The sequence below is a fragment of the Nonomuraea jabiensis genome (genome assembly GCF_014204795.1).
GTDB lineage: Bacteria > Actinomycetota > Actinomycetes > Streptosporangiales > Streptosporangiaceae > Nonomuraea > Nonomuraea jabiensis.
In genome coordinates, this window is record NZ_JACHMB010000001.1 from 7,399,553 (window position 1) to 8,318,641 (window position 919,089).

805 protein-coding genes, 6 pseudogenes and 1 riboswitch (2 of these 812 only partly in view) are annotated in these 919,089 nt (G+C 71.8%); of the genes and pseudogenes, 406 read left to right on the forward strand and 405 right to left on the reverse strand.

What is annotated here, in order from left to right:
• From HD596_RS33860 to HD596_RS65055, 7 genes are all read right to left on the reverse strand, one after another.
• Positions 1–672, reverse strand: the 5' portion of a protein-coding gene (locus HD596_RS33860; RefSeq protein ID WP_313045446.1) for an MFS transporter. The gene continues 762 nt to the left of window position 1, outside the view; only the first 672 of its 1,434 coding nucleotides appear in the window; it begins with the start codon at positions 670–672; its stop codon lies off the left edge, out of view.
• Positions 669–1,268 carry a TetR/AcrR family transcriptional regulator gene (locus HD596_RS33865; protein WP_185073293.1) on the reverse strand — a complete coding sequence of 200 codons (600 nt, stop codon included), beginning with the start codon at positions 1,266–1,268 and terminating at the stop codon, positions 669–671. The genes HD596_RS33860 and HD596_RS33865 overlap by 4 nt, the downstream gene beginning before the upstream one ends.
• A 1,261-nt stretch (positions 1,269–2,529) precedes the next feature.
• On the reverse strand, positions 2,530–3,174 hold the full coding sequence (locus tag HD596_RS33870; RefSeq protein ID WP_185073294.1) for a biliverdin-producing heme oxygenase: 645 nt from the start codon (positions 3,172–3,174) through the stop codon (positions 2,530–2,532).
• A 129-nt stretch (positions 3,175–3,303) separates the two neighbouring features.
• A complete protein-coding gene (locus HD596_RS33875; RefSeq protein WP_185073295.1) occupies positions 3,304–4,290 on the reverse strand; it encodes an alpha/beta hydrolase in 987 nt (328 codons plus the stop codon).
• Positions 4,291–4,921: 631 nt separating this feature from the next.
• On the reverse strand, positions 4,922–6,283 hold the full coding sequence (locus HD596_RS33880; RefSeq protein WP_185073296.1) for a phenylacetate--CoA ligase family protein: 1,362 nt from the start codon (positions 6,281–6,283) through the stop codon (positions 4,922–4,924).
• Between the two features lie 57 nt (positions 6,284–6,340).
• The gene (locus tag HD596_RS33885) at positions 6,341–6,997 is read right to left on the reverse strand and encodes a response regulator (protein ID WP_185073297.1); all 657 of its coding nucleotides are present in this window, start codon (positions 6,995–6,997) and stop codon (positions 6,341–6,343) included.
• Between the two features lie 49 nt (positions 6,998–7,046).
• On the reverse strand, positions 7,047–8,738 hold the full coding sequence (locus HD596_RS65055; RefSeq protein WP_185073298.1) for a sensor histidine kinase: 1,692 nt from the start codon (positions 8,736–8,738) through the stop codon (positions 7,047–7,049).
• 177 nt (positions 8,739–8,915) lie between these two features.
• On the opposite strand from HD596_RS65055, the gene lon reads away from it, so the two are divergent.
• Entirely contained in the window at positions 8,916–11,273 is a 2,358-nt protein-coding gene (gene lon / locus HD596_RS33895; protein ID WP_185073299.1) for an endopeptidase La, read from the forward strand.
• Between the two features lie 97 nt (positions 11,274–11,370).
• Entirely contained in the window at positions 11,371–12,468 is a 1,098-nt protein-coding gene (locus HD596_RS33900; protein WP_313045451.1) for a Fic family protein, read from the forward strand.
• On the opposite strand, the gene HD596_RS33905 is transcribed toward HD596_RS33900, so the two are convergent.
• Complete coding sequence (locus HD596_RS33905; protein WP_185073301.1) at positions 12,465–12,890, reverse strand: MarR family winged helix-turn-helix transcriptional regulator; 426 nt, start codon at positions 12,888–12,890, stop codon at positions 12,465–12,467. The two genes, HD596_RS33900 and HD596_RS33905, sit on opposite strands and share 4 nt — an antisense overlap.
• Before the next feature lie 98 nt (positions 12,891–12,988).
• Here HD596_RS33905 and HD596_RS33910 point away from each other — a divergent pair, with 98 nt between their 5' ends.
• The 7 genes from HD596_RS33910 (at position 12,989) to HD596_RS33940 (ending at position 21,198) form a co-directional block, all read left to right on the forward strand.
• Positions 12,989–14,011 (forward strand): FUSC family protein, encoded by a 1,023-nt coding sequence (locus tag HD596_RS33910; RefSeq protein WP_185073302.1) that lies wholly within the window; start codon positions 12,989–12,991, stop codon positions 14,009–14,011.
• On the forward strand, positions 13,995–15,281 hold the full coding sequence (locus tag HD596_RS33915) for an alpha-amylase family protein (RefSeq protein ID WP_185073303.1): 1,287 nt from the start codon (positions 13,995–13,997) through the stop codon (positions 15,279–15,281). Before HD596_RS33910 ends, HD596_RS33915 begins: the two co-directional genes overlap by 17 nt.
• Before the next feature lie 265 nt (positions 15,282–15,546).
• Entirely contained in the window at positions 15,547–16,503 is a 957-nt protein-coding gene (locus tag HD596_RS33920) for a methionine ABC transporter ATP-binding protein (protein WP_185073304.1), read from the forward strand.
• Positions 16,500–17,156: a methionine ABC transporter permease gene (locus HD596_RS33925; RefSeq protein ID WP_185073305.1), complete on the forward strand. Its 657-nt coding sequence runs from the start codon at positions 16,500–16,502 to the stop codon at positions 17,154–17,156. Before HD596_RS33920 ends, HD596_RS33925 begins: the two co-directional genes overlap by 4 nt.
• Before the next feature lie 9 nt (positions 17,157–17,165).
• Positions 17,166–17,987, forward strand: coding sequence for a MetQ/NlpA family ABC transporter substrate-binding protein (locus tag HD596_RS33930; protein WP_185073306.1), 822 nt, complete (start codon positions 17,166–17,168; stop codon positions 17,985–17,987).
• Positions 17,988–18,272: 285 nt separating this feature from the next.
• Positions 18,273–19,808, forward strand: a complete 1,536-nt coding sequence (locus tag HD596_RS33935; protein WP_185073307.1) for an AMP-binding protein — start codon at positions 18,273–18,275, stop codon at positions 19,806–19,808.
• A 154-nt stretch (positions 19,809–19,962) separates the two neighbouring features.
• Positions 19,963–21,198: a S1C family serine protease gene (locus HD596_RS33940; RefSeq protein ID WP_185073308.1), complete on the forward strand. Its 1,236-nt coding sequence runs from the start codon at positions 19,963–19,965 to the stop codon at positions 21,196–21,198.
• Between the two features lie 67 nt (positions 21,199–21,265).
• Here HD596_RS33940 and HD596_RS33945 read toward each other — a convergent pair whose 3' ends face one another.
• The 8 genes from HD596_RS33945 to HD596_RS33980 all read right to left on the reverse strand — a co-directional run bounded on the left by HD596_RS33945 (position 21,266) and on the right by HD596_RS33980 (position 29,284).
• Positions 21,266–22,006 (reverse strand): ABC transporter permease, encoded by a 741-nt coding sequence (locus HD596_RS33945; RefSeq protein WP_185073309.1) that lies wholly within the window; start codon positions 22,004–22,006, stop codon positions 21,266–21,268.
• On the reverse strand, positions 21,999–22,880 hold the full coding sequence (locus HD596_RS33950; protein WP_185073310.1) for an ABC transporter ATP-binding protein: 882 nt from the start codon (positions 22,878–22,880) through the stop codon (positions 21,999–22,001). Before HD596_RS33950 ends, HD596_RS33945 begins: the two co-directional genes overlap by 8 nt.
• A gap of 4 nt (positions 22,881–22,884) precedes the next feature.
• The gene (locus HD596_RS33955) at positions 22,885–23,211 is read right to left on the reverse strand and encodes a transcriptional regulator (protein ID WP_313045456.1); all 327 of its coding nucleotides are present in this window, start codon (positions 23,209–23,211) and stop codon (positions 22,885–22,887) included.
• The gene (locus tag HD596_RS33960) at positions 23,208–23,834 is read right to left on the reverse strand and encodes a transporter (RefSeq protein WP_185073312.1); all 627 of its coding nucleotides are present in this window, start codon (positions 23,832–23,834) and stop codon (positions 23,208–23,210) included. Before HD596_RS33960 ends, HD596_RS33955 begins: the two co-directional genes overlap by 4 nt.
• 82 nt (positions 23,835–23,916) lie before the next feature.
• A complete protein-coding gene (cydC, locus tag HD596_RS33965) occupies positions 23,917–25,623 on the reverse strand; it encodes a thiol reductant ABC exporter subunit CydC (RefSeq protein ID WP_246555030.1) in 1,707 nt (568 codons plus the stop codon).
• A complete protein-coding gene (gene cydD / locus HD596_RS33970) occupies positions 25,620–27,320 on the reverse strand; it encodes a thiol reductant ABC exporter subunit CydD (RefSeq protein ID WP_313045459.1) in 1,701 nt (566 codons plus the stop codon). Before cydD ends, cydC begins: the two co-directional genes overlap by 4 nt.
• A 16-nt stretch (positions 27,321–27,336) precedes the next feature.
• Positions 27,337–28,101: a cytochrome d ubiquinol oxidase subunit II gene (locus HD596_RS33975; protein ID WP_185073313.1), complete on the reverse strand. Its 765-nt coding sequence runs from the start codon at positions 28,099–28,101 to the stop codon at positions 27,337–27,339.
• A gap of 13 nt (positions 28,102–28,114) precedes the next feature.
• Complete coding sequence (locus HD596_RS33980) at positions 28,115–29,284, reverse strand: cytochrome ubiquinol oxidase subunit I (RefSeq protein ID WP_185073314.1); 1,170 nt, start codon at positions 29,282–29,284, stop codon at positions 28,115–28,117.
• Positions 29,285–29,428: 144 nt separating this feature from the next.
• Here HD596_RS33980 and HD596_RS33985 point away from each other — a divergent pair, with 144 nt between their 5' ends.
• Complete coding sequence (locus HD596_RS33985; RefSeq protein ID WP_185073315.1) at positions 29,429–29,794, forward strand: PadR family transcriptional regulator; 366 nt, start codon at positions 29,429–29,431, stop codon at positions 29,792–29,794.
• Here the strand turns inward: HD596_RS33985 and HD596_RS33990 are convergent.
• Entirely contained in the window at positions 29,766–30,434 is a 669-nt protein-coding gene (locus HD596_RS33990; RefSeq protein ID WP_185073317.1) for a permease prefix domain 1-containing protein, read from the reverse strand. The two genes, HD596_RS33985 and HD596_RS33990, sit on opposite strands and share 29 nt — an antisense overlap.
• Before the next feature lie 107 nt (positions 30,435–30,541).
• Between HD596_RS33990 and HD596_RS33995 the strand changes: the two genes are divergently transcribed.
• From HD596_RS33995 to HD596_RS34005, 3 genes are read left to right on the forward strand one after another with little or no spacing between them, the layout of a single operon-like run.
• On the forward strand, positions 30,542–30,895 hold the full coding sequence (locus HD596_RS33995; protein WP_185073319.1) for a VOC family protein: 354 nt from the start codon (positions 30,542–30,544) through the stop codon (positions 30,893–30,895).
• A complete protein-coding gene (locus HD596_RS34000; RefSeq protein ID WP_185073321.1) occupies positions 30,892–31,224 on the forward strand; it encodes an ArsR/SmtB family transcription factor in 333 nt (110 codons plus the stop codon). The genes HD596_RS33995 and HD596_RS34000 overlap by 4 nt, the downstream gene beginning before the upstream one ends.
• Positions 31,214–31,669: an SRPBCC family protein gene (locus HD596_RS34005; protein ID WP_185073323.1), complete on the forward strand. Its 456-nt coding sequence runs from the start codon at positions 31,214–31,216 to the stop codon at positions 31,667–31,669. Before HD596_RS34000 ends, HD596_RS34005 begins: the two co-directional genes overlap by 11 nt.
• On the opposite strand, the gene HD596_RS34010 is transcribed toward HD596_RS34005, so the two are convergent.
• A complete protein-coding gene (locus HD596_RS34010; protein ID WP_185073325.1) occupies positions 31,666–33,030 on the reverse strand; it encodes a pentapeptide repeat-containing protein in 1,365 nt (454 codons plus the stop codon). The genes HD596_RS34005 and HD596_RS34010 overlap by 4 nt on opposite strands.
• Positions 33,031–33,564: 534 nt before the next feature.
• Here HD596_RS34010 and HD596_RS34015 point away from each other — a divergent pair.
• The gene (locus HD596_RS34015; RefSeq protein ID WP_185073327.1) at positions 33,565–33,930 is read left to right on the forward strand and encodes a thioredoxin family protein; all 366 of its coding nucleotides are present in this window, start codon (positions 33,565–33,567) and stop codon (positions 33,928–33,930) included.
• A gap of 15 nt (positions 33,931–33,945) precedes the next feature.
• Here HD596_RS34015 and HD596_RS34020 read toward each other — a convergent pair whose 3' ends face one another.
• The 3 genes from HD596_RS34020 to HD596_RS34030 all read right to left on the reverse strand — a co-directional run bounded on the left by HD596_RS34020 (position 33,946) and on the right by HD596_RS34030 (position 37,739).
• A complete protein-coding gene (locus tag HD596_RS34020) occupies positions 33,946–34,713 on the reverse strand; it encodes an SAM-dependent methyltransferase (protein WP_185073329.1) in 768 nt (255 codons plus the stop codon).
• A 399-nt stretch (positions 34,714–35,112) separates the two neighbouring features.
• Positions 35,113–36,450, reverse strand: a complete 1,338-nt coding sequence (locus tag HD596_RS34025) for a class II 3-deoxy-7-phosphoheptulonate synthase (protein ID WP_185073331.1) — start codon at positions 36,448–36,450, stop codon at positions 35,113–35,115.
• 92 nt (positions 36,451–36,542) lie between these two features.
• The gene (locus HD596_RS34030) at positions 36,543–37,739 is read right to left on the reverse strand and encodes an FAD-dependent oxidoreductase (RefSeq protein ID WP_185073333.1); all 1,197 of its coding nucleotides are present in this window, start codon (positions 37,737–37,739) and stop codon (positions 36,543–36,545) included.
• 120 nt (positions 37,740–37,859) lie between these two features.
• Between HD596_RS34030 and HD596_RS34035 the strand changes: the two genes are divergently transcribed.
• Positions 37,860–38,852 carry an anti-sigma factor gene (locus HD596_RS34035; RefSeq protein WP_185073335.1) on the forward strand — a complete coding sequence of 331 codons (993 nt, stop codon included), beginning with the start codon at positions 37,860–37,862 and terminating at the stop codon, positions 38,850–38,852.
• Positions 38,853–38,903: 51 nt separating this feature from the next.
• The gene (locus HD596_RS34040; protein ID WP_185073337.1) at positions 38,904–41,123 is read left to right on the forward strand and encodes a M64 family metallopeptidase; all 2,220 of its coding nucleotides are present in this window, start codon (positions 38,904–38,906) and stop codon (positions 41,121–41,123) included.
• Here HD596_RS34040 and HD596_RS34045 read toward each other — a convergent pair.
• The 12 genes from HD596_RS34045 to HD596_RS34100 all read right to left on the reverse strand — a co-directional run bounded on the left by HD596_RS34045 (position 41,067) and on the right by HD596_RS34100 (position 53,543).
• The gene (locus HD596_RS34045; RefSeq protein WP_185073340.1) at positions 41,067–42,062 is read right to left on the reverse strand and encodes a phosphotransferase family protein; all 996 of its coding nucleotides are present in this window, start codon (positions 42,060–42,062) and stop codon (positions 41,067–41,069) included. The genes HD596_RS34040 and HD596_RS34045 overlap by 57 nt on opposite strands.
• 9 nt (positions 42,063–42,071) lie before the next feature.
• Positions 42,072–43,070: a LacI family DNA-binding transcriptional regulator gene (locus tag HD596_RS34050; RefSeq protein WP_185073342.1), complete on the reverse strand. Its 999-nt coding sequence runs from the start codon at positions 43,068–43,070 to the stop codon at positions 42,072–42,074.
• Positions 43,051–44,460 (reverse strand): GH1 family beta-glucosidase, encoded by a 1,410-nt coding sequence (locus HD596_RS34055; RefSeq protein ID WP_185073344.1) that lies wholly within the window; start codon positions 44,458–44,460, stop codon positions 43,051–43,053. The genes HD596_RS34050 and HD596_RS34055 overlap by 20 nt, the downstream gene beginning before the upstream one ends.
• On the reverse strand, positions 44,457–45,287 hold the full coding sequence (locus tag HD596_RS34060) for a carbohydrate ABC transporter permease (protein WP_185073346.1): 831 nt from the start codon (positions 45,285–45,287) through the stop codon (positions 44,457–44,459). Before HD596_RS34060 ends, HD596_RS34055 begins: the two co-directional genes overlap by 4 nt.
• Positions 45,284–46,240, reverse strand: a complete 957-nt coding sequence (locus tag HD596_RS34065) for a carbohydrate ABC transporter permease (RefSeq protein ID WP_185073348.1) — start codon at positions 46,238–46,240, stop codon at positions 45,284–45,286. The genes HD596_RS34060 and HD596_RS34065 overlap by 4 nt, the downstream gene beginning before the upstream one ends.
• A gap of 57 nt (positions 46,241–46,297) precedes the next feature.
• The gene (locus tag HD596_RS34070; protein ID WP_185073350.1) at positions 46,298–47,644 is read right to left on the reverse strand and encodes an ABC transporter substrate-binding protein; all 1,347 of its coding nucleotides are present in this window, start codon (positions 47,642–47,644) and stop codon (positions 46,298–46,300) included.
• 330 nt (positions 47,645–47,974) lie between these two features.
• Positions 47,975–49,282: an RNA polymerase sigma factor gene (locus HD596_RS34075; RefSeq protein WP_185078875.1), complete on the reverse strand. Its 1,308-nt coding sequence runs from the start codon at positions 49,280–49,282 to the stop codon at positions 47,975–47,977.
• Positions 49,283–49,389: 107 nt separating this feature from the next.
• Positions 49,390–49,821, reverse strand: a complete 432-nt coding sequence (locus HD596_RS34080; protein WP_221520899.1) for a YciI family protein — start codon at positions 49,819–49,821, stop codon at positions 49,390–49,392.
• A gap of 120 nt (positions 49,822–49,941) precedes the next feature.
• Positions 49,942–50,658 (reverse strand): YoaK family protein, encoded by a 717-nt coding sequence (locus HD596_RS34085; RefSeq protein WP_221519636.1) that lies wholly within the window; start codon positions 50,656–50,658, stop codon positions 49,942–49,944.
• A gap of 147 nt (positions 50,659–50,805) precedes the next feature.
• A complete protein-coding gene (locus HD596_RS34090; protein ID WP_185073354.1) occupies positions 50,806–51,480 on the reverse strand; it encodes a CHAP domain-containing protein in 675 nt (224 codons plus the stop codon).
• 13 nt (positions 51,481–51,493) lie between these two features.
• Positions 51,494–51,631: riboswitch (cyclic di-AMP (ydaO/yuaA leader) on the reverse strand.
• A 117-nt stretch (positions 51,632–51,748) separates the two neighbouring features.
• Complete coding sequence (locus HD596_RS34095) at positions 51,749–52,702, reverse strand: Gfo/Idh/MocA family protein (RefSeq protein ID WP_221519637.1); 954 nt, start codon at positions 52,700–52,702, stop codon at positions 51,749–51,751.
• A 19-nt stretch (positions 52,703–52,721) separates the two neighbouring features.
• Positions 52,722–53,543, reverse strand: a complete 822-nt coding sequence (locus HD596_RS34100; protein ID WP_185073356.1) for an aldo/keto reductase — start codon at positions 53,541–53,543, stop codon at positions 52,722–52,724.
• 97 nt (positions 53,544–53,640) lie between these two features.
• Here HD596_RS34100 and HD596_RS34105 point away from each other — a divergent pair, with 97 nt between their 5' ends.
• Together HD596_RS34105 and HD596_RS34110 are read left to right on the forward strand one after the other, a co-directional pair.
• A complete protein-coding gene (locus HD596_RS34105) occupies positions 53,641–54,585 on the forward strand; it encodes a hypothetical protein (protein ID WP_185073358.1) in 945 nt (314 codons plus the stop codon).
• Between the two features lie 2 nt (positions 54,586–54,587).
• Positions 54,588–55,748, forward strand: coding sequence for a DUF6716 putative glycosyltransferase (locus HD596_RS34110; RefSeq protein WP_313047615.1), 1,161 nt, complete (start codon positions 54,588–54,590; stop codon positions 55,746–55,748).
• Between the two features lie 198 nt (positions 55,749–55,946).
• On the opposite strand, the gene HD596_RS34115 is transcribed toward HD596_RS34110, so the two are convergent.
• From HD596_RS34115 to HD596_RS34135, 5 genes are all read right to left on the reverse strand, one after another.
• Positions 55,947–57,182 (reverse strand): polysialyltransferase family glycosyltransferase, encoded by a 1,236-nt coding sequence (locus HD596_RS34115; protein WP_185073363.1) that lies wholly within the window; start codon positions 57,180–57,182, stop codon positions 55,947–55,949.
• The gene (locus tag HD596_RS34120; RefSeq protein ID WP_185073365.1) at positions 57,182–58,162 is read right to left on the reverse strand and encodes a glycosyltransferase family 2 protein; all 981 of its coding nucleotides are present in this window, start codon (positions 58,160–58,162) and stop codon (positions 57,182–57,184) included. The genes HD596_RS34115 and HD596_RS34120 overlap by 1 nt, the downstream gene beginning before the upstream one ends.
• A gap of 28 nt (positions 58,163–58,190) precedes the next feature.
• Positions 58,191–60,227, reverse strand: a complete 2,037-nt coding sequence (locus HD596_RS34125; RefSeq protein WP_185073366.1) for an N-acetylneuraminate synthase family protein — start codon at positions 60,225–60,227, stop codon at positions 58,191–58,193.
• A gap of 73 nt (positions 60,228–60,300) precedes the next feature.
• Positions 60,301–60,996, reverse strand: coding sequence for a response regulator (locus tag HD596_RS34130; protein WP_185073368.1), 696 nt, complete (start codon positions 60,994–60,996; stop codon positions 60,301–60,303).
• Positions 60,993–62,486 (reverse strand): sensor histidine kinase, encoded by a 1,494-nt coding sequence (locus HD596_RS34135; RefSeq protein WP_185073370.1) that lies wholly within the window; start codon positions 62,484–62,486, stop codon positions 60,993–60,995. Before HD596_RS34135 ends, HD596_RS34130 begins: the two co-directional genes overlap by 4 nt.
• A 107-nt stretch (positions 62,487–62,593) precedes the next feature.
• Here HD596_RS34135 and HD596_RS34140 point away from each other — a divergent pair, with 107 nt between their 5' ends.
• Positions 62,594–63,934, forward strand: a complete 1,341-nt coding sequence (locus HD596_RS34140; RefSeq protein WP_185073372.1) for a cation:dicarboxylate symporter family transporter — start codon at positions 62,594–62,596, stop codon at positions 63,932–63,934.
• Here HD596_RS34140 and HD596_RS34145 read toward each other — a convergent pair.
• From HD596_RS34145 to HD596_RS34155, 3 genes are all read right to left on the reverse strand, one after another.
• Positions 63,931–64,752 (reverse strand): SAM-dependent methyltransferase, encoded by an 822-nt coding sequence (locus HD596_RS34145; RefSeq protein WP_185073374.1) that lies wholly within the window; start codon positions 64,750–64,752, stop codon positions 63,931–63,933. The two genes, HD596_RS34140 and HD596_RS34145, sit on opposite strands and share 4 nt — an antisense overlap.
• Before the next feature lie 46 nt (positions 64,753–64,798).
• Entirely contained in the window at positions 64,799–66,142 is a 1,344-nt protein-coding gene (locus tag HD596_RS34150) for a sensor histidine kinase (RefSeq protein ID WP_185073376.1), read from the reverse strand.
• A 79-nt stretch (positions 66,143–66,221) separates the two neighbouring features.
• Positions 66,222–67,715 (reverse strand): glycoside hydrolase family 13 protein, encoded by a 1,494-nt coding sequence (locus HD596_RS34155; protein ID WP_185073378.1) that lies wholly within the window; start codon positions 67,713–67,715, stop codon positions 66,222–66,224.
• A 311-nt stretch (positions 67,716–68,026) separates the two neighbouring features.
• Between HD596_RS34155 and HD596_RS34160 the strand changes: the two genes are divergently transcribed.
• The 6 genes from HD596_RS34160 (at position 68,027) to HD596_RS34185 (ending at position 75,257) form a co-directional block, all read left to right on the forward strand.
• Entirely contained in the window at positions 68,027–69,307 is a 1,281-nt protein-coding gene (locus HD596_RS34160; protein WP_185073380.1) for a sugar ABC transporter substrate-binding protein, read from the forward strand.
• Between the two features lie 2 nt (positions 69,308–69,309).
• A complete protein-coding gene (locus tag HD596_RS34165) occupies positions 69,310–70,890 on the forward strand; it encodes an ABC transporter permease subunit (RefSeq protein WP_185073382.1) in 1,581 nt (526 codons plus the stop codon).
• Positions 70,887–71,726 (forward strand): sugar ABC transporter permease, encoded by an 840-nt coding sequence (locus HD596_RS34170; protein WP_313045476.1) that lies wholly within the window; start codon positions 70,887–70,889, stop codon positions 71,724–71,726. Before HD596_RS34165 ends, HD596_RS34170 begins: the two co-directional genes overlap by 4 nt.
• Positions 71,727–73,511, forward strand: coding sequence for a glycoside hydrolase family 13 protein (locus tag HD596_RS34175; protein ID WP_313045478.1), 1,785 nt, complete (start codon positions 71,727–71,729; stop codon positions 73,509–73,511).
• A gap of 56 nt (positions 73,512–73,567) precedes the next feature.
• Positions 73,568–74,824, forward strand: a complete 1,257-nt coding sequence (locus HD596_RS34180) for a right-handed parallel beta-helix repeat-containing protein (RefSeq protein WP_246555032.1) — start codon at positions 73,568–73,570, stop codon at positions 74,822–74,824.
• 130 nt (positions 74,825–74,954) lie between these two features.
• On the forward strand, positions 74,955–75,257 hold the full coding sequence (locus HD596_RS34185) for a hypothetical protein (protein ID WP_185073384.1): 303 nt from the start codon (positions 74,955–74,957) through the stop codon (positions 75,255–75,257).
• 17 nt (positions 75,258–75,274) lie between these two features.
• Here HD596_RS34185 and HD596_RS34190 read toward each other — a convergent pair whose 3' ends face one another.
• From HD596_RS34190 to HD596_RS34200, 3 genes are all read right to left on the reverse strand, one after another.
• Positions 75,275–75,976 (reverse strand): SDR family oxidoreductase, encoded by a 702-nt coding sequence (locus tag HD596_RS34190; protein ID WP_185073386.1) that lies wholly within the window; start codon positions 75,974–75,976, stop codon positions 75,275–75,277.
• Between the two features lie 23 nt (positions 75,977–75,999).
• A complete protein-coding gene (locus HD596_RS34195) occupies positions 76,000–77,157 on the reverse strand; it encodes a thiolase family protein (protein WP_185073388.1) in 1,158 nt (385 codons plus the stop codon).
• A 76-nt stretch (positions 77,158–77,233) separates the two neighbouring features.
• Complete coding sequence (locus tag HD596_RS34200; RefSeq protein ID WP_185073390.1) at positions 77,234–77,797, reverse strand: TetR/AcrR family transcriptional regulator; 564 nt, start codon at positions 77,795–77,797, stop codon at positions 77,234–77,236.
• 54 nt (positions 77,798–77,851) lie between these two features.
• On the opposite strand from HD596_RS34200, the gene HD596_RS34205 reads away from it, so the two are divergent.
• Positions 77,852–80,962, forward strand: coding sequence for a bifunctional cytochrome P450/NADPH--P450 reductase (locus HD596_RS34205; protein WP_185073392.1), 3,111 nt, complete (start codon positions 77,852–77,854; stop codon positions 80,960–80,962).
• Between the two features lie 411 nt (positions 80,963–81,373).
• Positions 81,374–81,982, forward strand: coding sequence for an ACT domain-containing protein (locus HD596_RS34210; RefSeq protein WP_185073394.1), 609 nt, complete (start codon positions 81,374–81,376; stop codon positions 81,980–81,982).
• Between the two features lie 17 nt (positions 81,983–81,999).
• Here the strand turns inward: HD596_RS34210 and HD596_RS34215 are convergent, their stop codons facing one another.
• Complete coding sequence (locus tag HD596_RS34215; RefSeq protein WP_185073396.1) at positions 82,000–82,356, reverse strand: ArsR/SmtB family transcription factor; 357 nt, start codon at positions 82,354–82,356, stop codon at positions 82,000–82,002.
• Between the two features lie 103 nt (positions 82,357–82,459).
• Between HD596_RS34215 and HD596_RS34220 the strand changes: the two genes are divergently transcribed.
• Both HD596_RS34220 and HD596_RS34225 read left to right on the forward strand, forming a co-directional pair.
• Complete coding sequence (locus tag HD596_RS34220) at positions 82,460–82,930, forward strand: cation diffusion facilitator family transporter (protein ID WP_313045483.1); 471 nt, start codon at positions 82,460–82,462, stop codon at positions 82,928–82,930.
• A 222-nt stretch (positions 82,931–83,152) separates the two neighbouring features.
• A complete protein-coding gene (locus HD596_RS34225; RefSeq protein WP_185073400.1) occupies positions 83,153–84,370 on the forward strand; it encodes an MFS transporter in 1,218 nt (405 codons plus the stop codon).
• On the opposite strand, the gene HD596_RS34230 is transcribed toward HD596_RS34225, so the two are convergent.
• From HD596_RS34230 to HD596_RS34240, 3 genes are read right to left on the reverse strand one after another with little or no spacing between them, the layout of a single operon-like run.
• A complete protein-coding gene (locus tag HD596_RS34230) occupies positions 84,294–85,205 on the reverse strand; it encodes a carbohydrate kinase family protein (protein WP_185073402.1) in 912 nt (303 codons plus the stop codon). The genes HD596_RS34225 and HD596_RS34230 overlap by 77 nt on opposite strands.
• Entirely contained in the window at positions 85,202–86,227 is a 1,026-nt protein-coding gene (locus tag HD596_RS34235; protein ID WP_185073404.1) for a LacI family DNA-binding transcriptional regulator, read from the reverse strand. The genes HD596_RS34230 and HD596_RS34235 overlap by 4 nt, the downstream gene beginning before the upstream one ends.
• A 5-nt stretch (positions 86,228–86,232) precedes the next feature.
• The gene (locus HD596_RS34240; protein ID WP_185073406.1) at positions 86,233–87,693 is read right to left on the reverse strand and encodes a glycoside hydrolase family 13 protein; all 1,461 of its coding nucleotides are present in this window, start codon (positions 87,691–87,693) and stop codon (positions 86,233–86,235) included.
• A gap of 229 nt (positions 87,694–87,922) precedes the next feature.
• Between HD596_RS34240 and HD596_RS34245 the strand changes: the two genes are divergently transcribed.
• Positions 87,923–89,209 (forward strand): ABC transporter ATP-binding protein, encoded by a 1,287-nt coding sequence (locus HD596_RS34245; RefSeq protein ID WP_185073407.1) that lies wholly within the window; start codon positions 87,923–87,925, stop codon positions 89,207–89,209.
• A 193-nt stretch (positions 89,210–89,402) separates the two neighbouring features.
• Here the strand turns inward: HD596_RS34245 and HD596_RS34250 are convergent, their stop codons facing one another.
• Both HD596_RS34250 and HD596_RS34255 read right to left on the reverse strand, forming a co-directional pair.
• Positions 89,403–90,119 (reverse strand): TetR/AcrR family transcriptional regulator, encoded by a 717-nt coding sequence (locus HD596_RS34250; protein ID WP_185073409.1) that lies wholly within the window; start codon positions 90,117–90,119, stop codon positions 89,403–89,405.
• Positions 90,120–90,153: 34 nt separating this feature from the next.
• Positions 90,154–91,362, reverse strand: a complete 1,209-nt coding sequence (locus tag HD596_RS34255; RefSeq protein WP_185073411.1) for an FAD-dependent monooxygenase — start codon at positions 91,360–91,362, stop codon at positions 90,154–90,156.
• A gap of 152 nt (positions 91,363–91,514) precedes the next feature.
• Between HD596_RS34255 and HD596_RS34260 the strand changes: the two genes are divergently transcribed.
• Entirely contained in the window at positions 91,515–92,138 is a 624-nt protein-coding gene (locus tag HD596_RS34260) for an FMN-dependent NADH-azoreductase (RefSeq protein WP_185073413.1), read from the forward strand.
• A 7-nt stretch (positions 92,139–92,145) separates the two neighbouring features.
• On the opposite strand, the gene HD596_RS34265 is transcribed toward HD596_RS34260, so the two are convergent.
• From HD596_RS34265 to HD596_RS34275, 3 genes are all read right to left on the reverse strand, one after another.
• Complete coding sequence (locus tag HD596_RS34265; RefSeq protein WP_185073415.1) at positions 92,146–92,793, reverse strand: Uma2 family endonuclease; 648 nt, start codon at positions 92,791–92,793, stop codon at positions 92,146–92,148.
• 117 nt (positions 92,794–92,910) lie between these two features.
• The gene (locus tag HD596_RS34270; protein ID WP_185073417.1) at positions 92,911–94,101 is read right to left on the reverse strand and encodes a hypothetical protein; all 1,191 of its coding nucleotides are present in this window, start codon (positions 94,099–94,101) and stop codon (positions 92,911–92,913) included.
• A gap of 425 nt (positions 94,102–94,526) precedes the next feature.
• Entirely contained in the window at positions 94,527–95,840 is a 1,314-nt protein-coding gene (locus tag HD596_RS34275; RefSeq protein ID WP_185073419.1) for an acyltransferase family protein, read from the reverse strand.
• Between the two features lie 107 nt (positions 95,841–95,947).
• Between HD596_RS34275 and HD596_RS34280 the strand changes: the two genes are divergently transcribed.
• Positions 95,948–96,850: a D-isomer specific 2-hydroxyacid dehydrogenase family protein gene (locus tag HD596_RS34280; protein ID WP_185073421.1), complete on the forward strand. Its 903-nt coding sequence runs from the start codon at positions 95,948–95,950 to the stop codon at positions 96,848–96,850.
• Between the two features lie 18 nt (positions 96,851–96,868).
• Here the strand turns inward: HD596_RS34280 and HD596_RS34285 are convergent, their stop codons facing one another.
• The 7 genes from HD596_RS34285 to HD596_RS34315 form a co-directional block, all read right to left on the reverse strand.
• A complete protein-coding gene (locus HD596_RS34285; RefSeq protein WP_185073423.1) occupies positions 96,869–98,755 on the reverse strand; it encodes a serine/threonine-protein kinase in 1,887 nt (628 codons plus the stop codon).
• Positions 98,756–98,866: 111 nt separating this feature from the next.
• The gene (locus tag HD596_RS65060) at positions 98,867–100,033 is read right to left on the reverse strand and encodes a cytochrome P450 (RefSeq protein ID WP_185073426.1); all 1,167 of its coding nucleotides are present in this window, start codon (positions 100,031–100,033) and stop codon (positions 98,867–98,869) included.
• Between the two features lie 212 nt (positions 100,034–100,245).
• Complete coding sequence (locus tag HD596_RS34295; RefSeq protein WP_185073428.1) at positions 100,246–101,037, reverse strand: IclR family transcriptional regulator; 792 nt, start codon at positions 101,035–101,037, stop codon at positions 100,246–100,248.
• Between the two features lie 85 nt (positions 101,038–101,122).
• Positions 101,123–101,854, reverse strand: a complete 732-nt coding sequence (locus HD596_RS34300; protein ID WP_221519639.1) for an XdhC family protein — start codon at positions 101,852–101,854, stop codon at positions 101,123–101,125.
• On the reverse strand, positions 101,851–104,199 hold the full coding sequence (locus tag HD596_RS34305; protein ID WP_185073430.1) for an aerobic carbon-monoxide dehydrogenase large subunit: 2,349 nt from the start codon (positions 104,197–104,199) through the stop codon (positions 101,851–101,853). Before HD596_RS34305 ends, HD596_RS34300 begins: the two co-directional genes overlap by 4 nt.
• Positions 104,196–104,663: a (2Fe-2S)-binding protein gene (locus tag HD596_RS34310; RefSeq protein ID WP_185073432.1), complete on the reverse strand. Its 468-nt coding sequence runs from the start codon at positions 104,661–104,663 to the stop codon at positions 104,196–104,198. The genes HD596_RS34305 and HD596_RS34310 overlap by 4 nt, the downstream gene beginning before the upstream one ends.
• 1 nt (position 104,664) lies before the next feature.
• Positions 104,665–105,525, reverse strand: coding sequence for an FAD binding domain-containing protein (locus HD596_RS34315; protein ID WP_185073434.1), 861 nt, complete (start codon positions 105,523–105,525; stop codon positions 104,665–104,667).
• 85 nt (positions 105,526–105,610) lie between these two features.
• Here HD596_RS34315 and HD596_RS34320 point away from each other — a divergent pair, with 85 nt between their 5' ends.
• Complete coding sequence (locus tag HD596_RS34320) at positions 105,611–106,519, forward strand: LysR family transcriptional regulator (protein ID WP_185073436.1); 909 nt, start codon at positions 105,611–105,613, stop codon at positions 106,517–106,519.
• A gap of 34 nt (positions 106,520–106,553) precedes the next feature.
• On the opposite strand, the gene eda is transcribed toward HD596_RS34320, so the two are convergent.
• The 4 genes from eda to zwf (HD596_RS34340) form a co-directional block, all read right to left on the reverse strand.
• Positions 106,554–107,165 (reverse strand): bifunctional 4-hydroxy-2-oxoglutarate aldolase/2-dehydro-3-deoxy-phosphogluconate aldolase, encoded by a 612-nt coding sequence (gene eda / locus HD596_RS34325; RefSeq protein WP_185073438.1) that lies wholly within the window; start codon positions 107,163–107,165, stop codon positions 106,554–106,556.
• A gap of 70 nt (positions 107,166–107,235) precedes the next feature.
• On the reverse strand, positions 107,236–108,201 hold the full coding sequence (gene glk / locus HD596_RS34330) for a glucokinase (RefSeq protein WP_185073440.1): 966 nt from the start codon (positions 108,199–108,201) through the stop codon (positions 107,236–107,238).
• Between the two features lie 115 nt (positions 108,202–108,316).
• Entirely contained in the window at positions 108,317–110,260 is a 1,944-nt protein-coding gene (gene edd, locus HD596_RS34335; protein ID WP_185073442.1) for a phosphogluconate dehydratase, read from the reverse strand.
• Positions 110,261–110,301: 41 nt separating this feature from the next.
• On the reverse strand, positions 110,302–111,768 hold the full coding sequence (zwf, locus tag HD596_RS34340) for a glucose-6-phosphate dehydrogenase (protein ID WP_185073444.1): 1,467 nt from the start codon (positions 111,766–111,768) through the stop codon (positions 110,302–110,304).
• Positions 111,769–111,919: 151 nt separating this feature from the next.
• Between zwf (HD596_RS34340) and HD596_RS34345 the strand changes: the two genes are divergently transcribed.
• Positions 111,920–113,125 carry an ROK family transcriptional regulator gene (locus HD596_RS34345; protein WP_185073446.1) on the forward strand — a complete coding sequence of 402 codons (1,206 nt, stop codon included), beginning with the start codon at positions 111,920–111,922 and terminating at the stop codon, positions 113,123–113,125.
• A 2-nt stretch (positions 113,126–113,127) separates the two neighbouring features.
• On the opposite strand, the gene HD596_RS34350 is transcribed toward HD596_RS34345, so the two are convergent.
• Positions 113,128–114,702, reverse strand: a complete 1,575-nt coding sequence (locus HD596_RS34350; RefSeq protein ID WP_185073448.1) for an ABC-F family ATP-binding cassette domain-containing protein — start codon at positions 114,700–114,702, stop codon at positions 113,128–113,130.
• A 77-nt stretch (positions 114,703–114,779) separates the two neighbouring features.
• Here HD596_RS34350 and HD596_RS34355 point away from each other — a divergent pair, with 77 nt between their 5' ends.
• Positions 114,780–115,430, forward strand: coding sequence for a TetR/AcrR family transcriptional regulator (locus HD596_RS34355; RefSeq protein ID WP_185073450.1), 651 nt, complete (start codon positions 114,780–114,782; stop codon positions 115,428–115,430).
• A 22-nt stretch (positions 115,431–115,452) separates the two neighbouring features.
• Here HD596_RS34355 and HD596_RS34360 read toward each other — a convergent pair whose 3' ends face one another.
• From HD596_RS34360 to HD596_RS34370, 3 genes are all read right to left on the reverse strand, one after another.
• On the reverse strand, positions 115,453–116,841 hold the full coding sequence (locus tag HD596_RS34360; protein ID WP_185073452.1) for an MFS transporter: 1,389 nt from the start codon (positions 116,839–116,841) through the stop codon (positions 115,453–115,455).
• A gap of 274 nt (positions 116,842–117,115) precedes the next feature.
• On the reverse strand, positions 117,116–117,685 hold the full coding sequence (locus HD596_RS34365) for a hypothetical protein (RefSeq protein WP_185073454.1): 570 nt from the start codon (positions 117,683–117,685) through the stop codon (positions 117,116–117,118).
• 71 nt (positions 117,686–117,756) lie between these two features.
• Positions 117,757–118,458: a DUF2470 domain-containing protein gene (locus tag HD596_RS34370; protein ID WP_185073456.1), complete on the reverse strand. Its 702-nt coding sequence runs from the start codon at positions 118,456–118,458 to the stop codon at positions 117,757–117,759.
• Positions 118,459–118,526: 68 nt separating this feature from the next.
• On the opposite strand from HD596_RS34370, the gene rpsD reads away from it, so the two are divergent.
• Both rpsD and HD596_RS34380 read left to right on the forward strand, forming a co-directional pair.
• Entirely contained in the window at positions 118,527–119,141 is a 615-nt protein-coding gene (gene rpsD / locus HD596_RS34375; RefSeq protein ID WP_185078882.1) for a 30S ribosomal protein S4, read from the forward strand.
• Between the two features lie 2 nt (positions 119,142–119,143).
• Positions 119,144–120,373, forward strand: a complete 1,230-nt coding sequence (locus HD596_RS34380; RefSeq protein WP_185073458.1) for a low temperature requirement protein A — start codon at positions 119,144–119,146, stop codon at positions 120,371–120,373.
• On the opposite strand, the gene HD596_RS34385 is transcribed toward HD596_RS34380, so the two are convergent.
• The gene (locus HD596_RS34385) at positions 120,356–121,147 is read right to left on the reverse strand and encodes an ion transporter (RefSeq protein WP_185073459.1); all 792 of its coding nucleotides are present in this window, start codon (positions 121,145–121,147) and stop codon (positions 120,356–120,358) included. The genes HD596_RS34380 and HD596_RS34385 overlap by 18 nt on opposite strands.
• 120 nt (positions 121,148–121,267) lie before the next feature.
• Between HD596_RS34385 and HD596_RS34390 the strand changes: the two genes are divergently transcribed.
• The gene (locus HD596_RS34390) at positions 121,268–121,576 is read left to right on the forward strand and encodes a DUF4190 domain-containing protein (RefSeq protein WP_185073461.1); all 309 of its coding nucleotides are present in this window, start codon (positions 121,268–121,270) and stop codon (positions 121,574–121,576) included.
• On the opposite strand, the gene HD596_RS34395 is transcribed toward HD596_RS34390, so the two are convergent.
• Positions 121,532–122,197, reverse strand: coding sequence for a TetR/AcrR family transcriptional regulator (locus HD596_RS34395; RefSeq protein WP_185073463.1), 666 nt, complete (start codon positions 122,195–122,197; stop codon positions 121,532–121,534). The two genes, HD596_RS34390 and HD596_RS34395, sit on opposite strands and share 45 nt — an antisense overlap.
• Before the next feature lie 66 nt (positions 122,198–122,263).
• Between HD596_RS34395 and HD596_RS34400 the strand changes: the two genes are divergently transcribed.
• A complete protein-coding gene (locus HD596_RS34400; protein WP_185073465.1) occupies positions 122,264–123,004 on the forward strand; it encodes an ABC transporter ATP-binding protein in 741 nt (246 codons plus the stop codon).
• Positions 123,004–123,729 carry an ABC transporter permease gene (locus HD596_RS34405; RefSeq protein ID WP_185073467.1) on the forward strand — a complete coding sequence of 242 codons (726 nt, stop codon included), beginning with the start codon at positions 123,004–123,006 and terminating at the stop codon, positions 123,727–123,729. The genes HD596_RS34400 and HD596_RS34405 overlap by 1 nt, the downstream gene beginning before the upstream one ends.
• A 9-nt stretch (positions 123,730–123,738) precedes the next feature.
• Here the strand turns inward: HD596_RS34405 and HD596_RS34410 are convergent, their stop codons facing one another.
• Positions 123,739–125,097 (reverse strand): S8 family peptidase, encoded by a 1,359-nt coding sequence (locus tag HD596_RS34410; protein ID WP_185073470.1) that lies wholly within the window; start codon positions 125,095–125,097, stop codon positions 123,739–123,741.
• A 184-nt stretch (positions 125,098–125,281) separates the two neighbouring features.
• Between HD596_RS34410 and HD596_RS34415 the strand changes: the two genes are divergently transcribed.
• Entirely contained in the window at positions 125,282–127,318 is a 2,037-nt protein-coding gene (locus HD596_RS34415; protein ID WP_185073471.1) for a spermine/spermidine synthase domain-containing protein, read from the forward strand.
• Positions 127,319–127,468: 150 nt separating this feature from the next.
• Here HD596_RS34415 and HD596_RS34420 read toward each other — a convergent pair whose 3' ends face one another.
• Both HD596_RS34420 and HD596_RS34425 read right to left on the reverse strand, forming a co-directional pair.
• On the reverse strand, positions 127,469–128,881 hold the full coding sequence (locus HD596_RS34420) for an LCP family protein (protein ID WP_246555034.1): 1,413 nt from the start codon (positions 128,879–128,881) through the stop codon (positions 127,469–127,471).
• A gap of 309 nt (positions 128,882–129,190) precedes the next feature.
• Positions 129,191–130,204 carry a neutral zinc metallopeptidase gene (locus tag HD596_RS34425; RefSeq protein WP_246555036.1) on the reverse strand — a complete coding sequence of 338 codons (1,014 nt, stop codon included), beginning with the start codon at positions 130,202–130,204 and terminating at the stop codon, positions 129,191–129,193.
• A gap of 565 nt (positions 130,205–130,769) precedes the next feature.
• Here HD596_RS34425 and HD596_RS34430 point away from each other — a divergent pair.
• On the forward strand, positions 130,770–131,639 hold the full coding sequence (locus tag HD596_RS34430; RefSeq protein WP_185073475.1) for a LysR family transcriptional regulator: 870 nt from the start codon (positions 130,770–130,772) through the stop codon (positions 131,637–131,639).
• Positions 131,640–131,714: 75 nt separating this feature from the next.
• Here the strand turns inward: HD596_RS34430 and HD596_RS34435 are convergent, their stop codons facing one another.
• Together HD596_RS34435 and HD596_RS34440 are read right to left on the reverse strand one after the other, a co-directional pair.
• Positions 131,715–133,061: a sensor histidine kinase gene (locus tag HD596_RS34435; RefSeq protein WP_185073477.1), complete on the reverse strand. Its 1,347-nt coding sequence runs from the start codon at positions 133,059–133,061 to the stop codon at positions 131,715–131,717.
• Positions 133,054–133,728, reverse strand: coding sequence for a response regulator transcription factor (locus HD596_RS34440; protein WP_185073479.1), 675 nt, complete (start codon positions 133,726–133,728; stop codon positions 133,054–133,056). Before HD596_RS34440 ends, HD596_RS34435 begins: the two co-directional genes overlap by 8 nt.
• 127 nt (positions 133,729–133,855) lie before the next feature.
• On the opposite strand from HD596_RS34440, the gene HD596_RS34445 reads away from it, so the two are divergent.
• The 3 genes from HD596_RS34445 to HD596_RS34455 are packed head-to-tail and all read left to right on the forward strand — an operon-like array spanning position 133,856 to position 137,023.
• Positions 133,856–135,028 carry a LolA family protein gene (locus tag HD596_RS34445; protein ID WP_185073484.1) on the forward strand — a complete coding sequence of 391 codons (1,173 nt, stop codon included), beginning with the start codon at positions 133,856–133,858 and terminating at the stop codon, positions 135,026–135,028.
• Complete coding sequence (locus HD596_RS34450; protein ID WP_313045503.1) at positions 135,025–136,011, forward strand: ABC transporter ATP-binding protein; 987 nt, start codon at positions 135,025–135,027, stop codon at positions 136,009–136,011. The genes HD596_RS34445 and HD596_RS34450 overlap by 4 nt, the downstream gene beginning before the upstream one ends.
• A complete protein-coding gene (locus HD596_RS34455; RefSeq protein ID WP_246555038.1) occupies positions 135,998–137,023 on the forward strand; it encodes an ABC transporter permease in 1,026 nt (341 codons plus the stop codon). Before HD596_RS34450 ends, HD596_RS34455 begins: the two co-directional genes overlap by 14 nt.
• Positions 137,024–137,092: 69 nt before the next feature.
• Here HD596_RS34455 and HD596_RS34460 read toward each other — a convergent pair whose 3' ends face one another.
• Both HD596_RS34460 and HD596_RS34465 read right to left on the reverse strand, forming a co-directional pair.
• Positions 137,093–137,815, reverse strand: coding sequence for a YcnI family copper-binding membrane protein (locus tag HD596_RS34460; RefSeq protein ID WP_185073486.1), 723 nt, complete (start codon positions 137,813–137,815; stop codon positions 137,093–137,095).
• Between the two features lie 48 nt (positions 137,816–137,863).
• Positions 137,864–138,433, reverse strand: a complete 570-nt coding sequence (locus HD596_RS34465; RefSeq protein WP_185073488.1) for an MFS transporter — start codon at positions 138,431–138,433, stop codon at positions 137,864–137,866.
• 120 nt (positions 138,434–138,553) lie between these two features.
• Here HD596_RS34465 and HD596_RS34470 point away from each other — a divergent pair, with 120 nt between their 5' ends.
• Entirely contained in the window at positions 138,554–139,036 is a 483-nt protein-coding gene (locus HD596_RS34470; RefSeq protein WP_313045506.1) for a hypothetical protein, read from the forward strand.
• Here the strand turns inward: HD596_RS34470 and HD596_RS34475 are convergent.
• The 4 genes from HD596_RS34475 to HD596_RS34490 form a co-directional block, all read right to left on the reverse strand.
• Positions 139,030–139,776: an ABC transporter ATP-binding protein gene (locus tag HD596_RS34475; RefSeq protein WP_185073490.1), complete on the reverse strand. Its 747-nt coding sequence runs from the start codon at positions 139,774–139,776 to the stop codon at positions 139,030–139,032. The two genes, HD596_RS34470 and HD596_RS34475, sit on opposite strands and share 7 nt — an antisense overlap.
• A gap of 2 nt (positions 139,777–139,778) precedes the next feature.
• The gene (locus HD596_RS34480; RefSeq protein ID WP_185073492.1) at positions 139,779–140,567 is read right to left on the reverse strand and encodes an ABC transporter permease; all 789 of its coding nucleotides are present in this window, start codon (positions 140,565–140,567) and stop codon (positions 139,779–139,781) included.
• On the reverse strand, positions 140,560–141,369 hold the full coding sequence (locus tag HD596_RS34485; RefSeq protein ID WP_313047616.1) for an ABC transporter permease: 810 nt from the start codon (positions 141,367–141,369) through the stop codon (positions 140,560–140,562). The genes HD596_RS34480 and HD596_RS34485 overlap by 8 nt, the downstream gene beginning before the upstream one ends.
• A gap of 101 nt (positions 141,370–141,470) precedes the next feature.
• Positions 141,471–141,866 carry a DUF3052 domain-containing protein gene (locus tag HD596_RS34490; RefSeq protein WP_185073494.1) on the reverse strand — a complete coding sequence of 132 codons (396 nt, stop codon included), beginning with the start codon at positions 141,864–141,866 and terminating at the stop codon, positions 141,471–141,473.
• A gap of 104 nt (positions 141,867–141,970) precedes the next feature.
• Here HD596_RS34490 and HD596_RS34495 point away from each other — a divergent pair, with 104 nt between their 5' ends.
• The 3 genes from HD596_RS34495 (at position 141,971) to HD596_RS34505 (ending at position 145,592) form a co-directional block, all read left to right on the forward strand.
• A complete protein-coding gene (locus HD596_RS34495; protein ID WP_246555048.1) occupies positions 141,971–142,945 on the forward strand; it encodes an alpha/beta hydrolase in 975 nt (324 codons plus the stop codon).
• A 98-nt stretch (positions 142,946–143,043) separates the two neighbouring features.
• On the forward strand, positions 143,044–143,880 hold the full coding sequence (locus HD596_RS34500) for a siderophore-interacting protein (protein WP_185073496.1): 837 nt from the start codon (positions 143,044–143,046) through the stop codon (positions 143,878–143,880).
• A 212-nt stretch (positions 143,881–144,092) separates the two neighbouring features.
• On the forward strand, positions 144,093–145,592 hold the full coding sequence (locus HD596_RS34505) for a protein kinase domain-containing protein (protein WP_185073498.1): 1,500 nt from the start codon (positions 144,093–144,095) through the stop codon (positions 145,590–145,592).
• Here the strand turns inward: HD596_RS34505 and HD596_RS34510 are convergent.
• Together HD596_RS34510 and HD596_RS34515 are read right to left on the reverse strand one after the other, a co-directional pair.
• The gene (locus HD596_RS34510) at positions 145,579–146,775 is read right to left on the reverse strand and encodes a TolB family protein (RefSeq protein ID WP_185073500.1); all 1,197 of its coding nucleotides are present in this window, start codon (positions 146,773–146,775) and stop codon (positions 145,579–145,581) included. The two genes, HD596_RS34505 and HD596_RS34510, sit on opposite strands and share 14 nt — an antisense overlap.
• A complete protein-coding gene (locus tag HD596_RS34515; protein WP_185073501.1) occupies positions 146,772–147,272 on the reverse strand; it encodes a SigE family RNA polymerase sigma factor in 501 nt (166 codons plus the stop codon). Before HD596_RS34515 ends, HD596_RS34510 begins: the two co-directional genes overlap by 4 nt.
• A 134-nt stretch (positions 147,273–147,406) precedes the next feature.
• Between HD596_RS34515 and HD596_RS34520 the strand changes: the two genes are divergently transcribed.
• A complete protein-coding gene (locus HD596_RS34520) occupies positions 147,407–147,610 on the forward strand; it encodes a hypothetical protein (RefSeq protein ID WP_185073503.1) in 204 nt (67 codons plus the stop codon).
• Positions 147,611–147,680: 70 nt separating this feature from the next.
• Here HD596_RS34520 and HD596_RS34525 read toward each other — a convergent pair whose 3' ends face one another.
• Both HD596_RS34525 and aceA read right to left on the reverse strand, forming a co-directional pair.
• Positions 147,681–148,514: an SCO6745 family protein gene (locus HD596_RS34525; RefSeq protein ID WP_185073505.1), complete on the reverse strand. Its 834-nt coding sequence runs from the start codon at positions 148,512–148,514 to the stop codon at positions 147,681–147,683.
• 150 nt (positions 148,515–148,664) lie between these two features.
• Entirely contained in the window at positions 148,665–149,951 is a 1,287-nt protein-coding gene (gene aceA / locus HD596_RS34530) for an isocitrate lyase (RefSeq protein ID WP_185073507.1), read from the reverse strand.
• A 278-nt stretch (positions 149,952–150,229) separates the two neighbouring features.
• Between aceA and HD596_RS34535 the strand changes: the two genes are divergently transcribed.
• Both HD596_RS34535 and HD596_RS34540 read left to right on the forward strand, forming a co-directional pair.
• A complete protein-coding gene (locus tag HD596_RS34535) occupies positions 150,230–151,669 on the forward strand; it encodes a helix-turn-helix transcriptional regulator (RefSeq protein WP_185073509.1) in 1,440 nt (479 codons plus the stop codon).
• Between the two features lie 33 nt (positions 151,670–151,702).
• Entirely contained in the window at positions 151,703–152,629 is a 927-nt protein-coding gene (locus tag HD596_RS34540) for a glucosyl-3-phosphoglycerate synthase (protein ID WP_185073510.1), read from the forward strand.
• Positions 152,630–152,635: 6 nt separating this feature from the next.
• Here HD596_RS34540 and HD596_RS34545 read toward each other — a convergent pair whose 3' ends face one another.
• Positions 152,636–153,220 carry a TetR/AcrR family transcriptional regulator gene (locus HD596_RS34545; RefSeq protein ID WP_185073512.1) on the reverse strand — a complete coding sequence of 195 codons (585 nt, stop codon included), beginning with the start codon at positions 153,218–153,220 and terminating at the stop codon, positions 152,636–152,638.
• 86 nt (positions 153,221–153,306) lie between these two features.
• Here HD596_RS34545 and HD596_RS34550 point away from each other — a divergent pair, with 86 nt between their 5' ends.
• The 7 genes from HD596_RS34550 (at position 153,307) to HD596_RS34580 (ending at position 163,518) form a co-directional block, all read left to right on the forward strand.
• Positions 153,307–154,509 carry an MFS transporter gene (locus HD596_RS34550; RefSeq protein ID WP_185073514.1) on the forward strand — a complete coding sequence of 401 codons (1,203 nt, stop codon included), beginning with the start codon at positions 153,307–153,309 and terminating at the stop codon, positions 154,507–154,509.
• Between the two features lie 46 nt (positions 154,510–154,555).
• A complete protein-coding gene (locus HD596_RS34555) occupies positions 154,556–155,764 on the forward strand; it encodes an acyl-CoA dehydrogenase family protein (protein WP_185073516.1) in 1,209 nt (402 codons plus the stop codon).
• 364 nt (positions 155,765–156,128) lie between these two features.
• Positions 156,129–156,527 (forward strand): hypothetical protein, encoded by a 399-nt coding sequence (locus HD596_RS34560; RefSeq protein ID WP_185073518.1) that lies wholly within the window; start codon positions 156,129–156,131, stop codon positions 156,525–156,527.
• Between the two features lie 130 nt (positions 156,528–156,657).
• Positions 156,658–157,692 (forward strand): PD40 domain-containing protein, encoded by a 1,035-nt coding sequence (locus tag HD596_RS34565; protein WP_185073520.1) that lies wholly within the window; start codon positions 156,658–156,660, stop codon positions 157,690–157,692.
• 167 nt (positions 157,693–157,859) lie between these two features.
• Positions 157,860–158,204, forward strand: coding sequence for a hypothetical protein (locus HD596_RS34570; protein ID WP_185073522.1), 345 nt, complete (start codon positions 157,860–157,862; stop codon positions 158,202–158,204).
• A 787-nt stretch (positions 158,205–158,991) separates the two neighbouring features.
• On the forward strand, positions 158,992–159,366 hold the full coding sequence (locus HD596_RS34575) for a hypothetical protein (protein ID WP_185073524.1): 375 nt from the start codon (positions 158,992–158,994) through the stop codon (positions 159,364–159,366).
• Positions 159,367–160,002: 636 nt separating this feature from the next.
• Positions 160,003–163,518: a WD40 repeat domain-containing serine/threonine protein kinase gene (locus tag HD596_RS34580; protein ID WP_246557402.1), complete on the forward strand. Its 3,516-nt coding sequence runs from the start codon at positions 160,003–160,005 to the stop codon at positions 163,516–163,518.
• 94 nt (positions 163,519–163,612) lie between these two features.
• On the opposite strand, the gene HD596_RS34585 is transcribed toward HD596_RS34580, so the two are convergent.
• The 5 genes from HD596_RS34585 to HD596_RS34605 all read right to left on the reverse strand — a co-directional run bounded on the left by HD596_RS34585 (position 163,613) and on the right by HD596_RS34605 (position 168,333).
• Positions 163,613–164,929, reverse strand: coding sequence for a cytochrome P450 (locus tag HD596_RS34585; RefSeq protein WP_185073528.1), 1,317 nt, complete (start codon positions 164,927–164,929; stop codon positions 163,613–163,615).
• A gap of 94 nt (positions 164,930–165,023) precedes the next feature.
• Positions 165,024–165,422 (reverse strand): sensor histidine kinase, encoded by a 399-nt coding sequence (locus HD596_RS34590; protein ID WP_185073530.1) that lies wholly within the window; start codon positions 165,420–165,422, stop codon positions 165,024–165,026.
• 215 nt (positions 165,423–165,637) lie between these two features.
• The gene (locus tag HD596_RS34595; protein WP_185073532.1) at positions 165,638–166,087 is read right to left on the reverse strand and encodes a nitroreductase family deazaflavin-dependent oxidoreductase; all 450 of its coding nucleotides are present in this window, start codon (positions 166,085–166,087) and stop codon (positions 165,638–165,640) included.
• A 190-nt stretch (positions 166,088–166,277) separates the two neighbouring features.
• On the reverse strand, positions 166,278–166,802 hold the full coding sequence (locus HD596_RS34600; RefSeq protein WP_185073533.1) for a hypothetical protein: 525 nt from the start codon (positions 166,800–166,802) through the stop codon (positions 166,278–166,280).
• A gap of 499 nt (positions 166,803–167,301) precedes the next feature.
• Complete coding sequence (locus HD596_RS34605) at positions 167,302–168,333, reverse strand: hypothetical protein (RefSeq protein WP_185073535.1); 1,032 nt, start codon at positions 168,331–168,333, stop codon at positions 167,302–167,304.
• Between the two features lie 280 nt (positions 168,334–168,613).
• Between HD596_RS34605 and HD596_RS34610 the strand changes: the two genes are divergently transcribed.
• The gene (locus HD596_RS34610; RefSeq protein ID WP_185073537.1) at positions 168,614–169,513 is read left to right on the forward strand and encodes a glycoside hydrolase family protein; all 900 of its coding nucleotides are present in this window, start codon (positions 168,614–168,616) and stop codon (positions 169,511–169,513) included.
• On the opposite strand, the gene HD596_RS34615 is transcribed toward HD596_RS34610, so the two are convergent.
• On the reverse strand, positions 169,514–170,464 hold the full coding sequence (locus tag HD596_RS34615) for a sulfotransferase family protein (RefSeq protein WP_185073539.1): 951 nt from the start codon (positions 170,462–170,464) through the stop codon (positions 169,514–169,516). It lies immediately after the preceding gene.
• Positions 170,465–170,625: 161 nt separating this feature from the next.
• Here HD596_RS34615 and HD596_RS34620 point away from each other — a divergent pair, with 161 nt between their 5' ends.
• From HD596_RS34620 to HD596_RS34630, 3 genes are all read left to right on the forward strand, one after another.
• Complete coding sequence (locus tag HD596_RS34620; RefSeq protein WP_185073541.1) at positions 170,626–171,738, forward strand: LLM class flavin-dependent oxidoreductase; 1,113 nt, start codon at positions 170,626–170,628, stop codon at positions 171,736–171,738.
• Positions 171,735–172,487: a GNAT family N-acetyltransferase gene (locus HD596_RS34625; protein WP_185073544.1), complete on the forward strand. Its 753-nt coding sequence runs from the start codon at positions 171,735–171,737 to the stop codon at positions 172,485–172,487. Before HD596_RS34620 ends, HD596_RS34625 begins: the two co-directional genes overlap by 4 nt.
• Before the next feature lie 253 nt (positions 172,488–172,740).
• Entirely contained in the window at positions 172,741–174,030 is a 1,290-nt protein-coding gene (locus tag HD596_RS34630; RefSeq protein ID WP_185073546.1) for a dicarboxylate/amino acid:cation symporter, read from the forward strand.
• 72 nt (positions 174,031–174,102) lie between these two features.
• On the opposite strand, the gene cysC is transcribed toward HD596_RS34630, so the two are convergent.
• Together cysC and cysD are read right to left on the reverse strand one after the other, a co-directional pair.
• A complete protein-coding gene (gene cysC, locus HD596_RS34635) occupies positions 174,103–175,944 on the reverse strand; it encodes an adenylyl-sulfate kinase (protein WP_221519641.1) in 1,842 nt (613 codons plus the stop codon).
• An 8-nt stretch (positions 175,945–175,952) separates the two neighbouring features.
• Positions 175,953–176,843, reverse strand: a complete 891-nt coding sequence (gene cysD / locus HD596_RS34640) for a sulfate adenylyltransferase subunit CysD (RefSeq protein ID WP_185073550.1) — start codon at positions 176,841–176,843, stop codon at positions 175,953–175,955.
• Between the two features lie 168 nt (positions 176,844–177,011).
• On the opposite strand from cysD, the gene HD596_RS34645 reads away from it, so the two are divergent.
• Entirely contained in the window at positions 177,012–177,617 is a 606-nt protein-coding gene (locus HD596_RS34645; protein ID WP_185073551.1) for a GNAT family N-acetyltransferase, read from the forward strand.
• Between the two features lie 12 nt (positions 177,618–177,629).
• On the opposite strand, the gene HD596_RS34650 is transcribed toward HD596_RS34645, so the two are convergent.
• From HD596_RS34650 to HD596_RS34690, 9 genes are read right to left on the reverse strand one after another with little or no spacing between them, the layout of a single operon-like run.
• A complete protein-coding gene (locus tag HD596_RS34650; RefSeq protein ID WP_185073553.1) occupies positions 177,630–178,235 on the reverse strand; it encodes a CGNR zinc finger domain-containing protein in 606 nt (201 codons plus the stop codon).
• 54 nt (positions 178,236–178,289) lie between these two features.
• Complete coding sequence (locus tag HD596_RS34655) at positions 178,290–179,717, reverse strand: MFS transporter (RefSeq protein ID WP_185073556.1); 1,428 nt, start codon at positions 179,715–179,717, stop codon at positions 178,290–178,292.
• Positions 179,714–180,946 (reverse strand): aspartate kinase, encoded by a 1,233-nt coding sequence (locus HD596_RS34660; protein WP_185073558.1) that lies wholly within the window; start codon positions 180,944–180,946, stop codon positions 179,714–179,716. The genes HD596_RS34655 and HD596_RS34660 overlap by 4 nt, the downstream gene beginning before the upstream one ends.
• Before the next feature lie 57 nt (positions 180,947–181,003).
• Positions 181,004–181,954 (reverse strand): acyl-CoA dehydrogenase family protein, encoded by a 951-nt coding sequence (locus tag HD596_RS34665; RefSeq protein WP_185073560.1) that lies wholly within the window; start codon positions 181,952–181,954, stop codon positions 181,004–181,006.
• Complete coding sequence (locus tag HD596_RS34670) at positions 181,951–183,087, reverse strand: acyl-CoA dehydrogenase family protein (protein WP_185073562.1); 1,137 nt, start codon at positions 183,085–183,087, stop codon at positions 181,951–181,953. The genes HD596_RS34665 and HD596_RS34670 overlap by 4 nt, the downstream gene beginning before the upstream one ends.
• Positions 183,084–183,905 (reverse strand): thioesterase domain-containing protein, encoded by an 822-nt coding sequence (locus HD596_RS34675; protein WP_185073564.1) that lies wholly within the window; start codon positions 183,903–183,905, stop codon positions 183,084–183,086. The genes HD596_RS34670 and HD596_RS34675 overlap by 4 nt, the downstream gene beginning before the upstream one ends.
• Positions 183,905–187,198 (reverse strand): non-ribosomal peptide synthetase, encoded by a 3,294-nt coding sequence (locus tag HD596_RS34680; protein ID WP_185073566.1) that lies wholly within the window; start codon positions 187,196–187,198, stop codon positions 183,905–183,907. Before HD596_RS34680 ends, HD596_RS34675 begins: the two co-directional genes overlap by 1 nt.
• A 17-nt stretch (positions 187,199–187,215) precedes the next feature.
• Entirely contained in the window at positions 187,216–187,392 is a 177-nt protein-coding gene (locus tag HD596_RS34685) for an MbtH family protein (RefSeq protein ID WP_185073568.1), read from the reverse strand.
• Between the two features lie 5 nt (positions 187,393–187,397).
• Positions 187,398–190,586, reverse strand: a complete 3,189-nt coding sequence (locus tag HD596_RS34690) for a non-ribosomal peptide synthetase (RefSeq protein WP_313047617.1) — start codon at positions 190,584–190,586, stop codon at positions 187,398–187,400.
• Positions 190,587–191,411: 825 nt separating this feature from the next.
• Here HD596_RS34690 and HD596_RS34695 point away from each other — a divergent pair.
• The 5 genes from HD596_RS34695 to HD596_RS34710 all read left to right on the forward strand — a co-directional run bounded on the left by HD596_RS34695 (position 191,412) and on the right by HD596_RS34710 (position 194,741).
• Positions 191,412–192,557: an argininosuccinate synthase domain-containing protein gene (locus HD596_RS34695; protein WP_185073572.1), complete on the forward strand. Its 1,146-nt coding sequence runs from the start codon at positions 191,412–191,414 to the stop codon at positions 192,555–192,557.
• A 51-nt stretch (positions 192,558–192,608) separates the two neighbouring features.
• On the forward strand, positions 192,609–193,592 hold the full coding sequence (locus tag HD596_RS34700; protein WP_185073574.1) for an aldo/keto reductase: 984 nt from the start codon (positions 192,609–192,611) through the stop codon (positions 193,590–193,592).
• Entirely contained in the window at positions 193,589–194,320 is a 732-nt protein-coding gene (locus tag HD596_RS34705; RefSeq protein ID WP_185073576.1) for a sulfotransferase-like domain-containing protein, read from the forward strand. The genes HD596_RS34700 and HD596_RS34705 overlap by 4 nt, the downstream gene beginning before the upstream one ends.
• A gap of 68 nt (positions 194,321–194,388) precedes the next feature.
• Positions 194,389–194,523, forward strand: coding sequence for a hypothetical protein (locus tag HD596_RS64015; RefSeq protein WP_281398285.1), 135 nt, complete (start codon positions 194,389–194,391; stop codon positions 194,521–194,523).
• Positions 194,520–194,741 (forward strand): hypothetical protein, encoded by a 222-nt coding sequence (locus tag HD596_RS34710; RefSeq protein ID WP_185073578.1) that lies wholly within the window; start codon positions 194,520–194,522, stop codon positions 194,739–194,741. Before HD596_RS64015 ends, HD596_RS34710 begins: the two co-directional genes overlap by 4 nt.
• Here the strand turns inward: HD596_RS34710 and HD596_RS34715 are convergent.
• Entirely contained in the window at positions 194,691–195,593 is a 903-nt protein-coding gene (locus HD596_RS34715) for an AraC family transcriptional regulator (RefSeq protein WP_185073579.1), read from the reverse strand. The genes HD596_RS34710 and HD596_RS34715 overlap by 51 nt on opposite strands.
• A 101-nt stretch (positions 195,594–195,694) precedes the next feature.
• Here HD596_RS34715 and HD596_RS34720 point away from each other — a divergent pair, with 101 nt between their 5' ends.
• Positions 195,695–196,486, forward strand: coding sequence for a phytanoyl-CoA dioxygenase family protein (locus tag HD596_RS34720; RefSeq protein WP_185073580.1), 792 nt, complete (start codon positions 195,695–195,697; stop codon positions 196,484–196,486).
• A gap of 337 nt (positions 196,487–196,823) precedes the next feature.
• Positions 196,824–196,973, forward strand: coding sequence for a hypothetical protein (locus HD596_RS34725; RefSeq protein WP_185073581.1), 150 nt, complete (start codon positions 196,824–196,826; stop codon positions 196,971–196,973).
• 336 nt (positions 196,974–197,309) lie between these two features.
• Here the strand turns inward: HD596_RS34725 and HD596_RS34730 are convergent, their stop codons facing one another.
• From HD596_RS34730 to HD596_RS34760, 7 genes are all read right to left on the reverse strand, one after another.
• Complete coding sequence (locus HD596_RS34730) at positions 197,310–198,209, reverse strand: DUF4097 family beta strand repeat-containing protein (protein WP_185073582.1); 900 nt, start codon at positions 198,207–198,209, stop codon at positions 197,310–197,312.
• Between the two features lie 33 nt (positions 198,210–198,242).
• A complete protein-coding gene (locus HD596_RS34735; protein ID WP_185073583.1) occupies positions 198,243–198,779 on the reverse strand; it encodes a hypothetical protein in 537 nt (178 codons plus the stop codon).
• Between the two features lie 46 nt (positions 198,780–198,825).
• Positions 198,826–200,310, reverse strand: a complete 1,485-nt coding sequence (locus HD596_RS34740; RefSeq protein ID WP_185073584.1) for an acyl-CoA synthetase — start codon at positions 200,308–200,310, stop codon at positions 198,826–198,828.
• 14 nt (positions 200,311–200,324) lie between these two features.
• Entirely contained in the window at positions 200,325–200,780 is a 456-nt protein-coding gene (locus HD596_RS34745; RefSeq protein ID WP_185073585.1) for a MaoC family dehydratase, read from the reverse strand.
• A complete protein-coding gene (locus HD596_RS34750) occupies positions 200,777–201,649 on the reverse strand; it encodes an amidohydrolase family protein (protein WP_185073587.1) in 873 nt (290 codons plus the stop codon). Before HD596_RS34750 ends, HD596_RS34745 begins: the two co-directional genes overlap by 4 nt.
• Before the next feature lie 2 nt (positions 201,650–201,651).
• On the reverse strand, positions 201,652–202,557 hold the full coding sequence (locus tag HD596_RS34755; RefSeq protein WP_185073589.1) for an SDR family oxidoreductase: 906 nt from the start codon (positions 202,555–202,557) through the stop codon (positions 201,652–201,654).
• Between the two features lie 450 nt (positions 202,558–203,007).
• Entirely contained in the window at positions 203,008–203,337 is a 330-nt protein-coding gene (locus HD596_RS34760) for a hypothetical protein (RefSeq protein ID WP_185073591.1), read from the reverse strand.
• 166 nt (positions 203,338–203,503) lie between these two features.
• Here HD596_RS34760 and HD596_RS34765 point away from each other — a divergent pair, with 166 nt between their 5' ends.
• The 3 genes from HD596_RS34765 to HD596_RS34775 all read left to right on the forward strand — a co-directional run bounded on the left by HD596_RS34765 (position 203,504) and on the right by HD596_RS34775 (position 206,141).
• Positions 203,504–203,962: a MarR family winged helix-turn-helix transcriptional regulator gene (locus HD596_RS34765; protein WP_221519642.1), complete on the forward strand. Its 459-nt coding sequence runs from the start codon at positions 203,504–203,506 to the stop codon at positions 203,960–203,962.
• Between the two features lie 188 nt (positions 203,963–204,150).
• A complete protein-coding gene (locus HD596_RS34770; protein WP_313045537.1) occupies positions 204,151–205,590 on the forward strand; it encodes an alpha/beta hydrolase family protein in 1,440 nt (479 codons plus the stop codon).
• On the forward strand, positions 205,587–206,141 hold the full coding sequence (locus HD596_RS34775) for a hypothetical protein (RefSeq protein WP_185073593.1): 555 nt from the start codon (positions 205,587–205,589) through the stop codon (positions 206,139–206,141). The genes HD596_RS34770 and HD596_RS34775 overlap by 4 nt, the downstream gene beginning before the upstream one ends.
• A gap of 569 nt (positions 206,142–206,710) precedes the next feature.
• Here HD596_RS34775 and HD596_RS34780 read toward each other — a convergent pair.
• Positions 206,711–207,688, reverse strand: coding sequence for a helix-turn-helix domain-containing protein (locus HD596_RS34780; protein ID WP_185073595.1), 978 nt, complete (start codon positions 207,686–207,688; stop codon positions 206,711–206,713).
• 98 nt (positions 207,689–207,786) lie between these two features.
• Between HD596_RS34780 and HD596_RS34785 the strand changes: the two genes are divergently transcribed.
• Positions 207,787–208,848 carry a saccharopine dehydrogenase family protein gene (locus HD596_RS34785; RefSeq protein WP_185073596.1) on the forward strand — a complete coding sequence of 354 codons (1,062 nt, stop codon included), beginning with the start codon at positions 207,787–207,789 and terminating at the stop codon, positions 208,846–208,848.
• A gap of 370 nt (positions 208,849–209,218) precedes the next feature.
• On the opposite strand, the gene HD596_RS34790 is transcribed toward HD596_RS34785, so the two are convergent.
• Entirely contained in the window at positions 209,219–210,610 is a 1,392-nt protein-coding gene (locus HD596_RS34790) for a glutamine synthetase family protein (protein ID WP_221519643.1), read from the reverse strand.
• Positions 210,611–211,130: 520 nt separating this feature from the next.
• Between HD596_RS34790 and HD596_RS34795 the strand changes: the two genes are divergently transcribed.
• Complete coding sequence (locus HD596_RS34795; protein WP_246555053.1) at positions 211,131–212,366, forward strand: MFS transporter; 1,236 nt, start codon at positions 211,131–211,133, stop codon at positions 212,364–212,366.
• Here HD596_RS34795 and HD596_RS34800 read toward each other — a convergent pair.
• Both HD596_RS34800 and HD596_RS34805 read right to left on the reverse strand, forming a co-directional pair.
• Positions 212,357–213,742 (reverse strand): PepSY-associated TM helix domain-containing protein, encoded by a 1,386-nt coding sequence (locus HD596_RS34800; RefSeq protein WP_185073598.1) that lies wholly within the window; start codon positions 213,740–213,742, stop codon positions 212,357–212,359. The two genes, HD596_RS34795 and HD596_RS34800, sit on opposite strands and share 10 nt — an antisense overlap.
• A gap of 114 nt (positions 213,743–213,856) precedes the next feature.
• Positions 213,857–214,396: a hypothetical protein gene (locus HD596_RS34805; protein WP_185073601.1), complete on the reverse strand. Its 540-nt coding sequence runs from the start codon at positions 214,394–214,396 to the stop codon at positions 213,857–213,859.
• Positions 214,397–214,573: 177 nt separating this feature from the next.
• On the opposite strand from HD596_RS34805, the gene HD596_RS34810 reads away from it, so the two are divergent.
• The 5 genes from HD596_RS34810 (at position 214,574) to HD596_RS34830 (ending at position 218,544) form a co-directional block, all read left to right on the forward strand.
• The gene (locus HD596_RS34810; protein ID WP_185073602.1) at positions 214,574–214,777 is read left to right on the forward strand and encodes a heavy-metal-associated domain-containing protein; all 204 of its coding nucleotides are present in this window, start codon (positions 214,574–214,576) and stop codon (positions 214,775–214,777) included.
• 43 nt (positions 214,778–214,820) lie between these two features.
• Positions 214,821–215,432, forward strand: a complete 612-nt coding sequence (locus HD596_RS34815; RefSeq protein WP_185073604.1) for a hypothetical protein — start codon at positions 214,821–214,823, stop codon at positions 215,430–215,432.
• 221 nt (positions 215,433–215,653) lie between these two features.
• The gene (locus tag HD596_RS34820) at positions 215,654–216,694 is read left to right on the forward strand and encodes an ABC transporter substrate-binding protein (protein WP_221519644.1); all 1,041 of its coding nucleotides are present in this window, start codon (positions 215,654–215,656) and stop codon (positions 216,692–216,694) included.
• Complete coding sequence (locus HD596_RS34825) at positions 216,687–217,784, forward strand: FecCD family ABC transporter permease (RefSeq protein ID WP_221519645.1); 1,098 nt, start codon at positions 216,687–216,689, stop codon at positions 217,782–217,784. Before HD596_RS34820 ends, HD596_RS34825 begins: the two co-directional genes overlap by 8 nt.
• Positions 217,774–218,544 carry an ABC transporter ATP-binding protein gene (locus tag HD596_RS34830; protein WP_185073608.1) on the forward strand — a complete coding sequence of 257 codons (771 nt, stop codon included), beginning with the start codon at positions 217,774–217,776 and terminating at the stop codon, positions 218,542–218,544. Before HD596_RS34825 ends, HD596_RS34830 begins: the two co-directional genes overlap by 11 nt.
• A gap of 40 nt (positions 218,545–218,584) precedes the next feature.
• Here HD596_RS34830 and HD596_RS34835 read toward each other — a convergent pair whose 3' ends face one another.
• Positions 218,585–218,803, reverse strand: a complete 219-nt coding sequence (locus HD596_RS34835; RefSeq protein WP_185073610.1) for a hypothetical protein — start codon at positions 218,801–218,803, stop codon at positions 218,585–218,587.
• A 146-nt stretch (positions 218,804–218,949) separates the two neighbouring features.
• Here HD596_RS34835 and HD596_RS34840 point away from each other — a divergent pair, with 146 nt between their 5' ends.
• The 4 genes from HD596_RS34840 to HD596_RS34855 all read left to right on the forward strand — a co-directional run bounded on the left by HD596_RS34840 (position 218,950) and on the right by HD596_RS34855 (position 223,066).
• The gene (locus HD596_RS34840; protein ID WP_185073612.1) at positions 218,950–220,479 is read left to right on the forward strand and encodes an alpha-N-arabinofuranosidase; all 1,530 of its coding nucleotides are present in this window, start codon (positions 218,950–218,952) and stop codon (positions 220,477–220,479) included.
• Positions 220,480–220,618: 139 nt separating this feature from the next.
• Positions 220,619–221,617: a LacI family DNA-binding transcriptional regulator gene (locus HD596_RS34845; RefSeq protein WP_221519646.1), complete on the forward strand. Its 999-nt coding sequence runs from the start codon at positions 220,619–220,621 to the stop codon at positions 221,615–221,617.
• 210 nt (positions 221,618–221,827) lie between these two features.
• On the forward strand, positions 221,828–222,799 hold the full coding sequence (locus HD596_RS34850; RefSeq protein ID WP_185073614.1) for a zinc-binding dehydrogenase: 972 nt from the start codon (positions 221,828–221,830) through the stop codon (positions 222,797–222,799).
• A gap of 129 nt (positions 222,800–222,928) precedes the next feature.
• On the forward strand, positions 222,929–223,066 hold the full coding sequence (locus HD596_RS34855; protein ID WP_185073616.1) for a hypothetical protein: 138 nt from the start codon (positions 222,929–222,931) through the stop codon (positions 223,064–223,066).
• Between the two features lie 31 nt (positions 223,067–223,097).
• On the opposite strand, the gene HD596_RS34860 is transcribed toward HD596_RS34855, so the two are convergent.
• Positions 223,098–223,805 carry a helix-turn-helix domain-containing protein gene (locus HD596_RS34860; RefSeq protein WP_185073618.1) on the reverse strand — a complete coding sequence of 236 codons (708 nt, stop codon included), beginning with the start codon at positions 223,803–223,805 and terminating at the stop codon, positions 223,098–223,100.
• Positions 223,806–224,038: 233 nt separating this feature from the next.
• Here HD596_RS34860 and HD596_RS34865 point away from each other — a divergent pair, with 233 nt between their 5' ends.
• The 4 genes from HD596_RS34865 (at position 224,039) to HD596_RS34880 (ending at position 228,780) form a co-directional block, all read left to right on the forward strand.
• Positions 224,039–224,866, forward strand: a complete 828-nt coding sequence (locus HD596_RS34865) for an oxidoreductase (protein ID WP_185073620.1) — start codon at positions 224,039–224,041, stop codon at positions 224,864–224,866.
• Between the two features lie 36 nt (positions 224,867–224,902).
• Positions 224,903–225,796: an ABC transporter ATP-binding protein gene (locus tag HD596_RS34870; RefSeq protein ID WP_185073622.1), complete on the forward strand. Its 894-nt coding sequence runs from the start codon at positions 224,903–224,905 to the stop codon at positions 225,794–225,796.
• A complete protein-coding gene (locus HD596_RS34875) occupies positions 225,793–227,418 on the forward strand; it encodes an ABC transporter permease (protein WP_185073624.1) in 1,626 nt (541 codons plus the stop codon). The genes HD596_RS34870 and HD596_RS34875 overlap by 4 nt, the downstream gene beginning before the upstream one ends.
• 78 nt (positions 227,419–227,496) lie before the next feature.
• Entirely contained in the window at positions 227,497–228,780 is a 1,284-nt protein-coding gene (locus HD596_RS34880; protein WP_185073626.1) for a ferritin-like domain-containing protein, read from the forward strand.
• On the opposite strand, the gene HD596_RS34885 is transcribed toward HD596_RS34880, so the two are convergent.
• Positions 228,755–230,140, reverse strand: a complete 1,386-nt coding sequence (locus tag HD596_RS34885; protein ID WP_313045550.1) for an MFS transporter — start codon at positions 230,138–230,140, stop codon at positions 228,755–228,757. The two genes, HD596_RS34880 and HD596_RS34885, sit on opposite strands and share 26 nt — an antisense overlap.
• Before the next feature lie 73 nt (positions 230,141–230,213).
• Positions 230,214–231,224, reverse strand: a complete 1,011-nt coding sequence (locus HD596_RS34890; RefSeq protein WP_185073628.1) for a LacI family DNA-binding transcriptional regulator — start codon at positions 231,222–231,224, stop codon at positions 230,214–230,216.
• A 264-nt stretch (positions 231,225–231,488) separates the two neighbouring features.
• Here HD596_RS34890 and HD596_RS34895 point away from each other — a divergent pair, with 264 nt between their 5' ends.
• The 5 genes from HD596_RS34895 to HD596_RS65065 all read left to right on the forward strand — a co-directional run bounded on the left by HD596_RS34895 (position 231,489) and on the right by HD596_RS65065 (position 236,371).
• Positions 231,489–232,706 (forward strand): sugar ABC transporter substrate-binding protein, encoded by a 1,218-nt coding sequence (locus HD596_RS34895; protein WP_185073630.1) that lies wholly within the window; start codon positions 231,489–231,491, stop codon positions 232,704–232,706.
• A 174-nt stretch (positions 232,707–232,880) separates the two neighbouring features.
• A complete protein-coding gene (locus HD596_RS34900) occupies positions 232,881–233,660 on the forward strand; it encodes a carbohydrate ABC transporter permease (protein WP_185073632.1) in 780 nt (259 codons plus the stop codon).
• Complete coding sequence (locus HD596_RS34905; protein WP_313045553.1) at positions 233,657–234,475, forward strand: carbohydrate ABC transporter permease; 819 nt, start codon at positions 233,657–233,659, stop codon at positions 234,473–234,475. The genes HD596_RS34900 and HD596_RS34905 overlap by 4 nt, the downstream gene beginning before the upstream one ends.
• Positions 234,476–234,488: 13 nt before the next feature.
• A complete protein-coding gene (locus tag HD596_RS34910) occupies positions 234,489–235,268 on the forward strand; it encodes a ThuA domain-containing protein (RefSeq protein ID WP_185073634.1) in 780 nt (259 codons plus the stop codon).
• Positions 235,265–236,371: a Gfo/Idh/MocA family protein gene (locus HD596_RS65065; protein WP_221519648.1), complete on the forward strand. Its 1,107-nt coding sequence runs from the start codon at positions 235,265–235,267 to the stop codon at positions 236,369–236,371. Before HD596_RS34910 ends, HD596_RS65065 begins: the two co-directional genes overlap by 4 nt.
• A gap of 61 nt (positions 236,372–236,432) precedes the next feature.
• Here HD596_RS65065 and HD596_RS34920 read toward each other — a convergent pair whose 3' ends face one another.
• Complete coding sequence (locus HD596_RS34920; RefSeq protein WP_185073636.1) at positions 236,433–237,026, reverse strand: TetR/AcrR family transcriptional regulator; 594 nt, start codon at positions 237,024–237,026, stop codon at positions 236,433–236,435.
• A gap of 103 nt (positions 237,027–237,129) precedes the next feature.
• Between HD596_RS34920 and HD596_RS34925 the strand changes: the two genes are divergently transcribed.
• The gene (locus HD596_RS34925; RefSeq protein WP_185073638.1) at positions 237,130–238,104 is read left to right on the forward strand and encodes an aldo/keto reductase; all 975 of its coding nucleotides are present in this window, start codon (positions 237,130–237,132) and stop codon (positions 238,102–238,104) included.
• A gap of 31 nt (positions 238,105–238,135) precedes the next feature.
• Here the strand turns inward: HD596_RS34925 and HD596_RS34930 are convergent, their stop codons facing one another.
• Positions 238,136–238,696 carry a hypothetical protein gene (locus tag HD596_RS34930; RefSeq protein ID WP_185073640.1) on the reverse strand — a complete coding sequence of 187 codons (561 nt, stop codon included), beginning with the start codon at positions 238,694–238,696 and terminating at the stop codon, positions 238,136–238,138.
• Positions 238,697–238,774: 78 nt separating this feature from the next.
• Between HD596_RS34930 and HD596_RS34935 the strand changes: the two genes are divergently transcribed.
• Positions 238,775–239,530, forward strand: a complete 756-nt coding sequence (locus tag HD596_RS34935) for a ZIP family metal transporter (RefSeq protein WP_185073642.1) — start codon at positions 238,775–238,777, stop codon at positions 239,528–239,530.
• A gap of 4 nt (positions 239,531–239,534) precedes the next feature.
• On the opposite strand, the gene HD596_RS34940 is transcribed toward HD596_RS34935, so the two are convergent.
• The 5 genes from HD596_RS34940 to HD596_RS34960 form a co-directional block, all read right to left on the reverse strand.
• On the reverse strand, positions 239,535–240,071 hold the full coding sequence (locus tag HD596_RS34940; RefSeq protein ID WP_185073644.1) for a DUF1707 SHOCT-like domain-containing protein: 537 nt from the start codon (positions 240,069–240,071) through the stop codon (positions 239,535–239,537).
• A 30-nt stretch (positions 240,072–240,101) separates the two neighbouring features.
• On the reverse strand, positions 240,102–240,620 hold the full coding sequence (locus HD596_RS34945) for an EXLDI protein (RefSeq protein WP_185073646.1): 519 nt from the start codon (positions 240,618–240,620) through the stop codon (positions 240,102–240,104).
• Between the two features lie 60 nt (positions 240,621–240,680).
• Positions 240,681–241,349: a 3'-5' exonuclease gene (locus tag HD596_RS34950; RefSeq protein ID WP_185073648.1), complete on the reverse strand. Its 669-nt coding sequence runs from the start codon at positions 241,347–241,349 to the stop codon at positions 240,681–240,683.
• 173 nt (positions 241,350–241,522) lie between these two features.
• Positions 241,523–242,470, reverse strand: a complete 948-nt coding sequence (locus tag HD596_RS65070) for a M56 family metallopeptidase (protein ID WP_185073650.1) — start codon at positions 242,468–242,470, stop codon at positions 241,523–241,525.
• Positions 242,467–242,841: a BlaI/MecI/CopY family transcriptional regulator gene (locus HD596_RS34960; RefSeq protein WP_225964269.1), complete on the reverse strand. Its 375-nt coding sequence runs from the start codon at positions 242,839–242,841 to the stop codon at positions 242,467–242,469. Before HD596_RS34960 ends, HD596_RS65070 begins: the two co-directional genes overlap by 4 nt.
• A gap of 109 nt (positions 242,842–242,950) precedes the next feature.
• Between HD596_RS34960 and HD596_RS34965 the strand changes: the two genes are divergently transcribed.
• From HD596_RS34965 to HD596_RS34985, 5 genes are read left to right on the forward strand one after another with little or no spacing between them, the layout of a single operon-like run.
• Positions 242,951–243,436, forward strand: a complete 486-nt coding sequence (locus HD596_RS34965; protein ID WP_185073652.1) for a 2Fe-2S iron-sulfur cluster-binding protein — start codon at positions 242,951–242,953, stop codon at positions 243,434–243,436.
• Positions 243,433–244,395 (forward strand): FAD binding domain-containing protein, encoded by a 963-nt coding sequence (locus HD596_RS34970; RefSeq protein ID WP_185073654.1) that lies wholly within the window; start codon positions 243,433–243,435, stop codon positions 244,393–244,395. Before HD596_RS34965 ends, HD596_RS34970 begins: the two co-directional genes overlap by 4 nt.
• A complete protein-coding gene (locus HD596_RS34975; RefSeq protein ID WP_246555057.1) occupies positions 244,392–246,674 on the forward strand; it encodes a xanthine dehydrogenase family protein molybdopterin-binding subunit in 2,283 nt (760 codons plus the stop codon). Before HD596_RS34970 ends, HD596_RS34975 begins: the two co-directional genes overlap by 4 nt.
• Positions 246,675–246,721: 47 nt before the next feature.
• On the forward strand, positions 246,722–247,003 hold the full coding sequence (locus HD596_RS34980) for a metal-sensitive transcriptional regulator (protein WP_185073656.1): 282 nt from the start codon (positions 246,722–246,724) through the stop codon (positions 247,001–247,003).
• Between the two features lie 28 nt (positions 247,004–247,031).
• Positions 247,032–247,244 (forward strand): heavy-metal-associated domain-containing protein, encoded by a 213-nt coding sequence (locus tag HD596_RS34985; RefSeq protein ID WP_185073658.1) that lies wholly within the window; start codon positions 247,032–247,034, stop codon positions 247,242–247,244.
• 54 nt (positions 247,245–247,298) lie between these two features.
• On the opposite strand, the gene HD596_RS34990 is transcribed toward HD596_RS34985, so the two are convergent.
• The gene (locus tag HD596_RS34990) at positions 247,299–247,775 is read right to left on the reverse strand and encodes a hypothetical protein (protein ID WP_185073659.1); all 477 of its coding nucleotides are present in this window, start codon (positions 247,773–247,775) and stop codon (positions 247,299–247,301) included.
• Positions 247,776–247,887: 112 nt separating this feature from the next.
• On the opposite strand from HD596_RS34990, the gene HD596_RS34995 reads away from it, so the two are divergent.
• A complete protein-coding gene (locus HD596_RS34995) occupies positions 247,888–248,415 on the forward strand; it encodes a carboxymuconolactone decarboxylase family protein (RefSeq protein WP_185073661.1) in 528 nt (175 codons plus the stop codon).
• Here the strand turns inward: HD596_RS34995 and HD596_RS35000 are convergent.
• The 6 genes from HD596_RS35000 to HD596_RS35025 form a co-directional block, all read right to left on the reverse strand.
• Positions 248,408–249,487 carry a serine hydrolase domain-containing protein gene (locus HD596_RS35000; protein ID WP_221519649.1) on the reverse strand — a complete coding sequence of 360 codons (1,080 nt, stop codon included), beginning with the start codon at positions 249,485–249,487 and terminating at the stop codon, positions 248,408–248,410. The genes HD596_RS34995 and HD596_RS35000 overlap by 8 nt on opposite strands.
• Before the next feature lie 132 nt (positions 249,488–249,619).
• Positions 249,620–251,515 carry a glycoside hydrolase family 76 protein gene (locus HD596_RS35005; RefSeq protein ID WP_185073663.1) on the reverse strand — a complete coding sequence of 632 codons (1,896 nt, stop codon included), beginning with the start codon at positions 251,513–251,515 and terminating at the stop codon, positions 249,620–249,622.
• The gene (locus tag HD596_RS35010) at positions 251,512–252,783 is read right to left on the reverse strand and encodes an ABC transporter substrate-binding protein (protein ID WP_185073665.1); all 1,272 of its coding nucleotides are present in this window, start codon (positions 252,781–252,783) and stop codon (positions 251,512–251,514) included. The genes HD596_RS35005 and HD596_RS35010 overlap by 4 nt, the downstream gene beginning before the upstream one ends.
• A 31-nt stretch (positions 252,784–252,814) precedes the next feature.
• Positions 252,815–253,681: a carbohydrate ABC transporter permease gene (locus HD596_RS35015; protein ID WP_185073666.1), complete on the reverse strand. Its 867-nt coding sequence runs from the start codon at positions 253,679–253,681 to the stop codon at positions 252,815–252,817.
• A complete protein-coding gene (locus tag HD596_RS35020) occupies positions 253,678–254,616 on the reverse strand; it encodes a carbohydrate ABC transporter permease (RefSeq protein WP_185073668.1) in 939 nt (312 codons plus the stop codon). The genes HD596_RS35015 and HD596_RS35020 overlap by 4 nt, the downstream gene beginning before the upstream one ends.
• Positions 254,613–255,875 (reverse strand): glycoside hydrolase family 125 protein, encoded by a 1,263-nt coding sequence (locus HD596_RS35025; protein ID WP_221519650.1) that lies wholly within the window; start codon positions 255,873–255,875, stop codon positions 254,613–254,615. The genes HD596_RS35020 and HD596_RS35025 overlap by 4 nt, the downstream gene beginning before the upstream one ends.
• Positions 255,876–256,010: 135 nt before the next feature.
• Here HD596_RS35025 and HD596_RS35030 point away from each other — a divergent pair, with 135 nt between their 5' ends.
• Positions 256,011–257,111 carry a GntR family transcriptional regulator gene (locus HD596_RS35030; protein WP_185073670.1) on the forward strand — a complete coding sequence of 367 codons (1,101 nt, stop codon included), beginning with the start codon at positions 256,011–256,013 and terminating at the stop codon, positions 257,109–257,111.
• 14 nt (positions 257,112–257,125) lie between these two features.
• Positions 257,126–258,253, forward strand: a complete 1,128-nt coding sequence (locus HD596_RS35035) for a glycoside hydrolase family 76 protein (RefSeq protein WP_221519651.1) — start codon at positions 257,126–257,128, stop codon at positions 258,251–258,253.
• Between the two features lie 14 nt (positions 258,254–258,267).
• Here the strand turns inward: HD596_RS35035 and HD596_RS35040 are convergent, their stop codons facing one another.
• Positions 258,268–258,624 (reverse strand): DoxX family protein, encoded by a 357-nt coding sequence (locus tag HD596_RS35040; RefSeq protein WP_185073672.1) that lies wholly within the window; start codon positions 258,622–258,624, stop codon positions 258,268–258,270.
• A gap of 94 nt (positions 258,625–258,718) precedes the next feature.
• A complete protein-coding gene (locus HD596_RS35045; protein WP_185073674.1) occupies positions 258,719–259,588 on the reverse strand; it encodes an RNA polymerase sigma-70 factor in 870 nt (289 codons plus the stop codon).
• Positions 259,589–259,699: 111 nt separating this feature from the next.
• On the opposite strand from HD596_RS35045, the gene HD596_RS35050 reads away from it, so the two are divergent.
• The 5 genes from HD596_RS35050 (at position 259,700) to boxB (ending at position 265,983) form a co-directional block, all read left to right on the forward strand.
• Complete coding sequence (locus tag HD596_RS35050) at positions 259,700–260,644, forward strand: hypothetical protein (protein ID WP_185073676.1); 945 nt, start codon at positions 259,700–259,702, stop codon at positions 260,642–260,644.
• A 118-nt stretch (positions 260,645–260,762) separates the two neighbouring features.
• A complete protein-coding gene (locus HD596_RS35055; protein WP_185073678.1) occupies positions 260,763–261,965 on the forward strand; it encodes an alginate lyase family protein in 1,203 nt (400 codons plus the stop codon).
• Positions 261,966–262,100: 135 nt separating this feature from the next.
• Complete coding sequence (locus tag HD596_RS35060; protein WP_185073680.1) at positions 262,101–262,958, forward strand: 3-hydroxyacyl-CoA dehydrogenase family protein; 858 nt, start codon at positions 262,101–262,103, stop codon at positions 262,956–262,958.
• On the forward strand, positions 262,955–264,502 hold the full coding sequence (gene paaZ, locus HD596_RS35065; protein WP_185073682.1) for a phenylacetic acid degradation bifunctional protein PaaZ: 1,548 nt from the start codon (positions 262,955–262,957) through the stop codon (positions 264,500–264,502). Before HD596_RS35060 ends, paaZ begins: the two co-directional genes overlap by 4 nt.
• Before the next feature lie 2 nt (positions 264,503–264,504).
• Positions 264,505–265,983 (forward strand): benzoyl-CoA 2,3-epoxidase subunit BoxB, encoded by a 1,479-nt coding sequence (gene boxB / locus HD596_RS35070; RefSeq protein ID WP_185073683.1) that lies wholly within the window; start codon positions 264,505–264,507, stop codon positions 265,981–265,983.
• Here boxB and HD596_RS35075 read toward each other — a convergent pair.
• Positions 265,980–266,828 carry a PaaX family transcriptional regulator gene (locus HD596_RS35075; protein WP_221519652.1) on the reverse strand — a complete coding sequence of 283 codons (849 nt, stop codon included), beginning with the start codon at positions 266,826–266,828 and terminating at the stop codon, positions 265,980–265,982. The two genes, boxB and HD596_RS35075, sit on opposite strands and share 4 nt — an antisense overlap.
• Positions 266,829–266,988: 160 nt before the next feature.
• On the opposite strand from HD596_RS35075, the gene boxC reads away from it, so the two are divergent.
• The 6 genes and pseudogenes from boxC to HD596_RS65765 form a co-directional block, all read left to right on the forward strand.
• Positions 266,989–268,638 carry a 2,3-epoxybenzoyl-CoA dihydrolase gene (gene boxC / locus HD596_RS35080; protein WP_221519653.1) on the forward strand — a complete coding sequence of 550 codons (1,650 nt, stop codon included), beginning with the start codon at positions 266,989–266,991 and terminating at the stop codon, positions 268,636–268,638.
• 2 nt (positions 268,639–268,640) lie between these two features.
• Positions 268,641–270,179 (forward strand): benzoate-CoA ligase family protein, encoded by a 1,539-nt coding sequence (locus tag HD596_RS35085; RefSeq protein ID WP_185073689.1) that lies wholly within the window; start codon positions 268,641–268,643, stop codon positions 270,177–270,179.
• Positions 270,176–271,147, forward strand: a complete 972-nt coding sequence (locus HD596_RS35090) for an NAD(P)/FAD-dependent oxidoreductase (protein WP_185073691.1) — start codon at positions 270,176–270,178, stop codon at positions 271,145–271,147. Before HD596_RS35085 ends, HD596_RS35090 begins: the two co-directional genes overlap by 4 nt.
• 14 nt (positions 271,148–271,161) lie before the next feature.
• Positions 271,162–271,491, forward strand: a complete 330-nt coding sequence (gene fdxA, locus HD596_RS35095; RefSeq protein ID WP_185073693.1) for a ferredoxin — start codon at positions 271,162–271,164, stop codon at positions 271,489–271,491.
• Positions 271,492–271,496: 5 nt separating this feature from the next.
• Positions 271,497–272,357, forward strand: a complete 861-nt coding sequence (locus HD596_RS35100) for an amidohydrolase family protein (RefSeq protein WP_185073695.1) — start codon at positions 271,497–271,499, stop codon at positions 272,355–272,357.
• 30 nt (positions 272,358–272,387) lie between these two features.
• Positions 272,388–272,498 (forward strand): annotated as a pseudogene (locus tag HD596_RS65765) (hypothetical protein); the annotation flags it as partial.
• 10 nt (positions 272,499–272,508) lie between these two features.
• Here HD596_RS65765 and HD596_RS35110 read toward each other — a convergent pair.
• The 3 genes from HD596_RS35110 to HD596_RS35120 form a co-directional block, all read right to left on the reverse strand.
• Positions 272,509–273,204: an enoyl-CoA hydratase/isomerase family protein gene (locus HD596_RS35110; protein ID WP_185078903.1), complete on the reverse strand. Its 696-nt coding sequence runs from the start codon at positions 273,202–273,204 to the stop codon at positions 272,509–272,511.
• Positions 273,205–273,279: 75 nt separating this feature from the next.
• Positions 273,280–275,007 carry a CocE/NonD family hydrolase gene (locus HD596_RS35115; protein ID WP_185073697.1) on the reverse strand — a complete coding sequence of 576 codons (1,728 nt, stop codon included), beginning with the start codon at positions 275,005–275,007 and terminating at the stop codon, positions 273,280–273,282.
• Between the two features lie 114 nt (positions 275,008–275,121).
• On the reverse strand, positions 275,122–275,478 hold the full coding sequence (locus HD596_RS35120; RefSeq protein ID WP_185073699.1) for a hypothetical protein: 357 nt from the start codon (positions 275,476–275,478) through the stop codon (positions 275,122–275,124).
• 301 nt (positions 275,479–275,779) lie between these two features.
• On the opposite strand from HD596_RS35120, the gene HD596_RS35125 reads away from it, so the two are divergent.
• On the forward strand, positions 275,780–276,685 hold the full coding sequence (locus tag HD596_RS35125) for a Sco1979 family transcriptional regulator (protein ID WP_185078904.1): 906 nt from the start codon (positions 275,780–275,782) through the stop codon (positions 276,683–276,685).
• Between the two features lie 4 nt (positions 276,686–276,689).
• Here the strand turns inward: HD596_RS35125 and HD596_RS35130 are convergent, their stop codons facing one another.
• From HD596_RS35130 to HD596_RS35140, 3 genes are read right to left on the reverse strand one after another with little or no spacing between them, the layout of a single operon-like run.
• On the reverse strand, positions 276,690–277,475 hold the full coding sequence (locus HD596_RS35130) for an ABC transporter permease (protein WP_185073701.1): 786 nt from the start codon (positions 277,473–277,475) through the stop codon (positions 276,690–276,692).
• Entirely contained in the window at positions 277,472–278,221 is a 750-nt protein-coding gene (locus HD596_RS35135; RefSeq protein WP_185073703.1) for an ABC transporter ATP-binding protein, read from the reverse strand. Before HD596_RS35135 ends, HD596_RS35130 begins: the two co-directional genes overlap by 4 nt.
• A 48-nt stretch (positions 278,222–278,269) precedes the next feature.
• On the reverse strand, positions 278,270–279,469 hold the full coding sequence (locus HD596_RS35140) for a hypothetical protein (protein WP_185073705.1): 1,200 nt from the start codon (positions 279,467–279,469) through the stop codon (positions 278,270–278,272).
• A 304-nt stretch (positions 279,470–279,773) separates the two neighbouring features.
• Here HD596_RS35140 and HD596_RS35145 point away from each other — a divergent pair, with 304 nt between their 5' ends.
• Positions 279,774–280,580, forward strand: coding sequence for an SAM-dependent methyltransferase (locus tag HD596_RS35145; RefSeq protein ID WP_185073707.1), 807 nt, complete (start codon positions 279,774–279,776; stop codon positions 280,578–280,580).
• Between the two features lie 233 nt (positions 280,581–280,813).
• The gene (locus tag HD596_RS35150) at positions 280,814–281,290 is read left to right on the forward strand and encodes a hypothetical protein (RefSeq protein WP_185073709.1); all 477 of its coding nucleotides are present in this window, start codon (positions 280,814–280,816) and stop codon (positions 281,288–281,290) included.
• Here HD596_RS35150 and HD596_RS35155 read toward each other — a convergent pair.
• The 4 genes from HD596_RS35155 to HD596_RS35165 form a co-directional block, all read right to left on the reverse strand.
• Positions 281,283–282,329, reverse strand: coding sequence for a LacI family DNA-binding transcriptional regulator (locus HD596_RS35155; protein WP_185073711.1), 1,047 nt, complete (start codon positions 282,327–282,329; stop codon positions 281,283–281,285). The genes HD596_RS35150 and HD596_RS35155 overlap by 8 nt on opposite strands.
• Before the next feature lie 50 nt (positions 282,330–282,379).
• Complete coding sequence (locus tag HD596_RS64030; protein ID WP_281398286.1) at positions 282,380–282,508, reverse strand: hypothetical protein; 129 nt, start codon at positions 282,506–282,508, stop codon at positions 282,380–282,382.
• Positions 282,505–283,065 carry an alpha-amylase family protein gene (locus HD596_RS60580; protein ID WP_221519655.1) on the reverse strand — a complete coding sequence of 187 codons (561 nt, stop codon included), beginning with the start codon at positions 283,063–283,065 and terminating at the stop codon, positions 282,505–282,507. Before HD596_RS60580 ends, HD596_RS64030 begins: the two co-directional genes overlap by 4 nt.
• Before the next feature lie 447 nt (positions 283,066–283,512).
• Positions 283,513–284,499, reverse strand: a complete 987-nt coding sequence (locus tag HD596_RS35165) for a hydroxyacid dehydrogenase (RefSeq protein WP_185073713.1) — start codon at positions 284,497–284,499, stop codon at positions 283,513–283,515.
• Between the two features lie 248 nt (positions 284,500–284,747).
• Here HD596_RS35165 and HD596_RS35170 point away from each other — a divergent pair, with 248 nt between their 5' ends.
• From HD596_RS35170 to HD596_RS35220, 11 genes are all read left to right on the forward strand, one after another.
• Complete coding sequence (locus HD596_RS35170; protein ID WP_185073715.1) at positions 284,748–285,734, forward strand: ABC transporter permease; 987 nt, start codon at positions 284,748–284,750, stop codon at positions 285,732–285,734.
• A complete protein-coding gene (locus HD596_RS35175; RefSeq protein ID WP_185073717.1) occupies positions 285,731–286,597 on the forward strand; it encodes a carbohydrate ABC transporter permease in 867 nt (288 codons plus the stop codon). Before HD596_RS35170 ends, HD596_RS35175 begins: the two co-directional genes overlap by 4 nt.
• Before the next feature lie 28 nt (positions 286,598–286,625).
• Positions 286,626–288,197, forward strand: coding sequence for a DUF3502 domain-containing protein (locus HD596_RS35180; RefSeq protein ID WP_185073719.1), 1,572 nt, complete (start codon positions 286,626–286,628; stop codon positions 288,195–288,197).
• 2 nt (positions 288,198–288,199) lie between these two features.
• Complete coding sequence (locus HD596_RS35185; protein ID WP_185073720.1) at positions 288,200–291,082, forward strand: carbohydrate binding domain-containing protein; 2,883 nt, start codon at positions 288,200–288,202, stop codon at positions 291,080–291,082.
• Positions 291,082–293,250 (forward strand): glycoside hydrolase family 95 protein, encoded by a 2,169-nt coding sequence (locus HD596_RS35190; protein ID WP_185073722.1) that lies wholly within the window; start codon positions 291,082–291,084, stop codon positions 293,248–293,250. The genes HD596_RS35185 and HD596_RS35190 overlap by 1 nt, the downstream gene beginning before the upstream one ends.
• Entirely contained in the window at positions 293,247–294,761 is a 1,515-nt protein-coding gene (locus HD596_RS35195; RefSeq protein WP_185073724.1) for a glycoside hydrolase family 43 protein, read from the forward strand. The genes HD596_RS35190 and HD596_RS35195 overlap by 4 nt, the downstream gene beginning before the upstream one ends.
• A 34-nt stretch (positions 294,762–294,795) precedes the next feature.
• On the forward strand, positions 294,796–295,506 hold the full coding sequence (locus HD596_RS35200) for an alpha/beta fold hydrolase (RefSeq protein ID WP_185073726.1): 711 nt from the start codon (positions 294,796–294,798) through the stop codon (positions 295,504–295,506).
• 217 nt (positions 295,507–295,723) lie between these two features.
• Complete coding sequence (locus HD596_RS35205) at positions 295,724–296,650, forward strand: substrate-binding domain-containing protein (protein WP_185073729.1); 927 nt, start codon at positions 295,724–295,726, stop codon at positions 296,648–296,650.
• 238 nt (positions 296,651–296,888) lie between these two features.
• Positions 296,889–301,367 (forward strand): Tat pathway signal protein, encoded by a 4,479-nt coding sequence (locus tag HD596_RS35210; RefSeq protein WP_185073731.1) that lies wholly within the window; start codon positions 296,889–296,891, stop codon positions 301,365–301,367.
• Between the two features lie 32 nt (positions 301,368–301,399).
• Positions 301,400–302,617, forward strand: a complete 1,218-nt coding sequence (locus tag HD596_RS35215; RefSeq protein WP_185073733.1) for an alginate lyase family protein — start codon at positions 301,400–301,402, stop codon at positions 302,615–302,617.
• Positions 302,618–302,757: 140 nt separating this feature from the next.
• Complete coding sequence (locus HD596_RS35220; protein WP_185073735.1) at positions 302,758–303,657, forward strand: hypothetical protein; 900 nt, start codon at positions 302,758–302,760, stop codon at positions 303,655–303,657.
• Here the strand turns inward: HD596_RS35220 and HD596_RS35225 are convergent.
• Complete coding sequence (locus tag HD596_RS35225) at positions 303,643–305,256, reverse strand: SMI1/KNR4 family protein (protein WP_185073737.1); 1,614 nt, start codon at positions 305,254–305,256, stop codon at positions 303,643–303,645. The genes HD596_RS35220 and HD596_RS35225 overlap by 15 nt on opposite strands.
• Positions 305,257–305,341: 85 nt before the next feature.
• Between HD596_RS35225 and HD596_RS35230 the strand changes: the two genes are divergently transcribed.
• Together HD596_RS35230 and HD596_RS35235 are read left to right on the forward strand one after the other, a co-directional pair.
• Complete coding sequence (locus HD596_RS35230) at positions 305,342–308,434, forward strand: DUF6493 family protein (protein WP_185073739.1); 3,093 nt, start codon at positions 305,342–305,344, stop codon at positions 308,432–308,434.
• A 389-nt stretch (positions 308,435–308,823) separates the two neighbouring features.
• On the forward strand, positions 308,824–309,642 hold the full coding sequence (locus HD596_RS35235) for an MOSC domain-containing protein (RefSeq protein WP_185073741.1): 819 nt from the start codon (positions 308,824–308,826) through the stop codon (positions 309,640–309,642).
• Positions 309,643–309,802: 160 nt separating this feature from the next.
• On the opposite strand, the gene HD596_RS35240 is transcribed toward HD596_RS35235, so the two are convergent.
• Positions 309,803–310,450: a TetR/AcrR family transcriptional regulator gene (locus HD596_RS35240; RefSeq protein ID WP_185078905.1), complete on the reverse strand. Its 648-nt coding sequence runs from the start codon at positions 310,448–310,450 to the stop codon at positions 309,803–309,805.
• 178 nt (positions 310,451–310,628) lie between these two features.
• Here HD596_RS35240 and HD596_RS35245 point away from each other — a divergent pair, with 178 nt between their 5' ends.
• The 3 genes from HD596_RS35245 to HD596_RS60585 all read left to right on the forward strand — a co-directional run bounded on the left by HD596_RS35245 (position 310,629) and on the right by HD596_RS60585 (position 313,004).
• Positions 310,629–311,852, forward strand: coding sequence for an oxygenase MpaB family protein (locus HD596_RS35245; protein ID WP_185073743.1), 1,224 nt, complete (start codon positions 310,629–310,631; stop codon positions 311,850–311,852).
• A gap of 160 nt (positions 311,853–312,012) precedes the next feature.
• On the forward strand, positions 312,013–312,837 hold the full coding sequence (locus tag HD596_RS35250) for an SPFH domain-containing protein (protein WP_221519656.1): 825 nt from the start codon (positions 312,013–312,015) through the stop codon (positions 312,835–312,837).
• A complete protein-coding gene (locus HD596_RS60585) occupies positions 312,783–313,004 on the forward strand; it encodes a hypothetical protein (RefSeq protein ID WP_221519657.1) in 222 nt (73 codons plus the stop codon). The genes HD596_RS35250 and HD596_RS60585 overlap by 55 nt, the downstream gene beginning before the upstream one ends.
• A 169-nt stretch (positions 313,005–313,173) precedes the next feature.
• Here HD596_RS60585 and HD596_RS35255 read toward each other — a convergent pair whose 3' ends face one another.
• The 3 genes from HD596_RS35255 to HD596_RS35265 all read right to left on the reverse strand — a co-directional run bounded on the left by HD596_RS35255 (position 313,174) and on the right by HD596_RS35265 (position 316,126).
• Positions 313,174–314,679, reverse strand: coding sequence for a multicopper oxidase family protein (locus tag HD596_RS35255; protein ID WP_185073745.1), 1,506 nt, complete (start codon positions 314,677–314,679; stop codon positions 313,174–313,176).
• Between the two features lie 11 nt (positions 314,680–314,690).
• On the reverse strand, positions 314,691–315,155 hold the full coding sequence (locus tag HD596_RS35260; protein WP_185073747.1) for a hypothetical protein: 465 nt from the start codon (positions 315,153–315,155) through the stop codon (positions 314,691–314,693).
• A 92-nt stretch (positions 315,156–315,247) separates the two neighbouring features.
• On the reverse strand, positions 315,248–316,126 hold the full coding sequence (locus HD596_RS35265; RefSeq protein WP_246555065.1) for an AraC family transcriptional regulator: 879 nt from the start codon (positions 316,124–316,126) through the stop codon (positions 315,248–315,250).
• 93 nt (positions 316,127–316,219) lie between these two features.
• Between HD596_RS35265 and HD596_RS35270 the strand changes: the two genes are divergently transcribed.
• The gene (locus tag HD596_RS35270) at positions 316,220–317,152 is read left to right on the forward strand and encodes a DMT family transporter (protein WP_185073751.1); all 933 of its coding nucleotides are present in this window, start codon (positions 316,220–316,222) and stop codon (positions 317,150–317,152) included.
• A gap of 6 nt (positions 317,153–317,158) precedes the next feature.
• On the forward strand, positions 317,159–318,175 hold the full coding sequence (locus HD596_RS35275) for a class I mannose-6-phosphate isomerase (RefSeq protein ID WP_185073753.1): 1,017 nt from the start codon (positions 317,159–317,161) through the stop codon (positions 318,173–318,175).
• A gap of 11 nt (positions 318,176–318,186) precedes the next feature.
• On the opposite strand, the gene HD596_RS35280 is transcribed toward HD596_RS35275, so the two are convergent.
• Genes HD596_RS35280 through HD596_RS35290 form a run of 3 tightly spaced genes read right to left on the reverse strand, consistent with a single transcriptional unit; the run spans position 318,187 to position 322,041 of the window.
• The gene (locus tag HD596_RS35280) at positions 318,187–319,182 is read right to left on the reverse strand and encodes a hydroxyacid dehydrogenase (RefSeq protein ID WP_221519658.1); all 996 of its coding nucleotides are present in this window, start codon (positions 319,180–319,182) and stop codon (positions 318,187–318,189) included.
• On the reverse strand, positions 319,179–320,228 hold the full coding sequence (locus HD596_RS35285; protein WP_221519659.1) for a LacI family DNA-binding transcriptional regulator: 1,050 nt from the start codon (positions 320,226–320,228) through the stop codon (positions 319,179–319,181). The genes HD596_RS35280 and HD596_RS35285 overlap by 4 nt, the downstream gene beginning before the upstream one ends.
• Positions 320,212–322,041: a DUF2264 domain-containing protein gene (locus HD596_RS35290; RefSeq protein WP_185073756.1), complete on the reverse strand. Its 1,830-nt coding sequence runs from the start codon at positions 322,039–322,041 to the stop codon at positions 320,212–320,214. Before HD596_RS35290 ends, HD596_RS35285 begins: the two co-directional genes overlap by 17 nt.
• A gap of 273 nt (positions 322,042–322,314) precedes the next feature.
• On the opposite strand from HD596_RS35290, the gene HD596_RS35295 reads away from it, so the two are divergent.
• The 4 genes from HD596_RS35295 to HD596_RS35310 are packed head-to-tail and all read left to right on the forward strand — an operon-like array spanning position 322,315 to position 328,525.
• Positions 322,315–324,312 carry an ABC transporter substrate-binding protein gene (locus tag HD596_RS35295; protein ID WP_185073758.1) on the forward strand — a complete coding sequence of 666 codons (1,998 nt, stop codon included), beginning with the start codon at positions 322,315–322,317 and terminating at the stop codon, positions 324,310–324,312.
• Between the two features lie 4 nt (positions 324,313–324,316).
• Positions 324,317–325,306, forward strand: coding sequence for an ABC transporter permease (locus tag HD596_RS35300; RefSeq protein ID WP_185073760.1), 990 nt, complete (start codon positions 324,317–324,319; stop codon positions 325,304–325,306).
• 12 nt (positions 325,307–325,318) lie between these two features.
• Positions 325,319–326,398 (forward strand): ABC transporter permease, encoded by a 1,080-nt coding sequence (locus HD596_RS35305; RefSeq protein ID WP_313045596.1) that lies wholly within the window; start codon positions 325,319–325,321, stop codon positions 326,396–326,398.
• Positions 326,399–326,413: 15 nt separating this feature from the next.
• Positions 326,414–328,525: an ABC transporter ATP-binding protein gene (locus tag HD596_RS35310; protein ID WP_185073762.1), complete on the forward strand. Its 2,112-nt coding sequence runs from the start codon at positions 326,414–326,416 to the stop codon at positions 328,523–328,525.
• Here HD596_RS35310 and HD596_RS35315 read toward each other — a convergent pair.
• The 4 genes from HD596_RS35315 to HD596_RS35330 form a co-directional block, all read right to left on the reverse strand.
• On the reverse strand, positions 328,472–330,001 hold the full coding sequence (locus HD596_RS35315) for a heparinase II/III family protein (protein ID WP_185073764.1): 1,530 nt from the start codon (positions 329,999–330,001) through the stop codon (positions 328,472–328,474). The genes HD596_RS35310 and HD596_RS35315 overlap by 54 nt on opposite strands.
• Before the next feature lie 65 nt (positions 330,002–330,066).
• Complete coding sequence (locus tag HD596_RS35320) at positions 330,067–331,422, reverse strand: ABC transporter substrate-binding protein (protein ID WP_221519660.1); 1,356 nt, start codon at positions 331,420–331,422, stop codon at positions 330,067–330,069.
• A gap of 22 nt (positions 331,423–331,444) precedes the next feature.
• Positions 331,445–332,350 carry a carbohydrate ABC transporter permease gene (locus tag HD596_RS62370; RefSeq protein WP_313045598.1) on the reverse strand — a complete coding sequence of 302 codons (906 nt, stop codon included), beginning with the start codon at positions 332,348–332,350 and terminating at the stop codon, positions 331,445–331,447.
• Positions 332,347–333,249 (reverse strand): carbohydrate ABC transporter permease, encoded by a 903-nt coding sequence (locus tag HD596_RS35330; protein ID WP_313045599.1) that lies wholly within the window; start codon positions 333,247–333,249, stop codon positions 332,347–332,349. The genes HD596_RS62370 and HD596_RS35330 overlap by 4 nt, the downstream gene beginning before the upstream one ends.
• Positions 333,250–333,632: 383 nt before the next feature.
• Between HD596_RS35330 and HD596_RS35335 the strand changes: the two genes are divergently transcribed.
• A complete protein-coding gene (locus HD596_RS35335; RefSeq protein ID WP_185073766.1) occupies positions 333,633–334,619 on the forward strand; it encodes a LacI family DNA-binding transcriptional regulator in 987 nt (328 codons plus the stop codon).
• A gap of 68 nt (positions 334,620–334,687) precedes the next feature.
• Entirely contained in the window at positions 334,688–336,769 is a 2,082-nt protein-coding gene (locus HD596_RS35340; RefSeq protein ID WP_185073768.1) for a beta-galactosidase, read from the forward strand.
• 25 nt (positions 336,770–336,794) lie between these two features.
• On the opposite strand, the gene HD596_RS35345 is transcribed toward HD596_RS35340, so the two are convergent.
• Both HD596_RS35345 and HD596_RS35350 read right to left on the reverse strand, forming a co-directional pair.
• Positions 336,795–337,871: an IS110 family RNA-guided transposase gene (locus HD596_RS35345; protein WP_185070271.1), complete on the reverse strand. Its 1,077-nt coding sequence runs from the start codon at positions 337,869–337,871 to the stop codon at positions 336,795–336,797.
• Positions 337,872–338,104: 233 nt separating this feature from the next.
• Positions 338,105–339,091, reverse strand: coding sequence for an arabinan endo-1,5-alpha-L-arabinosidase (locus tag HD596_RS35350; protein ID WP_185073770.1), 987 nt, complete (start codon positions 339,089–339,091; stop codon positions 338,105–338,107).
• A gap of 334 nt (positions 339,092–339,425) precedes the next feature.
• Between HD596_RS35350 and HD596_RS35355 the strand changes: the two genes are divergently transcribed.
• On the forward strand, positions 339,426–340,115 hold the full coding sequence (locus tag HD596_RS35355; RefSeq protein ID WP_221519661.1) for a DUF2306 domain-containing protein: 690 nt from the start codon (positions 339,426–339,428) through the stop codon (positions 340,113–340,115).
• Between the two features lie 180 nt (positions 340,116–340,295).
• Here the strand turns inward: HD596_RS35355 and tnpA (HD596_RS35360) are convergent, their stop codons facing one another.
• Entirely contained in the window at positions 340,296–340,712 is a 417-nt protein-coding gene (tnpA, locus tag HD596_RS35360) for an IS200/IS605 family transposase (RefSeq protein WP_185073772.1), read from the reverse strand.
• On the opposite strand from tnpA (HD596_RS35360), the gene HD596_RS35365 reads away from it, so the two are divergent.
• The 7 genes from HD596_RS35365 to HD596_RS35395 all read left to right on the forward strand — a co-directional run bounded on the left by HD596_RS35365 (position 340,636) and on the right by HD596_RS35395 (position 347,310).
• Positions 340,636–341,844 (forward strand): RNA-guided endonuclease InsQ/TnpB family protein, encoded by a 1,209-nt coding sequence (locus tag HD596_RS35365; RefSeq protein WP_185073774.1) that lies wholly within the window; start codon positions 340,636–340,638, stop codon positions 341,842–341,844. The two genes, tnpA (HD596_RS35360) and HD596_RS35365, sit on opposite strands and share 77 nt — an antisense overlap.
• A 38-nt stretch (positions 341,845–341,882) precedes the next feature.
• On the forward strand, positions 341,883–342,410 hold the full coding sequence (locus HD596_RS35370; RefSeq protein ID WP_185073776.1) for an alpha/beta hydrolase: 528 nt from the start codon (positions 341,883–341,885) through the stop codon (positions 342,408–342,410).
• A gap of 163 nt (positions 342,411–342,573) precedes the next feature.
• The gene (locus HD596_RS35375) at positions 342,574–344,274 is read left to right on the forward strand and encodes an FAD-binding oxidoreductase (protein WP_246555067.1); all 1,701 of its coding nucleotides are present in this window, start codon (positions 342,574–342,576) and stop codon (positions 344,272–344,274) included.
• A 55-nt stretch (positions 344,275–344,329) separates the two neighbouring features.
• Positions 344,330–345,589 carry a sensor histidine kinase gene (locus HD596_RS35380; RefSeq protein WP_185073778.1) on the forward strand — a complete coding sequence of 420 codons (1,260 nt, stop codon included), beginning with the start codon at positions 344,330–344,332 and terminating at the stop codon, positions 345,587–345,589.
• Positions 345,586–346,242 (forward strand): response regulator, encoded by a 657-nt coding sequence (locus HD596_RS35385; RefSeq protein ID WP_185073787.1) that lies wholly within the window; start codon positions 345,586–345,588, stop codon positions 346,240–346,242. Before HD596_RS35380 ends, HD596_RS35385 begins: the two co-directional genes overlap by 4 nt.
• A gap of 27 nt (positions 346,243–346,269) precedes the next feature.
• Positions 346,270–347,058 (forward strand): N-acetylmuramoyl-L-alanine amidase, encoded by a 789-nt coding sequence (locus HD596_RS35390; protein WP_185073789.1) that lies wholly within the window; start codon positions 346,270–346,272, stop codon positions 347,056–347,058.
• A 75-nt stretch (positions 347,059–347,133) separates the two neighbouring features.
• Positions 347,134–347,310: a hypothetical protein gene (locus HD596_RS35395; RefSeq protein ID WP_185073791.1), complete on the forward strand. Its 177-nt coding sequence runs from the start codon at positions 347,134–347,136 to the stop codon at positions 347,308–347,310.
• Positions 347,311–347,444: 134 nt separating this feature from the next.
• On the opposite strand, the gene HD596_RS35400 is transcribed toward HD596_RS35395, so the two are convergent.
• Positions 347,445–348,485 carry a glycosyl hydrolase 53 family protein gene (locus HD596_RS35400; protein ID WP_185073793.1) on the reverse strand — a complete coding sequence of 347 codons (1,041 nt, stop codon included), beginning with the start codon at positions 348,483–348,485 and terminating at the stop codon, positions 347,445–347,447.
• A 161-nt stretch (positions 348,486–348,646) separates the two neighbouring features.
• The gene (locus HD596_RS35405; protein WP_185073795.1) at positions 348,647–349,666 is read right to left on the reverse strand and encodes a hypothetical protein; all 1,020 of its coding nucleotides are present in this window, start codon (positions 349,664–349,666) and stop codon (positions 348,647–348,649) included.
• Between the two features lie 178 nt (positions 349,667–349,844).
• Between HD596_RS35405 and HD596_RS35410 the strand changes: the two genes are divergently transcribed.
• On the forward strand, positions 349,845–351,002 hold the full coding sequence (locus HD596_RS35410) for an alkaline phosphatase PhoX (RefSeq protein ID WP_185073797.1): 1,158 nt from the start codon (positions 349,845–349,847) through the stop codon (positions 351,000–351,002).
• Positions 351,003–351,018: 16 nt separating this feature from the next.
• Here HD596_RS35410 and HD596_RS35415 read toward each other — a convergent pair whose 3' ends face one another.
• Complete coding sequence (locus tag HD596_RS35415; protein ID WP_185073799.1) at positions 351,019–351,669, reverse strand: TetR/AcrR family transcriptional regulator; 651 nt, start codon at positions 351,667–351,669, stop codon at positions 351,019–351,021.
• Positions 351,670–351,832: 163 nt separating this feature from the next.
• Here HD596_RS35415 and HD596_RS62375 point away from each other — a divergent pair.
• The 3 genes and pseudogenes from HD596_RS62375 to HD596_RS35425 all read left to right on the forward strand — a co-directional run.
• Positions 351,833–353,308: pseudogene (locus HD596_RS62375) on the forward strand (MFS transporter); the annotation flags it as partial.
• 237 nt (positions 353,309–353,545) lie between these two features.
• Positions 353,546–354,157, forward strand: coding sequence for a carboxypeptidase-like regulatory domain-containing protein (locus tag HD596_RS62380; RefSeq protein WP_246557467.1), 612 nt, complete (start codon positions 353,546–353,548; stop codon positions 354,155–354,157).
• A gap of 56 nt (positions 354,158–354,213) precedes the next feature.
• Positions 354,214–355,227 carry a YceI family protein gene (locus tag HD596_RS35425; protein WP_185073802.1) on the forward strand — a complete coding sequence of 338 codons (1,014 nt, stop codon included), beginning with the start codon at positions 354,214–354,216 and terminating at the stop codon, positions 355,225–355,227.
• Between the two features lie 78 nt (positions 355,228–355,305).
• Here the strand turns inward: HD596_RS35425 and HD596_RS35430 are convergent, their stop codons facing one another.
• From HD596_RS35430 to HD596_RS35440, 3 genes are all read right to left on the reverse strand, one after another.
• The gene (locus HD596_RS35430; RefSeq protein WP_185073804.1) at positions 355,306–356,271 is read right to left on the reverse strand and encodes an NAD-dependent epimerase/dehydratase family protein; all 966 of its coding nucleotides are present in this window, start codon (positions 356,269–356,271) and stop codon (positions 355,306–355,308) included.
• Positions 356,268–356,705 (reverse strand): MerR family transcriptional regulator, encoded by a 438-nt coding sequence (locus HD596_RS35435; protein WP_185073807.1) that lies wholly within the window; start codon positions 356,703–356,705, stop codon positions 356,268–356,270. Before HD596_RS35435 ends, HD596_RS35430 begins: the two co-directional genes overlap by 4 nt.
• Positions 356,706–356,841: 136 nt before the next feature.
• Entirely contained in the window at positions 356,842–357,420 is a 579-nt protein-coding gene (locus HD596_RS35440; RefSeq protein WP_185073809.1) for a TetR/AcrR family transcriptional regulator, read from the reverse strand.
• Positions 357,421–357,480: 60 nt separating this feature from the next.
• On the opposite strand from HD596_RS35440, the gene HD596_RS35445 reads away from it, so the two are divergent.
• Positions 357,481–358,416, forward strand: coding sequence for an SDR family oxidoreductase (locus HD596_RS35445; protein WP_246555068.1), 936 nt, complete (start codon positions 357,481–357,483; stop codon positions 358,414–358,416).
• A gap of 43 nt (positions 358,417–358,459) precedes the next feature.
• On the opposite strand, the gene HD596_RS35450 is transcribed toward HD596_RS35445, so the two are convergent.
• Genes HD596_RS35450 through HD596_RS35475 form a run of 6 tightly spaced genes read right to left on the reverse strand, consistent with a single transcriptional unit; the run spans position 358,460 to position 364,633 of the window.
• Positions 358,460–359,197, reverse strand: a complete 738-nt coding sequence (locus HD596_RS35450; protein ID WP_185073812.1) for an ABC transporter ATP-binding protein — start codon at positions 359,195–359,197, stop codon at positions 358,460–358,462.
• Positions 359,197–360,138 (reverse strand): ABC transporter ATP-binding protein, encoded by a 942-nt coding sequence (locus tag HD596_RS35455; RefSeq protein WP_185073813.1) that lies wholly within the window; start codon positions 360,136–360,138, stop codon positions 359,197–359,199. Before HD596_RS35455 ends, HD596_RS35450 begins: the two co-directional genes overlap by 1 nt.
• Positions 360,138–360,980, reverse strand: coding sequence for an ABC transporter permease (locus HD596_RS35460; protein ID WP_185073815.1), 843 nt, complete (start codon positions 360,978–360,980; stop codon positions 360,138–360,140). The genes HD596_RS35455 and HD596_RS35460 overlap by 1 nt, the downstream gene beginning before the upstream one ends.
• Positions 360,977–361,891 (reverse strand): ABC transporter permease, encoded by a 915-nt coding sequence (locus HD596_RS35465; protein ID WP_185073818.1) that lies wholly within the window; start codon positions 361,889–361,891, stop codon positions 360,977–360,979. The genes HD596_RS35460 and HD596_RS35465 overlap by 4 nt, the downstream gene beginning before the upstream one ends.
• Before the next feature lie 4 nt (positions 361,892–361,895).
• Entirely contained in the window at positions 361,896–363,503 is a 1,608-nt protein-coding gene (locus tag HD596_RS35470) for an ABC transporter substrate-binding protein (protein ID WP_185073821.1), read from the reverse strand.
• Positions 363,500–364,633 carry a C45 family autoproteolytic acyltransferase/hydrolase gene (locus HD596_RS35475; RefSeq protein WP_246555070.1) on the reverse strand — a complete coding sequence of 378 codons (1,134 nt, stop codon included), beginning with the start codon at positions 364,631–364,633 and terminating at the stop codon, positions 363,500–363,502. The genes HD596_RS35470 and HD596_RS35475 overlap by 4 nt, the downstream gene beginning before the upstream one ends.
• Positions 364,634–364,787: 154 nt before the next feature.
• On the opposite strand from HD596_RS35475, the gene HD596_RS35480 reads away from it, so the two are divergent.
• Together HD596_RS35480 and HD596_RS62385 are read left to right on the forward strand one after the other, a co-directional pair.
• Positions 364,788–365,630, forward strand: a complete 843-nt coding sequence (locus HD596_RS35480) for a MurR/RpiR family transcriptional regulator (protein WP_246555072.1) — start codon at positions 364,788–364,790, stop codon at positions 365,628–365,630.
• Between the two features lie 65 nt (positions 365,631–365,695).
• Positions 365,696–367,324 (forward strand): IS1634 family transposase, encoded by a 1,629-nt coding sequence (locus HD596_RS62385; RefSeq protein WP_185073827.1) that lies wholly within the window; start codon positions 365,696–365,698, stop codon positions 367,322–367,324.
• Between the two features lie 175 nt (positions 367,325–367,499).
• Here the strand turns inward: HD596_RS62385 and HD596_RS35490 are convergent, their stop codons facing one another.
• From HD596_RS35490 to HD596_RS35515, 6 genes are all read right to left on the reverse strand, one after another.
• The gene (locus HD596_RS35490) at positions 367,500–368,966 is read right to left on the reverse strand and encodes a multicopper oxidase family protein (RefSeq protein WP_185073829.1); all 1,467 of its coding nucleotides are present in this window, start codon (positions 368,964–368,966) and stop codon (positions 367,500–367,502) included.
• A gap of 5 nt (positions 368,967–368,971) precedes the next feature.
• The gene (locus tag HD596_RS35495; RefSeq protein WP_185073831.1) at positions 368,972–369,424 is read right to left on the reverse strand and encodes a hypothetical protein; all 453 of its coding nucleotides are present in this window, start codon (positions 369,422–369,424) and stop codon (positions 368,972–368,974) included.
• Positions 369,421–369,969: a hypothetical protein gene (locus tag HD596_RS35500; protein ID WP_185073832.1), complete on the reverse strand. Its 549-nt coding sequence runs from the start codon at positions 369,967–369,969 to the stop codon at positions 369,421–369,423. The genes HD596_RS35495 and HD596_RS35500 overlap by 4 nt, the downstream gene beginning before the upstream one ends.
• Positions 369,970–370,138: 169 nt before the next feature.
• Positions 370,139–370,780 carry a response regulator gene (locus tag HD596_RS35505; protein ID WP_185073834.1) on the reverse strand — a complete coding sequence of 214 codons (642 nt, stop codon included), beginning with the start codon at positions 370,778–370,780 and terminating at the stop codon, positions 370,139–370,141.
• Complete coding sequence (locus HD596_RS35510) at positions 370,755–373,040, reverse strand: GAF domain-containing sensor histidine kinase (protein ID WP_246557473.1); 2,286 nt, start codon at positions 373,038–373,040, stop codon at positions 370,755–370,757. Before HD596_RS35510 ends, HD596_RS35505 begins: the two co-directional genes overlap by 26 nt.
• Before the next feature lie 95 nt (positions 373,041–373,135).
• The gene (locus tag HD596_RS35515) at positions 373,136–373,618 is read right to left on the reverse strand and encodes an anthrone oxygenase family protein (RefSeq protein WP_185078914.1); all 483 of its coding nucleotides are present in this window, start codon (positions 373,616–373,618) and stop codon (positions 373,136–373,138) included.
• Positions 373,619–373,835: 217 nt separating this feature from the next.
• Between HD596_RS35515 and HD596_RS35520 the strand changes: the two genes are divergently transcribed.
• Complete coding sequence (locus HD596_RS35520; protein ID WP_185073838.1) at positions 373,836–376,883, forward strand: AfsR/SARP family transcriptional regulator; 3,048 nt, start codon at positions 373,836–373,838, stop codon at positions 376,881–376,883.
• On the opposite strand, the gene HD596_RS35525 is transcribed toward HD596_RS35520, so the two are convergent.
• Both HD596_RS35525 and HD596_RS35530 read right to left on the reverse strand, forming a co-directional pair.
• On the reverse strand, positions 376,884–378,548 hold the full coding sequence (locus HD596_RS35525; protein WP_185073840.1) for a SulP family inorganic anion transporter: 1,665 nt from the start codon (positions 378,546–378,548) through the stop codon (positions 376,884–376,886).
• 72 nt (positions 378,549–378,620) lie between these two features.
• Positions 378,621–379,595 carry a GlxA family transcriptional regulator gene (locus HD596_RS35530; protein WP_185073842.1) on the reverse strand — a complete coding sequence of 325 codons (975 nt, stop codon included), beginning with the start codon at positions 379,593–379,595 and terminating at the stop codon, positions 378,621–378,623.
• A 114-nt stretch (positions 379,596–379,709) separates the two neighbouring features.
• On the opposite strand from HD596_RS35530, the gene HD596_RS35535 reads away from it, so the two are divergent.
• Positions 379,710–380,516 carry an ion transporter gene (locus HD596_RS35535; protein WP_185073844.1) on the forward strand — a complete coding sequence of 269 codons (807 nt, stop codon included), beginning with the start codon at positions 379,710–379,712 and terminating at the stop codon, positions 380,514–380,516.
• A gap of 19 nt (positions 380,517–380,535) precedes the next feature.
• Here the strand turns inward: HD596_RS35535 and HD596_RS35540 are convergent, their stop codons facing one another.
• On the reverse strand, positions 380,536–380,811 hold the full coding sequence (locus HD596_RS35540) for a GlsB/YeaQ/YmgE family stress response membrane protein (RefSeq protein ID WP_185073846.1): 276 nt from the start codon (positions 380,809–380,811) through the stop codon (positions 380,536–380,538).
• Between the two features lie 186 nt (positions 380,812–380,997).
• Here HD596_RS35540 and HD596_RS35545 point away from each other — a divergent pair, with 186 nt between their 5' ends.
• Both HD596_RS35545 and HD596_RS35550 read left to right on the forward strand, forming a co-directional pair.
• Complete coding sequence (locus HD596_RS35545; RefSeq protein WP_185073848.1) at positions 380,998–381,615, forward strand: DUF305 domain-containing protein; 618 nt, start codon at positions 380,998–381,000, stop codon at positions 381,613–381,615.
• A 229-nt stretch (positions 381,616–381,844) separates the two neighbouring features.
• The gene (locus HD596_RS35550) at positions 381,845–382,654 is read left to right on the forward strand and encodes an isocitrate lyase/PEP mutase family protein (protein WP_185073850.1); all 810 of its coding nucleotides are present in this window, start codon (positions 381,845–381,847) and stop codon (positions 382,652–382,654) included.
• Positions 382,655–382,724: 70 nt separating this feature from the next.
• Here the strand turns inward: HD596_RS35550 and HD596_RS35555 are convergent, their stop codons facing one another.
• From HD596_RS35555 to HD596_RS35565, 3 genes are all read right to left on the reverse strand, one after another.
• The gene (locus tag HD596_RS35555) at positions 382,725–384,389 is read right to left on the reverse strand and encodes a VanW family protein (RefSeq protein WP_185073852.1); all 1,665 of its coding nucleotides are present in this window, start codon (positions 384,387–384,389) and stop codon (positions 382,725–382,727) included.
• Positions 384,390–384,582: 193 nt separating this feature from the next.
• Positions 384,583–385,593, reverse strand: coding sequence for a pyridoxamine 5'-phosphate oxidase family protein (locus tag HD596_RS35560; RefSeq protein WP_221519663.1), 1,011 nt, complete (start codon positions 385,591–385,593; stop codon positions 384,583–384,585).
• Between the two features lie 99 nt (positions 385,594–385,692).
• On the reverse strand, positions 385,693–386,808 hold the full coding sequence (locus tag HD596_RS35565) for a glycoside hydrolase family 53 protein (RefSeq protein WP_185073854.1): 1,116 nt from the start codon (positions 386,806–386,808) through the stop codon (positions 385,693–385,695).
• A gap of 158 nt (positions 386,809–386,966) precedes the next feature.
• On the opposite strand from HD596_RS35565, the gene HD596_RS65075 reads away from it, so the two are divergent.
• Genes HD596_RS65075 through HD596_RS35585 form a run of 4 tightly spaced genes read left to right on the forward strand, consistent with a single transcriptional unit; the run spans position 386,967 to position 390,065 of the window.
• Complete coding sequence (locus HD596_RS65075; RefSeq protein WP_185073856.1) at positions 386,967–388,019, forward strand: Rieske 2Fe-2S domain-containing protein; 1,053 nt, start codon at positions 386,967–386,969, stop codon at positions 388,017–388,019.
• 20 nt (positions 388,020–388,039) lie between these two features.
• Positions 388,040–388,324: a hypothetical protein gene (locus HD596_RS35575; protein WP_185079468.1), complete on the forward strand. Its 285-nt coding sequence runs from the start codon at positions 388,040–388,042 to the stop codon at positions 388,322–388,324.
• Positions 388,321–389,268, forward strand: a complete 948-nt coding sequence (locus tag HD596_RS35580; RefSeq protein ID WP_185073858.1) for a PDR/VanB family oxidoreductase — start codon at positions 388,321–388,323, stop codon at positions 389,266–389,268. Before HD596_RS35575 ends, HD596_RS35580 begins: the two co-directional genes overlap by 4 nt.
• A 14-nt stretch (positions 389,269–389,282) precedes the next feature.
• Complete coding sequence (locus tag HD596_RS35585; RefSeq protein WP_185073860.1) at positions 389,283–390,065, forward strand: IclR family transcriptional regulator; 783 nt, start codon at positions 389,283–389,285, stop codon at positions 390,063–390,065.
• 87 nt (positions 390,066–390,152) lie between these two features.
• Here the strand turns inward: HD596_RS35585 and HD596_RS35590 are convergent, their stop codons facing one another.
• Entirely contained in the window at positions 390,153–391,007 is an 855-nt protein-coding gene (locus HD596_RS35590; protein ID WP_185073862.1) for an aldo/keto reductase, read from the reverse strand.
• 45 nt (positions 391,008–391,052) lie between these two features.
• Positions 391,053–391,895, reverse strand: a complete 843-nt coding sequence (locus HD596_RS35595) for a PP2C family protein-serine/threonine phosphatase (RefSeq protein ID WP_185073864.1) — start codon at positions 391,893–391,895, stop codon at positions 391,053–391,055.
• 275 nt (positions 391,896–392,170) lie between these two features.
• On the opposite strand from HD596_RS35595, the gene HD596_RS35600 reads away from it, so the two are divergent.
• Both HD596_RS35600 and HD596_RS35605 read left to right on the forward strand, forming a co-directional pair.
• The gene (locus HD596_RS35600) at positions 392,171–392,974 is read left to right on the forward strand and encodes an SAM-dependent methyltransferase (RefSeq protein ID WP_185073865.1); all 804 of its coding nucleotides are present in this window, start codon (positions 392,171–392,173) and stop codon (positions 392,972–392,974) included.
• A gap of 2 nt (positions 392,975–392,976) precedes the next feature.
• Positions 392,977–393,465 carry a hypothetical protein gene (locus tag HD596_RS35605; protein ID WP_185073867.1) on the forward strand — a complete coding sequence of 163 codons (489 nt, stop codon included), beginning with the start codon at positions 392,977–392,979 and terminating at the stop codon, positions 393,463–393,465.
• Between the two features lie 38 nt (positions 393,466–393,503).
• Here the strand turns inward: HD596_RS35605 and HD596_RS35610 are convergent, their stop codons facing one another.
• Positions 393,504–397,475, reverse strand: a complete 3,972-nt coding sequence (locus HD596_RS35610; protein WP_185073869.1) for a S8 family serine peptidase — start codon at positions 397,473–397,475, stop codon at positions 393,504–393,506.
• 153 nt (positions 397,476–397,628) lie between these two features.
• On the opposite strand from HD596_RS35610, the gene HD596_RS35615 reads away from it, so the two are divergent.
• A complete protein-coding gene (locus HD596_RS35615) occupies positions 397,629–398,603 on the forward strand; it encodes a helix-turn-helix domain-containing protein (RefSeq protein WP_185073871.1) in 975 nt (324 codons plus the stop codon).
• A 9-nt stretch (positions 398,604–398,612) separates the two neighbouring features.
• On the opposite strand, the gene HD596_RS35620 is transcribed toward HD596_RS35615, so the two are convergent.
• Both HD596_RS35620 and HD596_RS35625 read right to left on the reverse strand, forming a co-directional pair.
• A complete protein-coding gene (locus tag HD596_RS35620) occupies positions 398,613–399,149 on the reverse strand; it encodes a GNAT family N-acetyltransferase (protein ID WP_185073874.1) in 537 nt (178 codons plus the stop codon).
• 51 nt (positions 399,150–399,200) lie between these two features.
• Positions 399,201–402,689 (reverse strand): serine/threonine-protein kinase, encoded by a 3,489-nt coding sequence (locus HD596_RS35625; protein ID WP_185073876.1) that lies wholly within the window; start codon positions 402,687–402,689, stop codon positions 399,201–399,203.
• Positions 402,690–402,787: 98 nt separating this feature from the next.
• On the opposite strand from HD596_RS35625, the gene HD596_RS35630 reads away from it, so the two are divergent.
• Together HD596_RS35630 and HD596_RS35635 are read left to right on the forward strand one after the other, a co-directional pair.
• Positions 402,788–403,897: a sensor histidine kinase gene (locus HD596_RS35630; protein WP_246557489.1), complete on the forward strand. Its 1,110-nt coding sequence runs from the start codon at positions 402,788–402,790 to the stop codon at positions 403,895–403,897.
• Complete coding sequence (locus HD596_RS35635) at positions 403,837–404,475, forward strand: response regulator (protein ID WP_185073880.1); 639 nt, start codon at positions 403,837–403,839, stop codon at positions 404,473–404,475. The genes HD596_RS35630 and HD596_RS35635 overlap by 61 nt, the downstream gene beginning before the upstream one ends.
• Positions 404,476–404,479: 4 nt before the next feature.
• On the opposite strand, the gene HD596_RS35640 is transcribed toward HD596_RS35635, so the two are convergent.
• From HD596_RS35640 to HD596_RS35655, 4 genes are all read right to left on the reverse strand, one after another.
• Positions 404,480–405,463: an FkbM family methyltransferase gene (locus HD596_RS35640; protein ID WP_185073882.1), complete on the reverse strand. Its 984-nt coding sequence runs from the start codon at positions 405,461–405,463 to the stop codon at positions 404,480–404,482.
• Positions 405,464–405,486: 23 nt separating this feature from the next.
• Positions 405,487–406,257 carry a DUF2267 domain-containing protein gene (locus tag HD596_RS35645; RefSeq protein ID WP_185073884.1) on the reverse strand — a complete coding sequence of 257 codons (771 nt, stop codon included), beginning with the start codon at positions 406,255–406,257 and terminating at the stop codon, positions 405,487–405,489.
• Positions 406,258–406,340: 83 nt separating this feature from the next.
• On the reverse strand, positions 406,341–406,550 hold the full coding sequence (locus tag HD596_RS35650; RefSeq protein ID WP_185073886.1) for a three-helix bundle dimerization domain-containing protein: 210 nt from the start codon (positions 406,548–406,550) through the stop codon (positions 406,341–406,343).
• A 90-nt stretch (positions 406,551–406,640) separates the two neighbouring features.
• Positions 406,641–407,000, reverse strand: a complete 360-nt coding sequence (locus tag HD596_RS35655) for a luciferase domain-containing protein (protein WP_185073888.1) — start codon at positions 406,998–407,000, stop codon at positions 406,641–406,643.
• A 224-nt stretch (positions 407,001–407,224) separates the two neighbouring features.
• Between HD596_RS35655 and HD596_RS35660 the strand changes: the two genes are divergently transcribed.
• The 3 genes from HD596_RS35660 to HD596_RS35670 all read left to right on the forward strand — a co-directional run bounded on the left by HD596_RS35660 (position 407,225) and on the right by HD596_RS35670 (position 411,364).
• Positions 407,225–408,640, forward strand: a complete 1,416-nt coding sequence (locus HD596_RS35660) for an alkaline phosphatase PhoX (RefSeq protein ID WP_313045635.1) — start codon at positions 407,225–407,227, stop codon at positions 408,638–408,640.
• A gap of 252 nt (positions 408,641–408,892) precedes the next feature.
• Entirely contained in the window at positions 408,893–410,311 is a 1,419-nt protein-coding gene (locus HD596_RS35665) for an amidase (protein ID WP_185073890.1), read from the forward strand.
• Positions 410,312–410,395: 84 nt separating this feature from the next.
• Complete coding sequence (locus tag HD596_RS35670) at positions 410,396–411,364, forward strand: hypothetical protein (RefSeq protein ID WP_185073892.1); 969 nt, start codon at positions 410,396–410,398, stop codon at positions 411,362–411,364.
• A 204-nt stretch (positions 411,365–411,568) separates the two neighbouring features.
• Here the strand turns inward: HD596_RS35670 and HD596_RS35675 are convergent, their stop codons facing one another.
• The gene (locus HD596_RS35675) at positions 411,569–412,399 is read right to left on the reverse strand and encodes a trypsin-like serine protease (RefSeq protein ID WP_185073894.1); all 831 of its coding nucleotides are present in this window, start codon (positions 412,397–412,399) and stop codon (positions 411,569–411,571) included.
• 179 nt (positions 412,400–412,578) lie between these two features.
• Between HD596_RS35675 and HD596_RS35680 the strand changes: the two genes are divergently transcribed.
• Positions 412,579–413,358 carry an enoyl-CoA hydratase-related protein gene (locus tag HD596_RS35680; protein WP_185073896.1) on the forward strand — a complete coding sequence of 260 codons (780 nt, stop codon included), beginning with the start codon at positions 412,579–412,581 and terminating at the stop codon, positions 413,356–413,358.
• Between the two features lie 3 nt (positions 413,359–413,361).
• Here the strand turns inward: HD596_RS35680 and HD596_RS35685 are convergent, their stop codons facing one another.
• From HD596_RS35685 to HD596_RS35705, 5 genes are all read right to left on the reverse strand, one after another.
• Positions 413,362–413,865 carry a cupin domain-containing protein gene (locus tag HD596_RS35685; RefSeq protein ID WP_185073898.1) on the reverse strand — a complete coding sequence of 168 codons (504 nt, stop codon included), beginning with the start codon at positions 413,863–413,865 and terminating at the stop codon, positions 413,362–413,364.
• Between the two features lie 24 nt (positions 413,866–413,889).
• Positions 413,890–414,489: a TetR/AcrR family transcriptional regulator gene (locus tag HD596_RS35690; RefSeq protein WP_185073900.1), complete on the reverse strand. Its 600-nt coding sequence runs from the start codon at positions 414,487–414,489 to the stop codon at positions 413,890–413,892.
• A gap of 94 nt (positions 414,490–414,583) precedes the next feature.
• On the reverse strand, positions 414,584–414,727 hold the full coding sequence (locus HD596_RS35695; protein WP_185079469.1) for a hypothetical protein: 144 nt from the start codon (positions 414,725–414,727) through the stop codon (positions 414,584–414,586).
• A 70-nt stretch (positions 414,728–414,797) separates the two neighbouring features.
• Positions 414,798–415,112, reverse strand: a complete 315-nt coding sequence (locus tag HD596_RS35700) for a hypothetical protein (protein WP_185073902.1) — start codon at positions 415,110–415,112, stop codon at positions 414,798–414,800.
• 16 nt (positions 415,113–415,128) lie between these two features.
• Positions 415,129–416,283, reverse strand: coding sequence for an NAD(P)/FAD-dependent oxidoreductase (locus HD596_RS35705; protein ID WP_185073904.1), 1,155 nt, complete (start codon positions 416,281–416,283; stop codon positions 415,129–415,131).
• A 176-nt stretch (positions 416,284–416,459) separates the two neighbouring features.
• Between HD596_RS35705 and HD596_RS35710 the strand changes: the two genes are divergently transcribed.
• Positions 416,460–417,656, forward strand: a complete 1,197-nt coding sequence (locus HD596_RS35710; RefSeq protein ID WP_185073906.1) for an RNA-guided endonuclease InsQ/TnpB family protein — start codon at positions 416,460–416,462, stop codon at positions 417,654–417,656.
• Positions 417,657–417,726: 70 nt separating this feature from the next.
• Here HD596_RS35710 and HD596_RS35715 read toward each other — a convergent pair whose 3' ends face one another.
• The gene (locus HD596_RS35715) at positions 417,727–420,561 is read right to left on the reverse strand and encodes an FAD-binding and (Fe-S)-binding domain-containing protein (protein ID WP_246555075.1); all 2,835 of its coding nucleotides are present in this window, start codon (positions 420,559–420,561) and stop codon (positions 417,727–417,729) included.
• 67 nt (positions 420,562–420,628) lie between these two features.
• Between HD596_RS35715 and hglS the strand changes: the two genes are divergently transcribed.
• Complete coding sequence (gene hglS, locus HD596_RS35720) at positions 420,629–422,035, forward strand: 2-oxoadipate dioxygenase/decarboxylase (protein WP_185073910.1); 1,407 nt, start codon at positions 420,629–420,631, stop codon at positions 422,033–422,035.
• Positions 422,036–422,096: 61 nt separating this feature from the next.
• Here the strand turns inward: hglS and HD596_RS35725 are convergent, their stop codons facing one another.
• A complete protein-coding gene (locus tag HD596_RS35725) occupies positions 422,097–422,852 on the reverse strand; it encodes a GntR family transcriptional regulator (protein WP_185073912.1) in 756 nt (251 codons plus the stop codon).
• Positions 422,853–423,036: 184 nt separating this feature from the next.
• On the opposite strand from HD596_RS35725, the gene HD596_RS35730 reads away from it, so the two are divergent.
• A complete protein-coding gene (locus HD596_RS35730; protein WP_185073914.1) occupies positions 423,037–423,945 on the forward strand; it encodes a helix-turn-helix domain-containing protein in 909 nt (302 codons plus the stop codon).
• Here the strand turns inward: HD596_RS35730 and HD596_RS60595 are convergent.
• Positions 423,934–424,254: a citrate synthase family protein gene (locus HD596_RS60595; protein WP_221519664.1), complete on the reverse strand. Its 321-nt coding sequence runs from the start codon at positions 424,252–424,254 to the stop codon at positions 423,934–423,936. The genes HD596_RS35730 and HD596_RS60595 overlap by 12 nt on opposite strands.
• 133 nt (positions 424,255–424,387) lie before the next feature.
• Between HD596_RS60595 and HD596_RS35740 the strand changes: the two genes are divergently transcribed.
• Together HD596_RS35740 and HD596_RS35745 are read left to right on the forward strand one after the other, a co-directional pair.
• Positions 424,388–425,464: an NAD(P)-dependent alcohol dehydrogenase gene (locus HD596_RS35740; protein ID WP_185073915.1), complete on the forward strand. Its 1,077-nt coding sequence runs from the start codon at positions 424,388–424,390 to the stop codon at positions 425,462–425,464.
• A gap of 139 nt (positions 425,465–425,603) precedes the next feature.
• A complete protein-coding gene (locus HD596_RS35745) occupies positions 425,604–426,854 on the forward strand; it encodes a cytochrome P450 (protein WP_185073916.1) in 1,251 nt (416 codons plus the stop codon).
• On the opposite strand, the gene HD596_RS35750 is transcribed toward HD596_RS35745, so the two are convergent.
• On the reverse strand, positions 426,855–427,337 hold the full coding sequence (locus HD596_RS35750) for a hemerythrin domain-containing protein (protein WP_185073917.1): 483 nt from the start codon (positions 427,335–427,337) through the stop codon (positions 426,855–426,857).
• Between the two features lie 115 nt (positions 427,338–427,452).
• On the opposite strand from HD596_RS35750, the gene HD596_RS35755 reads away from it, so the two are divergent.
• Positions 427,453–429,162: an ABC transporter transmembrane domain-containing protein gene (locus tag HD596_RS35755; protein WP_313045643.1), complete on the forward strand. Its 1,710-nt coding sequence runs from the start codon at positions 427,453–427,455 to the stop codon at positions 429,160–429,162.
• Positions 429,163–429,190: 28 nt separating this feature from the next.
• On the forward strand, positions 429,191–430,930 hold the full coding sequence (locus HD596_RS35760) for an ABC transporter ATP-binding protein (protein WP_185073919.1): 1,740 nt from the start codon (positions 429,191–429,193) through the stop codon (positions 430,928–430,930).
• A 4-nt stretch (positions 430,931–430,934) separates the two neighbouring features.
• Here HD596_RS35760 and HD596_RS35765 read toward each other — a convergent pair whose 3' ends face one another.
• Entirely contained in the window at positions 430,935–431,423 is a 489-nt protein-coding gene (locus tag HD596_RS35765) for a DUF4396 domain-containing protein (protein ID WP_185073920.1), read from the reverse strand.
• A 189-nt stretch (positions 431,424–431,612) separates the two neighbouring features.
• Between HD596_RS35765 and HD596_RS35770 the strand changes: the two genes are divergently transcribed.
• Positions 431,613–432,260 carry a nucleoside/nucleotide kinase family protein gene (locus HD596_RS35770; protein WP_313045645.1) on the forward strand — a complete coding sequence of 216 codons (648 nt, stop codon included), beginning with the start codon at positions 431,613–431,615 and terminating at the stop codon, positions 432,258–432,260.
• A gap of 78 nt (positions 432,261–432,338) precedes the next feature.
• Here the strand turns inward: HD596_RS35770 and HD596_RS35775 are convergent, their stop codons facing one another.
• From HD596_RS35775 to HD596_RS35785, 3 genes are read right to left on the reverse strand one after another with little or no spacing between them, the layout of a single operon-like run.
• Entirely contained in the window at positions 432,339–433,502 is a 1,164-nt protein-coding gene (locus HD596_RS35775; RefSeq protein WP_185073922.1) for an RNA polymerase sigma factor, read from the reverse strand.
• A gap of 3 nt (positions 433,503–433,505) precedes the next feature.
• Positions 433,506–433,844 carry a YciI family protein gene (locus tag HD596_RS35780; RefSeq protein ID WP_185073923.1) on the reverse strand — a complete coding sequence of 113 codons (339 nt, stop codon included), beginning with the start codon at positions 433,842–433,844 and terminating at the stop codon, positions 433,506–433,508.
• An 11-nt stretch (positions 433,845–433,855) separates the two neighbouring features.
• A complete protein-coding gene (locus tag HD596_RS35785) occupies positions 433,856–434,416 on the reverse strand; it encodes a dihydrofolate reductase family protein (RefSeq protein ID WP_185073924.1) in 561 nt (186 codons plus the stop codon).
• A gap of 300 nt (positions 434,417–434,716) precedes the next feature.
• On the opposite strand from HD596_RS35785, the gene HD596_RS35790 reads away from it, so the two are divergent.
• Both HD596_RS35790 and HD596_RS35795 read left to right on the forward strand, forming a co-directional pair.
• On the forward strand, positions 434,717–435,403 hold the full coding sequence (locus HD596_RS35790) for a DivIVA domain-containing protein (protein WP_185073925.1): 687 nt from the start codon (positions 434,717–434,719) through the stop codon (positions 435,401–435,403).
• 34 nt (positions 435,404–435,437) lie between these two features.
• A complete protein-coding gene (locus tag HD596_RS35795; protein WP_185073926.1) occupies positions 435,438–436,739 on the forward strand; it encodes a ZIP family metal transporter in 1,302 nt (433 codons plus the stop codon).
• Positions 436,740–436,752: 13 nt separating this feature from the next.
• Here the strand turns inward: HD596_RS35795 and HD596_RS35800 are convergent, their stop codons facing one another.
• On the reverse strand, positions 436,753–437,352 hold the full coding sequence (locus HD596_RS35800; protein ID WP_185073927.1) for a TetR/AcrR family transcriptional regulator: 600 nt from the start codon (positions 437,350–437,352) through the stop codon (positions 436,753–436,755).
• Between the two features lie 87 nt (positions 437,353–437,439).
• Here HD596_RS35800 and HD596_RS35805 point away from each other — a divergent pair, with 87 nt between their 5' ends.
• The 3 genes from HD596_RS35805 to HD596_RS35815 all read left to right on the forward strand — a co-directional run bounded on the left by HD596_RS35805 (position 437,440) and on the right by HD596_RS35815 (position 439,145).
• Entirely contained in the window at positions 437,440–438,012 is a 573-nt protein-coding gene (locus tag HD596_RS35805) for a CGNR zinc finger domain-containing protein (RefSeq protein WP_185073928.1), read from the forward strand.
• The gene (locus HD596_RS35810; RefSeq protein ID WP_185073929.1) at positions 438,012–438,560 is read left to right on the forward strand and encodes a GNAT family N-acetyltransferase; all 549 of its coding nucleotides are present in this window, start codon (positions 438,012–438,014) and stop codon (positions 438,558–438,560) included. Before HD596_RS35805 ends, HD596_RS35810 begins: the two co-directional genes overlap by 1 nt.
• A 66-nt stretch (positions 438,561–438,626) precedes the next feature.
• Entirely contained in the window at positions 438,627–439,145 is a 519-nt protein-coding gene (locus tag HD596_RS35815) for a nitroreductase family deazaflavin-dependent oxidoreductase (protein ID WP_313045650.1), read from the forward strand.
• Positions 439,146–439,152: 7 nt separating this feature from the next.
• Here the strand turns inward: HD596_RS35815 and HD596_RS35820 are convergent, their stop codons facing one another.
• Complete coding sequence (locus HD596_RS35820) at positions 439,153–440,271, reverse strand: 1-aminocyclopropane-1-carboxylate deaminase/D-cysteine desulfhydrase (RefSeq protein WP_185073930.1); 1,119 nt, start codon at positions 440,269–440,271, stop codon at positions 439,153–439,155.
• A 67-nt stretch (positions 440,272–440,338) separates the two neighbouring features.
• Here HD596_RS35820 and HD596_RS35825 point away from each other — a divergent pair, with 67 nt between their 5' ends.
• On the forward strand, positions 440,339–441,256 hold the full coding sequence (locus tag HD596_RS35825; protein WP_185073931.1) for a LysR family transcriptional regulator: 918 nt from the start codon (positions 440,339–440,341) through the stop codon (positions 441,254–441,256).
• Here the strand turns inward: HD596_RS35825 and HD596_RS35830 are convergent.
• Both HD596_RS35830 and HD596_RS35835 read right to left on the reverse strand, forming a co-directional pair.
• Complete coding sequence (locus HD596_RS35830; RefSeq protein WP_185073932.1) at positions 441,198–443,366, reverse strand: ATP-binding protein; 2,169 nt, start codon at positions 443,364–443,366, stop codon at positions 441,198–441,200. The two genes, HD596_RS35825 and HD596_RS35830, sit on opposite strands and share 59 nt — an antisense overlap.
• Positions 443,363–445,834, reverse strand: a complete 2,472-nt coding sequence (locus HD596_RS35835; RefSeq protein ID WP_246555085.1) for a LuxR C-terminal-related transcriptional regulator — start codon at positions 445,832–445,834, stop codon at positions 443,363–443,365. Before HD596_RS35835 ends, HD596_RS35830 begins: the two co-directional genes overlap by 4 nt.
• Before the next feature lie 288 nt (positions 445,835–446,122).
• Between HD596_RS35835 and HD596_RS35840 the strand changes: the two genes are divergently transcribed.
• Positions 446,123–446,542, forward strand: a complete 420-nt coding sequence (locus HD596_RS35840) for a DUF7144 family membrane protein (RefSeq protein ID WP_185073933.1) — start codon at positions 446,123–446,125, stop codon at positions 446,540–446,542.
• Positions 446,543–446,654: 112 nt separating this feature from the next.
• Positions 446,655–446,846: a DUF5708 family protein gene (locus HD596_RS35845; RefSeq protein ID WP_185073934.1), complete on the forward strand. Its 192-nt coding sequence runs from the start codon at positions 446,655–446,657 to the stop codon at positions 446,844–446,846.
• A gap of 7 nt (positions 446,847–446,853) precedes the next feature.
• Here the strand turns inward: HD596_RS35845 and HD596_RS62390 are convergent, their stop codons facing one another.
• Entirely contained in the window at positions 446,854–447,129 is a 276-nt protein-coding gene (locus tag HD596_RS62390; protein WP_185073935.1) for a hypothetical protein, read from the reverse strand.
• Positions 447,130–447,136: 7 nt separating this feature from the next.
• Here HD596_RS62390 and HD596_RS35855 point away from each other — a divergent pair, with 7 nt between their 5' ends.
• Positions 447,137–448,078: a sensor histidine kinase gene (locus HD596_RS35855; RefSeq protein ID WP_185073936.1), complete on the forward strand. Its 942-nt coding sequence runs from the start codon at positions 447,137–447,139 to the stop codon at positions 448,076–448,078.
• 68 nt (positions 448,079–448,146) lie between these two features.
• Positions 448,147–448,812, forward strand: coding sequence for a hypothetical protein (locus HD596_RS35860; RefSeq protein WP_221519665.1), 666 nt, complete (start codon positions 448,147–448,149; stop codon positions 448,810–448,812).
• Positions 448,813–448,817: 5 nt separating this feature from the next.
• On the opposite strand, the gene pcaG is transcribed toward HD596_RS35860, so the two are convergent.
• Genes pcaG through HD596_RS35885 form a run of 5 tightly spaced genes read right to left on the reverse strand, consistent with a single transcriptional unit; the run spans position 448,818 to position 452,618 of the window.
• Positions 448,818–449,342: a protocatechuate 3,4-dioxygenase subunit alpha gene (gene pcaG, locus HD596_RS35865; protein WP_185073937.1), complete on the reverse strand. Its 525-nt coding sequence runs from the start codon at positions 449,340–449,342 to the stop codon at positions 448,818–448,820.
• Positions 449,339–450,091 carry a protocatechuate 3,4-dioxygenase subunit beta gene (gene pcaH / locus HD596_RS35870; RefSeq protein ID WP_185073938.1) on the reverse strand — a complete coding sequence of 251 codons (753 nt, stop codon included), beginning with the start codon at positions 450,089–450,091 and terminating at the stop codon, positions 449,339–449,341. Before pcaH ends, pcaG begins: the two co-directional genes overlap by 4 nt.
• 6 nt (positions 450,092–450,097) lie before the next feature.
• Positions 450,098–451,243, reverse strand: coding sequence for a thiolase family protein (locus HD596_RS35875; RefSeq protein ID WP_185073939.1), 1,146 nt, complete (start codon positions 451,241–451,243; stop codon positions 450,098–450,100).
• Positions 451,240–451,869 carry a CoA transferase subunit B gene (locus HD596_RS35880; protein WP_185073940.1) on the reverse strand — a complete coding sequence of 210 codons (630 nt, stop codon included), beginning with the start codon at positions 451,867–451,869 and terminating at the stop codon, positions 451,240–451,242. The genes HD596_RS35875 and HD596_RS35880 overlap by 4 nt, the downstream gene beginning before the upstream one ends.
• On the reverse strand, positions 451,866–452,618 hold the full coding sequence (locus HD596_RS35885) for a CoA transferase subunit A (protein WP_185073941.1): 753 nt from the start codon (positions 452,616–452,618) through the stop codon (positions 451,866–451,868). The genes HD596_RS35880 and HD596_RS35885 overlap by 4 nt, the downstream gene beginning before the upstream one ends.
• Before the next feature lie 99 nt (positions 452,619–452,717).
• Between HD596_RS35885 and HD596_RS65080 the strand changes: the two genes are divergently transcribed.
• A complete protein-coding gene (locus HD596_RS65080; RefSeq protein WP_185073942.1) occupies positions 452,718–454,214 on the forward strand; it encodes an IclR family transcriptional regulator domain-containing protein in 1,497 nt (498 codons plus the stop codon).
• A gap of 165 nt (positions 454,215–454,379) precedes the next feature.
• Here HD596_RS65080 and HD596_RS35895 read toward each other — a convergent pair whose 3' ends face one another.
• The gene (locus HD596_RS35895; protein ID WP_313045658.1) at positions 454,380–454,730 is read right to left on the reverse strand and encodes a DoxX family protein; all 351 of its coding nucleotides are present in this window, start codon (positions 454,728–454,730) and stop codon (positions 454,380–454,382) included.
• 158 nt (positions 454,731–454,888) lie between these two features.
• Here HD596_RS35895 and tnpA (HD596_RS35900) point away from each other — a divergent pair, with 158 nt between their 5' ends.
• Complete coding sequence (gene tnpA / locus HD596_RS35900) at positions 454,889–455,320, forward strand: IS200/IS605 family transposase (protein WP_185073943.1); 432 nt, start codon at positions 454,889–454,891, stop codon at positions 455,318–455,320.
• Entirely contained in the window at positions 455,313–456,533 is a 1,221-nt protein-coding gene (locus HD596_RS35905) for an RNA-guided endonuclease InsQ/TnpB family protein (protein ID WP_185073944.1), read from the forward strand. Before tnpA (HD596_RS35900) ends, HD596_RS35905 begins: the two co-directional genes overlap by 8 nt.
• A 96-nt stretch (positions 456,534–456,629) precedes the next feature.
• Here the strand turns inward: HD596_RS35905 and HD596_RS35910 are convergent, their stop codons facing one another.
• Together HD596_RS35910 and HD596_RS35915 are read right to left on the reverse strand one after the other, a co-directional pair.
• Positions 456,630–457,310 carry an SDR family NAD(P)-dependent oxidoreductase gene (locus HD596_RS35910; RefSeq protein ID WP_185073945.1) on the reverse strand — a complete coding sequence of 227 codons (681 nt, stop codon included), beginning with the start codon at positions 457,308–457,310 and terminating at the stop codon, positions 456,630–456,632.
• Positions 457,311–457,338: 28 nt separating this feature from the next.
• Complete coding sequence (locus tag HD596_RS35915; protein ID WP_185073946.1) at positions 457,339–458,277, reverse strand: NADP-dependent oxidoreductase; 939 nt, start codon at positions 458,275–458,277, stop codon at positions 457,339–457,341.
• Between the two features lie 99 nt (positions 458,278–458,376).
• On the opposite strand from HD596_RS35915, the gene HD596_RS35920 reads away from it, so the two are divergent.
• Positions 458,377–459,075 (forward strand): TetR/AcrR family transcriptional regulator, encoded by a 699-nt coding sequence (locus HD596_RS35920; protein WP_185073947.1) that lies wholly within the window; start codon positions 458,377–458,379, stop codon positions 459,073–459,075.
• Between the two features lie 249 nt (positions 459,076–459,324).
• Positions 459,325–460,038, forward strand: coding sequence for an SDR family NAD(P)-dependent oxidoreductase (locus tag HD596_RS35925; protein ID WP_185073948.1), 714 nt, complete (start codon positions 459,325–459,327; stop codon positions 460,036–460,038).
• Positions 460,039–460,071: 33 nt separating this feature from the next.
• Here HD596_RS35925 and HD596_RS35930 read toward each other — a convergent pair whose 3' ends face one another.
• Entirely contained in the window at positions 460,072–460,893 is an 822-nt protein-coding gene (locus HD596_RS35930) for a DeoR/GlpR family DNA-binding transcription regulator (RefSeq protein ID WP_221519666.1), read from the reverse strand.
• Between the two features lie 38 nt (positions 460,894–460,931).
• Positions 460,932–463,331: a 4-hydroxythreonine-4-phosphate dehydrogenase PdxA gene (pdxA, locus tag HD596_RS35935; protein WP_313045661.1), complete on the reverse strand. Its 2,400-nt coding sequence runs from the start codon at positions 463,329–463,331 to the stop codon at positions 460,932–460,934.
• A 318-nt stretch (positions 463,332–463,649) separates the two neighbouring features.
• Between pdxA and HD596_RS35940 the strand changes: the two genes are divergently transcribed.
• From HD596_RS35940 to HD596_RS35980, 9 genes are read left to right on the forward strand one after another with little or no spacing between them, the layout of a single operon-like run.
• Positions 463,650–465,176, forward strand: coding sequence for an ABC transporter substrate-binding protein (locus HD596_RS35940; RefSeq protein WP_185073950.1), 1,527 nt, complete (start codon positions 463,650–463,652; stop codon positions 465,174–465,176).
• A 3-nt stretch (positions 465,177–465,179) separates the two neighbouring features.
• Entirely contained in the window at positions 465,180–466,115 is a 936-nt protein-coding gene (locus tag HD596_RS35945) for an ABC transporter permease (RefSeq protein ID WP_185073951.1), read from the forward strand.
• On the forward strand, positions 466,112–467,050 hold the full coding sequence (locus HD596_RS35950) for an ABC transporter permease (RefSeq protein WP_221519668.1): 939 nt from the start codon (positions 466,112–466,114) through the stop codon (positions 467,048–467,050). The genes HD596_RS35945 and HD596_RS35950 overlap by 4 nt, the downstream gene beginning before the upstream one ends.
• A 7-nt stretch (positions 467,051–467,057) precedes the next feature.
• The gene (locus HD596_RS35955; protein ID WP_185073952.1) at positions 467,058–467,954 is read left to right on the forward strand and encodes an ABC transporter ATP-binding protein; all 897 of its coding nucleotides are present in this window, start codon (positions 467,058–467,060) and stop codon (positions 467,952–467,954) included.
• The gene (locus HD596_RS35960; protein WP_185073953.1) at positions 467,951–468,814 is read left to right on the forward strand and encodes an ATP-binding cassette domain-containing protein; all 864 of its coding nucleotides are present in this window, start codon (positions 467,951–467,953) and stop codon (positions 468,812–468,814) included. Before HD596_RS35955 ends, HD596_RS35960 begins: the two co-directional genes overlap by 4 nt.
• On the forward strand, positions 468,811–469,800 hold the full coding sequence (locus HD596_RS35965; protein ID WP_185073954.1) for an aldo/keto reductase: 990 nt from the start codon (positions 468,811–468,813) through the stop codon (positions 469,798–469,800). Before HD596_RS35960 ends, HD596_RS35965 begins: the two co-directional genes overlap by 4 nt.
• Before the next feature lie 28 nt (positions 469,801–469,828).
• Positions 469,829–470,611: an HpcH/HpaI aldolase family protein gene (locus HD596_RS35970; RefSeq protein WP_185073955.1), complete on the forward strand. Its 783-nt coding sequence runs from the start codon at positions 469,829–469,831 to the stop codon at positions 470,609–470,611.
• Positions 470,608–471,840, forward strand: coding sequence for a sialidase family protein (locus HD596_RS35975; RefSeq protein ID WP_221519669.1), 1,233 nt, complete (start codon positions 470,608–470,610; stop codon positions 471,838–471,840). The genes HD596_RS35970 and HD596_RS35975 overlap by 4 nt, the downstream gene beginning before the upstream one ends.
• A 7-nt stretch (positions 471,841–471,847) precedes the next feature.
• Positions 471,848–472,567 carry an SDR family NAD(P)-dependent oxidoreductase gene (locus HD596_RS35980; RefSeq protein WP_185078923.1) on the forward strand — a complete coding sequence of 240 codons (720 nt, stop codon included), beginning with the start codon at positions 471,848–471,850 and terminating at the stop codon, positions 472,565–472,567.
• A 13-nt stretch (positions 472,568–472,580) separates the two neighbouring features.
• Here the strand turns inward: HD596_RS35980 and HD596_RS35985 are convergent, their stop codons facing one another.
• The 3 genes from HD596_RS35985 to HD596_RS35995 form a co-directional block, all read right to left on the reverse strand.
• A complete protein-coding gene (locus tag HD596_RS35985; RefSeq protein ID WP_185073956.1) occupies positions 472,581–473,483 on the reverse strand; it encodes a discoidin domain-containing protein in 903 nt (300 codons plus the stop codon).
• 16 nt (positions 473,484–473,499) lie between these two features.
• Positions 473,500–475,056, reverse strand: coding sequence for an alkaline phosphatase D family protein (locus HD596_RS35990; protein ID WP_185073957.1), 1,557 nt, complete (start codon positions 475,054–475,056; stop codon positions 473,500–473,502).
• 93 nt (positions 475,057–475,149) lie between these two features.
• On the reverse strand, positions 475,150–475,935 hold the full coding sequence (locus tag HD596_RS35995) for a DeoR/GlpR family DNA-binding transcription regulator (RefSeq protein ID WP_313045673.1): 786 nt from the start codon (positions 475,933–475,935) through the stop codon (positions 475,150–475,152).
• Between the two features lie 172 nt (positions 475,936–476,107).
• On the opposite strand from HD596_RS35995, the gene HD596_RS36000 reads away from it, so the two are divergent.
• The 5 genes from HD596_RS36000 (at position 476,108) to HD596_RS36020 (ending at position 483,683) form a co-directional block, all read left to right on the forward strand.
• Positions 476,108–477,412 (forward strand): extracellular solute-binding protein, encoded by a 1,305-nt coding sequence (locus HD596_RS36000; protein ID WP_185073958.1) that lies wholly within the window; start codon positions 476,108–476,110, stop codon positions 477,410–477,412.
• Entirely contained in the window at positions 477,409–478,320 is a 912-nt protein-coding gene (locus tag HD596_RS36005) for a carbohydrate ABC transporter permease (RefSeq protein ID WP_185073959.1), read from the forward strand. Before HD596_RS36000 ends, HD596_RS36005 begins: the two co-directional genes overlap by 4 nt.
• Positions 478,317–479,129, forward strand: coding sequence for an ABC transporter permease subunit (locus HD596_RS36010; RefSeq protein WP_313045676.1), 813 nt, complete (start codon positions 478,317–478,319; stop codon positions 479,127–479,129). Before HD596_RS36005 ends, HD596_RS36010 begins: the two co-directional genes overlap by 4 nt.
• On the forward strand, positions 479,126–482,500 hold the full coding sequence (locus HD596_RS36015; RefSeq protein ID WP_185073960.1) for a hypothetical protein: 3,375 nt from the start codon (positions 479,126–479,128) through the stop codon (positions 482,498–482,500). Before HD596_RS36010 ends, HD596_RS36015 begins: the two co-directional genes overlap by 4 nt.
• Before the next feature lie 217 nt (positions 482,501–482,717).
• Positions 482,718–483,683, forward strand: a complete 966-nt coding sequence (locus HD596_RS36020) for a hypothetical protein (protein WP_185073961.1) — start codon at positions 482,718–482,720, stop codon at positions 483,681–483,683.
• A 203-nt stretch (positions 483,684–483,886) separates the two neighbouring features.
• On the opposite strand, the gene HD596_RS36025 is transcribed toward HD596_RS36020, so the two are convergent.
• Positions 483,887–484,900, reverse strand: coding sequence for a quinone oxidoreductase family protein (locus tag HD596_RS36025; protein ID WP_185073962.1), 1,014 nt, complete (start codon positions 484,898–484,900; stop codon positions 483,887–483,889).
• Positions 484,901–484,980: 80 nt separating this feature from the next.
• On the opposite strand from HD596_RS36025, the gene HD596_RS36030 reads away from it, so the two are divergent.
• The gene (locus HD596_RS36030) at positions 484,981–485,577 is read left to right on the forward strand and encodes a CGNR zinc finger domain-containing protein (RefSeq protein WP_185073963.1); all 597 of its coding nucleotides are present in this window, start codon (positions 484,981–484,983) and stop codon (positions 485,575–485,577) included.
• Between the two features lie 1,001 nt (positions 485,578–486,578).
• Positions 486,579–487,628 carry a hypothetical protein gene (locus HD596_RS36035; protein WP_185073964.1) on the forward strand — a complete coding sequence of 350 codons (1,050 nt, stop codon included), beginning with the start codon at positions 486,579–486,581 and terminating at the stop codon, positions 487,626–487,628.
• A 558-nt stretch (positions 487,629–488,186) separates the two neighbouring features.
• On the opposite strand, the gene HD596_RS36040 is transcribed toward HD596_RS36035, so the two are convergent.
• Both HD596_RS36040 and HD596_RS36045 read right to left on the reverse strand, forming a co-directional pair.
• The gene (locus HD596_RS36040; protein WP_185073965.1) at positions 488,187–488,408 is read right to left on the reverse strand and encodes a putative antibiotic biosynthesis monooxygenase; all 222 of its coding nucleotides are present in this window, start codon (positions 488,406–488,408) and stop codon (positions 488,187–488,189) included.
• A complete protein-coding gene (locus tag HD596_RS36045; protein ID WP_185073966.1) occupies positions 488,405–488,971 on the reverse strand; it encodes an RBBP9/YdeN family alpha/beta hydrolase in 567 nt (188 codons plus the stop codon). The genes HD596_RS36040 and HD596_RS36045 overlap by 4 nt, the downstream gene beginning before the upstream one ends.
• 62 nt (positions 488,972–489,033) lie before the next feature.
• Here HD596_RS36045 and HD596_RS36050 point away from each other — a divergent pair, with 62 nt between their 5' ends.
• Positions 489,034–489,681: a TetR/AcrR family transcriptional regulator gene (locus tag HD596_RS36050; protein ID WP_221519670.1), complete on the forward strand. Its 648-nt coding sequence runs from the start codon at positions 489,034–489,036 to the stop codon at positions 489,679–489,681.
• 875 nt (positions 489,682–490,556) lie between these two features.
• Here HD596_RS36050 and HD596_RS62405 read toward each other — a convergent pair.
• On the reverse strand, positions 490,557–491,213 hold the full coding sequence (locus HD596_RS62405; RefSeq protein ID WP_313045680.1) for a class I SAM-dependent methyltransferase: 657 nt from the start codon (positions 491,211–491,213) through the stop codon (positions 490,557–490,559).
• Between the two features lie 74 nt (positions 491,214–491,287).
• Between HD596_RS62405 and HD596_RS36060 the strand changes: the two genes are divergently transcribed.
• A complete protein-coding gene (locus HD596_RS36060; RefSeq protein ID WP_185073967.1) occupies positions 491,288–491,725 on the forward strand; it encodes a MarR family winged helix-turn-helix transcriptional regulator in 438 nt (145 codons plus the stop codon).
• Positions 491,722–492,543, forward strand: a complete 822-nt coding sequence (locus HD596_RS36065; RefSeq protein WP_185073968.1) for an alpha/beta fold hydrolase — start codon at positions 491,722–491,724, stop codon at positions 492,541–492,543. Before HD596_RS36060 ends, HD596_RS36065 begins: the two co-directional genes overlap by 4 nt.
• Before the next feature lie 42 nt (positions 492,544–492,585).
• Here HD596_RS36065 and HD596_RS62410 read toward each other — a convergent pair whose 3' ends face one another.
• Together HD596_RS62410 and HD596_RS36075 are read right to left on the reverse strand one after the other, a co-directional pair.
• Positions 492,586–492,846: an RICIN domain-containing protein gene (locus HD596_RS62410; RefSeq protein WP_221519671.1), complete on the reverse strand. Its 261-nt coding sequence runs from the start codon at positions 492,844–492,846 to the stop codon at positions 492,586–492,588.
• Between the two features lie 324 nt (positions 492,847–493,170).
• Positions 493,171–495,177, reverse strand: a complete 2,007-nt coding sequence (locus HD596_RS36075; RefSeq protein WP_185073969.1) for a WD40 repeat domain-containing protein — start codon at positions 495,175–495,177, stop codon at positions 493,171–493,173.
• Positions 495,178–495,340: 163 nt separating this feature from the next.
• Here HD596_RS36075 and HD596_RS36080 point away from each other — a divergent pair, with 163 nt between their 5' ends.
• Positions 495,341–496,660, forward strand: a complete 1,320-nt coding sequence (locus HD596_RS36080; RefSeq protein ID WP_185073970.1) for a glycoside hydrolase family protein — start codon at positions 495,341–495,343, stop codon at positions 496,658–496,660.
• On the opposite strand, the gene HD596_RS36085 is transcribed toward HD596_RS36080, so the two are convergent.
• The 6 genes from HD596_RS36085 to HD596_RS36110 all read right to left on the reverse strand — a co-directional run bounded on the left by HD596_RS36085 (position 496,633) and on the right by HD596_RS36110 (position 502,729).
• Positions 496,633–496,881 (reverse strand): hypothetical protein, encoded by a 249-nt coding sequence (locus tag HD596_RS36085; protein ID WP_185073971.1) that lies wholly within the window; start codon positions 496,879–496,881, stop codon positions 496,633–496,635. The genes HD596_RS36080 and HD596_RS36085 overlap by 28 nt on opposite strands.
• 125 nt (positions 496,882–497,006) lie before the next feature.
• Positions 497,007–498,044: an aldo/keto reductase gene (locus tag HD596_RS36090; protein WP_185073972.1), complete on the reverse strand. Its 1,038-nt coding sequence runs from the start codon at positions 498,042–498,044 to the stop codon at positions 497,007–497,009.
• Between the two features lie 466 nt (positions 498,045–498,510).
• A complete protein-coding gene (locus tag HD596_RS36095) occupies positions 498,511–499,485 on the reverse strand; it encodes an aldo/keto reductase (RefSeq protein WP_185073973.1) in 975 nt (324 codons plus the stop codon).
• A 3-nt stretch (positions 499,486–499,488) separates the two neighbouring features.
• Positions 499,489–500,397: a carbohydrate ABC transporter permease gene (locus HD596_RS36100; RefSeq protein ID WP_185073974.1), complete on the reverse strand. Its 909-nt coding sequence runs from the start codon at positions 500,395–500,397 to the stop codon at positions 499,489–499,491.
• Between the two features lie 8 nt (positions 500,398–500,405).
• Positions 500,406–501,305 (reverse strand): carbohydrate ABC transporter permease, encoded by a 900-nt coding sequence (locus tag HD596_RS36105; RefSeq protein ID WP_185073975.1) that lies wholly within the window; start codon positions 501,303–501,305, stop codon positions 500,406–500,408.
• Positions 501,302–502,729: an ABC transporter substrate-binding protein gene (locus HD596_RS36110; RefSeq protein WP_185073976.1), complete on the reverse strand. Its 1,428-nt coding sequence runs from the start codon at positions 502,727–502,729 to the stop codon at positions 501,302–501,304. Before HD596_RS36110 ends, HD596_RS36105 begins: the two co-directional genes overlap by 4 nt.
• Before the next feature lie 265 nt (positions 502,730–502,994).
• Here HD596_RS36110 and HD596_RS36115 point away from each other — a divergent pair, with 265 nt between their 5' ends.
• The 4 genes from HD596_RS36115 to HD596_RS36130 are packed head-to-tail and all read left to right on the forward strand — an operon-like array spanning position 502,995 to position 508,678.
• On the forward strand, positions 502,995–504,743 hold the full coding sequence (locus HD596_RS36115; RefSeq protein ID WP_185073977.1) for a glycoside hydrolase family 97 protein: 1,749 nt from the start codon (positions 502,995–502,997) through the stop codon (positions 504,741–504,743).
• On the forward strand, positions 504,740–505,900 hold the full coding sequence (locus HD596_RS36120) for a CBM35 domain-containing protein (protein WP_185073978.1): 1,161 nt from the start codon (positions 504,740–504,742) through the stop codon (positions 505,898–505,900). Before HD596_RS36115 ends, HD596_RS36120 begins: the two co-directional genes overlap by 4 nt.
• Positions 505,897–507,096, forward strand: coding sequence for a carbohydrate-binding protein (locus tag HD596_RS36125; RefSeq protein ID WP_185073979.1), 1,200 nt, complete (start codon positions 505,897–505,899; stop codon positions 507,094–507,096). Before HD596_RS36120 ends, HD596_RS36125 begins: the two co-directional genes overlap by 4 nt.
• A gap of 7 nt (positions 507,097–507,103) precedes the next feature.
• A complete protein-coding gene (locus HD596_RS36130; protein ID WP_185073980.1) occupies positions 507,104–508,678 on the forward strand; it encodes a peptidoglycan-binding protein in 1,575 nt (524 codons plus the stop codon).
• Between the two features lie 163 nt (positions 508,679–508,841).
• Here the strand turns inward: HD596_RS36130 and HD596_RS36135 are convergent, their stop codons facing one another.
• Both HD596_RS36135 and HD596_RS36140 read right to left on the reverse strand, forming a co-directional pair.
• Positions 508,842–510,590, reverse strand: a complete 1,749-nt coding sequence (locus HD596_RS36135; protein ID WP_185073981.1) for a glycoside hydrolase family 36 protein — start codon at positions 510,588–510,590, stop codon at positions 508,842–508,844.
• A 21-nt stretch (positions 510,591–510,611) separates the two neighbouring features.
• Entirely contained in the window at positions 510,612–511,868 is a 1,257-nt protein-coding gene (locus HD596_RS36140; RefSeq protein WP_185073982.1) for an ROK family protein, read from the reverse strand.
• A gap of 72 nt (positions 511,869–511,940) precedes the next feature.
• On the opposite strand from HD596_RS36140, the gene HD596_RS36145 reads away from it, so the two are divergent.
• Positions 511,941–514,007, forward strand: a complete 2,067-nt coding sequence (locus HD596_RS36145; RefSeq protein ID WP_185073983.1) for an alpha-galactosidase — start codon at positions 511,941–511,943, stop codon at positions 514,005–514,007.
• Positions 514,008–514,029: 22 nt separating this feature from the next.
• On the opposite strand, the gene HD596_RS36150 is transcribed toward HD596_RS36145, so the two are convergent.
• Positions 514,030–515,238: a wax ester/triacylglycerol synthase domain-containing protein gene (locus tag HD596_RS36150; protein ID WP_185073984.1), complete on the reverse strand. Its 1,209-nt coding sequence runs from the start codon at positions 515,236–515,238 to the stop codon at positions 514,030–514,032.
• A 7-nt stretch (positions 515,239–515,245) separates the two neighbouring features.
• Entirely contained in the window at positions 515,246–515,503 is a 258-nt protein-coding gene (locus HD596_RS36155; RefSeq protein WP_185073985.1) for an acyl carrier protein, read from the reverse strand.
• Between the two features lie 182 nt (positions 515,504–515,685).
• Between HD596_RS36155 and HD596_RS36160 the strand changes: the two genes are divergently transcribed.
• The 4 genes from HD596_RS36160 to HD596_RS36175 all read left to right on the forward strand — a co-directional run bounded on the left by HD596_RS36160 (position 515,686) and on the right by HD596_RS36175 (position 518,507).
• On the forward strand, positions 515,686–516,216 hold the full coding sequence (locus HD596_RS36160) for a hypothetical protein (protein WP_185073986.1): 531 nt from the start codon (positions 515,686–515,688) through the stop codon (positions 516,214–516,216).
• A gap of 82 nt (positions 516,217–516,298) precedes the next feature.
• Complete coding sequence (locus HD596_RS36165; protein ID WP_185073987.1) at positions 516,299–516,643, forward strand: hypothetical protein; 345 nt, start codon at positions 516,299–516,301, stop codon at positions 516,641–516,643.
• A 49-nt stretch (positions 516,644–516,692) separates the two neighbouring features.
• On the forward strand, positions 516,693–517,271 hold the full coding sequence (locus HD596_RS36170; RefSeq protein WP_185073988.1) for a TetR/AcrR family transcriptional regulator: 579 nt from the start codon (positions 516,693–516,695) through the stop codon (positions 517,269–517,271).
• A gap of 84 nt (positions 517,272–517,355) precedes the next feature.
• Positions 517,356–518,507, forward strand: a complete 1,152-nt coding sequence (locus tag HD596_RS36175; protein WP_185073989.1) for an MFS transporter — start codon at positions 517,356–517,358, stop codon at positions 518,505–518,507.
• Here the strand turns inward: HD596_RS36175 and HD596_RS36180 are convergent.
• The gene (locus tag HD596_RS36180) at positions 518,467–518,943 is read right to left on the reverse strand and encodes a MarR family winged helix-turn-helix transcriptional regulator (protein ID WP_185073990.1); all 477 of its coding nucleotides are present in this window, start codon (positions 518,941–518,943) and stop codon (positions 518,467–518,469) included. The genes HD596_RS36175 and HD596_RS36180 overlap by 41 nt on opposite strands.
• A gap of 99 nt (positions 518,944–519,042) precedes the next feature.
• Between HD596_RS36180 and HD596_RS36185 the strand changes: the two genes are divergently transcribed.
• From HD596_RS36185 to HD596_RS36205, 6 genes are read left to right on the forward strand one after another with little or no spacing between them, the layout of a single operon-like run.
• Complete coding sequence (locus HD596_RS36185; RefSeq protein WP_185073991.1) at positions 519,043–519,777, forward strand: phytanoyl-CoA dioxygenase family protein; 735 nt, start codon at positions 519,043–519,045, stop codon at positions 519,775–519,777.
• Between the two features lie 55 nt (positions 519,778–519,832).
• A complete protein-coding gene (locus HD596_RS36190; RefSeq protein WP_185073992.1) occupies positions 519,833–521,362 on the forward strand; it encodes an ABC transporter substrate-binding protein in 1,530 nt (509 codons plus the stop codon).
• On the forward strand, positions 521,359–522,336 hold the full coding sequence (locus tag HD596_RS36195; protein ID WP_313045699.1) for an ABC transporter permease: 978 nt from the start codon (positions 521,359–521,361) through the stop codon (positions 522,334–522,336). Before HD596_RS36190 ends, HD596_RS36195 begins: the two co-directional genes overlap by 4 nt.
• Positions 522,336–523,151, forward strand: a complete 816-nt coding sequence (locus HD596_RS60605) for an ABC transporter permease (RefSeq protein ID WP_221519672.1) — start codon at positions 522,336–522,338, stop codon at positions 523,149–523,151. Before HD596_RS36195 ends, HD596_RS60605 begins: the two co-directional genes overlap by 1 nt.
• Positions 523,148–524,059, forward strand: coding sequence for an ABC transporter ATP-binding protein (locus HD596_RS36200; RefSeq protein WP_313045701.1), 912 nt, complete (start codon positions 523,148–523,150; stop codon positions 524,057–524,059). The genes HD596_RS60605 and HD596_RS36200 overlap by 4 nt, the downstream gene beginning before the upstream one ends.
• Positions 524,052–524,708 carry an ABC transporter ATP-binding protein gene (locus tag HD596_RS36205; protein ID WP_185073993.1) on the forward strand — a complete coding sequence of 219 codons (657 nt, stop codon included), beginning with the start codon at positions 524,052–524,054 and terminating at the stop codon, positions 524,706–524,708. The genes HD596_RS36200 and HD596_RS36205 overlap by 8 nt, the downstream gene beginning before the upstream one ends.
• Here HD596_RS36205 and HD596_RS36210 read toward each other — a convergent pair.
• The 4 genes from HD596_RS36210 to HD596_RS36225 form a co-directional block, all read right to left on the reverse strand.
• Positions 524,705–525,055, reverse strand: coding sequence for an STAS domain-containing protein (locus HD596_RS36210; protein WP_185073994.1), 351 nt, complete (start codon positions 525,053–525,055; stop codon positions 524,705–524,707). The two genes, HD596_RS36205 and HD596_RS36210, sit on opposite strands and share 4 nt — an antisense overlap.
• Positions 525,056–525,167: 112 nt before the next feature.
• Positions 525,168–526,589, reverse strand: a complete 1,422-nt coding sequence (locus tag HD596_RS36215) for an MFS transporter (RefSeq protein WP_185073995.1) — start codon at positions 526,587–526,589, stop codon at positions 525,168–525,170.
• Positions 526,590–526,699: 110 nt separating this feature from the next.
• A complete protein-coding gene (locus tag HD596_RS36220; protein ID WP_185073996.1) occupies positions 526,700–527,293 on the reverse strand; it encodes a TetR/AcrR family transcriptional regulator in 594 nt (197 codons plus the stop codon).
• A 26-nt stretch (positions 527,294–527,319) separates the two neighbouring features.
• Positions 527,320–527,763, reverse strand: coding sequence for a CBS domain-containing protein (locus tag HD596_RS36225; protein WP_185073997.1), 444 nt, complete (start codon positions 527,761–527,763; stop codon positions 527,320–527,322).
• A 221-nt stretch (positions 527,764–527,984) separates the two neighbouring features.
• Between HD596_RS36225 and HD596_RS36230 the strand changes: the two genes are divergently transcribed.
• Together HD596_RS36230 and HD596_RS36235 are read left to right on the forward strand one after the other, a co-directional pair.
• Positions 527,985–529,328 carry a TrkH family potassium uptake protein gene (locus HD596_RS36230; protein WP_313045706.1) on the forward strand — a complete coding sequence of 448 codons (1,344 nt, stop codon included), beginning with the start codon at positions 527,985–527,987 and terminating at the stop codon, positions 529,326–529,328.
• Positions 529,321–529,977 carry a potassium channel family protein gene (locus tag HD596_RS36235; protein WP_185073999.1) on the forward strand — a complete coding sequence of 219 codons (657 nt, stop codon included), beginning with the start codon at positions 529,321–529,323 and terminating at the stop codon, positions 529,975–529,977. Before HD596_RS36230 ends, HD596_RS36235 begins: the two co-directional genes overlap by 8 nt.
• Here the strand turns inward: HD596_RS36235 and HD596_RS36240 are convergent.
• Positions 529,974–531,122, reverse strand: coding sequence for an epoxide hydrolase family protein (locus tag HD596_RS36240; RefSeq protein ID WP_185074000.1), 1,149 nt, complete (start codon positions 531,120–531,122; stop codon positions 529,974–529,976). The two genes, HD596_RS36235 and HD596_RS36240, sit on opposite strands and share 4 nt — an antisense overlap.
• Positions 531,123–531,185: 63 nt before the next feature.
• On the opposite strand from HD596_RS36240, the gene HD596_RS36245 reads away from it, so the two are divergent.
• Together HD596_RS36245 and ybiA are read left to right on the forward strand one after the other, a co-directional pair.
• Positions 531,186–532,148 carry a helix-turn-helix transcriptional regulator gene (locus tag HD596_RS36245; protein ID WP_185074001.1) on the forward strand — a complete coding sequence of 321 codons (963 nt, stop codon included), beginning with the start codon at positions 531,186–531,188 and terminating at the stop codon, positions 532,146–532,148.
• 11 nt (positions 532,149–532,159) lie between these two features.
• Entirely contained in the window at positions 532,160–532,744 is a 585-nt protein-coding gene (ybiA, locus tag HD596_RS36250) for a riboflavin biosynthesis intermediates N-glycosidase (protein WP_185074002.1), read from the forward strand.
• Here the strand turns inward: ybiA and HD596_RS36255 are convergent.
• Positions 532,723–533,265 (reverse strand): RNA 2'-phosphotransferase, encoded by a 543-nt coding sequence (locus HD596_RS36255; RefSeq protein WP_185074003.1) that lies wholly within the window; start codon positions 533,263–533,265, stop codon positions 532,723–532,725. The genes ybiA and HD596_RS36255 overlap by 22 nt on opposite strands.
• Positions 533,266–533,397: 132 nt before the next feature.
• On the opposite strand from HD596_RS36255, the gene HD596_RS36260 reads away from it, so the two are divergent.
• The 5 genes from HD596_RS36260 to HD596_RS36280 all read left to right on the forward strand — a co-directional run bounded on the left by HD596_RS36260 (position 533,398) and on the right by HD596_RS36280 (position 542,228).
• On the forward strand, positions 533,398–533,937 hold the full coding sequence (locus HD596_RS36260) for a DUF892 family protein (RefSeq protein WP_185074004.1): 540 nt from the start codon (positions 533,398–533,400) through the stop codon (positions 533,935–533,937).
• Between the two features lie 31 nt (positions 533,938–533,968).
• Positions 533,969–536,896: an FAD-binding and (Fe-S)-binding domain-containing protein gene (locus tag HD596_RS36265; protein ID WP_185074005.1), complete on the forward strand. Its 2,928-nt coding sequence runs from the start codon at positions 533,969–533,971 to the stop codon at positions 536,894–536,896.
• A gap of 135 nt (positions 536,897–537,031) precedes the next feature.
• Entirely contained in the window at positions 537,032–537,892 is an 861-nt protein-coding gene (locus HD596_RS36270; RefSeq protein ID WP_185074006.1) for an FG-GAP-like repeat-containing protein, read from the forward strand.
• Between the two features lie 38 nt (positions 537,893–537,930).
• The gene (locus tag HD596_RS36275; RefSeq protein WP_185074007.1) at positions 537,931–541,878 is read left to right on the forward strand and encodes a hypothetical protein; all 3,948 of its coding nucleotides are present in this window, start codon (positions 537,931–537,933) and stop codon (positions 541,876–541,878) included.
• The gene (locus HD596_RS36280; RefSeq protein WP_185074008.1) at positions 541,878–542,228 is read left to right on the forward strand and encodes a hypothetical protein; all 351 of its coding nucleotides are present in this window, start codon (positions 541,878–541,880) and stop codon (positions 542,226–542,228) included. Before HD596_RS36275 ends, HD596_RS36280 begins: the two co-directional genes overlap by 1 nt.
• A 48-nt stretch (positions 542,229–542,276) precedes the next feature.
• On the opposite strand, the gene recD2 is transcribed toward HD596_RS36280, so the two are convergent.
• Genes recD2 through HD596_RS36295 form a run of 3 tightly spaced genes read right to left on the reverse strand, consistent with a single transcriptional unit; the run spans position 542,277 to position 546,850 of the window.
• Entirely contained in the window at positions 542,277–544,433 is a 2,157-nt protein-coding gene (recD2, locus tag HD596_RS36285; RefSeq protein WP_313045715.1) for an SF1B family DNA helicase RecD2, read from the reverse strand.
• A 9-nt stretch (positions 544,434–544,442) separates the two neighbouring features.
• A complete protein-coding gene (locus HD596_RS36290) occupies positions 544,443–545,708 on the reverse strand; it encodes an erythromycin esterase family protein (protein ID WP_185074009.1) in 1,266 nt (421 codons plus the stop codon).
• Positions 545,705–546,850, reverse strand: a complete 1,146-nt coding sequence (locus HD596_RS36295) for an acetate/propionate family kinase (RefSeq protein ID WP_185074010.1) — start codon at positions 546,848–546,850, stop codon at positions 545,705–545,707. Before HD596_RS36295 ends, HD596_RS36290 begins: the two co-directional genes overlap by 4 nt.
• A gap of 107 nt (positions 546,851–546,957) precedes the next feature.
• Between HD596_RS36295 and HD596_RS36300 the strand changes: the two genes are divergently transcribed.
• From HD596_RS36300 to HD596_RS36315, 4 genes are read left to right on the forward strand one after another with little or no spacing between them, the layout of a single operon-like run.
• Positions 546,958–547,446, forward strand: a complete 489-nt coding sequence (locus tag HD596_RS36300) for a (2Fe-2S)-binding protein (RefSeq protein ID WP_185074011.1) — start codon at positions 546,958–546,960, stop codon at positions 547,444–547,446.
• The gene (locus tag HD596_RS36305) at positions 547,443–548,411 is read left to right on the forward strand and encodes an FAD binding domain-containing protein (protein WP_185074012.1); all 969 of its coding nucleotides are present in this window, start codon (positions 547,443–547,445) and stop codon (positions 548,409–548,411) included. The genes HD596_RS36300 and HD596_RS36305 overlap by 4 nt, the downstream gene beginning before the upstream one ends.
• On the forward strand, positions 548,408–550,438 hold the full coding sequence (locus tag HD596_RS36310) for a xanthine dehydrogenase family protein molybdopterin-binding subunit (protein ID WP_185074013.1): 2,031 nt from the start codon (positions 548,408–548,410) through the stop codon (positions 550,436–550,438). The genes HD596_RS36305 and HD596_RS36310 overlap by 4 nt, the downstream gene beginning before the upstream one ends.
• A gap of 51 nt (positions 550,439–550,489) precedes the next feature.
• Entirely contained in the window at positions 550,490–551,005 is a 516-nt protein-coding gene (locus tag HD596_RS36315; RefSeq protein WP_185074014.1) for a DUF6328 family protein, read from the forward strand.
• Here the strand turns inward: HD596_RS36315 and HD596_RS36320 are convergent.
• From HD596_RS36320 to HD596_RS36350, 7 genes are all read right to left on the reverse strand, one after another.
• Positions 550,954–551,283, reverse strand: a complete 330-nt coding sequence (locus tag HD596_RS36320) for a cation:proton antiporter (RefSeq protein WP_185074015.1) — start codon at positions 551,281–551,283, stop codon at positions 550,954–550,956. The two genes, HD596_RS36315 and HD596_RS36320, sit on opposite strands and share 52 nt — an antisense overlap.
• Positions 551,280–551,540 (reverse strand): MrpF/PhaF family protein, encoded by a 261-nt coding sequence (locus HD596_RS36325; protein WP_185074016.1) that lies wholly within the window; start codon positions 551,538–551,540, stop codon positions 551,280–551,282. The genes HD596_RS36320 and HD596_RS36325 overlap by 4 nt, the downstream gene beginning before the upstream one ends.
• On the reverse strand, positions 551,537–552,040 hold the full coding sequence (locus HD596_RS36330) for a Na+/H+ antiporter subunit E (RefSeq protein WP_185074017.1): 504 nt from the start codon (positions 552,038–552,040) through the stop codon (positions 551,537–551,539). Before HD596_RS36330 ends, HD596_RS36325 begins: the two co-directional genes overlap by 4 nt.
• A complete protein-coding gene (locus tag HD596_RS36335; RefSeq protein ID WP_185074018.1) occupies positions 552,037–553,587 on the reverse strand; it encodes a Na+/H+ antiporter subunit D in 1,551 nt (516 codons plus the stop codon). Before HD596_RS36335 ends, HD596_RS36330 begins: the two co-directional genes overlap by 4 nt.
• Positions 553,588–553,632: 45 nt before the next feature.
• Positions 553,633–554,442: a Na(+)/H(+) antiporter subunit C gene (locus tag HD596_RS36340; protein ID WP_313045723.1), complete on the reverse strand. Its 810-nt coding sequence runs from the start codon at positions 554,440–554,442 to the stop codon at positions 553,633–553,635.
• Positions 554,439–557,177 carry a Na+/H+ antiporter subunit A gene (locus tag HD596_RS36345; protein WP_185074019.1) on the reverse strand — a complete coding sequence of 913 codons (2,739 nt, stop codon included), beginning with the start codon at positions 557,175–557,177 and terminating at the stop codon, positions 554,439–554,441. Before HD596_RS36345 ends, HD596_RS36340 begins: the two co-directional genes overlap by 4 nt.
• Before the next feature lie 136 nt (positions 557,178–557,313).
• On the reverse strand, positions 557,314–558,720 hold the full coding sequence (locus HD596_RS36350; protein ID WP_185074020.1) for an alpha/beta hydrolase: 1,407 nt from the start codon (positions 558,718–558,720) through the stop codon (positions 557,314–557,316).
• A 306-nt stretch (positions 558,721–559,026) separates the two neighbouring features.
• On the opposite strand from HD596_RS36350, the gene HD596_RS36355 reads away from it, so the two are divergent.
• From HD596_RS36355 to HD596_RS36365, 3 genes are read left to right on the forward strand one after another with little or no spacing between them, the layout of a single operon-like run.
• Complete coding sequence (locus HD596_RS36355) at positions 559,027–560,634, forward strand: TIGR02677 family protein (protein ID WP_221519673.1); 1,608 nt, start codon at positions 559,027–559,029, stop codon at positions 560,632–560,634.
• A complete protein-coding gene (locus tag HD596_RS36360) occupies positions 560,631–561,839 on the forward strand; it encodes a TIGR02678 family protein (RefSeq protein ID WP_185074021.1) in 1,209 nt (402 codons plus the stop codon). Before HD596_RS36355 ends, HD596_RS36360 begins: the two co-directional genes overlap by 4 nt.
• Positions 561,836–565,957, forward strand: coding sequence for a TIGR02680 family protein (locus HD596_RS36365; protein WP_185074022.1), 4,122 nt, complete (start codon positions 561,836–561,838; stop codon positions 565,955–565,957). The genes HD596_RS36360 and HD596_RS36365 overlap by 4 nt, the downstream gene beginning before the upstream one ends.
• On the opposite strand, the gene HD596_RS36370 is transcribed toward HD596_RS36365, so the two are convergent.
• On the reverse strand, positions 565,958–566,890 hold the full coding sequence (locus HD596_RS36370) for a carbohydrate kinase family protein (protein ID WP_185074023.1): 933 nt from the start codon (positions 566,888–566,890) through the stop codon (positions 565,958–565,960).
• Positions 566,891–567,037: 147 nt separating this feature from the next.
• Between HD596_RS36370 and HD596_RS36375 the strand changes: the two genes are divergently transcribed.
• The 4 genes from HD596_RS36375 to HD596_RS36390 are packed head-to-tail and all read left to right on the forward strand — an operon-like array spanning position 567,038 to position 570,847.
• Entirely contained in the window at positions 567,038–568,030 is a 993-nt protein-coding gene (locus tag HD596_RS36375; RefSeq protein WP_185074024.1) for a sugar ABC transporter substrate-binding protein, read from the forward strand.
• A gap of 10 nt (positions 568,031–568,040) precedes the next feature.
• Positions 568,041–569,003 carry an ABC transporter permease gene (locus tag HD596_RS36380; RefSeq protein ID WP_221519674.1) on the forward strand — a complete coding sequence of 321 codons (963 nt, stop codon included), beginning with the start codon at positions 568,041–568,043 and terminating at the stop codon, positions 569,001–569,003.
• Complete coding sequence (locus tag HD596_RS36385; protein ID WP_185074026.1) at positions 569,000–569,812, forward strand: ATP-binding cassette domain-containing protein; 813 nt, start codon at positions 569,000–569,002, stop codon at positions 569,810–569,812. Before HD596_RS36380 ends, HD596_RS36385 begins: the two co-directional genes overlap by 4 nt.
• A 24-nt stretch (positions 569,813–569,836) precedes the next feature.
• Positions 569,837–570,847, forward strand: a complete 1,011-nt coding sequence (locus HD596_RS36390) for a LacI family DNA-binding transcriptional regulator (protein ID WP_246555090.1) — start codon at positions 569,837–569,839, stop codon at positions 570,845–570,847.
• Here HD596_RS36390 and HD596_RS36395 read toward each other — a convergent pair whose 3' ends face one another.
• The gene (locus HD596_RS36395; RefSeq protein WP_185074028.1) at positions 570,848–571,576 is read right to left on the reverse strand and encodes an SDR family NAD(P)-dependent oxidoreductase; all 729 of its coding nucleotides are present in this window, start codon (positions 571,574–571,576) and stop codon (positions 570,848–570,850) included.
• Positions 571,577–571,698: 122 nt separating this feature from the next.
• Between HD596_RS36395 and HD596_RS36400 the strand changes: the two genes are divergently transcribed.
• The 4 genes from HD596_RS36400 to HD596_RS36415 all read left to right on the forward strand — a co-directional run bounded on the left by HD596_RS36400 (position 571,699) and on the right by HD596_RS36415 (position 575,901).
• Positions 571,699–572,793 carry a glycerophosphodiester phosphodiesterase gene (locus HD596_RS36400; RefSeq protein WP_246555092.1) on the forward strand — a complete coding sequence of 365 codons (1,095 nt, stop codon included), beginning with the start codon at positions 571,699–571,701 and terminating at the stop codon, positions 572,791–572,793.
• A gap of 57 nt (positions 572,794–572,850) precedes the next feature.
• Positions 572,851–574,251: a tetratricopeptide repeat protein gene (locus HD596_RS36405; protein ID WP_185074029.1), complete on the forward strand. Its 1,401-nt coding sequence runs from the start codon at positions 572,851–572,853 to the stop codon at positions 574,249–574,251.
• Positions 574,252–574,343: 92 nt separating this feature from the next.
• Positions 574,344–575,171 (forward strand): PIG-L family deacetylase, encoded by an 828-nt coding sequence (locus HD596_RS36410; protein ID WP_185074030.1) that lies wholly within the window; start codon positions 574,344–574,346, stop codon positions 575,169–575,171.
• 25 nt (positions 575,172–575,196) lie between these two features.
• On the forward strand, positions 575,197–575,901 hold the full coding sequence (locus HD596_RS36415; RefSeq protein ID WP_185074031.1) for a crotonase/enoyl-CoA hydratase family protein: 705 nt from the start codon (positions 575,197–575,199) through the stop codon (positions 575,899–575,901).
• An 82-nt stretch (positions 575,902–575,983) separates the two neighbouring features.
• Here the strand turns inward: HD596_RS36415 and HD596_RS36420 are convergent, their stop codons facing one another.
• Positions 575,984–576,562, reverse strand: coding sequence for a TIGR03086 family metal-binding protein (locus HD596_RS36420; protein WP_185074032.1), 579 nt, complete (start codon positions 576,560–576,562; stop codon positions 575,984–575,986).
• Positions 576,563–576,683: 121 nt separating this feature from the next.
• On the opposite strand from HD596_RS36420, the gene HD596_RS36425 reads away from it, so the two are divergent.
• Positions 576,684–577,262: a TetR/AcrR family transcriptional regulator gene (locus tag HD596_RS36425; protein WP_185074033.1), complete on the forward strand. Its 579-nt coding sequence runs from the start codon at positions 576,684–576,686 to the stop codon at positions 577,260–577,262.
• Between the two features lie 548 nt (positions 577,263–577,810).
• Here HD596_RS36425 and HD596_RS36430 read toward each other — a convergent pair.
• The 3 genes from HD596_RS36430 to HD596_RS36440 form a co-directional block, all read right to left on the reverse strand.
• The gene (locus tag HD596_RS36430; protein WP_185074034.1) at positions 577,811–578,212 is read right to left on the reverse strand and encodes a hypothetical protein; all 402 of its coding nucleotides are present in this window, start codon (positions 578,210–578,212) and stop codon (positions 577,811–577,813) included.
• A 151-nt stretch (positions 578,213–578,363) separates the two neighbouring features.
• Positions 578,364–578,762 carry a hypothetical protein gene (locus HD596_RS36435; protein WP_185074035.1) on the reverse strand — a complete coding sequence of 133 codons (399 nt, stop codon included), beginning with the start codon at positions 578,760–578,762 and terminating at the stop codon, positions 578,364–578,366.
• Positions 578,763–578,879: 117 nt separating this feature from the next.
• A complete protein-coding gene (locus HD596_RS36440) occupies positions 578,880–579,260 on the reverse strand; it encodes a hypothetical protein (protein WP_185079470.1) in 381 nt (126 codons plus the stop codon).
• Here HD596_RS36440 and HD596_RS64060 point away from each other — a divergent pair.
• Positions 579,219–580,022: pseudogene (locus HD596_RS64060) on the forward strand (FAD-binding oxidoreductase); the annotation flags it as partial. The gene HD596_RS36440 and the pseudogene HD596_RS64060 sit on opposite strands and share 42 nt — an antisense overlap.
• Before the next feature lie 19 nt (positions 580,023–580,041).
• Here HD596_RS64060 and HD596_RS36450 read toward each other — a convergent pair.
• The 4 genes from HD596_RS36450 to HD596_RS36465 all read right to left on the reverse strand — a co-directional run bounded on the left by HD596_RS36450 (position 580,042) and on the right by HD596_RS36465 (position 583,430).
• Positions 580,042–580,839, reverse strand: a complete 798-nt coding sequence (locus tag HD596_RS36450; protein WP_221519675.1) for an ABC transporter permease — start codon at positions 580,837–580,839, stop codon at positions 580,042–580,044.
• Positions 580,832–581,587, reverse strand: a complete 756-nt coding sequence (locus tag HD596_RS36455) for an ABC transporter permease (RefSeq protein WP_185074036.1) — start codon at positions 581,585–581,587, stop codon at positions 580,832–580,834. The genes HD596_RS36450 and HD596_RS36455 overlap by 8 nt, the downstream gene beginning before the upstream one ends.
• The gene (locus HD596_RS36460; RefSeq protein ID WP_185074037.1) at positions 581,584–582,522 is read right to left on the reverse strand and encodes an ABC transporter ATP-binding protein; all 939 of its coding nucleotides are present in this window, start codon (positions 582,520–582,522) and stop codon (positions 581,584–581,586) included. Before HD596_RS36460 ends, HD596_RS36455 begins: the two co-directional genes overlap by 4 nt.
• Before the next feature lie 122 nt (positions 582,523–582,644).
• A complete protein-coding gene (locus HD596_RS36465) occupies positions 582,645–583,430 on the reverse strand; it encodes a hypothetical protein (protein ID WP_185074038.1) in 786 nt (261 codons plus the stop codon).
• A gap of 254 nt (positions 583,431–583,684) precedes the next feature.
• Between HD596_RS36465 and HD596_RS36470 the strand changes: the two genes are divergently transcribed.
• Genes HD596_RS36470 through HD596_RS36480 form a run of 3 tightly spaced genes read left to right on the forward strand, consistent with a single transcriptional unit; the run spans position 583,685 to position 587,359 of the window.
• Positions 583,685–584,722, forward strand: a complete 1,038-nt coding sequence (locus HD596_RS36470; protein WP_185074039.1) for an ABC transporter substrate-binding protein — start codon at positions 583,685–583,687, stop codon at positions 584,720–584,722.
• Positions 584,722–586,278: a sugar ABC transporter ATP-binding protein gene (locus tag HD596_RS36475; protein WP_246555093.1), complete on the forward strand. Its 1,557-nt coding sequence runs from the start codon at positions 584,722–584,724 to the stop codon at positions 586,276–586,278. Before HD596_RS36470 ends, HD596_RS36475 begins: the two co-directional genes overlap by 1 nt.
• The gene (locus HD596_RS36480) at positions 586,271–587,359 is read left to right on the forward strand and encodes an ABC transporter permease (protein ID WP_185074041.1); all 1,089 of its coding nucleotides are present in this window, start codon (positions 586,271–586,273) and stop codon (positions 587,357–587,359) included. Before HD596_RS36475 ends, HD596_RS36480 begins: the two co-directional genes overlap by 8 nt.
• A 26-nt stretch (positions 587,360–587,385) precedes the next feature.
• Here the strand turns inward: HD596_RS36480 and HD596_RS36485 are convergent, their stop codons facing one another.
• From HD596_RS36485 to HD596_RS36495, 3 genes are all read right to left on the reverse strand, one after another.
• On the reverse strand, positions 587,386–588,633 hold the full coding sequence (locus tag HD596_RS36485) for an esterase/lipase family protein (protein ID WP_185074042.1): 1,248 nt from the start codon (positions 588,631–588,633) through the stop codon (positions 587,386–587,388).
• A 156-nt stretch (positions 588,634–588,789) separates the two neighbouring features.
• Positions 588,790–590,232: an MFS transporter gene (locus tag HD596_RS36490; protein ID WP_185074043.1), complete on the reverse strand. Its 1,443-nt coding sequence runs from the start codon at positions 590,230–590,232 to the stop codon at positions 588,790–588,792.
• Positions 590,233–590,303: 71 nt separating this feature from the next.
• A complete protein-coding gene (locus HD596_RS36495; protein ID WP_185074044.1) occupies positions 590,304–590,792 on the reverse strand; it encodes a MarR family winged helix-turn-helix transcriptional regulator in 489 nt (162 codons plus the stop codon).
• Between the two features lie 333 nt (positions 590,793–591,125).
• On the opposite strand from HD596_RS36495, the gene HD596_RS36500 reads away from it, so the two are divergent.
• The 4 genes from HD596_RS36500 to HD596_RS36515 are packed head-to-tail and all read left to right on the forward strand — an operon-like array spanning position 591,126 to position 596,973.
• The gene (locus tag HD596_RS36500) at positions 591,126–593,456 is read left to right on the forward strand and encodes a beta-xylosidase/alpha-l-arabinosidase (RefSeq protein ID WP_185074045.1); all 2,331 of its coding nucleotides are present in this window, start codon (positions 591,126–591,128) and stop codon (positions 593,454–593,456) included.
• On the forward strand, positions 593,453–594,436 hold the full coding sequence (locus HD596_RS36505) for an ABC transporter permease (protein WP_185074046.1): 984 nt from the start codon (positions 593,453–593,455) through the stop codon (positions 594,434–594,436). Before HD596_RS36500 ends, HD596_RS36505 begins: the two co-directional genes overlap by 4 nt.
• On the forward strand, positions 594,433–595,308 hold the full coding sequence (locus HD596_RS36510; RefSeq protein ID WP_313045742.1) for a carbohydrate ABC transporter permease: 876 nt from the start codon (positions 594,433–594,435) through the stop codon (positions 595,306–595,308). Before HD596_RS36505 ends, HD596_RS36510 begins: the two co-directional genes overlap by 4 nt.
• Positions 595,309–595,335: 27 nt before the next feature.
• A complete protein-coding gene (locus HD596_RS36515; RefSeq protein WP_185074048.1) occupies positions 595,336–596,973 on the forward strand; it encodes an ABC transporter substrate-binding protein in 1,638 nt (545 codons plus the stop codon).
• 145 nt (positions 596,974–597,118) lie between these two features.
• Here HD596_RS36515 and HD596_RS36520 read toward each other — a convergent pair whose 3' ends face one another.
• Positions 597,119–598,225 (reverse strand): RNA-guided endonuclease InsQ/TnpB family protein, encoded by a 1,107-nt coding sequence (locus HD596_RS36520; protein ID WP_185074049.1) that lies wholly within the window; start codon positions 598,223–598,225, stop codon positions 597,119–597,121.
• A gap of 149 nt (positions 598,226–598,374) precedes the next feature.
• Between HD596_RS36520 and HD596_RS36525 the strand changes: the two genes are divergently transcribed.
• Positions 598,375–599,061 carry a YesL family protein gene (locus tag HD596_RS36525; RefSeq protein ID WP_185074050.1) on the forward strand — a complete coding sequence of 229 codons (687 nt, stop codon included), beginning with the start codon at positions 598,375–598,377 and terminating at the stop codon, positions 599,059–599,061.
• 165 nt (positions 599,062–599,226) lie between these two features.
• Positions 599,227–600,411, forward strand: a complete 1,185-nt coding sequence (locus tag HD596_RS36530; RefSeq protein WP_185074051.1) for a sialidase family protein — start codon at positions 599,227–599,229, stop codon at positions 600,409–600,411.
• Between the two features lie 79 nt (positions 600,412–600,490).
• On the opposite strand, the gene HD596_RS36535 is transcribed toward HD596_RS36530, so the two are convergent.
• The 6 genes from HD596_RS36535 to HD596_RS36560 form a co-directional block, all read right to left on the reverse strand.
• Positions 600,491–602,428: an alpha-glucuronidase gene (locus tag HD596_RS36535; RefSeq protein WP_313045748.1), complete on the reverse strand. Its 1,938-nt coding sequence runs from the start codon at positions 602,426–602,428 to the stop codon at positions 600,491–600,493.
• 97 nt (positions 602,429–602,525) lie between these two features.
• Positions 602,526–605,210, reverse strand: coding sequence for a sugar-binding protein (locus HD596_RS36540; RefSeq protein ID WP_185074052.1), 2,685 nt, complete (start codon positions 605,208–605,210; stop codon positions 602,526–602,528).
• A 16-nt stretch (positions 605,211–605,226) separates the two neighbouring features.
• Positions 605,227–606,027: a carbohydrate ABC transporter permease gene (locus HD596_RS36545; RefSeq protein WP_185074053.1), complete on the reverse strand. Its 801-nt coding sequence runs from the start codon at positions 606,025–606,027 to the stop codon at positions 605,227–605,229.
• On the reverse strand, positions 606,024–606,914 hold the full coding sequence (locus tag HD596_RS36550; RefSeq protein ID WP_185074054.1) for a carbohydrate ABC transporter permease: 891 nt from the start codon (positions 606,912–606,914) through the stop codon (positions 606,024–606,026). Before HD596_RS36550 ends, HD596_RS36545 begins: the two co-directional genes overlap by 4 nt.
• 2 nt (positions 606,915–606,916) lie before the next feature.
• Positions 606,917–608,281 carry an ABC transporter substrate-binding protein gene (locus HD596_RS36555; protein WP_185074055.1) on the reverse strand — a complete coding sequence of 455 codons (1,365 nt, stop codon included), beginning with the start codon at positions 608,279–608,281 and terminating at the stop codon, positions 606,917–606,919.
• Between the two features lie 11 nt (positions 608,282–608,292).
• Positions 608,293–609,483, reverse strand: a complete 1,191-nt coding sequence (locus HD596_RS36560; protein WP_313045752.1) for a carbohydrate kinase family protein — start codon at positions 609,481–609,483, stop codon at positions 608,293–608,295.
• Between the two features lie 135 nt (positions 609,484–609,618).
• Between HD596_RS36560 and HD596_RS36565 the strand changes: the two genes are divergently transcribed.
• Together HD596_RS36565 and HD596_RS36570 are read left to right on the forward strand one after the other, a co-directional pair.
• A complete protein-coding gene (locus HD596_RS36565; RefSeq protein ID WP_185074057.1) occupies positions 609,619–610,392 on the forward strand; it encodes a DeoR/GlpR family DNA-binding transcription regulator in 774 nt (257 codons plus the stop codon).
• Between the two features lie 10 nt (positions 610,393–610,402).
• Positions 610,403–611,758, forward strand: coding sequence for a 6-phospho-beta-glucosidase (locus tag HD596_RS36570; protein WP_185074058.1), 1,356 nt, complete (start codon positions 610,403–610,405; stop codon positions 611,756–611,758).
• Between the two features lie 25 nt (positions 611,759–611,783).
• Here the strand turns inward: HD596_RS36570 and HD596_RS36575 are convergent, their stop codons facing one another.
• Positions 611,784–613,112, reverse strand: coding sequence for an amidase (locus tag HD596_RS36575; RefSeq protein WP_185074059.1), 1,329 nt, complete (start codon positions 613,110–613,112; stop codon positions 611,784–611,786).
• Between the two features lie 86 nt (positions 613,113–613,198).
• Here HD596_RS36575 and HD596_RS36580 point away from each other — a divergent pair, with 86 nt between their 5' ends.
• A complete protein-coding gene (locus HD596_RS36580) occupies positions 613,199–613,555 on the forward strand; it encodes a hypothetical protein (RefSeq protein WP_185074060.1) in 357 nt (118 codons plus the stop codon).
• Positions 613,556–613,823: 268 nt separating this feature from the next.
• On the opposite strand, the gene HD596_RS36585 is transcribed toward HD596_RS36580, so the two are convergent.
• From HD596_RS36585 to HD596_RS65085, 6 genes are all read right to left on the reverse strand, one after another.
• Positions 613,824–614,633 carry an amino acid ABC transporter permease gene (locus HD596_RS36585; protein ID WP_185074061.1) on the reverse strand — a complete coding sequence of 270 codons (810 nt, stop codon included), beginning with the start codon at positions 614,631–614,633 and terminating at the stop codon, positions 613,824–613,826.
• Positions 614,630–615,298, reverse strand: a complete 669-nt coding sequence (locus tag HD596_RS36590) for an amino acid ABC transporter permease (RefSeq protein ID WP_185074062.1) — start codon at positions 615,296–615,298, stop codon at positions 614,630–614,632. The genes HD596_RS36585 and HD596_RS36590 overlap by 4 nt, the downstream gene beginning before the upstream one ends.
• A 3-nt stretch (positions 615,299–615,301) precedes the next feature.
• A complete protein-coding gene (locus HD596_RS36595) occupies positions 615,302–616,138 on the reverse strand; it encodes a glutamate ABC transporter substrate-binding protein (protein WP_185074063.1) in 837 nt (278 codons plus the stop codon).
• A gap of 11 nt (positions 616,139–616,149) precedes the next feature.
• Positions 616,150–616,893: an amino acid ABC transporter ATP-binding protein gene (locus HD596_RS36600; protein ID WP_281398290.1), complete on the reverse strand. Its 744-nt coding sequence runs from the start codon at positions 616,891–616,893 to the stop codon at positions 616,150–616,152.
• Positions 616,894–617,006: 113 nt separating this feature from the next.
• The gene (locus HD596_RS36605) at positions 617,007–617,834 is read right to left on the reverse strand and encodes a glutamate ABC transporter substrate-binding protein (RefSeq protein WP_246555099.1); all 828 of its coding nucleotides are present in this window, start codon (positions 617,832–617,834) and stop codon (positions 617,007–617,009) included.
• Entirely contained in the window at positions 617,831–618,517 is a 687-nt protein-coding gene (locus HD596_RS65085; protein ID WP_185074064.1) for a response regulator, read from the reverse strand. Before HD596_RS65085 ends, HD596_RS36605 begins: the two co-directional genes overlap by 4 nt.
• Before the next feature lie 162 nt (positions 618,518–618,679).
• Here HD596_RS65085 and HD596_RS36615 point away from each other — a divergent pair, with 162 nt between their 5' ends.
• Entirely contained in the window at positions 618,680–621,499 is a 2,820-nt protein-coding gene (locus tag HD596_RS36615) for a hybrid sensor histidine kinase/response regulator (RefSeq protein WP_185074065.1), read from the forward strand.
• A gap of 46 nt (positions 621,500–621,545) precedes the next feature.
• Here HD596_RS36615 and HD596_RS36620 read toward each other — a convergent pair whose 3' ends face one another.
• Complete coding sequence (locus HD596_RS36620; RefSeq protein ID WP_185074066.1) at positions 621,546–621,878, reverse strand: hypothetical protein; 333 nt, start codon at positions 621,876–621,878, stop codon at positions 621,546–621,548.
• 19 nt (positions 621,879–621,897) lie between these two features.
• Between HD596_RS36620 and HD596_RS36625 the strand changes: the two genes are divergently transcribed.
• Genes HD596_RS36625 through HD596_RS36635 form a run of 3 tightly spaced genes read left to right on the forward strand, consistent with a single transcriptional unit; the run spans position 621,898 to position 623,527 of the window.
• Entirely contained in the window at positions 621,898–622,320 is a 423-nt protein-coding gene (locus HD596_RS36625; protein ID WP_185074067.1) for a hypothetical protein, read from the forward strand.
• A complete protein-coding gene (locus HD596_RS36630) occupies positions 622,320–623,198 on the forward strand; it encodes a WXG100-like domain-containing protein (RefSeq protein WP_185074068.1) in 879 nt (292 codons plus the stop codon). The genes HD596_RS36625 and HD596_RS36630 overlap by 1 nt, the downstream gene beginning before the upstream one ends.
• Before the next feature lie 20 nt (positions 623,199–623,218).
• The gene (locus HD596_RS36635) at positions 623,219–623,527 is read left to right on the forward strand and encodes a YbaB/EbfC family nucleoid-associated protein (RefSeq protein WP_185074069.1); all 309 of its coding nucleotides are present in this window, start codon (positions 623,219–623,221) and stop codon (positions 623,525–623,527) included.
• 143 nt (positions 623,528–623,670) lie between these two features.
• On the opposite strand, the gene HD596_RS36640 is transcribed toward HD596_RS36635, so the two are convergent.
• Complete coding sequence (locus tag HD596_RS36640; protein WP_185074070.1) at positions 623,671–624,750, reverse strand: DUF5685 family protein; 1,080 nt, start codon at positions 624,748–624,750, stop codon at positions 623,671–623,673.
• Between the two features lie 127 nt (positions 624,751–624,877).
• Between HD596_RS36640 and HD596_RS36645 the strand changes: the two are divergent.
• From HD596_RS36645 to HD596_RS36665, 5 genes and pseudogenes are all read left to right on the forward strand, one after another.
• A pseudogene (locus HD596_RS36645) lies at positions 624,878–625,768 on the forward strand (ATP-binding cassette domain-containing protein); the annotation flags it as partial.
• Between the two features lie 10 nt (positions 625,769–625,778).
• Positions 625,779–626,570: an ABC transporter permease subunit gene (locus tag HD596_RS36650; RefSeq protein WP_185079471.1), complete on the forward strand. Its 792-nt coding sequence runs from the start codon at positions 625,779–625,781 to the stop codon at positions 626,568–626,570.
• 638 nt (positions 626,571–627,208) lie between these two features.
• Positions 627,209–627,844, forward strand: a pseudogene (locus tag HD596_RS66265) (sensor histidine kinase); the annotation flags it as partial.
• Entirely contained in the window at positions 627,835–628,479 is a 645-nt protein-coding gene (locus HD596_RS36660) for a response regulator transcription factor (protein ID WP_185074071.1), read from the forward strand. The pseudogene HD596_RS66265 and the gene HD596_RS36660, both read left to right, overlap by 10 nt.
• Before the next feature lie 87 nt (positions 628,480–628,566).
• Complete coding sequence (locus HD596_RS36665; protein ID WP_185074072.1) at positions 628,567–629,310, forward strand: hypothetical protein; 744 nt, start codon at positions 628,567–628,569, stop codon at positions 629,308–629,310.
• A gap of 276 nt (positions 629,311–629,586) precedes the next feature.
• Here HD596_RS36665 and HD596_RS36670 read toward each other — a convergent pair whose 3' ends face one another.
• Complete coding sequence (locus HD596_RS36670) at positions 629,587–629,829, reverse strand: hypothetical protein (RefSeq protein WP_185074073.1); 243 nt, start codon at positions 629,827–629,829, stop codon at positions 629,587–629,589.
• Positions 629,826–631,145, reverse strand: coding sequence for an MFS transporter (locus HD596_RS36675; RefSeq protein ID WP_313045761.1), 1,320 nt, complete (start codon positions 631,143–631,145; stop codon positions 629,826–629,828). Before HD596_RS36675 ends, HD596_RS36670 begins: the two co-directional genes overlap by 4 nt.
• A 66-nt stretch (positions 631,146–631,211) precedes the next feature.
• Here HD596_RS36675 and HD596_RS36680 point away from each other — a divergent pair, with 66 nt between their 5' ends.
• The 8 genes from HD596_RS36680 (at position 631,212) to HD596_RS36715 (ending at position 639,234) form a co-directional block, all read left to right on the forward strand.
• Positions 631,212–632,165: a LysR family transcriptional regulator gene (locus tag HD596_RS36680; protein ID WP_185078939.1), complete on the forward strand. Its 954-nt coding sequence runs from the start codon at positions 631,212–631,214 to the stop codon at positions 632,163–632,165.
• Positions 632,166–632,185: 20 nt separating this feature from the next.
• A complete protein-coding gene (locus HD596_RS62425; protein ID WP_246555101.1) occupies positions 632,186–632,971 on the forward strand; it encodes an NUDIX hydrolase in 786 nt (261 codons plus the stop codon).
• Between the two features lie 366 nt (positions 632,972–633,337).
• Entirely contained in the window at positions 633,338–634,300 is a 963-nt protein-coding gene (locus HD596_RS36690) for an adenylate/guanylate cyclase domain-containing protein (RefSeq protein ID WP_185074074.1), read from the forward strand.
• A gap of 338 nt (positions 634,301–634,638) precedes the next feature.
• Positions 634,639–635,118, forward strand: a complete 480-nt coding sequence (locus HD596_RS36695) for a SigE family RNA polymerase sigma factor (RefSeq protein WP_246555103.1) — start codon at positions 634,639–634,641, stop codon at positions 635,116–635,118.
• Positions 635,115–636,140 (forward strand): hypothetical protein, encoded by a 1,026-nt coding sequence (locus tag HD596_RS36700; RefSeq protein ID WP_185074076.1) that lies wholly within the window; start codon positions 635,115–635,117, stop codon positions 636,138–636,140. Before HD596_RS36695 ends, HD596_RS36700 begins: the two co-directional genes overlap by 4 nt.
• A 5-nt stretch (positions 636,141–636,145) precedes the next feature.
• Positions 636,146–636,904, forward strand: coding sequence for an aminotransferase class IV (locus tag HD596_RS36705; protein WP_185074077.1), 759 nt, complete (start codon positions 636,146–636,148; stop codon positions 636,902–636,904).
• Positions 636,905–636,960: 56 nt separating this feature from the next.
• On the forward strand, positions 636,961–638,478 hold the full coding sequence (locus HD596_RS36710) for an acyl-CoA synthetase (RefSeq protein ID WP_185074078.1): 1,518 nt from the start codon (positions 636,961–636,963) through the stop codon (positions 638,476–638,478).
• A 102-nt stretch (positions 638,479–638,580) separates the two neighbouring features.
• Positions 638,581–639,234: a class I SAM-dependent methyltransferase gene (locus tag HD596_RS36715; RefSeq protein ID WP_185074079.1), complete on the forward strand. Its 654-nt coding sequence runs from the start codon at positions 638,581–638,583 to the stop codon at positions 639,232–639,234.
• Here HD596_RS36715 and HD596_RS36720 read toward each other — a convergent pair.
• Together HD596_RS36720 and HD596_RS36725 are read right to left on the reverse strand one after the other, a co-directional pair.
• Positions 639,231–640,796, reverse strand: a complete 1,566-nt coding sequence (locus HD596_RS36720; RefSeq protein WP_185074080.1) for a benzoate-CoA ligase family protein — start codon at positions 640,794–640,796, stop codon at positions 639,231–639,233. The two genes, HD596_RS36715 and HD596_RS36720, sit on opposite strands and share 4 nt — an antisense overlap.
• A 220-nt stretch (positions 640,797–641,016) precedes the next feature.
• On the reverse strand, positions 641,017–641,769 hold the full coding sequence (locus HD596_RS36725) for a FadR/GntR family transcriptional regulator (RefSeq protein ID WP_185074081.1): 753 nt from the start codon (positions 641,767–641,769) through the stop codon (positions 641,017–641,019).
• Between the two features lie 88 nt (positions 641,770–641,857).
• Between HD596_RS36725 and HD596_RS36730 the strand changes: the two genes are divergently transcribed.
• From HD596_RS36730 to HD596_RS36765, 8 genes are read left to right on the forward strand one after another with little or no spacing between them, the layout of a single operon-like run.
• Positions 641,858–643,354, forward strand: coding sequence for an ABC transporter substrate-binding protein (locus HD596_RS36730; protein ID WP_185074082.1), 1,497 nt, complete (start codon positions 641,858–641,860; stop codon positions 643,352–643,354).
• A complete protein-coding gene (locus HD596_RS36735) occupies positions 643,351–644,289 on the forward strand; it encodes an ABC transporter permease (RefSeq protein ID WP_185074083.1) in 939 nt (312 codons plus the stop codon). Before HD596_RS36730 ends, HD596_RS36735 begins: the two co-directional genes overlap by 4 nt.
• Before the next feature lie 8 nt (positions 644,290–644,297).
• Positions 644,298–645,119, forward strand: a complete 822-nt coding sequence (locus HD596_RS36740) for an ABC transporter permease (protein ID WP_246555105.1) — start codon at positions 644,298–644,300, stop codon at positions 645,117–645,119.
• Entirely contained in the window at positions 645,106–646,020 is a 915-nt protein-coding gene (locus HD596_RS36745) for an ABC transporter ATP-binding protein (RefSeq protein WP_185074085.1), read from the forward strand. Before HD596_RS36740 ends, HD596_RS36745 begins: the two co-directional genes overlap by 14 nt.
• Entirely contained in the window at positions 645,989–646,789 is an 801-nt protein-coding gene (locus HD596_RS36750) for an ATP-binding cassette domain-containing protein (protein WP_185074086.1), read from the forward strand. The genes HD596_RS36745 and HD596_RS36750 overlap by 32 nt, the downstream gene beginning before the upstream one ends.
• Entirely contained in the window at positions 646,786–647,958 is a 1,173-nt protein-coding gene (locus HD596_RS36755; protein WP_246555107.1) for a M20 family metallopeptidase, read from the forward strand. Before HD596_RS36750 ends, HD596_RS36755 begins: the two co-directional genes overlap by 4 nt.
• Positions 647,958–649,118 (forward strand): P1 family peptidase, encoded by a 1,161-nt coding sequence (locus HD596_RS36760; RefSeq protein ID WP_246555109.1) that lies wholly within the window; start codon positions 647,958–647,960, stop codon positions 649,116–649,118. Before HD596_RS36755 ends, HD596_RS36760 begins: the two co-directional genes overlap by 1 nt.
• Positions 649,115–650,545 (forward strand): aldehyde dehydrogenase family protein, encoded by a 1,431-nt coding sequence (locus HD596_RS36765; RefSeq protein WP_185074087.1) that lies wholly within the window; start codon positions 649,115–649,117, stop codon positions 650,543–650,545. The genes HD596_RS36760 and HD596_RS36765 overlap by 4 nt, the downstream gene beginning before the upstream one ends.
• Before the next feature lie 34 nt (positions 650,546–650,579).
• Here HD596_RS36765 and HD596_RS36770 read toward each other — a convergent pair whose 3' ends face one another.
• From HD596_RS36770 to HD596_RS36790, 5 genes are all read right to left on the reverse strand, one after another.
• Positions 650,580–651,482 carry an SDR family NAD(P)-dependent oxidoreductase gene (locus tag HD596_RS36770; RefSeq protein ID WP_185074088.1) on the reverse strand — a complete coding sequence of 301 codons (903 nt, stop codon included), beginning with the start codon at positions 651,480–651,482 and terminating at the stop codon, positions 650,580–650,582.
• Positions 651,479–652,375 carry a helix-turn-helix transcriptional regulator gene (locus HD596_RS36775; protein ID WP_185074089.1) on the reverse strand — a complete coding sequence of 299 codons (897 nt, stop codon included), beginning with the start codon at positions 652,373–652,375 and terminating at the stop codon, positions 651,479–651,481. Before HD596_RS36775 ends, HD596_RS36770 begins: the two co-directional genes overlap by 4 nt.
• Before the next feature lie 156 nt (positions 652,376–652,531).
• Entirely contained in the window at positions 652,532–653,293 is a 762-nt protein-coding gene (locus tag HD596_RS36780) for an SDR family NAD(P)-dependent oxidoreductase (protein WP_185074090.1), read from the reverse strand.
• 54 nt (positions 653,294–653,347) lie between these two features.
• A complete protein-coding gene (locus HD596_RS36785) occupies positions 653,348–653,884 on the reverse strand; it encodes a GNAT family N-acetyltransferase (protein ID WP_185074091.1) in 537 nt (178 codons plus the stop codon).
• A gap of 9 nt (positions 653,885–653,893) precedes the next feature.
• Positions 653,894–654,724, reverse strand: coding sequence for an SDR family NAD(P)-dependent oxidoreductase (locus HD596_RS36790; RefSeq protein WP_185074092.1), 831 nt, complete (start codon positions 654,722–654,724; stop codon positions 653,894–653,896).
• A 49-nt stretch (positions 654,725–654,773) separates the two neighbouring features.
• Here HD596_RS36790 and HD596_RS36795 point away from each other — a divergent pair, with 49 nt between their 5' ends.
• Both HD596_RS36795 and HD596_RS36800 read left to right on the forward strand, forming a co-directional pair.
• Positions 654,774–655,598 (forward strand): MurR/RpiR family transcriptional regulator, encoded by an 825-nt coding sequence (locus tag HD596_RS36795; protein ID WP_185074093.1) that lies wholly within the window; start codon positions 654,774–654,776, stop codon positions 655,596–655,598.
• Positions 655,599–655,673: 75 nt separating this feature from the next.
• Entirely contained in the window at positions 655,674–656,447 is a 774-nt protein-coding gene (locus HD596_RS36800) for an aldo/keto reductase (protein ID WP_221520957.1), read from the forward strand.
• Here HD596_RS36800 and HD596_RS36805 read toward each other — a convergent pair.
• The gene (locus tag HD596_RS36805; RefSeq protein WP_185074095.1) at positions 656,404–657,033 is read right to left on the reverse strand and encodes an HAD family hydrolase; all 630 of its coding nucleotides are present in this window, start codon (positions 657,031–657,033) and stop codon (positions 656,404–656,406) included. The genes HD596_RS36800 and HD596_RS36805 overlap by 44 nt on opposite strands.
• A 131-nt stretch (positions 657,034–657,164) precedes the next feature.
• Between HD596_RS36805 and HD596_RS36810 the strand changes: the two genes are divergently transcribed.
• Positions 657,165–657,356, forward strand: a complete 192-nt coding sequence (locus HD596_RS36810) for a DUF1918 domain-containing protein (protein WP_185074096.1) — start codon at positions 657,165–657,167, stop codon at positions 657,354–657,356.
• Positions 657,357–657,358: 2 nt separating this feature from the next.
• Here HD596_RS36810 and HD596_RS36815 read toward each other — a convergent pair whose 3' ends face one another.
• Entirely contained in the window at positions 657,359–658,024 is a 666-nt protein-coding gene (locus HD596_RS36815) for a TetR/AcrR family transcriptional regulator (protein ID WP_185074097.1), read from the reverse strand.
• Between the two features lie 30 nt (positions 658,025–658,054).
• Positions 658,055–658,987, reverse strand: coding sequence for a MerR family transcriptional regulator (locus HD596_RS36820; protein WP_185074098.1), 933 nt, complete (start codon positions 658,985–658,987; stop codon positions 658,055–658,057).
• A gap of 157 nt (positions 658,988–659,144) precedes the next feature.
• Between HD596_RS36820 and HD596_RS36825 the strand changes: the two genes are divergently transcribed.
• Positions 659,145–663,149 carry a hypothetical protein gene (locus tag HD596_RS36825; RefSeq protein WP_185074099.1) on the forward strand — a complete coding sequence of 1,335 codons (4,005 nt, stop codon included), beginning with the start codon at positions 659,145–659,147 and terminating at the stop codon, positions 663,147–663,149.
• Positions 663,150–663,208: 59 nt separating this feature from the next.
• Here the strand turns inward: HD596_RS36825 and HD596_RS36830 are convergent, their stop codons facing one another.
• The gene (locus HD596_RS36830; RefSeq protein WP_185074100.1) at positions 663,209–664,456 is read right to left on the reverse strand and encodes an alpha/beta hydrolase; all 1,248 of its coding nucleotides are present in this window, start codon (positions 664,454–664,456) and stop codon (positions 663,209–663,211) included.
• Between the two features lie 125 nt (positions 664,457–664,581).
• Between HD596_RS36830 and HD596_RS36835 the strand changes: the two genes are divergently transcribed.
• A complete protein-coding gene (locus HD596_RS36835; protein ID WP_185074101.1) occupies positions 664,582–665,562 on the forward strand; it encodes an acetylxylan esterase in 981 nt (326 codons plus the stop codon).
• 43 nt (positions 665,563–665,605) lie between these two features.
• Here HD596_RS36835 and HD596_RS36840 read toward each other — a convergent pair whose 3' ends face one another.
• Positions 665,606–665,893, reverse strand: a complete 288-nt coding sequence (locus tag HD596_RS36840) for a HesB/IscA family protein (RefSeq protein ID WP_185074102.1) — start codon at positions 665,891–665,893, stop codon at positions 665,606–665,608.
• Positions 665,894–666,087: 194 nt separating this feature from the next.
• Between HD596_RS36840 and HD596_RS36845 the strand changes: the two genes are divergently transcribed.
• Positions 666,088–666,546 carry a hypothetical protein gene (locus tag HD596_RS36845; protein ID WP_221519678.1) on the forward strand — a complete coding sequence of 153 codons (459 nt, stop codon included), beginning with the start codon at positions 666,088–666,090 and terminating at the stop codon, positions 666,544–666,546.
• On the opposite strand, the gene HD596_RS36850 is transcribed toward HD596_RS36845, so the two are convergent.
• Entirely contained in the window at positions 666,515–666,973 is a 459-nt protein-coding gene (locus HD596_RS36850; RefSeq protein WP_185074103.1) for a pyridoxamine 5'-phosphate oxidase family protein, read from the reverse strand. The genes HD596_RS36845 and HD596_RS36850 overlap by 32 nt on opposite strands.
• Positions 666,974–667,155: 182 nt before the next feature.
• On the opposite strand from HD596_RS36850, the gene HD596_RS36855 reads away from it, so the two are divergent.
• Positions 667,156–667,827, forward strand: a complete 672-nt coding sequence (locus tag HD596_RS36855; protein ID WP_185074104.1) for a DUF4142 domain-containing protein — start codon at positions 667,156–667,158, stop codon at positions 667,825–667,827.
• Here the strand turns inward: HD596_RS36855 and HD596_RS36860 are convergent.
• A complete protein-coding gene (locus HD596_RS36860; protein ID WP_185074105.1) occupies positions 667,815–669,515 on the reverse strand; it encodes an exo-alpha-sialidase in 1,701 nt (566 codons plus the stop codon). The two genes, HD596_RS36855 and HD596_RS36860, sit on opposite strands and share 13 nt — an antisense overlap.
• Before the next feature lie 379 nt (positions 669,516–669,894).
• On the opposite strand from HD596_RS36860, the gene HD596_RS36865 reads away from it, so the two are divergent.
• The 10 genes from HD596_RS36865 (at position 669,895) to HD596_RS36910 (ending at position 680,877) form a co-directional block, all read left to right on the forward strand.
• Complete coding sequence (locus HD596_RS36865; RefSeq protein WP_185074106.1) at positions 669,895–670,662, forward strand: hypothetical protein; 768 nt, start codon at positions 669,895–669,897, stop codon at positions 670,660–670,662.
• Between the two features lie 69 nt (positions 670,663–670,731).
• Positions 670,732–670,980 carry a hypothetical protein gene (locus tag HD596_RS36870; RefSeq protein WP_185074107.1) on the forward strand — a complete coding sequence of 83 codons (249 nt, stop codon included), beginning with the start codon at positions 670,732–670,734 and terminating at the stop codon, positions 670,978–670,980.
• 17 nt (positions 670,981–670,997) lie between these two features.
• Positions 670,998–672,398, forward strand: coding sequence for an FAD-binding oxidoreductase (locus HD596_RS36875; protein ID WP_185074108.1), 1,401 nt, complete (start codon positions 670,998–671,000; stop codon positions 672,396–672,398).
• Positions 672,399–672,477: 79 nt separating this feature from the next.
• Positions 672,478–674,046, forward strand: coding sequence for an MFS transporter (locus tag HD596_RS36880; RefSeq protein WP_185074109.1), 1,569 nt, complete (start codon positions 672,478–672,480; stop codon positions 674,044–674,046).
• Between the two features lie 25 nt (positions 674,047–674,071).
• Positions 674,072–675,193, forward strand: coding sequence for an FAD-dependent monooxygenase (locus tag HD596_RS36885; protein ID WP_185074110.1), 1,122 nt, complete (start codon positions 674,072–674,074; stop codon positions 675,191–675,193).
• 227 nt (positions 675,194–675,420) lie between these two features.
• Positions 675,421–676,473: a fatty acid desaturase family protein gene (locus tag HD596_RS36890; RefSeq protein WP_313045776.1), complete on the forward strand. Its 1,053-nt coding sequence runs from the start codon at positions 675,421–675,423 to the stop codon at positions 676,471–676,473.
• A 228-nt stretch (positions 676,474–676,701) separates the two neighbouring features.
• On the forward strand, positions 676,702–677,184 hold the full coding sequence (locus HD596_RS36895) for a cation:proton antiporter regulatory subunit (protein ID WP_185074111.1): 483 nt from the start codon (positions 676,702–676,704) through the stop codon (positions 677,182–677,184).
• An 8-nt stretch (positions 677,185–677,192) separates the two neighbouring features.
• The gene (locus tag HD596_RS36900; protein ID WP_185074112.1) at positions 677,193–678,353 is read left to right on the forward strand and encodes a cation:proton antiporter; all 1,161 of its coding nucleotides are present in this window, start codon (positions 677,193–677,195) and stop codon (positions 678,351–678,353) included.
• A gap of 17 nt (positions 678,354–678,370) precedes the next feature.
• The gene (locus HD596_RS36905) at positions 678,371–678,964 is read left to right on the forward strand and encodes a pentapeptide repeat-containing protein (protein ID WP_185074113.1); all 594 of its coding nucleotides are present in this window, start codon (positions 678,371–678,373) and stop codon (positions 678,962–678,964) included.
• A gap of 53 nt (positions 678,965–679,017) precedes the next feature.
• Positions 679,018–680,877: a hypothetical protein gene (locus HD596_RS36910; protein WP_185074114.1), complete on the forward strand. Its 1,860-nt coding sequence runs from the start codon at positions 679,018–679,020 to the stop codon at positions 680,875–680,877.
• A 6-nt stretch (positions 680,878–680,883) separates the two neighbouring features.
• Here the strand turns inward: HD596_RS36910 and HD596_RS36915 are convergent, their stop codons facing one another.
• Positions 680,884–681,741 carry a helix-turn-helix domain-containing protein gene (locus HD596_RS36915; protein WP_185074115.1) on the reverse strand — a complete coding sequence of 286 codons (858 nt, stop codon included), beginning with the start codon at positions 681,739–681,741 and terminating at the stop codon, positions 680,884–680,886.
• A 113-nt stretch (positions 681,742–681,854) separates the two neighbouring features.
• On the opposite strand from HD596_RS36915, the gene HD596_RS36920 reads away from it, so the two are divergent.
• A complete protein-coding gene (locus tag HD596_RS36920; RefSeq protein WP_246555112.1) occupies positions 681,855–682,439 on the forward strand; it encodes an NADPH-dependent FMN reductase in 585 nt (194 codons plus the stop codon).
• Between the two features lie 4 nt (positions 682,440–682,443).
• On the opposite strand, the gene HD596_RS36925 is transcribed toward HD596_RS36920, so the two are convergent.
• The 3 genes from HD596_RS36925 to HD596_RS36935 form a co-directional block, all read right to left on the reverse strand.
• Positions 682,444–683,457: a hypothetical protein gene (locus HD596_RS36925; protein WP_185074117.1), complete on the reverse strand. Its 1,014-nt coding sequence runs from the start codon at positions 683,455–683,457 to the stop codon at positions 682,444–682,446.
• Positions 683,447–684,037, reverse strand: coding sequence for a copper resistance CopC family protein (locus HD596_RS36930; protein WP_185074118.1), 591 nt, complete (start codon positions 684,035–684,037; stop codon positions 683,447–683,449). The genes HD596_RS36925 and HD596_RS36930 overlap by 11 nt, the downstream gene beginning before the upstream one ends.
• A gap of 97 nt (positions 684,038–684,134) precedes the next feature.
• The gene (locus tag HD596_RS36935) at positions 684,135–684,686 is read right to left on the reverse strand and encodes a hypothetical protein (RefSeq protein ID WP_185074119.1); all 552 of its coding nucleotides are present in this window, start codon (positions 684,684–684,686) and stop codon (positions 684,135–684,137) included.
• Between the two features lie 430 nt (positions 684,687–685,116).
• Between HD596_RS36935 and HD596_RS36940 the strand changes: the two genes are divergently transcribed.
• The 4 genes from HD596_RS36940 (at position 685,117) to HD596_RS36955 (ending at position 688,194) form a co-directional block, all read left to right on the forward strand.
• Complete coding sequence (locus tag HD596_RS36940) at positions 685,117–685,836, forward strand: hypothetical protein (protein ID WP_185074120.1); 720 nt, start codon at positions 685,117–685,119, stop codon at positions 685,834–685,836.
• A 112-nt stretch (positions 685,837–685,948) separates the two neighbouring features.
• Positions 685,949–686,593, forward strand: a complete 645-nt coding sequence (locus HD596_RS36945; RefSeq protein ID WP_185074121.1) for a response regulator transcription factor — start codon at positions 685,949–685,951, stop codon at positions 686,591–686,593.
• A gap of 93 nt (positions 686,594–686,686) precedes the next feature.
• Entirely contained in the window at positions 686,687–687,115 is a 429-nt protein-coding gene (locus HD596_RS36950; protein ID WP_185074122.1) for an ATP-binding protein, read from the forward strand.
• An 80-nt stretch (positions 687,116–687,195) separates the two neighbouring features.
• Positions 687,196–688,194, forward strand: coding sequence for a PAS domain-containing sensor histidine kinase (locus HD596_RS36955; RefSeq protein WP_246555113.1), 999 nt, complete (start codon positions 687,196–687,198; stop codon positions 688,192–688,194).
• Here HD596_RS36955 and HD596_RS36960 read toward each other — a convergent pair.
• Entirely contained in the window at positions 688,189–689,373 is a 1,185-nt protein-coding gene (locus HD596_RS36960; RefSeq protein ID WP_185074124.1) for an acetate/propionate family kinase, read from the reverse strand. The genes HD596_RS36955 and HD596_RS36960 overlap by 6 nt on opposite strands.
• On the reverse strand, positions 689,349–691,652 hold the full coding sequence (locus HD596_RS36965) for a phosphoketolase family protein (RefSeq protein WP_185074125.1): 2,304 nt from the start codon (positions 691,650–691,652) through the stop codon (positions 689,349–689,351). The genes HD596_RS36960 and HD596_RS36965 overlap by 25 nt, the downstream gene beginning before the upstream one ends.
• 61 nt (positions 691,653–691,713) lie before the next feature.
• On the opposite strand from HD596_RS36965, the gene HD596_RS36970 reads away from it, so the two are divergent.
• The 6 genes from HD596_RS36970 to HD596_RS36995 all read left to right on the forward strand — a co-directional run bounded on the left by HD596_RS36970 (position 691,714) and on the right by HD596_RS36995 (position 698,130).
• Positions 691,714–693,420 (forward strand): dihydroxy-acid dehydratase, encoded by a 1,707-nt coding sequence (locus HD596_RS36970; protein WP_185074126.1) that lies wholly within the window; start codon positions 691,714–691,716, stop codon positions 693,418–693,420.
• 99 nt (positions 693,421–693,519) lie between these two features.
• Complete coding sequence (gene pgi, locus HD596_RS36975; RefSeq protein ID WP_185074127.1) at positions 693,520–695,151, forward strand: glucose-6-phosphate isomerase; 1,632 nt, start codon at positions 693,520–693,522, stop codon at positions 695,149–695,151.
• A gap of 1 nt (position 695,152) precedes the next feature.
• A complete protein-coding gene (zwf, locus tag HD596_RS36980; RefSeq protein WP_185074128.1) occupies positions 695,153–696,556 on the forward strand; it encodes a glucose-6-phosphate dehydrogenase in 1,404 nt (467 codons plus the stop codon).
• 53 nt (positions 696,557–696,609) lie between these two features.
• Positions 696,610–696,960, forward strand: coding sequence for a spore germination protein GerW family protein (locus HD596_RS36985; RefSeq protein ID WP_185074129.1), 351 nt, complete (start codon positions 696,610–696,612; stop codon positions 696,958–696,960).
• A gap of 1 nt (position 696,961) precedes the next feature.
• Positions 696,962–697,498 (forward strand): cupin domain-containing protein, encoded by a 537-nt coding sequence (locus HD596_RS36990; RefSeq protein WP_185074130.1) that lies wholly within the window; start codon positions 696,962–696,964, stop codon positions 697,496–697,498.
• A 5-nt stretch (positions 697,499–697,503) separates the two neighbouring features.
• Positions 697,504–698,130 carry a LysE family translocator gene (locus tag HD596_RS36995; protein WP_221520965.1) on the forward strand — a complete coding sequence of 209 codons (627 nt, stop codon included), beginning with the start codon at positions 697,504–697,506 and terminating at the stop codon, positions 698,128–698,130.
• 873 nt (positions 698,131–699,003) lie between these two features.
• On the opposite strand, the gene HD596_RS37000 is transcribed toward HD596_RS36995, so the two are convergent.
• From HD596_RS37000 to HD596_RS37015, 4 genes are all read right to left on the reverse strand, one after another.
• On the reverse strand, positions 699,004–700,233 hold the full coding sequence (locus HD596_RS37000; protein ID WP_185074131.1) for an MFS transporter: 1,230 nt from the start codon (positions 700,231–700,233) through the stop codon (positions 699,004–699,006).
• 113 nt (positions 700,234–700,346) lie between these two features.
• On the reverse strand, positions 700,347–701,264 hold the full coding sequence (locus HD596_RS37005) for a sugar ABC transporter permease (protein WP_313045794.1): 918 nt from the start codon (positions 701,262–701,264) through the stop codon (positions 700,347–700,349).
• Entirely contained in the window at positions 701,261–702,247 is a 987-nt protein-coding gene (locus HD596_RS37010) for a carbohydrate ABC transporter permease (protein WP_185074132.1), read from the reverse strand. The genes HD596_RS37005 and HD596_RS37010 overlap by 4 nt, the downstream gene beginning before the upstream one ends.
• Before the next feature lie 3 nt (positions 702,248–702,250).
• Positions 702,251–703,534, reverse strand: coding sequence for an extracellular solute-binding protein (locus HD596_RS37015; RefSeq protein ID WP_185074133.1), 1,284 nt, complete (start codon positions 703,532–703,534; stop codon positions 702,251–702,253).
• A gap of 262 nt (positions 703,535–703,796) precedes the next feature.
• Between HD596_RS37015 and pulA the strand changes: the two genes are divergently transcribed.
• The 5 genes from pulA (at position 703,797) to HD596_RS37040 (ending at position 712,494) form a co-directional block, all read left to right on the forward strand.
• Positions 703,797–706,337 (forward strand): pullulanase-type alpha-1,6-glucosidase, encoded by a 2,541-nt coding sequence (gene pulA, locus HD596_RS37020; RefSeq protein ID WP_313045796.1) that lies wholly within the window; start codon positions 703,797–703,799, stop codon positions 706,335–706,337.
• A 192-nt stretch (positions 706,338–706,529) separates the two neighbouring features.
• Positions 706,530–707,111 carry a hypothetical protein gene (locus HD596_RS37025; protein WP_185074134.1) on the forward strand — a complete coding sequence of 194 codons (582 nt, stop codon included), beginning with the start codon at positions 706,530–706,532 and terminating at the stop codon, positions 707,109–707,111.
• A gap of 142 nt (positions 707,112–707,253) precedes the next feature.
• Positions 707,254–707,976 carry a VIT1/CCC1 transporter family protein gene (locus tag HD596_RS37030; RefSeq protein WP_313045799.1) on the forward strand — a complete coding sequence of 241 codons (723 nt, stop codon included), beginning with the start codon at positions 707,254–707,256 and terminating at the stop codon, positions 707,974–707,976.
• A gap of 67 nt (positions 707,977–708,043) precedes the next feature.
• Positions 708,044–710,275 (forward strand): hypothetical protein, encoded by a 2,232-nt coding sequence (locus tag HD596_RS37035; protein ID WP_185074136.1) that lies wholly within the window; start codon positions 708,044–708,046, stop codon positions 710,273–710,275.
• Positions 710,276–710,337: 62 nt separating this feature from the next.
• Entirely contained in the window at positions 710,338–712,494 is a 2,157-nt protein-coding gene (locus HD596_RS37040; protein WP_185074137.1) for a hypothetical protein, read from the forward strand.
• On the opposite strand, the gene HD596_RS65090 is transcribed toward HD596_RS37040, so the two are convergent.
• The gene (locus tag HD596_RS65090; protein WP_313045802.1) at positions 712,414–713,604 is read right to left on the reverse strand and encodes a cytochrome P450; all 1,191 of its coding nucleotides are present in this window, start codon (positions 713,602–713,604) and stop codon (positions 712,414–712,416) included. The two genes, HD596_RS37040 and HD596_RS65090, sit on opposite strands and share 81 nt — an antisense overlap.
• 106 nt (positions 713,605–713,710) lie before the next feature.
• Between HD596_RS65090 and HD596_RS37050 the strand changes: the two genes are divergently transcribed.
• From HD596_RS37050 to HD596_RS37065, 4 genes are all read left to right on the forward strand, one after another.
• Positions 713,711–717,109 (forward strand): phosphodiester glycosidase family protein, encoded by a 3,399-nt coding sequence (locus tag HD596_RS37050; RefSeq protein ID WP_313045804.1) that lies wholly within the window; start codon positions 713,711–713,713, stop codon positions 717,107–717,109.
• A gap of 152 nt (positions 717,110–717,261) precedes the next feature.
• A complete protein-coding gene (locus tag HD596_RS37055) occupies positions 717,262–718,770 on the forward strand; it encodes an FAD-dependent monooxygenase (RefSeq protein WP_185074139.1) in 1,509 nt (502 codons plus the stop codon).
• Positions 718,771–718,843: 73 nt separating this feature from the next.
• Positions 718,844–719,263 carry a cupin domain-containing protein gene (locus HD596_RS37060; RefSeq protein ID WP_313045807.1) on the forward strand — a complete coding sequence of 140 codons (420 nt, stop codon included), beginning with the start codon at positions 718,844–718,846 and terminating at the stop codon, positions 719,261–719,263.
• Positions 719,264–719,368: 105 nt separating this feature from the next.
• Entirely contained in the window at positions 719,369–719,851 is a 483-nt protein-coding gene (locus HD596_RS37065; RefSeq protein ID WP_185074140.1) for a hypothetical protein, read from the forward strand.
• 6 nt (positions 719,852–719,857) lie between these two features.
• On the opposite strand, the gene HD596_RS37070 is transcribed toward HD596_RS37065, so the two are convergent.
• Positions 719,858–720,655 (reverse strand): SHOCT domain-containing protein, encoded by a 798-nt coding sequence (locus HD596_RS37070; RefSeq protein ID WP_185074141.1) that lies wholly within the window; start codon positions 720,653–720,655, stop codon positions 719,858–719,860.
• A gap of 179 nt (positions 720,656–720,834) precedes the next feature.
• Here HD596_RS37070 and HD596_RS37075 point away from each other — a divergent pair, with 179 nt between their 5' ends.
• The 3 genes from HD596_RS37075 to HD596_RS37085 are packed head-to-tail and all read left to right on the forward strand — an operon-like array spanning position 720,835 to position 724,242.
• On the forward strand, positions 720,835–721,716 hold the full coding sequence (locus HD596_RS37075) for a thiamine pyrophosphate-dependent dehydrogenase E1 component subunit alpha (protein ID WP_185074142.1): 882 nt from the start codon (positions 720,835–720,837) through the stop codon (positions 721,714–721,716).
• Positions 721,713–722,756 carry an alpha-ketoacid dehydrogenase subunit beta gene (locus HD596_RS37080; protein ID WP_185074143.1) on the forward strand — a complete coding sequence of 348 codons (1,044 nt, stop codon included), beginning with the start codon at positions 721,713–721,715 and terminating at the stop codon, positions 722,754–722,756. The genes HD596_RS37075 and HD596_RS37080 overlap by 4 nt, the downstream gene beginning before the upstream one ends.
• Positions 722,749–724,242: a 2-oxo acid dehydrogenase subunit E2 gene (locus HD596_RS37085; RefSeq protein ID WP_185074144.1), complete on the forward strand. Its 1,494-nt coding sequence runs from the start codon at positions 722,749–722,751 to the stop codon at positions 724,240–724,242. Before HD596_RS37080 ends, HD596_RS37085 begins: the two co-directional genes overlap by 8 nt.
• Here the strand turns inward: HD596_RS37085 and HD596_RS37090 are convergent.
• The 4 genes from HD596_RS37090 to HD596_RS37105 are packed head-to-tail and all read right to left on the reverse strand — an operon-like array spanning position 724,213 to position 738,651.
• The gene (locus tag HD596_RS37090; RefSeq protein WP_185074145.1) at positions 724,213–729,651 is read right to left on the reverse strand and encodes a non-ribosomal peptide synthetase/MFS transporter; all 5,439 of its coding nucleotides are present in this window, start codon (positions 729,649–729,651) and stop codon (positions 724,213–724,215) included. The two genes, HD596_RS37085 and HD596_RS37090, sit on opposite strands and share 30 nt — an antisense overlap.
• Positions 729,648–735,722 carry a non-ribosomal peptide synthetase gene (locus tag HD596_RS37095; RefSeq protein ID WP_185074146.1) on the reverse strand — a complete coding sequence of 2,025 codons (6,075 nt, stop codon included), beginning with the start codon at positions 735,720–735,722 and terminating at the stop codon, positions 729,648–729,650. The genes HD596_RS37090 and HD596_RS37095 overlap by 4 nt, the downstream gene beginning before the upstream one ends.
• The gene (locus HD596_RS37100; protein ID WP_185074147.1) at positions 735,719–737,200 is read right to left on the reverse strand and encodes a condensation domain-containing protein; all 1,482 of its coding nucleotides are present in this window, start codon (positions 737,198–737,200) and stop codon (positions 735,719–735,721) included. Before HD596_RS37100 ends, HD596_RS37095 begins: the two co-directional genes overlap by 4 nt.
• A gap of 2 nt (positions 737,201–737,202) precedes the next feature.
• Positions 737,203–738,651 carry a class I adenylate-forming enzyme family protein gene (locus HD596_RS37105; RefSeq protein ID WP_313045811.1) on the reverse strand — a complete coding sequence of 483 codons (1,449 nt, stop codon included), beginning with the start codon at positions 738,649–738,651 and terminating at the stop codon, positions 737,203–737,205.
• A gap of 168 nt (positions 738,652–738,819) precedes the next feature.
• On the opposite strand from HD596_RS37105, the gene HD596_RS37110 reads away from it, so the two are divergent.
• From HD596_RS37110 to HD596_RS37120, 3 genes are read left to right on the forward strand one after another with little or no spacing between them, the layout of a single operon-like run.
• Complete coding sequence (locus HD596_RS37110) at positions 738,820–739,053, forward strand: acyl carrier protein (RefSeq protein ID WP_185074149.1); 234 nt, start codon at positions 738,820–738,822, stop codon at positions 739,051–739,053.
• Positions 739,046–740,404: a condensation domain-containing protein gene (locus HD596_RS37115; RefSeq protein WP_185074150.1), complete on the forward strand. Its 1,359-nt coding sequence runs from the start codon at positions 739,046–739,048 to the stop codon at positions 740,402–740,404. Before HD596_RS37110 ends, HD596_RS37115 begins: the two co-directional genes overlap by 8 nt.
• A complete protein-coding gene (locus tag HD596_RS37120) occupies positions 740,401–742,290 on the forward strand; it encodes a N,N-dimethylformamidase beta subunit family domain-containing protein (protein ID WP_185074151.1) in 1,890 nt (629 codons plus the stop codon). The genes HD596_RS37115 and HD596_RS37120 overlap by 4 nt, the downstream gene beginning before the upstream one ends.
• Here the strand turns inward: HD596_RS37120 and HD596_RS37125 are convergent.
• Genes HD596_RS37125 through HD596_RS37140 form a run of 4 tightly spaced genes read right to left on the reverse strand, consistent with a single transcriptional unit; the run spans position 742,278 to position 746,689 of the window.
• The gene (locus tag HD596_RS37125; RefSeq protein WP_185074152.1) at positions 742,278–744,080 is read right to left on the reverse strand and encodes an NAD-dependent epimerase/dehydratase family protein; all 1,803 of its coding nucleotides are present in this window, start codon (positions 744,078–744,080) and stop codon (positions 742,278–742,280) included. The two genes, HD596_RS37120 and HD596_RS37125, sit on opposite strands and share 13 nt — an antisense overlap.
• Positions 744,065–745,012: a methionyl-tRNA formyltransferase gene (locus tag HD596_RS37130; protein WP_185074153.1), complete on the reverse strand. Its 948-nt coding sequence runs from the start codon at positions 745,010–745,012 to the stop codon at positions 744,065–744,067. The genes HD596_RS37125 and HD596_RS37130 overlap by 16 nt, the downstream gene beginning before the upstream one ends.
• Entirely contained in the window at positions 745,009–745,698 is a 690-nt protein-coding gene (locus HD596_RS37135; protein WP_185074154.1) for a PIG-L deacetylase family protein, read from the reverse strand. Before HD596_RS37135 ends, HD596_RS37130 begins: the two co-directional genes overlap by 4 nt.
• Entirely contained in the window at positions 745,685–746,689 is a 1,005-nt protein-coding gene (locus tag HD596_RS37140; RefSeq protein ID WP_185074155.1) for an NAD-dependent epimerase/dehydratase family protein, read from the reverse strand. The genes HD596_RS37135 and HD596_RS37140 overlap by 14 nt, the downstream gene beginning before the upstream one ends.
• Before the next feature lie 176 nt (positions 746,690–746,865).
• Here HD596_RS37140 and HD596_RS37145 point away from each other — a divergent pair, with 176 nt between their 5' ends.
• The 3 genes from HD596_RS37145 to HD596_RS37155 all read left to right on the forward strand — a co-directional run bounded on the left by HD596_RS37145 (position 746,866) and on the right by HD596_RS37155 (position 751,796).
• Positions 746,866–748,014 carry an amidohydrolase family protein gene (locus tag HD596_RS37145; RefSeq protein ID WP_246555117.1) on the forward strand — a complete coding sequence of 383 codons (1,149 nt, stop codon included), beginning with the start codon at positions 746,866–746,868 and terminating at the stop codon, positions 748,012–748,014.
• Between the two features lie 80 nt (positions 748,015–748,094).
• The gene (locus HD596_RS37150) at positions 748,095–750,899 is read left to right on the forward strand and encodes a glycoside hydrolase family 2 TIM barrel-domain containing protein (protein WP_185074156.1); all 2,805 of its coding nucleotides are present in this window, start codon (positions 748,095–748,097) and stop codon (positions 750,897–750,899) included.
• Positions 750,900–750,986: 87 nt separating this feature from the next.
• The gene (locus HD596_RS37155) at positions 750,987–751,796 is read left to right on the forward strand and encodes a class I SAM-dependent methyltransferase (RefSeq protein WP_185074157.1); all 810 of its coding nucleotides are present in this window, start codon (positions 750,987–750,989) and stop codon (positions 751,794–751,796) included.
• Between the two features lie 183 nt (positions 751,797–751,979).
• On the opposite strand, the gene tuf is transcribed toward HD596_RS37155, so the two are convergent.
• A complete protein-coding gene (gene tuf / locus HD596_RS37160) occupies positions 751,980–753,218 on the reverse strand; it encodes an elongation factor Tu (RefSeq protein WP_185074158.1) in 1,239 nt (412 codons plus the stop codon).
• A 510-nt stretch (positions 753,219–753,728) separates the two neighbouring features.
• Between tuf and HD596_RS37165 the strand changes: the two genes are divergently transcribed.
• Complete coding sequence (locus HD596_RS37165; RefSeq protein ID WP_185074159.1) at positions 753,729–754,493, forward strand: class I SAM-dependent methyltransferase; 765 nt, start codon at positions 753,729–753,731, stop codon at positions 754,491–754,493.
• A gap of 234 nt (positions 754,494–754,727) precedes the next feature.
• On the opposite strand, the gene HD596_RS37170 is transcribed toward HD596_RS37165, so the two are convergent.
• The 4 genes from HD596_RS37170 to HD596_RS37185 form a co-directional block, all read right to left on the reverse strand.
• Positions 754,728–757,235: an NACHT domain-containing protein gene (locus HD596_RS37170; RefSeq protein ID WP_185074160.1), complete on the reverse strand. Its 2,508-nt coding sequence runs from the start codon at positions 757,233–757,235 to the stop codon at positions 754,728–754,730.
• Between the two features lie 596 nt (positions 757,236–757,831).
• Positions 757,832–758,212, reverse strand: coding sequence for a hypothetical protein (locus tag HD596_RS37175; protein WP_185074161.1), 381 nt, complete (start codon positions 758,210–758,212; stop codon positions 757,832–757,834).
• Positions 758,213–758,455: 243 nt separating this feature from the next.
• Complete coding sequence (locus tag HD596_RS37180; protein WP_185074162.1) at positions 758,456–759,550, reverse strand: hypothetical protein; 1,095 nt, start codon at positions 759,548–759,550, stop codon at positions 758,456–758,458.
• A gap of 4 nt (positions 759,551–759,554) precedes the next feature.
• On the reverse strand, positions 759,555–759,740 hold the full coding sequence (locus HD596_RS37185; protein ID WP_185074163.1) for a hypothetical protein: 186 nt from the start codon (positions 759,738–759,740) through the stop codon (positions 759,555–759,557).
• 448 nt (positions 759,741–760,188) lie between these two features.
• Between HD596_RS37185 and HD596_RS37190 the strand changes: the two are divergent.
• The 3 genes and pseudogenes from HD596_RS37190 to HD596_RS37200 all read left to right on the forward strand — a co-directional run bounded on the left by HD596_RS37190 (position 760,189) and on the right by HD596_RS37200 (position 762,892).
• Positions 760,189–761,231: pseudogene (locus tag HD596_RS37190) on the forward strand (transposase).
• Positions 761,232–761,263: 32 nt separating this feature from the next.
• Positions 761,264–761,740 carry a hypothetical protein gene (locus tag HD596_RS37195; protein ID WP_185074164.1) on the forward strand — a complete coding sequence of 159 codons (477 nt, stop codon included), beginning with the start codon at positions 761,264–761,266 and terminating at the stop codon, positions 761,738–761,740.
• 132 nt (positions 761,741–761,872) lie between these two features.
• Positions 761,873–762,892: a serine hydrolase domain-containing protein gene (locus HD596_RS37200; RefSeq protein ID WP_185074165.1), complete on the forward strand. Its 1,020-nt coding sequence runs from the start codon at positions 761,873–761,875 to the stop codon at positions 762,890–762,892.
• A 159-nt stretch (positions 762,893–763,051) separates the two neighbouring features.
• On the opposite strand, the gene HD596_RS37205 is transcribed toward HD596_RS37200, so the two are convergent.
• The 14 genes from HD596_RS37205 to HD596_RS37275 form a co-directional block, all read right to left on the reverse strand.
• Positions 763,052–763,426 (reverse strand): hypothetical protein, encoded by a 375-nt coding sequence (locus HD596_RS37205; protein ID WP_185074166.1) that lies wholly within the window; start codon positions 763,424–763,426, stop codon positions 763,052–763,054.
• Positions 763,427–763,875: 449 nt separating this feature from the next.
• Positions 763,876–764,151 carry a hypothetical protein gene (locus HD596_RS37215; RefSeq protein ID WP_185074168.1) on the reverse strand — a complete coding sequence of 92 codons (276 nt, stop codon included), beginning with the start codon at positions 764,149–764,151 and terminating at the stop codon, positions 763,876–763,878.
• A 326-nt stretch (positions 764,152–764,477) separates the two neighbouring features.
• Positions 764,478–765,086: a maleylpyruvate isomerase family mycothiol-dependent enzyme gene (locus tag HD596_RS37220; RefSeq protein WP_185074169.1), complete on the reverse strand. Its 609-nt coding sequence runs from the start codon at positions 765,084–765,086 to the stop codon at positions 764,478–764,480.
• 16 nt (positions 765,087–765,102) lie between these two features.
• Positions 765,103–765,852: a DUF998 domain-containing protein gene (locus HD596_RS37225; protein ID WP_185074170.1), complete on the reverse strand. Its 750-nt coding sequence runs from the start codon at positions 765,850–765,852 to the stop codon at positions 765,103–765,105.
• A 93-nt stretch (positions 765,853–765,945) separates the two neighbouring features.
• Complete coding sequence (locus HD596_RS37230; RefSeq protein ID WP_185074171.1) at positions 765,946–767,187, reverse strand: RNA polymerase sigma factor; 1,242 nt, start codon at positions 767,185–767,187, stop codon at positions 765,946–765,948.
• A 1-nt stretch (position 767,188) separates the two neighbouring features.
• A complete protein-coding gene (locus tag HD596_RS37235) occupies positions 767,189–767,524 on the reverse strand; it encodes a YciI family protein (RefSeq protein WP_221520972.1) in 336 nt (111 codons plus the stop codon).
• Between the two features lie 97 nt (positions 767,525–767,621).
• Complete coding sequence (locus HD596_RS37240) at positions 767,622–768,107, reverse strand: GNAT family N-acetyltransferase (protein ID WP_185074173.1); 486 nt, start codon at positions 768,105–768,107, stop codon at positions 767,622–767,624.
• A 61-nt stretch (positions 768,108–768,168) separates the two neighbouring features.
• The gene (locus tag HD596_RS37245; protein ID WP_185074174.1) at positions 768,169–769,119 is read right to left on the reverse strand and encodes a serine hydrolase domain-containing protein; all 951 of its coding nucleotides are present in this window, start codon (positions 769,117–769,119) and stop codon (positions 768,169–768,171) included.
• Between the two features lie 51 nt (positions 769,120–769,170).
• Positions 769,171–770,346: an MFS transporter gene (locus tag HD596_RS37250; RefSeq protein ID WP_185074175.1), complete on the reverse strand. Its 1,176-nt coding sequence runs from the start codon at positions 770,344–770,346 to the stop codon at positions 769,171–769,173.
• Between the two features lie 74 nt (positions 770,347–770,420).
• Positions 770,421–771,068 carry a hypothetical protein gene (locus tag HD596_RS37255; RefSeq protein WP_185074176.1) on the reverse strand — a complete coding sequence of 216 codons (648 nt, stop codon included), beginning with the start codon at positions 771,066–771,068 and terminating at the stop codon, positions 770,421–770,423.
• 193 nt (positions 771,069–771,261) lie between these two features.
• Positions 771,262–771,894, reverse strand: a complete 633-nt coding sequence (locus HD596_RS37260; protein ID WP_185074177.1) for a TetR/AcrR family transcriptional regulator — start codon at positions 771,892–771,894, stop codon at positions 771,262–771,264.
• A gap of 32 nt (positions 771,895–771,926) precedes the next feature.
• Entirely contained in the window at positions 771,927–773,123 is a 1,197-nt protein-coding gene (locus HD596_RS37265) for a cytochrome P450 (protein WP_185074178.1), read from the reverse strand.
• Between the two features lie 212 nt (positions 773,124–773,335).
• Complete coding sequence (locus HD596_RS37270; RefSeq protein WP_185074179.1) at positions 773,336–775,447, reverse strand: golvesin C-terminal-like domain-containing protein; 2,112 nt, start codon at positions 775,445–775,447, stop codon at positions 773,336–773,338.
• 110 nt (positions 775,448–775,557) lie between these two features.
• Entirely contained in the window at positions 775,558–776,475 is a 918-nt protein-coding gene (locus tag HD596_RS37275) for a LysR family transcriptional regulator (protein WP_185074180.1), read from the reverse strand.
• 114 nt (positions 776,476–776,589) lie between these two features.
• Here HD596_RS37275 and HD596_RS37280 point away from each other — a divergent pair, with 114 nt between their 5' ends.
• The 4 genes from HD596_RS37280 to HD596_RS37295 all read left to right on the forward strand — a co-directional run bounded on the left by HD596_RS37280 (position 776,590) and on the right by HD596_RS37295 (position 783,075).
• On the forward strand, positions 776,590–777,474 hold the full coding sequence (locus tag HD596_RS37280) for an SDR family oxidoreductase (RefSeq protein WP_185074181.1): 885 nt from the start codon (positions 776,590–776,592) through the stop codon (positions 777,472–777,474).
• 339 nt (positions 777,475–777,813) lie between these two features.
• Complete coding sequence (locus HD596_RS37285; protein ID WP_221519681.1) at positions 777,814–778,230, forward strand: hypothetical protein; 417 nt, start codon at positions 777,814–777,816, stop codon at positions 778,228–778,230.
• Entirely contained in the window at positions 778,227–782,057 is a 3,831-nt protein-coding gene (locus tag HD596_RS65095) for a WD40 repeat domain-containing protein (protein WP_185074182.1), read from the forward strand. Before HD596_RS37285 ends, HD596_RS65095 begins: the two co-directional genes overlap by 4 nt.
• 313 nt (positions 782,058–782,370) lie before the next feature.
• Positions 782,371–783,075 (forward strand): hypothetical protein, encoded by a 705-nt coding sequence (locus HD596_RS37295; RefSeq protein ID WP_185074183.1) that lies wholly within the window; start codon positions 782,371–782,373, stop codon positions 783,073–783,075.
• Between the two features lie 78 nt (positions 783,076–783,153).
• Here HD596_RS37295 and HD596_RS37300 read toward each other — a convergent pair whose 3' ends face one another.
• The 3 genes from HD596_RS37300 to HD596_RS37310 all read right to left on the reverse strand — a co-directional run bounded on the left by HD596_RS37300 (position 783,154) and on the right by HD596_RS37310 (position 785,544).
• Positions 783,154–783,636 (reverse strand): cupin domain-containing protein, encoded by a 483-nt coding sequence (locus HD596_RS37300; RefSeq protein WP_185074184.1) that lies wholly within the window; start codon positions 783,634–783,636, stop codon positions 783,154–783,156.
• Between the two features lie 218 nt (positions 783,637–783,854).
• Positions 783,855–784,772 (reverse strand): NADP-dependent oxidoreductase, encoded by a 918-nt coding sequence (locus HD596_RS37305; protein ID WP_185074185.1) that lies wholly within the window; start codon positions 784,770–784,772, stop codon positions 783,855–783,857.
• Between the two features lie 127 nt (positions 784,773–784,899).
• Positions 784,900–785,544: a CAP domain-containing protein gene (locus HD596_RS37310; RefSeq protein WP_185074186.1), complete on the reverse strand. Its 645-nt coding sequence runs from the start codon at positions 785,542–785,544 to the stop codon at positions 784,900–784,902.
• Between the two features lie 114 nt (positions 785,545–785,658).
• Between HD596_RS37310 and HD596_RS37315 the strand changes: the two genes are divergently transcribed.
• Positions 785,659–786,405: a hypothetical protein gene (locus HD596_RS37315; protein WP_185074187.1), complete on the forward strand. Its 747-nt coding sequence runs from the start codon at positions 785,659–785,661 to the stop codon at positions 786,403–786,405.
• Here the strand turns inward: HD596_RS37315 and HD596_RS37320 are convergent.
• A complete protein-coding gene (locus HD596_RS37320) occupies positions 786,402–786,620 on the reverse strand; it encodes a hypothetical protein (RefSeq protein ID WP_185074188.1) in 219 nt (72 codons plus the stop codon). The genes HD596_RS37315 and HD596_RS37320 overlap by 4 nt on opposite strands.
• A 412-nt stretch (positions 786,621–787,032) precedes the next feature.
• Here HD596_RS37320 and HD596_RS37325 point away from each other — a divergent pair, with 412 nt between their 5' ends.
• The gene (locus HD596_RS37325; RefSeq protein ID WP_185074189.1) at positions 787,033–787,905 is read left to right on the forward strand and encodes an alpha/beta hydrolase; all 873 of its coding nucleotides are present in this window, start codon (positions 787,033–787,035) and stop codon (positions 787,903–787,905) included.
• A gap of 79 nt (positions 787,906–787,984) precedes the next feature.
• Here the strand turns inward: HD596_RS37325 and HD596_RS37330 are convergent, their stop codons facing one another.
• From HD596_RS37330 to HD596_RS37345, 4 genes are all read right to left on the reverse strand, one after another.
• The gene (locus tag HD596_RS37330) at positions 787,985–788,533 is read right to left on the reverse strand and encodes a hypothetical protein (RefSeq protein WP_185074190.1); all 549 of its coding nucleotides are present in this window, start codon (positions 788,531–788,533) and stop codon (positions 787,985–787,987) included.
• A gap of 77 nt (positions 788,534–788,610) precedes the next feature.
• Positions 788,611–789,711: an o-succinylbenzoate synthase gene (menC, locus tag HD596_RS37335; protein ID WP_185074191.1), complete on the reverse strand. Its 1,101-nt coding sequence runs from the start codon at positions 789,709–789,711 to the stop codon at positions 788,611–788,613.
• Positions 789,708–790,511, reverse strand: coding sequence for a GNAT family N-acetyltransferase (locus HD596_RS37340; RefSeq protein WP_185074192.1), 804 nt, complete (start codon positions 790,509–790,511; stop codon positions 789,708–789,710). The genes menC and HD596_RS37340 overlap by 4 nt, the downstream gene beginning before the upstream one ends.
• Before the next feature lie 106 nt (positions 790,512–790,617).
• Entirely contained in the window at positions 790,618–791,124 is a 507-nt protein-coding gene (locus HD596_RS37345; protein WP_185074193.1) for an acyclic terpene utilization AtuA family protein, read from the reverse strand.
• Positions 791,125–791,184: 60 nt separating this feature from the next.
• Here HD596_RS37345 and HD596_RS37350 point away from each other — a divergent pair, with 60 nt between their 5' ends.
• Positions 791,185–792,255, forward strand: a complete 1,071-nt coding sequence (locus tag HD596_RS37350; RefSeq protein ID WP_185074194.1) for a phosphotransferase family protein — start codon at positions 791,185–791,187, stop codon at positions 792,253–792,255.
• Between the two features lie 10 nt (positions 792,256–792,265).
• Here HD596_RS37350 and HD596_RS37355 read toward each other — a convergent pair whose 3' ends face one another.
• Genes HD596_RS37355 through HD596_RS37380 form a run of 6 tightly spaced genes read right to left on the reverse strand, consistent with a single transcriptional unit; the run spans position 792,266 to position 798,496 of the window.
• On the reverse strand, positions 792,266–793,282 hold the full coding sequence (locus HD596_RS37355) for a M24 family metallopeptidase (protein ID WP_313045835.1): 1,017 nt from the start codon (positions 793,280–793,282) through the stop codon (positions 792,266–792,268).
• Positions 793,279–794,187 carry an oligopeptide/dipeptide ABC transporter ATP-binding protein gene (locus HD596_RS37360; RefSeq protein ID WP_185074195.1) on the reverse strand — a complete coding sequence of 303 codons (909 nt, stop codon included), beginning with the start codon at positions 794,185–794,187 and terminating at the stop codon, positions 793,279–793,281. Before HD596_RS37360 ends, HD596_RS37355 begins: the two co-directional genes overlap by 4 nt.
• Positions 794,184–794,960 (reverse strand): ABC transporter ATP-binding protein, encoded by a 777-nt coding sequence (locus tag HD596_RS37365; RefSeq protein ID WP_185074196.1) that lies wholly within the window; start codon positions 794,958–794,960, stop codon positions 794,184–794,186. The genes HD596_RS37360 and HD596_RS37365 overlap by 4 nt, the downstream gene beginning before the upstream one ends.
• Complete coding sequence (locus tag HD596_RS37370; RefSeq protein WP_185074197.1) at positions 794,957–795,835, reverse strand: ABC transporter permease; 879 nt, start codon at positions 795,833–795,835, stop codon at positions 794,957–794,959. The genes HD596_RS37365 and HD596_RS37370 overlap by 4 nt, the downstream gene beginning before the upstream one ends.
• A complete protein-coding gene (locus HD596_RS37375) occupies positions 795,832–796,902 on the reverse strand; it encodes an ABC transporter permease (protein WP_313045839.1) in 1,071 nt (356 codons plus the stop codon). Before HD596_RS37375 ends, HD596_RS37370 begins: the two co-directional genes overlap by 4 nt.
• A 13-nt stretch (positions 796,903–796,915) precedes the next feature.
• Entirely contained in the window at positions 796,916–798,496 is a 1,581-nt protein-coding gene (locus HD596_RS37380; RefSeq protein WP_185074198.1) for an ABC transporter substrate-binding protein, read from the reverse strand.
• Positions 798,497–798,608: 112 nt separating this feature from the next.
• On the opposite strand from HD596_RS37380, the gene HD596_RS37385 reads away from it, so the two are divergent.
• The gene (locus HD596_RS37385; protein ID WP_185074199.1) at positions 798,609–799,259 is read left to right on the forward strand and encodes an Lrp/AsnC family transcriptional regulator; all 651 of its coding nucleotides are present in this window, start codon (positions 798,609–798,611) and stop codon (positions 799,257–799,259) included.
• A 4-nt stretch (positions 799,260–799,263) separates the two neighbouring features.
• On the opposite strand, the gene HD596_RS37390 is transcribed toward HD596_RS37385, so the two are convergent.
• Entirely contained in the window at positions 799,264–799,599 is a 336-nt protein-coding gene (locus HD596_RS37390) for an avidin-fold protein (RefSeq protein ID WP_313045843.1), read from the reverse strand.
• A gap of 183 nt (positions 799,600–799,782) precedes the next feature.
• A complete protein-coding gene (locus HD596_RS60615) occupies positions 799,783–799,962 on the reverse strand; it encodes a hypothetical protein (RefSeq protein ID WP_221519682.1) in 180 nt (59 codons plus the stop codon).
• A 35-nt stretch (positions 799,963–799,997) separates the two neighbouring features.
• On the opposite strand from HD596_RS60615, the gene HD596_RS37400 reads away from it, so the two are divergent.
• A complete protein-coding gene (locus HD596_RS37400; protein WP_185079472.1) occupies positions 799,998–800,288 on the forward strand; it encodes a hypothetical protein in 291 nt (96 codons plus the stop codon).
• A 31-nt stretch (positions 800,289–800,319) separates the two neighbouring features.
• Here the strand turns inward: HD596_RS37400 and HD596_RS37405 are convergent, their stop codons facing one another.
• Positions 800,320–801,072, reverse strand: a complete 753-nt coding sequence (locus tag HD596_RS37405; RefSeq protein ID WP_185074200.1) for a (2Fe-2S)-binding protein — start codon at positions 801,070–801,072, stop codon at positions 800,320–800,322.
• Positions 801,073–801,178: 106 nt separating this feature from the next.
• Positions 801,179–801,763, reverse strand: coding sequence for a TetR family transcriptional regulator (locus HD596_RS37410; protein WP_185074201.1), 585 nt, complete (start codon positions 801,761–801,763; stop codon positions 801,179–801,181).
• A 78-nt stretch (positions 801,764–801,841) separates the two neighbouring features.
• Between HD596_RS37410 and HD596_RS37415 the strand changes: the two genes are divergently transcribed.
• The gene (locus tag HD596_RS37415; protein ID WP_185074202.1) at positions 801,842–802,501 is read left to right on the forward strand and encodes an MFS transporter; all 660 of its coding nucleotides are present in this window, start codon (positions 801,842–801,844) and stop codon (positions 802,499–802,501) included.
• Here HD596_RS37415 and HD596_RS37420 read toward each other — a convergent pair.
• Both HD596_RS37420 and HD596_RS65775 read right to left on the reverse strand, forming a co-directional pair.
• Positions 802,465–803,328, reverse strand: a complete 864-nt coding sequence (locus HD596_RS37420; protein WP_185074203.1) for an ABC transporter ATP-binding protein — start codon at positions 803,326–803,328, stop codon at positions 802,465–802,467. The two genes, HD596_RS37415 and HD596_RS37420, sit on opposite strands and share 37 nt — an antisense overlap.
• Positions 803,329–803,634: 306 nt before the next feature.
• Positions 803,635–803,802, reverse strand: a complete 168-nt coding sequence (locus HD596_RS65775) for an aromatic-ring hydroxylase C-terminal domain-containing protein (protein WP_376776157.1) — start codon at positions 803,800–803,802, stop codon at positions 803,635–803,637.
• 2 nt (positions 803,803–803,804) lie between these two features.
• On the opposite strand from HD596_RS65775, the gene HD596_RS37425 reads away from it, so the two are divergent.
• A complete protein-coding gene (locus HD596_RS37425) occupies positions 803,805–804,368 on the forward strand; it encodes an MFS transporter (RefSeq protein ID WP_185074204.1) in 564 nt (187 codons plus the stop codon).
• A gap of 15 nt (positions 804,369–804,383) precedes the next feature.
• Here HD596_RS37425 and HD596_RS37430 read toward each other — a convergent pair whose 3' ends face one another.
• The 4 genes from HD596_RS37430 to HD596_RS37445 are packed head-to-tail and all read right to left on the reverse strand — an operon-like array spanning position 804,384 to position 809,516.
• The gene (locus HD596_RS37430) at positions 804,384–806,081 is read right to left on the reverse strand and encodes an ABC transporter ATP-binding protein (protein ID WP_185074205.1); all 1,698 of its coding nucleotides are present in this window, start codon (positions 806,079–806,081) and stop codon (positions 804,384–804,386) included.
• Complete coding sequence (locus tag HD596_RS37435) at positions 806,078–806,929, reverse strand: ABC transporter permease (RefSeq protein WP_185074206.1); 852 nt, start codon at positions 806,927–806,929, stop codon at positions 806,078–806,080. The genes HD596_RS37430 and HD596_RS37435 overlap by 4 nt, the downstream gene beginning before the upstream one ends.
• Positions 806,926–807,924, reverse strand: coding sequence for an ABC transporter permease (locus HD596_RS37440; protein WP_185074207.1), 999 nt, complete (start codon positions 807,922–807,924; stop codon positions 806,926–806,928). Before HD596_RS37440 ends, HD596_RS37435 begins: the two co-directional genes overlap by 4 nt.
• Entirely contained in the window at positions 807,921–809,516 is a 1,596-nt protein-coding gene (locus HD596_RS37445) for an ABC transporter substrate-binding protein (RefSeq protein WP_185074208.1), read from the reverse strand. The genes HD596_RS37440 and HD596_RS37445 overlap by 4 nt, the downstream gene beginning before the upstream one ends.
• A gap of 281 nt (positions 809,517–809,797) precedes the next feature.
• Between HD596_RS37445 and HD596_RS37450 the strand changes: the two genes are divergently transcribed.
• The 5 genes from HD596_RS37450 to HD596_RS37470 all read left to right on the forward strand — a co-directional run bounded on the left by HD596_RS37450 (position 809,798) and on the right by HD596_RS37470 (position 814,864).
• Complete coding sequence (locus HD596_RS37450) at positions 809,798–810,079, forward strand: metal-sensitive transcriptional regulator (protein WP_185073656.1); 282 nt, start codon at positions 809,798–809,800, stop codon at positions 810,077–810,079.
• Between the two features lie 28 nt (positions 810,080–810,107).
• Positions 810,108–810,320, forward strand: a complete 213-nt coding sequence (locus HD596_RS37455; protein ID WP_185074209.1) for a heavy-metal-associated domain-containing protein — start codon at positions 810,108–810,110, stop codon at positions 810,318–810,320.
• A 159-nt stretch (positions 810,321–810,479) separates the two neighbouring features.
• The gene (locus HD596_RS37460; protein WP_512699281.1) at positions 810,480–811,247 is read left to right on the forward strand and encodes a DUF8832 domain-containing protein; all 768 of its coding nucleotides are present in this window, start codon (positions 810,480–810,482) and stop codon (positions 811,245–811,247) included.
• Between the two features lie 19 nt (positions 811,248–811,266).
• Positions 811,267–813,474, forward strand: a complete 2,208-nt coding sequence (locus HD596_RS37465; RefSeq protein ID WP_185074210.1) for a heavy metal translocating P-type ATPase — start codon at positions 811,267–811,269, stop codon at positions 813,472–813,474.
• A gap of 667 nt (positions 813,475–814,141) precedes the next feature.
• Positions 814,142–814,864, forward strand: a complete 723-nt coding sequence (locus HD596_RS37470; protein WP_185074211.1) for a nucleotidyltransferase domain-containing protein — start codon at positions 814,142–814,144, stop codon at positions 814,862–814,864.
• Positions 814,865–815,102: 238 nt separating this feature from the next.
• On the opposite strand, the gene HD596_RS37475 is transcribed toward HD596_RS37470, so the two are convergent.
• The 4 genes from HD596_RS37475 to HD596_RS37490 form a co-directional block, all read right to left on the reverse strand.
• Positions 815,103–816,449 carry a chymotrypsin family serine protease gene (locus HD596_RS37475; protein ID WP_185074212.1) on the reverse strand — a complete coding sequence of 449 codons (1,347 nt, stop codon included), beginning with the start codon at positions 816,447–816,449 and terminating at the stop codon, positions 815,103–815,105.
• Positions 816,450–816,549: 100 nt separating this feature from the next.
• On the reverse strand, positions 816,550–816,873 hold the full coding sequence (locus HD596_RS65780; protein WP_376776158.1) for a GNAT family N-acetyltransferase: 324 nt from the start codon (positions 816,871–816,873) through the stop codon (positions 816,550–816,552).
• Positions 816,795–819,173 (reverse strand): heavy metal translocating P-type ATPase, encoded by a 2,379-nt coding sequence (locus HD596_RS37485; protein ID WP_185074213.1) that lies wholly within the window; start codon positions 819,171–819,173, stop codon positions 816,795–816,797. The genes HD596_RS65780 and HD596_RS37485 overlap by 79 nt, the downstream gene beginning before the upstream one ends.
• Before the next feature lie 83 nt (positions 819,174–819,256).
• Positions 819,257–819,649: a MerR family transcriptional regulator gene (locus tag HD596_RS37490; RefSeq protein ID WP_246555120.1), complete on the reverse strand. Its 393-nt coding sequence runs from the start codon at positions 819,647–819,649 to the stop codon at positions 819,257–819,259.
• 46 nt (positions 819,650–819,695) lie between these two features.
• On the opposite strand from HD596_RS37490, the gene HD596_RS37495 reads away from it, so the two are divergent.
• A complete protein-coding gene (locus HD596_RS37495; RefSeq protein WP_185074215.1) occupies positions 819,696–820,457 on the forward strand; it encodes a methyltransferase domain-containing protein in 762 nt (253 codons plus the stop codon).
• Positions 820,458–820,554: 97 nt separating this feature from the next.
• On the opposite strand, the gene HD596_RS37500 is transcribed toward HD596_RS37495, so the two are convergent.
• A complete protein-coding gene (locus HD596_RS37500; RefSeq protein ID WP_185074216.1) occupies positions 820,555–821,697 on the reverse strand; it encodes an NAD(P)/FAD-dependent oxidoreductase in 1,143 nt (380 codons plus the stop codon).
• 157 nt (positions 821,698–821,854) lie between these two features.
• Here HD596_RS37500 and HD596_RS37505 point away from each other — a divergent pair, with 157 nt between their 5' ends.
• Complete coding sequence (locus HD596_RS37505; protein ID WP_313045853.1) at positions 821,855–822,058, forward strand: heavy-metal-associated domain-containing protein; 204 nt, start codon at positions 821,855–821,857, stop codon at positions 822,056–822,058.
• Positions 822,018–822,812 carry an aminotransferase class V-fold PLP-dependent enzyme gene (locus tag HD596_RS37510; protein WP_221519684.1) on the forward strand — a complete coding sequence of 265 codons (795 nt, stop codon included), beginning with the start codon at positions 822,018–822,020 and terminating at the stop codon, positions 822,810–822,812. The genes HD596_RS37505 and HD596_RS37510 overlap by 41 nt, the downstream gene beginning before the upstream one ends.
• Positions 822,813–823,032: 220 nt before the next feature.
• On the opposite strand, the gene HD596_RS37515 is transcribed toward HD596_RS37510, so the two are convergent.
• Entirely contained in the window at positions 823,033–824,412 is a 1,380-nt protein-coding gene (locus tag HD596_RS37515; RefSeq protein WP_185074218.1) for an MFS transporter, read from the reverse strand.
• 198 nt (positions 824,413–824,610) lie between these two features.
• A complete protein-coding gene (locus HD596_RS37520) occupies positions 824,611–825,522 on the reverse strand; it encodes a LysR family transcriptional regulator (RefSeq protein ID WP_185074219.1) in 912 nt (303 codons plus the stop codon).
• A 206-nt stretch (positions 825,523–825,728) separates the two neighbouring features.
• Between HD596_RS37520 and HD596_RS37525 the strand changes: the two genes are divergently transcribed.
• The 5 genes from HD596_RS37525 to HD596_RS37545 are packed head-to-tail and all read left to right on the forward strand — an operon-like array spanning position 825,729 to position 831,464.
• Entirely contained in the window at positions 825,729–828,155 is a 2,427-nt protein-coding gene (locus tag HD596_RS37525) for a CaiB/BaiF CoA transferase family protein (RefSeq protein WP_185074220.1), read from the forward strand.
• The gene (locus HD596_RS37530; RefSeq protein WP_185074221.1) at positions 828,148–828,936 is read left to right on the forward strand and encodes a crotonase/enoyl-CoA hydratase family protein; all 789 of its coding nucleotides are present in this window, start codon (positions 828,148–828,150) and stop codon (positions 828,934–828,936) included. The genes HD596_RS37525 and HD596_RS37530 overlap by 8 nt, the downstream gene beginning before the upstream one ends.
• A 2-nt stretch (positions 828,937–828,938) precedes the next feature.
• Positions 828,939–830,108, forward strand: coding sequence for a thiolase family protein (locus HD596_RS37535; protein ID WP_185074222.1), 1,170 nt, complete (start codon positions 828,939–828,941; stop codon positions 830,106–830,108).
• A gap of 10 nt (positions 830,109–830,118) precedes the next feature.
• Positions 830,119–830,502 (forward strand): Zn-ribbon domain-containing OB-fold protein, encoded by a 384-nt coding sequence (locus HD596_RS37540; RefSeq protein ID WP_185074223.1) that lies wholly within the window; start codon positions 830,119–830,121, stop codon positions 830,500–830,502.
• Positions 830,503–830,552: 50 nt separating this feature from the next.
• Entirely contained in the window at positions 830,553–831,464 is a 912-nt protein-coding gene (locus tag HD596_RS37545; protein WP_185074224.1) for a LysR family transcriptional regulator, read from the forward strand.
• Positions 831,465–831,478: 14 nt separating this feature from the next.
• Here HD596_RS37545 and HD596_RS37550 read toward each other — a convergent pair whose 3' ends face one another.
• The 9 genes from HD596_RS37550 to HD596_RS37590 form a co-directional block, all read right to left on the reverse strand.
• Positions 831,479–833,143, reverse strand: coding sequence for a flavin-containing monooxygenase (locus HD596_RS37550; protein WP_313045862.1), 1,665 nt, complete (start codon positions 833,141–833,143; stop codon positions 831,479–831,481).
• 38 nt (positions 833,144–833,181) lie between these two features.
• Positions 833,182–834,123: a CPBP family intramembrane glutamic endopeptidase gene (locus HD596_RS37555; RefSeq protein ID WP_185074225.1), complete on the reverse strand. Its 942-nt coding sequence runs from the start codon at positions 834,121–834,123 to the stop codon at positions 833,182–833,184.
• 117 nt (positions 834,124–834,240) lie between these two features.
• Positions 834,241–835,296: a hypothetical protein gene (locus HD596_RS37560; protein WP_185074226.1), complete on the reverse strand. Its 1,056-nt coding sequence runs from the start codon at positions 835,294–835,296 to the stop codon at positions 834,241–834,243.
• On the reverse strand, positions 835,293–835,550 hold the full coding sequence (locus tag HD596_RS37565; protein WP_185074227.1) for an acyl carrier protein: 258 nt from the start codon (positions 835,548–835,550) through the stop codon (positions 835,293–835,295). Before HD596_RS37565 ends, HD596_RS37560 begins: the two co-directional genes overlap by 4 nt.
• 5 nt (positions 835,551–835,555) lie before the next feature.
• Entirely contained in the window at positions 835,556–836,746 is a 1,191-nt protein-coding gene (locus HD596_RS37570) for a radical SAM protein (RefSeq protein ID WP_221519685.1), read from the reverse strand.
• 22 nt (positions 836,747–836,768) lie between these two features.
• Positions 836,769–837,737 carry a phosphotransferase family protein gene (locus HD596_RS37575; RefSeq protein WP_185074228.1) on the reverse strand — a complete coding sequence of 323 codons (969 nt, stop codon included), beginning with the start codon at positions 837,735–837,737 and terminating at the stop codon, positions 836,769–836,771.
• Positions 837,737–838,756: a MupA/Atu3671 family FMN-dependent luciferase-like monooxygenase gene (locus tag HD596_RS37580; RefSeq protein WP_185074229.1), complete on the reverse strand. Its 1,020-nt coding sequence runs from the start codon at positions 838,754–838,756 to the stop codon at positions 837,737–837,739. The genes HD596_RS37575 and HD596_RS37580 overlap by 1 nt, the downstream gene beginning before the upstream one ends.
• Complete coding sequence (locus HD596_RS37585) at positions 838,746–840,209, reverse strand: AMP-binding protein (RefSeq protein WP_185074230.1); 1,464 nt, start codon at positions 840,207–840,209, stop codon at positions 838,746–838,748. The genes HD596_RS37580 and HD596_RS37585 overlap by 11 nt, the downstream gene beginning before the upstream one ends.
• Positions 840,206–841,927, reverse strand: a complete 1,722-nt coding sequence (locus HD596_RS37590) for a condensation domain-containing protein (protein WP_185074231.1) — start codon at positions 841,925–841,927, stop codon at positions 840,206–840,208. The genes HD596_RS37585 and HD596_RS37590 overlap by 4 nt, the downstream gene beginning before the upstream one ends.
• A gap of 301 nt (positions 841,928–842,228) precedes the next feature.
• Between HD596_RS37590 and HD596_RS37595 the strand changes: the two genes are divergently transcribed.
• Together HD596_RS37595 and HD596_RS65100 are read left to right on the forward strand one after the other, a co-directional pair.
• Positions 842,229–844,043 (forward strand): ABC transporter ATP-binding protein, encoded by a 1,815-nt coding sequence (locus HD596_RS37595; RefSeq protein WP_185074232.1) that lies wholly within the window; start codon positions 842,229–842,231, stop codon positions 844,041–844,043.
• Positions 844,040–845,791: an ATP-binding cassette domain-containing protein gene (locus tag HD596_RS65100; protein WP_185074233.1), complete on the forward strand. Its 1,752-nt coding sequence runs from the start codon at positions 844,040–844,042 to the stop codon at positions 845,789–845,791. The genes HD596_RS37595 and HD596_RS65100 overlap by 4 nt, the downstream gene beginning before the upstream one ends.
• A 6-nt stretch (positions 845,792–845,797) precedes the next feature.
• Here the strand turns inward: HD596_RS65100 and HD596_RS37605 are convergent, their stop codons facing one another.
• From HD596_RS37605 to HD596_RS37620, 4 genes are all read right to left on the reverse strand, one after another.
• Positions 845,798–846,535, reverse strand: a complete 738-nt coding sequence (locus HD596_RS37605; protein ID WP_185074234.1) for an NAD-dependent epimerase/dehydratase family protein — start codon at positions 846,533–846,535, stop codon at positions 845,798–845,800.
• A gap of 48 nt (positions 846,536–846,583) precedes the next feature.
• Positions 846,584–847,693, reverse strand: a complete 1,110-nt coding sequence (locus tag HD596_RS37610; protein WP_185074235.1) for a HesA/MoeB/ThiF family protein — start codon at positions 847,691–847,693, stop codon at positions 846,584–846,586.
• A gap of 193 nt (positions 847,694–847,886) precedes the next feature.
• Positions 847,887–848,648, reverse strand: coding sequence for a phosphotransferase (locus HD596_RS37615; protein ID WP_185074236.1), 762 nt, complete (start codon positions 848,646–848,648; stop codon positions 847,887–847,889).
• Between the two features lie 294 nt (positions 848,649–848,942).
• The gene (locus tag HD596_RS37620) at positions 848,943–849,098 is read right to left on the reverse strand and encodes a hypothetical protein (RefSeq protein WP_185074237.1); all 156 of its coding nucleotides are present in this window, start codon (positions 849,096–849,098) and stop codon (positions 848,943–848,945) included.
• 141 nt (positions 849,099–849,239) lie between these two features.
• Here HD596_RS37620 and HD596_RS37625 point away from each other — a divergent pair, with 141 nt between their 5' ends.
• Complete coding sequence (locus tag HD596_RS37625) at positions 849,240–850,226, forward strand: polyprenyl synthetase family protein (RefSeq protein ID WP_185074238.1); 987 nt, start codon at positions 849,240–849,242, stop codon at positions 850,224–850,226.
• 253 nt (positions 850,227–850,479) lie between these two features.
• Here HD596_RS37625 and HD596_RS37630 read toward each other — a convergent pair whose 3' ends face one another.
• A complete protein-coding gene (locus HD596_RS37630) occupies positions 850,480–853,377 on the reverse strand; it encodes a choice-of-anchor L domain-containing protein (protein ID WP_185074239.1) in 2,898 nt (965 codons plus the stop codon).
• Positions 853,378–853,666: 289 nt separating this feature from the next.
• Here HD596_RS37630 and HD596_RS37635 point away from each other — a divergent pair, with 289 nt between their 5' ends.
• Positions 853,667–856,270: a M4 family metallopeptidase gene (locus tag HD596_RS37635; RefSeq protein WP_185074240.1), complete on the forward strand. Its 2,604-nt coding sequence runs from the start codon at positions 853,667–853,669 to the stop codon at positions 856,268–856,270.
• 8 nt (positions 856,271–856,278) lie between these two features.
• Complete coding sequence (locus HD596_RS37640) at positions 856,279–859,779, forward strand: carboxypeptidase regulatory-like domain-containing protein (RefSeq protein ID WP_185074241.1); 3,501 nt, start codon at positions 856,279–856,281, stop codon at positions 859,777–859,779.
• An 82-nt stretch (positions 859,780–859,861) separates the two neighbouring features.
• Here HD596_RS37640 and HD596_RS37645 read toward each other — a convergent pair whose 3' ends face one another.
• Positions 859,862–863,113, reverse strand: coding sequence for a S8 family serine peptidase (locus HD596_RS37645; RefSeq protein ID WP_185074242.1), 3,252 nt, complete (start codon positions 863,111–863,113; stop codon positions 859,862–859,864).
• A gap of 130 nt (positions 863,114–863,243) precedes the next feature.
• Here HD596_RS37645 and HD596_RS62455 point away from each other — a divergent pair, with 130 nt between their 5' ends.
• The 8 genes from HD596_RS62455 (at position 863,244) to HD596_RS37685 (ending at position 869,208) form a co-directional block, all read left to right on the forward strand.
• Positions 863,244–863,894, forward strand: coding sequence for an RNA polymerase sigma factor (locus HD596_RS62455; protein ID WP_313045875.1), 651 nt, complete (start codon positions 863,244–863,246; stop codon positions 863,892–863,894).
• The gene (locus HD596_RS37655) at positions 863,887–865,041 is read left to right on the forward strand and encodes a CU044_5270 family protein (protein ID WP_185074244.1); all 1,155 of its coding nucleotides are present in this window, start codon (positions 863,887–863,889) and stop codon (positions 865,039–865,041) included. The genes HD596_RS62455 and HD596_RS37655 overlap by 8 nt, the downstream gene beginning before the upstream one ends.
• A 395-nt stretch (positions 865,042–865,436) precedes the next feature.
• The gene (locus HD596_RS37660) at positions 865,437–865,901 is read left to right on the forward strand and encodes a hypothetical protein (RefSeq protein ID WP_185074245.1); all 465 of its coding nucleotides are present in this window, start codon (positions 865,437–865,439) and stop codon (positions 865,899–865,901) included.
• Between the two features lie 19 nt (positions 865,902–865,920).
• On the forward strand, positions 865,921–866,070 hold the full coding sequence (locus HD596_RS37665; protein ID WP_185074246.1) for a hypothetical protein: 150 nt from the start codon (positions 865,921–865,923) through the stop codon (positions 866,068–866,070).
• 26 nt (positions 866,071–866,096) lie between these two features.
• Complete coding sequence (locus HD596_RS37670; RefSeq protein WP_185074247.1) at positions 866,097–867,119, forward strand: hypothetical protein; 1,023 nt, start codon at positions 866,097–866,099, stop codon at positions 867,117–867,119.
• 363 nt (positions 867,120–867,482) lie between these two features.
• Entirely contained in the window at positions 867,483–868,172 is a 690-nt protein-coding gene (locus HD596_RS37675; RefSeq protein ID WP_185074248.1) for a hypothetical protein, read from the forward strand.
• Positions 868,173–868,280: 108 nt separating this feature from the next.
• The gene (locus HD596_RS37680) at positions 868,281–868,940 is read left to right on the forward strand and encodes a GNAT family N-acetyltransferase (RefSeq protein WP_185074249.1); all 660 of its coding nucleotides are present in this window, start codon (positions 868,281–868,283) and stop codon (positions 868,938–868,940) included.
• 37 nt (positions 868,941–868,977) lie between these two features.
• Entirely contained in the window at positions 868,978–869,208 is a 231-nt protein-coding gene (locus HD596_RS37685) for a hypothetical protein (protein WP_185074250.1), read from the forward strand.
• A 138-nt stretch (positions 869,209–869,346) separates the two neighbouring features.
• On the opposite strand, the gene HD596_RS37690 is transcribed toward HD596_RS37685, so the two are convergent.
• Positions 869,347–872,040, reverse strand: coding sequence for a helix-turn-helix transcriptional regulator (locus tag HD596_RS37690; protein WP_185074251.1), 2,694 nt, complete (start codon positions 872,038–872,040; stop codon positions 869,347–869,349).
• A gap of 539 nt (positions 872,041–872,579) precedes the next feature.
• On the opposite strand from HD596_RS37690, the gene HD596_RS37695 reads away from it, so the two are divergent.
• The 8 genes from HD596_RS37695 to HD596_RS37730 all read left to right on the forward strand — a co-directional run bounded on the left by HD596_RS37695 (position 872,580) and on the right by HD596_RS37730 (position 883,408).
• On the forward strand, positions 872,580–873,368 hold the full coding sequence (locus tag HD596_RS37695) for a bestrophin-like domain (protein ID WP_246555125.1): 789 nt from the start codon (positions 872,580–872,582) through the stop codon (positions 873,366–873,368).
• Positions 873,369–873,370: 2 nt separating this feature from the next.
• Complete coding sequence (locus HD596_RS37700) at positions 873,371–873,940, forward strand: hypothetical protein (RefSeq protein ID WP_185074252.1); 570 nt, start codon at positions 873,371–873,373, stop codon at positions 873,938–873,940.
• A 102-nt stretch (positions 873,941–874,042) separates the two neighbouring features.
• Entirely contained in the window at positions 874,043–874,828 is a 786-nt protein-coding gene (locus HD596_RS37705) for a phosphotransferase enzyme family protein (RefSeq protein ID WP_185074253.1), read from the forward strand.
• A 28-nt stretch (positions 874,829–874,856) separates the two neighbouring features.
• Positions 874,857–875,870, forward strand: coding sequence for a LacI family DNA-binding transcriptional regulator (locus HD596_RS37710; RefSeq protein WP_185074254.1), 1,014 nt, complete (start codon positions 874,857–874,859; stop codon positions 875,868–875,870).
• A gap of 37 nt (positions 875,871–875,907) precedes the next feature.
• The gene (locus HD596_RS37715) at positions 875,908–879,402 is read left to right on the forward strand and encodes a WD40 repeat domain-containing serine/threonine protein kinase (protein ID WP_185074255.1); all 3,495 of its coding nucleotides are present in this window, start codon (positions 875,908–875,910) and stop codon (positions 879,400–879,402) included.
• Between the two features lie 37 nt (positions 879,403–879,439).
• A complete protein-coding gene (locus tag HD596_RS37720; RefSeq protein ID WP_185074256.1) occupies positions 879,440–880,492 on the forward strand; it encodes an NAD(P)-binding domain-containing protein in 1,053 nt (350 codons plus the stop codon).
• Positions 880,493–880,629: 137 nt separating this feature from the next.
• Positions 880,630–882,297, forward strand: a complete 1,668-nt coding sequence (locus tag HD596_RS37725; RefSeq protein ID WP_185074257.1) for a serine/threonine-protein kinase — start codon at positions 880,630–880,632, stop codon at positions 882,295–882,297.
• A 112-nt stretch (positions 882,298–882,409) separates the two neighbouring features.
• On the forward strand, positions 882,410–883,408 hold the full coding sequence (locus HD596_RS37730) for a coiled-coil domain-containing protein (RefSeq protein WP_313045882.1): 999 nt from the start codon (positions 882,410–882,412) through the stop codon (positions 883,406–883,408).
• 160 nt (positions 883,409–883,568) lie between these two features.
• On the opposite strand, the gene HD596_RS37735 is transcribed toward HD596_RS37730, so the two are convergent.
• The 5 genes from HD596_RS37735 to HD596_RS37755 form a co-directional block, all read right to left on the reverse strand.
• A complete protein-coding gene (locus HD596_RS37735; RefSeq protein WP_313045884.1) occupies positions 883,569–885,077 on the reverse strand; it encodes a sugar ABC transporter ATP-binding protein in 1,509 nt (502 codons plus the stop codon).
• A 150-nt stretch (positions 885,078–885,227) separates the two neighbouring features.
• A complete protein-coding gene (locus tag HD596_RS37740; protein ID WP_221519686.1) occupies positions 885,228–885,632 on the reverse strand; it encodes a DUF5360 family protein in 405 nt (134 codons plus the stop codon).
• Positions 885,616–886,167 (reverse strand): TetR/AcrR family transcriptional regulator, encoded by a 552-nt coding sequence (locus HD596_RS37745; protein ID WP_185074259.1) that lies wholly within the window; start codon positions 886,165–886,167, stop codon positions 885,616–885,618. Before HD596_RS37745 ends, HD596_RS37740 begins: the two co-directional genes overlap by 17 nt.
• 1,186 nt (positions 886,168–887,353) lie before the next feature.
• Positions 887,354–888,982 (reverse strand): IS1634 family transposase, encoded by a 1,629-nt coding sequence (locus tag HD596_RS62460; RefSeq protein ID WP_185074260.1) that lies wholly within the window; start codon positions 888,980–888,982, stop codon positions 887,354–887,356.
• Positions 888,983–889,265: 283 nt separating this feature from the next.
• Entirely contained in the window at positions 889,266–890,066 is an 801-nt protein-coding gene (locus tag HD596_RS37755) for a DeoR/GlpR family DNA-binding transcription regulator (protein WP_313045888.1), read from the reverse strand.
• 162 nt (positions 890,067–890,228) lie between these two features.
• Between HD596_RS37755 and HD596_RS37760 the strand changes: the two genes are divergently transcribed.
• The 6 genes from HD596_RS37760 to HD596_RS64095 all read left to right on the forward strand — a co-directional run bounded on the left by HD596_RS37760 (position 890,229) and on the right by HD596_RS64095 (position 901,139).
• Positions 890,229–892,760 (forward strand): PA14 domain-containing protein, encoded by a 2,532-nt coding sequence (locus HD596_RS37760; RefSeq protein ID WP_221519687.1) that lies wholly within the window; start codon positions 890,229–890,231, stop codon positions 892,758–892,760.
• A 316-nt stretch (positions 892,761–893,076) separates the two neighbouring features.
• Positions 893,077–894,144: an ABC transporter substrate-binding protein gene (locus HD596_RS37765; RefSeq protein ID WP_185074261.1), complete on the forward strand. Its 1,068-nt coding sequence runs from the start codon at positions 893,077–893,079 to the stop codon at positions 894,142–894,144.
• 1 nt (position 894,145) lies between these two features.
• On the forward strand, positions 894,146–896,386 hold the full coding sequence (locus HD596_RS60630) for an ATP-binding cassette domain-containing protein (RefSeq protein WP_246555127.1): 2,241 nt from the start codon (positions 894,146–894,148) through the stop codon (positions 896,384–896,386).
• Positions 896,379–897,338, forward strand: coding sequence for an ABC transporter permease (locus HD596_RS37780; protein WP_185074262.1), 960 nt, complete (start codon positions 896,379–896,381; stop codon positions 897,336–897,338). Before HD596_RS60630 ends, HD596_RS37780 begins: the two co-directional genes overlap by 8 nt.
• Positions 897,335–898,288: an ABC transporter permease gene (locus HD596_RS37785; protein WP_185074263.1), complete on the forward strand. Its 954-nt coding sequence runs from the start codon at positions 897,335–897,337 to the stop codon at positions 898,286–898,288. The genes HD596_RS37780 and HD596_RS37785 overlap by 4 nt, the downstream gene beginning before the upstream one ends.
• An 88-nt stretch (positions 898,289–898,376) precedes the next feature.
• Positions 898,377–901,139, forward strand: coding sequence for a protein kinase domain-containing protein (locus HD596_RS64095; RefSeq protein ID WP_185074264.1), 2,763 nt, complete (start codon positions 898,377–898,379; stop codon positions 901,137–901,139).
• Here HD596_RS64095 and HD596_RS37795 read toward each other — a convergent pair.
• From HD596_RS37795 to HD596_RS37810, 4 genes are all read right to left on the reverse strand, one after another.
• Complete coding sequence (locus HD596_RS37795) at positions 901,136–902,050, reverse strand: pirin family protein (protein ID WP_185074265.1); 915 nt, start codon at positions 902,048–902,050, stop codon at positions 901,136–901,138. The two genes, HD596_RS64095 and HD596_RS37795, sit on opposite strands and share 4 nt — an antisense overlap.
• Before the next feature lie 45 nt (positions 902,051–902,095).
• Entirely contained in the window at positions 902,096–903,217 is a 1,122-nt protein-coding gene (locus tag HD596_RS37800; protein ID WP_185074266.1) for an MBL fold metallo-hydrolase, read from the reverse strand.
• Between the two features lie 273 nt (positions 903,218–903,490).
• On the reverse strand, positions 903,491–904,102 hold the full coding sequence (locus HD596_RS37805) for a DUF3152 domain-containing protein (protein ID WP_246555134.1): 612 nt from the start codon (positions 904,100–904,102) through the stop codon (positions 903,491–903,493).
• A gap of 62 nt (positions 904,103–904,164) precedes the next feature.
• Positions 904,165–905,415 carry an NAD(P)/FAD-dependent oxidoreductase gene (locus tag HD596_RS37810; RefSeq protein WP_185074267.1) on the reverse strand — a complete coding sequence of 417 codons (1,251 nt, stop codon included), beginning with the start codon at positions 905,413–905,415 and terminating at the stop codon, positions 904,165–904,167.
• 147 nt (positions 905,416–905,562) lie between these two features.
• Here HD596_RS37810 and HD596_RS37815 point away from each other — a divergent pair, with 147 nt between their 5' ends.
• The 3 genes from HD596_RS37815 (at position 905,563) to HD596_RS37825 (ending at position 907,867) form a co-directional block, all read left to right on the forward strand.
• Positions 905,563–906,459, forward strand: a complete 897-nt coding sequence (locus HD596_RS37815; RefSeq protein WP_185074268.1) for a hypothetical protein — start codon at positions 905,563–905,565, stop codon at positions 906,457–906,459.
• 214 nt (positions 906,460–906,673) lie between these two features.
• Positions 906,674–907,450 carry an SDR family NAD(P)-dependent oxidoreductase gene (locus HD596_RS37820; RefSeq protein ID WP_221519688.1) on the forward strand — a complete coding sequence of 259 codons (777 nt, stop codon included), beginning with the start codon at positions 906,674–906,676 and terminating at the stop codon, positions 907,448–907,450.
• A 9-nt stretch (positions 907,451–907,459) separates the two neighbouring features.
• Entirely contained in the window at positions 907,460–907,867 is a 408-nt protein-coding gene (locus HD596_RS37825; protein ID WP_185074269.1) for a MerR family transcriptional regulator, read from the forward strand.
• On the opposite strand, the gene HD596_RS37830 is transcribed toward HD596_RS37825, so the two are convergent.
• On the reverse strand, positions 907,864–909,174 hold the full coding sequence (locus tag HD596_RS37830) for a hypothetical protein (RefSeq protein WP_185074270.1): 1,311 nt from the start codon (positions 909,172–909,174) through the stop codon (positions 907,864–907,866). The two genes, HD596_RS37825 and HD596_RS37830, sit on opposite strands and share 4 nt — an antisense overlap.
• 195 nt (positions 909,175–909,369) lie before the next feature.
• On the opposite strand from HD596_RS37830, the gene HD596_RS37835 reads away from it, so the two are divergent.
• Together HD596_RS37835 and HD596_RS37840 are read left to right on the forward strand one after the other, a co-directional pair.
• Entirely contained in the window at positions 909,370–909,672 is a 303-nt protein-coding gene (locus HD596_RS37835; RefSeq protein WP_185074271.1) for a hypothetical protein, read from the forward strand.
• 180 nt (positions 909,673–909,852) lie between these two features.
• Positions 909,853–910,851, forward strand: coding sequence for a LacI family DNA-binding transcriptional regulator (locus HD596_RS37840; RefSeq protein WP_185074272.1), 999 nt, complete (start codon positions 909,853–909,855; stop codon positions 910,849–910,851).
• A gap of 7 nt (positions 910,852–910,858) precedes the next feature.
• On the opposite strand, the gene HD596_RS37845 is transcribed toward HD596_RS37840, so the two are convergent.
• Positions 910,859–911,290, reverse strand: a complete 432-nt coding sequence (locus tag HD596_RS37845; RefSeq protein ID WP_185074273.1) for a type II toxin-antitoxin system PemK/MazF family toxin — start codon at positions 911,288–911,290, stop codon at positions 910,859–910,861.
• Positions 911,278–911,910: a glycosyltransferase gene (locus HD596_RS62470; protein ID WP_221519689.1), complete on the reverse strand. Its 633-nt coding sequence runs from the start codon at positions 911,908–911,910 to the stop codon at positions 911,278–911,280. Before HD596_RS62470 ends, HD596_RS37845 begins: the two co-directional genes overlap by 13 nt.
• 222 nt (positions 911,911–912,132) lie before the next feature.
• On the opposite strand from HD596_RS62470, the gene HD596_RS37855 reads away from it, so the two are divergent.
• Together HD596_RS37855 and HD596_RS37860 are read left to right on the forward strand one after the other, a co-directional pair.
• A complete protein-coding gene (locus HD596_RS37855; protein ID WP_185074274.1) occupies positions 912,133–913,245 on the forward strand; it encodes an inorganic phosphate transporter in 1,113 nt (370 codons plus the stop codon).
• A 13-nt stretch (positions 913,246–913,258) separates the two neighbouring features.
• Positions 913,259–913,492: a hypothetical protein gene (locus tag HD596_RS37860; RefSeq protein ID WP_185074275.1), complete on the forward strand. Its 234-nt coding sequence runs from the start codon at positions 913,259–913,261 to the stop codon at positions 913,490–913,492.
• Here HD596_RS37860 and HD596_RS37865 read toward each other — a convergent pair.
• The gene (locus HD596_RS37865) at positions 913,465–914,559 is read right to left on the reverse strand and encodes an epoxide hydrolase family protein (RefSeq protein WP_246555135.1); all 1,095 of its coding nucleotides are present in this window, start codon (positions 914,557–914,559) and stop codon (positions 913,465–913,467) included. The two genes, HD596_RS37860 and HD596_RS37865, sit on opposite strands and share 28 nt — an antisense overlap.
• 51 nt (positions 914,560–914,610) lie before the next feature.
• On the opposite strand from HD596_RS37865, the gene HD596_RS37870 reads away from it, so the two are divergent.
• From HD596_RS37870 to HD596_RS65105, 3 genes are read left to right on the forward strand one after another with little or no spacing between them, the layout of a single operon-like run.
• Positions 914,611–915,555, forward strand: coding sequence for a helix-turn-helix transcriptional regulator (locus tag HD596_RS37870; RefSeq protein ID WP_185074277.1), 945 nt, complete (start codon positions 914,611–914,613; stop codon positions 915,553–915,555).
• 4 nt (positions 915,556–915,559) lie between these two features.
• Positions 915,560–916,339: an acyl-CoA thioesterase domain-containing protein gene (locus HD596_RS37875; protein WP_313045903.1), complete on the forward strand. Its 780-nt coding sequence runs from the start codon at positions 915,560–915,562 to the stop codon at positions 916,337–916,339.
• Positions 916,340–916,374: 35 nt separating this feature from the next.
• Positions 916,375–917,799, forward strand: coding sequence for a helix-turn-helix domain-containing protein (locus HD596_RS65105; protein WP_313045905.1), 1,425 nt, complete (start codon positions 916,375–916,377; stop codon positions 917,797–917,799).
• A gap of 27 nt (positions 917,800–917,826) precedes the next feature.
• On the opposite strand, the gene HD596_RS37885 is transcribed toward HD596_RS65105, so the two are convergent.
• On the reverse strand, positions 917,827–918,177 hold the full coding sequence (locus HD596_RS37885) for a VOC family protein (RefSeq protein WP_185074278.1): 351 nt from the start codon (positions 918,175–918,177) through the stop codon (positions 917,827–917,829).
• A 307-nt stretch (positions 918,178–918,484) separates the two neighbouring features.
• A protein-coding gene (gene gnd / locus HD596_RS37890) for an NADP-dependent phosphogluconate dehydrogenase (protein ID WP_185074279.1) crosses the window boundary here: on the reverse strand, positions 918,485–919,089 show its final stretch. It continues 820 nt past the right edge of the window; 605 of the gene's 1,425 nt are visible here — the last part of the coding sequence; its start codon lies off the right edge, out of view; its stop codon occupies positions 918,485–918,487.

Below are 919,089 nucleotides of genomic sequence, written 5' to 3' on the forward strand. Positions count from 1 at the left end.
CGCCAGCGCCGCCAGCACCGCCCCCAGCACGTCGAACCGCCCCGCCGCCTGCTCGTCCTTGCTCTCCGGCACGTGCCGCAGGGTCACGAGCACGATCAGCGCCGCGAACGGCAGGTTGACCAGGAACGCCCAGCGCCACCCCGCGCTCTGCACCAGCCAGCCGCCCAGCAGCGGCCCGATCGCGCTGGCCACGCCGCCCAGCCCGGACCACACCCCGACGGCCCGGGGCCGGTCGTGCCGCACGAACGATGCCTGGATGATCGCCAGCGAGCCCGGCGTGAGCAACGCCCCGCCGATGCCCTGCAGGGCCCGGGCCGCGATCAGGAACTCGATGTTCGGCGACAGCCCGCACAGCGCCGAGGCCACGGCGAACCACACGGTGCCGATCAAGAAGATCTTCCGCCGCCCGTACCGGTCGCCCAGGGACCCGCCCAGCAGGATCAGCCCCGCGAGAGTGAGCGTGTACGCGTTGATCGTCCACTGCAGGCCGTCCATGCCCGCGTCGAGTTCTTTGCCCAGGAACGGCAGGGCGACGTTGACCACGGTGCTGTCGAGCAGCGCCAGCCCGGAGCCGAGCACGGTCGCGGTCAGGATCCAGCGGCCGCGTGCGGACCCGAGCTGGACATGGCCGTTCACGGGCGCCGTGCCCGCACCGCCGGCCGCACCGCTCACGCGAGTCCGCCGACGGCCCGCAGCACGAACTCGGACACCAGTTCCCCGGCCCGCTCCACCGTCACGCTCCCGCTGATCAGCGGAACCCGCTCGGCGCCGACGACGGCGAGGATCATGCGAGCCGTGGCCTGCACGTCGAGCACCCGGAACTCGCCGGACTCGACCCCGCTCTCGAGGATCTCCACCAGAATGCGCTGCATGGGCGCGACATGCTCGGCCAGCTGCTGGTAGGCATCGGGCCCGAGCGCGGCACTGAGATCGGCGGCACCCGGATGCGGATGGGCGAGCAGCCCGGCCAACTGCAGCCGCACGAACGCCCGCAGCCGATCAGCCGGCGAGGCACTCCCCGGCAGCTCCTGCTCGTAGCTGTCGATGAAGTACTGGGTCACCCGCTCGGTGAACGCCAGCAACAGGGCCGCCTTGTCGGGGAAGTAGTTGTACAGGACGGTCCTGGTGATCCCCGCCTCGCCGGCCACGTCCGTCATCGAGATCGCGTCGATACCGTGCACCCTGGACAGCCGGGAGACGGCCTGCAGGATCCGGTCCCGCGTCTGCGTTCGATGCTCGCCGATCGTGGCGGCGGAGATCCGAGGCATAGGCCCATCGTAGGCCGGGATCGTCAGAAGCCGACGCCCGCTCCCCTCATTCCCCCTCCCCTCCGCAGCCCACCACCACCGATGGGCACCGGACCAGCGAAGACGGTCTGTCGGCGGTCGTCGGTCGTCGGTCGTCGGTCGTCGGTCGTGGTGATGTGGTGAGGTGCCTGGGGTGGTGGGGTGGCCTGTCCTGATGATGTGGTGAGGTGACCGTCGGTGGTGGGTGGTCCGTCCTGATGACGCGGTGAGGGCTCTCATTGGTGGTTGGTGGCTTGTTCTGATGATGTGGTGAGGGGCCTGGTCGGTGGTGGGTGGCTTGTCGTGTTGACGTGGTGAGGGCTCTCGTTGGGGGTGGGGTGGCCTGTCCTGATGATGTGGTGAGGTGACCGTCGGTGGCTGGTGGCCCGTCCTGATGACGAGGGGAGCCGTCGGTGGTGGGTGGTCCGCCTGTTGATGTGGTGAGGGTCTCGGCTTGTCCTGTTGATGTGGTGAGGGGTCTCGTCGGCGGTTGGTGGGCTGTCATGACGTGATACGGGCGCTCGCCGGTGGTTGGACGGCAGCCGCGAAGGCATAGCGGGGTTGCCTGTTGCGCGTTGCGCGTCGGCGATGCTGACGACGGGCAGACACCGGCTGCCGATGGTTGGGCGGTTCCAACGACGTGGAGAGACGGCCGTTGATGAAGGCCCAGTCCGCGACGGTGTGGTGAGCGCAATCGTCGGTGGCTGGGCGGTGGCCGTGAGGGCACGTCGGTCGTCAGATGGCAGCTGCGGACCGCCTGGCGTCACCGGTGGCTAGGTGGCGAGGCCTGACAAGGGGCGGCTGGTTGGATGGGGGAGGGGCGTGGAGGGCGCGTTGGTGGGTGACAGCTGTGACAGCGTGGTGAAGCCGGTCGTCGGCGTCAGGCGGTAGTCGTGACGGGCGGATGCCGCTGGTGAGGCTGGGCGTCGGGCGTCAGCCGGCAGTCCTGACGGGCGGATGCTGGCGGTGAGGCGGTAGTCGTGACGCGGGCTCTGGCGGGGTTAGGCGGCTGTCCTGACGGCCGGATGCTGATGGTGAGGTTGGGCGTCGGGCGTCAGCCGGCAGTCCTGACGGGCCGATGCTGGCGGTGAGGCGGTAGTCGTGACGGGGGGCTCTGGCGGGTTAGGCGGCTGTCGTGACGGGCGGATGCTGGTGGCGAGGCCGACCCATCGGGCGTCAGGCAGTAGTCCTGACGGGCGGATGCTGGTGGTGAGGCGGTAGTCGTGACGGGGGCCCTGGCGGGTTAGGCGGCTGTCTTGACGACGTGGAGGAGTTCGGCCAGCACCTCGGTGTTGAGCTGGTACGCCAGCTTCACCTCGCGGATCATGCGTTGACGCTCCCGATCGTCCAGTTCGAGCTCGTCCAGCCGCGCGCGGTACTCGTTCTTGAACCTCGGCAGGCTGCCCAGACCGTCGAAGATGTAGAAGTCGACGCCCCCGTCAGTGCCGTATCCGTAGATCTTCTGCAGCTCCATGCGGATGAACTGACCGCCGGAAAGATCGCCCAGGTAGCGCGTGTAATGGTGCGCGATGTAGCCACTTGGCCAATCGGCCACCTGGTGGATCCGCGCGACCAGCGTGCGGGTGGCTTTGGACGGCACGATCCGGCTTCGCCAGCTCGGGCCGTAGATCGTCGCGAGGTCCCGCTCCAGTGCCCGCTCTCGATACAGCTCAGGAAAGACGAAGCGGCCCGCCACCGGATGATCGGAAAGTTGGCGTGACACGCCGTCAAGTGCCATGTACGCGAAGTAGTGCTGAGCTACCATTTCGCCGTATTCCTGCTCGCTCAGGCGGCCGCCCATGAGCTCCGCGAGATAGCTCTCGCCTTCGGCGGACTCGTGGTCAGCCCAGGTGGCGTTCTTCAGGGTTTCGGAGAACGGGGTGCTCACGGCCTACCTCAACTCGCACGGGAAGTTTCATGACAAAGTGTCACAAACATCGGCATCCGGCGTCAAGTTGATGACGACACCGTGTCATCAAAATCCGGCTCTTCTCTCTCGTACCCAGGAAACACCACGTCAAGGGGTCACCTCGCCTTCGTGCCCGAGAGCGATGAGCGCCAGGTTGCGGAGCGATGGGGTTCCGGGGGTGAAGTAGTCGCTGTGCCCGCCCGCGCCCACCGCGAAGACACGAGCCCCGAACGAAGGGCTCATAGGGTCGGCGCCGAAGCCCATGGGGCCGAGCTTGACCTTCGGCACGAACCTGACCCAGTCGCTCTCCCCGAGCCCTGCCCAGATCCGCAGCGGCACCACCCGTGCACCTCTCGCGCCGCTCTGAGAACCCTCCTCGCTTGCCTTGCGCCGGCTGACCAGCAAGTCCGCCGTGCCACATACGCCCGGCGAACCTGTCGCGCCCTGATCGTCCTGCGCGCCGGTCGTGCCGTGGGTGTCCTGCGGGCAGGTTGCACCTTGAGTGTCGTGTCCGCCTTTCATGCCGAGCGTGGTGTTTGCGGTGGGGGCGCTGATGGCGGCTCGGGCGGGCTCTGCGTTGCGGGTCGGCTGGGCCAGGGTGGCGGCAGAGGGTGCGTCGAGGCCGGGGCTGCCGAAGACGGCGAGGTCGGTCACGGGTAAGCCGGGGACGGCTTTGGCGCACAGGACCGAGCCGTAGCTGTGGCACAGCAGTGCGATCGGGGAGGGGGTGCGTGCGTGGAGCTCCGAGATGGTGCGGCGCAGTGCGCGGGCGCCTTTGAGCGCCGCGTCGCTGGTGATCACACTTAGGCTCAGCGTGGGTGGGGAGTCGTAGCCCAGCCATGCCACCACCGCCAGCCGCTCGCGGGGGGCGAGCCGTGCGGCCTCCGCCAGCAGGGCTCTCGCCGCGCCTCCGGGGCGCTTCGTGCCGTCGTCGAACGTGGCCACCGTCGTGTCGGCGCCGGGCACGATGACCGCTACCCGGTCGGCGGTGGCCAGGTCGCCGTAGATCCGCACCAGCCGCCCGCTCGGCTGCCCCGGCCACACCACGAGCGCGCCCACCGTCACGAGCCCCGCGAGGAGAAGGTTTCTGAGCATGCGGGGAACGTTACGGAGAGTGGCCTGCTGTCCGCGTCACCGCAGGGTTTGACCTTTTCCGTAGTACTGGAGGGGGAGGCGGGGTTACGTCGCGTGCTCGGTGTGGTGCGTGCCGGGCGGCCTGATGACTGTCGAGCGACTTGAGACTTGAATGGGGCTCTGCCTCGGCGTGCCCCGTCAGGGGGCTTTCAACGGCGTGTGGGTGGAGGCGCGCGTCCCGGCGGCGCTTCGGATCAGGTTTGGAGGGTCCCAGCAGAGCACGATGCGTGACCGTCCGCTCGACCGTGGCTCGGGAGGAGGGCTGCCTGCAACCCGTCCCGGGTGGGCGCGGTCGCGCGCTCCGCGGCCTTCTCCGGTCATGCCAAAAGGAGCCAGCCATCCGCAACGCCGCCGACTTCTCCAAGGGCGGGGCTGGGTCTTCGGTTCGACGCTGTGTGTGGTGCCGGTTGTGTGAGTGGAGGTGGGAGACGTTGCCGGTTCAGGGCTGCGGCGTGGCCGGGGCGGCGGGGTTCCTGGGCGTGTGTTGTGTGTGGTGGCGGTCTGTGCAAGTGGGGGGCGGGTGATGTTGCCGATTCAGGACTGCGCCTGGCGGTGGTGGCGGGTCGCGGAGGTCCGCATCGGCCGCCCCCGGTCAGCGGGTGTAGCGGTGCTTGGCGCCCGGAGGGAAGTACTCCGGGTCGCCGGACTCCCGTAGCCGGATGAACGGCACCTGCTGCGGGACAGGCACATAGTGGGCGAACTCGCTGTTCAGCCGCCGCAGCTGGGCCAGGATGGACCCGCCCACGGCCTGGGCGATCTCGTCGGTCGGTTTCTCGCCGGGCATCAGCTCCACCGTGATCGTCAGGTGCCGGTCCCGGTCGGCGTCCTCCACCACCTCCATCACGAACTTCCCGGTGACCGAGCCGCTGACCTCCGGCTGCTCCAGGCCGACCGCGATGTTCTCCGGGTAGACGTTCGCGCCGTAGTAGGACACGGTGAAGTGGCTGCGGCCGAAGACGTACACGAACGGCCGCTCCGGCCCCTCGGCCGCCGGCTCGAAGCCGTGCCGCCGGACGAAGCCCAGCATGTCCTCGTACGGCACCACGCCGCCCTCGTCGGCGATGTGGTAGCGGATGAGCGGGATGCCGTTGTCGCCGGAGAAGAGCAGGGTGCCCTCGTGCTCCTCGAAGAAGCGGACCTTCGGGTCGTACTGGATGAGCGTCGGAAGCCTGGACTCGCCGAACAGTTCCCTGGCCGTGTCCGGGCGCGTGGACAGGAAGCGCCGGATCTCGACGGACAGCGGGGTCTCGTTGCCCAGGACGCCCGCGTCGGCGGTGCCGTACAGGGAAGCGATGCCCCGGACGGGATCCGCGATCCCCGCCCGCTGCGCGACCAGCGTGCGCCACTCCTCGCTGAACACCTCGCCGGCCGTGACGAGCTTGATGTCCCAGTCGGCCCAGGGGAGGTCCTCGGTGTCGATGACGTTCTTGAGGAACGGCGGGTAGCCCAGGAGTACGACCTGGTCGAAGTGGGGCGCCAGCTCGGGGATGACCCGCAGGATCTCCCTCCGGTCGGTGCCGGGGGCGACCACGGTGATCGGGTAACCGCGTTCGGCCAGGTGGCGACAGCAGTTGACGGTGAACAGGCCGCCGACCCAGGTGCCCAGGGCGAAGCAGACGACGGCGAGGGTACGGCGCTCGCGGGCGCCGAAGGAGTCCCTGAAGACCTCCTCGAAACGGGCGGCGATCACCCGCTCGTCCGCCGCCGAGCGCGGCCAGAAGGACGGGACGCCGGTCGAGCCGGAGGACACGGCGATGATGTCGCCGATGGTGCCGTTCCTGCACAGGTCGGGGAGGGGGTGGCGGTGGGTGTAGTTCTCCTTGGACGTCATCGGCAGCCCGACGAAATCCTGAAATGTCGTGACCTGCTCGGGGTTGATGTGGTTCTCCGCCAGAAAGGCTCTGTAGGCGGGAACGGTCGCCGCCACCTGATGGAAGAGCTCAACCGGGTCCATCAGCCGACTGTACGGCGGCGGCCCCCGAAGGGGAACGGGGCGCCAGACTGGTACGGGTTACTCGCCGGGGCGGACCAGGCCGGTCTCGTACGCGAAGACGATCGCCTGGGCGCGGTCGCGCAGGCCGAGCTTCATCAGCACCCGCCCGACATGCGTCTTGACCGTCTGCTCCGCCACGAACAGCTTCTCCGCGATCTCCTGGTTGGACAGCGCCTGCGCGACCAGCGTCAGCACCTCCGTCTCGCGCTCGGTCAGCTCGGCCGGCCGCGTGCCCGGCACCGGTCGCCGCGCGCCCAGCTTGGCGAACTCGTGGATGAGCCGCTTGGTGATCGCCGGAGCGATGAGCGCCTCCCCGGCCGCGACCACCCGCACCGCCTCCACGAGCTGGGCGGCGGAGGCGTCCTTGAGCAGGAACCCGCTGGCCCCGGCCCGTAACGCCTCGTAGACGTAGTCGTCGAGGTCGAACGTCGTCAGGATGAGCACCTTCGGCGCCCCGCCCCGGGACATGAGCTCCCTGGTCGCCTCCAGGCCGTTCATGACCGGCATGCGCACGTCCATGAGCACCACGTCGGGGCGCAGCGCCGAGGCGCGCTCCACGGCCTCCCGCCCGTTGGCCGCCTCGCCCACGACTTCGATGTCCGGCTGCCCGCTCAGGAACACGGTGAACCCCGTGCGCACCATCCCCTGGTCATCCGCGATCAGAACCCGGATCAAGCCCTCTCCCTCTCCGCGGCCATCCGGCGCCGTCCCTTGTGACGAATCGTCAGGAGTGCTCATGGGCCTCCTCGCCGGCGTCGGTGACGGGCAGCGTGGCGCGTACCTCGAAGCCTCCGCCCGCCACGGGACCGGCGTCGAGCGTACCGCCGAGCAGCGTCGCCCGTTCGCGCATGCCCACCACCCCCTGACCGGCGCCCGGCCCCGCGCCGGGCGCGGCGCTCGGGCCGTTGGCGACGCGCAGCCGCAGCTCACCCCGGCGGTGCGCGACGTCCAGCGTCACCGTCGAGCCGGGCGCGTGCCGCATCGCGTTGCTGAGCGACTCCTGCACGATCCGGTACGCCGACAGCCCCACGGCCGGAGGCAGCCGGTCGAGCGGGCCGGCGCGCTCGACGAGCACGGCCAGCCCGGCGGCCCGGGCGTTGGAGACCAGCTCGTCGAGCCGGTCGAGCCCGGGCTGAGGGGCCGTGTCGACGCGTCCGTCCTGATCGCGCAGCACGCCGAGGACCTGGCGCAGCTCGGCGATCGCCTCCAGCGACAGCCCCCGGATCTCCGCCAGCCCTGCCTCCAGCTGCGCCGGATCACCCCTGGCCTTGAGCGGTACGGCCTCCGCCTGGATCGCGATCACCGACATGTGGTGCGCGACCACGTCGTGCAGCTCCCTGGCGATGCGGGCCCGCTCCGCCAGCACCGCCTGCGCGCTCTCGGCCTGCCGGGTGCGCCGCTCCTCCGTCTTCAGCTTCGCCGTGGCGGAACGGCGGACCCGGACGTTGTAGCCGAACAGCACCGCCACCGACACCACGACCATGGTGACCGGCATCGAGTCGGGGTCGATGATCCACGTGGCCAGGAACATGACGACCCAGACGGCCACCGTGATCCGCCGGTCGCAGCGCACGGCCACGGAGTAGAGGACCAGCAGATGGGAGATGATCAGCCATGTCGTGTACGGCATCCCGCCGTCGGAGAACCCGACCGTCCTGGTGACCCCGACGGCCACGGGCATCAGCGCGATCGACACCCGCCAGGCCGCCAGCGGCCACCGGTCGCGCAGGGCGATGGGCAGGGCGACCGCCACGGCGGTGAGGTAGACGAAGCCGTCCCAGATCGGCCCTCGTCCATCCGGCGCGGGCGGTGGGGCGGAGATCCACGACCGCACCGTGCTCTGCGTCTGCAGGTAGAGCAGCAGCGCCAGTATCAGCTCCGCCACCTGGACGAGGCTGATCGTGGTGATCGGGACGAGCGGTCTGAGCCACTGCGGCACCCCGAACGCCAGCCGCCGCGCCTTGGGCGGCGGATCGGCGTCACCCTGGAAGAAGGCGAGCCCGAACGCTCCCAGAACGGCCCACCCGACCCGTCCCGCCGACGTCCCGTGCCGCCCCGAGAACTCCGGTCCCGCCGACGTCCCGTGCCGCCCCGAGAACTCCGGTCCCGCCGACGTCCCGAGCGGCCCCAAGAACGCCCGTTCGCCGTCGCTCAGCTCGGCGTCGCTCACCTCCCCGCCGGTCCCTTGGCCGTCGTTCCGTTGGCTGTCGCTCCATTCGCCGTCTGTGCTGGACGGTGACCAGCCGACCCGCTCGTCCGCACGCTCCCCGCCACCACCCCGCCGGGCTGCCGCCTCATCGTCGTGCGGCTCGGCCACCGCCTCCTCGCCGCCCTCGCCTGGCGCCCCTGCCCACTCCCCGGCGCCCGCGCGACGGCGGCGGTTGAGGAGGAAGCGGCGGCGGGGGACGGAGATCACCTGGTCAAGGGTACGGGCGCGGGCCCCGCCAGGCGTCACACCAGGGTTTGATCCCGCACGTCCCTCTCAGGTATCGCTTACACAATTACGATCGCCGTGAGCGAACATCGGCAAGAGAGGGAACAACGAAGGGCTCCAATGAATTGAGTCGGTATAACTCAACCCTTTGGAGTTCGCATGAGTGAGAGCCTGATCCTTCCGGTCCTGCCGCTGGACGACGAGGTCGTCCTGCCGGGCATGGTGGTTCCGCTGGACCTGTCCGACTCCGAGGTGCGGGCCGCCATCGACGCTGCCCGTGCATCCGGTGGCAACAAGCCGCGGGTCCTCCTCGTTCCCCGGATCGACGGCCGTTACGGCGCCATCGGCGTGCAGGCCGTTGTGGAGCAGGTCGGGAGGCTGCCGGGCGGCGAGCCCGCCGCCGTGGTACGGGGCGTCAACCGCGTCCGCGTGGGCACCGGCACGACGGGCCCGGGTGCCGCGCTGTGGGTCGAGGCCGACACGATCGACACCGTCGCCGCCGGCGAGCGCGCTCAAGAGCTGGCCAAGGAGTACAAGGCGCTGGCCACCACGATCCTCCAGAAGCGCGGCGCCTGGCAGGTGGTCGACCAGGTCAACCAGATCGACGATCCCTCGGTGCTGGCCGACAGCTCCGGCTACACCCCCTGGCTGACCACGGCGCAGAAGGTCGAGCTGCTCGAAGCCGCCGACCCCGCCGAACGGCTGGCCAAGCTGGTCGAATGGTCCCGCGAGCACCTCGCCGAGCTCGACGTCGCCGAGACGATCCGCAAGGACGTCCAGGAGGGCATGGAGAAGCAGCAGCGCGAGTTCCTGCTGCGCCAGCAGCTTGCCGCCGTGCGCAAGGAGCTCAAGGAGCTCAACGGCGACACCGGGACCGAGGAAGAGGACTACCGCGCCCGCGTCGAGGCCGCCGACCTGCCGGAGAAGGTGCGCGAGGCCGCGCTCAAGGAGGTTGACAAGCTGGAGCGGACCTCCGACCAGTCCCCTGAGACCGGCTGGATCCGCACCTGGCTCGACACGGTGCTCGACATCCCCTGGAACGACCGTACCGAGGACAACTACGACATCACCGGCGCGCGGGCCGTGCTCGACGCCGACCACACGGGCCTGTCCGACGTGAAGGACCGCATCATCGAGCACCTGGCCGTGCGCAAGCGCCGCCAGGACAAGGGCCTCGGCGTGGTGGGCGGCCGCCGCAGCGGCGCCGTGCTCGCCCTCGCCGGCCCTCCCGGAGTCGGCAAGACGTCTCTGGGCGAGTCCGTGGCCCGCGCGATGGGCCGCAAGTTCGTACGCGTCGCGCTCGGCGGCGTGCGCGACGAGGCCGAGATCCGCGGCCACCGGCGCACCTACGTCGGCGCGCTGCCCGGCCGCATCGTCCGCGCCATCCGCGAGGCCGGCTCGATGAACCCGGTCGTCCTGCTCGACGAGGTCGACAAGGTCGGCGCCGACTACCGCGGCGACCCGACGGCGGCCCTGCTGGAGGTGCTCGACCCGGCCCAGAACCACACCTTCCGCGACCACTACCTCGAGGTCGAGCTGGACCTGTCCGACGTGCTGTTCCTGGCCACGGCCAACGTGCTCGAGGCCATCCCCGGGCCGCTGCTCGACCGGATGGAGATCGTCACGCTCGACGGCTACACCGAGGACGAGAAGGTCGCGATCGCCCGCGACCACCTGCTGCCCCGGCAGCTGGAGCTGGCCGGGCTGAGCGCCGAGGAGGTCAAGGTCGAGGACGACGCGCTGCGCAAGCTGGCCGGCGAGTACACCCGCGAGGCGGGCGTCCGGTCGCTGGAGCGCTCGGTCGCCAGGATCCTGCGCAAGGTGGCGGCCAAGGACGAGCTGCCCGTCACGGTCGGCGAGGGCGACCTCGTGGGCTACCTCGGACGGCCGCGGTTCGTGCCGGAGTCGTCGCTGCCCGAGTCCACCCAGCGCACCTCGGTGCCGGGCGTGGCCACGGGCCTGGCGGTCACCGGAGCGGGCGGCGACGTCCTGTACGTCGAGGCGTCCATGGCCGACCCGGAGACCGGCGAGACCGGCCTCACGCTGACCGGCCAGCTGGGCGACGTGATGAAGGAGTCGGCCAGGATCGCGCTGTCCTACCTCCGCTCGCACGGGGCGGAGCTGGAGCTGCCGGTCACAGCGCTGAAGGACCGCTCGGTCCACGTCCACTTCCCGGCGGGCGCCGTGCCCAAGGACGGCCCCTCGGCCGGTGTGACGCTGACGACCGCGCTGGCCTCCCTCCTGTCGGGCCGGCTCGTACGCAGTGACGTGGCCATGACCGGCGAGATCTCCCTGACCGGGCGGGTCCTGCCGATCGGCGGCGTCAAGCAGAAGCTCCTGGCCGCCCACCGGGCGGGCATCACGACCGTCCTCATCCCGGCCCGCAACGAGCCGGACCTGGACGACGTGCCCGAGGAGGTCCGCAAGGAGCTGACCATCCACACGGTGAGCGACGTGCGCGAGGTCCTCGACATCGCGCTGACCCCGGCGCAGGTGGCCGCCACGGCCGCCGCCTAATCAGGGCATAAGTGGGCGAATCATTCAGTCATTTGACTGGATGATTCGCCCATGCTGTCATGGGGGCATGTTGTACGAGACCCCGGCGCTGGAGCCCGTGGACAAGGCGGTCCTCGAGGAGATCGAGGAGATGCGGCGCGACCTGAAGTACCGGCTCGCCGAGACGCATCGGTGGGACGGGCAGCTGCGCAGACAGTTGCAGGCGCGGGCGATCCAGGGCTCTAACTCTATCGAGGGCTACCAGGCCAGCGTCGAGGACATCCAGTCGATCATGGCGGGAGAGGAGCCGCTGGAAACGTCCGCGCCGGTGGCGCGGGAGATCGCGGGATACCAGCAGGCGTTGACCTTCATCCAGCTGCTGTCTCGCGCATCGGTATTCCGATTCGACGTGGGGCTGCTCAACTCGCTCAATTTCATGATGATCGGCCATCATCGCGACAAGACCCCCGGTGTGGTGCGGCCGGGCGGCATCTATGTGCGCAATTCCGCGACCGGAGAGGTCGTCTACGAGGGGCCGGACGCCGAGCAGGTGCCCGGCCTGATGGACCAGCTTGTCGAGTGGCTGAACGGCGGGGATCCCGACGCGCCGAGCTATGTGCGCGGCGCGATGGCGCATTTCAACCTCGTCTCGATCCATCCCTGGCGTGACGGTAACGGCAGGATGTCGCGCGCTCTGCAGACGTTGGTCCTCGGCAGGGATCAGATTCTCACCCCCGAGTTCTCCTCCATTGAGGAGTGGCTCGGCTTGGGCGAGAACACGATCGACTACTACCGCGCGCTTCGCGAGACTCAGCAAGGCGCATGGCGGCCGCATGGAGAGATGCTCGGGTGGGTGCGGTTCTGTTTGAAGGCGCATCACATGCAGGCCCAGCGGGTCCGCCAGCGCCTCGCCGAAGCCGGCGAGATCTGGATGCTCCTGGAGGAACAGGTCGACGCCGACGGGCTCAACAGCCGTACCGTCTCCGCGCTCTACGAGGTCTTCGTGAACAGGCGGCTGCGCAGGAGCCGCTACCAGGCCGACGAGGGCCTCAGCCAGGGGCAGGCCGCGCGTGACCTGCGCGATCTGGCCGCCAAGGGCTGGCTCCGGCCGTACGGCGAGACCAAGGGCCGCTTCTACGCCCCGGGGCCGCGCATGGAGCGGATCAAGGCCGACTTCGCCGAACGCGTCACCCCGCTACGCGACCCGTACCGCTAGCGGAGCTGTTCGAGCAGGTCGGCGGCCACCGCCAGGATGCGGCACTCCGCCGGGGTGAGCTGGGCGGCCATGGCCTCGGCCAGCCACAGATCCGCGGTGCCGACCTGCCTGGTGAGCGCCGCCGTGCCGTCCTGCGTGAGGACGATGTGGTGCCTGCGGCGGTCGCTCTCGCCGCGCGAGCGGCGGATCAGGCCCTGCTCCTCCAGCGAGGCGAGCGCGCGGGTCACGGACTGGGGCTGGAGGTGCTCGGCGGCGGCGAGCTCTCCCGCCGTCATCGCGCCGCGCCGGTGCAGGTGGCCGAGCAGGGAGAGGGCCAGGCGGCCGAGGCCGTGCGCGGGGCGCTCGTCGCGCAGCCGCCGCGCCAGGCCGATCGTCGCCCGGCGGAGTGCCACGGCTGTGGCCCGCAGGTCCTCGTCGTCCATGATTATTACGATAGCACTTACTAATTCGACCGCATCAAGCGACGAGAGCGCGTTCGCTTACTACGTAATGCGTAGGAAATTGGGATAGGCTGCGGCGCGTGCGGATCGAGCTGCGACACATGGCGGCCGCCGGGCTGGGGCTCGGCGGGCCGGTCGCGTGGGGGGTCGCCGCGGGGCGGCCCGCGGTCGGCGCCCTGGCCGCCATCGGAGCCCTGGCCGTGAGCGGCCTCTTCGCCGGCGAGGTCCGGCCGGGCCTTCGCCGCCTCCTGATCCATGGGGCCGCCGCGGTGGCGGGCACCGCCGTGGCCGGGCTCGCCGGGGTCCTGGCCGCGGGGCGCGGGTGGCTCACCGCTGTCACCGTCGTGCTGATCGCGGGCCTGCTCGCGGTGGCCGGCGGCATCAGCCGCCCGATGGCCGAGCACAGCACTCGCTTCATCGTCTTCATGGTCATCAGCACCGGCCTGGCGAAGGGCGTCGAGCCGGTCGCCGCCGCCGTGCTGTTCGCCGGAGGCGCGGCGTGGGGCCTGCTGGTCACCGCGCTCTGCCTCCACGCGCGGAAGGGGCCCGCCGAGCCGGGGGAACTGCCCCGGCCGGCTCCTCCGGCGAGAGCACTGCTGCGGCGCTGGTGGAGGACGCTGGGGAACGCGTCCGGGTGGCAGTACCCCATCCGCCTGACCGCCTGCCTGGCCACCGCCGAGGCCGTCGGGCTCCTGTGGCCGCAGCCGACCGCGTCGTGGATCGCCGTCACCGTGGTGATCGTCGTCCGGCGCCGCCTGGACGGCGCGGCCAGGCGGTCGGCCGAGCGGGCCGCCGGCACCGCCGCCGGAGTGGTCGCCGGATCCGCCGTGCTGGTGTGGGCGCCGCCGTCGTGGCTGTTCGTGCTGCTCGTCGCCGCGCTGGCCGCGGCCAGGCCGGCGCTCAAGGAGCGCGACTACACCCTGTACGCGACCGTCATGACCCCGCTCGTCCTGCTGCTGATGGAGGGCGGCGCACGTGTGCCACCCCCCACGATCGGGTACCGGCTGGCGGACACGGCCATCGGCTGCGTACTGGCCCTGGGGATCGGTTATCTGCCTTGGGTGGTACGCCGGGAAAGGAGCGTTCGTGCCGTCATGGGCTGAACATGCGATCTGGTGGCACGTCTACCCGCTCGGCTTCACCGGAGCGCCCGCCACGGCAGACCCCGCCGACGGCGTGCGGCACCGCCTGCGCCATCTCGAGTCGTGGCTGGACTACGCGGTCGAGCTGGGCTGTTCGGGCCTCCAGCTCGGCCCGGTCTTCGCCGCCGAGACTCACGGGTACGACACCGTCGACCACCTCAGGATCGATCCGCGCCTCGGCGACGACCGCGACTTCGACGCCCTCGTCGCCAAGGCGCGCGACCGCGGGCTGCGCATCGTCCTCGACGGCGTGTTCAACCACGTGGGCCGCTCCTTCGCGGCCGGCGAACGCTGGTTCAGGCGCGGCCCCGGCGGCCACGAGGTCTTCGAGGGCCACCACGGGCTCGTCACGCTCGACCACGCCGAACCCGCCGTGCAGCAGTACGTCACCGGCGTGCTCGACCACTGGCTCCGCCGCGGCGCCTCGGGCTGGCGGCTCGACGCCGCGTACGCCGTGCCGGCGTGGTTCTGGCGCAAGGTCCTGCCGGAGGTACGCCGACGGCATCCCGAGGCGTGGTTCGGCGGCGAGGTGATCCACGGCGATTACGCCGGCTACGTCACGGAGTCGGGGCTCGACTCGGTCACCCAGTACGAGCTGTGGAAGGCCATCTGGAGCTCGCTCAACGACCGCAACCTCTTCGAGCTCGCCTGGGCCCTCGACCGCCACGACCAGCTGCTCGACACGTTCGTGCCGCTCACGTTCGTCGGGAACCACGACGTCACCAGGCTCGCCACCCGGCTCGACGACCCCCGCCACCTCGGACACGCGCTGGCCGTGCTGTTCACCGTCGCGGGCCTGCCCAGCGTCTACTACGGCGACGAGCAGGCGTTCCAGGGGCTGAAGGAGGAACGGGCGGGCGGCGACGACGCGATCAGGCCGGCGTTCCCCGCCGAGCCGGGCGGCCTGGCGCCGTACGGGACCGAGGTGTACCGGCTCCACCAGCGGCTCATCGGCTTCCGCAGACGCCACCCGTGGCTGCACCGGGCCCGGACCACCGCCGAACAGCTCACCAACACCACCGTCGCGCTCCGCGGCCGCGGGGGACCCGGCGAGGAGGTCCTCACGCTGCTGAACCTCGGCGACCAGCCGCACCGCTTTCTCATCGGCGACGCGCGGCCCGCCTTCCCGGACGACCGGGGGGACCCGGCCCTGGTCCCCGCCCACGGCTGGCGCATCGTGACCCAGATCACTAACGAAGTAGGGAATAAGGGGAGTCAAGGGATCCGTTGAAACCGGCGTGAACGAGGCATACGCGTACGACACGAGCGCCCACCGGGACGGCTCGTGTTGTCGTATGGGGCGAATGCCGAGCTGAAGCAGAGATCCGCCCGTTCCTCCGTGAAGGTCATGATGATCGCACCTTGTTTCGTGCTGCGCAGGCTGAGCCACCTGCCCTTCCACCCCGGCACCCGCTGACGCCGCCCCCTTTCTTCCTTCATGTGATGTACGTTTCCGCGGCCCGCCGACGGGCCGCTCTCAGTCGTGGGGATATTCCGTGATCCAGGCTTCAGGCCTGCGCAAGCAGTACGGGGACACCGTCGCGCTGGACGGCGTCGACCTGCACGTGCGCGAAGGCGAGATCTACGGCGTGCTCGGCCAGAGCGGCGCCGGCAAGAGCACGCTCCTGCGCTGCGTCAACCTGCTCGAACGCCCCACCGCGGGCACCGTCACCGTCGCGGGGCAGGACCTGACCGCGCTGCACAGCGCCGAGCTCAACCGCGCCCGCCAGCGCATCGGCATGATCCACCAGCACTTCGCGCTGCTGAACTCGCGCACGGTCGCGGGCAACGTCGCCTTCCCCCTGGAGATCATGGGCGTGCCCAGGGCCGAGCGCGACCGCCGCGTGGCCGAGCTGCTGGAGCTCGTCGGGCTCGCGGGCCGCGGCAAGGACCGCCCGAACCAGCTCTCCGGCGGCCAGAAGCAGCGGGTCGGCATCGCCAGGGCGCTCGCGGGCAACCCGTCCGTGCTGCTGTCGGACGAGGCCACCTCGGCGCTCGACCCGGCCACCACCCAGTCGATCCTCGCCCTGCTCAAGCGGCTCAACGCCGAGCTGGGCCTGACGATCCTGCTCATCACCCACGAGATGAACGTCGTCAAGAGCGTCTGCGACTCCGTCGCCATCATGGCGAACGGGCGCATCGAGGAGTCGGGCGCCATCGCGGACCTCATCCGTACCCCGGGAGCCCGCTTGACCAGGGAGATCTTCCCGCTGCCCGAGCCCGCCCCGGCCGGCTCGGTGACGCTGACGTTCACCGGCGACCCGCGGCAGCCGGTGGTGTCGGAGGTGGTCAGGAAGTTCTCCGTGGACCTGAGCATCCTGGGCGGCTCGATCGAGGACCTCGCCGGCGGCTCGGTGGGCCGGCTGCGGGTCGCCCTCGACGGCGCCGAAACCGCCGCGGCGCTGGCGTACCTGCGTGACGCGGGCCTGATCGTGGAGGTGGAAGGCGCATGAACTGGGACGAGATCCTGCCGCTGCTCGGGCCGGCGACGCTGGAGACGGCGCAGATGGTCGGCTGGTCGACGCTGTTCACGGCGCTGCTCGGGCTGCCGCTCGGCGTGGCGCTGGTGGTGTTCGACCGGAACGGGCTGCGGCCGGCGCCGGCGCTCAAGTCCGCCCTCGGGTTCGTGGTCAACATCGGGCGGTCGCTGCCGTTCATCGTGCTGATGATCGCGATCATCCCGTTCACCCGGCTCGTCGTCGGCACGACCATCGGGACGGCCGCGTTCGTGGTGCCGCTCACCGTCGGCGCGGTGCCGTTCTTCGCCCGCCTCGTCGAGACGGCGCTCAGGGAGGTCGGCCCGGACGTGGTGCAGGCCGCGCAGGCCATGGGCGCGAGCCGGGCCACCATCGTGCGCAAGGTCCTGCTGCCCGAGGCGCTGCCCGGGCTGGTCGCGGGCCTGACCGTGACCGTCGTCGCGCTCATCGGCTACAGCGCCATGGCCGGCACGCTCGGCGGCGGCGGGCTGGGCGACCTGGCGGTCCGGTACGGCTACCAACGGTTCGAGACGTTGCTGATGATCGTGACCGTCGTCCTGCTGCTCGTGATCGTGCAACTTCTCCAAAGCCTGGGCGACTGGGTCGCTCGGCGCCTATCTCACAAATAAGGAAAAATCATGAAATTTCGTTATATAGCGGGTGCTGTTGCGCTGGCCTTGTCGCTCGCCGCATGCGGATCGTCGCAGTCCGCGACGCAGGCCGCCGAGTCGGCCGACACCGTGCTGAAGGTGGGCGCCAGCCCGGTGCCGCACGCGGAGATCCTCAACTTCGTCAAGCAGAACCTGGCCCCGGCCGCCGGGCTCAAGCTCGAAGTCGTGGAGTTCACCGATTACGTGCAGCCGAACGTGCAGCTCGACGAGGGCCAGTTGAGCGCGAACTTCTTCCAGCACAAGCCTTACCTGGACGACTTCAACGCCTCCAAGGGCACCAAGCTGGCCTTCGTCACGCCGGTGCACCTGGAGCCGCTGGGCCTCTACTCCAAGAAGATCACCTCCGTGTCCGCGCTGGCCGCCGGCGCGACCGTGGCCGTGCCGAACGACGCCACCAACCTGGGCCGCGCGCTCAAGCTGCTCGCCGACAACGGCCTGGTCAAGCTCAAGGACGGCGTCGGCACCGCCGCCACCGAGCGCGACGTGGTGGACAACCCGAAGAAGCTGCAGTTCAAGCCGCTCGAAGCCGCTCAGCTCCCGCGCTCGCTGGAGGACGTGGACGCCGCCGTCATCAACGGCAACTACGCCATCGAGGCGGGGCTCAAGCCCGCTTCGCAGGCGCTGGTGCTGGAGAAGACCGAGGGCAACCCGTACGTGAACGGCCTCGTCGTCAAGGCCGGCCACGAGAAGGACGCCAACATCGTCACGCTCGGGAAGCTGCTGCAGGACCAGAAGGTCAAGGACTTTATCAAGCAGAAGTACGAGGGCTCTGTCATCCCCGCCGAGTAATGGTATGGTTACGCACAGGTGATGGGCGAGGCTGAAGGCACCGGGTAACCGGGAAACGGCTCCTGGCCTGCTATCGGCCATCACCCCATCGCGGACGGCACGCCGTCCGGGGCGTTTGTCAACCGCCCATACGCTACGGTCGTCCGGCAGCCAGTCGGCAGTCGCGAGAGTGAGCCCCCTCCTCCCAGGTGGGGGCAGTTGGCCAAGCAGAAGTACGGTGGCGACTCATGCCGCTGCGAAGTGACGAGGCTTCCGGATATCTCGACGACCGAATAGTGTTCGGCCATGTATCCGGGAGCCATCGCAGCAGTCACCCCAGACAAGCCCGCTGTGATCATGGCGGGCTCCGGACGGATCATCACCTACCGCGAGCTGGACGAGGAGTCCAACCGGCTGGCCCACCTGCTCCGTGCCGCCGGGCTGCGCCCCGGTGACCACATCGCCTTCATGCTCGCCAACCACCCCCTCTTCCTGGCCGTCGCCTGGGCCGCGCAGCGCTCGGGGCTGTACTACACGCCGATCAGCTCCCGCCTGCAGACCGACGAGCTGGCCTACATCATCGACAACTGCGGCGCCCGGGCGTTCATCTCCAGCGCCGACCTGGCCGCCGTCGCCACCTCGGTCACCGCCGCCACGCCCGGGGTCGAGACGCGGCTCATGCTGGACGGCACGGCCGAGGGCTTCGAGTCGTACGAGGAGGCGGTCGCCAAGCAGCCGGCCACCCCGATCGACGACGAGTGCATGGGCGTGGACATGCTCTACTCCTCGGGCACCACGGGACGGCCGAAGGGCGTCAAGATCCCGTCGGCGCACGGCCCGCTCACCGAGCCCGGCACCCTGCTCCAGCTCATCCAGGCGCTGTTCGCGCCGTCGGCGGACAGCGTCTACCTCTCGCCGGCCCCGCTCTACCACGCCGCCCCGCTGCGCTACAGCCTGACGTTCCAGCGGCTCGGGGCCACGGTGGTGGTGATGGAGCGCTTCGACCCCGAGCAGTTCCTGGCGCTGGTGGAGCGGTACGGGGTGACGCACGCGCAGCTCGTGCCCACGATGTTCATCAAGATGCTCAAACTGCCCGAAGAAACGCGGACAAAGTACGATCTTTCCTCGCTCGCGTACGCGATCCACGCCGCCGCCCCCTGCCCCGTCCCCGTCAAGGAGCAGATGATCGACTGGTGGGGCCCGATCATCCACGAGTACTACGCGGGCACCGAAGGCAACGGCTTCCTCTACGTCAACTCTCACGACTGGCTCCGGCACAAGGGCACGGTCGGCCGCTCCCTGCTCGGCGTCGTGCACATCTGCGACGAGGACGGCAACGACCTGCCCCCGGGCGAGCACGGCACGATCTACTTCGAGAAGGGCGGCCGGTTCGAGTATCACGACGACCCGGACAAGACCCGCTCCGCGCAGGACCCCCGGGGCAGGGGCTGGACCACGCTCGGCGACATCGGCCGCCTGGACGCCGACGGCTTCCTCTACCTCACCGACCGCCGCTCGTACATGATCATCTCCGGCGGGGTGAACATCTACCCGCAGGAGGCCGAGAACGTCCTGTCGGTGCATCCGAAGGTGGCCGACGTGGCGGTGTTCGGGGTGCCGGACGAGGAGATGGGGGAGCAGGTCAAGGCCGTGGTCGAGCCGGTCTCCATGGCCGAGGCCGGCCCGGGGCTGGAGGCGGAGCTGATCGCGTACTGCCGCGAGCGGCTGGCCCACTACAAGTGCCCGAAGTCGGTGGACTTCCGCGAGCAGCTGCCCCGCCACCCGACGGGCAAGCTCTACAAGCGCCTGCTCAGGGACGAGTACTGGCCGGCTTCCGGGTAAATTCTCCGCATTTTCTCCTGGCCGTCGCCGGTGGTCCCACCTTGGCCGATAAGGCTTCCGTTCACTCTTCTCATGAAGCTCTGATCAGCGGCTTAACCAGCTCTTACGCGTCTCTTGGCACCCTTGAGTCATCGGTACTCGAGGGAGATGACAGATGAACGCGAACGAGCCTCGCGAGCACGGGACCGGCGGGTGGAGCCAGTTCGGCAGCACCCCGCCGGCCGCCGGGGGCTTTCCCCGGCGGGACACGCAGATCATGGAGCAGCCGGCCCTGTTTTCCTCGCCACCGAAGAAGCGCGGCTTCGCCGCGGGCCGCAAGGCCGTCGCCGGGCTCGCCCTGGCGGCCACGGCCATCGGCGGCGGCGTCGTGGGGGCCGTCGTCGCCAACGCGTTCCAGCCGGCGCAGCTGGCCAGCAGCGCCACGCCGAGCCCCGTGTTCAAGTCGGCCTCCAACCAGCTCACCGTCGCGCAGGTGGCCGCCAAGGTGCAGCCGACCGTCGTGATGATCCAGGGTCAGACTGGTGAGGGCTCCGGTGTCGTGCTGTCGGAGGACGGGCTCATCCTCACCAACAACCACGTGGTCGTGGGCGCCGGCCAGGGCGGCGGGCAGATGACCGTCAAGTTCAACGACGGCAAGACCGCCAAGGCCAGCGTCGTCGGCACCGACCCGTCCACGGACCTGGCCGTCATCAGGGCGGAAGGCGTGTCGGGGCTGACCAAGGCCACGCTCGGCGACAGCGACATCGTCAAGGTCGGCGACCCCGTACTGGCCATCGGAAGCCCGCTCGGCCTCGACGGATCCGTCACCGCGGGCATCGTCAGCGCGCTCGACCGCACGCTCACCGTCGGCGGCGAGCAGCGCCAGCAGATCCCGCCCGGCTGGGGCTGGGGCCAGCAGCAGGACCAGGGGAGCGGGACCACCACGATCGGCGGCGCCATCCAGACCGACGCCTCGATCAACCCCGGCAACTCCGGCGGCGCGCTGGTGAACGCCGCGGGCGAGCTGATCGGCATCAACACCGCGATCGCCTCGGACGCCGCGGGCGGCGGCGTCGGCTTCGCCATCCCGGTCAACACCGCCAAGCAGGTCTCCGAGCAGCTCATCAGCAGCGGCAAGGTCAGCCACGCGTTCCTCGGCGTGAGCGTCACCGACGCGACCGGCGACGTGCCAGGAGCCCTCGTCAGGCAGGTCACCGACGGGAGCCCGGCGGCCAAGGCGGGACTGCGGCAGGGCGACCTGATCACCAAGATCGGTGACAAGGCGGTTGACGGGGGGGATACTGTAGTTGGGCAGGTCAGAGGTTTCAAACCGGGCCAACAGGTCAAGATCACATACATGAGGGACGGCAAGACGTCCGACGTCACCGTGACCCTCGAAGAGAAGAAGTAACAAAGGACCCCCTCCCGGACGGGTGTGCCGTTGAGATCGCTGCGGACTCGGCGGCACACCCCCCATTTCAGGAGAAGCGTCTGCCCTCGTCGCGGCGGTAGGCCCAGCCCGCGGCGAGGGCGAGGACGACCGTCCAGACGGCCAGCATGACGACGGCGACCACGTTCGGGGCGCGGTCCGCGGTCACCGCCCAGAGCAGCTCGGCCGCACCCCGGGCCGGCGTGTACGGGGAGACGGCCTCGATGAAGCCGGGCAGGACCTGAGGCGGCAGCAGCAGCCCGCCCAGCACGGCCAGCGGGAAGAACAGGATCTGCGACACCGCGATGGCCCCCTTCGAGCTCAGCAGGAAGCCGATGAGCAGGGCCAGCAGCATGAACGGGATCCCGCCGGCGACCAGCACGGCCAGCCCGAGCAGCAGCTTCACCGGCGTGATGGTGGCCTCCGTGAGGAGCGCCGCCACCAGCAGCACGGGGATCACCGAGACCAGCATGACGGCCACCGTCGTCAGGATCCGCCCGGCGAAGCGGGGGAACGGGCCCGCCGGGAGCGTGCGCAGGTAGGGGTTCCAGGGCTGCTCGCGGTCCTGGGAGACGGTGATGCTGAGCCCGAACAGCGCGCCCGACATGGCCCCGAAGAACATCAGCGACGCCGTCGCCATCGTGGCCTGCTGCGGATCCCGCCCCGCGAACGGCACCACGAACGCCAGCATCGACGCGGCCGGGAAGAACGCGCTCGCCAGGAGGCTGATGGGCACCCGCAGCTGCTCCAGCATGAGGTAGCGGGTGTGCGCGAGGACCAGGCTAGGCATGGGCCGGCTCCTTCGAGGTGATGGTGAGGAAGGCCTCCTCCAGGGTGGTCGGCCTGATCTCCAGGCCGGAGAACGGGGTGCCGCTGCGCACCAGCTCGACGACCAGCCGGTCGGGGTCGGTGGTCATGAGGTGGGTCCGGCCGTCCTCGTGCTCGGTGCCGATCACGCCGGGCAGCTCGGGCAGGTTCTCGGCGACGAGCGAGACGCGCCGCACGCCCACCATGTCGCGTACGGCCCGCACCGTGTCGTCGGCCAGCACGCGGCCGTGGCCCACCACCACGACCCGCTCGGCCAGGGCCTCGATCTCCTCCAGGTAGTGGCTGGTCAGCAGGACGGTGCCGCCGCCCTCATGGAAGGATCTGATGCCCTCCCACAGCGAGCGCCTGGCCTCGACGTCCAGGCCGGTCGTGGGCTCGTCCAGGAAGACCAGCCGCGGGTCGCCCGCGAAGGCCAGCGCCACGGCCAGCCGCCGCTTCTGCCCGCCGGACAGGCCGCCGACCTGCCGCTTGGCCAGGTCGTCGAGGCCGAAGCGGGCCAGCAGCTCCCCTTTATCCGCTTTTTTCGGGAAATGTGCGGAGACGAAGTCGACGATCTCGCCGACGCGTAACGACTCGGGCAGCCCGGTCTCCTGCGGGGTCACGCCGATGCCGCGGCGCATGGCCGGATCCTGCGGGGAGCCGCCGAACAGCTCCACCGTGCCGGAGGTGGGGCGGCGCAGCCCCACGAACAGGTTGATCAGGGTGGACTTGCCCGCGCCGTTCGGGCCGAGCAGTCCGACGAGCTCGCCCGCCCGGATGTCGAGCGAGACGCGGTCGAGCGCCAGCACGTCGCCGTAGCGGCGGGTGGCCTCGATCGCTCTGGCGAGGATGGTCATGGCATCACTCCAGGGTTGTCCCAGCGTTGTCCAGCAAGGCGCGGATCGCCTTGGTGTAGTCGTCGAAGGCCAGCCGCCCGCGCTTGGTGAGCGCCGCGAACGTGACCGGCGTGCGGCCCTTGTGCGTCTTGGTGATCTGGACGTATCCGGCGTCCTCCAGCTTGCTGAGGTGCACCGACAGGTTGCCCGCGGTCATGCCCAGCAGGTCCTTCAACGCGGGGAAGGCCATCTCGTTGCCCTCGCCGAGCACGTTCAGCGCGGCGACCACCCGGAGCCTGGCCTGCGCGTGGATCACCGGGTCGAGCTCCGGCGGGGCCTTGTCCGCGGTCACCGGTAGCGCCGCCTGAGCCACAGGCCCGCGACGATGAAGCCGCCTCCGAGCAGCACCGCGGTCAGGAGCGCGTGCCAGCCGGCGCCGAGCAGCACGCCCACGGCGTCGACGCCCGCGACCCACGCCCCGATGAAGAACATCGGCCAGTTGAGCCAGATCGCGCCCCCGGCCATGTGCATGACCGCGACGACCATGAGCGACGCGCCGCCCCAGACGAGGCCGCTCTCCTCGGGCGGCAGGAGGTCGCTCACCCTGCTGGCGATGACGACCACGAGCATCATCCCGGCGAACCACGCGTAGCCGTACATGGTGCCCCTGGCCGTGTCGTCGCCGCGGACGGCCTTGCTCATCCGTACGATCCCGAACGCGGCCACCGCCCCCGCCACGAGCTGCGCGCCCATCAGCACCGCCAGCGCCTGCATCTGGGAGATCGGCGCGTACGGGTGGCCTTCGAGGCCGTAGTGGAGGAAGAACGCGGTGAAGCCGAGCAGCCAGGCGACGCCCCAGGGGGCGTAGAGCAGGAGCGGATCGCCGTGCAGCCACCTCGCGGTGGCGGCCCGCTGCTCCTCGATGACGCGCAGCATCTCCTCAGGGCTCGCCACCTGGTCGTCGTCGCTCGTCATCGCAAACTCCTCGATCCTGCAAACTGGTTTGTACTTTAAACCAGATGGCCGCGCCAACTCAATGGCCGGCCGGTCAGGAGGCTCAGCGCCTGGTCAGGACCTCGGACTCCCACAGATCGCGGTAGTAGCCGGGCACCGAGACGAGCTCGTCATGCCGTCCGCGCTGGATGACCCGGCCCTCTTCGAGCACCACGACCTCGTCCACGCTCTCCAGCCCCTTGAGCCGGTGGGTCACGAGGAGCGTGGTGCGGTCGCGGGTGACGTCGAGCAGGTCGCCCATCAGCCGGTCGGCCGTCTCCTCGTCGAGCGCCTCGGCGGGCTCGTCGAGCAGCAGGACCGGCGGGTCGTACAGCAGGGCCCTGGCCAGGGCGAGGCGCTGCAGCTGCCCGCCGGACACGGTCCTGCCGTCCTCGCCCAGCTCGGCGTCCCACCCGGTCCGCTTGACCCAGCCGTCGAGCCTGGCCTCGCGTACGGCCCGCTCCAGCTCCTCCTCGCTGGCCTCCGGGCCCGCGAGGCGCAGGTTGTCCTTCAGGCTGGCGCGGAAGATGTACGGGTCCTGGGTGAGGCCGGTCATGAGCGTCCGCACGTCGTCGCCGTCGAGGTCGCGTACGTCAACGCCGTTGACGCGGATGCTGCCCGACTCCGGCTCGACCAGGCGCATCAGGGCGGCCAGCAGCGTGCTCTTCCCCGCCCCGCTGGGGCCCACGATCGCCACCCGCCTGCCCGGCGTGAGCGTCAGCGACACCCCGTCCAGGGCGGCCCGCGTGCTCGCGCCCGCGGATGTGCCCGTCGTCGCGGCGGGGTGGCGGACCACCAGGTCGTCGATCTCGACGGTCAGTGGGGCCTCGGGCCGGGGCGCGGGCCGGGCGGGCTCCGCGACGGCCGGAGTGGCGGAGCGGACCTCGCGCAGGCGGCGCAGCGCCGCCGTGATCCCGGCCAGCCGCTCGCCCGCCGCCGCCAGCGGCAGCACCGGCTCGAACGCCACCAGGGCGGTCAGCGCGAGCACGGCCGTCGCGACCGAGCCGGCGCCCGCGCCCTGCGCGAGCAGGACGACGGCCGCCACCGTCAGGCCCTGTACGAGGGTGCCCCCGGCCAGGGCGGCGGCGTGGACGCGGGCCTGGCGGCGTTCGAGCGCGGCCAGGGACTCGTCGGCGGCCAGCGCCTTGGCCAGCGCCTCCTCGTCGGCGCCGTAGGCGGCCAGGTCGGCGGAGCCGTGCACCAGGTCGGCCACCCGGCCCGCCAGCGCGGCCCGGGCCGGGGCGATCCTGGCCGACCAGCGGCGGGCCGCGGCGGCCGTACCGGCGGGCAGTGCCACCCCGGCCACCACCAGCCCGGCCACCAGGACGAGCGCCGTCACCGGCAGGATGGTCAGGCCGATGACGACGGCCGCCAGCCCCGCCAGTGCCGCCGCGGCGGCGGGGAGCAGGCAGCGTACGAGCAGGTCCTGTACGGCCTCGGTGTCGTCGACCATGCGGCTGAGCAGGTCGGCGCCGCCGTGCCGGGGCCGCTGGGGCGGGATGAGGGCCCGGTAGAGCTGCTCGCGGGTGCCCGCCTGGGCGCGGAGCGCGACGTCGTGGCCGGTGAGGCGTTCGGCGTAGCGGAAGACGCCCTTGCTCGTGGCGAACGCCCTGGTCGCCACGATGGCCACGCTCAGGGCGGCCAGGCCCGGCTGCTGCGCGGCCCTGGTGATCAGCCAGGCGGCGGCGGCGATGAGCCCGAGCCCCGCCAGGTCCGCCGCCGCGCCCGCCAGGACGGCCCAGAGGAGCCGCGTTCCCATGCGCCGGTTCATCGCCCGCTCCCTTCGCCCGACCGCACCGCGGGTTCGGGGTCGTGGTGCGCGCGGGTGGTGTCGGAGACGACCCGGCCCTCGTGCACGCGGATGACGCGGTCGGCCAGGTCGATCATGGCCGGGCGGTGCGCGACGATGACGGCCGTGCGCCCCCGGGCCAGGTCCGCGGTGGCCGCCACCACGGCGGCCTCGCTGCGCCCGTCCAGGCGGGCCGTGGGCTCGTCGAGCAGCAGCACCGAGGCCGCGGGCCGGCAGAAGGCCCGCGCCAGAGCGATCCGCTGCCGCTGGCCGGCGGACAGGTTGGCGCCGCGCTCGCCCACCACGGTGTCGAACCCCTGCGGCAACGCCTCCACGAAGTCGGCGTGCGCGGCGGCCGCGGCCCTGCGGACCTCCTCCAGGGAGGCCGCGGGAGCCCCGAGCCGGATGTTGCCGGCCACGGAGGTGGCGAACAGGTGGGGCCGCTGCGCCACGAACGCCAGCCGCGCCCGCCAGCTCCCCAGGTCGAGCTCGCGCAGGTCGGTGCCGTCGACGAGCACCCGGCCCTGCGACGGCTGGACGAACCCGAGGACGAGGTGGAGCAGGGTGCTCTTGCCGCCGCCGCTCTCGCCGACCAGCGCCACGCGCTCCCCCGGGCCGATCGTGAGCGAGACGTCCTCCAGGGCCGCGACGTCACGGCCGGGGTAGCGCACGGTCACGTTCTCCAGGCGGATCTCAGGCGCTGCCTGGCCGGCCGGGTGGACCGACCCGCGTACCGGCTCGGGCTCGCCGGCGTCGTCCAGCACGGCGAAGGCCGCGTCGGCCGCCGCCACCCCCTCCATCGAGGCATGGAAGCGCGTCCCCATCGCCCGCAGCGGCAGGTACGCCTCCGGCGCCAGCAGCAGCACCAGCAGCGCCGTCGTCAGATCCAGCGACCCCCCGAGCAGCCGCAGCCCGATCGGCACCGCCACCAGCGCCAGCGACAGCGACGCGCACAGCTCCAGCACCAGCGACGACAGGAACGCCACCCGCAACGTCCGCATCGTCGCGCTCCGGTGCGCGTCCGCGACCTGCTGGATGACGCCCGCCTGGTAGCGGGCCCGGCCGAAGGCCCGCAGGGTGGGCAGCCCGCGCACCGCGTCGAGGAAGTGGCCGCCGAGCCGCGACAGGGCCAGGAACTGGCGCTCGGTGACGGCCTTGGTGGTCATGCCCACCAGGGCGCCGAAGACGGGGATCAGGGGCAGCGTGATCAGCACGATGAGGGCGCTGGCCAGGTCGGCGGCGAACAGCCGTACCAGCACCGCGAGCGGCACCACCCCGGCCACCGCGATCGACGGCAGGTAGCCGGTCAGGTAGGCGTCGAGCCCGTCCAGGCCCCGCCCCGTGAGCGTGACCAGCTCGCCCGAGCGGTGCTGCGTGAGCCGCCCGGGGCCCAGGTCGCGCAGCCGGGCCAGCAGCCGGTGGCGCAGCGCCGACTTCACGCCGGTGGCGGTGCGCCCGGCGAAGACGCCCTGCGTCCAGGCCAGCAGCGCCCGCACGCCCACCACCGCGGCCAGCCCCGCCAGGGCGACGGCGGTGAACCTGCCGGACAGCACCCCGGCCAGCAACTCGGCCTGCACCAGCACGAGCAGCCCCGCCAGCACCGCCGCGACCATGGTCACGGCCAGGTGGCGGCGGACCGACCGCTCGGCCCGCATGAGCCGTAGGAGATCCTTGTGCACGAGCCCTCAGAAGCCCTCAGAAGAACGACGGAAGCTGGACGGCGTCCTTCCCTGGGCGGAAAGTGCGCCACACCCATACTTGCGCGCCCAGGACGATGGGCGCGAACGGCAGCACCATGACACTGAGCACATTCAACGTGGCCGCCGGCGCGCTGTTCGCCAGCAGGTACGGCATCGCGCCCACGAGCACGCCCACCGCCGGGACCGCCGCCACGGCCCCCGACACCGCCAGGGCCCGCCCCGACCTGGACGCCCCGAAGACCCCGGGCGCCCGCCACGCCAGGAACGTCCACCCGTGGAAGGCGAACAGCAGCGTCACCACCGCCCCCAGCATCACCCCCACCGGGTGCACCGCCGGGGCCGTGAACCCCGTGGCCGCCGCGTAGACCGCCATGCCCCACCCGAACGACAGCCCCAGAGACCCGAAGGCGATCATCGCGTCCCAGAACCCCCGCCACCTGAACCCGTCCAGCCTGCGCCGGAACCACAGCCCCGCGTCCCGCAGGATCCAGCTCAGCAGCATCGCCACCACCAGCGGGTACAGCTTGAACAGCACCTCGCCTTCCAGCAGCGGATAGACGCCGAACAGCGTCCCGGCCACCGCCACCAGCCACACCTCGTTGGCCAGCACGTACGGCGCCATCGCGGCCACCATGCGGTCGCGGCCCTCGCGGGTCCTGCCCAGCAGCGGCAACAGCAGGCCCACCCCCAGGTCGAACCCCTCAAGGGCGAAATATCCGGCCAGCAGCACGGCGAAGAGAACGAACCAGATCACTTCCATGTCGGCACCTCACTCAGTAGCTCAGGGCGGGGGAGCGGGTCTCACCGGCGGGTACGGCGCCCAGGGCCACGTCCCGCGGCCCGCGCCGGACGATCCTGGCGATGAGCACGTAGTCGACGACCGCCAGCAGCCCCAGGACGCCCGCGAACCCGGCGAGCGAGGCCGCGACCATGCCCGAGGTCAGCCCGGGGGACATGGCGTCGGCCACGGTGAGCTTCTCCCAGATCATCCACGGCTGCCGGCCGACCTCCCGGGCCAGCCAGCCCATGATCGCCAGGATGAACGGCAGCGGCGTCATCAGCATGAGCAGCGGATGCGTCCACCGCCACCGCGGCAGCACGCCGATCATCGGCAGCATCACGAACAGCACGACCAGCGCGAGCAGCTGCCCGAACTCGATCATCATCCCCAGCGCGACCGCCGCGCCCGTGTTGTCGCTGAACTTCCCGTCCTGGATCCCGGCGAACTGCGCGTACCCGAACCCGATCGTGACGAAGATCCCGAGCGCCGCCGCGACCACGCCGGTCCGCAGCGACCTGGTGAAGAACTCCACGTGCTCGGTACGGCGGCGCAGCTGGTACGCGCTCGCCCCCACCAGCACCATGGCCCCCGTGAACAGCCCGGCCCCGATGACGTGCGGGAAGGAGAAGATCAGGCTCTTGTTCGTGAGCAGGGCGCCGAAGTCGACCAGCTCCAGGCGGTCGCCGCGGGCGACGGAGCCGACCGGGTTCTGCAGGAACGAGTTGGCGAGCATGATGTAGAACGCGCTCGCGTACGCGGTCAGCGTCACGAGCCAGATGCAGGCCAGGTGCGCCCATCGGGGCAGCCGCCCCCAGCCGAAGATCCACAGGCCCAGGAACGTGGACTCCAGGAAGAAGGCCACCAGGGTCTCCATGGCCAGCGGCGCGCCGAACACGTCGCCGGCGTAGTGGGACAGGCCGCTCCAGGAGAGGCCGAACTGGAACTCCATCACCAGCCCGGTCACGATGCCCAGCGCGTAGTTGACGACGTAGATCTGGCCCCAGAAGCGGGTCATGGCCTCGTGGAGCGGTTTGCCCGACATCACCCAGCGGGTGTTCATGATCGCCACGAGTGGCGCCAGGCCCAGGGTGAGCACGACGAACAGGAAGTGGAGGCTTCCTGTCACGGCGAACTGCGTCCGGGCCAGTTCGAGTACATCCATCGCGAACTCCGTAGTTGTGTCTGCCTACATATAGAGAGCCTACATGTAGACTGCCTACATGAGCGCACACGTCCGTACTTCGGCGGATCTCACTCGGGTGGCGGGGCATGCCGGGTCGCCTGTGCGGTGTCTAGGATCGGAATCATGAATCCGGACGCGCTGCGCGGGCACATGGACGCGCTCCTGCTCTCCGTGCTGGAGCGGGAGCCGCTGCACGGCTACGCCATCATCGAGGCGCTGCTGGAGCGCAGCGGCGGCGCGCTGAACGTGCCGACGGGCACCGTCTACCCGGCCCTGCGCAGGCTGGAGCGCATCGGCTACCTGTCCAGCGAGTGGGCCACGGTGGGCGGGCGCAAGCGCCGTACCTACCGGCTGACGGATTCGGGCCGGAAGCAGCTCGAAGGGGAGCGCTCGGCGTGGCAGGAGTTCGCCACCGTGATCGGCAGCGTGCTCCGCGCGGACGCCGTGGAAACCGGGGAGGTCAGCGGCGCGCGAAGGGCGGCCGGCTGATGCGCAGGCAGCGCGTCGCGCCGTAGATCTGCAGCCCCCAGCAGGCGGACGTCACCGCGTTGGCCAGCACGGTGGGCAGGACGTCCACATGGCTGGCCCCGTTCGAGCCCAGGGTCAGCAGCATGCCCAGCGCCACGGTGACGGGCAGCATGCCCCAGACGACCACGCCCAGCGACCTGGTCACCAGCCACGGCCGGCGGATCCACCGGGCGCCCCGGCTCAGCGCGAACAGTGCGAGCCCGCCGTACAGCCCGACGCAGAGCTGCAGGACGTCGAGCAGGCGCGAGACGGGCCGGTACCACGCGGGCGCGAGCTGCCAGGCGCGGTAGTCGCCGGGATAGACGCGCCAGATCACCGACCACATCAGCGCGGTGATCGGCACGCTGATGAACAGCAGGAAGCCCAGCCGGCGCCCCGCCACGGCGGTCAGCTCGGACTGGTAGCCGGGGGCGACCTCCGCGACCTCCCCGAACTCCGCCACCGCGACCCGCTCCGCCTCCGCCCGTTCGAGCCCCTCGGCCTCCAGCGCGTCGGCGGTGTCGGTCAGGCTGTCGCGCGCCTCGACGACCAGATCGCGCTTCGCCCCCTGCGGGCCGGCCAGGGCGCGGTCGAGCTCCGCCACGTAGTCGTCGATACGCATGGACCCCAGTCTACGGAGGACGATCTCGGTCACCCATCGGGGAATTCCCCGATATTCCTCAGGGCTCGGGTTGATGTGTAGGAAAATTCCTACGTATAGTGTCCGACATGCCGATATCCCAGATCCTCACCATCACCGTGCCCGTCGCCGACCAGGAGCGGGCGCTGGCCTTCTACACCGGCGTCCTCGACTTCGAGGTGCGCACCGACAACCCGTTCCCGATGGGCCGCTGGCTCACCGTCGCCCCCAAGGAGTCCGGGACCGCGCTGCTGCTGGCCTCCTGGTTCCCCGGCATGGCCCCGATCGGCGGCCTGGTGGTGGCCGCGCCCGACCTCGACGCCCTGGCCGCGCGGCTGGGCGAGCACGGCGTCCCGTTCGAAGGGCCGAGCGACGAGCCGTGGGGGCGTCAGCTGCTGTTCCAGGACCCGTTCGGCAACGGGTTCGTGGTCAGCCAGGCATGACGGCCGACCACGTGTTCACCGCGCTGGCCAGCCCGGCCAGGCGGGAGCTGCTGCGCCTGCTGCTCGACGAGGGCGCCCAGCCCGCCGGCCGGCTAGCCGAGCGGTTCGACATGAGCAGGCCCAGCGTGTCGGAGCACCTCAAGGTGCTCAGGGACGCCGGGCTGGTGGCCGAGACCCGCAAGGGGCGGGAGCGGCACTACCGGCTGGAGGCGACGCCGCTCATGGAGATCCGCGACTGGCTCACCCCGTACGAACGGTTCTGGCGGGAGAAGCTGGCCGACCTCACGACCCTGCTGGACGAGATGGAGGACGACGACCATGCCCCGTGACACGGCGGCCGAGGACCTGCGCGCGATCAGGATCGACCAGTTCCTCGCGCATCCCCCGAGGAAGGTGTGGCGGGCGCTCACCGAGCCCGAGCTGGTCGCCCGCTGGCTCATGCCCAACGACTTCAAGCCGGAGGTGGGGCACCGGTTCACGTTCACCACGGAGCCCAAGCCGCAGGTGGGCTTCGACGGGATCGTCTACTGCGAGGTGCTGGAGCTGGAGCCGGAGAAGCTGCTCAAGATCAGCTGGAGCGACCGCAAGCGGGCCTACTGGACGGTCACCTGGCGGCTGGAGCCGGAGGGCAAGGGCACCAGGCTGTTCCTCGACCACGAGGGCTTCGACCCGGACGACGAGCTGCAGCAGCTCTCCCGGCGCATCATGGGCGGCGGCTGGCGCTCGCGCCACTTCCGCGCCATCGCCGCCGTCGTGGAGGAGCTGGACGCCTAAGGGTTCAGGGCGGGGCTCGGCGGCTCCGCCCGGCGTTCGGCGTGCGAGGTGGACGTCCACATGACGGCGGCCGTGGTGATCGCCAGCAGCAGCGCGAACCAGCCCGCCGCCCGTCCCATGCGCATGCCGTACCCGCACAGGAGCCAGGAGACCGACAGCCACCAGCGGTGACCGGCCTGGCGCCGCATCTCCATGGCCGCGAACGCGAAGTCGGCCGAGGTGGCGCGGTCGCTGGGCTGCAGCCCGGCGTAGAGGTCGGCCAGCCGGTCTGGGGTGGCGCCGGGGTCGTCCGGCGCCCCCCAGCCGCGCATGGTGTGCTCGTCGGCCAGCGCGCGCCGGCGGGAGAACCAGCGCAGCATCGGCCAGCGCAGGCTCACCCGCAGGCCGCGCGGCGTGAGCGCGAACGTGCAGTCCTTGACCCGCACCCCCGACGGATGGGCCAGGCCGGCGAACCTGCACGCCGACAGGTCCAGCCCGTACAGCGCCAGCTCCCGGGCGTCCACCTGCCGCAGCGAGGTCAGCACCGACCTGCCCCGGCCGGTCACGGTGGCGGGGCCGCGCAGCACCGCGCCCTCCAGGTCGGCCTGGGAGTCGGTCAGCCGCAGCGTCGTCGCGCCCGCCACCTCGACGCCGCGCAGGTCCACGCCGCACCGCGCCACGGTCACGTCCAGGAGCCCGTCGGCGCGCGCCCTGGCCGCCGACAGCCTGCCGGTGGCCGAGAGGTACGCGTCGGCGGCGAAGTGCGCGGCCTCGAACCCGGCGTTCCCGCTGACCTTGCGGAAGGACAGGGTACGGCCGAAGCGCGCCCCTCTGAAGGCGGCCCCGTCGCCCAGCCTGGCCCCGTCGAAGGTGGCGTACCCGTCGAACCTGGCCCGCTCGCACGACAGCCCGTGGCCGAAGACGGCCTGGCTGAACAGCGCGTCACGGGACATCACGGCCCGGTCGAGGGAGACGTGCCCGCGCACGGTGACGCCGTGGAAGGACAGCTCGCGGGTGAACCTGGCGCCGGCCAGCGACACGTTGCCCTCGAAGCGGGCGCCGAAGAACGAGGCCAGCCGCTCGAACCTGGCGCCGTCGAGCGACACGTCGCCCGTGAACGTCACGCCGGACAGCCGTACGTCGCCGGTGAACCTGACCCGGTCGAGCCGGGCCCTGCCGGGCCTGCCGCCGGTCGCTTCGAGCACGCGGGACAGCAGCTCGCCGCTGACGGTGGTGCCGCGCAGGTCGAGCAGGCGGCCGGGGGACATCTCGTCGAGGGCCTGGGGGAGTTCGTCGGGTGCGAGGTGTGCGAGGCAGAAGCCGGTCGTCCGGCTGGCGATTCCGGTGCAGGCAGCCGAATACGCGCAGGTGACCCAGTCCATGAAGAGGTGATACCCGCCGGGGGCGGCGTCAAGGTTCGATGTTTTAATGTTCTATCCACTTTTGTGTGGAAATATGCGCTTAAAATGGGGCCTAAAGTGTCGGGAATGCGCGCTTTATCCCGCGCATCCCTCGGGGACGCGACCCCGCTGCCCGGCCGGACGCTCCTCCGGTCACGACCCGCCGATCATCGGCCTGACCCTGCCGGGAGGCACGGGGCAGGTCCCGACGCGGTGATGAATGTCACAACACCCGCCCACCCACGTCCCGTTCGGGCCGACCGCAAATAGGATGGATCTTCCGACGCGGTCCTGATTCCGGGGTGGCGTCGGCCGAACCCCCTGGGAGAAGGCGGCCAAGGAGATTGCCCACGCCCTGCGGCCGCTCGCGTTCGTGGGCGGCGACCTCGACCCCGACCTGCTGGACCTGCCCCTGCTTCCGGCCCACCGGGGCGCCGGCATGGACACTGGAATGCGGGCGAGAGGGTAGGGGTTCATACCGATGAACAATTTTCAGCGAGGGACGAGGAGCCACTTGTGGCCACCATCGAAGTAACAGAGCAGAACTTCAACGACGTCGCCGACAAGGGGATCGTGCTGCTCGACTTCTGGGCGGAGTGGTGCCCGCCGTGCAAGAAGTTCGGCCCGATCTTCGAGCAGGCCTCGGACCTGCATGGGGACATCACGTTCGGCAAGATCGACACCGACGCCGAGCAGGGGCTGGCGCAGGGCTTCGACATCACCTCGATCCCGACGCTCATGGCCATCCGCGACGGCATCGTGGTCTTCGCCCAGGCCGGCGCCATCCCGGCGCCCGCGCTGGAGGACCTGATCAGGCAGGTGCGGGCGCTCGACATGGACGCCATCAGGGCCGAACTCGCCGAGGAGATGAAGCAGAACTGACCCCTCCCGGGGGTCTCAGGGCTTGCGGGCGACCCCGACGTACCCGAAGGTGATCCCGTTGCCGGGTGCGTCCGGGTCGTCGGGCCGCCAGCCGTTCGGGTACGTCAGCCCGGGCTCCTCCAGCTCGTACCCCTCGAAGAAGCGCAGGATCTCCTCGCGCGTCCGCAGGCTCAGCGCGGCCGTGGCCCGCCGGTAGATCTCGACGGCCTGCGGGGTGGTGTCCGGCGTGGTGTCGATGGCATGGCTGATCACCAGCCGGCTGCCGGGCGCGCTCGCGGCACGCAGCTTGCCCACCATGTCGTAGGCCACGTAGTCCGGGATGAAGTGCAGGATCGCCAGCATCAGGAACGCCACCGGCCGGTCGAAGTCGACCATGTCGCCCAGCTTGTCCAGCAGCGTGTCGGTCTCGCGTACGTCCGCCTGCAGGAAGTCCACGTTCTCGGTCCTGGCCAGCAGCGCCCTGCCGTGCACGCAGACCACGGGGTCGTTGTCCACGTAGACGACCCGCGCCTCAGGGGCGATCTCGTGCGTGTTCCCCTGAGTCGGCAGACCGGCGCCGAGGTCGACGATCTGCCGCACCCCCGAATCGACCAGGTGCCGCACGGCGCGGCGCAGGAACGCCCTGTTCGCGCGGGCGCCCTCCTTGGTGTTGGGGAACGTCTGCAGGATCTGCTCGGCGGCTGCCCTGTCGGCCGCGAAGTTGTCCTTGCCGTCGAGGAAGTAGTCGTACATCCGCGCGACGTTCGGGACGTTAGGGTCCACCCCCTCTGGGGCACTGTCCACGATTTCTCCTGAAATATCGCCCTATTTGCGGGCGATCATAGCCGCGTTTTCCCGGTCTCCCTGGAATTTGGTTCTACTCGTGGTGCCAGTGAGACGTACATCACCCACCTCCGTCACCCCCCGCCTCACCGCCCTCGCACGCGGTGACGCACCTGCGCCGGTGGTTCGCCGACGGGGGCGCGGCCCCTCGCGGCTCACCGGCCGCCGTCCACCGGCCGCCGCCGTGGGTCGGACCCCTCGCCTCACGCCCGAGCGCGCCGTCACGGACGGGCCGCCGGGCTCGGGCACGCGTCGCGGGCGGGCTGCTGCTTGGCGAAAGCTGGGTGGCGGAAGCGGGCCGGCAGCCGAAAGGGGACGCGCGCCTGGGAAAGGCGGGCGTCCCCTCAGGTGCCGGTGGGGTCAGCCGCGGTAGAGCTCGGCCACGCGGAAGGCGAGGTCGAGGGACTGGCTGCGGTTGAGCCGCGGGTCGCAGGCCGTCTCGTAGCGGGTCGCGAGGTCGTCCTCGGCGATCTCGTGTCCGCCGCCCACGCACTCCGTCACGTCGTCACCGGTGAACTCGATGTGGATCCCGCCGGGATGCGTGCCCAGCGACCGGTGCACCTCGAAGAAGCCCGCCACCTCGTCCAGCACGTCGTCGAGCCGGCGGGTCTTGTGCCCGCTGGGCGCCTCGAAGGTGTTGCCGTGCATCGGGTCGCAGATCCAGGCGACCCGCGCCCCCGTGGCCGTGACCTCCTTGACCAGGGCGGGCAGGTGCTCGCGGATCTTGGAGGCGCCCATGCGGGTGATGAAGGTGAGCCGCCCCGCCTCGTTGCCCGGGTTGAGCTTCTCGATGAGGCCGAGGGCCTCGTCCGGCGACGTGGTGGGGCCGAGCTTGACGCCGATCGGGTTGCGGATGCGGGCGAAGAAGTCGACGTGCGCCCCGTCGAGCTGGCGGGTGCGCTCGCCGATCCAGACCATGTGCGCCGACACGTCGTACGGCAGCCCCGTACGCGAGTCGATGCGCGTGAGCGCGCGGTCGTAGTCGAGGATGAGCGCCTCGTGGGAGGAGTAGAACTCCACGGTGTGGAACTCCTCGGGATCGGCCCCGCAGGCCCGCATGAACGCGAGCGCCTGGTCGATCTCCCTGGCCAGCTGCTCGTAGCGGCGCCCGGCGGGCGACTCGGCCACGAAGTCCTGGTTCCACGCGTGGACCTGGCGCAGGTCGGCGTAGCCGCCCTTGGTGAACGCGCGGGCGAGGTTGAGGGTCACGGCCGAGGAGTGGTACGCCTTGAGCAGCCGCCACGGATCGGGCCGGCGCGCCTCGGCGGTGAAGTCGAACCCGTTGACCATGTCGCCCCGGTAGGCGGGCAGCTCGATCCCGTCACGGACCTCGCTGCCCTTGGAGCGCGGCTTGGCGAACTGGCCCGCGACCCGGCCGATCTTCACGACCGGCACCTTGCCCGCGTACGTCAGCACGATCGCCATCTGCAGCAGCGTCTTGAGCTTGTTGCGCACGTTGTCGGCGGTCGCGCCGGAGAAGGTCTCCGCGCAGTCGCCGCCCTGCAGGACGAAGGCCTCGCCCCGGGCGACTGCGGCCAGCTGCTCCTTGAGCTGGTCGCACTCGCCGGCGAAGACCAGTGGGGGCAGGCCGCCGAGCTCGGCGACGACCTTGTCGAGCTCGCCGCGGTCGGGCCAGTCAGGTTGCTGTGCCGCGGGGAGGGCTCGCCAGGAATCGAGATCCACGAGATTGCTGCTCACGAGATACGAGGGTAATCCACTGGCTCCGGGCCCACGGACCTCGTTGTCCACGTTGTGAGAATGCAGTTGTGCCCTTGGGGAATCAGAGGCGGTCAAAGTTCCTTTACGGACACGTGCTCGGGCCGTATCCCCAGCCCGATGAAGCGCCGGGTCACCCGCCTGAGCAGGGGGATCCGGGTGAGGTCGCGGGGCATCCTGGACGGGTCGAGCTTGTTGCTGAGGGCCCGCTTGATCACCAGGTTCTGGACCACCCGCTGGACCGCCTGCGTGACGCGCGTGGGCGGCATCCGCCGCTTCTGCACCAGGCGCAGGGTGGACTCGGGGATCGGCGCGCCGGACCTGAGCGACCCGGCGAGCAGGTTGGCGGTGGCGACCGCGTCCTGGACGGCCAGGTTGATCCCCACCCCGAACACCGGCGACATGGCGTGCGCGGCGTCCCCGATGCACAGGAACCCGGGCCGGTGCCAGCGGCGCAGCCGGTTGAGCACGACGGTGAGCACGCTGACGTCGTCGTAGCCGCCGATCTGCCCGATCCGGTCGGCCAGCCACGGCAGCAGCGTCGCGACCGGCCCGCGCAGCGCGTCGATCCCGGCGCGCACCAGCTCGTCGTAGCCGCCCTTGGGGATCACGTACGCGAGTTGCCAGTAACTTTGCCGGTTGATGGCCACCATCATGCGTCCGCCGGAGATCCGCAGGAACGTGTCGTCACGGTCGGACGGGTGCCGGGGCAGCCGGAACCACACCACGTCCATCGGCGCGCCGAGCTCCTCCGGCACGAGCCCGGCGCGCTCGCGCAGGGTCGAGTGCCGCCCGTCGGCGGCGACGGTCAGGTCGGCCCTGATCTCGTGCTCGCCCGACTCGTCCCGGTAACGCAGGCCGCGCACGGTCTGGCCCTCGCGGATCAGGTCGTACGCCTCCGCGTTCATCAGCAGCCGGAAGCTCGGATAGCGCGCGGCGGCGGACGTGACGAGGTTGAGGAAGTCCCATTGCGGTACGAACGCGATGTAGTCGTACTTGCCGGGCAGCCCGCGCAGGCTCGCCAGCCTGGCGTCGCCGCGGTCGGTCACCATGCTGATCCCGTACGCCTTGCGATGGGGGATCTTCAGGAACTCCTCGGCCAGCCCCAGCTCGTCGAGGACCTGCAGCGTGGACGGATGGATCGTGTCGCCCCGGAAGTCGCGCAGGAAGTCGCCGTGCTTCTCCAGCAGCGTGACCTCGACCCCGGCCCTGGCCAGGAGCAGCGCCAGCATCGCGCCGGCCGGTCCGCCCCCCGCTATTACACAGCTCATAATTCATCACCCGATGAGATTGTCTCACGCCATGAGAAAAGAGCAAGCCCCCGCAGCCATCCGACATGCCCGAGTCGCCGAAGTACATGCGTGAGCCGCCTCTCACAAAGGGAGTGGATGATGACGGACGAACTCCACACCCTCTCGGGCGCCTACGCCGTGCACGCACTGCCGTACGCCGAGTGGGTGCTGTACGAGGAGCACCTGCTGGCGTGCCCGGCGTGCTGGGTGGAGGTCCGGCGGCTGCGGGAGACGGCGGCCAGGCTCGCCGAGGCGCTGGCCGAGCCGCCGCCCGCCGCGCTCCGGCAGCGCCTCCTCCATGCCGCCCACGAGCTACGGCGGCCCGAGGAGCGGCCTGGGCGGGGGTCAGGAGCGGTGCCGGACGACAGCCCGACCATCTGGCGGCCCCCGACGTCACGCGCGCCCGCAACCCCGCCTACAGCCCTGCCCGTGCCCCCGTCCGTGCCCCCGCCCGTGCCCCCGTCCGTGCCCCCGTCCGTGCCCCCGCCCGTGCCTTCATCCGTGCCTCCATCCATGCCGGAGGACTCGCCGACGCTCAGGATCCCGCCCGAGCAGCCCGCCGCGTTCAGGACCGCGCCCGAGCTCCCGGCGGCTCACGAGGGCGGCCAGGTCCTGCCCCTCAGGCGCCGCCGGGCCAGGCTGACGGCGGGCCTGGCCGCCGTGGCCACGGCCGCCGCGGTCGCGCTCGGCGCCGTCGCCGTGGACGCCCGCCGCGACCTGAGCGACCTGACCGCCAGGCACGACGAGGTGATCGCCGTGCTGGCCGCGCCCGACGCCGAGACGGTACGCCGGCCCGCCACCTCCGGCGGCACCGGCACGGTCGTGATCTCCCGCGCCAGGGGACGCCTGGTGTTCGCCTCGTCCGGCCTGGCCGAGCTGCCCCGGTCCAAGGGGTACGAGCTGTGGCTCATGGGCCCGGACGGCCCCCGCCCCGCCGGGATGCTCGATCGGGCCGAGGGCGGCCTGACCACACCCCTGCTGATCACGCCGGAGCGGGGCGACGTCCGCGTGGCGCTCACGGTCGAGCCGGCGGCCGGTTCCGGCAGGCCCACGACCCGGCCGGTCCTGCTGGCCGAGCTCCCGGAGGCCTGACACGCAGTTAGGGGGTTGGTCACGCGCGTTTGATCGTAGATAGTGCAGGGCATGCGTATCTTCGCGGCCCTGGTGCTGGCCGCCGCACTGTTACCCGTGTTAGCCGTGCCCGCGGCGGCCGCCGAAGCGGGCGCGGCCACCGTGGTGCCCGTCCAGGTCACGGGCTCGCCGGCCAGGCGATTCAACCTGATCATCATGGGCGACGGCTACACCGAGCCGGAACAGGCCAGGTTCCGGGCCGACGTGGACCGGCACCTCAACGTGATGTGGTCGATCGAGCCGTTCAAGACGTACCGCAACTACATCAACGTCTACCGCGTCGACATCGTCTCCGGCGAGTCGGGCATCAGCTGCGACCCCGGACTGGACTCGCCGAAGAAGGTCACCCCGCTCGGCATGGGCTTCTGGGGCCGCTGCAACCCCGGCAGCGTCCAGCGCCTGATCACCATGGACAACGCCGCCGCCACCCGCTACGCCGACCTGGTCACCGGCACCTCCTCCGGCAACCGGCAGATCCTCGCCCTCGGCAACAGCGGCACCTACGGCGGCGCGGGCGGCTCGTACGCCACCGCCTCGGGCAGCAACAGCATGTCCGCCCTGATCAGCCCGCACGAGCTGGGCCACTCCCTGGGCGGCCTGCAGGACGAGTACGACTACTACCAGCGCGGCGTCCCCGGCGGCGCCTACCCGGGGGCCGAGCCGGCCAGCCCCCACCACACGCTGCTGACCGAGCAGCAGATGAAGGACCAGCAGAAGAAGTGGTGGCGCTGGCTGGGCGAGCCCAGCGAGTCGGGCGGCCCCATCGGCCGCTACGAGGGCGGCCTGTACTACACGAGCGGCGTCTGGCGGTCCAGCCGGCACTCGATGATGAAGACCCTCGGCTACTACTACGACCAGGTCAGCCGCGAGGTCATGGTCCAGCGCATCACCGCCAAGACCATGGTCATCCAGGACGCCACGCCCAACCAGCAGCCCGTGGGGGCCGACCGGGTGCTGTGGGTCGAGCCGATGCGCCCCGTCGGCCACTCCCTGACGACCACCTGGAACGTGGACGGCAAGGACCTCGCCGGCCACGACGACGCCCTCGACCTGCGCACTCTCGGCCTCACCCCGGGCACGCACACCGTCACGGCCACCGTCTCGGACCCGACCGAGTTCGTCAGGGACCCGGCGATCAGGGCCGCCATCACCAAGTCCCGCACCTGGACGGTGGACACGTCCCTGACCACCCCGCCGGACGGCGCCGAGGCCGCGTTCGTCTCCTCCACCCCCACCGACCGGCCGCTGGGCCGCGCCGACGTCGTGTACGTGGAGACCACCCATCCGGCCGCCGCCGTGCCCGAGGTGACGTGGACCGTGGACGGCCGCCCGGCGGGCACCGGCACCGACCTCGACCTGGGCAGGCTGAACCTGCAACCGGGCGCGCACACCCTCACCGCCGCCCTCGGCGGCCAGACCCTCAACTGGCAGATCGACGCGAGCGGGCCCGCCACCCGCTACGAGCTGTCCGAGCCACTCGCCGCGGCCGGCGACGCCTACGTCTACAACGGCCCCTTCTCGATGCGGCTGACGGGCGAGGACGACCGCGGCGGCTACGTGGTCTCGGAGTCCAGGGTGGACGGGGACGGCTGGTTCAACTACTTCGGCTGGCCCACGTCCTCGGAGCTGCCGTGGACGTTCAGCGAGGAGGGCACGGTCATCGACTCCCTCGTGTACGGGAAGCTGCCGCGCGGCCGGCACACGATCGAATACCGCTCGATCGACGCCGCGGGCAACCAGGGCACGCCGAAGAGCTTCACCGTCACCACGATCGCCCCGCCGCCCGCCTGCACCCGCACGGTCACCGGCGTCCACCAGGGCGCCCTCGTCGCCGCCGACGGCGTCACCTGCCTCGACGGTGCCCAGGTCAGCGGGCCCATCACCGTGAAGCCGGGGGCCTCGCTCGTGGTCAAGGGCGGCCGGATCGCCGGCACGCTCACCGCCGCGCAGCCCGCCGCCGTGCACCTGCTCAAGGCCTCCCTCACCGGCGCGCTCAACGTCAGCGGCGCCAAGGCGCTGACCATCGTGGGCGCCGACCTGCGCGGCGCCGTCCTGCTGGCCGGCAACGCGGCGCCGATCCTGTCGGGCAGCACGATCAGCGGCGCGCTGCTGTGCACGGGTGACAAACCCGTCGATCTCGGCGTGCCCAACAAGGGCGCGAGGTCGTGCGTGCGGCTAGCCGCGGCCGCCGGAGGAGGCGCTTACGAGGCGGTCCAGCACCGTGGTAAGTGAGCCGAACGCGGCTTCGCGGAGCCTGGCGTACTCCTCCTCCGGATACTGCCGGGGTCCGTTCTCCACCAGCAGGATCAGGTAGAGGTAGGCGCGGTAGAGGTCGATGCGGGTGCGCGCCGCCGGGGTGAGCTCCAGCGGCGTCACCTCGCGGTAGCCCGCCAGCAGCGGGTCGTCCTCCGCCAGCTCGCCGAAGATCGTCGGGGTGACGAACTCGGCGAGCGGGTCGCCCCAGAAGGCCCGTTCGTGGTCGATGATGGCCTGGATCCGGGGCGGGCCGCTGACGTCGAGGAAGACGTTGCCCGGCCAGACGTCGAAGTGCACCAGCCGCGGCGTCGTCACCTCGTCGAGCACCGGCGACGCGGCCTCGATCACCGCCATGATCTCGGCGGCGGAGCGCGGCAGCGGCGTCGGGTAGCGCTCGGTGTCGCCGATCAGCGCCCCCACCATCGCCAGGAACGCCTGCCGCCAGGTGGCGCCGACGATCCCGGCGTGCGGGTAGCCGAAGACCTCGCCGCGCACCGCGTTGAACCTGGCCAGCAGGCCGCCCAGCTCCCGGCGCAGCGCCGCCTCGCCCTCCGGCTTGACGTCGTTCCACGAGACCCCGTCGAGCGCGTCGAGCAGCAGGTAGTCGCCGCCCAGCACCGGGTCGTCGAACCCGGCGCACAGCAGCGTGGCCACCGGCACCCCCGCCTGCGCCGCCAGCTCGTACGCGGCGGCCTCCATGCGCAGCAGGTTGCGCTCGTAGCTGAGCTGGTCGAGGTCGGGCGGCGGGGACAGCTTGAGCACCACCTCGCGCCCGTCGTCCAGCTTGAGCCGCCAGACGGCGTTGGCGTAGCCGTCGGTCAGCTCGGTGACGGCCACGACGCCCGTGCCCAGCGCGCGGCGGAGCAGGGCGTCGAGCTCGGCGTCGGCTAAGCGGCGCTTGGTTCTACTGTCCACGGGAGCCTTTCACGCTGACTGCCGGCGTACGAGGTGGGTGTCGAGGATCACCACGGGCTGGCGCAGCTCCTCGCCGTTGATGCGGGCCACCAGCAGCTGCGCCATCTGCCGGCCCATCTGCTCGGTCGGCTGGTGGACGGTGGTCAGCGGCGGGTCGGCGTGCAGCGCGGCCTTGGAGTCGTCGAACCCGATCACCGCCACGTCCTCCGGGATCGCCCGCCCCGCCGCCTTGAGCACGCGCATCGCGCCCAGGGCCATCGGGTCGGACGCGGCGAAGACCGCGTCGAGATCGGGATGGCTGGCCAGCAGCTGGGTCATCGCCGCCGAGCCGCTCTCCTCCGAGAAGTCGCCGTACACCACCAGCTCCGGCAGCCCGGCGGGCAACAGCGCGTCGCGATAGCCGGCCAGACGGTCGACGCCCACGCCCATGTCCTGATGACCGGCGATGGTGGCGATGCGCGTGCGGCCGAGGCCCAGCAGGTGTTTGACCGCCTGCCGGGCCCCTGCCCTGTTGTCCATGTCGACGTAGCTGTAGGGGTCGAGCCCGACGGGCCGGCCGCCGAGCACGGTCGGCACGCCCATCTCCTCGAGCCGCTCCGGCAGCGGGTCGGCGCCGTGCAGCGACAGCAGCAGCACGCCGTCGACGTGCTGCCCGGTCAGGTACTGCTCCAGCCGGTCGTACTCCTCGGTGGTGCGGGCCATCGCCAGGATGAGCTGCAGCCCGGTCTCTGACAGCGCCGAGCCGATGCCGCGGATGGTGCCCGCGAAGAACGGGTCGTCGAACACCCGTAGCTGCGACTCGGACACCACCAGGGCCACCGCGTCGGTGCGGCGCGTCACCAGGGCGCGCGCCGCGCGGTTGGGCACGTAGCCCAGCTCGCGGATGGCCAGCTCCACGGCCTCGCGGGCCTTGGAGCTGACGTTCGGCGAGCCGTTGATGACTCTAGACACCGTGCCCCGGCCTACCCCGGCCCGAGCCGCGACTGCCTCAAGAGTCGGTCGGTTCATGGCGCCTATTCTGCCGGATGATCTCCGAGTACCAGAGCGCGCTGTCCTTCACCAGCCGTTCCTGGGTCTCGAAGTCCACGTGCACCAGGCCGAACCGCTTGCCGTAGCCCCATGCCCACTCGAAGTTGTCCATCAGTGACCAGGCGAAATAGCCCTCCAGGGGCACGCCGGCCTCGATGGCCTGCTTGCAGGCGCCGAGGTGCGCCTCCACGTACGCCCGCCGCTCGTCGTCGTGGATCCGGCCGTCGTCGAGCACGTCGTCGAAGGCGGCGCCGTTCTCGGAGACCACCATCGGGATCGGCGGGTACTCCCGCGCCACCCTCGTGAGGACCTCCACCAGGCCGCCCTCGTCGATCTCCCAGCCCATGGCCGTCACCGGCTGGCCGCCGCTGACGAACGACACGTGCTCGCTGCCCACCCACGGCGAACCCGAGTCCGTGGGGGCCGCCGCCGCCGACTGCCTGCCGCCTGGTGCTCCCGAGACCGTGAAGCGGCTGTAGTAGTTGACGAGCAGCACGTCGATGGGCGCGTTGATGATCTTCATGTCGCCCGGCTGGATGAAGTCGATCTCGCCCGGCACGTCCTCCAGCACGTCCTCCGGGTAGCGGCCCAGCAGCAGCGCGTCCAGGAAGAACCGGTTCTGCAGCCCGTCGATGCGCCGGGCCGCGTCCAGGTCTTCCGCGCTGTCGGTGGCGGGGGTGACCGCGTACAGGTTCACGCAGCCGCCGACGCGCCGGGCGTCCATCGCCTGGACGGCCAGCCCGTGCGCCAGGTTGAGGTGGTGCGCGCCCCTGATCGCGTTCTCCGGCTCCCGACGGCCGGGGGCGTGCTCGCCCGAGGCGTAGCCGAGAAACGCGGCGCACCACGGCTCGTTGACGGTGCTGAAGGTGTGCACGTGGTCCTTCAGCGCCTCGTGGACCGTCGCCGCGTAGTCCGCGAAGCAGTACGCCACGTCGCGGTTCGGCCAGCCGCCCTTGTCCTCCAGCGCCTGCGGCAGGTCCCAGTGGTAGAGGGTCAGCCACGGGTCGATGCCGTGCCCGCGCAGCTCGTCGGCGAGCCGCTTGTAGAAGTCCAGGCCCTTCTGGTTGACCTTGCCGGAGCCGGTCGGCTGGATGCGGGGCCAGGAGACCGAGAAGCGGTAGGCCGACAGGCCCAGGTCCGCCATGATGGCGACGTCTTCCCGGTAGCGGTGGTAGTGGTCGATGGCCACGTCCGCGTTGTGGCCGTTGAGAATCCGGCCCGGCGTCCTGGTGAAGGTGTCCCAGATGGAGACGCCACGCCCGTCCTCGTCGACCGCGCCCTCGATCTGGTACGCCGAGGTCGCCGCGCCCCACGCGAAGCCCGCAGGGAAGCGCAGCCCGGCACGCGTCTGTTCCTCTTGTGTCGTCACGCCTTGACCGCACCTTCCATGAGGCCGCCGACGATCTGGCGGCCGAAAGCGACGAATACTGCGATGAGCGGAATGATGGACAACGCCGTTCCCGCGAAGATCAACGTGTAGTTCGTGGAGAACCTGGCGTTGAGCGAGGTGATCGCGATCTGCACGGTCGGGTTGTCCGGGGTCAGCACGATCAGCGGCCACATGAAGTCGTTCCACATGAGCATGAACGTGTTGATGCCGAGCACCGCCATGCCCGGACGCACGGCGGGCAGGACGACGTTCCACCAGATCCGCAGCGTGGCGGCGCCGTCGACCCGGGCGGCCTCGACCAGCTCCATCGGCACGGCCTGGCGGGTGTACTGCGTCATCAGGAACACGCCGAACCCGTTGAGCAGGTACGGCAGGATGACCGCCTTCAGCGTGCCGGTCCACTCCAGGCTCACCATGAGCCGGTAGAGGGGCACCACGCCCATCTGCTGCAACGGCACCGCCATCGTCAGCAGCACGAGCACCAGCAGCAGGTTCCTGCCCTTGAAGCTCAGGTTCGCGAACGCGAAGCCGGCCAGCGTGGAGATGATCACCACGGAGACGGTGACGATGCTCGACACGATGAACGAGTTCGTCAGGCCCAGCAGGAACTTGGCGTCCTCGTTGTTGAGCACCGCGACGATGTTGTCGCCCAGGTTCCCGCCCGGCAGGAACGGCGGCGGCACCGCGACCGCGTCGGCGTTCGTACGGGAGGCGATGACGAGCATCCAGTACAGCGGGAACGCCGACAGCAGGACGGCCAGGGCCAGCATGAGGCGGGTGGCGAGGGTCGGGGAGAAGTTGTTCATCTGGTGCCCCCGATCCTGCGCACGAACAGGAAGTTGATCGCCGCTCCTATGAGGATGAGCAGGAACAGCAGCCAGGCGGCCGCCGCGGCGTAGCCGTAGTCGAACTCGCGGAAGCCCTGCTTGACGATGAACATGGCCACCGTCTGGAACTGTCCCTGCGAGCCGCCGTCGACGTTGCCGTTGTAGAACGTGGTCGGCTCGGAGAACAGCGTCAGGCCGCCGATCGTGGAGTTGAGCACCACGAAGATCATCGTCGGGCGCAGCATCGGCAGCGTGATCTGCCAGAACTGCCTGCGCCGCGAGGCGCCGTCGATCGCGGCGGCCTCATACAGGTCGCGGGGGATGGTCTGCATGCCGGCCAGGAAGATGATCGCGTTGTAGCCGGTCCAGCGCCAGTCGACCATGGTGGCGATGGCGATCCACGACGGGATGCGCTCGGCCCGCCAGTTCGTGTTGTCCACGCCGAACCAGCTCAGGACCCAGTTGACCAGGCCCCAGTCGCGGGCGTACAGCTGCGTGAACACCACCGCGACCGCGACCACCGACGTGACCAGCGGCAGCAGCACGCTCATGCGGATGGCCAGGCGGAGCTTCAGGCGCTTGTTCAGCGCGTTGGCCAGGAGCAGCGCGAGGACCATCTGGGGGACGGTGGCGAGGATGAACATGCCCACCGTGTTGACCACGGCGTTCCAGAAGTCCTCGTCCCCGAGCAGGGCGGTGTAGTTGCCCAGCCCGGTCCACTCCACGGTCCCGGCCAGGTCGTAGTCGTAGAGCGAGTAGTACAGGGTGAAGGCCAACGGGAACAGCCCGAAGGCGGCGAACAGCAGGAAATAAGGGGACACCAGGGCGTACGGCATCGCTTTGACGTCGAATCGTGAACGCCAGCGGCGGCCGGGCGGACGGGCGCGGCGGTGGTTGTTCCGCGCCGCCCGCGGAAGGGTGTCGAGACTCATGGCAGACCTTTCGGCGGCAACAAGCCCGGCCCGCTGCTCGCGGGCCGGGCGGGGAGACTAGCCCGCGGCCTTCACCGCGTCGTCGACCAGCTGCTGCCAGGCCTTGTCGTACGGGACGGAGCCGTCGTCCATGCCCTGGATGACGGACTCGATGGCGTTCTTGACCTGGGCGTGCTTCACGCCGAGGAAGACCGGCTGCAGGCTCGACGCGGACTTGGCGAAGATCTCACCGATGGGGGCGTCGTTGAAGAACTCGTTCTTCGCGCCCTGGACGGCCGGGTCCTGCTGGGCCTTCGTGTTGCTCGGCATGTTGCCGAAGTCCGTGAAGATGCTCGCCTCGGTCTGCGCGTTGGTCAGGTAGTCGGCGACCATCGCGGCTTCCTTCGGGTGCTTGGACTGCTTGGGCACGGCCAGCCAGGAGCCGCCCCAGTTGCCGCCGCCGCCCGGCACCGAGGCCACGTCCCACTTGCCCTTGCCGCCGTCGCCGGCGTTGCCGCTGACCACGCCGAGCATCCAGGACGGGCAGCCGACCGTGGCGAACGCGCCCTTCTGGGTGCCCGCCGCCCACTCGTCGGTGAAGTTGCGCAGCTTGGCGGTCAGGCCCTGCTGGCTCATCTTCATGGCGAAGTCGAAGCCCGTCTTCACCGCCGGGTTCTTGTCGACGATGAGGTTGTTGTCCTTGTCGAAGTACGTCACGTTGCCGTTCTTGGCCGCCTCCTGGTAGAGGACGACCTGGTAGAGCGTGTTCGTACCGTCGGTGAACTTGGTGCCCTTGACCTTCGACTGGAACGTCTTGGCGACGTTCATGAACTCGTCCCAGGTCGGCCAGAGCGCGCTGACCTTGTCACGCTCGGTCGGCAGCCCGGCCTTCTTGAACAGGTCCGCGCGGTAGCACAGGCTCATGCCGCCGATGTCGGTGCCCAGGCCGAACAGCTTGCCGTCGGCCGTGACGCCGTTCTCCCACTTCCACGCCGGGAAGTCCGCCTTGCGGGACTCCAGGCCGTACTCCTTGAGATCGGCCCACCATTCGGGATGCGCCTTGGCCAGGCCCATGCCGCCCTCGTCGATGCCGACCACGTCGCCCGCGCCGTTGCCGGCCTGCAGCCACTGGATCATCTGCGGCCAGTACTGCTGCTCGAACTGGTCGGTCAGGTGCTCTTCCTTGATCTGGATGTCCTTGTGCTCGGCGTTCCACTTCGTGATGGCGTTCTTGTAGCCGAAGTTGGTGCCGCCGCCGAAGGTCTGAACGCGGATGGTGACCGGCTCGGCCGCCGCCGAGGAGGCGGGAGCGCCGCTGGACCCCGTGCTGGTACCGCCGCCGGAGCTGCAGGACGCGACGGTCAGCGCCGCCACGGCCAGGGCAGAGGCCACGGCGAGACCGCCGCGACGCTTGCTGATCATCATGGGTGGACCCCTTCTCGGGTGAATGTTGGGGGAGTGCACCGCGGCTCGCGCTCCGCCGCGGTGGGAGTCTTTGGGAGCGCTCCCACAAAGGGTGCACTTACGTGGTCTGCACGTCAATCCACCGAAACGCAACCGTTACCAATGAGGCGGTTTGTCACTGTAGAACGGGATTTTTGGCGTTATACCTCGCAAAGGGCCGCTTGGGAGCGCTCCCACCTCAAGAGGCATCTTTTGTGTCGCATCAAGGGCATGTCACCCGCACCGACCACGCTTTCTCCCGGTCACACCGCCAGTGAGAACGCCGGTCGGAGGGACCGGGACGCATTCAGGTCACGTCTGAACGCGGCAGGCGGTGGCGCGCTCCCGGAGGAGGGCGCGTTCGCGGGCGTTGCGGGTCATGTCCGCCGCTCTCTCGAACTCGGCGCGGGCCTCCTCCCGCCGGCCCAGCTTGAAGAGCAGGTCTCCTCGTACGCTCGGCAGCAGGTGGTAGTCCTTGAGGGCCGGCTCGCCGGCGATCTGGTCGAGGAGCTGCAGGCCGACCGCGGGGCCGTAGGCCATGGACAGGGCGACGGCCCGGTTGAGCTCGACGACGGGGGAGCGGGAGAGCTTGGCCAGCGCCTCGTACAGGCTCGCGATGCGTACCCAGTCGGTGTCCTGCGCGTCGAGGGCCCGCGCGTGGCAGGCGGCGATGGCGGCCTGGAGGGTGTACGGGCCGAGCGTGCCGTCACCCAGCTGCTCGGCCTGGTCCAGGGCGGTGAGGCCGCGGCGGATGAGGAGCCGGTCCCAGCGGGCGCGGTTCTGGTCGAGGAGGAGGATGGGCTCGCCGGACGGGCCCACGCGGGCCGCCGATCGGGAGGCCTGGATCTCCATGAGGGCGACCAGGCCGTGCACCTCCGGCTCCCTGGGCATCAGGCCGGCCAGGACCCGGCCCAGCCGGAGCGCGTCCTCGCACAGGGCGGGACGCATCCAGTCGTCGCCGGCCGTCGCCGAGTAGCCCTCGTTGAAGATCAGGTAGATGACTTCCAGGACCGAGTCCAGGCGCGCCGGCAGCTCGGTGGCCTGGGGGACCTCGAAGGGGATCTTCTTGTCGGCCAGGGTGCGTTTGGCCCGGACGACCCGCTGCGCCACCGTGGGCTCCGGGACCAGGAACGCGCGGGCGATCTCGTCGGTGGTCAGGCCGCCGAGCACGCGGAGCGTGAGGGCCACCCGGGCCTCCACGGAGAGCGCCGGGTGGCAGGCCGTGAACACCAGCCGCAGCAGGTCGTCCTCGATCTCGTCCACCTCGGGCGGGTCCTCGTCCTGGTCGAGCCGGTGGCCCAGCTCGATCAGGTTGCGTTGAAGGCGTTCGTTCCTGCGGATGAGGTCGATGGCGCGGCGCTTCGAGACCGTCATCAGCCAGGCGCCGGGGTTGCGGGGCACGCCGGACTCCGGCCACTGCTCCAGGGCGGCGACCAGCGCGTCCTGGGCCAGCTCCTCGGCCAGGCCGACGTCGCGGACCAGCCGGGCGAGCCCGGCGATGAGCCGGGCCGCCTCGATCCGCCACACCGCCTCGATGGCGCGATGGGTCTCCGTCCCGCGGCGAGCGGGGGCGTCGGCTTGAGTCCCGGTCTGGGCCTGGTGGTCGGCGTCGGATGCCATCACCGGCCCATGAGAGCAGCACGAAGCCGCGGCCGGCAACCCGCGCCCCGGCGGGGCCCTCCCGAGTGCGCGCCCGATGCGCGCCGGGACAGGCACGGGCGGCCGGGTCAGGTGCCGGGCGTGTCGACGCCGAGGCGTTCGCGTAGTGCTCGTTCGCGCTCCAGCTCGTCCGCGGGCAGCGAGTCGTCCGGTACGTCCGAAGCGTCGAACACCCGCCACACGTCCAGCCCGATCCCGTCGTACCCCGGCGGCACCGGCACGCGCAGCGCCCATTCGATCGCCTCTTCCCGGGACTTGACCTGGATCAGCCAGAAGCCGGCGATGAGCTCCTTGGCCTCGGCGAAGGGGCCGTCGATCACGGTCGCCTTGCCGCCGCTGTAGGCGATCTGGGCCCCCTGCGAGCTCGGGTAGAGCCCCTCGGCGGCCAGCAGCACGCCCGCCTTGGTCAGCGCCTCGTTGTAGGCGTGCATGTCGTCCACGACCTGCTGGCTGGGCAGCGCCCCGGCCTCGGTCTCCGGGCTCGCCTTGCCGACGATCATGAATTTCACGGGTGGTGCCTCTCTTCCGTCCGGTTCGGGCTCTCGTCAACGCGTCGAACGGCGAGAGGCGGGATCGACACGTACGCGGGAGATTCACGTAAATCTACAATGTAAAGGCGCCTACCGGGCTCGGCGCGCCAGGAGGGTGACGGTGGCGAGCAGGATCAGGGCGGCGGCGAGGGCGGGTGCGGGGCCGGTGACGAGGTGGAGGGTGGCGCCGGCCAGGGCGCCGAGGAACATCGCCGCCACGGAGGCGGCCCGGCGCAGGGCGGCCCGGCCCGGCGTGTCGGCGGCCAGGCCCGTGAGGGTCGTGGTGAGGACGTTGGTGACCAGGTCGGGCACGCCGAGCGCGCGTACGGACGCGTTCTGCAGGCCCATGCCGCAGGCGAGCAGCGCGATGAGGGCCGCGTGGGACCAGGTCGTGCGGTGTCCGGCCACGAGGGCGACGGCGAGGGCGGCGGCGACCAGGAGCGTGTGCACGGCGGTGGCGACGGCGAACGCCCGTCGCGTGTTCGCGGTCCGCCTGATCAGCCGGCCGGCGCCCCAGGCGCCGGCTCCGAAGGCGGCCAGGGCGGCGGGCGAGGCCCATTTGGACATCTGGGCCTCCCCGGCCAGGGCGAAGGCGAGGAAGACGATGTTGCCGGTCATGTTGGCGACGAAGACGCGGCCCAGGCCGAGGAAGCTGACGGCGTCCACGAGGCCGGTGACGAGGGCCAGGAGGATCAGCAGGGCGGGCAGGACGCCGTGCGGGTTGGCGCCGCGCGGGAAGAGCCCGTCGGCGACCCGGCACAGCCCGCTCCACATCAGCCTTGCGGGGCGTCTGCGCGCGGCTGGCATGGTGGGCGGCTCCTTGGCGAGGTCGCGGGCGGTTCGCCTCGGGTCTTCCCCGGTGGTGGGCCGCCGCACTCGCCGGGGGTGGAACGCGGCGAGCGCGCGTCCCGTTGGGGGGACGCGCGCTCGTCAGGGGGCGCCGGGGGAGTCCGGTCAGGAACGGTACTGGGGGTAGCCGTAGCCGACGACCTGGGACTTGGGACGGACGCGCTCCTCGACCTTGCCGTTGCCGGTGTTGCCCTCGATGGTCGAGATGGTGCCGTCGCCGTTGTCCTTCTCGACGAACCCGACGTGGTTGATGTCGTTGAGGTCCTTGCTGCCGCTCCAGGAGAAGTACACGATGGCGCCGGGCTTGGCCTCGGTGCCGAAGCGGTGGTTGGCCTGGAACCACTTGGCGTGGGCGACGGTCCAGGCGTCCCAGCCGATCTGCGAGCGGGCGCCGGTCTGGTCGCCGACCCAGGAGACGAACATCGCGCACCAGGCGGCGTTCAGGTAGTCGGCGCGGCTGCCGCCGTCACGGGCGATGGTCTCGGCGGCACGCTGCGAGTTGGCGTACCACCGCTGGAACTTGGTGCCGCCGCCGGCCGCGTTCTCGGTGATGCCGACCTGGGACTTGGCCAGGGACAGGACCTGGTCGGCGGTGACGGTGACCTTGGTCTCGCGCGAACGGTCGGCGTGGTCGGCGACGGTGGCCGTGTCGATCGGCTGCTTCTCCGCTGCGGTGGCGCTGGTCATGTGGGCGCCGAACGCGGTTCCGAGGATGGTGGCGCCGAGAAGGGCGCGGGCGATGTTGGTCTTCGCAGCAGAGGTAAAGCGGAAGTTGGCCATCGAGGGGGTTTGCTCCTTGCTTCCATGCCGCTTACCGGGTTAGCTGACGGGTTCGGGCGTGGAAGCTGCCCTACGGCACCGAAGTGCCGATTCACCCCAAAGGACGTGGGTCCCCGGTTCCGCCCGAGGGCGGATTCAGCGGTCACAGGACGGTCCTGTGATGTGTCTTGCGATGGTCGGACAAGTCCGGACAAACCGGACGTATGTCTCAAGAATGCCTTAAACGTAATGCATAAGGCAAGAGCGTTACAAATCGATAAAGGTCCAGCTAGGCGACCTGCCTGCGAGCCTCGGCCAGAAGCCCCATCATGGCAAGGGATTCGTCAAGCGGCATGATCGAACTTTCGGTCCTGCCTTCGGCCGTCGCGGCCCGGACCTCGCGGAGCTCCCCGGCGTACCCGTTGTCGGCCGGATCGAGGAGGTACTCCTCCGGCTTCATGGAGGGCCCAGAGAGCACAATCCGCGGTGTGGCCCAGAACGGCGCCTGGAGGTCCGCCCGCATCCGAGTGCCTACAACGCTGGCATGGTTCGGGTAATTCCCGAGCAACGAGGTCTCCACGAGAGCCTTCCTGCCGCCGGGGTAGAGCAGGACGCCGCCGGCCTCCGCGTCGACGCCGTTGGGCGCCAGAGTGCCGGTGACGCGCAGGTCGGAGGGCATGCCGAGGAGCAGCTGGGCCAGCCCGAACGGGTAGATCCCCAGGTCCAGGAGCGCCCCGCCGCCGAGCTCCGGCGCCCACAGCCGGTGCTCGGGGTCGTAGGGCTTGGCGAAGCCGAAGGAGGCGTGCACCGAGCGGAGGTCGCCGAAGCGCTCGTCGGCCGCGATCTTCTGGATGAGCGGGTTGAACCGCATCCACATCGCTTCCATCAGGAACACGCCCGCCTCGCGGGCCAGGCGTACCATCTTCTCCGCGTCGTCCACGGTGGCGGCCAGCGGCTTCTCGCACAGCACGGCCTTGCCCGCGGCGATGGCGACCTCGGCCACCTCCAGATGTTGGGCGTGCGGCGTCGCCACGTAGATCGCGTCCACGGCCGGGTCGGCGCAGAGCCGCTCATAGGAGTCGTACGCGGACTCCGCCCCCAGCGTGGCGGCCAGCGCCTGCGCCCGCCCCAGGTTTCTCGATCCGACGGCGGCCACCCGCATGCCGGGTTCGGCCGCGATGGCCGCCCCGACGGTCCGCGCGATATTCCCTGTCGCCGCTATGCCCCACGCAAAATCCCGCACGCGGAAGATCGTAGACGAATCAGGTCAGATCGAACGTGTCGGGGTCGGGTCCGATCCGCTGGCCCCTGTTCATCGCGCCGATGGCGGCCATGTCCTCGGCGTCGAGGATGAAGTCGAAGACGCCGATGTTCTCGGCGATGCGCGCCGGGTTGGCCGACTTGGGGATCGCGACGTGGCCGAGCTGCAGGTGCCAGCGGAGCACGATCTGCGCGGGCGTCTTGCCGCACTTGTCCGACAGCTTGGCCAGCGCCGGGTCGTCCAGCAGGCCCTGGCCCTGGCCGAGCGGGCTCCACGCCTCGGTGAGGATGCCGTTGGCCTCGTGGAATGCGCGCATCTCGCGCTGCTGGAGGTAGGGGTGCAGCTCGATCTGGTTGATGGAGGGCACGATGTCGGTCTCGTTCATGAGACGGGTGAGGTGGGCGATGGTGAAGTTGGAGGTGCCGATGGCCTTGGCGCGCCCGTCACGGTAGATCTTCTCGATCGCCTTCCACGCCTGCACGTACTTGTCCTGCTGCGGCACCGGCCAGTGGATGAGGAAAAGATCGACATAGTCGAGGCCGAGCCGGGCCAGGGACTCGTCGAAGGCCGCCTCCGCGCGGCCGTGGTCGGCGTTCCACAGCTTGGTGGTCACGAACAGTTTCCGGCGCGGCAGCTCACTTTCGCGTACGGCCTGCCCCACGCCCTCTTCGTTGCCGTACGCGGCGGCGGTGTCCACGTGCCGGTAACCGGCCTTGAGCGCGGTCGTGACGGCCTGCGCGGCCTCGTCGGCGGGGACCTGCCAGACGCCGTAGCCGAGCTGCGGGATCTGCACGCCGTCGGTGTTGAGCATGAGCGAGTTCATACCCTCCATTGTTCACGTCGCGTTTCTGGTGGCTTAAGGCGGTGGGGCTAGCTTGAAGCGGTCGTGAACGGGCCATCACCCGGCTGGGAGGACAGGAGTGGTCGTACAGGCGTCGGCCTGGGTGGAGTCACCGCTCCAGATGCTGTGCGCCGTCGAGGCCCATCACGCGGGCGTGCTCGGCCCCGAGACGGTGGTCGTGCCGCGCGCCGGTCTGCGACCGTTGAAGGCCACGCGTCGGGAGCTGAGGTCTCTCGGGCTGCCCGACGGCTTGGAGCTGGGGGAGCCGCGGGAGCGCATGCCCAGACGCGTGCAGGCCGTCGGTGACGCCTTCTCCGGCAGGGTGCAGCTGCGCTGGCTCACCTCGCGCCCGGGACGCATCGTCATCGTGGACGACGGGCTGGCCACGCTCCGGCTGCTGGAGCTGCTGGCCGCGGGGCCGTACCGGCCGCTGCTGCGGGCCAGGGCCCAGCCGACCAGGCTGCGCTCCGCGCTGGGGCTGGCGGCCGCGCTGCGGCTGCGCCTGAGCGACGTGTCGGTCTTCACCGCCCTGCCCGTGGACGAGGCCCTGGCGGAGGGTGTACGGCGGGCCGGGATCAATCTGGTACGCCACCAGTTCGCCTGGCTGCGCGCCCAGCCGCCCAGCGCCGAGGGGCCCGCCGAGCGCACGGTCGTCCTGGGCACCTCGCTCGTCCGGAACGGGCTCGTGCACCGCGACCACTACCTGCGCTGGCTGACGGACCTGGCGGCCCAGGAGCCGCTCGCGTACTACCCGCACCGCCGCGAGGACCCCGTGGACGTGGCCCTGATCAGGGAGCGCCCCGGCATCACCGTGCACGACGTGGGCGCGCCGGCCGAGCTGACGCTGCGCGGCCTGGACCCGGGGCAGCGGGTGCTCAGCCTGCCCTCGACCGCGATCACCTCGCTGCGGGTGCTGCTCAGCCCGCGCGGTGTCGCCGTGGAGCCCGTGGACGTTCCTGAGGACTGGTGGACCAGCAGGGCGGCCCCCGCCCTTCGCTCGCATCTGACAGGAGTGTCCGGTTGAAAGTGTTGGCGGTCGCCGACTCCGACTCGTATCTGAAGTGGGCGTCCTGCCTGCTCGGCGACCTTCCCCCCGGCGGCACGGCGGAACTGGTGGTGGTGCGCACGCCGATCGCGCCCTCGCCGGAGCAGATCGCCGCCGCCGTGGGCGGTGCGCAGCCGCCGCCGGTGGTCTCGGCGCGGTCCGTGCGGCGGCTGGCCGAGCGCATGCGGCCGGACGTGGTGCTCGTGGCCTGCACGGGGCCGGTGGTGGACGTGCTGGTGGCCGACGTGCTCGGCGACCTGCGGCCGCGGCCGGTGTTCGTGAGCGGGCTGCCGGGCATCTCGGTGCCGGCGACGGAGAAGGCGTGGCTGTTCCGCAGCGGGTGCGACCTGTTCGTGGTGCACAGCGAGCGTGAGGTGGCCGAGTTCTCCGAGATCGCCGGCCGGCTCGGCGGGGGAGGGGCGGTGGGGCTGGCCAGGCTGCCGTTCCTGCGCTCCGACGTCGTCAGCGGGGGCGGGAACCGGGTCGTGTTCGCCACCCAGGCCAAGGTGCCCCGGGAGCGCCCGGAGCGCGAGCGGATCCTGCTGGCGCTGGCGGAGCTGGCCCGGCTGCGGCCCGAGCTGGACGTGGTGGTCAAGCTGCGGGCCCTGGAGGACGAGCGGCAGACGCACAACGAGCGCCACCACTACCAGCGGCTGTGGCGGGAGATGGGCGAGCCGGGCCGGGTGGAGTTCGCGGCGGGGTCGATGCACGACCAGCTCGAACGGGCGGCCGGGTTCGTCACGGTGAGCTCGACGGCGGCGCTGGAGGCGATCGCGCTGGGCGTGCCGTCGCTGGTGCTGGAGGACTTCGGCGTCAGCGCCGAGATGATCAACCTGGTGTTCGAGGGCAGCGGGCTGCTGGGCACGCTCGACGACCTGGCGAAGGGCGGCTTCCGGGCGGCCTCTCCCGAGTGGTGCGAGGCCAACTACTTCCACCCGCCGGCGCGCAACGACTGGGCCGGGCGGCTGGCCGGGCTGGTGGCGGGCGGGCCGCGCGTACCGGCGCGGTCGCTGCTGGACGGGCCGGAGCACGCGGCGGCGCGGCGGCGGGCCAGGCTGCGGGTGGAGGTGCATCCCTCGATGCTGCGGGCCGGCTACCGGGCCAAGCGCCGCATGCGCCGCTACCTCAAAGCCCTCGGCTGACCGCCGCCTTTCCTGAGCGGCGTGCCCTGTTCCCCGGCGGGACCGCGACCCCGGACGGTGGGAGAGGGTCCCTCCCGCCGCCCAGGGTCGCGGTCCCCGGCGGAGCGCGATAACGAGGGCCACCCGCCCCGGAGTTCCCGCTACCGCGGAAAGGCCGCAACCCCGTCGTCGGGGTTGCGGCCTTTCTGGTGAGAGGTGTCAGATCGCCGAGCGGATCTTCCGGCGCAGCCGGGTGAGCGCCGTGGGGCGGGCCACCAGGCCGAGGGTCTCCAGGCGCTTGCGCTTGAAGTACCGCGAGTCGAACTCGATGCTCGCCGGCCGCAGCTCCGGGTACGTCTCGGCCTGCATGCAGTAGCCCACCGCCCGGACGAGCCCGCGCAGGTCCACCGCCGTCGGGTGCTCGATGCCGCCGTCCGGCGACAGCCGGGGCAGCAGCGCGTCCACGATCGTGACCGGGATCCGGTTGCTGTTCTCGTACGGCGCCAGCCGGTCGAGCACCAGCTCCGTGCCGTACGAGGCCACCTGCAGCCCGAAGTAGCGCTGCGCGGTCAGCAGCCCGGTCGAGAAGCAGCCCACGACCAGTTCGGGCCGCAGCGCCGCGAAGCACACCTCGGCGGGCACGCTCTCGGCGGCCACCGACAGCCGCACGCCCAGGGGTTCGGCCGCGGCCCGCAGGAGCTGGGCGTGGCGCCGCCCGGCGGCCGGGTGCGGCTTGAAGACGATGTCGGTGTAGCCGCGGGCGGCCAGGGCCTTGAGCATCGTCTCGTGCAGCGCCGCCTCCTCCTCCGGCGTGACGATCTCCAGGGCCGACAGGTACTGGCCGAGGATCATCGCCTGCCCGGGCAGCATGTCGGGGGCGGTGGCGGTGACCTCGTGCACGATCGACATGAACCGCTCGTCCGGCAGGACCGAGGGCGGGACGTCGTACTCGCTGAGCAGCAGCGGGGTCAGGCCCGGCACGAGGTCCAGGTGGAACAGGCGGCCGATGCGGCGGTAGATCTCCGCCGGCAGCGGGTCGCGGGTGGGGCCGTAGCTCATCAGGCCGTCGGAGTAGACGGTGATCGGGCAGTCGCGCACCAGCCCGGCGATGGTGCGGGCCGGGGGCACCGCGATGGACTCCAGCACCAGCTCCTCGACCCCGTCCAGGCCCCAGACGGAGCGCAGGAGGCGCTCCATCATCGGCACCTCGATGACGCGGGCGCGCCAGTCGGAGGGGTGCAGCGGCGCGATGAGGTCGTTCCACGAGTGCACCGCGTCGAAGCGCGAGCGCAGCACCGCGAAGCCGGGCGACCTGTCGAGCGGTGCCGTCACCTCGGGGATGGCCGCGTTGTTCGACACGATCAGCACGCGGCGCCCGTCGCCGAAGCGGCCGTCGTCGATGGCGGCGGCCAGCGACATCGCGCCGAACAGCGTCGAGGCGTAGAAGACCTTCACTATGTCTCCTCCCGGTCGCGGCGGACCCGGACGTGCGAGCTGGGCGGCAGGTCGGGCACCAGGGCCCGCAGCGTCGTCTCGCGTTCGACGGACATGCGCGCCACCGACTCCGACACCAGCTCGGCGGGCAGGGCGCGCACCATGTGGGCGCCGCGCTCCTCGAAGCGGGAGCGCAGCGCCGGGGTGAACCGGTCGGCGATCTCCAGGTGGTGGGCGAGCAGCGCGCAGAAGTTCCGCACCGCCTTGGGCAGGAACTCCGGCTCGAGATCCTTGAACACCAGGTCGAACGCGTCGAAGAAGTGCAGCTGGCGCTCGTCGCCGACCTGGGTGAGCGACCCGGACACCAGGCGGCGGTAGAACAGCCCGGCCATCGACACCACCGCGAACGTGGCGGCCTCCCGGTGCAGGCGCCAGATCCACGGCCGGTCCTCGGCGGTGTGCAGGGAGCCGGGGAAGTGCAGCAGGTCGCGAAGGGAGCGCCGGTAGATCCCGGCCCACGCGTACGGGTAGTCGACCATGGTCCGCATGCCCGCGGGCAGGATCGCCTCCCGTGGGTCGAGCACCACGCCCCTCCGCGCCATGGGGGCGCGGTGCACGACCCGTTTGCGGCCCTCGACCTGCACGTGGTCGGCGCGTACGAAGTCGCAGCCGAGCCCGTCGATCGCCTCGACGAGCCGTGCCAGGTAGCCGGGGGCGAGCCAGTCGTCGGCGTCCATGAACGTGACGTACCGGCCGGAGGCGGCCGACAGGCCCGTGTTGCGGGCGTCGGCCAGCCCCACGGGGGCGGGGTTGCGCAGCATGGTCAGCCCGGGCAGCTCGCGCGTGAAGTCGTCGACGATGTCCCCGGTGGCGTCGGTGGACCCGTCGTTCACGACGATGAACTCGAAGTCGTGCCGGGCGTTGCGGCAGAGCGACGACAGCGCGTCGGCGATGTAGCGCTCGCCGTTCAGCACCGGCACGACGACCGAGAGAGTGATCAAGAGTGGTTTCTCCAGAGTGCGGACGAGGTCAGACGGTCACCCGGCGCAGGCGGGCCTTGGGAGCCTCCTCGCCGGGGAAGACGCGCTTGACGCCGTCGCCCATGGCCTGCTCGATGATGCGGATGTCACGGACGAGGTGCTCGAGGCCGGCCGGCTCCAGCGAGGCGGCGTGGTCGGAGCCCCACATGGTCCGGTCGAGCGTGATGTGCCGCTCCACGGTGACCGCGCCGAGCGTGACCGCGGCCAGGGAGATCTGCAGGCCGCGCTCGTGGCCGGAGTAGCCGACGGGCACGCCGTAGCGCTCCTTGAGCGTGGTGATCGTGCGCAGGTTCGCCTCTTCGGGCGGCAGCGGGTACGTGGACGTCGCGTGCATCATGATCAGCTTGTCGGTGCCGAGGATCTCGACGGCCGCGTCGATCTCCGACAGCGTGGACATGCCGGTGGACAGGATGATCGGCTTGCCGGTGGCGGCCAGGACCCGCAGCAGCTCGTGGTCGGCGACGCTGGCCGAGGCCACCTTGTGCACGAGGACGTCCATCTCCTCCAGGAACTCCACGGAGGGCACGTCCCACGGCGAGGCGAACCAGTGCAGGCCGCGCTCGTCGCAGTATTTCGCGATCTGCCGGTACTCGTCGTAGCCGAACTCGGTCCGCTCCTTGTACTCCAGGTACGTCATCTCGCCCCACGGCGTCTGCCTGATCTGGCCCTTCTGCTCCTCGGGCACGCAGATCGCGGGGGTGCGCTTCTGGAACTTGACCGCCTGGCAGCCGGCCTCGGCCGCCACGTCGATGAGGCGGCGGGCGATGTCGATGTCGCCGTTGTGGTTGATGCCGATCTCGCCGATCACGTACACGGGCTCGCCGTCGCCGACCAGGACGTCGCCGATCGCCACGGGGCCGAGCCTGGGGCGCGTGCGGACCTCGGCGGCGGGCGGCTCGGGGCGGGCGGCCACGACGCGGTCGCACAGCTCACGCACGGCGCCGGACCCGCCGGCCTTGGTCAGCACGACCCTGGCGGCGGCGCGCACGCGCGGGTGGGCGTCGGGGGTGGCGATGGGCCAGCCGACCTCGGCCATCGGGCCCAGGTCGTTGACGTCGTTGCCGACGTAGGCGACGCGGGCCGGGTCGAGGCCCTCGATGGTCAGCCAGTCGCGCAGCACGGTCCGCTTCTCGGCCAGGCCCTGCAGCACGGGGACGCCGAGCTTGCGGGCGCGGGCGGCCACCACCGGGTTGTGCTCGGTGGACATGACCAGCACCTTCACCCCGGACCGCTTCAGCAGCGCGATGCCCATCCCGTCGGAGCGGCTGACGAGCACCATCTCGCGGCCGTCGGAGTCGACGTAGGCGCGGTCGTCGGTGTGCACGCCGTCGAAGTCGGTGATGACGGCGTCCACGTCGATCGGCTCGGGCTCGTCGATGAACGGGGCGAGCGCGCGCACCAGCTCCAGGTCGTCCGGGTTGTCGATCTCGACGCCGTGCTTCGGCGACACCGGCTGGACGGCGACCTGGCCGAAGAAGCGGTGGCCGTGCTCGCGCAGGCCGGAGGTGCGCATGACGTAGAAGGCGCCGTTCTCGCGGAACTCGGGGTCGCGGTCCTGGCGGCGCTGGCGGACGGCCGGGTCGTGGTTGATGCCGGCCCCGGTGGCGGTCCACAGGAACTCGTGCGTCGGCAGCCCCGACACGACCGAGTCGGCCTCCCCGTCCAGCACCTTGCGGACCGCCTCCGACAGGTTCTCGGGGTCGATGAACGCGCTGGTGCACTGCACGAGCACGACGACCTCGGGCTCCGCGCCGAGCGTGTCGAGCGCGTGCAGCACCGCCGACTCGCTGGAGGCGGTGGCGCCGCTCAGCTCCTCGGGCCGGTCCACGACGATCGCGCCTGCCTCGCGGGCGGTCTCGGCGATGCCCGCGTGGTCGGTGCTGACCACGACCTGGTCCACGAGCTCGGCCCGCTGGGCGGCCCGTACCGCTCGGGTGACCAGCGGGACACCGCCGACCAGGGCGAGGTTCTTCAGGGGTACGCCCGCCGAACCTCCGCGGGCGGGAACTACGGCCAGGACTCGCAAGATCTGTCTCCTCAGTGCATCGGACTGCACCCAGAAGCTAGAGGTCCGGATTGAACGGCCAGCGTCACCATCATTAACTTTCCATGGGGATCCGGTAGAGCAACTCTGGCCGGCCGACTCCGCCGTATTGCGGGATGCGGGCCGCCACCCCCAGCTCGACCAGGTATTCCAGGTAGCGGCGGGCCGTCACGCGGGACACCCCGATCGCGTCGGCCACGGCTTGGGCCGCCATGCCCTCGGGGCTGTCGCGCAGCTTCGCGGCGACCGTGTCGAGGGTGTCGCGCGCCATGCCCTTCGGCAGCTCTGAGCTGCCCCGCAGGGTGCCGAGGACCCGGTCCACGTCGCCCTGCCCGACGGCCAGGCCGGCCTCGTCCTTGAACCGGGCGTAACGCGTCAGCTTTTCGGAGAGTGTCGCGTAGGTGAACGGTTTGAGCAGGTACTGGGAGATGCCGAGGGAGACCGCCGAGCGGACCATGGCCAGGTCGCGGGCCGAGGTGACGGCGATCACGTCGCACATGAGGCCGCCCGCGCGGATGGCCCGGCACACCTCCAGCCCGTGCATGTCCGGCAGGTAGAGGTCGAGCAGGACGAGGTCCACGGGCCTGCCGCGCAGGAACCGCAGGGCCTCGCCGCCGGTCCTGACCACCCCGGCCACCTCGAAGCCCGGGGTCCGCTCGACGTAGATGCGGTTGGCCTCGGCCGTGATCTCCTCGTCCTCCACGACGAGCACGGATATCTTCGCGCCCGATCCCGGCGCCGAGACGGTCATCGCACCCGCTCCGGCACCGGCAGCCGCACGGTGAAAGCCGAGCCCTTCACGTCGATGGTGCCGCCCAGCCGCCGCACCGCCTGCCCCACCAGCGCCAGGCCGAGCCCGCGCCCGTCGCCCTTGGTGGTCCAGCCCTTGGTGAACGCCTGCGGGTCGGCCAGCCCGGGACCGTTGTCGGCGACCCTGATGAGGACCTCGCCGCCGCCCGCGCTGAGGTGGACCTCCACCCGGGAGGCCGCGTCGATGGCGTTGTCGATCAGGTTGCCCACGATCGTGACGAGCTCGCGCGGGTCGAGGCCCAGGTCGTCGAGCTCGCTGTCCTGGCTGATCATGAGTTCGGCGCCGCGTTCGGCGGCCTCGGCGCTCTTGCCCAGCAGCAGCGCGGCGAGCACCGGCTCGCGCACGGCGCCGACCACCCGGTCGGTCAGCTCCTGCGCGGCGCGCAGCTCGGCCGTGCCGAGGGCCACGGCCTGTTCGGTGCGGCCCAGCTCCACCAGCGTGATGACGGTGTGCAGCCGGTTGGCGGCCTCGTGGGCGGCCGAGCGCAGCGATTCGGCGAAGTCGCGTTCGGCGTCGAGCTGCCCGGTCAGCGCCTGCAGCTCGGTGTGGTCGCGCACGGTCACGACGGTGCCGAGCCGGCTGGCGGCGCTGTTGACGGCGAGGACGCGGTCGCCGACCAAATGGACGCGCTCGTCGTCGCCGGCCAGCACCTTCGACAGGCCGAGCTCGTCCACGTGCCGCCCTTCGGCGTCGGCGGGCAGGCCCAGCAGCATCCTGGCGGCGTCGTTGCAGAGCGTCAGCGTGCCGTCCTTGCCCACCAGCAGCAGGCCCTCGCGGACGGCGTGCAGGACGGCGTCGTGGTGCTCGTGGATGCGGCCCAGCTCCACCGGGCCGAGGCCGTGCGTCTGGCGGCGCAGCCGCGCGGTGACCAGCCACGTGCCGGCGGCGCCCAGCGAGAGCGCGAGCGCGACGACGAGGCCGCCCCAGGCGAGCTGGTCGCGGACCCTGGCGCTGATCTGGTTGATCGTGATGCCCGCGCTGACCAGCGCGCGCACCCGGCCGCCCGACATGACGGGGGTCACGACCCGCCTGGACTCGCCGAGTGTGCCGGTGTAGGTCTCGGTGAACGTCTCGCCGGCCAGCGCCCGCTCGGTGTGGCCGAGGTAGTGCTTGCCGATCTCGGCGGGGTTGGGGTGGGTGTAGCGGGTGCCGTCCGGTTTCATGATGGTGATGAAGTCGACGCCCGTCTGGTGGCGTACCTGCTCGGCGTACGGCTGCAGCCGTACGGACGGGTTCGGCTCGTCGAGGGCGGCCAGCACGCTGGGCGAGGCGGCCACGCTCACCGCGACGGCCCTGGCCTTGCTGCTCGCCTCGTCGGTGAGCAGCTCGTGCGCCTGCACGATGGCGAGCACCGCCAGGCCCGCCACCGTGACGGCGACCACGAGCAGCTGCAGGACCAGCATCTGGCCCGCCAGGCTCCAGCGCCGCATGTGACATCTCCCCTGTGAACGAAACTTACTCAATGGTGACCTATGTCACTGTGAGGGGCATACTCGGGCGTCTAGAAGGTCATTCCATCACCGCTGGAGAGCCCCCCATGCGTGATCGCACTCGCTACCTCTATCTGGCCGTCATCGGGGCGGTCCTACTCGGCATCCTGGTCGGATTCGTCTGGCCGGACGTGGGCAAGGAGCTCAAACCGCTCGGCACCGGCTTCGTGGCGCTCATCCAGATGGTGATCGGGCCGATCATCTTCTGCACGATCGTGCTGGGCATCGGCTCGGTACGCCAGGCGGCCAAGGTCGGCAAGGTCGGCGGGCTCGCGCTCGGCTACTTCATCGTCATGTCCACGGTAGCCCTGCTCATCGGCCTGCTGGTCGGCAACGTCATCGACCCGGGCTCGGGGCTGCACCTCAGCGACGCGGCCAGGCAGGCGGCGGAGGCGCAGGCGGCCAAGGGCGGCGAGTCCAGCACGGTCGACTTCCTGCTCGGCATCATCCCGAAGACGCTGGTGTCCTCGCTCACCGAAGGCTCGGTGCTGCAGGCGCTGCTCGTGGCGCTGCTGGCCGGGTTCGCGATCCAGGCCATGGGCGCCAAGGGCGAGCCGATCCTGCGCACCATCGAGCACTTCCAGCGGCTGACGTTCCGCATCCTCGCCATGATCATGTGGGCCGCGCCCGTCGGCGCGTTCGGCGCGATCGCCGCGGTCGTGGGGGAGACCGGGCTGGAGGCGCTCAAGAGCCTGGCGATCATCATGGTCGCCTTCTACATCACGTGCCTGCTGTTCGTCGGCGTCGTGCTCGGCTCGATCCTGTGGCTGGTCGCGCGGATCAACCTGTGGTCGCTGCTGAAGTACCTGGGCCGCGAGTTCCTGCTCATCCTGTCCACCTCCTCGTCGGAGACGGCCCTGCCCCGGCTCATCGCCAAGATGGAGCACCTGGGCGTGAGCAAGACCGTGGCCGGCATCACGGTGCCGACCGGCTACTCCTTCAACCTCGACGGCACGGCGATCTACCTGACCATGGCCACGCTGTTCATCGCCGAGGCCACCGGGGCGCCGCTGCAGTTCGGCGAGCAGATCGCGCTGCTGCTGTTCATGATGATCGCCTCCAAGGGCGCCGCGGGCGTGACCGGGGCCGGGCTGGCCACGCTGGCCGGCGGGCTGCAGGCGCACCGTCCGGCGCTGGTCGACGGCGTCGGCCTCATCGTGGGCATCGACCGCTTCATGTCGGAGGCCAGGGCGCTGACGAACTTCGCCGGCAACTCCGTCGCCACCGTGCTGGTCGCCGTCTGGACCGGTGACTTCGACCGGGAGCGCGCGAACCAGGTGCTGGCCGGGCAGGCGCCGTTCGACGAGTCCACGCTGCTGGACGAGGACGACGACACCGGCGGCCCCGGCCCCGACGAGTCGGGCGACCGGGAGCTGTCGAAGGTCTAGGGCTTGCGGGCGATGCCCGCGTAGCCCATCCGCGACAGGTCCGGGTCGAGGAAGATCGGGACGTCGCGGTCGATGTACGGCCACCCGAGCTCCGGCCCGATGCCGTTGGCGAGGTAGCCGGGCGGGATGAACTCGAAGTCACCGAAGAAGGCCGCGATCTCCTTGCCGGGTCGCGGCCTGAACGGCATGTTGGCCCGTTGGTAGAACTCGACCACCCGGTCCGTCAGCGCCGAGTGGGAGTCGCTGCCCACGTGTGAGATGGCCAGATAGCTGCCCGGCGCCATCGCCTCGCGGTAGGCGGCCACGAACGTGTCCGGGTCGTCCTCGTCGGGGATCAGGTGCAGGATGAACATCATCAGCACGGCCACCGGCCGCTCGAAGTCCAGGAGCGCGCGCACTTCGGGGTTGGCCAGGATCTCCTTCGGCCGGCGCACGTCGCCCAGCACCATGGCCACCCGTTCCGGGTCGGCCAGCAGGGCCCTGCCGTGCGTGGCCACCACGGGGTCGTTGTCCACGTAGACCACGCGGGCGTCGGGGGTGTGGCGGAGCGCGACCTCGTGCACGTTCTCCTGCGCGGGCAGGCCCGAGCCGAGGTCGAGGAACTGCGTGATGCCCTGTTCGCAGAGGTAACGCACGAACCGGCCGATGAGCGCCCGGTTCTCCCTGGTGCCGTCGCGCGTCTCGGGGACCGCGCTCAGGACCAGTTCGGCCAGATCCCTGTCGGCTTGGAAGTTGTCCTTGCCGCCCAGGAAGTAGTCGTACATACGCGCCGCGTTAGGGATATGCGGGTCGACGCCCTGAGGCGCTTGTTCCGTCATGACACCATGATCTATGACTTGAGCACCGGAAATCTACGAAAAGCGGTCAAACGGCTGGAAGTCTCAACACAAATCGCGCGCCGCCCACACGGTCCTCAACGGTGATCTGCCCCCCATGGGCCACCGCGACGTCGCGCGCGATGGCCAGGCCCAGGCCCGTTCCGCCGGCGTCGCGGCTGCGGGCGGCGTCCAGGCGGGTGAAGCGCTGGAAGATGCGCTCGCGATCCTCCTCGGCGATCTCGACGCCGTCGTTCTCGACCGCCAGCAGCGCCGTGTGCTCGCCCTCCCTGCGGACCTCGACCTGGACCGTGTGCTCGGCGTGGCGCTGGGCGTTGTCCAGCAGGTTCGTCAGCACCCTGGCGAGCTGGAGCCGTACGCCCTCGACCACCACCCCCTCGGCCAGTTCCACGTGCACGGGCACCTTGTCGCAGCGCACGGACAGCTCCTGGCGCACCAGCTCGGCGAGGTCCACCCGCTCCTTGACCACGTCCACCCGGGAGCCGATCCTGGCCAGCAGCAGCAGATCGGTGATGATGGCCTCCAGGCGGTCGGTGTCGCGCAGCGCGCTGTCCACCAGCGCCTCGACATCGGTGTCGTCGGGATAGAGCTGGGCGCTCTCCAGCTGGGCGCGCAGGCCCGCGATGGGGGTGCGCAGCTCGTGCGAGGCGTCGGAGGCGAACTGGCGCTGCTGCTGGGCCGAGCGTTCCAGCCGGGCCAGCGTGCCGTTGACGGACCGGGCGAGCTGGGCCACCTCGTCCGCGCCCGGCGGCTGCGTGACGCGCCGGCTCAGGTCGCCCGCGTGGACGGCGTCCAGCTCGGCCCGCATGGTCGCCACCGGCCGCAGCGCGCGCCCCGTGACCAGCCACGTGGCCCACGACGCCAGCCCGATCAGCACCCCGACCTCGATGAACACCACCACTTCCAGCCCGCGGTTGGCCAGCAGGTCGGGCGTGCTGCGGCCCGCGTAGACCACGGGGGAGTCGGCGAACAGGCTGACGCGGACGGCGGTGACGTGGATGCACTCGGTGGGCAGGCAGTTCATCACGCTGATCACCCGGTTCTCGGGTGTGGGGCGGATGTCGCTGAGCGGCGGCAGGTTCCTGGCCGCGTCGCTGCTGGCCAGGATCTGGCCGTTGGGGCCGACGACCTGGATCAGGTCCACCGGCGGGTTGGGCACCGGGATGGCGGCGCCCATGGGCAGCGCGCCGCCGCGCATCTCGTACGCGATCCGCTCGGCCGTGTCCCTGGTGTCGCGGAAGACGCTGGCCGTCATCAGCGACCTGGCGGTGATCACCCCGGCGACGGCCACGGGGATGAGCACGAGGGCGGCTACAGCCGTCGCGATGAGGGTGACGCGTCCGCGCAGGGATCTGGCCCACCAGGGTGGCACCCTGTGAGGTTACCGAGCGTGATTACCGACATTTGCCGCGTTAAGGGAAAGATTCCCCCAACCCGGGGACCGGATCCGGTCAGCGCTGGATCCAGGCCGCGGTGTCCGGCGGGAGGGCCCCGTCCGCGGCCAGCGGGCCGCTGGACAGCAGCACCTCGCCGCCGAAGTCGAGCCGCACCGGCTCCTCGCCCGTGTTGAGCACCACGACCAGCCCCGGGTCGCGCTCGATGGCCAGCACGTCCTTGGGGGAGTCGAGCCACGTCACGGTGCCGCCGCCGAGCGCCGGGTGCTCTTTGCGGAGCTTCAGCGCGGCGCGGTAGAGGTTCAGGGTGGAGGCGGGGTCGTGCTCCTGGGCCTCGGCCGACAGCGGCCCCCACGAGTCGGGGATCGGCAGCCAGGGATCACGCCAGCCGAAGTCGCCGGTGGCCGTCCACGGGATCGGCACCCGGCAGCCGTCGCGGCTCTCGCCGGTGCGCCGGAAGGCCGGGTCCTGGCGCAGCTCGTCCGGCAGGTCGAGCACCTCGGGCAGGCCCAGCTCCTCGCCGTTGTAGAGGTAGGCCGAGCCGGGCAGGGCCAGCATGAGCAGCGTGGCCGCGCGGGCGCGGGCCAGGCCGCCGTGGCGGGTGACGTGGCGGGGCTTGTCGTGGTTCGACAGCACCCACGTGGTGGGCGCGCCGACCAGCTCCGACTCCTTCAGCGCCTTCTCGATGACGGTACGGAAGGACTTGGCGTGGAAGTCGGCCATCATGAACTCGAACGAGAACGCCTGGTGCAGCTCGTCGGGCCCGACGTAGCGGGCCAGCCGCTCGGGGGAGGACACCCACGCCTCGGCCACCGCCATCCGGCCGCCGGGGTAGGAGTCGAGGATCGGCCGCCACTCGCGGTAGATCTCGTGCACGCCGTCCTGGTCGAAGTACGGCAGCTGCTCGTCGCCGAGCATCTCGGCCTGGCGGCCCTCCTTCGGCCCCACGTCGGGCAGTCCGGCGGCCTTGATCATGCCGTGCGCCACGTCGATCCTGAAGCCGTCCACGCCCCGGTCGAGCCAGAAGCGCAGGATGTCGCGGAACTCGGCGCGCACGTCCGGGTTCTCCCAGTTGAGGTCCGGCTGCTCGGGGGCGAACAGGTGCAGGTACCACTGCCCGTCCGCCACCTGCGTCCAGGCCGGGCCGCCGAAGATCGACTCCCAGTCGTTGGGCTCGTCGCGGAAGATGTAGCGATCGCGCAGACCGGCCTGGAACCACGGGTGCTGGTCGGAGGAGTGGTTCGGCACCAGGTCCACGATGACCCTGATGCCCTTGTCGTGGGCGTCGGCCATGAGGGCGTCGAAGTCGGCGAGCGTGCCGAACATGGGGTCCACGTCCCGGTAGTCGGCCACGTCGTAGCCGCCGTCGGCCATGGGGGAGGTGTAGAAGGGGCTCAGCCAGATGGCGTCCACGCCCAGGTCGGCGAGGTAGCCGAGGCGCTCGCGCACGCCGGCGAGGTCGCCCATGCCATCTCCGTCGGCGTCGGCGAAGCTGCGCGGGTAGACCTGGTACACGACGGCGTCACGCCACCAGTCGTCGTTGCCGAGCATGGCTGTCCTTCCCTGGATGACCGAGATGTCCGTGATGTTGTGGTGAAGGATGTCGCGCCCGCTCGGCCGGGGTCAAGCGCAACTTGCGGAAAGTTGCATACGTCACCGTGACCCGCCCGTACTCCGGCCGAGGGTCCCAGACCGACCCCCTGTGAGAGCGGGTTTCGCTCGGTTCGGTGAGGATCACGTAACGCTCTTTCGCAAGTTCTTCCAATTCTTGCAAAGAGCCGCTAACGTCCCGGAAACGTTAGAGCTTTCTTCCGGCGGCGCTCGTGTGGCGCCGCCGTTCCTGCGTGACCTCAGGAGGTCCCATGCGCATGCGGGCTCTGGGTGTGGCCGCTCTCGCGACCCTCGCGTTCGCCGCCACGGCGTGCGGCGAATCCCAGCCGGCTTCCCAGTCGGCCTCTCCGGCGGCACCCGGTGCGTCCGCCTCCGCCCCGGCGGCCAAGAGCGGCGGCACGCTCGTGATCTGGGCCGACCCCAGCCGCGTCAAGCCGCTCAAGCCGTTCGCCGACCAGTTCGGCACCGAGAACGGCGTGACCGTCGAGGTGAAGGAGATCAGCAAGGACAACCAGACGACCTTCCTCACCGCCTCCCAGCAGGGCAGCGGCCCGGACATCATGATCGGCGCGCACGACTGGATCGGCAACCTCGTGCAGAACGGCGCCATCGACCCCGTCACGCTGACCGACGAGCAGAAGGCAGCCTTCTCGGCCAAGGCGATGCAGGCCGTGACGTTCAACGGGCAGGTCTACGGAGCCCCGTACGCGGTGGAGAACATCGCCCTGATCCGCAACACCAAGCTCGCCCCCGACGCGCCCGCCTCGATCGAGGACATGATCGCCAAGGGCAAGGAGCTCAAGGCGGCCGGCAAGGTCAAGGAGGTGCTCTGCATCCCCGTCGGCCAGAAGGGCGACGCCTTCCACGTCTACCCGATCTTCGCCTCCGCGGGCGGCGCGCTGTTCGGCGCCACCTCCACCGGCGACCCCGACCCCAAGCAGGTGCTGGTCGGCTCGCCCGACTCGGTCAAGGCGTTCGGCAAGCTCAAGGACCTGGGCGAGAAGGGCGACGGCGCGCTGCGCACGTCGATCACGAACGAGAACTACATCGTCAACTTCGCCGGCGGCAAGTGCGCCTACCTGATCTCCGGCCCGTGGGCGATGAGCGAGGTCAAGAAGGGCGGCATCACGTACGACATCACGGCCGTCCCGTCCTTCAAGGGCGGCAAGCCCGCCACCCCGTTCGTCGGCGTGCAGACGTTCTTCGTGGCCTCCAAGGGCAAGAACAAGGCCCTGGCCCAGGAGTTCGTCGCCAACTACGTGACCAACAAGGACGTCGCGAAGGCGCTGTACGAGGCCGACCCGCGGCCCCCGGCGCTGACCGCCGCTCTCCAGGAGGTCCAGGCGAGCGACCCGGACGCGGTCAAGTTCATGGAGGCGGGCAAGGACGGCCTGCCGATGCCGGCCATCCCCGAGATGGCGGCCATCTGGGAGCCGTTCGGCATCGCCGAGAACGCCGTCGTCAAGGGCGGCGACGCGGCCAAGGCCGCCGCGGCCGCGCAGAAGGCCATCGACGGCTCGCTCAAGCACTGATCATGGCGCTCGACGTGCGCGAGGCCCCAAGAAAAGGCGTGAAGCCCGAGGCGGCTCCACGGCCCCGCCGGGAGATCACCACGGCGTTCGTGGTGAGCAGGATCGCGGTGCTGGCCGTGGCCGCCGCGATCCTGCTCTACGCCGTGCCGCCGCTGGTCGCCGCCGAATCGTGGGCCTCGCTCGCGCTGCTGTGCGCCGTCAGCGCGGCCATCGCCTACCTCTACCTGACCCGCCGCTTCATCCCGGCCAAGTACCTGGTCCCCGGCACCGTCTTCCTGATCGCCTTCCAGGTGTTCCCCGTCGTCTACACGGTCACCACCGCGTTCACGAACTTCGGCGACGGGCACCGCGGCGACAAGGCCGCCGCCGTCACCGCCATCGAGACCGGCTCGGTGCGGCAGACCCCCGGCTCGCCCGAGTACGCCCTGACGGCCGCGCTGCGCGGTGACGAGCTGGTGTTCCTGCTGGTCGACCCCAAGACCAAGCAGGTGCGGCTGGGCGACTCCGAGGGGCTGTCGCCGCTGGCGGGCGCCCAGGTCGGGGTCACCGGCAAGGTGCTGGCGGCCCCCGGGCTGACCGTGCTCAAGGCGCCCGAGGCCGCCGCCCGCGGGCGGGAGATCTCCGCGCTGACCGTGCCGACCGGCGACGGCGCGATCAAGGCGAACGGGCTCAGCCGGGCCGTCGAGGGCAAGGCGGCGCTCGTGTACGACGCCGGCTGCGACTGCGTGCGCGGCAACGGCGACACCTGGACGGCCGACGAGAGCCAGGGCTTCTTCGTCAACGCCAAGGGCGAGCACCTGGCGCAGGGCTGGCAGGTGGGCGTCGGGCTCGACAACTTCGCTCGGGTGCTTACAAATCCGACTATTTCGGGATATTTCGCGGGGGTGTTCGGCTGGAACCTGGTCTTCGCGCTGGCCTCCGTGCTCGGCACGTTCGCGCTCGGCATGTCGGTCGCGCTGGCGCTGCACCACCCCCGGATGCGCGGCACCCGGTTCTACCGGATCGCGCTGATCCTGCCCTACGCGATGCCCGCCTTCGCCATGCTGCTGGTGTGGCGTGACATGTTCAACCGCGACTTCGGCCTGATCAACCAGCTCCTCGGCGCCAACGTCGACTGGCTGGGCGAGACCGCGACCGCCCGGTTCGGGGTGATCCTGGTCAACCTCTGGCTCGGCTTCCCGTACATGTTCCTCGTCACCACCGGCGCGCTGCAGGCCATCCCGCGCGAGCTGACCGAGGCGGCGGCCATCGACGGGGCCACGCCGTGGAAGGCGTTCCGGCGGGTGACGCTGCCGCTGCTGCTGGTGGCGCTCACCCCGCTGCTGATCTCGTCGTTCGCCTACAACTTCAACAACTTCAACGCGATCGCGCTCACCACCGAGGGCGGGCCGTTCCCGGCCGACAACCCGCAGGTGGGCGGCACCGACCTGCTGATCACCTACACCTTCAGGCTGGCGTTCGGCGCGGGCGGCGCGCAGTTCGGCTTCGCGGCGGCGGTCTCGGTGTTCATCTTCACGATCGTGGCCGTCATCTCGGCCGTGGCGTTCCGCCGTACCCGCAAGCAGGAGGAGGTCTACGCGTGAAGCTCGCCCTCAGGCACGTCTTCGTGCTGATCGTGTGCGCGTTCGCGCTCTTCCCGATCCTGTTCGTGGTCTCGGCCGCGATCAACCCCATGGGCACGCTGGCCTCAACCGACCTGCTGCCGACCGGGGCCAGCCTGACCAACTTCGCCAACCTGCTGACCTCCGACAGCTACCCGTTCGGCCGGTGGTTCTTCAACTCGGTGTTCATCGCTCTGGTGGCCTCGTTCGCGAGCCTGCTGCTGTCGATGCTCGCCGCGTACGCCTTCAGCCGCATGCGCTTCGCGGGCCGCCGGGTCGGGCTGCTGGCGCTGCTGCTCATCCAGATGTTCCCGCAGTTCCTGGCCATCGTGACGATCTTCATGATCTTCACCAGGGTGACCGAGCTGTATCCGGCCTTCGGGTTCAACACCGTGTGGGGGCTGATGCTGCTCTACCTCGGCGGCGCGCTCGGCGTGAACACCTGGCTGATGAAGGGCTTCCTCGACACCGTGCCGAAGGAGCTGGACGAGGCCGCCACCGTGGACGGGGCCACGCACGCGCAGATCTTCTGGCGGGTGATCATGCCGCTGGTCACGCCGATCCTCGCGGTCACGGCGCTGCTGGCGTTCATCGGCACGATGAGCGAGTTCCTCATGGCGAACGTGTTCCTGCGCGACCCCGAGAGCAAGACCCTCGCCGTCGGCATGTACGGAATGATCGCCGGCGACCACCGCAACGCGAACTTCGGCATGTTCGCCGCGGCGACGCTGCTTACCGCGATTCCGACGGTGAGTGTGTTCCTCTGGTTGCAGAAGTACATCGTCTCCGGGCTCACCGCCGGGGCTGTCAAGGGATAGGTGGATTTGCGCTTCATCGGGGAGCCGCATCACGACGGCTCAGCTCTGTACGTCTCCGAGCAGGAGCCCGCCCTCGGCTCCCGGGTGACGCTGTGGCTGCGGGCGCCGCTGGCCGCCGGGATCACGGGCGTGCACGTGCGTACCGTGCACGACGGCGAGCCGCGCTACGCCGAGGCGGCGCCGGACCCGTCGCGGCGGCAGGCCGGCGGGTACGGCGGCACGGACGTCTGGTGGCGGGCCGAGATCACCGCGGTCAACCCGGTGACCCCGTACCGGTTCCTGCTGGCCACGCGGGGCGGCCAGGCGTGGCTGACCGCGGCCGGGCTCGTCGCCCACGACGTGACCGACGCGGGCGACTTCCGCCTCGTGTGCCACCGGCCGCCGCCCTCCTGGATGTCGGACGCGATCGTCTACCAGATCTTCCCCGACCGTTTCGACCGCTCCCGGCCCATGCGCGACCTGCCCGACTGGGCGCTGCCCCGCGACTGGGACCGCGACCCGGTCATCCCCTCCGGCCCCGGCACCTCGGGGCAGTTCTACGGCGGCGACCTCGACGGCGTCGTCCAGCGGCTCGACCACATCCAGAGCCTCGGCGCGGACACCGTCTACCTGACGCCGATCTTCCCCGCCCGCTCCAACCACCGCTACGACGCCGCCACGTTCGAGCACGTCGACCCGCTGCTCGGCGGCGACGAGGCGCTGCACCGCCTGTCCGGCGCCCTGCACGCCCGCGGCATGCGCCTGCTCGGCGACATCACCACCAACCACTGCGGCGACACGCACGAATGGTTCACCGCGGCCGTCTCCGACGTGAACGCGGTCGAGCGCGAGATGTTCTACTTCGACCGCGACTCCGGCGACTACGAGTCCTGGTGGGGCGTCAAGACGCTGCCCAAGCTCAACTGGGGCAGCGAGCTCGTCCGCGCCCGCATGCGGGCCGTGCTGAAGAAGTGGCTCGGGCCGCTGGACGGCTGGCGCGTGGACGTGGCCAACATGACCGGCAGGCACGCCGCCGCCGACCACAACCACGAGGTCGCCGCCATGCTCCGGGCCGAGCTGGGCCCCGAGGCGGCGTTCATCGCCGAGCACAACCACGACGCCTCCTGCGACCTCGACCGCGACGGCTGGCACGGCACCATGAACTACGGCGGCTTCACCCGCCCCGTCTGGACCTGGCTGCGCGGGCCCGAGCTGGACCTCGACCACTTCCTCGGCGTGCCGGGCGGCGTGCCGTCGCGCGACGGGACGGCCGCGCTGGCCACGTTCCGGTCGTTCGCGTCCCACATGTCGTGGCGCTCGCTCGTCCACTCCTGGCAGCTGCTCGACTCGCACGACTCGCCCCGCATCCGCACCGTCACCGGCTCGCGCGAGCGCCACCTGCTCGCGCTCGGCCTGCAGGCCACGCTGCCGGGCACGCCGATGGTGTTCGCGGGCAGCGAGTTCGGCCTGACCGGGGTGAACGGCGAGCACTCCCGCACCCCGATGCCCTGGAACCGGCCCGCGGACCAGGACCTGGCGACGCTGGCGGCCTACCGGGAGCTGCTCGGGCTGCGCCGCGCCGAGCCCGCGCTGCGCCACGGCGGCCTGCGCTGGCTGCACGCCGACGCCGACTGCCTGGTCTTCGCGCGGGAGACGTACGAGGAGTCGATCCTGGTGTGCGTGCGGCGGGCGCCCGGCGCGCCGCTGCGCCTCGGCGTCCACGCCCGCGGCCTCTACAACGCCGAGGACGGGGATGTGCTGCCGGGTGACGGTCCTTCGGTGCGTCTCTGGCGTCTCACGCGTTGATCACGCTACCTTGGGCTTCCCCCCCATCCGCTCCAACTCGATAGTGGTGTGCTCGAATGAGGTTGCTGCCCGTCGCCGTCATGGCGGCTCTCCTGCCCGGTTTCGCTCCGGCGGCCCCCGCGTACGCGCTGGCGGGCACCACGTACTACGTGGACTCCAAGTCGGGCAACGACGACGCGGCGGGCACCAGCGCCACCGCGCCGTGGAAGTCCCTCGACAAGGTCAACGCCGCCGACCTCAAGCCGGGCGACGCGGTCAGCTTCAAGCGCGGCAGCTCCTTCACCGGCTCGCTCAAGCTCGAGGCCAACGGCACCGCGGCCAGGCCGATCGTCGTCCAGGCGTACGGCACCGGCCCCCTGGCCAGGATCAGCGGCATGGACGACGACTGCGTCGTGCTCAGCGGCAACCACTGGCGCGTCAGCGGCCTGCGGGCCTCCCGCTGCCGCTGGGCCGGCTTCCAGGTCGCCGGCGACAGCAACGAGCTGGCCGGCGTGCAGGCCGACGGCAACATCGCGGGCGTCTACGTCACCCCGTCCGGCTCGCGCAACGTCATCCGCGACAGCGTCCTGACCGACAACAACCGGATGAGCGTCAACGACGAGGGCGGCGACAACGACTCCGGCGCCTTCGGCGTGCTGCTCAACGGCGACGACAACCTCGTGACCGGCAACACCATCACCGGCAGCTTCGCCAAGAGCGCCGACTACGGCACCGACGGGGCCGCCGTCGAGATCTTCGACGGCGACCGCAACCGCGTCACCCACAACACCTCCAGGAACAACGAGACGTTCACCGAGCTCGGCGCCCAGAAGGGCAAGACCGCCACCGGCAACGTGTTCGCCTTCAACGTCGTGACCTCCTCCCGCAGCCGCGGCTCCTTCCTCATCACCCGCGGCCCGCGCCACGTCGTCGGGCCCGTCAAGGGCACGGTCGCCGTCCAGAACTCGGTCTACCTGCCGGCCAAGGACACCATCGGCTGGTCCTGCCACGACGGGTGCGCCCCATCGATCCTGAAACTGCGCAACAACGTGATCGTGGTGGGCGGCGAGGCCGGCTGGGAGGACGGCAAGGGGGCCGACGAGGGCGGCAGCGTCTACCAGGGGCGCGTGAACAAGTTCAAGCTGGGGCCGAAGTCGATCGTGGCCGATCCGAAGTTCGTCTCCCGTACCGACCTGCGGCTGCGGCCCGGCTCGCCGGCGCTCGGCCGCGGCCTGCCCCTCAGCTCCAAGTGGTACGGGGGCGCGGCGCTCGGCAAGGACATGGTCGGCAAGCCCCTGGCAGGCGCGCCTGACGCGGGCGCCTACCAGCACTGACGCGCCTTCCCCGCACTGACGCCGCGTGGTCGCCGAGCGCGAGCCGTCGGACCGCGTCGCCGACGTGCTCGACCCGGTCAGCGCCGCCGAGATCGCCATCGGCGGGCTGCGCTCGTTCTAGAGTGGACGGGTGCTTCCAGATCTTCGCCAGCCGCTGGTGCGGCAGCTCGCCGAGTCCGACGCCCCCAGGCGCTACTGGCACCTGGGCGACGAGAACGGGCGCGCCTGGCTGTTCGAGAGCGTCGAGGGCGACGGCCACGAAGAGTGGGCGATCAGGCAGGTGCTGGTGGGCGCCGACCGGACCGGCCGCCGCTACTGGTGGCGCCACCTGCAGGACGAGCACGGCTTCCTCACCGACCAGCCGCTGGAGGTCTGGGAGCTGACCGAGATCACGGAGCAGGCGTTCGAGGCCGTCTGGGAGGCGAGCGACTGAGGCGTCAGCTGCCCGCGTCAGCTGCTCGTGGCCAGCGCCGGGTAGAGGCGCTCCAGCTCGCCCGAGAGCCCGGCCTTCGACTGCCGGCTGATGGCGTCGGCCAGCACCTCGTAGGCCCCGGTCTCCAGGGCGTCGAGGGTCTGCGCGACGACCTCCGCCGGAGTGATCTTGGGTCCGGTGACGTGGGCGGCCATGTCGGTGTCGATGTAGCCCGCGTGCACCCCCAGGACGTGGGTGCCCTGCTCCTTCAGCTCCAGCCGCAGGGCGTTGGTCAGGGACCACGCCGCCGCCTTCGACGCGGCGTACCCGCTCGCCTGGGGCAGCGTGATGAACGACAGCACCGACAGGACGTTCACCAGCGCCCCGCCGCCGTTGCGGGCCAGGACGGGGGCGAAGGCGCGGCTCATGGACAGGGTGCCGAAGTAGTTGGTGTCCATCTCGGCGCGCGCCGAGTCCAGGTCAGGGCTGCCCGAACGCGAGATGCCGGCGTTGTTGATCAGCAGGTCCACGTCGCCGCAGCGCTCGGCCGCGGCCGCGACCGCGGCCGGGTCGGTGACGTCGAGCTCGACGGGGGTGAGGTTCGTGCCGGTGATCGTGGCGGGGTTCCTGGCGGCCGCGTAGACCGTGCGGGCTCCCCGGTCCAGGAGGGCCTGGGCGAAGGCGGCGCCCAGGCCGCGGTTGGCGCCGGTGACGAGTGCGACACTGCCGGAGATCTTCATGACGTACTGCTCCAAAGGTGTTGTCAGGGACGTTCGAGGATGAGGGCGTTGGCGAGGCCGCCCGCCTCGCACATGGTCTGCAGCGCGTAGCGGGCGCCGCGCTCGGCCATCGCGTGGACCAGGGTCGTGGCGATGCGGGCGCCGCTGGCGCCCAGCGGGTGGCCGAGGGCGATGGCGCCGCCCTTGACGTTGACCTTGGCCGGATCGGCGCCGGTCTCCTGGAGCCAGGCCAGCACGACGCTCGCGAACGCCTCGTTGACCTCGAACAGGTCGATGTCGGCGAGGCTCAGCCCCGCGCGGCGCAGGACCTTCTCCGTGGCCGGGATGACGCCGGTGAGCATGAGGATCGGGTCCGAGCCGACGACGGCGAAGCTGTGCAGCCGGGCCAGGGGCCGCAGGCCCAGGCGGGCCGCCGTCTCCGAGGTGGTGACCAGTACGGCCGCCGCCCCGTCGTTGATGGGGCTGCTGTTGCCCGCGGTCACCGACCAGTCGATCTGCGGGAACCGCTCGGCGTAACCGGGGTCGGTGAAGGCGGGCCTGAGCCCGGCCAGGATCTCCGGCGTCGTGCTCGGGCGTACCGACTCGTCCCGGTCGAGCCCGCCGACGGGCGCCAGCTCGCCGGCGAAGGAGGCGGCGGCGGCCTTGCGGTGCGAGCCGGCGGAGAACTCGTCGAGCTGCTCGCGGCCGAGCGACCACTTGGCCGCGATGAGCTCCGCGCTGATGCCCTGCGGCACCAGGCCGCCGGGGAAGCGCGCGGCCAGCGCCGGACCGAACGGGTCGGCGCCCGCGGGCACGTTCGACCACATCGGCACCCGGCTCATCGACTCCACGCCGCACGCCACCACCAGGTCGTACGCGCCGGACATCACCCCTTGCGCGGCGAAGTGCACGGCCTGCTGTGACGAACCGCACTGCCGGTCCACCGTGACGGCGGGCACCGACTCCGGGAGGCCGGCCGCCAGCCAGGCGTTGCGGGTGGTGTTCATGGCCTGCTCGCCCACCTGGTCGACGCAGCCGCCGATCACGTCGTCCACCAGGGACGGGTCCACCCCGCTGCGCTCGATCAGGGCGCGCAGCGTGTGCGCGAGCAGGTCCACGGGGTGGATCGCGGACAGGCCGCCGCCTGGTTTGCCCTTGCCGATCGGAGTACGTACGGCTTGCACGATGACGGCGTCACGCACAGCGCCCTCCTCATCAGTTGGAAAACTGAACCCACTCTAGACCCAGTGGGTTGGATTTTCCAACGGACCCTTCCGGTCAGGAGGTGGAGCGCGCCAGGCCGTCGATGATCAGCTGGATGGCCGCGTCGAAGGTGCGGCCGATCTCCTCGGGGTCGTCGGACATGTGCCCCTGGGTCTCGGCCAGGATGAAACCCGAGACGAACGCGTGCAGGATGTCGCTCGTCCGCCGCAGCTCCGGCTCCGGCACCCCCGCCAGCCGCAGGATGCGGTAGAGCGTCTGCCAGATGGGCAGCCGCCGGTCGGCGACGAGACTCGGATGGGTGTGGACATATCCCCATACGGCGGGGTGTTCCTTCGCGTGCCGGTGGTAGGCCAGCGCCAGCGCCATGAGCTGCTCCTCCCACGGGGCGCCGTCGTCCGGCGGCATGTGCATGCGCTCGGCCGCCGTGGCGCAGACCAGCCCCAGCAGCGCCTCCTTGCTCTCCACGTGGTGGTAGAGGGACATCGGGTTGACGTTCAGTTCGGCCGCCAGCTTGCGCATGGACAGCCCCTCCACCCCGCTCTCGTCCATCAGGCGCACCGCCGTGGTGCTGATCTCCTCGAGAGTCAGGGGGGCACCCCTGCGCGCGCTCACTGCCATACACCGTATGGTAGCGTCAGCCATACGGTGTATGGTTACTCGAAGGGAGCAATCATGGCGGAGATCCCCGCCCCGCAGGGCCTGCCCATCCTCGGCAACACGCTGCAGATTCCCTCTCACTCGCCGGTGGAGCACTTCATCCAGGTCGCCTCCCAGTACGACGAGGGCATCTTCCGGCTGGAGGTCGCCGGCCGCACGATCGTGCTGGTGTACGACCCCGACCTGGTCGCGGAGGTGTGCGACGAGAGCCGGTTCGTCAAGCGGATCAAGCCGCCGCTGACGATCGTGCGCGACTTCGCCGGTGACGGGCTCTTCACGGCCAACCCGGACGAGCCGGCCTGGGGGCACGCGCACCGCATCCTGATGCCGGCCTTCAGCCAGCGGGCCATGAAGGCGTACTACGGGCAGATGCTCGAGGTCGCCGAGCAGCTCGTCGAGTCGTGGGCAGCCCGCCAGGGGGAGGACCTGCCCGTCGCCGACGACATGACCAGGCTGACGCTGGACACGATCTCGCTCACCGGGTTCGGCTACCGCTTCCACTCCTTCGACTCGCCCGAGCTGCACCCGTTCCTGCAGGCCATGGGCGGCGCGCTCACCGAGGCCATGCTGCGCAACCAGCAGCTGCCGTTCGTCACCAAGCTCAAGCGCGGGCGCGAGGAGGCCTACCGGCGCGACATCGCCACCATGCAGTCGCTGGTCGACGACGTGATCAGGCAGCGCCGCGCCGAGGGCGCCACCGGCTCCAAGGACCTGCTCGGCCTCATGCTGGAGGCGTCCGACCCGCAGAGCGGCGCCCGCCTGTCCGACGAGAACATCCGCAACCAGGTCCTCACCTTCCTCATCGCCGGCCACGAGACCACCAGCGGCCTGCTCTCCTTCGCCCTCTACAACCTGCTGCGCGAGCCGCACACCCTGGCCCGCGCCTACGAGGAGGTGGACCGGCTGCTGCCGGGCGACGAGCCGCCCACGTACGAGACGATCATGAAGCTCGACGTCATCGCGCGCATCCTGGAGGAGACGCTGCGGCACTGGTCGCCGATCCCGGCCTTCAACGTCAGCGCGGTCGAGGACACCACGATCGGCGGCTACCCCATCGCCAGGGACCAGGGCGTCGGCGTGCTGCTGCCGGTGCTGCACCGCAACCCCAAGGCGTGGGAGCGGCCGGACGAGTTCGACATCGACCGCTGGCTGCCGGAGAACAAGCGGAGCCATCACCCCGGGGCCTACAAGCCGTTCGGCAACGGCGAGCGGGCCTGCATCGGCCGCCAGTTCGCGCTGACCGAGGCCAGGCTGGCGCTGGCGATGATCCTGCGGCGGTTCGCGATCTCCGACCCGAACGTCTACCGCATGAAGATCAAGCAGACCCTCACCCTCAAGCCCGACGGGTTCACGCTCAGGGTCCGCGAGCGGCGGGCGCACGAGCGGGCCGTCGTCGTGGTCCAGGAGGCCGAGGAGAGCGCGCAGCAGGAGATCGCCGTCACCGGCGTGCCGCTCACCGTCGCCTACGGCTCCAACCTCGGCACCAGCTCCGACATCGCCGAACGCCTGGCCGAGCGGGCCGGTCGCGCGGGCTTCGCCACGACGCTGACCTCGCTCGACGACATGACGCCGCCGAGCGAGGGCCTGCTGATCGTGGTCGCCTCCTCCTACAACGGCAAGGCCCCCGACAACGCCCAGCGCTTCGACGCCCTGGAGACGCTGCCCGACCTGTCCGGGGTCCGGCTGGCCGTGCTCGGGTGCGGGAACACGCAGTGGCCCACGTACCAGGAGTTCCCGAAGCGCGCGTACGAGAAGCTGACGGCCGCCGGAGCGGTGCCGCTGATCGAGCGCGGCGAGGCCGACGCGGACGGCGACTTCGACGGCGACGTGACCGCCTGGACGGCCGGGCTGTGGGCGGCGCTGGCCGAGGAGTACTCGACTCCTGCGAATCTGGGCACCGAGAGCGCCGGGCCGCGTTACGAGATGGAGGTGCTCAGCGAGGCCGAGGTCAGGCCCTCGGTCGTCTCCTCGCGCGCCTTCCCGCTGACCGTCGTCTCCAACGAGGAGCTGACCTCCGACCCGACCGGCCTCTGGGACTTCTCGACCGAGGCGCCGCGCCCCGGCGTGCGCTCCATCGTGGCCCGGCTGCCCGAAGGCGTCACCTACTCGGCGGGCGACCACGTGGCCGTCTTCGCCAAGAACGACCCCGAGCTGGTGGAGTGGGCGCTGCGCTGCCTGCGCGTCCCCCGCGAGCAGGTGGTACGGCTGCGCGCCGCCGGAACCACCCACCTGCCCGTGGACACGCCGGTCACGGCGGGCCTGCTGCTGACCGAGTTCGCCGAGCTGCAGGAGGTGGCCACCAGGTCCGACCTGGAGGCGCTGGCCGCGCACACCGCCTGCCCCTGGACCAAGAGCCAGCTCGCCGAGCTGACCGCGAACTACGCCGACGAGATCCTCGCCAAGCGCGTCTCCCCGCTGACCCTGCTCGACCGCTTCCCGGCGATCGAGCTGCCGCTGCCGGTGTTCCTGGAGCTGGCCGGGCCGATCAAGCCCCGCTACTACTCCGTCTCCTCCTCGCCGCTGGCCGACCCCTCGCTCGTGCGCCTCACCGTCGGCCTCGTCGAGGGCCCCGCCTGGTCCGGCACGGGCACCTACCAGGGCATGTGCTCGGCCTACCTCGCCGGGCTGAAGGAGGGCGAGGTCTTCTACGGCTACATCCGCGTGCCCGCGCCGCCGTTCCGGCTGCCGGACGACCCGGCCACGCCGGTGATCCTCGTCGGCCCCGGCACCGGCTTCGCGCCGCTGCGCGGCTTCATCGAGGAGCGCCTGCTGGCGGGGGCTCCCGGCCGCGCCGCCGTCTTCACCGGCTGCCGCCACCCGCAGCACGACGACCTGTACGCGGACGACCTGTCCCGCTGGGGCGTGCCTAGGCACACCGCGTACTCCGCCGTGCCGGGGCACCCGTACCGGTTCGTCCAGGACGCCATCGCGGCGCACGCAGACGAGGTGTGGGAGCTGCTGTCGCAGGGCGCGTACGTGTACGTCTGCGGGGACGGGCTGCGGATGGCTCCGGCGGTGCGGCAGGCGCTGCTGGACATCCACCGGTCACGGACGGGGGAGGACGGGGCCGGGTGGCTGGCCGACCTGGAGTCCTCCGGCCGCTACCAACAGGACGTCTTCGCCTAACCCGCCCTCCGGCCCTCTACGGGCGGCGAGCGGCGGTGCGGCGGGGCTACTCGTCCTGCGGGGAGCGCGGCGGGTGGCCTTCGGGCGTCGCGTCGGCGGGGTGTCGTGCGGTGGGGGCCGGCGCTCTTGTACGGCGCGTGGCGGTGGGGCGTATTCAAGGTGCGAGATCAGTGGCGTGGCGGGTGCAGGGCGTGAGACCCCGGCCTCGTGCGTGGTTTGGGTGATGGCGGGGCTGGCCGGGGGTGCGGAGGAGGGGCGTACCATGACCTGCGGAAACCTGCGACAGCCCTTTATCGACATTCCGGACTTAACACTGCATGCTGGGATATAACCGCAGCATGCGTGACATATCCATGGAACATGCTCGAAACTTTTCCACGGCACTGTGAGAGCCTCTGAAAGGAGGCGGCAATGCTGCTGCGACTGAGGGTGTCGCTGCCGGATCGGCCGGGCGGCCTTGGCCAGGTCGCCAAGTCTCTTGGAGCGCTGGGCGCGGACATCATGCAGGTCACCGTGCTCGAACGCGAGGCCGGACGGGCCGTGGACGATTTCACTGTTTCCTGGCCAGGGCCGGTGACCGCCTCAGAGGCTCGCGATCGATTGTCGGCCATGCCGGGTGTACGGGTGGAGGGCGTCTGGGCGACCAAGGAGGTGCCGGGCTCGGCGCTGGACTACGACCTTCTCATGCACGTCGTGTCCCAGCCCGCCCGGGGATTCGCCGCGCTGGTGGACGCGCTGCCGGGATTGTGCGGGGCGGAGTGGTCGGTGGCGCTGGCCGACGGTGCCGTACGGCACGCCTCGCTGGCCGCGCCCGCGAAGTTCGAGCTGAACCTGCCGGAACCCCCGCCGCGGGCCGCCACCATGGACGCCAACGAACTGCGCCTGATGTTGCTGCCGGTGGTGGCGCAGGGGCTGCACCTGGTGGTCGCCAGGGCGGACGGGCCGGTGTTCCACCGCGCCGAGCTGGAGCGCGCCGCCCGCATCGTGGACGTGGTCGCCAAGCTGGCCGCCCGCGCCTGACCGGGGGCGGATGTTCGCTAGTCGTGACGGGGCAGGCCGGACACCTCGTGGCCGGCATGGAACAGGGCTTCCGCTATGAGAGCCCGTACGTGGGAGTCGCGTGCGCGGTAGAGCACGCGATGCCCGTCCCTGCGGGTGCCGACCAGTCCCGCCAGCCGGAGCTTGGCGAGGTGCTGCGACACCGACGGGCGGGGCACGCCGATGGCCTCGGCAAGCGAGTTCACATCCTTCTCGCCCGATGAGAGCAACCACATCAGCCTCAGCCGGGTGCCGTCGCTGAGCATGCGGAAGGCGTCCACCGCCGCGTTCACCTGGGCGAGAGTGGGTTGCTCCTGCGACTGGTCGGCACCTGAGACGTTGTCGCGTGCGTACATGACTACATAGCCTGGTCAAAAGGCTTGAATTGCGCAAGCGAGGGATGCCATGACCGGCCACAGGGACCATGATCCACACGGACCCGGGCGCCTCGGAGCCCGGGTGGCGCGCACGGTCGCGGCGCACCATCCGTTCAGCGCCCACACCCACGGCAGCGCCGGCAAGACCGATGCCGCCCTGGAGGCCGGCAGTCGCGGCATGCGCGTGCTGGCCGTCTCGTTCGCCGTCCTGATGGTCACCGCCGCCGTCCAGGCGGGGATCGTCATGGTCTCCGGGTCGGTCGCGCTGCTCGGCGACACCCTGCACAACGTGACCGACGCGCTCACCGCCGTCCCGCTGGCGATCGCGTTCTCGATCGGCCGCCGCGCCGCCACCCGGCGCTTCACCTACGGGTACGGCAGGGCCGAGGACCTCGCGGGCATCGTCATCGTCCTGCTGATCGCCGCCTCGGCGGCCCTGGCCGGATACGAGGCCGTCACCCGGCTGCTGAACCCCCAGGACCTCCGGGCCGTCGGATGGGTGGCGGGGGCGGCCGTGGTGGGGTTCGCGGGGAACGAGTGGGTGGCCCGCTAGCGGATCAGGGCGGGCCGGGAGATCGGCTCATCCACCAGTTGCCGCGGCTGAGAGCCGCCACCGTCCACACCGACCCGGACGGTCCCGCGGGCGCCGACCACCACGCCAGCCTGTCCAGCCACCGGTCGAGCTGATGCCCCGGGGTGCGGTCCGGAACCCTCCCTTGACCGCGCGCCGAGCGTGAGGAACGCTGAACGGGAGACGATGCCGGGGGCATTACGCGTGAGGCGTCCATTCATCACCTTGCTGTCCGCCAACGCTCTGTCCGTCACCGGAAACGTGCTCTCCATGCTCGCCGTCCCCTGGTTCGTCCTGGAGACCACGGGAAGCGCCGGGCTCACGGGGCTGGCCGCCTTCGCCACCACCTTCCCCATCGTCATCTCCGCCGCGTTCGGCGCCACGCTGGTGGACTGGCTGGGGTTCCGCGGGGCGAGCGTGGTGTCCGACCTGGTGAGCGGGGTCGTCGTCCTCGCCGTTCCGGCGCTGCTCCTGACGACCGGGCTGTCCTATCCGCTCCTGCTGTTCCTGCTGTTCGTACGGTGGCTGGCCGCCACGCCGGGGGAGACGGCGCGCAAGGCCATGCTGCCCGACCTGTCGGCCCTCGGCGGCGTCCGCATCGAGCACGCGACGGCGGCGTACGACGGCGCCAGCCGCGGCGCGACCATGGTGGGCGCCCCGCTCGCCGGCGTCCTGATCCTCTGGGCGGGACCGAGCACGCTCCTCATCGTCGACGGCGTCACCTTCCTCCTGTCGGCGGCGCTCATCGCCGCCGGGGTCCCGCGCATCGAGAACGCCGGCCGCGAACCTGGCGGCTACCTGCGCGACCTGCGAGACGGCCTGGCCTTCCTCTGGCGCGACCGCCTGCAGATGAGCGCCACCAGCATGATCGTGGTCGTCAACATGCTCGACACGGGCGTGACGCAGGTGCTGCTGGTCCTGTACGCCCGCGACGTGGCAGGCGACCCCCGCGCGTTCGGCCTGCTCACCGGCGCGCTCGGGGCGGGCGCCGTGGCGGGGACGATCGTGTACGGGGCCGCCGGCGAACGATTACCCATGAGGCTGACCTACGGAGTGTGCTTCCTCATCGCCGGCGTCCCCCGCGTACTGGTCCTGGCGCTCGGCGTGCCGTTCCCCGTGGCGCTCGCCACGGCCGCGCTGTCCGGGTTCGCGGCCGGCGCGATCAACCCGATCCTCGGCATCCTGCAGTTCGGCCGCATCCCCGCCCCCATGAGAGCGCGGGCGCTCGGCACCATGACGGCCGCCGCGTACGCGGCCATGCCGGCCGGCGGGCTGCTGGCCGGCTCGCTCACCGAGCTGACCGGCCTGCGGACCACGCTCTACGCGTTCGCCGGCCTCTACCTGATCACGTCCATCCCGCCGTTCGTCTGCCGGGCCTGGCGGGAGCTGGATCGGTCGTCTCCAGCAGCGCCGACTCCGTGATCGGGGACTCGTGCGTGCCGGCGACCGTGCACGCGTGCGCCCCGGCTGTCGCGCCCAGCCGTACGCACTCCTCCAGCGACCGGCCGCGCAAGGTGCCGTACAGGAAGCCGGAGACGAACGCGTCGCCCGCGCCGTTGCTGTCGGCCACCGGCCCGGGCAGCGGCGCGGCCGGGAAGGCGCGCACGCCGGAGTCGCGCGTCAGGACGAGGCAGCCGTCGGCCCCGCGCGTGCAGACGACGGTGTGGGCGCGGCCGCGCCCGAGGATGTCGCGCATCGTGGCGGCCGGGTCGGCCAGCGCGGTGGCCGACAGGAACACCAGGTCGGACCGGTAGGCGAAGTCCTTGTGGTAGTCGTTGGCGCCGTCCCAGTCGTGCAGGTCGGTGGAGATCGGCGTGCCGTCGAGGTCGGGGTAGACGTGGCGGCAGAAGTCCATGATCGACAGGTGGACGTGCCTGGCGCGCGTGTTCGCGTACAGCTCGCGCGGCAGGCGCTCGTCCGGCGTGACCTTCGGGTCGTGGAGCGAGGTGCGGCGGCCGTCCGGGCCCACGAGCAGGACGCTGCGCCGGGTGCCCGCCGCCGCGGGCCCGAAGGAGCAGTCGACCTCGCGCAGCGCCTGGCGGACCAGGGCGCCCTGCGGATCGTCGCCGATCAGGTCGGCGAAGGCGACGGCGAGCCCGAGCGCGTGGCAGCCCAGTGCCACGCCCGCGCCCGTGTTGCCGATCCGGTCGACGACCGGGGGCACGTGGTAGGTGTCCTGGTACGGCAGCGGCAGCTCCGGCACGTACACCGTCGTATCGATCCCCGCACCACCCAGGATCAAAATGTCGCGGGTCACCGGTTGACCAGCGGGCCTGAGCCGGTGGAGCCGCGGACGACGAGCTCCGGCTGGAAGATCAGCTCGACGTGCTTGGCGGGGGCGCCGTTCACCTCTTCGAGCAGCGTCTGCACGGCCGCCGAGGCCATCGCGCCGATCGGCTTGCGTACGGTGGTCAGCGGCGGGTCGGTGAACGCGATCAGCGGCGAGTCGTCGAAGCCCACCACGGACACCTCTCCCGGCACCGACAGCCCCCGCTCCCGGCAGGCGCGGATCGCGCCCAGCGCCATCAGGTCGCTCGCGCACACGATGCCGGTGCAGCCGCGGGCCAGCAGCTGCGCGGCGGCCGCCTGCCCGCCCTCGACGGAGAACAGCGAGTGGGCGATCAGCTCGTCGACGTCGGTCGCGCCGAGCAGCTGCGCCATGGCCTGCTTGTAGCCCTCGATCTTCCTGATCACCGGCACGAACCTGCGCGGCCCCAGCGCGATCCCGATCCGCTCGTGGCCGAGGTCGACCAGGTGCTGCACGGACAGCCGGGCGGCCATGCGGTCGTCGGGCGAGATGAAGGGCGCGTTGATGTGCTCGCTGTAGCCGTCGACCAGCACGATCGGCAGCCCGCGGTCGGTCAGGCGGGTGTAGCGGTCCATGCGGGCGGTGCTGTCGGCGTGCAGCCCGGAGATGAACACGATGCCGCTCACTCCGCGATCGACCAGCAGCTCGGTGAACTCGTCCTCCGGCGCGCCGCCGGGCAGCTGGGTGCACAGGACCGGCGTGTAGCCGTGCTGGGTCAGCGCCTTCTCGATGGCCTGCGCGAACGCGGGGAAGATCGGGTTGTCCAGCTCCGGCGTCACCAGGCCGACCAGCCCGTTGCTGCGCTGGCGCAGCCGGGGCGGGCGCTCGTAGCCCATGAGGTCGAGCGCGGTCATCACCGCCTGGCGGGTGGCGGCCGAGACACCGGGTTTGCCGTTGAGCACCCTGCTGACCGTGGCCTCACTCACCCCGGCCTGGGCGGCGATGTCGGCGAGGCGAGCGTGACCGTTCATGCCACTCACTTTACTTTCCACCAGGCCGCCGAATCCCCTGCTCCAGGGACATCCGACGCGATCAGGAGCTCACCGTCGATCCCGAAGTCCACCGGCGTCGCGGTGAGGTTGACGGCACAGACGAACGGGCCTCTGGAGAACACGAGCGTGCCCCCGGGCGACTCGTGCCAGACGAGGTCCCCGCTCAGCGAGCGCCTCAGCTCCAGCGCCTGCCGGTACAGCTCCAGGGTCGAGCCGGGCACCCCTTCCTGCGCCTCCACGCTCAGCTCGGCCCACTCGGACGGGATCGGCAGCCACGGCTCCCGCCAGCCGGACTCGCGCGTCCACGGCAGCGGGACGCGGCAGCCGTCCCGGCCGCTGTCGGGGTCGCGCAGCCGCTGCGGGTCCTGGCACACCTCCTCCGGCAGGTCGAGCACCTCGGGCAGGCCCAGCTCCTCGCCCTGGTAGACGTAGACCGAGCCGGGCAGCGCGAGCGTCAGCAGCGCGGCCGCGCGGGCCCTGGCCAGGCCGCCGTAGCGGGTGACGTGCCGCTTGACGTCGTGGTTCGACAGCACCCAGGTGGTCGGGGCGCCCACGGAGCCGGCCGTGGCGAGCGAGGAGTCGATCACCGCCCTGAGCTCGGCGGCGTCCCACGGGGTGAACAGGTAGTGGAAGTTGAACGCCTGGTGCAGCTCGTCCGGGCGGACGTACATCGCCAGCCGCTCAGCCGTCGGCGCCCACGCCTCGGCCACGCCGATGCGCTCGCCGGGATAGGAGTCGAGCACGCGCCGCCACGCGCGGTGGATGTCGTGCACGCCGTCGTTGTCGAAGTACGGCACCGGCTCCTTGCCGATCAGCCTGGTCTGGTTCGGATGGCCGATGTCGGGCAGGTCGCGCGGCTTGACCATGCCGTGCGCCACGTCCACGCGGAAGCCGTCGACGCCCAGGTCGAGCCAGAACCGCAGGATCGACTCGAACTCGCCGCGCACCTCCTCGTTGTCCCAGTTGAGGTCCGGCTGCGCGGGGTCGAACAGGTGGAGGTACCACTGCCCGTCCTCGACCCGCGTCCACGCCGGGCCGCCGAAGATCGACTCCCAGTCGTTCGGCCGGTCGCGGAAGATGTAGCGATCACGGTGCTTGCCGCGCAACGCCTCCTGGAACCAGGGGTGGGCCGAGGAGGTGTGGTTGGGGACGATGTCCACGATCACCCGCAGGCCGAGGGCGTGCGCCTCGTCGATGAGCGCCTTGGCGTCCGCGAGCGAGCCGAACAGCGGATCCACGTCCCGGTAGTCGGCGACGTCGTACCCGAAGTCGGCCATGGGGGAGGTGTAGAAGGGCGTCAGCCAGATGGCGTCGACGCCGAGCCCGGCCAGGTAGGGCAGGCGATCGCGAACGCCGATCAGGTCGCCCACGCCGTCGCCGTCGCCGTCGGCGAAGCTACGCACGTACACCTGGTAAATCGCGGCGTGTCGCCACCATGCGGTCATAGTCTCCCCCTGACGGTCCCGACTATGAAATCCCTTGCCGCAAGTTTACGCAAGCCCTTACATACCCCTCCAATACGGAAATTTCGGTGTAAGAACCCACAAAGCCCTCGACCGAAACGGCTGCGCAGGAGATTCTTTATGTCAAGGGTGGACATCCAGCGTTAAGGCGCGATGTACTACCTCTTCAATCAGCCTCGTCACAGGTGACACGCGCGCAAGGTGTAGGCCCATGAGCTCGGTCGTTCTCGACAAAGTGACCAAGGTGTATCCGGGCGACTACCTCGCAGTCGACCGGTTGAGCCTTCGGGCTGAGGACGGCGAGTTCCTCGTCCTCCTCGGACCCTCCGGCTGCGGCAAGTCCACGCTGCTCCGCATGATCGCGGGTCTGGAGGAGATCACCGACGGTGACCTGTGGCTGGACGGCGAGATCGCCAACCATCTGGCCCCGCGCGACCGTGACGTCGCCATGGTGTTCCAGAACGGCGCGCTGTACCCGCACCGGACGGTGCGCGGGAACATCGCCTTCCCCCTGGAGATCGCCAAGTCGGACCCGGCGATGGTGCGCGACCGGGTGACCGAGCTGTCGAAGGCCTTACACATCGACGAGACGCTGGACCGCCGGCCCGGCACGCTCTCCGGCGGCCAGCGGCAGCGCGTGGCCATGGGGCGGGCCATCGTCCGGCAGCCCAAGCTGTTCCTCATGGACGAGCCGCTGTCGAACCTGGACGCGGGCATGCGTACCGAGCTGCGCATGGAGATCTCGGCGCTGGTCAGGTCGCTCGGCGTCACCACGATCTACGTGACGCACGACCAGGTGGAGGCGCTGACGCTCGCCGACCGGATCGCCATCCTCAACCGAGGAGTGCTCCAGGACGTCGGCACCCCCGCCCAGATTTACAACGATCCAGCCACCGCGTTCGTGGCGGCGTTCCTCAACTCCCAGCAGTTGAACCTGTTGGCGGCCACTGTCAGGACGCCGCAGAACCAGTACGTCATGCTCGACTTCGGTCCGCACCAGCTCACGATGCCGTGGAGCGATCCGAGGGCGTACGCGATCTCCCAGCACACCGGCGGGCAGGTGCTGGTGGGCATGCGCCCGGACGGGCTGGCCCCGGTGCAGGAGTCGTACGACGGGCCGTCGTTCTTCGGGCGGGTGCGGGCGCTGGAGTACCACGGGCACGAGTGGCTGGCGTACCTGGAGTGCGGGGTGCCCGCCGTACCGGTGCCGGAGCCGCCGGACCCGCGCCAGCGCAGCAACGCGAACAAGAACGGCTCGGGGAAGCTGTCGGGGCTGGTACGGCGCATCTTCTCCTCGCCGCGGGACGAGGAGCACCAGGAGCAGGAGCAGGTCGGCCAGCACCCGAACAGCGGCATCCACCGCCGCTCGGACCTGATCGTCCGCCTGGGCAACCGCCCCGTCTGGCGCACGGGCGACGCCGCCAAGGTCGCGATCGACCTCTCCCGCATCATGATCTTCACCCTCGACGGCGCCCGCATCGACCCCCCGCGCCGGTAACTCTCTCTTCGCGCCGACCGCTTTTTCTTTCTTTTACGGCGGAGCACGGGCGGCGCCACCCGCCGCACGGGGCTGGTGGCCTCCAGGGTGACGCCCGCTGACCCGCACGTGGCCGGCCGCCGTCACGGCGCACGCATCCTCCGCGCATTCCGTTGACCAGGGCATGCGCCCCGCCCTGAGCCCGGCGTGCTGTTCACCGCTGGAGGGTCTGGCTGCGTTCGATGAGGTCCAGCATTGACTGCTGGATCTGGCGCAGGAAGACGAGGGACTCCTCGGCGGCGGCGGCGATGGCCGCGTCGCTGGGGGCGACCGGGGGTTCGAGCAGCCGGGCCACGGTGTCGGCGAGGACCTGGTCGGGGTCGACGCCGAGGGCGGCGGTGGCCGGGTCGGACAGGGTGGCGCCGAACCCGGTGAGCACGGCGTGCACGGCGTAGGTCAGCTCGGGCAGGGGACGGTCCTGGCGGATCAGCCCGTGGCGGTGATGGATCGGCATGCCCGTCTCGCACAGGGCGCTGGGCGTGGTGCGGGCGAACAGCTCGCGGTCGCCGGCCTGCTGGGTGAGCAGCCGCAGCAGGTCGGCGTCGCCGCTCTGGACCCGGCGGGCCAGCGGGAACTTCAGCCCGGTGCGGACCAGCAGCGGGGCCAGGCGGTGCGGCAGCACGGTGGCGGGGTCGGCGCTGACGCGGGTGGTGACCTCGTCCAGGAAGGCCAGCAGTTCGCGGGCGAACAGCCCGAGGATGAGGTCCTCCTTGGCGGGCCAGTACAGGTAGACGGTGCCCTTGCCGACCCCCGCCGCGCGGGCGATCTCGCTGACCGTGACCTTGTGCACGCCGTGATCGAGCACCAGCTCCCGCGCGCTGTCCAGGATGCGGGCGGCTTTGCGCGAGTGTTGCTCGATCAGCTGGCTCACGTGGGCTGTCCTCTTCTTTCGTGCTGGAGTCGGGTCACACAGCGGCGACGTCGAAGGTCTTGTTCCTCATGTCCGGACCGTTCATTATCTTGCCCATGGCCGGCCCGATGACCGGCGTGCGCATGAGGCGCAGCATCGCGCCGCGCATGATCTGTTCCTTGCGGTCTTGGGGCGTGAAGATCCTGCGCATGATCAGCGCGCTGTCCTGCTCGGTCTGGATGAAGGGCCGCATCCGGGCCTCCCAGGCCCGCAGCGCGCCCGGCAGGTCGCCGGGATGGCGCTGGAGCATGGTGCCCAGCAGCTCGCCTCCGGCGATGCCGCTGGACGCGCCCATGCCCGCGTACAAGGTCACGCACCAGGCGGCGTCGCCGACCAGGACCACCCGGCCCTGGTGCCAGCGTGGCATCTTGACCTGGTTCACCGAGTCGAACAGGAAGTCCGGCGCCTGCTCGAACGCCGTGAGCAGCCTCTCCAGGAGCGGCCCGGTGGGCTGCGGTCCGAACGCGGCGCGGATGGACTCGATCGGCGGGCGGGCGAACTCGGCGTCGATGTCGTCGCTCCGATAGGAGAACAGCAGGCCCGGCGGGTGGTCGGAGAAGGGGAAGATCCATGCTGAGCGTCCCGGCTCGGCCAGCGTCAGGCCCTGGTCCTGGCCGATACCCTCGATCGGCCGGTCCAGGACGGTGGCGCCGATCATGTAGTTCAGCGGACGCAGGTACTCCTCGGGGCCGAAGGCCAGCCCGCGCACGGTCGAGCGCATCCCGTCGGCGCCCACCACCAGGTCGAAGCGCTCGGTGACGGTGGCGCCGGAGGCGGTGTCGCGCAGGGTGACCTCCGCCGCGGAGTCGTCCTGAGTGATGCGGGTGGGGACGGTGGAATAGCGGATCTCCACATCCGCCGGCAGCGCGGCGAACAGCGCCCGCTCGACGTCGCCGCGCAGCACCACCCGTGGCTTGCCGGGCAGGTTGGCCAGGCTCATGCCGGCGGTCTGGCGCCCGGCCCGGTTCACCTCGTAGGGGGGCGGCTGCGGGGTGCGGTCGCCGATCGCCTCCAGCACGCCCAGCCGCTGCGCGGAGGCGAGTCCGGTGCCGAACAGCAGGATGAAGTACCCGCCCGAGCGGCGTGCCGGGGCCCGCTCCACCAGCACCGGCTCCCAGCCGACCTGCCGGAGCCGCAGCGCGGTGGCGATGCCCGCGATCCCGAGCCCCACCACCAGCGCGCGGCCGTGCCCGACGTCCTTCATGCCGACTCCTCTCTGTCGTGTTGATACGACCCTAGTCGACAAACTGACCGGATTGGTCCTATCGGTCAGTGCTTCGCGCGCTTGACTAACCGGACCACAGTCCGTATCTTCGTTGCAGTAATCGGACCACAGTCCGGAAAGGATGGGACATCATGAGCAGACTGCTGCACATCTCCGCCTCTCCCCGCGGGGAAGAGTCAATCTCGCTGGGCATCGCGCGGACGTTCGTCGAGGAGTACCGCGCCGCCCGGCCCGGTGCGACGGTCGATCACTTCGACCTGTGGGACGGCACGCTCCCCGAGTTCGGCCCCGCCGCCGCGGGCGCGAAGATGACCGTGTTCGGCGGTGGCACGCCCGAGGGGGAGCAGGCGCAGGCGTGGGCCGCGGCCGTGCGGACGTTCGAGCGCTTCGACTCCTACGACCGATACCTCTTCAGCGTGCCGATGTGGAACGGGGGCGTGCCGTACAAGCTGAAGCAGTTCATCGACGTGGTGAGCCAGCCGGCGATGGTCTTCGACGTGCACCCGGAGACCGGCTACCGCGCCCTGCTGACCGGCAAGCGTGCCGCCGTCGTCTACACCAGCGCCGTCTGGGGTCCCGGCCTGGGGCCGGAGTTCGGCACCGACTTCCAGTCGACGTACTTCGACGACTGGCTCCGCTGGGCCGGCATCGCCGACATCCAGGAGATCCGCCACCACCCCACGCTGACGGGCTCGTACGAGGCCGAACGCAAGCAGGCCGACGAACGCGCCCGCCAGATCGCCAGGACGTTCTAGTGTCGGATCATCGATCCAGGCCCGCCAGCACGGCCGGGTCGAAGGACACGGGGAAAGGCTGATCAAATGAGAGGACGTTCCCCGCCTTCCCCGCCGCGACGAGTTCGTAGCCCGGGCCACTCAGGTTGAAGACCTCGACACGGGGCGCGTCATCGCCCTGGAGTTCGACCCTGATGAAGACGGGGATGCCCGCTGCGGCGTATTTGGGAGGCTTGACCTCGTAGTCGCGCCGCCGACTCGCCTTACCCGGGCTGACGACCTCGACCACGCATACCGTGTCTGCGGCGGAGAGCATGGCGACACCAGTTACCATCGCTTCGGCATGCCCTACCACTATGTCGGGAATGAGGCCATCCTCGCCGACTTCGAGATTGCCTGTCTCGACCACCTCGTAGTGCCGCGGGCGCGCGTCATCCAGGATGCGGACGAGACGTTTTGCCGCAAGCGCGTGGGCATAGGCGGGCATGGGGCTCACTACGAAACTCCCGTCGATCAACTCGATGCGCTCCCCGGTTTCGGGCAGCTTGAGCCAGTCCTCGACGGTGTAGTCGCCGCTGGTCGGCGGCAAGGCGAAAAGCCTGACACGCCGTGGTGGCGGATGGGCAATCAGCCAGCCTTCATCCGGCGCAGCAGTCATCGCCTCATCACCTTCCATGGATTCGAGTCTTGCACGCACGACGACACAGAGCCAAGTGTATTCGTGCGAGCACGTCGAGTGACGGGATCACGTTACCGCCCCTTTACCGATCCCGTCAGGCGTCCGCCGGAGATCTCAGGAGGCGCAGGTCCAGCGGGGCCCGTCAGGGGTGTCCTCCACGAGGATGCCGCCCTCCTGCATCGCCCCCCGCACCGCGTCCGCCACGTCGTACCGGCCCTCCTCGCGCAGCCGCGAGCGGAGCACCAGCAGGCGCTCCACCAGGGCGGGCAGGCTCTGCGAGCGGAGGTGGGCGGTCGAGGCGAGCTCGCCGAGGCGGGCGATGAGCAGCCGCATCAGCTCTCTGGCCTGGTCGACCCCGCCGGCGTCCTCCTCCGTGTCGGCCGCCCACTTGACGATCTCGGCCTCCAGGTCGAGCACCGTCTGGGCCGCCGCCACCAGGTCCGGCCGGGCCACCGCCGCCTTGAACAGCTCCTCGCACGTGTGGATCGTCTCCTCCAGCGTCACCTCGGCGGGAGCGGGGGCCGCCGGGGGTGGCGGGGTGACGGGGCCCGTGCCGGGGCCGCCCTCGGCCAGGCGGCGCAGCTCGGCCAGGTCGGTGTGGGTGCCCGTGGGCAGGACCGTCGCCGAGCCGGGCCGGCGGACGGTCAGGCCGCCCCGGCCCGCCACCCGCACCGACTCGGTCTCGAGGTCGATCACCAGGGCGGTGTGCTCGTCGAGGCCCAGGACGGCGGTGCCGGGCGGCAGCTCGCGTTCCATGCGGGACAGCCGGCGCTCGCCCAGATAGCAGTAGCGGGTGTCGTGGGTGCCGCCCTCGGCGTTGTCGAAATGGGGGATCAGCACGGCCCGCAGCCCGAGCGGCTCCAGCAGGTCGACGCCCTCGCGCCAATGGGGATCCGCGCCCACCTTGTAGATCTCGTAGACCGGCACGGTGGCCAGGCCCGCCGTGCAGGCGGCGGCCGAGGCCAGCACCGTCACCCCCGCGCGTGCGCGGATCCGGGCACGCAGGTCGCCGGCCACGCCCGAGTCGGCCCACCGGTCGAGCGCGTACGTCGGGCTGCCGGGACCCGAGAAGACCCAGTCGGCGCCCGTGATCCCGGCCGCCACCTCGACCTCCAGGCCGACGCTGCGCGCGAAGTAGCGGCGGGCGCGGGCGGAGATGTCGGCGGAGTTTTCCTGGAAGGCGTAAGGAGTGTCGAGCAGCACGGCCCGCGCTCCGGCACGCAGCGAACGCGCCGCCGCGCGGTGGATCTCGACCATGGTCGGGCTCGTCTCGCCCGACCCCATCAACACCAGCAAACCCGGCATGACTGTCGGCCCCTCTCTCGCATGCCATCGACTACATCCGGGCCCGCCACGGCTTTCAAGAGCGTTGCGACAATGCGTTTGGGACGTACTTGCATATGATTGGCAGTAAGTTGGTGGCGGTGACGGGAAGACACGTGATCCTGGTTGAGACGCTCATGCTACGGGTGGGCACCGACAATCGGTGGTCCTACCGGCACGCCCTCACCCGGCCGGGGCGAGGGGAAAGCCCCGACGAGGCGGCCCGCCGGCTCGGCGGGGTCGAGGCCCGGGATCCCGGGACCGTCGTGCACTCCACGAGCTGGCGATACGAGCCCGACAGCGGGGTCGTCCTGACCTATGCGGTCTGCCCGGACCCGGCGCCGTGGCTGCCCGCGGTCGAGCTGCCCGAGCTGGAGATCGCCAGGGGCGAGGCGCCCGCGACCCCGTCACCTGAGCGCGTCGCCCTGCCCAACGTGGTCGCGCACGCGGTGCGGCACCTGGGCTTCCTCATGGCCGAGGACCCCGTCGTGGCGCGCGTCCTGTCCGGCCACCCCGCGATCGCCCTCGCCCTGGAGCCGGCGGGGGCGCCCGCCTGACAGGCGGCGGCCCAGCGCCTGCATGGGCCGTTCGACGTATCTGTAGGAGAGCGCGCTGACGGCCAGCACCACGGCCAGGGCCAGCGCCGCCATCGCGAGCTGGTACGCCGGTTCCGCCCACCGCAGGTCACCGGTGATCGCCACGAAATACTTCAGCAGCGGGTGATGCACCAGGTAGAGGGAGTAACTGATCAGCCCGAGCCAGGTCAGCACCCTGGGCAGCCGCCGCCCCCGCAGCGCCATCCCCACCGCGAACGTGGCCGCGGCCAGCGCGAGCGTCGTCAGCCACACGTCGGCCCGCACCCACCACCAGCCGCCCTGAACGGCCCACAGCGGCGCGACCCCCACCAGCGCCGCGGCCACCGCCACCGGCCACAACCGCCCGCGGCCCCGCTCCCACCGGTGGATGGCCGTCCCCGCGAACATCACCGCCAGCACCGCCACCGCCAGCCACGGCACCCGGCTGCTCAGCGGCAGCAGCGCCAGCGCCATCAGCCCCAGCACGCAGGCCGCGGCCGTGCGCAGGCGCCCCCAAACGACGCAGGCCAGCCCGGCCACGAACACCGCGGCGGAGACGTAGGCGGGCCACCCGCCCACCAGCACCGCCCCCGACGCCGTCAGCCCCACCACCACGGCCCCCGCCGCGAACGACACCGACAGCAGCCCGCTCCGCCCGTGCCCCCCGATCAGGAACAGCGCGGTGACCAGGAGATAGAAGACCATCTCGTACGACAGCGTCCACATCGTGTCGGCCACGCCGCCCACGTTCACGACGTCGAGCAGCATGGTCGCGTGCGCCGCCACCGCGCCGGCGTCCCTGGGCACCTCCGGCCGCACCGGCACCCACCAGGACAGGGCCAGCACGAGAACGATCACGCCGAGGTAGAGGGGATAGAGCCGGAAGAACCTGCTGATCCAGAACTTGCGCACGTCGCCGTGGCGTTCCAGGGAGGTGGGGATGATGTAGCCGCTGACCAGGAAGAACACGAAGATGCCGTAGATGCCGAGGCTGAACCAGTACGGCCTGAGCTGGGGCAGGAACCACGGCAGCAGGTGCTCGGCCACCACGGCCAGCGCGCCGATCCCCCGGAGCGCGTCCAGCCACGCGAGCCTGGCGGCGGCGGGGACAGGAGCGGTCACGGGCTGGGCGGCGGCGGCGGACACTCGCCTCAACCTACCCGCGAAGGCTGAAGAGATGCTGGCACCGGAGAACGTCGTGCTCGGGCATCACCGATACGCTGGTGATCCCGTGGCGAGAAGGAGGCCCCAGCATGACCGTCGCCGTCCATGTCGGACCCGAACCGGTGCCCGTGCTCATCGAGGCGGTGCGCCGGGCGGGCGGCCGGGTCGTGCCGCTGGAGGAGGCCGAGGCGATCGTCTTCTTCGGCGGCGGCCCCGACGAGCTGCGGCCGATGCTCCACGAGGGCATCCGCTGGGTGCAGCTGCCGAGCGCGGGCATCGAGCGGTTCGCCGACGCCGGGCTGATCTCCGAGCACCCGCTCTTCACCGCCGCCACCGGCTCCTACGGCCTGCCGGTGGCCGAGCACGCGGTGGCCCTGATGCTGGCGGCCGCGCGCCGGCTGTACCGGTCCGCCCGGGTCGAGACGTGGGAGCCGAAGACGTCCAGGGAGTTCGCGGGCTCGACGGTCGCGATCGTCGGTTACGGGGGCATCGGACGGGTGCTGATGCGGATGCTGGAGCCGTTCGGCTGCCGGGTCCTGGCGGTCACCGACAGCGGCGAGGCGCCCGGCGCGGACCTCGTGCTGCCGCGCGCCCGCTACCGCGAGGTGCTGCCGGAGGCCGACTACGTGGTCGTCCTGGCGCCGGCCACGCCGGAGACGAGGGGGATGTTCGGCAAGCGGGAGTTCGAGCTCATGCGCGAGGACGCCTGGCTGGTGAACGTCGCCCGGGGCAGCCTCGTCGTGACCGACGAGCTGGTGGACGCGCTGCGCGCGGGCCGCATCGGGGGCGCGGCGCTGGACGTCACGGACCCGGAGCCGCTGCCCGACGGGCATCCGCTGTGGGGCCTGGACAACGTGCTCATCACGCCGCACTCGGCCAACCCGCCCTCCTCCTACTGGCGCGGCCTGACCGAACGCGTCACCTCCAACGTGCGGCGCTTCGGCGACGGCACCCCGCTGGAGGGCGTGGTCTCCCCCTCCGAGGGTTTCTGAGATACCGCGAAAGACGGCTCAGCCGAGGTTGAGCCGGGCCCCGTTGCTCAGCCCCGAGTCGTGCACCTCGAGCGCGGCCGGGGCGAGCTCCTTCGGCAGCTCGAACACCAGCGCCCCGGCGAACGACTGGCCCGCCTCGATGCGGATCGGCGTGATCTCCTTGCCGTCCTTGTCGAGCAGCTTGGTGCCGCCGTGTAACTCCTTGTCCTCGTCGACCAGCTTCTGCTGGCCCGGGTAGAGCACCCTGGCCTCCTGGCCGACGTTGCTGACCCGTACCCCGATCTGGCACGTGCGGGTTTGCGCGGACTTCGCGGGCTTGGGGCACTTCGTGCTGGTGACGGCGAAGCGCAGCTTGCCGTCCTGCACCGGCCCGTCCTCGCCGGTCGTCGAGGGCCGCAGCACCCATACCAGCACCCCGATCAGCACCACCACCAGCGCGAACACGATGATCAAGGCGGTCATGCAGCCCGCGAACACGCCCCGCTTGCGCTTGGCGGGCGGGTAGCCCGGCAAGGGCCCCTGGCCGGTGGTGGAGTGGTGGGGGATCGGCCCCTGCCCGGTCTGGTGGTGGGGGACCGGCCCGGTGAGATCCGGGTGCGGCCCGCGCGGCCCCTGAGGCCCCAGCCCGGTCCCCGGCACGGGGCCGGTCCGCTCGGGGTGGGGAGCCGGCGGCTGCTGCGGCACCCGACCGGCGCCGGGCGTGGGCCCGGTCCGCTCGGCGGGCGGCGGCATCTGACCCGGCTTGGGCCCGGTCCGCTCGGCGGGCGGCGGCTGCATCATGCCGGGCTTGGGCCCCGTACGTTCGGCGGGCGGCACGTGGCTCGCCGCCCCCGGCGTGGGGCCGGTGCGTTCGGCGGGCGGCGGAGGCTGAGGGCCGCGGGGTTCAGCAGGTGGAGGCTGAGGGCCGCGGGGCTCGGCGTGCGGGGCACGGCTCTCGGGGCGGCGGGGCGGGCGACCCGGGCCGGGCATCTGGCCCGTACGGTCGGGCGGCATCGGGCGCGGCGGCCGCGGCATCATCGGGAAGTCCGACGGGTTCCACGAGTTGGTCAGGTGCTTGGTGGCGGCGAGCTGCGCCGCCGGCTCGTCGGCCGCCCCCACCAGCTCCAGCAGCAGCTGCCTGGCCGCAGGCCGGCGCGCCGGGTCGGGGTGGATGGCCGCGGCCACCAGCCGGTCGAGGGGCGCGGGCAGCCCCCGCAGGTCGGGCGGCGCGCTGCGGGCCCGGGCCGCCATCACGTACGCGTCACCCTCGCCGAACGGATGCCCGCCCAGCCCCGCGTAGGCGATCAGCGACCCCCAGGCGAACACGTCGCCCGCCGGGCTGGTGCGCCCCTCGAAGACCTGCTCGGGAGCGATCCATCCGGGGGTGCCCATCACCATGCCGGCGTTCGTGTGCCGGGAGCTGACGTGCGTCGAGCGCGCCAGCCCGAAGTCGATCACCCGGGGCCCGGCCAGCGTCAGCATCACGTTGGCCGGCTTGAGGTCGCGGTGCACCAGCCCGGCCGCGTGGATCGCGGTCAGCGCCGCGGCCACGCCGACGGCCGCGGAGTGCAGCACCGACGGCGACAGCGCGCCGTGCTCGATCAGGTGGTCCTCGAGCGAGATGCCGTCGATGTACTCGGTGACGAGGTAGAGGCGGCCGCGGTCCTCGCCGTGGTCGAGCACGCGCGCCGTGCAGAACGAGGCCACCTTGCGCGCGTTGGACACCTCTTCGTGGAAGCGCGCCCGGTAGACCGGGTCGGCCGTGTAGTCGCGCCGGATCGCCTTGAGAGCCACCCGCTGCCCGTCGGCCGCCTTGGCGAGGTAGACCACGCCCATGCCACCGGAGCCGAGACGGCTGACCAGCTCATAGGGGCCGATCGCCGGCGGATCTTCCGGCTCCAGCGGAGTGCCTGCGGAGCGCCCCAACGTCGCCGTCCTCTCGCCGTCGTCATCCCGTCTCAACCCGAACCGTTCCTCCGCCCGGCACGTCATTTTGTACCCAAGACTCTAACGGAGGAAGTGCATGCCCGGTGGCGACTAGTTCTGAGCCGGTGAGGGCGCGCCGTGGATGCGCGAGGGGCGCATCGTCACCCGCAGGCGCGAGAGGTTGAGGGTGTGGGGGAGGGGGCGGTGCGGGGACAGCAGCCGCCCGACCGGCTTGGGGCGCGCGGCGCGGACGATACCGGCCAGGAAGGCGGTCCCGACCGCGAGCGAGAGGTGCACGCCGTCGCAGCCCGGCCCCTTGAACGACTGCGCCCACCACTCGTTCGCCGCGGTGCCGTCCAGCCAGATCTCGGGGGCGAAGGTGTTCGCGTACGGCAGGCGCGGGCTGCGCTGGTGCGCGGCGATCGGCACGAGCACGGTGGTGCCGGCGGGCAGGGTGGTGCCGTACCAGTCGGTCCTGGTGGCGGTGACCCGCGACAGCGCCGGCACCGGCGGCCACAGGCGCAGCCCTTCGCGCAGGCAGGCCCGCAGGTAGTCGGCGTCGCGGCGGGCCGACTTGCGCTGGGCCGGGTGGGCGGCCAGCAGCGCCAGCGTCTGCATCAGGCCCGCCGACATCACGCCGAGGCCCATCAGCCAGAACGCCGCCTGCATGAGCCCGCGCGAGCGCGCCACCCCCGGCGTCTCCGCGATCAGGCCGGCCAGGCTGCCGGGCTCGGCGCGGTGCAGGTGGTCGAGGATGCGGGCGTCGTACCGGCCCGAGAGCAGGTCCTGGCGCCGCCTGGCGCGCCACCTGCCGGCCCGGGTGAGGCCCGCCAGCAGGCGGGTGAGCTCCACGTCGTCGGCCGCGCCCTCGCCGTAGACGCAGCGCCTGGCCACGCGCTGCCACCGGGCGTTGAGCCGGTCGTGGTCCACCACGCCGGAGGTGAGCTCCCCGGCCTCCTCCCGTGCGATGTCGATGAACGCCGGGCGCAGCACGTCCGTCGGCAGGCCGAAGGGGCGCTGCTCGACGCCCCGCGCGTATTCGCCCTCCTCCGACAGCACGCGCAGGGCGTCGCGCTTGGAGATGATCAGCAGCGCGGGGCCGCGCAGGCCGCGCACCAGGACGGGGCGGCCGCCGTACCTGGACTCGAGCTCGGCCAGCAGCGCGCGGGAGCGCAGCGGGTCGCGCCCGGGCATCAGATGCGGCACGCCTGGCGGGACGATCGTGGCGGCCAGGCGCAGGCTCTCCAGCACGGTGGCCCGGGGGAGGCCCCTAGGCACGCGCGGCCTTCCGTGCTCCGACCGGCGCCCGCGGGTCCGTGGCCATGCGGGCCCTGACCCTCCGGACCGCGGGCGCCTCCTGGGTGGCCGGAGCAGGATGGAAGTCCATATGCCGATGTGATCTCCCGTGGCGCCGCGTTCGCAATCAGGGGTCTCGGCCACCGGAACACTTCCGGGCGCAGGCCGCGGAGATGTTCCGATGGCCGGAACGCCTACGCGCCGAGGAGGGCGGCCGAGATGGCCTGGGCGGCGCCGCGTACGGAGATGCCGAGCTTGGCCAGCGGCGCCGCTCCCGCGGGGGCGGCCACGCCGAGGGACATGCAGATCCGCCCGCCCGGGCCGAACACCGGCGCGGCCACGCACGCCACGCCCTCGGTGAACTCCTCCCGCGAGTACGCCACGCCGTGCCGGCGGACCTGGGCCAGCTCGCGTTCGAGCCCGGCCTGCGTGGTGATCGTGCGGCGCGTCATCCGCTCGAACGAGCCGCGCGCCAGCAGCTCCTGGCGCAGCCTCGGGTCGAAGGCCAGCAGCGCCTTGCCGGTCGCCGTGCAGTGGAGCGGCGCGCGGTCCATGCCGTCGGAGCGGGAGTCGACGCGGTTGTGGCCGTAGAGGCGCTCGACGTAACGGCTCTCCAGGCCGGACGGGACCGCCAGGTTGACCGTCTGCCTGGTGGTCTCGTACAGGTAGAGCAGGTACGGCAGCACGACCTTGCGGGTGCCGGGGACGCGCGCCCGGGTGATGCCGGCCATCGTCTCCAGCAGCTCGCCCGGCAGGTAGCCGTTGCCCACCCGCCTGGCCAGCTCGCGCGAGCACAGCACGCCCAGGATGCGGTGGGCGGTCGACTTGGGCAGGCCCGTGCTGCGGCACAGCTGCGAGAGGCTGACCGGGTGGGAGGCGGCGCTGAGCGCCAGCAGGATGTCGATGCCCCGCTCCAGGCTGCCCGGCTGGGCGGCGGGGCGGTCGTCCGCCATCCTCTGCGCTTGGCGGACCAGTTCCGTCGGCATTGATGTCCTTTCGCTCTCCGGAGAGCGAAAGGGGCTTCCCGGGGGCTGCGGTTGTCCTGTCCTTGGCGTACCCGGCTGCCGCCCGTTAACGCAGGCTGATGATCTCCGCGTACACGGAAACCGCCACTTCACCGGGCGTTCTGGCACTTATGTCCAGACCCGCCGGAACCCGTACGCGCTCGCCTCCCTCCACGCGCGCCAGCACCGCCGTGCCACGTTTGCGGCTGGCGATCAGCCCGATGTACGGGACGCCCCTGGCCAGCGCGTCACGCAGGATCGGCTCCTCGCCGACCCCGTGCGAGGCCACCAGGACGGCGTCGGCGTCGGCGGCGATCCCGGGGCCGGTCTCGACCTGGTACCCCATTGCCTGGCCGACGGCGGCGAAGGCCCGGGCGATGGGGCTGTCGCCGTACACGTGGATCAGCACGGGCGGCAGCACGGCCTCCAGGAAGATCTCCAGCGTGCCGCCGGACAGGCACGGCTGGCCCACCGCGATCAGGCCCTCCTCCTCGTGCGGCTCGCCCGCCTCCGGGGTGATCCGCAGCAGCGTGGTCCGTGCCGCGCGCCGGAGTTCGAGCAGCCGCAGGCCCTGCGCCCGGACGGTGTCGGTGGCGCAGACCCCGCCGACGAACCCCTCGATCGTCCCGTCCGGCAGCACCAGCGCGCGGTCACCCGCCTTCGCGCTGGTCGGCCGCTGCGCCCGCACGACCGTGGCCAGCACGTACGGCTCCCGTCCCGACCGCAGCCGCGCGACCCGGGCGTCCAGGTCGGCGGCCGGCCGCGGCCGGGGCGTCGGCATTCCGAGAAATTCGCTCACGGGATGGCCAGGTCCGTGCGGAACGGGTCGCCGTTGATGACGCGCCAGACGTTCGCCGGGGTGAGCGGCATGTCGGCGTGGCGCACGCCGTACGGCCTGAGCGCGTCCACCACGGCGTTGACCACGGCCGCGGGAGAGCCGACGGTGGCCGACTCGCCCACGCCCTTGGCCCCGATCGGGTGCGTCGGCGAGGGCGTCACGGTCTCGCCCAGCTCCCACGACGGGCACTCCATCGAGGTCGGCAGCAGGTAGTCCATGAACGACGCCCCCAGGTGGTTGCCGTCCTCGTCGAACGCCATCACCTGCATGAGCGCCATCCCCACCCCGTCGGCCAGCCCGCCGTGGATCTGCCCCTCCACGATCATGGGGTTGATCCGCACGCCGCAGTCGTCCACCGCCACGAACCTGCGCACCTTCACCTGCCCCGTCCCCGGATCGACGTCGACGACGCAGATGTAGGCACCGAACGGGTAGGTGAGGTTGGGCGGGTTGTAGACGGTGACCGCGTCCAGGTGGCCTTCGACGCCTTCGGGCAGCTCCAGGTTGGAGTGCGCGGCCAGCGCGATCTCGGCCATCGACTTGCCGGTGGACGGGTCGCCCACCACCGACCACCTGCCGTCGGCCCACTCCAGGTCGTCCGGCGCGGCCTCCAGCATGGCCGCCGCCACGATCTTGGCGCGGTCGCGCACCTTCCTGGCCACGATGGCGGTGGCCGCGCCGGAGACGGGGGTGGAGCGCGAGCCGTACGTGCCCAGCCCGAACGGCGTCTGGTCGGTGTCGCCGTGCACCACCTCCACGTCGTCGGCCGGGATGCCCAGCTCCTGCCCGACGATCTGGGCGAACGTGGTCTCGTGCCCCTGGCCCTGCGACTGGCAGGAGACCCGCAGCACGGCCTTGCCCGTCGGGTGGACGCGCAGCTCGGCGCCGTCGGCCATGCCCAGGCCGAGGATGTCCATGTGCTTGCGCGGGCCCGCCCCGACGGCCTCGGTGAAGAAGCTGACGCCGATGCCCATCAGCTCGCCCCTGGCCCGCTTGTCGGCCTGCTCGGCGCGGAGCTTGTCGTAGCCGGCCATGTCCATGGCCAGGCGCAGCGCCCTGGGGTAGTCGCCGGAGTCGTACTCCCAGCCGGTGGGGGAGTGGTAGGGGAACTGCTCGGGCCTGAGCAGGTTGCGCATCCGCAGGTCGGCCGGGTCGAGGTCCAGCTCGGCGGCCAGTACGTCGATCATGCGCTCGACCAGGTAGACGGCCTCGGTGACGCGGAAGGAGCAGGCGTAGGCGACGCCGCCGGGGGCCTTGTTCGTGTAGACGCCGGTGACCTCGCAGTGGGCGGCCTCGATGTCGTACGAGCCGGAGAAGACGTGGAAGAAGCCGGCCGGGAACTTGGTCGGCTGGGCCGTGCCGTTGAACGCGCCGTGGTCGGCCAGCACCTTGACCCTGATCGCCTGGATCCTGCCGTCACGCGTCGCCGCCACTTCGCCGCGCATGTGGTAGTCGCGGGCGAAGGCGGTGCTCATGAGGTTCTCGGAGCGGTCCTCCATCCATTTGACCGGCTTGCCGGTGACGATCGAGCCGACGATCGCGCACACATAGCCGGGATATATCCCGACTTTTCCGCCGAAACCGCCGCCGATGTCAGGGGAGATCACCCGGATCTTGTGCTCGGGCAGCCCGGCCACCATCGCGTACAGCGTTCTGTGGGCGTGCGGCGCCTGCGTCGGGCACCAGACGGTCAGCTTGCCGGTGACCCGGTCGAAGTCCGCGAGCGCGCCGCACGTCTCCAGCGGCGCCGGGTGGACGCGCGGGTAGAGCAGGTCCTGGGCGACCGTCACCTCCGCCTGCTCGAACAGGGCGTCGGTGCGGGCGCGGTCGCCGGCCTCCCAGTCGAAGATGTGGTTTCCGGTACGCCCTTCGAGATCGTCCCGGATGACCGGGGCGTCCGGGTCGAGGGCCTTCCTGGCGTCGATGACCGCGTCGAGGGGGTCGTACTCGACGTCGATGAGCTCCAGCGCGTCGCGGGCCGAGTAGGCGTCCTCGGCCACCACGAACGCGACCTCCTGGCCCTGGAAGCGCACCTTGTCCGTGGCCAGCACCGCCTGGGTGTCCTGCGAGAGCGTCGGCATCCAGGCGAGGCCGAGCCCGGCCAGGGTCTGCCCGGTGATGACGGCCTTGACCTTCGGGTGGGCCTCGGCGGCGCTCGTGTCGATGGAGACGATCCTGGCGTGGGCGTGCGGGCTGCGCAGCACGGCGCCGTACAGCATGCCGGGCAGCCGTACGTCGTCGGTGTAGGTGCCGCGGCCCCTGATGAAGCGGGCGTCCTCCTTGCGGTGCATGCGTCCGTAGCTCATGATTTCGCCTCCTCTTGGGCAGCCCACCGGATCGATCGGACGATGTTCTCGTAGCCGGTGCAGCGGCACAGCTGCCCGGAGATCGCCTCGCGGATCTGGCCCTCGTCGGGGTCGGGCACGCGGTCGAGCAGGGCGCGTGCGGTGAGCAGCATGCCGGGCGTGCAGAACCCGCACTGCAGCCCGTGGCACTCCACGAATCCCTTCTGCACCGCGTCCAGCTCCCCGTCCCGTTCCAGCCCCTCCACGGTGGTGACCTCGTGGCCGTCGGCCATCACCGCCAGCACCGTGCAGGACTTGACCGGCACGCCGTCGAGCCGCACCGTGCAGACGCCGCAGTTGGAGGTGTCGCAGCCCCAGTGGGTGCCGGTCAGGCCCAGCTCGTCACGCAGGAAGTGCACGAGGAGCAGCCTGGGCTCGACCTCCCTGGTGTACGGCCGGCCGTTCACCGAGACCGTGATGCGCATGTCAGATCCTCTCCGCTGCGGTGGCCAGCGCGCGCCGGGTCAGCTCGGCGGCCAGGTGGCGCTTGTAGTCGGCCGGGCCGCGCTGGTCGGCGTGGGGGTCGCAGTGCTCGGCGGCGATCCGGCCCGCCTGCGCGAACGCCTCCTCGCCGGGCGGCCTGCCTTCGAGGTAGCTCTCGGCCTCGGGGGCGCAGAAGTGCTCGGCGCCGACCGCGGTCAGCCCGATGCCCGCCCGCGCGATCACGCCGTCCCGCACGGTGACGACCGCTCCGGCCGCGGCCACCGGCCAGTCGCCCACGCGCCGCTCGACCTTCTCGTACGCGCTGCCCGTGCCCGCCGTGATCGGCACGCGGAGCTGAACCAGCAGCTCGCCCGGCCCGACGGCGGTCTCGTACGGGCCGTGGTGGAAGTCCCTGATCGGCACGGTACGCTGACCGCCCGCGCCCTGGATGACCGCCCGCGCCCGCAGCGCCGAGAACACCGCGGACAAATCCTCCGAAGGGTCGCCCTGGCACAGCGACCCGCCAACGGTCCCCCGATTTCTGACTATCGGATCGGCAATAACTCGCTCCGCATCCCGAAATATCGGGAAAAGGTCGGTGGCGGTGGTGCTGTCCAGCAGCTCTGCGTGCCGTACCAGCGCGCCAATGGCCAGTTCGTCACCCTCGACGGCGATCCGCCCCAGCTCGGCCAGCCCGTTGATGTCGATCAACGCCTCCGGCTGGGCCAGGCGCAGCTTCATCATCGGGATGAGGCTGTGCCCACCTGCGACGATCCTGGCCTCGGGGCCGTAGCGGGCCAGCAGTTCGAGCGCGTGCGGCACGCTGTCCGCTCTCTCGTATTCGAATCTCGCGGGAACCTGCATGACTGCACATTGCTGGCACCGATTTGTCCCGACAATCCGCAAATAAGGGATTCCTTAATGAGCGCCGGAGAACTAAGAAGGGGGCATGACACTCAGCCAGCTCGGGGCGTTCGTTTTCGTCGCGCGTCTGGGATCCGTCAAGGCGGCGGCACGGGCGCTGGGCGTGAGCGAGCCCGCGGTCTCCCAGTCGCTGGCCCAGCTCCGCAGGCACCTCGGCGACCCGCTGCTGACCCGTACCGGCGACCGGATGGTGCTGACCGAGGGCGGGCGGCGGCTGCTCGGGATCGCCGCCCAGATCGTCGCGCTCGGCGCCGAGGCGGTCGCCGCCGTCCAGCCGGGCCGTGTCGCCGGGCTGCACGTGGTCATGGACGCCGGGCTCGCCGAGTACGTGGCCGGGCCGCTCGTCTGTCTCTTCACGCAGCGCAAGTCGGTGGACGCCACCACGGGCGTGGCCGCCACGGCCGAGATCCCGCTCCTGCTGTCCAGCCGCCTGGCCGACGTCGCGCTCGGGGCCCAGGTGAGCGGCGAGGGCCTGGTGAGCCGCCCGGTCCTGCGCTGCCGCCTCATCGTGGTCGGCGCGCCCCGCGGCCGCCGCGACCAATGGCTGGTCGGCCCCTCAGGGACGGACCCTCTGAGCGACACGAGCAGGTTGTTGCGGCTGCTGCGGGTCCCGGAGTCCCAGGTACGGGTCTTCGCGAACCAGACGGCCGCCTGGAAAGCCGCCACCGAGGGCTCCGGCCTGGCGCCCGCCACGGCCCACCTGGTGACGTCGCAGTTACGCCGGGGCGAACTGGTGGCCATCGAGACCGCCGCCACGCCGCTGGCCGCGTACTGGTACGCCACGGCCCTCGAACCGCCGAACCGGTCGGTGGCGGCGGGCACGTTCCTGGACTTCCTCACGACCCCGGCCGCCACCCAGGTCATGCGCACCCCGGACGACGGCATCCCCCGCAGCCGCTTCCGCCCCCCGATCCACGTGTCGATCTGGAGCTGAGGTCTACCGGAGCCGTTTGAGCCGCTTGCCGAGCTCAGCGCAGAGCCGCGGCCTCCGAGGCGAGCTTCTCCACGCGGCCCCAGTCGCCGGCGGCCAGCGCGTCGGCCGGGGTCAGCCAGGTGCCGCCGACACAGCCCACGTTCGGCAGCGCGAGATAGTCGGCCGCCGTGTTCACCCGGATCCCGCCCGTCGGGCAGAAGCGCACGTCCGGCAGCGGCCCGGCCAGCGCCTTGAGGTAGGGGACGCCGCCCGCGGCCTCGGCGGGGAAGAACTTCAGCTCCTTGACCCCCCGCTCGACCAGCGCCATCACCTCGGACACGGTGGCCGCCCCCGGCAGGTACGGGACGCCGCTCGAATCCATCGCCTCGACCAGCGACAGGGTCGTGCCGGGCGAGACCAGGAACCTCGCCCCGGCGGCCACCGACGCCGAGATGTCCTCCGAGCTGCGGATGGTCCCCGCGCCCACGGTCGCCTCGGGCACCTCGGCCGCGATCCTGGCGATGGCCTCGCGCGCGGCCGGGGTCCGCAGGGTCACCTCGATGACGGGCAGGCCGCCGGCGACCAGCGCCCTGGCCATCGGCACGGCGCTCTCCACGTCGTCGATCACCACGACGGGGATCACCGGGGCGAGATCGAGCAGGCTCATGAGTTCTTCTTCTCCTCGTCGGCCTGTTGCCGGCCGTCTAGTCACGTACAGGTCCGCCCGGACAAAGCGGTCATCCCACCAGTTCGCGGCGGGAGCGCTGGGTCAGCCAGGCCGCTGCGCCCGTCAGCGCCGGCTGCGGGGCGACGATCAGCGCGGTGCCGATGGCCTCCAGGTAGTGGGCCATGTCCGGATTTGCGGCGAAGCGCGTCCGGAAGCAGCTGGTGCGCACGCGTTCCACGATACGGGGGAGCACTCCGCCGCCCAGATACACCCCGCCCCTCGCGCCGAGGGTCAGGGCCACGTTCCCGGCGAAGCTGCCCAGCATCCCGCAGAACACCTCGACCGTCTCCGCGCACAGCGAGTCGTCCAGCCGGGCCACGATGTCCGAGGCGGTCAGGTCGGGGGCGGCGACGCCGTTCACCTGGGCGAGCGCCCGGTGCAGCCGGACCAGCCCGGGCCCCGACAGCACGTGCTCGGCCACCACGTGCGGCAACCCCTGCGACTGCAGGACCTGGACGATCTCCAGCTCCCGACGGTCCACCACGGGCACCGTGACGTGCCCGCCCTCGCCCGGGATCGGCGTCCAGCCGTGCTCGGCGGGCACCAGCCCGCCCACGCCGAGGCCGGTCCCCGGCCCCAGCACGGCCTTGACCCCGTGACCCGGCTCGGGGCCGCCCAGCGAGATCAGGTCGTCGCCCTCCAGGTGCGGCAGCGACACCGCCAGCGCCTCGAAGTCGTTGAGCAGCACCGCGTACGGCACGTCGAGATCCCGTACGGACCCGGCCCACGCGGAGTTCGTGAGCCGGTAGCGGTCGCCGTCGATCGGCCCGGCCACGGCCAGGCACGCCGCCCCCGGTCGCACTCCGCCCGCGTGTTCCGCGAGATAGGCGGCTACGGCTTCGGGGAGGGTCTCGTAGTCGGACCCCGCCAGGACCGCGACGTTCGCCGGCCGCGCTCCCGACGAGGTGACCAGGCCGAAGCGGGCGTTGGTCCCGCCGATGTCGGCGACCAGCCACGGAAGGTCAAAGGCACTCACCGCATACCTCCGGCGTCCAGGGCGGCGTCAAGATCGCTCGCCATACACCGAAGGATGATTTCACGAACGCTCACGCCGCCCCAGACGGGGCGGCGAGCCGGCGTCCCTCGGACCATCACCTCGCCAGCCCGGCGTGCTGGGCGCCGGCCGGGGCGCCCGTCTCCAGGTGCGAGGCGCCGGCCTCGGCGAGGAAGCCCAGGCCGGGGCCGTGGTCGGGCGACTCGGCGCCGCTGATGCCGAAGATCCCGGCACCCTGCTCCGCGTGGCCCGCCATCCGGCGGAAGGCCGCGAACAGCTCCCGCCCGGTGCCCACCCACTGCGCGTCGCTCAGCGGGCGGCCCTCCGGCACGCGCCGCGCGAGCTCCTCGGCGGGCACCTGCAGCTCCAGCGTCCCCGCCGCCGAGTCCAGCCTGATCATGTCGCCGTCGCGGACCAGGGCGATCGGCCCGCCGTCGGCGGCCTCGGGCGACAGGTGGATGGCCGCGGGCACCTTCCCGGACGCGCCGGACATGCGGCCGTCCGTGACGATCGCGACCCGCTGCCCCCTGTCGAGCAGCACGGCCAGCGGCGGCGTGAGCTTGTGCAGCTCGGGCATGCCGTTCGCGCTCGGCCCCTGGTAGCGGATGACCGCCACGAAGTCCTGCCCGTCCAGCTCGCCCGCCTCGAACGCCCGCAGCAGCTCCAGCTGGTCGTCGAACACCTTGGCCGGGGCCTCGATCACCAGGTGCTCCGGCTTGACCGCCGAGACCTTGGAGACGGCCCGGCCCAGGTTGCCCGACAGCATGTGGATGCCGCCGTCGGCCGAGAACGGCGCCGCGACCGGCCGCAGCACGTCCAGGTCGGAGCTGCCGCCGGTGACCGGCGCCCACACCAGCTCGCCGTCCACCAGCTCGGGAGCCTCGCGGTAGCGGTCGAGGCCGGGCCCGGCCACGGTCATGACGTCCCCGTGCAGCAGGCCCTCGTCCAGCAGGTCGCCGATGAGGACCTGCATGCCGCCGGCGTCGCGGAAGTGGTTCACGTCCGCCTGGCCGTTCGGGTAGATCTTGGTGAGGGACGGCACGACCCGCGACAGGCGGGCGAAGTCGTCCCAGGTCAGCACGATGCCCGCGGCGGCGGCCATGGCGACCAGGTGGATCGTGTGGTTCGTGGACCCGCCGGTGGCCAGGAGGGCGACGCAGGCGTTCACGATGGCCTTCTCGTCGACCAGCTCGCCGATCGGCGTGTACTCCGAGCCGTGCGCGGTGATCTCCACCGCGCGGCGCCCGGCGGCCTCGGTGAGGGCGTGGCGCAGCTCGGTGTGCGGGTTGACGAAGGTCGAGCCGGGCAGGTGCAGGCCCATGACCTCCATCAGCGCCTGGTTGGAGTTGGCGGTGCCGTAGAAGGTGCAGGTGCCGGGGGAGTGGTACGACTTGGCCTCGGCGTCGAGCAGCTCCTGGCGGCCGACCTTGCCCTCGGCGAAGAGCTGGCGGGTGCGCGCCTTGACCTTGTTCGGCAGGCCCGAGGTCATCGGCCCGGCCGGGACGAAGATCGCGGGCAGGTGCCCGAAGTGCAGCGCCCCGATGAACAGGCCGGGCACGATCTTGTCGCACACGCCCAGCAGCAGGCTCGCGTCGAACATGTCGTGCGACAGCGCGATCGCCGCGGCCATCGCGATCACGTCGCGGCTGTAGAGGGACAGCTCCATGCCGGGCCGTCCCTGCGTGATGCCGTCGCACATCGCGGGCACGCCGCCCGCCACCTGCGCCACGCCGCCGGCCTTGCGCACCGCGGCCTTCAGCTCCGGCGGGTACGTCTCGTACGGCTGGTGCGCCGAGAGCATGTCGTTGTAGCTCGTCACGATCGCGACACCCGGCTTGGCCGCGCCGCGCAGCACGAGCTTGTCCTCGGCGGGCGCGCCGGCGAAGCCGTGCGCCAGGTTCGCGCAGCCGAGGTGGGCGCGGGCCGGGCCCTTCGCCCTGGCAGCCTCGCCGTCGCGCCGGATGCGCGCCAGGTACGCGGCCCGGCTGGTGGCGCTCCGCTCGGCGATGCGGTCGGTGACGTCCTGGATGACGGGGTTCACGGTGCCTCCTTCGTCGGGTCCATGAACCCGGAATCGATTGTTCACACGTCCTCCTCGTGCCACTGGCGACCGCTGCGGCCGAGCAGTTCGTGGGCTCCGGCGGGACCGGTGGTCCCGGCGGGGTAGGGCTCGGGCAGGTCCCCGGACGACTCCCAGGTCGACAGGATCGGGTCGATCCAGCGCCAGGCCGCCTCCACCTCGTCACGCCGCATGAACAGCGTCGGGTTCCCGGCCAGCACGTCCGTCAGCAGCCGCTCGTACGCCTCGGGCACCCGCGCGGTAAACGTCTTGCCGAAGCTCAGCGACATCGGCACCGGCTTCAGCGTCACCTCGCCCGCGCCCGGCTCCTTGGCCATGATGTGCAGCTCGATGCCCTCTTCCGGCTGCAGGCGCAGCACCAGGCGGTTCGGCGTGCCGCCGGGGAAGATGGAGTGCGGCACGTCCTTGAACTGCACCACGATCTCCGACCTGCGGTACGGCATCCGCTTGCCGGTCCGCAGGTAGAACGGCACCCCCGCCCACCGCCAGTTCTTGATCTCGGCCCGGATCGCGGTGAACGTCTCCACCCGCCGCGAGGCGTCCGTGGGCGGCGTGGAGGCGGGCTCGTCGAGGTAGCCCGGCATCCCGCCGGCCTCGGTGTACTGGCCCCGCACGGTGAAACGGTCCACCTCCGTGCCCGTGATCGGGCGCAGCGCCTGCAGGACCTTGACCTTCTCGTCGCGGATGGCCTCGCGGTCGTTGCGGGCCGGCGGCTCCATCGCGGTCAGCGTGAGGAGCTGGAGCAGGTGGTTCTGCACCATGTCGCGCAGCGCGCCCGCGTGGTCGTAGTAGCCGCGCCGGCCCGGCGTGCCGACCGTCTCGGCGGCGGTGATCTGGACGTGGTCGATCCACAGGGAGTTCCAGATCGGCTCGAGGAAGGCGTTGGCGAAGCGCAGGACCAGCAGGTTCTGGACGGTCTCCTTGCCCAGGTAGTGGTCGATGCGGAAGATCTGGCGCTCGTCGAAGATGGCACCGACCTCGTCGTTGATGCGCTGCGCGCTGGGCAGATCGTGGCCCAGCGGCTTCTCCAGCACCACGCGCGAGCGCGGCGTGACCAGGCCGGCCTCCTCCAGCTCGCGGCAGAACGGGCCGAACGTCCGGGGCGGGCTGGCCAGGTAGAAGACCCGGTCGCGCTGCTCGTGCCCGGCCAGCAGCCGGCTCAGCGCACCCCAGCCGGACTTGTCGGCACCTCCGACGTCGACCGACACGTGGTGCAGGCGGCCGAGGAAGCGCTGCCACATGGCGGGGTCGTCGACCGGGACCTGGTCGCGTACCTCGGCGTCGACCTTGCCGCGGAAGTCGGCGTCGGTCAGGCCGCCCCTGGACATGGCGATGACGCGGGTCTCGGGGGAGAGCCGGCCGTCCCTGTCGCTGTGGTAGAGCGCCGGGAGCAGCTTGCGCATGGACAGGTCGCCGGTGCCGCCGAACACGACGAGGTCGGCGGTGTGGGCGGGGCTGTTTGTCGACACGGGGGACACGGTTACGGGCTCCGATGATCTACCAAGCAGGGACAGAACGGACACTAACGAGAGTTTGGGTCTCACACAAGCGGAGTTTTGGCATTTGAGATAAAAAAGTCTGGACTTTTCATGACCTAACCCCATGTGATTCACTTAGCCGATGCCTCGACGTACCGCCGCGACCCTCGCCACCAGTGGCGAGGTGCTCCGCCTCATCCGCACGGGAGAGGCCGTGACGCGCGCCGACCTGGGCCGGGTGACCGGCCTGTCGCGCCCCGCGGTGCAGCTGCGCGTGGGTGAGCTGCTGGAACGCGGCCTGGTCGTGGAGCGCGACGACGCCCCGTCCACGGGCGGGCGGCCGCCGGTCCGGCTGGAGTTCAACGCCTCGGGCGGCGTGGTGCTGGTGGCGGCGCTCGGCGCCAGCCGCACCCGGGTGGCCGTCTGCGACCTGGCCGGGCGGGAGCTGGCCGGGCGCGAGTTCGCGATGGACGTGGAGCAGGGGCCCGACGTCGTGCTCCCGGTGATCATGGACTCCTGGGACGAGCTGCTCGGCGACCGGCCCCGCTCGATGCTCAGAGGCGTCGGTATGGGCGTGCCGGCCACGGTCGAGTTCGCGCAGGGGCGCGCCGAGAGCGCCCGCGTGATGGCCTCGTGGACCGGCGTGGTGATCCCGCCGATCATCCGCGAGCGCTTCCCCGTCCCCGTGCTCGTGGACAACGACGTCAACGTGCTGGCCATCGGCGAGCACCGCGGGGCCTATCCCGACCTGGACGACCTGATGTTCGTGAAGATCTCGACGCGGATCGGCGCGGGCGTGATCGCCGGGGGCGGCATCCTGCGCGGCGCGCTGGGCGCGGCGGGCGAGATCGGGCACATCCCCGTGCTCGACGGCGGCGACGTGCTGTGCCGCTGCGGCAACACCGGCTGCGTCGACTCCGTGGCCAGCGGCACCGCGCTGCTGCGCGACCTGCGGGCGCAGGGCAAGGACGTCAAGACGATCGCGGACGTGACCGCGCTGGTGCGCGCGGGCGACGCCGAGACGATGGCCACGGTGCGCGAGGCCGGACGCCATATCGGCGAGGTGCTGGCCGGGGCGGTCAACATCCTCAACCCCTCGGTGGTGGTGCTGGGCGGCGACGTGGCCGAGGCGTTCGGGCCGCTGGTGTCGAGCATCCGCGAGGTCGTCTACCGCCGCTCCACGGCCCTGGCCACCCGGCGGCTGCGCATCGAGCCGAGCCGGCTGGGGGCGGGCGCGGGCATCAGCGGGTGCGCGGTGATGGTGCTCGACCACGTGCTCTCGCCGGAGGCCGTGGACGAGACGATGACGGTCTCGTCGCTGCGCCGCGAGCGCGTCGCCGCCCCGTAAGGTCAGAGGTCCCAGCGGGGGACGTCGCTCTCGCGTACGAGCCCGTCCGCGCCGAAGACCAGATGGCGGTCGAGGTCGGCGGCGAACCAGCGGTCGTGCGTGACCGCCAGCACCGTCCCCTCGAAGCCCGCGAGCCCCTGCTGGAGCGCCTCCGCGCTGGCCAGGTCGAGGTTGTCCGTCGGCTCGTCGAGCAGCAGCAGCGTCGCCCCCGACAGCTCCAGCAGCAGGATCTGCAGCCGGGCCTGCTGCCCGCCCGACAGCGTCTCGAACGGCTGCCCGCCCGCCGGCGCCAGCTCGTAGCGGGCCAGCGCCGCCATCGCCTCGTTGCGGGTCAGCGCGTGCTCCCGCATCACCACGTCGGCGGCGGCCCGCCCGGCCAGGTCCGGCCGCGCGTGGGTCTGGGTGAAATGCCCGGCTGACACCCTGGCGCCCAGGCGGGCCACGCCGGTGTGGGCGATCGGCTCGCCCGCGAGCAGGCGCAGGAAGTGGGACTTGCCGGTGCCGTTGCGGCCCAGCACGCCGACGCGCTCGCCGTACCAGATCTCGGTGGAGAACGGGCGCAGCAGCCCGGTGAGCTCCAGGTCCTCGCAGGTCACCGCCCGCTTCCCGGTGCGCCCGCCGCGCAGCCGCATCCGGACGTTCTGCTCCTTCGGCGCGCGCTGCGGCGGCCCCGCCCGCTCGAAGCGCTCCAGCCTCGTCACCGCCGACTGGTACGCCCCCGCCAGCGCGTCGTTGTTGGCCGAGCGCTGGCGCAACGTGTGGACCAGCCGGCGCAGCCTGGCCCGCTCGTCCTCCCAGCGCCGGCGCAGCTCTTCCAGGCGCTCCTTGCGCCGCCTGCGGGCCTCGGCGTACGTCGCGAACCCGCCGCCGTGCACCCACACCCCGCGCCCCTCCACCGTGATGATCCGGTCGGCGGCCTCGGCCAGTAGCTGCCGGTCGTGCGAGACGAGCAGCACCGTCTTGGCCGAGCCGCTGATCGCCCGCTCCAGCCACTGCTTGGCCTGCACGTCCAGGTAGTTGTCGGGCTCGTCCAGCAGCAGCACCTCGTCCGGCCCGCGCAGCAGCGCCTCCAGCATGAGCCGCTTCTGCTCCCCGCCCGACAGCGTGCCCAGCTCCCTGTCCTTCACCCGCTCGTACGGCAGCCCCAGGGCCTCGGTGGCACACACGTCCCACACCACCTCCAGCTCGTAGCCGCCCGCGTCGGCGTAGTCGGCGATGGCCTGGGCGTAGGCGAGCTGGGCGGGCTCGTCGTCGCTCCGGGCGATCGCCGCCTCGGCCGCCTCCAGCGCGGCGGCGGCGTCGCGCACGCGCCGGGGGGCGACGCCGATCAGCAGGTCGTGCACGGTGCCCGCGCCGAGGAACTGCCGCATCACCCCGATCCCGCCGCTGCTCGCGACGCGGCCGTCCGACGGGGCCAGCTCGCCCGCGATCAGCCGCAGCAGCGTGGTCTTGCCCGCGCCGTTCGGCCCGACGAGCGCCGCCTTGGCGCCGGCGCCCACTTTGAAGGACGTCTCCAGCAGCAGCGGCCGCCCGTCCGGCAGCAGGTACGTCAGCCCGCTCACCTCGATGTGCCCCATGACGGCCACCTCCACTCGATCGTTGTTCGACTAACTAGACCATCGATCCGGTCTCTAGAACAACGTATTATCCCCGGGTGGGAACCGTGTGGTCGCGCCCCCAGAAGGCGCCGAGGCAGACGCTGACGCTCGACCGGATCGTGGCCGAGGCGGTCGCGCTGCTCGACGAGGAAGGCGTGGGCCGACTGACCATGCGCCGCCTGGCCGAGCGGCTCGACACCGGCTCGACCACGCTCTACTGGCACGTCAAGACCAAGGACGACGTCCTCGACCTGGCCCTGGACGCCGTCTTCGGGGAGGTGCGCCTGCCGGCGGTCGGCTCGGGATGGCAGGGGGCCGTACGCGAGCTCATCGGCGGCTGGCGCGCGGCCCTGCTGCGCCACCCGTGGTCGGCCACCATCCTCGACCGCCCGCTCATGGGGCCCAACGCGCTGGAGCGCACCGAGTTCCTCTACGCGACCCTGGCCGCCGCCGGCTTCGCCGCCCCCAAGCCCGCCGCCTACAGCCTGTCTAACTACGTCATGGGCTCGGTCGTCATGCAGGTGACCTGGCAGGACCGCGACCGGGACGACACCGGCGAGTTCCTCAGGGAGCGCGCCGACCGCTACCCGGCCCTCGCCGCGCACGGCCTCGACCACGCGTGGGACGCCACGTTCGACGAGGGCCTCGGCTACCTGCTGGCCGGCATGGAGCAGTCCCGCGAACGCGAAGACGGCCGGCTCGGATGAGCCGGCCGCCTCCGGGGGATCGTCAGTCCTCGCGGGCCTGCTTCGGGAGCATCAGGCCGACCGCGAACGTCGCGGCGATCATCCCGGCGGCCACCCACAGCGTGATCGCGACGCTCCCGGTGCCGAAGTAGAGGGTGCCCAGCAGGGCCAGGCCCAGCGCCCCGCCCACCTGCTGCAGCGCGGTCAGCGCGCCGGAGGCGGAGCCGGTCTCCTGCGGCTCGACGGCGGCCATCACGATGCTGAAGTACGGGCTCATGATCAGCCCGCTGCCCAGCCCGGCCACCAGCAGCGCCGGGGCGAGCTGCCACGGCGAGACCCCGGGGGAGGCGACGGCGATCACACCGGTCACGCCGAGTCCCATGACGACCGCGCCGGCCAGCAGCACCTTGCGGCCGTGCCTGCGGGCGGCCTGCGCGACGCCCATGCCCGCGATCATGCCCAGCGACGAGGGCACGCTGGTCAGCGCCGCCTTGAGCGGGGAGTAGCCCAGGCCGAGCTGGGTGTAGAGGCCGATCACGAGGAAGAACCCGGTGAAGGCGGCGAAGTAGATCGTGCCGGTCGCCATGCCCGAGACGAACGCCCGCTTGCCGAACAGGCTGGGCGCCACCAGCGGGTCGCCGCCGCGCCGGGCCCTGCGCTTCTCGTGGGCCGCGAAGACCGCGAACACCGCCGCGGAGGCCGCCATCATCGCGAACGCCCACGCCGGCCAGCCGCTCTCCCGCCCCTGGACCAGCGGGAAGACCATGAGAACGGTGCCCGCGGAGGCCAGCGCGGCGCCCGGCAGATCGAGCCGGACGCCCTTGACCGGGCGGGAGGGGGGCAGGAAGCGCAGGGCGGCCAGCGCGGCGGCGGTGCCGATCGGCAGGTTGATCAGGAAGATCAGCCGCCAGTCCACACCGGTCAGCGCGCCCGCCAGGATCGGCCCGCCCACCGCGGACAGCCCCATGACCGGCCCGAACATCCCCATCGCGACCGCCAGCTCCTTGGGCGGGAACATCTCCTTCATCAGCCCCATGCCCTGGGGGATCATCGCCGCCCCGAACAGCCCCTGCACGACCCTGGCCGCGATGATCGTCTCGGGGGAGGCGGCCAGGGCGCACAGCAGCGACCCGACGGTGAACCCGACGACGCCGATGAGGAACATGCGCTTGCGCCCTACGATGTCCCCGAGCCGCCCGCCGGTCAGCAGGCCCGCGGTCATGGCGAGGGTGTAGGCCGCGCCGAGCCACTGGATCAGGGAGGTGCCGCCGCCGAGGTCGGCCCGCATCGTCGGGCCCGCGACGTTGGTGACGGTCGCGTCGAGCAGCTCCATCACCGAACCGGCGAGGACCACCGCCAGCGCGGGCCAGCGCCACTTGTAGGGGGCGGGTGGGGCGGGTGCCTGCGCGGGGCGGGTGTCGAGGACAGTCATCCACGGCCTCCTGAATCGGAACGGCTTGTTCTGTTCCAGAATAACAGAACGGAACACTTCATTCCACAACCAAACCAAGATTCTTCGGGCAGGGGATGACCACGGAGCCGGTCAAGGATGCGCGTCGTCACGGCGAGCAGGCCGTGAGCCTTCACGACCGGCCATGACAGACGGCCACCCACGTCGGCGCGTGCGGCCCACCGTGCGCAGCCGTAAAAGAGGGGCTTGAAGACCGGCGCGCGGCCCACCGTGCGCAGCCGTAAAGGATCGGGGTTTAGTGCTTTCTGGGGTGGCGCGTCTGGCCGGGCGGAACGCGCGTGTGACCGGGAGGCGGCGTCACGGACGGGCGGGTGTGCTGTGCCGCAGGAGTGGCCGGCTCGGGCGTTGGCGTGGGGGCAACCGGGGTGGGTCGTGGGGAGTTCGTGCGCCGTGGAGTCGGGTGCGCCTGCTTCGGGGTGGGGCGGTGCGCGACGGAGGAGGGGCGCGTCGGGGGCGCGGAGGAGGCACGCGTCGAGGGCGTGGAAGGGGCACGCATCGCGGGCGTGGAGGGGGCACGCGTCGAGGGTGCGGCAGGGGCACGCGTCGGGGTTGTGGAGGGGCCGGGGGCGGTGCGGAGGCGGGATTCGGTGGCGACCGGGATGGAGCCGTCGCGGGCGCCGGGGCCGGTGCGGTGCCAGTCGACCGCGTCGAGCCGCCTGGCGGTGGACGCCCCGCCCACCAGGATCCCCGCCGAGGCCAGCATGAGCGTGCCGATCAGCGCGCCGGCGATCATCAGTATCCGCCCCCGCCGCCCGCCCTCGTCGGCGAACTGCTGGGGTTCCGATGATCGCTCCGTGCCGGTCACGCCTCAAATGCTAGAGAGCCCCCGCGGACGCCAGGGCCGATCCGGACAAATCGGGGAGCCAATTGTGATCATCAACACGAGCACAGCAGCCCGCGCAGCGCCGTCTCCAGGCACAGCCCGGAGCGGGCCGGGGTCGGCCACGGGAAGCGGATCAGCGACTCGTCCACCCGTACGGTCGCCCCGAACCGGTCCAGCTCCCACAGCCACACCTCGCCGGCCTCCTCGCCGAGCTGCCGGGACACCCCCGCGGTGAGCTGCGCCCGGTGCGAGGCGTTGACGTGCGCGAGCACCCGCTCGGCCGTCTCCGCCAGCGGGTCCGGCGCGGCGTCCAGGTAGTCGTCGGCGTCCAGCAACCCCGACTCCTGCCCGGTCAGGTACACGACCTGTCCCACATCCAGGCGCAGCAGCCGGGGCGCGGAGCGCTCCCCGAACCGTTCGAGCGCGTCGAACAGGCTCTCGTCGGCGCTGTGGGCGGCCACCGCGACCGCCGCGCCACGCGCCTCGCTCTCCGGCACCGCCTCCGCCCACCCCTGCACCTCGAGCAGCCCGCGCGGATGGGTGGCGTCGCCGAGCTGCCGCATCGACGTCAGGTTCACCGCCACGACGGCGTCCTCGCGCAGGGGGTGCAGGGGCTCGCCGGGCAGCACCAGGAGCACGGGCCGGCCGCGCTCGTCCACGCCTCCCCGGGCCGGCGAGGGCGCTCCGTCGACGGACAGCTTGGCGACGTTCGCGGTCGCGGCGAGGGTGCGGACCCGCTCGGGGATCGGCAGCATGGACCCTCCGTTTCAATGATAGGTTAGGCTTCCCTAAGTAAGGGTTACCTAATCACATTGAGGTGAACGTGCGCTACACCGGCCCCAAGGTGCGACTGTCGCGTCGCGCGGGCGTCCCGCTGACCAGGAAAGCCGTCCGCTACTTCGAGCAGCGCCCCTACCCGCCGGGCGAGCACGGCCGCAAGACCAACCGCCGCAGCAGCGGCGACTACGGGCTGCGGCTGATGGAGAAGCAGAAGCTGCGCTGGTACTACGACGTGTCGGAGCGGCAGCTGCGCCGCTACTGGGACCTCGCCGTTCGCAAGCCGGGCGCGTCCGGCGCCGAGCTGGTCACGCTGCTGGAGAGCCGCTTGGCCTCGCTCGTGCTGCGCGCCGGGCTGGCGCCGTCCATCTACGCGGCGCGGCAGTACATCAGCCACGGCCACATCGCCGTGGACGGCCGCAAGGTCGACATCCCCAGCTACCTGGTCAAGCCCGGGCAGGTGGTCACGGTGCGGGAGCGGTCCCGCCGGATGCAGCCGTTCGTGGCCGCCGCCGAAGGCGTGTACGCCGACGAGCGCACCGCGCCCTACCTCTCCGTGGATCCCGCCAATCTGACGTTCACGCTGGTGAACCGCCCCGAACGCGGACAGATCGTGGTCCCCGTGGAGGAGCAACTCGTCGTGGAGTTCTATTCTCGTTAGCCGTGAGCGAACCGGTAGAGCGTCATGCGAGTTGGTTAGAGCTGTTCTTCGACCTGGTGGTCGTCGTGGCGGTGGCGCAGCTGGCCCACCGGCTGGAGCACCCCACGTGGGAGAACGTCGCGCTGTTCGCGGTGCTCTACTACGCCGTGTGGAGCGTGTGGACGACGCTGACGCTCTACTCGAACGCCGAGGCCGAGCGCACCCGCACCCGCGGCATGCTGATCGGCATGTTCGGCATCGCGGTGATGGCCGCGGCCGCGCCCGACGTGGCGCACGTGCTGGAGGCGACCGGCGACACGCATGACGGCTGGTTCATCGCCGCCTACATCACCTGCCGGGTCGGCGCCTCGCAGACCCTGCAGCGCGCCGGCACGATCCTGACGGCCTGGCCGGCGGCCCAGCTCGGCGCGGGCCTGATCCCGTGGTTCGCCTCCATCGGCGTCCAAGGCCCGGCGCGCTACTTCCTGTGGGGGCTGGGCGCCGTACTCGACCTGATCTTCTCCGTGCTCCAGAGCCGCAGGCCGGAGCGCCTGATCAAGGAGATGCAGCAGCAGGCCCTGCGGCAGGCGCAGCGGCTGGAGCAGCGCGACCGGCGCAGGGGCGGCGGGCCGGCGCTGCGCCCGGCGGCGCGGGTCAAGGCCGCCGTGCTCGACCCCGCGCACCTCGGGGAGCGGCTCGGCCTGTTCGTGATCATCGTGCTCGGCGAGGCCGTCATGCAGGTCGTGATGGCCTCCTCCGGGCATTCGTGGGACCTGCAGCTCGGGCTGGCGGCGGTGGCCGGGTTCGGGCTGATCGTGTCGCTGTGGTGGCTGACCCTGCAGTACGGCGTGAGCGCGGTGCCGGGCGCGGCCGAGCGGGGGCTGCGCGCGTACGTGGCGCTGCCCGCGCACTTCGCGATGACCGCGGGCATCACCGCGACCGCGGCCGGGCTCGGCGCGGTCGCCGCGGACCCGGCCGCGCACCCGCACGACGGCATCGGCTGGGTGCTGGGCGCAGGTCTGGCCGTCTACTTCGCCGCCTCCGCCGTGCTCGGCATGGCGGGGGGCGCCGAGCGGCGGTGGATCTGGGGATGGGCGCTGCCGTCCGTGGCCGCGCCGCTGGCGGTGGGCGCGGTGTCCGGGTTCGTCGAGGGCTGGGCCGTGGTCGCGCTGCTGCTGCTCGTCGCCCTGTGGCGGGTGGCCTACCGGCCCGGCGGCGGCACGGCCCAGCGGGGATCAGTCCGCCCGGCGTAGCTCGGCGACCTCCTTGCGCAGCTCGGCCAGCTCGTCGAGGATCCGCTGGGTGTGCTCGCTGGTGTCCTCCAGCACCGCGCGCTCCTCGGCGCGTTCCTCGGCGTTCTCCTCGTCCATGGCGCTGACGACCACGGCCATGAAGAGGTTCAGGATCACGAACGTGCAGATCAGGATGAAGATGGTGAAGAAGACCCAGGCCGACGGATGGCGGGTCATCACCTCCCTGGCGATGTTGCCCCAGTCGTCGCCGGTCATCGTCTGGTAGAGGGTGAACAGCGAGGTCGGCAGGCTGCCGAAGCGCTCGGGGGAGGTGCTCCCGTAGAGCTTGGTGGCCATGACGGCGGCCACGTAGAGCACCAGGCCGAGCAGCACCACGATCGAGCTCATCCCCGGCATCGCGCGCAGCAGCGCCGAGACGACGCGGCGCAGGCTCGGCACGACCGACAGCAGCCGCAGGGCGCGCAGGATGCGCAGCGAGCGCAGCACGGACAGGCCGCCCGTGGCGGGCAGGAAGGCGATGGCGACGATCGTGGCGTCGAAGACGTTCCACGGGTCGCGCAGGAACCTGGAGCGCTCGACGTAGATCTTGGCGATCAGCTCGACGGCGAAGACGTACAGCGCGATGTGGTCGACCACGGTGAGCAGGTGGCCGAAGCGCGCGACCACCGCGGGGAAGGTCTCGAGACCCAGCGTGGCCGCGTTGAGCAGGATGACGCCGACGATGAACCGCTGGAAGCTTTCGCGGGCGAGGAAGGCGGCGGTGCGTTCACGCACGGGGGCAGGCTCCTAAGAGGGCTTGGTCATGTGCCCCACCATGATGGCGCAACATGATCAAGCCGGTGTCTGTGGTATAAAACGCACCTGAGCGACGAATGGTGAGGGCGCCGAGCGACCATGTCCTATCCCAACTACGGTCCCTCCTCCTACGGGCCACCACCCCAGACCCACCCCCAGGGCACCACGATCCTGGTGCTGGGCATCCTGAGCCTGGTGGTCTGCTCGTTCATCGGCCCCTTCGCCTGGTCGCTGGGCAACAGGGCGCTGCGCGAGATCGACGAGAGCGGCTACTACTACGAGAACCGCGGCATGGTGCAGGCCGGGCGCATCTGCGGCATCGTCAGCTCGATCCTGATGATGATCGGCCTCGGCTTCGTCGTCCTAATGTTCGGGCTCATGCTGGTCACCGGCGCCTTTTCCCGCTAGCAGCTCGCCGATGCCCGACTCCAGCAGGTCGAAGGCCCTCTCCGCCTGAGCCCGCAGGCCCGGCTCGATGCTCTCCCACTCCTCGCCCGCGAGGAGCCGGCGGATCGAGTAGTCGCCGAGCAACCGCGTCGTGTTGAGGAGGTGCGCGGCCACCAGGCGCGGCGTCAGGTCGTCGGGGTCGGCCTCGAGCTCGTCGGCCAGCGCCCGCGCCAGCAGGCGCTCCCGCTCCTCGCCGATCTCGCGTAGCTTCGCGACCAGCGAGGGCGCCTCGTCGACGATCCTGGCGAACACGTCGACGCCCGGGTTGAGCCCGTAGCGCCAGTGGCGGGTGTCGAGCGCGTCGAGGAAGTCGCGGCGGAAGGCCCGCACCACGCTCTCGCCGGGCTCGCGCTCGCGCAGCACCCGCGGGGCCAGGTCGACGGCCACCTCCTGCCGGTCGGCGAACAGGTCCTCCTTGGTGCTGAAGTAGTTGAACACCGTGTTGACCGACACGTCGGCGGCCCGCGCCACCTCGGCCACGGTCACGTTGTCGAACCCCTTGGCCATGAACAGCCCCATCGCGATGTCCGCGATGCGCTGCCTGGTCTCGCGCTTCTTCCGCTCCCGCAGCCCCTCTTGCATGCCTTCATCGTACCAAGTTTGCAGTGACACCAAAATTGTGGTTACCCTAATTTTGGAGGCGATGAAATGATCAGTACTTCAGGTCTGAGCAAGACCTTCGACGGCGGCGTAGAGGCCGTCAAAGGCGTCGACCTATCGGTCGGGCCCGGCGAGATCGTCGGGTTCCTCGGTCCGAACGGCGCCGGCAAGACCACGACCATGCGCATGCTGACCACGCTGCTGCGCCCCACGTCCGGCACCGCCACGGTGGCCGGCCACGACCTGCTCGGCGACGCGAAGGAGGTGCGCAGGCGGCTCGGCTACGTCTCCCAGACCGGCGGGACGTCGCCGACCTCGCCGCAGCTGGGCGAGCTCGCCCTCCAGGGCATGCTGTACGGCCTGAGCCGGGCGCAGGCGGAGGCCAAGGCGCGGGAGGCGCTGGAGCGGCTCGACCTCACCGGCCTGGAGTCGAAGCCGGGCGCGGCGCTGTCCGGCGGGCAGCGCCGCCGCTTCGACATCGCGTTCGCGCTGCTGCACGACCCGGTCGTGCTCTTCCTCGACGAGCCCACGACGGGTCTCGACCCGCAGAGCCGGGCCAACCTGTGGGACCACATCCGCTCGCTGCGCGCCGAGCGGGGCATGACGGTCTTCCTCACCACCCACTACCTGGACGAGGCCGACGCGCTCTGCGACCGGATAGTGATCATCGATCACGGCCGGATCGTGGCCGAGGGCGCCCCGGCCGAGCTCAAGGCCGGCGGGCGCACGCTCGACGAGGTGTTCCTGGACATCACCGGAAGGTCACTGCGCGAGGAAGCGGGCGTCTGATGCTGCGTGACACCTGGGTGCTGTTCCGCCACGGCGTGCGCGTCACGCTCCAGCAGAAGGTCGGCATGGTCTTCGGCGCGATCCAGCCGCTGCTCTTCCTGGTGCTGTTCGGGCCCATCTTCACCACGTTCGGCACATGGGAGACGCTCGTCCCCGGCCTCATCATCCAGCTCGGGCTCATGAGCATGGGGCTCGCCGGGTTCGGGGTGGTGTTCGACAAGCGCTCCGGCGTGCTGGAGCGCATGCGCGTCACCCCGGCCAGCCGGCTGGCGCTGCTGCTCGGGCGCGTGCTCAACAACGCGCTCACCCTGACGATCCAGACGCTGCTGCTCCTCGCGGTCGCCTTCGCCTTCGGACTGCGGGCTCCCGCGCCGGGGCTGGCGGCCGGGTTCGTGCTGGTGATCGTGCTCGGGAGCAGCCTGGCCGCGCTGTCGTACGCCATCGCGCTGACGATGAACGAGCACCTGTTCGCGCCCGTGATGTCCACGGCGGTGATCCCGCTGGTCCTGCTGTCCGGCTCGTTCCTGCCGATGTCGATGGCGCCGGGCTGGCTCGACGCCATCTCGCACCTCAGCCCGTTCAGGTACACGCTGGAGGCGCTGCGCGACCTGTTCGCGGGCCACTACCTGACGGGCACCGTGGGCCTGGGGGTGGCCGTGACCGTGGTGCTCGCCGCGGTCAGCCTCACGGTCGGGACCAGGGTATTCAACCGGGAGAACGCCTGAGGGCGGCGTTCAGGCCGCGTTCCTGGCGCGCCGCCGCAGCGCGGCGATGATCCCCGCCGGGTCGACGTTCCCGTAGCCGTAGTCGTAGTCGAAGCCCACCTCGCTGCGGTCCTCGGCGGTGCGCCGCAGCAGCGCCCGCAGCTGGGTGGGCGACAGCCGGGTCGACGGCCACAGGGTGCGGACGGCGGCGACGAGCCCGGCGGCCACCGGCGTCGCGGCGGAGGTGCCCGAGTCGGGCTCGCCGTCGCCGAACGCCTTCGACCCCGAGAAGTGGGTGTAGGCGCAGAAGTCGGGCTTGCGGGCGGTCAGTCGCCCGGGGCCCTGCGAGGAGTAGCCCACCCGCTCCCCGTTGATGTCGACGCCGCCGACGGACAGGGCCTTCGGATGGGAGTTGGCGCCGACGATGGGCCGGCTGGGGTAGACGCACCGGCCGTCGGGGCACTGGGTGCCGCAGTTTCCCGCCGCGAACAGCACGTCGGCGCCCGCCCGGTCGAGCTCGGCCACCATCAGGTTGAACGGGTGGGCGGCGTTGTCGGAGTAGTTGCCCGGATGTCCGACGGGGAAGTCCCACTCGGGGGAGAACGAGCCCCAGGAGTTGCTCACCACCAGCGCCCTGGACTCGGCGGGCTGGGCGGCGAGCACGTTGCGCAGGTGCGCGAACGCCGACACCGCGTCCGACAGCAGCCCGTCCAGCGCCGAGCCGCCGGGCCGGGTGGACAGCAGGACCGGGATGTCGATCAGCGACGCCTGGGGAGCGGCGATGAGCGTGTCGAACGCGCACATCGTCCCGTGATCGACCTCGAACTCGCCCGCCTTGCCCAGCACGCCCTGCGGGCTCCAGGACCGCTCGGCGTCCAGCGTGACGCCCCTGCCGAGCTGCCGGGCGGCGTGGGCCGCGTTGATCCCGGTGTCGAGCACGGCCAGCGCCACCCCGCTGCCGTCGAGGCCCTCGGCGCTCAGCCCCGGCACGTTCAGCAGCCGCTCCACGTCGTGCCAGGTGCCGACCGGCGGATCGCCGCCGCACGTGCGCGTGGTCCCGATCACCGGGTCGGCGTAGACGCCGACCACGTCGGGCCGCAGCGCGGGCAGCAGCGTGACCCTGGAGGCCAGCTCGTCGTCCGAGATCGTGCCGCGCACCAGCACGGAGGCGTCCTCGGCGGCCAGCGAGAAGTCGAGCGGCTGGTTGAGCGAGAGGGGGTCGCCCCCGGCGACCGGGACGGGCCGCGCGACCGCCACGGGGACGTACGCGGTGTCGAGCTCGACCCCGGGCAGCCCGTCGGCCACGTCGGCCGTGGTGGCGCTCTGATCCGGGTCGGCGACGGCCGCGACCAGATCGGGGGAGGGGCGGAGCTGGATCAGGACCCGCATGTGTCACCACCGAATCTCGTGGGAGGGAATGAACTCCCCAAGATTCCTCCATCCATTGCCCTCGCGTCCAGCGCGTTTCAAGGGTTTGACCTGCGCAAACACCGTATTTAGTGCGAACCGGATGACATTTCTTCCGGGGCGTCAGGCTTCCGTGTTCCCGGTCTGTTCACTACGGTGTCGAATCATGACGCTCCAGGCGCAGAAGCCGGTCGACGACGGAGAGAAGGCTCACTGGCTGGCGGTGCGGCCGAGGCTCGTCCTCGCCAGCGCCTTCATGCTGTTCCTCGAGCTGGCGCTGATCCGGTGGACCGGGTCCAACATCGTCCACCTCAGCTATTTCACCAACTTCGTGCTGCTGGGCTCGTTCCTGGGCATCGGGCTCGGCTTCCTGCGCGTGGGGCGCTCGCGGCGGCAGCCGTACTACTCGCCCGTCGTGCTGGCCGTCCTGGTCGCCGTCGTCCTGACGTTCCCCGTGACCGTCGACCGGAACACCGAGGGCGTCCTGTACTGGACGAGCCTGTCCACCAGCGGCCCGCCCGCGTGGCTGATCCTGCCGGTGATCTTCTGCGCCGCCGCGCTGGTGCTCATGGGCCCCGCCGAGCTCGTCGGGCGCTGCTTCCCCGAGCTGCCGCGCCTGGAGGCCTACCGCTACGACCTGATCGGCAGCCTCAGCGGGATCGCCGCGTTCACGGCGCTGTCGTTCCTGAGCGCGCCGCCGGTGTTCTGGGGGCTGATCGCGGCCATCTGCTACGGGCTGCTGCTGATTCCCCGGCCGCGCTCGCTCTACCTCGGCCTGGTGACCGTGCCCTCGCTGGCCGTGGTGGGCCTGCTGCTGATGGAGACGCTGACCGCCGGGGCCATCTGGTCGCCGTACTACAAGGTGACCATGCGGCAGCTCACCCAGCTCGGCGTGCTCGTCACCGACATCGCCGTGAACGGCATCCCGCACCAGCAGGCCGTGCCCGCCGCCGCCCGGCTGCAGTGGGAGGCCCAGTACGGCCTGCCGTACGAGCGGACCAGCAAGCCGCCCAAGGACGTGCTCATCGTCGGCGCGGGCAGCGGCACCGACGTGGCCATCGCGCTGTCCAAGGGCGCGGGCCGGGTGGACGCCGTGGAGATCGACCCCAAGCTGCGCGAGCTGGGCGGGTCCGTTCACCCCGACAAGCCGTACGACGACCCGCGCGTCACCACCCACATCACCGACGGGCGCGCCTTCCTCGAGCGCACGGGCGACAAGTACGACCTGATCCTCTTCGCCCTGCCCGACTCGCTCACCCTCGTCTCCGGCGCGAGCTCGCTGCGCCTGGAGAGCTACCTGTTCACCGAGGAGGCCATGAAGGCCGCCCGCGCCCACCTCAAACCGGGCGGCACCTTCTCGATGTACAACTACTACCGGGAGAGCTGGCTGGTCGACCGCCTCGCCTCCACCATGCAGAGCGCCTTCGGCCACAAGCCGTGCGTCGACGTCGTCAGCACCGCCGGCCAGCAGGCCGTCATCACGGCGGGCGTGACGGCCGACGCGCAGCGCTGCGCGTCCGAGTGGCCCGGCGCCGCCCCCGGCACCCCGCAGCCCGCCAACGACGACCGGCCGTTCCTCTACCTCAAGGACGCCACGATCCCGCCGATCTACATCATCACGCTCGGCCTGATCCTCATCGTCAGCCTCTTCGCCGTCCGCGTCGTCGCCGGGCCCTACGAGCGGATGCGGCCGTACGCGGACCTGTTCCTGCTGGGCGTGGCGTTCATGCTGCTGGAGACGAAGAGCGTGACCGGGTTCGCGCTGCTGTTCGGCACCACGTGGGTGGTCAACGCGATCGTCTTCGCCGGCGTCCTGGTCGCGGTACTCGCCGCCGTCGAAGTAACCCGCCACTTCCGCACCCCGCCGCTGCCCGTCATGTACGGCGTGCTGCTCGCGGGGCTGTTGCTGGCCTGGCTGGTGCCGAACGCGTGGCTGCTGTCCCTGCCGGTGCCGCTGCGTGCGGTGGCGGCCGTGGTGGTGGCGTTCCTGCCGATCTTCGCCGCGAACGTCGTCTTCGCCAAGCGCTTCGCCGAGACGGCGGACGCGACCACCTCCTTCGGGGCGAACCTGCTGGGGGCCATGGTGGGCGGGTGCCTGGAGTATGCGGCGCTGGTGATCGGGTACAAGGGGCTGCTGATCGTGGCGGCGGTGCTCTACATCGGGGCGATGGTGCTGCTGCCCCGGAAGTCGGTCACCGCCTGACGGCCGTCCCCGAGGCCCGGCCATGGCGCCCGGGCCTCCGGACCCGGCCAATGTCCACTTGCCCTCGCCGCCCGGCGCCCGCGCGCATCGGTGCCGTGCCCATGGCCGGGGGCTGCCTTCAGCGGCGGGCGAGCGGCGGCGGGGTGGTGGTTACAGGCCGCAGAGCTCGTCGAGCGACTTGGCGCTGCCGCCCTTCTGGGTGTTCCGGGTCGGCGTCTGCGTGGGCGTCGCCGGGCGCGTACGGGTCGGCGAGGCCGAGGACGTGATGCTCGGGGACGCGCTCACGTTGGCCGTCTGGGCCTGGCGGGCGGGCCGGTTGGAGTCGGCGATCGCCTTCCTGGAGGCCACGCGGATCTTCGCCCAGTCGGGAGAGCCCGGCCAGAACTCCGGCGGCACGAACTGCATGCTCGTGATCCGGGCGTCCTTGACCTTGACGGCCAGCTCCACCAGCGGCTGCACCAGATGCTGCGGGATGTTGGTCTGGGCCAGCCGCTTGGCCGCGCCGGCGATCCTGGTGAAGTTGGTGAGGATCACGGTGGGCGTGGCCTGCTGGGCGAAGGCGCCGATGACGCAGCGCTGGCGGGCCATGCGGGAGAAGTCGTCGCTGTTGACCCGGGAGCGGCCGTACCAGAGGGCCTGCTCGCCCGTCAGCTTCCGGTAGCCCGCCTTGATGGTGCCCGCCGTGCCGAAGTGGCCGCCCCACTTGACGTCCTGCTCGACCCGGATCTTGAGGCCGCCGATGGCGTCGACGAGGTCCGCGAAGCCGTACATGTTCATCAGCATGTAGTAGTCGATCTTGAGGTTCAGCGTGTAGCCGATGGCGTCCATCAGCGCCCGGGGGCCCTTGTTCTTGCCGCCCATGAGCTGCGGGTTGTCGTTGGCGTACTGCCAGACCTCGTTGAGCAGGCCCCCGTTGGGGAGCTCGGCCATGTAGCCGTTCGGGAACTGCTTGTGCAGCGGCGAGGTCGGCGGGAAGCGCACGTGCTGGAGGTTGCGCGGCAGGCTGAACAGGACGGTGTTGCCCGTCTTGAGGTCGATGCTGGCCACGTTCATGCTGTCGGTGCGCACGCCGGTGCGGTTGCCGGCCGCGTCGCCGCCGATCAGCAGGAAGTTCACGCGGTCCTTGCCGCCCCACGGGTCCTCGCCCTCCTTGACCGGGGCGGGGGCTTCGGGGTCGGACACCGAGGGGAAGATCTGCTTGATCGCTTCCCGCGCGGTCAGCACGTAGTTCGCGGTCAGGGCGAACGGCGACATCACCGCCACGCACAACACCCCGACGACGATGCCGGTCAGCACCTGGCCCTGCTGGTTGAGGCGGTTGGGCCCGAGCGCGACGTACGAGGTCACCAGCACCGCGAACCACAGCAGCGCGAGGACCGAGGCCACCACGACGACGGTGACCATCATCCCGTCGCCGGCGAAGGCGGTGAGGTTCTGCAGATTTCGGGTCAGTCCGTAGGCCAGGGCCGCGAGGAGCAGCACCGCGTACACGCTGAGGAGGATCAGCCCGGTACGGCGGCGCCCGGCCCGCAGATGTGCGGCGCCGGGCGCGATGGCGGACAAGGCGGTCCACCCGAGTACGGAGGCCGTCGTCAGGGGCTTGGCGAAGCGAGGCGATGAGGAGCCAGGGCGCGGACGGCGAACAGGTCGCCGTTTCTTGCCCCCTGGCACGGTTTCCGCCCCATCGCGATTGCTCACACCCGGCTCCTTACACGCCTACCAGGCAAAACTGTCGTTGCCCCCCGTTGGGCACAAGATTGCCAGGATTCTAGTCCCCATATCTGGACATCAGAGACATGCGCCCAAGCTGAGATGAACACTACGTGCACGATGGGCCGCGTTTTGCGGGTTTTGGGTAGGTCGTAACTTTTTTTAGGAGACGGTCGAAGACGGCGCCATCCAGGTGTTGCACTGGTACGTCTTGTCCCGCTCCCAGCCCTGCCGGAACCACCGGTTGTTGTTCGCGGGCGTGCCGTGGTCGCGCGGCCACCCCGGATAGTCGCCCACCTGGGCGTAGAACGAGAACAGGCGGCTGCGCAAAGACGTGTTGACCGGGTACGACGCCGCCACCGACCGCATCCACATGCCGCCGAAGCAGGTCGCCTGCAGCTCGAGCCGCCTGCTGAGCGCCAGCTTGCCGCTCTGGCTGGAGGAGTCGAGGGTGGCGCGCCACCAGGAGTCCATCAGGCCGGTGATGTTCTGGATGTGGTGGCCGTACTCGTGGGCCATCATGCTGATGATGCCGCCGTGCCAGGAGATGATCTGCCCGTACCCGCGGGCGTTGCCGTTGCCCCGGGCCATGGCCGAGGTGGAGGCGTAGATCGTGTTGTTGCGCGGGCAGTAGTACGGCACCATGCTCCCGGCCGACGGATAGTCGCCGCACGCGCCCCTGCCCCGCTTGGCGGCGATGGCGTAGTTGGGCGCGCTGAACTGGATGCCCTGCTTCTCCAGGATCGGCCCCCATGCCCGGTCCATGCACTTGCCGGTCTTCAGGATCAGCGCCTTGAGCTGGCTGTGGTTGAAGATGTTGGCGTTCCCGCCGGAGCAGCTCAGCCTGGGCAGCGAGCCCGCCCGGTACATGGTGTTGCTCTTCAGGCTCGTGTTCAGCGTCACCTTGGGAGGCTGCGTCGGGGTCGTCTCCGGCTCCTGGGACTCCTCCTGGGTGGGCTGCCGCGTGGGCGAGTCGGACTCCGTCGGGGCCGGCCGCGTGCGGGTGGGGAACGGGTCGCTGGTGGCGCGCTCCGAAGGCTCGTACGTCGGGATCGCGACCGGTGTCGTCGTCTCCGACCTCGACGCGCTCTTGAACAGCGCCGAAGCGATGACGATCAGCACGAACAGCGCGGCGATCCCCCCGAGCACCCCGCCGATCACGCCGAAGACGCCCATGCCCGACTTCCTGCGCTGCGGCGGCCCCCACTGCGCCGGCGGCAGAGGCGGTGGCGGTGGGGGAGGGGGTGGCGGAGGCGGCGGTTGCCGGTATTGCTGCTGCTGCCCGTAGGGTGGCGGCGGTGGCGGGTACTGCGGGCCGCCCTGGGGATAGGTCTGCTGCGGATACGCCGGCCCCTGCGGGTGCTGGTACGGGTTCCCCTGCGGAGGCGGGGGAGGGGGCGGCGGCGGTGGCGTCGGGTACGGCTGTCGGCTCGGCGGCTGCGGCTGGCGGTAGTTGGGCGGCGGCCACGGCAGCGACGGTGGCCTCTGTGGCTGCCCTGGCCCTTGGGGCGGGGGTGGATATTGCCCGTTCCCTGTCACCGTGTCTCCCCGTTCACCCGGTTGTCTGGAATCGATGGCTTTGCGCCGCGACTTGCCGGACCCTTGTCAAATTTGGGGCAAAAGCATACTCATTTCTCACCCGTCACGGATGTAGCAGTGATCGGTTACGGTCCGAAATCATTCGAGGTGATCTCGGTTATCTCCCGGTCCGCGCGGCGGGCGTTGCCCTAGCTTCTTTGGCATGAATCTCCAGCAGCTCCGCTATGTGGTCGCGACTGCGGAGCACCGCACCATGACCGACGCGGCAAGATCGCTCTACATCGCGCAGCCTGCGCTGTCCCGCGCGATCCGCGATCTGGAGCGGGAGCTCGGCATGACGCTCTTCGCTCGTTCAGGCCGTGGCGTGGTCGTCACCGCGCAGGGCCGTCGCGTGGTCAAGCTGGCGAGGGAGGCACTCGACGCGGTTCGCGAGATCGAGGGCCTGGCCAACCACAGCGGCGTCACGGAAGCGGAGCTCCGCATCGCGTCCACGCCCAGCCTCGAACCCGGCCTGGCCGGGAGGCTGCTCCCGGCTTACGCGGCCGAGCATCCGGGAGTACGCGTGCACATCGTTCGCTGCGACGGCAGAGACAGCGTCGTCAGCGCCATCAGAGATCAGCGGGCCGACCTCGGGCTCACCGATCTCCCGGTCCCCACGGACCTGATCACCCATCCGCTCGAGCGCCAGGAGATCGTCCTGATCTCCCCGCCCGGGCTCGACCTGCCCAACCCGGTGCCCATGGGCAAGCTGCACGGCATGCGCCTGGCGCTGCCGGCCCGCGGCAGCATGCGGCGCAGGGAGCTGGACGCGATGTTCGGCAAGTACTCGGTGAGCCCTGTGGTCGTGCTCGAAACCGACGAGCGCAACGGCTGGCTCAACGCGGTACGCGCGGGCCAGGCGTCGTTGCTCTGGTACCGCGGCCTGGCGGAACAGGCCAGCCGCGCGGGCCTGATCGTGCGCTCGCTCGAACCCGCCGTGCGGCGCGTCATCGCCGTCGTGCACGCCCGCCGCCGCCTGCCGCTCATCGCCCAGGACTTCCTGGCCACCGCAGAAAAGGGGACAGCGGCCTGACCCGATTAGGAACGATCCATGCTCATGGCCTCCACTCCGTGGAGGCGGGTTCGGTCGCCGGAAAGCCCGGTAGCCCTACCGGGAAACCGGCAACCGCACCACGGCTCGTAGCCCAGGTGCGGCGTCCTCCAGGACGACCGTGCCGCCGTGCGCACGCACGGTCTCCCGTACGATCGCCAGCCCCAGCCCGGCGCCGCCCTCATCACGGCTGCGCCCGGAGTCCAGCCTGGTGAAGCGGTTGAAGACGCGCTCGCGATCCTGTTCGGGGATGCCGGGCCCGTCGTCGGTCACCGTCAGCACTCCGTCCGCGGTCAAGGCCACCTCGACCTTGGAAGAGGTGTGGCGTACCGCGTTGTCCATCAGGTTCGTCAGCACCCGGCTCAGGTCGAGGGCGTCGCCGCGCACCACGACCGGGTCGCACACCGTCAGGCGCGCCTCGGCGTACCTGTCGACGGTCTGGCGGACCACCTCGTCCAGCTCGACGGGTTCCTGTCTGGCGGGCACGCCGCCGCGCTCGTCCAGCCTGGCCAGCGCCAGCAGGTCCTCGGCCAGCCTGGACAGCCGCATCGTGTCCTCCAGGACGCCCTCGGCGGTCTCCCGCCAGTCCTGACCCTCGGGATGTCCCAGCGCGACCTCGAGCTGCAGCCTGATGCTGGCCAGCGGGCTGCGCAGCTCGTGCGCCGCGTCGGAGACCAGCGCCCGCTGGCGCTGCTCGGCCTCCTCCAGCCTGGCCAGCATGCCGTTGAGCGTGGTGGCCAGCGAGTACACCTCGTCACGCGACTGCGGCACCGGCAGCCGGCGCGACCTGGCCGTGTGCGTGATGTCCGCCGCGCCCCTGCGCAGGGCCGCGATCGGGCGCAGCGTGCGGCCGATCATGAGCCAGCTCGCCACCGCGAGCAGCACGATCAGCGCCGGCGTGCCTACCAGCAGCACCCGTCCGGCCGTGACCAGGCTGGTCTGGATCTCGCTGATGGGCCGGGCCGCGATCACGGTCTGCCCGTGGTCCGCGCTGAGCACGATCACCCGAAGGAACCCGGGGATCGCGTACGGCCGCCCGTCCAGCACCGTGGCCTGCCCCCGCTTGAGCACCTTGTCCCGGGCCTGGGCGTCCAGCAGCGGGACCAGCCGGTCGGTGCCGTACGTCACGTGCGTGATGCGCCCGCCGGCATCCACCACCTGCACGATCGTGCCGTCGTGCGTGCTGATCGGGCTGGTCAGCGTCCCGGCGTCGGCCGCCACGCGCACGGCCTGCGCCGTCTGCCTGGTGGATTCGTCCACCGTGTCCATCAGCGCCCGTTCGAGCACGCTGACCAGCACCGACGCCGACACGGCCAGCGCCAGCGCGAGCACCGCGGCGGCCGCCACCGTGAGCCTGAACCGCAGCCCCTGCCGCCGCCACCAGACGAGCGGGGAGTCAGCCACCGTCGCCCGCCAGCCGGTAGCCCGCGCCGCGCACGGTCTGGAGCGCGTTCCTGCCGAACGGGGCGTCGATCTTGCGCCGCAGGTAGCCGACGTACACCTCGACCACGTTCGGGTCGGTGTCGAAGGTGTCCCAGACGTGCTCCAGGATCTCCGCCTTCGACACGACCTCGTCCCGCCGCCGGATCAGGTATTCCAGCAGCGCGAACTCCCTCGGCGTCAGCTCGATCGAGCTCCCGTCCCGCTCGACCCTGCGCCGGGCCGGGTCGAGCGACAGATCACCGGCCACCAGCACCGACGGGCGCCGCCCCGCGTCGCGCCGCAGCAGCGCCCGGAGCCTGGCCACGAGCACCACGTACGAGAAGGGCTTGGTCAGGTAGTCGTCGGCGCCCAGGTCGAGCCCGTCGGCCATGTCGTATTCGCCGTCCTTGGCCGACAGCATGAGGATCGGCACCCAGTTCTCCTCCGCGCGCAGCTGCTTGCACACGTTGTAGCCCGAGAGCCTGGGCAGCATGATGTCGAGCACCACGACGTCGTAGTCTCCCTGCCTGGCCGCGTGCAGGCCCTCCTCGCCGTCGTGGGCCAGGTCCACGGCGAACCCCTCAGCCTGGAGCCCCCGCTGGAGCGCGGCGGCCATCCGCCGCTCGTCCTCGACGACAAGTACTCTCATGTGGCAATTCTCCTGTTCCCGCCCTGAGACAACGCTGAGAAGGCTGAGAGCCGTCTCAGACAGTCTCAGGTCTGCCACAGGATGCATCACGCAGGCTCTGAACATCGACATACCGTTAAGGAGTGAGATGCGCAGAGGCACGTTCGTGAGGTGGGGAGTGCCGATCGCGGCCGCGGCCGTGATCGGAGCCGCGATCGGCGCCGGCCCCGTCATAGCCGCGGTGAGCGGCGAGCCCACGCTGCCGGAGCGGTCGGCACAGCAGCTGCTGGCCGACGCGGCGGCGGCGACCGGCAAGGAAGGCGGCATCGCGCCGATGTCCGGCACGGTGCAGCAGACGGCCTCGCTCGGCCTGCCGGCGCTGCCGCAGACCGGCGAGGCCTCGCCGTTGAGCCTGTTGTCCGGCTCGCACGAGGTGAAGGTCTGGTACGGCGGCGCCGACAAGGTCCGGGTGGCCCTGCCGACCCAGCTGAACGAGACCAACCTGATCGTGAACGGCGACACGGCCTGGTACTGGGAGAGCGCCACCAACACGGCCACCAAGCTGACCATCAAGGCGGAGGCCGGGCAGGACAAGCGCGCCCTGCCGACGCCGCGGCCGACCGACGTGACGCCGCAGCAGGTGGCCGAGCACCTGCTGGCCAACGTCGACCAGCACACGGCGGTCCGCGTGATCAACACCGCCCAGGTGGCGGGCCGGCCGGTCTACCAGCTCGTGCTGGCGCCCAAGGACGCGGGCTCGCTCGTCCAGGAGATCCGCATCGCGCTCGACGGCGAGACCTACGTCCCGCTGCAGGTGCAGGTGTACGCCAAGGGCTCGGCCGAGCCGGCGTTCCAGGTCGGGTTCACGCAGGTGACGTTCACGCCGCCGGCGGCCGAGAACTTCACCTTCACCCCGCCCGCGGGCGCCAAGGTGGAGGAGAAGACCCTCGGGGCCGGCATGGAGCAGGACGTGGCGGCGGATCGCGCCGAGCACGCCAAGGACGTCGCCGAGCGGGCGAAGGTCGTGGGGCAGGGCTGGACGAGCGTGGCGGTCGTGCCGTTCTCGCTGTCCGACCTGAAGACCGCGACGCCGTCGGACGGCCCCCAGGGTCCCAGCCACGGCCCGGGCGGGGACGCGGGCGCCGACCCGAGCGCGCTGATCGACAGCGTGCTGAAGTCCGCCACCCCGGTGAGCGGCACGTGGGGCTCCGGCAAGCTGATCAAGACCAAGCTTGTCACCGCCCTGCTGACCGACGACGGCCGCCTCCTGGTCGGCGCGGTCACCCCGGAGGAGATCACCAAGGCGGCGGGCACCAAGTGACCGCCGTCACGCAGGAAGCAGGGGCGCCCTCCGGGGCGGCCCTGCCCCCGGGGATGGACGCGGGGGAGTTCGCGATCGTCACGGAGGGCCTGACCAAGCGCTTCCGCGGCGGCCAGGTCGCCGTGGACACGCTCGACCTGGCCGTGCCGCGCGGCTCGGTGTTCGGCTTCCTGGGGCCGAACGGCTCGGGCAAGACCACCACGATCCGCATGCTGCTCGGCCTGGTCGCGCCGACGTCGGGTGGATACTCCGTGCTCGGCCTGCCCCAGGCCCAGGCCCTGCCCAAGGTGGGGGCGCTGGTCGAGGGGCCGGCCTTCTACCCGTACCTGTCGGGCGTGGCCAACCTGATGCGCTTCGACTCCGCCGACCCGACCGCGCCCCGCGCGAGCGCGAAGCGGCGCATCGCCGAGGCGCTCGACCGCGTGGGCCTGTCGGCCGCGGCAGGCAAGCGCTTCCGCAACTACTCGCTCGGCATGCGCCAGCGCCTGGCCATCGCCGCCGCCCTGCTGGGGCCGCGCGAGCTGCTCATCCTGGACGAGCCCACCAACGGGCTCGACCCGCAGGGCACGCGCGAGGTCCGCGCGCTGGTCAAGGAGATCGCCGCCGAGGGCACCACGGTCTTCGTCTCCTCCCACCTGCTGGCGGAGGTGGAGCAGATGTGCACGCACGCCGCGATCATGCGTACCGGCAGGCTCGTGGCGCAGGGCACGATCGCCTCGCTCAACGGCGGGCTCGTGACGCGCATCCGGGTGGAGACGCCGGACGCGGCGGACGCCGCGCGGGTGCTCGGCACGCTCGGCCTCGCCGACGTGCTGACCTCGGACGGGGCGGTCACGGCGGAGCTCGGCGGCCACGCGCCGGAGCGGGTCAACGCCGCGCTGGTGGGGGAGGGCGTGGCCGTTCGCGGGCTGGCCGTGGTGCGGCCGAGCCTGGAGGACGTGTTCGTGGGACTGACAGGGGAGGGCTTCGATGTCGACGGCTGAGTCGATGGCTGAGACGGCGGGGACCCTGGGGTCCGCCGTCGGGACGACGGGGGCCTCAGGTTCGGCGGCCGAGACCCAGGAGGAGCGCCGCACGCCCGGGCTGGTGCCCGTCGCGGAGTCCATGCGCACCACGGAGCGCACCACCGAACGCCGCCCGCCGGAGCCGTCCGCTCCGGGTCCCGCCCCCGCGGCGGGAAGGGCGTGGGCGTTCTGGCGGCTGCTCGGCTCCGAGCTGGGCCTGACGTTCCGCAGGCCGCGCAACCTGACGATGCTGGCCGTGCTCGGCGTCGTGCCGATCGTCATCGGCGTGGCGCTGCGGCTCGTCGCCTCCGAGGAGGGGATGGGCGGGATCGTCCAGGACGTCGTGGGCAACAGCCTGATGCTGACGTTCGTGTCGTTCTCGTTCCTGGTGCTGCTGCTGATGCCGGTCGCCGTCAGCGTCGTGGCCGGCGACTCGATCGCGGGCGAGGCCGGGGCGGGGACCCTGCGCTACCTGCTGGCCGCCCCGGCGGGGCGCACCCGGCTGCTGCTGGTCAAGTACCTCAACGCGGTCGTCTTCGCGTACGCGGTCACCGCGGTGGTGGCCCTGACGGCGCTGGTGACGGGCCTGATCCTCTTCCCGGCCGGGGACGTGACGCTCCTGTCCGGCAGCACGATCTCGATGGCCGACGGGCTGCTGCGCATCCTCATCGCCGTCGGGTACGTCGGCGCCGGGATGGCCGCCCTGGCCGCGGTCGCGCTGGCGCTGTCGACGTTCACCGAGGTGTCCATCGGGGCCATCGCGGCCACCATGGTGCTGGTCATCGTCTGCCAGGTGCTCCGGGCGATCCCCGAGCTGGGCTCGATCACGCCCTACCTGCTGCCGTCCAAGTTCACGAACTTCGACGCCGTGCTGCGCAGCCCGATCGACTTCGGGAGCCTGCGGGACGGGCTGCTGGCGTTCGGGGCGTACATCGTGCTGTTCGGCTCGATCGCCTGGGCGCGCTTCTCCGGCAAGGACATCACCTCCTGACAGCCCGAGCGCCCCGACCGCGGACGGCCGGGGCGCGGGACGCCGTGGAGGTCGTGGACGCCGTGGACGTCAGGCGGTGGGACGGCGGCGCAGGCCGAGCGCGCCGATCACGACGCCGATGACGCCCACCACGAGCCCGGCGCCGCCGAGCAGGCGGGCGGTGCCGTCGGAGGCCGACGTGGCCGCGGCCACCGGCGCCACCGAGGGAGCGGCGGCGGCCGGAGCGGCCGACGCCGAGGCCGTGCCGTGCTTGTCGCCCCCGCTCGCGGGGACCAGCTTGAGCGTCGGGGCGGGGTGCTCCGCCTCGGTCCCGTCCGTCTTGGGCGCGTCCGACCAGTCCACCACCTCACCCCCCGAGTACGTCTGCTTCGTCGGGAACACCAGCGAGTCCGTGTCCTTGGGCAACTGCCCCATGGACACCTCGAACTCCTGGAACTCGCCCGGGTTGATCTTGCCGCCGGACCACACGATCTTGGTCACGGCCTCTTCGAGGTCGCCGTACTCGGTCTTGACCGGCTTGGGCAGCTTGCCCTGGGTGACCTTGACGTCCCAGCCCGGCAGGGGCTTGACCGACACGAACGCCAGCGGATGGTCGGTGGGGAAGGAGACCTCGATCTTGGTGGTCGAGGCGTCGTCGCGCTCGTTCGGCACCCGGAACGCGACCTTGGTGAATCCGCCCTGCTCGGCGGTGCCCGGCTGGATGGTGACGTGGGCCAGTGCCGGGATGGCGAGGCCGACGGTGAGGGCGGTGGCGGCGGCGAGCACGGTCGCCGCACGGCGTACGAAGGACATGCGAGAACTCCACTTGGTGAACGGGGATGAACAAGGGGTGTCAGACGGTCAGGCGGGAAGTGGAGGACCACGCCTGGCCACGCAGAGCCGGAACTCCGGCTGGAGCGGGACGACCCTCGCCCGGACGATCGGCGCGGCGGGCCGCGCGAACGGCGGCACGGCGACCGCCGGGAGCAGCATGAGACGGCGGCCGACGAGGCGCAGCAGCGACCAGAGCGCGGCCTCGCCGCGCGCCAGCCACAGGCCCGTGATCAGCGTGGCCGTCACGTGCGTGAGCAGCATCCCGGTGTTGACCGCCAGGCCGCCCTGGCCGTGGCCGTGCGCCGCGGCTCCCAGCTCGAACAGGCCGCGCACGGAGAAGTAGGCGGCGCCGTCGCCCGCGAACAGCTCGTGCAGCGCCAGCTGCGCCCCCACCAGCACGACGTTGATCGTCGCCGCGGAGCGCTCCCTGCCGCACAGCGCCAGCCCCAGCGCGGACACGCCCGCGAGCCCCAGGCCGGCGACCCATGGCGCGGGCGCCGAACCGCCGCCCAGCACGTGGGCGAAGGCGGCGAGAGCCACGCAGACGGCGGCGAAGGCGGCCGTCCGCGCGAGCCTGAGGGGAAGGTGCGCACGCATGGGTGTGCCCCATGCTCTCACGGGGCAGTGAGTCATGAGACCCGAAGTCCGAACGTGCACATTGGCTGGTCCAAAACGGGCATTTAGGGCTAGGGTCGTGCCGACCGCGTTGACATCGAGGTGAGAACGTTGCGGCACTTAGGTGGTTTCCTCATCGGGCTGGTGGTGACGGCGGCCGTGCTGGCGGGTGGCGGCTGGGCCGTCCAGCAGGCCGTCGGCAACGCCGCGGCGACGCCACCGGACAACCAGAAGATGTGGATCGCGCTGGGTGCGATGGCCGCCGTCGGGCTGGTCGTCGGGCTGGTGGTGGCGGGCCGGATCTCGCCCATGGCGACGTTCGTGCCGTCGATGGTCCTGCTGGCCTGGACGGTCGTGTACGCACTCGACGTGAACAGGGCGATCTCCCTCATCCCGAGCGCCCCGTCGGTCAACCAGATCATCCTGGACGCCGGCCTCGGCGCCAAGACCCTGCTCACGTCGGGCGTGCTCGCCCTGCTCGGCGTGGCGCTGTTCATCCCCGTGCTGATGCCGTCGCGCTGGTCACGCCAGTACGACGACGTCGACGAGGACTACGAGGCCACGCCGGAGGGCAGCTACTACTGAGCTGTACCTGTATAGAGGCGGGTCACCACGTCCTCGATGCTCGACTGGCCGGGAGAGGTGGCCATCAGGTCGTCGAGCGTGCCGTCGAAGGCCAGCCGCCCGTGGTCGATCACCATGACCCGGCGGCACAGGCGCTCGATGTCGCCGAGGTCGTGCGTGGTCAGCAGCACGGTCGTGCCGCGCTCGGCGTTGACCCGCTGCAGGAACTCCCTGATGCCGGCCTTGCTGACCACGTCCAGCCCGATCGTCGGCTCGTCCAGCACCAGCACGTCGGGCGCGTGCAGCAGCGCCGCCGCGAGGTCGCCCCGCATGCGCTGGCCCAGGCTGAGCTGGCGCACCGGCGTGCGCAGGAACTCGCCCAGGTCGAGCGTCTCGGTCAGCTCGCCGAGCCGCGACCTGAACGTGACCCGGTCCACCCTGTACAGGTGGCGGATCAGCTCGAAGCTGTCGGCGAGCGGCAGGTCCCACCACAGCGTCGTCCGCTGCCCGAACACCACCCCGATCCGCCGCGCCAGCGACGTGCGGCGGCGCGACGGGTCGAGCCCGGCCACCCGGACCCGGCCGGACGTCGGCGTGAGGATGCCGCAGAGCATCTTGATGGTGGTGGACTTGCCGGCCCCGTTGGGTCCGAGGTAGCCGACGAACTCTCCCGCCGACACGGTGAACGACAGGTCGCTCACGGCGTGGACGACATTCCTCTTGATCCTGAACGAGCGTCCGGCCCGGTCAAGTTCGATCATCCTCAACTCCCCGTGGATCGGTAGTGCCTGATGCCCTGCCGCCAGGCCAGACCGGCCAGCAGGGCGAGGACCAGCGCGGCGACCGGCGTGGCGAACCGCAGGAGCTCCGGCGTGCCGAACGGGTCGTCCCTGCCCAGCACGTACAGGCCGGGCTGCCAGTTGACGAAGGCCAGCGGGAGCACATAGGTCACGCCCCTGACCAGGTCGCGGCCGTAGATGCTGAGCGGGTACTGGCTGAGCTGGTTGCTGCCGTAGGTCAAGGCGTTGGACACCTCGGGGGCGTCGGTCAGCACGAACTGGACCGCGCCGCCGAGCGTCCAGAGCGCCGCGAAGATGACGATCCCGGTGACCAGCATGACGGGGATCATCCAGGCGCGGCGCCAGTCGAGGTCGAGCGCGGCGACGCCGTAGCCGAGCACGACGCACGCCTGCAGGATCCGGCCCACCCTGGCGGGCACGAACCGGTCGGTGGCGAGCTGGATCCACGGGCTGACCGGCCTGGTCAGGAACGTGTCGAGGGTGCCCGCCTTGATGTGCTGGCTGATCCGGTCGATGTTGCTGACGAACGTGTCGCAGATGGCGAACGACACGCCGGCGGCGCCGTACAGGAAGAGGACCTCGTCACGGGAGAAGCCCGCGAGCGTGGTGGTGTTGGCGAAGACGATCAGGATCACGGCGACGTCCAGCGCGGAGGTGAGGACGCCGAACAGGGTCATCAGCGCGAACGACACCGGGTACGCCGCCGCGGCCCTGGTCCAGGTCCACAGCAGCAGGAAGTAGGTCCTAACCACCCTGGATCACCACCTTGCGGCGGATCGCCATGGTGCCGAGCGCGCCCAGGCCGAGCAGGATCGCGGCCCAGAGCGCCTGGAACGCGAGCGTCTCCAGGACCGGGGCCTTGCCCAGGTAGAGGTCGGTCGGGAGCTGGACCATGGCCGCCCAGGGCAGCACCATGACCAGGTCGCCGAACCAGCCGGGGAACAGGTGCAGCGGCACCATCATCCCGGAGAAGAACGTCGTCAGGAGCATCGACACGACCGCGACGCCGCGGTCGTCGAGGAGCCAGCAGACCGACAGCGCCACCAGGTAGCGCCAGCCGAAGCTGACCACCACCGCGACGGCGAAGCCGGCCAGGAACGACAGCCACTGCCCGGGTTCGGCGGGGACCCTGATGCCGAACACCACCGCGCCGACCAGCATGGGCGGGATGCCGCGGACCAGGAACAGGTAGGCGGCCCTGCCCAGGTCCTCGGCCAGCGTCCAGAGCTGGAGCGAGGCGGGCCGGACCAGATCGAGCGCGATGTCGCCGCTGCGGATGCGCTCGGGAAGTCCGAGCCCGCCCCCGAACAGCTGCATCGGGCCGATGAACGCCTGGGTGATGAAGCAGAACGTCACGGCGTCGGTCACGTCGTAGCCGGCCAGCCCGGGGCGGGCCTGCCAGAGCGCGATGAGGATGTAGGCGCGAAGGATGCCGAAGACGCTGTTGGTGAAAGCGCCGGCGATCGCGGCCCAGACGTAGGTGGCGTGCTTGCGGAAGCCGTACCGGACAAGCCGGGCATAGAGGGGTATGGTTTTGCACCTCCGGAGGGTGATAACACGGTGACCAACCGTGTTCGGACCCGCGCACGGGTCTGCCGATGGAAAGCATGGAATTATGCGTCGCGGGCCGGGGGCCCCGCAACGCAATTAATCGCTCAACGGTCGGCGAGACGGTAGACGAAGCGCAGGCCCGACCACGTGTCGTCGATCGCGGCCACCTTGTTGTCCACCAGGCCCATGGACAGGCCGTAGTCGCGGACGGGGTTCTCCGAGAGGTCGGTCGGCACCTTGCTCGCGCGTTTCGGCCAGCAGACCCACAGGCCGCCGCTCTTCGCCAGCAGGGCCAGGGCGGGTGGGAACGCCTCGTGAAGGGCGGCCGAGTCGGGGCAGAAGACCAGTATGACGTCGTACGGCCCGCCGGCCGCGGCCCGATGCACCTCGGCGGCGGGCTCGCCCAGGTCGAGGCCGTCGGGGGCATCGACGGCGAGCACCTGGTGTCCGGGCTTGACGCCGAGCTTGCGTGGCAGTGGTGTGCCCGAGTATCCGGCCATGGAGGACAGCGTGTCACAGCACCGAAATATCCAGGTAAGAGATGAGATACTTACTGGCCGGTAGAAGGATCTCATCCGGGGAAGGAGATTCAGCGGAGGGCGATATGCAGATCGACCGGGACGTGGTCCCCGACTATCCCTTGAGCTGGCAAGCCCGCGCCCTGACCAGTCTGATGTGGGGCACCCTGAAGCCGGCGTCCACCGTGCTGATGCGCCATCCGCTGGCCCTGGTGTGTGCGGCCCGGCTCGGCGAGCTCGGCCGCCTGGTCCGGGTGCCCCAGCCCGAACACGTCGTCATCGAGCCCGCCGAGTTCTCGGACTGCGGGGGCGAGTGGGTGCACGGCAGGCCGGGGCTCGACGAGAGCAAGGCGGTGCTCTACTTCCACGGCGGCGGCTACTTCTCGTGCTCCCCGCGTACCCACCGGTCCATCACCTGGCGGCTGTCGGTGGCGGCCCGGCGGCCCGTGCTGGCGCTCGACTACCGGCAGGGGCCCGTGCACAAGCTGGCGGACTCGCTGACCGACGCGCTGGACGCGTACGAGTGCCTGCTGCGGCGCGGCCACGCGCCCGGGGACGTCATCCTGGCGGGGGACTCGGCGGGGGGCCACCTCACGCTGGCCACGCTGCTGGCGCTGCGGGACCGGGAGCTGCCGATGCCCGGCGCGGCGATCTGCCTGTCGCCGTGGGCCGACCTGACCGACATCCCGCGGCACGCGAACCGCTGGCAGGACCCCATGCTCCCGGCCGGGCGGGTGCGCTGGCTGGCCCGCCGGTGGACCTCGGGCCTCGACCCGAGCGACCCGCTGGTCTCCCCGGTGCTCGGGGACTTCACGGGGCTGCCGCCGCTCATGATCGTGACCGGCTCGACCGAGGTGCTGCGGGACGAGGCCAGACGGGTGGCCGAGCGGGCGCGGCAGGCGAAGGTGCCGGTACGGTACGAAGAGTGGAACCGGATGCCGCACGTCTTCCCCATCCTGGCGGACGTGCTGCCCGAGGCGCGGCTGGCCTTCCGGCACATGGCGTACTTCCTGCGGGCCGTGGCCGCCCGCCGGGCGTCCAGGGGCGACATCGCGGCGTGAATTTTCGGCACTGCCCTTTTTGAGGTTCCCGGCGTACGCTGACAACTTGGAGAACGTGTAAGGTTAGGTATACCTAACCTGAAGTCAGGGGGCTGTGCATGACCGAGAAGCCCACGGATCACCATCGTGGCGTCGTCCTGCGGACCGAGTGGATCTCGCGGCACATGGTCCGCGTCGTGGTCGGGGGCGACGGGCTGGCCGACTTCGCGACCACCGGCCTGACGGACCACTACGTCAAGCTGGTCTTCCCCTACGAAGGCGTCGAATACCCCACCCCGTTCAGCGTGAAGACCTGCCGCGAGACGATGCCGCGCGAGCTCTGGCCGCGGCTGCGGACCTACACCGTACGCGCCTGGGACCCCGACAGCCGCGAACTGACCCTCGACTTCGTGGTGCACGGCGACGAGGGCCTGGCCGGGCCGTGGGCCGCGCAGGCCGCTCCTGGGGACGTCGTGCTCATGCTCGGCCCCGGCGGCGGCTACGCGCCCGACCCCGAGGCCGACTGGCACCTCCTGATCGGCGACGAGAGCGCGCTGCCGGCCATCGCGGCGGCGCTGGAGAGCCTGCCGGAGGGTGCGCCGGCCCACGTGCTGGTCGAGGTGGACACCCCTGAGGACGAGCAGAAGCTCGACACGGCCGCCGACGCCCGGATCACGTGGCTCTACCGCAGCGGCCGTCCCGTGGGCGAGAAGCTCGTGGCGGCGGTGCGGGCGCTGGAGTTCCCCGAGGGGGACGTGCACGCGTTCGTGCACGGCGAGGCCGGCTTCGTGAAGGAGCTCCGCCGTCATCTGCGCGTCGAACGGCGCATCGGGCTGGACCGGCTGTCCATCTCCGGATACTGGCGCTCGGGGGCCGACGACGAGGCGTGGCGCGAGATGAAGCGCGAGTGGAACCGTCAGGCCGAGGCCGAGGAGGAGGCCGCGATCGCCTCCTAGGCTCCTGGGGCACGCCAGGGTCGAAACACCACTTCAGACCACTCAACCCCAGCACTTACTGACCCCAGGGGAACGAAGACCTTACCTCCAATACCCCTTATGGCAGACATGCGGAAAGCCTCCGCGGATCCGGACACAGTGTGCTTTGCCGAGTCCCGGATCAGAGAGGCGAAACCCGTATGGCGCGTGGTGCTGGCGACATGCCTCCTGGCGTGCGGCCGCTTACGGTGGGCGACCCGGTCATCATCGGCCGATACCTGCTCCTCGGCCGCCTCGGCACGGGCGGGATGGGAGTGGTGTATCTGGCCGAACACCCTCGGGGTGGCCTGGTGGCACTCAAGACGCCGCATGCGGTGCATCTCAACGATGCCACGTTACGCGCGCGCTTCGCTGAGGAAGTGACTTTCTCGCGAAGATTGGTGCCGTTCTGCACGGCGGCGGTCCTGGAGGACGGCACCGACAAGGACCGCCCGTACCTGGTCACCGAGTACATCCCGGGCCCGGCGCTCTCCCAGGTCGTCGCGGCCAAGGGGGCGCTCGCGCCCGATCTCGCGTACGGCGTGGCGCTCGGCGTGGCCGCCGCCCTGGTGGCGGTGCACGAGGCGGGGCTGGTGCACCGGGACCTCAAGCCCGGCAACGTGCTGCTGTCCACGCGGGGGCCGCGCGTCATCGACTTCGGCATCGCCCGCGACGTCGACACCCTGGCCGCGCACACGCAGGCCGGGCAGGTCATGGGGAGCCCCGGGTGGGTGGCTCCGGAGCGGCTGACGGGTGGCGCGGCGCTGCCCGCGTCGGACGTGTTCGCGTGGGGGTGCGTGGTGGCGTTCGCGGCCACGGGGCACCACCCGTTCGGGGGCGGGGAGGCGGATGTGCTGACCCGGCGCATCCTGTTCGACCCGCCGCGCGTGGCGGGCGTGCCCGCCCTGCTGCGGCCGGCCGTGGAGGCGGCGCTGGCCAAGGATCCCGCCGACCGGCCCCCGTCCGCCGACCTGCTCCGGGCGCTGCTGGCCGCCGGGGGCGTCGGCGAGCCGTGGGATCTGCGGCAGGCGGTGGCCGGGGTGCTGGAGGAGATCTGGACGCCCGTGCCCTATCCGCCCGGCGGCGGGCGGGTACGTCTCGCCTCCCCGACCGGCGAGTCCGGGACGCCGGGGGAGGGAGTGGAGCGTTCCCGTACGCGCAGGCGCAGGGCCAAGGCCGGTGCGCACCTGTCGCACGCCAGCTTCGCCGCCCTGGCCACGGTGTCCATCGCGGCCCTCACGGTGATCGCGGCGGGCGGCGACGGTACGAGCGTCGGAGGCGGCTCGCTGCTGCCGGGCGGCCCGTCGATCGTGCGCTCTTCCGGCAGCGCGGACTCGACCGCCCGCCCCCCGTCCACGCCCGCCGTCACCCTCCCGCCGACGAAGGCCGCCGCCCCGCCCACGCCGGCGAGCACGCCCACGACGTTCCTCCCGCACACCCGTACCAAGGCGCCGCTGACGGTGCGCACCCCCTCGCCGGGCCGGCAGGACACGTTCGGACCGTCCAGCAGCAGCGGACCGGGCGGCGGGGACCCCGCCGACTGCGCGAGCCCGGCGCGCGGGCGCGGCAACGCGGTCAGGAGGGACTGCCCGCGGCCCTCGCAGTCGATCAGCACGATCCCGCAGGACGGGCCCGGCGAATCGCCGGACCCGTCCGTGTCCGTCTCGGAGACGCCGACGGCTAGCGGATCTTAGACAGGTCGATCAGGTAGAGGTCGTCCCCGAGCGTGTAGCTGTAGACCCTGCCGGTCGAATCCAGGGACGGCATCCGGATGGACATGCCATCCCCTGGGATGCCCAGATCGCCCGACTTGCCGGTGTCCAGGTCGTAGAGTCCCACGCCCGCGGGCTTCTCGTCGCCGTACGACGAGACGTAGAAGCGGTCCTGGGTCGGCAGGTCCGCACTGTGCACGGAGCCGGGCACGTTCTTCTGCGATGAGCCGTCCCGATTCCGGAAGAAGGTCGTGCCTTCCGCGGTCCTGCCCAGGCAGATGGTCACGCCGCAGTAGCGCAGCTCCTCGCCGGGGTTGGCGACGGCCGTCCGGGTCTCGCCGGTCTCCACGTTCTGGATCCGGGCGTACGCCGTGCCGCGCGGCTCGCCTCCCCTCCCCGGCGTGCCGATCCACGGCCAGGCCAGCAGATGCATCCCGGTGCCGCCCTGGACCGGCTCCACCGTGCCGCCCCCGAGGGGAACGGTGAAGACCCCGCCCGTGTACAGGGAGAAGACGATCTTGTCGCCGGCCACGGCGAGCCTGTCGATGCCGCTGCCGTCGTCGGTCGTGTCGAGGCGCTGGTCGGCGACGATCTTCGGGGTGCCGCCGTCCAGCGGCACCGTCCAGAGGTGCGCGACGGAGTCCATCGTCTCGGTCCACCAGACCACGCGGCCGGCGCCCACGGCGAAGCCGTTGCCGAAGCCCACCGTGTCATCGGGGGCCGGGACGTCGGCGATCTTGCGTTGCGCACCGGTGTCGAGGTCGTAGGCGTAGACGGCGGTCGTCTCCCCGTCCTTGCCGGCCTGAGCCGCCATGAGCAGCGTACGGTCGTCGATGAACGTCCGCGGCAGCCACCGCGCCCCGTCGGGGGCCTTCGCCGAGACCTTCCGCACCGCCTCCGGCCAGGCCTTGTCCACCTTCTCGGCCGGTGCCTCGGTGTCTCGACCCGTGGCCGGGACGGCCGTGATGGTGTCGCCGCCGCGCAGCACGGCCGTGGCCCCGCCCGCGACCAGCACCACCGCCGCGGCGGCCAGCGCGATCCGGGCGCGCCGCCTCCTGCGCCGGTGGATCCGTTCGAGCCGCTGGGGCAGCAGGGCAGGCAGCCTCGGCGCCTGCCCGGCGGCCTGGCCGAGCGTCCTGCGCAGGGTCTCCTCAACCTCGGTCATCGTACGTTCCCCCTGGTCATCGGCTCACTCGGGAGGCCCGCGCGCAGCTTGTCCAGCGCGCGGGCGGCCTGGCTGCGTACCGTGCCGCGGGAGATCCCGAGCACGGCGGCGATCTCGGCGTCGTCGAGCTGCTCGTAGTAACGCAGCACCAGCACCGCGCGCTGCTTGCGCGGCAGCCCGGCCAGCGCCTGCCACATCCGGCGCTCGTCGCCGCTGGGCAGCGGGTCGTGGTGCGCGCCTTCCGGCAGGTCCCAGGCGAGCAGCTCGCGCCTGCGCAGCCGCCAGGTGGCGATGTGCAGCCTGGCCATGGTGGTACGCGCGTAACTCTCCGGGTTCTCCTTCAACCGCAGCCGGGACCAGGCGCCGCGCAGCTTCAGCAGCGCCTCCTGGACCAGGTCGGCCGCGTCGTGCGGATTGCCGGCCAGCACATAGCCGTAGCGCAGCAGCGCGTCGCCGCGTTCGGCGACGAACTCCGCGAAACGGGGATCACCTTCCAACAGTCCTCGCCCTTCGTCGTTCCTTCACCCCCGAGAGGAGCCAGGGGCGAAAACTGTTGCATGCACGCCTGGGGCGAGGTGTACGGCGGGCTACGCTCGGAGGTGGATCAACTCTTCCGTGAAAGAAGATCATCATGAGTACGAGAGCGTTCCCGCTCACGCTGCGCGTCACGGTGAGCGAAGCGACGCCGGAGGAGATCAGGGAGAAGGCCGTGGCCCGGGCGCACAGCTTCTTCGGTGCCGCCGCCGAGCTGGACGTCATCAGCGCCGAAGCCGAGCCTGACGCGGAGGTGGAGGGCCGCTACCGCGCCACCGTGCTCTTCCGGAAGGTCGCCTGACGGGCCGGCGGCTCGGGGTCGCGCCGAAGGTCAGCGCCGCGCCGGCGAGCTGTCCAGGAGACGGGCGTGGCTAACGACCGGTGGCCCAGGGCATCAGCTCGGCGACCACGATCTTGCTCCACGGCCGGGCCAGAGCGCGCAGCTCCTCGCAGCCCGCGGCGCCGAGCGCGGTGTACGGTGCCAGCCCCATCCGGTCCGTCGCCGCCTCGATCTCCTCACGCCGTCTGCGCCCTTCCTCGGTGAAAGATCCCTCGAAGAGCCAGCCACGCTCCTCCAGCCGCCGCACGGCGGCAGCCCAGTCGGCCTCGGGCCAGCCTCGCGTGGTCCGGAGCACCTCGGGGGTGACGGCGCCGGTGGCCGCGTGGGTGACCAGGGCTTCGATGCCGCTCAGGCCGGCGGCCAGGAGGGCGGCGAGATGGCCGTCGCCGCGATACTCGCGCAGCAGGGTCTGGGCGTGCCAGAGCACCAGGTGGGGAGCCTCGGGCCAGGGCAGCGCCGTGTGCGCGGCGTACAGAGGCCGCCCGCTGAGCTCGCCCGCCACGCTCTCCGCCGCCCGGCGGGCCAGCGCCGCCGCCCGCGACATCTCCGGGGAGTCCACCGCGTCGCCCAGCACGCGCCGCAGCGTGGCGTCGGCCGATTCGAGCCGGGCGGCCAGGATGTCGGCCGGCGAGGCGAGCTGCCAGGCGGCCGGGATCGCCTGCCGTACCAGATCGGGGTTGAAGTTGTAGAAGGTCGCGATCACCGTTGCGGCGGGCACCGGACCGAGGGCGGCGGCTCGGGAGGCGAAGTATCCCATCCGGCCGCTCAACCCGAGCTTCTCGTAGGCGGCGCTCGCCTCGGGAGAAAAGTAGATCATCCCGTGCAACGGCTCCAGGGTGCGCCAGGTCCGGCGTTCCAGCGTCATGCCGCCGAAGATACCGACCAGTCAGTATGGGTGTCCACAGCTCTTGAATCCGCGGCGCGCATGAAAGTGGGCCGCGCCAGTGCTGGGGGAGACTGGCGCGGCCCGTTTCGCCGGGGAACCGCCGCATGCCCGGAGGGCGGTCCGGCGAGATCAGTGGGCGAACTGCTCCTCCTCCGTCGACCCCCGCAGCGCGGTCGTCGAGGAGTCGGGTGCCACGGCCGTGCTGATCAGGTCGAAGTAGCCGGTGCCGACCTCGCGCTGGTGCCGCGTCGCGGTGTAGCCGCGCGACTCGGCGGCGAACTCGGCCTCCTGCAGCTCCACGTACGCCGTCATGCCGTCCGCGGCGTACCCCTGGGCCAGGTCGAACATGCCGTAGTTCAGCGAGTGGAACCCGGCGAGCGTGATGAACTGGAACTTGTACCCCATGTGTCCCAGCTCCCGCTGGAACTTGGCGATGGTGGAGTCGTCCAGGTGCTGCTTCCAGTTGAACGACGGCGAGCAGTTGTAGGCGAGCATCTTGTCCGGGTACGCCGCCTTGATGGCCTCGGCGAACTCGCGGGCCACGTCCAGGTCGGGCGTGCTGGTCTCCATCCAGAGCAGGTCCGAGTACGGCGCGTACGCCAGCCCGCGGGCCACGCACGCCCCCAGCCCGTTCCTGACCCGGTAGAAGCCCTCCGGGGTGCGCTCGCCGGTGGTGAACGCCTGGTCGCGCGGGTCCACGTCGCTGGTCAGGAGCGTCGCGGCCTGTGCGTCGGTCCGCGCGATGATCAGCGTGGGGACTCCGGCGACGTCCGCGGCGAGGCGGGCGGCGTTCAGGGTCTTGATGTGCTGGCCGGTCGGGATGAGCACCTTGCCGCCCAGGTGGCCGCACTTCTTCTCGGAGGCGAGCTGGTCCTCCCAGTGCACGCCCGCGGCGCCGGCCGCGATCATGCCCTTCATCAGCTCGAACGCGTTCAGCACCCCGCCGAACCCGGCCTCGGCGTCCGCCACGATCGGCGCGAGCCAGTGCGGGGCGCCGGTGTCGCCCTCCGACCAGGTGATCTGGTCGGCGCGGAGCAGCGCGTTGTTGATGCGGCGCACGACGGCGGGCACGGAGTTGGCCGGGTACAGGCTCTGGTCCGGGTACGTCTGCCCGCCCAGGTTCGCGTCCGCGGCGACCTGCCAGCCGGACAGGTAGATCGCCTTCAGTCCCGCCTTCACCTGCTGGACGGCCTGGTTGCCGGTCAGCGCGCCGAGGGCGTTGACGTAGTCCTCGCTGTTCAGCAGGTCCCACAGCTGGCCGGCGCCGAGCCGGGCCAGCGTGTGCTCCTCCTGGACGCTGCCGCGCAATCTGATCACGTCTTCGGCGCCGTAGGTGCGCTCGACGCCCTCCCAGCGAGGGTCGTTGTCCCATTCGTCCTGCAGCTGCTCAGCAGCTCCCTTGAGGCGATCGATCATTGTTCACTCCCTTGTCGTCCCCTGGGGCTCACAGCCGAGTGTGTGCCCTGGGAGGGGCCGCCCATAGTCACGAACAGAGAGAAGAACGGCGAAAGTTTCCAGGCCGTGCATTACTGGCGGGTATTCAACAGTGAAGAAATCGATAGTTTTCCTGTTGGCCTAGACCAATCCGAGCGACCCGGCAGCCCGGCCCGACCTGTTCAGGAGACTAGAAAATGGGCCGAATTTCTGTCTAAGATGCCGACATGGTGCCCTTGCTAGGCGAAGAACCGCTGTCTTTGACGCAGGAGCTTGACCTGATCGCGTTCGGCCAGCGCCTCCGGCACCTGCGCAAACAGCGCGGCCTCACCCTGTCCGACCTGGGCTCGCGCGTCGGCAGAGCGCCGAGCCAGCTGTCGCTGCTGGAGAACGGCAAGCGCGAGCCCAAGCTCTCGCTGCTCAAGGGGCTGGCCGCCGCGCTGGGCGTGCCCATCGAGGAGCTGCTGCGCCGCCAGCCGCCCAACCGCCGCGCCCAGCTCGAGATCGCGCTGGAGGAGGCGCAGCGCGACCCCATCTACGCCGGGCTCGGGCTGCCCCGCCTGAAGGTCTCCGCCCGCGTCCCGAACGACGTGCTCGAACACCTCCTCGGCCTGTACGGCGAGCTGCGCGCCCGGCAGGCCCGCGGCACCGCCACCCCGGAGGAGGCCAGGGCCGCCAACGCCGAGCTGCGGCGCAGGCAGCGCGAGGTCGGCAACTACTTCGGGGAGATCGAGGAGGCCGCAGCCAAGGCGCTGGCCGCGGTCGGCTACCGTACGGGCGCGCTGTCGCAGAGCATGATCCAGAGCCTGGTCACGCACTTCGGCTACACCGTGCACACCGCGCAGGACCTGCCGCGATCCGTACGTTCCATCACTGACCTCCGCAACCGCCGCATCTACGTCAAGCACGAGCAGCTCGGCATGCACACTCCGCGCACGATCCTGCTCCAGACGCTCGGCCACCTCGCGCTCGGCCACGACAAGCCCCGCGACTTCGCCGACTTCCTGCGCCAGCGCACCGAGGCGAACTACTTCGCCGCCGCCGTCCTCGTCCCCGAGAAGGCCGCCGCGCTCTACCTGCAGGAGGCCAAGGCCGACCGGGCGCTGTCGGTGGAGGACCTGCGGGACGTCTTCGCGGTGTCGTACGAGATGGCCGCCCACCGCTTCACCAACCTGGCCACCCACCACCTGGGTCTCGTCTGCCACTTCGTGCGCAACGACGCCGGCGGCACCATCTACAAGGCGTACGAGAACGACGGCATCGTCTTCCCGGCCGACGAGCAGGGGGCCATCGAGGGGCAGCGGATGTGCCTGCAGTGGTCGGGGCGGCAGGTGTTCGCCTCGCCCGACCGGTTCTCGGTGTACTACCAGTACTCCGACTCGCCCACCGGGACCTATTTCTGCGTGGCGCACGTGGATCCGTCGCGGGAGCGGGACTTCGCCATCACGCTGGGGGTGCCGTACAAGGAGTCGCGCTGGTTCAGGGGCCGGGAGACCACCAGCCGCACCAAGTCCAACTGCCCCAACGGCGACTGCTGCCGCCGCCCGCCCGCTGAGCTGTCCGAGCGCTGGGAGGGCTACGCCTGGCCGTCCGCCCGCGCCAACTCCCACGTCCTGGCCGCGCTGCCACCGGGGTCGTTCCCCGGGGTGGACGAGGCGGACGTGTACACGTTCCTGGAGCGTCACGCCGCCACCGCATAATCTGAAATGTGGGGATACGGGGGGAGGGGTCGCATGCTGCCTGAAGTGCGAGGATGGTTGCGGCACCGTACTTCGTCCGCCGCGGACTGGCCGCTCCGGGACCTGAAGGCCGCCAAGGGGGAGACCACGGTGAGCGTGGTGCTGCCCGCCCGCGACGAGCGGGAGACCGTGGGCGAGATCGTCGGGGTGATCCGGCGCGAGCTGGACGGGCTCGTCGACGAGATCGTGGTGATCGACTCGCGTTCCTCCGACGACACGGCGCTGGTGGCGCGCCGCGCGGGGGCCTGCGTGCACGCCCAGGACGAGATCCTGCCGCAGCTCAAGCCGATGGACGGCAAGGGCGAGGCACTGTGGAAGTCCCTCGCCGTGACCTCGGGGGATGTCCTGGTGTTCGTGGACGCCGACATCCGGAAATTTCGTGCTTCTCTGGTATTCGGCCTGCTCGGGCCGCTGTTCGCGGACTCCACCGTGGTCTACACGAAGGGGTGCTATGACCGGCCCTTGCACGGCACCGCCAACGGCGGCGGCCGCGTCACCGAGCTGGTGGCCCGCCCGCTCATCAACCTCCACTGGCCGCAACTGGCCGGTTTCGTCCAGCCCCTGGCCGGGGAGTACGCCGGCCGCCGCTCGGCCCTGGAACGCGTGCCGTTCCTGACCGGGTACGGCGTGGAGCTGGGGCTGCTGATCGACCTGCTCGACCTGGCCGGGCTGGACGCGTTCGCGCAGGTGGACCTGGGCTCGCGCGAGCACGCCCCGCAGTCGACCGAGGCGCTCGGGAGGATGGCGTCCCAGATCATGCTGGCCGCCTGGTCACGCCTGCTGCGTCAGGGCAAGATCGAGAGCTGCCACGAGCCGTCCGTCCGGCTGGCACAGTTCCGGAGGGGGCCGGACGGGCACGACATCCTGCTCCGCGACGTCGGGATCGGCGAGCGCCCGCCCATGATCACCGTGGCGCCTTGAACGCGATCACCGTGACGCCTTGAAACCGGACGTGACGAACGCGGCGATCTGGTCGCGCATGGCCTCGTGGTCGTCCGCCGCGTCGCCCAGGATGATGCGCCCGAGCTGGCGCATCATCGACGGGAACAGCGCCAGCCCCGTCATCATGAACACCATCCGGGCCACCTCGGGCGACGGCTCCACGCCCAGGCCCTCCGCCAGCGAGGCCGTCTTGCGGCGGCAGCGCTCCACCCGTACCTCTTGCCCGGCCGGCAGGCCCTCCTGGTCGCGGTAGTTGAGCGCCTCCCACATCAGCAGCCGCACCAGCTCGGGATGTGAGTGGTAGTAGTCCGTCAGCCGGGCCACGTAGTCACCGGGATCGGCGCCCGGGAGGGAGATCTGCGTCGTCAGGTCGTCGAGCGCCTCCTTGATGACCTCGTCGAACAGCTTCTCCTTGCTGCCGAAATGCCCGTAGATGCGCTCCTTGTTGACGCCGGCGCGCTCGGCGATGCGGTCCACGCGGGCGCCCGCCACGCCGTACGCGGCGAACTCCTCCCGCGCGGCCTCCAGCAGGGCGGCGCGCGTGGCGGCGGTCGAGACCTTGGGTGCCATGCCGCCCATGATAGCCACCAACCAGTTGGTTGTAATCCAACTGAACGGTTGACATCCAACTAGTTGGTTGGCTACCGTCGCGACACATGACGACCACCTTTTCCCCCGCGCCGCACCACGCGGCGGCGCCCTCGCCGGCCGGCCTGCCCTTCGGGCGCACGCTGGCGGCCTTCACCCTCACCGCCGTGCTGGTCAGCGGCCAGCTGTACATCGTGATCCCGCTCCTGCACGACATGGCCACCGGTTGGGGCACCTCGGCCGGCGGGCTGACGTGGCTGGTGACCGCATTCGGCATCGGGTACGGAGCCGGTTTCCTGATCTTCGGCCCGCTGTCCGACCGGTACGGGCGCCGCCGGATGCTGATGATCGGGCTGCCCCTGGCCGCGCTCACCTCGGCGGCGGTGGCATTGAGCCCGAACCCCGAAGTGGCGCTGGCGTTGCGGGCGGTGCAGGGGCTGGCGGTGGCGATGTTCCCGCCCGCGGCCCTGGCGTACCTGGCGGAACGGGTCGAGCCGCGCCGCCGCGTGGCCGCGATCGCGGCGATCACCGGCGCGTTCCTCGCCTCGGCCGTGCTGCTCCAGGTGGCCGCCCAGCTGCTGGTGGACGTGATCGGCTGGCGCGGGCTGTTCCTGCTGTCGGCGGCCGGGTTCGTGCTGGCGTTCCTGGGCGTGCGGGCCGTCGCGCTCCCTGACCTGCCGCGTGCGGGCGGCGGCTCGCCGCTGTCGGTCTACCGGGCGGTGCCGGGCCTGCTCTTCCACCGCGTCCTCGGCCTGCGGTACGCGGCCACGGTCATGCTGATGGCGGGCTTCGTGGCCGTTTACACCGGTCTGCAGATCTACGGCGTGAGCTCGTCCTCCGAACTCCTCGCACTCCGCGCGGCGGGGCTCCCGTCGATCGTCCTGGTGCCGCTGCTCATGCCCTGGCTGGCCCGGATCCACGCGCCGATCAGGGCGGCGGCGTTCCTGGCGGCCGGAGCCCTCGCCCTGGCCGCCGTCGGCCTCACCGGGACGGCCGCGCTGGTGCTGCTGCTGGCCGTCTACGTCGCCGCCATCACCGGCGGCCTGCCCAGCCTGAACGAGGCGATCTCCGCCGGCGCCGGACCGGCCCGGGGGACGGCGCTGTCGCTGTTCTCCTTCGCCCTCGCGGTCGGCGGCAGCGTCGGCCCGCAGCTGGCCGCCGCGTTCGGGGGGTTCACCCCGCTCCTGTACGGCCTCGCGATCGGCATGGCGCTGGCGGCCCTCGCCACACTGCTCTCCGGGGTATTCCGCCGCGTAGCTACCGACCGGTAAGGTTTCCTGTTACCACTGGTAACATCGGGTCGAGGAGAGTGCGTACATGACCGGCTTCTGCCCGGAACCCAGCGACGACGTGGCCGAGGTGCGCGACTGGGTGCACGCGTTCGCCCGCGACGTGATCCGCCCGGCGGGCGCCGAATGGGACGAACGCGAGGAAACCCCCTGGCCAGTCATCCAGGAGGCGGCCAAGATCGGCCTCTACTCCCTCGACTTCTTCGCCACCCAGTGGTTCGAGGAGAGCGGGCTCGCGCTCCCCGTCGCGTTCGAGGAGATCTTCTGGGGCGACGCCGGCATCGGCCTGTCCATCGTCGGCACCGGCCTGGCCGCCGCCGCCCTCGCCGCGAACGGCACCCCCGACCAGATGGGGGAGTGGCTGCCGCAGATGTTCGGCACGGAGAACGACGTCAAGCTGGGCGCCTTCTGCGCCTCCGAGCCCGACGCCGGCTCGGACGTCGGCGCCATCCGCACCCGCGCCGTCCGTGACGGCGGCGACTGGGTGCTGGACGGCGTCAAGACCTGGGCCACGAACGGCGGCATCGCGAACGTCCACGTGGTCGTCGCCTCGGTCGACCCCTCACTCGGCACCCGGGGCCAGGCGTCCTTCGTCATCCCGCCCGGCACCCCCGGGCTGTCCATGGGCCAGAAGTTCCGCAAGCACGGGATCCGCGCCTCCCACACGGCCGAGGTGGTCCTGGACGGCGTGCGCGTACCGGGCTCCTGCCTGCTCGGCGGCGAGGAGAAGCTGGAGGCCCGGCTGGCCCGCGTACGCAACGGGGAGCGGGCGGGGGAGCAGGCGGCGATGCGCACGTTCGAGACCACCCGCCCGTCGGTCGCCGCCATGGCCGTCGGCATCGCGCGGGCCGCCTTCGAGTACGCCAGGGACTACGCCCGCGAGCGGGAGCAGTTCGGCCGCAAGATCGGCGAGAACCAGGCGATCGCCTTCCTCCTCGCCGAGATGGCCACCCGGGTGGACATGGCCCGCCTGCTGACCTGGCGGGCGGCGTGGATGGCCCGTAACGGCCGGCAGTTCTCGCAGGCGGAGGGGTCGATGTCGAAGCTGGTGGCGGGGGAGACGGCGGTGTGGGTGACGGAGCAGGCGATCCAGATCCTGGGCGGTGCCGGATACACCAGGGAGCACCCGGTGGAGCGCTTCCACCGGGACGCCAAGATCTACACGATCTTCGAAGGCACGTCGGAGATCCAGCGCCTGATCATCGGCCGCGCCGTGACGGGCCTGCCGGTTCGCTAAAATATCCGATCCTCGAAATCCGGTCATTGCGCCCTGTTTCATCACTGTTCCGGCAGAGCGGTTGGCCTGTCCCAGAATGACCTCGTGTCGACGACGCGTGAATACTCACCCCCAGGCGGGACGCGCGGGTTCTGGTGCTTGTCGCAACACACCTGATCATGGAGAACCAGTCGCGAGCTGCGGCGCAATACGCTTCCGCACGATCGGGGCGTCCGCCCTTGTGGGCGTCTTGCTTGGCGAGCAGGAGTCCCCGGCGCGTGTGCCGGCCTGCTCCCCACCCCTCAACGAATACTCAACCAGTTCTCAACACCGCCCGGCGCACCATATGGATCGCCAGTTGATCAACAGGACAAAGGGGGGCACCATGCGATTCGGGACCAAGACGGTAGGAATGCTGGTTACGGCCGGCGCGATCATGGCGGCGACACTCGTGAACGGGCCGGCCGCGTCGGCCACTCCGTCTCCGTGCTACGCGTACAACTCCTCTATCTCTAACCTGGACGGCGGCTACGGCGTGATGAAGGGCTCCTACAACCTCAAGAAGGGGCCCTACGCGGACCGGTGCGGGAACGTGGCCAGGCTCGGCAAGGGGCGGGTCATCTACTTTCACTGCTGGGTGAAGAACGGGCGCGGCAACCTCTGGGTCTATGGCCGGGTGAAGGGAACGGGGACGTACGGCTGGATGTCGATCGACAACTTCAGTTCCATCCGTCACTCGAACTACGAGACGTGCAGGCCGAACGCCGATCGGGATCACACATAGAAGAACTTCTCGTGAGAATCAAGGACCAGGGCCTTCCCGGCCGACGCCGCAACCTCGGCCTTTCTCGAAACCTCTCGCTTTCATCGGCAACTCGATGACAGCGGGCCGAAATTGGACAGGGGAGAGACGAATGGTTGACACGCCGAGAGCAACGGCGGCCCTTCTCTCGCTGGTCTTGGCAGCAAGCCTCGTTGCCTGTTCCTCAGCCGGCGAAGAGCGCGGGCCGGGCGTCGATGGCTGGAACCCGCAAAGCTGGAAGCACCTGGCGCATGCGCAGTTCCAACTGCCGGACACGGCGATTGCCGAGTCCGACAAGGCCACGCCGAACACCGCCGTGAGGCAACTGTGCGAGCCCGATGAGCTGCCCGCTGATGCCGGGGATGTGGCAGCCATCCGATCGCTCTTCGACCAGGACTTCACGAAGATGGCCGTGGTCACCCAGGACCCGCAGACCGCGGCGACTCATGTAGGGTACGTCGACCGTGCTGGCAAGTTCACCGATCTGACCGGGAACGAGGACTTCGGCAACACTCCGCACGAGCACAACGCGGCCTTCTCTCGGGACGGGAGCGCGGTCTGGTTCACGTACGAGGTAACCGACCAGCCCGGGATCTCGACCAAGGACCGGGTCGCGAGTCGAGCGCTTGCCGGGGACCACAAGGCGGTCGATCAGTTGGAGATCGGGATGGTCGGCGAGAGCAACCTCATCATGGTGGGGAGAGCGCCGAGCAGGGCGGTGGTGGACAGTAGTGCCTTCCTCTCGCCGGACGGCAAACGCCTTCTGGCTGGAGGTTACGTCCTGGACGTCCCGGCGGAGGGCCAAGGGGTGGGCCGGGACCTCGTGGAGAAGGGCAGATACATCTCTTGTGATGGTGGCTGGCTCGACAATGACACGGTGCTGTGTAGCGCGGACGGCAGGTTTGCCGCGCTGGACATCGCCTCGGGGGCCAAGCCTGGGGCGCCCATAGTCCCCAGCAACGACTACGACAACCACGCCATGGTGATCTCCCCTGACGGTCAGAGATTCGCGTTTCTCTCCGAGAAGGGGGCCGCGACAGATTACTACCTCTGCGACACCACACCGGGATCCACGCCCCAGAAGGTCGAGCGAACCGGGGAGTTCTCCGCGCTCGGCGACACTGCTGCGTTCATTGAGTGGCGTTGAACGAGGGTGCCTCCGACGGGGACTGTCCCAGGACGCGAGGCTCTGCCCGATCGCGGCGCCATGATCCTGACCTGTGCGGTCATCAGGGATTGATCGCGTTGGCATGGCGGGCAATGGATGAGAGCAACCGTGCCAGATCCAAACGCAACTGTCGGTGCCCAGCCTCTATGACACTTCCCGCGGCTGGGAGTCAGACCTGCCGGCTCGCCCTGCCGCGCTCCGGGGCGGTCGCCGTCTTCCGGCAGGGCGGCAAGAACGACGGCACCTTCACTGTGGACGGCGAGGGTGCGGTGGCCGACCCGCGGGTCACCATCGACCTCGCCACCGGCCAGGTCCAGCCGGGCAACTACGTCGTGGCTCCCTTCGGCGACTACTCCGGATATGGTCTGTTCTGGGAAGACTCCACGAAACCATGGTCGCCTATCCGCACGCCAAGTGACCTCACGCGTAGGAGCCCGGTCGCGCTCAGTGATGCAGGCGGCCCCAGCGGGGGCACGGCTCAAACTTCTTGACGATCGGCCCGCGGAGCCACCTGGTGCTGGGCATCGGCCCACGAGCCTGAACGCCGGCGACGGCGATGATCGGCGCGGACCGGGCCGATGCGGACGACCCGCGGCCCGCTGCACACGCGAAGGAGCAGCCCGTGAACGAGCTGGTTGACGTCATCACCACATGGTTCGACGGCCGATCAACCACGAGCATGGTGGTGTGGGGGTGGCCCATGCTGGTGTGGGGCCGCGTCGGGAAGGCCATGCTGTACTTCGCCGCGCTGTCCATGCGGGCTGGGCTGCTCGCTCGAGGAGTACCAGGCCTTCCATCAGAGCGTCATCGCAGAGCTGCCCCGCGTCCACACGGAGGGCGACGGCAATCCATGCGACCGCGAGCACGACCATCTGTGCGCCAGACAGCATCGTCACATTTCTCTGCGGATCGACGCGTTCCTGACGGAACATGTGCCTGATGAGAAGCCCTCCAGGGTGCGCTCCTGGATCAGGCAGCGCCCTGCGGCTCGCCCTTCCGGACGCGGACGCCCAGGCAGCCGCGCTGCTCTCGGACCGCGACGTCGGCAGGAACGGCGTCACGGCTACCGAGCGGATCCTGGCGGCCGGCCCCATCCAACACCGAGATCGCCGCCCGGCCGTGCGTCAGCAAGGCCGCGGTCAGGACTCACCTCAACCGGGCCATGGCGAAGCTGAACCACATCCACCGTTGCCTGGTCAGCGCTCTGACGGATCCTCAACAGATCCTCAACACGACCGCTCTACCCTCCTCCCATACCGATCGAGATGGGAGCTGGTCATGGGCAGGATTTCGCGGTTCGGGCTCGTCGCCGCAGGCGTGGTGGTGGGCGGCGCGCTCGTCTGGGGCGGGGTCGCGGCGGCGGGCCGGCTCTCGGGGCCCGCGCTCACCGTCGTGAAGGAGAGCAGGCAAGTCCCCAAAGGTTATCTCTCCACGAACGTGGTGTGCCCGGAGGAGCAGCACGCCATCGGCGGCGGCTACGCCTATCACGGAGACCACGACCTGGAGAATCCTGTGACCGTCGAGGTGAACGCGCCTGAGACCACCAGCGACAAGCCGGGGAGCGTGGCCGACGCCTGGGGTCTGTTCTTCCTCAACCCCAAGAACAAGACGATCACCGTCGAGGTTTCGGTGATTTGCGTCCCCATCGGCTAGCCCCGATGCCGACCAGTTGGATAACGTCCGTAGCGGGTGGCGATCGCCAAAGTGCCGGGTTCGCAGGGAGTCACGCAGCCCCTGCTGGGCCAGGGCTCCGTGCTCGTGCCGAGCTGCCACAGCGCCCATTCGGCGTGTCTCGGATCTTGGAGAGTCACCTCCATCCGCGCATGTCCCAGCAAGGACCGTATCGACGAGCTCGAACGGCACGAGCTCGGTCAACTCCCCCGAATGCCCGGGAGCGAGCTACCTCCCGGCTGTCGCGCGGGGCGAAGAGTCCGTCTCGACAGCGCGGGAAACAGCAGAGCCGGCATACTCGGCAAGCAACGGAGAACCAGTTCTTCGACGGCTGGTTGTGTTCCGAACCTCAGCGTGTGGCCCGAGGAATGGGACAGCCGGTGGCGACAACCAGGGGGAGGCCGTCCCCGGCGAGCGAACCCGACCAGCCACGCACCGCCGCGCCGCCCCCTCAACCGGGATGTCCCCGCCCCTCACCGCCGGCAGCCCGCGATGCTTCGGCGCGGTCGGCGTGCGATCTCGGCTGTCATCGTCGCGTACCCCGAGCGGCCCCAGGATGCGAAATTTCCACCCACACCTTCCTGTGGGAAGGAAATCTGGATCAGAATGGCACACTTGATGACACCTCTCACTCCCGCGGACCCGCACCGCCTCGGCGGCTACTGGCTGGCCCACCGGCTGGGCGCGGGCGGCCAGGGCGTCGTCTACGAGGGCTACGGAGAGGTGGGAGAGCGGGTCGCGATCAAGGTCCCCAGGTACGACAGCGCCGAATCACGCGCCAGACTCGCGAAGGAGGCGGCGGCGGCCCAGCGGGTGGCCTCGTTCTGCACCGCCAAGGTGATCGAGGCACAGGTCGATGCGGCTCCGCTGTACATCGTCAGCGAGTTCGTGCCAGGGCCGAGCCTGAGGCGGGTGGTGGCGGGGTCGGGGTCGTACGAGAAGGACGCGCTGCGCCGGCTGGCGGTCGGGGTGGCGACCGCGCTGACCGCCATCCACCAGGGCGGGATCGTGCATCGCGACCTCAAGCCGGACAACATCATCATGGGGCCGGACGGGCCGCGCGTGATCGATTTCGGCGTGGCCCGTGAGGTGGGGCCGACGACGAGCGGGCCGATCATGGGCACGCCCGGATACATGCCGCCGGAGGTGTTCTCGGGGCGGGGCGCGAGCGAGGCGGCCGACCTGTGGGCGTGGGCGATGGTGGTGCTGTTCGCGGCCCGGGGCAAGGACGTGATCGAGGCGGGGGATCCGGCCGCCGTCATCGGGCGGGTGATGGAGTTCGAGCCGGACGTGTGCGGCCTGCCTGAACCCCTGGACGCGCTGGTGGCCGCAGCGCTTGCCCGGGATCCCACGCAGCGGCCAGCCGCCGGACAGGTGCTGCTGCGGCTGCTGGGCCATGGCGGCCAGGCGCCGCTCCGCCGCGGCGACGACCTGCTCGAACGCGGCCTTACGCAGGCGGGTGCCCTGACCGGACGGCCCGAGCCCGATCTGGGCGCGATCGCGGAGGAGCTCTACGGCGAGCTGACCGAGGCCGAGCGGGCGACCGTGCCCGAGGTGTTCCTGCGGATGATCGACGGCGACGAACTCCGGGCCGTCGGCAGGGACGAGCTGCCGGACTCGCAGGCCGTGGACGCGATGCTCACGGTGTTCGGCGCCGCGGGCCTGGTCACGCGGTCCGGTCCCGCGTACGAACTGGCCACGCCCGGCCTCCTGCACGCCTGGCCCCGGCTGCGCGACTGGGTGGCGGGCAACCGCGAAGGGCTGCCCGTCCACCGGCGGCTCGCCGAGGCGGCCGCGCTGTGGGACGAGCATGGCAGAAGACCGGCCGACCTGCTGCACGGCTCGGCACTCGACCGGACGCTGCAGTGGGCCGCCACCGCGCACAAGGATCTCACGCTGGGACGGCGCGAACGCGAGTTCCTCGACGAGGCGGTGAGCCTGGCCCGTTCGAGGGCGAGGAGACGCCGTCTGGTCGCGGCGGCCCTGGCCGTACTGCTCGTGGTGGCGCTCGGCGGGCTCGGCACCGCGGAGTACCTGCGCAAGGAGTCGAGCCGCCAGCGCGACGACGCGCTGGCGCGGGAGCTCGCGATGCGAGCCGCCGACCTGCGGCAGAGCGATCCTCAGGTCGCGAAGCTGCTGAGCGTGGCCGGCTGGCGGCTGAGCCCGGAGCTGCCCGAGACGCGCGGCGCGCTCTACGACTCGCTCTCTCAGACCGCGACCTCCGTCTTCCTCGACCCCGACTACACGGCCGCGACCGTGCAGAACCTCAGCCAGGACGGCCGCGTGCTCGTGTCCGTGGACGGCGGGACAGCCAGGATCTGGGACGTCACCGGCCAACGGCGGATCGGCGTGCTGTCCGGGGTGAGCGCGGAGGTGTCCCAAGCCGCGCTCGCCCCCGACGGGCGCACCCTGGCCCTCCTCGACCGCGAGGGGGTACGGCTGTGGGACACGCGCACCGGAAGACCGCTCGGGGCCCCCATCGCCCGTCAAGGCAGGCCATCGGGCGGCGGCACGCTGAGCTTCGACGGCTCCGGGCACTACCTCGCCATCCCCTGGGGAGCGAAAGCCCTGCCCGAATGGTGGGACGTCGCCAAGCGTAAGCAACTCACCGCTCCCTCGGGAGCCGCGCTCAACGCGATCAGCCGGGACGGCCGCTTCGGCTACGTGGTTAAAGGCCATGACGCGGAGTTGTGGGACCTGCGCCGGGGCAAGAGGACGCCGATCCCGCCGATCGAGCAGGACAAGGGCGTCATCAACCAGACCACCTTCAGCGACGACGGCAAGATGATGATGACCACGGAGCTGGTGAATTCGAAAGAGACGAGCAGGATCCGTATGTTCGAGCTGCCGTCCGGTGCGGAGGTGATGGAGCAGGAGGGCGGGATGGGGCCGGGGGGCGGGGTGGGCCCGGAGGCCGGTTTCGTCTTCGGCGACGCTTTCATCGCCAACTGGGGCGACCGGGAGCGACTGACCTTGCAGCGGCACTCCACCCCTGACACGGTGGACAGCCAGACCATGCCCACCTTCTTCGACGCGGCGTACAGCCAGGCCATGCCCGCCTTCGTCGGCGGGCTCCGCTTCGACCTCGCCGACCGGGCCGTCCGCTATCTGGATGAACACGGCGCCGTCCATACCGAGGACGTCTCGATGGTGTTCGACCAGCCGATCGGCGGCGGCGAGAGCGGGGACGTACGGCTGGCTCCCTCCACGCGCGTGCTGGCCGCGATCTGGGGGGACCGGGTGGAGGTCAGGGACGCGGTGACGGGCCGCGCTTTGATGAAACTGATCAGCCGGTCGGGCGGTGGCGGCGCGACCGCCTTCAGTCCCGACGGCCGCCGGCTCGCCCTGGCCGCCGACGACACGGTCCACATTGTGGATCTGACCGGGTTCAAGGTGTCGGCCCGGCTCAAGCTGGGGGGTGGCATCGAGCAGGGCGCCCAGGCGCTGGCGTTCAGTCCGGACGGACGCACGCTGGCCGTGTCGCGCTACGGGGAGCGCGGTCGCGTCGAACTGTGGGACCTCGAACGCGGATCTCGACGAGCCGAGACGGGGACAGGCGCGACAGACCTCGCCTTCCGCCCCGACGGACGGCTGCTCGTGACCGGAAACCCGCTCCAGCTCATCGATCCGGAGAAGGGCGTCACCCGGCCTCCCGAACAGGGCACCGGGCAGCTCGCCGGCGCCTTCGCCTTCAGCCCGGACGGCCGGCAGGTGGCCTTCTCCGGGCCCGGCCGGCTCACTCTGTGGGACGGCGACGTCAGGACCAGAATCGCCGAGTTCCCCGCAGTGCCGGGCAGCGAGGTCACCATGCTGGCCTGGTCGCCTGATGGGCGCACGCTCGCGACGTACGAGAAGGGCTTGCGCGTACGTCTCTGGGACGTGCCGAGCCGGCGACCGCTGGGCGTCGTCTTCGACGGCAAGCAGGCGGCGGACGGCGCCGACGGCGGGTCAGTGGCGTTCTCTGCGGACGGCACGAAACTCCGCGCCGCCGCCCCCGACGGCACGATCCGTGTGTTCGACGTGGACGAGCGGCACGTGGCCGCGACCCTGTGCGTGCGCGCCGGTCGTACGCTTACCGCCGGTGAATGGTCCCGCCACCTGCCTGGCATCGAACCGTTCGCGGTGTGCCCCTAGCCAGTAGGGCAGCGGGAATACCGGAGCCACCAGTGAGGTGGTCGGGGTCGAGGGCATCCAGACGCTGTTCGGCCACGCTCGCTTGTCTGGCGCGTCACCGGGTTGCCGGCCGTGGCGTCAGATTCATGCGGATCCCGTCCGCGGCCCACAGCACGAACCGTTCGACGGGGACGACGTCATGTCCGGAGACCGGCTGGAAGCGGAACCTTCTCAGGAGGATCGCCAGCACCAGCTCGGCCTCCATCGTGGCCAGGCGCGCGCCCTCACAACTGCGCGGCCCGAGGCCGAACGGGATGTAGGCGTAGCGAGGCCGGCCGGCGACCTGGTCGGGGGTGAAACGGCCGGGGTCGAAGGTCTCGGGATCGGGCCAGTACTGCGGGTTCATGTGGACGGCCCAGAACGGATAGAAGATGGTCGTCCCGGTGGGGATCTCGTAGCCGGCCAGGACGAGGTCCTCGGTGGTCTCGCGAGCCCCGTACGGACCCGGCGGATACAGGCGCATCGACTCCTTGAGCGCCATCTGAAGACGGGTCAGCCGGTTGAGGTCGGCGTACTCGGGTGCGACCCGATCGGACAGGACCTCGTCGATCTCCGCCGTGACCCGCTCGGCCTCGGCGGGGTGCCGGGAGAGCAGGTAGAGGGTCCACGAGACCGCCACGCCGGTCGTGTGATGGGCGGCAAGCATGATCATCAACACGGTGTCCCGCACGCGGGCCGGGCTCATCCCCGCCGCGACCAACGCCGCGGCCAGGGCGTTGCCGTCCTGATGGGCCGGGGCGAGCACGTCGTTCACGGTCGCGCGCAGGTAGGTCAGGGCCTCCTCGGCACGCTTGCGTCTCTGCTCCTCGGTTCCCGGGTCGGCCGGCTGGTACTGACGGCCCAGGTATTCCGTGAGCACCACCTCGAAGGCCGCCACGACCTCGTCCGGGTCGTGAACGCCGTTGCCGAGGGCGTACCGGCAGATCATCCGGAGCGACAGCGCGCTCAGGTCCTTCTGCAGCTCGACCGGTCCCTCGCCGGCCTGTTCCGCCCACCGGTCCGCCAGCCGGCCGGCGAGCGCGCTCAAGCCGGGGAAGTGGGCCTCGTGGGAGCGGCGGCCGGCCAGTACGGACAGGACCGCGCGGCGCCATGGCGTGTGCTCGTCCGCGGGCAGGGTCTGCAGGTTGCCGGCCTCGCACAGCGGGGCCAGGAACGCGAACAGCTCCTCCGGCCGCTTGTCGATCCCGGCGGTGGCCTCGAGCAACACCGGGTCCGCGATGGAGACCGCTGAGTCCGTGCCGGGCAGCTCGAAACGTACGACCGGCCCGTACTCGGCGTGCAGCCGCAGTTGATAGGCGTGCAGGCCGCCCGCGGCAGCGATGTCATGCAGCCCGCCGTCACCCCGCACGGGCGGTCCGGGAATCACCGACACGTTCCCTCCATGGACATACGGATCTCTTCCACGTATCTCTCGTGAAAGGCTGCTTGGCAAGGTGCCGAGCACCCGCAGCCGGAGGGGCAGAGGCTTACAGCGGCAGCTCCAGCGTGACGGTCGTCCCGTTGCCGACCGATGAGGCGATGTCGTACCGCCCTCCCAACGCGGCGGCCCGGGCGTGAAGCCCGCTCCGGTCGATGACCCCGTGCGAGCCGAGCCCCGGCCCGTCGTCGCAGACGGTCAGCCGCAACGTGACCCCTGCGGTCAGCGCCATCGAGACGTACGTGGCCCGCTCGACGGCCGAGAACGCCTCGACCAGCACCTCGAACGCGAGAAGGGCCGCTTCGCGGGAAACCGCGCCCTCCGGCAGCGCCCACACCTCCACCGGAATCCCCGCCTGCTCGCCCCAATCGGCCACGAACGCCTTCACCGACTCCCGCAGGCCTGTGACAGGCGACGGCCCAATGATCACATCCGGTACCACGGTCATGACACCCCCTCCTTATGGCACCAGGGTCATGGAGGGGTCTTGGAGCCGCATGGTGATGAGATGAGATTCTCATGAATCGGGCCCGGTCCCGCGCCGGCGGTTGCTCGGCCTCCTCGACGTCACCGCCCCATCCGCGACGGAGAAACACCACGGGACGCACAAGAGCCCGGCGTGCGCGGACCTCATACGTCCCGTGGAGCAAGACTTCCGTGCGGTCAGTCGCTGCCCAGCGGCTCCAGCACGAACACCGGGATCTCCCGGTCCGTCTTCTTCTGATAGTCGGCGTACGGCGGATACGCCGCCACCGCCCGCTCCCACCACTCGGCCTTCTCCGCGCCGGTCACCTCACGGGCCTTCATGTCCTGCTTGACAGGGCCGTCCTGAAGTTCCACGTGGGGGTGGGCCTTGATGTTGAAGTACCAGACGGGATGCTTGGGGGCGCCGCCCTGCGAGGCGACCACGGCGTATCGGCCTTCGTGCTCCACCCGCATCAGCGGGATCTTACGGATCTTGCGGCTCTTGGCACCCAGGGTGATCAGCAAAATGACGGGCAGGCCCGTGTCCATCAGGGTCGTTCCCTTGGTGCCGCCGGAGCTCTCGTACAGCTCCACTTGCTCGCGCACCCAGGGCGTCGGGCTGGGTTCGTACTCACCCTCAAGAGGCATGGCGTCCATCCCTTGGTCGGTTACGTGTGACTCACGTTCTGGACGCTCCAACACCCGGCCCGTGGGTTTTCATCCACGCGTCAGTCTCGGTTGCGCGGGGACCGCCTCGCTGGTCGCCGCCCTGGCAGGGCAGTGGCTCCCGAGCCTGATACCTCCTCGGTCGGGGTGTCAGGCTCGTTGATCGTCGGGCTCAGAGCTTCCGGATCGATACGGCGTTGTCGCCGATCCCGCCGCCTCGGGCGTACACGCACAGATAGGTCTGCACGACAGCGACGACGGTCCAGCCGGGCGGCGCCGACTGGACGCCGCAGATGGTGAGTGTGCGACCGGAGGGCAGACCATTGATGTTGGTGAGGGTCTGCTGATTGTTGAGGACGCCGTTAGGAGTCTTGCTGATTTCACAGTTGTAGGAGTAGGACAGCGCCGTGGCATAGAACCCGGCCGGGGGCGGAGGCGTGATGCAGGTGGTCACCGTGCCGCCGGGGGAGGTGTCGCTGATGACCTGGATGGTTTTCGCGTTGTAGTAGATGGTGCCGGGCTGGCCGCACTGGTACCAGTCGAAGTAAGCCGTCGGCATCGAGCCGGTGGGGATGGGGGCGTTTGCGCAGACGGTCGAGCTGGGGCCGAGCATCTGCGCCGATGCTCCTGCCGGGGAGGGAGAAAGACACATGACGGCGGCCGCCGCGACGACGATGGCGGTCAGCAGTCTTCTCATCGGCGCTCCTGTCGAATCGATGTTGGGGGACATCACGACTCATCATTACTGAGCATCTGCCTCCGAGAAATGCGTGTTGTCGTGTCAATGTGCGAGTGGCATTCTTTGACACACGCATTGCGCGTTTCGACGAAAGCTGCGATACTTCCCGCCGCAAATAGGATATGCGTTTCGCCTATTTAAGGCAGTGACCTCAATGCCCGCACTCTGCCCGGACAGCGGCAGCGACGAGACAGTGCGGATCTGAGCACGACGACGAGCTCGGCACTCTGAACCACATCACCGACGACGTCCGGCTGGCGGCGGCGCGGGCCGTGCGCCACGGCAGGAGCGTGTCGTGCGCGTGGGAGGTCGCCGTGCCGGAGGAGATGGAGCGGTTGCGCAGACGCTCACGTCGCCGGCCGGCGTGCTGCTCCCGGCAAGCCTGCTCGTTCCCCCGCCGTCGTCACCGCGCGGACACCAGGGCCGGCACCGCCCTGGTGTCCGGGGACCAGGGCCGTCAGCGGAAGTCGGAGATGCGCAGTACCGCCAGCATGTCCGTCGCTCGGGAACCGGTCGAGAAGGACGCCTCGGCGCCGACCCAGCCGCGGAAGGCACCGGTGTCGTCGATGATCTGCATGAGCGGTTTGACGTGGGAGTTGCCGGTGTAGCAGAACTCGTCGCGCTCCATCGCCAGGCAGGTGCACCAGTGCCACAGCGTGTCGCGGCGGTCGGTCTTGGAGATCATCGTGAGGTAGTACTGGATGGAGGTGATGTTGGCGCTCGTTCCGCCGCCGTACTTGGGGCAGCCGCCCTCCTTCTTGCAGGCGCTGTTCGAGGAGGGCTGGAGGTAGGTCAGGCACGAGGTGGTGGCAGAGCAGGCGCGGAAGGAGGACAGGCCGAACGGCTGGTCGTCGGAGGTGACGAGCTTGCCGCCCGCCCAGCTCCTCAGGTCCTGCCTGAGCGAGCCGGGGAACGCCTTCACCGAGCTCATCGCGCGGCGGGTGCTGAACGCGGCGTTGCTGCCGTAGCCGTACCCGTTCGTGGCCAAGGTGCTCTGCTTGAGGTCCAGGCGGGCCAGCTTGCCGTCAGGCGAGGTCCGCACGTACCACTGCTCCGTCCACGTCTGGGCGATCTTCCACCGGATGGTGAGCACGTCCCCTGACATCGTGTACGTCCCGGTGCGGCTCTCGTCGGGGGCCCCGGTGAAGCCCCCGGCGGTCAGCACCTCGCAGGTGCGAGCCCGCGACTGCTTGCCACCCGCCTTGGTGGTGCAGCTCGAGTCGGGGACGGTGCCGGTGCGCTGCCTCGCCTGGGGATGACGCTGCCACCACAGGTACATGGCGGCGCTCACCGTGCCGTTCGCGGCGAAGCGGTAGTTGCCCAGGCGTAGCCAGTTCTGCTGGGAGGCGGCTTTCAGGTGACCCTGTGAGACGACGAAGGTGGTCTTGCCGCCCGGCAACGAGGCGGCGGAAACCGTGGCTGTGGCGGGGTGTACGGGCAGGATCGTGATGGCGAGTATGAAGGACAGGATTGCCGCTGCGGTACGCATGTAGAAGCTCCGGAAGGCTTACGGGCTTGGCCGATCGTCAACGGGCCACCATATTCGGCCGGGACCGGAAATGTCTTCAAAACCGAACATCGGGTTACCGTCCGTGCGGTCGCCGCCAGGATATCCCCTAAAAATTAGTAGGAAAAGTTGATATCGTCGGCGTGAGATCGTACATCACCGCTCACGGATGCCCCCAGCGGTGACGACCGCCTCGAAGGAAACGTTCAAAGGAAGGTCATCGTCCGTGCCCGACTCCACGCCGTCGCCTAGTCTCGCGACCATGCCGATCGACGAGAACACCGCACTCCTCCCCGACCCCGGCCGCGCCGTGGTCGCAGTCGAACCGCCGGCCGCGGAGGAAGGACACTGGGCGGGCGCGCCCAGCGCAGTGGCCGCGGACGGGCTGATCTATCTCGCCTACCGGCTGCGCCGCCCCGTCGGGGAGGGGCGCGGGTACGCCGTCGTGGTCGCCCGCTCGGCGGACGGTGAGCGCTTCGAGACGCTGACCACCGTCACCCGCGAGGAGATGGACGCGGAGTCGCTGGAGCGGCCCTCGCTGGTACGCCTGCCGGACGGGCGCTGGCGGCTGTACCTGAGCTGTGCCACCACCGGTACCAAGCACTGGCGGGTGGAGGTGCTGGAGGCGGCCGACCCGGCGGCGTTCGATGCGCGCTCGCGCGTCACCGTCCTGCCGGGCGATCCGAAGACCGGGGTCAAGGACACGGTGATCGTGCGCCGGGACGGCGTCTGGCATCTGTGGGCCTCCTGCCACCCGCTCGCCGACCCCGACGAGGCCGACCAGATGGTCACCGACTACGCCACCAGCGCCGATGGTCTGGAGTGGACCTGGCACGGCACCGCGCTGAGCGGTCGGCCCGGGCTGTGGGACGCTCGCGGCGTCCGGGTCAGCGCGGTGCGTTTCGGCGACGACCGGGTGGTGGCGTTCTACGACGGGCGGGCGAGCGCGGCGGAGAACTACGAGGAACGTACCGGCATCGCCGTCGGCACGGACCCGGCCGTGCTGACTCCGCTGGGCGAGGCGCCCGCGGCGCGGTCGCCGCATCGCGGCGGGGGGCTGCGTTACCTGGAGTTCGTGGACCTGCCGGGTGGCAGGGTCCGGCTGTACTACGAGTTCACCCGCCCGGACGGAGCCCACGAGTTGCGTACCGAACTGCGTTGATCAGGACCGGCGGCCGTTGCGGGCCTGCCGCTGCCCCGGCGGCCGGACGCCGACCAGCCCGCCGGAGCGCTCGCGGGGGCGGAGCCAGTCGCTGAAGTCCTCGCCGGTGACGCGCTGGAGCAGGTGGATGTCGTCGGCGAAGTACGGGATGAGCTGCTGCCGCTGCTCCCAGGACAGCGGGCGTCGAGCCGGGCCCCGGCGCTGTAACAGGGCCTCGACCGGCCCGGCCAGGGCGGAGGGCAGGCGCCTGCGCAGCGTGGACAGCATGAGGTGCCGGGCCCCCGCCGCCGGGTGCGCCGTCACGTTCTCCCGGGGGACCTCGGTGAGCACCCCTTGGCGTACGCCGAGGAAGGCGCAGATCCGATCCAGCGTGGCGGCAGGCCGGTCGACGATGTCCCGGTAGCGGAAGATCAGCACCTGCTCCCGGGGGAACAGGCCGTACAGGTGCTCCAGCTGTTCGCCGTACCGGCCCAGGCCGACGTAGTGCCAGAAGTGCCCCCACCCGTCGGCGATCCGCCGCTGCTCGGCCTCGCACGCGCGCACCAGGTCGCCGATCGGCTCCAGCCCGGCCGACCACAGATGCGTCCAGTTGGAGTGGGCCCGCTCGACCGGGTCGCGTAGCGTCACGATGAGCCTGACGCCGGGGATGGCGGCGTGGATGCGCCGCTGGGCGGCCAGGTCGTAGAGGTAGAAAGGCGTGGACTCGCCGGTCAGGGTGCCCGGGGGCGCGTCGGCGAACAGCGCCTCGTAGTCTGCGCGCCGCCAGACGTGCTCCTGGTAGGTCGCGGCGTCGCCGGGGCCGCCTCTGCCGGGCGGCGGGCCGTCGGTCAGGAAGAACTTCGGCTCTTTGATCTTGGACAGATAGAGCTCCGGATGCTGCTGCAGCGCGCTGTGCAGGGCCGTCGTCCCTGCTTTGGGCGCACCGGCGATCAGAAAGTCAGGCAGGGGCACCGCGTTCCTCCCGGCGCTCGTCACGATAAGCCTATTTTCCTACCAGAAGTATGGGATGTTCAAGCATGGATTTAAAACCCACTAAACCAGTAGGTCTTGACGGTTTAGTGGTGGCTGTGTTGAGCTGAGGTTCGCTGACGAACATCAGAAAGGCTCGGCTCATGCCTGTGGAGTTCCTCGGGATCGGCGGGACCAACGACGGCTCGGAGACCTCGCCGCGCTCCGGCGCCTCCTTCGACAAGCAGTACACGCTGCGGCTCGCCCGCGCCCACCAGGAGTACGGCTGGGACCGGGTGCTGTTCGCCTACGGCTCGGGCTCGCCCGATCCGGCGCAGGTGGCCGCCTACGTGGCGACCAGGGTCGAGGATCTGCAGATCCTGCTGGCGCACCGGCCGAACGTGTCCTATCCGACGTACGCGCTCAAGACCTTCGCCACCCTCGACCAGATCAGCGACGGGCGGCTGACGGTGCACTTCATCACGGGCGGCAACGACAGGGAGCAGGGCAGGGAGGGCGACGTCCTGACCAAGGACGAACGCTACTCCAGGACCAGGGAGTACATCCAGATCGTCAAGAAGGGCTGGACGTCGAGGGAGCCGTTCGACCATGAGGGCGAGCACTACTCGTTCGAGGACTTCGTCTCGGACGTGTTCCCGGTGCAGCAGCCGCGCCCCAGAGTGTCCTTCGGCGGCTCGTCGGAGGCCGCCTACGCGGCGGGCGGGGCGGAGGCCGACATCTACTGCCTGTGGGGGGAGCCGCTGGCCGAGACGGCAGAGCAGATCGCCTCGGTGAAGCAGGCGGCGTCGCGGGCGGGCCGGAGCGACGTGCCAAAATTCCAGGTGGCGTTCCGGCCGATCATCGCGCCGACCGAGGAACTGGCATGGGAGAAGGCCCATCGCATCCTGGGCGATCTGCACCGGGTGGGGGCGAACCGGCGCCGGTTGTCCGGCCCCCCGCAGAACGCCGGCTCGCAGCGGCTGCTCGGCGTCGCCGCCAAGGGGGAGCGCCACGACCGCGCGCTGTGGACGCCGACCGCCGCGGCCACGGGAGGCGCGGGCAACTCGACGGCGCTCGTCGGCACCCCCGAGACCGTCGCCGAGGCCCTGCTGGACTACTACGACCTGGGCGTGGAGATCCTCTCGGCCCGCGGCTACGACATCCTGGACGACGCCATCGACTTCGGGCGGCATGTGATTCCCCTGGTCCGCGAGGGGGTCGCCGAACGGGACCGGCAGCGGGCGGCGCGGGCGCGGCTGAGCCCGGTCGCGCCATGACCGCTTCCCCGGCCGTCCTGGACGACCCCGTACGGGCCTCGCTCCTGGGCGCGCACGCCCATCTGACCGAACGGCGCGGCCGCGTGCTGCGGTATCCCCTCGACGTCTCGCCGTTCCTGTCGATGCCGCCCGAGCCCGGCCCGGCCGACTGGGACGATGTCGCCGCGCTGGTGGGACCCGCCGGGCAGGTGGCCCTGCCCGGCACGGTGTCGGCGCTTCCGGCCGGCTGGGAGGAGGTGGCGAACGTGCCGGGGGTCCAGCTCACCGGCGAACGCCTCACCGGTGCGGACGACGCCGGCGTGGTCCGGCTGGGGGCGCGGGACGTGCCGGAGATGCTGGATCTCACCGGGCGTACGAAGCCGGGCCCGTTCCTGCCGCGTACCGTCGAGCTCGGCGTCTATCTCGGGATACGGTCCGGAGGCGTGCTGGTGGCGATGGCCGGCGAACGCCTGCGCCCGCCGGGCTGGACCGAGGTCAGCGCGGTCTGCACCGATCCCGCCCATCGAGGCCGCGGCCTGGCGACCCGGCTGGTGCTCGCCGTCGTTGCGGGCATCCGCAGGCGGGGCGAGACCCCGTTCCTGCACGCCTCGGCCGCCAACGTCGGCGCGATCCGCCTGTACGAGCGGCTCGGCTTCCGCCTGCGCCGCACCACGGACTTCCGCACTGTACGGGTTCCGGCGCGGGATGCCGTCGAGTGGCTCGCCCCAGAAGCGCTGGATGTCGGCCTCGGTGGCGGCCGAGAACCGTGAGAACGGTACGCCCCGATGTACGGTCCCCTAAATTCCTACCGGGGAAGTCTTGATTCGCGAAGTAGATCACTCATACAGTCGGGATATCGACCTATTCATACGATTGCTCGCCTTGTGAGGTCTATCGTCCTGTCTGGCTTGTTTGAGCGGCCGTACATAGATCTGTGTCGTCTGACCGGCTCCCCCTGCCACTGATCGCGCTCTGACGTAGCGCTCGATCCCCACCCCTTCTCGCCTCGGAGCCTTCCTCATCGTGAAGAGATTCTCTTTCTCCCTGCAGCTGCTGCTGGGCCTGGTCCTGGGAGTCGCCCTCGGCTTCGCGGCCCGCGTCTGGGACCTCGCTTGGCTGGCTTCCACCCTCACCGAAGTCGGCGCGATCTTCGTCCAGCTGCTCAAGCTGGCAGTGCCCCCGCTGGTGTTCACCGCCGTCGTGGTCAGCGTCGCCAACCTCCGCAACGTCAACGGCGCGGCCAGGCTGGCGGGCAAGACGCTGTTCTGGTTCCTGGCCACCGCGCTGATCGCCGTCATCGTCGGCATCGCCCTCGGCCTGATCCTCAACCCTGGCCAGGGCGTCACCCTGAGCACGGCTGGCGCGAAGGCGCCGGAGCACGTCGGATCCTGGGTCGACTTCCTCACCGGCATCATCCCGACGAACATCGTCACGGCGTTCACCGAGCTCAACGTCCTCCAGATCGTCTTCCTGGGGATCGTCCTCGGCGCGGCGGCCCTCGCGATCGGGGAGAAGGCCGAGCCGTTCCTCACCTTCAGCCGCTCGATCCTCGAACTGGTCCAGAAGGCGCTGTGGTGGGTCATCCGCCTGGCCCCCATCGGGACCGCCGGCCTGATCGGCAAGTCGGTCGCCACGTACGGGTGGGATCTGCTCGCGCCGCTGGCCAAGCTCAGCCTCGGCGTCTACATCGGCTGCTTCATCATCCTGCTGGCCGTCTACCCGGCGCTGCTCTCGCTGGTCGGCAAGGTCAACCCGATCACGTTCTTCCGCAACGCGTGGCCCGCGATCGAGCTGGCCTTCGTCTCCCGCTCCTCGGTGGGCACGCTGCCGCTGACGCAGAAGGTCACGATCGAGCGGCTGGGCGTCGACCGCGACTACGCCTCCTTCGCCGTGCCGTTCGGCGCCACCACCAAGATGGACGGCTGTGCCTCGATCTACCCGGCGCTGGCGGCGATCTTCGTGGCTCAGGTGTTCAACGTCCCGCTGGGCGTCGGCGAGTACCTGCTCATCGCGTTCGTCTCCGTGGTCGGCTCGGCCGCGACGGCCGGTCTGACCGGCGCGATCGTCATGCTCACGCTGACCCTGAGCACGCTGGGCCTGCCGCTCGAGGGTGTCGGTCTCCTGCTCGCCATCGACCCGATCCTGGACATGATCCGCACCGCGACCAACGTCGCCGGACAGATCGTGGTGCCGGTCCTCGTCGCCCGCGGCGAGGGCCGTATCGACGAGGCGGTGCTCAACGCTCCTCCGCAGCCGCTCGACGAGTCTCCGGTGAGCGCGCCGCGCCCTTCCGGCGAACCGGCGATCGCCTGACCCTTCTCATCCGGACGGGCAGGCGGGCAGCAGCCCGCGCAAGGGCGGCCCCGCCTGCCTGGCCCGGCGAGGTCAAGCAGTATCACGGAGAAGGGCGCACAGCTCGTCCGCCGCGTCATCGGCCGAACCGGTGCCGTCGACCACCAGGTCGGGGTGCTCCGGCGGCTCGTAGGGCTGGCCGAGGCCGGTCAGGTTCGGCAGCGTGCCGGCCTTCGCCTGGGCGTACAGGCCCTTCGGGTCCCGGCGCGCGCACACCTCGGCCGGGGTGTCCACCCAGACCTCGGCGAAGTCGCCCGGCTGGAACAGGCTCTTGGCCACCGCCCGGTCCGTCCGGAACGGCGAGACCAGCGCGACGATCACGATCAGCCCGGCGTCCAGCAGGATGCGGGTCAGCTCGGCGACCCGGCGCACGTTCTCCGCGCGGTCCTCGGGGGTGAATCCGAGGTCCTTGTTGAGCCCGCTGCGGACGTTGTCGCCGTCGAGCACGTACGTGTGCAGCCCCATGGCGTGCAGCCGCCGCTCCAGCGCGTTGGCGATCGTCGACTTGCCGGCGCCCGGCAGGCCGGTCAGCCACAGCACCCTGGCCCGCTGCCCCTTCAGCCGCTGTCTCGCCTCGCGGTCGACGGTGTAGGCGTGGGGGACGACGTTGCGGCCGCGCCGCAGCGCGTGCCGGACCATGCCGGCCGCCACGGTCTCCTTGCTGACCCGGTCCACGAGCAGGAAGCTGCCCGTGTCCCGGCACGTCCGGTAGCCGTCCAGGCAGATCGGGGTGTCGGTGGTCAGCTCGACCGTGCCGATGTCGTTGAGGCCGAGCGTACGCGCGGCGATCTGCTTGCTGGAGACCACGTCCATGCGGCCGCGCACGGTCGTGACCACGGCGGGCACGGTCCGCGACCCGGCCAGCAGCAGGTAGGAGCGGCCGTGCCGGAGCGGCTCCTCGGCGGTCCAGACCAGCGTGGCGGAGTACGCCGTGGCCGGGGAGAGCCCGTTGCCGAGGGCGCCCGGCGTGGTCAGCAGGTCACCGCGACGGACGTCGACGTCGTCGGCCAGCGCCACCGTCACCGGGGTGCCGGGGCCGGCCCGGTCGAGGTCGCCGCCGCCGGGGCCGAGCAGCCGGTCGATCCTCGACTCCACGCCGCTGCCGGCGACCGCGACGGCGTCGCCCGGCCGGACCGGGCCGCCGACCACCGTGCCCGCGAAACCGCGGAAGTCGTCCGCCCGGATCACGTACTGGACGGGCAGCCGGTAGTCGCCGGCGCCGTCCGGTCGCGGCCGGTCGGGCGGCTCCCAGGCGGACAGCGCGCCGAGCAGCGTCGGCCCGTCGTACCAGGGCAGGTTCGGCGACGCTCCGACGACGTTGTCCCCGTCGAGCGCGCTGGCCGGGATCACGCTCGCCGCCATGTCGAGGTCGTTCGCGGCCGACAGCACCTCGCTCGCGAGCTTGTCGAACACCGCCTGGTCGTAGCCCACCGCGTCGAGCTTGTTGACCACCGCGATGACGGCCGGCACGTCCATCAGCGCGCAGATCGCCAGGTGACGGTGGGTCTGCTCGCGGACCCCCTTGGTGGCGTCGACGAGTAACACGGCGACGTCCGCGGTGGAGGCCGCGACCGCCATGTTGCGGGTGTACTGCTCGTGTCCCGGGGCGTCGGCGATGATCACCCGGCGGCCGGACGGCAGGTCCAGGAACAGGTGGGCGACGTCGATGGTGATGCCCTGCTCGTGCTCGGCCTCCAGGCCGTCGGTCAGCAGCGAGTAGTCGACCGCTCCGGCCGGGATCGTGGAACCGCCGCGTCTGGTGCGCCGCGCGTAGTCGAGCTGGTCCTCGGTGGCGCTGCCGGTGTTGGCGAGCAGCCGACCGATGAGGGTGGACTTGCCGTCGTCGACCGAGCCGCAGGCGATCACTCGAAGCACCGGAATCATCAGAAGTACCCCTCCGACTTCTTGCTCTCTATGGACGTGCCGCCCTCGCCGTCGATGAGCCGGCCGGCGCGCTCGGACCTGCGGTCGAGCCGCATCTCGTCGATGAGCTCGTCGAGGGTCTCGGCCTTGGACTCGACGGCCGCGGTCAGCGGGTAGCAGCCGAGGGTGCGGAACCGGACCTGGCGCAGCAGCGGCCGCTCGCCCGGTGACAGCGGGAAGCGCTCGTCGTCCACCATGATCAGCGAGCCGTCCCGCTCCACGACCGGGCGTGGTGCGCTGAAGTACAGCGGCACCACGGGGATGCCCTCCCGCCTGATGTAGCGCCAGACGTCCAGCTCCGTCCAGTTCGACAGCGGGAACACCCGCATCGACTGGCCGTCGGCCAGCTCGGTGTTCGCCCACCACCAGAACTCCGGGCGCTGCGAGCGCGGCTCCCAGCGATGGCCGGGCTCGCGCAGCGAGAAGATCCTCTCTTTGGCCCGCGACCGCTCCTCGTCGCGCCGCGCGCCGCCGATCGCCGCGTCGAACCCGCCCTCGTCGAGCGCCTGGCGCAGCGCGACGGTCTTCATGATCCGCGTGTACTCGTGCGCGCCGTGGGTGAACGGCGTCACCCGCTCCGGGTTGGTGTGCACCCGCAGGTCGAGCCCCAGCCGTCTGGCCGTGTCGTCCCGGAAGGCGATCATCTCGCGGAACTTCCAGAGCGTGTCGATGTGCAGCACGGGAAACGGCATCCGGCCGGGCGCGAACGCCTTGATCGCCAGGTGCAGCAGCACCGAGGAATCCTTGCCGATCGAGTAGAGCAGCACCGGGCGGCGAAAGGCCCCGGCGACCTCGCGCAGCACGTGGATCGCCTCGGCTTCGAGCATGTCCAGGACGTCTTCTTCGGCCACGTGTCGGCCCTCCGTCGTCGCTAACGGTTTTTCGTGGTCCGGCCGCGGTGTCGAGCGACATTGATGGCGGCCGGCGGATCGGTCCCCCTGATCCCCGCGGGCATGCTCCTCTATAGTAACCTATAAAAGCCAGATACCGGTTATTCGCGTCAGATTGGCGGTGCGGCGATGAACACTCGTAGCGGTCAAGCAGCTTCCGGCTCCCTGGCTGTCAAAGAGCTGTCCAAGAAGACCTGGAGCGATTTCGAGGCCGTTCTCGGGAAGAACGGCGGCGCCCGCGGGTGCTGGTGCATGCACTGGCGGCTGTCCATCGCGGAGTGGACGGAAGGCAAGGGCGAGGGGAACAAGCGGGCCATGAGCCGTCTCGCCCAGCGCAAGCCGGTGCCCGGCGTCGTCGTCTACGAAAGCAACACGCCGGTGGCGTGGTGCTCGCTCGGGCCGCGTTCCGAGTTTCCGAGACTCGAGCGCTCGCCCCTGCTCGCCAACATCGACGACGAGCCGGTCTGCGCGATCACGTGCATCTACGTGCAGAGAAAGCATCGAGGCTCCGGCCTGCTGCCGGCCATTCTCGAAGCCGTCTGCGAGTACGCCGCCTCCGCGGGCTACACGACCGCAGAGGGCTATCCGATCGAACCCCGCGAGGGGAAACGCGCGGGCGCGGACACCGCGATGACCGGGATAGCCAGCGCCTTCCTCGCCGCAGGATTCTCCGAGGTGGCCCGCCCGCGTGACGATCGGCCGATCATGCGGCGGAAGCTCAGTCCCGCCGGATGACGCGAGAGGCGATCAGTGGTGCGCCCGCCCCTGACGGTGGCGGCGCGCCTTCTCGCGATTGCCGCAGATGTTCATGCTGCACCAGCGGCGGCGTCCGCCCCGCGAGGAGTCCAGGAACAGCCAGCCACATCTCCCGCATGCCCTGATCCGGTCGCGCGGAAGGGTGAACAGCGCCTGGACCACCAGCAGTGACAGGGCCGCGGGAATCGCTCCCGGCGCCGTCCAGTCCACGGTGAAGCGGTCGAGCGCGGCATCGATCTGCTGGACCTGCTCGGCTCGCACGCCCGTCCCGGCCCGTTCGAGAAGCGCCCCGAACGGCTCGGCCGGCACCGCCTGGCCGTGGGCGACCGCGCTGAAGACGGCCCACGCCTGTTCGCGAACGGCCTGAACCTCCGGCACGAGGCCGCTCGCGGAGGCCTCCGTCAAGGACGGCACCTCCTCGAACAGCCCCGCGGACGCGCACCACGTCAGGACGTCCGAGGGCGTCTTCAGCAGCTCGCCGTCCTCGGCCGGGTGGGTGCGATCGAAGACGGTGTTCGTGAGGTCCAGGACCGGGTGGCCGCCGATGAAGTGGGCGTCCTGCCAGGGCGACCGGGCCTTCGTAGCAAGAGTAACCATTATAACTAGTATATATGGTTCTCGGCTGTGGGCCAGGGCGCACCGGGAGTCCGGTCACGTGATCTCGCCCTTGAAACGTCTCCGGAGAAGGACGGTCGTGATGACCGCCGCGACCGCGAACCCGACCGAGCACCACAGAGACCAGCGCCACCCGGCGAGGACGGCCTCGGATCCACCGGTGACCCTGGCGAAGTGGGCCGCCACCGACGTCACGACTCCGACGCCCACGGCCAGCCCCAGCTGCTGGGAGACGTTGATCAGAGCGCCGGCCGTGGCCCGCCGCCCCTCGTCGGCGCCGTTCGTGCCGGCGATGCTCGTCGTGATCAGCGCGAGGATGTGACCGAAGGCGTTCACCGAGGTGCCGATCAGGACGAGCGCGAGTCCGTAACCCTCCGGCAGGCCCACCATGATCAGGATGCCGAGCGTCTCGATGACGATCCCGGTAAGGAGCACGCGGTAGAGCCCGAAGCGCTCGACCAGCTTGCCCGCGTAGATCCCGGTGACGATCGCGATCGCGCCCGAGACCGCGAACGTCAGGCCGGTCGTGAGCGCGCCCAGACCGAGATGCGTCTGGAGGTAGAGGGTGAGGATGAACAGCATTCCGCCGTAGGAGCAGATCAGCAGGACGTTGACCAGGTTGGCCGCGCCGATGGCGGCGGTGCGGAAGATGGAGATCGGCACGAGGGCGTTGTCCTTGCGGGACTCCACCCAGATGAACAGGGCCACGGCGGGCACCGCGATCCCGGCGGCCAGCAGGATCGGAGCCGACACCCAGCCGTACTTCTCCCCGTCGGTGAGGGCGAACACCAGCGCGACCATGCCCGTGGTCGCCAGGGCGACCCCGAGGAGATCCAGGTGGCGGGATGCGTTCGTGTCCCGGCTCTCGTCGAGGCAGGCCCTCGCGAGCAGACCGGCGACCAGGACGATGGGTACGTTGATCAGGAAGACGGATCGCCAACCGGCGTACTCGGTGAGGACACCCCCTAGCACCATGCCGGAGACGAACCCCGCCGACAGCGCCGAGCCGTAGATGCCGAGAGCGCGTTCGCGTTGCGCGCCTTCCGGGACGGCCGCCTGGAGCAGCCCCAGACCCGCCGGGGCGATGAACGCGGCGGCGACCCCCTGCAGGGCGCGGCCCGCGATAAGAGCCGCCGGCGACCAGGCGAGCCCCGCAAGGAGCGAAGCCAGAACGAAGCCGGCCATGCTCCAGATGAACACCCGCTTCCTCCCGAACAGATCGGCGACCCTTCCCCCGAGGAGGAGGAAGCCGCAGAAGGCGAGGGGATAGGCGGAAAGAACCCACGCGATGCCGCCCGCGGTGAACTCCATGCCCTCGCGAATGCTCGGGGCGGCGACGTTGATGATCGAATAGTCAAGGGCGACCAGGAACTGGGTGCCGCAGATGACGGTGAGCTGCCAGAACTGCCGGGAATGGAATCCGCTCTCCACCCTTCCGGTCGCGTGCGACGATGCTTCGCTCATTTCACATCCCTTTCGCAGGGGGTCGGGTCGAGGAACATCCGGTGAAGGCGCGTCACCGCGTCGAGCACGTCGTGCTCGGCGCAGGTGATGGAGATCCGCCGGGCATGGACGGTCACGTCCCGTACGGCGACGCCCTGGGCCTTGAGCGTGTCCAGGAGGAGCCGCACCCGGGGATGGCGGGCCCGGAACCCGCGACCCACCAGCGACACCTTCCCCATGGGCCCGGACCAGTGGCACTTGGTGAACGCGCCGGCCGCCCGCAGGTCGGCGAGCACCCCGTCCACCTGGTCCCGGTCGGCGGCGTTCACGACGAACCGCAGCGAACAGGGGCTGCCGGCGGTCGGGCGGCCGAGCATGTCCACGTGCAGCAGCGGATCGGCCAGCGCCGCGGCGACCGCGGTCAGGGCCGTGGGGCCGACTCCGTCGAGCCGGCAGCGGAGCTGACCGGTCCGGTGGGCGACGCCGACGGCGGTGAACCGCTCGCCGTCGGGCGGGGCGGCCGAGCGGAGGCCGGTCACCCAGGTGCCGGCCGTCTCGGTCGTGCTGGATCGGACGTGAACGGGAACGCGATGGGTGCTGGCGTACTCCACGCTGGAATGGGCGAGCACCGTGGCGCCGCCGGCGGCCAGCTCGGCCATGTCCTCGTAGGAGAGCTGGTCCAGCTTGCGGGCTTCGGCGATGAGTCGCGGATCGGCGGTGAACACGCCCTCGACGTCGGTGAATATCTCGCACGCCTCGGCCCGCAGCGCCGCGGCCAGGGCCACGGCGGTGGTGTCGGAGCCGCCCCGGCTCAGCGTGGTGAGCTCGCCGCTGTCCGCGGCGATGCCCTGGAAGCCGGTCACCACGGGGACCTGGCCGGTCGCGACGCATTCGCGGATCCGCGCCGGGTCGACGCTGACGATACGTGCGCAACCATGCACTCCGTCGGTGATGATGCCGCCGTCGCGGGCGCTGAACGAGCGGGCGGGCACGCCCAGTTCGTTCAGCGCCAGCGCGAGTGCGGCGGCGGAGGCCTGCTCACCCGTACTGAGCAGGAGGTCCAGTTCCCGGGCGTGTGGCGTCGCCGTGAGACTACGTGCCAGGTCGAGCATGGTGTCGGTGGCACTGCCCATCGCGGACACCACGGCGACCACGGATCCGTCCGCGGCGGCTATGCGCTTCGCCGCATGACTGATCTTGCTCACGTCACCCAGTGATGTTCCGCCGTACTTCTGTATCACCAGGTTCATCGGTCTACTCCTGCGCCACGTCGTCTTCCGGCTTCCCGGCCGCCGCGGCCCCCGCCATCACGTCCCCCAGCTTTCGCGGCGCAGCTGGGACGGCGTGCCGAGCCGCACCGATTCGGCCGCCGCCCGCCTGTAGTACAACTGCGCGTCGTTGTCGGACCGCATGCCGGCGGCACCGTGGACCTGCATGGTCCGCGTCGTGACGGTGCGGGCCAGGTCCGACGCCGCCGCGAGGTTGGCCGCCGCGTGCGCGGCCGCGTCGCGGTCGTGCACCAGCAGGCGCGTCGCGTCGATGTGCATCGACAGCTCGCTGAGCCGGAACGCCAGCCCCTGGAACTTGCCGATGGGCTGGCCGAACTGGCGGCGCGTCTTGGCGTAGTCGACGGCGTGATCGAGCGCCGCCTGGGCCAGGCCCACCAGGTACGCCGCCTGGCGCACCCGCGCGTTGGCCAGCGCCGCCTGCCACTCGGCGGAGGAGCCGGCCCAGGCGGTCACGGGCGTGCCCGCGAACTCGACCGCGTACGCCTCGCCGCGGCTCGTCTCCTCGTACCGCCGCATCGTGATGGACGGATGGCCGGCACGTACGAGTGCCAGGCGCAGTCCGGCGGTGTCGTCGACGCCGCCCACGAGGAAGTGGTCCACTTCCGCCGCGAACCCGACGAAGGCCCGCCGCGCGGAGATCGCCCCGTCCTGTTCGGACCAGGGCTCGTCCGCGACCGCCAGCGCCACCGGCGCCTGGCCGAGGTCGTGGTCCCGCAGCAGCTCCCGGGCGGTGAGGGTGTCGAGCAGCGGCCCCTGATACAGCACGGACCCGAGCAGCTCGGCCAGCCGTACGGTGTCGGAGGCGTGGAGCGCGCCGAGCCCGGCCAGCCCCTCCCACACCATCGCGCGGATCTCGCGACCGTCGTCGTCTCCGCCCTCGGCGCGCGGCCGATCGGCCATCCGCCGCACGATCGGCGCCAGATCCTCGTCGAAGAAGTCGGCGATCGCCGTGGTCTCCGTTGCGGTCATGACGGCAACCCCAATTTCGATGTGGCGACAAAGAAGAGCATGATCTCCGAAGAACCCTGGGCGAGCGTGAGCCCCGGGGCCTCCCGGAGCGCGGCGTCGAAGACGCCCTCGGCGATCGCCTCGGGATCGCGTGCGTCCAGCAGCGCCTGCGGCCCGAGCAGCTCGACCGCCGCCACCGACACTTCCTTGGCCGTCTCCGACGTGTACCACTTGGCGGTCGCCGAGTGCACCTCGTCGGGCCGCCCCTCGTGCAGGTTGGCCACGCACCGCCAGGCCAGCAGCCGCGCCGCGCGCACCCGCGTCTCCAGCTGCACCAGCCGCTGCTCGCACCCGGGCGGCGCGTGCTCGCGCAGGGCGGCCAGCGTGCGCTCCGCCTTGGCGGAGTGGTCCAGCCCGGTGCGTTCCAGGGGGAGCACCTTGCCCAGCACCTGCCACCCGTCGTCGACCTCGCCGAGCACGTCCTCGCGCCCGACCCGGATCCCGTCCAGCGTCACCAGGTCGAAGCGCTCCTCGGACAGGTTCCACACCGGCTCGATGACCACGCCCATGCTCTGCAGCGGCACCAGGAACAGCGTGATCCCGAAGAAGTTCACCGGGCCGGTCGACGTGCGGGCCGCGCACAGCGCGAAATCACTGTGCTGCGCCTTCATGTTGTAGATCTTCCGGCCGTACAGGCGCCAGCCGTCGCCGTCCGGCTCGGCGCGCGTGGTCAGCGACGCCAGGTCGGATCCGACATCCGGCTCGCTGAACAGCACGTTGGCCGTGATCTCGCCGCGCGCCAGGCGCGGCAGGAAGCGGTCCTTCTGCTCCTGCGTGCCGAACAGGTGGATGGCCATCCCGACGATGTCGATGCCCAGGGAGTGCACGTTCTCGGGCACGCCGTGGCGGATCATCTCCTCGGTCAGGATCGCCTTCTCCACGATCGTGGCGTCTGCTCCGCCGTACCGCTCGGGCCAGTTGACCGCGAGCCAGCCGAGCTTGCCCAGCCGCTGGTGCACCTCGAGCAGCCCGCTCTCCTGCCCGTACGGCATCCGCCGGGTCTGTGCGATCTCCGCGCGCACCGCGTCCTCGCACAGCAGCTTGCAGACCTCTTTCCGGAAGCCGTCCTGTTCCGGCGTGAAGGCCGGCATCATCGGACACTCACCTCGCTCAGTCTGTCGCGCATGGTTTCCGCCAGCGCTTCGACGTGTGGGGATTGGAGCATGGTGTAGTGGTCGCCCCGCACCACCTGGATGTCATCGGCGTAGGCCCGCCACCGGTCGAGCTTTCCGGGCTCCGAGCCCTCGGCGTGCAGCAGCACCACCCGGCTGTCCACGCGCGACGGGCGGAACGCCAGCAGCGCGCGCACGTTCGCGGCGAACACCGGGAATCGCTCGGCCAGCTCGGCCTGGCCCGGCTCGGCGCCCATCGCCGCGACGTCGGCGGCGAACCACGCGCTCAGCTCGTCATCGCCGGGACGGGACGGACTGCCGTCCGGGATGGCGGTGTCGAGGACGAACGTCAACGCGACGTCGCCGTCCTGGCGCGCCATTTCGAGCGCCACCGCCCCGCCGACCGACCAGCCGCCCACGTGCAGCGGCCCGTCGGGCTGGACCTCGCGGACCGCGGCCAGATAGGTGGCCGCGAGGGCGGCCAGCGGCCGTTCCCCGATGGTGCCGCCGTGCAGGCCCGGATCCTCCAGCGCGTAGACGGGCCGGTCGTCGCCCAGCAGCGCGGCCAGCGCGGCGTAGGGCGCCACCGATCCGCCCGCCGCGTGCACGAGGAACAGCGGTGGCTTCGTGCCCGCGGGGCTGAGCGGCACCAGCGGAGACACCGTCCGCTGGTCCCGTCCCTCCGGCGGCGCGGAAGCGACGCTCTGCCGTGCCAGGGCCTCCTCCCGTTTGTGCCGCAAGCGGAGCTGCAGCAGCGCGCGTTGTTTCTCCTCCAACGTGGAGGGAGGCGAACCGGCCATCAGCCCGACTCCTTCAGCAGCCGGTCCAGCTCGTCCTCGGGCAGGTCGGCGACCTGGGCCTCCAGCTGCGCCACCTCGTCCTCGCCCAGCAGGGCGCGCTGCGCCTCGTCGATCTGGGCGGCGAACTGGCTGAGCAGCGGGTAGCTGAACAGTCGCCGCGGGTCGAGCGTCACCTGGAAGGTGTCGCGCACCCTCGAGATCATCTGTGTGACCTGCAGGGAGTTGCCGCCGAGGACGAAGAAGTTGTCCTGCGCGCCGATGCGGCCGGCGTCGAGGCTCAGCAGGCCCTGCCAGATCTCGGCCAGCCGGCGCTGCGTCTCGGTGGTCAGCTCGACCTGTCCCGCGTCGCCGTCGGGGCGAGGATCGGGCAGCCGCGCGTGGTCCACCTTTCCGGTCGAGGTCAGCGGGAGCTGCTCCAGCTGTACGTAATCGGTGGGCACCATGTGCAGGGGCAGCCGCCCGGCCAGGTGCTCGCGCAGCGCGTCCGGCTCGAACTCGCCGACCACGTAGGCGGCCAGCCAGGCCGAGCTCGTGCCCTGGTCGCGCACGGTCACGACGCACTGCTGCACGCCGTCGAAGCTCTCGATGGCGTGCTCGATCTCGCCGAGCTCCACGCGCAGCCCGCGCAGCTTCACCTGGCGGTCGACCCGGCCCAGGAACTCCAGATTGCCGTCGGCGTTCCAGCGGACCAGGTCGCCGGTGGCGTACATGCGCTCGCCCGGGGTGGCGGCGAACGGGTCGGGCAGGAACTTCTCGGCGGTCTGGTCGGGCCGGCCGAGGTAGCCGATGGCCAGACCGGCGCCCGCCATGTAGAGCTCCCCGGGAACGCCGACCGGCACGGGCCGCAGTCCCTTGTCCAGGACGTAGGCCCGCTGGTTGGCCATCGCCCGGCCGATCGGCGGCGGACCGTCCAGCGGCTCCGGCGGGCACAGGTAGTCCACACACGTCACCGTGACCTCGGTCGGCCCGTATCCGTTGTGGAACTCGCGCCCCGGCTTGCGCCACCGGTTGACCAGATCGGGGCCGAACGGCTCCATGCCGATGAAGCACACCCTCAGATCGTCCAGTTCGGACGGATCGAGCAGCCCCAGCACCGCGGGCGGGATGTCCACCATCGTCACGCGCTCGCGGGCCAGCAGCCGCTGCAGCGCTTCGGGGTCGAGCAGTTCGGAGCGCGGCGCGCCCACGATGGTCCCGCCGGCGGTCAGCGTCGAGAACACGTCCGACACGCTCACGTCGAAGGCGGGGTTGGAGAACTGCAGGATCCGGTCGTCCGGCGTCACCGAGAACATCTGCTGGAAGGTGGTGCAGAAGTTCACCACCGCCCGGTGGGGGACCATGACGCCCTTGGGGGTGCCGGTCGAGCCGGAGGTGTAGATGACGTAGGCCGTGTCCTCCTGCGCGACGTGCACCGAAGGCGGCGAAGCGGGCCACCCGTCGAGCGCGGCCGTGTCCAGCAGGATCCGCTCCACGTCCGCGGGCACGCGGTCGGCGAGATCGGACGTCGTCACCACGGCAGCCACGTCGGCGTCGCCGAGCTGGTAGGCCAGCCGCTCCGGCGGATACTGCGGGTCGAGCGGCAGCCACGCGCCGCCCGCCTTGAGCACGGCGAGTTCGGCGGCCGGCAGATCGAAGCCGCGTTCGAGCAGTACCCCGACCACGCGTCCGGGCGCCACCTTGAACTCCTCGACGAGCGCGTGCGCCAGCCGGCTGGACCGCTCGTCCAGCTGCGCGTAGGTCAGGTCCTGCTCCGCGAAGCGCATCGCGACCGCGTCGGGCGCCTCGGCCACGCGCGCCGCGAACAGCTCGTGCAGCAGGCGTCCGTCGGGCTCGCCGGGAGCGGGATTCCACTCGGTGAGTACGCGCAGATATTCGCTGTCGGGCATGATGTCCAGCGCGTCCACCCGGGCGTCCGGCCTGGACAGCGCGTCGGCCATGACCGTGGCGAAGTGTTCGACCAGCCGCTCGATGCGCTCGTGGTCGAACAGCTCGGAGGAGTACTCGATCCACACGCCCAGGCCGCCGTCCGGCAGGTCATTGATCTGGAACGTGATGTCGAACCGGGTCGTCTCCGGCTGCGGGGTCAGCATCTCGACCTCTACGCCGGGCAGGCGCCAGCGCGCGATCATCGGCTCGGGCAGCAGCGTGAACAGGTGCGCGACCAGCGGATTGCGCCCCGGCAGCCGCTCCGGTTTGAGCTCCTCCACCAGGCGGCCGAACGGCACGTCCTGATGGGCCATCGCCTCGAGGATGTTGTCGTTGGCGGCGTGCACCAGGTCGCGGAACACGGGGTTGCCCTCGAGATTGCCGCGGACCACCACCGTGTTGGCGAAGAACCCCATCATGGGTTCGATCTCCGAGCGCGTCCGCCCGGAAAGGACCGAGCCGAGCGCGATGTCCTGCTGGCCGGTGTAGCGGTTCACCAGGATCTGGTATCCGGCCATCGTCAGGGCAAGCAGGGAGACGCCCTCGGCCTTGGCCAGATCGCGGATCCCGCGTGCGAGGTCGTCGGGCAGGCGGGTCTCGTAGATACGGCCGGCGCCGGTGGGTGCCGACGGGCGCTGCCGGTCGGTACGCCACTCCAGCGGCTCCATCCCGTCCGCCACGGAGTGCCAGTACTCGATCTGCTTGGCCGGCTCCTCGCTGAGCAGCCAGAGCCGCTGCCACGCCGCGAAGTCGGCAGGCTGGAGGGTCAGCTCGGGGAACTCCGCGCCCTCCGGATCCGCGTAGCGGGCCGTCAGCTCCTCGGCGAACTGGCGCGAGGACCATCCGTCGATGACGATGTGATGCCAGACGATGGACAGCACGTGGTCCTCGGGGCCCAGGCGCAGCAGGGCGAACCGGTACGGCGGCTTGTTGCGCAGGTCGAACTCCTCGCGCGCCTGCCCGTCGATCCAGTCCTGGATGGACTCCTCGGTCCCGTCGGTCACCGGCAGGTCCCACGTCTCGGGCGGCGGGTCGACGGTCTGGAAGGGCACGCCGTGCTCGTCGCCGAACCGGGTGCGCAGGCTCTCGTGCCGCGCGACTATCCCGCGCAGCGCCGCGGAGAGTGCGGGCACGTCGAGCGGCCCGCGCAGGCGCATCGCGAACGGCACGTTGTAGACCGGCGCGCCCGCGACCATCTGGTGCAGGAACCAGAGGAACCGCTGCTGCTCGGCGATGGCCATCTTGTCCGTACGCGGGACGGCGACGATCCGCTCCCGCTCGGCCTTCTCCGCCACGCGCTGGCGGACCTTCATCTCCAGCAGGGCGCGCCTGATGTCGGCGACGTTGCGTTCCTTGGGGGCAGACATGATCTCGGGTTCCTCCTTCACCGTCGCACGCTCAGCGGGCGCAGGTCGGTCCACACCTGCGCGATGTGTGCCAGGCAGTCGCTCTTGCCGCCCTCGGCTCCGGCCTCGCGCCAGCCGGTCGGAATCTCCCGGCCGGCGGGCCAGATCGAGTACTGCTCCTCGTGGTTGATCACCACGACGAATTTCTCCTCCATTGCGCTTACCTTTCTTGAGGTACGAAGGCGGAAATGTCGGTCAGCTCGCTGAGGTAGCGATCGAGCGTCCTGAGCCCGTCCGCCGTCGGCCGCGCCAGCGAGAGCGCGTGCCGGCTGAACCGCTGGGTGTCGAAGCGGCGGGAGCCGTCGGTGAACATCTGGTCGAACTCGGCCGGCGCCGCGTCACAGTCGCCGGCCGGCGGCGGCAGCAGCAGGCGCAGCCCGGCGAGCCTCTCGTCGGGCTCGGCGATGGCCTCCAGGCGATCGTGAAACTGCGCGTAGCCGACCCGGTCGAGCCGGCACCGGTCGGCGAGCACGCCGAACGCCTCGGCGAAGCGCAGTCTCGCCGGCCACAGCACGTGCATCGCCCCGTCGGGCACCTTGATGTCGCCGGTCGCGGCGCGTGCCACGAACTGGCCGACCACGTCCACCGGCGTCACGTCGGTCTCGGCTTCGGTCGGGAACACGCATCCGGTGCGCGCGCACGCGTACAACAGGTTGTGCGCCAGCGAGTCCGGGTTGGCCACGCCGGTCGCCTGGTGCGGCCAGACCTCGCCGAGGCGGTACACCACCGAGCTGACGCCCTGCCGGTGCGCGTCGGCGAGCAGGCTCTCCGCGACGTACTTCGATCTGTTGTAGCCGTCCGCGGCGACCTGGTCCGCCTCGGGGAGCTGGTCCTCGGTGATGCGCGGGGCGGCCCGCCCGGCGGGCGGGAAGATGCTCAAGGTGGACAGGGCGTGCAGGCGGGCGCCGCCCGAGGCGAGCTTGATGAGCTCCTGTACGCCGAGCACGTTGGCCGGGCGGTGGTCCAGGTAGCCGGACAGGAAGTTCACCGCGCCCGCGGCGTTGACGACGCCGGACACGGCCGACGCGATCGCGTCGAATCGCCACTGCGGCAGGCCGAGCAGCTCGCTGCCCAGGTCGCCGGGGACCACCTCGACCCGTCCGGTCTTGAGCGCCATGGGCAGCAGCTGCCAGGCGGAGGTCAGCCCGTACTGCTCGAGGACTTCGGTCAGCCGCCGGGCGCCGTCAGGCGGGTCGGAGCACCGTACCAGGCAGATCAGCTCGGCGTTGGAGTGCATCAGCAACTCGGCGAAGATGTGCGCCCCGACGAACCCGGTCGCGCCGGTGAGCAGCAGGGTCTGCGGCGGGCGCCACGCCAGGTCGTGCTTGACGTAGGCCAGTTCGGCGCTGTCGTCGTCGATGCCCTTGGTCAGCCGCGCCGCCTGCTCGCGTACGGTCGAGGCGACGAGCAGATCTCTGGGACGCACCGGCCTTCCCAGGCGCCGGCTGACCGCGGTGGTGAGCCGGTAGGCGATCAGCGAGGTGCCCCCGTAGTCGGAGAACGGGACGACCACCGAGACCTGCTCCCGCTCCAGCACTTCGCACCACGCCGAGCAGACCAGCTCCTCCATCGGGTTGGCCGGCGGCTCGATGGACTCTTCCGGGTCCGCCTGCCACGCCGACTCGGCCACGATGAGCGCGGCCAGCGCCTTGCGGTCCGCTTTGCCGTTGCGGTTGAGTGGAAGCGCTTCCAGTACCACGATTTGATGAGGGACCTGTTCGGCAGGCAGTTTCTCGGCCGCGTACCCGCGAAGCTGCTCCGCGGACGGCGGATCATCCGGCGAGCGCGGCGTGACGCAGCAGACCAGAGTGGACGCGGGCGCCTCGCCGAGCACGACCGCCACCGCGCTGCCCACGAGCGGATGGTCGGCCAGGGCCGATGCGACGTCGCCGAGCTCCACCCGCACCCCGCCGACCTTTACCTGCTCGTCGAGCCGGCCGTTGAAGTACAGCAGCCCGTCCTCGCCGACCCGCGCCAGGTCGCCTGTCCGGTACAGCTTCTCGCCCGGGATCTGGGGGAACGGGTTGGGCACGAACACCCGCGCGGTGCGCTCGGGATCGTTGAGGTAGCCCGCGCCGATGCACTCGCCGCCGAGGTACAGCTCGCCGGGCGTGTTCACCGGGACGGGCCGCAGGTCGTCGTCGAGCACGATCGCGGCGGTGTTGTCGATGGCGCGCCCGAGCGGGATCCGGTCCAGGTCGGCGTCCGTGACCTCGTGGAACACCGACCCGATCGAACACTCCGTGGGTCCGAACGTGTTGGTGACCTTGAGGCCGGGCAGCAGCGCGCGCAGCCGGTGCACCACGCCGGGGCCGGCCGCCTCCCCGCCGATCAGCATGCGCCGCAGGCTCGACGCCGCCTCCCGCAGGTCCTCGCGCGCCTCCAGCAGCGACACGAACGCCGCGAGCACGGAGGGCACGAAGTCGGTCATCGTGACGCCGTAGCGGCCGATGGTCAGCGCGGTCTCCTCAAGGTCGAGGATCCCGTCGCGGTGCGGCAGGACGACCTGCCCGCCGGACACCAGCGGCCACAACACCTGCCACATCGAGGAGTCGAACGTGGAGCGGCTGTTCTGCAGCGTCACGTGGTCGGCCCCGTCCCCGAACCGGCGCGACATCGTGGTCAACCTGTTGACCAGGCCGCGGTGGTGGTTGAGCGCGCATTTGGGCGTGCCCGTGGAGCCGGAGGTGTAGAAGCCGTAAATCAGGTCCTCGGGGCCGGGCGCACGGCCGGCCGGCGGGGGTGTGCGGTCAGCCGGATCGTGCGGCTGCTCCGTACAGTCGACGATCACCGTCGGAAGGGTCGAATTCAGTTCGGCGACGGTCTCCACGGTGGCCGGCGACGCCACGATGGCGGGCGGCGACAGCTCGGCCAGGATCGCGCCGAGACGGTCGACCGGCCACGCCGGATCCAGCGGCACGAAGGCCGAGCCTGTTTTCAGCACCCCGAAGAGGGCGGCCGGGAATTCGGGCCCGTCCGCGGCCAGTACGGGTATCAATTGCCGGGTCAGAACGCCGTTGCCGATCAGTCGATTGGCCGTCACGTTGGCCGCGGCATCGAGCTCGGCATAGCTCATGGTGGTGTCCCGGTAACGGACGGCGGGACGGTCCGGCGCATTCTTTGTCCGTGCGTGGAACAGGTCAAGGACGGTGCTTTGCCGAGGGAACGCGTGCTGCGGTCCCAGGGATAACTGAATGGCGGTCAGGGCTTGTTCGCTCAGGTGCGTCTGCTGATGGCGTGGCATCGTGCTCCCATAGTCTCGACCGTCGTGTCGGGCAGATCGGTCACTATTCAGATCTGTGAGTTTCGGATAGCCAGGGCCGGTCCTCGGCGCGCAGGACGAGGGCATGAAGAAGTGCTTACCGTTTTCGGCGGCCGTGAATAGGTGGCTGGGTATCACGCAAAATCACCGGGCTCCGGTGAATGCACACGGATATGTCATCGCATTACCGCGTCGGCGGCTTCACCGGCATTGGCCGGCTGATCAGGCGTCGGGGCCGGCTGTCTCAGCCTGGGCGACGCGCGGCGGACCGCGGCCCGTACCGCACCGGTGCTGTCACACCCTCCGGTGCCCGTGCCGGCGGTGCGGGCTCCTCCGCGATCAGCTCGACGACGTGCCGAAACATGGGTGCTGAGCTGGGGAATCGTGAGGTCGGATGAGCACGGGTGCCTCCCTTCGACGGGCGTCTCGAACGCTACCGGATAACCGGTATTCGGCTGCTAAGGGGTTACTCACATACTGGAACACCTGGCGAGGATTCGCAACCCCGGGCTCCGCCGCGGCCGGTCCCGCCCGCCGGGCGCGGTGTTATGGCCTGCAGAAATGGGGGATTGATTGCGGCGCAAAAATGCTTCGACGTCGGCACGACAAACGGCGAGTCAGACGAGCGCGGCTTGGGGAGGGCCTGAGAGGCATACCCGGCCATACCCGAGCCGGCGCCCGCCAATCCACGGATGCGTTCTCCGCGCCAATCCGGAATGATCAATAAAGCTTTGACGGACATTCTCCGAGGGCATTTCCGCTGGCCGCATCGGTATGGCGAGGGCGGCGGACAGCTAATTGGAGATCATTCGCATGTTGCGGGTGAATGCGCGCGGTCCGTGGGTAGGGTCGCTGGCGGTCGGCGTATGGAGTGCCGACCTCGCCCCCGTCCACCAGCGTTAGGGGAAGGCTGTGCGGCAGGCCAATGGCAACGCACCTGTCGGATTATTCCAATCGGGAGGACTTTCCTCCCTGGCCGTCGGAGTCTGGCTTCATGAACTGGCCACTCCGACGCGGCACTATATCGCCGACATTGGTCAATCGAAGCGCGCGGAGATGGACGCGCTGGCTTCTTCGCTGCGAAGATCCGGGGACGACGTCGTCGTCGTGGATCTGCGATCACCGATGGCGGCCGTGGCGTCGGATCTGCTGCGCTACCGGGCCCGCCACGACGGCGGCTACTGGAACACGACCGGCGCGGCGCGCTTCGTGCTCGTCAGCGAGCTCGCGCCGCTGATGCGGGCCGACGGATGCCAGACGTTCGCGCACGGCTGTGTCGGCGGGGGCAACGACCAGCGCCGCTTCGCGCGTTACGGCGCGCAGGTCGCACCGGGGCTGTCCGTCATCGAGCCGTGGACGAACCCGCAGGCGCTCGAACGCTTCCCCGATCGCGAGGCCATGCTCGCGGCCGTCGCCGAGCACGGGCTGCGTCTCGACCCCGGCAGCAGCGCCGAGCGGTCCACCGACGCCAACCTCGCCGGCATCTCGCACGAGTCGGCCGAGCTGGAAGACCTCGAAACGCCGGTCACCCGGCTCCGGCCGCGCTGGAGCAACTGGCCCGGGCAGGGCCCGGCCGAGCCCGAGACCGTCACGGTCACCTTCCTCGACGGACGGGTCGCCGACGTCAACGGCAGCGGCCCCGACCCGGTCGCGTGGATGACGCTGGCCAACGAGATCGGCGCGCGGCACGGTGTCTGGCTTCGCGACGTGGTCGAGCGGCGCATCATCGGCACGGTGTGCCGGGGCATCTACGAGGCGCCCGGCCTGGAGCTGCTCGAACGCGCGTGGAGCCGCATCCTGCAGGCCAGCCTCGATGCGGCGGGCCGCGAACTCTACGACCGGCTGGCCGCCGTACTGGGCGCCGCGATGTATGAGGCGCGCTGGCTGGAGCCGGCCGCGCAGGCCGCGCGGGACGGGATCGACCGGCTCGTCGGCGAGGTCGGCGGCAGCGTGACGCTCTCCGTCCACCGGGGCCTCGTCCAGGTCGAGCGGATGAAGGTCGCCAGCGCCGTGGTGCAGCAGACGCGGTTCGGCTCGGGCGGCAACCGGTGGAGCTAGGCAGTCGCCGTTCAGGCGTGAGTCGCCGTTCAGGCGTGAAAGGAGGAAGTGATGCGTGAGCGTCGATTCGGCCGGCTGGGCTGGATGGTCGGCGACGTGGGTTACGGGATGTGGGGGATAGCCGGCGGCGAGGGCGGATGGACCGGCGCCGACGACGAGGCCGGCGACGCCGCCCTGGACGAAGCCGTACGGCTCGGGTGCGACTACTTCGACACCGCCTGGATCTACGGCCGCGGACACAGCGAGAGGATGCTCGGGCAGCTGGTCAAGCGGCACCCGGAGCGCCGCCTCTACCTCGCGACCAAGCCCCCGCCGAAGGACCGCACCTGGCCGTCCACCCGCGACTCCAAACTGTCCGAGGTGTACCCGCCGGACCATCTCTGGGAATACCTGCACCGCAGCCTCGAAGGGCTGGGCACGCCGTCCGTCGACCTGTTCCAGTTCCATGTCTGGGAGGACGACTGGGCACACGACGCGGCCTGGCAGGACACCGTCGTCGAGATGAAGGAACGCGGGCTGATCAAGGGCGTCGGCATCAGCGTCAACCGATGGGAACCCTGGAACGTGCTGCAGACCCTGAGCACCGGACTGATCGACGCGGTGCAGGTCATCTACAACATCTTCGATCAAGCTCCCGAGGACGAGCTGTTCCCGGCATGCCGCGAGCTGGACGTCGCGGTGATCGCACGGGTGCCCTTCGACGAAGGCACCCTGACCGGGACCCTCACCCGCGAGTCCCGCTGGCCCGAAGGCGACTGGCGCAACACGTACTTCGTACCCGAGAACCTCGTCGCGAGCGTGGAGCGCGCCGAACGGCTGGCGCGGATCGTGCCCGAGGGCATGACCATGCCGGAGCTCGCACTGCGCTTCATCCTGCAGAACCCCGACGTCGCCACCGTCATCCCCGGCATGCGCAAAGTGACACACGTCCGCGCCAACATCGCCACCAGCGACGCCGAACCACTGAGCGAAGAGCTGATGGCGCAGCTGCGCGAACACCGCTGGGACCGCCGGCCTACGGAGTGGTCGCAATGAGCGCCGCGCCGAAGCCCATCCTGCTGTGGGCCGTGCCCCGCTCGCGCTCCACCGCGTTCCTGCGCATCATGCTCGAGCGCGGCGATCTCGAAGTGGTCCACGAGCCGTTCTCGTACCTGCAGGTGGACGGTCACTTCGAGCTCACGGGCAGGCGCGCCACGTCGGAGGTCGAGCTGCTCGACATGATGCTCGAGGTCAACGCCGGCGGGCGCCGGGTGTTCGCCAAGGACACCTCCGACTACACGTACACGCCGCTGCTCGAAGACGAGCGCCTGTTCAGCGACGTCATCAACACTTTCATGATCCGGGAGCCGCGGAGCGCGATCGCCTCGCACTACGCCATGAACCCCGAGGCCACCCTGGACGAGTACGGCTTCGAATACCTGCACGCCATCTTCGACGCCGTGCGGTCGGCGACCGGCGAGGTGCCCCTGGTGATCGACGGGGACGATCTCGTGGCCAACCCGGAGGCGACGGTCCGGGCGTACTGCGAGCGGGTCGGGCTGGAGTTCATGCCCGAGGCGATGCGGTGGGATCCCGGCCGGCAGGCCAACTGGCAGCGTACGGACCGGTGGCACGCGGAGGTGGCCCAGAGCAGCGGGCTGGTGGCCAAGGCGCCCGAGCGGCGCGAGACGCCCGACACCAACGAGCACCTGCGCCGCGTCGCCGAGCATCACCAACCGTTCTACGACGCGCTCGCGCGCCACCGCCTCTGTCCCTGCCCATGAGGTGAATCCGGCCTGGCTCTAGGAAGCGGCGTCTGGCACCGGCTACGGCGCCCACCGGGCCGGCCCGGGTGAAGTCGCAGGTCGTCTACGGCACCCTCGACCGGCGCGTGCCGACCCTCGCGCCGGCGGTGCCGTTCGAGCAGGCCGAGTCCGCGACGGAAGACGTCGCCTACGGTCTCAAGCCGCTGCCGGTGACGTGGTGAGGGAGACGAGCACGGCCGTCGCCCGTCGCATCGGCAGCGGCCGCCCGCTGATCCGGGCCGCCGTCCTGGAGCGGGCCGCCGTCCTGGAGCGGGCCGCCGTCCTAGAGCGTGCCGTCGTCGCCCTGCGAGCCGAAGGGCGCGACGCCAAGGGGCAGCTCACCGACGTCTCAGGGGCTTTTCCGCCCGGCCGGGTCGCCGAGCTGAGCATGGGCGGCTGATCGGCTACGTCGCCGGTACTCGGTGGGTGTCAGCCCGACCAGCGCCCGGAAGCGGCGGGCGAAGTACGTCGGGTCGTCCCAGCCGACGGCGGCGCCGACCCGGGCAGTCGGCAGGGTCGAGTGCGCCAGTAACGTGGCGGCGCGCTCGGCCCGCAGCCGGGCCAGGAAGCCGAGCGGCGTCAGCCCGACGTACTGCCTGAACAGCCGCCCGAGATAGGCGGGATCCAGGCTGACCGACCGGGCGAGATCATCCAGCCGCCACGGGTCGGCGGGCGCTGCCTCCAGCCGGGCGATGACGGCGGCGACGGCGGGGTGGACGGCGGACTCGGGCCTCTGCCCTTCGGGGTCGCGGCCGTCGGCCAGGACGCCGAGTACGGTGACCAGCCGGCCGAGCACCCGCCCCGGCCGCCTCCGATCGGCGGCCAGCTCCCGTTCGAGCAGCCCGATCTCCGCGATGGCCTCTTCGGCGGCGGCCGGATCGACGGTCGTGACCGCCACGCCGTGCGTGCCGGAGGCCACCGGATCGGTCCACAGCATCCGGCGCAGCATCGGGATGTCGTACAGCGCCGCCAGCTCGCCCCGCAGCGCCTGGGCGGACAGGCAGCAGTTCGCGACGGTCAGGTCGGTGCAGTCGCGGAACCCGTGCCAGGCGCCGGGCCGGAGCACGACGACCTGCCCGCGCCGCAGCGGGTGCGCGCCCTGGCTGGTCAGGTGCCGGCCGTCGCCGGCTCCGATCACGGCGATCTCCAGGAAGTCGTGCGCGTGCGGCTCGATGTCGGGGTTCAGGTGGTGGACACCTGCCAGGACCGGGCCCCCGGCGAACAGCGCGTGCTCGTGCAGCATGGCAGGCATGTCGGGATCGTACGACTAATCGCCGGGATCGGCCTAGCCCGCAGCGGCACGGCTCGGCGAGGCTTGCGGTATCCCAACAGCAAGAACCCTGGAGGTCAGCGATGGCAACGACCACGACCGAGCAGCACCACAGCGACGTCGGCGCCGATGGCCGGGTGCCGGACGAGCTGGTGGCGGCCTACCGCGAGCACGGTTTCGTCCGAGTGCGGGGTGTGCTCGAGCCCGGCCAGGTCGAGCGCTTCCGGGCCGGCGCCGAGGCGTTCCTGGAGGCGCACCGCGCGGAGAGCCTGGAGAAGCAGGGCACCTTCAGCCAGCTGGTCAACGTCTGGCAGCGCGACCAGACGCTGCGGGAGCTCACGTTCGACCCGCGGATCGGCCGGATCGCCGAACAACTCGCCGGGTTCTCGCTGCGGCTCTGGCACGACCAGATGCTGGTCAAGGAGCCGCACAACAACGCCGCCACGGAGTTCCACCAGGATCGTCCGTACTGGCCGCACACGGGGGACCGGCTCCCGCTGTCGGCGTGGATAGCGCTGGTCGACGTTCCCCCGGAGCGGGGCTGCATGACCTTCCTGCCCGGTACCCAGGACCGCACCGGCCTGCGCCCGCAGGACCTTCACGAAGAGGAGGACCTGTTCGAGGCGGACCCGGCCCTGCGCTGGATCCCCCGCGTCACCGTGCCGCTCCGCGCGGGCGACTGCACCTTCCACAGCGGCTACACCGGCCACATGGCGCTGCCCAACCGCACCGACCAGGCCCGGCTCGCGCACGTCACCATCTACATGGACGAGGCGACCCGTTACAGCGGGGCCGGGCACGTCGTGACCGATCCTCTCGGACTCGCCGCGGGCGAGCGGCTGGACGGCGACACCTTCCCCCGCCCCTGGGCTTAGCGGGGCGGGCGTACAGCGGCCCTCCCAGGAAATCCGGAGGGCCACTGCGCTGCCCGGGGGGAATTCGGGAGGACGGCCGCTGCGCTGCCCAGCCGGGAAATCCGGGAGGGCCGCTGCGTTGTCCGGCCGCGAAACCCGGGAGGGCCGCTGCGTTGCCCGGCCGCGAAACCCGGGAAGGCCGCTGCGTTGCCCGGCCGCGAAACCCGGGAAGGCCGCTGCGCTGCCCGGCCGCGAAACCCGGGAAGGCCGCTGCGCTGCCCTGCTGGGGAATTCGGGAGAGCCGCTGCGGTGCTCGGCCGGGATTGCGCTCTGGTCGCCGGGCGTCCCACTGGTCGTCATGATGCGATCTTGCGCGGTCACGGTCCCCCTGGAACTGGTGGCCGGTACCGCACTGATCTCGTCCATCGTGTGGCCGGGCTGGGCGACGGTGCTGCCGCTCGCCGCGATCGTCGGCCTGAGCTGGGCCCTGCCGCCGATCTGGAGGTGACGGCGGATGCGCAAGCTCGCCGCCACAGCCAACTCCCTGCGATCCCAGGCCGATCCTGAGCGCTACCTGCCTCAGCCGGCCACCGCCCTGGACCAGCAGGCCAGGGCCCTGCTCGGTACGGGCCGGGTCGAACGGGCATTGAAGGCGAGCGCCGAACGGATCGGGCATCACCGCATCCTGCGAGCTTGCCGCCGGTCGAGAGGGGGACGCGCTCACGGACGCGCAGGAGGCGGTCGAGAGCGGGACGCGCCCACGAACACGCAGGAGGCGTCGAGTGCTGCGATCGACTGATCAACGTGGACCCCGATGAGTATCTTCCCCTCCTGGCACGCGACGTCAGGCACGGCGGATCGTGATGTCGCCGTCATGGCTGCGGGCGCGGATCTCGACCGTCTCGTCGAACCCTTCCGGGCTCTCGCGGGTGTCGAGGGAGTTGAGCAGCCTGCCGTTGGCCGTGCTCACGTCGAGGAACGCCGCCGTGCCCTCCCGGATACCGACCTCGAGATCCCCGGTCGTGCTCGTCAGGACGACCGAGCCGCGCGCGACCTCGCCGATCCGCACGCTGCCGTGCACGTTCTTCGCCTCGACGCCGCCGTGGGCGCGCTCGACCTGCATGTCGCCGCTGGTGCCGATCAGCCGCAGGTCGCCCGTCACCTCGCCGATGTAGCACTCCCCGTCGTCGTTCCTGATCGAGGCGGGGCCGTCCACCTCCTGGATCCTGATCTCGCCGGAGGCGCTGGAGACCTCGGCCCGGCCGGTGGCGCGCTCCACGCCGATGTCGCCGCTGTCGCTGGTCAGCTGGATCGCGCCGGCCTCGTCGAGCCGGATGTCGCCGTAGTCCGTCTGCAGCCGGCAGTCTCCCAGCCGGCCCGTGCAGTGGAACTCGCCCGACCTCGTCGAGCCCTGCACGTGCGAGCCCGACGGCAGCTCGATCGTCACGCGGACCGACTCGCCCCAGTCGCCGAACAGGCCGGCCAACGCCGACAGGCCCCACCCCTGCCGCCGCCCGCCTGCTCCGGCGCCCGCGTACCGGGACTGAACGGACTCCTGCTGCGCGCCCTTGACGACCAGCTTGCCGGCCGCGTAGCCGATCTGGACCGCGGCCGCCCCGCCCTCACCGTCGCCCGGCCGGGTGTCGACCACCGTGGTGGTGCGGTCGCTCGCGATGATCCTGACCTCGGCGCCGGGCAGCTCGATGCTGACCGAGATCGGCTCGGGCGTGTCGAATGTCGGCATGAAACCCTCCTCGTGGTTGCGTGCGTCCGGGCCTCAGCCGACCCAGCCGGTGTAGCTGCGCCCGCTCGCCGAGCCGCGCCCCGCCGGCCGGCGGCCGCCGGACTCCAACGTGGCGGCGACGGCGCGGACCAGCCAGGTGTTGACCGACAGGCCCTCCCGGCGGGCGGCCTCCTCGACCTGGACCTTGAGATGTTCGGGGACCCGGAGGCTGATGCGGGCCGTGCCGCCGTCCTGGATCTCCACGGGCTGGATCTCCACGGGCTGGACGTCCGCGCCGGACGGCCCGCCGTCGCTGTCAGGGGCCTCCGGCGCGGCCGGGTGTCCCGCCGGGGACCGGGTCAGGACGAAGTCGGGATCGCCGCGGCGCAGGCGGACCTCCACCGAGCCGGGCGCCAGCTCGCGCGTGATCTCGTCGGCGGCCGCCGACAGGACCTCCAGCAGGATCAGCCGGGCGGATGACTCGAGAGGTGAGACAAGTCGCTCGGCGAGGGCGCGCGCGTCCTCACCGCCTGCTTCCGCGGCGACCGCGAGGTCCCGGTGGAGCCTGTCGACGTACGGCTTGAGATCCATGGCGCCATTATGGCGCCAAAATGACGCCGGCGCCAGCGCCGCCGCGTCAAGCCCGGCCGAGCGTGTCGCGCAGCCGGCTCTTCTGGATCTTGTTCGAGCCGGTGCGGGGCAGGTCGTCCACGATGTCGAGGTACACGGGGAGCTTGTACCTGGCCAGCCGCTCGGCCAGGAACGCCCGCAGTTCGCCGATGGTCAGCTCGCGCCCGGGGGTCGTGATCACGAATGCCCGGCCGACCTCTCCCCACGTGGCGTCCGGTACGCCGATCACCGCGACCTCGGCGACCGCGGGGTGCTCGTAGGCGGCCGCCTCGACCTCGGCCGGGTAGACGTTCTCGCCGCCCGAGATGTACATGTCCTTGACCCGGTCGACGATGTGGAAGTGCCCGTCGGCGTCCACGTACGCGATGTCGCCGGAGTGGAACCACCGGCCCTCGGAGAAGGCCCGCGCGGTGGCGTCGGGGTCGTTCCAGTAGCCGGGGGTCACGTTCGGGCCCTGGATGATCACTTCACCGGGTTCGCCGGGGGAGGTGTCGGTCAGGTCGGGGCGGACGCAGCGGACATTGGTGAAGAAGACCGGGACCCCGGCGGATCCGGCCTTGCGCTCGCTCTCGCCCGCCTCCAGGAACGTGGCGCCCGGCGCGGTCTCGGTGAGGCCGTACCCCTGGCAGAAGGTCAGGCCGCGCTCCTGGTAGGTGTGGATCAGCGCGGGCGGGACCGCCGCGCCGCCCGCCATCAGGCAGCGTACGGACGACAGGTCGGCGCCCGCCCACCGGGGCGACCGCGCGAGCGCGGCGAACATCGTGGTCACGCCGAACATCCAGGTGACGCGGCGTTCGGCGATGAGGTCGAAGCAGGCGTCCACGCTCCAGGACGGCATGATGACCGAGCATCCGCCCTTGAGGAACGTGGGCAGCAGACACTGGTTGAGCGCCGCCACGTGGAACAGCGGCGCGCTGACCAGCGTCACCTCGTCGGCGGCGACGTCCACCCCGACCAGGAGGTTGTAGCAGTTCCAGATCAGGTTTCCGTGGGTCAGCGTGGCGCCCTTGGGGCGGCCCGTGGTGCCGGAGGTGTACAGGACGCAGGCCGCGTCGTCGAGGCCGACCGGCACGTCGATGGGTGTCGGATCGCCCGCGTCCAGCCAGTCCTCGTAGTCCGGGCCCAGCGCCACCACCGTGCGTACGGCCCGCCCGAAGGCGTGCCCGGGAGCGTGGACGAGCACCGTCGCCCCGCTGTGGGCCAGCAGGTGGTCGATCTCCGGCGCGGCGAGCCGGAAGTTCAGTGGCACGAAGATGCCGCCGAGCATGTGCGTGGCGAACATCGTCTCCACGAACGCCGGGTGGTTCTGCCCCAGGTAGGCCACCCGGTCTCCCTTGCGCACCCCGGCCGCGCGCAACTGCCCGGCCAGCCGGGTGGTGCGGTCGAACACCTCCGCGTACGTCGTCGCGCGGTCGCGGAAGACGAAGGCGGTGCGGTCCGGCGACATCGCGGCCCGCCTGGCCGGCCACCCGCCGAGCCCTGCGTTCAACACCGTCCCGTCACCTCTCAGGCATAGTGGCGGTAGACGGCACGGGCGACGCAGGCGGGCTTGCCGACGCCGTCGATCTCGAGGGTGAAGTCGCAGAGCATCTGCACGCCGTCGCCGGGCACGTCCTCGACCTCGGCGACCTTCGCGGCCAGGCGGACCTTGGCGCCCACCCGCACCGGGGCGGGGAAGCGGACCTTCTCCAGCCCGTAGTTGATGCTCATCTTCACGCCCCGGATGTCGAGCACCTCGTTGAACAGCGGGATGACCAGCGACAGGGTGAGATAGCCGTGCGCGATGGTGCCGCCGAAGGGGCCGTCCGCGGCCCGCCGGGTGTCCACGTGGATCCATTGGTGGTCGTTCGTGGCGTCCGCGAAGGTGTTCACCCGCTCCTGGGTGATCTCCAGCCAGGAGCTGTGGCCCAGGTCGCGGCCGGCCAGGGCCTTGATCTCCGCGAGTCCGTCAACCGTGATCATGAGCTCTCCTTGTCGAGGCCGAGCAGGCGGGCGGCGTTGTGCTTGAGGATCTTGGGGCGTACCTCGGGCTTGATGTCGAGCTGGGCGAAGTCGGCCAGCCAGCGGTCCGGGGTGATGACGGGATAGTCGGAGCCGAAGAGCACCTTGTCCTTGAGCAGGCTGTTGGCGTACCGGACGAGCTGCGGCGGGAAGTACTTCGGCGACCATCCGGACAGGTCGATGTGGACGTACGGCTTGTGCGTGGCGACGGCGAGCGCCTCGTCCTGCCAGGGGAACGACGGGTGGGCCAGGATGACGCGCAACTCGGGGAAGTCCACGGCCACGTCGTCGACCAGCATCGGGTTGGAGTACTTGAGCCGGATGCCGCCCCCGCCGGGCACGCCCGCGCCGATGCCGGTCTGACCGGTGTGAAAGAGGGCGGGCACGCCGAGCTCCTCGATGACCTCGTACAGGGGGTAGGCCATCGGGTCGTTCGGGGCGAACCCCTGGATGCTGGGGTGGAACTTGAAGCCGCGCACCCCGTGCCGCTCCACCAGGCGGCGGGCCTCCCGCGCCCCCGCCCTGCCCTTGTGCGGGTCGACACTGGCGAACGGGATCAGCACGTCGGCGTGTTCGGCGCAGCTCTCGGCGATCTCCTCGTTGGCGATGCGCGGGTGGCCGGTGGCGTGCTCGGCGTCCACGGTGAACACCACCGCGGCCATCTTCCGCTCCCGGTAATAGGCCGCCATCTGGGGGATGGCGGGGCGCTCGTGCGAGCCGAAGTACTCCTCGGACGCGCCGAACAGCACCGGGCTCAGCGAGCCGTGGCCGTCCTTGGAGATCTCGGCATGGGTGTGGACGTCGATCGCGACCAGCTCGTCGAGGTTCACCGTCAGGCTCCCTTGGGGGCGGGGATGCCGTAGGTCTCGGGTTCGGCGCCGACGCCCGTGCGCCACTGCCCGGCGATCGCCTCGGCGCTCCAGCCGCCGTCGGCGTACGCCACCGCCTTCTCCTTCGGGTGCGCCCACAGGACCAGCCGGTCCCCGCCGACGCCGATCGCCTGCCCGGTGACGCCCTTGGAGTCGTCCGAGGCCAGGTACGTGATCAGCCCGGTCACGTCCTCGACCGTGCCCAGCCCCTCGTCCCGGCGCAGCCAGCCGGGCAGCGGCTCCCCGGTGCGCTCGGACTCGGCGATGACCTGCGCGAACGCCGGGATGGTCTTGGTCATCTCGGTGGCCGCGACCGGGATCACCGCGTTGACCGTGATGTCGGCCTTGGCCAGCTCCATCGCCCAGGTCCGGGCCATCGCGACGATGCCGGCCTTGGCCGCGGCGTAGTTAGTCTGGCCGAAGTTACCGCGCTGGCCGGCCGGCGAGCCGACGAGAATCAGCCGCCCGCCGGTGCCCTGCTCCCGCATCCGCACCGCCGCCGCGCGGGCGCAGGTGAACGTGCCCCGCAGGTGCACGTTGACGACGTCGTCGAAGTCCTCGTCGGACATCTTCCACAGCACCCGGTCGCGCAGGATGCCCGCGTTCGTGATCAGCACGTCGAGGCGCCCGAACTCCCGTACGCTCGCCTCGACCAGCTGGTCGGCCGCCGCCGTGCCACCGACGGCGGCGGCCACGCCGACGGCCCGTCCACCCGCCGTGGTGATCTTCGCCACCGCGGCGTCCACCGCCTCCTGGTCAACGTCATTCACCACCACGGCGGCGCCCGCCGCGGCCAGGGCCTCGGCATAGGCCAGGCCGAGGCCGCGCCCGCTACCGGTGACGATCGCCACTTTGCCGGTCAGATCCATGTGGGACACCTCTCCGAACGTGATCAAGAATTCGACCGCCTTGCGCTGTGCGACGCGATCGATGCCGTCGAACGGCTACTGGCCGACCGACGTCCGCCCCGACGTCCGTACCGGCATCCGGACCGGTATCCGCACCGACGTCCGCACCGGTATCCGCACCGACGTCCGCCCCGGCATCCGGACCGGCGGGCGCCCGGCGCGGACGAGCGGAACCAGGGCGGAACCACGGCCCGCACCTCGACCGCACCGGGCGTCGAAAGCGCCGGCCCGCGTCTCGGCGGCTTCGGGCGTCGGGGGTGCCGGCCCGCGTCTCGGCGGCTTCGGGCATCGGGGACGCTGGCCCGCGCCTCGGTCGCACCGGGCCTCGGCCCGCGCCTCGACCACATCCGCCCGCGGCCCGCGCCTCGACCGGGCGTCGGGGGCGTCGGCCGGTGCCGAGGACCAGCCCGGTCACGTCCCTGCTCCAGCAGCACAGCGTTGAGGACCAGGCCGGTCACGCCCCTGCTCCGGCAGCACGGCGTTGAGGTCGGGAACCGGCGCGTTGCCGAACAGCGGCGCGCCGACCAGACCGAGCGTGCGGCGGGCGGCCGTCACGGTCTCGTCCGCAGCGGTCACCTGGCCGACGGACGGGGCGATCACGTCGGCACGGCCGCCCTTGGTCGCGTCGACACCGGTCTCGCCCGCCGCGATCACTCGCCACCTGACCACCTGGCACCTGGCCACCTCGCGCCACCGGCCTTCCTCGAACTCGGGTCGCTCATGGTCGCGCTTCTCTCTCACGATTCCGCCATCGCGGGGCCCCGGCCACACTGCGGAAAGGCCGGGTACGCAGCTGACAGACCGCCCTCAATTGACAGGAAACCTGTCGATCCGCAGTCTTATTGTCAACAGGTTTCCTGTCAATGGCCTAGCCTGGATCTCCCCGAAGCCGACTCAGGAGCAGGTGATGACCGCAACGGCGGAACAGCAGGCGGGATCGGCCGCGGACAAGGCGCCGCCGTCACTGCTCTACATGGTCAAACAAGTGGAGCTCGTCGTCCGCGCACGCCTCGACGAGCTGGTGCGACCGGCCGGCATCACGGTGACGCAGTACACCGCCCTCACCGTGCTGGAGCGGCACGACGGGCTGTCGGCCGCCCAACTGGCCCGCGACTCGTTTGTCACCGCCCAGTCCGTGGCCGACCTGGTGCGCGCCCTGGAGGAGCGCGGGCTCATCCGGCGCGAGCGCAACCCGGCCAACCGCCGCGAGCTGCACATCCTTCTCACCGACGCAGGCCGCGAACTCCTGGCCCGCCTAGCCGAGCCCGTACGCGAGCTCGAGGAGCTCATGATCGCAGACCTGTCCACGCGCCAGGTCGGCCAGCTCCGCCACGCCCTCTCCAAGGCGTGGCGGGCTCTTCTGTAAAGCTCCTTGACAACGGTCACCCGACAGCGACGACGTCAACCGCAGGTCGGAACGGTCACCCGACAGCGACGGCGTCAACCGTAGGTGGGAACGGTCACCCGACGGCGACGGCCTCAACCGCAGGTCGTACCTGAAAGCCAAACCTCAGGTTGACGCGGTGGACCGCGTGCCTCCTCAACAATGGCCGGGTGACGTTGGGCATGTCGTTCCCGGAGATCATCGTGGTGCTGGGCGCCGCGCTGCTGGTGGTCGCCCGCCGGCTTCCTTCCCCTGCCCCCCGGCCGCTCGCGACGGGCGCGGCGGCGGTCGTGCTGCTGTCCGCGACGGCGCTGGTCGTGTCCGGGCTGCGCTGGCAGTTCGCGCCGGTCCTCGCAGGTGCCGCCATCCTCCTGTCGTTCAGCTTCCCCGTGCTGCTGGGCCGGCCCGCGCGGCGGGCTCCGTGGTGGCTGGCGTTCCCGGGGTGGACGGCGTGCGCCGGCCTCATAGGTGTGGGCTTGTTGGCGGCGTGGGCGTTTCCGGTGCCCGATTTCCCCGAGCCGTCGGGCCGCTTCCCGGTCGGCACCCTCGTGCTGGAGTGGACCGAACCGGCGCGTCCGGAGCCCGCCACCCCCGCCCCGGATGACCGGCGCACGGTGGTCGTCCAGCTCTGGTACCCGGCGCGGGGGAGTTCCACGGGCACCGCGCGTTCTCAGTATCTCGGACGTACGGCGCGAGAGGCGCGCGTCGTCTCCCGCGCCGCGGCTGACTACCTCGGGGTGCCCGGTTTCCTGCTCGACGGCGCCTCGACCGCCCGCACCCGCTCGGTGCCGGATGCCGCCGTGGCACGGGAGGGAGGACGGTTCCCCGTGGTGCTGTTCTCGCCGGGGCTCGGGGGAGTGCGCACCCAGAACACCGCCTGGGCCGAAGAGCTGGCCAGCCTCGGCTACGTCGTGGCGGCCCTCGACCACCCGTACGACTCCGCCGCCGTCGTCCTCGCCGACGGCCGGACGATCCGCACCCGGGTCGCCGCGACCGGCGACGCGCGCGAGGACGAGCGGCGGGCAGCTGGCTGGACGGCGGTGCGCGCCGACGACCTCGGCTTCGTCCTGACCCAGCTGGGCCGCCTCGACCGAGGTGAGCTCGCGGGCCCGCTGACCGGCCGCCTCGACACCGCTCGGGCCGCGGTGACCGGCCACTCGATCGGCGGAGCCGCCGCGTTGCTGGCGGCCCGTCAGGACACCCGGTTCGCGGCGGTCATCAACCTGGACGGCGCTCCCCACGACCCCGAGCCGCGGCCCTTCCACCAACCGGTGCTCGCGCTCACCCACCCGGTGGACCCGGCCGACAACCCCACCTACATTCCCCGCCTCACACAGGTGCTCGACCTCAGCACCGCCACGAGTTACCGGCTCACCGTCCCGGGGACGTCACATCTGACGTTCACGGACGCGCCGCTCTACCTTCCGCCCGTGCCCGCGCTGGCCGGGTCGCTGGGCCGTACCGACGGACTGCGCCTCACGGCCGCCACCAGTGCCGCGTTCCTCGACGCGACCTTACGCGGCAAGCCAGGCGACCTCGCTGCGCGGCTGTCACCGTACGGCGACCTCACCGTCCACAACGCGGACAGCGGGGTACGATCCGGCGGGTGAAGGGGCAGCGCTGGACCGACTACCTCTACGAGCGACACCCGCCGGCCCGGCTGCACGCGTGGGCGCGCGAACTGGCCTACTTCCGCTTCTGCCGTGCGTACGGCGGGCACGCCAACGACGGCGACCAGTTGCTGGCCGCTCTGCGCGTCGAGACGCAGGACGACCTCATGCGGACGCTGTCCACGCTCGGCGTGCCCGTGACGTGGCTCGACCCCGGCGATCCAAGGCCGGTCCCCGGCGTCGCTTACACTGCGGCCGAGTTCGCCCACTTCCCGGTCGCCATGCCGCGCTTCCCGGGGATCGGTCAGCCGGGGCACGTGGAGCTCGCCGGGCACCGCGCCCACGTCTGGTCGCACGGGGATCGGCTGGACATCAGCGTGGCCGACACCCTCGATCCCTACAGCGTCAGCGATGCCGCGGTCGCTTCGGCCAAGGCGATCGAGGCGCTGCTGACTCCGATCGCAGGCCAGGTCGTGGACCCTCCGCAGGATGACAGGAACTGCGTGTGCCCCCGGTACTACCCGGACCTCTGGCCCGATCGGCGAGGGTGACGCAACGGCAAGATGCGCCCACGCTGCCGGGCTGGTCAACTGCCGCTCCGGGTCGCGCTGCGGGGCTGGTCGGCTGTCGGTCTGGGGCTGTGCTGCCGGGCTGGTCGGCTGCCGATACGGGTTGTGCTGCCGGGCTGGTTGGCTGTCGATTCGGGGCCGTGGTTTGGGACCGGTCGGTTGGCGATTTGGGTTGCGCCGGTGGATCGGTCGGTTGGTGGTTGGGGTGGCGTTGCCGGGTCCGGCCAATTGGTGGTGCCGGTCGTGTTGTGGGGGCCCGGTGGATCGGTCGGTCGGTTGCTGGTGGGGCGTGGTGCTGTGGGGTCCGGTCGGGTGGTGGTGCGGGTCCTGCCGTTGGGGTCGGTCGAGTGGCGGTTGTGGGGGTGCGGTTGGGGTCGGTCGAGTGGCGGTTGTGGGGGTGCGGTTGGGGTCGGTCGAGTGGCGGTTGTGGGGGTGCGGTTGGGGTCGGTCGAGTGGCGGTTGTGGGGGTGCGGTTGGGGTCGGTCGAGTGGCGGTTGTGGGGGTGCGGTTGAGGTCGGTCGAGTGGCGGTTGGGGCGTGCCATTGACGCGGTTAGCTGGCGATGCGGGTTGTGCTGGTCCGTTCGTGGAACGTGCGGCGGTAGGCGGTGGGGGATACTCCGACGATCCGAGCGAAGTGTGCTCGTAGGCTGGCCGGGCCGCCGAAGCCGCAGCTGTCGGCGATCCAGCCGATCGGCCGGTCGCTGGTCTCCAGGAACTGCTGGGCCCGGCGTACCCGCTGCTGCAGCAGCCAGCGCAGCGGCGACATCCCGAGTGCCTCGGCGAACCGGCGTTCGACGGTGCGCACGCTGACATTGGCCTGGGCGGCCAGGTCGGCGATGGACAGCGGGAGGTGCAGATGTTCGGTGGCCCAGTCCAGGAGGGCGGCCAGCCAGTCGTCGCGGACCACGGGGGAGGCGGGGCGGTGGTACTGGGCCTGCCCGCCGTCCCGGTGCGGCGGGGTGACCAGGCGGCGGGCCAGCTCGGCGGCCACCGCGGCGCCGTGGTCGACCCGTACGACGTGCAGGCAGGCGTCGATGCCGGCCACCGTCCCCGCGGAGGTGATCACGTTGGCGTCCTCCACGTAGAGCACGGACGGGTCGACCCGGACGGCGGGATAGCGGCGGCTCAGCTCCTCCGCGTGCAGCCAGTGCGTGGTGGCCCGGCGCCCGTCGAGCACCCCGGCGGCGGCCAGGACGAAGGCGCCGGAACAGATGGACAGGATCCGGATCCCGCGCCGGTACGCCTCCCGGACGACGTCCACCAACTCCGCGGGCGGGTCGTCGTGCACGTTCGTGCAGGCCGGGATGACGAGGGTGTCCGTCGAGTCCAGATCCCACCCGCCGCTCACCGGGGCGAGGGTGAATCCCGGGCTCAGCCGCACCGGCGCGTCCCCGATCGGGACGGCCGAGAACCGATACCACGGGTCGGCCAGGTGCGGCCGGTCGACGCCGAAGACCTGACATGGGACGGCTGCTTCGAAGATCGGCATGTCGTCGGTGACGGCCATGACGACGTGATGGGCGCGCATGTCGCGAATCTAGCGCAGGTTGACGTACGCGACGGTGGTCCCCGGCGGCACCGTTCAGCAAGATCGGAAGGAGTCGTTGAACAGCTGAAGGAGACCTGATGACGGAGCTCGACGACCGGTTCGGTCGCGGTAGTGCGAAGCCGGTGGTGGCGGTGTTCGGTGCCTATGGGCACACCGCCCGGTTCGTGACGGCGGAGTTGCTGGAGCGCGGTTGGACGCCGGTCCTGTCTGGGCGGGATGCGGTGAAGCTGGAAGCTGCCGCCGCCGCCCACCCCGGCGTGGAGTGGCGGATCGCCTCGGTCGACGATCCGGCCTCGCTCGACCGTGCGATCGCCGGGACGGCAGCGGTGATCAACTGTGCCGGGCCGTTCGGCGACACCGCGCCGCCGCTGATCGAGGCCGCGCTGCGTGCCGGGATCCACTACCTGGACGTCACCGGCGAGACCTTGGTCGCGATGAGCACCTTCGACACCTACCGGGATGACCCGCGGGTGAAGGAGGCGGGCATCGTGGTGGCGCCGGTGATGGCGTTCTATGGCGCGCTGGGCGATCTGCTCGCGACCGTCGCGATGGGGGACTGGCCGGCGGCCGACGAGATCTCCATCGCGGTGGCCCTGGACAGCTGGCACCCGACCCGGGGCACCGTGCTGGCCGGGCAACGCAGGGCCGGGCGGCGGGTGGTCTTCTCGGATCACCACCTGCGGGTTGTCGCGGGCGACGAGCCGCCGCCGAAGGGGACGTGGACGTTCGGCGAACCGTTCGGGACCCAGGATGTCGTGGGGCAGTTCTCCAACGCCGACGTGGTCACCGTCTCCCGCCACCTGGACACCCCGCGGATCGACGCCTTCCTGAACGTCGCCCCGCTGAAGGATCTCGGCGACCCGGAGACCAAGGGACCGCAGGCGGCCGACGCCGAAGGGCGATCGGCCCAGGTCTTCCTGGTCGAGGTCGTCGTCCGCCGGGGGGACGAGCGGCGGCGGGTGGCGGCTCGGGGCCGTGACATCTACGCCATCACCGCGCCGATCGTGGTGGAGGCCGCCGAACGGATCCTGACCGGCCGCGGCCGGGCCACCGGGGTCGTCACCGCCGGGGAGATCTTCGACGCCGAGGACTTCCTGCGGTCTCTCCCGCTGGAGGAACTGTCGCTGGGCGACGAGTGATACTGCCACGTCCCTATTGAGTACGTCGCGGCAATCGACGTACGACGATGCTGGCGAATCTTCCAGTGGCGGGAGTCTTGGGGAGGCGTGAGATTGCCGCCTACGACCAGCAGCGTGCGGCGGTCCTGACTCGCCGCACGCGGGCGAACGGCACACGCCGGACCGGCACCCGGTCGCCAGGCTCGTGGGTCGGCCCCGCGCTGGGATCGTTCATAGCCGCGAGCGGGGGATCCGGGTTCCGTGCTCGGATCGCTCATGAGCGTGAGCGGGGTCCGGGGTGGCGTGCTGGCTCTGTGCTGGGATCGCTCATGGCCGTGAGCGGGGGTCCGGGTTCGTGTGGCGGTTGCGTGCTCGGCGGTCGCGCCGCGGCTCAGTACAGCCAGCGGTACGAGCGGACCGCGTCCGCCGCGTCGCGGTCGGCGGCCCAGGCGGCGTCGGAGACGCGTACCGCGCGGAAGGCGTCGGCCAGCTCCTCGCCCAGCGCCGACCGGATGCGGTCGTTGGTCAGCAGCGTGCCGAGCTGCTCCTCGACGGTGGTGGGCAATCGACGGATGCCGCGTTCGGCCCGCCGCTCGTCGGCCCAGGTGCCGGGGTCCTCCTGCACCGGGTCAGGGGGAGTGAGGCCGTCCTCGATGCCGGCGAGGCCCGCGGCGATCACGGCGGCGAGTGCGAGGTAGGGGTTGGCCGAGGCGTCCGACGGCTTGAGCTCGACGTTGGCGTGCCCGGCGCCGATCAGGGGAGTGGCCGGTACGAGCCGCAGCGCCGCCTCCCGGTTCTCCACGCCCCAGAACGTGTACGCGCCGGACCAGTAACCGGGCCGCAGCCGTTGCAGCGAGGACAGGCTGGGCGCGGTGACGGCCACGACGGCGGGCAGGTCGCGCAGCAGGCCGGCCAGGTAGGCGCCGCCGTCGGCGGTCATGCCCGCGGGTCCGTCACCGCCGGACAGCAGGTTCGTCCCGGCGCGGTACAGCGAGGTGTGCAGATGCCAGCCGTTGCCCACCTGCCCGAGGGTGACCAACGGGGCGAAGCTCGCCCGCAGGCCGTGCGCCCGGGCGGCCGCGTGAACGGTCTGCCGGGCCAGCAGCTGCCGGTCGGCGGCGGTGACCGGGTCGGCGGGGGCGATGTTGAACTCGAACTGCCCCGGCGCGTACTCACCGTGGAACTGGCCGACCGGCACGCCGTTGCGGTCGAGGTCGCGCAGCAGCTGCGCGGCTAAGGCGTCGACGGCCAGCATCCTGGCCGGCCCGTAGGAAGGGCCCTCGTAGATGGGGCGTACGTCGTCGCCGTCGTCCCCGTCCGCCCGGCTGAGGTGGAACTCCATCTCGTAGCCGGCCAGGAAGTCCAGCCCGAGAGCCGCGGCCCGGGAGACCTGGCGCTCCAGCACGCCGCGCTGTTCGTACGGCCACGCCGAACCATCGGCGGCGACCTGCCGGCCCGGCACCCACGCGAACCCGGGCTGACCGGCGAGCCGGACCAACCGGTCGGCGACCGGCATCAGCCGGATGTCGCCCGAGGGGGTGCCCAGCGGGGAACGCCCGAAGGTGATGCCGTCGTGGGAGTCGAACACCGCGAACAGCGGCGTGACACCCACCCCCCGCTCGACCGCCGCCCCGAACTGACCGACCGGCACCGTGCGCGACCGAGGGATCCCGTTGTTGTCGGCCCAGACGATCGTGACGCCGACGACGCCCGTTTCGGCCAGATCCAGATCGTCCGTGCCGGTCTGCGGCGCGCCAGCGGTCACCTGGTCGAGCATCGGCATCCCCTCACGATCGGCCCCACTCAACGACCACATCCGCACGTGTCCTGTTTCGGGGGACAACGCCTGGTCAGGGCGTCGAATGTGGTGCCGTTCGACGCGCGGGTCACTTTATGGAAAGCGAACCCTCGGCCGGCGACGCCACGCCCGCGCACCCCTCCAGCCGATCCCGCAGCCTCGCCCATTTGTTTGGCAATGCGCTGAATGTCCTGACGATGGCGGTGTGCTCTGGCAGCATGTCGGCCATCCCGTGATCCGCGCGCTGCGCGCGGCGGTGTTCACGGCCGTCTGCGTGCTGGCCGTGCGTGGCAAGCTCGGCCTCGGTCGCGGCTGATCGCCGGGGGATGGCGTGCCGTCCCGGTCGCGGTTGACCACTGCGCGCCGCAAGCCCCTCCCCGGTCGCGGTTGATCGCTGCGTGCGGCAAGCCCTGCCCCCGCCGCAGCTGATCGCCGTAGACCGGCGCGCCGTCACCGTTGGCGGCGCGCTGATCCATCGTCGATGATGATCGCTGAAGGAGGCATTTTGCGCCCTGACATGACCCAGCAGGACGACGACCTCGTCAGCGAAAGGGACTTCCGGCGCCTGTGGGCGGGTACGACCGTGAGCCAGCTCGGCTCGGCGGTCAGTATGGTCGCCCTGCCCGTGGTCGCCATCACCGTCCTGGACGCCTCGGCTTTCCAGGTCGCCCTGTTGTCGGTGATTCAGGCGGTCACAATTGTCGTCGTCGCATTTCCCGCGGGACGGTATATCGAATTCCGGGCCAAACGCCCGGTCATGATCTGGTCAGATATCGCCAGATGTATTTTGCTGTTCAGCATTCCGATCGCAGCGTTCTCCGGATGGCTGACATTCGCTCACCTCTGTGTCGCCGCTCTGGTCAACGCCGCCGGCCAGATCGCCTCGTCCGGGGCGGCGCAGGCGCATCTGAAGGCTCTCGTCCCGGCCGAGCGGCTCATGAGCGCCAACAGCCGCCTGGAGTCGACCCGCTGGTTGAGCGTGCTGGTCGGCCCGTCCCTGGCCGGGCCGCTCATCGGGGCACTGTCGGCGGTCGGCGCCCTGATCGTGGACGCCGTGTCGTTCGTCGTGAGCGCCTGGTCGATCCGGTCGCTGCGCACGCCCGAGCCCCAGCCGCCCGCGCGCGAGCCGAGCCCCTCCCGGCGGGCGGAGCTGTTCGCCGGGTGGGGCTTCGTGCGCGGGCATCCGGTGCTGCGGCGGATGTTCGCGAGCTGGCTCGTCTTCGCCGGCGCCAGCGCGATGGCGACGCCGCTGAGCTCGCTGTTCTACCTGCGCGACCTGGGGTTCACCCCTTGGCAGTACGGCCTGCTCATGGGGCTCCCTTCGCTCGGCGGCTTCCTCGGCGCGCGGCTCGCGCCGCGGATGGGCAGGCGATTCGGGCTGGTCCGCGGCCTGTGGTGGGTGAGCCTCTGGCGCGGCCCCTGGTACGCGCTCATCCCGCTGGCCTCACCCGGCACCGCCGGCCTGCTCCTTTGCGGGCTCGGCTTCGCGGGCGTGCTGTTCTTCTCCGGCCTGGCGAACTCCACCATGACGACCTACCGCCAGCTCGGCACCCCGGACCACCTGCTGGCCCGGGTGTCGACGCTCTGGATCTTCGCCACGAACGTCACCCAGCCGCTCTTCATCGCCTTCGGCGGCCTGGTCGCCAGCACGCTCGGCACGCGAGCGGGGCTCTTCCTGGTCGCGGCCTTCATGTGCGGGTCCGGCCTGTTCCTGCCCCGGCGTTCGGAAGATCACGCCTGAGCGCCCAGCCGGGCGCGCAGCCCGAGCAGGACGTCGACGATCAGGAACGCGGCCAGCGAGATGCCCATCAGCGGCAGGAAGATCCCGACGGCCACGGCCAGCAGCGCCAGCGGCGCCAGCAGGACCCACGGCACGTTCCGCCAGCCGCCCCGAGGGTACGGCTTGCCGAAGCCCCGGGTGGGCCGGCGGCGCCACCACATGCGGTAGCCGAGCACGATCAGCGTGATCAGGCCGATGGCGAGCGCGGCCAGCAGGATCTGGTTGGCCAGGCCGAACAGCAGCCCCATGTGCCCGTCGATGCCCCACCGGGCGAGCTTGGCGGCCAGCGAGTAGTCGGCGAAGCGCAGCTCGGCGGTCACCTGGCCGGTGGTGGGGTCGACGGCGACCTGGTCCAGGCGGGTGGGCGCGGTCTTGTCGATCTCCTTCACCAGGTAGGGCGCGCCGCTCTTGGCGGGCCAGGTGATCTCCAGCGGGCCGGACAGCCCCTTGGCGGCGGCCGCCTGCGCGACGCGGTCCACCCCGACGCCGGCCCCACCGGCGTGGTGGCCCGCGGTCGCGGTGTGCGCGGCGTGGTCACCGCCCGAGACGTCGATCGACGGGGTCGTCCAGTCGAGCGCCGCGCGCAGCTCGTCGACGTTGGCTCCGGCGTACTTCGACCAGGTCAGGCCGGTGGCGGACAGGAACAGCAGGCCGAGCACCGCCCACAGGCCGACCGAGCCGTGCCAGGACAGCGTGCGGCGCAGGCCGCCGGCGGCGCGGTCGGGGACGAAGAGGTGGCGCCGGTTGCGGCGGCGCCGGGCGAGCCAGAGGACGAGGCCGCCGAGCGCGACCACCCACAGCCAGCTGGCGGCCAGCTCGCTGTAGATCCGCCCGGGTTCGCCCAGGTGGAGCTGGCGGTGGAGGGTCGAGATCCAGGCGCGTACGGGCAGCGCCCCGGAGCTGCCGTAGCTTTCCAGCGTGCCGCGCACCTGGCCGGTGGAGGGGTCGACGAAGACCGCCAGCTGGGTGCTCTCGGGGAGTCCTGGCTGGCTGATGAGCACGCGGGTGGTCTGGCCGGGTTCGGCGCCGGGCCGTACCGCGGTGACGGTGCCCTGGGGGTGGGCCGCGCGGGCCGCCGCGACCTGCGCGTTGAGGGGCAGGGTGGTCTTTCCGGCGGGCGCGGTGAGCTCGTGCTGGTAGACGACCTCCTCGATCTGGTACGAGGCGGCGTACATCAGCCCGGTGCACGCGGCGACGAGCAGGAAGGGGGCGATGAGGACGCCCGCGTAGAAGTGCAGCCGCAGCACCAGCGGGCGCAGCGCGGCCCAGGCGGTCCGCTCGCGGGACGGCGCGGGGACGTGATCGACGGAATTGCCGACGTCGGCGGTCGAGGTCATCAGGCGTTTCTCCACTCACAGCGCGCGCAGGTACGCGCGCTCTCGACAAGGGTTCGAGGTCCGCCGTGCCGTACACAGGGCGTGGCGGAACACGGGCCGGTGGCCCGGAAGGGATCAGATGAGGGAGAGACGCGCCGGCGGGCCCCGCCGGAAGTTCGCCGCCGCGAACAGGTGCTGGAGGAAGGCGGCGTGGTCGTCCCATGCCGCGTGCCGGCCACCGTACGGGCTCAGCTCGACCGGCCCGCCCGCCAGGACCGAAAGGACCCTCCACCAGCGGCCGACGGACGCGACGGCGAGATGGAGCAGCGCGGCCAGAGCGGACTCGCCCCGCGCCAGCCACCAGGCCGAGATGACCGCCGTCGTGGCGTGCACCAGGAACATGCCCACGCCCGAAGCGTGCTCATGAGGCGGCGGCACGTCCGCGCGGCCGGCCCCGAACAGGAGATGCATGCCGTACTGGGCGGCGAAGCAGGCCGCGAGCAGGACCTCCATGCCGCGCTGGCGGCCACCGAGCACGAACGCGCCCGTCCAGGTCAGCGCGAGCGCGCCGAGCAACGTGCCCGCGCGTACCGGATCGCCGCCGGCCAGTCCATGCAGGGCGGCCGAGACCAGCACGCAGACCGCCGCGAACACCGCGGCGCGAATTGCGCGCAAGAAGGGCTGACCGACATGCACCCGGTCATAGTGCCATGTGATCGAGAATTCGTATACACGGAATTCGGATCTTAAAAATGTTGCCTGTCGCTTGAACCCGGCCTCAGAAACCTGCGTATCCCACCTAAAGGCGAGCCATGAGCGCGCCAGGCGGTTTTACGGGAAAGGTTCGCGCCAATGACCCTGTCCGTCGCGGTTACGGGAATGAGCTGTGGTTGCAGTGCCTCGACGATCCGGGCACAGGTCCTGCCACTGCGGGGCGTCGAGCGGGTGGAGGTGGACGTGCTGGGGGGCCGCGTCACCGTGAGCGGAGGCCCGCTGCTGGAGGAGTCGCAGGTGCGCGCGGCGATCGTCGAGGCGGGATACAAGGTGGCCTCCTGATCGTCCGCGGTGACAGGCGCCTGATCTGAAGACGGTGGCACCGGTGTGCGAAGATCTGTCCGCGATGGGTCCGTTGTCGGTGGTGCGGTGGGTGCGCGCGGCGAGCTTCGCCGCCACGTGCGCCGCCCTGGCCATGCTCGGGCACCTGGCGGGTGGGGGCTACTTCGACGCGGTGTCGACGCTGGGCGGTTTTCTGCTCCTGCTGCCGGCCGCGCTGGCCCTGACCGGGCGTGAGCGCAGCCTGGGCGCCATCCTGCCCGCCACGGCCCTGTCGCAGGTCGTCCTGCACGTCCTGCTGAGTCAGGGCGCCGCCCACCATGCGATGGCCTCCCTCGGGGCCGCCCCGGGCGTGGCGCAGCTCCATCACGGAGGCTCGCCGAGCTTCGGGATGCTGGTCATGCACGCGCTGGGCGTGCTGGTGACCTCCGCCTGGCTGCGGTGGGTCGAGTCGGGCCTGTGCGCCCTGGTCCGGCAGGTGGCCGGACGGGTGCTGCGCCCGCTGCTGGTCCTGGTTTTCACGGTGGCCGGGTGCACGGCCACCGGTCCGGGGACGATCGCGTACGCGGGTGAGGACGAAACCCCGCCTGTTCGCGCCTTCCTCCGATATGCCCTCGCAGGGCGGGCACCTCCTGGAGCGCACGCAGGGACCTGCTGACCCGGCGCCGGCCGTCCGAGCCGGTTCCCCGGGCCGTTTCCCATGACCTTTTCCCCACACCGGGCTGTGCCGTAGCGCCGCCCGGGCGCCGCGCGTTGCCGCGATGCGCCGGTCACCGCCGTGACCGGCGCCGGTCTCGCGCGCCTCCAGACTCGACCTCGAAGAGAGCATCATCGATGAACCCTTGTCATGCGCGCCGTCACCTGGCTGCCGCACTCTGTGTGCTGACGGCCCTGAGCGCGGCCGGTTGCGGTGACCCCGGCGGCTCCGAGCGCGGATCCGCCGCCGTCGCCACTGCCGCCGCCACCGCGTCCGGCTACCCCCTGACCTTCGACAACTGCGGCACGAAAGTCACCTTCCAGCGTCCGCCGCAACGCGTGCTGATCCTCAACGGCACCAGCGTGGCCGAGGTGGAGAGCTTCATCATGCTCGGCCTGGACAAGAGCGTCCTGGCCAACGCCCAGAGCTACGGCGTCTCCGACGACCCCACGATGATCGGCAGGATCAAGGCGCTGCCGACCGGCGGCCTGACGATGAACAAGAACTTCGACGTCCCCGCCGAGCAGGTGCTCAAGCTCAAGCCGGACCTGGTGGTGTCCACCTGGTCCGGCGGGTTCGACGCCAAGAAGGGCTTCGCCACCCGCGAGCAGCTCGCCGCCGCCGGAATCACCTCGCTGGTCAACCCGGTCAACTGCGCGATGGGCAAGCCGGAGGCCACGGAGGAGGAGAAACGCGCCTACCGCAACCAGTCGATCAACTCCTCGCTGGAGTTCATCGCGCTGCTGGGGCGCGTCTTCGACGTCCAGGACCGCGCCGTCGACCTGATCGGCAAGCTGCGCGCCCGCATCGAGACCGTACGGGCGCGGGTCGCGGGCCGGCCCGCCAAGAAGGTCCTCATCGCCTATCCCGGCATGGCCATGATGAACGCCAACGGGCTGCCCGCCGTGATGACCGGCGGCATCTACGACGACGTGATCAAGGCCGCCGGTGGCGTCAACGCCTTCGCCGGGCAGAGCTCGGACACGACCCGCACCCTCAACACCGAGCAGCTCGCCACCGCCCAGGTGGACGTGCTCGTGGTCGGGCAGTTCACGCCGGACGAGCGGCCCGAGGTGGAGGCGGCCAAGCTGTTCGCCGCCTACCCGCACTGGGCCGCGTCGAAGTCCAGGACGTACGCGGTGGTCTCGGACGGGGTGTATCTCGGCCCGCTCAACGCCGTGGCCGTGGAGAAGCTCTCCAAGGTGGTCCACCCCGGTGACTGACATCCTCACACCCGCACCGGTCACCAGGGCCGCGCCGTCGCGCCGCCCGCACCTGGTCTCCGGGCCCGCCACCGGGCTGCTGCTGGCCGCCCTGGCCGGCGCGCTGGTCGCCGCCCTGGTGGTGGGCATCTCCGTCGGCTCGGTCAACCTTCCGCTCGGCCAGGTCTGGGGTGTGGTCTGGGCCCACCTGACCGGGCGGGGTGCGCAGGCGGATCCGCTGCTCAGCCAGGTCGTCTGGGACCTGCGCACCCCTCGGGCGCTGCTGGCCGCGCTCGCCGGGGCCGGCCTGTCGGTGGCCGGGGTCGCGCTGCAGTCCCTGGTGCGTAACCCGCTCGCCGATCCGTACGTGCTGGGCGTGTCCTCGGCCGCCTCGCTCGGGGCCGTGCTGGTCCCCGCGCTGGGCAGCGCCGTCCTCGCCGGCACGCTCGGCGTCACCGGGGCCGCCTTCGTCGCCGCCCTGCTGTCGGCGCTGCTGGTGTACGTGCTGGCGCAGCGCGCGGGCCGGCTGCTGGACTCCTGGCTGGTGCTGACCGGCGTCGCCGTCGGCTACCTGTGCGCGGCGGCCACCACGTTCGTGCAGCTGCAGCTCAACCCGACCGAGCTGCAGGGCATGATGTTCTGGCTGATGGGCAGCGTCGCCGGCGCGTCCTGGGCCGACCTGGGCGGGCCGACTCTGATCGTCGTCTGCTGCCTGGCCTGGCTGTCCCTGCAGGCCCGCGCGCTGAACGCGCTGCTGGCCGGGGAGGAGGCCGCCATCGCTGTCGGCGTGCCGGTGGCGGTGCTGCGGATCGGGCTGCTCGTGGCCGGCTCGCTGCTCACGGCCACCGTGGTCAGCGTCGTCGGCGGCATCGGCTTCATCGGGCTGATGATCCCGCACATGGCCAGGTTCGTCGTCGGGGCCGACCACCGCCGCGTGCTGCCCGTGTCGCTGCTGGCCGGGGCGCTGTTCCTGGTGCTGGTGGACCTGGCGGCCCGGATCGCCGACCGGCCCAACGAGCTGCCGGTGGGCATCTTCACCACCGGGCTCGGCGTGCCGTTCTTCCTGTGGCTGCTGCGCCGCCGATCGAGTGGAGGCACCGATGCGGCTTGACCTGGCCGGCGTCAGCGCCCGCATCGACGCCCGTCCCATCGTCGAGGACGTGAGCCTGACGGCCGGGCCGGGCGAGTTCGTCGCGCTCATCGGCCCGAACGGCAGCGGCAAGTCCACCCTGCTGCGCACCGTCTACCGGTCGCTGCGCCCGTCCGGCGGCGTGGTCCGGCTCGACGGGCAGGACCTGTGGGGGATGCGGCCCCGGCAGGCCGCCCGCCACCGCGCCGTGCTGCCCCAGCACAGCCAGGTCGCCGACGGGCTGTCCGCCGCCGACGTCGTCGCCACCGGCCGCCACAGTCACCAGCGGCTGCTCGACCGGGAGAACGCCGCCGACCGCGCGGCGGTCGCCACCGCGCTGGAACGGGTCGGCATGGCCTGGGCGGCCGAGCGGTTGATGACGACCCTGTCGGGCGGCGAGCGGCAACGCGTGCTGCTCGCCCGGGCGCTGGCCCAGCAGGCGCCGCTGCTGGTGCTCGACGAACCCACCAACCACCTGGACGTCGGCTCCCAGCTCCTGCTGCTGGACCTGATCCGCTCCCTCGGCCTGACCCTGCTGGCCGCCCTGCACGACCTCGACCAGGCCGCCGCGTACGCCGATCAGGTCGTCGTCCTGCGCGGCGGCCGGGTCGCCGGGCACGGCCCGCCCCTGGAGGTGCTGACACCGGCGTTCATCGAGGAGGTCTTCGGCGTGCGCGCGCACATCAGCCCGCACCCCATCACCGGCCGCCCGCACATCGCCGTGGCGTCACCCGCACGGTGAAAGCGCGCCGGCCGGTCCCGGGGACCGGCCGGCGCCCAGGTCAGTGGCCCGCGTGCTGATGAGGCTTGGCGGCGACCCACTCCCTGGCCGCCTCGGCGCGATCGCGCAGCGTGGCGAGCAGCTCGGCCAGGTTCTCGTGGTCCATGTACGACGTCCTGCCGATGTCGTCGATGTGAGTGCCCACCTGGCCGGACAGGCCGGTCACCTCGCTGAGTGAGGCGATGATGTCGCGTGTCTCCGCAGCGTTCAGATCGCACATGGCCTCACCGTACGCAGCGCGGGGCCGGTCGCACATAGGCGAGCGGGCGAGGATTCCCGAGCCGGCAGGCAAGGAAGAGGCACTTTCCCACGCGATGCTTTATCGATAAAGTAGCCGCCGCCGCTTACCGAGAAAAGGTGTGAACCATGAGTGACGCTGTCGTGTCCGCCGTGCTCAACGTCGACGTCAAGGGCCCCGTGATCAGCAGGCATGTGTACGGCCACTTCGCCGAACACCTGGGCCGGTGCATCTACGGCGGCTTCTACGTGGGCGAGGACAGCGACATCCCGAACGCCGGCGGGATCCGGCTGGACGTCGTCGAAGCGCTGCGTGCCTTGAACATCCCGAACCTGCGCTGGCCGGGCGGCTGCTTCGCCGACGAGTACCACTGGATGGACGGCATCGGCCCGAAGGAGCAGCGCCCGTCGATGGTGAACACCCATTGGGGCAACGTCGAGGAGAACAACCACTTCGGCACCCACGAGTTCATGGCCCTGTGCGAGCTGCTCGGCGCCGATCCGTACATCAGCGGCAACGTGGGCTCGGGCACGGTGAAGGAGATGAGCGACTGGGTCGAGTACCTCACCCGCGAGGGCGACTCGCCGATGGTCCGCCTGCGCAAGGCCAACGGGCGCCAGGAGCCGTGGCGGGTGCCGTTCTGGGGGCTGGGCAACGAGGCGTGGGGGTGCGGCGGGAACATGACCGCCCAGCAGTACGCCGCCGAGGCCCGCCGGTACGGCACCTACTGCCGCGACCACGGCGACAACCGGCTGTACCGCATCGCCGCCGGCGCCAACAGCGACGACTACTCCTGGACCGAGGCGCTCATGAAGCAGCTCGGCGACCTGGGCTGCGCCTACCGGCCCCAGCCGTTCTACCAGGCGCTCTCGCTGCACTACTACACGATTCCGGGCACGTGGCAGGACAAGGGCGCCGCCACGGTGTTCGACACCGACGAGTACTACCGGACCCTGGTCAAGGCCGCCCACACCGACGAGCTGCTCACCGGCCACTCCAACGTGATGGACTGCTACGACCCCGGCAAGAGCGTCGGCCTGGTCATGGACGAGTGGGGCACGTGGTGGAACGTCGAGCCGGGCACCAACCCCGGCTTCCTCTACCAGCAGAACACCCTCCGGGACGCGCTGGTGGCGAGCCTGCACTTCGACATCTTCCACCGCCACGCCGACCGGCTGGTGATGGCCAACATCGCCCAGACCGTGAACGTGCTCCAGGCGATGATCCTGACCGACCCCGACTCGGGGGCGCTCGTGCTCACCCCGACGTACCACGTGTTCGAGATGAACAAGGGGCACCAGGACGCCACGGCACTGCGGGTCGATCTCCTGTCGGACGTGCCCGCCCGCGAGGTCGGGCCGGACACGCTGAAGACCGTCTCGCTGTCGGCGAGCCGCAAGGACGGCAAGGTGCTCGTCTCGCTGTCCAACCTGGACGCGGACGGCGCAGCCGACGTCGAGCTGGACCTGCGCGGGGGCATCGTCGGCGAGGTCGTCTCGCGGATCCTCACCGCCGGGGCGCCGCAGACCCACAACACGCCCGACGCGCCCGCCGCCGTCGCCCCGCGCTCCCACGAGCAGGTCACGGTCACCGGCACGCGGGTGCGGGTCCACCTGCCCGCCCACTCCTTCGTCACCGTGCAGGTCGACGTCGCCTGACCGGCGCCGCCACCCGCTGAGGGCGGTGCCCCCGCTTGAGGCGGCGCCCGTGATGAGGCGCAGTAAGCTCGAACCAGCGGCGGCCACAGTCGGAAGCGGCCGGATCGGATCCGGCCGAGGGCAGGACCTGAGGAGCGGCATGGTCACCATGGGCGACGTCGCCAAGCTGTCCGGGGTGTCGAAGATGACGGTCTCCAACGTCATCAACGACCGCGCCGGAGTCAGCGACGAGGTCCGCCGCCGCGTGCTCGAAGCCATCCGCCAGTCGGGCTACCGCGTCAACGTCTCCGCCCGGACCCTCAGGTCCGGGCGGACCGGCGTCATCGGGCTGGCCGTTCCCGAGATCGACCGGCCCTACTTCGGACAGCTCGCCGCCCACGTGATCGACGAGGCGCAGGGGCGGGGTTTCCACGTCGCGATCGAGCAGACCGGCGCGGCCGCGGCCGGGGAGATCGACGCGATCTCTCATTCGTACACCCTGCAGTTCGACGGGCTGATCCTCAGCGCGGTCGGGATCGACCCCCAGGACTCGCGGCTGACCGGCGGCGACCACCCGATCGTGATGCTCGGCGAGCAGGACTTCGCCGCGCGGTTCGACCACGTCGCGATGCCCAACGAGGAAGGCGCGAAAGCGGCGACCACGCATCTGATCGACCGCGGCTGCCGCCGGATCGCGATGGTCACCGGCGACTCCCTCCACGGCGTGAACGTGGTGACGCGCCGCCACCAGGGCTACCTCGCCGGGCTCGCCGAACGGGGGCTCGTCCCGGATCCGGCGCTGCTGTTCGCCGTCGGCGGGATGACGCTCGAATCGGGCCGCGAGGCGGCCCACCGGCTCGTCGACTCCGGTCACGAGGTCGACGGCGTGGTCGCGGTGAGCGACACCGTCGCCCAGGGGGTCTTCCGGGGCCTGGCCGATCGTGGCGTCCGGGTGCCCGACGACATCCGCCTCGTCGGGTACGACGACATCCCCGAAGCGGCGTACATGGTGCCCTCGCTGTCCACCGTGGCCCCCGACCACCGGTGGATGGCCGCGAAGGCGGTCGAGCTGGTGACCGCCCGCATCCAGGACCCGGCACGCCCGGCCGGCGAGCACACCGCGCCCTTCGAGCTGATGGTCCGCGAGTCCACCCGCTGACGGCCCCCGCCGGTGGTTTTGGCGCAGGCTGCCGAGTTCGGTGACGTCCCCCGGGGGAGAGCGGCGCCACGCGCAGCGGGTCACGCGCTCGGTGTCGCGGGCGCGCGGGACCGGCCCGTTCACCGCCGCTGCCCGCCGGTTGACCTCAATTCCGGTTGAGGTTGCACGCTATAGGGGTCATGTCCGGAAATAAGTAGGAGTGAGCGGCATATGCGAGTGGTTCGGGTGATCGGGTTCGGCGGGCCTGAGATGCTGGTGCCCGGGGAGGCGCCGGATCCGGTGGCCGGGCCGGGGCAGGTCGTGGTCGAGGTGGCGGTCGCGGGCGTGACGTTCGTCGAGACGCAGATCCGGCGCGGCACCGACAAGTGGCATGCCCGGCCGGAGTTGCCGTACGTGCCGGGCGGGCTGGTGGCCGGCCGGGTGAGCTCGGCCGGAGAAGGGGTGGATCCGGCGTGGGTGGGCCGGCGCGTCATCGCCGGGACGGGGGAGACCGGCGGTTTCGCCGAGCGGGCCGTGGCCGCGGCCGAGGACCTGTTCGCGGTGCCGGACGACCTGGGGTTGCCGGAGGCCGTCGCCCTGCACAGCGACGGCAGCACCGCGCAGGGACTGATCGAGGGGGCCAAGGTCCGGCCCGGCGAGTGGGTGCTGGTCGAGGCGGCGGCCGGCGGCGTCGGCAGCCTGCTGGTGCAGCTGGCCCGTACGGCGGGCGCGCGCGTCGTGGGGGCCGCCCGCGGATCGCGGAAGCTCGACCTGATCCGGGAGCTGGGCGCCGAAGCCGCGGTCGACTACTCCGAACCCGGGTGGACCGAGCGGGTGCTGGAGGCGACCGGCGGGGCGGGGGCCGACGTGGTCTTCGACGGCGTCGGCGGGGAGATCGGGCGGGCCGCGTTCGGGGTGACGGCCCGGGGCGGCCGCTTCTCGGTGCACGGCGCCTCCAGCGGCGAGGTCACCGCCGTCGATCCCGCGCAGACGGGCCGGGAGGACGTGGACGTGATCGGCATCGAGCAGCTCTTCGGCTTCGGGCCGCACGTGGCGCGGTGGGCGGAGGAGATGATGGCGCAGGCGGCCGCGGGGCTCGTCCGGCCGGTCATCGGGCAGACCTTCCCCTTGGAGCGCGCCGCCGACGCCCACGCCGCGATCGAACACCGCACCGCCCTGGGCAAGACCCTGCTGCTGATCTGACGGCAACGGCTATGGGCGTCCCGCGTGGAGGTGCGCGGCGACGGCTACGGGTGGTCGGCGTGGAGGTGCGCGGCGACGGCTACGGGCGTCCGGCGCGGAGGCGCGCGATGACGGTTACGGGTGGTCGGCGTGGTGGTGCGCGATGACGGTTACGGGCGGCTGGCGCGGAGGTGGGCGATGCCCATGTCCAGGGCGGCCTCCGGCGACGAAGCCGCCAACATCCACGGGGCCACCCTCTCGGTGGACGGCGGGCGCGCCGCGGTCTGAGACGATCCTCCAACCCGAGCCCGTACGGCGGTCAGCGCGGGACGTCGCCGGTGGGCGCGAAGGTCTGCCGGTAGTGTTCGGCCGCCTGGGCCATGTCGGTGCTGATGAGCTCGAAGAACCGGCTGGCGGTCGCGAGCCGGACGCCCGCCGGGGTGTCGGCGCCCAGGATGTCGACCCCCTCACGGACCGTCTCGGTCCACAACATCATCGACCGGGTGCCCACCAGCCACGCCCGGTACCAGACCTCGGCGTCGATGACGTAGCGCTCGCGCCGGTTGTCCCGCTCGCGCCTGACGAGCCCCACCTGTTCGAGCCACCCGACGCCCTTGGAGATCGACGCGGGGCTGACCCGCAGCCGCTCGGTCAGCTCGGCGACGGTCAGGTTGCCGGTGTCGCTGGTGAACAGGCAGGCCATCACCCTGGCCGCCATCGTCGGCACACCCCCGAACGTCGTCGTGAGCCGCTCCTCGAACTCGCGCACCGCCTGGGGATCGCGCCTGCCGGCGTCCCCCGCGGCCGTGCTCGCCGGCGCGGCGGGCCGGCGGCGGGCGCGCCATCCGGTCGCCTGCTGCGCCCGGCCCGCGTGGTAGCGGTGCGGGCCGCCGTTGCGCGCGATCTCGCGGCCGATGGTCGACCTCGGCCGCCCCAGGCGACGGGCGATCTCCGCGTAGGAGAGCCCTTCCGCCAGCCCCTCCGAGATCTTGCGGCGGTCGTCGTACGTCAGGTGGCCTCCCGGCATGCGCCCTCCCGGTACGTCATCGTCACGCGCAAGTATCGCCTCCGGCACACCTGATTGCGACACCGCATCGGGGGTTGTTGCATTTGCCGACACTGTCGTTGCGCCAGTTACTCCGCCCTGACCTGGGGCAACGGCGCTCGTAACTTGCCGAATCCGCGAACGCATTCGTAGCTTTCCCCGTGCGTGAACGATCGCCGTTCACGCGGAGGGAAACCGACATGACCCAGCCCGGCATGGTTGCCAAAGTATGCCTCGTGACCGGCGCCTCGTCCGGCATCGGCCACGCCACCGCACTCGAGCTCCTGCACGCCGGCCACTTCGTGTACGGCGCGGCGCGGCGGGTGGACAGGATGGCGGCGCTGCGCGACGCCGGAGGCCGCACGCTGCCGATGGACGTGACCAAGGAGGACGACCTCAAGCGCGCCGTCGACACCGTCCTGGACGCACACGGGCGGATCGACGTCCTGGTCAACAACGCCGGCGCCGTCGTCCACGGCGCCGTCGAGGACACGCCGCTGGCGCTGGCGCGAGACCTGTTCGAGGTCAACGTGTTCGCCGCGGCCCGGCTGGCGCAGCTGGTCCTGCCGGGGATGCGGCAGCGGGGCTCGGGCACGATCGTCAACGTCTCCTCGATCGGCGGCGAGCTCGCCTTCCCGCTCGGCGCCTGGTACTACGCCTCCAAGCACGCCCTGGAAGCCCTGTCCGACTCGCTGCGCATGGAGACCGCGCAGTTCGGCGTCGACGTCGTCGTCATCCAGCCCGGCATCATCAGGACCGACTTCGAGGCCGGGACCGCCCGGCAGCTGCGGGAGATCTCCGGGAACGGGGCCTACCGGCAGATGGCCGAGGCCATGGCCCGCGCCGCCGAGGCGCCGGCGGGCCACCGGAGCGACCAGGCCACCGACCCCGCCGTCGTCGGGACGACGATCCGGGAGGCCGTCGAGTCGGACCGGCCGGAGACCCGCTACGTCGTGGGCTGGCAGGCCGAAGCCCTCCTCCAGCTCAACAGGTCCCTCCCGGACCGCGAATTCGACGCGCGCATCACCGGCTCGCTCAGATAGCTCCCGCTCCACGAGATCCGCAATTCGGAGAAACCCATGACCCCTGCCATCGCCGTTTCCGGCCTCGTCAAGGCCTACGGGCCGGCGCGCGCCCTCGACGGGCTCGACCTCACCGTGAACCCCGGAGAGGTGCACGGCTATCTCGGCCCGAACGGAGCGGGCAAGAGCACCACCATCCGCATCCTGCTGGGCCTGATCAGGGCCACCTCCGGCAGCGTCAGGCTGCTGGGCGGCGACCCCTGGGCCGACGCGGTCGCGCTGCACCGGCGGCTGGCGTACGTGCCGGGCGACGTCGAGCTGTGGCCCAACCTCACCGGAGGCGAGGCCATCGACGTGCTCGGCCGGCTGCGCGGCGGGCTCGACGACCGGCGCAGGAACGAGCTGATCGAGCGGTTCGAGCTCGACCCCAGGAAGAAGGCGCGGACCTACTCCAAGGGCAACCGCCAGAAGGTCGCCCTCGTCGCCGCCCTCTCCGCGGAGGTGGACCTGCTGATCCTCGACGAGCCCACGAGCGGGCTGGACCCGCTGATGGAGGCGGTGTTCCAGCAGGTCGTCGCCGAGGTCAAGGCCGCCGGCCGGACCGTCCTGCTGTCCAGCCACATCCTCGCCCAGGTCGAGACCCTCGCCGACCGGATCACCATCATCCGGGACGGAAAGGTCGTGGAGTCGGGGACGCTGGCGCAGCTGCGGCACCTGACCCGCACGACGGTCGTGGCCGGGACCGCCACCCCGGTGACCGGCCTCGACCGGCTGCCCGGCGTCCACGACGTGAAGACCGAGGGCGGGAGCGTGCGGTTCGGCGTGGACGCCGGACACCTCGACGCCGCCATCCGGCACCTCGCCACGTTCGGCATCGACTCGCTGGTCAGCCACCCGCCGACGCTCGAGGAGCTCATGCTCCGGCACTACGCGCACAAGGAGGCGGCATGACCACGACGGTTACGCGGGCGCGCGGCCGTACCGGATCGACGGCGGCGAGCGGCCATCTCACCGGCACCGGCGCGATGGTGCGGCTGGCGCTGCGCCGCGACCGGATCAAGCTCACCCTCTGGCTGGTCGGCATCACGGCCCTCGTCCCGCGTTTCTATTACGCCGCCGTCAGCGCGGTCGTGCCGACGCCCGAGGCCCTGGCCGAAGCCTCGCAGATGATCCGCGTCTCCTTCATGAGGGTGCTGGGCGGGCCCCTGTTCGGCGAGGTCAGCACGCAGAGCTACTTCCTGGCCGCGTACTGGGTCGAGTTCCTGCTGGCCGCCGCCATCATGAACATGATGCTCATGACCCGGCACACCCGGGCGGAGGAGCAGACCGGCCGGGCCGAGCTCATCCGGGCGGCCGTCGTGGGCCGGCACGCCCAGCTGACCGCGGCGCTGATCGTCGCCGTGATCAGCAACGCCGCGCTGGCGGCCCTCACCACCGCCGCGACGATCAGCATCGGCTTCCCCGCCGGTAGCGCCCTGCTGTTCGGCGCCTCCCTGGCCGCGACCGGGCTGCTGTTCGCCGGGGTCACCGCGGTCGCCGCCCAGGTCACCGAGCACCCCCGGGGCGTGAACGGGCTCGCGGGCCTCGTGCTCTTCGCGGCGTGGCTGCTGCGCGGCGCGGGGGCGCTGCAGAGCCAGGAGGGCGGTCCGCTGTTCTGGCTGTCGCCGATCGGCTGGTCGCAGCAGGCCCGGGTGCTGGCCGACGAGCGCTGGTGGCCGCTCGGCCTCTCGGTCGTCCTCGCCGGGCTGCTGGTCGCGGGCGCGTACTCGCTGGCGAGCCGCAGGGACCTCGGCGCCTCCTTGGTGGCCCCGCGTCCCGGCCGCGCGTCGGCGCCCGCCTGGCTGCGCTCGCCGTTCACGCTCGCGCTGCGCCTCCAGCAGGCGGCCATCCTCGCGTGGGGAGCCGCGTTCCTCGCCGTCGGCCTCGTCCTCGGCGCCATGACCGGGGGCATGGCCGTGACCGACCTCCCCATCTTCTCCGGCGCGGACTTCGGGCGGGCCTGGATCAGCCTCATGGTGTTCACCGGGTCCCTCTACACCGGCGTCTTCGCGGTCCTGTCGGTCATCCGGCTGCGGGCGGAGGAGGTGCGCGGCCGGATCGCTCCCGTGCTGGCCGGGCCGACCGGCAGATCGACGTGGTACTGGTCGTCCCTGCTGGTCACCGCGCTCGCCGTGGTCGTCCTGCCGCTGGTGTACGGCACCGCGCTCGGCGTCGGCGCCGCCCTGTCGACCGGCGAGCCCGGACTCGTGGGAGAGGTCGCCCGGGCGAGCCTGATCCGCGCCCCCGAGGTGCTGGTGCTGCTCGCCGTCCCGGCCGCGCTGCTCGGGCTCGCCCCGCGGGCGGTGAACGCGGCCTGGGCGGTGCTCGTCTACAGCGGGTTCATGCAGGTACTGGGGTCCTACATGAACCTGCCGGGATGGCTGGTGAACACCTCGGTGCTGTCCCACCTGCCCTGGCACCCGCTGGGGTCCTTCGCCCCGGTGGCCACGGTCGTGCTGACCGCGCTCGCCGCGGCCCTGGCGATCCTCGGCCAGTACGGGTTGCGCCGCCGCGACCTCGCCGCGGACGTATGATCGCTGTGGACGGATGAGCCCCGCGGCCCTTGTGGCGTAGGCCTGCCGCGGGCGCGACCGCTGTGTAATTCTGTAAACATGACCGAGCCCCCCATCGTCATCGAGCACCGCGAGCACGTGTGGTACCTGCTCGTCCAGGCCTCGCAGCTCGAGCACATGATCATGTGCCAGTACCTCTTCGCCGAGTTCAGCCTCAAGGCCGATGGCCTCACCGAAGAGCAGCAGGCCGCGGTCGATCGCTGGCGCCAGGAGCTCCACGGCATCGCCGTACAGGAGATGCTCCATCTCGCCCTGGTGGCCAACCTCATGTCCGCCATCGGCGCCGCGCCCACCTTCGGCAGGCCGAACTTCCCGCAGTCCTGCGGCGCGTTCCCGCCCTCGATCCAGCTGCGGCTGCTGCCCTTCGGCGAGGCCGCCCTGGCCCACTTCCTCTACCTCGAACGGCCCGAGGGCATGAAGCGGCACGACGCCGCCGAATTCATCTCCTGCGCCCCGCCGCCCGAGCCCATCGCCGCCGGCGAGATCTTCCCCCGCGCGCAGGAGTTCGCCACGGTCGGCCATCTCTACCGCGGCATCAAGGACGGCCTGACCGCGCTGGTCGCCAAGTACGGCGAGGAGCAGGTGTTCTGCGGTTCGCCCCAGGCCCAGGCCACCCCCGAGCTGTTCCGCTGGCCCGAGATGGTGGCGGTGACCGACCTCGCGTCGGCGTGCGCCGCCATCGACGAGATCATCGAGCAGGGCGAGGGAGCGCAGGGCGCCTGGCAGGACGCCCATTACGGCCGCTTCCTGAAGATCTGGGAGGAGTACCACGCGCTGCGGGCCGCCGACCCGGCCTTCGAACCCGCCCACCCCGCGCTCGGCGCCTTCACCCGCCAGCCCTTCGACGTGGGGGAGCCGCAGCCGCTCATCGGCGACCCGCGGACCCTGGCGCTGGCCGAGCTGTGCAACCTCGCCTACGAGGCGATCCTGTGGCTGCTCACCCGCTTCTTCACGCACACCGACGAGAGCGAGGAGGAGCTCGACGTCCTGATCAGCGCGGCGATCACGACGATGGCCGCCGTGCTGCGGCCGCTCGGCACCGAGCTGTGCCGGCGGCCCGCCGGCCCCGCCCACCCGGGACGCACGGCCGGGCCGGCCTTCGAGATGTACTACCTGATGGACAACGTGGTCCCCTGGCGCGAGGCCGCCTGGACGGTGCTGATCGAACGGCTGCGCCAGATCGCCGAGCGCTGCGCGTCCCACGCCGCCACGGACCCGGTGATCGCGGCGGCTTCGGAGCAGGTCACGGCGGTGGCCGACGCGCTCGACGCCGCCCGCGCCAAGGCGGCCTCCGGCATCACGGCTCCCGGCGGGTCCGCGTGACCCGCAACGCGCAGGCCGCGGCGGCTACGAGGAGGGCGGCGACGGCGGCGATGACCCGCAGGAGACCCTCGGCGGAGGAGGGGGCCGCGAAGTAGACGGTGCCGAGCCCGGCGACGGCCGTCACCCCGGTCAGCGTGGGGCCGGTGGAGTTGAGCGCCGAGATCGCCGAGGCGAGCCGTGGTTCCACCAGGTACGTGATCCGCGCGATCAGCGGGCTGTAGCCGGCGGCGTGCCCGGCTCCCGCGAGCAGCAGCAGCGGCACCGTGCCGTACGGATGCCACTGGTCGCGGTAGAGGAGCACCAGCAGGCCCGCTCCGGCCGCGAACGCGATCGGTCCGGCCACCGGCAGCGCGTTCCGCAGCCATGAGGGATAGCGGTTCCAGGTCAGGCTGAGCCCGCCGAAGCCGATCGCGTACGGGACGAACGCGAGCCCCGCCTGGAGCGGGGAGAAGCGCAGCACGGACTGCAGGTGCAGGGTCAGGGTCAGCAGGAAGACGGTGTAGCACCCCATGACGATCCAGCAGGCCACCAATCCCGGCTTCACCCCGTGCGGCCGCAGCGCCGCCAGGTCCAGGAGCGGGTGCCGCGCCCGGGTCTCGTAGCGGATGAACGTCACCAGCAGGGCGGCTCCGCAGGCGAGCGAGACCCATGCCCAGGCGGGCCAGCCCTGGTCCCGGCCGAAGATGAGCGGCATCGTGAACGCGGTCATGGCGACGGTCAGGAGAGCGGTTCCGGCCGGGTCGAGGCGTACGCGCTCGCCCGGGCGGGAGTCCAGCAGGACCCGCGGGCCGACCGCCAGCAGCACCGCGCCGACCGGGACGTTGATCAGGAACACCGGACGCCAGGAGAGGCCGAAGAGGTCGGCGCCCGCGACCAGCCCCCCGACGACCTGCCCCAGCGCGACTCCCAGGGCCAGCACCAGGCTGTAGAGGCCGATCGCGCGGCGGCGGGCCGGTCCGTCCCAGTGCCGCTGGATGAGCGAGAAGACCTGCGGCATCAGCAGCGCGGCCCCCGCGGCCTGAGCGACGCGGGCGGCCACCAGCAGGGGCGCGTTCGGGGCCAGCCCGCACAGCAGCGACGCCGCGGTGAACCAGCCCAGCCCGGCGAGGAACGCGCGCCGGTGCCCGACGATGTCACCGATCCGCGCGCAGGTGACCAGGAGCACGCCGGTGGTCAGCAGGTAGCCCGACACCACCAGCTGGACCGTGATGCTGCCGGCGTGCAGCCCGTCACGGATGGTCTGCGCCGCCACCGACACGATCGATCCGTCCATGGACGCCATGGCCTGGCCGGTGAGCAGCACGGCCAGCATCGGGCCGCGGCGGGCGACGGTGACTGCGGGAGGGGCGAGGTCGATCACGCGGTCGAGTATCGGCCGGGCGCGTCCCGTCGGTCTTGAAGATATTTGCACCCGGGCTTCGATCCGGCCGCTTTCAGGCCGGCGCGGGGCCGACCGACTGGCCCGACACCAGCGTGCAGGGGATGAGGATGTTCGGAGGGGCGTCCGGCACCCCTTCGAGCTGGTCGATCAGCGCGTTCACGCCGAGCCGGCCCAGCTCGGTGGCCGGCGCCGTCATGACGGTCAGGGACGGCTCGATCATCTCGCCGAGCTCGGCGGTGGTGGCCGCGGAGATGATCGACAGGTCGTCCGGCACGCTGCGCCCGAGCGCCCGCGATTCCTTGACCAGCCCCGCCGAGGCGCCCTCGTTCACCACGACGACGCCCGTCACCTGCGGGAAGTCCGCGCTGAGCCGGCGGGCCGCCTTCCGTCCTCCGGCCGACGTGCCCTCCACGGTGATGACGGTGGGCGGCTCGCCGGCGGCCGCCATCGCGGCGAGGTAGGCGGACTTCACCCGCATGATCCAGCCGGGCTCGTTCCCGGTCGAGACCCGCATCCGCAGGGTGACGAGCGCGATGCGCCGGTGGCCGAAGGAGCGCAGATGACCGACGGCCTGGTCGATCGTGGTGGTGAAGTCCATGTCGACGAACGGCAGGTCCTCGTCCTCGGTCCGGCCGATCAGCGCGAAGGGGAGCCCGGACGCGATCAGCCGGTCCACGCGCGGGTCGCGGAGCTGGACCTCCATGAGCAGCGCGCCGTCCACGAGACCGCCGGCGAGCAGGTGGGACATCTGCTCGTCGTCGTTCACCGGCCACAGCACGAGGTCGTAGCCGCGCTCGCGGGCGCCGTGGGCGGCGCTCATGAGGAACTGGTTGGCCGTGGCGATCGGCCGGGCTTCGAGGTAGGGGTGCAGCAGCGCGAGGATGCGCGTGCGCGAGCTGGCCAGCGCGCGGGCCACGACGTTGCGCCGGTAGCCGAGCTCCCGGATGGCCGCCTCGATGCGGGCCCGGGTCTCCGGAGCGACCCGCTTGGTGCCGTTGATGACGAAGGAGACCGTGGCGATGGAGACGTTGGCGCGCTCGGCGACATCGCGCATCGTGACCATGGATTGTCCCGCCTCCCACCTTGTGAGGACGCGCGCGAAGAGCAGGGTAACTCTATCGCGGGTCGTCGGTAAATCGCTTAACTAGTTATTGACATCACCGGGCGATAGGCGCAACATACTTCACAAGCAAGCGCGGTTAAGCGCTTTACCGACAGTTGTCCATGTTTCGAGAGCGATGCCTTCCGCATCCCCGGCTCTCTCCGTGACTCCATCCGCCAGTGGCCCGCAAGAACCACCCCCCTATGCCGCCAAGGAGTAGCTCACATGAAGACAGCGCGAAAGTGCCCAGGAAAGGCGCCCAAAGTAGCTGTCGCGGCAGCGGCCCTCGTCCCTCTCTCCCTGACCGCCTGCGGCGGATCGGCCTCCTCCGACACCGGATCGCTGACCGTCCAGGACTACTACGAACCCTCGCACGACGCGATCTACCAGGCCTGCGCGAAGAGCATCGGCGTCGAGGTCAAGATCAACCACATCCCGGGCGCCGGGCTGATCTCCAAGGTGCTCCAGCAGAGCTCCTCGCGCACCCTCCCTGACGTGCTGATGCTCGACAACCCCGACGTGCAGCAGATCGCCGCCTCCGGCGCGCTCGCGCCGCTGACCGACTACGGGCTGAACGGCGACGGCATGGTGGAGGCCGTCGTGAAGGCGGGCACGTACCAGGGCAAGCTGTACGGGCTCGCGCCGGCCGTGAACACCCTCACCATCTTCTACAACAAGGACCTGTTCGCGGCCGCCGGCATCTCGGCACCGCCCAAGACCTGGGACGAACTGCGCGCGACCGCCAAGAAGCTGACCCAGCAGGGCCGCTACGGCTTCGCCATGAGCAACATCAACACCTACGAGGGCTCGTGGCAGTTCCTGCCGTTCATGTGGGGCAACGGCGGCTCGGAGCAGAACATCGCCACCCCCGAGACCGCGCAGGCGCTGCAGTTCCTCCTCGACCTGCAGAACGACGGATCGATCTCCAAGAGCTCCATCAACTGGGGCCAGGGCGACGTGGTCAACCAGTTCGTCGCCGGCAAGGCCGCGATGGCGGTCAACGGCCCGTGGGTGATCCCGCAGCTGGAGAAGGAGAAGAACCTGAAGTGGGCGGCGTTCACGATCCCCACCCGGCTGGCGTCGCAGACCACGGTCGCGCCGCTCGGCGGCGAGGTCTACACGGTGCCGCGGACCGGCGACAAGACCAAGATGGGCAAGGCCGGTGAGTTCGTGAAGTGCCTCATCTCGCCGGAGAAGCAGCTCGAGTCGGCGAAGATCGAGCAGACCATTCCGTCGACCCTGAGCGTCGCCGCGGAGTTCGGCAAGACCAGCGAGGTGATCGCGCCGTTCGTCACGGCGGTGAAGACCGCACGCGCGCGCACCGCGATTCTCGGGCCGGACTGGCCGAAGGCGGCGACGAAGATCTACACCGCCGTGCAGGCCGCCCTGACGGGCAAGGCCGCGCCCGAGCAAGCGCTGCAGCAGGCGCAGAACCAGCAGTAGGGGCGGCTCGTGAGCGCGGCCAACCTTCATCTCACCGCAACCGGGGAGTCGCTCCAAAGGGACCGCCGGAGAACGGCCCGCCTGGCCCGGCACGGCGCGCAGTGGCTTTTCTCACTGCCGGCCGTCGTCTTGGTGGCGGTGTTCTTCGGGTATCCCATCGTCCAGAACGTCGTCATGAGTTTCCAGGAGTACACGACCTCGACCTTCTACACGGGAGAGGCACCATGGGTCGGCCTGGCCAACTATGCGAAGTCCCTGTCGAGCAGCCTTTTCACGACCACCCTGGTGAACACCGCCCTGTTCACGGTCGGGTCGATCTCCTTCCAATTCGCGATCGGGCTCGCCCTGGCGCTGTTCTTCAAACGCAATTTCCCGCTGAGCGGTTTCCTGCGCTCGCTGCTGCTGCTCCCGTGGCTGCTGCCGCTGATCGCCTCCAGCGCGGTCTGGAAATGGATCCTCGACCAGGAGAGCGGCGCCCTGAACCAGTTTCTCGGCCTGTTCGGCGTCGATCCGATCCCCTGGCTGGTCAGCCCCGGTCTCGCGCTCGCCGGCGTCATCGGCGTGAACATCTGGCTCGGGATCCCGTTCAACGTCGCGATCCTCTACAGCGGCCTGCAGGGAGTGCCGCGGGAGCTCTACGAGGCGGGCTCGCTGGACGGCGCGGTCGGCTGGAAGGCGTTCCGGCACATCACCTGGCCGAGCATCCGTCCGGTGGTCAGCGTCGTCCTCGTGCTCGGCGTCGTCTACACGCTCAAGGTCGTCGACATCATCCTCGGCCTGACCGGCGGCGGGCCGGCCAACTCCACGCAGACGCTGGCCACGAACGCCTACAACAAGTCCTTCGTCGAGTTCGACTTCGGGCAGGGCGCCGCGCTCAGCAACATCCTCATCGTGGTGTCGCTCGTCTTCGCCATGGTCTACCTGTACCTCTCACGCCGGGAGCCCGACGAGTGAACACCTCATCGACCGTGCGCCGGCTGCCCATGACCGTGCTGGGCATCGCCTTCCTGGCAGTGATGATCTTCCCGGTCTACTGGATGGTCAACAGCAGCCTCCAGGCCAGCTCCGGGGCCGCGACCACGGACTTCTTCCCGATCCACCTGACGTTCTCCGGGTACGCGACGGCCTTCTCCGAGCAGGGCCCGAACTTCATCACGAGCCTGACCATCGCCCTCGGGGCGGTGGTGCTGACGCTGCTCGTGGCCACCCCCGCCGCCTACGGCCTGTCCCGCTTCCGGAGCCGCGGCGCCAACGCGTTCGTGCTGGTGCTGCTGGTCACGCAGATGATCCCCGCGATGGTCATCGCGAACGCGCTCTATCCCCTGTTCAACTCGCTCAACCTGCTCAACAACGTGTTCGGCCTGATCCTCGCCAACACCGCCGGCGACATCCCGTTCGCGGTGCTGCTCATCCGCGCGTTCATGGGCTCCATCCCCAGGGCGCTCGTGGAGGCGGCGCTGGTGGACGGTGCGGGCAACTTCCGGGCGTTCGTCTCGATCGTCGTGCCGATCAGCAAGAACGCGATCGTGACCGCCGCGCTCTTCACCTTCCTCAGGGCGTGGAGCGACTTCCTGTTCGCGCTCACCCTGACCAGCACCCCCGAGGTCCGGCCGATCACGCTCGGCATCTACGACTACATCAACGCCAACAGCGAGGACTGGTCGGCCGTGATGGCCACCGCGGTGCTCGCCTCCATCCCGGCGGGCCTGCTGCTGATCTTCGCCCAGCGCTACATCGCCTCCGGCGCCATCAACGGCGCGATCAAATGAGAAAGGAACATGTGTGAAGACACACGTCACGGTATGGGGCGAGAACCGCCACGAGCAGCTCGAACCCCGGGTCGCCGAGATCTACCCGGACGGCATGCACAACGCCATCCGCCGGGGGATCGAGGGCTGGCTGGGTGACAGCGCGACCGTCGCCACGGCCACGCTGGACGATCCCGAGCACGGCCTGACCGAGGAGGTGCTGGCGAACACCGACGTGCTCATCTGGTGGGGTCACGCCGCCCACGGGGAGGTGGCCGACGAGGTGGTGGAGCGGGTGCACCGGCACGTCCTGTCGGGCATGGGGCTGGTGGTGCTGCACTCCGGCCACTGGTCGAAGATCTTCACCAAGCTCATGGGCACCACGTGCACGCTGCGCTGGCGCAGCGAGAACGACCGCGAGCTGGTCTGGACGGTGAACCCGACCCACCCCATCGCCCGCGGCATCCCGCACCCCATCGTGATCCCCGCGCAGGAGATGTACGGCGAGCAGTTCGACATCCCCACCCCCGACGAGCTGATCTTCATCAGCTCCTTCAGCGGCGGCGAGGTCTTCCGCAGCGGCGTCACCTTCCGGCGCGGCAACGGCAAGATCTTCTACTTCAGCCCCGGTGACCAGGACTACCCGGTCTACCACCACCCGGACGTGCTGCACGTCATCGCCAACGGCGCCGAGTGGGCGGCCGGTGACCGGTCGCGGCGGGAGCTGCCGATCCTGCTCCGCTACGAGACGGGCGACTTCTTCCACGGGCACGGCTACCGCGGCGCCCTGCACAACAAGGAGCACGCCGAGTGAACCGTTCCGGCGCGCGCCCGCTCCGCGTCGTGCAGGTCGGGGCGGGCGCGATGGGCGTGGCCTGGATGCGGACCCTGGCCGCGTCCGGCGACGTCGAGCTCGTCGGGGTGGCCGACCTCGACACGGACCGGGCGGCGCAGGCCGTACGGGCCGTCGGCGTGGACGCCGAGGTCGGCGCCTCGCTCGGCGAGCTCCTGGCGACCGGGCCGGACGCCGTCGTGAACGTCACGATCCCGGCGGCCCACACCGCGGTGAACGTCGAGGCGCTGTTCGCCGGGCTGCCGGTGCTGTGCGAGAAGCCGGCCGCGCCGACCCTCGCCGAGGCGCTCGTCCAGGCCGCCGCCGCCGAGGCGACCGGGCGGTTGCTGATGATCAGCCAGTCGCGCCGGTACTTCGCCGCCTTGGAGGCGTACCGGAGCCGGATCGCCGAGCTCGGCCCGATCGGGCTGCTCACCACCGGGTTCTTCCGGGCTCCGCGCTTCGGCGGCTTCCGCGACGAGATGGACCAGCCGCTGCTGGTGGACATGGCCATCCACGCCTTCGACGCCGCCCGCCACCTGCTCGGCGCGGAGCCGGTCTCGGTCGGCTGCGAGAGCTGGAACCCGTCCTGGAGCTGGTACCGGGGCGACGCGGCGGCGACGGCGACCTTCCTGTTCGAGGAGGGCACCCGCTACGTGTTCACCGGCAGCTGGTGCGCGGAGGGGGCGGAGACGTCCTGGAACGGGGAGTGGCTGGCCAGCGGCGCCAAGGGCACCGCGACCTGGGACGGCGAGGACCGCGTCAGGTCCAGCGCCGGCGGCGCCGTGGACGTGCCGCGGGGCGACCAGGAGCAGATCGCCGGGGCGCTCGCGGAGTTCGTGGCGGCGCTGCGGGCGGGGGTGGAGCCGGCGGGGGCGATCGCGGGCAACGTCCGCAGCCTCGCGATGGTCGAGGCGGCGGTCCGCTCCGCGGAGTCCGGCCGGCGCGTCGAGATCGACGCGCTGCTGGAGCTCGCCTACCAGGACGCGCTCTCGCACCCCGTACGCGAGGAGATCCGTACGCGGCTCGAGTCCTGGGGGACGGCGACGGCGGCGCTGCCGAGACAGCGGGCCGTCACGAGCTGACGCCGGCGAGGCCCGCGCGGATCGTCCGCGCGGCCTCAGATCGGGGCTGCGGCGCCGGTAGCTACGGTGTCCGGGCCGGAGGGAAGAGGAGCCGGACCGCCTTGACGACAGCGGCCCGGCGGGCCTCCGTGCCGGGGTCGCGCGCCTGCCGGGCGGACAGATGGGCCACCTCGGGCTGCCCGACCCAGGACATGGTGATCTGGCTGACGAGCGAGAGAATGTCGACCGGGTCCCATGCCGGGTCCAGGTGGCCGGCCCGCTGGGCGTCGCGGAGCTGTTCGAGCTTGCGGGTCATGGCCGCCCAGGTGGGGCTCTCGGCGTCGGGCGCCTCGCTCAGCTCCAGCCGGCCCCAGGCGAGCAGCCGGTAGTGCTCCGGGTTGCCGATGAAGTAGTCGAAGACCCGCCCGGCATAGCCGGGCAGGTCGGTGGGGTCCATGCGGGTGGCCTCGGCCATGACCGTCAGCTCCTGTCCCGCGACGAACGCGTAGAGCGCCTCCTTGCTGCGGAAGTACGCGTAGACGCGTTCCTTGCTGGTCCGGGCCTCCTTGGCGATCCGGTCCACCCGCGCCCCGGCGATCCCGTGCCGGGAGAACTCGGCCTTCGCCGCGGTGACGATCCTGTCGCGCGTCGAGTCGGCGGGGCCACGATCGGTCATGGATCAAGCCTAGTCAACCGAACCGTTCGGTTTGGCACCCGTCCCCTGGGAGGAGTAGCGTCAAACCGAACAGTTTGGTTTGACGCGTACAGGAGAGCACCCGATGCAGCACAGGACACTCGGCCGGCAGGGACTGCGCGTCTCCGCGCTCGGCCTGGGCACCATGGGCATGTCCATCGCTTACGGCCCCGCCGACGACGACGAGGGCATCGCCACCATCCGCCGCGCGCACGAGCTGGGCGTGACCTTTTTCGACACCGCCGAGCTCTACGGGGGCGGCGCCAACGAGGCGCTCCTCGGCAAGGCCGTCAAGGACTTCCGCGACGAGGTCGTGCTGGCCACCAAGTTCGGCTTCGACCTCACCAAGGACCCGCTCGGTCTCAACAGCCGTTCCGACAACATCCGCAAGGTCACCGAGAACAGCCTCAGGCTGCTCCAGACCGACCACCTGGACGTGCTCTACCAGCACCGCCCGGACCCGGACGTGCCCATCGAGGACGTGGCCGGCACCGTCGGCGAGCTCATCGCGGCCGGCAAGGTCCGGTACTTCGGGCTCAGCGAGGCGGGCGAGGACACCATCCGCCGCGCCCACGCCGTCACCCCGGTGTCCGTGCTGCAGACCGAGTACTCGCTCTTCGAGCGGGACGTCGAGGACAAGATCCTGCCCGTCGTGCGGGAGCTGGGAATCGGTTTCGTCCCCTACTCCCCGCTGGGCCGCGGCTTCCTCACCGGCGCGGTCAAGCCCGGCCACGAGTACGCCGAGGGCGACATGCGCCGCTGGGACGAGCGCTGGCAGGGCGACAACTACGCCTACAACCTGCGCGCCACCCAGCGCCTGACGGAGCTGGCCACCGCCAAGGGCATCACCGTCGCCCAGCTCGCGCTGGCCTGGCTGCTTGCCCAGGGCGAGGACATCGTCCCCATCCCCGGCACCCGCAGCCCCCGGCGCATCGAGGAGAACGTGGCCGCCGCCGGCGTGGAGCTCACTCCTGCCGACCTCCAGCGCGTCCTCGAGATCCTCCCGCACGGCTCGGCCGGCAGCCGCTACCCCGCCGCCTACATGCCCGCCGACTGGTAGGACGCGCCTCAGAACCCGGGGCCTCGTGGGCTCAGCCCGTACCGGCCAGGTTCGTGAGCGGGGCGGGCAGCCCCGCCCGGTCGGGCACCACGCGGGGGAGCTCGCGCAGCCAGGCCCGCAGGTCCGCGGGCCACCACCGCCCCGCCGTCAGCCGGCCCAGCTCCTCGGCGACGGCCGCCGCCGAGGCGTGCACCGGCACCACCCGTACGGGCGCGGCCCCGGCCAGCACCCCGAGCCACCAGTGCCGCCACGTCTCGGGCATCCCGTCGGGGTCCACGACCAGGTAGTAGTCGGGCAGCACCAGCCGGTCGGCGCGCAGCTCCTCGATCGCGGCCTCGATGGCCACTTCCAGGGCGCCGGCCACGCCCGTGCCGTCGAAGAACGCCGTCCACGCCGCGGCCACGTCGGCCAGCGGATCGGCGTCGTGCACGACGTACGTCGCCCCCGAGCGCGCCGCGATCTCCATCACCTCGGCCGGCCGGAGCTCCCCGCGCGGGATCGCCCGCACGTTGTGCAGCCGGTCGAGGCCCGCGACCAGCTCCGCGGAGCCGTCGCCCGCCACCACGACCACCGTACTGCTCAATCGCCGCATATCGGGCAGTTTACTGCCGCCCCCTCCGAGGGGACGGGATCACATGGCGCGTACAGTCCTGCGGGTGGAGGTGCGGTGATGCCGGAATGGCTGGAGGCCGGGCTCTGGGGGTTGGTGGCCGGTGGAGCCCTGGTCGTGGGGGCCGCGGTCGCCTGGTCGGTGCGGGTCCCGGCGCGCTGGATCGCCATGATCATGGCCTTCGGGGCCGGGGTCCTGATCTCGGCGCTGTCGTTCGAGCTGATGGACGAGGCCGAGCGCGCCGGCGGGCTCGTACCGGCCGCCGCCGGCTTCGTCGCCGGCGCCTGCGCGTACGTGGCGGCCAACGCGCTGCTGGCCCGCCACGGCGCGCGGCACCGCAAGCGTTCGGGCGATCAGCAGCCGAGCGAGGCCGACGTCCAGGGGAGCGGCGCGGCGATCGCCATCGGCGCCCTGCTCGATGGCGTGCCCGAGTCCGTGGTGCTCGGCCTGTCCCTCGTGGGCGGAGGGAAGATCGGGCTCGCGGTGCTGGCCGCGGTGTTCATCTCGAACGTCCCCGAAGGGCTCTCCAGCGCCGCCGGGATGAAGCGCGCGGGGCGCGGCGCCCGCTACGTGTTCGGCATCTGGGGCGGGATCGCGCTGGCCAGCGGCCTGGCCGCGCTGCTGGGCAACCTGACCATGCAGTCCGCCTCGCCCGCGGTCACCGCGGTGATCATGGGGGTGGCGGCGGGCGCGATCCTCGCCATGGTGGCCGACACGATGATCCCCGAAGCCTTCGAGCGCGCGCACACCCTCACGGGGCTCATCACCACGATCGGATTCCTGGCGGCCTTCGCCGTCGAGCGCCTGGCCGAATGAATCCTCACCGGCCGCGCCACCGGCGGGACAGGCGAATCCGCAGCCGGCCGTAGGGGAGCGTCCCGGTGACCAGGACGTGCGGAGCGCCGGGACGCGGGCGGCCCGGTGCCTCGGAGGTCACGCGGCCCCATTCGGTGCGCACCCCGTCGGCGTTCGCGGTCGCGCCGCGCGGCAGGACGATCGTGGCGGATCCGTAGCCGAGCCGCAGGTCGATCTCGATCTCGGCATGCGCGAGGACGGCCCGGGACAGATCCAGCCGTACCTGGCCGTACTCGGACTCGATCCGCAGCCGGCGCGGGACCTGCCAGTCGCCCGCCCGCCTGATGCGCCCGCCGGTGGAGCTCAGCTCCACCGTCTCGTCCGGGAGCTCCGGCAGGTCGGCGGTCACCGCCACCAGGTCGCCGCGGGAGGTGGCGGTGAGCGCCCGTTCGAGCCGCTCCTCCATCTCGGCCGAACCGAGCCGGCCGTCGGCGAAGGCCTGCTGAAGTCGCTGAACGACCATGTCGCGGTCGCCGTCGGAGACCCGCGTCCGGAGTTCCATGGGTGCCTTCCTGTTCGGTCGGGTCGCCGGTCAGAGATCGAGGTCCTCGACGACGGGACGGTCGGCGGTCCTGGCGAGCCGGTCGTAGAACTCGGCGGGGATCTTGCCGCGCAGCTCCTCGATCGTGCCGACGACCTCCACGGCGGCATCGCCCGGTACGAAGCCCCAGCTCGTCTCGCCCAGGCCCAGGTAGCCGAGCCAGGTGGTCGCCCAGTCGTCGGACTCCGAGCCGCTCACCCAGTCGGGCGACCGGTCGACGTGCAGGACGAACGTGCCCTTGCCCGAGCGGTACACCCGGAACGTCTCCACCCGCCCGCTGCGGCTGGTGCGGCCCCACTCGCCGAGCAGCACCCCCGCGAAGCGCCGCTCGTCGCCGGCGACCTCGATGACGATCTCGTCGTAGCCCTGCCGACGGCCCTCCTCCGCCTCGACGTAGCGCCGCAGCGCCTCGCTGATCGCCGCCGCCGGCGTGCCGCCCGCCAGGTCCTGCGCCCGCTCCAACAGCGGAAGGTCCTCGTCCGGGATCTCGACCGTCGTGCTGTGCGCCATGATCGCTCTCCTCTCTATACGTATAAGCCTACGTATAAGAGGGCGTGGTGGCAACAGGCTTCAGAACAGGCCCGGCTGCTCGCTCGGCCGGTGCGGTGGCCGTTTGGGCGCGAGGCCGCCGATCGCGTCGAGGTCGTGCAGGGAACGCCAGCGCGTACGGCCCCCCTCGGCCAGCAGGCGCCGCAGCAGCCGCGCCGTCACCTCGGCGTCCGGCAGGGCCCGGTGGCGACCGGCCGGGCGGGGGATGCCCAGGTGCGCCAGCAGCGTGTCCAGGCTGTGGGAGGGCAACCGCGGATACAGGTGGCGGGCCAGCCGTACCGTGTCGAGCAGCGGGACGGCGGCCAGCCGCGGGCACCACGACCGCAGCCCGGCGATCAGGGCCGCCTCCGTCGCGGCATGATGGGCGACGAGCCGGTACGGCGGCTCCGTCAGGCGGTCGTCGAGGGCGGCGATGACCTGCTCGGCCGGTGGGGCGGTGGCGAGCATCGCCTCGGTGATGCCGGTCTGCCGCACGTCCCACGGGGTGACGGGCACGCCCGCCGGCGGGGCCATCAGCGACTCGAACCGCCACACCTCGGCCAGGTCGCCGCCGCTCGCCTTGACGGCGCACGCACCCACCTCGACCGGCACCAGGGGACGCCCCTGCGGCGTCAGCCCCTCGAAGTCGATGACGACCAGCGTGTGGCGGGCGAAAGCGGCGTCGCCGTACAGCGCTCCCCGGTCATCCATCAGCCGTTCTCCGCCGGCGCGGGGTCGTGGGTGGCGTACGGCACATTCCGTACGGCGAGGAACAAGGCGATCCGTGCAACGGGCGCATCCACGCGGTGACGGTACCCCGCCGCCCGTCCGCGCACCCGCGAACCGGAAACCCGTGTCGCCGGAGGGGTTCCGGGGCCGCAGCCTCAGAAGGTGAGCAGGGAGTGGCAGTGGTGCGCCACGAACGCGGCCAGGCCGGGCACCAGCGCCACCGCCGCCGGCCCGCTCAGCAGCAGGGCCACGCTCGCCACCCCGGTCAGGCGCTCGACGCGCCTGAGCGGGGAGGCGGGATTGAGCATGCGGCGTACGCGCAGGAGCGCGGTGTCGCCGCCGGCGCCGAGCGCGAACGCGGGTGCCCGGCCGGTGGCCAGGCCGACGAGCGCGGCGGCGATCTGCACCCGCGGATGGCGCCGCGCCGCGACATCGTCGGCCAGCAGCTCGATCAGCCGGACGATCTCCGCCTCGGCCGCCCCGAACACGGGCACCTTCGGAAACGCCCTGGCCAGAGTGCGTGCCGCGGCGAGCGCCAGATGATGCCTGCCGCGCAGGTGGGCGCGCTCGTGCGCCAGGACGGCGGCGACCTGCTCGGGGGTGAGGCTGCGCAGGGCGCCGGTGGTGATGACGGTCTGGGCGCGCCTGCCCGGCAGGCAGTAGGCCAGCCGCTCGTCGTGGTCGAGCACGATCGCGTCGAGGTCGCGGTCGCGCCGGCCGAGCAGGCCGAGCATCGCCGCGTGCGTACGCCGTTCCCTGTGCGTCCTGACCAGGACGGCCGCGCCGCACGAGAGCAGGCGCGCCAGCACCGCGCCTGCGGCCAGGAGCGCGCCCGCGCCGGCCAGGGTCAGGCCCTGGCCGTCCGACAGCATCGCGGCGCAGATCTCGAACAGCCCGGCCAGCCCGTGGCCCACGACGTCGGCGGGCACGGCGAAGACGAACGCGGTCAGGACGGCGGAGGCGATCACGGAGGCGCCGGCCGCCTGCCACATCGCGATCGCCAGCCGGGGCGCCCGGTCGGCCCAGCGCGCGGTCCGCATCAGCCGCGGCAGCCAGATCGCGGCGACCACCGTGTAGAGCGCCAGGACGGCGGCTGCGATCACGCCTGCCCGCCCTTGGGCGGGAACACCTGCAGGGCCGCCTCCAGGGCGGTCGCCTCCTCGGGGGTGAGCCGTTCGAGGAAGTGCACCAGCGTGGCGGCCTGGTTGCCGCTGCCGGCCAGCGCGGCCCGCATCAGGTCGGCCGTGTAGGCCTCCTTGGAGGCGACCGGCTCGTAGATGTAGGCGCGGCGGACGGGCTCGCGCTTGAGCAGGCCCTTGGTGTGCAGCTTGTCCATCACGGTCATGACCGTCGTGTAGGCGATGGTGCGCTCCTGCTGCAGTTCTTCCAGCACGTCCCGGACGGAGGCAGGCTGCCGCCGGGCCCACATCCGCTCCATGATGGTGGATTCGAGCTCTCCTAGGCCGCGCATCATGCCACGAATGCTATCCGCGGTCGTAGTGCCGGAACAGCGCTCATACGGAGGAGGGGTATAGTCAGCCCAGTAATCCGTACACGGATGTACGAGTTAGAGGGGTTTCCGGATGCCATCCATACAGGTGCGGTTGTCGGTGAACGGCCGCCGGCATGAGCTGGAGCTCGACACCCGCGTCAGCCTGCTCGACTGCCTGCGCGAACACCTCGCCCTGACCGGGACGAAGAAGGGATGCGACCAGGGCGCCTGCGGCGCCTGCACGGTGCTGGTGGACGGCGAGCGGGTCAACTCCTGCCTCGTGCTCGCCGCCCAGTGCCAGGACGTGGAGATCACGACCATCGAGGGGCTGGGCGAGCCGGGGCGGGCGATGCGCGAGGCGTTCGTGCGTCACGACGGCCTGCAGTGCGGCTACTGCACGCCGGGGCAGATCTGCTCGGCGGTGGCCATGCTCGCCGAGTACGGAGCGGGGGTCCCGAGCGCGGTCGGAGCCGCGAGCCTGACGGACGCCGAGATCAGGGAGCGGCTGGCCGGGAACCTGTGCCGGTGCGGCGCGTACAACGGGATCCTCGCGGCCGTGCGAGAGGCCGGCCGATGAACCCGTTCTCCTACGTCACCGCCACCGACCCGGCGGAGGCCCGCTCTCTCGCCGCCGAGGGGGCGAAATACCTGGCGGGCGGCACCAACCTCGTCGACCTGATGCGCGAGGGCATCGAGACGCCGGAACGGCTGGTGGACATCGGCCGGCTGCCGCTGGCCGGAATCGAGGACCTGCCCGGTGGCGGGCTGCGGCTCGGCGCCCTGGCCCGCAACACGCGCGTGGCCGCAGACCGGCGGGTCCGCGACCGCTACCCGCTGCTGTCCCAGGCCATCGTGAACGGCGCCTCGCCCCAGTTGCGCAACCGGGCGACGGTGGGCGGCAACCTCCTGCAGCGCACCCGCTGCGGCTACTTCTACGACCGCCACTCGGCCTGCAACAAGCGCGAGCCGGGGGCCGGCTGCGACGCCCTCGACGGCTTCAACCGCATGCACGCCGTCCTCGGCGCGGGGGAGAGCTGCGTCGCCGTGCACCCGTCGGACATGTGCGTGGCCCTGGCCGCGCTCGACGCCGTGGTCAACATCGCCGGCCGCGACCCCGTGCCGCTGGTGGACTTCCACCTGCTCCCCGGGGACACCCCGCACGTGGAGACGGTGCTCCGGCCGGGCGAGCTGGTCACCTCGATCGACCTGCCGCCCGCCCCTCCCGGCCACTCGGTCTACCTGAAGGTCCGCGATCGGGCCAGTTACGCCTTCGCGCTGGTGAGCGTGGCCGTGTTCACCCACCTGGAGGAGGGGCGGGCGAGCCGGGTGCGCATCGCGCTGGGCGGGGTCGCGGCCAAGCCGTGGCGCGCGTACGAGGCCGAACGCCTCCTCGCCGGCACCTCGCTCGACGACCACCTCATCGACCAGGCCGCCGAACTGGCCCTGGCGGACGCGCGGCCGCGCGAGCACAACGCGTTCAAGCCCGAGCTGGCCAGGCGCCTGATCCGCCGGGCCCTGAAGGGAGCCCTCTCATGACCCTCGCATCGCGCGGCTTCGCGCTGGCCAGTAAGGCGATGACCAGACTGGCCAGGCTCCTGCCGGACGGCAGGCCCGACCCCCTGGCCCACCAGCGCGCCGAACTGGGCCGCCCCGCCGACCGGCTGGACGGCCCCGCCAAGGCCGCGGGCGCCGTCCGCTACACGGCCGAGCACCGGCTCCCCGGCCTCGTCCACGCCGTCGTGGTGGGCAGCACCGTCGCCAGGGGCCGCGTCACCACCATCCACGTCCCTCCCGCGCCCGGCGTGCTGCTCGTGATGACCCATCACAACGCGCCCGCGATGAAGCGCACCGGCGCCTACGCCACCCTCCGCGGCCCGCTGGGCGCCGCCGCGATGAGCCTGCCCGTGCTCAACACCGACGAGATCTTCTGGTACGGCCAGCCCATCGCGGTGGTCGTCGCCGAGTCCCCGGAGCAGGCCAGGCACGCGGCCTCCCGCATCCACGCCGACTACGAGCGGTGGCCCGCCGCCCTGTCGATGACCGGGCAGCGGCCCTTCACGCCCGCGCACGCCGTACTGGAAGAACCGGTGACCAGGATCGGCGACACCCGCACCGCCCGGGCGGCGGTCACCGTCGAGGCCGAGTACGCCACACCGCTCGAATACCACAACGCGATGGAGCCGCACGCCACCGTGGCCCACTGGGAGGGCGACCGGCTCACCGTCCACGACACCTCGCAATACCCCTACGGCGTCAAGGAGATGCTGGCCAGGAAGTTCTCCCTGCCCGAGGAGAACGTGCGCGTGCTCGCGCCGTTCATCGGTGGCGGCTTCGGCGGCAAGACCGTCGCCTGGCCGCACGTCTGGCTCGCCGTGGCCGCGGCCCGGCTCTCCGGCCGGCCGGTCAAGCTTGTCCTGTCGCGCGCCGACCTGTTCGCCATGACCGGTGGCCGGGCCCCGACCCGCAGCCGCGTCTCGCTCGGCGCCGACGCCTCCGGCCGGCTCACCGCGCTGGAGCACCACGCCGTCTCGTCGTGCAGCGCCGACGAGTTCGCCGAGGCCGCGGTCATCGCCTCCCGGCATCTGTACGCCTGCCCCAACCTGCGCAGCGCCCAGCAGGTGGTGCGCCTGGACCGCATCCAGAACGCCTTCTTCCGCGGCCCCGGCGTCGCGCCGGGCTCCTTCGCCCTGGAGTCGGCCATGGACGAACTGGCCTGCCGGCTCGGCCTGGACCCGCTCGACCTGCGCCTGCGCAACGAGCCGGACCGCGACCCGGCCACGGGCCACCGGTTCACCAGCCGCCACCTGCGCGAGGCGTACCTGCTCGGCGCCGAGGCGTTCGGCTGGTCGCGGCGCCCGCCCGAGCCCCGCGCGACCCGCGACGGCCGCTGGCTCATCGGGTACGGCCTGGCCGCCGCGATCAACCCCGACGCCGTGCTCATCGCCGGGGTCAAGCTGCGCCTGTCCGCCGACGGCACGGTCACCGTCCGCAGCAGCACCAACGAACTGGGCGCCGGCACCTCGACCGCGCAGAGCCAGGCCACCGCCGACCGGCTCGGCCTGCCCCTCGACCGGGTCCGCTTCGAACAGGGCGACTCCGACGTGGCCAGGACCCGCATCCCCGGTGCCTCGGCGGCCACCACGACGCTCGCCTCGGCCATCTGGTCGGCCCGCGACAACCTCGTCCGCGAGCTGCTGAGACTGGTGCGGGGCACCGGTTCGCCGCTGGCCGGCCTGTCGCCCGGCGAGGTGGAGACCCGCGACGGCGGCCTGTCCGGCCCCCGGGGAGGCGAGACGTACGAGCGCATCCTGGCCCGGGCCGGGCTGGACGCGGTGGAGGTGGAGGGCAGGTCGGCGCTGCCGTACCAGACGATCAAGCGCGGCACCTACTCCTACGGCGCGCACTTCTGCGAGGTGCGGGTGGACGAGGACACCGGCGAGACGCGCGTCACGCGCTGGGCCGGGGCGTTCGACGGCGGCCGGATCGTCAACCCCAAGCAGGCCGCCGGGCAGATGCGCGGCGGGATCATCATGGGCATCGGCATGGCGCTGACGGAGGAGGCGCTGCTCGACGAGCGTACGGGCCTGATCGTCAACCACAGCCTGGCCGACTATCACGTGCCCACGCACGCCGACGTGCCCGACATCGACATCCGCTTCGTCGACCGGCCGGACCCGCAGACCCCACTGGGCGCCAAGGGCATCGGCGAGCTCGGCATCGTGGGCGTGGCGGCCGCCGTCGCCAACGCCGTCCACCACGCGACCGGCAAACGCGTCCGATCCCTGCCCATCACCCCGGACAAGCTCATGTTTTGAATACGGTAGGGGGGTATGGTACGTTCAAGGAGTCGGAAGGGGGAGACATGGTCGGATACAGCGGCAGCAAGCAGGACCAGTTGCGACGGTTGCGCCGGGTCGAGGGTCAGGTGCGGGGGTTGCAGCGGATGGTCGAGGACGACAAGTACTGCATCGACATCCTCACGCAGGTGTCGGCGGCCACCAGTGCGCTGCAGTCGGTCGCGATCTCGCTGCTGGAAGATCATCTGGCGCACTGTGTCGCCGAGGCTGCCGCTCAGGGTGGTCCGGAGGCTCAGGCGAAAGTCAAAGAGGCTTCCGACGCCATCGCGCGGCTTGTTCGTTCGTGACAGACAGCACTGGAGAGGGTTGATCGATATGGCTACTGCTACCTACACCGTCAAGGGCATGACCTGCGGCCACTGCGTGAGCTCGGTGAAGGAGGAGGTCAGCGAGGTCGCCGGAGTCACCTCCGCGGAGGTGGACCTGGCCAGCGGGCTGCTGACCGTGCAGAGCGACGCTCCCGTGGACGCGGCGGAGATCGTCGCGGCCGTGGAGGAAGCGGGCTACGAGGTGGCGGGCCGGTCATGAACGCGGCGACCAGGCTGGGCGCCGTCGCGAACGGCCGCTCCACGTAGGGCCGGCTCAGCCGCAGGCCACGCCGAGGACCTGGCGCTGGCCGTTGTACCCGCTTCCGGGGCCGGTGTGATCCCCGTGCAGGGCGTTGATGTACATGCACAGGTTCTTCCCGTAGACCCGCACGGGGCCCGCGTAGTACTTGAAGCGCCCGCTGTCGGAGTCCTTGTTGTTCTTCACGTTGTCGTCGGTCAGGCGCGAGTTCCACAGGTGGATGGCCATCGGCGTACGCTCTCCGTACCGCGCCTGGCCCGGCCGCTTGGCGAGGACGGCGCAGTTCCAGCCGGTGCTCGCGTCGTAGAAGAGCTTGATGTCGCTGCGGTAGTAGGTCCCGCCGGTCACCATGTCCCGCAGCGGCACGGCCCAGCTGCCCACCTGCGACCCCGAACAGCCGTAAGCGCCGGCGCTCGCCGGTGCGGACGCGACCGCCTGCGACGCCGTGACGACGACTACCGGCAGCATGATCGACAGAACTCTGCGGAACATCCGACTCCCCTTGCGACGGCTCTGGACCAACAGGATGGCAACGCCATGGCCGGGCCGTCGTTGGCGGAGCGTCCACAATCCCTTGACGATGAGTGCCCTGAGGAGAGATCACATGCGACGGCTCGCCGCGCTCGACCCCGCCGAAGCCCCGGAGAAGTCCCGGGAGTTGCTGAACGACATCATCGGCCGCACTGGCTCGGCCGGTGAGATGGTCTCCACCATGGCGCACTCGCCGGCGATGCTCCAGGGCTACCTGGAGCTGTCGCGGGCCATGAAGCGCAGCAAGCTGCCCCGCGCCGTCAGCGAGAAGATCTCGCTCGCCCTGCAGGAGTGGATGGGCTGCGGGCTCTGCCGCGACGCGCACGCGGCGGGCGCCCGGGCGGCGGGGCTGAGCGAGGCGGACATCGCGCTCGCCCGCCAGGGCACCTCCACCGACGCCCGGGAGGCGGCGCTCATCGCGGTGGCCACCCGGGTGCTGGCCGAGCCGTCGTCGCTGACGGACGAGGACGTGGCCGAGCTGAGGGCGCACGGCTGGAGCGATCGGATCATCGCGGAGATCCCCGGCCTGGTCGCCCTCAACCTGCTCACCGGCTCGTTCAACCTGCTGGCCGGCCTGGAGCCGGCCGAGCGGGCTACCTGAGCGGGCAGAAGCGGGTCTCCAAGAGCGTGGCGAAGGTCTGCAGGAAGTCGTTCCAGTCGCCGTTGAGGTTGGCGACCAGCGTGTGGGTGCCCTGGCGGTCGCTCATCGCGTACGTCGTCGAGCCCTGGATGAAGCCGCCCCCGCCCCAGAGCGTGACCCCGCACGAGAGTTTCTGGGAGTAGACGCCGAGGCCGTACCTGGTGTTCGGGACCCAGTCGGCGCCCTCCGTCGAGACGGTGGTGAACATCTCCTTCTGCTGCGCGGGCGCGAGCAGGCGGCCGCGCAGCAGGGCCCGCAGGAACCGGTGCAGGTCGGAGGTGGTCGAGACCATCCCGCCGGCGGCCCCGGCCCAGCTCAGGTCCGCGTGCGTCACGTCGTGAATCTCCGCGGGCCGGCCGGCCTCGTCGAACTTCGAGTAGTGCCGGGCGTGCGGCTCGCGGATGGTGTTGTCGGCGCCGGGCAGGTACGTGCCCGTCAGGTGCAGCGGGCGGGCGATGCGGCGGTCGATCTCGTCGGCGATGGTCGCACCCGTCGCCCGCTCGACGATCATCCCCGCCAGGTTGTAGTTGACCTTGGAGTAGATGAAGCGCCTGCCGGGCTCCTCGGGACGCGGGGTCTCCTGGCCGGGGAGGGCGTCGGGGAGCCCGCTGGTGTGGTTGAGCAGCTGCCTGATCGTGATCTTGGTGCCGTCCGCGCCGAGGTGCTCCTCCACCACGCCGCGCAGCCACTTCGCCACCGTGTCGTCCAGGCTCAGCTTGCCGTCGGCCGCCACCTGCAGGACCACCGTGCCCACGAACGCCTTGGTGAAGCTCCCGATGCGGAAGTGCTCGCCCGGCCGGCGGTGGCGTCCGGTCTCCAGGTCGGCCACCCCCGCCGTCCCGAACCACGGCGCCGCGTCGCCGTCCCGGAGCTCGACGACGATGCCGGGGCCGCCGCCGTCGGCCACGGCCTGGTCGAGCGCGCGCTGCATCCTGGCGTGGCCCCGGTCGGCCGCGGCGGCGGCGGGGAGCGTCATCGTGGTGGCCGTCGCGGTCAGGGCGGCGACGAGCAGGCCGGTACGGAGCATGGACATGGTGTCTCCACGGAGGTCGGAAGGGCGTGATCATCCGCCGGGCAGAGGCGCCGGCGACGCCAAGCAACGCTAGTTGACTAACCGAGACTTAGTCAACATGAGTTGCTTGAAGGTCCTCTCCGATCCCCGGGCTCACGGAGGGCCGCTGACGTAACGGAGGGTCAGCTCGTCGAGATTGAGCCAGTTCGCGCTGCCCTTGGACGCGTTGAAGATGACGGAGACGGTGTTGGCCCCCTCCTTGAGCGCGACGTTCGGCACGGTCACCGTGTTCCACGTGCCCCACGAGCCCGTGGCGGGGAAGCGGAGGGCGTCCACGGCCCCGCCGCCGTTGACGAAGACGTGGCGGACGGCGTCGCCCGCGGCGGCCGCGTAGCGGAAGGTGAGCTCGTACGTGCCGGCCCGGCTGACGTCGGGCCGCAGGTCCACCCACTGGCCGTCGGCGTTCCAACCGGCCACGTAGCCGGTGCCGGTGAAGCCCGGGTTGGTGGACTCGGTGCCGACGCCGTGCAGGGTGCCCGACTCGGCCTGGAGCTGGGCGGAGACGTCGAGGCGGTCGAGGTTGAGGTAGTTGCCCGAGCCCAGCTCGACCCGGATGGTGTTGTGGCCACGGGCGAGCGTGACGCCGTTGAGCACGGCGGTGTTCCAGGTGTCCCAGCCGCCGGTGGACGGGAACGGCTGGTCGGTCTGGGCGCCGTTCACGACGATCCGGCGGGAGGCGTCCCCGGCGCCGGCGGCGTACCGGAAGCGCAGCTCGTGCGCCCCGGCGGCGGGCACGTTGACGTGGAAGGTCAGGCTCTGGCCGGAGGCGTTCCAGCCGGCGAGGTAGCCCCGGCCGCTGAAGCCGGGCTGGGTGCTCTCCGCGCCGATGCCCGACGACAGCGCGTTCTCGGCCTCGTACCGGCCGTCCTCCGGCTGGAGCCCGGTGTTGCCGTCGTGCTGGACGAGCTGGAGCGCGCTGACGGCGGCGGCCGCGGTGATGCTCTGCAGGTACGTGGCGGGGGCGGGCGCGGACCAGTCGGGGCCGGCCAGGCCGTCGCCGGTGCGGCGGTGGCGCCAGGCCTGGGTGGCGTTGCGCTGGAGGAAGGGCAGGTACCGGGTCTGGCCGTGCTTGGTGACGAGGGTGTTGAGCGAGCGGAACAGCAGCGACTTGAAGCCCCCGGCGTCGTCGGAGCCCTCGTGCATCATCGTGCCGCCGTTGGTGAGGTAGGTCGTGGCCCAGTCCGCCGCCGCGCGGGCGTCGGCCAGGTAGGAGGCGGTGCCGGTGGCGTCGTGGAGCGCGGCGGCGGCGCTGATGTAGGTGCCGAAGTTGTAGCTGAAGTCCCATTTCACGAGGGTGCCCGAGCCCTCGATGTGGTCGTAGACGTGTCCGGACTGCTGGAGGTTGGCCTTGATCCAGGCGAACAGGCTCTGCGCCCGCGTCAGGTAGGCGGCGTCGCCGGTGGCTGCGTACAGCTTGGTGGCGGTGATCACCGCCGGGGCGTTGGTGGCCACGTTCTTCTGGGTGTGCACGCTCCTGCGCCACCAGATGCCGCCGCCGAACGTGGCGTCCTGCTCGGCCCAGATCTGGTCGAACAGGGCCCGCGACCGGTTCAGGTACGTCGCGTCACGGGTGATCTCGTACGCCCGCGCGCAGGCCAGCGCCCACCAGCCCAGGTCGTCGTTGAAGTCGTTGGCGAAGGTGGGATAGTAGGCGACGAAACCGGCGTAGACGTCGTCGATCAGCTGCCGGTAGGCGGCGCTGCCGGTGCGCTGGTAGGCGTCCATCACCAGCTCCCACAGCTGGGCCTCCCACCAGAAGTCGGTGTACAGGCCGCCTTCCGGGCCGTGGGCGTGCTCGGCGTGGATCTGGTGGTCGCTGTTGGTGTAGAAGTACTTCTTCGCCGGATCCCAGAAGGCGGCGACGAAGGCCGACATCGCCGCGTCGGCGTCGGCGGGCACTGTGGCGTGCGCGGTGGCGTGCGCGGGAGCGGGGGCGAGGGCGAGGGCCGCGGCCAGCAGGAGACCGGCGGCCGCCGCGCGCGCCCTCACTGGTTGTTCTCCGTCAGCACCCGGTCACCCTGCTCCTGGGCCTTGGCCAGGGCCTGCTGGGCGGTGGACTTGCCCTCCATGAGCAGCTGCAGGTTGGGGATGAGGGCCTCCTCCTCCATCGGCGCGTAGCCCGCGCAGGCCGGGCGGATCTTGGCGTGCTGCAGCGTGTCCAGGATCGGCTTCCAGAACGGGTCGCCGGAGAAGAAGGGATCCTGCGCCGCCTGCACGTTGCCGGGGATGTTCAGGCTCGTCCTGGCCCACAGCAGCGCGTTGTCCTTCTCGGCGGTCCACCACTTGACGAACTCCCAGGCCGCGTCCTTGTGCTTGGCCGCCTGCGGGATCACCAGGCCGAAGCCGCCCATCAGGCTGGCGCTGCCGCCCTGCGGTCCGGTCGGCGGCGGCACGATGCCGAAGTCGAGGTCCTTTCCGTACTTCTTGTACGTGGTGATGTTCCAGGGACCCGTCAGGATCATGGAGACCTTGCCGGTCGCGAAGGCGTCGGTGCCCTCGCCGAGCCCCTTCTCGAAGCCGCTCTGGTAGACGCCCGCCTTGATCAGGCGGCTCCACAGGTCGAGGACCTGCAGGCCCTGCGGGCCGTTGAAGGTCGTGCGCGCGCAGTCGTCGCTGACCATCTGGCCGCCGGCCTGGCGCAGGTACATGCTGAACAGGCCGGTGTCGTCCATCGACAGGCCGGCGCGCACGAGCTTGCCGCCCTCGCGCCTGGTCAGCTTCACCGCGGCCTGCTCCAGCTCGGCCCAGGTGCGCGGCGGCTCGATCCCGGCCTCCTTCAGGTGGGCCTTGTTGTAGAACAGGGCCCGCGCGTCGACCGTGAGCGGCAGCCCGTACAGCTTGCCGCCGTGGGTGAGCTCGCGCAGCGCCTCGCCGTAGAAGCGCTCCCGCTCGATGCCGTCCTTCTTCAGCAGGTCGTCGATCGGGGTGAGGACGCCCTTCGGCGCGTAGCTCGCCGTCCGCCACCGGTCCCAGAACATGACGTCGGGGGCCTGCCCGGAGGTGGAGGCGGTGAGGAACTTGGTGAGCATGTCCTCCTGGACGACGTAGTCGACCTGGATCTTGGGGTGCGTCTTGTTGAAGGCGGCGGTCATGGTCTTGAACTGCTGTTCGCCCTCGCCCGACCAGTCGCCCCAGAACTTCAGCCGCACCACCCCTCCGGCCGAGGAGGGGGCGTCGGACGAGGCGCAGCCGGTCGTGATCGTCATGAGTACGGCGAGGGCGGTGGCGGCCAGCCGCTTGACCAGGGTCGAGTGCATCGGCGGCGGGCTCCTTTCTGGGAGGGGGGTGTCACTGGAGGCCGGAGCCGGTGAAGGCCAGGCCGCGAGTCAGGTAGCGCTGCCCGAAGGCGAACAGCAGCAGAGTGGGCAGCATGGCGACGATCGACCCGGCCATGAGCGGCCCGTAGTCGGTCTGCCGGTTGAAGGAGAAGGCGGCCAGGCTCATCTGGATCGTGCTCATGTCCGGGTCGTTGAGCACGATCAGCGGCCAGAGGAAGCCGTTCCAGCCCGCCACGAAGGTGAAGACCGCCAGGGTGGCCAGGGCGGGACGGCACAGCGGAAGGTAGATCCGCCAGAAGATGCGGAACTCGGGGCAGCCGTCGACGCGGGCGGCCTCGCCCAGCTCCCTGGGCAGCGCGAGGAAGAACTGCCGCATCATGAACACCGCGAACGCCCCGACGGCGCCCGGCAGGATGACCGCCCAGTACGTGTTGAGGAGGCCGAATCCGCCCTGGCCGGTGAGGTCGTTGCCCCCGGCCAGCGGGAGGTTCTTGACGATGAGGAACGACGGCACCAGGGTCACCACCGACGGCACCATCATCGACGCGAGCAGCAGCCGGAACAGCACCCGGCTGCCGCGGAACGGCAGCCGCGCGAAGGCGTAGCCGGCCAGGGACCCGAGCAGCAGGTTGGTGGCGACGCCGGCCACGGCGAGCAGCAGCGAGTTGGCGAAGTGCCGGGCGAAGGGGACGGTGGTGAACGCCGCCCCGTAGTGCTCGAAGGTGATCGTGCCGGGCAGCCACCTGATGGGCAGGGAGATGATCTCGTCGTCCGGCTTGAGCGACGTGCTCAGCGACCACAGGAACGGCAGCAGCATGAACAGCCCGACGACGGTGAGCACGGCGTAGAAGAGGGTGATTCTGATCGTCCGGATCATGTCTCGTCGCTCCGGTTGAGCCGCATGTTGATCACGGTGACCGCCACGATGACGAGGAAGAGCGTGAACGCCTGCGCCGAGGCGTAGCCCATCTGCAGCCGGTTGAAGCCGGTCTCGTAGATCTGGTAGACGGGCGTCAGGGTCGAGTTGCCCGGACCGCCCTTGGTCATCACGTACGCCTGGTCGAAGAGCTGGAACGCGCCGATCAGCGACAGCGTCGTGACGAACATCGTCGTGGTGCGCAGCTGCGGCCAGGTGATGTGGGCGAACGCCGCCCAGCGGCCCGCCCCGTCCAGGGCGGCGGCCTCGTACAGGTGGCCGGGGATGTTCTGCAGCCCGGCGAGGTAGATCAGCATGTTGGAGCCGACCCCCTGCCACAGGGTGACCAGCACGATGGAGAGCATGGCGGTGCTGCTGTCGCCCACCCACGCCGGGCCGGGGATGCCCAGGAAGCCGAGGATCTCGTTGACCGGCCCGTAGTGGCTGTTGAGCATCCAGGTCCACACGGTCGCGGCGGCCACGGGGGAGGTGACCACGGGGATGTAGTAGACGGTGCGGAAGACGCCCATGGCCGGGAGCCGGCTGTTGAGCGCCACCGCGAGCAGCAGCGAGACGGCGATCATCGCGGGCACGAACATCGCGCAGTACAGCAGGATGTTCTTGAGCGTGAGGGCGAAGGTGGCGTCTTGGAGCAGCCTGGCGTAGTTCGCGAGGCCGGCCCACGTCGGCGGGGTCAGCACGTCGTACGAGGTGAAGCTGAGGCCGAGGGCGCCGACGACGGGCAGCACGGTGAAGACGAGGAACAGCACCATCGGCGGCGCGGCGAACAGCACCCCGGCCCGCGCCTGGTGCCGGCTCAGCAGGGAGTCCCCGGGCCGGGCGCGGCGCGGGGAGGCGCGGCCGGCCGCGGACCGGCCGGCGAGCGTCTGGGTCATGTCAGTGCCACCTCCATGGCGAACTGCGCGAACAGGCTGTTGGCCCAGCCGAACCAGGGGCGGGTGAAGACGCCGGGATCGTCGGGGTCGAAGCTCTCGTGGACGTATCCGGTGCCGGCCGTCGTGGCCGCGAGCACGGCCAGCAGCTCGTCCCGCTCCGAGGCGTCGGCGGACGTCAGGCCCTGCATGATCAGCGATAACGGCCAGACATGTCCGGACTTGGTGTGCGGGCTGCCCACGCCCCGCGCGTATCGCCCCTCGGCGTAGTGCGGGTTGCCGGGGCTGAGCACGAAGGCTCGGGTGTTGCGGTACGTCGGGTCGGACGCCGGCCGGTATCCCAGGTAGGGGATGGAGAGCAGGCTGGGGATGTTGGCGTCGTCCATCAGCAGGTGGTTGCCGAGGCCGTCGCTCTCGTAGGCGTAGATCTCGCCGTGGACGGGGTGGTGGACGACGGCGTGCCGCCGGATGCCGTCGTCGATCTCTTCACTCAGTCGTACGGCGTCCTCGGCCAGGGCGGAGTCCGCGTAGACCTCCCGCGCGAACCCCGCGAGGTGGCCCAGGACGACGACGGCGAACATGTTGGCCGGGACGAGGAAGCCGTAGGTGCACGCGTCGTCGCTCGGCCGGAACGCGGAGCGGACCATGCCCGTGTACCCGCAGGCGGGGCCGCGTCCCTCGTCGACCAGCGTGTCGGTGGGCAGCCCGGGATCCGGCCGGACGAAGCGGTACGGCGAGCGCTCGGGCCGCTGCTCGGCGCGCATCGTGCCGACGACGGCGACCAGCATGCGGTACACGGACTCGTCGAACACCGACGCGTCGCCGGTCGCCTCCCAGTAGAGGTGCAGCAGCCGGATCGGGTGGCACAGGGAGTCCAGCTCCCACTTCCGCTCCCAGACCCACGGCCCCGCCCGCGGCACGTCGTCGTGGTGGCCCCGGCCGTCGGGGGTCTCGTTGAACGCGTTGGCGTACGGGTCGATCGCGACGTACCTGGCCTGCCGGTGGATCACCCCGCGCACCATGCGACGGATCCCGTCGTCGCCGGCCGCGTGCCGCACGTACGGCTCGACCTGGGCCGCGGAGTCGCGCAGCCACATCGCCGGGATGTCGCCGGTGAGCACGAACGTCGTCCCGTCCGGCAGCGGCCTGACCGTGCTCTCCAACGTGTTGAGCAGGCACTGCCGGAACATCGCGGCGGCCCCGGGGTGGCGCCGCGCGAGCAGGGGCTCGACCTTGTCGGCGAGAGCATGTACGGCTTCCACACGGTTCCCTTCGACATCGCTTGAGGGAAACGTAAGAATCAAGTTGTCATAAGTCAATATGCCTGAAACATAGAGATATAAGATGATATATATCTGGATGAGTTGACATACCAACTGAGCGCGCGAAGGGGAAGAGTGGCTGAGAGAGGCCCGCTGCTGTACGAGCGGATCGTCGAGTACCTGCTGGACGAGGTCAGGCGAGGCGCCCTGGCCCCGGGCGACCGCGTGCCCTCGGAGATGGAGCTCGCCGAGCGGTTCGAGGTCAGCCGCATCACCTCCAAGAAGGCGCTCGAACTCCTGCGGGAGGCCGGCGTCGTCCATCGGATCCGCGGCAAGGGCTCGTTCGTGGCCACCCAGCTCCCCGACCTCGACCGGCTCACGCCCGCCGCGCGACCCGCCGAGGGGGAGCGCGTCCCCGGGGCCATCGCGATGATCTATCCGGACGCGTCGGAGGCGTACGGGCTGGAGCTGCTGTGCGCGGTGGAGGAGCGCTGCGCCGAGCGGGGCATCCCCCTGGTGATCAAGCGCACCCGCGGCAGCCAGGAAGAGGAGGAGAAGGCGATCGAGTCGATGGTGGACTCGGGGCTCGCCGACGGCCTGATCGTGTTCCCCGTCCACGGCGAGTACTACAACGCCGGCCTGCTGCGGACCATCCTCGACGGCCACCCGCTGGTCCTCGTCGACCGCTACCTGGCCGGGATCCAGGTGTGCGCCGTGCACACCGACAACGTGGCCGCCGCCCGCGCGCTGACCGAGCGCCTGCTCGACCAGGGGCACCGGCACGTCGCCTTCGCCTCGCCCCCGCCGGAGAACACCTCCAGCATCGAGGAGCGGCTGGAGGGCTTCCGCGCCGCCTGCGCCGCCCGCGGCCTGCCGCCCGCCCAGCAGCACCACCTGACCGAGCTGTCCAGCACCCTGCCCGGCGCCTTCTCCCCGGAGAACGTGCGGGCGGACATCGAGCGGATCCGCGCCTTCCAGGCCCGCGAACCCCAGGTCACCGCGTTCGTGGTCTGCGAGTACAACCTGGCGCGGGTGCTGGACCGGGCGATCGACGGCCCGGTCATCGCGTGCTTCGACTCGCCCCTCGATCCCGTCGCCGGCCCTGCCTTCCTCCACGTACGGCAGGACCAGCGCGAGATGGGCAGGCGGGCGGTGGACCTGCTGCTCGCCCAGACGCGCGGCGAGCCCGTACCCGCCCGCTCCATCGTGCCCTTCACCATCGTCGAGCCCGTTTGACGGACGGAGAGACCGTGTCCGACGTGTGGAAGTCCGACCCGTGGAAGTCCGACCTGTGGAAGTCCGACCTGTGGAACCACCGCGCCGACCTGGCCCAGCGCAGCCTCGACCACTATTTCGCCGCCCCCGGGGAGCAGCTGTTCAACAACTGGCATCCGCTGGAGCCGGGAGACAACGACGTCTTCAACTACTGGTGGCTGGCCCACGCCGTCGACGTCCGGATCGACGCCTACCTGCGGACCTCGGACCCGGCACGTCTGGAACAGGCCCGGCGCATCCACGACGGGATCCTGCGGCGCAACGGGGGAGCGCTGTTCAACGACTACTTCGACGACATGCTCTGGCTCGCCCTGGCGACCCTGCGCCTGGCCGGGGCGACCGGTGAGGGCGAGCTGTACGGCGAGGCCGTCGAGCTCTGGCAGCACGTCCTCGACCACGGCTGGAACGACCACGAGGGCGGCGGCATCGCGTGGCGCGTCTCCCAGCCGTACTACAAGAACACCCCCGCCAACGCCCCGTTCGTCATCCTCTCGGCGCGGCTGTACCGGCACACCGGCGAGCGGCGCTACCTGGAGCGGGCCCGGCTCGTCATGGACTGGCTGGAGCGCACGCTCGTACGACCCGACGGGTTCGTGCACGACGGCGTCAACCGCCAGGAGGACCATGCGGTCGACGAGGACTGGCGCTTCACGTACAACCAGGGTCTGTACGTCGGCGCGTGCGTCGAGCTCGCCCGCGCCCTCGGCGAGGAGGACCACCTCTCCCGCGCCTACCTCTCCCGCGCCGCCCGGACCGCTCGGACGGCCATCGCCGAGCTGGGCGTGGACGGCGTGTTCGCCGCCGAGGGCGAGGGCGGCGACGAGGGCCTGTTCAAGGGCGTCTACTACCGCTACGCCCGCGAGCTCGTCGAGGCCGCCGAGGTGCCCGAGGTCACGGCCTTTGTGCTGGGCAGCACCGAACATTTGTGGCGGGCGTGCGGCGGCCCTGACGGCCTCGTCCTCGCGAGTGACCGGTGGAACCGCCCGCCCCGGGCGAAGGTACCGTTGTCGGCCCAGCTCAGCGCGGTCATGGCCACGGAGATGTGCGCCGCCCTGACGTCGCCGCGCGTACGTGCGCCCGGGCAGCCTGAGGGCAGCCGCTGACCGTGGCCGCACGGTCACCCGAGCCCGTGGTGGGCCAGGTTCACGGCCAGGGCGGCCACCACCAGGGAGAAGAACACGGCCCACGGGCCGAAGTGGTAGTCCCGGGCCCGCAGGTGGGCGGCGAACGCCCCGAGGAAGTACAGCACCAGGCCGGCGGCGGCCAGCGTGCCCAGCACCGGCACCGCGAACCCGGCCAGCAGCCCCAGCGCGCCCGCCCCCAGCAGCAGGCCCAGCGGGAGCATCCAGGAGTGGGGGACGCGCATGTTGTCCGCCTGGCGCTTCGGATAGTCGTGGCCGATGAGGTTGGCGACGGCGGCCAGGCCGATGACCGCCGAAGCGAGGAGGGTGATGGCGAGGTAGAGGACGAACACGAGGGTCTCCTTCTCCGTGAGGACGACGGCAGGTCGGTCGCCTCACGGACGGGGCAGCGCCCCAAGGAGTGACAGCGGGCTCGTGTGACTTAGGTCATGCCGCCACGCCGGCGAGCTTGTCCGGGTTGCTGACCACGTGCACCGTCTTGATCGCCCCGTCCAGCAGATGCAAGGTCATCGCCAGCACCGGCGTGCGTCCCGAGCGGACGACGATCCCCGGGCCGCCGTTGACCTGGAGCACCTGAGCGTGCGAGTCGGCGGGCATGCGCTTGGAGAGGATGACGATCGCGCGGGCCACGTACTCGTGTCCGTGGATCGCCTTGCGGGGTGCGCCCGTGAGGCCGCCGCCGTCGCTCACCATCGTCACGTCCGGTGCCAGCACCTCCAGCAGGGCTTCCAGGTCGCCGCCGAGGCAGGCGGCCAGGAACCGCTCGGTGGCCTGCTGCCTGGTCGCCGGGTCGGTGTCGTAGCGGTGGCGCCGTTCCTCGACCGCCTTCCTGGCGCGGTGCGCGATCTGCCGCACCGCCGCCGGGTTGCGCCCGACGAAGCGCGCTATCTCGGCGTGGCTGTAACCGAAGGCCTCGCTCAGCACGAACACCGCGCGCTCCGTCGGCGACAGGGCCTCCAGGACGAGCAGCATCGCGGTCGACACCGAATCGGTGAGCACCACGTCCTCGGCGACGTCCGGGAGGGTGAGCATCGGCTCCGGCAGCCACGGCCCGACGTAGGACTCGCGCCGCACCCGCGCGCTGCGCAGCCGGTCGATCGCCAGCCGGGTGGCCACCCGCACCAGATAGCCTTCGGCGTCCGCGACGGCGGCCACGTCGACGCGGCTCCAGCGCAGCCAGGCGTCCTGCACCACGTCCTCGGCCTCGGCGACACTGCCCAGCACCCGGTACGCCACGGCGTGCAGCAGCCCCCGGTGCTCGGTGAACTTCCGCTCGGCCTCGAGCATTCGCGTCATGAGGAGGGCTTACCAGGGTGAGCCCATGGTCGGGTACCGGCCCTCGACCCGGTTCCGCGGGCCTGGCAGGCTGTGATCATGATTGGTGACACAGCTCGTCCCCTCGTTTTATTGCGGGTTGTCCTCGTCTCTCTGGTGGCGGCCCTGGCCGGGCTGCCCGCCGTACCGGCCGCCGCGGCTCAGGCGGCGGCTCCGGGTGGAATGTACAGGTTCGTGGTCGCCATCGGCGGCCTGAAGACCTCCTCGAACGAGAACTGGGTGCGCCTGGCGACCTACTCCCTGACCGCCGACGGCACGGCGTACGACTCCCACTTCCACTGGTCGCAGCGCGTACGGGTGTCCCGCAGCGGCACCGGCGTCACCGGCGCCGGCTGCGGCGTGCGGGCCTGCGAGGTGCAGACCGCCAACGGGTTCCAGGCGAGCGCCTTCCCCAAGAAGCTCAGCGGCACCTACACGGTGACCGGCTCGGTGCTGCGGATCACCTGGACCGGCAACGGCTGGGAGGAGTGGACGGTCAGCGAGCCGATCGCCGGGCAGCTCGCCAAGCTCACCTTCCGGGGCAGCTCCTTCGGCGCCACGCACGGGTACGGCTACGGCAGCAACGCCGCGTGGAGCGAGCGTGCCTCGATAGCGGAGCTCGCCGCCTTCGACCACACCCGGCTCAAGCACGACTACCACCTGTGGAAGACCGACGCGGGAACCCCGTACCTGGACGAGGGCGCGGGCAGCCCGTTCTGGCTGACCGGGTGGCGGCCGTGCTCGGGCGGCCGCTGCCTGGGCGGCGCCACGGCGGCCACCGACTACTACCTGTCCACTGCGAACGCCACCTCGAACGACCGCAGGAACACCATCTGGCACTGGCGGCGCGAGCTGGCCGACGCGCGCGGCGAGCACTGCTACACCGGCAACTCGCACGTGAAGCCCATGCTGCAGATCATCGACAGCTCGGGCGGCTTCCACGGCTGGGTCGCCGTGGAGGCCTCGCTCAACCAGTCATCGCCCGCCCAGGGCACCTCGGCCGACGACATCGGCGTCTTCGAGCTCAGCGAGTTCTAGCCGGCCGCGACGCCCCCGGGGGCGGCCACAAACAAGCCATATCTCTTGTCAAGGTGTGGTGTCAGGGCTACGATCGCACCGACCTTTAGGAAACTTTCCTAAATAAGGAGTGGGGTCCGTGGTCCGTCCCCGTCGTCGCGGGATCCTGTCGTCCCTCGCCATCGTCCTGGCGATTCCCCTGATCACCGCCGTCCTGTCCCCGCCCGCCGCCGTGGCCCGGACGGCGCCGGCCGCCTTCGCGCATCCCGGCGTGCTCGTCAGCAAGGCCCAGCTCGACTTCGTCCGCGCCAAGGTCAGCGCCGGGGCCCAGCCGTGGAAGGGCGCCTACGACCAGATGATCGCCAGTCCGCTCGTGTCATTGTCGCGGACCCCGAAGCCGCGGGCCGTCGTGGAGTGCGGCCCGTACTCCAACCCCAACAACGGCTGCACGGACGAGCGCCAGGACGCGCTGGCCGCCTACACCGACGCGCTGGCCTGGTACATCTCCGGGGACAGCCGGTACGCCCAGAAGGCGATCCAGATCATGGACGCCTGGTCCGCCGTGATCACCGACCACACCAACAGCAACGCGCCGCTCCAGACCGGTTGGGCGGGATCGTCCTGGCCCCGGGCGGCCGAGATCATCCGCTACACCTACACCGGGTGGTCCGCCACGGGCGTCAATCGCTTCGCGACCATGCTCCGTGACGTCTACCTCCCCGAGATCATCAACGGCAGCGCCCGCACGAACGGCAACTGGGAGCTGACGATGATGGACGCGTCGATCGGGATCGCGGTCTTCCTGCAGGACAAGGCGGCCTACGACAAGGCCGTGAGCACGTTCCGGGCGCGCGTGCCCGCCTACATCTACCTCACCGCCGACGGCGCCTTCCCCAAGGGCCCGGTGGGCAGCGGCATCGACACGCGGGCCGAGGTCGTCGACTACTGGCAGGGCCAGGACACCTTCGTCGACGGGCTCTCCCAGGAGACGTGCCGCGACTTCACCCACACCGGCTACGGCCTGGCGGCGATCGCGCACATCGCCGAGACGGCCCGGATCCAGGGTCAGGACCTCTACCCCGAGGTCGCCGACCGGCTGCGGCACGCGCTCGGCCTGCACGCCAAGTACCAGCTCGGCACGGCCGTGCCGGCGTGGCTGTGCGGCGGGAGCCTCACCCTGGGCCTCGGGCCGGTCACCGAGGTCGGCTTCAACGCCCTGCACAACCGCATGGGCATCGCGATGAGCAACACGCAGACCCTCACCGAGCAACAGCGCCCGGCGGGCACCAACAACCTCTTCGTCGCCTGGGAGACCCTCACCCACGCCGGCAACCCCAACTAGGCATAAATCTGCTACACGAGTCTTCCGCAGCGCCATAAAACTGTGGCAAGTTGAGTACCTGTGAGCGTTCGGGGGCATGACCGCTTCCAGCGCGTCTGCCCTCCGCGCCCAGGAGCTCGCCACAGGAGGACTGCGATGACCCAGACGTTGCCGGAGCGGTGCGGGGTGGTGGGCGGCGGGCGCATGGGCGCCGGCATCGCCCACGCCCTGCTCCTCGCCGGCTGCCACGTCACGCTGGTGGAGCGCGACGGCGAGGCCGCGGCCGCCGCGCGGGACCGGGTGGCGCGGGCGGTCGAGGGCAGCGCGAAGCGCGGCCTGATCGAGGACGCCCGCGAGCCGATGGCCCGCCTGACCGCGGTGACGGACCCCGCCGCGCTGGCCGCGGCCGGGCTGGTGATCGAGGCGGTGCCCGAGGACGTCGACCTCAAGCTCGTCACGCTGCGCACCGCCGAGGACGCGGTCGGCCCGCAGGCCGTGATCGCCTCCAACACCAGCAGCATCTCGCTCGACACGCTCGCCCAGGCGCTCGCCCGCCCCGAGCGCTTCCTCGGGCTGCACTTCTTCAACCCCGTCCCGGCCAGCAGGCTCGTCGAGGTGGTCATCGCGACCGCCACCGACCCGGCCCTGCGGGAGCGGGCCGTGGCGTGGGTCGAGGCGATCGGCAAGGTGGCCGTGGTCGTCCGCGACTCGCCCGGCTTCGCCAGCAGCAGGCTCGGCGTCGCCCTCGGGCTGGAGGCGATCCGCATGGTGGAGTCCGGCGTCGCCTCGGCCGAGGACATCGACGCCGCGATGACGCTCGGCTACGGACACCCGACCGGGCCGCTGCGCCTGACCGACCTCGTCGGCCTGGACGTCCGGCTGGGCATCGCCCGCTACCTCGAACGCGAGCTGGGCCCCCGCTTCACCCCGCCCGACCTGCTCGTCCGGCTCGTCGAGCAGGGCCACCTGGGGCGCAAGAGCGGCAAGGGCTTCTACGACTGGAGCGAGTCGTGAGCACGCTGGAGAGCTACCTCGAAGGGGCCTGGCGCGCCGGAGGAGGAGAAGGCGTCCCGGTCGCCGACGCCGTGACCGGCGAGCTCGTCACCCGGGTCAGCGGCGAGGGGCTCGACCTCGCCGCCGCCGTGGCGTACGCCCGCCGTACCGGCCTGGCCGCGCTCGGCGAGCTGACCTTCCTGCAGCGCGCCGCCGTGCTCAAGAGCGCGGCCCTGGCGCTGCAGGAGCGCAGGCAGGAGCTGTACGAGCTGTCGGCGCGGGCCGGGGCCACCCGGCGGGACGCGGCGGTGGACGTGGACGGCGGCATCGGCACGGCCCTGGTGTACGCGAGCCTGGCCCGCAAGGGCCTGCCCGACCACACGCTCATCGTCGAGGACGACCCGATCCCGCTCGGCCGCGGCGGCACGTTCGCGGGCCGCCACGTCCTCACCACCCCGCGCGGCCTGTCCCTGCAGATCAACGCGTTCAACTTCCCGGTCTGGGGCATGCTGGAGAAGCTCGCGCCCGCGCTGCTCGCCGGGCTGCCCACGATCGTCAAGCCCGCCACCCCGACCGCGTACATCGCCGCGCACGCCGTGCGGATCATCGCCGACGCGCTGCCGCCGGGCGCGATCCAGCTCGTGGCGGGGAGCGTGCCCGGGCTGTTCGACCTGCTCGGCGGGCAGGACCACATCGGCTTCACCGGCTCGGCGGCCACGGCCGCCCGGCTGCGGTCCGACCCGGCCGTCACCCGCCGCTCGGCCCGCTTCAACGCCGAGGCCGACTCGCTGAACTGCTCGGTGCTCGGCCCGGACGCGGTGCCGGGGGAGCCGGAGTTCGACCTGTTCGCCGACGCCCTGGTGACCGAGATGACGGTCAAGGCGGGGCAGAAGTGCACGGCGATCCGGCGCGCGTTCGTCCCCGCCAACCTCGCCGACGCCGTCTGCGAAGCGGTCGCGGCCCGCCTCGCGCGGGTCGTCGTCGGCGCGCCGGACGCGGACGGCGTGACGATGGGCCCGCTCGTCGGCCTCGCCCAGCGCGAGGACGTGCGGGCGGCGGTCGCCCGGCTGGCCCGGGCCGCTTCGGTGGTGTGCGGAGACCCGGACAAGGTCGAGGTGGTCGGCGCCGACGCCGGGCGCGGGGCGTTCCTGTCGCCGCTGCTGCTGCGCGCCGACGACGTGGACCGCCCCGAGCCGCACGACGTGGAGGCGTTCGGCCCGGTTTGCACCCTGCTTCCCTACCGCGACGCGGCCGGGCTGAACGAGCTGATCGCCCGGGGCGAGGGCTCGCTGGCCGGGTCGGTGGTGTCGTACGACGCGGACTTCGTCCGGAATGTCGTGCTCGGCGCCGCCGCCCACCACGGCCGCCTGCTGGTGCTCGACCGCGACAGCGCCGGCGAGTCCACCGGGCACGGCACGCCCATGCCCCAGCTCGTCCACGGCGGCCCCGGCCGGGCGGGCGGCGGCGAGGAGGAGGGCGGCCTGCGGGCCGTCCACGCCCTCCTCCGGCGCACCGCCCTCCAAGGCGGTCCGGCAATGCTCGACACCATTACCAGCAAGGAGTAGCCATGAGCACCGACTCCCGTACGGGCGCCGCCCCCCAGCCCAGCGGCCCGCTCAGCCGCGTGGACTACAGCGAGCGCATCCCCAACAACGTCGACCTCGCGGGCGACCGCCGCCTGCAGCGGGCCCTGGAGAGCTGGCAACCTAAGTTCCTGGACTGGTGGAAGCAGCTCGGCCCGGCCCTGCCGACGAAGGACGTCTACCTGCGCACGGCGGTGGCCGTGGGCCGCGACGGCTGGGCGCACTTCGACCACGTCCCCATGGAGGAGTACCGCTGGGGGATCTTCCTGGCCGAGCGCGACCCGGACCGCAAGGTCAACTTCGGCAAGCACAAGGGCGAGCCCGCCTGGCAGGAGGTGCCCGGCGAGCACCGGGCCGACCTGATGCGGCTGATCGTCGTGCAGGGCGACACCGAGCCCGCGAGCGTCGAGCAGCAGCGCGTCCTGGGCAACACCGCGCCCAGCATCTACGACCTGCGCAACCTCTTCCAGGTCAACGTGGAGGAGGGCCGCCACCTGTGGGCCATGGTCTACCTGCTCCACGCCTACTTCGGCAGGGAGGGCCGCGAGGAGGCCGAGCAGCTGCTCAAGCGCAACTCCGGCGACCTGGACGCGCCGCGCATCCTGGGCGCGTTCAACGAGGAGACCACCGACTGGCTGCAGTTCTTCATGTTCACGTACTTCACCGACCGCGACGGCAAGTACCAGCTCGGCACGCTGAAGGAGTCGGCGTTCGACCCGCTGGCGCGCACCTGCGAGTTCATGCTCAAGGAGGAGGCCCACCACATGTTCGTGGGCACCACGGGCGTGCAGCGGGTCCTGGAGCGCACGGCCGAGCTGATGAGGGAGCACGGCACCGCCGACGTCCTGCCGTACGGCGGCATCCCGCTGGACGTCATCCAGAAGTACCTGAACTTCCAGTTCTCGGTCTCGATGGACCTGTTCGGCTCCGAGCAGTCGACCAACGCCGGCAACTACTACACCTCCGGGCTGAAGGGCCGCTGGATGGAGACCCGGCGCAAGGACGACCACGTGCTGCTGGAGGACACCCGCGAGCTGCGCTACGTCGAGGACGGCCAGATCAAGACGAAGACCGTGCCGATGCTCAGCGCGCTCAACCTCGACCTGCGCGACGAGTACGTGGCCGACTGCGCCAACGGCGTGCGCCGCTGGAACCAGGCCCTGGAGGACGCCGGGCTGGACGAGCGGCTGTACCTGCCGCACGAGGGCTTCAACCGCAAGGTCGGCGTCTACGCCGGCCACCACGTGACCCCGCACGGCGAGGTCCTCGACGAGCACACCTGGCAGGCCAGAGCGGAGGAATGGCTCCCCACTGAGCAGGATCGCGAGCGGGTCGCCTCCCTCATGGTCCCCGAGTACGAGTACGGCAAGTTCGCCGGCTGGATCGCCCCGCCCAAGACCGGCATCAACGACCAGCCGGTGGAATTCGACTACGTGCACCTGGCCGACGAGGGGTTGCTCTAGTGCCGGGCGGCGGCCTCTTCGTCCATGAGGTCCCATTCGGCCTGCGCGCGCCGGTGCCAGCGGTTGTGCAGGTCGTGGAAGACGGCCGCCGCCCGGGGCCCCGGCCAGGCGTGGTCGAGCAGCTCGGCCGGCAGGTCGGGGTCGAGGAACGGGAAGCGGCGCCACTCCTGGATGAGCAGCACCTGGTTGACGAACGCCTCCCGGTCGGAGGCGACCGCGCGGCCCTCGAACCGCTCGATGAAGCTCAGGTAGCGCTTCTCCACGTCGTCGAGGTCCCACGCGGCCGAGATCAGCTTGGCGGTGTCGCCGATGCCCGCCGACGGCCCGGTCCAGGCGTAGGCCCGGTCGGTCAGGTCCAGCTCGCGGATGACCTCGCCCACCGCGGCCTCCTTGGAGGCGTCGGGGATCACCCAGAGCGCGGGGGAGGGGGAGCCGAGCCCGAGCCAGGTCAGCTTGGTGCGCAGCCGGTGGCGGAGCTGGCGCTGGGTCTCCGGCACGCCGGCGGTGAGCACGAGCCAGCGGCCGTCCCACTGGTGGGGGGCGCGCATGAAGCCGTAGATGCGCTCGGTGCCCTCGCGCAGCAGCCGGTCGCCGGCCTCGGTCAGCCTCCAGCGCACCTTGCGGCCGTGACGTTCGGACTCCAGCAGCTCCTCGGCGGCGGTGCGGGCCAGGGCCTGGCGCGCGGACTTCTCCTCCACGCCGAGCGCGCCGAGCGCGGCCACCAGCGTGCGCGTCCACACCTGGCCCCCGCGCGGCAGGACGAACTCGCCCAGGACCGTCAGCAGCGTCGACCGCGCGCTGGCGGACGCCTTCTCGCGCGGGCGCTCCGCGGACTCGGCCGGCACGGTTGCCCTCCTGTCGTTCGACACGCTCGTGACGCGCATTCTGCCAGGTCGGGCACCCTCGCGGATGCGCAGGCGGACAGAAGCACTACAAAGACTTGACGCTCCTCATGATAGACGTCGAATATTGTGGCCAAGGTCCCACGCCCTCCCGGAGCACGCATTGACTGTCACCTTCGCGACCTCCCCAGACCGCTACCGCCACTGGACGCTCGCGGTGGACGGGCCGGTGGCCACCGTCACGCTGCGCGTGGACGAGCACGGCGGCCTCGTCCCCGGCTACGAGCTGAAGATGAACTCCTACGACCTCGGCGTCGACATCGAGCTGTACGACCTCGTCCAGCGCCTGCGCTTCGAGCACCCCGAGGTCAAGGCGGTCGTGCTCACCGGCGGCCTGGACCGGATGTTCTGCGCCGGGGCCAACATCCGGATGCTGGCCCAGTCCACGCACGCGTGGAAGGTGAACTTCTGCAAGTTCACCAACGAGACCCGCAACGGCATCGAGGACGCCACCGAGCACTCCGGCCAGACCTGGATCGCCGCGCTCAACGGCACCGCCGCCGGCGGCGGCTACGAGCTCGCGCTGGCCTGCGACCAGATCGTCCTGGTCGACGACGGCTCCTCGGCCGTCTCCCTGCCCGAGGTGGCGCTGCTCGGCGTGCTGCCGGGCACCGGCGGCCTGACCCGCGTGGTGGACAAGCGGCACGTGCGCAAGGACCGCGCCGACCTGTTCGCCACCAGGGCCGAGGGCTTCCGCGGCCGCACGGCCATGGAGTGGGGGCTGGTGGACGCCGCCGTGCCGCGCCACTCCTTCGAGGAGGAGGTGGCCAGGCGGGCGGACGCGGCGGTGGCGGCCTCCGCCCGGCCCGCGGACGCCACGGGGGTGGCCCTGACGCCGCTCGACCGCAAGGACGACGGCGACGCCGTCACGTACCCGTACGTGACCGCCCGGATCGACCGGGCCGGCCGCCGGGTCGAGATCACCGTGGACGGCCCCGGCGACGCCCCGCCCGCCGAGCCCGCGGAGCAGGGCGCCGGCTACTGGCCGCTCGCCGTGACCCGCGCGCTGGACGACCTCATCCTGCACCTGCGCACCAACGAGCCGGAGCTCGGCATCTGGGTGCTGCGCGCGGCCGGCGACCCCGAGCGGGTGCTGGCCTACGACGCCCAGCTCCGCGAGCGGGCCGGGCACTGGTTCGTCAACGAGGTGCGCCACTACTACAAACGCACGCTCAAACGCCTCGACGTCACCAGCCGCAGCCTCATCGCCGTCATCGAGCCGGGCACGGCCTTCGCGGGCCTGCTCGCCGAGCTGGCCCTGGCCGCCGACCGGCAGTACATGCTGGAGGGCGTCTACGAGGACCGCGACGAGGCCGCCGTCCCCGCCACCCTCGTCCTCACCCCGTCCAACGACGGCCTCTTCCCGATGGGCAACGGCCTGTCCCGCCTGCGTTCCCGCTTCTGGGGCAACGAGCAGGACCTGCAGGCCGCCCGCGCCCGGTTCGGCGAGCCGCTGGAGGCGGCCGCCGCGATGGAGCTCGGCCTGGTCACCCTCGCCCTGGACGACATCGACTTCGAGGACGAGCTGCGCATCTTGCTGGAGGAACGCGCCTCGCTCTCACCCGACGCGCTGACCGGCATGGAGGCCAACCACCGCTTCGCCGGCCCGGAGACGCTGGAGACCAAGATCTTCGGCCGCCTCACCGCCTGGCAGAACTGGATCTTCGTCCGGCCCAACGCCTCCGGCCCCGACGGCGCGCTGCGCCGCTACGGCACCGGCCGCAAGGGCGACTACGACCTCAAGAGGGTCTGATTATGACCCTTTTCAACGCCGGGGACTGGCTCGTCCACCGCCACGTCCGCGAGGGACGCGGGGACCGGGTGGCGGTCCGGGGCGGCGCCACGCTCACGTACGCGGAGCTTTCCGACCTCGTCGCGACCGCCACCGCCGCCCTGCGCGCCCTCGGGCTGCGGCGCGACGACCGCGTGGTCTTCGTCACCAGCGACGGCGTCCCCATGTTCGCGGGGATCCTGGCCGCCTTCTGCGGCGGGTTCGTGGCCGTGCCGGTCTCGACCATGCTGGGCGCCAAGGAGCTCGGCGCGATCATCGCCGACTCCGGCGCCGCCGTCGTCGTCGCCGGAGCCGAGTACGCCCCCCAGGTCCAGGAGGCGCTCGCCCTGGCGCCCGAGGTGCGGCACGTGGTGTGGGAGGGCGACCCGCCGCCCGGGAGCGCGTCCCTGACGTGGGAGGAGCTGCTCCGCAAGGGTGAGGGGGAGCCGCGCGAGCCCGCTCCCACGCTGGAGGACTCCTGGGCCCTGTGGCTCTACACCTCCGGCACCACCGGCGTCCCCAAGGGCGCCATGCACCGGCACGCCAACGTCAGGCACGTCTGCCGGACCTACGGCGACCAGGTGCTCGGCATCCGGCCCGACGACGTCTGCTTCTCCGTCGCCAAGCTGTTCTTCGCCTACGGCATCGGCAACTCGATGTTCTTCCCGCTCTCGGCCGGAGCCGCGACCGTGCTGGAGCCGCGCCGCCCCGCACCCGCCGTGACCGCCGAACGGATGGCCGCCGACCACCCGACCCTGTTCTTCGCCGTCCCCACCTTCTACGCCGCGCTGCTGGCCGCCGACCTGCCCGCCGGCACGTTCGCCTCCGTACGGCTGGGCGCCTCGGCGGGGGAGGCGCTGCCCGCGCCGCTCCAGGAGCGGTTCACCGGCCGCTTCGGCGTCGAGATCATCGACGGCATCGGCTCGACCGAGGCGCTGCACATCTTCCTGTCCAACCGGCCTGGCGACGTGCGCCCCGGCACCACCGGCCGCCCCGTGCCCGGCTACGACATCGAGCTGCGCGACCCCGACGGCCGGCTCGTCCCCGACGGCGAGCCGGGCGCGCTGCATGTGCGCGGCGAGTCCATCGCCCTGGGCTACTGGCGGCGCACCGACGCCAGCCGCGCCGTGTTCGCGGGCCAGTGGCTCAACACCGGCGACACCTACACGCGCTCCCCCGAGGGCTACTACACCTGCCTGGGCCGCAGCAACGACCTGCTCAAGGCGGGCGGCATCTGGGTCTCGCCGGCCGAGGTCGAGAGCCGGCTGCTGGAGCACCCGGCGGTCCTGGAGGCGGCCGTGGTGGGCGTGGCCGACGAGCACGGGCTGGACAAACCGGTCGCCTGCGTCGTCGCCCAGGGGCAGGTCACCGCCGAGGAGCTGGTCCAGTGGTGCCGCGACGGCCTGGCCGCCTTCAAACGGCCCCGCCGGGTGGTCTTCCTCGACCGGCTGCCCAAGACCGCGACCGGCAAGATCCAGCGCTTCCGGGTCCGCGAGCTCCTCGCCCAGGAGGCCCCCGCGTGAACGTCGACGTGCTGATCATCGGCGCCGGTCCCGTGGGCCTGTACGGCGCCTACTACGCCGGGGTCCGCGGCCTGCGCACGGCGGTGGTCGACTCGCTCGGCCAGGTCGGCGGCCAGGTGAGCGCGATGTACCCGGAGAAGCAGATCTACGACGTCGCCGGGTTCCCGGCCGTCTCCGGCCGCCGCCTCATCGCCAACCTGGTCGAGCAGGCCGCCCCGTACGAACCGGCGTACGTGCTCGGGGAGGAGGCCCAGCGGCTCGAACGCGCCCCGACCGGCCGGCTCGTGGTCAAGACCGGCGCGGGCACCGAGATCACCGCCGGGGCCGTCGTCGTGACCGGCGGGATCGGCACCTTCACGCCCCGCCCGCTCCCGGCCGGGGAGGAGTTCCTCGGCCGGGGCCTGGCGTACTTCGTGCCCGAGGCCGCGGACCACGCGGGCCGGGACGTCGTCATCGTCGGCGGCGGCGACAGCGCCGTGGACTGGGCCCTCATGCTCCACCCCGTCGCGCGCAGCGTCACGCTGGTCCACCGCCGCGCCGCCTTCCGCGCCCACCACGGCTCCGTGGCCCGGCTCGCCGCCTCGCCCGTCGAGGTCGTCGTCAACGCCCAGGTCACCGCCGCCCGCGGCGGCGACCGGCTGGAACGCGTCGAGCTCAGCACCGGCCGGACCCTCCCGTGCCAGCGGCTGGTCGCGGCCCTCGGCTTCACCGCCAACCTCGGCCCGCTGCGCGAGTGGGGCCTCGACCTGCACGACAACCGCCACCTGGTCGTCGACTCCGCGATGCGCACCAACGTGCCCGGCATCTTCGCCGCCGGCGACATCGCCGACTACGACGGCAAGGTCCGGCTGATCGCGGTCGGCTTCGGCGAGGTGGCCACGGCCGTCAACAACGCCGCCGTGCACCTCGACCCAGCCGCCCAGCTCTTCCCGGGGCACTCCACCGACAATCCCGCCCCAGGTCCGTGACCAGGAGATTCACCATGCCGTACGTCATCGCCGCACCCTGCATCGACGTCATGGACAAGTCGTGCGTCGAGGAGTGCCCGGTCGACTGCATCTACGAAGGGGAGCGCAAGCTCTACATCAACCCCAAGGAGTGCATCGACTGCGGCGCCTGCGAACCCGTCTGCCCCGTCGAGGCGATCAGCCAGGACCGGCGGGTCGCCGAGGAGCACGCCGAGTTCGTCGAGGACAACCGCCGCTTCTTCACCGAGGTGCTGGACGGGCGGGAGGCGCCGCTCGGCGCGCCCGGCGGTTCGGGCAGAACCGGCCGGATCGGGGTGGACACCCCCATGGTCGCGGGCAGGTAAGGAGCATGATCGACGGCATGCCCCTCATCGACGCGCACGTCCACGTGCCGCTGCTCGGCACCCTCAAGCCCGCCTGGCTGCGCTGGGCCCGCGACTTCGGCGAGCAGGGCGTGCTGGAGGACGTGTGGGACTCCGCGGGCAGGCCGCGCCCGGACCGCCTGGACGAGCTCTTCGCCGCCCAGGGCGTGGACGTCGCGCTGCTGTTCTGCGAGTACAGCCCCAAGGCGACCGGGACGCAGGCGTTCGAGGACCTGCTGCCGATCGTCGAGCACAACCCGGCCCGCTTCCGGCCGGTCGCCAACGTCAACCCCCACCTGCACTTCCCGCTCGCCGACGAGCTGCGCCGCCAGCTCGACCTCGGCGCCGCCGCGCTCAAGCTGCACCCCGTGCACGGCGGGTTCCGCTGCGACGACGCCGCCCTCTACCCCGCCTACCACGTGCTGGAGGAGCGCGGCGTCCCGCTCGTCGTCCACTGCGGCACCAGCTCCTTCCCGGGCGCGGCCAACGAGAACGCCGACCCGGGCTTCCTCATCCCGGTCATCCGCGACTTCCCCGGCCTCGACGTGGTGCTCGCGCACGGCGGGCGCGGCTGGTGGTACGACGCCGCCGCCTTCCTCGCCCTGTCCCACGACACCGTGTGGCTGGAGCTGTCCGGCCTGCCGCCCAAGCGGCTGCCCGAGTACTACGCCAAGTACGACCTCACGCGGCTCGGCCGCAAATGGATCTTCGGCACCGACTGGCCCGGCGTCCCCGGCACCGCCGTCAACGCCCGCGCCGTCGCGGGACTCCTGCCCGAGGAGGTGGCCAGGGCGGTGCTCGCCGGGAACGCGGCGAAGGTGTACGCCGGCCTGCGGCCGGGGGAGTGAGCCAGGCCCGTCCACGCCCTCGGCGACCAGGTGCCCCGGATCCACCCGGACGCCGTCGTCATCGGCAGCGACTGCGTCGTCGGGCACAACGCTCACCTCGAAGGCTGCACGGTCGAGGACCGCTGCCTCATCGGCTCCGGCTCGGTGGTGCTCAACCGCGCCGCTCCAGGAACGCGGTCATGCGCTCGTGCTTCTCCTCCGTCTCGAACAGCACGGCCTGCGCCACGTCGTCGAAGCGCGGGTGGGCGCCGGGCGGGGCGGCCAGCGCGAGCTTGGTCAGGCGCAGCGCCAGCGGCGCGTTCTTCGCGATCCGGGCGGCCAGCCGGTCGGCCGCGGCCGGCAGCTCGTCCTGCGGCACCACCTCGTTGACCAGCCTGACGGCCAGCGCCTCCTCGGCCGGCAGCACCCTCCCGGCGAGCAGGATCTCCTTGGCGAGCGGCTCGCCGACCAGCTCGCGCAGCCGCCAGCACGCTCCGGCGGCGGCCATGATGCCCAGCCCCGCCTCCGGGTTGCCGAAGCGGGCCCGGGGGGTGGCCAGGCGGAAGTCGCAGGCGTACGCCAGCTCGGCCCCGCCGCCCAGGGCGGGGCCGTCGACGGCGGCGATCGTCGGCATCGGCAGCCGGGCGATCCGGTCGAACAGGCCGCTGTTGATGCCCGCCAGCGCGTCCTCGCGGCGGCGCTCGCGCAGCTCGCGGATGTCCGCGCCGGCCGCGAAGATCCCGTCGGAGCCGGTGAGGACGAGGATGCGCGGCCGCCGCTCCAGCTCGGCGCAGACCGCGTGCAGGTCCGCCACCATCGCCGCGTCGATCGCGTTGCGTGCCTGCGGCCGGTCCAGCCGGACCAGCATCCGGTCGGTCCCGTCCTCGACCTTCACCGTGTCGTTCAGCGGAAGCACCGCGGCCTCTTTCCTCGTCGTCAGGTCTCAGCGGTGGATCACGGGCAGGATCAGGCGGCTCGGGTGCCCGGGACCGTGGAGCACGCTGTTGGTCGCGACGACGACCTGGTCGGCGGTGTCCTCGGCGATGGTTCCGCCGGTGTTGGTGTTGCGGTCGTAACGGGGGAAGTCGCTGGAGGAGACCTCGAGGCGGATCCGGTGCCCGGGCAGGAACACGTTGGAGGTCACCGACAGATCCAGCGTGACCTCGTACACCTGGCCGGGGACCAGCGGCTCCGGCTCGGCCAGGGAGTCGCGGTAGCGGGCGCGCAGGATGCCGTCGGTGAGGTAGATCGCCCGCCCGTCGGGGAAGACGTCGACGAGCTTGCCGGTGAAGTCGGTGTCGCGCGCCGACGAGGTGACGTGGAGGACGAGCGAGACGTGGCCGGTGACCTCGACCGGCTCCTCCAGCGCGGGGGTGGTGAAGCAGAGCACGTCCTCGCGGGCCTCGACCGGGCGCTGGTCGACCGGGCCGGTCCCGTTGACGGCGGCGGGCATCATGATCCGGCCGCCGAGGGTGGGGACCGGGTCGGCCGGGTCGTAGGTGTAGGTGTCGGTCGCCTCCGCCGCGGGTGGCCGGGGGCTGAGGACGCCGTCGCCGCCGGCGGTGTTGGCCCGGCCGGCGCCGTCGAGGAAGTAGTCGGTGTACTCGGTGCCGGGCAGCGGCCAGTCCTGCTCGTCACGCCACTGGTCGATGCCCATGACGAAGATCCGTACGGGTGCGGTGCCGTCCAGGGCGTCGGTGCGGCCGCGCAGCCAGCGGTCGAAGAAGCGGATGTGCGCCCCGGTCAGGTCGGCGGCCATGCCGCCGGCGCTCATGCCGAACCGCCGGTCGTGGTAGGCCCCGTCCTGGTACAGGTGGTCCCAGGGGCCGATGATCAGCCGCTGCCCGTCGCGGGCCTCGGCGCTGCCGCCCTCGGCGCGCATGCGGGTGTAGGTGCGGACGGTGCTGTCGACGAACAGGTCGAACCAGCCGCCGACGTTCAGCGCGGGCACCGTCACCCGGTCGAACCGCTCGGCGACGGCGAGGTCCTGCCAGAACCGGTCCCGGGCGGGGTGCCGCAGCCATTCGGCCCACCACGGCGACTGCTTGTTGAGCAGCGGCTGGTCGCCGATCGGCAGGGTGGCCAGATGCGGCTGCGGATCGGCCGCCATGCCGGCCGCCTCCATGAGAACGCCGAAGTCGCCCGCGGTCTGCGCCGCCGTCAGCGTCATCATCGTGGCCCACGTCCAGGTGGTGTGCCACGAGAGCGCGCCGCCCGCGGAGTACCAGGGCGCGTGGTAGAAGTCGGTGCTGGTCACCGTCGGGGCGATCGCCTTGAGCCCGGCGGGGGCCTGCGACGCGCCGGCCCACTGCACGAAGCCGAGGTAGGAGGCGCCGTAGCTGCCGATGTTGCCGTCGCACCACGGCTGCTCCAGGAGCCAGGCGATGGTGTCGGCGCCGTCGTGCGGGTCGTCCAGGTGAGGGGTGAACTCGCCGTTCGAGCGGAACCTGCCGCGCGTGTCCTGCCAGACGACCGCGTACCCGGCTTCGAGCAGGGCTTGCAGGTTGGGGGTGAGGGGAGACCCGCCGAGGCCCGGCAGGGCGTCCTTGCCGTAGGGGACGCGCACCAGCAGCGTGGGCGCGGGTGGTCCCTCGGGGATCCAGAGGTCGGTGGCGAGGGTCACCCCGTCGCGCATCGGCACCATGACGTCCTTCTCGACCGAGAAACGCATCGTAATCTCCTACACCCGCCCGCATCACCGTCAGGATTATGTAGCATTTTGCGCCCGCCTCTTTCTAGCGCACATTCTGACCGATCGGAAGGCCCCGGAGACGATGGCGATGCGTCAGGGGCGCTCGCCGGGCCGGGGCCAGCGGGCCTGCAGCTCGAGCTCGGCCTTGGCCATGGCGGCCTGCAGCTGGTCGGGGCTGCCGGCCTCGAGGACGGTGCAGCGGAGGGGGTCGCGGCATTCGAAGGCGGTGTAGGCCTGCCGCCAGGCTCCCCAGGTGATGACCCAGCCCGGCCACCGCGCCTGCAGGGCGTCCAGGTCGCGATCGACGGCGGCCGATTCGGGGGTGCCGGCGTCCTGCCGCGGGGGCGGTTGGGCGGGTCGGCCGCGCGAGCGGCGATGGCGGGGTCGCTGCGGTCTGTCTGTGGGCTCTTCCCGGTCGGGCGGCGGCTCTGACGGCATGGGTGCTGGCATCAGGATCTCCATCGAGGGGGTAGATCGTGGTGCGTGCGGGAGACTTATCGTTCCCACTGGCATTCCCCGATGCAAGCACGTCTGCACATGCATTCCAAGAAAATTGCATATGCACGTGCACGGGCTGTGTGCTGAAAGAAGGAAAGGGAAGGAAGGTCCCATTTACAATGGCATGTCGGCTTCTGTGTTGTATGGGGTGAAGTGTGCGGCGCCGAATATCGGCGCATGGTCGGAAGGGGCATGAAACAGTAGGTAACGTAAGGAACAATGAGTGTGTCTCGCCCGGCAAAAAGGATCGATGATGATCGTTGCAGAGCCTGACGGAGACGGCGTCCCCGCTGGCGTCGTACGTGGTGCCCGAAGCGGGCCGACCGCGTTGCGGATCATGGTGGGCACGCAGCTGCGCCGGCTGCGCGAGGCCAAGGGCATCACCGGCGAGCAGGCCGCCGACACCATCCGCGCCAGCCACTCCAAGATCAGCCGGATGGAGCTGGGCCGCAGCCCCTTCAAGCAGCGCGACGTGGCCGATCTGCTTACCCTGTACGGCATCACCGCCCCCGACGAGCGGGAGAAGGTGCTGGAGCTGGCCCGCCAGGCCAGCGCCCCGGGCTGGTGGCACCAGTACAGCGACGTGCTTCCCGGCTGGTTCGAGCCCTACCTCGGGCTGGAGCAGGCGGCCCGCACGATCCGCAACTACGAGGCGCAGTCCGTGCACGGCCTGCTGCAGTGCGAGCCGTACGCGCGGGCCGTCATCGGCATCCAGTACGGCGACGCCGACCCCGACGACCTCGATCGCCGGGTGGCGATGCGGATGCGCCGCCAGGACCTGCTCACCGACAGCGACGCGCCCACCCTGTGGGCGATCATGGACGAAGCGGTGCTGACCCGGCCGATCGGCGGCCGCGACGTCCAGCGGGCCCAGCTGGAGCACCTGCTCGCGGTCTGCGACCTGCCGAACGTCACCCTGCAGATCGTGCCCTTCCACATCGGCGGGCACGCGGCGGTGGGCGGCCCGTTCACGCTCTTACGCTTCGACGCCCCCGACCTGCCCGACGTGGTCTATCTGGAGCACCTCACCAGCGCGATGTACCTGGACAAGCCCACCGACATCGACAGCTACAGCAAGGTGATGAACACCTTGACCATCCAGGCCGCTCCGAAGGAGGCGACTCCGGCGCTGCTCAAGGGCATGCTCGAAGAGCTCTGAGCGGCTAGCGTGCCACGTCGCGGGCGGCCGTGTGCCAGCCGGTCGCCCTGCGCGCCAGAGCGCCGAAGCCGAGGAAGACGGCCAGCCCGAGCAGGGACGCCAGGGCGACCGCCGCGAACAGCTGCTCGGACTGCAGCCGGGAGCGGTAGAGGTCGATGAGCGTGCCGATGCCCGGCTCGCCCTGCCGGAAGAAGAAGTCCCCGACCACCGCCCCGATGACCGACAGGCCGGCGGAGATGCGCAGGCCGGTGAGGAGGTGGGGCAGCGCCGCCGGCAACTCGAGCTTCCACAGCCGGGCCGCCCACCCGGCCCGCGCCAGCGTGAACAGGTCGTGGTGGCTCTCCTCCACCGACCGCAGCCCGAACAGCGTGTTGGTCACGATCGGGAACAGCGCGATCAGCGCGCAGACCAGGACGCGGGTGAAGAAGCCGAACCCGAACCAGAACCCGAAGAGCGGCACCAGCGCCAGGACCGGAATCGTCTGCAGGATCACGAGGTACGGGTGCAGCGACCGCTCCAGCCACCTCGCCCGCGCCATGGCGATCGCGCACACGACGCCGGTCACGCCCGCGATCGCCAGGCCCAGCAGCGCGACCTGGCCGGACAGCAGCAGGCCGGCCAGCAGCTCGGCGCGGTTGACGGGGTCGAGGAGCCCCACCCGCACCACGGCGTCCGGCGGGGGCAGCAGGAACCGCCGGTCCGGGGTCAGCAGCACGTACGTGACCGCGTACCACAGGGCGATCACCAGGACGAAGACGATCAGCGGCGGAACCCACCGCAGCCACCTCATGCGGCCGCCCCCCTCAGCCAGGCCGACACCTGGCCCGCGATCCGCGCGAAGTCAGGGCTGAAGCGCAGCTCGGGCGGGCGAGGGTAGGGGAACGGCACGTCGCAGGCGCCCACGATCCGCCCCGGCCGTTCCGACAGCACGATGATCCTCGTGGCCAGGAAGACGGCCTCGCCGACGGAGTGGGTGACGAACACCGCGGCGAAGCGGCGCAGGCCGAACAGGCGCAGCAGCTCCGACTGCAGCCGCTCGCGCGTGATCTCGTCCAGCGTGCCGAACGGCTCGTCGAGCAGGAGCAGGTCGGGCTGGACGGCGAGGGCACGGGCCAGCGACACCCTCATCCGCATCCCGCCCGACAGGGTCCGGGGACGGTGGTGCGCGAAGTCGGCCAGCCCCACCAGCTCGATCGCCTCGTCCGCGCGCCGCCGCCGCTCCGCCCTGGACAGCCCGCGCAGCTCGCCGAGCAGCTCCACGTTGGCGCGGACGGTGCGCCACGGCAGCAGGGCATGGTCCTGGAAGACGTAGCCCACGGACGCGGTGTCCCGGCGCACCGAGCCCTCGGTGGCGTCGGTCAGCCCCGCGGCCAGGCGCAGGAGGGTGCTCTTGCCGCACCCGGAAGGGCCGACCACCGCGACGAACTGGCCGGGGGCGACGGTCAGATCGATCTTGTCCAGCGCGTGCGTGCCGTCGTCGTAGCGCTTGCCCGCACCGGAGAACGACAGCGCGGAGGTGGCGGCCTGACCGGGCACCCGGCCACTGGACCACGTCGGACAGGACACGGGCAACCCGCCGTTCGGTCAGCCGGCGCGGTAGCCGATCTTCGGGTCGATGAAGTCGTTGGTGACCACGTCGGAGGGTCGCAGACCGTCCTTCACCGGCTTGTTCTGCTTGGCGAAGATCGGCTTGGTGATGTCGATCAGCCGCTGCACGCGGGCGGTGTCGAAGTTGCCGACGGTGTCGTCGGGGCCGTTGCCGGCCAGCTTGAGCGCCTTCATCTGCCGGACCGAGAACTCCGAGCTCGGCCTGGTGTACTGGGTGGCGACCTTGTACGCCTGGTTGAGCCGCAGGGTGAGATCGATCGTGGGGCCCGGCTCGGCCAGCACGTCGACCTGCGCCTGCTGGAAGATGGGGATGAGCTTGCGCAGGCACGGCGCGAGCTTCTGCCTGTCGGCCGGGCGGATCACCAGCGGGGGGCCGTAGTTGGGGTAGCCGGCGTCGTACACGAGCTGATACTTCACCGGCTTGCCCCACTGCGGCACGTCTTTTTCGTAGATGTACGGCTCGGCGTTGGCATAGCCGGCCACCGCCGCCTTGCCCCCGGCGGCCACGAAATGGGACGGGGACCCGTCGTAGGATCCGTCCACCTGGCTGCGCTTCAGCAGCCCCGCCCCCACCAGATACTCCATGTAGGTGTTGCCGCCGAAGTAGAGCACCTTCGTGTCCGTCCGGCCGATGTCCTTGATGGTGTGGAAGGCGGGGTACGTGGCCGGGTCCCACAGGATGATCTGCGGGTGGATCTCCAGCAACGCCATGACCGCGAGGGTCGGCTGGGTGGCCGACATCTGGATGCCCTCGTCCATGCCGCCCAGGACGCCGAGGGTGATGCCGGGGTCGGTGTAGAGCTGCGCCGACGACTGGGTGAAGCCGATCGCCGGCCCGCCCGCCCGCAGCTCCAGCGTGACCCCGGTGTCCTTGCCCCGGACGACCAGCGGCGCGCTCACCCGCTTCCTGCCGACGTCGATGGCAGGGTTGGCGCCGAGCAGGTGGTACATCCCGCCCTCGACGGTGATGTGCGGCGTCCATTGGGTCTGCACCACGACGGTGGCCGGGCAGACGCCGCGCAGGTCGGTCGGGTCGTTGGGATCCCCCGACGCCGCCGGTTTCTGCTGGGGCGCCTGTTGCGTGCCGGTGCACGCCGCGAGCAGGAGGAACAGCGCGGCTATCGCTGTGGCCCTCGCCGTGTTACGTCCCGCATGCCGTGGCCGGCGCACGCGCATGGTGCCATCCTTCCGATGTGCGGCGATTGCATATTCGCGGCAGAAACCATGTCAAGCGCTGATCCGATATTCCTGGTCCTGCGCGAGCGGAAGACAATTCCCGGAACTTACCATGCTTTGTCGAGCGCCCGGCATTTCTGGTGAGCGCTTACGGGTGAAACACCCTCTGTGGGTGTTTTGTCCAGTCGTGTGAGATTCAGATTCGGGAGAAGTGCACTAACGGCTTCTTCGTTGCAAATGGGTATGATCACCTCACGGGTGCGTCGCCGCCGGGGACCTTATGCTCAAGCCTGGAGACCTCTGAATGACAACGGACAACTCGACCACGGACCGGTGGCCGCCGGAGATCGACACGACCGTTGCCCACTCGGCGCGGGTCTGGAACTACTGGCTGGGCGGCAAGGACCACTACGCGGTGGACCGGGAAGTCGGCGACCGGTTGAGCCGGATAAATCCGGACATCGCGTTGACGGCCCGCGCCGACCGCGCCTTCCTCCACCGCTCCGTACGCCATCTGGTGGCCGAGGCGGGGGTACGGCAGTTCCTGGACATCGGCACCGGGCTGCCCACGGCCGGCAACACGCACGAGATCGCCCAGGCGCTGGCTCCGGAGACGCGCGTCGTCTACGTCGACAACGACCCCGTCGTCCTCGCCCACGCCAAAGCCCTGCTCGTGGGCACGCCGGAGGGCAGGACCAACTACATCCAGGCAGACCTCCACGACCCGGACACCATCCTGGGAGCGGCCGCCGACACGCTCGACTTCACCCGGCCGATCGCGATCATGCTGCTGGGGATCCTGCACTTCGTCAACGACGACGACGAGGCGTACGGGATCGTCAAACGCCTGCTCGACGCCGTCCCCTCCGGCAGCCACCTGGCGCTCGTCCACATCACCGCGTTCTTCAACCCGGAGGCGAAGCGCGAGGAGGTGCGGCACTGGAACGAGCACGGCACGCCCAAGCTGACCATCCGCACGCCCGAGCAGATCGGGCGCTTCTTCGACGGCCTGGAGATCCTGCCCCCCGGCGTCGTCTCCACCACGCGATGGCGCCCCGACATCGACGACGTCCCGGAAGTGGATGGATTCTGCGGGGTCGGCAGGAAGTAGGGCGGCGGGCCGTGCGTAGTACGCGTGAAACTTTCACGGAGGGGAATCGGCGGCCGGTGCGCTCCGGCCACCCCATAACCGCCGGTGGAAGGAGAGATCGCCCCCCTTATCAGCCGGGCGTTCGGCCACGTTAGCGCCTGCCCGATTCCGGCCCGAGGAATCCTCTAGTGGACGGCCCGGCGGCCGCCAGCGCAGGGTGATGCCGACGCCACGTCAGACAGAAGGGGACGGAATTGTTACCCGACATCCTGCGACGCCGCACGACCAGGCTCCTGACCGTCGTTCTCGCGCTGCTGGCCGCGGTCGCCCTGCCGGCCGTGCCGGCTTCGGCCACCGCCCAGGTCCCGATCTTCCTGGAGGTACGCGGGGACAACAGCCAGAAGCTGGCCGGCATCTACGGCTGGATCGAGTTCAACGACAGCACGACGTACACCTACCAGTTCTACCTGTGCCGCGAGTCGAGCTACAGCGCCGCCGGCGGGTACGTCCTGATCAACGACCGCGCCACCCTCCGCGCCTCGTACAGCCTGAACTACGGGAACACGAACATAGCCGAGTGCAAGTATCCGGCCCAGCTGTACGGCACGACGGATGCCGTCGGCGGCACCGTCAGGAACGTCACGATCGAGGTGGAGGGCGTCAACTTCAACGGCCAGAACCAGGCCACCTGGAAGAGGAGGTCGTCCACCTACGACAACCCCTTCAACTGACGATCCTCTCGCCCACCGATCCGCGCACCACGATGTGCGTGCCCAGGATGACGTGCTGCGGCCGGCCGAGGTCCAGGGCCAGCCGCACGGCGGTGCGGCCCAGCTCCTCGGTGGGAATGTGCACCGTGGTGAGCCCGGGGACCAGGTCGGCGGCGAGCGGGATGTCGTCGTAGCCGGCGACCGACACGTCCTCGGGCACGCGCAGGCCCGCCTCGCGCAGCGCGGCCAGCACGCCGGCGGCGACCATGTCGGTGCCCGCGAAGATCGCGGTGAACTCCGTCCCCGCCGCCAGCAGCCGCCTGGTCCCCTCGTAACCCCCGTCGCGGGAGAATTCGCCGGGCAGGACGAGGCCCGGATCGCAGGGGACGCCGTGGTCCGCGTGCGCGCGGCGGAAGCCGGCCACGCGGTCGATCTTGGTGGTGTTCTGGTCGCCGGCGGTGGCGGCGCCGAGGTAGACGATCCGGCGGTGGCCGCGGGAGAGCAGGTGGCCGGTCATGGCGTACGCGCCGGCCTCGTTGTCGTACTCGACGACGGTGGTCGGCACGTCGTCGCCGAGCGGCGGGCGCCCGCACAGCACGAGCCGGGAGCCCGCCTTGTCCAGGGCGTGCGCGAAGTGCGACATGCGCGCGCGGTAGGCGTCGTCGGCCGAGCCGCCGCCGACCAGGATCACCGCGTCGGCACGCTGCTCGCGCATGGCCTCGACGACCGCCAGCTCGCGCGCCGGGTCGCCGTGCGTGGCGCACACCAGGCACAGCCGGCCCTCTTCGGTGGCCTGCTGCTCGACGCCCTTGGCGACGTAGGCGAAGGAGGGCCCGGTGACGTCGTCGAGCACGAAGGCGACCATCTTGGTGCCGGCTCCGGACAGGGCGCGGGCGTGCACGTTGAGGACGTAGTCCAGCTCGCGCATGGCCCGCAGCACGCGGGCGCGGGTGGCCTGCGCGACCGGATAGTCCCCTTTGAGCACCCGGGAGACCGTGGACGCGGAGACCCCGGCGCGGGCGGCGACGTCCCGGATGGTGGCCCGCTCCAGGTCATCCACGGGCGCCGCTTCCCGCGCGGCGGGCTTCGGTGGCGCCAGCTTTCGTGGCGTCAGCTTCCGTGGCAAGGCGCACCTTTCGTCAGGCGGAGCAGCGCCGCGGAGTACGGCTCGGGCAGCACGACGCCGATCGTGCCCGCCCGCCAGCCGGCCTCGATCGCGGAGGGGAAGAGCGGGGTCACCTCGCAACCGCAGGGCCAGGGCAGCCGCGGTAGCTCTTGTAGACGCCGATCGCCTCGGCGACCTCGGCCAGCCGGTCCGGGGGCAGCAGGTCGAGGCGGCCGCTGAGGTGGATGCGGCCGAGCATCGCGGTGACCATGGACCAGGCGACCTGCTCGGCGGGGTAGGCCCACATCGCGCCCTGCTCCGGCGGTACCGCGGCGGGCGCGGCGGCGGCGACGGCGGGCAGCAGCAGCTCGTCCTGCTGGTCGGTGAGCGAGGCGATGGAGTGCCTGTCCAGGGTGGCGCCGTCCAGCCGCATGCCGCCGGCCGCGCAGGACTCGATCACCAGGCCGGGGTGGCGCTCCAGCAGGCGCTCGACCCAGGCCAGGTAGGCGCGGTTGTGTTCTAGCAGCCGGTCGGCCGGGCCGAGGTCGATGTTGTAGTCGAACGTGAAGTAGCCGATGCCGTGCTCGCGGACCAGCCGGTCGGCGACCTCGGGCTCCAGCCACAGCCCGGGGACCATGCCGTGGCCCTTGATCGCGTCGATGACCTCGCCGAGTCCTCCGGGGAAGCGCACGGTGGACGGCTCCCACGCGCCGACCGTTCATGAAGTCGTTGAAGACCACCGGCAGCTCGGCGTTGTCGCGGTGCGGCCGGCGGACGGCCCGGCGGTAGGCGGTCAGGGCGGCCACGGGGTCGCCGGCCACGGTGAACGCGGCGGCCGCCGTGGTGAAGCTCTCGCCCGGCGCCAGCCGGACCGACCAGCCGTGCTCGCGCTGCGACGGTCCCGACAGCGCCAGGTAGACGTCGTCGAACCGGTCCTCGGCGTGATGGCTCTCGTAGCGCAACTTCAGCCCGTCCACGTGCCGCTCGCCGGCCGTGCCGTTCCTGCCCCGGCCGGTCACCTCGATCTGCACCACCGGCAGCGCCGAGCGGCCGTTGCCCCGGAACGGGCCGATCGCCGGCAGCCGGGGCGGCGCTCCGGCGGTCAGGTCGAGGACGAGGTCGCGCCAGGTCAGCTCCATCAGGCGACCCGGTCCAGGTCCTCGTGCGCCACCTGGTGCGCCAGCGGCAGCCCGGCGACGAGCCGTTCCAGCTCGTCCAGGGCGACGGCGCCCATCCGGGACAGCTCGTTGCCGTGCGAGCCGGCGATGTGCGGGGTGAGGAAGGCGTTGGGCAGGTCGAACAGGGGCGAGTCGGGCTGCAGCGGCTCGGGCTCGGTGACGTCGAGGATCGCCGACAGCCGTCCGGACCTCAGCTCGCTGATCAGCGCGCCGGTGTCGACCAGCGACCCTCGCGCGGTGTTGATCAGGACCGCGCCGTCCGGCATCAGCGCCAGCCGCGCCCGGTCGAGCATGTGCCGGGTCTCGGGGGTGGCGGGGGCATGCAGGCTGACGATGTCGCTGCGGCGCAGCAGCTCCTCCAGCGACTCCTGCCGTACGCCGGGGACCCGGGTGTAGGGGTCGTACAGGCACAGGTCCAGGTCGTACGGCGCCAGCAGGTCGAGGACCTTGCGGCCGATGCGGGAGGCGCCCACGATGCCGACCGTGCGGCCGTTGTTGCCGATGCCGGGCTCGATCTTGGCCAGGGTGAAGGAGCGGTCACGCCGGTAGCGCTGGTTGAGGGCGAAGACCCCCTTGCCGGCCAGCAGGATCGCGCCGACGGTGTACTCGGCCACCGGGACGGCGTTGGCCTCGGCGGCCGAGGAGACCAGCAGGCCGCGCTCCCACCAGGCGGGGCTGATCATGCCCTTCACCGAGCCGGCCGCGTGCAGGACGGCGCGCAGGCGGGGGGCGGCGGCCAGCAGCGCCTCGTCGATCGGCGGGCAGCCCCAGCCGGTGATGAGGATCTCGACGTCGGCCAGGTCCAGGCGCGGGTCGTCGAACCGCTCGGCGACCAGGGCGACGTCGATGTCGGCCAGCGTGTCCAGCCGCCGCAGCAGGGGCGCGGGGAAGAGCAGAGCGAGATGTTCCTCGCGCATGGCGAACAGCGCCTTCGGGCGTGGGGACACGGGGGAAGCCCTCCATTCGATAGAGACCGGTTTCTAAAGTAGGAGCGCAGCCTCCTGCGGTCAACGGGCAATCCCTGATGAACTTCGGAGGCGTGTCCGACCAGGATTTCCCGGCTGGCCTGCGCTGATGTGTAACGTCTCTGTAACGCAGCCTTGAACGTGCTGGCCGCTCGGACGTAGCGTTCGCAGCGACCGGTTTCTATCAACCTAGAGAGCCACCTGCTGCCGCCTCAGACGGGACTTCGGTGATGAGCACGCTACAGACGAGGCCAGAGCCTCAGACGAGACCGCCCTCCGGGCCACCGGACAGGCGCCGCGTCCGACGCAGGGCGGTCCGTACGAACTGGACGATCGGGCTGCTCGCACTGCCGGCCGTCGCCTTCTTCCTGGTCTTCAGCTACCTGCCGATGTCCGGCCTGGTGGTGGCGTTCAAGGAGTTCGACGTCAGCCTGGGGATCTTCGGCAGCCCGTGGAACGGGCTGGAGAACTTCACCTACTTCCTGGAGTCCGGCGACGCGGCGAGGATCCTGTTCAACACGCTCTTCCTCAACATCCTGTTCCTGGCCGCGACGCTGGCCGCCGGGATGCTGCTGGCGATCATGCTGAACGAGATCCGCAGCACCTTCTTCAAGCGGGTCTCCCAGTCCGTCGTCTTCTTCCCCTACTTCGTCTCCCCGGTCGTGATCAGCATCATCCTGCAGGTGCTGCTGGCCGGGGCCTCCGGCGGGGGCGGGGCGGTCAACGACGCCCTCGGGGGCCTCGGGTTCCCCGCGGTCGACTGGTACACGGAGCCGGGGCCGTGGCCGTGGATCCTCACCGTGGTGAAAGTCTGGCAGCTCGGCGGCTACCTGAGCGTCATCTTCCTGGCCGCGATCACCGGCATCCCCGAGGAGGTCTACGAGGCCGGGATGATCGACGGAGCCTCGCGCGCCCAGATGGCCTGGCGCATCACCCTGCCGCTGCTGAAGCCCACCGCGGCGGTCCTGCTGGTGCTGGGGGTCGGCCGGATCTTCTACGGCGACTTCGGCACCATCTACGCGATCGTCGGGGACAACGGCACCCTGTTCGACAGCACGGACGTCATCGACACCTACGTCTTCCGCGCCCTGCGCCAGCTCGGCGACTTCGGCACCACCGCCGCGATCGGCCTGTTCCAGTCGGTGGTGGGTTTCGTCCTCGTGGTGATCGCGGTGCTGATCCAGCGCAAGTACTCGAAGGAGACCAGCGTCCTATGAGCGGCAAGAAGCTGGAACCGTTCACGATCGTCAGCATCATCGGCGTCTCCTTCGCCGTGCTGGCCTGCGCGATCCCGTTCTGGATGATCATCTCGGGGTCCCTCACCAGCGAGTCCGAGCTGGCCACGACGGGCTACAGCCTGTTCCCGGCGGCCTTCGACCTCACCGCGTACAAGATGATCTTCACGGGTCCGGCGGTGCTCGACGCCTACTTCGCCAGCGTCTTCATCACGGTCGTGGGCACGGCCCTGTCCCTGGCGGTCACCTCGGGGCTGAGCTGGGTGATCGCCCGCCGGCTGCCCGGCATCAGCCGGCCGCTGACCATCTTCTCCTACCTGCCGATGCTGTTCTCCGGCGGCCTGGTGCCCCTCTACCTGCTGGTCACGCAGTACCTGAAGCTGCAGAACAGCTACTTCTCGGTGATCCTGCCGCTGCTGGTCATGCCGTTCCTGGTCTTCGTCCAGGTCAGCGCCTTCCGCCAGCTGCCGGAGTCGATCTTCGAGTCGGCCAAGATCGACGGTGCGGGGGAGCTGCGCATCTTCTTCACGATCGCCATCCCGCTGTCCAAGCCGATCCTCGCCGTCGTCGGCCTCTTCTACGCCGTGCACTACTGGAACGACTGGTTCATGGCGCTGCTGTTCATCGACGACGTGCACAAGTTCCCGCTGCCCCTCGTGCTGCAGAACCTCATCTCCAACATCTCCTTCACGCAGATGCTGCCGCAGCTCGCCGAGGCGGCCACCCCCGTCTACCAGCTCCGGCTGGCCCTCACCACCGTCGCCATCGGCCCGATCCTGCTCGCCTACCCCTTCGCCCAGCGCTACTTCGTCAAGGGCATCACCCTCGGTGCCACCAAGGGCTGATCCCGCTCCCCCCACCTCAGGAGTTACCGTGTCCCACCACCTCATGTCGCGGCGCCGCCTGCTGGCCACCGGCGGCGGCCTGTCCCTGGCCGCCCTCCTCGCCGCCTGCTCGGACGACTCCCAGAAGCCGCAGGCCACCGGCGGCGCCCAGAGCTCCGGCGCGCTCGCGCTGAGCCTGCTGCTCCCCGGCGACGTTCCGGCCGGCTGGGACGCCGTCCTGGCCGAGGTCAACAAGAAGCTCCAGGCCGACCTGGGCTTCACCATCAAGCCGCAGTTCATCCCGTGGACCAGCTACGGCCAGCAGGCGCTGCTGAAGTTCACCGCGGGGGAGAAGTTCGACACCGCGCTGCAGGCGCGCTGGCTCAACATGACCCAGCTCGCGGCCAGCGGCTCGATCGTCGAACTGAGCAGCCTGCTGTCCAGCGGCAAGTACCCCAACCTGACCGCCACGATCGACCCGAAGATCATCGAGCTCAACCGGTGGAGCGGCAAGCTCTACGGCCTGCCCCAGATCAACTCGGTCGCCCGCTTCCACCACTTCAGCATCCGCCAGGACCTGGCCGACAAGCTCGGCATGAGCAACATCACGGACTTCGCCGGGCTGGAGAAGTTCTGGTACGACGTCAAGCAGAAGAACAAGGACATCATCCCGATCGGCGTCAGCTCCCGGATGCCCAAGCTGCTGGTGGCGTGGAACCCGGTCGGCTGGCTCAACCCCTACATGTGGGACAACCCCACCATGAGCATCGCCTCCTTCACCGGCGACTCGCTCAACTTCGTCCTGGCCGCCGACGGCAAGCAGACCGGCTCGTCCAACCCGATCCCGTGGTGGGAGGCCCCGGGCATGGTGGACGCGCTGCGCAAGATCCGCAAGTACTACCAGGACGGGCTGATCAACAAGAACGCCCTCACCCTGGACTCGAAGGCGCTGGACTCCCAGTTCAAGGCCGGCCGCGTCGCCACCGGCTGGGCCATGACCGACGGACTGTCCTCCACGGGGCTGCCCGAGCTGACCAAGAACGTGCCGGGCGCGATGATCGCGAACGTGATGCCGCTCAAGGGCGGCGAGAGCGCCAAGCCGTACCAGACCTTCCAGAGCGACAACTTCGTGGTGCTCAACGCCAAGGGCGAGAGCAACGAGAAGGCCATGCAGCTGCAGGACTGGGTGTCGATCAAGGAGAACCACGACCTGCTCAACTACGGCCTGCCCGGCAAGGACTGGAACCCCGTCGGCGACGACAAGTACGAGCAGCTGTCCACCTACACCTTCCCCGGCTTCGCCCTCGCCTGGCGGGCCAAGCTGGAGCGCCGGGTCAAGGGCATGACCGAGTCCGAGACCAAGTGGTTCGACTGGGCGCAGGACATCGACAACTTCACCGTCGACCCCTACGCCAGTTTCGTCCCCGACCCGGAGCCGATCAAGCGGGAGAACACCCAGGTCACCGCGGCCATGACGCAGTTCGCCAATCCGCTGTTCATCGGCGCCGTCGACGTCGACCAGGGGCTGGACAAGCTGAAGAAGGCGGTGGAGCGGGCGGGCCTGGCCAAGGTCCAGGCCGAGATGGCCAAGCAGGCCGACGCCTACCTGAAGGGCCAGTGACGATGGCGCTCCCCATCAGCCGGAGGACCGTGCTGGCGTCCTCCGGCGCGCTGGCCGCCGCCACCTGGTTATGGAACGGCGAGGCCGCCGCCGCGACGAGAGGCCGCCAGGCCCCGCTGGACGTGGTGGTCTTCGGTGACGAGTCCTCCGAGCGCGCCCACGCGGTGACCGCCGACCGGTCGTCAGTGGTGGCCGGGGCGCTCGGCCGGTCCGCCCGCGTGCTCGACCCGCGGGAGCCCGCCGGGGTCTGGGGCGGCACGGTCTCCTTCACCGTCAAGTGCGCGCCGCACGGCACCACGTACGTCACGATCAAGCTGTGGGGCGGCGACCGGGCCGCGAGCGAGGCCGACCAGTCCCGGCTCCAGCTCTTCTGCGCCGGCGAGCAGGTCGGCCACTACCACCTGGGCGCGGTCGACCCGCTGGACATCCTCAGCCAGGAGGCCCACTCGCCGGGCCGCTTCCACTTCCACACGCTGCCGTTGCCCGAGGCGATGACGCGCGACCGCGAGCAGGTCACGCTGGAGATCCGGTCGATGGGCCGGATCTGGGGTTACGGGCAGAACGCGGTCGAGTTCTACCGCTCGATGGACAAGCCCAGCCGCCCCTTCTACCGGATCTACACCCATACCGAGCCGTACTTCCCCGGCGACGGCATTCAGGGGCCGGCGCCCGACGCGCCCGTCCGGCCCGCGCCCGGCGCCGAGGTGCTGACGGAGATCAAGGCCAGGGTGCTGCGCGAGCACCGCAACTGGCTCGACGGCAACCCCGCCTCCCTCGACTCCTGGGCCTTCCAGGGGCTGGCCGAGGGCTACTTCTGGCCGGAGAGCCCCGCCTACCGGAATCCGGACGCGATCGACCAGGTGCTGGCCGCCATCGACGCCCGCTACACCAAGTGGCTCACCGACCCGACCGTGCTGACCGCCTCCGACCAGCAGTGGGAGGGCTTCGCCAAGGTCGGCATGGCGCTCCTGCTGCTCCGCGACGTCCTGGGCGACCGGCTGGAACGGCCCGTCGGCGGGCGGCCCGTGGGCGCGCCCAACCCGGGCTTCGAGCGCGGCGGCACGGCCCCTGCCTCCTGGAACACCGCCCGATGGGCCGGCACGGCCACCTGGCTCTGGGACGACACGGTCAGGCGCGGCGGCTCGCGTTCGGTCAAGGTCACCGCCGCCGCCGGGGCCGCCGCGGGCTGGAACACCGCCCAGAACCGCACCCTCATCGGCCAGGGCCGGCACCGCTACGGCGTCTGGGTCAAGACCGAGGACGTGGTGGCCCCGGGCGCCTACCTCGACGTGCTCTTCTACGACGCCGCCGGGAAGATCGTCGGCACCGACCACAAGTTCTACGCCCCGCCCGGCACCCGGGACTGGACGCGGATCACCGCCGAGCTGACCACTCCCGCCACCGCGGTGGAGCTCCGGCTCGACGTCCGGGTCGAGGGCGGCGGCACCGCCTGGTTCGACGACGTCGAGGTCACGCCGCTGGACGGGGCCACCCCGCCGGTCCAGGGTGACCTGCCGGTACGGCGGGACGCGTACACCAGGATGCTGGCCGAGTCGGTCTCGTACTGGCGCCGGCACATGCCGCACTACAGTAACCAGACGATGATCTGCGCACTCGGCATCTACCGCTGCAACCGCGCCCTGATGCTGATAAATCCGGAAAAGGCGCCGCTCACCGAGGAGAAGGCCCGCGACTACATCCACCAGTCCGTCGGCCTGAAGCCCTTCCTGGGCCGCGAGGACGACTCCGGCACCCCCAGCAAGATCCTCGGCGAGCACTTCCACCAGGTCACCCGGAAGGGCCTGACCAGGGAGCTGGGCTACGTCGGCAACTACGGCGAGGTGACCGACTGGCTGGTCCTGCTCTACGAGGCCGTCACCCGCTTCGGCGGCGTCGAGGACCCGGAGCTGAAGGCGCACCTGATCAAGATGATCAACGCGCGGGCCGTCTTCCGCTACCCCGAGGTCGACAACGACGGCTACCGCACCATGCGCATGGAGGCCGCCGTCGGCTGGCGCGACGACCACTATCCCGGCGACGTCGTCTACGCCCAGCGCCTGGCCTGGGACGGCCACCCCGCCATGGCCGCCGCCGTCCTCGGCGACCCCGCGATCGCCGGGCACGCCCAGCGCATGATCGCCGACAACCAGTTCTTCGGCCACCTCGATCTGCTGCTCACCAACACCTGGCCGCGCGTGGGGCTCAACGCCCTGCGCCTCGTGCAGCGTGACTGGCCCGCCTTCCAGGCGCTGCCCGCGAGCGGCACGCGGTTCCCCATGGACTGGGACGCCCCCACCTTCGTCTTCTCCGACGAGGAGAACGGCGTCGTCGCGATCAAGAACGGCAAGGAGATCCTCTACGCCTCCCTCTACTGGCGCGCCCGGCAGGCCGTCAACAACCTGGCCCGCGTCCACCACATCACCCCGGACACCCACCGGGTCGCCACCATCCGGCAGCAGTGCCAGGTCACGCCCACCGGCGACACCTGGACCGAGGCCGATTGGGTCTGCTTCTCCTTCGCCATCAACGACCCCGCCGCCTCCCACATCCCGCCCGGCGGCTTCCCGCCCCCCGGCCCGCAGGTCCACCAGGCTTTCGCGGGCGAGGTGCTCAAGGTCGGGCCCCATCCCGCGGACGTCCCGGACCCCGCGCTCGGGGTGGACTTCCCGGGTGTGGAGAAGCTCTTCGTCGGGAAGGCCCAGTTCTACCGCTGCTCCTACGGCCGCTACCTCATCGGCATGAACACCTCCGAGGACCGACCCCGCCGCCTGCACACCACCGGCCCCGGCCACGCCCGTGACCTCGTGACCGGCCGCCGCGTCCGCCTGGGAGCCCCGATCGAGGTCGCACCCCTCAGCACCGTGGTGCTCTTCCTGGAGGACTGATGCACTCCTTGCTCGGCCTGTCGCCCGCCCGTACGTGGGAAGACGCGTTCCTCTCCGGCAACGGCGAGGTCGGGATCATGGTGTACGGGGGCCCGCGGGAGGAACGGGTGGTGGTCAACCACCACCGGTTCGTGCTGCCCAACGGCACCCGCGACCGCCGCCCGCCCGCCATCGCGCACCACCTGCCCGAGATCCGCGCCCTCGTGCTGGCCGGGCGGCCGGTCGAGGCCCAGGCGCTGGCCGCCGACGGCCGGCACCTGGAGTGGACCCAGCCGTTCCATCCCGGCTGGGAGCTGGTGATCTCCCGTCCGGCCTCGGCCGGGGCGTACCGCCGTACCACCGACTTCGCCACCGGCGAGGTCTCGGCGGAGACGGACGGCTGGTCGCACCGGGCGTTCGTCTCCCGCGCCGACGGGGTCGTCGTCCAGCGCCTCACCGGGGACGTCGCCCTCCGCCTGACCGGCGACCTGCCGGGCAAGCCGGAAACGGTCCGGTACGAGACGGCGGCGGGCGAGCGGGACGGCGGGGTCTTCCTGCGGATCCGCGGCGTCTACCCGCCCGAGGGCCGGGGCGCCTTCGGCTTCGAGGGCCTCACCCTCGTGCGGCCGCGCGGCGGGACCGTCGCGGTGGAGGGCGACACGGTGACGGTCACGGGCGCGGCCGAGGTGCTGCTGCTGACGAAGGCGGTCCGGCACGAGCACCCCGCCTGGCCGGACGGCGAGCGCGGCCGGGCAACCGACGAGCCGGGCGGGCCGCAGGCGCGGACCGGTGACGAGCCGGACGGGCTCGGCGGGCTGCTCGGGCTGGCCGCTTCCGGTTATGACGGCCTGCTGGAACGGCACGTCGCCCGGCACCGCCCGCTCTACGAGCGCGTCACCCTCGACCTGGGCGCGACGCCGGACGAGCGGGCCGCGCCGGTCGGCGAGCTGAGCGGCGCCGCGCTGGTGGAGCGGCTGTTCCACGCGGGCCGCTACCTCCTGCTCAGCTCCGGCGGCGTCCTGCCGCCCCGGCTGACCGGCCTGTGGCTGGGGGCGTGGGGAGCGGCCTGGTCAGGCGACTTCACCACCGACGCCAACCTCAACCTCCAGATGGCCGGCGTCAACATCGGCGCGCTGCCCGAGCTGATCGCCGGGTACGCGAACCTGATCCGCGGCCAGATCGACCACTGGCGCACCAACGCCAGGCAGATCTACGGCGCCAGGGGCATCCTCGCGCCCAGCCGCACCGACGGGGAGAACGGCCACCTGTTCCACCTCAACGCCGACTGGCCGTGGACGATGTGGCTGGCCGGGGCGGACTGGCTGCTGTATCCGCTGGTGGAGCATGCCGAGGTCACCGGCGAGCCGATCCCCGAGCTGGCGGGCTGGCTCGCGGAGTGCCGCCTGTTCTGGGAGGACTTCCTCGCCGGAACGGACGGGACCGTGGTGCCGTCGTTCTCGCCCGAGGTGGGGCCGGGCGGCGGGCCGTTCGCCTGCCACGACGCCACCATGGACGTCGCGGCGGCCAGGCACGCGCTCGGCGACTCCCCGGCGGCCAAGCGGCTCCCGCCGTACCGGATCGACGAGCGGGGCGCGCTGGCCGAGTGGATCGCCGACGTGGCGCCGTGCGAGGAGCACCGGCATGTCAGCCACCTGTACCCGGTCTGGCCGCTGCACGAGATCAACCCTGACGAGACGCCGGACCTGGCGGCGGCCGCCAGGAAAGCCCTGCTGTCCAGGGGTGATGAGAACCTCTCGGCGCACGGCAGCCTGCACCGGGCGCTGGCGGCGGCGCGGCTGAAGGATGGCGAGCTGGCCTGGGCAAATGTTCGGAAAATTTTGGACAACGGGATGTTCTTTGACTCGTTGATGAGTTCCCACAACCCCGGCCGGGAGATCTACAACGCCGACGCCGCCATCAGCCTGCCGGGAGTCCTCCTGGAGCTGCTGGTCTATTCGCGGCCGGGGATCGTCGAGCTGCTGCCCGCGCTGCCGCCGGCCCTGGCGAGGGGCCGGGTGCGCGGCGTCCGCTGCCGGGGCCGGGTGACGGTCGAGGAGCTGTCCTGGGGCGACGGGGTCCGGGCCAGGCTCACCTCGCCGATCGACCAGACCGTTACCGTTGTTCACCGCGCCTCGGGCCTGCGCCGAGAAGTTGAGCTGCCTGCTGGAAAGAGTGTGGAGATCGCATGATCCGCAATCCCGTCCTGCCCGGTTTCGACCCCGACCCCTCGATCGTGCGGGTGGGAGACGACTACTACCTGGCCACCTCGACCTTCGAGTGGTATCCCGGCGTCCGCGTGCACCACTCCCGGGACCTGGTCAATTGGCGCCCGCTGGGCGGCATCCTGACCGAGCGCAGGCTGCTCGACCTGTCCGGCGTGCCCGACTCGGGGGGCGTCTGGGCGCCCGACCTGACCTATCACGACGGGCTGTTCCACCTGGTCTACGGCGTCATGGACAACTACGCCCTCGGCTACAAGGACGTCACCAACTACCTGATCACCGCGCCCTCGATCGAGGGGCCGTGGTCCGACCCGGTCCGGCTGCCGGGCCGCGGCTTCGACGCCTCCCTCTACCACGAGGACGGCCGGAGCTGGCTGCTCAACATGGTCTTCGACTCCCGGCCGGGCCGCGGGTTCGCCGGGATCGAGCTGCAGTCCCTGGACGGCGGCAAACCCGAGCTGATCCTGCCCAACCGCAGCGTCACCGAGGGGCCGCACCTCTACAAGATCGACGGCTGGTACTACCTGATGGTGGCCGAGGGCGGCACCGGCTACGAGCACGGGGTCACGGTGCTGCGCTCCCGCTCGATGTCGGGGCCGTACGAGGAGGACCCGGCGGGGCCCATGCTGACCTCCCGCCACGATCGGAGCCTGGAGCTGCAGAAGGCCGGGCACGGCTGCCTGGTGCGGACGCAGTCGGGGGAGTGGTACCTGTCCCACCTGATGGCCCGGCCGTACCACAACGGCAGGTGCGTGCTCGGGCGCGAGACCGCGCTCCAGCGCGTGACCTGGGAGGACGGCTGGCCGCGCGTGGCGGGCGGCGTGCCCGCCGTCGAGGTGGCGGCCCCGGAGCTGCCCGCGCACCCGTGGCCGGCGAGCGAGGGCTGGAACGGCTCGCCGTCCGCCGGTGGGCTCGGGCCGGACTGGAGCACGCTGCGGCGGCCCGCCTCGCCCGACTGGCTGGCCGCCGACCAGGACGGGCTCACCGTCCAGGGCGGTCAGTCCCCGTACGGCCTGCGCACCCCGAGCCTGGTCGCCCGCCGGGTCACGGACCGCAGGTGCTCCCTGGAAACGGTCATGCGGTTCGAGCCGGACAGCGTCCACCAGTGGGCGGGCATCGTCGCCTACTACAACTCGCGCAACTGGCACTACCTGGCCGTGACCGCCGACGGCCTGGTGCTGACCACCAGCGACCAGGGGACCCGCACCGAGCATGTGCTGGGCCCCGCGGGAGGCCCTGTGGGAGGTACTGCGGGAGGAGGGGTCGAGCTGCGCGTGGAGTTCGACGGGCCGGTCGTGCGCTTCAACCACGGCCCGGACCTGGACGCCACGATCCTGTCGGACGAGCACGCCGACGAGTTCATCGACGGGAAGGTGCGGGCCTTCGGCTTCACCGGCGCGTTCGTGGGGTTCTGGGTGCAGGACCTGGCGGGGGAGGGCTGCTCGGCGCGCTTCGAGCAGATCAGCTACCGCACATGAGTCACACCGGCCTCTTCAGCATCGCGGGCGCCTCATGAGGGTGCACGTCGAGACCTGGGGCCATGGCGGCCCGCCGCTGCTCCTGGTGCACGGCTGGGGCGGCGACCACCGGCTGTGGCGCGCCCTGGACTTCGGGGACCGCCGGGTGATCGCCCCCGACCTGCGGGGCCACGGCCGGTCCCCGGTCCCGGCGACCGGGTACCGGCCCGTCGACCTGGCCCGCGACCTGGTGCCGCTGCTCGACGAGCCGGTGCTGGCCGTCGGGCACTCCATGGGCGCCCAGGTGGTCACCGCGCTGGCGGTCGAGCACCCGGAGCTGGTCAGCGGGCTGGTCGTGGTCGCCCCCGCCTACGGCGCCGACGAGGAGGAGGAACGGCTCATCCCCGGGCGCCTGGCGGCGTTGCGCGCCGACGGCGTGGCCGCCGCGCTGCGGCAGCTCGGGCCGCTGCCCGCGCCGATCACCGGGCAGCTGCTGGCCACGCCCGGTCACGTGCTGGCCGAGTGCTACGCCGGGATGTACACCGTGCCGGGCGCGTTCGGGGTGCGCCGGGAATCCGAGCGGTATCTGGCCGGACGGGCCTGCCCGGTGCTCGCCGTGAACAATGTGCCGGAGGCCGCGCGGTGGGAGGAGAGCCTGCCCGGCCATCCGCGATCCAGGACCGTGGTCTGGCCGGATTCCGGACATTTCCTGCATGTGGAGCATCCGGCGAAGTTTGTTGAGCTAGTGACCGGCTGGGACCGCTGAGTCTGCTGGAGTGCGCGTGGTCGCGGTCCTCACCATTCGGGTTCGGCAAACGTGAAGACCATCACATACACTCTGACCAGCGGTTACGCGGTGGCCGTTCGTGCCGCTGCCCGGTCTCAGCGCAGCGGCCGGGCGGTCATGGGTGCGTGTGGAGCGCGCCCGCCGCCCGCGTCGGTGCCCTTCCGCAGCGGGGCTGAGCCCAAAGAGAAGAAAGATCATGCGAAGTCTCGCGTTCGTCATAGCCGGTGTCGTGCTGGGTGCGGCCGCCTGTGGTGTGCCCGCCAGCAGCGACTCGGCCGAGGGCCTCAGCATCGGCCTGTCGGTCTCGACGATGAGCAACCCGTACTTCGTCCAGTTCCGTGACGGGGCGGAGGCGGCCGCTCAGCGTTTCGGGGTCAAGCTGTCCGTCGCCGACGCGCAGAACGACGCCTCGCGGCAGGCGACGCAGATCCACGACTTCACCAGCCGGAAGGTGAAGGCGGTCATCATCAACCCCGTCGACTCCAACACGCTCGCCACGGAGGTCAGAGCGGCCAACCTGGTCGGCATCCCGGTCATCGCGGCCGATCGCGCCATCAACCACGCCTCGGTGGCGGAGACCCTGACCTCGGACAACCTGGCCGGGGGCAAGCTCGGCGCGCAGGAGCTGGCCAAGCAGATCGGCGGGAAGGGCGACGTGGTCGTGCTCCGCGGCACGGCCGGCACCTCCGCCTCCCGGGAGCGCAGCAAGGGCTTCGCCGACGGCCTCGCCGCGTACCCGAAGATCAAGGTCGTGGCCACGCAGCAGGCCGACTTCGACCGGGCCAAGGGCGTGACCGCCATGACGGGCCTCATCCGGTCGCATCCCGATCTCGACGGGGTGTTCGCGGAGAACGACGAGATGGCGCTGGGCGCCATCCAGGCCCTGGGGCCGAAGGCGGGCCACCACGTCAAGGTCGTCGGCTTCGACGGCACGCCGGACGGGATCAAGGCGGTACGGGCGGGCAGCATGGCCGCCACGGTCACCCAGCAGCCGCGCCTGATCGGCTGGCAGGCGGTGCAGGACGCCATCAAGGCGGCCAGGGGGCAGACGGTCGCCAAGTCGGTGGCAGTCCCGGTCAAGCTGGCGACCAAGGAGAACGCGAACGAGTTCTGGACGTTCTGAGCCAGAGAACATAGTTACCGGTTCCTATCAGAGTGCGCTCAGCGTAGACATGGACCGGCGGGTCGGCAAGAGGGGGAAAGCGCATTCCGATCTGTCCCACCGATGATCGTGCCGTTGAGCTGGGAAAACGTTCGCCTTGAGCCGAGTGTCTGTGTAACGCCTGGGTAACGGGTTCTTGTCGGGTCCCTCACTGCGACCTAATCTCCGGGGAGAACGTTTTCTATCCGGGAGATCCGCCATGCTCGTACGGCACCGGTTAGGCGGCCCGCTCGCCGCGATCCTGCTGCTGCCCTTCCTCGCCGCGCCCCCTGCGGCGGCCGCCCCTTCGCCCGCCGGATACGTGGACGTGATCACGTTCGGCGACACCGCGTCCGAGAGCGCGCACGCGCTGCAGGCGGCCTCCACCGCGGTGGTCGAAGGCGCGCTGGGGGAGCCCGCCCGAGTCGCCAAGCCGACCTCGCCGCCCACCGTCAAGGGTGGCGAGCTGCGGTTCAGGGTCGCGGTCGATCCGGTCGCGCAGAACTACTTCACGCTGAAGTTCTGGGGGAGCGACGTCTCGCCCTACAAGACGATCGCCTACGTCAACGGCGAGCAGATCGGCTACCGGCGCTCGGGCGACTACGAGGCGATCAACCTCGGATCGAGCAAGGCGCTGCCCGGCCGGTTCTACTACAACACGATCATGCTGCCGCTCGGCCACACCCAGGGCCGGCGGGTGGTGGAGATGACGGTCCGGACGTACGACGCCGGGTTCAGCCAGCCCGTGACCGCCGACTCGCGCGGCTACTACCGGGCCTACACGCACACCACCGCGTACCTGGACGTCTCCGGCGAGAAGCAGGGGACGGTCACCCCGGACACCACGCCCGCGCCCGGGCCGGCCGACGCCGAGAAGCAGGCGATGGTCGACCGCTACCGGAAGAGCCAGATCGACCTGTTCAACCAGTACAGCGCGCAGCTCGACGCCTCGCCGACGGCGAAGCTGTCGGTCGTCCGCTACCAGGACGACCTGCGCTTCTACGCCTCGGCGCTGCTGGAGCCGTGGGTGCCGGCGAACACGCCCGAGCTGAAGAGGGCGGCGCTGGGACGCCTGTTCAAGGCGATCGACAACCACGTCAAGGACTACTACGCCGACACCCGGCTGCTGCTCCGGGGCGGTCACCAGGGCGACTGGGGCGGCTACTACGGTGCCCTGGGCGAGGCGCTGTACATCGTGGAGAACCTGATCCCCGAGGTGTACGGCACGAAGGAGTTCGAGGCGTTCCTGGACGAGCCCTTCGTCACCGGCACGCAGGACGGGCCGTCCTCGCTCAAGGGCGTGGACTGGGACGGCGGGGAGCTGTCCCGGCGCGAGGCGTACGAGCGGGTGCTGAAGGCCAACTTCGACTTCGCCCGGGCGCGCCTGTCCTACATCTACAACCAGGTGATGTACACCTACGAGGGCGCGTGGGAGGCGCACGAGGGCCTGCGGGTGATCGGGTCGCGCTTCTACGAGGGCAAGGCCAGGAGCCACCGGATCCTGCTGGAGGCGCTCGGCGTCGAGCCCTTCCTCGGCGAAGAGGTGCTGGTGGGGCCCGACGGCAAGGACCTGGACCTCTACCACTCGCTCTTCTACCACGACACCACCGCCCGCTTCACCGACGACTTCGCGCAGATCGTGGGCAAGGGCCTGGCCAGGAGCAAGCTCGGCCCCGACGGGGGCGTGGTGCGCCGCCTGCCGTACGGCGAGCACTACACCGGCATCACCAAGGCCGGCCTGACCAGGGAGAACACCTTCGTCGCCAACTACGGCGAGGCCACCAACTACCTGCCGGAGTACTTCTTCCGCACCTGGGGCCACAAGGGCGACGAGAAGCTCAACGACGAGATCCTCAAGCTGGCGCTGAAGAACCTGCACGCCCGCGGCTTCACCCGCTACACCGGCACGGACGACAACGGCAAGCGGGTGGCCCTGGCGGAGATGGTCGTCGACGAGCGCAACGCGGCCTACCCGGGCTGGCCCGCCTACGCCCTGCGCAACACCGAGGGCCGCACGATGGAGTACGTCACGCTCGACAAGCACATGGCCGAGCACGCCGAGCGGTACGCGGGCGCGGAGTGGGAGCCGTACCGGCGCTACGCGAACGAGGCGGCCGGGTTCGTCCAGCAGCAGATCGCCGACAACCAGTACTTCAACACCTTCTCCTCCGTGGAGGCGAAGCGGAAGTACGACATGTGGCTGCCCGAGACCTACGCCTACCTGCGTGCCCGTCCGGCGGCCGGGGCCGTGCTGCCGCAGACGGACTTCGCCGCGTACACGCCCGGCGAGCTCGCCGCCCTGGGCGTCGACCCGGCCCGCTACGAGCGCTTCGCGTTCGCGGACGTGGACGACATGTTCGTCTCCGTACGCGACGGCGACACCCGCATCTTCGGCTCGCTGTTCGAACGGCAGCGCGGCGTCGCCGGCAACGGGCGGCTGCACGTCCTGGCCAGGGACCACCACAACGTCGTGCAGATCGCCACGGACACGCAGTTCGCCTACCGCGACTACAACCTGCGGATGGACAACATCGACGTCGACTTCATGGAGGACCAGCAGACGGGCGACGGCGGCCTGCCGCAGGCGCTGGCCGGTGAGATCCTGCCCGCCGCCTATCAGCCGGGCGTCGGCACCGTGCGGCGGGAGAACTACGAGTTCGACACCCCCTACTCCGGATACGCGGACTTCCTGACCGCCCGCTACGGGAACTACGTGTTCGCCTTCAACACCACCCGGGACGACTACGGCAACAAGCGCTCGTTCTCCCTGGAGGTGCCGGGTGACGCGGTGGACCTGGTCTCGGGCAGGCGGGTGGCCGGGGGCGCGGTGAGCGTGCCGCCCGAGACCGCGATGGTGCTGAGGCTGGACGGCGCCGTGGCCGAGCGGCCGAAGCCGCACCACGTGGACTTCGTCCAGGCGCTGCGCGACCGCGACGGCGTCACCCTCACCTGGAAGCCCGCCGCCGGCGCCGAGTCGTACACGGTCAGGCGCGACGGCAAAGTGATCGCCACCGGCGTCCGCGGTACCACGTACAGGGCCGGCAAGCAGTCCGGCGCGTACACCGTGACCGGCGTGAACCGCCACGGCTCCGGCTGGGCCTCGCAGGCCGTCCGGCCGCCCGCCGCGCCGGTGGACCGCGTCGGCGAGGTCGCGGGCCGGGTCAAGGCGGAAGGGCACCGCGTCGAGCTCACCGGGGGAGACGGCAAGGGCCTCGGCGACGGCGACGACTACTACCTGGACAAGCGTGACATCCAGGACAGCCTGCTCTTCTCGAACGAGGTGCTCACCGGCAGCGGCTCGGTCAGCGCCCGGATCGAGCAGGCGCGGGGCCCGGCCGCCGGCGTGATGCTCCGGGCCGACGCCCGCTACATCTACTTCGGCGCGGACGACGCGGGCCGGCTCGTCCTGCGCAATCGCACCCGCGACTCCCGGCACGACTGGCAGGACGACCGGCGCAGCCCGATCGACGCCGGCATCCGGGGATACGCCGCGGCCGAGTACCCGTTCGTCAAGCTCGTACGGGACGCCGACGCCCAGATCGTGCGGGCGTGGGCGAGCAAGGACGGCCGGTCGTGGTCGTACGTGGCGGAGCTGTTCACGCCCTTCCCCGAAGGCGTGTACGCCGGGGTCGCGGCGGCCACGGCGGCGACGTTCACCCACGTCACGGTGTCGCCCGACCGCGAGGGGATGCTGTACGCCCGGGTGGAGCGGGCCCGCGACCGGGTGACGCTGCGCTGGAGCAAGCCGGACGCCGCCACCCGGTTCACCGTCCACCGCAAGGACGGCGCGACCGCCGCCTGGCGCCCGGTGCTGTCGAGCGCGCTCACCTTCGACTTCACCGACGAACCGCTGCGGCACGGCACCCGCTTCTACCGGATCGCGGCGATCGGGGCGGACGGCGCCGAACGGCCGGGCTCGGGCCTGCTGATGGCGGCGGCCGAACCGCTCGCCACCGTGATCGCCGAGACGGAGAAGCTGCCCGCGGCCGACTACACCAAGGGCAGCTACCACCTGCTGACCCGGGCCATCGCCGAGGCGCGGGCGGGCGGCGACGAGGACGAGCTGATCGACCGGATCTACGCCGCCGTCGAGCAGCTCGTGCCGGTCGCCACGCTGCTGAAGAAGGTGAGCGTCGAGCCGTCCATGGTGGAGGCGTCCACCGAGCCGTGGGGAGGCGGCGGCACCAGGGCCCAGAACGGCTGGCGCGCCTTCGACGGCGACCTGGCCACCGCCACCGACACCACCACCTCGGCGGCCTGGATCGACGTGCGCCTGCCGGCGGCGGTGGCGCTGGACGCGGTCCGCTACCACCCGCGCTCCACCCACGTCACGCGGCTGAACGGCGCCGTGTTCAGGGGCTCCGCCGACGGCGGCGCCACCTGGACCGACCTGCACACGGTCAGCGGGATCGACACGGCGCGGTGGTACTCCGCCGCGCTCGCGCGGACCGCCGCCTACCCGTGGCTGCGCGTCGCCTTCCCGTCGGGCAACGCCAACGTGGCCGAGATCGAGTTCCTGTCCAGGAGCGACGACCGTACCCTGCTCGACCTGCTCGTCGAGGAGGCCGAGGCCGTCGATCCGAGCCGCCGCACCCCCGAGCTGACCGCCGCGCTGGAGCACGCCCGCTCCGAGCTGAGCGGCCAGGAGCAGATCGACGCCGCGGCCGAGCGGCTGCGCCTCGCCCTCGCGAGCCTGTGACCCCGTACCCTCCAACCCCCTAAGGAGAGGTCATGTCCGCACGCACCCCCCTCGTCACCCGTCGGGGCGCCCTCAAAGCCGTGCTCGCGGTCGGCGCCGGCGCGGCCCTGCTGGGCCGCGCCGACCCCGCCGCCGCCGCCGCCAGCCACCCCGGCCTGCTGCACACGCAGGCCGACTTCGACCGCATGCGGTCGATGGTCAACGCCGGAGCCCAGCCCTGGAAGGCGGGCTGGGACCGGCTCGTGGCCAACTCCCACTCCCAGAGCACCTGGACGCCCAACCCGCAGGCGACGATCGTGCGCGGCGGCGACGGCCAGAACTACGGGATCCTCTACAACGACATCCACGCCGCCTACCAGAACGCGCTGCGCTGGAAGGTCAGCGGCAGCACAGCGCACGGCGACAAGGCCCGCGACATCCTCAACGCCTGGTCCGGCACGCTCACCACGGTCACCGGCAACGCCGACCGGTTCCTGGCCGCGGGCATCTACGGCTACCAGTTCGCCAACGTCGCCGAGATCATGCGCGGTTACGGCGGCTTCGACCTGGCCCGCTTCCAGCGGATGATGCTCAACGTCTTCCTCCCGCTCAACCAGAGCTTCCTGACCGGCCACAACGACGCCTGCATCACCAACTACTGGGCCAACTGGGATCTGTGCACCATGAACTCGATCCTGGCCATCGGCGTGCTCTGCGACCGGCAGGACCTCATCGACCGGGCCGTCACGTACTTCAAGACGGGCGCGGGCAACGGCTCGATCGCGCACGCCATCCCGTTCCTGCACGGCGGCGGGCTCGCGCAGTGGCAGGAGAGCGGGCGCGACCAGGGGCACACCATGATGGGCGTCGGCCAGATGGGGGCCTTCTGCGAGATGGCCTGGAACCAGGGCATCGACCTGTACGGCTACGACGGCAACCGGTTCGCCAAGGCGTGCGAGTACATCGCCAGGTACAACCTGGGCGAGGACGTCCCGTTCACCGCCTACACCTGGGGCACCGGCCAGAACTGCGCCCAGCAGACGCACACCGCGATCTCCCCGGCGAGCCGCGGCGAGGTGCGGCCCGTCTGGGAGACCGTCTACAACCACTACGCCGTCAGGCGCGGCCTGGCGATGCCGTACTCCGCCGCGTTCGTCGCCAAGGTGCGGCCGGAGGGCGGCGGCGGAGACTACGGGCCCAACAGCGGCGGCTTCGACCAGCTCGGGTTCGGCACGCTCACGCACGCCAGGACGCCACCTTCACGATCGTGACGGGGCTGGCCGCGCCGAGCGTCATCACCGAAGGTGATCACGTCCTTCCTTTCCGGTTGTTTCCGGGAGATCGGTGGATCTTCACCGCTACGATCCGACCTTTCCGGCAGTAAACCCGAGAGAAAGCGAGACGGACCCCCATGTGGATCGCATTGGGCGTGATCGTCGTCCTGGTCGCGGGCGTGGCTCTGTGGTGGAGGTTCCGGGATCCGCTCCGAGGCGAGGACTTCTACAAGTTCCACGTCGAACGCAAGTGGGCCTGGGAGCTCATCCTCGACGAGGAGCAGGAGCGGGCCTTCATGGCCGGGCTCGAGGCGTACGACGAGGAGAGCACGGTCTTCCCGCACCGCGAGGCCGGCGCGCTGCGCGTCTACGACCCGTCCATGATGATCTCGCTGTTCCTGCTCGCCGAGCAGTTCGCCGCGCTGGGCCCGCAGGCCCTGGCCGACCCGGCGGGCGCCGTACGCCACCTGATCGACCAGGCCGCGCAGAGCGAGACCGGCGGCGTGCTGCACCTCGACGACGACTGGATGGCCGAGCCGGTCGACGGCATGGACAAGTACGACTTCACCAGCGCGATGATGGACGCCGTCCACGCCCAGGGCGTGGACGGCGGCGTCGGCGGCTACGGCGACGAGGACGGCGGCTACGGCATGCTGACCGTGCTCGTGGAGATGCCGCAGCACGTGGCGCGCATGTACGTCGACGCCCACAGCCACGCCGCCCCCGGCGAGATCCGCAACCGGCTCGACGTCTACAAGGCCGTGATCGAGGAGCCGGAGCCCGAGTTCGTGGCGGGGCTGGAGAGCGCCGACGCCGAGCGCAGCCGCTTCACGAACACGCTGATGTACGACTACGGCCGGGTGCTCGCCGGATACCGGTCGATGCGCCCGCAGATGCCGCACGCGCAGCCGTCCGACGTCATGTCCATGGTCATGGCGCGCATGCTCTCGGACAGCCGGCCCGGCATGACCTGGACCCGGCAGCCGTCGACCGAGCAGTACCAGCGCGCCCTGGAGCTGATCTCAACGAGAGGCTGACCCGCCGCGGGCGAACCGGCCCGCGAAGGTCCGCACGTCCGCCGACCTGCCGGCCAGGTCGGCCGCCCACTTGACCGCCGTCCTCAGCGACGGCTCCGGGGCGTGGTACGACCTGTCGACCGACCACCACCAGGCCCGCTCCCGGGGCGGCTCGGCGGCCAGCTCGGCCGCCGCCAGCCCCGCCGGGTGGCCGGCCCGCTCCCAGAGCTCCTCCCACTGCGCGCGGCGCAGGCGCAGGTAGAGCAGGTTCTTCAGGTCGGCGAGCACGCCCAGGTCGTTGACGGTGGCCTGGGACAGGTCCAGCCCGTACAGGCGCGGGCACGACACGAGCGGCGTCAGGTCCACGGGGCTCGCGGTACGCAGCGTCAGCAGGCGCAGCGTGGCGTGGCCCGCCAGCGGCCACAGGTCGATCGCGTCCATGGCCAGGTCGAGCAGCTCCACCGGCGTGTCGCGGAGCGGGCCCAGGTCCGCTCCGGGCACGTTCTCCACGGTGATCTGCCACAGCGTCGGCGCCCCGCGCAGGGGCCGGAAGTCGGCCAAGGGGGCGTTGAGCACCGTCAGGCGTTCGATCCCCGGCCGCATGCCGCGCATGGAGGCCGCGTCGGCGCCGGCGACGACCAGCTCGCGGGACTCCTCCGCCGGCTCCTCGACGTCGATCCACAGCTCGCCCTCCTCGACCCGGTACGAGCCCGCCCGCAGCGCGGCGACGTGCCGCCGCAGCAGGGCGGTCACCGAGTCGGCGACGTAGGCCGGGCCGCCGTCATGGTGTGCGCCCATGCGGATGACCTGGCCGGAGCGCCCGCCGGGTCCCGGCGCGAGGTCCACGGCCAGGAAGTCGCCGCCGGTGCTGGTGGCGAACGGGATCCAGCCCGGATGGTCCGACGCCCGGCGCACCGCCAGCAGCGGGCCGGTGCTGGTGATCAACGGGTTGAGCAGGTGGTCACGCCAGGCGCGGCCCGCGGCCCACCAGCGGTTCTCCGGGCGGCTCTGGCTCACCAGCCGCTCCAGGCCGAACCAGGGGTGCCGGTCCAGCAGCCCCTCGCCGCCGTCGCCGTCGATGTGCGCATACAGGGCACGAAGGTCGTCGGGGAGCCCCATCGCGAGCTCGGCCCGGCGCGCCTCGGGCAGCGCGGGCGGCGGCGCGTACGTGTCCCGCCCCAGGACCCGGTCCCGCTCCCGTAAGTAGGCGCCGAGCAGGGCGACCGCCTCCCGCGGGTCCCCCGCCTGCGTGGACTCCGCCGGGCCCGGCTGGAACGCCGCCGGCTCGGCCGGGAGCGCGTGCCGGTCCAGCACGTACAGGAAGCCGCCGGCATGGGCACGCTCCAGCGACTCGCTGACCACCGCCTCGAACCGCCCCTTGGCCTCGACGACCAGCTCGACGGACAGGTGATCGCCGGCCGGACCGGCCAGCGTGTGCACGGCGCTCAGCTCGGCGTGCAGGTCGACGTCGCCGCCGCGGGAGCCGGGCTCGTACGTCAGCCCGCTGTGCCCGGACCCGCCGCCGCCGGTCGCGAACCCCCGTAACTCGGCCCTGCGCCACTTCGGGGGCGCCGCCGCCGCGATCTTCTCGGCCATGGAGCGGAGTACGTCGTCGATCACGCGACCTTTCCCACCCGACTCGATCTGTGAACGGCCGGATCGGCACCCGGTCGCTTTGTCGGTGATGATCTCTAATCTCCCGCCCATGACACAAGTGACCCCGTTACCCGCCTGGCCGGAGCTGCGCGACCTCGTCACCGAGGGCAGGACCGCGGAGCTGGCCGACCGCGTGATCGCGCTGGACGAGGCCGAGCGCCCCGAAGTGGCGCGGCGCCTGCCCGCCTTCCGCAAGGAGCTGCGCTCGCTGGCCGGCCGGGCGGCCAGCGAGCGCTGGGAGTCCCTCGACGAGGGCGAGTCGATGTCGTGGGACGAGACGATTCCCGGCGTGTTCGCCGGGTTCGGGATGTCACTGCGGATCGTGGGCGCGGGCACGATCGCGGGCCCCGCGGCCGCGGCCACGTGGCTGGGCCGGCGCGAGTTCGACCCGCGGTGGTCGGCCCCGCAGGACCCGGCCGACCTGGTCCGCGTCATCCTCTCCCGCCCCGCCGGGTGGCGGGCCGACGTGGTCGGACGGCTCGCCGGGCGCATCCGCACGTCCGGCGACACCCTCCTCCCGCTCGTGCTGGCGCTGCTGCGGGCCTGCGGAGGCGTGCCGGCCGAGCACGACCCGCTCGTGGTCGGCTGGCTGTCCGCCGGGGTGGTGGCGGACGACCCGCTGCTCGCGCCGCTGCTGCCGAGGATCTTCGAGGCGGAGGGGGTGGGCCGCGCGCTGCGCGAGGAACGGCTCGAACCGGCGCCCTCCCCGTGGCTGTCCCGGATGCGGGAGCTCCTGGCGTCCGGGCAGGTGTCGCGCGGGGAGCTCCTCGACGGCTGCGTGAGCCGCTTCCTGCGCGGGGGCGACGCCGTCGACCTGCGCTTCTTCGTACGGCTGCACACGCTGATCGACCCGGCGCCGCAGGAGGCGGCCGGGCGGGCGCGGGACTACCTCCGGCTGCTGCCCTCGGCGCCCGGCACGGTCGCCGAGCTCGCGCTCACCCAGGTGCGCCGCACCGGGCCGCACGACCCGGCGGAGGTCGCCGAGGCGATCGGCGCGCTCACCTTCCGCCCGGAGGCCAAGCTGGCGCGGGCGGGGCTGAGCTGGCTGGAGGAGGAGGTACGGCAGGCGCCCGGGCGGGCCGCCGACCTGGCGCCCGCGCTGGCGACGGCGTTCGCCCACGCGTCCTACGAGGTCCAGGGACGGGCGGCCGCGCTGGCGCTCAGGCACGCCGCCGCGTTCGGCGTGTGCCCGGGGATCGGCGCCGCGGAGATCTCCGACGCGATCCCGATGCTGCCCGGAGCCCTGGGGGCGCGGGTGGCCGCGGTCTTCGGCGGCGAGGCCGCGCCTGAGGAGACGCCGGAGCCGTTCACCCCGGCGGCGCTGCCCGCCGTGGCCGCGCCCGGGCCCTTCCCCGCGGCCGGGCCGGTCACCGAGACTCCGTACCGGTGGAGGGAGTACGAGCGGTGGCTGGCGGACTTCGTGGAGCAGGCCGGTAAGGACCGCGCGGCGCTGCGCGGGCAGCTGGCGAGCGCCTTCCGGGTGGCCGACCCCTACCTGTACGAGATGCAGCCCTGGCGGGGGCCCGGCTGGTGGATCTCGGCGCTGGCCACGGAGGTGATCGCCCCTGGAACGGACCCCGGGGTGCCGGATCCGGAGCCTGTGGACCCATGGGAGGGCGCGAGCTTCTCTGTCCGGGTCATGCCCATTTCGGCGGAAGAGGCACTGGAGGACGCCGAGACCGAGCCCGCGGACAGCGGCGGTGGCGCGTCGGAGGCCGAGCCTTCGGGGAGCGGCGATGGTGTGTCGGAGGCCGGGCCTTCAGGGAGCGGCGGGGATGCGTCAGAGGATGACGAGGATGACGAGGAAGGCGAACCCCAGCGGGCGTTCGGCGAGCTGCCGGAGCACGTACGCGAGGAGATCTTCCAGCAGCTCCAGGAGATCGGCGTCGCCGGCGAGCGGATCGCGGCGATGCGCGACGGGCTGCCCCTGCCCCCGCCCGACCCCTCCGAACCGGACTTCCGCGTCTGGATCTCCTACATGGGCTCGCGCCCGCTGTTCGGCAAGCCGGAGCCGCCCGGCCCCGGCGTGGAGCTGCGCCGCCGGCGCCGGCTGCCCGAGCCCCAGGTGATGTCGCCGCCGGACATGTTCCTGCTGCACCGCCTCAGCGAGGTCTACGTGGCGCTGCGGGAGGGCACGCTGCCCCCGCTGCTCCTGGCCACGCCCACGGTGACGAACGGCCGCCTGGACCCCGGCGTGCTGGTGGACCGGCTGGAGACGTGCGCCGCCGCCGGCGTCGAACCGTTGGCCGCCGACCTGCAGCAGGCACTGCTGCGGCTGCCCCGGGGCGCCCACCCGGACGCCGCCGAACGGGCCGCCCGCGTGGGCTCGCAGGCCGCCGCCCAGGTCGCCGCCTGGCTGGCCGGAGGCGGTCTGCCGGACCCGGAGGCAGGCCTGAAATGGGGATACATGGAGGGCGCCACCGACTACCTCTTCGAGGAACGCGAGCCTTCCCCCGGAGTCGGCCACGTCCGGCTCGTCCCGGTGCTGCGCGCGGAGCCGACCGGCCACGACCTCATCGACGAACTGCTGCGGGAGCCGAGTTCGTGGCGCTCGGACGGGCACGGGGAGTCCATGGACTGGTGGCCCGCCGTCCTGCCGTCGCACCGCGAGGTCGTGGCCGTCAACTACCTGCCCCACCTGCTCTACCAGTGGAACCACGCGGGGGTGTACCCGCCGTACCTGGAGGCCCTGTGCCAGGCGGACGGCCCGGTCGGGGACGCGACGGCGATCATCCTGGCGTACTTCCTGTCCACGGACGCCGAGCGGGGCGTACCGCTCCTGCTGCGCATGGCCGCCAAGGGAGATTTGCCGGCCGCGGCGGTGGGAAGGCAGCTCACCCACCTGATCCGCCGCGCCGGTCACCAGCCCCGCCCGGTGGTGGCCGCCCTCGCTGTCGCCGCCCGCGAGGGGGCGTACGAGCAGGTCTGGGAGATCCTCCGCGCCATGCTGCCCGCCCTGCTTCCCGGGGAGGGCGAGCGCCCCAACATCACCCACACGGAGGCGGTGACACTCGCCGCCGACGTGGCGACGTGGGCGAAGGCGGGCGGGGACGTCCCGGCGACGGTCTCGGCGTACGCGGCCGGCAAACGCACCAGCCGCTTCGCCCGCGAATGCCGCCGCCTCCGCACCCAACTCACCTAAGCCCGACGCCGCACCCGCGCCCGCTCGCCACCGCACCATCGCCACCGCGCCGTGGCCGCCGGTCCTCGGCACCGCACCGTCCGCTGCACCGTTGCCGCCGCACCGTTGCCGCTGCACCGTTGCCGCCGCACCGTTGCCGGCGCGCCGTTGCCACCGGGTCCTCGGCACGGAGTCCTCGGCGCTGCGCCGGTGGGCGGGCGCGTGTGTCGGCAGCGACGCCCGCTTGCCGTTCATCCTGACCGGGGGCGACTACGGCGCTTGCTCGGGAGAGGCCCCGGGTGTCCAGCCGCCGCGCTCGTCGGGCGTCAGCCCCGGACGGTGCGGCAGCGGCGAGCGGGGAGACGGATTTGTCTCCTGACGGCGATTACTGAACCGGATAAGCTTAGGCGGTGATCCTTGATCAAATCCTGATTTATCCGCTGAAATCGGGTCAGGGTTGGGCGCGGTCCGAGGCGGTCGTTCACCCTTGGGGCCTGGACGGGGACAGGCGCTGGGCGATCGTCGACGAGCACGGCGACAACCTGTGGCTGGGCGAGTTCCCGCGCCTGGCATCCGTCACCGCCCGCCCCACCGCCGACGACGGTCTGCGGCTCGCGGCACCCGGCATGGAACCCCTGACCGTGCCGCCCGCCACCGGTGCGCCCACGCCGGTCGGCTTCTCCGGCCTGGACAAGGCGGTGCTCGCCGACGACGCCGCGCACGCCTGGTTCAGCGAGCTGCTGGATCGCCCGGCGCGGCTGGTGTGGCTGGACGACCCCGGGCGCCGGTCGATCGACCCGGCGCACGGCGGGTTGCCGGGTGAGGTGGTGAGCTTCGCGTGGGACGCGCCGCTCCTGCTCGTCTCGGAGTCGTCCGCGCTCGCCCTGGACGGGTGGCTGGCCGAGGAGGCGGCCCGCCACGGCGAGGATCCGCCCGGGCGGTTGTCGCGGGTACGGTTCCGTCCCAACGCGATCGTCAAGGGCGCGGAGCCCTTCGCGGAGGAGGGCTGGCGCGAGGTGCGGATCGGCTCCGTGCCCTTCCGCGTCTCGGAGATCTGCGACCGTTGCGCGGTGACGACGATCGATCCGGAGACCCAGGTGAAGGGCAAGGAGCCGCTGCGGACGCTGGCCCGGCACCGCAAGTGGGACGGCAAGACCTGGTTCGGCATCCGCCTCGTGACCCTCGAACCGGGCACGATCCGGGTGGGCGATCCGGTCATCGCCCGCTGACCGGATCCAGCTGGGCCGGTGAGAGGTGCGCCACCTTGGACGGGGTCGCGTCTTCCCGTTCGCGCGTCGATCCGGAAGGCAAGAGCCTGCACGACACTACGGAGTGACCCGGGTGGGGAGAACCCGGCAGCCGGCGCATGGTGGACTGCGAGCCGGAAGCTCAGGCTGATGGCTCCAGCATCGGCACGAGGAACCGCCGGGCCACCGCGGCCAGCTGCTCGTCGTCATCCAGGTCGATGACGGCACTGGGGATCGTCAGGAAAGAGGTGGAGATCCGCACCATCATCTCGGCCACGAGGTCGACGTCAAGGCTGCTCGACACGTTACCCGCGCGTTGCTCGCTGCGGAGCTGGCTGGCGACGAAGTGCCGTACGGTGGCGAGGGTCTGCCCCCCGTCGGCCGTCATGGAGGGGACCAGCAGGTCCGGTTCCGTGGCGATGAGTCCGCCGATCAGCGGGTTGCCGCGAATGGCCCGCAACGAGCTCACGAAGCCCAGCACCACCCTGTCGGCGGCGGTGCCGGCTCGTTCTATGTCGATGAGGAACTGGTCGAAATAGCGGCGGAACTCCCGGCGCACCACGTGTTCGATCAGCGTGTCCTTCGTGTCGAACCGCCGGTAGACCGTGATCCGCGACACCTTCGCCAGCCGGGCGACGTCCTCCATGGTGGAGCGCCTGATGCCCATCCGGCAGAACTGCTCGTACGCCGCGTCCAGGATGCGCGTCCGTAGCTCGTCGCTGTCGTCGACGCGCTCGACGGCATCGAAATAGGCGCGCTGGAGCAACGAATCCGAGTCCGACAGCGCCATGAACCCGGACAGCACAGATTCCACGATCTCCTCCTGTAGGGATTCTGCCTCAAACGCGGTCTTGTGATGCCCGTCACACTGTGCTCTGATGATGATACACAGACCCATGACTTGTTTCTCCGTATCATCCATTTCTCGCATGCCCGGAGCGGGACCCCACCTCGAAGGAGTGCAGAGCATGGCAGAGTTGAGCAGGCGCGAGATACTGATCTCGGGCACCGCCATGGGAGCGCTCGGCGCGTTAGGAATGATCTCCCCGGCCCACGCGGACTCCCTGTCCGGCGACTGGACCTGGCCGGCCAGCGGTTCGATCGCGGGTTCCGGCAGCGGCGCCGACCCCCGATGGGTGTGGGACGACGTGGCCGATCCGCTCCTCGCCTCACTGTTCGACCGCGGCGTCATCCCCGAGGTCAACCGCTTGCTGTACGACTGGAACCGCAACGACCAGCCCCTGCCCGCGGGACTGCCGGAGGATCTGCGGGCCTTCATCGAGCAGGCGCGTCAGCTGCCGTCGTGGGCCGACCCCGCCCTGCTGGACGCCGGGGCGCGGTTCCACGCGCTCAAGGGCAACTACATCGTCGTCCTCACCATCGTCGGCGCCGGGATGCTGGCCACCGCCATCCCCAAGGAGGCACGCGCTGTCTATTACTCCGCGGGCGGTGCGGATCTGAAGGACCGGATCGCCAAGACGAACATCCTGGCGTACGCGGTCAGACCCCAGAACGCCTGGGGTGCCGGCGGCACGGCCGTGGTCGAGGCCGTGAAGACCCGGCTGGTGCACGCGGCGGTGCGGCACCTGCTGAAGTCGTCTCCCCACTGGTCCGGCCCCATCCCGATCAGCCAGGAGGACATGCTCGTCACGTGGCACACCCTGGCGACCTACTCCATGCGCGGGATGCGGGAGTGGAAGGTGCGCATCTCCGCCACCGAGGCCGCGGCGTACCTGCACTCGGTGCAGATGCTGGGGCACATGCTCGGCATCAGGGACGAGTTCCTCCCCGCCACCTGGGATTCCTCCTACGCCCAGTCGGACCTGGTCCTGCCCAGGAACATGGGGCCGACCCCGGAGGGCGTGGAACTCAACGCCATCCTGCGGGACATGCTCGCGGAGCTGACCAGCCCCGGCGGTATCGACAAGGCGCTCGTCAACGCGTTCTCCAGGTACCTCACCGGCAACCAGGTGGCCGACTGGAACGGCATCCGGCGCGAGCCGCTGTGGGACCCGGTGGTCAAGACCGCTTGGCCGCTGCTGGTGCAGTTCCGGGAGGGGCTGATCGGGCTGCCGCTGGTGCCCGCCGCCGCCTGGCTCCTCGACGAGACGGTCAAGGAGTGGACCACGTACTACCTCACCAAGGGGGCACAAACCAAGATCGTGATTCCGACGGGCAACCGGCCCAGCTGAACGGTTGGTCCGCGCGTACCTCGGCTCCCACACCGCCCGCGACGGCGTACGGCACCGTGAGCGGATCGCGGGTTGCGGCGGCTCGGCGGCGTAGGCAAGACTCGGCCGCAGTCGTGAGGCGGGCGGAGGGGACGATGAGCACAAGGTGGCCCCGGGCCCGGTGGACGTACGGATCACGGGGTTCTGGCGCTGGAAGAACGTGCTCGTCCCGCCCAACGCCTTCGTGGTGCACACCCGGCGTGGCCGCGAGAAGCCCCTGCACGTCGGCCTGGGGGTGTCGTTCCGCTTCAACCCGTCCACCGACTCGTTCCTGGTCGTGCCGGGGGCCACCCAGACCATCCTGATCAACGCCTACTGCGTCTGCCGCGAGCTCCAGGGTGTGCTGGTGCAGGGGTACGTGCAGTGGATCATCCAGACCTTCCCCGTCGCCTACCGCAAACTGGACTTCAGCGATCCGCAGGGCCCGATGCGGCTGGTCAACCTCCAGCTTCGGGAGCAGGCGGAGGCGGCCATCAAGGACAAGGTCGCGACCATGGGCGTGCGCGACGTGCTCAGCGACAAGCAGCCCATCATCGAGGAGCTGACCGCCCGCCTGCGCGCGGTGGCCGAGGGCGAGGACGACAGCGACCAGGGGCTCGGTCTGCGCATCGTCACCGTTCAGATCAAGGAGGCCGTGGTCAGCTCGTCGCGGCTCTGGGAGAACTTGCAGAAGCCCTACCGGGCCGAGCAGGGACAGCTCGCCCGCCTGGCCGAGCTGCAGTCCGAAGAGGCGATCACCCAGCGCGAGATGGCGGCCGAACGGCTCAAGGAGACCCAGCGCCTGGAGAACGAGCGGGAGCTCGCCGGGCTGCGGCCGGCGAGCTGGAGCTGGCGCGTTCGCGGGCGCTGGCCGACCATGAGCGGGCACTGCTGGACGTGGAGCGGCTGCGGATGCGGGCCGACATCGACAACCAGCAGTCTCCGGCCAGCCTGCAGGCCAAGCTGATCGGCCTGCTGCCCGAGATCATGGCGAAACTCCCCAAGCCGGAGGAACTGCGCATGGTGTCGATCAACGGCAGCGACCGGACCACCGTGTCGGGCCTGCTGGCCGAGCTCGCCGCCATGGTGGGAGTGCTGCGTTCCGCGATCGACCGGGACACCCCGGCTTCCTGATCGGCGAGGTTCCCCGCTGTTCGATGGCGCGGTGTCCCTTCTGGGGGAAGGGGCCCGTCCTCGCGGCCCTCGCCATCGAAGAACGCGGCGCCGGCATCGGACGCTTCGTCTTCCGCCATGGTGAGATCGCCTGGTCCTGAAACCGCCCGGCCCGCTTCCTGCTCCGGGCTCACTCGGGCTTGTTGTCGGCGGAGCCGCCGACGGTGAACCGGGTGGTGACGCCCTCGTACATCAGATGGGCCGTGAGCCCTTCGGAGGCGTGCGGCAGGTTGTGGCAGTGGTCCATCCAGACGCCGGGGTTGTCGGCGACGAACGCGATCTCGTACGTCTGGCCGATCCCGACCTCGAGGGAGTCCACCCACCAGGGGCTGCCGGTGGCGGCCACCCCGTCGCGCGTGAGGACCACGGCGTGGTGGCCGTGCAGGTGCATGGGATGCGCCTCGCCGCTGTCGTTGGAGATGCGCATCCGCACCACGTCACCCTCGGTCACGTGGAACATGGGCACGTCAGGATAGAGATGGCCGTTGATCGTCCACCACACGCCGGGGACCCCGTCGAGGAAGCCGGGGCGGCGGCCCACGGCGTACTCGAAGCGCCGGTCGGGCTTGGCGGGGTCGAATGCGAGCGGCGCCCGGGTGCCGTACGTGAGCGGGTCGAGCGTCGCCGCCGGCCGTGGCACCGGGGGTGCGTCGTACGACGTCGAGCCGAGCACGACGCCGGCGGGACCGCCGAGGTGGATCCGCACGGGGGAGCCGCCGGCGGGCATGGTGACCTCGAGATCGGCGCGTCCTCCCGCGGCCACCGCGACCGCCTGGTCCCGTACCGGCGCGGGCCCGTTGACCTCGGTGCCGTCCACGGCCACGAGCCGGTACGGCGCGCCGCTCACCCAGGCCGGCATGACGCCGTACTCGGTGTTGACCACCCGGACCCGTGCCCGCGTGCCGGGCGCCGCCTTGACACGGACATCGCCCTCGCGCCCGTTGACGGTGCGGATGCCGCCGTACAGGTGCACCAGGGCCACGACGTCTTTGACGCCGGCGGTGCCGGCCGGTGAGACGACCAGCGCGCCGAGGAGGCCGCCGCGGACCTGTTCGTGCGACATCTGGTGCGAGTGGTACCAGAAGGTGCCCGCGCGGTCGGCGACGAACCGGTAGGTGAACTCCTTGCCGATGCCGACCGCGTCCTGGGTGACGCCCGCGACGCCGTCCGCGGCGTTGGGCACGTCGACGCCGTGCCAGTGCAGCGTGATGCCGCCCGGCACCGACTCGTTGACCAGCCGGACCTGGACCAGCTGGCCCTGGACGGCCTTGATGACCGGGCCGGGCGACTGCCCGTTGAGCGTGTAGCCGTCGAAGGCGCGGCCGGAGGCCAGCCGGAACCGCTGCTTGCGGGCCACCACGGTCATCGTGACGTCGGCCGGGCGGTCCGTGTCGGCGACCAGTTCCGTCACGTCGCGCCCGCCGTGGTGGGTCCCGGAGGCGCCGCCCATCGCATGCGCCCCGTGGGAGCCTTGCGGCCCGCCGCCGTAGTCCGCGTACCCCATGTCCATGACGGAGTACGCGGACGGCAGCAGGCTGTCCTGCCAGAGCCAGACCAGCGGCCCGAGCACGGCCGCCGTCGCGGCGCACGCGACGGCGGTGCGGACCCGGCCGCGGCCCGGGCGGTTGCGGCGCATGGGACGCTCCGTCAGCCGCGGGCCGCGTGCTGTGACCCCGGCACGGCGGCCGGGCTCACGGCCGCGCCCCGGCGTGCCGCGTAGAGCGCCGCGGTGAACAGCAGCAGCGCGTTGAGGCCGTGTACGAGGCCCACCAGCGGGATGCTGTGGCCGAGGAGGCCGAAGGTGATCTGCAGGACGACCAGCAGCAGCACCAGCCCGGCCGCCTTCACGGCCCCGGGCAGCTTCGCCCAGAACGAGGAGATCAGCAGGAGCAGCGCGAGGACCGGGATGACGAAGATCCCGTTCATGCCGTGGACCATGAGCCCGAGCGCCTCGGCGAACGGCGTCTCGCCGCTCTCCATGAGCGTCTTGTCGACGACGCCGCCCCCTTCGACCCACAGGCTGAGCCCGGCGTCGGCCCAGACCACCATCGACGCCTGCACGGCGACCTCGATCGCCACCAGGTAGGCCAAGACCTTGTAGACGTGTTTCATCGCACCCTCCCTGTCCGGTGTTGTCGCGAGTCACGTTAGGGAGGGTGACTTGGGAGGGAATGGTCGGAGACTTGGGGCGGACTGGGAAGGGGTCAGGCCAGTCGATACTGGGTGGGCGTGACGCCGTACGAGCGGGTGAACCAGCGGGTGAGGTGGGCCTGGTCGGTGAACCCGGTCTCGACCGCCACCCGGGCCGCCGGATGGCCCCGGGCGAGCAGGCGGCGGGCGGCGCGCAGCCGCAGCTGGCGCTGGTACTCGCTGGGCGCCAGCCCGTAGGCCGTGCGGAAGGCCCGGTAGACGGCGTACCGGCTGGAGCCGGTCCAGGCCGCGAGGTCGTCGGCGCTGATCGGCTCGGCGTGGCGGTCGTGGATCAGCTCGCGCGCCCTGGCGGCCAGTCGCGTGGCCGCGGGCGCGCCGAGGGCGGCGGGCGGTCTGGGCGGCGTGCGCGCGGCCAGGTGTACGAGGGCGGCCACGGTGGAGGAGAGCAGCTCGTCGCGTTCGAGCGGGCCGGCGCCGTGCTGCAGCGCGGTGTGCAGCCGGCGCAGCCGCCGCGCGAGCACGGGTGAGGCGAGGACCGGCGCGGCGAACAGGGGCAGCCCGGCGGGGCGCCCGGTCAGGTCCTGGAGCACGTCCGTGATCAGGTCCTGGCCGATGTGCACGATCCGGTAGGTGAAGCCCAGCTCGTGGGCCGCGTGCCCGTCGTGCACCTCGTCGGGGTTGAACGCCATCACCATCCCGGCCGCGCTCGTGTGCCCGGCGCCACGGCAGGTGAAGGTCTGCGCGCCGTGCTCGGTGACGCCGAAGGAGTACGTCTCGTGGCTGTGCCGGTGGTAGCGGTGGCGCAGGAAGCTCGCGTACATGGCCTCCAGCGGCAGCCCGTCCGCGCGCCAGTAGCTGGCCCACTCCCGGGGTTTGCGGCGCTCGCCGGTCACCGCGTCACCGTCCGGCCGCCGCCGCGCACGAGCGTACAAGACCGGCATGTCGCCCCGGGCGCAGGCTGGATCGCCGCCGCGCCCGTCTCCTCTGTTCTCCGGCGCGGTACGGCGTGTTGCGGAGGTGAACCCATGGCAAGCACTGTAACGAGCGGCACCCGGCCGTACCTTCTCCTGGTCACGACGATGCTGCTGTGGGGGAGCGGCTTCGGCGCCTCCAAGGTGATCGTCGACCACCTGCCCCACTCCGTGGTCGCGACCCTGCGCTTCGGCGGCGGGGCCCTGGCGCTGCTGGTCGCCCTGCGGCTCTCCCGGCAGCCCGGCGCCCGCCGGCGGCGGCCGCCGCTGCGTGACTGGGCGCGGGCGGCCGGGGCCGGCGTGCTGGGTGTCTTCGTCTACAACGTGCTGTTCTTCTGGGGGCTGTCGCTGGCTCCGGCGATCGACGGGAGCACCATCGTCCCGGTCATGAGTCCGGTGCTGACCACGTCGTTCCTGCTGGTCATGGGCCAGGAGCGGGCGTCGGTGGCGCGGGTGGCGGGGCTGGCGACCGGCGCGGCCGGCGCCGTGGTCTTCTTCGTGGGCTCGGGCGGGGAGGCGGGCGCGGGCCAGGGCCGGCTCGCCGGGGACCTGCTCTTCCTGCTGAGCGCCTGCTGCTGGGCGGCGTTCACGCTGACCGGCCGCCGCGTGCTCGCGGGCATCGACCCGCTCAAGGCGACGACGTACGCGACGGTGAGCGGCGCGGTGCTCCTGGCGATCTACAGCGCGCCGTCGGCCGCCGAGGTCGCCTGGTCCGACGTGCCCGCCTACGTCTGGCTGAACGTGGCCTTCGTGGCGCTCGGCCCGACCGCGGTGGCGAACCTGCTCTACTACCGGGGCATCCGCGACGTGGGACCGGCGTCGGCGTCGATCATGATGTTCGTCGTGCCCGTCGTGGGGACCGCGTGCTCCGCCCTGTTCCTGGGGGAGTCGTTCGGCACAGTGCAGGCGGTGGGCGCGGTGGTGCTGCTCGTCGGCGCCGTCCTCGCCGTCACCCAGGGCAGGCTCCCGGTACGGCGGGGGAATTGAAGACACATGACCCTTTACCGGCTGCCCGCCAACACACCGCGCTCGTTCTACCGGGGCGACGGGCGCATCGACACGTTCCGCGGCACCCGTCCCGCCGATGACCCGTACTATCCGGAGGACTGGATCGCCTCGACCACGAGCCGGTTCGGCGCGGCGCCCACGGGGCTGACCACGCTGCCCGACGGCCGGTCGCTGGCCGCGGCGATCGCCGGCGATCCCCTGTGGTGGCTGGGGGAGCGGCACGTCGCGGAGCACGGCGCCGACCCGGCGATCCTGGTGAAGCTGCTCGACACGGGCGAGCGCCTGCCGCTGCACGTGCACCCCGACCGCCGGTTCGCCACCGCCCACCTGGCCTCGCCGTACGGGAAGACCGAGGCGTGGATGATCGTATCGGCCGAGCCGGGCGCGGTGGTGCACCTCGGCTTCGCCAGAGACGTCGAGCCGGACGAGCTGGCCGGCTGGGTCACGGACCAGCGGATCGACCGGATGCTCGGCGCCACCAACCGGGTGCCGGTGCGGGCCGGTGACGCCGTCCTGTGCCCCGCGGGCCTGCCGCACGCGATCGGGGCCGGGGTCCTCATGGTCGAGGTGCAGGAGCCGACCGACTTCTCCGTGCTGCTGGAGTGGGAGGGCTTCGCCGTCGACGGCCGGGTGGCCGGGCACCTGGGGCTCGGCTACGACCTGGCGCTCGCCTGCGTCGACCGGAGCGGCTGGGGCGCGGAACGGCTCGCCGAGCTGCGCCGCGCCCGCCACCAGGCGGCCGACGCCCGGCCCGGGGTCCGGCGGCTCTTCGCCGAGCTCGCCGACGAGTTCTTCGCGGCCGAGCGGCTGCGGCCCGATCCCGTCAGCGTGCTGGAGCCGGCGTACTCGGTCGTCGTGATCACGTCCGGTGACGGCTCCGTCGAGTGGGAGCACGGCGCTCCCGTCCCGGTCGGCGCGGGGGACACGCTGCTCGTCCCGTACGCGGCCGGGTGGTGCACGCTGCGCGGCGACGTCACGGCGGTGCGCTGCAAACCGGCCTGAACCAACGGCAGTCAGGCGATCCGCGGTAGGTCGGCGAGGCGGACCTGGCCGTGCAGCGGCCGGCCCGCGACGAACCGTTCGACCTCGCCCACCGCGTACTCTCCCAGCGCGCGCAGCTCCCTGCCCCGGGCGCCGCTGACGTGCGGGGTCACCCAGACCCCCGGCGCGGACAGCAGGGGGTGGCCCGCAGGCAGCGGCTCGGGGTCGGTGACGTCGAGGATCGCGTTGAGCCTGCCGGACACGCACTCGCCGGTGAGCGCCTCGGTGTCGACGAGCGTGCCGCGGGCGGTGTTGATCAGCGTGGCGCCGTCCGGCAGCAGGCCGAGCCGGCGCTTGTCCAGCAGCCGGTACGTCTCGGGCAGGGCGGGCGCGTGCACCGTCACCAGGTCGGCGCGGCGGCACAGGTCGTCGAGGCCGACCGGCTCGCAGCCGAGCTCGCGGGCCTGGCGGGCGTCCAGGCAGGGGTCGTTGAGCAGCGGGGTCACCCCGTACGGTCTGAGCCGCTCGATCACCAGGCGCCCGACGCGTGAGGCGCCGATGACGCCGACGGTGGCGGCCCCGAGCCCCGCGCGTTCGCCGGGCGCCGGCACCCCGCCGGGGCGGGGGCCGTCCGGCCAGCCGCCCGCGGCGTAGGCGTGGACCCGGCGCGGCACCGACTTGGCGGCCAGGACCAGCATCGAGACCGTGTAGTCGGCGACCGGCACCGCGTTCGCCGCGGCGGCCGACGACACGACGATGCCCCGCCGGAACACCTCGGCGGTGACGTGCCCCTTGACGCTGCCGGCGGCGTGCGCGATGGCCCGCAGCCTGGGCGCGCGCTCCAGCACGGCCGCGTCGATGCGGGGGCACCCCCAGCCGGTGATCAGCACGTCCACGTCGGCGAGCGTCCCCCCGAGGTGGGGCAGCACGGCGGCCGGGACGTCGACCACCCCGGCCAGCCGTTCGCGCACGTCATCGGGGAAGAGCTCGCCGAACAACGCGCCGTGCATCGCGAAGGCGGCTCTCACCGCACGCTCCGCAGCCGCCCCACCGAGCTCCTGACCACGATGTGGGTGCCGAGCGTGATCGGCGGCTCGGCCAGCGGGTCCTTGCCGGACAGGGCCAGGCGTACGGCGGCCCGGCCCAGCTCGGCGTGCGGCAGGTGGACCGTGGTCAGCCCGATGTCCTCGGCCGGGGGCACGTCGTCGTAGCCGACGATGGAGACGTCCTCGGGGATGCGCAGGCCGTGCTCGTGGATCGCCTGTACGGCCCCGGCGGCGATCACGTCGGTGGCGGCGAAGACGGCGGTGAAGTCGTCGCGCCCGGCGGCGAGCCGCCGCTTCATCGCCGCGTATCCGGCGGACCGGTCGAAATCGCAGCGCACCTCGAGCGCCGGGTCGTGCCCGAGCCCGTGGTCGGCCAGGGCCGCGCGGTAACCGGCGACGCGGCTGTCGGACGTGGTGTGGCCGGGGCGCAGCCCCAGGTAGAGGATGCGCCGGTGCCCGGCCGACAGCAGGTGGGCGGTGACCGCGTGGGCTCCGCCCCTGTTGTCGAACCCGACGGTGAGCGCCGGGACCCCCTCGCCGAGCGGCGGCCGGCCGCACAGCACCAGGCGCGAACCCGACGAGGCCAGCCCGTGGGCGTAGCGCGTCATGCGTTCGCGGTAGTCGTCGTCCAGGATCACGCTGCCCACCAGGATCACCGCCTCGGCGCGCTGCTCGCGCATCATCTGGACGATGCTGAGCTCGCGCTCCATGTCGCCGCCGGTGGTGCAGATGAGCGACAGGCGCCCCTCGGCGGCGGCCTGCTCCTCCACGCCCTGGGCGATGTAGGCGTAGTAGGGCACCGACACCGAGTTGACGACGATCGCCACCGCTCCGGGCGAGGCCACGGACAGCGCCCTGGCCTGGGCGTTCGGCACGTAGTCCAGCTCGCGCACCGCGCGCAGCACCTTGTGCCTGGTGCTCGGCTGCACCGGGTAGTCGCCGGCCAGGGTGCGCGAGACGGTCGCCACCGAGACCCCGGCGTGCTTGGCGACGTCGCGGATGGTGACGCGCTTAGCCGGTCCAGACAACGCGCTCCCCCACGGGTCCGTTGCGGGTGTAGCCGGGCTCGCGGCCGAGCGCGACCGTGACCCTTGATCCAGCGGCATCATTCCACGAGACCTGGTCGCCGTTCACGCGGATATCCGGCGCCTGCGCGGGGGAGCCGCGGCCCAGCCGCACCGCCGAGACGTAGACCGCGGCGCCGCCCGGATGGGCGCCGACCAGGTACGGCGTGGCGGAGTGCGGGCCGATCGCGTTCTCGTCCTGGCGCAGCGCCGCCTGGGCGGTGCGCCAGCCGTGCAGGCCGGCGATCTCACTCACCAGGCCGCCGGTCGCCACGGACGCGGTGAGCCCGGCCAGGGTGACCGCGCACGGCTCGCCGGAGGCGAGGGCGTGACCGCCGTCGCGGACCACGCTGCCCGCCGGGGCGGTGACGCGGTGCACGCGCACCTCCCACGGGCCGTCGAGCACGGAGGCCGTCTCCACGACGACCTCGCCGTCGGCGTAGCGGGAGGCGGCGAAGCCGTGGGCGACGCCGATCCGCTCGATGCGGCGGCGGCGGGTGGCGCGCCCGTCGGGGAGGAGCACCGCGAGGTGGTTGTCGACGTTCTCGGCCCGGCCGCCGGGGCCGGTCTCGGGCGCGGTGTGCGTGGAGTAGCCGAGTTTGGCGTAGTGCGGGTCGTCCTTGGCGCTGTCGGGGTCGTTGCCGTCGCTGCCGTGGTTGACCAGGCGGGTGACGCCGTCGGTGCGGTGCAGGAGCCAGCCGGGCGCGGGCAGGGTCAGGGCGAGGTCGCCGTCGCCGGGCGCGGTGGCCGGGGCCGTCCAGACGGGGTGGTCCGGGCCGAGCAGCAGGCCCAGGAATCCCTTGCTCGCCCAGTACGGCGACGCCGGCCCCGAGTAGCCCTGGGTCGTCGGCAGGTGCGGCCGGTGCCACCCCAGGGTGAGCAGGCCGCGCTCGTCGGGCACGCCGTGGGCGGCGAAGTGGTCGAGCGTGCGGCCCGCCATCAGGCGCGTGGTCCCCGGCTCGACGGGGGAGGCGTCGAAGATCGCGCCGAGCCAGAGCGGGGCCAGGCTCGCCATGCGGTACGTGAGCGAGCGGCCCTGGTGCATGGGGGCGCCGTCGGGGGCGAAGAAGTGCCGGTAGCCGTCCAGGAACGTGCGCAGTCGCTCCTTGTGGACCGTGGCGTCGGCGCCCGACATCCTGGTCCACCACAGCGTGTAGAGGTGGATCGCCCAGCCGCAGTAGTAGTCGTAGTTCTGCCCGGCGCCGTCGGTGTACCAGCCGTCGCCGACGTACCAGCGCTCCACCTCCGCGAGGTGCCCGTCGATCTCGCCCTGGTCGTACGGCCCGCCGACCCCGGCCAGGAACTGCTCGACGATCACCTTGAACAGCACCCAGTTGCACGGCCAGGCGCGCTTGCCCACGATCCCGCCCAGCCAGGACACCACCCGCTCCTGGACGCCGGGGTCGAGCCGGTCGAACAGCAGCGGCCGGGTCTCGTGCAGCGCGATCGCGATCGAGGCGGCCTCCACGATCGTCTGGTTGAGGTCGGTGATGGCCGGCCAGGCGTACTCGTTGCCCGGGTCCGTGCCGTGCGCGAGCCCGTCGGCGTAGCGCTCCAGCAGGCCGGCGGGCGCGCCGGCCGGGTCGCCGGCGAGGCGGAAGGCGGCGAGCAGGAAGGTGCGCGCGAAGCCTTCGAGCCCGTCGGAGTCGGCCCCCGACCAGCTCGTCCGGCCCGGCAGCCGGTACTGCGCGAAGCCAGGGGAGGCGTACGGCACCACGGCGTCGAGCAGCCCGTCCGCCACCTTCACCCAGTGCTCGCGAGGGCGGTCAGCACGCACGGACTACCTCCTGGTAACCGGTTACTAGTCGGATGGGGTCGAACATACGCACGCCTCACAACCGCCGTCAAGGCCCGTCGCGGCCGAAGGTAACGAGATGCTAACAACTCCGCCGGGCCGCGCGGTGAAGCCGCTGCTAAGTCCGGAATTTCGGGAATCGACGCCATACAGCCGGGTCTTGACGACCGTGTCAACGGCTCTTAACGTTCAGCGCAACTTGTCGAGTAACCGGTTACCAAGCCATCCGCCCCCAGCCGTTCTTGGAGTCTCGACATGGCCTATCGACCCGATCCCTCCAGCCTCAGCCGTCGCGACCTGATCAGGCTCGGCGGCGGCGCCCTCCTCGTCACCACCTCGCTGTCGGCGTGCACCGGCGGCGGATCGCAGGGCGGCGCGCAGCCGTCGAAGAGCGCGCCCCCGGCCGACCGCCCGCTGGAGGCCCCGATGCTCGCCGACCAGGTCAAGGCGGGCAAGCTCCCCGCGCTCGCCGAACGGCTGCCCGAGGCGGCCGATCGCCTGGTCGTGGACGGGCCCGAGGGCCTGGGCGGCTACGGCGGCACCTACCACGGCGCCTGCCTCGGCGAGGGCGACGACCCGTGGCTGGAGCGCCTGATCGCCTACGAGCCCATGCTGCGGGTCGACCCGGCCGGCAAGGCGACGCTGCCCGGCACGTTCAAGGAGGTTACCGCCAACGCCGACGGCACCGAGTACACCCTGCGCATGCGCAAGGGCATGCGCTGGTCGGACGGCGAGCCGTTCACCGCGGACGACGTGCTGTTCGCCATCGAGGACGTCTACTACAACGAGAAGGTCACCACCACGGGAGTGCCCGCGCTGCTGCACGTGGACGGCGAGCGCGCCAAGGTGGAGAAGGTCGACGACCATACGGTGAAGCTCACCTTCGCCAAGCCCAAGGGCGACTTCATCGACGGCTGCCGCACTGCCACCTGGACCGGGACCAACTTCGGCTTCTACCCCAAGCACTACCTGAAGGACTTCCACCCGACGTACAACAAGGACGTCGAGAAGGACCTGAAGAAGAAGGGCTTCGGCGAGTTCGCGGCCTACTGGGAAGACCGGATCAAGTGGTGGAACAACCCCGAACGCCCGACCCTGCACGCGTGGGTGGTGACCGACCCGCTCAACACCGGCGACCGGGCGGTGGCCGAGCGCAACCCGTACTACTGGAAGGTCGACTCCGGCGGCGCCCAGCTCCCCTACATCGACAAGCTGGAGTTCGCGATCATCCAGGAGGCCGAGGTGATGCTGCTCCAGGGCGTGGACGGCAAGCTCGACTTCCACGCCCGGCACATCAACTCCGACGTGAACAAGCCGGTGCTGGCCGAGGGGCGCCAGAAGGGCGGCTACCGGTTCGTCAAGGTGGAGCCGACCTCGATGAACCGGATGATCATCTCCCTGAACCTGTGCCACAAGGACAAGGAGCTGCGCGAGGTCTTCAGGAACAAGGACTTCCGCGTCGGCCTGTCCCACGCCATCGACCGGCAGAACATCATCAACACCGCCTACCAGCGCCAGGGCGAGCCCTGGCAGGCGGCGCCGCACCGCAACTCGGAGTTCTTCGACGAGCAGATGGCCAAGCAGTACACGCAGTACGACGTGAACCTGGCCAACCAGCACCTCGACAAGGCGGGGCTGACCCGGAAGGACGGCGAGGGCTTCCGCCTGCTGCCGGGCGGTGAGCGGCTGCGCTTCTCCCTCGACCTGATCACGCTGTTCCCGGAGTGGGCCAACGCGGCCGAGATGGTACGCCAGAACTGGGCGGCGGTCGGCGTCGAGATGAAGGTCAACCCGATCGAGCGCACCCTGTTCTACGACCGCAAGGCGGCCAAGGCCAACGACCACGACGCGAACGTCTGGGCCGGGGACGGCGGCCTGCGCATCGAGATCGACGAGCCGCGCTGGTGGTTCCCCAACGGGGAGGAGTCCAACTACGCCACCCGCTGGGGCATGTACTTCCAGACCCGCGGCGAGAGCGCGGACGGGGAGAAGCCGCCCGCGCAGACGCTGCGCCAGATGGAGCTCTACTGGCAGATGCGGACCCAGCCGGACCAGGCCAAGCGCAAGGAGCTGTTCCGGCAGATCCTCGCGATCGCCAAGGAGCAGTTCTACGCCATCGGGATCGTCCTGCCCACCGACGGCTACGCGATCGTCAGCAACAAGCTGAAGAACGTGCCGGCGAGCTACCCCGACGCCTTCCAGTTCCTCTCGCCCGGCCTCGTCAACGTGCCGACCTGGTACTTCGGGGCCTGAGCCGATGCTGCGCTACATCGGCAGGCGCGTCCTCGTCCTCATCCCGACGCTGGTCGCCATCTCCGTCGTCACGTTCGTGGTGATCCAGCTCCCGCCGGGCGACTACCTGACCACGCTGACCGCGCAGCGGGCCGCCCAGGGCGACGCCGTGCCCACGGGCGAGGTGGCCCGCCTGACCGAGCGCTACGGCCTGGACGAGCCGGTCATCGTGCAGTACTGGCAGTGGATCTCCAACATCCTGTTCCACGGCGACTTCGGCGAGTCCTTCGACTACGCCCGGCCGGTCACCGCGCTGCTCGCCGAACGGCTGCCGCTGACGATCACGCTGTCGCTGGTCACGCTCGTCTTCATCTGGGCGGTGTCGTTCCCCATCGGCGTCTACTCCGCGATCCGGCAGTACTCGGCGGGCGACTACACCTTCACCTTCCTCGGCTATCTCGGGCTCGCCGTGCCCAACTTCCTGATCGCGCTCGTGCTGATGTGGATCGGGCTCAAGTTCTTCGGCCTGAACGCGGGCGGGATCCTGTCGCCGGAGTACCGCGACGCCCCGTGGAGCCTGGCCAAGGTGGGCGATCTGGTGGCCCATCTGTGGATCCCGATCGTCATCTGGGGCACGGCCGGCACCGCGGGCAACATCCGCGTGCTGCGCGCCAACCTGCTGGACGAGCTGCGCAAGCCGTACGTGGTCGCGGCCCGGGCGCGTGGCATGCCCGAACGGAAGATGACGATCATGTATCCGGTGCGGGTGGCGATGAACCCGTTCTTCTCCACCATCGGCTGGGTCCTGCCCGGCCTCATCGCGGCGGACGCGATCACCTCCAAGGTGCTCAACCTGCAGACCACCGGGCCGCTGATGCTGCGCGCGCTGCTCGCCCAGGACATGTACCTGGCTGGCGCGATCCTGCTGATCAGCGCCGTGCTGGTGGTGGTCGGCACGCTGGTCTCCGACGTCGCGCTCGGCTGGCTGGACCCGCGCGTCCGGCTCAGGTACTAGGAGGGCCCGATCGTGAAGGATGAGACCCTCGCCGTCGCGTCGCAGTGGAAGCTCGTCTGGTGGGGCTTCAAACGCCACCGGGTCGCGCTGGTCTGCGGCTTCGTCACCGTCGCCATCTACCTGGTGGCGGTCTTCGCGCCGTTCCTCGCCCCCGGCTCCGGCCAGAGGACGAACGCCGACTACACCTACGCCCCGCCGCAGGCGCTGCGCTTCGACACCGACACCGGGCTGTACGTCCACCCGTACACCTTCAAGCAGGACCCCGAGACGCTGGCGCTGTCGTTCGAGGCCGACGAGAGCAAGAAGGTGCCGGTCGGGTTCTTCGTCAAGGGCGAGCCGTACGAGCTGCTCGGGTTCATCCCCTGGGACCGGCATCTGATCGGCCCTTCGGGCGGCGGGAACGTGTACCTGCTGGGCACCGACTCGGTGGGCCGCGACCTGCTGTCCAGGATCATCAGGGGCACCACGGTCTCCATGTCGATCGGCCTGGTCGGCGTGCTGCTCTCCCTGGTGCTGGGCATCGTGCTCGGCGGCGTGTCGGGATACGTCGGCGGCCGGACCGACACGGTGATCCAGCGCGTCATCGAGATCATCATGTCGATCCCGACGATCCCGCTGTGGATGGCGCTGTTCGCGGCCGTGCCGGCCTCGTGGAGCCAGCTCGAACGCTACTTCGCGCTCACCGTCGTCATCTCGCTGGTCGGCTGGACCGGCATGGCCAGGGAGGTGCGGGGCAAGTTCTTCGCCGTTCGCGGCGAGGAGTACGTCATGGCCGCGACCGCCGACGGCGCCGGGCGCCTGCGCATCATGTTCCGGCACATGCTGCCCTCGTTCACCAGCCACATCATCGCCAACCTGTCGCTGTCGATCCCGTCGGTGATCCTGGCCGAGACCGCGCTGTCGTTCATCGGGCTCGGCCTGCAGACCCCGATGATCAGCTGGGGCGTGCTGCTGCAGGAGGCGCAGAACATCCGGGCGGTGTCCACCGCGCCCTGGATGCTGATCCCGGGCATCGCGGTCGTGGTGACCGTGCTGGCCATGAACTTCTTCGGCGACGGCCTGCGTGACGCGGCCGACCCGTACAAGCACTGACGCCGGGAGGACCGCGTGGAAGAGCCGCTGCTCAGGATCGAAGGGCTGCGCACCCACTTCTTCACCTCGGAAGGCGTGCTCAAGGCCGTGGACGGGGTGGACCTGGCGGTGCCGGCGGGCAGAACCGTCTGCCTGGTCGGCGAGTCGGGGTGCGGCAAGTCCGTCACCGCGCGCTCGATCCTGCAGCTCGTGGACCGGCCGGGCCGGATCGTCGAGGGCTCGATCCGCTGGAAGGGCGCGACCGACCTGGCCGGGCTCGACCCGGCAGGGGAGGAGCTCCGGCGGGTGCGCGGCGGCGAGATCGGCATGATCTTCCAGGAGCCGATGGCGTCCCTGTCGCCCATGTACACGGTGGGCGCGCAGCTCTCCCAGGCGCTGCGGCTGCACCGCGACCTGACCAGGCAGGAGGCCCGGCAGGAAGGCGTCGCGCTGCTGCGCAAGGTCGGCATCCCCGACGCCGAGCGGCGCTTCGACGCCTACCCGTTCCAGCTGTCGGGCGGCATGTGCCAGCGCGTGATGATCGCGATCGCGCTGTGCTGCGACCCGGCGCTGCTGATCGCCGACGAGCCGACCACCGCGCTCGACGTCACCACCCAGGCGCGCATCCTCGACCTCATGATGGACCTGCGCGCGCAGAACGACATGGCGATCCTGTTCATCACCCACGACCTCGGCGTGGTCGCGGAGATCGCCGACGAGGTCGCCGTCATGTACCTCGGCAAGATCGTCGAGCGCGGCACCGTGGAGCAGATCTTCTCCGACCCCCGCCACCCGTACACGCGCGCCCTGCTCCGCTCGATCCCGGAGGTGCGGGGCGGCGGGGCCCGCCGGCGGCTGACCGCGATCCGCGGCATGGTGCCGTCGCTGCACCGGGTGCCGGACGGGTGCCCGTTCCACACCCGCTGCGACCACGCGATCGACGGGCTCTGCGACACCACGCCGCCCCCGCTCAGGAGGTACGGCGAGGCGCACGTCGCCTCCTGCCACCTCGACGAGGTCCCGGCCGAGCCCCCGGCCCCGGCGCTCCGGGTCGCCGAGCGGGCCGCCCCCGCCGCCGAGGAGGCCGGACCCCTGCTCAGGATCGAGGGGCTGGCCAAGCACTACCCGATCGGCGGCGGCCTGTTCCGCAGGCCGACGGGGGTCGTCCGGGCCGTGGACGGGGTCGATCTGACGATCCCGCCCGGCCGGACGCTCGGTCTGGTGGGGGAGTCGGGCTGCGGGAAGACCACGCTCGGCCGCTGCGTCGCGCGGCTGGCCGACCCGACCGCGGGGCGGATCCTCTACCGGACCGCGGCGGGGGACGAGGTCGATCTCGCCACGGTGACGGGGGCCCGGCTGAAGGAGTTCAGGAGGCAGATCCGGGTGATCTTCCAGGACCCGTTCTCCTCGCTCAACCCCCGGATGACGCTCCAGCAGATCGTCGGCGAACCTCTCAAGACCCACGGCATCGCCTCCGGCGGCGAGCTGAAGGACCGGGTGGCGGACATGCTGGCCCGCGTCGGGCTGCGCCCGGAGTACATGCGGCGCTATCCGCACGCGTTCTCCGGCGGCCAGCGGCAGCGCATCAACATCGCGCGGGCCCTGATCACCGGGCCCCGGCTGGTGGTCGCCGACGAACCGGTCTCCGCGCTGGACGTGTCCGTCCGCGCCCAGATCCTGAACCTGCTCACCGACCTGCAGGAGGAGCTCGGGCTGACGTACCTGTTCATCTCGCACGACCTGTCCGTGGTGGAGCACATCAGCGACCGGGTCACCGTCATGTACCTGGGCAAGGTCGTGGAGGACGCCGCCACGGCCGACCTCTACCGGCAGCCGCGCCACCCGTACACCGAGGCGCTGCTGCACGCCGTGCCGGTGCCCGACCCGGGGCGGCGGCGGGAGCGGCACGCGTACGAGATCGCCGACGACCTGCCCGACCCGGCCGCGCCGCCGCCCGGGTGCCGCTTCCACACCCGCTGCGCGCACGTCCGCGCCGGGCTGTGCCACACCGACGTGCCCGACCTGCGCGCGTACGGCGAGCGGCGGCGGGCGGCCTGCCACCACGCGGCCGAGCTCACCCTCGCCGGGGTGGGGTCAGTGACAGGTGAAGCGGAGGTCGACGGCCGGATGGCCGGGCGGGACGCGTAGCCGCAGGCGGTGGACGGTGTCCGGGCGGCCGTGATGGTCGCGGGTGGCGAGCGTCTCGACCGTCGCCGCGAACCCGGGATGGTCGAGGGTGACCAGGCCGTCCCAGCTCACCCGGCCGCCGCGCGCCTCGGGCCGGATCCGGCTGATGAAGACCTCCTCGACCGGCACGTCACCGGCGAACTCGTCACGCAGGTCGAGCCGGCCGTCCCGGTGCCAGCGGAAGCGGCGGACCACGGGACCCGGGTAGGCGGAGCCGAGGTCGAGCGCGAAGGTCAGGCCGTCGGGCGTCTCGGCGTACTCCAGCACCTCGGCGCGCCCGCCGCGCTGGGGGACGCCGCCGACGACCGGGAGCGAGTGCCCCTCCGCCGAGGCGTGCAGGAAGGTGTGGCGCCTGTCGCCGAAGTAGTCCCGCGTGTACTCGCCGGCCCCCAGGTCGTCCAGCACGTTGCGGCCGGCGACCCTGAGGATGAAATGGCCGAGGTCGTCGTGGTTGTGCGGCTCGTCGTTGTGCCCGCCCTTGGCCGCGAAGCCGTAGCCGTGCTCCCCCCGGTCCACCACCCAGGCCAGGTCGGGCAGGTAGCTGGCGGTCTCCACCGGATCCGACCGCACCGGGCGGGACCAGGCGAGCGTCCTGGACAGGTGGCCCCACCGGTAGCAGTGGTCGGCGTGGAAGGAGGGCACGCCGTCCGGCCCGGGGGTGCCGAATCGCTCGGCCAGCCTGGTGAGCAGCCCGGCCGGGAGGAACGGGTCGTCCGTCGTGTCCGAGAACGGCACGTGGCCGCCGTCGGCGAAGCGCACCCGGTGCGGGAACGCGGCCATCGCGGCCACCTTGGGATGGTCGAGCAGATCCTCGCCGGTGCGCTCGCGCAGCGCCTCGGCGAAGTAGACGAAGTAGCCGAACCCGTAGACCCAGTACGCGACGCCTTCGACGCATCCGCCGTCGTCGCCGTACCCGTCCAGGAACCGCCGCATCGCGGCCCGGCAGCGCGCCAGCACCGGCTCGGGGTCGTCCAGCACGGCGAGCGCGGCCATCCCGGCGGCGCCCCCGCACACCGCCTCCCAGTTGTTGCCGAACCCCTCCCACTCCATGGGACGCGGGTCCAGGAACCGGTCGAGGACCCGTCTGCGGACCTCGGCGCGGGCCCGCTCGCCGACCATCGGGTCTACCTGCCCGGCGACTTCGGCCAGCGTGTGGGCGGTCTCGCAGGCGAACAGGTCGACGGGCATCGACTGGTGCGCGGGCAGCACCCACGTGTACTCGTCGCAGGTGGCCCACACCACGTCGTCGAGCGCGTCCCCCGGAGGACCTGCCAGGGCCAGGGCCGCGAGCCTGGCGCGGCGGCCGAAGTAGCGCCGCTCGTAGCCCAGCCGCTCTCCCGTGCGCCCGAACTCGCGGAAGGCCGTGTACGGCAGGCCGGGCAGCGGTTCGCCGCTCGCCGCGACCTCGCGGATCTCGCGTTCCAGAGCCGACAGCACGGGTCCGATCATAAGGAACGGGCGGCCCGGGGACATCCCGCCGGACCGCCCGCTCTCGGGCCGGGTCAGCCGCTGGTGAGCGTGAAGCCCTGTTCGGTGCCGAAGGCGGTGATGCGGTCCTGCCACGACTTCAGCGCGGCGGCCAGGTCGCCGCCGCCGTCGATGGCCTGGCCCACGGTGTCCTTGAAGACGCTGTTGGCGTAGACCTGGAACGGCAGGTACTGCCAGCCGGGGTTGACGGCGGCCGAGGCGTCGCCCAGGACCTGGTTGATCTTCTGTCCGCCGAAGAAGTCCTGCGGCGCGTCACGGAAGGCCGGGTCGTCGAGCAGCGCCTTCGTGGCGGGGAACAGCCCGGCCTCGGAGTTCAGCGACTTGACGGCCTCCGGGTCGGAGTTGAGCCACTCGGCGAAGGCGACGGCGGCCGGGATGTTCTTGCTCTGCGGGATGACCGCGACCGACGAGCCGCCGTTCTCGGCGTTCATCGGCTTGGCCGCGTCGAACTGCGGCATCGGCGCGACCGCCCACTTGCCCTTCGTCTTGGGGATGGAGTTGATGATGCCGTTCGGGGCCCAGGCGCCGGTCAGCCAGGCCGCGTACTTGCCGGAGCCCATGCCCTTCCACCACTCGTCCGTCCAGCCGGGCTGCGCGTCGACCAGCTTCTCGCCGAGCAGGGTGTTCCACGTGCTGACCCACTGCTTGGCGCCGGGGTCGGAGGCGAGCGTGACGCTGACGGAGCTCTCGCCGGAGGTCTTGAACGGCGTGCCGCCCGCCTGCCAGATCATGCTGTCCACGCCGCCGGCGTCACCGGGGTCGATGGTCGTGATGAAGTTGTCCGGGTTATCGGCCTTGATCTTCTTGGCCGCGTCCACGAACTCCGCCCACGTGGTCGGGGGCTTGAGCTTCAGCTTGTCGAAGATGTCCTTGCGGTAGAACATCGCCATCGGGCCGGTGTCCTGCGGGATGCCGTAGACGCCGCCGTTGATGGCCACCTGGCCCCACGCCGCGGGGGCGAACTTGTCCTTCAAGGAGGCGGCGCCGTACTCGGCCAGGTTGACGACCTGCTTGGACAGCGCGAACTGCGGGAGCGCGAAGTACTCGACCTGCGCCACGTCGGGCGCGCCCGAGCCGGCCTTGATCGCGGTCTGCAACTTGGTGTACTGGTCGGCGGACTGCCCCGCGTTCACCACGTTCACCTTGATGTTCGGATATTTCGCCTGGAAGCGGGCGACGGTCTTCTCGATCCCCGTGACCCAGGTCCAGAACGTCAGCTCGGCCGGCTTGCTCAGCGCGTCCTGCACGGCCGCCGTCGCGCTCGGGGCGGCGGCCGGTGCGGTGGCGCCCCCTCCAGAGCCGCCACCGCACGCGGCCAGTGCCAGCGACAGGGCCGCGGCCACACCGGCGGTCATCGCATGTCTTCTCATGATGTTTCCTCACTCACGGGGGTTACTGCTTGACGCTTCCGGTGGCCAGGCCCGACTGCCAGTACCGCTGGAGCACCAGGAAGGCGACGATCAACGGCACGATGGACAGCAGGCTGCCGGTCAGGATGAGCTGGTAGCTGGCGTCGCCGGCGCCCGAGGTGCCGCTGTTGGCCTGGGCGTTCCACTGGTTGAGCCCGACGGTGAGCGGGAACCAGTCCGGCGTGTTCAGCACGATCAGCGGCAGGAAGTAGTTGTTCCAGGTCGCGACCAGCGCGAAGAGCAGCACCGTGACGAACCCGGGGGCCAGCAGTCGCAGGGCGATGGTGCGGAAGATCCTGAACTCGCCCGCGCCGTCGATGCGGGCCGACTCCAGGATCGAGTCGGGCACGGCGTCGGCCGCGTAGACCCGCATCAGATAGAGGCCGAACGGGCTGCACAGCGCCGGGATGAGCACGGCCCACGGGGTGTCGACGAGCCCGACCTGGCTGAAGAGCAGGTACGTCGGCACCGCCAGGGCCGTGCCCGGGATGGAGATCGCGCCGAGCACCATCGCGAACAGCAGCTTGCGGCCCGGGAAGTCGTACTTCGCCAGGGCGTACCCGCCGAGGGTGGCCAGCAGGGCGGCGCCGCCCGCGCCCACCACGGCGTAGAGCACGGTGTTGCCGAACCAGCGCAGGAAGATGCCGTTCTGGTAGCTCAGGGTGTCGCCGATGTTGGCGAACAGGTGGAAGTCCCCGCCGAACCAGAGCCCGAAGGTCGAGAACAGGTCGGCGCCGCTCTTGCTGGCGTTGGCCAGCAGCCAGAACAGCGGGAGGACCGCGTACCCGAACATCACCAGCATGATCACGGTGAGGGTGGTGCTCTTCCTGCGGCGCCTGGCGGTGGGCGATCGGTGCTGGCCGGGCCGGGGCGTGGCGACAGCGGTCACAGGGTCTGCTCCCTTCTCGCCGTGACGATCTGGACGGCGTACGCGACCACGACGGTGACGAGGCCGAGCACCACGGCGACGGCGGCCGAGTAGTTGATCTGCTGGCCGTTGAAGGCGAGGTTGTAGGCGTACATGTTGGGCGTGTAGCTGGTCGAGATCACCGCGGGCGCGAGCTTCTGCAGGATGTTGGGTTCGTTGAAGAGCTGGAAGCTGCCGATGATCGAGAAGACCGTCGCCACGAGCAGCGCGGGGCGCAGGGCGGGCAGCTTGATGCTCCAGGCGATGCGGATGGCGCCCGCGCCGTCCATCTCGGCGGCCTCGTAGAGCTCCTCGGGGATGGCCCGCAGCGCGGCGTACAGGATGATCATGTTGTAGCCGACGTACTCCCAGGTCACCATGTTGCCGATGGAGGTCAGCATCCAGGAGCGCGACAGCAGGTCGGGGGCCGCGACGCCGAGCGCGTCGCCGATCTGGCCGACCAGGCCGAACTGGTCGCCGTACATGTAGCCCCACATGAGGGCCGCCACCACGGCCGGCACCGCGTACGGCATGAAGATCGAGATGCGGAACAGCGACGGCCAGCGCAGCCGGCCGCTGTCGATGGCGAGCGCGCAGCCCAGGGCGATGAGCAGCATGACGGGCACCTGCACGACCAGGAAGAGCGCCACGCGGAGCAGGCCCGCTCCGAACAGCGCGTCGCCCAGGGCGCGGGTGTAGTTGGCCAGCCCGGAGAAGACCGTGCCGCCGATGAGGCGGTCCTGGAAGAAGCTGAGGTAGATGGCGTACGCCAGCGGCGCGACCACCGCGACCAGGAAGACCACGAAGAACGGCAGGAAGAAGGCGTAGCCGGCGACCTGCAGGCGCAGGAGCGGCCGGCCGAGACCGGCCCGCGCGGTCACGTCGCGCTCCTCTGCGATGTTCGCGCTGCCACGAATACTGGCACTGAGCTCTCCTTGTCGGGGCCGTCTGCGGCGGGTGAGCCGCGCTGCTACCTGCGCCACCGTGGGCCTGCTCGCTGCGGTAGCTGCGATGATCGTGTGTTTACGTAAACATGAAGAAGGTGTCCCGTAGTCTGGAGCCGCCGCAGGATCATGTCAATAGGTAACCGCGAGTTAACACATGTGGCGATTTGGTGGTCTTTTGTATCGACCTCTCGCGGCCATTGACGGCTGGGGCATGTTTACGTAAACATCTGGCGAGAGCATCGGACGATCAGAGGTGGCAGTTGGACGGGACGACCCAGGAATCACCGGCGGGACGGCGCTCTCGCAGACGGCCCTCCATGGCCGACGTCGCCGCGATGGCCGGGGTCTCCAGCCAGACGGTCTCCCGGGTGGTCAACAACCGCAGCAACGTGGAGGAGGAGACCCGCCAGCGCGTGCTGTCGGCCATGCGGGTCCTCGGCTACCGGCCCAACACCGCCGCACGCGCCCTGGTCACCGGCCAGTTCCGCACCCTGGGCCTGATCAGCTTCGGGCTCTCCAGCTTCGGCAACGCCCGCACCGTCGACGCCGTCACCCGGGCGGCGCAGCGCGCCGGCTACACCGTGAACATGATCGCCGTCGAGTCGCAGACCGAGCAGGCCGTGCACGAGGCGTTCGACCAGCTCACGCTGCAGGCGGTCGACGGCATCGTGCTCATCGAGGCGCAGATCCTCGACACCCCGTCGCTCCGGCTGCCGCCGGGCGTCCCGGTCGTGATGGCCGACGGCGACGTCAGCCACCGCCACCCCATGGTGGACACCGACCAGGCCCTCGGCGCCCGGCTCATCACCCGCCACCTGCTCGACCTCGGTCACGAGAGCGTCTGGCACGTGGCCGGGCCCGAGGACTCCTACGCCGCGCGGCGCCGGGCCGAGTCCTGGCACGCCACCCTCAAGGAGGCGGGGGCCGCCACTCCCCAGTTACTGTTCGGCGACTGGAGCGCGGCCAGCGGATACAAGGCGGGACGCGAGCTGGCGCGGCGGCCCGGCGTGACGGCCGTCTTCGCCGCCAACGACCAGATGGCGCTCGGCGTGATGCGCGCGATGATCGAGGCCGGTCACCGCGTCCCCGAGGACGTCAGCATCGCCGGCTTCGACGACCTCGACGAGTCGGCCTACCTCTCCCCGCCGCTCACCACCGTCCGCCAGGACTTCGACGTGGTGGCCGAGAAGATCGTGTCGCTCATGATCGGCCAGATCGAGACCGGGGCGGCCCCGTCCGCCACCGCGTTCGTCGCCCCCGAGCTGGTCGTCCGGCAGAGCACCGGCGCGCCGCCCCGCCCATGACGACGGGTTCGTAACCAGGAAGAAGGGAGGAGCGGCGGACCTCGCCCGGCGAGGCCGCCGCGCCTACGATGAACGCCCTACCTCGCGATGTCAGCCCGGTCTCCGGGACCGCCGGCGCCCCGTCACCGGCCGACCGGCTCCGGCGCCGGCTCGGCGGCGTGGCCTTCGGCGGCGACTACAACCCCGAGCAGTGGCCGGCCGAGACCAGGGCGGAGGACCTGCGCCTCATGGTCGAGGCCCGGGTGAACCTCGTCACCGTCGGGGTGTTCGGCTGGGCCCGCGTGGAGCCGGCGCGCGGCGCGTACGACTTCTCCCTCTTCGACCAGGTCCTGGATGACCTGCACGCGCACGGGATCACCGCCGACCTGGCCACCATGACGGCCTCGCCGCCGCCCTGGCTGGTCCACGAGCACCCCGAGATCCTGCCGGTCACCGCCGACGGGACCGTGCTCGGCCCCGGCGGGCGCCAGCACTTCTGCCCGTCCAGCCCGGTCTACCGCGAACGCGCCGCGCTGCTGGCGGAGCGGCTGGCCGAGCACTACCGCGGCCACCCGGCCCTCGGCCTGTGGCACGTCGGCAACGAGTACGGCTGCCACATCCCCGCCTGCTACTGCGAGGTGTCGGCGGACGACTTCCGCCGCTGGCTGCGCGAGCGGTACGGCGACGACGTCGAGGCGCTGAACGACGCCTGGTCGACCGACTTCTGGGCGCAGCGCTACGCCACCTTCGACCACGTCCGGCCGCCCCGCGTGGCACCGACGTACCCCAATCCGGCCCAGCAGCTCGACTACCTGCGCTTCAGCAACGAGGCGCTGCGCGCCTGCTACGACCTGGAGGCCGGCATCCTGCGGCGCGTCACCCCCGACGTGCCGATCACCACGAACTTCCTGGCCGGGCTGAAGGCCGTGGACGTCTTCGACTGGGCGCCCGGGGTGGACGTCGTGGCGGTCGACTCCTACCCCGACCCCCACGACGAGCGGCCGCACCTCGGCCCCGGCCTGGTCTACGACACGATGCGCGGCGCCGGCGGCGGCGACCCGTGGATCCTCATGGAGCAGGCGCCGAGCGCGGTGAACTGGCGGGCCAGGAACGCCGTCAAACAGCCCGGCCAGATGCGGCTGTGGAGCTGGCAGGCGGTCGCGCAGGGCGCCGACGCGGTCCTCTACTTCCAGTGGCGGCAGTCACGCGGCGGCGCCGAGAAGTTCCACTCCGGCATGGTGCCACACGCGGGCGCCGACAGCAGGGTCTACCGCGAGATCGTGGCGCTCGGCAGGGAACTGGCCTCGGTGCCCGACCTGGCCGGCACGCGGGTGCGCAACCAGGTGGCGATCCTGCTCGACTGGAACAGCTGGTGGGCGCTCGAGCTCGACTCCCACCCCTCCGACGGCGTGCGCCAGCAGGACCGCCTGCTCGACCACTACGGGCCCCTGTTCGAGCTCGGCGCGGGCGTGGACGTGGTGCCGCCATCGGCCGACCTGACCGGCTACCGGCTCGTCGTCGTGCCCAACCTGTACCTGCTGGCGGGCGAGGACGCGCGGCGCGTCACGGCGTACGTCTCCGGCGGCGGCGCGCTGGTCGTCTCGTTCTTCAGCGGCATCGTGGACGAGCACGACCGGGTCCACCTGGGCGGCTACCCCGCGCCGCTGCGCGAGGTCCTCGGGGTGCGGGTCGAGGAGTTCTGGCCGGCGGCCGAGCACGAGAGGTTCCCCGTACGGGGCTGCGGGGCGCTGGCGCACCTGGAGGGGACCGCCGACCTGTGGCGCGAGGACCTGCGGCTCACCGGGGCCGAGCCCGAGGTCGTCTTCGACGGTTCCGACGGCCGCCCGGCCGTGACCAGGCACGACTTCGGCGAGGGAACCGCCCGCTACCTGTCCACCCGTCTCGACGAGGCCGCCATGCGGGCGGTCCTGGCGCGGGCGCTCGCCGAAGCGGGCGTCACCCCCGCCGTCGAAGGGCTGCCTCCCGGGGTCCAGGCGAGCGTGCGCGCCGGAGCCGGCCGCCGCTTCCTGATCCTGCTCAACCACACCGGCGAGAAGCACGACGTCACCCCCGGCGGCGAGTGGACCGACGCCCTCTCGGGCGAGGACGTCGAGTCCGTCACGCTGCCGCCCTCGGGCGTCGCCGTGCTCCGGTCCCTGTCGGGTCAGTAGACGGGGCGGGATGCTCCTATGGATGTCAATCGGAGCGTTCCTGGTCGTTCGTTGTGGTGATGAGTCCGTAAAGTTCGCGGGCGACGTAGCGCTTCAGGCAGCGGATGATCTCTTTCTTGGACAGGCCGTCTTGGGTGCGTCGGTCCATGTAGGCGCGGGTGCGGGCATCCCAGCGCAGGCGGCACAGGACGACGCGGTAGAGGGCGGCGTTGGCCTGCCGGTCGCCGCCGCGGTTGAGGCGGTGCCGGGTGGTCTTGCCGGAGGAGGCCGGGATCGGCGCGACGCCGCAGAGCATGGCGAAGGCGGCTTCGCTGCCGATCCGGTCGTGGTTCTCGCCGGCGGTGACCAGGAGCTGTCCCGCGATCTCGGTGCCCACGCCATGGGCGGCGATCAGCCGTGGGTTGATCGCCATCACCAGGACGTCCAGGAGTTCGTCGAGGTCGGCGATCTCGGCGGACAGCTGCTGGTGGCGGCGGGCCAGGGAGCGCAGCGCGAGCTGGGTGGCGGTGGTCGGGTCGGCGGCGGCCTCGCGGTCGGAGGTCAGGGCGGCGCAGGTGGCGATGAGTTTCGTGCTGGACAGGCCCCGCAGGCTTTGGCGCAGGGCGTCCGGGGCGGTGACGATCAGGGCCTTGATCCGGCGTTGGGTGTCGGCGCGCTGGTCGATGGCGCTGCGGCGGGCGATGCGCAGGGCGCGCAGCGCTTCGATGCGGCCGTCGCGCCGTTTCGGGGTGCCGGTGCGGTCACCGGCGAGGGCGGCCTTGGCGGCGGCGATGGCGTCGATCGGGTCGGACTTGCCGTGGAAGCGGCGGCTCTTGCGGTCGGGCCGGTCGATCTCGATCACGTTGATGTGCTCGGCCTGCAGCAGCCGGGTGAGCCCGGCTCCGTAGGCGCCGGTGCCTTCCACCCCGACCCGGCTCAGCTGCCCGAAGGCGCGCATCCAGGCGAGCAGGGCGGTGTAGCCGGCGGGGGTGGCGGGGAACTGCTCGGTGCCCAGCACCCGGCCGACTCCATCGATCACGGCCGCGGTGTGGGTGTCCTGGTGGGTGTCCACGCCGCCGGCGACTTCAGTGAGCGGCGTGCTGTCGGGTGTAATGGAGGTCATCGTCGTCCTGTCGTCTGACCGAGGGGGCGGGACGGCACGCACCAGCCGGGGCAGCGCGGACAAGACAGTGATGGGGCCTCTGGCCAGGCTCCTATGAAGTCACAGGTGCCGCGTCCGGTGAGTGCAGATGAGCGCTTCCCGTCCAGGGCCGACAGATCCCGTTGAGGACCTCAAGGTCAGTCAGTTGATGGGTCAGACCCTGGCGGGAAGCGCTCACCCCTCCATCATCACTGTCAGTAGACGAAGGGCCAGCCCGCGCTGTCGTAGCCGAGGAGGTTGATGCCCAGCAGGGGCGCGCCGTTGTCGGCGTAGTAGTGGTAGTAGAGCACCTCGGCGTCGCTGTCGGGTACCACCGCCTGGTGGCCCGGCCCGTGCACGCTCCCGTGCCCGGCCAGGACCTGGGTGCCGCCGCCCGCGGTCATGGCGACGCCGTTGCGGTCCACGTACGGGCCGGTGACGCTGGTCGAACGGCCGACCATGATCCGGTAGGTGCTGCTCGCCCCCTGGCAGCAGGCGTCGAACGACACCCACAGGTAGTAGTACGAGCCGTGCCGGAAGACGAACGGCGCCTCGATCGCGGTCGTGCCGCCGGTGCGCTGGGCCAGGCCGGTGATCGAGGTGCCGAGGCGCCTGCCGGTGGCGGGGTCGAGCTGGATGAGCTTGATCCCGGTCCAGAACGACCCGAAGGAGAGCCACCAGCGGCCCTGGGCGTCCACGACGAGGTTCGGGTCGATGGCGTTGTAGTTGCTGGACGAGGTGGTGGAGATGATCAGGCCCTGGTTCGTCCAGGATCCTGACGCGCCGGTGGTGCTGGTGGCCAGGAAGATCGCCGAATTGCGCGAGCCGAACGTCGACGCCGAGTAGTACAGGTAGTAGCGCCCGTTGCGGTAGGAGATGTCCGGCGCCCAGAGGCTGGCGCTGCCGCCGGTGTACGACGTGGTCCACGGCGCGCCGCCGGGGAAGACCACCCCGGCGTTGTGCCAGGCCGTCCGGTCGGTCGAGGTCTTGATCGTGATGTTGTCGCCGGTGTGCACCAGCAGGTAGGAGCCGTCGGGCCGCTTGACCACGCTCGGGTCGTGCACGCCGATGTCGCCCGTCACCCGCCCCGGGTTGGGGTAGGACGACGGGGGAGTGGTCGGCGTGGCCAGGGGCACGGGCACGGGCTCGGGACGTACCGCGGCGGCGCCGAGCAGGAGGGCGACGAGAGCTCGTTTCCACATGACGTGACCGTCTCTGTGAGCGGTGGCACTTGACTGGCCAGAGTCACCGGTCACATGAGGGGTGTCAAGGACGCCTGCCGCCGCCGCAGGTCGGGCGGCTGAAACTTTCACGCCCGACCCGGCCGCACGACTCAGGACGAGGGCGGCCCGGTCAGCTCGCGCAGGCGGCGCAGCGGGGCCTGGCGGGCGTGGGACCAGCATTGGCGTCCCCGCGACGAACAGCCCCCAACCGGTCCGGAGCCGAAAGTACTACCCCGGCGGCGGCCGAAAGGCGGAACGAGCACGAGCCCTTCCGCCGATGAACCGGCGCCCCCGCGATTGCCACCATCGACCCATGACCCACACGAAGGCGGGCCGCCTCATCCCCGCCGGGCTGCTCGCCCTCAGCGCCGTCCCCGTGATCGCGGGCGCCATCCGCGCGGCGGAGCTGGCCGGCGGCGCCGCCATCACCCCGGACAACGCCCGCTTCTTCGCCGCCCCCGCGCCCGTGCTGCTGCACATCGCCGGCGTGACCGTCTACAGCGTCCTGGGCGCCTTCCAGTTCGCGCCCGGCTTCCGCCGGCGCAGGCCCGCCTGGCATCGGGCGGCCGGGCGGGTGCTGGTGCCGGCCGGCCTGGTCGCGGCGCTCGCCGGCCTGTGGATGACCCTGTTCTCCGACCTTCCGGACGGCGACACCGGACTCCTGACCGTCTTCCGCCTCGCGGCCGGCTCGGCCATGGCCGGCTCCCTCGTCCTCGGCTTCGCCGCGATCCTGCGCCGCGACGTCGCCCGGCACCGCGCCTGGATGATCCGCGCGTACGCGCTCGGCATGGGCGCGGGCACGCAGGCGGTGCTCCTGTCCGCCTGGTACGCGGCCACGGGCGCCGATCCCTACGACGTCACCAGGGCACTGCTCCAAGGACTGTGCTGGGGTATCAACCTCGCCGTGGCCGAATGGGCCATCCGCAGGCGCCCCCGCGCGGGCTTCTCAGACGAGATCCGGTTCGGCCGTTCGGCCGACCGGGATCGTCCTTCCGGCCGATGATCTCCATGGACGCGGCCGGGAACCATGCTCTCTCGTGAAGCGATACGTGACGATCGGCGTGTCGGGCGGCCGGCCCCTGACCGCCGAGGAACTGCGCTACCGGAATGCGGGTCGGTGCTCCGGCCTTCAGGCCGGAGGTGAAGGCCCGCGTGGGAAGGCCCTCTGGGGCCTGAGCGTGCCCTAACCGGGACGGTTTTGCTGCTCGATGTACTGGTGTAGGACGCTGATCGGTGCGCCGCCCACCGATCCGGCGAAGTACGAGCCCGACCACAGCTTGTTCGCCCGGTAATAGTGACGGGCCAGCTCGGGGAACTCCTGGCGCATCCTGCGTGAGGAAACGCCCTTCAACGAGTTGACGAGTTTGGACGGGGCGATCTTGGGTGGGAAGTTCACCAGCAGGTGGACGTGATTGTTCCCGCCGTTGAACTCGCGCAGCTCGGTCTCGAAGTCGGCGCACACGTCCCGCATGATCTCCTCCATCCTGTTCAGGTGGGTGTCGGTGAACACCTCGTGCCGGAACTTGGTCACGAAGACCAAATGCGCGTGGAGGGCGAAAACACAGGCGCGGGCGTTCGGATGCGCCCGCGTGGTGTTCAACGACGCACTGCGCCTGCGGAGCGACGTCCGCGCGGCGGGTCTGCCGTACCTGTCGGATGCCGACCTGTCGAAGCGGGTTATCACTGCGGCCAAGCAGACACCGGAGCGGGCGTGGCTGGGCGAGGTCTCAGCGGTGATCCTTCAGCAGGCGCTCGCGGACCTGAACACCGCCTACCGCAACTTCTTCGCCTCCCTGACAGGCAAGCGCAAGGGCCGGAAGGTCGCCCCGCCCCGGTTCCGGTCGCGCAAGGACTCCCGGCAGAGCATCCGGTTCACCAAGAACGCCCGGTTCACGGTCACCGAGTCGGGTCGCCTGCGGTTGCCGGAGATCGGAGACGTGCCGGTCCGCTGGTCGCGTTCGCTGCCCTCCGATCCATCATCGGTGACGGTGATCAAGGATTCGGCGGGCCGGTACTTCGCGTCGTTCGTGGTCGAGACTTCGGACGAGCCGTTGCCCGAGACGGGTTCCGAGATCGGGATCGACCTGGGTCTGACCCACTTCGCGGTGATGTCGGACGGCAAGAAGGTGGACAACCCCCGCATCCTGCGCCGGGCAGCGAAGAAGCTCCGCAAGGCACAGAAGGCACTGAGCCGTAAGGAGAAGGGCTCGGCGAACCGGGCCAAGGCCAAGGTGAAGGTCGCCAAGGCGTACGCCAAAGTGGCCAGCACGCGCCGAGACTGGGCACACAAGCTCTCCACCACGATCATCCGCGACGACCAAGCGGTGTATGTGGAGGATCTTGCGGTGTCCGGCCTGGCGCGCACGCGCTTGGCGAAGTCGGTGCACGACGCGGGCTGGTCGCAGTTCGTCGCCATGCTGGAGTACAAGGCCGTCAAGTACGGCCGCCACTTCGGCAAGATCGACCGCTGGTTCCCCTCGTCGAAGCTGTGCTCGGCGTGCGGGGCCGTCGCCGAGTCGATGCCGCTGAACATCCGGGAGTGGACCTGCCCATGCGGGGCGGCCCACGATCGGGACGTCAACGCAGCGATCAACATCCTCGCCGCCGGACAGGCGGAGAGGCTAAACGACTGTGGAGCGCAGGTAAGACCGGGACTTGTTCCGGCACCGCGCGAGGAAGCAGTAACCCACCCGGAGCCACACGCGTGGCAGACGGGAATCTCCGTCCTTTAGGGCGGAGTGGAGGTCAATCCGCCCACGCCTTCCTCACCATGATTCCGGAGTTCGCCGGTGGCCTCGCCACCGCGATCACGCAGGCGGAGCAGGGTGACGCCCAGCTCTTCGCCACCATCCGGGCCCAGGCGCCGGACGATCCGGTGAGCACGGCCGCCTACCGGTCGATCCTCTGCCAGGACATCGATCCCGAGATCCGCGGCTACGCTGACGTGCGCGAACGTATGCGGCAGAGCCGCGCCGCAGCCCCTCACCTGCGTGGCACGTCCGAATTCTGGGACATGACCGTGGGGTGCGCGGGCTGGCCGATCCCTCCTGCTCACCCGCGGCGTCAGAGCCCGATCAGGGGCGTGCCACCGATCCTCGTGATCGGCAACACCCACGACCCCGCCACCCCGCTCCGCTGGGCGCGCAGCCTTTCGGGACGCATACAGGGCTCGGGGCTGCTGGTCCACGACGGCGACGGCCACACGGCGTACCGGAGGTCCGCCTGTGCGACGGAGCACATCGACGCCTACCTCGTGACCGGCGCGTTGCCCGCCACCGGATCGGTGTGCGCGCAATGACGGAAGCTCGGCGCCACCCGGCCGCCGGTCAGCCGATCGGTGGGGCGGGTCAGCCGTTCGGAGGGGCGGAGGGTTCAGCCGCCGATTCATGACATAGACGGAGGTGTGGCTCGCTGCCGGATTGAGAGGCTGACGGCCTTCAGCCAGAAGGGGAGCGAGACACATGCCAGAAGTGAGCGACGGGAGTACGGGCGCGGGGGTGAGCCGTCGCGGGATGCTCGCCGGTGCGGGCGCCGCGGCGGTCACCATGCTCGGCACAGGAAAGGCCGAGGCCGCGTCGGCGGAATCGGGCGGAGCGGGCTCGGGTGGGGCGGGCTCTGGTGGGGCGGGCTCGAGTGGGGTGGAATCGGGCGGAGCGGCGTTCGGCCCGGTGACCGTACGTCCGGGCGACATCCGCTACGACAACCTGCTGCGCGGCAACAACTTCCGCTTCGTCGGCCGCCCGGACGAGATCCGCGTGGTCGGGTCGACCGAGCAGGTGGTGCGCGCGGTGCAGGACGCGGTGCGTACCGGACGGCGGGTCGCGGTGCGCAGCGGCGGGCACTGCTTCGAGAACCTCACCGCCGACCCGGCGGTGCGGATGCTGCTGGACCTGTCACCGATGGACGCGGTCGGCTACGACGCCGACCGGCGGGCGTTCTCCGTGCAACCCGGAGCCACCCTCGGTCACGTGTACCGGACGCTGCTCACCGGCTGGGGCGTGACGGTCCCCGGCGGCAGCTGCCCGGAGGTGGGCGCCGGCGGGCACTTCGCGGGCGGCGGGTACGGGGCACTGTCCCGGCGGTACGGCTCGGTGGTGGATCACCTGTACGGCGTGGAGGTCGTGGTGGTCGACCGCGACGGCACCGCCCGCGCGGTGGTCGCCACCCGCGAGCCGGACGACCCCAACCGCGACCTGTGGTGGGCGCACACCGGCGGGGGCGGCGGCAACTTCGGCGTGGTCACGCGGTACTGGTTGCGCTCGTCCGGCGCCACCGGCACCGACCCGTCCCGGCTGCTGCCCCCGGCACCGGGGCGGATGCTGCAGCACGTGGCCATCTGGTCCTGGGAGCACATGACCGAGCAGGCGCTCACCGGGCTGATGCGTAATTTCGGGCACTGGCACGAGCGCAACAGCGCGCCCGGCTCCCCGCACGCCGGGTTGTACGGGATCCTCCTCATTTCGCACCGCGCCGGCGGGACCGTCACGCTGGTCTCCCAGATCGACGCGGACCTCCCCGGCGCCGACGGCATGGTGACCGACTTCGTGTCCGAGGTGACCGCCGGCGTCGACCTCACCCCGGCGCTCGACCTCCGGCGGACGATGCCATGGCTGCACCGGATGACCTGGCCGGGCAGCGGCGAGCCGGGTGACGTGATCAACCGGCGGTACAAGATCAAGGCCGCCTACCTGCGACGCTCGCTGACCGAGACCCAGCTCGCGGCCGTCCACCGCAACCTGACGAACTCCACCGGCGGGCCGGACTCCGGCATGCTGCTGATCGGCTACGGCGGCCAGGTCCGCGCGGTGGCGCCAGGGGCCACCGCGATCGCCCAGCGGGACGTGGTGATGAAGGCCGTCTACCAGACGATCTGGCGCGACGAGGCGGACGACGCGGCCAACCTCGCCTGGGTCCGCGAGTTCTACCGCGACGTGTACGCCGGCACCGGCGGCGTGCCCGTGCCCGGCGAGGTCAACGACGGCTCCTACATCAACTACGCGGACGCCGACCTGGCCGACCCGGCGTGGAACACCTCCGGTGTGCCCGCGCACACGCTCTACTACAAGGACAACTACCCGCGCCTGCAGCGGGTGAAGGCCCGGTGGGACCCGCGCAACGTCTTCCGGCACGCCCTGGCCATCGAGCCTCCGCGGGCCGGTTGACCGGCATCCGAGCTAGATTGTCCGCCGGGGGCGAGTGCCGGGGAGGAGGACGCGGATGAGCGATCCGGCGGCACGGTGGTCCGTGCCGTTGACCGTCGGGCCGTACGCGCTGCTGGCGCTGCTGACCGGCGTCACCGTGGCCATCAAGAGCTCGGCGGGCACGTCCCTGATCGTCGACCTGGTCCTGTGCGCGCTGACGGCGGCGTGGATGCTGGGCGTCTTCACCCTCCGTCCCGCCTGGCGCGCGCGGCCGCCGGTGATGGCGGTGTTCTGCGCGGTGCTGATTCTGCTCACGGCGATCCTGGCGATCAGGGCCCCGTGGTTCGGATGCTTCACCCCCGTCGCGTACGTCTACGCCTTCCGGCTCCTGCCCTGGCCGTGGCAGCCGGTCGGCGTCGGCGCGGTGGCGGCGGTGGCGGGCACGGCGCAGGCGTACGGCGTGGACAAGACCACGGCCGCCGGCCTGGTCACCTACGTCGCCGTCGTCGCCGCGAACGCCCTGCCGATGTGCGCCTTCGCCTGGTTCGCCCGGCGTGGCGCCCGGCAGAACGAGGAGCGGGAGCGCGCGCTCCAGGAGGCCCGCGAGGCGAACCGCAGGCTGGCGGTGTCGCTGGCGGAGAACGCGGCCCTGCACGAACGGCTGCTGGCGCAGGCGCGCGACGCCGGCGTGCGGGACGAGCGGCAGCGCATGGCGCGGGAGATCCACGACACCCTGGCGCAGGGGCTGACCGGCATCGTCAGCCAGCTGCGCGCGGCCGAGCACGCCGGCGACGATCCGGCGGCCTGGCGCCGGCACGTCGCCGCCGCGACCAAGCTGGCCAGGGAGAGCCTGTCGGAGGCGCGGCGGTCGGTGCACGCGCTGCGTCCCGAGCCGCTGCGATCGGCCATGCTGAGCGAGGCCCTGGCGGGCGTCGCCGAGCGCTGGTCGGCGCTGCACGAGATCCCCGTCCAGGTCACGACGACCGGTACGGCGCGGCCGATCCGGCCGGAGGCGGAGGCCGCGCTGCTCAGGATCGCGCAGGAAGCCCTGGCCAACGTGGCCAAGCACGCGCGGGCGACCAGGGTGGGGGTGACGCTGTCGTACCTGGAGCACGAGGCGGCCCTGGACGTGCGCGACGACGGCGGCGGCTTCGATCCGGCGCTGCTGGATGCCGCCGCCGGCGGTTTCCGGGCCGATCGCGGCGGGTTCGGCCTGATCGCGATGCGGCAACGGATGGAGAGCCTGGCCGGCACCCTGCAGGTCGAGTCGGAGCCGGGCGCCGGCACGGGCATCTCGGCCCGCGTCCCCGCCGAGCGGGCGGAGGTGGGCGCGTGAGCCGCCCCGCCCGCCCGATCGGGCTGCTGATCGTGGATGACCATCCGGTGGTCAGGGACGGGCTCGCCAGCATGTTCGCCCGCGACCCGGAGTTCGAGGTGCTCGGCGAGGCGGCCGGCGGGGCCGAGGCGGTCCGGCTGGCCCAGGCCCTGCGACCGGACGTGATCCTCATGGACCTGCGGATGCCCGGCATGGACGGGGTGAGCGCGACCAGGGAGCTCGCCGAGCGGGGGAGCGAGGCCCGCGTGCTCGTGCTGACCACGTACGACACCGACAGCGACGTGCTCCCCGCGATCGAGGCCGGCGCCACCGGATACCTCCTCAAGGACGCTCCCCGCGACGAGCTGCTGCGCGCGGTCCGGGCGGCGGCCCGGGGCGAGGCGGTGCTCGCGCCGTCGGTGGCGGCCCTGCTGATGAGCCGGGTACGCCGGCCCGCCCCCGGGCCGCTCAGCCCGCGCGAGGTCGAAGTGCTGCAACTGGTGGCGGCCGGAGCCACGAACCGGGAGGCGGCGGCCAAGCTGTTCCTCACCGAGGCCACCGTCAAGTCCCACATGCTGAACATCTACGCCAAGCTCGGGGTGAACGACCGCGCCGCCGCCGTCACCGAGGCGTTCAACCGAGGACTGCTCATCCCACGAAATCCCGGGTCGTGACGGGTCATCGCCGGATACGGTCTGATCATGCGCGTTCATCGACCCGGATTCGTGACACTCGCCGTTCTGGCCGCGTTGTCCGGTGGGTGCGGTGGCGCCGCGCCGGCTCCGAACGGCGGAGCCCTGCCCGCACCGCCGACGGCGAGCGCGGGACCGCTGGCAGGCAAGGTCGTCGTGCTCGATCCCGGGCACAACGGCGGGAACGCCGCGCACCCCGCCGAGATCAACCGCGAGGTCGACATCATCACCCGGAGCAAAGCCTGCAACGCCGTCGGCTTCAAGACCGCCGACGGGTACGAGGAGAGCGCCTTCGCCTGGAGCGTCACCCAGCACCTCAGGCCGCTCCTGGAGACGATGGGCGCCCAGGTCGTGCTCACCCGCAGCAACGACGAGGGCGTCGGCCCGTGCGTCACCGAGCGGGCGGCCATCGGGAACGATGCCAGGGCGGACGCCGTGGTGTCCATCCACGGCGACAGCGGCAAGCCGAGCGGGCACGGGTTCCACGTGATCGTCCCCGGGCTGATCCCCGGGCGCAACGACGAGGTCATCGAGCCGTCCCGCAAGCTCGGGCTGGCGATCCGCGACGCGTACCAGGCCGGCACCGGCATGCCGTACGCGAACTACCGAGGCGAGGACGGCCTGCGGTCCCGCACCGACCTGGGCGGGCTCAACCTGTCGACGCGGCCGGTCGTGTTCATCCAGTGCGGCAACATGCGCAACGCGGGCGACGCGGCCAAGATGACCGACGTCGCCTTCCGCAAGCGGGTCGCCGGCGCGCTGGCGAACGGAATCAAGAACTACCTCACCGGCACCTGACCGAGCCGCCCCGCCACGTGACCGAGCCACGCCCTGCCACGCGAGCGGGGCGCGCGCGAGTGGGCCCGCGTCGGAGTGCGGGTCGGTCAGTACGTGGTGGGCATCTGGGTGGTCAGGCCGGCGGTCACGGTGAACGGAACGGCCGTGACGCTCGCGGTGGCGGCGGCCAGCCTGGTGGGTGGGCATCCGGCGGCCCTGCGCGTCCACGGCCTCGACGTCGAAGAAGGCGATGTCGCCGCCGTCCGCGCGTAATCCGCCGGGCACGGCGTGCGGCGTCAGCCAGAGGGCGGCTGTGGCGTCAGCCGGAGGGCGGCGTGCGGCGTCAGCCGGAGCGTGGTGGCGCCGGTGGTCGTCTTGGAGGCTGTCCGGCTGCGTCTTCTGCCGGGTCAGACGTTGAGGAACCCGTCCATGGCGGCGGTGGGCCGCAGGGTGGCGGGGTCCCACGCCCCGCTGCCGTAGGTCGCGAACGGTGAGTAGACCTCGGGCTCCCAGTAGAACGTGCCGAGGCCGCCGAAGCTCTTCAGGCCGGTGACGAAGGCCCGGAGGGAGTCGCGTACCTGGGTGGGCTTGTTCAGCGGCCCGCCGTACTCGACGTGCATGACCGGTCTGCCGTACGTGCTCTGGATGGTGTGCATGTTGTCCAGCACCGGGGCCACGTTGCCGCCCTGGGCGTAGGAGGACAGGCCGGTGATGTCCCACCGGCCGCCGTTGTCCCGGTAGGCGTTGAGGAAGTTCTGGACGCTGCCGAGGTTCTGCGGCTGGGCCAGGTGCACCAGTACGGGCGTGGCCGGGAAGACGTGCTTGACCATGTCGTAGGCGGCGTTGAGCAGGCCGGTCATCTGGGCGGGCCGGCTGATGCTCCCGACCGGTTTGCAGATGCCGGAGTTGGTCTCGTTGCCGATCTGCACCCATGCGGGCGTGACGTTGTTGTACTTGAGCACGTTCATGGTGTGGAAGACGTAGTCGTACATCGCGTCCAGCATCTGGCTGTAGCTCATCGAGGCCCAGGCGGCGGGCGGGTTCTGCACGCCGACCGAGTTCCAGGTGTCGCCGAAGTGATAGTCGACGAGCACGGACAGTCCCGCGTTCTTGCAGCGTACGGCCATCGCGGCCGTCTCCTCGATGGCGCAGTGGCCGTGTACCGGGTCGCTGGAGGGGTTGACCCAGGTCCGCAGGCGGATCGCGGTGATGCCGTACCCCTTGAGGATGGTGAACAGGTCCTGGGCGGTCCCGGCGCCGTTGCGCCAGATCCGGCCCTGCGCCTCCATCTGCGGCATCCAGCTGATGTCGGCGCCCTTGACGAAGGTCGCCGCTTGAGCCTGCGGCGTTCCCGTGCCCGTTCCTGCGCCCAGCGCGAGCGCGCCGGCGCCGAGGAGGACCGCGCGCCTGCTCAGCTCGGCCGGTACGGACGTGCGCATGTCTGCCATGACCGGGCTCCCTTCCTGTGGTTAAAACGGTTTAACCGTAGGAAGGGGGTCTGGCAGCGTCAAGGTCGGCTGTGAGGGACGTGGTGGAAGCCGGGAGATGGGCCTGCTGGGCCGGGGGATGGCCGGTGAAAATTTCATGCGGTGTGGAAGCGTTTACGCGCTCACAGGGCCCGGACGCGGACGTCCCGGAGCGCGCTGCGCACGAAGCTCTCGTCGCCGGAGGCGGCCAGGTAGAAGCCCGCGCGGCAGGCGGTGCCCGAGATGGTGTGGCGCGGGTCGAGGGCGACCGACGCCCGGCGCTGCCGTTCGCAGGCGGGGACCGGGGCCAGCACCAGCATGCGGCGGCTCAGTCCGCCGAGCCACAGTTGCGGTCCGACGAGCACGCCGTCGCGGATCTCGCCGGGGCGCGACAGGCGCAGCGGCCCGCCGGCCGACAGGGTGAGGAAGCCGCCGGGGGTGAGCGTGCCGCGCAGGTTCCGCGCCCAGGCCAGCCGCTGCTCGAAGGTCATCCCGGCCCGCTCGTCCTGCAGCGCGATCCGCCAGTCGCCGAACGCGAAGAGCAGGACCGGCCCGGCGGTGTCCACCCCGAGCGGCCCGGGCCAGAGCGTGACGTCGCCCGTGAGGTGACGGATCATCGGCCGCCCGGCGGCGGTCTCGGCCTCGCCGTACAGCGGCGCGGTCAGGGAGCGGAACTCCCCGCCCCCGCCAGAGTCTCTGTCCCCGTCCCCGTTCCCGTCCCCGTTCCCGCCGGCGTCCCCGTCCCCGCCGGCGTCCCCGCCAGCGCCCTCGCCAGCGCCGGTGCCGGTGCCGGTGCCGGTGGGAAAGCGGGGTCCCTCGGACGTCCCGTCGCCGGTGAGGGTGCCGCTGGCGTACGGCCGGGCACCCAGCGAGGCCAGGTTGAGACCGGCCGGATAGGTCAGCTCCGCCCGCGACCCGTCAGGGAACGTCACCCGCATCGTCCTGGTCCCGCCCGTCCCGCTCGCCGCCGGATAGACGGCGTTCGGTCTCACAGTGATCATCTCGCGCACGGGCACCGGCGGCTCCGGCGCGGGGCGGCTCGTGTCGCGGCTCGCGAGAATCACGATGAACGGCACGGCCGCGAGAGCGACCAGCACCGCGATCCCCGCCCGGCGAGGCCCGCGCGGGCCCTGCTCGATGATGTCGACCCCGCCGGCGGTCATCGGCCTTCCTCTGTCGTACGGCTGTCCCCACCCCAGTTCAGACCATCGCCGGGCGCGGCGCCACGCCCGGCACGGGAATGTGATCCAGCGCACTGTTCCCGTTAACTTCTCTGACGGGCAGATGTCGGTCTGATCGACATACTGTCGGCGAGGCCGCACCCCTCAAGGAGGTTCGTCGATGGAACGCCGCAATTTCCTGCGCGCGACGGTGCTCGGTGCGAGCACCGTCGCCTTCTCCGGCAGTCTGTGGCAGGGCGCCGCCCTGGCCGCACCGGCGCAGAACGCCCCCGGTCCCTACGGCCCGCTGCAGGCCGCCGACGCCAACGGCATCCAGCTGCCGGCCGGCTTCACCAGCCAGGTGATCGCCCGATCCGGCCAGTCCGTCCCGGGCACGTCCTACACCTGGCACAACGCCCCTGACGGAGGCGCCTGCTTCGCCGACGGCAGCGGCTGGATCTACGTCTCCAACTCCGAGATCAACCCCGGCGGCGGCGCCTCGGCCATCCGCTTCGACTCCAGCGGAGCCGTCACCTCGGCCAACCGGATCCTGTCCGGCACCCGGCAGAACTGCGCGGGCGGGAAGACGCCCTGGAACACGTGGCTTTCCTGCGAGGAGGTCAGCCTGGGCTTCGTCTACGAGACCTACCCGTTCGGCGGCACCGCCGTGCAGCGCCCCGCGATGGGCCGCTTCAAGCACGAGGCCGCCGCCGCCGACCCCGTACGGAAGGTGATCTACCTCACCGAGGACGAGACCAACGGGCGGTTCTACCGGTTCGTCCCCACGACGTGGGGCGACCTGTCCTCCGGCACCCTCCAGGTGCTGGTGGCGGGATCCGCCACGTCGGGCTCGTTCACCTGGGCGAACGTCCCGGACCCGGACGGCTCGCCGACCGCGACGCGCAGCCAGGTGTCCGGCTCCAAGTCGTTCAACGGCGGCGAGGGCTGCCACTACGCCGACGACACGGTCTGGTTCACCACGAAGGGCGACAACCGGGTGTGGCAGATCAACCTGACCACCAACACCTACGAACTGGCCTATGACGACAGCCTCGTCAGCCCCGGCACCGCGCCGCTCACCGGCGTCGACAACGTCACCGGCTCCACCTACGGCGACCTGTACGTGGCCGAGGACGGCGGCAACATGGAGATCTGCCTGATCACTCCCGACGACAAGATCTCCGCGTTCCTGCGGATCAACGGCCAGAGCTCGTCGGAGATCACCGGCCCGGCCTTCAACCCCGCGGGCAACCGGCTGTACTTCTCCTCCCAGCGCGGCACCTCGGGGTCGTCGTCCGGCGGCATCACCTACTGCGTGACCGGCCCGTTCCGGACCTGAGTCGCAAGGGCGCCCGTCACGGCTCGCGCGTGACGGGCGCCAGCCACATCCCGACGAGCGCGTCGATCAGCCCGGTCGCGGCGTCGTGCCAGGTGGCCCGGGGTGTGGGGGCGCCTTCGGCGAGCGCGCGCTCGCGGTCGGCGCACGTGAGCACGATCAGCTGGCGGGCCATGTCGCCGCGCTCGGCCCGCACCTCGGCGGGCAGCTCGGGCAGGCACCGGTTGAACCCCTCGACGGTCTGCCGCAGCGAGGGGGAGGAGCGGGTCTCGTCACCTATGATCGCGCGGAGCGCGGGGTCGGTCACCACCTGGGCGACGAAGCGGGCGTACCAGGTGGGGGAGCCGAGGTCCGCCAGATGCTCGGTGACCGGGCGCACCATGCAGGCGACCCAGTCGCGCACGTCGGCGGAGTCGCCGAGCTCGGCCACCATCCGCTCGCGGATCCGCTCGATCGGCTCGGCGTGTTTGCGGGCGATCGCGCGTACGAGATGGGTCTTGGTGCCGAAGTGGTAGCCGACGGCGGCGTTGTTGCCCTGCCCGGCGGCCTCGCTGACCTGGCGGTTGGAGACGGCGAGCACGCCGTGCTCGGCGAACAGCTGCTCCGCCGCCGCGAGAATCCGCTCGCGGGTCACTCCGGCGCGCTCGGCGCGTACGGTCTTGCCGGTCATCGGCACCACCGTACCGGAACGTCACGCCTGCTCACGAGGGCCTCCTTCGGGGACCTGACCGTCGGTTGTGCTCAGTAAATCGACGCTGTTAGCCTTAAGTCAAGCGACTGATTTACTAATACCTCGTCGTTTGCTTCCCTCAACCTCGCAACGGAGACCTCGCATGGCCAACATCCCCGCCCGCCGCGCCCACGCGGCCGACCCCCCGCGGTCGAGCACCTTCGTGGTGGTGCTCGCCTTCTCCGGCATCGTGGTGTCGTTGATGCAGACCCTGGTGATCCCGCTGGTTCCCGAGCTGCCCAAGCTCCTGGGAGCCCCGGCGTCCGACACCACCTGGGCGATCACCGCCACGCTGCTCGCCAGCGCGGTCGCCACACCCGTGGTGGGACGGCTGGGCGACATGTTCGGCAAGCGGCGCATGCTCCTGCTCAGCCTGGTCCTGCTGGTCGCCGGGTCGGTCGTGTGCGCCCTCAGCGACTCCCTGACGCCCATGGTCGTCGGGCGGGCCCTGCAGGGCCTGGCCTCCGGCGTGATCCCGCTCGGCATCAGCATCATGCGCGACGAGCTGCCCGCCGACCGGCTCGGCTCCGCGACCGCGCTCATGAGCGCCTCGCTCGGCGTGGGCGGCGCCCTGGGCCTGCCCGCCGCCGCCCTCATCGCCGAGAACGCCGACTGGCACGCGCTGTTCTGGACCGCGGCCGGGCTCGGCGCCGTGGCCCTGGTCGTGGTGCTGGCCCTCGTGCCCGAGTCCGCGGTGCGCAGCGGCGGGCGCTTCGACCTGATCGGCGCCGTCGGGCTGTCGGCCGCGCTGGTGTGCCTGCTCCTGGCGATCTCCAAGGGCGCCAGCTGGGGCTGGGGCGACCCGCTCACGATCGGCCTGTTCGCCGCGGCGGTCGTGGTGCTGCTGCTGTGGGGCTGGTGGGAGCTGAGCACCCGGGAGCCGATGGTGGACCTGCGCACCACCGCGCGGCGCCAGGTGCTGTTCACCAACCTCGCCTCCACCATGATGGGCTTCTCGATGTTCGCCATGTCCCTGGTGCTGCCGCAGCTGCTGCAGCTGCCCGAGGCCACCGGCTACGGGCTGGGCCAGTCGATGCTGGCGGTGGGCCTGGTGATGGCGCCGTCCGGCCTGGTGATGATGGTGCTGGCGCCGCTGTCGGCCCGCCTGTCCGCGGCCAAGGGGCCCAAGGTCACCCTCATGATCGGCGCCGTCATCGTCGCCGCCGGTTACGCTCTCAACATCGGGCTGATGTCCGAGATCTGGCACCTCGTCCTGGTCTCGTGCATCATCGGGGCCGGCATCGGATTCGCCTACGCCTCCATGCCCGCCCTCGTCATGGGGGCCGTGCCGGTGTCCGAGACGGCCGCCGCCAACAGCCTCAACACCCTCATGCGCGCCGTCGGCACCTCCGTCTCCAGCGCCGTGGCGGGCGTCGTCCTGGCCGAGATGACCACCACGTTCGGTCCCGTCGCCCTCCCCTCCGAGGACGGCTTCCGCGTCGTCATGGGCATCGGCGCCGGCGCCGCCCTCCTCGCGTTCGTCCTGGCCGCCTTCCTCCCGCGCCGGAGCGCCGCCGCCCCCGCCACGGCGCGCGCCGCCGCCCCGGCGCCTTCCGCCCACGAGCCCGCGCGCGTGCCCGCCCACGTGCCCGCCCCTGTGTCCGCCCGCGTGCCCGCACACGAGGGCGAGCCCGCGTACGCGCCGGCCGCCTGGACGGACACGCCGGACGGCGGCGTCGAGATCCGCGGCATCGTCAGCGGCGACGACGGCCACGCGGTCGGCCACGCCACGCTGACGCTGATCGACTCGCGGGGCCGGCAGCTCTCCCGGGCCGTGACCCTGGCCGACGGCGGGTACGCCATCTGGACGCCCGGCATGGGCACCTACGTCCTGATCGCGTCGGCCGCCGAACGCGAACCGCAGGTGGCCACCCTCGTCGTCGGCGATCGTCCCGTCGACTTCAACCTGATCCTCACCGGCTCGAACAAGCTGACCGGCCTGGTACGTGACCTGGAGGGCAAGCCGGTGCCCGGGGCGGTCGTCGTGCTGACCGACGTCCGCGGCGAGGTCGTCACCACGGGCACGACCGACGCGGAGGGCTCCTACAGCCTGTCCGGCGTGACCTCGGGCGGCTACACGCTCGCGGTCAGCGCGGACTCCTTCCGCCCGGCCGCCGTCCCGGTCGAGGTCGCCGGCGCCGGCCACACCAGGCAGGACGTCGAGCTGCGGCCCGGCGCCCGGATCCGCGGCACCGTACGGGCGGGCGACGGCGGCCCGCTGAACGACGCGCGGGTGACGCTGCTGGACGCGGCCGGGAACGTGGTCGGCACCACGACGACCGGCGAGGACGGCGCGTACGCCTTCGCCGACCTGACCGGCGGCCAGTACACGCTCATCGCCACCGGATACCCGCCCGTGGCCGACACCGTGAGCATCAACGGCCGCGACGACGACGACCGCGACCTGTGGCTGGTCCACGCCGACTGAACACCCGACACCGCGACGACCGCTCCGAACGGACGAGCGGGGAGAGCAGGAGCACCATGTACACCAGCCAAGAGCCGGCCGGGCGGAGCGCCACGGCGAGCCGGCCGGACCGGCAGAGCATCCCGGACCGGCAGAGCACCGCGGATCGGCAGAGCACCGCGGATCGGCAGAGCACCGCGGACCGGCGGAGCGCCCCGGACCGGCAGAGCATCCCGGACCGGCAGAGCGCCGCGGACCGGCAGAGCGCCCAGGCCGGCCGCCGGGGCCTGCACGCCCTGATCCGCACCAAGGACGGGTGGGCCGTGCAGCACGCGATCGTCACGGTGACCGACCTGACGGGGCAGCAGGTCGCGCGGGCCGAGGCCGACGCCGAGGGCGTCGTGTCGACCGGCCCGCTGGCGCCCGGCGTCTACACGGCCGTCGCCACCGCGGCCGGATACACGCCGGCCGCGATGACGGCCATCGCGACCGGGTCCGGCACCGCCGAGCTGGGCACGGTGGTGCTGGCCCGGCAGGGCGGCGTCGACCTTCCCCCGCCCGGGATCTGGACGCTCGACCCGGCCCACTGCACGATCGCGGCGACCGCCCAGCATCTGGGGCTCAGCACCGTACGGGGACGGTTCACCCAGTTCGCCGGGCGGATCGAGGTCGGCACGGACCCGGAGACCTCGTCGGTGGCCGCCGACATCGTGGCCGCCTCGATCGACACGGGGAACGGCACCCGCGACGACCATCTCCGCTCGGGCGACTTCCTGAACGCCGACGCGTACCGGATGATCTCCTACCGCAGCAGCGGGCTCACCCCCGCGGGCCCCGACCGGTGGATCGTGCACGGGACGCTGACGCTCGCCGGGGTGCAGCGGCCTGTCGACCTCGACCTGGCCTACCTCGGGACCGGCCCCGACCCGTGGGGCGGCCTGCGGGCGGCGTTCCGGGCCGGGACGGAGCTGCGCCGCGAGGACTTCGCGATGACGTACAACCAGGTCGTGCGGGCCGGGGTCAACCTCATCGGCTCGACGCTGAAGGTGGAGCTGGACATCCAGGCCGTGCAGGGGGCGTCCGTGCCCTAGACGGGAGTGTCCGGACCCTGCCGCCGGGCAGTCCCGTCCGGCGGCTGTGGGAGCCGAGTGAACTGCTGCCCAAGGGGCCTATACCAGGCGGAGGTCGAGCAGGCTCTGCGCCGTCTGCACGATCGTCGTCTCGACGGGCCGCGGGCGCCAGCCGAGCTCGTCGCGGGCCCGGTCGTTGTGGATGATCGGCCGTGGCGGGTCCTCGCCCGGCACCTCCTGCGTGGGTACGCGTGCGCCGGCCGGGCCGAGCCGCCGGCGCAGGATCCGGGCCACCTCCAGGAAGCTCAGCGCCGGGCCGTCGGCGACGGCCAGGAAGCGCCTGCCTGCGGCTTTGGGCTCCGCCATGGCGCGAAGGTGCAGGTCGGCCACGTCGCGTACGTCCACGACGCCGAAGCGCCGGCGGGGCGCGAGGCTCATCGTCCCGTCGAGCATCGCCTTGATCAGCTGCGTCGAGGAGCGCAGGTCGGTCGTGAGGGTGGGTCCGAGGATGGCCGTCGGGTTGACCACGACGAGTTCGGTGTCGCCGCCGTCGCGTTCCATCAGGGCCCAGGCGGCCCGCTCGGCGATCGTCTTGGACCGCGGGTACGGCGCCAGGCCCGGCGTGTCGGGATCGGTCCAGTCGTCTTCGGTGAACTCGGCGCCCGGCTTGGGCGTGTACCCGACCGCGGCGAAGGACGAGGTCAGCACGACGCGCCGGGCGCCCGCGTCGCGTGCGGCACGCAGCACCCGCAACGTGCCCTCGCGGGCGGGGACGATCAGCTCGTCGGGGTTCTCGGGCTGGGTGACCGGGATGGGGGAGGCGACATGATGAACCTCCTCGCACCCGGCCACCGCGGCGGCCCAGCCGTCGTCGGCCATCAGGTCGGCGGCGACGATCTCCAGGCCGGCGTCGTCGGCGTCGCCGCGGCGCACCGCCGCACGCAGCCCGGCCTCCTGCGCCGTCGAGCGCACCGTGGCGCGCACCGGTCTCCCGGCCCGCAGCAGCGCGGCGACCAGGTGCGTCCCCACGTAGCCGGCCCCGCCGGTGACCAGGACCCGGCTCATGACAGCACCCCCAAGCGACCGGCCGCCTCGATGGAACGCCGCGTCGCCTCCGACTCCGCGGTCGTGTCGCCGCGCTCGCGGGCGTCCCACAGCGCCGCCTTCTCCCGCAGATAGGCCAGCCGGGCCTGCTGGGCGACGATCTCGGCCTCGATGCGCTCCGCGTGGCGCAGCAGCAGATCGCGCTGTTCGGCCGCCGCCACCCGCCCGCGGGTGCGGTTCGCCAGGTAGGTACGCATGTCCTCGATGCTCACGCCGACCGCGCGAAGGCAGGCCAGCGCCTCGATCACGTGAAGGTCCTCGTCGCGGTAACGCCTGTGCCCGCTGTTCTCGTCACGGTCGATCGGGCCGACCAGCCCGACCCCCTCGTAGTAGCGCAGGGTCGGCTCGCTCAGCCCGCTGCGCCGGGACACCTCATGGATGGTCAGAACTGCCATGCGGCCAGCGAAACACACCTCAAGCGCTTGAGGTCAAGCGCGGGGCCCACGTCCCGGTGGGGGAACGTTCCGGAGGGCCCGTCGTCGCCCGGCGAGCCCGGCGCACTGAGCGGGGCGCGACAGCGTCAACGTCGGGTCACACCGTCTCGGCGCGGGTCAGGTCGCTGATGGCCGCGAGACCTTCGCGTTGCAGTTCGAGCAGATCGCGGGTCTCGCCGGGGGCGATCCACCGGGCGAAGGCCGTTTTGAACACCAGAACGCCCAGCTCGCCGGCCAGGGAAGCGGTCACCTGGGGGACGCCGCGGGCGACGAGCGCGGCGGTCACGGCGTGAGAGAGCTTCGCCAGCTTGAGCAGCTCGCGCTCCCGCAACTGCTCGTTCGCCGTGATGATCCCGTTCCGCATGCGGGAGAAGTCCCGGCCCCGTCCGTCCTGCAGGACCCGGCCCCCGGCATCGAGCGCCGCGGCGAGCAGGCCGGCCATGGACGTGCCCCCCGGGGCGTCGGCGATCGCGCCCACGAAGGCGGCTTCGAGCTGCTCCCCGCCGGCGAACAGCACCTCGCGCTTGTCCGCGAAATGCCGGAAGAACGTCCGCTCGGTCACCCCGGCCCGCCCGGCGATCCCGGCCACGGTCGTCGCCTCGTAGCCGTCCTCGGCGAACAGCTCCATCGCCGCCCGCTGCAGACGATCCGACGCTCCAGGTGCCCAACGTGCCATGTCCGGATCGTAGCCGGAATCGAGGTGATGACAGAGCCTGACATCATGGCTATGCTGACGATGTCAGTCCCTGACATCACTATGGGAAGCGAGCCCACCATGCACGTCTTCGTCACCGGAGCATCCGGATTCATCGGCCGCGCCGTCGTGGCCGAGCTCGTCGCCGCCGGTCACCAGGTGACCGGCCTGGCCCGTTCCGAGGCGTCGGCCTCGGTCATCAAGGACCTCGGGGCGGACGTCCACCGCGGCGACCTCGACGACCTCGACCAGATCCGCCAGGGCGCGAACGCGGCCGACGGCGTCGTCCACCTGGCGAACAAGCACGACTTCGCCCACCCCGAGATCTCCAACCGCGCCGAGCGGGCCGCCGTCCAGACCATCAGCGACACGCTCGCCGGGTCCGATCGGCCGTTCGTGCTCGCGGCCGGCCTCGCTCTGCCCGGGCTCGGACGCCCGTCGACGGAGCGGGACCCCAACCCCGCCGTCGGCCCGGACTCGCCGCGCGGCGGTGCCGAGAACCTGGCGCTCACCTACGCCGACCGTGGCGTACGGGTGATTTCCGCCCGCTTCGCCCCGACCGTCCACGGCGAAGGCGACCACGGCTTCATCTCCATCATCGCCCAAGCCGCCCGACGGCGCGGGGTCTCCGTCTACCCCGGCGAGGGGCAGAACCGCTGGCCCGCCGTCCACCGCTCCGACGCCGCGCGCCTGGTCCGGCTCGGGCTCGAGAAGGCCCCCGCCGGCACGATCCTGCACGCCGCCGCCGAAGAGGGCGTGCCCGTCCGGCGGATCGCCGAAGCGCTCGCCGACCGCCTCGGCGTGCCGGTGAAGCCCGCCCCGGCGGAGCAGATCGCCGACGAGATCCCGTTCATCGGCGGGTTGCTGGCCGCCGACTTCCCCACCACGAGCACGATCACGCGCGAGCTGCTCGGCTGGCGGCCCACCGGCCCCACCCTCCTGGAGGACATCGCCGCGGGCCACTACGACCAACCCTGAACCGATCACGATCACGGACGGTGCCGCGGGGCAGGCGGGCGGCCTAGCGGGCCCTGGGCACGGAGTCGAGCAGCACCCGGGTGTAGGGGTGCTCGGGCTCGGCCAGCACCCGCGCGACGGGCCCCCGCTCGACGACCACCCCCCGGTGCAGCACCAGCGTGTCCTCGCACAGGTGCCGCACGACGGCCAGGTCGTGGCTGACGAACAGCAGCGCGACACCGGACTCGGCGCGCACCCGGTCGAGCAGTTCGAGGATCTGCGCCTGGATGGAGACGTCCAGGGCGGCCACCGCCTCGTCGAGCACGAGGACCGACGGCCCCACGGCCAGCGCCCTGGCGATGGCCAGGCGCTGCCGCTGCCCGCCGCTGAGCTGGTGCGGCCGGGCCCCCGCCTCGCGGGTGCCCAGCCCGACCTGGTCGAGCAGTTCGGGGACGCGCGAGCGGTCCCCGCCGTGCAGCCTGAGCGCCACCTGAAGGCATTCGGCGGCGGTCAGCCGCGGGTCCAGCGACAGGTACGGGTCCTGGAACACCATCTGGATCTCGCGGGCCCGCCGGAGCCGGGCCGCCCGGCCGCGCTCCTTGGCCGAGCGCACCCGCCCGTCCACGGTGATCGTGCCGGAGTCGGGGGTGACGAGCCCGACGAGCATGCGCGCGATCGTCGTCTTCCCCGACCCGGACTCCCCGACCAGGCCCAGCGAGCCGCCCGGCGGCAGCTCGAAGGACACCCGGTCGGCGGCCACCGAGCCGTGGAAGGACTTGCACAGATCGTGTACGCCGAGCATCACGCCTCCACCAGACGGCAGGCGGCCGAGCCGCCGGACACGGTCACGGGTCGCGGCGACCACTCCTCGCAGGCGTCCTCGGCCCGCGGGCACCGCGGCGCGAACGGGCAGCCGGCGAACGTGTCGTCCAGCGAGGGCGGGCGCCCGGGGATGGGCCGCAGGGGACGGGGATCGTCCAGCTCCGGCGTGCAGGCCAGCAACCCGGCCGTGTAGGGATGCCGGGGATCCTCGAACAGCTCCTTGGCCGGCCGCGACTCGACCACCGTGCCCGCGTACAGCACGTGCACCCGGTCGCAGAAGGACGCCGCGAGGTGCAGGTCGTGGGTGATGAACAGCATGCCGAGCTCCCGCTCCGCCTGGACCTCGCGCAGCAGGGCGAGCGTCTCGGCCTGGGTGGTGACGTCGAGCGCGCTCGTCGCCTCGTCGGCCAGCAGCAGCGCCGGGTCGGCGGCCAGCGCGGCGGCGACGACCACCCGTTGCAGCATGCCGCCGGACAGCTCGTGCGGGTACTGCCGCAGGCGCAGCTCGGGATCGCGCAGGCCGACGGCGGCCAGCAGCTCCACCGCCCGGGCGCGGGCCTCGGCCTTGGAGCGGCCCAGCGTGTGCACCATGCGCTCGGTCAGGAAGTCGCCGACGCGGCGGACCGGGTTGAGCGAGGAGCGCGGATCCTGGTAGATCATCGACACCTGCGAGGCCCGCAGGCTCCTGAGCCGGCCCTGGTCCATCGCGAGCACGTCCTCGCCCGAGACCAGCACCCTGCCGGAGGCGGACGCCCCGGCGGGCAGCAGCCGCAGCACCGCCCGGGCCAGCGTGGACTTGCCCGACCCCGACTCGCCGACCAGGCCCACGATCTCGCCCTTGCCGACGGCCAGCGACACCTCGCGCAGGATCGGCCGCCGGCCGCCCGCCGAGATCGTCAGCCCTTCCACGGAGAGCAGCATCAGGTCCCCCTCACACCCATGCGGTCGGCCAGGCGTACGCCGATCACGTTGAACGACACGACCACCAGCGCGATGGCCGCGCCCGGCACCAGCACCGGCAGGAACGCGCCCTGCACGATCGCCGGTTGTCCCTCCTTGACCATGAGCCCCCAGTCGGACGACGGCGGCTGCGCCCCGAACCCGAGGAAGCTCAGCGTGGCCAGGCTCATCAGCCCCTCGCCGAACAGCACGACGAGGTAGCCCACGATCGAGCGCGCCATGTTGGGCACCAGGTGCCGCACGCAGATCGCGAACCCGCCCATGCCCTGGACCCGGTAGGCGTCGATGTACGGTTTGCCGCACTCGCCCAGCGCCACGCTCCTGGTGTAGCGGGCGATCGTCGGCGTGTACGCCAGCCCGAGCGCGACCACCGCCGTGGTCATCCCGTTGCCGAACACCGCGACGACCAGCACCACGAACAGCAGCCCCGGGAAGGCGTACATGACGTCGGTCAGCCTGGACACGACGGCGTCCACCCAGCCGCGGTGCCAGGCGGCCAGCGTGCCGAGCGCGACGCCGAGCACGGAGGCGATGGCCAGCAGCGCCAGGGGGCCGATCAGGGAGGTGCGGGCCCCGTACAGGACCCTGGTGAGCAGGTCGCGGCCCGACTGGTCGGCGCCGAGCGGGTGCCCGGGCGACATCGGCGCGAGCGTGGCGGCGAAGTCGACCGCGTCCGGCTCGTACGGGGCCACCAGCGGCGCGAACACCGCCGCCACCACGACCAGCGCCAGGAAGGCGCCGGCCAGCCGGTAGCCGAGCGGCCGGGCGGCCTTCGGCGAGAGAGTGGCGACCATCGTGGTCATGCGGGCCTCCGCACCCTGGGGTCGATCAGCGGCTGGGCGAGATCGACGAGCGTGGTCACGAGGATGTACGCGGCCACCATGAGCAGCATCACCGCCTGGGTCACCGGGAAGTCGTGCGTGTTGATCGCGTTGACCAGCAGCGAGCCGACGCCGTTGAGCCCGAACGCGGTCTCCACGGTCACCGTGCCCGCCAGCATGCCCGCCGTGACCAGCCCGCACATGGTCACGATCGGCCCCAGCGCGCCCCTGAGCACGTGCCTGACCACGATCAGCCGCTCGGACAGCCCGGACGCGCGGGCCACGGTCACGTGGTCGAGCTCGCGCTGCTCCACCATGGACTGCCGGGTCACCCGGCTGATGATGGCCAGCGCGCCGAGCGCCAGCGTCACGGCCGGCAGCGTCAGGTGCCACAGCGACCCGCCGCCCATGACGGGGAACCAGCCGAGCTGCACGCCGAACAGCGAGATCAGCGCCGTGGCCACCACGAAGGGCGGCACCGAGGTGGCGAACGTCGTGCCCGCCACCACCGCCGAGTCGGTGCGCCCGCCGCGCACCGCGGCCAGCACCCCGAGCGCGACCCCGAAGACCACGAACAGCACCGCGGCGTACGCCACCAGCCCGAGCGTGCTCGGCAGCCGCGCCAGCAGCAGGTCGAAGACCTGGTCGTTGTACTGGGTGGAACGCCCGAGGTCGCCGGTCACCGCGTCGCCGAGCCACCGTGCGTACTGCACCAGGAACGGGTCGTCCAGGTGGTATTCGGCCCGGACGGCGGCCAGGTATTCGGGCGTGAGATTCTCCTTGCCGCCCGCCAGGAACGTGACCGGGTCACCGGGCGCCGCGTAGGACGCCCCGAAGATCACGAACGAGGTGGCGAGCAGCGTGACGAGCAGCCCGGCCAGCTTGCGCACCATGGGGTCAGCCCTTGGCCCCGAGGTCGGCCGCCCACGGGTAGCCCATGTTCACCTGCGAGGCCGGGGGACCGGTCACCTTGCTGCCGAGCACGACCGCGTTGGGCACCTCGACCAGCGAGATCCACACCATGTCGGCGGTGAAGCGGCGCTGCAGCTCGATGACGTCCTTGGCGCGGGCCGCGTCGTCGGTGGCGCTGAGCGCCTTGGCGACGAGCGCGTCGTACTCGGGCGAGCTGAACTTGACCCAGTTGTTCGCCGAGCCGGTCAGGCCGTTGTCGTAGAAGCCGATCGGGTCGGACTTGGTGATGTACCAGTCGTCGGGCACCAGGTCCACCTGCGCGCGCAGCGACTCGTCGGTGTAGAAGCTGCCGAACTCCGAGGCCGGGACGGTCTTGATCTGCGCGGTCAGCCCGATCTTCTTCGCCGCGTCGACCACCGCGTTGGCGATCACCGTACGGGCCTGCTCGCCGTTGGTCGCCACGATGATCGGCTCCTTCGGCGACCCGGCCTCCTGCACGAGCTTCTTGGCCTCCTCCAGCTGCGGCGACTCCGGCGCGCCGGACAGCTGGTCGTAGGCCGCCTGGAACGCCTCCTTCTGGTAGGACCACGCCCCCGCCCCGACCGGCACCTTCCACGGCCTGGCCAGCCCCGCGAACCCGGACTTGGCGATGCCCGCCCGGTCGACCGCCAGCGACAGCGCCCGCCGGATCCGCGCGTCCTTCATCACGCCGCGGTCGGTCGGCAGCAGCACGAACACGCGCGTGGTCGCGCCGTAGGCCACGCTCACCGCCTGGTTGCTCTGCAGCGCCACCGCGGGCCCGGTGTCCGACAGGTACGCCCCCTGCGCCGCCCCCGTGACCAGGCTGTTGACCAGCGCCGTGTCGTCGGCCCACTGGAAGGTGACGGTCTTGGTGAGCGGCTTGACGTCCTTGTTCCAGTACGCGTCATAGCGCTCGATCGTGAGCTGGCTGCCGGACTTCCACTCCTTGAGCCGGTAGGGCCCGCTGCAGGCGTCCTCGTGCCCGGGCGTGCCGAAGTCCTTGCCGAGCTCGTCCACGACCTTCTTGTTGAGCACGATGCCCGCGCCGCCCGCGAGGGCCTGCACGAACAGCGCGTTGGGCCGCTTGAAGGCGATCGTGACCTCGTGGTCGCCGGTCTTGGTGACGGACTGCACGTCCTCGAACTCGTCGGACTCGTCCTTGCCCTCACCCGCGTGCCGCTCGAGGCTCCACACGACGTCGTCGGCGGTGACCGGCGCGCCGTCGTGGAAGGTGGCGTCCTGGCGCAGCGTGAGGACCATCTTCTTGGGGTCGGGCTGGTCGGCCTTCTCGGCCAGCCACGGCTTGACCGTCATGTCGGGCTGGGTCTGCATGAGGCGCTCGCAGACGTTGGCCATGACCGTGCGGTTGTCGGTGCCGCCGTCGAGGTCGAGGTCGAGGGTGCCGGGCTCCTGGCCGAGCAGCCAGACGGCGCTGTCGAGCGGGCCTGCCGCCTTCGGCGTGCGGTCGACCAGCGTGAGCGTGGCCGGGTCGGGCGCCTTGGTGGTGGCCGCCGGGCCGCCGCAGGCCGCGGTGAGAGCGGCGAGCCCAAGGAGGGCGAATGTCTTCTTCACGGGGTCACTTCTCCATGCGGTCCGTCGTAGAGGTTCCAGGGCACGCGCTCGTACTCGTGGTCGCAGGGCGTGCCGGCCGCGATCAGGTAGTCGCCCGTGGTGAGGTCGACGCAGCTCGACAGCAGGGTCGCCCACCGTTTGACGGCGGGCTGGGTCTCGTCGGGGTGGGTGCAGAGGGACTCGGGGTAGCCCAGGTGGTCGGACATGGCGAGCCTGATGCGCTTGCGGGCCTCGTCGGTGCCGGACGCCTCGGCCACGGTACGCAGCCCGCCCTCGGCCCTGGGCACCCGGAACAGCGAGTCGGCCGAGCCGGGCCGGTAGGTCGCGGCCAGCTGCGGCGGCACGAACGCCTGGTAGTGGTTGCCGTGCACGAGCAGCCCGTCGGTCGGGTACATCCAGCCGATCGCGCCGGGGGTGGTCTCCAGGTCGATGGCGAACCCGTCGCGATGGGTGACCAGCGCGTTGCTGGCGATGTGGGCCCGCGACTTGGTCAGCGCCTCCAGCGCGGAGTTGAGGTTGCCGCTGTCGAGCACCTTGCGCCTGATCAGCGTCTGCGGCACGCCCACCGTGTCGTCGAAGCGCCCGCCGAGCCCGTTGGCGTTGAGCGCGATGCCCGCCGAGTTGGCCCCCTGCCGCCCGACCTGCCCCGCCTCCACGTGCATGATGACCGTCGGCCGGCCGGGCTGCACCACCCTCAGCACCATCACCGTGTCGGAGACGCCGTGGCGCCAGTCCCAGTTCTGGCCGGCGTAGACGTGGCCGTCGCCGGAGGCCTCCGGCATCAGCGCGAACGACGTGCAGCCGTCGGGCTCCATGGAGCCGAACGTGGTGTCGTAGATGATCTCGCCGCGGGCGTTGAGCGCCAGGACGTCGAGGAACCCGACGCCCGCGCCCTCGGCGATGCCCTCCATCTCCTCGACCAGCTCCGGCGCGAACTCCTTGCTCGGCGCCACCCAGCGGGCCGCACGCGCTCCGACCTGCTCCCAGGACAGGCCGCTGGAGTGCGCGAACGCCTCCGCGTAGTAGGCCAGCGCGCGGTGCACGTGGTCGCGGGCCTGCTCGCCGTACTGGCGGCCACGCTCGCGCGGGGCGCCGGAGATCTCGACGAGAGGCAGGGATGTGAGGCTCAATGGTGCTCCTTGGAGCGGCCGGCGTCCTGTAACGTTCATTTCAAAGGACGGCAAGTCTGTAGCGGTCGTTTCCAAAGAAAGAGTAATGAGCGCTACACGGGAGTCAAGAGTCGTAATGGAAAATACACACAGCCCAATCGAGCAGCTCAGAGCCATGGTCAGGCAGCTGTGGGAAGAGCTGTCACCGGCCGAGCGGGCCGTGTGCCACTATCTGGTCTCGGCCTCGCCCGAGCAGATCCTCTTCGCCAGCGCCCAGGAGCTGGGCAGCGCGACCGGCACGAGCAACGCCACGGTGGTGCGCACCATGCAGCGGCTGGGCTTCGGCGGCCTGCCCGGGCTCAAGCGGGCGCTGGCGGCCGAGTTCAGCTCGTCCGTGGCGCCCGACGTCCGGCTCAAGCGGCGCATCGGCCACGTGGGCCAGGACCTGTCGGCCATCTGGGAGCGGGTCTTCGACGAGGCCCGCGAACGGATCGACCACTGCCGCCGCCTGCTCGACCCCGAGGCGTACAAGAAGGCCGTGGAGCTGCTGGTCAACGCGCCAGGAGTGCTCGTCTACGGCGCCGGCGCCTCCGACCCGGCCGCCCGCCACCTGGCGCTCAAGCTGGGCCGGCGCGGCCACCGCGCCCGCGCCACCTCGGCGACCGGCTTCGCGCTCGCCGACGACCTGCTCTCGCTGGCCCACGACGAGGTGCTCGTCATCTTCCAGCCCGGCCGCCGGCTCAAGGAGATCACCGTGCTGATCGAGCGGGCGCACGCGGTGGGCGCGGGCATCGTGCTGATCTCCGACGAGCTCGGCGGCGAGTTCGCCGAGCGCGTCGACGCGGTGCTGGCCGCGCCGCACACCCCCACGGGCATCACCGGCGAGCCGCTGGCCGGCATCCTCGTGGCCGACGCGCTGCTGCTGGCGCTCGACTCGCTCGACGAGCCGCGCTCCGTCGAGCATTCCCACCAGCTCAACGCTCTGCGCGAGCAGCTGCTCGGTCCCCGCTTCCGCTAGCCCCGTTTTCCGCATGTGAGGTTGTTTGAAGATCGCTGGGTTGCTGTGGTGATCGTTGTCGCGGTATGACCTGGCTGGTGAGACAGCGTGCGGAGTGGGGTCGGGCCAGTGTCGAGAAGATACTGGGAGCGTTACCGGTGGTGGCAGGGTTCTGCTCCCGGCTGCGGATCCGGGAGCTGGTGGATGCGGCCTGCCCCGTACGCGATACCGCAGAGCTGACTCATGGCCAGGTGATCGAGGTGCTGGTGGCCAACCGGCTGACCTCGCCCGCTCCGCTGGTGCACGTCCAGGCATGGGCCAGGCAGTGGGCGGTGGGTGAGGCGTTCGGCGTCGAGCCCGAGTTGCTGAACGATGACCGGATCGGGCGTGCTCTGGATGCCATCGCCCCGCATCTGGATCAGCTCGTCGGATCGGTCGGGCTGGCCGCGATCGAGGCGTTCGGTATCGACGTGACCCGCTTGCACTGGGACATGACCTCGATCTCGCTGCACGGCGACTACGACGATGCCGAGTCCGGCTTCGCACGACCCAGGTTCGGTCATCCCAAGGACCGGCGGCCGGATCTGAAGCAGATCCAAAGCGGGATCGCCGTCAGCTCCGACGGCGCGATCCCGGTCTTTCACCGTGCCTACGACGGCGCCGCAGGGGAAGTGGCCCAGGTCATCGGCGCTATGCAGGCCCTGCAACGGCTGGCCGGCCCGCAGCAGGTCCTCATGGTCGGCGATTCCAAGCTGATCTCTTACGCCAACCTGGCCGCGATGATCGCCGATGAGGTGGGTTTCATCGCCCCCGCCTCCAAGATGTTCGTCAGCGCCCAGACGCTGGCCGGCCTCGATCTGGCCACGGCCCGGCCGGTGGATTACATCGCCGCCCGCGACGCCGGCAAGAGCGCCGACCGGCGCGGCGTCTGGCACGTGCGCGAAGACACCATGACGCTGGCCGGGCCGCGCAAGAACGACCCGGTGCTGAGGCTGCGGCGCATCTTCGTGCATTCCTCGGCCCGCGCCCAGGCGGCCGCCAGCGCCCGGGCCAAGAAGCTGGCGCGGGCTCGCGAAGATCTGGCCCGGCTGGAACGCGGCCTGGGCAGCCGCCACTATCCCGACGAGCAGGCGGTCACCGACCGGATCACCGCGATCGGCCGCGCCCGCCGGGTGAGCGCCTACCTGACCGCTGAGACCGGCACCGACCGGCTCACCGGCAAGCCCACCCTCGCCTGGCACTTCGACGCCCACGCCCTGGACGCTGAAGCCGCCACCGACGGCTGGTACGCCTTGCTGACCAACCTCGACCCACGTCAGGCCGATACCGAACAAGTGCTGCGCCACTACAAAGGCCAGGAAGCCGTCGAGCGCCGCTACCAGGCGTTCAAAGGCCCGCTGGCCGTCACCAACCTGTACCTCAAGAACAACCGCCGCATCAACGCGCTGATCACCGTCATCTGCCTGGCCCTGCTCATCTTCTGCCTGATCGAACGCCAAGTCCGCCTCGCACTGGCCGCCCGCGGAGCGACCAAGGTCGACGGGTTGTACGCCGGCAGGCCCGCCGTTCCCACCGGCAAGCTCGTCCTGGACGCGCTGACCGGCATCCGGCTGATCCCGGGCATCGGGCAGTCACCCCCGACCATCCCGCAACCCACCGATCTTCAACTCCATCTCCTGGACCTCCTCGACATCGATCCACGAGACCTCCGCTGAAGATCGCTCACATGCGGAAAACGGGGCTAGCGGAGCCGCAGGCCCAGGAGGAGCGTCCAGGCGGGGAACATCGTCCAGACGCCTGCAGCACGACGACCAGGACGGCGGCGACCAGGCCCGTGACGCCGCTGGCCACAGCCTGCGGGCGCAGCTCCGTCTTCACCGGGGTCCTCCTTCACTCTCGTGAGTTGCCCGCCGGGCCGCCGATGAGGAACGGGGTCGTGACGTTCTCGTACATGAGGTGGACGAGCAGCCCCTCACGCGCGTGCGGCAGGTTGTGGCAGTGGTCGACCCAGATGCCGGGGTTGTCGGCGAGGAAGGCGAGGTCGTAGGACTCGCCGTCCTCGACGTTCAGGGAGTCGACCCACCAGGGGCTCCCGGTGGCGGGCACGCCGTCGCGGGCCAGCACCACCGCGCGATGGCCGTGCAGGTGCATGGGGTGCACCTCGCCGCTGTCGTTGACGATCGTCATGCGGACGACGTCGCCGTCGGCGACCGTGAACATTGGCACGTCCGGGTACATGTGGCCGTTGACGGTCCAGTAGAGCCCGGGGAGCCCGTCGAGGAAGCCCGGCCGGCGGCCCATGTCGTAGCGGAAGGCGCGGTCGGGGCGCGCCGGGTCGAAACCGAGGGGCGCGGGGGTGCCGTAGGTCAGCAGGTCCAGGGTGGCGGCCGGGCGGGCGCTCGCCGGCACGCCGGACGGGCGGCCGAGCACCACCGACAGCGGGCCGCCGATCTGCACCCGTACGGAGCCGCCGCCGGCCGGCATCGTCACCTCGAGGTCGGCCCGGCCGCCCGCCGTCACGAGGACGGCGGCGCGCTCGACCGCCGTGGGGCCGTGCAGATCGGTGCCGTCCACGGCGACCAGGCGCCACGCGGCTCCCGTGACCCACACCGGGGTGGGGCCGTTGTCGGTGTTGACCACGCGTACCCGCGCCGTGGCGCCGGGCCGGGCCGGGACGGTGACGTCGGATTCGGACCCGTTGACGGTGCGGATCCCGTGGTAGAGGTGCGCCAGGGCGACGACGTCCAGCGCGGCCGGCGGGTGCGCGGGCCGCACGACCAGGGCGCCGAACAGGCCGCCGGCGACCTGCTCGTGCGAGAGCTGGTGGGAGTGGTACCAGAACGTCCCGGCCCGGCCGACGACGAACCGGTAGACGAAGTAGCGGCCGATCCGGACCGCGTCCTGGGTGACGCCGGCGACGCCGTCCTGGCCGCCCGGGACGTCCACGCCGTGCCAGTGCAGGGTGACCCCGCCGGGCACCGACTCGTTGACCAGCCGCACCTGTACGAGCTGGCCCGCCACGGCGGTGATCTGCGGGCCGGGGGAGCGGCCGTTGAAGGTGTACCCGTCGATCTCGCGGCCCGACGCCAGCCGCACGCGCTGCTCGCGCGCGGTCAGCGTCACCTCGACGTCCGGCCTGCGCGCCGGGTCGGCGACCAGGGTGGTGATGTCGCGGGTGGCGGCGTTCCGGTGGTGGTGCGGCCCGCCCGCCTGCCGGCCGCCGTCGGCGTACCCCATGTCCATGACGGAGTACGCCCCCGGCAGCCGGCTCGCCTGCCACAGCCAGCCCAGCGGGACGACGACGGCCAGCGTCGCGGCGCAGGCCGCGACCAGCCGCAGGCGACGGGTGAGGATCATGACCCTCACACCGCCGCCGAGGCGGGCGCCTCGGCGGCGACGGGCCGGGCGCGCCGGGCGGCGTGCAGGGCGACCGCGAACAGCGCCATCGCGTTGAGCCCGTGCAGCGCGCCCACCCACGGCAGGTCGTGGCCCGTGTAGCCGAGCATCGCCTGGACGGCGACGAGGAGCAGCACGAGCGCGGCGAACTTGACCCCGCCCGGGATCCGGGCGAAGAACGAGACGATCAGGAGGAGGAGGGCGACGACGGGAATGACGATCCCGCCGTTGATGCCGTGCACGATGATGCCGAGGACCTCCGGGAAGGCCAGGTCGTCGCTCTCCATGACGGCCTTGTCGAACACGTTGCCGTCCGAGACCCACTTGCCGAGCCCCGCGATCGCCAGGACGATCGCCGCCGCCTGGACGGCGACCTCGACGGCGACGGCGTACGCCAGGATCTTGTAGACGATTCTCATGGTGCCTGTCCTTTCGACGGGGAGCGGAGCGCCTTGACGAGCAGGGCGGCGCCGAGCGGGCCGGCGCCGAGGAGGTAGGGGGCGGCGAGGTCGGCGGTGAGCGCGCCGAGCAGGGCGGCCACCGCCGCGATCGCGCCGGCGGCCGGGTGCGCCAGCCCGGACCGGCCCGCCACGTACGACAGCCCCGCGAGAGCGGAGGCCGCGCCGACGGCCAGCGCGGGCGGCAGGATCGGGCCGGCGACGTGGAGCGCCGCCTCGACCGTCGCCGCCGAGGCGACCACGCCCAGCAGGGCCAGGACCACGGCGGCGGGCGCGCGCCCGGCGTGGCGGGGCCCCGGCGCGGACAGGTCGCGGTAGACCAGCGAGACGGCCACGACGGCAAGCCACGCACCGGTGCTCCGGACGAGGCCGAGGGCGGGTCCGCCCGCCAGGCGCCCGGAAAGGGACAGGGCGGGGCACAGGGCCGGCTCACCCGCCAGGCACCCGGCCAGGCAGAGCGCCGACGACGCCATCAGGCACAGCCCGCCGGCCACCCGCGTCCTCATGACCGCCAGCGTCGGCGCGCCCGCGTCCCGGCGTCACGGGGCAGATGTCCCTGCCGGACCGGGAGACCGCGCCGGGAGCCCGGGCGGGCCGCCAGACCGGGCGTGCGGGCCGGGCGTGCGGGGCGGGCGTGCGGAGCGGGCGTGCGGGCCGGGTTACGTCAGGGCCGGGTTACCGGGGTTCGCCGCCGAGCCCCGCCTCGCGTGCCCGGACGATGGCCGCCGACCGGTCGGTGACGTGCAGCTTCGTCAGGACGTTCGAGACGTAGTTGCGTACGGTCTTGCCGCTCACCCCGAGCCGCTGGGCGATCGCCGTGTTGTCCAGGCCCCGGGCGACGAGCCCCAGGACCTCGTGCTCGCGCTCGGTGAGCTGCGGGAACGGCGCCGCCGCCGCGACGCGGGCGAAGTGGGCCAGGATGCGCGCGGCCACCCCGGCGCCGAAGACCGCCTCCCCGCGGGCGACCGCGCGTACCGCGGCCACGATCTCCTCGGGCCCGGCGCCCTTGAGCGCGTACCCGTGGGCGCCCGCGCGCAGGGCGGCCAGGACGTTCTCGTCGTCGTCGTACATGGTCAGGATCAGCGAACGGGTGGGCAGGCCGGCGGCGCGCATCCGCGCGGTGACCGTGAGCCCGTCGCCGCCCGGCATGTTCACGTCGAGCACGGCGACGTCGGGCCGGTGCTCGACGGCCAGGCGCAGGGCGTCCGCGCCGGTGGCGGCGACGGCCAGCACGGTCATCCCGGCCTCGGCGTCGAGCAGGGCCCGCAGGCCCGACACGAAGACGGGATGGTCATCGGCGAGGATCAGCCGGATCATGGTCCCCTCCCAGGTTCGTCGGCAGAAAGGCGCGGATGTGGGTGCCGCCGCCGGGCGGGGAGCGCATCGACCAGACCCCGCCCACCTCGGCGGCCCGTTCCCGCATGGAGCGGATCCCCACGCCGGCCGTCCGATCGGGGCCGAGCCCGCGGCCGTTGTCCCGCACCGTCACCTCCACGCCGCCGTCCGACGGCGCGACCGTCGCGGTGCAGTGGGTCGCCTCGCTGTGGCGGGCCGCGTTCGTGATCGCCTCGACGGCGATCCGGTAGGCCGCCGTCTCGACCGCGGCAGGCAGCGCCGGGAGCCGCTCCGAGCCGACGACCTCGATGCACATGGCGCCCGACAGGGCCGCCGCCCGCGCCCGGATCGCGCCGACGACGCCGAGCTCGTCCAGCGCGGGCGGGCGCAGCGCCTCGACCAGGCGTCGCACGTCGGTCAGCGACGCGGCGGCCTCTGCGGAGATCTCGTCGAGCAGCGGGCGCGCCGCCGATTCGGGCGGTACGTCCCGCGCGGCGAGGCCGGCCTTGATCCGGATCGCGGCCAGGGTCGGGCCGAGACCGTCGTGCAGGTCGCGGCGTAAGCGGCGGCGCTCGTCCTCGCGCGAGGCCACGACCTCGGCGCGGGACCTGGCCAGGTCGTCATGCAGCCGTACCGCCTGCACCGCCGTGCCCACCTGCTGCGCCAGAGAGGCGATCAGGCCGAGGTCGACGGGGTCGAGCGGATCGTCGCTGCCGCGGGCCGAGACCCGCAGGTGGCCGATGAGCGTCCCGTGGTAGCGCAGCGGCTCGACGTGCACCTCGCCGACGGGGACGCCGTACTGCGTGGCCAGGTGCGCGGCGCCGGAGCCGTCCACGAGGTCGATCGCCGCGTGCGGGACGCGCAGCGACCGGGCCACGGTCTCGACGATCGCGGGCAGCACGTCGGCGGGCAGCAGCACCGCCTGCAACCGCGTGCCGAGGCGGGTCAGCGCCGCGGACGGGTCGCGGCGGTCGCCGTACATCACCCGGTTGACCGTGCTCTGCGCCAGCGCGCGCAGCGGCGCCAGCGCGAGCGCCGCACCGGCCGCGGTGAGCGCGGCGGCCACCGGCTGCGACAACCCCAGCCCGCTGACCAGCAGCGCCACCACGGCCGCGTACCCGGCGACCAGGATCGCGACCACGCTGGCGTACACCAGCGACCGGTTCGCCAGCCGCTCGATGTCGAACAGGCGATGGCGCCGCAACGCCACCCCGATCCCGGCCACGAAGGGCAGCCCCGACAGCCCGAGGGCGCCCGGCGGCAGGGGACGGGCCGCGGCGAGCAGTTCGGGAAGGTGCCAGCCGGCCAGGCTCAGCAGCGTCGCGGTCGCGCCGCCCGCCATCAGCCAGCGCGTCCTGGCGCGCATCAGAGGGTCGGGGTTGCGGCGGTAGGCGACGAAGCCCCACGCCGTGCTGGTGACCAGGGCCGCCGCCACGACCGCGGTCTGGCCGACGTGCACCAGCCCGAGCCGGCCGAGCGCGTTGGGCGCCAGCGGGGCGGCGAGCGCGCTCCAGAGCGCCATCGCGGCCGGCGGCGCGGCGTACCCGACGGCCATGGCGCGGCGGCTGCGGGCCGGCAGCGGCCGGGGCGCGGTGAACGCGATCGTGAAGGCCAGCAGCCCGCCCCAGGAGATCGAGTACGCCACGATCGTGTTGAGGTGGAACAGCCACAGCCGGGCGCCGCCGGTGGCCAGGGCGAGGGCGGGCAGCCCGGCGGTGACGGTGAGCGTGCTGCCCAGCAGGCCCGCCGCGAGCACGAGCAGCGGAGCCGTCGCGGGCTCCTCGGGCCGCCGCAGATACAGCGCGACGGCCAGCCCTGCCAGCGCGAGCACGAAGACGAGATCGCCCCAGCCCGCCACGAGCAGCGGGTACGGATCGGGGCGGCCGACCCGGACCGCCACCGTCGTCGGCCGCTCGCGGACCACGTCGTAGAGCAGGGTCGTGCCCGGCCGCGGACGGGGGACGACGCCCAGGCCGTCGGCGAGCCGATGCCCGGCCACGCCGGTCACCAGATCGCCCGTCCGCAACCCCACCCCGCCGGGCGCGCCCGGGACGTCCACCGGGGTGCCCGGGACGTCCACCACCACGCCGTCGGCGCGCCAGCCCAGCGGCACCATGCTGCCGTCCGACGGCGCGTCCAGCCCGGCGGCGGTCGCCACCACCCCCAGCACCACCAGGACGATCGCCACTCCCGCCGGGATCCGGCGCGACCACCCTGAGGAGACCGGCCACAGTCGCCACATGGACACGCACACATCGTGACCGACACCCCGGCGGGAAACCATCACCCGGACGCCTACGGTTTGGAGGGAAAGGCGTGTCAACGGCCGGGCACGGGCTAACCCGACTTCCCGGACAACGTCAGAGCCCAGGCGAGCAGGCCGAACGCGGTCGTGGAGGCGACCACGCGGACGAGGTTCCAGCTCCGCCACCGCATCTCGCCGAACGCCTCGCGGACCGCGGCCACGTCGATGCGGGCGGGATCGCCCGCCGCCTTGATCGCGTCGTTGCGCGGCACGTTGACCGCCAGGGTGATGACGACGGTGATCGCGTACAGGACGAGCGCGGCGACGATCCACGGCAGCGCCGGGCGGCCGAGGTAGGCCACCGCGGCGAGGATCGTGAACAGGAGGGCGCCGAAGAAGCCGCCCGCCATGAACCACGGGTTGATGATCGCCCGGTCGATCGCCTGGAACGCGGCCACGAAGGTGCGGTCGTCGGTCCGCCCGAGGCCCGGCATGATCGTGTGCGCGTACAGGCCGAAGATCCCCGCCACCAGGCCCATCGACAGCGTGGCGGCCATCAGCGCCGCGATCCGCATGGCTTCCACAGAGTCCTCCCGGCGGGCTCAGCGATGTCGTCCGGCCCACATGATCCCACCGGTTCCTTTCGCGGACCTGTCCGGAACCTGTCGTGCCGCACCGGCACAAGGTTTGTGCAAGAACGATGACATCGCCGGCGGCTACCGTCGTATATGCGGCAAGGAGATCGACGTGAATGTGGATATAAGGTCAGATGCCGGATTTCGGTTCGGGATTTTGGGCCCGCTCGAAGTCTTACGTGACGGCCGGCCGATCTCCCTTCCGGCGGCCAAGCAGCGGATCGTGCTCGCCACGCTGCTCCTGCGCGCCAACCAGAACGTCTCGCCGGACGAGCTGATCGAGCGGATCTGGGCCGAGGCCGTTCCCCACAACGCCCGCAGCGCGCTCTACACCCACGTGACGCGGTTGCGGCGCGCGCTGGGCGGTGCCGGCTCCCGACGGCTGATCCGCACGTCCGACGACGGCTACGTCATCGACCTGCCGCCCGAGGCGCTGGACCTGTCGCGGTTCCGGGAGCTGGTCGCGCGCGCCGCCGCCGGCACGGACGCCGCCGGTGAGGCGGATCTCCTCGGCCGCGCGCTGGAGCTGTGGCGCGGTCCCGTGCTGGCCGGCGTTCCGTCGGAGTCGTTGCAGCGTGACGTGGTGCCGCTGGTCGTGGAGGAGCGGCTGCGGGTCGTGGACCGGTGGTTCCGGCTCGGCCTGCGGCTCGGGCGCGACGACGAGATGGTCAAGGTGCTCAAGGAGGCGACCGCGGAGCATCCGTTCCACGAGCGGCTGTGGGCGCAGCTCCTGGTCGCGCTGCACCGGTCCGGTCGCCGGGCGGAGGCGCTGGAGACGTACCGGAGCGTCGCCGCCCTCCTGCGCGACGAGCTGGGCGTCGACCCCGGCCAGGAGCTGGTCCGGCTGCACTCCGCCATCCTGGCCGGCGACCCCGAGCCCGCGCGCGTGCTCGACGACGGCCACCTCCCGCCGGCCTCTCAGCCGGACGACCCGCCGCAGAGCCCGGTACGCCCGCGGCAACTGCCCTCCGGCTTCGCCTCCTTCACCGGGCGCCGCGCCGAGCTCGCGACCCTGGACGCCCTCCTCGACCGCGAGGACGCCCACGCGTCGCCGCCGATCGTGATCGCCGCCATCAGCGGCATGGGCGGAGTGGGCAAGACGGCGCTGGCCGTGCACTGGGCGCACTCGGTCGCCGACCGGTTCCCCGACGGCGTGCTCCATCTCAACCTGCGCGGCTTCGGCCCGGGCCCGCCCGTCGAGCCCCATGCCGCGCTGGAGCTGCTGCTCAACGCGCTGGGCGTGGTCGGGCAGCGGGTTCCCGCGGAGACGGACGCCCGCTCGGCGCTGCTGCGCAGCGTGCTGGCCGGGCGGCGGGTCCTGATGCTGCTCGACAACGCCCGCGACGCGGCCCAGGTGCGGCCGCTGCTGCCGGGCTCGCGCTCGTTCGTGCTGGTCACCAGCCGCAACCAGATGCGCGGCCTGGCCGTACGGGAGGGGGCGCGGCCCCTCGTGCTCGGCCAGTTCTCGCCCGGCGAGTCGACCGCCCTGCTGGCCGCGATCCTGGGCCCGGAACGGATCGGCGCCGAGCCGTGGGCCGCCGCCGAGCTGGCCCGGTCGTGCGTCCACCTGCCGCTGGCGCTGACGATCGCGGCCGAGCACGCGACGTACCGGCCGGGCAGCCCGCTGCACACCCTGGCCGAGGAGGTGCGGGCCCAGCGGACCCGGCTGGACGCGCTGGACACCTCCGACGACCACGAGGCGAGCGTGCGGGCGGTGCTCTCCTGGTCGTACCTGGCGCTGGAGCCGCCGGCGGCCCGCATGTTCCGCCTTCTGAGCCTGCATCCCGGTCCCGACGTGGGCCCGGGTGCGGCGGCCGCGCTGGCGGGCGTCCCGGTCGCCGAGGCGCGGCGGCTGCTCGACGTCCTGGCCGACCGGTCGCTGCTGGAGAGACCCAGCCGTGAACAGGGCAGGGAACGGTACCGCTTCCACGACCTGCTCCACGCGTACGCCATCGAGCAGAGGGCCCTCGCGGACGGCCCGGCCGAACGGGCGGCCGCCGTCCGACGCGTGCTCAACTGGTATCTCCACACCGCGAGCCGCGCCGCCGACCTCGTCGAACCCACCAGGAGACGCTTCCCCGACGTGACCGACCGTGCCCCCGCCGAGCCGCCCGCGCTGGAGGGCCCGGAGGGCGCGCTGGCGTGGGTGGAGGAGGAACGGGCCGGCCTCGTGGCGGCCGTCGCGCTGTCGGCCGAGCACGGATGGGACGACTTCACCTGGCGGCTGGCGCACGCGCTCTGGCGGTTCTTCCTCATCCGCGGGCACGTCCGCGACTGGATCGACACGCACCTGCGGGCGCTCGACGCCGCCCGCGACACCGGCGACCCCCGCGTCCTGGCCGAGACGATGAAGAACCTCGGCTTCGCGTACTGGCGGGCCGGGCACCTCGCCGAGGCGCTGGACCACCACGGCCGGGCGCTCGTCCTCGACCAGGAGAGCGGCGACGGCTGGGGCGAGGCCAAGACGCGCAACCATCTCGGGTTCATCCACGACCGCGCGGGCCACTTCGCCGAGGCGCTGCGCCAGCAGCAGCGCTCCCTCGCCCGCTACCGGGAGGCGGGCGACCTGTGCGGCCAGGGCCGCGCGCTCGTCGGCATCGGCAACGCCTACCGCCAGCTCGGGCACCACAGCGCGAGCATGGTCCACCTCAAGAGGGCGCTCGCCGTCACCTGCGAGATCGGCGACCGCTGGGGCGAGAGCCTGGCCCTCACCGCCATCGGCTTCACCCGCCTGACCGGCGGCTACGGCGCGGAAGCCACCCGCCCGCTCTACCGGGCCCTCGCCATCTCCCGGGAGATGGGCGACCGCTGGGGGGAGAGCATGGCCCTCATCGTGATCGGCCTCGGCCGGCTGATCAACGGCGAGTACGGGGACCCGTCCCACCCGCTGTGCCAGGCGCTCGCCATCTCCCGAGAGATCGGCGACCGCTGGAGCGAGAGCCTCGCGCTCACCGCCATGGGCTTCGCCAGCCTGGCCTCGGGGCGCAACGCGGAGACCACGCGATACCTGCGGCGCGCGCTCACCGTCAGCCACGAGATCAGATGCATCGCCGGCGCCGACGACCTGCTCCACGAGGCGTTCCGCACCGCCATGCCGCGGGTCGGCCACCAGACGCTCGTCTCCACGCTGTCCTTCCACACCCGCCTGCAACTCAGGCTGGCCGCCGTGGACGCCCCTCGCGCGCTCGGCCCCTCCCCGTGCTGATCAGGGCGCTTCCCGCTCCCACTGCCGGTAGGCGGCGACGGCGGTCGGGAGGGTGGGGAAGAGCCGCTGCTCGCCGACCGTGGCGGTCAGGCCGTAGGCGTCCAGGTACGTGCGCAGGTCCTGCTTGACCCTGGCCATGGCGAAGACGATGCCGCGCCGCTCCAGCTCCTGGCGCAGGGAGTCGACGGCGTCCAGGGCGGTGATGTCCACCTCGACGTTGGCCTCGACGTTCAGGACGAACCAGTGGACGGGGGTGTCCTGCTGCTCGACGGCGGCCAGGGCGCGGCGGTGGAAGTCCTGGGCGTTGGCGAAGAACAGCGGCGAGTCGTAGCGGTAGATCACCAGGCCGGGGATGGTCCGGGCGGCCGGATAGTCGTCGATGTCGTGCATGCCCGCCAGGCCCGGCACCACGCCCAGGATCGCGTCATGCGGGCGGGCGACCCGGGCGAGCATCTCGGCGACGGACAGGGCCACGGCCAGCAGGATGCCGTACAGGATGTCGAAGATCAGGACCCCGGCGAAGGCGCCGAGGGCGAGCAGGAGCTCGGTGCGGCGGAAATGGGCCAGCCGCACGAAGTCGGGCAGCGAGACGAGGCGGGTGGCGGCGTACACGACGATCGCGCCGAGGGCGGCGGTGGGGAAGTCGGCCAGCAGCGGCCCGGCGAACATGAGCACCGCCACGACGGCGACCAGGCAGGTGAGCGAGTACAGCTGGGTGCGGGCGCCGGCTGCGTCGGCCAGGGCGGTGCGGCTGCCGCTGCTGCTGACCGGGAAGCCGTGCAGCGCGGCCGCGCCCAGGTTGGCCGTGCCCAGCGCGAGGAGCTCCTGGTTGGCGTCGACGTCCTGGTGGTGGCGGGCGGCGAAGGAGCGGGCGGTGAGCATGTTGTCGCTGTAGCCGACGAGGAAGACGCCGACGGCGGGCAGCAGCACGTTGTCCAGCGGGGGCAGCGAGGGGGCGGGCAGCCCGGCGGGGATCTCGCCGACCACCTTGATGCCCCGGGCCTCCAGGTGGAACACCATCACGCTCAGCGTGGCCAGCAGCACGGCGAGCAGGGGCGCCGGGACCGCGGGCAGCCGCCACTGCAGCAGGAACAGGAAGGCGAGCACGGCGGCCGCCATGACGACGGTGCCGGGATGGGCGTGGGGCAGCAGGCGGACGAACGACGACAGCTGGTCGATGAGGGACTCGCCCGTCACCGGGGCGCCGATGAGCTTGCCGAGCTGGCCGGCGACCATGATGACGGCCACGCCGGCGAGGTAGCCGACCAGGATCGGCCGGGACAGCAGGTCCGCGACGAAGCCCAGCCGCAGCAGCCGGCAGCCCAGGCAGAGCAGCCCGACGATGAGGGCCAGCGAGGCGGCCAGGGAGGCGTACCGGGCCGGGTCCCCGGCGGCCAGGGGGCCGATGGCGGTGGCGGTCATCAGCGCGGTGGTCGACTCGGGCCCGACCGACAGCTGCCGGGAGGAGCCCAGCAGGGCGTACAGGGCCAGCGGGGCCAGGATCGCCCACAGCCCGGCCACCGGCGGCAGCCCGGCCACGGTGGCGTAGGCCATGACCTGGGGGACGAGGTAGGCGGCGACGGTCAGCCCGGCGAGCAGGTCGCCACGCAGCCATGCGCGCCGGTAGGTGGTCAGGGTGGCCAGGCCGGGCAGAAAACGGAGCACGCCCGAGGATGGCGCATGATGGCACGCGGACGCCAGCACCACGCGCCCTGACCGGTGGAAGGGCCGCTCCCTTCAGGGCCCGGGCTCGTGCCCGGCCGCCCTGGCGCGGAACCGCGACGGCGAGACGCCGGCCCACGCCACGAACGCCTGCCGTAAGGACTCGGCGGAGGTGAACCCGCACCGGCGGGCGATGGCCGCGACCGGCTCGCGCGATCCGGTGAGCAGCTGGGAGGCCGCCTCCAGCCGCGCGTCGCGGACCAGCCGCGACGGGGTCCGGCCCACGTGCTCGACGAACAGCCTGCTCAGGTGCCGCTCGCTCACCCCGGCGAGCGCGGCCAGCCGGGAGACGCTCAGGTCGCCGTCGAGGTTGCTGATCACGTGGTCGATGACCCGCCGGACCACGGCCTGGTCGGAGCGCGGGATCCGGTTGAACAGGCTCACCTGCGCCTGGTTGCCGGGCCGCTTGAGGTAGGCGACCATGCCCATGGCCACCCGGCGGGCGAGCTCGGCCCCGTGGTCCTCCTCGATGAAGGCCAGCGTGAGGTCGAGGGCGGCGGTGACCCCGCCCGAGGTCGCGACCGCGCCGTCGCGGATGAAGATCGGCGCCGGGTCGACGTTGACCCGCGGGTAGCGCGCGGCGAGCTGCCCCGCGTAGTACCAGTGCGTGGTGGCCCGCCGGTGGTCGAGCAGCCCGGCCGCGGCCAGCACGCTCGCCCCCGTGCACACCGACGCCACCCGCCGCGACAGACCGGCGAGCCGCAGGACCTGGCTGACGAACCGGGGGTTGGCGGCGGCGGCCGCGTGGCCCCGCCCGCCGGAGACGACCAGGGTGTCGATCGGGCCGCTCATCCCGTCGATCCGGTGCTGCGCCGACAGCTCGAGCCCGGAGTCGCAGCGCACCGGCCGGCCCATCGGCGTCGCGAACACGACCTCGTACGCCGGGTCGGCGCCCTGCTGGTTGGCGTGGTCGAACCCGGTCGTCACGGACGCCACGTCCACGAGTTCGATGCCGTCGTAACCGATCATGACGATCAGCCGTGCCACCATGGCCACATCGTACGGGTGCGCCGCTCGCCACGGCGATCCCGGATCTCCGGCGCAGGCGCCGCGGCCCACTACGATGATCAAGGTTTGTGGTCGTCACCTTGGGGGCGGTGGAAGTTGTCAGGGCCGGAACGCGTTCGTGTCGTCCTGGAGAGCAAGCTCGTGCAGCGGGCCGTGATCGCCGTGATCGTCATCAACGCGATCACCATCGGGTGCGAGACGAGCGCGTACCTGATGGCGCAGGTCGGCGGGCTGCTGCACGCCGTCGACCGGATCGCGCTGGCGATCTTCACGGTCGAGATCGCCGCCCGCCTGTACGCCTACCGCAAGTCGTTCTTCGCCGACCCCTGGAACTGGTTCGACGCGGCCATCGTGGCCATCGCGCTCGTACCGGCCTCCGGGCCCACGTCGGTGCTGCGGTCGCTGCGCATCCTGCGGGCGCTGCGGCTGGTCTCGGCGGTGCCCAGCATGCGGCGCGTGGTGGGCGCGCTGCTGACCGCCCTGCCAGGCATGGCCTCCATCATCGGCCTGCTGGTGCTGATGATCTACATCGCGGCGGTGATCTCCACGAAGCTGTTCGGGGAGCTCGTGCCCGACCGCTTCGCCGACCTGCCGCGCTCGCTGTTCACCCTGTTCCAGATCATGACCGGCGACGACTGGGGCAACGTGGCGCAGGAGGTGATGGAGCACAAGCCGTGGGCGTGGGTGTTCTTCATCGTCTACATCCTGATGTCCACCTTTGTCGCGCTGAACCTGTTCATCGCGGTGGTGGTCAACGCCATGCACGAGACGGAGCCGTCCCCGGCGGAGACTCGCGCGCAGTCGGAGCTGGAGGAGGTGAAGCAGGAGCTGGCGGCGGTCAACGCCAAGCTCGACCAGCTGCTGACGCGCGAGCCCACGCCCGCGGCCCGCAAGGGCCCCTGATGGGGGGCGGCTGCCGCCGCTACCTGCTTCGCCGCTTGCCGCCGTAGAGGCCGACCGTCAGCGAGACGCCGAGGGCCGCCAGGGCGACCTGGATGGCGAGCTCGATCCAGTCGACGCCGCCGGTGTCGGCGACGCCCAGAACGCCGGCGATCGCGGTGCCGATGAGCGCCGCGACGACGCCGATCACGATCGTCAGCCAGATGGGGATGCGCTGCCGCCCCGGGATGACCAGCCGCCCGAGGGCGCCGATCACGATGCCGATGATGAGTCCGGAAATGATGCCGGTGATCGCCATGCTGAACTCCCCGACGCTCGGTGGTCCGTCTGCCCCGCACAACGAACGCGCTCCGGAACCGGTTCCTGCCGCTCACATGGGGGCGTGTCCCACGGTAGCAACGGGCGCTCCCGGGGAACATATGGCCAGGTCAGCCCCGCGTAGACGGTTTGGGCTGACGTGCTGAAATCGGGGGGTTCAGCGGCGATGACCACAAAACCAGCGGCGGTGCACGGCGTCTCACTGGCCACGTCCTTGGCGGTGGCGGCGTTCGTCCTCGCCGCCTGCGGCAGCAGTCCGGCGAGGCGGGACACGACCATGATGTCCGGAGCCGTGCCGCACGCGACGGCGAGCGCTCAGTCGAAAGCCGCTTTCGACGACGCCGACGTGATGTTCGCGCAGATGATGATCGCGCACCACCAGGAAGCCATCGAGATGGCGGAGCTGGCCACGGGGAAGGCAACGTACGAGGAGACCAAAGAACTGGCGGAGAAGATCAAGTCCGGGGAGCAGCCGGAGATCGAGACCCTGCAGGGCTGGCTGAAGGAGTGGGGCAAGACCACGCCGATCAGCGAGGCGGGGCACGACGCGCAGGCCGGCATATCCGACGCCAACGTCAAGACACTGCTGGACGCCCGGGGCGCGGCCTTCGACAAGGAGTTCCTCACGATGATGATCGATCATCACGAGGAGGCGATCGCCATGGCGCGGGTCGAGCGGAAGCAGGGGAAGAGTTCGAAGGCGAAGAAGCTGGCCGATCGGATCATGAAGGACCAGCAGGCCCAGGTGACGCAGATGAAGAAGCTCCTCGCCCGGATTCCATGACGGGAGGGTCTCGGCCGGGCGGGAGGTCACGGGGTGGCCGGCCTCGCGTCCGGGCGGGGACGCTGTTCAGGGCGCGCGACGGTCGCGCCCTGACTGTTCTTGAGAATGCGGCACTTGCGGCGGGCAGCAGCACGGTGGTCACTGCGGCATGTCCGGATATGGCCGGACCTGACCCTGCGGCGCGGAAGATCCTTTGGTGTCCGTAGAGCGCTCTGTCAAGGAGATCCGCATGACGCCGACCACGGTCACACAGGCCGCCCGGTTCAGAGACCTGCACGAGGGCACGGTCCTCGTGCTCCCCAACGCCTGGGACGCCGCCTCCGCCGCCCTGATCGAGGCCGCGGGCGCGCAGGCGATCGCGACGACGAGCGCCGGCGTGTCCTGGGCCAACGGGGCGCCGGACGCGGAAGGGCTCGGCAGGGAGCGCATGGTGGCCGCCGTCTCCGCCGTCGTGGCGGCCGTGACGGTGCCGGTCACCGCCGACATCGAGGGCGGGTACGGCGACGTCGCGGGCACCGTTCGGGCGGTGATCGAGGCCGGCGCGGTCGGCGTCAACCTCGAGGATTCCCCCGGCCTCGACGGCGCGCCGCTGCTGCCACCCGCGGACCAGGCCCGGCGCATCGCCGCGGCGCGGGCGGCGGCCGACGCCGCGGGGGTCGAGCTGTTCGTCAACGCCCGCACCGACGTCTACCTGGCCGGGGTGCCGGGGGACCGGCTCGCCGAGGTCGAGGAGCGGGCGCGGGTCTACGCCGAGGCCGGGGCCGACGGGCTGTTCGTGCCGGGCCTGCTGGACCTGGCCGCCATCGCCCGCCTGGCCGGCGGGCCGCTGCCGCTGAACGTGATGGCCGGGCCCGGCGCCCCGCCGGTGGAGCGGCTGGCGGCGGCCGGCGTCGCGCGGGTCAGCGTCGGCTCGGCGATCGCCCAGGCCGCCTACGCGTGCGCCGCGCGGGCGGCCGCCGAGCTGCTCGACGGCGGCACGTACGCGGCGCTCGCCGACGGCCTCGACTACGGCGGCCTCAACGCCCTCCTCCGACGATGACGAGGACATCCCCGGCCCGCCGCAGGCCGTACGGGCCCGCCCGGCGCACCTCGCGCCGGGCGTCCCGGAGTCATTTCTCGCAGGTGAGTCGGGGTTCGGGGTCGTAGACGGTGTGGAAGCGCTGCTTGCGCAGGACCTTGCCGTCCTTCTTGAAGATGCGCCACACGTCGATGGCGAAGCCCTCCGAGCCGCCCATGGGGATGCAGTCTTCCCCCTTCTCGGTGAGGGTCTCGACGGGCTTGACGTTGTAGCGGTCCGAGCTCTGCGACTCGATGTCGTACCGCTTGGTGCTCCAGAACTGCACGGTGACCGAGGTGTTCGTGTACGAGGTCTTGATCAGCACCCCGTAACGGGAGTCGTTGCGCCAGCGGAAGTCCGGCTGGGGGTAGGAGACCGTGGACTCGCGCCCGGCCGGGTAGCGGGAGATGTAGTACTGGTGGGCCCGGTGCTGGACGTCCTGGAAGCCGCCGAAGAAGACGGCGTTGAACATGGTGGTGGCGAACTGGGAGACCCCGCCCCCGACGTCGTTGACGAACCGGTTGTTGAGGATCATCGGCGCCTCGACGAAGCCGCGGGCCTTGTCGCGCTTGCCGACCACGTCGTTGAGGGAGAACGTCTCCCCGGGCTGCACCACGTAGCCGTCCACGATGTCGGCGATGGTATGGATGTTGGTCACGCGGGGCGCGCAGCACGGGTACTGCGTGGTGAACGAGCTGACCTGCTCCTTGACGCCGAGCTTGGCCGCCTCGGCCGTGGTCACCCGGGGCTGCCGCGCCGTGGCCGGCAGGTCGACGCGGCGGCTGCCCGCCGCCACGGCCCCGGCGATGGCCGGACCGAGCGTCTTGATGTCGGCGCCGTGGCCGACCTGGGCGGGGACGACCTTCGGCTTGCCCTTGACGATCGTGAAGGAGGCGTCCTTGGGCGGCTTGATCAGCAGCGACTTGGCCATGTCCGCGGCGATCTTGCCGGCGTCGTACGACGGGCGCAGCCCGCCCTTGCCGTCGGCGACGAACCGGAGACCGGCGGCCAGCTGCTCCCGCGACACGGTGGCCTGCTTGCCGCCGCTGGCCAGCGTGAGCGGGGAGGCGACCGCGGTGCGCGCGGTGCCGGCGGCGACCTCCTTGACCTGGGCGGCGGTGAGCGCGGGAGGCGCCACCCGGAGCTTCAGCTCGACGGAATCGCGCCCGGCCGCGAAGGCCGCCCGCACCGCCTGGGCCGCTCCGTCGCGATCCAGCGCGCGTCCGGGCTTGGGCAGGATCGTGCGCGGCTCCAGCCCCTGGTAGCGGACGCCGCCCTGCACCGGCTTGGTGTCCACGCTCTTGGCCAGGTCGGCGAGCCCGGCGGCCAGGCGCTGCTCGTCCACGAGGACCCGCGCCGGGAGCTGCCGGCTGCCGAAGAGGGAGCGGGCGATGCCGGCCGGGGTGGCGGCCCCGTCCATCGCGGCCTCGACGGTGGACCGGGCGTCGAAGTCCAGCCCCAGCTCGGCGGGCGTGAGCTGGACCCGCTTGCCGCCCGCGACCAGCGTCATCGGCTGCCGTACGCGCTGGGCCAGCTGCCGGTCGAGGTGGGAGCGGGCGGCCTCGGGCGCCAGCCCGCCGATGTCCACCCCGTCCACGCGCGTGCCCGGGGGGACCTTGCCGGCGAGCGAGATGGCGGGCACGGCGTAGCCGAGCACCGCGACCAGGACGACGGCGGCGGTGATGATGAGCACGCGCCGCGAGCGGAGGGCGCTCACGACGGCACCAAGGTGTGCATGAGGCCCGGATGCGGGCCGCCGGCCGGGGAGGTCCCGGATCCGGTAACTGTGATGTCCATTTGGTCTTGGATACGGCTGGCGACCCGTTCAGAGTTCTCCGCCGACCTGACCTGCAGTGATGCCCGGGGGTCGCGCATAGTGACGGAGTGTACTAGCAGATGTAGTAGGGACGTCACCGCCGGACGACGGGGACCGGCTGGTCCCGGCGGGCGGCCTCCGCCCTGACCCGCTTGCGCAGCTCCTTGGCGTGCCGGAGGAACGACCACGTGCGGCCCACCGTACCGCCCGACAGGCTCCAGTCGTTCAGCGCCCGCTCCACCTCGACCTCCAGCAGGTCGCCCGAGCCCGTCGTCGATCCCAGCAGCACGACGTGCTCCTGCCCACCGGTCCCCGAGGACCGGTGGAACGTCAGGCACACCGGCCCCGGCGCGCCCGTCACCCCGGCGGGCAGCAGCACCTCGAACCCGCGCCGGGTACGGACGACCGAGCGGGCACGCACCGTCACCGGCAGGCCGTCGGCCACCATCGACACGACGGGGGCGCCGAGCCCCATCGCCCGCGCGGCGTAGGGCCGCCAGTCCACCGGCGCGGCCGACCGGCTCGGCAGCCGGGGCCCCGACGGCGCCGGGTCGGAGCGGGCGAAGCTCGTCCCGCTCGGGCAGGCCCAGGTGCGGGGCGCGGCGGACAGGTCGCCCCCCGGCCACCAGGTGACGCGTTCGGGGGTCACCTCCACGTAGACGCGGGCGAAATACCAGGTCAGCCCCCTGAGCAGGAACAGCGGCGCGCCGGCGAGCCCGCTCCCGGCCTTGGCCAGCGCCTCGCGGACGTACCGGTCGGTGTTGGCCTGCAGGTCGGCGTCGCGTACGGCGGCCCGCCCCTGGACGAGCACCACGGGCGGCCGGTCGAGGCCGCTGCCCGCCGGGTCGGAGTACAGCAGCGCCACCCGCGGGTCACGGCGGGCGCGTTCGGCCTTGTCGGGGTAGGACAGGCCGGTCGTGACGTCGAGCGTCCCGTCCCTGCCGACGTACGGCGTGACCGGCCAGGTCACCGGCCGGCCGGCCCGGGTCAGCGAGGTGTACTCGCACACGAACGAGCGCTCGAACACCTGCCGCACCTCCGCGGGCAGGACGCCGCCCTCGGGGGCCGCGGTCGTGAAGCCGGTCTGACGTCCTTGTGTGATCATCGCCTGTCTCCCTTCCGTCCTTCGGAGACAGTGTGCGCAGGGCCCCTCCTGAACGTCTTGGCGCGCGCTTGCAGCCGTCTTGGCCGCCGCCGGGCCGGGTCACGGGGTCCATCTGAGGTTGGGGTTGACCCCGCCGGTCCAGTTGAAGGTGGCCATGTTGTCCCACTGGTCGCCGGTGCCGTTGATGTTGGCCGGGTCCCAGCCGTTGCCCTGGATGGCGTACCAGGTCGGCTCCCAGTAGAAGACGCCGATCGCCCCCGCGCCGCGGGCGGTGTTCTGGACGGCGGTGAAGTTGCTCGCCTGGCCCGCCCAGGTGGCCGGGTAGCCGGAGCACGGCGCCGAGCCGTTGATCGCGTTCGGCTCGCTGTCGGCGTTGTTCGCGGTGAACGGGTAGGCGGTCTCCGCCACGATGACGGGCTTGCCGTAGCGGGTGCGCGCGTCGGTGATCACGCTGGACAGGGTGGACAGCGAGCCGTGCCACATGCAGTAGTACGACAGGGCGGTGATGTCCCACGGCACGCCCTTGGCGCGGATCCCGTCGTAGAACCAGCGGGCGTTGGCGAGGCTGTCGGCGTCCGCGGTGTGGATGATCACCTGGGTGCCGCTGTTGCAGGCCTTGGTCGCGTTGTAACCGGCTTTCAGCAGCAGGCTGAGGTTGGTGAAGTCGTTGTTGATGACCTTGCCGTCGTTCCAGAGCATGCCGACGTTGATCTCGTTGCCGATCTGCACGCTGTCCGGGGTGGTGCCCTGCGCTTTGAGGCTGGTGCAGATGTCGTACGTGTAGTTGTAGACGTCCGTCTGGAGCTGGGCGATGCCGTGGCTGGCCCACGCCGCCGGCTTGAACTGCTTGCCCGGGTCGGCCCAGGTGTCCGAGTAGTGGAAGTCGATCATCAGGCCGAGGCCCTTGGCCTTGACCGTCCTGGCGTAGGCCAGCACCTTCGCCTTGTTGTTGTAGCCGCTCGCCGGGTTGTTCCAGATGCGCAGCCGGGTGTAGTTGACTCCGGCGCCGGTGAGGATGTCCAGCGGGTCGGCGGCCGTACCGGAAGCGTTGTAGTACTTGGCCCCCAGGTCCAGGCTCCGCTGGAGCGAGGAGACGTCGGCGCCGCGCATGCTCAGCGTGGCGGCCCGGGCGGGCGTCGCCGGCGCGAGCGCGATCAGCGCCGCGAGTGTCAGCAGGAGGGTGACCCGGATCCTTCGTAAGTGGTACGTGGTCATGATCGGTCCCGTTGATAGAGCCGAAATCAGCATGAGGATAAAGAAGAATCCGGCACTCGGGAAGAGCGAGTTTTCCGGCATCCGGGAATCGTTGTTCCGCGGTCCGGGCGGCCGAGCCACCATCGTTCCACCGGCCGCCGCGCCACGAAGGAGTCGCCGTGTCGAGCATCCCCCGCGATCAGTGGTACGTCGCCGCGTACGGGCGAGACATCGGCCAGGAGCTGTTCACCCGCACCATATGCGGCGAGTCCATCCTGTTCTGGCGCACCCGCGCCGGGACCGTCACCGCCGTGTCCGACCGCTGCGTGCACCGCCGGTTCCCGCTGTCGCAGCCGCCCAGCCGGCTCGTCGACGACCAGGTGGTCTGCGGCTACCACGGCTTCACCTACGGCGCCGACGGCGGCTGCGTCGCCGTCCCCGGCCAGAGCAGGGTGCCGCGTACCGCCCGGCTGAAGAGCTACCCGGTCGTCGAGCTGGACTCCTTCGTCTGGGTCTGGATCGGCGACCCCGCCCGGGCCGACGCGGCCCGCATCCCGCGCGCGCCCTGGCTGGACTCGCCCGGGTACACGACGGTGTCGGGGATGGAGCCGCTCCAGGCGCGGTTCGGGCTGCTGGTGGACAACCTCATGGACCTGTCGCACGAGACGTACCTGCACGGCGGGTACATCGGCACCCCCGAGGTGGCCGCCACCCCGATCACCACCACGGTGGACGAGGAGGCCGGGATCGTCCACGTCAGCCGCCACATGGACGACGCCGAATGCCCGCCGTTCTACGCCAAGTCCACCGGGCTGACCGGCCGCATCATGCGCTGGCAGGACATCGAGTACACCCCGCCGTGCCTGTACAAGCTGCACTCGCGCATCGCCCCGCCCGGCGTGCTGCCCGGCGCCGACGGCGGCGACCCGGACGCCTTCCACGTCGAGGTCGTGTACGCGATCACGCCCGAGACCGAGCACTCCACGCACGACTTCTGGGCGGTGGCCCGCGACTTCGCCCTCGACGACCAGGGCGTGTCCGACTTCCTGGCCGAGCAGAACCGCACCGTGGTGCTGCAGGACGTGGCCGCGCTCGACGTGCTGGAACGGGTGATCGCGACCGAACCGGCGGGCTACCAGGAGCTGTCGATCAACATCGACACGGGCGGGCTGGCGGCCCGGCGCATGCTGGCCGCACTGGCGGGGCAGGGCGCCCCGGCCCGGCAGGCGTGACGGGCATGGAGCCCGGACGGATGCCCGCCCGGCGTGGGCTGCTCCGCGTGGTGTGGCTGCCGGGGAGCGACCTGCTCCAGGGCACGTGCCACTGCGGCGCCGTACACGTCGCCGAAGGACCCGTCGAGGTCTGGGAATGGCTCCTCGGCCACCCGACCGGCCACCACACCCCCACCGACCCGACGCCCAACGACACCCGCACCGACCCGACGACCCCTGACGCCCCCACCGGGAGGGCGCGCGCTGAGGCTCCCGCCGGGAAGGTGCGCGCTGACGTCCTGCCGGGGACGGGGGCCGCCCGATGAGCGCGGAACGCAAGCTGGTCGTGCATGCGCGCGAGCCCGTCGCCCACGGGGTCGTCGCCCTCGACCTGCGCGATCCGGCAGGCGCCGACCTGCCCGCGTGGGAGCCCGGCGCGCACATCGACCTGGTGCTCGGCGGCGACCGCGTCCGCCAGTACTCGCTGTGCGGCGACCCGGCCGACCGCACGACCTGGCGCGTCGCGGTGCTGCGCGAGCCGGACGGCCGGGGCGGCTCGGCGTACGTGCACGAGGACCTCCACCCGGGCACGGCGGTCCTCGCCCGCGGCCCGCGCAACCACTTCCCGCTCCACCCGGCGCCGCGCTACCTGTTCGTCGCCGGAGGCATCGGCATCACGCCCATCCTGCCGATGGTGCGGGCCGCCGACGCCGCCGGCGCCGAGTGGCACCTGGCTTACGGCGGCCGTACGGCGGGCTCGATGGCGTTCGCCCGCGACCTCGAAGCCGCGCACGGCGACCGGGTGGAGCTGCGCCCGCAGGACGAGCACGGCCTGCTCGACCTGGACGCCCTGCTGGCGCGGGCCACGCCGGACACCCTCGTGTACTGCTGCGGCCCCGCGCCGCTGCTGGAGGCCGTCGAGCGCCGTTGCGCGGACCGTCCGCCCGGCACGCTGCACGTGGAGCGCTTCGAGCCCAAGGAGGCGGCCGGCCCCGTACGGACGGAGTCGTTCGAGGTCGAACTGGCCGTCACGGGCGTCACCCTCACCGTGCCCCCGGACCGCTCGATCCTCGACGTCGTGCTGGAGGCCGGCGTGCAGGTCCTATCCTCGTGCCATGAGGGGACCTGCGGCACCTGCGAGACCGCGGTGCTGGCCGGCGCGGTCGACCACCGCGACTCCCTCCTCACCTCCGAGGAGCGGGCGGTGAACGACACGATGTTCGTCTGCGTCTCCCGCGCCGCCTGCCCCAAGCTGGTCCTCGAACTCTGACCAGGGAGCCGCCGATGCAGATCCCAGCCCCCCGGCAGACGGCCGAGCGCACCGGCCCGGTCGTGGCCCGCGCGCTGCAGATCCTCGGCGCGTTCACGCCCGACCGGCGCTCGCTCACCCTCAGCGAGCTGTCCCGGCACGCGCGCCTGCCGGTCTCCACCGTGCACCGGCTGGCCGCGGAGCTGCTGGCCTGGGGCGCGCTCGAACGGGATCCGGCCGGGTGCTACCACATCGGCCTGCGCCTGTGGGAGATCGGCTCGCTCGCCCCTCGCGGGCTGGGCCTGCGCGAGGCCGCCCTGCCGTACCTGGAGGACCTGTCCCAGGTCACCCGCGAGAACGTGCAGCTGGCCGTCCGGGAGGGCACCGAGGTGGTGTTCGTCGAACGGATCGCCGGGAGCAGGGCCGTCCCCGTGCTGACCCGGGTCGGCGGCCGCTTCGCGCTCACGGCCACGGGCGTCGGGCTCGTGCTGCTCGCGTACGCGCCCGCCGAGGTGCAGGAGCAGGTCGTGGCCGGCCCCATGACGCGCTACACCGAACGGACCATGACCACCGCGCGGCAGATCCGCGCCGCGCTCGCCGACACCCGCGCCCGCGGGTACGCCGTCAGCGACCGGCAGGTCACGATGGACGCCCTGTCGGTCGCGGCGCCGATCCACGACGCCCGGGGCGACGTCGTGGCCGCGGTGTCGCTCGTGGTCCACCATGGCAGCACGTCGCCCCACGCGCTCGCCCCGCTCCTGCGCACCAGCGCCCGCGCCATCTCCCGCGCGCTGCCGCCGTCCACCCTCGGACCGTGACGGGCCCGGTCACTCTCGGACCGTGACGGGCCCGGTCACTCTCGGACCGTGACGGGCCCGGTCACCTTCAGATCGCAAGAGCTCCGGTCAGCCGAGGCGGGCCAGCTCCTCCTCGCTGAGCTCCAGGTCCGCGGCGCCGACGGAGTCGACGATCGTCTCCGGCCGGCTGGCGCCGGGGATGGGGATGACGACCGGGCTGCGGGCCAGCTCCCAGGCGAGGCAGACCCGCTGGGGGGACACCCCGCGCGCCTCGGCGATCTCCGTGAAGGCGTCCCGCCGGCTCAGCTCCCCGGTACGGCCGATGCCGCCCAGCGGCGACCAGGGCAGGAACGCCAGCCCGAGCTCGGCGCAGACGTCGATCTCGGGCTCGCTGGAGCGGAAGCGCGGAGAATACTCGTTCTGCACGCTCACCAGCCGCTCACCCAGGATGTCGTGGGCGAGCCTGATCTGCTCGGGGTCGGCGTTCGAGATGCCGGCCATCTGGATCTTGCCGGCGTCGTGCAGGTCCTTCAGCGCGCCCATGGTCTCCGCGTACGGCACCTTCGGGTCGGGCCGGTGGTGCTGGTAGAGACCGATGCTCTCCACGCCGAGGGCCTTGAGCGAGCGTTCACAGGCCTCCTTGAGGTACGACGGGTCGCCGTTCACGGACCAGCCGCCGCCGGGCGTGCGGGTGTGGCCGCCCTTGGTCGCGACCAGCACCGTGTCGGCGTCGCCGCCCCAGCGGGCCAGGGCGCGGGCGACCAGACGCTCGTTGTGGCCGACGTCGTCGTGCGAAGGCGTGTAGGCGTCTGCCGTGTCGATCAGGGTGACCCCGGCCTCCAGGGCGGCGAGAAGGGTGCGGATCGACTGGTCCTCGTCGGGCATGTGCCCGGCCACCGACATGGGCATGGCGCCGAGCCCGACGGCCCCGACCTGGCGGTTTCCGATGGTGCGCGTTCGCATGGCGTTGTGCATGGATCCACCCTGCCCCCTGGAGCGCACTCCAGGTCAACCTTCCCGCGTCGGCGTCCAGCGCATGGCCAGGAGCAGGGTGTCGTCGCTGTGCAGCACCTCGCGGCGCATCATCCGTACGAGGGTGTCGGTCAGCTCGTCCACCGGCAGATCGCGGTGCCGGCCCGCCAGCTCGGCCAGCTCGTCCAGCCCCGCGTTGAGATCGCGCCGGGCCTCCACCAGCCCGTCGGTGTAGAACAGCACCAGCGTGCCGGGCCCCAGCCACCGCTCGGCCACGTGGTCGCTGCCCGGATCCGGGTAGCCGAGGCCGCGCCCCCACGCCTCCAGGTACGTCGCCGGCTCGCCGGGCGCCACGATCAGCGGCGGCGGATGGCCGCCGGTCGCCACCCGGAGCACGCCGGTACGGGGGTCGAAGCGGGCCACCAGCACGGTGCCGGCCAGGTCGGGATAGACCGGCTGCAGGATGGCCGCGGCGCGCTCCACGACGTTCTCCAGCGGCAGCCCGGCCAGGGAGAGCACGCGGACGGCGTGGATGATGTTGAGCGCGGCCCGGGTGCTGGCCACGCCGTGGCCGGCCGCGTCCACCACGACGACGTGCAGCTCGCCGCCCGGCATGATCACCACGTCGTAGAGGTCGCCGCCGGTCGGCGCGTCGTCCTCGGAGGAGGAGTAGTAGACCGCGAGCCGCGCCTGCTCCACGTGCGGGATCGGCGGGCGCAGGGCGTCCTCCAGCTCGCGGAAGATCGCCCGGTGGGCCCGCCTGAGCCGTACGTCGCGCTCCTCCAGCTCCGCGACCAGGGCCAGCACGTCCTGGCGGGCGTCGGCCAGCTCGCCCTCCAGCATGCGGATCCGCCGCAGCGGCTCATCGGGGACGGACATCACACCGCCCCCCGACCATGCCGAGGCCGCGGTACGCGCTGCTCGACCACCAGCCCCCCTGTCGCCTCCGTGTCCGTAGCAGTCGCGGGCCAGCTCGCTCACCGCCGCAATCAGCTTAAACCGGAAGGCGGGGCCGAAGCCGCCTTCCAGGGCCGCGGCGCGTACGGCGTGCCGCGCGGCGAAGCAGACGGCTGGCGACATTACGGCGATAAGCGCATTTGTCGGGCCGGATCCGCCTATGATCCTGAAGATCGACTCCGTGAGGAAGGGCACCTGTGGGCGAGAAGTCGGATGAGTGGAAGAGCGCGATCGACACGACCAGGCCCAGCATCGCCAGGGCCTATGACGTCGTCCTGCACGGCAAGGACAACTTCGAGGTCGATCGCGCGTTCGTCGCGGAGATCGTCAAGGTCATCCCGGAGATCTACGACGTGGCGGCCTACAACCGCCAGATCCTGGACCGCGGCGTCCGGTTCATGATCGAGCAGGGCATCACGCAGTTCCTCGACCTCGGCTCGGGGCTGCCGACCGTGGAGAACACCCACCAGGTCGCGCAGCGCGCGAACCCGGAGGCCCGCGTGGTCTACGTCGACAACGACCCGATGGTGCTGGCCCACGGCAGGGCGCTCCTGGCCGAGAACGAGCGCACCGCGGTGGTCACCTCGGACCTGCGCGACCCGGCGGTGATCCTCGGTGACGAGGCCGTCCAGAGGCTCATCGACTTCGACCGCCCGGTCGGCGTGATGCTCGTCGGCATCCTGCACCACCTGCACGACGACGAGGACCCGCAGGGGATCGTCGAGGCGTACATGGCCGCCGTCCCGTCGGGCAGCTACCTGTTCATCACCCACTTCTGCGACTCGAGCCAGGAGTCCCGCGAGGCGGAGAAGCAGTACCTCGCGCTCCTCGGCACCGGCAGGTTCCGCACCGTCGCGGAGATCACCGGCTTCTTCCAGGGGTTCGAGCTGGTGGAGCCGGGTGTCGTGCCGCTGCCGCTGTGGCGCCCGGAGGCGGCCGTCCCCGAGGAGCTGACCGTGGGCCAGCGCCTCATGTTCGGCGGCATCGCCCGCAAGCCCTGACCGTGCCGCCGCGCCGGGGCACCGAGCTGAGCCGGGCGGCCGTGGACCTGGCCCGGCGGCAGGGCGCGGCCCCCGAGCTGATGTACGTGGTGGACCTGCCCGGGTACGAGGTGGCCGAGCAGTCGGTCGGCGTGATCAACGACGACGGGTTCGGCGCGGTCTACGTCTCACCTGACGGCAAGCGGGTGGAGCTGCGGATCGACCGCGGGCCGTACGTACGCACCGGCACGTGCGAGCGCGACGGCGGCGGCTGGTACGCCGTGAACGGCGGCGACCAGGAGTACGCCGCCGTTCGCAAGGACCACCACATCCGGCTGATCTGCCCGGTCGGCCAGGTGGACCGGGCGGTGCTGAAGCGGGCCGCCCAGGGCGCCCGCCCGGTGACCGGCACGGGGCCGCCCGCCCCCTCGCCGCCGGCCCCGGTGGAGCGCGGCGACCTGCCCAGGAACGGGGACGCCGCCCCGGGCCGGCGGACCGGACCAGGCGGCTGAGAGCGGGGGCCAGGGTGTCCCGGCCCCCGCTCCCGCGCTCACTTCACGAGGTAGGCGTCGGAGAGGATTTGCTGGACGGAGTTGCCGTCCCTGTCCTGCGCCTCCACCTTGATCGAGATGCTGCCGGGGCCCTTGGGGTTGACCGCCAGCACCTTGCCGCCGGGCAGCACCGCGGCCCGGGTCCAGTGCGCGCCCTTGTCCCCGGAGATCCAGGCCGCCCGCAGCGACGGTGAGCGGCCGCCCTCGGTCCTGACGGTGAAGGTGAACGGCCGGCCGCCCTGGACCGTGTCGTTCTCCGGCAGCCCGAGCTCGTAGCGCAGCCGGATCATCGGAACCTGGGCGCAGGGCTGCTTGTCCTCCCACAGCACGGAGTCCAGGCAGGGGTAGGGGTTGCTGTCGCCCGTGGGGCGGGCGGAGCGGAACGTCCAGCTGGTCTCGACCCCGGTGCCGGCGTGCTTGCCGGGGAACGCGTCCTTCCACGAGCTCGTCAGCCGGTAGGTGCCGGACCCGGCGGGGACGCTGTAGAAGGGCACGCCCAGGTCGTCGTACTGCGGCTTGACCTCGGTGGCGCCGCTGAACAGCCGGATCTCCTCGGTCCCCGGCGCGCCCTGGTACATGTGGGTCGGGTCGGAGGCGTCGGAGTAGTAGCCGAAGCCGGCCGGACTGAGCGCGCGCAGCCGCAGCCGGTCGCCCTGGCGGCAGCCGTCGCAGTAGATGACGGGGCTGATCCAGTCCGGCAGGCCGGGGCCGGCCGCGAACTGCGAGGGCATGATGGCCTCGTTCCAGTCCTCCCGCTCCTTGGCGCCGCCGGTGAAGCCGCGGGCGGAGGAGGCGAAGCGGGCGGCGCCCGCGGGGGCGTCGATGAAGGTGTACTCGCGCTCCCACAGCACGTCCCGGCCGGGCGCGTTGTAGTACTCGGTCCTGGCCGTGGGCCCGGCGAAGGCGTGCGAGCCGCGGATGCTGAAGCGCTGCTCGGGGATGTAGGTGTGGTTGACCTCGGTGAAGTTCGTGTACGGGCCCCACGTGCCGGGCTCGGGGGCGAACTGGGCGTGGTAGGTGGTGTCGATCTCGGTGAGCTCGCGCGCCTTCGGGGCGAAGTTCAGGCGGCCCGCCGTGGTGCCCTTCAGGTAGTAGGCCAGCTTGTACTCGTACGGGGTGGTCGGCGTGACCCGCAGGGCGGCGCTCGGGTACGGCTTGCGGGCCAGGGCCTTGCCGAGCCGGTCCGCCTCGCCGCTGTCGATCCACAGCACCGGGATCTTGTTGTGGTCCGTGTAGTGCGAGTCGCTGAGCAGCCAGGCGAACCGGTCGCTGGTGACCACGCCGGCGGCCCCCGCCTTGATCGCCAGGTCCACGTCGGCCGTGAAGAGGTCGAGCGAGTCCCTGGCCGGGAGGTACACGAGCTTGCCGCGGGCGTCCGCGCCGCCGCGCACGTCGTCGCCCGTGGTCAGGCTCAGGCGCCGGTCGGCGGCGAACTTCGGCACCAGCGGGTCGTGCTCGCTGACGTAGTGCGGGTTGAGCCGGAGCCCCGGCACGGCCAGCTCGACCTCGGGCGCGCGGCGGACCTGGTCGAACAGCACCGTGGAGGTGCCCACCGTGGGCGCCTTGCGCACCGGCGCGACCCAGAATTTGCCCCGGTTGACCGGCTCGTAGCTGAGCAGCGACGCGCCCCCGTACATCTGGCCCGAGGCGGTCGTGCGGACGACCATCACGTTCATGAACACCGGCTCGGACGCGCGCGGCGTGCTCACCTGGATCGGCTCGACGTCGGTGGCGTCCAGGGTCAGCGTGGTGTCGCCGTCGAGCTTGATCTCGGGGGCGAGCAGCAGGGCGTTCTGGATCTGCCGGTCCGGCCTGGTGTACCACCAGGGCATGTCGCCGATGGAGTAGACGCCGCCGTGCGCGAGCTTGAGCTCGGTCTCCAGCGTGCCGGGCGTGTCGGTGGTCCGCCAGTTCTCGGTGGCCGTGGTCATCGGCTCGCCCTGGAGGAGCGGGTCGGTGTCGCTGACCCGGAGGGCGGACAGGATCCCCGGGTTGAGCGTCCATTCCGGCTTTCCGACCAGCCTGACGCGCAGGGTGTCCAGCTTGGCGCCCTTGTGGAGGGCGATCGGCGCGGTCAGCCGGGTCGTGCCCGCGGTGGCCGTCAGGCGGCCCTCGTACCAGCCGGGGTCGCCGAGCGTGGGCTCGACGGTGAGGTCCGCGCTCGCGGACCCGCCCGCGGGGACGGTCAGCGACGACGGGGTGAGCGTGGCCATCCCGGCGGGCGGCTGGGCGTCACCGCGCTTGAGCGTCATCGACAGGGCCAGCGTGACGGGGTCCTTGCCGGTGTTGCGGAAGGTCACCTTCCTGCTCAGCGTCTGGCCGGTGTACGGGTCGGTGAACCCCGCGTGGACCGTCGCCAGGTCGTCGAAGACCTGCTGGGTGACGGCCTGCCCGATGTCCAGCCGCCCCGAGCCCTGGTCGTAGACCGTGGCGTCGATCGGCTTGGCGGTGCCCGTCAGCGCGGTCTTGAGCTGCTCGGGCGTCCAGTCGGGGTGCTGGGCGGCGAGGATCGCGGCGGAGGCGGCCACGTGCGGGGCGGCCATCGAGGTGCCGGACGCCGCGGTGTAGTTGTCGTCGATCGGGCCGCCGCCCGGGACGCTGCTGCCCTCGCCCAGCGAGGTGCCCGCCGCGCGCGCGGCGATGATGTTCACGCCGGGGGCGGTGATCTCCGGCTTGATCGCGAAGTCCTCGCTCAGGCGCGGGCCGCGGCTGGAGAACGAAGCGATCTTGTCGGCCGAGTCCACGGCGCCGACGGTGAGCGCCGAGGTCGCGGCGCCGGGGGAGGCGATGGTGTACCGGCCGGGGCCCGCGTTGCCGGCCGCGACCACGAACAGCGTGCCGTACTCGGCGGTCAGCTCGTTGGCCGCCTGGCTCAGCGGGTCGGTGCCGTCGGTCGGGCTCTGGCTGCCCAGGCTCATGTTGACCACCCGGACGTGCTCGGTGGCCGCCTGCCACTGCATCGCCGCGATGATCTCGGAGTTGTTGCCGCTGCCCGTGTCGTCCAGGGCCTTGGCGATGGTCAGCCTGGCGCCGGGGGCGACGCCCTTGTACTTGCCGCCGGAGGCGGCGCCGCTGCCCGCGATGATGGACGCCACGTGGGTGCCGTGACCGACCCGGTCGGTGACCTCGTCGGGGTTGCCGCCGCCCGGCTTGCCGGCCGGGACGAAGTTGCGGGACGAGACGATCCTGCCCTGCAGGTCAGGGTGCGCCAGGTCGATGCCGCTGTCGATGACGCCGACCTTGGCGCCCGTGCCGTCGTAGCCGGCCGCCCAGGCCGCGGGGGCGCCGATCTGCGGGTTGCTGACGTCGTCGAGCGCCTTGACCTTGCCGTCGAGCCACACCTTGCGCAGGCCGCTCGTCAGGGCTCTGGCGTCGTTCTGGCCCCCTCCCAGGGACTGCCAGAACGCGGCGGCCTGCTTCTTGTCCACCTTGATCGCGGCGCCGTCGATGCTCTCCAGCACCATCGGCTCGGTGCCGCCCTTCAGCGACCTGGCCTTGCCCGCCAGGTCGGCGGCCCTGGTCTGCGGCTGGTATTGCACGATGAGCGGCAGCTGCGTGGTCCTGGCGTCGGCGTAGCCGTTGGCCGCCAGGTAGTCGACGTTGAACAGCTCCTTGTCCACCAGGCCCCTGCTGACGTAAGGGGCGGCGTCAGCGGGGATCACGTAGTAGCCGTGGTCGTCCTGCTGGGCCTGGTACGTCCGCGCCTGCTCGCCCTCGACGGGCTCCAGCGTGGCCGAGGCGCGGCCCGCGGCGTCCTTGGAGTAGGTGACGGTGTCCCCGGTGATCAGCGTGATCCTGACCGGCGGCAGGCCGGTCACCGGCGCGTTCGCCCTCGTGGCCGCCCCGGTCGTGGCGGTCGTGACGGTCGTGACGGTCGCCGCGGTGGCCGGCTCCGGGGCCGCGGCGAGCGGCACCGCGAGTAAGGACGCGAATAAGGCCACGAGTCCGCGGCGCCGGGGGGTGGACAGCATACGCACACCTTTCTCCAGACCTGGGAAACGCCGGAGATCGTTTCCTCGCTGACCTAATCTGGGAATCAGTCAGGGCACAAGTCCGCCGAACGGGCCAAAACCCGCCAGGTGGCGGTAACCCGCCATCCCGCGGGCGGAGAAAGGGCGTCGCCGATGCTCGGAGCGATCGGCCTGTCACCGGCCGAGAGCCGCCTCTACGCGACGCTCGTCGAGAACCCGCGATCCTCCGCCGCCGAGCTCGCCACGCACTGCGGCGTCTCGACGCCCCTGGCGGCCCGGACGCTGGCGGCCTTCGCGCGGCGCGGCCTGGCCAGCAGGTTGCCGGGCCGCCGCGCCCGTTACGTCGCCGTCGCCCCCGACATCGCCTTCAGGCCGCTGCTCACCCGCCAGGAGGAGGAGCTCCACCAGGTGCGCACGGCCATCCACGAGCTCACCACGTCGTTCCACCTGGCCTCCCGCTACGCGGCGCACCCGGCCGAGCAGGTCGAGGTCGTCACGGGGACCGACAACATCATCAGCAGGGCGTACGCGCTCCAGGACAGCGCGCAGAGCATGTTCCGCAACATCGACAAGCCCCCGTACGTCATGCGCGGCCACGCCGACAACGTCGAGCGCGAGCGGCGCATGCTCAGGTCGGGCATCGACTACCGCAGCGTGTACGACCTGGAGTCGCTGGCGCTGCCCGGCAAGCTGCGGCTCGTCCAGGACTCCGTGGCCCACGGCGAGAAGGCCCGCGTGGTGGCCGGGGCGGCGGCCAAGATGTGGATCGCCGACGACGCGCTCGCGCTGATCCCCATCCGCAACGGGGCGTACGCCATCGACGCGGCGTTCATCCTGCACCGGTCCGCCCTGCTCGACGCGCTGATCGCGCTGTTCGAGCTCGAGTGGCGGCGGGGGTTCCCGCTGCGCGGGGCGCCCCGGCCCGCCGCCGGCCCCGGCGAGCCCGACGAGCTGACCCGGGATCTGCTCGCGCTGCTCGCGGGCGGCCTGACGGACGAGGCCATCGCGCGGTCGCTGGGGCTCGGGCTGCGCACGGTTCAGCGCCGCATCCACGCCGTCATGCAGGAGCTGAACGCCATCACCCGCTTCCAGGCGGGGCTGGCAGCCCGGGAGCGCGGCTGGATCTAGCCCCGGTCATCACGCGTCCGGCCGGGTCAGGGTGAAGACCGACGCTCGCGACCGCGGGTAGAAGTCCGGCGGCAGCGGGCCCGCCTCCCGCCACCCGAGCCTGCGGTAGAGGCCGGCGGCGGGTGCGCCGGGGTCGGTGATGAGCCAGGCGGAGGACCGGCCGGCGGTCATCCGGTCGAGCAGGCGCGCGCCGATCCCCTGGCCCTGGTGGCCGGGGTGGACGAAGAGCTCGACGACCTCGAAGGCGCCACGGGTCAGCGCGGTCGCGGCGGGCAGGCCGAACGCCGTGACGAGGGCGTCGTAGACGCGGTTGCCGCTCAGCTCGTCCGGGGTCGGCCAGCCGTAGCAGACGCCGGTGAGCCGACCGGCGCCGTCGCTCGTGGTCAGCGCGCTGAAACCCGGTTTGGCGGCGCCCGCGGCGAGCTTGGCGGGGTAGCGTCCGAGCTGCTCGGGGGTCTCCGACCACGGCGGAGCGGCGTAGCAGCGCTCGTAGAGGTCGATGATCTGGGCGGATATCGCGGTGATGCCAGGTCCGTCGTGATGCATGCACGCAGCCTAATTGCGAAAAGTTTGCAAGAGCAATATACCCGCATTATCTTACCGAGCCGCGCACACGTCCTGGTACGGCACGTCCTGGAGGTAGCGGTCCCATTCGGCGGGCGTGAGCGTGCGGCCCGCCCGCGCGCACACCTTCCCGATCACCAGCGCGTCCCCGACGGGCACCTCGCGCACGGCCCCGGCCGTCAGGCCGTCCTGCATGCCGACGTACAGGACGCTCCCGTCGGGGCCGAAGGCCATGGACGAGGGGGCGAACTCCCCGACCCGGTACGAGCTGCCCAGCCGGCGCCTGGACCGGACGTCCCAGAGCTCCAGCACGCCCTCGTCGGTGGACGTGGCGAGGGTCCTGCCGTCCGGCGAGAAGACCATGACGGAGCTGGCGCCGGCGGCGCGGGGCAGGACGGGACGCAGCGGCGTCGGGCCCTTGACGTCCCACAGCCCGATCCGGTGGGTGGCGGACTCCTGTACGGCCAGGAGCCCGTCACGGCTGACGGCCAGCGCGCCGGCATCGCCGAGCCCGGAGCCGGCGGCCTTGCCGGTCATCACGTCGACCAGCCGGCCGTCGGCCGAGACGAACACCTGCCGCCCCGGAAGGAAGGGGCCGACGTTCAGCCGGGTCTGGTACGCGGCCACCACGCGGCCGTCGGCGGCGTCCAGCACCGCCATGCTCATCAACGGGCTCTGGCCCAGCAGGAGGGTGATGGCGATCCTGCGCCCGTCGGGGGTGAAGTCGACGTACGCCGGCTGGTAGTCGCCTTCCCCCACCCGCTTGGACCAGAGTTTCCGCCTGCTCGCCAGGTCCCACAGGGTGATCGTGCGGTCCATGCCGGCGACGGCCAGCCTGGTGCCGGCGTCGTCCATACCCAGGACGGATCCTTCCTCCCCGACACGCATGCGGCCCGCCTCCTTGCGCGTCCGCAGGTCGAACACGCTCAGCTCGGCGTCGTTCGCCCACGACACCGCCCAGTGGGCGTCAGGGCTGAGCCTCGGGGTGTCGGGCAGGGCGACGGACGGGGTGCGCGGCGTGAGGTCCACGCTGATGACGGTGTCGTCGACGAGGTAACGCAGCGTCCTGCCGTCGGGGTCGAAGCGGACGTCGCCGAACTCGCCCTCGGCGCGGTAGCGCAAGACGGTCCGCTGGTCGCTGATCCGCATGACCTCCAGGTCGCGGCCGTAGAAACCGGCGATGTAGCGCCCGTCGGCGCTGAAGCGCAGCCGCGCGGAGTCGTGGCAGATCCCGCAGTTCAGCGTCTCCTTCAGCGTGCGCTCCCGCCCCGTGACGGCGTCCACGAGGACGATGTCGCCCGCGACGTCGGCGCAGGCCAGGGTCTTGCCGTCCGCGCTGTAGGCCGCCAGCACGTGGTTCCTCACGCAGGCGGGGAAGGGGCGTTCGACGGTCCAGCCGGGCAGGGCGATCTGGTCGAACCGGTAACCGGGCAGCAGCAGGTGCTTTCCCGTCGGGTCCACGAGCGGCGCGGGGGTCTGCGCCATCGTCCGGTCCGCATAGACCATCCGGCCGAATCGCTTGCCCGTGGTCACGTCGATGAGGAAAGGGACGTCGTCGGCCATGGTGACCACGAGCGTCGTCTCGTGCTCGCCGAACACGACGCCGTAGCCGCCGTTCCCGGTCGCCTCGAGCGATCTCCGCACCAGCGTCCTGCCCGTCTTCAGGTCCCAGACGCCCAGCTCGTCGGAGGTGGTCTGGGCGAGCAGGCGCCCGCTGCGGCTGAGCGCCGGGCCCTGGATGATCGTCCCGCGCAGGGTCATGCCGGGCCAGCTCGCCGTCCGCCTGCCGGTGCGCACGTCGTAGACGTTGACGCCGCCCTCGCTGAAGCTGACCAGCGTGCGCCCGTCGCGGCTCAGCGTCCGCCGGCCCATGCCCTTGACCGGCGGGTCGCGGAAGGCCGCCGTCTCCTGCTGCTGGAGCGAGCCCATCAGACTGGAGCGGGCCTCCGGCTGCGGCGAGACCCGGTACGCGGCCACGCTGAGCAGCATCGCCAGGCTCGGGTCGGCGGTGCGCATGCGGTCGGCCTCGGCCGCCACCTGCTTGGCGGTCAGGATGTCGAGCCGCTCGACGGCCTGCCGGCGCTGCCACACGGCCAGCCCGCCCGCCACCAGCGCCACCGCCAGCAGCCCCGCCAGCGCCGTCGTGACCAGCGTCCTGCGCCGGGAGCGCCGCCTGGTCAGCTCGGTGCCCGCACGCAGGAAATCGCGCTCGAACGGGGTCAGCGTCAGATGCCTGCGGCCGGTCGCCGCCCAGCTCAGCGCCTGCTCCAGGCGGCTGCCCTGCAGCACGTCGCCGTCGCGCCGGCCGTGCTCCTCCCAGTGCCGCGCCGCCGCGTTGATCTGGTCCAGCATCTCCAGCCCGGCGCGCTCGGCCTCCATCCAGGTGCGCAGGCGCGGCCAGGCCCGCAGCAGGCCGGGACGCGCCAGCGCCACCGACCCGTCCCTGGTGGTGACCACGTACGAGAACGCCTCCAGGATCCGCTGGACGGCCGCCGCCTCGTGGTCCGGCCGGCCGCCGAACAGCTCCTCGTGGCCGGCCGTCCGCAGCGTCTCCTGGCCGTCGGCGTTCACTGCGACCAGCCGCAGGAACACCTCGGCCGCCAGGTCGCGCGCCTCCGGGCCGAGCGAGCCGTAGGCGTCCTCGGCGATCGCGCCCAGCGCGGGGTCGTCCCGGTCGGGCACCCGCATCCCCCCGGCGCGGCGGCTGCCGGCCGCCAGCAGCCCGCCCACGTCCGACCCGTCGCCGCTGACCAGCGCCAGCAGCAGGTCGCGGGCGGACGGCCGGGCCCGCGGATCCTTCTCCAGCGCGGCCTCGATCAGCGTGGCCAGCCCCGGGGGCAGCGCGCTCAGGTCGGGGTGGTGCGTCAGCACGCGGTGCATGACGCCACCCAGGTTCTCGCCGCCGAACGGGTCCTGCCCGGTGGCCGCGAACACCATGATCGCGCCCCACGCGAAGACGTCGGCCGGCATCCCCGCCCGCTGCCCGGTCAGCACCTCGGGCGCCATGTAACCGGGCGTGCCCGCCAGCTCGCCGGTCCTGGTCAGCGACATCTCCGCCGTCCTGGCGATGCCGAAGTCGATCACGCGCGGCCCGTCCGGGCCGAGCAGCACGTTGTCCGGCTTCAGGTCGCGGTGGACGACGCCCGCCTCGTGGATCGCGGTGAGCGCCGTGGCCACCGCCGTCGCCAGCCGGTGCAGGTCGTCGCCGGTGAAGCGCCGCCCCTCCCGTACGGCCTCGCGCAGGCTCGGGCCCGGCACGTACTCCGAGACCAGGTACGGTTTGCCGCCGTCGAGATCGGCCGCCAGCAGCCGGGCGGTGCAGAACGAGGCCACCCGCTCGGCGGCGGCCGCCTCCTTGGCGAAGCGCCCGCGGTCTCCCGCCGCGTGCAGCACCTTCACCGCCACCCGCCGGCCGTCGGGGTCGTAGGCGTCGTACACGACCCCCTGACCTCCCGCGCCGAGCCGCCCGGCCAGCCAGTAGTCCCCGATCCGCTGCGGGTCCCCCGCGATCAGCGCCTCCACGGCGGGTTAGATGCCCCCGGTCCCGCCAAAGTTGCGGCGGGCCCCCAGGGAGTCCGGCCGGGGTCCGGTCTGCGCGTATCGTCTGTCCGGTGAGCTGGATGTGGGTCGCCGACGCCGTACCGGCGCTGGCCGCGCTCTCGTTCGCGGTTTCATCGGTGGGGGCCGCGCCGTTTCAGCGGCGGCTCAGGGCACGCCTGCCCGCGCTGGCCCTCCTGGCCGCGGCCGTCTCCCTGGCCGTCACGCTCGCCCACGTCATGGGCGCGTTGGAGGCGGCGCCGGGCGCCGACCTGCTGGGGATGGCCGAGGGCCTGGCGCTCGCGGCGCTGGCCGGCCTGGTCGTCCGGTACGCGCCGCCCCGGCGGGCGGCCCCGGCCGCGTCGGCGGCGGGCCTGGCCGGGGCCGTCTGGCTGCTGCGGTTCTTCTTCCCGGTCTCGTTCCTGGAAGCGGTGGGCGCGTGCGCGTTCTGGGGCCTGGGCGCGCTCCTGGCCGCCGCCGTGGGCGGCTACCTGCGCTTCCTCGACGTACGGCAGGCGCGCGCGACGGCCGACGCCCGGACCGCGCTGCGGCTGCGGCTGGCCCGGGACCTGCACGACTTCGTCGCCCACGACCTCAGCGAGATGGTGGCGCACGCCCAGGCGGGCATGGTGGCGGGCGATCCGCTGCGCGCCCTCGAACGCGTCGAGGCGGCCGGCCAGCGCGCCCTGTCGATGCTGGACCGGACCCTGGACACGCTCCACCACGACCTGCCCCTCACCCCGGCGGGCGACCTCGACGGCATCCGCGCCGCCGCCGAGCGCTTCTCCGAGGCGGGGCCCGCCGAGGTCCGCCTGCGCATGGACGCGGTGCCGGCGGTGCCCGCGGACACCGGGGCCCTGGCCTACCGGATCGTGATCGAGGGGCTGACCAACGTGCGGCGGCACGCCCCGCGGGCGGCCCGGGTCGACCTCGCCGTGACCGCGGAGTCCGGCGCGCTCGAGATCACCATGACCAACGACGGCGTGGCGGGAACAAGGGGCGGCCGGCGAGGCGGGTCCGGTCTGCCCGCTCTGGCCGCGCTCGTCCGGGAACAGGGCGGTGACCTGGTGGCGCGGGCCGTACCGGACGGGTGGTCGCTGGCCGCCCGGCTGCCGCTGGCACAATCGCCGGGGTGGCCATCCGCATCCTCATCGCCGACGACCAGGAAGGCATCCGCGCCGCCTTCCGCCTGATCCTCGACGCCCAGCCCGACATGACCGTCGTGGCCGAGGCCGCCGACGGCCGGGCCGCGATCGAGACCGCCAGGGCGATCGGGCCCGACGTGGTGCTCGCCGACATCCGCATGCCCGGGGCCGACGGCATCGAGGTGGCCCGCGCCCTGGCCGGCTCCGGCATCCACGTCGTGATCGTCACCACGTTCGGGCTGGACGAGTACGTCGACGCGGCGCTGCGGCACGGCGCCTCCGGGTTCGTCCTCAAGCGCTCCGGCCCCGCGCTGCTGGTCGAGGCCGTCCGGGCCGCGATGAACGGCGACATGCTCATCAGCCCCCAGCTCACCGTCCGGCTGCTCCGCCAGCGCGGCCTGCCGGAGACACCTTCCGGGGCGCCGCACGTCGTCCTCACCCAGCGCGAGGACGAGATCGTGGCGATGGTGGCGCACGGCAGGACCAACGCCGAGATCGCCGCGGAGCTCTGCCTCGCGCCGGGCACGGTCAAGAACCACATCGCCGCGATCCAGCGCAAGATCGAGGCCAGGAACCGGGTCGCCATCGCCGCGTGGGCCTGGGCCACCGGCAGGGCCGAGCCGTGATCCCTCAGGGTGTGCCGAGGCCGTGCCACTGCCGTAACGCGTCGAGGTGCTCCGGCCTGCCGACGGCGGCGAGGTTGGAGCGGTAGAGTCCGATCGCGTGCGGGTCGTCGAGCTCCGCCCGCGTGCACGGCCGCAGGACGTTGTCCAGCTCGTCGATCACGAAGACCCAGGGGTAGCGGGCGAAGACGAGGTCGAGCAGCTCGCCCGCGGCGCAGCCGCAGTTCTCCTGGAGCTCGGGATGCACCTCGAACAGCAGCGCCGGCAGCGCGGCCAGGGTCTCGGCCGCGCCCCGCAGCACGAAGCCCTCGTAGCCCTCGACGTCGATCTTGATGAGGTCGGGCGGGCCGAGGCCGCCGCCGGCGAGGTAGGAGTCGATCGAGGTCATGGGTATGGTGAGGGCGCCCGCGGCGGTCCCGACGTTCGCCGCGGCGGCCGAGTGCTTGCCCGTCTGCTCGCCCGACAGGTGCACGGTGAGCCGGCCCGGCGCCGCCCCCACGGCCACGGGCTCGATGGTCACCCGGCCGGCGAGGTCGTTGCGCTCCACGTTGCGCCGCAGGTAGCCGAGGTTCTCCGGCACCGGCTCGAAGGCGATCAGGCGGCCGTCCGCGGGCAGGCGCGCCGCGCCGGTGCAGGTGTAGACGCCGATGTTCGCCCCCACGTCGAGGACGGAACGGCTGATCGAGGCCAGCCGCTCGAAGACGCCGACCTCGAACTCCTCGTAGTAGCCCGCCGAGACCGAGGGCATGATCGTGGCGTCCCACGCCGGGCCGGTCAGCACGACGCCCCGGTAACGGGCCTCGGCGTCGCCCTCGCCCGTGGTCACGCCCAGCCGGAACACCGTGTGGTAGAGCCGGTTGACCAGGGCGAAGCGCCGGATGCTGCGACCGCGTAAGAGCCTGCGGGCCAGCGGGCTCCGGTTCGCCGCCCTGGCCGCCCGCATCACCCGGATGGCGAGCCCCTGCCGTAGCCGCTTGATCAAGATGAACATGAAACACATCCTGCCGACAAATGTCAGGGGCGCGGGAGCAAGATCCGGTATTCGTCGGGCAGCCGGCCCGCCACGTCGGCGTACTCCTCACCGGCGATCGACTCGCGCAGCATGGCGAAGACCGCCCTGGCGTGCTCGCGGGCGCGCTCGGGGGAGACGCCCTCGCGCGTGGCGATCCGGCGGACGAACTCCTCCAGCGCGACCTCCCGGCCGGGCCCCGCGCCCACCCCGCGCTTCAGCGGCGCGTGCAGCTGGACGGGCAGCTGGCCGACCAGGTCCTCGACCTTGCCCGGGGCGATGCGCTCGGCGAGCGTCTCCAGCGCCGCCTCGGTGGCCCGGCGCGCGCCCGCGTAGTCGAGCCCGGCCCGTTCCGCGACCCCGGCCAGGAACTCCCTGGCCGGCACGATCTCGACGTACCCGCGCCCGGCCTCGGCGACCAGGGCCTCGAAGTCGTCCGGGAGGTCGGCCGCCATGTCGGCGAACTCCTCGGGACTCACCGCCTGCCCCATCGCCCAGAACACCGCGCGGGCGTGCCGCCCGGCCGTCTCGGCGTCGACCCCGGCGCGCTCGGCCACCCGCCGCAAGAACTCCTCGACGCCGAAGGTCTCGGGGTCCCGCTCGGTGTAGAGCCAGGGCATCGCCTCCGGGGGCAGCTCCCTGAGCAGGTCGCGGCTCTCGTCCTTCGAGAGCCGCTCGGAGAGCGTACGGAGCGTGGCCTGCACGGCGCGTTCGGCGGCCTGGGGCCCCGCCCCGGTCTGCTGCTCCACGATCTTGAGCAACTGGTCGTAGTACATCCCCGCTCCCCGCGCCGAGCCTGTCGAGTTCCGCCTGCTCAGCTACCCCGGAAAAGGGGAGCGTCACCCCTCGGGCGGCCCCGTCAGACGGTGCCGCCGCGCAGCAGCTCCTTGGAATCGTGTTCCACGAGCACCGGGATGAAATCGCGCACCGGGCTGGTGGCGAATCGGTCATAGGCCGTCCGCACTGCCGCCTCGACCTGCTCGGCCGAGCGCGTGCCGGTGAATCTGGCGACCAGCCTGGTCACCACGTCCTGGATCGCCTCGCGTTCGAGGCGCTCGTCGTACGCCATGACCTTGTCATAGCACGTTCCAAAGCCCGCCCCATAGAGCACTTTTTCGGTATAAATCAGTCACCATGGGCGGGCGGCCCATGCCCGATATCAAGCGACCTCCGGCACGGCGTGCGCCTTGATCGCCACGCTGGTCAGCGCCAGCAGCAGATCAAGGTCCGGCTCGGCCTCGACCCTCAGGGTCACCCACGCGTGGTCGGCGCCCACCTGGACCTGAACGCAGTCGCGCAGGTACGGCTCCAGCCGCTCGATCGCGGGCTCCGTCAGGCACAGGCTCACCTCGTCCGCGCCGGTCAGGCGCAGGATCTCGGTGCCGCGGACGGTGAAGGCCATGCCACGCCTGGTGTCGCTCAGCTCCAGGGCCGGCCAGGACAACAGCTGGGCCACCGCTCGGGCCACGTACGGCCCCCGGCGCCCGGTCGATCGCCGCCTGGCGGAAATGACTGTCACGTTTCCATGCTGATGCACCGCACCACGGACCCGCCATCGTCCGTTCTTCAACTGTTATCCGCGTCGTGAGAATTTCGATCCCATGGTCGCCCGCCAGGGCGACGGACGGGACCGGTTATTCATCCGGCGTTCATCATGCGGACTGCGGGCGGCGCGGCGGCCGTCTCCGTGGCATCGTTGGGTCGGCTGGTGTACAAGCGTCCAGACGCTAGAGGAGATGTCCCGTGTCCTCACCCGTTCCCCCTCCGATTCCTCGTCGTTCCTTCCTCGGCCGCGCCGCCGCGGGGAGTCTCGGCATCGCGTTAGCCGGCAGCATCGAGACCATCGCGGGCCCGGCCGCGTTCGCCGCCACCCGGCCCCCGCTCGGCTACGGCCCGCTGGTCCCCGACCCGGCCGGCATCCTCGCCCTGCCCGCCGGGTTCTCGTACCGCATCGTCGCGGAGGCGGGGGTGACGCTGCTGGAGAGCGGCGAGCCGACCCCGAGCGACGCCGACGGCACGGCGGCCTTCTCGCACGGCCGGGGTGCCACGCTGGTCAACAACCACGAGATCGGAGGCAGCGAGCCGTATCGGGTGCCGGCGCTGCCCGGCCTCACCTACGACCCCGGCGCCGGGGGCGGCACCACCAACATCGACGTCGACGCGCGCGGCGAGCGGATCCGCGAATACGTGAGCCTGGCCGGCACCCACAACAACTGCGCCGGCGGCAAGACCCCCTGGAACACCTGGCTGACCTGCGAGGAGACCGAGCAGCGCGCCGGCGGGGCCTACCAGAAGGACCACGGTTACGTCTTCGAGGTCGACCCGTTCGACCGCGAGGCCAACCAGGACCCGGTGCCGCTGAAGTTCCTCGGCCGCTACTCGCACGAGGCCGTCGCCGTCGACCCGAGGACGTCGGCGATCTACCTGACCGAGGACGCCGGCGGGCCGAACGGCCTCTACTACCGGTGGACCCCGCCGAGGAAATTCCACGGTCGCAAGGGCGCGCTGCGGGCGCTGGCGCTGTCCGAGGGCGGCGACACCGCCGGCAAGCTGGAGGCGCTGAGCTGCTACCGGGACGACACGCACGTCGCCGACCTGTCGGAGGCGACCGAGCCGGGCACGCGCTTCAAGGCCCGCTGGGTGGAGGTGCCCGACCGCGACGCCAAGACCCAGTCGGTACGCCTGCAGTTCGCCAACGACCAGGTCACCCGCAGTCGCAAGCTGGAGGGCGCCTGGTGGGGCGACGGCGGCGCGTACTTCGTGGCCAGCTTCGCCCGGCACACCGACGGCAGCGTCAACGAGCACGACGGCCAGGTGTGGTTCTACGACCCGCGCACCGAGACCGTCACGCTCAAGGTCATCTTCGGCGTCAACCCCGACCCGAGCCAGGACACCAACTTCGACGGGCCCGACAACATCACGGTCTCGCCGTACGGCGGGGTGATCCTCGCCGAGGACGGCGAGGGCATCCAGCACCTGGTGGGCGTCAGCGCGCACGGCAAGTCGTACCCGCTGGCGCGCAACGACCTCAACGACAGCGAGTTCACCGGCCCGACGTTCAGTGCCGACGGCCGCATCCTGTTCGCCAACATCCAGTCGCCCGGCCACGTCTTCGCCATCACCGGCCCGTGGCGGCGCTCCGGGCACGCCGGCGACTGACGCCGGCCCGCTCTCCCGGCGCGCGAGCCGTGCGCCGGGAGGGCCCCGCTCGCGGGGAAAACCGCTCGACGGCCCTGGGCGGCACCCGCCACCATGGGTCGTGATGTACCGAGCGTAGAAGCACCTCGATCACAGCAGGGGATGGCCCCCGAGTCGCGGCCATCGCCTCTGTTCAGGCTGTTCGTCGTCGGCGGCGCCCCGGGCGCCGCCCACCGCCACATGTGATCGAGGACGCTCAGAAAGAGGCTCTTCATGGAGCTCTACGAATACGCAAGGTACGACGCCGTCGGGATCGCGGATCTGATCAGGTCGGGCGAGGTCACCGCCGGCGAGGTCGAGGCCACCGCCAGGCGGGCCCTGGAATGGGCCGACGCGCAGGTCAACGGCCTGGCCCTGCCGGTGTTCAGCCAGGCCCTCGCGCACGCGGAGGACGGGCCGTTCGCCGGGGTGCCGTTCCTGATCAAGGATCACGGGCCGGTGGCCGAAGGGGTGCCGTTCACCCTCGGCAGCCGGGCCCTGCCGGGCATCGTCCCCGGGCGCGACACCGAGCTGATGGCCCGCTTCCGGGCCGCCGGCCTGGTCACGCTGGGCCTGACCACCGTCCCGGAGCTGTGCCTCAGCTTCGCCACCGAATCGCTCAGGTACGGGCCCACCCGCAACCCCTGGGACCTGGACAGGGGCGCGGGCGGGTCGAGCGGCGGCGCGGCCGCCCTGGTCGCCGCCGGCGCCGTGCCCGTCGCGCACGCCAGCGACGGAGCCGGGTCCATCCGCGTCCCGGCCTCCTGCTGCGGGCTGGTCGGGCTCAAGCCGAGCCGCGGCCGGATCAGCTGCGGGCCCGACGCGGGCGAGGCGATGCTCGGCATGTCGTACGAGTTCGCGCTCACGCGGACGGTCCGCGACGCCGCGCACCTCCTGGACGCCGTCCAGGGACCCGGCATCGGCGACAGGTACACCGCGCCGCCCCCACGGCGCCGCTACGCCGACGAGGTCGGGGCCGACCCCGGCCGGCTGAGGGTGGCGGTGACCACCAAGGCGTGGTCGGGGGCCGAGGTGGACGGCCGGGTGGCCGAGGCGGCGCTGCGGGTGGGCCACGCGCTGGAGCGGGCCGGGCACGACGTCACCGAGGCCGGCCCGGCCGTGGACGGCGAGGCGATCATGCGCAGCCTGGTGGCCGAGAGCGTGGCGATCGCCTCCACGCTGCTCATGGCCCCCAGGCAGCCCGACCAGGCCCGGATGGAGGCCGTCTCCCGGCAGGCCCTGCGGGTGGCGCGGGAGTACACCGGGCTCGACCTGCTGGCCGCCCTCGACGCCCAGAACCGGGTCACCCGCTCCGCGGGCGCGTTCTTCACCGAGCACGACCTGCTCGTGAGCCCCACGCTGGCCCGCCTGCCCGCGCCGCACGGCACGCTGCGCTACGACGATCCCGAACACACGCTGACGAGCTGGCTGGAGTCGCTCGACGGCTACGGGCCGTTCACGGTGCTGTTCAACGTCACCGGGCAGCCCGCGATCAGCCTGCCGCTCGGCCACGCCGACGGGCTGCCCGTCGGCGTGCAGATCGTCGCGCCTTACGGCCGCGAGGACCTGCTGTTCCGGATCGCCGCCCACCTGGAACAGGCGATGCCCTGGAAGGACCGGACGCCACCGGTCTTCGCGGGAGACCGTTCCTAGGTGCCGAACGGCACGGTCGCCGGGGTCAAGAGGTGCCGAACGGCACCTGGCCCCGGCGACCGGGCTGCCGGGAGGCTTGATCGCATGGAAACCCTCACTTCCGGCCGGCGCGGCTACGCGGCGGCGCTGTGGGCGCTGGGCTACGGCCTGCTCGGGGCGGCGTGGGCGCTGGGGACGCCCGGCTTCCCCTGGGGCGCCTCGGACCCCGACCCGGACGGGGCGCTGTCCGTCCTGGCCGGCACGACGCCGGGCTTCGGCTGGTGGATCGCCGCCTTCGCGCTGCTCGCCCTGGTGACGGCGCTGGCGCTGGCCCGCGGGAACGGCGGCCGCGCCCCGCTCTACCTGGCCTGGCCGATCGCCGTGCTCCTGATCCTGGTCGTCCCCGACTCCCGGCTCATGATGGGCCTGGCCTACACGCCCCTCCTGCTGGTCGCGCCGCTGTTCGGCTGGAGCCTGGGCGGCGTCACCATCGCCGACGCCTGGCCGTGGCCGGTGCTCAACCAGCTCGTCTGCGTGCTCGGCGGGCTGCTGCTGGCCGCCGCGGCGCTGGCGTACGGCCGCGGCCGGGACGCGGGGCGCTGGTTCACCCCCGAGCGGGGGCGCCGGGCCGTGTCCGTGGCGGTCGCGGTGCCGCTGGTCTACTGCCTGACCCGGTGGGCCTGGGCCCTGGGCATCCCGCTCGGCGTGAGCCCGGAGTTCCTCGCGCAGGGCGAGGACGGCCTGTGGCTGGCCGGCGCGTACCTGGCGACCTTCGGCGCGTTCGGCGGCGTGCTCACGCTCGGGCTGACCCAGCGGTGGGGTGAGGTCTTCCCGCGCTGGATCCCCGGCCTGCGCGGCAGGCGGGTGCCGCCCCTGCTGGCGGTCATCCCCGCCGGGCTCGTCTCGATCGTCGTCACCGTGGCCGGGCTGACCTACATCAGGCAGACGATCGCCGGCCGGTTCACCCTGGACGAATGGGGCGCCTGGCTCCCGGAGTGCTTCTGGCCGATCTGGGGCGCCGCCCTGGCCACCGCCACGATCTGCTACTCCCGGCGCCGGGTCACAGGCAACTGACGGGGAGTAACCGGGCGCGCTCGTGACCCGCTCTTGGTGTCCGCCTCAGTACGCTCCCGTGCGTGATGGAAGACAAGAGCCGGAGCAGGCGGCGGATCAGCATCGACGGAGCGGGCATCGAGAGGCGCAGGACGGCGATCCAGGCGCTGGTGGATCAGGCGCCGCCGCCGGCGGACGCGCGGGTCCCGATGCCCCGCCCCATCTTCAGCCCGCGCTCGGACGGGCCGGAAGCGCCGCGATCGCCGCTGACCAGGCATCTCCGGGAAGGGTGACGTACTTGCCGAGGAACTGCCGCGCCGAGGCGGAGTCCAGGCGGTAGTCGTAGTTGGTCTTCCGGCAGGCGTCGTCCGCACCGGAGATCGTCGTGGCGATGAGGAGGTGCGAGGTGAGCCCGCCCAGGAAGTTCGGGCCGCCCGAGTCGCCGAAGCAGGTGCTCCCGTCGCCCTTGGTGGACAGCGAGAGGTTGAGCCATCTCGGGGTCATGCTCTTGTACGAGATGGTCGCCTGGTGGCGCGTGTCGGTGTAGTAGAAGCGCTGGCCGCGCGGCTTCTTCTTGGTGGGCTGGAGCGAGCCGTACCCGACGGGGGTGAAGCGTGCGGACTCCAGCTTGTTCTCGGCCTTGAGGAGGTCGAGCAGGCCCGCGGCCGGCAGCTGGGCGGGCGTGATGTTCGGGACGGGCTTGTTGAAGACGACGACGGCCATGTCGTGCAGGTCCGACTTCTTTGAGAAGCGCGGGTCCGGGATGTAACGGCCGGTGTAGACCTGGGCCCCGCGCTTGTAGTGGTCGGCGAAGGAGACGGTGGCCGTCTTCTGCTTCGGCTCACCGCAGTGGGCGGCGGTGAGCAGGACGGTCGGCGAGATGAGCGTTCCGGTGCAGTACGCCCACGTGCCGTCGGGATTCGGCTCATCGGAGATGAGAGCCCCTACTTCCGGGTGGGTGTCACCGTCGGCGGAGCCGTTGGTGATGGCCGCTGCGGGAGTCGCGGTGTACGCCAGCGTCGCGGCGACAACCATGACAAAAGGGACATAACGCATTCCCGAAGTTTAGGGGTCAGAAGGTGATGAATGGCACATATAGGCAAAAAGATCTACTTGTTTTCCAGGGAAAGGCCGGTTTGGCGGCGCATTTCCGGAGCCGGGGGCATTGCGTCTCTAAGATCCCCCGGTGAATGCTCGGGCCCTGTCGAGTCCCCTTTGACGACAGGAGCGGCACCATGACCGCCGAACCGCCCGCCATCACCACCGTCGGCGACGGGATCGCCAGGCTCACCCTGAACAACCCCCGGCGCAAGAACGCCATCACGCTGGAGATGGCCGCCCTCGTCGAGGACTTCTGCGCCCGCGTCCACGGCGACGACACCATCGGCGCCGTCCTCGTGGACGGCGCCGGCGGCTACTTCTGCAGCGGCGCCGACACCCGCGACCTGGCCGCCTCCTCCGCCGATCCCGCCGCGCCCGAGTCGGTCGCGCGGACCTCCGCCGTGTACGCGGCGTTCGTGCAGGTCGGGCGGCTCCCGGTGCCCAGCGTGTCCCTGGTGACCGGCGGCGCGGTCGGCGCCGGGCTCAACCTCGCCCTGGCCACCGACCTGATGCTGGTCAGCCATGACGCGGTGCTCGACAGCGGGTTCGTGGCGCGCGGCATCCATCCGGGTGGTGGTCACCTGGCCCTGCTCGGCCGCGCGGCCGGATATCAGCACGCCATCGCGCTCGGAGCGCTGGGCGCGGCGCTGTCCGGCGCCGAGGCCGTGCGCCGCGGCCTGGCCTGGGACGTGGTGGAGCCGCACGCCATGCTGGAGACCGCCACCCGGCTCGTGGCCATGGCCGCCGCCGACCCCGGGCTGGCCCGGCGGATCAAGCAGAGCGCCACCCTCGAACTCGGCCCGCCCGCGGTGCCCTGGCCGTCGGCGCTGGAGATCGAACGCGGGATGCAGATGTGGTCGCTGGGCCGCAAGGGCAGCCAGGGGTGGGACCGGAAACCGCCCGTTGAGTCCTGATCGTCAGCCCTGCTCCAGCGAGCGGGCCTCCTTCCACCGCGGGCTGTCGAGGAAGTGGTTGTCGTACAGCTCCTGGGAGTTCAGCAGCTCCTCGAGGGTGGCCTCGCCGGCGCGCAGGCGGGCCAGCAGGCGGAAATACTCGAAGCGCTCCACGCCCGGCGTGATGACGATCAGCAGGTCCGCCTCGGAGCCGGGGGCGGCGGCGAAGGCGTGGGCGACGTTCGGCGGCACCACGGCCATGTCGCCCTCCTCCAGGGTGAGCACCTCCTCGCCCGCCAGCACCTGGGCGGCGCCGCCGAGGACGTAGAACAGCTCGCTGGAGGCGGTGTGCAGGTGGGGCACCGCGCCGTCGGCGCCCGGGGTGAGGGTCATGCGCAGGCTGCTCAGGGCGCCTGCGGTGGAGCTGGAGTCGAGCAGGAGCCGGCCGGTGGCCGGGGCGTCGCCGCCGCCGACGATCTCGGCGTCGGCCGCGCGTACGACTGCGGTCTCGGGCGTGATGAGCGACATGGTGAGAAGTCCTTTCCGGGGAAGTCAGAGGGCGCCGTCGAGGGCGGCGGCGACCAGGCGTTCGGCATAGGCGCGATCGACCGGGTGGCCGGTGATCAGGACGCGGTAGTACAGGGCTCCGGCGAGCTGCTCCAGCAGCGTCATGGGGTCGACGTCGGGGCGGAGCCGGCCCTCGTCGCGGGCGCGCTCGATGAGGCGGCAGGCCAGCGCGTTGCGGCGGGCGTAGACGTCCCGCTCCAGCGCGCCGACGTCGTCGTGGCGGGCGGCGGCGGCGACCAGTTCGGCCACCGTCCCCGCCGAGCGGCTCTCCTGGCCGGGCGGCAGGCCCGCGACCCGCATCCGGTTGAGCCCGGCGGCGACCTTCTCCATGTAGTCGGTGAGGTCGCGCCGGATGTCGCCGGTGTCGGTGATCTCGTCGTGGTCCTGCAGCCTGGCCACGACGGCCAGGGCGAGGTGGTCCTTGGTGGGCCAGCGGCGGTACAGCGTGGTCTTGGCGATGCCGGCCCGCTCGGCCACCTCGTCGGTGGACAGGCCGCCGTACCCGTGCCGCAGCAGCAGCTCGGTGGCCGCCTGCAGGACGCGCTCGTCGACCTCGGTGTCACGCGGTCGCCCCCGTGGACTCATTGGGGATCCCTCCATTTCGCTACTGGGGTAGCGAAAATCAAGGTACACCGCGGCCGCTCATTTACGCAACAGCAGTTTCGTATATGCCTTCGGGTCAGACGGTGAATTCGACTACCTGGGCCGGCGGCAGCCTCCCCGAGTAGTTGATCGTGTTCGTCGTCCGGCCCATGTAGCCGCTCCAGGCGTCCGAGCCGGACTCGCGCCCGCCGCCGGCCACGAGCGTGCCGCCCTGCTCCACGCTGGCCTCCAGGGCGGCGCGCAGGGCGGCGTGCGCGAGGCGGGCATGGCGGCGTGCGCGCGGCCGTTGATCAGCGGCCCGACGCGGGTGCCCGGCGCCATCGGGTTGCCGATCGGCAGCCGCGCGTACGCGTCGGTGAGCCGCTCGACCAGCGTGCCCCGGCTGGCGCGGGCACGGTCCGCCAGGCCAGGAACGCCTGCCCGGCCCGCTCCGCGGCGGTGTCGACCGCGCCAGGGTCAACCAAGTCCACCGCGGACAGCGGCCCACCGTTGATCGGCGAGGTCGCCGTGACGCCGCCGCCGAGCGCGCCCATGTCCACACCGCAGCGCTTGGCGGTCTCCCGGGCCGTCGGGGCCGGCTCGTCGGCGCCGGGCAGCGCGGTCATCCCCAGGATCTCCGTGTCAGACGATGTTGATCTCGGGCCTGGCCCCCGACAGGGCGAAGCGGCCCGCGTCGAAGCCGGTGACGTCCACGAACGGCGTCCGGTCCAGGTAGAGGTCACGGACCACCTCGCCGACGGCCGGGCTCATCAGGAAGCCGTGGCCGGAGAAGCCGGTGGCGTAGATGAACCGGTCGACGTCGCGGGCGGTGCCGATGAGGGCGTTGTGGTCCGGCGTCACCTCGTACAGGCCGGCCCAGCCGGTGGCGATGCCGGTCTCCATCAGCGCCGGGGCGCGGCGGGCCATGGCCTCGCCGAGCCTGGGCAGCCAGGCGTCGGAGCGGTCGAGCTTGAACCCCGGCGTCTCGTCGGGGTCGGACATGCCGAGCAGCAGCCCGGGGCCCTCGCGGTGGAAGTAGAACGTGGTGCCGAAGTCGATGGTGAACGCCATAGGCGGCAGGTCCGCGACCGGCTCGGTGACCAGAACCTGCCGGCGCAACGGGGTCACCGGCAGGTCGATCCCCACCCACTCGCCGACCGGCCGCGACCAGGCGCCCGCCGCGCAGATCACCGTGTCCGTCTCGATGCGGCCGCCCTCGGTCCGGACGGCGACGATGCGGCCGTCCACGACCTCGATGCCGGTCGCGGCGCAGTTCGGCAGCAGCCGCGCGCCCAGCCGCCGGGCCGCACCCGCGTAGCCGAGCACCACGGACTCGGGCGTGCAGTGGCCGTCGGTGGGGGAGTAGGCGGCGGCCAGCAGCCCGTCGGTGCCGATCAGCGGCGACAGCTCCTTGGCCTCCCGGACCGTGACCATCCGGCTGGGGACGCCGAGGTCGTTCTGGATCGCCACGTTCTTCTCGAACTCGGCGACCGACCCGGGGGAGTCGAGCAGGAACAGGTAGCCGGGCTTGTGCAGGTCGATCTCCTGCCCGAAGCGCTCGGCGAAGGTCTCGAACGTCTCCAGGCTGCGTACGGCGAGCTCGATGTTGACCCGGTCGGAGAACTGCGCCCGCACGCCGCCGGCCGCCTTCGAGGTCGAGCCGGAGCCCAGCGGCCCCTTGTCGATGAGGACCACGTCGCTCACGCCGGCCGCGGCCAGCGCGTACGCCGAGCTGACGCCCATGGCGCCGCCTCCGATGATGACCACCGAGGCCCGCGGGGGCAGGTCACGTCCCATCAGAGTCTCCGGAGGGAACCGTCGTCTTCAGGCGACGGGGGAATCGGGAGCGGGAGGGCCGTCAAGGGCCGAGTGTGCCCTGATCTGTCAGGTCCGGGTGCCACAGCTTTCCTTCCGGGTTTGTCGGTGCCAGGCGATATCGTGGTGGTCTCGTTACCGAGCGTGGGGGGTGGGGTGTGCGCAGATCATTCAAGTTCCTGCTGCGCCCCACCGGCAAGCAGGCCGCCGCGCTCGCGCAGTGCCTGGAAGACCACCGTCAGCTGTACAACGCCGCTCTCGAACACCGCCGTACGGCCTACCGCAAAGCCGGGGTGACGGTGCGCTACGGCGAGCAGTCGGCCGATCTGAAGCACATCCGCGCCGACGACCCCGACGGTCAGGGCCGATGGTCGTTCTCCTCCCAGCAGGCCACGCTCCGCCGTCTTGACAAGGCCTACCGGGCGTTCTTCGACCGCGTCAAAGCAGGCCGCACGCCAGGCTTTCCGCGTTTCAAGGGGCGGGGCCGGTTCGACACGGTCCAGTGGCCCAAGGACGGCGACGGCTGCCGGTGGCACTCCCAACCCGAGCACCCGACAGCGACCTACGTGCGGTTGCAGGGCATCGGGCATGTCCGGGCCCACCAGCACCGCCGAGTGCTCGGCACCGTCAAGACGATCAGTATCAAGCGGGAAGGCGCCCGCCGGTTCGTCGTGCTGTCGTGCGATGAGGTGCCCGCACCCACCCTTCCCGCCACGGGCGCGGTCGCGGGTGTTGACATGGGTGTCGCCTGGCTGGCCACGACCAGCGACGGCGACCACCTCGACAACCAGCGCCACCTCGCCGCCTGCGCGAGCCGGCTGGCAGCGGCCCAGCGGAAGCTGGCCGGTAAGAAGCGAGGATCCCAGCGGCGCGGTAAGGCCGTCGCGCGGGTGGCGGCCCTGCATGCCACGGTGCGGCGGCAACGCCTTGATGCGGCGCACAAGGCCGCGCTCGCGCTGGTTCGCGGCTACGACGTGATCGTGCATGAAGCGCTGAATGTGGCGGGCATGACCCGGCGTGCCGCGCCGCAACCGGACGGTGAAGGCGGCTACCTGCCTAACAGGCAAGCGGCTAAATCGGGGCTGAACAAGAGCATTCTCGACGCGGGTTGGTCGGCGTTCTTGACGATCCTGTCGCACAAGGCTGAAAGCGCCGGTCGACAGCTGATCGCGGTGAACCCGGCCAACACCTCCCGTACGTGCTCGCGCTGCGGGCACTGCGCGAAGGACAACCGCGTCACCCAGGCCGTCTTCCGACGTACGGGGTGCGGGCACGAGGCGCACGCCGACGTGAACGCGGCGATCAACATCTTGAGGGCAGGGCTTGCCCTTCGTGAGGCTGCGCAAGCGGCTTAGCGAGAAGCCGCTCCCTTCAGGGAACGGAGGAGTCACTGATCGGCTTCCTTCCCAGCGAGCGGATCATCGGTTACGGCAGCCGGTCGGCGAGGAGCTGGGCCAGATGAGTGCCCCGCCGGGCCGACAGATCGGCGATCTGGGTGCGGCAGGAGAACCCGTCGGCGAGCACGGCCGTCCCCGGCCCGGCGTCCCGGATCGCCGGCAGCAGCTGGTGCTCGGCCACCGCCACGGACACGTCGTAATGCCCCTTCTCGACGCCGAAGTTGCCCGCCAGCCCGCAGCACCCGCCCAGCCGGCTCACCCGCGCGCCCGCCTCCCGCAGCAGCCGCAGGTCCTGCTCCCAGCCCATGACGGCGTGGTGGTGGCAGTGCGGCTGGGCCACCACCGTCACCCCGTCGAGCGGGGGCGGCCGCCAGCCGGGCGTGCCGGACAGCAGCTCGGCCAGCGTGCGGGTCATGCCCGCCACCGGCCCGGCCACCGCCTCGTCCAGCAGCTCCAGCGCGTCCGAGCGCAGCACGGCCGCGCAGGAGGGCTCCATCCCCACGATCGGCACGCCCTGCCCGGCAGCCTCGGCCAGCTCGGCGACCGTGCGGCCCAGGATGGCCCGGGCCGCGTCCAGCTGGCCGGTGGAGATCCACGTGAGCGCGCAGCACTGGCGGCGCCCGCTGATCTGCGGGCGGTAGCCGGCGGCCTCCAGCACCTTCACCGTCGCCCGGCCGATCTCCGGCGCGAAATGGTCGGTGAAGGTGTCGACGAACAGCATCACCGGCCTGCCCCCGGTTGGGCTGGACATCGGCCGCCGCCGCTCGAACCAGGCCCGGAACGTCTCCCGCGCGAACTCCGGGAGCCCGCGCCGCCGGTCCACCCCGGCCAGCGCCGGCAGCCCCGGCACCCGCATGAGCGCGTTCACCGCCCGCGGCATCCTGCTCGCCAGCCGCGCCCAGCGCGGCAGCCGCCCCAGGGAGTAGTGCGTGAGCGGGCGGACGCGCCCCTTGTAGGTCTGGTGGAGCACCTCCGACTTGTACGCGGCCATGTCGATCCCCGTCGGGCAGTCCGAGGCGCAGCCCTTGCAGGACAGGCAGAGGTCGAGGGCCTCGTGGACCTCGGGAGAGCGCCAGCCGCCGGTGACGTCCGAGCCGTTGATCATCTCCTGGAGCACCCGGGCGCGGCCCCGGGTGGAGTCCTTCTCCTCCCGGGTGGCCAGGTAGGAGGGGCACATCACCCCGCCGGCCGCGGTGTTGTCGGCCCGGCACTTGCCCACGCCCGTGCAGCGGTGCACGGCCTGGCCGAAGTCGCCGCCGTCGTGGCGGTAGGCCAGGGCCAGGCCCTCGCGCACCGGGCGGGCGGCCGGGACGCGCAGGTCGGCGTCCAGGGGGCGAGGCCGTACGAGCACACCGGGGTTGAGCACGTCGCCCGGGTCGAAGATCGCCTTGACCCCGGCGAACAGGTCGATCGCCGCCTGCGAGTACATGAGCGGCAGCAGCTCGCTGCGGGCGCGGCCGTCTCCGTGCTCGCCGGACAGCGAGCCGCCGTAGCCGGCGACCAGCGTGGCCGCGGCCACCAGGAAGTCCCTGAACGTCACGCGCCCGCCCGGCCGGTCCAGCGGCACGTCGAGCCGGATGTGCAGGCAGCCGTCGCCGAAGTGCCCGTACGGCAGGCCGGTCAGGCCGTGCCCGGCCAGCAGCGCCTCGAAGTCGCGCAGGTAGCGGCCCAGCATCTCGGGCGGCACGGAGGCGTCCTCCCAGCCCGCGTGGGCCGGCCGCCCGGCGGGGCTGCGTCCCGACAGGCCCGCGCCGTCCTCACGGATGCGCCAGAGCGCCACGGACTCGGCCGGATCGGTGACGACCAGGGCGTCCTCGCCGCCGGCCGCCAGCCGGGCGGCCCGCTCCAGCACCTCCGCCTCGTCGTCGCCCGCGATCTCGACGAACAGCCAGGCCGCGCCGCGCGGCAGCGGCGGCACGGCGCCGGGGCCCCGCCGCAGGCGCACCACGTCGACGATGCGCGCGTCGATGCCCTCGCAGGCCGTCGGCCGGTGCTCCAGCACTCCCGGCGCGGCGTCCCCGGCGGCGGCGATGTCGGCGTAGCCGAGCACGACCAGGGCGCGGTACGCCGGATCGGTCACCAGCCGCACCGTCGCCTCCGTGAGCACCGCCAGCGTGCCCTCGCTGCCGACCAGCAGGCGGGCCACGTCGAACCCGCGCTCCGGCAGCAGGTGCTCCAGCGCGTATCCGGACATCTGCCGCCCGAACCGGCCGAACTCGGTCCTGATCGTGGCCAGGTTGGCCATCGCGAGGTCCCGCAGCGCGGCCGGGATGCCCTGCGCGGGCAGGTCCGGCGCGGCAGGGGCGCCCTGAGCGGGCAGGAGCTGGCCGGGCAGGTCCAGTGCGGTCCCGTCGCCGGTCACGGCCTTGAGCCCGGCGACGTTGTCGGACGTGCGGCCGTAGCCGAGCGTCCTGGAGCCGCAGGCGTTGTTGCCGATCATGCCGCCGATCGTGCACCGGGTGTGGGTGGACGGGTCGGGGCCGAACCTGAGCCCGTACGGGGCCGCCGCCCGCTGCAGGGCCGCCTGGACCACGCCCGGCTGCACCACCGCCGTGCGGGTCTCGGCGTCGACCCGCAGCACCTGGTTCATGTGGCGGCTGAAGTCCAGCACCAGGCCGGGGCCGACCGCGTTTCCGGCGACCGACGTGCCGCCGCCGCGCGCGGTGAGGGGGATCTCGTGGCGCGCGCACAGCTCGACCGCCGCGGCCACGTCCTCGGCGGACCGGGGCCGGGCCACCAGCAGCGGCGGCACCCGGTAGAGGGAGGCGTCGGAGGAGTGGAGCGCCCGGGACGTGGGGTCGTCCAGCACGTCGGTGATCCCGCGACGGCGAAGGTCGGTCGCGAGAGCGGCAGCGCGGTCCATGAGTAGCATGCTACATGCGACTCCTGTAGCATGCTACGCGCTTCCGGCGGCGAGGAGAGAAGGCACGATGGTCGACGCGACCGCACTCCGGGCGGCTTTCGCCCGGCGCCTGTCAGCGATGTACGGCACCGAGGTCCCCGCGTACAACACCCTCGTCGACGTCGCGCAGGAGGTGAACCGCGAGGTGCTGGCCCGGATGGGCGCCGACGCCGAACGCCTCGGCTCCATCGGCCGCGTCACCGCCGAGCGGCACGGCGCGATCCGCGTCGGCACCCCGGCCGAGCTGGCGCAGGTCGCGCGGATCTTCGGCGCGATGGGCATGTACCCCGTCGGCTACTACGACCTGCGCGAGGCGGCCGGCAGCTCCGTGCCCGTCGTCTCCACCGCCTTCCGCCCGGTGGACGAGGCCGAGCTGGCCGCCAACCCCTTCCGCGTGTTCACCTCCATGCTGGTGACGGGCGACCGGCGGTTCTTCGGCGCGGACCTGGAGCGCCGGCTCGGCGAGTTCCTGGGGGCGCGCCGGCTGTTCCCGCCGCGCCTGCTCGACCTGGCCGACCGCGCCGAGGCCGAGGGCGGCCTGGACGGCGAGGCGGCCGAGGAGTTCCTGACGCTCGCCACGCGGGCGTTCGAGCTGTCCGCCGAGCCGGTCTCCCGCAGCTGGTACGCCGAGCTCGAACGCGTGTCCTCCGTGGCCGCCGACATCGGCGGCGTGGCCTCCACGCACGTCAACCACCTGACCCCGCGCGTGCTCGACATCGACGCCCTCTACGCCCGCATGAGCGAGCGCGGCATCACCATGATCGACGCCATCCAGGGGCCGCCCCGCTGGGACGGCCCCGACCTCCTGCTGCGCCAGACGTCCTTCCGGGCGCTGGCCGAGCCGCGGCTGTTCAGGGAGGACGACGGCCGGGTCGTCCAGGACGACCTGCGGGTGCGGTTCGGGGAGGTGGAGGCGCGCGGCATCGCCGTGACGCCCGCCGGACGCGCGCTCTACGACGAGCTGTCGGCCGAGCTGGACGCGCTGCTCGCCGGGCAGCAGGTCACCGCGGAGGAGCGCAACGCCGCCGGGGCCAAGTTGTGGGCTGACCGGGTGCCGCGCGGCGAGGCCGAGCTGATCGCGGGCGACCTCGCGTACTTCACCTTCCACGTCCTCGACGCCCGCCCCGGCGGCGCCGCGCCCGCCGACCTCGCGACCCTCCTGGCCGACGGGTGGGTCGGCGCCCGGCCCATCGTGTACGAGGACTTCCTGCCGCGCTCGGCCGCCGGCATCTTCCAGTCCAACCTGACCTCCGACGGCGCCAAGGACGTGACGGCGGCGGGCGCCGACTTCGGCCCCGAGGCGCTGGCCGCGGTGCTCGGACGCCCGCTGCACGACCCCTACGAGCTGTACGCGTCGATCCGGGCGGCGTCGCTGGCCCGCGTCCGCGCCGACCTCGGCCTGACCCGGGAGATCACCCTGCCCCCGGCCCGTTAGCCCGGCCGCGACTGTCGACGAGGGCTCGCCAGCTTGGCTCCGGCTCGTCGACGATGGCCCCTCAACCCGGCTGCGGCTCGTCGACGATGGACGCCCACAACGCGTCCACGTCGACCGGCTCGCCCTGGGCCCTGGCCGCCTGCCGGGCCAGGATGAGGCCGGTGTTGGTCAGATGGGCCCGCATCGCGCGCACCGCGCCCTCGGCGTCCGCCGCCGCGACGGCCGCCACGATCGGCTCGTGCTCCTCGTGCACCTGCCGCAGCGTCCGGGAACGGTCGTCCGTGGACGTGCCCAGGATGCGCATGGTGTCGCGCAGCCCGCCCACGATCGCGCGGGCCCTGCCGTTGCCCGCCGCGACCAGGACGTGGTCGTGCAGCGCCTGGTCGAGCTGGAAGAACAGCGCCTCGTCGGCCGCCTCGACCGCCGCCGCCATCTCCTCCATGGTCGCCCTCAGCGCCGCGCCGAGCCCGGCGGCGTCGCCCCTGGCGGCCCGCCGCACGGCGGGCAGCTCCAGAGCCAGCCGCACCCCGAAGATCTCGACGATCTCCCGGGGGTGCGGCAGCACGACGCGGAACCCGCGGTTGCGCTCCACCTGCACCAGCCCCGCCTCGGCCAGCCGCAGCATCGCCTCGCGGACCGGGCTCCTGGAGACGTTGAGCTGCTCGGCCACCTGGTAGACGGAGTAGAGCCGGCCCGGGACCATCGCGCCCGTGTGCACCGCCCGGCGCACCTCGGAGATCACCTGCTCGGCCAGCGACCGGCCCGCGTGCGGCAACGGCTGCAGCTTCAGCTCGGCGTGTTCGCGGGTCGGCGGCATGTCGGCATGTTACCCGTACGGGACCGGCGGCGATCATGCGCCGCCCGGCGGGCGTTTCAGCGCCGTTTCAGTGCCGCTTCAGCCACCGCTGCCAGGGTTGGGGCCGGAGGAAGAGCGCTCGGGGGGCCGGCGGCCGCATGGGGGTGGTCGCCGGCGCCGAGCGCGTGAGCAGATGTGGGGTGGCATGCCGTTCGAGCCGGCAACGGACCACCGCGACGGTCGCGTCGCGGACGAGCGTGGCATCGATCTGGGGGTGGTGCGCCTGGACGTGAAGCGCTTACGCCCCTTGAAGATCACGCGGAGCGCCCGGCAGGCCCCGCCGCCGGACTCCGGCGTGGTCCAGCTCGTGGCCCCGCTGCACGGCACCATGCGGGCCGTGTGGGCCGACCGGCACAGCGAAGTCGGGGTCGGCGACCTGTACGCGCACGACATCGCCCGCTTCCGGGAGATCACCGTTCCCGAGAACGGCGGGCGGGAGCCGTTCGTGATGGCCGCGGTCACCGTTCCCAGGCCGCTGCTGCCGTTCCCCGACCGGCAGATGGACGCGGTCATGGGCCAGGAGCTGCCCGCCACCGGCGCGGTGGGCGGCCTGCTGAACGGGTTCATCCGGGACCTGGCCGAGGAGAAGGGCACCCTGAGGCCGTCGGACGGGCCGCGGCTGGGCATGATCCTCCTCGACCTGATCGCGGCCTTCCTCTCCACGACCATCGAATCCGGAACGGGCGCCGCCCCCGAGGCCCCGCGGCAGGGGCTGACGCTGCGCATCCAGGCGTTCATCGAACGGCACCTGCACGATCCCGACCTCACGCCCCGCATGATCGCCGCCGCCCACCACATCTCGCTCAGCTACCTGCACCGGCTGTTCCAGGAGCGAGGGGAGACGGTGGCCGCCTGGATCCGGAGCCACCGGCTGCGGCGCGCCCGGCGCGACCTGGCCGACCCCGTCCTGATGGCGTCCCCGATCCACGTCATCGCCTCGCGCTGGGGGTTCAGCCACTCGGCCGCCTTCAGCCGCGCCTTCCGTACCGCGTACGGGATCTCGCCCCGCGACTTCCGGACCCGGGCGCTCCTTTCGGACGCGTCATCCCCGTAGAGCGCGGCCCCGGTCGCCAGGCAGGCCGCGGCGCTCCGGGGCCCGATCTGCGGGCAGGTCACTGGGCTCCGGGCCGCGGTCGGCCGGCAGGTCGCGGTGCTCCGAGCCCCGGTCGGCGGGAAGGTCGCGGGGCTCCGGGCCGCGGTAGGCGGGCAGCAAGGGTGGCGGTATGGGGCCTTTGATGCGGCGGCCCGGCCCATGCTCCTCCCACGCGTGCGCAAGGACGCCGACCGCCCGTGACAGGACGAACAGGCCCCTGCCCAGCTCGGGCGCGAAGCCGGCGCGGGCCGCGTCCTCGACCGCCCGCACGAGCGGGTCGCGGTACCGTACAGCGGTCTAGGTTGGCGGGTCGATGACCGCGCCGCATGCTTGACACACCCGGGGAACGGCCCTTGAATTGGATGGCTCCGTCCAAAAAAGCGGTCGCCTGCCGGGGAGTGTGATGCGAGCTCAAGCCGCCGTCCTGCGCGACCCGGGCAAGCCGTTCACCGTCGAGGACGTCTCGCTCGCCGCGCCCGGCCCCGGCGAGGCGCTGGTCCGCGTGGCGGGCGCGGGCATGTGCCACACCGACGTGCTGTTCCGGGGGCTGGCGGAGCTGCCGATGCCGATGGTCTTCGGGCACGAGGGCTCGGGGGTCGTCGAGGCGGTCGGCCCCGGCGTGACCCGCGTGGCGCCCGGCGACCACGTCGTGATGAGCTACGACTCCTGCGGTTGGTGCGGGCGGTGCGTGACCGGCGCCGCCTCGTACTGCGACGAGTTCATGGCGCGCAACCTCAGCGGCGTGCGCGCGGACGGGTCGGCCGGGGCCACCGGGAACGGTGGCGAGCCGGTCGCGGCCCGCTGGTTCGGCCAGTCCTCCTTCGCCACCCATGCCGTCGCCACCGAGCGCAACCTGGTCACCGTCGACAGGTCGCTGCCGCTGGAGCTGCTCGGACCGCTGGGCTGCGGCCTGCAGACCGGGGCGGGCTCGGTGTTCATCGCCCTCAAGGTCCGCCCGGCCGACGCCATCGCGGTGTTCGGCGCCGGAGCGGTCGGCCTCGCGGCGGTCATGGCCGCCAAGGTCGCGGGCGCCGGCGAGATCGTCGCGGTGGACCTGCACGCCTCCAGGCGCGAGCTGGCCCTGGAGCTCGGCGCCACCCGGGCGCTCGACGGCGCCGACCCCGCCCTGGCCGACGCCATCGGCGAGGTGGACCACTCCTTCGACACCACCGGCGTGCCGGAGGTGATCCGCACCGCCATCGCCGTGCTGCGCCCCGGCGGCTCGTGCGGCCTGGTCGGCGCGGGCGGCGGCGAGGTCACGCTGCGGCCGGCCGCGCTCGCCGGGCGCACCGTCCGCTTCATCCTAGAGGGCGACGCCGTGCCCCAGCAGTTCATCCCGATGCTGATCGGGCTGTGGCGGCAGGGCCGCTTCCCCTTCGACCGGCTGATCCGCACGTACCCGCTGGGCGGCATCAACGACGCCGAACGCGACTCCGCGAGCGGCGCCACGGTCAAGCCCGTCCTGCTGCCGGCCTCATGACGGGCTCAGCGACGCCCGCCGGCGGCGTCCGCCCCGACCTCCCCTTGGGCGGCCACCAGCGGAGCGGCCTCGGCGTCGAGAACGGCCTCCGGGGCCCGTAGGGTCCCACCGACCTCCAAGTCCTGGTAGGGAATCAATCATGAACATGACCATCGAGCAGGCGGGGCTCATGCTGGCCGACCCCCTCGCCTACGCCGACGAGCCGCGGCTGCACGAGGGGCTCACCCTGCTGCGCCGGGAGGCCCCGGTCCATCTCGTGGAGGCGCCCGAGTACACGCCCTTCTACGCCGTCACCCGGCACGCCGACATCATGCGGGTCGAACGCGACAACGCCCTCTGGCTCAGCGCGCCACGCCCGGTCCTGGGCAAGAAGGCGTTCGAGGAGCACGCCAGGCAGCAGGCGGCGCAGGGCGTCCAGCTGAAGACGCTGGTCCACATGGACGACCCCGACCACCGCGTGGTCCGGGCCATCGGCGCCGACTGGTTCCGCCCCAAGGCCATGCGCGCCATGGAGAGCCGGATCCAGGAGCTCGCCCGCCGCTACGTGGACCGGATGGCCGACTACGGCGGCGAATGCGACTTCGCCACCCAGGTCGCGGTGCACTACCCGTTGTACGTGATCCTCTCCCTGCTCGGGCTGCCCGAGTCCGACTTCCCCCGCATGCTCAAGCTCACCCAGGAGCTGTTCGGCGGCGCGGACGCGGAGACCAGGCGGGGAGACACCGCCGAGGACCAGTTCGCGGTGCTGCTCGACTTCTTCGCCTACTTCCAGCAGCTCACCGCCGCCCGCCGCGCCCACCCCACCGAGGACCTGGCCTCCGCCATTGCCAACGCCCAGGTGGACGGCAAGCCGCTCAACGACGTGGAGACGGCCTCCTACTACGTCATCATCGCCTCAGCCGGCCACGACACCACCAGCTCCACCGTCGCCGGCGGCCTGCATGCCCTCATCGAACACCCCGACCAGCTGGCCCGGCTCCGCGAGGACCCCGGCCTGCTGCCGCTCGCGGTCGACGAGATGATCCGCTGGGTCACCCCGGTCAAGGAGTTCATGCGCACGGCCTCGGCCGACACCACCCTCAACGGCGTGGACATCAGGGCGGGTGAGTCGGTGCTGCTGTCGTACCCGTCGGCCAACCGCGACGAGGAGGTGTTCGCCGACCCGTTCACCTTCGACGCCGGCCGCGACCCCAACCGCCACCTGGCCTTCGGGTTCGGCGTGCACTACTGCCTGGGCGCGGCGCTGGCCCGCATGGAGCTGAAGGCCCTGTTCGCCGAGCTGCTGCCGCGCCTGGAGAGCGTCGAGCTCGCCGGCCGGCCCGAATGGACCGCCACGACCTTCGTCGGCGGCATCAAGCACCTGCCCATCCGGTACAAGCTCCGCCGCTGATCACGTCTCGCCCGACCGCAGGAACGCGGGCCGGGCCCGGTGCCATTCGGGGGCGTCCAGCGCGTTGAGCGCCGCGACGATCCGTTTCTCCTCGTAGACGAGGTGCGTCTCCAACAGCGCGGCGACGGTGTCCAGCTCGCCGCGCACCCGGACCGGGTCGACGGCCTCGGCGAGGAGCAGCTGCAACCGCCGCAGGGAGTCCTCCACCAGCCGGTGGTCGCGGCGCAGCTCCTCCAGCACGGGGCGCAGCTCCGGGAAGCTCCGGGCGAGCACGGGGAAGGCGCCGCCGTCCTCGCCGGTGTGGTGCCGCTCCAGCGCGGAGCAGAAGGTCAGGCAGTGGGTACGCAGGTCGCGGGGGAGCGCGCCGCCCGCGAGATGGGCCTCGACGTCCTCGCGCAGCGCGGCAAGCTGCTCGCGCAGCCAGAGGTGCACGTCGATCAACTGATTGCCGAACGCCACCAGGCGCCCGTCGGGTGTTTCCATGGTCGTCCCATGATCCGGCGCCTCCATGCCCTCGGCGATCTGCTTGCCGGGCGCACCGCGACGCTGGCAGGCACCCCATCATCCTTCCGGCGATCGGTCAAATAGGGTGAAGATCGTGGACCCCGGGACCCCTGACCGCCGAAGCGCCGGACGGTACCTGTGGTGGCTGGTCAGGAGGCAGCCCGGCCGCATCGCCGTCGGCGCGGCGCTGGGCTCGGCCTGGATGGTCTGCCTGACGCTGCCGCCGTACTTCCTGGCCCGCGCCATCGACGACGGCCTGGCTCCGGGAGACAGGCCCGCGCTGGCCGGTTGGACCGCCGCCGTGCTCGGTGTCGGGGCGCTGAACGCCTGGCTGGCGATCATGCGCCATCGCACGATGACCAGGGTCCGGCTGGACGCCGCGTTCCGCACCGTACAGGTGGTGGTGCTGCACGCGACGCGGCTGGGCGCGGCGCTCCCGCGCAAGGTCACGGCCGGGGAGGTGGTGACGATCGGGTTCGGCGACGCCGCCCTGATCGCCGACGCGCTGACCATCACGGGCCCCGGCGTCGGCGCGGTGCTCGCGTACGTCGTCGTGGCCGGGCTGCTGCTGGCCGTCTCGCCGCTGCTCGCCGCGGTGGTCCTGCTGGGCGTGCCGTTGCTGGTCGTGCTGCTCGGGCCGCTGCTGGGACGGCTGCGCGGCGCCGAGACGGCGTACCGGCTGCGGCAGGGCGAGCTCGCCGCCCGGTTCGGGGACATCGCGGGAGGGCTGCGGGTCCTGAACGGCATCGGCGGCAAGGAGGTGTACGCCGAGCGCTACCGGCGCGGCTCCCAGGAGCTGCGCGAGAAGGGCTACCAGGTGGGCGCGGTCACCAGCTGGATCCACGCCCTCGGGGTCGGCCTGCCCACGGTGTTCCTCGGCGCCGTGACGTGGCTGGCGGCCCGCATGGCGGCGCAGGGCGACATCACCACCGGCGAGCTGGTCGCGGTGTACGGGTACGCCGGAGTCCTGGTGGTGCCGGTCACGAACCTCATCGAGGGCGGCTACGGCCTCAGCCGCGGCCTCGTGGCCGCCCGCCGGGTCATCCACTTCCTCACCCTCGAACCGGACGTCACCGGCGGCGACGCGGACCCGCCCGCGTCGCCCGCGGCGCTGCGCGACCCGGTCTCGGGCGTCGAGATCGCCCCGGGGAGGCTGACCGCGCTGGTCAGCGCCCGCCCGGGGGACTCGGCCGCGGTGCTCGACCGGTTGGCCGGCTTCACCGCGTCGGCCGTGACCTGGGGCGGGATCCGGCTCGACACCATCGACCCGGTACGGGTCCGCGAGCGGATCCTGCTGGCCGACAACGAGGCGGACCTGTTCGCCGGCACGCTGCGGGACGTCGTCGCGGGCAGGTACCACCCCGGCGACGAGGCCGTGGGCCGGGCCGTCCACGCGGCCATGGCCGAGGACATCGTCCGGGGGCTGCCGGACGGGCTGGACTCCGCCATCGACCCCCAGGGCCGCAACCTGTCCGGCGGGCAGCGCCAGCGCGTCCGCCTGGCCCGGGCCCTGCTGGCCGACCCCGAGATCCTGCTGGCGGCCGAGCCCACCTCCGCCGTGGACGCCCACACCGAGGCGACCATCGCCGCCCGGCTCCGTGACGCGCGTCGGGGCCGCGCCACGGTGGTCAGCACGACCTCGCCCCTGCTGCTGGACCGGGCGGACACGGTGTACTACCTCGTGGACGGCTCGGTCGCGGCGGCCGGCGACCACCGCGAACTGCTGCGCGAGCACCCTGGCTACCGCCTGCTGGTGTCACGTGACGACGAGCCCAGCACACCATCCGAGCGGGCCGCCCGATGACCGGATCCCTGCCCGAGGAGGCCATGGGATGACCGGATCCCTGCCTGTCGCCGAGCGGGGCCTGGTGCGGCGGGCGGCGTTGCGCCTGATCCGCCTGGACGGGCGCGCCTTCGCCGCCATGATCGCCCTCAACGCCCTGGCCGCCGTCGCGGGGCTGGCCGGGCCGTGGCTGCTCGGCCGGATCATCGACGCGGTCAAGTCCGGCGCCGGGGCCGCCGCCGTGGACCGGCTGGCCCTGGCCATCCTGGCCGCCGCCCTGGTCCAGCTCGTCCTGTCCCGCTACGCGAGCCACCTCGGCCACCGCTTCGGCGAGCGCACGCTGGCCCGCATCCGCGAACGGTTCACCGAACGCGCCCTCGACCTGCCCGTCTCGGTGGTCGAGCGGGCCGGCACGGGCGACCTGACCACCCGGGGGACGGCCGACGTGGCCGCGGTCGGCGCCACGCTGCGCGACGCCGGTCCCGACGTCCTCATCGCCGCGGTCCAGGCGGCGTTCATCCTGGCCGCGGTGTTCGTGCTCGATCCGCGCCTGGGCGCCTGCGGGGTGCTGGGCCTGCTGGGCATCTGGTTCGCCGCCCGCTGGTATCTGCGCCGCGCGGTCCCGGCGTACCTGGCCGAAGGAGCGGCGAACTCCGCGCTCGCCGAGCAGCTCGCCGCCACCACCGCCGGCGCCCGCACCGTCGCGGCGCTCCGCCTCGAACACCGCCGCATCACGGCCTGCCAGGCGGCGATCGGCGAGTGCCGCCGGACCCGCGTCCGGACCCTGTTCCTGCGCAGCGTCCTCTTCCCCGTCGTGGACGTCTCGTACGCGATCCCGGTGGCCGGCGTGCTGCTGGTCGGCGGCTTCATGGCGAACGGCTCCATGACCCTCGGCACGGTCGTCGCCGCCGCCCTCTACCTGCGCCAGCTCGGGCAGCCCCTGGACACGATCCTCCTGCACCTGGAGGGCATGCAGAGCAGCGGCGCGTCGTTCGCCAGGGTCGAGGGCCTCGCCCTGGTCCCGCGGCCGGCGCCGGCCGCCGGGCCGGAGCTCGTACCGGACGGCGACCGGCTCGTGGCCGCGGGCGTCCACTACGCCTACGAGGGCGGCCCCGACGTCCTGCGCGGGGTGGACCTGACCGTCCGCCCCGGCGAGCGCCTGGCGATCGTCGGGCCCTCGGGCGCGGGCAAGACCACGCTGGGCAGGCTGCTGGCGGGCGTGGACGTTCCGCGCACCGGCAGCGTCACCGTGGGCGGCGTCCCCGTCGCCGCCCTTGACCCCGGCCGCCTGCGCGAACGCGTCGTCCTGGTCACCCAGGAACACCACGTGTTCCTCGGCACGGTACGCGACAACCTGCGCATCGCCGCCCCTTCCGCCACCGACGCCGAGCTGCGCGCGGCCCTCGCCACCGTCGGCGCCGACTGGATCGACGACCTCCCGGACGGCCTGGGCGCCGATCTCGGCCCCGGCGGCCACCGGCCCGACGGCGCGCAGGCCCAGCAGCTGGCACTGGCCCGCGTCGTGCTGGCCGACCCCCACACGCTGATCCTCGACGAGGCCACCGCGCTGCTGGACCCGAGGACCGCCCGCCACACCGAGCGCGCCCTGGCCGCCGTGCTCGACGGCCGTACCGTCATCGCCATCGCCCACCGCCTCCAGACGGCCCACGACGCCGACCGGGTGGCGGTCATGCAGGACGGCCGCCTCACCGAGCTCGGCACGCACCACGACCTGGTCGCGGCCGGCGGCACGTACGCGGAGCTCTGGCGCTCGTGGCACGGCGACTGAACGCTCAGTGCCCCTGGTGGTACTGGTGCGTCACCGCGTGGCCCTTGCCCCGGGAGATGAGCCACTTGTTCACCGGCGTCGTCAGCACGAAGGCCACCAGCAGCGACCCCGCCAGCGCCACCCAGAACAGCCAGCTCGACAGGCCCGCGTCCATGGCGCCCGGCACGATCAGCATCACCCCGTTGTCCAGGATCTCCATCATCGCGATGGAAATGGTGTCGGCGGCCAGCGCCACCCTCAGCGCGGTGCGGAAGTCGACGCCGGCCCGCAGCACGCCCCGCATGGTCAGCGCGTAGCCGAACAGGAACGCCAGCGCGACGGACAACACCACGGTGACCAGGTTGGACAGGCCGGCGGCGGTGCCGATGACCATGCCCAGCACCTCGCCGATGGCGCAGCCGGTCAGGCAGTGCAGGGTCGCCTGCGCGGCCATACCCCACGTGGCCGCGGGCGGGGCCTCATGGTGGGCATGGTGGTGCTCGCTGTGATCCATACGATGCTCCTTAGTAGAGGGGAGAAACATTGTAGGGGTATGGGGTATATCGACCGCCAGGGACCGGATGCCGGCGTGGATAGGCTGCAGCTCATTGCCGACATTTCCGTATTGGAGAAGAATCTTGAGCCCTACCCAGCCGTCCGGCGCCCACCGCTTCCCGGTAGCCCCACTCGCCGGAGGCGTCGGGTGACCGGCGCGCAACTGATCGAGCGGGTACGCGGGCTGGCCGCCTCCGGCGAGCGCGTCGTGGTCGGCATCGCGGGATGCCCGGGCGCGGGCAAGTCCACGCTGGCCGGCTGGCTGGCCCGGAACCTCACCTCAGCCGGGCTGCCGGCGGTGTGGGTTCCGATGGACGGCTTCCACCTGGCCGACGTCGAGCTCGAACGCCTCGGGCGGCTGCGGCGCAAGGGCGCCATGGACACCTTCGACGCCCACGGCTACCTGGCGCTGCTCCACCGCATCCGCGCCGAGACCGGCACCGTCGTCTACGCCCCGTCCTTCGACCGCGAGATCGAGCAGCCGATCGCCGGCGCCATCCCGGTGCCGCCGGCCGCGCGGGTGGTGGTCAGCGAGGGCAACTACCTCCTCGCCGACGACGACACGTGGCGGCGGGTGCGGGGGGCCATGACCGAGGTCTGGTACGCCGAGATCGACGACCGCGTCCGCCTGGACCGCCTCACCAGGCGGCACATCCAGTTCGGCAAGACCCCCTCACAGGCCGCGCGCTGGGTGGCCGAGGTCGACGAGCCCAACGCCGCCGTCATCCGCACCACCCGCGACCACGCCGACCTCCTGCTCAACCCCGACACCCTCTCACCGTCCTCCCACCCGTAACGTTCGCCCCACCCCGGAGGGTCGCTCACACTCGACCTGGCCGCACCCGCAACTTGGCCGCACCCGCGACTGGTCGGGTCAGAGATCGCCCAGGCGGCGGGTGAGGAAGCGGCGCTCGGCCTCCGTCGTGGACAGGTCGAGGGCCCTCCGGTACGCGGCCCGCGCCCCCTCAGCGTCGTCCAGGCGTCGCAGCAGCTCGGCCCGGGTGGAGTGGAAGTACCGGTAGCCGTCGAGGTCGAGCGCGTCCACGATCGCCAGCGCCGCCCGCGGCCCCTCGACCTCGGCGACCGCCACCGCGCGGTTGAGCTCGACCACGGCCGAGCCCGTCAGCTCCCGCAGCCGGTCATAGAGCGCGGCCACGGCCGGCCAGTCGATCCGCTCCTCGGTCTGGAGCGCGGCGATGGCCGCCTGCACCACGTAGGCGCCACGGCCGCCGAGTGCGAGGGCGCGGTCGAGCAGCGCCTGTCCCTCCTCGATCCGGGCGGCGTCCCACAGGCCGCGGTCCTGCTCGTGCAGCAGGACGATCTCGCCGTCGCGGACCCGGGCGGCGCGCCGCGAGTCGTGCAGCAGCATCAGCGCCAGCAGCCCGGCGGACTCGGGCTCGCCGGGCACGAGCTCGACCAGGATCCGGGCCAGCCGGACGGCCTCGGCCGCCAGGTCGGCGCGGCCGTCGCCGTACCCCTGGTTGAAGATGAGGTAGAGCACGGAGAGCACCGCCTCCAGGCGGGCCGGCAGCAGGTGCTCCCGGGGGATCCCGAACGGGATGCCGGCCGCCCGGATCTTGTCGCGCGCCCGGGAGAGCCGCCGCTTCATCGTCTCCTCGCTCACCAGGAACGCCCGGGCGATCTCCGCGGTGGACAGGCCGCCCAGGGCCCGCAGCGTGAGCGCGACCTGGGCCTCGTTCGCCAGTGCCGGATGGCAGCACAGGAAGAACAGTTCGAGCCGCTCGTCGGGGACCGCCGACTCGTCCATCGTCACCTCCTCACCCGGCTCCGGCCGGTCCAGCAGGCGGAGCTTGTCGGCATGGGTACGGTCCCTGCGCAGGCGGTCGATCGCCCGGCGGCGCCCGGTCACCACGAGCCAGGCCCCGGGGTTGTCCGGGACCCCGTCGCGGGCCCAGCGCTCGGCGGCGACGGCGAACGCCTCCTGCGCGGCCTCCTCGGCCACGTCGACGTCGCCGGTGTAGCTCACCAGGGCGGCGAACACGCGGGCCCACTGGTCGCGGAAGATCTCCTCGAGCACCGGCTACCGCTCCACCAACGGCCGTACCTCGACCGACCCGCCGAGGCGGGCGGCGGGGACGCGGGCGGCGAGCTCCAGCGCGTCGTCGAGGTCGTCCGCCTCGACGATGTAGAACCCGCCGAAGATCTCCTTGGTGTCGGCGAACGGCCCGTCGGTCATCAGCGTCCGGCCGCCCTGGACCCGTACGGTGGTCGCGGTCTCGGCCGGCTGGAGCCGCTCGCCCGCGATCATGCGCTCGTCCTGCATCAGCGCGACGTACTCGGCGGTGATGGCGGCGCGCTCGCCGGCGGTGAGCCCGTCGTAGGCTCCGGGCCGCTCGTTGATCAGCAGTGCGTATTTCACGGTGGTCTCCTTCACGCCGCCGCGTCGCGGCCGTAGACGAGGCGGACGGCCTGACCCACGCGTTCGGCGGACTCGAGAGCCAGGCCGATGGGCTGGTCGAACAGGCGGCGTCCCCGGCCCAGCACGGTCGGGAACACCAGCAGCCGATACTGGTCGACCAGGTCGTGCGCCCGCAACGCGGCCACGACGCTGCCGCTGCCGGCGACCACGATATCCCGTGCCGGCTTGCGCGCGGCCACCTCCTCGATCAGGTCGCCCCGCAGGAGGGAGGAGTTGTTCCACGCCTCCACGCCGTCCGGCGAGCGCGAGGCGACGAGCTTGGGGATGGCGTTCATCTTGCGGGAGAACTCGTCGTCCCTGCCGGGCCAGATGCGGGAGAAGCGCTGCCAGGTGGCGCGGCCCAGCAGCATGGCCCCGGTGTCCAGCAGCTCGCCGAGCGCGAACTTGTCGCCGGCCACCGACTCGGGCCCGTACCGGAAGGCCCAGCCTCCCCACGGCGTCCCGTCCGCCCCGTCCGGGTCCTCGATAACCATGTCGAGGGAGACGAATTCGATGACGATCAGCTTGCCCATGACGTTGATCCTTCCTCGTAGCCGGTTGCTCGGCAGGAGGACGGTCGGGGCGGGCCCTAGGGGACAGGCCGTGGATGTGACCCTCGTCACAGCGAAGCGGCCTTTACCTGTGAGCGGCTGCTCTCATGTTTAAGCAGACGGTAACGTGTCAACTACTGTGCGTATAAGATGCCTGGTTGGACGGTCAAGGTTTCGCACCGGTTCCCCCCGATCCGGGGCACTCCTCCATGCCCCGGGGCCGGTGCGGGCGCGCCCCGGCCGCTCCAGCGCTGACGGTGAAAGGTTCGGTGAAACTCCGTCATGCACATCGAGCACGAAGACCACGTCTACGGCCTCCCGATCCCGCACGGCCATCCCGCCGGCGACGGCTTCGTCACCGTGCCGGCCCAGGCCGCCGGCCCCGGCCAGCTCACGCTGCTGACCCCCACGGCCGTGCACCACCAGGTCTTCACGGTGGTCAGGTTGCGGGCCGGCTACGACCTGGCCGAGGTGGACGCGTTCCTGTCCACCGTGGAGACCACGATCAGCCTGCTCTGGCAGGACAACGCCCACCTGCGCGAACGTCTCGCCGCCGCCACCCCCGTCCCGGCCGACCTGCTGGCCGCCGCGGAGGAGAGCGCGCGGGAGACCATCGAGGCCGCCCGGCAGGGAGCGCGGGAGACCGTCGAGGCCGCGCGGCATGAGGCGCGCGAGACCGTTGAGGCCGCCCGGGAGGAGGCGCGCCAGATCGTGACCGAGGCCCGCGCCGGCGCCGAACGGGTGCGGCTCGATGCCGCCGCCGCGGCCGAGGCGCTGACCAGGACCGCCCGCCTGGCCTATCAGGAGGCCATCGAGGAGCAGTTCAACCAGTTCGACGCCGTCCTCGCCGACCACGGGCGGCAACTGCAGGACAGCCTGCACACCCAGCTCGGCCGGTTGCGCACGGTCCTGGAGGACGTCGCGACGCCCGGCCACGCCACGCACACCGGCCCTTTCGCGGCTCAGTGATCGATCACCGCACACCAGCCAGAAAGGCCGTCACATGTTCTTGCCGCTCGGGGGGCCACTACTGCAGTCGCCGGCGAACGACGCGGCCATGGGGGCCGCCATGCCGGTCTGGACCGTGTGGGCCGCCGTGGGCCTGGTGGCCCTGTCCACGCTGGCCGGCGCGCACCTGGCGCAGCGCAAGGCCGACCGGATCAGCGTCTGGCTGGCCGTCGCCTCGGCGCTCATGCTCATCACGGCCCTGACCGACGTGATGCCCGACGCCTGGCGAGAGGCCGTCGCGACCCATGTGCCCGTGTGGCTGGTGGCGCTGGCCGGGTTGTTCGGGTACGTCGTCATCACGCACTTCACCCGCCACGGGTGCGCGCACCAGCACGACGTGGGCCGGCGCGCCCGGCATGCCCCCGGCATGCACCGGCGGGTCGAGCAGGCCGTCAGCGCCGCCGTGTACGGGGGAGTGGGCACCGCCGTCGCGCTGAGCCTGCACCGCATGATCGAGGGCGCCACCCTGGTGCTGGCCGCCTCGATCATCGTCGTGGCCGCGCTCATGATCCACTCGGCCGGTGAAGGCGTCGCGCTGACGGCCATGCTCGATCTGGCCCGCAAGCCGCTGGCTCCCTGGCTGGCGCTGGCCTGCCTCAGCCCGGCGGCCGGTGTCGTACTGGCCAGCGTGGCTCCGCTGCCGCCGCAGAGCGTGCCGATCCTGCTGGGCGTGCTCACCGGCGTGCTGCTGCGTACCGCGATGGTGGGGCTGCAGATGGCCCGCGCCAGTGGCAGGCTGCCGCGCCGACAGGTCGCCGTCGTGGCGACCGGCGTGCTGGCCGTGGGCGGCCTGCTGGTCGTCGCTCAGACCATGCTCGTCGGCGGGCTGCCCGCCCCGGCCGTACCCGTCGCGGCCGCCCGCCAGGTGGGCAGGCCGCCCGCCCCGCAGCCGCGCCCGCCGTCCCCGCGGCCCAAGCCCTCGACCGGGCCCAAGCCCTCGACCGGGCCCAAGCCGTCGTCCGGGCCGTCGTCCGGGCCGTCGTCGGGGCCCGAGCCGTCGACCAGGCCCGGACCGATGACGCCCGGTGAGCTGCGCGCCGCCGTCGCGGCCGGGCGGCTCGGTCTGGAGGCCCTGCTGTCGCGCACCGACCTGGCCACCATCGGGGCCGACGTGGAGACGGTGCTGCGGGCCCTGCCCGGGCGCAGCGCCACCGAGATCACCCGCATCCTGCGCAGGGGCAGGATCGTCAGCGGCGCCAGCATCGGGGACCTCACCCTGCGCCAGCGCCACTACCTCCTCCTCGCCCTCGGCGCCATCCCGGCGAGCCCGACCGATCCGACCAGCCCGGCCGGATGAGCCGCAGCGCCCGTCAGGGGGCTCGGCCGGTGAGGTAGCGCTGCAGCGTCGGCGCCACCCAGGCGATGAGCTCGTCGGGCGAGGAGGAGACCAGCGCGTCCACCCGTACGGCGTAGCGGGCGATGGCCAGCCCCACGAGCTGGCCGGCCGCGAGCGCCGCGCGCAGCTCCGGCTGGTCCACGCCGAGCTTCCTGGTGACCTTGCCGAGCATGTCGTTGGCGAGGAACTCCCTGATCATGGCGGCGGCGTGCGCGTTCGTGGCGGCCGAGCGCATCAGGCCCAGCACCGGGCCCGGCTGGTCCACCGCGCCGAGCAGGCCGAAGACGTAGCCGGCCAGCCGCTCCCCGAGCTTGCCGCGCGGCCCGTCCAGCAGCATGGCCACGGCCTGCTCGGGCTGGAACACCGACGTCACGACCGCGCTGAACAGCTGCTCCTTGCCGCCGAAGAAGCGGCGCACGAGCGCCGGGTCCACGCCGGCGTCCGCGGCCACCTGGCGCATGCTGGTGGACTCGTAGCCGACCGCGCTGAAGGCCCTGGCCGCCGCCGCGACGATCTCTTCCCTGGTGGTCGAGGCCCCCGGCCGCCGCCCGGTCCTGCCTGTGCGTTCCTCCACGGCCGCCAAGTTATATCCCCGTACAGGGACTTGCTACCCCTATAAACGAGATGCTGACGGTTGCGGCGCTCTGTTAGCGTCAGCATCATGACGGCAGCCGAGTTCCCGATCCTCGGGACGGAACCTCTCGCGGTGGAGCTGGCCAACACGCTGTACGGCACGGGGGCGGCGCGGCTCGACTTCCTGCCGGACGCCCGGCGGGTCGGCCAGTGGTTCGCCGAGGTCTCCGAGCGCCACGGGGTCGCGGTCCCCATGGGTCCGCACGCGGCCCGGGTGCGGATGCTGCGCGACTGCGTGCACGCCCTGCTGTCGGCCGCCGTCGAGGGGCGCGTTCCCGACGCGGCGCTGGTCGAGCGGGTCAACGACTTCACGGCGGCGGCGCCGACGTACCTGCGGCTCGACTGGAGCGGCGGCGCGCCGGCCGCGTGCCGGGCCGGCACCGTCACCGGCGCCGCGGCCGTGCTCGGGAGCATCGCCACCTGCTGCGTCGAGCTGCTGACCGGCCCCCAGGCGGATCGGGTACGCCGCTGCCAGGGCCCCGGCTGCTCCCTGTTCTTCGTCCAGACCCACTCCCGCCGGCGCTGGTGCCACCCCTCGTGCGGTCACCGTGACCGCCAGGCCCGCTACTACCGCCGGCACCACACCCCCGGAGCGTCCTGATGATCACATGGCGTCGGCTCGGCCAGGAGGACTTCCCCCTGCTGCGTACGTGGCTGGAGCAGCCGCACGTGGCGCTGTGGTGGAACCACGAGACCTCGATGGAGGCGGTGACCCGCGACTTCGGCCCCGCCGCCCGCGGGGAGGAGCCGTCGGAGGACCTGCTCGTGTTCCTCGACGGCCGGCCGCTCGGCCTGGTCCAGCGGTCGCGGTACGCGGACTACCCCGGCTATCTGGCCGAGCTGTCGACGCTCACCCCCGTCCCCGACGGCGCGGTGAGCATCGACTACCTGATCGGCGATCCCGGCCAGGTCGGCCGGGGCCTGGGCCCGGAGATGATCCGCTCGGTGATCGAGCGGACCTGGGCGGAGATCCCCGGCTCGTCCTGCGTGCTGGTCCCCGTCTCGGCGGCCAACCGCGCGTCGTGGCGGGCGCTGGAGAAGGCCGGGATGCGCCGGGTGGCCGAGGGTGAGCTGGAGCCCGACAACCCGATCCACGGGCGCGCCCACTACGTCTACCGGGTCGACCGCCCGGCCGGCCTGCCCGAGTAGACCAATCGCTTGGTTGGGCAGTATCCTTGGCCCCCGTCAGCAGCGCACCGAGGACATGAGGGCACCGTGGTTGAGCAGCAGCAGTCCAGCGGCGGTTTCATGGCACGCGTCAGCACCGCGCTCCGCCCGTTCTTCCAGTGGCTCGCGGGCACGAGAGGCTTCGCGCGGGTCGCGCCCAAGATCGTCCCGCCTCTTGATCGCTTCGTCAACCGGGTGACCGGCGGCCGCGTGCTCATGGGGGACCAGATGATCCCCCACCTGCTGCTCACCACGACCGGCAGCAAGTCCGGGCAGCAGCGCGAGAGCCCGCTGGCCTGCCTGCCCGAGGACGGCGGCACGTTCCTGGTGGTCGGCAGCAACTTCGGCAGGGAGCACCACCCGGCCTGGAGCGGCAACCTGCTCAAGACCCCGCAGGCCACCGTGACCTTCCGCGGGCGGGTCATCCCCGTCACGGCCGCCCTGCTCGCCGGAGCCGACCGCGAGCAGGCCTGGCAGGCGCTCACCCGCTTCTGGCCGCTGTATGAGGGTTACACCGAGCGCTCCGGCCGCGAGCTGCGCGTCTTCCGCCTGTCGCCCCGCTCCTGACGCGCGATCACCGGCCGCCCGCCACGTCGCCGACGACCTGCGGGATCTCGAACAGGTTGGCGGTGTCCCCGGTGTGCAGGAACGCCACGTTCCGGCCCGGCTCGACCCGCCCCGACCGTACGTGGTCGAGCAGCCCCGCGAACCCCTTGCCCGTGTAGACGGGCCCCATGAACACGCCGTCCGACCGGGCCAGCTCCTTGATGGCGGCGACGCCTTCCGGCGAGGGCACCGCGTAGTCCTCGCCGATGAACCGCTCGTCGACGTCGATCTCGGCGCGGATGACCTCGTCGGCGGGGACCGGGACCTCGAGCAGCTTGAGGATGTGCTTCACCCGGTCGACGACCACCTCGACGTTGATCCAGTTCCCGGGCCGGTAGTCGCAGATCGCGATGGAGCGCACGACGACCGGGCTCCCCGTCACCAGCTTCGCCGCGAGCAGCCCCGGCAGCGCCGTGCCCGTGCCCGCGGTGTGGTAGAGGTAGTCGAGCCGGACCCCGGACGCCTCGGCCTGCCGGATCATCTCCGTGAACGTCAGCGTGTGCGCCACGAAGCCGTACGGGTGCGCGCCGCCGGTGGGCACGATCAGCGCCTTGTGCCCCTGCCCCGCCAGCTCCTCCTTGCGGGCGGCCATCGCGTCGGCGATGCGCTGCTGCTCGTCGGCCGTGTCCCAGTAGGCGCCGCCCCGGGTGGGCAGGTAGTGCGTCTCCACCTCCATGATCTTGCTCAGCAGCAGGTTGCCGCGGTACTCCGCGAGCTCGCCGTGGCGCCCTTCGTCCCGGGTGAGGAAGAGGATCGGCGTGAGCCCCGCGGCCCGGCAGGCGGCGGCGAACTGCATCCCGGAGTTCGTCAGGTAGACGCCCTGCGTGATGAGGTGCGTGACGCCGTCCTCCAGGGCCTGGCCGATGATGAACTCGGCCAGGCGGGTCTTGCTCCCGCTGATGGTGCCGGGCCCCGCCAGGTCCTCCCGCTTGAGGAAGAAGCCGGCCCCGTAGGCGGCCGACAGATTGTCCAGGCGGTGGAAAGGCGTCGGGTAGAAGCCGATCCGCCTGCGGGGCAGCCGGCCGACCAGCGCGTCGAGGGCGGCGAGGTCCATGGTGAAACCCTTCTTCAGGCGACGTGCCTCCATGCTCCATCAGCTCGTCCATAAGCACCAGCAAAGTCTGCTAAGCATGCCATTAGGTAGGCTAATGTTCGTGCCCGGACAACTGGAACCCCGCCTGCTGGCCACGCTGGAGGCCGTCGTCCGGCTGGGCTCGTTCGCGGCGGCCGCCGACGAGCTCGGCTACACGCAAGGGGCCGTCTCCCAGCAGATCGCCGACCTCGAACGGCGGGCGGGGCTGCGGCTCCTGGACCGCCGTCCCGTACGCCCCACCGCCGCCGGCACCGTCCTCCTGCGGGCCGAAGAGGCGGTCCGGGCGGCGATGACCCGGGCCCGGACGGAGCTGGAGGCCCTGGACGCCGGGCTGTCGGGCGAGGTGCGGCTGGGTGCCTTCGTCTCCGCCGCGGCCGGCATCGTCCCGCCGGCCCTGGCCGCGTTCCGGCGGGCCTGCCCGGGCGTGCGCGTCACGCTGAGCCAGTACGAGACCGAGGACGCCTACCAGCGGCTGCTCCGCGGCGACCTCGACCTCGCCGTCACCTTCGACTACTCCTGGTTCCCCCTGCCGCCGCCACCGGGCCTGCGGCGCTCGCTCATCGGCCGCGACCCGGTCATGGTCGCGCTCCCCGCCCGCCACCCCCTGGCCGGGCGCGCGTCGCTGAGCCTGGCCGACCTGGCCGGCGAGGCATGGATCGGCACTCCCGTCACCGGTCCCCAGCTCGGCCCCCTCGCGGAGCTGGCCCGCTCCGCGGGTTTCCAGCCACGGCTCGCCTTCGAGGGCGACGACTTCAGGACGGTGCTGCAGCTCGTCGCCCACGAGCTCGGCATCGCCGTGCTGCCCGCGCTGGCGCTCACGGACGCGGTGGACGGCGTCGTGGCCCGCCCCATCGCCGAGGAGCCCCTCGTACGCTTCCTGTACTGCTGCCGGATCGACACGGCCGGGGCGCCGGCCATCGTCACCCGGCTGGAGACGCGCCTGACCGAGGCCGCCGCCGGTCTCCCGCTGCCGTCGTGACGGGCGCTTTCGAGCCCCGGCCGCCCCGCCGCGCCGACCGCCCCCGTGGCGCGCCGCCCACCGCGTAGGCCGCGGCCCGCTGCGGCCCGAGCCGCGATCCCTGGCGGAACGCCGTCGCGAACGCCGACCGGCCCAGCGCCGCGCGGGCCTGCCGCGTGCAACGCTCGTGCCAGGTCGCGTGGTAGGTCATCCACTCCGGCGAGGCCCCCACCGCCTGCCACATCGCGTGCGCCGCCCCCAGCAGCGCGGCGGCCCGCTCGTGCTCGTCCCGCGCGCCCGCGAGCCAGGCCAGCACCTCCAGGCACTGGGTCAGGCACCACCGGTCGTTGATCCCCCCGGTGAACTCGGTGGCCGCCGTCAGCAGCGCCTCCGCGCGCCGGCGCTCGCCCAGATTCCAGTGTGCGACACCGAGCGCGAGCTGCGCGTAGGCGCGGAAGACCAGGGCGCGCCGGCTCTCGCACAGGGTCAGGAGCCGCTCGCCGAACTCCGTCGCCTGGCGGGGATGCTCGGTCGAGCCGTACACGGCCCCGACATAGAGGTCGAACATGATGCCGTCCATGTCGTCCAGGGCCTCGTGGAGGGTGAGGGACTCCCGGATCAGCGCCAGGCCGCGCTGGGCGTCGCCGGCGAAGAACGCCGCCACGCCCGAGCTGCGGACGCCGTTCGCCACGAGCCTGTCTTCGCCGTGCCCGCGGGCGAAGGCGAGGAACTCCTCCAGCGCCCGCATGGCCGCCGCACTCTGGCCCTGGCGCAGGGCGAGCAGGCTGTCGGCCCAGAGCCCCTCCGCGCGGCACCGGCCGGCCTGCGGCACCTGTTCCAGTCCGCGTCCCAGCCAGTAGCGGCCCTCCGCGAACGACCCGCCCAGGAGCCAGAAGCACCACATCGCCGACGCGGCCTCCAGCTCCGTCGGCGCCAGCGCCGGCTCGCTCAGGCACATCTCCAGGGCGACGCGGATGTTGGGCAGCTCCCGCTGCAGGAGCAGGTAGCGGTCCAGCTGCTCGGGGACCATCCGGTCGATCCGGTGCTCTTTCACCAGGTCCCGGTAGTGCTCGACGTAACGCCGGCGCAGCCACCGCTCCTCGGGAGGCGGCAGCTGCTCGCACCCGTACGCGCGCAGGGCCTCCGGCATGCGGTATCTGGACCCGTCCCTGACCAGGACCGACTTGTCCACCAGCCCGGTCAGGTGGTCGAGCACGTCGAGCCGGTCGATGCCGTCGCCGGAGCACACCGCCTCGGCGGTCTCCAGGTCGGCCCCGGAGGGGAACAGCCCCAGCCGCGCCCACAGCCGCCGCTCCCCGGCCGAGCAGAGGCGGAAGCTCCACTCCATGGTCGCGCGCATCGTCTGGTGGCGGGGCAGGACGGTGGGCGTCTTCGTGACCAGCACGTCGAACCGCTCCTCCAGCTCCCGCGCCAGGCGTTCGAGCGGCATGGACCGCAGCCGGACCGCCGCCAGCTCGATCGCCAGCGGGATGCCCTCCAACCGCCGGACCAGCTCCGCCACGGGCGCCACGTTGCGCGCGTTGAGCCGGAAGCCGGGCACGGCGCCCGCCGCGCGCTCCACGAACAGGCGGACGGAGTCGTGGCGGCCGACCTCCCGGACCGTGTGGCCGCAACCGGGGCCGGAATCGGGAGTCGACAGCGGAGCGACCGCCAGCACCTGCTCGCCCGAGATCCGCAGCGTCTGCCTGCTGGTCGCCAGGACCTGCAGCCGGGGCGCGGAACGCAGCAGCCGATCCACGAACCGGGCGCAGACCGCGCTCAGATGCTCGCAGTTGTCCAGGACCAGCAGCATCCGCTTGGTGGACAGGTAGTCCACCAGCACGCCCATGGGATCGCGGCGCACGTCGCGCAGCCCCAGCGCCGTGGCGACCTCCGACTCCAGCAGGTCGCCCGTCTCCAGGGTGGCCAGCTCGACCACCTCGACCCCGTCCTGGTACATGTCCCGCAGCAGCTCCGCGGTCCTGAGCGCCAGCCGGGTCTTGCCGACGCCGCCCCCGCCCGTCAAGGTGAGCAGCCGGGACCTGCCCAGCAGCTTGCGCACCGTGGACAGCTCCTGGGCCCGCCCGACGAACGTGGACTGGTCGGTCAGTACGCCGGCCCCGGAGCTCACGGGGCGCCCCCGGGAAGCAGCCCCTGCTCGCTGACCCAGGCCGCGATCTGGGCGCGCGAGTTGAACCCGAGCTTGGTCAGGATGTGCTCGACGTGCCCCTCGGCCGTGCGCTGGGCGATCACCAGCGCGGAGGCGATGGCCTTGTTGGTCATGCCCTGGGCGACGAGCCGGGCGATCTCCATCTCCCTCCGGGTGAGCGGCGAGGCCTGGGCCGCCGCCGCGGGCTTGGCCGGTTTCGGGCTCTCGCACATCGCGTACGCGAGCGCGTCGGCCGGGGTGAGCTCGGTGCCCCTGCGGAAGGCGGCCTCGAACTTCTCCTCGCCGAGACGCTCGCGCGCCAGCGCCTCCGAGGCGTCGTGGTGGCCGGCCAGATAGCCGAACGGGGGAGCGCAGAACGACCGCCAGCGCTCCTGCGAGGCCCCGAACAGCACGGCGGCGCGCTCGGGCGTGCCGTCGGCGGCCATCCACGCCAGCGCCTCGATGCACAGGGCGGTGCCCAGGCGGTCGTCGAAGGGCTGCTTGAGCCGGATGGCCTCGCGCTCCATCTCGACCGCCCCGGCCACGTCGCCCTCCCGCCACACCTCGACCCCGTACATCCACAGCGTGTACGACCTGAACCAGTGGTCCTCGCGGGCCTCGCAGGCCTCCAGGCCCTCCTTGAAGCGCGCGACGGCCTCCTCCGGATGGCCGAGGAGCGAGTGGGCGGTGGCCAGGTACAGCAGCGTGTTCACCACCCCCATCGGGGCGTCCGTCTCGCGGTAGCCCGCCACCGCCTCCTCCAGCAGGGCCGCCGCGCCGGTGATGTCGCGCTGGAGCAGGGCCGCCAGGCCGCAGACGTAGGAGATCTCGGCGACGATCGCCGCGTCGTCGAGCTGCTTCGCCAGCTCGCGGGCCTCCTCGAGCATGTCGGCCGCCAGCGCGAAGTCGCTCTGCAGCACCGCCAGCCGCGCGTTGACGCACAGCGCGTTGGCACGGACGGTCGCCGCCGCGTCCTCCTCCGCGTCCCCCACCGCGTCCCCCACCGGGGGGCCCACCGCAGGGGCCACCGCCGAGTCCGCAGCCGATTCCGCCGCCGGGCCCGCCGGAGGACCCTCCACCGGGCCCGCTGGAGGACGCGCCGCCGGGCCGGTCGCCGGGCCTGCCGCGAGCAGGCGGTCGAGCCAGTCGCGCGGCTCCCGCAGCGACCCGGTCGCGATCCAGTAGAACCGCAGCGCCGTGGCGATGGCCAGGCCGCGCACCGCCTCGCCCGGCGTCGTGAGGCAGTAGTCGAGGGCGCTGCGGATGTTGCCGTGCTCGGCGCGCAGGCGATTGAACCAGGCCACCTGGTCGGGGCCGAACCACTCCCGCTGCCCGCGGCTCGCGAGGTCCGCGAACCAGTCGCGGTGCCGGGCCCGCAGCGCCGCCTCGTCGCCCGACTCGCGCAGCCGGTCGCGGCCGTACTGGCGGATCGTCTCCAGCAGCCGGTAGCGCACCGTGGTCTGGTCGCCCTCGCGGGCCAGCACCGACTTGCCCACCAGGCCGACCACCAGATCGACGACCTCGTCGGGCTCGATGCCGTCGCCGGCGCACACGTGCTCGGCCGCCTCCAGGTCCAGACCGCCGGAGAACACCGACAGCCGGGCCCAGAGCAGCCGCTCCTGCTCGGTGCACAGGGCGTAGCTCCAGTCGATGAGCGCCCGCAGCGTCTGCTGGCGGGGCATCGCGGTGCGCGCCCCCATCGTGAGCAGCCGGAACCGGTCGTCCAGCCGGGCCAGCAGCTGCTCCACGGACAGCGCCCGCAGCCGGACGGCCGCCAGCTCGATCGCCAGCGGGATGCCGTCCAGCCGCCGCACGATCCGCGCCACGCTGTCCTGGTTGTCGTCGGTGACCTCGAACCCCGGCAGCACGGACTGGGACCGGTCGGCGAACAGCCGGATCGCGTCGAACTGCTTCAGCGAATCCGTGGACGAGCGCGCGACGTCGAAATCCGGCAAGGGCAGCGGCGGAACGGGCATCACCTGCTCGCCCACGACGCCGAGCGTCTGCCGGCTGGTGGCCAGGATCCGCAGATCGGGTGCGGCGCGCATGAGCGTCTCGGCCACCGCGGCGCATTCGTCCAGCAGGTGCTCGCAGTTGTCCAGAATGAGGAGCATTCTCTTGTCACGCAGATGCTCCGTGAGCACCTCGATGGGGGGCCGCAGCGAACGGTCCTGGATTTCCAGGCATTCCATCACCGCCTGCACCAGCAATTCGGGGCTCTCCAGCGCCGCGAGCTCGACCAGCCACACGCCGTCGGCGAAGCTGCGCCGCAGGTCGAACCCGACCCGCTGGGCCAGCCGGGTCTTACCGACCCCGCCGACGCCGATCAGGGTCACCAGCCTGGCATCGGACAGCAGCCGCTTGACCTCGGCGATCTCGTGCCGCCTGCCGATGAAGCTGTTGAGCTCAGCGGGCAGGTGGCAGGAAACGATCGGTGCGGTCATGGTCATGAATGCTCCAACGGCTCCGGCGCTCGGACCACCCCGCCGCCGGTGCCCGAGCTTGCACTCCCAGATTATTCGGTGAAGGTACCCCTCGCACTTTGTCGTTTCCGTACGGGTGACGTCGGCCAAGCAAATCCCTAATTTCCGGAAAAATTGGGAAAAGTGGGTGGCTGAAAGGCGGCGCACTTTGCCGATGCGAGGACATAGCTTTGCCCGGCGGGATTTTGTCTTTAGACATTTCGGGCATGGGATGCAGACGACCCGGAGTTTCCACTCGCCGGGAAGGAGACGATCATGGCGACGTCAACGTCACCGTTCGCATTCCACCGTGGTGGCTATTCGGGCTGGCTCGGATTCGCCGGCACCCTCTCGATGGTGCTGGGCGTCTTCAACATCATCGAGGGCGTCATCGCCCTGTTCAAGACGTACTTCTTCGTCACGCCCGGCGGCCGCCTCCTGGTGTGGAACTACACCGCCTGGGGCGTGATCTGGCTGGCGATCGGCGTCCTGATGTTCCTGGTGGGGCTCGGCGTGCTGGCCGGGCAGACCTGGGCCCGCTGGACCGGGGTCGTCCTGGCCGGGCTGGCCATGATCGGCCACTTCGCCTTCATGGTGGCCTTCCCCATCTGGTCGGTGATCGCGATCGCGCTCTGCGCCCTGGTCATGTACGGCCTCATCGCGCCGCCCAAGGGGGCCACCGGCGTTCCCGGGTGAGGGAGGGCGGTCACCCGAAGGATGTACGCCGATCTCCTCAGCGGGCAGGAAGCCTCGCGGCCCGGGCCGTCGCTAGCGTTGCGGGAAACGGCCCTGATCGGAAGAGGTCCCCATGGCTCCTGCCCGCAAGACGTTCCTCACCGGACTGGCGGTCTTCGTCATCGGGCTCGCGCTGTGGCTGTTCGGGCTCGACGTCGAGATCGTGGTGTTCACCCCCTCGAAGATCGGCGTGGTCATGATGGTGCTCGGGGCGATCGAGGCCGCGTACGGGCTCTACCGGATGGCCCGGGACGAGCGCGCCTGACGGCGGGTCACCGCCAGCCGGCCTCGGTGGCGATCCGGACCGCGTCGAGCCGGTTGCGGGCGTCGACCTTGCTGACGATCGCCCGGCCGCGATGGTAGCCGCGACGGATCACCGCCAAGGCCGACCCGGCCGCCCGCGATCCCGCCCGCGCCGAGGCAGGAGCCGGCCGCCCGCGATCCCGCCCGCGCCGAGGCAGGAGCCGGCCGCCCGCGATCCCGCCGGCGCCGAGGCAGGAGCTGGCCGCCCGCGATCCCGCCGGCGCCGGGGTCGAGCTGGCCGGCATCGTCACCGTGGCCCGCACCGCGCTCGCCGACCTGCGCGCCATCCCCGGGGACGGCGAACCCGGCCTCAGCCTGCGCGCCGAGCTGGCCTCGGCCCGCGAGGTCCTGGAGGCCACCGGCGCGACCGTGGAGATCGACCCCGCGCACGCGCCCCTGCCCGACGGCCTCGACGCGCTGCTCGCCGTCGTGGTCCGCGAGGCGGCCACCAACGTGCTGCGGCACAGCGAGGCCCGCCACGTGAGCATCGCCCTGGCCACCCGCGACGACCTCGTACGGCTGCGCGTCGACAACGACGGCGTCACCGGCCGCCCCGCCGAGCCCGGCCAGGGCGTCGCCAACCTCACCGCCCGCCTGGCCGCCCGGGGCGGCCGCCTCACGACCGCCGCAGGGGACCACCGCTTCCGGCTCGACGCGACCCTGCCCGCGCGACCCTGCCCGCGCGACGCTGTCCCGCTTGTCACATTTGCGGGGGCCAGTCCGTCTTATCTGTGTAGACGCGCCTTACCTGACAGCGAGGTGAGCCCCTTGATCCCCTATACCGATCCCAACGCCTGGCGGATCGCCATGGACGCCAGCGAGGCCACGCTCTCGGCCGGTCTCGGGAGCGGCGACTTCGACGGCTCCTTCTACCTCAGCCCGGCCGGGTCGCTGGCGGGCTTCACGCTGCGGCTCTGCCTGCCCGGGGCGCCCGAGCTCCTGTGGGAGTCGGTGAGCCTGGAGGGCGGATCCGAGGTCCGGGGGAGCAGCCGGCTGCTGCTGGACGGGCGGGCGGCCCGCGCCGACGTGTCGGGGTTCTGCGCGCGGGTGCCCGTGGGGCGGGGCGGGAGCTCGTACCTGAAGATCGTCCTGGCGGCGGCGTTCTCGCCGCTGCGGCTGCGCTGGCCCAGGTGGCGGGTGCGGCCGGTGACGCTGCGCCTGTTCACCGAGATCCGCCCCGCCGAGTCCGGGTGACCCGTGACGCTTCGCAAATGTACGAAGCGTCACGGCACATCGGGCGATCCCGGCTAGCCTGCCGTCTCATGATGTACGGCCCCCAGCAGCAGCCACCGCAGCAGTTCAACGCCCCCTACCCCCCACAGCAGCCGCCCGCCTTCGCACCGCCTCCCGTGGTGATCGACGTCGGCGGCGACGCCAAGGTGAAGGCGCTGATCGGCGGCTCCGTCGCCGGGGCGATCGGGCTCATGGCGGTCTTCTCGGCGCTCACCGGGCAGACGACGGGCGGCGCGGGCTCCGCGGTCGCCGTCCTGGTGCTCGGGCTGATCTTCCTGTTCATCGGGCTGCTGCCGATCATCACCTGGCGCAAGCTCAGCCGGCCGCGCAAGCTCGTCTTCGACGTCTACGGCGTGCGCTGGGACGACCCCCAGGGCCGCCCGTGGGCGGCCCCGTGGGCCGAGCTGTCCGGCGTGGGCATCTCGCGTACGCAGCAGCGCCGCGTCAAACTGGCCGACTACATCATGCGCAAGACGATGGTCCGCCTCGACCTCTTCCCGGCCGACCCGGGCTTCCGCGCACGCCATCCCGACATGGAGCACCTGTGGGAGTTCCACACGGTCAAGAACGGCTACCGGCTCCCGCTGGGCTCGAACCCCAAGTACATCCCGGTCATCGAGCACGCCATGCGCCAGTACCGCCCGGCCGTCTACCTGGGCATCCGCGACGAGGGCTTCATGGTGGGCCTGGTCTGAGGAGATCAGCCGAAGTCCAGGAAGACGGTCTCCTTGTCGCCCTGCAGGTGGATGTCGAACCGGTAGACGCCCGCCCGCTCCTCCACGGGCACCAGCGTCCGCCCGCGCTCCGGAGGCAGCGAGCCGAGGAAGGCGTCCTGGGCGAAGTAGATGCGGGTGTAGAGGTGGTGGAGCAGGCCGCGGGCGAACACGCAGACGCTGATGTACCCGTTGCCGGGCAGGAGCGTGCGCAGGGCCCAGCCGCCGTCGGCGTCGGTGGCCACCCGGCCGAACCCGGTGAAGTCGACGCCGCGCCGGCCCAGCAGCACGCCGCTGACCTGGTCGCGCCGGAGCGTGCCCGGCGCGCCCGCGAGGTTGCCGGACGGGTCGGCCTGCCAGAACTCCAGCAGCGCGTCAGGCACCGGCTCGCCCGCGCCGTCGTAGACGTAGCCGTGGACGGTGATCCCGCCTTCGGCGAGGTCGCCGCCGCGGGGGATCGGCAGCGCGTAGCCGTAGAACGGGCCCACGGTCTGGGAGGGAGTGGGGTTCATCGGCCCTCCTCCATCCAGGTCGCGGCGGGGCCGTCCAGCACGATGTCCCACCGGTAGCCCAGCGACCACTCCGGCACGGACAGGTCGTGGTCGTACGCGGAGACCAGCCGCTGCCTGGCCCGCTCGTCGGTGACGGAGTTGAGCACGGGGTCGTACCGGAACAGCGGGTCGTTCGGGAAGTACATCTGGGTCACCAGCCGCTGCGTGAAGGCCGTGCCGAACACCGAGAAGTGGATGTGCGCGGGCCGCCAGGCGTTGACGTGGTTGCGCCACGGGTACGCGCCCGGCTTGATCGTGGTGAAGGCGTAGCGGCCCTCGTCGTCGGTCAGGCAGCGGCCCACGCCGGAGAAGTTGGGGTCGAGCGGCGCGGGATGGTCGTCACGCTGGTGGAGGTAGCGGCCCGAGGCGTTGGCCTGCCAGATCTCCACGAGCTGGCCGCGTACCGGGCGGCCGTCGCGGTCCAGCACCCGCCCCTGGACGGTGATCCGCTCGCCGAGCGGCTCGCCGGCGTGCTGCCTGGTCAGGTCCGCGTCGAACGGCGCGACGTCGGCGACGCCGAAGACCGGCCCGGCCAGCTCGGCCGCCTCCGGGTCCTTCAGCGCGACCAGCGGTTGCTTGGGATGGCGCAGCACGCTGCTGCGGTAGGGGACGAAGTCGCGATCGGGATGGTTCGCCTCCTCGCCTTCACGGGCCTGGTGGATCTCGGCGATCTCGCGGTCGATGTCGGCTTGGGTGAGGGGTGGGGTCATGTGCGGCTACCTTTCCAGGACGACGGCCAGGCCCTGGCCGACGCCGATACAGAGGGACGCGAGCCCGGTGCCGGAGCCGGCGGCGGCCAGCCGGTGGGCCAGGGTGCCGGTGATGCGAGCGCCGGAGGCCCCGAGCGGGTGGCCCAGGGCGATGGCGCCGCCGTCGGGGTTGACGATGGCGGGGTCGAGGTCGGGCAGCTCGGCCAGGCAGCCGAGCACCTGCGCGGCGAACGCCTCGTTCAGCTCGACGCTCGCCAGGTCGCCGAACCCCTTGCCCGCCCTGGCCAGGGCCTTGCGCGACGCCTCGACCGGGCCGAGCCCGAAGTAGCGGGGTTCGAGGGCACTGGCCGCGCCGGCGACGATCCTGGCCAGCGGCTCGCGCCCGCGCAGCCCCGCCTCGTCGGTCAGCAGCAGGGCCGCCGCGCCGTCGTTGAGCGGGGAGGAGTTGCCCGCGGTGACCGTGCCGCCCTGCCGGAAGACGGGCTTGAGCCGGGCGAGCTGGTCCAGGCCGGTGTCCTCTCGGATGCCTTCGTCCCTGGTCAGGCCCTCGATGGGGACGATCTCGCGCTCGAACGACGCCTTGGCCGCCTTCTGGTGGCTGGCCAGCGCGTACGCGTCCTGCTCGGCCCTGGCGACGCCGTGCCGGTCGGCGATCAGCTCGGCGCCCTCGCCCAGCGGCACGGTGTGCTCGGCGGGCATCCTCGGGTTGACCAGCCGCCAGCCGAGCGTCGTGGAGACCAGCTCCTGCCCGCCGGCCGGGAACGCCCGGTCCGGCTTGGGCAGCACCCACGGCGCGCGGGTCATCGACTCCACGCCGCCGGCGATCACGGTGGAGGCGTCGCCGAGGGCGATCATGCGGTACGCCTGGATGACGGCCTCCATGCCGGACCCGCACAGCCGGTTGACGGTCACGCCCGGGGTGGTCACGGGCAGGCCGGCGAGCAGCGCGGCCATGCGGGCGACGTTGCGGTTCTCCTCGCCGGCGCCGTTGGCGTTGCCGAGGATCACCTCGTCGGGGGCCGCCACGTCGTTGCGCTCGGCGACGGCCCTGACGACGTGGGCGGCCAGGTCGTCGGGGCGGATGCCGGCCAGCGCCCCGCCGTGGCGGCCGAAGGGCGTGCGGACGGCGTCCACGATGTAGACGGTGTTCATACGGCTACCTCCGCTTCCGTGCGGTCGCGCAGGCCGGCCACGCTCACCCCGGGCGCGGTCTCGACCAGCCTCAGCCCCGCCTCGGTGACGTCGAGGACGCCGAGGTCGGTGATGATCCGGTGCACGCACTCCTTCCCCGTGAGGGGCAGCGAGCACTCCTTGACGATCTTGGGGGTGCCGTCCTTGGCGGTGTGATCCATGATCACGATGACCCGGCCCGCGCCGTGGACCAGGTCCATCGCCCCGCCCATGCCCTTGACCAGCTTCCCGGGCACCATCCAGTTCGCCAGGTCGCCCCGCGCCGAGACCTGCATCGCGCCCAGCACCGCCACGTCGATGTGGCCGCCCCGGATCATCCCGAACGACAGCGAGGAGTCGAAGAACGACGCGCCCGGGAGCACGGTCACGGTCTCCTTGCCGGCGTTGATCAGATCGGGGTCCAGCGCGTCGGGGGCGGGGTAGGGGCCGACGCCGAGGACGCCGTTCTCCGAGTGCAGGATCACGTCCACGTCGGGCGGCAGGAACGACGGGATGCGGGTCGGCAGCCCGATGCCGAGGTTGACGTAGTCGCCGTCGCGCAGCTCGGCCGCCGCCCGCGCGACCATCTCGTCCCTGGTCCAGCTCATGAGGTGGTCGTCCTCTTCTCTATGCCCTTGTCGGCGGCCTGCTCGGGGGTCAGGACGAGCACGCGCTGGACGAACACGCCGGGCAGGTGCACCTCGTCCGGCTCCAGCTCGGTCAGCTCCTCGACCTCGGCGACCGTGACCCGCCCGGCCATCGCGGCGAGGGGGTTGAAGTTGCGGGCGGCCTTGTTGAAGACCAGGTTGCCGTAGCGGTCGCCCTTGGCGGCCCGCACCAGCGCGAAGTCGGTGGTGATGCTGCGCTCCAGCACGTAGGAGCGGCCGTCGAACTCGCGGACCTCCTTCGGCGGCGAGGCCACCGCGATCGAGCCGTCCGGGTGGTGGCGCAGCGGCAGCCCGCCGTCGGCGACCGGCGTGCCGACCCCGGCGGGGGTGTAGAAGGCGGGGATGCCGGCGCCGCCCGCCCGCAGCCGCTCGGCCAGGCTGCCCTGCGGGGTCAGCTCCACCTCCAGCTCCCCGGCGAGGTACTGGCGGGCGAACTCCTTGTTGTCGCCGATGTAGGAGGCCGTCACGCGGGCGATGCGCCCGGCCGCCAGCAGGATGCCGAGGCCGCCGCCGTCCACCCCGCAGTTGTTCGACACCACGCCGATCCCCGTCACGCCGGTGTTGTAGAGGGCCCGGATCAGGACGTTGGGGATGCCGCTGAGCCCGAAGCCGCCGACCGCGAACGACGCGCCGTCCGACACGCCGGCCAGCGCCTCCTCCGCGCTCGCGACCACCTTGTCTCTCCGCACGACGCTCCATTCATGGGGAGTGTTCGCATAGTGAACTTTAGTTCACTATTGTGAAATCGAGTATGCGTATGTGACCGCGCTCGTGTCAAAGGAGAGCCCATGGAGCCTGCGGGGACCCTGGAACGCGGCCTGGCCGTGCTCCGGGCGCTGACGGCGGACGCCGCCGGAGGGCGGGACGGGCGCTCGCGCTCGGCGCGGGTGCGCGCCACCGACCTCGTGCGCGCCACCGGTCTGGCCAGGTCCACGGTCGACCGCGTGCTGGCCACGCTGGTCCACCTCGGCTACGTCCGCGCGGAGGGGCGCGACCTGCTGCCCGCGCCGCGCCTGATGGAGCTGGGCGAGGCGTACCTCGCCGGCGGGGGCCTGCGCGACCCCCTCGCGCCACCGGCCGAGCGGCTCGCGGAGGAGCTGGACGAGTCCGTGTCGCTGGCCGTCGCGGACGGCGACGGGGTGCGCTTCATCGGCCAGTTCACCCGCAGGCGCACCATGTCGGTCGCCTTCCGGGTCGGCGACCTGCTGCCCGCCGACCGCTGCGCGGCGGGCCTGGCGCTGCGCGACCCCGCCGCGCCGTGGGCCGAGGACGACCAGCTCATCGAGCCGGGCCTGGTCGCGGTCGCGGTGCCCGTGCGCGACCCGCGGGGGCGGGCGGTCTGCGCGGTGAGCGTCGTCAGCCACACCAGCCGGCACACCGCCGCCAGCCTGCGCGACTACGCGCTGCCCCGGCTGCGCGAGACGGTAGCGACCATGGAAGCGGCCCTGGCCGAACCGGCGTCCCGGCCCCCGCTGGCACCGGCATCCACAGATCTGTCTCGTGCCGCCAAGGAGGAATTGGGCAGCGGGTACCTTCAGTCGCTGGCTCGCGGCCTGGCCGTGCTCGTGGCGCTCGGCTCGGCCCGCGGCGGGCTCAGCCTGGCCGACGCCGCCAGGACCACCGGCCTCCCGCGCGCCACCGTGCGGCGATCGCTGCAGGTGCTGGCGCGGCTGGGCTACGTGACCTGCGACGACTCCCGCTTCGCCGTGCTCCCCAAGGTGATGGAGCTGGGCTACGCCGCCCTGTCCGAGCGCACCTTCGGCGAGGTCGTCCAGCCGCACCTGGCCGACCTGGTGGCCCGCGTCCACGAGTCCGCCTCGGTCGGGGTGCTGTCCGGCGACGACGTCCTGTACGTGGCGCGGGTGCCCACCGTGAGCATCATGACCGTCAACATCACGGTCGGCACCCGCTTCCCCGCGTACGCCACCTCGATGGGCCGGGTGCTCCTGGCCGCTCAACCCGAGGAACGGCTGGCCGCCATCGCGCCGCAGCCGCTGACCCGCCACACCATCACGGCGCCCGACCGGCTGAGGGCCGCCGTCCGGCGGGCCGCCGAGGACGGCTACGCGCTGGTGGACCAGGAGCTGGAGGAGGGGGTCCGGTCCATCGCGGTGCCGGTCCGGGGCCGGGACGGGCGGGTGGTCGCGGCCGTCAACGTCGCCACCCACGCCAGCCGGGCCACCCGGGCCGACCTGCTCCGCGACGTCCTGCCCGCGCTGGCCGAGACGGCCGCCAGAATGTCCGCCGACCTGCGGCACGTCCCCGTGACGCCCTGGACGGCTTAGGGCGTGCCCGTTGGGACATCTGCTCCCGGACCTCGGGGATCGCGAAGATCACGTTTCCGTTGTCCGTGATGCCGGGTGCCACGGTGTTGACCGTGATCCCCGAGCTCGACGGTTTACCGAGCGGCCTGCGCGTTGTGCGCGTAATGCACGGCGACCAGGCACGGCTCAGAAGCCGTAGGGGCCGAAGCGGCCCCAGGCCACCAGGGCGGCCAGGAGCAGCAGGACCGCGTTGAAGGCGATCGCGGCGGGTTCCTTGCGGCGGGCGTGGGTGAGCGCGGCCAGGACCATCACCACGGCCAGGCCGGTCGCCGCCAGCGGGGTGAGGACGGGGGCGATGCCGGTGGCCGTGGGCAGGATCAGCCCGAGCGCGCCGGCGAGCTCGGCCACGCCGATGAGACGGACGGTGCCGGCGGAGAAGTCCTCCACCCAGGGGAGCCTGGCGTGGAGCTTCTCCTTGGGCTGGGTGGACTTCATCACCCCGGCCATGCCGAACATGACGGCCAGCAGGGCCTGCACGATCCATCAGGTCGAAGGCAGGGGACCGCTCCCTTTAGGGAGCGGGGGAATGCCGAGTGGAAGGCGCTCTAAGCGCCTGAGCGTGCCTGAAGTCGCAGGCCCGTGCGGGTTCCGGTGAACACTGATCAGTGTAAGAACGCGGTGCTTATGCTGATCGTGTGTCTCGTCAGGTGCGTACTTCCCCCGGTGCGGCTTACGACTTGGGCTACCACGTGGTGTGGTGCTCCAAGTACCGGCGCCGTGTCCTGGGTGGCCGGGTCAAGATCCGGTTGGAGGAGTTGCTGCCCGCGAAGGCCGCTGAGCACGATTGGGAGGTCATCGCCTTGGAGGTGATGCCCGATCACGTGCATCTGTTCGTCAAGGCGCGCCCGAAGGACTCCCCGTCGTACGTGGCCAACCAGTTCAAGGGTTACACCTCCCACCACCTGCGGGTCGAGTTCGGTCACCTGCGCTCCCGGCTGCCGACTCTGTGGTCGCGCTCGTACTTTGTGGCGAGTGTGGGCACGGTTAGCGCAGCCATGGTCCAGCGCTACATCGAGACCCAGTATGAGCGTGTCCCCAAGGCCAAGAGCGGGGGCGAGGATGCGTAGGGCGTTCAAGTTCCTGCTGCGGCCGACCCGGCACCAGGAGATCACGCTGACGGCGATGCTGGACGATCATCGGGCGTTGTACAACGCCGCGCTGCAGGAACGCCGGGAAGCGTGGCGGCGCTGCAAGGTCTCGATCCGGTACGGCGATCAGTCCGCCCAGTTGAAGGAGATCCGTGAGGCTGACCCCGAGGGTCAGGGCTGCTGGTCGTTCACCAGCCAGCAGCAGACCCTGCGGCGGCTGAACAAGGCGTTCGAGGCGTTCTTCCACCGGGTCAGGGCGGGTGAGACACCTGGCTATCCCCGGTTCAAGGGCAGGGGCTGGTTCGACACCGTCACCCTGGTCGAGGGCGACGGCGCGAGATGGGACTCCCAGCCGCACCACCCGGCTGCGACCTACGTCCGGGTGCAGGGCGTCGGGCACCTGCGGGTGCACCAGCACCGGCCGATCGCCGGGCGGGTCAAGCAGATCGAGATCAAGCGGGAGGGCTCGCGCTGGTATGTGATCTGCTCGTGCGACGACGTTCCTGCCGTGCCGTTGCCTGCGACCGGCCGGGAGGTCGGGGTGGACATGGGCGTCACGCACTTCGCGACCGTGAGCGAGCCGATCGACGGCCTCACCGATGAGGGCGGGCATGTCGCCAACCCCCGCTACCTGAAGACCGTGGAGGAGGAACTCGCCGCCGCGCAGCGGGCCTACGCCCGCACCAGACGCGGCAGCACCCGCAGGAAGAGGGCCGCCAAGAAGATCGGGCAGATCCATCGCAAGGTGGCCCGGCGGCGGACCGACCACGCGCACAAGACCGCGCTCGGCCTGGTCCGCGCGGCCGACGTGATTGCGGTCGAGGACCTGCGCATCGCGAACATGACCAAGAGCCCCGCGGTGAAGCCTGATCCGGAGCGGGCGGGCGGATTCCTGCCCAACGGGTCAGCGGCGAAGGCCGGGCTGAACAGGAGCATCCTGGACGCGGGTTGGGGGGTGTTCCTCGCGATCCTCACCAACAAGGCTGAAAGCGCCGGTCGGGACGTGATCGCGGTGGATCCCCGCAACACCTCCCGCACCTGCCCCGAATGCGGGCACGTATCAGGGGCCAATCGCACCACCCAGGCCGGCTTCGTCTGCGTCACGTGCGGGTACGCCGCCAACGCGGACGTGGTCGGGGCGAGCAACATCAAGAGGGCCGGGCTGGTCCTCCGCGACGCCCGCGCGGCGTAGCGAGAAGCCACCCCGTTTACGGGGTGGAGGAGTCACAAGACGATGTTCATGAGACTTCCTTCAGAAAGGTCCAAAACCGGCGGCGGGAGCCGCCGGTCAGCCGTTGAAGACGACCTCGGGCCGGTCGCGGCGCTCGTACAGGTCCCAGTACAGCGGGGCGATCTGCTCGGGCGTGGCCGTGGGGATGCCGTCGGGGCCGCCCTCGCCGATCCAGACGTTGATCGCCACGTGCGCGGCGTGCACGCCGCTGCCGGCCAGTTCCTTGTTCAGGTTGAGCACCCAGTTGCGCAGAGCCGCGGCGGCGGCGTTGACGTTGCCGAGCATCGGGATGGGGTCCACCGAGCCGCCGCCGGTGGTGAAGAGCAGCGTGCCCGACCCGGCCGCCCGCATCGCGGGCAGCGCCGCGCCGGCGGCGGCCACGGCGCCGTAAAGGTTGTACTCGATCTGCGGCTGCAGGTTGTCCACCGTCACCTCGGAAGGGACGGCCGTCGTGAAGCCGGGCACCGGCGAGTGCGGGGCGGGGGAGTACTCCAGCACGTCCAGACCGCCGAACCGGTCTGCGGCGGCCTCCAGGGCGGCGGTCAGGGAGGGCCGGTCCAGCACGTCGGCGGGGAACGCGGCGGCGGTGATGCCCTCTGTTTCGAGCCGGCCGGCCAGGGTTTCCAGCTTCTCCTTGGTGCGGGCGATCAGGGCGACGTCGAAGCCGCGGCCGCCGAAGGTACGGGCGATGGCCAGGCCCATGCCGGGGCCGGCGCCGACGATGGCGATGGTGGGCACGATCAGCTCTCTTCTCCTAGGCGGGGGTTCAGGAGCAGGTGACGGCGAGCTTGCCGAGCGCGCCGGCGCCGAAGGCGGCGAACGCCTCGGGTGCCCGCTCCAGCGGGTAGGCGGCGGTGATCGGCACGCGCAGCGCGCCGGAGGCGGCCTGCTCGGCCAGGGCGGCCAGAGTCTGCGGGTTGGGGTCAGCCATGATCGTGTGTACGGTGACGTCGCCGCCGGGGACGGCGTCGGCGGTCAGGCCGAGGGTGGAGGCCAGGCGGCCGCCCGGCCGCAGCAGGCCCGCGAGCTCGGCGCCGTCGCCCGCCAGGTGCACCACGGCGTCCACGCCCTCGGGGGCGAGGGCGCGGACCTGGGCCGGCAGGTCGCCGGTGAAGTCCACGAGGTGGACCGGCGTGCCGGTCAGGCCGGTGACGAAGTCGGCCTCGGCGCCGGGGCGGGCGGTGGCGATGACGCGGACGCCGCGGGCGGCGGCCAGCTGCACGGCCAGCGCGCCCACCCCGCCGGTGGCGCCGGAGACGAGAACCGTCTCGCCGCCGGCCGGGGCGATGGCGTTGAGGCTGTCCAGCGCCGCGGTGCCGGCCAGGCCCAGCGCGCCCGCCTCCCGAACGGACAGGCCGTCGGGGACGGGGGCCACGCCGTAGGTGGCGGACACGGTGACGTACTGGGCCAGCGAGCCGGTGCCCAGGAACGGCTTCATCACCACCCCGAAGACCGTCTGGCCGGCCTCGAAACCGTCCACGCCCTCGCCCAGGGCCTCGACGGTGCCCGCGAAGTCCTTGCCCACCACCAGCGGGAAGCGGTGGTCCATCACCCCTTGCAGGTAGCCGGCCGCGGTGGCGGCGTCGAAGCCGTTGATCGAGGAGACGGCCACCTTCACCAGCAGCTCGCCGGGCTCGGGGCGGGGAGTGCCGACCTCGCTCACGGCCGGGGTCGCGGGGACGGAGTCCAGCGTTACAGCACGCATGACGTACACCTTTCGAAAAGTGGAACGGGGGGCCCAGTTCCATGCCGACAGCCTAACAAGGAAACTGGGCAGCGTGTTCCACTTATGTAGAGTGGAATCATGACTACCGCGGATCCCGACTCGCCCCTGGACCGGCAGCCCGAATCGGGGCTGCGCGCCGACGCCGAACGCAACCGCGAGCGCATCCTGGCCGCCGCCCGCCGCCTGTACGCCAGCCACGGGATCGGCGTCTCCATGGCCTGCATCGCCCGCGAGGCCGGCGTCGGCAAGGCCACCCTGTCGCGCCGTTTCGCCACCCGCGAAGAGCTCATCAACGCGGTCTTCGCCGACCGCATGGACGCCTATGCCGACGCGGTCGCCCGGGCCCTCGCGGATCCCGATCCCTGGCACGGCTTCGTCGGCTACATCGAGGCCGTCTGCGCCATGCAGGCCGCCGATCGCGGCTTCGCCGACGTGCTGGCCATGACCTTTCCCGCCGCGAAGGCGCTGGAAGCCCGCCGCGCCGAGGCGTACAACGGCTTCCTCGAACTCATCGCCCGCGCGCAGGCCGCCGGTCACCTGCGCGCCGACTTCACCTCGGAGGATCTCGTCATCTTGCTGATGGCCAACGCCGGTGTCGTCGCCGCCACCCAGGACGCCGCCCCCGGCGCCTGGCGCCGCCTGGTCGGCCAGATGCTGCGCGCGTACGCGGCCCCCGGCGCCGAGCCGGCGCCGCTGGAGCCGGCCCCCGCGCCCACCGCGCTGTATCGGGCCATGGTCCGCCTCACCCGCCCCGCCCCGGGCGGAGACACGGAGTGACCCGACGGGGGGTGAAGCCCCGTGCGCGCATCGGCCGGCCTGGGTGGTCGGTCCAGGTGGGGGGCTGCTGAGCCCCTGCCAGGGAGCGCGTTCACCGGGTTCGATGGGACGAGCGGCGGGCCGTCGAGGTCTTGCTGACCGTCTGACGCGCGGTCGCGGCGGACGGCACCGCGGCGCCGATCACGTCAGGCGACAGGTCTACGGTGGAGGATATGAGCACAGGAAGGACGAGGTGCGGGAGTTTCTGAGATGGCACTGATCCTGGTGACCGGGGCATCCACCGGACTCGGATACGACACGGCGAACGCGCTGGCCGACGGCGGGCACGATGTGGTCATTCACGTCCGCAACCGGGCCCGACTCGGCGACGCGGACGACACCGCCCGGTGGAAGGACGTCGTCTTCGGGGATCTCGCCGACCTGGACGAGGTCCGCGACGTTGCCCGGCAGGCCCGCAGGTTCGGCCGCTTCGACGCCGTCATCCACAACGCCGGCACCATGCGTTCCCCCGAAGCGGGCACCGTCAACACCGTCGCGCCGTACCTGCTGACGGCCCTGATGGACAGGCCGGGCAGGCTCATCTACCTGAGCAGTTCCATGCACCGAGGCGGCTCCACCGACCTGCGACGGCTGGCCACCGGCACCGCTTCGTACAGCGACAGCAAGCTGTGGGTCACCACGCTCGCGCTGGCGCTCGCGTCGCGGTGGGAGGGAACCTCGACCCACGCGGTCGACCCCGGCTGGGTCCCCACCCGCATGGGCGGCGCCGGCGCGCCGGATGACCTGGCGGCTGGACACCAGACCCAAGTGTGGCTCGCCACCCACCATGACGTGACGCCGGCCACCGGCGGCTACTGGTATCACCGGCAGGTGCAGACGCCGCACCCCGCCTCGCGGGACGAGGATTTCCAGGCTCGCCTCATCCACGCCCTGGAGAGCCACACGGGCGTCCCGCTCGCCTGACCGCGGCAAGCTCGGAGCGGGTCACATCGGGCGCTATGGGGCGATCGGCCGGCCCTCGGCCGGCTGCGGCTTGGCGATCTGTCCTTCGGCGTCGACCACGACCACCTCGACACCCTCGGCCGCGAACGGGGCCAGCGCCTCCTCCGGGGCGCCGGCGTCGGTCACCAGCGTCCATGGCCGGGGGAGCTGGACCCAGGCGTGGAACGGACGCCGCCCGAGCTTGGCCGCGTGCGCCAGCACGTAGGTCTTGTGGGAACTGCGCGCCATGAGCTCCTTGAGGCGGGTCTGCTGGAGGTCGGCCTCGCAGATCCCGCGGTCGGCGGTGACTCCGTCAGCCCCGAGGAAGACGCGGTCGAACGACATCCGCTCCAGGGAGGTCTCGGTGACGGGGCCGACGAATCCCTGGCTGAGGTGGCGCAGCCTGCCGCCGAGACACTCCACGTGGAGGCCCTCGACGTCGTCGAGCTCCTTCAGCACCGTCAGGCTCGTGGTGGCGATCAGGAGCTGGGTGCTGGAGCGCAGTTCGTGAGCCAGCGCCGCGACGGTCGAGCCGGCGTCGAGCAGCACGGACTCCCCGGCTCCGATCTGCTGGGCCGCCCACCGGGCGATTCCGCGTTTGGCCTCGAAGGCGTCACCGACGCGCTGGCGCAGCGAGTCCTCGGGGTGCGCGACGACGGCCATCGCGCCGCCGTACGTGCGGGCCAGCAGCCCCTGCGCGGTCAGCCGGGCGAGGTCACGCCGGATGGTCGAGGAGGTCACGTCGAACGTCGAGGACAGCTCCTCGACGCTGGCCAGACCACTGGTCGTGGCCAGGCGTACGATCTCGGCGCGCCGACGGTCAGAGTTTCTGGACAACGCTCCTCCTTCTCGGCTTGTCATTCAACGCCCCGGAGTCAGTTGGCCGGGCTGGGAGACATCTGGGCGGCTTGGCGCAGCGCCTCGATCATGCTACCGACCTCGGCGATGCCCTTCCCGGCGATGTCGAAGGCGGTTCCGTGGTCCACGGACGTGCGGATGACGGGCAGGCCCACGGTGATGTTCACCCCGGCTTCGATGCCGAGGATCTTCACCGGGCCGTGGCCCTGGTCGTGGTACATCGCCACGATGAGGTCGTAGTCCCCGCGTCCCGCGACGAAGAACGCCGTGTCGGCGGGCAGCGGTCCCTGCACGTCGATGCCGTCGGCCTGCAGCACCTCGATGGCGGGCACGATCTTCTCGGCCTCTTCCCCGTATCCGAACAGGCCGTTCTCCCCGGCGTGCGGGTTGATGCCGCACACGCCGATGCGCGGGTTGTCGATCCCGGCCCGCCGCAGCGCCTCGTGGCCGCGGCGAACGGTCCGCTCCACCAGGCCGGGTTCGATCTTCGCGATCGCGTCGATCAGTCCGATGTGCGTGGTGACGTGGATGACCCGGATCTTCGGCGAGGACAACATCATGGACACCTCGTCGATCCCGGTCAGGTGCGCGAGGAGTTCGGTGTGTCCCGGGAAGATGTAGCCGCCGGCGTGCAGGGCCTCCTTGTTCAGCGGTGCCGTGCAGATGGCCTGCACCTCCCCGGCCATCGCCAGCCCGCTGGCGACGCGTACGTAGTGGTAGGCGGCCGCCCCCGCCACGGGGGAGACCTTCCCCCAGGGCAGATCCTCCGGCAGCAGCGCCAGGTCGATGACATTGACGCGTCCCGGCTGGAACACGGCATCGGCCACCGTGTCGATCGCCACGATCTCGGTGTCGATCCCGAGGATGCCGGCCGCCTGGCGCAGCCGTCCGGCGTCGCCGATGACGACGGGACGGCAGAGCTCGGCGACCTGGGGGTCCTGGAGGGCGCCGACGATGACTTCCGGGCCCACGCCGGCTCCGTCACCCATGGTGACGGCGATGATCGGGGTGGCCGCGGTGCGCGGCTGCGCGCCGACGGCGGCGGTGGAGATGCTCACGAGAGGACCTTTCGCTTGGTTCTGGGGAGGGGCGGGGTCAAGGGTTGCGAGGGAGTGCGCGGCCAGGGCCGTGACGATCTCGACGAGCGAGCCGGCTCCCCCGAAGCTGCCCGGGCGGGTGACCACGGAACGGCCGTCGGGCGTCCGGGAGTGGACGGCTCCCGGGTGCACCTGCCCGACCGGTGTCAGTTCCCGCACCTGAAGGGCGTCGAGGACGCGCCGGGCGGTCTCGCCGCCGGTCAGCACGAGGTCCACCGTCCGGGGGGACGCGCGTACCGCGTCCGCGACGACCTCGGCCAGCCGCCGCGCGAGGTCGCGCGAGGCCGCCGGGAGGACGGCGCCGGCGGAGTCGAGGAAGGCCACGACCGGCCGGTCGCCGATCGGGATGCGGGGGAGGGGGTCCCGTCCGGAGGGCGGGCCGAGCAGCGCCGTCAAGGGCAGGGCCACGGGTACGGCTCCCGCCTCGACCAGCCGGCGAACCTGCTCGGCCGCGACCGGCTCGGCGCTGCCCACCACGACGAGCGGCGCCGGGCGCGCCACGCCGTCGTGGGGCACCTCCCCGACGGGCACCTCCCCGACGGGCGTCTGCTCGGTGGCCGTCTGCTCGATGGCCGCGCCGAGAGCCCGCAGATGGCGCCCGAGCGCGTCGGCGAGTCCGCCGGACCCGACCAGCCGCATCGACGGTACGGCCAGCGCGGCACGCAGCACGGCGTCCAGATCGTGATCCGTCTCGGCGTCGCACAGCGCGATGTGCGAGTCTGCGGCGCAGGAGGCGATCGCGTCGGAAAGGCGATCCGATCGCACGGTCGCCAGGTCCAGTACGCGGACCGGAAGCGGCGCCAGGGCCGCCTCGACCGACGCCGGAGGGGAGACGCCGTCCACCGCCCAGGCGTCCGCCCGATGGAGGGGCACACCGTCCAGGTACAGCACGCCGCCGCGTACCACCCGGTCGAGACCGGGCAGGGCAGGGGCGACGACGATGCCGGTCCCCGGCGCCACGAGCGCGGCCACCTCCGCCGCGACGTTGCCGCGCAGCAGAGAGTCGATCTTCTTGAAGACCAGCCGCGGCCGCCCGGCCGGGGCCAGGGCGAGCGCGGAACGCACCGCCGCGGCGGCCTCGGCGGCAGGCCGGTGCCGGGAGTCGGTGTCGACCACCAGGATGTCGGCGGGCTCGCGCTCGCCCCGCACGGCCTGGTGAGCGAGCACAATCCTCGTGCGTGTTCCGCGCATAAGTATTCGCGCTGCCGACTCGGCCGCGCCCGAGAGGTCGTCGGCCACGATGAGGACGCCATGCGCGGCCGTGCTTCTCCTGGGCGTCAAGGAATCCCCCGATGTGATCGATCTGTGCACCTCAGACACGCTCTCACTTCCCCTGCGAACCCTCCTGCGCGATCCGCTCCGAAGTGAGGCGTGGACGTCGGCCTAACCTCCGTCTTGCCTGGATGATGTCACAGCTTGCACAAAATGCGCTAGAGCTCTTGCGCGAAGCGCGCATGCATGTAATGGTGCAGCAACGTCGTTGTGACGTGGGAAACATCCGGTCCTGGCAGGCGGCCGCTGAGAAGCGCACCGCTGAGGACGGTCCAGAAAGCGAGAAGCCCAGTGACTCATCTCGGAAGCGGCCCCCAGTACTCCCGCCGAAGTCTTCTCCGTCTCGGTGCTCTCACAGGCGCGGCCATGACGCTGAGTCCCCTCGCCGCCTGCGCGGGACCTGGGCCCGTCGCCGGCGCCGGCTCCGGTGCCGGTTCCACCGCCGGTCCGGGTCTCACGCTGGCGCTCAACCGCTCGCTCGTGTCGCTGGACAACAAGCTCAACCAGTTCGACGCCGCCGTCAGCGTCCAGCGTGGCGTCCGGCAGGCGCTGACCTTCATCGACCAGAAGCTCACCGTGCAGCACGTCCTGGCCGAGAGGTTCGAGCTGACGGGCCCCACCGAATGGACGGTCAAGCTGCGTGACGGCGTTCACTACTCCGACGGCAGCCCGGTGAAGGTCGAAGACGTCTCAACGGCCCTGCAGATGTACCAGAAGGTCCCCGGATCGTTCCTGGCCGGCCTGTTCCCCGAGTGGCCGACGGTCACCCCCGTCGACGCGAGCACCTTCAAGCTCGTGACCGAGAACCCGGTGCCGACCCTCGACTACCTGATGGCGAACATCCTGATCACCCCCGCCGCCGCGAACAAGGCGGAGGAGCTCCAGGGCGGCATCGGCTCGGGCCCCTACGTCGTCACCTCCGCGAACCGGGGCACCGGCGAGTACACGCTGCAGGTCAACGACAAATACTGGGGTCCCGCGCCCGCGATCAAGAGCGTGCAGGTCAGGTTCCTCCCCGAGGAGGCCAACCGCGTCGTCGCCCTGCGCAGCGGCGAGGTCGATGTGATCGACGCGATCTCCCCCGACGCGATCAGCCAGCTGTCCGGTCTCGGCGACGTGGAGATCCAGCAGGTGCCGAGCACGCGCATCACGCAGCTCTTCTACAACTTCCGCAAGCCCTCCGGACACCCCCTCGCCGACGTGCGCGTGCGCGAGGCGCTCAGCTACGCCATCAACGGCCCCTCCCTGATCAAGGACGTCTTCGCCGACTCGGCGACCCAGGCCCGAGGCGTGGTGGCCGACACCCTGACCGGGGCGGTGCAGACCGGCGAGTACGTCTACGACCCGCAGAAGGCCAAGCAGATGCTCGAGGCCGCCGGGGTGAAAGACCTCAAGATCAAGATCATCTGGGAGACCGGGGAGTTCGCCAACGACACGAGCGTCATGGAGGCGGTGGTGGAGATGCTCAAGGCGGTCGGCGTGCAGGCCGAACTCCAGCAGTTCCAGCCGGGCGGCGACATCTCCAAGTGGCGGCAGGGCCGGGGCGGCGACTGGGACGTCCTCGGCAACGGCTACCCCGGCCCGACCGGGCTGGCGCTGACCCCGCTGCAGGGCATGTTCGCCGGCACGGAGGAGAAGGAGGCCACCCGGGACACCTACCACGGCTACGTGTTCCCCAAGATCACTGCCATGCTCCAGAAGGCCTCTCGGGAAACCGACAGGACGGCCCGCGACGCGTTGCTCGCCACCGCCCAGAAGGAGATCTGGAACACCTGGCCCTGCATGTGGGCCTTCGTCCCCAAGACCGTCATCGCCCGGCGCAAGCGCGTGCAGAACGTCCTGCTCAGTCCCACCAACTCCTACGACCTGGCATCTGTCCGGCTGAATGGATGACTCGTGGTCCGATATGTCGCCCAACGCGTCGGGCAGAGCCTGCTGGCGATCTTCCTGACCGTCTCCACAGTCTTCGTCCTCGTACGGCTGGCGCCAGGCGATCCGGCCGCCGCCTACGCCAGCCCCCTGGCCACCACGGCGGAGCTCGAACGCATCCGCGTCCAGTTCGGCCTGGACAAACCGCTGATCCAGCAGTACGGAATCTTCGTCCGTGACCTGTTCAGCGGCAACCTGGGCACGTCCTTCTCCTTCCAGGCCCCCGCCCTGGACGTCGTCCTCAGCCGCATGCCGTACACCGTCATGCTCGCGGTCTCCTCCATCCTGTTCGCCGCGGTCGTGGCCATCCCGCTCGGCGTCTGGATGGCGCGGCACGCCGACACCGCCCGCGAGCTGGGGGCCAACGTGGCCATGATCGCCGGCCAGTCCATGCCGGAGTTCTGGAGCGGCATCATGCTGCTGACCATCTTCGCGGTGCTCGTCCCCGTGCTCCCGGCCTCAGGTTTCACCAGCTGGGCCGGCCTGGTGCTGCCGACCGTGACGGTCGGCATCCTGCAGATCGCGCTGATCTCCCGCCTGGTGCGCCGGGAGGTGGGGGCCGGCTTCGCGGCTCCCTACCTGACGATCGCCCGCTCCCGCGGCATCTCCGAGCGCGGCCTGACCTGGCGCTACGCCATGGGCAACTCGGCCGTCCCGGTGGTGACCGCGCTCGGCACCCGGTTCGCCGCCATGCTCAACGGCGTCGTGGTGGTCGAGGTCGTCTTCGCCTGGCCCGGTGTCGGATCGCTCGTCGTGCGCGCGCTGGAAACCAGGGACTACCCGCTGATCCAGGCGACCGTCCTGGTCACGGCCATCCTGACCGTGGCCGTCCAACTCCTCATCGATCTCATCTACCCGCTGCTCGACCCGCGGGTACGACTCGGGAAGGCGGTGGCCTCATGACCGCCATGGAGGCCGGCCCCGCCGACGGCTTCAGGGGCCGGGACGTCCCGGAGGAACCCTCAGCGCGGCCCAGCGCGGTGACCGCCCGGGATCTCGCGCGATCCGCGGCGGTCCGCCGCCGCAAGGGCGCGCGGCTGAAGCTGTGGGTCGGCTCGGTGTGCGTGGCCCTGGTCGTCGTGCCCGTCGTCCTGGCCAACGTGCTGCCGATCCCCGGGCCGGACGAGCAGAGTCTCGGCCTGCGCCGCCTGCCGCCGCTCACCGGCGGGCACCTGTTCGGAACCGACCAGCTCGGCAGGGACCTTCTCTCCCGGGTCCTGCACGGCGGCCAGGTCTCGCTCACCGTCGGGGTGCTGGCCATCCTCGTGTCCGGCGTCATCGGCCTCATCGCCGGCGCCGCGGCCGGATACTTCGGAGGCTGGGTCGACACCCTGAGCTCCCGCCTGCTGGAAGCGCAGCTCTCGCTGCCTCTGCTGCTGATGCTGCTGCTCGTCGTGGCGCTCTTCGGCCCCTCCATCCCGGTCATCACCTTCGTGATCGCGATCGCGCAGTGGCCGGAGGTGGCTCGCCTGACCCGTTCCCTCGTGCTCGTCGAGCGGGAGAAACCCTATGTGGCCGCGGCCCGGGTGCTCGGCCTGCGCCGCGTCACCATCCTGCTCCGGCACGTGCTGCCCAACGTCGTCAAGCAGGCCACGCTCGTGATCCTGCTGCTGCTGGCCCAGGCCGTGCTGCTGGAGAGCGCGCTGAGCTACCTGGGCGCCGGCCCGCAGCGCCCGTTCGCCACCTGGGGCCGCATCATCTCCGACGGCCAGGACTACATCACGACGTCGTGGTGGCTGGTCACGCTGCCCGGACTGGTCATCGTGCTGCTCGTCGTCGGTGTCAACCTGCTCGGAGACGGGCTGAGGGACCGCGTCCGCAGACGGAAAGGAAGGTGAGCCGAGCATGACAGCCGAGTTCGACGAGGCCGACCGTCCCCTGCTGGAGGTCGAGGACCTGCAGATCGAGCTGATCACCGAAGCCGGTGTCGTCCGCGCGGTCGACGGCGTGAGCTTCCTCATCCGCCAGGGCGAGACCGTGACGATCATCGGTGAGTCCGGATCCGGCAAGTCCACCACGGCCATGGGCATCCTGCGGCTGCTGCCGCCGGAGCTGGCGGTCCTGTCCGGCAGAGCGCGCTTCCAGGGAGCCGACGTCATCGCCGACCCGCGCGCGGCGCGCAAGGTGCGCGGGCGTACCGTCTCCCTCATCCCGCAGGATCCGATGACGGCGCTCAGCCCCGTCCACACCATCGGGCAGCAGCTCCGTGAGGCCGTGCGGCTGCCGCACCGTGGCCTGTCCAAGTCGGAGACCACCGCGCGATGCGTCGACCTGCTGGCCCGGATGCACATCCCCGATCCGGAGTCCCAGCTGCGCAAGTATCCGCATCAGCTGTCAGGCGGCATGCTGCAGCGCGTGCTCATCGCGCTCGCGCTGGCCGGGTCGCCCGTCCTGCTCGTCGCCGACGAACCGACCTCCGCCCTGGACGTCACCGTCCAGGCGGGCATCCTCGACCTGCTGCTCGAAGTGCAGGAGAACACCGGCATCGGCATTCTCATGATCACTCACGACATCGGCGTGGCCCGGCTCGTCTCCGACCGCATCCATGTCATGAAGGACGGGCGGTTCGTCGAGTCCGGCGAGGCCGAACAGATCGTCAACGCGCCCGGCGACCCGTACACCAGGAAGTTGCTGACGGCGGTCCCGCGGCTCGGCCCGTGGGACGAGGACGGCGAGTCGCAGGAAGCGCACCCCGACGACGGGTCGCCCGCCGACCCGGTGGCACTGGGAGAATCCCGATGACCGATGACGCGTTCCTCGAGGTCGACGGCCTCGTCGTGGACTATCCCGTCGCCCACGGCACGTTCCGCGCGGTCGACGACGTCAGCTTCACCGTCCGGAAGGGCGGCACCCTGGCCATCGTGGGGGAGTCGGGCTGCGGCAAGTCCACGATCGCCCGGTCGATCGTACGGCTGGTCAAGCCCACCGCGGGCCGCATCGTGGTGGGCGGCACCGACATCGCGGGGCTGAGTGAGAAACAGCTGCGCCCGATGCGCACCCGGGTGCAGATGATCTTCCAGGACCCGTACGGATCGCTCGACCCGCACCTGTCGGCGGCGGAGATCGTCGCGGAACCGCTGCGCGTGCGCGGAATGCGCGACAGGCGCGCGCGGGCCAAGGAGGCGGCCAGGCTCATCGACCAGGTGGGCCTGCCCGCCACGGCCCTCGAGCGCCGCCCGCCGGAGTTCTCCGGCGGCCAGCGGCAGCGCATCGGCATCGCCAGGGCCCTGGCTTCCCAACCCGACCTGCTGGTCTGCGACGAGGCGACGAGCGCGCTGGACGTGTCCGTCCAGGCGCAGGTCCTCGCCCTGCTCATGAAGATCCAGGCCGAGACCGGCCTCACCTACGTCGTGATCTCCCACAACCTGGGTGTGGTCAGGGAGATCAGCGAGGACATCATCGTCATGAGCAAGGGGCGCCTGGTCGAGTCCGGCCCGACCCGGAAGGTGCTGGCCGCGCCCGCCCACCCCTACACCCGCGCCCTCCGCAGGGCCGCGCTGGACCCGTCCGCCATCCGCGGGCGCAAGCCGCGCGAGCTGGTGCGGGCCCCGTCCACCAAGCAGTCCCCCGGGACACCCGTTCAGCGAGGAACCGACCGATGACAACCTCCGTACCGGCAGCGACCTCGATTGGGGCGCGCGTCGGGCTGTCCCGGCTGGTGCTGGGCACCATGACGTTCGGCGACACGGCCGACGCGAACGAGGCCGCGCGCATGCTGGACGCGGCGCTCGACGCCGGCATCACCGGGGTGGACACCGCGAACGTCTACGCGGGCGGCGCGACCGAGTCCATCCTGGGACCGCTGCTGGCCACCCGGCGCGACCGGGTCGTCCTGGCCACCAAGGCCGGCATGCCCCACCCGGACGCGGGCGATCACGCGCCGCTGTCCGCCAAGGCGTTGCGGGCGAGCCTGGAAGGCAGCCTGCGCCGCCTGCGGGTCGACCACGTCGACCTGTTCTACCTGCACCAGCCCGACCGCCGCACGCCGCCGGCCGAGACGCTCGGCGCCATCGCCGAGTTCGTCGCCGAGGGCAAGATCGGCGCGCTCGGCGTCTCCAACTACGCGGCCTGGCAGATCGCCGAGCTCAACCACACCGCCGACGCCGTCGGCGCGCCCCGGCCGGTCGTCGCCCAGCAGCTCTACAACCTCCTGGCCCGCCGGGTGGAGGAGGAGTACCTGGAGTTCGCGCAGAGCACCGGCCTGACGACCATGGTCTACAACCCGCTCGGCGGGGGCCTGCTCACCGGGCGGCACACCTTCGAGCAGGACCCGTCCGCCGGCCGCTTCGGCGACTCCAAGCTCGCCCCCATGTACCGGCAGCGGTACTGGAACCCGGCGCTGTTCGAGGCCGTCACCGCCCTCGGCGAAATAGCCGCGCAGGCGGGCGTCTCCCTCGTCGAGCTGTCGCTGCGGTGGCTGCTTCACCGCGACGGCGTGGGGGCCCTCCTGCTCGGCGGTTCCAAGGTCGAACACCTGCGCGCGAACCTCGCGACCGCCGCGGCGGGGCCGCTTCCCGAGGACGTCGTGGCAGCCTGCGACCGCGTGGGCGCGGCGCTGCGCGGCCCCATGCCCGCCTACAACCGATGAGAGCCGACCACCGAGGAGAAGGCCAGCCGTGAGCATCACCGACTTCACCGCCAGGATCCGCGCCCGGCAACCGGCACTGGGCTACTGGTCCGTGCTCGATTCGCCCGTGTCCACCGAGCGCATCGCGCGCCTCGGTTACGACTACGTGTGCCTGGACGCCCAGCACGGACTGCTCGGCTACTCGGGGCTGCTGAGCGGCCTGACCGCGATCGACGCGGGCGGCGTGTCCGCGGGCCTGGTCAGGGTCGAGGCGAACAGCCCCGCCCCCATCGGCCGGGCCCTCGACGCGGGCGCCGCGGGCGTCATCGTGCCGCTCATCGACACCGCCGACGACGCCGCGGCGGCCGTCTCGGCGACCCGCTACCCGCCGGCGGGGCGCCGCTCGTACGGCCCGATGCGCTCGGCGCTCCGCATCGGACCGCGCCCGGCGGACAGCGACGCCACCGTGCTGGCCCTCGCCATGATCGAGACGGCGCAGGGGCTGGCGAACATCGAGGCGATCGTCGCCACCCCCGGCCTGGACGGCGTCTACGTCGGCCCGTCCGACCTGTGCCTGGCCCTGGGCGGCGCCTTCCCCGGCGACCCCGCGATCGCCTCCCAGTTCGAGGACGCGCTGGTCACGGTGCGCGAAGCCGCCAGGTCCGCCGGCATCGCCGCCGGCATCCACACCCCGGACGGCGGGACGGCCGCCAAGCGCCTGGCCGAGGGGTACACCTTCGCCACCATCGCCTCCGACCTCGTCCACCTCGAACAGGTCGCCAAGTCCCACCTGACCGACGCCCGAGCCCAGTCCCGCCAAGGAGAGCAGTGAGCCAGTCCCCGACCTCCGTCCCCGATGACCTGCCCATGGACGGCCTGATCCGGGTGCGCGACGACGATCCGGACCGCCACGAGGCGTACCTGATCGCGCCGGCCGTGCAGAACCACGCGGCCAACCTCATGTCGCTGCGCGACGGTGATCTCGGCTGCGTGTGGTTCGGCGGCACGCAGGAAGGCGTCTCGGACATCTCCATCTGGTTCTCCCGGCTGCAGAAGGGCGCCGACACCTGGTCCACGCCCGCGCGCCTGTCCGACGACATGACGCGTTCCGAGCAGAACCCGGTCCTGTTCCCCACGCCCGCCGGGGAGCTGTGGCTGCTGTACACCGCCCAGCACGCCGGCAACCAGGACACCGCCGAAGTCCGCCGTCGCATCTCGCGAGACGACGGCCAGACCTGGGGACCCGTGCACACCCTGTTCCCCGCCACGAGCCGCGGCGGCGTCTTCGTCCGGCAGCCCGTGCTCGTGCTGCCCTCCGGCCGGTGGCTCCTGCCCGTCTTCAACTGCGTCACCACGCCGGGCCGGCGCTGGGTCGGCGACCGCGACACCAGCTCCCTCATGATCTCCGACGACGAGGGACGGACCTGGCGCGAACAGCTCGTCCCCGAGAGCACCGGCTGCGTCCACATGAACGTCCACCTCCTGGCCGACGGCACGCTGCTCGCGCTGTTCCGCAGCCGCTGGGCGGATTCGATCTACGCGAGCCGGTCGGCGGACGAGGGCGTGACCTGGAGCGCGCCCGCCGCCACCGAGCTGCCCAACAACAACTCCTCCATCCAGTACGTCACGCTGCGCGACGGCCGGCTCGCGCTGGTGTTCAACGCCAGCAGCGCGGCCGACGCCACCGAGCGGAGAGTCTCCCTGTACGACGAGGTCGATGACGACGGCCTCGCCGAGACCCCGGCGAGTCCTGCCGAGCAGGAGCCGGCACCCGCCGGGAGCGACGAGCGGACCGCGTTCTGGGGCGCCCCGCGCGCGCCCATGACGCTCGCGCTGTCCGACGACGGAGGGCGCACCTGGCCGATCCGCCGCGACCTGGAGGTGGGCGACGGCTACTGCCTGACCAACAACTCCCGCGACGGTCTCAACCGGGAGTTCTCCTACCCGTCCATCCAGGAAACCGCCGACGGTGACCTGCACATCGCCTTCACCTACCACCGCCGCGTCATCAAGTACGTACGGGTACGACCCGAGTGGGCCGCCCATGCCGCGGGCAGCTGACGCGCCGATGGACACCACGCCGGACCGCCGCACCGGGCAGGAGCCGCGGCACGCGGTGGTGACCGGGGCCAGCTCCGGCATCGGCCAGGCCATCGCCGCGCGCCTGCTCCGCGAGGGCTGGAAAGTCACCGGGATGAGCCGTACCCGCCCTCCGGAGCACCCCCAGGACAGCCCGGCCTTCTCGTGGATCCAGGCCGACCTGACCGACCTCGACCTCCTGGCCGATGCATCCGCCGTGGTAGGGGAAGTCGACGCCGTCGTCCACGCGGCGGGCCTGCAGCGCTCCGCACCGCTCGGACGCCTCTCGGCTCCGGACGGCGCCCTCATGTGGCGCGTCCACGTCGAGGCCGCGACCGTTCTGGTGAACGCCCTGGCCGGCGCGATCCGCCCGGGTGGCCGCGTCGTGCTGATCGGAAGCCGCACGATGGCGGGCGCGGCGGGCAAGAGCCAGTACGCGGCGACCAAGGCCGCGCTCGTGGGCCTGTCCCGTTCCTGGGCCATGGAACTGGCGCCGCGTGGCATCACCGTCAACGTGGTCGCCCCCGGCCCGACGGACACCCCCATGCTGCGGGATCCCGGGCGTGCCGCCACGCCGCCACGGGTCCCGCCGCTGGGCCGGTTCGTCAGGCCCGAGGAGGTCGCGGGACTGGCCGCCTTCCTCCTCGGGCCGGAAGGAGGCGCGGTCACCGGCCAGCACCTGGTGATGTGCGGCGGCGCCTCCCTGTGAGCCACGGCTCCGGCTAGCGGACCTCCACCTCTATGATGCGGGTGTAGTCGTTGGCGCCGTTCGAGGCCAGGGCGACGATGCGGACCGCGTCCGCCGTGACCGGGGCGAAGTCCGAGCGGACGCTGCCCGCGGTGTTGCCGCGGACCTGCGCGACCGTCTGCCACTGGCCGTTCAGCCCCGCCTGCACGTCCCAGTCGCGCAGCCCGACGCTCGAGGCCGGGTAGCGCTCGGTGTTCAGGGTGTACAGGTCGACGCGGGAGATCTGCTTGGCGCCGCCCAGCGCGATCGACACCGTGTCCGGCCAGGCCCTGGACGTGGCGTCGTTCCAGCCGTTGCCCCCGGCCCAGCCGTTCGAGCCGGAGTCGCCGTCGGCGATGCTGCACGGCGGGTAGTTGGCGTTGGTGTGCTGGGAGGAGGCGGTGACGGGGCGGCGCAGGGCGAGATTGCCGCCGTTGTCGAGCTGGTCCAGGGTGACGACCTGGACGGGGACCGACAGGGTGCGGTCCGGCGTCTTCAGGCGCAGCGCGTACTCGCCCTGCGGCGTGGCGGGCGGCACGGCGATCAGCAGCTTCGCGCCGAGCTCGTAGCCGGGTGGCAGGTAGCTGGTCAGCATCGAGCGGGAGGCCGACAGCGGCGCTGTCACCTCGACGGACATGGTCGCGTACGACGGCTTCCTGGCGTCGCTGCGCATGCCGATCTCGAGCTTGGCCGGGCAGGCCGGGTCCACGCCGAGCGGGGCCACGACCCGGTCGGCGCCCGCGATGGGCGTCAGCCTGCCGGTGCCCTTGGAGGCGCCCGACCTGACGGTGAGCGACGGGTTCGACGGGGGTTCGGAGGGGTCCTGCGCGTGGGCGGCGGCCGGGGCGGTCAGGACGACGGCGGCGGTGGCGGCCAGCGCGGCGGTGAGGAGTCGCATGGTCTGTCCTTCCTGGTCAGAGCGCGTGCAGGCCGGGCACGCCGTCGAGGGTCACGAGGCTGGCCCTGGTGGAGACCGGCGCGCCGGGCCGGTCCACGTACGGCACGACCTTGAAGTCCGCCCGCCACTGGCTCCTGGTGACCTCGCAGGAGACGTAGCCGCGCTGGTAGCTGGAGAAGCGGAGATGCGGGTTGACCGCGTCGGTGCCGCCGGGCGGCAGGCCGGTGTTCGGGTTGCCGTTGCCGCCGCTGCTGACGGAGGTGCCGACGAACTCCACGCCGATCGTGCGCGAGGAGGGGTCGTCGAAGTTGGCCTTGAGCTCTCCGGCCAGGTTGTAGTGGATGTCGCCGGTCAGCACGACGGGGTTGCTGACCTGCCGCTCCACCATGCCGTTCAGCACGCGGTCCTTGGCGGCCTTGTAGCCGTCCCAGAGGTCCATGCTGAGCTTCTGCGCGGGCCCGGCGTCGTAGTCGAGCTGGATCATGGCGATCTGCTGGGCCAGCACGTTCCACTTGGCGCGGGACGCGCCCAGGCCGTCGAGCAGCCACTTCTCCTGCTCGGCCCCGAGCATCTGGCGGGCCGGGTCGAGCCGCTCGGCGCAGTCGATCTGCTGCCCGTCGCCGCAGACCTGGTCGTCGCGGTACTGCCGGGTGTCCAGCACGTTGAACTCGGCCAGGTCGCCGAAGGAGAACCTGCGGTAGATCCGGGCGTCGGGCCCCTGCACCGCGGGCACCCGGATGGGCAGGTTCTCCCAGTACGCGCGGAAGGCGTTGGCGCGGATCACCAGGTAGTCCTGCTCGGACACCTCGCCGCCGGGGCCGAAGCGGCCCGCCCAGTTGTCGAGCACCTCGTGGTCGTCCCAGGTGACGATCCACGGCGCCGCCTGGTGCGCGGCCTGCAGGTCGGGGTCGCTCTTGTAGAGGCCGTACTGGACGCGGTAGCGGTCGAGCGTGTCGCACTGCACCCGGAACTGCTCGGGCACCGGCGTGTTGCGGTTCCCGCCCGAGGGCACGATGCCGTACTCGTAGATGTAGTCCCCGAGGTGGAAGACGACGTCGGGACGCTCCTCGGCGAGGTGGCGGTAGGCGGCGTAGTAGCCGTCCTGCCACGACGCGCACGAGGCGAAGGCCAGCCGCAGCGACTCGGGGCTGCTGCGCGGCGCGGGCGCCGTCCTGGTCCGGCCGACCGGGCTGAGCTCGCCGCCGGTGCGGAAGCGGTAGAAGTAGTCGCGGCCGGGGCGCAGCCCCTTCGCGTCCACGTGGACCGAGTGGCCGTACTCGGGGGTGGCCCAGGTGGAGCCGTGCCCCGCGCGCCGGGTGAACGCCTCGTCCTCGGCGATCTCCCACTCGACCTTGATCTTGTTGTACGGCAGGCCGCCCAGCGGTTCGAGCGGCCTGACCGCCAGCCGGGTCCAGAGCATCACCCGGTCGGGCAGGGGATCACCGGAGGCGACGCCGAGCTGGAAAGGGTAGTCGCCCTTCACCGTGGCGGCGGCGGTCCACGGGTCGGCGAGGTCGGTGCTGAACGCCAGGGCTAATGCGCTGAGACCGAGGAACGAACGGCGGGTGTGCATGCTGCTTCCTCAGGTGGGGGTCGAAAGCCCTCACTTTGTAGCAAGCGGGCAAGCTTGTAACAAGAGTTAAGTTACAAATCACAGACCAGAGTGTTACAACTGCGCGACCTCGACCCGCCGATGCCGGTCACGCAGGCGCTGCAGCATCTCGGCGGGCGCGTTGGAGTCGACCACGATGACGTCGAAGTCGTCGAGCGGCGCGACCCGGTGCAGCGCCACCCTGGCCAGCTTCGAGCCGTCCACGGCCAGGATCCGGCGGGTGCCCGAGCCCAGCATCGCCCGCTTGACCAGCACGATCTCCTGCTCCTGGTGGAAGGCGAACTGGTCGGAGACCGCCGAGGTGGAGACCACGACCACGTCCGTGCTGACCGCCTCGACCGCGTCCACGCAGCCGAGCCCGAGGAAGGAGTCGTGGGTGGCGTGGTACTCGCCGCCGAGCGCGATGAGCCGGATGTCGGGGGTGGCCGCGAGCAGCCTGATCGCCTCCAGGAAGTTCGTCAGCACGGTCAGCGGCGCGAGCTCGCCCAGGTGGCGGGCGACGGCCAGGGCCGTGGTGGAGTCGTCGAGCATCACGGAGCTGCCCGGCTCGATGAGCCCGGCCACCACCCTGGCGATCGCGTCCTTCTCCGCGGTGTGCGCCGTGAGCCGGTAGGCGATGTTGCTCTCCCAGACGTTGGAGGCCTGGGCGGTGGCGCCGCCGCGGACCTTGCGCACCATGCCCTGGCGCTCCAGCTCGTCGAGGTCGCGGTGCACGGTCATCACGCTGACGTCGAAGCTCTCCGCGAGCTCCGTCACCGTGGCCGAGCCACGCCGTACGATGTGCTCGGCCATGTCCCGCCACCGGGCGGACTTGCCGGAGGTGTGCTGCCGCGAATTCACCCTGAGCCCTCACCCTCGCCTGGACGGTTGCGGATCCTACTCTTGACACCCTTCTCGGGCGACTCGTACCCTCCCGACATCCCTCATTTTTAACAAAATCCGCTGTTAACTTAACAGCCCCGTCATTAAAACGTTCGTATCGGCCGCCCCGGCGCCGGCGAGGAGACATGACATGACCGATCTGCGTGACGCCCGACTGAGCCGGGTCCAGTTCTTCCGCATGATGGGTGGCCTCGCCGTGGCGGCCGCTGCCACGGCCTGCTCGACCAAGCCCGAGACCACGGCCACCACGGGCGGCGGGTCCGCCGCCGGGGTCGACCTGAAGTTCCTCGGCGTCGCCGACCAGAAGGCGCCGATGGACGCGCTGCTGGCCGCCTACCAGAAGGCGAAGCCGGAGGTGCGGCTCACCGCCTCCTTCGCCCCCACCGACCAGGTGCAGACCTCGGTACGCACCCAGCTCGGCGCGGGCAACGCCCCCGACCTGCACGTGGTCTACCCGGGCAACGGCAGCGCCATGTCCATGACCCAGATCGCCAAGGCCGGGCTGCTGGCCGACCTGTCCGCCCAGGCGTGGACGCAGACGATTCCCACCGGCTTCAAGCCCGCCTTCCAGCTCGACGGCAAGACCTACATCTACTCCGCGGGCTCGTCGGTCATCGGCGCCGTCTACAACAAGAAGGCGTTCGAGAAGGCCGGCGTGGACGCGCCGCCCACCACGTGGACGGAGTTCCTCGGGGTCTGCGACAAGCTGAAGAAGGCCGGCATCACGCCCATCGCGCTGGGCGCGCAGACGCCGTGGGTCACCCAGCTCATCACGTACGCGCTGGTGCCCTCCACCGTCTACGCCAAGGACCCGACGTTCGACGACAAGCAGCTCGCCGGGCAGACCTCCTTCGCCCAGTCGGGCTGGCGCCAGGCCATGGAGATGTACCTGGAGCTGCAGAAGCGCGGCTTCTTCAACGACAAGCCGAACGGCACCACGTTCGAGCAGCAGATCTCCATGGTGGCCACCGGCAAGGCCGGCATGGCGATCCAGGTGTCGGCCGTGCTGCCCGACTTCCGCAAGGCGGCCTCCTCGCCCGACGACCTGTCGATGTTCCCCGTGCCGGGCGCGGACGACGCCAACCAGGTGTGGATCCCCGCCGGCGTGGTCGTCGGCCTCGGCGCCAGCGCCAAGGGCAAGCACGTGGAGGAGGCCAAGGCGTTCATCGACTTCCTCGGCAAGCAGGAGAACATCAACGCCTGGGCCAAGGCCATCGCCGCCATCCCGCTCACCCAGGACTCCTCCTCGACCATCGACCCGGCCGTCCAGTCGTTCCTGCCGTTCACCAAGGACCGCGCCGTGCCGTTCATGGACCAGCGCTGGCCCAACGCCGAGGTGCAGCCGGTGCACTTCGCGGTGATCCAGGAGCTGCTGGCCGGCAAGTCGACCATCGACGAGGCACTGAAGAAGATGGACGAGGCGTACAAGAAGTGACTTCCCTGACTGTCCAGCGGCGCACGGCCGGCACGCGGCGCAGGCGGCGCTTCAGCGCCAACTCGCCGTCCTGGCTGTTCGCCGCGCCCGCCCTCGTCGTCTACGCGCTGGTCGTGCTCTACCCGGCCGCGGCCGGCGTGGTGTACGCCTTCACGGACTGGAGCGGCATCGGCCAGGACATGTCCTTCGTCGGCCTGGCCAACTTCGGCGCGCTCCTGAACGACGAGCAGGCCATGGGCTCGATCGGCAACACGCTGCTGCTCACCGTGGCCATCGTGGCCGTCCAGAACGGCGTCGGCCTGCTGCTGGCCCTGGGCGTCAACGCCAAGCTGAAGAGCCGGGCGCTGCTGCGGGTGATCTTCTTCGCGCCCGTGGTCGTCAGCCCGGTCATGGTGGCGTTCCTGTGGAAGTACGTCTACAACCCCGACCCGTCGGCGGGCCTGAACGGGCTGCTCGGCCTGAGCGTGGACTGGCTGGGCGACCCGTCGGTGGCGCTGTGGTCGATCGCCGGCATGGTCGTGTGGCAGTACGCCGGATACTCCATGGTCATCTTCCTGGCCGGGCTCGAAGGCGTGCCCAAGGAGCTCCACGAGGCGGCCATGATCGACGGGGCGGGCACCTTCCAGCGCTTCCGCTACGTCACCTGGCCGCTGCTGGCCCCCGCGGTGACGATCAACCTCATGCTCTCCACGATCGGCGGGCTCAAGCTCTTCGACCAGATCTTCGCCGCCACCAACGGCGGCCCCGGCTACGCCACGGAGACCCTGTCCACGGTGCTGTACAAGCAGGCGTTCGTCTTCGGCAAGTTCGGCTACAGCACCGCGATCGCGCTGGTGCTGGCCCTGTTCGTGGCGGCCGTCTCCCTCGTCCAGGTCTACTACCTGCGCAACCGGGAGGTGAGCGCGTGAGAAGGACGTTCCTGCTGGAGATCGTGATGATCGCGGCGGCGGTGGCGTTCCTGTTCCCCGTCTACACGCTGATCTCGCTGTCGCTGAAGGACCCGGCGCAGATCTCCCAGACGCCGCTGGCGCTGCCCGACCCGCCCACGCTGGACAACTTCGGCAAGGCGTGGTCGGCCGCCGCGCTCGGCCCGTCGCTGGTCAACAGCACGGTGATCACCGTGGTCAGCCTGGTCCTGCTGATCGCGCTCGGCTCGTTCGCCTCCTACTTCCTGGCCCGCGTGCACAGCAGGCTCGGCTACGGCCTGTACGTCCTCTTCCTGCTGGGCATCGTGCTGCCGTTCCAGCTCGGCATGATCCCGCTCTACGAGCTGGTGACCGACCTGGGGCTGATCGGCACGCACGCCGGGATGATCCTCTTCTACACCGGCATCCAGCTGCCCTTCACGGTCTTCCTCTACACCGGCTTCATCCGCGCGCTGCCCCGCGAGTACGCCAGCGCCGCCCAGATCGACGGCGCCTCCCACCTGACGGCGTTCACCCGGGTGGTCTTCCCCCTGCTGCGGCCCATCACCGGCACCGTGCTGATCCTCAACGCCGTCTTCATCTGGAACGACTTCTTCACCCCGCTGCTCTACCTGGGCGGCTCCGGGTTCGAGACGGTCCCGGTCAGCGTCTTCGCCTTCGTCGGCCAGTACGTCTCCGACCACGGCCTCGTCTTCGCCGGGCTCGTCCTCGGGGCGCTGCCCATCGTGCTGGTCTTCCTGGTGCTGCAGCGCTACGTCATCAAGGGCTTCTCCAGCGGGCTCAAGGGATGACCGTTCTCGACGTGCTCCGCGAGCCGCCACGGGAGTTCTCCCCGGCGGCCATCTGGTGGTGGAGCGGCGAGCCGCTGCGCCGCGACCGGCTGCGCTGGCAGATGGAGCGGCTCGTCGCCGGGGGAGTGCGCAACCTCGTCATCCTCAACCTGGCGCCGTCCGGGCCGCTGTTCGGCTCCGACGCCGACGACCCGCCGTTCCTGTCGGAGGCGTGGTGGGAGCTGCTGGACGGCGTCTGCGCCGACGCCTTCGAGCTGGGCGCGTACCTGTGGTTCTACGACCAGCTCGGCTTCTCCGGCGCCGACCTGCAGGCCCGTCTCGTCCAGGAACGCCCGGAATTCGCCGGGCAGTGGCTGGCCCCCGACGGGACCGTCTCGACGCGCGGCTTCGACTACCTGTCCCGCGAGGCGTGCGCGGTGCTGCTCGACCGGGTGCACGGCGAGTTCGAGCGGCGGGTCGGCCACTGGTTCGGCAAGGTGATCGCCGGGTCGTTCCAGGACGAGCTGCCGACCGTGCCCACCTGGTCGGCGACGTTCGCCGAGGAGTACGCGGCCCGGCGCGGCCGGCCGTTCAGCCTCGACGCGCCCGACTGGCACGCCTACCAGGTGACCCGGGCCGAGCTGGCCGAGGAGGCGTTCTTCCGGCCGCTGGCCGCCTGGCACGAGCGCCACGGCCTGCTCAACGGCTGCGACCAGCAGGACCCGGCCCGCGCCGGGCATCCCGTGGACGGGGTGCGGCTCTACGCCGACTACGCGCGTACCCACCGCTGGTACGGCGCGCCCGGCTCCGACCACCACGGCGACGCGCGCCTGCACTCCTCCCTCGCCCACCTGTACGGCCGGCCGCGCACCTGGATCGAGGCGTTCCACTCCAGCGGCTGGGGCGGCACCCTGGAGGAGACCTTCGACTGGCTGCTGCCCTGGTTGCGCGCCGGTGCCAACCTCTACAACCCGCACGCCGTCTACTACACGACCCGGCGCGGCTGGTGGGAGTGGGCGCCGCCGTCCACCGACTGGCGCCAACCCTACTGGCGGCACCACCGGGTCTTCGCGGACGCGGTGACCCGCCTGTGCGCGGCCCTGTCCCTGGGCCGCCACGCCTGCGACGTCGCGGTGCTCCTGCCCACCGCGACGTCGCAGGCCGGAACCCGGCTGGACGGCGTCGGCGCGCAGGCCGCGCGGGCGCAGGAGGTCTACCGGGAGCTCGTGGGCGACATGGCGTGGTTCGCGACCGTGCCGGGGGCGCTCGACCGGCTCGGCCTCGACGCCGACGTGATCGACGAGGACTCGGTGCGGCGCGCCGACGTGCGCGACGGGCGGCTGGCCGTCTCCACCGAGGCGTACCGGGCCGTCGTGCTGCCCGCCGTGACCGTGCTCGACGAGGACGTGGCCGCGCGGCTGAAAGAGTTCGCGGCCGGCGGCGGGCTGCTGGTCGCCGTCGGGGCCGTCCCCGACGGGCTCCCCGACGGGCTTCCCGTCGTTTTCGCCGAGAGCGCCGAAGGGCTCGGGGCGGCGCTGGCCGGGCTCGAACGGCGGGTAGAGGCGCCGGTGCCGCCGCTGGTGCGCGAGATCGGGGAGACCACGCTGGTGTTCCTGACCGCCGCGTTCCCCATGGCCAGCAGGATCGGCGTGGGGCGGCCCGAGGAGCGCGGCGTCGAGCTGGGCTGGCTGGACGCCGCCATCGACTTCGACCCGTCCCGGTACGCCCGCGAGATGCGGGTGAAGGTGCGCGGCGTCTCCGGGACGCCGCTGCTGGCGAGCCCGTTCGGCGGGGAGCCCCGGGCGCTGCCGTGCACCACGGACGGGGACGACGGGGACGCCGTGGAGGTCGTCGTGCCCTTCGACGACGGGCCCGCCGCGCTGCTGATCTTCGACGGGACCTCCCGGATACCGGAGCCGCGCCCCAGCTTCGGGCACGAGGTGGAGCTGGGCGAGGAGTGGGACGTCGAGCTCGTGCCGACGCTGGACGACACCTGGTCCGACTTCGGCAGCCGCGCCGTCGTCGAGCGCTGGACGCTGCGCACCCCGGATGGGGAGCCGGTGCACGTCACGTTCGAACCCCGGGGCGAGCAGCGGGTGGGCGACGGGCCGTGGACGCCCTCGGTGTGGTCGCCCTCGCGCGGCCTGCGCAAGGACCCGATCCACCGGGAGACCCTCGGCCCCAAGGGGCACGTGCCCGTGGAGTTCCTGGCCTTCGGGACGGTCGGGGTGGGGGAGGAGGCCCGCTTCCGCAGCCTGCTCACCGTGTCCGAGGGCGGCCTGCTGGCGATCGGGGCGGGCGCGGCGAAGACCGCCTGGCTGGACGGCGAGGAGCTGCCGCTGGACGACGCGGGATACGCGGCGGTCTCGCGCGTGCCGCTCGCCCCCGGCACGTACCTCCTGGAGCTGCGGCTCGTCCCCGACGAGGAGCTCGACCTGCGGGCCTACGCCTGCCTGGTCGCCGACCCCCGCGACGCCGTCCTGCCCGAGTGGATCGGCGGGACCATGGAGACCACCGTGCACGCCGGCGCGCCTCCGTACGAGCTGCTGCAGGTGGCCTCGACCGCGTACTGCCGGGTGCTGGTGAACGGGGTGGAAGCGGGCCGGCAGGGCGGGTTCGACCCGTACGAGGAGGCGGACATCCCCCGGGTGCGCCGCTACGACGTCTCCGGCCTGCTCCGGCCGGGCGGCAACACGATCAGCGTGGAGTCGGACGGCTGGGTGCTGGTGGACGGGCTCGCCGTCTCCGGCCCCGGCTGGCAGTCGCGGCCCCGCGTACGGCGGCGCCAGCAGGGCGACCCCGCCGCGCTCCACCTGCGGCCCCGGCCGCATCCGCTGCCCGAGGCGGACTGGCTCGACGGGCGCGCGACCGCGCTGCCCGCCGGGTTCGCGGTCCCGGGCGGACACCTCGGCCCCGGACGCCTCCTGCTGGACCCGCCGCCCGGCGTGACCGGGATCGAGGTGGACGCGACGGGTCCCGTACGGATCCACGGAACGGAGCTGGCGGTCGCCGGGTCGCTGACCGGCCCCGTCCGCTTCACCTGCGGCCCCGGCCGGATGCGGCTCGGCGACTGGGAGGAACGCGGCCTGTCCGGCTACAGCGGCGGCGTCCGCTACCGCACCACGATCACCGCCGCCGCCGGGCCCGGCGCGCTCGACCTCGGCAGGGTGCGCGGCACCGCCGAGGTCACCGTGAACGGCCGGCCCTGCGGGATCCGGGTGTGCTCGCCCTACACCTTCGACGTACGGCTGGACGACGGCGAGAACACCATCGAGATCCTCGTCCTCGGCACCCTCGGCCCGTTCATGGACGAGATCAGCCCCACCCACTTCGTCTTCCCCGGCCAGCGCGCCACCGGCCTGTTCGGCCCCGTCCGCCTGCGCACGCCCTGACAGCGCGCTGCCAGCCTGCTACCAGGGCGGCCGGGGACCGTGAGGTCATGGACATCCGACTCGGAGCGGTACGAGGCAGGAAAGCCGATTCGCCGCCAAGGCAGGACCGGCGTCTGGTACCGTGATCGCGTCAGGTACCGCCGGACGGGCGGGAACGGAGCCGTAAGGTTTGAAAGCCTGTGGAGACCCGGTAAGACCACCTCGGTGGCTCAGGTCAGTGAAGCAGGAAGCCAAGGAGGTGCCGCATCCGTGCGGCACGGGCCGGAATCCTCGGCGTTACACCGGGGAGCACGTCAATGGCAGTGCGAGAACGAGCCCTGTAACTCTTCTGGGCCGGTGGGCCGCCGACTACGTGGCCCACCTCGCCACCTTCCACCAGGCGGTCAAGAGCGCCGACCCGGACGCCGCCGTGGTGCTGGGCGGCTGCCCGCCCGGCGTCTTCTCCGCCTCCGACGAGCCCGACGCCGAGCGGGACTTCTTCCTCCAGGTCATCGAGGAGGGCCGGGACGCCTACGACGTCTTCGACGTCCACCTGTACGGGGACCCGTACCTGATCCCCGGCGCGATCGAGGACGTGCGCGCGGCCGTGGGGGACAAGACGATCGTGGCCGGCGAGTACAACGGGCCGGTGCCGACGCAGTACCCCGAGGCGTTCGAGCAACTGGCGGAGGTGATCGAGGCCGGGGGCATCCAGCCGTGGCACCGCCTGACCGTCGAGGACCTCCGCGAGGGGCGGCTCACCACCGATTCCAGATCCAGGAGACTCATCCCGCGTGCCGCCTTCCGCCGCCTGCGTGGCTCATCCCGACTGGCCTGCTGGCGCTCGCGTGCCGCCTTGGCCCGCGCCTGCTCCTTACGCGCAGCTACCCGCTCGCCGTATTGGGCTCCTAGGGCGACCCGCGCAGCTGCGCCACCCCAGGCACCTTGCCACACAGCGAGCCGCCGGACCACGCCGCGTCCGGCGGCGACTGTCGTCTTCCTCAGGGCAGGCCCGTTGGGGGCGGCAGGGGCCCGCTGTGCCGCTCGGGCGCTTGTTGGGTGTGGTGGGAACCGCCGTTTCACTTTAGGGCGTTCGTCGCGCATGGCGGGAGATCGTCGTTTCGCTCGGGGGCGTTCGTTGAGTACCCCGGGACATCGCCATCAAGCGGCGTCGAGGGCTTGCGGGTCATGTCAGCCAGGGTGAGGCTGGGCCGGCCCGTCGGGGCCCGGGCGGTTGCTTCGACGGAGACGATGACGGTGCCGCGGGAGTCGTCGGCCTCTGCCGGGCGGCGCCGCGCTCGCGATCGTGCCGCGCGGTCGGTTTCAGCCCTTTTTCGACGTCCAGCTTGGCCCGCGCGATGAGGGCGGGCGCTCTGCCCTCGCCCTCATCGATGGAGCAGCGGCTTGTCAGCCGGGCAGCCCATGTCCATCGCTGGTGCTGAGCATGACTTTCCCGCGGTTGGCGCGGGACTCCAAGCGTCGGTGCGCTCCCGCTGCGTCCTGCAGGGCGAAGACGGAATCCACTGGTACGCGCAGATCGCCGTCGGCCACCTTCGCGATCAGCTGCTCGAGGTCGGCACGCGGGTCGTATCCGAGCTCAACGAGGTTGGCGGACTGGTAGCCGTGGATGCTCACGTTCTTCGGATAAAAGTCGCGTGTGTCGATCACACTCGGCGCCAGGGCGACGTTGGCCAAGGCCACGACCCGGCCGCCCGGCGCGGCGGCTTTGAGGCTCAGCGGGAAGACGTCGCCGCCGACCGTGTCGAGCACCACCTCGGCCCCGCGTCCGCCTGTCAAGGCTTTGACGTGCTGGAGGAGGTCGTCGCCGGACAACTGCCGGGAGTCGAGCACCTCGTGCGCGCCGAGTCCGGCCACCCACGCGGTCTTCTCCTCGGTGCCGGCCGCCGCGATCACCCGCGCCCCCGCCGCCGCGGCGATCTGCACCGCCGCGCTCCCCACGCCGCTGGCCGCCGCGTGGATCAGCACCGTTTGACCGGGTTGGATCTGTCCAAGGGTGGTGAGGCAGTACCAGGCTGTCAGCCATGCGACCGGCAGCGCCGCTGCGTGGAACGGATCAACGCCGTCCGGCAGCGCCAGCACCTGCTCGGTCGGGACCACAGCCTGCTCGGCGTAGAAACCTGGTGCGTTGGGCTCCCCCATCATCAGCACCTTCTGCCCGACGTGGAAGCCGTGCGTGTGGTCGCCCAAGGTGCTGATCGTTCCGGCCGCCTCCAGGCCAAGGATCACGGGCGGCGGGTCGGCCCGGTGGTAACGGCCCGATCGGAGGAGCGCGTCAGCCCGGTTCACCCCCACGGCTTCGATCTGGACCAGTACCTGGCCGGGGCCGGGTGACGGATCGGGCACCTCGACGACGTTGAGGACTTCCGGACCTCCGAATGCCTCCACCACTACAGCGCGCATGACCCTCTTCTGTGACACCACTTGAACAGGTGTCAGCCTGCAACACTGGTTCAACTGGTGTCAACTGGTAGGGTGCAGCCATGAACCCGCGAACGTCCCAGGCCGAGCCGCTCGCCGCCTTCGTCTTCGTCGGCGGCCGACCATGTCTGGACCTGGTGGACACGCTCGGCAAGCGCGGCACGCTCGACATCGAGCGCCTGCCCGCACCCGAGCACCTCGGCAGGTGGCTGCGCGAGGTCGGTCTCGCCAACGAGCCGCCGCCGGTCTCCAAGGACGAGCTGGACCACGCCCGCGAACTGCGCGAGGCCGTTTACCGGCTGGTGCGCTGTGTGCTCGACGGGGCGCGACCGGACCAGCACGCGCTGGCGGTGATCAACCGGGTGGCGGCCGTCGCCGATCTTGCGCCGCAGTTGGAGGCCGCCACCGCTTCAGACACGAACCCCCTCACCGCGCGATGGCCGACCCCCACGCCGGTCGACGCGGCGCTGTCCACCCTCGCGCGGGACGGGATCGACCTGCTCAGCGGGCCTCTTGCCGCGAGAGTGAAAGAGTGCGAGAGCCCTGACTGCACGCTGGTGTTCCTCGACGACTCCCAAGCGCGCCGCCGTCGTTGGTGTTCGATGGACCGCTGCGGCAACCTTGCCAAGATCGCCAAGTACCGCTCGCGCGGGCGCTAGTCCGGCGGTACCGCGCAGCGCCCGGGCGGCCACCACCCGCACAAGCCGGGCACGCTCGGCGGAAATCGCGGGCCGCCGAACTTCGACCAGGAGCGCTATCGCGAGGGCAACACCGTGGAACGGTGCGTGAACAAGCTGAGGGCCTATCGTGCGGTCGCGCTGCGCACCGACAAGCGCGAGATCGTCCACCAGGGCACCATCGACGTCGCCTCGATCAGAACCTGGCTCAAAGACCCTGTTCAATGATCCATAAGACACGCCCTAACTCTTCCATCAACAGGGCCAGGTCACATGATCCTCATCGCCTTGTCCGGGCTGCCCGTCCTGCGAACGTGCTGCAAAAACCTGTCGAACAGGTCAGCCATCCCCGGCCTCCTTTGTGTGAGCCTTGGGCACGGCGGCTCACGCCTCCGAGATCACCATTTGAAGGGACGACACCGGCGCGGATCCCGAGCAGCTACCAGACCTGCGGCTGAGGATCATCGCCGGAACCGAAACGTCCGGATCTGGCTATCGCCGGCGTCCACCACCCGCACGCTGTCATCCCAGGCAGAACAAGGCGCGGCGAACCTGCGGTGCACCCTCCTCGATCTGCTCGGTGCCTCGGTCGAGCCGCTCGGCCAGCGCCTACATGCCCAACGACATTCCCATGCTCAGCAAGGCCGGACTGCCCGCGGCCGTCGCTAACGCTCACCCGAGGTCAAGGCAGCCGCCCGGATCCTGCTTCCCAGCAACGACGACGGCGTAGCCTCCCTGATCCACGCCATCCTGCTCCAGGGAACTCGCGGTCAAGCCCTTGAAGGAATCTGCTGACTGATTCCTATTTGCCCGCAAAGTACTTTTATTCCCCAAGTTCTAGAATCAGTATATTTATGGCATTGTTTAGCTCGCATTCCCTTGCGGGAGATATCGGTACAAGGTAAGAGTTCGCGCATATTGCGGGGGATTTTATGCGATCATTGTCTCGACTGACTTGCTGTCTGGGGAGCATTGCGCTGGCAGTGACGCCGATACCGGCACAAGCCCAGAGCACGGTGTTCGTGCCCTGCGTCGGCGCCAACGGCGGATCGGCCGGCCTGGCGCAGGCGATCATCACCGTGCAGGGCGGCGTCACGGGAACCGACTCGGGCCTTATCGAGCTGGACGAGGGATGCACCTACAGCTTCACCGATCCCTTCACCCCCGGAGGGACGAACGCGCTTCCCACCATTACCGGAAAAATAGTAATCCACGGCAAAAAGGCGACCATCAGCCGCGATGCCAACGCCTCCACCACCTTCAGGATCGCCGAGGTAGGCGAGAACGCCTCTCTCACCCTGATCGGGGTGACCATCAGAGGCGGTGCCGCTTTCATCGATGGTGTCACCCTCGTCGGCGGAGGCATCATCAACCGCGGCACGCTGTCCCTGAAGTTCAGCAGGATCACCCACAACAGTGCCCAGTCGGAAGGCGGTGGCATCTTCGGCGACCGGCGATCCCTGACGTTGCTCTACCGCAGCGCGGTCACCGACAACAGTGTCGGCTTCAGCCGCCCGTCTGCCACCGCACGCGGCCTGACCGCACTCCGGGGCGAGGGCGAGGCAGCCTCGGGCGGCGGCATCCTCGTTCTCGGCACCCTGAAAGCCATAGACAGCGTCTTCTCCGGCAATTCGGCCCTGACCTTCGGCGGCGCCATCCGAAACGACGGAGTCGCCAGCCTGACCGACAGCACGGTCACGAACAACCAGGCACGCTCCAGCGGCGGGGGCGTCTCCAACGCGGGGACCATGGAGATCAAGAAAGGCAAGATCATACGCAACCGGGCGACCTCGTCCGGCGGCGGTTTCGCCGACTCCACCACCTCTCAAACGCGGATCATCGATAGTCTCATCACCAGGAACATCGCCGGTGAAAGGGGTGGCGGCATCTTCTCCGTAAGGGGGGACATCAGCCTTCTGCGCACCAGCGTCATCAAGAACACCCCCAACGAATGCGTGGCCCCCACCCCGATTCCTGGATGCCGGACGGTCCTGTTCCCGCCTCGTCCCGGAAACCCGCCGGCATCCCGCTGAGACCCGGCATCCCGCTCGGCGGCCATCACCTCCCCCTCCTCCCAGGGCACCCGCGGGCGAGTGCGGGTGAGGGCTAACGTCGCCCAGGAGAGCGCTCATGAGCGACGATGTACGCGTCACGATCGAAGCGATCCCCTGTGCGGGCTTGACCGTGCAGCAGCTTCGCCAGGCGGTCGCTGAGCACCCCGACGCGCCGGCTGCGCTCGAGGCCGCCGACCCTGACCCGGCTCACCGTGGCCTTCGCGCCCGGCCTCGACCACGACCTCGGCGAGAACGCCGGTTCCAGGCAGGCCGGTAGTGCGGCGTCAAGGAGAGCGGCGAGCACCAGGTCGGCTACCGCCTCATCGACGTCCGCCAGCTGGCACCAGCCAGCGGCGTCCAGCCCGTTGCCGTGCCATCTCCACGGAAGCCAGAAGGCACGCTCGAAGTGACGGGAACTCTGCAAGACACGGGGGGCTTTGCCGGGCGCGGACCCGAGAAAACTTCAACCAAGGGCCTGGCGTTCGCCTGAGTGTGGCGGAGGTGGCCGCCGCCACACGGGCCGCTGGAGGGTCCGGCTCAGCGGGTGAGCCAGCGGCCGAACAGCTTGGTCAGCGGCGGCATGGCCACCCAGGTCATGAGGGCTGTGACGACAGGGAGGACAAGCGCGAGCCTGACTGGCGGCGCGAGTGGGGCGAGCACCGGCTCGGCCACAGCCGTGATCGCCAGCAGCAGCACGTAGATGGAGACGAGCGTGAGCAGCCATGTCTTCCATCGACGCGGAGTGACCTGCCGGCTCACGCGAGCAGTTCGCTGACCAGCGCGACGGCTTCGTGCAGCTCGGCGCGCTCCTGCAGGCGGCTGAAGTGCAGGCCTTCCGGGGTCACCAGGGCGGTCGAACGGAGGTTGGCGGCGAACAGCCGCACGTGGCCGAGCGGGTCGGGCGTGAGCACCGGGTCGTCGGCGGCCACCAGGACCCTGATCCGCGCGGCGGCCCGGCGGATGTGCGCCCAGTCGAACCCTCCTTCGAAGAAACCGGCCAACACGTCGTAGCCGACCTCGTGGGCCGGGGTCGCAACCAGCAGCGCCCCGGCGTAGGCGCCATCGATCTCGGGGTCATGCTGCTCCATCAGGCGCAGAACGTTCACGCCGCCGATGCTGTGCCCGACGAGCACCGTGTCGGCGGGGTCGTCCACTTCGGCGGCCAGGGTCTTCAGCCAGGCGGCAGGCTGCGGCGTCTCGGGGTCGGGCAGCTGCGGGATGCGGACCTCATGGCCACGGCCGGCCAGCTCGGCACCTAAGTGGGGATACCAGGCGTGCTCGGGCCCGCTGGCGTACTCATGGGAGACAACGATACGGCTCATGCTTCGCCCCAATTCAATCGCTACGTTGCGTTTCGATTGGAAAGTAACTTACGATCAACACCGTGTCAATCGATGAGGGCGCACCGAGACGGGGCGGCCGGACCCGCAGCCCGCAAGCGCACCAGGCGGTCCTCGACGCCGCGGCGGAACTCCTCGAGGAGATCGGCTATCAGGCTCTGACCATCGAGAAGATCGCCGAACGCTCCAGGGTGGCCAAGAGCACCATCTACCGGTGGTGGCGTTCCCGGGCCGACTTGGTGATGGAGGCCTACACCCAGCGGGTCGCCGAGCGCGTGCCCGACCCCGACGCCGGGGGACTCGAGGATGACCTGACCGCGTTCCTCGGCCGGCTGTACGGCATTGCCGGATATCCGTTGCGGGCCAGGGCATTGCAGGGGCTGATGGCTGAGGCGCAGCTGGATCCCGAGTTCGCCAGACCCTTCCGCGAGTGGGTCGAGAGCCGGCGGGCGGTCGTGCTGGCGATGCTCGAACGGGCTCGCGAGCGTGGGGAGGTCGAACCGGGCGCGGATCTCGAGCACATGACCGACCTGGTCTTCGGTCCCTTCTGGTACCGGCTACTGGTCGGGCACGCCCCCCTCGACCCGGCGGAGGCTCGGGCCCATGCGGCGCGGTTGCTCGACGGGGTCAGGCCGGGTGGTGGACAAAGTGACGGGAGTAAAGGCGACAAGGGACGGCCCCACACACCATGATGATCGCACCGATGGCTGGCCGCTCGCCGATCTGATCAACCAGCTCTCGCACCAGGAAACCGATCCCGACCGGCAGCTGACGGCCTGGGAAGCACCCGAAACGCTGGGGTTTGTGACCGCCGACGGCTTGCGTTCGTAGTCCCGGACGTTCCACCTCGCACGCCAAACCCATCTGGGGCAGAACACCGCAACACGCCGACCCACATCTCCTCCACGCTGGGCACATGCCTGGACGCAACCGTGCTCCCCGCCTTTCCGCTTGGACCGCCAGACGACTCGCCGCCCGCCGTCGGCCGCGCCGGCGCCTGAGCCGGAAGCTCACATCCGTCCAGCTCTGGGCAGCTGCCGCGGGCATCGTGGGCAGCCTCACGTCCGTCCCGGCACTTCTCATCTCCATGAAAGCTCTGGAGATCAGTGAGAGGCGGCGCGCAGACGCCTTGAAGATCAGCGCGGCAACAGGCAGATGCCCAGCGCGCCAAGGCGGAGGCGGACCTGACCAACGAGGCCGCGTTCGCCCAGCGCATCACCATCGATCCGGACTAGGGACACGAAACCGCCACCGCTCCTGGCGAGTCGATGCTGTCGCATGGCGGGACGATCAGTCGGAATTCAACACGCAATCAACCAGCTTCGGTCCACTCAAGAGCCGTGACCTCCGATGCCCTTGATCACCTGACCTTGAGGATCGTGTCCCGGCCTCGCGACGCACGGCTTCGTCGTTCCTCCACCGCACCATCCTCCTGCAGCGCTGTGCGCTTGGTCGTCGGCCAGAGCGCGCGGGTCAGCGGCGACCATGCGGGAGCCGTCCACGTCCCACCGGTAGCCGCTCGCGCCCTGCTGGACGACCGCCGCCAGGATGTCGGCGGCCAGGCGGCTCAGCCCGTGGCCGCTTCCGGGACCTCGGTGATGGCGGTCTGGTCGTGGTGGAAGGTGACCCTTCCGGTGCGCCGTCCGTTCCAGGCGATGCCGGTCCCGTTGTAGCGGGTGGTCTCCAGGGACCAGCGCAGATTACCCGCGCAGAAGTCGTCGAGAGTGTCGAGGCAGGCGCGCAGGTCAGGGTCACGATATCGGTGCCGGAGTCTGTCCCCCAGAGCGGACAGGACCTGGTCGGCTTGGCGGATGCGGTCACAGATGAGATCGACGGCGGCCTGGAGGTTGGCGGCGTGGCCGTGCAGGAGCACGCCCGCGGCGTTGAAGTAGTCGCCTTTCAACCACTCGGCTCGGCAGGAGAACAGGTCGTTGACGAGATCGAGCGCCTCCATGCGCTGGTGGTGGACGACGACATCGACGCCTTGCTTCCGCGCCCGGCGACGGCACCGCTGCAGCATGTCCGCCGAGGAGTCGACACCCTCGACGTCCAGGCCACGCCAGCGCAGGTCGAGCAATGGATCGCCGTCCCCACACCCCAGCTCCAGAGCCGGGGAACCAGCCTCTCGGACAAACACCGCATAGGGCTCTGGAGCTTGGGCGACGGACTTCAGCGGCCCATACAACTCGGCGACGATGCCTGTGTAGAAATCAGCAGGAAGCACGCCCGCACCTTATGCCTCAGCCGAAGGCTCGGGAGCAACTTGCATTTCTAAGTTAGCATGTTAAGTTAGAAGGCATGGGACGGAATCTGAGCCTCGACCTGCACGTGCTGATCGCCCGCCTGGACCGGGCGGCCGATCGGCTGCTGCGCGCCAGTCACGGCATCTCCTACAACCGCTTCCTCGCCCTCACCCTGGTGGGCGAGCTGGGCGCGAGCACGCAGCGCACGCTGGCGGAATACCTGGGGGTGACCGAGGCGTCGGTGAGCCGCATGGCCGGAGTCCTGGCCGCCGACGGGCTGCTCGACGTGCGGCCCGACCCGGGCGGCGGGCGGCGGCACCGCCTCAGCCTGACGAAGGCGGGCGAGGAGCTCGTCGCCTCGGTGCGGCGCGGCTTCGAAGACAAGCTGGCGGTGCTGGTGGAGCAGAGCGGCATCGCCTACGAGGAGTACGCCGAGCAGACCGCCCGGCTGCTGAGCACGTTCGACCGGCTCGAGAAGGAAGCAGGACGATGAACGACACCGTTGTGACCTCAGCCGACGGCACGGCGATCACCTTCCGCACCATGGGCAGGGGACCGGCCATGATCCTGTTCGGCGGGACGTTCCGCACCGCCGACGACTACCTGCCGCTGGCCTCGGCGCTGGCCGGCTCGTTCACGGTGCATCTGGTGCAGCGGCGGGGGCGGGGCGACAGCGGGCCCTTGGGACCGGACTACTCCTTACGCAAGGAGGTCGAGGACCTGCTCGCCGTGCGGAACGGGACGGGGGCGCGGCTGGCGTTCGGGCACAGCTACGGTGGGCTCGTCCTCCTGGAGGCGGCGCGCACGTCCGGCGTTTTCGACCGGATCGCCGTCTACGAGCCCGGCGTGCCGGTCTCGCCCGTGCCCACCGGCTGGATGGCGCCCTACCGGGAACGGCTGGCGGCGGGCGACCCTTATGGGGCGTTCGTGCACTTCATCCGAGGGTCTGGCGGGGCACCGCCGTTCATGGAGAAGCTGCCGCACTGGTATCTGCGTACGGTGATGCGGCTGTTCTACCGGGGGGCGGGCTGGCGACGGATGCGGCCGCTGCTGGCGGCGAACCTCGCCGAACACGGACAGATCGCCGCCCAGCAGGGCCGCCTGGCCGAGTTCGCGGGGGTCAAGGCGGCGGTGCTGGTGTTGTGCGGGGGGCGTTCGAAGGCGGCGCACCGGGAAGAGTTCGCGGCCCTGCGCGACATGCTGCCGGACGCGGCCCTGGAGACCCTCGACCGGCTCGACCACTTCGGCCCGGAAGGCAGGACGGCCGCGGTGGTGGCCGAGCGGGTGCGGTCCTTCTTTGACCTCCATTGAACATATGGCGGCCCGGTCCTTTTGCGATGGCTTCTGGGGCCATCACACGCCTGTGATGGTCCATTGGTTGTTGGTGCTGTTGTTCGGTGTCCACATGACCACGGTGGAGCCGGCGTTGCTGCCCATGCCGTCCAGGGCGGTGCCGGTGCCGCGGTTGATGATCTGGTAGCGGCCGTTGCCCGTGCTGTTGAGGCGCCACTGCTGGTTGTTGCCGCCGCCCCACGCCGCCTGCCTGGCGTTGGCTCCGTTGGCGGTGTTGTCACCACGGCCAAGCTCGCCGCCGAGACCGGAGCCACCTACCACCGCTACGCCCCAGGCGACCACACACGGTCACCACTGCCTAGGCCACCCCGCCGAACTGACGACAGTTGAATAAGCGAGCCCACCAGTCCGGGACCCCGCACCGGCACACCGACGTGGCCGCCGAGCGAGAGAGGTCTGCAGCTGCCACCACGCCGGGGCACCGTCGATGTCCCTCGATGCCTCGATCCGGATCTGCATCCGGGACGCCGTCACATGATCACGGTACGTGGCCTATCTGATAACCGCCGAGGTCATCGTCCGTGGTACGGGGCTACCCTCAGAAGATCGTGCTTGACGCGGTCGTATCCCATTTACGCGGGGTGCTCATTCCTTGATCTGCTCGGCGATCGTCTCGTCGATGCAGTCGGCAAGATGTAGCTCGTAGACCTGCACAAGCTCGCCGTTTTCCTCGTACGTGCTGGGGCCGTTGCCAAAGCGGCGCCGCACCGCCTCCAGTGCCGGTCCGACCTCGCGGGAGGCCGCCAGAGCCGCGGGCGGCATGCCCAGCAGCGTATCGAGCAGGAGGCTGAAGCCTTCCGACTCCTCGTCCTCGCCGTTCTCGTCGTGGACGAGGAGGTCTGCTCGCCGCCGTACCTCGGCGGCGATCGTGTCGGCCGCCGGGAGGCCGATCGCCTGCAGGGTCACCTTCGCATAGTGTCGGGTGTCCCGGTAGATCTCGTCGTCGTACAGCATCGCCAGCAGGGTCGGCGTCACGGGGGCCGCGTCGGCACCGGCCTGACGGAGGGCGTACAGCAGCCAGTACTTGGTCGTCTCGTCACGCCACCAGTAGTCGGCGTCTTCCCGGGTCGGGAAGGGGGAAGCGCGGAGCGCCGCGTGCACCGCCGGAACCGCGGTGGCGCCTCGTTCGCCCAAGGTGGCCGAGGTGAGCACACCGAGGAAGTTGCCGTTCCCCAACCCGGGCAGATTCGCGATGAGTTGCTCCGTCGTGGGCGCGTCCTCGCCGGTGAAGTACGCCAGCAACCGCCCGGCGGAACCGTGACCGTCGTGACGATCGAACATCTGATAGAGGGCGGTGGTGACCCTATCCTTGGCGATTCCCGACAGCGCGATCACCGCCGTCTCCCGGGCCGCGGGGTCCGCACCGTTCACCATCAGGTCCACCAGCGCGTCCGCCGCCGTCTCGCGCCAGGCCTCGTCGAGGTCGCCCGAAGCCAACTCCCGGACCGCTGCCGCGCTCGCCGTGCCATCGTCCCAGTGGTGGCGGATGTCGTCGAGCAGGGTTTCCACGTCACCACCGCCCATCTTCCAGGAGGGGCGGCCGACGCGTTGCGGCACGAGCCCGGCATGGTCAGACCAGTGGAGAACGTGGACCTGGCCTCCGCGCCCGCCGATCAGCCAGCACCGCCCGTCCGGCGTACCTGCCACCTGAGTCAACTCCCGGGAGGCGGCGGGCATGGGGGGTGCGAAGCGGCCGGCGGGCCCACGGCCGTGCAGCCGCCAGAGCGCGACCGTCCCGTCCTGGGACACCGACATCACCAGGTCCGTGCCGGTGGCGAGTGCCAACGTCCGGACGCGGCCGGCATGCGCCTGAACCCGTCCGAGGCAGTGGCCCGAGCGGGCATCCCACCACGACAGCGAACCATCCCGCCCGCCGAGCACCACCAGCGGCCGGTCCGGATGCGCCGCGATCGCCGTGGGCCGGGCGGGCGGAGTGAACGCGGTCACGACTATCCCGGTCTCCGCATCGAGAACGACCACCCGGCCACGCCGCGGGGACACCACGAGCCGCCATAAGTCGCAACAGCGCATCAGCCGCTGATCCGCCGCGTCGTCTTTGCCGCCGAAGGCCCACACGACCTCGGCATCGGCGTACGGCCTCTCCCTGGGAGGCTGGCGCCAGGCCTCGATCAGTCCTCTGTCACCGCTCACGACGATCAGTCCGGAGCCGGTGCGTCCCACTGCCGCCGGATCATGCCGATCGCTCAAGCCGAAGGCGCCCAGCCAGCGGAAGTCTCCGCACTGCCTGAGCACCGCCTCCCGGTCCGCGGATGTGAGGAGCCGCCTGCCGTCCCGAGGAAGCCGTCGCCATTCCAGGGCATCGGCCGTCACCGTCCACAGCGAGGCCGACCCGTCCGTGGTCAGCAGTTGGGGCCGCCTGGCGTTGCCGATGAAGGCGGCGTTCTCCACAGGTCCGTCGTGTAGCCCGCCCACATACGCGGTGAGCAGGCCATGGCGGAGATCCCACAGCCGGATCTCACCGGAGCGCGCGCCGGTCGCCCCCATCCGTCCGTCTGCGGAGACCGCGACCGCGGTGACGGCGTCGCCATGGTCCTCAGAGGGCCCTGAATAACGATCATCGTCGCCGGACATCCCCGAGAGGTAGCACGTTTCCGGCATTTCTGGCGACTCAAAATCCGGCTGGCCTCGCGAAGGCCGTAAGGGTTCAGACGCCGTCCTCGTCCACGACGGCCGACGACGCGCCCTGACAGCGCGCTGCCAGCTCTATGCCAGGGCGGCCGGGGACCGTGAGGTCATGGACATCCGACTCGGAGTGGTACGGGGCATCCAGTACGGCCTCGTCGACAAGCCCGACACGTTCGCCCCGCAGGTCAGGGAGCTGGGCGCGGGGCTGGTGCGCGTGTTCTTCTACTGGTCGCAGCTCGAACCAGAGCCCGGCCGACACGACTGGTCGGCGGTGGACGCCGTGCTCGACCAGTTCGGCGACGACACCGAGCTCTGGTTCACGCTCGGCGCCGCCTCGCCGTGGGGCTCCACCCGCTCCACCGACCTGCTGCCCGCCTCGCCGCCCCTCGACCCGGCGGCCTACGCGGCCACGCTGCGCGCCCTCGTGACGCACTGCCGGGGCCGCGTGCGCTTCTGGCAGTGCGAGAACGAGCCCTGCATCGCCCTGTTCTGGGCCGGCACGGCCGCCGACTACGTGGCCCACCTCGCGTCCTTCCACCAGGCGGTCAAGAGCGCCGACCCGGACGCCGCCGTGGTGCTGGGCGGCTGCCCGCCCGGCGTCTTCTCCACCTCCGACGAGCCCGACGCCGAGCGGGACTTCTTCCTCCAGGTCATCGAGGAGGGCCGGGACGCCTACGACGTCTTCGACGTCCACCTGTACGGGGACCCGTACCTGATCCCCGGCGCGATCGAGGACGTGCGTGCGGCCGTGGGGGACAAGACGATCGTGGCCGGCGAGTACAACGGGCCGGTGCCGACGCAGTACCCCGAGGCGTTCGAGCAACTGGCGGAGGTGATCGAGGCCGGGGGCATCCAGCCGTGGCACCGCCTGACCGTCGAGGACCTCCGCGAGGGGCGGCTCACCACCGAACCGGTGCGCGCCGCCATGAAACGGCTCTACGACCGGATGGCGGAGCTGCCGCCCACGCTCCAGATGTTCATGACCGGCTGCCCGCCGGAGCTGGAGGCCGAGCGGCACCGGATCAACGCCGACGACCTCGTCCTCAGGAACCTGCTGGCCCTGTCGTGCGGCCTCCGGCTGACCGTCTGCTGGCAGCTCGGACCCGACATGCCCGCGCCGCCCGATCCGTACAACCTCCTGCAGCTGATGTTCTCGAAGTTCCAGCTGATGACTTTCGAGGGCGGCACCATGTCCGTGCGGCACCCCGGCGGGGACGCGTTCGCCGAGCTGTCCTCGCGGCTCGCGGGCGCGACGGACGTGCGCCGGGTGGAGGTGCCGGGACGCCCGGACGCCCACGTCTTCGAGCTGGTCGGCACGGGGGTGGAGGTGGCCTGGCTGCGCCCCTCGACCCCCGGGCCGCCGGCTCTGGTCTGGAACGGCACGGTCCTGGACGCCCGGCCTCAGTACACGTACGCCCACAGGTCGTAGGTGGGGTACTGCGGATTCTGCGGCTGGGTCGCGCTGCACCACCAGGTGCCCCACCGGCCGTTCTGCTGGCCGGACTGGCCGAAGGAGATGCAGATGTCGTAGGGCAGGGAGGAGTAGACCTTCTGCAGGGTCAGGTCGGCGTGCGCGGGCGTGGCCGAGGCCACGGCCGGGGCGAAGGCGGTGGCCGCGAGCAGCGACAGGGCGGCGAGTCGGTGACGCACCAGGTCTCCCATCTCGAAGGGGGCGGATCACCGTAAATTGCACGACGCGGTGATCCGCCGCCGCAACGTCGCCGCCCCCGCCCCCTTGGCGACCAGCGCGAACGCCCGTCGCCGCGGTGAAATTTTCAGGACGCGATCGGCGGGTTGAGCCGGGCGAAACCCTCCTGGCGCCGGTACGGGAAGTACGGGTACGCCGCCGTGGTCGCGCTGGCCGCGTCCAGCCGGGCCACCTGGTCCGGGGTCAGCTCCCAGCCGATCGCCCCCAGGTTCTCCTGGAGCTGCGCCTCGTCGCGGGCGCCGACGATGACCGAGGAGACGGTCGGGCGGCGGAGCAGCCAGTTGAGCGCGACCTGGGGGACCGACCTGCCGGTCTCCTCGGCGATCCCGTCCAGGGCGTCCACCACCGCGTACAGCAGCTCGTCGGCCACCGGCGGCCCGAAGGCGGCGGTCCTGTGCAGGCGGCTGCCCTCGGGGAGGGGCTGACCCCGGCGGATGCGGCCGGTCAGGCGGCCCCAGCCGAGCGGGCTCCACACCACCGCGCCGACGCCCTGGTCGTGGCCGAGCGGCATCAGCTCCCACTCGTAGTCGCGCCCGACCAGGGAGTAGTAGACCTGGTGCGCCACGTAGCGCGGGTAACCGTACCGCTCGGCGGTCGCCAGCGACTTCATGAGCTGCCAGCCGGAGAAGTTCGAGACGCCCACGTAGCGCAGCTTGCCCGCCCTGACCAGGTCGTCGAGCGTGGACAGCACCTCCTCCACCGGGGTCGCCGCGTCGAAGGCGTGCAGCTGGAACAGGTCGATGTGGCCGGTGCCGAGGCGGCGCAGCGCGTCGTCGACCGACTTGATCAGCCGGTGCCGGGACGTGCCCGCGTCGCCGGGGCCGTCGCCCATGGGCAGCCCGGCCTTGGTGGAGATGAGCGCCCGGTCGCGCCGCCCCTTGAGCGCCTGGCCCAGCACCTCCTCGGACGCGCCGTCGGAGTAGACGTCGGCCGTGTCGAACATCGTCACCCCCGCGTCGAGGCAGATGTCCACCAGCCGCCGGGCCTGCGCCACGTCGGTGTCGCCCCACGCGCCGAACAGCTCGCCCTTCCCGGCGAACGTGCCGGCGCCGAAGCTCAACGCCGGAACCTTGAGGCCGGACGCCCCCAACTGCCGATATTCCATGAAAAATCACTCCTTAACGGGTCTGTCGTCCCCTTAAGGTAGCACACTAACGGGAGAGATGTTTCATTATGGGATCGCAGAGCCCGCCGGCCAGCACCCTGGCGTGCCGCCGGTCATGCCGATCGCGCCTGTGGCCGCGCACGACCACAGCAGCGGCCGCAGGAAAGGAATGAGGGAGGCCGGCACGACGGCGGCCATGAGCAGGCCGGCGGCGGCGTTGGCCCGCTGGGCGGCGCGATCTCGCCGGGCCCGTACTGCAGGCAGGTCTGCGGGGCCACGCGCGGGCCGCCGGTCACGCCGATGCGCTCGGCGGGGGCGAAGTGGATCTGGGACGCGCCGTGGAGCGGCGTCCAGGAGGCCGCTGCCCGGACGGCCCATCGTCCGGTCCAGGTGATCAGGTCACGATCGTGCCGGTCGCCCGGGCAGCGGCGGATCCCCGTGACGGGCTCGCGGGGAAGGCGGTTTCCTACGCCTCGACGCCCGACTCCTTGGCGGCACGGTCGATGGCGGCCAGCTCGTCGTCGGTGAAGTCGAGCCGGTCGACGGCGGCCACGTTCGCCTCGAGCTGCTCGGGACTGGAGGCGCCCACCAGCACCGACGTGACGCGCGGGTCCCTGAGCGCCCAGGCCAGGGAGAGCTGCGCCACCGTCTGCCCGCGGGAGGCGGCCAGCTCCGACAGCGACCGCACGAACGCCAGCACCTCCGGCGTCACCCGGTCGGGGGTGAGGAAGCGCGCCTCGGCGGCCCGCGAGTCGGCGGGGATGCCGTCGAGGTAGCGGTCGGTGAGCAGGCCCTGGGCCAGCGGCGAGTAGACCACGCAGCCGACGCCCTCCTGCTCCAGCACGCCCAGCAGGCCGTGCTCGATCTTCCGGTTGAGCAGCGAGTAGGACGGCTGGTGGATCAGCAGCGGCGTGCCCAGCTCGCGCAGCAGCCGGGCGGCCTGCGCCGTGCGCTCCGGCGAGAAGTTCGACACGCCCACGTACAGGGTGCGGCCCGTGCGGACCATGTAGTCCAGCGTGGCGACCTGCTCCTCCAGCGGCGTCTCCTCGTCGTCGCGGTGCAGGTAGAAGATGTCCACGAAGTCGAGGCCGAGCCGGGCCAGCGACCGGTCGAGCGTGGCGAGCAGGTGCTTGCGCGAGTTGCCCTTGCCGTACGGGCCGTCCCACATGGGGTTGCTGCCCTTGGTCGTGACGACCACCTCGTCACGCAGCGACCGCGGCAGGAGTCGGTTGAACGTCGCCTCGGCGGCGCCGAACGGCGGGCCGTAACGGTCGGCGATGTCGAAGTGGGTGATGCCGAGATCGAGCGCCTTGTTGAAGATGGCGCGCTGGCTGTCGAGGGATTTGCCCCCGCCGAAGTTGTGCCACAGGCCGAGCGACACGGCGGGGAGGAGGAGACCGCTGCGGCCGCACCTTCTGTACGGCTGGCGTTCGTAGTCCAAGGATTACCTTCCTGCGATTCCAGTGAGTGTGACGCCGCGGATGAACGTCTTCTGCGCCAGGAAAAAGATGACGAGGATGGGCAGCATCGACACTAGCGCGACGGCCATCATCTGGTTGTACTGGGTCACATACTGACCGTTGAACATGCCGAGCCCCTGGGCGAGGGTGATCTTCTCCATCGAGCGCAGGTAGATGGAGTTCTCCAGATACTGGTTCCAGTTGCCCACGAAGGAGAACAGGCAGATCGCCGCGATGGCGGGCCTGGCCAGCGGCAGCATGACGCTCCACAGGATGCGCAGCTCCGAGGCCCCGTCGATGCGGGCCGCGTCGATGAGCTCCTGCGGGATCGTGGTGAAGAACTGGCGCAGCAGGAAGATGTAGAGCGCGACGCCGAAGAACTCCGGCACGACGAGCGGCAGGTACGTGTCGACCCAGCCGAGCTTGGAGAACATCACGAACTTCGGCACCAGCGTGATCTCGCGCGGGATCATCATGGTCGCCAGCAGCGCCGCGAACATGAAGCCCGCCGCCCGCGCCCGCAGCCGGGCGAACGCGTACGCCGGCAGGATGCACGAGACGAGGTTGCCCACCATGGACAGCGCGGTGATCAGGATCGTGTTCAGCAGGAACCTGGTGAACGGCAGCGACCCGGACCAGCCCTTGGCGTAGTTGTCGAAGTTGAAGGAGTCGGGCAGCCACTGCGGCGGGAAGGCCAGGTTCTCGGCGTCCGACTTGAGCGAGGTCGTCACCATCCACAGGAACGGCAGCAGGAACACCGCCGAGCTGATGACCAGCAGGATGTACGCGCCGGAGCGCCGGATCCGTCTGACGCGCTCGGCCTGCTCCGAGCTCAGGGGCTTGCCACCCGGCCTGATGCGGCGCGCGGGCTTGACGGCGGTCTCGACGAGCATCGGCGACCTCATTTGAACTCGTAGTGCACCCAGCGCCTGGCCAGGCCGAACTGGATCGCGGTCACGGCGATGACCAGCACGAACATGGCCCACGACAGCGTGGCCGCGTACCCCATGTCGAAGTAGACGAACGCGTGCCGGTAGATGTAGAGCCCCAGCACCATCGTGGCGTTGCCGGGCCCGCCCTCGGTCATGACCAGGATGAGCACGTAGCTCTGCAGGGCCGCGATGAACCCGGTCACCACGTTGAAGAAGATGACCGGCGACATCATCGGCACGGTCACGCTCCAGAAGCGGCGCCACCACCCCGCCCCGTCGATCTCGGCGGCCTCGTACAGCGTCTTCGGGATGCCCTGCAGCCCGGCCAGGTAGATGACGATCGTGTTGCCCGCGCCCCACACGCTCATCAGCACGAGCCCGGGGATGGCCCACTCCTGCGAGGCCAGCCAGCCCGGCCCCTCGATGCCGAACGACGCCAGCACCTTGTTGATCAGCCCGTAGTCGGGGTGCAGGATGTTCAGCCACAGCAGCGCCGTGGCCAGGCCCGACACCACCGACGGCAGGTACATCACGGTGCGGAACAGCCCCTGGAAGCGCAGCGGCTGGTTGAGCAGCAGCGCCAGCAGGAACGTGAACGAAACGCCGAGCGCCACCGAGCCGAGGCCGTACTGGACGGTGTTCTCGATCGACTCCCAGAACTCGGGGTCGGTGAACATGCGCTCGTAGTTGGCCAACCCCACCCACGTCGGCGGCCTCAGCAGGTTCCAGTCCATGAAGCTCAGCACGATCGCGCCGAGGATCGGGCCCGCGCTGAAGAGCACGAACCCGATCACCCACGGCGAGACGAACAGGTGGAAGCGCCGCGCCTCGCGGCGCGCCAGCGTGCTGCGGGCGCTGACGGCGGTCATGCGATCTTGTTCTCGGCCAGTACGGGGGTGACCTTGTCGGCGATCTCCTTCAGCGCGTCGTCCACGCTGATCTTGCCGAGCATCGCCCGCTCCCAGATGGGCTTGGCCGTGTCGACGACCTTCTTGTTGGCCGGCAGCCGCAGCACGCCGTCGTCGGAGGCGTAGTCGGCCAGGACCTCCTTGACCAGCTTCGCCGTCTCGTCGGGGATGCCGACCGCCTTGGCGTTGGCGTCCCAGGCGGACTGCCGGGCGGGCGCGGTGATCTGGCGGAACTTGTAGCCGGAGGACGACAGGAACTCGTGCATGTAGATCCAGGCGGCGTCCTTGTTCTTCGAGGAGGCCGTCATCACCAGCGCGCTGCCCACGGCAGGGGTGAAGCGGCCGGCCGGACCCTTGGGCACGTGCGTGGCACCCCACTTGAACGCCGTCTGCTTGGACAGCTCCAGCATCAGCCAGGCGCCGTTGATGAGCATGGCCGCGTGCCCGGTCTTGAACGGGTCGACCTTCTCCAGCAGCTGCAGCTCCGCCAGGCTGGGCACCGCCTTGTCCTTCAGCAGCAGGTCCAGCCAGCGCCCCATCGCCTCCCTGGCCTTGGGCTCGTTGATCAGCACCTTCGACTCGGCGGCGTCGAGGAAGCGGCCGCCGAACGGCATCAGGAAGACGGCGCTGAGGTCGGGGGCCGGGGTCGGCATGGGGGAGAAGCCGTAGATCTTCTCCGCGCCCGACCCGCTGGTCATCTTCTTGGCCGTCTCGAAGAGCTTGTCGAACGTCCAGCTCTCGTCCGGGTAGTCGATCCCGGCCTTGTCGAACAGGTCCTTGTTGTAGAAGAGCAGCTTGGGCGCCATGTCGGTGGGCAGGCCGTACAGCTTGCCGTCGCGCTTGAAGTAGCCGAGCCCGCTCTGCGGGATGTCGTCCAGGTCGAACTCGGGCGTCTTGGCGATGTACTCGTCCATCGGGTGCAGCACCTGGTTGGAGATGAGGTTCTGCGTCCAGGAGTAGTGGTTGTAGAGCACGTCGGGCAGCGTGCCGCCGGCGGCCTGCGTCATGTACTTCGTCAGGAACTGGTCGAAGGGCGACGACTCGCGCTTGATCTCGATGTTCGGGTGGCGCTTCTTGAAGAAGAAGTCGAACTGGGCGTTGCGCACCTCGGTGACCGCGTCCGTGGTCATCGCCACCGTGATCGTCACCTTGGACGCCGGGTCGGGCACGTTCGTCTTCGGCCACGTCAGCGAGTTGTCGAGCTGCTCGGCCGCCTCGAACGGCCACGCGTCGCTGCCCGGCCGGTTGGGGTCGATCAGCTGCGCGCCGGACTTGACCGGAGCCGCGGCCTGTTTCTGCTGCCTGGTGTCCGCGCAGGCGGACAGCACGGGCGCGGTCGCGGCCGCCACCGCCAGGGCCAGCATCCGGCGACGATTCATCTCCATGGTGGGCCTCTCAAAGGAAGAGCTCTATAGAGGTCGGATGTATAAGCGCGCTGATGAGCTGGACTGGTGGCAGTCCGTGAGGCATGGCCGTACCGTAGACCCGGTAATTAACTTCGTCAAGAATTGAATTGAAAGCGCTTGCAACCTAGGCTCTAGCGCACTGTGAGGAGATCCGGACGCCTTGACCGGCGGCCGTGCCAGGTGTGGGGACGGCGGGTGAGCCGCGATCGACTCCTCCTATCTCTTCATTTTTCCTGGAGGGCACGTGCCAAGCTGGACGTTCAGTGACGAGGACCTGGAAGCGGGGCTGACCCTCTCCACCGAGGGCGTGCTCACGCTGGAGGTGCGCCACCACGACCGGACGGTGCTGGAGCCGTCCAGGCTGGGCATCAGGACCGCCCACGCCGACCTGAGCAAGGGGCTCACGCTGTCCGGGATGTCCGAGCGACGGGTCGAGGAGACCTACCGGACGGTCACCGGCAAGCGGCGCGAGCACGACTACGAGGCCGGCGAGTGGACGCTGTCGTTCACCAAGGACGGGCACCGGCTCGACGTGCAGATCCGCGTCGGCGGGCACGGCGTGGCCTATCGGTACGTGGTGCCGTGGACCGGCCCGGTCACCGTCGTGGAGGAGACCTCCGAGTACGTCCTGCCGCCCGAGGCCCGCGCGGTCCTGCTGCCGTACGAGAACGGCCGCTGCGACTACGAGGAGATCCACCGGCACGGCACCGTCGCCGACGCCGAGCCCATCCTGTACGGCTACCCCTCGCTCTTCGAGACCGGCGGCTCCTGGATGTTCGTCACCGAGTCGAACCTGGACAGCGGCTACGCCGGCTCCCGCCTGCGCTTCGACGGCCACGCGTTCCGGCTCGACCTGCCCGACCCGTACGTGACCGCCGCCAGCCCGCTCACCACCCCCTGGCGCACGATGATCGTCGGCGACCTGGCCACGATCGTGGAGAGCGACCTGGTCACCAGCCTCGCGGAGCCGTCCAGGGTTGAGGACACCTCCTGGATCAGGCCCGGGGCCGCTGCCTGGTCGTGGTGGTCCGACGGGCCCTCGACGCGCGACCTCGACGCCCAGAAGCGCTGGGTCGACTTCGCCGCCGCGAACGGCTGGCCTTACGTGCTGGCCGACGCGGGCTGGAACAAGGAGTGGATGCCCGAGCTGATCGCCTACGCCGAGAGCAAGGGCGTCGGCATCTGGCTCTGGTCGCACTGGCAGCACGTGGACACCGAGCTGGAGCACCGCGAGAAGCTCGCCCTCTGGAAGGAGTGGGGCGCGGTCGGCGTGAAGATCGACTTCACCGAGTCCGACGGCCAGGACCGGATGCGCTGGTTCGACGCCATCCTGGCCGCCACCTCCCGGCTCAAGCTCATGGTGGTCTTCCACGGCGGCACCATCCCGCGCGGCACCGAGCGGACGTGGCCGCAGTTCATGACCGCCGAAGCCGTCAAGGGCGCCGAGTGGATCAAGCCGAAGCCCGGCAAGCAGCCGCTCTACCAGCCCACCCACTACCTGTCGCTGGCCTTCACCCGCAACGTGCAGGGCCCGATGGACTTCACGCCGTGCACGTTCACCGGCGTGCGCACGATCTCGGCCGGGTTCGAGCTCGCGCTGTCGGTGATCTTCGAGTCCGGCGTCCAGCACTTCGCCGACGGCATCGAGGCCTACGAAGCCCGGCCGGAGGCCCTGCGGCTGCTGTCGGCCGTCCCCACCGCCTGGGACGAGACGCGGCTGCTGTCCGGCGACCCCGCCGACCACATCCTGCTGGCCAGGAGGAACGGCGGCGAGTGGTACGTCGGCGCGGGCGTGTCGGGCGAGGCCCGCACGCTCACCGTGCCGCTCGACTTCCTCGACCAGGGGGAATGGGCGGCCGAGATCTACCGGGACGCCCCAGGCGACCGGATCCTCGCCGAGACGGTCACCGTCTCCGCCGGGGGCAAGCTCGACCTCGCCGTCCCCCCCAACGGCGGGTTCACGCTTCACCTCAGGAGAAATGAGGTCTCATGAACAAGCGCATCGGCGGTGTCTTAGCCGCCCTGGCACTCGCTGCCGCCGCCGCACTGCCCGCCGCCGCTCCCGCCGCGGCGGCCGCCTGGACGCTGCGCTGGAGCCCGGATCCGGCGGACGACACCGTCGCCGAGGCGTTCGAGGGCATCGAGGACGACCGCTCCGACTCGCACCCCGGCGTCACGCACATCTACGTCTCCGGCGGCGCGTACCGCTTCGACATGCACACCCAGGACCGCGACGGCGACGACCGCCAGCGCAACGAGGTCAAGGGCATGCGGACCGGCAGCAGCTCGTACCTGAAGATCCTCGAGAACGAGACCTGGCGCATCAGCTACCAGATGTACATCCCGACCTCGCTGGACGCGACCAGCAGCTTCACCCACATCGCGCAGATGAAGGTGCCCGGCTCCGGCGCGCCCCTCTACACGATGTCGCTGCCGATCTCGGGCGGCACCCCCAAGATCAACGTCCGCTACTGGGACGAGGCCGAGCAGACCCACGAGGTCGGCAACACCAACCTGGAGCCGATCCAGGGCAAGTGGGTGGACACGACGTTCGAGTTCAAGGCCTCCGACAGCGGCTACCTGCGCTGGACGCTCAAGGACGGCTCCACCACGCTCGTCGACAAGCGCCTGGACAACACCGACCTGTGGCGGGGCGACGACGAGTACCTGCGGCCCAAGTGGGGCATCTACCGCAGCATCAACAGCTCCGGCCTGCAGAACACCTACCTCCTGGTCCGCAACCTGCAGGCCTACCAGCTCACCGGCGGCGGCAGCACCGACCCGTCCGCGTACGAGGCCGAGCAGGGCTCCTTCAGCGGCACCGCCCGCACCGCGTCCTGCTCCGGCTGCTCGGGCGGCACCAAGGTCGGCTGGATCGGCGGCGGCTCCGGCAACGCGGTCACGCTGAACGTGCAGTCCTCCGCCGCCGGCGCCCGGCAGCTGACGGTGCACGGCCTGGTGAGCGGCACGCGCAGTTTCCAGGTCAGCGTGAACGGCGGCGCCGCCCAGACCGTCTCGCTGACCGGCACGGACTGGAACACGCCCGTCTCCAAGACGGTCTCCGTGCAGCTCGGCGCGGGCGCCAACAGCGTCCGCTTCTTCAACGACGGCGCCAGCGCGCCCGACCTCGACAGGGTGACGATTCAGTGAGAAGGCACCTGGTGGGAGCCCTGGCGGCGATGGCGCTGCTCCTGCAGACGGCACCGGCCCACGCCGTCGGGGCTCCCCGGTGGGAGACCCGGTGGAACCCGAGCCCGTGGCGCGACGGCGTCAACGCGTTCGAGGCCCTGGAGGACGACCGGCGCGGCTCCCATCCCGAGGGCCTGCCGCACGTGCGCGCCGACAAGGGCGTGTGGCGGTTCGACGCCCACGTGGAGGACCGTGACGGGTCCGACCGCATGCGCAACGAGGTACGCGGCATGCGGGCCGCCGACGGAACCCCGTTGGAGATCCGTAAGGACGAGACCTGGCGGATCACGTACCAGATGTACATTCCGGACACGCTCGACGCGACCACGAACTTCACCCACATCTGGCAGCTCAAGAACTCCGACGTCGGCACGCCGATCGCGCAGATCTCGCTGCCGGTCGTGAACGGCGTGCAGAAGATCGCGGCCCGGTACTGGACGCTGGAGGACAACAAGTCGCACGACTTCGCCACGGCGGACCTGGAGCCGATCCAGAACAGGTGGGTCACGACCACCATCGAGTTCAAGTCCGGCGATGCCGGATACATGCGGTGGGTGCTGCGTGATGGCCAGAAGAACGGCTCGCGGACGATCGTGGATGAGAAGGTCGACGGCATCGATCTGTGGTGGACCGAGGAGCAGTACAACCGGCCCAAGTGGGGCATCTACCGCAGCATCAAGAGCGCCGGGCTGCAGGAGACGTACCTGCTGGTCAAGGACCTGAAGGCGGAGCAGCTCGGGCCGCCCACCCCGCCGGTGAAGCTGCCGCCGCCGGATCGCGGCCCGGGGACGTACGAGGCCGAGCGGGCCGGCAACCTCTTCGAGGGCGCCGCCGAGCCCGCCTACTGCGCCGTCTGCTCCGGAGGGCGGAAGGTCATCCTCATCGGCGGCAACATCTACGACTACGCCGTGGTCAGGGGCGTGCTGTCGGAGACCACCGGGACGCGGCAACTGACCGTGCACGCGCTGGTGGACGGCTCCCAGTCGTTCTCGGTCAGCGTCAACGGCGGCGACGCCATCCAGGTGCCGATGACCGGCACCAAGGACACGGTGACCACGGCGACGGTGCCGGTGGACCTGGTGGCCGGGGTCAACACGATCCGGTTCTTCGGCCTCACCGCCCGCGGACCCGAGCTCGACAAGATCGTCATCAGGTAGGTGGACCATGGCACATGACCTCAGCAGGCGGGCCGTGCTCGCGGCGGGCGGCGCGCTGGCGCTGTCCGCCGCGGCAGGGGTGCCCGCGAGCGCTTCGGCGATCTGGCAGTCGCGCCTGGTGCGTTACGACCGGTGGGGGCGGCTGGCGTACGAGCAGGACGCGGAGGGCAACCGCATCCCCGACTTCAGCCACGCCGGCTACCGCAACGGCGAGCGGCCGATCCCGCACGTGCCGGTCGTCAAGACGATCCGCCCGATCGAGGGCGACAACACCGCCCACGTCCAGGCGGCGCTCGACGAGGTGGCCGCGCTGCCCCGCGCGCGGCGCGGCGCCCTGCTCCTGCTGCCCGGCGTCTACCCGGTGGCGGGCACCCTGTACGTACGGGCGAGCGGCACGGTCCTGCGCGGCTCCGGCGACGGCGAGGACCCGGCCGGCAACACGATCATCAAGGCCACCGGGAACAACCCGAAGGACCGCGACGTGATCGTGGCCGGCGGCGCGGCGGGCGGCGGCTGGACGGGCGAGGTCCCCGGCACCCGCACCGACATCACCACCGACTTCGTGCAGGTGGGGGCGCGCGAGTTCGCGGTGGCCGACCCGGGCTCGCTGCGGCCCGGCGACAACATCGTGATCACCCATCCGTGCACCGAGGAGTGGCTGAAGGCCATCGACTACGGCGGCCACGACGTGGGGCCGCCGTGGAAGGTGGGCGAGCACCCCCTCATCTACAACCGGTACGTACGCGAAGTTTCCGGAAATGTGGTGAAAATCGATGTCCCGGTCTTCAACCACCTCGACCGCGCCCTGTCCCCGTCGTTCCTCTACAAGTGGGACCGGGCCGGGCTGGTCACCCAGGTGGGCGTGGAGCGGCTGCGCGTCGACATTGAGTACCACGGCGACCCGGAGCAGGACGAGGACCACGCCTACAACGCGATCGTCCTGCTGCGCACCGAGGACTCGTGGGTGCGCGACTGCACGATGCTCCACTTCACCCAGGCCGGCGTCGCCACCCAGGAGACCACCCGCGCCACGGTCGAGAACTGCCGGGCCGTCGACCCGGTCAGCATCGTGACGGGGAGCAGGCGCTACAACTTCAACACCTACGTCTACTCGCAGCAGGTGCTCTTCCGCGACTGCTACGCGTACAAGGCCAGGCACGCCTTCGTCTCCAACGGCCACAGCACGGTGTCGGGCGTGGTGTTCCTGCGCGGCACCTCGGAGTACGCGCTCAACTCCAGCGAGGGCCACCGCCGGTGGTCGCAGGGGCTGCTGTTCGACGGCCACAAGGACGTCGACCCGCACTACGACTACACGCTCGGACTGTACAACCGCGGCCGGTACGGCACCTCGCACGGGTGGTCGGCGGCCCACTCGGTGGCCTGGAACTGCGACGTGTCGACCAGCAGGCTCATCGTGCAGAAACCGCCGACCGCCCAGAACTACGCGATCGGCTGCCACGGCACGATCACCGGCGACGGGCCGTTCGCGCAGCCGGCCGGGTACATCGAGGGCGCCAACCAGCCCGGCCTCCTGCCGCCCTCGCTCTACCAGGCCCAACTCCTGGACCGCCTGCGCCCCTGACCGCGCCCCTGACCGCGCCGCCGACGCAGACCGGGCGCAGCCGCCGACTGTCCGGGCGCTGGAGCGGCTGCGCCCCCCACCCGCGCCCGCCTGACTCGCGCGCCCCCGGCCCACGCGTCCGTTCGGCCTGCGCGTCCGTCCGGAAGCGGGGAGCGGGTGGCGGTTAGCGGGTCAGGCGGAGCAAGCCGCCCTCCGGGACGTCGAGCTGGGCGATGCCGGGCCGCAGGGGCAGGTTGCCCTCGGTGACGGTGCGGCCGCGGCAGTCGAGGATCGTGGCGTGGGCCGTACCCGAGTCGGGCACCCGCAGCAGCACGTCGGTGGAGGCGTCGCCGTTGGCCAGCCAGAGCGTGCCGGCGGCGGGCACGGCCACCGGCATCGGCGCGTACCGGGCCGTGATCACCGTGTCGCCCGAGCGGGCCGTGACCTGCGGGTAGACCAGGTCGGGCCGGGCGGGCTCGAAGGAGCCGCGCTGCAGCACCTCGGCGTGCTCCCGGAAGAAGCCCAGCCAGAACCGCAGCACCTCGCTCTGCTCGGGCGTCTGCGCGGTCAGGTCCACCGAGATCTGCGGCACCGCGAAGAGCACGTTGAGGAGCTGCGTGGCGACGTGCTCGGGCCGCTCGTCCGGGTGCCACATCAGCATGTCCGCGTGCACGGCCAGGGGTCCCGCGATCAGCCGCAGGTCCACCGTGCGCTGCCGGTTGTGCGCCGGGCTGAGCGGGCAGTCGGAGGCGCGCACCATCGTGGCGTACGGCCACAGGCCCGGGCTCACGTACGGCTGCCGCAGCTCGACCAGGCAGTCGCGGGGCAGCTGCGCCAGGAGCCGGCGCACGCCCTCGTTCACCGTCCGGCAGTCGGCCTCGGGGCCGGGCTCGGGCGGGTCCTCCACGGCGAACTGGTCGATGAAGTCGATCTTGAGGCCGTCCATCCCCCACTCCGTGACCGCCCGGGTGAGGTGGCCGGCGATCAGGTCGCGGACGTGCGGGTAGCGGGGGTCGACGATGGCGGCGTTCATGTGCTCCTTGTACGCCAGCGTGTACCCCCGCACGCGTTCCCAGAGCGCCGTGTGGCGGCCGACGAACGGCAGGGCGTACCAGAGCAGGTAGGCCAGCCCCGCGCCCCGCACCTTGGCCACGTGTCCCGAAATATCGGGGAATGTGGTGGGGGATGGCTCCCACTCGCCGACATAGCCGTACCCGCGCCCCCGGTCGTCGCTGTGCCAGCCGTCGTCCACGATGATCGCCTCGCAGCCCAGCTCGGCCGCCGGCCCCGCCTGCCGCTCCACGCTCCCGGCACTGACGTGCTGCTGCATGGCGTACCAGGTCGAGTACGCGGGCATCCGCGCCACCCGCGGCACGTCGGCGGCCGGGCCGTGCAGCGCGCGCCACCAGCCGGCCACCTCGGCCAGCGTGGTCGCGAAGTGCCGCCGGGTGAGGTCGAGCCGCAGCACGAGCCCCGCGTCCGGCTCGGCCTCGTGCTCCACCCAGAACCCGAACTCGCCGGTCTCCTCCACCACCCCGGTACGCGTCCGCACGGGCCTGACCACCTCACCCGCGGCGTACGTGCACAGTGCCACGTCACCGGCGCCCACCAGGCAGCCGACGGGCGCGTTCTTCTCCAGCGCCGCCGTGCGGGGACGGCGCCAGAACGGCGGCAGCCCCCGGTGCTCGCCGCCGTCGGCGGCCCAGAACGCGGTCGCGTCCACGCACGGCACCCGCCAGGCCACCCGCACGTCCGCCGTCCGGTCGGGGACGACCCGCAGCTCCAGAACGCCCGGGGACGGCTCGGCGGCCGTCCAGGTGAGCACGGCCGCCGCCGAGCACTCGAACTCGACCCCCGCCGCCTCGAAGCGCACCTCCTCCGGCTGCTCGAACGCTCGATCGTGTGGCTGCCAAATACCGGGCGCTGCGGTCACTCAATCTCCCTGTTCATGGCCTCACTTCGTGAGGCGTCTCGGTCGCTGGGACCCGCTGCCTTCCCTCGTCGCTCCGGTCGCTTCGCTCCCTGCGCTCCTCAGTCCAGGCAGCGGCGCTCCCTCGAGCGTGAAGTGCTGCTGGATGGCGACCGCGGCGGCGCCGCGGGCCCACTGCTCGAACGATCGCGGGCGCAGCAGCAGGCGGCAGTCGGCGGCCGCGCCGAACGCCTGGGCCGCGAAGGACCGGTTGAGCTGCTCCTCGAACAGGCCGTACGAGGCCAGCCCCGGCACGTCCCCGGTCACGATGATCCGCTCCGGCCCGAACAGGTTGGCCATCGCGGCCATGGCCAGCCCGATGGCGTGCCCCGCGCGGGCGAACACCTCGCGCACCGCCGGATCGCCGGCGTGGGCGGCGTCGATGGCCGCCTCCACGGTCAGCGACGCGTCGCCGGAGGCCGCGCGCGCGGCCGCCAGCAGGGGCGCCGTGCCGGCGATGGCCTCGACGCAGCCGCGCCCGCCGCAGTGGCACTCGGGCTCGTCACGCCCGACGGGGATGTGGCCGATCTCCCCGGCCACCCCGTGCGCGCCGGCCACCACCCGGTCGTTGACCACCAGCCCGCACCCTATCCCGACCCCCACCGTGACCAGGGCGAACGACGACGTGCCCACCCCGTCGCCGAACCACTGCTCGGCCACGGTGAGCGACTTGACGTCGTTGTCGATCGTGACGATCAGGCCCGTGGCCTCGGCGGCCAGCCGTGCCAGCGGCACCTGGTGCCACTGCAGGAAAGGGGAGTAGCGCACCACCCCGTGGGCCTTGTCGACGTCGCCCGACACGGCCAGGCCCAGCGCGTGGCAGCGCTCGCCGTAGGCCGGGTCGGCGGCCAGCAGCTCGGCGACCAGCTCGGCCAGCGCCGAGACCACGCCCTCGGCCGACGTCGTGGCCAGCGGGCGGTGCGCCGAGACCAGCGGCTGCGCGCGCAGGTCGGTGACCACGCCGATGAGCTCCTCGTGGGTGATCTTCACCCCGCAGAAGAACTCCCGCTCCGGCCTGATGGACAGCGGGCTGGCCGGGCGGCCCGCGCCCGGCGCCGTACGCTCGGTCGCCTCGAGCTCCTCCAGGTAGCCCGCCTCGATGAACGGCCGGGCGGCCTTGGTGACGGCGGCGGACGACAGCCCGCTCCGCTTGGCGATCTCCACCCGGGAGACCGGCCCCTGCGTCAGCACCATGGTGAACACGGTGGCCGCCGCGGGAGTCGACGTGAGCCGAGGGTGCATGTGTGCAATAGTAGCAGTAATTAACTTCGTCAAGAATTGAATTCGAGCGGGGTCGTGCCTAGGCTCCCGGTCATGCGATCGGTGACCTTCGACGCCTCCAGCCGCAGGTGGCTGCTGCGTACCCCGGGCACGAGCTACGTCGTCGCCCTCGCGGACGACGACGCCCCCCGCTGCCTGCACTGGGGCCCCGCGCTGACCGCCGAGCAGGCCGCCAGCCTCCCCGGCCCCGCCGCGTTCGGGGCCAGCAGCTTCGACAGCACGGCGGGCGAGGAGGAGCTGGTCTCCGAGGTGGGGGCGCGGTTCGAGACGCCGTCGCTGCAGGTCGTCCTCCCGGGCGGCGACCGGGGGATCGAGTGGCGGCACGACGGTCACGAGATCGACGGCGGCCACCTCACGCTGCGCTTCTCCGACCGCCGCCATCCCCTCCTGGTCGAGCTGCACTACCGGGTGCACGACGACAGCGACGCGATCGAACGCTGGACCGTGCTGCGGCCGCAGGTGCCGGTGACCGTGCTGCGGTGCGACTCGGCGGCCTGGAGCGTTCCTGCGCTGGACGGCTACCGGCTCAGCCACGTCACGGGCGGCTGGAGCTCGGAGCACGCGCTGAGCCGTACCGAACTGCCCGTGGGGGAGACGGCGCTGACCAGCAGGCGCGGGCTGAGCAGCCACCACGCGAACCCCTGGCTCATGATCGACGGCGGCGACGCGGGCGAGCGGCACGGCGAGGTGTGGAGCTGCGCCCTGGCCTGGAGCGGGAGCTGGCGCGTCACGCTCACCCGCACGACCTCCGGGCGGGCGAGCTGGACCGGCGGGTTCGGCCACGAGGGCCTCACCTGGCGGCTGGAGCCGGGCGAGGAGTGGGTGACGCCGGTGTTCGCCGGCGTGTACGCGCCCGATGGGTACGGCGAGGCCAGCCGGCGCTGGCACGACCACGTCGCCAGGCACGTCCTGCCCCGCCCGGACGAGCCGCGCCCGGTCGTCTACAACGCCTGGGAGGCCGTCGGCTTCGACGTGAACGAGGCCAACCAGCGCGACCTCGCGCGGCTGGCCGCCCGGGTGGGGGCGGAGCTGTTCGTGATGGACGACGCGTGGTTCGGCGGGCGCACCGGCGACAGCGCGGGGCTCGGCGACTGGTGGGTCAACGACGAGCGCTTCCCCGACGGGCTGAGCCCGCTCATCGACGAGGTGCACCGGCTCGGCATGCGCTTCGGCCTGTGGGTCGAGCCCGAGATGGTCAACCCCGACAGCGACCTCTACCGCGCCAACCCCGACTGGGTCCTGCACATGCCGGGCCGCTCCCGCACGCTGCTGCGCAACCAGCTCGTGCTGAACTTCGCCCGGCCCGACGTCGCCGACTGGGCACACAAATGGCTGCACAAGCTGGTCTCCGAGCACGCCGTGGACTTCCTGAAGTGGGACTTCAACCGCGCCTTCACCGAGGCGGGCCGGCCCGGCGACCCGGACCAGGACCGGCTCTGGATCGACCACGTCAGGGCCGTCTACTCGATCATGGACCGGCTCCGCGCCGACCACCCGCACCTGCGCATCGAGGCGTGCGCGGGCGGCGGCGGCCGTACCGACCTGGGCATCCTGGCCCGCACCGACCAGGTGTGGACCTCCGACAACACCGACGCCCACGACCGCATCGCGATCCAGCGCGGATTCAGCCAGGTGTACCCGGCCCGGGCCATGGCCGCCTGGGTCACCGACAGCCCGAACCCGCTCACCGGGCGGGCCGTCCCGCTCCGCTTCCGGTTCCACGTGGCGATGGCCGGGGCGCTCGGGCTCGGCGGCGACCTCGCCCGCTGGAGCGAGGCCGAGCTGTCCGAGGCGGCCGAGCTGGTGGCCGTCTACAAGGACATCCGGCCCGTCGTGCAGTTCGGGCGGTTGTGGCGGCTTCCGTACGGGGTGCAGTACGTGCACGGGGATCGGGTGGTGGTGCTCGCCTGGCACGGGCCGGTCGCGTTCGGCACGCCGATCGCCCCGCTCCGCCTGGCCGGGCTCGACCCGGACGGCCGCTACCGGGACGAGGACACCGGCACGGTGCACCACGGCGCGGTGCTGATGTCACGCGGCCTGCCGCCGCTGACGCCCGGCGGCGGCTACACCAGCACCCTGCTCCGCCTGCGCGCCTGCTGACCCCATCGGATCACTGGGCGGATCAGCGCGTGACCTCCCGCCGCAGCTCCTCAAGGGCCTCCTCCACCAGGCCCGGGAGCCGGTCGCCGTGCGCGAGCGCGGCGGACAGGACGCAGGAGACGACGACGGCCGTGTCGCTGTAGAGCATCGACACGGCCGCTCCGCCGGTGTCGTACGCGGGCGGGACGGCGAAGCAGCCGTCCAGGGGCAGGCTCATCCCGATGGCGCTCACCGTCATCCGGCCCGGGAACGCCTTCGGCGCGAGCCACCTGAGCAGCCGGAACACTACCGCGGGGGCGTTGACGGGATAGCGGTCGCGCCGGTAGACGGCCATCCGCTCGAAACTCGTCTGCTCCATGACCGCGCGCAGCCGCTCGCGCGCCACGGGTTCGGCGCAGGGCAGGACGACCGGCATGATGGTCGCGCCGTTGCCCAGGCCGCCGTCGCGCAGCCGGCCGTTCAGGTTGAGCGGGAAGCAGACGGTCGTGCCCCGGCGGCCCGCCTTGCGCCAGTGTGCCGGGTTCCAGGCCCGCAGCGCGCCGGCCAGCACGGCCAGCCCGACCTGCGGGACGCTGGCGCCGGTCGCGGCGGCGATCTCGCGGAAGGCGGCGCGGTCGAGGCGGAGGAAGAACGTCCGCGCCCTGCCGGTCCCGCCCGGGGGCGGTCGGAGCCGCGCCGACGGGGCCGCCAGCCGGGCCGCCGTGGCGAGCAGCCGCATCCATGCCATGGCCGGCGCCCGCCCCGCCACGTCCGGATCGGGCGCCGGGACGGTCCTGCCCAGCAGCACGGCCCGCGTCGCGATCCGGGCCACCCCCACGCCGTCCTGGAAGGCGTGGTGCGCGCGGTAGCACAGGACGTGCTCGTCCGCGGCGTACCCGTGCACGACCATCAGGCTCCACAGCGGGTGCTCCGGCAGCAGCCGGTTGTCCCTGACGGCGTCCACCACGGCCGCGCCCACGTCCCGGCCCGGCGCCACCTGGTACTCCACGACGTGGCAGGCGGGGTCGAAGGCGGGATCCGGCTCCCACCCCCCGCGGGCCGGCCGGTAGGTCAGGACCGGCGCCCGCGCGGCCGACTCGGCGACCAGCCGCCGCAGCTCGCCGGAGTCGGGCGCGGGGCCGGGCATCCGCGCCGCGAAGGCGATGTGCAGCCGGTGGTCGCCGGCCGAGCCGACCTCGCCGAGAAAGAGCCGGTCCGGCCCTGCCGGCGGTACGGTCCCAGCAGCTCGCATGGCCGGGCTAACCGGCCGTGTGCCGCGCGAGGTACGAACGGTGCGCCAGCCGGGCGACGTCCCCGACCGTCATCTCCGTCGTGAAGTCGGACGGGTCGATGTCCAGCCCGTGACCGCCCAGCGCCGCCCGCAGTTCGAGCACGCTCATGCTGTCGGACTCGAGATCGTCCTCGAACGTCGTCTGCGGGGTGACGGCCGCGGGGTCGACGACGTAGATCTCGGCGCAGCACTGGCGTACGAGCCGCAGGATGTCTTCCTCGGACAAGAGCCTCGCCTTTCCTCGGGGGTCCGTCGGGGGGTCCGTTGGGGGCACCAGCATGTCGCCGCGCGGCAGGCCCGGGCGGCGCCGGAGTCCTCGTGTCCGGTCAAGAACGGCCCTGGACTGGTCGATCAGCGCGGGGCCGCGCGATGCCTCGTGCGGCGCCGGGAGCAGGTAGAACGGGGGGTGTGCGATTCGGTGTGCGGCAGTTCGAGCTGTCCCTGATGCACCGGATGCGCGATCTCAACCCCGCGCGGGTGGAGGACGCGCTCCGGGACATGGGCGCGACCAGGGCGGAGCTGCGGGCCGCGCACGCCCAGTGGACCAGGATACTCCACTCGCCGAGGGCGCCGAAGACGCTCCGGCCGCTGCTCGGCCGCCCCGCCTACGAGGGCACCACCGCCGTGGGCAGCCTCACCTGCGGCGTGTCCCGCTGGGCCCTGCCGTCCTGGCCCGGCCTGGAGTTCGAGGTCCTGTACGGGCCCGGCGGCGAGACGTGGAACCAGTGGTTCGTCCGCCCCGGGGACCCCAGGGCGCTGCCCTTCGCCGAGCTGGAGCCCTGGAGCTGCGTGGTCGCCGACGTCGCCGCGAGCTTCCCCGGCGCCGTCCACCAGGAGGGCCAGGCTCCGCACCATTGGGCGCTCGACTTCGGCCACGGCCGCGCCACCTACCGTGCCCGGTTCGTCTACGGCCTCTGCCAGCGGATCGACCCCGTGTAGCCCGGGAGGCCGGCTGGAAAGCTTCGAAGATCGATCGCATGATGAGGGTCCGGGTTTCCTGAGGAAGAAAAGGTGACGAAATATGCTCCGTGCCCTCGCCGTGTCCGTGGCCGCCGGGATCCTCTCGTTCGGGGGAGCGTCCCCGGCTCAGGCGAGCGTCACCTGCCCACCGGAGGGCGCCGTCTGCCAGGAGATCCGCGGGGTGCCCGGTGACCACTACTACTGGTTCACGATCGAGCCCGCGCCGGCCACGGCCGCCTTCACCTTCACCGTCAACGGCGCCCTCACCCCCGGCTCCCTCACGACGTTCACCGCGGGCACCGCGCTCGAAGGCGACTTCCGGCCCGCCCTGGTGCTGGTCAGCGGGGACCGGGTCTGCATGCGCGCCGGCGGCCTGAGCGGCGAGTACTGCGCCACCACGCCCTAGCCCGGACGGTTCTTTACTGTTCTGTACAAAATCCGCTAGCCTCCTCTCCATGGGCAGGCCACGGGAGTTCAGTGATCGGGCGGTCGTCGACGCCGCGATGGAGGTCTTCTGGGAGAAGGGGTACGAGGCGACCTCGACCCAGGACCTGTGCGAGCGCACCGGGCTCGGCCGCGGCAGCCTCTACAACGCCTTCGGCAGCAAGCACCGTCTCTACGAGGAGGCGATCCGCCGATACGCCGAGACCAGGGCCGAGGCGCAGCTGGCGATGCTGGCCGAGCCCGGGTCGGTGCGTGCGCGGCTCAGGGACCTCATGCTCGGCGTGATCGACGCCGACATGGCGGACCCGGGCCGGCGCGGTTGCCTGGCGCTCAACGCCGCCACCGAGTCCAGTGGGCGCACCGAGGCGGTCGCGGGGCTGGTGCGGCGGCAGTTCACCGACCTGGAGCAGGCGCTCCAGCGGCTGGTCGAGATCGGCCAGAGCACGGGCGAGCTGTCGGCGGACCGGCCGCCGCGGCAGGTGGCGCGGGCGTTCCAGAGCGCCTACTACGGCCTGCGCGTGCTCGCCAAGGTCACCGACGACCGGGACGCCCTCCTCGACGTCGTCGAAGGGGCCGTCGCCGCCCTGTAACGGGCCTGGCCGCGGTTCATGGAGCCGCGGCCTTTTTGCCGCCCTAGTTCTGTACTGATCTGTAAAGAAAGAGAGTGAAAGCCGATGAGGCTCAGTGTGCCGTCGTTGATGTGGTGTGTGTTCGGGATCACGACCGGCGAGTTCGTCATCGCCGGCATCCTGCCCGGCATCGCCACCGACCTGGCCGTCTCGATCCCGGCCGCCGGGCTGCTGGTGACGGCGTACGCCATCGGGATGATCGTCGGCGGGCCCGTGCTGACGGCCCTCACCGCCCGCTTCCCGCGCAAGCCGCTCATCCTGGTGCTGCTCGGGATCACGATCGCCGGGAACCTGGCCTCCGCGCTCGCCCCCGCGTACGGCGTGCTCTTCGCGGCCCGGGTCGTCACGTCGCTGGTGACCTCCACGTTCTTCGCCAACGCGATCGTCATCGCGGTGTCCGGCGCCGCGCCGGGCAAGCAGGCGTCCACCGTCTCCAAGCTGGTCTTCGGCATGAACCTGTCGATGATCCTGGGCGCGCCGATCGGCACGTTCATCGGCAACGCCCACGGCTGGCGGGCCACGTTCCTGGCGGTCGCGGCGTGCTGCGCGGCCGGGTTCGCGCTGGTCGCGCGGCTGGTGCCGGACGTGCGCGAGCCGTCCGGCGGCGGCTCGGCCGTGAGCGAGCTGCGCGTCCTGCGCGACCGGGACGTGCTGCTCGCCATCGCGGTCACGGCCGTGGGCAACGCGGGGCTGCTCATGGTGTTCACCTTCTTCGCGCCCCTGGTCACGGACGTCACCGGCTTCGCCGGCGCTGCGGTGGCGGCCCTGCTGCTGGTGTACGGGGTGGGCGCGGCCCTGGGCAACTTCCTCGGCGGCCGGCTGTCGGACCGGGCGCCGAGGGCCGCGCAGCTCGGGCTGCTGGGCGTGCTCGCGGCGGTGCTCGTCCTCATGTGGGCGGGCAGCGGCAGCATGGCGGTGACGGCGGTCATGGTGTTCGTGCTGGGCGCGGCGGGGTTCGCAGTCATCCCCGGCATGCAGGCGCGCGTCCTGGCCACCGCCTCGGCGGCGCCCACCCTGGCCATGGCGGTCAACGCCTCCGCCTACCAGCTGGCCGCCGCCTTCGCCGCCTGGCTCGGGGGCCGCGTCATCGACGGCGGGCTCGGGCTGAGCTCCCTCTACGTCGTGGCCGCCGCGGTCACGGTGGCGGGCATCGCGGTCAGCTCGTACGCCTGGCGTCGCTCCCGCGTGCCGGCCTGACCCCCGCGAAGGCGGCGTGGACGGCGTCGGCGATCTGGCGCTGGATCGGGTCCGCCTCCGGCCCGAACAGCAGGTCGTCCACCCGGGACACCACGCCGGTGGCGGCCTCGAGCAGGCGCGCGCCCTCGGGCGTCGGCTCGATCGTCGACGCCGACCCGGCGCGGGCCGTGCTGTCGCGCACCAGCCCCGCCGCGACCAGCGCCTTCACCGCCGTGTGCACGCTCTGGACGGTCGTCCCCGACATCCGCGCCAGCTCGCTGAACGACACCCCGGGCACGCCGGCGATGTGACCCAGCAGGCCCAGCCGGCTGACCGTGAGGTCGAGCGGGGCCAGGGCGGCGGCCAGCTCGGTCTCGATCCGGCGCGCCAGCGTGAGCAGGACGATCGAGGGGCTGGTCACGGGCGGACCGGGGCGATCGGCGTTCTCGGTGGTCACCCCACCAGTCTCCCGCACCCGCGGCGACGGCTGCGAGCGCACCCGCGGGAGTGGGAATCACTCGGAGGGACGGTACGGGCGGACGCGCGGGAGAGTGCGATGACCGATTCGGCGATGGTGCGGTTCTACCAGGACAACGGCTACCTGCTGGTCAAAGGGCTGCTCGGCGCGGCGGAGGCGCGGGCGTACCGGCAGGAGTGTCACGCGGTGCTCGGACGGCTGCGCCCGACGGACCCCACGTGGGGGAGCGCGCGGGAGATCGGCGGGCCGGGGACCGAGCTGCGGCACTGCCACGACGCGCAGTTCCACTCGGCCGCCTTCGCCCGGCTCATGGTGGATCCGCGCTTCACCGACGTGGCGGCGGCCCTGATGGGCTCGGAGAACGTGCAGCTCCACCACACCAAGATCTTCGTCAAGCCCGCCGAGAAGGGCTCGCCGTTCCCCATGCACCAGGACGCCGCGCACTTCCCGCACACCCGCCACACGGTGGGCGCGGCGATCTTCCACTTCGACGCGGCACCCGAGGAGAAGGGGTGCGTGCGCGTGGTGCCGGGCAGCCACCGGTACGGGCCGCTGCCGCACCTGGAGGAGGGCGGGTGGCACCTGCCGCTCCGGGAGTGGCCGCTGGAGGCCGCGGTCCCGGTCGAGGCGGAGGCCGGCGACGTGCTGTTCCTGAGCTATCTCACCGTGCACGGGTCCGGGGTCAACCGGGCGGACGAGCCGCGTACGACCCTGCTCATCCAGTACCGCGACCCCGAGGACCAGCCCGCCGACGACGTCCACCGCTCACGGGGCCAGGGGATGATGCTCCGCGGCATCGACCCGACCGGCTGATCACACTATTGCAATGTTCTTGCAACAGCTAGTCTTTCGCTCTAAGGTCGCCTGCATGAGGCGGAGATTGGCACTGTTTGCGGCAATTGTCCTTTGGTTAGCGGGATGTTCGGTCCCCTCGCAGCCCGCCCAGGACACGGTCGTACTCGGGCTGGGGTCCGAGCCCGACTCGCTCAATCCCGTCCTCGGTTACGCGCCCGACGGCGGGGCGTTGATGTTCGACGGCCTGGTGCGGCGCACGCCCGACCTGAGACTGCAGCCCGCGCTGGCCGAGTCCCTGCCCGAGGTGGAGGGCGAGCAGGTCACCTTCACGTTGCGCCAGGGGGTCACGTTCCATGACGGCAAGGCGCTGACCAGCGCCGACGTGGCGTACACCTATGAGCAGGTGCTGAAGGCCGCCAACAACTCGCCGATCCGGGGCGACTACGCCGCCGTCGAGAAGGTGGAGGCCCCCGACCCGCGGACGGTCGTCTTCCGCCTCAGGTACCCGTACGCGCCCATCCTGCAGCGGGCCACGCTCGGCATCGTCCCCGCCGGATCCGACGTGTCCGGCACGCCCGCCGGCACCGGACCGTACGCGTTCGTGTCCTGGACCAAGGGCGACAAGATCACGCTCAGGGCCAACGAGCGCTACTGGGGCGCGGCGCCGGCGATCAAGAAGCTGGTGCTCGCGTACACCTCGGACGACAACGCGCGGGCGACCAGGATGGCCGCGGGCGAGTTCACCGCCACCGAGCTGCCGCCCAAGGCGGTCGCCCGGTTCAGGGGCCAGCGCGGCATGACGGTGCACGAGGTGCCGACCGCCGACTACCGGGGCGTGATGTTCCCCCTCGACCAGCCCGTGACCGGCGACCTGGCCATCCGCAAGGCGCTCGGCCTGGCCGTGGACCGCGCCGCCATGGTGTCCGCGATCCTGGCGGGCTCGGGCAGCCCCGCGTTCGGGCCGATCGCGCCCGGCACCGACTGGCACAACCCCGCCGTGAACGGCTCCGCCGCCCCCGACCGGGTCAAGGCGGCGGCGACGCTGGAGGAGGCCGGCTGGAAGGCCGGCGCGGACGGCATGAGGGCCAAGGGCGGCACGCCCGCCCGCTTCACGCTCATGTACCCGGCGGGCGACTCGCTGCGCAAGGAGCTCGCGCTGGCCGTCGCCTCCGACGCCAAGCAGATCGGCATCGACGTGCGCCTGGCCGGGCTCGACTGGGACGCCATCGACCGGCGCATGTCGAAGGACGCGCTCATCATGGGCTGGGGCAGCCCGTACGACCCCGACTACACCAACTACGAGCTGTTCCACTCGTCCTTCGCCGGCCAGGGCTACTTCAACCCCGGCCGCTACCGGAACCCCGACGTCGACCGGCTGCTCGACGCGGGCCGCGGCACCTCCGACCGGGCCGCCCGCAAGAAGGCCTACGACGAGGTGCAGCGGCGCATCAGCGACGACGCCGTCTGGCTGTACCTGGTCTACCTCAGGCACACCTACGTCGTACGCGGGGACTGGACCGGCCTCACCCCGGGCGTCGAGGCGCACGAGCACGCCACCGGCGGCCTGCTCGGCACGGTCGTGAGCTGGAAGCCCGCCTCGTGACCTGGGTCAGGATCGTGGCGTGGCGGCTGGCGTTCGCCGTGCCGCTGCTGCTGGCGGTGACGTTCGGCATGTTCGCGCTGGCCAAGGCGTCCCCCTTCGACCCCGTACGGCAGTACCTGGGCGAGCGGGCGATGGTCACCAGCCCGCAGATCATGGCCGAGATCAGGGCGAACTGGGGCCTGGACCGGCCCCTCGCCGAGCAGTACGCCACCTGGCTCGGCAACCTGCTCAGCGGCGACCTGGGCGAGTCCAGGTCGCTGCGGCTGCCGGTCGCCCAGGTGATCGGCGAGCGGCTGGGCTGGACGCTGCTCGTCGTCGGCTGCGCGCTCGTCCTGATGCTGGCGGCCGGGCTCGCCGTGGGCACGCTGGCCGCCTGGCGACGCGACTCGTGGCTGGACCGGCTCGTCACCGGGACGGCGTACACCAACGAGGCGGCCCCGGTCTTCTGGGTGGGCCTGCTGGCGATCTGGGTGTTCTCCGTGACGCTGGGATGGCTGCCCGCGGGCGGGCTCACCGACGCCGCCTCCGCCGCGGTGACGCTGCCCGACCTGCTGCGGCACCTGGTGCTGCCGGTGGCGGTGCTGGCGTTCTCGCAGTCGTCGTGGCTGCTGCTGTTCGTGCGGGAGTCGGTCATCGGCGTGCTGCGGGAGGACTTCGTGACCGGGGCCAGGGCGCGCGGGCTGCGGGGGCGCACCGTGCTGCTGCGGCACGCGCTGCGGTCGGCGCTGCTGCCGTTCGTCACGATCATGGGGGCGCGGGTGCCCGAGCTGGTGACGGGGGCGATCCTGGTGGAGGCGGTGTTCTCCTGGCCGGGGGTGGCGGGCACCACGATCAAGGCGGCGCTGGCGGTGGACTTCCCGCTGCTGGCGGCGCTCACGCTGCTGGCCACGGTCGCCGTGGTGGCCGGGAACCTGCTGGCCGACCTGGCGTACACGCTGGCCGACCCGCGCGTACGCGTGCTCGGGGTGAGCTGATGACGCGCAACCGCCTGTCGGCGACGACGCTCGCCGTGCTGGTCCTGGCCGCGGTGCTGGTGCCGCTGGCCGTACGGCTGGACCAGCAGCTGGTGGACCTGCGGGCCGCGGGGCTGCCGCCCACCTGGGCTCATCCGTTCGGGACCGATGAGGTCGGCAGGGACGTGCTGATCCGCTCGATCTACGGTCTGCGCGTCTCGCTCCTGGTGGGGCTGGTGGCCGCGGCGGTCAGCGTGACCGTCGGCGGGCTGGTCGGGCTCGTGGCGGGCGCCGCCGGCGGGCTCGCGGACCGGGTGCTGATGCGGGTCGTGGACGGCTTCAACTCGCTGCCGCACCTGCTGTTCGGCATCTTCGTCGTGGCGCTGTCCGCGCCGAGCGCCACCGCGGTGGTGGTGTCCGTCGCCGTCACCCACTGGACGACCGCCGCCCGGATCGTGCGCTCCGAGGTGCTCTCGCTGCGCGGCCGGCCGTTCGTGGACGCGGCGATCTCCGGCGGGTCGAGCCGGCTGCGGATCGTGGTGCGGCACTTCCTGCCGAACCTGGCGCCGCAGCTGCTGCTGGCGGCCGTGCTGATGATCCCGCACGCGATCTGGCACGAGACGGCGCTCAGCTTCCTCGGGCTGGGCCTGCCCGCCCACCTGGCCTCACTCGGCAACATGATCAACGACGGTCAGCGGTCGCTGCTGGCGGGCGACTGGTGGTCCAGCCTCTTCCCCGGGCTGCTGATCCTGCTGCCCACGCTGGCGGTGTCGGGGCTGGCCCAGTACGTACGCGACCGCGCGAACCCGCGCTGGAGATCGGAGCTGGCCCTGTGAGGCTAAGGGTGGACGGGCTGTCGGTACGCTTCCGCATCCCCGGCGCGATCGTGCGGGCCGTCACGGACGCCCGCTTCGAGCTGGGCGCGGGCCGCTGCCTGGCGCTGGTCGGCGAGTCCGGGTGCGGCAAGTCCGTGATGGCGCACGCCCTGCTCGGCCTGCTCCCCGGCAACGCCGCCGTCACGGGCCACGCCTGGCTCGACGTGCCGGGGCAGGACCCGCTGGACCTGGTGGCCGCGTCCGAGAAGACGCTCGCCCGGCGGGTGCGCGGGCGCCTGATCGGCCTCGTCCCGCAGAGCCCGGCCGCCCACCTCACCCCGGTGCGCACGGCCCGCGCCCAGCTCGCCGAGACCCTGCGCGAGCTCGGCCGCGCCGAGACCCCCGACGCGCTCGCCGAGCGCGCGGGCCTGCGCCCGGAGCACCTCGACCGCTACCCGCACCAGCTCTCGGGCGGCATGGCGCAGCGCGTCGCCAACGCCCTCGCCCTGGCCGGCGACCCGCCGCTGATCCTGGCCGACGAACCCACCACCGGCCTGGACCGGCCCCTCGTGGACGCGACCATGGCGGAGCTGCGCCGCCTGTGCGACGAGGGCCGCGCGGTGCTGGTCATCACGCACGACCTGCGCGCCGCCGAGCGGGTGGCCGACGACATCGCGGTCATGTACGCCAGCCGCGTCGTGGAGCGGTCGGAGGCGGGCGCGTTCTTCGCCGGGCCGCGGCACCCGTACGCGCGGGGGTTGCTGGACGCGCTGCCGTCGCGGCGGTTCGTCCCGATCCCGGGCCTGCCGCCCGAGCTCACCCGGCTCCCGGACGGCTGCGCCTTCCGGCCCCGCTGCGCGCTGTCCACGGCCGCGTGCTCGGTCCTGCCCGCCATCGACGCGAACGGGGTGGCCTGCCATCATGCTTGACGCCATCGGGATCACGGTCACGTTCGGCCGTCGCCGCGTGCTCGACGGGGTGTCGCTGTCCGTACGGCCCGGCGAGGTCCTCGGGCTGGCCGGGCCCAGCGGGTGCGGCAAGTCGACCCTGGCCCGCGTACTGGCCCTGCTGCTGCGCCCGTCGGCGGGCACCGTCACCCTCGACGGCGAGTCGGTGACGAGGTGGCGGCACCGGGCACCGCGGCGCACCTCGATCGGCCTGGTCTTCCAGCAGCCCCGGCTCGCCGTCGACCCCCGCTTCACGCTGCTGGACGTGATCACCGAGCCGCTGCGCGCCGCGCGGCTCCCCCTGGAGCGGGCGCACCGGCTGGCCGAGGAGCTGGGGCTGACGCCCGAGCTGTACGGGCGGCGGCCGCACGAGGTGTCGGACGGCCAGCTCCAGCGGGCCTGCGTGGCCCGGGCGCTGGCCCTCGAACCGCGTTACCTGATCTGCGACGAGATGACCACCATGCTCGACGCCTCGACCCAGGCGCACCTGGTCGCCCGGATCGAGGCGTACCGGGAACGTACGGGGGCGGGGGTGCTGGCCATCAGCCACGACGCCGAGCTGCTCGGCCGCTGGGCGGGCGGGAACGTCCGCGAGTGGCGGCCGCAGCGTGCCCGGGTGGAGCGTTCCTAGGAGGCCAGGGCGGCGGTGATGGCGCTCTCCACCGTGTCGTGCACGGGCACGTGGACCATGACGCCGGTCAGCTCGAAGAGCCGGGCGGGCATGCGCTGGACGGCGGCCAGGTGGACCGCGCCGCCGTCCTTGAGGCAGTTGGTGGCGCAGGTCAGCAGCACGTGCAGACCCGAGCTGTCCATGAACGGCACCTCCGACAGGTCGAACACCAGCCTCCCCGGGGGCGCCGGCTGGACCTCCGCGATGTACGCCTCGAGCTGGGCGCGGTTGGCGGCGTCCATCTCACCGATCACGGCGATCACGGTCACGCCGGGCAGTTGCTGGTGCGCCAGCCTCAGTCGCGGCATCTATGCCTTCACCGCTCTCGCCCGGCTTAAGATGACCATCAATGAAGAATAGTGCGCCGGAGTCGTTGGCGATATCCCGGGTTTTCCTCGGATGAAAGGGGCTCTGCTCCTATCAGTGGCCGTGGCCGTGGCCGACGAACGCCGGGGCCGGTCGGCCCGGCGGCACCAGCCCCAGCGAGACGGCCGCCGCGACCACCGCGACGACGGCGCACAGCGTGAGTCCCGCGACGAAACCTCCGACGCCTCCCGCCGAGCCGGGCGCGAGGCTCGCCGCGGCGACCGTCGAGACGGCGGCCACGCCGATCGAGCCGCCGAGCTCGTGGAAGGTGTTGATGACGCCGGACGCCACGCCGTTCTCGCCGGGCGGGATGTTCGCCATGGTCGTCGTGGTGGCCGTCACGAACGCCGGCCCGATGCCCAGCGCCGCCAGCACGAAGCCGGGCAGCAGCGTGGTGTACGCGCTCGCGTCCGGTGAGATGCGCGTCATCAGCGCCGCCCCCGCCGCGGTCAGCACGAAGGACGCCACCGCCACCGGCCGCCCGCCGAGCCTGCCAATGAGATGCCCGCCGAGCTGCGCCCCGACCGTGATCGCGATCGCCACGGGCAGGAAGAGCAGGCCCGTCTCCAGCGCGCTGAACTTCAGCACGTGCTGGAGGTAGAGCGAGCTGAGGAAGAACAGCCCCAGCATCAGCCCCGTCGCCACCAGCATGACGAACGTCCCCGAGATCACCGGCCGCCTGGCCAGGGTCTCGGCGCGCATCAGCGGTGACCGTACCGACCGCTCGACCACCACGAACAGGACGTACAGCAGCACCGACCCGGCCAGCGGCAGCACCGTGCCCGCCGCGCCCCAGCCGGCGTCGCCCGCCGTCACCAGCCCGTAGATCAGCAGCGCCGTCGCCAGCGTGACCACCAGCGCGCCGGGCACGTCGACCCGCTCGCCCCGCCCGGGCGCGGGCGGCACCAGGGCGGGCACGGCCGCCAGCACCACCAGCCCGATCGGGACGTTGACGAAGAACACCCACGCCCATCCCGGCCCGGCGGTCAGCACGCCGCCGACCAGCACGCCCAGGGCCGCACCGGTGCCGCCGATGGCCGCCCAGACGCCGAGCGCCCGGCCGCGCCGCTCGCCCGTGAAGGTGGTGGTGATCACGGCCAGCGCGGCGGGGGAGAGCAGCGAGGCGCCGACCCCCTGCAGCGCCCGCCCGGCGATGAGCGCGGCGCCGCTGCCGGCCAGCCCGCACAGCAGCGAGGCCGCCGTGAACAGCCCCAGGCCCGCCATCAGCGTGCGGCGGGCGCCCAGCGCGTCCGCGAGCCGCCCGCCGAGCACCATCAGCCCCCCGAAGCAGAGCGTGTACGTGGTCACGACCCACGTGAGGGACTCGCGGTCGAGCGCGAGGTCCGCGCCGATGGTCGGCAGGGCCACCTGCACGACGGTGATGTCCACGATCAGCATGAACTGGGCCAGGCACAGCAGCACCAGCACACCCCACCCGCCGGTACGCCGCCCGGCGGGAGCCGTTTCCAGGCTCATCCGATACCCTCCTTAACTTGAACACTGATGTTCAAGTTAGCACGCATGAACCATACTCGGGTAGGGCATACTGAGGGCCGCGAGAGCCCGCCGTCGGGGGAGGGGTGGGACTACGGCCGGGCGAGCAGCGAGAGCATCGTCTTGGTCAGCACCTGCTCGACCTCCTCGGGCGCGAGCCGCCCCGCCTCGCGCTCCTGCGCGGCGCTGTGGATGATCGAGAAGAAGGTCGTCACCAGCCAGCCCGGCGGCAGGTCCGTACGGAACTCGCCCGCGCGCTGCCCGCGCACGATGAGCCGCTCCACCCGCCGCAGCGGCCGCTCGTGGTGCTCCCTGATCCGCTCCGTGGCCAGCACCCGGTCGGCGGCCAGGAACAGCCGGCGGTGCCGGTCGAGCACCTCCCACGACGAGCGCAGCAGCCGCGCCATGGCCTCGGGCGCGGGGACCGTGTCGAGCGAGTCGTCCGCCAGCACCGCGTCCGCCACCTCGACCGCGTGGTCGAGCACCGCGTCCACGAGCGCCTCGCGCGACGGGAAGTGGCCGTAGAGCGTCACCCTGCCCACCCCGGCGGCCTTGGCGATGTCGGCCACGCTGGCCGTGGGGTCGGCGCTGAGCAACCTGGTGCCGGCCTCGAGGATCGCGGCGATGTTGCGCTCGGCGTCCGCGCGCCGGGCGGGTACGGGCTGTCGTGCCGCGCTCTTGGCCATGCGACCACCCTACGACGCCGCCCGGGTCACAGCTCCAGCACGTGGTCCAGCAGCGACTGCAGCGTGACCGCCCCCACCAGCCGGCCCCCGTCGACCACGGCGACCAGCGGGCTGCGCGTGCGCGCCATCAACGCCGCCAGCTCCAGCACGGTCGCCTTCATGTCGGCCACCGGCAGCTCCTTCGGCTGCTCGGGCAGGAACTCCCGCACGGTCCTGCCCCCGAGCCGCCGCAGGAACAGGTCGGCGTGGGCCTCGTCCACCACCCGGGCCAGCGCCGGGTCGTCCTGGCAGTAAGCGGGCACCGCCAGCCGCAGCACCTGGGTGCCGGGCAGGATGCTGAGGGGGCGCCCGTCGGGGTCGACGAGGATGAGCCCCGGCAGGTCCTGCTCCGCCAGGAGCTTCGCGGCTTCCAGCGCCGGGGTGTCCAGGGTGACCGTCGGGAAGTCGACGGCGAGATCGCATGCGCGCATCAGTGGCCTCCGGCGCCCACCCTACGTCGCCCCCGCCTCCGCCGGGCCGTCAAGGGCGCGTGGGGTTCGCGTCAAGGACGCGTAAGTGCGCCGGCGCCACCCGGGCCTGTTACGGTAGTGCGCGGTGCGCCGGGAAGTCTGGTCGGCTCGGATGTCGGCTGGGGTTCGACGGGGGAGGCGCTCTGGATGCGTGACCTGTGTGGCGGGGCCAGGTGATGAGCATGATGCCGTCGTTCTTGACCCGTTTCCGGCACCCCGCGCAGGTCGTGGCCGCCGGCTTCGGGCTGGCCATCGCGATCGGCACCGTGCTGCTGTCCCTGCCGATCGCCACCACCGACCGCGCGCCCGCCGACTGGGTCGTGGCCCTGTTCACCGCCACCTCGGCCGTCTGCGTCACCGGGCTGGTGATCGTGGACACCGAGTCGCACTGGTCGGTGTTCGGGGAGGTGGTGATCGCGGTGCTCGTGCAGGTGGGCGGGCTGGGGATCATGACGATGGCCACCCTGTTCACCCTGCTCGTCTCCGGCCGGCTCGGGCTGCGGGCCAGGATCGCGGCGCAGGCGGAGACCAAGACGCTGAGCATGAGCGACGTGCGCCGCGTCGTGCGCAAGGTGGTCCTGTTCAGCCTCGGGTGCGAGGTCGTCGCCGCCGTCGTGCTCACCGCCCGGTTCGTCGTCGGATATGGCGAGTCGTTGGGCCGGGCCGCCTACCTGGGCGCCTTCCACGCGGTCACGGCCTTCAACAACGCCGGATTCGCGCTCTGGCCGGACAACCTCATGCGGTTCGTCGCCGACCCGTGGATCTGCCTGACCATCGCGGTCGCGGTCATCGTCGGCGGGCTCGGCTTCCCCGTGGTGTTCGAGCTGGCCCGCTCCTGGCGCCGCCCGCGCAAGTGGAGCGTGCTGACCAGGGTCACCGTGGGCGTGAGCGTCACCCTGCTGGTGCTGGGCACCCTGGTCTTCCTGGTGACCGAGTGGCGCAACCCCCGCACGCTGGGCGCGCTCGACGACCCCGGCAAGCTGCTGGCCGCGTTCTTCACCGCGGTCATGCCGCGCTCGGCCGGGTTCAACACCCTGGACATCTCCCAGATGTACCCGTCGAGCTGGCTGGCCACCGACGTGCTGATGTTCATCGGCGGCGGCAGCGCGGGCACGGCGGGCGGGCTCAAGGTGACCACGTTCGGGCTGCTGGCGTTCGTCGTCTGGGCCGAGGTGCGCGGCGAGAGCCGGGTCAACATCGGCCATCGCCGGCTCCCCGAGGCCACGCAGCGCCAGGCCGTCACGATCACGGTGCTGGGCGTCACGCTGGTCGCCGTGTCCACGTACGTGCTGCTCGCCCTCACCCCGCACGGCCTGGACCAGGTGCTGTTCGAGGTGGTCGCGGCGTTCGGCACGGCGGGGCTGAGCACCGGCATCACCCCGAGCCTGGGCGTGGCCGGTCACCTGCTGCTGACGGTGCTGATGTTCATCGGCAGGCTCGGCCCGCTCACCATGGGCTCCGCGCTGGCGCTCAACCAGCGTTCCCGACATTACGAGCTACCCGAGGAGCGAGTCATCGTTGGCTGACAACAACCCCGTCGTGATCATCGGCCTCGGCCGGTTCGGCACGTCGCTGGCGCTGGAGCTGACCCGGCGCGGCACCGAGGTCCTGGCCATCGACAACCGGCCCAAGGTCACGCAGAGCCTGGCCGGGCGGATCACGCAGATCGCGACCGCGGACGCCACCGACATGGAGGCGCTGCGCCAGCTCGGCGTGCCCGACTTCTACCAGGCGGTGGTGGGCGTCGGCAGCGACATCGAGGCCAGCATCCTCACCACGTCGCTGCTGGTCGAGCTGGAGATCAACGACATCTGGGCCAAGGCGATCAGCACCCAGCACGGCCGGATCCTGAGCCGCATCGGCGCCCATCACGTCGTCTTCCCCGAGCACGACATGGGCGAGCGGGTGGCCCACCTGGTGAGCGGGCGCATGCTCGACTACATGCAGGTGGACGAGGACTTCGCGCTGGCCAAGACCACCCCGCCCAAGGAATACGTCGGCGTCCCCCTCGGCCGCTCCAACCTGCGCCGCAAGTACGGCGTCACCATCGTGGCGGTCAAGGCGCCGGGCGAGGAGTTCACCTACGCCACCGCCGAGACCGAGCTGTCCTACGGTGACGTCGTCCTCGTCTCCGGCCGGACCGAGCAGGTCGAGCGCTTCGCCGAGCTGCCCTAGCGGAGCCCGCGGAAGAACTCGCGCAGGTCCGTCACCAGCAGGTCCGGCGTCTCCAGGGCCGCGAAGTGGCCACCGCGGCCGAACTCCGTCCAGCGCACCACGTTGTGCACCCGATCGGCCAGCGGACGCACCGAGAAGTCCGTCGGGAAGACGGCCGCCGCGGTGGGCACCGTGCCCCGCTCCTTGGGCGCCCACGCGCTGAAGTCGTTGAACCGCTCGTAGTACGTGTGCGCCGTCGACCCCGCCGTCGCCGTGAACCAGTAGATGCTGACGTCGGTGAGGATCCGGTCCCGGTCCACGGCGTCCTCGGGCAGCTTGGCCGCGGGATCCGTCCAGTCCTTGAACTTCTCCACGATCCAGGCGAGCTGCCCGGCGGGCGAGTCGTGCAGCGCGGCGGCGATGGTCTGCGGCCGGGTGCCGTGCAGCTGCATGTACGCCCCGAGCTTGTCCTGCCACTCCCGCATCCCGGCCAGCCGCGCCTGCTCGGCCTCCGTCAGCGAGCCCGTCACGGCCGGGTCGGGGAAGGTGAGCAGCCCGTTGACGTGCACGCCGATGACGTGGTCCGGCGCGGCCCGGCCCATCAGGGGAGCGATGAACGCGCTCACGTCGCCGCCCTGGACGCCGTACCGCTCGTACCCGATCCGGGACATCAGCTCCACGAGCGCGGCCGCCGTGCGGCCGTCCGTCCAGCCGGTGCCGGGCAGCGGGCCGGAGAAGCCGTAGCCGGGCAGTGACGGGATGACCAGGTGGAAGGCGTCGTCGGCGGCGCCGCCGTGCGCCACCGGGTCGGTGAGCGGGCCGATGACGTCCAGGAACTCGACGACCGAGCCCGGCCAGCCGTGCAGGAGCAGCAGCGGGGTGGCGTCCTGCTCGGCGGAGCGGACGTGCAGGAAGTGCACGTCCGCGCCGTCGATGGTGGTCGTGAACTGCGGGTACGCGTTCAGCGCCGCCTCCTGGGCGCGCCAGTCGAAGCCGTCGGCCCAGTACTCGGCCAGGTCGCGCAGGTAGCCGGTGGGCACGCCGCGCTCCCAGCCGGTGCCGGGCAGCTCGGGCGCCCAGCGCGTACGCCGCAGGCGCTCGCGCAGGTCGTCGAGGTCGGCCTGCGGGATGTCGATGCGATAGGGGGAGATGCCGTTGTTCGTCATGTCGGCGACAGTAGAAGGGATTGGTGACAGGTTCTGGCACCGATGTCCGGCAGAATCACTCCCATGTTGGAGACCTCGGCGCGCCTGCTCCGCCTGCTGTCCCTGCTCCAGTCGCGCATGGACTGGAGCGGCGCCGAGCTGGCCGAACGGCTGGAGGTCGGGCTGCGCACCGTGCGGCGCGACATCGAGCGGCTGCGCGAGCTCGGCTATCCCGTGGACGCCACCCCCGGCGTGGCCGGCGGTTACCGGCTCGGCGTGGGCGCCGCGCTGCCGCCGCTGCTGCTGGACGACGAGGAGGCGGTGGCCGTGGCGATCAGCCTGCGTACCGCCGCGACCGGCAGCGTCGCCGGGCTGGAGGAGGTCGCGCTGCGGGCGCTGGCCAAGCTCCACCAGGTGCTGCCGGCGCGGCTGCGGCACCGGGTGAGCGCGTTCCAGGCGGCGACGGTGCCGCTGGCGGGCGCGGCCGGCCCGGAGGTGAACGCCGACGTGCTGGCCGGGCTCGCCGCCGCCTGCCGCGACCACCGGCGGCTGCGGCTGCGCTACCGGGGGCGGGACGGCGTCACGGCGCGCGAGGTGGAGCCGCACCGGCTCGTGCACACGCCGCGCCGCTGGTACTTGCTGGCGTGGGACGTGGCCAAGGAGGACTGGCGGACGTTCCGGGTGGACCGCATCGAGGGGCCGCTGGGGGAGCCGGGGGCCCGGTTCGCGCCGCGGGCGGTGCCCGAGGAGGACGCGGCCGCGTACGTCTCGCGCGCCATCACCTCCGCGCCCTACCGCTACCAGGCGCGCATCCTCTTTCACGCGCCCCTGGAGGCGGTCGCCCCGCGTACCTCGCCCGGGGCCGGGCGGCTGGCTGCGGTGGACGCGCGCACGTGCCTGTTCCAGGCCGGCTCCAACTCGCTGGAGGAGCTGGCGATCCACGTCGCGGCCAAGGGCTTCGACTTCGACGTGCTCGACCCGCCCGAGCTGGCGCCGGTGCTGCGCGAGATCGCCGGCCGCCTCATGAGAGCGGGCTCGCGAGCGTAAGGTATGGCGACATGTCCGACCAACTTCCCATGACCGTGGACGAGGCCGTCGCCGCCGAGCGGTCCGGCCGGCGCGTCAAATATCTGTACTTCTGGGGCCATCAGCCCGCCCGGGACGGCGGCGTCGGGCCGGGCTGCCTCAGCCAGTGGTGGCCGGTCACCTTCACGGAGGACGGACACACGTACGCCTCGGCCGAGCACTACATGATGGCGCACAAGGCGTGGCTGTTCGGCGACGGGGAGAGCGCGGACAAGATCCTCCAGGCCGGCCACCCGGGCGAGGCCAAGGCGCTGGGCCGGACCGTGCGGGGCTTCGACGAGCCCACGTGGGACGCCCACCGCTTCGGCATCGTGGTGCGCGGCAACCTCGCCAAGTTCGGGGCGCACGACGACCTGGCGGAGTTCCTGCTCGGCACGTCGGGCCGGGTCCTGGTGGAGGCGAGCCCGGTGGACCGGGTGTGGGGCATCGGGCTGGCGGCCTCGGACGAGCGGGCCGCGTCACCGGCCGCGTGGCGGGGCGCCAACCTGCTCGGCTTCGCGCTGATGGCCGCCCGCGACACCCTGCGCGCCCGCCGTCAGGAGGGGAAGCGCAGGTAGCCGGGCGGCACGTGGCCGGCCAGCCACACCCCGTTGGCGCTGACCCGGAACTCGTGCCCGCTGGCGTGCATCGCCCCGGCCGCGACCACCAGCACCACGGGCACGCCCCGCCGGGCCCCCACCCGCGTCGCCGTCTCCCGGTCGGGCGACAGGTGCACGTGGTGGCGGTTCATGGGCCGCAGCCCCTCCTCCTTGATCGCCGCCAGGAACCGGCCCACGGTGCCGTGGTAGAGCACCTCGGGCGGCTCCACGGCGGGCAGGCCGAGATCCACCGGCACCGTGTGCCCCTGGCTCGCCCGGATCCGGCCGTCCTCGATCGCGTAGCGCCGCTTGTCGTTGGCCTCGACGACCTTCCACAGCTCGGCGGCGGTGATCGGGAACCCGTGCGCGGCCGCCGCCCGCAGCAGCGTGTCCACCGGCACCCAACCGCCCGGGTCCAGCGTGAGGCCGATGCGCCCCGGGTCGTGCCGCAGGTGCCTGGCCAGGTATTTGGAAACGCGTATCAAGCGCCGTTCGTCCATCAACGCCATGATCCCGCGCCCGTCAACCGGGTTTCGACGCGGCTGTCCCGGGTGTCGCAGCCCGCCTGCGACGTCCCGCAAAGTTACCTTTGACCTGGGGGAGCTCCTTTCCGGGGGAAGGACAGGACAGACATGAGCCACACCGACGACTTCGTGCTGGACGTCACCAGGATCCGTGACCAGGTGCGGCAGAAGATGGACGAAGGTCCGATCACCGGCACCTTCGGACACGACCCGCAGAAGGTCATCAACATCCTCAACGACGTCATCGCGACCGAGGTGGTGTGCTGGCTCAGGTACACCAGGCACGCCATCTCGGCCAAGGGCATCGACCGGGCGCAGGTGTCGGCGGAGTTCACCGAGCACGCCCAGGAGGAGCTGCAGCACGCGCTGCGCGCCGCCGAACGCGTGAGCCAGCTCGGCGGGGAGCCGGACTTCGACCCCGCCAGCCTCGTGCAACGCTCCCACACCGACTACCAGGTCCCCGCCGACACCGACCTGCGAGGGCTGCTGGAGGCGAACCTCTGGGCCGAGCGGATCGTCATCTCCACCTACCAGGAGATCATCCGCTGGCTGGGCGAGGGCGATCCGACGACGCGGCGGCTCATGGAGGCGATCCTCGAAGAGGAAGAGGAGCACGCCGACGACCTCACCGATCTGCTCGGCGTCTAGGGCCGGGCGGCGGACGATGGCGGGCGAAGCGATGGACAGTCTGGTCAGGACACCGGCCGCGCGCCCGCGCCGGCCGCGCGAGATCGACGTGGAGCCGCTGCGGCGGCGGCTGGAGGAGACGGTCGACGGCGAGATCCGGTTCGACACCGGCAGCCGCGCCGCCTACGCGCGTGACGGCTCCAACTACCGGCAGGTGCCCATCGGCGTGGTGGTGCCCTACACGCTCGACGCCGGGGTGGCGGCGGTGGCCGCGTGCCGGGCCCGCGACGTGCCGGTGCTGTCGCGGGGCGGCGGCACCAGCCTGGCCGGGCAGTGCTGCAACGCGGCCGTGGTGATCGACTGGTCCAAGCACTGCGGCGCGGTGGAGTCCGTGGACGTCGCGGGCCGGCGGATCACGGTGCAGGCCGGCGCGGTGCTGGACGCGGTCAACCACGTGCTGGAGCCGGAGGGGCTGATGGTCGGGCCCCGGCCGTCCAGCCATCCGACCTGCACCATCGGCGGCATGATCGGCAACAACTCGTGCGGGGCGTCCGCGCAGGCGTACGGCAAGATGTCGGAGTCGGTGCTGCGGCTGGAGATCCTCACCTACGACGGCGTGCGCATGTGGGTCGGGCCGACCGACGACGACGAGTACGCCAGGATCCAGGCCGCGGGCGGGCGGCCGGCCCAGATCTACCGGCAGCTGCGCGAGCTGCGCGACGAGACCATGGAGCTGGTGCGCACCCGCTTCCCCAAGCTGGAGCGGCGCATCTCCGGCTACAACCTCGACCAGCTCCTGCCCGAGAACGGCTTCAACCTGGCCCGCGCCCTCGTCGGGAGCGAGGGCACGCTGGTGACCGTGCTGCGCGCCGAGCTGGCCGTGGTGCCGAGGCCGGCCGCGCGGTCGCTGGCGGTCCTCGGCTTCGAGGACATTTTCGCGGCGGCCGACGCCGTCCCCGCCGTGGCCGGGCACCGGCCGCTCGCGCTGGAGGCCATGGACGACCGGATGTGCCGGCTCGCCCGCCAGGAGCGCCCCGACGATCCCGCGCTCCGCGACCTGCCGGAGGGGCGGGGGTGGCTGCTGGTGCAGTTCGGCGGCGACACCGCCGAGGAGGCGCTCGAACGGGCGCACGGGCTGATGCGCGACGTGGGGCAGCACGCCACCCACACCTTCCTCGGCGACCCGGCCAAGGAGGACGAGCTGTGGCGCTGGCGCGAGGCCAGCCTGGGGGTGGAGGCGTACCCGCCGGAGGGGTGGGAGACGTACGAGGGCTGGTCGGACGCGGCCGTGCCGCCCGAGCGGCTGGGCACGTACCTGCGCGACTACGAGCAGCTGCTGCGCCGCCACGGCTACGCGGAGTCGGCGCTGTACGGGCACTTCGGACAGGGCTGCGTGCACGGGAGGCTCCCGCTCGACCTGCACACCGACGACGGGATCGCCCGGTACCGGGCGTTCGCGGAGGAGGCGGCCGACCTGGTGGCCGCCTACGGCGGCTCGCTGTCGGGGGAGCACGGCGACGGGCAGGCGCTGGCCGAGCTGCTGCCCCGCATGTACGGCGACGAGGTGGTGGCGGCGTTCGGCCGGTTCAAGGCCGTCTTCGACCCGCGCAACCGGATGAACCCCGGCAAGGTCGTCCACCCCAACCGCCTCGACCAGGACCTCGCCCAGCGGCACTTCTACCCGCTGGAGCCCCGGCGGAAGTCCTTCGACTACCAGCGGGACCACGGCCGCTTCGGGCACGCCGCCACCCGGTGCGTCGGGATCGGCAAGTGCCGTCAGCACACCTTCGAGGGCGGGGTGATGTGCCCCAGCTACCGGGTGACGCGCGAGGAGGAGCACTCCACGCGGGGGCGGGCCCGGCTGCTGGGGGAGATGGTGCGCGGCGAGCTGATCGCGGACGGCTGGCGCTCGGCCGCCGTGCGCGACGCGCTCGACCTGTGCCTGGCCTGCAAGGGCTGCCGGTCCGAGTGCCCGGTGAACGTCGACATGGCCACGTACAAGGCCGAGTTCCTGGCCCACCACTACCGGCGCCGGATCCGGCCCCGCGAGCACTACTCCATGGGCTGGCTGCCGCTGTGGGCGGCGCTCGCCTCCGCCATGCCCGGCCCGCTCAACGCCTTGGCGCACACGCCCGGCCTGGCACGGCTGGCCAAGGCGGTCGCGGGGGTCGCGGCCGAGCGCGAGCTGCCCCGCTTCGCCAAGGAGCGCTTCACCGACTGGTTCAAGCGGCGGGGCCCGGTACGGCCCGGCACGCGGGGCAAGGTCGTGCTGTGGGCGGACACGTTCACGAACAACTTCGACCCGCACATCGGGCAGGCGGCGGTGAGCGTGCTGGAGGCGGCCGGGTTCGAGGTGCGCGTGCCGCCGGTGGCGCTGTGCTGCGGGCTCACCTGGATCTCCACGGGCCAGCTCGGGGTGGCGCGGCGGGTGCTGGCCCGCAGCGTGCGCGCGCTGCGGCCGTGGGCGGAGTCCGGGGTCCCGGTCGTCGGGCTGGAGCCGAGCTGCACCGCCGTGTTCCGCGCCGACGGCCCGGAGCTGCTGAACACGCCGGACACGCGGTTGCTGTCGGAGCGCACGCTGACGCTCGCCGAGCTGCTGGAGTCGGGGGCGCCCGACTGGCGCCCGGCCTCCCGGGGCGGGGAGGCGGTGGCGCAGGTGCACTGCCACCAGAGCGCCATCATGGGGTACGACGCCGACCGCGCCGTTCTCGACCGCTTCGGGATCCGCACGGAGGTCCTGGACGCGGGCTGCTGCGGCCTGGCCGGGAACTTCGGGTTCGAACGCGGGCACTACGACGTCTCGGTGGCCTGCGCGGAGGAGTCCGTCTGGCCCGCGGTCCGGGCGGCGGGCCCGGACCAGGCGATCCTCGCCGACGGCTTCTCCTGCCGCACCCAGATCGCCGCCTCCCGCACCGGCCGCCAGGCCCGCCACCTGGCCGAGCTCCTGGCCACGTCGCTGTCCCGGCCGGACCGCGGCTGAGCCGCCCTTCCGCTGCGCTTCCTGCGGGCAGAGCGAGCACGCCGCCCGCAGGAAGCACAACGGAAGCAATCCGGTAGCGCCTTGCGCAACGGTCAGGCCTGTCCTTTAAAGATCCTTTATACGAGGTCGCGTCGAATGTCCACATACTTACGCCGGGCGTCAGCCCGTGCCAGAGCCCTGTCGGCGCTGGCTCTGCTCGCCGTCCTGGGCTCGCTGCTCACGGCGCCCGCCGCCTCCGCCGCCGCGGCGGGCGCGCCGATGTTGCCCCTGTTCGTACGCAGGGCGAGCGACGGTCACCTGCTCGCCTACGAGCCCAAGGGCACCGGCGGCCTCCAGACCCCCGTCGACCTCGGCGGCGGCTTCTCCGCGGCAACCGCCATCGTGCGCGCCACCACCTCGGAGAACGGCACCGGCAACGACCTGTTCTTCCGCCTGGGCGGCGAGCTCTACTACACCGCCGAACGCGGCACCTCGACCCTGCCGGTCGCCTCGAACATGGACCAGTACAACCTGATCATGACCCCGGGCAACCTGGGCAGCAGCGCCTCGCCCGAGATCATCGCCCGGGACACGGCCGGCGCCCTGTGGCTCTACCCGGGCCGCTCCGACGGAGGTCTCGCGGCCCGGGTCCAGGCCGGGACCGCCGGCTGGAACGGCATGGACGCCCTGGCCGGATACGGCGACTACACCGGCGACGGCAAGAACGACCTGCTGGCCAGGACCACCGCCGGCACCCTCTACATCTATCCGGGGACGGGCGGCGTCACCGCCAACCAGATCCTGGGCGCCCGCGTCAGCGCGGGCACCGGCTGGGACGCCTACACCGCCCTGGTCTCGACCGGCGACAACAACGGGGACGGCAAGGCCGACCTGATCGCCCGCGACTCCGCCGGCGCGCTCTGGCTCTTCAAGGGCACCGGCGTCTCCTCGGCCCCCTTCGCCGCCAAGGAGAAGATCGGCAACGCCGGCTGGAACGCCTTCAACGCCTTCTTCTGAGCGCACCCGTCCCCGTAACCAACGGCTGAAAGCTGACCATGCTCACCAACACCTCTGGGCGCCCTTTATCGGGCCCTCTGTCGGGATGGCTGCGCGCTGCCGCCGCGACCCTCGCTGCCATCACCGTCCTGTCCGCCACGCAGGTCGCGCCCCTGCCCGGCGGCCGCCCGGCGGCCGCCTTCGCCGACGCCGCCGAGTACGACCTCGCCCACGCCGCCTCGGTCCGCGCGGCCCAGTGCCTGCTCACCACCGCGCAACGCAAGGGCGGCCAGGCTCTGAAGGCCGTCGCCCGCGCCGGGCTGGGCGGCGCCGACGACGTCCTGCTGCGCAACGCCGCCGACGACTACTGGGCCGACCCGCCGACCCCGCTGCACACCGCCTTCGACCAGGACGAGGAGCGGACCGGGGACAAGCTCGACGAGCTCAACGACCGGCACTACGTCTGGGAGGAGTCGCTCGCCGTCCCGCCCCCGAAGGGGTACACGGACGCCGCATTCCAGACGATCGAGGCCAAGGACAACCCGTTCAGCAAAGTGGGCCTGTCCACCTGGATCTCCAACCAGTACTGGCAGCAAGAGGACGACTTCTACGCCGACCAGACCCCGCGGGCCGCCAAGGAGTCCGTGGACGCGGTCAACAAGATCGCCGAGGAGCGTTACCCCGCCGGCGGCGACGACGAGGAGGGGCGGCAGGCGTGGAAGGACCTGACCGACGACCACCCCATGTACGCCGACGACGCCCGGGCCTTCCTGGAGCGCGGCGGCTTTCCGACCGGCGCGCCCGATCCGGACAGCATGGAGTTCCGGGTCGACGTCGAGAACCTCAAGGCCCGCTACGCCTCCTGCACCACCGGAAACCCGCCGGACCCGCACGGGGTGCTGGGCGCCGAGTTCGCCACGGCGTCGGCGGAGTGGCAGCAGGAGGTCGACGGCCAGCGCGCCCAGCGTGACGCCATCCTCAAGGAGGAGGCCGAGGCCGCCGCCGACCTCCAGGTCGCCTCCCAGGCCCTGGGCGAGGCGCTGGGCCAGTCGGTCATCGCGAGCCGGCTGACCGAATGGCAGGCGTACTGGCTCAAGCAGTCGCCGGACGACCTGTCCTACCCGAGCGCGGCGGAGTTCGCCAAGGTCAAGAACGACATCGTCAAGGCCCAGGCCATGGCGCTGGGCCGGGTGTTCGTCGCCTCGCGGGCCGCCCAGTCGGCCCAGCGGCACGCCTCCGCGGCGATGGCCGCCCAGCAGGCCGCGTACGCCCTCGCCGACGCCGCCGGCCTGCCCCGGGGCCGCGGCCTGCTCTACGGACAGCAGGCCGTCCAGGTCACCCGCGCCTCGGCCGCCGCCACGCAGGCCGTCTCGAAGGCCACCGAGACCGCGGCCAACGCCACCCGGGCCTCGGCCGCCGACAGCAAGACGCTGATGGCGCTGGCCGAGACGCAGGCGCACGCCTCGCGGGCGGAGTTCCGGCGGATGGCCGCCGAGGAGGCCGCCGCCCAGGCCAAGGCCGCCGCGGAGGGCGCCGCCACGCAAGCGGCTCTCGCGGCCGAGAACGCGGCCAAGGCCAAGAACGCCCAGGCCAGGGCCGAGGCCGCGGAGCAGACGGCGAAGGCGGCGGCCGACGACGCCCGGGCCAAGCGGGAGATCGCCGAGGCCGAGCGCGACAACGCGGAGCGGCAGAAGAACATCGCCGCCCAGCAGCGCGCCAACGCCGCCGCCGCCGAGGCCAGGGCCGTGAGCGAACGCGCCAACGCCGCCGACGCGCTGAGCGCCGCCCAGGGCGCCGGCGCCACGGCGGCCGAGAAGAAGGAAGCGGCGCTGGAGGCCGAGCGTAAGGCGGCCGCGGCCCGTACCACCGCCCTGGAGGCCGAGAGCACCCGGGACACCCTGCAGGCCAAGGCCGCCGCCCGGGAGGCGTACGCCGCGTCCGTCGAGGGCACCGATGCCGCCGAGGGGGCCAGGACCGCCGCCACCCAGGCGCGTTCCGCGGCCGACCGGGCGACCACCGCCGCGACCAACGCCCGTGCCGCCGCCGACCAGGCCACCGCGGCCGCGTCCGCCGCCCGTGAGGCGGCCACGCGGGCCGAGGCCTCCGCAACCCGTGCCAGGTCCGCCTCCGACGCGGCCCAGCGCGACGTGGCGATCACCAACGCGGCGGTCACGAAGGCCCACGCTGCGGCGGCCGACGCCATCCAGGCCTCGTGGGACGCCTCCATCAACGTCCGCGACGCGGAGAAGTACGCGAAGACCGCCGTGGCCAACGCGGTCAGGGCCAGGGCCGACGCCGTCGCCGCCCGCAAGGAGGCCGACGCCGCGCACGTCAGCGCGGTCAAGACCGCCGGGTTCGCCTACGCCACCGCCCAGGCGGCGCTGGCCGCCCGCGACTCCTCCGTCCAGGTCATCAAGCCGGCCAACGACGCCATCGAGCTCGGCTCCCCGTACAAGGAGACCGACGCCTCGGCGGGCCTGGCCGTGCTGACCGCCCAGGCGTCCAAGACGCTGGCCGCCCAGCAGGCCGCCGTCGCGCAGGCCAAGGCCACCCAGGCGAAGAAGGCCGCCGCCGAGGCCAAGGCGCTGGCGGCCCAGGCCGACGCCGACGCCAAGGCGGCCGCCACGGCGGCGGCCGACGCGGCGGAGTCCGCGGCCGACGCCGTGGCCTCCCTCGCCCAGGCGCGGGCCTCGGCGGCCGAGGCGGCTGCGGCGGCCAAGGCGGCGGTGAAGGCCGAGGCCAACACCGTCGAGTACGACCGCCGCGCCACCGCCGACGCCGCGGCCGCCGACTCGGCCGCGACCGCCGCCGAAGGCTACGCCAGCGACGCCCGCAACTCGGCCGACGAGGCCGAACTGGACGCCGCCTCGGCCCGCGACGCCGCCAGTGCCGCGGAACGGGACGCCGCCACCGCCCGCGACGTCGCATCCAAGGCGGAAGCCGACGCGAGCGCCGCGGAGGAAGCCGCCAAGAACGCCCGGCAGAGCGCCGAGGAGGCGCAGGCCGCGGCGATCAGGGCCGAGGCGCAGGCACGCGAGCAGACCCGGGACAGCCAGCGCATCGCCACCTGGGACGGCGGCTTCGCGCTGACGGAGGTGGCGACCGACCTGACCGTGGACTCCTGGAGCGGGTCGTGCACCACCGGCTGGGGCGGCGACGGGACCTGCGACATCGACATCCCGCTGCACATCCACGGGACGGTGTACTACAACCTCGCGACGTGCCAGATGACGAGCGCGACCGAAGCGGAGTGCACCCGCTACAACCTGCTCGTCAAGGACGTCGACTTCATCGAGCACCGCACGCTGCACATGGACGTGCGGAAGGTGATCCAGGAGTCGTTCAACAACCTGGTGCACGCCGTGCTCGGCGACTTCATCGACTGCGCCAACTTCAAGGCCTCGGGCTGCGCCTGGGTGGCCGGCGAGATCCTCGGCCCGGTGGTCATCGGCAGGATCGCGAAGAGCGTGTTCGCCTTCCGCAACTCCATGCGCACGGGAGTCGGCGCCGAGGAGGCCGTGGCGGGCCTGGAGGCCGAGGCCGGCCTCGACCAGGCGACCGTGCTCGGGCTCGAAGCGCAGGCGGTGCGCGAGCTCGAGGCGCTCGAGGGCGCCAAGGTCTCGCTCGGCAGTCTCAGAGCCCAGTTCGTGGAGCTGGTACGCCGCAGGGCGCTAGGTTGGGACGCGGCGCAGAAGGGATTCAGGAAAGCCGAGATGGAAACCGCACTTCGTATCGAGTCCGAGCGCGGGGTGCGGCTCACCCGGTCCAACGGCACCAGCGAGGACTGGTTCGACCAGTACGGGCGGTCCTACGACGCGGTGGGCAGCGGTCTCAGCGCGGAGTTCTTCGAGCGGAGCTGGCCGGGCCTGCAGAGCCAGATCCAGTCGCATCTGGGCAAGGCGCAGTTCGTGCCGGTCGACGTCTCCCTGCTCTCGCCCGCCCAGATCGCGACGGTGAAGGCGTTCATCGAACCGCTGGGACGCAACGTCTTCATCGTGGGTGGCTGATGGCGAACGACATCTTCGTCTCCGACGAGTACGCGTGGACCGCGTCGTCCGGGGTGTTCGAGTGGGTGGTCGGATTCCTGCTGGACACCATCGAGGACGCGGCCACCAAAGAACACCTCTCGCTGGTCCTGAGCGCCAGTTTCGGAAGCGTCGACCTGCGAGGGCTGCCGGAGGCCGGGCGCGCGCAGATCATGCGAGCCCTGCGCGGGCCACTGGTCCCGGCGGCCGAGTCGAGCCTCGCGCTCACTCAGCCCGAAGGTGCCCGGCGTTTCACCATCGGCCACGTCAAGGTCCTGGCCCTCATGGCCGAGGACGTGGCCGGATCCGCCGGCGGAAAGGGAGCCACCTGAGCTGAGCCCGGCGGCCGTCCTCGTCCCCGGACGAAGGCGGCCGCCGGGCTAGCCTTCCAGGGCGAGGGCCAGGCGGCGGGCCAGGCCGGTGTTGCGCCGTTGGCCGATCCGGTGGACCGCCAGCTCCAGCGCCTCCCGCTGGCCCACCAGCACCACCCACGCCTTCGCCCTGGTCACCAGCGTGTAGAGGAGCTTGCGGCGCAGCATGACCCCGCCCGACTCGGCCACGATGGGCGCCACCACGAACGGGTATTCGCTGCCCTGCGAGCGGTGCACGCTGATCGCGTAGGCGTGGGTCAGGTCGTCGAGCTCGTCGAAGCCGTAGCGCACCCGCTCACCGTCGTCGGTCAGGATCTCGATCGCGCGCTCCTCCTGCACGACCGCCGTCACCGTGGCGGTCTCCCCGTTGAAGACGCCCTTGTCGTAGTTGTTGCGGATCGGCATGACCCGGTCGCCCACCCGGAACACCGACGCGCCCGACCAGTGCTCCGGCTTGTCGTCGGCGGCCGGGTTGAGCTGGTCCTGGATCAGGCGGCCGAGCGCCGTGGCGCCCGTCTCGCCCTTGCGCATCGGGCACAGCACCTGCACCTGGCCGGGCTCGACGTTCTGCTTGCGCGGGATCGCCACCATCGCCAGGTGGGCCACCCGCCGCGCCACCTGGGCGGGATCGTCGAGCTCCTCGAACCAGAACCCGCCGCCGGCCGTCCTGACCGGGAGCCGGCCGGCGCGGATGCGGTGGGCGGCGTCGATGATGCCGCTGCCGCCCGCCTGCCGGAAGACGTGGGTGAGCTGGACCCGGGGGACCGCCTCCACGCGCAGCAGGTCGGCGAGCACGTCGCCGGGCCCGATGCTGGGCAGCTGGTCGCCGTCGCCGATGAGCAGCAGATGGCTCCCGGACGGCACGGCGGCCACCAGCCGGGTGGCCAGGTGGAGGTCGAGCATGGACGCCTCGTCGACCACGATCAGGTCGGCCTGCGACGGCGTCTCGTCGAACAGCGTCTCCGGGTCGGGATCGGGCAGGCGGGCGAGCATCCGGTGGATGGTCATCGCCGGCAGCCCGGTCAGCTCCGACAGGCGCTTGGCGGCCTTGCCCGTGGGCGCGGTGAGCGTGACCGTGCCGCCCGCCGCCCTGACCGTGGTGGCGATGGCCTTGACCGTGTGGCTCTTGCCGCACCCGGGGCCGCCCGTGATGATGGAGACGGTGCTGGTCAGAGCCATGTTGACGGCGGCCTGCTGGTCCTCGTGGAGCCCGGGGTCGTCGGGGAAGGAGCGCAGGGGGAGCGTCGAGCGGGCCCGCATGAGCCGGGTGAGCTGCTCGGTCAGCGCCGCCTCCCTGCCGTGCACGTGCTTGGCGTACGCCACCGCCTGGCCCGGCTGGCCGGGCGCGGCCTCCACGACCACCCGGCGGTCGGCCACGAGCGCGTCGATCATCGGCCGCACCAGATCCTGGTCCTGCTCGATCAGCTCCGCCGTCTCCCGCACCAGCGCGGGCACCGGCACGAAGCAGTGGCCGTCGCGGCTGCCCGCCGCCTCCAGCCGGTCGAGCAGCGCCGCCTTGACCCGCTGCGGGCTGCGCTCGGGCACCCCCGACTGCAGCGCGATCTTGTCGGCGATGCGGAAGGCGATCCCCCGCACCCGCCCGATCAGCCGGTACGGGTCCGTGGCCAGCACCTCGTCGGCGTCCTGCCCGAACACCTGGTAGATCTTGGCCGCCAGCAGCGGGCTGACCCCGAGCCCCTGCAGCGTCACCATCAGCGCGGCGATCGCCTTCTGCTCCTGCCACGCCTGGACGATCTGCGCCTGCCGCAGCGGCCCGATGTTGACGACCTCGGTGAGCCGCTCGGGCTCGCTGTCGATCACCTTGAGCGTGGCCTCGCCGAAGTGGTCGACGATCGCGTACGCCAGGCGCGGCCCGATGCCCCTGATCAGCCCCGACCCCAGGTAGATGCGGATGGCCCGGACCGACGAGGGCACGATGCGCTCGCACCCGCTGACCGCGAAGCGCCGCCCGTAGCGGGGATGGCGGCCCCACTCGCCGAAGATCCGCAGCGTCTCGCCGGGCTGCACCCCCGCCAGCGCCCGCCCGGTGGCCACGAAGTCGGGCTCGCCGTCGGCGCTCATGCGCGCGACGGTGTATTCGTCCTCCCGGACGTAGACGAGCTGCTCGACCGACGCCTCCACACCGCAGATCCAACCATCTGCCACCGACAAAGGTCACATGGCGGTCGGGTATGTCTCCGGCTCGGCGTCGCCCCACGGCTCGCCGTGCAGCGGGTGCAGCGCCCTGGTCTCGTCCAGCCAGATGAACGCGTCGTAGCGGCCGCCCACCACCGTGGGCACGTAGTTGCCCCGCAGCTCCCGCTCGGGGTGGTACACGACGCCGACCGCCCGCTGCCCCATCGGCTCGTCGTACCAGGCGGGCCTGGTCCACTTGGGCGGGACCACGAACAGCGCCTCGGGCTCGACGACGGCCTCGTGCAGCAGCGCCTCCAGCGACGCGGGCCGCGCCGGCGGCACCCGCATGACGTGGTGCTGCGAGCCCCAGGCGGTCGCGGCCACCACGGACCCGCGATGGGTGCCGAACCCCACCAGCACGGCGTCGTCGCCGTACCGCTCCCGGGCCAGCTGCCCGAGGCTGGTCATGCCGGCGGCGGCCATGTCCGTGGCGCGGGCGTCACCCACGTGCGTGTTGTGCGCCCACACCACGCCCTTGGCATTGGAGAAGTCCGCGAGCCGGGCCATGGTGTCGGCCATGTGGACGTCCCTGACGTTCCAGGACTCGGGGCCGCCGCGCATCATGGAGCGGTAGTAGCGCTCGGCCCCGGCCACGACCTCGGCGTTCTGGCGCGCGCTGAAGCCCTGCTCGTCCCCGGGCGCGGCGCGGACCACGGCCTGGAGCAACTGCACGACCTCGTCCTCGCAGCCCGCCGGGACCAGCCGGGTGGCCAGGCCGTACTGCTGCGGGTCGTGGCCGTAGGACTCGAAGCAGTACAGCGCGTCGATGACCGGCTCCATCTCGTGCGGCAGCCGGGCGGCGGCGTAGCGGCGCACGGCGCGCAGCGAGTCCCACAGGCTGTAGACGTCCAGGCCGTGGAAGCCGCAGCGCTCCTCGGGCGGCAGCGCGGCGTTGTAGCGCCGCAGCCACCGGCAGAACTGCACGACCTCCTCGTTGGCCCACATGAACGTCGGCCAGCGCTCGAACGCGTAGAGGGCCTCGAAGGGATCGGTGTCGCCGGTCACGGCCCGATGCACCCGTTCGCAGTCGGGCCAGTCGCCCTCGACCCCGACGAAACCGAATCCCTTCTCGGCGATCAGGCGGCGGGTCAGCTCAGCCCGCCAGGTGTAGAAGTCGTGCGTGCCGTGGCTGGCCTCACCGATCAGCACGAACCTCGCCTCGCCCACGCGTTCCATCAGCGGGTCGAGGTCCCCCGGGCCGGTCAGCGGCAGCGCCGAGCGGCGTACCTCGTCGAGAACCGTCATGCGTCCTCCTCCGCGAGCACGCGCAGGCATTCGCGTGCCAGCTGGAGCTCCTCGCGCACCTGCACCACCATGACGGGGACGGCCGCGTCGTACGCGCTGACCGGCCCGTCGTCGTGGCGGTTGCCGAGCGCGGGAGGCTCGATGCCGAGCAGCCCGAGGCGGGCGCAGACGGCCTCGCGCACCTCGGGCTGGTCCCAGCCGATCTCCCCGGTGAACACCAGCGCGTCGATCCGCTCCAGCGACGTGGCCGCGGCGGCGATCTCCCTGGCCACCCGGTGGCTGAACACCTCCAGCGCCAGCTCCGCGGCCGAGTCGCCCTCCCGCGCGGCCGCCACCAGCTCGCGCGTGTCCCCCGAGAAGCCCCCCGACAGCCCCAGCAGGCCGGAGCGGCGCTCCAGTCCCTCGCTCAGCTCCGCCACCGTCAGATGGCCCGACCCCAGCAGCCACATCAGCATCCCCGGATCCACGCTGCCCGAGCGCCTGGACATGGGCAGCCCCTCCAGCGGGGTGAAGCCCATCGAGGTGTCCAGGCTGCGCCCGCCCGACACCGCGCACACCGAGCAGCCGCCGCCCAGGTGCGTCAGCACGAGGTCCAGCTCCGCCGGCGGCCGGCCGAGCAGCTCGGCCACCCGGTCGGCCGCCCACGCGTACGACAGGCCGTGGAAGCCGTAGCGGCGCAGCCCGTACCGCTCCCGCCAGGACAGCGGCAGCGCGTAGACCGCGGCCTCCTCCGGCAGGCCCGCGTGGAAGGCGGTGTCCGGGCAGAGCACGTGCGGCAGGGCAGGCAGCTCCGCGCGGGCGGCGTCCAGCAGGGCCAGCGCCGGCGGCAGGTGCAGCGGCGCCAGGCCGGTCAGGCCGCGCAGGCCCTCGGCCGTCTCGTCGTCGGCCACGGCCGGGCTGCGGACGAGATCGCCGCCGTGCACGAGGCGGTGCGCCACGGCGCGGATGTCGCGCCCGAAGTGCCCGCCGAGGAACGACGCCAGCTCCCGCCTGGCCGAGCCGGGGTCGACGGCGCGCTCGGTGTGCACGCTGTCCAGCACGCAACCGCCCTCCACCAGATCCAGGCGGAAGCTCGACGACCCGGCGTTGACAGTGAGTATCGCCGCCGATTCCGTCACCTGCTCGTCGATCGACACCCCCATGTCCGCTCGGCTACCCCTCATCTCAGCTACAAAACGGACACCACCCGCTGGGCCGCGCTTTACCGCCCCCAAGGTTGGCTCGTCTGGAGGCCGGGTAGTCGTGCGCCATGAACATCACCCTGAAGGTGAACGGATCGTCACACTCCGTGCGCGTGGACCCCCGGATGTCGCTGCTCGACCTGCTCCGCGAACGGCTGGGGCTGATCGGCGCCAAGAAGGGCTGCGACCACGGCCAGTGCGGGGCCTGCACGGTCCTGATCGACGGCCGGCGGGCCAACTCCTGCCTGGCGCTGGCGGTGGCGACGGACGGCTCGGAGATCGTCACCGTGGAGGGGCTGATGGAGGGTGACGAGCTGCATCCGCTGCAGGCCGCGTTCATCGAGCACGACGCCTTCCAGTGCGGCTACTGCACGCCGGGGCAGCTCTGTTCGGCGGTGGGGATGCTGGGCGAGCCGGGCCCGAGCGCGGTCACCGGCGATCTCCGCGAGGACCCCGGCCTGACGCCGGAGGAGATCAGGGAGCGCATGAGCGGCAACCTGTGCCGGTGCGGCGCCTATGTCAACATCGTCAGCGCCATCGCCGAGGTCGCGCCGTGAAACTCTTCGAATACGCCCGGGCGGGCAGCGCGGCGGACGCGGTGCGCACGTTCGGGCCGGGCGCCATGTACCTGGGCGGCGGCACCAACCTGGTGGACCTCATGCGGCTGGGCGTGGCCGAGCCGGACCGCCTGGTGGACGTCGGCAAGCTGCCGCTGGACGCCATCGAGCAGACCGGCGACCGGCTCCGCATCGGCGCCGCCGTGCGCAACAGCGATCTGGCGGCCCACCCCCTGGTCCGCTCCCGCTACCCGATGCTGGCCCGGGCGGTGCTGTCCGGCGCCTCCGGCCAGGTGCGCAACATGGCCACGACGGCCGGCAACCTGCTGCAGCGCACCCGCTGCCCGTACTTCCAGGACGTGACCCGGCCGTGCAACAAGCGCCAGCCCGGCTCCGGCTGCCCGGCCATCGAGGGCGACCACACGAACCTGGCGATCCTCGGCACCTCGCACGCCTGCGTGGCCACCCACCCGTCGGACATGGCGGTCGCGCTGGCCGCGCTGGAGGCCGAGGTGCACGTCACCGGCCAGGGCGGTGACAAGATCGTTCCGATGCCGGGGCTGCACCGGCTGCCGGGCGACGCGCCCGAGCGGGACACCGTGCTGGAGCCGGGCGACCTCATCACCGCCGTGGAGCTGCCCGCGCCGCCGCCGGGCGCCTCGCTCTACCGCAAGGTACGCGAGCGGGCGTCGTTCGCCTTCGCCCTGGTGTCCATCGCCGCCGTGCTCGACGTCCGCGACGGCACCGTCGCCGGCTGCCGCATCGCGCTCGGCGGCGTGGCCCACGCGCCCTGGCGGGCCGAACGCGCCGAGCAGGTCCTCGTCGGCGGCCCGGCGACCGGTGAGGCGTTCCGCACCGCCGCCGAGGCCGAGCTGGAACGGGCCCGCCCGCTCCCGCGCAACGACTTCAAGGTGCCGCTGGCCCGCAACCTGATCGTCCGCACGCTTGAGGAGCTGACGCCGTGAATCGCGTCGAGGGCCGCGTCAAGGTCGCCGGGCTGGCCACGTACGCCGCCGAATACCCGGTCGAGGGCGTCACCTACGCCTATCCCGTGCAGTCGCGGATCGCCAAGGGCCGCATCAGGCGCATCGACGGCCGCGACGCGCTCGCCATGCCCGGCGTGCTGGCCGTGCTGTCCAGCGAGGACCCGCCCCGGCTGGGCCCGGCCGCCGAGGGCGAGCTGGCGTTGTTCCAGAGCCGCGAGGTCGCCTACCGCGGCCAGTTCGTGGCCGCCGCCGTGGCCGACACCTACGAGAACGCCCGGGCCGCCGCCGACGCGATCGTCGTCGAGTACGACCAGGACCTCCACGACGTGGCCCTGCGCGCCGACCACCCCAACCTCTACCAGCCGGAGACCGTCAACCCCGGCTTCCCGTCCGACACCGTGAAGGGCGACGTCGAAGCCGGACTCAACGCGGCCGAGACCGTCGTCGACGTGACCTACACGACCCCCGTCCTGCACAACAACCCGATGGAGCCGCACGCCGCCCTGGCGGTGTGGGACGGCGAGGGCAGGCTCCTGCTGTACGACACCACGCAGGGCACGTCCTCGAGCCGCGACCTCATCGCCCGGACCCTCGGCCTGCCCGCCGAGCAGGTGCGGGTGGTGTCCCGGCACGTCGGCGGCGGCTTCGGCTCGAAAGGCACCTCCCGGCCGCAGGCCGTGCTGGCCGCCCTGGCCGCCAGGGCCGTCGGCCGGCCCGTCAAGGTCGTGCTGACCCGGCAGCAGATGTTCGACGTCACCGGCTACCGCACGCCCACGATCCAGCGGCTGCGGCTCGGCGCGGACGCCGACGGCCGGCTCACGGCGCTGGAGCACGTGGCCTACGAGCAGAGCTCGACGCTGGTGGAGTTCGCCGAGCAGACCGCGACCCCGACCCGCATCATGTACGCCACGCCCGCGATGCGCACGGCGCACCGGCTGGTCCGGCTGGACGTCGCCACCCCGTCGTGGATGCGCGCCCCGGGCGAGTGCCCCGGCATGTACGCGCTGGAGTCCGCCATGGACGAGCTGGCCTGCGCCACCGGCATCGACCCCATCGAGCTGCGCGTCCGCAACGAGCCGGAGACGGAGCCGGACAGCGGCCTGCCGTTCAGCTCCCGCAACCTGGTCGCCTGCCTGCGCGAGGGCGCCCGCCTCTTCGGCTGGGACCGGCGCGACCCCGAGCCGGGGCGCCACCGGGAGGGCGAGTGGCTGATCGGCACCGGCGTGGCCGCCTCCACCTACCCGGCCAAGCGCCGGCCGTCGAAGGCGGTCGTCACCATGCGGGAGGGCGACTTCCTCGTCCAGGTGGCCGCCGCCGACATCGGCACGGGCGCGCGTACTGCGCTGGCCGGGATCGCGGCCGGCGCGCTGGGCGTCGCGCCCGAGCGGGTGCGCGTCGAGCTGGGCGACAGCGACCTGCCGGACGCCCCGCTCGCGGGCGGCTCCATGGGCACGGCCTCGTGGGGCTCGGCGATCGTACGCGCCTGCGAGCACCTCAAGGTGAACGGCTCGGTGGGCCGCGCCGACACCACCGAGGAGGTCGCGCGGGACGCGGAGCTGTCCAGGCACGCCTTCGGCGCCCAGTTCGCCGAGGTGCGGGTCAACTCCGTGACGGGCGAGCTACGGGTCTCGCGCCTGCTCGGCGTCTTCGCCGCGGGCCGCATCCTGGACGCCAAGCTGGCCAGGTCGCAGTTCGTCGGGGGCATGACGATGGGCATGGGGATGGCGTTGATGGAGGAGACGTACACCGACGAGGAGTTCGGCGGCTTCCTCCGGCGCGACCTGGCCCAGTATCACGTGCCCGCCTGCGCCGACGTGGAGCGGATCGAGGCGGTCTGGCTGGAGGAGGAGGACGGCGACCTCAACCCCATGGGCAGCAAGGGCATCGGCGAGATCGGCATCGTCGGCACGGCCGCCGCCGTCGGCAACGCCGTGTACCACGCCATCGGCCACCGCGTACGCGATCTGCCCATCACCCCGGCCAAGATCCTGCGGGCGAGGTTTTAGCGCGCCCCGCGAAGGAAGGAGAAAGCTCTTGTTTCCGAAGCGGGAGGCGGCGTGAAGAACGAGTCGGACCAGGAGCGCGCGGACCGGAACTTCGTGGAGCTCTTACAGGGTGCGCGCGTGGCGGTGACCGGGGTGCAGGTGCTGTTCGCGTTCCTGCTCACCGTGCCCTTTTCGACCGGTTTCAGCAAGCTGGACCAGCCCGACCGGTGGCTGTTCTACCTGGCGCTGGTCAGCGCGGCGGTCGCGTCCATCTGCTACATCGCGCCGACCGCCCAGCACCGCGTGCTGTTCCGGCAGGGGCGCAAGGAGACCCTGGTACGGCGCTCCAACCTCTACGGCATCGTGGGCGCGCTCGCGCTGGCCGTGTCCATGGCGACGGCCACCATGCTCGTGATCGACTACCTGTTCGGCCCCGCGCTGGGCTGGACCACCGGCGGGATCCTGGCCGCGCTGGCCCTGTGGACCTGGTTCGGCCAGGCGGCGCTCAACCGCTCGGACGATCAGACCCCCGACGATCATTCCTCCGAGGGGAGCTCGGTGTCGTCGTCCTCGCGCTCGCGCGAGTAGGCGCCCCGCCCCACCATGTACGCCGCGACCGACACGGTGATCACCTGGGAGATGCCCGCCAGCAGCAGCGGGCCGGCGTTCGCCCAGGTGGGCCGGTGCAGCCACATGGCCAGCAGCACCAGCAGCACGCCGAGCACCTGCGGTTTGGTGCCGGCGTGCATGCGGTCCAGCGTGGTGCGGAAGCGGACGAGCCCGGCCCCGGCCGACAGCGCCAGCGCCGCGCCCAGCAGCAGGCAGGCCGCCGCCGCGATGTCGAGCCACACGTCGAGCCGGCTCATCGGGACCTCCCCGAGAAGAAGCGGGCCAGCGACACCGACCCGACGAACCCCAGCAGCGACAGCACCAGCAGGATCGGCAGGTCCGAATAGTCGTCCCTGACCACGGCGAACGCCCCGACGCCGCACATGCACAGCGACGTCATCACGTCGACCGCGACCGCCCGGTCCAGCATCGTGGGACCGCGCGCCACCCGGTAGAGCGTGGCCGCCGCCGCGCATCCGAGCAGCCCCAGCGTCACGAGGTAGACCACGGTCACGGCAGCTCCTCCCGGTCCCCCAGGGTGCCGAACGCCGCCACGATGCGCGCCTCCAGCGCGGCCACGTCCGCCCGCACCGCCTCGGTGACGTCTCCCGGCCGCCCCAGCACGTGCAGGACCAGCTCACGCTCCTCGGGGTAGGCCTCCACGACGAGGCTGCCGGGCACGCTCGACAGCGCGACCATGATCATCACGGTCATGGACTCCGACGACGTGCGCAGCCGTACCCGGACGATCTGGGTGGGCGGCACGCCGGGCCGCACCACCCAGACCACCACCCGCACGGTCGAGACCACCATGTCCCGGCCGAACCAGAGCAGGAAGTCCACCAGCGCCACCGGGCGGAGCCTGATGCCGGGGTCGAGGACGGGCAGCGGCAGCAGCCACGTCACCACCAGCGCGACCGCCAGGCCGCCCAGCACGTCGCCGGCCGACAGCTCGCCCTGCAACGTCACCCAGACCACCGCCAGCCAGGCGATCAGCGCCAGCCGCGGCTTCACGGCCGCCCCCCGAGCACGGCCGTGACGTACGGCTCGCGGGCCATCAGCTCGGCGGCGGCCCGGTGCGTGAACGCCGACAGCGGCCCGGCCAGCACCGTGAACGACAGCCCCATCGCGACCAGCGCCGCCACCGCCGCCGTCAGCGCCCCCGGGACGGCCGTCGTCGTGACGGTCGGGTCCTCGCCGGTGTACTCCTCGCTCTCCACGACCGTGCCCGCCCGCACGGCCCGCGGGCCGCGCCAGAACGCCTTGCTCCACGTCTGGGCCACGGCGTACAGGGTGAGCAGGCTCGTCACCAGGCCCCCGGCCACGAGGGCGACGGGCAGCGGGCGGCCATCGGCCAGGCCCGCCTGCACCAGCATCAGCTTGCCGAGGAAGCCGGACATGGGCGGGATACCCGACAGGTTCATGGCGGGCACGAAGAACAGCACGGCCAGCAGCGGCGCGGTCGTCATCAGGCCGCCGAGCCCGTTCACCGAGGTGGTGCCGGTGCGCCGCTCCACCAGCCCGGTCACCAGGAACAGGGTCGTCTGCACGGTGATGTGGTGCACCACGTAGAAGATCGCCCCGGCCAGCCCGGCCACCGTGGACAGGCCGACGCCGAACACCATGTAGCCGATATGGCTGACCAGCGTGAACGAGAGCATGCGCTTGAGGTCGGTCTGCGCGACCGCGCCCAGCACGCCCGTCAGCATCGTGGCCAGCGCCACCCACATGAGCAGCGTCGCCACCGGCCCGCCGGGGAACAGCAGCGCCTCCAGGCGCACGATCGAGTAGACGCCGACCTTGGTCAGCAGGCCGGCGAACACGGCCGTGGCCGGGGCGGGCGCGGTGGGATAGGAGTCCGGCAGCCAGGCCGACATGGGGAAGATCGCCGCCTTGATGCCGAACGCCAGCAGCAGCGTCAGCTCCACCAGCAGCGCCACCTGCCCGGGCAACGTGGGGAACCGCTCGGCGAGCTGGGCCATCGACAGCGTCCCGGTGGCCGCGTACGTGACGCCCAGCGCGATCAGGAACAGCATCGACGAGGCCAGGGCCATCAGCGTGTACGTGGCGCCCGCCCGGATCCTGGACTCGGTGCCGCCGAAGGTGAGCAGCACGTACGAGCCGCTCAGCAGCAGCTCGAACGCCACGTACAGGTTGAACAGGTCGCCCGACAGGAACGCGTCGGCGACGCCGGCCACCATGACCAGGAACGCCGGATGGAAGATCGCCATGGGGGCGTCGTGCTCCTGCGCGTCGTAGGCGTTGGCGACCGAGTACACCATGACGCAGAACGTCACCGCCGACGACACCAGCAGCACCAGCGTGGACAGGCGGTCGGCCACCAGGCAGATGCCGACGGGCGCCGGCCAGCCGCCCAGCTCGGTGACCAGCGGGCCGCGGGTGTCGGCGGCGACCAGCAGCAGCGCCGAGACGACGACCGAGACGGCCAGGGTGACCAGGCTGATGACCGACTGCAGCCGGCGCAGCCGCCCGCCGATCGCCAGCTTCACGCCGGCGGCCAGCAGCGGCAGCAGCACGGGCACGCAGATCAGCCTCTCCACCGGGTCAGTCCTCGCCTTCCAGCTCGGGCACGCGGCTCCTCATGGTCAGTCCTCGCCCTCCAGTTCCGGGTCCTGTGCGAGGGCCTGCCGCTCCCGCTCCTCCCGGATGGCCGCCCGCATCTGCCTGCGCGCCTCCCGCTGCCGTGCCTTGAGCTTCCTCCGCATCGCCCGCTCCCTGGCCGCCTGCTCCTCCCGGCCGCGCGCGTGCTGCTCGCGCAGCTGCTCGATGCGCTCGGCGTTGTCCAGGGCGGCCGCGTCCTCGCGCCGCCCCGCCTCCTCGAAGCGCAGGTGCACCTCCTCCTCGGTCAGCCCCTCCCGCCGCCGCTCGTGCATCCACCGTTCGAGCTCGTCGTGCACCCTGGAGATGCGCTGCTCCAGGTCGGCCTCCTGCAGCCGCTCGCGTTCGGCCTGCTCGGCCGCGAGCTTGGCCAGCTCGGCGCGCTGCTCGGCGACCAGCCGCCGGTAGGCGTCCCGCCGGGCGCGCACCGCGTCGCTCAGCTCCCCGCGCCGGGCGCGCAGCCGTACGCGGCGGTCCTCGGTGTCGTCCTGGACCTCGTCGCTCCCGGACAGCTGCCACGACCGGTGCGCCAGGGCCAGCAGGAACGCCGTCACCCCCAGGGTGATCACGATCGCGGTGAGCACCATGGCCTGCGGCAGCGGGTCGGCCCGCCCGCGCACGTCCACGAAGGGCGGCCCGCCCGGGTCGCCGCCCGCGGTGACGATCAGCAGGTTGACGCCGTTGCCCAGGAGGACGACGCCGGCCAGCACCCGCACCAGGCTCCGCTCCAGCAGGAGCGTGACCCCGGTGGCGACCATCGCGAAGCAGGCCAGGAAGGGCATCAGGGTGACGGTCACGTGCTCTCCTGCCGGTCCAGCTCGGCGCCGAGGGAGCGCAGGATGTCCTGGACCATGCCGACGACGGACACGTACACGCCGAGGTCGAACAGCAGCCCCGTGGACAGGTGCAGGTGCCCGGCCAGCGGCACGCTCACGTCCACGGCCAGCAGGTCCAGCGCCGCCCGCCCGAACAGCAGCCCGATCAGCGCCGTCCCCGCCGACAGCGTGAGCCCGGCGCCCATGAGCACCCCGGCGTGCACCGGGACGGCGGCGGCCAGCTCGTTCCGGCCGCCCGCCAGGTAGCGCACGGTGATCGCCAGCCCGGCCACGATGCCGCCGGCGAACCCGCCGCCGACCTCGCTGTGCCCGATGAACAGCAGGAACACCGACAGCACCAGGACCGTGTGGAACGTCAGCCGGGCCACCACCTCGAACGCCAGCGCCCGCTGCCCGCGCGGCAGCGTGGCCGACAGCCAGCGGGTGTGCTCGGCGGGCGGCGTCGTGACCGGCTCGATCCGGTACGACCTGCGCCGCAGGAACACCAGGCTCGTCACGCCCAAGGTCAGCACGACGAGCACCGTGCTCTCGCCCATGGTGTCCCAGGCGCGCAGGTCGACGATGAGGGCGCTGACGATGTTCCGGGCGCCGGCCTGCCCGGCGGCCGCCTCCAGGTGCGCCCCGATCGGCTCGGCGGTCCGCGCGCCCATCGCCAGCATGCCCGCGCCCGTGACCAGCACCCCCACGGCCAGCCCGAGCGCCATCCTGAACGGGAACGGCAGCCGCCCCCTGACCGGCCCGAGCGGCAGCCGCCGCAGCACCAGCGCGAACATGACCAGGCTCACCGTCTCGGCCAGGAACTGGGTGAGCGCCAGGTCGGGCGAGCCGTGCGCGAGGAACAGCAGCGCCGTGCCGTACCCGGTCAGGCCGACGACCAGTGCCAGCAGGATGAATGCGCGGGCGAACAGTGCCAGCACGGCCGCTGCCACCATCAGGACGGCGACGACGGGCTGCTCGGGGCGCTGCCACAGGACGACGGGCACGCCGAGGTGGGGCGCGCCGCCGGAGGCGAGGGAGAACACGCCGACGCCGACCGCGGCCAGCAGGGTGAGGGTCAGGTAGTCGGGCACGGATCCGCGCTGGATGAAGCCGGTGAGCTGGATGGCGAAGCGGTCGAGTCGCTGCACGAGCGCCCAGAAGACCTGCCCGGAGTCGACCACGTGCAGTGCCGCCCCCGCCCTGGCCACGGGCTCCCTGGCCAGGAACAGCGCCACCCCGGCCGCCACCGACACCGCCGACAGCAGGAGCGGCAGGGTGAAGCCGCCCCACGCCGCCAGATGAACGTCATGCCCCTTAACGCGAAATGTCCCGATATATCCGGAAAGGGTGGAGGCGAACCGCCCGGCGAACGGCGTCAGGACCAGCCCGAGCGACGACAGCAGCGCGGCAGGCCCGGTCATGGCCGCGATCATGGCCCCGGGCATGCGATGCACCTCCCGCGCCGCCACCCCCGGCTTGTCGCAGAACGCGCCCCACAGGAACCGCAGGGTGTACGCCGCCGTCAACGCCGACCCGGCCACCACGCCCGCCAGCACGACCGGCGCGCCCATGAGCGCCTCCAGCGCGGCCTCCTTGCCCGCGAACCCCGCCAGCGGCGGCAGCCCCGCCATCGACGCCCCCGCCAGCACCGCGACCCCGCACACCCACGGCATCGACCGGCCGACCCCGCTCAGCTCGCGCAGGTCGCGGGTGCCCGCCGCGTGATCGACGATGCCCACCACCAGGAACAGCGCGGCCTTGAACAGCGCGTGCGCCAGCAGCATGCCCGCCCCGGCCAGCGCCGCGCCCCCGTCGCCCGAGCCGAACAGCACCGTGAGGAAGCCGAGCTGGCCGACCGTGCCGTAGGCGAGCAGCCGCTTGAGATCCGTCTCGCGCAGCGCCCGCCACCCGCCCAGCACCATCGTGACCAGGCCGAGCGGCACCGCCACCGCCCGCCAGACCGTCAGGTCCCCGAGCGCGGGGCCGAGCCTGGCCAGCAGGTACACGCCGGCCTTCACCATGGCGGCCGCGTGCAGGTAGGCCGAGACGGGGGTGGGGGCGGCCATGGCGGCCGGCAGCCACATGCTGAACGGGAAGATCGCCGACTTCGACAGCGCGCCGGCCAGGACGAGCACGACGGCGACGGGGGCCACGCGGGGCGGGTGCGCGACGACGTCCGAGACGCGGTACGTGCCCGCGGCCTGACCGAGCAGGACGAACCCCGCCAGCATGGACAGGCCGCCGAACGTGGTGACCATCAGCGCCTTCAAGGCGGCCTGCCTGCTCAGCCTGCTCTCGGGGTCGTACCCGATGAGCAGGTAGGAGAAGGCGGTGGTCAGCTCCCAGAAGACGTACAGCAGGAGCAGGTCGTCGGCCGCCACCAGCCCCAGCATCGACCCGGCGAAGCCCGTCATGAAGCAGCCGTAGCGCCCGAGCCCCGGGTCGTCCCGGGAGAAGTAGCGGGAGCTGTAGATCATGACCAGCGCGCCCACGCCGGTGACCAGCGACATCATCAGCACGCCCAGCGCGTCGGCGCGGAAGGACAGCTCCAGCCCCAGCACGGGCGCCCACTCCACCCTCTCGCGCGGGGGCAGCCACAGCAGCACGGCGAGGAAGGCGATGCCCGGGGGAAGGGCGAGCACGGCCAGGGACGTCCGCCTGACCAGCCAGGGAGCGCACACCGCCGCCACCGCGTGCAGGACCAGCAGCGACTCCATGGGCTCCTCGGGAGGGACTTTTCCGGCTTCGTCCGCCAATCTCTCCCGGCACGGCACGCGCGCCCCGCAGGCGCGACCGTGGTTGACCCGAACGACACCAGTCCCACACCGTGGTGTGGGACTGGGAACCGGTGGACTACGCCTTGACGGAGCAGGCCCCGGGCCGCGGCGGGACGACCGTGATCAGGTAGCGGTCGATCTGCCTCTCCACGCAGCTCGAACCGCCGCTGTACGCGGTGTGCCCGTCGGCGTCGTTGGTCAGCAGCACGCCCTTCGACAGCTGCGCCGCCAGCGCCTTGGCCAGGCCGTACGGCGTGGCCGGGTCGCGGGTCGTGCCCACCACCACGATCGGCGGCGAGCCCTGGGCCCGCACCTTCTTGGCGAACCTGGTGCCCTTGACCGGCCAGTACGGGCAGCGCGACTCGGGGTGGTCGAGGCAGTTGATCGCCATGAGCGCCTCGTACCGGTTGTCGTAGGTGCCGTCGGCCCGCCGGCCGTTGTAGTCGTCGGCGAGCAGCAGCAGCTTCGTGCCGTCGCCCTTGAACGCGTCCGCCAGCGCGACCCGCAGCGTCGGCCAGTAGGCCACCGCGTAGAGGGCGTTCGTGACGCCGGTCCGCGCGACGGCCTCGCTGACCTGCCGGCCGTCGTAGGTGTTGCGCAGCGGCGCCCGGTCGGCCCGCTTGTAGAGCGCCGCCAGCCGCTTCCACGCCGCGCTGACGGAGTGCTGCTTGAACGGGCAGTCCTTGGCCTTGAAGCAGTCGCGCATGAACGACTCGGTCGCCACCTGGAAGCCCTTGGCCTGCGACCGGGCGAACTCCACGCCGGTCTGGTCCGGGTTCTCGGCGCCGTCGAGCACCATGGCGCGGATCCTCGTGGGGAACAGGTCGGCGTACCTGGCGCCGAGGTAGGTGCCGTACGACCAGCCGAGGTACGTCAGCCGCCGCTCGCCCAGCGCGGCCCGCATCACGTCCATGTCCCTGGCGGCCTCGCCGGTGCCGACGTGCGCGAGGAGCTGCTTGCCCGCGTTCTTCGCGCAGGCGCCGGCGAACGCCTTGGCCCACTGCTGGGCCTGCTTGACCTCGGTGCGGTTGTCGGGCGTCGGGTCGGCGGCGAAGAGCGCGTCGAGGCCCAGCGTGCCGAGGCAGCGCACGGGAGCCGAGGCGCCCACGCCGCGCGGGTCGAAGCTGACCACGTCGAACCGCTGCCTGAGGGAAGGGGACACAACGGCCTTGGCGGCCTTCAACGAATCGACGCCGGAGATGCCGGGGCCGCCGAAGTTGAGCACGATCGACCCGATTCTCTTTCCGGTGGCGCGCAACCGGACCAGGCTGATCCTGATCTGCCTGCCGCCGGGCTTCGAATAGTCGAGCGGGACGCGCAATTTCCCGCATTCATATCCGTTGCCGCAGGAGGACCAGGCCACCCGCTGACCGTAATAAGCGTCGAGCCCGCCGGGCCCGGTCGCCCGCGCCGGCCCGGCGAGGCCGGCGGCGGCGATCAAGCCTGCGATGGCGGGCGAAATGATGGTGATTAGACGTCGCATGAATAAAACGTGAATGTGAAAGCTTGCGACGTCCTTTAAGAGCGCTGGAATAGATCGTCTGCAAGTGCGGCGTCCCACCCCATGCGCCGCCCTTCACAAGGTAATCGCATGGTAGCGCTCGGCCGCGGAAACGCGCCGATCCCGCGCCAGGCGGGGGGACATGTCATGCCGAACTCCGCCATTCCGGCGCCCGTTCCCCTGCGAGCGCCGTCCCCTCGGTGATCTGCGCGCAAACCGGGGCCGGGCCGTGGGGGCTTCCCGCTACGGTTGCGCGCGTGGGAATCGTGCGGCGAGGGGAGCGGGGCGATGGCTGAGCCGCCACGGGTGCCGCCGGAGATGTTCCGGTTCGCCACCACCGACCGGGCAGACCTGAACACCGCGGTCCTCTACGCCTTCGGCGAGGCCGGCGAGCGGCTGGAGACGGCGCTCACCGTGGAGGCGGTGCGGGAGCGGCTACGGGCGGTGGGCTGGTACGCGCCGGTCGGCGAGCAGGAGCTGACCGCGACGCTCAGGCAGCTCGCCGGGTGGGGGCTGCTCGACGTCATCTTCAACCACGCCGGGAACTTCGCCACCGCCGAGGAGTACGAGCGCAAGAACCTGCAGTATTCGCTCACCAAGCGCGGCGAGGCCGCCTTCGCCGGCGCGCGGCACGCGATGGCGACGCTGGCCTCTTCCGGAGCGCTCCAGACCGCGGTGCTCGACGCCATCGCCGACCGGCTGCGGGAGCTGGAGTCGCTGCTGCGCGACCCGGATCCCGGCCGCAACCGGCGGATCTTCGCCGGCCTGCGGGAGCTCGAAGGCCACCTCGACGGGCTGCGCGACAACACCAGGCGCTTCAACGGCGAGCTGCAGCGGCTGCTGCGCGTCGAGGGGGCCGACCTCGCCACGTTCCACGAGGTCAAGGGCGCCACCGTGGCCTACCTGCAGGAGTTCGTGAGCAACCTGGAACAGCGCGGCGACACCGTCGCCGCCGCCCTGCGCGCGGTGGCCGGGCACGGGGTCGCCGTGCTGCACGCGCGGGCCCTCGACGGGGCCGACCTGCCGGACGTGCCGGGCACGGACCACGTCACGCCGTGGCTGGCGGCGCGGGCGGCCAGGTGGGAGGACCTGTGCCGGTGGTTCGCGCCCGAGGGCGACTCGGAGGACGGGCCGGACGAGGGGGGAGTGCCCCGGATCCGCCGGCTGCATGACGTGGCGCGGCGGGCCATCGTGTCGCTGCTGCAGGTGCTCGATCGGATCACCGACTCCCGCCGCCGCTCCTCCAGCGCCGCCGCCGACTTCCGCACGCTGGCCCGCTGGTTCGCGGGCGCCCCGAGCGAGGACGACGCCCACCGGCTGTGGGACGCGGCCTTCGGGCTGGGCCCCGCCCGGCACGCGCACCTCGGGCACGCGGACGCGGAGCTGATCCCGGCCGGGGTGCCGTGGCGGGAGGCCGAGCCCGTGGAGGTGTCTGCGCTGCTGCGCTCGCGCGGGCGCACCGAGCGGATGGGCCGCACGGGCAAGGTGCGCGACGTCGCCGCGCTGCGGGCCGAGCGCCGGGAGCGGGCCGGCAAGGAGCGGGCCGAGCTGGAGGCCGCCTGGTCGGCGCTGGCCACCACCGGGGCGACCCGGCTGTCGCAGCTGGGGGAGCTCGACCACGACACGTTCGGGCGCCTGCTCGACCTGCTCGGCAGGGCCCTGGCCGAGCGGCCCGACTCGACCGGGTTCCGGCGGGCCGTGACCTCGGACGGGCGGGTGGAGATCGTGCTGCGGGCCCCGGAGGACGGCGCGGTGGCGGTGCTGCGCACGCCGGAGGGCTGGTTCCGCGGCCCCGACTACCTCATCGACGTGCGCTCGCTGGGGCTCTCCCGGGCCTGTCCCGACGGCGGCGCGGCAGACTCCGCCGCCTGCCGCGAACGGGCGGCGGGCGCATGAGCAGCCTGGCCAACCAGCTCGTCAGGGCCGAGAAGGAGGAGATCGCGCGGGCGATCAGGACCCTGCTCGGCCGGCCGCTCGTGTCCCTGCACGACGACCCCGCCGCCTTCGACCTGATCAGGAAGCGGCGGCAGCCGCTGATCCAGTGGTTCGACTACTTCTGCGGCTGGCGGCTGGTCGTGGAGCCGCGCCAGGGGTACGCCCGCCTCGTCAAGGTCAGATCCGAGGCGAGCGCCACCCGGCCCGCCCGGCGCCGCCGCACCACCAGGGCCCCGTTCGACCGCCGCCGCTACACGCTGCTCTGCCTCTGCGCCGCCGAGCTGCTCACCTCGCCGGTCACCACGATCGGCATGCTCGCCCAGCGCGTGGTCCAGGCCGCCGCCGTGGAGGCGGGGGTGCCCGCGTTCGACCCGGTCAGGAGCGAGGAACGGGCCGCGTTCGTGGACGCGCTCAAACAGCTGGAGCACTACGGCGCGATCACCGCCATGGACGGCGCGACCGACTCCTACCTCGACGACGAGGACGCCAAGGTGCTCTACCGCGTCGACACCACCCGCGTGATCAGGCTCCTGGCCGCCCCGGTGCCCCCGTCCCGCATCGCCGCCGAGGGCGACGTCCCGATGGACCGGGTGCTCGGCACGCTCACCGCCGAGCCCCGTTACGGCGGCGACGAGCCGACCGAGACCCAGCGCAACCTGTGGGCCAGGCACTCCCTCATCCGCCGCCTCCTCGACGAGCCCGTCGTCTACCACGACGAGCTGACCCCCGAGCAGTCGGCCTACGCCGCCTCGCTCGCCGGCCGCCGGATCATCCGCCGCGCCGCGGAGGAGGCGGGGTTCGTGCTGGAGGAACGGGCCGAGGGCTTCCTGCTCATCGACGCCGACGCCACCGCCACGGACACCAGGTTCCCCGACGACGGCAGCCACGCCAAGGTGGCCGCCCTGCTCATGCTCGACCTGCTCGTCTCCTCCGGTCCCGTCCGGGCCGCCCGGGTCGACGCCGAGGCCGCGGAGCTGCTGCGCCGCTTCCCGCAGTGGGCCAAGGCGTACCAGTCCGACGGCGGCGGGCCGCGGCTGGCCGCCGACGCGCTGGAGGTGCTCGAACTGTTCGGGCTGGCCCGCCGTACGGGTGACCGGGTCGCCGCCCTGCCTGCCGCCGCTCGCTACCGGGTCGACCGCGGCACGGCCGTCCAGGAGGATTCATGACAGTCACGGAGATCACCGCCCCCCTTACCGCCGGCACGCGTGCCGCGCAGGGCATGGACGCCCGCTGGGTGCCCGTACGCGCGGGGATCATGAACGTGTGGCGCTACTACGACGAGGTGTTCGAGTTCCACCGGGGCAGGCTGCTGCTGCGCGGGCCCAACGGCAGCGGCAAGTCCAAGGTGCTGGAGCTGCTGCTCCCGTACGTGCTCGACGCCAGCCTCAAGCCGAGCAGGCTGTCCACGTTCGGCGGCACCGAGCGCACCATGCACTGGAACCTCATGGGCGACGGCGCCACCGGCACCACCCGGGTCGGCTACGTGTGGCTGGAGTTCCGGCACGCCGACGGGCGCTGGTTCACGTGCGGCGCCCGGCTCCAGGCCACCGTCCACACCAAGAACGTCACCGCCGCGTACTTCACGACCGAGGCCCGCGTCGACGCCCCCGACGGCATCCGGCTCACCGGCGAGGGCGGCCAGCCCCTGACCAAGGCCCAGCTCGCCGAGGAGCTCGGCACGTCGGGCAAGGTCCACGAGTCCGCCGACGCCTACCGCGCCGTCGTGCGCCAGACGCTCTACCGGGCGCTCAACGAGCAGCGCTACGACTCGCTCCTCACCGCCCTGCGCCAGCTGCGCACCCCCAAGCTCTCCGAACGCCTCGACCCGGGTCTGCTGTCCGACCTGCTGTCGAGCGCCCTGCCGCCGCTCGGCGAGGGGGAGATCCACGAGATCGCCGAGGGGTTCGAGCGGCTCGACCGGCAGCGCGAGGAGCTGCGCCTGCTCGACCGCGACGTGGAGGAGGCCGACCGGCTGGCCGGCCGCCAGCGCGGCTACGCGCAGCGCGTCCTGCGCGCCGCCGCGGCGGCGGTGACGTCCGCGGGCCACACCCTCGACTCGCTGGCGGCCGAGGTCAGGGCCAAGCGCGAGGCGCTCAAGGAGGCCGAGGGCGAGCTGAACGCCACGACCGTGCGGCTGGGGGAGGAGGAGGCGCAGGAGCTGGCGCTGGCGGCGCAGATCGAGGGGCTCAAGGAGAGCGAGGCGTATCGGGCGGGCTCGGAGCTGCACCGGCTCCGCATGGAGGCGCAGGCCGCCCACGAGACCGCCGCCCTGCTCCGCGACCAGGCGGGGGCGGCGGCCCGCTCGGCCGCCGCCAGGCAGGAGCTGTCGGTGCTGGCCGAGGCAGCCGCCCGCACCGCCGCCGCGCTGTCGGAACGTTCCAGGACGGAGGCCCGCCACGCGGCCGAACGCGCCGGGCTGCTGGCCGCCCACGAGGAGTCCGAGCGGGCCGGATCCGAGCGGGCCGGATCCGAGCGGGCCGGATTCGACAGGGCCGGATCCGGACAGGAGCCGGACGAGGGCGACCAGGGCGTCCGCGCCGCCGACGGCGCGGGTGCCGTGCACCGGGCGCGGGAGCTGCTGCGGGCCGCCGTCACCAGCCGCGCCGCCCAGATCCGCGAGGTACGCGCCGGAGCCGTCGAGCACCAGGAGGCCATCAACCGCCGCACCGCGGCCGAGCAGGACCGCGACCGCGCCCGCGACGACCTCGCCGCCGCCCAGGCCGCCCACGACGAGGCCGAGCGCCTGCGCGACGAGCGGGCCGCCAACCTCGCCGCCGCCCTGTCCGAATGGGCGGCCGGCTGCGCGCAGCTCAAACTCGACGCGGACGACCTGGCGGGCCTGGCGGAGCGGTTCGAGCAGGCCGACGAGCTGGTGGGCGCCGCCCGTACGACGGCGGCCGTCAAGCTGGCCGCTCGCGAGCAGCACCTGACCGGCCTGCGCGACAAGCTGCTGGCCGAGCGCGGCGAGCTGACCCGCGAACGCGAACGCCTCAACGACCGGGCCGTCCTCGACCCGCCCGCCACGCACGCTCGCGACATGGCCGCCAGGCAGGGACGCCCGGGGGCCCCGCTGTGGCGGGCGGTGGCGTTCAGGCCGGGCCTCGACCCGGTCGCCCAGGCGGGCGTGGAGGCGGCGCTGGAGGCCGCGGGCCTGCTGGACCTGTGGCTGCGCCCGGACGGCGGGTTCGACGCGGGCGAGCACGACGCGTTCGCCGTGGCCGCGCTGGCCAGGCCCGCGCCCGGCTACAGCCTGGCCCACGTGCTGCTCACGGAGGCGGACTCCCCGGTCAAGGCCGACACCGTGCTGGCGGGCATCGCGTTCGCGCCCAGCGCGATCGGCGTCGACCACCCCGCGGTCGTCGGCGCCGACGGCACCTGGCGGCTCGGACCCGCCGCGGGCCGCTGGGTCAAGCCCGAACCTTCCTACATCGGCGCCACCGCCCGCGAGCGCGCCAGGCGCCGCCGCGTCGCCGAGCTGGACGACCGGCTCGGCGAGCTCGCGGGCACGGTCGCCGAGTGCGACCACCTGCTCGCCGTGGTCGACGCCGACCGCGACACGCTGGCCGCCGAGCTGCGGCGCCGGCCCGACCGGCGGCCGTACGCGGAGGCGCTCGACGCGCTCGACGGGGCGGTGAAGAAGGTCGCGCTGCTGGAGGACCAGCACCGGGCCTACGAGCAGCGCCTGCACGACCGGGAGAAGGAGGTCGGCAGGACGCTGCGGCGCCTCACCGAGCTGGCGGCCGGCCACGCCCTGCCCACCGCGCCGGCCGCGCTCGACAACCTCGAAGAGGCCCTGCGCACCGCCGAGACGACCGGCACCGCCTGGCACGACCGGCGCGCCGACGCCCGCGCCGCCGCGGAGCGCGCCCAGCACGCCGCCGAGACCGCCGCCGAGTACCAGGACCTCGCCGTCAGGGCCGTCGAACGCGCCGAGGACGCCGCGGCGGGCGCCGTCACGCTGGCGGAGAAGCTCGCGGCCGTCGAGTCCACGGTCGGCGCCGAGCACCTGCGCGTGCTGGACCGGCTCCAGGAGACGCAGGCCGCCTACCTGACCTGCCGCCGCCTCATCCGCTCGGTCAACGACGACCTGGCCCGGCTGCACGCCCGGCTCGGCGAGCTCAGGGGCGAGCTGGGCACCGCCGAGGACAAGCACGCCGAGGCGGGGCGGGTGCGGGACGAGGTGTCCGAACGCTTCCGCGCCCTGGCGGCCGGGCATCTGGCGGCGGACGCGGGGGTGACGGTCGAGCTGGCGCGCGACGCCGGGGCGCGGGCCGTGCTGGCCTCGGCCAGGTCCGTCGCCGAGCAGCTCGCGGCGGTGCCGTACGAGCAGAAGAACGTCAAGGAGGCGGAGGCGCGGCTGCTGGACGCCTTCCACCACGCCAGGGAGGTCCTCGCCGACCGGGCGGACCTGGAGCTGACGCCCGACGAGGACGTCCAGCTGCTGACCGCCACCGTCGCCGGCGTCCGGTCGGGGGTCGCCGCCCTCAGCGAGGCGCTGCGCGAGGAGCGCGACGAGCGGCGCTCGGACATCACGGAGGCGGAGCGGGACCTGTTCGACCGGACGCTGGCCGGTGACACGCGACGGCACCTCGCCGACCGCATCAGGCAGGCGACCGCGCTGGTGGAGAGCATGAACCAGCGCCTCGAACGCGTCCGCACCGCCTCCCGGGTGGCCGTCCGCCTGGTCTGGCAGGTCGATCCCACGCAGCCGCCCGGCACCCGGGCCGCCCGCGACCTGCTGCTGCGCGACCCGGCCGGGCTGGACGAGGCCGACAGGGAGGCCCTGTACGTCTTCTTCAGGGACCGGGTGGAGGAGGCCCGGGCCGACAACTCGTCGGCGAGCTGGGAGGACCAGCTCATGAAGGTGCTCGACTACACGGCCTGGCACCGGTTCGTGGTCAGGCTGGACCGCGGCGACGGGCAGGGCTGGCAGGACCTCACCAGGAAGCTGCACGGGGCGCTGTCCGGCGGGGAGAAGGCGATCGCGCTGCACCTGCCGCTGTTCGCCGCGGTGGCCGCGCACTACCAGAGCGACCCGGGCTGTCCCCGGTTCATCCTGCTGGACGAGGTGTTCGTGGGGGTGGACCGGACGAACCGGGGGCAGGTGTTCGACCTGCTGGTGAACCTGGGGCTGGACCTGGTGCTCACGTCCGACCACGAGTGGTGCGAATACCGCGAGCTCGACGGGATCGCCGTCCACCAGCTCATCACCGGCGACGGGGACGACGCGGTGACGACCGCCCGCTTCGTCTGGAACGGCTACCGTACGGTCCCGACGGACTGATCACACGGTCCAGGGCGGGTTGGCGCCGGCGACCGAGCACGTCAGCGCCGCCACCCTCACCGCGAACTCGGCCGCCTCCACCGCCGTCCCGAGATCCAGGCCGTCCAGGCGGCCGCCCAGCAGGTCCTTGGCGGCGAGGCTGTGCAGGAGGCCCGCCGTGAAGGAGTCGCCCGCGCCGACCGTGTCCACCACGTCCACCTGCGGCGCCGGCACCGACGCGCGCTCGCCGTCCAGGGAGACCAGCGCGCCCGCCGCGCCCCTCGTGACGACGATCAGCCGGGCGCCGGCGGCGTGCCAGGTGTCGCAGGCACGTTCCACCGGCACGCCGGGCAGCAGGAAGTCCAGGTCGTCCGCGCTGAGCTTGAGGATGTCGGTCCATTCGCACCAGCGCGACACCGGGTAGTCGGCCAGGGAGGCGAGGCTGGGGCGGACGTTCGGGTCGACCGAGATCGTGGCGCGCCCGGCGGCCTCCCGCGCGAACGCCTCCACCGCCGTCCGGCCCGGCTCCCTGGCCAGGGCGAGCGAGCCGGTGTGCAGGCAGGCGACCGGGCCGAGGCGGTCCAGGTCCAGCTCGTCCGCGGTCCACTGCCAGTCGGCGGTGCCGTCGGCGTAGAAGGTGTACTCGGCCTGGCCGCCGGCGTCGAGGGCGGCGACGGCGAGCGTGCTGGGCTCCCTGGCGTCGACGGAGGCCGACAGGTCCACGCCCGAGGAGGTGAGGTGGCGGCGGAACAGCTCGCCGAACACGTCGCCGGAGACGCGGCCGAGGAAGCGCGTGGGGGTGCCGAGCCGGGCCAGCGCCACCGCCGTGTTCGCGGGCCCGCCACCTGGCAGCACCCGCAACCCCAGCTCAATCGCCTCTCCACCGTTCTCGGCCGAGGCGGGGGAGAGGGTGGTGAAGCCGTCGGCGACGCACTCGCCCAGGACAGCGATCATCGGGCCTGCCTTTCAGGCACGTTGCCGATTTGTTACGGCATGGGGGCATTGACGTTTCTCGAATGGGAGTCCATCATCGCAGCACAGCGGATGTCAACGTTGACATATGTCAACGATGACATCGGGTCCCCCTGATAGGAACCGCCCATGAATGCAAAGATTTCGGCCGGACTCCTGGTCACCGCCCTTCTCGTCACCGGATGTGGCGGTGGGGGCGGAGGCAGCGGGCAGAGCGCCTCCGCGACGCCCAAGGTCGGCCTCATCACCAAGACCGAGACGAACCCGTTCTTCGTGAAGATGAAGGAGGGCGCCCAGAAGTCGGCCCAGGCCAACGGCATGGAGCTGATGACCGCCGCCGGCAAGTTCGACGGCGACAACGCCTCCCAGATCACGGCCATCGAGAACATGGTCGCCGCCGGTGTGAAGGGCATCCTCATCACGCCGAGCGACACCAAGGCCATCGTGCCCGCCGTCAAGAAGGCCCGCGACGCCGGCGTGCTCGTCATCGCCCTGGACACGCCGACCGACCCGCAGGACGCCACGGACGCGCTGTTCGCCACCGACAACCTCAAGGCCGGCGAGCTGATCGGCCAGTACGCCAAGGCCGCCATGGCCGGCAAGCCCGCCAAGATCGCCACCCTCGACCTGGCCCCCGGCATCACCGTCGGCCAGCTCCGGCACGACGGCTTCCTGAAGGGGTACGGGATCGCGGAGGGCGACCCGTCCATCGTCTGCTCCCAGGACACCAGGGGCGACCAGGCCAAGGGCCAGACCGCCATGGAGAACTGCCTGCAGAAGGCCCCCGACATCAACCTCGTCTACACGATCAACGAGCCCGCGGCGCTGGGCGCGTACACGGCACTGAAGGCCAAGGGCCGCGAGAAGGACGTGCTGATCGTCTCCGTGGACGGCGGCTGCACCGGAACCAAGGCCGTGAAGTCCGGCGAGATCGCCGCCACGAGCCAGCAGTACCCGCTGAAGATGGCCGAGGACGGCGTCAAGGCGGTCTCGGAGTTCGCCAAGACCGGCAAGAAGGCCTCCGGCTACACCGACACCGGCGTCACCCTGATCACCGACAAGTCCGTCTCCGGCGTCGAGGCCAAGGACACGGCCTTCGGCCTGGCGAACTGCTGGGGCTGACATGGCCGTCATGGAAGCGACGCTGCCGCGCCGCCTGATCTCGACGCCCGTCGCGGGCCCCCTGGCCGCGCTCGTCCTGGCCTGCGCGTTCTTCGCGCTCAGGACCGACCAGTTCCTCACCGGCCCGAACTTCTCGCTGATCATCCAGCAGGTCATGGTGGTCGGCACGCTGGCCATCGGCCAGACGCTGATCATCCTGACCGCGGGCATCGACCTGTCCAACGGCGCGATCATGGCGTTCGGCGGCATCGTGATGACCAAGCTGGCCGTGGACAGCGGCCTGCCGCCGGTCGTCGCGATCGTCGCCGGGCTCGCCGTCTGCTCGCTGTTCGGTCTGGTCAACGGGTTGCTGGTGACGCGGATCTCGTTGCCGCCGTTCATCGTGACGCTCGGCATGCTGAACGTGGTCTTCGCCCTGACCCACATCTACTCCAACGAGCAGACGGTCACGGACCTGCCGCCGGCGCTGACGTTCCTCGGCCAGACGTTCCAGGTCGGGCAGACGAACGTCACCTACGGCTCGCTGCTGACGATCCTGCTGTTCCTGCTGTTCGCGTACCTGCTCGGCTCCACGGCGTGGGGCCGCCACGTGTACGCGCTCGGCAACAGCCCCGAGGTGGCCCGCCTGACCGGCATCAGGACGCGCCGGCTGACCATCGGCGTCTACACGCTGGCCGGCTTCGTGTACGGCATCGCCGCCCTGCTGCTGGTCTCGCGCACCGGAGTGGGCGACCCCCAGGCCGGCCAGACCGACAACCTGGACAGCATCACCGCGGTCGTCCTGGGCGGGACGAGCCTGTTCGGCGGCCGCGGCCTGGTGATCGGCACGCTGGTCGGAGCGCTCATCGTCGGGGTGTTCCGCAACGGGCTGCAGCTGATGGGCGTACCGTCGATCTATCAGACGCTCATCACCGGCATCCTGGTGATCCTCGCCGTCGCCGTCGACCAGCTCTCCCGCAGGAGGAACCGATGACGACCCCCGTGCTCCAGGCCCGCGGCCTGGTGAAGCGGTACGGCCACGTGACCGCGCTCGACGGCGCCGACTTCGACCTGATGCCCGGCGAGGTGCTCGCCGTCATCGGCGACAACGGCGCCGGCAAGACCAGCCTCATCAAGGCGCTCACGGGCGCGCTCCAGCCCGACACCGGCGAGATCCTGCTCGACGGCAAGCCGGTGCGCTTCCGCGACCCGCTGGAGGCGCGCCGGCAGGGCATCGAGACCGTCTACCAGGACCTCGCGGTGGCGGCCTCGCTCGACATCGCCACGAACATGTTCCTCGGCCGCGAGATCCGCAAGCCCGGCATCCTCGGCAGCGTCTTCCGCATGCTCGACAAGAAGCGCATGCGCGAGGAGTCCGCCCGGCACATGGCCGAGCTCAAGATCGGGCTGCGCTCGCTCACCCAGCCGGTCGAGTCGCTGTCCGGCGGGCAGCGGCAGGGCGTGGCCGTGGCCAGGGCGGTGGCGTGGGCCACACACGTCGTGGTCATGGACGAGCCCACCGCCGCGCTCGGCGTCAAGGAGTCCGGCCAGGTGCTCGACATGATCAAGCGGGTCCGCGACGGGGGCACGCCGGTCGTGCTGATCAGCCACAACATGCCGCACGTGTTCGAGATCGCCGACCGCATCCACGTCCAGCGCCTCGGCCGCCGGGTCGCCCAGATCAAGCCGGGCGACCACAGCATGGCCGAGGTGGTGGCCATCATGACCGGCGCACTCCAGGTCTCCGAAGGCAAGGCGGTGGTGGCGGACCAGGGCGCGGCGGAGGCCATCGGGTTGTCCTGATGAGCGGCCACTAACATGGGCGCAATGCGGCGTCCGACGATGACAGATGTGGCGCGTGAGGTCGGCGTCACGGCGAAGACGGTCTCGCGGGTGCTCAACGACGACGGCCCGGTCGCCGTCGAGACCCGCGAGCGCGTCATGGAGGCCGTCAGGAAGCTGGGCTACCAGCCCAACCTGATGGCCCGCAACATGCGGGTCGGCGCGCGCGACGCCGCGATCGGCCTGGTCATCCCCGAGATGGGCAACCCGTTCTTCGGCACCGTCGCGGGCGGCATCGAGAGCGCCGTGCGCGCCCGCGGCCTCACCCTCATCGTCGGCAACTCCAGCGAGACCGCCGACCTGGAGCAGTCGCTGATCGCGACGTTCCTGGCCCGCCGGGTGAGCGCGCTCATGGTGGTCCCCTCGGCCACCAGCGACCACCGCCACCTGCGCAACGAACGCGTGGCGGGCCTGCCCATCGTCTTCCTCGACCGCCCGGCCGTCAGCCTGACCGCCGACAGCGTGGTCAGCGCCAACCGGGAGGGCGCCAGGGCCGGCGTCGCCCACCTGATCGCCCACGGCCACCGCAGGATCGGCTTCGTCGGCGACGTGCCCGCCGCCCTCTACACGCGCCGCGAACGCTTCCAGGGCTACCGCGACGCGCTCGAAGGCGCGGGGCTGCCGTTCGACCGGGCCCTGGTGGAGACCGGCCACGACCAGGAGGCCGCGGCGCGGGCCACGATGCGGCTGTTAGCCCTCGACGATCCGCCGACCGCCCTGTTCGCGGGCAACAACCTGGCCTCCACGGGCGCGGTGGTGGCGCTGTCGCGGGCCCGCCGCAAGGACGTGGCGCTGGTCGGCTTCGACGACCTGCCCCTGGCCGAGTGCCTGGACCCGCCGCTGACGGTCGTGGCCCAGGACCCGGCGCGGATGGGGGCCGCGGCGGCCGAGCTGGTGCTGGCGCGGCTGGACGGCGACCGCTCCAAGGCCCGCAGGACGCTGGTGCCCACCCGGCTGGTCGTCCGGGGTTCGGGCGAGCTGCCCGCTCCCAGGTAGTCAGCGGGGGTAGGCGCCGCCGTCCAGGCTGAGGACCTGGCTGGTCAGATAGCCGTTACGCAGGACGGCCAGGGCCAGGTCGGCGACCTCCTCCGGACGCCCGAAGCGGCCGACCGGGAGGTGGCTCGGGCTCGCCGTGACCGGGAGCATCGCGGTGTCCTCGATCAGGGCGGGGGCCAGGGCGTTGACGGTCACGCCGTGCGAGGCCACGCGGGCGGCCAGGAAGTGGAGCATGCCGTGCAGGGCCGCCTTGGACGCGGCATAGTGCGGGCCGACGATGCCGCCGGTGAAGGCCGCGATCGACGACATGAACAGCACCCGCCCGTACCCCCGCGCCGCCATCCCCGGCAGCGCCTGCTGCGCCAGCAGGAACGGCGCGCGCAGGTTGACCGCCATCGTGCGGTCCCACGTCACCGCGTCCACCGCCGTGTACTCCTGCTGGATGGCGTAGCCGGCGTTGGAGATCAGCAGGTCGACGGGGCCGAGCGCGTCGGCCGTGGCGCGCAGCAGGGCGACCGGGACCTGCGGGTCGGCCAGGTCGCCCGGCAGCGCGATCGCGTCCACGCCCGCGGCCCGCGCCCGCGCCACCAGGTCGTCGGCGTGCTCGGAGCGGGTGCCGTACGTGAAGGCGGTCCTGACTCCCGCGGCGATGAGGCGGCGTCCGATCGCCTGCCCGATGCCGCCCGACGCGCCGGTCAGCAGGGCCACGCGGCCAGTGAGTTGGGTCATGTCACCCAATCTTCCCCGTGATACAGACGTTGACGACACGTTCGAATGGGGCGTTTCCGTACGTCTTCCACTGTGTGCTCACGCGTAACTCGCGGTCCACCTGGGCGGTCTACGGTGCGCGCATGAGAATGCGCAGGTTACTCGCGAGTGTGCTGGCCGGAGTCGTCGCAGGCGGTACGGTCGCCGTCGTGCTGACCCAGACGACTCCCGCCACGGCCGACCGCCGCGGCCACGCACCCATCGTGATCGGTCACCGGGGCGCGAGCGCCCACCGGCCCGAGCACACGCTCCTGTCGTACGAGACCGCCATCGCCATGGGCGCCGACTACATCGAGCCCGACCTCGTCTCGACCAAGGACCACGTGCTGGTCGCCAGGCACGAGAACGAGATCTCCGGCACGACGGACGTGTCCGCGCACCCGGAGTTCGCCGACCGGCGCACCACCAAGACCGTCGACGGCCGGCCGATCACCGGCTGGTTCACCGAGGACTTCACACTGGCCGAGCTGAAGACGCTGCGCGCCAAGGAGCGCGTCCCCGACCTGCGGCCGGACAACACCGCGTTCGACGGGCTGCCGGAGATCCCGACGTTCGAGGAGGTCGTGAAGCTGGCGCAGCAGCACGGCGTCGGCGTCTACCCCGAGACCAAGCACCCGACGTACTTCGACTCCATCGGCCTGTCGCTGGAGGAGCCGCTGCTCGACGTGCTCAACCGGTATCGGGTGCGCAAGGCGTACATCCAGTCCTTCGAGACCGCGAACCTGCGTGAGCTGCGCGCCAAGACCCGCCTGCCGCTGATCCAGCTGATCACGTTCGGGGGCGCGCCGTACGACTGGGTCGCCTCCGGGAGCACCCGCACGTACGACGACATGGTCAAGCCGGACGGGCTGCGCGAGGTGGCCTCGTACGCGAACGGGATCGGGGTGGACACGCGGCGCGTGGTACCCCAGGACGCCTCGGGCAGGACCCTCGAGCCCACCACGCTGATCGCCGACGCCCACCGCCGCCGCCTGGACGTGCACGTCTGGACGGTACGGAACGAGAACTCGCAGCTGCCCGCCGACTACCGGCTCGGCAACCCGGCCAGCCCCGTCTACCCCCGGGCCACCGGGAACGTGATGGGGTGGCTGTCGAAGCTGGTCGACCTGGGCATCGACGGCGCCTTCTGCGACGACCCCGCCATGGGCAGGGCCGTGGTGAGCGGGCGGCAGGCGTAGGGACGCGTCGGCGTCGGTTTCCCTATTCCCCACCGGATCAGTGGGTACATTGGTCCGGTGAGGAACGACCAGCACGGCCTGGCGATGACCGGGGCCGGCGCCGCCGCGGCGCGGCACTACGACCGCGCGATCGACGAACTGCTGCACCTGCGGGTCGAGGTCGCCACCGAGACCAGGGCGGCGCTGGCCGAGTCGCCCGACTTCCCGATGGGCAACGTCCTGAGCGCGTACCTCGGGCTGCTCACCACCGAGGCGGACGACGCGCGCAAGGCGCGGGCGCGGTTCGGGGCGTTCCGGGACAGGATCGACGAGTCGTCGCTGCTGCCCCGCGAGCGCGCCCACGTGGCGGCCGTGCAGGCGCTGCTCGACGGCGACTGGCTGACGTGCGGGCGGCTGCTCGGCGAGATCACCGTGGAGCACCCGCGCGACGCCCTGGCGCTGGCGGCCGGGCACCAGGTCGACTTCTTCACCGGCGACGCCCGCTCGCTGCGCGACCGGATCGGCGGGGCCCTGAACGCCTGGCGGGAGGACGACCCGCACTTCGGCCACGTGCTGGGAATGTACGCCTTCGGCCTGGAGGAGGCGGGGCACTACGACCGGTCGGAGGAGGCCGGGCTGCGGGCGGTCGAGCTGAACGCGCGCGACGTGTGGGGCATTCACGCGGTCGTGCACACCTATGAGATGCAGGGGCGCTTCGGGGAGGGGCTGCGTTACTTCGACGCGCGGCTACCGGACTGGTCCACCGGAACGTTCTTCAACATCCACAACTGGTGGCACTACTGCCTGTACGCGCTGGAGTCGGGTGACGAGGCGCGGGTGCTGGCGATCTACGACTCGGTGCTCGCGGGCGGGGAGACCTGCATGGAGCTGCTGGACGCCGCCGCCCTGCTCTGGCGGCTCCACCTGGAGGGCTCCGACCAGCACGAGCGCTGGCGCGCCCTGGCCGACGCGTGGCCGGTCAGGGTGGCCGAGCCGTTCTACGCCTTCAACGACATGCACGCGGTCATGTCGTACGTGGGCGCCGGGCGGATCGGGGAGGCGGAGAAGCTGATCGCGACGCGCGAGGCGTACGTGCTGGAGCCGCGTCCGGGCGTGACCAACCGGGACATGACGCTCCGGGTGGGCCTGCCGGTGTGCCGCTCGCTGGTGGCCTTCGGGCGGGGCGACTACGACGCGGTCGTGGACCTGCTCTATCCGATCAGGCACCGCGTGAACGAGTTCGGTGGCAGCCACGCGCAGCGGGACGCCGTGCAGAAGACCCTGCTGGAGGCGGCGCTGCGGGCGGGGCGGCGGGACATCGCGCGGGTGCTGGTGAGCGAGCGCGTCAGCGTCCGGCCGTGCAGCCCGTACAACTGGCTCAAGCAGGCCGCCCTCGCCGACGAGCTGGGCGAGCGGGGCGCCGCGGCGGCCGCCCGCCTGCGCGCCGACGAACTGGCCCGAACCGGCGGCCGCCCCTAGCCCTGGCCCTTGCGGCCGGTTGTAGCTCTGGGACGGCGGCCGTGCGGTCCTGGCCCTGGAACTGTCGGGGTCGGCGGGTAGTGTTTGCCGCCATGGAACGGCAACTCACCCTGATGGTCGTACACGCACACCCCGACGACGAGTGCCTGAGCACCGGCGGCGTCCTGGCCCGCTACTCCGACGAGGGCATCCGCACGGTCCTGGTCACCTGCACCAACGGTGAGCAGGGCGACGGCCAGGGCGGCGTGAAGCCGGGCGAGGACGGTCACGACGATGCGGCGGTGGCCGAGCTGCGGCTGGCCGAGCTGCGCGAGTCGGTGTCCCACCTGGGCATCGAGCACCTGGAGCTGCTCGGCTACCGCGACTCCGGCATGCAGGGCTGGGATGCCAACGCCCACCCCGACGCGTTCGCCAACGTGCCGGTCGAGACGGCCGCCGCCAAGCTGGCCGCGTTGATGGAGCACTACCGGCCCCAGGTCGTGGTGACCTATGACGAGACCGGTGGTGGCGGTTACGGCCATCCCGACCACGTCCAGGCCCACCGCATCACGGTGGCGGCCGTCGAGCAGACCGGCATTCCGGACAAGTTCTACTACACGGCCATGCCCCGCTCCGGCATCAAGCAGATGTTCGAGATGATGCGGGCCAACGGGGTCGACCTCGGCGACTTCCAGCCGTCCGACGACTTCGGCACCCCCGACGAGCGGGTCACCAGCGTCGTCGACATCTCGCCGTTCGTCGAGCGCAAGCTCAAGGCGCTCAGGGCGCACGAGAGCCAGGGCGAGAACATCTTCCTGCTGCGCATGCCCGAGGAGGTGCAGCAGCAGGCGTTCTCGCACGAGGCGTTCGAGCGGAAGCTGTGCAAGGTGGACGCGCCCGACCACGAGGAGGACCTGTTCGCGGGACTGCGTGACGGCTAACCTCCAGAACATTATTCTAAGCCCTATGGGCACCCTCGTCAGCTATCAACTCAAGGACTCCGTCGCCACCATCACCATGGACGACGGCAAAGTGAACGCGGTCTCGGTCCAGCTGCTGACCGAGCTCGGCGCCGCCCTCGACCGGGCGGCCGCCGACTCGGCGGTCGTGCTGCTGGAGGGCCGGGAGGGGGTCTTCTCGGCCGGGTTCGACCTGAAGGTGCTCGCGGCGGGCGGTGAGGGGGCCCTGGCGCTGGTGCGGGGCGGGTTCGAGCTGGCGGAGCGGCTGCTGTCGTTCCCGACGCCGGTGGTGGCCGCCTGCACGGGGCATGCGGTGGCGATGGGCGCGTTCCTGCTGCTGTCGGCCGACTACCGGGTGGGGGCGGCCGGGCCGTACCGGCTGGTGGCCAACGAGGTGGCGCTGGGCATCACGATGCCGTACGCGGCGGTCGAGATCCTCCGGCAGCGGCTGACACCCGCGTGCTTCACGCGGGCGGTGCTGCTGGCCGAGCCGTTCTCGCCCGACGACGGGGTGGCGGCCGGCTTCCTGGACCGGGTGGTGGAGCCGGCCCGGGTGCCGGACGTGGCCCGGGAGACGGCCGAGGCGCTGACCGCCCTCAACATGCGGGCACATGCTGCCACCAAGGCGCGGGCACGGCGGCAGACGCTGTCGGCGATCCGGGCGGGGATCGCCGAGGAACTGGGCCCGGGGGCAAGCTGGCCTCCGGCGTAACAAGGCAGGTGGACGTCGGCCGGGCAAGGGCGGGACCCCTGCTGGGGTGGTCCTTGGCGGCGTGGGCAGGCCGGCTGGATGGTCAGCGCGCGGTCTCGGAGGTTGCGGCGCGGCCGAGGAAGGCGAGGAGCCGCTGGTGAGCGGTGGCGTCGGCCGGCGCGGGCAACTCGGGGCCGAACATGCCCGGCCGGCGGTAGGCGTCGAAGTCCATGCCGCGCATGACGGACAGCAGTTCCTCGCAGGAGCGCTGGTCGACGAGGTGCTCCTGGTGGGTGGCGAGGGCCAGGTCGACTCCGTGCACGAGCATTTCGGTGAGGTGGATGAGCGCCGCCATCGGCCCAGGTACGGTGCCGAACCCCAGACGCACGCTCGTCTCCAGGGCGCCGGGCCGGTGCCAGGCCGCGCGGTCGAGGTCGGCGGCGACGGCGAAGGCGCCCTGCGGATCGGCGCCCAGCCAGTCGGACTCGTGGTCGGCCCCCGCCTCGGTCCCGGTGAGCTCGGCGGCGAAGATGCGCATGCCGCCCACCAGGTGGTTGAGCTCGGTGCGGACGTCCCACCCCGGGCACGGCGTGCCGGCTCCGAGCTGGTCGGGGTCGATCCCCTTGACGATGGCGGCCGTCATGTCGATGGCCCGGTCGATCTGCTCGATGACGCTGGTCATGTCGTTCTCCTGGGGTGCGGGGACGTACCGTCGCGCTCTAAAGCAGGCGGCGACTGCGTTAAACGAAACCTAGAGCCGCAGGAGCCGCAAACGCAAGTCGTAACTGCGTTAAGGTGGGGGCATGGAGGAAGAGCGCCAGGCGGCCCGCCGGCCCGGGGGCCGCAGCGCCCGCGTCCGGGCGGCGGTGCACCAGGCCGTCACCGACCTCGTCGCCGAACGCGGCTACGGGAACTTCACGGTCGGCGAGGTCGCGGCCCGCGCCGGTGTGGCCGACACCAGCGTCTACCGCCGCTGGGGCAACCTCGAGGCCCTGCTCATGGACGTGGCGATCACCTGGCTGACCACGCAGTCACCGATCCCCGACACCGGCAGCCTGGACGGCGACCTGCGCGCCTACGCCGCCAACGTGGCCCGCGACGTCACCGGCCCCGACGGGCCGGCGGTGCTGCGCCTGGTCATCGCCCTGTCCACGGCGGGACCGGACGGCCTGCGGGCGCGCGACGCGTTCCTCGCCGAACGCTCCCGCCAACTCCAGACCATGCTCGACCGGGCCCGCGACCGGGGCGAGGACCCGCCGGACGTCCTGGACGTCCTGGACCACATCCTGGCCCCGATGTACATCCGGATCCTGTTCGGAGCGGGCCCGCTCACCCCCGACTACTCCGGCACGCTGGTCGACCGCCTCCTGTCCCACAAGTGACCACGATCGTGATGGCTCGACGGACGGATGATTCCCACCGGCGCGTGCCCGTACAGCGGTCGCGGCCATGAACGCCGGCGATCTCCAGGCGATCGACCACGTCTACGAGGACGGTGCCGTCCTCGTACCGGTGCCCGGCCATCCCGGCCCCGGCACCGCACGCCTGGCCGCCAACCAGCACCTGCAGGGCTTCGGGCTGCCGATCGAGGCACGCGTACGTGGCCGGCGACATCGCCCTGCTCATCGTCGACCGGTCCATGCGCGGCACAGCACGAGATCGACATGGGCGGCACCGACGTCGTCCGCCGCGGCCCCGACGGCCGATGGCGCTACGTCATCGAAGCCGGTCCGGTTCTACACGAAGGGATATCTGTGATCACCGGCCGCTCGATGACCCGACCTGGCTCGTGCTCGTCAGGAAGTCAGGAAGTCAGGAGCTTGTGGGGCGGGACTTCCGCCGGTTCCTCGGCGCCGGGCCGGACCCCTGCGGACGCCGGCCCCGTCCTCGGGGCTGCTCGGGGACGGGACGCGGGTCACTGAGCCTGCGCCTAGGAGACGCGTTCGGCGTTGGAGATGTAGCCGCCTCCGCCCGGGTAGACCCAGGCGCCGTTGAGGGTGGTGTCATCGGCGCTGAAAGTGCCCTGGTAGTAGGCGGGTGAGCCGCGCTCGCCGGCCCAGATGGTGAGGGTGTCGCCGAGGATCTCGTAGGTGTAGCCCAGGGTGCTGCCGTCGTCGCCGTAGTAGCGGGAGGTGATGTCGGCGCCGGGTTCGGCCATCAGCTTGCGCTCCCGGCCAATGATCTCGATGCCGAAGGTGTCACCTAGCCGGACGTCCTGCTGGAGGAAGTGGTCGTTCATCCAGCGGTAGGTGACGGTTCCCTCATGGCCTCCGGTGATCTTCCACGTGCCGACGAGCCGGGCCAGGGCCTGCAGTGCGGGGTCGTTGCTCATCGCGGTCTCCCTCGGAGTGAACGAATGTCGCCCATTCTGACCACCCGCGGCACCGAAACTCATCGGTCCCGCGTGAGGGCGGGTCGTCGTTCTTCAACGCCCGGTAAAGCGTGGAGCGGGCGCGGACGGCGCAGCAGGGGCCTGCGGGTCTTCAGGTCCGGCGGAGGAGAGCGGAGGCCGCCTCCGCGCTCGTGACGAGGTCGAGCCGGCCCCAGCGGACAGGCCAGGAGTAGCGGCGGTCCACGGTCCAGGCCAGGACCGCGTCGAGGGCGTCCGAGGAGTTCAGGCGGTCCTCGCCGGCGATCACCGGGGCCGCAGTAGGACCGACGGCGGGGTCGGCGATGGCGCACCACGAGGAGTCCGCCAGGGGAAAGGCGTCCGACCGGAACATCCCGTGCAGGGTCGCGCAATCGTCGTCGAGCGGACTGCGTTCACTGTCGAAGTAGCGGCCGAACACGAAGTCGCCCAGCACGGCGCCGGTGAAGGCGCCGACGAAGCGGATCGTCTGCGCGCCGATCAGCGCGAGCACCCCGTCCGCGCCCCACAGCACCGCCTCCGTCCCGTCCGGGGCCTCGATCGACCCGACCCGGGCCGGTTCGCCGCCCAGCGACCACAGCTCCGCCCGCCCGTCCGCGGTCAGGCACGCGCCGAAGTCCCCGGAGCTCCCTCAGGCCCAGGGGCGCTCCTGGCCGTCGTGGAAGTACCGGCCGACGCGCCTCGTGGTGGCGACGGGCAGGTGGTACCGGTGACGGCCGTACGCGTCGTGAACGTCGACACCGCCGCGGTCCGCCACCACGACCGCCAGCCGGGCCTCCGCCCCGCGCATGCCCCAGTGCAGCGACCCCTCAGCCTGGACCACGGGGTCGCCCACCGGCTGCCCGGTGCCGGCGTCGAAGACGGTCAGCCGGCGCGGCCGGCCCGGCGTCAGCGCCGCGGCGTACCGATCGTCCGGGCTCCACGCGACCGGGCCGGCGGTCAGCGCCAGCCAGCGCAGCCGCCCGCCCGGCAGCGCCCCGACGCGCTGCCGGCGCGCATCGCGCACAAGCACGCGGCGGTGGGGTGACCGAGGACCAGTACGTGATCGTCCACAAGTACCTGTTCGGCGCGATCGCGGAGGTGCTCGGCGACGCCGTCACGCCCGCGGTCGCGGCGGCCTGGGACGAGGTGTACTGGCTGATGGCCGGCGCGCTCATCGCCGTCGAGGCCCGCCTGTACGCCGACGCGGGGGCCCGGCCCGGCGACACCTGGCGGCGGTGGCGGGTGGTCGAGCGGCGCGAGGAGACCGCGGACGCCATGTCGCTGGTGCTGCGCCCGGTCGGCGCCGCGCCGGCCCCGCCCGCCCGGCCCGGTCAGTACGTCAGCGTACGGGTACGGATGCCCGACGGCGTCCGCCAGCTCCGGCAGTACACGCTGTCCGGGCACGGCACGGACGGCCTGCGCCGCATCATGGTCAAGCGGGTCGGCGAGGGCGAGGTGTCCGGCCTCCTGCACGCCACCGCCAAGGAGGGCGACGAGCTGACCCCTGTCCGCGCCGTTCGGCGACGTGGCGCTCGACGGCGGCGAGGCCCCGCTCGTGCTCGTCTCGGCGGGCATCGGCTGCACCCCGATCACCGCGATGCTGGAGCGCCTGGCCCTCACCGGCGACACCCGCCGGGTCCTGGTGCTGCACGCCGACCGTTCCCCGGCCGCCCACGCCCTGCGCTCGCCGTTCATGCGGGCGGCGCGCGGCGAGCTCATCGCGGCCGGGGTCGCGCCGCGCGACATCCACTACGAGGTGTTCGGCCCTGACCTGTGGCTCGGCGCGGCCTGAAAGTGTCCGCTTCCACTGATCAATGACCGACGCTCTGGTAGTGGTCGAGCTGACGCCGCCACACGAGGTACGCCAGCACGATCAGGACCACTCCCACCAGCGGGGCGGCCAGTGCCCAAGGGTTGGCGAGCTTGCCCAGCACGACGCTCGCCGGCACGTACGCCACGAACGCGACCGGCAGCACGAACGTGAGCAGCCACTCCACCACGCCGCCGAAGATCCTCATCGGGTACGAGCCGAACTTGCTGAAGACGTCGTCGACGAAGACCCGCAGGGCGAAGGTGTCGATCATGCGCAGAGACAGGGAGCAGAGCGCGAGGAAGAAGGCGGCCTCGATGAGGGCGCCGCCGATGATCGCCATCAGGCAGAAGGCGATCAGCCCGGCGTTCCACTGAACCTGTGCGTTCTGGCCGGCGACGGCGAGCAGCGTCAAGCCCACGAGCAGGTCGCCGAACTGGGCGATGCCCATTCTGTTGCCCATGAGCTGGACGAGGGGGTCGAGGGGGCGTAGCAGGAAGCGGTCGAACTCTCCGTTGAGGACGAGCCACTGGATGTCGTTCACGCTCATCAGCGGGATCATGGCCAGGGCGTGGGCGGTCAGGCGCAGGCCGTACAGGAAGGCGATCTCCGCCAGGCCCCAGCCCGCCAGCGACGGGAAGGTGTGCATCACGACCCAGACGAAGGCGAACCCGGTGCCCTGCCAGATCGCGCCGCTGAGGATGCCGATCACGGTGTTCATGCGGTACTGCAGGGCGCCGCGGGCAGAGGCGCGCTGGAGCAGGACGTACAGCCGCAGGCCGCGGAGGATCTCAGCCACCCTGGATCACCACCCTTCGGCGGGCCCGGGACCAGGTCAGTCCGAGCAGGCCCCACAGCCCCGCGATCCAGGCGAGCTCGACCACCACAGGTCCCGAAATATCGGAAATGTGGCCGATGTAGATCGCCGCGGGCACGTAGCCCATGTACTTGAAGGGCAGGATCTCGGCCAGCTCGCCCAGGAAGCCGGGGAAGAAGGCGAGCGGCACCATCGTCCCGGCGAAGAACTGGCTGACGAGCCGGTAGAGCAGCGAGAGGGCCCCGGTCTCCATGGTCCAGAAGCCGATCAGGCTGATCAGCAGTGCCAGCTGGACGGCGATCACGTACCCGAGCACCAGGGTGATCACGTAGCCCGCGCCGTTGGCCGGCACGGTGATCGAGCCGACCAGCAGCACCACGGGGACGACCGGGGCGAGCAGCAGCAGCCCGCCCGCGGTGTTCCCGAACTGGAAGGCGGCCATCTGCCTCAGGTAACCGACCGGGCGGGCCAGGTCGAAGAAGACCGTCCCGGTACGGATGCGCTGATGGACGGTGCGGGAGACGAGCGTGTGGGTGGCGAAGGCCTGCAGGTTGGCCAGGGTGAGGTAGGCCAGCAGCGCCTCCAGCGTGAGCCCGGCGGCCACGGGGCGCGAGCCGTACACGGCGGTCCAGATCATGCGCAGCAGGAACACCTGGGCGACCATCGTCACGCAGGTCATGATGATGTTGCTGCGGTAGGCCAGGGCGAGGCGGAAGCCGATGCGCGTCATCGGGTGTAGATCCCTTTGATCACGTTCTCCAGGTCGGGTTCCTCGATCGACAGGTCGCGGATGGTGTGTTCGGCGGCGATCGAGGCGATCATGCCCGGCAGGTCGTCGTGGATCTCGAAGACGTGGCGCCCCTCGGCGTCCCGGGACACGCCACGCACCTCTTCCGGCCCGGACTCGAGCAGCACCACCAGCCGCCGGGGCTGGTTCACCAGCGCGTCGATGGCGCCGTCGAACAGCACCCGGCCGTGGTCGATGAGGATGATCCGCTTGCACAACGCCTCGACGTCGGCCAGATCGTGCGTGGTCAGGATGACGGTCGTGCGGCCGGCGCGGTTGGTCTCCACGATGAACTCGCGTACGGCCTCCTTGGCCACCACGTCCAGCCCGACCGTCGGCTCGTCGAGGTAGAGCAGCGGAGGTTCGTACAGCACGGCCGCGGCCAGGTCGCCCCGCATCCGCTGGCCCAGGCTGAGCTGGCGCACCGGGGTGTCGAGGAACTCGTCGAGCCCGAGCAGGTCGCGCAGCTTCTTCAGCGACGTCTCGAAGCGCGCGGCGGGGACGTCGTAGAGCGAGCCCACCAGCCGTAACGACTCGATCAGCGGCAGGTCCCACCACAGCTGGCTACGCTGGCCGAAGACCACGCCGACGTTGCGCGCGTTGGCCGAGCGGCTGCGCCAGGGCACCAGACCGTTGACCTGCACGGTGCCGCTCGTCGGGGTGAGGATGCCGGTGAGGATCTTGATGGTGGTGGACTTGCCCGCGCCGTTCGGTCCGAGGTAGCCGATGACCTCGCCCTCGTCGATCGTGAAGCTGACGTCGTCGACGGCGGTCTTGTGCTCGTACTGCCGCGTGACCAGCGTGCGTAACGCCCCGAAGGGGCCGGGAAAGGTGCGTGGCCGGCGGAAGACCTTGGTTAACTTCTCGACCCGGATCATGCACGAATACTTTCTTCGGGGCGCAAACGCTGCAACTTGTTTTCATGGCCCGGCTGGGCCCTGGCCGGAGGCGGCCGGCTGGGCCGCGAAGGCCGGGGGCCCCGGCACGGCCCGGGGCGGGGTCAGCTCAAGCCGGCCCTGGCGGCCCATCCGGCGAGCCTGTCGCATTCGGCGCTGGGGCAGCGTGCGAGGTCGCCGTCGCGGACGTACAGCCTGTTCTCGCTGAAGCTCTGATCGCCGGCCTCCAGCAGCCGGCGGAAGGACTGCGGGCTGCCGCCCGAGGTGACCTTGTCGTAGAAGGGCGCGGAACTCGCGTCACCGGCGGTCCGGCCGTAGCGGAAGTCTCCCCCCAGAGTCCTGCCGAAGCCGGTCAGGCAGGTGCCGTAGCGGATCTTCGCCGAGATGGGCTTCATCGCGAAGCCTGCCAGCAGGCCGCGGTCCTGGTAGCGGTAGAGCTGCGCGCCTTGGACATTCTGCACCCGGGCCTTGCAGCGCGTGGCGGAGAACGCGGCAGTGGTGTCCTCCCGCACGAACGCCCGGGACGGCCTGGCACCGCGTCGGGAGCTGTAGGTGAAGCTGGTGACCTTCGACGGTTTGGCGGGGTCGGCGCACCGCGGCGTGAGGTCGAGCGCCGGCCCGAAGCCCGCATCGCCGATCAGGCGCTGCGTGCTGCCGTCTGCCCGGTTCACCAGCACGAGGTGGTACTCGCGGCCTTCGACGGTGGAGGGGCGGTCCGTCCTGATGTCGGCCGACCCGCCGCCGGTCTGGACGAAGTGGCCGGTCCAGCCGGCGCGGGAGGTCCCGCAGCCCTCCGGGGCGGCGGCCGCGGCGGCGGTCGCCGGACCGGCTGCGGCGAAGGTCGCGGCGAACGGCATGACGGCCAGGGCGGTGGTGAGGCGACGCTGCACGACTCTCCCATCTCCAAGGGTGATTGCTCGACTACTTAGAGTATGCGGACGGGTGGAGGGTGAACAGTTTCCGCCAGGCGTGTCACGACCGCCTGTCCCGGGCGCCGCGAGTAATGACTTCTTTTCTCTTTACTAGTTTCGGCCGAGGCACTCCCCGAGCTTTGCTGGAAGCGAGGGCGCTGTTGGTGCCCAGGCTCGCGGCCGAGTGGGGACGGGATTCGAGGCGCCCCTGAAGGCGTGTTCAGGAGGCCGTCATGGCTCGCTCGCGTATTGTCTTCTCGCTTTCGCTCGTCGCGGCGATCGCGCTGGTGGCGCTGGTGGTCGGAGTGGTGGGCGGCCGGGCGACGAGTTCGGCGGGCCAGGCGACGGGCGCGGGCTCCGGCGGGGCGGCGAGCGGCAAGAAGATCGACGTGATCATCAAAGCGAGCGACTCCTCGTTCTGGCAGACCATGATCGCCGGGGCGAAGCAGGCAGGCGGAGACTTCGGCATCAAGGTGAGCACCTTCGGCCCCACGTCCGAGACGAACATCGACGAGCAGGTGCAACTGGTGGAGAACGCCATTTCCCGGGGCGCCGACGGGCTCGTCATCGCGCCCAACTCCGCCAGCGCCCTGAACTCGGCGATCGACCGGGCGCGCAAGGCGGGTCTCAGGGTCATCACCGTGGACAGCCGCGTGACCACCGCCTCGGAGGGCTTCATCGGCACCGACAACCTCAAGGCCGGCATGCAGGCCGGCAAGCGCATGTGCGAGCTGCTCAAGGCGCGGAACAGGACGAGCGGCGGCGTCATGATCGAATCCTCCGTGGCCGGCATCCAGTCACTGATCGACCGGGACGCCGGCTTCAAGCAGGGCCTCGCGCTCAATTGCCCGCAGGTCAAGGCGGTGCTGCAGCGTTACAACAACAACGACATCAACACCGCGGCGTCGCAGGTCAACGACGCCCTGACCGCCAACCCGGACCTGGCCGGGGTGTTCGCCGACAACAACACCTCGGGAGTCGGCGCGGCGCGGGCGATCCAGGACAACAAGGCGGCCGGCACCGTCCCGGTCGTGGCGTTCGATTCCGACCCTCAGGAGAACGCCGCGCTGGCCGCCGGCACCATCGACGCGCTGGTGGTGCAGAACCCCTACTTCTTCGGTTACCAAGGCGTTCTGGCGGCCGGAATGGCCACGGTCGGTCGCATCCCACCGCGTGACATCGACCCGGGCGCCGTCGTGGCGGACCAGCACAACATGACCGAGCCCGATGTGAAGCAGCTGCTCAACCCGCCGACGATGAAGGCGGAATGATGAGCAGGCCCGTTGTCGAGCTGCGCGACGTGTCCAAGGCGTTCGGCCCGGTCCAGGCGCTCCGCGAGGTCTCGCTCCGGCTCGTACCCGGCCAGGTGAATTGCCTCGCCGGGGAGAACGGCGCGGGGAAGTCCACCCTGATCCGGGTGCTGACGGGCGCGCTGCGCCGAGACGGCGGTGTCTACGAGATCGATGGCCGACCGGTCACCGCGCCGACTCCCGCGCATCTGCGCGCGGCCGGGGTTCAGGCCGTCTACCAGGAGCTCAGCCTTCTCCCGCACCTGTCGGTCGCGGAAAACCTGTTCATGGGCCGCCTTCCCGCGCGCAACGGCGTCATCGCCAGGGGCCGGCTGCGGGCCCGTGCCAGGAAGGCCCTCGACGAGGTCGGCCTGACGGACGTCAGCCCGAACACGATCGTGGAACGGCTCCCGGCGGCCACGCGCCAGCTCGTCGAGATCGCCAAGGTGCTGACCGCGGACTCCGTCAAGGTCATCGTGTTCGACGAGCCCACCACGGCGCTCACCGAGACGGAGTCGCAGCGACTCCTGGAGCACATCAGGCGGCTGCGCGAGCGCGGCATGGCGATGCTCTACGTGACCCACCGGCTGGAGGAGATGTTCGAGATCGGCGACTGGGTGACCGTCCTGCGGGACGGGGCCCTGTCGGAGGAAGGACCGATCGGCGACTACGACGAAGATCGCCTGATCACCGCGATGGTCGGCCGGGAGATCAGCTCGCTCTACCCGGAGACCCGCCGGCACGCCGGAGCGCCCGCGCTGCGGGTCTGGGGGCTGCGCCGCTTCGAGAACTCGCCGGCCATCGACCTCCACGTCGGATCCGGAGAGATCCTCGGCATCGGCGGGCTGCTGGGGTCGGGGAGGAGCGGGTTGCTGCTGTCCGTCTTCGGCGCGGCTCCCGTCGTCTCCGGTGAGCTGGAGATCGCGGGCAGGCGCGTGAAACCGTCCGGACCCCGCACGATGATGAACGCCGGGGTGGGGCTGCTCACCGAGGACCGCAAGGTGCTGGGGCTGCTGCCGGAGCTGTCGATCAGGGAGAACGTCACCATAGCCGCCCTGCGCGCCGGCTCCCGGCGCGGTCTCCTGCCCGGTCGCGAGCAGGTCGAGGAGGCGGACCGGCTGCTCGACAGCCTGCGGCTGCGGGCCGGTTCCTACGCCCAGCCGGTGTCGACACTGTCCGGCGGCAACCAGCAGAAGGTCCTGCTCGCCCGATGGCTGCTCACCAAGCCGAAAGTGCTGATGTTCGACGAGCCCACGAAAGGCATCGACGTCGGCGCCAAGGGCGAGCTCTACACGATCATCGGGGACCTGGCCGCGAAGGGGCTGGGGATCATCGTGGTCTCGTCGTACCTGCCGGAGCTCCTGGGGCTCGCGGACCGCATCCTCGTGCTGCGCGACGGGGCGGTCGCCGGCGAACTTCCCGGGTCCGCCACCGAAGAGGACGTGCTCCACCTGGCGAGCGGAACCAGGGGCACGCAGGCCCCGGCGGCAGCGGAAGAGCCGCCGCCGTCTCCGGGAGGGGTGAGCCGGGATGCCTAAACTGGTCTGGCGGGAGCCGGTCGAGACCACGACGATCGTCAACAGGCCGCCGGGCGGTGCGCAAGCGGGACCGGAGACGCCGCCGAGGCCCGGGGAGGCGCCGGGGCCGCAGGCCGAGACCAGGCGGCGGGTCCTCACGCTGGGGGACATCGCGGGACGGGAGAGCGGCGGTCTCGTCGTCCTGCTCGTGGCGGTCGGCGCTCTCACGCTCGCCAGCGACGAGTTCCTCACCGCCAACAACCTGGCCAACCTGGCCCGGCAGGTCGCGATCTTCGGAATCATCGCGGTGGGCCAGCTCCTGGTCATCCTGACCGCCGGGATCGACCTGTCGGTCGGGTCGGTCCTCGGCCTGTCAGGTGCTTCCACCGCGCAGTTCCTGGTCGCCGGCGTGCCGATCGTGCCGTCGATCCTGCTCGGGGTGGGAATCGGCACCGGACTCGGGCTCGTCAACGGCCTGCTGGTCACCCGAGCCCTGCTGCCGCCGTTCATCGCGACCCTGGGCATGCTCGGCATCGCCCGCGGGATGGTCCTGCTCAGCACCGACGCCCAGACCATCCAGGGAGTGCCGGAGGCTTTCCAGACCATCGCCAACGGCACGGTCCTGGGCATCCCCAACCTCCTCCTCATCGCCGTCGCGGTCACCGCCGCGATGTGGTTCGTGCTCTCCCGGACGGTCTTCGGCCGCTACATCTACGCGGTCGGCTCGAACCCCGAGTCGGCCCGGCTCGCGGGCGTCCCCGTCCGCCTGGTGACGGTCTCGGTCTACGTGATCTCGGGTACGCTCGCCGGTCTCGGCGGGGTGCTGCTGGCTTCCCGGCTGGGCGCGGGCATCCCCACCGCCGGCACCGGCTTCGAGCTCAGCGCGATCGCCGCCTGTGTCATCGGCGGCGCGAGCCTCTTCGGGGCGAAGGGGAGCGCGGTCGGCGCGTTCACCGGGGCGCTGATCATGGGTGTTCTCAACAACGGGGGCAACCTCCTGGCGATCAACGCCTTCTACCTCCAGATCGCCATCGGCGTGCTCATCCTCGTCGCGGTCGGGTTCGACCAGCTGAACACCAGGCGGTCGGCCGCCGGCGGTTGACGACATGCCCGGCGAATGCGTGACGCTCAGCCGAGCCAGGTGGTGAGCTGGGACATGGCGCTCGCGGACCAGCCGAGCGCGAGGTGGTTGAGCGCGAGGGTCGCGGTCGCGGCCCGGTTCGCGATGCCGTCGCCCGCGGCGCAACTCGCCACGAAGACGGCGCCGTCGGAGGGTCCCGTGTGCTCGTTGTGCAGGAGCGCCATGTCCGGCACGTTGCCGCACAGCTGGTAGACCGGCACGCTCGAAGGAGTGCCCGCGTCGATGAGGGGCCGCACCAGCGAGCCCCTGTCGATGGCCCACTGGATCCCGCGGCCGGCGGTGTAGAAGCCGGTGCCGCCGTAATAGGTGGTGTACCAGTCCTGCTCGGTGGTGGGCAGCGGATAGACGTCGTCCCAGCGGTAGAGCATGTCGTCAGAGCCCGGGTAGGCGTCGCCCTCGTAGCTCAGCTCGGGATGATTGCGCCACAGGCCGTAACAGACCATCTGGGTGTGGGGCGCGGGCGCGTTCAACGAGCCCCCACATTCCGGAAATATCGCGAAATCGTGGGTCCAGCCGTGCCGGTAACCCCAGTCGAAGCCCTTGTTCGGCCCGCCGAGGAGGACCAGCTTCCTGACGTCGCCCGCGTAGGCCGTGCCCCAGGACTTGCGCAGCGACGAGACGTACATGCGCGCGTTGAACGCGCCCTTCGACCAGCCGATCACGTCCACCTGCGCCGCCCCGGTCTTGGCCCGGATCCTGGCGACGGCGTCGTGGATCTGCTCCGCCCAGTAGTAGCCGTCCCCGGTGACATGCGGGAAGCCGATCGCGAACACCTTGTAGCCCTGCCCAGTGAGGTGCTGCATGAGTCCCGTGGTGGGGCAGCTGACCCGGCCGCAGCCGTACGAGCCTCTGGCGTTGGGGTTGGCCCAGGCCAGATCGGCGTCCTGGTTGGCGCCGTGCACCAGCAGGACGGGGGTGCTCTTGGCGCCCGTCTGCCAGCCCGGCGCGTGATACAGCAGGAACCGCGAGGAGTGGGGCCGGGCGATGTCGCCGAACAGGCGCCTGGTCTGCCCCGTCTGGTCGCCACGCCCGTCGGGCGGGTAGGTCTCGGCCTGGAACCCGGTGGCGTTGTCCTTGAGCCGCTCGACCAGCGCCCAGCCGTTCTCCAGGCCCGAGGTGTAGGTGGCCTCCAGCGTCACCGACGCCGCCGCGGTCGCGGCGGCGGGCGTCGCGGACAGCGCTCCGGCTGCCAGCGCGAGGGCCGTGACCACTCGGCTCCACGAACGTCGTCCCATCAGACCTCCCACGAAGCTCGGATAAGCCACGTTCGCCCGATCCTGAGGGGCGGGTCAATGTGAGCCGCACCCATAGCCCCGTGTTGTCGACACCCCGAACCTGGAGAACGCCGCACGCCCGGCGCGCCGTGGCACGCCGGGCGGAGGGGCCCCGTCTCAGGCGGCAGCCGCCTTCTCCTCGGAGACGGGCAGGTCGGCGGCCGGGGCGGGCCGGCGCAGGACGGTGAGCGCCACGGCGAACGCCGCGACCAGCAGCCCGGCGGAGATGCCGAACGCCAGCCGGTATCCCCCGGTCAGCGCGGCGGCCTGGCCCGCTCCGGCGGCCAGCAGCTCACCGGTGCGCGAGGCGGCCATCGTGGACAGCACCGCCACGCCGATGGCCATCCCCACCTGCTGGGTGGTGTTGAAGAGGCCGGAGGCCAGCCCGGCGTCGCTCTCCCGGGCGCCGGACATGCCCAGCGTGGCCAGCGCCGGGAGCACCAGCCCGCCGCCGGAGATGAGCAGCATCGCCGGGAGCAGGTGGGTGACGTAGCCGGCGTCCACCGTCACCCGGGTGAGCAGGAGCATCGCCGCGACGAGCAGCGCCAGGCCGGCGATCAGCACGGTACGGGCGCCGAAGCGGGCGCTGAGCCGGGCCGAGACGAACAGCGAGATCGAGCCGATGCCCACCGCGGCCGGGAGCATCGCCAGCCCGGTGTCCAGCGCCCCGTAACCCAGGACCCGCTGCATGTAGAGCGCGACCAGGACCTGGAAGGCGAACATGCCCGACAGGGCCAGCATCTGGGCGAGGTTGGCGCCGACCACGTTGCGCGAGCGCAGGATCCGCAGCGGCATGAGCGGGGCCTTGGCCGTGGCCTGCCGCACCACGAAGCCGGCGAGCAGGGCCAGCGACACGGCGCCGAGCCCGAGGGTGTGGACGGCGAGCCAGCCGTACTCCTCGACCTTGACGACGGTGTAGATGCCCAGCATCAGACCGCCGGTCACCAGCACGGCCCCGGCGATGTCCGCGCCGGCGGCCAGGCCGATCCCGCGGTCGGCGGGCAGCGCCAGCAGGGCGAGCGCGATGGTGATCGCGCCGATCGGCACGTTGACGAAGAAGATCCACGGCCAGCTCAGGCCGTCGGTGAGCACTCCGCCCAGGACCTGGCCTATCGAGGCGCCGGCCGCCCCGGTGAAGCTGAAGATCGCGATGGCCTTGCCCCGCTCCCTGGCGTCGGTGAACAGCGTCACCAGGATGCCCAGGACCACGGCCGAGGCCAGCGCGCTGCCCACACCCTGCAGGAACCGGGCGGCGATCAGCAGGCCGGGGCCGGTGGCCGCGCCCGCCAGCAGGGAGGCGGCGGTGAAGATCGCGTTTCCGGCCAGGAACATCGTCCGGCGCCCGATCAGATCGCCCAGCCTGCCGGCCAGGAGCAGCAGCCCGCCGAAGGGGATCAGATAGGCGTTGACGATCCAGCTCAGCCCGGCGCCCGTGAAGCCGAGGTCCTGCTGGATGGCCGGCATCGCCACCGTCACGATGCTGCCGTCCAGGATCGTCATCAGTCCCGTCGCGGACAGCACGCCCAGCGCGGTCCAGCGCGAGTTAAGCACGTACGACATGGTCTCTCCCGTCTCAGGTCGACAAGAGAGACCGTAGCAGATAGTTCCGTAATAGACGATCCTCTTCGGATCTAATTTGCGCGCTCCCGGGCCCGGCGTGCCTGCTGGGGTCCTTCGGCCGGGGCGGCGAGGTGCCCGCTGACCAGGCGATTCAGGGCGCGCACCAGGACCTCGCGCTCGTCGTCGGGAAGCGCGCCGAGCGCCGCCCGATGCACGCCGTCCACGATCTCCTGGCTGCGCTTGGCGATGGCCGCGCCCGCGTCCGTGACCGCGATGATCCGTGCCCGCCGGTCGGTGCTCGACGGGCGGCGCTCGGCGTAGCCGGCCTTCTCCAGCGCGTCCACGGTGACCACCATCGTGGTCTTGTCCATGTCGCCCAGCTCGGCGAGCTGGATCTGGGTGCGCTCCTCCTCCAGCGCGTGGACCAGCACGCAGTGCATGCGCGCCGTCAGCCCGATCTCGGCGAGCGCCGCCGACATCTGGGTCCGCAGCACGTGGCTGGTGTGGTCGAGCAGGAAGGACAGGTCGGTTTCAGTACGTGCGGGAGCCATAGCCGTCATGCCACCAGCCTACCCAAGTCATCCCGGAACGGATTATCTGCGAAGGGACGATTGCCTCGGAAGCTCTCTGCTCCTCGGCCCGCCGCAGTCGGCCCGCACTCTGACGGACTCCCTGACCCGAGCATGGCCGAACGGCAACTTGCCGACGGTACATCCGGAAACTTTCTGGAAACGCAGGCGTCGAATGCCAGCCTGACCCCGCGGTGATCAGCGCAAATATAACAGTTTGCACCCCCTTGACACGCCGAAACCCTGACCCATAAGTTGCCGCAATATTAACGGGAATTCCTTGAAAGTTTCGGCAGCAGGCCGGCGAAGAGCCGAAAGGGTGGCATGAGGGGCCAGGTACCAATCGACAAGTGGCGGGACGCGCGGCTGACTGCCGCCGAGCGGGCCGAGGCGCTCATCCCGCTCATGACGCTGGAAGAGAAGGTCGCCCAGCTCGTGGGCGTCTGGGTGGGCGCCGACGCGTCAGGGGGAGGCGTCGCCCCGCACCAGGCCGACATGGCGGGAGTGGAGTGGAGCGACGTCATCGCCCACGGGCTGGGCCAGCTGACCCGCCCGTTCGGCACGGCGCCGGTCGATCCCGTCGCCGGCGCGCGCTCGCTGGCCGCCTCGCAGGCCCAGATCGTGGCCGCCAGCAGGTTCGGGATCCCGGCCCAGGTCCACGAGGAGTGCCTGACCGGATTCGCCGCCTGGCGGGCGACGGTGTACCCGGCGCCGCTGAGCTGGGGCGCCTCCTTCGACCCCGAGCTGATCGAGGAGGTGGCCGGGCGGATCGGCCGGTCCATGCGGGCCGCCGGCGTCCACCAGGGCCTGGCCCCGGTCCTCGACGTCACCCGCGACTACCGCTGGGGCCGTACCGAGGAGACGATCGGCGAGGACCCCTACCTGGTGGGGACGGTCGGCGCGGCCTACGTGCGCGGGATCGAGGGGGCGGGCGTCGTCGCCACCCTGAAGCACTTCGCCGGCTACTCCGCCTCCCGGGGCGGCCGCAACCTCGCCCCCGCCCACATGGGAGTCAGGGAACTGGCGGACGTGATCCTGCCGCCGTTCGAGATGGCCCTGCGCCTGGGCGGCGCCCGGTCGGTGATGAACTCCTACGCCGAGATCGACGGCGTCCCCGTCGCGGCCGACGAGGACCTGCTCACCGGGCTGCTGCGCGAGGAGTGGGGGTTCGCGGGCACGGTGGTCGCCGACTACTTCTCCATCCGGTTCCTGCACAAGCTGCACGGCGTCGCGGCGGAGGCCGCGGACGCGGCCGGGCTCGCGCTGCGGGCCGGGATCGACGTCGAGCTGCCCACGGTCGACACCTTCGGCCCCCCGCTGATCGAGGCCGTGAAGTCGGGACAGGTCGACGAGGCGCTCATCGACCGCGCGCTGACCCGGGTGCTGGCGCAGAAGGCCGAGCTCGGGCTGCTCGACGAGGACTGGCGGCCGCTGCCCGGCGACGCCGCCGACGTGCGGCTCGACGACGAGGAGAGCCAGGAGCTCGCGCTGCGCCTGGCGCGCGAGGCGATCGTGCTGGTGCGCAACACCGGCGGCGTCCTGCCGCTCGCCCCGGGCCGGCGGGTGGCGCTCGTGGGTCCGGTGGCCGACGACCCGATGGCGATGCTCGGCTGCTACGCCTTCCCCGCGCACGTGGGCCCGCACCCCGAGCACGGGCTCGGGCTCGACCTGCCGTCGCTGCGCGAGGCGCTCGGCGCGCTGGTCCCGGATCTCGCGTACGAGCCGGGCTGCGAGATCACCGGCGACGACACCTCCGGGATCGCGGCGGCCGTCGCCGCGGCGGCGGAGAGCGACGTGTGCGTGCTCGCCGTCGGCGACCGGGCGGGGCTGTTCGGGCGCGGCACCTCCGGCGAGGGCTGCGACGCCGCCGACCTGCGCCTGCCGGGCGTGCAGTCCGAGCTGGTCCGGGCGGTGCTCGCGACCGGCACCCCGGTGGTCCTGGTGCTGCTGGCCGGGCGGCCGTACGCGCTGGGCCCGGAGTTCGACGCGGCCGCGGCCGTCGTCTACGGCTTCTTCCCCGGCCAGCGGGGCGGCCAGGCGCTGGCGGAGGTGCTCACCGGCGCCGTCAACCCGACCGGCCGCCTGCCGGTCAGCGTGCCGCGCGACGCCGGCGGCCTGCCCGCCACCTACCTGTCGCCGTGGCTCGGCCACCGCACGGAGGTGTCGTCGGTGGACCCGACGCCCGCGTACTCGTTCGGGCACGGGCTGAGCTACACCACGTTCGAGTGGGAGCCCCTCGACACGGGCGCGGCCGAGTGGCCGGTGGACGGCGAGGTCACCGTCGGAGTGAACGTCCGCAACACCGGATCGCGGGCCGGCGCCGAGGTCGTCCAGCTCTACCTGCACGACCCGGTCGCGCAGACCACCAGGCCCGTGGTGCGGCTGGTCGGCTACGCCCGCGTCCCGCTGGAGGCCGGGCAGGCCGCACGCGTGGAGTTCACCGTCCCGGCCGACGCCGCCTCGTTCACCGGCGTGCGCGGCCGGCGCATCGTCGAGCCCGGCGACGTCGAGCTGCGCTTCGGGCGCTCCAGCGGGGACGCCGAGACAGGCGGCGTGGCGGCCGTGCCGCTGCGCCTGACCGGCGCCGAGCGCGAGCTCGGGCACGACAGGAACCTGCTGGTCACGGCTCGTATCACACGGGAAGGAGCGGGATGAGCACAACGTCGTTGGACAATCCGCCGCGAGACGTGCGGGCGGCGGGGCCGGCGCCCGGCCGGCGCAGACGGACCAAGCCCGGCACGTGGCGGCATGCGATCCGCCGCGACTGGCAGCTGTACTCGCTGGCGATCCTGCCGCTGCTGTTCTTCGCGATCTTCCGGTACCTCCCGATGCTCGGCAACGTGATCGCCTTCCGCAAGTTCGAGCCCGGCGGCAGCATCTTCGGCGAGTCCTGGGTGGGCCTGCGGTACGTGAAGATGTTCCTGAACGACCCGTCGTTCTGGACCGTGTTCACCAACACGCTCGTCCTCGGCGCGCTGACCCTGCTGTTCTGCTTCCCGCTGCCGATCGTGCTGGCGCTGCTGCTCAACGAGGTGCGCAACCGGCGCGTGAAGCGGTTCCTGCAGTCGGTGTCCTACCTGCCGCACTTCCTGTCGATGGTCATCGTGGCCGGCATCGTCATGCAGATGCTGGCCATCGACGGGCCGGTGAACCAGATCGTCAAGGTGTTCGGCGGGGAGCCCACCGCGTTCCTGCAGAAACCGGAGTGGTTCCGTACGATCTTCGTCTCGTCGGAGGTCTGGCAGACCGTCGGCTGGGGCACCATCCTCTACCTGGCCGCCCTGACCACCATCGACGAGCAGCTCTACGAGGCGGCCCGGATGGACGGCGCCGGCCGGTGGCGGCAGATCTGGCACGTCACCCTGCCGGGCATCCGGCCGACGGCGGTCACGCTGCTGATCCTCAACATCGGCACGTTCATGGCCGTGGGCTTCGAGAAGGTCCTGCTGCTGTACAACCCGCTGACCTATCCGACCGCGGACGTGATCTCCACGTACCTGTACCGGATGGGCGTGGAGTCCAGCAACCTGAGCTACGCCGCCGCGATCGGCCTGTTCGAGGCCCTGGTCGGCGTGGTGCTGATCCTCTCGGCGAACCTGATCTCCCGCCGCACAGTAGGGACGAGCCTGTGGTGACCATCGAGAAGACCCGTGGCTACCGCGCCTTCCAGGTGGTCAACGCCGTCATCCTGACCGGCGTCGTGATCGTGACGCTCTACCCCTTCCTCAACATCCTCGCCCGCTCGTTCAGCGAGGAGCGCTACATCGTCGGCGGGCAGGTCAACCTCATCCCGCGCGGGTTCAACATCACGACCTACAAGCTCGTGGTGTCGGACTCGATGTTCTGGACGAACTACGGCAACACGATTGTCTACACCGTCGTGGCCACGGCGATCGCCATGCTGCTGACGACGTGCTACGCGTACGTGCTGTCCAAGAAGCACCTCAAGGGCCGCACGTTCCTGATCTGGGTCGCCGTCTTCACCATGATCTTCTCCGGCGGCCTGATCCCCAACTACGTGCTGGTCAACGGCCTCGGGCTGACCAACTCCATCTGGGCCATCGTCCTGCCCAACGCCATCAGCGTCTTCAACCTCCTGGTCATGAAGGCCTTCTTCGAGGGCCTGCCGCACGAGCTGGAGGAGGCCGCCGCCATCGACGGCCTGAACACCTACGGCGTCCTGTGGCGGGTGGTGCTGCCGCTGTCGAAGGCGGTCATCGCCACGATGGTGCTGTTCTACGCGGTCTCGTTCTGGAACTCGTGGTTCACGGCGTTCCTCTACCTGAACAAGACCGACATGTTCCCGGTGACCATCTACCTGCGCAACCTCATCGCGGGCGCCACCGGGGCCGAGTCCGCGGGCGCGTCGCTCAGCGAGGCCTCGGCGGCGGCGGCCAACATCCAGTCGGTGACGATCATGCTCACCGTCCTCCCCATCCTGGCGGTCTACCCGTTCGTGCAGAGGTACTTCGTCTCGGGCGTCATGCTCGGCGCGGTCAAGGGTTAACCACTGTCCACCCGAAAGGATCCCCCCATGCAGCACATCTCCCGCCGTCAGGCACTCCTCGGGCTGGGTGCGCTCACTCTTGCCGTCGCCGGCTGCGGCGAGGACGAGGCTCCGAAGAAGGCCGCCGACGTGTCCGCGAACAAGGCGGGCGCGATGGCCAACTACGGCGTCAACCAGCAGTTCAAGGCCACCGAGCCGATCTCGTTCGACGTGCTCTACAACAACCACCCGTTCTACCCGGACAAGAGCGACTGGCTGTTCTGGCAGGAGCTGACCAAGCGGACCAACGTGACGCTCAAGCCGGTCGAGGTGCCGCTCAGCGACTACGACAAGAAGCGCGGCCTGCTGGTGGGCTCCGGGCAGGCCCCGCTCATCATCCCGAAGACCTACCACCCGGCCGAGGAGGCGTTCGTCTCCTCCGGCGCCATCCTGCCGGTCAGCGACTACTTCGACCTGATGCCCAACTTCAAGGACAAGGTCGCCAAGTGGAAGATGGAGGCGGAGCTGGACACGCTGCGCCAGGCCGACGGCCGCATCTACCTGCTGCCCGGCCTCCACGAGGAGGTCTGGGTCGACTACTCCCTGGCGGTGCGGACCGACATCCTGGAGAAGCACAAGCTGGCGGTCCCGAAGACCTGGGACGAGCTGTACGAAGTGCTCAAGGCGCTGAAGAAGGAATATCCGGACCTCTACCCGATGACCGACCGGTTCGGCGTCCCCACGCCGGGCGGCAACCTGTTCAAGCTCGTCGCCCAGGCCTACGGCGCCAAGGGCGGCTGGGAGTACCAGCACGCGACCTTCGACTCCACGGCCGGCAAGTTCGTCTACACCGGCGCGATGCCGCAGTACAAGCAGATGCTGGAGTACCTGGCCAAGCTGGTGAAGGAGAAGCTGCTCGACCCGGAGAGCTTCACCCAGCAGGACGAGCAGGCCAAGCAGAAGTTCAACTCCGGCAAGTCGTTCGTGATCAGCGCGAACGCGCAGTCGATCGTCAACGACTACCGCCCGACGCTGACCAAGCTCGTCCCCGGCGCGAAGGTCGCCAAGATCCCGGTGCTCATGGGCCCGGTCGGCGACTACAAGATCGGCACCCGGCTCGAGAACGGCGTCATGATCTCCAAGAAGGCGCTGGAGAACAAGAACTTCGTCGCCATGATGCAGTTCATCGACTGGCTCTGGTACTCCGACCAGGGCGAGGAGTTCGCCAAGTGGGGCGTCGAGGGCACCACGTACACCAAGGACGCCTCGGGCACCTACAAGATCGCCAAGGACATCGACTTCGTCGGCCTCAACCCCGGCGCGCCCAAGCACCTGCAGAAGGACTTCGGCTTCTCCAACGGCGTGTTCGCCTACGGCGGCACCACCAAGCTGCTGAACTCCACCTTCTCCGAGGAGGAGGTGGCCTTCCAGGACGTGATGAACGCCAGGAAGCCCTGGCCGGTCGAGCCGCCGCACCCGTTCAACGACGAGGAGCGCGAGCAGGCCACGCTGTGGGAGACGCCGCTGAAGGACTACGTCACCCAGCAGACGCTCAAGTTCGTCCTCGGCGAGCGTGACCTCAGCGAGTGGGACGCCTACGTCAAGGAGCTGGAGGGCAAGAACATGACCTCCTACATCAGCCTCGTCAACTCCGCCTACGAGCGCTTCAAGAAGGACCACGGCTGACGGTCCTGGGAGAGGAGAGCCGTTGACTTCCTCTCCCTCCAAAGCGAGGGGAGTCCAACCCTCACGGGTTGGGCTTCCTGCTTCACCACCGATCGCCCGCGGAGGAGAACTCCTCTTGAGGTCTTACATCAGCTCCACAGGCGTTTCAGCTCTCCGCAAGCCCGGCGGCGAGCACGTTCTTGGCAGCGTTGACATCCCGATCGTGAACCACACCACAGGCACATGTCCACTCCCGGATGGTCAGCGGCATGCTCCCGGCCAGCGCGCCGCACGCCGAACACAGCTTGGAGGAGGGAAACCATCGGTCCACCGCCACCAACGTCCGCCCATACCAGGCGGCCTTGTACTCCAGCATCGAGCGCAACTCTCGCCAACTCGCGTCGGAGATGGCGCGGGCAAAGCGGTGGTTTCTGACCATGTTCCGGACGGTCAGGTCCTCCACGGCGATCACTTGGTTCTCGCGAACAAGCCGGGTGGACAGTTTGTGCAGAAAATCGCGGCGCCGGTCGGCAATCCGCGCGTGCACGCGAGCCGCCTTGAGCCGGGCCTTGGCTCGGTTGTTCGACCTTTCCGTCTTTCGGGAGACCTCACGCTGGGCCTTGGCGAGCTTGCGCCGGTCGCGGCGTTCATGTCGGGGATTGACGATCTTCTCGCCGGTGGAAAGCGTGACCAGCGCAGTGATCCCCGCGTCCACCCCTACAGGGGTCTCCACTGGGGGCAGTGGGGAGATCCTCTCCTCCACCAGGATCGACACGAACCAGCGGCCAGCCGCATCGCGGGAAACATTGACCGTGGACGGCTCCGCGCCTTGCGGCAGAGGCCGCGACCACACGATAGCCAAGGGCTGGTCCATCTTCGCCAGCGTGAGCCGGTCGTCGCGCCAGCGGAACGCGCTGCGGGTGTACTCGGCGCTCGCCCGGGACTTCTTGCGGGACTTGAACGTCGGATACCTGGCCCGCTTGGCGAAGAAGTTCGCAAACGCTGCTTGCAGGTGTCGCAGTGCCTGCTGGAGCGGAACGCTGGACACCTCGGCAAGGAAGGCCGGCTCGGGGGTCCTCTTCCAGGCTGTAAGCGCCGCCGAGGACTCCACGTAGGAGACGCGACGGCCCTGCAGGGCATAGGCGCGGGTCCGCTCGTCCAGCGCCTTGTTGTAGACCAGGCGCACGCAGCCGAACGTCCGGGCGAGCTCTTCGGCCTGCTCGGAGGTCGGATAAAAGCGGTACTTGTAGGCCCGCTTCACCGGCTGCGTCATGCCTCGCATTCCAAGGCGACATCGGTTAAGAGCCCTGCTGTTAGCGCGAACGGCGGTCCGCCTTGCGGCGAAACGCCTCGTCCTGCCCTGCTCCACAGGAGTACGATTCCCTCTCCGCCTGATGGCGGAGGTTTCCTTGGAGGTATCCGATGAGCGAGGTGTCGGCGCGGCGGCGCTTCGGCGAGGGCCCGCTCTCGCGCGCCGCCACGCTGATCTACAGCCTGCTGGTGGTCGAGGGCCTGTTCCTCGTCGCGACCGCGCCGGGCCTGATCGCGCTGACCCTGCTCGGCGGCGACGCCGCCAACGTGCCGCTGGTGGCGGCCTGCGCGCTGCCGCTCGGCCCCGCGCTGTCGGCCGCCCTCTACGCGCTGCGCCACCGCAGCCGGGACCTGACCGATCTCCATCCGGCGGCGGCGTTCTGGCGCGGCTACAAGGCCAACGTGCGCGGCGTGCTGAAGATCTGGGTCCCGTGGCTGGTCGCGCTGGCCGTCGTCGGGACGAACCTGGCGAACTTCGCCGTCGCCGGCGTCCCGGGGTGGTGGGCGGTGCTGCTCGTGCTCGTCGCGCTGGCGGCGCTGCTGTGGGCCGCCAACGCCCTGGTGATCACGTCGCTGTTCGCGTTCCGGGCGGTGGACGTGGCGCGGCTGGCGTCGTACTTCCTCATGCGCCACCCGAAGGCCGCCCTCGGCAACGCGTCGCTGCTGATCGTGGCGGGCGGCATCACGATGGTCGCCACCGAGCTGGCGCCCGCCCTGCTGGCCTCGGTGTTCGCGGCGGCGCTCCTGTGGAACAGCCGCCCGATGATCGCCGAGGTCCGGGAGCGCTTCACCGCCTAGCCAGTTGCTGTCTCTTCTGTCCCAGATTTCCCAAGATCAACAGATAGTTGTACTTTTCGGACGGTGAGACCTTTACGCGTCCGATTGCTCGCAGCCGTCGCACTGGTCGCCGCGAGCCTCCTCGTAGCGGCTCCGGCCGATGCGGCGTCCACACCATCCGCAGAAGTGCTCTTCGACGGAGGCAACGAGGCCTACGTCAGCGGCACCTACCGGGTCGACTACCACTCCTTCCGCGCGCCGGCGGTGATCCGTACCAAGGGGAACACGGTCATCGCCTTCGCCGAAGGCCGGGTCGGCGACAACGACGACTACGGCAACATCGACCTCATCTACAAGACCTCCAGGGACTCCGGCAAGCCCGGCACCTGGTCCGGGATCAAGGCGGTGGCCACCGGGTGGCCGGACGCCGTCGGCAACCCCACCGCGGTCTTCGACGGGCAGACCGTCTACCTGTTCTTCAACCGGATGGCAGCCGGCTGGAAGAGCGTCGGCGACTTCGACAGCTGGGACGACCGCGAGGTGTGGCTGGCCTCGTCGGCCACCGACGCCAACGGCCTGCCCACGGGCGGCTGGACCCTCACCGAGAAGACCGACACGCTCAAACCGCACAAGGACCCGAGCGATCCGTTGAACAGGAGATGGTTCAACGACTCGATCGGCCCCGGCGCCGGCATCAAGATGACCGATGGAACCCTGGTCATCCCGGCCAAGTGGCGCAACATCTACAAGCGGCCAGGGGATACTGACTGGCACTACCAGGAGCTGACGAACACCGGTGTCACCAAGACCGACGAGGCCACGATCCTGCAGAGGTTCAGCGGCGACCTCTATCGCAACGATCGTGCCAGGTTCGCCAACGCCGGCGATCCGCCGCTGCTCAAGCGGCTGGTCGCCACCGGCACCCTCGACGGCGGCTTTTCCGGCTACGCCGATCACCTCGAGCCGGACGGCCGGGTCCTGCCCGATCCCGACTGCCAGGCCTCGACGCTGCGCTTCGCCGGGTCGCCGAACCGGATCCTGTTCCTCGGCCCCCACCCGGGCGGCGACTCCCGAAGCCGGGCCCCCATGCGCGTCTGGATGAGCTATGACGACGGCGTCGGCTGGCCGTACACCCGCCTGCTCGGAGACTTCCCCGCGCCCCAGCCGAAGGGACGGGACGGCAGGCCGAACGTGAACGGGGTCGAAGGGGGTTACTCCAGCATGCTGCAGACCGCCGACAATCAGGTCGGCGCGGCCATCGAGTGGGGTGAGCAGAACAGCTCGGGCAGCGACAAGAACATGAGCATCATCTTCCGCCGCTTCCACCCCACCTGGGTCGCCAACGGCCGCCCGGAACCGCCGCCGGGATAGCCGCCCCCAGGCGCTCCGCCATCTCAAACTCCTCGCATCGCCCCAGCAACCCACGACACGCTGACCTGACAGAGCACTGCTAGGAAATGTGCCGGCCGCGGGCGTCGGGCACGCCTGACTTGCGGAAGAAGTAGGCGTTGATCTGGTCGCGCCACTCCTCGGCGCAGCGGACCTGCTCGTCGAGCCGCTCCTTGACCCGGGCGTACAGGTCCGGGTCGACGGCGTCGGTGTCGGCGAGCTTCTCCCAGTGAAGCCGTATCTCGGCCGCCTCCTCCGCTCCCGCGAAGTGCGTGTCGTAGATGTGCTGGATGACCGTCGAGCCGCTGTGCAGCACGTGCCCGTACGGGACGTGGTGGAAGAACAGCAGCAGCTCGTCGGGGCAGCGCTCGAGCGACTCGTAGATGTCCGACCACGGCTGCGGGTACTGGCCGGTGAAGCCGGTGCCGGTGGCGCGCGTGCGGTCCACGCCCACGCCGTCGCGGTCGGCGAAGTGGTACGTGCCCCACGGCGTGTACTCGTAGCCGTCCACGTCCGGCCCGTAGTGGTGACCGGGGCGCACCATGAAGCCGACGCCGAGCGGCGCGGTGTAGCGCTCGTACGTGCGCCACGACCCGTCCATCATGGCGTGCAGGGTGCGCCGCAGCGACTCGCCGGGCCAGGCGAAGGTGAGGTCGATCCACTCGTCGAGGACGGCGGCCGGGTCGAGGCCCGGGTCCCAGGCGAGGCGGCCGAACGCGTACAGGTTGGCCTGCGCGAGCGGGTGGCCGGTCCAGTAGCGGTCGTCGCCCACGTTGGAGACCGCGACCAGGTCGCCCGTCTCGGCGACGTTCTCGAACGCGAGGATCTCGCTCCACATGGGGGCCAGGTAGCAGACGTGCCGCTGCTGGCCGGTGTACTCCTGCGTCACCTGCAGCTCCACCGCCAGGCGGGTGCCCTGCATCTCCAGGATCACCGGGGAGACCGGCTCGCGCGTCTGGAAGTCCATGGGACCGTGCTTGACCTGCAGGATCGCGTTGCCGGCGAACCGGCCGTCGAGCGGGGCGAAGTGGTCGTAGGCGGCGCGGGCGCGGTCGGTCGAGCGGTCGCGCCAGTCCTGGCGGTGGTTGTAGACGAAGGCCCGCCAGTGCACGACCCCGCCGAAGGGGGCCAGGGCCTCGGCGAGCATGTTCGCGCCGTCGGCGTGGGTGCGCCCGTACGCGAACGGGCCCGGCTGGCCCTCCGAGTCGGCCTTCACCACGTACCCGCCGAAGTCGGGGATCGCCGCGTACACCTGCTCGGTGGTCCGCGCCCACCACGCGCGCACGCCCTCGTCGAGCGGGTCGGCGGTGGGCAGGCCGCCGAGGGCGATTGGGGAGGCGAAGTTGACCGACAGGTGCACGCGGATCCCGTACGGGCGCAGCTCGGCCGCGATCGCGGCCACCTCGCCGAGCCGGTCGGTCAGCAGGCGGGCCTCGGTGGCGTGCACGTTCACGTTGTTGATCGCGACCGCGTTGACGCCGGAGGCGGCCAGCAGCCGCCCGTAGGCCCGCACGCGGGTCAGGTCCGGGCGGAGCGCGCCGTCGGACCAGAAGATCGACCCGCCCGCGTAACCGCGCTCGACCTGGCCCATCACCGGGTGCACGTCGATGTTGTCCCAGTGGTCGAGCATGCGCCGGCGCATCGCGGGCCGGTGGTGCTCCGGCTCCCTGTCGGGCCCGAACGCGGCCTCGCCGAGCCGTACGACGTGGAAGAACCCGTACAGCAGCCCGGCCGGATCGCCGCCGGTCACGGTCGTGACGCCGTCCCGCCGCGCGATCGCGTACCCGTCGGCGCCCTCGGCCGCGTTCAGGCTCAGCACGAGGTCGTACGGGCCCTCGGCGGCGCCGCCGTACCGGGCGCGGGCCCGCTCGACCTCCGCCCGCACGGTCTCGGCGAGCGGCCCGTCGGCCTGCACGAGGGTACGGCGGGAACCGATCGCCCGGAACGCCTCGGGCGGCAGCCACGCCGCGTGGACGTCGGTCAGTTCGGGAATGGTCACGAGGCTCCTTCGGTCGGTCACCGAGGGATGAATCTACCGAAACCCGATCAGGGATGGCCTGCCCGCCCCCGTGTGAGGAGGCGGGCAGGACCGGGCTTCAGCGGACCTTCACCTGCGAGGCCGCCGTGCCGCCGCCGGGCGCCTCCCAGCCCGCCACCACCGCCGGGTGGGCGGCCAGGGCGCGGGTCAGGGGCACGGTGACGGTCGTGACGCCCTTGCGGGAGACCGTGACGACGCGGCTGCCCGCCGTCCCCTGGGCGTCGCGGACGAACAGGTGCGCCTTACCAGGCGCGTTCGCCCGCAGCGTCACCTTCGCCCCCTCCTGGCCGGTGGTCGCGGAGACGGCCTGGCCGCTCTCCGATTCCTTGGCCGCCGGGCCGCCCGCGAGCGGGACGTGCACCCGGACCGCCTGCTCCAGCGACTGCGGCGAGTCCAGGCTGGACAGGGCGGTGTCGGGGATCACCGGGTCGGGGACCGGCCGGTCCGCGGGCGGCCGGTAGCCGGCCAGCGTGGCCACGCCCCACCGGTACGGGTCACCCTGCACGCCGCCCCACGTCGACCAGCCGATCCGGGTCTGGCCGGTCTTGTCCTGGGTGTCGGAGTCGTACACGAGGATGTTCAGCCCGAGGTGGGCGGGGTCGATCGAGCCGGGCAGGAGCTCCAGGGGGATCGACATCTCCACCGTGTACCCGCCCGAGGCGACCTTCGAGGCCACCCGCATGCCGGGAGCGGTCTGCTCGCCCGGCCCCTGCCGGTTGTCGGCGTCCCGCAGGAAGCACGGCGGGCCTGTCGTCGCGGACCCGGCGACATCAGAACCCGCCGTCACCGGCAGCACCGCGGCCTTGAAGGTGGTCGAGGTGTTCTCGGACGTGCCACGCGGGTCGAGCGTGACCTCCACCGCGTCGGTACGCCAGTGCCGCTTGCAGTCGGCGGCGGCCAGCCGGGTGCCGAGCACGTCGTCCTGCACCTGGACCAGCAGGTAGAGGGTGTCGTCGTGCCACGCGAGCCGGGCCGTGCCGGAGCAGTCGGCCGCGGACGAGCAGGCTGTGCCCTCCCACAGCCGCGAGATGTCGAGCGCGGGCCCCGGGTACTCGCCGTCGCCCGCCACGCCGTCCACGGTGGGTGACGCCTGCGGCACGGAGGCCGCCGGGACCAGTTCGAGCGCCGGCTTGCTCGCGACCGCGCCGTCCACGCTGATGGTGTAGGCGTAGTCGCCGCCCTGGTTGGACGTCTTCAACGACGGGTCGGAGTTCGTGACGGTGAACGGCACCGTCGTCGAGGCCCCGGCAGCCAGGTCGCTGTAGGGAGCCTCCACGCGGTCCGCGGTGAACCCGGCGGGCAGGTCCACGCGCACGGTCCCCGACCTGGCGGCGTCGCTGAGGTTGGTCACCACGACGCCGACCTGACGGGAGCCGCCGGAGGGCAGCGTGAGCACGGGGGTGACGATGCCGCGCAGCTGCGGCACGCCGACCTCGGAGGTCCACTTCTCGTACTGGGCGACCTGGGGGAGGAGCTGCTGCCCGGCCCGTACGGGCGGGCTGAGCTCGACCTGCCGGTCCGTGTAGCCGCGCCCCCGCTCGGTGGTCAGCGTGGCCGAGACGCGCGCCCGCCCGGTGCCGGTCGTGGGAGTGACGGTGAACGTCGCCGTGCCGGTGCGCCCGGCGGTGAGCCCGCCCAGCTCGCCCGAGCCGCTGACCTGCCAGCCCGCGGGCACGCCCAGCGTCACCGACGAGCGGCCCAGCGGCTCGCGGGACGGCGCGGTCGCGCTGACCTTGACGGTGAACGGCGTGCCGGGCCGGACGTCGAACGTGCTGGTGCGCAGCCCGAACAGGGTGCCCAGCGGGACCGCCCCGCTCGCCCTGGTCAGCGCGCCGTCGAGGATCGCCGTGGGCGCGGCCGCCGCCGCGCTGCCGGGCTCGGGGAACGGCACCCGCGAGTCCACCTGCGTGAAGAAGTCGCAGCCGAGCTGGTTGGGATCCGACGGCATGTCGGGGAAGACGGCCCAGCCCTGGGAGGCGTACGTGCGCTGGGCGTCGCGCTCGATCGCGGCCCACGTCTTGCCCTGGGCCTGGGAGGGGCGTCCGCTCCACACGCCGTACACGTTCTGCGCGGGGTTGGCCGGGCGGAAGGTCGAGGCGCAGGACGGGCCGATCTGGGAGGTGCCGCGCCCGCCGCCGAGCAGCAGCCGGGCCGGCGCGAACGGGCGCAGCCCCTCGCGGGTGATCTGCTCGGGGAACACCTTGGGGTCGGCCGCCGCGTAGAACGCCTGCACGGCCAGCCGCGCCGCCTGCTGGTGGTTGCCGTGGTTGCCGGGGGAGGGCGCCGGGTCCATGGTCAGGATGACCTCGGGCCTGGTCTGGCGGACCACCCGCACGACCTTCTCCAGGGTGTCCGCGCCCCAGATCTGGTCGGTCAGCGGGGCGCTCACCGTGTAGTAGAAGTCGACGTCGTCGAGGTTGAACACCTCGCGCACGCCCGCCTTGCCGACCGCCGCCCGCTCCTCGGACTCGCGCAGCAGCCCGAGCGCCGGGCCTTCCTCGGGCCCGACGGCGTTGCCGCCGCCCTCGCCGCGGGTGACGGTGACGACGCCGGTGCGTACGCGGTGGTCCTCGTTCCACTGGCCGAGCGTGGACAGGCTGAACGCCTCGTCGTCGGGGTGGGCCCCGACGAACAGCGCGTCGAGGTCCACCGGAGCGCCGGCGGTGGAGGCGGCGGAGGGAACGGCGGGTGAGAGGGCGAGCGCGACCGTGGCGGCCAGCACCAGGGACAGGCGTTTACGCATGGAACCTCCGGAACAGTTACTCGCGGACCGCCCCTTGGAGCAGGCCGCGGACGAAGTGACGCTGGAGGAACAAGTAGAAGATCACGACCGGGGTCGCGACGATGACGGAGCCGGCGGCCAGCAGGGTGAAGCCGGAGGTGTACTGGCCCTGGAAGAAGGCCAGCCCCAGCGGCGCGGTCCGCAGCGACTCGCTGGTGACCATGATGAGCGGGATGAGGAACTCGTTCCACGTCCACATGAAGACCAGCACGGTCAGCGTGACGACGGCGGGCCGGGCCGGCGGCACCAGCACCTGCCACAGGATGCGCCACGTCGAGGCGCCGTCGATGCGGGCGGCCTCCACGATGGCCCGGTTGGAGGCCCGGAAGTAGGCCCGCATCCAGAACGTGCCGAACGCCACCGACAGCGCCACCTGCGGCAGCGCCACCGACCAGAACGTGTCGATCAGGCCGAGCGAGCGCAGGTCGAAGTAGAGCGGCACCGCGATGGCCTCGCTCGGCATCATGATCCCGAGCATGAACAGGTAGAACAGCACCGACTGGCCGCGAAAGCGCATGGTGCCGAACGCGTACCCGCTCAGGATCGACAGCACCACGCTCACGACCACGACGAACGACGACACCGCCAGGCTGGTGCGCAGGTACGTGCCGAACCGCCCGATCTCCCACGCCGCCGCGAAGTTGCCCAGCCCGGAGGTGCCCCCGCTGTCGGCGGGACCGAGCGCGGCGGCCAGGATCGTCACGATGGGGAAGAGCGCGAAGGCGGCGAACGCCGACAGGATCACGTAGTTGGCCAGCCGCTCGCCCCGCGAGATCACGACACCCTCCTGTCGGCGAACCGGTTGATCCCGAACGAGATCACGAAGATGACCACCGTGAGCGTGACGCCGATGGCCGCGGCCGAGCCGATCTGGCTGAGCCCGAAGGCCCGGTGGTAGACCTCGTACGACGGCACCGACGTCGAGTCGCCTGGCCCGCCGCGCGTCGTGACGTACACCAGGTCGAACGTGCGCAGCGCGGCGATCACGGTCAGCGTCAGCGCGACGGCGATCTCCCCGCGCACCGACGGCAGCGTGACCGCGAAGAACTCCCTGACCGCGCCCGCCCCGTCCAGCCGCGCCGCCTCGTACAGCTCGCCGGGGATGCGGCTCATCCCGGCCAGCAGCAGCACGGTCACCAGCCCGGTCTCGAACCACGTGCCCACCACCCCGACCGCGGGCAGCGCGAACGTGTAGTCGCCCAGCCAGCCCCGCGTCAGCGAGTCGAGCCCGAGCGCGCCGAGCAGGCTGTTGAGCGTGCCGTCGGGCGCGTAGACCCGCCGCCAGGCCACGGCCACCACGACCATGGCCACCACCTGCGGCAGGAACACGACCGTGCGGAAGAAGCCGAGGCCGCGCACCTTGGCGTGGTTGAGGATCGCGGCCAGCCCCAGCCCGATGGCCAGCGGCGCGGCCGCGTAGAAGACGACCAGCACCAGCGCGTGGCCGAAGGCCGCCCGCAGCCCCTCGTCGGAGACGATCGCGAGGTAGTTGTCCAGGCCGACCCAGCGGCCGAGCGACAGGCCGTCCCAGTCGTACAGCGACAGCTGCACCGCGCGCCCGATCGGATAGAGCAGGAACGCCGCGTAGACGGCGAAGGCCGGCAGCAGGTAGAGGTAGGCGACGCGGCGAGGCTCTCCAGGAGGCCCCGCGCTTCTTGCTGCCATGCTCAGCCGTTGCTCTCGACGAAGGTCTTGTAGTCCTTCTCCAGCGTGGCCAGGAACTCCTGCGGGGTCTGCTTCTTGGCCAGCAGGTCCTGCAGCGCCGCGCCCAGCGTGTCGGCGAACGTCGGGGTGGCGTAGTCGAGGTACGGCACCAGCCCGTCCTTCGCCGTGACCGTGCCGAACGCGGTGAAGACGTCCTGCTGCGGCCCCGCCGGGACGCTCTGCTGCGCGGTGTCGGCGACCGGCAGGTTGCCGGTGGTGGTCAGCACCTTCATCGCGTCGGCGTTGGTGATGAAGTCGATGTACGCCGCCGCGGCGTCAGGGTTGGGGCTCTTGGCCGTGATCGCGAACGGCAGCCCGGTCCCGCCGGTCGCCACGGGCGGCGCACCGGCCGCGGCGCCCGGCGGCAGCATGAAGCCCAGGTCCTTGCCCAGCGCCTTCTGCAGGTCGGCGAGCAGCCAGGTGCCCCCGATCAGGAAGACGCCCTCGCCCTTGCCGAACGCCTGCCACGCCGGGTCGTAGCCCTGGCCGTTGAAGCCCTTGTTGAAGTAGCCCTTGTCGACCCAGCCGACGAGCTCCTCGGCGGCCCTGGTGTTCTCCGGCGTGTTCCACGAGGCGCCCTTGCGGCCGAAGGCCAGCGTGCTGATCTGGTCGGCGGGCACGCCCCGGCTCTGCACCGTGCCGAACACGTGGATGGCCGGCCACTTGTCGAGGTTGCCCAGCTGCATCGGCACCTCGCCGGCGGTCTTGGCCTTGGCCAGCGCGGCGTCGAAGTCGGCCCACGTCGCGGGCGGCTGCACGCCGAGCTTGGCCAGCTTGGCCTTGTTGTAGAAGATGCCGACGACCTCGCCGACCTGCGGCAGGCCGTACAGGTTGCCCTCGCCGAAGGTCTTGCCGTCGGCGCTGTAGCTCGAATAGCGCAGCACCGACTGCGGGTAGCGCTTCTTCCACCCGTACGCCTCGGCGTAGGCGTCCAGCGGGCGCAGCTGCCCGGCCTTGACGAACGCGCCCATCGACGAGCGGCCGTTGTTGGCCTCCACGATGTCGGGCGGCTCGTTGCCGCTCAGGGCCAGGCGCAGGGTCGTGTTGAGGTCGTCGAAGGAGCGGCTCACCCGGTTGATCTTGATGTTCGGGTACTTCGCCTGGAAGGCGTCGTTGAGCTGCTTCATCTGGGCGGCCTGCCCGCCGCGTACCTCCTGGTCCCAGATCGTCAGGGTGACGTTGCCGAGCGCCGCCGCGTCGGTGCGCACCGCCGAGGCGGAGGGCTGCGCGGCGGTGGCCGACGGTGGGGCGGAGGAGCCGGGGGCGCACGCGGTCACGGCCAGAGCGGTGGTGGCGAGCACGGCGAGCGCTCGGAGCGGGGGGTTCATGGTGTTACTCCTTAGGCGCGGGCACGCGAGGCGTGTTCGGGGTCCTCGTCCTCGGGCGGCTTCGGCCGCGTGCTGGGAACCTTGGGGCCGACGTCGGCGTACCGGGCGATGGTCGCGGCCGCGCGGCGCACGGCGCCCACCGGCACGGCGGGCACCAGCTTGTCGAGGAAGGCGTAGCGGCGGGCCAGCGAGTTGCCGTAGGCGCCGCTGTGGTCGGCCGAGTCGCGGACCTCGTGCCACCAGTCGGCGATGTCGCCCCAGCCGGGCGCCGCGAGCGAGCCGCCGAACTGCTGCACCGCCAGCGCCGCGCACAGCTGCGCGAACGCCAGGCGGTCGGTCAGCGGCCAGCGCGACAGCGTGCCGAGCACGAACCCCGCGCCGAAGACGTCGCCCGCGCCGGTCGGGTCGAGCGCCGTCACCCGCGGAGCGGGCACGAACGCCTCCTCGCCGTTGACGGAGTCGATGGCCATCGCGCCGTTGGCCCCGTCGGTCACCACGGCCACGGGGACCTTGTCGGCGATCGCGTAGAGCGCGTCGCGCGGGGTGTCGGCGCCGGTGTAGGCCATCGCCTCGACCGCGTTGGGCATGAACGCGTGGCAGAGCGCGAGCTGGTCCAGCAAGGATGCCGACCAGGAGCCCGACGGGTCCCAGCCCACGTCGGCGAAGATGAGCGCGCCGTCGCGGCGCGCCAGCTCGGCCCAGTTGCACGGGCTGTTCGGCGAGTCGAGCGGATCGTCGGTGGACAGCGACACGATCACCGCCTTGGACCGCGGCGGGTTGCCGATCATCTCCGAGGCCGGCAGGGGCGAGGGGTGGCCGTGCGTCACCATGCTGCGGTCGCGGTCGACCGCCATGGAGACCGTCACCGGCGAGTGCCAGTGCTCGAACCGCCGCGACCTGGACAGGTCCACCGACTCCTGCTCCTCCAGCGTGCGCCAGCAGAAGTCGCCGTAGTCGTCGTCGCCGAACGCGGCGGCCAGCGAGGTGCGCAGGCCCAGCCGGCTGGTCGCGATGGCGAGGTTGGCGATGCCGCCGGGGCACGAGCCCATGCCCTCGGCCCAGATCTCGGTTCCGGCCGCGGGCATCGCGGGCAGACCGGTGAAGACGATGTCCAGAAAGACCGTGCCCGCCAGGAAGACGTCGAACTGCGGCCCGTCCGGGGTGCGTTCGGCGGCGAGAGGGTCGTACACCTGATGAGACACGGGAATGAGTCCTCCCCGACACATATACAGCTCTGCGCAATCTTGCACGTTTGCCCGCGCACTTCAAGTCTTCTTCTGGGAGTTTTCGGGCAAAGCTGCATACTCCTGCGCGATTTTGACTGATACACTCGCGCCGTGCTTCAGCGCCTCAGGCATGCCGAGATCATGCGCCGGGTCCGACTCTCAGGCGCCACCAGCGTCAGCGATCTCGCCAGCCAGCTCGGCGTGAGCCCGTCCACGATCCGCAGGGACCTCGAGGTGCTCGACCGTGACGGCACGCTGCGGCGCGTGCGCGGCGGGGCCCTGCTCCTGGACGGCGAGGTCACGGTCGACGCCGACGCCGACCGGCCGTTCGCCGAGGTGGCCGAGGTGGACGAGCAGGACAAGGAGGCGGTCGCGGTCCGCGCCGCCGAGCTCGTCCAGGACGGCGACGTGGTCCTGCTCGACATCGGCACGACGACGATGCGGCTGGCCCGGCGGCTGCGCGGGCGCCGCGTCACCGTGGTCACCTCCAGCCTCGCCGTGCTCGACGTGCTGCGCTCCGACCCGGAGGTCGAGCTGCTGCTGCTCGGCGGCGCGCTGCGGCGGCCGTACCACTCGCTCGTCGGGGTGCTGACCGAGGCCGCCCTGAGCCAGGTGGTCGCCGACCGCGTGTTCCTGGGTGCCAGCGGCGTGCGGCCGGACGGGCAGCTCGTGGACACCACGCTCGCCGAGGTGCCGCTGAAGCGCGCCATGATCGCGGCGGCGGGCCAGGTGGTGCTGCTCGTCGACCGGCACAAGTTCCCGGGCACCGGCGCGCTGCGGGTGTGCGGGCCCGACGACGTCGATGTGATCGTCACCAACGAGGGCGCCGACGAGGCGACGCTGCGCAACTGCGCCGCCGCCGGCGCCGAGATCCTGCTCACGTGAAAGGGTATCGATGAGACTGGCCGTTCTCGGGGGCGGCGGCTTCCGGGTCCCGCTCGTGTACGGCGCGCTGCTGCGCGAGACCACCAAGCCGCGCGTGGAGCAGGTGGTCCTGTACGACGTGTCGCAGGACCGGCTGGAGGCCATCCGGCACGTGCTCGGCCAGCTCGCCGCCGGGCACGACGACCCGCCGGAGGTCCTGACCACCACCGACCTGGACACCGCGCTGCGCGACTCCACGTTCGTCTTCTCCGCCATCCGGGTCGGCAGCCTGGCCGGGCGCACCGCCGACGAGCGGGTCGCGCTCGACCTGGGCCTGCTCGGCCAGGAGACGACCGGGCCCGGCGGCATCTCCTACGGCCTGCGCACCATCCCGGTCGCGCTCCACGTCGCCGAGCGGGTGGCCGCGCTCGCGCCCCAGGCGTGGGTCATCAACTTCACCAACCCCGCCGGCATGATCACCGAGGCCATGCGGCACGTGCTCGGCGACCGCGTGATCGGCATCTGCGACTCCCCGATCGGCCTGATCCGCCGGGCCGCCGTCGCGCTCGGGCTCGACCCTTCGCGCGTGTCGCCCGACTACGTGGGCCTCAACCACCTCGGCTGGCTGCGCGGCCTCACCTATCAGGGACGCGACGTGCTGCCCGGCCTGCTGGCCGACGACGCGGCGCTGCGGCAGGTCGAGGAGGCGCGCATCTTCGGCGCCGACTGGGTGCGCACGCTGGGCGCGCTGCCCAACGAGTACCTCTACTACTACTACTTCACCCGGGAGTCCGTGGCCGCGATCTCCGGGCAGACCCGCGGGGAGTCGCTGGTCCGGCAGCAGGACGACTTCTACGCCGCCGTGCGGGCGCGTCCCGAGGAGGCGCTGGCGGAGTGGGTCAGGGCGCGCAGGCTGCGCGACGAGTCGTACATGGCCGAGGCCCGCGAACCCACCTCCGCGGGCGCGCGAGACACCGCCGACCTGGAGGCCGGCGGTTACGAGGGCATCGCCCTGGCCCTCATGGCCGCCATCGCCCGCGGCGAGCCCACGTCCATGATCCTCAACGTGCGCAACGGCGCCGCCGTGCCCGGCCTGCCCGCGGACGCGGTCGTCGAGATCCCGTGCGCGGTGGACGGGGCCGGCGTCCGGCCGCTGGCCACCCGCCCCTTGCCGGGCCGCTTCCTCGGTCTCGTGCAGCAGGTCAAGGCCGTGGAGCAGACCGCCATCGAGGCCGCCAGGTCCGGCTCGGCCCGGCTGGCGGTCGAGGCGTTCGCGCTGCACCCGCTGGTCGACTCGGTCGCCACGGCCCGCAAGCTGCTCGACGGCTACCGGGCGCGCATCCCGGAGCTGGCCGCCGCCATCCCGGGCTCCTCCGACGCGGGCTAGCGCGCTGTCACGCTGGAGCGTCGCCTTACGCCATGCCGGCCGCTTCGAAGAGCCGCAGCTCGCGCCCGGGGCGGCACACCAGCTGCAGCCCCACGGGCAGCCCGTCCACCGTGCCCGCGGGCACGGTCAGCGCGGGCAGGCCCAGCACGTTCCACAGGCTCGTCATGGACAGCAGCGCGGGCCGCACGGCGACGGTCCGGCCGTCCACCTGTGTCTCGCGCTGCTGGAGCAGCGGCGCGGTGATCGGCACCGTGGGCAGCGCCAGCACGTCGTGCCGCTCGAACAGCGTCGCCGCGGCCTCGACGAGCCGGGACCGCGCGGCCACGGCCGCGACGTACCGCCAGCCGGGTATCTCCGCGGCCGTGCGCAGGCGTTCGAGCAGCTCGGGATCGAACAGCTCCGGCGCCTGCGCCATCCGGGCCACGTGCACGGCCGCCGCCTCGCAGCTCTGGATCACCGTGTACGTCTCGCGGAACTCCTCACCCAGCCCCGCCCGCAGCCGCACCTCCTCCAGTCCCGAGCGGGCCAGGCGGGACTCCGCGACCGCGCGTACCGCGTCCACCACGCGCGGATCCCCGTCGAACAGCTCCGACGGATCCAGCCAGGCCACCCGCGCGGGACCGGCGTCCTCGCGCAGCTGGGCGGAGGCCAGGCAGCGGTAGGCGAGCAGGCAGTCCTGCTCGTCACCGGCCAGGACGCCGACGTGGTCGAAGCTGCGCGCCAGGGGGAACACGCCTTCGGCCGAGATCGCCCCATAGCCCGGCTTGAACCCGGCGATCCCGCACAGAGCAGCCGGGATGCGAACGGATCCACCGGTGTCGGTGCCGAGCGCGAGCGGCACCAGGCCCGCCGCCACGGCCGCCGCGCTGCCGCCGCTGGAGCCGCCCGACATGCGCTCCGGATCCCACGGGTTGCGCGAGGCACCGTTGGCCGAGCGGTCGCCCGTGGGCCCGTACGCGAACTCGTGGGTGGTCGTCTTGCCCACCACGACGGCCCCCGCCCGGCGCAGCCGGGTCACGGACTCGGCGTCGGTGTCCGCGACGTACCCGGCGAAATGCCGCGAACCCATCGTCGCGGGCAACCCTGCGACCATGAACAAGTCCTTCACACCCACCGGCACGCCGTGCAGCGGACCCCGGTAGGTGCCCGTGCCCAGCTCGGCGTCCGCCCGCCGCGCCGCCGCCAGCGCCCCGTCGGCGTCCACGGTGACGAACGCGCCGAGCGCGGGGTCGCGCTCGGCGATGGCCGCGAGCGCCTGCTCGACGAGCTCGACGGCGGTGGTCCGGCCTTCGCGCAGGTCCTGGGCGAGGCTCGTGATGGTGCGGCCGGTGAAGGGGCCGGGGGAGAGCGGCATGGGGTCCTTTCGAGCGGTCGTCGGCTGACGGATCCCACTGAACACCACGCACATCGGACCTTCCACCGCAGGGCTAAGATCAGCGAATGCCCCCGCCGCCGTCAGCCGCCCGCCGGACGTGGGGCCGGGTGCGGCTGGTCCTCGCCGTCGTGGTGAGCGCGTGCGCGCTGGCCGGTGCCGTACGGCTGACCGTGCCCGCCACCGCGGGCACGTCGGGGGAGCCGCCCGGGGTGCGGCGGCAGCTGGCGTTCCTGGCCTGGGCGAAGACGGCGCGGCCGTGGGTGTCCCGGCCGCCTCCGGCGCCGCCGGCGACCGTCTCGTGGTGGCGGACGCCGCTGCTGGTCCTGCTCACCGCTCTTGCCGCGGCGCCCTGGCTCCCGGCACTCCGCCGCTCGTGGTCGGCGTCCTTCGGGAGGGAGCGGGTTGCGCCCGAGGGGCCGTAGCCGCTCGTGGGACCGCGGCCCGGACGGTGGTCCACCGTCCGGGCCGCGGGTCCCTGGGAAGGCCGGGCCTGGTGATGAGCTCGGCGGATGGTGCCGGGGCCGGTGAGGCGGGTCGGCGTACCGCGCCCGGCCGTGGGTGTGCCGGGAGTGGCAGGCGCCCCGCGCGTCGCCGGTGGGCGAGGCGCGACGGGCGCGAGGCCGGGCACGGCGAGAGGTGGGCCGTGCGCGGGCTGAAGGGGGCCGGGGGAAAGCGGCCGGCAGGGGAGGGTCAGCGGGAGGTGCCCAGGCGGACGGACAGGCGGGTGGCCAGGCGGTCCAGGGAGAGGTTGATCAGGATGAAGATGGCCGCGATGAGGATCGCCGCCGGGATGGTGTTCTTGAAGTTGGCGGCGATCCCGTTCAACCCCCGGTTCACCAGCTCGTCGAAGCCCACGATGAGCCCCAGCGCCGAGTCCTTCAGCAGCACCACGAACTGGCTGACGATGGCGGGCATCATCGTCCGGAACGCCTGCGGCAGCAGGACGAGGCGCATCACCTGCCCCTTGCGCATGCCGATGGCGTGAGCCGCCTCGGACTGGCCGCGGGGCAGGCTCTGCACCCCGGCCCGGATGATCTCCGCGATCACCGAGCCGTTGTAGAGCGTGAGCCCGAAGACGACGGCGGCGAAGGCCGAGATGTTCACGCCGATCAGCATGTACGAGCCGAAGAACGCGAAGAAGATCAGCAGCAGCAGCGGGACGGACCTGAAGAACTCCACCACCGCGGCCGCGGGCACCCGGATCCACCGGTGGTCCGACAGCCGGGCGGTGGCGAAGACGATGCCGAACAGGCCCGCCAGCACCACCCCCGCCACGGCCGCGCCGATGGTCCCGGCCAGCCCCGGCAGGATGAACGTGGCCCAGACGTCCCCGCGCAGCAGCGGCGTCCACTTGTCGGCCGCCCACTGGTCCTTGGCGTCGAAGCGCACGTAGACCACGTACGCCAGCCCCAGCAGCACGAGCGCGACGACCCCCGCCAGCAGCCGGTTGCGCCGGATCCCGCGCGGTCCGGGCGGCTCGTAAAGGTTCGCGTAGCTCATCGGGCCACCGCCATCCGCCGCGACAGCCAGCCGAACAGCAGCCCCATCGGCAGGCACAGCAGGACGAACCCGGCGGCGAAGCCGAGGAAGATCTCCAGGACCTGGTCCCCGTACGTCTCGATCATCTCCCGCATCCGCACGGACGCCTCACCCACGCCGACCACGAGGGCGATCGTGGTGTTCTTGGTCAGCGCGATCATGATGCTGCCCAGCGGCGCCACCACGGCGCGGAACGCCTGCGGCAGCGTGATCAGCCCCAGCGTCTTCGTGAAGCCCAGCCCGAGCGACCGGGCCGCCTCCGCCTGCCCGACCGGCACGGTGTTGAGCCCCGACCGCAGGGCCTCGCAGACGAACGCCGAGGTGTAGGCGGTCAGACCGATGACGGCGAGCCAGAAGTTGTTGGTCGCGATGTCGTCCGACAGCTCCACGCCGAGCTGCGCCCCGATGCCGAGACCGGTGAACATCAGCACCAGCGTGAGCGGCGTGTTGCGCATCATGGTCACGTAAAAGTTGGCCGCGCCGCGCAGGGAGGCCAGCGGGGCCACCCGCATGGCGGTCAGCAGCGTCCCCAGCACGAGGGAGCCGAGCGCGCTGACCGCCGTCAGCCGTATCGTCATCCAGAACGCGGCGAAGATCGTGTCGCGTTCGAACAGCAGTGCTTCCATGGATCAGTAGCGCTCAAGCTGCGGGGCCTGCGGGAGGGTGAAGCCGGAGGCGCCGACGCTGGCCTGCAGCGCCTTGGTCCAGCTGCCGTCGGCGAACATCTTCTCCAGCGCGTCGTTGATCGCCTTGCGCCCGGCCGTGTCGTCCTTCTTCAGCCCGATGCCGTACTTCTCGGTGCTGAACGGCTGGCCGACCACCTTGAGCTTGCCGCCGTACTGGGCGGCGTAGCCGGCGAGGATGACGTTGTCGGTGGTGAGCGCGTCGAGCTGGCCGCCGAGCACGCGGTCCACGCACGCCGAGTACGTCCGCTCCTCCTGCAGCTGCACCTCCTTGGCGTACTCCGCCTTGACCTTCTGCGCCGGGGTCGAGCCGGCGACCGAGCAGAGCTTCTTGCCGTTCAGCTTGTCGGGCCCGGTCAGCGCCGTGTCGTCGGCCCTGACCAGCAGGGCCTGCCCGGCCACGAAGTACGGCCCGGCGAAGGACACCTTCTGCTTCCTCGCGTCGGTGATCGAGTACGTGGCCACCACCATGTCGACCTGGCCCTGCTCGATGAACGCCTCGCGGTTGGCCGACACCGTCTCCTTGAACGTGACGTCCTTGGCCTCCACGCCGAGCTGCTTGGCCACGTACTTGGCGACCTCGATGTCGAAGCCGGTGAAGCTGCCGTCGGGCGTGCGCAGCCCCAGCCCCGGCTGGTCGGCCTTCACGCCGACGACGAGCTTCTTGTCGTTCTTGGCCTTGTCGACGATCGAGGCGTTGCTGGCCTCGGCGCTGCCGCAGGCGGTGGCGGTGGCGGTGAGCGCGACCACCGCGAAGGTCGCGTAGAGAGACCTGCCGAACATATGACGGCTCCTTAGTGAGTGAGGATCTTGGCGAGGAAGGACTGGGCGCGCTCGCTGTTCGGGGCTCCGAAGAACGCGTCGGGGGTGTTCTGCTCGACGATCTCGCCCTCGGCCATGAAGACGACGCGGTCGGCCGCGCGCCGGGCGAAGCCCATCTCGTGGGTGACGACCACCATGGTCATGCCCTCGCGGGCCAGCGAGGTCATGACGTCGAGCACCTCGTTGACCATCTCCGGGTCGAGGGCCGAGGTGGGCTCGTCGAAGAGGATCGCCTTGGGGTCCATGGCCAGCGCCCGGGCGATGGCCACCCGCTGCTGCTGCCCGCCGGAGAGCTGGGCGGGGAACTTGGCGGCCTGGCCGCCGATGCCGACCCGGTCGAGCAGTTCCTGGGCCTTGCGCACGGCCTCGGCCTTCGGCCGCTTCAGCACGTGGACCTGCCCGAGGACGACGTTGTCCAGGACGGTCTTGTGCGCGAAGAGGTTGAAGGACTGGAACACCATGCCCACCTCGGCGCGGAGTTTGGCCAGCGCTTTGCCCTCAGCGGGCAGCGGCGTACCGTCCAGGGTGATCGTGCCGGAGTCGATCGTCTCCAGGCGGTTGATCGCCCGGCACAGGGTCGACTTCCCGGCGCCGGACGGGCCGATGATCACGACGACCTCGCCCTGCCGGACGTTCAGGTTGACGTCCCTGAGCACGTGGTGCTCGCCGTAGCGCTTGTTGACCTGGTCCAGGACGATCAGGTCGGCCTCGGTCATGCGTCACGCTCCTTGTCTCGGTCAGCGATGGCGTAACCGTAGGAGCCGTATGTGTCACCGAAAGGCTTGTGCGCGTTCTGCTCAGGGATTGGCTGATCTGAATTCGATCAGAGTCAGGGGGTGGCAGGCCGGGAGGAGTCGGACGTCACGCCGGAGACGCCAATGGTGTCCTTGTAGGCGCGGTCCCACTGCCCGTCGCGCAGCCAGCGGGCGATCAGCCCGTTGAGGTAGTCGCGGAAGACGGTGTCCTCCTTGCGCACCCCCATGCCGTACGGCTCGCGCCCGAACGGCTTGAGCACCAGCCGGAACATGTCCGGATGCTGGTCGAGCAGGCCGAGCAGGATCGTGTCGTCGGTGCTGATCGCGTCGACGCGCCCGTTCGTGAGCGCGGGCACGCAGATGCTGTAGGCGTCGACGATCTCCAGGGTGGCGCGGGGCACCAGGGTGCGCAGCCGCTCGACGGACGTGGAGCCCGTGGCGGTGCAGACGGTCTTGCCGTTCAGGTCCGACACGTCGTTGATGGTGGTGTCGGCGATCCTGACCAGCAGGTCCTGCCCGGCGTAGTAGTACGGGTCGGTGAAGGCGACGAGCCGCGCGCGGGCCGGAGTGATCGAGTACGTGGCGATGACGAGGTCCACCACGCCCTGCGAGATGAAGTTCTCCCGCTCGCGCGAGACGGTCTCGACGAAGCGGATGTTGCGCTCGCTGCCGGTGAGGTCCTTGGCGATGAGCCTGGCGATCTCGGCGTCGAAGCCGGTGATCCGCCCGCCGGTCGGATCCTTGAAACCGAACATCGGCTGGTCGAACTTGGTGCCCACGACGAGGACGCCCCGCTCCCTGATCCGCGCCATCGTGGAGCCCTCGGGGAAGGGGTTGTCGCTCCCGCAGCCGGCGGCGGCCAGGCAGAGCAGGACGGCGAGCAGCGCCCTGAGCCCTCTCATCGCACTCGATAACGGTGCTGGGGGCGTCCGGTCGGCCCGTATTTCGGCCGGCCTTCGAGCAGCCCGCGATCGGCCAGATGCTCCAGGTAGCGGCGGGCGGTGGCGCGGCTGACGCCGATCATCCCGGCCAGCTCGTGCGCCGACACGTCCTCCGGCACGGCGGCCAGCGCGTCCAGCACGGCCTGCTCGGTCGCCGCCGAGATGCTCTTCGGCCGGACGCCCTGGTCGAGGTGGAGGGTGCGGAAGATGCGGTCGATCTCCTGCTGCTCGGCGAACCGGTCGCCCGACTCCAGCTGCTCGGCCGTGGCCGCGTAGCGCAGCAGCGTCTGCTCGAGCGTGCCCGCCCTGGTCGGCTTGACCAGGTAGTAGAGCGCGCCGCGCTGGATGGCCGCGCGTACCGTGGCCGACTCCTTGCGTCCGGAGATCACGATGATGTCGATGGGCGGCTGCTCGGGCCGCCGCAGCCGGTGCGCCACCTCCAGCCCCGGCAGGTCGGGCAGGTGCAGGTCCAGCAGCACCAGCCGGGGCGCGAACCGGCCGGCGGCGGCGAGCGCCGCCTGCCCGGTGTGGGCGATCCCGACCACCCTGAACCCGAGTACTCTGTTCACCTGCGCGTGCAGGGCCGCCGTGACGACCGGGTCGTCGTCCACGATGAGAACGGTGATGTCCCGCGGCTCAGGCACCGCCACTCCTCGTCCAGGTGCAGTTTTTACAAATCAGAGTGAGCTTAGGCAGGTTTTATTACAAACGCTCAAGTTTTGCGCGTTCTGCTCACCGTGATCCGCCGTCCATGCCCTCTTCCTCTTAATCTGTAGCCGAACGGACAGGGGGGAGGACGGACGCCGGTGAGATGGGTGCTCGCGGTGACTGCCCTGTGGACGCTGCTCGGCCTGCTGCCCCTGGCGCTGCTGACCTCCTCCAGTATCTCCCTGTCGGAGAACGCCGTGCGCGACGAGGTCGACGACCGGGTCAGGATCACCGCCTCGGTCAGCCGGGTCGTGGTCGAGCAGCAGATGGGCTCCCTGGCCCAGCTCGTCACCGCGTTCGCGCAGCGGCCCGGCGTGCGCGACACGGTGGAGCACACCACCCCCGAGGCCATGCGTACGCACCTCGGAGAGCTCAAGGAGCTGCGCGACGGCATCAGCGGGCTGATCCTGGTCTCGTCGGAGGGCCGCATGCTCGGCGCGGAGCCGAAGACCGTGCTGCCCCAGGACCTCACCGCCACCGACTGGTACCGCGCCGTGCGCGACCGGCGGGCGGCGCACATCTCCCAGGCGTACACGCCCACGATGATCGACGTGTCCAGGGCGGTCGCGGTGGCCGCGCCGATCCCGAGCGCCGACGGCAAGCGCATGCTCGGCATCCTCGCCGTCGTCTACAGCCTGGACGCCATCCAGGACTTCGCCAAGGACGCCGCCGAGGCGCAGGACATCAGGCTGCTGATCACCGACCGGGCGGGCGTGCTCGTCGCCGACCCCGGCAGGAAGCTGCTCGCGCTCACCTCCCTGCGCGAGGATCCCCGGGTGGACGCCGCGCTCGCCGGGCGCACCTGGAACGGCCTGTTCAGCGGCGTCGACGGCACGGTGCTGTCGGCGTCCGAACCGATCCCGGGCATCGGCTGGACGGTCACCGCCGAGGTGTCCGCCGCCGAGGCGCTGGCCTCGGCCGAGCGGCTCAGGACCAACGTCATGACCGTCGCGGCCCTGCTGGCCCTGCTCATCCTCATCGGCCTGGGCCTGCAGATCCACACCACGCGCGGCCGCCGCCGCGCGCAGGCCACCCTGGCCAGGTACGCGGCCGAGCTGGCCGCCGCCAGGGACGAGGCGGTCAGCGCCTCCAGCGCCAAGTCCGAGTTCCTGGCCAAGATCAGCCACGAGATCCGCACCCCGATCAACGGCGTGCTCGGCATGAACTCCCTGCTCATGGGCACCCGGCTGGACGACGAGCAGCGCCACTACGCGACCACGGCCCAGGAGTCGGCCCAGAACGTGCTGCGCCTGCTCGACGACTTCCTCGACCTGTCCAGGATCGAGGCGGGCCACCTCCAGGTGGACGCGGTGCCGTTCGACCTGCCGCGGCTGTGTGACGAGGTGGTCGCGCCGTTCGCGCCGCACGCGTACGAGCAGGGGCTCTGGCTCACGCTTCGGCTCGACGACGGCGTGCCCCGGCAGGTGACGGGCGATCCGGCGCGGCTGCGCCAGATCCTCACGAACCTGGTGGGCAACGCGCTGAAGTTCACCGTCCAGGGCGGGGTGGACCTGCACGTCACCCTCGAGGAGGGCGAGCCCGGCGACGCGCGGGCGGTGCTCAGGTTCGCGGTCGCCGACACCGGGATCGGGGTGGGGCCCGCCGACCGCGAGCGGGTGTTCGGCGTCTTCCGGCAGGTCGACTCGCCGATCACGCGCAGGACCGGCGGCAGCGGCCTGGGGCTGGCCATCGGCCGGCAGCTCACCGAGCTCATGGGCGGGGAGATCGGGCTCGACAGCGTGGAGGGCGTGGGCAGCCGGTTCTGGGTGCGCCTGCCGCTGGACGTGCTGACCTGGACGGAGCCGTCGGTCGAGGCCCTGCAGGGCAGGCGCGCGCTCGTCGCCGACCCGCGGCCCGAGGACCGCGCGCTGGCCGTGCGGTTCCTGGCGGGCGCCGGGCTCGACGTGGAGGAGACCGCGGACTCCGCCCTGGAGCTGCTGCGGGCCGCCGCGGCGGGCGGGCGGCCGTACGAGCTCGCGGTCGTCGCCCTCGACCTCGGCACCGGCGCCGAGTCGACCGCGCACGTGATCCTCACGGACCCGCTGCTCCAGGCCACCAGCGTGGTCGTGGTCGTCACCCCCGGGCGGTCGGGCTTCGCCTGGCCCGGCGCCGTGGGGGAGCGGGCCGTGCAGTCGATCACCCGGCCGCTGAGCCGCCGCCGCCTGCTGGCCGCCGTGGAGAACGCCCTGGTCACCGCCGAGTGCCCCGGCGAGCCGCGCGAAGGCGTGGAGCTCGCGGGGAGGGACGGCGGCGCGCGGATCCTCGTGGCGGAGGACGACGAGGTCAGCCGCCAGGTCGCGATGCTCGTGCTGCGCCAGGCCGGGCACGAGGTCGAGGTCGTGGACGACGGCGAGCAGGCCGTGCGCGCCGTGCTGGCCGGGGGCTACGACCTGGTGTTCATGGACTGCCAGCTGCCCGTGCTCGACGGGCTGGCCGCGACCGAGGAGATCAGGCGGCGCGAGGACGCGCACACCCCGATCATCGCGATGACCGCGGCGGCGATGCCGGACGACCGGATCCGCTGCCTGGCGGCCGGGATGGACGACCACCTGGCCAAGCCGGTGGACTGGCCGCGCCTGCTCGCCAGGATCCCGGAGTGGGCCGCCTACTCGGGGCTCCCGCCCGAGCTGGTGGGCCTGTCGCCGGAGGCGCTCGCCGACGTGGCGGAGGCGTACCTGGCCACCGCGGCGCGGACGTACGAGGAGCTGCGGCTGGCGGCGCGGACCGGCGACCTGGCGGAGGTGGCCGCGCTCGCCCACCGGCTCAAGGGCAGCTGCGCGACCGTCGGGGCGGCGCGCGAGGCCGAGCTGTGCCGGCGCGTCGAGGACCTGGCGCGTACGGGCACCGTCGACAGCGAGTCGCTGGACGAGCTGGGCGAGCTGCTCAAGGTGACGCCGGCGTGGATGAACAATCCGTAGCCGCTTGTTAACATCTGGGAAATTTGTGAACGTTAGTGTCGCACCGTTACTTGTCGTGTTTGTTTGTAGTGATTGGAGGGTTGATGGCTGATTCGTCTGGTGAGCCGAGTCCGACGACCACCCCCAGCCCGACGTCCTCCTCGACGCCGACCGCGTCCCCGACGGGAACCCCGTCCCCGACCGGCACCCCGGCTCCCACCCCGACGGGCACCCCCACTCCCACGCCCACGGGCACGCCGACGCCCACCCCCACGGGCCCCCCGAGCCCGACCCCGACCCCGACGGGCTCACCGAGGCCGACCCCGACTCCGTCGGGCACGCCCACCCCCAGGCCGACCCCCACCCCCACGCCCACCTGGTCGCCCGTTCCCACGCCCACCTGGTCGGTCGTCCCTCCGGTGCAGCAGCCCTCCCCGCGGCCGACCCCGACCCAGGAGCCGGTCCAGCCCCCGGACGCCCCCGCCGGCGGCCTGGAGATCCACTGGACCTCGATCCGCCGCCTGGCCAAGCTCTTCGACAAGACCGGCGACGACGTCGTGGCGCTGCACCGCGGCTCCACCTCGCTGGCCACCACCTCCAACCTGGTCGGCGGCGACGAGGACGGCCGCGCGTTCGCCGAGTGGTACAGCGACGGCTACGACTCGCTCACCGAGGCGATGCGGCGCATCGCCGAGAAGAACTTCAGCTCGGCGGGGAACTTCCGCGACTTCGAGAAGTTCTGGGACTTCCTGGAGCAGCAGATCATCAGCACGCTGCCCAAGATCCCCGACCTGCCCGCGCCGCCGATCCCGCAGGCCCCGCCGCGCAAGGAAGGCGCCTGATGTTCGACCCCTTCCAGGCGCTGGCCTGGTTCGCCGACGTCCACGTGCCGGTGGCCGACGTGAGCAACCTGCGGGACCGTGCCAAGGCGCTGCGCGCGCTGGCCGAGTCCATCGGGAAGGTCGCCCACAAGACCGACGCCGGCGTCGCCGAGGCGCGCAAGGCGAACGACAGCCGCATCGTGGACCGCTTCGCCGACGTGTGGCCGAAGGAGCTCGCCCCCCGCTACGCCGCGCTCCAGGAGGAGCTGCTGGACCTGGCGGCGGGCTGCGAGGAGTACGCCGACGCCGTCGAGGAGCACCGCGAACAGCTCCGGATCATCGGCACGTACCTCGCCGCCATGGCCTTCACGATGATGTTCGGCTTCGTCTACCCCGCGGCCAGGGTCGCGGCGGAGAAGGCGTTCAAATGGCTGGTGTCCAGGGCCAAGCTGGAGCGCACGCTCTTCCAGAAGATCACCAAGATGATCCTGGAGGCGCGGATGGGCAAGCGCCGCGTCGGCAACTACTTCGTCCGCGAGGGCCTCGACGCGCTGGCCGACTCCGTGCTGTGGACCGCGCTCAAGACCGGCGTGCACGCGGGCAGCTCGGCCGCCACGGGACAGCCGATGGGCAACCTCTGGGAGTACGCGGGCAAGCACTTCGCCGCCGAGATGGCCTACAACGGCGGCATCAAGGCGCTGAGCGACGTGCGCAGGTTCTTCCCCGCCACGAAGGTCACCGAGACGCTGCTCGGCTCGGACCCCGCGGGCAAGTTCTTCCGCCGCACGCTCTCGGCCGCCACCATCTACCCCCTGGTCGCCGGTGGATCGATGTCGGAGCAGGGCGCGCTCCGCTCGGCGCTGGCGCACGCGCCCAGGGCCTTCATCTTCAAGCGTTGAGTGAGTAAGGAACAACACCGATGACGACACCCCGTACCGGAGACCCGGAGCTGGACCGCGCGCTGGCCGAGATGGCGGCGCGGACGGCCGAGCTGGAGGAGGTGAGCCGCCTGCTGGAGGAGACCCGGGGGCGCGGCGAGAGCGCCGGCGGGCAGGTCGTCGTCGAGCTCAAGCCCACCGGCTCGCTGGCCGGGCTGCGCATCGACCCGCGGGCGATGCGGCTGGGCTCGCAGGCGCTGGCCGACGCCATCGTGGAGGCGTTCCGGCGGGCGGAGGACGACGTGGCCGGACAGTCGTACGACCTGGCGAAGACGGTCTTCGGCACCTGACCTCGCGCGCCTGACTCCGCGCGCCTGACCTCGCGCGCCTGACTCCGCGCGCCTGACCTCGCGCGCCTGACCTCGCGCGCCTGGCCGCCGCCGCGCACGTGCGGGACGCCGCGGTCAGCGCCGTCCGGCCGGCGTGAGCGGCTTCAGCTGCCGCAGTCGCAACAGGAGCAGCAGTCGCAGCAGTCGAAAGAGGGGCAGTCCAGGTTGCAGCCGCCCCCGCCGCGGTGACGGGCGTTCCGCCTGTTCCACCGGGGCTGCCACCGGCCGCAGGTCAGGACCGTCAGGACCCCGGCCCCCGTCCTGCGGATCCACCCGGGCCGCTCGTACGACGCGCGGAACGCCCGCTCCACCGCCCGCTGCACCTCGGTGCCGAGCAGCGTGTCCACCAGGTGGCGCTCCTCGAACTCCGCCTCCCGCAGGGCCAGGGTGAGGCCGCGGGCGGCGTCGTCGCACAGCCGCCGGGCCTCCCACTCCCCGGTGCCGGTGGCGATGAGCGGGTTGAACGCGCCCCGCGCGGCGTCCTCGGCCCGGTCCTCGACCGCGTCCAGCAGGTGCGCGATCCGGCCGAAGAACCTGCCCGCCTCGGCCAGCGCGGCGGCGTTGCCCGGCCGTCCGGCGAGCACCGCCGTGTGCGCGAACGCCGCCGCCACCGCCTCCTCCGTCGGCGCGGTCAGCTCCAGCACCCCCAGCCCGCCGTCAGAGGCGGCCCGGCGTTCCAGGTCGAGCTGGCGGTCCACGGTCGCGACCAGCACCGCCGTGTCGAACCCGACCCCGGCCCCCAGCCGCGCCCCGCCCGCCTCCCACCGCGTCGCCAGCCGCCGCCGCGCCACCCCGAAGGCGGGCTCGAGAACGGCCCCGAGAGCGGCCCCGTGAGCGGCCCCGAGGACGGCATCGCCGTCGGCCACCTGGTCGCGCAGCTTGCCCGCGCCCAGCGCCAGCGACACCGCCGCCGCCAGCCGCGCCCCGGACGCCCGCGCGTCCACCACCTCGGCGGCGCGGAACCCCCGTAACGCGCACGGCCCGGCCGTCCGGCGGGGCGCGGCCGACCCGAGCTGGGCCTCGGTCAGCACCGAGATGATCAGCGTGTCGTAGTTGGTGGCCAGCCGCGCCGCCTGGCCCTGCCCGTCCCGCAACGTCAGGCACAACCCGCACAGGTGCGCCCGCCAGGCCGCACGCAGCGACGGGCACCCGTGTTCGCCACAGGGACGGATGATGCCGAACATACGACCTCGCAGGATTCGCCGGTGATCGAGGGAATCGTAGCGGCCCGGGTTTTACGGTTTTCCGCCATCGAAGTCGGCGGATCGCCCCCATACCCGCCGGACCCGGGGCCGCCTAGCGTGATGCGGCGTGATCAGTCTGAAGGGTTTGAGCAAGAGGTACGGCGACCGCCCGGCGGTCGACGACCTGACACTGGAGCTGAGACCGGGCACGGTGACCGGGTTCCTCGGCCCGAACGGGGCCGGGAAATCGACCACGATGCGCCTGATCCTCGGCCTCGACCGGCCCACCTCCGGCACCGCGCTGATCGGCGGCGTGCCGTACCACCGGATCGGCAACCCGCTGCGCACGGTCGGCGCGCTCCTCGACGCCCGCGCGCTGCACCCGGGCCGCAGCGGCCACGCGCACCTGGTGGCTCTGGCCCGCGCCAACGGCATCCCGCGGCGGCGCGTGGACGAGGTGCTGGAGACGGTCGGCATGGCCGCGGCGGCACGCAAGCGGGCCGGGGCGCTGTCGCTCGGCATGAGCCAGCGGCTCGGCATCGCGGCGGCGCTGCTGGGGGATCCGCAGGTGCTGATGTTCGACGAACCCGTCAACGGGCTCGACCCGGACGGGGTGCGCTGGGTGCGTGGGCTCATGCGCTCGCTGGCCGCCGAGGGGCGGACGGTGTTCGTCTCCAGCCACCTCATGACCGAGATGCAGCTCACCGCCGACCACCTCGTGGTCATCGGCAAGGGCCGGCTCATCGCGGACGCGCCGCTGTCCGACGTCATCGCGGCCAGCTCCCTGACGGCCGTGCTCGTCCGCACCCCGCACGCCGGCGATCTCGCGGTACGGCTGCGCGCCGCCGGGATCGCGGTGGACCGGTACGGCGAGAACGAGCTGGAGGCCACCGGCGCCACCCTCGAAACGGTCGGCGACCTGGCCTACGAGGCCGGGATCCGGCTGCACGAGCTGCGCACCCGGGAGGCCTCCCTCGAACAGGCCTACCAGGAGCTGACCGCGGGAAGCGTCGAGTACGGGCGGGATCATGAGGACGTTGTGGCAGGCGATCGGGTCCGAGTGGACGAAGCTGTGGTCGGTCAGGTCCACGTGGTGGTGCCTGGCCGGCGCGGCGGCGCTCATGGTGGTGACCGCGCTCACGCTGGGCGGCGCGAGCGCCACCGACGCCCTGCGCGAGGGCCGGACCGGCGCGCGGGTGACGGCCAGCGAGCCGGTGGTGTCGGCGACGTCGTTCGTCCAGTTCGCGCTGGTGGCGCTGGCGATGCTGGCGATCACCTCGGAGTACTCGTCCGGGAGCATCCGGGCCACGTTGCAGGCCACGCCCGCCCGAGGGGTGGTGCTGGCGGCCAAGGCGCTGGTGGTGGCGCCGGTGATGGCCGTGGCGGGCGTGCTGTCGGGGGCCGTGGCGACGGTGGTCGTCCAGGTCGTGCTGTCCGGCGCCCTGTTCGGCGGGCTCGTCGTGTCGCCGATCGGCGAGGTGGTGCCGGACCTGCTCGGGGTCGGGGCGTTCTTCGCGCTGGTGTCGGTGATGACGCTCGGCGTCGGCGTCGCGGTGCGCAGCGCGGCGGGCACGCTGACCGTGGTGTTCATGCTGCTCATGGGGCTGCCGCTGATGTTGCTGATGACGGGGAGCCAGGCGGCGCTGGACGCCTCTCTGCGGATGCCGACGTTCGCGGGGCTGGCGTTCATGGGGAGCACGGACAACCTGGCCGGCGGGCCGATGCCGTACTCGGCGGGGGAGGGACTGGCCTGGCTCCTCGCCTGGACGGCGGCGGCCCTGGCGGCGGGCCACGCGGTGCTGCGCCGCCGCGACGCCTAGCGATGCGTGGATCGGTACGTGTCCTCAGGGGGTTGCGCCTAGAATTCACGCCCGTGTCAGGCAGCAGGGCAGCCCGGGAGCTGGCCGGGGTCGTCCTCGGGATGGCCCTCGGCCTCGTCGAGCTGGTGTTCCTGTGCGTGGCGTGGCCCGCCTGGCTGGTCCCCGCCGCCCGGCCCGCCGTCGTCCGGGGGCTGGACAGGCTGATGGCGCTGGAGCGGGCCAGGCTGTCCGGCTGGCTCGGGCACGAGGTGGCGCGGCGGGACGGCGGTTACGGCTTCCTCGCCGTGCGTGCCGCCCTGGGGGTCCTGGGCGGGTACCTGTGCGCGGCGGGCCTCTTCCTCAGCGGGCTCCTGCTGGTCGGCGGCCTGTGGGATCTCGCCCGGGGGCGGGCCGAGCCGGTGCCGGTGAACCTGCCCGGCGTCCGGATCGTCACCAGCAGCGCCATGCTCGGCCTGACCGGCGGCGCCGTGCTGCTCGCCCTGGTCGCCCTCCTGACCCTGGCCGTCGGATCGCTCGAACGGCGGCTGGCCGGCCACTTCCTCGGCCCCGGCAGCCACGAGCTGATGCGCCGGCGCATCGCCGAGCTGACCGCCACCCGCTCCGGCATCGTCCGGGCCGTGGACGACGAGCGGCGGCGGATCGAACGCGACCTCCACGACGGCGTCCAGCAGCGCGGCGTCGCGCTCGCCATGCTGCTGGGCCGGGCCCGGCACAGCGCCGACCCCGGGGCGACCACCGAGCTGGTCGCCCAGGCGTACGCCGAGTCGCGCCAGCTCCTCGACGAGCTGCGCAGCGTGGCCTGGCGCATCTACCCGACCGCCCTCGACGAGCTGGGGCTGCGCGCCGCACTGGCGGGCGTCGCCGAGCGGTCGAGCGTACCGGTGACCGTGCACTACGGGCTGGCGGGGCGGCCCGTTTCGGAGGTGGAGACCGCGCTCTACTTCGTGGCCCGTGAGGCGATCACCAACGCGATCAAGCATGCCGGGGCGCGTGACATCCTGGTCGTGCTGACGGAGGACGAGCGGGCGGTGAGCGTGGTGATCTCGGACGACGGCACGGGCGGGGCCGATCCGGCGGGTGGCGGGCTGTCGGGGCTGGCGCGGCGGGTGCTGGCGCTGGACGGGGAGTTCACGGTCCGGAGCCCGGCGGGCGGGCCCACCAAGATCGCCGCCACCCTCCCGAAGACACCGCCCGGCGGCTCCCCCGAGGCGTCGGAGGGCGTCACCGGGCCGCCCGGCGGGTCCGGGGCGGAGGCGGGCTCGTCGTGCGGGTGATCCTGGCCGACGACTCCGTGCTGCTGCGCGAAGGGCTCACCCGGCTGCTCGACGACGCCGGTCACGAGGTGGTCGCCGCCGTCGGCGACGCCCCCGCCCTGCTCGCCGCCGTCGAGCACCACCGCCCCGACGTGGCCGTGATCGACGTCCGCATGCCGCCCGGCCACAAGGACGACGGCCTCCGGGCGGCCCTGGAGATCCGCGACCGCCATCCCGGCGTCGGCGTGCTGGTCCTGTCGCAGTACGTCGAGCAGCACTACGCCGCCAGGCTCATGGCCGGCTCCACGCGGGGCCTCGGCTACCTCCTCAAGGATCGGGTCTCGGAGGTGGCCGACTTCCTCGACTCGCTCGAACGCGTACGCGCGGGCGGAGCCGCGTTCGACCCCGAGGTGGTGCGGCAGCTCCTGGCCCGCACCACCCACGCCGACCCGCTGAGCGGCCTGAGCCCGCGCGAGGGCGAGGTGCTGCGGCACCTCGCCCAGGGCTTCGTGAACGCGGCCATCGCCGAGCGCCTGCACGTCTCGCTCAGCACGGTCGAGAAGCACGTCAACGCCATCGTGGAGAAGCTCGACCTGCCCCGCGACCCCGACTACAGCCGCCGCGTCCTGGCCATCCTCCGCTACCTGGACACGTGAGACCCGGACGGCGTAGGCGTACGGCGGCTGATCGCGGGAGCCCGGCCGTGGCCCATTTGTGACCCGCTACCGCCATGATCACAGCCCATGAAGAAAACGATCACGGCCCTGGCTGCCGGCTGCGCCTTTCTGGCGACCGCCACCCCCGCGCAGGCTGCTCCCAAGGACCCCGTACGAGCTCTGAAGAGCAAGCTGGTCTCCGGGCACGGCGTACGGTTCACCGAGACCACCACCCTCGTCGGAGACGGCAAGGTCAAGCTGCAGAGCCGTAAGGGAACGTTCCAGTTCGACGCCAAGGGCATCGCCGCCTCGGACATCACGAACAAGACCGGCCCCGCCGAGCCCGAGCGGGCCATCAGCATCGGCAAGGTCACCTATACCTCGGGCGGCATCTGGGAGGAGCGCCTTCCCGCCGGCAAGACGTGGCTCAAGAGCGGCGGCATGCCCGGAGGCGCCGGCGGTTTCTACGGGCAGGTCATCAATCCCGCGGAGCCGAAAACGCTGGCCACGCTCATCAAGAAGGGCAAGTTGCGCGGAAGCACCCTCACAGGACAGATCACCTTCAAGGAACTGGAGAAGGTGTCGCGCTGGTTCGACGCGTCCATCCCGCTGCGCATGCACGACGACACGAAGGTCGCCTACACCCTCACCCTCACCTCGGCCGGTCTGGTGAGCAGGGTGAAGAGCTCGTACGCGGCGACAGGGGTATTCGACAAGAGCGGCTTCGACGGCAAGACGATCACGATCGACAGCCGTTTCACCGGGTGGGGCGCCAAGGTGTCGATCAAGGCGCCGGACCCCGACACGGTGACCACCGACGCGGGTTCCTGAGCGCCGCCGCCGGCCGGCCGGTCCTCGGCGGAGCCCGCCACGGGCCGGCTGTCCGCGATGCGCAGTCCGGCGGACAGCCGGGGCCGCGGCCAGAACGCCATGTGGGCCAGCCAGTGCCCCAGCAGCGCAGCATCCCCGGAGACCTTCACCCGGGCGTCGTCGAGAGGAAGGCGGCGGGAGCACACCAGCATGAGGTCCGCGACGGCCCCCGACACCACCGCGCCCGCTTCCACCAGCCCGTGCTCCCACCACCACCCCCCGGGCTCCTCCTGACGATCACCCAGCCGTCGCCCCCGTCCGGCCGTACCCCGGCCGCTCGCCCCGGCCGCGCAGCTCCACCAGGCTCGGCTTCAGCGACTCCGAACCCGGGGAGGCCGGCATCTCCATGCCCTCGGTGATCACCTCGGCCGCGAGGTCGTCGGCGATCCCGAACGCGGCCCCCGTCGTGGCTGCCGCGTCGTAGTGGTGGACGGCGGTGTCGCACAGCATCCTGCGCGGCCCGGCTGGACCTGCTCTCACCTTGAGCGGCGGGTCATGAGGACGGCGACGATCGCCAGCGCCAGCCAGGCCGAGGTGAGCCCGATCAGCCAGGCCCAGCCCGCGTGCCCGTACACGACGCCGCCCGCGGTGCCGCCGAGGCCGCTGCCCAGGTAGTAGCAGAGGGTGTAGACGCCGGCCGCGCGGCCCCGGGCGCTCGGGGGCGCCTCGGCGGCGACCCAGGCGTTGGCGATGGCGTGCGCGGCGAAGAACCCGGCGGTCAGTACGGCGAACCCGGCCGCGACGAGCGGCAGCGACGTGTGCGCGGTGAGCACGGAGCCCGCCACTGTCACGGCGAGGGCCGTGACCAGCGCCTTCGTCCAGCCGAGCCGTTGCGCCAGGCGCCCGGCGGCGGCCGAGGAGGCGGTGCCCATGGCGTAGGAGAGGAAGACGAGGGAGGCCGCGGCGGGGGCGAGCGACAGGGGAGGGGCGGCCAGGCGGAACCCGGCGGCGTTGTAGAGCGCGACGAACGCCCCCGTGGCCAGCGCTCCCACGGTGAACGGCCCGACCAGCCCGGCCCCGAGCCGAGCCCTCCGGACGGGCCCGGCCTCCGGCGATCCGCTCTCCGGGGACCGTGGCCCGCGCCCTGCCGGCTGCGGTCCGCTCTCCGGGGACCGTGACCCGCGCCCCGGGGGCTGCGGTCCACTCTCCCGGGCCCCTGGCCCGCGCCCTGGGGTCTCCGATCCGAGCTCGGTGACCTCCGATCCGGGCTGCGGGGCTTGGTCGCGCGGGAGGGTGAGGGCCGCGAAGAGCGCGCACAGCAGGGACAGCACCGCCACCGCCAGCAGCGCTCCGTGCCACCCCATCGGCCCGGCGGCGAACCCGGCGCCGAGCCGGCCCAGCATCCCGCCGACCGAGTTCCCCGCGATCATGGCCCCCACCGCGGCGGGCAGCCGTGCCGTACCGACCGCATCGGCCAGGTACGCCGCCGCGACCCCGGCGAACCCCGCGACCGCCACCCCCTGCACCGCCCGCATCACCAGCAGGACGGAGAAGGAAGGGGCCAGCGGCAGCAGCAGCCCGATGATCGCGGAGGCCAGCACGGACCAGACGATCACCCTACGCCGCCCCACCAGCCCGGCGAGCCACGCCACCGGCAGCACGGCCACGGCCAGCGCCCCGGTGGCCACCCCGATGGTCAAAGAAGCGCTGCCCGGATCCAGCCGGAACCCGGCGGCGAGCTGCGGCAGCACGGGCTGCGGCGCGTACAGCAGAGCGAAGGACGACACCCCGGCCGCGGCCACAGCCGCACTGACCCGCCGCGTGTCACGAACCGGAGGAGCCTCGAGAACCACCACGCCTGCAACGCTAAGCAAGGCTAATAAATACGTCTAATGCGGGAATAGGCGATAATTCATACCGTGATGGATGAATCGGCTGACGAACGGCTGGCAGCCCGGCTGGCGCCCGCGCTCGCCCTGCTGGCCGCCGTGGGCGAGACGGGTCACGTGACGCGCGCCGCCGAACTGCTCGGCATCCCGCAGCCCACGGCCAGCCGCCGCCTCGCCGCCCTCGCGGACCTGGTCGGCGCGCCGCTCGTCGTACCCTCCGGCCGTGGCATCCGCCTGACCCGGGCGGGCCGCACCCTTGCCGCCGCCTCCGCCCGCACCCTCACCGCGATGGCCGCCGCCGCCCGCGAGGTACGCGAGGAGATCGACCCGGCCTCGGGCCGCATCGTCCTGGGCTTCCTCCACCTGCTGGGGCGTACCCTCGTGCCGTCCCTCATCGGCGGCTTCCGCGAGCGCCACCCCGGCATCCGCTTCAGCCTGGTGCAGGGCTCGCGCCACGACATGATCGAGGAGCTCCGCGAGGGCCGCATCGACCTGGTGTTCGTCGCACCCATGCCCGTGGACGCCCCCGACCTCGCCGGCGCTCCCCTCGCCGACCAGGAGCTGGTCCTGTCCGTGCCTCCGACCCACCGGCTCGCGGCGCGGGCGCGGGTGCGTGCGGCGGAGCTGGCGGGGGAGGAGCTGGTGACGCTGGAGCCGGGGTACGGCCTGCGCCAGATCACCGACGACCTGTGCGCGGCGGCGGGGTTCGAGCCGAGGATCGCGTTCGAGGGCCAGGAGACGGAGACCGTACGCGGGCTGGTGGCGGCCGGGCTCGGCGTCGCCGTCCTGCCCCGCTCCACCCACCCCGCGGCGGACGCGACCGTGACCGGCGTGGTGGAGATCCCGCTGTCCCCGCCCCTGTACCGGACCATCGGGGTGAGCTGGCTCCGGGACGCGCGCCTTCCGCTGGCCGTACGCGCCTTCCGGGACCACGCCCGCGCCGGCACCACCGACCTGGGCCCGGGCTTCCGCCCCGCCACCCCCTGAACCCCGTCAGACTGGTGGCCATGAAACACGATGGCGATGCCGGCGTGCCGGGTTCGTTGGCGAGGGTGCTCGCGGACGTGACCGCCGAGCGGGTGGCCCAGGACGTGCGGTGGGGCATGCAGCTCCTGCCCGACGGCACCGGGCACGAGGGGGCGGTGGCCGAGTCCGGCCGGGCCAGGTCCGAGACGGAAGCGGCGGCCGAGGCCGGGACGCTGACGTGGCGGCACGTTCTTGCGGAGGAGGTGCTGGAGGCGTTCGCGGAGTCGGACCCGGAGCGGTTGCGCGCCGAGCTGATCCAGGTGGCCGCCGTCGCCGTCAAATGGGCCCAGGCGCTCGACCGCCGCGCACCCCTCACCTCCGTTCAAGGGCTGCCGAGGGAACGTTTCCGGGCGATCGTGGACGTGCACGTGCTCCTCCTCCGCGACTCCAAGGTGCTGCTCGGCAGGCGGGCCGGCACCGGGTACGGCGACGGGCTGTGGCACCTGCCCTCGGGGCACCTCGAAGCGGGCGAATCGGCGACCGAGGCGGCCGTCAGGGAGGCGGGCGAGGAGGTCGGCGTGACCATCGACCCGGCGGACCTCAGGTTCGTCCATGTCATGCACCGGGCCCCGGAACGCGTCGGCCTCTTCTTCGCCGCCGACACGTGGAGCGGCGAGCCGTACAACGCCGAACCAGACAAATGCTCCGAGATCGCCTGGTGGCCCCTGGACGGCCTGCCCCGCGACATGGTCGGCTATCCGGCGGCGGCCATCGCCAACGTCGTGAACAGCGTGCCCTACGCCCTGCACGAATGGTCTGCACGTTGACGATGCGCCCCGATCGCCGACCACACCGAGCGCATCCCCCACAACGTCGACCTCGCGGAGGACCGCCGGCTGCGGCGGGCGCCGGAGTCGTGGCAGCCGCGCTTCCTGCGGTGGTGGTCGGAGCTGGGCCCCGCGCTGCCCACCCAGGACGGCCTCCCGCGACCGTTGGCTGCCGACGGCGCGCATCAGCGCCTGGACGCGTGCCCCACGAGCCGGGGAAGATCGCGGCCTGGGTGGCGCCGCCCCGCAACGGCATCAACGGCCGTCCGTTCGACTACGAGTACGTCCACCCGAGACGTCCTGATCGGAGCGGATCCCGCGGGGAGCGGGGGCGTGACCTGGCCCACAGGGTGTTATCTTGCCTGCGTGGCGGGCGTGGACGGTGACGGGCTGACGGAGGCCTTTCTGCGCGAGCCGCGGCGCTATACCAGCCACCAGGTGGCCTACATGGCAGGGGTGCCGGTCTACCGCGCGCGGCGCTACTGGCGTGCCCTGGGGTTCGCGAACGTGGCCGATGACGCGGTCGAGTTCACCGACTCCGACGTGGAGGCGCTCAGGACGATGCTCGGGCTGGTCAGCTCGGGCGTCTACGACGAGGAGCACATGCTGCTCGTCGCGCGCTCGATCGGCAGCGCGACGGCCCGGCTGGCCGAGTCGCAGGCCGAGCTGGGCGTCGAGGCGCTCGACCAGTCCGGGGTGCCGCTGGCCGAACGCCCGCGCGCCTGGCGCCGGCGGGCCGAGCGGGTGGTGCCCGACCTGGCGCGCCTGCTGGTCTACGCCTGGCAGCGCCAGCTCGCCGCCGCCGCGGGGCGCATCGCCGAGCAGGACATGAGCGCCGTACGCCTGGCCGTCGGCTTCGCCGACCTGGTCGCGTTCACCCGGCTGAGCAGGCAGATCACGGGGAGCGAGCTGTCCAGGCTGATCGACAGGTTCGAGGGGCGCTCGGCCGACATCGTGACCTCCACCGGCGGGCGGGTGGTCAAGACGCTGGGCGACTCGGTGCTGTTCGTGGCCGACGAGTCGCACGTCGTGGCCGAGATCGCGCTGCGGCTGGTGGAGACGCACGCGAAGATCAAGGACATGCCGGAGCTGCGGGTGGGGCTGGCGGCGGGGCCGGTGATCTGGCGCATGGGGGACGTCTTCGGCACCACGGTCAACCTCGCCAGCCGGCTCACGGCGCTGTCGCTGCCGGGGACGATCCTGGCGGATCCGCAGTTCGCCGAGGACCTGGAGGGGGACCGGGCGTTCCGGCTGCGGCCCGTCAACCGGCTGTCGGTCCGCGGCCTCGGCGAACTGGCCCCGTTCACGGTCACCCGCGCCGGCTCCTGACCCCACCCCCCCCCGCCCTTTTCGCCGACTCCCGGGCATCTGCGCGCCGCCCGGGGTGACGCGACAGAGCCGAACGCCGCCGACCTGCGCCCCGGCGTCGGACGGCGTCACGATGTCGGGGCGATGTGGGGCGTTGGGCGGGGTCAGGGCGTCGGGCGCGGATGGGCGTCCTGGCCGGGGCGGCGCGCGCTGTCGCGTGGGGCTGCGCCGGTGGCGGGGTGCTGGGGCGCGCTGGGGGATTGGGGGTGTGGGCGGCGGTCGTTGGCGGGGGTGGGCAACCTGGGGTTGCGGTCGATGCGTCACTACCGGCAGCAGGCTCTCATGAGAGGCGTATCAAGTTGGCGGATAGGGCGATATTTCAGGACTTTGTGGTGGCGAGGTCGGATCGGCTGTTACGCACGGCGTACCTGCTGACCCACGACTGGGCCACCGCGGAGGACCTGCTGCAGGAGGCGCTGGCCAAGGCGTGGTTCGCCTGGGCGGGCATCGACGAGCCCGAGGCGTACGTGCGCCGGGTCCTGGTGACCACGTACACCTCCTGGTGGCGCCGCAGGTGGCGCAGGGAGCTGCCCAGCGGGGACCTGCCGGAGGAGCCCGCGCACGACGACGCGGGCAGGCGCGAGGAACTGTGGCAGGCGGTCGGGCGGCTGCCCGCCAGGCAGCGCGCGGTGATCGTGCTGCGCTTCTACGAGGACCTGCCGGTGGCCGAGGTGGCCGCGATCCTGGGCTGCCAGGAGGGCACGGTCAAGAGCCAGACCGCCAAGGCGCTGGCCAAGCTGCGAGTGGACGAGTCGATCGTGAAGGAGCTGCACCGATGACCGTGCAAGACCTGCGTGACGTCCTGCGTGAGCAGGCCGAGACCCCGTCACCGGCGAACCCGTACCGGCACGACCAGGTCCGCTCCCGCATCGGCCGGATCCGCCTGCGCAGGAGGGTGACGGTGGGCACGGCGGCGGTGGCGGCGAGCGCCGTGGTGGGCGTCTCCTTGCTCCCCGGTACGGTGACCGCACCGGAGCCGGGCACGACCGCCACGGCAAGGGCCGAACAGGACAGGCCCGCCGGGCTGCCCGAGGAGTTCACCGCCGGCGACGGCACCGCGTACCGCCGCCTGGCCGTCGGCACGATCAGGACGGAGGGCGCGAAGAAGGTCGCGCTCACGGTGCCGCTCTCCGGCAAGCCGCTGGACGTGGCCATGACGTGCGACGGGGAGGCCGACGCCGGCTCGCCCGTCGTCTTCGTGAACGGCAGGGCCGACACCGGCAGCCGGATCCTGCCGTGCGGGAAGGCGATGCAGTTGCGCCCGCTGTCCGTGGTCCGGCGCGGCGAGACGGAGGCCACGGTCACGTTCGACACGACCGTCGTCGGCCGGGGCTGCGTCCAGCGGAAGAAGGACGGGCCGTGCGTCACTCCCACGCCGAAGGAGGCCACCTGGCACGTGGCCGTCTACGAGTGGACGCCGCCCGCGCGGCCGGTCGAGCCCGAGCCGGTCAGGGACTTCCCTGACCGGCTGGCGGGGTGGAAGCTGGCCCGTTCGGCGACGGGTACGTGGGATCGGAATCGGTCCTTCACCCTCGTGGTCACGAGCCCGGGCGGCAAGATCGGCGTCGAACAGCTCTGCACGGGTGAGCTGGCCACGCGGATGTGGTTCAAATACCGGATCGACGCCCAGGAATCCATGGCCACGGACTGTGCCGTCTGGAAATCAGGTCCGTACCCCATGGGCATGCAGGAGTTCTTCGTCCCCAAAGGCAAGAGGGTGACGATCACTGGGACGATGGGCCTCTGGGGCGAGTACACCAACCGCCCGGTGCGCTGGTCGGTGGGCGTGTACGTAAAGTAGATCGCGTGACGGAACGCGCAGCCTTCGAGGGCAGGCTGGTGGACGCCGACGCGCGCCTCATGTGGCAGGCGCGCTACGGCCACTTCACCTCCATGCAGGTCAGGGATCGCCGGGTGCGGGGGCTCGACCTGCACGTCGCCCGGCTGGAAGCGGCCAACGCCGAGCTGTTCGGGGTCCCGGTCGACCGCGCCGCCGTGCTCGGCTCGATCGCGGCCGTGCTCGGCGACGACGTGCGGGACGCGAGCGTACGCGTGTCCGTGGTGGAGTTCGCCGACGGCCCGCGCGTCATCGCGGTCGCCGCGCCGCCCCACGAGCCGCCCACCGGCCCGGTGAGCGTCAAGTCGGTCGTCGGCCAGCGCTACCTGCCGCACATCAAGCAGGCCTCCGGCATGATGCAGACCCACATCGGGCGGCAGGTCGAGCGCGAGGGCTTCGACGAGGCGCTGCTCACCACCGCCGACGGCCTGATCAGCGAGGGTTCGATCACCAACGTGGGCGGCTTCGCCGGGGGGCGCCTGGTGTGGCCGGACGCGCCGATGCTGCGCGGGATCACGATGCAGCTGCTGGAGCGGATGGACGTCCCGCAGGAGCGGCGGCCGTTGAAGGTCGCCGACCTGCAGGGGTTCGACCAGGTCTTCCTCTGCAACTCCTGGGGTGTCTGGCCGGTGGGCGGGGTGGACGGCATCCCGCTGCCCCAGGACGACGCGCTGATGGCGAGCGTTCTCGAGCATTACGACCGTATTGCGTGGGATCCGCTGGACTGACCCCTTTGTCAGGTACGATCGCCGATCATCGTTCTGCGATCGCAAGGGAAGTCCGCATGACGACTCGCCGGCACGCCATTGGTGATCTCCTCCGTCGCTCCGCCGCCCGCTACCCGGCCAAGACCGCCGTCGTCTACGGCGACCTGCGGCAGAGCTACGCCGACCTCGACCTGGCGGTGAACCGCACGGCCAACGCCCTGGCCGCCCGCGGCGTCGGCAAGGGTGACCGGTTCGCCGTCTTCAGCCACAACAACCACGCGTTCGTGGTGGCGTACTTCGCGCTGGCGCGGCTGGGCGCGATCTCCGTGCCGATCAACTTCATGCTGGGCACGTCGGAGGTCGCGTACATCCTGGAGCATTCCGGCGCGAGCGGGATCCTTGTGGAGGAGGCGCTGCTGCCGGTCGCCGCGGCGGCGGCCGGGCCGCAGGTACGGGTGCGCGGCGTGATCGGGTCGGCCGACGGCTGGGAGTCGTTCAAGGATTGGGCGGCCTTCGACGACGCGTCGGAGCCGCAGGTGGAGATCGCCGACGACGACCCGATCCAGCTCATGTACACCAGCGGCACCGAGTCGCGGCCCAAGGGCGCCACGCTGTCCAGCCGCAGCCTGATCTCCCAGTACGTCACCTGCGTCGTGGACGGCGAGATGAGCCACCACGACGTCGAGATCCACGCCCTCCCGCTCTACCACTGCGCCCAGCTGCACTGCTTCCTGACGCCGGGTGTCTACCTCGGCGCCACCAACATCATCCTGCCCGGCGCCACCCCCGCGTCGATCCTGGCCACCATCGAGGGCGAGCGCGCCACCAAGCTCTTCTGCCCGCCCACCGTCTGGATCGGCCTGCTGCGCCACCCCGACTTCGACCGCCGCGACCTGTCGTCCCTGCGCAAGGGCTACTACGGCGCCTCGATCATGCCCGTCGAGGTGCTGAAGGAGATCGCCGCCCGCCTGCCGGACGTCCGCCTGTTCAACTTCTACGGCCAGACGGAGATGGCCCCGGTTGCCACCATCCTGGGCCCGGACGAGCAGCTCACCCGCCTCGGCTCGGCCGGTCGGCCCGCCCTGAACGTCGAGACCAGGGTCGTCGACGACCAGGACAGGCCCGTGCCGCCCGGCGTGGTCGGCGAGATCGTCCACCGCAGCCCGCACGCCATGCTCGGCTACTGGAACGACCCGGACAAGACCGCCGAGGCGTTCAGGGGCGGCTGGTTCCACAGCGGCGACCTGGGCGTCATGGACGCCGACGGCTACCTGTCCGTGGTGGACAGGAAGAAGGACATGATCAAGTCGGGCGGCGAGAACGTCGCCAGCCGCGAGGTGGAGGAGGCCATCTACCAGCACCCGGACGTGGCGGAGGCGGCCGTGTTCGGGGTGCCGGACGACACCTGGATCGAGGCGGTCACGGCCGCGGTGGTGCTGCGCGAAGGGGCCGAGGTGACGGAGCAGGAGCTGGTCGCGTTCCTGCGGGAACGGCTGGCGGCGTTCAAGACGCCCAAGCGGGTGGTGTTCGTGGACGCCCTGCCCAAGAACGCCTCCGGCAAGGTGCTCAAGCGGGAGCTGCGCGAGGCGTTCTGATCGCGCGTCAGCGGGGCGGCGTCAGGCCGGCGATTAGCGGGCATTCACTCTCGGTGACGACTTCCCCTTCAGACCTTGGGCGTCTCGACCGAGAGAGGCCGCATGCCGAGCCTGCCGGAGATCCTGCACCGTACGTTCTTCCGTGCCCTGTCCCTGCTGTCTCCGGCGGGGCAGGCGGCGCTCCTGCGCCACGTCTTCGACTGGCTGCACCGGACCCCTGACCCGTGGCAGCTCGCCACGGACAGTTACGAGCAGGACAAGTACCGCACCACGCTCAAGCACCTGCCCGTCCGGCGGTACCGGCGGATCATCGACGTCGGGTGCAGCGAGGGCGTGTTCACGCACGTCCTCGCGGTGACGTACCCGGACGCGGAGATCATCGGGGTGGACGTGTCGGAGCGGGCCCTGGCGCGGGCGCGCGAGCGCGTGCCGCAGGACGGGCGGGTGCGCTTCATCCGGGCGGACATCCTCACGCACCGCTCCGACCAGCGCTTCGACCTGGTGTTCTGCTCCGAGACCCTCTACTACCTGGGCCGCCGCGAGCGGCTGCGGCAGGCGTCGGCGCAGCTCAGCGAGCTGCTGGTGCCCGACGGGGTGCTCGTGGCGGTCCACCCGTGGCCGGAGGCCGACCGGCTGCACCACTACCTGGACTCGCACGCGGCGCTGTCGCGCCTGACCGGGCAGGTCTACACGGCCACGCCGCGCCCGTTCGCCGTCACCGTCTACGGGACGAGAACGGCGCCGCCGCCCTCCTAGCCGCCGGCCTTGCCCAGGAGGTCGGCGGCGATCTGGCGGATCACCACGCGCTGGATCTTGCCGGTCGCCGTCTTCGGCAGCTCGTCCAGCACCAGGACCTCGCGTGGCCGTTTGAAGGAGGCCAGGCCCTCCCGGCAGAAGCCGATCAGCTCGCCGGCGTCCACCGTGCGGCCCGGCGCGGACACCACGCAGGCCACCGGCTTCTCCAGCCCGTCCTCGTCGATGTACGCCACGACGGCGCACTCGCCCACCGACTCGTGCTGGAGCAGCCGGGCCTCGACCTCCATCGGCGACACCCAGATGCCGCCCGCCTTGATCATGTCGTTGGAGCGGCCGAGGCACTGGTAGAAGCCGTCCTCGCCTCTGATGTAGGTGTCGCCGGTACGCAGCCACTCGCCCTGGAACACCTGCCGGGTGGTCGCCGTGCGGCACCAGTAGCCGTTGGCCACCGACTCGCCCCGGACGTACAGGTGGCCCGGCTCCCCGTCCTTGACGGGCGCGCCGGAGTCGTCGAGCAGCTTGGCCTCGTAGCCCGGCACGACGGTGCCCGAGCTGCCCGGGCGTACCCGGCCCGGGTGGTTGGAGATGAAGATGTGCAGCGCCTCCGTCGAGCCGAGGCCGTCGATGATGTCCACCCCGAAGTGCTCGGTGAAGCGGCGGTGGATCTCGGCGGGCAGCGCCTCGCCCGCCGAGACGGCCAGCCGTACGGACTGGAAGGCGCCGGCGGGGGTGTCGGAGGCGAGCAGCGCCGCGAAGAACGTCGGGCCCGCGAAGAACAGCGTCGGCCGCTCCTCGATCACCCTGGCGGCCACGCCCGCGGGGGTGGGCCGCGCCGGGTCGAGGACCGCGGTGGCACCCGCGGCCAGGGGGAAGAACAGGGAGTTGCCGATGCCGTACGCGAAGAACAGCCGCGCGACCGAGAAGCACCGGTCGTCGGGGCGGATGCCGAGGACCTGCCGCCCGTACCCCTCGTAGACCTCCCGGACGGCGCCGTGCCGGTGCATGGCCGCCTTGGGGGCGCCGGTGGTGCCGGAGGTGTAGAGCCACAGGGCGGGGGAGTCGCGCCAGGTGTCGTAGGGGAGGGCCGCCGCCCTGCCCGACTCCAGGACGTCGGACCACAGGCACACCGGCGTCGTCTCCTCCGCCGGCGGCGGGTCGATGAGGACGAGCACCGCCACGTCGGGCGCGCTCCGCACGGCCTCGCGTACGGCCGGCGCGAACTCGGGGGTGGCCACGACGACCCTCGCCCGCGAGTCCCGGATCAGGGTGGCGAGCTCGGTGGGGTTGTACATGGTGGAGACCGGTACGGCGACCGCGCCCATGCGCATGACGGCCAGGATGGTGATCGCGGTCTCGGGGCGGTCGGACATGACGAGCAGGACCCGCTCCTCGGGGCGGACGCCCATCGTGCGTAAGCCGGCCGCGAACCTGGCGACGTGGTCGGCCAGTTGCGCGTAGGTCAGGGTGCCCGCGGGGCCGGTGATGGCGATGCGGTCGCCGTGGCCGGCTTCGAGGTGGCGGTCCACGAGAAAGACGCTGGCGTTGAACGACTCGGACGACATGGGCGTCCCCATCCGCAGGCGCGTGTACGTAGGGAAATCTTCTACATAGGAGGGATGTGGCGTCAATGACGTGTAGTACGGGCCTGCCCCGCCGTCCGGGGTTGCGGTCCCTTGGGGGAGGGGACGGGGTGTTCCGGGCTCCGGGAGGAGGGGGCCGGGGTACGGCGCCGTCCGGGGTCGCGGTCCTCCGAGGGACGGGACAGGGGGCGGAGGGTGGGGATTAGTCGAGGAGGGCGGTGAGGGCGGGGCGTTCGGTGGCGGGGAGGTAGCCGGCGTAATAGTCGTACATCGCCTTCCTCGACAGGCGGGCGGCCAGCGGGCCGTCGCCGGCGCGCATGGCGGCCAGCACCTCCTCGTGGTGCCGGATGCTCTGCCGCATCAGCGCCTCCCGATCCGGCGCGTCGGCGATCTTCTCCGAGATCAGCTTGAGCACGATCGAGCGGACCACGTCCGTGCAGATCTGGATGAGCTTGTTGCCGCTCGCCCGCGCCACCACGTCGTGGAAGGCCACGTCGGCCTCGCCGAACGTGTCCTGCCCCGCCTCCACGGCGGCCCGCATGTGCGCGACGGCCGACTCCATCTCCGCGAACTGCGCGTCGGTGCGCAGCCGGGCGGCCAGCAGGATCGCCGACGAGTCGAGCACCATCCTGAACTGCACCAGCTCGGCCAGCGACAGCTCCTCCACCCTGGCCAGCGTGGTCATCGACTTGTGCAGCGTGGCGGGCGAGAACGGCAGCACCTCCGCGCCGTTGGGGTCGCCGGGCCGGGACCGTACCAGGCCGCGCGCCTGCAGCACCCGCAGCGCCTCGCGTACGGTGGACCGGCTGACCGAGAACTGCACCATGAGCTCCCGCTCGCTCGGCAGCCGCTCGCCCGGCGAGAGGGAGCCGCTCTCGATGGCCTCCTCGACCTGCTCCACCACCCGCTCGTAGGCGCGTACGGCACGCACCGGCTCGAACCGCGGACCACCCATGAAAGCCCCCTTGACCCGAGCTGCCGTCGACTGGCAATGTGCGTAGCCTACTGGTCCGACCAGTGCACTAGCCAGGAGGCAGTAAGACATGAGGCGAATCGGAATCTGGATCGCCGCCGGCGGTCTCCTGCTGGGCACGGCCGCCTGCGGCGGCACCTCCAGCGGCGGCGGCGGTGCGGGCGCCCCCAAGACCCAGACCCTCTCCGTCGGATTCGTGGCCGAGCCCGCGAACCTCGACTTCACCTCGACGGAGGGCGCCGCCATCCCGCAGGCGCTGCTGGTCAACGTCTACGAGGGCCTGGTCAAGCTCGACCAGGACGGCAAGATCGTGCCGCTGCTCGCCGAGAAGTGGGACGTCTCGCCCGACCGCAAGACCTACACCTTCAGCCTGCGCAAGGACGTCAAGTTCAGCAGCGGCGCGCCGTTCACGGCCGACGACGTGGTGTTCTCGCTCGACCGGGTGAAGTCGGACTGGAAGCTCAAGATCAAGTCGCAGCTCGACGTCGTCGACAAGGTGGAGAAGAAGGACGACTCCACCGCCGTCGTCACGCTCAAGAAGCCGAGCAACGGCTTCCTCTACTCGATGGCCACCAGGCTCGGCGCCATGTTCAGCCGCACCGGGGTCGCCGACCTGGCCAACAAGCCCGTCGGCACCGGCCCGTACACGCTCGGCTCCTGGCGGCGTGGCGACTCCATCCAGCTCAACTCCAACGCCTCCTACTGGGGTACGAAGCCGGCGCTGTCGTCGATCACGCTGAAGTACTTCAAGGACGCCACGGCGATGAACAACGCGCTGCTGACCGGCGGCATCGACGTCATCTCCGCCGTGCAGGCGCCCGAGTCGCTGCAGCAGTTCGCCGACCCCAACCGCTTCCAGACGGTCGAGGGCACCACGAACGGCGAGGTCGTGCTGTCCATGAACAACAGCCGCCCGCCGTTCAACGACAAGAAGGCCAGGCAGGCCGTCCGCTACGCGATCGACCACAAGGCGCTGCTGGAGACCGCCTGGGCCGGGCGCGGCCAGCTGATCGGCTCGATGGTGCCGCCCACCGACCCCTGGTACGAGGACCGCACCGGCGACTACCCGTACGACCCGGCCAAGGCCAAGGAGCTGCTCGGCGGCAAGACGCTCAACGTCAAGATGCGCATCCCCAACCTGCCCTACGCGGTGGCCAGCGCCCAGGTCGTCAAGTCGCAGCTCGCGCAGGTGGGGATCACCGCCGACATCGAGCCCCTGGAGTTCCCGGCCCGCTGGCTGGACGTGGTGTTCAAGCAGGGCGACTACGACCTGTCCATCATCAACCACGTCGAACCCCGCGACATGGGCATATTTGCCGACAAGTCGTACTACTTCCGTTACGACAACCCCGAGTTCGGCAAGCTCCTCGCCTCCGCCGACGAGGGCACCGAACAGCAGCAGACCGACGACCTGAAGAAGGCCGCCAAGCTGCTGTCCGACGACGCGGCCGCCGACTGGCTCTTCCTCTTCCCCAACCTGATCGTGGCGAAGAAGGGCGTCACCGGGCTGCCGAAGAACGCCATCGCGGAGTCCTTCGACTTCACCGCGCTCTCCAAGCAGCAGTGACGCTTTACCTGATCAAACGCCTGGCGGTGCTCGTCGCGAGCACCGCCGTGGCGGGCGTGGTGGTGTTCGCGTTCATGGCGCTGCTGCCCGGCGACCCGGCGGAGGTCGCGCTCGGCGTGAACGCCACGCCCGACGCGGTGGCGGCGCTGCGCAAGCAGTTCGGCACCGACCGGCCGCCCGTGGTGCAGTTCTTCGACTGGTTCGGCGGGCTCCTGCACGGCGACTTCGGCACCTCGTACGTGACCAGCTCGCCCATCGGCCCGCAGATCAGCGACCGGCTCGGCGTCACGGCCGTGCTGGTGCTCGGCGGGATGGTCGTGGCGCTGGTCATCGCGGTTCCGCTCGGCACGTTCGCGGCCGTGCACCACCGCAACCCGCTCGGGGCGGCCATCAGCGCGCTCAGCCAGGTCGGCATCGCGATCCCGGCGTTCCTGGCGGGCATCCTGCTGGTGTTCGTGTTCGCGGTGCAGGCCCAGGTGCTGCCGTCCGGCGGCTACGTGCCGATCGCCGAGGACCCGGCGCAGTGGCTGCTCAGCCTGCTGCTGCCGTGGCTGTCGCTCGGCCTCGTGCAGGGCGCGGTCCTGACCCGGTACGTGCGCAGCGCCGTGCTCGACGTGATGCGCGAGGACTACCTGCGCACGGCCCGCGCCAAGGGCCGGGGCAGCACCGGCGCCCTGTGGCGGCACGGCCTGCGCAACGCCTCGATCCCCGTCGTCACCGTACTCGGCCTGCAACTGGCCACGCTGCTGATCGGCGCGGTCGTGGTCGAGCGGGTCTTCGTCATCCCCGGGCTCGGCGACCTGCTGCTCAACGGCGTCGCCGGGCGTGACCTGCTGCTCGTCCAAGGTGTGGTGATGGTGCTGGTGGCGGCCGTCCTGCTGATCAACTTCGTGGTGGACGTGGCCTACCGCGTGCTCGATCCGAGGCTGCGATGAAGGGCCGGATGAACGCCGGGCTGCTGGTCGGCGGCGTGCTCGTCGGGCTCGTGGCCCTGGCGGCGGTGGTGTCGTTCTTCTGGACGCCGCACGACCCGACGCTCGTGGACGCGGCGCGCAAGTTGCGGCAGCCGGGCGGCGGCTACCTGCTGGGGGCCGACAAGTTCGGCCGCGACACCTTCAGCCAGCTCATGGTCGGCGCCCGGACCACGCTCTACGTGGGCATCGTGGCCGTCGGCATCGCCGCCGTCATCGGCACGCCGCTCGGCATGATCGCCGGGATGACGCCGCGCGGCTGGCTCTCCGAGCTGATCATGCGGGTCAACGACCTGGTGTTCGCGTTCCCGGCGCTGCTGCTGGCCGTCATGCTCGGCGCCGTCTACGGGCCGGGCACGCTCACCGCGATGATCGCGATCGGCGTGGCCACCGTGCCCGCGTTCGCCCGGGTGGCCCGCGCCGCCACCCTCCAGGTCATGGTGACCGACTACATCCTGGCCGCCAGGGCCGCCGGGCGGCGCCGCCCGGCCATCGCGATGCGCCACGTGCTGCCGAACATCGGCTCCGTGCTCATCGTCCAGGCGTCGGTGTCGTTCGCGATCGCGATCCTGGCCGAGGCGGCGCTGTCGTTCCTCGGCTTCGGCACCCGCCCGCCCGTCCCGTCGTGGGGGCGGATGCTGCAGGAGTCGCAGGAGCTGCTGTTCTCGACCCCGCGCCTGGCGCTCTGGCCCGGCCTGGCGATCGCGCTCGCGGTGCTCGGCTTCAACCTCCTCGGGGACGGCCTGCGCGACTACCTCGATCCGAAGCTCAGGAGGGTCCGTGCTGAAGGTTGAGGGGCTGACGGTACGGGCCGGCTCGCTGGAGCTCGTACACGAGGTGTCGTTCGCGATCGGGCCCGGCGAGCGGGTCGGGCTGATCGGCGAGTCCGGGTCCGGCAAGTCGCTGACCGCGCTGTCGCTCATGGGCCTGCTCCCCGAGGGCGTCACCGCCTCGGGCACGGCCACGATGGGCGCGAACGACCTGGTCGGCGTGCCCGAGAGCCGGCTGAAGCGGCTGCGCGGCCAGGAGGTCTCCATGGTCTTCCAGGAGCCCATGACCGCGCTCAACCCGCTCATGCGCATCGGCGCCCAGGTCGCCGAGGTCATGACCCTGCACGGCACGCCGCGCGCGCAGGCCCGGGAGAAGGCGCTCGACCTGCTGGAACGCGTCCGCCTGCCCGAACCTGCGCAGATCGCCCGCGCGTACCCGCACCAGCTCTCCGGCGGCCAGCGCCAGCGCGTCATGCTCGCCATCGCCCTGGCCAACGGGCCGAGCCTGCTCATCTGCGACGAGCCCACCACGGCGCTCGACGTCACCGTGCAGAAGCAGATGCTGGAGCTGATCGCCGAGGTCGCGCCCGCGCTGCTGTTCATCACCCACGACCTCGCCGTCGTGGCGTCGGTGTGCGAGCGGGTCCTGGTCATGTACGGGGGACGCGTCGTCGAGAGCGGCCCCATCCGCGAGGTCTTCACCCGGCCCCGCCACCGCTACACCGAGGGCCTGCTGGCCGCCTCCAGGCTCACCCCGCGCGGCACCCGGCTGCCCACCATCAAGGGCAGCGTCCCGCCGGCCGGGCAGTTCCCCGGCGGCTGCGTCTTCCGCAACCGCTGCCCGCACGCCACCCCCGAGTGCGAGACCGTACCCGCGCTGACAGGAGACGGCCATGCCCACGCATGCTGGCACCCCGCTGATTGAGGCCCGCGACCTGAGCCGCGTCTACCACCGGCCCCGCACCTCGCTCACCAGGCCCGGCGCCGCCGTGCACGCGCTCAGGGACGTCTCGCTCACGGTGGGCCGGGGCGAGCGGTACGGCATCGTCGGCGAGTCCGGCTCCGGCAAGTCGACGCTGCTGCGCCTGCTCTGCGGGCTCGACCAGCCGACCGGCGGGTCCATCCGGTTCGACGGGCAGGAGATCACCGGCCGGCCGGAGCGGCGGCTGCGCTTCCTGCGGGAGAACCTGCAGATCGTCTTCCAGGACCCGATGAGCTCGCTCGACCCCCGCATGCGCGTCCGGGACCTGGTCGCCGAGCCGCTCGTCGCGCTCGGCCTGCCGGCCGGCGACCGCGTGAGCGAGCTGCTGGAGGCGGTCGGGCTGCCCGCCTCGTCCGCCGAACGCTACCCGCACCAGTTCTCCGGCGGCCAGCGCCAGCGCATCGCCATCGCCCGCGCGCTCGCGCCCCGGCCGAAGGTGCTGGTCGCCGACGAGCCGGTGAGCGCCCTGGACGTGTCCGTGCGCGGGCAGATACTCAACCTGCTGGCCGACCTCGTGGACGAGCTGGGGCTCACGCTCGTGTTCGTCTCGCACGATCTGTCCGTGGTGCGGCACGTGTGCGAGACGGTCGCGGTCATGAGCCGTGGGGAGATCGTGGAGAGCGGGCCGGTGGACGAGGTCTGGGCCGCGCCCGCCCACGCCTACACGCGTACGTTGCTGCAGGCCGTACCGACTCTGGAGGGATTGCTTTGATCGACGTCGATGCCGACGGAGTGGTGGGGTTCACCCAGGCGCTGGTGCGGATCCCCAGCACCAACGACCCCGGCCGGCGGGAGCGGGCCGCCGCCGAGCTGGTGGCCGCCAAGATGCGGGAGTGGGGCTGGGAGCACACCGTGTACGAGGTGGAGCCGGACCGGCCGAACGTGGTGGCCGTGGTCGAGGGCGGCGGCGGTCCCGGGCCGACCCTGATGTTCGAGGGCCACACGGACGTGGTGACCGAGGGCGACCTGTCCACCTGGACCGTGGACCCGTTCGGCGGGGAGATCCGTGACGGGAGGCTGTGGGGGCGGGGCAGCGCGGACATGAAGTCCGGCCTGGCCGCCACCCTCTACGCCACCCGCGCCCTGCAGCTGGCTGGACCGTTCCCCGGGCGGATCAAGGTGTGCGCGCTGGCCGACGAGGAAGGTCTCATGATCGGCGCGCACCACTTCGTCTCCGAGGGGCTGACCGCCGACGTGGACGGCGCGATCGTCGCCGAGCCCGAGGCGGGCGAGATCTGCGCGGTGGCCAAGGGCGCGCTGCGGCTGCGCGTCGACTTCGCCGGCAAGATGGCGCACGGCGCCATGCCGCAGCACGGCCGCAACCCCCTCCCCGCCGTGGGCTCGCTGCTGGTGGGGCTGGGGTCGCTGCAGGAGGAGCTGCAGGGCCGGCACCCGGCGCACGAGCACCTCGGCGAGGTGTACGTGACGCCGACCGTGCTGCGGGCCGGCTCCGAGGAACAGGTGAACGTGATCCCGGCGGCCGCCTCGGTGTTCGTGGACGTGCGGACGATCCCCGGGGTCGAGCACAAGCTGATCGCCGACCGGGTGGCCGCGCTCGCCTCCTACGACGGGATCGCCGCCGAGGTGTCGGTGCTGGTGGACCGGCCGCCGGTGGACGTGCCCGTGTCGGACCCGGTGGTGGCCGCGCTGGCCGCCGCCCACCGTACCGTCACCGGCTCGGAGCCCGTCTACGGCGGGGTGCCGGGGTCGACGGACGGGACCGTGCTGACGCACTGGGGCGGGATCCCGTCCGTGGTGTACGGGCCGGGCGGGAAGTGGATCGCGCACCAGGCGGACGAGTTCGTGGAGGTGGCCGAGATCGTCCAGTGCACCCGAGTGTTCGCCGAGGCGGCCCGGCGCTTCCTCAGCGGGGACTTCTGATGCTTCCTGGACCCTCCAACTCGCTGATGGACGTGGCCGGGCTCCGGGTCGGCCACGCGCAGCGGGTCGGCGGCGGTTACCGCACGGGCACCACCGTCGTCCTGGCCCCGCCTTCGGGGGCCGTGGCGGGGGTGGACGTGCGGGGGGCCGCTCCCGGGACCCGCGAGACCGAGCTGCTGGATCCGCGCAACCTGGTGTCGCGCGTGCATGCCGTGGTGCTGACGGGCGGGAGCGCGTACGGGCTGTCGGCGGCGTGTGGGGTGGTGGAGCGGCTGGCGGACGCGGGCATCGGGTACCCGGTGGCCGGCGGGGTGGTGCCCATCGTGCCGGCGGCGGTCATCTTCGACCTGGGGCGCGGTGGCACGTTCCGCGCCGTCCCGGACGCCACCTTCGGCACCGCCGCCTACGACGCCGCCTGCCAAGGGACCGTAGCCACGGACGGCGGGGCGGTTGCTCTTCCGCCGTCCGTGGCGGGGGTCCCTTGGGGGAGAAGCGGGACGGGATCGCCGAACGGCGGGACGGGCGCGCCCGGCGGGTCGCCGGATGGCGGGACGGACGCGCCCGGCTGGTCGCTCGACGGTGGGGTGGGGAGTGGGTCGGTCGGGGCCGGGGTCGGGGCGCGGGCCGGGGGGCTGGCCGGAGGGGTGGGGACGGCGAGCGTCGTCCTGCCCGGCGGCGCCACCGTGGCGGCCCTGGTCGTCGCCAACCCCGTAGGCTCGGTCCTCGACCCCCGGGACGGCACCCTCGCCGGCGCCAGGTACGGCCTGCCGGGCGAGTTCGACCACCTCCAGCCCCCGCTGCAGGCCGAGATCGACGCCTGGCGCCCGCAGAACGCCCCCTCCTTCAACACCACCATCGGCGTGGTGGCCACCGACCTCACCCTCACCAAGGCCCAGTGCGGCAAGCTCGCCGCGGTCGCCCACGACGGCCTGGCCCGGGCGATCAGGCCGGCCCACACCATGACCGACGGCGACACGATCTTCGGCCTGGCCACCTGCGCCGGCCCCGAGCCCGACCACGACACCCTGCAGGAGGTCCTGGCGGCGGCGGCCGACGTGTTCAGCCGTGCCATCGCGCACGCCGTCCTCGCCGCCACCGGCCACGAGGACGCGCCCGCCTACCTCGACGTGTTCCCCAGCGCCCAACGGAAGCAGACATGAGCATCGACATCGCATGGCCGTCCGGCCTGCCCATCGGCGACGGATGGGTGGAGACGGCGCAGACCGACGACGTCACCTTCCCGTACGACGGCTCTCTCGTGGCCACCGCCCCGAGGGGCGACGCCGGCCTCGCCCGGCGGGCCGTGGACGCGGCCCTGGCCGTGGCGCCCGCCATGGCGGCGCTCCCGTCGCACGCCCGCCGCGCCGCCCTCATGAAGGCCCACGACGCGCTCGCCGCCAACCGGGAGGAGTTCGAGCGGCTGCTCGTCCTCGAGACCGGCAAACCCCTGGTCGACTGCAAGGTCGAGGTCGCCAGGACGCTCGTCACGCTGGCCACGGCCGCCGAGGAGGTCGCCAGGCTGCACGGCGAGACCGTGCCGCTCGACCTGCTGCCCTCGGGCGAGGGGCTGGTGGGGTTCTGGACGCGCCGCCCGATCGGCGTGGTCGTCGGGATCACCGGCTTCAACTATCCGCTGCTCCTCGCCGCCCACAAGATCGCCCCGGCCGTGGCGGCGGGCTGCCCCGTGATCGTCAAGCCCGCGCCCGCGACCCCGCTGGCCACGCTCTGGCTCGTGCACCTCATCCGGTCGGCGGACGCGCTCCCCCCGGCCGCCGTGCAGCTCGTCACCGGGGACGTCGAGGTCGGCAGGACGCTGGTGGAGGACCGGCGGATCGGCGCCGTCTCGTTCACCGGCTCGGCCGCCGCCGGGCACGCCATCGCCCGCAACGCCGCCCCCACCAAGGTCCTGCTGGAGCTGGGGTCGAACGCGGCACTCGTCGTGGCGGCCGACGCCGACCTGGAGGCCGCCGCCGACGCGGTCGTGCGCGGCGGTTACTACGCCTCCGGCCAGGCGTGCATCTCCGTCCAGCGGGTACTGGTCGAGGAGCCCGTACGCGAGCAGTTCGTGTCCCTGCTGGCCGACCGCGTCAAGAACGTCACGGTCGGCGACCCCCGCCTGCCGGAGACCCGCGTCGCCCCGCTCATCGACGAGGCCGCCACGGACCGCGTGCTGGAGTGGATCGCCGAATCGGGGGGCGAGACGGTCACGGGCGGGCACCGCGACGGCCGGGCCATCGCGCCGACCGTGCTCGCGGGCGTCGGTGACGGGGCCGCCGCCTGGGACGAGGAGATCTTCGGGCCGGTGGTGTGCGTGCGCCCGGTGCCCGACCTCGACGCCGCCTTCGCCGCCGTCAACGAGTCGAGGTACGGCCTGCACGCCTCGGTGTTCACCCGGTCGCTGGCCACGGCGTTCGCGGCCATCGAGCGGATCGAGGCCGGGGGAGTGGTGGTCAACGAGGTGCCGGGGTTCCGGGCGGACAACATGCCGTACGGCGGCGTGAAGGACTCCGGGATCGGGCGCGAGGGGCCCCGCTTCGCCATCGAGGAGCTGACGGTGACCAGGATGGCGATCATCCGGCCCGCCTAGCCGGTGCCGGGGCGACGGTCGCCGATCCCGACGGCTACAACCGTCCCGAGGCCTTCGACGGCCTCTTCTCTGCCTGACCGGTACGGGTGGCGGGCCTGGGGCGCCGGGCGGGGGCGTCGTGGGGGCGGGTGAGGCGGGCTTGGCGGGCGGCCTTGAAGGGCTCGGGCAGGATGCGGTTGGCCAGCCTGGTGAGCTTGGTGGCCAGGTCACCGCCGACCACGGCGTCCTTGCCGGCCATCAGGGCGCGAAAGCCCTGGGCGGCGACCTGGACGCGGCTGTTCTTCCGCGCGCCGGGGCCCAGCCGGGTGTCGTTCATGCCGGCGCGGGCGTGGAAGTCGCTGTCGGTCGCGCCGGGCAGCAGCACGGTCACGGTGACGCCTGGGGCGCGATCCTTCAGTTCCTGACGCAGCGACTCGGCGAACATGTAGGTGAAGGCCCGCGTGGGCCCGTACACGGTCTCGTACGGGGTCGGGGTCGTCGCGGAGATGGACGAGGTGATGAGGATCCTGCCGGTGCCGTGCTCGGCCATGTGCCGCACGACGGGCTTGGCCAGGGTGACGACGGAGGTGGCGTTGAGGGCGATGAGGTCGAGCTCGTCGTCCAGGTCGGTGTCGAGGAACGCGCCGCCCAGGCTGCGCCCGGCGTTCAGCACGGCCGCCTCCAGTCGCCGGCCGGTGTCCTGGACCGCCTGCCAGACGGCTCGCACGCCGTCGCGGTCGGCCAGGTCGGCCTGCACCGGCACCACCTGGGCGCCGTATCGCGCGAAGTCGTCGGCGATGCGGTGGATCCTGTCGCTGTGGCCGGTGGCGACCAGGTCGTAGCCGTCACGGGCGAACAGCAGGGCGAGCTGGTAGCCGATACCGGACGACGCCCCGGTGACCAGCGCCAGCGGGCGCGTGGAACGGTCGTGGCCGGGCCGGCCGCGGGTGGTGCTCATGAGGTGCTCCTGTCGGTAGGTACCGCGTTGTCGGCGCCCGCTCCGCCGGTGGCGGGATCAGCGCTCCAACTGGCCAGAAGCCTCCAGGCGTCCTGGGATGCCTGATCCTGGGCGGGCAGATAGAGAAACAGCGTCTGGTCGTCCTCACCGGGCATGGTGAAGGCCTGGTAGTCGATGGACACCGGCCCGACGACCGGGTGACGGAAGCGTTTGTGGCCGAAGGTGCGGTCCAGCACCTTGTGGTCGGCCCACCAGCGGCGGAAGTGATCGCTCTTCATCGACAACTCGCCGACCAGTTCGGCGGTGCGGGTGTCGTCGGGGTGGCGGCCGGCGTCCAGCCGCAAGATCGCCGTCATCTCCGAGGCGATCTGCTCCCAGTCCATGTAAAGCTCGCGGGCGGCCGGGTCCAGGATGATCCAGCGGGTCAGGTTGCGCTCCCGGAAGGGCATGGCGTCGAAGTCGGCCATCAGCACCCGGCACAGGTGATTGGTGGCCAGGACGTCTCCCCGTCGGCCGAGGATGAACCCCGCCTGGTCGGTGAAGGAGTCCAGGAAGCGGCGCAGGCCCGGCCGGACCCGCTGGACCACGGGCGGGGCGCGGCGGACCCGGCCCGTCTGCGGCCGTACCAGGTCGGACAGGTGGGCGCGCTCGGCGTCGTCCAGCCGCAGCGCCGCGGCGACCGCCTCCAGCACGCTCGGCGATGGGCTGATCTGGCGGCCCTGCTCCAGACGCGTGTAGTAATCGGTGCTCACCCCGGCGAGCTGGGCGACCTCTTCCCGCCGCAGGCCGGGCACGCGCCGGTAGGCGCCGCGCTGGGGCAGTCCTGCCGACTCCGGGCTGATCCGGGCACGGCAGCGGCGCAGAAACTCGCTCAGTTCCTGATTGCGTGCCATGTCTTTCATCCTGCCTGCGCCGCCGCCCTGCCACCGGCCCGGTAGGGGGGTCGCCTTGTCCTAGGAAGCTGCTGCCCCCGCAGGTCAACGCCATGCCCAGGTCCCGGATCGCCCCCTCGCCGGCACCGGTGAAGGGGGACGGACGCCCCGACGGGCCTAGTTGGGCGGGTCGAAGCGGCCGTCCACGGCCGTCCAGCCGCCGTCGACGTACAGGACCGAGCCGGTCACGAAGCTGGCCGCGTCGCCGGCCAGGTAGACCACCGCGCCGGCCATCTCCTGCGCCGTCGCCCACCGGCCGAGCGCGCTCTTGTTCGCGTACGCGGCGTACCAGTCGGGATTGTCCTTGATCTGCCTGGTCAGCGGCGTCTCCACGACGCCGGGCGCGATGGCGTTCACCCGCACCCCGTGCGGCCCGAACTCGGCCGCCGCCGTCCGCAGCAGCTGCACCAGGCCCGCCTTCGTGGCCGAGTAGACGCCCTGCCCCGGCTCGGTCACGGACGCGCGGATCGAGGCGAACCCGATGATCGACCCGCGCCCCCGCTCGACCATGCCCGCACCGAAGGCCCGCACCACGTCGAACGAGGCCCGCAGGTTCAGCCCCACCACCCGGTCGAACTCCTCGCCGGAGTAGTCGAGCAGCCGCTTGCGGACGTTCGTGGCGGCCGTGAACACCAGCACGTCGGCGGGCTCCTCCCCGGCGGCCCTCCGCACCTCGGCGGCGTCCAGCACGTCGAGCAGCCGGGCGTCGCCGCCGCACGCGGCGGCGGTCTCCTCGGCCGAGGCCAGGTCGCGGTCGGCGCACACCACGGAAGCCCCGTGGGCGGCCAGCGCCAGCGCCGCCTCCCGGCCGATCCCGCTCCCCGCCCCGATCACCACGGCCCGCCGCCCATCCAGGCGGAACAGCGCGTCATATCCCATACGAGGCACCCTAGCGACTGGTCCGACCAGTGCACCAGGTTGGGGGTCAGCGCGTCAGCGCGCCTCCCATTCGGCGCGCGTCAGCTCGTACTCCACCTCGCCGTGCTCGGTCCCCGGCAGCGGGTCCTCCCACTCCAGGTGGAACGTGCGGACGAAGCGCAGCCCGCACTTCTCCATGACCCGCCGCGAGCGCACGTTGACGGCCATGGTCTGGGCGAAGACCCGGCGCGCGCCCAGCTCCCGGAACGCCTTGTCGATCAGCGCGAGCGAGCCCTCGGTCGCGTACCCCTTGCCCCAGGCCGACTTGTGCAGCCGGTAGCCCAGCTCCGGCTCGTCGTCCGGCCCGCCCTCGGGCGCGCGCAGGTGGAACCAGCCGAGGAACGCCCCGGACGGCTTCTCGACGGCCGCGAAGAAACCCGAATCGATGAACCTGGGCAGCGTCTCCCCGACGATCACCTCGCGCGGCGTGGGCTTGCCGCCGTTGAGGAACTCCATGACCTCGGGGTCGTTGTGGAGGGCGAAGAGGTCGTCGGCGTCGGACTCGGTGAAGCGGCGCAGGATCAGCCGTCCGGTCTCCAGATAGATGTGCACCGGCAAACGCTAGTGAGCCGGTGGCCGTGCCTTCGACAGGTTTTCCGACAGCTCGCGCAGCCGGGCCCGGGCTTCGGCGTCGTACGCCTGCTCCAGCGCCTGCGAGGGCCGCAGGCCGTCGAAGAAGCGCCCGGACACCTCGTCGAGCTCGGGGTCGGTGACCAGCCGCGACGTGGCCTCCACGCCCTCCCGCAGCTCGCTGGTCGGCGTGGCGACCATCTTGGTCGGCATGTAGGTGGCCGGGTGCAGGGCGTTGACGGTGACCCCGGTGCCCGCCAGTTCCTCGGCCAGGTCCACGGTGAACATCACCTGCGCGAGCTTGCTCTGGCAGTACGCGCGCACCCCGCTGTAGCCGGCGGCCAGCATGACGTCGCCGAAGTCGATCGGGGCCTGGCCGAGGCTGCTGACGTTGACGATCCTGGACGGGGCCGACTCGCGCAGCACCGGCAGCAGGAGCCGGGTGAGCAGGTAGCCGGCCAGGTAGTTGACCGCGAAACGCAGCTCGTGGCCGTCCGCGCTCTCCTGCCGCACCCCGCCGCCCGGCACGGTCGTGCCGATCCCCGCGTTGTTCACCAGCGTGTCGAGGTCCTTGTGGTCGGCCGAGACCGCCTGCGCGAGCTCGCGTACCTCGTCGAGCGAGGCCAGGTCGGCGCGGTACCAGTGCAGCCGGGCGGCGGGGACGGCGGCCCGGATCTCCTCCAGCGTGTCGTGGCCGCGCCGGTCGTCGCGGCCGTGCACGAGGACGGTCGCGCCGCGCGCGGCCAGGTCGGCGGCCAGCGCCCGGCCGAGCCCGTCGGTCGCGCCGGTGACGAGGATCGTCCGCTGCTCCATGGGACGCATGGCCACCACGGTATCAAGGCGGAATTTCGTTCTCTGTTACGCTTCCGCCATGGAACGCAATTCCCTCAGGGCGACCGTGCGGGCCAGGCTCTCCGGCCTGCACGACGCCGAGGCGCGGGTCGCGCAGGTGGTGCTCGACCAGGGCGCCGGGCTCGTCCACCTGAGCGTGAGCGACGTGGCGCGGCTGGCCGGCACGTCGGCGTCCACCGTCGTACGGGCGTGCCGGCGGCTCGGGTTCGGCGGCTACCAGGAGCTGAAGATCGCCTCCGCCCGCGAGGCGCCGCGGGCGCCCGAGCCCGAGGACGACCGCGACCCGCTGGCCGCGACCGTGCGGGCGGCGCAGGAGGCGCTCGGCGGGCTGGCCGCCACGCTGTCGCGCGACGACCTGAGCGCCGCCGCCGAGGCGCTCAGCGGGGCCGCCCGGGTGCTGTTCGCCGCCACCGGCCTGTCGGGAGCGGTCGCCGCCGACGCCGCCTACCGGCTGCGGGCCCTCGGCCTGCCGGTGGACCTGCCGCCCGACCCGCTCACCGCGCACCTGGCCGCCGAGCTGCTGCCGGAGCCGTCGGTCTGCCTGGCGATCAGCCACAGCGGGGCCACCCGCTCCACCGTCGACACCGCCCGCCGCGCCCGCGCCGCCGGGGCGCGGGTCGTGGCGATCACCAGCTACGCCAGCTCGCCGCTGGCCGAGGAGAGCACCTGGGTGCTCGTCGGCGGCGGGCAGGACCTCGTCCTCGGGATGGAGGCGGTCGCCAGCCGCCTGGCCCACCTCACCATCGTCGACACGCTGTCCATGATCGTGCTCGCGCTGCGCGGCGGCGCGGCCGAGCGGGCGGTGTCGGCCTCCGCCGCCGTCACGGCGAGCCACAGCTACTGAGAGGGCACAGTGATCAGCCAGACTTTCGACATCGCCGGCGAGCTGCGGGTCAACCGGCTCGGGTACGGCACCGGCATGCTCACCGGGCCCGGTTACTGGGGGCCGCGCCTCGACCCGGAGGAGGCGGTCGCGATCCTGCGCCGCGCCGTGGAGCGCGGGGTGACGCTCGTCGACACGGCCGACAACTACGGGCCCGACCTCGCCGAAGAGCTGGTGGCGCGGGCGCTGCACCCGTACCCGGACGATCTGGTGGTGGCGACCAAGGGCGGCGTCGTCCGTACGGGCCCCAACGTCTGGCACGTCTCCGGGCGGCCCGAGCGGCTGCGCGCCATGTGCGAGGCGAGCCTGCGCCGGCTCAGGACCGACACCGTCGATCTCTACCAGCTCCACCGGATCGACCCGGAGGTGCCGCTGGCCGACCAGCTCGGCACGCTCGCCGAGCTGCGGCAGGAGGGCAAGATCCGGCACATCGGCCTCGACACGGTCACCGTGGAGGAGCTGGAGCGGGCGCTGGAGATCACGGCGATCGCCTCGGTGCAGAACCGCTTCAACCTGCTGGAGCGGGAGTCCGCGCCGGTGCTGCGGGCGTGCGAGGCGCGCGGGCTGGCGTTCCTGCCGTGGTTCCCCCTGGGCAACGGCTCGCTGGCCGGTGCCGGCCTGCCGGAGGCGGCGCGGCGGCACGGGGCGAGCGCCGGTCAGGTGGCGCTGGCGTGGCTGCTGCACCACTCGCCCGTCATCCTGCCCACGCCGGGCACCGGGTCGCTCGCCCACCTGGAGGAGAACCTGGACGCGGCAGCCGTCGAGCTCACCCCCGGAGACCTGGCCGCCCTGGACGGGCTCCTGCCTTAACGGCCGCGACCAGCTCCGGCATGCTCCCGACACCGGGCTCGGGCGAGGTCCCGGTGTCGTCGCTGCGGAACAGCACGGTGGGCATCCCCAGCGAGCGCGCCGGGGCCAGGTTCACCGGCCGGTCGTCCACGAACAGCACCTCCTCGGCGGGCACGCCCAGCTCGCCGAGCACCGCCTCGTACGGCGCCGGGTCGGGCTTGCGGGCCCCGAGGTCCGAGCTGATGAACCAGCGCCGGATGCGCCGGTCCAGGCCGAAGCGGCGGCGCAGGATCGCCGACCACGCCGCCGCGTCGTTGCTCAGGCACGCCAGCTCGAACCCGTCGCCCGCCAGCTCGTCCAGGGCCTCGCGGGTGCCGTCCGTGAGCTCGTGTTCCCGGCAGTAGTGCTCGTCCCGCGCCGCCAGGCCGAGCGCCGTCCAGAACTCGTCCGTGGTCGTGCGCCCGAGCGTCACCGACCGGTACGCCGCGCGGATCTCCTTCTCCGGCGCCGCGCAGCCCTGGGCCCGCAGGTACGGGATGAGCACCCGGCCCTGGACGTTGCCGTACCGGTACAGGACGCCCATCGCGTCAAAGACGATCACCTTCACGAAGATTTCCTCCCACCTCGACGCTACTGCGGCGCGGCATGAGAAAGGCATGCCCTTTGCTGGACGGCCCCGCGGGCGCAATGTGGGAAGGAACCTCAAAGTTGCCCAAGACCAGCTGAGAGGAATCCATCATGCGTGCGAACGTCGGTGACCACCTGATCGTCCACGGCAAAGTCGTCGGCCAGAGAGACCGGGTAGGCGAGATCATCGAGATCCGGGGCGAGAACGGCGCGCCGCCGTTCGTCGTGCGGTTCGCGGACGGGCACGAGCAACTCGTCTTCCCGGGGCCCGACGCGGTGGTCCAGCCCGCCGGCTCCGGCTGACCTTACGAGGCGGCCGTCCTGATGGCCTCGATGAGCATGTCCAGCTCGGCCTCGAAGACCTCCTCGGAGGAGACGGCGCGCAGGTGGGGCTCGGCGGCACGCAGCCGGGGGTGATCTTCGGCCTGCTCGGCCAGGGCGAGCAGGCTCGCGGTGCGGTGTGCGGACACGGGGTCTCCGTGCAGCTCGCGGTGGAGCCTGCCCAGGACGAGGTCGATGAAGACCAGGTAATGCCGGGCCGCCTGCCGCTCGTCGAGCCCGGCGTCGGCGAGGATCGCCAGGATGGCCTCGACCAGGTGGAGCGCGCCGGGGCCGTGGTTGGCCCGGGTCATCAGCACGTCCACCATGCCCGGGTACGCGGCCAGCTGCCGGCGCATCGAGGCGGCCAGCAGGCGCAGCCGGTGCGGCCACGGGCCCTCGTCGATGCCGGGCGGGACCAGGTCCTGCTCGGCGATGGCGTTCATGACCAGGTCGACGAGGGCGTCCTTGTCGGCGATGTGGCGGTAGAGGGCCATCCGGGAGGCGCCGAGATCGGCCGCCAGGCGGCGGACGGTCAGCGCCTCCATGCCCTCCGTCCGCGCGATCTCCAGGGCGACGGAGACGATCTGCGCCTGGCTGAGGCTGCCCCAGGCGCGGCGGCGGGGCGGCTGCTGGTCGGCGGATGAACCCACGGTGAAACCGTACTGGACTCGCCGGGAGCGTCAGGGGAGGCGGGCGCGCAGGGCCTCGGTGAACCAGTCGAGGGCGGGACCCAGCGGATCTGGCGCGGGCCAGCCGTTGATCACCGCCAGCAGTTCGAGGTAGCGCTCCCTGCGCGGGTCGTTCACGTCCTCCAGCCGGTCCAGCAGGCGCCGCCGGAGGGCGGGGCCGTCCGGGAGGCCGCGGTCGCGGGCGTACGCGGCCACGACCGCCGCCACCACGGAGTCCGCCTCGGGGGCGGCCGGGGCGAGGCCCGCCGCGAGGGCCGCGCGGGCGTGGTGGCGGGCCAGCGCGCCGGGGTCGGGGCGCGGGGGCGCGCCGGCGTGCCCGGCCTCGTCCCGTTCGGCCGCGAGCCGGGCGGCCATGCGCCGGACGGAGGCGCGGAAGTCCGGGTCCTGCGCGAGCTCGGCCAGCTCCACCCACGCCTCCACCTGCTCGGGCGAGGGGTCGTCGGGCAGTTCGGGCGTCATCGAGCTGATGATCCCCGCGAACCCCGGAACGGTGTCCAGGCCGTCGAAGGCCGCCTGCAGGAAGTCGTCGACGAGGCGGCGGCGTTCGTCCTCGGAGAGTCTTGCCAGTTTGTGCATGAGATCCATTTCCTCGGGGCTGGAGCCGCGCCTGGCCACCGCCGTGAGCACCGCGCGCCGCAGCCGGAGCGTGCGGATCTGCACGGCCAGCGCGTCGGCGTGCGCCGCGGCGACCTCGGGGAGCGAGACTTCGCGCTCCACGACCCGGCGGATCGTGGGCAGGTCCACTCCCAGGTCGCGCAGCGTCCGTACGAGCTCCAGGCGTGCGACGGCGTCGAGGTCGTAAAGGCGGTGGCCGGTGGGGCCGCGGTCGGAAGGCGGCACGATCCCCCGATCGGCGTAGAACCGGATGGTCTTGACCGTCAGCCCGGTGCGCCGGGCCAGGTCACCGATGGAGTAGAGCGCCATGTCCCCACCTTCCCGCCTCCCCTAGATGGAGACGCAACCCCGCTGAAAATTGGGGTCCCATGTCCAGGCGGGTTTGACTACCTGTGAGGAGATGTGGTCGCATCGTGACCTATGTTTCTGATGGGATGAATTAGACCGGTCCGGGGGAGAACGTTTCATGCCGCACGCCCTTCTGCGCGTGCTCGCTTCGACGTCCATCGCAAGCGCCACAGTCCTGGTGGCCCTGCCACCGAGTGCCGAAGCCCAGACGCAGGCCCACACCCAGGTGAGGGTCCAGCCCGTGCCCGCCGTGCAGGAGCCGCCGGCCGCCGCGGTCAGCGTTCCCACCCGGCCCTCGCTCGCCGTCAGGCCCGCGGGCACCGGGCGGGTGGGGCCCGACGAGCCCGAGGTCACCACGCCCGCCGGGCCGCGACTCGTCGACGAGGTCACCTCCGAGGCCGCCTCCGTCCAGGAGGAGCAGGGCTTCGGCAGGCAGGCGCCCGACGTCCGGAGCGTGCTGCCCGATACCGCGGACGCCGAGCCGCTGACGCTGATCAAGCCGCTGGCGCCGATCCTCAAGGCGTTCGACGGGCTGGGCAAGGCCGTGCCGGGGCTGACGTACCGGCTCTGCGTCCAGAGCGAGGCCGTGCCGGTCTCCTGCTCGATCTCGCAGCCGGTCGCCACGCCGGCGGTCGCCGACGTCACCGGTGACGGCAGGCCCGACCTGGCCGCCGACCTCGTGCCCACGGCCAACCCCTTGGAGGGATCGGCCGGGCTGGGGTTCGCGGTCAAGCGGCTGTCGCAGGAGAGCGTCAAGGCGCTGGTCTGGGCCGAGTATGACGGCAAGGTGTCGGTCGGGTTCGACGGCCTGCGGCACGGCGCGTCGCTGTCGGCCTTCGACTGGGGGACGTTCAACGTCGACCTGACGGGCAAGCAGGTCAAGGCCAGCGTGAAGCGTACCGATCCCGGGAAGTCCGCGGCCCTGGTCGCGGGGCTGACCGGCCGCAGCGTGGTGAGCCTGCGCCAGACGCCCGCCACCGAGAAGCTCAGCGTGACCGCCGCGCTCGACTCGCCCTCTCTCGACGTCCACGCCTCCGCGCCCGCCAAGCTGGAGGCGCTGGCGGTGACCGGCCGTCAGTTCACCCATGCCGTGCTGGACCGCATGTCCGCCCGCGCCGCGGTGCGGCTGTCGGACGGCGAGGTCCGCTTCACCAGCCCGTCCTCGATCGCCCGCGCCCGGCTGCACAGCTTCACCTACCGTGACGGCAAGCTGGCCAGGGTGCTGAGCGCCCAGGTCAGGAAGGTGCCGCCGACCCTGACCGCCAAGTACGCGGCCGCGGACGGCAAGCAGACCCTGACCGTCGAGTCCGCCAAGGGCCGGGCCGGGGCCGCCTCCCTGCTCTTCTTCGACCGGGCCGCGGCCAAGACCGTGCTGAAGACCGAGCTGAGCGACCTGCCGGCCAAGGTGCGCCTGGTCAACGACCTGGCCGAACACCGCGTCACGCACACGACCAGCTCGCCCATCGGCCGGTTCGCCGTGGTGCTCCAGCGCAACGAGGGCGCCGTCTCCAGCCCGCGCGGCGGCCACGTCACCATGATCAAGAAAGGTGACGCGCTGGGGGTGTCGGGGCTGCTGTCGGGGCTGTCCGGGTTCGACGTCACGTACGGGGCCGTGCCGCACGCCCACCTGGAGGTGGGCTCCAGCGGGCGCTCGTTCGTGGGCGCGGCCAGCATCGACGGGACCCACGTGGCCCGCCTGGAGATCTCGAACACGCCCTCCACCGTGGACGTCACCCTCGACCCCGCGGGCCGCAAGGCCGAGTACCAGGCCAGCGGCGTGATCCGGACCATCCGCGCCGCCTACACGAACCTCGAGACGGGCCCCACCATCGACGGCACCGTCCTGGGCGTGCGCGACGACGTCAAGGCGTCGTGGGAGCTGGGCGAGCGCTCGACCGTCAAGGTCGCCACGTCCGCCAAGATTGACCAGATCAAGATTTATGCCAATAAAGCGCACGTGACCTCGCCGTCCGGGGAAGACCTGGAGGCCACCGTCGAGGGCGTGCGCAAGAGCGTCGAGCTGGTCGCCGACACGGGCGCCCGCAGCCTCACCTGGACCGCGGACGCGCCGGTGGCCAAGGTCTCGGCGCTGGCCAGGGCCAAGCTCGGCGACCGGTACGCCAGGGCCGCCGCCGAGGTGAGCGGCGTCCCGGCCCGCTTCGACGCCTCGTGGGACCCCGCCTCGTACCGGTTCCGCGGCCTGTCCGGGCCGGTCGGGTCGGCGGAGCTGGCCTTCACCAACCACGACGGCGCCAAGGCCCCCACCGGGCCGCATCTGTCGGCGCACTACAGCCAGGCCACCGGCGACCTGGACGCCAGCGTGCTGGTCAAGGGGCTCGAGCAGGTCGGCTTCACCCCCTCGAAAGGCACGGGCGCGCAGGGGTTCAGCGCGGACTTCCGCTCGGCCCGGCAGAGGCTGGCCGTGGACGCCGACGTCACGCAGGGTGACGCCCGCTTCGGCCTGATCGGCACGCTCGGGCCCGTGCCCGGCCGCCTGTCGGTCACCTCCGACGGGGGCAAGCTCACCTACGCCGGCTCGCGCCTGGACGTGCGCGCCCGCGCCTGGCTCGGCAAGGCCGGGGCGCTCGACCGCATGCGGGCCGCGCCCGCCGTGCCCGGCGGCGTGTCCCTGGTGGACGGCGGCTGCGCGGCCGGATCCGCGGGCTGCTCCCAGGGGCCGTTCTGCACGCCGGATCGCGGCTGCTTCGGCCTGCAGGGATACCTGGACGTGACCGGGCTGCCGGACCAGGTGAGCGTGGACCTGGCGGGCAGGACGTTCGCGTTCTCGGGCTTCAGCCCGCGGCGCAAGAGCCTCGGCGTCTATCTCGCCAGCAGCGTCCTGTCACCCGTGCCCGTCAAGGTCAGGGCCGCCCTGACCGGGCTGCCCTCCCGGATCACCAGCATGTCGCTGGGGCCGTTCGGCGTGCAGGGCAACGCCGTGCAGGCCGCGTACCGCATCGAGCCCGCCGCCACGCTCGGCGCACTCGACGTGCGGGCCGAGGCCGGTGACCTGCGCGGGCACGTGTCGATCGACCCCGTGCCGGCCTCGGTGTCGGTCCAGGGCACGTACGGCGCCCAGACCCGCATCCGGGTGAACAACTCCGCGGCCGTCAAGCGCCTGGACGCCAAGGTCACCCTGGCCGGCAAGGGCACCGGCGAGCTGCGCTTCGCGGACGTGCCGGCCGTGTTCGGGGTGGACGCCGACGCCTCGGCCGCCGGGCTGAGCGTGCCGGCGCTCACCTACAAGTCGAACGTCAGCACCCTCGACGGCTACCTCGGCGTCGAGGGCGGCCTCGTGGACCCGCAGGGCAGGCTGGGGGACGTGTCGTTCGCGGTCAAGGACCTGGCCGCCGACACCACGATCCGCATGAACCCCGACCAGTCGCTCGACCTCGTCTCCCGCCCCGTCCCCACGGGCCGCCTGTCGCTGCACGGGGGGCTGCGGGTGGAGGCCGTCGCGCCGCAGCAGATCTCCGTCAGCAAGGAGGTCCCGTACACGACGGGCTTCCTCACCTACAACGTCGGCGGGAAGTTCGGGCTGGGGGCGAGCGCGGTCAAGGACCTGTCGCTGGACGCGCAGCGCGTGTCGTGGCTGCGCATCCGGCCCGGCAAGGTCCCGTTCGGCCTGAAGGCGCCCCCGGCCCTCGGGTACGTCGCGCCCGGCTTCGAGGGCGACTACGGGCAGCTCAAGCTGGCCGCCAAGGGGGTGGACCTGCGGCCCGAGGTCTCCCTGGACGTGCGGCTGAGCAGGGAGGTCGGCAACGACGTCTTCCACGACTCGGTGCGGCTGACCCCCACCGACTCGCTCGCGCTGCGCCGCTACGACCAGCGGATGCGGCGGATCGGGTCCAAGCAGGAGATCAAGGCGGCGGGGATCAGCCTGGCGTGCGTGACGGTGGACGCCAAGCCCGGCTTCGCGGCCGGGGACGGGTCCAGCTCCATCACGCTGCGTGGCGCCGAGGGGCCCCAGATGGTGTCGCTGCTGGACCCGGGGGACCAGGTGCCGGACTACGCGGTGGACCTGCTGACCCATTTCATGAGCCCGTTCCCCGGGGCGGAGTGGAAGGTCGCGGGCACCAAGGCCGGCGGCTGCGGCTCCGAGCGCCGCCCGTCCTCCCGCTGACCCTGGCCGCTGACATGCCTGGCCGCTGACCCGGCTGACCGCCGCGCCCGTCGCGGCGGTCAGCTCGGACCGCGGTAGCCCGGCGGCGGGCGCTCGCCCTCGTACGCCCGCACCGGGCGCCCGGACAGGAACGCCCGCAGGACCCCGAGGTACGCCTCGCTCGCATAGGCGCCCGTGGAGGCGCCCGTGGAGGCGTCGTCGTCGAGGTAGGCGAGCGTGGCCGACGGCAGCGCCCGCCGGTAGTCCATGGCCGACGTCCAGCCCTGCTCGTCGCAGCGGCTCTTGACGATCAGCACGGGGGCCTTCACCTCGGACAGGCTCAACGGGAGCGAGGACGGCGCCGTCCGCCCGGTCAGGCCGACGTACCCGCCGGATCCGGTCGCGGCGGCGGCCGGGCACGGGTGCGGCGCCCCCTGCCGGACGAGGCCGAGGTAGGCGTCCAGCTCCCGGTCGCCCGCGAAGTCGTGCGCGGCCCGCGGGTCCACCCGCAGCAGCGTGGAGACGGCGAGCAGGCGCGGGTCCGGCGAGCCGTCCCGCCCGAACATCGCGGCCAGCTCGACCTCGCCGGCCGGCTTCCGCTCCGGGGGCAGGCCGGTGGGTGAGGCCAGGACGGCCTTGGCGACCCGGTCGGGGTGCGCGGCCAGGTAGGCGGTGGCGAGCTGGGCGCCGTAGTCGTGGCCGACGAGGTTCAGCCGGTCCGCGCCCACGGTCTGCCTGATAGCCTCCAGGTCCTCCACGTCGCGCGTCAGGCCGTACTCGCCCGGGTCCCGCAGCCGGGCCGAGCGCCCGGCCCCGAGCTGGTCGTAGACGTACACCTGGTAGCCGTCCGCCGTCAGCTTCCTGAAGAAGGCCGAGGAGGCCGCCAGGTCGGCCACGCCGGGCCCGCCGTGCAGGAACACCACGGGGTCGGGGCGCGTGACCCGCTTGGGCGCGAACCGTACGTACGCCAGCTGCGAGCCCGTCGGCAGCCGCCACTCGCGCTGCCCCGCCACCGGCGCCGGCGGAGCGGGGGGCTGCGGCGGGCGCAGCGTGGCGACGCCGACCGGCCACACGACGGCCGCCTCCACCCCGAGGATCACCAGCGCCCGCAACCAGCGCCCCCAGGCGGCCCTCGGCCTGGGCACGCACAGCAGCAGCCCCAGGAAGAACATCGACGCGAAGACCGCCAGCCCCGTCACCGTGAACGTGGTCGCCTCCGCGCCCACCATCGCCATCCCGGCCAGAGTGGCCAGGCCGAGGACCGGCGACAGGGCCAGCACCCCGGCGCCCGCCACTGCCCGTCCGGCCAGTCTGGCGAAAGAAGCCACAAGGGGACGTTAGTGCACGCCAGGGGTTTCGGTCAGGGGGATGGGATTCCGGGCGCGGAGCAGGATAGCGCTTTCCGGCGCAATGAGGTGAAATATCAGCGTCCCTCTAGAAGGCTGGAGATTCCGTGCCACTGTTCGACCTGCCGCTTGAGCAACTCCGCAGCTACCTCCCCGAACGCGACGAGCCCGCCGACTTCGACGCGTTCTGGTCACGCACCCTGACCGAGGCCAGGAAGTTCGACCTGAGCGCCGAGTACGTCCCGTACGACCTGCCCCTCGCCACCGTCGACGTGTTCGACGTGTCCTTCGCGGGCTGGGGCGGGCACCGGATCAACGGGTGGTTCCTGGTGCCGCGCGGCGTGGAGGGCCCGGTGCCGTGCGTGATGCACTACATCGGCTACAGCGGCGGTCGCGGGTTCCCCAAGGACCACCTGTTCTGGCCGTCGGCCGGGTACGCGGTGTTCGTGATGGAGACGCGTGGCCACGGCGGCGTGAACGCCGGCAGCCCCGGCACGACCGGAGACCCGCACGGCAGCGCCTCGCCGCAGGCGCCGGGCATGATGACCCGGGGCATCCTCGACCCGGACGACTACTACTACCGCCGCGTCTTCACCGACGCCGTCAGGGCCGTGGACGCGGCTCTCGAGCACCCGGCGGTGGACTCCAGCCGGATCGTCGTCTCGGGTGGCAGCCAGGGCGGCGGCATCGCGCAGGCCACGGCCGCGCTGCACCCGTCGGTCAAGGCGGCGCTGATCGACGTGCCGTTCCTGACCCACTTCCGGCGGGCGGTCGAGATCACCGGGCGGGACCCGTACCAGGAGCTGGTGCGTTTCCTGTCCACCCGCAGGGACACGGCCGACCAGGTCTTCCGCACGCTGTCATACTTCGACGGGCTCAACTTCGCCGCCCGCGGCCAGGTGCCCGCGCTCTACTCGGTGGCGCTGATGGACGACATCTGCCCGCCGTCGACGGTGTTCGCCGGTTACAACCACTGGCAGGGCCCGAAGGAGATCTCCGTGTGGCCCTGGAACGGCCACGAGGGCGGCGGCGGCTTCCAGACGGAGGAGCAGCTGCGCTACCTCCACAAGCTTCTCAGCGACGGCTGACGGGCGCGCCCGCCGTGCCGGTGCGGCACGGCGGGCGCCCATGTCACGCCATCTGGTCCTTGACCAGGAACGAGACGCTTCCCTGGTCGTCGGCTCCGGCGTCCAGTGACTTGTCCTCCAATACGGTGGCGGCCACGGGGTCCAGGTAGACCCGCGCCCCCTCGGTCTCGACGACCTCGTCCGCCGGCTCCGGAGCGGTGGCCAGCGTAAGGGTGAGCGAACTCGCGCCCTCTCCCTGAGACGAGATGCGAATCCCGCTCTGAGAAGGTTCGGGCGCAGACGAGGTCAGATCGCGGATCGCCTGGGCTGCGTTGGCTGTCAGGGTGAGCACTACGGCTCCTCCTCACGGTCGACGTTCAGGAGTTGCCTGCCCTTCCCCCAACTTTCCAGCTCAACCCTTCTTGACTGTTTCTTTGCCCAGATTGCCTGGAGCTCCTTCTGGAGAGCGACGAGCCGATCGTCACCAAACGTGACGACGCGGGCCGGCCGATCAGCTCGTCCTCGCAGCCCGCGATCATGGCCACGATGCTCGACCAGCTCGGCGTCGAGCCGGGGCACCGGGTGCTGGAGATCGGCGCGGGCGGGCGGCTGGTGGCGCCGCTCGACCTGCGGGGCGTGCAGGTGTCCGTGGCCCTCGAACGCGCCGGCGACCACTGGGCCGGCCGGTCGGTGGCGCCGTGCGGGTTCATGCGGATGCGGGGGGCGTTCGCCGGGCCGGAGGCGATCGTGCTGCGCCGGGATCCCGAGCTCATGCTGGGCCTGCCCGAGTGGCGCGAGATCGGCGACGTGCCGGCCGCCCTCGACGCCGAGCCGGACGAGGGAGGCGGGCGACCTGCGCATCCACGCCTACGCCGGGCGCGCCCGCGACGACGCCAAGGGAACGATCATCCCGAAGCGCCACACAACCCTGGTGGTCACCTTCGGCTGACCCGCCAAGCGTCGTCGCCGGTCTTCAGGCCACCGTCCACTCGCCGTCGCGGATGAGGTCGCGGCCGCGCAGCTCGTTCGCCTCGCGCCAGGCCTGCAGCCGCACCGGCGTGATGCGGAAGTAGTGGTACGCCTCGGGCTCCTTGCGGGGGTCGAAGCCCGCCTTCGCCGCGAACGCGTCGCCGACCTCCGCCGGGATCTCGGTCGCGGGGACGGCCTCGGCCGTGCCCTCGACGAGGACGACGTCACGCACCAGCCCCACACCCACCCGCAGCCGCCCGGAGGCCAGCAGGTTGCGGGCGGTCCGGCTGGTGCTGGTGGTGGAGATCAGCAGGGTCGCGCCGTCCCAGAGGAACGACAGCGGCACCAGGTACGGCACTCCGTCCTCGTCCGCCGTGGCCACCCAGGCGTCCACGTCGTTCTCCAGGCGGTCGAGGGTGTCCCGCTTGCGCTGGTGCGGGGTGCGGGGGTCTGGCTGGGTCATCCGGGCTCCGGTCACGTCGGCCTCATGGTCGTCGTCATTATCGACGACGCCCGGCGACCGACACGTGCGACCCCAAGCCGGACGAGACCACCCCGGCTGTCGGAGGTGGGATGGCGGGTTTTGGGGGAAGGGGTGATTACGCACTGTATTGGATACGTTTCGTGCTGTCATAGGAAATGCTCATGCGCACACTGTTGCTGGCCGCCGTGACCCTCGCCGCTCTCGGGGGCTGTGCCGACGTGCCGACGGACACCGCCGGCCTGGCGTCGCGTACCGACACTCAGCCGTCCGAGCAGGACAAGGCCTGGATGCGGGGCATCCACGAGGGCAACCTGGCCGAGGTCCAGGCGGGGCAGCTCGCGGCGGGAAAGGGCAGCTCGGCGCGGATCAAGTCGATCGGCAAGATGCTCGTCGTGGACCACACCAAGCTCGACACGAAGGTGACCAACGCGGCCACGCAGCTCCGCATCCCGCTGCCCATGTCCCCGAGCGCCGACCAGCGCGCCATGCTGGCCGAGCTGCAGGACGCGCCGCCCGAGGAGTTCGACCAGGACTTCACGGCCGCCATGATCAACGCGCACCAGGCGGCGCTGGCGGCCACGAAGGTCGAGATCTCCCACGGCACCTCGCCGACGGTGGTGGCGCTGGCCAGGATGGCCGAGCCGGCGCTGGTGGCGCACCTGACCGCGTTGCGGCAGCCCGGCGGCGGCCCGGGCACGCAGACGCCCACCGGGTCACCCACCGGGTCACCCACCGGGTCACCCACCGGGTCACCCACTGGGTCGCCCACCGAGTCGTCCATCGGCACGCCCACGGAGACGACCCTGGAGCCGGAGACGCCTCACGGCGAATAGAGCTCGATCTCGTTGAGCATGCTGCACGTCCGGCCGAGCTCCGGCTCGCAGCCGGAGGTCGGCTCTGTGACGATCTTGACGTGCCGGGCGGTGCGGTCGATCTCCTCGTACCGCATCGCGTAGTCCGTCCGGTCCGTGATCGTGACGACGGGCTCGCCCCAGGAGCGGCCGTCCTCGGAGACGTACACGCGCGCCCCGGCCGGATGGCCCGGGCGCAGGCTGAGGCCGATCCGGGTCAGCGCGTACGAGCGGTCCAGGTGCAGCACGTACCGGCCGCGGCCCTGGGCGACGGCGCTCGACCAGTAGCCGGTGCTGCCGTCGAAGGCCCCGCCGGGGCGGCTCCTGGGGCGGCCGGTCCAGCGCATGGTGGTCTCGACGCTCAACCGGCCGCTCCGCCGCATCGCGGCCAGGTCCAGCAGGCCGGGGCCGGGGGCGTCGATCGTGAACAGCTGCCGCTTGATCGCGTACCAGCCGCGGTTCTCGAAGCGCCCGTGCGCCGGGCAGGCGGTCTCGTCCAGCAGGCCGTCGGGGCGCACGCCGGGCAGCTTGCAGTTGTCGAACACCTGGATCAGCCGGTGCGGGCCGAGGGCCGCGATCCCGGTGTAGCCGGACGAGCCGTGGACGGGCCAGATGCCGTCGCGGTTGTGGTACGTCACCCGCGGCTCCAGCCACTCCTCGCCCAGCCCGTCGGGGGAGACGGCCAGCCAGTTGTCCGGGCGCCCGGCGCTGAGCACGAGGACGCCGTCCGGCATCAGCAGCAGCCGCGGCGCCACGCCGCGGACCACGCAGTCCTGGCCCGCGAAGCGCAGCTCGCCGACTGGCGACCAGGTGCGCCCGCCGTCGGTGGAGCGGCTCTGGTGCAGCGTGGAGAACCGGCCGCCGTCGCGGCGCAGCACCGCCAGCAGGCTGCCGTCCATCGTCTGCGCGACGCTCGCCTCGTTGTAGACGAACCCGCCGGACGGCGGCGCGATCACGCCGCGCCGCTCGAACGTCCGGCCGCCGTCCCGGCTGGCGTACAGCTCGGCCTGGTACGTCCCCGTGTCGCTGTACTGGGCGTACATGGTGATCAGGATCGTGCCGTCGGCGAGCTGCACCGGCAGCCCGTGCGTGGCCCCGCCGGGCAGCAGCTCGCCGGGCGTGGTCAGCGTCGCCTCCGAGCGCACCCAGCTCTCCCCGTCATCCAGCGACGAGGTGGTGAGCACGCCCAGCGTGCCGGTGTGCGGGCTGGTGACCTGCAGGTAGTACTCGGTGGCGAAGTACCGGCCGTCGAGCAGCTGGATGGGGGCCTCGCGCAGCGGCGTCAGGTTCGCCGGGCCGAACGTGAGCCCGCCGTCGTCGGAGACCGCGACCGAGTTGGTGAGGGTGACGATCTGGTCCACGTTCGTGGTGAAGGTGCTGACCACCTTCTGCCGGGGCGCCCCGCCGGGGCCCACGACGTCGAGGACCGAGACGTTCGGGAAGCCCGCGAAGTCGAGCCGCTCGGACTCCGTCGGCTCCCGGTCGACGGGCGGCGGATTGGGATGAATCCAGTCTGGTGAGGAAGCAGTATCGATCAGGTAAGCCTCGCCCGGGATGGACGGCTGGGAGTGATCCGGTAGCTGGCAGTAACCGGCCACGGCCTGCGCCGGATCGGGCGGCGCGGGCAGTCCCGCGGCCACCGACAAGGCCACGACCACGGATCTTGGCACCCACACCGGCTCGCTCCCCGCATGTCCCCCGAACTGACCGAACCGTTCGGACTCTAGATGATCCACGCTCCGTAACACCGGATTCACCTGCGGGAAGTCGCGGGTTCACGGCTGCCGCCGATCGGGCGGCGGGCGACCCATGCCCGTTTTGTTAAGTACCAGTTGACAGGAAACCCCTCTCTGACGACGATCGGGACGGCACTATTAAGTGTCAATTTACGTAGGTCAGGGTCGGGAGGTGGCCCCCCAGATGAGCATCGAGCCGAGGGCGAGAGTGGCCCCAGAGCGAGTGCTGCCGGGTCCGGTGCCTCTGGCGCCGGAGACAGCCGCCCAGCAACGGGTGGTTCAGCGAATCTGCGCCAGAGTGGCGCCCGCCGGCATGGACGTCGGCGTAGACGAAGTACCCCCGGGCGGCCTGCAGGTGTGGATCGACACCCCGGTGCCGATGCCCGCGCAGGAGTCCTGGGTCCTCTACCACCGCATGGCGCGCGAGGTCGCGCTCGTCGGCTGGCACTGCGAGGCCGACGCCGACCGCCTGCTGGTGCTCGGCTGGAGCGCCGCCTGCCTGCACAACCGCGTACGCCTGCTCCAGAGCGGGCTGCGCCGGCTGACCGACTTCGAATCGACCGCGCAGCGGGCCGTGCAGCTCGAAGGGCGGCGCCCGGACGAGCCCGCCACGGAGATCGTCGCCGCCGTGAACGCCTCGATCGAACGGCGGCTGCGCTGGCCCGAGCGGCTGGCCGAGCTCGACGGGTTCGAGCGCAGCTCGGGGCTGGCCCAGCTGCAACTCCTCCTCGCCCAGGTCATCGGGCTGGAGGCGAAGGTCTCGGCCGCCTGCGCGGAGCACCTCGTCATGGCGCGGGTGCTGGCTCGGGCCGTCTGCGAGCAGTACGCCCGTCATTCAGACCTGTCGCGCGCCCAGCGCGACGTGCTGGCGGAGTCGCGCCGATGGGTGCACGCCAGCTCCATGATCCGAGGCTCGGCCGGCGCCCGGCCGAGCACCGGTGGCACCGCCGGCCGTCCCCACATGGGGCTGGCGGAGCGCCGCATCGCCGCGAGCGTCATCAACCACGGCGCGCCGCGGGCGACCCCCGCGGCCGTCACTCCGGTGGTCGACCACCTCGACCACAGGGAGGGCGCACGCTGACCCAGATCCGCTCAACGGCGAGCGGTCGCCCGGAAAAACCCCATCGAGTCCGGTAGGAGAGCTCCCGTCATGCGAACCCCCCCGCACCTGCCCGCCAGAACCATCCGCGACACCCGGGACACCGACACCATCCGTCCCCGCCGGCACCCCTACGGCCTGCACGAGGTCCCCGTGCAGTCGGCGCCGCTCGGAACCCTCGACCTTCCCGACACCACCAGCGAGCCCGACGAGTACGTCGAGCAGCGGCTGCTCGGCATCAGGGAGATGTCCAACCAGGCCATCGGCTCCATCGACGACCTGCTCCAGCACACCGCGTGAGCCGAAAGAGGAGAGTCATGCAGGACCTTGAGCGACTGGAGCTGAAGTCGCACGACGTCGGGGGTCACCAACCGCGTTCCGTGGCGGGCATCGACGCGCCGCGCAGCCTCGACGAGGTACGCGCGCTCGTACGGCAGTCCATGAGGACCGGTCGCCGCCTCTACCCGATCAGCACCGGCAAGAACTGGGGCATGGGCTCGGCCGTGCCGGTCACCGACGACAACCTGGTCGTCGACCTGAGCGGCATGAACCGCATCCGCGGCCTCGACCTGGAGGCCGGCTACGCGGTCATCGAACCCGGGGTGACCCAGGCACAGCTCGCCGAGGCGCTGCGCGACACCCCCTGGATGCTCAACGTCACCAACTCCTGCGCCGACACCTCCGTCGTGGGCAACGCCCTGGACCGCGGCGACGGCACCTTCCGCTCGCGGGTGCATGACGTGGCCGGGCTGGAGGCCGTGCTGGCCGACGGCAGCGTGGTCACCACCGGCGGGCTGGACCCGGCAGGGCGCTACCACGGCCGGGTCGCCGGGCCCGACCTGACGCCCGCCTTCGTCCAGCACAACCTGGGCATCGTCACCGCCATGGCCGTCGCCCTCGTGCCGCGTCCGCAGACCGTCGGCCTCGTCCACGGCCGCATCCCGCGCGCCCAGGTCGGCGTCGCGCTCGACGCGATCGCCGGGTTCCTGCGCCGCGGCAACCCCGCCGACGGGATGCTGCGGGTGCGGGAGCTGGCGCTCGTCCCGAGCCACGGCGACTGGTTCCTGCCCAGGGGCGTCGACCCCGACCTGTTCACCATCATGGGGCCGCTGCTCGGCAGCGACGCCGCCGTCGAACTGGCCGAGGAACTGCTGCGCAAGGCGCTCATCGAGGTCGAGGGCGCCGAGGCGCTGCGCGTGGTCGACGCGGCGGAGGTGGGCCCCGACGACCCGCTCTACCCGAGGGCGCTCATGTCCCAGGGCATCCCCACCTGCCTGGGCGTGCGCAACGCCCTGCGCGTCGCCTCCTGCGACCAGATCGACGAGGGCCAGACCGGCTTCCTGGCCCTGATGCCGCTGATGCCGACGCACGCCCGCAGGACCGAACACATCCTGGCCGCCCTCCAGACGGCCGTGGACGCGCACACCACCGCGCTCATGGTCGAGTGGAACCTCGTCAGCCGGCACATGGCCAACGGCGTCATCCAGATCTTCTTCGACCGGGGCGTGCCGGACGCCCCCTACCGCGCCCACCAGCTCCGCAACGACGGCAACTGCCTGCTGCGCGGCCACGGGTGCGCCATCTACCGCTCCGACATCGACCACGCCGCGGCCGACGTGTGGTCGGAGACCAGCACCGCGAGCCTGGGCATGCTGCACCGGCTCAAGACCGCACTCGACCCGGACGGCCTGCTCTCGCCCGGCCGCTACGGCGCCTAACCGAAGGACCCACCTCCGCCGGTCGCACAGCCGGAGTGTGCCGGTCGGCGGAGACCACTCATAGCTTGGAGGTGACCACGTGCGTTCGTCACCAGCGCGGGGGACGAGCACCATCGACCGTCGTCACGCCGTGATGCTGCGGCTGGTCGGTGCGGGTGTCATGTTGACGGTGATGGCCGACACCACGGCCACCACCCTGGCAGTCGGAGTCCTGCGGTACACACCCGCCGGGGCCGGCATGCCGCTGGGCGACCTGGTCTGGCTGACCAGCGCGGCGTTCATCCCGATCGCGGCGCTGCTGGCCACCGCGGGCCGCTGGGCGGACCTGTTCGGCCGCCGGCGGGTCCTGGCCGTGGGGCTCGTGGTGTTCGTCCTGGGCGGTGTCGCCACCGTCCTGGTGGACTCCTGGTCGTACGTCCTGGCGGCACGGGCCGTCCAGGGCGCCGGTGCCGCGGCGATGATCCCGGCCAGCCTCGGGCTGCTGCTCGGAGAGCTGCCGGAGTCGCAGCGGCGCGGTGCGATCGCCCTGTGGAGCTCCGCCTCCGGGCTGGGCTGCCTGCTCATGCAGGCGGGCGGCGGCTGGCTGGTCGTCTCCGTCGGCTGGCGGGCCCTGTTCGTTCCCGACGTCGTCATCGGCGTCGCGCTCCTGATCGCCTGCGCCGCGCTTCCGCCGGGTAAGCGCGCCGGCGCCAGGGGCCTGCCGGACGTCCTCGGCGCGTGGCTGCTCGCCGCGGGCATCGCGGTCATCGTGCTGGCCATCTCCAAGGCGATGGCCTGGGGCATGGACGTGGTGTGGCTGGCGCTGGCCGCGCTGGCCCTGCTGGGCGGCGCGCTCGCGCAGGCCAGGCACCACCGCCTGCCCGCGATCGACCTGGCCCTGTGGCGGCGTCCCAGATTCGTCTGGGGCTGGCTCGCGACCTGGGGCTTCGGCGCCCTGTCGTACGGGCTGCTGACCGTGCAGCCGCTGTACCTGCTCCACCTGGGCTACCCCATGCTCGAGGTGGCCATGTGGCTGACACCCACGTCGGTGGCGGTCGTCGTGACGAGCTTCCTGGCCGGGAAGCTCGTCAAGCGGGTCGGCGCGTACGGGCTGATCTACGCGGGCTCGCTGCTGTGCGGCGGCGCCTGCGTGCTCGTGCTGACGCAGGCCGGGCCCACCGTGTGGGGCCTGATCGCCAGCGTCGTGGTCGGTATGGGCGTCGGCGCGCTCGCGCCGGGCACCTCCGTCGCCACCACCCTGGCCGCCCGCCCCCACCAGTACGCCTCCGCCGTCGGCGCGGCCACCATGGCGCGCATGGTCGGCGGGGCCGTCGGCGTCGCGGTCGTGTCGGTCGTCATCGACCACCCGTTCATGACCGGTCCCTTCGCGGGGCTGGCCGGCGCGCTCGCGATGTGCGTGGCCATCTCCGTGCTGATCGGCGCACTGGCCCTCACCAAGATCACCCGGCTGCGGACCGACCCGGGCGACGTCATGATCAAAGTTCCGCGGCGGATGCTGCTGGAGCTGCGCATGACCCTCGCCACCGTGGCGGCGGAGGCCGACGCGTTGCTGCCTGCCGAGACCCGCACACCCCCCACGGACCACATCCCGCGGCCACGGGCGGCCGAGCCAGGCCCGCTCGCCGGTTCCCGCGGGAACCCGAACTAGTTCAACCATCGAAAGGGCTCTCGTCATGGCAACCACATCGTGCGACGTAGCGATCGTCGGCGCCGGGCTCGGCGGCTGCTTCCTCGCCTTGCTGCTGGGTCGCCGCGGACAGCGCGTCGTCGTCATCGAGCAGGGACCATCGGTCCCCAGCGCGGGCGCGGACTTCCTCAAGCCCCCCGGGCTCCGGGTGCTGGCCCGGCACGGGCTGGCCGACTTGGTCGGGCGCCATGGCCTCAGGCGCGACACCATCCGCTACTACCACGACGGCGACCCCATCCAGGAGTGCCGCTTCCCGGAGGGAGGCTTCCTCGTCCGCCCCTACCGGGAGCTGGTCGAGCTCATCTACACGAGCTGCGTCATGGAGGGCGTCGAGTTCTGGTTCGACGCCAGCATCGACGACATCGCGATCGGCGACGGCCGCGTGGAGGAGCTGACGCTCTCGAACGGGCGCAAGCTGCGGGCCGGCGTCGTGATCGGCGCCGACGGCACCAGGTCGGCCGTACGGCAGGCGCTCGACATCGAGCAGCGCACGCTGCCGTACGAGCGGCTGCTGATGCGGGTGGCCACCGTCCCGCTGACCGCCAGCGTCGCCCAGCTCAACCGGCTGTACTTCAGCTCGGAAGGCTGGTTCGCCTACCTCTACCCGATCAACCGGGACCAGGCCAGGGTGTTCGTCGGCCTGCCCCCCGAGGAGGACAAGGAGATCTTCCAGGACGGCATCCCCGCACTGATCGACGAGCTGAAGAAGTTCGTCACCGACAGCTCGGACGCCTTCAACGTCCTGCAGCCCGCGACCTGGCAGCGGATCAAGGTCTCCTCGATGCGGGTGGCGGAGTACCACAAGGGCAACGCGGCGCTGCTGGGCTCGGCCGCGTTCGCCTGCCACCCCATGACCGGGATGGGCATGAGTTACACGCTGCACGACGCCGAGCTCCTGGCCGACGTCATCTGCGCGGCCGGCGGCGACGCGGACCTCCTGGAGCGGCTGCTGTCCACCCGCTACGAGCCCCGCAGGGACGCCCACAGGCAGCTGATCGACTACGGGGACGCCCTGGCCGCCACCTTCCACGACCGGGACGCCTACCTCGCGGCCTTCCGCCCCGACCTGCACATCTACGGCGACGCCGCGGCCCTGCAGCCGATCTGAGCCGGTGTCCCCGCCGCCCGCCATTCCCCACCAGGAGAGGTCGTCCAGTGCCACGCTGAGTGCGATGGACCGGCCCTGTCCCCAGGCGGCGGGGGCGCCCATCGGCGCCCCCGGATGGTAGGGCGTGCACTACCAAGAGAACGGGTGACAGCGGGGGTCCGCCTGACCCCCTTCTCTCGCGATGCTGATGAGTGATCACATACGACTCGTCAGCATCGGAGAGAACTGTGGGGACTGTGGGGACCGCCGCCGTTCAGCGCGGCAGCGACTTCGCGAGGCTGTCACGCCGCATCGCCGAGGCGGGGCTGCTGGACAGGCGGCCAGGCTATTACGCGGCCAGGATCGGCCTGGTGGCCGGCCTGTTCGCGGGGAGCTGGGCGCTGTTCGCCCTGGTCGGGGACTCCTGGTGGCAGATCCCGGTAGCGGTGCTGCTGGCCGTGGCCTTCGCGCAGGTGACGCTCCTGGCCCACGACCTGGCGCACGGGCAGATCTCCCGGTCGCGGCGCACCAGCAGGATGGCCGGGCTGCTGGTGGGCAACCTGGCCGTCGGGCTCAGCTACGGCTGGTGGATGGACAAGCACACGCGCCACCACGCCAACCCCAACCACGAGGAGCACGACCCCGACGTCGCGCCCGACATCCTGATCTGGTCGCAGAAGCAGGCCGAGGAGGCGCGCGGGATACCCCGGTTCATCGGGCGCTGGCAGGCGTTCCTGTTCTTCCCGCTGCTCACCCTCGAGGGCCTGAACCTGAAGGTGTCGAGCTTCCGCGCGCTGCGCCGCCCCTCGCTCAAGAGCAGGGGGCTCGAAGGGGCGCTGCTGACCGCGCACGTGCTCGCCTACCTGGGGGCGGTCTTCCTGGTGCTGCCCTTCGGCACGGCGCTGGTGTTCGTGCTCGTGCACCAGGCCTGCTACGGCGTCTACCTCGGCTGCACGTTCGCACCCAACCACAAGGGCATGCCGGTCCTGACCGCCGAGGACGAGCTGGACTTCCTCCGCCGCCAGGTCCTGACCTCCCGGAACGTACGCGGCGGGCGCCTGGTCAACACCGCGCTCGGCGGCCTGAACTTCCAGATCGAGCACCACCTGTTCCCCAGCATGCCGACCGCGAACCTGCGCAGGGCGCAGCCCATCGTGCGCGAGTACTGCGAGCGGCTCGGCGTCGACTACGTCGAATGCGGCCTGTTCGCGTCGTGGGGCCAGGCCCTGCGCCACTTGCACGAGGCCGGCCGCCCGCTCCGCGAGGGAGCGCCGTCGCCTGGAGGAGCGGCGGGAGCGTAGCGACCAGAGCGGGGGAAGGCGGCGGCGTCGAGGGCGACCGAGCGCGCCTCTGCGGAGCGGAGGCCATAAGCATGCGAGGGAGCGCCGTCGCCTGGAGGAGCGGCGGGAGCGTAGCGACCAGAGCGGGGGAAGGCGGCGGCGTCGAGGGCGCCTCTGCAAAGCGGAGGCCATAAGCAGATGTTGGTAGGGTTTAGTCGGAAATAGGCGGATCTGAGCGGGTGGGGATAGGTGGAGGTCGAACAGACAGCGCTGCCGGGAATCGGGCTACGACACGACTTCACCACCCGTAAAGGACAGCGGGTCGGCGTCGTGTCCCACCGCACCGGCCGCCGGGACCTGGTGATCTACGACGCGGACGATCCCGACGCCGTCTGCCACGTCGTCAAGCTCAACGACGAGGAGGCCGACGCCCTGGCCGAGCTCCTCGGCGCCCCGCGCATCGTGCAGCGGCTCAACCAGCTGCACCAGCAGGTCGAGGGCCTGGTCAGCGTGCAGCTGCCCATCCCGGACGGCTCCCCCTACGCCGGGCGTCCCATGGGTGACGCCCGCGTGCGGACCCGTACCAGCGCCTCCATCGTGGCCGTCGTGCGCGGCGGGCGGGTCTTCGCCAGCCCCGGCCCCGACTTCGTGTTCGCCGCGGGCGACGTCGTGGTCGTCGTCGGCAGCGAGGACACCACGGCCGAGGTGGCCGCCATCCTGGCGGACGGGTAGGGCCGCGGGTGCACCATACCGCGATCCTCTTTCTCGAGTTCGGTGCCATAGTCCTCGCCCTGGGAATCCTGGGCGCCCTCGCGCTGCGCGTGGGCATCTCGCCCATCCCGCTCTACCTGATCGCCGGCCTGGCCTTCGGGACCGGCGGGGTGCTGCCGCTGGCGACCAGCGACGACTTCGTCGGCGTCGGCGCGGAGCTGGGCGTCGTCCTGCTGCTGCTGACACTCGGCCTGGAGTACAACGCCGACGAACTGGTCACCAGCCTGACCGGAAACGTCCGCGCGGGCATCGTCGACCTGGTGCTGAACGCCGCCCCCGGCGCGATCTGCGCGTTACTGCTGGGCTGGGGCCCGGTCGCGGCGGTGGCCATGGCGGGCGTCACGTACGCCACCTCCTCCGGCATCACCGCCAAGGTGCTGTCCGACCTGGGGTGGATCGGTAACCGGGAGACGCCGACGGTCCTGTCGCTGCTGGTCTTCGAGGACCTGACGATGGCCGTCTACCTGCCGATCCTGACGACCATCCTGGCCGGCGTGGGCCTGGCCAGCGGGGCGGTCGCCGTGGGCGTCGCGCTGCTGACCGTGAGCGTGGTGCTGGTCGTGGCGCTCAAGTTCGGGCGCTTCATCGAGGCGTTCGTGAGCAGCCCCAACAACGAGGTGCTGCTGCTCAAGGTGGTCGGGCTCGCCCTGCTCGTGGCCGGGCTCGCCCAGCAGCTGAACGTGTCGGCGGCGGTCGGCGCGTTCCTGGTCGGCATCGCGCTGTCCGGCGAGCTCGCCGAGGACGCGCAGGCGCTGCTGGCGCCGCTGCGCGACCTGTTCGCGGCGGTGTTCTTCGTCTTCTTCGGCCTCCAGACCGATCCGGCGAAGATCCTGCCCGTGGCGGGGCTGGCCGCGCTGCTCGCCCTGGTCAGCATGATCACCAAGCTCCTGACCGGCGCGTACGCGGCCCGGCGGGCGGGCATCGGCAAGGCGGGCCAGGCGCGGGCGGGCATCGCGCTCATCCCGCGCGGCGAGTTCAACATCGTCATCGCGGGCCTGGCGGTGGGCGCCGGCGCCCACCCCGATCTGGGCGCGCTCGCGGCGGCGTACGTCCTCATCCTGGCGGCCTTCGGCCCCTTGGCGGCCAAGCTCGTGCAGCCTCTCATCACCTCCATCGCCAAGCGGTCCTGATCCGCTAGTTTGTTCGCATGACCCAGCCCACCGAGAAGACGATCTGGTCCACCGACTGGGACAGCGTGGAGATCTCCGGCGAGAGCCATCGCCGGGTGCTGTTCCAGGACGTGGACATGACCGAGCTGGTCGACCACGGCTCCTCCTTCGAGGAGTGCCACTTCAGCAACGTGCGCTTCAACGTGTCGGTCCACGACGACGCCCGCTTCGTCAACTGCACATTCACGCGGTGCTCGTTCTTCGACGCGACGTTCGACGGGTGCAAGCTGACCGGCAGCGTGTTCGACGGGTGCACGTACGGGCTGCTCAAGGTCGAGGGCGGCGACTGGTCGTACGTCGGCCTCGCCGGCGCCGACCTGCGCGGCAGCGTCTTCCGCGGCACCCGGCTGCGCGAGGCCGACCTGTCGGGCGTCCGGCTGGAGGGCGCCGAGCTGCGGCGGGCCGACCTGTCGGGGGCGTCCCTGCGCGGCGCCGAGCTGACGCGGTGCGACCTGCGCGGCAGCGACCTGAGCACGCTCGACCCGCTCACCGTCACGCTCAAGAACGCGATCATCGACCCCTTCCAGGCGACGGTCGTGGCCGGCGCCCTGGGCCTCGACGTACGCGATTAGGCGGCCACCGCGATCGGCTGCGGATCTCCAGGCGGACGGCGCAGTATGGCCGGGTGACCATCACCGATCTCCTCCCGGCCGAGCGGGCCGTGGCCGAAGCCGTGCCCCATGGCAGGGAAGTCGACCTGCGCTCGGGCGACCTCGACCCGGCCGTGCGCGCGCAGGCCCTGGCCGAGGTGCTCCTCGGCGAGCACGACGGGCCCAAGCCCGCGCTGCGCCTCATCGGCGCCCGGATCACCGGCCTGCTCCACCTGGCCTTCGCCGAGATCGGCTTCCCGATCACCCTTGAGCAGTGCGCGTTCGACGAGGCGCCCGACCTGTACCAGGCGCGCACCCGGTTCCTCAGCCTGAGCGGCTCCACGCTGCCCGGCCTGATCGCCTCGAACCTCCAGGTGGACGGCAACCTGCGCCTGGCCGGCTGCCACGTCACCGGCGAGCTGCGCCTGTCCGGCGCCCGCGTCAGCGGCACCCTCAACCTCAACCGCGCCCACCTGGACAACCCGGGCGGGGCCGTCGTCAACGGCGAGCACCTCGACGTCGGGGGCAACCTGGCGGCCCAGGACGGCTTCAGCAGCCACGGCGAGATCTTCCTGACGGCCGCGCGGATCGGCGCCGCCGTCAACCTCGACGACGCCCGCCTGCACGCGCCCGGCGGCATGGCCCTGGAGGCGTCCAACCTGACCGCCCAGGTGGGCCTGTTCGCCCGGCGGATGACGGTCGACGGGGAGATCTGCGTGCGTTTCGCCCGCGTCGGAGGGCCGCTCACGCTGCGCGGCTCGCGCGTGCGCAACCCCGGCGGCATCGCCGTGCGCGGCGGCGGGCTCAACGCCGAGGGCGGCCTGTTCCTGTCGCTGGTCGAGACCGAGGGCCAGGTACGCCTGGGCAGCGCCGCCGTCGCCCGCTCGCTCAACCTCGACGGCGCCACCCTGCGCAACCCGGGCGGCGTGGCCCTGGCCGGCGACGGCCTCACGGTGGACGGCGCCCTGCACGCCCGCGACGGGATGAGCGCGGAGGGCGAGATCAGCCTGCTCGACGCCTCCGTCACCGGTCCCGCCCACTTCGAGGGCGCGAAGCTGGCCAACCCCGGCGGCTCGGCCCTCACGGCCAACGGCATCACGGTCGGCAAGGTGCTCAACCTCTGCACCGGCTTCTCGGCGCAGGGCCGGGTCCGGCTGACCAACGCCCAGGTCGGCAGCCGCCTGTGCTTCGACGACGCCACGCTGGAGGCCCCCGGCCAGGTGGCGCTCAAATGCTGGCGGGTGGAGGCGCGCGAGCTGGCCCTGCGCACCGCCGCGCCCGTCCGGGGCACGGTGGAGCTGCGCCACGCGCGCATCGGCGTCCTGCGCGACGACCCCGCCGTCTGGCCGGACGCGATGCGCATGGACGGGCTCGCCTACGAGGTGCTCGACCCCATGCTGCCCGCCGCCAGACGGCTCGGCTGGCTGCGCAGGGATCCCGACGGCTACCTGCCCAACGCGTACGAGCAGCTCGCCGCGATGTACCGGCGGCTGGGCAGCGAGGCCGACGCCCGCGACACGCTCCTGGCCGGCCAGCAGCGCCGGCGCGCCACCCTCCCGTGGTACGCCGGGCTCTGGGGCCACCTCCAGGACGTCACCGTCGGGTACGGCTTCCGCCCCTTACGCGCGGCCGCCTGGCTGCTGGCGCTCCTGGCCGTGGGCACGGTCGTGTTCGGCCTGGCCCAGCCGCCGCCGCTGAAGCCGGGGGAGGCGCCGCCGTTCCACGCGCTCGTCTACACGCTGGACCTGCTGCTGCCGATCATCGACTTCGGGCAGGAGAAGGCGTTCAACCCGCACGGCGGGGCGCAGTGGCTCGCGTACGGGCTGATCGCCGCCGGCTGGGTGCTGGCCACCACGATCGCCGCGGGCCTGACCAGATCGCTGCGCCGCGCGTAGGAACGGTCAGCCGCTGACGGCGCGCAGGGCGCCCGGCAGGCGGCCGGTCAGGCGGTCGAGCGCGGCCGAGGTGGCGGCGTCGGCCGGCAGGTAGACGACCACCCGCTGGTCGTCGTAGGAGAGCTCGAGCTGCTCGCGCCTGAGCCGCAGCTCCCCGGCCCCCGGATGCGCCAGCCGCTCCACCGGGGCCGGCACCGGCGGGACGGGCGGCCGGGCCAGTCGCCCGCTGAACGCCTCGCCCGCCACGAACGACAGCTCCGCGACCAGCTCCTCCGCGAACGGGTCGCCCTTGGTGGCCGCCAGCTTGAGCGCGGCCGCGTGCTCGTCGGCCACGCGGTCCCAGTCGGGGTAGGCGGCCCTGGCCCGCGCGTCGGCGAACACGTACCTGACCAGGTTGGGCGGATCGCCGTCGAGCAGCCCCACGGGGCCGTACAGTCGCTCGAACCCCGTGGTGCGGGCCAGCACGTCGCCCATCCGGTTGAGGAGGACGGCGGGCGCGGGCTCCAGCCGCTCGAGCACCGCCCGCACCGTCGGGCGCACCGTGCGGGCCGGAGCCGCGGCCGCGGCCGGGCACAGCCGCACGTCGCCGCTGGCCACCTTGGCCAGCTGACGCACGTGGACCCGCTCCTCCTGCGTCAGCCGCAGCGCCTCGGCCAGCGTGATGAGCACCTGCGTGGACGGGTTGCGGTCGCGGCCCTGCTCCAGCCTGGTCAGGTATTCGACGCTCACCCCCGCCAGGGTGGCCAGCTCGGACCTGCGCAGCCCGGGCGTGCGCCGCCGCGGACCGCCGGGCAGCCCGACGTCCTCCGGCTTGACGGCTTCCCGGCGGGAGCGCAGGAACGCCCCCAGTTCGTTGTCACCCACAGGCCACGAGTGTAGGCCCGGCGCCCGGCGCTTATCGTGGCCCCGCGAGGGCCAGTCTCAGCCCGGCCTCCCTCGCCTGCCCGGCGTCCACGAGCCTGGGGCGCATGGAGAACATGACATTGGCAGTGATCACCGGCAGCGTTCGCGAAGGGCGGTTCGGCCCCAGGATCACGGAGTGGTTCACCGAGCGGGCGCGCACGCACGGGCTGTTCGACCTCGACGTGATCGACCTGGCGCTGACGCCGCTGCCCGCGGTGATGCCCGCCACCCCCGAGGAGCTGGCCGACGTGGAGTCCCGCCCGGCGGCGCTCGGGCGGCTGGCCGCGCGGCTGGCGGCGGCGGACGCGTTCGCGGTGGTGACGCCGGAGTACAACCACAGCTTCCCCGCCTCGCTCAAGAGCGCCATCGACTGGCACTTCACGGCGTGGATGGCCAAGCCGGTCGCGCTCGTCTCCTACGGCGGGTACGGGGGCGGGATCCGCGCGGCCGAGCACCTGCGGCCGGTCTTCGCCGAGGTGCACGCCGTGACGATCCGCAACACGATCAGCTTCGACCAGCACTGGAGCCGGTTCGGCCCCGACGGCGAGCTGCTGGACCCGGAGGGGCCCGACGTCGCCGCCAAGGCGCTGCTCGACCAGCTCGGCTGGTGGAGCAGCGTGCTGCGGGACGCCCGCCGCACCACCCCCTACGTGGCGTGAGGCCCTAACACAGGGCCATCGCGGTCTGCCACACGCCGGGGAGCGCCGCCAGGACCAGGTCCCCCTTGCGCCGCCGGTCCCGGCGCGTCTCCGCCCCCAGGTCGGCCAGCAGCTCGCGGAAGCCGTCCTCGTATCCCTGCTCGCCCGCCTGTTCACCCGCCTGCTCACCCGCCAGGGCCCGCTTGGCCAGGCAGCGCGCGTAGGTGGCCACGAGCCAGAAGACCGCCTCCCGGTGCAGGCCGCGTTCGATGAGCTCGCGGGTGCCGTCGATGGCGATGGGCCGCGCCGGCGGGGTGATGTCCGAGTCGAACGGGTAGGAGGGGACGCGGACGGCCGCCGTGGCGTCGAACACCTTCTCCAGCATGGCCAGGTGCCGCTCGACCCGGGCCGCGCTCAGGTGAGCGGCGCCCAGCAGTTCGAGCAGGCTCTCGTGGAAGTCCAGCCGCCCGTGCTCGGCGAGCAGCTCGCGCACGGCCACGTAGCGGCGCCGGATCGTGGGGTTGCGCAGCGCCGCCACCAGCAGCACGTGGGTGGTCACCCCGGTGCCGAACAGCCACGAGGCGACCTGGTCGGGCAGGGGCGCCCGCTCGTCGATGCCGTTGATGAAGCCGCGCACCCGGTCCATGGCGTTGGTGCACCGGGCCAGGATCCACGGCCGCTCGGCGAAGTCACGTGAGACCACCCGCTGGATCTCGGTCAGCCGCCCGGACGGGTCGGCCAGCACGCAGGGCAGGTGGAAGCTGCCGGCCAGGTGGTAGTCGCTCAGCACCTCGTGCGTGGAGCCCAGCCCCGAGACGGAGGAGACCTCCAGCAGGACCCCGCGGTAGGTGAACTTGCCCAGCCGGGCGGGCTGGTCCGCGACCACGACGACGTCCACGTCCGAGGTCGCGGCCAGCTCGGCGGCCGGGTCGGCCCACAGGGCCGACCCGGTCAGGAAGGCCCCGTCGAAGCCCGGCAGCGCGGCGCCTTCCTCCAGCACCCACTGCCGAGCGATCTGTCTGGCTTCCTCAATCCGCATCCACTTCCTCCCGATCTGGGCCGCGGCGCGCGGTCCGGATCAGAACGAACGCGCCCAGCACGACAAGCACCGCCAGCCCGCCCCAGATCCAGCCGGGAACCCCCGCGGAGGACGCGGGCCGCTCGCCGGCCGCCGCGGCGGACCCGGCCGCCTGTGGCGGCGTGCTCGCCGTCGGCCCCCCGCCGATGGACGAGGGCGAAGCCGATGGAGAAGGTGATCCTTTCACGCTGAAGGGGATTTCGCCCTCTATGGGATGCCCGTCGGACGAAACGACACGCCAGGCGATGACGTAGGGGCCCGGCGGGAGCGGCTGCGGGACGTCGGTGAGCACCTTCGGCCCGTCGAGCACGGGCTTGCCGAGCGGGACCTCCTTGCCCGCCGCGTCGTGCAGCACGACGAACGGGAACTTCACGCTCGCGCTGTATTCGAGCTCGATCTCGTCGACCGAGTCGACCTGGGCGTTCTTGGCGGGCGAGCTGCTCTTGAGCGCGTCGTGCGCGAACGCCGGCGATGCCGGAAATATCAGGATGAGGGCGCACGCGAGTGCCGCCCCGATGAGGTGTCGTGGCAGGAACGCCATGATGGGTCTCCAGAACGATCTCCCGGACGCGCGCGTGGCGCCGTCCGGACACAGGCAAGGGTACGCGCCCCGCCGGGCGCGCCAAGGAACGTGTGCGTCAGCCGAAGTGCCTCGGCCCAGGGGGCGGGCCTCGCCTGAGGATCGCGCCGGAGACGGTCCTTCCCGCGTACGCGGTCAGGTAAGGGGTGACCGGCCGCCACGAGGGCCATCCGGCCTCGGCGGGGACGGCGGCGGGCAGGGGGACGATCAGCCGCGGCGCGCCGTACAGGCGGATCATGAGCCACAGCGCGCGCTCGCCCCGGTGCAGCCACCAGGCCGTCAGTCCCGCCATCGTGAGATGGACCAGCGCCATGCCGGGCGCGGGATGCCCGTGCGCCGGGCCGGCCCCGGCCGCGGGCGTGAGCCGTTCGAAGAGCTGGTGCAGCAGCATCTGGGTGCTCACGGTCGCCACCAGCACCGCCGCGGGGCCGCGTTCGCGCCCGTCGATCAGGTACGCCAGCCCGAGCGCGGCCAGCACCCCGGCCAGGTAGACCTCGAACGGCACCAGGCCGCCGCCCGCCAGCGCGTGGCCGCCCGCCGACACCGCGCCGCAGACCGTCGCGAACACGACGGCCCGCACAAGGCGCAGCACTGACGACGCGGAGGACACAGCCGATATTCTCCTGGAAGGTCGGGAGAAAGTCTCAGATTTCCCTCGGGAATTACCCCTTTGGCCGGTCCCGAGGGCCCGGGGATCGGCGTCGTAGCAGGTCATCCGGCTCTTATCCGGAGGGCCCGACAAGGGCCCGGTGACGCCGGAACACCGCGATGTGGGTTTGTGAAAGGGACGACCCGCTATTGACACTTTTTCACCGGCGCTTTCCCAGCATGGGATATTCGCCTGCGGCGTGGCGTTGAAGAGCGCCTCGCCGCAACTGTAACCATCGTACCGATCTTGTCGGCCCGCTCGGCGGGCGGCACAGGCCGGACCCTGGCCTGACGCATCCCGAAAGGTACGGTACATGTCCACTCCCAATTCACGGACAAATGCCCCAGCCAATCCCGTCCGGACCAAGGCACGTCACGCGATGAGATGGGCGATGAGCGGCTCGCTTTCGATGGCCCTGGTCGCCGCCCTGGTGCCGGCGGCCAGAGCGGACGACGACGACGACACCGACCGCGCCACCGAAACCGCCGAAACCGCCGAGACCACGGCGCCCGCGGAGACCGCCGGCACCGCGACCACCACGAACAATGACGACCGGCGCCGCCGTCGCCTCCGCCACCGCCACTTCCCCCTCATCCACGGCGACAGATGCAGCCCGCACCTGTTCTTCAAGGTGCACTCGCTCTCTCCGCGCAACTTCTTCCTGCCCCGCACCAACTACGTCGACGGCCCCGGCGGTACGGTGACGGCGTCGGTCACGCGGGAGCACGAGGTCCGCGCGTTCCTGGAGACCGAGAACGAGAGGCGGAAGGCCGTCTCCACGACTGAACCGCTCACCCGGGTGGAACCGATCACCACCCGCGAAGTGGTGCGCGAGATGCGCCGGATGGGCCTGCCGCACCTCGAAGAGCGTCACATGGTCTTCACCGGCCACGAATACAGCCGGGAGATCACCAAGGGGATGTACGGCCATCTGTGGTACCGCGTCTTCGGCTACCGCGTGGGCTGGTCGGCCTGGCAGGTGATGGGCACGTGCCGCGACGTCAGGGTCGCCAGCGGGTACGCCAACATCCCCGCCAGGGTCGAGGGCTGGCGCTACTGGGAGACCAAGTATCCGACCTTCAAGCACCGCCGCCTGCCCTGGAAGCCGTGAGCGTACGGCGCCGTTGGCCACGGGCGCGGGGGTCGTGGGACACTGCTCATGGCGCCGGGCCGGCGTGCGCCCCGTGCGGGCGCGGAAACCGCGGACAGAGGCAGCGGCAGACATGGCGATACCCCCTTCGATCCGGGTGGTTCTCGTGGAGGATCACGCCATGGTCGCCGAGGCGATCGGGCTGGCGCTGGAGCGGGTGCCCGACATCGAGGTGGTGGCCCAGACCGGTAGCGTCGCCGGGGCGGTGGCCGAGACCGGCAGGCTCCAGCCGGACGTCGTCGTGCTCGACCGGCGCCTGCCCGACGGCGACGGGATCGCGGCCATCGGGCGGCTGGTGGCGGCGGCGCCCAAGGCGCGGGTGCTGGTGCTGACCGGCGAGGCGACCGTCTCCGTGGCGGCCCGGGCGGTGGCGGCCGGGGGCGCCGGTCTCGTGGTGAAGTCGTCCCGGCTGGGGGAGCTGGAATCGGCGGTGCGGGAGGTGGCGGCCGGCGGGGTGGTGTTCGCGCCCGGGCTGCTGCCGGGGGTGCTCGACCGGCTGACCGGGCGCGCGGGGCGCCTGGGGTCCGCGCTGACGGCTCGCGAGCGCGAGACGCTGCGGCTCCTGGCCGACGGCATGGGCGCGCGCGAGATCGGCGAACGGCTCGGCGTGGCCCGCAACACGGCGCGCAACCACGTGCAGCACGTGCTGGAGAAGCTGGGCGCGAGGTCCAAGCTGGAGGCGGTCGCGGTGGCCCGCAGGGAAGGGCTGCTCGACTGACGCATTTGCACCATCTCGCGTGCCACAGGTGTACCAGCCGGCCTGGCGCTGATGCGTCTCGTGATCGGATAGTTGCTCCCCGAAAGTAGAGGGGTGGTCAGCGAGAAGGCCGGGCAGTACCAGGTCGACACCCCCCTGCCGAAGGAGATGGACAGCATCACGGCGGCGCGCCGGATCGTGCGCCGGGCCCTGGCGGAGTGCGGCTACCGGGGCCACCACGAGGACGTCCTGCTCGTGGTGTCGGAGCTGGTGACCAACGCGCTGGTGCACGGCGACGGCCCGCCGTGCCTGAGGCTGCGGGGCAGCGCGGTGCGGGTGCGGGTGGAAGTGAGCGACGACGGAGAGCGGCTGCCCGAGCCGCGTGAACCCGGTCCGTCGAACGGCTGGGGGCTGCACGTCGTCCGGCTCCTGTCCATCGGCTGGGGGATCACGCCCGCCGACGGCGACAAGGGCGGAAAGGTGGTGTGGTGCGAGCTGGCGCCCCGCCTCGCCCCGCTCCAGGCCCGCGCCTTCGACGGCTGAACCTGCCGGGGCGGTTTGGGTCATCGTGCCATGTCATGAAAAGCTGCGGTATGGCCGTGGATAACCTTCCACAAGCGGATATGGAATTACTGGTCCAGAGCATCCGCGATTACGCCATTTTCATGCTCGATCCCCGGGGCAGGATCGTGAGCTGGAACGCCGGAGCCCAGCACATCAAGGGGTACACGGCCGAGGAGATCATCGGCACCCACTTCTCCGTCTTCTACCCGCCCGAGGACGTCGCGGCCGGCAAGCCGTTCAAGGGGCTGGAGGCGGCCGCCTCCGACGGCCGCTGGGAGGGGGAGGGGTGGCGGGTCCGCAAGGACGGCACCAGGTTCTGGGCCAGCGTGGTCATCACCGCCCTGCGCGACGCACGCGGCGAGCTGCGCGGGTTCGGCAAGGTGACGCGTGACCTGACCGAGCGGCGCAGCATGGCCAGGGCGCTGGACGAGCGCGGCCTGCTGCTCGGCCGCCTGGTGCAGGCCCAGGAGCAGGAGCGCCGCCGCATCGCCTCCGACGTGCACGACGACACCATCCAGTCCATGGTCTCCGTCGGGATGCGGCTGCGGGTGCTGGAGGAGGGCCTGCCCGAGGAGCACGCGGCCGGCGTCCGCGCGCTCGGCGACGCCGTCGAGGCCGCCGTGGGGCGCCTGCGCGACCTGGCCTTCCGGTTACGCCTGCCCGGTGACGGGCTGGCGGAGGGGCTCGCCTCCTACCTGGAGCGGGAGATGCGGGGGATGACGTACGAGCTGGTGAACCACCTGGAACGCGAGCCGCCCGCCGAGGCCGCGATCACCGTCTTCCGCATCTGCCAGGAGGCCCTCACGAACGTCCGCAAGCACGCGGGAGCCGTCGCCGTCGCCGTGGAGCTGGCCTCGCTCGACGGTGGCGTCCACGTCCGCGTGCGCGACGACGGGGTCGGGATCAGCCACCAGGGCGGCCTGGACGGCCACTTCGGGCTGATCGAGATGCGCGAGCGGGCCGAGACGGCCGGCGGCTGGTGGAGCATCCGGGGCGCGCCCGGCGCGGGCACGACGGTCGACTTCTGGGTGCCGGCCGTCGCGCGCCACCCGTCATGATCCCGGCGTGATCAGCGCGAGGGTCTGGCGGGCGATCTCCCACTCCTCGTCCGTCGGGATGACGAGCACGGCCACCTCCGCGTCCGGCGGCGAGACCGCCCGCTCCTGCGCCGACTCGGCCTGGTTGAGCGCGGGGTCCACGGTGATGCCGAGCCGGTCGAGCCCGGACAGGGACTCGGCGCGGGTGGCCGCGTCGTGCTCGCCGACCCCGCCGGTGAACACGATCGCGTCCACCCGCCCGAGCAGCGCGTAGTAGGCACCGACGTACTTGCGGACGCGCCGCGTGTAGACCGCCAGGGCCAGCCGGGCCTCGGGGTCGTCGCGGGCGCGCACCTCGCGCATGTCGCCCGTCCCGGCCAGCGCCAGCAGGCCGCCCTGGCGGTCGAGCCCGCTCTCCACCTGCCGCGCGTCCATCCCGTTCACGCGCGCCAGGTAGCCGGCGAGCGCGGGGTCGACGTCGCCCGAGCGGGTGCCCATGACCAGCCCCTCCAGGGGCGTCAGGCCCATGGAGGTGTCGACGCTGCGCCCGCCGGAGATCGCGGTCGCGCTGGCGCCGTTGCCCAGGTGGAGGACGATGAGGTGGAGGGTGTCCGGATCGCGGCCGAGGAAGGCGGCGGCGCGGCGGGAGACGTACGCGCAGGAGGTGCCGTGGAAGCCGAAGCGCCGCACGCCGAGCCGCTCGCGCCAGTCGCGCGGCACCGCGTACGTGTACGCCTCGGGCGGCAGCGCCAGCTGGAACGCGGTGTCGAACACGGCCACCTGCGGCACCCCCGGGAAGGCGCCGCGCGCCACCCGGATCCCGGTCAGGCTGACCGGATTGTGCAGGGGCGCGAGCGGCGCCAGCTCCTCGATCGCCCCCATCACGTCGTCGTCGACCAGCACCGCCTCGGCGAACCGGGTCCCGCCGTGCACGACGCGGTGCCCGACCGCGACCGGGTCCAGCGCCGGCCCCGCCGCCTCGAACGCCTTCATGACCGCGGCCAGCCCCGCCTCGTGCCCGGGGAACGGCTCCTCCGACACGTAAGGGGGCCGGTCCGCGGCGTGGTGCGTCAGCCGCCCGCGCTCCTCGCCGATGCGCTCCACCAGCCCCCTCGCCGGGCGCTCGCGGGTGCGGACGTCGACGAGCTCGTACTTGATGGACGACGAACCCGTGTTCAGTACGAGGATGCGCCCGGCCACGTCCACGTCCTGATCTCGGGGGTGTCCTCGCCGTGCTCGCGCGTGTAAGCGCGGGCCCGCAGCCGCTCGTCGCTCATGCGCTGGCGCAGGTGCGCCGCCGTGGTGCCGAGGCCGGGCACCCGGTCGATGACGTCCATGACCAGGTGGAAGCGGTCGATGTCGTTCATCATGGCCATGTCGAACGGCGTGGTCGTGGTGCCCTCCTCCTTGTAGCCGCGCACGTGGATGTTGGCGTGGCCGTGGCGGCGGTAGGTGAGCTGGTGGATCAGCGACGGGTAGCCGTGGAAGTCGAACACGACGGGCCTGTCGGCGGTGAAGAGGGCGTCGAACTCGGCGTCCGACATGCCGTGCGGGTGCTCCGAGCGCGGCTGCAGGCGCATGAGGTCCACCACGTTGACGACCCGTACCCTCAGCTCGGGCATGTGCTCGCGCAGGATCGCGGCGGCGGCGAGCGTCTCCTGGGTGGGCACGTCGCCCGCGCAGGCCAGCACCACGTCCGGCTCGGCGCCCTCGTCGGTGGAGGCCCACGGCAGGATGCCCAGGCCACGGGTGCAGTGCGCGATGGCCTCCTCCATCGTGAACAGGTCCAGCACCGGCTGCTTGCCCGCCACGATCACGTTGACGTAGTCGCGCGAGCGCAGGCAGTGGTCGGCGACCGACAGCAGCGTGTTGGCGTCCGGCGGCAGGTAGACCCGCACCACGGACGCCTTCTTGTTGATCACCACGTCGAGGAAGCCGGGGTCCTGGTGGCTGAAGCCGTTGTGGTCCTGGCGCCAGACGTGCGAGGACAGCAGGTAGTTGAGCGAGGCGACGGGCCGCCGCCAGGAGATCTTCTGCGAGGACTCCAGCCATTTGGCGTGCTGGTTGAACATGGCGTCGATGATGTGGATGAACGCCTCGTAGCAGTTGAACAGCCCGTGCCTGCCGGTCAGCAGGTAGCCCTCCAGCCAGCCCTGGCACAGGTGCTCGCTCAGCACCTCCATGACCCGGCCGCCGGGGGCCAGGTGCTCGTCCGTCGGCAGCAGCTCGGCGTTCCACGCCCGGTCGGTGGCCTCGAACACCGCCGACAGCCGGTTCGAGGCGGTCTCGTCCGGCCCCATCAGCCGGAACGTCCGCGGGTTGGCGATGATCACGTCACGCAGGAATCCGCCCAGCACCCGCGTCGGCTCGCTCGACTGCCCGGCGGGCGCCTTGACCTCGACCGCGAGCCGGCGGAAGTCCGGCAGCCGCAGCGGCTCCAGCAGCTCCCCGCCGTTGGCGTGCGGGTTGGCGCTCATCCGGCGCGGGCCGCGCGGCACGGTCTCCAGGACCTCCCGCACGGGGGCGCCGCCGGGGTCGAACAGCTCCTCCGGCCGGTACGAGCGCATCCACTGCTCCAGCAGGGCCAGGTGGGCGGCGTTCTCGCGGACGTTGGGCAGCGGCACCTGGTGCGCCCGCCACGTGCCCTCGACCTGCCTGCCGTCCACTTCGCGCGGCCCCGTCCAGCCCTTCGGCGTGCGCAGGACGATCATCGGCAGCCGGTCGGCCCTGCCCTGCTTGTACGCGGCCATCTGGTCGAAGACGGTGTCCAGCGTCCGCGCCATCTCCTCATGGTCGGGGCCGACGAGGTGCGGGCGGTAGCCGTACCCCTCCATGAGCTTGAGCAGATCCCCCTCGGGGATGCGGGCGAGCACGGTGGGGTTGGCGATCTTGTAACCGTTCAGGTGCAGGATGGGCAGCACGATGCCGTCGCGGTCGCGATCGGCGAACTTGTTGGAGTGCCAGCTCGCCGCGAGCGGGCCCGTCTCGGCCTCGCCGTCGCCGATGACGCAGGCCACGACCAGGTCCGGGTTGTCGAACGCGGCCCCGTACGCGTGCGCGAGCGAATATCCCAGCTCCCCGCCCTCGTGGATCGACCCCGGCGTCTCGGGCGCCACGTGGCTCGGGATCCCGCCGGGGAAGGAGAACTGGCGGAACAGCCGCCGCATGCCCTCCACGTCCTGCGAGACGTCCGGATAGCGCTCCGAGTAGGTGCCCTCCAGCCACGCGTGCGCCACCGCGGCGGGGCCGCCGTGCCCGGGACCGGCGATGTAGATCATGTCCTGGTCCCGCTCCCGGATCACCCGGTTGAGGTGGGCGAAGCAGAAGTTCAGCCCCGGTGTGGTGCCCCAGTGGCCGAGCAGCCGCGGCTTGATGTGCTCGGGCCGCAGCGGCTCGCTCAGCAGCGGATTGTCCAGCAGGTAGATCTGCCCGACGGACAGGTAGTTCGCCGCCCGCCAGTACGCGTCGATATGCTCCATCCTCTGCTGCTTCCTCCACAGAACGCGCTAAATCCCCCAAACGACGGATAAGGTGCCGAATATGGCATTCAGGAGTTCGCGCTGGTACTCGGGGAACGACCGCAACTCCTACATCCATCGGGCATGGATGCGGCGCGGCCTGCCCCGCGAGGCGTTCGAGGGCGGCAAGCCGCACATCGCGATCGCCAACACCGCCTCCGACCTCACCCCCTGCAACTCCCACCTGAACGAGGTCGCCGGCAGCGTCGCCAACGGCGTCTGGGAGGCCGGCGGCGTGCCGCTCAACCTGCCGGTCGTCTCCCTGGGCGAGACGAACGTGCGCCCGACCGCCATGCTCTGGCGCAACCTGGCCGCCATGGCCACCGAGGAGATGCTGCGCGCCAACCCCATCGACGGCGTGGTGCTGCTCGGCGGGTGCGACAAGACCATCCCGTCGCTGCTCATGGCCGCCGCCTCCGTGGACCTGCCCGCCGTCGTGATGCCCGGCGGCCCCATGCTGACGGGGCACTTCCGCGGCGCGCCGCTCGGCTGCGGCACCGACGTGTGGCGCCTCAGCGAGGAGGTACGCGCGGGCACGCTGTCGCGGGAGGCGTTCCTGCGGTCGGAGTCGTCCATGATCCGCAGCCGCGGCCACTGCAACACCATGGGCACCGCCTCCACCATGGCCTGCATGGCCGAGGCCCTCGGCATGACGATCCCCGGCACCGCCGGCACCCCCGCCCCCGACAGCCGCCTGCTCGAACGCTCCCACGAGACCGGCCGCCTGGCCGTGGACCTCGTCCTCCAGGGCCGCCGCCCCAGCCAGGTCATGACCAGGGCCTCGTTCCTCAACGCCATCGTGACCCTGGCCGCCGTCGGCGGCTCCACCAACGCCGTCGTCCACCTGCTGGCCGTCGCGGGCCGGCTCGGCGTGGACCTCACCCTGGACGACTTCGACCGCACCGGCGCCGGGGTGCCGCTGCTCGTGGACCTCCAGCCCGCCGGGCGCCACCTGATGGACGACCTGTTCCGGGCGGGCGGCCTCGCGGCCGTGCTCAAGGAGGTCGAGGACCTGCTCGACCCGCAGGCGATCACCGTCACGGGCCGCCCGCTCGTCGAGCACCTCGCCGGGGCGGAGATCTGGGACGAGAGCGTCATCAGGCGCCGCTCCGACCCGCTGCTGCCCGACGCCGGCATCGCCGTCCTGCGCGGGAACCTCGCCCCCGGCGGCGCGGTGATCAAGCCCGCCGCCGCCTCGCCCGAGCTGCTGCGCCACCGCGGCCGGGCCGTCGTCTTCGACAGCATCGAGGACGTGTACGCCCGCCTCGACTCGCCCGACCTCGACATCGACGAGACCTCGGTGCTCGTCCTGCGCGGCTGCGGCCCCAAGGGCTACCCCGGCATGCCCGAGGTGGGCAACCTGCCGCTGCCCGCCAGGCTGCTGGAGAAGGGCGTGCGCGACATGGTGCGCATCAGCGACGCCCGCATGAGCGGCACCGCGTACGGCACGGTCGTCCTGCACGCCGCGCCCGAGGCGGCGGCCGGCGGCCCGCTGGCGAAGGTGCGCACCGGCGACCCGATCGTGCTCGACGTGGCCGCCCGGCGGCTCGACGTGGACCTCCCCGACGCCGAGCTGGCCGCCAGGCAGCCGGTGACGATCGGGCACGCCCGGCCCGTACGCGGCTGGGAGCGGCTCTACGTCGAGCACGTCACCCAGGCCGACCGGGGCGCCGACCTCGACTTCCTCGTCGGCTCCAGCGGCGACCACGTGGGCCGCGAATCCCACTGAGCCGCAAAAACTCCGCTCCGCCGTGCGCGGAATGAAGCCCCGTGGGTACGCGGTTGGCAGGGACAATGGTGATCCGGTTTGGCGACACGAGGAGGAAGCGTGAACGGCGACATCACCCAGAGCCAGGAGTGGGCGGCTCTCGGCAAGCACCATGAGGAGCTGGCGGGCAGGCGGCTGCGGGAGCTGTTCGCGGAGGATCCGGGCCGCGCCGGGCGCATGACCGTGACCGCCGGCGACCTCTTCCTCGACTACGCCAAGCAGCGCGCCACCGGCGAGACGATCGACCTGCTGGTGGCCCTGGCCGAGCGGGCGGGGCTGCGCGAGCGGATCGCCGCGATGTTCGGCGGCGAGCACATCAACGTCAGCGAGGACCGCGCCGTCCTGCACGTCGCCCTCCGCCTGCCGCGCGCCGCCGAGCTGGTCGTGGACGGGCAGGACGTGGTCGCCGACGTGCACGCCGTGCTAGAGAAGATGAGCGCCTTCGCCGACCGGGTCAGGTCCAAGGAGTGGAAGGGCGCCACCGGCAAGCCCATCGAGACCGTGGTCAACATCGGCATCGGCGGCTCCGACCTCGGCCCCGCCATGGCCTACGAGGCGCTGCGCGACTACGCCGACGCGGGCGTGGCGGCCAGGTTCGTCTCCAACATCGACCCGGCCGACATCACCGGCAACCTCGCCGGCCTCGACCCCGCGACCACGCTGTTCGTGGTCAGCTCCAAGACGTTCACCACGCTCGAGACGCTCACCAACGCCCGCGTCGCGCGCGGCTGGCTGGTCGAGGCGCTGGGCGAGGACGCGGTGTCCAAGCACTTCGTGGCCGTCTCCACCAACGCCGCCAAGGTCGCCGAGTTCGGCATCGACACCGACAACATGTTCGGCTTCTGGGACTGGGTCGGCGGCCGCTACTCCTACGACGGTGCCATCGGCCTGTCCCTGATGATCGCGATCGGTCCCGAGCGGTTCCGCGAGATGCTGGCCGGCTTCCACACCATCGACGAGCACTTCCGCACCGCCCCGTTCGAGGCCAACATGCCGGTGCTGATGGGCCTGCTCGGGATCTGGTACACCGACTTCTTCGGCGCCGAGACCCGCGCCGTGCTGCCCTACAGCCAGCGCCTGCACCGCTTCCCCGCCTACCTGCAGCAGCTCACGATGGAGTCCAACGGCAAGTCCGTGCGCGCCGACGGCACCCCCGTCGCGGCCGCCACCGGCGAGATCTTCTGGGGCGAGCCCGGCACCAACGGCCAGCACGCCTTCTACCAGCTCCTCCACCAGGGCACCCGGCTCGTGCCGGCCGACTTCATCGGCTTCGCCGAGCCGTTCGAGGACCGCGAGGGCATGCACGACCAGCTCACCGCCAACCTCCTCGCCCAGACCTCGGCGCTGGCCTTCGGCAAGACGGCCGAGGAGATCGCCGCCGAGGGCACGCCGCCCGAGATCGTGCCGCACAAGGTGATGCCCGGCAACCGGCCCACCTCCACGATCCTCGCGCCGAAGCTGACCCCCTCGACGCTGGGCCAGCTCGTCGCGCTCTACGAGCACATCGTCTTCGTCGAGGGCACGATCTGGGGGGTCGACTCCTTCGACCAGTGGGGGGTCGAGCTGGGCAAGAAGATGGCGCTCGACCTGGCGCCCGCGCTCACCTCCGAGGAGCCGCCCACCGAGCTCCCCGACGCCTCCACCGAACAGCTCGTGCGGAAATACCGCGAGCTGCGCGGAAGGCGTGCCTGACATGCGCCACGCCTCCGGGACCGAGCACAGGCGGGGCGCGGAGCGGGCGGAGGCGCTGGTGCTGTTCGGCGTCACCGGCGACCTCTCGCGCAAGATGATCCTGCCCGCCCTCTACCGCCTGACCGCCGACAGCCGGCTCGACCTGCCCATCATCTGCGTGGCCAAGACCGACCTCGACCTCGACGGGCTGCGCGAGCACGCCCGCCAGGCCGTCGGCGGCGTGCACGACGCGGCCTTCGACAAGCTCGCGGGCAACCTGAGGCTGGTCGCCGGCGACTACCGCGACCCCGAGACGTTCGCCAGGCTCCGCGAGGAGGTGGCGGGCAAGGGCTTCCTCGTCCACTACCTCGCGGTGCCGCCGTCGCTGTTCGCCACGGTCGCCGAGGGGCTGGCCGGGGCCGGGCTCAACCACGACGCCCGGCTCGTCGTGGAGAAGCCGTTCGGCCACGACCTCACCTCGGCCCGCGAGCTCAACGAGGAGCTGCTCAAGCACTTCGACGAGGACCACGTGCGGCGGGTCGACCACTTCCTGGCCAAGGAGCCGGTCGAGGACCTCATGGTGTTCCGGTTCGCCAACACGCTGCTGGAGCCCATCTGGAACCGCAGCCACATCCGCAGCGTCCAGATCACCATGGCCGAGGACTTCGACGTGCGCGACCGCGGCGCCTTCTACGACGCCAACGGCACGGTCCGCGACGTGGTGCAGAATCACCTGCTGCAGCTGCTGGCCATCCTCGCCATGGACCCGCCGCCGTCCACCGACGCCCGCGCCCAGCTCGACGAGAAGTGGCGGGTGCTGCGCGCCGTGCAGGCCATCGACCCCGCCGACGTCGTACGCGGCCAGTACACCGGCTACCTCGGCACCGACGGCGTGCGGCCCGATTCCACCACCGAGACGTTCGTCGCCCTGCGCGCCTACATCGACAACTGGCGCTGGGCCGGCGTGCCCTGGTGCATCCGCTCCGGCAAGGGGCTGCCGACCACCGACCTGGAGATCGTCGCCGAGCTGCGCAAGCCGCCGGTGACGATGTTCCACGGCGGCGACGCGCCTCCCGGCCCCAACCTCATCAGGTTCCGGCTCCAGCCGGACGCCGGGGTCACCTTCGACCTGCTGGCCAAGGAGCCGGGCAAGCAGCACACCAGGCCGGTGCCGGTCAGCGTCGACTTCACCAAGGTGCTCGGGCCGATGGAGGCCGCCTACGAGCGCGTGCTGGCCGACGCCGTCAGCGGCGACCCGCGGCGCTTCGCCAGGTTCGACCTGGTGGAGGAGTCGTGGCGGATCGTCCGGCGGGTGCTCGACCTGCCGGAGCGGCCGCTGCCGTACGAGCTGGGCTCCTGGGGGCCCGAGCCGGCCGCGAAGATCGCACCGGGCGGCTGGCACGAGATCTCGACGACGTTCGACTGACGCGGGAGCGGCGCCGGTGGCCAGAGGGGCGAGCTGTGGTTGACGATGGTGGGATGGACATCATGAAGGTGGTCGAGCAGGCAAAGGACGCCGCGACCGTCAAGCGCGTCTTCGGCGAGCCCGTCCAGCAGGGCGACGTCATCGTCATCCCGGTCGCCCGGGTCGTCCAAGGGGGCGGCGGCGGGGACGGACGGGGCAAAGGGGAGAGCGGCGAGGGCGGGGGCAGCGGCGGCGGCTTCGGCTTCAGCGCCACGCCCGCGGGCGTGTTCGTGCTGAAGGACGGCGACGTCAGCTGGCGGCCCGCCGTCGACGTCAACCGCATCGTGCTCGGCGGCCAGATCGTGCTGATCGTGGCGGCGCTGACCGTCCGCTCCATCCTCAAGAAGCGGCGGCGCAGGCGCTGACGTGCTGATCGACCTGCTCGACGCGGAGCTGCCCACCCGCGACTTCCTGATCCCGGGCTCCAACCTGCCGGTGCGCCGGGCCCGGCTGGACGGCATGTCCTCGCTCGTCCGCTTCCCGCCCGGCTGGGCCCGGCCCCAGCGCGGCCACTACCTGGCGGGGGAGGAGTTCGTGCTGCTGGAGGGCGAGCTGTCCGTCTCCGGCATCACGTACGCGGCCGGGCACCACGGCTGGCTGCCCGCCGGGACGCTGCGCTACTCCGGCGCGGCCCCCGGCGGCGCGCTGGCGTTCACGGCCTTCGCCGGCGAGGACACCTGGGTGCCCAGCGACCTGGACGAGCCGGACGGCCCGAGCCTGCGCACGCCCCTGGAGGGCGTCGTCATCCCGGAGGGCGGCCTGCGGCTCACCCCGCACTCCGTCCTGCTGGACACGCCCGTCTCCCTCGGCGACCCCGCCGAGATGATCACCGTGCCGACCTGGACGTGGGAGCGGTCGGCCTTGATCCCCGAGGGGCGGGTCCTCGTAAGGTGGACGCCGTGACATCTATGACGCAGTTCGTGGGCTTCGGGGGAATCGTGCTGCTCGGGGCGATGTCGCCCGGCCCCGACTTCGCGGTCGTCGTCCGCCGCTCCGCCGTGTCCGGCCGCCTGCACGGCATGGCGGCCGCGACGGGCATCGCCGTGGGCGTGTTCGTCTGGGTGGTGGCCTCCACCACCGGCATCGCGGCGCTGCTGGCGGCCTCGGCGACGGCCTTCACCGTGGTGAAGGTGGCCGGGGCGGCCTACCTGCTCTACCTCGGGGCCCGCGCGCTGCGCTCCGCCCTGCGCACGGGCGGAGAGCTGGAACTGGACCTGCCCGATCCGGGGCGGAGCGGCGCCGCGGCCGCTTTCACCGAGGGGCTGCTGACCAACGTGCTCAACCCCAAGGCGGCGCTGTTCTTCGTGGCCCTGGTACCGCAGTTCGTCGGCTCGGGGGCCTCGATGGGGGAGACCCTGCTGCTGTCGGTGATCGCGCTGATGGGGACGGTCGCGTGGTTCCTGGTGGTGGCCAACGTGGTGGGCACGCTGCGCAGGGTGTTCGCCCGGCCGGCCGTGCGCCGCGCCGTGGACGGCCTGACCGGCGCCGCCCTCATCACCCTCGGCATCAAACTGGCCGCCACCACCCGCCCATAACCACCCTCACGACCTCCGCGTCTCGGTCTCCGGGTCTCGCTCTCCGCGTCTCGGGCCCCGTCCCGGCGCGGGCCTCGTCCACGGTCCCGGCCCCGTCCCGGCGGCCCCGTCCCGGCGGCCCCGTCCCGGCGGCCCCGTCCCGGCGGCCCCGGCCCTGTCCCGGCCCCGGCCCTGTCCCGGCCCCGGCCCTGTCCCGGCCCCGGCCCTGTCCCGGCCCCGGCCCTGTCCCGGCCCCGGCCCCGGCCCGGCCCCGGCCCTGTCCCGGCCCTGTCCCGGCCCTGTCCCGGCCCTGTCCCGGCCCTGTCCCGGCCCTGTCCCGGCGCCGGCCCCGTTCCGGCGGACGCGGCCCCGGGCGGGCGGTCTCGGCCAGCGGTCGCAGCCCCGGCGGTCGGGGCCCGGCGGTCTCGCCTCGGCTCGGCCCCTTCCCGGTAGGGGCCCCGGCCCGTCACGGCGTCCCGGCCCCGTCCCGGCGGCCCCGCCCAGCGCTTCCGGGCGGGCGGTCTCGGCCCGGCGGTTCCGGGGCGGGCGGTTGCGGCCCCGCGGCTTCGGCCCGTCCCGGCGGTCCCGTGGCCCCGCGGTACCCGGCGGCATCCGGCGGCGACGGGGGTTGCGTGTCCGCGCCCTCGACCGGTGCCTGCGCCTCTGGGACGGCTGGGGTGACGGCCCAGGCCGGATGCCCCGCGTCTCGCCCCGCTCGCCTGCTCCCACCGCGTCCGCCGGGTTTCGCCGCGTCCGCCGGGTTTCACCGTGCCCGCTGGGTTTCGCCGCGTCCGCCGAGTTTCGCCGCGTCCGGTTTCACCGTGCCCGCTGGGTTTCCCCGCGCCCGCCGGGTTTCACTCCGCCCGCCACGTCTCGCCCCGCTCGCTGGGTCCTCTACGGCTGTGCCACCTGCTGGCGGGCAGGCGTGCTGGATCCGGCAGGCGGCGTCTCCCGGGCCGGGGAGTCGGTGGCGTGTGGCGGCCGGTGGGTGGATAGGGCCGATCCGGCCAGCAGGACGGCGAGGCCGACCAGGGTGATCCCGGCGCCGACCCAGAGCGGTGAGACGAACCCGAAGCCGGCCCCCAGGGCGAGCCCGCTCAGCCAGGCGCCCAGCGCGTTGCCGACGTTGAAGGCCGCGATGTTGGCGCCGGAGGCCATCGTGGGCGCGTCCTGGGCGTACCGCATGATCCGCAGCTGCAGCCCGGGCGCGGTGGCCAGGCCGACCGCGCCCATCAGCAGCAGCGAGACGATCGTCATGACCTTGCTCTGCGCGGTCAGCGCGAACACCGCGAGCACCGCGGTGAGCAGTGCCAGGATCGCGGCCAGCGACGTGTTCAGCGCCCGGTCGGCGAGCTTGCCGCCGAGGAAGTTGCCCGCGAACGTACCGGCCCCGAACAGCACCAGCAGCCAGGGCACCGTGGCGGCGGCGAACCCGCTGACCTCGGTGAGCGTGAACGCGATGTAGGTGAACGCGCCGAACATGCCGCCGAAGGCGAGCACGGTGACCGCGGCGGAGACCCAGACCTGCGGCCGGCGGAACGCCCCCAGCTCGCCGCGCAGGCTCGTCCCGGACGGCGCCGGCGTCGGCGGCACCAGCAGCCGGATCCCGGCCAGCGCGACCACGCCGATGACCGTGATCGCCCAGAACGTCGAGCGCCAGCCGAGCTGCTGGCCGAGCAGCGTGCCCAGCGGGACCCCGAGCACGTTGGCCGCGGTCAGCCCGGCGAACATCAGCGCGATGGCGCCGGCCCGCCGGTTCGGCGCGACCATGTCGGCGGCGACCACCGAGCCGACGCCGAAGAACGCGCCGTGGCACAGCGCCGCCACGACCCTGCCCGCCATCAGCGCCGGGTAGACCGGCGCGATCGCGGAGATCAGGTTGCCCGCGACGAACAGCACCATCAGCGCCAGCAGCACCTTCTTGCGGTCGAACCGGGCGATGGCCGCGGTCAGCCCGATGGCGCCGACGGCCACGCTCAGCGCGTAACCCGAGACCAGATATCCGGCGACCGGCTCGCTGACGCCGAAGTCCGCCGCGACCTCGGGCAGCAGGCCGATGATCCCGAACTCGGTGAGCCCGATGCCGAAACCCCCGAGTGCCAGGGCGAGAAGCCCGACAGGCATGACAAACCTCCATTGCAGTGCATCCGCGTTTATGCGGCGTCTGCAATTATTGTCCGCGCTGCCTGACCTCAACAGTGGCCGGTGAGCCACTATGCGAAAGATTCAGGCCATCCTCAGGACTTCGTCGCGCCGGCGGTGAGGCCGGTGATGAGGTGGCGCTGGACGAGCAGGAAGACGGCGCCCGCCGGGATGGCGATGAGCACGGCCGAGGCGGTCATCAGCCCCCAGTCGGACCAGTGCTGGCCGACGAACTGCTGCAGCCCGACCCCCAGGGTCCGCTTGTCCTCCTGGGACATGAACACGGTGGCGTAGCCGACCTCGCCCCAGGCGGTCATGAAGCAGTAGAACGCGGTCACCGCGATCCCCGGCCGCGCCAGCGGCAACACCACCCGCCAGAACGTGCCGAACGGGGTCAGCCCGTCCACCATCGCCGCCTGGTCGATCTCCACCGGCACCGTGTCGAAGTAGCTCTTCATCATCCAGGCGCAGAACGGCACGGAGATCGTCATGTACGCGATCACCAGCCCCGGGATCTGGTTGAGCAGCCCCAATCCGGCCATCAGGTTATAGAGCGGCACGATGAGGATGGCCACCGGGAACATCTGGGTGATCAGCAGCAGCCACATGACGGAGCGGTGCCCGGGGAAGCGGAACCGGCTGACGGCGTACCCGGTGGTCGCCGCCAGGAACACCCCGGCCAGCATGGTCAGACCGGCGGTGAGCACGCTGTTGAGCAGCCACTGCGGGAACTCGGTCGCGGTCAGCACGCGGACGTAGTTGTCGAGCGAGGAGTGGTCGAAGAGCCGCAGCTCCGCCGACAGCCAGCTGTCGCGCGGCTTGAGCGAGGTCAGCACCAGCCACACGACCGGGAACAGCGAGATGGCCACGGCGAGCAGCAGGCCCGCGTGCAGGCCGATCGAGGCCAGCGGGCCCCGCTCGCCCCGCCCCCGCCCCGGCCCGTGCCCTTGCCCGGGTCCCGGTCCGGGCCCGTGCCCGTGCCCCTGCCCCTGCCCGTGCGTCGTCGTGCTCACCAGGGGTCTCCTTGACTACGCAACGTGCGGCGGTAGCCGACCGCCAGCACCACCAGCATGAGGAGGATGATCACGCCCCAGGCGGCCGAGCCCGCGTAGTTCCGCACGCCGGTGAAGGCCTCGCGGAAGGCGTAGGTGACCAGGATCTCGGTCTCGCTGCCGGGGCCGCCCCGCGTCACCAGGAAGATGATCGGGAACATGTTGAACGTCCAGATCGTGCCGAGCAGGATCACCGTGGACGACACCTGGCGCAGCCCCGGGAGCGTGATCGCCCGGAACCGCTGCCACGCGTTCGCCCCGTCCACCTCGGCCGCCTCGTACAGCTCGCCCGGGATCGACTGCAGGCCGCCGAGCATGGCGACCATCATGAACGGCACCCCGATCCACACGTTCACCGCGATCACCGCGATCTTGGCCGTGGTCGGGTCGTCCAGCCAGCCCACCGCGGGCAGCCCGGCCGCCTTCAGCAGGCCGTTGATCACGCCGTAGTCGCTGTTGTACAGGTAACGCCAGACGAAGGCGGCCACGAAGGCGGGCACCGCCCAGGGCAGGATCAGCAGCACGCGGTAGACGGAGCGGAGGCGCAGCCGGCGGTTGAGCATCACGGCCAGGCCGAGGCCGATGCCGTAGTGCAGGCCCACGCAGACCACCGTCCACGCGACGGTCCAGGCGAGCTTGTCCCAGAACAGGCTGGAGGTCAGGATCTGCACGTAGTTGTCCAGGCCGACGAACTCGTAGGTGGCCGGGATGACGTTCACCCCGATGGTCCGGCCGATGTTCGCCTCGGTGGCGTCTGTCAGCGACAGGTACACCCCGCGCGCCAGCGGCCAGCCGATCAGCACCGCCATCACGACCACCACCGGCGCGATCATCGCCCACGCGTACCAGTGGGCCGACAGCGCGCGCCGTAACGGTCCTGGCCTGTCGTGACGGCCGCGAGCCCCCTCGCCCGCGGCCGCCACCCGTCCGGTCGAGACCGCCACCGGTCAGCTCCAGTCCTTCATGATCCCGTGGTACTGCTCGTCGACCTTCTTGAGCATGTCGGCGGGCGCGGACTTGCCGCCCACGAGCGACTGGTAGCCCTCCAGCAGCGGCTGGAACAGCTGCCCGCCCTCGGGGATCCAGGGCCGCGGCACGGCGGTGTCCATGATCGGCTTGAAGACCACGACGTCGGAGTTGCCCTTCACGTCGGGGTCGGCGTACGCGGAGGTACGGGTCGGCAGCAGGCTGATCTCCTTGGCGATCTTCGCCTGGGCCTCCACCGTGGTCATGAAGCGGACGAACTCGTAGGCGGCCGGGATGTTCTTCGAGCCCGCGTAGATCGCCAGGTTCCACCCGCCCGTCGGGGCCCCGGCCTTGACCGAGCCGGCCGGGACCGGCGCGATGCCCAGGTTCGTCCTGTCCTTGAACTCCTTGCCCTGGTAGATCTCCGACAACGACCACGGCCCGTTGTAGATCATCGCCGCCTTGCCCTCCTTGAGGGCGGTCATCGCGTTGGCGTAACTCTCCGTCGTGGCGGGCTTGGGCGCGGCGCCCGAGCTGATCAGGTCGGCCACGGTCTGGACCGCCCGCACGTTCGCCGGCGAGTTCACCACGATCTTCTTGTTGGCCACGTCGAGCAGGTCGCCGCCCTCGCCGTAGATGAACGGCAGCAGGAAGTAGGAGTCGACGTTGAGCGCCAGCCCCTCGGCGCCGGTCTTGGCCTTGACGTCGAGCGCGGTCTGCTTCAGCTCGGCGATCGTCTTCGGCGCCTCCTCGTGCCCCGCCTCCTTCAGCAGCCGCTTGTTGTAGAGCAGCGCGAGGGTGTCGGTGACCTGCGGCACGGCGTAGGTCTTGCCGTTGTACTTGGTGCTGCTCAGCGGCCCTGGCAGGAAGTCGGCCTCGTTGTCCACCGCCCGCGTGCCGTCCAGCGGCTGCAGGTACCCCAGCGACGCGAACTGCGAGGTCCAGGCCACCTCCGAGCGGATCACGTCCGGCGCCCCCGCCCCCGCCTGCGCGGCGGTCTGGAACTGCCCCTGGGCCTGGTCGGAGGGCACGTTCACGTACTTGACCTTGACCTGGGGATACTTCGCCTCGAACGCCTTGATCAACGCCTGGAACGTCGGCCCCTCGCTGTCCGGCCGCGTGGTGTCCCACCACGTGATCTCGCCGCTGACCTTCGACGGATCGGAAACGGTCGCGGTGGGGCCTGCCGCGTTCCCACCGCCGCAGGCGGAGGCCGCCAGGGCGAGCGCCGCAACGACCGCTGCGGCGGGTAAGAGTCGTCGCATGTCCTTCTCCTCATCTTTCGGAGGGGGAACACGCCGGACGTTACGCCGAGGTGACGCTCCTTGAAAGATGGGTACGTAAGCTTTTGCAAGTTGTTACCTTGATCCACGGATTGCCCGGACCGCCCGCAGGGCCGCGTGTTCCCCGACGTATTCGCAGGTGATCTCCTATGGTGGAGCCCTGCCCGCCGCGCGTCCGCCGGCCTTCCGGTCAGGGGGCGGTCCCAGCGGTTGCAGAAATTTCCAGAAAGGGTTGCAAGGCGTCGTGATCCGCGAGGGCGAGGCGAGGGCCCACTGGATCGACCGCGACACGGTGGCGTGGCAGGTCGACCCGTCGTTCGAGCACACCCTGGCGTGCGGGGCCGAGCGGGTCATCCGGCTGTCGCCCGGGACGCTGAGCGACGAGCAGCGGGACGCGTGGCCGCACCTGGCGTCGTACACCGCGCTGAAGGTGGACCCGCGCGACGCCGGCCTCGTCCGCGAGGCGCTGCGCGAGCGGGTCCTGGCCCTGGCGCGGGACGGCTCGGGCGAGCTGGTGGCGGCGACGGGCGTGCAGCTGCCCGGCGTGCTCGACGACCTCTACGCCGGAGCCGCCACCGCGCCGCTCGGCCCCAGGGGGCGGGTGATCCCGAGGCTGTCGCTGTGGGCGCCGACCGCCCGCAAGGTCGAGCTGGCCCTGTACGGGCCCACTCACAGGCCCACTCACGGGCCCAGTCACGGGCCCGGCCGGAGCGTGCACCCGATGCGGCGCGACGACGAGACCGGCGTCTGGTCGGTACGCGGGCGGCCGACCTGGTGGGGCCGCGAGTACACGTTCCTGGTCACGCTCCACTCGGGGACGAACGAGGTCACGGACCCGTACGGCCTGGACGTGACCCCGGACGGCGGCCGCAGCAGGCTCGTCAATCTCGACAGCCCCGCGCTCAAGCCGCCCGGCTGGGACCGGCTCGCCAAGCCCCCGGCCGTCCCCCAGCACCGGGCGACGATCTACGAGCTGCACGTGCGCGACTTCTCCGCCTCCGACGCCACCGTCCCGGCCGGGCTGCGCGGCACGTACGCGGCCTTCGGCCTCGACTCCGCCGGGACGCGGGAGCTGCGGGCGCTGGCTGCGGAGGGGCTGACACACGTGCACCTGCTGCCGGTGTTCGACTTCGCCACGGTGCCCGAGCGCAGGGCCGACAGGACCGAGCCCGCCTGCGACTTCGCCGCGCTGCCGCCCGACTCGCGGCGGCAGCAGGAGTGCGTGGCGCGCACGGCCGCGACCGACTCCTTCAACTGGGGGTACGACCCGCTGCACTACACCGTGCCCGAGGGCTCGTACGCGACGGACCCCGACGAGCGGATCAAGGAGTTTCGCGCCATGGTCGCCGCGCTCAACGGGGCCGGGCTGCGCGTGGTGATGGACGTCGTCTACAACCACACCCACTCCACCGGCGTGCTCGACCCGATCGTGCCCGGCTACTACCACCGCCTGCTGGCGGACGGCGCGGTCGCCGACTCCACCTGCTGCCCCAACACCGCGCCCGAGCACACGATGATGGGCCGGCTGGTGGTCGACTCGGTCGTCACCTGGGCCCGCCAGTACAAGATCGACGGCTTCCGCTTCGACCTCATGGGCCACCACCCGAAGGCCAACCTCCTCGCCGTCCGCCGCGCCCTCGACGGGCTGACCGTGGACAGGGACGGCGTGGACGGCAGATCGATCATCCTGTACGGCGAGGGCTGGAACTTCGGCGAGGTGGCCGACGGGGCCAGGTTCGAGCAGGCCACGCAGGCCAACCTGGCCGGGACCGGCATCGGCACGTTCACCGACCGGCTGCGGGACGCGGTGCGCGGCGGCACCCCGTTCGACGCCGACCCGCGCGTGCAGGGGTTCGGCTCGGGCCTGGCGGGCGCGCCGAACGGCTCCCCGGCCAACGGCACGGCCGAGCAGCAGCGGGCCCGGCTGGCCGGCTACACCGACCTGATCAAGCTCGGGCTGGCCGGCAACCTGCGCGACTACGTGCTGCCCTCCGGGAAGAAGGGCTCGGAGATCGACTACAACGGCGCACCCGCCGGGTACGCGGCCGAGCCGGGCGAGACGGTGACGTACGTGGACGCGCACGACAACGAGACGCTGTTCGACGCGCTGGCGTACAAGCTGCCGCAGTCGACGCCGATGGCCGACCGGGTGCGCATGCAGGTGCTGTCGCTGGCCACCGTGCTGCTGGCGCAGGGGGCGGCGTTCGTGCACGCGGGCAGCGAGCGGCTGCGCTCGAAGTCCCTCGACCGCAACTCCTTCGACTCCGGCGACTGGTTCAACCGGCTGCTGTGGGACTGCTCGCTGGGCAACGGGTTCGGCGGCGGGCTGCCGCCCAGGGCCGACAACGAGTCCAGGTGGCCCTACGCCGGGCCGCTGCTGGCGGACCCGGCCCTTGTCCCCGGCTGCGCCGCGATCGGCGCGTGCCGGGCCGGGTTCGGGGAGCTGCTGCGGATCCGGGCCTCGTCGCCGGCTTTCGCGCTGGGAGCCGAGGTGCGCGAGCGGCTGACGTTCGCCGACTCGGCGGACGGCGTGATCGCGATGCACGTGGACACGTCCGGGCTGGACCCGCGCTGGTCGTCGGTCACCGTGGTCTTCAACGCCACCCCGGCCACGCAGGCCCAGCCGATGGAACGGCTGGCGGGGCGCGCGGTGGCGCTGCATCCCGTGCAGGCCGTCTCCGTCGATCCGGTCGTCCGGGAGTCCGCGTTCGATCCGGACACCGGCACGCTCACGGTCCCGGCCCGTACGGTGGCGGTGTTCGTGGCCAAAACCCACCCAGGATAGAGGTGGGACGGCTCGGGTAGGGGGAACATTCAGGACGAAGAACGTACATCACTGGCGTTGGCGATCGCGACAGCGCAAACTGGATGGACGGCGATCGCGTGGAGCAGTGGAGCACCCGTGGACAATCACCTTGATCACATGCCGGTCCTGTCCCGCGGCAGACATCGCAATCCGAAACGCGGTGCCTGTTTCATGGAACTGGCCTCCTACCTGGCCGGAGAGCGGTGGAGCGACCACCCGGCCTGCACCCACCCGTTGCTGGCCGCACTCGCCCGCCTGGTCAACGACAACACCAGCGACGAAAGCCGCGCCCAGCTCGTCCACCTCGTCCCGACCATCATCGGCCTGACCAGCGACGACCTGAGGGTGGACGCCCGCATCGCGCTGCGCTGCGCCACGACGGCCCTGCCGGTGGCGGCGGCCGAGCGCCAGCTCGCGCTGGCGGTGTCGGTGCTCGCGGCCGAGGAGATGCTCGCCAGGCTCGAAGGGGCCCCGTCGGGACGGCTCGGCGAGCAGAGCCGCCGGGCGATGGAGGAGGTGCCGCACGCGGCCGAGCAGGCCCGGCGCTTCAGCCGCGCGGCCCGGATCACGCAGAAGGGCTTCCGCCGGTACGCGGCGCCGAACGCGGTGCAGCTGTCGGTGGTCGGCATCGTCCAGGCCTGCATCACCGACCCGGACGCGCTGCTGCGCCGCCTGCTGGAAGAGGCGATCGACGACTGCGTCACCCTCATCCGCACCCCGGAGCGCACCGCTCCGGCCCCGGTGCACGCCTGACCGGTTCACGGGCGGCGCCCGGGTGCCGGGCGCCGCCCGTGATCGGGCTTCTTCGCAGGTCAGGGAAGCCTCTCCTTCGTTGCGGATCTTGGTGACCTATGCCTACATTTCCAATGAAATATTGGGAATGGAGGCGTTTTCCGTGACTATTGAGCTGACTCACCCTTATTCGCCGGAGAAGCACCACAGCCACCGTGACGTCACCGGTGGGTGGTTGCGGCCGGCCGTCTTCGGGGCGATGGACGGGCTGGTGTCCAACCTCGCGTTGATCGCCGGGGTCGTGGGCGCGGCCGGCGCCGGGCGCGGCGCCGTGGTGGCCGGGGTCGCGGGGCTGATCGCGGGTGCCTGCTCCATGGCGGCCGGCGAGTACACCTCGGTGAAGTCCCAGACCGAGCTGATGCGGGCGGAGATCGCCGTCGAGCGGCGGGAGCTGGCCCGCAATCCCGAGGGCGAGCAGGCGGAGCTGGCGGCGATGTACCGGGCGAAGGGGCTCGACGAGGACCTCGCGCGGCGGGTGGCCGAGGGGCTGTCGGCCGATCCCGAGCAGGCCCTGCGGGTGCACGTGCGGGAGGAGCTGGGCGTGGACGTCGACGACCTGCCCTCGCCGTACGTGGCCGCCGCGTCGTCGTTCTGCGCGTTCGCAGCCGGGGCGCTGGTGCCGCTGGTGCCGTTCCTGTTCGGCGCGTCCGGGCTGGTCGTCGCCATGATCGTGAGCGTGCTGGCGCTGTTCGGGTTCGGGGCGGCGGTGGCGCGCATGACCGCGCGGCCGTGGTGGCTGGGCGGGCTGCGCCAGCTCGCGCTGGGCGTGGCGGCCGCCGCCGTGACGTTCGGGCTCGGGCATCTCCTGGGCGTCACCGTCTCGTAGGGCCTGCGCCGAACGTGTGACACTCTCGTGACTGTACGTGATGAGCCCCTGGGCGGATCATGTCGGCATGGACGGATTCCTCGACGAGACCCGCTCGGGAGTGACCGAGCTGCGCGTCCACGGCGTCTCCGGCACACCCCCCGAGGGCATGCTGAACCACCCCCACCCCTGGATCGTCGCGGGCGACGGCACCACCGGGTTCTACCGGCGCTGGTGGACCGACGGGCCGCCGGACGGCGAGCACGCGGACGTGCCGGACTCCCGCCACCGGGAGGCGTACGCGTGGGGCGGCCTCACCTCCGGCGGTAAGACGATCGCCCTCTGGCTGCTCCTGCTGCCGTTCGCGCTGGCGAACCTGTCGTACTTCATGCTCCCCAGACCCGCGCGCGGCACGGGCCTGCGGCACGTGACCGAGGCGGCGCAGCGGCTGTTCGCCCTGCTGCTGACCGGCACCCTCGTCGGGGGCGTCACGCGGGCCGGTGTGGACCTCGTCGGCTGGCAGTGCACCGCGGCCGGGCGGGCCTGCACCTACGACACCGCGCCCGTGTGGGTGCACTGGCTGGGCGCGCTGTGGGGCAACGAGCCGTCCCGGCGGCTGGCGGTCACCGCGCTGGTCCCGCTGCTGGTCGTGGTGGTGCTGTGGTGGATCGCCCGGCGCACCTGGCAGCGGGACGAGCGCACGGCCGTGCCGCCCGGCGGCGGCGACGACACCGAGCTGCCGCTGGCCCGCCCCCGCCTGTGGCACGGCGACGCGCCCGTGTGGCGGCTGCGGGTCGTGCACGTCTGTTTCGCGATCGCCTCGATCGGGGTGGCCGTGGCCGCGCCGTTCGCGGGCACCCCGCTGGGCCTCGCCCTGACCGTCGCGAACGCGGCCGTGGAGCTGGCCGCCGCGGTGCTGGTCGTGCTGCCGGGGATCGCCCGGCGGCTGGATCCCGGCTCGGACGAGCGGATCCCGGACTGGCTCACGTTCGCGTGCCGGGCGCTGCGCGTGCTCGCGCCGCTGGCGTGCCTGGCCACGCTCGGGGCGGCGCTGGCCGGGATGGGTCCGGGCGCGCCCGGACGGCAGCTGCCCGGCGTGGGGGTGGGGGCGTTCCAGTTCGCGCTCACGGTCGGGATCGGGGCGTTCATCCTGGTCGCCACCTGCGTGCTGGCCTGGATGGACCGCGCCTCCGGCGAGCCCCGGGCGATGGGCGGGATCGCCGCCTGGTTCGTGCTGATGGTGGCCGCGGGCAGCGCGAACGTGCTGGCGCTCGGCCTGCTGTTCTGGACCGCCACGTTCTTCGGCGTCCCGGGCACCTCCGCCTCCCCGGAGCCGGCCGGCAGGAAGCTCTACCTCGACGACCCGGTGTGGTGGACGGCCGCGCTGGTGCCGCTGCTGGCCGTCGGTTTCGCCGGTCTGGCCGCCGCCCTGTACGCGATCCGCGGATCCGACGCCGGCCGGCTGACCCCCGAGCTGACGCCCCTCTACGGCGAGCGCGACGGCGGCGCGGTGGCCGGGAAGTGGGCGCTCGCCGCCCTGACCGACCGCGCCGGGCTCGTGCTGGGCGTGCTGACCGGGATCGGCGTCGCCGGGTTCGCCGTGGTGACCGTGATCTACCAGTTCCACCTGTTCACCCCGAACGGCGGGATCGTGGGACTGCTTGCCACCCTCGGCAGCTGGGCCATGGCGGCGGTCATCGTGGGCCTGGTCTTCCTCGGCCGCCGCACGTACAGCGACTCCGGGCTGCGCCGGACGATCGGGATCCTCTGGGACATCTCCACCTTCTGGCCCCGCGCCATCCACCCGCTGGCCCCGCCGTGCTACACCGAACGCGTCATTCCCGAGCTGATCGACCGCGTGGACAGGCTCGTCAAAACCTCCCAGGACAAGGTGGTCCTCTCCGGGCACAGTCAGGGGAGCGTCATCACCGCCGCCTTAGTGCTCCAGCTCAAGCCCGAGCTGCGGGCCCGGGTCAGGATGCTCACCCACGGCTCGCCGCTGCGCCGCCTGTATGCCGCCTTCTTCCCCGCCTACTTCGGCACCGCCGGGCTGTCGGCCGTACGCGACGCCGTCCCCTGGTACAACCTCTACCGGCTGAGCGACCCCATCGGCGGGCCCGTCTTCGGCCGCGTGGACCCCCTGGCCCCCCGGTCATCCCCGGACGGCCCCCCGAACGGAGTGGACGTGTTCTGCTGGGACCCGCACCGGGCCGCCCCCGGCGAGCCCCTGCCGGAGGCCCGCTGGCACACGGACTACTGGCTCGATCCGGAGTACGACGAGGCGCTGAGCCGATTGATCGTCGCGAAGCCCTTCGCCTGAGCCCCCGGCCCGGTAGGGTTTCGCACGTTTCCAACAAGAGCGGGGGTTGGTCGGTGAGGTGGGTGCTGTTGCTCCTGGTGTCGTCCGCCGTGTGGTGGGCCGCCCCGCCTGCCCAGGCGGCGTCGCCTCAGGCGGCGCGGGAGGACGCCGGAGGGCGGGTGGCGTTCATCGGGGTGCCGGGGCTGATGTGGGACGATCTCGACCCGGCGGACACGCCGCGCCTGTGGCGGCTGGCCGGGCAGAGCGGGATCGGGTCCCTGTCGGTCAAGGCCGTGGGCACCGTGACCTGCGCGTACGACGGGTGGCTGACCGTGGCGTCCGGCGTGCGCTCGGCGGTCGGGCGCCGGTGCGGGATGCCGCCCGAGCCGGTCGCGCAGGAGTCCGGGGCCGTGGTCTCCGAGGTCCCCGGGCTGCTGCAGCTGCGCGACGGGGCCTACGCGGGCACGCTGGGGACCGCCGTGCACGCCGCCGGGCAGTGCACGGCCGCCGTCGGGCCCGGCGCGGCGCTGGCCCTCGCCGACCGGACGGGCAAGGTCGACCTGTACGCCGCCGAGCCCGCCGGGCTGGCCGACTGGTCGCGCTGCCGGATGCTGGCGGTGGACGTCGACGTGCTGGTGAAGCCGTACATCGTGGACGGCAAGCTGCCGCTGGAGCCCGAGCTGCTCGCGCCGGAGCGGCGGCGCGCCCTGGTCCGCGAGGCCGACGCCAAGGTCGGCGCGGCGCTGGACAAGCTGCCCCCGGGCACCGAGATCGTGCTGGCCGGGATCGGCGACCACGGCTCGGTGCCGCACCTGCGCGTGGCGATGTGGCAGCGCCCGGGCATGGCGGCCGCGCCGGGCGGCCCTGGTGGCGGGCAGGTCGCCGGGCCGTCGGTGGGGGCCAACTCGACCCGGCGCGCGGACATCGTCGTGCTGCCCGACATCACGCCCACGCTCCTCAACGCGCTGGGCATCGCCCCGCCCTCCACCGTGATCGGGCTGCCGTGGCAGCTGGGCGAGCGGACCACGATCGACGACCTGCGCAGGGCCGACCTGAAGGGCACCGCCGTGCGCGGCACGACCGGCGTCTTCTTCACCGCCTTCGCCATCGTCCAGGTCGCCTTCTACGCCCTGGCCTACTTCCTGCTGTCCAGGCGCAGGCGGCTGGGCGCGATCGGCGTGGCCGCCATCGTGCTCGCCTCCATTCCCGTCTCCACGTACGCGGTCAACCTGGTGCCGTGGGAGCGCAGCCCGTACCCCGTGCCGACGCTGATCGGCGGGGTGCTGGCGAGCACCGCGCTCATCGCGGCCGTCGCGCTGGGCGGCCCGTGGCGGCGCCACCCGCTGGGGCCGCCCGCGGCCGTCGCGGCGACCACCGCCGCCGTGCTCGTGGGCGACCTGCTGACCGGGACGACGCTGCAGTTCAACAGCCTGATGGGCTACACCGCCGTGGTCGGCGGCCGCTACTACGGGCTGGCCAACATCCCGTTCGCGCTGCTGGCCACGGCCGTGCTGATGGTCACCGCCGTGGCCGCCGAGCACTTCGTCCGCGTCGGCCGCAAGCGGCTGGCCGTGGCCGGGGTGACGGGGCTCGGCGTGGTGGCGATGCTGCTGGCGGGCTGGCCCGGCGTGGGCAGCGACTTCGGCGGCGTGATCGCGTTCGTGCCGGGCATCGCGGTGACCGCGCTGCTCGTCGCGGGCAAGCGGGTGTCGGTGGTGAAGCTGGCCGCGTTCTGCGCGCTGGGCGGGGTGGCGGTGTCGATCATCGCGGTGCTCGACCACCTGCGCCCGCCCGCCTCGCAGACCCACCTGGGGCGGTTCGTGGGGCAGGTGATCGACGGGACGTTCCTGCCCATGATCGGGCGGAAGCTGGGCGCCATGCTCAACACCATGCTCTCCCCGAACCTCATGCCGATCGTGCTGGCCGGCCTGGCGTTCCTGATCTTCGCGGTGCTGCGGCCCGGGCAGATCAGCGCGGGCATCGTGCCGAAGGCGTTCGCGCGGGCGCCCATGCTGCGGGCCGGGCTCGTCGGGGCGCTGGTCAGCGGCGTGGTCGGCATGCTGGTCAACGACTCGGGCACGGCCGTGCTGTCCATGGCGGTCGCGCTGGCCGTGCCGCTGGTGCTGCACGCGGGCGTGCGCTCGGCGGGGGAGCCGGACTCACCAGCAGAGGTGGAGCTCCTCGGGGGCCCGGTGGATGAGCGTGGCCGCCATGACGACGTCCTCGCCGGCGAGACGTAGGCCGGGCAGCTCGCGTACGAGCAGCTCGAGGGTGACCTTGAGCTGCTCGCGGGCCAGCAGCGCGCCCGGGCAGCCGTGCACGCCGTGGCCGAACGACAGGTGCCGCACCGGCTCCCGCGCGATGTCGAACTCGTCCGGCCGCTCGAACACCGCCTCGTCCCGCCCGGCCGAGCCGAACGACACGAACACCGTCTCGCCCTCGCCGAGCGCGGTGCCCGCGAGCTCCAGCGGCCTGGTGACGGTGCGGCGGAAGCCCTGCACGGGCGCCTCGTACCGGGCCGCCTCCTCGATCGCCGCGCCCGCCAGCTCCGGCCGCTCGCACAGCAGCTCCCACTGGTCGCGCTCGCGCAGCAGGCGGTGCACGACGGTGCCGAGCAGGGCGGTCGTGGTCAGGTGGCCGGCCAGCATGACGTTCTGCGTGTTGGCCACGATCTCGTCGTGCTGCTCCGGCGTCGGCTCGCCGGGGCCGGGGGCCAGGCCGCGCGACAGCTCGCCGGTCAGGCTCCCGGCGGTCCTCGACCTGGCCGCGTGCGCCGCGAGCAGGTGCCGCAGCGCGGCCACCTCGCGGGCCGCGGCGACCTGGTCGTCCTCTGACATCGGCGTGAACAGCAGGTCCTCGGCCCGGTTGCCGGCCCGGATCGCGCCGGGCACGTCGGCCGGGTCGAGGCCGAGCAGGTGGCCGATCACGGCGGCCGGGAGCGGCCTGGCGTACGCGGACATCCACTCCACGTGCCCCGCCCTGGCGAACGACGCGACCAACTCTCCCGCCGTCGCCCGCACGAACGGCAGCACCGCCGCCACCTTGGCGGGGGACAGGCCACGGGTGAGCGGCCGGCGGTAGCGGGCGTGCGCCTCGCCGTCCGTGCTCAGCACCACCGGGGCGCCGCCGGGCGCGCCCGCCAGCTCCGCGAACGCCCGCGGGCCCGGGATCACGTCGGGCCGCAGCGCGCCCTTGGAGGAGAAGTCGTCCGGGCGTCCCAGCACCTCGCGCACGTCGGCGTGCCGGGCCACCAGCCAGGCGTCCAGCTCCTCGACGAAGGTCAGCCCCGGCGCGGCGCGGGCCCGGGCGTAGACGGGATACGGGTCGCGGTAGAGCGCCTCTCGATCCACGCGTACCATCCTGCAAGCCCTGGTGGACGGCCGACAAGATCTGAAATTTTCTTTTAGTTCACCCTTAAGTCTTGAAAGTTATATCCACGAGCGATTGAGTTCGGTCGTGCAGTCCCTCAGAATCCTCACAGCTTCGGTGCTGGCGTTAGGCCCGCTGGCCCTGGCCCTGGCCGCGGCCCCGGCGCAGGCCGATCCCGCGCCCCCCGTAGAGGACGCGCTCAAGGCGTCGTCCTACCCGCCGCCGTCCACGCTGCTCGCCCAGGACGCCGGGCAGCGACTGGAGACGGCCAAGCGGACCCGGCCGGTGGCGCCGGGCATCTCGCTCACCTCGTTCGACACCTATGACGCGCTCGGCTGGCTGCGCGCGGACGCGGTCACCGCCGACCTCGGCGGCGCGAAGGCCGACTACCTGTACTCCGGCGAGGTGTCCAAGACCGAGCCGCTGTCCGGGCCCGCCAAGCGCGCGCACGCCGTCGCGGCCGTCAACGGCGACTTCTTCGACATCAACAACTCCGGCGCCGCCCAGGGCATCGGCGTGCAGAACGGCTCGCTGGTGCAGTCGCCCGTCACGGGCCACGAGAACGCGGTCGCGATCACCGGCGACGGCCTCGGCCGCGTGCTCAAGATGTACTTCGAGGGCACCGCCACCCCGGCCGGCGGCTCGCCCATCGCGCTCACCCAGTTCAACCAGGTCGTGCGCAGCGGCGGCGTCGGGCTGTTCACGCCGCTGTGGGGGTCGTACAACCGGGCCCGCGCCGTCGAGGGCGCCACGTCCGTCGCCGAGGTCGTCCTGGTGGACGGGGTGGTCACCGAGGTACGCACCTCCGCCGGCACCGGCCCCATCCCCGCCGGGACCACGATCCTGCTGGGCCGCGACGCCGGCGCCACCGCCCTGTCCGCCCTGAAGGCCGGCGACCGCGTGGACGTGAAGTACCAGCCGAAGTCGTCGGACGGCAGCCAGGTCAAGGCGGCCGTGGGCGGCAACTGGGTGCTGGTCAAGGACGGGGTCGTGCAGAACTCCACCGACCCCGCCGCGCACCCCCGCACCGCCGTCGGGTTCTCGGCCGACGGCAGGAAGATGTACCTGCTGACCGTGGACGGCCGCCAGGTCGACAGCCGCGGCGTCACGCTCAACGAGCTCGCCGCCATGATGGCCGACCTCGGCGCCGCCAACGCCCTCAACCTCGACGGCGGCGGCTCCTCCACCATGCTCGCCCGCGAGCCCGGCTCCGCCGACGTCCAGGTGGAGAACAGCCCGTCCGACGGCGGCGAGCGCCACGTGCCCAACGGCCTCGCGCTCTACGCGCCCGAGGGAAGCGGCAAGCTCAAGGGCTTCTGGCTGGAGACCGCGAGCGACCCCGCCAAGGCGCCCGGCGTCGGCCCGGTCGCCGGTGGCCGCCCCGACCGCGTCTTCCCCGGCCTCACCCGGCGGCTGACCGCCGCCGGATACGACGAGACGTACGGCCCGGCCGCCGGCACGCCGTCGTGGCGGGCCGACCCGGCCGTGCACGGCGTCGTGCGCGACGGGAAGTTCCACGCCCTGGTGCCCGGCCAGACCACCGTCACCGCCTCCCGCGGCGGCGCCAAGGGCACCATCGACCTGACCGTCCTGCAGCCGCTCCAGCGGCTCGGCGCCACCGCCGACCGGCTCGGCCTGGCGGGCGCGGACGGTGCGGCCACGTTCGGTGTGGTCGGCTACGACCGCAACGGCAACTCCGCGCCCATCGAGCCCTCGGACCTCGCCCTCGACTACGACAAGAGCCTGTTCGAGGTCACCGCGGCCGAGCACGGCTACTTCACCGTCAAGGCCAAGAAGGCCGTCGGGTCAGGCCTGATCACCGCCAAGGTCGGCAAGATCAGCACGGCGGTGCCGGTGACCGTCGGGTTCGAGGAGAAGCCGGTCGCCGACTTCGAGGACGCGGCCAAGTGGACCTTCGCCGCCGCCCGCGCCACCGGCTCGCTGTCGGCCGCGCCCGGCCAGAGCGGGGGCGGGCTCAAGCTCTCCTACGACTTCACCACCTCGACCGCGACCCGGGCCGCGTACGCCAGCCCGCCGCAGCAGATCGTGGTGGACGGCCAGCCGCAGGCGTTCGGCCTCTGGATCAACTCCACCGGCAAGGGAGAGTGGCCCAGCCTGGAGTTCTACGACGCGCTCGGCCAGTCGCAGATCCTGCGCGGGCCGTACATGACGTGGACCGGATGGAAGTACGTCGAGTTCGCCGTGCCGCCGGGCGTGAACTACCCGCTCAAGCTGCGGCGCTTCTACGTGGCCGAGACCAAGGCGGACGCGAAGTACACCAACGAGATCCTCATCGACGGCCTGGTGGCCAAGGTGTCGCCGTCGATCTCCGCCCCCGCCGCGCCGAAGGTCGCCGATCCGGTGGTCAAGGCCGACGTGGGCCGGATGCCGTGGCGGTTCGCGGTCATGTCGGACGCGCAGTTCGTGGCGCGGGACCCGGACAGCGACATCGTCAAGAACGCGCGCCGCACGCTGCGGGAGATCAAGGCGGCCAAGCCGGACTTCCTGCTGATCAACGGTGACCTGGTGGACGAGGCGTCGCCCGAGGACTTCGCGCTGGCGAAGAAGATCCTCGACGAGGAGCTCGGCGGAACCCTGGAATATCACTACATTCCCGGCAACCACGAGGTCATGGGCGGCAAGATCGACAACTTCAAGGCCGTCTTCGGCGACACGTACACCACCTTCGACCACAAGGGCACGCGCTTCGTCACCCTGGACACCTCGCGCCTGAACCTGCGCGGCGGCGGCTACGACCAGGTGGCCATGCTCCGGTCCGAGCTGGACAAGGCCGCCGGCGACGCGTCGGTGGGCTCGGTCGCGGTGCTGTTCCACGTGCCGCCGCGCGACCCGACGCCCGGCAAGGGCAGCCAGCTCGGCGACCGCAAGGAGGCGGCCCTGGTGGAGGGGTGGCTGGCGGACTTCCAGCGCACCACCGGCAAGGGGGCCGCGTACATCGGGGCGCACGTGGGGACGTTCCACGCCTCGCACGTGGACGCGGTGCCGTACTTCATCAACGGTAACTCCGGCAAGAACCCGGCCACCGCGCCCGACGACGGCGGGTTCACCGGGTGGTCGCTGTGGGGCGTCGACCCGGTGACGCGGGCCGAGGCCGAGCACGTGCGGCGGAACTGGTTCGCCGACGCGCCCGAGTGGATCGGCACGCAGATCCGGCCGCACGTGGACGACCTCGTGCTCACCGCCCCCGCGACCGTCGCGATCGGCGCGCCCGGCGCGGTGACGGCGGCGGTCAAGCAGGGCAGCCGTACGGTCCCCGCGGCCTACCCGGTCTCGGCGGCGTGGTCCGGCTCGCCCAACCTGTACGTCGGCGGCCGGGACGGCGTCAAGCCGTGGCACGTGGCCTACTTCGACCCCTCGACGGGGACGTTGACGGCGCTGCGGCGGGGGCAGGTGACGGTCGCCGTCACGGTGAGCGGCGTGACCCGCCAGGCCACCGTGGCGCTGACCGCCAAGGCCGCCGCCTGACCCACCTCCGGGCGGGGCCGCTGCAGCGAGGCCTGCGGCGGCCCCGCCCGGAGCCCGGTCGTACCATGAAGGGAACGCAACCGTAACAGCGAGTCGCCGTCTCCTCCCGGGCGATCGCGTCGCAAGGCGCTCAGAGGAGACTGGAGACGCTGATGGCGCTCTTTGACACCGATGTGGTGATCGTCGGAGCCGGCCCGACGGGCCTGCTGCTCGCGGGAGACCTCGCCGCGAGAGGCGTCGCGTGCATGATCGTGGATCGGGAGCTTCGCGGTTCGAAGCTGACGCGGGCATTCGTCGTGCACGCCAGGACGCTGGAACAGCTCGACGCCCGGGGCGTGGCCGACGAGCTGATCGACACCGGCGCGACCTTCGGGACGATGTCGCTGTTCGGCAACCTGGAACTCGACATGTCCCTGCTGCGCTCGCGCTTCCCGTTCCTGCTGTGCACCCCGCAGTACAACACCGAACGCGTGCTGGAGAACCGTGCCTCCAGGCTCGGCGTGGAGGTCATGCGGGGAGTCGAGGTCGTCGGTCTCCGCCAGGACGCCGACGGCGTGGACGTGAGCATGCGCGTCGACGGCACCATCCACAGCCGGCGCGCGAAATTCGTGGTGGGCGCCGACGGCGTGCGCAGCGTCGTACGGGACGCGCTCGGCGTGCCGTTCCTCGGGCGTTCCGCGGTCGACTCGGTGATGCTGGCCGACGTCCGCCTCCGCCGCCCCCCGACGCAGGAGCTGGCCCTCAACACCGGCGCCGAGGGCTTCTGCTTCATCGCCCCGTTCGGGGACGGGCGCTACCGGATCATCGCCTGGGACCGGCGACGGCAGCTTCCCAGCAGCGCGCCGGTCACCCTCCAGGAGGTGAGCGACATCACCCGCAGCGTCATGGGCAGCGACCTCGGCCTGCACGACGTGCGCTGGCTGACGCGCTTCCACAGCGACGAGCGGCAGGTGCCCAGCTACCGCGTGGGCCGGGCGTTCCTGGCGGGCGACGCCGCGCACGTGCATTCCCCCGCGGGCGGGCAGGGGATGAACACCGGCCTGCAGGACGCCGCCAACCTCGGTTGGAAGCTCGCCGCGGCGGTCCAGGGCTGGGCGCCGGACGGCCTGCTCGACACCTACCACGCCGAACGGCACCCGGTGGGCAGCATGATCGTACGGCTCAGCGGCCGCCTGCTCACCACGGCCCTGGCCCGTACGCGGCGTGACCGGCTCGCGCGTGCGACGCTCCCGGTCGTCGTCAACCGGTTCCCGCCGGCCGCCCGCCGGCTGCGGGAGGCCATCTCCGGCCTCGCGATCTCCTACTCCGCGCCCCGGGGAGCGCACCCGCTGGTCGGCCGGCGGGTCCCCGATGTCCTGCTGACCGGCGAGTCGAGCCGGCTGTACGAGGCGCTGCGCGACGGGCGATTCGTGCTCCTGGCGCCCGCCGACGAGCCCGCCGCGACGGGGAGCCTGCTGCCGGCACGGGTCAGGCACGCCACGCCGAGAAGCGCCCGCCTGCCCTCCATGCTGGTCCGTCCGGACGGTTACGTCGCCTGGGCGAGCACCGCCGCCGACCCCGCCACCCGTGTCCTCGGCCTGCGTTCCGCCCTGGCGGAATGGTGCGGCCTGCCGCCGGAGTCGTCCGTGACCGGTCCGGTCGGGACGAGGCTGTCCGGCTGATGCCCTGCTCCATGGGTCTGACCTGCGCGTATGTGGGTACGAGGCCAAGCAGGTGCAGGCCCGTGGAGGTGTGGTGACCGTGTCGGACAACGACTCAGCGGCGCAGGCCGGATTCAAGGTGCTGGCGGACATCAAGCCGCCCTTCATTCCCGAGGGTGCCTCGGGGATGACCCTCCTCGTCGAGTGGACTCCCGGACACCCCGGCCTCGCTCCGCACCGCCACTCGGGGCCGGCGTTCGGTTACGTGATCGAGGGCGCGATACGGTTCGAGCTCGAAGGCGAGCCGGAGCGCGTGGTCGAGGCCGGTGAGACGTTCTGGGAGCCGGGCGGCGACGTGATCCACTACCAGGACGGCAACGCGTTGCCGGACGCGCCGGCCAAGTTCGTCGTGTTCATGCTGTGCGCGCCCGGCCAGCCGATGCTCACCTTCGTCGACGAGGAGGAGCTGGCGCGGCGGGCCCATCTGCGCGCCCCGCGTCCCACCGCGGGCTGAACCGCCTGCGCAAGGCGGTTGAAAGCGTACGTCGGCCGGCGGCAAGTCACCTGAAATCGGCGTATCGCACATTGTCGTCATCTCGCCACGAAAGGACGACCTCCGATGACGATCTCCCGTACCCTCGCCGGCCTGGCCATCGCCGCCACCGCCACCATCGCCGCTGTCGCGACCGTCGCCCCCGCCGCCCAGGCCGCGACCGCGGCGAACGCGGCCGCGTGGGGCCCGTACTACGCGCCGGGGCGCGCCGCCCACGCCGCGGGCACCCTGACGGCCACGGGGGAGGACCACGCCGACCTGCCGACGGCCGACGTCGTCCGCGTCTCGGGCAAGGTCTACGACCACACGCGACCCGCCGCCAGCTGCGGCTGGGCGGTCTTCCGCATCACCTACCGCTCCGGGAGCAACCTGCCGTTCCGGCAGCACGCGGTGCGCGACTGCTCGTACCGCGCCCCGAAGAGCTTCTCGTTCTCCTACCGGGACGTCTACCAGGTCGAGCTCAAGGTCTGCGCCGAGGCCAAGTCCGCCAAGCCGTCCCTCGTCTGCCAGTACGCGGGCACCTGGAAGACCCTCTACCTGTCGAAGTAGCCGTCCTCAGATCTCGGAGATGATCTGCTGCCGTTTGGCGGCGTACTCGTCGTCCGTGATCGCCCCCGTCGTGCGGAGCCCCTCCAGCTCCTCCAGGCGCTGGGCGGCGGACCGCTCGGACGGCGGGTGCGCCGGCGAGGCGGCATCGGCCGCCCGGCGCACCACGGCCTGGATCTGCCGGCGCAGCTCCGGCCTGGAGCGCACGTCCATCATGCCGTTCAGCGGGATGCCGCTGGCCTTGAGGAGCTGCAGGATCTCCATCAGCGGTCCGGCCTGGCCGCTCAGGTCGTAGGTCCTGTTCTCCTCTTCCAGGGTGAACCTCGCCGGCACCAGCCCGTTCACCAGCGCGCTGCGGTCCCAGTCGATCTGGTGCTCGTGCGTGGCCGGATCGACGAGCACGACGAGCCTGCGCGCGTTGAAGTTGCCCGCCCGCGTCACGCCGGCCAGCACGCGGTCCTGAGCGTCGAACGCGAACCCCGGGCCTTCGATGCGCAGGCCGAGCTTGATCAGCGGCTGGTCGTTGATCGTGGTGCCGGTCTCCGACATGCCCGTGATCTGGGCGAGCGTCAGCACCCCGGTCCGCTCCAGGGCGGCGGTCCTGGCGGCCGCCTTCGCGCTGCGGCGGGCCAGCGCCACCGCGACCAGCACGTTGGACACCGTGAGCAGCAGCCCGACGTAGAACATCCACTGGATCTCCTCGCGTTCGGCCGGGCCGACCGCGAGGTAGACGATCACGAAGATCGGGCCGACCAGCCCACCGCAGAGCAGGACGACCAGCTGCGACCTCAGATAACGCCCGAACATCGGCCTGCTCCCGTCGGTGGGGCGGTGGATCGGGTGCCAGAGTAACCGAGCGGTGATCTCGGTCAGGGATCCGTTTGAGGAAGAATCGGACCGTTCCATCGAGGCTTGGAGCGGCCCTGGATGGGAAATATGCGGATTATTAGGCTTTCAGGAGGTTCTCGTGGTGCTCGAGAGGCTCGATGGACAGACTCTCTGACGACGACCTGGCGCTGTTACTGCTGATCCGATGCTTCGAGCTGAAGCTGCTCGCCCTCTTCGAGCGCGGCGAGCTCAACGGCACCACCCACACCTGCCTCGGCCAGGAGTACGTCCCCGTCTCCCTGCGCACGCTCCTGCGCGAGAGCGACTGGATCTTCAGCAACCACCGGGGCCATGGCCACTATCTGGCCAGGTTCGAGGACCCGGAGGGGCTGCTGGCCGAGATCATGGGCAGGAAGGGGGCGATCTGCGACGGCGTCGGCGGCAGCCAGCACCTGAAGCGCGACCGCTACCTGTCCACCGGCGTGCAGGGCCAGAGCCTGCCCGTGGCGGCCGGGGTCGCGTTGCGGCTGAAGCGGCACGAGCCGGGCGCGCTGGCCTGCGCCTACATCGGCGACGGCACCTGGGGCGAGGGCGCCGTGTACGAGGCGCTCAACCTGGCCCAGCTCTGGCGGCTCCCGCTCCTGGTCGTGGTCGAGCACAACGGCATCGCCCAGTCGACGCCGACGGGGCTGCAGATGGCGGGCACGGTGGAGGGTCGGGCGCGGGCGTTCGGCGTGGCGCACCACCGGGTGGACCTCGCCGAAATCCACGCGATCCGCGCCCAGCTGGCGCCTCTCGTCGACCGGATACGGACGGAGTCGAGCCCGCTGGTCGTGGAGTTCGCCACCCATCGCCTCGGCCCCCACAGCAAGGGCGACGACACCCGGCCGCCGGACTTCCCGCGCTTCGACTGGTACGCCGCCTACCAGGCCGCGCACCCCGTACAGTCCGCCGCGATCGAGGCGGAGGCCCGTACCCGGATCGACCGGATCGCGGCCGAGGTCGCCGCCCGGCCGCCGTCCGCCTGGACGGCGGCGTGACGGTCGCTGGGGCGCCCGCGGGGCGGGCGCGGGTCGGCGAGAACCTCAACCGCGCGCTGCACGGCCTCCTCGAGGACGACCCCTCCGTGTACGTCCTGGGCGAGGACCTCCTCGACCCCTACGGCGGCGCCTTCAAGATCACCAAGGGCCTGTCCACCCGCTTCCCCGGCCGCGTGCTCACCACCCCGCTCAGCGAGGGCGCCATCGTCGGCGCGGCCTCCGGCCTGGCGCTGGCGGGCGGCAAGGCGGTCGTCGAGATCATGTTCGCCGACTTCGTGGCGCTCGCCTTCGACCAGATCCTCAACTTCGCCGCCAAGTCCGTCACCATGTACGGGAGCCGCGTGCCGCTCCCGCTGGTGATCCGGTGCCCGTCCGGCGGCCACCGCGGCTACGGCCCCACCCACAGCCAGAGCCCTCAGAAGCACTTCATCGGGATCCCCGGGCTGTCGCTGTTCGAAATGTCGCCCTTCCACGACAACCGGGCCGTGCTCGACCGCATGCTGGCGCTGGGCGAGCCGTGCCTGCTGTTCGAGGACAAGGTGCTCTACACGCGGCGCATGTACGAGGTGGACGAGCTGTTCACGTGGGAGCTGGTGGGCGACGTGGCGGTGGTCCACCTCGACACCGGAGGACCCGGCGGCCTCGAGATCCCCTCCGGTGACCTCGACTACGTGCTGATCACCCCCGGCGGGGTCGCCCACCGCGCGCTGGCCGCCATGCGAACCCTGCTGCTCGACCACGACCTGGCCGGCGTCCTGCTGGTCCCCTCGCGCCTGTACCCCTTCGACCCGTCGGAGCTGCTGCCGCTGCTCGGGCGGGCGCCGCTGGTGTGCGTGGCCGAGGACGGCAGCGCGGGCGGCACCTGGGGCGACCACGTGGCCGCCGGCCTGCACACCCGCCTCTGGGGCCGCCTCCGGCGCCCGGTCCGGCTGGTCAGCTCGGCGGACAGCGTGATCCCCACGGCCGCCCACCTGGAGCGCGAGGTGCTCGTCCAGGACTCCACGATCCGCCGTGCCGTGCTGGAGGGGCTGAGTGGCTGAGATCCGGGTGCCGAAGCTGAACACCAACGACTCGGCGTACGTGCTGCTGGAATGGCTGGTGGCGGATGGCGCGCCGGTGCGGGGGGAGGACGTGGTGGCGGCGGTGGAGACGTCGAAGACGGTGGAGGAGCTGGTCAGCGGGCACGACGGGATCCTGGTCCAGCTGATCCCGGCGGGCGCCGACTGCACCCCAGGCCAACCCATCGCCCACATCACCCCCCATCCCGCCCCCACAACCACCCCGCCCATGCTCGCCACGCCTCCGCCCACACCTGTCCCGCCCACACCTGTCGCGCCCACGCTTGCCACGCCTCCGCCCGCGCCGGTCTTCGATGGCGTTCCGGCTGCGGGCGCGCCTGCGACGGTCCCCGGGGGTGCTCCGGTTTCGGGTGCGCCTGCGACGGGCTCCGGTGACGCCGTGCCCTCCAAAGCGCCGCTGATCACGGCGCCCGCGCAGGCGCTCATCGACGAGCTGGGCATCGACCCCGCCCGCGTGCGCGCCCTGCCCGTGAAGGTGGTGCGGCGCGTCGACGTCGAGCGCCTGGCCGCAGCGGGCTCACCCTCGCCCCGCCTGCCAGCCCCACCCGCCGCCGATGGGCCCTCGCTGCCCGCGAAGGCCGCCGCCGCGTCGCCCGCCGTGGTGCCGCCGGCCATCACACCACCCCCGCCTACCGTGGTGCCGCACGCCGTTGCGCCGCCGGTCGTCGCACCGCCTGGCGAGACGCCGTCCGCCGCCGTACCACCCGCCGTTGCGCCCGTGACCGCGCCCGCTTCCGCCGCGTCGGCGGTCGCGTCGCCCGGTGCCGTGACCGCCCCCGTCGTCCCGGTCGGCGGGAGCGTGCGGGGGTTGAGTGGGAATCAGCGGGCCGTCGGGAGGACGGTGAGCCTTTCGCATCAGACGATCCCCGCCGCCTACACCGCCATAAAGGTGGACGTGGGCAAGGCCACCGCAGCCGCCCGCGACCTCACCAAGCGGCTGCGCAAGCTGGTCGGCCTGCCCGACCTCCTCATCGCCGCCGTCGCCCGCCTGCACCACGACTTCCCCCTGTGCTTCGCCACCCTCCTGGACGAGAACACGGCCGCCGTCCCCGACGCCCCCAACGTGGGCGTCACGATCGACCTCGGCACCGGCCTGTACGTGCCGGTCATCCGGGACGCGCACACCAAGGGGATCGAGGAGATCGCCGGGGAACTGGCCGGGTTCCGGAGGCTGGCCCAGCGGGGCGGGTTCAGGCAGGAGCACTTCGACGGCGGTAACATCGTCGTCACCCTGCACCACGACCGCGACATCGTCATGGCCGTCCCCATCGTCTTCCCGGGCCAGGCGTGCGCCCTCGCGCTCACCTCGCCGCAGCGGGAGGGCGAGCGCACGGTGGCGGTGATCGGGCTGGCCTACGACCACCGGCTGGTGAACGGCAGGGATGCCGTCCTGTTCCTCCAGGCGCTCAAGGAAACCCTAGAGGCGGCGTCGTTCGAGGGACTGTAGGCCGACCAGGTCGTCGGGGGCGGCGTCGGCGGCCTCGTCCACCAGGGACGGCAGCCGGGACCGGAGCGCCACGACCGCCAGCACCGCCATCGCGACCGCGAACATCACGTACATCAACCCCACCCCCCGCCCCGCCCCCGTCCCGATCAGCGCGCCGACGGTCGAGGCGAGCGGCCCGTCCGGGGCGAGCAGCGGGTCGAACACCGCCGCCCCGTACGGCGCCACGAGCCCGAACCCCAGCGGCAGCGTCGACCAGGCGATCAGCGTGTTCAGCGCGAACACCCGCCCGTGGAAGCGCTGCGGCACCTTCACCTGCACGATGGTGGCGTAGACCCCGTTGAGCAGCGTCACCCACAACGACATCCCGAACGCCCCGACCCCGATCGTCACCAGATCCGCCCGCAACCCCGTGACCAGGCAGAACGCGGCCAGCGCGAGCGTGCACCAGAGCACTGCCCGCATCCGCCCGCGGCCGGGCCCGCCCCACACCGTCATCGCCAGGCCGCCGAGCAGCACCCCGAGCCCCGACAGGAACGAGATCCGCCCCACGTCCTGCAACCCCGCGAACGACAGCACCAGCGGCGAGATCATCAGGAAGAGCGGCGACAGGAACACGTTCAGGACCGCGAAGAACAGCAGCATCCGCCGGAACCCGAGCTGCCCCCACGAATACCGGAACCCGGCCACCAGCTCCGTCATGACCGGCTCCTTGCGCCGCCAGGCCATCGTCGTGGGGAAGCGCACCACCAGGGTCACGGCGATCGCGAACACGTAGCTGACCACGTCCAGGACCAGGATGCCTTCGAGCCCGACGACCGCCATCAGCCCGGCGGCCGCCAGCGGCACGATGAGCTGCGTCATCCCACCGGCCATCTGCACGATGCCGTTCGCGTGGCCGAGGTGCCGCTTGGGCACGAGCTGCGGCACGGCCGAGCTGTAGGCGAGGCGCTGGAAGGTGAGCGCCACCGACAGCAGCGCGAGCAGCGGGTAGATGTGCCAGGTCTGCAGGTTGCCCGTCCACAGCAGCACGCCGAGCAGGAGCTGCGTCCCGAAGGCGGCGAAGTCGCCGCCGAGCATCACGGTACGGCGGTCGCCGCGGTCCACGATGGCGCCCGCCAGGGGGGCCACCACCATGCCCGGCACCAGGCCGAGGACGGCGAGCAGGGCGAACTGGGCCAGGGAGCCGGTGGTGAGATAGATCCAGATGGGAATGGCGAACTCGGTCAGCGACGAGCCCATGATCGACACCAGCTGGCCCCCGGCCACGACCAGGAACCGCCGCATGCTGGGCTGCGGCCCGGCGAGCGGGATCCGAGCCGGGGCCGGGGCAGCGACCGGGACTGGCCGATCGGATGAGGCCGGGGTCGGGATCGGGGCAGCGGCCGGGGCAGCGGCCGGGGCAGCGGCCGGGACCGGCCGAGAGGATGAGGCCGGGGCCGGTTGGGGGAGGTGGGAGGTGTCGTGAAGGCGCCAGTTCGGGCCCGAGGCCGGCTCGCCCGTGTCCAGGGCGAGGTGGGTGCGGGTCACGATCTCGGCCAGCTCCTGCGCCCGATATTTCAGGAAAAAGTGTCCGGCCTCATCCAACTCCACCACTGCGGCTGTCGGACTCAGGAAGTGCCACTCGCGAAACCGCTCCTCGAAGTACTCGGTCGCCGGATCCCGCTCGCCCGCCACACTGATCACCGGCGCCCGCAACGGCTCCACCGCACTCTCGAACAGCCCGGTGAAATACTCCTCCGCGGCCTCGGTGTCCTCGCGCATGTTCCTGATGATGTGCCGCGCCTGCCCCGGATCGAGCTCGCTCATGTCGAGCCCCATCGAGGTCAGCCAGTTGGCGTAGCTGCGGTCGCTGCGCAGGTACTCCCGCCGCGCCAGCCGGGACAGCGCCGCCAGCACCCGGTTCCCCGGCCGGGCGAACGGGAAGATCGCCCCGATGTAGACCGCTTCGAGCCGCCGCCCGGCCGCCTCCAGCCGCCGCGCGATGGCGACCGTCAGCGCCGACCCGACCCCGCAGTGCCCGTACAGCGCGAGCGGCCCCCGTACCTTCTCCAGGATCTCCCGCACGCACCGGTCGGCCACCTCCTCCAGGGGCAGTCGCTCTTCGTCGAGCCCCACGTCGTGCCCGGGGATCGCGACCGCCCACAGCGCGTGCGTGGCGGGCAGCGCGTCGGCCAGCGGCTGGTAGGCCACCGCGGCGCCCCCGCCGTACGGGACGCACACGTACGTGAGCTCGGCACGCGGGCGGCGCGGCGTCAGCTCGTGCAGCAGCCCGCGCGGCCCGGCGGCGGCGCCGCCGTCGGCGAACGCGGCCAGCTCGCGCACCGTCGGATGCTTGAACAGGTCCACCACCGCGACCGGCGACGGGAGCTGCCTGCGCAGGCGCGCCACGACCTTGATGGCCAGCAGCGAGTGCCCGCCGACGTCGAAGAAGTCGTCGTCGATGCCGAAGTCCGCCCCGTCGAGCACCTCCGCCCAGACGGCGCTCACCAGCCGCTCGGTGTCCGTCTCCGGCGCGGTGCGCCTTCCGGCGGGAGCGGCGGAGGGGACGGGGAGGCGGCGGCGGTCCACCTTGCCGTTGGACGTGAGGGGCAGGCTCGGGAGGGCGACGAACCGGGCGGGGATCATGTACGCGGGCAGCGTCTCGGCGAGGTGGGCGCGCAGGCGCACCGGGTCCGGGTGCGCCGTGACCACGTACGCGACGAGCTGCGCCCCCGTGCCCCGCCCGTCGGTCGTGACCACGCACTCGCTCACGTCGGGGTGGCGGGCGAGATGGGTCTCGATCTCGCCGAGTTCGATCCGGTAGCCGCGGATCTTGACCTGGGCGTCGGCCCGGCCGAGGAACTCGATGACCCCGTCGGCGGCGTACCGGCCGAGGTCGCCCGTGCGGTAGAGGCGCTCGCCGGTGCGGGGGTGGGTGCGGAAGGAGGCGGCCGTCCGCTCGGGGTCGCGCCAGTAGCCGGTGGCCACGCCCGCGCCGCCGATGTACAGGTCGCCGGGCACGCCCACGGGGGCGTCCCGCATGCCGGGGCCGAGGATGTGGAACGTCTGGTTGGCCAGGGGGCGGCCGTACGGGATGGAGGTCCAGGACGGGTCCACCCGGCCGATCGGGTACGAGATGGACCAGATCGACCCCTCGGTGGCGCCGCCCAGGCTGATGACCTCGGCGTCCGGGGCCAGGGCGCGGATGCGGTCGGGGAGCGTCAGCGGGATCCAGTCGCCCGACAGCAGGACCAGGCGCAGGGAGCTGAGATCGGTGCCCTCATGCTCGGCGTGGTCCACCAGGAGCTCCATGAGCGCGGGCACGGAGTTCCAGACGGTGACGCGTTCCCGCTCCACGAGGCGGGCCCAGGCGGCGGGGTCCTTGTCGGCGGCCGGGTCGCCCATGACCAGGGTCGCGCCGACGGCCAGCGCGCCGTAGACGTCGTACACGGACAGGTCGAAGCTCAGGGCCGACAGCGCGAGGAAGCGGTCGGCGGGGCCGACGCGGAAGCGCTGGTTGAGGTCGCGGACGGTGTTCAGGGCGGCCCGGTGCTCGATCATCACGCCCTTGGGGGCGCCGGTGGAGCCGGAGGTGAAGATCACGTACGCGAGGTCGTCGGGGGAGGCGGGGCAGTCGAAGGGCGGGGCGTCCGCGTCCGGGAGCACCGCGAACCGGGTCACCCCGGCCGGCCAGGACAGCTCCAGCCAGGGCTGGGTGACGGCGATCGCGCATCCGCCGCGCTCGATCAGCTCGAAGCGCCGCCGGTCGGGCAGGTCGGCGTCGATCGGCAGGTACGCCGCCCCGGCCGCGTTGATCGCCAGCACCGCGACGACCTGCTCCCAGCCCCGCTCCATCACGACGGCCACCAACCGGCCCGGCCCGGCCCCGGCCGCCCTGAGCTCGGCGGCCAGCGCCCGCACCCGGCGGCGCAGCTCCCCGTACGTGATCTCGCCCCCGGGATGCCGCACCGCCACGGCCCCGCTCCCGGCGCCGGCCATGACCGGCTCGTGCAGCAGGCCAGGCGGGCCGAGGTCGACGGCGGTGTCGTTCCAGCGGCGCCGCTCCTCCCGCTCCGGCGGCGTCAGCAGCTCCAGCTCCGACACCGGCACCGCCGGATCGGCCGCCACCCCCTCCAGCAGCGTGGCCAGATGCCCGGCCATGCGTTCGATCCGCTCGGCGGAGAACAGCGCGGTGTTGTAGACGAACAGGAACGACCCGCCGCCCCCGGTGTAGAGCTCCAGGTCGAAGCGGGTCGCCCACACCCCAGGCTCGAACCCCTCCAGCGTCAGCGGCCCCGGCTCCGGCTCGCCGCCGTAGTTCTGCATGGCGAGGATGACCTGGAACAGCGGCGACCTGGACGGCTCCCGCGCCACGTTCAGCTCCGACACCAGCCGCTCGAACGGCACCTCCTGGTGCGAGTACGCGTCCGTGGCCAGCTCACGCACCCGGTCCAGCAGCTCCGCGAACGACGGATCCCCGGACAGGTCCACCCGCATCGCCAGCAGGTTGACGAAGCACCCGACCAGGTGGTCCAGCTCGGGCAGCGCCCGCCCGGCCACCGGCGAGCCGATCGCCACGTCGTCCTGCCCCGCGTACCGCCCGAGCAGCACCGCGAAGGCCGCCAGCAGCACCATGTACGGCGTCGCGCGGTGCTCCGCGCCCAGCCGGTCCAGCCGCTCGGCCAGCTCGGGCGCGATCGCGAAGTGGTGCGCCGCCCCGGCGTAGGTCAGCTCGGGCGGCCGCGGCGCGTCGGCCGGCAGCTCCAGGGGCTCCAGCCCGGCCAGCCGGTCGCGCCAGTAGCCGACGTCGCCGTCCGCGCGTTCGCGCTGCCAGGCGGCGAAGTCCCCGTACGTGACGGGCAGGTCGGGCACCGTCCCGCCGGTGCAGAACGCCACGATCTCGCGCAGCAGGAGGTTCGCCGACCAGCCGTCGGCCGCGATGTGGTGCACGGCCAGCGCCAGCACGTGGTCGTCGGGCGCCAGCCGTACCAGCAGGGCTCTCATGACCGGGCCCGACACCAGGTCGAACGGCTCCGCCAGGAACGGCCCCACCAGCTCCCTGGCCTCCTGCGCCGACGCGGCCGCGGCGACGGTCAGGGGGACCTCGGTCTCGTCCGACACCAGCACGTCCGGCTGCCCGTCCGGGCCGGCGGGGAAGCGGGTGCGCAGCGGCTGGTGGCGTTCGCAGACGCGGCGCAGCGCCGCCGCCAGGGCGTCGGCCTGGAGCGGCCCGCGGACCCGCCGCACCAGCGGGATCGTGTAGGCGGCGTTCCCGGGGGCGTACTGCTCCATGAACCACAGCCGCTCCTGCGCGTACGACAGGGGCGGGGGCCGGTCGGCGGGCAGCGCGGGGATGGCCGGCCGCGATCCGCCGCGCCTGCGCAGCCGCTGGGTGAGCAGCGCCCGCTGGGCCTGCGTCAGCTCGGTCATGGACCCTCCTCCGTCAGCCTCATGACCTCCTCCTCGGACAGCCCCGCCACCTCGGCCACCAGCGCCTCCTCGACGGCCTGCGCCAGCGCCGCGACGGTACGGCGGTCGAACAGCGTACGGATCGGCAGGTCCACCCCCGCCAGGGCGCGCAGCCGAGCGGCCACCCGGATGGCGAGCAGCGAGTGGCCGCCGAGGGCGAAGAAGTCGTCGAACGCGCCGATCTTGTCCGCGCCCAGCACCTCCGCCCAGACGTCGGCCACCAGCTCCTCGGCGTCGGTCCTGGGCGGCGTGCCGTCGCTCCCGACGGGGGCGTCCGGCTCGGGGAGCGCGGCCCGGTCGAGCTTGCCGTTGCGGGTGAGGGGCAGCGCGTCGAGCAGCACCCAGTGCGCGGGCACCAGGTACGGCGGCAGCGCCCGCGCGACGTGCTCGGCCAGGCCCCCGGCAGTGGCCTCCCCGCGCGCGACCACGTAGGCGACCAGGTCGCCCTCCCGCGCGAGCACGGCCGCCTGCCGGACGTCGGGGTGGCCGAGCAGGCAGTGCTCGACCTCGCCCGGCTCGACGCGGAACCCGCGCACCTTCACCTGGGCGTCCAGGCGCCCGAGGAACTCCAGCCGGCCGTCGCGCCGCAGCCGCACCCGGTCGCCCGTCCGGAAGTAGCGGCCCTGCGGCAGGGTCATGAAGGGCGTGCCGGGGGCGTTGAGGTAGCCGCGGGCCACGCCGGGGCCGCCGACGTACAGCTCGCCGGGCGCGCCCGGCGGGGTGGGCGCCCCGTGGCGGTCGAGGACCTGGACGGGTGTCGCCGCCACCGGGCGGCCGATCGGCGGGTGCGGGTCCCCGCCCGCGAGTTCGGCGCACGTGGCGATGATCGTCGTCTCCGTGGGGCCGTAGGTGTTGACCAGCCGCACCCGGTCGCCGAAGCGTTCGCGCCAGCGGGCCACGGCCTGCGCGCGCACCTGCTCGCCGCCGAGGATCACCAGGCGGAGCCGCTCCGGCCAGGCGATCTCGCCGATCAGGTCCACCAGGTGGTGGAAGTAGGCGGTGGGCAGGTCGAGCACGGTGACGTCGGGCCGCCGGGCGAGCAGGTCGGGCAGGGTGGCGCCGCCGCCGGGCAGCAGCTCGACCGTGGCGCCCGCGGCCAGCGCCGGGAAGATCTCCTCGGCGTGGGTGTCGAAGCTCAGCGAGGCGAGCTGGACGACGCGGTCGCCGGGGCGCAGCCCGTACGCCGAGCGCATCCACCGGACCCGCTCGGCCAGTCCGGCCTGCTCGACGGCGACGCCTTTCGGGGTGCCGGTGGAGCCGGAGGTGTAGATCACGTACGCCAGGCCGGGCCGGCGTTCCGTGGGGCTCGTCCCCGGCTCGATCCCCGCCGCGACGACGAGGGACGTGCCCGCGGCCATGGTCCGCAGGCGCTCCGGCGGGTACTCGGGGTCCAGGGGCACGTAGGCGGCGCCCACCCGCCAGATCGCCAGCATGGCCACCACCGCCTCGACCGAGCGGCCCGCCCGCAGCCCGACCAGGTCCCCTTCGCCCGCGCCCCGCTCCGACAGCTCCGCGGCCAGCCGCGCCACCCGCCGCTCCAGCTCGGCGTAGGTCACGGCCTCGGCGCCGCAGCTCACGGCCACCTCGCCGGGATGCGCCGCCACCGACTCGGCGATCATCGCGGGGACGGTCTCCGCCGTACTCGCCGCAGGACGGTCGAGCGACGCGAGCAGGGCCTCGTCGGACGGCGTCAGGACGGGCAGGCGCGACAGGGGCACCCGCCGGTTGCCCGGGTCGGCCACCCCCCGCAGCACCACCGCGAACCGCTCCGCCAGCTCCGCCACCGTCTCCGCGTCGAACAACCCGGCGTCGTACCCGAACGCCACCCGCAGCCGCCCGGGCGACCGCCACGCCTCCACGGTCAGGTCGAACTTGGCCTGCCGGTACCCGTCGTCGAAGAACGCCATCCGCACCGGGCCGAGGCGGTCGCGTTCGCCGTCGGCGGTCTGGCTGTTCAGGGTGAACAGGGTCTGGAACATCGGCTTCCTGACGAGGTCCCGCTCCACGTCCAGCTCGGCCAGCAGCTGCTCGAACGGCACGTCGTGATGGGCCATCGCGTCCAGGACGGTCCTGCGCGTCCTGGCCAGCAGCTCCTCCAGCGCCGGGTCGCCCGACAGGTCGCCGCGCAGGACGAGCGTGGTGCTGAGGTAGCCGATGAGGGGCTCCAGCTCCACCCGGTCCCGGCCCGCCGTCGGCGACCCGACCAGCACGTCGTCCTGCCCGGTGTGCCGCGACAGCAGGATCTGGTACGCCGCCAGCAGCACCATGAACAGCGTCACCCGATGCCGGCGAGCCGTCGACTCCAGCTGCGCGAGCAGCTCGCCCGGCACCTCCAGCAGGTGGAAGTCGCCACGCGTCGCCCCGGGGCGGTGCGGCCGGTCCGTGTGCAGGTCCAGGGTGGGCGGGTCGGCGAGCTGGGCGCGCCAGTAGTCGAGGGCCGCGCCGCGGTCCTGCTCCCGCCGCCACCCGGCGACGTCCCCGTGCTGCACGGCCAGCGGCGCGAGCTCGGCGGAGGCGTACAGGGCGGCCAGGTCGTCCAGGAAGACGGTGATCGACCAACCGTCGGCCACGATGTGGTGCAGGACGACGCAGAGCACGTGGTCTTCCGGAGCGATCCGGATCAGCGTGACGCGCAGCGGCGGCGCGGCGCCCAGGTCGAGCGGGGCGTTCGTGCGCGCGGCGACGAGCGCGCGGGCCTCGGCCTCGTCGCGGGCGGCGAGCCGCTCGATCCTGGCGAGGGCGGGCCGCTCGACCACGGCCACCGGCCGCCCGTCCACCTCGGGGAAGCGGGTCCGCAACGACTCGTGCCGGGCGACCAGCCCGGTCAGCGCCCGCTCCAGCGCCGCCTCGTCGAGCGGGCCCTGGAGCCTGCGCACGATGTACATGTTGTACGAGGCGTCGGAGGGATCCAGGCGGTGCAGGAACCACAGGCGTTCCTGGGCGGGGGAGAGCGGCGGCAGCGTGCCGGCCGGGCGCGGCACGAGGGGGCTGCCCGGCTCGCCCGCGAGCTCGTCCAGCGTCGCGGCGAACCCGGCGACCGTGGGATGCGTGAACAGCTCCCGCAGCGGCGCCGCCGTCCCCGCCGCCGCCAGCCGGGCGATGACCCGGGTGGCCAGCAGCGAGTGGCCGCCGAGCGCGAAGAAGTCGTCGTCCGCGCCGAGGTCGCCGGTGCCCAGCACCTCGGCGAAGATCCGCGCCACCTGCCGCTCCCTGGCGGTGACCGGCGCGCCGCCCCGGCCCGCCGCCGGCCGCGCGGGCTCGGGCAGCGCCCGCCGGTCCACCTTCCCGTTGGGAGTCAGCGGCAGGGCCTCCAGGGGCACGACGACCGAGGGCACCATGTACGGGGGCAGCCACTCGGCCGCCCGCTCCAGCAGATCGTCCGGGCAGACCGCCCCGGCGGAGGCGACGTAGGCGACCAGGTCGCCGCCCCGCACCACCACGGCCGCCCGGCGCACCCCGGGGTGCCGCTCCAGGGTGGCCTCGATCTCGCCCGGCTCGACCCGGTGCCCCCGCAGCTTGACCTGGCCGTCCCCGCGTCCCAGGAACTCCAGCGTGCCGTCGGCCAGCCACCGCACCCGGTCGCCCGTCCGGTACCACCCGTCCGGGAACGCCTCCGGCGGCTCCCCCGGCGAGCGCAGGTAGCCGAGGGCCACCCCGGCGCCGCCGATGACCAGCTCCCCGGGGACGCCGATGGGCGCGGGCGAGCCGGTGCGGTCGAGCACCCGTACCGTGGTGTTCGCGAGCGGCCGCCCGATGCTCACCCGGTCGGGGGAGGGCGGCACCTCCCAGGCGGTGGACCAGATCGTGGTCTCGGTCGGCCCGTACATGTTGAGCAGCCGCCCCACCCGCCTGCGCAGCCGCCTGGCCAGCGCGAGCGGCAGCGCCTCGCCCCCGGCCAGCGCCACCAGCCCCGACGGGTCCAGCCCGGCGGACAGCAGCATGCTCCACCCCGACGGCGTGGCCTGCACGTGGGTGACCCCGGACGCGCCGATCAGCCGGGCCAGCGCCACGCCGTCGCGCACGGCGTCGTCGCCGGCCAGCACCAGCCGCCCGCCCGTCACCAGCGGCAGGTACAGCTCCAGCCCGGCGATGTCGAACGACAGCGCCGTGCTGCCCAGCCACACGTCCCGCGGGCGGGAGCCGAGCAGCCGTTCCATCCCGGCCAGCAGGTTGACCAGCGCGGAGTGCGGCACCGCCACGCCCTTGGGCGTGCCGGTGGAGCCCGAGGTGTGCAGCACGTACGCCGGGGCGCCGGCCGCCGCCTGCGACGTGGCGAAGGACCCCTCGGACGCGGGCCCGACCCGTTCGACGTGCCCGGGCAGGGGCGCGGACGGGCCGGCCAGCGCGACCCGCACGCCCGCCTGCGCGAGCATGGCCGCCACGCGCCCGGCGGGCAGCGCCGGGTCCACCGGCAGGTACGCGGCCCCCGCCATCATGACGCCCAGCAGCGTCCCCGGCAGCTCGGCCGAGCGCGGCAGGCACACCGCCACGACGGACCCCGGCCCCGCCCCGCGCGCCCGCAGCCCCGCCGCGACCAGCCGGGCCCGGTCGGCCACCTCGGCATAGGTGCGCGCCTCCACCGCGCACTCCACCGCGCACTCCACCGGGCACTCCACCGGGCACTCCACCGCCACGGCGTCCGGCCGCAGCTCCGCCTGCCGCAGGAACAGGTCCACGACCGTCCCGGACGGGAGGTCGGCCGCGGTGTCGTTCCAGGAGTCCAGCAGGCGGCGCTCCTCGGGCGGCAGCACCTCCAGCTCCGACACCCGCGCGCCGGGACGGCGGACGGCGGAGCCCAGCAGCGTGAGGAACCGCGCCGCCAGCCGCTCCACCGTGTCCCGGGTGAACAGCTCGGCGCTGTAGACGAACGCGCCCCGCAGCCCGCCGCCGTCCGGCCACAGGTCCACGCGCAGGTCCACCATCGCGGGCGGCGTGCCGTGCGGGAACGGTTCGCTCGCCAGACCGGCGAACGTGGCCGCCTCGCCGTACCCGACGGCCGCGTTGTGCAGCCCGAACATGGTCTGGAAGAGCGGCGTGCGGCTGAGGTCGCGTTCGATGTCGAGCGCCGCCAGCACCCGCTCGACGGGCGTCTCGCCGTGCGCCATCGCCTCCAGCACGGTCCGGCGGGTGCGCCGCAGCAGCTCCGTGAACGCCGGATCGCCCGACAGGTCGCCCCGCAGCACCAGCGTCGAGGCGAACAGCCCGACCATCGGCTCCAGCTCCGGCCGGCTCCGCCCGGCCGTGGGCGTGCCGACCACGATGTCGTCCTGCCCGGTGTGGCGGGCCAGCAGCGCCTGGTACGCGGCCAGCAGCACCATGAACAGCGTGCACCGTTCCGCCCGGGCGAGCCGTGCCAGCGCGGCCACCAGCGCGGGGTCGAGGTCGAACCAGGTCTCACCGCCCGCGCTGCCCCGGCGGGCCGGGCGCGGCCGGTCCACCGGCAGGTCCAGCGGCGCGGCCCCGTCGAGCCTGGCCGTCCAGTGGTCGACGTCCATTTCCGCGTCCGCGTCGGCCTCGCGCTGCGCGTCGGCGTACTCGGCGTAGGTCGTGGCCAGCTCCGGCAGCCCGGCCGGGGTGCCGTCCAGGCGGGCCGAGTAGCACTTGGCCAGGTCGTCCATGAGCACGTTCAGCGACCAGCCGTCGCCGATGATGTGGTGCAGGACGACGCACAGCACGTGGTCGCCGGGGGAGAGCCGGACCAGCGTGACGCGCAGGGGCGGCGCGGAGCCCAGCTCGAAGGGGGTGTTCGCGCGCTCTTCGAGCAGCCGCGCGGCCTGCTCGGGCGTGTCGAGGTCGACGCGCTCGACCGGCACGGGGCCGGGCGGCTCCACGATCGCGACCGGCTGGCCGTCGTGGTCGGGGAAGCGGGTGCGCAGCGACTCGTGCCGCGCCACCACGTCGCCGAACGCGCCGGTCAGGGCGTCGGCGTCGAGCGGGCCGGAGATCCGCCGTACGACGGCCACCCGGTAGGCGGGGTCGGCCGGGTCGAGCCGGTGCAGGAACCAGAGCCGCTCCTGGCCGAGGGAGATCATGCGCGCAGCTCGCTGACCGCCGCCGCCACCCCGGCGACCGTCGGATCGTCGAGGAACACGTCGAACGGCACCTCGACGCCGAGCCGTTTCCTGATCCGGGCGCTGATCTGGGTGATGGTCAGCGAGTGGCCGCCGAGGTCGTACAGGTCCTCGTCGGGGGCGAGCTCCTCGATCCGCAGGACCTCCATCCAGATCTGCCGTACCTGCTCGACCAGATCGCCGTCCACCGCCCCCGCCGCGGCGCCCGGCAAGGGGGCCTCGACCGGCGCGGGCGCCGGCACCGGCGCCGCGCTTGGCAGGGGCAGGTCGGCGAGCCTGAGACCGGGGTCGGCGGCGAGCACGGCCCGCAGGTGCTCCCCGGCCCGCTCGACGTGCTCGCGCCCGATGACCTCGGGGCTGTAGTGCAGGGTGAGCCGGAGCCCGTCGGCGCCGTCCACGGCCTGCAGGTGCAGGACGTTCCTGACCATGTGGTTGGACATCTTCCACTCGGCCACCAGGCCCAGCCCCGGGAAGGCCACGTCGGCCGCGCGCCGCCGGAAGCTGATCGACACCGGCGCCAGCGCGGGGCGCGGCCGGATGCCGCCCGCCGCCCTGGCCGCGGGGATGTCGCGGAAGCGGTTCAGCTCGCGCAGCCGCGCCCGCAGGTCGTGGGCCAGCTCCGGGAGGGTGGTGTCCGGCGTGGGCGCGGAGTAGAGGGGTAACTCGGTGGCGAACAGGCCGATGTGCTCCCTGGTCTCCGGCCGCCGGGTGGACATGGCGACCGCGACCGCCGGCTCGGCGTTGCCGTACCGGAAGAGCAGGGCGTGCACGGCCGCCAGGAACAGCTCGAACCGCGTGACCCCGGCCTCCTCCCATCCGGACAGCTCGCCCGTCAGGTCGAGCAGGACCGTCTCGCCGCGGCCGGCCGTCCGCGCGGTCCCGGACACCCCGTCGACGACCACCGTCTGCCGGTCCCGCCAGTGCTCGCGCCAGTACGCCGCGGCCTCGGGCGGGATCGCGGCGGCGGCCCCGTACGGCATGGGCAGCGGCGGCAGGGGCCCGCCCGAGTACGCCGCCGCCAGGTCGCGCACCAGCAGATCCTTCGACATGCCGTCGAACACCAGGTGGTGGCCCACGAACAGCAGCAGATGCCGCGACGGCCCCACCTCCGCCAGCGTGAACCGCGCCAGCGGCCCCCGCCCCAGGTCGAACGGCCGCGCGATCTCCTCGCGCACCAGGCCGTCCACGTCCGCCGCCCGGACGAACGCGACCGGCGGCCGGTCGGCGGCGGGCACCAGGTGCAGCTCCCCGTCGCGGTCCTCGAACGCGCACCCCAGCACCGGGTGGCGGGCGAGCACCGACTCGCACGCCTTCAGCATCGCCCCCCGGTCCAGCGGGCCGTCGAACCACATGGCGAACGGCATGTGGTAGGCCGTGCCGCCGCCGTGCATCATCTCGGTGATCCACATGCCGTGCTGGGCCTGCGATGCCAGGACCATCGTCACTCCTTCGCCATACGCCGCAGTTCCCGCTTGATGACCTTGCCCGCGGCGTTCCTGGGCAGGGTGTCCAGGGTGAGCAGCACCGTGGGCAGCTCGTGCCCGGCCAGCCGGGTGCTCAGGAAGGCCCGTACGTCGCTGAGCGCCAGCGGCCCGGTGGCCACCACCGCGGCGGCCACCGCCGTGCCCATCACCGGGTGCGGCACCCCGAACACCGACGCGTCCGCCACGGCCGGGTGCTCGTGCAGCGCCGACTCGACCTGGATCGTCGAGACCTTGAACGCGCCCGACTTGATCACGTCGCTCTCCCGGTCGACGAGGTACAGGTAGCCCTCGTCGTCGAGGCGGCCGAGGTCGCCCATGCGCACCCAGCCGTCCTGGAACGCGCTGTCCTCGCCGGAGTCGTAGTAGGCGCGGGGATGGGCGGCCGCGCGCAGCCACACCTCGCCCGTCTCGCCGGGCGCCACGGGGGTGCCGTCCGCGTTCGCGATCCTGAGCCGGGAGCCGCCCGCCGCGCGGCCGAGCGAGCCGGGCCTTTCCGCGTCGTAGATCATGATGGTCTGCGCCGGGGCGGCCTCGGTGGAGGTGTAGTAGTTCGCGACGGTCGCGTTCGGGAACGCGGCGGTCAGGCCGGCGGCGACCGACGGGGGCAGCGCGGCCGCGGCCGAGCCGAGCAGCAGCACGCTGGACAGGTCGTGGCGGTCCTGCACGCGGGCGTTGAGCAGCTCGGCGGCCATCGCGGGGACGACGAAGACGGTGCCGGCCGCGTACTCCTCGATCAGGGCGGCGAAGCGGGCCGGGGTGAAGAGCGGGAGCGTCACCACCGCCGGGGCGGCGGTGAGGGCGTGGAGCAGCATCACCTGGCCGGCGTTCGTGCCGATGGGGAAGGCGTGCACCAGATGCCGGGAATGGGCGAACGGGCGGCGTTTGGGGTGGACGGGCGGGGAGGTCAGGTTCGCGTGGGTGGCGGCGACGCCCTTGGGGCGGCCCGTCGTGCCGGAGGTGTAGAGGATCTGGGCGAGCGAGAGCGGATCAGGGGCCGCGGTCTCCTCGCTGACGGCAGGTCCCGACAGGAGCCCCGACAGGAGCCTCGCGAACGGGACGGCGGCCGGCCCCGGGGGGAGCGCCGGGTCCCCGCCGCCGTGGACGACCCTCGTCGCCCCGCAGTCCTCGATCATGTACGCCAGCTCCGGCGGGGCGAGCCGGTCCGAGAGGGGCACCGCCACGCCGCCCGCCTTCAGCACGGCCATCCAGCTCACCGCGTAGTCCAGCCACTCGCGGGCGCCGAAGACCAGCGCGACCCGTTCGCCCTTGAGCGGCCCCGGGAGGGCGCGGGCGGCGGCGGTGGAGCGCTCGTCCCATTCGGCCAGGGTCAGGCTGCCGTGGCCGGCGACGATCAGCGCGGTGTGGTCGGGATCGGTGGCGGCTCGGGACGTCAGGAGATCGGGCACTGGAAGGGCCGACGGAACCACCCCCAGAATTTTTTTCGTCGTGCCGCTTGACGCTAGAAAAAATGCACACATGCGTCAAGCCCTTACCTGCAGGCGCTTGCCGACGTCTGGCACCGCGTGACACACTCGCCCCGGATTCCCCGACGAGGGAGGGTTCACCAGGTGCTGATGGATGGGGAGCTTCACCAACGGCTCGCCGACATGATCGCCAAGGCCGCCGACGGGGCGGTCGATCCGGCCGAGGTGCTGTCCGGGCAGGCCCGGCTGAGCGATCTCGGCGTCACGTCACTGGCCTACTTACGACTGATCGACGCGGTGGAGGCCGAGTTCGGGGTGGAGCTCGACCCCACGGCCATCGACAGCCTGGACGCGCTGGTGGACTACGTCCGGCTCCATGGCTGACCCCGGTGCTCCGGCGGGCCGGGACGGGCCGCTGACCTGGGGGCAGCAGGACATCTGGCGGGCGGTCCTCGCCGCCGCGCCGCAGGAGCGCTACCTCAACATCGCCCGGGTCTTCGCCGCGCCCAAACGCCCGGTGACCGTGGAGCGCGCCGCGCTGGCCCTCGAACGGCTGGTCGCCCGGCACGAGTCGCTCCGCACCCGGCTCACCGGGTCGCGCGAGGCGCCGCTCCAGCGGGTCTGGCCGTCCGCGAGTCCGCCGTACGAGGTGGTGGAGGCGGGACCGGTCGAGCCGGGGCCGGTCGGATCGGTGGCGGTCGGGTCGGTGGCGGTCGGGTCGGTGGCGGTCGGGTCGGTGGCGGTGGAGGCGGGGCCGGTCGGGGCGGCTCTGGCTGAGGAGGTGGGTGAGCGGCTGGCGGCCGAGCCGTTCGCTTACTGGGAGGAGTGGCCGCTGCGGGTGGCGTTCGTGGTGGCCGGGGGATATGTCCGGCACATCGTCCTGGTGCTCTGCCATCTCGCCGCCGACGGCCACGCGGCCGAACTCGTGGTCAAGGACTTCCGCCTGCTCCTGCTCCGGGACTCCCTGCCACTCCTGCGCAGCGCCACCCCCCGGGAGCTCGCCGCCTGGCAGCACTCGCCCGAGGGGCGGCGCGTGTCGGGGGAGGCGATCGGGTTCTGGCTGGAGGAGTACGCCCGGATGGACCCCGTGCCGGCGTCCGCGTACGTACCGGGGGAGCCGCGGTTCGTGGAGGCCACGATGCGCTCGCCCGCGCTGGCCGCCGCCGTGCAGGAGGTCGCCGCCCGCAACCGGGTCAGCTCCTCGACGGTGCTGCTCGCGGGCGCGATGCGGCTGGCCGGTCGGCTGACCGGGCAGCGGTTCTGCGGGATGCGGGTGATCGTGAACAACCGCTTCGCGGCCGGGCGGCGCGACGTGGTGTCCACGATCTCGCAGGAGGCGCTGGTGGTGCTGGACCTGCGTACGGAGTCCTTCGACGCGCTGGTGCGCCAGGCGTGGGGGACGGCGCTGCGGGCGTACCGGCAGGCGCAGTACGACCCGTACGCGATGGAGGAGGCGGTCACCCGCGTGGGGCCGGGGATCCGGTCGTTCGGCTGCTTCAACGACCAGCGGCTCGTCCAGGAGGACGGCCAGGTCGCCGCCCTGGAGGGCAAGACCGAGGTGGCCAGGACGGACGCGATGGACCGCAACATCTGCGACTTCCGCCTGCACGTCGGCGGCGAGCCGGGGCGCATGGAGGTCTCCTGCTACGCCGACACCGCCCTGCTGCCCCCGCCGGGCATCGAACAGTACCTGCTGGACCTGGAAGGCCTGATCGTGGAGGCGGCCCGGACATGAGCCTGTACGCGGAGGCGACGTCGTGCGCGCAGGGGGAGGAGCTACGCTTCCGGCTCCTGGACGCCGGTGGCGGCCCGATCGTGGTGGAGGACGTGCCGTCGGGCGGGGTCGTCATGGAGGACGTCTCCTCCGGCGGGCCGAGCTGGACGCTGAAGGTAGGCGACGATTGGCCCAGCTCCCTCTATCGAGCCATTTACCGCGACACCAGCGCATATTTCGTCGTACGTAGCTCTGTGCCCGCTTCGCCCATCCTGGTCTCGGTCCCGTTCCCCACCTGGGAGGCGTACAACCGGCCCGGCGTCCCCGGCGAGGGCCTCTACCAGTCGGAGCAGCCCGACCGTGCCGTCAAGGTCACCTTCGACCGGCCGGGTGCGGGGCCGCAGATCGAGGAGTGGGAGCTCGGCCTGCTCCGCTGGCTCGGCCCGGCGGGCTACACCGTCGACTACTGCTCGGGCCTGGACCTGCACGGCGGGCTCGATCTCCTGTCCCGCTACCGGCTCCTGGTCATCAACGGTCATGACGAGTACTGGTCGTGGGAGATGCGGGACGCGGTGGAGGCATTTGCCCGCCGTGGTGGAAATATCGCCATATTCTCCGGCAATACCTGCTGGTGGCAGGTCCGCTTCGAGGACGACCTCCGTACCATGGTCTGCTACCGCGACGCCACCGCCGACCCCATGGCCGCCACCGACCCCGGCCGGGTCACGGTCGAGTGGCCGAGCGACCCCGTCAACCGCCCCGAGAACACCCTCACCGGCCTCTCCTTCAGGAACGGCGCCGGCTGCTGGGTGGACTCGCGCGTCATGTCCCAGGAGTCCTACACCGCCAGATTCGCCGGCCACTGGGTCTTCGAGGGGACGGGGCTCGCGGACGGCGACCCGTTCGGGACAGGCGCGATCGGCTACGAGACGGACGCGGCCGACCTGGAATGGGTTGCCGGCGTCCCCCGGGCGACCGGCCGCGACGGCACGCCACCGTCCTTCGTCGTCCTCGCCACGGCCGACCTGTCCCACTGGCGCCGCTACGGCAAGGGCGGGGCCGCCACGATGGGCCTGCACCGCCTCGGAGCGGGCACCGTCTTCAACGCCGGCACCATCAACTGGGGCAACACCCTCGACGACCCGGCCCTGGCCACCATCACCCGCAACGTCCTCAACCGCCTCTCCCACCCACCCACCACCCCCACCTGGGACCCCATCGGCCCCACCCCACGGTCACCCCTCGACCCCGCTCCACCGCTCCCGCCTCCCACTCCACGGTCGGCGGCCGTCGAGCCGGGCGACGCCGTAGCCGTGCGGGCGCTCGTGTGCTGCGAGAACCGCCTCTACGCCGCATGCTCGGACGGCAGCCTCGCCGTCAGGGACGTATGCGGCCAGAACCTCCCATGGCAGACGATCGACGAGACCGACGCGATCGCCCTCGCCGCACCCCGGGAGGCGCACGGCGGCCCGCCCGCCGGCCTGTACGGGGTCGCCCCGGACGGCACCATCCGCTACCGCGACCCCGTGCCGGCCCGGCAGCCGTGGCGGGACGTCAGCCGCGCACCCGAGGGCACCATCGCCCTGGCCGCCGTGGACGAAGGGCTGTTCGCCGTCACCTCCGGAGGAGATGAGCTGTGGCACCTGCCCATCCGGCAGCTCGGCACCCACGACTGGAAGATCGTCGGCCCGGCCGCCGGTGCGGTGAGCCTGACCGCGATGAACGGCCGCCTGTTCGCCATCTCGGCCGACCGGATCCTCGTGAGGACAGTCGAGCGGCATGACGCCGGCTGGAGCGACCTGGGCCCCGCCGGAGGGCACACCGTCCTGGCCGCCACCGCTGGACGGCTCATCGGCGCCGCCCCCGACGGCGCCCTCCGCTGGCGGTCGCTGACTCAGCCTTCCTGAGGGCGGTCGCTCTCGTAGGCCAGCCACTGCGCGAACGTGTGCAGCCCGTAGTCCAGCGTCACGCCCGCCCGCCACCCCAGCTCGACCCCCGCCCGCTCGACGTTCACCAGCGGCCCGGGAGGCTCGTCGGACGTCTCGACGTCCATCGGCCGCACCGCCCTGGACACCGCCTCGACCAGCTCGCCCATGCGCAGCCGCTTCCGGCTGGCGACGTTGTACACCCGCCCCGCAACCCCCCGTTCCAGCGCGGCCAGCACCGCCCCGGCGACGTCCTGTACGTGCACCAGCTGCACCGGACGCCCGGAGACAGGCGCGGGACGGTTGAGCGACGACCGCAGCACCAGGTCCGCCACCGGCCCGCGCTGCGGCATGCCGGGCCCGTACGGCTCGCCCAGCCGCAGCACCACCGCTCCCGGCGCGGCCGCCTCCACCTCCAGCAGGGCCCGCGACAACGGCGTGGCGGCGGGCGACACGGGCGTGTCCTCGTCCACCCACTTCCGCTGCGGATAGACGTCTACCGAGCTGAGCAGCACCCCGCCCCGCCCGCCCGCGAAGGCCGCCCGCGCGAGCCGCAGCTCCTCCTCCGGGTCGGCGTCCGGGGACCAGCCGAGGGCGCACACGTGCACCACCGGCGCGCCGGAGTCCCCGGCGGCGAGACGGAGGCCCCGGTCGGCGAGCGCGTGCGCCAGGTGCTCCCGGACGAACGTCTCGGCCCCGCTCACGGCCACGATCAAGGGGACCGGAGACGGCGGGGCCACGGCGGGCTGCGGGCGATCCACCGGCCTCGCCGCAAGGCCCGCTTCCAGGCCCACCCGCGCCACCTCGTGCAGCTCCGCCGACAGCCGCCCCAGCTCCCGCCCCGACAGCTCGTGACACAACCCGCCCGGCCCCATCGTGGCCAGCGCCTCGTCCACCACCCGAGCGTCCCCCAGCCCCCGCCCCCCGTGCACGACCCCCATCGTGTACGCCGTCAGCCACAGCTCCCCATGCGCCCCCGCGCCCGCCCGCGCCACCAGCGCGCCCGCGTCGATCCCCAAGCCCGCCAGATAGTCCTCGCACCGCAGATCCCGCCACCCCCGAGACCCCGGCACGCGTACGGCGCACTGCGCGACACCCCGCTTGAAGAACGGGATCACCGGCAGATCGTCGAGCACGACGCCCTCGCCCACCCCCGCCAGCGGGTCGTCGGTGAAGAAGCACGGCGAGCGGCGCACCCCCTGGAAGTCGTTGTCCACCAGGCTCGCCAGGTCCTCGTGCTCGGCCAGGCTGGGCACCGCCACGAACACCGGCACCCCGGCCTGCCGCAGGTACCGCCCCATGAGCACGTCGTCGGGCCACGTGTCGCCCCGGCCCGCGGCCCACTCCACGTACCCCTCGGCCACGTCCTTGGGCAGCAGCAGGGCGGCCACCGGCGTGTACTCGCCCGCCCCCGCCACCCACCGCGCCCCGGCCAGCGCCCCCTGGCGTACGGCGGCGCCGTTGCGCGAGTTCCAGAAGGCGAACAGGGCGAGCGCGGCGTCCGGCAGGGCTCGGGCGGCGCGCTCGGCCCGCTGGAAGAACGTGCCGGAGAGCACCATGTCGTCGTGCAGGAGGAAGTGGTGGGTGGAGTCGCCGGGGATGCTCGACCAGGCCAGCAGCGAGGTGCGGAACGCCGAGGGCCGCCCGCCCGGATCGGGGTCGGTGACGACGTCGAGCACGCCCCCGGCCAGCCGCGCCGCCGCCTCCATGCGCCGGGGGTGCGCCATCACGGCCCCGCTCAGCCGCACCCTCCGGTTCACGTCCCCAGGCATGCGCCTACCGTGAGCTCGCCCGACTCGACGAGGTCCAGGGCGTCGCGCCGGTCCCCGCCCTCCCACTGCACCTCGCGTACCACCAGCAGCCCCGACCCGCAGGCCACCAGCACCCCGCCGGTCCCGGTCGACCACACGGGGGCGAGCACGGTCCCGGCCGGCTCGCTGCCGCCGTGCTCGATGAGGTCGGCCCCAATGAGATCTGCGCTGTGCACGTACAGCCGCCGCCCGGAGACGGACGTGAACGCCCCCGGATAGGGCGAGGCCAGCGCGCGTACCCAGTCGTAGAGGTCGGCGGCGGGCCGGGACCAGTCGATCAGCCCGTCCTCGGGCCGCCGCTTCTCCCACCAGGACCCGCCGGGCCCCTGCGGGCGCGCCACCACGCGGCCCTCCAGCAGCAGCGGGATGTACGTCGCCAGCAGGTCCACGTTGATCTCGGTGACCTTGCGGTAGACGGCGCCGACGTCGTCGCGCCGGCTGATCGTGAACTCCCGCTGCGCGATCAGGTCCCCGGTGTCGGCCCCCTCGTCCAGGAAGAACAGGCTGACCGCGCTCGTCTCCAGCCGCTTGATGATCGTCCACGGCAGCGCGGCCCGCCCCCGCCCCTCGGGCAGCCGGGTGGGATGCAGCCCGATGGACCCCAGGGGGCACGCCGACAGCAGGGGTTCGCGCACCAGCTGCGACCATCCCGCGATCACGAACAGGTCCATGCCCTTGACCAGCTCGTACGCCTGCCCGTCGTTGATGTCGGAGGTCTCCAGCAGCGGGATGCCGTGCTTCTCGGACGCCTCCCGCAGCGGCGCGAACCCGGAGCGGTGCTGCAGCGCGGGCGGGTAGCCGATCAGCAGCGACGGCGGGGTGCCCTGCGCCACCAGCACGTCCACCGCCGGCGCGGCGAACTCCATCCCGGTGGCGAACGCGAACGTCTTCACAGGACCTCCCTCAGCACCCCGAACGCCTCCGCGTGAGTGACGCCGATCTCCGCTCCGCGTAACGTGGCCAGCGCCGTCACCGAATCCTCGCTCCTGATGTGGGGCGAGGGGCGGTGCTGGCTCGCGTACGCCCGCAGTGCCTCGAGCTTCGCGCCCATATGAGTGGATATATCGCAGTAAGCCGTCGAGCGGGGCATCGGCTCGGACGCCCACTGGATCTTCGACATCTCGTACATGAGGACGTTCGGCACCAGCCACTTGCCGAACTGCTGCGCGATCGGCCGGGCGGCGGCGAACCCGGCGTCGAAGACGGCGCAGTGGTCCTGGTCGTAGTCGGCGAAGCTGGGCAGCAGCAGCAGGTCGGGCCGCCGCTCGTTCAGGGCGTGCTCGAACAGGTCCACCAGCTCCCGGCGCGGCAGCGTGTCGAGCCGCTCGGTCAGCCCGCGGTCCCCGTACGCGATCTCGAAGGTGAAGCCGAGCAGGCCCCGCACGGCCTCGATCTCGTCCAGCCGCTGCCGGTAGGTCGTGGCGCCGGCCAGCCCGTAGTGGCTCATGCCGTCCACCGCCAGGTACAGGACGTGCACCTCGGCGCCGAGCTCGGCCTGCGCGGCCATCAGGCCGGCACAGCCCAGGACCTCGTCGTCGGCGTGGGGGGAGATCACCAGGACGCGGTCAAAGCGGCGCATTCACTGCCCTTCGGTCCTCGCGGGCGCGGTAGTAGTCGGCGGTGGCCATGATGAGCTCGTCGAGGGTGACGCGGGGCCGCCAGCCCAGGTCGGTGGCCGTCCTGAGCGCCGGGATCTTGTGGAAGGACTCGGCCTCGGCGTAGTGCGGCCCGTGCACGCTCCGGCCGTCCACGCTGACGATGGGGGAGGGGCTGCCGAGCAGGGTCTTGACGCGTTCGGCGAGCTGCATGACGGTGACGGCGTTGGCCGGGTTGCCGACGTTGATGATGACGTCGTCGCCGTCCAGCGCCGCGTCCATGAAGCCGATGAGGAACGCCGTCAGGTCGCTGGCCGCGATGAACGCCCTGACCTGCTCCCCGCCCGCGAACACCGTGATCGGCCGCCCGGCCAGGGCCTGCTGCACGAACGTGGGCATCACGAACCCGCCCGCCCGCGACTGCCGCGCGCCCGCCACGTTGAAGGGCCGGATGACGATGCCACGTAACCCGTGCCGGCGGCTGTTGCAGACCATGGCCTCGGCCAGCGTCTTGGCGACGGCGTACTCGATGCGCGTGTTGTACTGGGTCGGCACGACGATGTCGTCCTTCTCGTCGAGCACGCCGCTGCGCCCGTACACCTCGGCCGAGCTGAACATGCACAGCGGCACCCCGGCCGCGGCGCACGCCTCGATGACCGGCGCGGTGCTGCCGATGATGTCGTGCCCGAGCCGCCCCGAGCGCGACAGGATGCTGGCCGGGCCCACGTAGGAGGCCGCGTGGATGACGCGGTCCACGCCCGCGAAGTCGCCGCCGGAGGCCAGGTGGTCCTCCACGCGCTGCCTGATGACCGTGCAGCGCGGGTCGGTGTCGTAGTCCTCGCCGTCGACGACCGCTCCGGCGTTCGAGTCGATGATCCGTACGCGGTGGCCCGCCGCGAGGTAGGCGTCCACCAGATGTGAGCCGATGAAACCGAGACCGCCGGTGATCACTACTTCGCCACCTGGTGCTCGCACGGACCCGCCTTTCCTGCTCGAGGAAAACGGTCATACTGGGACCTAGGCGGGATTAAAACAGTTTTCGTCTGTCTTGTCACCCATGGCCACAACTTTTCACCGCGGCGCGTGAACCCCTCGCGGCACGGGTACCTCCCTATCCTGACCGGGTACGCAGACCTGGGGAGACGCGGCCGATGTCCGGTGAGCTCGACCTCATGCCCGCCGGCTTCGTGCGGGCCATCGACGAGATGGCGCTGGTGGACCACCACGTGCACGGCGTCACGTCCCACGACCTGTCGCGCCGCGCGTTCGAGGAGCTGATCACCGAGTCGGACCGGCCGGTGCCGTCGTGGATGACCCCGTTCGACTCCCAGGTCGGCCACGCCATCCTGCGGCACTGCGCGCCGGTGCTCGGGCTCGACCCGCACTGCACGCCCGAGGAGTACCTGGCCAGGCGCGCCCGGCTGGGCGCCGACGAGGTCAACCGGCTGCTGCTGGGCGCCGGCGGCATCGGGCACTTCCTGGTCGAGACCGGCTACCGGGGCGAGGAGCTGCTCGGGCCCTCCGGCATGGCGGAGGTCACCGGCGTGCCCGCGGACGAGGTGGTGCGGCTGGAGGCGGTGGCCGAGCAGGTGGCCGCCGACGGGTGCGGGGCGGGCGCGTTCGCCGACCGGTTCGCCGAGGCGCTGTGGGAGCGTACGCGTACGGCGCGCGGGCTCAAGAGCATCGCCGCCTACCGCTGCGGGCTCGACTTCGACCCCGCGCCGCCCACCCGCGAGGAGGTCACGGAGGCCGCCGGGCACTGGTTGTCGGCCGGGGGCGGGCGGCTGTCCGATCCCGTGCTGCTGCGCCACCTCATCTGGACGGGGCTGGAGCGGGGCCTGCCGCTGCAGTTCCACATCGGGTTCGGGGACCCGGACGTGGACCTGCGCCGGTCGGACCCGCTGCTGCTGCGCGGGCTCATCGAGCTGGCCGAGCCGACCGGGGTGCCGCTGCTGTTGCTGCACTGCTACCCGTACCAGCGGCACGCGGGGCTGCTGGCGCACGCGTACCCGAACGTGTTCTTCGACGTGGGGCTGGGCGTGAGCTACACCGGCGCGCGCGCCGTGGCGCTGGTGGCCGAGAGCCTGGAGGTGGCGCCGTTCGCGAAGCTGCTGTTCTCCTCCGACGGCTTCGGCCCGGCCGAGCTGCACCACCTCGGGGCGCTGCTGTGGCGGCGGGCGATGGCGCGGGTGCTCGGCGGGTTCGTGGCCGAGGGGGAGTGGTCGGTGGAGCAGGCGATGCGGGTGGCCTGGATGGTGGGCGCGGAGAACGCGCGCCGCGTCTACGACCTCGGAGGGTGAGGCCGAACAAGGTTCCGCCCAAGTGGGGACAGAAAACTCATCGATGACGAAACCATCTATAACCTCTAGGCTCGACCGCGATGGATCTCGAAACTTTCTCCCCCGGTTCGGGACTGCTCGAACCCCGGGCAGCACTCCGCTCTGACGCGCCCGCCCTCGACCTCAACGGCACGTGGCGCTTCCGCCTCTCACCCACCGCGAACGTCCCGGACGACTTCGCCCAGCCGGCCTTCGACGACGCCGGCTGGGACGAGCTCCCCGTGCCGTCCCACTGGAACCTGCACGGGCACGGCGCGCCCGCGTACACCAACGTCGACTTCCCGATCCCCGTCGACCCGCCCCGGGTCCCGGACGAGAACCCGACGGGCGACTACCGCCGCGTGTTCGACCTGCCGGACGGGTGGACGGGCGGCCGGCTGCGGTTCGAGGGCGCCGACTCCTTCGCCAGGGTCTGGCTCAACGGCCACGAGCTGGGCTTCTGGACCGGCAGCAGGCTGCCCGCCGAGTTCGACGCGGGGCCGCACCTGCGGCCGGGGCGCAACGTGCTGGCCGTCCGCGTACACCAGTGGTCGGCCGCCAGCTACCTCGAGGACCAGGACATGTGGTGGCTGCCGGGCATCTTCCGCGACGTCACCCTCACCCGCTCCACCGCCGACGTCTTCGTGCGCGCCTCCTACGCCGACGGGCGCGGCACGCTGAGCTTCGCGGGCTCGGGCACGCTGAGCGTGCCCGAACTGGGCGTCGCCGACCTCTCGCCCGGGGCGGAGGTGACGCTGGAGGTGGAGCCGTGGACGGCCGAGACGCCCCGCCTGTACGACGCCGTCCTCACCCTCCCCGAGGAGACGGTACGGCTGCGCGTCGGCTTCCGCACGATCTCCATCGTGGACGGCGTGCTCCTGGCCAACGGCCGCCCGCTGCTGTTCAAGGGCGTGAACCGGCACGAGTTCCATCCGGAGAGCGGCCGCACGCTGACGTACGAGACGATGCGCGAGGACGTGCTGCTGATGAAGCGGCACAACGTCAACGCCGTCAGGACCAGCCACTACCCGCCCCACCCCGACTTCCTCGACCTGTGCGACGAGCTGGGCCTGTGGGTCATCGACGAGTGCGACCTCGAGACCCACGGCTTCGGCATGATCGGCTGGCGCGGCAACCCCACCGACGACCCCCGCTACGCCGACGCGCTCCTCGACCGCATGCGCCGCATGGTCGAACGCGACAAGAACCACCCCAGCGTCATCATGTGGTCGCTCGGCAACGAGGCCGGCGTCGGCAGGAACCTGGCCGTCATGTCCGACTGGACCCGCGAGCGCGACCCGTCCCGCCCGATCCACTACGAGGGCGACCGCTCCTGCGCGCACACCGACGTCTACTCCCGCATGTACGCCTCGCACGCCGAGGTCGAGCTCATCGGGCGGGGCGAGGAGGCGCCGCTGGACGACCCCGAGCTGGACGCGCGGCGGCGGGGCCTGCCGTTCATGCAGTGCGAGTACGCCCACGCCATGGGCAACGGGCCCGGCGGGCTGGCCGAGTACCAGGAGCTGTTCGAGAAGTATCCGCGGCTGGCCGGCGGGTTCATCTGGGAGTGGATCGACCACGGGCTGGCGCATCCGGAGCACGAGTACGCCTACGGCGGCGACTACGGCGAGCCCGTGCACGACTCGAACTTCGTCATCGACGGCCTCGTCTTCCCCGACCGCACGCCATCACCCGGGCTGATCGACCTGAAGAAGGTGTTCGAGCCGGTGCGGTTCGAGTTCGGGGACGGCGTGGTGCGCGTCGTCAACGGCTACGGCTTCGCGGACCTGTCACACCTGGAGTTCCTGGCCACGGTGGAGGCGGAGGGCGAGACGGTCGCCGAACACCGGCTGACCGTGCCCGCCGAGGGCGGCGAGGTCAAGCTGCCCGCCGGCTCGGGCCCCGGAGAGGTGTGGCTCACCGTACGCGCGGTGCTGGCGGCCGACCAGCCGTGGGCCGGGGCCGGCCACGAGGTGGCCTGGGGCCAGGCGCTCCTGTCGCCGCTCATCGGCGAGGCCGTCGAGGCCGTCGAGGCCGCGCCCGCGACGTGGACCGCCGGGCTGGTCCGCGACGGTGGCGAGATCTCCGTGGGTCCCGCGGGGGACTCGGCCTTCGACCTGGAGACCGGACGCCTGATCAGGCTGTTCGGCGTCGAGGTGGAGGGGCCCCGGCTCGGCCTGTGGCGGGCGCCCACCGACAACGACACCTACGGCGGGCTGGCCGGCAAGTGGCGCGGGCTCGGCCTGCACCGCCTCACCCACCGCGTGGACGAGGTCGAGCTCGGCGACGCGCTGACCGTGCGCACCCGGGTCGCGCCGGCCGCGACCGACCTCGGCATGCGCGCCACCTACACCTGGACGGCCTCGGACGGCGGCCTGGAGCTGAGGATGGACGTCGAGCCGGAGGGCGACTGGGCCGACCCCATCCCGCGCCTCGGGCTGGACCTGACGCTGCCCGCGGGTGCGGTCGAGCACGTCACCTGGTTCGGCAGGGGGCCGGGGGAGGCGTACCCGGACACCGGCATGGCCGCCAGGGTCGGCCGCTGGCGGGCCAGCCTCGACGAGTTCCAGACGCCGTACGTGTTCCCGCAGGAGAACGGCCACCGGGCCGACGTGCGCTGGGCCGACTTGGGCGCCTTCAAGGTGCGCGGGTTCCCGGTGTTCGGGCTGACCGCGCGGCCGTGGAGCGCCTTCGACCTGGACCGGGCGCGGCACCGGCCGGACCTGGTGCCGGGCGGGCGCGTACACCTCGGGCTCGACCTGGCCCAGCAGGGCATCGGCACCGCCACCTGCGGGCCCGGCGCCCTTCCCGGCTATGACCTCAGGGCCGGGCGGACGACGTTCAGGCTCCGCTTCGAGCCCAGCTGACCGACGGATCTGATCATGCGCGGCCCCACTCCGGGGCCGCGCAGCCTTCGTGCTGACCGTTCACTGACGTTCAACGGGAGGAATGCGATGGATGCCAAGGAGTACCTGGCCGGTGTGTTCGACCGCGCGTCCGGCACGTACGAGCAGGTGGGGGTGCCGTTCTTCGCGCCCGTGGCCGCCGAGCTGGTACGCCAGGCCGCGCCCGGGCCGGGCGACCGCGTCCTGGACGCCGGCTGCGGGACGGGCGCCTCGCTCGTGCCGGCGGCCCAGGCCGTCGGCCCCACGGGGCGAGTGGTCGGGCTGGACCTCGCGCCCGGCATGGTCGCCGCCGCCACGGCCGAGATCGAGCGGCACGGCCTGAGCCACGCGACCGTCCTGCTGGGCGACGCGGAGCGGGCCGAGGAACTGCTGCCCGGCGAGCGGTTCGACGTCGTGCTGGCCGGGATGATGCTGTACTTCCTGCCCGACCCGCTGGCCGCCGTACGCTCCATGACCGGGCTGCTGCGGCCCGGGGGCCGGTTGTCGGCCAGCCTGCTGGTGCGGTCGAGCCCGGCCGAGGTCGAGCTGCTCGGGGTGGTGGGGCGGGCGCTGGAGCCGTACACCTCGGGGGCGGGCGGCGCCCCGTTCAGCCACACGCTGGGCACGGCCGAAGAGCTGACCGGGCTGTTCGAGGCGGGCGGGCTGGGCGGGGTCCGGCACGAGGACGTGGTGTTCGAGGTGGTCGTCAAGGCGGGGCAGGTGTGGGACTGGCTCTGGTCGGCCGCCCGCAGGGCTCCGCTGGAGGCGATTCCGGAGCAGTTGCGCGAGGAGGCGCGGGCGGCCCTGGAGGCGGCGCTCCCCCAGGACCGCTTCGTGCTTCCCCGCACGGTCCGCTTCGCCACAGGCTCCCGCCCCTGACCGAAGCCCGCCGGCCCGGCCGCTGAGCGCGCCCGCCCGGCGCCGAGCCCGCCCGCCTCGGGGGCTGAGTGCGCCCGCTTGGCGCCGAGCCCGCCCGTCCGGAGCCTGAGCGCGTCCGCCCGGCCGCTGAGCGTGCCCGGCCAGCCGTCGAAGGCCCGGTCGGCCGGGCATCGAGCGCCCGGGTCAGGCGTCGGGCACGGTGAGGATCGTGCCCGCGCCGACCGTCAGCCCGCCCTCGCGGATGGCGAAGCCGAGCCCGGGCTCCAGCGCGACCGCCTTGCCCAGCTCAACCGCCACGTCCACCGTGTCACCCGGCAGAGCGACGACGGCGGGGCCGTCACCGGGCTGAGCGGTGACCGAGGCAGCGTCACCGGGCTGAGCGACGAGGGCGGCAGCGCTGAGCGTCAGCTCCCCGGGCACGTCCGTCGTCCGCAGGTAGAACTGCGGCCGGTAGCCGGACGCGATCGGCCTGCGCCGCCCGCCCTCCTCCGCGGTCAGGAGGTAGACACGGGCGGTGAAGGACCGGTGGGCGCGCTGGCTGCCGGGCGCCGCCAGCACCATGCCGCGCCGCACCTGCTCGCGGCGGACCCCGCGCAGCAGCACGGCCGCGTTGTCACCGGCCTCGCCCCGCTCCATCGTCTTGCCGAACGTCTCCACGCCCGTGACGACGGCCCCGAACGCGTCACCGAACCCGACCGCCTCCACCGTGTCACCGACCCGGACGGTGCCGCGCTCGATGGCCCCGGTGACGACCGTGCCCCGGCCGGTGACCGTGAGCACGTTCTCGACCGGCATGAGGAACGGCGCGTCCACGTACCGCACCGGCACGGGGATGTGCTCGTCCACCGCCTGGAGCAGCGCCTCGATCGACGCGACCCAGACCGGGTCGCCCTCCAGCGCCCGCAGCCCGGACACCCGCACCATCGGGACGCCGTCGTAGCCGTGCTCGGCCAGCAGCTCCTGCAGCTCCAGTTCGACCAGGTCGGTCAGCTCCGGGTCCGCGCCGTCGGCCTTGTTGACGGCCACGACCAGGTGCTCGACGCCGACCCGCTTGGCGAGCAGCACGTGCTCCCTGGTCTGCGGCATGATCCCGTCGTGCGCGGACACGACGAGAATCGCGCCGTCCAGCTGCGCCGCCCCCGTGATCATGTTCTTCACGTAGTCGGCGTGCCCGGGCATGTCCACGTGCGCGTAGTGGCGGGTGGCGGTCTCGTACTCGACGTGCGAGATGTTGATCGTGATCCCGCGCCGCGCCTCCTCGGGCGTGCGGTCGATCCGCTCGAACGGCGTGTACGTGGCCTGCCCGCGCTGCGCCAGCACCTTCGTGATGGCGGCGGTCAGCGTGGTCTTGCCGTGGTCGACGTGCCCCATCGTGCCGATGTTGAGATGCGGCTTGTTCCGTACGTAGGCCTGCTTGGCCATGGTTCCTTCCTTGAGACCTGGTTTCCGTGTGACCCGTGCTCGGGGCCGACAACCTCCCCCCGCCGGGTCACCTCAGGACTCACGGGAAGAGGTCAACGCTCCAGGCCGTCGCAGGCACGCTCAAGCACGCCCGGCACCGCGGGCGTCACAGGGAGAGCGTGCAGGAACATGAAGAACATAGTGGAGTCGTCAGCAAGCGACCGCAACCGAATATTCCGGTGGTAGGCGGACCGATGCCACCCTCCCGTTGCCCTGCTGGACGGTGGGCCTGCTGACACCCACCCCGAACCGGCATGCCTTTCGGGCCAGTCGGAGGCGAACTGGAACCCAGGCCCAGCCCTGGTCCGGAGACGCCCCCATCCTGCACGGGCTCCCAGGCGCAGCTGGCGTGGACCATTGTCCTGGCGGGCTAATTCCAAGCACCGCCACGACGAACAACACCTAGGCGGCGCAGGTGCCCTGCCGGTTATTCACATGTGCGCCCGGCGGCCGGATGACATCCTTGCGCCCATGGACACAGCCTCGGCCTCGAACCCGTGCCCGCCGCAACCCCGTATCGACGACGCCTTCGGCCGTGTCCTGGCCCGCTGCTGGGACGCCGGCGCCGCGCCGTGGTCGGCGGTTGAGGTGATCGAGCGTGACGACGGCCTGATCACCGCCAACGACGCGTCGCGGTACTTCGCCGAGCCGGAGCACTGGTCGGAGCTGGAGCGCTGGGGCTGGGAGCAGGCCGCTGGCCGGATCCTGGACGTGGGGTGCGGCGGCGGGCGGCACGCCGTCCCGTGGTCGGCTCTCGGCCATGAGGTGGTCGGGTTGGAGCCGTCGCCCGAGGCGGTGCGCGTCTCGCGCGAACGAGGGGTCGAGGCGGTCGTCGGCTCGGTGCCGTCCCTGCCCGAGGGGCTCGGGAAGTTCGACACGATCGCCCTCTTTGGCAACAACCTTGCCCTGCTGGGCGGCCCGGCGCAGGCGCCCGAGGTCCTGGCGGCACTTGCCGCGGTGGCCCGCCCCGGCGCACAGCTGATCGGTTCGGGCATGGATGCCGGCGACGGCGGCGCCGCCCATGCCGACTACCAGGCCTGGAACCTCCGCCGCGGGCGGGCCCGCGGACAGCTGCGTCTCCGGGTACGGGACGGCGCGACGACGACGCCATGGTTCGATTACTGGCTCGCGACGCCGGACGAACTCGCGGCCGCCGTCGCCGATTCGGCGTGGACCCTGGAGACCCTGGAGCGCGACCCGGCAGGCCCCGGCTACATCGCCTGCCTGCGCTGCTGAATGCTCTGCAGACGGCGGATGCCCCGCTCGGCAGCGTTCCTGGCCTGAGAGCATCGCCACACGACAAGACCCCGCAGGCACGTCCGGGCGGCATCTTGTCGTGTGGCTCAGCTCGTTGCCCGGTCTCGGCGCCGGCGTTGATGAGTTCGGTAGCGTGGGCGTGGCGCAGCTGGTGGATGTCGATCTCGACGCCGGCCTGCGCGCAGTAGCTCTGCCAGCGGTGGTGGGCGGCGTCTACCGCGACGAGCTCACCGCAGCGGCAGCGAGGTAGTCGTGCAGCACGGCGTGCCGGAACTGATACACCGGCCCCGCGGTGCGCAACAAGCCAAGACGGTGGGCGTCATCCAGGAACGCCATCAGGTTGAGAGGAAGCCGCCCAGCCCAGGCCAGTCGCCAGTTGGTGATCTTGCAGATCATCCAGGCATGGTGCTTGCCCTGCCTGAGTCCGAGCACCAGCCCCACAACGAGACCGGGCGCAAGCCCGTCTGTGATGCCCCCCTTGATCCCTCCCACAGAGGCCTCCAGGAGCCCGAATGCCAAGCCGCCCAGGAGCATTGCGGCTGTTGTTCGCAGCAAGGTGAGACTGCGGTCGGACTTCCATATCGCAAGCGGGGTGGTGGCCTTCGCATAAGACGCCGGTTGTTCCAGCCACTCGATCACGGCCTTGGCGAACAGGCCGGTCCCCACGCCCACCCACAGCACGGCCGCAATCGAGACCGTTCCCGCGAAGACGATCCCGTCCTGGGCCGTGAGCAGGCGCCCGTCGGTAAGCTCGTACGCGATCTTGAACGCGAGTACGATCATGAAGGGGAACAGGACGATGAACGCGATCGCCATGCGCAGCCGGCGGGCGAGGGCGGTCATCCGCCCGGAAAGCCGAAGGTCGGCATACCCGGGTGTCTGGTCGAACCATCGTTGAACGTGCGGAGTGACCAAGGTCACAAGCCCGCCCACGAGCCCACCTATCAAGGCGCCCCCAGCGTCCCCTGAGAAGATTGCGCCGAACGACAACGTGAACCAGGTGGTGACCGCGGCGGCGATTTTGACCCGGGCCGCCGAGGCGAACGTGATCGCCAGCGCGCCGACGAGCCCCACCGTGAGTCCGATGGGCAACCCTCCCATGAGCGCCACCGGGAAGCCGGATTTCAGACCGATCGCAAGCCCGATCGGCAGGCCGGCCGGGAGGACAAAAGTGATTCCTGCCGCGATCATGGCGATGAGCTTGCGGCGACGCCCGGGAGCGAACCTGGCCGAGAGCCGGCAGGCGAGCGCCAATCCGGCCACCAGCCCTACCGCCAGGCCGACCGGCAGCCCGAAAGCCAGCCCTACCGGGAGGCCGGTCGCGAAGCCGGCGACGACCTTGATGCGACCAGCCACACGGCGTCGCTCATCGTCAGGCGTGGCATCAAAGGACAATCGCCACCAAGCCAGGTCGTAGGTACCGCGGACATGCAGCACGCCGGCGAGATAGGACAGGTGATCGCGAGTGCGATCAGGGTCCCACCGGCGGCGGGGCCGAAACTGGTTGGAGCTGGCATCATCTGGCGGGCGCGTCTTGATGAGCGCCGGAATGAGCCGGTCGAGCAGATAGGTGCGCAACGCCGTGGCGTCCTGCCCCAGAGGCCCGGCCAGCGGCCGGGGGTCCGCGCCGGGAGCCATGAACACTGTACGGATCAACCACAACCACATCGGGATGCCGGACAGCTCGGCCAGGGCGGGCACGGAGCCCGAACGCAGCGCGGCAAGCACTTCAGTCCAGGCGGGCGGTGGCTGATCGGGCAGGCAGGCCGCCAGGTAATCGGCGGCGACAGCTCGCGACAGCGGCCTGGCGACGATGACCGCGGCACCAGTGAGTGGGCGCCCCGCATCACGGACTGCGGCCGTGAACTCGATACGGCGGCTGGTGAGGATCATCCCGTCGCCCTCACTGAGCGAGCTGTTGAGTGCCTGGATGATCCGGACTCGCATCGGGGCCGACACCTCATCAAGGCCATCCAAGACAGGCAGGATGTACCCGCCGTGGACAAGCGCAGCGGCGCTCGCACCGAGTTCCGGCGCGCGAAGCGCCGGATAGTCCAGATCCAGCCGGGTAGCAAGCCAGCTCTGGAGCCGGGGATGGGCTTCGACGTCCCAACCGGACACCGGGAACAGCACTGGCACCGGCACGATCTGCCCCTGCCCGGCAGCTGTTCTGTCCGTCGGACGGGTGGCGAGAAGATGCAGCAACAACTGGACGGCGAGCGTCGTCTTCCCCATTCCCGCGCCGCCCGTTATGACGATCCGTCGGCGGGCGAGAGATCGGAAGGCAGCGCCCAAGCGGGCGATGTCGTCACTACTCACATCGAGGTCAGACTCCTGTTCACCGCTGACCAGACGAGGGCTGCTCGTTACTGTCGGGTCACTGGTCAGCTTCCAGCCCACGGAGATGGGCACCGGGTCATCGAGAAGGCGGTTGCGGGCCTCCTCGCGCCATTGACGCTCCACCAGCCTGGCCAGTACATCGGCAGCCTTGCCGACCTCGGCGGGTAAGGAAGCGGGCGCACCACCCCAGCGCAGCGCCCAGGTCAGGACCGCAGCCACCGCGGTGGCCCCGGCCAACGCCACCGCGGCGAAGTCCGCGAGGTTGACTGCCTCTTTCGGCGAATAGGACCGCCACACCAACAGCACAAGCACGCCAACGACGAAAAAGGCAATCACGGCAAGTGTGGTGCGCCAGCCGAATCTACGCGTGCGCTTGCTCACGCCTACATCGTCACTGCGGGACGGCTCATTCGCAGCATCTGCACAGACCCTGATTTCCGGCCAGTCACATCCTGGAGGCCCGGGTGATGCTCCCCATGCCGTTGTTCATGGGGACTCTCGTGATGGTGGGGCTGATGGCTGTGCGGGTCTCGTTGCGGCGGCCGAGCGCTGTTGAGCGACGACGCAGTGGAGAACGATCGCGGCAGTGGCTCGTGACCAGTTGATGTCAGTGATGGTGACGCTCGTCACCACGCTTCTGGCGACCCCTGACCCTGGGCACGCTGCACCGCCTCGACCCGCCCGTACCCGCCCGAACAACCACTGCGGCCGACACCGCGCAGCCCGACCTCGACACCGACATGCTGACCGTGCTCACCGCTCTGGCCACCACCAGCATCCCGCTCACCGCAGACGAACTCGCCGCGGCGCTGTGGTGGACGCCGGCCTGCTCCACAGTCAAAACGGTCCTCCCCGCACAGCCTGGACGCCCATGTCCGCTTCAGTCCTGACCGCTATCCCAGCGCGCCGGCCGACACCCCACGTCTCCCGGACGGCGCACAGGTCGCACGCCGCCCGAGTCTTCTGGGCATAGGGCGTCACAGCTCGGCGCCGGGGCACTTCGCGAAGTTGATGCCGGGGCCGTAGTCGACATTCGCGGCCGACATCCAGCCCCACGTGCGGGTTCCCTTGATCTGCATGTAGCCCCACGGGGTGCCGTAGCTGTTGATCACCCAGCAGTGAACCCACAACTTGGTGCCTTTGCGGACTTTGGTGATGGTGGCGCACCTGCTGCCCTGGTAGGGCCCGGCCTTGAGGTTGAACGAGCCGGTCATGGTCACGTAGCCGGGGTCCCGGTTGGCCACCCGGGGATGCGGGCAGCCGAGCTCGGCGGTGGTGGCGGCGCTCGCGGCGGGGGCGGCGACGAGGGCGCTGGCGGTGATGGCGCCGGCGGCGACGAGGGCCTTGAGTGTCTTCATGTGAGCCTCCTGTTCGAGTTCGTAGAGGCATCGTGCGGGCCGGGGCGTTGAGAAGATGTTGAGTCTGTGTTGAGCGCGTCAGCCTCTTTGGAGGGACGCAGGCGCCCGCGGCAATCTCCACCGGATCGCTGGGCCTGAGAAGAATCGGGTCGACCCGCGCGGGCCTTCGCGGCCGACATCATGCGACCAAGGAGGGCTTCTGGCGGGCTTCTTGCAGGCCCGCCGGAAGCGCGTCTTGTGTCCTTAGCCAGCGACGCCGGGGGCCTCCTGGTCGATGGGCAATGCCGTGACGGCGGCCATCGTCTCGTTCTGAGGCCGCTGATGCTTCATGCGTAGCCGCCGCCAGGCGGTGGTCCACGCCTGCAGGTCCTCTTCGGAACCGGAGCAAGCCCAGACGAAGGCCCGAACCAGCTTCTCGGGCGGCAGGTGGGAGGACTTCAGGGCTTCACACAATGTGCTGGCGCCGAACGCATTGCGAGCGCGGCGGACGATTTCCCGATAACTGGGCTCGCCCGCCCAGATTCGGTACTGCTTCAACAGCTCCACGAACTCGGCGGGAGTTCGCGCAGACAGCGGATCTGGCTTCAGCACATAGCCGGGAAGGTCTGCTGGCGGTCCGAACGGCAATTCCGGTGGCCCGCTCGCCATTTCCGGTGGTCCGCTCACCTCCGCCTGATTCAGCCGTTGACTGCTGAAGCTTCCAGCGATGTGGGACTCTATCGCCGTGGTTGTGGCAGCGGCACGAGCAACCCCTGCCTCTGCCATCACGCGCTTGTACTGCTGCTCAGTAAGGTTGTACTGCTGCTCCGTAAGCCTCAGTCTTTTTTCCGCCTGTGCGCGCCGGGCATCGGCGTGCGTCAGCTCTTCTTCGGCACGCGCGCGTTGAGCGTCAGTCCGGACCAGTTCCCCCATCGCATCCCTGTACTGGGCGTCGGCGTGCACCAGGTCGTCTTCGGCACTCGCGATACGAGCATCGGCATCTGCCAACTCTCCCTCCGCACGCGCAACCGCACTGTTTTCCATGGCGTCCAGGGAGCCGACTCTCGCATACACCTGGTCGGCTTCTTCCGCCAGGACCCGTACGGCACGCATGCGGTCCTTCTTGGCCGCGGCCAGAGCCAGTGCCGCCTGATCACGGCCTTCTTCGGCCTTCGCCAGAACCCGTTCGGCACGCTTGTGCTGCTTCTCGGCGGCGGCCAGGGTTCCCAGTGCGCGCGCACGGTCGTCTTCCGCCGACGCCAAAGTCTGCAACGCTTCCCGCAGCCGGAACAACGAGTTGTCCGCCGCTACCTTCCCTGCCTGACGCTGGGGCTCTTCACCGCCCTTGCGAACCACCATCCGCTTAGATCGTCTTCGACCGGGGAAGGAACTGCTGCGTGGCCTTGACCGCCACCGCCGCAGTGCCCGCGATCAGCGCGAGTGCTACCTCCGGCTCATAGCCCAGACGCAGCAGTGTCACTGTGAACACGATGACGATGATCAGGATGACGACGCCGGCACCTGGGAAGCGGAAACGAACGGAGAACATCGAGGGGATCACCTACTTTTTGACGGCTCGACCACGGAAAGGCCCCGAAAAACATCGTGATCCCGTCGGCGCCAACCGTCCGGAATCAGGGGCGTTGAACCAATGATGGCCTACGCCGCATGCCTGTTCGGCTCCATGTGCGGAGCCGAGGAAACGCTGGTGGGCGCGGATGTTCGGAGGCGTTCGCCACTGTTCGGTAGCGTTCAAAGTTGGACAGCGATATTCGCGAGCGTGCGAATATGCCACACACGCTACCGATGTCCATTTTGTACCGCTTCAATGGAGGAAAGTTCGCCTGAGAGTTGGTGAACTTTCGAAGGGGACCGTCCGTCTCGACCACGGAACACCTCGACCTTGGGGGCCTGCTGCGCCAACAGTGGGCCCCCTTCTGTATCACCTTGTGCTGACCTGGAGATCTCGCGCCAACATCGGTCGGGAAGGCACACCCGTGCTCACCGTAGTCCCTGACCCCGCCGACGGCGACCGCGCCGCAGCCACCTCCACCGAGGGCGCCCGCCGGATGCTCGCCGAGGCACTCAAAGCCGAGGTCGACGCCTACATCGGGCAGTTCGCCGACGAGCGTGACGAACGCGGTCGCCGCCTGGTGGTGCGCAACGGTCACCACGAGCCCCGGCAGGTGCTCACCAGCGCGGGTGCCATCGAGGTCCGCGCCCCGCGCATCAACGACAAACGCATCGACCCGGCCACGGGCGAGCGCCGGCGCTTCTCCTCGTCGATCCTGCCGCCCTGGGCACGCAAGAGCCCGGCCATCACCGAGGTGCTGCCGCTGCACTACCTGCACGGCCTGTCCTGCGGCGACTTCGTGCCCGCCCTGGGCCAGTTCCTCGGCTCCACCAACGGCCTGTCGGCGCCGGTCATCACCAAGCTCACCGAGCAGTGGAAGGCCGAGCAGCGAGCGTTCGCCGAACGGGACCTGTCCGGCGTCGACTACGTCTATCTGTGGGCCGACGGCATCCACGTCAACATCCGCCTGGCCGAGCACAAGCTCTGCCTGCTGGTGCTGATCGGGGTGCGCGCCGACGGCCACAAGGAATCGATTGCGCTGACCGATGGCTACCGGGAGTCGGCCGAGTCGTGGGCTGATTTGCTGCGCGACTGCGCCCGGCGCGTCTGGAATGCCGGGAACAAGGATCGGGCGGTGGCCGCGTTCGAGACGGCCTACGGTGCCAGGGTTCCCAAGGCCGTGTCGAGGAACTCCTGGCCTTCCACGACTATCCGGCCGAGCACTGGCGGCACCTGCGCACCACCAACCCGATCGAGTCCACCTTCGCCACCGTCCGGCATCGCACCAGGGTCACCAAAGGCCCAGGCTCCCGCGCCGCCGGCGTGGCGATGGCCGTCAAGCTGATCGAGTCCGCTCAAACCCGCTGGCGCGCGATCAACGGCGTTCACCTGGTCGCTCTGGTTCGTGCCGGTGCGACCTTCATCGAAGGTCAACTCGTCGAACGTCCCGAGAAGGCAGTGGCATAGCCTCAAGACCTGACCAGGCTGGAGTGCTCACCATGAACCACGTCCCGCTGCGCTTGGAGCGCATTACCGATCGTGATGTCCACAACGACTTAATTCTGCGGCTGGGCGCCTATCGGCATGTCTGCGATTCGTACTACTTAGCCGTCGACGAGTCCGCACAGGCAGGTCAGAACGTCGCGGATAGCCTGGTGCGGCTCCTCGACCAGTGGGGTGAGCACCTCCAGCGACTGCGGCTCACTGGAGACACCATCTTTTTGCCCTTCGATTTCTCGGACCAGTGCACGGCCTGGTTGCGCGTCTCGTCGCCGGACGGTGGCCAAGCCACCGTTGAGGCAGGCTGGAGCAGCATCGAGGGATGGAGCTTCTACCCCTCTGATTTCACTGAGACGGCGGCGAGGGTCCATGACTTCAAACCCGTCGTCAATGCTTCCGTGGAGTGTGATCTTGGCGATCTCATCGCGGCAGTCACGCAGAACCGGGAGGCGTTCGCCCTCCACACGAATAGTTGATCCACAGGTCTTGACGATTGCTCCTTCAGTTCGGCGGTCAGCGCTTCGGCACTCCCGTCGTGCGCGGGGTTGAGGAACCGGCGGACAGCCGTTATCGATGTCTGATCAGGCTGCCACTCTGAAAGGGTTCACATGTCCCCTCTGGAAGACGCGGTCGACGCGATAGCCCACGCGACCGGGTTCGCCGGTGTGGTGTCGGTGGATCGCGGTGGCGTGAACGAGTTCGCCAAGGCGTACGGCCTGGCCCACCGCGGTCACAAGATCGCCAACACGGTCGACACCCGGTTCGCGATCGCCAGTGGCACCAAGGGGCTGACCGCGCTCGCGGTCGTCAGCCTGATCGAGCAGGGCGTGCTCGAGCTGTCCACGACCGCCCGTTCGGTACTCGGCGAGGATCTCCCGCTCATCGACGACGGCGTCACCGTCGAGCACCTGTTGGCGCACCGGTCTGGCATCGGCGACTACTTCGACGAGAACGCCGGGCACGAGATCACCGACTATGTGCTGCCGATCCCCGTGCACGCGCTGGCCACCACCGAACAGTACCTGGCGGTGCTTGACGGGCATCCCAGCAAGTTCGCCCCCGGCGAGCGCTTCTCGTACAACAACTCCGGCTACGTGGTACTCGCGCTGATCGCAGAACGCGTCGACGGGCGGTCCTTCCACGACCTGGTACGCCACCGGGTCTGCGAGCCCGCCGGCATGCACGACACCGAGTTCCTGCGCTCGGACGAACTACCGGGCCGCACCGCTGTCGGCTACCTGCCCATCGAGGGCGCATCGAGGACCAACGTGCTCCACCTGCCAGTGCGCGGCAGCGGCGACGGCGGGATCTACTCCACCGTGCGGGACGTCGGTTCCTTCTGGCGTGCCATGTTCGGTGGGAAGATCGTGTCATCGAGCTGGGTGGCGGAAATGCTGCGGCCGCGCAGCCAAATGCCGTCGCAGTCCAGGCGATACGGCCTCGGCTTCTGGCTCCCCGAATCGCCAGGATCACAAGACGCGGTGATGCTGACGGGATACGACGCCGGCGTCTCGTTCCGCAGCGTTCACCGGCCCCAGGCGCAGCTGACGCACACCGTGATCTCCAACTCCTCCCCTGGAGCATGGCCGATCGCCCGTCTGCTGGAGGAGGAGCTCACACAGCGGTGATGCGGATGCGGACCGTGTCCCGGAACCTCGGGCGAAGGTTCCCGGTCAACACGCAGACTTGACGGGGAACTGCCACAGGTCCAGCACACGACCCGCGCGGTGGTGGGTCGGCTGGTCGACGTACGGGCTGCCCGTGCCGTCTCGTCTCTCGATCCATCATCACCTCAACGCCGTGCATCCTGGCGGAAGGCAGAGCGGTAGAAGCAGCGCATTCACGACATAATGCCCGATAGCGTCTCTGCCGCCCGCGCTCGCCAGGCGGCCCAGCACCTCGGGGGCCACGTCGGCGAACACCCCGGTGGGCAGGTCGATGGCCCGCACTGCGGCCAGCTTGCGGATCTCGGTCATCATCGACTCAAGGCTCACGTTGCCAGGCGCCGACTTGATGAACGCCAGCAGACCGTCCTCATCCGTGCCGAGCGCCCGATTCCGCGCCTGCACCCGTTCATCCACGGTGAAGATCCCAGCCAAGGCGCAGATCCGCCCCGTGGTCTCCACGCTCAGCCGGGAGGTGATCCGTGCCGACCAGGTCACCTCGGCCTGATGCAGTGCCGAGGCCAGGATCCGGGAGAGCCGGCCCGGCGTAGGCGGCTCCAGGGCTCCTCGCGCAAATGCTTCAGCAACTCCTCACGCACTCGATCCGGGCGCCGCTCGGCATGCGCGATGTTCCCCGCCAGCCACACCCCGGCCTTGCCCGCATCGGCCGTCGTACAGCTGCGAAAGCCCAGATGCGCGCGGATCTGGGAGCGGTGGTACGCGATCGTTGACTCCGACCACTTATAAAACGCCAGCTCCGACCGACACCCCTGGGTCGGTATGCCTTTCGGGATATTTCCCGGCCGGTGCACGAATACCTTTCTTCGGACTGGCGATAGACGCCAGGCGTCGCCGACGGCATGCCGATAGTTCACGATGAGCGAGATTTCCGAGTCGTGTCACCCTGAGTAAGGGGATCGCCGCTCGATGGAATAAGATCCGGTTGCTCAGTCGATGGAGTATTGGTAGCGGAAATACCAGCCCGGCAGGAGCTTGTAGCCGGGGACGCCGCTTTCGGAGTAGAAGCAGGGAGAACTGTAGACGTCCGGCGGATCGTTCAGTGCGGCGCTGTATGCGTTGCAGGTGGTCTCGGCGCTGAAGGGCCCCTGGTACGCGACCCTGTACGTACGGCCGGCGGACGCGTCCGCGATCCCGCTGGATACCGCTAACATGCTGACGACGCCCATCGTCAACGCCGCCAGGCGCACTCGATGTCCAGCCATTTAATGCTCCTTTTCTTCATCCTGGACATGGCTGAGAACACAGGTCATTCTGACACGAATTACTCGTAGCGCATAGGCGGTAAGGTGCCGCCGGGCCTGCGGCGCATAAACCGCAAACTCCGCCGGATGACCGGATCGAACGGTGCTTGCCCATTCACCAGATCCCGTGATCTGGTGTCAGGCGAGTGAGGGGAGGGGCGGCAGCCGGCCCCTGCCGCCGACCCCGACCGCCGACCGCCGACCGCCGACCGCCGACCGCCGACCGCCGACCGCCGACCGCCGACCGCCGACCGCCGGCCGGTGATGGTTGCCCCCGAGGCCGGCGGTCACCGTGTGGAACGCAGGTCCTCACGGGCGGCCGGGCGGCCGGTGGCGAGCAGGAGGAGGTCGGCCGCCGGGCCGCGCACCTCGCGCGGTCCCTCGCCCGCCGACCAGTCGGCGTCCGTGGCGATCAACCGTGTGGTGCGCAGGAGCTCCCGGCCGCCGTAGAACTTGCCGGCCACCACGTGGTCGAGCGCCGCGACTGCCGCCTCGGCGGGCATCTCGCGCGTACGGCCCAGCGGGCGGGCCATGTCCTGACCGTGGACGAGCGCGTCGACCAGCGGGTCGAGCGGGCTCGCGCCCGGAGCGCGGCGTGCCGAGCCGGCCGTTTCGCGCAGCTGCGCGATGAGCTCGTGCGGTTGGAACCGGGCGGCCCGCTCCCGGGCGAGGTCGGCGACCATGCGGTTGAAGTCGCCCCGCGCCCGGATCGCGCCCCTGATCGCCACGAACAGGGTGGTACGCGTCGAGAGCGTCAAATGAGCGGCCACGTCGCGGATCGTCCAGCCGTCACACAGCGAGGCGGCGTCCCACTCGTGGTCGTCCAGGTCTTCCAGGAAGGCGGCGAGGCTCAGCCGTTCCGCCTTCGTCCAGATGAGTATGTCGTCGTGTCGCATGTTCGGATCTCCTCGATCAGTGCTTTCCGAGCCGCAAGGACAGGGCCGCCAGCCAGGCGTGGATGAGTACGGCGCCGGCGGCGAAGCGCAGGCTGGCGCTGTCCTCGCCCCACGGCGGCACGGTCAGGACGAACGTGGCCAGGCTGCTGATGACGCTGTAGGCCGTCCAGCCACGGCTCGCGAACCGCCGCGCGAAGACGAGCCCGGCCACGATCAGCGACATGAACGCCGTCGCCCCGAAGACCGTGTGCAGGGCGCTGCCGGTGCTGAGGTGCTCCGGCAGCCCGGCGGGGGCACCGGCCGGCCAGCCCAGGGCGGGATCGGGCGTGAAGACCCCGCCGCCGACCATCGCCACGCCGTACGCACCGATCAGGATCGGCCCGATGACCAGCGCGGACGCTCCTGCCGCGCCGGGACGGGCGGTTCGCCGTACGCTGAGCGCGGACGTTCCTGCCGCGCCGGGACGGGCGGCCCGTCGTACGCTGAGCGCGGACGCTCCTGCCGCGCCGGGACGGGCGGCCCGTCGTACGCCGAGTGCGAAGGCGCACGCCAGCAGGCCCGTGAGCGCGAAATTCGCGGTCTGCAGCCAGCCCAGGTCGCCGAGCGTGAGAGCGCTGATCGCGTGCCGCCGCAGGTCGAACCCGGTCCGGGTGAAGGCCTGCGTGAACGACACGACGGGGAACAGGGCCCCGGCGACCGCGCCGCAGCCCAGCAGCAGCGCGGCCCCCGTCGCAGGGGAGGTCGTGGGTTCGGCAATGGTGCTCATCGTGGATCCTTTCGCGTTTGGCGGTCGTCGCTTCGCCGTACGGCATGACCACGAACGGGGTGCGGCCGGATGGACAGCCGCCCGCGAAATTCCTCAGGATTCCTCGACGGCGGCCAGGCGGCGCCGCAGGTGGACGCGCTCCGGCTCGCTCCCGGCCACGTCCAGGGCCGCGCGATAGGCCGCGGCGGCCTCGGGGAGGCGGCCGAGCCGGTGCAGCAGGTCGGCGCGCGCCACCAGGTACGGGTGGTAGCCGCGCAGCCGCGGCTCGCCGGCCAGCTCGTCCAGCAGGGCCAGGCCCGCCTCCGGCCCGTCGCGCATGGCCACGGCCGCCGCCCGGTTGAGCGCGACCACCGGGGACGGGTCGAGCGCGAGCAGCACGTCGTACAGGGCCACGACCTGCGGCCAGTCGGTCGTGGCCAGGTCCGCCGCCTCGTCGTGGAGGGCGGCGATGGCGGCCTGCACGCCGTACGCGCCGGGCGGGCGGCCGCTCAGCGCGGTCATCACCAGCGCCGAGCCCTCCTCGATGAGGTCCCGGTCCCAGCGGCCACGGTCCTGCTCGTCCAGCAGGACCGGCTCGCCGTCGGGACCGGTACGGGCATCGCGACGTGCATGGACCAGCAGCATCAACGCCAGCAGCCCGGCGACCTCCCGTTCGGAGGGCAGCAGCCGGCGCAGGATGCGCGCCAGCCGGATCGCCTCCTCGGCCAGGTCCAGGCGTTGCAGATCGGGGCCGGAGCTGGCCGCGTACCCCTCGGTGAAGATCGAGTAGATCACCTGGAGCACCCCGGGCAGCCGCTCCGGCAGCTCGTCCGCGCCGGGCACGCGGAACGGGATGCGGGCCTCGCGGATCTTCTTCTTCGCCCGGACGATCCGCTTGGCCATCGTCTGCACCGGCACCAGGTAGGCCCGCGCCACCTCCGGCGTGGTCAGCCCCGCCAGGCAGCGCAACGTCAGCGCGCCGCGGTCCTCGGCGGGCAGCGCGGGATGGGCGCAGGTGAAGAACAGCTGCAGCCGCTCGTCCGGCAGCTCGCCGTCCGCGTCGGCCGGCGGGGCGTGCGCCGCCCGGTCCGCCTCCACCTGCAGGATGGCCAGCCGCGCGGCGAAGGCCTGGTCGCGCCGGAGCCGGTCGACCGCCTTGCGCCGCGCCGTCGTCATCAGCCACGCGCCCGGCTTGGGCGGCACGCCCTCGACCGGCCAGTGCTTCAGCGCCGCCTCGATGGCGTCCGAGGTCACCTCCTCGGCGAGGTCGAGGTCGCCGAACCGGCGTACGAGCGCGGCCAGCAGCCTGCCGCGCTCCTCCCGGAAGACCGCCTCGACCTCACGCACGCCGGACATCTCACGCACTGAAGTCGGCGACCGGGCGTACGACCACCGACCCGCCGCCGCGCGCGCCCGGGCAGCGGGCCGCCCAGTCGAGCGCCACGTCGAGGTCCGGTACGTCGATCACGTAGAAGCCGCCCAGCACCTCCCGGGTCTCGGCGTACGGCCCGTCGGTCACGGTCCGCCTGCCGTCCCTGTCCACGCGCACGGTCGTGGCGGTCACCAGATCGGCCAGCGACTCGCCCGACACCCAGATCCCCGCCTCGCGCACGGACTTGTCGTAGGCCATCCAGTCCTCGACGGTGCACGGGTCGTCCTGGTCGTCGGTGGTGGCGGCGTTGATCAGCATCATGTACTTCACGGTGTCCCCTTCGTGGGTGAGTTCGGCATACAGCGGGCCCGCTGTACAGAATCACCACGAACGGCCCCCCGCCAAATGGACAACCTCCTCACGGAAATTTCGCGGTCTCCAGGGAGCGGGTCAGCCGCACTCCTTCTTCGAGGTACCCCAGCGCGGCGTAGAACCGCCGGGCGGCCGTGTTGGCCGCCCCCGTCTCCAGGGTCAGGTGACGCAGCCCCTGCTGCCGGGCCCAGTCCTCGGCGGCGGCCATCAACTGCCGGCCCACTCCGGTACGGACGGCTCGCGGATGGACGGCCAGCTCGCCGACGTAGGCGTCCATCGCGCCGGTGAAGTGCCGCTGGCACTGGACGGACACCACGCCGACCACCTGCGGGTCCTCACCGTCCACGGCGACGAACACCACCGCTCGCCGGGCGTTGGCCGCGGCGAGGGACCCGGTGAGCCACTCCCGCGCCGCCCGCGTGGCGCCCTCGGGGTCACGCCACGCCGCCACCCCTTCGGCCAGCCGGGGAGCCAGCGCCAGGACACCTTCAAGATCGTCATCGCCTGCGGGCCGAATCCGAACCTCCATCATGAACGGCAGCATGCCAGGCGGAAGTCCTCCGAAAAAACCCCTGAAGGGCAACCGGATCCGGCTACCCGTCTTCTGCCACCACCTCGTCGAGCAGCAGATCGAGCAGCACCGCCCGCCGCTCGGTGTCGTCGGCGATCGCGACGAACACGATGCTCCAGCCCAGGTCGGGCAGCCGGGCCTGCATGGCCCGCAGCCCCCGCCAGCCGCCCCCATGCCGATAGACGCGGTGCCCGGCGTGTGAGCGGACGCCGATGCCCCAGGCGTAGTCGATCGGCGTCCCGTCATCGAGGCGGCCCGGGGTGTGCAGGAGGGGGGAGATGCCGAGCTCATCGGCGTTGAGCGCTTGGCTCCATCGCAGCAGGTCACCGGCGGTGGTCCACACGCCACCGTCGCCCAGGGACAGCGGCGCCGGGTGCTCAGGGGTCAGCGGCGCCGCGCCGGGAGGCGCGGGGGCGGGCCCGGACCAGTAGAACGTGTCGTCCATCGACAGCGGGGCGAACAGCCGGTCCCGCGCGAGATCCGGAACCGGCCGGCCGGCCGCTCGTGCCGCCGCAGCGGCGAGGCAGACATATCCCGCGTTCGAATAGGCGTGACCGCCGCCCGGCCTGCCACGGAGAGCGGGAAACCGGGCGAGGGCCTGGAGGACGCCTTCGCTGGTCCGGTCGGCATCTCCGGCCAGGACGGCGTCGATGTCACGGTCGGCGGGCAGCGCCGCGGTGTGATGGAGAAGCTGGCGGACCCGGATGCCGTCGGCCCACGCAGGCAGCTGGGGCAGCCAGCGCGACAGAGCGGACTCAAGGTCCAGCGCACCCTCCTGGACCAGCGATGCCACGCACGCGGCGGTGATTTGTTTGGAGAGGGAGGCCGCGTAGATGGGCGTGGTGGCGGACAGCGTCGCGCTCCTCGCCGTCAGCCCCTGCGCGTGAAAAGCCGGCGCGTTGTCGTGTTGCTGCAGCCCGACGACGAGCGGCTCGTCATCCCGGTATCCGGCTTCGGCGACGATGGCTTTCATTCGCGTCCCAAGATGCGGCACGAAGCCATCCTCGCAGGGCCTGACAGACCGTCAGCGGGGCCTGGTGAGCGACCACGAAGCCGCCGCCATGAGGAGGGCGGTCAGACCGCCGCAGATCATCGCCGTGGAGACCGAGAAGGCGTCCACGACCTGACCGCCGGCCAGCGCCCCGAGGGCGAACGTCGCCTGGAAGGAGGAGGTGAAGACGACCGTGGCGGCCTCCGGCGTCCCGGGGGCGGCGTTCATGAACCAGGCCTGGGAGCAGACCGGAACGCCCCCGTAGGCCAGTCCCCACACCACCACCAGCACGACGGCGCCGGCGGTGGTGGTGCCGGCGGCGGGCAGCAGGAGCGTGGTGAGGGCGATCAGGCCGCCGCAGGCCAGGAAGGCCGCTCGCGGGGCGGTCGCGACCGCCTTGCTCGCCAGGAAGTTCCCGGCCGTCCCGGCGATGCCGTACGCCAGGAGCGTGGCGCTGACGGCGGCCGGGTCCAGATGGGTGACGTTCTGGAGGAAGGGGGTCACGTAGGTGTAGGTGCCGAAGTGCGCCAGGACGATGAGGAACGTGGCCAGCAGGGCGATCCTGGTGCCCCGTCCGCGCAGGAGGCCGAGCAGGACGCGGCCGCTGGTGACCTCGTCGGCGGGGAGCGGCGGCAGCAGCATCAGCAGGGCGATCAGTACGAGGACCGACAGCGCGGCCAGGACGAGGAAGGCGGTTCGCCAGCCGGCGAGGTGGCCGATGAAGGTGCCGGCCGGCACGCCGAGCACCGAGCCCAGGGGGACGGCGGAGAAGATCAGCGCGGTGGCGGTGCCGGCCGAGCGCGGCGGCACGAGGCGGGCGGACAGCCCGGCCCCGATGGACCAGAAGCCGCCGATGGTGAGGCCGACCAGCACCCTGGAGACCAGCATGATCCAGTACGAGGTCGCCACCGCCGCCAGGACGTCGGCGACAGCCAGCACCGCCATGAGCGCGCACAGCATCACCCGGCGGTCCAGGCGGGCGGTGGCGAGCGTGACGGCGGGCGCGGCGACGGCGGCGACGATGCCGGGCAGGGTCATGGTCAGCCCGGTGGTGCCGTCGGAGATGCCGAACTCGGCGCCGATGTCGGTCAGCAGGCCGATGGGCAGGATCTCGCTGGTGACGATGGCGAAGATGCCCAGCGTGAGCGAGGTGACCGCCAGCCAGCTGATGAGCGGTGGGCGTGGCCGGGCTTGGATGATCGTGGACATGGTTCCGTTCGGGTTGGGACCGTGGGGTTGAGGAACCAGCCAAGCAGCGGGGGTAGGGCGGATACCGGCAGGTTTCAGACCACACCATGCCGTGACGACATCGGCGCCACGTGCTGAAGCGCCACGTGCTGAAGGCGCCGTCGCCGGAAGTAGTGCGCGGTCAGGAGGCCGAGCAGCGGGCCCCAGGCGGCCAGCGGCGCGTACGTGACCCAGAAGGCGACGGCCTGCCAGCCGTGCACGACCAAGCCGGCGGGGCTCCCGTTGATCATCCGGCCGAAGGCGAACATGACCAGCGCGAACGGGAAGACCAGCAACACCGCCGCGCCCAGACCGGCCGGGACGACGGCCGCCAGGACCGGCACCGGGCGCCCGCCCAGCCCGGGGATCCAGCGCGGCCACACCTCGCCCCACTGGGCGACCAGCCCGACGGTGAGGAATGCCACCGCCTCGCTGACCACGCTGAGCGTGACGATGTACCACCATTCGCCGTCGACCAACACCGGCCCGTGGCCGGGCGGGGGCGCCCCGCCGTACTCCAGCAGCGGCGCGCCGAAGATGAAGGCCGCGATCCGCCAGATGCCGGAGGGCAGCGGGGTCAAGGTGGTGGCGTAGGCGGCCCACACGGCCCAGCGGGGCACGCCCGCCGCCGTCCGGCCGTGCAGCTTCGCCAGGATGGCCGGAAGCCGTCCCGTCCGTGGTGTTTCGCCGAGGGTGGTGGTCATGCGGGGGCCTCCGATCAGGCAGGTGGTGTGTTCGCCGGGCGCGTTCCGATGCTCGCGGCTGCGGCGTCCGCGGGCATCCCCCACGCGGGGGATCCGCGTGAGCCACCTGTGCCGGACGGCGCGCACGAGGAGAGGACCCCGCGCGTCGTCATGGACTACGGCGACGTCCGGCCCGTCCTGGGGAAGGCCGCCATCAGAAGTCGATCTGTCGCGAAGCCGGGGACGAGTCGAGGATGTGGTGCGACCGGGCGGAGGGGGCCGGCAGTTCGTCGTCCGCCGGCCGCAGGCTCGACAGCAGCAGCGCCAGGTAGCGGCGCAGATCGTCGCATCCGGGGTCGCCCGGATGCATGGTGGCCAGCGCCATCACCAGGATGGCGGCCAGGTCGCGGACGATCAGGTCGCGGCGTACCACGCCCTGCCGCTGGGCCCGGGCCAGCACGACGCCCAGCGGCCCCATGAACCGGGCGGCGATGTCGACGGTGAACGCCCCCGACATGCGCGCCGCCCGCAGCAGCGCGCGGTGCGCCGCGAGGGTCTCGACCGAGGCGGTCATCGCCTCGGTCAGCGCCCGCCCGGCGTCGTCGGCGTCGCGGGCGGCCAGGACCAGCGGCTCGACCTCTTCGGCGAAGTACGTCTGGAAGGCCGCCCTGATCACGCCGTCGCGGTCGCCGAACCTGCGGTAGACGGTGGCGCTGCCGATGCCGGCGTGCCGGGCGATCTCCTCGAGTGACACGTCCGGGCCGTGCTCGCGCAGACTCGCGATGGCGGCCCGGACGATCTTGTCCGCGTTACGCAGCGCGTCGGCTCGCTGTCGCTGCTCGTGCACACGTGAACGCTAGCAGCCGACGCGCCCCGGGTTCACCAGGCGACTTCGAAGCTGGTCAGCCCGAAGACGATGTGGAAGGAGCGGAACTCGGCGGGGGCGCCGCTCTCGCGCAGGCCGGGGAAGCGGCCGAACAGGGCGGGGAAGGCGATGCGCAGCTCCATCCTGGCCAGCGGCGCGCCCAGGCAGTGGTGCACGCCGTGGCCGAAGGCGACGTGGCCCATCTCGCCGCGGGTGATGTCGAAGCGGTCGGGATCGGAGATGAACTTCGGGTCGCGGTTGGCCGAGGGCAGCGCCAGCATCACCAGATCGCCCGCCGGGATGTGCTGTCCCGCGATCTCCACGTCGGTGGTGGTCACCTTGGCCACGCCCGAGTGCACGATGCTGAGCCAGCGCAGCAGCTCCTCCACCGTGGCGCCGATCCGCTCGGGCTCCTTCATGAGCAGTTCGAGCTGGTCGGGGTGGCGCAGCAGGGCCAGCGTGCCGAGCCCGAGCATGTTGGAGGTCGTCTCGTGGCCGGCCAGGAGCAGCAGGCTGGAGATGCCGGCGAGCTCGTCGAGCGACAGGTCGTCGCCGTGCTCGCGCACCAGCATGCCGAGCATGTCCTCGCCCGGCTCGGCCTTGGCCCGGGCGACCAGCTCGGACATGTAGGCCCGCGACTCCAGGGAGGCCGCCGTGCGCTCCTCGGCGGGCCTGGAGATGTCGAGCAGCGTGTTGGTACGCCGCTGGAAGTCCTCGCGGTGCTCGTACGGGACGCCGAGCAGCTCGCAGATCACCAGCGAGGGGATGGGCAGCGCGAACGTCTTGATCAGGTCGACGGGCGAGCCCGCGCGCTCCATCGCGTCGAGGTGGTCGTTGACGATGTCGTGGATGCGGGGCTCCAGCCGGCGCATGCGGCGCATCGTGAACTCCGGCGTCAGCATCCTGCGCAGCCGGGTGTGCTCGGGCGGGTCGAACAGCAGCAGGTTACCCGCCTGCATCTTCGCGACCTGCTCGGGGCTCAGGCCCTGCATGCCGGGGGCCGGGAGGTGCTGCGGGCGCCTGTTGCTGAACCGCTCGGCGTCTCCGAGGATCTCCTTGACGTCGGCGAAGCGGGTGACGAGCCAGGCTTCGAGCCCGAACGGCGTGGGCACCCGTTCGATGCCGGCGCCGTCGCGCAACTTCGCGAGCTCGGGAACGGGGTCGAACGCGGTGCGCCGCATGTGCAGGGGCAGAGTCACAGGATCGCTCATGTCATCTCCTGGAGAGGCCAGATGTGCCGGAAACGCCCTTCAAAAACGAGAGTAGTCCATCACTTGGTGGCGTGAGCGGCGCACGTCCTTCCGCTCTCAGCGATCGTGCGGGCCGCCCGGCGTCGGGGCCGGTGGCGCGGACGACGGCCTGATAGCCGTAGTCCTCGGTGCGGCGGTGCAGCCTCCAAAGGAGAGGCAGACGGTTGCCGCCGTCATCCGGGTGCGCGGAGCAGCCGGACGGCGTCGGCGATGACCACGCCGTTCGCGTCGTCGCTCAGCTCCACCCTGCCCACCCCCTCGCTGATGCGGTACGTGCCGAGCGAGACCCAGGAGCCGCCGCGCGGCTCCGTCGCTCCGCTCCTTCGCTGATCGACGCGCACGAGCGTGGTCCCGCCGGCGTGACGGACCGTGAAGGGCGCGTTGCTCGCGCGGTTCGTGTGCGCGGTGTACGAGACCTGTACCTCGTAGTTCCCGGTGAGCGGGACGATCGGCCGCCACCGGACGACGCGTTGGCCCGTGCCGGCGGGGGCGTAGTGGTAGTTGCCGCCCCGGTAGCCGGGCACGCTCGAGCCGGCCGACCAGGTGCCGCTGATGATCTCGTAGCCGAGTTCGTCGTTGTCGACGACCGCCTCTTCCCGTACGTCGGGTTGGGAGGGCGCGTCGATCAGGCTCAGCGTGTCGAGCGAGACCAGCCTGCCGCCGCCGCGGCCCACCCCGGAAGCGGTGAACCGGAGCTTGTGCGAGCCGGCCGTCAGGTCGAGGCTGCCGAGTTGCGCGACGTCGTAGCCGTCGGCCCGGTCGGCGGTGGTGTCCACCAGGGCGGCCCGGGGTTTGACGCCGTCGATCGAGACGGTGACCAGACCTCCGTCGGCGGTACGGAAGTAGCGCAGCAGCAGCTCGTAGGTTCCCGGTGCCGGGACGTTCACGGTGTACTCGAAGTACGTGCCGGTCTGGGCAGTGGTGAACACCACCCGCTTCCCGCCGCGGGCCACGGGATCCTGGGCGACGGACATGGTGCCGCCGGACGTGGCGGCGCCGGTGGTGAGGTCGATGAGACGTTCGGCGTAGCCGGGGCCGGTGGCCAGGCTGTCCCGGCCGCCGCTCAGCCATTCGAGCGAGAACCGGCTCATGACCACGCGGCGGGGGAAGCTCGGGTCGTCGCCGTCACGGCCGTACAGGAGCAGGATCCTGCCGTCGGGGAGCCGGCCGAGCTCGGAGTAGTACGACCGCCCCTCGTTGATCACCCGGCTGTAGCGGAACGAGTGCGCGTCGTCGTAGCTGATCGACACGGTCAGGTTGGTACGGACGGGGGAGTCGGGGCGGCTGAACAACACCCGGCTCACTTCGGACGTGCCCGGCCCGCCCGTGTAGCGCAGCAGGCTGGCGTCCACGGCGTTGAACGTGCCGGTGGCCCCGTCGAGTCGCGGCGGCGACCAGCTGAGCCCGCGATCGGCGCTGACCGACACGATCCGCTGCCGGTTGCCGCCCGCCGCGGCCCGGCCGTTGAGCAGCACCGTGCCGTCGGACCTCTGGATCAGCCTGGCCTCGTTGATGGGATAGGCGGCGGAGACCGGCACCTCCCCGGTGGCGTGCCAGGTCCGGCCGTGGTCGTCGCTGTAGATCGACGCCACGCCGTAGCGGCGTTCGTCGACGGTGTTGCCGGTGACCTCGCGGCGGTGGGCGCAGTTGAGCAGCAGCCGGCCGTTGTCCAGCTGGATGCCGTGTCCGGGGCCGGGGCCGTGCAGCGTCCATCCGTACGGGAACCGGTCGAACAGGCCCGACATGTCGCGCGGCGCGCTCCACGTGAGACCGCCGTCCTCGCTGGAGATCATGAAGAGGTCGCCCCTGTCGCCGGAGCAGCCGGTGTTCTCCGGCAGCCGGGTGGAGAGCATGTAGAACAGGAAGATGCCGCCGGTGAGCCGGTCGACCACGAAGGCCGGGTTCCCCCACGACTGGCCTCCGACGGAGGCGACCAGCGTTCGGGCCGGCTCCCAGGTGTCGCCGCCGTCGGGGCTACGGCGTACGAGCAGGTCTCGCGGGCCCGCGTCGCAAACCTCGTGGCGGCCTTCCGTGACGACCAGGACGGCGCCGTCCGGCAGCACGGCCAGCCCGTGGACGTGGTAGCTCTCCAGCGGGTCCACGGTGTTGTCCCACAGCGTCGTCTCGTCGAAGGCCGTGTCGCCGGACGGTGTCGCCGAACGCCGGGACGTCGTCGCGTCCGCGGGTAAGGCGGGGCCGAGTGCGGCGGTCAACGAGGCCGCGGCGATTCCGAGGCCGAAGGCTCTGCGCCCGATCAGGGGACGGCGGGGATCTGGCTGGGGCATGTGCTGCCTCCGGAGTGGGGGGTGTGGGCAGGGGCGGGCGGCCGAGGTTCGCCGCGCGCCCGCGGAGATCATCTCACCGGGTGGAACGTGAGACGGTCCCTATCTGCCGCTCAGGGCCGTTCTCCTCCTGCGCCCACCGCGCCCGCCGCCTCCGGGAGCAGAGCCATGGCGGACTTGCGGAACGCCGGCACCAGGCGGTTGCGGTCGCCGGCCCGGGTCGCCAGCACGACGTGACTCGGCTCGACGCCCTCCAGGGGGATCGAGATGAGGTCCGGGCGGAGGTTGACGAAGATCGGGCCGGCCGCGATCCCGACCGCCTCCCCGGCGGCGATCGGCTCGAACTTGTCCTCGATGCTGGTGATGAGCGGGCCGTCGGGGGCCGGGCGGCCGTCGGGCCTGGGATCGATGCGCCAGTACGCCTCCCAGGCCGGGTCCGGGTCGGCCAGCCGGGGCAGCGGCTCGTCGGCGATGTCGTCCAGCGTCACGGACTGCCTGCCCGCCAGGCGGTGGTCGCGCGAGAGCAGCAGCATCCGCGGCTCGTCGTACAGGATCGTCACGTCGAGCCCGTCAGCCGCGAACGGCACCCGGGTCACCACCGCGTCCACCCGGTAGTCGAGCAGGGCGGGGCGCGGCTCGTTCCAGGCCACGTGTGAGGTGCGTACGTCGGCGTCCGGGTGCAGGCGGCGCAGCTCGCGCACGGCCGGCGTGATGATGAGGCCCCCCGTGTACCCGATCGTGATCCGGCTGGGCCGGGCGGCGGCGCGGGTCTGCGCCGCCGCCCGGGCGGCCGAGCGCAGCAGCGTCCTCGCGCGCGGCAGGAAGACCTCGCCCGCCTCGGTGAGCCGCGTGCCCTGCGGGGTACGGTCGAGCAGCCGGACGCCCAGTTGCCGCTCGAGGCCGCGGATCTGCCGGCTCAGCGACGGCTGGGTGATGTGCAGCGCCTCGGCGGCGCGGCCGAAATGCCGATGCTCGGCCACGGCCGTGAAGTAGCGCACGAGCCGCAGATCGAGATCGGGCGAGTCGGGCATAACGGCAGCCTACTGCGGTGATGCCCGAAACGTATCGCCCGATGAGGAACAGGCTTTGGACGCCGTACGGCACCGGCTCCGACGATGGGAACACCGCTGAAGAAGGAGATCATCATGCGTGTTTTCGTCACCGGCGCCACGGGCTTCGTGGGTTCGGCCGTCGTTCGTGAGCTCATCGAGGCCGGGCACCAGGTGGCCGGGCTGGCCCGTACGGACGGGGCCGCCGCCGCGTTGCGGGCCGCGGGAGCCGAGCCCCACCCCGGCTCCCTCGACGACCTCGCCGGCCTGCGCGACGGGGCCGCCGCCGCGGACGGCGTCATTCACCTGGCCTTCGTGCACGACTTCGCGAACTTCGAGGCCGCCAACCAGACCGATCGGCGGGCCATCACGGCGCTCGGCGAGGCGCTGGCGGGGTCCGGCCGGCCGTTCGTGATCACCTCGGGCACCGGCCTGCTCCCGCCCGGCCGCGTTGGCACCGAGGAGGACGAGCCGGGGACGCATTCGCCCAGGGGGGCCGCCGAGCAGGTGGCGCTGTCGTTCGTGGCCCGCGGGGTGCGGGTCTCGGTGGTGCGGCTGCCGCTGGTGCATGGGGAGGGCGACCCGGGGTTCATCGCGGCCGCGATCGGCATCGCCCGGGCGAAGGGCGTCTCCGCGTACGTGGGCGACGGCGACCAGCGCTGGCCGAGCGTGCACCGGCTGGACGCCGCCCGCCTCTACCGGCTGGCCCTGGAGGAGGCGCCCGCCGGTGCGCGGCTGCACGCCGTCGCCGAGGAGGGCGTGCCGGTACGCGACGTCGCCGGCGTCATCGGGCGCGGGCTCGGCGTGCCGGTGACCGCGATCACCGCGCGGGAGGCGGGCGAGCACTTCGGCTGGCTGGGCTCCTTCGTCACGCTGGACACGCCGGCCTCCTCCGCCCTGACCCAGAAGCTGCTGGACTGGCGCCCCGACCGGCCCGGGCTCATCGCCGACCTGAACGCCGGACACTACTTCAACGGCTGAGCCGGCGGCGCGCCTGGAGCTGTGTGGCATTCCACCGGCGCCTGGTCCGAATCCCAGGATCAAACATCCACCGAGAGGGCGGGAGCGCAAGCATCGGCGGGTCCCGTGGAAGAAGGCGTCCGTGACGCAAAAGCGAATCGTGATCGTGCGATCGTATGCGGGTAACGGGGCCCTGGCCGCCTGCGATGCTCCAGTGAAACTCCTGACCGACCTTTGGCGCAGGTTCGCGATCGCGCCGCCGGGGCTATTGATCGGCGGTGCTTGTCCGAGGTCGTGGCCAGGCTGGTCGCGGGGCTTTGGCCGGCAGTGACGGTCATACCCGCCCGTGAGGAGGTCCACGTGGATCCGATCGTTTTGGCCGCGGGCACAGCGCTGGTGACGGCCATGGCCACCGACGCCTGGCAGTCGGCCCGCGACGGTGCGGTCGCACTGTGGCGTAAGGTCCGCCCCGAGCAGGCCGACGCCGTCGAGGCGGAGTTGGTCGAGGTCCGCGAGCTGGTGCTCGAGGCCCGCCGGGACGGCGACACCGAGACCGAGCAGGCCTTGGCCGGCTCCTGGCAGGTCCGGCTGCAGCAGCTGCTGCGCGCCGACCCGTCCCTGGCCGGAGAGCTGCGGCGGGTCCTGGAAGAGGACCTTACGCCTGCGCTGTCTCGGGACGAGAGCACGCGGATCGGATCGATCGTGATGAAGGCGACCGCGAGCGGGCACGGCCGGACCTACCAAGCCGGTGGTGACCAGCACATCACGGAGGGGTGAGCAGCACGACCCGAGAACCCGGCCCCGACGACCTCCCGGACAGCACCCTCGACGGGGCCGACGGGCGGGAGGAAGGCATCCGCCAGGAGGCGCACGCGTCCGGTCATGCACGGATCAACCAGGCCGGCCGGGACCAGCACTTCTACTACAGTGCCGGCGCGCACACCCGGCGGAGTACCCGGCCGGGGACCGAGGCGCTTGAATGCCCTTACCCCGGGCTGGCGGCATTCGGGCCGGAACAGGCGCGCTGGTTCTTCGGCCGCGACGGCCTGGTCGCCGACCTGCTCGCCCGTCTCGACCAGCGGCTGCGGGGCGTGGGCGGAATCCAGATGGTGATCGCGCCATCGGGCACCGGGAAGTCCTCGCTGCTCCGCGCCGGCCTGCTGCCAAGACTGGCCCAGTCTGCCCTGCCAGACTCTCACCGCTGGCCGGTCCTGCTGTTCACGCCCACGACCGACCCCGTCGGGGCTCTCGCCGCCCAGATCTGCTCGCTCACCGGCGCGGAAGCGGCAGAGACCGCAGACCGATTCCGTGCCGATCCCTGTGCGGGCGCGGCGATGTTGGCCCGGCACATCGACGACGACCATGCGATGCGAGTCGTCGTGGTGGTGGACCAGTTCGAGGAACTGTTCACCCTGTGCGCCGACGACCGCCAGCGGCGCATGTTCATCGACCTGCTCAGCCGGATCGCCGACCCGTACCCGGAGGCGGAAGCGTCCACGGCACGGCCGGCCGGGCTGGTGGTGATCGGGATGCGGGCCGACTTCTACGCGGCCTGCGCCGGCCACCCCGGATTGCGGACGGCTCTGGAGGACGCTCCGCTGCTGGTCGGGGCGATGTCGCGGGCGGAGGTGCGCGAGGCGATCATCTTCCCCGCGCAGGACGTGGGACTGGACATCGAGCCCGGCCTCGTCGAACTGCTCCTGCGCGATCTCGGGGCGACGAGCGGCCCCGGCGAGGAGGAGACCACCGGCTACGAGGCGGGACGGCTCCCGCTGCTGGCGCACGCGCTGCGGGTGAGCTGGCAGCAGCGGAACGGCGCCACGCTGACGGTCGAGGGTTACCAGGCCACGGGGGGCATCCAGCGGGCCCTCGCCACCACCGCCGACCGGGCCTTCGCCGGTCTGGACGCCGACGGGCGGAAGGCGGCCAGGACCGTGTTCCTGCGCTTGGTGAAGATCGGCGAAGGCGTGGATGACGGCCGACGGCGCAGGTCATGGACCGAACTGGTGGAGGCCTCTGGAGACAGCCGCGCTGCGTCCGCCGTCGTGGACGTGTTCACCGAGGCCCGGTTGCTCACCCGGGAGCAGGACACCGTGGAGATCACCCATGAGGCCCTGCTGCACGGCTGGCCGCAGCTGCGCCGCTGGATCGACGGTGACCGTGCTGGCCGGATCCTGCACCAGGATCTCGAAGAGGAGACTGCCGCGTGGGAACGGGCAGGGGGCGATCCCGCGCTGCTGTATCGGGGAAGCCGCCTGGAGCTCGCGCAAGCCTGGGCGGCCGCCGCGCCGGTCGGCGACCTCAGTCTCGCCGCGAGGGCGTTCCTGTCCGCGAGCGCCCGCCTGCACCGCCGTACGGTGCGGCTGCGCGTCGCCGTCATCGCCGCCCTGGCCGTGCTGACCGTGGTCGCCGCGACCACCGCCGTGATCGGCGTACGGGAGCGAAACGAGGCCCTCCGCCAGCGCGACACGGCCACCTACAACCGCATCCTCGCCGAGGCGGACCGGCTCGCCGACACCGATATCTCCCTGTCGGCCCAGCTCACTCTTGTCGCACACCGCAGGAATCCCGGCGACGACACCTACACCCGTATCCTCAACATGCAGCACATCCCCCTGTCCATCCGGCTGACGGTCCAGGCTGACTCCGTCAATTCAGTGGCGTTCAGCCCGAGCGGGCGGATCCTCGCCGCCGCCGGCAGCGACGGACTGATACGGCTGTGGGACGTCGCCGACCCGGCCCAGCCGAAGCCACTGGGCCCCCTCGCCGGCCACACCGACGGCATCCTGGAAGTGGCGTTCAGCCCTGACGGCCAGGCTCTCGCCAGCCTCGGTTACGACAAGTCGGTGCGGCTCTGGAGCGTCGCCGACCCAGCCCGCCCGAAGCCGCTCGGCCGCCCCCTCGCCTTGCACAGTGACGAGCTGTCCACCCTCGCGTTCAGCACCGACGGGCACATTCTCGTCGTCGCCGACAGCCAGGTGCACCTGTGGAGCGTCCGCGACCCAGCCCGGCCGAAACCGCTCGGCCGACTGCCGGCCCACTTCACGGACGGCGTGTTCTCGCTCGCGTTCAGCCCCGACGGGCACATGCTCGCCGTTGGCGACAGCGACCAGAAGGTGTGGCGGTGGAGCCTCAACGATCCGGCGCATCCGCGACCGCTGGGCCGGCCTCTGGTGCACGACGGCTTCCTCACTTCGGTCAATGCACTGGCGTTCAGCCCCGGCGGTGAACTGGCCAGCGCGAGCGACGACGTACGGCGGTGGGATGTCCGCACCGGGGAACTGGTCAGCCGACCTCTCGGCGGCTCCACCGACGACGTCAGCGACGTGGCGTTCAGCCCGGATCGTTACACGCTTGCCAGCACGGACGACAATGTGATCCGGCTGTGGAACGTCTCCGAGCGGAGCGAGGTGAAGGCGATCGGCCAGCCCCTCACCGGTCACACCGGAGCCGTCCGGTCGCTGGCGTTCAGCGCGGACGGCCGCACGCTCGCCAGTGGCGCCGATGACGGGACGGTGCGGCTGTGGAATCTCGCCGTGGGCCGCATCACCAATGCCACGGGGCCGGCCCCATCGGTGGCCTTCGGCCCCGACGGCAGGACTCTCGTCGGCGTCGACTGGGCCACGCAACTGTGGAGGACGACCGATCGGGCCCGTCCGACGCCCCTGGGCGAATTCCCCAGCGGGTTCGCCGCACAATTCGACGGAGTCCTCGGACCCATGGCACTCAGCCCCGACTGGCGTACATTGGCCACCGTCGGCGACCGAAACCATGGAGGCCGCTCCTTGCGTCTGTGGAAGGTCACGGCGGGGGACCGTGCAGTACAGATCGGCCCACCTCTCACCAGCCATAGTGACGCCTTCACCTCGGTGGCGTTCAGCCCGTACGGGCGCTTCCTCGTCGCCATCGGCGAAGACGGATCGGTCCGGCTGTGGGATGTCGCCGACCCCGCACACCCGGCCGCCTCGGCACAACCGCTCACCGGTCCCACGGGCGACGTCGTCTCGCTGGCGTTCAGCCCCGATGGCCACACCCTCGCCAGTGCCGACGGGAACGACGTGAGCATCTGGAACATCGCCGACCCCGTTCGCCCGAAGCCGCTGAGCCGGCTCCCGTCCACCTCCACGGACGATGTGCAATCGCTCGCGTTCAGCCCCGACGGGCACACCCTCGCTGTCGCGGACACACAAGTACACCTGTGGAGCGTCCGCGACCTGACCCAGCCGAAACCGCTGGAGCAGCTGCCATTCCAGACCACGGGCAGCGGGCTCTCGCTCGCGTTCAGCCCCGACGGGCACACCCTCGCCAGCGGGGGAGGGGACGGGTCGGTATGGCTGTGGCACATCTCCGCCTCGGGCCGCGCCGAACCCCGGGGGCAGCGCCTCACCGCCCACAACGGCGCCGTCACGTCCGTGGCGTTCAGCCCGGACGGGCACCTGCTGGCCAGCGCAGGGGGAGACAGGTCGATTCAGCTGTGGGAGCTGGATGTGGAGGCCACGATCCGCCGCATCTGCGCCTCCAGTGCGGGAGCCATGACCGCCGACGCATGGCGCCGCTACGTGGGCGACAACTCTTACTCTCCCCCGTGCGGCAATCGGGGCTGATGATCAAGCCGTCATCGAGCACAGTCGTCGGCGGGATGATGGGCAAGCGGCGACGCCCCTACAACTGCTCCTGGGTCGTTACGACCGTGCGGACCGGCTGCGCGTGGTCGGCCGCACCACCCGGCTGAGCGTCGACATGGCCCCGCGGATCGCTCCGCTGCTTGCGGCTGTCAGCCGCTGTCCAGTGCCGCCCTTCGGCGTCCTGGCGCAGGGCAGGGCAGGGCACGGGAGCGGCGCGATACCCCCGGCGGCTACTGCCACGACTTCCGGCGGTCCCGTGAACCGGGCAGCCCGTGCCCACGTCGTCCAGGACATGAAGCGAACCCTCGCGCTCCTGCTCCTCGTCGCCGGCTGCGCAACGCCCCTGGCGGACGCCGCCGGGCCCACCTACACCTGCCACGACCGGCCGATTCCGGTGGACGTGATGAGCACCGGCCGCCCGGCGACCCAGCTCGGCCCCGACGGGCGGGCCGCGCTCAAGGGGCAGGAAGTTCGCCCGGTCAAAGACCTGGACAAGTGGCGCATTGTCGAGGAGAGCGGTGAGCGCGTGGCCATCATCAAGGAGTTCGACGAGCCGGAGAAGCGCGGGAGGGCGACGGTCACCCACGACTTCCTGGTGGTCGAGCGCTTCGGCCCGCCCGCTGCGGACGGCCGCCCGAGCTGGCACCTGCGCAGCTCAGGCGGTTGCAACCTGCAACGGGACCTCGGCGACCTGGGCGTCGCCGAGGTCGCCCTCGACCCGGCGAAGCCGGCCACCGGCAACAGCCTCCACCTGCTGGTGACCGAACAGGCCTGCGCCGGCGGGCAGTCGGCCGACGGGCGGATCCGGGTGGTCGGCCTCGAGGAGACGGACCGCGACGTACGCCTGGTCATCGGCGTCGAACGCGCTCCTGGCGACATGCACACCTGCCTCGGCAACCCGGCCACGCCGTACACGGTCGAGTTGAGCCGGCCGCTCGGCGACCGCGTCCCACGCAATGCCGCCCTGCACCCCATGCGTGAGATCGTGAAACCCTAGGGCGGCGCGCCAGCTCCCTGTCGAGGGGGACGGCACCGATCCAGCAGGGAAAGCGCGGCGATCCAGAGTCAAGGAGCACTACCTTGGTGGATCATCGACTTTGATCTTGTCTCCTGCGTTGGAGATGAAGATGACCAGGAGTTTCGCCGGTTCTGTCCCGCTGATGTTCTGCGTGAGCACATGATGGGCGCCCGGTGGCTCGACCCAGTTCTCTCCTTGGCGGTAAGTGCGTACCGGCTGCCCGCTGATCTGGCTGCGCAGGGTGCCCGCAAGCACGTAGGCGTACACGAACGCCTGACCGTGCCGATGCGGTACCGCGCGTGCGCCGGGCGGGAAGTGCACGATCGCCGAGGTGAACGTCTTTCCTTTGACATTCGGAAGCGCCTGGACCCATAGAGGCGTCAGCGTCTCGGACGGTGGCTGCGAAACCGTGGCAGTAACCGGCACCTCGGCAGCGACCGGCACCGTGCCGGTCGCGCGCTCCGCCGCAGGAGCACACGCGCCGGCCACGACCACCACGCCGGCAGCCACGAAACCGCCCGCGAACCGCTCTCGGATCATGACGACTCTCCTATCCTGCGTAGAGGGGGCGATCGCGAGACTTCCCGGCGTTGCTTGAGTACGCTGCCCCGGCAACTCGACGCCTACCAAGGGCGAATTCAAGCCTTGGTGACGGTCTGTTCAGACACAGGTCGAGCCGGGCAGCAGGGCCGGTGGTCCGCGCGACGGTTTCCCGCGCAGGAAGGGGCCCGCCATGCCGTCCGCCGCACGTGGCCGGGCTACTCGTCGTCCGCGACCCGGATGATCGTCTTGCCGGAGGTGCGCTGGGTGAACTCGGCGGGCGCCTCGGCCAGCGTCCGCACGGCCCCGATGATCGGGCGGAGCCGTCCGTTCCGCAGCCGCCGGGCCAGATCGGCGAGCCGGTCTCGATCGGGTTCGACGACGAAGAAGATCGTGCGCCCGTCTTGGGGGCGGACCGTAGACGGGGAGACGACGGTGACCAGCGTGCCGCCGGGGCGCACCAGCGCGGCCGAGCGGTCCAGGAGGTCACCGCCGATCACGTCGAACACAACGTCGACCTGGCCGGCATCCTCCAGGGAATCAGCCTGCAGGTCCAGGAAGACGTCCGCGCCGAGCCCGAGTGCCGTGTCCCTGTCGCGGGCCCTGCCGGTGCCGATCACCCGGGCTCCGGCCTCGCGAGCGAGCTGCACCGCGAGGGAGCCGACACTGCCTGCGGCGCCATGGACGAGGACGGTCTGGCCGGCGGTGAGGCGGCCGTGGTCGAACAGGCCCTGCCACGCGGTCAGCCCGGAGATCGGCAGCGCGGCGGCCACGGTGTGTTCGACGCCGGCCGGCAGCGGCGCGAGGTTGCGGGCCTCCACCGCCACGTACTCGGCCAGTGAGCCGTTGCGGGCCCAGTCGGTCAGCCCGAACACCCGCTGGCCGACGGTCAGGCCGGTGGTTCCGTAACCCAGCTCGACGACGACACCCGACACATCATGCCCCAGCACGCTTGGCGTCCGGTCGCGGCCCGCGCGGTCGGTCCACGTTGCCGGCCAGTCGATCTCGCTGCGAATGAACCCGGCAGCGTGGACCCGTACGATGACGTCGTTCTCGGCGGCGTGCGGGTACGGCTCTTCCGTCAGGGAAAGCCCGGCCAGGCCGGTGGAGCGGTCTTGGACGGTGATGGCTTGCATGACAGGTCCTCGCCAGGGGTGGAGATATCGAGCAGGACGAACGTACCTGTCTGCGGAGGGATTTGATCTGTTCGGACTCGCAGCGGCGAGTCGCCTGGGGCTCTCACCGCCGGCCTGGCGCCCGACCTCAACGGCAGAAGCCGAACACCTCTGTCGTGAGCATGGCCACGTCGGTGGACAGACGCGGGCGCGCCTTGCCGTACCTGACCGAGATGCCGGTCTGCTTCATGGCCGGGTCGAGAATGGCGGCCCGGTGCTTGCCGCTGCTCATCCACCAGCGGACGGCCGCGCGCGGCGTGGCGGTGCCGTCCCAGCCCGAGAAGACGTTCTCCTTGACCTGCCAGGTGCCGGTCGGGCAGTAGCCGGCCGCCCTGACCCGGACGCCGACGTCGGAGTGCGTGACCGGGTTGATGTGCCACTGCGTGTTCTCCGGGTCCTCCGGCCGGTCGATCCACCACTTGATCAGCCTGGCCGCCTGCACGTGCTCGTCGGCCGCCTTGTACAGGCGGTAGCTGTCCTCCAGGGGCGCGACGCCGACGCGGGCGCGCTCGGCGTTGACCAGGCAGCGGATGGCGTTGGACGCGAAGCCCTCCATGAGGACGATCGCCGCCTTGCGCTGGCCTTCGGTCAGCTCGGGTTTGTGCTTCTTGAACCAGGGCTCGGTACGGACGGGGTTGTCGGCGAAGGCGCAGTCGGCCCGCTGTGCGTGGGCGGGCGCGGCGGTGGCCACCAGCCCGGTGGCCAGCAGCGCCGCTGCGAGGAAGGCTCTCATGTCTCGACTGTGCTTTGGACCGCGCGGCGCCGCATGAGTAGGGCATACTTAAAGTCGCTTGTCACAGCGGTCCGGTACGCTCTCCGCCGATCAACTTCGCGCGAGAGGCTGCCGATGTTCCGTCTCCTGGCCATCCTGGCGGCCACCGCGCCGACCTTCTTATCCATCCTGATGCTCCGCAGCTTCGGCTGGTTCGCCTACGAGCCGCCGCAGCCGGATCCGTTGGAGCTCGCCATCGGGGCGGCCTACGGCTACGCCATCGACTACCTGCCGGTCCTGCTGGCGTTCCTCGCGCTCTGGGTGCCGCGGTGGCTTCCCAAGGTCGGCGCGATCGCCGCGGCCGTGGCGCTGGGGCTCACCGTGTCGACCCTCGTGGTCTCTGGAACGGGTGGCTTCGGCCCGCAGTTCGGCTCCGTACTGGCCTGCCAGGCGATCGCCGTCGTCGCTCTCCTGCGGACCCGCCCGGAGCAGCGGGTGCCATGGCCACGGGCGGTCATCTGGAGCGCGGTCGTGCTGCTGGCGCTCGGCCGGACCCTGGCCAGGAACACCCCCACCAGCGACCTCGCCTGCTACGCGGACATGAAAGGCACATGGGCGCCGGCCTTCTACCACCTCGACACCGCCCACGGCCTCTACTACTGGGTCTCGGCCGCCGCGATCGGCGCCGTGCTCTCCGGGTACCGGGCGGCGCCGCTCTGCGGCCTGGTGCTGCTGGTGCCCGCACTGTTCCAGCCCGCCGCCTGGCTCCTGTCCGACGCGTCGCACAACTGCTCGAGCCCTCTGGAGCTGTTCGACTGGCCGTACCTGATCGCGGGGGTGCTGGCATTGACCTCCCGCGCTCGCCTGCCCAGCCGTACCTAGCCGATGTTCCGTCTCCTGGCCATCCTGGCCGCCGCCCCTCCTGCTGGCGCGCGGGGAACGGCGGGCGCCCATGCCGCGGGCGCGGGCATCTTGACCAGCATGGCCGCGGTCGGCGCGGTGCTCGGGGAGGCGTGGCGGGGCCGGTCCTCGCGGCCGTGCTGCTCGTCTGCGCGCTCTTCGAACCGATCGCCCAGCTCGCGACCTCTGCGCCGCACGACTGCTCCACCGTCCTGGGGCTGGTCGGCTGGCCTCACCTCGTCGCCGCGGGGCTGGCTGCGCTGTCGTTGAAGGCCCCTTGAACACCTTGACGCAGGCGCCCCTTGTGCCACGGTCAGGCAGCCGGAGTCCCGCTGATATGCTCTCAGGCATGATCCAGAAGTTCATCCGTCTTCGTAACAGCTGAAGCGGTCTGCCCGCCGGTCGTTCCGCGACCAGCGCCAGTTGAGGCGACCCCGCAGACAGGTGCGGTAGTACAAGCAGCGCACCACACGGGTTCCGCCCGCCGCCGACCGCCGGCTTCGTTTCACGGCTTGCCCTGCCGCGTTCTCACCCGGCAGCCGCACGCCGTTCCCGGCACATCAGCGCAGGCGTGTTCGCCATGCCTTCCATCGAAACGGACTGTTCTTCATGCGATCCACCTTCAACCGCTCGTCGTCGCCCACGTTCGTGCTGGTCCACGGCTCCGGCACGAGTTCCTTCATGTGGGCTCCCGTCCAGCGCGAGCTGGCGTTGCTCGGTCACCGCAGCTTCGCCGTCGATCTGCCGGGCCATGGCCTCGACGCGCAGTACCCGCTCGCCTACCAGGCCCCCCAGGACCTCGACACGTGGGCGGTCGAGCCGTCCACGCTGGCCGGGGTCACCCTGCAGCACAACGTGGACGCGGTCGTCGACGTGGTCCGGCGCGTGGCGGAGCACGGGCCCGTGGTGCTGGTGGCGGCCAGCCTCGGCGGCCTCACCATCAGCGGCGTGGGCAACGCGGTCCCCGAGCTGGTGAGCCGGCTCGTCTACATCTCCGCCTGGTCGTGCGTGCAGCGTTCCAACCCGATCGAGTACATGCAGGAACCGGAGTTCGCCGACAACCTGATGGGCCCGCTGTACGCGTTCAACGTCGGCGACCCCGCTCAGCTCGGTGTCGGCCGGGCCAACTACCGCACCGCGGACGCGGAACTGCTCGACGCGCTCAAGGCCGCGACCATGGCCGACGTCACCGACGAACAGTTCCGCGCCTTCCTCAACATCCTGCAGCCGGACGAATCGATCGCGGTGATGACGGCCGACGCCCGCGTCGACGCCGGCACCTGGGGCACGATCGCCCGCACCTACATCCGCCTCACCGGCGACCGATCCCTCCCGGTGGCCATGCAGGACAGGCTGATCGCCGAAGCGGACGCCCTGACGCCGGGCAACCCGTACGACGTGCACACCCTGGACACGTCGCACGTGGGGTTCCTGTTCAGGGCCGATGAGGTGGCCGCCATCCTGGACAAGGCCGCGATCTAGCAAAGGGCGGGGGACGGCCGGCGGCCGTCCCCTTCCCTGGGCCGGAAAGGGGTGCTGACGTGGCTCGGCATCTCTGGCTTCAGCCCGTGCGGTAACCCAAGGCGAACTCCCACCCGGGGTACGCGCCGGAGAGCCGGGCACCGTGCCGGTCCCAGTCGCCGGCGGGCAGCTTCTCCGGCCCCTGGATCTTGACTTGCCCGGACCGGATGGTGAATCCCCAGGAGAATCCCGTGACTGCGCACACCGTCCGTGTCGCCAGGTCGGGTGAGTAGCACAGGAAGCTGTGCGCCACCCACACCAGGTCGTCGCGCGTGTCACGGGACGGGCCGTCGAACAGCGTCGGCCGTATCCCGAAGAACCCGTAGGGCACGTTGAGATCGCCGTAGAAGCCCAGCGGGTCGGGATCGAACCCGTCCTCACCCGACTCGCCGTCCGTGCTGCTGACGAGTTGCACCCACCCCATGAGCCCCACATAGCCCCGTCCGGGGTGCTCGATGACGGCGGTGCAGGTGGCCAGGTCGCGGGCGCCGCCGGGGAAGCGGCAGCCCAGAGCCTCTGGATCGTCGTTGGGAACGACCTCGATCGCGACCGTGCCGTCCATACCGCGCAAATGGAAGGGAAGGCGCATGGTCGCGATCTTAGCCAACCACCAGGTGGGCGGACACGATGCCGTGGGGGCGGCTGCTCGGCCCGTGCCGCGCAGGGTCAGAGCGTGATCCACTCCGTGCTCGTGGTCACCGCGTCGAGCACCTCCGGGATCGGGTCCACGCCCAGGCCCGGCCCCGCGGGCACCTCCAGGTGGCCGTCGGACAGCTCGAACGGCCGGGTGATGTCGGTGGAGTAGTAGCGCCGCGAGCCGGAGGTGTCGCCGGGCAGCGTGAAGCCCGGCAGGGCGGCCAGGGCCACGTTCGCCGCCCGGCCGAGGCCGGTCTCCAGCATGCCGCCGCACCACACCGCGATCCCGTTCGCCCGGCACAGGTCGTGGATGCGCCGCGCCTCCAGGTAGCCGCCGATCCGGCCGGGCTTGATGTTGACGATCGAGCAGGAGCCGAGCGCGATGGCGGCGGCCGCGTGCTCGGCCGACTCGATCGACTCGTCCAGGCAGATCGGCGTCTTGAGCTGCTTGGCCAGCCTGGCGTGCTGTACGAGGTCGTCGTTGGCCAGCGGCTGCTCGATCAGCAGCAGGTCGAACGCGTCGAGTCGGGCCAGGCGGCGGGCGTCGCTCAGCGAGTAGGCGGCGTTCGCGTCGACCTGGAGGAGCAGGTCGTCGCCGAACCGCTCGCGCACCGCCCGGACCGGCTCCAGGTCCCAGCCGGGCTCGATCTTGAGCTTGATGCGGACGTACCCCTCGTCGAGATAGCCGCCCACGGCGTCGAGCAGCTGCGGGATCGAGTCCATGATGCCGACCGACACCCCGCACGGCACCCGCGTGCGGGAGGCGCCGAGGAAGCGGGCGAACGATTCGCCCGCCGTCCTGAGCTGCGCGTCCAGCACCGCCGTCTCCAGCGCGGCCTTCGCCATGCGGTGGCCCTTGATGGGCTCCAGCGCGCGGCCGACGTCGTGCACGTCCAGGGTCTTCGGCAGCGCGGGCAGCAGGAAGCGCCGGATCACCTCGGCCGCGCCGTCGGTGTACTCGGAGGAGTAGAGCGGCTCGTCCATGGCCACGCACTCGCCCCACCCCTCGGCGTCCGGCGTCACCACTCTGACCAGCAGGACGTCGCGGGCCGTCTCCGTGCCGAACGACGTGCGGAACGGCGACACCAGCGGCATCGCGATCCGCCGCAGCTCAACTCCAGTGATCTTCACATCTTCTCCACTACGTAGTAGGACTTCCCGGAGAACCCCGTGACCGCGCGGCCCTCGGCCATCAGGCCGCCCAGCACGTCGCGTACGGCGTGCCGCCACGTCTTGGCCGTTCCCGGGTCCGCGCCGCGCAACCCCGCGATGTCCGCGGGCACGGCCACCAGCACCGTTCCGGCGTCCACCGGACCGGCCACCGGCCGCCCGCCCACGTCGGCGAGCGCGACCACGGCGCCCGGCGGCAGGCCGTCCGGCCCCCGCGGCTCCTCCCGCGCCAAAGCAACCTCCCGCGCCGAAGCGTCTGGCTGCGTCAAAGTCTCCACGCGGGGGTCGGACAGCGGCCAGGCGGTCAGGAGCCGGTCGGACTCGTCGCCCCGGTTGATCGCGTCGTCCATGACCCCGTAGAAGCAGGGCAGGTACTCGCGGGGCCGGGCGCCCAGCTTGGCCAGGTTGAAGTGGGCGTTGCGGCGCATCAGCGGATCGTACGTCCAGGTGATCCGCTCCAGCCCGCGCTCCAGCGCCCACCGGCGCTGGTGCAGCTTGAGCGCGAACCCGATGCCGCGCCCGGCCGCCGTCCCCGTGACGTGGGAGTGCAGGGCGTTGCCGCTGGCCAGGAACCCGATCGAGCCGCCGACCAGGCGCCCGCCGTCGAAGGCGCCCGCCACGTAGCCGCCGGCGTGCGCCAGCGCCCGCATCAGCTCGACCGTGATGGGCGGGGCGCCGGTCCCGAAGCGCCAGATGCCGTCGAACAGCGCGTCCACCTGCTCGAACTCCGCCATCTCGTGGAGTTCCCTGACCTCGACCAACCTGCCGCTCCCCGTCTCGGACGTTCACAGGCGACGGTATTCGATGGCGGGGCCGCCGCGATTCGTCCGGGTTCACCAAGCGAGGGCCGGGCTTTGGTGGAAGCGGCTAACAGGGGGTGATGAGGAGCCTGCTGGGGGCCTCCTGGCTGAGGCGTACCGACTCCAGGGGGCCGGTCCCGGCCAGGCGGGCGCGCACCCCCTCCGCCCGTACGTCGCCGTCGAGGGAGCTGCGGCCGTCGCGGCAGATCTCCACCGCGTACGGCCCCGGCTGCGCGGCCATGACGAGGCCCGCGACGGTCGCCCCGGCCAGCGCGCCCGGATCGCTCCCGGTCCAGCCGTAGTGCCACATGCCGGCCGCCACGACGGGCGCGGCCGGGCAGCAGCCCGGCGCGGTGGCCACCACGTCGATCCCCTGGAACAGGGCCTCGGCGATCTCCTCCGCGCACGTCGCCACGAGCGTGCCCACCCGCAGCCCGGGAAGGTCGGGCATCCGGCCGCCCACCCCGTAGATGAGCTTGATGCCCGTTTCGAGAGGCCCGGGGCCGCCGTCGTGCCAGCCGCAGACCACCACGTCGAGCGACCCGGCGGAGCTCCACGTGCCGATGCGCAGCATGATTCTGGACTACCCTTCGCCGTGGATCATCACACACCGTCACGGGCTAGGGTGACCCGAGTGGAAGATGAGATCGGGCGGGTGCTCGGCGGCGCCGACGCCGTCGTCGAGCCGCTCACGCACAACCCGCTGAACGCGGTGACCGGCGGCATCTGGCGGGTGCGCAGGGGGTCGAGGTCGGCGGTGCTCAAGGTGCTGACCCGCCGGAAGGAAGGCGGCGCGGGGTGGGGGCACTCCGACGATCCGCGACACTGGAACTACTGGCGCAGGGAGGCCGACGTCTACGCCGACGGCCTGCCGGAGCTGTGGGCGGGCTCCGGAGTGACCGCGCCGAAGCTGCTGGAGCTGGTCGAACGCGACGACGGCGACCTCGCGCTGTGGACCGAGGACGTGGCCGGGCGGCCCGGCACCACCTGGGACCTCGGGCGCCACACGCTCTTCGGGCACCAGCTCGGCCTGGCCCAGGGGGCGGCGGGCCAGGTGGAGCGGCCGTGGGCGAGCCGGTCGTTCCTGCGCGACTACCTCGGGTCGAAGCCGGTCCCGTACGAGCTGCTGGAGGACGGCGCGGCCTGGCGGCACCCCCTGGTCGCCGAGAACTTCCCGCCGGCGCTGCGCGGGGAGCTGGTGCGGCTGCACCGGGACCGGGAGGAGTTCCTGGCCGTCCTGGAGTCGCTGCCGAGGGCGCTGTGCCACCTCGACGTGTGGCCGAGCAACGTGATCGACCGCGACGGCGAGAGCGTGCTGGTGGACTGGGCGTTCGCGGGCGACGGCGCGCTGGGGGAGGACGTCGGCAACCACATCCCGGACAGCGTGTTCGACCTGTTCCTGCCGGCCGCGCTGCTGCCCGCGCTCGACGCGGCCGTCCACGGGGCGTACGTGCGGGGGCTGCGGGACGCGGGCTGGCGCGGCGACGAGCGGCTGGTGCGGCTGGCGGTGTGCGCGTCGGCGGTCAAGTACGACTTCCTGACCCCGCTGATGCTGGCCCGGGCAGGGGAGACGCAGCTCGACTACGGCGGCGCCAGGCCCGTGGACGCGGCCCGCCGGTTCAGGGAGCGGGGCGAGGCGCTGATGTTCCTGGCGGGCTGGGCGGATGAGGCCCGCAGGCTGGCCGAGGCCGTCGGGCTTCCGTAGCGGTCAAGGACTAGCGGTCGAGGACGTGGAGGGCGTGCGGGTACGCGCCCAGCGGCACCGGCCCGTCGTCCGCGCACACCACCACGTCCGCGACCCGGGCCCCGAACAGGTCGGGCACGTAGATGGCGGGCTCCAGGCAGAACACCATCCCCGGCTCGAACACGGCGTCCTCGCCCACCCACGGCCCCTCGTCGTGCCCCAGCCCGACGCCCCGGCCCACGTGCGCCGCCGCGAAGCGCCCGTACCCGCTGCCGTCGATCACCTCGCCCACGGCCCTGGCCACCTCGTCCACCGGCGCGCCGGGCCGCACGGCCGCGAGCCCGGCCCGGTGGGCGGCCAGCACCACCGAGTACATCGCCTCGAAGTCGTCCGGCGGCTCGGCCACGGCGAACACCCTGGACACCTCGGCGCAGTAGCCGCCCCACCGCCCGCACACCGACACGCCCAGCGCGTCCCCGGGGTTGATCACGCGCTCCCCGGGCACGTGCGCGGGCCGCGCCGTGTGCTCCCCGGCCGCCACCCGCAGCGACAGCAGCTCCTCGCACCCCGACTCGGCCAGCAGCACCCGCAGCCGGTAGGCCATCGCCCGCTCGGTCGCCCCGAACCAGGCCAGCTCCAGCGCCTGCCCCAGCACCCCTTCCGCCGCGGCCACCGCGCGCCCGACGGCCTCGACCTCGTACGGCTCCTTGCGCAGCCGCAGCGGCCACAGCACCGAGGAGGCCGGCACGAGCTCGGCCTCGATCGCCAGCCCGAACAGCTCCCGCACCCGCATCTCCGGATCCACCCCGACCCGGCGCGCCCCCTCGGGCACCACCCCGGCCGGATCGGCGGTCTCGGCCACCACGTCCTGCGTGACCACCAGAAACTCGCCCAGGACACTTCCGAGGAAGCGGGCGTCCGGCGAGGGGCGCAGCACGAGGGCGTCCACCCCGGCCTCGTCCATGGCCGCCCGCACCGCCGCCAGCCGCGCCGCGGCGGCCTGCGGCCCGGGGGCGGCGGTGCGGGCGGCGTCGGGGACGGCTGTCACTTCGGCTCGTGCAGCCAGCAGGCGACCGGCCCGAACTCCGGTTCCCTCACCCGGCACACGTCCATCACGGACGGGCACCGCGGGTTGAACCGGCACCCTCCCGGCGGATTGGCCGGATCCGGGACGTCACCGGCCAGCTCGGCGGGCAGCACCCCCATCCCGTCCGGCTTGGGGATGGCCTGGAGCAGCGCCTTCGTGTACGGGTGCTTCGGGTCCGCCCACACCTCGGCCGTGTCGCCCACCTCGACGATCTTACCGAGGTACATGACGGCGATCCGGTCGGCGATCAGCCGTACCACGGACAGGTCGTGGCTGATGAACAGCAGCCCCGCGCCCGAGTCCACCGCCAGGTCCCGCATCAGCCTGGCCACCTGCGACTGGGCGGAGGCGTCCAGCGCCGAGATGGGCTCGTCGCCGATCAGCAGGCGCGGCCGGGCCGCCAGCGCCCTGGCGATGGCGATGCGCTGCCGCTGCCCGCCGGAGAACTCGTGCGGGTGCCGGCCGGCGAAGTCACGCGGCAGGCCGACGCGTTCCAGCAGGTCGGCGGGCGAGGTGGCGGTGTCCCCCGAGGTGCGCAGCCCGTCGGTGATCTGGTCGCCGACCCGCCGCCGGGGGTTGAGGGAGGCGTACGGGTCCTGGAAGACCATCTGGATCCCGGTCAGCTTCCTGCGCCGCAGGCCGAGCGGCGTGACCGGCTGCCCGTCGAACGCGATCGAGCCCGCGGTGATCGGATTCAGCCCGCAGACGGCGCGGGCCAGCGTCGACTTGCCGCACCCGGACTCGCCGACCAGCCCGACGACCTCGCCGGGGTTGACCGCCAGGCTGGCCCCCGCCACGGCCCGCACGGCGGGACGCCCGGGGGAGCGGTGCTCGACGACCAGGTCGTCGATGGCCAACAGAGTCATTGCGCCTCCGCGTCGGGTAGGGACTCCAGCAGGGAACGCGTGTAGGCGTGCTCCGGCTCCCGCAGCACCCGCCCGCGCGGCCCCGACTCCACGACGAGGCCGTCCTTCATCACGCTCACCTCGTCCGCCACCGCGGACATCACCCCCAGGTCGTGGGTGACCAGCAGCACCGCCAGCCCGAGCTCGTCGCAGAGCCCGCGCAGCAGCCGCAGCACGCCGGCCTGCACGGTCACGTCGAGCGCGGTGGTCGGCTCGTCGGCGATCAGCACCTTGGGGGAGCAGGCCAGCGCGATGGCGATGGCGATGCGCTGGCGCATCCCGCCGGAGAACTGGTGCGGGTAGCGCCCGTACGCCTCCTCGGCCCCGGGGATGCGCACCTTGCCCAGCAGCTCCACCGCCCGGGCCCGCGCCTCGCGCTTGTCCAGCCCCAGGTGGTGGCGCATGTGCTCGGTGAGCTGCCTGCCGATGGTCAGCATCGGGTGCAGGCTGGTCGCCGGGTCCTGGAAGACCATGGCGACCTCGCCGCCGCGCACCCGGTTCAGCTCCTTGGGCGGCAGGGTGAGCAGGTCGCGCTCGCCGAGCCGGATCGCGCCCGACACGCGGGCGCCGTGCGGCAGCAGGCCGAGCACGGCCAGCCCCGTCATCGTCTTGCCGGAGCCGCTCTCCCCGGCCAGCCCGTGGACCCGGCCGGGCTCCAGCGCGAGATCGACGCCGCGCAGGATCTCCTTGCCGCCGATCGACATCTTCAGGCCGGCGATGTCCAGAGTCGTCACAGGGCACGCTCCTTGATCGCGCGGGCCGTACGCGGGTCGAGCGCGTCCCGCAGGGTGTCGCCGAGGAAGTTGAACGCCAGCACCACCGTCAGGATCGCCAGCCCCGGGAACGTCGCCACCCACCAGCTGTCGAACACCTCCACGCCCGAGGCCACCATCGCCCCCCACTCGGGGGACGGCGGCTTGGCGCCCAGGCCCAGGAACGACAGCCCGGACAGCAGCAGCAGCGCGGTGCCGATGTCCAGCGTCGCGAGCACGAGGACGGGGCCGGTCACGTTCGGCAACACGTCCACGCGCAGCGACCGCCACACCGAGAAGCCCAGCAGCCGCCCGCTCAGCACGAACTCCCGCTCGCGCACCCCCAGCACCAGCCCCCGGGTGACGCGGGCGTACGCGGGCCAGGCCACCACCAGCACGGCCAGCACCGCGTTCGTCAGGCTGGCGCCCAGCGCGGCGGCCACCACCATGGCCAGGATCACGGTCGGGAACGCGAACACCAGGTCCGCCAGCCGCATGATCGTCTCGTCGATCCACCGGCCGAAGTACCCGGCGCAGGCGCCGAGCAGCCCGCCGATCAGCACCGAGAGCACGACCAGCAGCAGCGTCAGCGGGATCGACACCCGGGCCCCGTACATGACGCGGCTCAGGATGTCGCGGCCCAGCTGGTCGGTGCCGAACCAGTGCCCGGGCCCCGGCGGCGCGAGCCGCGGCAGGTCCTGGGTGAGGGGGTCGTGCGGCGCCAGCACGGGGGCGGCCAGCGCGACGACCAGCCAGACCACCGCCAGCACGGCGCCGACCACGGCCAGCGGCTGCCGCCACGCCTCGGGCAGCCGGGCAAGCAGGCCCCTGCGGGCCAGCGGGTCCCGCCGTCTCATTGCAGCCTCACTCGGGGATCGATGACGCCGTACAGGACGTCCACGATCAGGTTGATGACCAGGTAGACGACGCCGACGACCAGGCCGACGCCCATGACGGCGGGCAGGTCGAGGGTGGTGGCGCTCTTGTAGGCGTACTGGCCGACGCCGGGCCAGGCGAAGATCGCCTCGACCAGCACGGTGCCGGACAGCAGGCTGCCGAACGCCAGGCCCGCCACGGTGATGATCGGCACCAGGGCCGACCGCAGCACGTACCGGAAGAGGATCACCCGGCCGGGCAGGCCCTTGGCCCTGGCGGCGCGCACGTAGTCCTGCCCCAGCACCTCCAGCACCGCCGAGCGGGTGAAGCGGGTGAGCAGGCCGATCGTGTAGAGCGCCAGCACCAGCGCGGGCGTCACGAGGTGCCCGACCGCGGAGGAGAACACGTCCCACCGGCCCGCCAGCAGCGCGTCCACGGTCTGCAGCCCGGTCGTGGCCGGGACCGCGCCGTTGAGCGCCGCGTCCACCCGGCCGCTGCCCGGGGTGAGCTGCAGCCGGTAGAAGAACACGTAGAACGCCACCAGCGCCAGCCAGAACGTCGGGACCGAGATGCCGATGAGGCTCAGCACGCGCAGCGCGTGGTCCGACAGCCGGTCCCGGCGCAGCGCGGCGATCACCCCGAACGCCACGCCCAGGACCAGCGACACCAGGATCGCCGCCCCGGCCAGCTCCAGCGTCGCCGGGACGAACTCGGCCAGGTCCTGGCTGACCGGCCGGTGACTCTGCTGGCTGGTGCCGAGGTCGCCGTGGACCAGGCCCTGGAGGTGGAGCACGTACTGCTCCCAGAGCGGCTTGTCCAGGCCGTGCTCGGCCCGCCACTGGGCCACGATCGCCGGATCGCCCAGCGCCCGCTGGCCGAGGTTCGCGGCCACCGGGTCGCCGGGCACCAGGTTCGTCAGGACGAACGTGACGAGCGTGATGCCCCAGGCCATCAGGACCGCGAGCAGGATGCGCCGGATCAGGAAGCGTACGAGCGGATGGGTCCGTCTCGCCCGCCCCCGGCGGGCTTCGCCCGGGATGTCGGACACCTGTGAGGCTCCCTTACTTCACGCCGAGGTCGGCCACGTCCACCGTCCACACCGGGTGGTACTCGAGGCCGGTCACCGACGCCGCCGTCACGATGTTCTGGCTGGGCTGGATCAGCGGGACGAACGGGCCGGAGGCGTTCAGCTTGGTCTGGACGTCCACGTAGGCGGCCTTGCGGGCGTCGTCGCCGATCGCCGTGGCGGCCTTGTCACCGGCGGCCTCGATCTCCTTGGCCGCGCCCGCCTTCCAGCCGGCCCGCAGGCCCACCGTCTTGCCCGGCAGGAACGCCAGGTAGTCGCTCGGGTCGGGGTAGTCCGGGCCCCAGTACCACAGGCCCATCTCCTCCTTGCCGTTGCGGTAGTTGTCCAGGGCCGTGGTGACCGGCGCGGGCTGCAGGTCGACGGTGATGCCGACCTCCTTGAGGTTGGCCTGGATGCGCTCGGCCAGCGGCTGGAAGGACAGGCCGTTGACGGTCAGCTCGCTTGGGTACTCCAGCTTGACGGTCGGATTCGACACGCCGCTGTCGGCCAGCGCCGCCTTGGCGCCCTCGACGTCCCGCTTGGCCGCCTGGTCGGCGGGCAGCGCGCCGAGCAGCTGCGACGGGATGACGCCCGGCGCCTGCGCCGAGCCCTCGCCGGCCAGCTCCAGCAGCCCCGCGTAGTCGACGCCCTTGCGGACCGCCTCCACGAACTTGGGGTTCGTCGTCGTCTTGCTGATCGCGGAGTCCTGGTTGGCCAGCAGGAAGATGACGTTCGCCGAGGCGGTCTTCTTGACCTGCAGGGTCGCGGGCATGCCGGTGACCTGGTCGCCCGACAGGTTGAGGGCGATCTGGCTGTCGCCGCGCTGGACGTTCAGCTTCTGCGTGGCGGCCTCGACGTTGCGGATGACGACCTTGTCGTAGGCGGGCTTGGTGCCGTAGTACTTGGGGTTCGCCTTGAGCGTGACCTGGCTGCTCACGTTGAACGACTCGATCTGGTACGGGCCGGAGCCGGCGGAGGCCGAGTTCAGGTACTGCTCGGCCTTGTCCTGGGCGTCCGCGGTGGCGCCGTGCTCCTTGGCGACCTTGCTGTTGAGGATGCCGAGGGCCGGGTTGGGCAGGATGTACGGCAGCGCCGGGTTGGCCGCCTTCGACGTCAGCGTGATCGTCGAGTCGTCGGTCTTGGCCACCTCGACGCCGTCCAGCAGGAACGACGGCGTGCCCTTCATGTCCCGCACGCGCGTCAGCGAGAACACCACGTCGTCCGCCGTCACCGGCGACCCGTCCGCGAACGTGGCGCCCTTCTTCAGCTTGAGCGTCAGCGTCTTGCCGTCCTTGCTCAGCTCGTACGACTCGGCGAGCGCGGGCACCGGCTTGGTCACGTCGGCGCCGTCGAACGTCAGCAGCGTCTCGTAGACGGCCTTGCCGACGATCAGCCCCGTCGGCTCGTACGTGCGGCCCGGGTCGGCCGTCTTGAGGTCGAAGGACGTGTCGATGACGAGGGTCTTGCCCCCACCGCCGGACGCGGCGGGCGTCTGGGAGCCGCCGCCGCTGCCGCAGGCGGCCAGGGCGAGTGCACCGGCGAGCAGCACAGCCGCCGTCTGCGAGCGGGTCGCCATGATGGGTCCTCCAAGATTTGGACGTTCGGCAGAAAGATGTCGAGGATTGTCCGGCAGAACGTCCAGGCACTGTGCGGTCGGTAAGACGTATATAAAGGTCAGTGAGGTAATGATGAGTGAAATTTCCAGAAATGGTGTCGGCGGTGGCGGTCAGCCTGGACGGATCGGCATCGGGCTCGAGCTTGACGACATCCACATGAAGATCCTCGAGGTCCTGCGCGAGAACGGCAGGATCTCGGTGGCCGCGCTGGCCGAGCGGGTGGGCATCTCCCGCGCGAACGCCTACACGCGTTTCGAGGCGCTGCGCGCCGACGGCGCGATCAAGCGTTTCACCGCCGAGATCGACCACGTGCGGGCCGGGCTCGGCATCACCGCCCTGATCTTCGTGACCGTGCGCCAGCAGATGTGGAAGCAGTTCCGGGCCGAGCTGGCCCGGATGCCGGAGGTGGAGTACTGCGCGATCACCACCGGGCAGCACGACGCCATGATCCAGGTGCGGGTGTCCGACGTGGCCGCCGTGCACACCATGGTGACCGACCGGCTGGCCAACATCCCGGCGGTCAAGGCGACGGAGACCGTGTTCATCCTGGACGAGGTGCTCAAGCGGCCGTACGTGCTGCCCAGCGACCGAGACCGTGACCGCGACCGGGCTCGTCCGGCGCGGCGGCCCGCCCAGGAGGGGGCGCAGGGCGGCGTGCCGCTCGGCAAGATGCGCTTCGTCGGCGCCGCCGAGGGCCGCGCCGCCCTCCGCAAGGACGACTGAGTGATCAGCCGACTTCCCTGCACACGCTCACGTGCACCGTGTCGTCCCCGTCGAAGCTGAACTCCTCCACCAGGCGCAGCAGCCCGTCGTCCCCCTTCTCGATGCGGCTGCTGCTCTGGCCGCCCGCCTTCCCGCCGGCCTTCAGCGCGTGCGCGTACGAGATCGCCACCTGGGCGCCGTCGCGCATGCCCACGAAACGCCCGTGGGTCACGGTGTCGCCGGAGTAGCTGCCCCACACCACCCCGTCAGCTTCCTGGTACAGGAACTCCGTCGGGCTGTCCGGGTCGACTGCGCTCGCGGTCGAGCTCACCATCACGAATTTGCGGCCGTTGAGATTCACGCCCGCCATCGTGGCCCACATTTCCGAAATATCAGCATCCGTCTGGACGGATCGTGAGGAGACCGGTCAATGATCGACAATCCGTCCACTCAGGATCGCCACCCTCGGAAACCTTCGTCCAGGTGATCCACCGGGCCCGGCCCCGCGGCAACTGGCGACCGCACGGACGGTCGGGCAGGGCGCTCAGGGCCCGGCGAGGGCGCGGCCGTGGTCGGCCGCGTACGCGGCGAACACCTCCGCCGGTGTTCCATCCGTGTGGAGGAAACGCTGGTCGAGGATGGTGGCCAGGCTTCCCAGCACCGACGCACCCGCGGAGGAGTCGAGCTGCCGCACGGACGGGTCCGAGCGGTGCAGCAGCGCCAACCGGACCGCAGCCCAGGATGATCGTGACGGCCCACATGCCGACCACCGTCGCCATGGCGAGCGGACCGGCGAGCCCCACCACACGCCTGCGCGCCCGCAGCCGCCGGGCCAGTCTCCACTCGCCCACCGCGCGGTCAGCGGTGCGCCGGGCGTCGCGCTCGGCGGCGCGGGGGCTGCCGGGCGAGCTCGCCGCGCAGGTCCTCGCCCCCGCTCGTGAGGCTTTCGCCGGCGGACTCAACGTGGCGGCCGGCATCGCGGCGGTCATCGCGGGCGGCGCGGCGATTCTCGCACTCCTGCGGCTGCGCCACATCCCGCCCACCGGCTGAGCGCGACAGCCGATGACGCGGCGGGCACGGCTCAGTGGGGGACCACTCCGTTGGCCAGGACCCGGCGGTAGGCGGTCACGCGGTCCTCGACGCTGTCCAGGCAGCAGCTGGAGCACTTCACCGCCTCGTCCGAGGTGTAGTAGAGGCAGCACGTGTTGCGCAGGTAGAACAGCCCTTCGCGATCGCCCTCCCGGAGCCTGATCACTTCGCCGAGCTGCTCCAGGCCGCCGGTGGAGGCGGCCAGGAACTCCTCGTAGGCCCGTTGCAGCAGGTCGACGTCGCCGCCGCGTCGGCTGGCGATGCAGAATGCCGCCGCGCACCCGTGCGCGACTCCGCCATAGAGCTGGCGTAGGCCCGCCCGGGTGCGCGTCCGCATGGAGTGCGCGAGCGGGAGGAGATGCTCGTCGAGCACCCAGGAGACGAGCGTGTGGACGGGCGCCTCCACGGTGCTCGGCTCGCGGAGCGCGACCGCCTCGAACCCGTGGTGCTCGGAGAGCCGGATGGCGACGTTGTGCGGTCGCATGTCCACGACCACCCTGTCGAGCGCCCACGCCAGCAACGCGGACGCGGTCACGGTGCCCGCGTACACGGCCATGACGGTCAGCGCGGTGGCGTGATCCGATCTCTGGCCGCTGGCCGCGCGCTCGGCTTCCAGCACGCGGGAGAGTTCTTCCGATGAGGAGTCGAGCAGCCGGTCGCACGCGATCCAGCCGTCGTCCGGCGTCAGGCCACGTTCGAGCCGGAAGCGCTCCCCGAACGATTCCAGCCGCGAGAAGACATCCATCACCACAGGACCGCACTACGTATCGCCATAGTAGACGATGGTACCCCTAACGGGTATACGGTAGGAAGCGGTGCGCGACCGGATCTTCGCCGCGCAGTCGCGGGCCTCAGCGCTCGATGAGAGCGGCGATCACCCGCCGCAGGCGCTCGCGCAGGTCCGGCGCGTGTGGGCCGCGGGTCAGGAGAAGCTGGTGGGCCGCGCCGACCAGGGCGAGGGCCACGGAGGCGGTGTCGGCGCCGGGAGGGATGCGGCCGAGCCGCTGTTCGGCCTCCAGGTAGGCGGTGAACAGCCGTTCGTTCGCGTCCGGTTCGAGCGTGCCCTCGCCGTGCGCCTCGCTCGGGCGCGGCACGATGGACGGTCGCGCCAGCGCGAGGCCGGCCAGCGCCAGGATGTTTGCGGCGCACAGCGTCTCGATGCCCGCCATGAGGTTGTCCGCCACGGTCGCGGTGCCGGCCCGGTCGAGCAGACCTTGCAGGCGCCGCGTCGCTGTCCGCGCCCGGTCGACGAACAGTGCGGCCAGGAAGCCGTCCAGGTCGCCGAAGTGGTTGTGGAGCAGCCCGGTGGCGACGCCGGCCTCGCGGGTGATGGCTCGGCCGGTCAGCCCGGAGGGGCCCTCGCGCAGCAGCACTTGCTCGGCGGCGTCGAAGAGTTGCTGCCGGACTTCGGGGATGGTGACGCCACGCGGTGACATGACTCCGGACTCTACCCGCCTTGCCAGAATGAACACTCGCTCATACGGTATGAGCGAGTGTTCATCCTAGGGAGGGGTATGGAGACGCGAGAGTACGCATGGACCCGCGGGAATGTGTTCGCCCTGGTCGCGCTCTGTTCGGCCCAGGTGCTCGACGCGGTCGACACCACGGTGGTGAACGTGGCGCTGCCCGCCATCGAGGACGAGTTGGGGTTCGCGGCGGCCGACCTGTCCTGGGTGGTGAACGCGTACATGGTGCCCTTCGGCGGGTTCCTGCTGCTCGGCGGCCGGCTGGGTGACCTGTTCGGGCATCGGCGGATCCTGATGGGCGGCGTCGCGCTGTTCACGGGGGCGTCGCTGGTGGCCGGGCTGGCGCAGAACGCCGGAGTGCTGATCGGGGCACGCGCCGCGCAGGGGCTGGCGGCGGCGCTGGTCGCGCCGATGACGCCGGCGCTGATAGCCCTGATCTTCCCCGAGGGACGGGCGCGGAGCAGGGCGTTCGCGGTGTGGGCGACGGCGACCGCGGTGAGCAGCACGCTCGGCCTGGTCGTGTCCCGCCTCGGCCGGCGAGGACAGCAGTGCCAGGAGGGGGTCGGCCACGATGCGTGGCGGCAGGCCCTCGTCGGCTGCCAGGCGGCAGGCGCTGATGACATCCCGCCCGTCCGGCTGCCGCCGCCCCTGTCGTTCGCGGCGCTTCGAAGTCAGAGGACGGCGGCCGACGGCGACGCGGTCTGGTGAGGCATGGTGACGGGAACGGGCTGTGCGCGAGCGGCCCAGCGGCCGTCGTCGCTGCGGACGATGCGTACCGGATGGTCGAAGCACGCGCTGACCAGCTCGCTCGTCAGGACCTCCACGACCGGCCCGGCGGCCAGGCAGCGCCCCTCGCGCAGCAGCATGGAGTGCGTCGTGGTGGCCGGCAGCTCCTCCAGGTGGTGGGTGACCAGCACGGTGGCCAGCGACGAGTGCCGGGTGCGCAGCGCGTCGATGCTGGCCAGCAGCTGCTCGCGGGCGGCCAGGTCGAGCCCCGTAGCGGGCTCGTCGAGCAGCAGGAGCCGGGGTTGCGGCATGAGGGCACGCGCGATCAGCGCGCGGCCGCGTTCGCCCTGGGAGAGGGTGGGCCACGTCGCCTGCGCCCGGTGGCTCATGCCGAGCATGGCGATCAGCCGATCCGCCCGCTCGGCCTCCTGCTCGCCGGGCGTCCAGCGGGGCACGAGCGCGGCGGTGTTGGTCAGGCCGGTGAGCACCACGTCGCGCACCCGCAACGGCCCGTCGGGAGCGTGACGCGGGTTGACGTGCCCCAGGTACGAGCGCAGCTCGCGGACGTCGACCCGGCCCAGGGTCCGGCCGAGCACCTCGACCACGCCGCGGGTCGGGTGGGTGACGGCGCCGAGCAATCCGAGCAGGGTGCTCTTGCCCGCCCCGTTGGCACCGAGCAGCGCCCAGTGCTCCCCGGGACTGACGGTGAGCGAGATGCCCTGCAGCAGGTGACGACCGTCGCGGACGAGATCCACGGCGTCGGCCCGCAACACGTGCCCGGTGTCGGCCGGACGGGAGACGATCGTCATCGGCCCGCCTCCCCGCCGATCGGCCACGCGTGGGTCGCCTCCTCGCACTCCGGCGGTCGAGACGCCACATGCCCGTTCCGCAGCCAGGCCACCACTCAACTCCTCTCATCTCACAGGCCATCAACTTATCAGGTTCTCAGACATCTGATGTCTAAGCCACTCGCCGGGTCAGCCTGCCGGAGGAGCGGGTCGGTGTACGGCGGCTGCGAGATCGAGCTGGAGGGGCGCACGTCAACGCCGCGCTGAACGTCGGGCCGCCCCGTCGGAGATCTCCGAGGCGCTCCTGGAACGGCCGGGACCGGCGTTTCAGGCGTGGGCGGGTTCGGTGGCGCCGAACCACCGCTGCAAGGCTGCCCGAAGTTCCTTCATCTCCGTGGGGTCTGGGTGGGGTGATGCGGATGCCCAGGCCACATGGCAGTCCGGCCGCAGGAGCAGGGCGGTGAGCGCTGAGGTCTGGGAGCGCGCGGTGACGATATATGCGGGCCAGTGCGCTGTTCGGCGCGTTCTACCTGGCCACGCTGTTCATGCAGCAGGTGCTCGGGACCTCGGCGCCGGTGACGGGGCTGGCGTACCTGCCGCTGACCGTCATCATGATCGGCGCCTCCTGGGCCGCCCCGGCGCTGCTGCGCCGCTTCGGCATCCGGGCGGTGGTCAGCTGCGGGATGCTGGTCGCGGCCGGGGGGTTGCTGTGGCTGGGCGGGGTCACGCCGACGGGGGGACTGCTGGGGAACGTGGTCGTGCCGCTGGCGGTCGCCGGCGCCGGGTTCGGGATCGTGATCGTCCCGCTCACCGACGCCGCGCTGTCCGGCGTCGCGCCGTCCGACAGCGGCGTGGCCTCCGCACTGCTCAACGTCAGCGCCCAGCTGGGCGGCGCGCTGGGCCTGGCGGTGCTCGCGACCATGGCTGCCACCCGTGCCGGTGAGCGGCCCGACGCGGCGGCGCTCACCGACGGCTACGGCCTGGCCTTCGTCGCCTCCGCGGTCCTGATGGCGTTCTGCGCCGCGATCGCGATGGCGTTCTTCCGGAGGGGACGAGCATGACGGCGACCGCCGGACTCACGTGGAGGCCTGCAGGAGCCGGGTCGTGTAGGCGTGGGACGGGGATCGGGCCAGATCTTCGGCCGGGCCGTGCTCGACGACCCGGCCTGCCTGGAGGACCAGGATGCGGTCGCACGACTGGACGGCCTCGCCCAGGTCGTGGGTGACGAGCAGGACGGCCAGGCCGCGTTCGCCGGCCAGGGATCGCAGCGTGATGGCGATCCCCGCGCGGGTGGAGACGTCCAGCATGGAGGTGGCCTCGTCCGCGATGAGCAGCGCGGGGCCGCCGGCGAGGGCTCTGGCGATGGACACCCGCTGGCGCTGGCCGCCGGACAGCTGGCCGGGGAAGCGGGCGAGGAACTCCGCGTCGTCCGGCAGCCCGGCGGCGGCCAGCGATTCCCGGACGCGGCCGGGCCGCTCGCCGCGAGGCACTCCGGCCACCGCCATCGGCTCGGCCACCAGCGCCGCCACCCGCATGCCCGGGTGGAGCGAATCGTAGGGGTCCTGGTGGACGAAGCCGATCCGCCGTCGCAGGCGGCGCAGCGCACGGCCGGCCGTCAGCTCCCGGCCTTCGAGCGTCACGCGGCCGGCGGTCGGCTTGATGAGACCGAGCAGGATCCGGGCGAGCGTACTCTTGCCCGATCCGCTCTCGCCCACGAGGCCGACGATCTCGCCCGCGCCGATCTCGAGGTCGACGTCGCGCAGCGCGTCCACGACACGGGAGCGGGACCGGTACGTGTGCCGGAGGCCCGACGCGCTGACCACGGCGCCTCCCGACGGGCTGTCGACGCGGGGCACGTTCGGGTAGGAGGGGCGGTCCGGCTCGTCGTGCCGGTGGCAGGAGACCTGCGCCTGTCCGCGTGCGACCAGGGGCGGCGTCTCCTCGTGGCAACGGTCGACGGCGAGCGGGCAGCGGGCCGCGAACGCGCAGCCGGGCAGGGCGTGCCCGAGGGCGGGCGCGGAGCCGGGGATGCTGCCCCATGCGACCCGCCGGTCGGCGACGGGGGTCGCGGTGAGCAGTCCTGCCGTGTAGGGGTGGGCGGAGGCCGGGGACAGCGTACGAGCCGGGCGGACTTCGGCGAGGCGGCCCGCGTACATGACGGCGATGCGGTCGGCGTACGGCAGCAGCCCGGACAGATCGTGCGAGACGATCAGCATGCTGGTGCCCAGCTCGGCCAGGAGGGCGAGGACCTGCCGCTGGGTGATGGCGTCCAGCCCGGTGGTGGGTTCGTCCGCGACCAGCAGGTCCGGCTCGCCGGCCAGGGCGAGCGCGATGGCCACCCGCTGGCGTTGCCCGCCGGACAGCTCGTGCGGATACGACCTGAGCATCATCGGCTGGAGCCCGACGCGGTCGAGCAGGTCGGCGGGCCGGGCCGTGCCGCCGTGCAGGGCGAGCATCTCGGCGAGCTGGGCGCCGACGCGGTGCACGGGGCTGAGTCCGGTCATCGCGCCCTGCGGCACGGTGGCGACGCGGGTGCCGCGCACACCTGTCCAGTCGGTCCGTCCGACCAGTTCGTGCTCGCCCAGCAGCGCCGAACCGTCGGCCCGCGCCGTGGCGGGCAGCAGGCCGAGCAGGGTGCGGGCCAGCGAGGTCTTGCCGCAGCCGCTCTCGCCGACCAGCGCCAGGATCTCGCCGTCGGCGATGTCGAGGTCGACGTGCGAGACGGCGGCCAGGCCGCCGTACCGGACGGTCAGGTCGCGTACTTTCAAGGTCATCGGGCAGCCTCCCGCAGGGCAGGGTTGAGCCGTTCCTCCACCGCGACGCCGATCAGGGCGAGGGAGAGCACTGTGAGCGTGATGGCGGCGCCGGGCGGCAGCGCCCACCACAGCCAGGCGTCGGACAGGAAGACGCCGTTGGTCTGCACCCAGTAGAGCGTGGTGCCCCAGCTCGGGGAGGTCGGGTCGCCGAGGCCGAGGAAGGACAGGGTGGCGTCGTAGATGATGGCGACCTTCGCGGTGCGGACGAAGACCGGGATGAGCAGCGGCCCGATGAGGTACGTGCCGTGGCGGGCCAGCAACCACCAGGCCGGTGCCCCCATGGCCCGCGACACCTCCAGATGGCCGCGCGACCAGGCGGTGAGCACCCCGGCTCGGAGCACGCGGGCGGGGACCGGCCACAGGATGAGCGCCAGGATCGCCGCCCGGACGCCGAAGGACTGGCCGAGGAACGCGGCCGCCAGGATGTAGAGGATCAGCTCGGGCAGGATCAGCAGGACGTCCGCGCCGCGCATCAGCGAGACCGACAGCCAGCGCGGACCGATCCCGGCGGCGCCGCCGATGATCGCGGCCAGCAGGGTGGTGCAGACGGCGACGATGAACGCCAGGCTCAGGGACGTGCCGGCGCCCACGATGAGCTGGTCGAGCAGGTCCCGGCCGAGGTCGTCGGAGCCCAGCGGCAGGCCCGCCCGCGGCGGCGCGTACGGTTCGGCCACCCGCTCGCGCCCCGCGCCGCCGGGCAGGGCGGCTCCGTACGCCGCGATGGCGACCATCGCGACGAGGCCGCCCACGCCGATCATTCCTTGCGCGCCGAGCAGGTTCCGGCGCGGCGCCTTGCGGAACATCATCTCCGGCCTCCGGTTCTGGCGCGGGGATCCAGCAGCGGGTACGTCGCGTCGGCCAGCGCGTTCATGAGCACCACCATGACGGTGAGCACCAGGAACGCCCCCTGCATCAGCGGGTAGTCGCGGGCGGTGATCGCGTCGAAGGTGAGCCGCCCGAGCCCGGGATAGGCGAAGACGGTCTCGACCACGATCGCCCCGGCGGCCAGGAAGCCGATCTCCAGCATGAGGATCGTGTGCACGGGCAGCAGCGCCGGGCGCAGGGCGTGCCTGCGCACGAGCCTGCCGTACGGCACTCCGCGGGCGTGGGCGTGCTGCACCGGCTCGCTGGTCAGCACGGTGAGCAGGGACGAGCGGGTGTAGAGGAACAGATACCCCATGCCGGTGACGGTCAGCGTCGTCACCGGCAGGACCAGGTGCTGCAGGACCCCGCCGGCCGACACCCCGTCCGGCCCGGACACGCCGTACGTGGGCAGCCACTGGAGCTTCACCCCGAACAGGACGATCAGCAGCATGCCAAGCCAGAACTGCGGGACCGAGTCGGCGACCACGGCCGCGCCGAGCAGCCCGGAGCCCTTGCCCCGGCGGCGGCGCAGGGCGCCCATGACGCCCAGCGTCACCCCGAGGACGGCGGTCGCCGCGGTGCTGGTGCCCACCAGGAGCAGCGTCCACGGCAGCGCGTCCGCCAGCGCCTGGATGACGGGGCGGCCGTCCGACAGCGAGGTGCCGAGGTCCAGGGTGAACACGCCGGTCAGATAGTCGAGGAACTGCTGGGGGAGCGGCCGGCCGAAGCCGTACTGCGTGGCGATCTGGGCGCGCTCGTCGGCGGTCAGCCTGGCCAGCGCCTCCGGGCTGCCGAACAGCTTGAGCGGGCCGCCCGGGAGCGCCCGGGGGAGGGCGAAGTTGAGCGTGAGCGCGACCAGCAGCACCGAGAGGTATTCGGCCAGCCTGCCGGCGAGGTAGCGGGGGTAGCCGCGGCGGGCGGCCTGGACGGCCGTCATCCGAGCCGGTAGTCGACGAGGGAGAACTTGTTCAGCGCGCCGGCGCCGTTCTGCCAGGTCCAGCTGCCGTAGACGTCCTTGCGGAAGGCGTAGGCGCCGTTGCGGTAGTACAGGGTGAGGAACGGCATCTGCTCCGCTATCTGGGCCTGGAGCTTCCTGGCCGCCTCCGTTCTGGCCTCCATGGTGGGCGCGGCGGTCATGGTGGCGATCGTCTCGTCGACGGCCGGGCTCTTGAAGCCGACGACGTTGAGGCTGCCGTCGTCCGGGTCGGAGGCCAGGAGCTGGGCGATGGTGCCGCTGCTGAGCATGACGGGAGCGGACCAGCCCCACATGGACATGTCGTAGTTGCGGCCCTTGCGGACGTCGTAGTCGGGCCAGACCTTGGCGTCGAGGGAGTCGGAGTCGAGCGAGGTGATCTTCACCTCGACGCCCGCGTTCTTGAGCATGTCGCGGATCAGCTCGGCGCTGCGCAGCCGGTCCGTCGAGGTGCTCTGGACCAGCAGCTCGTACGCCATGGGCTTGCCGTCCAGCACCCGGATCCCGTCCGGTCCCGGCTTGGCGCCCAGAGCGTCGAGCTCCCGCCTGGCCGCCCCGGCGTCGAAGATCGGCGGTAGCCGGTCGCCCTTGATGGGGGACTCCGCGTGGATGAAGCCGGGGTTGCCCTGGGTGCCCTGCCCGAGCAGCGCCGTCTTGACCAGGTCCGCCGTGTCGATGGCCTTGGCCAGAGCGCGGCGTACCTCGGGGCGGTCGAACGGCGGTCTGGTCGTGTTGAATGCCAGCAGCGTGGAGGCGAACTCGGTGCCCTTGACCACGCCGATGCCCGGCTGCCTTTCCAGCGTCGCGAGCTGCTGCGGGGGCACGATGCGGGCGGACATGTGCACCTCTCCGGTGCGCAGGGCGGCGAACTGGGTGGACTCCTCCGGGATCACCGCCACCTTGATCGAATCCACTCTGGGTTTGCCCAGGGCATAGGCCGGGTTGGCGGTGAGGGTGTAGCCGCGGGCGTTGTCGTAGCGGGTCAGCTTGTACGGACCGCTGCCGACGGCTTTGTCCGCCCCCGCCGTACTCACTTTCTGGACCGACTCCCACACGTGCTGGGGGAGGATCGCCATGTCAGCGAGGATCCGGCGCGGAAACTCGGGGTCGGGCGCCTTGAGCGTCATGGTCACGACGTCGCCGTCGGCGCTGACCTTCGCGATCGGGCGGACGTCGATCGACGAGTCGCCCTCCATGTTCTTGCGGTAGAAGTCGACGCTGAACACCACGTCGTCGGCGGTGAGCGGCTTGCCGTCGTGCCAGGTGACGCCTGGCCGGAGTGGCAGGGTGAACGTCTTGTTGTCGGAGGTCCTGATCTCTTTGGCCAGGAGCGGCGAGACGCCGTCGCCCCGCACGATCACCAGCGTGTCGAAGAGCAGCTTCACCAGGTTGTTGCCCGGGTAGCCGGTCTGGTTGGTGAACGGCGTGAGCGTGCCCTCGTCGGAGGAGATGGCGATGGTGATGCTCTTCGCCTGCTGGGCGCCGGGGGTGGTGGGTGTCGTGCCGGTGCTGGATCCGCATGCCGTGAGGAGCACGAGGGAGAGCAGCGCGGCCATGGGTCGGTGGTACAACAAAACCTCCGGGGGGTATGAGAGGTGCAGATGACCCCATCGGGGAGGGCGTGCGTTGCACGTGACTCTATAGGTCGGCTCCGTAGATGCAAGGGTCCATTGTGTAAACACCGCAATTCCCGCTGAGCTGCGATGACGTCGCCGGCCGGGTTTCTCCGGTCAGAACCCTCGGGATGCGATCTACTGTGCCGACTAGTAGTTGAGGTCATCCGGCTTGGAATACGGTAGGGGGGTATGGTACGTTCAAGGTGTCGGAAGGGGGAGACATGGTCGGATACAGCGGCAGCAAGCAGGACCAGTTGCGACGGTTGCGCCGGGTCGAGGGTCAGGTGCGGGGGTTGCAGCGGATGGTCGAGGACGACAAGTACTGCATCGACATCCTCACGCAGGTGTCGGCGGCCACCAGTGCGCTGCAGTCGGTCGCGATCTCGCTGCTTGAGGATCACTTGGCTCACTGTGTGGCCGAGGCTGCCGCTCAGGGTGGTCCGGAGGCTCAGGCGAAGGTCAAAGAGGCTTCCGACGCCATCGCGCGGCTTGTTCGTTCGTGACAGACAGCACTGGAGAGGGTTGATCGATATGGCTACTGCTACCTACACCGTCAAGGGCATGACCTGCGGCCACTGCGTGAGCTCGGTGAAGGAGGAGGTCAGCGAGGTCGCCGGAGTCACCTCCGCGGAGGTGGACCTGGCCAGCGGGCTGCTGACCGTGGAGAGCGACGCTCCCGTGGACGCGGCGGAGATCGTCGCGGCCGTGGAGGAAGCGGGCTACGAGGTGGTGAGTCAATCATGAACGCGGCGACCAAGCTGGGTGCTTACGTCTTGGGGCTGGCCGTGGTCTTCGGCGGCGCCCTGGGGGTCGGGAACGCGGTGGGGGAGGTCGGCCCGGCCCCGGCGAAGCCGGAGCACCGGACGACTCATTCGGCTCCTGCCGCCGAGAGTCGTGGCGGTCATGCGGAGGCCACTGCGGCGGCGAAGAGCGATACCCCTGGGGGGGCTTCAAGCGTCCGAGAACGGCTACACCCTCAACCCATTGACCAGCGTCAAGGCTGGCGAGCCGACCGATTTCCGTTTCACGGTGACGGGCCCCGACGGTAAGCCGGTGACCGATTATCAGGTCGAGCATGACAAGAAGCTGCACTTCATCGTGGTGTCGCGGGATCTGGCCAGCTTCCAGCACCTGCACCCGGAGATGGCTTCCGATGGGGTGTGGTCGGTGAAGTTGACGCTGGCCGATCCGGGCGCTTATCGGGCGTTCGCGGACTTCGCCCCTACTGGGGGGAGTGGCCTGACGCTGGGTGCGGATCTGCTGGTGGCGGGCGAGTACGCGCCGAAGCCCCTTCCCCCGGTGACCCGTACAGCTGAGGTGGACGGCTACACGGTGTCCCTGCAGGGTGATCTCGTGCCGGGGCAGGCGAGCAAGCTGACGCTGAGCGTGAGCAAGGACGGCGAACCGGTGACCGACCTGCAGCCGTATCTGGGGGCGTACGGGCATCTGGTGGCGTTGCGGGCCGGTGACCTGGCCTACCTGCACGTGCACCCGGAGGAGAGCGTCAAGGCGGGGCCGGAGATCACCTTCTACGCGGAGGTGCCCAGCGGGGGCGACTACCGGTTGTTCCTGGATTTCCAGCATGACGGCAAGGTCCGTACCGCGGACTTCACCGCCCGGGCGAGTGGTGCGGGACCGGCGCAGCCGGGCACCAGTGGTCACGGGCACTGAATCAGGAAACGGAGGGGTGATGACTTCCCTGGCCCAGGACAGATCCGTCGAGCTGTCGATCGGTGGCATGACGTGCGCGTCGTGCGCGAACCGGATCGAGCGCAAGCTGAACAAGCTCGAGGGGGTGAGCGCGACGGTGAACTACGCGACGGAGAAGGCGAAGGTCACCTTCCCGGAAGAGGTGGATCCGCGGCAGTTGATCGCGGAGGTGGAGAAGGCCGGTTACACCGCCGCCCTGCCCGCCCCACCGGCCGAGGCCGAGGCTGAGCAGGAGCCGCAGGACGAGCTGAAGCCGTTGCGGCAGCGGTTGACCACCGCGGTGGTGCTGAGCGTGCCGGTGGTCGCGATGGCGATGATCCCGGCGTTGCAGTTCACGAACTGGCAGTGGTTGTCGCTGGTGCTGGCCGCGCCGGTAGTGGTGTACGCGGGCTGGCCGTTCCACAAGGCGGCCTGGACGAACCTGCGGCACGGCGCGGCGACGATGGACACGCTGATCTCGGTCGGTACGCTGGCGGCTTTCGGCTGGTCGGTGTGGGCGTTGTTCTTCGGCAGCGCGGGCACGCCGGGCATGACGCATCCGTTCGCCTTCACGATCGAGCGCACCGACGGGTCGGGCAACATCTATCTGGAGACCGCTGCGGCGGTGACGGCGTTCATTCTGGCCGGCCGGTATTTCGAGTCCCGTTCCAAGCGGCGTGCGGGTGCGGCGTTGCGGGCGTTGCTGGAGTTGGGCGCCAAGGAGGTGGAGCTGGCCGACGGCCGGCGGGTCCCGACCGACCAGCTCAAGGTCGGCGACACCTTTGTGGTGCGGCCCGGTGAGAAGATCGCCACCGATGGGGTGATCGTCGAGGGTTCCTCGGCGGTGGACGCCTCGATGCTGACCGGTGAGTCGGTGCCGGTGGAGGTGCGGCCGGGGGATGCGGTCACGGGGGCGACGGTGAATGCCGGCGGGCGTCTGATCGTCCGGGCCACTCGGGTGGGCGCGGACACTCAGCTGGCGCAGATGGCCAAGCTGGTGGAGGAGGCGCAGACCGGTAAGGCGGCGGTGCAGCGGCTGGCCGATCGGATTTCGGGGATCTTCGTGCCGATCGTGATCGCGCTTGCGGTCGGGACGCTGGGCTTCTGGCTGGGCACCGGTAACGGGGTGGCGGCGGCGTTCACCGCGGCGGTGGCGGTGTTGATCATCGCGTGCCCGTGCGCGCTGGGTCTGGCCACGCCGACCGCGCTGCTGGTGGGCACCGGGCGGGGTGCTCAGCTCGGGATTCTGATCAAGGGGCCGGAGGTGCTGGAGTCGACGCGCAAGGTCGACACCGTGGTGCTGGACAAGACCGGCACGGTTACCGAGGGCAAGATGACCTTGGTCGCGGTGCACCTGGCCGAGGGGGAGAACCGCGAGGAGGTCCTGCGGCTGGCGGGCGCGCTGGAGCACGCCTCGGAGCACCCGATCGCTCGGGCGATCGCCCGCGAGGCCGGCTCCGACGCCACTGTGGAGGATTTTGCCAACGTCGAAGGACTGGGCGTGCAGGGGATCGTGGACGGCCACGCGGTCCTGGTCGGCCGTCCCCGGCTGCTGGCGGAATGGTCGCAGCACCTGTCCGTCGAGTTGGAGCGCAAGCTGGCCGACGAGCAGGCCAAGGGCCGCACCGCCGTGGCGGTCGGCTGGGACGGCCAGGCGCGGGCGGTGCTGGTGGTGGCCGATGTGGTCAAGCCGACCAGCAAGCAGGCGATCTCCGAGTTGCGGGCGCTTGGCCTGACCCCGGTGCTGCTGACCGGCGACAACGAGGCCGTGGCCAGGACGGTGGCGGCCGAGGTGGGCATCGACGAGGTGATCGCCGAGGTGCTGCCCGCCGACAAGGTCGAGGTGGTCAAGAAGCTGCAGGCCGAGGGCCGGGTCGTGGCGATGGTGGGCGACGGGGTCAACGACGCCGCCGCACTGGCTCAGGCCGATCTGGGGCTGGCGATGGGCACCGGCACGGATGCCGCGATCGAGGCCGCGGATCTGACCCTGGTCCGGGGTGATCTGCGGGTGGCGCCGGAGGCGATCCGGTTGTCGCGGAGCACGCTGAAGACGATCAAGGGGAATCTGTTCTGGGCGTTCGCCTACAACGTGGCCGCGCTGCCGCTGGCCGCGCTGGGGCTGCTCAACCCGATGATCGCGGGCGCGGCGATGGCGTTCTCCAGCGTGTTCGTGGTGAGCAACAGCCTGCGGCTGCGCCGCTTCAAGTAAGGAACCGCCGCCTGCGGCCCGAAGGTGATCACCGCCTTCGGGCCGCAGGACGTGCATCTACGACGTCGCCTGGCCTGGGCAGCGCCTTTCGAGAACGGTCAGATTCTTGAGCTCATGGCGCTGCATCGGCTCGCCCAGGGCGTGAGCGATACGCCCCGGCTTCTCCTCGGGCAGAGCGTTCTTCCTGGCGACCGGTGACCGACTCCACGTTCCAGAAGTGGGCGGTGAACACCTTGCCGCGCCCCAGCAACGCGGAGGACTCGGCCAGCCGCCCGGCGATCGACGAGCGGGGAGCCTGATCGTCCTTGGTGGAGCAGCGGCCGATAAACGCCGTCCTGGTCGGCCGCGTGCTGGCGGCGGCTCGGCAGCCAGGAGGATCGCTGAGATCGATCGGGGGGCGAACATAGGCCCGTCCTTGCAGGTCGAGGGACGCCGATCAGAGCCCTCTCCGTAGAGGGCTCCACCCCACAGGCGTGGTGAGCGTTCAGTCGCCTCGCCCCATAGGGATTCTGTGCGGTCCACGATCCGGCTCGGATCCATCTCCGTGAAGCGCGGCGCAGGTCGGCTCGCGCGGTGCATGTGCTGGTGACGCTTTCGAGCACCGTGCGTGGCCGGCACCTCGTAATCCGGTTGCGCCCCGGCTTCCGCTGGGCAATGATCCGGTCCGATGAGCACCGAAAGCAGTGGACCGCCGGCTCCCCGCCTCGCCGGCATCCGGTCCCGCTGGCTCAACGCCGTAACCGCCGCCCTCCATGGCGACCCGCTGGTAGCCGGCGCCGGCCTGGTCGGCTCTCTCGGCGGGGGCCAGGCCGACGACTGGAGCGACATCGACCTGCTCGTCGTCGTGGACGACGCACGCCTCGACGAGTACGCGGCGCCCAACTGTCTTCCGTCTGGTCCCGGGCAGTTGGCGGTGGCCTTCGACGCCCGCCACAACGGCCCTCGTGGCACCAGGGCGGTCAGCGGACAGCACCTCGTGGACGGACTTCCGCTGTGGGTCGACTGGCACATCCACCCGGTCTCGCAGGCGGGCTGGGCCGCCGACAGCACCGTCATCTTCGACCGGCGAGGCTTCGACCGGCTCGCGGCCACCTTCGCCGAGCAGCTGAGCGCCGGCGACCACGAGCAGCCGACGCTCAAGAGCCCCGCAGAACACCAGGCATTGCGGCTGGCGCTCGTCCCGATCGCGGGCAAGCTGATCGCCCGCCGCTCACCGGGGACGGCCCGGATGATCGAGTTCATCGGCGGTCCCCATGCGCCCGATGCCGCATGGAAGGACCATCTCGGCATCTTGCGTCAGCTGCTCGACGGGTTCGCGTCGCTCGGGCTGTCCGACAGCGTTGCCGCCGGGCGGGCTTACCTCGATCTCGTGGAGGAGACCCTCCGCTGAGGTTCGCTCACCTGTCCCATCTCATCCGAGGACGACACTCCAGAATTTTCACCCCATCCTGGGAGGATTCGCTGAGCAGTGCGAGCGGGCTCGCGCGGCCAGGTATGACATTGACTGGCCGCCTCTCGCGCATGGCGATCTGTGGGAGCTGCCGGGAATCTGTGCGGTCACGGAGACAGCGGTGGCGGCTCGAAGAGTTCTGGGAGTGACCATGAGCGGCTGGACGATTCACACCGGCTCATTGAGCGGGGACAGTGGTCACATTCCCCCATAGGATCTCCGCGGTCTTGATATCCGCCCACCTGATGGTGTCGTAGCATTCTCCGCTACCCACACCGGAGCAGACGACGGTATAGCCGGAGTCGACGCCGCCGCTGATGATTCCCTTGGCATAAACACCTCGGTGATCAGGCGCCCACTGCTCGACAGGACCGCCGCTGTCACCATGCCGTGCGATTTGAAGGTGATCGGGCTGGAAGTCGTAGCCCATGTGATAGCCCTCAACCAGTTTGGTGACCAGATTGCCGTTGTCGTCGAACGCGGTCACATTGACGAAGGCGACGTAGATGCTACACCGGGTTCCCGAATAGGAGCCGCTCGTGCACACGAGCTCCCCGGGCAGGCTGCGTCGCGATCCGTAGACCCGCGATGCGGTCAAGGGTCCCAGATCGCTGATCGGGGCACCGTTGTAGACGTATCCCGCGGAGTGCTGGGGAATCTGGATGCTGGCGATGTCCCTTGACGCCATCCTGGCTATCACGGTTCCCATCTTCGTGCCGTAGCTCGTGTATACAGGGTGATTGTCCGCGACGCAGTGCGCGGCCGTGAGCATGAACAGGCCCTGCCCGGCAGTGGTGCTTTGGCCGGTGGCAAACGAGGTACTGCAGGCCATCTCCTCGCTGAAATGGCCTCCGGCGTAGAAGGGGGCCGAGTCGTTCCAACGGCTGAAGGCCGTCCGAACCGTCTCGGGGCGCTGCGTCAGAGAGATCGGAACCTGGACGTCTCGCAATTCGGGGAGACTGGATGCGCGCTCGAGCGACCCGGAGATCCCCACATCCAAGCCGCTGGAGTCAGGCCGGGGAGCCACGGAGGTCACGCGAGCACCAGCAGAGAACGACGGGTCGGGCGTTTTGCGGGCTGCGAGAGCGGAGTTCATCAACGCCTCAGCGGCGGACTCCAGCTCAGCCGCGGAGTATTTCGAGGCGGCCACCTGAATCGGAGCGCCTTGCTCGGTGAGCTGGTTCAGGACCGTCTGTACCCGCGCAGATGGCCGGCCTCCCTTCCAGTAAAGGTTAAGCCTCCTGCTCTGCAATGAAACCGACATGGAGCCGTATCCTTCTCCATCGCCGGCGTCAACCACGTTCATGATCTGGTCGGCGGCTGTGCTCAAACGCTCCTGCAGTGCGCTGACTTCCTCCCATGACCTGAACCCGTCCGGGACCGGATCCGAGATGTTGTAGGGCGAGGTCGTCACGGGTTTGTCGTCGTTCGCTTCTGCGGCCGAGGGTGACGCGTGCGCGACGAGAGCGGACAAGGCCAGCGAACAGGCGGCAAGGGATTTCGCGGTGGTCGAGCCGAATTTCATGGCCGGGCAGCCTTTCACGGTGGGTTTCAGATTGCTCTACCGTGCCCGACGGAGGCCGCCCGGCTCTGCGTCAAATTGCCGCAAGAAAGGGTGCGCTGCGTCACACCGAACCTGTTTCCCGCTGCTGAGATCCAGGCTTGTCCTCGCCCTTGTACGGGGGTGAGTTCCAGTGCGCGCAGGATGCCCCGGATGCGGGCGGCGCGGCGGCGTTGAGTGCGGCGATCGGCTCGCCACCCGATTCATGCAGGTCGGTGAGCTGCTTGCGCATCGTCGCGGTGAGGATGCCGCGGCGCCGGTGCGTGGGCAGGACCGCGACGAGCGTGATGCCGGCGACGGGCGCCGCCCTCAGCCTCCGGCAGCGGTAGGGCGTGGCAGGCGGAGCCCTTTGAGGGCGAGTGCGTTGACCGCGACGATGAAGCTCGATCCGGACATGGACAGGGCGGCGATCTCCGGGCGCAGCACCAGGCCGAAGGCGGGTTCGAAGACGCCGGCCGCGATCGGCAGCGCGATCGCGTTGTAGCCGATCGCCCAGCCCAGGTTCTGGCGCATCTTGCGTAGCGTGCCGCGGCCGATGAGCAGCGCCGTCGGCACGTCGAGCGGGTCCGAGCGCATGAGCACCACGTCGGCGGTCTCGATGGCGACGTCGGTTCCTGCGCCGATCGCGATGCCGAGGTCGGCCTGGGCGAGCGCGGGGGCGTCGTTGACGCCGTCGCCGACCATCGCGACCTTGCGCCCGTCGCGCTGCAGCTCGGCGATCTTGGCGGCCTTGTCGCCCGGCAGGACCTCGGCGATCACGGTGTCGATGCCGAGCCGGTCGGCGATCCGCCGGGCGGTGGCCTCGTTGTCGCCGGTCAGCATGACGACCTCGACGCCGGCTTCGTGCAGCGCCGCGACCGCGGCCGGGGAGCTGTCGCGGGGAGCGTCGGCGATGCCGATCACGCCGGCCGCGCGGCCGTCCACGGCGGCGATGACCGCCGTACGCCCACCCGCGGCCAGCTCCTCGCGCCGGGCGGCCAGCGGGCCCAGGTCCACGCCTTCGACCCGCATCAGCTTCGTGTTGCCCACCACGACCCGGCGCCCGTCCACGTCAGCCAGGGCGCCGTGACCCGGGACGTTCTCGAAATCGCGCGCCCGCGATCCGCCGGGAGCGTGCGCGTCGGCGTAGCGGACCACGGCCTCGGCCAGCGGGTGCTCGGACTCGCGCTCGACGGCGGCGGCCAGCCGCAGCAGCTCCGCCTCCTCGATCCCGTCGGCGATCACATCGGTGACCTCGGGCTCGCCCCTGGTCAGGGTGCCGGTCTTGTCCATGACCACGGTCTGGATGCGGGCCGCGGTCTCGAGTGCCATGGCGTTCTTGAACAGCACGCCGCGCTTGGCGCCCAGGCCCGTGCCCACCATGATCGCGGTGGGGGTGGCCAGGCCCAGCGCGTCGGGGCAGGTGATCACGACGACGGTGATGGCGAACAGCATCGCCGTTCCGGCCGCCGCGCCCGCCAGCAGCCACACCGCCAGCGTCAGCCCGCCGCCGATGAGCGCGACGAGGACGAGCCAGAAAGCCGCCCGGTCGGCCAGGCGCTGCCCGGGAGCCTTGGAGTTCTGGGCCTGCTGGACGAGCTTGACGATCTGGGCGAGGGCGGTGTCGGCGCCGACCTTGGTGGCCCGGACGCGCAGGGTGCCGTTCTTGTTGATGGTCGCGCCGACCACCGCCGAACCGGGGGCCTTGTGCACCGGCAGGCTCTCGCCGGTGACCATCGACTCGTCGACCTCGCTCTCGCCCTCCATGACCTCGCCGTCGACGGCGATCTTCGCGCCGGGCCGGACGAGCAGGACGTCCCCGGCCACGACCTCGGCGGTGGGGATCTCCACCTGCTCGCCGTCGCGGATCACCACGGCCTTGGGCGGGGCCAGGTCGAGCAGCGCGCGGATCGCGTCGTTGGCGCCGCCTCTGGCCCGCATCTCGAACCAGTGCCCCAGCAGGACGAACGCCGCCAGCACGGTCGCGGCCTCGTAGAACACCTCGCCGCCGCCGGTCAGCGTGATGTACAGCGAATACAGCCAGCCCGCCCCGATCGCCACGGCGACCAGCACCATCATGTCCAGCGTTCGGGCCCGCAGCGCCCGTACGGCGCCGTCGAAGAAGATCCACGAGGAGTAGAAGATCACCGGCAGGCTGAGCAGCAGCGCCCACACGTCCTCGCGCAGCCCGAACGGCACCGGCACGTCCAGCCCCAGCACCTCGCGCCCGATCGGGGACCAGATCAGGATCGGGACGGACAGCACGGCCGCCACGAGGAACCGGTTGCGCATGTCGGCCGCCATGGCCTCCATCGACATGGCGCCGTGCCCCCCGTGCCCCATCATCTCGTGCGGCGACGGGCCCGCCTCGGGTCCTGCGTGTTCTCCGGGCTCGGCGGGTGCTTCCCGGACGGCCGGTGCGACGCCTGGCGGGTCGGGTTCCGCCAGGGGATCGCAGACGTGCGACGGTACGGACTGTCCCGCGCAGTGATAGCCGCATTCCCGCACCCAGCGGCGAAGCTCGGCCAACGACGTGACCCTCGGATCGAACACCACGATGGCGGTCTGCCCGACCGGGTTCACCTCGACCTCGATCACTCCGGGGCGGCGGCTCAGGGCAGCACGCACCACGTTCTGCTCCGAGGCCCACTGCAGGCCGCTCACGTCGAGAACGGCCGTGCTGCGCTCCTTGGTGTCTCCGGTGGTCATGGTGGCCCTCCACCTCCGCCCGGTAGCGCTTGATCTACCATTAGCCATAGTAGACGTCGCCCCTCGGGCGCCCCGGGCCGGCCTCAGGGAGTGACGACGGCGGGGATCCGCTCCGCGACCCTGGCCTGAAAATGGGGACAACCGGGCAGGTCCTCGTGATCGCAGTCCAGCGCGCAGTCGATCAGCTCGAGCGACGCCTGCGCCTCGGCGATGCGCCGGGCCAGCTCCTCCCGGCGGCGCAGCAGGACAGCGCGCCGTTTCGCCGCGTCCGAGGTGGCCGTCATCTCGTGGATCTCCTCCAGGCTGAACCCGGCTTCCTTGCCGCGCAGGATCACGGCCACCCGGTAGAGGTCGTCGGGCCCGTAGCGGCGGCGCGCTCCTCCGACGCGGGCCGGCGTGATCAGGCCCATCGCCTCCCAGTGCCGAAGGACGTGGGTCGCCAGGCCGAACCGCTCCGCGATCTCCCCGATGCTCATGGTCGCACTTGACTTCATGTCGACATTAAGTCGCATGCTGGCCCACATGTCCAAAGACAACGACTCGATGGAATCACTCATCAAGCTGCTCGACGTCGCTGACGCGCTGCCCGGGGCCGTCGCGTTGCGTGCGCGCTCGTACGATCTGCTGACCCTCCCCGGCGGCGCGGCCGTGGTGGACGTCGGCTGCGGCGCGGGCCGCGCGGTCGACGAGCTCGCGGAGCGCGGGATGAAACCGATCGGCGTGGACGTCAGCGAGAAGATGATCGCGGTGGCCCGCCACCGCACGCCGCACGCGGACCTCCGGATCGGCGACGCCTTCGACCTGCCGCTCGAAGACGGCCAGGTCGCCGGGTACCGGGCCGACAAGGTCTATCACGAGCTCGCCGACGCGGCCAAGGCGCTGGAGGAGGCCAGGCGGGTGCTCGCTCCAGGCGGGCGGATCGTGCTCGTCGGGCAGGACTGGGACGCCTTCGTCATCGACTCTGACGACCCGGCGCTCACCCGGGCCATCGTGCACGCGCGCGCCGATCTGGTCGCGAATCCCCGCGCGGCCCGCCGCTACCGCAACCTGCTGCTCGACGCCGGCTTCCAGGATGTCCAGGTTGAGGCGCACATGGGCGTGTTCACCGACGCGGCCATGCTGCCCATGCTCACCGGCGTCGCGGAGGGAGCACGCGCCGCCGGAGCCATCACCCGCGAACAGGAAACGGCGTGGGTGAGAGATCAGCGGACGCGCGCCCAGGACGGACGCATGTTCCTGGCGCTTCCCTTCTTCGTGGCGTCAGCTTCGCGGCCAGGGGATTAGCGCACGCGAGGCGACCTGCTCGTCATCCTCGACCCGTCAGGCGGCCCGGTGCCGGGAGCGGCGCCGGGCCGCCCCGGCGTGCCGCCCGCGATCGCCGTCAGAGCTTCTCGCGGGCCGTGATCGCCCGCTTGAGCTTGATCAGGTCCTTGGGGGAGTTGACGGCGACGGCTCCGACGAGCACGCCGTCCCGCGTGAACGCCACGGCGAAGCGATCCTCTTCGGGGGAGCCGGTGGCGACGCTCGCCGAATCGGCGAGGTGCGGCAGGCCGGCGGTCTGGATGCGGGCGCCGTGCACGTGGGTGGCGAAGTTCGGCACGTCCACGAAGGGTTGCGCGTTCTCCGGCCCGGCCAGCAGGTTGCGGGCGGCGACCGCGCCCTGCTCGTTGGCGTTGGACCAGTGCTCGATGCGTACGATCTCCCCGCCGAAATGGCCGTGCGGCCAGCGCGCGACGTCCCCCGCCGCCACGATGTCGGCCGAGTCGGTCGCGAACAGCGTCGGCTCGCACAGCACGCCGTCGTCCACGGCCAGGCCGCTGCCGTCCAGCCATTCGGTGTTGGGCACCACGCCCATGCCGCCGACGACCAGGTCCGCGGCGAGGGTGCGGCCGTCGCTGAGCCGGACCCGGCCGCCGTCCACGGCGGTGACCCGGACGTTCGTGACGAGCTCGACGCCGTTGCGTTCGTGGTGCGAGGCCAGCCAGCGCGCCGCCTCCTCGCCCAGCCCGGCATGCATGGGGTACGGCGCGGAGTCGACCAGGGTGACCTTCCGGCCGCGCTGCCGTGCCGTCGAGGCCACCTCGCCGCCGATGAACCCGCCGCCGATGACCAGCACGTGCTCGTGTCCCGAGTCGAGCTCCGCGCGCAGTGCCAGCGCGTCGTCGATGGTGCGCAGGGTGCGCACCCCGTCGAGCCGCCGCGGGCGCGCGCCGCTGGCGATGACGAGCCCGTCGTGGCCGAGCTCGGTGCCGTCGTCGAGGGTGACCGTCCGGGCCCGGGTGTCAAGGTGTACGGCTTTTCGCCCGCGCAGCCACTGGTCGCCGAGCTCTTCGGCGCCCGGGAGCGTGACGTCGTCGTCGCCGTGCAGCACGCTCTTCGACAGGGGCGGGCGGTTGTACGGCACATGCGTCTCGGCGCCGACCAGCGTGATCTCGCCCTCGAAACCTTCCCGGCGCAGCGTCTGCACGGCCCGCAGCCCCGCCAGCGAAGCGCCCACAACGGTGATCTTGTTAAGCGTTCTCATGCCGTGGACCATACCTCCAGGGGGTATGAGTGTCGCAACGTGACATAGGTCTCATATACCCCTGGCCCGTATGGCTTGTCTCGTGAGTGATCGCGGCGTACCGTCTCCTGTTACAGATACCAGGTAGGGGTATGTGAGAGGAGATCTGGCAATGGGCATGAGCACGTACAAGGTGTCGGGAATGACCTGTGGCGGCTGCGCCGGCAAGGTGAAGGACGAGATCGGCAAGGTTGCCGGAGTCTCTTCGGTGGCTGTCGAGCTGGCGACCGGGCAGGTCACCGTCACCTCGGACGGCCCCCTCGATGACGCGGAAATCAGGAATGCCGTCGAAGAGATCGGTTACGAAGTGGTGGGCGGCTGAACACGGGGCGGACGCCGCCCTCGTCTCCCGCTTCTCTGCGCCAGGAACGCCCCCGGGCCCGCTGCTGGAGCCGGAGGTCAACGGCATCTCCTTCGCCCAGGGCTTCAAGCAGGTCGTTGACCAGGCCCTGGGCGATATGATCTCCGACGGGCACCTGCGGCTGGAAGCCGAAACAGGCGGATACGAAGCGGCGGACAGGGCCGCCGACCGGCTCGCCGCCGTACACACCTCCGCGGCCCGCCTGCTGAACTGCGCGCCGGACGAGATCGCGCTCGTCGACAGCGCGACCCGCGCGTGGGACCTGGCCTTCTACGCGGTGCCCAGCGACGGGCTGCGCCAGCTGGCCGACGAGCGCGTCCGGCTCATCTCGATCACCCACGTACCGACCAACGGCGGCCTGGTCAACCCGGCGGCCGAGGTGGGCAAGGTGGCCGCGGAGGCCGGCGCGCTGTTCCTGCTGGACGCCTGCCAATCGGCCGGCCGGCTACCGATCGACGTCGAGCTGGTCGGCTGCGACCTGCTGTCCACCACCGGCCGCAAGTACCTGCGTGCGCCACGCGGCACGGGCCTGCTCTACGTGCGGCGTGCCGCGCTCGACCGGCTCGACCCGCCCTTCCTCGACCTGCACGACGCCCGATGGGTGGCGCCGTCGCGCTACGAGGTGCAGCCGGGCGCGCGCCGCTTCGAGAACTGGGAGTACGGCGTGGCCGCCCGGCTCGGGCTGGGGGCGGCCATCGACGAGGCACTTGCCTGAGGGCCGGAGACATCCGGGACCGGGTCTACGCCCTGGCGGACGACCTGCGGCGGCGGCTGACGGACTGCCCGGCTGCCGGGTGCACGACCAAGGGGCCGAACGGGGCCTGCGGTCGGTGGTGCGGGCCTCCGTTCACTACTACAACACCGAGGAGGAGACGGATCGCCTCGTCGAGGAGCTGGCCGGTTGACCTCCGCGCCGCACTCGTCGAGGCCGGGCGTCAGGCGGCGATCTCCGTCAGCGAACGGTCCCGGGTGCGGACGCCGAGGCGGATGATGCCGGCCGCGATCACGAGCAGGCCCACCATCACGAACGACGCCGGCCGTGCCCCGAAGCCCGTCAGGACGGGCAGCACCACGAGGGGCGCGACCGCGCCGCCCAGGTGGCCGACCCCGTCGGCGATGGCCGACGCCGTGCCCCGGGCCCGGGTGGGGAACACCTCCGCCGTGTAGGTGTAGGCGGGAGTGGCCATGAAGGCGATGCCGAACGAGCTGAACAGCGCCCCCACGGTCGCGACCGTCTCGCCCAGGTCGAGGGTGATGAGCAGCAGCGAGGCCGCGAACACCAGCGTGCCGATGATGACCATGGTGCGGCGTTCCATCCGCTCCACCAGGAGCACGGCGGCCAGGCTCGACACCAGCGGCATGGCGCGGGTGAGCACGCTGACCAGGACCGCGTCGGAGGTCGAGATGCCGATGCCTTCGAGGATGAGCGGCAGGTAGCTGGCGTAGCCGTACATGGCGATGTAGAAGGCGAACCAGAAGCCGAGCACGATGAGCATCCGGCTCTGGTACGGGGGCCGGAACAGGGCCCGGACCGGCAGCCTGTCGTCACTGACGGCGGCGGCTTCGGCGGTGTCGGGGACGACGGGGACGGTGCCGCCCGGGGGCAGGCCGACGCGGGACTCCATCCGGCGGACGATGCGGTCGGCCTCGGCGGAACGGCCCATCGCGACCAGCCAGCGCGGCGACTCCACCAGCGCCTTGTCGTTGATCAGCGGCAGCACCAGGAGCACCAGGCCGCCGAAGGCCAGCAGGTAGCGCCACCCGCCGGAGGAGGCGGCCAGAACCGGCAGCGACGCGAACCCGATCACCAGGAGCAGCACCGTGCCCACCATGTAGAGGCGTGACAGGTAGCCGCCGCGCTGGTGCTTGGGCGCCAGCTCGCCGATGTAGGCCGAGCAGAGCGCGAGCACCGCGCCCATGCCGCACCCGGTCAGGAACCGGAAGAACGTCAGGGACCACACGTCCCACGAGAACGCCGTGAGGAATCCGCCCAGTCCGAGCGCGGCGATGGTCAGCGCGAGGCCCTTCTGCCGGCCGTGCCGGTCGGCGACGTGCCCGAACGCGTACGCGCCGACGCAGTAGCCGACGAGGTTCCACGTGACCGGGTACCCCAGCTCGGCTCCTGCCAGCCCCAGCTCGTCCCGCATGGAGGGCAGGGTGATGGTGAGGACGGAGATGTCGTAGTTGGCGAAGAAGAAGCAGAGCATGAGCGCGAACCATGCGGCCCGGCTGAGCCCGACCTTCGCCATGGCGTCGATGCGGGCATCGATGGTGCCGGCCGACACGGACACGGGCGAGGGGGGTGTATGAGACATCGTGGCCTCCTAGGGGGTAGCGCAAAGGCACCGCTGCGGCACGGGCGGCGAACGCTTCACATCAGCGGGTGAAGGCGGTGAAAGCCCTCACATAGCGGTGTGCGTGGAACCGTAAGCAGGCCGCGCCGCCGGTGACCATTGCGCGTTCGCGCACGTGCACGTGCGCCGATCCGCAACGTGCCCCGCCCGCGGCGCCCCTCAGAGGGTCAGGCGGCGTCCGGCCCACTCCTGGCGTGCCACGTGGACGAGCTCCCGCACGACGTCGTCCTGCCGTACCCGGGACCGGTTCCAGGCCACGCCGAGCAGGAAGTCCAGGTCGTCGCGGAGGGGGACGACCGCGAAGGCCGGGTCGTCGTAGACCCGGGCGCTGCCGCCGTTGCGCGGGTCGATCGTCAGCGTGATCCCGCCGTCGCGGCGGATGCGGCTGGCCAGCATGACCGCGTCGTTGTCCGGCATTTGGTGGAACGAGGTGATGCCGGCGCTCTTCAACCGCTCGTGGAACAGGTTGACCGCCACCGGCTGGGGCGTGGGCGGGCCGACGGTCAAGGTGCGGTGCGCGAGGTCCGTCAAGGTCAGCTCGGAGGCGGTGGCCAGCGGGTCGTCGGCCCGCATCGCCGCCCAGAACAGGTAGCGGGCCACCACCAGGCTGTCGAGCCGGGGCCGGTCCAGCGGCAGGTGAACGAGGGCCGCGTCCAGCTCCCCGCGCTCCAGGGCCGGCAGCAGCTCGGCGGACGGCCCCACCGTCGCTTCGACCGTGTGGGCGGGGAGCGCCTGCCCGGCCAGCGCCAGGAAGCGATCCATCACCGCAGGCGGGCACAGGTGCGTGCCGCCCACGCGCACCACCCGGCGACCGGCCGCGTTTTTGACCACGTCCTTCAGGCCGTCGAGCTGCCGCAGGATGTCGCGCACCCGGTCCGCCAGGAGCGCGCCGCCGGCGGTGAGCTCGACCTGGTGGTAGCGGCGGACGAACAGGTCGACGCCCAGCTCCCGTTCGAGCTCCTTGACGGAGCGGCTGACCGGTGAGGGCGTCAGGTGCAGCCGCTCCGCGGCCCGGCCGAAATGGAGCTCCTCGGCGACCGCGAGGAAGCACCGAAGCTGCTGTACGTCCATGACCTGGAGTTTCGTGAGGGTCGATGCCGCACGTCAACCGCGCACGTTGCCGATCTGGACGCGTGCCACGTTGCCGAAACGGACGTTTTCAGACCGGAATCGGCCGTGGCAGTCTCACCTCAGGAACCTGTCCCCGGCGATCCGCGGGACAGCTCATGTCCGGCGTGCTCCGCACCCGCCCTTCACACGCAGTGGGGTGATTCACCATGCCCGCAACCGGGGACCTCCCCCTCGCCGGTCTCCGTGTCATCGACCTGGCCGACGGCAAGGCCGAGATGTGCGGCCGGTTCCTGGCCGACCTCGGAGCCGACGTCATCCGCGTCGAGCCGCCGGGCGGCGCGCCGACCCGCCGGCGGGAGCCGCTCCACGACGGGGTGAGCCTCTACTTCGCCACGCACAACGCCGGCAAGCGCGGCATCACGCTGGACCTGCACGACCCCGCCGGCCGCGACCGGCTCCTCGGCCTGGCCGCCGGGGCCGACTTCCTCATCGAGACCGAACGGCCCGGCACCCTCGACGGGCTCGGCCTCGGCGCGGACGCGCTGCTCGCGCGCAACCCCGCGCTCGTCGTCATCTCGATCACCGACTTCGGGCAGAGCGGCCCGTACCGGGACTGGGCCGGCACCGACTGGACGCACCTGGCGCTCGGCGGCGTGCTGTCGCGTTCCGGCATCCCCGGCCGCGAGCCGGTCGTGCCGCCGGGCCCGCTGGCGTACGAGTCGGCGGCCGTCCAGGCCGCGTGGGCGGGCCTGCTGGCGTACACGAACAGGCTCGAGACCGGACGCGGCGACCACGTCGACTGCTCGGTCTACGAGATGACCGCGCAAATCCTGGACCCGGGCTTCGGCATCGGCGGCTCGGCCACCGGCGGCGTGCCGGCCACGGAACTGCCGCGCGGCCGCCCCGACGCGGGCAGCCTCTACCCGATCTTCCCGTGCGCGGATGGATACGTACGGATCTGCGTGCTGGCCAAGCGGCAGTGGCGGGGGATGTTCGGCTGGCTGGGGGAGCCCGAGGAGTTCGCCGACCCCAAGTACGACACCCTCGCGGGCCGCTACGGCGCGACCGAGCGGCTGCACGCGTTGATCGGCGACCTGTTCCAGGACCGCACCAGGGACGAGCTCGTGGCCCAGGGCCAGGAGCGCGGCGTGCCGATCGCCTCGCTCCTCACCCCGGGGGAGGTGCTCGCCGGCCCGCATTTCCGCGCGCGGGGAGGACTGGTCGACGCCGAGATCGCGCCCGGCCTGACCGGCCGGCTGCCGTCCGGGTACGTCGAGCTGGACGGCGTACGGGCCGGATTCCGCGGCCGGGCCCCCGAGGTCGGCGAGCACAACGACGAGGTCTTCGCCGAGCCGCCGCCGCCCACCCCGCCGGCCACCCCGGCCCCGGCCGGAAGCGCGCCCCGGCGGCGGCCGCTCGACGGGCTCCGCGTGCTGGACCTGGGCGTCATCGTGGTCGGCGCGGAGCTCGGCCGGCTGCTCGCCGACCAGGGCGCCGAAGTCATCAAGATCGAGAGCCGGGCCTACCCCGACGGTAGCCGGCAGTCGCTGACCGGCGAGGCCATCAGCCCCGGCTTCGCCTGGGGCCACCGCAACAAGCTCAGCGCCGGCGTCAATCTCCGCTCGCCCGAAGGGCTGGAGCTCTTCAAACGGCTCGCCGCCACCTCCGACGTGATCCTGTCCAACTTCAAGCCCGGCACGCTGGAGTCGCTCGGGCTCGGCTACGACGTCATCAGCGAGCTGAACCCCCGGATCGTCATGGCCGACAGCAGCGCCCTCGGCCCCACCGGGCCGTGGAGCCGCCGCATGGGTTACGGCCCTCTCGTGCGCGCCTCCACCGGGCTGACCGGGCTCTGGCGTGACACGGGCGTCGAGGCGGGGTTCTGCGACGGCATCACCATCTATCCGGACCATCTCGCCGCCCGGGTCGGCGCCGTCGCCGTGCTGGCCGCGCTGATCCGGCGGCGGCGTACCGGGAAGGGCGGCACGGTCAGCGTCTCCCAGGCCGAGACCATTCTCACCCAGCTGTCCACGAGCCTGCTGCGCGAGTCGCTGGAGCCCGGCTCGTTCACCGCCCACGGCAACAGCGGCGAATGGGACGCGCCCCAGGGCCTCTACCCGTGCGCGGGCGACGACGAGTGGTGCGTGGTGAGCGTCGAGGGCGACGAGCAGTGGCGGAGCCTGTGCGCCGTCATCGGCCGCGCCGACCTGCTCGCCGACGCGCGGCTGGGCACCGCCGCGGGCCGCCGCGCGCACCGCGCGCTCGTCGACGCCGCCGTGACCGCGTGGACGTCGCACACCCCGCCCCGCGAGGCCATGGAACGGCTGCAGGCGGCGGGCGTGCCGGCCGGGGCGATGCAGCGGGTGATCGAATACCTCGACGATCCCCAGCTCGCCGCCCGCGGCTTCCTGCGCGAGATGCGCCACCCGCACATCGGGCACGCCATGCGGACCGAGAACGGCCCGGCGACCTTCGGCGGGGTGGCCGACCCCGAGCTGCGCCCGGCGCCGCTGGCGGGGGAGCACACCCGGACGGTGGCCACGAAGCTGCTGGGCCTCGCCGAACCGGAGATCCAGGCGCTCATCGAGGCGGGCGTACTGGAAGAACCAGCTGAAGGAGTTGACCATGGGTGAGCCCGCCGCGCTCGTCGAGCGCCGCGACCACACGATGCTGATCACGTTCAACCGGCCCGAGGCGCGCAACGCGGTGAACGCGGCCCTGACCCGCGCCGTCGGCGAGGCCCTGGACGAGGCCGACGCCGACCCCGGGATCCGGGCCGTGGTGCTGACCGGGGCCGGGGACAAGGCGTTCTGCGCCGGCGCCGACCTCAAGGAGGTGGCGCGCGGGGAGTTCTCCACCGAAGGGTTCGAGCCGCACTGGGGCTTCGCCGGCTGCGTCACGCATCCGATCGCCAAGCCGGTCATCGCCGCCGTCAACGGGTTCGCGCTCGGCGGCGGCACCGAGATCGCCCTGTGGGCCGACCTGGTGGTGGCGGCGGAGAGCGCCCGGTTCGGGCTTCCCGAGGTCAAGCGCGGCATCATCGCCGGCGCCGGCGGCGCGTTCCGGCTGGCCGCGCAGCTGCCGGCCAAGGTGGCCATGGAGATCCTCCTGACCGGCGAGCCCGTGACCGCCGCCGACGCCCTGCGGCTCGGCCTGGTCAACCGGGTCGTGCCGCAGGACCGGGTGGTGCCCGCCGCGCTCGCCCTGGCCGAGGTGATCAGCGCCAACGCGCCGCTCGCCGTACAGGCCAGCAAACGGATCGCGCGCGGCATCGCGGACGGCACGGTCGCCTCGGAGCGGGCCGCCTGGGAGCGGACCGCCGCCGAGGGCGCCGCGATCATGCGCTCGGCGGACGCGAAGGAGGGGCCGCGCGCCTTCGCCGAGAAGCGCGCCCCCGTCTGGGAGGGCCAGTGACCATGTCGATCAACAGGGCACCTGTCATCGCCGGTCTGGGCATCACCGAGATGGGCAAGGTCTACGGCAGGACCGCCCCCGAGTTCGCCGCCGAGGCCGTCCGGCTCGCCGCCGCCGACGCCGGGATCGACCCGCACGAGGTGGACGGCCTGCTGACCAACACCGGCCTCACCGGCGACGTCGGCCTGGGCCTCCAGCGCGACCTCGGGCTGCGGCACTTGCGGCTGCTGTCGGAGGTGCAGGCGTACGGCTCGTCGGCCGGGGCCATGGTCCAGTACGCCGCCATGGCCGTGATGTCCGGCATGGCCGACATCGTGGCCTGCGTCTTCGCCGACGCCCCGCTGAAGGACAAGTCGGCCGGCGGCGGCGCCGCCTACGCCGCCGCGGGCCGGCGGCCGACCGGCTGGCAGGGCCTGACCGCGGCCTCGGGCATCTACAGCGCCAACACCATGTACGCGCTGGCCGCCCGCAGGCACATGCAGAAGTACGGCACCACGAGCGAGCAACTCGGCCACATCGCCGTCGCCCAGCGCGCCTGGGCGGCCAGGAACCCGCTGGCCCAGCTGCGCGACCCGATCACCGTCGAGGACCACCAGAGCTCCAGGTGGATCGCCGAGCCGTTCCACCTGCTCGACTGCTGCCTGGTCAGCAACGGCGGCGTCGCGGTCCTGGTCACCTCCGCCGGCCGGGCCGCCGGCCTCGCCCAGCCCGCCGTCCACATCCGCGGCTGGGGCCAGGCGCACCCGGGCTACGTCATGGGCAGGGACAGCGAGTTCGGCCTGGTCAGCGGCGCGGCCCTGTCGGGCCCCACGGCGCTGAAGATGGCCGGGATCACGATCGCCGACATCGACGTGGCCGAGCTGTACGACTGCTACACCTACACCGCGCTCATCTCGCTGGAGGACTACGGCTTCTGCCCCAAGGGCGAGGGCGGGCCCTTCGTGGCCGGCGGCGTGCTCGGACCGGAGGGGAGCCTGGCCGTGAACACCGGCGGCGGCCAGCTCTCCTCCTACTACATGTGGGGCATGACCCCCCTGTCCGAAGCCGTCATCCAGGCCCGCGGCCAGGGCGGCGACCGCCAGGCCCCGCGCAACGACATGGTGCTGGTCAGCGGAAACGGCGGCATCCTCGACCACCACTCCACCCTGATCCTCAGCCCGCACGCCCGATAGGAGCACGCCGATGCCTGTGGGAATCGTCCACCGCGACGCGGCCACCGCCGAGTTCTTCGACGGCACCGCCCGCGGCGAACTGCTGATCCGCCGCTGCGGCGCCTGCGGCGCCCACTCCGCGCCGCAGGCGCGCACGTGCCCGCAGTGCGGCTCGCCCGAGCTGTCCTGGACGGCCGCGGCCGGCACGGGCCTGGTGGTGAGCTGGTCCGTGGTGCACGCCAAGGGCGGGCCGCCGTTCGTGGTCGGGATCGTCGAGCTGGACGAGGAGCCGTGGATCCAGGCCCAGATCGTCGGGGTCGCGCCCGAGGACGTGTACGGCGGCATGCGCGTACGCGTCGCCTTCGAGCGTCCCGAGGGGGGTGAGGCGGTCCCCGTGTTCCACCCGGCACCGTGAGCCCGGCAGCGTGAGCTTCGTGGGCCCAGGGGGGCCGATACCCTGGCCGGGTGGACATCCAGCAGCTCCGCTACTTCATGGTCGTGGCAGAAGAGCTCCACTTCGGCCGCGCCGCCGAGCGGCTGCACGTGACGTCCTCCCCGCTCAGCCGGCGCATCCGCGAGCTGGAGAAGGAGCTCGGCCACGACCTGTTCGACCGGCGCTACCACCAGGTCGAGCTGACCTCCTTCGGGCGGACGTTCCTCGATCCCGCCCGCGACGTCCTGGCCCGCTTCGACGCGCTGGCCGAGCTGGCCGCCGGGGCCGCCCCGCCGCCGGCGGTCGTGCGCATCGGGGCCACGCCGCTCGCCCCCACGCAGGTCCTGGACCTGGTCCTGGAGACGTTCGCGGAGGTCAGCCCGGGGACCGAGCTCCCGCTGACCCTGGAGCCGTCCGCGGGGCTGCTCGGCCTGCTGGCGGCGCGCAAGCTCGACATCGCCGTCGTCCACCTGCCCGTGGACGCCGGCGGCCTCGGCAGCCTCGCGCTCGCGGAGTACCGCTTCGCGGTCGCCATGCGCGCCGACGACCCCCTCGCCGGCCGTCCCCGGCTCACCCTCGCCGACCTCGCCGACCGGCAGATGCTGCTCACCTCCCACAAGGTGCATCCGCTGGTGATGAACGGGCTGCGCGACCACCTGCGCGCGGGCGGCGTCACCCGGATCCGCGAGCTGCCGCACAACGACGCGGTCCAGGTCGCCGCGCACGTCACGCATTCCAGAGCCCTGTCGCTGACCACGCTCAGCACCATCTCGGGCCGCATCTTCGGCGAGGCGGGCCTCGTCCTCGTGCCGCTGCACGACCCGGATCTCCACTTCCGGCTCGGCGTCGTCTGGTCCGCCAGCGCGGCGGCGCGCGGCGGCCCGATCGCGAAGGTCCTCGACGCGCTGCGCACGCGTCACGGCGACCCCCTCGTCATCCTCTGAGAGCGTTGCGGCGGTCAGGCGGAGAGCACGAACCCCGCATAGCCGTCCGCCGCGACCTGGTCGCATTTCTGCCGGTACGCGCCGACGCCCCCGACGTACGGCATGAACACCCGGGGCTTGCCCGGGATGTTGGCGCCCAGATACCAGGAGTCGGCCCGCGGGTAGAGCGTGTGGCCGGCGACCTCGTTGACGTGCTCCACCCAGGCGTCCTCGGCCGCCGGGTCGGCGTCGATGGTGGCGATGCCGCCGGCCCGCAGCCGCTCCACGCAGTCGGCGATCCACTCGACGTGCTGCTCGATGGAGACCATCATGTTGCTGAGCACCGACGGGCTGCCGGGCCCGGTGATGGTGAACAGGTTGGGGAAGCCCGCCGTCATCAGCCCCAGGTACGTGCGCGGCCCGGCCGCCCACTTGCGCCGCAGCGACAGGCCGCCCTTGCCGGTGATGTCGATGCCGAGCAGCGGGCCGGTCATGGCGTCGTAGCCGGTGGCGTACACGATCATGTCGGCGGCGTACTCGGCGTCGGCGGTGCGCACGCCGGTCGGGGTGATCTCCTCGATCGGCGCGGTACGCACGTCGACCAGGGTCACGTTGGGCCGGTTGTAGGTGGCGTAATAGCCGGTGTCGATGCAGATCCGCTTGGTGCCGATGGGATGGTCCTTGGGCGCCAGCAGCTCGGCCACCCGCGGATCCGTGACGATCTCGCGGATCTTCCCGCGGACGAACTCGGCGCTGATCTCGTTGGCCGCCGGATCGATCGCGGTGTCGCCGTAGGCGCCGAGGAAGCTCACGCCGCCCTTGGCCCAGCGGGCCTCGAACTCCCGCAGCCGCTCCTCCTCCGTCGCCTCCAGCGCCGAGGCGGTGTTGGAGGTGCCCATGACGCCGGCGGGGGAGGTGCGCATGCCGGCGCGGAGCTCGGCGTAGTTGGCCTTCACCCACTGCGCGTACTCCGGGTCCATGGGCCGGTTCCAGGCGGGCAGGCTGTAGTTGGCGGTGCGCTGGAACACCGTCACGTGCTCCGCCCGCTCGGCGATCACCGGGATGGCCTGGATGCCGGAGGAGCCGGTGCCGATGACGGCGACCCGCCGCCCGGTGAAGTCCACGCCCTCGTGCGGCCACCGCCCGGTGTGGTGGCTGGGCCCCCGGAAGGAGCCGGCGCCGGGGAAGTCGGGTATCCGGGCCGCCGACAGGCAGCCCACGGCGGTGATGAGGTACGTCGCCGACACGTGGTCGCCGCGGTCGGTCTCCACGCGCCACAGGTTCGCGCTCTCGTCGTAGGCGGCGCGGGTCACCCGGGTCTCGAACCGGATGTCGCGGCGCAGGTCGAAGCGGTCGGCGACGTGGTTGGCGTACAGCAGGATCTCCGGCTGGGACGGGTAGCGCTCGCTCCACTCCCACTCCTGCTGGAGCTCCTCGTCGAAGGAGTAGGAGTACTGCATGCTCTCGACGTCGCAGCGGGCGCCCGGATAGCGGTTCCAGTACCAGGTGCCGCCGACGCCGTCGCCGGTCTCGAAGACGCGGACGGTCAGGCCCAGGCCGCGCAGCCGGTGCAGCATGTACATGCCGGCGAAGCCCGCGCCCACGACGACGGCGTCGTACCTCGTCGCAGGCTCCAGCGCGTCTCCGCCTGCCTCGCTCATCTGCTCGAGGAACCGGGTGGTCGCGTCGTCAAGGGGCATGGGTGGTCACCTCACCGGGGGCCATGGAGTGATCCGCATCACTCTGACTCAAGCACCCCAACGCCACCAGGTCCACGTTCTGTCCCCGCCGGGCGGTAGCCGAGGCGGCCGCGGGTCGCGACGAGGACCACGATCGCCGCCGTGGTGCCCGCGAGCAGGGTCACTCGGCTCGCCTGCTCGGCGGTGGCGATCGACGGGAACATGTCCGAGTAGGCGAGTGACATGAAGTTGTTGACGCTGACGTGCAGCAGCATGACCAGGGGCAGGCTCTGGCCGGTCCGGTTGAACACCCAGGTGACGACCACGCTGAAGACGCAGGCGAAGGCGATGAACTCGCCGACTCTCAGCCAGGTGACGTTCGGCCACCCGCCCCACTCGCTCAGGAACAGCGGCAGGTGCCAGACGCCCCACAGCGGGCCGAGGACGAGGGTGCCGCCCAGCGGGCCGAACGCGCGCTGCAGGCGGGGGAGGGCGAAGTCACGCCAGCCGGGCTCTTCCGCCAGACCGGTGGTGACCATCTGGATCAGCAGCCCCGGCACGTAGGCCGCCAGTACGGCGACCGGCGGCAGGTGGAGGTCCTCGTCGGACACCGCGACGGCGGCGACGGTGATGGCGGCCGGTACGCCGAGGGCGGCCACGGCGTACCAGACCCAGTTGACCCGCCACTTGGTCATCCGCCCGATCCACCGGCGGACCCCTTGCCTGCCGTCCGCGGCCGCGGTCACGATGAACGCGCCGAAGATGGGGCCGAGATAGGCGCCGGGCAGGACGCCGGCGAACTGCGTGGTCCCGAGGAGGGAGGGGAAGCTGAAGTCCCAGACCCCCAGGCCGTTCGCCGAGAGGATGTAGGGCGTCCAGGCGAGCCAGCTCATCAGGTTGGCCAGGACGAAGAAGCTGATCAGCGGGCGGCGGCCGATGAGGCCTCGAAGTCCGCTCCGGCCCGGATGCTGCTCGGCCCCCGGCCGGCTGTCGACTGCCATTTCGTTGCTCCTTGGCGGAGTGCTTGATTGACAGCGATCAGCACACCAGCCGCGACCCCTTCCGGTCGTTCCCGCCTGCGGCCCAATGAAGGTACAGCCAGGGGTACCACAGGTGATCTACGTGGTGGCCAGCTCCCGGGCGTAATCGCGGGGCCGGTCCCGCAGGTCGAGCAGGCGCCGGTGCATCCGCGCGAGCGGTTCCAGCGAGAAGCCGGTGTCCCGCCACGTCTCGAACGTGATGCCGATCCCCATGTCAACGCAGAACCGCACGTTGCGATCCTCGTGCTCGCCGTACCCCTCCAGGCCGATGATCGGCGTCGCCGCGGTGAACGCGTCGAGGATCGTGCCTCCGCCCAGCTTGGCCATGACCGCCACGGCGTGCCTGGTCAGGTCGAGTGCCTGGTGGTGGTCCTCGGCCTGCTCGTACACGGGGGGCGCGGCGGCGACGATCTCGCCGAAGGGCGGGAAGCCGTCGTCGTGCCAGGGGTTCCAGGAGGGGTCCATCATGAAGCGGCGCGAGCCGGGAGCCAGGTCGGGGGCCTCGCCGGCGTCGCGTACCACGAGGTCGAGCGGCAGCTCCGCGGCGCTCAGCTCCGCGGCCCGCTCCAGGTACGTGCCCATCGACCAGCCGCCGCCGTGCGCCAGGACGCGCCTGTCGCGATCCTCCCAGCGCAGCGGCGGCTCGGTGGTGGCCCTGATCGTCCAGGGGATGTCGTTGCCGGCGGAGTCGAACAGCCACACCTCCCGATGCCTGTCCAGCGACCCGGCCCGGCGGGCGAAGGACGGCGAGTTGGCCGAGTCGGCGTGGCACACGTCGACGGGCACCGCGCCGAACTCCTCCGCGTAACGCTCCACGACGGGCAGCCAGAGGCCGCTGAAGACGACGAAACGGCGGACCTCGTCGTCATGCCAGCGCTTCTTCACCGCTTCGATCAGCATCGGGTCGAAGGCGTCCGACAGGTTGCGGAAAAGGCGCTGGCCGACCCGGGCGAGACGGAAGTCGCGCTGGTACGCCTCCTTGCTGGCGGAGATCCTGTCGCGCCGTTCGGGCTGCCAGAACGCCTCCGCCAGGAAGACCTCGCCGGCCGCCCCGAGCTCCTTGAGCCGTCGCCTGAGCAGCAGGCCGGTGACGTGGGCGCCCAGCCCCGGGCCGCCGGTCAGGATCGCGATCATGCCAGGGCGTTGACGTGCGACAGGACGAAACCGCAGAAGGCGCGGATGGAGTACAGCCCCTCGATGTCCAGCCGGTCGAAGTCGAGCTCCACGTCGAACCTCTCCTCGACCATGAACAGGAAGTTGATCAACTGGATGGAGTCCATGCCCAGCTCGCGGATGATGTCCGCGTCGTCGCCGAGCTCCTCCGCGGCCCGGCCGTCGCCCAGGGCCTCGGCCAGCATCGACTTGATCTGCGGCAGGAGGTCGTCCATCTCGTTCACACTCCGTTCTCGTAGAGCGATGAGCACTTGGAGCAGACGGGCATCAGGCCCGTCGCGCGCAGAGTGGTGCGCACCCGGCGGAAGGCGGGGCTGTGCCAGACCTCCGCCAGCGTCCCGTCCCTGATGTCCCCGACGATGAACTCGGGGAAGAACTTGCACGAGCTGACCTTGCCGTCGGCGTGCACCTCCAACCGGCTGGAGACCGCCAGGCAGGTGGACTTGCCCGCGACCAGCCGGCTGCGGCCGAGGGCGAAGTCGGTGACGTCGTCGAGCGTCACCTCGGGCGTGTAGCGGATCCAGGGCCGCCACACGCGTCCGGCGAGCCTCCTCATCGACTCCCGCAGGACGGGGATGTTCTCCGGTTCGAGGTGGTAGGTGTAGGAGTGCCAGGTGGCCTGGCCGGGCGGGGGCGGCGGGTTGAGCCAGGCGAAGTCGCGCGCGTACACCTCGTCCATGCGCGCGGCGGCCTCGGGAGTGATCCACCAGGGCAGCTGGAAGAAGACCGAGTGGAGCTCGAGCTCCTCGGCCCACTCCATGAACTCGTACAGGCGGCCTACCGTCGCGTTGCTGACCATGGAGTTGACGGTGACCTCGCCCTGATACTCCCCGCGCCTGCGCAGGTCGAGCAGGGTCTTGAGGTTGCGTTCCGTCCTGGAGAACGACCTCGGCCCGCGCAGCGCCTCGTGGTCGGCTTCGAGCCCGTCGAGGCTGACCGTCAGGTTGAGGTTGCTGCCGAGCTTGAGCAGGTGCTCCAGGTTGCGCTCGATGAGCAGGCCGTTCGTGCAGATGTTGACCTTGCGCGGGTAGCGGAGCAGGAGCTCGACCAGTTCGGGCAGGCGGCGGTACATCAGCGGCTCGCCGCCCCACAGCCAGGTCTTGGGCCTGGTCTCGTCCGTCTCGCGGAGCAGCCGTTCGAGCACCTCGATGTCCAGCTCGGAGGTGACCCGGTCCCTGCTGTAGTCGCGCAGGAAACCCTGGTCGTTCCACTGGAAACAGTGGTCGCAGCGCAGGTTGCAGGAGTAGGTGAGCTGCAGGCTGAGCTCGCCGGGCAGGTCGGTGGCGTAGCCGGGATCGGCTCCGACCCCTCTCTTGGTCCGCGACCGCACCGTGAGCTTGCGCCGGACGTCGGCGAACTCGGTCGGGGTCAGTGTCCTGCTGGATCGATTCTCCGTCAGCTTTCTTTCCACCTTGCTCATCTCCCTGCGCGGTTCAGCGGATCAGCTGTTCGAGGAGCCCTTTCACGATGCGGTCATGGCGGTCGGCGTCATCGAATCCCCGGGGCTTCTCCTCGATGATCATGATCAGGTAGAGGTAGGTCCGGTAGAGGGCGAGCCGGGTGAGCGCGCCCCCGGTGAGCTCCAGGCGCCCGCCGGCCTGCCGGTAGCCCCGCAGCAGGTCCGGGTCGTGCTCGGCTCTGCCGTACACGTCGAGGGAGACGAAGTCGGCCAGCGGATCCCCCCAGAACGCGCGTTCGTGGTCGATCAGCGCCGCGATGCGCGGCGGCCGGCGGTCGAGGTCCAGCAGGATGTTGCCGGGCCACAGATCGAAGTGGACCAGGGCGGGCTCGGTGACCTCGTCGAGCGCGCCGGCGCCGGCCCGTACGGCACGCGCGATCTCGCCGGCCGGCCAGGGCAGGTCGGCGTCGAACCGGACGGCGTCGGCGAGGAGGCCGTCGACCATGGCCAGGAAGGCCTCCTTCCAGGTGGCGGCCCTCATCCCGGGCAGGTGCGGGTAGCCGAACTCGGTCCCCTTGATGCGATGCAGGGCGGCGACGTACTGCCCGAGCGTGGCGCGCAGCTGCCGGGACTCCTCCTCGGCCAGCCGTTCGGCCGCCTCCGACCAGGGGATTCCCTCGACCGCGGTCATGATCAGGTGCGGTACGGGGCCGTCGAGGCAGGCGTGGAGCAACCGGGGCTGCGGCACGCCGGTCCCCTCGGCGAGGGGGTAGAACAGCGCCTCCGTCCGGATGATGTCCCGCTCGTAGGCGAGGAGCGCGGCGTCGGCGGGAGGGCTCAGCTTGAGGACCACCTCGCAGCCGTCGTCCAGCCGGACGCGCCACAGCGCGGCGAACGTGCCCGCGCCCAGCTCCCGCGCGGCGACGGCGCGGCGCCCGAGCGCGCGGTGGACGAGCCCGTTGACCTCGGCCTCGGGCAGGCGCCTCTTGGTGTGCGCGTCCATCACTGATCACCGCTGTCCAGCAGCTTGCCCAGCTGGTCCAGGCTCCCGAGGACCGCGGACGTCTCCAGGCCGAAGTCGATGAGGCAGGCGATCTCGTCCACGCCGATCGCCGCCAGCCGGCGGACGCGTTCCGCCGCGACGTCCAGCTCGCCCAGCAGGCCCGCCTCGTCGAAGAACCGTTTGACGGCTCTGCGCGTCATGAACTCGACGCCCTTGCGCCCCAGCGCGGCGGGGTCGACGTCGCGCGCCGAACCCGCGCTCGAACCGAGGTGCAGGCCGACCGAGCTGCGGACGTACGCCGTCAGCGCCTCCCGCACCGCGTCGGTCACCGGCCCGAGGTGGGTGTGCAGCATCACCACGACGTCGCCGGGCCGGCCGGCGAGCCCCGCACGGTATTCCTTGATCTTGAGTGCCAGCTCGTCCACGCTCTGGCTGAGCAGGTTGGTCAGGACGCCGACGCCGAGAGCGCCCGCCGTACGGAACGTCTCGACGCTGCCGGAGCTCGTCAGCCAGACCGGGAGCTCCGGCTGGACGGGCGGCGGGAAGATGCGGACCGCTTGCTCCTCGCCCACCCCGGTGACGACGCTCACCTCCTCCCCCCGCCACAGCCGGCGGACCTGTTCCAGCGTCTCGACGGTGAGGCGGGTCCTGTCGGCGTACCCGCCGGGGTTGAAGGCGAAGTCCACCGCGTGCCACCCGGAGGCGAAGGACACGCCCACCCGCCCGCCGGACAGGTTGTCGACCACGGCCCAGTCCTCGGCGATGCGGATCGGGTGATGCAGCGGGGCGACCACGCTGCCGGCGCGCACGGCCACGCGTTCGGTGACCGCGGCGACGGCCGCGCCGGTCACCGCGGAGTTCGGATAGAGCCCGCCGAAGGCGTGGAAGTGGCGCTCCGGCGTCCACACGGCCGTGAATCCGTGCGCGTCCGCGTAGCGTGCCCCCTCCAGGAGCAGCTCGTATCGGTCGGCGGAAGGCTGCGTGCTGTCGTCGGCGAAGTAGAACAGGCTAAAACGCATCGGCTCTTTCTCTTCCGCGGGGCTTGTCCGGAGGCTGGGGCAGCCGGGGGCGGTCGACCTTCCCGCTCAAGGTCCGTGGCAGCTCGTCGAGCCAGACGAACACGGCGGGAATGACGCCGGGCGGGAGCTGCTCGCGCAGATGGCTCAGCACCTGCTGCTCGTGGTGGCCGTCCTCGGCGACCACGTACGCGCAGAGCTTCTCACCCGCGAGGACGACGTGGGCGTCGTGGACCCCGGGGGCGCGCATGAGCACGTTCGCCACGTCGTCGAGCTCGACGCGCACGCCGTTCACCTTGACCTGCCGGTCGCGTCTGCCCAGGAGCTCCAGGGAGCCGTCCGGCCGGAACCGCCCGAGGTCGCCCGTCCGGAACCGGTGCGGATCGGCCGGGTCGAAGCCGCCCTGCCGTTCCCCGAGGTAGCCGTGGAGCGGGAACGGCGTGCGCAGTTCGACCTCGCCCGACTCCAGGAGCCGCACCGCCACATCCGGGAGCGGCCGGCCAACGGGGACCGAGTCCGCGGTCGCGTCCGCGGCGGTGATGCGGTGGAAGAGCTTGGTCATCGTGGTCTCGGTGGGGCCGTAGAGGTTGATCAGCTCCTTCTCCGTCCCGAAGAGCTCCTGCCAGGAGCGGACGTCGGAGGGGCGTACCGGCTCTCCTGCCAGCAGGACGGTACGCAGCTCCGGCAGCGAGCCGGGGGTCAGGCCCGCCGCCCGGAGAGTGCGGAACACCGTGGGAACGCAGTGGAGGATCTGGACGCGGTTGGCCTCCAGCCAGCGGGCGAGCCCCTGGCCACTGCGGGCGCTGTGCGGGGCCACGACCATCGTCCCGCCCGAGCACAGCGGGACGAAGGCGTCGCGCAGGAAGGCGTCGAACCCGGCGGAGGTGAGCGAGGAGACGCGCGTCCCCCTGCCCGCGCCCAAGAGGTCGATCTCCCAGGTGACGAAGTGCGTGATCGCCGGGAGGCTGCCTATGACCCCCTTCGGCCGGCCCGTGGTTCCCGAGGTGAAATAGACGTAGCCGGGGCCGTCCGGCTCGCCGCGGTGCCATCGTGCCGGATCCACCGCGTGGTCCTGTACGTCCCGGGCGTCCAGGGTCCGGAACCCCTCCCTGCCGGTTGCGGCCAGGACCGGCGCTCCGGCCCGGTCGACGACGACGGCTCCCGGCCGCAGGTCGTCGATGGCCATGGCCAGCCGCGCGGGCGGCGTCCGTACGTCCACCGGGGCGAACACGCGGCCGCAGGCCATGGCCGCGAGCATCGCGGCGACGGTCTCCACCGGATCGGCGCACACGATGAGCACGGGATCGCCGCCCGGGACGGCATCGAGTTCCGCCAGGTGTCCCGATGCCCGGGTGGCGAGGTCGTGGTAGGTGGCGACCCGGTTCCTGCCGTGGATCGCGACGTCTCCGGGGTGGGCCTGTACGTGGCGCATCCACCGGGCGGCGACGCCGGTCATGCCGGGTGTCCCGTCGTACGGCCCGAGCCCTCCGCCACCACGGGCCGGCTCAGCCAGGCGTCCAGGTCGGTCACGTCGTCCGGGGCGTGATCGCAGAGCACGTAGCGGCGGGGCGTCATTGCGGTGGGCCGGTGGCGCAGGCCCTCCATGCAGAGCGTGTGCGCCTCCTCGGCGGATCGGACCCGCGGGCCCCGGGCGAGGAAGGCCACCAGCGGCTCGCCCCGGACCTCGGGGAAGACCCGGGCGGGCAGTGGCGCGAGCACCTCGTCCAGCAGCCGCTGCACGTCGCCGACCTGGATCCAGCACGAGTCGACCAGCAGCCAGTCGCCGTCCCGTGGGAGCGGGTCCAGCCCGGTGACCTCGTCCATCCGCGGGCGGCTCAGATCCTCCGACGCCGCCGACAGGAGGAGGTTCTCGATCGCCAGCAGGATCCGTTCGAGCTCGTCCCTGGGGACCCGGTCCAGGTGACCGGTCCACAGCCGCAGGCGGAGCGTCTCCTCCGCGGCGAACAGGTCGAACCTGAGCATGACGTCGGTCTCCACCATCGGTGTCCAGGTCAGAGCGGTCCCGGCCTGGGCTTCCTGCGGTGGGGAGTCGATCCGGCCCACCACGAGATTGTTGAACAAGGGCTCGAAGCAGAAGCGGACACCTCGCCGATGCTCGGCCTGTGCGGCGAGGCGCGAGCGTTTCTCGACGTCGTAGATCCCGTGCCTGCCCGCCTTCACGGTCGCCAGCCAGGCCTGGTGGACACAGCTGTCGAAACTCATGTCCGCCAGGTCGACGCGCATGGGGGCCGACTGCACGAGGGTCCCGAGGTAGTCCGCCGACCGGCTGTCGTACCGGTTGCTGGAGAGCGTCAGGAAGTCACCGGCGCTCTGGCCGGTGCGCTGGGAGAGCACGATGCAGATCGCGGCCAGGACGATCGCCGGGCGGCCGGATCCGGTGCGCGCCTCTATCGTGGCCAGGGCCGCCGCCGCGGCCGGCGAGCACAGCTCGGCGGCGACCGAGTCGCGCGGCGCGCCCGTGGAGGCGGCCGTGTAGAGGTGGTGCGGCGCCCGGTTCAGCACGCTCTCCCACAGCGTCAGAGCGCTCGCCGTACGGCGTGCCAGCGGCGCACGCCGCTCGGCCCGGGCCTGGTCCAGCGGCTGATGGCGGGCCTGCCCGACCTCGCGGTCCGCGGGGTGCCGCACCAGGTGCGCGAACTCGCGGCCGAAGACGGCCAGGCCGAGGAAGTCCGCGGTCAGGTGGGAGAGGTCCATGACGCCGGCGAGGACCTTGCCGCCGCGCGTGGCCAGGGCGACGCGCAGCGGATGCGTCTTGGCACTGTACGGCGGGCGCGTGTCCAGGAGGTGCCCGAGCTCCGCCGCCTCGACCGGCCGTGTGCCGGCCTCGAAGCGGTGGATGACCAGCTCGCCTGCCGCGGCGACCCGCTGGGCCGGGGGAGGGCCGGACACGTAGGTGGAGCGCAGCCCTTCATGGCGGGCCAGCAGAACGGCGAAGGTCTCGGTGACGTCGTCCAGATCGGCGCCCTCGGGCAGCTCCAGCGCCCACCGCATCCAGCCGTGCGAGTCGGGGAAGGCGTCCAGCCAGCGGAGGATGTTGAGCTGGCCGAGGGTCAGGGGCCCGTCACCGGCGCGATCGCCCTGGAAGGGAACGACGATCGGTTCGCACTCCGTCAGCGTGAGCTCGTGAGCGAGCGCGGTGGAGACGTTCGGCATCGATGCAGATCACCCTCGCAGACACGTGCTTCGCGCAGACCGAAGGACCTTACTCACCTGCATTCAGCCCATCGCAGAGCCCAAGCTGCCGAAAGTTTTCGGACCGCCCCCGATAAGCTAGCGGGAGCGTATGTGAGCACTTTCTGATCGTCAAGAGCCGTGTTATGCGCGGATCTCGGCGTTGAGCGGGCGCCTGCCGCAGGAGAAAGCTCCATTGACCGATCCGCAGAACCGGACATACGCTGCGCAAGATTTCGCGAGGGAATGGAAAGTTTTCGTCGGCCTTGCCTGAGGGATGCCCATGCGAGAAAGGCTGGACCTGCTGAGGCTCTTCCGCTACGCGGGCCCGGCGGTGACCATCGCGTTGACCGCGATGGTCCTCATCGACGCGGTGGTGCCCGCGGGCATCGCGGTCGCCGTCCAGGAGCTGGTGGCGGCGGACGGCCGATCCGCGCTGGCGCCGGTGCTGCTCATGAGCGGCGTGGTGCTGGCCGGGCAGCTGGCACTGGCGTTCCGGTTCCCCGTGGGACGGCTGGCGGCCGACCGCATCGACGGCGCGCACCGCACGCGGATCGCCGCCCTGGTGATGGGCGTGCCGACCGTGGACGTGGCCGAGCGGCAGGACGTCCAGGACCGGGTGAAGACGACCACGGCGGAGCCGCGGGACTGGGTCGACAGGACCTCGGGCGACGGCGCCGTGAGCCAGCTGGAGCTGGTGGGGCACGCCGTCGCGCTGGCGTCGTCCTCGGTGGTGCTGGCCTGGTGGTCGTGGTGGCTGGTGCCGGCGACGGTCATCCCGGCGGTGTGCTTCCGCACGGTGCACGGCCGCCAGTGGGTCCGGCATTTCCGGATCTGGGTGGAGGGTGTCCTGTACCACCGGCGGTGGAAGTACTGGGGCGAGGTCGCCACCACGCCGGCGGCGGGCCGGGAACTGCGCGTCTTCGGAGCGAGCGAATGGCTGCTCGGGCACTACACGCGTGACATGCGCACCCACGTGGACCCCGTGTGGGAGGACGACCGGCGGGTGCTGCGCGGGCTGTGGCTGGCGCTGCTCCTCCCGCTGGCCGGATGCACCGTGGCCTTCACCTGGGTCGCCCTCGGCACGGCGGCCGGCCAGGGCACCGTCGCGCTGGAGGTGGCCGTGGTCACCGCGGCCTGGTCGGTGTTCAGCGTGGCCATCAGGACCGACGACGTGATCTCCCTGGAAGGGGCCCGGCCGGTCAGGCGGGCCGCCGCTGAGCTGGAGCGGATCAACCCCGCGCCGATCCCGCTGCGCGCGCACGCCGGGACCCTCGCGCTGAGCCCGCTGGGCGCGCACGCCGGGACCCCCGCGGCCCCGCCGCCGCTGGTGCGCTTCGAGGACGTGCGCTTCAGCTACCCGGGCCGGCAGGTGCTCAACGGCGTCGACCTGGAGATCAGGCCGGGGGAGTCGCTGGCGCTGGTCGGGCTCAACGGCGCGGGCAAGTCGACGCTGACCAAGCTCCTGGCCGGGCTGTACCGGCCCGACTCGGGCAGGATCCTCGCCGACGGGACGGACATCGCCGACCTCCCCGACTGGCAGTCCCGGCTGAGCGTGGTGTTCCAGGACTTCCTGAAATACCCCCTCTCCCTGCGCGACAACATCGCCCTCGGAGCCGCCGACCCCGACCTGCTCACCGGCGTCGTCCGGGACGCCGGGCTGGCCCCCGTGGTGAGCCGGCTGCCCGGCGGGTACGACACGCCGCTGTCGCGCAGCCGTACCGCAGGGGTGGACCTGTCGGGCGGGCAGTGGCAGCAGGTCGCGCTCGCCCGCGCCCTCTACGCCACCCGCCGGGGCGCCAGGATCCTGGTGCTGGACGAGCCCACGGCCCACCTGGACGTCCGCACCGAGCACGACCTGTTCCAGCGGCTGCCGGACATCACCGAGGGGATCAGCGTGGTGCTGATCTCGCACCGCCTCTCGACGGTACGGCAGGCGGACCGGATCGTGCTGCTCGACGGCGGCCGGATCACCGAGTCCGGGACGCACGAGGAGCTCATGGCCGGGGGCGGGCAGTACGCCACCATGTACGCGCTTCAAGCCCGGCGCTTCAGCCAGGGATACGACGACCGGCTGGACGAAGGAGACCTCGCGTGAGGGAGTACGCGCGCCTGTGGCGCGAGCTGATCGTGCTGTGCTGGCAGCGCTATCCCGGGTCGACCGCCTTCCTGATCGGCTGGCACGTGGCCTCGACGGTCATGTTCGCGGCGGTGGGGCTCACGCTGCGCGCGCTGGTGGAGGCCACCCAGGCGGGCACCGCCACCGCGATAGGGGTGGCGGCGCTGGGCGCCGCGCTGGTGCTCACCCTCAACCTCGGCGTCGAGCACATCGCCTACCTGCGGACCATCCACCTGGTGGAGCGGATCAGCCTCACCGAGGTCGAACCCCGGATCCTGCGCGCCTGCGCGGAGCTGCCGCAGGTGCGGCACCTGGAGGACCCCGAGTTCCTGGACCGGGTCACCACGTTGCGCGGCCAGTCCGGCGCGGTGGTGGACTGGGCGTGGGCGGTCCTTCAGGCCGTCGCCGCCACGATCGGACTGCTGGTGGCGCTCGCGGTGCTCGGCGGCGTGAACCCCTGGCTGCTCGCGCTGCTGCCGTGCGCGGCCGTACAGCTGGCCATGGAACGGCACGGCCGCAAGAAGATCGCCGAAGAGGACCTGGCCTCGGCCGAGGACCTGCGCCTCCACCGGGACCTGTACGACGACATCTGCGTGAACCCGGCCGCCCTGAAGGAGCTGCGCGTCTACGGCGCCGCGGCGCAGGCGCTCAAGCTGCAGGCCGAAGCCTGGGAACGGGTGACGCGCTCACGCGCCCGCGCCGCCCTGATCGCCGCCGGCTGGTCGTCGGCGGGCTGGCTGGTCTTCGGCGCCGGGTTCACCCTGGCGATCTTCCTGGTGACCGCAGCGGGCCACCCCGGGGACATCATCCTGGCCGTGTCCATGGGCGTCCAGTTCCGCAACGTGGTCGAGCACGCGCTGCACCGATCGATGCAGGTCGGCGGGTACCGCCGGCTGCTGCGGCCCTACCTGTGGCTCATGGAGTACGCCCGGACGCACCGCGACACCGCCGACGCGGCCCCGCCCGCCCGGCTGCGGCGCGGGATCGAGCTGCGGAACGTCTCCTTCACCTACCCGGGGACCACCAGGCCCGTCCTGGAGGACCTGTCCGTGCACCTGCCCGCCGGAGCGGTGGTCGCGGTGGTCGGCGAGTACGGTTCCGGCAAGACCACGCTGGTCAAGCTCCTGGCGAAGATGTACGCCCCCGACTCGGGCAGCATCCTCGTCGACGACGTGGAGCTGTCGGCCCTGGACACCGCCGCATGGCGGGCCTCGATGAGCGCCGCCTTCCAGGACTTCGGCCGCTACTGCACCACCTTCCAGGACTCCGTCATGATGGGCGCCCGGGGCGACCTGAACTCCACGGTGCGCGACGCCGACGCCGAAGCGCTGGTCTCCCGCCTGCCCGACGGTCCCGCCACCGAGCTCGGCCGCCGCTTCGGCGGGATCGAGCTGTCGGAGGGCCAGTGGCAGAAGGTGGCGCTCGCCCGCTCCGGCGCCCGGCCGCGACCCCTGCTGTTCGTCCTGGACGAGCCCACCGCCTCCCTGGACGCTCCGAGCGAGCACGCCATCTTCAGCCGCTACGCGCGGCGTTCCCGCGAACTCGCGGCCTTGAACGGAGCGATCAGCGTCATCGTCTCCCACCGTTTCTCCACCGTGGCCGACGCCGACCTCATTCTCGTGATGGCCGCCGGAAAACTGGTGGAGTCCGGCAGGCATGACGAACTGCTCACCCGGAACGGCATGTACGCGGACCTCTACGGCATTCACGCGGCCGCGCACGCCTGAATTCCCTCAGAACCGGTAATAGCGGTCTATGACGTTTCGGTAGTAGGTGGGTGAGAAACCCATCCGGCCGGTCGAGGGCGCGTGCTGTGTCATTCTCTTCGTCGACACGTTGTAGTCGTTGGCCGGGATGTCCACATAGACCTTGGTGGCGGCCCGGCCGGACATTGCCAGCAGATAGGAGACGATTTCCTCGGCGGTCACCGGATGGCCCGAGGCGATATTGACCGTCGCGTGACGGAGGTCGCCGCAAAGGAGTTCCGCGGCGATGGTCACCAGGTCCGCGACGTCGATGAGATCGCGGCGCGCGCCCCGGTAGACGGTCACCACACCGTCGCTGACCTGGGAGACCAGTGCGGGCAGCAGCTGGTGCCGCCGCTGGTGCGGCCCGACGACCTCCGTCACCCGGAGGATGAGATGGTCCACCCCGGAGGTCCTTATCATTTCCTCCATCGCCACCTTGTGGCGCCCGTACGCGGTGGTGGGGCGAACCGGGTCCTCTTCCGAACGGGGCGACCCGTCGCCGTTCCCGTAAAGATGCGCCGACGCGGTGGAGAAGTAGAGGAGCCGGCGCCGCCCGGCTCTGGCGCGGCCTATCGCCTCATGGAGCAGATCGGCTTCCCGGCGAAACTCCGTCGCTTCGGTGGTGGTCGACCGCGACACCCCGGCGGCGAACACCATCACGTCCATCCGCAGCCCTGAATTGACGAAAGCCCGGGCAATCATTCCGTCACCGACGACCTCCATGAAATCTATTCTCGTATGCAGACAGGCATTCGGGGAGGTTTCCCGGCGTTATTTCCGGAGAGCTCCGTCGCGTCGTTCTCCGCAGGTCGGGCAGTCGGGCCGCCTCGGGATGGGCCGGGAGCGGATCTCCAGCGGCCAGAAGTCCACCTCGCTCCACCGTCCGCTCAGCGCCGGGGGCAGCCCCGCCAGGACCCGGATCGCCTCCCAGGCCAGGATCGTGCCGACCAGCCCGCACAGCGCCCCGATGGCGCCCGCCTTCTGCCTCTTGCCGACCAGCGACTCCATCGGGCCGCGCCCGTGGTCGGCGAAGGTCTCGGCGCGCACGCAGGTCCAGCAGGCGCTCTCCCCGGGCAGGACCGTCGTGCCGAGCACCCCGATGTGGTACGCGTACCCGGTGCCCAGGATGTGCGGCACGTCCGGCCAGCAGGCCTCGCTGACCCACGTGGCCGTGTCGTTGGGCGTGGGCAGGTCGATCGCGTCGATCACGATGTCCGCGCCGTCCACCAGGTCGGCGAGGTCGGCGGCGCAGGTGACGCGCCGGTCGAAGGTCTCGACCGCGACGAACGGATTGGCGGCCCGCAGCCTGGCCGCGGCCACCTCGACCTTGGGCGCCCCCACGTCGGCGACGCAGAACAGGGTCTGCCGGGTCAGGTTCGACGGCTCGACCCGGTCGAAGTCGCACAGGCGGATGGTGCCGACACCCGCGCTCGCCAGGGAGAGCGCGGCCCAGCCGCCGATCCCGCCGACCCCGCACACCACCGCGGTCGAGCGGTCGACGCGCTCCTGCAGCTGCACGCCGCTGGAAAGGTCGGTGAGGCCCTGGTCGCAGAAATCCTGGAGCAACCGCAATTGGCGGTCGTAGAATTGGGCACGGTCGTCGCCGAGCCGCGCGAACGACCCCTCGAGATGGCCGACCCGGCTCAGCAGCTTCTCTTCCGTGAGGATTTGCAGCACCTCGCCGAGCGGCTGCGAGTCGCCGACGGACCGCTCGATCTCAGCATATGTGCGAGTGCCGTCCAGAAGTGTTATCACCCGTTTCACAAAAGCGTCGGCGGCGAATCTCTTCACCGTTCTGTCCGCCGTGCAAAGGAAGAGCAGCTCGTCGCCCTCGGTCTGGACGATCACGCTTTCCCGCAGGCGAGGGCGCCAATCCGTCACGTGTTCCTCCGAGAGCGGGTGAGGTGAAAACACCTCACCCGCACGCTGTCAGTTGCCCGCGGAATTCGAAGCGGTGACCGCGCCGACGCGCATGCTCGTCTCTTCGAGCTTCACCATGACAGGACGTCTTCTCATGGCCCCACCTTCCGTCCGAACGGATTCCTTCACTGCATTCTCTCCATGACGGAATTTTTTACAAGGGAAATTCGGCCAACTCCTGAATCGCCTGGTCGAGGTCGTCGGCGACGCCGCGTTCGTACAGCTGGACGTAAAGCCGGTCGGGACCGCGGCCATATCTGCGTATCTGGCGGGCCCGCACGCGCAGGCGGGCCTGCGCCTCGCGGACGATCTCCTCGGGGCCGCCGCGCCAGCCGTACTCCTCGAGGAACAGGCGCAGGCGCTCCGGCCGGGCGGCGTGGTCGCCGAAGCCGTCGGCCGTCGCCGCGTGCCGGGCGTACAGCGGCACCCAGGCGATGGCCACCCACGCCACGTCCGAAGCCGGTGTGACCGGCCCGGCGAAGTCCCAGTCGAAGAAGCCGGTCAGCCTGCCCTCGTGCCAGGCGGCGTTGAACGGCCCCGCGTCGTTGTGCGCGATGATCGTTCCCGGGGTCCAGGACCCGCCGAGCCGCCAGCACGCCGTGGCGGAGGGCACGTAGCCGGCCACGGCCTCGTGGTAGTCGCGCAGCCAGTGGGCCACCTGGACCAGCGCGTCCTCGCTCCACGCCCATGCCGGCCACGGCGGCTCGCCGGCGTTCTCGCCCGCCAGGTAGGTGAGGATCTCCCGGCCCTCCGCGTCCACGCCCAGGACGCGCGGGGCGCCGCCGAACCCCGTGCGCTCCAGGTGCCGCAGGAGCTCGTGGACCGACGCCGACCACGCCCGCACCGGCCGCCGCACCGTGGCGCCGATCCGCACCACGGCCTGGTCGTTGCCGCCCATGAGCCGGTCAGCGGCCATGGTCGTCCCGGGTCGCGATCTCGACGGCGAGTGCGTTCGGGCGCGGGCCCACAGACGGGAGCACCTGGACGGGCCGGCAGGTGAGCGGGACTTCAAGCATCGTCACCAGGGTGGAGGTGAGCCGGCCAGACCTGCCGCAAAGTACGTTCGCGGTGGCTCCGCATATCACCGGTCCCCGGGTCAGTCATGTGCCGGCCAGCGAGCTCCACCATAATTTTCTCGCCCGCGTCTGTCCATGATCCCGAGAAGGGCGCGATGGCATGCGATCATCGGCGCCATGACGTCCACCCCTGATCAGCGCAGCCGCCGGTCCGGCACGGTCGGCTTCGCCGCCGGCATCGCCGTAGGGGAGCCGTCACGGCGGGGCGGCCCCGTGACACGCGGATCTTCGCCGTCGCGGCGGGCGCGGCCCTCGGTGCGGTGTACCTGCTGCTCGGCTCCCTCGGCCACTTCGTGTTCTCGTTGTTCGGGAACCTGTAGCCGTCCTCACCGACCCCCGCCGCCCTCGGCCGGTGGGCAGGGCGTCTCCCCGTGGTGTGGATCTCGGGGTTAGAGTCTGCCGGATCATGAAATATCACGGAGAAGGCGGATATGTCGGCTATCGAGCAGCTGAAGTTAACCGACCCTGACCTGGCGGAACATCTGCGCAAGAGTATGGCCGAAGTGGAGGCCAGGCTGCTCGTGGCAGCCTCGGAGTCGCCCGACCCGCTGGTGAGCCAGACGGCCGGTTACCTCCTGGGCGCGGGCGGCAAGCGGTGGCGCCCGCTCCTGGTGCTGCTGGGCGCCCAGTTCGGCGACCCGGAGCGCGACTCGGTGCTGGACGCCGCGGCGGTCGTCGAGCTCGTCCACGCCGCCTCGCTGTACCACGACGACGTGATGGACGAGGCGCCGCTGCGCCACGGGGTGCCCAGCGCGCACACCCGCTGGAACAACAAGATCGCGATTCTGGCCGGCGACCACCTGGTCGCCCGCGCCGCCACGCTCAGCCTGGGCCTGGACGAGCAGGCGCGCCGCGCCCAGGCGGAGGCCTTCGAACGGCTGGTGATGGGGCAGGTCAGGGAGGTGGCGGGCCCGCGTCCCGGTCAGGATCCCGTCGCACACCACCTGGAGGTGGTGCGCGACAAGTCCGCCTCCCTGATCGCGCTGTCCGTACGGCTGGGCGGCCTCTGCGCGGGCGCCGACGCCGGCACGGTCGCGGCGCTGGGGGAGTACGGCGAAGCGCTGGGCGTGGCCTTCCAGCTGTCCGACGACATGATCGACATCGTCTCCGGAGCGGACAGGGCGGGCAAGGCGGCGGGGACCGACCTGCGCGCCGGCGTGCTGACCCTGCCCGCCCTGCTGGCGCTGCGCGAGGGCGGGCGGCTCGGCGAGCTCCTGGCCGCCGGCCCGCTCCAGGACGCCGAGCTGCACGCCGAGGCGCTGGAGCTGCTGCGCTCGTCGGCCGGCCTGGCCGCCGCCGGGTCGGAGGCGGCCAGGTACGCGGCCGAGGCGCGCTCGGCCGCGGGGCGCCTCCGCGACTGCCCGGCCAAGCAGGTCCTGGAGGCACTGTGCGAGCTGGTGTCCTCCCGCGCGGCCTGACAGGATCCCGAACGCCGACCCGGAACGCTCGCCAGGCCGGGCGCACGGCCGCCGACCCGGCACCCTCGGCGGGCCGGCTGCGCGGATGCTGGCCTGGGACCCTCGGCGGGTGGGCTGCGCGGCCACCGACCCGGGACGCTCGGCGGGTCCCGGCTTTGCGGACGCCGACCCGGGGTTGTCGGCGGGTCGGGTGTGCGGACGCTGACCCGGGGCCGTCGCCGCGGGCCGGGTCAGCGTCCCCGTGGGGTGCCGGTCAGAGGTTGAGCGGGATCTTCACGTAAGAGCCGTCGATGTTGCCCGCCTTGTCGATGCTCCGCAGGTGGAGCGTCCAGGTTCCGGTGGAACCGGTGGGCTTCATCCAGTAGAACGGCAGGCCGTACGTGGAGTACTGCGGGGTGTCGTCCGGATCGCTGGACACGATGGCCCACTCGATCCGCCCCACCCCCGACCCGCCGGCGTCCGTCGCGGAGGCGTCGATGTGCACCCGCTTCCTGCCGTCGTACTCGTCGTACCCGAGCGCGACGTCGGTGTCGGGCGGGGTCTCGTCGTCCGCCGCCGAACCGGTCACCGTGGGCAGCGGGTTCTGGGCCGGGCAGCCCGCGTCGCACGGCGTGACGGAGACGCGGGTCGCGGGGACCGTGACGCCGCCGCCGTTGAAGGTGATGTGGTCGTTCGGCCCGATGAGGATGGGCTCGTACGGGATGGTCGAGGTGATGACGCCGTTCTCGTACGTGCGCAGCCGGAGGTAGACGTAGCCGAAGTCCGTCGAGGTGATCGTGGCCGCGGCCCTGCCCTGGCGGAGGAAGGCCGAGATGCGCTTGTACGGGCCGACGCCCGCGGCGTAGGTGCTGCCGGGGATGTCCTCCAGCTCGACCTCGGTCGACGGGTCGGTGAACCCGGTGCGCAGCCCGCCCGCGTCGGTGAGCAGCAGGTTGACCGGGCCTCTGATCTCCACCTCGGTGCCCGTGAGCCCGCCGGCGGCGGCCGCCTGGACGGTGTCGTCCCGCTGTGCCGCGAGGGCGGCCGTGGTGGGTCCCTCGCCCTGGACGGCGTTGACGGCGTCGTAGACGACCTGCGACTCGTTGGGCAGCTCGACGTGGCCGATGCCGGAGTAGGCGGGCTCGGTCACGGAGTTGCCGCGCAGCCCCGCGGTGAGCCGGGCCGAGCCGAGCGGCACGGTGCCGTCACCGAGGTCACTCCAGTTGATCATGACGCCGGTGCCGTTGACGCAGCCGTCCCACCAGCCCTTCTTCTCGTTGCAGTGCGCCTCGGGGAACTCGTCGAAGCTCACCGGGGTGGTCACGCCGGTGCCCACCAGGCGGGTCAGGCCGACCCTGGAGTCGGCGGGGTTCCAGGCGTCGGCCGCCCGGTGCCAGGCGCGGGCCTTGTCGATCAGCGCCAGGTTCTTGTCGCTGAGCATGTTGCGCACCTGGTCGGGGGTGAGCGGGCCGCCCGGTACGCGGTTGACCGGCGGCTCGACCACGGTGTGGTAGTTGTCGGAAGGCAGCAGCTCCAGGAAGCCGGGGAAGTTCTTGGTGATCTTCGCGGCCTGGTTCCTGTTGAGCAGGCAGCGGCCGGCGGTCAGGTCGATCACGCAGGGCGTCTTGTAGTGCATGACGCCCAGCGCCTTGGCGGCGCCCAGGTACGGCGTCGCGATGGTGGAGATCCGGTTGATCTTGCCGACGGAGCGCTGCATGCGCGTGGCGGCCAGCGTCACCAGCCCGCCCTGGGAGTGGGCGATGATGTTGACCCGGTCGGCGCCGGTGGCCTGCCGTACCGACTCGATCCGGTCCAGCAGCTGGTCCGCGTTGTGGTCCGAGGACTTGCGCCAGTCCACGGGGTTGAGGAAGAGGTTCTCGCCCGGCTGCGGGTTCTCGATGTCGCCCAGCACGTACCCGGCGTTCTGCAGGTGGGTGACGGTGCCCGCGTAGATGGACTTGATGCCGAGGATCTTCATGATGACCTCGGGGGCGTAGACGTCGTTGCCCTTGGCGTCGGTCTCTCCGTCGTCGTTCAGCATGATGTTGTCGAGGTGCGAGTCGCTGATGCTGAGCAGTTTGGCCAGGGTGCCGGGCCAGTACTCGGTGCTCGCGTCCCTCAGTTTGGACCCCATGATGCCCGGCACGAAGATCACCGGCTTGGTGACGGGCTTGGCGCCGGTGCCGCACTCGGCCGGCTCGTCCTGGGTGTAGGTGAGCCTGCGCACCAGCGCGGCCGAGTCGTAGACCGCGTCGTGCTGGTCGAAGATCGACAGGTACAGCTTGTGCGACCCGCCGGTGATGGGGGTGGAGGCCTTCATCAGCGGCGTGGCCCCGTCGTACGTCGTCCCGGCCGAGGCCGAGGCGGTCATCGCCAGCAGGCCGCTCGTGTTGGTGGAGATGACGTTGCCGGAGGGGTCGAAGGCGAAGTTGTCCGGCGCCAGGATGGTCGACTCGTCGGTGGTCCAGGTGCTGCGGTCCAGCTCGGCGACGAAGCCGTCGTTGTAGGCGGACCTGACGAACTCGGGGAACTCCTCGCTGAAGTACTTGACCTCGAAGGTCATGCACTTGGCCCAGGCCGGGACGTCCAGGTCGACCCGGAGCACGGTGACGTCGTAGGCGCTGTCGCCGCGGACCTTGCCGCCGCCCGAGTCGCGCCCGTCGGAGTTGAACTGGTTGGCCTGCGGCGCGAGGGTGGCGTCGCCCGTGGTCAGCAGGGCGCCGGTGCCGGACAGGCCGCCGATGCCGGTGCCCAGGCCGTTGGTGCCGGTGGCGGGCGGGGTGGTGACGTAGGAGGCCGTGACCAGGCTGCTGTCGCCGACCAGCGCGCCGGCCAGCGCCCTGGCGCCGTCGGCGCCGGTGCCCACCGGGGTCACGCTGCCCGCGTCGACGTCCAGCGTGGTGACGTCGGCGGAGCGGGTCCGCCGGGCCTTGCGTGCCTCGGCGGCGCGCTCGCGGGCGGCCTTGCGGTCGGCGGGCCTGCCGACGGAGATCGTGTGGCGCTCCGAGGAGGGCGCGGCGGTGGACGGGGCGGCGGTGGACGGGGCGGCGGTGGACGGGGCGGGGGAGGACGGGGCGGGGGTGACGGGATCGGCGAGGGCGGGGGCGGGGGCGGTCAATCCGGTCCCTGCCATCGCCACGGCGAGCATGACCAATAAGAACCTGCGGCGCATCGGCTGCTCCAGGCTGGGTCGGGCCGTGAGAACGGACTTCGCTCCGGGCGTTCGTGTCACGGCGGGCCGGGACCAGCGACACCAAGATCAAAGCGGAGAAAACGTATACATCAACACGTACGCGGTCAAGTCCGAAAAATGGATATTGACGGAACATGACGGAGGCTCAATACTCCAGGTGATCAATCCCTGGCCTCCCTACAGCCCCCCGTGAGCACTGGTCGACGCATGCCTGCGTGCTGGCGGTCTGCACCCTTCCCGTTACCCCCGCACCTGTGTGGAGCATGCCATGCGCTTGGCCAAAAACGTTTTCCGTGCCTTATGGGCGGGTGGGCTCGCGGCCGCGGCCTGCCTCGCGGTGACCTGGGCGATGCTGGCGCTGCTCGTGAGCGGCGCGGAAGGACTGGTCGGGAGTTTCCTGGCCAGGAGCGTGAACGGCGTCACCACCGCGGCGGCGGCCGCCACGGGCGGCCCGGTGGACTGGTGGTCGGCCACGCTCTCCTCCGGCGGCCGGATCTGGCCGCTGCGCTTCCTGCTCCAGGGCTCGCCGATGGTGCTGCTCGCGCTCGGGCCCGTGGCGGCCGGTCTGACGGCCGGCCTGCTCACCCGGGGCAGGGCCCGGCTGCTGGCCGCCTCGGCCGGGTACGCCACCGTGATCACCGCCACGGCCACGGTCACCGCCGCGGTGGCGCCCGGCGAGCTCGCGACCGTCAGCACGCCCTGGCCGATCGCGTTCGTGCTCGCCCTGGCCTGGTGCTTCGCCGTGGGGCTGGCCGGCCAGGCGGCGCGCCGCGTGAAGGTCGTGGCCGCCGGCGCGGCCGTCCTGCTGATCGCGCAGCTGTCCGTCTCCGGCTCCGCGGTCGCCGCCCCTCCGGCGAAGGCCAGGACCGAGCTGCCGGTGACCATGGCGGCCGCGGGCCCGCCCGAACCCGCCCCGGTCGGCTACTTCCGCCCGGGCGTGACCGAGGCGCTCGCCAAGGTGGGGGTCTCCCACGCCGCCGACGGAGCGAAGATCGCCGCCGACACCGGCGTCACCATGGCCAAGGACCCCTGGCTCGGCGTGCCCACGATGCTGAGCATGCAGAGCCCCGCCGGCAAGGACGTCAAGAGCTGGCTGCGCGCCAACGCCGGGCTGCTGGCGGCCAAGGACCCCGTCGCCCAGCTCACCGAGCTGCCCGCCAGGCCCAAGGACCCGCTGGGGCTCAAGCACGACTGGTTCCAGCAGCAGGTCGGCGGCGTGCCCGTGTACGGGGCGCGGGTGGGCGTCCACCGCGACGCCAAGGGCAAGACCGTGCTCAGCCTGACCAACAACTTCATCCCCGACCTGGTCCCCACCGGCACCAAGCCGACCCTCGACGCGCCGTCCGCCGTGACCGCCGCCGGCCGGGCCATGCCGGGCGCGAAGGCGGGCGCGGCGCCCGAGCTCCTGCTGCTGCCCGACGAGCCGGACCCCGGCAAGCCGGTGGCGGCCACGCTGGTCTGGCGGGTGACGATGGTCGCCGACGACGGCCGTTCGACGGTCTTCTACGTCGACGCGCTCAGCACCGGACGGATCGTCAAGTTCGAGCCCGGCCACCTGGAGTACAAGAACCGCAGCGTCTGGGACCTGAACAACAACCCGCGTCCCAGCGGCGGCCCGGCCAGGACCGAGGGCGAGGGCCCGGTGTCCGAGCCCGACGTCAACGCCGTCTACGACCACAGCGGCCGCTTCTACGACTACCTGTCGAGCACCTTCGGCCGCGACAGCTGGGACGGCGAGGGCGCCCGGATGAACTCCTACGCCCGCTACTCCAACGACCGCAACCACCAGCCGGTCAAGAACGCCTTCTTCGACCCGCTGACCGGCGAGACCATGTTCGGCGAGGGCACCGCCACGCTCACCATCGTCTCCCACGAGTGGCAGCACGGCGTCACCCACTCCAGCGCCGGCCTGTTCTCCTTCTTCCAGGGCGGCTCGCTCCACGAGAGCTTCTCCGACGTCTTCGCGGCCTTCACCGAGTACAAGGTCAAGGGCAGCACCAGCTGGAAGGCGGGCGAGGGCAGCTCGCTCGGCGTCATCCGCGACCTGGCCAACCCCAGCGCGCTCAGCTATGACGGCAAGCCGCACCCCGACCACTACAGCAAGTACTGGCTGGGCTGCGCCGACGGCGGCTGGGTGCACTTCAACAGCCTGATCCCCAGCCACGCCTGGTACATCCTGGCCACCCGCATCGGCATCGGCAAGACCCAGGAGATCGCCTACCGCGACCTCACCACCCAGCTCGGCCCGCGCTCGCGCTTCTCCGACACGCGCGCCGGCGCCATCCAGGCGGCCTCGGACCTGTACGGCAAGAACTCGCCCGAGATGCTGGAGACCTGGCGCGCCTTCGGCGCGGTCGGGATCGACGGCAACTACGAGTCGCCGCGCCAGCAGTGCATGTGCTTCGCCGACGAGTCGCTGACCGGCGTCGGCCTGGAGGCTCTGGACCCCGACGGCGCCAGCACCGACGCGACCGTGGCCGGCCTGCTGCGCGTGCGCGACATCTTCGAGAACGCCGAGTCCGGCGCCGTCATGCACTACGCCCAGCTGTACGCCCGAGCCAACAGCCGCGCCATGGAACTGCTCACCACCAGCGACACGCTCCGCCGGCAGACCGCCCACCTCATGCAGAGCATGGAACCGGCCTTCCGCACGGTCAACACGCCGCAGGGCGACCTGATATCCATCACGCAGGGCCAGATCGACGAGATCAACGCGCTGGTCGACGCCTACCTCGAGGCCGACATCGACGCGGGCAGCGACGGCACCTGGACGGCTCTGGCCCGCTCCGAACTCGAGCACGCCAACATCCAGGCGATGGTCGGCATGTCGGTCAACGAGGCGTACGCCTACCTCGAATCACTCTTCGACTAAGGAAACACATGCGCCGCCGCCTCCTGACGGCCCTCTGGCTGGTGCCCGCGTTGCTGCTGGGCTCAGCCGTACCGGCCGCCGCCGAGAACGACCCCCTGCCCGACCGGCTCGACCGGGCGGTCGCCGCCAAGCTCGCCGAGCACGACACCACCGACGTGTTCGTGGTGCTCAAGGAGAAGGCGGACCTGTCCGGCGGGCGGTCGCTGCGCGGCCATGCCGCCAAGGCGGAGCACGGGTTCCGCATGCTGCGTTCGACCGCCGAGCGCAGCCAGCGCGGCCTGCGCTCCTTCCTCCAGGACTCCAAGGCGATCTTCACGCCGTACTGGCTGGTCAACGCCGTGCTGGTGCGCGGCGCCGACGCCGGCCTGGTCAAGCGGCTGGCCGAGCGGCCCGACGTGGCCCGGGTACGGCCGGCCGGCAGCGTCTCGCTGCCGGAGCCCGAGCGTACGGCCGAGGCCGTGGCCCAGGTCGCGGGCGCGGAATGGGGCGTGGACTCCGTCGGCGCCCCGCGCGTCTGGTCCGGCTTCGGCGCCAGGGGCGAGGGCATCGTGGTCGCCACGATCGACTCCGGCGTACAGTACGACCACCCCGCCCTGGCCGGGCAGTACCGCGGGCGCAAGGCCGACGGGAGCTACGACCACAACTACAACTGGTTCGACCCGACGCTGGTGTGCGGCGTCCCCTCGGTGACGCCGTGCGACAACAACGGGCACGGCACCCACACCATGGGTACCATCGTCGGCGCGGGCGGGATCGGCGTGGCGCCCGGCGCCACCTGGATCAGTGCCAAGGGCTGCGAGACGAGCCGCTGCAGCGACGTCTTCCTGCTGGAGGCGGGCCAGTGGATGCTGGCGCCCACCGACCTGGAAGGCAACAATCCGCGCCCCGACCTGGCACCGCACCTGGTGAGCAACTCGTGGGGCGGCGACGCGGGCGACCCCTTCTACCAGGAGATCGTGAACTCCTGGGTGGCGTCGGGCATCTTCCCGCTCTTCGCCGCCGGCAACGCCGGCCCCGAGTGCGCCACCGCGCACTCGCCCGGCGACTACGCCAACACCTACGCCGTCGGCGCCTACCAGTCCGACGGGAAGATCGCCGACTTCTCCAGCCGCGGCGACCCGGAAGGCACGGCGATCAAGCCGAACATCACCGCGCCCGGCGTGGCCATCCGCTCGTCCGTGCCGGGCAGCGGCTACTCGGCCTACAGCGGTACCTCCATGGCGACACCCCACGTGGCGGGAGCGGTGGCGCTGCTGTGGTCCGCCGCGCCTGCTCTGCGCGGCGACATCGCCGCCACCAGGCGGGCGCTGGACGAGACCGCCGTGGACGTGACCGACTACAGCTGCGGCGGCGACAGCGCGAACAACCGGGTGTGGGGGCAGGGACGGCTGGACGCCTTCGCCGCCGTGACCTTCGCGCCGCGCGGCCAGACCGGCACTCTCGCCGGAACCGTCCGTGACGCCACCGGCGCCCCCGTGCCGAAGCCGACCGTGACCCTGACCGCCTCCGGCGTCAAGCGCACCCTGACCGGCGGCGCCGACGGGACCTTCAGCATCCCGCTGCCCCCCGGCTCCTACGAGATCACCGCCTGGGCCTTCGGCTTCGCGCCCGCCACCGGCACCGCCACCGTGGCCGCCGGCGCCACCGCCACCCGTGACCTGTCCCTGGCCACGGTCCCGCGTTACGACGTCTACGGAGAGGTCCGGCAGTCCGGCGGCGAGCCGCTGCCCGGCGCGGTGGTCAGCATCGAGGGCACCCCCTACGCCCCCGTCACCACCGAGTCCGACGGCGCCTTCGCCATGCTCGGCGTCCCCGTCGGCACCTGGCGGGTGAACGTGCAGGGAGCCAGGTGCGGCGCCGCCACCACGGTGACGCTCGTGGTCGACTCCGACGAGCTCCTCCAGATCGACACCCCGCTGCGCAAGGACGCCTTCAACAACAAGTGCGACGTCATCCCGACGCTCGCCTGGCAGCCGGGCACCACCCCGCTCGCGCTGACGGGTGACGACGCGGGCGTCGCGGTCACCCTGCCCTTCACCTTCCCGCTGTACGGCAAGCCGTACACCAAGGCGTGGATCTCCACCAACGGCTTCATCAACTTCCAGCGGCTCAGCACCCTGTCCCTCAACAGCGCCATCCCGAGCGGCGGCCTGCCCAACTCCGCGATCTACGCCTTCTGGGACGACCTCGTCGTGGACTCCTCGGCGCAGGTGCTCACCGCCACCCTCGGCACCGCGCCCAACCGGCGCTACCTCGTCGAGTGGCGCAACGTCACCCTGGTCTCCCAGCCTGCGGCACGGCTCACCTTCTCCGCGGAGCTGCACGAGAACGGGCAGATCCTCATCCAGTACAAGTCGCTGTCGAGCGGCCTGATGCCACGCGGCTCCTCGGCCACGATCGGCATCGAGAACAGCACGGGGACGCTCGGCTTCGAGTACTCCAGCAACGTGCCCGTGCTGCGCTCGGGCATGGGCATCCGCTTTTACGGCGCGGGCGTCGTCCAGGGCGTGGTGCGCGACCCCGCCGGCACGCCGCTCAAGGGCATCGAGGTCGGCTACGCGATGCCGGGCGACTCGGCGCTGATGGAGCAGGCCGTCACCGACGCCACCGGCGCGTACCGGCTGTTCCCCCTGCCGGGCGAGTACACGGTGTCGATCGCCTCCAGCGACTGGGAGTACTACTCCTCCAAGGTCACGCTCGGCGAGGAGGGGCAGGTCGTCGACCTCGACATCACCCTGTATCCCAGCAGCAACGACATTTCCGGCGTCGTCAGGGACAGCTCGGGCAGACCCCTGCCCGGGGTGAGCGTGGCCGTCATGGACCGCAACATCGCGGCCGCGACCACGGACGGGACCGGCGCCTACCGGCTGACCGGCGTCCACGGCGGCACCCAGTGGATCCAGGTGTTCGCCCGGGCCTGCGAGGTGATCGTCCAGAAGCGGCTGACGGTCACCGGCGACCTGGTCGTCGACCTGACCCAGGGCATGCCCGTCGACGACTCCGGCTTCGCCTGCACGCGCAAGCCGCGCGCGTGGGTCGAGGGCACCGAGGTGATCGACGTCAACGCGTCCACCAGCGCGATGGTGCCGCTGCCGTTCTCCTTCCCGCTCTCCGGCGACACCTTCACCAGCGTCGGTGTCACGGGTCTCGGCATGCTGCTCTTCTACGACGCGCTGACTGGCGAGTGGTCCTGGGCCGCCCCGTACACCGACAACCTGGCCTACGACGAGCAGTCCTCGGTACGCACCGCGACGGTGAACGGCGCGTTCGTCGTCGAGTGGCGCGGCGTCCTGCTCAAGGGCACCGGTCTGCGCCTCACCTTCGAGGCGGTGCTCCATCCCGATGGGCGCATGATGTTCCAGTACGGCGACCTGCCCGACGACCCGCGGATCCGCAACGGGGAGGGCGTCGTGGCGGTGTCGAACGCCTACGGGCCCGACGTGCTGCTGATCCGCGGCACCCTCGACCCGGAGACGGCCTTCGAGGTCCGCCCAGCCCCTCAGGCGTGAAGCGCCCGGCGGCCGCCCGCCGTACCGCTCGACGACGCGGTACGGCGGGAGGTCGATGTGCGGGGACGGGCCCCGCACGTCCTCAACGGGCGATGCGGTAGGCGCGGATGATCGTCTGGTCGACGGTGTTGCCCGAGCTGTCGGTGGATCTGGCGCGCAGCGACACGAATCCGTCCGACGCCGGGTGCTGAAGAAGGAGCATGCCCTTCCCGCCGGAGCGCAGCGCCTTCGCCGTCTTCCACGTCATTCCGTCGTCATAGGAGACGTCCGCGGAAAGAGCGGCCACGGGGCCGGCCGCCGATCCGGCCTGCGTCCGTACGGTGAACGGAACGGTGAACGGCCCTCCCGCGGGCGCGGCGTTCTGCCCGTCCAGCGCGGGAGCGAACCCGACGACCGACAGCGGCAGCGCCGTCCGCTCCCCGGCCTGGACCTGGGCGGAGCGGAACGTCCAGGCGACCGTGGTACGGGTGGACAGCGTGGAGTCCGGCCCCCGCTCGGTCTCGGCCACCAGCCGGTACTGCGCGTCGGCGGGCGGCACCTCGACCCTGCCGAACAGGCTCTGCCCTTCGGCCACGACCTGGCCGTCGCGATAGAGAATGCTGCGTTGCCTCGACGTCACGCCATGTCCGGGCCGCCCGGCGCCGTCGCCGTACATGAGCGGCTGGTACAGCAGCACGTTGCCGGTCCGCGTGGCCACCGGGGCCTCCGTGACGTTGTTGACCAGGGACGGCCCGAAGACGCCGCGGTTCCACTTCTCGGTGTAGGTGCCTCCCGCCTCGTACCGGGTCGGAGCCGAGTCCACGAACCCGAACTCGCTGGTGGTCTGCTCCCTGAGCCCGTGCCGCCAGCGGATGCCGTCGCCGGTGTTGACGTACTCCGTGTGCGTGAACGGGGCGCGGAAATCGGTCATGAACCGGATGCCGAAGAACTGGCCTTCGGCGGGCACTGCGGTGCTCGCCACCTCGATCGTCGCGCCGGTCCGTTGTACGGAGTGATCGCGGCGGACCGTCGCCAGTTCCTTGCGCGAGACGTCCCTGGTGAATCCCGTGGGCACGCCGCCGCGTACGAACCACGCCGTCCGGTAGGCCGACGGGCTGCCGTGCACGCTGCCGTCCGGCCCCGGCGTGGCCCACTGGCCGGCGACCCTGGTGAGGATGTCGTACGTCTGCGGCGGGCCCAGCTGCGCGACGGAGATCCGGTCGAAGGAGCGAGCCACCAGTCCAGCGGACATCTCGCCGTCCAGCGTGTCGCGGGAGTAGGTCACATCGCTGAGCAAGGGGATGGCCGACGCGTCCGGCACGCGTACGGAGAACGGGCGGGCGAGGCCCGCGTCGAGCACGACCGTCTGCGGCGCGTCCAGCCGCAGGCCCGGATGGACCAGTAGGGTGGAGCCCGCGGCCGAATCGGTGACGCTCTCGACCAGGTACGTGCCCTCGGGCAGCCGCAGGGTCACCGTGCCCGCCGTACCGCCGACCTCGATCGGCGACACGTCCGCCGTGTTCACGTCCGTTCTCGTGACGGTCGTGAGTCCTGTGACCTGCTTCAAGGTCAGCTCATGGCTCTCCACCTCCTTCACGACACCGGCCGGTGTGCTGACGGACACCCCGCCGTCCGCGGTCGCCTCCACGTAGCCCCCCACGAACCCGTCCGCCACGTCGGCGCGCGTGTCGGCGGTGACGGAAACCTCGGCCTCGCCGTTCGCCGGCACGGTCACCGTGTCCGGTGTCACCGACAGGAGCGACGCGGGCAGGGCATCGCCGCGCTCGCCGACCGCCCGGGTCGAGAGCCTGAGCGTCACTGGTGCGGAGCCGGTGTTGCGGTAGGTCACCTTCCGGGTGATCGGCTGGTCGTCACCGTGAGGCCACGGCTGCACGCCGAAGCTCACGGCGCTGGGGAACGCGGTCACCGACGTGGACGTCGCGCGGGCCACGTCCACCCGCCCGGCGCCCTGGGAGTAGACGCCGGCGTCGGGCATCGGGCGGGCTGTCCCCATCAACGCGGCTTTCAGCGTCTCCGGCCGCCAGTCCGGGTGCTGGCCGGCGAGCAGGGCCGCCGATCCGGACACGTGGGGGGTGGCCATCGAGGTGCCGGTCATGGACGTGTACGCACCCTCGCCGGGCGAGTCCTTGCTCCTGGCCGCCTCGATGCCGACTCCTGGCGCGGTGATGTCGGGTTTGAGCGCGGAGTCGCCGGTGCGCGGGCCCCGGCTGGAGAAAGCGGCCAGCCGGTCGGAGCTGTCCACGGCGCCCACGGTGAGCGCCGCGTCCGCGCTCGCCGGGGAGCCGATGGTGCCGGGCTTGCCGAAGTTGCCGGCGGCGGCGACGAAGAGGATGCCGTACCGCTCGGTCAACGTCTGGACGGCCTGTTCCATGGGGTCCAGGCCGGGCGTGTCGGTGGTGCCGAGGCTCACGTTGACGATCTTGGCGCCTTGGTCGGCGGCCCACTGCATGCCCGCCACGATCGCGGACTCGTGGCAGGACGTGTCGGAGCACACCTTGGCGTCCAGCAGCGTCGCGCCGGGCGCGACCCCTCGGCGCGCGCCGTTGCCGGCGATCGTCGAGGCGACGTGGGTGCCGTGCCCGACCAGGTCGCGCTCGTCGCCATCTCCGGAAAAGTTCTCCCGTGCGATGACTTTTCCGGATAAATCGGGGTGGGTGGCGTCGATGCCGGTGTCGAGGACCGCCACCTTCACCCCGGCCCCCGTGTGGCCCTTCTCCCAGGCTTCCGGGGCCCCGATCTGCTTGACGCTGGTCTCCAGTGACAGCTTCGCCTTGCCGTCCAGCCAGATCCGCGCCGTCGGAGTGGCCATGAGGTCTTGCCACAGGCGGCCGGAATCCCGGTTCACGCTGCTCCGCCGTACGGCCATGCCGTTGACGGAGGGGAGCCCGCGAACCACCTCGACATCCCGGACGGGCGGCCGGCTCCTGATCGCGGTGCCGGAGTCGGTGACGATCAGGCGGAGCTCGGGCCCGGACTCGAGGAGGGTGTGCACGTCGAACAGGCGCGGGTCGAGGCGGCCCGCGCGGATCAGCGCAAACGCGTCGCTCGGCACGACCCGTAACCGGCCGCCGATCCGCTGGGTGGCGAACGTGATCGCGTCACGGCCCGGGCCGGGGCTCACCCGCGCGCCGCCCTCATCGACCGTCACCCGGTCTCCGGTGATCAGCGTCATCGTGCCCCCGGCCACCGGGGCACCCTCGGCGGCCTGCGCGGTGTTCACGCCGCCCGAGACCAGGAGCGTGATAGCTGCCAAGGCGGCCGAACCGCTGCGCACGGCCTTCACGCGAAGGCGGTCTCCAGGCGAAGGCCCGGCGATGATCCGTTTGGAAGTCATACCTCCTCTTGGTAAGACGTCATTTCCTTGTTCACCGCGGACCCCTCGGAACGCCTGCCACTGGACGAAGCGTGAAGAACAATCCGGCGTCTCACCAAGTACGGGATGTGAGCCATCAACCATCAGAACGGTGCACCCCACCCCGATTGAGCCGGCCTTCGAGAATGGGGGGCGCGTGAGTGTATTGCGGGACGCCGGCCATCCCCCGCGCGAAATCGACGACGCACACGTGATCCAGCAGTCGCTTCGCCTTCCCGACCGTTTCTCGGTCCTTTACGACCGTTACTTCATGGAGATCCACCGGTACGTGGGCGGCCGGCTCGGCACGCAGACCGCCGACGATCTGACCGCAGAGGTCTTCCTGGCGGCGTTCCGCGGCCGCGCCGGATTCGACGGACGGCGCGGCGTCGTGCGCGGCTGGCTGTACGGCATCGCCACCAACATCATCGCCCAGCACCGCAAGAGCGAGTCACGGCGCCTGGAGATCCTGCAGCGAACGCCACAGCAGGACGCGGTCGAGGCAGGCCACGAAGACCTGGTGGCCCACCGGATGTCGGCCGTGGACCTGCGCGGGCACCTCGCCGCCGCGCTCAACGCGATCTCCGACGCCGACCGCGACGTGCTGCTGCTCGTCGCGATCGCGGAGCTGAGCTACGAGGAGGTCGCACAGGCGCTTGGCATACCTGCTGGAACCGTCGGATCCCGGCTCAACCGGGCCCGCAAGAAGCTGCGAGCCGCCCTGGGCGGAGCCCACCCCATGTTGGGAGACTCAGATGGATGACCTGACCGCGATCAAGGAACTGCTCGCCGTGCCGCCGCCCGCCCCGGACGTGATCGAGGACGGCAGGGCACGGATGGCCGCCGCGTACGCCGACTCGCCTGCCCCTCGCCGCCTGGGCACCCACCGCAGAACCGCCAGATGGACCGCCCTCGCCGCGGCCGCGCTGGGGACAGCGGCCGCGGTAACCGCCGTCGTCACGCCGGGCGCCGTCACGCCGGGCGCCGTCACGCCGGGCGCCGTCACGCCGGGCGCCGTCACGCCGGGCGCCGTCACGCCGGGAGCCGTCACGCCGGGAGGCGTCACGCCGGGCGACCCGGCCGTCTCCCGCTCCGCCGACCCGCTGTCGGCTCGGCAGATCTTCCTGGCCGCCGCGACCTCGGTCTCGAAGGCGCCCGCCGCCGAGGGCGCGTACTGGGTGCGAAGCGGGGTGGCCGGCAAACAACGCCTCGAACCGAGCGGCCGGTACACGCTGGAAGCGAGGTCCTCCACGGACATCTGGATCGCGCGCGACCGCGGCAAGCCCACCTGGTACATCACCCGGAACCTGGGCGTGAAGCCCGCGACGCCTCAGGACGAGCAGGCGTGGCGAGCAGCGGGCTCGCCGAGCAGCTGGACGTATTCCGGCCTGCCAGGCAGGGCAGTGACCTTGCGCACCAAGCCGGACGAACCCGTGACCGCCCGCCAGGACGGCGAGGGTTCGATGGGATTCCTGGCGAACAAGCCCATGACGCGCGCCGAACTGGCCAAGCTGCCGACCACCCCGGAGGGCCTGCGCGAGTATCTGGAACCGTTGGTGACCGAGCAGCACGGCACGGAACCCGTGAACGCGGACGCCGAACTCTACGAAACCGGCGTGCGCCTCCTCATGAACCTTCCGGCCTCCCCCGAGACGAGGGCGGCAGCGTACCGCATGCTCGCCTCACTTCCTGGTACGACGGCGGAAGGCCAGGTCACGGACCCGCTCGGCCGTACGGGCCAGGCCGTCAGCCGCCGGCTCGCCAATGGGACGGATCGGATCATCGTCGACGCGGAGACCGGGGAACCGCTGGCCTTCGAATCAACCATCAAGGGAATACGCACGTTCGAAGCGATCAAGAAGACCGGCTGGACGAACGAACAACCCCCGCTGCCGCCCGGCAACCAATAGTCACCTCTCCACCGCCACCCGCACGCCCCAACGCCCAGGCCACAGCTCCGCACCCGCCACCGGCACCGCAACGGTGGCCTCGCCCCCCAGCCGTGCAGGAACCGCAGCCGCCACCCACCCGCCCGCCGCCGTGCCTCCACCTGGGCATTGGCGATCGCGCGGCACGCTGGCGCGGGCCTCGCGCGCTCGCTGCGGCGCCGTTGGGTCGGCAGCACGCTGCGCGCCACCCCGTACAGCCATCCGGTCTCGCTGCCCCGTCCCGGCCGGTAGGTGTGCCGGGAGTGCAGTGCCACTAGGTAGGGACATCGTTGTCCGGGGTTGCCAAGCTCGGCTGCTAGCTGATCGTCAGGCGAGTAGTTTGGCTGGGATTGCCCGCGACGGTGAAGGAGCCGCCGATGACCACTGACCCGACGATGACCCGGATCGGCCAGGGGGTGGAGTTACATCACCACCGAGGTGAGCGTGAAGCTGCTCGCGACTTGTTCGCGCAGATCTGGGACGACATCGGCGGCGAGCAAGGCGACCCGCTGCATGTTTGCGTCCTTGCCCACTCGATGGCCGACGTGCAGGACGACGTGCACCAGGAGCTGATGTGGGATCTGCGGGCGCTCGCCGCCGCCGATCTGGTCACCGATGAGCGGGTGGCCCAAGCCGGGGTGCCGCTCTCAGTGGCCGGCCTGTATCCGTCGCTGCACCTCAACCTGAGCGACTGCTATCGCAAGCTGGGCGATCTCGGCCGCGCCCGTGAGCACCTCCAGCAGGCGCGGGCGCAGATCGGCGCGCTTGGCGACGACGATTACGGGCGGCTCATCAAGGGTGGCCTGGAGCAACTGGCCGAACAGTTGGGTGAGACCACCTGACCGCGCCCCGGCGCTCTCCATGGAGCAGCGTCGCGCATGCCTGAAACAGCTGGTCATGCTGCAGAAGGTGACCATTCACCACCTGGGCCGGGCGCTGACCGGCGAGGAGGCCGGCCGGCTGCGGGCACTGACGCCGTATCTTGACGAGGCGATCACCCGGGCAATGTGATCGTGCGCGACGACGAAGGAGGCTGCTTGGTCGTTTTCGCCTGTGCGGAGTGCGGCGCCGTGGTGACCGCGCGGGTGGCCCGGGTGGCGCTTCCCGACCACTCTGGCCAGAAGTACGGCCATGCCCTGCTCCCCGGTCTTCTGGAACCAGGAACGTACGTGGTGGACCCTGGAGACGGCCGGCCTTGGACACCATTGGAGCCCGAGCCCGAAGAGCACGGCGTCCGACTGCAGACATTCGTCATCTCGGGATCCCCGAACAGGATCGGGATCGCGCCAGGCGACGTCCGCGGAACCGTCTTCATCCCCGAGAGGTTAGGCGGCTGCTGCTGTGGCTGGGACGGCCAGTACGGTCCCAACCTGGCGTGCGCGGGGTGCGGCCGCCCGGTGGCGACCCGCGTCGACGACTGCGGGTTCTGGCAGGTGGTGTGGCTGGAGCCGGACGCCGTACGTCCTGTCGCCGTCGACGGCCCCGTCCAGCGGGTGATGGACTGGCTGGAACTGCCGAGCACGCCGCCCGTTGATCCGCTTGGTTTCTGGAGCCCGCGGTGGGAGGCCGCGGTCGCGGTGGCACTGGCGCACCTGCTGGCGGTCTCGGGTGGCAAGCGGGTGTCCGTCCCGGAGGGTCCTGTCGCAGAGGCGTTTCGCCGGGCGATCGACGTTCTGCTCCCTCCCGGCCCACCAGAACGGCACCTCGTCCTGGCCGGGCCCGGCCTGCCCGCCGCGATCACGGACATCGCCCTGGTGCCGCGGCATCCGCAGACCGGTGAGGTGTGGCCGCGCGACGCGGAAGCGGTGGTGCCGCTGGCCGCGGACGTGTGGACGTACCTGGCCTGCAACGATGATCGGCGGCTCGTGCCGGCGGCGTACGGGATGCCTGCCGGCGTTCGCCGGGATGATCCGCCCCCGCTGCTGCCGCGCCGTCTTTTCCGTCCTGATGGGCGGGTGTTCCTCAGGGCGCTGGAGCGGCTGGCGACGGTTCGGCAGCCGTGGTTGCGCCGCATCCAGGACCGGGTGCAAGACCGCCCGTACCTGGACCCGTTCGTGTAGACCCAGATCTACTGGGACCCCCACACCCGTAGGGACGCGTCTGAGGTTGTCGTCACCGCCTGAGCGGCGTGCCGGTCCGGCGCGGCGCTCGGGTCCCTGGTCCAGTCACGTAAGAGGAGCCATGTCCCGGAACGGGGGTGGTGGGCCCGTAGGCATGGCAGAGTCGCCTCTACCCGCACGTGGCGTGTGGAGGAGGGCTTGGAAACGCGCAGTAGGTACAGCTGCACGGGTTGACAGCCCGAGCCCTTGCACGCCTTGGGCGGGACGGGACCTGGGCGAACAGGCAGGCTTTGACCTCTGGGTAGGAGCGCCCGCACCGCCCTGCCGTGCCCGTCGGCTCTCCAGACATTAGGGTCTGCCGTGATGACGACTTCTGCTTCATCGGGCGCGCGGTGGTTGCTGCTGGACGAGTACACCGGTGAGGTGGGTGAGCCGGACGTCACGCTGGGCGTGTGCCACGACATCGACGGGCTCTTCGTGGACCCCGAGCCCTTGCCTCCGCCCGAGACGTTCACCCTGCTCGGCTGCGATCCGGCGGGTCCGCTGCTGGAGGCGCTGCGGTATGTGGGGACCGAGCGGGCGTGGTTGCCCAGCATCGCCTTGACTCCCGTTCACCGGCCGGGGCAGCGGCCCGCCGGGTGCTGGGAGTACGAGTACGGGTGCACGTGCGAGGAGGAGCTCATCGACGTCACCGTGGTCAGCCGGCGCCCGTCGGCGGCGCGGGAGGGCCTGGTGGACCTCGACTTACGCGGATACGTCCGGCTGCTTCCGGAGCACGGGATGCCGGAGGTGAAGCCCGACGGGACGGGGTTCCGGCTGTCCGCGCTTGACAACGAGAAGCTCGGCGAGTGCCTGGACGTCGCCGGAGTCTTCCGCGTGCGCCCCGCCGCGCCCGTCCATCCGGCGACGCTGATCGGTTTCCGCCCCGAAGCGTCGCTGCCGGGATGCTGTCGGCCGCCGTCGTCTCCGTCGGCCGTCGAGATTGGGCGACGGCCTGCTGGACATCGCCCTGGACGGCGGGGTGGAGGAGCCGTCGCCGACTGGCACCCGTGAGTGCCGCTGACCCAACCGCCGGCCGCCTCCCGCCTTCCGAACCGGCATGGCCTCACCGCCATCGGAAACCGGATGACGTGCCGTCGGCAAGGCGATCACGATGGTGGCATGCTGGTCGATCACTTCCCGCCGGCCGGGCTGCGCCTGACCACGCCCCGGCTCGAACTGCGGCTGCCCTCGCCCCAGGAGCTCGCCGAGCTGGCCGACCTGGCCGCCGACGGCATCCATGACCCGGACGCCTCGCCGTTCCTCGTGCGGTGGACCGACGCGCCGCCCGCCGAGGCCGCCCGCAGCGTGATCCACTACCACTGGCGGCAGCTCGGCGCGTGGACGCCGCAGGAGTGGTCGCTCGACCTCACCGTGTTCCGGGACGGCGTGGTGGCCGGGCAGCAGAGCCTCGCCGCCCGGGACCTGGGCATTACGCGCCAGGTCCGCACCACCTCCTGGCTCGGCCGCCGCCACCAGGGGCAGGGGATCGGCACCGAGATGCGGGCGGCCGTACTCCACCTCGCCTTCGCCGGTCTGGACGCCGACGTGGCCCTGTCCGGCGCGCTTGAGCACAACGGCGCCTCCCTCGCCGTGTCCCGCAAGCTCGGCTACGAACCCGACGGTCGCCTGCGCCACGCGCTGGACGGGAAGATGGTCGTGGAGCACCGGTTGCGTCTGATCCGGGACGCCTGGGAGCGGCGCCGCACCGTTCCCGTCCGGATCGACGGGCTTGAGCCCTGCCTGCCCCTGATGGGCCTCGACGCGCCGTCGGGCCGCTGAATCTGGGCGTTTTCAGCGAACGCGTGCGCTGTGCCGCATGAAGCCGACGGTCTGCACGACGAGAACGAGCAGGCGACTGGCGATCAAGGCGATCCACAGGCCGGCCAGGCCCCAGGCCGTCGTCACCGGTGTCATGGCCAGAGCGAGCAGGCCGTTCCCCGCGATGGCCGAGCCCAAGGTCCAGGTCGAGCACCCGGGTGTCCGAGGTGAACAGGTCCAGCACCGGCTCGCCGAGCAAGACGACGATGAGCGCGCCGGTGAGCCGTGACCGTCAACGACTCCACCGGGGGAGGCCGACACCCCGTCGGTCGGCTTCAGTCCGCGAGGCATCGGTGGGCATCGGCCGGCGCACCGCCTCGCCGGTCAGCGGGTGGGCGTTCCCCGGCCGCCGCCCGCCACCACCGGCTCAGTGCATGAGCTTGGTGGTGAGGGCCACGCGGGAGCTCACCCCCAGCTTGGCGTACGCGTTCCCCAGGTGATACTCGATCGTCTTCACGCTCAACACCAGCTCCCTGGCCACCTGCCGGTTCGTCATCCCGGTCGCCACCAGCCGCGCCACCGCCTGCTCCTGCGGGGTCAGCCTCAGCAGCGGCGAGGCGCCCGGTTCGGCGCGTGGCAGCCCGCACGCGCTCAGCTCCTGCTCGCACCGCCCCACGTACGGCGCCGCGCCCAGTCGGGCGAACAGCCGGAGCGCCAGCTCGAGGTGCGACTGGGCCTGCCTGCGGCGGCCCAGCCTGCGCAGGAACCGGCCGTACGCCAGCCGCAGCCGGGCCTCGTCGAACGGCGGCCCGGTCCCCGCCCCGGTCCCCGCCCCGCTGTGCCCGAGAGCGGTGGTGAAGGCGGCGTCGGCCAGGGCGTTCTCGTGGCGGGCCGCGTGCAGGCCGCCCCGGCAGCGGGCCGCCGTGGCCAGGGCCGAACCCCTGCCGCGCCGCCCCGCCAGCCGCTCGGCCGCGACCAGGCAGGTCTCGGCCCGGTCCAGCTCGCCCAGCCCCACCAGGGCGTCGACGAACAGGTCGAGCCACTGTACGACGCCGGGCTCGTACACGATGTCGTGCACCTCCACCGCCTGCAGCGGCTCCAGCGCCGCCACCGTCGCGGCGTGGTCGCCCCTGGCGGCGGCCAGGTGCGCGGCTGCGCTGCAGCCGTGCGCGAGCGGCGCCACCGAGTCGGCGCCGGCGACGGCCGCCCGGACGTGGGACTCCGCGAGCGGCCAGTCGCCGCGCGAGGCCGGGACGAGGGCGGCCAGCCCGTGGCAGATGGGCGAGAGCCACCGCTGGTCGGCGTCGTCGGCCACGGACGCCGCGGTCCCGGTGTGCAGGGCGGCGTCGTCCCAGCGGCCGGAGCGGTACTCGACCTGCCCCAGCATGGCCGTGGCGAGCATGCGGAACGGCACCGAACGCTCCCCGCACGCCGCCACCACCCCCGACAGGTCGGCCAGCCCGCCTGCCAGGTCGTCGGAGCAGGTGCGCAGCAGCCCGCGGCCGAGCAGCGCGTCCAGGTCGGCGATCGTCGCCGACGCGGGCGGCGGCAGGTCGGCGGTCGCGGCCAGCGCCGCGTCGATCTCGCCGGAGACGGCCAGGCCGGTGAGCTGGGTGAAGCGGTTGTAGTCGATGCTGAGGCGGTAGCCGGGGGAGGTGCGGGCGCGTTCGGCCCAGCGGGCGGCCTGGCTGCCCTCGGCCTTGACCAGGCAGAGCATGGCGAGCTGCTGCGCCGCCCGCGCCGCCAGGCCCGACTCGGGCGGCCCGGCCTGCTCCCAGGCCGTGATGAGCTGCGCCCGCGCCTCCTCGACCTGGCCGCGCACCATGGCCAGGTGGCCGAGCGCGTAGCCGCGTACCGCCGGGTGCGCGTCCTCGGGCAGGTTCGCGGTCAGCGCGGCCGCCTCGTCGACCCGCCCGTCCAGCAGCAGCGCCTCCACCGCCTCGGCGGCCAGCGGCGCCGGGTCGCCCGACAGCTCCGCCGCCGCCTTCAGGTGCTCGGCCGCGCCGCCGAACGCGCCCAGCCGTACCTGCGCCCGGCCCAGCTCCGCCAGCTCGGCGGCCAGCTCCGGGCTCGGGCCCGCCACCGCCTCGATGCGGTGCCGCAGCCGCGCCTGCTCGTCCTCCGCCACCAGCGCCGCCCGCGCGTGCAGGGCCGAGCGGTGCGCCGGGCCGAGGTCGCGGTAGACGGCCGCGCGGATCAGCGGATGCGCGAACGCCGCCACGGGACCGCGCGCGGAGGACCGTTCCAGCAGGACGCCCTCGCGTACGGCCTGCTCGAGCGCCTGCAGCGGCTCGGCCACCCCGGCCACCCGCGCCGCCAGGTGCAGCGGGCACGACATGCCCAGCACGCTGACCGCGCCGACCAGCTCGCGCGCCGGCGGCGCGCACCTGGCCACCTTGGCCAGCACCAGCATCGTGTACGACCTGGGCGCCGGCAGCGGCTGGGCCAGGTCGTCCAGCACCTCCAGGGGCACCTCGTCCAGCAGCGCCCGCAGGTGCAGCGGCACGCCCTCGGTGTGGGCGACCAGCCTGGCCACCGCCCGCTGCGACACCCGCCCGCCGACCAGCGCGGCCACCTCCGGCTCCCGTAACCCGCGCAGCCGCAGCCGGCGGGTGGTGTCGGCGGCGATGAGCCGCCGCAGCCCCTCGGGACCCGGCAGCGTGGCGGCCTCGCGCAGCATGAGCACCGCCATGACCCGGTCCACGCGCAGCCTGCGCAGGCAGAACGTCAGCGCCCGCAACGTCGGCGCGTCCGCCCAGTGCACGTCGTCCACGACCAGGCAGAGCGGCTCGCCGGCCTGCCGCTCGCTCAGCTCCGGCAGCAGCGCCGCCCCGACCGCCAGCGGATCGGGCGGCTCCGCCGTGGCCGGCGCCTCGATCTGCGCGGGAAGCCCGCCCAAGAGCCTGGTCAGCGTCCCGTACGGCAGCAGCGCCTCGCCCTCGTCGCCGTCGGTGAACAGCACGTTGCCCGTCCCGCACGTCTCCAGGAACCGCTGGACCAGCGTCGTCTTCCCGATCCCCGCCGGTCCCTCGACCACGACGAGCCTGGGCTGTCCGGCACGGGCACGCTCGAACTCCGCGGCCAGGCACCGGAGCTCCTGATCCCGTCCGACGAACGTCATACCGGCCTCCGCACGCTGGGAAATCCAACGTTGCGCGGCAGGGCGGGCGGCTCAAGTAAGACTTGCCTGTCCCTTTGTCCAGAGGGCGCGCGAAAATCAGGGGTTATCCCCAGGTGGCCGGGCCGGCCGGGGCCCCGCGACCGCCCGCGCGGGCGGCCTGGCCTGCCGCGCGGGCGCGAAGACCCGTACTCCAGGGGAAATCCCCGGGGCGCTCCCTGAAGCGCGGCGCCCCGGGGCGGCGGATCATGTGAGGCGGGCCCCGACGGGAGGGGTGCGGGCGAGGGCTGCCGGCGGTTCGCGCAGGACGGCCCCGGTCCTCGCCGCGCAGGAGGGCACGCCTCCCGGACCCGTGTCACCACGGTCACACGGGGAGGCCCGCGCGGGGCGGTCACGAGCGTAGCCACACGTGGCCGCCCCGATCCCGTTCATCGACTCGCGCCAGATCCGGCCGCCGGGGTCTGGGGTTGCCCGGGCCTTTACCGATCTGTGCTTCGCGCCATCATTGCACTGTGTGATAGTAATGTGACGTTGCGTATCCGATGAGTTTCGGGAGATTCTTCATGGTGGCGTACACGCTCTCAGTCGTGGCGGCGGTGAGCGCGGTGGCGCTCACCGCGCTGATCTTCAGGAAGGTCAAACGAGCCGAAGAGGACCGCGACCCCGGCGGCCCGTCGGTCGCGCACGCGGGAGCGATGCTGTCGGCCATGTTCCTGCTGGTCTTCGCCATCGCGATCATCGTTCCCTGGACCACGGCCGACGCCGCCCGCCTCAACACCCACACCGAGAGCCAGGCGGCCGTCGACGCCTACTGGGCGGCCGACGCCCTGCCGGGCACCGCGCCGCAGGACGTGCGCAGGGCGCTGCGCGACTACGTCACGTTCGTGGTCAGGGACGAGTGGCCGCTCATGGCCGAGGGCAGGATGGATCCGGTCGGCGCCGCCAGGATGGACGAGCTGCGCGGCCGCGTCACCGACCTGCAGGCGAGCGGCGACAAGCAGGAGGACGCCAAGACCGCCGTGCTGGAGAAGCTCAGCGCGATCTCCACCGCGCGGGCCCAGCGCACCGCCGACGCCGCCGCCACGCCTCCCGCGGGGCTGCTGCACCTGACCATCCTCACCGGGGCCCTGGTCGTCATCTTCCCGTTCCTGGCCGGGGCCAGGCCGAGGGGGCTGGCGTTGCTGCCGCTGCTGGCGACGGCCGCGCTGCTGGGCTTCGGCATCTACCTGACGTGGGACATCTCCCACGCCTTCGCCGGGCCGCTGGCCGTCGGGCCCGAGGCGTTCCAGGGGGCGTTGCAGGAGTTCGCCCGCATCGGCGGGGGAGTGTGAGCGTGGGCGTCCGGCGCGCTCCGCTGCTGTTCGCCGTCGCCCTGGCCGCCGTGACCGTCGCGGGTCCCGCCGCGGCCGACGGGGTGCCGTGGCCGCGCCCGGTGCCGCAGGTGACCGTACGCCCGCCGGCACCCCCGAAGAACGTGACCGTCGGCCCCACCGTGACCGTGCCCCGGGTCCGGACGCGGCGCTGGCCCAGGCCCAAGGTGTCGATCTCGGTGCCGCCCCGCAAACGCTGGGCGCCGCCCGCGGTCGTGCTGCCGCACGTGACCGTCTTCCGTGACGGCGTCTGCACGGCCGAGGTCCAGGTGGGGGAGTGCCCGCGCAGGAGAGCGGGCCGGGTGCGCCCGTCCGCCCCCTGGGTGGCGCCGGTGCCGGTGCCGGTGCCGACGCCCACCCCCACCCCCAAGAAGACGCCCAAGCCGAAGGCGACCGTCCCGCCGGCGCGCTACCAGCGGGCCGCGGCGGGCCCGTCCCGGCGCAAGAGCCCGCTCAACACCGTGCTGGTGATGACCGTGGTGGTGTCGGCGATCACCTCGACGACGGCCGTGGCCTTCCGCTCCCGCCGCTGATCCGTTTATTCGCGTGCCCTGCCCCGGTGCCGCGTGGCACACTGACCGCCGGGCCCGGAGATCATCGTTCCGGGTCCGGCGGTGATCGGGGGAGAGGCGGCCGTGGCCGACGAAGAGGTGCTGGCCGGTGGTGGCGTCAACGACGTGGTGCGGGTCGGCTCGACCGTGCGGCGGCCGGCGGGGGCCTGGACCCCGGCCGTGCACGCGCTGCTCGGCCACCTGCGGGCACACGGGTTCACCGGCGCACCCCGAGCGCACGGGCTCGACGGCGAGGGGCGGGAGATCCTGGACTTCGTGCCCGGCGACGTGCCCGGTCATCCGCTGCCGGAGTGGGCCCTGACCGACGACGCGCTGGCGGCCGTGGGCGTGCTCCTGCGGGAGTATCACGACGCCACCCTCGGCTTCCCTGCCGATCCCGATTTTTCGTGGTACTTCCCGCCGGTGGGCCCGGCGGAGGTGATCTGCCACGGCGACGTGGCCACGTACAACTGCGTGTTCCGCGACGGGCTGCCCGTCGCGCTCATCGACTTCGACACGGCGCACCCCGGGCCGCGGATCTGGGACGTGGCCTACGCCGCCTACCGGTTCGTCTCGCTCAGCGATCCCCGGCACGAGGGGGTGGGCTCGTGGCCGGTGGCGGAGCAGGCGCGGCGGCTGCGGCTGTTCGCCGACGCGTACGGGCTCGGCGACGCGGACCGGCGCGCGCTCCCGTCCACCGCGCGCGCCCGGCTGGAGCACCTCGTCCGGCACATGCACGACCGGGCCGCCGCCGGCGACGAGGCGTTCGCCGGGCACATAGCCCGGGGCGACGACCGGTTTTACCATGCGGACATGGCGCACCTGGCCCGCTGCGAGCCCGCGTTCCGGTCCGCCCTTGCCACACGCTGATGATCCCCCGTCCAGGTCAGGAGGCACGATGCCGGACAACCCCAGGCGCGCCACCCTGGCCACCGTCGCCGCCTCGGCCGGCGTGTCGGTCGCGACCGTCTCCAAGGTGCTCAACGGCCGCAGCGACGTCGCCCCCGCCACCCGATCCCTGGTGGAGTCGCTGCTGCGGGAGCACGAGTACGTCCCGGCCACGCCGCGCCGCGAGCCGTGCGGAAGCGTCGAGCTGCAGTTCGACGACGACCTGAACGCCTACTCCACCGAGATCGTCCAGGGCGCGGTGCAGGCCGGTGCCGAGATCGGCGTCGGGATCGTCGTCAGCATCAACAAGGACCCCGGCCACAGCACCGCCTGGGTCCGCGACCTGATCGCCGCCGGCCGCACCGCGCTGATCGCCGTCACGTGCGAACAGCTGGCCGACCAGCAGGTGGCCGCGCTGGCCCGGGCCCGCCTGCCGCTGGTGCTCATCGACCCGCTCAACCTGCAGAGCGCCAGCGTGACCAGCGTCGGCTCCACGAACTTCGCCGGCGGGCTGGCCGCCACCCGCCACCTGCTCTCGCTCGGCCACCGCCGCATCGCCTACGTCGGCGGCCCGGCCACCGCCGCCTGCAACCAGGCCCGGCTGCACGGCTACCGCGCCGCCCTGGAGGCCGAGGGCGCGCCGGTGATCCCCGGCTACGTGTGGTCCGGCCAGTTCCGCTACCACGACGGGCTGCTGGGCGGCGCGGCCGTCCTCGACCTGCCGACGGCGCCGACGGCGATCTTCGCGGGCTGCGATGAGGTGGCCCTGGGGGTCATGGAGGCCGCCCGGGCGCGCGGGCTGCGCATCCCCGAGGACGTCAGCGTCGTGGGCTACGACGACACCCAGGTCGCCCGGATGGCCTCGCCGCCGCTGACCACGGTCCGCCAGCCGCTGCGCGAGATGGGCGGGATGGCGCTGCGTACCGCGTTGCGGCTGGCGGCCGGCGAGCGGATCGACTCCCGTCACGTGGAGCTGGCCACCGAGCTGATCGTCCGCGGGTCCACGGCACCCGTGCCCGGCTGAGGCCAACCAATCGAGCCCCATTCGCATCAAAGGTCACGTGGACAGTCTGGCGCCGGGCGATCCGGTCAAGATCGGCAAATACTGGCTCGCCGGGCGGCTCGGCTCCGGCGGCCAGGGCGTCGTCTACGAGGCGTACGACGACGACGGCGGCCGGTACGCGCTCAAGGTCCTGCACGCGGAGGTACGCGACCGGCTGGCCAAGGAGGCCGCGGCCGCCCGCAGGGTCGCCTCGTTCTGCACCGCCAGGGTGATCGACGCCGACCCGGCCGCCACCCCGCCGTACATCGTGAGCGAATACGTCGAGGGCGTGGACCTGCGGCGCGCCGGGCGGCTCTTCGCGGGCGACGACCTGCACCGGCTGGCCACCGCCGTGGCGACCGCGCTGACCGCGATCCACGAGGCCGGGGTCGTGCACCGGGACCTCAAACCGGACAACGTCCTGCTCGGCCCCGACGGGCCGCGCGTGATCGACTTCGGCATCGCCCGCACCGAGGAGATGTCGCGTACGGCCGGCGACTACATCGCGGGCACGCCCACGTACATGGCGCCGGAGGTCTTTTCCGGAGGCCGGGCCGGCGCCGCGGCCGACGTGTTCGCCTGGGGCGGGATCATGGTGTTCGCCGCCACCGGGCAGGACCCGTTCAGGGCGGAGACCCTCGCGGGCGTCATGCACCGGGTGCTCACCTTCGAGCCCGACCTCGGCGCGATGCCCGCGTCGTTGCGGCCGCTCGTGGCGGCGGCGCTGAGCAAGGACCCCGGGCGGCGGCCCACCGCGCGGGGGCTGCTGCTCGCCCTGGTCGGAGGCGCGATCGACCCGCTCGGCGAGGGCAGCCAGCGCGGCGAGGGCCTGCGCGCCGCCGCGGCCGACCCGGGGCTCGGCACGCTGGCCGAGGACGCCTACGACCTGCTCGCCCCCGAGGAGCGCGAGCTGGTGCCCAGCCTGCTGCTGCGGCTGATCACGATCGACGGCGACGGCACGGAGACCGTACGCCGCGCGTCCGTGGACGACCTGCTCCCCGAGCGGCCCGCGCAGCGGCGGCGCATCCTGGACGTCTTCGGCTACATCCTCACCGAACGCGACGGCGAGGTGAGCATCGTCCGCCCGGCCGTGCTGCGCGCCTGGCCCAGGCTGCGCGGCTGGGTGGAGGCCGACCGGCAGGGGCTCGGCGTCCTGCCCGAGATCTCCCGCGCCGCCCACGCCTGGCACGACCACGGTCGCAAGGACGGCGACCTGCTCCAGGGCAGCAGGCTCGAGGCCGTGCTCGACTGGGCCGCCACCGGCCGGAACCAGGTGACGCTGACGCCGCTGGAACGCGACTTCCTGGCCGCCGCGAGCGGCGTCACCCGGCGCCGGGCCGGCCGCCGCCGCCTGCTCACCGCGGCGCTGGCGGGGCTGCTGGTGGTGGCGCTGATCGGCGCCGGGGTCGCGGTCCAGCAGGGACGCCAGGCCGCCGAGCAGCGCGACCAGGTGGCGGCCGAACGCGACCGCGCCCGTGGCCGCGAGCTGGTCCACCAGGCCGCCGACCTGCGCACGGTGGACCCGGTACGGGCCATGCTGCTCAGCGTCGCCGCCTGGCGGCTGGCCCCGGGCGCCGACACCCGCTCCAGCCTCACCTCGGCCGTCTACCAGCGCGAGACCACGTCGTTCAGCCCGCCCGCCGACAAGGGCGCGGCCACGCGGGCGGTCAGCGGCGACGGCCGCGTCCTCGCCGCCGTGAGCGAGCGCGGAGTGCGCGTGTACGAGGTCACGACCGGCCGCCAGGTCGCCTTCTGGACCTCGCCGCGGCTGGCCGAGGGGGTGTACCAGGTGGCGCTGAGCCGCACCGGCCGGCTGCTGGCCGTCGTGGTCGGCCAGGCGATGACCGTGTGGCAGACGCGCACCGGCCACCTCGTCGGCGTCAGGAAGAAGCCGGGCGCCGACCCCGAGCTGCTCCGCCCCGATTTCGGCGACCAGGACTCGCTGCTGTCGATCAGCGGCATCGACGGCGTGACGGACCTGTGGGACGCCGAGCGCGGCCGCGAGATCCCCGCCACGGAGTGGGACGAGCTCACCCAGTTCACCGTGGCCTCCTCGGGCCGGCTGGTCGCGACCGTGGCGCCCCCGGGGGCGACGATCCGCGTGTGGCGGCTGCCGGGCATGCGGCGCGTGCCCGCTCTCGAGAAGAGCTGCGGCACGGACCCGGTCGTGGGATTCAGCGCGGACAGCAGGCTCATGTACTGCGCCGGAGAGCGGTTCCAGCTCCGGGACACCACGTCGGGCAGGCTGGTCGCCGACTCGGAGGCGGAGAAGGACGGCTTGACCTGGGGAGAGGCGGCGAGCCAGGCGGCCCCCGGCACCCGGTGGGCGGTCCGGCTCAGCGCCGGCCACCACCTGCTCGCCGGCGCGCGCGGGCAGCGCGTCTGGGTCTGGGACATGACCACGCACGACGAGATCCTCAGGTACGAGGCGCCGGGCGAGGTCACCGACGTGTGGTTCGACCCGACCGGCCGGACGCTGCGTTACCGGGTGGACGAGCGCATCGTCGGCCTCGCCCTGCGGCCCGGCACCGCGAGCACCCGGGCGCCCTCCGGAGCGCAGATCGACGCGATCAGCCCGGACGCGCGCCGGCTGCTGATCAGCACGTCGTCGGCGTACCGGACCTGGGACGTGGCCGCGCGGCGCTCCATCGCGTCCTACCCCAACCCCGGCAACCCGACGCCGTGGCTGTTCAGCCCCGCCAACGACAGCCTGGTCTTCCAGGACGGGGAGGCGATCGTCGCCTACAGCCTCACCGACGGGCGGCGGCTGTGGTCGTTCGGGGGCATTCCGGCGTTCCTCCCCATGGGCGGGGCCTACAGCCGGGACGGCCGCCTGTTCGCGGCGGTCTTCGCGCAGAACAACCAGAAACAGGATGACTTCCGCCTGCGGGTGTGGGACGCGCGCACCGGGAAGGCGGTCAGCAGCGTGACACTGCCGTTCGTCACCCGCGACTTCGCCTTCCTCGCCGACGGCAGGACCATCGCGTCGGCGAGCGGGCAGTTCTACGACATCATGACCGGCAAGCCCGTCGGCACCGGGTTCGGCGCGGCGCGCAACCAGGGTTACCTGGTCGTCGATCCGGCCGGGCGGCGGCTGGCCACGCACGACGGGCGCCGCCTCAGCCTGTGGGACCTGAGCGCCCGGCGGCTCCTGGTGCCTGACCTGCGCGTTCCCGGCCAGGAATTCCAGGCCGTCGTGTTCGCCCCCGGGGGCGAGGTGATCGCCGCCTCCGACGCGGGCGGCGGGATCCATCTGTGGGACGTGGCGACCCGGCAGCCGCTGGGCGGGGAGATCCGGCTCGACAGCGGCGGCATCGTGCGCCTCATGGCCTTCACCGGCGACGGGAGGCTGCTGCGGGTGGTCGGCACGTCGGAGCGGGTCCACGACCTGCCGGTCGCGCCGGAGGCGATGGTGGGCGCGGTGTGCGCGCGGGCCGGCCGCACGCTCAGTCCCCAGGAGTGGCGCGAGTATCTGGGCGCCACGGCGTACCGGGACGTGTGCGCGAAGACGTGAGGGAAGAGCGCGGGCCCGGCGGCGGTTTCACCTGATCGTGGAAGAGACCGAGGTGGTGGTGATCGGCGCCGGGCAGGCGGGGCTGTCCAGCGCGTACTTCCTGCGCCGGTTCGGGTTCGAGCCGGTCGTCCTGGACGCGGCCGACGGGGCGGGAGGGGCGTGGCGCCACCGGTCGCCGTCGCTGACCATGGACAAGGTGCACGGCATCTTCGACCTGCCCGGCATCGCCCGTCCGCCGGGCGTGGACGGGCGCCGTCCCGCCGCCGAAGTGGTCCCCGCCTACTACGCGGCCTACGAGGAGGAGCTGGGGCTCGACGTCGTACGGCCGGTGCGGGTCGAAGCCGTCCGGCACGGCGCCGGCGGGAGGCTGGTGATCGGCACGGACGCGGGGGAGTGGTCGGCCCGAGCCCTGATCAACGCGACGGGCACCTGGACCCGGCCCCACTGGCCCTACTACCCCGGAGCCCCGGAGTTCGCGGGCCGCCAGCTCCATTACGCGGCCTACCGGGGGCCGGAGGAGTTCGCGGGGCGGCGCGTGATCGTGGTGGGCGGCGGGGCGTCGGCGATGCACGTGCTGTCGGAGATCGCCGGGGTCGCCGCCACCACGGCGTGGGTGACGCGGCGGCCGCCGGTGTTCCGGGACGACGACTTCGGCGAGAACGCCAGGCGCGAGGCCGTCGCGCTGGTCGAGGCGCGCGTGCGCGCGGGGCTGCCGCCGCAGAGCGTGGTGAGCGTCACCGGCCTGGGCTACAGCATGGTCGTACGCGAGGCCCTGGCCAAGGGCGCGCTGGAACGCCTCCCCATGTTCCGGCGCATCACGGCGGACGGCGTCACCTGGTCTGACGGCCTCCACCTGGAGGCGGACACGATCGTCTGGGCCACCGGCTTCCGCTCGGCCCTCGACCACCTCGCGCCCCTGCGGCTCAGGGAGCCGGGCGGCGGGATCAAGGTGGACGGCACCCAGGCCGTCAGGGAGCCGGCCCTGCAGCTGGTCGGCTACGGCCCGTCGGCCAGCACCATCGGCGCCAACCGCGCCGGACGCACGGCCGCGCGCAACGTCCACGGATATCTGGCGCGGCAGGCGGCCTGACCCAACCTACTATGGCGAGTAGTAAACATACCGATTGCGGCAGCGGTCCGGTTACTCGCGCGAAGGGACTCGACACAGGATGTGACCCCAGGTTAGCGTCCTGACATAAGGATCTTTATCCGGTCAGGAGGTCCCACATGGAGGTTCCCGGCTACACCGAGATCCGGGAACTCGGACACGGCGGGACAGGTCGGGTGATGCTCGCCGTACGGGACTCAGACGGGGTTGCCGTCGCGATCAAACACCTGTCCGAGCCGCTGCGCGCGGACGCGGAGTTCGTCGAGCGGTTCCGGGCGGAGGCCGAGGTCATCCGCGAGATCGACAGCCCGCACACCGCCCGCCTGCTCGAATACGTCGAGGGCCAGGACGACGCCGTCATCGTGATGGAGCTGGTCGACGGCGTCACGCTGCGGCGGCTGCTGGAGCACGAGGGCGCGACGGGCCCGGAGGCGGCGCTCGTGGTGCTGAAGGGCGCGCTGCTCGGGCTGGCCGAGGCGCACCGGCGCGGCGTCGTCCACCGGGACTTCAAACCCGAGAACGTCATCATCACCCAGGACGGGGAGAGCAAGCTCGTCGACTTCGGCGTGGCGGCCCACTTCGGGGAGACGGCCGCGCTCGTCGGCACGCCCCCGTACATGGCGCCCGAGCAGTGGGACGACGCGCCGGCCGGCCCCGCGACCGACGTGTACGCCGCCACGCTGGTGTTCTTCGAGTGCCTGACCGGCCACCGCGCCTTCCAGGGCGAGAACGTGGCCGCGCTCGCCTACCAGCACCAGCACATCCTGCCCCAGTTGGGTGAGGTCGAGGAGGCGCTGCGGCCGCTGCTCGAACACGGCCTGGCCAAGGACCCGGCCGGGCGGCCCTCGTCGGCGGAGGAGTTCCTGGCCGAGCTGGAGGGGGTCGCGCTCGCCGAGTACGGCCCGGAATGGGAGACGCGCGGGCGGGCCGGGCTCGCCATCCTGATCCTGCCGCTGGCCGCGCTGTTACCCAAGGCGCAACCGGTGGCCGAGAGCACCACCACCAGCGTGGTGCAGAGCACGCTGGCGCCGGCGGCCAAGTTCGCGGTGACGGGCGGGCTGGTGCTGGCGACCGCCGCGGCGGTCGTGTCGGCGTTCGTGATCCTGGGGGACCCGCCGGAGCCGGGGCCGGGGACGGGCGTCGCGCTGCCGCCCGCCACGTCCGCCGCGCCGCGGCCGTCGCGGACCCCGGCACCCGCCTCGCCCACCTCCGCGCCTACCCCGAGCGGGTCGATCACTGGGACGCCGCCCGTCACGTTCGCCGGTCAGCCGACGGCTCTTCCCACGGCTCCTCCCGGCTCACCGCCTCCCGCCGCCACCCGGGAGCCGACGCGGCAGCCGACTCGGTCCGGTCGGCCGACCGAGCGGCCGACCGAGCGGCCGACTGAGCGGCCGACTGAGCGGCCGACTGAGCGGCCGACTGAGCGGCCGACTGAGCGGCCGACTGAGCGGCCCACCACGCGGCCGCCCACCAGCGAACCCTCGGCCACGAGACCACCGGCGACCAGGCCGCCGGACACCGAGCCGCCCGCCACCCGGCCTCCGGCCACGAGCGCGCCCGATCCCAGCACCCCGACCAGGAACAGGGAGCCGCTCATCTCCGTCTCCGTCAAGGTGTCGGTGAACCTGCCGATCCTCGGCGGCGACGACGATGACGGGCTCCTGGACATCGACCTCGGCCTGGGGTCGAGCCTCCTGGGAATGGTGGTCGTGCCGGGCTCGGTGCTCGTCGGACGGCAGATCGTGGTGCGGAGGGTACGCCGGCCGCGCGATACCGAAAAGTTGTGAGTTGTGTGCGGAGCGGGGTGATCCTCTACTATCAGCAGTCGGATAGAGGGCGTCCCCCGGCCTGGATAACTGCTGACCGGAACCTGCCCTGCGGCTCGGGGTGAGGAGAAGTGTGGCGGTTGCGTCCCGCGCCGACCGGCTACGCGGACTGGTCCGTACGCTCTTCGCGGCGACGCTCGCCGTGGCACTGCTGATGGCGGGGGCTCCGGCGCAGGCCGCGCCCAAGCCCACGGTGAAGCAGCTCAAGAAGGAGCTCGCCGCGCTCCAGAAGGAGTCGGACAAGCTCATCGCCGACTACTACAGCAGCAGAATCGCCCGGCAAAAAGCCGAAAAATCGGAAAAGTCGGCGCGGGAGAAGCTGGCCGCGGCCCAGGCGATCTACGACCGCGAGTCCGCCGAGCTCCGCGCCATGGCCGTGGCCCAGTACATCGGCGGCGACCCCGGCCAGATCGCCATGCTCACCTCCGACCAGGACCCGACGTCCCTGCTCGGCCGGATGGCGCTCAACCAGCACCTCATCGTGCTCCAGGAGACCCGGCTGCGCGGCTACGCTCAGGTCAGGGACGCCCACCAGCAGGCCAAGGACGAGGCCGACGCGCGCGCCAAGGAGCTCGCCCAGACGGTGGACGAGCTGGAGAAGCGCAAGAACAAGGCCGAGAAGCAGATCGACCGGATCAAGGAGAAGATCGACCAGCTGTACATCGGGCCCGGCGTGCGGCGGCCGGACGGCACGTGGGTGCCGCAGCTGCCCGGCGGGGCCGACAACATCACGCCCCGGATGCGGCTGGTCAAGCAGCTCATCAAGGAACGGTTCGGCGTACCGTACGGGATCGGGTGTTACCGGGCGATCCAGGACGGTGGCGAGCATCCGCTGGGGCGGGCCTGCGACTTCATGCTGAGTCGTGGTGGTGCGATGCCCGGTGGGGCGGAGATCGCGCGGGGCAACGAGATCGCGGAGTGGGCGATCAAGAACTCCAAGCGGTTGGGGATCATGTACATCATCTACCGGCAGCGGATCTGGCACGCCAGGACCGGCGCCTGGCGGACCATGTCGGACCGGGGTGGGACGACCGCGAACCACTACGATCATCCCCATATTTCGGTCTATTAGGGGGTTGGGCGGTGCGCTGGCTGCTGCTGGGCGCCAGCGAGCCACGGGCGCCGGACACAGTAACGGGACCCTCAACGCCCGCCCCTCCCCACCTCACCTGCCCCCACGGCCAACCGCCCACCCAGCCCTGGGCATGCCGAGACCAACCCTCCGCCCCGGGCTAGTCTTTGGCCTCTTTAGCCTCTTCGGCGTCTTTGGCCAGGGCCGCCAGCAGGCGGTCCTCCGTGACCTCGGGCCCGACCAGCTGATCGGTGATCGCCCCGTCGCGCAGCACGACCACGCTGTCGCAGTTCTCCACCAGCTCGCTCACGTCCGACGAGATCAGCAGGATCGCCAGCCCGTCCACCGCCAGCTCGTCCAGCAGCGCCTGCATCTCCACCTTCGTCGCCACGTCCACGCCCCGGGTCGGCTCGTCCAGCAGCAGCACCTTCGGGTGCATGGCCAGCCAGCGCGCCAGCAGCACCTTCTGCTGGTTCCCGCCCGACAGCTCCCCGGCGGGCTGCCGCGGGGAGACGGCCTTGATCCCGAGCCGCTTCATGAACGTCGCCACGATGCTGTCCACCCGCGCGTCCGACACGATCCCCGCCCGCGACAGCCGGGGCAGGGCCGCCAGGGCGATGTTGTCGCGTACTGACAGCGTGGGCACGATGCCCTCGGTCTTCCGGTTCTCCGGCACCAGGCCGACGCCGGCGCGGATGGCGTTCCTGATCGACCACTTGCCGGAACGCGCCCCCGCCACCGTCACCTGGCCCGCGTCCACCGGCAGCACGCCCGCGATGGCCCGGGCCGTCTCGCTGCGCCCCGCGCCGAGCAGCCCGCCCAGCCCGACCACCTCGCCCGCCCGCATCGCGAGCGACACCCCGTCCAGTACGTGGTGGCGGGTCAGACCCTTGGCCTCGAGCACCGGCAGGTCGGCGGACTCGGCCGGCTCGCCGGTGTGCTGGACGGGCTCCACGGGGTGGAACGGTCTTCCCAGCATGAGCGAGACCAGTCGTAACCGGTCGAGCCCCGCCAGCGGTCCCGTGTGCACGACCCGCCCCTCGCGCAGCACCGTGACCCGGTCGCAGATCCCGTACAGCTCCTCCAGCCGGTGCGTGACGTACACGACCGACCGGCCCTCCTCTCGCAGCCGCCGCACGGCCCCGAACAGCGTCTCCAGCTCGCCGTGCGCCAGCGCCGACGTGGGCTCGTCCATGATGACCACCCGCGCGTCCGCCGAGGCGGCCCTGGCCAGCGCGACGAGCTGGCGCGCGCCCTCGCCCAGCGCGCCGAGCGGCCGGCGCACGTCCACCTCCAGCCCGTACGCGGCCAGCACCCGCTCGGCCCGCGCGTGCACGGCCGCGGAGTCGATCAGCCCGAGCCGCCCCCTGGGCTCCCTCCCCAGGAGGAGGTTACGGGCGACGCTCATGGTCGGTACGAGGTTCGTCTCCTGGTGGACGGTGGCGATCCCGGCCCGCTTGGCGTCGGCCGGGTTGGCGAACCTGATCGGCTCACCCATGAGGCGCAGCTCGCCCGCGTCCGGCTGGTGGACCCCGGAGAGCACCTTCACCAGGGTCGACTTGCCCGCCCCGTTGCCGCCGATCAGCGCGTGCACCTCGCCGGGGCGTATGGACAGGGTGACGTGGTCGAGGGCGGTGACACCCTGGAACGTCTTGAGAACGCCTGCCACCTGTAGCACGGTTGCCTCCGCCTCGATCGTGGTCGAGGAAGGAAACATTACAGTAACGGCCTTGTCACATTCGATCAGAAACGAGCGCAACTCGTCACGCTCACCCGGAGCTCCCGGAACCAATGGGGTCGAGCCCCGAGCGGTTACCCGCTAGGAAGCGGTGAAGCTTGGTCGCGACCGCGTGAGACAGACGATCGCCGGGACCGGGAAGAGCATGAGGTAGAGGTTCGGCAGCCACCAGACCAGCGAGAAGTCACCGCGTAGTGTCCAGAACGCGATCGCCATCAAGCCGGAGGCCATGGTCAGCACGAGCGAGACCAGCATCAGTCCCGGCCCGGACGGGGAGGCTCGGCGCAGGAGGTGCAGGCTGGCCAGTCCGGTGGCGCTGGCCAGCAGGTCGATCCAGAGGAACGACCAGTTCCAATCGGCCATCAGCGGGTCGGTGTAGTCGGCGAACGCCCATTCGAGCGGGATCAGCCCCAGCCCGGTGATGGTGAAGTAGCCGACGAACGCCAGATCCGTGAGCAGCATCAACGCCTTAGTGACGCGTAGCACGGTCGATCTCCTCCATCAGGTAACGCCTGGTCTGTTCGTGCAGTGCCGCGTCTGGTTCGCCGAGCCCGAGCAGCCTGGCCGCCCACCAGCCGTCGATGGCCAGCCGTACCGCCGTCGCCGCGGCCGGGTCGATGCCGTCGTCGGTCAACCGGGCCTGCCAGGCGGCGAACCGCTTCCGCAGCGGCGCAAGCCCTGCCGGATCCACGAGCACCCCGGCCAGCAACGCGGCGGTCACCCGGTCGGCCGGAGCGTTGGCGGCGGTGTGGTGTTCGGGGATCGTCGCGTTCAGGTAAGCACGTAGAAAGTCACCCGGCTCGGCACCGGTCTCGGCCAGTGCTTGGTCGAAAGCGTTGGTCAGGCGGTCGACCATGGCGGCGACCAGCGCCTGCTTGGTGGGGAAGTGGTAGAACAAGCCACCCTTGGACACCCCTGCCCGCCGAGCCACCGCTTCCAGAGTCAGAGCCTCGGCCCCCTCGGACAGCAACACCTCGGCGGCGGCGTCGAGCAGTCGTTCTTTCGAGCTGGGTCGCGGCATGAAGAAAACTATACCGGTCGACCGGTATAGTTTCCCCCGATCCGACCGCCGCTGGGTGCTCTGGCGCGATCAGTGAACGAGAAGCTCCGAGCGATCAGGAACTCACGGTCCGCACAATTGCGATCTTGGGCGCAAGCCCGAGGCAGGCCAGCCACTGACGCCGAGGGTGATCAGGGCTACAGCCGGACGCGCTTCGACCTTCACCCCACGCCACCTTCACCGCCCTGCATCAGCTCGCTCCCATCCCCGATGCTCGATCACCCCGCCCGCCCCTGCGCTCGGTTACCTCGTCGGCCAGCTGCCCGCCCCCGTCGGCCGGTGCCCCCACGCCCGGCTATCCGACACCATCACCCGCCGCCCACACACCCGCCTCCCACGCTCGCGCCCGCGCCCGCGCCCCAGTCTTGCTCCTGCGCTCGCTCTTGCTCCTGCGCTCGCTCTTGTTCCCCGCCTGCGCCTGCGCCTGCGCCCGTGCCCGTGCCCGTGCTCGTGCTCGCTCTCGCGCTTGCGCCCGCTCTCGCGCCTGCTCCCTGCGTCCGCGCCTGCTCCCTGCGTCCGCTCCTGCGCTCGCTCCGGCTCCTGCGCTCGCCCCCGCGCTTGCGCCCGCTCCGGCTCCTGCGCTCGCCCCCGCGCTTGCGCCCGCTCTCGCGCCCTGCGCCTGCACTCGCGCCTGCTCCCGCTCACCTCGTCGCCTGCTAGCGCGCTCGTGCCGACCCAGGTCGCCTGCCGTTCGTTCGTGCCGCTTCGTTGGTGCCGGTTCGTCCGCGACCGCCCGCAGCGTCGCCTGGCCCGTCTCGCATGCCCGCCTGCTCGCGCACGCCCGGCCGCCCTGTGTACGCCGTGGTCGTCTCCCCAGCCACGCCTGCGCCGTCTGCTTCTGGCCCGCGTCGGCTCGTCCGCCTGCGCTAACCGCCACCGGCCCGCGCCCGCCTTTGTCGCCCGCCACCGGCCCGCGCCCGCCTTTGTCGCCCGCCACCGGCCCGCGCCCGCCTTTGTCATCCGCAACCGGCGCGCCCGCCTTTGTCATCCGCAACCGGCGCGCGCCCGCCCTGTCGCCCCGCAACCACCCGCGACTGCCCGCTGGCCTGCGCCAACTGCCGTCGGCTCGCGCGCCTTTGCCGCCTGCCATCGGCCCGCGACTGCTCGCTGGCCTGAGCTAGCCCCGTTTTCCGCATGTGAGCGATCTTCAGCGGAGGTCTCGTGGATCGATGTCGAGGAGGTCCAGGAGATGGAGTTGAAGATCGGTGGGTTGCGGGATGGTCGGGGGTGACTGCCCGATGCCCGGGATCAGCCGGATGCCGGTCAGCGCGTCCAGGACGAGCTTGCCGGTGGGAACGGCGGGCCTGCCGGCGTACAACCCGTCGACCTTGGTCGCTCCGCGGGCGGCCAGTGCGAGGCGGACTTGGCGTTCGATCAGGCAGAAGATGAGCAGGGCCAGGCAGATGACGGTGATCAGCGCGTTGATGCGGCGGTTGTTCTTGAGGTACAGGTTGGTGACGGCCAGCGGGCCTTTGAACGCCTGGTAGCGGCGCTCGACGGCTTCCTGGCCTTTGTAGTGGCGCAGCACTTGTTCGGTATCGGCCTGACGTGGGTCGAGGTTGGTCAGCAAGGCGTACCAGCCGTCGGTGGCGGCTTCAGCGTCCAGGGCGTGGGCGTCGAAGTGCCAGGCGAGGGTGGGCTTGCCGGTGAGCCGGTCGGTGCCGGTCTCAGCGGTCAGGTAGGCGCTCACCCGGCGGGCGCGGCCGATCGCGGTGATCCGGTCGGTGACCGCCTGCTCGTCGGGATAGTGGCGGCTGCCCAGGCCGCGTTCCAGCCGGACCAGATCCTCACCGGCCCGCGCCAGCTTCTTGGCCCGGGCGCTGGCGGCCGCCTGAGCACGGGCCGAGGAATGCACGAAGATCCGCCGCAGCCTCAGCACCGGGTCGTTCTTGCGCGGCCCGGCCAGCGTCATGGTGTCTTCGCGCACGTGCCAGACGCCGCGCCGGTCGGCGCTCTTGCCGGCGTCGCGGGCGGCGATGTAATCCACCGGCCGGGCCGTGGCCAGATCGAGGCCGGCCAGCGTCTGGGCGCTGACGAACATCTTGGAGGCGGGGGCGATGAAACCCACCTCATCGGCGATCATCGCGGCCAGGTTGGCGTAAGAGATCAGCTTGGAATCGCCGACCATGAGGACCTGCTGCGGGCCGGCCAGCCGTTGCAGGGCCTGCATAGCGCCGATGACCTGGGCCACTTCCCCTGCGGCGCCGTCGTAGGCACGGTGAAAGACCGGGATCGCGCCGTCGGAGCTGACGGCGATCCCGCTTTGGATCTGCTTCAGATCCGGCCGCCGGTCCTTGGGATGACCGAACCTGGGTCGTGCGAAGCCGGACTCGGCATCGTCGTAGTCGCCGTGCAGCGAGATCGAGGTCATGTCCCAGTGCAAGCGGGTCACGTCGATACCGAACGCCTCGATCGCGGCCAGCCCGACCGATCCGACGAGCTGATCCAGATGCGGGGCGATGGCATCCAGAGCACGCCCGATCCGGTCATCGTTCAGCAACTCGGGCTCGACGCCGAACGCCTCACCCACCGCCCACTGCCTGGCCCATGCCTGGACGTGCACCAGCGGAGCGGGCGAGGTCAGCCGGTTGGCCACCAGCACCTCGATCACCTGGCCATGAGTCAGCTCTGCGGTATCGCGTACGGGGCAGGCCGCATCCACCAGCTCCCGGATCCGCAGCCGGGAGCAGAACCCTGCCACCACCGGTAACGCTCCCAGTATCTTCTCGACACTGGCCCGACCCCACTCCGCACGCTGTCTCACCAGCCAGGTCATACCGCGACAACGATCACCACAGCAACCCAGCGATCTTCAAACAACCTCACATGCGGAAAACGGGGCTAGCTGCCGTCGGCTCGCGCCCGCCCGGCCGCCGTATCCGGCTGTGTTTACCCGCCCGTTCTGGCGCCCGTCTGCGCCCATGCCGGTTGCGGTCGTTCGTTCGGCCGTGGTCGCCGCGTCTGTTCCGTGCTGAGCCTCTGCCCGCCCATGCCACCCCCCAAGGCCCGGTCCGAGGCCGCGTACGGGCGACGACGGGGTGCTCGGCGAGCTGGAGGGGTCAGAACTGGGCGACGTGGAGGCGGACGCCGCGGGCGCTCAGGTCGTCGAGTACGTCCCGGGGTGCCGCGTCGTCCGTGACCAGGTGGTCGATGCGGTCCGGCGGCACCGTCTGGACCATCGTGTCCACGCCGATCTTGGTGTGGTCGGCCAGCACCACGACCTCCTCCGCGGCCGTCGCCAGCGCTCGGTCGACGCCCGCCACCTGCATGTTGGGCGTCGACAGGCCGCGCTCGGCCGTCAGGCCGTTGCCCGAGATGAACGCCCGGCGCACCCGCAGCCCCGCCAGCGAGTGCTCGGCGGCGCTGCCCACCAGGGCCAGGATCGAGCCGCGCAGCGTGCCGCCGGTGAGCATCACCTCGACCCGCGGTGACCCGGCCAGCACCTGCGCGACCAGGAGGGAGCTGGTCACCACGGCCAGTTCGGAGTGCCTGGTCAGGCGGCGGGCGAACTCCTGCGTCGTGGTGCCGGGACCGATCACGATCGCGTCGCCGTCCTCGACGAGGGCGGCGGCCAGGTCGGCGATGGCGGCCTTCTCGGCCGACTCGAGCGACACCTTGTGCGCGTATCCGGCCTCGCGTGACAGCTCGCCGGGCAGGGTGGCGCCGCCGTGGTGGCGGTTGAGCAGGCCCTCCGACTCCAGCGCGCGCAGGTCGCGGCGGACGGTGACCTCGGAGGAGTGCACGGCCTGGGCGAGCTCGCGCAGCGACACCGCGCCGTTGGCGCGCACCAGCTCCAGGATGCGCTGCCGGCGCTCAGCGGCGAACACGGGTCTGCGTCCGTCGCTCTGCGTGTCGCTCACGTCCCGATCATAGTGGACAGGCCAAGATGAGTTCACCTCTGATCGTATGAGAACGAATTTGATCGGAAATCTTGACCAGCTCGGTCCGTCGGTGCTTACTTGAGAGCGTGTCAGGGTCAAAAGCTGTCCGAACCTGATCGGCGCGTTTCGAAAGGACCCCCCGTGCGCAAGCGCCTCGCGTTCCCGCTGGCCGTACTGATGTCCCTGTTATGGCAGCCGTCGCTCCCCGCTACTGCCGCAGCTCCCGACCGGGCCGCCGCAGCCCCGAACGGGCTGCGCGGTGACTACTACCTCGCCTCCGGGGCGGGGAAGTTCGACTTCGCCGAGCTGAAAGCCAGCGTCGTCGACCCCAACCTGGAGCTGACAGACCTGAATCCGACGTTCAGGCTGCTGGCCGGCAGGGAGGATGACGTCTCCGTACGGTGGACGGGTCAGATCCAGCCCAAGTACGCCGAGACGTACACCTTCTCCATCATCGGCGACAACGGCTTCCGCCTCTGGGTGGACGGCAAGCCGATCATCGACCACTGGGTGGACGACTGGGACCGGGAGCAGACCGGCACCCCGATCGCCCTGGAGGCCGGCAAGAAGTACGACTTCAAGGTCGAGTACTTCGAGCACTTCGGCGGCGCGAACCTGCGGCTGCGCTGGCAGAGCCCGAGCCAGCCGAAGCAGATCGTGCCCGCGGAGGCGTTCACGCTGCCCGAGGGGTTCGCGCCGCCCGGGCCGTCCGACGCCAGGGTGAACGCGGCCGGTGACGTCGCGGCGCTGACGTTCGCCAAGCCTCTGGGAGCGCTGCCGGCGGACGCCCTCAGCAAGCTGGACATCACAGTCGCGGGCACCAAGTGGCCCACAAGCTCCGCAACCCTGAAAAATCCGCAAACGGTGGAGCTGAAGCTCAAATATCCGATCCCGTCCAAGGCCGGCAGCACCGTCCGCGCCGCCTACAACGGCGCCGGCGGCCTCACCTACGCCGACGGCAGCCCGGTCGAAGCCTTCCCGTATGCCTACGTCACCAACGGCTCCGCCTACATCCTGCGGACGAAGTGGTCTGACGACGTCAACCCGGCCGACCCGCTGCCCGAATACCCCCGGCCCCAGCTCGTACGGGACCGCTGGCGCAGCCTCAACGGCAAGTGGCAGTTCGCCCCCGCCAAGGCGGACGAGGCCGCGCCCGTGGGCCGCGACCTGCCCGAGCGCATCGTCGTGCCGTACCCGGTGGAGTCGCAGCTGTCCGGCATCGGCCGGCACGAGGAGCGCATGTGGTACCGCAGGACGTTCGACGTGCCCCGCTCCTGGCGCGGCGAGCGGCTGCTGCTGCACCTCGACGCGGTGGACTGGCAGTCCACGGTGTACGTGAACGGAAAGCAGGTCACCACCCACAAGGGCGGCTACGGCCGGATCACCGCGGACGTGACCGACGCGCTCAAGCGCAGCGGCCCGCAGGAGCTGATCGTCGGCGTGTACGACCCGACCGACGCCGGCACCCAGGCCATCGGCAAGCAGCGGCTCGACCCGAGCGGCATCTGGTACACCGCGAACTCCGGCATCTGGCAGACCGTCTGGATCGAGCCGGTCGCCAAGCAGCGCATCGACCGCGTCGACACCGTGCCCGACCTGCGCGGCCAGGCGCTGTACGTGACCGTCCAGGGCACCGGCGGCAAGGCGACGGTCACCGCCAGGGACGGCCGCCGCGTCGTGGGCAAGGTGACCGGCCCGGTGGGCCGCGAACTCAGACTCCCCGTGCCGAACCCCAAGCTCTGGACCCCCGACAACCCGCACCTGTACGACCTGGAGGTCAAACTCAAGGACGACAAGGTGGAGTCCTACTTCGGGATGCGCTCCATCGCGGTCTCCGGCAACCGCATCCTGCTGAACGGGCAGCCCGTCTTCCAGCTCGGCCCGCTCGACCAGGGCTTCTGGCCGGACGGCATCTACACGCCGCCGACCGACGAGGCGCTGCGGTACGACCTGGAGCAGACCAAGGCGCTCGGCTTCAACGCCGTCCGCAAGCACGTCAAGGTCGAGTCCGACCGCTGGTACTACCACGCCGACAAGCTCGGCCTGCTGGTCTGGCAGGACATGCCGGCGGCGTTCCGCACGGATGACAGACCCCAGTTCGAGGCCGAGCTGCGCGAGCTCGTCGACCAGCACCGCAGCAGCCCGTCGATCATCATGTGGGTGCCGTTCAACGAGGGGTGGGGCCAGTACGACCAGGCGCGCATCGCCGATCTGGTCAAGAGCTGGGACCCGTCGCGCCTGGTGAACAACATGAGCGGGATCAACTGCTGCGGCGCGGTCGACGGCGGCAACGGCGACGTCAAGGACTTCCACATCTACCCGGGCCCCGGCAACCCCGGCAAGCCGTCGGGGACGCGGGCGAACGTGCTCGGCGAGTACGGCGGGCTCGGCCTGCCGCTGATCGGCCACACCTGGTCGGGCGGCGGCTGGGGCTACGCGGTCGAACCCGACCCCGAGGCCCTCACCACCCGGTACGTCGGGATGGTCAAGGAGCTCGAGCGGCTGCACGCCTGCGAGCAGCTCAGCGCCGCGATCTACACCCAGACCACGGACGTGGAGACCGAGCTGAACGGCCTGATGACGTACGACCGGGCGGTCACGAAGCCGGACGTGAAGCGCGTACACGACGCCAACACGGCCCTGACGAGCGCCATCAACCCAACCTGCACCTGAAACACCGCACCTGGACTCCCACTGCACCCGTCACACGGCGCGGACTGAAACACCGCACCTGAAACACCGCGCCTGAAACGCCGCACCTGAAACGCCGCACCTGAAACGCCGTGCGTGGAAGGCCGTGTGTGGAAGGCCGTGCGTGGAAGGCCGTGCGTGGGACTCCCCGCTTGGGAGCCGCGTGCACAGATCCTGCTCGAACCGCGTGCGCCGAGCCCCGCCTGGAACCGCGGGCGTGAACACGGCGCTCACGGTGAACGGCCGGTTGCCCGGGCCCCTGTGGCCCGGGCGCCGGGACTGATAGGAAAGGAACGCCATGACCCCCCATGTCCGGACAGCCGCATTAACCCTGGCCGTCCTCCTCACCGCGACCGCGTGCGCCAAGGCGGAGGCACCACAGAGCGCGCCCGCCGCCGCGAGCACGGCGGGGCAGCAGGTCGTGCAGTCGCCCTCCGGCTCGGCCGGGCCGACGTGCACGCTGGATCAGTTCGGTGGGACGAAGTTCGACCTCAAGACGGCCACGGTCGGGTTCTCGCAGTCGGAGAAGGAGGCCAACCCCTTCCGCATCGCCGAGACCAAATCGATCAAGGACGAGGCCGCCAAGCTCGGCATCGCGAACCTCAAGGTCACCAACGCCCAGTCCCAGTTCTCCAAGCAGATCACCGACGTCCAGCAGCTCATCGCCCAGGGCGTACGGCTCCTGGTCATCGCGCCCCTGAACTCCGACGGCTGGGAGCCGGTCCTCCAGCAGGCCGCCGCCAAGAAGATCCCGATCATCACGGTGGACCGGAAGATCAACGCCAAGGCGTGCAGCGACTACCTGACGTTCATCGGCTCGGACTTCTACGAGCAGGGCAAGCGCGCCGCCGACCGCATGATCGAGGCGCTGAACGGCAAGGGCAAGGTCGCCATCCTCCTCGGTGCCCCCGGCAACAACGTCACCACCGAGCGCACGAACGGCTTCAAGGACCGCGTCAAGGAGAAGGCGCCCGGGATCACGATCTCGTTCGAGCAGACCGGCGAGTTCGCTCGTGAGAAGGGGCAGCAGGTCACCGAGCAGCTCATCCAGTCCAACCCCGACATCAACGGCATCTACGCCGAGAACGACGAGATGGCCCTGGGCGCCGTCACCGCGCTGAAGGGCGCGGGCAAGGAGCCCGGCGACATCAAGATCGTGTCGGTGGACGGCACCCGCAGCGCCGTCCAGGGCATCGCCGACGGCTGGCTGCACGCGGTCATCGAGTCGAACCCCCGCTTCGGGCCGCTCGCCTTCGAGACCGCCCAGAAGTTCCTCGACGGGCAGCCCATCCCGGACAAGGTGATCATCTCGGACCGGGACTACGACACGGGCAACGCCAAGGACTCCCTCGGTGAGGCGTACTGACTTGGAACCGGTTCTCGAGGCCCGGGCGGTCAGCAAGCGCTTCCCCGGCGTACTCGCTCTCGACGGTGTGTCCCTCGCCCTGCGCCCGGGCGAGGTGCACGCCCTCGTCGGCGAGAACGGCGCGGGCAAGTCCACGCTGATCAAGGTCTTCACCGGCGTGTACCGGCCGGACGGCGGCGAGCTGCGCTACCAGGGGGATCCCGCCGTCTTCGGCACCCCGATGGAAGCGCAGCGCGCCGGGATCTCCACCATCTACCAGGAGGTCAACCTCGTCCCGATGATGAGCGTGGCCCGCAACCTGCTGCTCGGCCGCGAGCCGCGCGGCCGCTTCGGGGTGATCGACGCGGCTGCGATGCACGGGCAGGCGCAACGCGTTCTCGCCGGGTACGGCGTCGCGACCGACGTCCGCCGGCCGTTGCGCACCCTCGGGGTCGGGGCCCAGCAGATGGTCGCCCTGGCCAGGGCGGTCTCGGTGGACGCGCGGGTGGTCATCATGGACGAGCCCACGTCCTCGCTGGAGCCGCGGGAGGTGGAGACGCTGTTCGGGGTGATCCGGCGGCTGCGGGACGCGGGGATCGCCGTCATGTACGTCAGCCACCGGCTGGACGAGCTGTATCGGGTGTGCGACCAGGTGACGGTGTTACGGGACGGCCGCGTCGCCCACTCGGGGCCGCTCGCCGAGGTGGAGCGGCTGCGCCTCATCTCGCTCATGCTGGGACGTGACCTGAACGAGGTCCGTACGGGCGGCCTCACCCGCTTCTCCCGCACCCGCCACCGCACCACCACCCTTGCCCCGTCCCCACCGGAGCTCGCGGCATCGGCGGGACCCGCGACGCTGGAGGGATCGGCGGTCGCGAGAGGGCCCGCGACCTCGGCAGCGGGCCCTGCGGTGTCAGCGCGGTCTGCAACGCCGGAGGGGCAGACGGCCTCTGAGGGGCCTGCGGAGGCGGCGCGGTCTGCGACCGCTTTGGGGCTTGCGGGGTCGGAAGGGCTCGTGAGCTCGGCCGGTTTTGCGGGGGCGTCGGCGGATCTGGCGGCGTCGGCGAGGCGTGCGGCGCCGTCGGAGATCGCGGCGTCGGAGCGACCTGTGGGCTCGGAAGGACCTGCGGTGGCGTCGGAAGGACCGGCGGCATCGTTGGAAGGACCGGTGGCGTCGTCGGAAGGGTCTGCGGTGGCGTCGGAAAGGTCTGCGGAGCCGGCGGGGCCTGCAACGCCGCCAGTGCACGCGGCGTCCGAGGGGGCTGTGGGTGTGGCCGGTTCCGGTGCTTCGGTGACCGGCGGTGCCTCGGCTGACCCGCCGCTCGAATCTGACGGGCTGGGGTCTGACGGGCTGGGGTCTGACGGGCTGGGGTCCGATGGGCTGGGTGTGGTCCAGATGGGCGTTGGGGTGGGTGCGCCTGTGGTCGAGGCGCGGGGGCTCACTCGCCGTCACGTTCTCGACGGCGTGGACGTGGCCATCGCGCCCGGTGAGGTCGTCGGGCTGGGCGGACTGCTGGGCGCGGGGCGGACCGAGACCGCCAAGGCCATCGTCGGTGCGCTCCCGCTCGACGGCGGCCAGGTGCTGGTGGCGGGCCGGCCGCTCCGTAAGGGGACGAAGGCGGCGATCAGGGCGGGGGTGAGCCTGCTGCCCGAGGATCGCAAGGCCGAGGGCATCATCCCGACCCTCTCGGTACGGGAGAACATCGCCCTGGCCGCCCTCCCGAGCCTGGGTACGGCAGGCGTGGTGTCCGATGCGAAGATCGACCGGGTGGTCGAGATCTTCATGCGGAGGCTGAGGATCAAGGCCGCGTCGCCGCATCAGCTGGTCTCGGAGTTGTCCGGTGGCAACCAGCAGAAGGTGCTGCTCGCCCGCTGGCTGGCCGTGCGACCCAAGGTGCTACTGCTCGACGAGCCCACCCGGGGCATCGACGTCGGCGCGAAGGCCGAGGTGCAGGCGCTGATCGACGAGCTGGCCGAGGAGGGGCTGGGCGTGCTGCTGATCTCCTCCGACCTGGAGGAGTTGGTCGAGGGCGCCGACAGGATCCTGGTGTTGCGCGAGGGCGCGGTCGTGGGGGAGCTGTCGGGCGAAGAGGTCACCGAGGAGAGGATCATGGCGACGATCGCGGAGCACCCGGCTGCGGATCAGCCGCCCGTGGAGCGCAAGACGGTGGAGCAGGCGGCCGTGGAGCGCAAGACAGCGGAGCAGGCGGCCGTGGATGAGGCGGCTGTGGGGCGGGCGGGCGAGGAGCGGGGCGATGGCTGAGCTCACCGTGCAGGGGCGCGTCGCCGTGCTCAAGCCGCGCCTGTTCGCCTGGGTCCAGGATTACGGCGTGTACGCGGCGGTGCTGGCGCTGCTGCTGTTCAACGTGCTGTTCACCCCCCACTTCCTGGACGCGGCGAACTTCCGCACCCAGCTCGTCCAGGTCACCCCCATCGTGATCGTCTCGCTCGGCATGGCGCTGGTGATCGGCACCCAGGGCATCGACCTGTCGGTCGGCTCGGTGATGGCGCTCGCGGCCGCGCTGGTCGTGCTCTACCTCGGGTACGGCTGGCTGCCCGCGCTGATCGTGGCCGTGGCCGGAGGCGCCGTGGTCGGGGCGGCGGGCGGGGCGCTGGTGGCGTACGTCGGAGTGCAGCCGATCGTGGCCACCCTGGCGCTGCTGGTCGGTGTACGCGGGCTGGCGAACGTCCTGGTGCCGCAGCTCGTCGAGTTCCGCAACCCGGACCTGATCGCGCTCGGCAGCAGTTCGGTCGCCGGGATCCCGGTCATCGTGCTCATCGCGGCGGCGCTGACGGTGGTCGTGCTGTTCGTGGTGCGGCGGACCACGTTCGGGCGGCAGGTGGTGGCGATCGGCGGCAACCGGTCGGCCAGCGAGCTGTCCGGGCTGCCGGTCAAACGCGTGCTCCTGACCGTCTACGTGATCTCGGGGCTGCTGGCGGCGCTGGCCGGGGTGCTGGCCACGGCCCGGCTGCAGGCCAGCGACCCGACCTCGCTCGGGCTCTTCATCGAGCTGTCGGCGATCACGGCGGTCGTGGTCGGCGGCACCCCGCTGACCGGCGGCCGCATCAGGGTGCTGAGCACGGTCATGGGCGCGCTGCTCATGCAACTGCTGTCGGCCACGCTGATCAAGCACAACCTGCCGCAGTCGTGGACCCAGATGGTCCAGGCGGTCATCATCCTGGCCGCCGTCTACGCCACCCGGGAGCGCCGATGAACCGTGAACAGGTGAGCCGCATCCTCCAGCAGCACGGCGCCATGATGGTGCTCGGCCTGCTGGTGATCGTGGGCAGCCTGGCGTTCGACTCGTTCGCCACGCCGGAGAACGCCGCCAGCGTCGTCGTGTCGTCGTCCTTCCTGGCGGTCATCGCGATCGGGATGACGTTCGTCATCATCAGCGGCGGGATCGACCTGTCGGTGGGGTCGCTGTTCGTGCTCGGCGGCGTGCTGGCCGCGTACGGGTCGCAGTACGGGCTGATCGTGGCGCTGCTGCTGCCCCTGGCCGTGTGCGGGGTGGTCGGCCTGCTCCAGGGCCTGGTCATCGCGCGTACGGGGATGGCGCCGTTCATCGTGACCCTGGCGGGGCTGCTCGGCGTGCGCGGCCTGATGCTGGCGATCTCGAACGAGGGCGCCACCACCTATCTCGTGAAAAATCGGGCCTTCGCCACCCTCGGCCAGGGCGAGCTCCTCGGCCTGTCGTACCCCGTCTACATCACGATCATCCTGGCCCTGCTGGCGATGGTCCTGCTGCAGCGCACCGGCTTCGGCCAGAACGTCTACGCCATCGGCGGCAACGAGCAGGCGGCGGCCTTCATGGGCGTCCCGGTCGCGCGTACGAAGGTCTACGTGTACGTGATGTCCGCCCTCCTCGCGGGCCTGGCGGGAGCGTTGAACGCCGCCCGGCTCTCCTCCGGGGTGACGATCCTCGGCATCGGCCTCGAACTGGACGCCATCGCGGCCGTCGTGATCGGCGGCACGCTGCTGACCGGGGGAGCGGGCGGCATCACCGGGACCGTGGCCGGGGTGCTGCTGCTGGGCGTCATCCAGAGCCTGATCAACCAGGTGGGGAGCCTGACGTCGGCGTTCCAGCAGGTGGTGAGCGGGATGTTCCTGGCGCTGGTCGTGGTGGCGCAGCGGCTGCTGAGCAAGGCGCAGCGGCTGACGTAGGGGCGAGCCGCTCTGCCGCCACGCGGACGGGAGGAATGCTCACGATTGATGTTAGCCGTTTGCAAGATTCGGCGCTCATAATGCGGCCATGCCGCCGATAACTGAACTCAGAGCAGGAGATCCCTCCGGTCTCGGAGGCTACGAGATCCGGGGACGGCTGGGAGAAGGCGTTCAGGGTGTCGTCTATCTGGGCGTCGACGAGCAGGGGAGGCAGGCGGCCGTCAAATGGCTGCGGCCCGAGCTGGCGGGTGACGGGGCGGCGGCGGAGCGGTTCGCCAGGGAGGTGGCGGCGGCGCAGCGGGTGGCGCCGTTCTGCACCGCGAAGGTGCTGGACAGCGGCGTGCACGAGGGCCGCCCGTACATCGTCAGCGAGTACGTGGACGGCCTGACGCTGGAGCGCGCGGTGTGCGAGGAGGGGCCGCGCATCGGGCCCGCGCTGCACCGGCTGGCCATCGGCACCGCCACCGCCCTCGCCGCCATCCACCAGGCCGGCATCGTGCACCGCGACTTCAGCCCCGGCAACGTGCTGCTGGGCAGCGAGGGGCCCAGGGTGATCGGGTTCGGCATCGCCAGGGCGTTCGACGTGACCTCCGGCGACACGACCGTGCCCGTGGGGGACTCGGCGTTCCTGGCGCCCGAGCAACTCCTCGGGGATCCCGCCGGGCCGGCGGCCGACATGTTCGCCTGGGCGTGCACCATCGTCTTCGCGGCCTCCGGCGCGGGGCCGTTCGCGGCCGGCAACATGCCCGCGACCGTGCAGCGCGTGCTCAACGCCGAGCCGGACCTGGGGCGGTTGACGGGGACGTTGCGCGATCTGGTCGCGGCCTGCCTGTCCAAGGATCCCGGGCGGCGGCCGACTGCCGAGCAGGTGATCCACCGCCTCCTGGAGCACCCGACCTCGAACCCGGACGCCCTCCACCAGGCCGCCGCCGCCCTCGGCGCCGCCCCGGCGGGTGCCGCCTCTTCGCCGGGCGCCGCACCGCCGGCGGGCACCACGTCTTCACCGGGCGGGGCGCCCGGACCGGGGGGTGAACAGTCGTCGGGTGGGGCGTATTCGCCGGGGGCGGGGCCTTCGGCGGGTGCCGGATCCTCAGCGGGTGGCGAGGCGTCGCGTGGGGGCGCGCCTTCGGCTGGTGGCGAGGCGTCGCGTGGTGGTGCGGGCTGGGCTGGTGGCGAGGCGTCGCGTGGAGGCGCGCCTTCCGATGGCGGCGAGGTGCCGGGCGGTGGTGCGGGCTGGGCTGGTGGCGAGGCGTCGCGTGGAGGCGCGCCTTCCGATGGCGGCGAGGTGCCGCGCGGTGGTGCGGGCGCGGCTGGTGGTGGGGCGCCGTCTGGTGACGTGGGGTCGGTCGGAGGCGGGGTCTCGGGGGGTGGAGGGTCTGCGTGGCGGGTGCCGGGCGGTGATCGGGCCGGTGGGTCTGGGCCGCAGGTGTGGGCCGGGCAGCAGCAGCCGCATCCCCAGCCGTCCTACCCGCAGCAGTCGCATCCTCAGCCGCCGTACCCTCAGCCGCCGTACCCTCAGCCGCCGTACCCGCAGCCGCCGCACCCCCAGCCGCCGCACCCCCAGCCGCCGTATCCCCAGCCTCCATATCCCTCGCCGAACCCGTCGAACCCGTCGAACCCGCCGCCACCGAGCCAGTACCGGCCGTTGGGTGGGGATCAGCCGCCGCCCCCCGGCGGGCGCCCGGGGTTCGAGCCGCCCGCCCCCTTCCACCAGCCGGGCACCCCACCCAGAGGCATCCCGTACGGCAGCCCGCCCCCAAGCCCGTCCGCCGGCAACCGGAGGAACTGGCTGATCGGGGGAGCCATCGCGGGCGTGGCGCTGGTGGCGGCGATCGCCATCGTCGTGGTGACCGTCATCAACCTGCCGTCCAGACCGCAAGCACTCCCCACACCCGTCCCGAACACCACGACGGCGTCCCCGACCCCCACCGTGTCCCCGGTCCCGACCGCGAACCTCACCTCGGTCCGGCTCCCCGACACCGACGCCACCGTGTACGAGAGCCCGGACGACCCGGTCAGGCTGACGACGTACATGGTCAGGGACACCAAGTCCAAGGACTGGGTGTACTACGCCCGCGACTCCCTGACGGGAGGTTTCACGAAATATCAGGACCAGTGGGAGAGCATGCTCTCCCCGGACGGCCGCTACCTCGCCCAACGCGGCAAGAGCTTCACCGACCACTACGACTCCGTGGAGATCACCGACAAGACGACGGGCGAGCGCTTCTCGGTCAAGACCTCCCGCCAGCCGCTCAGCGCGTACATCCAGGCCTGGTCCCGCGACAGCACCCGCGTGCTGTTCAACGTCGGCAACCCCGTCAAGGACACCTGGCAGTCGACCGGCTTCGCCATCGTGGACGTGACCACCAGGCAGGCCACGGTCGCCTCGCTCAGGGAGAGCTCGCTGAAGAACATCAGGTACGGCTTCGACGACACCGACACCGGCGTGGTCGCCATGTCGGTCGACGCCTCGCAGCAGGTCCTGCGCTTCTTCGACGCGAACGGCCTGCGCGTCCGCCGCATCCCGAACGTGGGCGCCGGCATCGCCGACGAGCTGTTCTCGCCGTCGGGCAGGCGGTTCGTCACCGACTGCCCGGGTCTGGAGAGCGGCAACAACTGCGTGTACGACAGCCGGACCGGCGCCGAGGTGAAGCGGATCGAGTCGGCCTGCGGCAGCCTGGCCGCCTGGTTCGACGACGATCACCTGCTCTGCTGGGTGCGCCCGGACGGCACCTCAGACAAGCAGCAGGTCCAGGTGATCGACTTCACCGGGAAGATGGTGCGCCTGCTGGCCGAGATCCCGACCAGGGGCGACGATCTCCAGGTGGTCTACACGTTCCAGAAGGGCTAGCGCACCCGGCCGCGCGGCTTCAGCCGCGTGGTGGGCAGGACGGGCGCGGGGAGCGGCGCCCCGTCGAACCCCTCGACGGCGCCGAACCCCTCGCCCTCCATCCAGTCCTTGCGGAACGCGGCGATCTCGTCGTGGGAGCGGCCGACGAAGTTCCACCACATGACGATCTCCTCGCCGAAGGGCTCGCCGCCGATCAGCAGGACCCGGCCGCGCCCCGACAGCCGCAGCGCGGACCGCCCCGGCGGCAGGTAGACCAGCGGCCCGGGCTCCAGCCGCTCGACCGCGCCGTCGAGCAGCAGCACGCCGTGCTCGAACCCGGGCGACAGCGGCACCTCGCACGTGCCGTCCACCGCGATCTCGGCCCCCACCAGCGGGCTGAACGCGGTGGCGGGCGATGCGACCCCGCCGAGCGACCCCATGGCGACGGTCGCCTCGAAACCGGGCCCCGTGAGCACGGGCAGCGCCGGATGGTGTTCGAACGCGGGCCCGGTGTGCCGGTGTTCGCCGGGCAGCGCCACCCACAGCTGCACCCCGTGCAGCACGGTCTCCGGCGACTCCTCCGAATGGGAGATGCCCCGGCCGGCGGTCATCAGGTTGAGCTGGCCGGGGCGGATCTCCTGCAGGCTGCCCAGGCTGTCGCGGTGCAGCACCTCGCCCTCGACCAGCCAGCTCACCGTCTGCAGCCCGGTGTGCGGGTGCGGCGGCACCCGCATCGTGGCGCGCTGCGGCCCGTAGGCGTCCACGAAGCACCACGTGCCGATCATGCGCCGGTGCACGCCCGGCAGCGTCCTGCTGACCGTCATCGCGCGTGGCCCGCCCAGCGGCACCTCGCGGCCCATCAGCACCTCGCCGTCCGCGCCCGCCTCGGTGCCGCAGCGGATCTCCTGCGGGTCAAGCTCCAGGTTGCTCACGCCACGACTGTACGGGCAGCGCGGGCGCAGCCGGCGGGCAGGGGCTCAGCCGAGGAGCTCCCACCAGCCCTCCACCACCGGGGCGGCGGAGGTGTCCACGGCCTCGCCGGGCCGGGGGACGACGATCTTGACGTCGCGTGCCTTGGACTCGCGCCACAGCCGTTCCACCGGCTCCGACCACGGGTGCAGGGCCAGCGTGAAGGTCGCCCAGTGGACGGGGAGCAGCAGCGAACCGCCCAGGTCGAGGTGGGCGTTGACGGCCTCCTCCGGGTTCATGTGGATGTCGGGCCAGGCGGGGCTGTAGGCGCCGATCGGCATCAGCGTCAGGTCGAACGGCCCGTGCGACGACCCGATGCCCCGGTAGCCCTCGAAGTAGCCGGAGTCGCCCGCGTAGAAGACCCGCTTGTTCGCCCCGGCCACCACCCAGGATCCCCACAACGTGTCATTACGGGTGAAGGACCGGCCGGAGAAGTGCCGGGCCGCCGTGGCGACGAAGCGCAGCCCCGCCACCTCGGCCTCCTCCTCCCAGTCGAGCTCGATGATCCGGAACGCCGGCACGCCCCACCGCTCCAGGTGCGCCCCGATGCCCAGCGGCACCAGGAAGGGAGCCTTCTGCGTCCTGATGAGCATGCGCACGGTCGCCAGGTCGAGGTGGTCGTAGTGGTCGTGCGAGATCGCGATGGCGTCGACCACCGGCAGCTCGCCGAGCTCGACGGGCATCGGGTGGTGCCGCTTGGGGCCGACGAACTGCGAAGGGGAGGGCCGCTTGCTCCACACCGGGTCGAACAGCACCCGCTTGCCCTCGATCTCCACCAGCGTCGAGGCGTGGCCGTACCAGATCGCGCGCAGGCCGTCGGCGGGCGGCGGGCCGGACGGCGGGACGCGCAGCGGGATGGGGCCCGCGGGGCGGCGCTGCTCCTTGTTCTTGGCCAGCTCGCCGAGCAGGCCGGCGGGCGGGGCCGTCATCATGGTGGTCGGTTCCGACATCGGGTTGAAGAACGTGCCGTCCCTGAACTGCGGCGAGCGGCGCATCCGCGCCGCCCGATCCGGCCCCGACGTCAGAGGCCGTACGCCCAGCTCGGCGGGGACCTCGCGCAACGCCCAGCCCGCAGCCGCCAGGGCCACGCCACCCGCGAGGACCCGCCGTGCCGTACGCATTCCTGCCATCAGCCACACTCCCCTGGAAAGTCTGTGCATCCCGCTCAACCGAGCGGGATTCCCCGGTGTTCCCGTCCTACGATATATCGCGATAGGTCAGGCTGACGCTCCCCAACGCGCAGTGACCTCATCGACCGGAAGAACCTACCGGTCGTCATCCTCGCGCCCCGCGGCAGCCCCTGCCGTCATCGGGCGGGGTGTCGCCGCACCCTGGTTCCCGGCTCCGCTCGGGGAAGGGCCACGGGTTGGGACGGCAGCCGTCCAGCGACTTCGACTGCTGGGTCATGACGGGCGCGAGCCGCCCGGGCCCAGGACAGGGCTCTCGTGGCCGTGTCCCAGGCTGTGCCCGACCTCGTGGCTGATCAGGTAGGCCCGGTACGCGGCCAGGTCCCCGCGGTACTGCGGGACGCCCTTCGCCCAGCGCAGGGCGTTGATGACCGAGCGGGTGCCGTTCCAGCAGGACAGTTCGCCCCCGGTGCGCAGCGGCCGGCACTGGAGGGTGGTGAGCAAGGGGCTGGACAGGGCGACGCGGACCCGCACCGGGCCGTGGTCGACGCGTTCGAAGCGCGCCCAGCCGCGTACGTCGTTGAGCACCCGATGCACGTGGGCGGCGAACGCGGCCGGCTCGAACGGCAGGCCGGCCTCCACCTCCACCAGGTACCGCACCACCTCCCCGGAGCCCGGCCGGGCCGGCGCGCCGCCGGGCACGACCGTGTACCGGCCCGAGGCGGCGTACGGGACCCACACCTCCTTGGCGGGCGGCCGCTTGCTGGGGGTGGGGGAGGGCCGGGTCGGCGGGGGCACGGGCACGGGTGCCGGCGCGGGCGGCGCGGGCGGCGCGGAGGCGCAGGAGGTCACCAGCAGGAGCAGCATCAAGAGCGCGAGCAGCGGCAACGCGGCCTCCCCACAGCGTCACGGTGGGGAGGAATCTGATGTTACGTCAGTGCTTGCTGGGATTATCCGACGGCGGGCGCGTAAGGCGTGATGTCGATGGGCGGCTCCTCGCCGAGGGCGAGCGCGGCGGCGATCTCGCCGGTGAACGGGCCCGCCGTCAGCCCGTACGCGCTCAGGCCCGTCGCCACCACCACGCGCCCGGTCACCGGCCCGATGAGGGGGGAGCCGGGAGCGTACACGGGGCGCAGGCCGACCCTGGTCTCCGCGACGGTCGCGTTGAACAGCCCCGGCGCCACCCGCAGCCCCGCCTGGATCACCTCGTCCAGCCCGCCCAGCGTGACCCGCGGCGCGAACCCCACGTCCTCCACGGTCGCCCCGATCACGACGCGGGAGTCGGGGAAGCCCAGCAGGTACGGCCCGACCCGCGGCAGCACGATCGGCCACCACGCGGTGTCCACGCCCTCCAGCGTCACGTGCATGATCTGCCCCCGCCTGGGGAACACCGGCAGCTCCACGCCCAAGGGCCGGCACACCTCGCCCGTCCAGGCCCCGGCGGCCACGATCACCATGTCGGCGTCGAGCGGCTCGCCCTCGCCGGCGAACCGGCGCGCCCCCATCGGCACGGGAGGCTCGGCCGCCCGCGCCGTGGGCGCGCCCTGCCGCCAGGACCCGCCCTGGTCGAGGGGCTCGTCGGGCACCCCCGCAGCCGACCCCGCAGGCGGCTGGGCCGGGGTCCACGGCTCGCCCTCGGCGGGCGCCTCGCCGGCCAGGGCGTGCACGAGCACCTCACCGCCCGCGGTGAGCCGCGCGGCGCCCACGCGTACCCGCGCCCCCTGCGCCACGGCGGCGCGCAGGAGCTCGTCGCGGACCGAGCAGCCGTCCACGCGTGCCGCCCCCGGCACCAGGATGGCGCTCAGGTCGTCGGACAGCGGCGGGAACAGCTCGGACGGGGTCGCCACGTCGATGACGTCGCCCATCTCGGGCGCGCCGGCGTACCGGCGGCGCAGCAAGGCGCGCACCGGCTCCAGATCGGCCGGATCCGCGGCGACCAGCAGCGCGCCCACCTTGGCGTAGCCGATGTCCTCGCCCAGCGCCTCCACCAGCTCCGGGTAGCGGCGGGTGCCCTCGCGGGTCAGCCGGTACCAGTCGTCGTCCTCCGGGTGGTCCACCCACGGGCACACGATGCCGGCCCCCGCCTGGGTGGCCTCGCCCGGATACCCGCCGTCCACCACGGTCACGGCGGCGCCCCGCCGGCTCAGGTAGTAGGCCGCACCGGCCCCGACGATGCCGCTCCCGATCACCACAACACGCATGCGCCCCATGATCCCAGTCCGCCTGGCCTCGGCTGATACGGGGATCGCCCCCTTACCTACCGCATACCCCCGCGCGGGCCTCTCAGTGCTCGCTCCAGTGGCCGGGCGGGTGCTGGCGCCCGGGAACCAGAGGGCTATGGTCAGCGCATGGACGTCGCCGTCACGAGGATCGACCTGCCGTGGCCCGCCCGGGTCGCCGCGTCGGACGGGACCACGGTGTGGTGCTCGGCGGCCGGCCGGATGCGGGTCTACACCGCCTCCGGCACCCCGCTGGACAGCGGCGAGGCGGTGCGGCTGCCGGAGCTGAGCTCCCTGGCGGCGGTCCCGGCCACGGTGCCGCGCACGGCGGGCGTGCCGGGCGCGTTGCCCGAGACCGTGGTCGTGCCCAGGACGTTCGCGGGGCCGCCCCATCTGGGCTCGTTATCGCAGAGCCCGCTGCGGGGAACGCTGGCGGGGACCGCCGAGGGCCGGGTCCACTGGCTCGACCCCGCCGGCGCCCCGCTCGCCACCGCGCCCTTCGACGGCCGCGTGCTCGCGGGCGGCGGCGAGATCTGGGCCGTCGGGGCGGAGCGGGCACGCAGGCTGACCGCGCCCGGCGACTTCGGCGAGCCGGTGGAGTTACCCGGCCTGGACCGGTGCGCGGTCGAGGGCGAGCGGCTGTGGTGGACGTCGAAGCGGGACACCCTGGTACGCGGCGGCCCGCGAGAGGTGGACCTCTGGACCCGCGAGCGCGGCGGCATGACCGTCTGCGCGGGCTCCCTGTGGATCAGCGTGGCGGGCGGCCTGGAGCGGGTGTCCGCCTGGTCGGGGGAACCACGCAGGTTCGTGAAGGTGCCGAAGGGGCCGGTGCCGTTCCTGGTCTGCGCGCACGGGGTGCTGGCGGGCGGGGAGCGCGACCTGTTCGTGCTGGACCCGGCCGCGGGGGCCGCCGTCCGCGTGATCCGGCTGGACCTGAAGGCCCGCCTGGCGCTGATGATCGCGGCCGGCAAGCACATCTGGGCCTTCCCCGCCGACCGCCCCCAGGCCCTGATCGTGCCGCTGTGAGAGCGAAGGGGATCCGGCGGTCGCGGGAACGACGGAGACCCACGTCGCGACCTGCCAGTGGCTGCCCGGCGGACGGCAGGCCGCTGCCCCAGGGGCAGACCGGAGAGCTGAGGTCGCGTCAGGCGGTCCCGAGCCCAGGCTCCCGGTTTGACCTTGACGCCCAGGTCAGCCTTTAGCGTCGCGTTCACTCACCTGAAAGACAGAGAGGACGCTCATGGGCGACATTTCGGGCAGCCTGGAGGGCAAGTGCGTGGTCATCACCGGAGGCGGCACGGGGATCGGCCGCGCCACGGCTCACCGGTTCGCCGCCGAGGGCGCGCAGGTGCTGGTGACCGGGCGCACCGCCGCGCGCCTGGAGGAGGCCGCTGCCGCGTATCCCTCGATCAGCGCCTTCGCGGCGGACGGTGCGGCGGCCGACGGGCCCGAGCGGATCGTCGAGGCGGCGGTGCGGCGGCTGGGCCGGATCGATGTGCTGGTCAACAATGCCGCGATCACCCGGCCCGCCGCGCTCGGGACGATCGATCGCCGTACCGCCGAGGAGCAGATCGCCACCAATCTCCTCGCTCCCCTCTTCCTGGCCCAGGCCGCCCTGCCGCACCTGGCCTCCGCGAGGGGGACGATCGTGAACGTGTCCTCCAATCCGCCCTCCTACGGCTGGCCGGACAACTCGGTCTACGGCTCGACCAAGGTCGCCCTCGACTTCCTGACGGCCACCTGGGCGGTCGAGCTCGCGCCCAAGGGTGTGCGGGTCGTGTCCGTGGCGCCCGGCATCACCGCCACGCCCGTGATGGCGCACGCCGGGTTCACCCGGGAGCAGATCGCCGCCTTGGGCGAGGGACTCACCGAACGCATCCCGCTCGGCCGTATCGCCCAGCCCGGCGAGATCGCCTGGTGGATCGTGAACGTGGCGCGGCCCGAGGCCGGCTACCTCACCGGCACGGTGGTCCGCGTCGACGGCGGTCTCTCCGTGGCGGCGGGACAAAGGACATAAGCTGGGACGGTGCTGATCGGGGAGCTGGCGCGGGCGAGCGGCGTCACCGTCCGGGCCCTGCGCTATTACGAGCAGCAGGGCCTGCTCCAGCCGGAACGGACCTCCAACGGATATCGGCGCTACGACAGCGACGCGGTGACCAGGGTCCGCAACATCCAGCTCCTGCTGTCGAACGGCTTCACCGCCCAGGACGTACGGGGCTTCCTGCCGTGCCTGGACGACGGCGAGGTCTCGCTGGGGCCGGCCTGCCCGCCCAGCGTGGCAGCGGTGAGCAGGAAGGTCGCGGCGCTGGAGGAGCGGATCGCCGAGCTGAGCGCCGTACGGGACCGGCTCGTGCAGGCCCTGACCGGCAATGCCGCGACGCCGCGGCAACCCGGCATCATCGCTCGCCACCCCGCCTACACCCGCCCCGGCTAATCGTGGCGCACCGCCCTCTGGCCGCGCCGACCAGGGAAGATCTGGATGAGGAGGTGCTGGGGGGTGAACTCCTCCCACCCGGGCTCCCGATAGTGGACCCGGATGCGGTAGGTGCCCTTGCCGGCGAAAGCCATGTTGGGCATCTGGGGTCCGCCCATGGCGTCGCCCAGTTCGATCGTTCCCGACGGGCTGGCGTAGCCGACCTCGACCACGCGGTCCCAGCCCTTCTTCTCCAGGGGAGGCCGCTGCCTGTACGCCTCGACGGTGACGCAGTTCTCGTAGTCGGAGTGCGTGAGGATCATGAGATGCCCCGGGCCGGTGGCGACCAGCCCGTCGTCCTGCGCCGTGGTCAGCAGATCGTCATCCCAGTCCTCAGTCTCCAGGGCTTCGATCACGCCGTAGTCGGTGAAGATCCGATCGTGGGCGACCCGGACGGGCCTGACCCGGGGCCGGTGCCGGTCCGCGTCGCAGATCTTCTGGCTTCTCGCATCCTCGGCCTGGATCTCGGCCTGTTCCGCCGCTCGCTCCCGCCGTGCCACCTCGGCGGCCGGCGGGCAGATGCTCGCGATGAGGTACGGATCGATGCCCGGAGCGGGGAAGGCGGCACACTGCCGGCGCCCGTAGGCCAGCGCCAGATGGTCGCCCACCTTCGTGAAAAGTCCCCTCTGGTGCATCGTGCACAGGAAGACCTGCTCAGGATCCCGCGAATCCCCGCATTTGCTGACCGGCCCCGGAACGAAGTCGCTCACCGGCGCGAACGCCAGCAGCCCCAGCGCGGCCGAGACGGCGAGCCCGCGCCGGAACCACCGCGCCCGCAGCGTCCGCCGCACCAGGTATCGGGGGTTGCGCACCGCGGCCAGCATGCAGAGCGCCGCCGTGGCGGGACCGACCTGCCAGCCGGTGAGGTACGCGACGCCCTCCGGCCCGCCCCACACGTCCAGGCAGCCCCGGTCCAGCACCAGATCCACGGCCACGGCCACGGGGCCGGACCCGGCCACCAGCACGAGCGCGACCGCCGCGATCCAGGCGAACAGCCGCCCGATCCACGGCCGCCCCAGCCACGAGGTCAGCCAGTGCACCGCGAAGGCCAGCACCACCACCGGCCCCCCGCCGTACCAGAACAGCGGCACCCACGCGGTCACCGGCCACAGCACGGCCGAGATCTCCGAGGTCGCGTCATGGCCGGGGCATGAGGCGAAACCGAAGTAGCCGTAGCTGAAGGACTCCGGCAGCAAGCGCACGTACAGGGTCCCCGCCACCGAGGCCAGGAGCGCGGTGAGCCACCATAATCGCGATCTTCTCGACACGGCCCCTCAACTTACTGGCCCCGGGTCCCTCCTTGGCCCCTCTTTAACGCCCTAATGTGCGAAGAGTCCACCGCAGCCCTGGGAGACCCCGCGCGTCGGCGTCTGACGCGCCGCCGTGTCCCGCTCGCTATAAGTGGCTAACCGACTACGGAGTGTGCATGATTAGGGGGTTGTCTCTTCTAGAAGGGATCTGATATGCGTTCCATCCTCGCCGTGCTGACCGTGGCCGCCACGGCCGTCACGCTCACCGCCACCCCTGCCTCCGCCGCCTCGGGATCCGTGATCATCCGCACCCTCGGCGAAGCCACGTGGGGGATCGGGGACCCGCGGCCCAGCGAATGCCACGACCTCGGCCCGGGCTTCCATGCCGTGATCAACGAAACCGACGGCCCGATCCTCGTCTTCCCCGACAATGCCTGTGACGGCGAGGCCATCCTCGTGCACGCCTGGGACAACACCGAATACGGTCTGCACTACTCCTTCCAGGCGCTGACCTGACCACCGCTGTCATAGCCGCGCGGCCGCACCGCGCCCTGTCCGGGGCGGTGCGGCCGGTCTCTCCGAGCGGCAACCCCGCGACCGGCCTGGCGGCCTCGGACGGAGGTTGTCGCCGGTAGTGTCGAACCCCTGGTCGAAGGCGTTATGATCATAGCGACTTCACGCCTGCGACGAGGAACGATGTCGAGCATCAAAGAGGTCGCCCGGCTCGCCGGGGTCTCCGTCGGCACGGTGAGCAATGTGCTCAACCGGCCCGACATGGTGGCCCCCGACACCCGGCTGCGGGTGCGGGCCGCGATCGCCCGGCTCGGCTACGTCCGCAACGGCTCCGCCCGGCAGCTGCGGGCCGGCCACAGCCGGACCATCGGCGTGGTCGCGCTCGACCTGGCCAACCCGTTCTTCATCGACGTGCTGCGCGGCGTCGAGACCGCCGCGCAGCGGGCCGGGCTCACCGTGATGGTGTTCAACAGCAACAAGGACGCCGACCGTGAGGCGGGGCTGCTGGAGACGTTCGAGGAGCAGCGGCCGCTGGGCGTCCTGATCACGCCGGTCAACGACAGCGCCGAGGAGGAGCGGCTGAGCCGGCTCGTCTCGCGCGGCATCCCGGTGGTGCGCTTCGACAGCTCGGCCCCGCACAGCCACGGCTGCGCGGTCGCGGTCGACGACGTGCTCGGCGGGCGGATGGCCGGCCGGCACCTGCGCGAGCGGGGGCACCGCCACATCGCCTTCGCCGGCGGGCCGTTCACCGTCCGCCAGGTGCGGGAGCGGCACGAGGGCCTGTCCGCCGTGCTCCCGCCGGACGACCGGCTGACCGTCATCCCCCTGCCCGATCTCACCATCGCCACCGGGCGGCTGGCCGGCGAGGAGATCGCCACCCGGCCGCCGTCCGAGCGGCCCACCGCGGTCTTCTGCGCCAACGACCTGGTGGCCATCGGGGTGCTGCAGGAGATGACGCAGCGCGGGCTGCGGGTCCCGGGCGACCTGGCCATCCTCGGGTACGACGACATCGACTTCGCCGCGGCGGCCGCCGTGCCGCTGTCGTCCATCCGGCAGCCGCGCGAGCAGCTCGGCCACACGGCGGCCCTGATGCTGCTGGAGGAGGCCGGCCGGCCCGACGGCCACGAGCACCGCCAGGTGATCTTCCAGCCCGACCTGGTGGCACGCGCCTCCACCAGGTGACCCGCCGCTACCGGGCGGCGTCCCAGCCGTAGGTCTTCATGAGCCGGGCCGCCACCCGCGCAAAGCGGTCGCCGTCGAGCACCGCGCCCTCGCGCCGGATGTCGTCCTCGTCCAGCACGAACACCCGGTCCAGCCGCACGTACGACACCCGCCCGTCCCGGCCCCAGGCGCCCAGCTCCACCCAGTCGGGCCCGTCGTCGCCCTTGCTGGACAGCATCACGCCGAGGAGCCTGCGCCCGGTCCGGCCCACGACCAGCAGGGGACGGTCCTTGCCGCGGGACGGGTCCTCCTCGTAAGGGACCCAGGCCCAGACGATCTCCCCCGGGTCGGCCAGGCCGTCGAGGTCGGGGGAGTAGGACAGGGTGGCCGAGCCGCCGAGGGAGTGGATCTCGCGTACCGCGCCCCTGACGGGCCGGGGGTCCTCACCTAGATCGCGCATTGGGGGAGCCTACGGCGGCGCGCCGCCGAAATCCAGCCGGATCCCCTCCTCGCGGGGCGGCCGGCTGCCCCCGCCGGGCCGATGACCTCGGGCAGGGTGCTGTCCCGCGTGGCCACGACCGGGGTGCCGCTGGCCAGCGCCTCCAGCGCGACCAGGCCGAACGTCTCCACCGGGCCGGGCGCGAGGGCCACGTCCGCGGTCGCGAGCAGCGCGGCCAGCGCGTCCCGGTCGGCGAGGTGGCCGAGGAAGCGGACCGGCAGCCCGTCGGCCAGCCGGGTGAGCCTGGCCCGCAGCGGGCCGTCGCCGGCCACCGCGAGCACGGCCGGCACGCCCCTGCGGCGCAGCTCGGCGAGGGCGCGGATGGAGCGGTCGGGCCGCTTCTCGGGGGGACAGGCGGCCGCAGTGCACCAGCAGCGCCTTGCCCCGCGCGGCCAGGCGGGAGCGCAGGCCGGGGTCGAGGCGCTCGGGGAGAACGTGGCGAGGTCCACGCCGAGCGGCACCCGGACCAGGTTGGGAACGCCCAGCCTGGCGAACTCGGCCGCGGCCCAGCCGGTCGTGCACACCACGGTCAGCGCGCCGCGGGCGGTGATCACCCGGTAGCCGCCGAGGCCGGGGACCACCGGTCCCGGCAGGGTGATGACCCGTCCGGCCGGGGTCCGCTCGTCGCGGGCCGCCGCGCCGGGGACGACCAGGACGGGCTCGTGTCCCGCCGCCGCGTAGCCGGCGCCGAGCTCATGCAGGGGGCGGTGCCGGAGGTATGCATGGTGGCCGGCAGGAGTTCACGGCCGGTTCATCGCCGCGGTCTATCGTCCTGGTGACGTCGAGACGATGGGGAAACCCTCATGGAGCACGTGACGTTCCTGGTCGCCGTGGTGATCATCACGGCGCTGGCGTTCGACTTCACCAACGGCTTCCACGACACGGCCAACGCGATGGCCACCTCGATCGCGACCGGCGCGCTGCGGCCGAAAGTGGCGGTGGCGATCTCGGGCGTGCTGAACGTGGTGGGCGCGTTCCTGTCGGTCGAGGTGGCCAGGACGATCTCGGGCGGGATCGTGGACGACACCCTGGTGACCCCGCCGATGATCTTCGCGGGGCTGATCGGCGCGATCCTGTGGAACCTGCTCACCTGGCTCCTGGGGCTGCCGTCCAGCTCCTCGCACGCGCTGTTCGGCGGGCTCATCGGCGCGGTGTGGGTGGGCGCCGGCATCCAGGGCGTGAACTTCGGCACGGTGGTGCAGAAGATCCTCATCCCGGCGGTGGCCTCGCCGCTGATCGCCGGGTTCGTCGCGATGACCGCCACCTTCCTGGCGTACTCGCTCACCGCCAGGTCCCGGCACGAGTCGGTGACGGGCACGTTCCGGTTCGGGCAGATCGTCTCGGCCTCGCTGGTGTCGCTGGCCCACGGCACCAACGACGCCCAGAAGACCATGGGCGTCATCACGCTCACGCTGATCTCCTCCGGGGCGCTGGCCTCCGGCTCGAACCCGCCGCTGTGGGTGATCGCCGCCGCCGGGCTGGCCATCGGGCTGGGCACGTACCTCGGGGGCTGGCGGATCATCCGCACCATGGGCAAGGGCCTCACCGAGATCGAGTCGCCGCAGGGCTTCGCCGCCGAGGCGAGCGCGACCACGGTCATCCTCGCCTCCTCCCACCTGGGGTTCGCGCTGTCGACCACGCAGGTGGTGTCCGGCGCGATCCTCGGCACCGGGCTGGGCCGCCGGCTGGCCAAGGTGCGCTGGAGCGTGGCGGGCCGGATGGCGCTGGCCTGGCTGCTGACCCTGCCGGCCGCCGCCGCGGTGGGCGCGGTCGTGGCGGCCGTGGCCACCACCGGCACCCTCGGCGTCGCCGTCACCGCGCTGGTGGCGATCGCGGCGGCGGGCGGCCTGTACGCGGCCGGCCGGAGAGAACCCGTTCACGCGGGCAACGTCAACGACGTGCCTGCCCCGGTCTGAAGGGCGGACGCCGATGAACATCAAATGGGACGCCCTCGGGCAGGTCTTCGTCGTCAGCCTGGCCGTCAGCGTGGTCGTCGTGGCGGTCTTCTCGCTCGGCGCGCTGGCGCTCGCCGCCCGCCAGTCCGCCCAGGAGCGGGGGAGCGGCACCGGCGCCGGCGGCCTGGCCGCGGCCGTCCTGTGCTTCACCGCCTGCGCCGCCGTCGTGCTGTACGGCATCTATTTGATCGTCCCGCAGTTCCACTGAGCGAAGAACGTTCTGATGTCGGCGGCCAGCAGCTCGGGGGCCTCCAGGGCGGCGTAGTGGCCGCCCGTCGCGAACTCCGACCAGTGCACCACGTTGTGCGCCCGCTCGGCGTAGCGCCGGACCGTGCTGTCCCCGGGGAAGACCGCCACGCCCGTCGGGGTCCCGCCCGGCGCGTCCGGAACCGCCCAGTCGCCGCCGCTCTCCCGGTAGATGCGGGTGGAGGAGCCCGCCGTGCCGGTGAGCCAGAGGATGGTGACGTCGGTGAGGACGTCGTCGGCGGGGACCCCGCCCACGTCCTGCCCCCAGGAGGCGAACGCGTCGAGGGTCCAGCCGAGCAGCCCGGCCGGTGAGTCCGCCAGGGCGTACGCGAGCGTCTGCGGCCTGGTGCCCTGGATGGCGGCGTACCCGGAGAACTCCTTCCGCCACCGCTCGACGCCCCGGGCCCGCTCCAGCTCGGCCTCGGTCAGGCCCGACATGTCGTCGGTGACGAACGCGGTGAGCGCGTTCACGTGCACGCCGACCACCCGTTCGGGCGCCAGCCGTGCCACGGCGGGGGAGACCAGGGCGCCGAAGTCGCCGCCCTGCGTGCCGTACCGCTCGTAGCCGAGCCGCGCCATCAGCTCCACCCAGGCGGCGGCGACCCGCCGCACGCCCCAGCCCGGCTCCGCCGTCGGACCCGAGAACGCGAACCCCGGGATGGACGGGATGACCAGGTGGAAGTCCCGGCTGAGCGGCCCGGCGACGCGCGAGAAGTCCGCGAACGTGCTGGGCCAGCCGTGCGTCAGCAGCAGCGGCAGCGCGTCGGACCGGGGCGAGCGCACGTGCGCGAAGTGCACGCGCTGCCCGTCGATCACGGTCGTGTACTGCGGGAACGCGTTGAGCCTGGCCTCGTGCGCGCGCCAGGAGTAGCCGTCCAGCCAGTACGCGGCCAGCTCGCGCACCGCTTCGGGCGGCACCCCGTACGACCAGCCGACGCCGTCGAGGGCGTCGGGCGAGCGGGTGCGCTCCAGCCGCTCGCGCAGGTCGTCGAGCCGGTCCTGGGATATGTCGATGACGAATGCGTCCATGCCCGCAACGCTAGGAGCCATTGCGGCCAGGTTCGGGCCACAATGGACCCCGTGTTGGAGACCTCGGCAAGATTGCTGCGCCTGCTGGCCCTCCTGCAGGCCCGGAGCGAGTGGTCCGGCGCGGACCTGGCGGAGCGGCTCGGCGTCGCCCCCCGGACGGTGCGCCGCGACGTCGACCGGCTGCGCGGCCTCGGCTACCCGGTCCACTCGACGCCGGGCGTCTGCGGCGGCTACCGGCTGGGCGCGGGCGCGGAGCTGCCGCCGCTGCTGCTCGACGACGAGGAGGCCGTGGCGGTCGCGGTCGGCCTGCGCACCGCCGCGAACGGCACCGTGACCGGCATCGAGGAGACCTCCCTGCGCGCGCTGGCCAAGCTCGAACAGGTCCTGCCCGCCCGCCTGCGCTGGCGGGTCAACACGCTGCAGCGGCACACCGTACGCATCAATCGCGAGGGCCCCACCGTGGACGCGGACGTGCTCACCCGCGTGGCCGCCGCCTGCCGCGACCACGAGCAGCTCCGCTTCGACTACACCGGCCACCGGGGCGACAGCGCGCTCAGGAGGGCCGAGCCGCACCGCCTCGTCACCAAGGGCAACCGCTGGTACCTGGTCGGCTGGGACGCCGACCGCGGCGACTGGCGCACCTACCGGGCCGACCGGATGCGCCTGCGGACCCCGAACGGCCCCCGCTTCACACCGCGCGAGCCGCCCGCCCCCGACGTCGCCGCCTGGGTGCAGCACCGCCTCGCGCACGAGATGTGGCCGTACGAGAGCCGCTTCCTGCTGCGCGCCCCCGCCGAGCGGATCGAGGGCCGGACGGCGGGCACCGTCGAGCCGGTGGACGAGCACACCTGCCTGCTCACCCTGCGCGGCGACGACCTGCGCATGATGGCCATGGTGGTGGCGTTCCTGGACGTGGACTTCGAGGTGCTGGAGCCCGTGGAGCTGAAGGAACACCTGCGTGCTCTCGGGGAACGGCTGCTCTGCTCTAGAATCTGATTCTGTGTCAGCCTTCTTCACGCAGAAGAAGGGCGAGCTGGTGCCCGCGCCGCACGCCCGAGGTCCCTGGTCCCCCGACATGCTCCACGGCCGCCTGCTCGGCGGGCTCGCCGCCCGCGCCATCGAGCGGCGTTACGCCCAGCCGGGGCTGCAGTTCGCCCGCCTGACGGTCGACCTGTTCCGCAACAGCCCGATGGTGCCGGTCACGGTGGAGACCTCGCTGGTCCGGGCCGGGCGCAGGATCCTCGTGGCCGACGCCGTGATCACCACCGAGCAGGGGGCGATCGGGCGGGCCGGCGCGGTGCTGCTGCGGCAGGGGGAGCAGCCGGAGGGGGAGCAGACGTTCGTCACGCCCCCGTGGGACACGCCCGCGCCCTCCGGGCCGCCGGTGGACGGGCAGGCCTCGTGGAAGCCGCCGTTCGACCTGTGGCGCGTGACCGAGTGGGCGGCGCCCGGGCCGGGACGGGTGTGGCTGCGGGAGTCGTATCCGCTGGTGGACGAGGAGCCTTTGACGCCGTTCGTACGCGCGGCGCTGGCCGCCGACTTCGCCAGCCCGCTGAGCAACTCCGGGGTGGACGGGCTGCGCTTCATCAACGCCGACTACACGCTGACGCTCGCCCGGCTCCCGTCCGCGGAGCTGATCGGGGTCGAGGCCACCGGCCACCTGTCCGCCGGCGGGGTCGCCACGGGGCACGTCACCATGCATGACGCGAGCGGGCCGTTCGGGTTCTGCGTGGTCACGGCGGTCGCCAACACGGTCGGCATCGGCGGCCGCCAGTCCTGACGGGATTGTCGTACCCGTGGCGTAACGTTCCGCGGGTGCGTTCAGCTGTGCGTCTCGCTGCCGGGGACGGGTTCCATCTCGATGCCGTGACCTGCGTCGACGACCATCGCGGGTGGTCGGCGGCGGAGCTGGGCTCCGGGCACCGCCTGGTGCTGGTGCGCCGGGGCCTGTTCCGGCGCAAGGCGGACGGCCGGGCCGCCGTGATCGACCCGACGATGGCCTACCTCGGGGTGCCCGGCGAGGAGGAGCACTTCGCCCATCCGGCGGGGGGCGACGTGTGCACCTCGGTGTCGCTGACGCCGGAGCTGTGGCGCACCCTCGCGGGGGAGGGCCCGCCGGGGCGGCCGACCCTGTACGTGGACGCCCGGCTCGACCTCGCCCATCGGAAGGTGCTGGCGGCGGTGCGGGGCGGGGACACGGCTTTCGAGCTGGCCGAGTCCTTGCTCTCCCTCATCGGCGCCGCCCTCGCCCAACTGGGCCCACGGCCTGCGGCGGCCTCTTCCGGCTCGGGTGCCATGCTTCGCCCCGGAGCGAGCACCGCGGAGGCGTCCGTGCCCAGGACGACGGCGCCCGCCTTCGCGCCGGACAGCCCCGAAGCGCCGGCTCTCGGGACGGGTGCCACCGAGGCCACCACCAGCGCGCCGCCCGCCCCTCGGCCGGGTGGTGGTGAGGCCGCCGCCAGTGCGGCGCCTGCTTCTCGGCCGGGTGGTGGTGAGGCCGCCGCCAGCGCCGCACCCGCCCCTCGGCCGGGCGGTGCCGACGTGATGCCCGTCCCCTGGCCGGGTGGCGGGGATCCCGATGCCGCTGGAGCGTCCGCTGTCCGGCTGAGCGTCACTGAGGCGATCGCCGACGTGATGCCCGTCCCCTGGCCGGGTGGCGGGGATCCCGATGCCGCTGGAGCGTCCGCTGTCCGGCTGAGCGTCACTGAGGCGATCGCCGGCGTGATGCCCGGCCCTCGGTCGGGTGGCGCCGATATCGACGTCGTCGGAGCGTCTGCTTCTCGGACGGTCGGCGCCGGGGCGGGTGGCGTGGGAGCTGCCACCAGGGGGCGGGGCGTCGGGGAGGTGGATGCGATCGAAAGGCGGCCCTCCCCGGTGGGTCGTTCCAGGGGCGGCGGGGTGAGATCCGGTGCGGCGATCACCGATGCTGCCCGGGAGGCCATCGCCGCCGATCATCCGGCGGCCGGTGGGCTGATGTCGCTGGCCGAGCTCCTGGCCGTCTCGCCGTACCAGCTCAGCCGGGCGTTCACCCGGGAGCTGGGCGTCTCACTGACCCACTACCGCAACCGCGTGCGCGTGGGCCGGGCGCTCGACCGGCTGGAGAACGGCGAGCCGAGCCTGGCCGGGCTGGCCGCCGACCTCGGGTTCGCCGACCAGGCGCATCTCACCCGGACGATCCGCCACCACGTCGGCCACACCCCGACCGCCCTGCGCCGCCTGCTCGCCCCCCGCACTCCCTGAACGAGAGCGCGCGGGGCACCAAGCGAGTCAGCCGGGCATGATGCAGAAGGGGTGGCCTTCGGGGTCGAGGAGCACGGTCCAGTCGCCGCCGCCCGGCTGGAAGTCGGGCATGGTGGCGCCGAGCTCGGCCAGTTCCTTCATGGCGGCCTCGACGTCGGGGACCATGAAGTCGAGGTGCACGTGCTTCCCGCTGTCCGGCCAGGCCGGGCCCCGGTAGCCGTCGATCCGCTGGAAACCGACCGAGACCGGGCCGCCCTCGAGGCTGACGAAGTCGGGGTCGCCTGAGGTGATCCGCCAGCCGGTGGCCTGGGCGTAGAAGGACGCCAGGGTGGCGGGATCGGCGCAGTCGATGACGATGGAGGTAAGTGTCGCTGTCATGCGCCCAGCCTGGCGGCGACGCGGCGGCCAGGTCTTGAACATCCTTGCACCACCGCCCCCCCACATTGACCGCCACCGTGCCCGGTTGCCACCGTGCCCGGTTGCCACCGCTCCCGGTTGCCGGGGTGCCACCGCATCGACCGCCACCACACCTGACCGCCGTCTACCGGTAGGGCCGCTGCTTACCGGTGCGGCCGGGGCGCGGCGGTGGTGGCGCGGCCGGGACCGGGGCCGGGGCGCTGGGCGGCCGGGTGGTGTGGCCGACGGGGCTCCGGGGGCGGCGGTCGGGTGCGGGTGGTGGTGTGGGTCAGGCCGGGTGTTCGGTGCGGTCGCCGGACCAGTCCGTGTGGAAGGAGCCTTCCTTGTCCACCCGGCGGTAGGTGTGGGCGCCGAAGTAGTCGCGCAGCCCCTGGATCAGCGCGGCCGGGAGCCGGTCGCGGCGCAGGCCGTCGTAGTAGGCCAGGGCCGACGAGAAGCCGGGCGTGGGCACGCCGATCTGCACCGCCGTCGTCACCACGCGCCGCCAGGCCTCCTGCCCCGCGTCCAGCGCGGCCGCGAAGGTCGGGTCGGCCAGGAGGGTCGGCAGGGCCGGGTTGGCGTCGTACGCGGCCCGGATCCGGTCCAGGAACTTGGCCCGGATGATGCAGCCGCCGCGCCAGATCGTGGCCATGGCCCCCAGGTCGAGGTCCCAGCCGTACTCGCGGGAGGCGGCGGCCATCTGGTCGAAGCCCTGCGCGTACGCGACGATCTTGGACGCGTACAGGGCCTGCCGGACGTCCTCCACCAGCTCGCGCCCCCCGACCCCGGACAGGCCGGGCCCCTGCAGGGAAGCGGCGGCGGCGCGCTGCTCCGGGTGGCCGGACAGGGCGCGGGCGAAGGTCGCCTCGGCGATGCCGGTCACGGGCACGCCCA

Coding starts and splice junctions, on each gene's coding strand:
- HD596_RS34860 (WP_185073618.1), bottom strand. CDS start 223,805: ATGCCGGGAGGCCACCTGACGTACGACGACCGCCGCAAGATCTCGGAG.
- HD596_RS35195 (WP_185073724.1), top strand. CDS start 293,247: ATGATCCGCAATCCCGTCCTGCCCGGTTTCGACCCCGACCCCTCGATC.
- HD596_RS35375 (WP_246555067.1), top strand. CDS start 342,574: ATGCCAGAAGTGAGCGACGGGAGTACGGGCGCGGGGGTGAGCCGTCGC.
- HD596_RS37155 (WP_185074157.1), top strand. CDS start 750,987: ATGGATGCCAAGGAGTACCTGGCCGGTGTGTTCGACCGCGCGTCCGGC.
- HD596_RS36575 (WP_185074059.1), bottom strand. CDS start 613,112: ATGCCGCTCTCCCCCGGCCCCTTCACCGGCCGCACCATCACGAGCCTC.
- HD596_RS35490 (WP_185073829.1), bottom strand. CDS start 368,966: ATGATCCTCACCCGTCGCCTGCGGCTGGTCGCGGCCTGCGCCGCGACG.
- HD596_RS35020 (WP_185073668.1), bottom strand. CDS start 254,616: ATGACCCAGACGCTCGCCGGCCGGTCCGCGGCCGGCCGCGCCTCCCCG.
- HD596_RS35750 (WP_185073917.1), bottom strand. CDS start 427,337: ATGGAAACACCCGACGGGCGCCTGGTGGCGTTCGGCAATCAGTTGATC.
- HD596_RS35505 (WP_185073834.1), bottom strand. CDS start 370,780: ATGATCCGGCTGATCCTCGCCGATGACCATCCCGTCTTCGTGTCGGGC.
- HD596_RS36390 (WP_246555090.1), top strand. CDS start 569,837: ATGCGGCGTCCGACGATGACAGATGTGGCGCGTGAGGTCGGCGTCACG.
- HD596_RS35810 (WP_185073929.1), top strand. CDS start 438,012: ATGATCACATGGCGTCGGCTCGGCCAGGAGGACTTCCCCCTGCTGCGT.
- HD596_RS34180 (WP_246555032.1), top strand. CDS start 73,568: ATGAGGTTGCTGCCCGTCGCCGTCATGGCGGCTCTCCTGCCCGGTTTC.
- HD596_RS34705 (WP_185073576.1), top strand. CDS start 193,589: ATGAGCGCCGCGCCGAAGCCCATCCTGCTGTGGGCCGTGCCCCGCTCG.
- HD596_RS35515 (WP_185078914.1), bottom strand. CDS start 373,618: ATGCGGATCGCGGCGCTGATGGCCGCCACGCTGTCGATGGGCCTGGTG.
- HD596_RS35565 (WP_185073854.1), bottom strand. CDS start 386,808: ATGACCACGTACCACTTACGAAGGATCCGGGTCACCCTCCTGCTGACA.
- HD596_RS37540 (WP_185074223.1), top strand. CDS start 830,119: ATGCCTGTGGGAATCGTCCACCGCGACGCGGCCACCGCCGAGTTCTTC.
- HD596_RS37280 (WP_185074181.1), top strand. CDS start 776,590: ATGCGTGTTTTCGTCACCGGCGCCACGGGCTTCGTGGGTTCGGCCGTC.
- HD596_RS35010 (WP_185073665.1), bottom strand. CDS start 252,783: ATGCACTCGACCCTGGTCAAGCGGCTGGCCGCCACCGCCCTCGCCGTA.
- HD596_RS36775 (WP_185074089.1), bottom strand. CDS start 652,375: ATGGCACGCAATCAGGAACTGAGCGAGTTTCTGCGCCGCTGCCGTGCC.
- HD596_RS35215 (WP_185073733.1), top strand. CDS start 301,400: ATGTCCGCACGCACCCCCCTCGTCACCCGTCGGGGCGCCCTCAAAGCC.
- lon (WP_185073299.1), top strand. CDS start 8,916: ATGAGTGAGAGCCTGATCCTTCCGGTCCTGCCGCTGGACGACGAGGTC.
- HD596_RS37595 (WP_185074232.1), top strand. CDS start 842,229: ATGCGAGAAAGGCTGGACCTGCTGAGGCTCTTCCGCTACGCGGGCCCG.
- HD596_RS35400 (WP_185073793.1), bottom strand. CDS start 348,485: ATGGCAGACATGCGCACGTCCGTACCGGCCGAGCTGAGCAGGCGCGCG.
- HD596_RS35380 (WP_185073778.1), top strand. CDS start 344,330: ATGAGCGATCCGGCGGCACGGTGGTCCGTGCCGTTGACCGTCGGGCCG.
- HD596_RS36630 (WP_185074068.1), top strand. CDS start 622,320: ATGTTCGACCCCTTCCAGGCGCTGGCCTGGTTCGCCGACGTCCACGTG.
- HD596_RS34030 (WP_185073333.1), bottom strand. CDS start 37,739: ATGAGCTGTGTAATAGCGGGGGGCGGACCGGCCGGCGCGATGCTGGCG.
- boxB (WP_185073683.1), top strand. CDS start 264,505: ATGAGCACCGACTCCCGTACGGGCGCCGCCCCCCAGCCCAGCGGCCCG.
- HD596_RS34600 (WP_185073533.1), bottom strand. CDS start 166,802: ATGAGAAGACTGCTGACCGCCATCGTCGTCGCGGCGGCCGCCGTCATG.
- HD596_RS36760 (WP_246555109.1), top strand. CDS start 647,958: ATGCTTCCTGGACCCTCCAACTCGCTGATGGACGTGGCCGGGCTCCGG.
- HD596_RS36030 (WP_185073963.1), top strand. CDS start 484,981: ATGAACCCGCGAACGTCCCAGGCCGAGCCGCTCGCCGCCTTCGTCTTC.
- HD596_RS34445 (WP_185073484.1), top strand. CDS start 133,856: ATGCGCAGAGGCACGTTCGTGAGGTGGGGAGTGCCGATCGCGGCCGCG.
- HD596_RS36215 (WP_185073995.1), bottom strand. CDS start 526,589: ATGAGCCTGGAAACGGCTCCCGCCGGGCGGCGTACCGGCGGGTGGGGT.
- HD596_RS34500 (WP_185073496.1), top strand. CDS start 143,044: ATGACCGAGAAGCCCACGGATCACCATCGTGGCGTCGTCCTGCGGACC.
- HD596_RS34870 (WP_185073622.1), top strand. CDS start 224,903: ATGACCCCTGCCATCGCCGTTTCCGGCCTCGTCAAGGCCTACGGGCCG.
- HD596_RS36720 (WP_185074080.1), bottom strand. CDS start 640,796: ATGTCGTCCGAGTCGTTCAACGCCAGCGTCTTTCTCGTGGACCGCCAC.
- HD596_RS37025 (WP_185074134.1), top strand. CDS start 706,530: ATGGAACTGGCCTCCTACCTGGCCGGAGAGCGGTGGAGCGACCACCCG.
- HD596_RS34605 (WP_185073535.1), bottom strand. CDS start 168,333: ATGCGTACCGCAGCGGCAATCCTGTCCTTCATACTCGCCATCACGATC.
- HD596_RS37075 (WP_185074142.1), top strand. CDS start 720,835: ATGGACAGACTCTCTGACGACGACCTGGCGCTGTTACTGCTGATCCGA.
- HD596_RS36475 (WP_246555093.1), top strand. CDS start 584,722: ATGAGCAGGCCCGTTGTCGAGCTGCGCGACGTGTCCAAGGCGTTCGGC.
- HD596_RS35120 (WP_185073699.1), bottom strand. CDS start 275,478: ATGCCAGCACCCATGCCGTCAGAGCCGCCGCCCGACCGGGAAGAGCCC.
- HD596_RS37225 (WP_185074170.1), bottom strand. CDS start 765,852: ATGAGCACCATTGCCGAACCCACGACCTCCCCTGCGACGGGGGCCGCG.
- HD596_RS37590 (WP_185074231.1), bottom strand. CDS start 841,927: ATGCCGAACGTCTCCACCGCGCTCGCTCACGAGCTCACGCTGACGGAG.
- HD596_RS33875 (WP_185073295.1), bottom strand. CDS start 4,290: ATGCTCAGAAACCTTCTCCTCGCGGGGCTCGTGACGGTGGGCGCGCTC.
- HD596_RS37765 (WP_185074261.1), top strand. CDS start 893,077: ATGACCCCCCATGTCCGGACAGCCGCATTAACCCTGGCCGTCCTCCTC.
- HD596_RS34430 (WP_185073475.1), top strand. CDS start 130,770: ATGAATCTCCAGCAGCTCCGCTATGTGGTCGCGACTGCGGAGCACCGC.
- HD596_RS37885 (WP_185074278.1), bottom strand. CDS start 918,177: ATGACAGCGACACTTACCTCCATCGTCATCGACTGCGCCGATCCCGCC.
- HD596_RS37560 (WP_185074226.1), bottom strand. CDS start 835,296: ATGATCGCGATCCTGACCGGCGGCCCGGGGCTGGGCGCCCACGTCACC.
- HD596_RS37440 (WP_185074207.1), bottom strand. CDS start 807,924: ATGACGGCCGTCCAGGCCGCCCGCCGCGGCTACCCCCGCTACCTCGCC.
- HD596_RS35230 (WP_185073739.1), top strand. CDS start 305,342: ATGACACAAGTGACCCCGTTACCCGCCTGGCCGGAGCTGCGCGACCTC.
- HD596_RS35340 (WP_185073768.1), top strand. CDS start 334,688: ATGAACGCCCTACCTCGCGATGTCAGCCCGGTCTCCGGGACCGCCGGC.
- HD596_RS36415 (WP_185074031.1), top strand. CDS start 575,197: ATGGGCACCCTCGTCAGCTATCAACTCAAGGACTCCGTCGCCACCATC.
- HD596_RS37725 (WP_185074257.1), top strand. CDS start 880,630: ATGGAGGTTCCCGGCTACACCGAGATCCGGGAACTCGGACACGGCGGG.
- HD596_RS37510 (WP_221519684.1), top strand. CDS start 822,018: ATGCCGTCGAAGAGATCGGTTACGAAGTGGTGGGCGGCTGAACACGGG.
- HD596_RS37820 (WP_221519688.1), top strand. CDS start 906,674: ATGGGCGACATTTCGGGCAGCCTGGAGGGCAAGTGCGTGGTCATCACC.
- HD596_RS36925 (WP_185074117.1), bottom strand. CDS start 683,457: ATGCGGATTGAGGAAGCCAGACAGATCGCTCGGCAGTGGGTGCTGGAG.
- HD596_RS34570 (WP_185073522.1), top strand. CDS start 157,860: ATGACACTTCCCGCGGCTGGGAGTCAGACCTGCCGGCTCGCCCTGCCG.
- HD596_RS36045 (WP_185073966.1), bottom strand. CDS start 488,971: ATGAGCCGTATCGTTGTCTCCCATGAGTACGCCAGCGGGCCCGAGCAC.
- HD596_RS37555 (WP_185074225.1), bottom strand. CDS start 834,123: ATGGCAGTCGACAGCCGGCCGGGGGCCGAGCAGCATCCGGGCCGGAGC.
- HD596_RS35140 (WP_185073705.1), bottom strand. CDS start 279,469: ATGCGCGTGCGCCGGCCACGGCATGCGGGACGTAACACGGCGAGGGCC.
- HD596_RS37235 (WP_221520972.1), bottom strand. CDS start 767,524: ATGATGCTGATCAACGCCGCCACCACCGACGACCAGGACGACCCGTGC.
- HD596_RS36260 (WP_185074004.1), top strand. CDS start 533,398: ATGAGCCACACCGACGACTTCGTGCTGGACGTCACCAGGATCCGTGAC.
- HD596_RS34305 (WP_185073430.1), bottom strand. CDS start 104,199: ATGAGCTACGGACGCATGCACCGCAAGGAGGACGCCCGCTTCATCAGG.
- HD596_RS36290 (WP_185074009.1), bottom strand. CDS start 545,708: ATGACGGTTCTCGACGAGGTACGCCGCTCGGCGCTGCCGCTGACCGGC.
- HD596_RS34810 (WP_185073602.1), top strand. CDS start 214,574: ATGACCCTGTCCGTCGCGGTTACGGGAATGAGCTGTGGTTGCAGTGCC.
- HD596_RS35190 (WP_185073722.1), top strand. CDS start 291,082: ATGCACTCCTTGCTCGGCCTGTCGCCCGCCCGTACGTGGGAAGACGCG.
- HD596_RS36750 (WP_185074086.1), top strand. CDS start 645,989: ATGCCCACGCATGCTGGCACCCCGCTGATTGAGGCCCGCGACCTGAGC.
- HD596_RS35405 (WP_185073795.1), bottom strand. CDS start 349,666: ATGACCGCCGGCGGGGTCGACATCATCGAGCAGGGCCCGCGCGGGCCT.
- HD596_RS37680 (WP_185074249.1), top strand. CDS start 868,281: ATGCTGGTCGATCACTTCCCGCCGGCCGGGCTGCGCCTGACCACGCCC.
- HD596_RS34345 (WP_185073446.1), top strand. CDS start 111,920: ATGCCTCGACGTACCGCCGCGACCCTCGCCACCAGTGGCGAGGTGCTC.
- HD596_RS37835 (WP_185074271.1), top strand. CDS start 909,370: ATGCGTTCCATCCTCGCCGTGCTGACCGTGGCCGCCACGGCCGTCACG.
- HD596_RS35960 (WP_185073953.1), top strand. CDS start 467,951: ATGACCGATGACGCGTTCCTCGAGGTCGACGGCCTCGTCGTGGACTAT.
- HD596_RS33935 (WP_185073307.1), top strand. CDS start 18,273: ATGTATCCGGGAGCCATCGCAGCAGTCACCCCAGACAAGCCCGCTGTG.
- HD596_RS36790 (WP_185074092.1), bottom strand. CDS start 654,724: ATGCGTCCCATGGAGCAGCGGACGATCCTCGTCACCGGCGCGACCGAC.
- HD596_RS36360 (WP_185074021.1), top strand. CDS start 560,631: ATGAGCAGCCTGGCCAACCAGCTCGTCAGGGCCGAGAAGGAGGAGATC.
- HD596_RS34800 (WP_185073598.1), bottom strand. CDS start 213,742: ATGACCTCGACCGCCGACGTCGGCAATTCCGTCGATCACGTCCCCGCG.
- HD596_RS34200 (WP_185073390.1), bottom strand. CDS start 77,797: ATGGCAGTGAGCGCGCGCAGGGGTGCCCCCCTGACTCTCGAGGAGATC.
- HD596_RS34625 (WP_185073544.1), top strand. CDS start 171,735: ATGACCGCTTCCCCGGCCGTCCTGGACGACCCCGTACGGGCCTCGCTC.
- HD596_RS37660 (WP_185074245.1), top strand. CDS start 865,437: ATGACCACTGACCCGACGATGACCCGGATCGGCCAGGGGGTGGAGTTA.
- HD596_RS35785 (WP_185073924.1), bottom strand. CDS start 434,416: ATGGGCAAGCTGATCGTCATCGAATTCGTCTCCCTCGACATGGTTATC.
- HD596_RS34390 (WP_185073461.1), top strand. CDS start 121,268: ATGTCCTATCCCAACTACGGTCCCTCCTCCTACGGGCCACCACCCCAG.
- HD596_RS33980 (WP_185073314.1), bottom strand. CDS start 29,284: ATGGATGTACTCGAACTGGCCCGGACGCAGTTCGCCGTGACAGGAAGC.
- HD596_RS36485 (WP_185074042.1), bottom strand. CDS start 588,633: ATGGGACGACGTTCGTGGAGCCGAGTGGTCACGGCCCTCGCGCTGGCA.
- HD596_RS37800 (WP_185074266.1), bottom strand. CDS start 903,217: ATGGCAGGAATGCGTACGGCACGGCGGGTCCTCGCGGGTGGCGTGGCC.
- HD596_RS36065 (WP_185073968.1), top strand. CDS start 491,722: ATGAACGACACCGTTGTGACCTCAGCCGACGGCACGGCGATCACCTTC.
- HD596_RS37035 (WP_185074136.1), top strand. CDS start 708,044: ATGGACGGATTCCTCGACGAGACCCGCTCGGGAGTGACCGAGCTGCGC.
- HD596_RS62380 (WP_246557467.1), top strand. CDS start 353,546: ATGGGCACCTACGTCCTGATCGCGTCGGCCGCCGAACGCGAACCGCAG.
- HD596_RS34410 (WP_185073470.1), bottom strand. CDS start 125,097: ATGCGGGTCCTGATCCAGCTCCGCCCCTCCCCCGATCTGGTCGCGGCC.
- HD596_RS35585 (WP_185073860.1), top strand. CDS start 389,283: ATGCAGATCCCAGCCCCCCGGCAGACGGCCGAGCGCACCGGCCCGGTC.
- HD596_RS37745 (WP_185074259.1), bottom strand. CDS start 886,167: ATGCCGCGACCCAGCTCGAAAGAACGACTGCTCGACGCCGCCGCCGAG.
- HD596_RS65080 (WP_185073942.1), top strand. CDS start 452,718: ATGGAGCCTGCGGGGACCCTGGAACGCGGCCTGGCCGTGCTCCGGGCG.
- HD596_RS34270 (WP_185073417.1), bottom strand. CDS start 94,101: ATGCCGGGTTTGCTGGTGTTGATGGGGTCGGGCGAGACGAGCCCGACC.
- HD596_RS37110 (WP_185074149.1), top strand. CDS start 738,820: ATGGATGGGGAGCTTCACCAACGGCTCGCCGACATGATCGCCAAGGCC.
- HD596_RS34130 (WP_185073368.1), bottom strand. CDS start 60,996: ATGACCGTCTCGGCGCCGGGATCGGGCGCGAAGATATCCGTGCTCGTC.
- HD596_RS37815 (WP_185074268.1), top strand. CDS start 905,563: ATGGACGTCGCCGTCACGAGGATCGACCTGCCGTGGCCCGCCCGGGTC.
- HD596_RS35410 (WP_185073797.1), top strand. CDS start 349,845: ATGGAACGCCGCAATTTCCTGCGCGCGACGGTGCTCGGTGCGAGCACC.
- HD596_RS35415 (WP_185073799.1), bottom strand. CDS start 351,669: ATGACCGGCAAGACCGTACGCGCCGAGCGCGCCGGAGTGACCCGCGAG.
- HD596_RS34595 (WP_185073532.1), bottom strand. CDS start 166,087: ATGCCTCTTGAGGGTGAGTACGAACCCAGCCCGACGCCCTGGGTGCGC.
- HD596_RS35820 (WP_185073930.1), bottom strand. CDS start 440,271: ATGGAGGCACGTCGCCTGAAGAAGGGTTTCACCATGGACCTCGCCGCC.
- HD596_RS37580 (WP_185074229.1), bottom strand. CDS start 838,756: ATGCGTTTTAGCCTGTTCTACTTCGCCGACGACAGCACGCAGCCTTCC.
- HD596_RS34065 (WP_185073348.1), bottom strand. CDS start 46,240: ATGAGTCTCGACACCCTTCCGCGGGCGGCGCGGAACAACCACCGCCGC.
- HD596_RS34620 (WP_185073541.1), top strand. CDS start 170,626: ATGCCTGTGGAGTTCCTCGGGATCGGCGGGACCAACGACGGCTCGGAG.
- HD596_RS37240 (WP_185074173.1), bottom strand. CDS start 768,107: ATGATGGAGGTTCGGATTCGGCCCGCAGGCGATGACGATCTTGAAGGT.
- HD596_RS37295 (WP_185074183.1), top strand. CDS start 782,371: ATGAAGCGAACCCTCGCGCTCCTGCTCCTCGTCGCCGGCTGCGCAACG.
- HD596_RS34610 (WP_185073537.1), top strand. CDS start 168,614: ATGCCGATCGACGAGAACACCGCACTCCTCCCCGACCCCGGCCGCGCC.
- HD596_RS36140 (WP_185073982.1), bottom strand. CDS start 511,868: ATGCACCCTCGGCTCACGTCGACTCCCGCGGCGGCCACCGTGTTCACC.
- HD596_RS35085 (WP_185073689.1), top strand. CDS start 268,641: ATGACCCTTTTCAACGCCGGGGACTGGCTCGTCCACCGCCACGTCCGC.
- HD596_RS37675 (WP_185074248.1), top strand. CDS start 867,483: ATGACGACTTCTGCTTCATCGGGCGCGCGGTGGTTGCTGCTGGACGAG.
- HD596_RS37465 (WP_185074210.1), top strand. CDS start 811,267: ATGACTTCCCTGGCCCAGGACAGATCCGTCGAGCTGTCGATCGGTGGC.
- HD596_RS36635 (WP_185074069.1), top strand. CDS start 623,219: ATGACGACACCCCGTACCGGAGACCCGGAGCTGGACCGCGCGCTGGCC.
- HD596_RS34370 (WP_185073456.1), bottom strand. CDS start 118,458: ATGCTGCCGATCCCCGAGCGGGTCCGCACCCTCGCCGCGACCGCGAAC.
- HD596_RS37575 (WP_185074228.1), bottom strand. CDS start 837,737: ATGGACGCGCACACCAAGAGGCGCCTGCCCGAGGCCGAGGTCAACGGG.
- HD596_RS37330 (WP_185074190.1), bottom strand. CDS start 788,533: ATGCGCCTTCCCTTCCATTTGCGCGGTATGGACGGCACGGTCGCGATC.
- HD596_RS37065 (WP_185074140.1), top strand. CDS start 719,369: ATGACGATCTCCCGTACCCTCGCCGGCCTGGCCATCGCCGCCACCGCC.
- HD596_RS34165 (WP_185073382.1), top strand. CDS start 69,310: ATGGCGCTCGACGTGCGCGAGGCCCCAAGAAAAGGCGTGAAGCCCGAG.
- HD596_RS34555 (WP_185073516.1), top strand. CDS start 154,556: ATGACCGGCTTCTGCCCGGAACCCAGCGACGACGTGGCCGAGGTGCGC.
- HD596_RS62390 (WP_185073935.1), bottom strand. CDS start 447,129: ATGCCGGCCAGCTCGACCCCGGCGCCGGCGGGATCGCGGGCGGCCAGC.
- HD596_RS37785 (WP_185074263.1), top strand. CDS start 897,335: ATGAACCGTGAACAGGTGAGCCGCATCCTCCAGCAGCACGGCGCCATG.
- HD596_RS36295 (WP_185074010.1), bottom strand. CDS start 546,850: ATGGGGGTGTCGATCGACGAGCAGGTGACGGAATCGGCGGCGATACTC.
- HD596_RS35455 (WP_185073813.1), bottom strand. CDS start 360,138: ATGCTGCTCTCCGTGGAAGGGCTGACGATCTCGGCGGGCGGCCGGCGG.
- HD596_RS34835 (WP_185073610.1), bottom strand. CDS start 218,803: ATGTGCGATCTGAACGCTGCGGAGACACGCGACATCATCGCCTCACTC.
- HD596_RS34215 (WP_185073396.1), bottom strand. CDS start 82,356: ATGTACGCACGCGACAACGTCTCAGGTGCCGACCAGTCGCAGGAGCAA.
- HD596_RS36770 (WP_185074088.1), bottom strand. CDS start 651,482: ATGAGCACCACCCGCGGCCGGCCCGGCCACGACCGTTCCACGCGCCCG.
- HD596_RS34590 (WP_185073530.1), bottom strand. CDS start 165,422: ATGACCGTGGTACCGGATGTGATCATTGGGCCGTCGCCTGTCACAGGC.
- HD596_RS34685 (WP_185073568.1), bottom strand. CDS start 187,392: ATGGAGGAGAAATTCGTCGTGGTGATCAACCACGAGGAGCAGTACTCG.
- HD596_RS36680 (WP_185078939.1), top strand. CDS start 631,212: ATGGATGAATCGGCTGACGAACGGCTGGCAGCCCGGCTGGCGCCCGCG.
- HD596_RS36075 (WP_185073969.1), bottom strand. CDS start 495,177: ATGTCCGGCGACGATGATCGTTATTCAGGGCCCTCTGAGGACCATGGC.
- HD596_RS36885 (WP_185074110.1), top strand. CDS start 674,072: ATGGCAACCACATCGTGCGACGTAGCGATCGTCGGCGCCGGGCTCGGC.
- HD596_RS36930 (WP_185074118.1), bottom strand. CDS start 684,037: ATGGCGTTCCTGCCACGACACCTCATCGGGGCGGCACTCGCGTGCGCC.
- HD596_RS34920 (WP_185073636.1), bottom strand. CDS start 237,026: ATGACCGATCGTGGCCCCGCCGACTCGACGCGCGACAGGATCGTCACC.
- HD596_RS37265 (WP_185074178.1), bottom strand. CDS start 773,123: ATGAGCGATCCTGTGACTCTGCCCCTGCACATGCGGCGCACCGCGTTC.
- HD596_RS37310 (WP_185074186.1), bottom strand. CDS start 785,544: ATGAGAGCCTTCCTCGCAGCGGCGCTGCTGGCCACCGGGCTGGTGGCC.
- HD596_RS35615 (WP_185073871.1), top strand. CDS start 397,629: ATGCTCGGAGCGATCGGCCTGTCACCGGCCGAGAGCCGCCTCTACGCG.
- HD596_RS37435 (WP_185074206.1), bottom strand. CDS start 806,929: ATGATGTTCCGCAAGGCGCCGCGCCGGAACCTGCTCGGCGCGCAAGGA.
- HD596_RS37490 (WP_246555120.1), bottom strand. CDS start 819,649: ATGAGCATCGGGGAGATCGCGGAGCGGTTCGGCCTGGCGACCCACGTC.
- HD596_RS34970 (WP_185073654.1), top strand. CDS start 243,433: ATGAACCCGTTCTCCTACGTCACCGCCACCGACCCGGCGGAGGCCCGC.
- HD596_RS35560 (WP_221519663.1), bottom strand. CDS start 385,593: ATGATCACACAAGGACGTCAGACCGGCTTCACGACCGCGGCCCCCGAG.
- HD596_RS37460 (WP_512699281.1), top strand. CDS start 810,480: ATGCGGAGGCCACTGCGGCGGCGAAGAGCGATACCCCTGGGGGGGCTT.
- HD596_RS36130 (WP_185073980.1), top strand. CDS start 507,104: ATGGCACATGACCTCAGCAGGCGGGCCGTGCTCGCGGCGGGCGGCGCG.
- HD596_RS37450 (WP_185073656.1), top strand. CDS start 809,798: ATGGTCGGATACAGCGGCAGCAAGCAGGACCAGTTGCGACGGTTGCGC.
- HD596_RS34580 (WP_246557402.1), top strand. CDS start 160,003: ATGACACCTCTCACTCCCGCGGACCCGCACCGCCTCGGCGGCTACTGG.
- HD596_RS36795 (WP_185074093.1), top strand. CDS start 654,774: ATGGAACGCAATTCCCTCAGGGCGACCGTGCGGGCCAGGCTCTCCGGC.
- HD596_RS37655 (WP_185074244.1), top strand. CDS start 863,887: ATGGATGACCTGACCGCGATCAAGGAACTGCTCGCCGTGCCGCCGCCC.
- HD596_RS35115 (WP_185073697.1), bottom strand. CDS start 275,007: ATGCGTTTCTCGGTCGAGAAGGACGTCATGGTGCCGATGCGCGACGGG.
- HD596_RS34880 (WP_185073626.1), top strand. CDS start 227,497: ATGACCGAGCCCCCCATCGTCATCGAGCACCGCGAGCACGTGTGGTAC.
- HD596_RS35620 (WP_185073874.1), bottom strand. CDS start 399,149: ATGCATCACGACGGACCTGGCATCACCGCGATATCCGCCCAGATCATC.
- HD596_RS33905 (WP_185073301.1), bottom strand. CDS start 12,890: ATGGACGACGAGGACCTGCGGGCCACAGCCGTGGCACTCCGCCGGGCG.
- HD596_RS34790 (WP_221519643.1), bottom strand. CDS start 210,610: ATGCCGATGCTCGACCAGGTGACCGCTGGCGCGCCGCAGACCGGCACG.
- HD596_RS36520 (WP_185074049.1), bottom strand. CDS start 598,225: ATGACGCAGCCGGTGAAGCGGGCCTACAAGTACCGCTTTTATCCGACC.
- HD596_RS36000 (WP_185073958.1), top strand. CDS start 476,108: ATGACCGATCTGCGTGACGCCCGACTGAGCCGGGTCCAGTTCTTCCGC.
- HD596_RS34665 (WP_185073560.1), bottom strand. CDS start 181,954: ATGACCGCAACGGAGACCACGGCGATCGCCGACTTCTTCGACGAGGAT.
- HD596_RS34350 (WP_185073448.1), bottom strand. CDS start 114,702: ATGGGGCACATCGAGGTGAGCGGGCTGACGTACCTGCTGCCGGACGGG.
- HD596_RS35480 (WP_246555072.1), top strand. CDS start 364,788: ATGGTCAGGCAGCTGTGGGAAGAGCTGTCACCGGCCGAGCGGGCCGTG.
- HD596_RS37000 (WP_185074131.1), bottom strand. CDS start 700,233: ATGCCTGTCGGGCTTCTCGCCCTGGCACTCGGGGGTTTCGGCATCGGG.
- HD596_RS35465 (WP_185073818.1), bottom strand. CDS start 361,891: ATGGTGCGCAAGCTGGCCGGGCTGCTCGTCACGCTGCTCGCCACCTCG.
- HD596_RS34660 (WP_185073558.1), bottom strand. CDS start 180,946: ATGAACCTGGTGATACAGAAGTACGGCGGAACATCACTGGGTGACGTG.
- HD596_RS35245 (WP_185073743.1), top strand. CDS start 310,629: ATGGCAGAGTTGAGCAGGCGCGAGATACTGATCTCGGGCACCGCCATG.
- HD596_RS34715 (WP_185073579.1), bottom strand. CDS start 195,593: ATGCCTGCCATGCTGCACGAGCACGCGCTGTTCGCCGGGGGCCCGGTC.
- HD596_RS33945 (WP_185073309.1), bottom strand. CDS start 22,006: ATGCCTAGCCTGGTCCTCGCGCACACCCGCTACCTCATGCTGGAGCAG.
- HD596_RS36580 (WP_185074060.1), top strand. CDS start 613,199: ATGCCCCCGCCGCCGTCAGCCGCCCGCCGGACGTGGGGCCGGGTGCGG.
- HD596_RS36120 (WP_185073978.1), top strand. CDS start 504,740: ATGAACAAGCGCATCGGCGGTGTCTTAGCCGCCCTGGCACTCGCTGCC.
- HD596_RS35255 (WP_185073745.1), bottom strand. CDS start 314,679: ATGCGCCGCAACCGCCCGGGCCGCGGCCGGGTCCGCACCGCCGTCGCG.
- HD596_RS37520 (WP_185074219.1), bottom strand. CDS start 825,522: ATGGACGTACAGCAGCTTCGGTGCTTCCTCGCGGTCGCCGAGGAGCTC.
- HD596_RS36550 (WP_185074054.1), bottom strand. CDS start 606,914: ATGGCAGCAAGAAGCGCGGGGCCTCCTGGAGAGCCTCGCCGCGTCGCC.
- pcaG (WP_185073937.1), bottom strand. CDS start 449,342: ATGAACCCCACTCCCTCCCAGACCGTGGGCCCGTTCTACGGCTACGCG.
- HD596_RS35390 (WP_185073789.1), top strand. CDS start 346,270: ATGCGCGTTCATCGACCCGGATTCGTGACACTCGCCGTTCTGGCCGCG.
- HD596_RS36905 (WP_185074113.1), top strand. CDS start 678,371: ATGACCCAGCCCACCGAGAAGACGATCTGGTCCACCGACTGGGACAGC.
- HD596_RS37530 (WP_185074221.1), top strand. CDS start 828,148: ATGGGTGAGCCCGCCGCGCTCGTCGAGCGCCGCGACCACACGATGCTG.
- HD596_RS34210 (WP_185073394.1), top strand. CDS start 81,374: ATGCTGCTGCGACTGAGGGTGTCGCTGCCGGATCGGCCGGGCGGCCTT.
- HD596_RS34650 (WP_185073553.1), bottom strand. CDS start 178,235: ATGGTTACTCTTGCTACGAAGGCCCGGTCGCCCTGGCAGGACGCCCAC.
- HD596_RS34550 (WP_185073514.1), top strand. CDS start 153,307: ATGACGACCACCTTTTCCCCCGCGCCGCACCACGCGGCGGCGCCCTCG.
- HD596_RS36480 (WP_185074041.1), top strand. CDS start 586,271: ATGCCTAAACTGGTCTGGCGGGAGCCGGTCGAGACCACGACGATCGTC.
- eda (WP_185073438.1), bottom strand. CDS start 107,165: ATGAGCCTGCTCGATCTCGCCCCGGTGATCCCCGTCGTGGTGATCGAC.
- HD596_RS36355 (WP_221519673.1), top strand. CDS start 559,027: ATGGCTGAGCCGCCACGGGTGCCGCCGGAGATGTTCCGGTTCGCCACC.
- HD596_RS34135 (WP_185073370.1), bottom strand. CDS start 62,486: ATGCGGCGCTGGAGCCTGGCGGGCCAGATGCTGGTCCTGCAGCTGCTC.
- HD596_RS36845 (WP_221519678.1), top strand. CDS start 666,088: ATGCTCGACCAGCTCGGCGTCGAGCCGGGGCACCGGGTGCTGGAGATC.
- HD596_RS35880 (WP_185073940.1), bottom strand. CDS start 451,869: ATGAGCTGGACCAGGGACGAGATGGTCGCGCGGGCGGCGGCCGAGCTG.
- HD596_RS35495 (WP_185073831.1), bottom strand. CDS start 369,424: ATGAGAATCGTCTACAAGATCCTGGCGTACGCCGTCGCCGTCGAGGTC.
- HD596_RS34190 (WP_185073386.1), bottom strand. CDS start 75,976: ATGAAGATCTCCGGCAGTGTCGCACTCGTCACCGGCGCCAACCGCGGC.
- HD596_RS34070 (WP_185073350.1), bottom strand. CDS start 47,644: ATGATGATCAGCAAGCGTCGCGGCGGTCTCGCCGTGGCCTCTGCCCTG.
- HD596_RS37070 (WP_185074141.1), bottom strand. CDS start 720,655: ATGTTCGGGCGTTATCTGAGGTCGCAGCTGGTCGTCCTGCTCTGCGGT.
- HD596_RS34465 (WP_185073488.1), bottom strand. CDS start 138,433: ATGCGTGCGCACCTTCCCCTCAGGCTCGCGCGGACGGCCGCCTTCGCC.
- HD596_RS62460 (WP_185074260.1), bottom strand. CDS start 888,982: ATGACCTGGCTGGTGAGACAGCGTGCGGAGTGGGGTCGGGCCAGTGTC.
- HD596_RS35675 (WP_185073894.1), bottom strand. CDS start 412,399: ATGCGTTATGTCCCTTTTGTCATGGTTGTCGCCGCGACGCTGGCGTAC.
- HD596_RS37640 (WP_185074241.1), top strand. CDS start 856,279: ATGCGCCGCCGCCTCCTGACGGCCCTCTGGCTGGTGCCCGCGTTGCTG.
- HD596_RS35175 (WP_185073717.1), top strand. CDS start 285,731: ATGAGCGGCAAGAAGCTGGAACCGTTCACGATCGTCAGCATCATCGGC.
- HD596_RS35425 (WP_185073802.1), top strand. CDS start 354,214: ATGTACACCAGCCAAGAGCCGGCCGGGCGGAGCGCCACGGCGAGCCGG.
- HD596_RS37685 (WP_185074250.1), top strand. CDS start 868,978: ATGAAGCCGACGGTCTGCACGACGAGAACGAGCAGGCGACTGGCGATC.
- HD596_RS35110 (WP_185078903.1), bottom strand. CDS start 273,204: ATGCTGGTCCGGCTGGACCGGCCGCAGGCACGCAACGCGATCGACGCG.
- HD596_RS35610 (WP_185073869.1), bottom strand. CDS start 397,475: ATGCTGTCCACCCCCCGGCGCCGCGGACTCGTGGCCTTATTCGCGTCC.
- HD596_RS36280 (WP_185074008.1), top strand. CDS start 541,878: ATGGCGAACGACATCTTCGTCTCCGACGAGTACGCGTGGACCGCGTCG.
- HD596_RS36255 (WP_185074003.1), bottom strand. CDS start 533,265: ATGGACGAACGGCGCTTGATACGCGTTTCCAAATACCTGGCCAGGCAC.
- HD596_RS37195 (WP_185074164.1), top strand. CDS start 761,264: ATGAACCACGTCCCGCTGCGCTTGGAGCGCATTACCGATCGTGATGTC.
- HD596_RS34245 (WP_185073407.1), top strand. CDS start 87,923: ATGAGCTCGGTCGTTCTCGACAAAGTGACCAAGGTGTATCCGGGCGAC.
- HD596_RS35430 (WP_185073804.1), bottom strand. CDS start 356,271: ATGAGCCGGGTCCTGGTCACCGGCGGGGCCGGCTACGTGGGGACGCAC.
- HD596_RS35530 (WP_185073842.1), bottom strand. CDS start 379,595: ATGGTGGCACGGCTGATCGTCATGATCGGTTACGACGGCATCGAACTC.
- HD596_RS37380 (WP_185074198.1), bottom strand. CDS start 798,496: ATGGCGACCCGCTCGCAGACGGCGGCTGTGCTGCTCGCCGGTGCACTC.
- HD596_RS34540 (WP_185073510.1), top strand. CDS start 151,703: ATGCTGCCTGAAGTGCGAGGATGGTTGCGGCACCGTACTTCGTCCGCC.
- HD596_RS36700 (WP_185074076.1), top strand. CDS start 635,115: ATGACCGTGCAAGACCTGCGTGACGTCCTGCGTGAGCAGGCCGAGACC.
- HD596_RS37200 (WP_185074165.1), top strand. CDS start 761,873: ATGTCCCCTCTGGAAGACGCGGTCGACGCGATAGCCCACGCGACCGGG.
- HD596_RS36985 (WP_185074129.1), top strand. CDS start 696,610: ATGGACATCATGAAGGTGGTCGAGCAGGCAAAGGACGCCGCGACCGTC.
- HD596_RS36850 (WP_185074103.1), bottom strand. CDS start 666,973: ATGACCCAGCCAGACCCCCGCACCCCGCACCAGCGCAAGCGGGACACC.
- HD596_RS36150 (WP_185073984.1), bottom strand. CDS start 515,238: ATGCGAGCTGCTGGGACCGTACCGCCGGCAGGGCCGGACCGGCTCTTT.
- HD596_RS34005 (WP_185073323.1), top strand. CDS start 31,214: ATGCCCCGTGACACGGCGGCCGAGGACCTGCGCGCGATCAGGATCGAC.
- HD596_RS35450 (WP_185073812.1), bottom strand. CDS start 359,197: ATGCTCGGCGTACACGATCTGTGCAAGTCCTTCCACGGCTCGGTGGCC.
- HD596_RS37215 (WP_185074168.1), bottom strand. CDS start 764,151: ATGGCTGGACATCGAGTGCGCCTGGCGGCGTTGACGATGGGCGTCGTC.
- HD596_RS35925 (WP_185073948.1), top strand. CDS start 459,325: ATGGCACTGATCCTGGTGACCGGGGCATCCACCGGACTCGGATACGAC.
- HD596_RS36240 (WP_185074000.1), bottom strand. CDS start 531,122: ATGACGAACAACGGCATCTCCCCCTATCGCATCGACATCCCGCAGGCC.
- HD596_RS35955 (WP_185073952.1), top strand. CDS start 467,058: ATGACAGCCGAGTTCGACGAGGCCGACCGTCCCCTGCTGGAGGTCGAG.
- HD596_RS34560 (WP_185073518.1), top strand. CDS start 156,129: ATGCGATTCGGGACCAAGACGGTAGGAATGCTGGTTACGGCCGGCGCG.
- HD596_RS35905 (WP_185073944.1), top strand. CDS start 455,313: ATGCGTAGGGCGTTCAAGTTCCTGCTGCGGCCGACCCGGCACCAGGAG.
- HD596_RS35680 (WP_185073896.1), top strand. CDS start 412,579: ATGACCGCCGAACCGCCCGCCATCACCACCGTCGGCGACGGGATCGCC.
- HD596_RS36495 (WP_185074044.1), bottom strand. CDS start 590,792: ATGACGGCTATGGCTCCCGCACGTACTGAAACCGACCTGTCCTTCCTG.
- HD596_RS34310 (WP_185073432.1), bottom strand. CDS start 104,663: ATGCGCATCACGGTCTCGGTGAACGGCCGGCCGTACACCAGGGAGGTC.
- HD596_RS33865 (WP_185073293.1), bottom strand. CDS start 1,268: ATGCCTCGGATCTCCGCCGCCACGATCGGCGAGCATCGAACGCAGACG.
- HD596_RS35345 (WP_185070271.1), bottom strand. CDS start 337,871: ATGACCTCCATTACACCCGACAGCACGCCGCTCACTGAAGTCGCCGGC.
- HD596_RS34060 (WP_185073346.1), bottom strand. CDS start 45,287: ATGAACAACTTCTCCCCGACCCTCGCCACCCGCCTCATGCTGGCCCTG.
- HD596_RS36820 (WP_185074098.1), bottom strand. CDS start 658,987: ATGGCGCTCTACTCCATCGGTGACCTGGCCCGGCGCACCGGGCTGACG.
- HD596_RS35640 (WP_185073882.1), bottom strand. CDS start 405,463: ATGTTCATCTTGATCAAGCGGCTACGGCAGGGGCTCGCCATCCGGGTG.
- HD596_RS35335 (WP_185073766.1), top strand. CDS start 333,633: ATGGCCGACGTCGCCGCGATGGCCGGGGTCTCCAGCCAGACGGTCTCC.
- HD596_RS34850 (WP_185073614.1), top strand. CDS start 221,828: ATGCGAGTGGTTCGGGTGATCGGGTTCGGCGGGCCTGAGATGCTGGTG.
- HD596_RS36400 (WP_246555092.1), top strand. CDS start 571,699: ATGAGAATGCGCAGGTTACTCGCGAGTGTGCTGGCCGGAGTCGTCGCA.
- HD596_RS35765 (WP_185073920.1), bottom strand. CDS start 431,423: ATGGATCACAGCGAGCACCACCATGCCCACCATGAGGCCCCGCCCGCG.
- HD596_RS34440 (WP_185073479.1), bottom strand. CDS start 133,728: ATGAGAGTACTTGTCGTCGAGGACGAGCGGCGGATGGCCGCCGCGCTC.
- HD596_RS37615 (WP_185074236.1), bottom strand. CDS start 848,648: ATGGCCGCTGACCGGCTCATGGGCGGCAACGACCAGGCCGTGGTGCGG.
- HD596_RS34090 (WP_185073354.1), bottom strand. CDS start 51,480: ATGGCCAACTTCCGCTTTACCTCTGCTGCGAAGACCAACATCGCCCGC.
- HD596_RS36060 (WP_185073967.1), top strand. CDS start 491,288: ATGGGACGGAATCTGAGCCTCGACCTGCACGTGCTGATCGCCCGCCTG.
- HD596_RS36370 (WP_185074023.1), bottom strand. CDS start 566,890: ATGATCGCTGTCCTGGGCGAGTGCGTCGCCGACGGCTTCACCACCCTC.
- HD596_RS36595 (WP_185074063.1), bottom strand. CDS start 616,138: ATGTTCGGCAGGTCTCTCTACGCGACCTTCGCGGTGGTCGCGCTCACC.
- HD596_RS35860 (WP_221519665.1), top strand. CDS start 448,147: ATGATGTACGGCCCCCAGCAGCAGCCACCGCAGCAGTTCAACGCCCCC.
- HD596_RS36920 (WP_246555112.1), top strand. CDS start 681,855: ATGACATTGGCAGTGATCACCGGCAGCGTTCGCGAAGGGCGGTTCGGC.
- HD596_RS36825 (WP_185074099.1), top strand. CDS start 659,145: ATGCCGCACGCCCTTCTGCGCGTGCTCGCTTCGACGTCCATCGCAAGC.
- HD596_RS34690 (WP_313047617.1), bottom strand. CDS start 190,586: ATGCCCTCGTCCTGCGCGCCGAGGACCGGCCCTGGCTATCCGAAACTC.
- HD596_RS36875 (WP_185074108.1), top strand. CDS start 670,998: ATGCAGGACCTTGAGCGACTGGAGCTGAAGTCGCACGACGTCGGGGGT.
- HD596_RS36490 (WP_185074043.1), bottom strand. CDS start 590,232: ATGTCGTACGTGCTTAACTCGCGCTGGACCGCGCTGGGCGTGCTGTCC.
- HD596_RS36375 (WP_185074024.1), top strand. CDS start 567,038: ATGAATGCAAAGATTTCGGCCGGACTCCTGGTCACCGCCCTTCTCGTC.
- HD596_RS35295 (WP_185073758.1), top strand. CDS start 322,315: ATGGCCTATCGACCCGATCCCTCCAGCCTCAGCCGTCGCGACCTGATC.
- cydC (WP_246555030.1), bottom strand. CDS start 25,623: ATGAACCGGCGCATGGGAACGCGGCTCCTCTGGGCCGTCCTGGCGGGC.
- HD596_RS34730 (WP_185073582.1), bottom strand. CDS start 198,209: ATGCCGACATTCGACACGCCCGAGCCGATCTCGGTCAGCATCGAGCTG.
- HD596_RS34930 (WP_185073640.1), bottom strand. CDS start 238,696: ATGCGGCGATTGAGCAGTACGGTGGTCGTGGTGGCGGGCGACGGCTCC.
- HD596_RS37220 (WP_185074169.1), bottom strand. CDS start 765,086: ATGCGACACGACGACATACTCATCTGGACGAAGGCGGAACGGCTGAGC.
- HD596_RS35240 (WP_185078905.1), bottom strand. CDS start 310,450: ATGGCGCTGTCGGACTCGGATTCGTTGCTCCAGCGCGCCTATTTCGAT.
- HD596_RS35200 (WP_185073726.1), top strand. CDS start 294,796: ATGAGGGTGCACGTCGAGACCTGGGGCCATGGCGGCCCGCCGCTGCTC.
- HD596_RS34235 (WP_185073404.1), bottom strand. CDS start 86,227: ATGAACGGTCACGCTCGCCTCGCCGACATCGCCGCCCAGGCCGGGGTG.
- HD596_RS36800 (WP_221520957.1), top strand. CDS start 655,674: ATGCTCACCGGGCCCGGTTACTGGGGGCCGCGCCTCGACCCGGAGGAG.
- HD596_RS37840 (WP_185074272.1), top strand. CDS start 909,853: ATGTCGAGCATCAAAGAGGTCGCCCGGCTCGCCGGGGTCTCCGTCGGC.
- HD596_RS36740 (WP_246555105.1), top strand. CDS start 644,298: ATGAACGCCGGGCTGCTGGTCGGCGGCGTGCTCGTCGGGCTCGTGGCC.
- HD596_RS35690 (WP_185073900.1), bottom strand. CDS start 414,489: ATGAGTCCACGGGGGCGACCGCGTGACACCGAGGTCGACGAGCGCGTC.
- HD596_RS34050 (WP_185073342.1), bottom strand. CDS start 43,070: ATGAACCGACCGACTCTTGAGGCAGTCGCGGCTCGGGCCGGGGTAGGC.
- HD596_RS34100 (WP_185073356.1), bottom strand. CDS start 53,543: ATGAACTCGCTCATGCTCAACACCGACGGCGTGCAGATCCCGCAGCTC.
- HD596_RS37230 (WP_185074171.1), bottom strand. CDS start 767,187: ATGTCCGGCGTGCGTGAGGTCGAGGCGGTCTTCCGGGAGGAGCGCGGC.
- HD596_RS35740 (WP_185073915.1), top strand. CDS start 424,388: ATGCGAGCTCAAGCCGCCGTCCTGCGCGACCCGGGCAAGCCGTTCACC.
- HD596_RS35540 (WP_185073846.1), bottom strand. CDS start 380,811: ATGGCGATCACCGGCATCATTTCCGGACTCATCATCGGCATCGTGATC.
- HD596_RS34780 (WP_185073595.1), bottom strand. CDS start 207,688: ATGCGCGCCCATCACGTCGTCATGGCCGTCACCGACGACATGCCGATC.
- HD596_RS60585 (WP_221519657.1), top strand. CDS start 312,783: ATGCGGGCCGACATCGACAACCAGCAGTCTCCGGCCAGCCTGCAGGCC.
- HD596_RS35220 (WP_185073735.1), top strand. CDS start 302,758: ATGTGGATCGCATTGGGCGTGATCGTCGTCCTGGTCGCGGGCGTGGCT.
- HD596_RS36410 (WP_185074030.1), top strand. CDS start 574,344: ATGGAACGGCAACTCACCCTGATGGTCGTACACGCACACCCCGACGAC.
- HD596_RS35650 (WP_185073886.1), bottom strand. CDS start 406,550: ATGGCGTACGACGAGCGCCTCGAACGCGAGGCGATCCAGGACGTGGTG.
- HD596_RS37695 (WP_246555125.1), top strand. CDS start 872,580: ATGAGTTTCGGGAGATTCTTCATGGTGGCGTACACGCTCTCAGTCGTG.
- HD596_RS36210 (WP_185073994.1), bottom strand. CDS start 525,055: ATGCCGCGACTGAGGCTGGCGCACCAGCAACTGCCCGGCGTGACCGTG.
- HD596_RS37495 (WP_185074215.1), top strand. CDS start 819,696: ATGTCCAAAGACAACGACTCGATGGAATCACTCATCAAGCTGCTCGAC.
- HD596_RS35350 (WP_185073770.1), bottom strand. CDS start 339,091: ATGTGGAAACGAGCTCTCGTCGCCCTCCTGCTCGGCGCCGCCGCGGTA.
- HD596_RS35000 (WP_221519649.1), bottom strand. CDS start 249,487: ATGTCCATGCTCCGTACCGGCCTGCTCGTCGCCGCCCTGACCGCGACG.
- HD596_RS35725 (WP_185073912.1), bottom strand. CDS start 422,852: ATGCCGCCGACCCGCGAACACGCCGAGCTGAAGCTGCAGCCGTTGCCG.
- HD596_RS34010 (WP_185073325.1), bottom strand. CDS start 33,030: ATGGACTGGGTCACCTGCGCGTATTCGGCTGCCTGCACCGGAATCGCC.
- HD596_RS34840 (WP_185073612.1), top strand. CDS start 218,950: ATGAGTGACGCTGTCGTGTCCGCCGTGCTCAACGTCGACGTCAAGGGC.
- HD596_RS35985 (WP_185073956.1), bottom strand. CDS start 473,483: ATGCGACTCCTCACCGCCGCGCTGGCCGCCACCGCCGCCGTCGTCCTG.
- HD596_RS35920 (WP_185073947.1), top strand. CDS start 458,377: ATGACTACCGCGGATCCCGACTCGCCCCTGGACCGGCAGCCCGAATCG.
- HD596_RS34085 (WP_221519636.1), bottom strand. CDS start 50,658: ATGCCAGCCGCGCGCAGACGCCCCGCAAGGCTGATGTGGAGCGGGCTG.
- HD596_RS35100 (WP_185073695.1), top strand. CDS start 271,497: ATGATCGACGGCATGCCCCTCATCGACGCGCACGTCCACGTGCCGCTG.
- HD596_RS34735 (WP_185073583.1), bottom strand. CDS start 198,779: ATGGATCTCAAGCCGTACGTCGACAGGCTCCACCGGGACCTCGCGGTC.
- HD596_RS35630 (WP_246557489.1), top strand. CDS start 402,788: ATGTGGGTCGCCGACGCCGTACCGGCGCTGGCCGCGCTCTCGTTCGCG.
- HD596_RS34510 (WP_185073500.1), bottom strand. CDS start 146,775: ATGACCGAGGTTGAGGAGACCCTGCGCAGGACGCTCGGCCAGGCCGCC.
- HD596_RS36080 (WP_185073970.1), top strand. CDS start 495,341: ATGGACATCCGACTCGGAGTGGTACGGGGCATCCAGTACGGCCTCGTC.
- HD596_RS36555 (WP_185074055.1), bottom strand. CDS start 608,281: ATGAACCCCCCGCTCCGAGCGCTCGCCGTGCTCGCCACCACCGCTCTG.
- HD596_RS37485 (WP_185074213.1), bottom strand. CDS start 819,173: ATGACCACCGGAGACACCAAGGAGCGCAGCACGGCCGTTCTCGACGTG.
- HD596_RS37185 (WP_185074163.1), bottom strand. CDS start 759,740: ATGTTCTCCGTTCGTTTCCGCTTCCCAGGTGCCGGCGTCGTCATCCTG.
- HD596_RS37325 (WP_185074189.1), top strand. CDS start 787,033: ATGCGATCCACCTTCAACCGCTCGTCGTCGCCCACGTTCGTGCTGGTC.
- HD596_RS36715 (WP_185074079.1), top strand. CDS start 638,581: ATGCCGAGCCTGCCGGAGATCCTGCACCGTACGTTCTTCCGTGCCCTG.
- HD596_RS37095 (WP_185074146.1), bottom strand. CDS start 735,722: ATGATCTCCCTCGGCCAGGAGCGGCTCTGGTTCCTGCACCGGCTCGAC.
- HD596_RS34975 (WP_246555057.1), top strand. CDS start 244,392: ATGACCCTCGCATCGCGCGGCTTCGCGCTGGCCAGTAAGGCGATGACC.
- HD596_RS33950 (WP_185073310.1), bottom strand. CDS start 22,880: ATGACCATCCTCGCCAGAGCGATCGAGGCCACCCGCCGCTACGGCGAC.
- HD596_RS34785 (WP_185073596.1), top strand. CDS start 207,787: ATGACGGAGCTCGACGACCGGTTCGGTCGCGGTAGTGCGAAGCCGGTG.
- HD596_RS34985 (WP_185073658.1), top strand. CDS start 247,032: ATGGCTACTGCTACCTACACCGTCAAGGGCATGACCTGCGGCCACTGC.
- HD596_RS37665 (WP_185074246.1), top strand. CDS start 865,921: ATGGAGCAGCGTCGCGCATGCCTGAAACAGCTGGTCATGCTGCAGAAG.
- HD596_RS37135 (WP_185074154.1), bottom strand. CDS start 745,698: ATGCGCCGCTTTGACCGCGTCCTGGTGATCTCCCCCCACGCCGACGAC.
- HD596_RS35685 (WP_185073898.1), bottom strand. CDS start 413,865: ATGTCGCTCATCACGCCCGAGACCGCAGTCGTACGCGCGGCCGACGCC.
- HD596_RS62425 (WP_246555101.1), top strand. CDS start 632,186: ATGAAACACGATGGCGATGCCGGCGTGCCGGGTTCGTTGGCGAGGGTG.
- HD596_RS36870 (WP_185074107.1), top strand. CDS start 670,732: ATGCGAACCCCCCCGCACCTGCCCGCCAGAACCATCCGCGACACCCGG.
- HD596_RS35370 (WP_185073776.1), top strand. CDS start 341,883: ATGATTCCGGAGTTCGCCGGTGGCCTCGCCACCGCGATCACGCAGGCG.
- HD596_RS35795 (WP_185073926.1), top strand. CDS start 435,438: ATGTTCTTGCCGCTCGGGGGGCCACTACTGCAGTCGCCGGCGAACGAC.
- ybiA (WP_185074002.1), top strand. CDS start 532,160: ATGTCCGACCAACTTCCCATGACCGTGGACGAGGCCGTCGCCGCCGAG.
- HD596_RS34265 (WP_185073415.1), bottom strand. CDS start 92,793: ATGGAAGGTGATGAGGCGATGACTGCTGCGCCGGATGAAGGCTGGCTG.
- HD596_RS36640 (WP_185074070.1), bottom strand. CDS start 624,750: ATGTTCGGCATCATCCGTCCCTGTGGCGAACACGGGTGCCCGTCGCTG.
- HD596_RS36345 (WP_185074019.1), bottom strand. CDS start 557,177: ATGGAGTCGCTGCTGGTCCTGCACGCGGTGGCGGCGGTGTGCGCTCCC.
- HD596_RS34865 (WP_185073620.1), top strand. CDS start 224,039: ATGGTTGCCAAAGTATGCCTCGTGACCGGCGCCTCGTCCGGCATCGGC.
- HD596_RS37315 (WP_185074187.1), top strand. CDS start 785,659: ATGTTCCGTCTCCTGGCCATCCTGGCGGCCACCGCGCCGACCTTCTTA.
- HD596_RS37245 (WP_185074174.1), bottom strand. CDS start 769,119: ATGAAAGCCATCGTCGCCGAAGCCGGATACCGGGATGACGAGCCGCTC.
- HD596_RS36940 (WP_185074120.1), top strand. CDS start 685,117: ATGAGCGGCTCGCTTTCGATGGCCCTGGTCGCCGCCCTGGTGCCGGCG.
- HD596_RS37165 (WP_185074159.1), top strand. CDS start 753,729: ATGGACACAGCCTCGGCCTCGAACCCGTGCCCGCCGCAACCCCGTATC.
- HD596_RS34765 (WP_221519642.1), top strand. CDS start 203,504: ATGACCGCAACGGCGGAACAGCAGGCGGGATCGGCCGCGGACAAGGCG.
- HD596_RS37360 (WP_185074195.1), bottom strand. CDS start 794,187: ATGACTCTGTTGGCCATCGACGACCTGGTCGTCGAGCACCGCTCCCCC.
- HD596_RS36430 (WP_185074034.1), bottom strand. CDS start 578,212: ATGAGCAACGACCCCGCACTGCAGGCCCTGGCCCGGCTCGTCGGCACG.
- HD596_RS36710 (WP_185074078.1), top strand. CDS start 636,961: ATGACGACTCGCCGGCACGCCATTGGTGATCTCCTCCGTCGCTCCGCC.
- HD596_RS35500 (WP_185073832.1), bottom strand. CDS start 369,969: ATGAGGACGCGGGTGGCCGGCGGGCTGTGCCTGATGGCGTCGTCGGCG.
- HD596_RS35980 (WP_185078923.1), top strand. CDS start 471,848: ATGGACACCACGCCGGACCGCCGCACCGGGCAGGAGCCGCGGCACGCG.
- HD596_RS35125 (WP_185078904.1), top strand. CDS start 275,780: ATGATCGTTGCAGAGCCTGACGGAGACGGCGTCCCCGCTGGCGTCGTA.
- HD596_RS35545 (WP_185073848.1), top strand. CDS start 380,998: ATGACCACAAAACCAGCGGCGGTGCACGGCGTCTCACTGGCCACGTCC.
- HD596_RS34140 (WP_185073372.1), top strand. CDS start 62,594: ATGCGTGATCGCACTCGCTACCTCTATCTGGCCGTCATCGGGGCGGTC.
- HD596_RS35170 (WP_185073715.1), top strand. CDS start 284,748: ATGAGCACGCTACAGACGAGGCCAGAGCCTCAGACGAGACCGCCCTCC.
- HD596_RS35510 (WP_246557473.1), bottom strand. CDS start 373,040: ATGTGGCGACTGTGGCCGGTCTCCTCAGGGTGGTCGCGCCGGATCCCG.
- HD596_RS34720 (WP_185073580.1), top strand. CDS start 195,695: ATGGCAACGACCACGACCGAGCAGCACCACAGCGACGTCGGCGCCGAT.
- HD596_RS36110 (WP_185073976.1), bottom strand. CDS start 502,729: ATGGAGATGAATCGTCGCCGGATGCTGGCCCTGGCGGTGGCGGCCGCG.
- HD596_RS37455 (WP_185074209.1), top strand. CDS start 810,108: ATGGCTACTGCTACCTACACCGTCAAGGGCATGACCTGCGGCCACTGC.
- HD596_RS37470 (WP_185074211.1), top strand. CDS start 814,142: ATGAGCACCGAAAGCAGTGGACCGCCGGCTCCCCGCCTCGCCGGCATC.
- HD596_RS36170 (WP_185073988.1), top strand. CDS start 516,693: ATGGGCAGGCCACGGGAGTTCAGTGATCGGGCGGTCGTCGACGCCGCG.
- HD596_RS34160 (WP_185073380.1), top strand. CDS start 68,027: ATGCGCATGCGGGCTCTGGGTGTGGCCGCTCTCGCGACCCTCGCGTTC.
- HD596_RS35790 (WP_185073925.1), top strand. CDS start 434,717: ATGCACATCGAGCACGAAGACCACGTCTACGGCCTCCCGATCCCGCAC.
- HD596_RS37405 (WP_185074200.1), bottom strand. CDS start 801,072: ATGGATGTCTTCTCGCGGCTGGAATCGTTCGGGGAGCGCTTCCGGCTC.
- HD596_RS34890 (WP_185073628.1), bottom strand. CDS start 231,224: ATGGTCACGATGCGCGATGTCGCCGAGCGCGCCAACGTCTCCATCGCC.
- HD596_RS36665 (WP_185074072.1), top strand. CDS start 628,567: ATGAAGAAAACGATCACGGCCCTGGCTGCCGGCTGCGCCTTTCTGGCG.
- HD596_RS37625 (WP_185074238.1), top strand. CDS start 849,240: ATGTCGGCTATCGAGCAGCTGAAGTTAACCGACCCTGACCTGGCGGAA.
- HD596_RS37860 (WP_185074275.1), top strand. CDS start 913,259: ATGAACATCAAATGGGACGCCCTCGGGCAGGTCTTCGTCGTCAGCCTG.
- HD596_RS34315 (WP_185073434.1), bottom strand. CDS start 105,525: ATGCAGGTTCCCGCGAGATTCGAATACGAGAGAGCGGACAGCGTGCCG.
- HD596_RS34725 (WP_185073581.1), top strand. CDS start 196,824: ATGATGCGATCTTGCGCGGTCACGGTCCCCCTGGAACTGGTGGCCGGT.
- HD596_RS37255 (WP_185074176.1), bottom strand. CDS start 771,068: ATGACCACCACCCTCGGCGAAACACCACGGACGGGACGGCTTCCGGCC.
- HD596_RS36245 (WP_185074001.1), top strand. CDS start 531,186: ATGTTGGAGACCTCGGCGCGCCTGCTCCGCCTGCTGTCCCTGCTCCAG.
- HD596_RS34965 (WP_185073652.1), top strand. CDS start 242,951: ATGCCATCCATACAGGTGCGGTTGTCGGTGAACGGCCGCCGGCATGAG.
- HD596_RS35270 (WP_185073751.1), top strand. CDS start 316,220: ATGGCAAGCACTGTAACGAGCGGCACCCGGCCGTACCTTCTCCTGGTC.
- hglS (WP_185073910.1), top strand. CDS start 420,629: ATGGTCGACGCGACCGCACTCCGGGCGGCTTTCGCCCGGCGCCTGTCA.
- HD596_RS34415 (WP_185073471.1), top strand. CDS start 125,282: ATGACGCTCCAGGCGCAGAAGCCGGTCGACGACGGAGAGAAGGCTCAC.
- HD596_RS36420 (WP_185074032.1), bottom strand. CDS start 576,562: ATGACCAGCGTCATCGAGCAGATCGACCGGGCCATCGACATGACGGCC.
- HD596_RS33930 (WP_185073306.1), top strand. CDS start 17,166: ATGAAATTTCGTTATATAGCGGGTGCTGTTGCGCTGGCCTTGTCGCTC.
- HD596_RS34895 (WP_185073630.1), top strand. CDS start 231,489: ATGAAGACAGCGCGAAAGTGCCCAGGAAAGGCGCCCAAAGTAGCTGTC.
- HD596_RS34945 (WP_185073646.1), bottom strand. CDS start 240,620: ATGGCGCACAGCACGACGGTCGAGATCCCGGACGAGGACCTTCCGCTG.
- HD596_RS35300 (WP_185073760.1), top strand. CDS start 324,317: ATGCTGCGCTACATCGGCAGGCGCGTCCTCGTCCTCATCCCGACGCTG.
- HD596_RS35145 (WP_185073707.1), top strand. CDS start 279,774: ATGACAACGGACAACTCGACCACGGACCGGTGGCCGCCGGAGATCGAC.
- HD596_RS36270 (WP_185074006.1), top strand. CDS start 537,032: ATGTCCACATACTTACGCCGGGCGTCAGCCCGTGCCAGAGCCCTGTCG.
- HD596_RS35015 (WP_185073666.1), bottom strand. CDS start 253,681: ATGATCCGGACGATCAGAATCACCCTCTTCTACGCCGTGCTCACCGTC.
- HD596_RS35915 (WP_185073946.1), bottom strand. CDS start 458,277: ATGCGTGCTGTAACGCTGGACTCCGTCCCCGCGACCCCGGCCGTGAGC.
- HD596_RS35060 (WP_185073680.1), top strand. CDS start 262,101: ATGACCCAGACGTTGCCGGAGCGGTGCGGGGTGGTGGGCGGCGGGCGC.
- HD596_RS37150 (WP_185074156.1), top strand. CDS start 748,095: ATGGATCTCGAAACTTTCTCCCCCGGTTCGGGACTGCTCGAACCCCGG.
- HD596_RS37710 (WP_185074254.1), top strand. CDS start 874,857: ATGCCGGACAACCCCAGGCGCGCCACCCTGGCCACCGTCGCCGCCTCG.
- HD596_RS37605 (WP_185074234.1), bottom strand. CDS start 846,535: ATGGAGGTCGTCGGTGACGGAATGATTGCCCGGGCTTTCGTCAATTCA.
- HD596_RS34425 (WP_246555036.1), bottom strand. CDS start 130,204: ATGGGCGTCTTCGGCGTGATCGGCGGGGTGCTCGGGGGGATCGCCGCG.
- HD596_RS60605 (WP_221519672.1), top strand. CDS start 522,336: ATGACGCGCAACCGCCTGTCGGCGACGACGCTCGCCGTGCTGGTCCTG.
- HD596_RS36780 (WP_185074090.1), bottom strand. CDS start 653,293: ATGGGATATGACGCGCTGTTCCGCCTGGATGGGCGGCGGGCCGTGGTG.
- HD596_RS35700 (WP_185073902.1), bottom strand. CDS start 415,112: ATGACCGCGCTGCCCGGCGCCGACGAGCCGGCCCCGACGGCCCGGGAG.
- HD596_RS37505 (WP_313045853.1), top strand. CDS start 821,855: ATGAGCACGTACAAGGTGTCGGGAATGACCTGTGGCGGCTGCGCCGGC.
- HD596_RS36765 (WP_185074087.1), top strand. CDS start 649,115: ATGAGCATCGACATCGCATGGCCGTCCGGCCTGCCCATCGGCGACGGA.
- HD596_RS37250 (WP_185074175.1), bottom strand. CDS start 770,346: ATGTCCACGATCATCCAAGCCCGGCCACGCCCACCGCTCATCAGCTGG.
- HD596_RS35275 (WP_185073753.1), top strand. CDS start 317,159: ATGACCCTTTACCGGCTGCCCGCCAACACACCGCGCTCGTTCTACCGG.
- HD596_RS36350 (WP_185074020.1), bottom strand. CDS start 558,720: ATGCGACGTCTAATCACCATCATTTCGCCCGCCATCGCAGGCTTGATC.
- HD596_RS34680 (WP_185073566.1), bottom strand. CDS start 187,198: ATGTCTGCCCCCAAGGAACGCAACGTCGCCGACATCAGGCGCGCCCTG.
- HD596_RS34155 (WP_185073378.1), bottom strand. CDS start 67,715: ATGCTCGGCAACGACGACTGGTGGCGTGACGCCGTCGTGTACCAGGTC.
- HD596_RS34000 (WP_185073321.1), top strand. CDS start 30,892: ATGACGGCCGACCACGTGTTCACCGCGCTGGCCAGCCCGGCCAGGCGG.
- HD596_RS36650 (WP_185079471.1), top strand. CDS start 625,779: ATGAGGACGTTGTGGCAGGCGATCGGGTCCGAGTGGACGAAGCTGTGG.
- HD596_RS37630 (WP_185074239.1), bottom strand. CDS start 853,377: ATGCGCCGCAGGTTCTTATTGGTCATGCTCGCCGTGGCGATGGCAGGG.
- HD596_RS35745 (WP_185073916.1), top strand. CDS start 425,604: ATGAACATGACCATCGAGCAGGCGGGGCTCATGCTGGCCGACCCCCTC.
- HD596_RS34565 (WP_185073520.1), top strand. CDS start 156,658: ATGGTTGACACGCCGAGAGCAACGGCGGCCCTTCTCTCGCTGGTCTTG.
- HD596_RS37100 (WP_185074147.1), bottom strand. CDS start 737,200: ATGGTCCTGGCATCGCAGGCCCAGCACGGCATGTGGATCACCGAGATG.
- HD596_RS36145 (WP_185073983.1), top strand. CDS start 511,941: ATGCGATCGGTGACCTTCGACGCCTCCAGCCGCAGGTGGCTGCTGCGT.
- HD596_RS34830 (WP_185073608.1), top strand. CDS start 217,774: ATGCGGCTTGACCTGGCCGGCGTCAGCGCCCGCATCGACGCCCGTCCC.
- HD596_RS34400 (WP_185073465.1), top strand. CDS start 122,264: ATGATCAGTACTTCAGGTCTGAGCAAGACCTTCGACGGCGGCGTAGAG.
- HD596_RS35950 (WP_221519668.1), top strand. CDS start 466,112: ATGACCGCCATGGAGGCCGGCCCCGCCGACGGCTTCAGGGGCCGGGAC.
- HD596_RS36965 (WP_185074125.1), bottom strand. CDS start 691,652: ATGGAGCATATCGACGCGTACTGGCGGGCGGCGAACTACCTGTCCGTC.
- HD596_RS37300 (WP_185074184.1), bottom strand. CDS start 783,636: ATGATCCGAGAGCGGTTCGCGGGCGGTTTCGTGGCTGCCGGCGTGGTG.
- pcaH (WP_185073938.1), bottom strand. CDS start 450,091: ATGACCCCACCCCTCACCCAAGCCGACATCGACCGCGAGATCGCCGAG.
- HD596_RS36015 (WP_185073960.1), top strand. CDS start 479,126: ATGACCGTTCTCGACGTGCTCCGCGAGCCGCCACGGGAGTTCTCCCCG.
- HD596_RS36590 (WP_185074062.1), bottom strand. CDS start 615,298: ATGGAAGCACTGCTGTTCGAACGCGACACGATCTTCGCCGCGTTCTGG.
- HD596_RS34875 (WP_185073624.1), top strand. CDS start 225,793: ATGACCACGACGGTTACGCGGGCGCGCGGCCGTACCGGATCGACGGCG.
- HD596_RS34900 (WP_185073632.1), top strand. CDS start 232,881: ATGAGTTTCCAGGAGTACACGACCTCGACCTTCTACACGGGAGAGGCA.
- HD596_RS37475 (WP_185074212.1), bottom strand. CDS start 816,449: ATGAAATTCGGCTCGACCACCGCGAAATCCCTTGCCGCCTGTTCGCTG.
- HD596_RS34755 (WP_185073589.1), bottom strand. CDS start 202,557: ATGGATCTGACCGGCAAAGTGGCGATCGTCACCGGTAGCGGGCGCGGC.
- HD596_RS35575 (WP_185079468.1), top strand. CDS start 388,040: ATGCCCGCCCGGCGTGGGCTGCTCCGCGTGGTGTGGCTGCCGGGGAGC.
- HD596_RS34990 (WP_185073659.1), bottom strand. CDS start 247,775: ATGTTCCGCAGAGTTCTGTCGATCATGCTGCCGGTAGTCGTCGTCACG.
- HD596_RS37115 (WP_185074150.1), top strand. CDS start 739,046: ATGGCTGACCCCGGTGCTCCGGCGGGCCGGGACGGGCCGCTGACCTGG.
- HD596_RS36730 (WP_185074082.1), top strand. CDS start 641,858: ATGAGGCGAATCGGAATCTGGATCGCCGCCGGCGGTCTCCTGCTGGGC.
- HD596_RS37090 (WP_185074145.1), bottom strand. CDS start 729,651: ATGACCGAGCTGACGCAGGCCCAGCGGGCGCTGCTCACCCAGCGGCTG.
- HD596_RS34205 (WP_185073392.1), top strand. CDS start 77,852: ATGGCGGAGATCCCCGCCCCGCAGGGCCTGCCCATCCTCGGCAACACG.
- HD596_RS34545 (WP_185073512.1), bottom strand. CDS start 153,220: ATGGCACCCAAGGTCTCGACCGCCGCCACGCGCGCCGCCCTGCTGGAG.
- HD596_RS35645 (WP_185073884.1), bottom strand. CDS start 406,257: ATGTACTACGACCAGTTGCTCAAGATCGTGGAGCAGCAGACCGGGGCG.
- HD596_RS34145 (WP_185073374.1), bottom strand. CDS start 64,752: ATGACGGAACAAGCGCCTCAGGGCGTCGACCCGCATATCCCTAACGCG.
- HD596_RS37550 (WP_313045862.1), bottom strand. CDS start 833,143: ATGCCCCTTGACGACGCGACCACCCGGTTCCTCGAGCAGATGAGCGAG.
- HD596_RS35260 (WP_185073747.1), bottom strand. CDS start 315,155: ATGAAACACGTCTACAAGGTCTTGGCCTACCTGGTGGCGATCGAGGTC.
- HD596_RS36385 (WP_185074026.1), top strand. CDS start 569,000: ATGACGACCCCCGTGCTCCAGGCCCGCGGCCTGGTGAAGCGGTACGGC.
- HD596_RS36090 (WP_185073972.1), bottom strand. CDS start 498,044: ATGGAATATCGGCAGTTGGGGGCGTCCGGCCTCAAGGTTCCGGCGTTG.
- HD596_RS36605 (WP_246555099.1), bottom strand. CDS start 617,834: ATGAGAGGGCTCAGGGCGCTGCTCGCCGTCCTGCTCTGCCTGGCCGCC.
- HD596_RS34575 (WP_185073524.1), top strand. CDS start 158,992: ATGGGCAGGATTTCGCGGTTCGGGCTCGTCGCCGCAGGCGTGGTGGTG.
- HD596_RS37855 (WP_185074274.1), top strand. CDS start 912,133: ATGGAGCACGTGACGTTCCTGGTCGCCGTGGTGATCATCACGGCGCTG.
- HD596_RS34240 (WP_185073406.1), bottom strand. CDS start 87,693: ATGACCGCATGGTGGCGACACGCCGCGATTTACCAGGTGTACGTGCGT.
- HD596_RS36570 (WP_185074058.1), top strand. CDS start 610,403: ATGAGACTGGCCGTTCTCGGGGGCGGCGGCTTCCGGGTCCCGCTCGTG.
- HD596_RS36300 (WP_185074011.1), top strand. CDS start 546,958: ATGAACATCACCCTGAAGGTGAACGGATCGTCACACTCCGTGCGCGTG.
- HD596_RS34035 (WP_185073335.1), top strand. CDS start 37,860: ATGACGGACGAACTCCACACCCTCTCGGGCGCCTACGCCGTGCACGCA.
- HD596_RS34745 (WP_185073585.1), bottom strand. CDS start 200,780: ATGATCACGGTTGACGGACTCGCGGAGATCAAGGCCCTGGCCGGCCGC.
- HD596_RS36970 (WP_185074126.1), top strand. CDS start 691,714: ATGGCATTCAGGAGTTCGCGCTGGTACTCGGGGAACGACCGCAACTCC.
- fdxA (WP_185073693.1), top strand. CDS start 271,162: ATGCCGTACGTCATCGCCGCACCCTGCATCGACGTCATGGACAAGTCG.
- HD596_RS36810 (WP_185074096.1), top strand. CDS start 657,165: ATGCGTGCGAACGTCGGTGACCACCTGATCGTCCACGGCAAAGTCGTC.
- HD596_RS37055 (WP_185074139.1), top strand. CDS start 717,262: ATGGCGCTCTTTGACACCGATGTGGTGATCGTCGGAGCCGGCCCGACG.
- HD596_RS37445 (WP_185074208.1), bottom strand. CDS start 809,516: ATGGCCGCGCTGCTCTCCCTCGTGCTCCTCACGGCATGCGGATCCAGC.
- HD596_RS37145 (WP_246555117.1), top strand. CDS start 746,866: ATGTCCGGTGAGCTCGACCTCATGCCCGCCGGCTTCGTGCGGGCCATC.
- HD596_RS34080 (WP_221520899.1), bottom strand. CDS start 49,821: ATGATCGTCGGCAAGGCGAGCCCGGAGACCGAGGCCGGGGCGCTGCCC.
- HD596_RS37865 (WP_246555135.1), bottom strand. CDS start 914,559: ATGGACGCATTCGTCATCGACATATCCCAGGACCGGCTCGACGACCTG.
- HD596_RS34395 (WP_185073463.1), bottom strand. CDS start 122,197: ATGCAAGAGGGGCTGCGGGAGCGGAAGAAGCGCGAGACCAGGCAGCGC.
- HD596_RS36365 (WP_185074022.1), top strand. CDS start 561,836: ATGACAGTCACGGAGATCACCGCCCCCCTTACCGCCGGCACGCGTGCC.
- HD596_RS34525 (WP_185073505.1), bottom strand. CDS start 148,514: ATGACGCTGGAACGCCGGACCTGGCGCACCCTGGAGCCGTTGCACGGG.
- HD596_RS36100 (WP_185073974.1), bottom strand. CDS start 500,397: ATGCTCGTCGAGACCGCCGTCAAGCCCGCGCGCCGCATCAGGCCGGGT.
- HD596_RS37410 (WP_185074201.1), bottom strand. CDS start 801,763: ATGTCACCGCGTGGCGTCACCATCCCCGAAGTCCGGCAGCAACTCTTC.
- HD596_RS35580 (WP_185073858.1), top strand. CDS start 388,321: ATGAGCGCGGAACGCAAGCTGGTCGTGCATGCGCGCGAGCCCGTCGCC.
- HD596_RS36320 (WP_185074015.1), bottom strand. CDS start 551,283: ATGAGCCGGCTCGACGTGTGGCTCGACATCGCGGCGGCGGCCTGCCTG.
- HD596_RS34255 (WP_185073411.1), bottom strand. CDS start 91,362: ATGAAGGACGTCGGGCACGGCCGCGCGCTGGTGGTGGGGCTCGGGATC.
- HD596_RS36500 (WP_185074045.1), top strand. CDS start 591,126: ATGAGGGGCCAGGTACCAATCGACAAGTGGCGGGACGCGCGGCTGACT.
- HD596_RS37565 (WP_185074227.1), bottom strand. CDS start 835,550: ATGGACGACCTCCTGCCGCAGATCAAGTCGATGCTGGCCGAGGCCCTG.
- HD596_RS36425 (WP_185074033.1), top strand. CDS start 576,684: ATGGAGGAAGAGCGCCAGGCGGCCCGCCGGCCCGGGGGCCGCAGCGCC.
- HD596_RS37645 (WP_185074242.1), bottom strand. CDS start 863,113: ATGACTTCCAAACGGATCATCGCCGGGCCTTCGCCTGGAGACCGCCTT.
- HD596_RS34675 (WP_185073564.1), bottom strand. CDS start 183,905: ATGGCCGGTTCGCCTCCCTCCACGTTGGAGGAGAAACAACGCGCGCTG.
- HD596_RS36275 (WP_185074007.1), top strand. CDS start 537,931: ATGCTCACCAACACCTCTGGGCGCCCTTTATCGGGCCCTCTGTCGGGA.
- HD596_RS36380 (WP_221519674.1), top strand. CDS start 568,041: ATGGAAGCGACGCTGCCGCGCCGCCTGATCTCGACGCCCGTCGCGGGC.
- HD596_RS36945 (WP_185074121.1), top strand. CDS start 685,949: ATGGCGATACCCCCTTCGATCCGGGTGGTTCTCGTGGAGGATCACGCC.
- HD596_RS35665 (WP_185073890.1), top strand. CDS start 408,893: ATGGAGCTCTACGAATACGCAAGGTACGACGCCGTCGGGATCGCGGAT.
- HD596_RS35445 (WP_246555068.1), top strand. CDS start 357,481: ATGTCAGTCCCTGACATCACTATGGGAAGCGAGCCCACCATGCACGTC.
- HD596_RS36515 (WP_185074048.1), top strand. CDS start 595,336: ATGCAGCACATCTCCCGCCGTCAGGCACTCCTCGGGCTGGGTGCGCTC.
- HD596_RS37525 (WP_185074220.1), top strand. CDS start 825,729: ATGCCCGCAACCGGGGACCTCCCCCTCGCCGGTCTCCGTGTCATCGAC.
- HD596_RS33960 (WP_185073312.1), bottom strand. CDS start 23,834: ATGACGAGCGACGACGACCAGGTGGCGAGCCCTGAGGAGATGCTGCGC.
- HD596_RS34490 (WP_185073494.1), bottom strand. CDS start 141,866: ATGGCCGGATACTCGGGCACACCACTGCCACGCAAGCTCGGCGTCAAG.
- HD596_RS62385 (WP_185073827.1), top strand. CDS start 365,696: ATGACCTGGCTGGTGAGACAGCGTGCGGAGTGGGGTCGGGCCAGTGTC.
- HD596_RS37420 (WP_185074203.1), bottom strand. CDS start 803,328: ATGACGATCGTCTCCCGTCCGGCCGACACCGGGCACGTGTTGCGGGCC.
- HD596_RS34475 (WP_185073490.1), bottom strand. CDS start 139,776: ATGATCGAACTTGACCGGGCCGGACGCTCGTTCAGGATCAAGAGGAAT.
- HD596_RS34935 (WP_185073642.1), top strand. CDS start 238,775: ATGCCGGAATGGCTGGAGGCCGGGCTCTGGGGGTTGGTGGCCGGTGGA.
- HD596_RS37305 (WP_185074185.1), bottom strand. CDS start 784,772: ATGCAAGCCATCACCGTCCAAGACCGCTCCACCGGCCTGGCCGGGCTT.
- HD596_RS37845 (WP_185074273.1), bottom strand. CDS start 911,290: ATGCGCGATCTAGGTGAGGACCCCCGGCCCGTCAGGGGCGCGGTACGC.
- HD596_RS33925 (WP_185073305.1), top strand. CDS start 16,500: ATGAACTGGGACGAGATCCTGCCGCTGCTCGGGCCGGCGACGCTGGAG.
- HD596_RS35320 (WP_221519660.1), bottom strand. CDS start 331,422: ATGAGAAGACATGCGATGACCGCCGGTGTGGCCGCGGCCCTGTCGCTG.
- HD596_RS33940 (WP_185073308.1), top strand. CDS start 19,963: ATGAACGCGAACGAGCCTCGCGAGCACGGGACCGGCGGGTGGAGCCAG.
- HD596_RS34360 (WP_185073452.1), bottom strand. CDS start 116,841: ATGACTGTCCTCGACACCCGCCCCGCGCAGGCACCCGCCCCACCCGCC.
- HD596_RS37385 (WP_185074199.1), top strand. CDS start 798,609: ATGAGTGAAATTTCCAGAAATGGTGTCGGCGGTGGCGGTCAGCCTGGA.
- HD596_RS34655 (WP_185073556.1), bottom strand. CDS start 179,717: ATGAGCGAAGCATCGTCGCACGCGACCGGAAGGGTGGAGAGCGGATTC.
- zwf (WP_185074128.1), top strand. CDS start 695,153: ATGCGCCACGCCTCCGGGACCGAGCACAGGCGGGGCGCGGAGCGGGCG.
- HD596_RS36190 (WP_185073992.1), top strand. CDS start 519,833: ATGAGGCGGAGATTGGCACTGTTTGCGGCAATTGTCCTTTGGTTAGCG.
- HD596_RS35550 (WP_185073850.1), top strand. CDS start 381,845: ATGACGCCGACCACGGTCACACAGGCCGCCCGGTTCAGAGACCTGCAC.
- HD596_RS37780 (WP_185074262.1), top strand. CDS start 896,379: ATGGCTGAGCTCACCGTGCAGGGGCGCGTCGCCGTGCTCAAGCCGCGC.
- HD596_RS34495 (WP_246555048.1), top strand. CDS start 141,971: ATGCAGATCGACCGGGACGTGGTCCCCGACTATCCCTTGAGCTGGCAA.
- HD596_RS37415 (WP_185074202.1), top strand. CDS start 801,842: ATGGAGACGCGAGAGTACGCATGGACCCGCGGGAATGTGTTCGCCCTG.
- tuf (WP_185074158.1), bottom strand. CDS start 753,218: ATGGCCAAGCAGGCCTACGTACGGAACAAGCCGCATCTCAACATCGGC.
- HD596_RS33990 (WP_185073317.1), bottom strand. CDS start 30,434: ATGCGTATCGACGACTACGTGGCGGAGCTCGACCGCGCCCTGGCCGGC.
- HD596_RS34280 (WP_185073421.1), top strand. CDS start 95,948: ATGACCGTCGCCGTCCATGTCGGACCCGAACCGGTGCCCGTGCTCATC.
- HD596_RS34405 (WP_185073467.1), top strand. CDS start 123,004: ATGCTGCGTGACACCTGGGTGCTGTTCCGCCACGGCGTGCGCGTCACG.
- HD596_RS36230 (WP_313045706.1), top strand. CDS start 527,985: ATGATGCCGTCGTTCTTGACCCGTTTCCGGCACCCCGCGCAGGTCGTG.
- HD596_RS33975 (WP_185073313.1), bottom strand. CDS start 28,101: ATGGAAGTGATCTGGTTCGTTCTCTTCGCCGTGCTGCTGGCCGGATAT.
- HD596_RS34960 (WP_225964269.1), bottom strand. CDS start 242,841: ATGATGCGCGGCCTAGGAGAGCTCGAATCCACCATCATGGAGCGGATG.
- HD596_RS37635 (WP_185074240.1), top strand. CDS start 853,667: ATGCGCTTGGCCAAAAACGTTTTCCGTGCCTTATGGGCGGGTGGGCTC.
- HD596_RS64095 (WP_185074264.1), top strand. CDS start 898,377: ATGCCGCCGATAACTGAACTCAGAGCAGGAGATCCCTCCGGTCTCGGA.
- HD596_RS36470 (WP_185074039.1), top strand. CDS start 583,685: ATGGCTCGCTCGCGTATTGTCTTCTCGCTTTCGCTCGTCGCGGCGATC.
- HD596_RS35705 (WP_185073904.1), bottom strand. CDS start 416,283: ATGGGACGTGACCTGCCCCCGCGGGCCTCGGTGGTCATCATCGGAGGC.
- HD596_RS34040 (WP_185073337.1), top strand. CDS start 38,904: ATGCGTATCTTCGCGGCCCTGGTGCTGGCCGCCGCACTGTTACCCGTG.
- HD596_RS33985 (WP_185073315.1), top strand. CDS start 29,429: ATGAATCCGGACGCGCTGCGCGGGCACATGGACGCGCTCCTGCTCTCC.
- HD596_RS36725 (WP_185074081.1), bottom strand. CDS start 641,769: ATGGGTGGTCCGCGGTTCGAGCCGGTGCGTGCCGTACGCGCCTACGAG.
- HD596_RS36460 (WP_185074037.1), bottom strand. CDS start 582,522: ATGATCCGGGTCGAGAAGTTAACCAAGGTCTTCCGCCGGCCACGCACC.
- HD596_RS35805 (WP_185073928.1), top strand. CDS start 437,440: ATGACGGCAGCCGAGTTCCCGATCCTCGGGACGGAACCTCTCGCGGTG.
- HD596_RS33995 (WP_185073319.1), top strand. CDS start 30,542: ATGCCGATATCCCAGATCCTCACCATCACCGTGCCCGTCGCCGACCAG.
- HD596_RS37535 (WP_185074222.1), top strand. CDS start 828,939: ATGTCGATCAACAGGGCACCTGTCATCGCCGGTCTGGGCATCACCGAG.
- HD596_RS36525 (WP_185074050.1), top strand. CDS start 598,375: ATGAGCGAGGTGTCGGCGCGGCGGCGCTTCGGCGAGGGCCCGCTCTCG.
- HD596_RS37270 (WP_185074179.1), bottom strand. CDS start 775,447: ATGCCCCAGCCAGATCCCCGCCGTCCCCTGATCGGGCGCAGAGCCTTC.
- HD596_RS35840 (WP_185073933.1), top strand. CDS start 446,123: ATGGCGACGTCAACGTCACCGTTCGCATTCCACCGTGGTGGCTATTCG.
- HD596_RS35845 (WP_185073934.1), top strand. CDS start 446,655: ATGGCTCCTGCCCGCAAGACGTTCCTCACCGGACTGGCGGTCTTCGTC.
- HD596_RS36175 (WP_185073989.1), top strand. CDS start 517,356: ATGAGGCTCAGTGTGCCGTCGTTGATGTGGTGTGTGTTCGGGATCACG.
- HD596_RS36165 (WP_185073987.1), top strand. CDS start 516,299: ATGCTCCGTGCCCTCGCCGTGTCCGTGGCCGCCGGGATCCTCTCGTTC.
- HD596_RS35045 (WP_185073674.1), bottom strand. CDS start 259,588: ATGACGCGAATGCTCGAGGCCGAGCGGAAGTTCACCGAGCACCGGGGG.
- HD596_RS37500 (WP_185074216.1), bottom strand. CDS start 821,697: ATGAGAACGCTTAACAAGATCACCGTTGTGGGCGCTTCGCTGGCGGGG.
- HD596_RS37180 (WP_185074162.1), bottom strand. CDS start 759,550: ATGGTGGTTCGCAAGGGCGGTGAAGAGCCCCAGCGTCAGGCAGGGAAG.
- HD596_RS36585 (WP_185074061.1), bottom strand. CDS start 614,633: ATGAGCTACGCGAACCTTTACGAGCCGCCCGGACCGCGCGGGATCCGG.
- HD596_RS37430 (WP_185074205.1), bottom strand. CDS start 806,081: ATGACCTTGAAAGTACGCGACCTGACCGTCCGGTACGGCGGCCTGGCC.
- HD596_RS37120 (WP_185074151.1), top strand. CDS start 740,401: ATGAGCCTGTACGCGGAGGCGACGTCGTGCGCGCAGGGGGAGGAGCTA.
- HD596_RS37015 (WP_185074133.1), bottom strand. CDS start 703,534: ATGCGACGACTCTTACCCGCCGCAGCGGTCGTTGCGGCGCTCGCCCTG.
- HD596_RS36865 (WP_185074106.1), top strand. CDS start 669,895: ATGGACGTCGGCGTAGACGAAGTACCCCCGGGCGGCCTGCAGGTGTGG.
- HD596_RS36505 (WP_185074046.1), top strand. CDS start 593,453: ATGAGCACAACGTCGTTGGACAATCCGCCGCGAGACGTGCGGGCGGCG.
- HD596_RS37425 (WP_185074204.1), top strand. CDS start 803,805: ATGCGGGCCAGTGCGCTGTTCGGCGCGTTCTACCTGGCCACGCTGTTC.
- HD596_RS34520 (WP_185073503.1), top strand. CDS start 147,407: ATGAGTACGAGAGCGTTCCCGCTCACGCTGCGCGTCACGGTGAGCGAA.
- HD596_RS34940 (WP_185073644.1), bottom strand. CDS start 240,071: ATGGAACTCCGGACGCGGGTCTCCGACGGCGACCGCGACATGGTCGTT.
- HD596_RS37345 (WP_185074193.1), bottom strand. CDS start 791,124: ATGCTGCGCATCGGCACGTGGAGCTCCGCCGGGTCGCTCGACGTGGTG.
- HD596_RS34700 (WP_185073574.1), top strand. CDS start 192,609: ATGCGTGAGCGTCGATTCGGCCGGCTGGGCTGGATGGTCGGCGACGTG.
- HD596_RS34075 (WP_185078875.1), bottom strand. CDS start 49,282: ATGGCATCCGACGCCGACCACCAGGCCCAGACCGGGACTCAAGCCGAC.
- HD596_RS34460 (WP_185073486.1), bottom strand. CDS start 137,815: ATGTCCTTCGTACGCCGTGCGGCGACCGTGCTCGCCGCCGCCACCGCC.
- HD596_RS34295 (WP_185073428.1), bottom strand. CDS start 101,037: ATGCCGACGGAACTGGTCCGCCAAGCGCAGAGGATGGCGGACGACCGC.
- HD596_RS34670 (WP_185073562.1), bottom strand. CDS start 183,087: ATGATGCCGGCCTTCACGCCGGAACAGGACGGCTTCCGGAAAGAGGTC.
- HD596_RS35990 (WP_185073957.1), bottom strand. CDS start 475,056: ATGCACACCCGCCGTTCGTTCCTCGGTCTCAGCGCATTAGCCCTGGCG.
- HD596_RS35435 (WP_185073807.1), bottom strand. CDS start 356,705: ATGGCAGTTCTGACCATCCATGAGGTGTCCCGGCGCAGCGGGCTGAGC.
- HD596_RS34320 (WP_185073436.1), top strand. CDS start 105,611: ATGACACTCAGCCAGCTCGGGGCGTTCGTTTTCGTCGCGCGTCTGGGA.
- HD596_RS34455 (WP_246555038.1), top strand. CDS start 135,998: ATGTCGACGGCTGAGTCGATGGCTGAGACGGCGGGGACCCTGGGGTCC.
- aceA (WP_185073507.1), bottom strand. CDS start 149,951: ATGATCGATCGCCTCAAGGGAGCTGCTGAGCAGCTGCAGGACGAATGG.
- HD596_RS37810 (WP_185074267.1), bottom strand. CDS start 905,415: ATGCGTGTTGTGGTGATCGGGAGCGGCATCGTCGGGGCCGGTGCGGCC.
- HD596_RS33880 (WP_185073296.1), bottom strand. CDS start 6,283: ATGGACCCGGTTGAGCTCTTCCATCAGGTGGCGGCGACCGTTCCCGCC.
- HD596_RS36220 (WP_185073996.1), bottom strand. CDS start 527,293: ATGGCCAAGAGCGCGGCACGACAGCCCGTACCCGCCCGGCGCGCGGAC.
- HD596_RS35965 (WP_185073954.1), top strand. CDS start 468,811: ATGACAACCTCCGTACCGGCAGCGACCTCGATTGGGGCGCGCGTCGGG.
- HD596_RS35185 (WP_185073720.1), top strand. CDS start 288,200: ATGGCGCTCCCCATCAGCCGGAGGACCGTGCTGGCGTCCTCCGGCGCG.
- HD596_RS35715 (WP_246555075.1), bottom strand. CDS start 420,561: ATGGACCGCGCTGCCGCTCTCGCGACCGACCTTCGCCGTCGCGGGATC.
- HD596_RS36540 (WP_185074052.1), bottom strand. CDS start 605,210: ATGCGTAAACGCCTGTCCCTGGTGCTGGCCGCCACGGTCGCGCTCGCC.
- HD596_RS37370 (WP_185074197.1), bottom strand. CDS start 795,835: ATGAGACGGCGGGACCCGCTGGCCCGCAGGGGCCTGCTTGCCCGGCTG.
- HD596_RS37400 (WP_185079472.1), top strand. CDS start 799,998: ATGCCGACCACCGTCGCCATGGCGAGCGGACCGGCGAGCCCCACCACA.
- HD596_RS36025 (WP_185073962.1), bottom strand. CDS start 484,900: ATGCGCGCTGTAGTGGTGGAGGCATTCGGAGGTCCGGAAGTCCTCAAC.
- HD596_RS34845 (WP_221519646.1), top strand. CDS start 220,619: ATGGTCACCATGGGCGACGTCGCCAAGCTGTCCGGGGTGTCGAAGATG.
- HD596_RS34995 (WP_185073661.1), top strand. CDS start 247,888: ATGCGACGGCTCGCCGCGCTCGACCCCGCCGAAGCCCCGGAGAAGTCC.
- HD596_RS36395 (WP_185074028.1), bottom strand. CDS start 571,576: ATGACCCAACTCACTGGCCGCGTGGCCCTGCTGACCGGCGCGTCGGGC.
- HD596_RS35875 (WP_185073939.1), bottom strand. CDS start 451,243: ATGAACACCGTCTACATCGTGGACGCCGTCCGCACGCCCTTCGGCCGC.
- HD596_RS35590 (WP_185073862.1), bottom strand. CDS start 391,007: ATGCGAACGCGCACCATCGGAAACCGCCAGGTCGGGGCCGTCGGGCTC.
- HD596_RS36205 (WP_185073993.1), top strand. CDS start 524,052: ATGCTTGACGCCATCGGGATCACGGTCACGTTCGGCCGTCGCCGCGTG.
- HD596_RS37690 (WP_185074251.1), bottom strand. CDS start 872,040: ATGACGTTCGTCGGACGGGATCAGGAGCTCCGGTGCCTGGCCGCGGAG.
- HD596_RS37175 (WP_185074161.1), bottom strand. CDS start 758,212: ATGAAGACACTCAAGGCCCTCGTCGCCGCCGGCGCCATCACCGCCAGC.
- HD596_RS35760 (WP_185073919.1), top strand. CDS start 429,191: ATGACCGGATCCCTGCCTGTCGCCGAGCGGGGCCTGGTGCGGCGGGCG.
- HD596_RS35940 (WP_185073950.1), top strand. CDS start 463,650: ATGACGCTGAGTCCCCTCGCCGCCTGCGCGGGACCTGGGCCCGTCGCC.
- HD596_RS35670 (WP_185073892.1), top strand. CDS start 410,396: ATGGAAACCCTCACTTCCGGCCGGCGCGGCTACGCGGCGGCGCTGTGG.
- HD596_RS36955 (WP_246555113.1), top strand. CDS start 687,196: ATGGAATTACTGGTCCAGAGCATCCGCGATTACGCCATTTTCATGCTC.
- HD596_RS36265 (WP_185074005.1), top strand. CDS start 533,969: ATGGACAGTCTGGTCAGGACACCGGCCGCGCGCCCGCGCCGGCCGCGC.
- HD596_RS36225 (WP_185073997.1), bottom strand. CDS start 527,763: ATGCGCGCATGCGATCTCGCCGTCGACTTCCCGACGGTCACCCTGGAC.
- HD596_RS36455 (WP_185074036.1), bottom strand. CDS start 581,587: ATGACGCGCATCGGCTTCCGCCTCGCCCTGGCCTACCGCAGCAACATC.
- HD596_RS35205 (WP_185073729.1), top strand. CDS start 295,724: ATGCGAAGTCTCGCGTTCGTCATAGCCGGTGTCGTGCTGGGTGCGGCC.
- HD596_RS35130 (WP_185073701.1), bottom strand. CDS start 277,475: ATGAGGTGGCTGCGGTGGGTTCCGCCGCTGATCGTCTTCGTCCTGGTG.
- HD596_RS35440 (WP_185073809.1), bottom strand. CDS start 357,420: ATGGCACGTTGGGCACCTGGAGCGTCGGATCGTCTGCAGCGGGCGGCG.
- HD596_RS34260 (WP_185073413.1), top strand. CDS start 91,515: ATGAGCAGACTGCTGCACATCTCCGCCTCTCCCCGCGGGGAAGAGTCA.
- HD596_RS35210 (WP_185073731.1), top strand. CDS start 296,889: ATGCTCGTACGGCACCGGTTAGGCGGCCCGCTCGCCGCGATCCTGCTG.
- HD596_RS36185 (WP_185073991.1), top strand. CDS start 519,043: ATGACCGATTCGGCGATGGTGCGGTTCTACCAGGACAACGGCTACCTG.
- HD596_RS36995 (WP_221520965.1), top strand. CDS start 697,504: ATGACGCAGTTCGTGGGCTTCGGGGGAATCGTGCTGCTCGGGGCGATG.
- HD596_RS36855 (WP_185074104.1), top strand. CDS start 667,156: ATGCGCACACTGTTGCTGGCCGCCGTGACCCTCGCCGCTCTCGGGGGC.
- HD596_RS34925 (WP_185073638.1), top strand. CDS start 237,130: ATGCAGCACAGGACACTCGGCCGGCAGGGACTGCGCGTCTCCGCGCTC.
- HD596_RS37125 (WP_185074152.1), bottom strand. CDS start 744,080: ATGCCTGGGGACGTGAACCGGAGGGTGCGGCTGAGCGGGGCCGTGATG.
- HD596_RS37275 (WP_185074180.1), bottom strand. CDS start 776,475: ATGCCCGACTCGCCCGATCTCGATCTGCGGCTCGTGCGCTACTTCACG.
- HD596_RS35460 (WP_185073815.1), bottom strand. CDS start 360,980: ATGACCACGATGGTCGCCACTCTCTCGCCGAAGGCCGCCCGGCCGCTC.
- HD596_RS35835 (WP_246555085.1), bottom strand. CDS start 445,834: ATGACCATGACCGCACCGATCGTTTCCTGCCACCTGCCCGCTGAGCTC.
- HD596_RS37585 (WP_185074230.1), bottom strand. CDS start 840,209: ATGACCGGCGTCGCCGCCCGGTGGATGCGCCACGTACAGGCCCACCCC.
- HD596_RS37515 (WP_185074218.1), bottom strand. CDS start 824,412: ATGTCTCATACACCCCCCTCGCCCGTGTCCGTGTCGGCCGGCACCATC.
- HD596_RS35730 (WP_185073914.1), top strand. CDS start 423,037: ATGCCGTTCGAGCCGGCAACGGACCACCGCGACGGTCGCGTCGCGGAC.
- HD596_RS36600 (WP_281398290.1), bottom strand. CDS start 616,893: ATGACCGAGGCCGACCTGATCGTCCTGGACCAGGTCAACAAGCGCTAC.
- HD596_RS35595 (WP_185073864.1), bottom strand. CDS start 391,895: ATGTCCGTCCCCGATGAGCCGCTGCGGCGGATCCGCATGCTGGAGGGC.
- HD596_RS36105 (WP_185073975.1), bottom strand. CDS start 501,305: ATGACCGCCGTCAGCGCCCGCAGCACGCTGGCGCGCCGCGAGGCGCGG.
- HD596_RS34645 (WP_185073551.1), top strand. CDS start 177,012: ATGAACACTCGTAGCGGTCAAGCAGCTTCCGGCTCCCTGGCTGTCAAA.
- HD596_RS35355 (WP_221519661.1), top strand. CDS start 339,426: ATGACCCACACGAAGGCGGGCCGCCTCATCCCCGCCGGGCTGCTCGCC.
- HD596_RS34980 (WP_185073656.1), top strand. CDS start 246,722: ATGGTCGGATACAGCGGCAGCAAGCAGGACCAGTTGCGACGGTTGCGC.
- HD596_RS34950 (WP_185073648.1), bottom strand. CDS start 241,349: ATGGATGACCGGGGAGCGCTGTACGGCGACGCCGCTTTCGCCCGCCAC.